Raw genomic sequence first — 907,576 nt, 5'->3', positions numbered from 1 at the left:
GCCTGCGGTGTTCGGCCCGACCGCCGCCTTCGCGCCTTCAAGATCGTCGAAGTCGACGTACTTGAAGCCGCCAAGCAGGGGCATGAAACCCTTGTGCATCTTCTCCTGGTTGGAGGCGCTGATCGTCGCCATCGTTCGCCCGTGAAAGGCGTTCTTGAAGGTGATCAGTTCGTAGCGTTCACCGTTGCCCGCCTGCTGATGATAGGCGCGCGCCGTCTTGATCGCGCATTCGACCGCCTCGGCGCCCGAGTTGGTGAAGAACACCGTATCGGCGAAGGTCTTGTCCACCAGCCGCTCGGCCAGCGCTTCGCCCTGCGGGCTGCCGTAAAGGTTCGAGACGTGCATGAGCGTCGCCGCCTGGCGCTGGATCGCGCCGATCAGGCCGTCGTGGCTGTGGCCGAGCAGGTTGACCGCGATGCCGCTCGCGAAATCGAGATAGCGGGTGCCGTCCTCGTCAATCAGATGGCAGTGATCGCCGCGCACCGGACGCACGCCGCAACGCGGGTAAACGGGCATGAGCGGAGTGATCGACATCGGCAGAATCCTTCGCGAATCGGGATCGGGAAACGACAAATGGCGGCCCCTCAGAGCCGCCATTCGCACCGTCTAGATTTTCGCTGCCGCCCGGTCAAACACCGGGCAGGAAGCAGGCGCGTCAGCCCTGGACGGGCACCAGGTTGACCGCCGAGTACTTGCCTCGTCGATCGACCTCGAGGTCGAACTCGTAGCGTTCGCCCTCATTGATGCCGGTCAGGCCGGAACGCTCCACCGCGCTGATGTGGACGAACGCGTCGGGCTGCCCATCGTCGCGGACGAGGAAGCCGAAGCCCTTCATCGCATTGAAGAACTTGACCGTGCCGGTTGCCTTTTCGCCCGTCAATTCGCGCTGCGGGGCACCGCCGCGCTCACCGCCGCGATCGGGGCGATCGCTGCGCGCCTGAACCGGAACGACATCGCCCACGATCTGCAGGTCCTGCGCGGAAATCTTGCCGCCGCGGTCGACGAGGTTGAATTCGAGCTCCTGCCCTTCGCCGAGGCCTTCGAGACCGGCGCGCTCGACAGCGCTGATGTGGACGAACACGTCCTCACCGCCGCCTTCCTGCTGGATGAAGCCGAAACCCTTCTGGCCGTTGAAGAACTTGACCGTTCCCTTGCCGGTGCCGACGACCTGTGCCGGCATGCGGCTGAAACCGCCGCCTCCGCCTCCGCCACCGCCACCGCGCGGTCCGCCACGATCGCCGCCGAAACGGCCACCGCCTCCGCCGCCGCTGCCACCACCGAAGCGATCGCCACCGCCACCGAAGCGGTCGCCGCCGCCGAACCGGTCGCCGCCGAAACCGCCTTGTCCGAAATCTCCGCCAGGCCCGCCGAAAGGATCGAACCCGTCTTCACCGAAACCATCGCGCTTGTCGCGTCCGCGACCCCGGCGGCCTCTATCGTAACCCATAGTTCAACACGTACCTTCGCACCGCCCCCGAACTCTCCCATGCCTGCCGGACGGACGGGCCCCGGCTAGGTCACGTCGGTGGCCAACCGCGCAAAATGCGCAAAATCCCCACCTGCCAAACGCCAACCATAGCGCAGAAAGCGTGACTGCGCGAACGATTTAACGGCTTTGCTTACCTTGGCGCAAAATTGTGACATTTTGGCATTGTGCTTCGAAACTGACCCAGCTTGCGCGCGAACCCCGCTTGCGGCATCAGGCGCGCATGGACATCGTCGCGCTCCTTTCCGACCCGGCCGCATGGGCCGCGCTGCTCACTCTGATCGCGCTCGAGGTCGTCCTCGGAGTCGACAACCTCATCTTCATCGCGATCCTGTCGAACAAGCTGCCTGAGCACCAGCAGCAGCGCGCGCGTCGCATCGGCCTCACGCTCGCGCTGGTCATGCGGATCGGCCTGCTGATGCTGATCGGCTGGATCGTGACGCTGCAGACGCCGCTGTTCGACCTCGGTCTGCAGGGCTCCCCCAACGAGTACGGGGAACCGAGCTTCGAGACGGCGTTCTCGGGCCGCGATCTTATCCTGCTTGTGGGCGGGCTCTTTCTGCTGTGGAAGGCGACGAAGGAAATCCACCACTCGATGGAGCCGACGGATCCTTCGGGCGAGTTGCTCGACAAGACACCCGGCATGGCAACCGCCGCAACAGCGACGTTCGGCGCAGTGATCGCACAAATCATCGCGATCGACCTCGTCTTCTCCGTCGATTCGATCCTGACGGCGGTCGGCATGACCGACGATATTCCGATCATGGTAACGGCCGTCGTGATCACCGTCGGGATCATGATGATCGCGGCCGATCCCCTCGCCCGCTTCATCGAGAAGAACCCGACGCTGGTGATGCTCGCGCTCGCCTTCCTGGTCATGATCGGGCTGGTGCTGATCGCTGACGGGTTCGGGTTCCACGTTCCCAAGGGCTACATCTACGCGGCGATGGGCTTCTCGGTCGGGGTGGAACTGCTCAACATGGTGCAGCGCAATCGGCGCGCACGAACGGCGCAGGCGGGTTCGCAGTGAGCGATTTCAGGGTGCTGAGCGCGACGGTTCTGGCCAGTCCGCAGATCGCCCCTGCCGATGTCTCGGCGGCGAAAGCGAAGGGCGTGACGCTGATCGTGAACAACCGTCCCGACGGCGAGGCCGACGACCAGCCCACCGGCGCAGAGATCGAAGCGGCTGCCCGCGCTGCAGGTCTCGACTACCTCGCCATTCCGATCGGCGGATCGGGCTTCGGCGAACCGCAAGTGCGCGCGATGGCCGATGCGCTTGCTCGGGCCGAGGGCAAAGTGCTCGCCTACTGCAGGTCGGGTACGCGTTCGACGCTGCTATGGGCGCTCGCACAGGCGCAGGACGGCCGCGATTCGGAGGAGATTGCCGCCGCGGCCGCCGCCGCCGGTTACGACGTCACGCCGGTGCGGGCGGCGATCGATATGCTCGCCGCCCGCGCCCGCGGCTGACCGGTTCCGCCTGATCATTTCCGATAGTCGAGCGGCGGGTCCCGGTCGCCGAGCAGCGAACGGTATTCGTAGTTCTCGCCGCGCGCAGCCTCGAACTCGGCGCGGGCTCGTTCGCGCAGCTCCGGGTTGGTAAAGAGTTCGACCGCGGCCAGCGCCATCGCCTTTGCCGCCACTTGTGCGCCCTTGTAACCGATCGTCGTGCCGCTCGCCGCCGCCGACTGCCAGCTATGTGCCGCGGTGCCCGGGACCCAGGTCGCGGTGCGCACTCCCACCGTCGGCGTCGCCCATGAGACATCGCCAACGTCGGTCGATCCGTATCCGAGCGACTTTTCGTAGGGCTGGATCTCGGCCGCGGTGGCGAGCGGCAGGGCGGCATCGCCGAGGCTTTCAGAAAGCTGCCGCGCCCAGGCGCGCTCCTCGGCCGTATAGTCCACCCCACCGACCCGGCGCAGCTTGGCATCCATCATCTTCGCCAGCGTCTCGTTCACCAGCAGAGGGTTGTTGCCGTGGATGATCTCCCATTCGACCTTGGTGCCGGTACCCATGGCAGCACCTTTCGCCGCGGCCTCAAGCCGTTCCCACATCGCCTCGACCTCGGCCGTGTCCGAATGGCGCACGTAGTAGAACGCCTCGGCGAAGTCGGGGATCACGTTCGGCGCGGTTCCGCCATCGGTGATCACATAGTGAATGCGCGCGTCCATGGTCGTGTGTTCGCGCATCATGTTGACCATCATGTTCATCGCCTCGACCCCGTCGAGCGCCGAACGGCCCTGTTCCGGCGCACCGGCAGCATGCGCGGAGCGTCCGCGGAAGCGGAACTTGGCCGAACGGTTGGCGAGGCTGGTCTGCGCCGCCGCGCTGTTCTCGTCATCGGCGTGCCAGTGGATCGCAACGTCCACATCGTCGAACAGGCCTGCACGCGTCATGTAAACCTTGCCCGATCCGCCTTCCTCCGCGGGAGTCCCGTAGAACCGCACACGACCGGGCGTGCCGGTCTCCTCGAGCCACTGCTTCACCGCGATTGCGGCGGTGAGCGAGCCGGCGCCGAACAGGTTGTGCCCGCAGGCGTGGGCGGCATGCCTGCCCTCCACAGTCTCTCGCAGCGGCGAGGCCGACTGGCTGAGCCCGGGCAGCGCGTCGAATTCCCCGAGAATGGCAATCACGGGACCCTCGCTGCCGTACTCCGCGATGAAAGCCGTCGGAATGCCGGCAACGCCCTCCTGCACGGTGAACCCATTGGCCTCGAGCTCCGACTGCAGCAGCGCGCTCGACTTCGTTTCCTGATAGCCGACCTCCGCCCATTCCCAGAGCTGACGCGCGACGCGTTCGGTGCGGTCGTACTGCGCGTCGACCGCCTCCACGGCATCGAACGTCTGCGCGAAGGCGGGTTGCGCCACCAGCGCAGCGGCGGCGAACAGAAACGCGGCTTTCCTCATCGATCTCTCCCTCTGGCGAAGACGGCTCTAGAGCGCGCCTGCCGATTTGCAAACGTGGACCGCTCGACTCGTCCGCAGGTGCGTGGCAGATCGCGAGCGATGGACCTCGATCTCATGTTGCGCCTCGGCGGCTCGCTTCTCGCGATCTTCGCGCTTGCCGGGCTTGCCTGGAAGCTCCGCCTCGGCGGCGACTTGCGGATCCGTGACGAGGCCCATGCACGCGAACTGGCGGAAGAGGCGGCGTACGGGTTCGAGGCGGTCGACGTCGCAATCGACCGCGCGGGCCATGCTGCCCTGTTGCGCGACTCCGGCGGCCGCATCCTGCTGCTGCGCCGCCATGGAGCACACTTCGCCGCGCGGTTGCTGACCGGCCATGCCCACGCGCGGCTCGACCGTCACCAGCTTATCGTTGGCACGGCGGAGACGCGCTTCGGCGAGGTCACGCTCGACCTTGGCGCACAGGCGCAGTATTGGGCAGCAAGCCTCAGGAGGCTGTGAACCGGTCCATCATGCCCAATTTTTCGCCCGTCGATTACGCGATCCCCGCCTTCGTGCTGCTCGTTCTCGCCGAGATGCTATGGGCGTGGAAGCGGCGGCCGGAGGCTTACGAACCGAAGGACACGCTGACGAGCCTTGCCTTCGGGCTCGGTAGTACGGTCGCCGGTGTGCTGTTCGGCGGATTCGCCGTGCTCGTCTTCCTCGCCGCCTACGAGTACCGTCTGTTCGATATCGGCTGGGCCTGGTGGGCGTGGATCGCCTGCTTCGTGCTCGACGATCTCGCCTACTACTGGATCCACCGCGCGGGGCACCGCGTGCGCTGGTTCTGGGCCAGCCACGTCAACCATCATTCCAGCCAGCATTACAACCTCAGCACCGCGCTGCGGCAGAGCTGGACCGGCGCCTTCACGCTGGGGTTCGCGTTCAAGCTGCCGCTGGTGCTGATCGGCTTCCACCCGGCGATGATCGCAGTCTGCGCCGGCTTCAACCTGATCTACCAGTTCTGGATCCATACCGAGGCGGTCGGCAGAATGCCGCGCTGGTTCGAGGCGGTGATGAACACGCCCAGCCACCACCGCGTGCATCACGCGACCAACCCGCGCTACCTCGACCGCAACTATGCCGGCGTGTTCATCGTGTGGGACCGTATGTTCGGCACATTCGAGCCGGAGAACGACGAGGAACGGATCCGCTACGGCATCGTGAGACAGCTCGGCTCGTTCAACCTGCTGTGGTCGGTGTTCCACGAATGGATCGGTATGCTGCAGGACATCCGGCGCGCGCCGTGGCGGCACAAGCTGTCCTACCTCCTGCGCGAGCCGGGCTGGTCGCACGACGGCAGCCGCGAGACTTCGGACATGATCCGCGCGCGCTGGCGCCAGAGGCACGGTGGCGAACGAAAGGTTCCAAACGAAAACCCGATTGCCGCGGAGGGCGAGCCTGCCTAACCATCCTCTTCGGGAGGAGAGGACATGGCGGAATTCGACGTGATCGTGATCGGCGGCGGCAGCTCGGGGAGCGCGGTCGCCGGGCGGCTGGCGGAAGACGGCGGACGCAAGGTCTGCCTGCTCGAAGCGGGCGGGACGAACGACAACTTCCTGGTCAAGACGCCGGGCTTCATGCCCTTCCTGCCCAAGGCCGCGAACTACCGCTACGAGACCGTCCCGCAAAAGGGGCTGAACGGGCGGACGGGCTATCAGCCGCGCGGCCGGGGGCTGGGCGGATCGAGCGCGATCAACGCGATGATCTACATCCGCGGGCACGCGTGGGACTACGACAACTGGGCGGCGCTCGGTTGCGCCGGCTGGGCTTACGAGGACGTCCTGCCCTACTTCAAGCGCGCCGAGGGCAATGTGCGCGGGGCGGATGAATTCCACGGTAGCGACGGTCCCCTGTGCGTCTCCGACCAGAAGTGGCCCAATCCCGGCAGCATGGCTTTCGTCGAGAGCGCGGCCGCACTGCAGCTGCCGGTGAACGACGACTTCAATGGGGCGAAGCAGGAGGGGTTCGGCCTCTACCAGGTGACGCAGAAGGGCGGCGAGCGCTGGTCGGCGGCGCGGGCCTACGTCGAACCGCTGCGCGGCCGCTCGAACCTGGCGGTGATGACGGGAACACTGGTCGAGCGGATCGTGATCGAGGAAGGCCGCGCAACCGGCGTCACCGTCCGGCGCGGCGGCAAGCGCGAGACGCTGCGCGCGCGGGGCGGCGTGGTGCTCTCCGCCGGCGCATTCAACAGTCCGCAGATCCTGATGCTCTCCGGCATCGGCCCCGGCGAGCATCTGCGCGAGCAGGGGATCGAGGTCGTGCTGGACCGCCCCGCCGTCGGCAGCGACCTGCAGGACCACATCGACTACGTCTCGAGCTGGGAGACCGAGAGCCGCGACTTCATCGGCGACAGCCTCGCCGGCACATGGCGCATGCTGAAGGCGATCGCCGAACACCGCCGCCGCAGGACGGGCGTGATGACCACGCCTTATGCCGAGGCGGGCGGGTTCTGGCGCGTCATGCCCGATTCCCCCGCGCCCGACGTGCAATGGCACTTCGTGCCGGCCATGCTCGAGGATCACGGGCGGACGAAGGTCAAAGGCCACGGCTTCTCGCTCCACGCCTGCGTGCTGCGGCCCGAGAGCCGGGGAACGGTGCGGCTCGCCTCGGCCGACGCGGCTGCGGCGCCGGTGATCGACCCGAACTTCCTCGCGGACGAGCGCGACATGGCCGTGCTGCGCGCGGGCGTGCGGCTGTCGCACCAGATCGCCGAGGCGCCGCCGATGAGCGACTACCGCCCCAGGGACCGCTATCCGATCGATCTGGACGACGACGATGCGCTGGACGACCTGATCCGCAACCGCGCCGACACCGTCTATCACCCAGTCGGCACGTGCCGCATGGGCGCGGATGAGGACGCGGTGGTCGATCCCACGCTCAAGGCGCGCGGGCTCGACGGCCTGTGGGTCGCCGACGCCTCCATCATGCCGCGCCTCATCGGCGGCAACACCAATGCGCCCAGCATCATGATCGGCGAACGCTGCGCGGATTTCATGAAGAGAGATCTGGCTTAGGGGAACGGATCCTCCCCATTTTTGCGGCAGCACAAATGGGGAGGTGGCAGACGCCGCAAGCGTCTGACGGAGGGGCATCGTCACGCAAGACCCCTCCACCACGAGCCGCTGCGCGTCTCGCGGTCCCCCTCCCCATTTGGCTGACGCAAAATGGGGAGGACCAGAATGTCCGGTCCGCGGCAGGCGGACCGCAACGGCGACCGCCCGCCCGGAGCGCTCCGGGCGGAGGAAAGCCAAGCGCGCGGATGCGCGCGCCGGTGCTTGAGCCATTAAAAAACGGGCCGGAGCGGCTGGCTCCGGCCCGTAAAGGCGGTGTTCGCAGGAGGAACACTGGCAGGCGGACCGGGGATAGAGAGGGAACCCCGGCCCGCCAAACTCATCTGTCAGTTGTAGGCGCGCTCCCCGTGTTCGGAGATGTCGAGCCCGTCGACCTCCGTCTCCTCGGAGACCCTGAGGCCTACCAGCGCCTTGACGATCAGACCGGCGACGAGCGTGCCGAGGCCGGCCCAGGCGATCGTGACGAGCACGCTGAACACCTGAACGCCGAGCTGCGCGCCGAGCGCGGTGGAGCCGTCGCCGGGTCCGCCCAGGAAGGGCTGGTAGACCACCGCCGTGCCGATCGCGCCGACGATGCCGCCCACCCCGTGGATGCCGAAAGCGTCGAGCGAGTCGTCGTAGCCGAACTTCGCCTTAACCTTGGCCACGGCGAAGTAGCACACGGTCGAGGAGAGGATGCCGAGCAGGATCGCGCCGAACGGGCCCGAATTGCCGGCCGCCGGAGTTACCGCGACGAGGCCGGCGATCACGCCCGAGCAGAAGCCCAGCGCCGAGCCCTTGTGGCCCGCGAGCCGTTCGATCACCATCCAGGCCAGCGCCGCGGCCGCTGTGGCGACGAACGTGTTGATCATCGCCAGGCCCGCCGACCCGTCGGCCTCGAGGGCCGAGCCGGCGTTGAATCCGAACCAGCCAACCCACAGCAGGCCGGTGCCGACCATCGTCAGCGTCATCGAGTGCGGCGGCATGGGCTCGGCCGGATAGCCGCGGCGCCGGCCGAGGAGATAGGCGAGCACCAGGCCCGACACGCCGGCATTGATGTGCACCACCGTGCCACCCGCGAAGTCTAGCGCGCCGTCTTCATACAGCAGTCCGCCGCCGGCCCAGACCATGTGCGCTATCGGGAAGTAGACGATGGTCAGCCAGATCGGCACGAAGGCCATGAGTGCGGAGAACTTGAGGCGTTCGGCCGTCGCGCCGAGGATCAGCGCGGCGGTGATCGCCGCGAAGGTCATCTGGAAGCTGATGAAGACGTACTTGCTGATGACTTCCTCGGTGAAGGTCGCAGCCGTGCTGCTCGCGTCGGTTCCGGCGAGGAAATAGCTCCCGCCGCTGATGAACCAACCCAGCGTTCCGTCGTAGGTCGTGTCCCCGAAAGCGAGCGAATAGCCCCACATGACCCAGATCAGCATCGCGAGCGCGGCGGTCGCACCGACCTGCGTCATGGTCGAGAGCATGTTCTTCTGCCGCGTGAGCCCGCCGTAGAACAGCGCGAGGCCGGGCAGGATCATCATCAGGACGAGGACCGTCGCGGTCATCATCCAGGCGTTGTTGCCCGGGTTGGGCACGGCGGCTGCATCCTGCGCTAACGCGGGCGCGGCGGCGAACAGCGCGGCGCCGAGTGCGCCTGCACCGCAAAGCATGTTGCGGATCATCGTCTGGTCCCTCTTGTCTCTTGCCGCACTCACAGCGCGGTGTCCCCTGTCTCGCCGGTGCGGATGCGGGTCGCCTCGGCAAGATCGAAGACGAAGACCTTTCCATCCCCAATGCTCTCGGTGCTCGCCGTCTGCGTGATCGTCTCGACCACTTGCGGGGCGAGATCGTCGCTGGTCGCGATCTCGATCTTCACCTTGGGCAGCATGTTGGTCGAGTACTCGGCCCCGCGGTAGATTTCGGTCTGGCCCTTCTGCCGCCCGAAGCCCTTCACTTCCGACACCGTCATGCCCGCGACGCCGATCGCGCCGAGCGCCTCGCGCACTTCGTCCAGCTTGAACGGCTTGATGATGGCGATGATGAACTTCATCGATCCCCCCTGGCTGTCCGCCGGAACACCCCGGCTCTGCAGAAGCAGCAAAAGCCGTGCCAGTTGAGAATTTTGCTTTATCGTCAGGAATGACCGCGTAATTTCGTTACGTTCGCACGCGCGTTACTGCCTATTACTTAGGCTCTGCCTATTGCTTGTTCATTTCTAGCATGGCCCATACCGGCAGGTGGTCCGAGGCCTGCACCGCCAGCGCGCTATGATGCACGGCAGTGGCGTGCACCTGCCATTCGCTGGAGGCGATGATCCGGTCGAGCCTCGCCACCGGCTGACGGCTGGGAAAGCTGCGCCCGGGGTCGAGCAGTTGCCAGCCGTCGCCGAACTCGCGCATCGCCCCCGAACGCGCGCCCCACTGGTTGAAGTCACCCAGCACAACGGTCGGGCAGCCGGTCTCGCACTCTCCGTGATGTGCGAGAATGGCCTTGATCTGGTCGCGCCGGCGGAGGCCGGAGAGGTCGAGATGCGTCCCGATCACGCGAAGTCGCCGGCCGTCGCACACGATATCCGCGCGGACGGCGCCGCGCGGCTCGAGCGTAGGCAGGTCAAGTGGTTCGGCCTCCACCACTTCGTATTCTCGGCGGACGAGGATGGCGTTGCCGTGCCACCCCAGGCTCCGCACCCTCTTTGCGAGCTGGACCGGCTTCCACGGCGTGTCGTCGAGCGCCGCGCGCGACAGCACGCTCGCGCGGTCGCCGATCCGGCGGTCGACCTCCTGGAGCGCGATGATATCGGCATCGATCTCGCGCAGCACCGCGATGATCCGGTCGGGATCGCGGCGCCGGTCGAGCCCGACGGCCTTGTGGATGTTGTAGCTGGCGAACGCGAGGTGCACGCCGGAGGAAACGCGATCCAGCATCAAACGGTGCCGGAACCGGCTCGCAAGGCCGCTCTCGCGCAGTCGCGGTTCGGCATGTCAGCGCGGTCGCCCATCCGCCCGCCGTAAGGCGGGTGGCCGCGCCTGTCACCGTTCCTTGGTGGCGGAGAAGGTCAGGTCCGGGTTCTTTTCCTGTTGGTAGCCGACGTCCCACGGGCTTTTGGCCATGAACACGAGATCGCCGTCGCGGTCGCGCGCGAGATTGGCGCGGTTGAAGCTCTCGAATTCGTCCAGCGCTTTCGCGTCGCCCTTGAGCCAGCGGGCGGTGGCGAAGGGGGCGGGCTCGAGATTGGCCTCGACCTTGTATTCCGCCTCCAGCCGGCTGACGAGCACGTCGAGCTGAAGCTGACCCACGACGCCGACGATCCACTGCGCGCCGATCTCGGGATAGAAGACCTGGATCACGCCCTCCTCGGACAAGTCGTCGAGCGCCTTGCGAAGCTGCTTGGTCTTAGTCGGATCCCTGAGCACCACGCGCCGCAGGATTTCCGGCGCGAAGTTGGGCAGCCCGGTGAAGCGGATCTGGTTCTTCTCGCTCAGCGTATCGCCGACGCGCAGCGTGCCATGGTTGGGAATGCCGATGATGTCGCCCGCTTCTGCCGTATCGGCCAGCTCGCGGTCCTGCGCGAAGAACAGGATCGGCGAGTGGATCGCGATCGGCTTGCCCAGCCCGCTCGGGGTCAGCTTCATGCCGCGTTTGAACGTGCCCGAGACCTGCCGCATGAAAGCGATGCGGTCGCGGTGGTTCGGGTCCATGTTGGCCTGGACCTTGAAGATGAAGCCGGTGACCTCGTCCCGCTCCGGGCTCACCTGCTCCTCGCCCGCCGGCTGCGGGCGCGGCGGCGGCGCGTGGGTCGCGATCGCCTCGATCAGTTCGGTCACGCCGAAGTTCTTGAGCGCGCTCCCGAAATAGACCGGTGTGAGATCGCCGTTGCGATAGGCCTCGAGGTCGAACTCCGGATAGCCGATCCGCGCCAGCTCGGCCTCCTCGGCCACGTCCTCGGGCAGCACGGCATCGGCTTCGCGCGTGCCGTGGAATTCCTTGCTCGGCCCTTCGGGCCGGCTGACTTCACCGGAAGCGAAGTCGAGAATGCCCTGGAACGTGCCGCCCATGCCGACGGGCCAGCCTTGCGGCGACACGTCCAGCGCCAGCGTGTCGGCCACTTCGTCGAGCAGCTCGAAGCCGCTCTTGCCCTCGCGGTCGACCTTGTTGACGAAGGTGATGATCGGCACCGAACGCAGGCGGCAGACCTCGAACAGCTTGCGCGTCTGCGGCTCGATGCCCTTGGCCGCGTCGATCACCATGATCGCCGAATCGACCGCGGTCAGCGTGCGGTAGGTATCTTCCGAGAAATCCTCGTGCCCCGGCGTGTCGAGCAGGTTGAAAGTGATCCCGTCCCGCTCGAAGGTCATGACCGAGCTGGTCACCGAAATCCCGCGCTGCTGCTCGATCTTCATCCAGTCCGACCGCGCCCGCCGCGCCTGTCCCCGCGCCTTGACCTCGCCCGCGAGATGGATCGCGCCGCCCTGAAGCAGCAGCTTCTCGGTCAGCGTGGTCTTGCCCGCGTCGGGGTGGGAAATGATGGCGAAGGTGCGGCGGTTGGACATGGGCCGCGCGCGTAGCCGGGCCGCGCGCCTTCGTCCACTCGCAAGAGCCGAAAGCCCGGGCAGGGTGAATGCGGCTTAACCTGCTGGAAAGGGCCCGGTGATAGGGTTCGACCGGGTCCGTTTCGGGGGATCAGGCAAGTGAAATCGTTCGTTCTTGCATGCGCCGGCGCGATACTGCTCGTGAGCTGCGGAGATTCGGGGAAGTACTACGAGAAGTCATCGCAGGAGGTGGCCTCGGCACTCAAGTCCGCCTACCTGCCGACGCACGTCCTCGGAGGCACGGTCGCCGGCAGCCGCGTATCTCAGCCCGACAGCAACACGATCGTGACCGCGCTGCTCGCCCAAGACGGCAGCGAACTGATGCGGTTCGTCACCATCCTCTCGCCCGATGGGGCCGGCACCCGGGTTGCCACCGAAATACGGCCGCCTGAAGGACGCAACAAGGATCGGGCGACCCAGGCAATGGAGGCGAACGGCTTCGCCATGGGCATGATGGAGAAGCTCGCCGAGGAGCATGTCACCGCCGCAATCGAAGGGCGGCCGTTCGACATGACCTTCGCCACACCGCCGATGGCCAAAGGGATGATGGGGGCCATGCCCGGCATGTCGAAGCAGATCGATGCCGCAAACGAAGCCGCTGCGGAGTTCTCGCGTCACCAGCAGCAGGCCGAATTCGAGCAGGAGTACGGCGACGATTGGGGCCGCAGCGCCGGCGATGCCTCCGACGGCTGGGGCGAATAGGGCTGGTCAGCTCTCCCGCGCGACCTGGAAACCGGCGAAGCTCTGGCTTACCGGCATCAGTTCGAGAGTGTTGATGTTGAGATGCGGCGGCAGCTCGGCGACCCAGCGGACGGTCTCCGCGATGTCCGCCGCGGTCATCGGGTCCGCGCCGCCGTAGAGCCGTTCGTGTGCCTCTTGGTTCCCGCCGGTGCGCACCAGGGTGAACTCGGTTTCGACCATGCCTGGCTCGATCGAGGTCACGCGTACGCCGGTGCCGTGCAGGTCGGCGCGCAGGCCGAGCGAGAACTGGCGCACGAAGGCCTTGGTCCCGCCGTAGACGTTGCCGCCCGTATATGGATAGTTCGCCGCCACCGAGGAGATGTTGACCACGCCTCCCCTGCGCTCGATCAGGCCCGGCAGGAGCTTGTGGGTGAGCGAGACCAGCGCGGTGACGTTGGTTTCGATCATGGTCTTCCAGTCCGCCAGGCTCGCGTCCTGCGCCGGCGCGGTGCCGAGCGCGAGGCCGGCGTTGTTCACCAGCAGATCGATGCCCGCGAACGCCTCCGGCAGCGCATCGAGCGCGGCGTCGCGCGCCGCCTCGTCGCGCACGTCGAACACCGCGGCATGAACTTTGTCCGCGCCGAGATCGGCGACCAGCTTCTCCAGCCGCTCCGCCCGGCGGCCGGTGGCGATGCAGCGCCAGCCGCTGGCGACGAGGCTGCGCACGCAGGCCTCGCCGATCCCCGCGGTCGCTCCGGTAACGAGTGCCGTTCTGCTCATGCTCTCAGCTCCGCGCCCTGCTTGCCCGCGGCAGCGACGATCCGGTCCGAAATCGCCTTGATCTCCGCGTCGGTGAAGCTCTTCTCGCCCGGCTGGAGCACGACCTCGACCGCGACCGACTTGCGGCCTTCGGGCACGCCCTGTCCGGCGAAGACGTCGAACACCCGCGCATCGACGATCGTCTGCTTGTCGGCGCCCTTGACCGCGCGCACGAGATCGCCGGCCGCGAGATCGGCAGGCACGAGGAAGGCGAAGTCGCGCGTGACCGGCTGCAATGCGGGCGGCGCATAGGCCGGGCGGGCGAAGGTGCCGCCGCCCTTCTTCGCGGGGATTGCGTCGAGAAAGATCTCGACCGCGACGACCGGCCCCTCGATGTCGAACGCCTTGAGCGTGTTCGGGTGCAGCGCGCCGAAGCGAGCGAGCACGTTCTTGGGGCCGAGCCGCAAAGTCGCCGATTGCCCGGGATGGAACTGCGGCCCCGCCTCGCCCATGATCATGAGGTTGCCGACCGGCGCGCCGGCAGCTTCGAGCAGGGCCTCGGCTTCGGCCTTGGCATCGTAGGCGTCGCCCCCCTGCGCCTTGCCCGTCGCCCAGCCGCGCGGCGTCTTCTCGCCCGCGAGGATCACGCCCAGCGTCGGGCGCTCGTCGCTTGCCCCACCCTGGCCACGGAAATAGCGGCGGCCGATCTCGAACAAGCGCGAGCCGGCAGCGCCGCGGTCCGCGTTGCGCTTGGCCGCGGCGAGCAGGCCGGGAAGCAGCGAGGGGCGCATCGCCTTCATGTCCTCGCTGATCGGATTCTCGAGAATCCACAGGCCGCCATTGCCTTCCGCGAAGTGGTCGGCGTCGGCTTCGGGAAGGAAGGACCAGGTCACCGCCTCGTTCAGACCGCGCGCAGCCGCCGTGCGGCGCACCTTGCGCTCGATCTGCTGCAGCGGAGTCGCGGTCGGCTTTGCCACACCATCGGCACGCGGCAGCGCGACGCTCTCGACCTTGTCGAGGCCATGGATGCGGACCACTTCCTCGACGAGGTCGGCTGGCCCTTCGATATCGTGGCGGCGCGGGGGGCAGGTGACCTGCCAGCCGTCACCAACGCGGAAATCGAGCGCTTCGAGAATCCTGCGCTGCTCGGCCTCGGCGATCTCGATTCCGCCGAGCCGCCGCGTCAGCGCGGGATCGAAAGCGAGCACCTTCGGCGTGACGGGAGGCGCACCTGCGCGCACAATCTCGCTCGCCTCGCCGCCGCAGATCTCCAGGATCAGCCCGGTCAACAGAGCCAAACCATCGTCGAGGAAGGCCGGATCCACCCCGCGCTCGAAGCGCGTGCGCGCATCCGAGGTGAGGCCGAGCTTGCGGCCCGTCACGCCGATCCGCACGGGATCGAAATAGGCGATCTCGAGCAGGATGTCGGTCGTGCCTTCGCTCACCCCCGAATGCTCGCCGCCCATGATACCCGCGATGTCGTGCACGCCGGCGTCGTCGGCGATCACCGTCATCGTATCGTCGAGCGTATAGGTCTTCTCGTTGAGCGCGAGGACCTGCTCGCCCGCCCTGGCGCGCCGCGCAACCATCGCGCCGGTCAGTTTCGCCAAGTCGTAGGCGTGCGCCGGCCGGCCATACGCGAGCATCAGATAATTGGTCGCGTCGACGATCGCGCTGATCGGCCGCTGCCCCGCCGCGAGCAGCCGGCGCTGCATCCATTCGGGGCTCGCGCCGTTGCGCACGCCTCGGATCACGCGCCCGTAGAATGCGGGGCATCCCTCGGCATCGTCGATGCGGATCTCGACCGGGCACGCGCCGGTACCTTCGATTTCGGGCGCCGCGACAGGCTTGAGCGTGCCCAGCCCCACCGCCGCGAGATCGCGGGCAATGCCGTAGACGCCCATGCAGTCCGGCCGGTTGGGCGTGATCGCCACGTCGAACACCGGGCTCGCGCCGTGGTAATCGGCGAAGGCCGTTCCGACCGGCGCATCGGCCGGCAGTTCGATGATGCCGCTATGCTCGTCGCCCAGTTCGAGCTCGCGCACCGAGCACATCATGCCGTTCGACTCGACGCCGCGGATCGCGCTCTTGCGCAGTTCCATGCCGTTCGCGGGCACGACCGCGCCGGGCAAGCCGAGCACGCCCTTCATGCCGACCCGCGCATTGGGCGCCCCGCAGACGACCTGCAGCGGGTCGCCCTCTCCGATGGAAACGGTCAGTACCTGCAGCTTGTCCGCGTCGGGATGCGGTCCGGCGGTCAGTACCTCGGCCACGCGGAAGCCCGCGAGCCTTTCAGCAGGGTCCTCGATCGCTTCGACCTCGTGCCCGATCGCGTTGAGCGCGGCCGCAATCTGCGCGGCGCTCGCTTCGGTCTCGAGGTAGTCCTTCAGCCATTCGAGCGAGAACTTCATGCGCGTGCTCCCACGCCGGCCGAGAGCGACGGCTGGTCGAATGCCGAGAAGCCGTAATGCGCGAGCCAGCGCACGTCGCCGTCGAAGAAGGCGCGCAAGTCGTCCATTCCGTACTTGAGCATGGCGAGCCGGTCGACGCCCACGCCGAAGGCGAAGCCCTGCCATTCGTCGGGATCGAGCCCGGCGAACTCGAGCACCCGGCGGTTGACCATGCCGCTGCCGAGCAGTTCCATCCATCCGTGGCCCGGCGCATCGCCGTCGCCGCCGAGCACGCGGCGCCTAATTCCATTGGCGCTCACGTCTTGCCAGCCGACATCGACCTCCACCGAAGGTTCGGTGAAGGGGAAGTAGCTCGGGCGCAGGCGCAGGACGATGTCGTCGCGCTCGAAGAAGGCCTTGAGGAAGGTCTCCAGCGTCCACTTGAGGTGCCCGAGGTGAATGTCGCGGTCGATCACGAGACCTTCGATCTGGTGGAACATCGGCGTGTGCGTCGCATCGCTGTCGGAGCGATAGACGCGGCCCGGCGCGATGATGCGGATCGGCGCACCCTGCGCCACCATGCTGCGGATCTGCACCGGCGAGGTGTGCGTGCGCAGGAGCATCTGCCGTTCCTCGGCATCGCGGTCGGGGAAGTAGAACGTGTCGTGCATCGCCCGCGCCGGATGCGCCTCGGCCATGTTGAGCGCGGTGAAGTTGTGCCAGTCGTCCTCGATCTCCGGCCCGGTGGCAACCGAAAAGCCGAGATCGGCGAAGATCTCCGCCAGTTCGTCCATCACCTGGCTCACCGGATGGACCGAGCCACGCGGTGCCTCGGGCGCGGGGAGCGAAAGATCGAGCGTCTCGCTGGCCAGCCGGCGTTCCAGCTCGGCATTCTCGAGCGCGGCCTTGCGCGCGGCGATCGCGTCGGCGATCTCGCCTCGCGCTGCCTGGATCGCAGGGGCCTGGCTCTGCCGCTCCTCAGGCGTCATCTGGCCGAGCGTCTTGAGCAGCAGGCTGATCCAGCCCTGCTTGCCAAGCGCCGCGACACGGAGCGCCTCGAGCGAGTCCAGATCGTCGGCGGCATCGATGGCCGCGATCGCTTGGTCCTTGCGGGTTTGCAGTTCACTCATCGCGATGGCCCGCTAGCGCCAAATCCGCGCCAACGCAAAGCGCCATCTCGCGCGCGGACGGGCGTCAGCCGCGACCGGGGCTGTCGAGCGTCTGCACCGGACTGCCGTGGAGGCGGAGACGTTCGCGCAGGAAGCTGGCCATGACGGGATGCTCCATCGCCGCATATTCGCTCGGTGCCATGCCGAGGAACGCGTGGCAGTCGCGCACGAAGTGCGACTGGTCGCAATAGCGCGTGTCGATCGAACCGCTCCAGCGCGCGTCGGGCTGGACCATGAAGGCGGCGAGGCTGCGCATGAAGCGCTGGCGCCGGAGGAGCAGCTTGGGCGAGAACCCGAACGCGCGGCGCGAGATCCGCTCGAGCGTGCGCTGGTTGAGCTCCGCACGCCCCGCCAGGGTCGCAACGTCGGGAAGGTCTTCCTCCAGCAGCATGGCGTGGATCGCCGGGATACGCGGGTCCTCCGGGCCATGCCGGGGCGCCTCGTGGCGGAAGAAGGCGACCAGCCGGTCGTATTCGCGGCTTTCGCGCTCCGCACTGCCGGTAAGCTCGTCGGCGAGCGGCACGAAAGGCGCGCAGGCGGGCTCGGCGCGGCCGTCGAACACGCGGTTGGCCAGTTGGTCGGCAGGGCTGGCGATAAAGGTGCTCCAGCCGAGCGGCAGCAGTCCGACGCCCCAGATGCGCGTGTTGCCGAGGGTGAATTCGAGCAGGCTCGTGCTCGGCCCGGTCGCGACGAAATCCGTGTCGCCCACTTCGTCTCCGCTCACCGAGCGGCTGACGGGCAGATCGCCCCTGAAGAAGCGCAGGTTGCCCCATTCGGGCTGCAGGGCATCGGCGACGCGCGCGCCTTGCGCGACGGTGATCTCGACCCGGTAGAAGGTCGTGAAGAATCTCGCGAGATCCGTGGGCGGCGCGTGGAAGCGCACCGCGATGTCGCATTGCGTCGCCATCCTCGTTCGCGCCCCGTTCCCCCCTCTGCCCGCGGAGGATACCCGCGGTCGGGGGCGGGGGGAAGCGGCTACGGCCTCAAAAAACTTAGAGGGCGCGGAAGGCGATATGCCTGCCGCGCCCTCTCTTTGAGCATTAATGGGGGTTCGAAAACCCCTGATGCGGTCAGGCCGGCAGAGCCTTCTTCGCCTGCGCGACGATCGACTGGAAGGCGCCGCCTTCGTTCATCGCGAGGTCGGCCATGACCTTCCGGTCGAGCTCGATGCCAGCGAGCTTCACGCCGTGCATGAACTGCGAGTAGGTCAGGCCCTCGGCGCGCACCGCCGCGTTGATGCGCTGGATCCACAGCGCACGGAAGTTGCGCTTCTTAACCTTGCGGTCGCGGTAGGCATACTGCCCGGCCTTCTCGACCGCCTGACGGGCGATGCGGATCGTGTTCTTGCGGCGGCCGCGATAGCCCTTGGCCTGGTCGAGAATCCGCTTGTGCTTCTGGCGCGTGGTAACGCCGCGTTTGATGCGAGGCATGTGTTATCCTTTCAGAATGCGGTGCCGGCCCGCTCCCCCGCCCTTCCACCCGGATCCTCCCGGGCATAATCCGGGTGGAAGGGCGGGGGAGCGGGCTGGAGCCGCTCAGCAATCAATCAAGCCCGTAGGGGGCCCACTTCTTCACCGTGCGGCTGTCCGCTTCGGACAGGACGGTGGTGCCGCGGTTCTGGCGGATGTACTTGGCGTTGTGGCTGATCAGGCGGTGGCGCTTGCCGGCGACACCGTGCTTGACCTTGCCGGTTGCGGTGAGCTTGAAGCGCTTCTTCACACCGCTCTTGGTCTTCAGCTTGGGCATTTTCATCTCCTGCAACAGAGACACGTCGAACCAGCCCTGGCAGCCCTTGTCGCCAGGCCGGCACATGAAACACGTGTCGGTGAAGCACGCGCCCCTAGCGAAATCGGCGCGGAATGCAAGCTTTCAGAAGTGGGCGAGATAGCCGCCGTCGACCGCAAGCGTCTGCCCGGTGATATAGGAGGCTTCGGGCGAGGCAAGGAAGGTGACCGCGCCGGCGATCTCGTCCGGCTCGCCCCAGCGGCCGAGCGAGGTGCGCCGCGCCAGATGCGCCGCGATCGCCGGATCGGCGACCATCTCCGCGTTCGCCTCGGTCGCGAAGTAGCCGGGTGCGACTGAGTTGACGGTGATTCCGTCGCCGCCGAACTCGGCCGCCAGCGCGCGGGTCAGCGCGGCAAGTCCCCCCTTGCTCGCGGTGTAGGCGGCGTCGCCCCGCGCGATCTCGGCGGCGATCGAGGTGATGTTGACGATCCGGCCATAGCCGCGCGCGCGCATCAGTGGAGCGGCCCGGCGCGCGAGGTCGAAGGGGGCGACCAGATTGGCCTCGAGCATGGCGCGCATGGCCTCTCGGTCGAGCTCCGCAATCCCGCGCCGATCGCGGGCGCCGACATTGTTGACAAGGATGTCGAGCCCGGTCTCGCGCTCGATTCGCGCGAGTGCCGCGGCGCTCGCCGCATCGTCGGCGATGTCGAAAGCGATCGGGTGCGCAAGCTCGCCGATCCGGTCCGCCGCGCGGGCGAGCGCCGCAAAGTCGCGCCCGTTGAGCCAGACGGTCGCTCCACCCGCAGCCAGCCGCCGCGCAATGGCGAACCCCAACCCGCGCGCTGCGCCGGTCACGAGGGCGACCCGCCCGTCGAGCGATCCCGATACCGTCATGCCAACCCTAGTGAACCAAGTGCGCCTGCCGTTCCAGCGCCGGCTTTCAGCGCTTGGCCTCGCGCTGGTGCACCCGCCAGCGCTCCGAGCCCCAGCGGGCGATCACGGCCTGGATCCGTTCCCTGTCGCCGCCTGTGAAGGTCTTGTGCGGCGCGCACTCGCCGCGCTCGACCATGCAGGCTTCGCCTGTGTCGAGCCGCAAACTGGTAAGCTGACCGTCCGGACCCGCCAGTCCGATCGCGGTTGGCGTGCCCAGAGGACCGATATGAAGGAACGGCGGCGCTGCGGGCGCTGCAGGGCGCTCTCCCCGAATGGCGGCGGTCAGGATCGCGCGGTAATCGGCCAGCGCGAGCGGCGCCGGCGGCAGCAGGTTCGGCCGGTTGGTGACCAGCACCGTCCCGAACTGGCGCGCGTTGATCACGTGGCCGTGGCCGAGGAAGCCGTCCTCGAACAGGTCCTCGCCGTGATCGCCGGTGACGATCAGCACGGTGTCGTCCCACACGCCCTTCGCCTTGAGCCGCCGGACGACCTCACCGAGCCACGCGTCCGCATGAGCGACCGCGTTCCAGTAAGTCGCCTGAACGTGCTCGGCCCGATGCACCGCGATCGCGCCGCGCTCGATCGGCGTGTCCACGACCCGCGCCGGCACCCCGTCGTGGTGGTAGGGGAAATGCGGCGACTGGAAGTTGAAATAGGCGAAGTGCGGCCGCGCCTGCCAGTCCTCCGCGCCCAGCGTCCGGTCGAAGGCGGCGAGCAGGTGGCTCTCGTCGACCAGCAGGCTGCCCTGCGCGGCGAAGCCGAAGGCGCGCTTGTCGCGCAGCAGCTCGGCATCGACATAGACGTCGGCGCTTTCGCGCATGCCCACGGTCTCCGAAATCCCGCCGAAATCCTCCGGCTGGCCCGAGAACACGCCGATGCGATAGCCGCTCGCCTTCAGGTCGCGGAACAGCGACGGATCACCCTCGCGCGGGGCAAGCTGCCCGGAGAAGATCGACTTGAGCGATTCGGTGGTAAAGCCGACATGGCTGTAGGCGGGGGTGACCGCGCTGCCCGCCGCCGCGATCGCCTCCAGATTGGGCGCGACCGGTTTGCCGTTCACGCGCTTGCCGAGCACGTCGCCGCGGGTCGATTCCATGACCACGATCACGACATGCGGGCGCTCGCCCGTGAAGACCTGCGGCCCGAGCGGCGCAGCGAGCGGCACGAGACGGAGATCGCCGCCGTAGCCGTCCTCGTCCACGCCGTTGCCGGGCACGTCGAGCGCGAGCGGGTGCCGGCTGCCGTCGAACGGCGCGGCATCGTGCTGGATGCCGAACAGGCCATAGCCGTCGCGGTCGACGTCGCTGACGAGGTCGAGCGTGCCGGTGAGCGCCTGCCAGGCGAGCGTGCGGTTGAGCCCGAAGGCCGCGTCGCTGCCGGTACGCGGAACGACGAAGGCAGCGGCGAGGAACAGCAAGAGCACCGCGATCCATGCCCGGCGCCGAGGAGCGCCCAAGCGCGGCAGATCCGGCGGCAGCAGCCGCGCGAGCAGCTTCCATGCGGCCCAGGCCCCCACCCCGAGGCCAACGAGCGCGAGCAGCGCCACGCCGATCTCGCTGAGCCCGAACAGGATCGCGTCCACAAGGCTGCCGCCGCCGAGCTGCTTGAGCAGGGCGAAGCCCACCGCGTCGCTGAAGTAGGAATGGAGCTGGTACTGCGCGGCCAGCAACCCGCAGAACAGCGCGCCGTTGAGCAGCGCGAAGACGAAGCACGGCGCCCAGGCCGGGCCGCGGCGCGCGAGGCGCAGCGAGAGCGTCCAGCCGGCGAGCCCGATCACTGCCTGCGCGGCGGCATAGCCCACCAGGAACAGCGCGATCTCGCCCGGTGCGTCGACCGCGCGCGACTGGCCGAAGCCGCCGGTGAAGAGGCCGTACTTGCGGTCGGCCAGCGCCAGCTCGATCAGCGAGACGAGCGCAATTAGCGCAAACGGGAATGCCGCCGTCGTCCGCACCCATGCACTGCGCGTGCGCGGCGCTCCGGGCGCGGGAACGAGGCCGCCTTCTAGAGGTGTCGTCGCCATGCGCGCGAGGGTTAGCGCGCAGGGTTTAGCATTTGACTAACCGTGCGAGTGCCCGTGGGCCGCGCCGGCCATTGCCTCGATCACGTCCTCAAGCCGGGCGGGGTCGCCGATCGCGAGCACTTCGCCGGCCGAATGGGCGTTGAGCGGTTCGCCCTGCCAGTCGCACATCGTTCCGCCGGCCCCCTCGACCACGGGCACGAGCGCCGCGAAATCGTGCAGTTGCAGCCCGGCCTCGCACACCAAGTCCATATGGCCCGAGGCAACGAGGCCGTAGCTGTAGCAGTCGCCGCCGTAGACGATCTTGCGCTCGGCCACGACTTTCGCAAGGCTCATGAAGGCATCGACCTGCTCGCCCGAGAAGCAGTGTGGGCTGGTCGTGCCGAGCACCGCGTTGGAAAGCTCCGGACAGGGCGCCGAGCGGACCGGCGTGCCGTTGAAGGTCGTGCCGTGGCCGACGCGCCCGACCCACCGCTCGCGCAGCACCGGCTGGTCGATCACGCCGAGCACCGGCCAGCCGCCCTCCATCAGCGCGATGAGCGTGCCGAAGATCGGCCGCCCGGCGATGAAGCTGGTCGTGCCGTCGATCGGATCGAGCACCCACTGGCGCGCGGCGGCCGGATTGCGGTTGCCGTATTCTTCGCCGATGATCCCGTCGTCGGGACGCTCGCTCTCGATGATGGCGCGCATCGCCGCCTCGGCGGCGCGGTCGGCCTCGGTCACGAAGGTCGCGTCGCTCTTGCGCTCCTCCGCCCATTCGCCGCGGAACAGGGGCCGGATCGCCTCGCCGGCAGCGTCCGCCAGCCGGTTGGCGAGCGCGATGTCGCTGTCGGTCGCCATGTCAGTCGAAGAGCGAGCTGACCGAGCTCTCGTCGGCGATGCGGCGGACAGCCTCGCCGATCAGCGGGGCGACGGTGAGGATGCGGATCTTGCTCGAGTCCTGCGCCGCGTCGGTCGGGCGGATCGTGTCGGTGATGACGAGTTCGGTCAGCGCAGAGCCGTCGACCCGCGCCACCGCGCCGCCCGAGAGCACGCCGTGGGTGATATAGGCCGCGACCGAGGTGGCGCCCTGATCGAGCAGCGCCTGCGCCGCGTTGCACAGCGTGCCGCCCGAATCGACGATGTCGTCGATCAGGATGCAGTGGCGCCCCTTCACCTCGCCGATGATGTTCATCACCTCGCTCTCGCCCGGACGGTCGCGGCGCTTGTCGACGATCGCCAGCGGGGCGTTGTCGAGCCGCTTCGCGAGCGCGCGGGCGCGGACCACGCCGCCGACGTCGGGGCTGACGACCATCAGGTCGCGGTCGCCGTAGCGCGCCTGGATGTCGGCGGCCATGACCGGCGCGGCGTAGAGGTTGTCGGTCGGGATGTCGAAGAAGCCCTGGATCTGCCCGGCGTGGAGATCGACCGCGAGCACGCGGTCGGCACCCGCCTGCGTAACGAGGTTGGCGACCAGCTTGGCCGAGATCGGCGTACGCGGTCCGGGCTTCCGGTCCTGCCGGGCATAGCCGAAGTAGGGCACGACCGCCGTGATCCGCTTGGCCGAGGCGCGTTTGAGCGCGTCGATGCAGATCAGCAGCTCCATCAGGTTGTCGTTCGCCGGGAAGCTGGTCGGCTGGATCAGGAAGACGTCTTCGCCGCGGACGTTCTCGTGAATCTCGACGAAGACCTCCTCGTCGGCGAAGCGGCGGACGCTGGCGTCGGTCAGCGGCATCTCGAGATAGGCGGCGACCGCCCGCGCGAGCGGCAGGTTCGAGTTGCCGGACATGATCTTCATCGCGCGGGGTACCTTCGGTTGCTGCAGCGGAATCGGTCCGCTCCGCTTAGCCGGGCGTCACGCGATTGCAACAGGGGGCACCCGATCCTCCCCATCGACTTGCGATCGGGAGGGGGACCGCGAGACGCGTAAGCGGCTCGTGGTGGAGGGGCCTTGCGCGCTAGTTCCCCTCCGAGCGACGCCTGCGGCGTCGCCCACCTCCGCAACGCAAGTCGTTGGGGAGGATCTTGTCGTCAGGGAGGATCTTAGGGAAGCCTATGCTCGCCCCTGATCCAGCGGACGGTGCCGCTGCTGGCGCGCATGACGACGCTTTCAGTCGTCATCTTGCCGCCGCGCAGGCGCTTGACGCCTTCGAGCAGCGAGCCCGAGGTGACGCCGGTCGCAGCAAAGATGCAGTCGCCCTTCGCGAGATCCTCGAGCTTGTAGATGCGGTCGAGGTCCTCGATGCCCCACTTGGCCGCACGGCGCTTCTCGTCCTCGTTGCGGAACACGAGGCGGCCGTTGAACTGCCCGCCGACGCAGCGCAGCGCGGCGGCCGCAAGCACGCCTTCGGGCGCGCCGCCCTGGCCCATGTACATGTCGATCGTGGTTTCCGGATCGGTCGTCGCGATCACGCCCGCCACGTCGCCGTCGCCGATCAGCACCACGCCGCAGCCGAGCCCGCGCAGTTCGGCGATCAGCTCCGCATGGCGGGGCCGGTCGAGCACGCAGACGATGATGTCCTTGGGCTCGACACCCTTGGCCTCGGCCACCGCGCAGACGTTCTCGGTCGGGGTCTTGGCGAGATCGATGATCCCCTCGGGATACCCCGGCCCGACCGCGAGCTTGTCCATGTAGGTGTCGGGCGCGTTGAGCAGGCAGCCCTCCTCCGCCGCGGCCAGCACCGCCAGCGCGTTCGGCCCGGCCTTAGCGGTGATCGTGGTGCCTTCGAGCGGATCGAGCGCAATGTCGATCTTCGGCCCGCGGCCGGGCGCACCGCCGACCTTTTCCCCGATGTAAAGCATCGGCGCCTCGTCGCGCTCGCCCTCGCCGATCACGACGGTGCCGTCGATCTCGAGCTGGTCGAAAGCGTGGCGCATGGCTTCGACCGCGGCGGCATCGGCCGCCTTTTCGTCGCCGCGCCCGATCAGCTCACTCGCGGCGATCGCGGCGGCTTCGGTAACGCGGACCAGTTCAAGCACGAGGACGCGATCGAGCTGCGAGCCGGCAGGCGGATTCTTGCTATTCATACTGGATTCAGTCCTCCGGGAGTGCTTGGGAGCGCGCTTAGACAGCGGGAGCGGGAATGTCGAGAAACCACCTGGCGCTTGCCCTGCTCTTCGGCACGGCGCCGCTCGCAGCACAGACGGCGGACCGGGACCCCGGCACGACGGATCCGGTGGAGGAAGCATTCGACGCTGCCCGCGACGCATACGGCCCGCCGCCGCCCGCGCCGCCTCAGCCAGATTGCGAGCAGCCCGAAGGAAACGAGATCGTCGTCTGTGCAAGGCTGGAGGAGCAGTCGCAGTTCCGCATCCGCTCCGACGAGGATGCCGAAAACGAATACGCCGCGGCGACGATGAACAAGGGCGATCCCAAGGCGCCCGATGTTTCAGGGCCGGGCATCTTCAAGGGGCCTGCTACCGTTTCCGGCCTGTGCGTAATCCCGCCATGCCCCGAGCCGCCTGCCTACATGATCGATTTCGACGAACTGCCCGAAGCGCCGCCGGGCTCCGACGCGGAGCGGGTGGGACGCGGCCTCGCTCCGCGCGGCTACGATGGAGAGTTCGAACCCGAGGAGGACGAGGAGGCAACCGAGCCTGAATCGGATCCGCCGCCGCAATAAGGCTCAGTCGCCGAGGATCTGCATCGACAGCGGCGGGGCAGTGAAGCTGTCGGACCCGTGCAGGAGCTCGAGCGCGTGCTGCACGTTCCGCTCCGGCCCCTCGTGCGCGACCATCGCGACGAAGACCTCGCCGCCCTCCTCCTGCCGGCCCTGCTGGATAAGGCTTTCGATCGAAACGCCGGCATCGCGCATCGCGGCGGTCATCTCGGCCAGCACGCCGGGGCGATCGGCGACCGTGAAGCGCAAATAGGTGCGGCCGGTGCGGTGCCCTGCCTCGGCGCGCGGCATCGGCGCCATCTCGGCCGAGGGGATGGAGAACGGCGCGCCGATTTCTCCGCGAGCGATGTCGATCAGGTCTGCGACGACCGCGCTCGCGGTGGGGCCGGCGCCCGCGCCCGCACCCTGGAACAGCAGGCGCCCGGAGAAATTGCCCTCGGCCACGACCGCATTGGTCGCTCCGGTGACATGCGCGAGCGGGTGGCCCTTGGGAACGAGGCACGGCCTGACCCGCTGGAGCAGGGCCGTCGTGCCATCCTCCCCCGCTTCCAGGTCGGCCATGCCGATCAAGCGCACCACGTAGCCGAGCGTGTCGGCACGGGCGATGTCCTCCGCCCGCACACGGGCAATGCCCTCGCAGGTCACGCCGGCGAAATCGACCTCGGCGCCGAAGCAGATCGCAGCGAGGATCGCGAGCTTGTGCGCAGCGTCGGTGCCTTCGATGTCGAAGGCGGGGTCGGCTTCGGCGAAGCCCTTCCTCTGCGCTTCGGCGAGCGTTTCGTCGAAGCCCGCGCCGGTCGCTTCCATGGTCGAAAGGATGTAGTTCGAGGTGCCGTTGAGAATGCCGTAGATGCGCCCGATGGCGTTCGCCGCCGCGCCTTCGCGCAGGGCCTTGACCACCGGAATGCCGCCCGCCACCGCCGCTTCGAACTTGAGCGCGATGCCTGCGCTTTCGGCGGCGGCGGCAAGTTCGGCGCCGTGGTGCGCGACCATCGCCTTGTTGGCGGTGACCAACGCCTTGCCCGAGCCGATCGCCCGGCGCGCCAGCGCCAGCGCAGGCCCGTCCGATCCGCCGACCAGCTCCACCACCACGTCGACATCGTCGCGCGCGGCGAGCTCGGCCATGTCGTCGACCCAGGCGAATGGGGAGAGATCGACGCCACGATCCTTGTGGCGCTCGCGCGCGCTCACGGCGACGATCTCCAGTTCGCGCCCGGAACGGGCACGCAGCAGCGCGGCGTTGGTTTCGAGCAGGCGGATCACGCCCGCCCCGACTGTGCCGAGTCCGGCCAGCGCAATGCGCAGCGGTTCAGCCATGGCGGCGGGGTTCGTTGGCGACGCGTTTCATGGCGCCGCCCCTAACCTGCGAGGCGGCGCCATGGGAACCAGTTTCGCTTGGGCGCGCGCTAGAGTTGTTTTCAGCAAGGCTGAAGCGGCGCCGGCGCCACCTCTCTGAAAAACGACTCTAGCTGCGGTTGCGCCGGCAGGGCCCGAGGCTCTGCTGTACGAATCGGAAATCCTCCTCCGCCTGCGCGCGCGATGTCGGGTCCTGCGCCAGATTGGCGTCGGCCGGGAGACCATCGGGCAGGAAGCAGGCGATCCGGTACCAGGCGAGCGTGTCCTTCGCCGGCGGACGGGCGGCCTGATCGACGATCTCGGTCCACGACACGCCCCACACGGGCGCCATATTCGGGCGGCGCACGACCGTGATCGAGACCGGCCCCTCGCCGTCGGTGTTGAGGAACATCTGGGTTTCGGATTCGCCGGCGAGATTGCCGGGCATCGACAGAATGTCGCGCACGCCGAGCACCGAGGGCGGCGCATCGGGCGCAGACAGTTCGGCCAGGATCGGCCGCAGCCGCGCCTCGTGCTCCTCGCTCCACGGCAACTGCGCGGTGGGGGCGATGAGCTGGATCTCCCCCGGCCGGCCCGCGGCCCGCGCAAAGAGGATCACCTCCCGCTTCTTGAGCTTTGGCGGTTTGCCGTTCTCGTCGAGCGGCACGTCGACCAGATAGCGGATCGATTCGCCGATCGGCGCCGAGCCGGCGATCAGCGCCTGCGTGCGCGCCTCCACGTAGAGCCGCCCGTACCCGCGACGCACGCCCGGCGCCCGCTCGGGCGAAAGCAGTGCCTGGTCGCGAATCTGCGCGCGGATGACCAGGTCGGCCGGGTCGGCGAGGTCCACGAGATCGGCATATGTCGCCGCTCCGGCCGCTCGAACTTCCTGCGCCGCAGCCGGTGCGGCAAGCGCGGTCAGGCCGGCCACGAGCGCGAGGGTCACTTTGGTGAGATTCTGCATGTCCGCCATAAAATTCCAGTTTCGGGGCATTTTTTGCAATGCGTGGTGGCTTGGGCCGTTCCGATCCCATTCACTCTTACGATCGTGAATTCGCAGTTAACCGATAAAGCGTTTGCGCGCCCTCGGCATCGAAGCTAAAGCTCGCCGCCGTCTGCTGCAACCAACAACAACATGCGCGGCGGACGGGCCCATGCTGGCCTCGCGGCGCTTGGGCTGAACGGCCTTCGCGTTATTCGGAGTCGGCCGGCAGGGTGGACATTTGGGATTGCCCTCTGGCAAGGGATTTGCTTGTCGTGAGGAGAATCGCCGGGCCTACCCCCGGCGAGAGACGATGGAGTGATGCGACTGAATGGCCTACGCTGACCAACAAATGAGCGGAAACCGGGTCGTCGCCCTGGTCATAGTGGCGATTATCCATGTTCTGCTCGGGTATGCGCTGATCACCGGTCTCGCCTACGAGGCGGTTACACAGGTGGTCGAACGCGTGACGACGGTGGACATCGACGAGCCGCCGCCACCCGAACCGGAAGATGAGCCGCCGCCGCCGCCGGAACCCGACACCGCGCCACCGCCGCCGGTCGCACCGCCGCCGCCGATCAGTATCGCGCCGGCACCGCCACCGATCCGGACGCAGCCGACGATTCCGCCGCCGGCTCCGCCCGTGCTGCGCGTGCCGCCGCCGGCCCCGCCGGCTCCCCCGCCGCCGCCTCCGCCGCCGCGCGTCCAGCCGAAGAACCCGGAGCCGCGGAACAACCCCGGCACCTGGGTCACGACGTCGGACTATCGCAGCAGCTGGATCAATCGCGAGTACACCGGCACCGCTTCATTTACCCTTCGGGTGGGAACCAACGGACGCGTCGAATCCTGCTCGGTCACGGGCGGTTCCGCCCCGCAGGAGCTCAAGGACGCGACCTGCAGCCTGATCCAGCGGCGCGCCCGCTTCCGGCCGGCGACGGACGGCAACGGCGACGAGGTTTCGGGGACCTATTCGAGCACCGTTCGCTGGGAGATCCCGAACTAGCAATTCTTCCGCCGCCGCGCCCGGCGCGGCGGCGGGATGCTCCTTCCCAATCTGCTTCTTTCTGAGAGGACTTTCGCAATGCTTATCGAACTTCTTGCCGCCGCCGGAGAGGCCGCCCCGCAGAACTCCTTCGGCTTCATGGAGGCCATGAACCAGGGCGGCGTGATCGCTTGGTCGATCTTCGGCGTGCTGGTCATCATGTCGGTCGGATCGTTCTACATCCTGATTACCAAGCTGCTCGAGCAGCAGAAGATCTTCAACCAGTACAAGAACGTCCGCACCCAGTTCTGGCGCGCGGGCACGCTGCGCGAAGGCGCGACCAAGCTCGACAAGAACAGCGCATGGCGCCAGCTCGTCGACGATGGCCTCGCAGCCGAAGACGCGCACAGCAAGATGACCGACAGCCTCGAGGCCCACGACTGGCTCCACGGCTCGCTCGCGCGGTCGGAAGCGACCATCAACGCGAAGCTCGCCGGCGGCTTGCCGTTTCTCGCGACCGTCGGTGCGACCGCGCCGTTCGTCGGCCTGCTCGGTACCGTCATCGGTATCTACCGCGCGCTGATCAACATCGGCATCGCCGGCTCGGCCTCGATCGACAAGGTCGCCGGCCCCGTCGGTGAGGCGCTGATCATGACCGCGATCGGTCTGCTCGTCGCCGTTCCCGCGGTGCTCGCCTACAACTGGCTGCAGAGCCGCAACAAGCGCATCGCCGAGCTGCTTTCGGGCTTCTCGACCGACATCCTGGCGAACATCAACTCGAAGGGTGCGGTGAAGCCGGCGGTGATGACCCAGGCGTCGACGCAGCAGGCCGGCAAGGCCGCGGCCACCGCACCGGCAACCAAGCCGGCCACGGGCGCTACGACGACTGCCACCACCACGACCAAGCGCTGAGGACGCCGCGCCGGACCGGTTTCGGCCGGTCCGGCAGCACCTTCGAAATAGACAAGTTGGATAGGATATAGTCATGGCGATTTCGATGGGAGGCGGCGGCGAAGAAAGGCCGATGTCGGACATCAACACCACGCCGCTCGTGGACGTGATGCTGGTGCTCCTCATCATCTTCCTCATCGCGGTCCCGGTTGCGATCCAGACGATCGAGAAGCTCCGCATCCCCGTGTTCGAGTCGACAGAATCGAAGGACAAGGTCGAGAACCTGCAGCTTACCGTGAGCACCACCGACGCCGCCGGCCGCAGTGCAGGCGAGCCGGGTTTCGAAGGTGCTTCGCGCGAAGGCGAATGCCGGGTCTACTTCAACAACACGACCCCCGTGGATTCACAGGAGCTCTACGACCGGGCGTTCGAGCGGCTCGACGCGATCGTGCAGCGTGCGGGTGGCCCCGAGGCCATCATGGAGGATCCCGACATGATCCCGCAGGTTCACATCCGCGGTGACGTGAACGCCCCGTGGCGGTGCATTGCGGGCACGATCTACAACGTCCAGGCAGCCGGTTATCCGACGATCGGCTTCATCTCGAACCCGGTCGATCCGAACGCGTGATCGGGTTCGGGGACAGAATTCAGGAGTAGCCCACCATGGCAATGTCAGGCGGCCGCGACGACGGCACCCCGATGATGGAGATGAACACGACGCCGCTGATCGACGTCATGCTCGTGCTCCTCATCATGTTCATCATCACGATCCCGGTTGCGACGCACTCGGTCGACATCGACCTTCCGGCGCCGAACCCGAACCCGCCGCCGGAAGACCAGATCGACCCGATCCAGAACAAGATCGTCCTCACCGAGACGGGCGAGATTCTCTGGAATGGCGATGCGATCGACCAGAGCGAGCTGGTGCGCAATCTCGAGATCAGCAAATCGATCGATCCGGAGCCCGAGCTCCAGTTCGAGCCCGAGCAGTTCGCGAGCTACGATCTCTCGGCGAAGGTGCTGAACATCATCAAGGTTTCCGGCGTCACCAAGTTCGGTTTCGTCGGCAACGAGAAGTACCGGACGTTCGGGACCGCCGACGGCGCGTGAGACCGGCCGGTCCGGCCAAGGGAATACGAGGGGGCGGAGCAATCCGCCCCCTTTTTTGTGGGCTGAGCGAAGCGGGCAAGCCCGGTTTGTTTCCCCGCCCGGGCCATGGTATGTTGTCACACAACACTGTGGGAGAAGAGCCATGGCAGTAACCGACAGCCGTCCTCTGAGCGAAATCAACACCACTCCGCTCATCGACGTGATGCTCGTCCTCCTGATCATGTTCGTGATCACGATCCCGGCGGCAACACATTCGGTCGAGATCGACCTTCCGCGCGATTGTGCCGATTGTCCCGAAGTCAACAACGTGAAGAACCATATCGTGGTCGACGGCAGCGACCGACTCCTGTGGAACGGCAATGCCGTGAACCACGCGCAGCTCCGCGCACTGCTGGCGGAAACGCGGCGCATGTCCGTGGAGCCGGAGCTGCAGTTCGAACCGGTGTCGGAGGCAAGCTACGCCGCTTCGGCACGCACACTGCACGCGATCGAGGCGGCCGGGATCACCCGGTTCGGTTTCGTCGGCAACGAGAAGTACCGGACCTTCGCCGCGCGCTGAGCAGGCGCCAGGTCCTAGTCCGCCCGATCTTCCGCCGCGTCGACCCGCATCGCGGCGGCAGCGAGGCCCTCGGCCTCCAGCAACAGTTCCTCGTCGACCGAGCCCTGCGGCAGCGCCTCGCGCCCGATCATCGTCATGACCGGCACCGCCAGCGGACTCACGCGATCGAGTTCGACGTGGACGAGTTGCTCGGCCGACCGCTCGAGCAGGCTCGCTAGGCGCCCGACGTCGGTCAGTCGCGCCCGCGCGTCGGCCCAGGCGGCCTCGAGCAGGACATGATCCGGCTCGTACTTGCGCAGCACGTCGTAGATCAGGTCGGTCGAGAAGGTGACCTGTTTGCCGGTCTTGCGCTTGCCGGGGTGTTGCCTTTCAACGAGTCCGGCAATCACCGCGACTTCGCGGAACGCGCGCCGCAGCAGGTGCGAATCCTGCACCCAGTCGACAAACTCGTGCGCGAGGATGTCCGGCGACAGCAGCGGCGCCGGATCGGCGACGGCCTTGAGGCCCCAGACCGCGAGCGAGTAGTCGTTGGCGACGAAGCCGCCCGGCAGAAGCCCGCGGTCTTCCATCCGCCGCGTGATCAGCATCCCAAGGCTCTGGTTCGCGTTCCATCCCTCGAAAGTATAGTAGACGCTGTAGTGCTTCTTTGCGTGCGGGAAGCTCTCGACCAGCAGCTCGCCGGGGCCCGGGAGACGGCTGCGCCAGTCCTGCACCTCGAGCCATTCGCGCACGTCGTCGGGAAAGCGCGCCCAACCGGCGCGGTCGACCAGCATCGCCTGAACTCGCTCCGCAAGATGCGTCGTCAAGGGCAGCCGCTGGCCGCCGTAGGAGGGGATCGTCGCCGACTTTTTCGCGGCGCGCACCGTCACCTCCATGTCCTTCACCCGCTCGACCTCGAGGCTCATGCCCGCGAAGAAGAAGGTATCCCCTGGTGAGAGCGACGCCGCAAAACGTTCCTCCACCTTGCCGAGCTGGCGGCCATTGCGGAACCGCACCGTGAGCATTTCCGAATCGACGATGATCCCGGCGTTCATCCGGTGGCGCTGCGCATGCTCGGGGTGGGACAGGCGCCAGACACCGCTCCGGCCGCGGACGATACGCTTGAACCTGTCGTAGGCCCTCAGCGCGTAGCCGCCGTTCTCGACGAAGCCGAGCACGCGCTTCCACACCGACTCATCGACCCATGCGTAGGTGAGCGAGGCGCGTACTTCCGCCAGCAGCTCCACCTCGTCGAACGGCGCTGCACAGGCGCAGGCCATGACGTGCTGGGCGAGCACGTCGAGGCCTCCGGGGCGGAAGTCCTCCCCGTCGCGCTGCCCCTCGTCGACCGCGTCTTTGGCTGCCGTGGCCTCGAGAAACTCGAAGCGGTTGCCGGGCACGAGGATCGCGCGGCTTGGCTGGTCCAATCGGTGGTTCGCGCGCCCGATGCGCTGAAGCAGACGCGAAGAGCCCTTGGGCGCACCCATCTGCACGACGCAGTCGATGTCCCCCCAGTCGACGCCGAGGTCGAGGCTGGCGGTGGCCACCAGTGCGCGCAGCTCGCCGCGCGCCATCGCACCCTCGACCTTGCGCCGCGCCTCCTTCGACAGCGAACCGTGATGGATGCCGATCGGCAGGTTGTCGTCGTTGACGTCCCACAGGAGCTGGAACACGAACTCGGCAAGAAACCGCGTGTTGGTGAAGACCAGCGTGGTGCGATTGCGGCGGATCTCCTCGTAGAGCTGCGGAATCGCCCAGCGCCCCGCGTGCCCGCCCCAGGGCACGCGTTCTTCTTCTGGCAGGAGGATCTCGACCTGCGGCGGCGCGCCCTTCTCCCCCTCGACCAGCGCGACCGAATCGATCTCACCCCACGGCGCGAGCCATTCGCGGAAACCCTCCGGATCGGGGACCGTGGCCGAGAGTGCCGCGCGCTGCATCGCCGGCGCGATCGCCTGCAACCGGGCCAGCGACAACGCGAGCAGGTCGCCGCGCTTGCCGGTTGCGAAGGCATGAACCTCGTCGATCACCACCCGCTTCAGCCCGGCGAACATGGTGAAGCTCTCCGGATAGCTGAGCAACAACGAGAGCGATTCAGGTGTGGTCAGCAGGACGTGCGGAGGCCGGCCGCGCTGGCGTTTCTTGCGGTCGGCCGGGGTGTCGCCGCTGCGCGTTTCGATCCGCAAAGGCAGGCCGATCTCCTCAACGGGCGTCAGCAGGTTGCGCTGCACGTCGTGCGCGAGTGCCTTCAGCGGCGAGACGTAGAGCGTGTGCAGCCCGTCGGGCGGCGGAGCGCCCGCGAGCCGGGAGGGACAGAAATCCGCCAGCGTCGGCAGAAAGCCGGCGAGGGTCTTGCCCGCCCCCGTATCGGCCACCAGCAGCGCGTGCCGCCCCCCGTCGCTTGCCGCAAGCATATCGGCCTGGTGCCGTCGCACCCGCCAGCCGCGTGCATCGAACCACGCCGCGATCTCGCGCGGGACGTTCGCGTCAGGCATCGAGCACCGATCGTCCATGACCTTCCACTGCACCAGATTCACCGTCGTGGCGAAAGGTTTCCGGCCAAAGCGTGGTCGCCGAAGCGCCATACGTGCGCGCCGGAACGAGCAACGATCGACCCCTTCACGCGTTCTTGGGGTGTAACAGGCCGGCGCGGCGGAATCTCTGGCGATTCCACGCCGGACACCCCTGAAACACGCAGGAGAGATCGATGGCTTACAGGAACGACTATCGCTCGGGTGGCCGCCAGGAGAGGCGCCGCCGGGACTATCGCGACGACTACTACGGCCAGGCCGACCAGTTCGAGGCCGGTGGATACGGGCAGCCCGACTACCGCGAGGATCGGTACGACGAACCTGCGGGCCAGATGGGCGAGCGCCGCGGCTATCGGGAGGATTATCGCGATCGAGGTCAGGCGCGCACAGAGCACGGTGGATGGCGCGAGCGGGAGGACCGCGGCGCCGCGCAGTCCCGCTATCGTTCGAGCTTCGGCCCGGCGCGTTTCGACACCGGCGAAGGTCGCGGCTTCACCAGCTTTACCGGGAGCGACCAGCCCGGCCGGGATTTCGCCGCGGGCGACCGTCGGCCTTACGGCGGCTATGGCGCCGGCTTCGGCGGCATGTCGGCCGCCTACGGCTCGGGCATGTACGACGTGGAGCCGCATCGCGGCCAAACCGACCGCTACGAGGACCGCGGTTTTCTGGAGCGCGCGGGCGACGAGGTGGCAAGCTGGTTCGGCGACCAGGATGCCGCACGCCGGCGGCGGATGGATCATCGCGGACGGGGTCCGGCCAACTACACCCGTTCGGACCAGCGCATCCTCGAAGACGTTTGCGACGCGCTGACCGACGACTGGGATCTCGATGCCAGCGGTATCCAGGTGTCGGTCGAGAACGGCGAGGTCACGCTCGACGGCACGGTGGACAGCCGCTTCGACAAGCGCCGTGCGGAAGACTGCGCCGAAGACGTGTCCGGTGTCGGCCACGTGCAGAACAATCTGCGGGTTAACGCACGCAGCTATCGCAACGAGAGCGCCGGCAGAACGCTCGACGAAGACAGCGGAACCTGACCTGCTTCGCCATTACCGAAGCGAAGGGCCCGGCGCATCCGGGCCCTTCTTGCATCACACACCGTTCCCGGGCGCTTCGCCTTCCACAGCAGTTTCACTGTCCGCGGCCTTGGCCCGCAGCTCCTCGGCCGGCACACCCAGCAGCTCCGACAATCGCTGCAGCTCGGCATCGCTCAGGTCGGACAGGGCGCGCGGCTCGGGAAGGTCCTCCATGCGCTGCTGCATCCGCTCCATCATAGCCGGCATCATCTCCAGCACGGCAGGCATGGCTTCGTTCATTGCCGACATGACCTGCGGGTCGGCAAAGATGAGCATCGATTCCGCCGCATAACGGCTGCCCACGGGCGTCTGGAAGAACCTGTCCAGCTCTGCGAGATCGACCGGGTCGAAGCGTGTCGCATAGGCGCGGGCCAGACCCTCGCGATAGGAAGGCTCGATCCGTTCCATTACATCGCCCAGCATCTCCACCATGACGTCCGAAGCGACGGCGCTGCGGCGCTCGTGGGCAGGATCGACGATCGCCATGACCTCGCCCAGCTTCGCCTCACCCATCGCGGCGACCTGCGACTGTTCCATACCGGCGATGGCGGCAAGCTGCGCGACCGGAATCTGCGCCATCGAACCGAGAATGGAATCCATCATCGGTCCCATCATCTCCTCCATCATCCGCGCGTAGGTGCCCGGCGGAAAGATGTGCGCGACGACGGCCTGCGCCATCGGCAGGCGCGCTTCCTGCTCGGGCGTCAACGGCTCGGCGGGGAACATCTCGCCGAATGCGGACGCGAGCGCCTCCACGTCGTGCGATGCGTTCGCCGGCGGCTGGCTCTCATCCTGCGCAAGCGCGGGCGCGGCCGCAAAGAGCATGATCGCCGCGAGAATACCGTTCTTCATCTTTCCCCCTTCCCCTGCGAAATCTAGTGCCCTGCCTGCGCCCCGCGTTCGAGGCCCGAGAGCGCGAGCTGCTCGTCGATCTGCGCCATCAGACGCTCCAACCCTTCCTCGCTTTCGCTTTCGGCGCGGGCGACGAGGACGTCTTGCGTGTTGGAAGCGCGCAGAAGCCACCAGCCGTCCGCAGTCGTCACACGCACCCCGTCGGTGCCGTCGACATCCGCAGGGCTATCCGCCAGCCGCGCCTTGACTTCGTCGATCGCGGCGAACTTGCGCGTCTCGTCGACCTGGAAGCGCATCTCGGGCGTGTTGACCATGGCCGGCATGGCGCCGCGCAGCTCGGTCACCGAGCGGCCGAGCCGGGCGCTCGCGGCGAGCAGACGGACGCCCGCATAGAGCGCATCGTCGTAGCCATAGTAATCGTCGGCGAAGAACACGTGCCCGCTCATTTCGCCTGCCAGCGGCGCCCCGGTTTCCTTCATCTTGGACTTGATCAGCGAGTGGCCGGTCTTCCACATCACCGGCGTCCCGCCGTGCTGCGCGACGTGGTCGAACAGCGCGCGGCTGGCCTTCACGTCGGCGATGACCGTCGCACTAGGTAGTCTTGCGAGGAGGTCTTCGGCGTAAATCATCAGTAACTGATCACCCCAGATCACGCGGCCTTCGCCGTCGATCGCGCCGATGCGGTCGCCGTCGCCGTCGAACGCGATGCCGAAGTCGAGGTTCTTCTCCGCGACGAGCGCGCGCAGGTCCGCCAGATTCGCTTCGACCGTGGGATCGGGATGATGATTGGGAAAGTCGCCGTCGACATCGGTGTAGAGGAGATGGTGCTCGCCCGGGAGGCGGGCGGCGAGCGCCTCCAGCGCGGGCCCGGCGGCGCCGTTGCCGGCGTCCCAGCCGACGCGCAGCCCCTCGAGCGCGGCAGGTTCGATACCGCCGAGGCCGGAGAGCAGCCGCTCGACGTACTCGTTCAGGATCGCCCGCTCCTCGACCGTGCCGGTGCCGTCGCGCCAACCGCCATCCGCAGCGACGCGGCCGAGCCGCTGGATATCCTCCCCGAAGAACGGCCGGCCCTGAAAGACCATCTTGAAGCCGTTGTAGTTGGGGGGATTGTGGCTGCCGGTTATCTGAATGCCGCCGTGTACGTCTTCGGCTGAGGCTTCTGCATAGTAGAGCATCGGCGTCGGCCCCATGCCGATCCGCACGACGTCACACCCGCTCGCGGTGAGCCCCTCGATCAGCGCGTGCTCAAGCGTCGGCGAACTCACCCGACCGTCGTAGCCGACCGCAACCTTGCTGCCGCCCGCCTCACGCAGAAGGCTGGCGAAGCTGCGGCCGATCGCGCGCGCGTCATCGGGGCCGAGGGTTTGGCCGATGATGCCGCGGATATCGTACTCGCGCAGAATGGTCGGGTCGAAGTGGTAGGTCATACGCTCCCTTCAGCGTTGGTCGGTCAGTTCGTTGAGCAGGAGATCGCGCGCGGCATTCGCCTCGTGCACCTGATCACTGGTCCCGCCCCTGTCGGGGTGGATCATGGCCACCAAACGCTTGTGGGCCGCAATTATTTCCCCGCGATCGGCACGGGCGTCGACGCCGAGCAGCTTGCGCGCGCGAAGCAGCGCCTGGCCGCGCGTCGAGACGGGCTTCAGATAGTCCCACGGCCACCTGCCGAAGATCATCCGGCAGCCGATCGACACGACCGCGAGGATGACGATCAGCCGCAACATGGGTCAGGCGGGCTCCAGCTCTGCCGCCTTGCTCGCCGGCTCGGGCAGGTTCAACCCGGCGACGAGCGAGCGCAGCTCCTGCCGCGCGACGAGATGGCTGGTGCCGAGCTCGCCCAGATGTCCCTTGTCGAGCAGCGTGAGGCCCGACGGGAAGAGCTCGCGGTAGATCACGCGCTCCGACAGGCCCCGCGCGACGCGGAAGCCGGCGCGCTTGGAAAGCTCGCCCAGCGCCCGCTCGATGCGCTGCATGTTGCGCGCCTCGGTGTGGCCGGTGCGGTTACGGACGACCACCCAGTCGATTTCCTGCCGCCGTTCGAGCGCGCGAGTCTTGCGCGTGTCCCAGATCAGCTCGGCATAGAAGCTCAGGCGGCGGACCTTGAATGTCTCGGGATCGACGTGGCCGATCAGGTCGAAATCGACGAAGCTGTCGTTGAGCGGCGTGACGAGCGTATCGGCGCCAACCGCCGCATGGCGTGCCAGCGGATCGTCGCGCCCGGGCGTGTCGATGACGAGGAAATCCATTCCCTCGCCCAGCCGTTCCAGAGCCTCGTCGAACTCGCCGGCGGCCTTCCCGGGGAATACTTCGCAGCGCGCGCACGGGAGGCTTATTGCCCGCCGTTCCTCGGTCTCGGTGCGGTTCTCGAAATAGCGGTGCATAGTGCGCTGACGCGCATCGATGTCGAGCGCCGCCACTTTCGCCCCGCTATACGCGAGCGCGACCGCCACGTGGACGGCAGTGGTGGACTTGCCCGTCCCCCCCTTCTCGTTGGCGAACACGATCCGGTGCGGACGGCGCTGCGGCACTTTGGCGGACACTGCGGCGGGCTTCCTGTCTGTTGTCATGGCCGGGCGCCAGCGGCTAAGCGACCCCCTCGCCCGCTTTATCGGAGGCCCCGGAGACGTGCAAACCGCGACCGAGCTTGATGTGTTGAGAACGACCGTCGCCGCATTCCGCGAAGCCGGCGAAAGCCTCGCTCTCGTGCCGACAATGGGGGCACTTCACGAGGGGCACCTGACGCTCGTACGCGGAGCCAGGGTGCGTGCTGACCGCGTGGCGGTCTCCATCTTCGTCAACCCGACGCAGTTCGGCCCGAACGAGGATCTCGACGCCTATCCGCGCCAGATGGAGGAGGACGCGCGCCTGCTGGAGGCCGAGGGCGTCGATCTGCTCTGGGCGCCGGGCGTAGCGCAGATGTACCCGGAAGGGTTCGCCACCACGATCTCGGTCGCCGGCGTGAGCGAAGGCTTCTGCGGCGCAAGCCGCCCCGGCCATTTCGACGGGGTCGCGACCGTCGTCTGCAAGCTGTTCAACCAGGTTCGGCCGGATGTCGCGCTGTTCGGCGAGAAGGACTGGCAGCAACTCGCGGTGATCCGCCGTATGGCCCGCGATCTCGATCTCACCGCACCGCAGGCGGATGCCATCGTCGGCGTACCGACGGTGCGCGAGGCGGACGGGCTCGCGATGTCGAGCCGCAACCGCTACCTCTCGCCCGAGCAACGTAAGGCAGCGGCAGCGCTACCGCGGGCAATGCGCGAAGCGACCGAGCGGATCGAAGCCGGCGGGGACGTGGGAGCCACTTTGCAGGCGCTGGAGCAGGCCCTGGCCGAGGCCGGCTTCTCCTCGGTCGACTATGCCGACATCGCCGATGCGGCGAGCCTGGCGCGACTGGATCGTCTCGGCGAGGCGCCGGCCCGCCTGCTCGTCGCTGCACGGATCGGCAGTACGCGCCTGATCGACAATATGGCGATCGACAAGGCTTAGCTGGCGGCCCTCAGCCCCATAGCTGCGCGCGATAGGCCTCGAAGCAGCGCTCGCCGCACTTGAGCCGGATCAGCGCGCCTTCTGCCATCGCAGTCGCGCGCGCTGGATCTTCTTCCACCGCGGGGCGGATCGCTTCGCGGTTCCAGTCCTCGCTATGCTTGACGTCGAGCACGGCATGGAGCGCGAAATACCGCCGCTCCTTGCCCGAGAAGCCGAGGCGTCGAAGGCCTTCGGTAACCAGCGCCGCACGGCCGGGCGCGGTGAGTTCGATGACGCCGAGAGCGCCGACCGAGTGCCAGGCGTAGCGCCGATTGACCGCCATGGCGGTCATCGCGTTGGCGAGGGCCAGGCTCTCCCACACGGTGTTCTCGATCACGGGATCGACCCGGAGCGTCTCGACCAGCGCGTCGAGCATCGGTCCATGCATCCCCTTTTCCACGCCGTGGCCCATCTCGTCCCAGTAATTGCGAGCGAGTTCGAGCTTGGGACGCACCGGTAGCTTGACCTGCGTCATGGCCACGAGATCGTCGAACCCGGCTTCTCCCGCCGCTTCCTGTTCGAAGAACCAGCGGAACTGGTCGATATCCGCCTCTTCCGCCAGCCACGGAAACAGCGGGTCGCCCTGGCCGGGACCGGTTTCTTTCAGCCCTTCGAACCAGTCGATGAATCCGTCCGGATCGGTCGGCGCCGCCGCCGCTTCTTCGCTGACGTCCGCCCGCAGATCTTCGAGGAATGCGCCTTCGAGCCGCTGCATCCGCAAGTCGCGCTCGAGTTCGCGCTGCCATGCGTCGCGGGGGAATCCGGGCTGCAGGCGCTCACGATTCCAGTGCGCCAACCCGCGCTGGAAACTGTCCGTGAGAAACTGCGATCGCTCCGCATCGCTGCGATCGATGAAACGTGTGGCCATCAGTAAGCTCTCCTTTGCCCAAGGAATGGGCCGTGCCCGGTCTTGGTTCCGAGCTTCGGGAGAACCGACGGGTCCTGGGCGGCACGCAAAGCCCCCCGCAAGGGGCATTGATGATCGTCCAGGGGATCGAACCGCCGCTATGGCAGCGGGGTCATCTCTTGATGTTGGCGTAGTACGGGATAGGCACGTCGTCATCGCCGCTGCTGTCGCCCACCATCATCTTCGTGCGAGGGTGCATGATGGACGGATCCGTGGCGATATTGAGACAGTAGGGTTTGCCCGAAGCGAATGCCTCCTCGACGGCTCCGGCAATGTCCTCGAACCGGTCGATGTGTCGCGCTTCCACGCCGAAACCGCTGGCGACGATATCGTAACGGGTATCGTCGAGCGCGACGATCACTTCCCGGTCCCTGCCGTAGAGGAGATTCTGCGCATTGCGCGACATGCCCCACTCGGAGTTGTTGAGAACGACGGTGACGATCGGCAGACCGTGCCGGACCATCGTGTCGAACTCCTGTATGTTGAAGCCAACGCCCCCGTCGCCGGCAAAGCAGACGACCGGGCGGTTCGGGTCGGCCCGCGCGGCGCCGATGGCGAAGCCGGATGAGACGCCGAGACACCCGAGATAGCCACACCGCAGGTGCTGCCCGGCGCCCGGAGAGCGCACGAGATCGCCGACCCAGTTACCGGCCTCGCCTCCGTCTGCGATCACGGCCGTCCCTTCGGGCAAGATGTCCATGATTGCGGCGACCGCGTGGCCCGGATGGATCTTGCTGGGACCGGCTTCCTTTGGCGCATCGGCGAAACCGTCGCGGGCGGCCGAGCGGAAACTGCGCAGCTTGCGCGCCCAGTCCGCACGCTCTTTCCATTCTTGCTCCTGGCCGGCCGTCAGGAGTGCGTCGATCGTTGCGCCTGCGTCCGCGATGATCGGCAGATCGGCCATGCGGACCCGGCCGATCTCTTCGGGATTCACCTCCACCTGCGCGACCCAGGCGTCTTGAGGAACGATCGCTCCCATTGCGCCGCCGAGGAACATTCCCATGCGAGCACCCACCAGCAGGACTGCATCGGCCGCATCGCCAGAGGCGGCCGCGGCTGCGAGCCCGGCGGCGGCGCCGCCATAGAGCGGATGGTCGTGCGGGAGCACGCCCAGCGCCTTCTGACTCGCAATGACCGGAACCGAGGTAAGCTCCGCCAGCCGGCGCAGGCGATCACCGGAATCGGTCAGCATCACGCCGCCCCCGGCGATGATCACCGGCCGTTCCGCACTTCGCAGCATGTCGAGGACTTTGCTCACTGCATCGGGCCGCGGCGCCGGCGGCACCGGTCGTTCCCAGGAGGCCGTTTCCGGCGGTGCCTCGTCGGTCGGCCAGAACATCACATCGATGGGGATCTCGAGGAAGACCGGACCCGGCGGGCCACTGAGCGCGATCTCACCGGCACGACGGACGAATTCGACGATCCGATCGGGCTCGGCCACCCGTTGCGCCCATTTGGTGACGGGGCGAGCCATGGCGAGTGAGTCGAACCCCCCCTGCAGCGTGTTGCCCTCGACCTCGCGCATGGGAGCAGCGCCCGCAATGAAGAGAGTTGGAATTCGGTCGAGATAGGCATTGGCCATTGCGGTAAGTGCGTTGGTAAAGCCCGGTCCCGCCGTAATCGCACACACCCCCAGTTTGCCGTTGGAGGAGCGCGCATAGCCGTCGGCCGCGTGCCCGGCGGCAGCCTCGTGCCGCGTGTCCGTGAGCCGTATCCCGAATTCCTCGCAAGCCATATAGAGCGGGTCGAGATGGCTGCCATGCAGGGCGAAAATCTCGGTCACTCCCAAGCCGGCCAGCGTTGCGGCGACCAGTTCTCCGGCGGCGCGCTTCTTCGTCATCGAGTTCTCCCAAACCTCCGTGCTCGTATGCGTTGCCTATGCGAGGCCTCCGGCGAACACAAGCATATTGTATGCAATATGGTAGTTGCCGCGCGAACCCCCGCACCTCCCGCTCCGGATCGATGTTCGTGATATCGAAGTTCGGCAGAAGCGTTGCGCAAGGAAGGGCCGCCCCCCGGGCGCAGGAAATAACCGGTTGAACCCGGCCATATTGCATGCAATATCACAGCCATCGCGGGCCTGTCTCGGCATGGTTCCGCCTCGGGAGACAGGAGTGTTTGAAAAGCCGATGGCCGAACCGGCGCAAAACGGGCCAGCTTCGGAACGCTGTGAAGGCCCATCGCTGCGCGTCGCAGTGATAGGGGCCGGTATGGCCGGTATCCTGGCCGCGATCAAGCTGCAGGATCGTGGCATCGAATGCGACGTGTTCGAGAAGGGTGACGGCGTCGGCGGCACGTGGCGGGAGAACACCTACCCCGGCCTCGCATGCGACGTAGCGGCGCACTGGTACACCTATTCGTTCGCTCGCAACCCCGAGTGGGACTCGCTCATGGCCGCAGGCGAAGACATTCGGGCCTATTTCGAGCGGGTTGCCAACGACTTCGGCGTTACCCAACGCACCCGCTTCGCCAGCGAGGTGACGGAGCTTCACTATCGCGATGGCGGGTGGGATCTCGAATGCACGACAGGGTACCAGGGCAGGTACGATTTCGTCATTGCCGCCACCGGCGTCTTGCATCACCCGAACATCCCCCGATTCGACGGCCTCGAAACGTTCGAAGGTGCCGTGTTCCATTCCGCCCGCTGGAACCATGACGTCGAACTCAACGGCAAACGCATCGGTGTAATCGGCACCGGGTCGACCGCGGCGCAGCTTGCCACCGCGCTGGTGCCCAGAGCGGAGCGCTTCGATCTGTTCCAGCGGACGGCGCAATGGGTCTTGCCCCGCGACAACGTGCCGTACACCGAAGAGGAGAAGGCCCGTTTCCGCAAGGACCCGGAAGCGCTCGAGGCCCTGATCCGAGAGTTGCGGGCCAAGACGCTGGAAGGCTTCGCCACTGCTGTCATCGACGCGGACTCGCCGGAGCTGGCCGCGATCGAGCAGATTTGCCGCGAGAATCTCGACACGGTGAAGGACCCCGACCTGCGGCACAGGCTGACGCCCGACTATCGCGTCGCGTGCAAGCGGCTGGTCATCTCCAGCACCTTCTACGATGCGATTCAGCAACCGAATGCCAATCTCGTCACGTCACCGATCCAACGGATCGAACCGGCCGGTGTGCGCACGGCGGACGGCGTGCTGCACGATCTCGATGTTCTGGTCCTCGCCACCGGCTTTCTGGTCGATCGCTTCATTCGGCCCACCCGCGTGATCGGTCGCCATGGCACCGATCTGGACGATGTGTGGGCCGAAGGGCCCCTGGCCTATCTGTCGATGAGCGTCCCGGACTTCCCCAACTTCTTCCTGCTCAACGGCCCCAACAGCCCGGTCGGCAACTTCTCCCTGGTTGAGGTGGCGCAGCACCAGATCGAATACATCATGCAACTCGTCGACGGCATCTGCCGCGGTGACTATTCGGAAGTGAGCGCAACACCCGGCGCCCTGCGCAGGTTCGAGACGGAGCGGCGCGAAGCGGCGCGGAAGACGGTCTGGGTTACCGGCTGCGACAGCTGGTATCTCGACAAGGACGGCGTGCCCGCGTCGTGGACTTTTTCCTACGACCGCTTCGTCGACGAGACAGCCGCGCCGCGAATGGAGGACTTCGAAACGCAATGAGCGCGCCTCGCATTCGCATCTACCCCGCTCGCACGACCACTGCAAAAGGAGAGTGCAATGATCACCCGTGAAGCTATTGCGAAAGCGCTTCGCAATCTGAACGAGACCGAGAACGCGCGCCCGCACACGAGTGTCGAGGAGGTGAGCGCCGGTATCGACAAGATCATGGCGCCCGATGTCGAGGGGTGGCGCAACGGTGCCCATGTGCCCGACCGCGCGAGCGAACGCGAAGTCGAACGCCGCGCGTTCGGCGCGCTCGCCGACTATCACCGCGTGGTCGAACGCACGATCATCGATCCCCCCTTCGCAGCCACCGGTTGGACGATCCACGGGTCCTTCGACGGGCAACCAGTGAGCGCACCCGGTTCCTCGCAGTTCGAATTCAACGAGGAAGGCCGGGTCCAGCGCTACTGGATGAATTTCAATCCCGAGGACTTCTTCTACCGGAAGGGCTGACCTTTCGCAGGCGCATATTGGTAACGGAGACGAATTTCATGGCAGTCAGCGTGGAGCTTCCCAACATCAGCATGGGCGTGACGGAAGCGACGATCGTCAGTTGGCTCAAGAACGTCGGCGACCGGGTCGAGGCAGGCGAAGTCATCGCGGAAGTCGAGACTGCGAAGTCGACCGTGGAAGTGGAGTCCCCGGCGTCCGGCACGCTGGCATCGATCGCCGTGCAGGTCGACGAGACCGTCGACGTCGGCACCGAAATCGCCACGATCGAGGAAGGCTGACATGTCGCTGGGCCGTGTCGAACAGCTCGAGATGTTCCGGCGGATGCTGCGCATTCGCCTGTTCGAAGAAGCGCTCATCGCGCACCATCCGGTGGGCCACCTGAGCATTGGGCAGGAGGGCGCGATCGTCGGTGCGTGCATGGCGCTGCGCAACGACGACTATGTAACCGGGACCCACCGCTCCCACGGCCATCCGATCGGCAAGGGTGCCGAGATCGGCCCACTGATGGCAGAGATCTTCGGCAAGCGGACCGGCATCTGCAAGGGGCTCGGCGGGTCGATGCACCTGACCGATACCAAGATGGGCCTGATCTGCGAATCCGCGATCGTCGGCGGAGGCTTCCCACTCGCGACCGGCGCAGGGTTAAGCGCCCAGGTGCGCGGCAGCGATCAGGTCAGCCTATGCTTCTTCGGCGACGGCGCGGTCAATCAGGGCACCTTCAGCGAGAGCGTGAACATGGGCGCCGTATGGAAGCTGCCGGTCATCTACTTCTGCGAGAACAACGGATATGCGGTGACGACGCCGGTCGCGAAATCGCACGGGCAACCCGAGATAGCACGCCGGGCCGACGGCTACGGGATTCCGGGCGTTGTCGTAGACGGGCAGGATGCCGAAGCAGTTCACGCCGTGACACTGGAGGCCGTGGAACGTGCCCGTGCCGGCGAGGGCCCGACGCTAATCGAAGCCAAGACCTATCGGTTCGACGAGCATTCGAACCGCCTTGCGATTCCTATAGAGTATCGCAGCAAGGACGAGATCGAACACTACCGCAACGAGCGCGATCCGATCACGCTCTATCGCGCCGTCCTGCAATCGCGCGACCTGCTTTCCGAGATCGAGGCGATCGAGGAGGAGGTGCGCAAGACCATCGACGAGGCGGTGGAATTCGCCAAGGCCAGCCCGGAGCCCGAGATAAGTGACCTTTGGGACAGCATGTACGTCAATCCGATCGGTGTACCATCCGGCGACGGAGGACGTTGATGACCATACGCAACGCCACCCAGAAACTGTCTTACCTCCAGGCGATCGTCGAAGCGCAGCGCGAGGAGATGCGCCGCGACGAACGCGTGATCCTGATGGGCGAGGACATTGCGGTCTATGGCGCCCAGACGCTGTTCGACGAATTCGACGAGAAGCGGCTGCGCAACACGCCGATCTCGGAAAACAGCTTCGTCGGCGTCGGCGTCGGCGCGGCTCTGACGGGCCTGCGCCCCGTCGTGGACCTGACGATCGCGAGCTTCTGCTATCTCGCCTCGGACCAGATCATCAACCAAGCGGCCAAGCTGCGGTTCATGACCGGGGCGCAACTGGCGGTGCCGCTCGTCGTGCGCACGAGCACGTTCTACAACAACCGCACCGCGGCGCAGCACGCCGACCGCCCCTATCCGCTGTTCATGAACACGCCCGGGCTGAAAGTTCTGGCCCCGTCAACCGCGTCCGACGCCAAGGGTCTGCTGAAGTCGGCGATCCGCGACGATGACCCGGTGGTGATCTTCGAGGACATCAACCTTTGGGGCAAGAAGGAAGAGGTCCCGACCGACGAGGATTTCCTCGTACCCATCGGCAAGGCCGCGGTGCGGCGCGAGGGGAGCGATGTCACGATCGTCTCCATTGCGGGCTGTCTGCCGCACGCGCTGTCCGCCGCCGATGCGTTGGCCAAGGACGAGGTCGAAGCCGAAGTGATCGACCTGCGCACGATCGCGCCGCTCGACAAGGAGACGATCCTCGCTTCCGTCGCAAAGACCGGTCGGCTGATCATCGCAGACAACTCGCACAAGGTGGGCAGCGTCGCGTCGGAAATCGCGGCGATGGTGTCGGAAGAGGGCTTCGAGAGCCTGAAGAAGCCGATCCAGCGCGTTGCCGCACCGCAAGTCCACGTTCCTTACAACGCCGCGCTCGAAAAGCAGCTCTTCGTCAGCAAGGACCGCATCATCGACGCCGTTCGCGCAATCACCTGACCAACCGACCTTTCGCACTCTCAGCAAGTTCAAGGAGAACCCCATGGCCAACAGCATCGAAAAGCGCTCCATCACGCAGGAGGCCAGCGACAAGCTGATCGCCGCCGCGACCGCCAAGGCGGAAGAAATGGGCGTGCCGATGTGTATCTCGATTGTCGACGAGTCGGGCAATCTCAAGGCCTTCCGCCGGATGGACGGTGCGGCGCTGCTCTCGGTCGATATCGCAACCAACAAGGCGTACACCGCCGTCAGCTTCGGCATGCCCAGCCATGGCTGGTACGACTTCATCAAAAACGATCCGCCGCTCTTGCACGGCATCGTCCACACGCCGCGCCTGGTCGTGTTCGGCGGCGGCTACCCGGTGAGCGAGAACGATCAGGTCATCGGCGCGATCGGCGTAAGCGGCGGGCACTACGAACAGGACATGGCCGTCGCCGAGGCCGCCCTGGCGGCGCTGGCCGACTGAGGCTGCTGGCGGCGCTGCAACCGCCCTCGGAATACACCCGCATGGATGATGTCTCTTCGATAATCTTCGAATCCGCGCAGCGCCTGCTGAGCGATCTGTCGGAACGCGTTTCCGCCGGCCGGCCAATGGCCGACTGCGAGCGCGCGGACGGATGGCGGCAGATCGAGGAGATGGGCCTGCCCTTCGCGCTGATGAGCGAGGCGCAGGGCGGGCTCGGTCTTTCCGACGCCGAGGCCTTCGAACTGGTGCGCATCTGCGGGCGCAATGTGGTGCCCTGGCCGCTGGTCGACACCATGCTCGCCAACCGCTTTGCGACCCAGGGCGGCGCTGCCCCTGCCGAGGGCCCCATCGATACACTCGGAGAATTGACCGCAGAGCAGAAGGAGCGGGCGGCACTGGCCCGCGCCATGCAGATGGCCGGAGCGCTCGACGTGATCCTCGTAATGACCATTTCCCATGTACAGGAACGCAGCCAGTTCGGCCGCCCGCTGGCAAAGTTCCAGGCCGTCCAGCATTCGCTCGCCGTACTGGCAGGCGAGGTCGCAGCCGGTCAGGCGGCCGCCGAGCATGCGGTGGCGCGGCTAGCGCGGGGCGGCGCGGCCGCGACCTTGGCGATCGGCATCGCGCGGGCCCGAATCGGCGAGGCGTGTTCGAAGGCTGCCGCCATCGCCCACCAGTTGCATGGCGCCATCGGCTATGCGCGCGAACATCGCCTCCATCTCTATACGACCTCGCTTTGGAGATGGCGCGACGAGTACGGAACGCAGACCTGGTGGACGCGTCAGGTCGGCCGAGAGGTTCTGGCCGCCGGTCCCGATGCCTTCTGGCCCGCGGTGACGGGGGCATGAGCGTATTGGCCTTCCCCCCGCCCGTCGAGAGCGAAGCGGCAGAAACCCTTCGCGCGGAGGTTCGCGCCTTTCTCGCCGACGCCAATGCGGCGCGAACACCGCTCGAACGCGCCGAAAGCTGGAACGGATTCGACCGCGAATTCAGCCGCGCCCTGGGCCGTCGCGGATGGCTGGGCATGACATGGCCGAAGGAGTACGGCGGGCACGAACGCAGCGCCTTCGAACGCTATGTGGTGGTCGAGGAGACCCTGGCAGCGGGCGCGCCCGTCGCTGCGCACTGGATCGCCGACCGGCAGAGCGGCCCCACGCTTCTGCGCCATGGCACGGAGGCGCAGAAGCGCGCGATCCTGCCGCGTATCGCAGCCGGAGAATGCGTGTTCTGCATCGGGATGAGCGAACCCGACGCCGGTTCCGACCTCGCCGCGACCCGGGCCCGCGCGGAACGGCAGGGCGATGGCTCCTGGAAGGTGAACGGCACAAAGCTCTGGACCACTTACGGTCACGAAGCCGATTACATGATCCTGTTTTGCCGAACCTCAGGTACGCCGGCGGACCGGCACGAGGGCACAAGCCAGTTGCTCGTTGACATGCGGATGACGAGTGGCGTCACCGTCCGGCCCATCCATGATCTGATGGGGCAGCATCACTTCAACGAAGTCCACTTCGAAGACGCGGTTCTGCCCCCCGATGCGCTTCTCGGCACCGAGGGGCAAGGCTGGGCGCAGGTCATGGGCGAACTCGCCCACGAAAGATCGGGACCGGAACGGTTTCTATCTTCGATCCAGCTCCTGATCGAGCTGATCGGCGCGTTGCGAGGCAGCGAGAGCCTGGCGGCACAGGCCGCGGTGGGTCGCCTGTTCGCACACCTGGTGACCTTGCGGAGGATGTCGCGCGGCGTTGCCGCGCTGCTGGAAGCGGGCGACGATCCGACAACCCATGCGGCCATCGTGAAGGACCTTGGTGCGACCTTCGAACAGGAACTCCCCGATATCGCCCGCAGCCTCGTCGATGAGGAACCGGATCTCCGGAGCACCAGCGACTTCGCCGCAGTACTCGCCTATACCATGATGGCCGCACCCGCTTTCTCACTGCGGGGCGGAACGCGCGAGATCCTGCGTGGCATCATCGCGCGGCAACTGGGCCTTCGCTGAGGATATCGACATGATCGAGCTTGTCGAGGTTTCCCCCCGTGACGGCCTGCAGAACGAGCGGACGATCCTGCCGGTGGACACCAAGGTCGCGCTGATCGAGCGCGCCATTTCGGCCGGTATGCGCCGGATCGAGGTCGCCAGCTTCGTGAGGCCCGACGCGGTCCCGCAGATGGCCGGCGCCGAGGAGGTCGTCGCAAGGCTTCGGCCGGGCGCGGCTCGTTACATCGGTCTGGTGCTGAACAAACGTGGTGCCCTGCGGGCCCTTGATACGGCGGTCGACGAAATCGGGTTCGTCTGTGTCGCAACCGATACCTTCGGGATGCGCAACCAGCGCCAGACCAGCGAGCAATCGCTGACCGAAGCATGCGACGTTCTGAACCTGCTCCAGTCGGAAAAGCGCGAGGCGCATGCAATGATCGCCGTCGCCTGGGGCTGCCCTTTCGAGGGATCGGTCCCGCGGGACAAGGTCGTTGCAATGGCCTCCTCCCTGGCGGACGCGGGAAGTCTCGAGATCGGCCTTGCCGATACGATCGGCATCGCGCGGCCCGCCGAGGTCGAAGCGCTGACCCGCCTCGTCACCGACGCGGTCGCTCCGCTGCCGGTCCGTGTTCACCTGCACGACACACGCGGGATGGGGGTGGCCAATGCGCTCGCGGCGATTCGCGGCGGCGCGAGCGTTATCGACGCGGCCATCGGAGGCACGGGCGGCTGTCCTTTCGCCCCAGGAGCGGCCGGAAACCTTGCCACGGAAGATCTCGTCTACGCGCTGAGTGCCGACGTCGAAGTCGATCTCGACGGGCTCATCGCGACCGCGATCTGGCTGAACGGTGAGCTGTCGCGCGATCGTGCTAGCGCCCTCGTTCGAGCGCATATGTCACACGGCGCGGATCACGCGCACCGCTAGGCCCCACCGGCACAACGAAGGTCTGGACTTCATTCGCCCAGCCAGCGCCGCCTGATTTCGTCGGTGTCCTGCCCCACTTCGCGCGGAGCGGAACGGCGAACACCCGAAGGCGTCCGCGACAGCTTGGGAAATGCGCCCTGCATGGGCGTCGGGCCGAGTTCGGGATCATCAACGGTCACGATCGCATCGCGCGCAGCGAAATGCGGATCGGCAAGCATATCCTCGGCATCGAGAATCCGGCCGGCCGGCACGCCGTGGCCGACCATTGTTGCTTCGAGTTCGTCGACTGTGAATTGTTCGGTCCAGGCGTTGATCAGATCGTCGAGCTCTTCCTGATGCCGACCACGCGCAACATGGTCGGCATAGCGGGGATTCTTGGCCAGCTGCGGATTTCCCATCGCATCGCAGAGGCGGGCGAAAACACTGTCCTGGTTCGCCCCGATCAGGAACTCGCCATCGCGACAGCGATAGACGTTGGACGGCGCAATACCTGGCAGTCGCGATCCGGTACGTTCGCGCTTGTGTCCGGCCACCGCCCATTCCGGAATCAGACCTTCCATGACCTGCAGCACGGATTCGTAAAGCGCTACGTCGACGATCTGACCTTTATCGCTCGTTTGGCGCTCGTGCAGGGCGGCCAGGGCGCCCATACAGCCGTAGGTCGCCGCTAGGCTGTCACCGATTGAAATACCCATGCGCGATGGCAGGCGGTCGGGCTCGCCGACGATCTTGCGCCAACCGCCCATGGCCTCGGCAATGCCGCCAAAGCCCGCGCGCTTCGCATAAGGGCCGGTCTGGCCGTATCCCGACACCCGCACGACGATCAGCCGCTCGTTGAGCTTCAGCAGGTCCTCCGGATCGAGGGACCAGCGTTCGAGCGTGCCGGGCCGGAAGTTCTCGATCAGGATGTCGGCTTTCAGGATCAGCTTGCGCGCGAGTGCCTGTCCTTGCGGGGTCCGGAGATCCGCCGCCACCGAATACTTGTTGCGCGCGATCACACGCCACCAGGTGGGCGTGTCGCCTTGCCCCCAGGTGCGCATGGGATCGCCGCTCCCTGGCGGTTCGACCTTCACCACCTCGGCCCCCATGTCGCCGAGCAGCTGTCCGCAGAAGGGACCAGCAATGAGCTGGCCTACTTCGACGACTCGTACGCCTGCTAGCGCGCCCCCTCTTTCGGTCTGTTCCGTCAATTTGAATGTACCGCCTTTGCCACCATGTGTGCGTCGATGTCTCCGATCCGTGGGGAATCTGCCGTCTTGTCCAGCTTCGAGTGGGACGCGTGCCGAGGCACCGCTTCGACGAGCATTTGGTCAAGATCGGATGCAGTTTGTTCCAAACTCGCCTGAAATGCACCTGCTTCCGAAGCAGCGGATACACGCGTGCGATCGCATCCCCACGCGAGGGGCCGCCAGTCGGCAGAGCGAAGATATAACGAGATTTTTGCAGTGGTCGGCAAGGTGTTCCCTATCCATCGCAGCGCACATCGATACCTCGGCATGTCTATACGCAACCAGCGCCGATACCAGAAGTTTTGACTAAATTGCATGCAAATGGCAAGAGGGTTCTTGTCCATGCCAGCGCCCGCGGCCGATTCTCTGCGCGGATGGAGAGAGGAGATTTATGCCATCGCAGCCCGCCGCCAGTCCGTCCGCACTCCCCCGCGCGGGCGACATCGATCGCCAGGCCGCATCCCGCCTGGAGCAATGGATGGCGCGGCACATCGGCGACCACGAGGGCCCGGTGGCGATCGAGCGGTTCCCCGGCGGACAATCCAATCCGACATTTCGCCTCCGCTCGAGTCGGCGAGACTATGTACTGCGACGCAAGCCTCCGGGTGCGCTGCTGCACTCGGCTCACGCGATCGAGCGCGAATACACCGTCATGGCAGCTCTCGGCCCACAGGGCTTTCCAGTCCCGCGCACGTACGGCTTATGCGAGGATGAATCGGTCATCGGATCGGCCTTCTTCCTGATGGAGCTGGTGGAGGGCCGGATTCTCTGGGATCCGAAGCTTCCCGAGGAAGATCCCGCGGAGCGGCGGGCCATCTACGACGCGCAAGTTGATGCGCTCGTTGCCCTGCACGGCTTCGATCCCGCCGCTATTGGGCTCGGCGCGTTCGGGAAGCCGGGCAGCTATTTCGCTCGACAGATCGGCCGTTGGACCAAGCAGTACCGCGCGTCCGAGGCGCCGCACGACGAATACATGGAGAAGCTGATCGCTTGGCTCGCCGAGACCGTGCCTCCAGTCACGTCATCCCGGATCGTTCACGGCGACTACCGGATCGACAACATGGTGCTAAAGCACGATCGCCCGGAAATCGCCGCATTGCTCGACTGGGAGCTGTGCACACTTGGCGATCCCATCGCGGACCTGACCTACTTCCTGATGATGTGGCGCATGCCGCCGCACGAGCGTATCGCCATGGATACAGTCGATTTTGCGACATCGGGCATTCCGACGATGGAAGACGCGCTCGATCGCTATCTGACGTCCAGTGGCCGAGTGCTGGATCGGCCGATCGACTGGTACATCGCGTTCAATCTCTTTCGCCTCGCCGCCATCTTGCAGGGAGTCGCGGGTCGCGCTGTCAGGGGGCAGGCAAACAATGAAAGGGCATTGTCGGCGCAAAGCCGCGTCGCACCGCTCGCTCGCGCCGGCTGGGAGAATGCTCGCCGAGCTGGGGCGCCGGCATGAACTGGCCGGTGTGCTCCATCGAAGAGGCGCGCTCGTCCCTCACGGCCCCCGGCGCGCCGTTCGAAATGCGCGAGGAGACGATCGCTGGACAGACGGTGCGGATCTACGTGAACGCGCCGGCACACATGCGGCAGGTCCTGGACGACAGCCGCCGCTTCGGCGACGCCGAGTTCCTCGTCTACGAAGGTGAGCGTATAACCTTCGAAGCGCATTGGCGCGCCGCCAGCGCCTTTGGCCGTGTTCTCGCCGACCGCTTTGGCGTTGCGAAAGGGGACCGTGTGGCGATAGCCATGCGCAACTTTCCCGAATGGTCGGCCTGCGCCTTCGGGGCCATGGCGATCGGTGCGATTTTCGTGCCGCTGAACGCTTGGGAAACAGGCGAGAATCTCGCGAGGATGATCCGAAAGAGTGGTGCGAAGGTCACTGTCGTCGACGGCGAGAGACGGGAACGTCTGGGCGGCAAGATTCACGAGTCGGCACTCGTGACGGTCCGTGACGGCGCTGGCGAGAACGCCTTCGAAACCCTGGTCGGAACGACCGATCGCTGGCTTGCGCTGCCCGACCGCTCCGCCCCCGACCGCGAACTGGCGCCCGACGACCCGGCCACTGTCTCGTTCACCTCGGGAACGACCGGCGAAGCCAAGGGCGTACTTGGCACTCATCGGGCAGCGCTGACCAATCTCGTCAACACTCAGTACCGCGCAGCCAGGGCTGCCCTGCGTCGTGGTGAAACCTGGCCCCCGCCTGCTGCGACCATGCAGCAGGTCGTCCTATTGCCTCTCCCGCTTTTCCACGTGACGGGCATGCATTCGGCGCTCGTTCCGGCGCTTGCGAGGGGCAATCGTCTGGTTCTGATGTACCGATGGGATATCGAGCGAGCGCTCGACCTGATCGAACGCGAAGGTGTGCACATCCTCATATTGGTCCCCACTCTGGTCGTGCAGTTGTTGGAGCGGCTTCCCCATGGAGGAACGCCCGAGCTGAAAACCGTGCACACGGTCACCTACGGCGGCTCGCCCGCCCCAGCCGGGCTTGCGGCAGGCGTGCAGTCCCGGTTCCCCGGCGCAGTCCCGGCCCAGGGCTACGGCGCGACCGAAACATCGTCCCTCGTCGCCTCGAACAGTCACGAGGACCTGCTTGCGCGACCCGGCAGCGTCGGCACCGCAGTTCCCTGCTGTGATATCCGGATCGTAGACGACAACGGTGACCCGGCCCCGCCGGGGGAGCCGGGCGAACTGTGGGTCCGCGGCCCGCAGGTGTTCCGCGGTTACTGGAACAACGAGCGGGCGGCGCGCGCAGTCCTCCACGATGGCTGGTATTGTACCGGTGACATCGTGACGGCGGACGAGGAGGGGTTCCTCTACGTCAAGGACCGAAAGAAGGACATGGTGATCCGCGGCGGTGAGAATGTCTATTGCGCCGAGGTAGAGGAGGCGATCGGGCGGCTTCCGCACGTGGTCGAATGTGCGGTTTTCGGCCTGCCCGACCGCGTGATGGGCGAGACGGTCGCCGCCGCCGTCACGGTTCGCGCGGGCGCTCCTGTGACGGAGGCGGAGGTGCGTGAACACCTCGCCACCTGTCTTCCGGCCTTCAAGGTCCCCGAGCGGATCCAGATAAGGAGGAGGCCCCTGCCGCGCAACGCAGCCGGCAAGGTTATCAAGCGCGAGCTGCGCACGGCGATGCTGTCTGCGGCTGAATGACCACGGCTGCGGCTACGAACAGCGAAAGCGGAGGATCATCATGGTGGAGAACAATGCGGCACTCGCAGCGGGGCAGCGGCTGTTCGACGCGGTCGAGCACGGAAACCTAGAAGACCTGCATCAGATTTTCGCGCCGGGGGCGCTCGTCTGGCACAACACCGACGATGCCTTCACCGACGTTGCAACCACGATACGCAATCTCGGTGCGATCCGCACCGGCGCATTGGAGTTCCGCTACGAGGAAATTCGCCGGAGTCCGACAGCGGAGGGCTTCGTACAGCAACATACGCTGGTCGTGACCATGCCAGATGGCCGGACGATTCGCGACATGTGCTGCTGCGTCTGTATCGTTGTTGACGGACGCATCGAGCGAATGGACGCCTACCACGATTCCGCGGCCACAGAGGCAATGGCGCACAAGCGATCGTGAACGGACGCGAGGCCCATCCGCGAGCGCTGCGCCTAGCCGATCTGATCCTTGCTCGTTACGTCCACCAGCCCGGTTTGTCCCGGATCCGCCGACGATTCAGCAGCGTCCGACTTCGACATGAGGGTCTGGCGCGCCGAGCGAATGTGGGCTGTCATGATCGCCGCCGCCCAATCAGGCTCGCGCGCGGAAAACGCGTCGGCAAGCTCGAGATGCTGGGTCGAGGAGCGCCGAATCTGTTCAAGGGAGTATGAACGGAACGTATTGAGAACCAGCGGAATTTCGACGATACTACCGAGCAAGTCCCGCAGCCGTACGTTGCCGCTCGCGTCGAGAACGAGCTTGTGAAATTCGTCGTTTAGGTCCGTTACCTTCTCGATGTCGGGATCGTCCCTTTGCGTGATCGCGTGCATTTGTTGCGCGATCTCACGCAATCGGGCGAGTTGCTCGTCGGAAATGTGCAGCGCCGCCTCGCGCGCGGCAAAGCTCTCGAGGAGGATGCGCAGATCGTAGATCTGCTCGATCTCGCGTCTGCTCCAGGTCGCGACGAAGGCGCCCCGGTTAGGGATGAACTGGATAAGCGCCTCGGCATGGAGGCGGCGCATCGCCTCGCGCACAGGGGTCCGGCTGAAGCCCGACGCTTCGGCCAGCGCTTGTGCGGTAAGATGCGATCCAGGCGGGTATGTGCCGTTCCGTATCCCGTCACGGATCGTTTCGTATGCAATGTCGACGGCTTTTACCAAAAGTCGAATCCCCACCCCTTGCGCCGGTATCGCGACGATACAGCTCGCCTCGTGTCAATCGACCCACCAGTCATGCCGGCCCTGTGGGACGCGATAGGCGCCATCCAGCCGGATGACAGTTCCATTCAGCATCCGATTGCGTACGATATGCGCCACCATTTCCGCGAATTCAACAGCTTCACCGGGTCGGCCCGGATAGACAACCTGCTCGCGCAGCCAATCCACCATGGGCCCACGTGCCTGCGAGAACATCGGCGTCTCGAAAATTCCGGGTGCGATCGTAATCACTCTTATCCCGTACCGCCCGAACTCCCGCGCGAGCGGCAGGGTCATCGCGTTGATGCCGCCTTTGGCCGCAGCATAGGCTGCGGTACCGATCTGCCCTTCGAAGGCGACGATCGAAGAGGTCGATACGATCACCCCGCGCTCACCGTGTTCATCCGACCGGGACCCGATCATGCGTTCGGCCGCAGCCTGAGCCAGAATGAAGCTGCCGAGCGTGTTGACCTCCAGTACGCGGCGAAACCCCGCAGCGGTTACTTTCCGCCCCGGACCGACCGAGAGGCCGGAGTGCCCCATGCCCGTCGTGTTGAGCAGGCCGCGAAGCTCGCCGATTTCGCTGATGAGCGTGTCGATGGCCTGCTCCACTTCGGCCTGGTCGGCCACATCGGCCGTGGCGCACGGGCCGTCCCATTCGCCACGTTTCAGGTCGAGCACGCCCACTTGAGCGCCAGCCTCCCGCAAACCGCGCGCAGTCGCCAGCCCGAGCCCGGATCCGCCTCCTGCGACGATGAATCCACGCCCCTCGATCTTCATTCCGACGCTCCCTCGACTTCCGCGATCTCCCGGTCGATCGAGCGACTCGCCAGCCAGTAGAGGAGACCGGAAGCGACGCCGCCAACCAGTCCGATGAGAATTCCTGCGCGAAGTCCCTCCCCTTCGCCCATGCTTGGGGTGAGCAGGTCGCTGGCGAATCCCATCAGCAGCGGCCCGAAGCTCAGCCCCACGGCGCTGTTGATGAATAGCGCGACGGCAAGCGCCGTGGCCTTGGCATCGGCACCAGCCAGCCGCTGCATGGCCAGCGTGCCTGGCCCGTACCAGACGCTCGTGAAGAATGCGGCGATCGCGAACACCGCGAGCGATATCGCGGCGCTGGGGACAGTGAACATCACGGCATAACTGATCGTGCCCAGTATCGAGCCGACGGCGGGGATCAGCACCAGCGCCCTGAGACTGCTGCTGCCGAACCGATCCCCCAGGCGCCCTCCGACCAGCGCGCCCAGTGCGCCACCGGTCGCACCGAATATCCCCAGGCCAAGTCCGATCACGCCAAGCGGTTGCTGACCCACCAAAGCCCCGATCTCGGCAAGCTCCGCTGAATGGAGGCGGAGATAGTAGGATCCCGCAAAGGCCATTGCCCCGTAGTTGCAGAAACTTAGCAGGGCGCCCGCGAACGCAATGAGCGTGAAGGTGCGCCGTGAAAGCAGCATTTTCAGCGCCGCCGTGAGGCTCGGTATTTCCGCGGTCGGTCCGGCACCGCGGACCTTCCCGGAGCGACTATCGCGCAAGGTGAAGAGGACCAGGGCGCCAATGATCACGCCCGGGATCCCCGCGCAGACCATGGTCCATCGCCATCCGATCACGCCTTCGAGCAGGCCCCCGCCGATCAGGCCGACGGCAGCGCCCACCGGGGCGCCCAAGGCGAAGACGGCGAGTGCACCCGAGCGCCGCTCCGGGGGGAAGCGGTCTGCTATGAGCGACTGGGAAGGCGGGGCTCCGCCTGCTTCCCCGACGCCTACTCCGAGCCGGAAGAGCAGCATCTGCACGAAACTCGTGGCCGTCGCGGTAAGAGCAGTGAAAACGCTCCATGTCAGGATCGCCACCCCGACGATTCGCGCCCTGTTGGCCCGATCCGCATATCGGGCGATCGGCAACGCAGCGACGCTGTAAAGCAGGGCGAACGACAGACCGCTCAAGGCCCCGAGCTGCCAGTCCGCCAGCCCGAGGTCGCGCTTGATCGGTTCCGCTAGAATGTTGATGATCTGGCGATCGAGCAAGTTGAGCCCATAGCCCGTTGTCAACAGGCCGAGCATCCATCCGGCACCCGTTCTTGCCCGGTTGCCGGCCGTTCCGGTTTGCAGAACAGCCGGCGATATGCCCGGTTCACTCGCCAAAGGAATAGCTGAACTTGATGCCAACGGTCCGGCTCGAATCCAGCGCGGGGATGTTCGAATATCCAATCGTCGACAGCGGGGTCGAGTTATCGGTCCCGGAGTCCAGCGGCGTACGGAATATTCCCGCGACGAAATGCTTGTCGAGCAGATTCCGCGCGAACAGCGCCACCCGCCAGCGATCGTCCGAATCTCCTATGCTCATCTGGCCGTTGAGCAGTCCGTATCCCGGGTTGATGCTGTTCGGATCGGCAACCACTCCGTAGCTACTGCTGCGATAGCTGTACGAGGCACCGACGTCGAAAGAGAGCCCTTCGCCGACATATGCCTCGTAGTTGGCGGTCGCTCCCCAGGTCCACTTCGGCGAATAAATCAGCGGATAGCCGGCGGCGTTGAACTGCGGCGGCGCGTCGGCAGGCAGGCCGGGCTGGACATAGTTGCACTCACCCGGCGTGGTCGCAGGATTGGTGTAGCGGTCGTAGCATTGCACGGCGAACTCGGTGAACTTTGTCGGAATATACGAGACGTTGCCCGCCAGGGTGAGGCCCGGCGCCGCACGCCAGGTCAGATCGGCTTCCACGCCCTTGGTCTGCAGGCCGCCGGCATTGGTGGTGGTGTAGTAGAACGTCGGCGCAACGCCGACACGCTGCTGGCCCTGGAAGTCATCGTAGTCGACCTTGAAGAGGGCAAGGTTGAAGGCGAGCGCTCTCGCAAACAGCTCCGCCTTGAGCCCGACCTCGTACGATTTCGAGAGCTCGGGACGAAGTAGCAGCTGAGGCTGGTTCGCCGGGTGCGAAATCATCGGGCCTTTGTAGCCCGTGGCGTAGGTCGCGTAGATGTTGACCGCCGGCGTAATGTCGTACTTCGCGGTAAGCTTGTAGGTGAACTTGTCGGCCTTCACCTGCGCCTCGCCCGATGACAGAGGCAGGTCCATGCCATGGCACGGTTGGCCGAAGGCATAGGCCGCGCGGCACAGCCAGGGCACATCGAAGTAATCGATCGTCTGCCGGACGTCGTCGTTGGTGTAGCGGCCGCCGGCTATGAACGTAAGGCCGGGGACAACCTCCGCCTCCAGCTGCCCGAACAGGGCGTAGCTCTTGATCTTCGCCTTCACCCAGGAGCCGTATCCTTGGCCCGAATACGGCCCGATGGCATTCAGCGAAAGGAGGATCGGCGAATCATCGGGAAGGTAACCCAGGGTGCCGCCGTTCATGCCCTTCTGATAAGGGCGCGCGTCGTAATAAAAGCCGCCAACGGTATAGTTGAGGATGCCCGCTTCACCATTGAGCCGCAGCTCCTGAGTGAACTGCGTCCCGCCCGAGACATTCTCGTTTCGCGAATAGATCGCGGCCGGCGTTGCGTCGGTGTCGAGCGAAATCGGTTGCAGGAGATCCCGGTAAGCGGTGATCGAGGTCAGCGTGGCGTTGCCAATATCGTAGTCAATGCGGCCGCTGAAGGAATAGGCCTCCTGCTTCGTATAGCTGTTTCCATCGGTGGCGACCTCGAGATTCTCCGGCCCCGCCTCGATCCCATAGGGCTCCACGGTGGCGCAGGGATCAAATGCACCGAAGCCGCTGCCGCAGTTGCGGAAGGTCCACAGGCCGTTGGCGTTGTCGGTCAGGTGGCGATATTCGGCATTCAGCAAGATACTGAGGTCATCTGTGGGTTCCCACAGGAGCTTTCCGCGCAAGGAGTAACGCTGATAGGCCCAGCGATCTTCGCCGCTGTAGAGGTCGGGCACGAAGCCGTCCCGGCGCTGAAGCCCTCCCGCGATCCTCAGGGCGGCGGTGCTGCCGAGCGGCAGGTTGAGAACCGACTCCGCATTCAACTCATTCTTCGTGCCGTAGGAAAGCGAACCTTCGAGAGAGCGTACGCCAATCTCCGGATTTGCAGTGATGATCTGGATCACCCCCGCCGAGCTGTTCTTGCCGAACAGAGTACCCTGCGGTCCCTTGAGCACCTCGATACGTTCGATGTCCACCAGCGACTGATAGCTCGGCCCCGCAAAGGAGACTTCGGGAAGGCCCTGGATAACGTCATCGATGACGAGGGCCACCGATTGCTCCGCCGACATCAGCAGAGACTGCGTGCCCACGCCGCGAACGTTGAAGCCGCCGCCGAAGTTGGCGTTGTAGTTCACGCCGGGCGAGAGGAACTGGATGTCCGCCACAGTGGTGAGATTGCTCTGCTCAAGCGCCTTGGCGGAAACGACCGAAATCGAAATCGGCACGTCCTGTTGCGACTGTTCCCTGCGCTGGGCCGTGACGATGATTTCGCCCGGCACCGGCACATCGTCGTCGCTCGAAGCCGGGTCGTCCGCCACTGCGGCGGACTCATCGGGTGCTTCCTGCGCTACCGCTGGGGCCGCCAAAGCGGCGAGGCCTACTCCGGCCAAGAGCGCGATCTGTTTGCCTGTCTTCACCTCAATCCTCCCTCGAAACGTTCACTCGTCGATATCGTCGATTGCCCTGCAGCCCGTTGTGATCCTGTTGCATCGATGTGAGCCCGGCATTCGCGCTCGCTCGCCGGCTCAAACACGCATTCCGCCGTCCACGAACAGTGTCTGCCCCGTCATGAAGCTGGCATCCTCGCTGCCAAGAAACGCGGCGACGGCGGCCATCTCTCGCGGTTCTGCGGCTCGTCCCAATGGGATGCGGGTCGAGACGAAGCTATCCAGGAGTTCCTGCGGCGTCGCGAGGGGATCCTGCGCAGCAAGAGCCTCGTATCGCTGGCGGACGTAAGGAGTCAGCGTAATGCCGGGGGCGAACGCATTCACGCGGATGCCATCGGCGGCCAACTCCATCGCAAGATCGCGCGTGAGAGCGGTGACTGCGTATTTGGCCGAGGCATACGCGGAAAGCCCAGACACGCCGTGGTAGGCGCTGATCGAGGTGGTGCTGACGATCGCACCTCCGCCACGCCCGCGAAGAACCGGAATTGCGTGTTTTGCGCAAAGAAAGACCGACGTCAGACTGAGTTCGACTGTGTAATCCCAGGCGGACCGGTCGAGCTCTGCCACGGGCGTCTGGTCGACCGGGCCTGCGCCCGTTCCGCCACCGGCGTTCGCGAAAAGTACGTCGATACCGCCCAGGACGCGTTGGACCTCCGCCATGGCGCTCGCGACTTGATCCTCGTCGGTCACATCGCAGCGGACCGCCAATCCCCTTTCGCCATCTTTGGCGAGCGAATCAGCGACCGATTGGAGAGATTCGAAGCTGCCGAAGCTCTCGCGCGGCACCTCGGGCCTGTCGCGGCAAAGATCTAGGACGGCAACGCGCCCGCCTTCGCTCGTGATGCGGCGCGCGATGGCTTCGCCAATGCCTCCGGCACGACCCGCGCCCGTCACTACGGCGACTTTCCCTTCGTAACGCTGCATCACGCCAGAGTTCCGCCCGCCACGATCGCATGGCTTCGCGGCAAGCCATATCCATCAAGTTCAAGATGGACAGAACCCATCGTGAGCGCTGGATCAGATGATTGCCGGAAGCACATTCTTCGACTCATCCCAGTTCACCGGCCATTCTGACGATGGCCATGCTGCGCAACCTATCTCACCATAGAATTGCATGCAAGATAACTTCTGACCTTATCGGCCTGCCTTCTGCATCTCAGGAAAAATCTCTATATAACAATGGATAATATTGACCCAAAGCCGGATGCAGCAGCTACGCGAAGTCCGCACGGAGCATAATATAGCATGCAATGCTGTTGCACTCTGGTGTCGGCGGGGTGGGGGTGCAGGCCCTGGCGCCGATACCTGCCGCGAGCCCGCATCCGGCTCCGACCGGCCCTGCAGATCTGTAGGACCCGGGTTCCGCGCGTGCGACGATGCGCACTCGCCGCTGTCGACAACCCGCCGTGCGGACTTTGCAAGGGGCGCGAGGTCGCGTGCCCGTGACTCGGGAACGGAGGGATCAGTAGAATCTCGGGCCGGCTCCATCGGGCCATATGTCCGGCACACCGTCAGACACTTTGCTTGTGAAGTCGGCCTCGCGTTTCTCCAGGAATGCGGCGACCGCCTCCAGCGTGTCGGGCGCCGCACGCAGGGCGGCGATGGCGCGACTGTCGATGCGGTGCGCCTCCATTGGATGGTCGGCGCCGGCCATGCGCCACATCATCTGCCGCGTCAGGGCCGTGGCGACCGGGGATCCGGAAAGAAATCGCCCGGCGATTGCGCGGGCGCGAGGAATGAGATCGTCACGCGTGCATGTCTCGCGGATCAGGCCTGCATCCAGCGCCTCGTCGACCGGCACGATACACGCGCCCATCGTCCACTCGAGCGCACGCGAAAGACCGACGACGCGCGGCAGGAACCACGATGAAGCCGCCTCCGGCACCAACCCGCGTTGCGTGAAGACATAGCCGAAACGCGCAGTATTGCTGGCGATCCGCACATCGCAGGCGAGGATCATCGTGGCCCCCACGCCGATCGCCGGACCGTTGACCGCCGCGACCACCGGTTTCAGACTTTCGAAAATGCGCAAGGAAGCGACGCCGCCGCCATCGCGCCACAAATCTCCGTGGCGCAGTGCAGCACGCTCGGGGTCGTCGCCGAGCTGCGCAAAGGTGTTGGCGCCGCCGGAGAGATCGGCTCCGGCGCAGAACACGTCTCCGCTGCCGGTGAGAATAACCGCGCCGATATCGTCGTCGGCGTCGGATCGGTCGAATGCGCCAAGCAACTCATTCATCATCCGCGTGTTGTACGCGTTGCGTTTCTCGGGCCGGTTCAACCGGATCGTTGCGATGCCGTCGCCCGCTTCGTACTCGATCGTTTCGAACACATCCCTCTCCATAATTGCATGCAAGCTATGTAGCCGGCGAGTGAGATTGTCGAGTCTCTCGCGAGCGCCCACCCCAGCACATTCCTTCTCAGCGCAAGGAATTTACCTATGCACCTCGCCGTCGTCTGTGCGGACGGGGTAACGTGCCTCCACCTCTCTTGTCAGCACTGTTTGCATGCAATAAGTGGGGTGGCGCGGCTTGTGGAGGCAAAGGGATCGGAATGGCGAAGCACTTACTCACGGAGCGAGATGGCACGGTCGTGACGATCACGCTCAACCTCCCGGAAGCGCGCAATCCAATTTCCGACAACGCGATGGTCGACGCTCTTGTCGACGCGCTGCAGGAAGCGGATGGCGATCCTGCGGTTCGCGCCGTCATCCTGACGGGCGCCGGCTCGGCATTCTCCTCGGGCGGAGATCTGTCGAAAATGAAGCCGGGCCTCGGCCTGCGGGGCGAGCAGCCGGTCGCCACGGTGCGCAATTATCGCGACGGCATCCAGCGCCTGCCGCTCGCCTTTCAGCAGCTCGAAGTGCCGGTCATCGCCGCGGTGAACGGCCCGGCGGTTGGCGCCGGCTGCGACCTCGCCTGCATGTGCGACATTCGCATTGCGTCGCAGACCGCGCGCTTTGCGGAAAGCTTCGTGCGCGTCGGCCTGGTGCCGGGCGACGGCGGAGCCTGGCTCCTGCCGCGGGTGATTGGCTGGCCCCGCGCCACCGAGCTGGCGCTGACCGGGCGAATGATCGATGCCGCGGCGGCGCTCGACTGGGGGCTGGTGACCAAGGTGGTCGAGCCCGACGAACTGATGCCTGTCGCGCGCGAGCTTGCCGACGAGATCGCGGCCAATCCGCCGCGCGCCGTGCGGCTGACCAAGCGCCTACTGCGGGAGGCGCAGGACGCCTCGCTGGGCACGGTGCTCAATCTCTCGGCCGCGCTGCAGGCGGTGGTCCACGAAACGCGGGATCACGAGGAGGCGGTCGCCGCCTTCCTCGAGCGGCGCAAGCCGACGTTCACCGGTAACTGATTTCACGAAACGGGAAAGCGATAATGGGAATTCTGGAAGGCCGCGTCGTCGCCGTGACCGGCGCCGGACGCGGGATCGGGCGCGAACTGGCCTTGCTCTGCGCGCGCGAGGGCGCGAGCGTGATCGTCAACGACCACGGGGTATCCGCCAATGGTGAAGGCAACGATCAAGGACCGGCATCCGAAGTCGTGAACGAGATCGCGAAGGCCGGCGGAACCGCCCATGCCAACCTCGCCAGCGTGACCGATCCGGCCGGTGCCACCAGCATCGTCGAGGATGCGGTCGAGAAATTCGGCCGTATTGACGCGGTGATCAACAACGCCGGTTTCCTGCGTGACCGGATCTGGCACAAGATGAGCCTCGAGGACTGGCGCGCCGTCGTCGACGTGCATCTCAACGGCGCGTTCAACGTGTCGAAGGCGGCGACGCCTTACTTCCGCGAGCAGGGTTCGGGCAGCTTCATCCATTTCACCTCGACCTCCGGCCTGATCGGCAATCTGGGGCAGGCGAACTATTCGGCGGCCAAGATGGCGATCGTCGGCCTGTCGCAGTCCATCGCGCTCGACATGCAGCGCTTCGGTGTGCGGTCGAACTGCATCGCGCCGTTCGCGTGGAGCCGGATGATCGCCACGATCCCGTCCGACAATCCCGACGAGCAGAAGCGGCTGGAGCGCATGCAGGCGATGAGCGCGGACAAGATCGCGCCGCTGGTGGCGTTCCTCGCGTCCGATCTGGCGAAGGACGTGACCAACCAGATATTCGCGGTCCGCAAGAACGAGATCTTCCTGTTCTCGAAGCCGCGCCCGATCCGCGCCATGCACCGGTCGGATGGATGGACGGCGCAGTCGATTGCCGACGAATTCATTCCCGCCGTCCGTTCGGACTTCGCGTCGATGATCCGCTCGCCCGAGCTGTTCAGTTGGGACCCGGTTTGACATGAAGCGGGCGGAATTCGAATGAGCGACTTCGGCATTCTATCGTGCGGTATCTATCTGCCGCGCCGCCGCCTCGATCGCACCGCGATCCATGATGCGAACCGGTGGTTTGCGCCGGGTCTCAAGAGTCTGGCGCGAGGGCACCGCGCTATCGCAAACTGGGATGAGGACACCGTGACCATGGCGGTCGAAGCGGCCCGCGCGTGCCTCGACGGGCGCGATCGTGCGGCAGTCGAAGGGCTGACCCTGGCTAGCGTGACACACCCTTTCGCCGACAGGTCCAATGCCGGTATCGTCAAGGAGGCGCTCAATCTGTCCGAAAGGATCGCCGCGCTCGATGCCGGCGGCAGCATGCGGGCGGCGACGAGCGCCTTGCGCGATGCGCTGGAAGGTTCACGCACGCGCCTGTGCATCGGGTCGGATTTGCGCAAGGCGCGTCCCGCATCCGAAGCGGAACTGGTGCAGGGGGACGGTGCGGCGGCGATCCTCGTCGGCCGCGGCGTGCCCATTGCCAGACTGGTCGCCAGCCATTCGGTGACCGTCGATTTCGTCGATCACTTCCGCGCCAGCGGCGAGAGCTTCGATTACCAATGGGAAAGCCGCTGGGTGCGCGAGGAAGGTCATCTCGCGATCCTCGCCGATGCAGTGCAGGCCTTACTGGCGGAGGCCAAGGTGTCGGCAGGCGATATCGACCATGTCGTTCTGCCCATTGCGTCCGCTGGAGCGGTCAAGGCGATCGCCCGCAAGCTGGGACTGAAGGATGAGGCCGTGGTCGACACGCTCTCCGTGGAGATCGGGGACACCGGTACCGGGCACCCCCTGCTGCTGCTGGCCAGCGCTCTCGATCGGGCATTGCCGGGTGAGCGAATTCTCGTCACGGGATTCGGGCAGGGCGCGGACGTTCTGCTGTTCGAGGCGACCGACGCCATCGCCGATCATCGCTCGTGCCGTTCGGTCGCCGCCCGCATCGCGGATGGCATGCCCGACCACAACTACATGCGCTTCCTGTTCCATCGCGGTTTGATCGATCTCGAGCGCGGCATTCGCGCCGAGCTGGATCAGAAGCAGCCTGGTACGACGCTTTATCGCAAGCGCGCGGCCGTCCTCGGTCTGGTCGGCTCGCGCTGCACCGTGACCGGCACCGTCCAATTCCCGCCGAGTGCGATCTCCGTCGATCCCAATGGGCGCAAGCAAGGGGCGCAGGAGGATTATCCGCTGGCGGACCGCAGCGCACGGATCGTCTCCTACACCGCCGATGCGCTCGGCTATTCGCCCGATCCGCCGACATATTACGGCACGCTCGATTTCGAGGGGGGCGGGCGCCTCGTCACCGAATTCGCCGAAGTCGGGTCCGACGATGTGGAAGTCGGCCGCGCGATGCGCATGGTCTTTCGCATCAAGGCGGAGGACGAGCAGCGCCGCTTCACCAAATACTTCTGGAAAGCCGTACCGGTGAACGAGGGAGACGCCTGATGGCGCGGGGAATCAAGGACAGGGTCGCGATCGTCGGTATGGGCTGCTCGCGGTTCGGCGAGCGGTGGAACGACGATGCCGAAACGCTGATGGTCGAGGCGTTCGACGAATGCATCGCCGATGCCGGGATCGACGTGTCGCGGATCGACGCGGCCTGGCTCGGCGTCGGGTTCGAGGCGCAGAGCATCGGCCCTTCAGGCATTCCGCTGGCGACGGCGCTGCGGCTCCCGGACATCGGCGTGACCAAGGTCGAGAACTATTGCGCGACCGGTACCGACTCGTTCCGCGGGGCGGTCTATGCGGTGGCATCCGGCGCGGCGGACATCGCGCTGGCGATGGGCGTCGAGAAGCTGAAGGACACAGGCTACGGCGGCCTGCCTGCACGCAGCCGCGGGCTCAACTTCGACATGTACGGCGTCACCGGCTCGGCCCCCGGCAACTTCGCGCAGATCGCCGCCCCTTACCGTGCCAAGCATGGCGTTTCGCGCGACGACCTCAAGCGGGCGATGGCGCACGCTTCGGTCAAGAGCCACGCCAACGGAGCCAAGAACCCCAAGGCACATCTGCGCAAGGCGATCGATATCGAGACGGTGCTGAATGCACCGATGATCGCCGAGCCGCTCGGCCTGTTCGACTGCTGCGGCGTATCCGACGGCGCGGCCTGCGCGATCGTCACCACGCCGGAGATCGCGCGCGAGCTCGGCAGGACCGATCCCATCCTGGTCAAGTCAATCCAGCTCGTCACCTCCAACGGCTGGGAGCTGCAGCACGGCGGCGGCTGGGACGGGACGTACTTTCACACCACCCGCAAGGCCGCGGCCCGCGCGTACGCCGAGGCCGGTGTCACCGATCCCCGCGAGGAGATCGACCTGCTCGAAGTACACGACTGCTTCTCGATCACCGAGCTGGTCACGATGGAAGACCTCTTTATTTCCAAAGAGGGCGAGGCTTGGAAGGATATTCTCGACGGCTTCTATGACGCTGACGGTCACACGCCATGCCAGATCGACGGCGGCCTAAAGTGCTTCGGCCACCCCATAGGCGCGTCGGGGCTGCGCATGATCTACGAGAACTACCTGCAATTGCAGGGCAGGGCCGGCGAACGGCAGCGCAACGACGGACCGAAGCTGGCGCTGAGCCACAATCTCGGCGGTGCGCCGATCCAGAATGTCTCCGCGATCACGATCGTCGGGCTTGAGGGTGCGTGACGCAGCGACGATGCAGTTCCGGAGTGCTCGAAGGATGAGAACCGATGTACACGCTGCTTGACGGGCTGCGGGTGGTGGAGGCGTCTTCGTTCGTCGCTTGTCCGACGGCCGGCCTCTATCTGTCGCAGATGGGCGCGGAGGTCATTCGCGTGGATCAGATCGGCGGGGGGCCGGACTTCCGCCGCTGGCCGCAGGCGGAGAACGGCGAGAGCTTCTATTGGGAAGGACTGAACAAAGGGAAGCTCTCCGTCGCACTCGACCTGTCCACCGACGAAGGGCGTGAACTTCTGGCGGAGATCGCGACCGCGCCGGGCGAGAAGGCGGGGGTTTTCCTCACGAACTTCCCGGTCGGCGGGTTTCTTTCCTGGGAACGGCTGTCCGCCCGCCGCGAGGACCTGATCCTGACACGCATCATGGGGCGTGCGGACGGAAGCCCGGCGCTCGACTATACGGTGGCTTCCGCCTTGGGCATTCCGTTCATTACCGGACCGGAAAGCCTTGGCGACGAGCCGGTGAACGCGGTCTTACCCGCATGGGATCTCCTAACCGGGGCCTACGCCGCTTTCGCCACGATGGCGGCACTGCACCACCGGTCGGAAACCGGCGAGGGGCAGGAGGTCCGGATTCCGTTGGCCGACGTCGGCATCGCCACGATCGCGAATCTCGGGCAGCTGGCCGAGACGCTCTTTAGCGGCGATCGTCGGCGCTACGGTAACGACGTCTTCGGTGCCTTCGGACGCGATTTCAGGACACGCGACGGCAAGCGCATCATGCTCATGGCGATCACACCAAAGCAATGGCGGGGGCTGGTCGCCGTTCTCGGCATATCCGACGAAGTCGCTGGCATAGAAGAGGAGCGTGAGACCTCATTTGCGCGTGACGAGAGTGAGAGATTTGTGCACCGCGATGCGCTCTACCCCCTTGTGGAACGGGCGGTAGCCGCACGTGAGAGCGCCGAGCTCGCAGCAGCGCTGGATCGGGAAGGATGCTGCTGGGGCCTCTACCAGCGAATGGAAGAGGCCGTTCGCGATCCCGAACTGGTCACCGACAATCCGCTGTTCTCCTCCATCGTCCATCCAAGCGGCGCCAGCTACGCGGCGCCGGGCGCGATTGCGAGCCTACCCGGGCACGCGCGCGGCGCGGCGCGGCCAGCGCCTATCCTCGGCAGGGACACCGAGAAAGTGCTGACCGAGATCGTGGGTCTCGGCGGGGGGCAGTTCGATGCCCTCGTCGACCAGGGCATCGTGGGACGCCCGAAGCCATAGACATGCATGCAAGACGCAGCACTTCGCGTGTTCCACCCACTGTAAGGCACAGCAGGTGCTTGTTTTTGCTGGACGGCGAGACGGCGCTCCGCCATCATTGCATGCAAAAATGTAGAGTGTTTGCACAAGCACATTGGGAGAGCGGCATGGCGAAACTTCGTCGCAGGGGTGTGGAGCGCATTGATGCGGGCCGGGCCATCCACGAGGCCGTCGACCCGATCTTGCCGGGTGCAGTGCCCGCGCGGGAGGAGCGTTGATGCCGCGGCTCCCGCTGGTCAGCCGCGCCGATATCAACGATCCGCTCGTAAGGTTCATGTACGACCGGAAGTTCCCGGGCCGGGATCCTGCCACGCAGCCAGGCCCGACAGCTTCGGGCGCGCCGGGCAACTACGAAGCCGTCCTCGCGCATTCACCCGATGTGCTCGAGCACGCGGTGCGCGGATTTTACTTGAAGCAGACCAAAAAGCGCAAGCTGCCGCTGAAGTACATGGAGCTGGCCATCACGCGCATCGGATGGGCGTGTTCATGCCGCTGGATGTATTCCGAGCACCTCAAGATCCTGCGTGGGCTGGGCTATCCGGAAGAAGCTTTGGCCGACATCCCGACTTGGCAGGTCAGCGCAGGTTTTGACGACACCGAACGTGCGGTGCTTGCCTATGCAGATTGCATCGCGCTCGATCACGGCCGCGTGCCCGATGGCCTCTTCGCACGCTTACGGGCGTGCTTCGGTCCGGAGCAGGTTATCGAGTTGACGTACGTGACCGGCATGTTCGTGATGAATGCCGCTCTGATCCGTGCGCTGCGGTTGGAGCACGACGACTACGACGAACTCGTGCGGGAGATGCCGTCGCCGCCGGACTATGGTTTCGTCGACACCGAGCCCGTCCCCCTCCCCCGGCGAGATTGACGCGGTGTCGATGCGCGCCGTCTATCCGTACTACGTGGTTTGCTGCCTGATGGTGGCGAGCGCACTGTCCTTTCTCGACCGTCTGGCGCTCAGTATGCTGATCGAGCCGGTCAAGGCGGATCTCGTACTCAGCGATACCGAGGTGAGCATCCTCGCCGGTGCCGCCTTTGCCGGGTCGTACGTGCTCTTCGCTTTCGTGTTCGGCCGATGGGTTGATACACACGGACGACGCAATGCGGTCGTCGTGGGGATATCGCTGTGGAGCTGTGCCACCGCCGCCTGCGGGCTTGCCCGCAGCTTCGGCAGCCTGTTCGCCGCACGGTCGCTCATCGGGGTGGGCGAGGCGAGTCTCAATCCGGCCGCCTACTCGATGATTGCGGACTACTTTCGGCCGGCGCGACGAGGAATTGCTACGGCCATCTTCGCCTGTGGAGCCACCGTCGGCGGCGGCCTCGCCATCATGCTGGGCGGCCAACTCGTCGACTGGGTACAAGCGACCGGGACGACACTCCCGCTGATGCCCGACGCCTCTCCCTGGCAGACCGTCTTCGTGCTCATCGGATTGCCCGGCCTGCTGGTGGCCCTGCTGATAGCTTTGACTGTCCGGGAGCCGGAGCGGCAGCTAGCGGGTGGCGAAACGCAGGATATCCCGCGTATCCGCGATGCCCTCGCCTTCATCGGCCATAACGCCCGCGCGCTGGTGCCGCTCTTTGCCGGCTACTCGTGCATTGCGGTGATCGGGTACTCGTTCATGGTTTGGGGGCCGGTTCACTTCATGCGGCTGCATGGCCTCGACGCAGGCGAGGTCGGCTTGCTCCTCGGCCTCGGCTACGGGATCGGCGGCACCATCGGACTGCTCGCCGGCGGCATGGTCGCGGACGCACTCGTCGCCCGCGGTCGAATCGAGGCGCCGGTGCTCGTCTCGCTTGCTGCGGTGGCAGTGGATACTCCGCTCTTTATCGGAGCCTATCTGGCCGGCGACTTCATGGTGGCCGCGGTACTGTTCTGCCTGGGCATGGCCGCGGCCAGCGTCGTCGGCGGGTTGCAGATCTCGATGGTGCAATCGCTAGCCCCCAATCGCCTGCGAGGGATCATGGCCGCCGTCTTCGGTGCATGCGTGAACCTCGCCGGTTTCGGCATTGCACCGACGATCACCGCATTGCTCGCCGAGAACCTGTTCGGTGGCGAGATGGGCATCGGCAAGGCGCTCGCGACGATGACCGCGATGGCAGGGGCGGGGGCAGCCATACTCATACTGATCGGCATCGGGCCGGGCCGTACCCTTGCGCAAAGACTGTCGGGAGAACGCCGCCCCGCCTAGCCTCTGATCTCGGAGGTAGTCACCCGCCTCGTGCAATCAGCCCTAATTGCATTCAAATTCTCTTCTTCGCAGCGCATCGTCTCGGATTCTTCGGAGGCTTGCCCCTTGCATTCAGCGCCGTCCGCGATAATCTGTATGCAATAATAAGAATCGGCGTGCTTACGGCGATCATTCGGAGAGGAGGGGACGATGAAGAAATCAGCTCATCTGAGAACTGCGGCGGCTTGCGCTGCAGTCGCTTCGGCGGCGCTGGGTGGGGTCGTGCATGCCCAGGAGGCGGAACCCGTCGCACCCTCCGGCAATCGCCAGCAGTCTCTCGGCGAAATCGTTGTCACAGCGCAGAAGCGCGAGCAGAAGCTACAGGACGTCCCCGTCTCGATCACCGCGGTCACCGGTGAGAAGCTCGAGGATCTGAAGATCACCGACTTGCGCAGCGTGCAGAGCTATGTGCCCAACATGACGGTGCTCAACTCGGGCGTTAACCCTGTCGTCTTCATCCGCGGGTTCGGCTCCGGCCCGAACAACGTCGCCTTCGACCAGGAGGTGTCGGTTTATCTCGATGGCATATACGGCGGCCGCGGGGCGCAGTTCAGCGCGCCGTTCTTCGATCTCGAACGCATGGAGGTCTTGCGTGGCCCGCAAGGCGCGCTGTTCGGGCGCAATACCGCTGCGGGCGCAATCAGCCTGATTTCCGCGAAGCCCGGCCCCGTTTTCGAAGGTTACGCTTCAGCCGGGTATGATTTCGAGCGTCAGGGCGTCGATCTCACGGGCGTGGTGAGCGCGCCTCTTTCGGATACGTTCGGCATTCGCGTAGCGGCCAAGCTGACCCATCAGGATGGTTACATCCGCAATCTCTATAATGATCGTGACGAACCGGTCCTGCGAGACGAGATGGCGCGCGTTACACTGCGCTGGCAACCGACTGGCGACGTCGATATCTCGTTCAAGAACGAGTACGGCAGCCATCTGCTGAAAGGCGGCGTGACGGTGTCCGGCTCGCTCACCGAAGATGTCTACGACAACGACTTCGGCGATGAACGATACATCTCCGACAACTATGCCGGCGCGGGGCTGGACGAACAAAGCGGCATCGAAACCTGGAACAGCGCCATCAATGCCGATGTCGGGATCGGTGATCACGTACTGACCGTGATCGGTGGCTACTCGCACTACAAGACCGAGCGGTTCACCGCCTACGATGAGATAGCGCCGGACGGCAGCCTGCCGCCGGACGGCGGCAACGCACGGTTTGGCAACGGCTTTCCGGAAGATTTCGACCAGTGGTCGCTCGAGGCACGGATAGCTTCACCACTCGGAGGATTTCTCGAGTATGTCCTCGGTGTGTACTACGACACCTCGAACTATCACCTGCACCAGGATACCTATTACCGCGACATAGCCACGCTGACTGGCCACCAGTCGACCGACTTCTACCAGAACAGCGATGCCTGGTCGGCCTACGGCCAGGGCACCTTCAACTTCTCGCCGAAGCTGCGCCTGATCGGGGGGCTGCGCTACTCGAAAGTAAAGAAGTCGGCCCATTTCACGCAGCGCACTGTGTCCGGCGACGCGCTAAATCCCATCGGCCCCGACCGCCAGGGCAGTCTCTCCGAAGATTATCTAGATCCGTCGGGCACGCTGCAGTTCGATGTGACGCCCGACGTGATGCTCTACGCCACGGTTGCGCGCGGCTCGAAGTCGGGCGGGTTCGTGTCGAACACCTACAACGTTTCGGACGATGGCTTCCAGTTCGCAGCCGAACGGTCGATGAACTACGAGTTCGGCGTGAAGTCGAGCCTCGGCAATGGCCTCGCCACTTTGAATCTGGCCATATTCCGCATGGACTTCGAAGATCTGCAGCAGTCCGCCTACGATCCGGATCGCCGCACGTTCTTCACCCGCAACGCGGCCAGGGCGCGCTCTGAAGGCGTCGAACTCGAAGTCCAGGTTCTTCCTACGGATAGCCTCTCGCTTAACGCAAACGTCGCTTATCTCGACGCGAGATTCGAAGACTATCCCGGCGCGCCATGCCTCGCCTACGAGACGGTGGAGCAGTGCGACTCGACCGATCCCGAGAGCCTCGCTCGGCACAATATAGCCGGCCTGCCGTTGATGTTCGCGCCAAAATGGAGCGGGAACGTCGGCTTCCAGCACGAGGCGGATCTCGGCTCGCTGAAGCTGGTGACCGGCAGCAACGCACAATTTCGCTCGAAGTACTTCGTTGCCGACGGATACAGTCCGATCTGGGGTGTCCAGGACGGCTGGGTCAAGCTGGATGCGCGCATCCAGCTCGGCGCGCAGGACGATCGCTGGAGCATCGCGCTGGTCGGGCGCAACCTGACGGACGTACATTCCCGCGGCGCGGCAATCCGCCTGCCCGGATCGATCACGGCCACGTCGCGCACGCTGAACTGGATGGACGAGTATCGTTCGATCTCGCTGAACGGCACCGTGCGCTTCTGAGGCTTGGGCGGGCGAACCGCAGGGCGAGGATGACGAAGGGTGAATAGATGAGTAACGGCGATGGCAAGGCGGATATCGACGTCGAAGCACTTGCCCGCCGCTATGCGGAAGAACGCGAAAAGCGCCTGCGCACCGATGCCGTGGGGCAGTATCAGTCGCTGAGAGGCAGATTTGCGTCCTTCGATGTCGACCCGAACGCGCCTTCCGACACCGAGCGCGAACCGGTCGAACGCAATGCCGACGTCGTGATAATTGGCGGCGGCTTCGGCGGACTGCTGACGGCCGTCCAGCTGCGCAAGCGCGGGGTCGAGAACATCGTCATCGTCGAAAAGGGCGCCGACTTCGGCGGGACCTGGTATTGGAACCGCTATCCCGGCATCCGCTGCGATGTCGAATCGTACATCTATCTGCCGCTGCTGGAAGAGACAGGGTACGTCCCGACCGAGAAGTACGCGAAGGGTGCAGAGATTCACGAACAGTGCCGCCTGATCGCGGACAAGTTCGATCTCTATCGCGACGCTCTGTTCCAGACCCTGGCCGAAACTCTGGTGTGGGACGACAGCGCCCGGCGGTGGATTCTGACGACCAACCGTGGCGATCGGGTGTCAACCCGCTTTACCGTGTCCGCCACCGGTCTCTACAGCAGCCCCAAGCTTCCCGGGATTCCGGGCATCGAGACATTCGAGGGGCCGAGCTTTCATACCAGCCGCTGGAACTATGACTTCACTGGTGGGGATGCTGACGGCAACCTGACAGGTTTGTCAGGGAAAACGGTCGGCATCATCGGGACGGGGTCGACAGGTATTCAGTGCGTCCCTCCCGTGGCTGAATCGGCGCGTCATCTCTATCTGTTCCAACGAACGCCCGCTTCAGTCGACGTGCGGGGGAACCGGCCCACCGACGTCGAATGGTTCCGCTCGCTGCCGCCTGGATGGCAGCGCGAGCGCATGCTCAACTTTACGCAGTGGACCTCGGGCCTGCCGCAAGTAACGGACATGGTCAGCGACAGCATGACCGATCTCTTCCGGGAAAAGACAACCTCGGCCGGGATCGCGATGACCCCTGAAGAGCGAGAAAAGGCCGAGATTCTCAAGATGGAACGGGTCCGTCGACGGATCGACGAGATTGTGGAAGGCAAAGCGACCGCCGAGGCACTCAAACCCTACTTCCACTACTTCTGCAAACGACCGGGATTCAGCGACCATTACCTGCAGGCATTCAATCAACCGAACGTGACGCTCGTCGATACCGCGGGGCAGGGTGTTGAAAGGGTGACCCGGCGCGGGCTGATCGTCGATGGGAAGGAATACGAGCTCGATTGCCTTATCTACGCGACCGGCTTTGATTTCATGACCAGCTACACGCGTGAATCCGGCCTCTCGATCGTCGGCCGCAACGGCCTTTCCCTCGATGAGCATTGGAGCAGCGGTGCACGAACGCTGTTCGGCATGCAAACGCGCGGCTTTCCGAACTTCTTCGTGCTCACGATCGTGCAGGCGGGAACGTCGATCAACTATCTCCATACCGCCGACGTCCAGTCGATCTATATGGCCGATCTCATCGCCCACTGCTTCGAGAAGGGCGCGCAGACGGTGGAGCCCACACAAGAAGCGGAAGACGAGTGGGTCGACCTGTGCATCAAGCTGTCCGCAGAGCGGCTAGCCTTCTTCGAGAAGTGCACACCAAGCTATTTCAACTTCGAGGGAGCAAGGCCGCGCGAGTTTGAATTGAACTCCCCGTTCGGGGGCGGCCCTCTCGCCTATTTCGAATACCTGGAGCGAATGTCTGAAGAGAAGTTCGCCCATCGCCTCGATTTCGGATGACAGCGGGGAGCGACCGGCCCGAAGTCGCACGGACCCGCCATCGGCAGTGACCGCGCCAGGCGCGGCCGCGAGCATCGATCGCGCGCTATCGTATCAAAAGACCGCCGTCGACCGGCAGCACGACTCCCGTGACATAAGTGGCTTCATCGCTGGCCAGGTAAACCGCTGCATACGCGATGTCCTCGGGTTGTCCCGCGCGGCCCAGGGGTACAAGGCGCGCCGCAGTTGCGATCGGGTCGCTGGCGGCGGCGTCCACCCCTTCCATGCGACCGAAGATCGGCGTGGCAATCACTCCGGGGGCGATCGCATTTACACGCACACCATCCTCAGCCGCTGCGCTCGCCTGCGCCGCCGAGCGCATCAATGCAATGACACCGGCCTTGCTGGCCGCGTAGGGCGCAAATACGGCGGAGCCGCGAATTCCCGTCACCGATGCAATAAGAGTGATCGATGCACCTTCGGCCTCGCGGAGCAGCGGCAGCATGTGTTTGATGGCCAGGAAAGCTCCGTCGAGATTTACCGCTTGCTGACGGCGCCAGCTGTCGAGCGACAAGTTCGTGAGGTCCCCGCCCACACCGATTCCGGCCGAATGGACCAGGGCGTCGAGACCACCGAACATGTCGGTCGTCCGAGCAGCCGCGGCGAGCCAATCCTGCTCCTCCGCGACGTCCAGCACCATGCTGGCTCGCATGCCCGCCTCGTCAGCTACGGCGGTCAATGCCACCCGATCGATATCGCTGCCGATCACACGGGCGCCCTGGGAAGCCATCTCCCGGGCGCAGGCCAGCCCGATGCCGCTTGCCGCGCCGGTAATCAGTACGCGCTTGTCGTTGAGCCGCATGATGCTCGACTATCGAATGCCAGCGTTTCTGGACAGGGCGAAATGTGGGCGCTCCTCCCTTGAGCCATCGTCAAGGCGCCGGCATCTGCGCGCGTGGGCTGGTTGGAGCGGGTAGCGGGAATCGAACCCGCATAACCAGCTTGGAAGGCTGGGGCTTTACCACTAAGCTATACCCGCTCGGTGCCGACCCGCTTGCCATCATCCGCGCGGATTCGTCAACATCGCGTTTTGCAGTTGCCGGCGCGGGACACGATCGCTTCGTCCCTTTCAAGCAAATCCCTTTTGCGCTTCGGCGCCGATCCGTTAGCCATTCGGCATTCCTTTTCCTTCGGCAGAGATCCCCTCAGAACACTGTTTGATGCAGCGCCTGACCCATCTTGAGCGGCTTGAAGCCGAGAGCATTCACATCATGCGCGAGGTTGCGGCCGAGGCGACCAAGCCGGTGATGTTGTATTCGGTGGGCAAGGACAGCGCGGTCATGCTGCACCTGGCCCGCAAGGCGTTCCATCCCTCGCCGCCGCCGTTTCCGCTGCTGCATGTGGATACGACCTGGAAGTTCCGCGACATGTACGCGCTGCGCGACCGGATGGCGGAGACCGCGGGGATGGAGCTGCTGGTGTGGCGCAACCCCGAGGCGCTGGAGCGCGGGATCAACCCGTTCGATCACGGACCGCTGCACACCGATATGTGGAAGACGCAAGGTCTGAAGCAGGCGCTCGACCACTACGGCTTCGACGCGGCCTTCGGCGGCGCGCGGCGCGACGAGGAGAAGAGCCGGGCGAAGGAGCGGATCTTCTCGTTCCGCACGGCGAGCCACGGGTGGGACCCGAAGAACCAGCGCCCCGAGCTGTGGAACCTCTACAACGCGAAGAAAGCCAAGGGCGAGAGCATCCGCGTGTTCCCGCTGTCGAACTGGACCGAGCTCGACATCTGGCAATACATCATGGCCGAGGGGATCGAGATCGTCCCGCTCTACCTCGCCGCGCCGCGCCCGACGGTGGAGCGCGACGGCCTGCTGCTGATGGTCGACGACGAACGCTTCCCGCTCGAGCCGGGCGAGGAGCCGGTCATGCGCTCGATCCGCTTCCGCACCCTGGGCTGCTATCCGCTGACCGGCGCGGTCGAGAGCGAGGCGACCACTTTAAGCGAAGTCGTGCAGGAGATGCTGCTGACCACCACCAGCGAACGCCAGGGCCGCGCGATCGACAAGGACGAGGGCGGCGCCGGCATGGAGAAGAAGAAGCAGGAGGGGTACTTTTGACCCGCCACGGAATGCGAAGCGTTCCGCAGGGTCAACCCCGGACTCGATCCGGGGTCTCGTGCCGCCTGGTCGCCCCTACACTGCACGCGATCCCAGCGTTCGCTGGGATGACGGATTAAATCATGAACGACACCGCCACCCAACCCGCCTACCGGGTCGACAGCCTCATCGCCGAGGACATCGACGCCTATCTCGAGCAGCACCAGAACAAGGGGCTGCTGCGGTTCATCACCTGCGGCAGCGTGGACGACGGCAAGTCGACCCTGATCGGACGGCTGCTTTACGATTCGAAGATGATCTTCGAGGACCAGCTCGCCAGCCTCGAGTCGGACTCGAAGAGGGTCGGCACCCAGGGACAGGAGCTCGACTTCGCGCTGCTGGTCGACGGCCTCGCCGCCGAGCGCGAGCAGGGCATCACGATCGACGTCGCCTACCGCTTTTTCGCGACGGAGAAGCGCAAGTTCATCGTCGCCGACACCCCGGGGCACGAGCAGTATACGCGCAACATGGTGACCGGCGCCTCGACCGCCGATCTCGCGGTGATCCTGGTCGATGCGCGCAAGGGCGTGCTGGTCCAGACCCGGCGCCATTCGTATCTCGCGCACCTGATCGGCATCCGCCACCTGGTGCTGGCGGTGAACAAGATGGACCTGGTGGACTACGACCGGGAGACCTTCGACAGGATCGTCGCCGACTACCGCGCCTTTGCCGAGGAGATCGGCATCGAGGAGTTCACCGCGATCCCGATCTCGGGCTTCAAGGGCGACAACATCACGGCCGCCCCCTCGCCCAATACTCCGTGGTACGAAGGGCCGAGCCTGGTCGAGCATCTCGAGACGGTCGAGGTCGCGGGCACGGCGGCGCAGGCGCGCAGCTTCCGCATGCCGGTGCAGTGGGTCAACCGCCCCAACCTCGACTTCCGCGGCTTCTCCGGGCTGATCGCCAGCGGCAAGGTGAAGCCGGGCGACACGGTCCGCATGGTGCCCTCGGGCAAGACGAGCACGATCAAGTCGGTTGTGACCTTCGATGGCGAGCTCGATGAAGCGGTCGCCGGCCAGTCGGTGACCTTGACGCTCGCAGACGAGATCGACTGCTCGCGCGGCGACGTGATCGCCGCGGCCGACGATCCGCCGCAAGCCTCCGACCAATTCGAGTCGACGATCGTGTGGATGAGCGACGAGCCACTCAAGCCGGGACGCGGTTATTGGCTCAAGCTGGCTACCCAGACGGTGACGGCGACGGTGCAGGAGCCGAAGTACGAGATCAACGTCAATACGATGGAGCATCTTGCGGCGAAGACGCTCGGCCTCAACGCCATCGGCGTCGCCGAGCTGCGCACCGAGCGGCCGATCGTGTTCGAGCCCTATGCCGACAGCCGAGTGCTCGGCGGGTTCATCCTGATCGACAAGATGACCAATGCGACCGTGGGCGCCGGCATGCTGCACTTCAGCTTGCGGCGTGCCGAGAACGTCCACTGGCAGCCGACCACGATCACCCGCGAGGAGCACGCAGGCCTGAAGAACCAGCGCCCGCGCGTACTCTGGTTCACCGGCCTGTCCGGATCGGGCAAGTCGACCATCGCCAATGCGGTCGAGCAGAAGCTCAACCTGATGAACCGGCACACTTTCCTGCTCGACGGCGACAACGTGCGCCACGGGCTCAACCGCGACCTGGGCTTCACCGAGGCCGACCGGATCGAGAACATCCGCCGCGTGGGCGAGGTCGCCCGGCTGATGACCGATGCCGGCCTGATCGTCCTCACCGCCTTCATCAGCCCGTTCCGGGCCGAGCGGCGCATGGTGCGCGAGATGATGGAGGACGGCGAGTTCGTCGAGATCTTCGTCGACACCCCGCTCGACGTCGCCGAAGCGCGCGACGTGAAGGGTCTCTACAAGAAGGCACGCGAGGGCACGCTGAAGAACTTCACGGGGATCGACAGCCCCTACGAGGAACCGGAGAACGCGGAGATCCGTGTCAACACCGTCGACATGACGGTCGAGGAAGCCGCCGACTACATCGTCTCCAGGATCCTCCCCCTGAAGTGATCGAGGGCGCAATGACCATGACCGACGCCGAACTCGCAGCGCGGATCGCGGCTGCCGCCGGACGCATTCTGATCGAGATACGCGAGAGCGGGCTGCTCGAAGGCAAGGCGCTCGGCAGTGCGGGCGACGAGGTCTCGAACCGGTTCCTGCTCCACGCGCTGAGGGCCCAGCGGCCGGACGACGGCGTCTTGTCGGAGGAAAGCCGCGACACGCTGCTCCGGCGCGAGAAGTCGCGGGTCTGGATCGTCGACCCGGTCGACGGGACCCGCGAGTACGGAGAAGAGCGTGACGACTGGGCGGTCCATGTCGGGCTCGCCATCGACGGGGAGGCCAAGGTCGGCGCGGTCGCGCTGCCCGGCCTGAACGGCGGCGTGGTGCTGCGCAGCGACCGGACCGCCGCGCTGCCCGAACCCGCCGCCACGCCGCGCCTCGTGGTCAGCCGCACCCGCCCTGCCAAAGAAGCGCTCGCCGTGGCCGACGCGATCGGCGGCGAGCTCATCGCAATGGGCTCCGCCGGTGCCAAGGCCATGGCCGTGGTCCGCGGCCAGGCCGAGATCTACCTCCACTCGGGCGGACAGTACCAGTGGGACAACTGCGCACCTGTCGCGGTCGCCGCTGCCCACGGCCTCCATTGCTCGCGCATCGACGGCAGCCCCCTCATCTACAACGAACCCGATACCGAACTCCCGGACCTCCTCATCTGCCGTCCGGAATACGCCGAACGCGTGCTCGAGGAGGTACGCCGGATCGGCTGAAGGGTCCGCTAGTCGGTTTGCGGCGTTGCGTGGGCCTGGTCGTTGCTACCCCCTGCCGACTCCTCCTCGGTAGCGCCCGCGTTAGCCGGCAACGCGATCGAGACATCGACGCGCCGGTTGGCCGCACGGCCTGCCTCATCCGGGGTGCCGTCGGGTTTGGCGTTGGGCGCGATCGGGCGCTGCTCGCCGATGGCGACCACGGTGATGCGCTCCTCGTCCACGCCATGCTCGACCAGCCAGTCGCGCACCATTTCCGCCCGCTGCCGCGAGACGCGCAGATTGGCCTCGTCGTCCCCGGTCGAATCGGTATGGCCGCGCAGGACGATGGCGCCACCCTCCGCCACTTGTGGCGCCTCGAGGATTGCCTCGAGGTCCTCCAGCGCCGCCTGGGAGAACCCATCGCCCGGCTCCGCGAAGGAGACGCTCGCCTCCAGCGGCTCCAGTTCGGGCTCGGGACGATCGATCTCGACATCTGGCCGAATGATGGAGGCCTGCGTCGGTGGCGTCTCGGGGGTCGGCTCGGGCGAAGCGGGCGGTTCGCCCCCATCGCAGCTCGCCAACGCCAGCGCAATCGCCGCCGCCGCCAGCCGCTTCATCGTCTCGGTTCTCGTCGTCATGCTGTTTGCGTCCCCCGCTCGTTGTCCCTGGCTCGTTCATCCGCCGTCCGGCTCTTCGGCGGAGTGAAAGAGACGACGGTGTCGCCCGGCCGCGGCTCTGGACGCGAAGCGTGGGTGAAGAACCGCAGCGTGCCGTCCTTCCGCAGCAGGAGCAGAAGATGGCCCGATTCGGGCAGAAGCTCGCGCGCGTCCTCGAACTTGAACTCGTCCGACAACCTGGTCTTGCGGAAGATCCAGCCTTGCGCCTGCCGCTCGTTCACGTCGGCGACGCCGAAGCCGGATTCGAACAGTGCGCGGCCGCGGAGGGACGGGGGAATCGCGTGGCGATCGTCGTCGCTCGCCGCCTCGCCGAGCTGGTACACGGTGTCGCGGCCGATCTCGTAAGCGAACTCGTTGCACACGAGCGTGTTGTAGGCCTCGTTCTCGGTCGCGGCGACCAGCACCTGGAAAGGCGTGAGGTCCAGGTTGTGTTCGGTCGCTTCGTTGAGGATCTCGCCGTGATAGTACGGCAAACCCGCCCGCCGTGCGGGGGCGAGCCGCTGCCAACTCGAATCCACGATCATCACCGGCGTCTTGAGCGAGTGCATTTCCTGCGCGAGCGCGATCGTCCAGGGCGTGCTGCCGACGATCAGCAGCCCGGGCCGCGAGGTGCCCTTCACTCCCAGCCAGCGCGCGACGAGATCGACGGTAAAGCCATGCGCAACGATCGTCGCCACCACCACCGCGAAGCTGAGGCCGATCAGAACCTCTCCGTCGGCATAGCCGAGTTCCGAAAGGCGCAGGGCGAACAGACCGGAGACGGCGACCATCACGATTCCCCGCGGCGCAATCCAGGCAAGGAACAGCCGCTCGTTCCACGGGACCGAGCTGAACAGAAGACTGGTGAGGATCGTCAGCGGCCGAACGAGAAACAGCAGCGCGAGCAGGAACAGGCCGAAGCGCCAGTTGAAATAGCTCAGCTCTTCGAAGTCCAGCGAGGCGGACAGTACGATGAAGATGCCCGAGACGAGAATGAGCGCGATGTTCTCCTTGAAATGGTGAATCGAGCGCAGGCTGGTCACGTTCATGTTGGCAAGCGCCACGCCCATCACCGTGACCGCCATCAGCCCCGCTTCGTGCTCGATCGCGTTCGACAGCACGAACACGCCGACGACCAGCGTCAGAAGCACCGGCGCCTTCAGATATTCTGGGATCACGCCGCGCGGGAAGGACCACGCGACCAGGCGCGCGGCGGCATAGCCTATCCCGCCGGCCAGAAGCACCGCGATGATCATCGGCGGCACGATCTCGATCACGGTCGCGTCGGGAGTTTCCGCCGTCAGGCGGAAATACTCGTAAGCGATGACCGCGCACAATGCGCCGATCGGGTCGTTGACGATCGCTTCCCATTTCAATGTCGCGGCGGGTCTGGGCTGGATCGTCGCCTGGCGCAGTAGCGGCAGCACCACCGTGGGGCCGGTCACAACGAGAATGCCGCCGAACAGGATCGCAACCGGCCAGACGAGCCCCGCCACATAGTATCCCGCCAGGCTGCCGAGCAGCCATCCGATCGGCACGCCGAACAGCACCAGTCGCCAAACGCCGTCGCCGGCGTGGCGCAGTTCACGCAAGTCGAGGTTGAGGCCGCCTTCGAACAGGATCAGCGCTACGCCGATCGCCACCATCGGTTCGAGCAGTTCGCCGAATGCCGTCTCCGGATCGAACAGGCCGAAAACGGGCCCGGCGAGGAAGCCCGCGGCAAGCATCAGCACGATCGCCGGCCAGCCGGTCCGCCAGGCGAGCCACTGCGCCCCGATCCCAAGCACGCCAACCAGCGCGATGACGAATGCCTGCTCTTCCATTACCCCCCGGAATGATCGTGTTGGGCCGTTCTTCGCATCGAAACAATGCCCCAACGCGCCTTTCTATCCCGCTATTCGCCGGCGAAGTCCATCAGCGCCTCGACCGCAACGCCTGCCGCACGCAGCCTGTTCGCGCCGCCGAGGTCGTGCAAGTCGATCGCAAACAAGGCGTGATCGACCCGAGCGCCCGCCTTGCGCAGCAGCTCCACCGCCGCGAGCGCAGTGCCGCCGGTGGCGATCAGATCGTCGATGACGACGACGTTCCGGCCCGGCGCAATGGCGTCCGGATCCATCTCGAGCCTGTCGCTGCCGTATTCAAGCGCATAGTCGATGCCGATCGTCGCGACGGGCAGCTTGCCGCGCTTGCGAATCGGCACGAACCCGACACCGAGCCGCACCGCGACCGCGGCGCCGAAAATAAAGCCGCGCGCTTCCATGCCCGCGACAGCCTCGGCGCCGGCGGCCTGCGCCCAGCCCGCCAGATGCTCGACCGCGGCGGCGAAGCCCTCGCCATGCGCGATCAGCGTAGTGATATCGCGGAACTGGACCCCCTGGGCGGGGAAGTCGGGCACCGTGCGAACCAGCGCCTTGAGATCGTCGGGGCTCATCCGGTCCTCCCGAAATGAAAGCGCCCCTCGCATCGCCGGGATGGAGGGGCGCAATCGCGTTTGGCGGGCCGGGAGATCAGTCGTCCTTGCGGCCGGGCGTCGCGTTCGACCAGACCTGCTTCTTCGCAAGGAACGCGAGGATGGTCGCGAAGATCAGGAAGCCGAGCACCGGCCAGCCGGTCTGGCGCCGCTCGACCATCTTGGGTTCGGCGGTCCAGGTCAGGAAGGCGGCCACGTCGGCAGACATCTGGCGAATGGTCGGCGCCGGATTGCCTTCGGCGTAGCTCACCTGCCCGTCCGTAGTGAGCGGCGGCGCCATCGCCAGATTGAGGTTCGGGAAATAGCGATTGAAGTAGAGGCCGGTCGGCGTCTCGAACTCAGGGAACTCCTGCTCCAGCTCGGCCGGGATCGGGCCGTACCCCGTCAACAGCGAGTAGACGTATTCCGGCCCGTGGTGGCGCGCCTTGGTCATCAGCGAGAGATCGGGCGGAATCGCGTTGTTGTTTGCCGCAGCGGCCGCGACCGCGTTCGGATAGGGCGACGGGAAGTAGTCGGTCGGCAGGCCCGGACGGAACGTCGCCTCGCCCGTGTTAGGGTCGATGCCGGGCACCTGGTAGCTCGCCGCTTCCGCCTTGATCTGCCCCTCGTCGTAGCCGAGCCCCGCGAGATCGCGGAAGGCGACGTACTTGAGGCTGTGGCAGGCGGCGCAGACTTCCTTGTAGACCTGGTAGCCGCGCTGCAGCTGCGCCACGTCCCAGGTGCCGAAGGGGCCATCGTGCGCGAAGCCGCCCTCCGGACCGTGCGGTGCGAGGTGGAACTCGTACTCCGCAGCGGGCTGCACCTCTTCGGTCGCCCAGGTGTAGGCGCCGGTGACGAAGGACAGCAGCACGACGATGCTGAAGCCGAGACCGACGAGGATTGCGATAGGCCGGATCATTGCGTTTCTCTTTCTCTCGTCCTCAGGTCGCGGGCGTCGTGTTCTCGCCGAGCACGGCTTTCTTGTCGGACCCCAGCACCGCTTCGGTGATCGAATAGGGCAGCGGCTCGGGCTTCTCGAACGAGGAGACCAGAGGCAGGATCACCAGGAAGTGGAGGAAATAGTAGGCCGTCGCGATCTGGCTGAGCATCACGTAGGGCTCTTCGGCCGGCGCGCCGCCGCAGTAGAACAGCACCGCCATTGCCGGGATCAGACCGAACCCGAAGAACTTGCGGAACAGCGGGCGATAGTGGCCGCTGCGCACCGGCGAACGGTCGAGCCAGGGCAGGAAGAACCAGATCAGGATTGCCGCGAACATCGCCAGCACGCCCCACAGCTTGGCCGGCAGGATGAAGTCCATCGTGAAGGCCCGCAGGATCGCGTAGAACGGCCAGAAATACCATTCGGGCACGATGTGCGCCGGGGTCGAGAGCGGGTTCGCCTCGATGTAGTTGTCGGGGTGGCCGAGATAGTTCGGCAGGAAGAACACCATCGCCGCGAACAGGATCAGGATCACGCCCAGCCCGAAGCCGTCCTTCGCCGTGTAGTACGGGTGGAAGGGAACGGTGTCGCTCTCGCTCTTCACCTCGACGCCGGTCGGGTTAGACGAGCCCGGGATGTGGAGCGCCCAGATATGCAGGATCACGACGCCTGCGATCACGAAGGGCAGGAGGAAGTGCAGCGAGAAGAAGCGGTTGAGCGCTGCGTCATCCGGCGCGTAGCCGCCCAGGAGCCAGACCTGCAGCGGCTCGCCGACCACCGGGATCGCGCCGAACAGGCCGGTGATGACCTTGGCGCCCCAGAAGCTCATCTGGCCCCACGGCAGGACGTAACCCATGAACGCGGTCGCCATCATCAGCAGGAAGAGCACCACGCCCAGCAGCCACACCATCTCGCGCGGCGCCTTGTACGAGGAGTAATAGAACCCGCGGAAGATGTGCAGGTAGATGACGATGAAGAAGAAGCTGGCGCCGTTGGCGTGGGCATAGCGCATCAGCCAGCCCCAGTTCACGTCGCGCATGATGTGCTCGACTTTGCCGAAGGCGACGGTCGCGTCGGCCGCATAGTGCATCGCCAGCACAACGCCGGTGACGATCTGCAGCACGAGGAAAAACCCGGCGAGAACGCCGAAATTCCACATGTAGTTGAGATTGCGCGGCACCGGATAGCCGGCGCCCACCGCGTTGTAGACGAGCCGCGGCAGGGGCAGCTTCTCGTCGAGGAATTTCATGACCGGATTGGCCGGGGTATATTCCTTGGCCCAGGGGAAGCTCATGTTCTGTCTCTCGCTCCTCAGCCGACTCTGATCACGGTGTCGGAAGTGAACTCGTATTCCGGCACTTCGAGGTTCGTCGGCGCCGGGCCTTTGCGGATGCGCGCGGCCGTGTCGTAGTGCGAACCATGGCACGGGCAGAAGTAGCCGCCGAACTCGCCCTTGTTCTCACCTTCGGCGGCGCCCAGCGGCACACAGCCGAGGTGGGTGCAGACGCCCATCGTGACGAGCAGGTCCTGATGCCCCTCCTTGGTCCGCTCGGCGAGCGTCTGCGGATCGCGCAGCGACGAGACGCTGACCGCGTTCGCCTCCGCGATTTCCTTTTCCGTCAGGCGGCGGACGAACAGCGGCTGCTTGCGGAAGACGGCCTTGATCGCCTGGCCCGGCTCGATCGCGGACACGTCGACTTCGGTGCTGCTTTCGGCAAGAACGTCGGCCGAGGGCGCCATCTGGCTGATCAGCGGATAGAGCACCGCCACCCCGCCGAAACCCGCGGCGCTGACCGCCGCGATGTTGATGAAGTCGCGCCGGCGGACCCCGTCATCGCCGTGTACGGCGACTGTATCGGGTGTCGCGGCGCCAGTCGTATCAGCCATTAGCCCTGCCTTGATTCAGACGTGTCTTGCCCGGACCCGACCCCGCTGCCGTTGGGGAGAATCCCCAAGCGGCCGCAACCTGCGCAAGAGCAGGCGAGGCCCCCTGCGGTGCCGGTTTGCGGGGCCTGTAGACTCGAAAGCCAGCGCTGCCAACCGCCTTTTTGGAAATGGGGAATGGCGTCAGCGTGCCATCCCCACGAGCGAGATCAGCCGGCCGTAAGTGGCCTCGCTCCGGTGCGTTGCACGGCGATAGGAGTAGAAGCGCGCAGCGTCGGCATAGGTATCGAGGCCGAGCGCCTCGGCCGCGGCGACTCCCGCCGATTGCAACCGCATTGCGACATAGCCGGGGAGGTCGAACTGCCAGCGTCCGGCGCTTCCCGGGACGAAAAAACGGGCATCCTCTTCGCGAAACTGCGCGCGAAAATCCCGATCGACCTCATAGCTCGGCTGCGCGATGCAGGGCCCGATCGCCGCCGCGATCCGCGCCCGTTCGGCGCCCAGGGCCACCATGGCCTCGACCGTGTTCTCCAGTACGCCGCCATGCGCCCCGCGCCAGCCCGCATGGGCGGCACCAACCACCCCGGTGTCGCGGTCGGCGAGCAGCACCGGAGCGCAGTCCGCGGTGACGATGCCGAGCAGGATTCCGGGCTGCCGCGTGACGAGCGCGTCGGCGCGAGGACGCTCGTCGTCGCCCCAGGGTTCCTCGACCACCACGACGTCGGACGAATGGATCTGGTGAACGCCTACGAGGACAGCGCCGGGCAGGACCGCCTCGCTCGCCAGCCGCCGATTCTCGCGGACCGCTCGCGGGTCGTCGTCGGCCCCGAAGCCGCATTGCAGCCCGCCGGCCGCACCGCTCGAAACGCCGCCCGACCGGGTCAGGAACCCGTGCGGCACTGCCTCGAGCAGGGGAGATCGAAGCGCCTCAACCAAGCGACCGCGTGACCTGTTCGCGCGTATCACGCGAGAGCCCCGTCGCAGCGGCGATCCGCTCGAGCTCACCGCGCATCAGTGCCGCGCGACCCGGTTCCATGCGTCGCCAGCGGCCGAGCGGCGACACGAAGCGCGCTGCGGTCTGCGAATTGATCGGGTCCAATTCGAGGATCATGTCCGCGATCATGCGGTAGCCTTCCCCGCTCGCCGCATGGAACGCGTGCGGATTGCCCGCGAAGGCCATGTAGAGCGCGCGCACGCGGTTGGGATTGCGCAGCGTGAAGTCTTCGTGCTGGCGCAGCGCCTTGACGTGCTCGATTGCGTCGGGATGGAGCGACATGGCCTGAAGGCTGAACCACTTGTCGATCACCAGCGGGTTCTCGCGGTAGCGGCGATAGAAATCGATCAGCCGGTCGGTCCGCGCGGCGCTGGGGAAGCCGGCGAGAACCATGAGCGCCCCCTGCCGGTCGGTCATGTTGTCGGCCGCGTCGTACTGGCCCGCCGCGAGATCCGCCGTCCGCTCCGGATCGCCCGCGGCAAGGAGCGATAGCGCCAGCGTCTTCACCTTGCGTGCGCCGCGAGCGGCCCTGTCGAGGCTGTAAGGCACGCTACTCGCCCGCGCGTGGATGTCGCGCAGCTCGCGTCCCAGCTCGCCTGCCAGCCACGCCTTGAGGCTCTCGCGCTCGGCATGGATGCGGCCGGGATCGGCGATCAGCATCTGTTCGGCGAGGTAGGTCTCGCCCGGCAGCACCATCAGCTCCCCGCGCATGAGGTCGTCGAGCCCCGGATCGACCAGGATCGCCGTCAGCGCCTCGCGGATCGCCGCACGGCCCTCGCTCCGCTCGTTCTCGTCCAACCCTTCGCCGGCAGCCGCCACCAGATGACCGACGACGAGCTCCTGCATCGCTTCCGACCGCGCGAAGGCGTCGTCATCGCGCGCGGCGAGGAACACGAGATCCTCGCGCGGAACGTGCCGCTCGATCGAAACCGGCGCGGAGAAACTGCGGTTGATCGAAAGCACCGGCGGCTGCGCGAAGCCCTCGAAGGCAATGGTCTTCTCGGCCCCGTCGAGCATGACGAGCTGCTCGCCCCGGTGCGTGCCGGTCTCGCGGTCGAACAGCGCGAGCTTGAGCGGGACCGGCATCGGGTGCTTGGCGGGCTGGCCCGGCGTAGGCGGCACCTGCTGACGCAGCGTGAGCGTCGCGACCTCGCCCTCATGCGACAGGTCGGCGCTCACCTTGGGCGTGCCCGCCTGCGAATACCACAGGCGGAACTTGGTGAGATCGAGCCCCGCGCCGTCCTCCATCGCCCTGACGAAATCCTCGCAGGTGGCCGCCTCGCCGTCGTGGCGTTCGAAATAGAGATCGGTGCCCTGCCGGAATGCCGCAGGGCCGGCCATGGTCCGCATCATGCGGATCACCTCGGCGCCCTTGTTGTAGATCGTCGCGGTGTAGAAATTGGAGATCTCGCGGAAGCTGTCCGGCCGGATCGGATGCGCCAGCGGCCCCGAATCCTCGGGGAACTGGACCGAGCGGAGCACGCGCACGTCCTCGATCCGCTTGACCGCCTCGCCCTGCATGTCCTGGCTGAAGAGCTGGTCGCGCAGGACGGTGAACCCCTCCTTGAGCGAGAGCTGGAACCAGTCGCGACAGGTCACCCGGTTGCCCGACCAGTTGTGGAAGTATTCGTGCGCGATCACCCCCTCGATCGCATCGAAATCGCCGTCGGTCGCGGTTTCGGGGTCGGCCAGCACGTACTTCGTGTTGAAGACGTTGAGGCCCTTGTTTTCCATCGCGCCCATGTTGAAATCGCCGACCGCGACGATGTTGAACAGGTCGAGGTCGTATTCGCGGCCGAACACCTCCTCGTCCCACTTCATCGACTTCTTGAGCGATTCCATCGCGTGGCCGGTTCGCGGCAGGTCCTCGGCGCGAACCCAGACGTTGAGTGCCACCTCGCGCCCGCTCATCGTAGTGAAGCTGTCCGAACGGGCGACGAGATCGCCCGCGACGAGGGCGAAGAGATAGCTCGGCTTGGGCCAGGGATCGTGCCACTCGGCCCAGTGCCGGCCGCCCTCGCCCTCGCCTTCGGCGATCTTGTTGCCGTTCGACAGGAGGATGGGGAACTGCGCCTTCGGCCCTTCCATGCGCACGCGGTAGATCGAGAGCACGTCCGGCCGGTCGGGGAAGAACGTGATACGGCGGAAACCCTCCGCCTCGCACTGCGTGCAGAGCATGCCGTTCGAGGCATAGAGGCCCATGAGCTGCGAGTTGGCGGACGGGTCGATCTCGGTAACGATCGCGACCTCGTGCGCCTCGCCCGGCAGGGGGAGCATCAGGTCGCCGCCGTCCATGGTCCAGTCGTTCACGAGCTCGCCGTCGACCGCGACCGAGAGCGGCTGCAGCCCGTCGCCGTTGAGGCGGATGACCTGGGATGTGTCGGCACGCGCATTGCGCGCGACGGTGAGCGTCGCGGTCACCTTCGTCGCCTCGAGCCCGAGATCGAAATCGAGCGCGATTTCGGGCACCAGCCATGGGAATGGCCGGTAATCCTCGCGCCGGATCAGCGGCGGCTCCTTCGGCTCGGGCGCGGCGTCGGCGAGCTGCGGATTTCCGTCGGGCGTGGAGGGCGTGCGTGCGATGTCCATGGCGATCCTCCTAGGCGGTTTCGCTGCGAACGTCATCGGGTAGAACGCGAGTATGGATAGGATGTTCATTTTCGGTATCGGCTACACCGCCAGCCGTGTCGCCCGCGCGCTGGAAGGCCGCGGCTGGGCGGTGACGGGCACCGGGCGCAACGGGGCGGTCGCCTTCGACGACGAGGCCGCGATCCGCGCTGCACTGGCGGAGGCGACGCATGTCCTCTCCTCGGTGCCGCCGGCGGATGACGGCGATCCGGTGCTTGCCCGCTATGCCGATGTGCTGCGCCATCGATGGATCGGCTACCTGTCTTCCAGCGGCGTCTATGGGGATGCGCACGGCGCATGGGTCGACGAGAGCGCGCCTGTCGGATCCGGCCGGCGTACCGCGCGCGCAGAGGCGGACGCGGCATGGCTGGCGCGCGGCGCGCGGGTGTTCCGCCTGCCCGGTATCTACGGGCCGGGGCGAAGCGCGCTCGACCGCGTGCGCGAGGGCAAGGCGCACCGGATCGACGTGCCGGGCCAAGTGTTCAGCCGCATCCATGTCGACGACATCGTCTCGGGCGTGCTCGCCGCAGTCGATGCGCCCGCGGGCGCCTATAACCTCGCCGACGATCTGCCGGCGAGCCAGAATACGGTGATCGAGGAAGCCTGCCGGCTGCTCGGCTGCGCGCCGCCGCCGTTGCAGTCGCTCGACGAGGCAGGCCTGTCGGCAGCGGCGCGCGCTTTCTATAGCGAGAACCGCCGCGTCGCGAACGGCAAGGCCAGGCGCGTCCTCGGCTGGCGGCCGCGATATCCGACTTATCGGGAGGGGCTTGCGAGCCTGGCCTGAATCAGACCTGCCGCGCCCGCAGGGCCAGGATCATGCCCGCGGTGCCCAGAACCGCGCCGGCGGCGGCGAGCAGCGACCATTGGTAGCCTTCCACCACGGTCGAGATCAGCATGGCGATGACGATCACCAGCACGCCGTTGTACGCCGCGCGCCCGGCGCCGATCTGGCGCACGATCGTGTAGTAGAGCGGGAACGTCACCACCGACCCCGCGAAGGCGAGCCAGGCGGTCCCCGCCCAGAACGCGGGTGCGGCAGGGAACACGGGCGGGCCGGCGGTGACCCATGCGATCGCTACGTCGAAGGCGGTGCCGTAGAGCATCGACCAGGCGAGCAGGCTGACCATCGGCACCGCGCGCCCGGTCTCGTTCGCCTGGATGACGTTGGCGACCGAGGCCGAGAGAATCCCGCCCACCGCCAGCAGCACGCCGAGGACCACGTTGCCGCCGAGCGGCGAGATTCGCGCCTCGTGCAGCAGGAGCAGCGCGATGCCCGCGATCGCGATCGCGCTGCCGAGGAGGAAGCGCGCTGTCACCTGCTGCCCGAGCAGCCAGCGGCCGAGCAGCGCGTTGGGCACCATGAGCATGCCGAACATCACCGCCACCACGCCCGAGGTCAGGTGCAGCTCCGCCCGGTAGACGAAATTGAAGTTGCCGCAGAACTGCGTCAGGCCGATCAGCAGCGCGAGCACGTGGCCCGCGCGCTCGATGCGCAGGCTCCGCCGCATCAGCAATGCGACCGCGAACATCGCGGGTGTCGCGAGCGCGAAGCGATATGCGACCGACCAGCTCGCCGGCACGGCATCGATCTGCCCGGTGATGACGTACCAGGTCGATCCCCAGATCAGCGCGACGAGAACGAAGGGCAGCGCGATGCGCAGGCGCAGCAGCGCGTGCGGCTTCCCTCCCTCCGCGGTTTCGCTCACAGGCCGCCGATCGCGCGTGCCAGCGCCGCCGCGGCGGCGGGATCGCTGTTCCAAGCGGTGACGAAGCGCGCGGCATCGGCGCCCCAGTCGTAGAACGCAAAGCCCTGCGCGCGCAGCGCCTCGCGCTCGGCCGGCGCGAGCCGCACGAACAGCTCGTTCGCTTCGACCGGATGCATCAGCCGCTCGCCGCAGGCCGAGGCGATCTCGCGCGCGGCAGCGTTGGCGGCGCGCGCGTTGTCCAGCCACAGATCGCCTTCGAGCATCGCCAGCAATTGCGCCGCGAGGAACCGCCCCTTCGACTGCAGATGCCCGGCCCGCTTGCGGCGATAGCGCGCGAGATCGGCGGCGGCGGGATCGAAGAACACGATCGCCTCCGCGCTCATCGCGCCGTTCTTGATGCAGCCGAAGCTCAGCGCGGCGGCAGGGCCCACGGCCTCGGCCGGCGAGCAGCCGAGGAAGGCGACCGCATTGCCGAAGCGCGCGCCGTCGACGTGCAGGCCGAGCCCGCGCTCCTTCGCCAGCGCCCCGATCGCGGCGATCTCGTCCGGACGGTAGCAGCAGCCGTATTCGCTCGCCTGGGTGACCGAGATCGCATGCGGCTGCACCTGATGGACGTCGTCGCGGATCGGGTCGATTACCGCCCGAATCGCGTCGGGCGTGAGTTTCGCGGCCTCGCCGTCCGCCAGGAGCAGCTTTGCGCCGTGGAGGTAGAAACCGGGCGCGCCGCCTTCGTCCATTTCGATATGGGCCTCGCGGTGGCAGACGACGCCGCCGTGCGGCTGGACCAGCGTCGCGAGCGCGAGGCAGTTGGCCGCCGTTCCCGTCGCCGCCCAGATCGCCGCGCAGTCGCGGCCGAACAGGGCCGAGAAGGCCTCGTCCAGCCGCCGCGAGAGCGCGTCGCCATCGTAGGGCGAGTCGGATTCGTCGGCGGCGCGCATCGCGTCCCACACCTTCGGGTGGACCGCGGCGGCGTTGTCGGAGAGGAACTGCTTGGCGCTGGACATGGCGGAACGCGTCTAGCCGCCGCAGCGTTCAGCGCAAGAAGGAGCGACATTCATGGCCATCGAAGGTCTCGAGATCACCTGCCATCCCGGTCCGGGCGACACGCCGGTGCACGGCGAGTACCGCGCGCACGTGCCGGACAGCGACCATGTCGGGCGGCTGACCTGGAAGGCGCGCGGCAACGCGCGGATCGCCGACCATACGCTGGTCCCGCCCGAGATCGGCGGGCGCGGCGTCGCGGCCGCGCTGGTCGAAGCGCTGATCGCCGACGCCAAAGCGGAAGGCTTCACGATCGAGCCGCAATGCTCCTACGTCGAAGCGCAGTTCCGGCGCCATCCCGAATGGGCGGCCTTGCGCGCGCCGACCGCTAGTTGATGCGGGAGAAGTCCTGCGCGGTGATGCTGTGCAGGATCGCCGCGCGCAGCTCCTGCGCCCGCGCGAGCGGTATCCCCTCGATGGCAAGCTTCCCGCCGGCAAGGCCGAGGTGCAGGGTCGCATAGCCGCGCCGGCGGGCGATCGGCCCTTGCGCGATCTCGGCCGAGTGCAGCTTGACGCGCGAGGCGACGTCGGTGCGCGGCGCAAGCCAGCCGTGCCGCGCATAGACCTGCGCCTCGTCGAGCGTATGCCGCTCGAACCGCCAGAGAAACCATTGCCATGCCGCCAGCGGCAGCGCGATGGCGAGCGGGATCAGTGCGAGGAGCGGGCTGGCGGCGCCCGTGGCCGAGAGCGCGACCAGCACCGCGAGGGCGATGCCGCCGGCGATCACCCCTGCCAACAGCGCGGAATCGATACGGTAACGCGCTCCGGCGCGGTGCCAGTCGAGGTCCTCGGTCGGCATCGCGAAGCCCGCGGCCCGCGCGATCGGTTCGAGCTCGTGCCACCGGGCGAAGGGTGCGACATCGTGGCTCGATGCGCCGGCGTCCTGTGCGAGGCTGACGAACTTGAGGCCGTGCCAGCCGAACCGGCGGCGGAGAATCCCCGTGCCGAACGCGAGCGCCTGCACGCGGTGCGCAGGCATGACGACGTCGGTCCGGGTGAGCAGCCCGCGCCGCCGGCGAAAGCCCTTCGCGGTCCGCTCGAGCGTGAAGCCCCAATCGCGCAGCACGGTTCGCACGAGTCCGGTCGCGAAGCCGAGCAGGAGCAGCGAACCGGCCGCGATGATCCCGCCGACGATCTGCGCGGTTCGCCCAAGGCCCGAGAGCCAGGAGCCCGGCCCTGCCAGCCGCTCCTGCCACTCGTCGAAATCCCACGGATCGAACGGAAGGATAAAGTCGAACTGCTGCACCGCACCCGCGACGACGGCGACGACCGCCAGCGAGAATTCGAACAGCCCGAAAGTAACGAGCCGGCGCGGTGCCATCGCGAACAGGACTTCGGCGGCGGGCTCGCCTGCGCCAGCTTCGGCGTCGCCCGCTTCGGCGGCCGCATCGTCCTTGCGCTCGCGCACGACTTCGCGCAGCCGCTCGCCCTCAGCTTCCATGAGATAGGCGAGCTTGAGCTCGTCCTTGCCGCCGGCGCCCGTCTCGAAGCGCACCTCGACCAGACCGAACAGCCGGGCAAGCGGCCCCTGTTCGAGGCTGACGTCCTGGATCCGTTCGTAAGGCACGGAGCGCGCCGCGCGGCTGAGAACGCCGCTTTCGACCCGGATGTCCTCCGCGCCGACCCGGTACGTCAGCCGGTGCCACTGGAGCCAGGCCACCAACACGCTCGCGCCCAGCAGCACGAGCGCGAGCGGCACCGCGGCCAGCAGCCAGTGCCCCTGGTCGCGCAGGACGAAGACCATCGCGATCACGGCCGGAATCGTTTGCCGCAGGCCCGAGATCGCGCTGAGAACCAGGCCTGCCGGCTCGGTTCGCCGTTCGTCTGGTTCGGGAGTGTCGACCGGCTCGCTCACATCGTGTCGCGCCTGATCTGCGCCCGGATCGTCTCGCGCATCGCCCGCGCGTCGGCGTCGGCGAGGCCCGGCAGCGAGACCGAGGCGTTGTGCGAGCCGGCGGTGTGGAGCGTCAGCGTGGCAAGGCCATAGGCGCGCTCCAGCGGTCCCTGATGAACGTCGATATGCTGGACCCGCCCGAACGGCACCACCGTATCCGAGCGGAACCACAGCCCGCGCACGACGCGCAGCCGGTCTTCACCCATGACATAGCCCCGCGCCATGTAGCGCCGCCTCGGCACACGGATCACGATCAGCACTGCGGCAAGCAGCACGGGCACGATGAAAACGCCGGTCGGCAGGAGGCCGGCGACTTCCAGCACGAGCGCGCCGATCACAAAAGGCACGGAAGCGATCAGCGTCGCAACGCGCATGGCCTTGACGTGGTTCGGATGCAGCGGGGTCGGCGCGTCGCTTTCGTCCATGGTGCATTACATGGCTAAGACGGCTCGGCGCGGCAAGGGTTTGTTTGCGCTGGCGGAGACGCATTGATCCTCCCCATTTTCGCCGCAAGGCGCAAATGGGGGAGGGGGACCGCGAGACGCGAAGCGGCTCGTGGTGGAGGGGCTTTTGCGCGCCAGTGCCCCTCCGTCAGACGCCTGCGGCGTCTACCACCTCCCCATTTGTGCTGGCGCAAAAATGGGGGGGATCGGAATATGGCCCGGTCCGCGATCAGCGGACCGCAAGCGCGACCGCGCGCCCGCAGCGACCCGAAGGGGAGCGAGGAAAGCCAGGGCCGCGGATGCGGCCGCCGGCGTTTGAGGCGAAACAAAAAACCATTCTTGCCTGCGGCAAGAATGGTGCTGCTGGGGAGGATTGAACTCCCGACCTCACCCTTACCAAGGGTGCGCTCTACCACTGAGCTACAGCAGCGTTCGGAGAAGCGGGCGCGCTATTGTCGTCCCCTTGGGGAAAGTCAAGCCAAGCTTGAGCCTGCGCGCAATTGGCGGCAAGGCGTTTCGCATGACCGAGGGAGCCGGCAAGAATCTGTCGCGCGAGGAGCGTCTCGCGGCCAAGCTGCGCGAGAACCTGCGCCGCCGCAAGGCGCAGTCACGCGAATTGCGCGCTGCCCCGCCCGGCGAATCGGACAAGAGCGGGCTTTCCAAGCCGGACACGAAAAGCTAACCGCACTCGCTCCCGAACGCATGAGGAGCCTTTCCTTGCCGACGCTCATCCTCGTCCGCCACGGCCAGAGCCAGTGGAACCTCGAAAACCGCTTCACCGGCTGGTGGGACGTCGACCTGACCGAGAAGGGCGTCGCCGAAGCGATCGCGGCAGGCGAGCTGCTGGCCGAGAAGGGCGTGCTGCCGACCCGCGCCTTCACCTCGCTCCAGGTCCGCGCGATCAAGACGCTGCATCTCGCGCTGGAAGCCTGCGGACGGCTGTGGATCCCCGAGACCAAGGACTGGCGCCTCAACGAGCGGCATTACGGCGGCCTGACCGGGCTCGACAAGCAGGAGACGCGCGAGCGGCACGGCGACGAGCAGGTCCATATCTGGCGCCGCAGCTTCGATACCCCGCCGCCGGTGATGGAAGAGGGCACGGATTACGATCTCGCCGCCGATCCGCGCTACGCCGGGATCGCAGTGCCGCGGACCGAAAGCCTCAAGCTCACGATCGAGCGCGTGCTGCCCTATTGGGAAGGCGAGATCCTGCCCGTACTTGCGAGCGGCGAGACGGTGATCGTCTCGGCCCACGGCAATTCGCTGCGCGCCCTGGTCAAGCATCTCTCGAACATTTCGGACGAGGACATCACCGGGCTCGAGATCCCGACCGGTCAGCCGATCGTCTACGAATTCGACGCCGCGATGAAACCCGGCGAGCGCCACTACCTGAAGGACCGCTGAGATGCCTGCCGGGGGAGCCAAAGTCGCCATCGTCATGGGCAGCCAGTCCGACTGGCCGACCATGAAATGTGCCGCGGACGTGCTGGAGGAGCTCGGCGTGGCATACGAGGCGCGCATCGTCTCCGCCCACCGCACGCCCGATCGCATGTACGAATTCGGCAAAGGTGCAGCGGACCAGGGCTTCCAGGTGATCGTGGCCGGCGCGGGCGGTGCGGCGCACCTGCCGGGCATGCTCAGCGCTTTGACGCACCTGCCGGTGCTCGGCGTGCCGGTCGAATCGAAGGCGCTCTCGGGGCAGGACAGCCTGCTCTCGATCGTGCAGATGCCCGCCGGCGTGCCGACCGGGACGCTGGCGATCGGAAAGGCGGGCGCGACCAACGCGGGGCTGCTCGCCGCAGCGATCCTCGCGCTGTCCGACGCGGAGCTCTCGCAGCGCCTGCAGGACTGGCGCGCCGCGCGCAGCGCCGCCGTGGGCGAAAGGCCGGTGGATTAGCCCTCCCTCTGCTCTCCGTTCGTGCTGAGCTTGTCGAAGCATCGCTTTTTCTTCTAGCGCGGATTGAAACAAAGAGCGGCCCTTCGACAAGCTCAGGGCGAACGGATAAAGGAAGCGAGAGTTTGATCCTGCCAGGCGCGACAATCGGCATTCTCGGGGGCGGCCAGCTCGGCCGGATGATCGCGATCGCGGCCGCGCAACTGGGCTATCGCTGCCACATCTTCGCGCCGGACCGGGAAAGTGTCGCCGCCGAAGTCAGCGCCGATTTCACGTGCGCCCCCTGGACCGATGCCGCTGCGCTCGCCCAGTTCGCCGCCGGGTGCGATGTAGTGACCTGGGAGTTCGAGAACGTGCCGGTCGGCCCGCTCGCCGCCATCGAGCCGCTGCTCGCCCCGCACCCGCGCGCGCTGGAGACGGCGCAGGATCGGCTCAAGGAAAAGCGCTTCGTCGAAAGCCTCGGGGGCACCCCCGCGGCCTATGCGCCGGTCGATACGGACGAGGAACTCGCGGCCGCGGTCGACCGCATCGGCGCCCCGGGCATCCTCAAGACGCGGCGCGACGGCTACGATGGCAAGGGCCAGTGGCGCATCCAGACGGCGCGCGATGCCGATGCGATCCGCCTGCCCGGCGCGCCGACGATCTACGAAGGCTTCGTCGAGTTCACCGCCGAGTTCTCGGTGATCCTCGCGCGCGGACACGACGGTGAGGTGCGGTTCTGGGACAGCGCCGAGAACACCCATGTCGGCGGCATCCTCGCGACATCGGCCCTGCCTGCGGGCGAGGCGATCGCCGCGCAAGTCGCGCCGGCGCGCGAGCTTGCCGCCCGTGTGGCCGAAGCGCTGGGCTACGTCGGCGTGCTGACGCTCGAGTTCTTCGCGACCCACGAGGGGCCGGTGTTCAACGAGATGGCCCCGCGCGTGCATAATTCGGGGCACTGGACGATCGAGGGCGCGGCGACGAGCCAGTTCGAGAACCACGTGCGCGCGATCTGCGGCCTGCCGCTGGGCGACACCGCGACCACGGCGGCGCAGGTGGTCATGACGAACGTCATCGGCGAGGACGCGAACAGCGCGCACGAATGCCTCGCCGAACCGGGGGCACATCTACACCTCTACGGCAAGCGCCAGGCGCGCGAGGGCCGCAAGATGGGCCACGTTACCCGGATCGGGCAGTGGTGACCCGGGCGTGACGCAGCGCTTGTTCTGCATCTACGCGCGCGCGGCGAACGGGGTGATCGGCGACGCAGGCGCCCTGCCCTGGCACATTCCCGCCGATCTCAAGCGCTTCAAGGCGCTGACGATCGGCAAGCCGATGATCATGGGCCGCAAGACCTTCGAGAGCCTGCCCGGCCTGCTTCCGGGCCGCCGCCACATCGTGCTGACCCGCAACGCCGACTGGAATGCGACCGGCGCCGAGATCGCGAGGTCGGCCGAGGAAGCGCTCGCACTGGCGGGCGACGGGGAGATTGCGGTGATCGGCGGGGCGGCGATTTTCGAGGTATTCCTGCCGCTTTCCGAGCGGGTCGAGCTGACCGAGATCCACGCCGATTACGCGGGCGATACGGTCATGCCGCCGCTCGGACCCGAATGGCGGGAAACGGGGCGCGAGGCGCATGCGGCGGAAGACGGCCGACCTGCGTTCGATTTCGTGACGCTGCGGAGAGAGGAATCGGGGGAATGACGCGCAAGATCGCATGGCGGGCGCTGGCGCTGGTCGTGCTCGCCGCAATCGGGTTCTTCGCCTTCGCGCCGGGGATGATCGAGCGCGGTATGAACAAGGTCGATGGCCAGCCGCTGATCCCCGCTTCCGAAGAGGCGAAGGCGCTCCATGCGACGCTGACGATCGTCGATCTCCATTCGGACACGCTGCTGTGGGACCGCGACCTGCTCGACCGTGCTTCGCGGGGGCACGAGGACCTGCCGCGGATGGAGGACGGCAACGTCGCATTGCAGGTCTTCTCCAGCGTGACCAAGACCCCCAAGGACCAGAACTACGACGCCAACAGCGCCGAGACCGACAACATCACCGCGCTGACGATCGCCCAGCTCCAGCCGATCCGCACCTGGAGCTCGCTACTCCAGCGGTCGCTCTACCACGGCGAGAAGCTCGACCGCGCGGTCGCCGAATCGGAAGGGCGCCTGATGAAAGTCGCGCAGCCGCAGGACGTGCAGGCGCTGCTCGCACGGCGCGCTGGTCAGCCGACACCGGTCGGCGCCATGCTCAGCATCGAGGGGCTGCAGAATCTCGAAGGCGATCTCGGCAACCTCGACCGACTCCACGCGGCCGGCTTCCGCATGGCGGGGCTGACGCATTTCTTCGACAACGATCTCGCCGGGTCGATGCACGGGATCGAGAAAGGCGGCCTGACCGCCAAGGGGCGCGAAGCAATCCGCCGGATGGAAGCGATCGGGATGATCGTCGACATTGCGCACTGCAGCCATGCCTGCGTCGCCGACATCCTTGCGATGGCGCGCCGCCCGGTCGTCTCCAGCCACGGCGGTGTGCAGGCGACATGCCAGGTCAACCGCAACCTCTCCGACGAGGAAATCCGCGGCGTCGCGCGCACCGGCGGAGTGATCGGCATCGGGTATTGGGACGCGGCGGTCTGCGGCACGAGTCCGCGCGACGCCGCCCGTGCGATGAAGCACGTGCGCGATCTGGTCGGGATCGAGCATGTCGCGCTCGGCAGCGATTACGACGGCGCGACCACCGTGCGTTTCGACACCTCACAGCTCGTGCAGGTGACGCAGGCGCTGCTCGACGAAGGCTTCACCCCCGACGAGATCCGCGCTGCCATGGGCGGCAACGCCCTGCGCGTGCTGCGCGCGGGGATTGCACCGCTGGAGTCCGCCTCATGAGGTGGCTCGACCATCGCGAGCGGATTCCCGAACCCCTGCGCGGCGCGATCATCGCGCTCGGCAATTTCGACGGCTTCCACAAGGGCCACCAGGCGGTCGCGCACGAAGCGATCGAATGGGCGCGCGCCGAGGGCCGCCCGGCGATCATCGCCACGTTCGATCCGCATCCAGTGCGCTTCTTCAAGCCCGAAGTGCCGCCGTTTCGCCTGACCACGCTGGAACAGCGGCAGGAGCTCTATCTCGCTGCGGGCGCGACGGCGATGCTGGTGTTCCACTTCGACGCCGAACTGGCGAACACCACGGCGGAGGACTTCGTGCGCGTGCTGCTCGCCGACAGGCTCGGCGTTGCCGGCGTGGTGACGGGCGAGGACTTCACCTTCGGCAAAGGGCGCGCGGGCGATCGCGCGCGGCTGGCCGAGCTCGGGCGCGAGGTCGGCATTGCCGCGCGCGCGGTGCAGCCGGTGATGGAAGGCGGGGCGCCCGTGTCCTCCAGCCGCATCCGCGAGGCGCTGCGCGAGGGCGATCCGCAGGGCGCCGCCACGCTCCTCACGCGGCCCTTCGCGATTCGCGGCGTGGTCGAGCACGGCGACAAGCGCGGGCGCGATATCGGTTACCCGACGGCGAACCTCGCGATCGAGAACTACCTGCGGCCCCGGTTCGGCATCTATGCCGTGACCGGCCGGGTGCTCGCCACCGGGCAGCTGCTCAAGGGCGCGGCCAACATCGGCGTGCGCCCGCAGTTCGAACCGCCCAAGGAGCTGCTGGAGCCGCATTTCTTCGACTTCGCCGGCGATCTCTACGGGCAGGAGATCGAGGTCGCGTTCCACCATTTCCTGCGGCCGGAAGCCAAGTTCGATTCGCTCGACGCGCTCGTCGCGCAGATCGAGCGCGACTGCGACAAGGCGCGGGAGTGGCTCGGGTGAAGCGCTGGCTGCGGTATCTCGCCTTCGCCCTCGCCCTGGCCTTCCTCGCGCTGACCGTCGTCAATGCGAGCTGGCTCGCGTCCGAGCCCAAAGGCTCGGTTAAGCTGATCGCGCATCGCGGAATCCATCAGCTCTATGACCATGCCGGTGTCGAGCGCGACACCTGCACCGCCGGCCGGATCGAGCCGCCCGCCCACGACTATCTCGGAAACACCACGCGTTCGATCGCGCGTGCGGCCAAGCTCAGCGCACATGTGATCGCGATCGGCGTCGCCTCGACCGCCGATGGCGAGATCGCCGTGTTCGACGGCCCGATGGTCGACTGCCGCACCAATGGCACGGGCAAGGTCCGCGACCTGACGATGGCGGAGCTCAAGGCGCTCGATGCGGGCTACGGCTACACCGCCGATGGCGGAAAGACTTACCCCTTCCGCGGCGAGGGTGTCGGCGCGATCCCGACGCTGGCCGAGGCGATCCGAGCCGCGGGCCGCGCGCGGCTGCTTTACGATTTCACCGGCGCGGATCCGGCCGAGGCCGATCGGCTCGCGACTGCGCTGCGCGAGGCCGGGCGCGATCCGGTCGCCGCGCGCGACGGCTTCCGCGGCGATCCGGCGCACGTCGCGCGCATCGCGGAGCATTTCCCCGGCGCCTGGGCGTTTTCGGAGGAAAGCGCCGCGGCCTGCAGCGCCGCCTATCGCACATGGGGCTGGTTCGGCCTCGTGCCGGAGGCGTGCGAGAACGGCACGCTTCTGGTTCCGCTCGACCGCCAGTGGGCCTTCGCCGGCTGGCCCAACCGCCTGATCGCGCGGATGGAGGAAGCTGGCGCGCACGTGGTGATCGTCACCCCGCGCGAGGACGGGCGGCTCGGCGGCCTCGACCTTCCCGAACAGCTCGGGGAGATCCCCGCGAGCTTCAATGGCTATGCCATGGTGGAGGACGGTTTCACCGTGATCCCTGCTCTCATCACCCGCTTCGACGATCGCAGCCAGGCCGAGATCGACGCCGCGCAGGCCGCGCTCCAACGCCGCCGCGAATCGCGCTGATTCGCACCGATTCGGGCCGCGGCGGCGCGATTCGCCGCGCCCGCGATCCCGGAGGCGTAGGGTATCGGCAGACGCAACCCTATTTCGGGCCGAAACACTTTCCTACACGCCTTCTTTCCTCTAGCGGCGCTGGTTCCATGAACGACGCCCAGAAACCGCAACGCGACTACAAGGACACGGTCTTTCTGCCGAAGACCGACTTCCCGATGAAAGCCGGCCTTCCGCAGAAGGAGCCGGGCATTCTCGCGCGCTGGGAGGAGGAGAACCTCTACCGCAAGCTGCGCGAAGAGCGCGCCGGTCGCGAGAAATTCGTGCTCCACGACGGCCCGCCTTACGCCAACGGCGACATGCACATCGGGCACGCGCTCAACCACGTGCTCAAGGACATGGTCGTGCGCACGCAGAGCCTGCTCGGCAAGGATGCGCCCTATGTGCCCGGGTGGGACTGCCATGGCCTCCCGATCGAATGGAAGGTCGAGGAGCAGTACCGCAAGAAGAAGCTGAACAAGGACGAGGTCCCCGCGGCCGAGTTCCGCGCCGAATGCCGCGCCTATGCCCAGCGCTGGGTCGACGTGCAGCGCGAGCAGTTGAAGCGCCTCGGCGTGAACGGCGACTGGGACAATCCCTACCTGACGATGGACTTCGCGGCAGAAGCGACGATCGTGTCCGAACTGCTCAAGTTCGCCGAAGCGGGCAATCTCTACCGCGGCGCCAAGCCGGTGATGTGGAGCCCGGTGGAGAAGACCGCGCTAGCCGAGGCCGAGGTCGAATACGAGGATATCGTCTCCACCCAGATCGACGTGGCGTTCGAGATCGTCGAAAGCCCGATCCCGGAGCTGGTCGGCGCGCATGCGGTGATCTGGACGACGACGCCTTGGACGATCCCGGTGAACCAGGCTTTGGCCTATGGGCCGGATGTTCGCTACATGCTTCTGAACGTGATCGATGGCGACAAACAGCCAATGTGGCTTGTGGCCGAAGATCTCGTTCCCGATTTCCTCGCTCGTTTGGGTTTTCCGCCGCTATCGAACGGGATGGTCGATGGAAGAAGCGTAGAGTACGATTTCGTATATACTGGCTCCGACCTCGCCGGCACCATCGCCCGCCACCCGATGCACCATCTCGGCGGGTTCTTCGCCGAGCCCCGCCCGTTCCTAGCGGGCAACTTCGTAACCACCGACAGCGGCACCGGCCTCGTCCATATGGCGCCCGATCACGGCGAGGACGACTTCGTGCTGTGCAAGGCGCACGGCCTCAACCCGAAGTTCGTGGTCGAGGCCGACGGGCGCTACCGCGACGACTGGGTCTGGCTGGGCGGCGGCGACGAGCGCCGGATGTCGGTCACCAACCCCAAGTTCAACGCGCCAGACGGTCCGATCTGCTCCGATCTGCGCGAAGCGGGCGCGCTGCTCGCGGCCAGTGCCGACTACAAGCACTCCTACCCGCACTCGTGGCGCTCAAAGGCCAAGGTCATCTATCGTTGCACCCCGCAGTGGTTCGTGCCGATGGACCGGCCTCTGACCGAACTCGACGTGAAAACCCCGCCCGAACGGAAGTGGGAGAGCGAAGGCGGCGCAATCGATCCGTCCGACGAAGCGGCGGGCGCCCCTCCGACGCTGCGACGGGCGGCGATGCAGGCGATCGCCGACACCCGCTTCGTGCCCGAGAAGGGCCGCAACCGCATCGGATCGATGGTCGAGGGCCGGCCCGACTGGGTGCTCAGCCGGCAGCGCGCATGGGGCGTGCCGATCACGCTGTTCGTGGACCGCAAGACAGGCGAGTATCTTGTCGATCCGGCGGTCAACGCGCGGATCGTCTCGGCGGTGCGGGAGAAGGGGGTCGACGCCTGGACCGACGAAGCGGCGCCCGAACTGCTCGGCCCGGACTACGATCCGGCCGACTACGAGCGCGTGACCGACATTCTCGACGTGTGGTTCGATTCGGGCTGCACCCACGCGTTCGTCCTCGAGAGCGGCCGCTGGCCCGAGCTCAAGTGGCCTGCCGACCTCTACCTCGAAGGCTCCGACCAGCACCGCGGCTGGTTCCAGTCCTCGCTGCTCGAATCGTGCGCCACGCGCGGCCGCGCGCCCTACGACGCCGTGCTGACCCACGGCTTCACCATGGCGAGCGACGGCAAGAAAATGTCCAAATCGCTCGGCAACACGGTCGATCCGATCAAGGTCATGGAGCAGTACGGAGCGGACATCATCCGGCTCTGGGCGCTGTCGGTCGACTATACCGAGGACCACCGGATCGGCGACGAGATCCTGAAAGGCGTCGCCGACCAGTACCGAAAGCTGCGCAACACCTTCCGCTACATGCTCGGCGCGCTCGACGGGTTCGACTACGAGGCCGAAGGGATCGAGCCGGCGGACATGCCTGAACTCGAGCGCTACGTTCTCGACCGGCTCCACGCCCTCGACACAGCACTGCGCCAGGCGATCGCGGACTTCGACTTCAACGAATACACCCGCGCGCTGGTGGACTTCGCGAACGAGGACCTGTCGGCCTTCTTCTTCGATATCCGCAAGGACAGCCTCTACTGCGACGCGCCCGGCGATCTGCGCCGCCGCGCCTACCGCACCACGCTCGACATCCTGTTCCACGCGCTCGTGCGCTATGCCGCGCCGGTGTTGGTCTTCACTGCCGAGGAGGCCTGGACGACGCGCTTCCCCGAGCGCGGCAGCGTGCACCTGCAGGAGCTGAATCCGCTGCCAGGCGAGTGGGCGAACCCCGGGCTCGCGACGCGCTTCGAAGGCCTGCGCGCGCTGCGCGAGCGGGTGATGGAAGCGATCGAACCCCTGCGGCGGGAGAAAGTCGTGCGCTCCGGGCTCGAGGCCGAAGTGACGGTGCCCGCCGATGCGGTCCCCGAGGGCTTCACGGATGCCGATCTCGCCGAGCTGTTCATCACCGCGTCAGTCGTGCGCGGGCACGGCGACGCCGTGACCGTGACGCGCACCACCGACCACAAGTGCGGCCGCTGCTGGCGCCTCCTGCCCGAGGTGACGGAGGACGGAGCTCTGTGCGAACGGTGCGACGGAGCCGTCGCCGAACTGGATGCCGCAGCATGAGCAAGCTTGCGAAATACCGCCTGATCGGGTTCGCCGCCGCGATCGTCCTGTTCCTGATCGACCAGGCGATGAAGGGCTACGTCACCCAAACGCTCGCCATGGAGCGCGGCGACGTGGTCGAACTGCTGCCGTTCTTCGATTTCCGGCTGACCTATAACTTCGGCGTCTCGCTCGGCATGTTCCAGGCCGAGTCGATGGAGATGCGCTGGATTCTCGTCGGCGTGACCAGCCTGATCGCGCTCGTCGTGACCGTGTGGATGCTGCGCGAGAAGGCCCTGGGCGAGATCGTCGGCCTCTCGCTGATCCTCGGCGGGGCGCTGGGCAACATCAAGGACCGCTACGAGCTCGGCTACGTGATCGACTATGCCGACCTGCATTTCGGCGAATTCCGCCCGTTCCTGATCTTCAACATCGCCGATGCCGCGATCACCATCGGCGTCCTGATAATCCTTGCCCGTGCCTTCTTCGTGCGCGACAAGGAGGCAACACCCGAACACAAGTCGGCGCCCGGCGCCGCGGAGAGCTGATGATGCATAAATCGACCACCCTCGTCCTTCTTGGCGGCGCGAGCGCGATACTTGCAGCCTGTGGCAGCGACGGCGGGATCATCGGCCGTGAGCGGCCCGACGAATTCGCCGTGCAGCGCCAGGCGCCGCTCGTGGTGCCCCCCGATTTCAACCTCGTGCCGCCCGCGCCGGGTGCGCCCCGCCCGGCGGAGGAAACCGCCAGCGAGCAGGCGCTCGAGGCCCTGTTCGGCGGCCCCGCTCCGCGCAGCCAGATCGAAACGAGTATGATCGAGCGCGCGGGAACGGCGGAGCCGAGCATTCGCAGCGAGGTCGGCGATCCGGAGACGAACACGGTCGCCAAGGGCAGCGTCACCCGCGACATCGTCGCAGCGCCCGAAGGCGACGGGCAGTACGCGCAGGCGGTTATTCCGCAGGGCTAATAGCGTCTATTGTTTTTCCGCGCGCGCATCCGTGCGTGCGATATCCTCGCTCCCTTCGGTTGCTGCGAGCGGCCAGTTGGCGTGGCGGTTCGCAAGCGCGAACCGGAATTCCCCCTGACAGCCATGGCTGGGAAAAGGTTCGGTCGGCGCCCGCCACCGCGAGCGCGACCGCGTGCCGAAGACATCGCACAGGCGGATGCCTGTACGAAGACAGGGATTCCCTACTCCCTGCTCACGAGCAGCTTGTCGATCTTGCGGCCGTCCATATCGACCACTTCGAAGCGCCAGCCCTGGTCGGTGAAGCTTTCCCCTTCCCGCGGCAGGTTCTTGAGCACCGACAGGACGTAGCCCGCGACCGTTGCGAATTCGCGGTCCTCCCGATACTCGAGATCCAGCCGATCGGCGAGATCGTCGGCCGAGAGCGCACCCGAGACCAGCAGCGATCCGTCCGCCCGCTCGACCATGACGGGTCGGTCGCCTTCCTCCCGGTCGCTCGCGAAGCGTCCCGCCATTGCGGTCAGCAGGTCCGCCGGAGTGACGATTCCGTCGAGATGGCCGTACTCGTCGTGGACCATGGCCATGGCGACTTCCGACTGCTGGAGCACTCGCAGCGCGTCCATCGCATCGAGTTGATCCGGCACGACTTCGGCCCTGCGCATGATGTCTCGCAGCGAGACCGCTTCACCCGCGACCAGCCGCGCAAGCACGTCGCGCACCTTGACCACGCCGATGACGCGATCGGCGGAACCTTCGGCAACCGGAAGGAGCGAGTGCGGGCTCGCCGCGATCACGGACCGGATCTCGGCCTCGCTCGCGTCGGCATCGACCCAGTCCAGCTCGGTGCGGGGGGTCATCACCTCGCGGACCGGGCGATCTCCCAGGCGGACGACACCCGCGAGGAGTTGATGCTGCTCGACCTCCAGCACGCCCGAGCGGGTCGCTTCGGCGAATATCATGTGCAGCTCTTCCGCCGTCACACTCGACTGCCCGCCGGGCCGCACGCCAAGGAGCCGGATGAGCAGGCCCGAAGATGTGTCGAGCAGCCACACGAGCGGCGCCGCCACCCGCGCGAGAAACGCCATCGGGCGGGCCATGATCAGGGAAATCGGCACTGCGGCGCGCAACGCGATCTGCTTGGGCACGAGTTCGCCGACCACGAGGCTGGCATATGTCGTGAGAGCGATGACGAGCGCAAAGCCCACTTCATCCGCATAGAGGGGGGGCAGGCCCATCGCCTCGAGCCGCTCCCCCACGGGTCCGCCGAGGCTTGCGCCCGAATAGGCGCCCGCGACGATCCCGACCAGCGTGATGCCGATCTGTACGGTCGACAGGAACTTGCCCGGGTCCGCCGCAAGCGAAAGCGCGGTCTCGGCCGCTCGGCTGCCTTTGTCGGCCACGCTCTTGAGGTGCGACGTCTTGGCCGAAACGATCGCGAGTTCCGACATCGCGAAGATGCCATTGAGGACGATCAAGCCCGCGATGATCAAAACGTCTGGCCAGGGAAAGGGTGTCACAGTTCTGCGCTATCACACTTGTAGGACGAAGCCACCATTGTACGCATGGGCGTGCCCTCGGGGGAACAGGCTTGCCACTGCGGTGTTTTAAGGCACGAGGCGCAGGTGGGCGCGTCCGGCCCCGCGTGGGCGCAAGGTTCGTAGCAAGAGGGGAAATCCCATGAAAACATCAAGAATAATCGTTGCCAGTTTCGCCGCGATGTCGCTGGTGACCGTTTCCGCCTGCGTGACCGACCCCAACACCGGCGAGCGGAAGATCTCCCGCACTGCTATCGGCGGCGTGGGCGGCGCGGCTGCGGGCGCTCTCCTCGGCGGCCTGATCGGCGGCAAGACCGGGCGCATTATCGGCGCGGTCGGTGGCGGCGCGATCGGCGGCGTGGTCGGCTACAGGATGGACCAGCAGATCAAGGAACTGCGCGAATCGACCGCCGGTTCGGGCGTCGACGTGACCGAAGTCGACGATGGCCAGGCGATTCTCGTCAACCTGCCCGACGGGGTGACCTTCGATGTGGGGAGTGCGACGCTGAAGCCGGCCTTCCGCTCGACCCTCAACGATGTGGCGGCGAGCCTGAAGCAGTATCCCAACAGCCTGGTCGACGTTTACGGCCATACCGATTCGACCGGTTCGGACTCGTTCAACCAGGGGCTTTCGGAACGCCGCGCGCAAACGGTCGCCAATTACCTCACCAGCCAAGGCGTCAATTCCGCGCGTGTCCGCTGGCAAGGCTTCGGCGAGACCATGCCGGTCGCCGACAATTCGACCGAGGAGGGCCGCCGCCTCAACCGCCGCGTGGAGATCAAGATCATTCCGATCAGCCAGGAAGAGATCGACGCCGCGCAAAACCGGTAACCGACACGGATTCCGCCCGAGGCGGAACGAGGGGGCCGGCCTTGCGCCGGCCCTTTTTCATCTCAGCGCGTCAGTTTCACCGCCCGTTCCGAGAGCCGTTCGACTGCGGCTGCGTGAATTCCGGGCGCACTCACCAGCAGCCCGAAGGCGCGCGGGTCGCGCTTGTTGTAGTTCAGCGGCTGCCCGAAGGCGTCGCTGATCGCCGCACCCGCCTCGCGTGCGATCAGTGCCGCGGCAGCGATGTCCCATTCGAACCCCCAACGGAGCGTGGCGAGCAGATCCGCCTCGTCCGCTGCGACCATTGCCGCGCGGAGGGCGATCGAGTTGGGCTTGGCGACCATCTGCAGGTCGCGATCCTCCTTCGACAGCGAATCGGCGGGCACACGCGCGCCTGCAAACGCCTTGCGGTCGGAAGCCTGGAGCCGCTTGCCGTTGCGCCAGGACCCCTGGCCGGAAATGCCGATCCATTCCTCCTCGCGTGCCGGCGCCGCGAGCATGCCGATCAGCGGCCGCTTCTCGCTGATGAGTGCGACGGAAACCGTCCATCCCGTACGTCCGCGGATGAAATCGCGCGTCCCGTCGATCGGATCGACCAGCCAGATCAGCCCCTTGTCCAGCCTGGCTGCATCGTCGGCCGTTTCCTCGGACAGCCATCCCGCCGCCGGCAGGAGGCGGCCGAGTTCGCGCTTGAGGAACGTGTCTACCGCGAGATCGGCAGCGCAGACCGGATTGCCGGGGGTCTTCTCCCAAGTCTCGACGGCATGCCCCGCCCCCGGCCAGGCGGCGAGCGCGATCCGCCCGGCCTCGCGGACGATATTCTCCAGACGCGAACGGTCTATCATCGTCCAACACCGTTGGGAGCGGACGCGACACTTTTCAAGCGCGGGAATCCATGCTTAGGCGCGGACGCAAAGCTCCGATCCCTCCCGAACAACAAGCGGAAAGCGCACCACCATGAACATCCACGAATACCAGGCCAAGGAACTGCTCGCGAAGTATGGGATCGGGATTCCCGCCGGCCATGCGGCTCTCACGGTGGAGGAAGCGGTCGCAGGGGCGAAGCAGCTTCCGGGGCCGCTTTACGTGGTGAAGGCGCAGATCCACGCCGGCGGGCGCGGCAAGGGCAAGTTCAAGGAGCTCGGCCCGGATGCCAAGGGCGGCGTGCGGCTCGCCAAATCGGTCGAGGAGGTCGAGGCCAACGCGCGTGAGATGCTCGGCAACACGCTGGTGACCGTGCAGACGGGCGAGGCGGGCAAGCAGGTGAACCGGCTCTATGTGACCGACGGGGTCGACATCGCATCCGAATACTACCTCTCGATGCTGGTCGACCGCGCGACAGGACGCGTCGCGATGATCGTCTCCACCGAAGGCGGGATGGATATCGAGCAGGTGGCGCACGACACGCCGGAGAAGATCACCACCCTCACGATCGATCCCGCGCAGGGCTTCATGCCGCACCACGGTCGCGCGGTCGCCTTCGCACTCAAGCTGACGGGCGAGCTCAACAAGCAGGCCCAGAAGCTGGCGAAGCAGCTCTACACCGCCTTCATGGACCTCGACTGCTCGATGCTGGAGATCAATCCGCTGGTCGAGACCGAGGATGGCAATCTGCTGGTGCTCGACACCAAGATGAGCTTCGATTCGAACGCGCTCTATCGCCACAAGGACGTCGAGGCGATGCGCGACGAGACCGAGGAAGACCCGGCCGAGGTCGAGGCGAGCGAATACGATCTCGCCTACATCAAGCTCGACGGCAACATCGGCTGCATGGTCAACGGCGCGGGCCTCGCCATGGCGACGATGGACATCATCAAGCTCAACGGCGCCTTCCCGGCGAACTTCCTCGACGTCGGCGGCGGCGCCAACCGCGAGAAGGTGACCGCGGCGTTCAAGATCATCCTCAAGGATCCGGCGGTTGAGGGCATCCTGGTCAACATCTTCGGCGGGATCATGAAGTGCGACGTCATCGCCGACGGGATCGTCGCCGCGGCGAAGGACGTGAACCTCTCGGTCCCGCTGGTCGTCCGCCTCGAAGGCACCAATGTCGAGAAGGGCAAGGACATCCTCAACAACTCGGGTCTGCCGATCGTCAGCGCCGACGATCTCGGTGATGCGGCGCGGAAAATCGTCGCGGAGGTCAAGAAGGCGGCGTGAACCGCGCGCGGAGCCGGCGTTAGGACGTCGGCTCCGCTCGTGCCGCCCGTTCGCGGCGCGCATAGCGGAAAACGAGTTCCTTGACCTCGTCTCCCTCGCTCTTCATCCGGACGGCGACGACCAACCCGCCCTCTCCGTCGCAGCGATATGTCAGCGCGCTGAAGTAGGCCGCGCACGGCTCGATCGAGATCAGCGGGAAGCGGACCATATCGTCCTTTTCCTCCCAGCCCGTCAGGTCCGGGTTGAAGTGCTTGAGCTTGAGGACGAGGCTCCCGCCCTCCTCGGTCAGGTACATGTGCTCGGTGAACATGAGCCGGCCTTCTGGGTCTTCCTGGACGAACAAGCCGGCCATCGTACCGCCCGAGGGTGGCAGCCAGGTCTCCGCCGCAGCAGCGCCGTCGACGCCGGCACCGGTCCAGTCGCCGATCAGCCAGGCCGCGTCCGCTACGGTCGCAGGCGGAGGAACATGCGCTTCAGGTGCGACCCGCGTCTCCTGCGCCGTAGCCGGGGCGGCGAGCGCGGCGGCAAACAGAAACAGCGCGTTTCGTAGCATGGCCGATCCTCCACCGGAGTGACATCCCGGAAGCTACGCCGGAACCCTGCTCCGGTAAAGCGCCGGAGCCAATCGAGGCTTGACCCCGCCGGTGCGGAACGCGAGGGATGGCGGGAAGTTGCACCACTGAACGACGAGTCCCGTGCTTGACGCTTACGTAAACGCGAGCTAGGCGGGCTCCGCGCAATCGATGAGGAAGGACGATCCATGAAGATCCTCGTGCCCGTGAAGCGGGTGATCGACTACAACGTGAAGCCGCGGGTGAAGGCCGACGGCTCGGGTGTCGATCTCGCGAACGTCAAGATGAGCATGAATCCGTTCGACGAGATCGCGGTGGAAGAGGCGATCCGGATCAAGGAAGCGGGCAAGGCGGAGGAGATCGTGGCAGTCTCGATCGGCCCGGCCAAGGCGCAGGAGACGCTGCGCACGGCGCTCGCCATGGGCGCTGACCGCGCGATTCTGGTGCAGACCGACGACGAAGTCGAACCACTGGCGGTGGCCAAGATCCTCAAGGCCATCTATGACGCTGAGCAGCCCGGCCTGGTGATCCTCGGCAAGCAAGCCATCGACGACGATTCGAACCAGACCGGCCAGATGCTGGCGGCGCTGACCGGGCGGCCGCAGGGCACCTTTGCCAACACTGTCGAGCTGGACGGGGAGAGTGTGACGGTGAAGCGCGAGATCGACGGCGGTCTCGAAACGGTGAAGCTCACGCTGCCGGCGATCGTCACCACCGACCTGCGTCTGAACGAGCCGCGCTATGCCTCGCTGCCGAACATCATGAAGGCGAAGCAGAAGCCGCTGGATACCAAGAGCCCGGCCGACTACGACGTCGACACCGCCCCGCGTCTCAAGACGACCAATGTGTCCGAACCGCCTGTGCGCCAGGCGGGCGTGAAGGTAGCGGACGTCGATGAGCTGGTCGCCAAGATCAAGGCGCTCGGGATCGCTTGAGCTTCGAATCCATCATCCGTTCGTGCTGAGCTTGTCGAAGCACCGTCCTTCTTCGGGCGCTCGGATGAAGAAAGTGCGGCCCTTCGACAAGCATGTCCTGAGCGGAGTCGAAGGGCTCAGGGCGAACGGACTTTGAGGTAGGAAATCATGAAAACGCTGGTTCTGGTCGAACACGACAACGCTTCGGTGAAAGACGCGACGCTGGCCACCGTTGCGGCCGCGGCAAAGCTCGGCGAGGTGCACCTGCTCGTCGCCGGCAGCGGCTGCGGGGCCGTGGCAGAGGCGGTCGCGAAAATCGAAGGCGTGGAGAAGGTCCATGTCGCCGACGATCCCGCCTACGAGCACCAGCTGGCCGAGAACGTCGCGCCGCTCGCGGCCGAGCTGATGAAGGATCACGACGCCTTCCTCGCGCCTGCGACGACCACCGGCAAGAACATCGCCCCGCGCGTCGCTGCACTGCTCGATGTGATGCAGATCTCCGATATCCTGTCGGTCGAGGGGGAGAAGACCTTCACCCGGCCGATCTATGCCGGCAACGCAATCGCGACGGTCGAATCGAGCGATCTCAAGCTGGTCATCACCGTGCGCGGGACGGCTTTCGACAAAGCCAGCGCCGAAGGCGGCTCCGGCACGGTCGAGGCGGTCTCCGGCTCGGGCGACGCCGGGATCTCGAGCTTCGTCGGGCAGGAGCTCGCCAAGAGCGAGCGCCCCGAACTCACCAGTGCCAAGGTGATCGTCTCGGGCGGCCGCGCGCTCAAGGATGCAGCGACCTTCGAGGAGTACATCATGCCGCTTGCCGACAAGCTCGGGGCAGGCGTGGGTGCGAGCCGTGCGGCGGTCGATGCGGGCTACGTCCCAAACGACTACCAGGTCGGCCAGACAGGCAAGATCGTCGCGCCCGAAGTCTATTTCGCGATCGGCATCTCGGGCGCCATCCAGCACCTCGCCGGCATGAAGGACTCCAAGACCATCATCGCCATCAACAAGGACGAGGACGCACCGATCTTCCAGGTCGCCGACATCGGCCTGGTGGCGGACCTGTTCAAGGCCGTCCCGGAGCTGACCGAGAAGCTTTGATGCTCCGCCCGTAGGCGGTGATTAGCCGAGCGCCTGGCCGGCGGCATGAATGGTCACGCCGACCAGTCCGCCGACAAGCGTGCCGTTGATGCGGATGAACTGGAGGTCGCGGCCGACGGCGTTCTCGAGGCGGTCGGTGATCGTGCGCGCGTCCCAGCGGCGGACCGTTTCGGAGACGAGCTGCACGATCTGACCGCCGTAGCGGGTCGCGATGCCTACGGCGGTGCGGCGGGCGAAGCGGTTCACCTGCATCTGCAAGCGCGGGTCGTCGCGTAACGCGCCGCCGAGCTCGGCGAGAGTACCGCCCAGCCAGCCATCGAGCGTCGAATCGGGATCCCGAGCCATAGCGATCAGGCTGGTCCGCATTCGCTCCCAGACGCCCTGCCACCAGTCGGCGACCGCCGGGTTGTCGAGCAGCTCGCGCTTCATTTGCTCGACCTTGGCGCGTGCCTCGGGATCATGGACGAGGTCGTGCGCGACCTTCTCCAGCCCCTCCTCGACCTTGCCGCGTAGCGGATGGTGGGGATCGACCAGCACTTCGGCAAGGAGGCGGTAGAGCCCGTCGAGAACCGAATTCGCCAGACGTTCGTCGAGCCCGGTCCAGCGCAGCAGCGCATTGGCGCGCTCATGAATCATCGCGCGGACCATCTCCTCATTGTCTTCCAGCGTGAGGCCGGCCCAGCGGATGATGCTGTCGATCAGCGGCAGGTGGCGCTTGTCCGCGATAGCAGCGCTGAGCATCTGTCCGAGCAGGGGCGCGGCCTCAAGCTTGGATAGCTGGTGCTTCAGACCGCTGCGCACCTGGCCGCCGAGCCGCTCCGGATCGAGCGATTCGAGTACGCCCGCGAACAGCTCGGCCGCCCCTGCGCCGATCCGCGATTGCGCCCCGCCGCCTGGTTTGACGAGGAAGTCGCCGACGGCCCGCGCGAGGTTCAACGTCTGCATCCGCCTTGCGACGACGGCAGGCGTGAGGAAGTTGTCGCGGAGGAACTGCGCCATCGTATCCGCAATGCGATCCTTGTTCTCGGGAATGATCGCAGTGTGGGGGATCGGCAGACCGAGCGGATGGCGGAACAGCGCCGTGACCGCGAACCAGTCGGCCAGCCCGCCGACCATCGCCGCCTCGGCGAAGGCATGCACGTAGCCCCAGGCGGGATGCACAGCGAGATACTGATGTGAGAACAGGAACACCCCCGCCATGGCCACCAGCATGGCCGTGGCGGTCATGCGCATGCGGCGCGCACGGTCAGGCGGGAACGGAGCGCGCCTCATGGCGAGGAAACGCGCAGGTGGCGGCGGGGTTTCGCCGCTCACTCCGCGGGATGCGGTCCCGGCGTCGACGGAGTGGCGCCGTTCCGGCCTTCCTCGTCGGGCCGGTACGTGAGCAGCCTGCCCCGCAGCCAGGGGCCGAGTCGCTTCTCCAGACCGTCCGCCAGACTGAAGCCGGCGGGAACGATGAGCAGCGTGAGAACGGTCGACATGATGAGCCCACCGATCACCACGGTTCCCATGGGCGCCCGCCAAGCGCCGTCACCCGAGAGCGACAGTGAGACCGGGATCATGCCTGCCGTCATCGCCACGGTGGTCATCACGATCGGCTGCGCGCGCTTGTGCCCGGCATCCATGATCGCGTCCAGCTTGCGCACGCCCTTGTCCATTTCCTCGATCGCGAAGTCGATCAGCAGGATCGAGTTTTTCGACACGATGCCGAGCAGCAACAGGATACCGATATAGACCGGCATGGATTGCGGTTGGCCGACCAGCCACACGAGGAAGATGCCGCCGAGCGGCGCAAGCGCGAGCGAGGTCATGTTGACCAGCGGGCTCATCACTCGCTTGTAGAGCAGCACGAGCACTGCGAAGACCAGCAGAATGCCCGAAACGATGGCGACCAGGAGGCTCGACATCATCTCCTGCTGCCATTCGTCGTCGCCTACCAGGTCGCGGATCACGCCTTGCGGCAAGTCCTGCAGGATCGGCAGAGCATCGACTTGTGCCTGCGCCTCCCCTTTCACGATGCCTTGCGCGAGATCGGCGCCGATGAGCACGCGGCGGTTCTGATTGTAGCGCTGGATCGTGGTCGGCCCCGAGCCGAAACTGATGTCGGCAACGCGCGAAAGGGGCACGGTGCCTCCGGTGCGGGTCGGTACCGGCAGGTTCTCGATCGTCGTCAAATCCTCGCGCGACTGCTCAGGCAGCTTCACGCGGATCGGAATCTGGCGGTCTGCAAGCGAGAACTTTGCCGCGTTCTGCTCGATCTCGCCAAGCGTGGCGATGCGGATCGTCTGGCTGAGCGCGGCGGTGGTTACACCCAGTTCCGCAGCAAGGTCGGTGCGCGGCTCGATGATGATTTCGGGCCGGTTGATATCCGCGCTGATGCGCGGCGCGACGAGCGTGTCGAGCCCCTTCATCTGCTCGACCAGGGTCGCGGCGGTTTCCTCCAGCAGGTCGGGATCGGACCCGGCGAGCATCACCGTCAGGTCGCGCCCGCTGCCGAAGCCGCCCGATTGCGACTGGAAGCGCACCCGCGCGTCGGGAATCTGCGCGAGCCTCGGCGCGAGCGCGCGCTCGAACTCGACCGAGGTCCGCTCGCGATCGGGCTTCAGTGTAATGAAGATAGAAGCGTTGCCGACCCGCACCCGTTCGAGCGCCCGCAGCACTTCCGGTTCTTCATAGAGAATCCCGGCCACCTCGTCCGCAACGCGCTCGGTGGTCTCGAGCGTGGTGCCGGGAACCATCTCGATCTCGACACGGCTGTTATCGCTGTTGATGTTCGGCTGGAACTGCGGCGGAACGTTCATGAACAGCAGGATGGTGAGGATCAGCGCGAAATAGCCGGTCATCATCATCCACACGCGGTGATCGTAGAACCGCGCCTCGAGCCAGCGCCAGGTGTCGTGGATGCCGCCACCGATCATCCGCCAGGGAAGCCCTATCAGCTTGAGCAGGCCCCATCCGGCGCCGAAGCCGATCAACACGACAAGCAGGAGTTCGACGATCTCGATCAGCTTGAGGACAAGGAAGTGGAAGATTCCTTCGCCGCTAGCGAATAGAGCGCCCGCAACCGTTTCGGGTATGCTGATTGCCTGCAGCGCGTTGTACGCCCCGAAGACGACGATGAACGGTACGACGATGAGCAGCAGGACCGTTGCCAGGAACCCGAGGCCATAGAGGAAGCGATTGCGCGGCCCCTCCAGCCCTTCGCGGCGGGCATGCATCTTTCCGCGATTGAGCGACCAGGCGAGGACGCGCATGTAGCGGTCCATCATCGGCCCCTCGCCATGCGCCGCGTGGCCCTTTGCCTTGAGGAAATAGGCGGCCAGCATCGGCGTGATCATGCGCGCAACCGCCAGCGACATCAGCACCGCTATCACCACGGTGATGCCGAAGTTCTTGAAGAACTGCCCCGAAATGCCGGGCATCAGCCCGACCGGCAGGAACACTGCAACGATGCAGAAGCTGGTCGCGACCACCGGCAGGCCGATTTCGTCCGCGGCGTCGATCGACGCCTGATAGGCGGATTTGCCCATGCGCATGTGGCGCACGATGTTCTCGATCTCGACGATCGCGTCGTCGACCAGGACACCCGCGACGAGGCCGAGCGCGAGCAGTGAGAGCGAGTTGAGATTGAACCCGAGCAAGTCCATGAACCAGAACGTCGGGATGGCCGAGAGCGGGATCGCGATGGCCGAAATCACTGTCGCCCGCCAGTCTCGCAGGAAGAAGAAGACCACGACGACAGCGAGGATCGCGCCCTCGATCATGGCCGCCATCGAGCTTTCGTACTGCTCTTCGGTGTACTGGACGGTGTTGAACAGCGGAATGAAGCGCACGCCGGGGTTCTCGGCCTCGATCTTCTCGATCTCTTCCATCGCCGCGTCGAACACGGTGACGTCGGAGGCACCCTTGGCGCGCGACATCGCGAAGTTGACCACTTCCTTGTCACGCACCTTGCTGATCGAGGTCCGCTCGCTGTAGCCGTCGCGCACCGTGGCGACATCAGCCAGTTTTACGGTCCTTCCGTCGCCCAGCTGGATCTGCCGCTGCGACAGCTCGTAAGCGGTCTCGGTGCTGCCCAGGACGCGGACCGACTGGCGCGTGCCGCCGACCTCCGTGTTGCCGCCCGCCGCGTCGAGGTTGGTCTGCCGCAGCACGTTGTTGATCTGGCTGGCGGTGACGCCGAAGGCCTGCATCCGTTCGAGATCGATAATGACCTCGATCTCGCGGTCGACGCCCGCGAAGCGGTTTACTTCGGCCATGCCCTCGACCGAAAGCAGCCGCTTCGCCACGGTGTCGTCGATGAACCAGCTCAGCTGCTCGATCGTCATGTCGTCGGCTTCGACCGCGAAGATGCCGAGGAAGCCGCCCGCGATCTCTTCCTTCGTCACGCGCGGTTCGATGATCCCGTCGGGAAGACTGCTGCGGATCTGATCGACCGCATTCTTGACCTCGGCGACGGCGTCGTTCGGATCGGTGCCGATCTCGAACTCGATGAACGTGCTCGAGCTGCCTTCGCTGGCGGTGGAGTTGATCGACTTCACGCCATTGATCGAGCGCACGGCCGACTCGACCCGCTGGGTGATCTGGTTCTCGATCTCGGTCGGAGCAGCACCGGGCTGCGAGATGGAGACGTTGACCGCCGGGAACTCGATATCGGGGTTGTTGACAACATCCATCCGCGCGAATGCCATCAACCCCGCCAGCAGCAGCGCCGTGAAGAAAACGAGCGGAATGACCGGGTTGCGTATCGACCAGGCGGAGATGTTGCGGAAGTTCATGCGTTTACTTCCCGTCCGTGACCTTGCGCGGCGAAACCGTTTCGCCTTCCGTCAGGAACCCGCCCGCACGCAGCACGACCCGTTCGTTGCCCGTCAACCCGCTGGTGATCGCAATGCCCCCGCTCGTGACGAGGCCGAGACTGATCCCTCGGCGCTGCGCCTTGTTCTCGTCGTCGATGACATAGACATAGCTGCCCTGGTCGTCCGACAGGATCGCCGATTCCGGCAGCATCGGCGCGACCATAGTCCCGCTGCCGATCGTGGCGCTGGCGAAGCCGCCCGGCCGCAATTCGGGCGCATAGGAAAGTGCGATACGCGCGGTGCCCTGCCGGTTCGCCTGCTCGATGGTAGGCGAGAGCTGCCAGATCTGGCCGGTGAAGCGCTCGTCGGTTCCCACCGGCGTCACGGTAGCCTGGGTCCCGACCGAAAGCTGGGCGAGATCGGATTCGCTCACCTTGGCGAGCATTTCCATCTCGCCTCCCTTGGCGATGGTGAACAGCGCCGTGCCCCCGCCCCCGGCGACCGTCTGTCCGGGCTCGACATTGCGTTCGAGCAGGAGGCCCGATGCCGGCGCGTAGATGTTGAGCCGCGCGGTGCGCTCCTGAAGCTCGCGGAGCTGCGCGCGGGCGACTTGCACCCGTGCGCGTGCCGCGTCACGCGTCGCCGTCAGCCGATCGACGTCGGCCTGCGAGATGAAGCCGCGATCGACGAGCTGCAGCGCGCGGTCGAGATCGGCCTGCGCGAGATCGGCGTCGGCTTCGGCAACGCCAACATTGGCCCGCGCCGAAGCGATCTGCTGTACCTGCACCGCGCGGTCGATCACCGCCAGGACCTGTCCTTCGGAGACCCAGTCGCCGGCATCGACAGGCACAGAAAGGACGCGCCCACCCTCGCCGACCGATCCGACCGGCATCGGCCGGCGTGCGGCCAGCGTCCCGCTCGCCTCGATCTGGCCTTCGATAGTCGTGCGCCCCGGCGTGATCACCGAAATCACCGGGAGCTGCGATTCGTCATCCCCCGGTCCGACGGCGCCCGTGCCGCCACCGCGGATCACGAAAAACGCGATTCCGCCAAGCACGATCAGCGCGATCACGCCGATTATGAGCAGCCGGCGTCGCCGACGCGTACGCGCGTCCGTCTCGTCACCGAGATCGGCGGGATAGCCCTCGGCCCTCTCGGCCGTGACGGTCGTTTCGTAGTTCATCACGCTTTCAGCCTTCCGGAACCGGGAAGTGTGTTACCCCTATAACTCACTCCTGGCAATAGCCGGTCGCCATTAAACTGCTGCGCCGCGCGCGGCAATGCACCGTTCGACGGGGGGCATATGCACCCGACGAATGACCTCCGAAAGGCCGAAGGGCGGACGCAGCTCCCGCCGCGCCCGCCCTTTCGTGACTTCAAGAGATCGTATGTCTACCGAACGCGGCCGCGCTGGATCAGATTTACGATCGCCAGCAGTACGATCGCGCCGACCAAGGCGATGATGAGGCCGGTGAGCGAAAACTCCTGCACGCTCCCCTCGACACCGAACAGTGGCCCGGCCAGAGCATTACCGATCAATGAGCCGATGCAGCCCACCACGACGTTCCAGAAGATGCCCATCGAGGCGTCGCGGTTCATCACCAGGCTCGCCAGCCAGCCGGCGATGCCGCCGACGATGATTGCGATAATCCATCCCATTCGGAAATCCTCCTGTTTGTGCGATGCCTGGTTCAACGAAGCGCAAGGCATTGCGGTTCCCCGGCATTTTGCATGCCGCGGCGGAAGGATACGATAAATGTGGGCCGACGGCTAGGCCGTGAGCAAATGAGCGCGGGACGAGAGGACTCGCTCAGTACTTGAACTGGCGCTCGTAGAGATCGCGATAATGCTGGATGCGGGTAACCCGCAGGCCCTGCATACCCGAGCGATCGACCGCGCGCTGCCAGGACGCGAACTCCTCCAGCGTAAGGGCATAGCGGTCGAGCACTTCCTCGAGGGTCAGCAAGCCGCCGTTCACCGCAGCGACCACCTCCGCCTTGCGGCGCACGACCCAGCGCTTCGTGTTGCGCGGGGGCAGGTCGTCGAGCGTGAGCGGCTCTCCGAGCGGGCCGATCACCTGGGCAGGGCGAAATTTCTGGTTCTCGATCATTACGTCTCTCGGTCGCCGGTTACCGCGCCATTTGCGGCGGCAAGGTCTTGCCGCCCGGGCCTTTGCCATGGCCTAAATCGTTATGGTTAACGAGGCGTTGTTCCCGGGCCGGAAGCGCTTCTCCCCGTTTGCCGAATCGCTCGAAATTGCCTCCGTGGGCGCTGGGGGTCGTCATCGCGTGGCGCAGGTCGTCCACCGCCGCCAGGCGTGCGACGACCTCGTCCCAACGGGGCGCGCGCAATGCCTCGCGCTCGGTCGGCCGGTTGCCGACGACGGCAGGAACGATGGTGCTTTCGAACATGCGCCGCCTATATCCCCTACATCGTCAAGATCGGGTAAAGCCGCGATTCACCGATCGGTGAGGATTGGCGAAACCGCGCTCGCCGCAACGCTTTATGGATGGCGTCGGGACGTGTATGGGCGCGCGCATGAACGCACCCGCCACTTTCGCCCGCGAACTCGATCGCGCCGCGCTGTTCGACCTGCCGCGCCCGGCGCGGGAGAGCCGGATCGTCGTGGCCATGTCGGGCGGGGTCGATTCTTCGGTCGTCGCAGCCCTGGCGGCCGCGAGCGGCGCGGAGACGATCGGCGTGACCCTCCAGCTCTACGATTACGGCGCCGCGACAGGGCGCAAGGGCGCCTGCTGCGCGGGCGACGACATCGCCGATGCGCGCGCCGTCGCCGACCGCCTCGGTATCGCGCATTACGTGTTCGACCATGAGAGCGCATTCCGTGAGGAAGTGGTCGAGACGTTCGCCGACGATTACCTCGCCGGGCGCACGCCGGTGCCCTGCATCCGTTGCAACATGGGGCCGAAGTTCACCGATCTGTTCCGCATGGCGCGCGAGCTCGGCGCCGACTGCCTAGCGACCGGGCACTATGTGCGGCGGATCATGGGCGCCGCGGGTCCCGAACTCCACCGTGCGCTCGATCCGGCGCGCGACCAGTCGTACTTCCTCTATGCGACGACCGAGGACCAGCTCGACTTCCTGCGCTTCCCGCTGGGCGGCCTGCCGAAGAGCGACGTGCGCCGCCTGGCCGAAGGCGCCGGCCTGCGCAACGCGGCCAAACCCGACAGCCAGGATATCTGCTTCGTGCCCGACGGCGACTATGCCCGGATCGTCAAGACGCTGCGCCCCGAAGGCGGAGAAGCCGGGCCGATCGTCCATGCCGCCACCGGCGAGACGCTTGGCACGCATCGGGGCATCGTCCACTACACCGTCGGCCAGCGCAAAGGTCTCGAGATCGGCGGCCAGCCCGAACCGCTCTATGTCGTCGGAATCGACGCGGAAAGCCGCGCCGTCAAAGTCGGCCCGCGGCATATGCTCGCGGTCACTGCCGCCCGGCTGATCGAAACCAACCGCATCGGCCCGCTTTCGCAGGCACCGCTGACCGCCAAGGTCCGGTCCCTCGCGAAGCCCGTCCCGATCACCATCGAAGGCCCGTTCGGCGACGGCGCACACTGCACGATCCGCTTCGCCAACCCGGAATACGGCGTCGCCCCCGGCCAAGCCGCCGTGATATACGCTGGCGAACGCGTCGTGGGCGGCGGCTGGATCGATTCGACCGAGGGCGCGGCCGCCTAACGTGGGAGCTACCCCTCCCACGACTCCAGCACGCAGCCGTAGCCGTCGCGCAGGGTGGCGGTTTCGCTAGCGAGGAGGGGGAAACGGGCGGTGACGCTCTTTGCCTCGGCATCCTCGCTCAGCATGACGAGCTCCATGCCGGACAGCTTGTCCTTCTCGCAGTCTTCCAGGCTGCGTCCGCCGAGGTAGCGGCACGAGCAGGCCACGCGTGCGGAATAGGCTGCGGCGGTTTGCGAATAGCCAGCCATCGGCGCGCGGAAATACCAGGCGACGCCAGCCGCGATCAGCGCCAGAACCGCCAGCACCAACGGCCAGCGGCGGCGGCGCGGCGGGCCTTTGCGGGGTGGAGTTTTTGCCATTGCCAAGCCTGCCATGCTGCGCGAGGAAACGCCGCATGCGCCTGCGGCCCGCCCCCCTTATCGTCTGCCTCGCCTCGCTGCCAGTCCTGCTCTCGTGCAGCGACGCCACGCCCGTGCCGGAGCCGCTGACCGAGGAGGCGCTGGCCGCCGTCACCGAAAATCCCGGCGCGCCGACCGAGCAGCTCGCCCGCCGGGTGGACGACTTGTTCGTCAAGGAGGGACTTGGCGAAACCCGCGCACTGATCGTGATGCACGGCGGCGAAATCGCAGCCGAGCGCTATGCGCCCGGTTACGACGAGCATACGCGCTTCGTCAGTTGGTCGATGGCCAAGACGGTGACGGCGGTGATGATCGGCATGCTGGTCGCCGACGGACGGCTCGCGCTCGACGACTCGCCCCCCGTGCCCCGCTGGCAGCGCCCGGGCGACCCGCGCGGCGAGATCACTCTGCGCCAGCTGCTCCAGATGCGCAGCGGCCTGCGCCATACCGAAGGGGGCGATCCGCCGTACGAGTCGTCCGAAGTGCGGATGTTGTTCCTCGATGGGCGCGACGACATGGCCGACTGGGCCGAGAGCCAGCCGCTCGAAGCCGAGCCGGGGCGGGAGTTCGAGTACTCCTCCGCCACGAGCGTGATCCTGGCCGATATCGCAGCCCGGGCGCTCTCCCGCAGCGACGATCCCGAGGCACGGCGGCAGGCGGTGGCGGACTATCTCCAGACGCGTCTGTTCGGCCCCCTGGCGATGGATTCCATGGTGCCGGAATTCGATGCCAGCGGCACGCTGATCGGCGGCAGCCTGATTCATGGCAGCGCGCGCGACTGGGCACGCTTCGGCGATTTTCTGCGCCACAAGGGTTCGTACCGGGGCGTCCAGCTCGTCCCGCGTAAGTGGATCGAGGCGATGACCACGCCCAGCCCGCGCAGTTCGCACTACGGCATGCAGACCTGGCTCAACCGGCCGCTCGACGACGAGGGCGGGGGGGCGAATCACCCGCTGTTTCCGGACCGCGCGCCCCAAACGATGTTCGCTGCGATCGGCCACATGGGCCAGTACATCCTCGTTTCGCCCGAGCAGAAGCTGACGGTCGTCCGCCTCGGCCATTCGGATGCCCAGGAGCGCAAGGCAATGCTGCAGGAGCTCGCCGATATCATGGAGCTCTATCCGGCGACCTGAGCCGGTGCGGCACTCAGCGCTTCAGGTGGAACGTCCCCTCCACCACCGTGACGCAGCGGCCGCCGAGCCAGGCCCGGCTCTCATCGATGCGGCAGGTAAGGTCGCCGCCGCGGCGGGACGCCTGGTGGGCGGTGAAGCTCTCCCGCCCCAGCCGTGCCGCCCAGAACGGCGTAAGCGCCGCGTGGGCGGAGCCGGTGACGCTGTCCTCGTCAACTCCGCCGCCCGGCACGAAGACCCGGCTCACCACGTCGACGTCCCGGCCCGGCGCGGTGCAGATGAACTGATCGTCGCCCAGCGCGCCGAGGCCGCGCAGGTCAGGTGCGAGCGCGCGAACCTCGTCCTCGCTGCCGAACAGATAGATCCCGTAGCGGTCGGGGCTGCGCCAGATCTCCCGCGGCCGCGCGCCGAGAAGTTCGACTGCCTCGGGCCAGTCGGAGCGTTCGGTGGGAATCGCGGGCAGCGCAAGCTCGTAGCCGGCTTCACTCCGCCGCACTTCCAACAGGCCGGCCTTGCGGGTGCGGAACGTCACTCGCTCGTTGCCGTCGCGCCCGAGCAGCACGTGGCCACTGGCGAGCGTGGCGTGGCCGCAAAGCCGGATCTCGCAGGCCGGGGTGAACCAGCGCAGCTCCCAGTCCGCCGCACCGCTTTCATCGCGCACCACGAAGGCGGTTTCGGCGAAGTTGTTCTCCTCGCCGATCGCCTGCAGCACATCGTCGGGCAGCCATTCGTCGAGCGGCATGACCGCAGCCTGATTGCCGGCAAACGGGCGGTCGGCGAAGGCATCGACATGCCAGTAGGGCAGCTTCATCGCGCGTCCTTCTCCAGCTTCTCGAACTCGTCGGTCTCCGCGAGCGGGTTGTCCGGTTCGTCGACATGGCCCTGCGGGTCGATGTGGATCAGTAGCTCCATTTCGGGAAAATGACTGCACAGATCGGCTTCGACCCGTTCAATGATTTTGTGCGCCTCGCCGACGGTCATGGTGCCGGGAAGGTCGACGTGAAATTGAACAAAGTCGCGCGTGCCGCTCGTGCGCGTGCGAAGATCGTGGAGGTTGGTCAGTTCCGGGTGGCGGGCGGCGCGTTCGACGAAGCGCTGGCGCTTATCCTCCGGCCATTCGCGGTCCATGATCTGATCGATCGCCTCGCTCCCTGCCCGCCAGGCGCCCCACAGCAGCCAGGCGGCGATCGCGAGGCCGAACAGCGGGTCCGCGCGCGAGAGGCCGAGATACTGGTCGAGCACGAGCGCGGCGATCACCGCGAGGTTGAGCAGCAGGTCCGACTGGTAGTGGACGTTGTCGGTCCGGACCGCCAGGCTGCCCGTGCGGCGGATCACGTGGCGCTGCCAGGCCAGCAGGGCGAACGTCGCGAGGATCGCCAGCAGCGAAACCGCGATCCCCTCCTCCGCCGCCGCGGTCTCGCCGCCTTCGATCAGGTGCGAGACCGCCCGGAACGCGATGCCCGAAGCGGAGAGCGCGATCAGCATGACCTGGAACACCGCCGCCAGCGCCTCCGCCTTGCCGTGGCCGAAGCGGTGCTCCTCGTCCGCCGGCTGCGCCGCGACCCACACGCCGGCGAGCGTGGCGAGGCTGGCGACGAGGTCGAGCGCGGTGTCCGCGAGGCTGCCGAGCATGGCGCTCGAACCGGTGCGCCAGGTTGCCCAGCCCTTGAGCACGGCGAGAAACAGCGCCGTCGCGATCGAGGCATAGGCGGCGCTGCGGGTCAGCGCGGCGCGGTCGGCGGCCATGGCGGCGGAGTCGGTCACGGGTAGAGCAGCGTGCTCGACCAGCCCTCGCCCTCGCGGGTGAAGAGCCGGCGGTCATGGAGACGGTTCGGGCGGTCGAGCCAGAACTCGATCTGCTGCGGCCGCAGGGTGAACCCCGTCCAGTGCGGCGGGCGCGGCACCTCGCCGGTCGCCTTGCACGCCTCCTCCAGCGCCTCGACCCGCGCAACGTAAGTCGCGCGGCTGTCGAGCGGGCGCGACTGGTCGCTCGCGGCCGAGCCGAGCTGGCTGACGAATGGACGCGAGCGGAAATAGGCGTCGGCCTCGGCCGCACTGACCTCCATCAGGGACCCCTCGATACGGATCTGGCGCCGCAGGCTCTTCCAGTGGAACAGCAGCGCGGCCTGGGCATTGGCGCGGATTTCCTGGCCCTTGCGGCTCCGGGCATTGGTGAAGAAGGTGAATCCGCCCGACCCGTGCCCCTTGAGCAGGACCATGCGCACCGACGGCGCGCCGTCCGGAGTGGCAGTGGCGAGGGCCATGGCATTGGCGTCGTTCGGCTCGGCCTCCCGCGCCTCGGCCAGCCAGGCGTCGAACAGGGCCAGCGGATCGCTGTCGGGAAGGGCAGTCTGTTCAGCTTCCACTGGACTTTCCTGACTAAGTGTTGACACCTGTGACGCGCTCCGCCGCCTCCCTGCGCGAAAGTCACACGTGGGCGAGACCTTTCCAAGGAGGCCGCCTCGCGAACCGCGCCGATATTTGTTCCGCCCTATCGCGGGGGATGCGCGGAGGAAAGCCTCTCCCGCCGCCACGCCGCTTGCACGGCGAGACTGTTGCACCTAGCTAACACGCCATGGCCGATCCCTATGCAACGCTCGGTGTTTCCCGCACTGCGACCGAGAAGGACATCAAGAGCGCCTACCGCAAGCTCGCCAAGGAGCTGCACCCCGATCGCAACAAGGACAATCCGGCGGCTGCCGAGCGCTTCTCGCAAGTCACGCAGGCCTACGACCTGCTCAGCGACAAGGACAAGCGCGCCCGCTTCGACCGCGGTGAGATCGACGCGGACGGCAATCCGGCCAATCCCTTCGCCGGCATGGGCGGCGGCGGATTTTCCGGCGGCGCGGGCCGCGGCCAGCGCGGCTTTCGTGCGGAGGACTTCCAGGGGTTTGCCGACGAAGGCGTCGACCTGGGCGACATCTTCGAAGGGCTGTTCGGCGGCGGAATGGGAGGCGCGCGGCGATCCGGCGGCATGGGCGGCGGCTTCGGCCAGCAGCGCCGCCCGCCCCCGCCGCGCAAGGGCGCCGACATCGCCTATCGCCTGCGCGTGCCGTTCGTCGACGCCGCGACGCGCAAGGATCAGCGCATCACCCTGGCCGACGGCAAGACGATCGACCTCAAGCTGCCGGCCGGGGTGGAGGACGGCACGCAGATGCGCCTCAAGGGCAAGGGCGAGCAGGGGCCGGGGGGCGCCGGCGACGGGATCGTCACGATCGGGATCGACCGCCACAAGTTCTTCCGCCGGGACGGCGACGACGTGCGCATGGACCTGCCGATCACGCTGGACGAGGCGGTGAACGGCGCCAAGGTCCGCTGCCCCACGGTCGACGGCCCGGTCATGCTGACGATCAAGCCCGGCACCAGCGGCGGCACCACGATGCGCCTCAAGGGCAAGGGCTTCTCGGCCAAGTCCGGCCAGCGGGGCGACCAGCTCGTGCAGCTCGAGATCGCGCTGCCGGCCGACGTATCGGAACTGGCCAAAAGGCTGGAAGGTTGGCAGGACGGCGGCAACCCGCGCGCCGACCTGGGTATCTGACCCGGGCTCCCGCCAACCGAACGGGCCGATGAGCGAGAAAGATCTCCCCGAACCGCAGGAACGCGTCCGTCACACGCTTTCGCCCGAGGAGCGGCGCAAGGAGGCGATCGAGGCCAGCCTTGGCCTGCGCGAGCGCGTGGTCCAGCACGTCGGCCCCGGGACGCGCGTGTTTGAGGTCGGAAAGCGCGTGCTCGTCGGCACCTACAACGACGGCTTCATCCACGCCGGCAACCTCGCCTACATGTCGATGCTGGCGATCTTCCCCTTCTTCATCCTCGGCGCGGCGATCTTCTCGTTCATCGGCGAGGAAAGCGAGCGCGCGGCGACGATCGACGCCGTGCTCTATGCCCTGCCCCCGATGGTCGGCAACGTGATCGAGCCGGTCGCGCGCCGGGTGGTCGAGGCGCGCAGCGGCTGGCTGCTGTGGGCCGGCGGACTGGTGGCGCTATGGACCGTATCGAGCCTGATCGAAACGATCCGCGACATCCTGCGCCGCGCCTATGGCACGGCGGCGACCGAGGCGTTCTGGAAATACCGCCTGCTTTCCGCCGGCGTGATCGTGGCCGCGGTGATCCTGCTGATGCTCTCGCTGATCGCGCAAGTGGTGATCGGCGCGGCGCAGGAAGTGATCGACGCCTATCTCCCGTGGCTTTCGCACGTGATCTCGCAATTGCAGCTCTCGCGGCTGATCCCCGCCTTCGGCCTGTTCGGATCGCTCTACCTGTTGTTCCTGACGCTGACCCCGAGCGCCTACCGCGAGCGCCGCTATCCCAAGTGGCCGGGCGCGCTCGCGACGACGATCTGGTGGGTGGCGGTGACGGTGGCGCTGCCGCCGGCGATCCGCAGCTTCTTCAGCTACGATCTGACCTACGGCAGCCTGGCCGGTATCATGATCGCGCTTTTCTTTTTCTACCTCGTCGGCCTAGGGATGGTTATCGGCGCCGAACTCAACGCCGCCATGGCCGAGACTCCCGAGGAAGAGGAGAACCGTATCGGCCAGGCCGACAATCGCAGACGGGCGGCGGCGCGCCGCGCGGCGGCGGAAAAGGAACGCGCCTTGGCAGAAGAGCAGAAAGAGGAAACGAGATGAGCGGGTTGATGGCTGGCAAGCGCGGGCTGATCATGGGTCTCGCCAACGACAAGTCGCTGGCCTGGGGCATCGCGCAGAAGCTGCGCGAGCACGGCGCGGAACTGGCGTTCACCTATCAGGGCGAGGCGCTGGCGAAGCGCGTGAAGCCGCTGGCCGAGCAGCTCGGGTCGGATTTCACCTTCGAGTGCGACGTGTCCGACATGGCCGCGCTCGACGCCGCGTTCGAGACACTGAAGAGCCGCTGGGAGACGATCGACTTCGTGGTCCATGCGATCGGTTTTTCCGACAAGAACGAGCTGCGCGGGAAGTACGTCGACACCAGCCTCGAGAACTTCCTGATGACGATGAACATCTCGGCCTACAGCCTCGTGGCGGTGACCAAGCGGGCGGCGGCGATGATGCCCAACGGCGGCAGCATCCTGACGCTGACCTACTACGGCGCGGAAAAGGTCATCCCGCACTACAACGTCATGGGCGTTGCCAAGGCCGCACTCGAGACCAGCGTGCAATATCTCGCCAACGACCTCGGCCCCGACAATATCCGCGTGAACGCGATCAGCGCCGGTCCGATCAAGACCCTGGCGGCGAGCGGGATCGGCGACTTCCGCTACATCCTCAAGTGGAACGAGCTGAACTCTCCGCTGCGCCGCAACGTCACGATCGAGGACGTCGGCGGATCGGGGCTGTACTTGCTGTCCGACCTGTCCTCGGGCGTCACCGGCGAGGTGCACCACGTCGACGCGGGCTACCACGTGGTCGGCATGAAACAGGAAGACGCGCCGGACATCGCGCTGGACCGGTAGGGCTTCAGCTATCACTGATCTGCTACCAACTCCTGGATAGATTTCGACCATAGACGGTAGGCCGTGCTTAGAGTTTGGTAACACGTCGACCATCGCCTCCTTTGTTGCTGCACTCACGTGCTGCTGCAGAACGAGCTGTGAGATCATAAAGGCGAGCGAGGCCGTCAGCTTTTGCGGATCGCGAGGTCTGCAAGCGCGTAAGAGAGCAAACGTCGGACAAAAGCGAGTTGACGGGAGACCACTGCGCAAACTTCCACGTCAAACGACGGGATAGTTTTCGCCCCGATCAACTCGCAACCGCGACCAAGAGCCGCGCATTCCACGACCGTCGAGAGATCGAGCTTCTCCTCACGGCGTGGGTGGTCGAGGTTGGCAAGCGTCCCTGCCGAGGTTGACTGTCCTTTCTTCCCGGTGACGGACAAACTACGTCAACACGTCAACCGCTTTCATCTTTCATCGATATTCGCAACGGCGCGTTCCCGGCGGGGTGCCTGGGAGCTTTGACGGCGTACAAAGAATGCGGGCGCGATTGCAAAAAGGCTCCAACGAAGGCCAGCGATGTAAACTACCGCCGAATGTCAGCGCTAACCGTACGTGACCTGTCCTGAAGTTGGAGTACTAGGGAACGCTGACTTGCCAGCATCACTTCACAAATATATTTCGGTCTCACGAAAGGCGGGAGGAGCGGGATGGATAAGGCAGCTTTTATCTCGACACGCAAAGCTATCAACAGTGCACTGATTTGCTGCGCTGATAATGATTACAGCGGTATTTCAGAAATTTGGCAAGATCACTTAGCAAAACGCACCAATGGCTATCGCTACGAGACCGTCGCCAAGCTCCTATCTGAGGACAACGACTCAACTGCCGGTGTCGCAATCAAGATTCCGGATCACCTCAGAACATTCTACCGCCGCTTCTACGAAGAGTACTACAGAGAGCAGGACTTCCCGTCCCAACCTGACATAGGATGCCCCGGATCTCTGGAGGTCAACGGAAGAAGGGCTGATGTCGCCTATCTACAGAATTTCTCACGGACGTTGGACATCATTCCGCTAATTGAGCGGCTGGGCCGCAGGGTCCACGTCCTCGAAATAGGCGCTGGCTACGGGGGCATGGCACAGCAGATAACAGCTTCAGGATTCGTTGAGTCATACACGATCGTGGACCTGCCGGATAACCTTCTCCTCTCGAGCTATTATCTCCGTAGCAATTTCCCCGAACTTCGAGGCAACACCTGCCAAGACTTCAGCTTTCGGAAGGCACTGAATTTTCTCATTCCGCAGCAGATCGATGAGATCGCAGGCCAAAAGTTTGACGTTGTGATCAACTGCGACAGCTTTGGAGAGATGCCCGCAGCCGTTGCGCAGGCCTATGTCACGTTCGTGGCGTCCTCCCTCTCCGACGATGGTTTTGCATATTTGAAGAATGCACATCGCCACACACCGGCAACGGTGCAGAAGGTCAGCGATTTCGGCTACGAGCGATTTGATCTCGAAACACTCAAGCCGACCCTGTTCCCGAGCCTGATCTTCGATCACCACCACCACGTTGTCGTCCTTAGGAAAAAATCTGGCAATCAGGCGTTCGACCCGACTCATCTCGATGTCTACGGCGAAATCATTCGGTCGGGCATCCACGGGGAGGTAGTTGCGCTCGGTCAGCGCATCGCCACAGAAACCATGAGCGATGACGACCGGCGTTTTCTCGACGTGGTCGATCGCACTTATCGCGGCGAACTACACGATTGGCGACCCACGGATCCCGATCTCGCGGCTACGCTCGACTATCTCCAAGGAATCGAGTTGGTGAACCGCGGTCAACGCACAGAACTTCTTGAAAGGTACCTTCGCGCTTCTAAGTCAGCTGCAGCTGAAGCGATCACGCTTTTCGTGCTGTCGCGGCAGGGGGGGCGCCTTCGTTTTACGCAGTCTTTTCGGAATGGTTTTCGCACGGAGTTCCTGCTGCGAACCATGAAACTAGATCCGACCCGCACGTTTCAGGGGGCGCTACTTTGGCATTTACGCAAACCCATGGTGGAAGCGGTGTCCCGTCCCTATAGAGGCTTGCGTAAATCGGCCTTGGTTCATCTGAAGAACATCGTATTGAATCTGCGTGAGGGTCGAGGACCAAGGGTGTCCCGGGTGGCTTGACACTCCCCACCGATGAATGCGCCGAACGCCCCGCACACGCTATGCAGCTTCGACTGAGTGGGAACGGCTCTAATCGCTCTCGCAGGCCGCGGCGACCGGCGGGGTTCGCTCGCCGAGGCCGAGCCGCGGAAAGCTGCGCGCGAGGACGAGCAGGACGGTCGGCAGCGCCATGGTGAACAGGATGTCCCAGCCGGTTTCTATAACGAGCGCCTCCCGGATCGAACCGTAAGCCAGCGCCCGCGACCAATCGAGCAGCTCGTTGCCGATCTCGAGGACGAACACGAACAGCCATGGCCAGGCGCTCGCCAGTCCCCGCCGCATGAAGGCGGCCGCGAGAATCTGCAGCAGCAGTCCGAAATAGGCGTGCAGGACCGGATGGCTGATGCCTGTCCAGTTGGAGATCCACAGCTTCCAGCCGATCCACTCGGCCGCGATGCGAACGATCCACGGATCGGCCTGCGCCGCGAGCGCCATGAAGAACGAGCCGATTTCCATCGGGCGCGACATAGGAGGGGGCATGTGGGGAGGCAATGGGGGTGCGGCGATGCGGGGCGTTTCGTCTACCCGCAGCCCACGCGCGGTTAGCCCTGCCCGGTGGCGCGTTCCAGAACCACGGCGCTGACCTCAGCCGTTCTGCGGAGCTCATCTTCAGTCAGCGTCGGATGGACCAGCCACATGAGGCTCGTCTCTCCCAGCTCGCGAGCGGTCGGGAGCCGCTCGGGCGGCCTCAGATCGGTGCCGTCGAAGGCTTTCTCAAGATAGACTTCGGAGCAACTGCCCTGGAAGCACGGCACGCCGCCGGCTACGATCTCGGCGACGATCCGGTCTCTGTCCCAGCCGGGTGCGAGCCGCTCCGGCTGGACATAGGCGTAGAACTTGTACTGTGCGTGCACGCTCCCGCGGTCGCCGATCGCGGGGGTCCGGACAATGCCTTCCGCACCGGAATGCGGCGCAAGCGCTTGATAGAGGACATCGGCATTCCGCGTCCTGGCGGCCGTCCAGCCGGGCATTCTCCGGAGCTGGATACGGCCGATCGCAGCCTGAATTTCGATCATCCGCCAGTTCGTCCCGAAGCTCTCGTGCACCCAGCGGAAGCCGGGCGGGTGCGATCGCTCGTATACCGCCTCCCAGCTCTTCCCATGGTCCTTGAACGACCACATGCGCGACCAGAGGTCCGGATCGTTGGTCGTAACCATACCTCCCTCGCCTCCGGTGGTCATGATCTTGTCCTGACAGAAGGACCAGGCACCGACATGGCCAATCGATCCGACGCTGCGCCCCTTGTAGCGCGCGCCGTGGGCCTGTGCGCAGTCCTCGATCACCTTGATGCCGCGCGGTTCTGCAAGCGCCATGATCGGATCCATGTCCGCCGGCCAGCCGGCGAGATGGACGACGATGATCGCACGGGTACGATCGGTCAGATGGGGCGCGATGGTCGCCGCTGAGATATTCCCGCTGTCGCGCTCGACATCGGCAAATACCGGAACGGCGCCCGCGTTGACCACGCAGCTGACCGAGGCGAGGAACGTCCGCGGGGTAACGATAACCTCGTCGGTAGGCGAGCCGCCATTCGCCGCGCCGATTCCCAGCCCGTGCAGCGCGAGATCCAGCGCGACCGTCCCGTTGGCCAGCGCGATGGCATGCGCACATTCCGACCACTTCGCGAATTCGCGTTCGAACTGACGGCATTCCTCGCCCGTCCAATAATTGACGCGATTGGAGCGCAGCACCGCGGAAGCCGCGTTCACCTCCTCCTCGGTAAAGCTGGGCCAACGGGCGAAGGCGGTGTTCAGCATTTCATTTCTTTTCCATGATCCGGGCTGGGTTGCCGATAACGGTGACGCCGGGCGGTACGTCCTTCGTCACCACAGCGCCCATTCCGACGGTTGCGCTGGCACCGATCGAGATACCTTGGCGGATGATCGCGCCCGATCCGATGTAGGCATGGCTACCAATCGTCACGTTGCCATTGCAACGTACTCCCGGGGCGAAGGTGACGTAATCTCCTATCACGCAGTCGTGTTCGACGTAGGAGTACAAGTTACCGTGAAAGCAGCGGCCGATGCGAATGTTCGAGGTCAGGGTGACAAAGGGTGAGAGCAAGGCGCCGGGGCCGATCTCGACGTCGTCCATGACGACGACGTTGCCGGCGGAGACGCCGATGACATCAATGCCTGCAGATCGACAGCGCTGGTCGAGCATTTCACGAACGCCTGCATTCGCAACTGCCAAAGCGGCGAGCCGCTGTGACGCAGGCTCACTCGCGAAACGATCGAAGGTCCAGATTGGATGGCCATTGGCAGCGTCGGCCGCAGGATCGTCATCGATAAAGACGAGCTCCACGTCCGCGGTTGCAAGCTGCCGCCGGAGCAAGGGCATGACGCCCCTACCGCAACCGCTCGCGCCATAGACGCCGTACAGTGGCTTCACGATTTGGGCGTGCCTTGGAATTTGGCCATAGTTGCCTCCCCGTCCGCGCTGATGCCATCGCGCTGGAGAACCTTCAGGACCGTCAGCCACAGTATCTGCAGATCGAGCTTCATGCTTCGATTGTCGACATACCATACGTCGAGGGCGAACTTCTCTTCCCAGCTGAGGGCGTTCCGTCCGTTGACTTGCGCCCAGCCGGTGAGTCCCGGGCGCACCTCATGCCGCCTGGCCTGTTCGGCGCTGTAACGGGGCAGGTACTCCATCAAGAGCGGCCGAGGGCCCACCAAACTCATGTCGCCCTTCAGCACGTTCCACAGACTTGGCAACTCGTCGAGACTGGTTGAGCGGAGGAAGCTGCCGAAGGGCGTGAGCCGGTCTGCATCAGGCAGTTGTGCACCATGACCGTCGACTGCGTCGCGCATGGTGCGGAACTTCAACATCTCAAACGGCACGCCGTCGAGGCCTGGTCGAACCTGTCGAAAGATCGCTGGCGAACCCATCTTGGACCGGATCAGCAGCGAGAGAACAATAAGCAGAGGAAGCAACAGAAGGAGCGCGCTCCCCGCTATCGCGATGTCCGTCAGGCGCTTCATGTTCTCCGCCCTTCCGTGACCCAGGCTACCCATTGATCGGCAAGCCTTTGACGCTGGAACTCCCGCTCGGCCAAGTCCGCGGCACGCTCCGCCATCGCCTTCAACACACTACGATCATCCGCCGCACGTTCCAGCGCATCGGCAAACGCTGACGCATTATCTGGCGGTACGACCAGGCCGCATCCTCCTGCCTCGATCATCTCCGCCAGCCATCCCGGGTAGTTGTTCAGGACCGGCAGTCCGGCCGCGATATAGTCGAAGAACTTGTTCGGCGAGGTCCCGTAGTAGAAAGCTGGAACATTCGCGAGAACCTGCATTCCCAAGTCGGCCGCGGCCATCAAGCCCGCCAGACGCTGCTTGTCGACGGGTGGGTGGAAAATCACGTTGCGCAGCCCCTCGCGCTCGGCGCGCTCCTGCAATGCGGATTTCAACCGCCCATCGCCAACGAGCGCCAACTTTATGTCGCTTCTCCCGCGCCGCTGCAGCACACCGGCGGCATCAAGCACCGCGTCGAGGCCGTTGGCGATGCCGTGGGTGCCCGTGAAGATCGCAAGAAGATCGTCCTCGTGCACTCCCTCAGGGCGCCAACGTGACGGCGACGAACGGAATATCTCGATGTCGCAGCCGTTGGGAATGGTGGCGATCGCAGATGCCTCGACTCCTCGTCGTGCAATGCCCTCGGAAATTCCTGGCGCGAGCGCGACACAGCGCTCAGCGCTTCGGTAGGACACCCATTCTAGCGCCGACATCACAGTCAGCACTAGCGGATTAGTAATCACGCCCATCGCTTTCGGGAGCTCAGGCCACAGATCGCGAACCTCGAAAACAAAAGGCTTCCGGCGCAAACACCGCGCCGCGATGGCTGGAAGGCCCGCTGTCAACGGCGTGGTGGTGGCAAAGGCAAGATCATACTGCTCGCTCAGCGCGATCTGGAGACTGCCCCACGCGTATTTCAGGAATGTTCCGCTACGTTTCAGGAAGCCATCGCTGTTGGAGTAGGAGAGGTCGAACTCGATCACGCCGATGCCATCGACAAGGCCCCGTCGAACGCCGCTGCAAAACGGGCCCTCCAACCCGGTTTTTCCTCCGCCGTAGCTACCGCAAACAATAGTTACCCGGTGTCCATGATGCAGCAGCCGTCGCGCCATCTCGTAGGACCGGATACCGGTCGCGCCGCGCGGGGTGGAGAAATGTTGGTGGAAGTAGAGGATGTGCACGATCCAGCGCTACCCTCTCGCGAATCCCGGACGCGGTGTTTCCACGAGATCTCGGAAGGCCTTTCCGGCGCGCGTTCGCGATACCTCCAACGGCTCGGCAATTGTTTCATCGAAGGCGGCATACCGTTCTTTCCATTCGTCCCCGAAGAACCGTCGTAGTTGCTTTGGTGCAGTCAGCCATTCTCCTCGGAAAAGCGGAATGATTCCCTCGCGCACGAACCCATAGTAATCATTGGCAATAAAATCAGTACCTGGAGTGTACATTACCGGCCGCCCTAGATGGAGTAACTCGATCGCCACACCACTGTTGGGGACGAGCGCTATATCGCATTCTTGAGCGAACTCTGCGAGGCGGGTGGATCGAGATTCCGTGACCCGTTTGTCACGCAGCAGCGTTGCCAAACTCGCTTTGCAGCGAGGATGCCGCCGTAAGCGGATAGACTCCACCGAGGGATGATCTAGCAACTCCAGCACAAGCTTCCCGACCCCGGCGGTGTCCCAAAGATAGCTGAGGCACAATCCTATCCTGTAGGCAGGACGGTGCGGAAGATCTGGAAGCGACGCTTCCTCATCAAACGGAGGAAGAATAATTACGCGCCCTTTGTTCGTTGTCCTATGATTAGCGGCACTAGCCTCATATTTCGCCCGAGACGCCCTGTCGAACAATATTGAGAGATCGTATATTAACGGCGGAAAATAATCAGCGACTGGTGCATGTTGTACGTAACATGTTTTAAGCCCCCTGTCTTGGGCAATGCTAACCAGTGCGAACGCGGCGGGGGAATGGTCACTCGCTATGCAGACGCATTGAACGCCGCGAAAATCACTGGTTCTAAATATCGTCCATGCGGTCAACGTGAGCACTAGCTGCACGTGTGCAAACGGCCCGTTTCCCTCCCTCTGCTGCAACTTTCCAGCGAGTCGCCAAAGGAGCGAAAGATGTAACAAACTCCTGAGCCGTGTGCTGAGCTGAACTGGCGAGCCATTGATCGAGGCGCTCCATTGCTGGCGTGCCGAGGCCTCATTGATGCGGCGAAAAGCTCGCTCATTATTCTGCGACAAACCAATTTGGAACAGTGCCTCGCCCGAGGGAACCCTGATGGCCCTGTAAAGCAGTAACGCAATCACGAGCAGAACTAAATTCCCGAGTCGGGATCGAGAAGCCCAACGTACTATGGGGAAGAGCACCTTGAATATCGGTCGCCTAGCGGAAATGCCCCCTGCAATTCCTTGATAGCGCTCGTTGGCGAAGAACGCGCTCGAACGCTCGATCATTGCATTAAACGCATCAAGCATCACCCCGAGTACACCCTCACCGTCACCGCGCCTTACCATCACGTACCTCGATGAGACACGCTAGGATAAACAACACAACGATCATTATGCTTGGCGAGAGAACTATTATATACTCTGTCACGTTGCCATGCACGACCTTCAATATCAGAGATAGAGCAAATATACGAACGTATCCAAAGGATGTTCTTATGCCATAGAATAGCTGCATAAACATCCATGTGAACGCAAGCAAGAATAGTGGAGAAAACAAGCCATGAAGGAGGATGCCAAGGTAGAATCCGGGGCTCGATCCAGCTCCTGGCACCCGGTACATGTCCATGTAAAATCCCTCAGACACCGAGCGGGGGAAGCTCGGCACAAATCCCTCACCCATTATGACATTATAGCGATTCAGATATGACCTTTGGATAACATCCAGATAAGCCATAGAGTCATTAAACATGCTCTCCCCAGATAAATACTTGTAGAGGCTCTCAGCGGATATAGACATCCTTGATATTGACCATCGGAAGGCAAATTCGGGCGTTAGATATGCAGGAATCACTGAGAACTTAGACCAAAATCCAATGTAAAATGCAGTACCAACTAGGACAAATGCAAGAATCCCTAGCAGGATATCATGGGATGTCTTTACCCTAAGCAATACACACAAGAACGCCGATATGGTCAGAGCTATCGCCAAACCATCAATTGTTATGGCCATACTGACCACAAATGCGATTAGCAGAAAGGTGTTGGCCGGTGATCCACGCCCGTATCTACCTTTGATGGCGAGCACCATGACCATCAAGGACGCAGCCCGCGCAATGGCATAGATGACCCCCGTGACGCCAGTCAGTTCCCCGGAATTATAGCGAGCACCCTCCGCCAAGAAGCCCGCAGCCAGAACATTCGCGACAATCGCGACCAGGAAAGTCAGCGTCATGGCCCTCGGACGCACATATATTCTCGGGAACGAAGTAATTCCCCTAGAGAACACCCACCCAAGAAATGTGTATATCCCGGCCAGAGCGATCAACATAAGAAACATCGGAGTATAGAACTCCGATGTTATATAGAATGTGTGACCCCTATTAACTATTCTGTTAAGCCCTAGCCATATAGCTTCTTGAAAGAAAAGTACAGCTATGAGCTTAGTCGTATTCTCCCTCGCGACCCTAGCAAGACCTTCCGTTGCGTGAAGGATGTTCTCATGCGGAGGCCCATTTGAGGCAGCGCTTCGGGTAGCGGATCGACCTTCACGCATGATGCTTCCCGTCCAAATGACGCCCCTTGATCAATGCAATCGATCCCAAGGATAGGAGCGTTGTAAAAATCGGCGCAAGAACCAGCGGGCCATCGAGAAAAACCCATGCACCATAAGTCGAGAAGAACGCCACTAGGAAGAACACGGCCATTTTCAGCAGAGTTGGTAGCGCTTGAGAAGGTGCCAGAAACCACGACATCAACCCCAGATAGGTCGCCAGTAGCGAGAAAGCGAGAGCATCCGCCAACATCGCGATCCCCAGGCCGACCCACGCAAACGCCCCAATCGAATAGTAGGAAGAATCGCCGATAATCAATCCGAGCGCTGCGCCGACTAGGGACAGTCCACCGATCCGCAGGAAGGGCCGACGAAAGAGGCGCTCAAAAGTAAGGGGTCGTCGCGCAATCACTTTGCGATATGGTATCTGATACCGCACATTGAATATCAAGGACACGCCTTGTCCTAGCTGCGCCAATGCTTGGAATACGTGGGCGACCTGCGGAAACAAGAAAGCCACAAAGAGGCGAGGCACCTGCCGGTGGCAGGCCAGAAGCGCAGAACTGCCAAGGAACGGCACATTTGCCTTTATGAGCATGAAGCCACCCCGGTTCCAAACTGGACGCAGTCCCGTCGCGGAAAAGAAGCGCCAAGCGAGTACGACCGCAGCGACGGAAGCGAGTGCGCAAAAGGAGATGATGTAATGAATGCCCGCTAGAGCCAACCCAATAGGTATGAAGAGCCACATGCTACGGGACATCTGCGCAACGAACCATAACGAGTACTTCTTGTTGAATTCATAGAATCGCGTAAGCTCGTCCGCAAACTTTTCAGAAATAAACGTCGCAATTATCGCAAAACCGATCCCAAGACTAGACTTCGATAGAAACAGCAGCCCTGCGAGCAATACAATGCTGATGAACGAGAGAATTATAAGACCGGAAATGTAGTTCCTTTCCACCCTGGTACTGGTGGCATGGCTCGCCATTCGGAAGAAATCGAGATGCACCGGAATGGATGACAATGTCAGCGCCATCGCAGCTGCGGGCAGCACGAAGACAAGTACGTTCGCATCCGGAATGAGGAACCCCTCCGCTAGCAAAGCCGCGGGCCGCAGGAGAAGGGTTACCCCTCTTTGAAAAAGAAGACGCAGCAAGCGCTCCACTCCAATTGATCAGTGGCGACGATCCAATTGATCTCTGATCAGTCGGGTTTTAACCCGGAACTTCGGAATAGCCGGTCGGCGCCCGTTGCGTCGTCAAAGGTGTACAACGTAACTGCGTACCGAGATCCCTCCGCGATCGGCCGCCCCCCGTGAATCGCCCGAGTGTCGCATACTAAGAGGGACCCCGCCTCAGCGGTGATAGCCTTACGCTCCTCAGAAACATTCTCGAAACGATAAGTGCCAATAGGATATTTGTTGCGCTGAGAATACAAGTTCCGATGAGAACCCGGAACATATTCGAATGGTCCATTAGCCGCATGTACGTCGCTAAGATACCATATGCATTTCACCTGATGCGAAAAAGGCGAGTCCCTGTGAAGTCCGCCACCTGATCCCTTGTTGCCGCTCCGAGGAATTAAACGATTTGCCATTAAAAGCCACGACTGAGTTGACTTACCCAGATATGAATCGATGGCGCTTATACAACTCTCAACATAAAAGTAGGGCAAGAGCGCGGGAATATCTTTCTCAAATCCGAGTATTCGGCTATCCGAACCAGTTGCATCACGCCAAATTCGGTTATTGTCCCCTCGGTCTAGGACTTGATCGATAGTATTTCTGGCTTCCTCGCAAACCGCCCGCGGAATTACACCCGGAAATATTTGAGCTGTCTCATGCCTAAGAAATTTGAATGGACCCTTCTGTCCACGCAGCCGCATGTGGAAGGAAACGCCTACCACCTTTAAATGGTTGATTAGCACGTTCATCGGATCAACAACCTTAGCTAATCACTAACGAAGTCACGGGGGTATTCCGGGCGACGTCAGTTACGACCTTCGTTCCGATGATCGAGTCGAGCATTTTTGGCGGCAACCCATATCCGGGACGAACGCTACGGACGGACTCCGCCGTGATCGTTTCACCAGCCTTAAGACTCTTGACGAAATAGAGTGAACGGCGGAACTTGATATTGCCGGTTTCGCTCGACTTGCGCCCGTAGTCCACCTCACCCACGGCAGCCCAGGCCGTTCTGGCGTCACGGCACAGGGCCGCGAGCTCTTCCGGCTCCAGTGAAAAGCTGTCATCGGGCCCGCCGCCACCCCGGTCCAGCGTAAAATGCTTCTCGATCAACGAGGCGCCGAGCGCAACCGACGCGATCGCCGTGCTGTTGTCGAGCGTATGATCGGAAAGCCCCGTCACGAGGCCAAAACGACGAATCATGTCGGGAATGGTAGCCAGGTTGTAGTCTTCAGCCGGCGCAGGATAGCCGCTCACACAGTGGAGAATTGCGAGTTCACGACATCCGCCATCGCGTGCCGCCGCTACAGCTTCAGCGATCTCGTCCGCATCAGCCATGCCGGTTGAAATGATCATGGGTTTGCCGGTGCTGGCAACATAGCGGATGAGGGGGAGATCGACGGCCTCGAACGAGGCGATCTTGTAAGCCGGCACATTAAGATCCTCCAACAGGTCCACCGCCGTGCGGTCGAAAGGAGAACTGAACGCCGCGAGGCCGAGTTGCTGCGCTCGCTTAAAAAGCACCTTGTGCCAATCCCATGGCGTGTGAGCCTTTTCGTACAGATCGTACAGAGTCTCGCCATCCCAAAGACCGCCTTCAATGCGGAATTCGGGAGCGTCGCTTTTTAGAGTTATGGTGTCCGCCGTGTACGTTTGCAGCTTGATTGCGTCCGCGCCGGCCTTTGCCGCCTCTTCGACGATCGCGAGCGCTGTTTCAAGGCTTCCGTTGTGATTGGCCGAGAGTTCAGCGATCACATAGGGAGAATACTCGCGGCCGATTACCCTCCCGGCGATGTTAATAGTCGGCGTTTCGTTCATGCCCAGTTCCTTGCCTCAATCGTGCCAGGCCGACTTCAGAAGGCCGAAGCAGAAAACATCGTGATAGCGCGAGCCGTCGAAATGGTGTTCGCGTAGTATGCCTTCACGCAGAAAGCCGAATTTTAAGTGGAAAGCGATCGACGGTTCATTGAACGCGAGGACCCGCCCGCACACTTTATGGAACCCTGCGTGCTGGAATGCGAATCGCAGCGCATGGTGGGAGAGCAGACTGCCAGTTCCCTTCTGTGCACGAGGTGCAACATAGAACCCCCACTCGACGATCCCGCCCTCGCCTAAGACTTGAAACTGAACGAAGCCGATCGCGCGATCATCACGCTCCAGGAGCAGCAACCGTCGTGCCGCGTCCGCCGAAGCACGATCAAACCACGCCTGATGCTCCTCTCGAGTGATCTCATTGGTCGAGAACATAGAGGACCTGACATTCGGATGGTTGCGCCAAGCACGAATGGTTTCGAGATCATCGGCCGCCAGCGGACGCAATCTGCCTGCGGTCTCATCCTGCATATGCCGCATCCATCGCTCTTATCACACGTTCAACGCCGCGCCCGTCGACAACCGATGCGGCGCGTAACGCCATGGCACTTCGGGCCGCATGATCTTGCACCAAGGTGGTCGCCGCAATCGGTAAGTGGGCATCCATGTCGTCCATCTTCACGAGAAGAGCTGCCCCGGCGCTTGCGAGACTCTCCCCGACCACACGTTGATTATCCGCCAGTACAATCATCACGGTAGGGAGCCCTAAGCAGCAGCGCTCCCACGACGACGAACCCGCTGCGCCGATCGCGATATCACTCTCCGCCATAAGCGAGGCCATCGAATCAACTCCTTGCAACACATCCACACTGCACGGTGCTTCTTGAGCAGCAAGCCTGATGTCGGCACTCAGTGGAGCGCCCCATCCCATAACGATCTTCACGCGACAGCTACGCGGCAACCCGGCCGATACCAGCAGTTCCAATACTCTGCGAACAATACTCTCGGTGTCACCGCCACCCAAGCTTACTAGAATCTGCTCCACGCGATCCGTTCGAGTTCGACGTCGGAGCGCATGTTCACGATAGATGGAGAATTCAGGACGAAGTAGAGCGTAGTCGACGCCACACAGCAACGTGGTCTCTGCGGAAACGTGCTCCCGGTACTCTGCCGCTGTCCGCCCGAATGTCTGATCGAGCAGCACATCGCAGTAATGCCCGCGGTCAGCAAGATCGTCGATAACCATCAGGCGATCACAATGCGGGGAAACCGCTTTCTCCCACTCGGCATCGAGGGAATAGTGATCAACCACGATCCATGCTGGTGGATCGCCGCACAACCATGCAATCACAGCGGCCGCATCTTCCGCAGAAGGTGCCGCTAGCCGCGCGGCGTCTCCGCCCTTAAAAGCCTCATGGTTCGCACGCAGAAGCTGCACGGCATGACCACGGCGGGCGATATTCTCACCCAGATGCCCCGGATACTCCCGGCAGATAAATCGGCATTGCCAACCGCGCTCTCTCAAACCGTCCGCCAGCGTGAGGCAGCGCATGACATGCCCTGCGCCAATCGTGAAGGAAGCGTCAGCGCGAAACAAGACAACTGGCGAGGTCACCACGCAGTCCAGCCCCCGTCGACGACGAGGTTGGCGCCATTGACGTATGTTGAAGCATCGGAAGCCAGAAACAGGAGGGGGCCAGCGATTTCGCTGGCCTGTCCCACACGGCCCAACGGAACGCGCTCGGCCAGGCGCGACACGAATTCGGGGCTATTCTCTTGCACCAACCGCGAGGGGAACGGGCCGGGGGAGATGCTGTTGACCCGGATACCCTGAGCGCCAAACTCGCATGCAGCGTAACGCGTCCATTGGACTAAAGCTGCTTTGGCGGCGCCATAGAATGGTGGATTCGTAGCTTTCGCGGTATCGTAAAGACGCGGATCAGGGCTCACCAGACCATACATCGACGCGACGTTGATCACGGACGCATGAAAATCGCGCTCCACGGCTTGGCGCAGGGCCGGAAGCATCGCGTGCAGCAATCTGTGCGCCGAAACGACTGCAACATCGTAGCTCTCTCTATACGCATCGGCAGACGAGTGCTCGATAGTACCGCCGCTACCTGCGTATGCATTGTTCACCAAGATGTTGAGAGGCCTGTCGCCGAGGTACTGTTCCGCCGCGGCTGCCACCGCATCATGATCGACGACATCGAAGGCGGCAGGCTGTGCGCTCCATCCCCGTTCTTGAATCTTGGCGGCGAGGCGCTCGGCGTTTTCAATGTTACGCGCATTGATCAGCACTTCCGCCCCGGCCCCGGCCAAGGCCCAAGCCATTGCGGAACCGAGGTAACCTGTTGCGCCAGTAATGAGCGCGGTGCGTCCCAGAAGATCGGTGGAGACGGACCCGGGTTTCATGCGCTCGGCAGCCATCGCGAGGGGTTCAGCACCTGCTCTCCCAGCTTGACGCGTGTCCGTTCCAATTCCAAGCATTGCTCGTCAGTCAGTGGCGGTCGGTCGAAAGTCGCAATATTCCGTTCGAGTTGGTCGATTGTCTCGATCCCGACCACGACGCCATCGACCCATGGCTGCGAACGCACGAATGCCAATGCCAGATCGGCGCTATCATGGCGCCCGAAGCTCTGCACCAACCGGTCCAGCCATTTCCAAACCACCTCGGGCTCCGTCACACCTGCCCGAGACCAATGCTCTTGGTTGCGCGAAACCAGTAGACCCTGCAGCAGCGCGCTCCGCGCATGAACTTGGATATTCCGTTCGGCTTTGGCCGCGACAATCTTTGGAATTTCCGATCGCCATCGATTATCCAGAACATTGAACGGGAGTTGCAGGTGTGCCACATCGTCGTACTCAAGAACGCTGCGTAACTCTTCGGGACTCTGGATCGACACCCCCAGCGCCCCTATGAGCCCCCGATCCCTAAGGTCTTTCAGACTCTGCCAGATCGCTCCATCATGAGCTGTCAGATGTTCTGCACGGTGCAGCATTACGACATCCAGACTTTCCGTCCCGAGCTCACGGCAAGAACGAAGCACCTGAAATTCGACGTCGTTCGCGATCACACCATAATCCGCGCCAGGTAGGGCAGTGAGATGCGGCTCCAGCTTCGTGAGGAGCTTAACCCGTTCGCGCCAACCTCCGCGCAGAGATTTACCGACCACGGCTTCGCTCGTTCCGTAGGCGCGCGCGGTATCCAACGCACGGACGCCGTTTCGTATCGCAGTTTGGATCAGCTCGCACGCCTCCGCGTCGGCCGGCCGACCGGTTGCGTTTGCAATCCCATACTCCATACCGAGTTGGGCGGTGCCCAGAACAAGCTTCTGGACGGGACGGACTACGAGAGGCTTTTCAACCGACACAACAAGACACGTAAGCAGGTCTGAAAGCGCAACACGGACGGGATCATCTACGTTACGAAATATCCGCGTCGCCAGCAGGTAATCATCAAGAACATCGATCGTGCATCGAAAATTCGCCATATTGACGGGCAGCTTTGGCACGAAATTCGCTGTGGAGGCGTGGCGAGCAATCCACGGTGTCACATGTTCGCGATCCCGCGGATCGGTCGCGCAGATGGCTGCGCGCCGTAAAGCGCCTGCGCGCATCACCTCAGCGCTCACACCGTATGGAAATCCGGAATACTCGCTGTTGCACGACAGGTAATCTACTCCCGCTTCGCAGAATGCATTCTCGATATCTGCAATAAGATTGCCGTCGGGAAAGACATTGTCGGCAGTCAACCTGACGATTGGCGCATCATCTGCACAGTCGCTGATAGCTCCGACAAAACGTCCCAAAACATCCGTGAGGCTGCCGCGAAAGAGCTCGATTCCATTGATTTCAATATATCTTGCCAGTTCATCGTCGTCACGTTCAGTCGATGTGGCGACAATGACTCGATGCCCCCTGTTGGCCGCGCGCTTTGCGGCGAGCACTGCCAGCGGCATCCCTCCGAGAGGCAGAAGCACTTTGCCGGGAAGGCGCGAAGATGACGTCCGCGCCTGGAGTACGATGGTAGCGTTCAACTGGCCGCCTCATGCAATGCCTTGACTACGCGGTCCTGCTCCTCCTCGGTCAACGTCGGATACATCGGCAGGCTTATCGCCTCTCGATAGTATGCTTCAGCATGAGGAAAATCCTCGCGGCGGAGACCGAGTTTTTCATAGTACGGCTGGCGATAGATCGGGATGTAATGAAGATTGACGCCAATTCCCTGCTCTCGCAGAGAAGAGAATACCTCGCGATGGGTCTTTCTGATCTCTCCGAGATTCAGGCGCACGATATAGAGGTGGAGACCTGAGTAGCCGTCAGGATGCTGCCAAGGAAGGGTCAATGGCAGATCCTCGAGCAAATCGTCATATCGACGCGCCAGTTTGTGTCGGCGGGTGACATAATCGTCCAGCCGCTCAATCTGCGATAGACCCAGCGCAGCCTGAACCTCAGTCATCCGGTAATTGTACCCCAGCTCGAGCTGTTCGTAGTACCAGGGGCCGTCGGAGCCGCCAGCCATCAATTGCGGCTCGCGCGTGATGCCGTGACTGCGAAGCAAATTCATTCGCTCGGCTATCCCGGCGTCGTTGGTCAGTGCAATGCCGCCCTCGGCGGTAGTAATAATCTTTACCGGATGAAAACTGAAGATCGTTACATCGCTGTAGCGGCAGTTGCCGATGGGCTCGCCCTGATAGCGCCCACCGATGGCGTGTGATGCATCCTCAATGACATGGAAACCATATTCGCGCGCGAGACGGTAGATCGCTTCCATGTCGCAGGGTTGGCCCGCCAGATGCACGGGCACGACGATCTTCGGTAAACACCCCGCCGCGTTGGCCGTCCTAAGTTTGCGCTCCAAGGCATCGGGAGAGAGATTATAGGTACGAGGATCTACATCGACGAAGTCGACTTTCGCTCCGCAATGGAGCGCACAATTGGATGACGCGACGAAAGTGACCGGCGTGGTCCACAGCCAATCGCCTGGCTTCAACCCCAATGCCAAACAGGCGACGTGCAGGGCCGAGGTCGCGCTATTCATCGCGGACGCATGGCTAGCGCCACAGTACGCCGCCACTTTAGCCTCGAACGCCGGGACGACGGGCCCTTGCGTCAGAAAATCTGATCGGAGGACATCGACGACCGCGTCGATATCTGGCTGCAGAATTTCCTGCCTACCATAAGGGATCCCTCCCATCAGATATTTCCGATCTTGTCTCTGTTGGCGGCAATCCAGTTGCCCAGTTCGTCAGGAGTCATCCACTCTGCATTGTTGTCGCTTGAGTAAACGAAACCCTCAGCCAGTCGCTTGCCATCCTTTATACGTCCTGCATCCTCATCCCACCGATGTATGGTCGGCAGTATTTTGAAGTGCTCCGGATACTCGTAGGTCGAGGTGGCGTCTTCCGCACTTATCATCTGCTCGTGCAACTTCTCGCCCGGACGCATGCCGACAATTTCTAGCTTCGCATCGGGAGCAATCACACGCGCGAGATCGGTCACCTTCATCGAGGGAATTTTCTTCACGTAGATCTCACCCCCCTCCATGTCCTCAAGCGCATGCCACACCAGTTCCACGCCTTGCTCGAGAGAGATCATGAAACGGGTCATCCTCTCATCGGTTATCGGCAAAACACCGCGGTCCTTGATGGACATAAAGAACGGGATGACCGAGCCACGAGATCCCATGACGTTGCCATATCGAACTACCGAGAAACGCGTATCGCGACCTCCCGAATAGGAATTACCAGCCACGAACAGCTTATCCGACGCTAATTTTGTCGCCCCGTAAAGATTTATGGGACTGCTGGCCTTGTCAGTTGAAAGCGCAACAACACGCCTGACGCCCTTATCTATACACGCATCGATCAGATTCATTGCACCGATAACATTGGTTTTTACGCATTCAAAAGGATCGTATTCAGCGGTTGGGACGATTTTAGTCGCCGCAGCGTGAACCACAAAATCGACATCATCCAGCGCGCGGTACAACCTGTCACGATCCCTGACGTCACCAATGAAGAAGCGAACACGGTCATCGTGGGTGAACTTCTTCGCCATCTCCCACTGCTTCATCTCATCGCGTGAGAATATGATGATTTTCTTTGGGTTGTACTTGTCCAATGTCAATGGCACGAATGTGTTACCGAACGAGCCGGTCCCACCGGTTACCAAGACGGTCTTCCCATTTAGCATATCACGAAGTCCTTTGGCGAACGCCTTTAAAGTCAAGCAACCTGCCGGCAGGCTCCGGTAATGCTCGGAACTCTTTATGATCCACGAGCAAAGCTCCTACATCCGCATTCTCCAGAGCTTCTGAAGGCGAAACTAGCCGGGCCCTTCCATCAAGGGAGCGGGGGAGCCGAGCTATATTCGGTTCGACAATCCATATCTCGCCGGCGTGTGAGCGGGATAATTCCTCGACAATGGCCAAGGCCGGACTCTCGCGAAGATCGTCAATGTCGGCCTTAAAGGAAATCCCGTAACACGCAATCACGAGGTCTTCCTCCCTCCGGTCAGCGCTCTCGCCCAGCCACTCTTTGACCGCCTCTCTCAGTTTCTCGATTACCCACCCAGGTTTCGCATCGTTCACCTCACGCGCAGTTCGGATCAGGCGCGCCTCCGCTGGCGTCTTCGAGACGATGAACCAGGGGTCCACTGCGATGCAATGACCACCCACCCCGGGGCCTGGCTGTAGGATATTCACCCGCGGATGGCGGTTGGCGAGGGCAATCAGCTCCCAAACGTCGACGTCGAGCTTATCGCAGATGATTGAAAGCTCGTTCGCGAAGGCAATGTTGACGTCACGGAAGCTGTTTTCGGTCAACTTTGCCATCTCTGCCGTACGGGCGTCAGTGACGACGCATTCCCCTTCAACGAAGAGCTTGTAGAGGGTCACGGCGGCGGTGGAGCATTTCGGCGTCATCCCGCCAATCACGCGATCATTGTGAATCAACTCCTGCATTACCTTGCCCGGCAACACACGCTCCGGGCAATATGCGATGCGGATGTCGGAATCCTCTCCTGCCGCTTGAGGAAAGGTAAGATCCGAGCGGGCCTCCGCCAGCCAATCTGCCATCTGCTCCGTCGCCCCCACTGGCGACGTTGATTCCAGCACTACCAGGTCGCCGCGCTTCAGCACGGGCGCGACAGCGCGGGCGGCCGCTTCGATATAGCTCAGATCGGGCTCCCGATGGTCCCCCTTAAAGGGTGTCGGCACCGCAACAAGGAACGCATCGGCTGGTTCGGGCTGTGAAGTAGCCCGCAAGTAGCCTTCCGTGACGGCCGAGTGCACGGCGATGTCGAGATCGGGCTCGACGATATGAATCTCGCCACAGTTGATAGTATCAACCGCACGCTCGTTCACGTCGACGCCGATCACGCTCAGTTTGCGTGACGCAAACATTGCTGCCGTAGGCAACCCTATGTATCCTAGACCGATAACGGATATCACTTCGAAACGCTTGCTCATACGGCAGTCGCCACCTCCGTTGCATACCCCTTTGCCCATTGCCGTATTGCCGACAAAATCCGCTTGGAAGCCTGTCCATCTCCGTAGGGGTTATGGGCAAAGCTCATCTCTTGGTACGCTTCTCGACTATCTAGTAGCTGCGAAACGTTGCTGACGATGAGGGCCGTATCAGTTCCGACAAGCCGAACCGTACCCGCGTCGAGCGCTTCAGGCCTCTCGGTCGTGTCGCGCATTACCAGCACCGGCTTGCCCAGAGACGGCGCTTCTTCCTGGATACCACCTGAGTCCGTCAGAATGATCGAGGCGCGATTCATCAGGTAGACGAACGGAAGATAGTCCTGGGGCTCGATCAGTCGCACGTTCGGCAAGTCCGAAAGAAGCCGCTCAACAGGGCCTTTCACGTTTGGATTCAGGTGCACCGGGTATACAATCTCAACATCCTCACGAGCCGCAATCTCCACCAGCGCGGCGCAAATACGCTCGAAACCGCCGCCGAAGCTCTCACGGCGATGGCCCGTGACGAGGATTAGGTGCCTTGCCGCATCCAAGTCGAAGTGTCCGGCCAAATCCGCCTCCAGCGAGGCATCGGCTTCAATATGTCCGACGACTTCCTGCAGTGCATCGATCACCGTATTGCCGGTCACATGAATATGCTCGGGCAAGACGTTCTCCGCGATCAGATTCTGCCGTGACCGCTCGGTAGGTGCAAAGTGCAGCCGTGTTACGGTACCAGCGACTTTTCGATTCACCTCCTCAGGCCAAGGGGACAAAATATCCCCTGTCCTCAGCCCCGCCTCGACATGACCTACAGGAATACGCTGGTAGTAGGCGGCCAGCGATGCCGCCAACGTCGTGGAGGTGTCACCGTGAACCAGAACCATGTCGGGCTGAAAGTCGGACAGTATTGGGCGCAGCCCACCAAGCACGTTACATGTAATATCAGTTAGGTCCTGCCCCGGCTTCATCAGATCAAGATCATAGTCGGGTACGATGCCAAACAGGTCGAGGACCTGATCAAGCATCTGCCGGTGCTGCCCCGTCACGCAAACGCGGGCGACCACTCCGTCAGCTCCGGCGAGCGCCTGGACCACAGGCGCCATCTTGATCGCCTCAGGCCTCGTCCCGAACACTGTAAGAATCTTTATGCCGCTATGCATGAGCTCAGATACTCGATCTTGATGCCGTCAGGTCCGCGGCTACTCGCCGGCAGCCAGACAGAGGCGCGTTTGTAATCTTGGCAGTTTAGATGGCAGCCATATGACGGCCAAAGCGATCGCGTCGGGTATCGGGGGCGCAATCGATGTCAAGCACGATGGGGGCGTTCCTCTGTGCGCTCAGCTTGCTTTGTCGGAAACCCTGAGGGGGCTATCTCCTGCGGCTGGTCGGTACTCGGGCACCAGTTCGCTAAGCAGCGAAGTCGCCCCGACGTTATCGCCTCGACTTAGAAACATGCTCATCCGATCCAGTGTGCGTTGCAGAATAGCCCAAGATATCATCGCCTCGTTCGCTTTGAGGATACGTTCATGAATGGTCGGCTCCGGATTGTCGCCGATGAGAAGTTCCTCGTAGAGCTTCTCGCCGGGACGAAGACCAACTTCGCATATTTCGATGTCCCCGTCGGGATTTGCCTCATCTCGAATGCTCATACCCGACAGGTGGATCATGCTTCGGGCTAGGTCGAGGATGCGCACCGGCTCACCCATATCGAGAACAAACACCTCTCCGCCCTTGGCCATCGCGCCTGCCTGGATGACGAGCTGGGCCGCTTCAGGTATCGTCATGAAATATCGCGTGACGTCGCTGTGAGTCAGCGTGACGGGCCCTCCCTCTCTGATCTGACGCTGGAAACGCGGCACGACGGAGCCGCTCGATCCGAGAACGTTACCGAACCGCACCATCGTGAAGATCGTCCGGTCGCGCCTCGGTCCATGCAATTGAGCACGCCCTTGCAGAATCAGTTCGCACACACGCTTCGATGCGCCCATCACGTTTGTAGGCCGCACGGCCTTGTCCGTGCTGATCAGGACGAAGTTCCGCACGCCGCATTTCTCGGCAGCAAGGCAAGCGTTCAATGTACCGAATATGTTGTTGCGCAGACCTGCAATGGGATTGCTTTCAACTAGCGGAACATGTTTGTAAGCCGCTGCGTGAAATACCGTTTCGGGGCGTCGCTTCTCGAAAATGCGCTGTACGGCATCGGAATCACCGAGATCACCTAATACCGGCACGATGGGAACGCGCACGTCGAGCGTATCTGCGAGCGCATCGAGCTCAACTCCTATAGCGTAGAGAGCGTACTCCGACCGCTCGAGGAGGATCAACTCGGCGGGGCGAGAGCGCAATATCTGGCGGCAAAGCTCGCCCCCGATCGATCCGCCAGCCCCTGTCACCATGACCCGCTTTGCCGTCACGGTCTTCCCGATGAGTAACTCATTCGGGCGCACCGGATCGCGGCCGAGAAGATCGTCTATCGAAACGTTCCGCAGATCGCTGACCGAGACCTTTCCATCGATGAGGTTGCCCACGCTTGGCAATGAACGGACTGCCACTGGGTGCTTCTGCAATGCTTCGATGATCGCCTTGCGGCGCAATCGGCTCGCACTGGGAAGCGCCAGGAGAACCTCATCAATGTCGTTGCTATCCAGAAGCGCGTCGAGCTTTGTCGCCGGATGCACGGTAACTCCGTCAAGCTGCTGACCTGCGAGACGCGCATCGTCGTCGATGAACGCGGCGAGCCGCACGTGCGGCTCATGTCGCAACGAGAGGGCGAGCTGCTGACCGGCGCTGCCTGCACCATAGATAGCCACCACCCGGCGAGCGGTGTCCGCGCGATGCCCGTTGACGATGTCGATTAGCACGAACCGGATCGTCAGGCGGCTTACCGCCATCAGCGTGAGAAATATAATGGGTTGAATCAGCGCGATCGTACGGGGAATCCCTGCGAACCCATTGGCCAGGAAGAGGACGGCCATTGGCATCGTGTATATGACGACCGCCGTTCCCAGACCGAACATCGCGCGAGCACCCGAGAAGCGGATGATGGAACGATAGACCCCGCGCCAGCTCGCGATAGGATACCATAAGACCAGCGCCGCGGCCGCAACCAGCAGAACGTTGGTCTCCACGCGGTAGAACTCACCCAGCCGGAGCGAGAACGCCATCCAAACCGCGATCGCGCATAACACACCATCCATCGCGGCCACGATGAGTTGCCGCGTTCGCCGTGGCAACGCGCCGAGCCGCCCGACCGACGAAACGATCGCAATGGCGAGAACCCGCTGCATCATTGATGATCTCTTTGAAAACAGGTTCAGTTGCATTCTGGAGCCGACCTCTTCGTCTCTAGACACCTGCCAGGGCAGACTGCACCCCAAAAAAACTTAGAGGAGGGCAGCTGTTCCGTAATGATCAAGGCGCAAATAGGTGAGTTGAAGGTTCTGGCAAACCCTCGCCCAGATCGGCACGACCGCGCGTGTAGCGCACGCGTCCAGTGGAAGACAACACCAGCTTCAAGAAGCATACGGTGAGGCCGAGGCGCGTCTTGACCTCGATAAGTGCGGCTGCAAGAGAACGCCAATGTTCGCGACGATCTTGCGCCGCCGCCTGCCGCACCGCCAGTTTGGCGTCCACGGGCGCGCCCAGCCTGGCCATGAGATTGGATGATGGAAACGGCACACGCTGTTTCGGACCGACCGAGGCACTCACGGCCTCGCGGGCGCGTGCTGGAGAGGATCTTGTCTTCACGGGCGCGACTAGGGGTCCTTTGCGCATTCCTCGTCACTATTTTTCTGACCGGGGGCAGTTCGCGGGCGGACATGCAATCGCTCATACTGTTGCGCCCAGTCTCGTTGCTTGCCCTAGGGTACGGGCTGCTCACGCTCTCACGAAAGCATATCCGGCAGTACTGGCCCCTCGTCACCATAGCAGGGGTCACCGTGGTCCTGACTGCGGTTCATCTCATCCCCCTGCCGCCGGGGATTTGGCAATCTTTGCCGGGACGAGAGACGATAGCGGAATTGGATGCGCTGCTGGGGCTGAAGGATCAGTGGCGGCCGCTAACGCTGGACCCTCAGGCAACTCGCAATGCCTTGTTTGCACTGGCCACGCCTTGTGCTGTTCTCGTCCTAGGCATCCAGCTCGACGCACGGCAGCACGAGAAGTTATTGACCTTGATCCTGGGACTCGGAGTGTTGACGGCCATCTGGGGATTGCTGCAGCTCATGGGCAGTCCCCGCGGGCCACTCTACCTTTACAGCCTGACGAGTTATGGCTCGCCGGTGGGGCTGTTCGCCAATCGCAATCATCAGGCTGTGTTCCTCGCCAGTCTGATCCCGGTGATGTATTGCTGGGCGCAACTCGCGCAGGGGTTATGGAAAGATATAGGAACCACCAGGGGTAAGCGCGGTGCAATGGCAATGGGTGGTATGCTACTACTCATTCCGTTGATTCTGATAACGGGATCACGCTCCGGGCTGCTGATGCTCGTCTTTTCGGCATGTGTCACGGCCGCACTGATCACCGTGGCGGCGCCTTCCGGCAACAGACGGCGTACACACCGCTCTTCCGCATTAGCGCGCATTGCTCCGGCAGCGGTTGGCGTCGTGGTTGTGGCGGGGCTCGGCCTCGTTACGATCGGCCTGGGACGCGATCGGGCCTTTGAGCGGCTCATCGGCTCCGACCCCATCGCGGACACGCGCGCCGATTTGTTACCCGAGACTTGGCGGATTGCAGCCGATATGTTCCCCTGGGGGGCTGGGATAGGCTCCTTCGACGATGTCTATCGGATGCACGAAGTCGATGCGCTTCTCAGGCCATCGTATGTGAACCATGCACACAACGATTTCTTGGAAGTGCTGATGGCCGGCGGCCTATTGGGAGCTCTGCTTCTGATCTTCACCATAATGCTTTTCGCCGTTCGCGGATGGGCAATATGGCGCGCCGGGCGCGCGGAGATTCGCACCAACATCAGGCCGGCTACAGCGCTGACCGCACTGGCGATCCTGTTCATCGCATCGCTAATCGACTATCCCCTGCGTGTCCCGGCATTGGCGAGCTATGCAGTTCTGCTCGCGATCTGGACTGGCAAGGGTACACAAGTTGCGGATCTTCCACTACGGGAACACGGTCCGCGCCGCACTAGGCGGGGGCAACACTCCGAACACGGCTCCTAAATTTGCGATGACCCGGGCTTGCTTATCGAAAGCGCTCGGGTAAGTGCTCGACATAGATGCGAAATTGGACGAAGAGAATGTCAATCATCAGGTATTTCCTCGTCTGCCTTACGACGGCCGGCTTGCTTGTCGGCTGCGTGAGCAAGGATCGTTCCGTGGCGATGGCGCCTGGGATCGAGTTAACCGACCTTGACAGCCTTCCTCCTCCCGAGGGGGGCTACGTTACCCGCGTGCAGCCGGGTGATCAGCTCGAAATCACGGTTCTCAATTCCGAACCGTTGAGTGGCACTTATATCGTGGACGATCGGGGAAATCTGGATTTCCCGTTGGTCGGCGCCATCGACGTCGACGGGGAATCCGCAACGGGCGTCGGTGAGAAGATCGCGCAGCGGCTTGCAGGTAGATTTCTCCGCGATCCCAGCGTCAGTGTCATCCCCGCGGAGTTGTCTCAGCCCACCGTGTCGGTCGGCGGAGAAGTCGAGAAGCCTGGCGCATATCCGGCGCGGCTTTCTCGGACGCTCGCGCGGACAATCAATAACGCCGGCGGGCTCGCAGAATACGCCAAAACGGACGACGTTGTGGTAATGCGAACCGTCGGCGACACGACATACATCGGTGTATACAACATTGAGGCGATCCAGCGTGGCAACTATCCGGATCCACGTATCTATGCCGACGATATCGTCACGGTAGGCGATTCTCCAGCACGCCGGCGCCTCGAAACCATTCTGCAGTTCGTGCCCCTGCTGACATCGAGCGCGATCCTGATCGATCGCATTGGCAACTAATCGGTCGAGAAGAAACGCAATGGCAGATGCAGTCATATATTCCGCGCAGTCGGACACGGCCGAAAATGCGGACGAGAATTCCGGGATTCTCGCGCTCGAGCGATACTGGCGCCAAGCCGTCAACTCGCGGCTTATTATCGCAGGTATCCTTGTCGCTGGACTCGTGCTCGGTTTGCTGGTTACTTTGCTTTCCACACCGCAGTATCGAAGCACGGCGGTGATCGAGATCAGCCGCGCGACTGCAAATGTCACGAACATCGATCAAACAGAGATCGAAGAACTACAGGCGGACGAGCAATATTTTCAGACGCAATACGAACTACTCGGCTCGCGTTTTCTCGCCGAAGCAGTGGTCGACGCGGCCAATCTGACGGCATCGGAGTCGTTTCGCGATGCCTTTGCTAACGACCCCGAAGCACCGCTTGATCGGCGCGATGCAGTCGAGATTCTTCTAGAAAACATCAGCATTGAGCCGGTGCGACTATCCAATCTCGTGAATGTGCACTTCTCCAGCCCGAACCGCAGCCTCTCCGCCGAGATCGCCAATATCTGGGCAGAGCAGTTCCTTGCAGCAAATTACGAAAAGCGTTTCGGTGCCAATATTGATGCACGGCGCTACTTGCGTGACCAGATCGCGGAACTGCGCGAACGACTCGCCCAGTCGGAGAAAGAATTGGTCGATTATGCTAATGCAAATCAGATCGTCATCGTCGATACGGGCGTTAGCGACGACGATAGCAGCAGCGCCGCACGATCACTGATTGGAGATACTCTCACCACTCTCAATCAGGCGTTAGCGCAAGCCACCGCAGAAAGGATCGCTGCTGAAAGTGCCTTGAGGGCGAAAGCCACGTCCGCTGAAGCGCGCGTAGCATCCAGTCAGCTCCGTAGCATGTTGGCCGCGGCCGAGGCGAAGCTTGCCAGTCTGAGCGCAAACTTCGGCCCAGGGTATCCGGAAGTCCAGGCCGCTCAATCCGAGGTGGAGGCGATCCGCGAGTCCATCGCATCTTCGCAGGGCCGCGATATTTCAGGACTGGAGGCGGCGTATCGTCAGGCGCGTAGTGAAGAGGCCCAACTGCAGGCGCAAGTACAACAGGTCCAAGATCGGTTCCTATCGCAGCAAGGTGGCGGGATTCAGTATGGAATCCTGAAGCGCGAAGTTGACACCAATCGTCAGTTATACGACGCACTTCTGCAGCGTTCGAAGGAGCTTGAAGCCGCCGGCGCCGGCAAAAACAACATGACGTTGGTTCAACCTGCCTTGCCGGCGGAAGCGCCCTACAAACCTTCGCTGATCTTGAACCTAGCGTTAGCCCTGCTTGTGGCTGGAGCCGTTGCCGCGACCGTCGTCTTTCTCCGCGAGACGATGGATCGAACGATCCGGGATCCGAACGACGTCCAACGCTTGTTCAGTCTGCCAACACTCGGTCTCATCCCGCGCGTGGAGCAAGACGATCTGCTCGACGAACTCCGTCGGCGCAGTTCGGAGCTGTCGGAAGCCTATGTAGCCGCGCGATCGAACATTTCGTTCCTAACGCCGCAAGGTGCGCCGAGGTCGCTAATGCTCACCAGCACCCGGCCAAACGAGGGTAAGTCGCTGACATCAGTCGCGATCTGCCGCAGTTTCGCCCAACTCGACAAGCGGACGCTGCTGATCGATGCCGACCTTCGCAATACGGCTCTTGTGGATTTTCTGGGCAAGCAGGCTTCGAAAGATGCCGGGTTGAGCAGTCTTCTCGTCGGCGAAAGGGATCCCCAAACGGTCACTATACCGATCGAGGAACATGGGTTCGACCTAATCCCTAGCGGGACGATGCCGCCGAATCCTGCGGACCTTCTGGCGACCGACGGCCTTGCTCAGTTGATCGCGAAGCTCGAGCAGAGTTACGACTTCATCCTGGTGGACGGCCCGCCCGTTCTCGGCCTCGCTGACGCGCTGGAGATCTCCACAGCGGTCCAAGGCGTGGTCTACGTCATCGAATCCAATGACGTGAAGATCCGCGCCATCGACAATGCGCTGCGCCGCCTGCGCGCGGCCAACGCGAAGGTCTACGGCGCGATCGTGACCAAGCTCGATGATCGCAACTCGGCCTATGGCTATGGTTACGGATATGGCTACGGATACGGCTATGGCGAACCCGTAGACGATGCAAATGCCGCACGCGCCTGAGGCACCGCCGAGCCGCCGGCGTCTGGCGCTGGTGGTCCTGGTATTTCCCGTTCTTGCGGTTCTTTCGGCCGTACAAACGCTGGCCATCGTGGGCGAGAACGGCCAGCCCGACAAGGCGGCGGCGATCGCGCCTTGGGACGGTTCGGCACAGGCCCACTTCGCGAAAGCCGCATACCAGAGCCAGCTCGCCCAGAATCCTGCGACAACGGAACCGCCGGTCGACTGGATCGCGGATCTCGCGCTTGAGGCCTACCAGCGCCAACCGTTGGTACCCGGCGCGCTGGCGGTGATCGGCGCGGAGCGAACCGGCAACGGAAATGCCGCGTTCTGGGATGCGGCGGCAAAGGTCAGTCGCCGCGATACACTTCTCCAGGGGATGCTCCTCAACTTCCATTTGCAAGCTGACAACCTCGACCGCACAATCCGCGTTCTCAATCAGATTCTTCAAGTGCGCATTGAACAGCGGCCGGCTGCCTACGCGGCAATGACCCAGGCACTTCGCGATCCCCGCTCGGTGGCTACGTTCGTAGACATTCTCGAAACGGGGCCTGATTGGCTAGACGGCTTTCTCATTACTGCGTCACGCGACGATAACGCGCTGGGAAACCTCGGTCTCATCCGGCAACAACTGCCCGACGAAGTCGTCGACCCAACAACCGATCGTGGATTGGTGCGCGCCTTCGCGAACGCGGGCGAACTCGATCTCGCCCATGATTTATATGCGAGGCATCCCGACGATGCCGGCGGCTGGAACTCGGGAATCCCGCCGTTCGACTGGACGTTGGCCAATCAACCTGGTTTTCGTGCCCAGGTCATGGGCGGCGAAGATGAGCTTCAGTTGACCATCGCGCGCGGCAAAGGCGGCGTGTTCGCAAGTCGCATTTTGCCGGCGCACTCACGGACGTTCAGCATCCGCGGTCAGCATGACCTGAGGCCGCAGCAGCAGGTGGACAGGCTGGAGATCGCGGTGAGGTGCGTCGGCGACAACGCCCCCGTTGCGCGGACGAATCTCGCCGGGGGGAAGATCGTGCTCAATGCCGACTTGCCGGCAGACTGCGGTTTCGTGGAGATTTCGCTCTCGGGTCGAGCGTGGTCGGATGGGCAACGAGTGACCGGCAGCATTGCACCGCTCATTATCAACGCCGGGGAATGACGAGCCCTTCTCCAGAGGGCGAACGGCATCTACCGCATTGACGCGACGCAAATGATGCAGGCAAGGTGAGGGCAATGCGCAAGGTCCTCGTCACCGGCAGCGCCGGCTTCATCGGCTTCCACCTGTCCAAACTGCTGCTCGAGGAAGGTTTCGCCGTCGTCGGCTACGACGGCATAACCGACTACTACGACGTTCGTCTCAAGGAACGGCGGCATCAGATGCTGCTGCAGCATGAGCATTTCAGCGCCACTGTCGGCATGCTGGAGGATTTCGATAAGCTCCATGCGCTCGCCATGGCGGAGCGGCCGGACGTGATCGTCCATCTCGCGGCGCAGGCCGGGGTGCGCTATTCGCTCGAGAACCCCCGCGCCTACATCGACGCGAATATCGTCGGCACGTTCAACGTGATGGAGTGTGCGCGCGAGCTCGGGGTGGAGCATCTGCTCATGGCCAGCACGAGCTCGGTCTACGGCGCGAACGAAGAGATGCCGTTCGACGAACGGGAGAAGTGCGACACGCAGCTCACGCTCTACGCCGCGACGAAGAAAGCGAACGAGTCGATGGCGCACAGCTATGCGCACCTGTGGAACCTGCCGACGACGATGTTCCGCTTCTTCACGGTCTACGGCCCCTGGGGCCGCCCGGACATGGCGCTGTTCAAGTTCACCAAGGGCATTCTCGAAGGCACGCCGATCGACATCTACAACCGCGGCGAGATGTACCGCGACTTCACCTACGTGACTGACCTGGTGCGCGGTATCCGCCTGCTGATCGACGCCGTGCCGGAGCGCGCGGAGAGCGCCGACGACGTCCCGCAGCATGACAGCCTCTCACCCGCGGCACCGTTTCGCGTGGTCAATATCGGCAACAGCGACAAGGTTCGCCTGATGGACTTCGTCGAGGCGATCGAAGCCGAATGCGGACGCGAAGCGGTGAAGAACTTCATGGACATGCAGAAAGGCGACGTGCCGGCCACCTGGGCCGATGCAACACTGCTGCAGGAACTCACCGGCTATCGCCCGCAGACCGGCGTGAAGGAAGGCATTCGGCAGTTCGTTGGGTGGTATCGCGATTATTACGGAGTCTAATCCGCGAGCCCGCTACCACTGCTAGCGGGTTCGGATAAGCGCCGCCTCAGCTTTGCGGCGTTTCCTGCGGTTCCGGTGTTTCGGGAGCGTCCATGATCGGTTCGGCGTCTTCGCTCGGCAGAATTTCCGGGTTCTGTTCGTCGGGCAATTCCGCGTCGCGTTCGCGTTCGAGGCGTTCCATGTACTCGCGCTCGATCTGCTCGACGCGTTCCTGCTCGGCCGCGGCCGATTCGTCGATCGTGGACAGGCGTTCTGCGCGGGCGGCGGCGATGAGTTCGCTGAAGCGGACGCTCGCGCTGGTCGATCGTTCGCCATAGGCGCGGCGGATGAGATCCTCCGTACAGCCGGTAAAACCGCCCGCGCCCGCGGTGGAGCACGAGAGCGTGCCGAAGTCTCCGATCATCTCGAGCGACTCGACGCGCCGGGTCCAGGCGGTGTTCGCGGGATCGTCGCTGAAGCGCAGTGTCTCGGGGATGCGGAAGCGTTCCGATTCAGGCAGGCGCGCGACGACACAGATCTCGCCTTCGGGGCACGGCGGTGCGGCATCCTCGCCGTAGACCACCGACATGCGCACGTCGTCCGGCACCTCCTCCACCGTCGCCTGCGCCGCCAGCGGACTGGCGAGGAACGCGGCGCCGGATAGCGCGACTGCTGCGAAAAGCGACTTCATGCGATGGCTGTCCTACTTGCGTTTGCCGGCACTCTCCGGCCCGGGCCGTGAACACTATATGAAGCGTGTGGAGGGCGAAAGCGGTTCCCGCCCTCGTCCGTCAAACGCGCGCCGCAAGTTTGATCGCAACGCGGCAGCCGAAGCGGATCGCGCCGGAGAGCAGCGGATAGGCCGGTGCCTTCTCCGCGCCTGCAGCCAGGGCCGCATCGCGATGCGCGCGCTCGTCCTCGCGGAACTCGTCGATCATAGCCGCAAGCTCGGGATCGGCGTCGCTTTCGGCGAGCCGGTCGAGCTGCTCCGAATAGTGGCGGTCGATCTCCTCCTCGACCGCTGCGGTGCAGGCCATGGCCGCCTCGGGCCCGATCAGCGCCGTACCCGCGCCGAGCGCATATCCAGCCGCCGACCAGAACGGCTGCAGCGCAGTCGGGCGTACGCCGCGCCGCGCCATCAGAGCGTCGAACCTGGCCCGGTGCCCTTTCTCCTGCTCCGCCATCTCGGCTATCTCCGCCGCGTGCGGGCCGCGATCGCCGATTACGTCGAGTTGACCCTGGTAGATGCGCGTGGCGCCGAACTCGCCCGCCTGGTCGACACGGATCATCCGTGCGATTTCCTGCTTCGTCATGACGTGCGCCTCTCTTTCGCCAGCAGCCAGAGGATCGCCAGGCCGCCCGCCGCCGAGAACAGGAAGTTCCATCCTGCCAGCGAGATGCCGGCCAGCGTCCACGGCGCCTGATCGCAGCGGACCATCGGCGCGTTCATGATCGCTTCCAGCGGGTCGCCGGTGCCGGCCTGCGAGGTGACCGCGCAGGCGGTCACGCCTTCCCACCAGCCGTACTCGACACCTGCATGAAACGCCCCGATGGCGCCCGAGACGAGGATGGCAAGCGCCGCGAGTGCAATCCACAGCCGCCGCGGCAGTGCCACGGTCGAGAGCAGCGCAAGCGCAACCGCGGCGAAGTGCGGCCAGCGCTGCCACCAGCACATCTCGCACGGATAGAGGCCGAAGCCGTACTGCGAGATATAGGCTCCCGCGAGCAGCAGCGCGGGCACGCCCAGCGCAAGCCGCTGCGCCAGCCGGCCATGGGGCGTATCGATCATTCTCCCGCGGCCCTACTTCCGGCGCGCAAGCGCGCTGGGCGAAGTGCGGCGCAGCGTTTCGAGCGCGTAGTGGAGCTGGTAGTCCTCGATCCCTTGCTCTTTGAGCTCGGCCGCAGTTGCCGTGAAGCGCGGGTCTTCCCGCTGATCCCGCTCGAACTCTTCGTCCTTGAGCGCTGCTTCGTTGACGAGGTGCCCGCGCAGGTCCGATTCGCGGAGCACGAACTTGGCGCGCTTCGCGAGATCGGGGTCCGAAAGCTGGGGAACCGCTATATCGGGCTCGATACCGCCTTCCTGCACCGAATGACCCGCGGGAGTGTAGTAGCGCGCTGTGGTGAGCTTGAGAGCGGCGTCGCGGCCCAGCGGCAGCAGCGTCTGCACGCTGCCCTTGCCGAAGCTGCGCTGCCCCATGACCACGGCGCGGCGATGATCCTGCAGTGCGCCGGCGACGATTTCGCTGGCGGACGCCGACCCTGCATCGATCAGCACGATCATCGGCACGCCCTCCGCGATCTCGCCGCGATAGACCGTCTCGGCATCGTAGATGTAGGTTTCGCCCGCCGCGCGGCCGCGCTGGGAGACGATGCGTCCTTCGTCGAGGAAGAGGTCACTGAGTGCGACCGCTTCGTCGAGCGAACCGCCGGGATTGGTGCGCAGGTCGAGCACCAGGCCGTTGAGGCCGCCCGAAGCCTGCTTGTCGAGCGCCTCCCAGGCGGAGAACACGTCGGCGCCCACGTCGCGCGAGAATTCGTTGACCATGATGACGCCGATATTGCCGGGCTCGAGTTCGTAGGTGACCGGCTCGAGCTCGATCAGCCCGCGCGTCACCGTGACGTCGAACGGCTCGTCGCGCCCCGGGCGGAAGATCGTCAGGCGGATGGTGGTGTCGGCAGGTCCGCGCATACGGCTGACCGCCTCGTCCAGATCGCCGCCGTAGATCAGCTCGCCGTCGAGGTGGGTGATGTAGTCGCCCGCCTTGAGCCCGGCCTCCATCGCCGGACTGCCGCGGAACGGCGAAATGATCTTCACCGCGCCGTCGTCCATCTGCACCGAAAGGCCGAGTCCCGTGTAGTTGCCGTCGATCATCGTTTCGAGCCGCTGCAGGTCCGAACCGTCGAGGTAGGCGGAGTGCGGATCGAGGCTGGCGAGCATGCCGTCGATCGCGCCGCGGATCAGGGTCTCGTCATCGACCGGCTCGACGTAGTTGGCCTTGATTCGCTCGTAGGTGGCGAACAGGCGCGCGAATTCGGGGCCGGCGCGGCCGTCCACTTGCGCGATGCCCGCAGTTGTCGCGGGTATCAGCGCCACTGCCGTGACGAGCGCGGCCGAACGGGCGAGGTCCGCGAACTTGATGGCCATAGAGCCTCCTTTGCGAGAGCGCTTTTATCGCGCACGCGGGCTGAATGCCAGATGAGGATGCGCCAATCGGGCGCAGCACCTAGCCGACATGGTCCAGCGGATTCACCGGTGTTCCGTCGCGTCGAAGCTCGAGCGTCACGACAGGTGCATCGACGGCCGCGATGCCGAGCGGGGCGCCCGACACCAGATCCTCCCCGAGCTCGACATCGATCCGGGAAAGGCCGGTAACCAGAGTCGTCCACCCGCCCTCGTGCTCGATAATGACGATCCGGTCGTAGCCGCGGTAGGCGCCCGCAAACGCGACGCGGCCGCTGCCCGGGGCGACCACCTGCGCAGCGGGCCGAGGCGCGAGCGAGAGGCCGTTGCTGCGCAGCCCCGCAGGGGAGATCGCGCCGAATCCCACGACCGTTCGCCCGACCACGGGGAGCTGGAAATCGTCCGGCGGTGCGGTCGCGGACGGCATTGGCACGGGGCCGGCGACGGCCGAAACGCGCGCCGACCCGGGGCTCGCCGGCCGGATGACCGGGCCGGGGAGCGCGGCCAACTCGCGGCGCAATGCGCTGGCATCGTCGAGCGTCTCGATCAATGCGTCCAAATCGCGCGCCTCCTCCGCCAGTGCGAGAGCACGCTCGGCCTCCCGATCGGCGATACCGGTCGCGCGGCGGGATTCGAGGCGCTGCCGGCTTTCGAGCGCAACCAGCCGCTGCCGGCGTGCGCCGAGCTCGCCCTCACTCTCCCGCAACGCGGCGAGCGCCCGCTGCGCCTCGGCCTCGAGGCGCTGCCCCCTGGCGATCTCGGCGCGCAGCGCGGCAGTGCGTTCGCGCACTTCGGGAATCGTCGTTTCGAGCAAGGCGCGAAGGTAAACCGTCTCGCGCAGCGAACCGGGCCGCAGCGCCGAAAGCGCGAGCGGCCGGCGTGCGAACTTCTGCAGCGCTGCCGTCAGGCGCAGCAATGGTTCGCGCCGTTCGGCGAGACGCATGTCCAGCCGCCGCCGCTGCCCATCGACCAGCGCCAGTCGCGCCTCGGCAGCGGCAATATCGGCTTCGGCCTGCTGAATCCGAGCCGCGAGCGCCGCGGCCTCTCGCGCTGTCTTCTCCGCCGCTTCGGTCGCGGCACGCGCTTCCGCTTCGAGCCGGACCCCGCGTGCTTCCGCGGCCCGCGCGGCCTCCTGGGCGCGCACCAGGGCGGCGCGTGCATCGTCCGGCTCCGAGAGACCATCGACCCGCTGAGCCGCCGCAATACCGCCAAGCGCCGCGGCAGCGGCAAGGGCGATCAGCGCGGGGACGATCGGGCGGAGCGGCATCGCGCTATCCTGCCCGATGATAGGGATGACCGGCAAGAATCGTGGTGGCGCGATAGAGCTGTTCGAGCAGCATGGCGCGCGCGAGCAGGTGCGGCCAGGTGGCTCTGCCGAAGGCAAGCAGGACGTCCGCCTCGGCGCGCTCGTCGGCCGAATGGCCGTCAGCGGCGCCAAGTACGAAGCGCGCCTCTCGCACTCCCTCGTCGCGCCAACGGCCCAGCAGCGCGGCGAGCTCCTCGGAGGAAATCTGCTTCCCGCGCTCATCGAGCAGCACGGTTCGCACAGGCGCCTGTGGATCGGGCACTTTGCCCCCGGCCTCAGGCAGTTCGGTGGACCTGAAGGGCCAGGTCAGCCGCTTCTCGTAGCGCGCGACGAGATCGGCTTCGGGCGAGCGCCCGATCTTGCCGCGCGCAACGACATGCAAGAGCATGGGTTCGCCTGACTCAGGCGGTTCCGGCGGCCACGGGTGGAGCGTCGCCGAACGCCCACATGCGTTCCAGATTGTAGAAGCTGCGGACTTCCGGGCGGAACAGGTGGACGACGACGTCGCCAGCGTCGAGCAACACCCAGTCGGCCTGCGGCAGCCCTTCGAGCCGCACAGGCCCATGGCCTTGTTGCTTGATCTTCTCGGCGAGCTTCTGCGCGATCGCGGCCACCTGCCGGGTCGAACGGCCCGAGGCAATAACCATGTGATCCGCAATGCTCGACTTGCCCGCGAGCGGGATCGAGACGACCTCCTGCGCCTGATCATCCTCCAGTTGTGCGAGGACGAGTGCGTGAAGCGAGCCCGGCTCCGCTTCGGCCGTCGGTGATGCTTCCTGTCCGGACATGGACGTTTGCGCCTGGTTCATAGGCGAATATTACGCTCCTGACGATTGCGAAGAAAAAACGCGGAGGCAGCGATGCGCATCATGGCGCCTGCACGCGCTCCCCCCGGGATATGGGGAATATTCGGCGGAATGTAAGCTGGTCGCGCGGCGGAACCTGCGAGTAGCGCCCGGCCCACTCGGGGTCGGCACGGCGGATGGCCGTGGCCGATCGGGGATCCGGATCGAAACGCAATGTCACCAGGCTCGGCGCACTCCATTCGCCCCTGTTCCTGAACTCGGCAGCCTCGACCCGATGCCGACGCAACCATGCCGTCGCGGGGCTTGCGATAGCTTCCCCATCATAGCCGGGCCGGGCAATTACCGCAATCGGCATCGCGCGCGCTATGCCGCGCCAATCCTTCCACTGGTGGAACTGCGCGAGATTGTCCGCGCCCATGAGCCACACGAACTCCCGGTCCGGATAGCGCCGGGTCAGCGCCCGCAGAGTATCTATCGTGTACCGCGTGCCGAGCTCGCGCTCGATCGCCGTGACGCGAATCGGCGCACGACGCGCCAGACGTATTGCGGACTTCACCCGTGCGGGGAGCGGCGCCATGCCCGCCCTCGGCTTCAGCGGATTGCCCGGCGAGACCAGCCACCAGACTTCGTCCAGTCCCAGCTCCTCCGCGGCGAACAGCGATATCCGGCGGTGCCCGCCATGGGCAGGGTTGAAGCTTCCGCCGAGCAGACCGATCCGGCGCGCGTGCATCAGGGGGAGATCGGCCTGGGACGGCCGTTCGCGATCAAGCCCATGACGGCGGCCTAGCAGTGGCGGCGGAGCCTGTCAGTCGTGGATTCGCCTTCCCGCGAAGTGGAGCCCATTTGCGAACAACTTGAGTTAATTTCGTAACCCGGAAACGATTCAGCCCGCGAGTCGTTCGATTCGCCCCTTTGCCTCGCTCCGCGATTCGACCCGCGGCGACTCGCGTGGTAGCGGCCCCGCCGGGATAAAAGGACGGCATAGGGGTCGTAATTGGTGACTAGCTCAACCGTAGGCGGATGGGTGGACCGCCTTCGGGCTTGGTTCCCGGATCGCGAATTCTTCATGCGATCTCAGGGACAGGTCCGCTTCATCCGGATTTCATCACGCGTGCAGATGACCGCCGCGGCGATCGTCACCATAGCGTTTGCCGCATGGATGATCAGTCTCGCGATCATGGCCTGGAGCCAGTTCCGCGCGGAAGCGGATCGCATGTCGCTGCTCGAGCGCGAGGCGAAAGTCGCGACCTCGGAGGAGCGGCTCGACGCCTATGGCGACGATCTTACCGCAGTCGCGAAGGATCTCGAACAGCGCCAGACGGTGCTCGAGGAGATGGCCGAAATGCTGCCCGAAGACATCAAGGGGCAGGCGCCGGTCAGCGATTCGACCGGCGAGACGGCCGAAACCGTCGCCAAAGTCAGCGCGGTCTTCCCCGAAGCGCGGTCGCTGGCCCAGATCGAAGCCCGCCAGCTCGCGCTGGTCGAGAAGATGACCCGCTTCGCCGATCATCGCGCGGAGCGCGCCGCCGCCGCGATGCGCAAGCTGGGACTGGATCCCTCCGCGATCCTGCGCTCGGCGCACCGGGATGCGATGGGTGGTCCGCTCGAACTGCTCCAGACCGGCGTCGACGGCAAGGCCGACCCCCGTTTCGAGCGCCTCGGCCTCAGCCTAGCGCAGATGGCGGCTCTCGAGCAGGGTCTCGACGGCATTCCCCAGTTCGAGCCCGCGAACCTCAAGTATATCTCGTCCGGCTTCGGCTATCGCCGGGACCCGTTCACGGGCCGCGGCGCCATGCACAAGGGCCTGGACTTTCGCGGGCCCGTAGGCGCTCCGATCTATGCCGCGGCAGAAGGCCGCGTGACATTCGTCGGCCGCAAGTCGGGCTACGGCAACGTGGTCGAGATCACCCACGGCAACGGCCTGACCACCCGCTATGCCCACATGTCGAAATTTTCCGCCCGCGTCGGCCAGCAGGTCGACACCGGCGACGTCATCGGCGCGATCGGCAACACCGGCCGCTCGACCGGCCCACACCTCCACTTCGAAGTCCGCATCAACGGCCGCGCGGTCAATCCGCGGCCCTTCCTGGAGACAGCCCCCGATGTTCTCAAAGAAGCCAGAGCCCGAGTCGGCGGGAGCAACGCCGATGGCTAGACCTTCCGCGCCGTCCAGCTCCACCTTCTCCGTGATCGGCGCCGATGTGGCGATCAAGGGGGATGTGTCGGCTTCGAGCGAGCTCCATGTCGATGGTCGCATCGAGGGCGACATCGCCTGCGAATCGCTGGTGCAGGGCGAATCGAGCGTGATCGAAGGCGCGATCAGTGCCGAGACGGCGCGGCTCGCCGGTAAGGTCAGCGGCTCGATCACCGCACGCCAGCTGGTCGTCCTGAAGTCGGCCCGGGTCGAGGGCGACGTGCACTACGACGCCCTGACCATCGAGCAGGGTGCGCAGGTGGAGGGCCGCTTCGCCCACCGCATGCCCAGCCAGCGCTCGACCGACAAGCCGGCTGCCCCTGTGGCGAGCGACGACGGCGAACCGAAGCTGACATTGGCGACCTGACCGCCGGCCAACCGGCAGCCCTCTACTGAGTCGCAGCGTCCTGCAGCACTTCCGCGCGCAGGGTCTTGCGATCCAGTTTGCCGATCATCGTCTTGGGCAGTTCCTCGCGGATGACGACGCCGGAAACACGCTCGTGCTTGCCGACGCGCACGTTGAGCCAGTCCTGGAGTTCGGCCGCGGTGGCTTCCGCGTCGTCGGCCAGGGTTACGTAGGCCCGCGGTGTTTCCCCGCGATAAGTGTCGGGAACGCCGATCACGAGCGCTTCCTTGACTGCCGGATGCTCGAGCAGAACGGCCTCGACCTGGCTCGGGAAGACCTTGAACCCGCCGACGGCGATCATGTCCTTGATCCGGTCGACGATGGCGATGAAGCCGTCTTCGTCGATTTCGGCGACATCGCCGGTGCGCAGCCAGCGCGTGCCGTCCACGTCGGCGAAGGCGTTCTTCGCCGCGTCGGGCCGGTTCCAGTAGCCCTGCATGATCTGCGGTCCGGAGATGACCAGCTCTCCCGGCTCGCCCTCGGGTGCGGGTTTCGTGGGGTCTTCCTTGTCGAGCAGCATCACGCGGGTCTGCGGGATCACCTGCCCGATCGTGCCCGGCTTGCGCAGCCCTTCATAAGGGTTGGTCGAGACGACGCCCGCGCTCTCTGTAAGCCCATAGCCCTCGACCAGCCGCGCGCCGCTTGCGGCTTCGAACTTCTCGCGTACCGGCGCCGGAAGCGGCGCGCCGCCGGAGATCGCCACCTTGAGGGAAGAAAAGTCGGTTCGACCGATTTCCGGATGATCGAGCAGCGCCTGGAACATCGTCGGCACGCCGGGAAACGCCGTAGCGCGCGTCCGCTGGATCGTCCGCAGCACCTGCTTGGCTTCGAACCGTGGCACCATGGCGATGCAGCCGCCCTTCGCAACCGTGCGGTTGAGCACACAGGTGTTGGCGAAGACATGGAACAGCGGCAGTGCGCCCATGATCACATCGGGCTCGCCGCGATCGAAAGGGTCGATCGCATCGACCTGCATCGCGTTGACCGACAGGTTGGCATGCGTGAGCATTGCCCCCTTGGGACGGCCGGTGGTGCCGCCGGTATATTGCAACAGCGCCAGATCGGCGGGCGAGACGCGAACGGCGGTCGGCTCGCCGCGCGCCACCGCATCCCACTCGCGCACGCCGGATCGTGACGGGATCGCCGAGATGCTCTTGCGGCCCAGCAGCTTGAGTGCGAATCGCTTCAATGGTGCGAGCATCGCCCCCAGGCGGCCGACCACGAGCGTTTCGAGCGACGAGCGGTCGAGAACTTCGAGGGCGGACGGCAGCAGACTCGCGGCATCGATCGTGACAAGCAGGCGCGCACCCGAATCCTCGACCTGCTGGTTGAGTTCCTCGACCGTGTAGAGCGGCGAGAAATTCACCACCACCGCGCCGGCCATCATCGCGCCGTAGTAGGCGGAGACGTAGATCGGCACATTGGGCAGGAACAGCCCTACCCGATCACCGCGTGCGATGCCGAGTTCCTGCAACCCCGCCGCAAAGCGCCGCGCTTCCTGATGGAGCGCCTGGTAGGAATAGACCCGGCCGAGAAAGTCGACCAGCGGCGCGGCGGGCCGCCGCTCCGCCGTTCGCGCGAAGAGATCGGGGAGCGTCACCGGTTCGAACGGCGTGTCCCACGGGGCTGCGTGCTGATAAGGCGCCTTACTGACATCCATGTCAACATGGATGCGCGAGAGCGTGCGCCAGGGCAAGGACTTTCTGAAAGCAGGCGGCGGCGGCGCAATTAGCCGCTCGCCCGCGCGCTCCGTCGCTCCAGCGAAAGCCGGAATGGCAGAAGAAGGAGACCGGCCCTCGCGTCGGCGAGGTCCGACAGCCTCAGAGCTGTTCGTCGCCCTCGTTCTCCGCAGCGCGCCGGGCTTCGAGCCAGGCGGCGGCTTCGGCTTCTTGCGCGGCTTCGGCAGCGGCCTTCTCGTTCGCTTCGCGCTCGGCACGTAGCTCGGCGATCAGCTTGTCGCGGTCGGTCCCCGAATCGAACGGCGCAGCTGCCTCAGCCTCTTCGGTTCCGGCCTTCTTCGCGGCCTTGGCCACGACCGCGTCAAGCTCGCGCTGCGAGCACAGGCCGAGCGTTACCGGGTCCTTCGGCTGGATGTTCTGGATGTTCCAGTGGCTACGCTCGCGAATCGCGGTGATCGTGTTGCGCGTTGTGCCGATCAGCTTGGAAATCTGCGCGTCCGAAATCTCCGGATGGTTGCGCAGGATCCAGGCGATGCCGTCGGGCTTGTCCTGCCGCTTCGACACCGGGGTGTAGCGCGGGCCCTTGGTCCGCGTGACCTCGACCGGCGCGCGCTGCATCTTGAGCGCGTAGCCCGGATCGGCCTGGCCGCGTTCGATCTCCTCCTGCGTCAGCTCGCCGGAGTGGATCGGGTCGCGCCCGGTGTACTTGCTGCCCGCGAGGTCATCGGCCATCGCCTGGACTTCGAGAATGTGCAGGCCGCAGAAGTCGGCGATCTGCGTGAAGCTGAGCGAGGTATTGTCGACCAGCCAGGTGGCGGTCGCATGCGGCATCAGCGGGGTGGGTTGCGCCATGATCGAAACTGTCCTGAAAATATAAGGGCCGCCCCTCGCGGAGCGGCCGTTGCCCGGGCGATTTAGGCGATGCGACCGGCGAGGGCAAGCCTTTCGGCCCCCGCCCCACGGAAGCTCAGGCCGCGAGCGGCTCCGCGTCGAGGGCGGCAAGTCCGGCGAGAAACTGATCGGTCGCGGCATCCCACGAATAGCGCGCGCCCAGTTCGGCGCAGTCCGCGCGGTCGCTGAACACGGCGCCAGCGATCGCCCGGTCGAGATCCTCGGATAGCGCACCGACGCGGTCGGTCACGATGTCGCGCGGCCCGGGCACGGGAAACGCCGCGACCGGAGTGCCGCAGGCGAGCGCCTCGATCATGACCAGCCCGAACGTGTCGGTCCGGCTTGGGAAGACGAAGACGTCGGCATGGGCGTAGCAACCGGCGAGCGCCCGACCGCTGCGCCTGCCGAGGAAGTGCACTTCCGGGAACTTGGCGCTGAGTTCGGCCAAAGCGGGACCGTCGCCGACGACGACCTTGCTGCCCGGATAGCTGCCGCCCAGAAACGCCTCGAGGTTCTTCTCCACCGCGACCCGGCCGACATAGAGCTGGATCGGGCGGGGAAGATTCCCGAACTCGGGCGGTGGCGGTGCGTCGCGATTGAAGCATGTCAGATCGACCCCGCGGCTCCAGGGATGGAGGCGGCGCAGCCCATGCGCCCGCAGTTCCTCGCGAATGCTCTCGGTCGCGACCAGCACCTGGCGCGAAGGCGCATGGAACCAGCGGATGTAGCGCCAGAACAGCGCCGGCGAGAGCCCTGTGCGCCGGGCGACGTACTCGGGAAACTGCGTGTGGTAAGCAGTCGTGAAAGGAATGCCGCGCACCGTGCAGAACCGCCGTGCGGCAAGCCCGAGCGGCCCTTCGGTCGAGACGTGAATCGCATCGGGCGCCAGGGCCGTGAGCCGCCGACCGATCGCGCCGGGCAGCGGCATCGCCAGGCGTATCTCGGGATAAGTGGGGCACGGCATCGAGCGGAAGCATTCGGGCGAGATCACCTCCACCTCGTGCCCGCGCGAGCGCAGGATGTCGCATGTCGCAGCCAGTGTGCGCACCACGCCGTTCATCTGCGGCGCCCACGCGTCGGTGACGATGGCGATCCGGTGCGGATAGGGCCGCACGGTGTCCGCTTCGGCCATGAATGCCTCCATCCGGCTCATGCCGCCGCCTTGCGTGCGGACGAAGCCACGACGTCAAACCGTGCGCGGCGCGCCATTTCCTCGGGCCAGTGGAGCAGTTCCATGCGCCCGTCGAAGTGCTCGACCAGCGCGGTGCAGCCTTCGACCCAGTCGCCGTCGTTGTAGTACTCGACGCCCTCGAAAGTGCGGATCTCCGCCGTGTGGATATGACCGCACACGACTCCATCGACGCCCCGCTCCGCAGCGGCGCGGGCGACAATCTCCTCGTAGCGGCTGATGAACTCGACCGCGTTCTTGACCTTGTGCTTGGCCACCTTCGACAGCGACCAGTACGGCAGCCCGAACGCCTTGCGCACGAGGTTGACCCAGCGGTTCAGCCCCATGAGCAGGTGGTAGAGCACGTCGCCGACCACGGCGAGCCACCGGTGTGCGAGCATGATCGCGTCGAATTCGTCGCCATGAAGCACCATCAGCCGGCGTCCGTCGGCCGTCTCGTGGAACGCGGCGCGGCGAATCTCGACTCCGCCGAAGTTCATGCCCGAGAACGGGCGCAGCATCTCGTCATGGTTGCCCGGGATATAGACGATCCGCGTCCCGCGCTTGGCGCGCTTGAGGATGCGCCAGACGACGTCGTTGTGCTCCGCCGGCCAGTAGACCTTCTTCTTCAACCGCCAGCCGTCGATGATGTCGCCGACGAGGTACATGGTCTCGCTGTCGGTGCTGTCGAGAAAGTCGATCAGCATTGCGGCATTGCACCCCTTGGTGCCGAGGTGGATGTCGCTGATCCAGATCGTGCGGAACCGTCGTCGCTTGCCGGCAACCGGCTCGGGAATCGCGCTTCTTACCGGTGGCAGACTCGCCACCGCCGCCAGTTCGGCCAGTCCGCCCGGAAGCCCTTTGATCCGTTCTTCGCCCATCGCCCGCACTCCGCTAGCGAATGCATTTCACGTCCGGCAGATGACAGGCAATTGTTACAGGCGATTCACGATTCAGTGACGCTTCGGCGAAAGCGTGACGGTTCTGCGTCAGACGTTTGGCACGTAATCCGCCATCGACATGTGTCAGCTTTCGACCTCAAGGACGATCTTGCCGATGTGGGCGCCCGCTTCCATCCGAGCGTGGGCGGCGGCGGCTTCGGCGAGAGGGAAGGTGCGGTCCGTCACCGGGCGCAGCTTGCCCTCCTCGAACAGCGGCCAGGCGTTCTTTTCGATTTCGCCCGCGAGCAGCGTCTTGAACGCATCCGACCGAGGGCGCAGCGTCGAGCCGGTCAGCGTGAGGCGGCGGCTCATCACCACGGCCATGTTGAGTTCCGCCTTTGGCCCCCCGAGCACCGCGATGGTCACATGCCGGCCGCCCTCCGCCAGGCATTTCAGGTTGCGCGGCACGTAGTCGCCCGAGACCATGTCGAGCACCAGTTCGACGCCCTTTCCGCCGGTGAAGGCCTTCACCTCCTCGACGAAGTCCTGCTCGCGGTAGTTGATCGCGAGATCCGCACCGAGGTCCCGCGCGGCGGCGCACTTGGCCTCGTCGCCGCAGGTGACGATCACGGTCAGCCCGAACGCCTTGCCGAGCATCGTCGCCATCGTGCCGATCCCGCTGGTGCCGCCGTGGACGAGCAGCGTCTCGCCTTCGCGCGCCCAGCCGCGCTCGAACACGTTGTGCCACACGGTGAACAGCGTCTCGGGAATCGCCGCCGCTTCGGCCAGCGGCATGCCGTCCGGCACAGGCAGGCAATGGCCGATATGAGCGAGGCAATACTCCGCATAGCCCCCGCCCGAAACGAGCGCGCAGACCTTCTCGCCTACGTAGTCCTCGGGCACGCCCGGGCCGACCGCGGCGATCACGCCGGAAATCTCGAGTCCCGGTATCGGCGAAGCCCCGGGCGGCGGCGGATAGTTGCCCTGGCGCTGGATCACGTCGGGTCGGTTGACCCCGGCATAGGCGACGCGAACCAGCAGCTCGCCCTCCCCCGGCTCCGGAACCGGCACCGTCTCCGGCCGCAGCACCTCGGGCCCGCCGGGCGCCTCGTATCCGATCGCGGTCATCTCGCGTGGCAGGTGCGCCGTCATTCGCCTTCCCCCTGTGGCAGTGCCGTCACGCCTGCGCACCTAACGCGCTGCCCCATTGACAGCAAGCGCGCCGCCTTGCGACATTGCGCGCAATGGATGAGGACGATCGTCCGCGCCCCCGGGGTGATGCCGCGAGCAAGCTCGCCGCCGACGACCTTTCGCCCTACTCTCAGGACGAGCTGGCCGAACGGGTCGCACTCCTCGAAGCCGAGATCGCACGAGTCGAAAAGCACCGGCTGAAGGCGGCGGCGCATCGCAATGCGGCGGACTCGCTGTTCCGAAAGCCGGGCTCGTGAGCGGCGCGGTTCTCAATCCGAGGTGCCGCACCCATATAGGCCTGGTTAACAACGTCCGGTTACATTCCCCCAGCAGGGAAACCCCGCTTTTCGCCACGAAAGTCCGCTAGATGCCCAGTTTCGCCCAGAACCTCGAGAAGACCCTCCATGCCGCGCTCGCCAGCGCGAGTGAGCGGCGGCACGAATATGCCACGCTCGAGCACTTGCTGCTCGCGCTGGTCGAGGACGAGGACGCGGCGCAGGTGATGAACGCATGCGGCGTCGATCTCGACGAGCTGGGCGAGGCGGTGCGCCAGTATCTCGATCAGGAGTACCAGTCGCTCAAGACCGAGGACGACGGCGATCCGCAGCCGACCGCCGGCTTTCAGCGGGTGATCCAGCGCGCGATCCTGCACGTGCAGTCGAGCGGCAAGGACACGGTGACCGGCGCCAACGTGCTGGTCGCCCTGTTCTCCGAACGCGACAGCTATGCGGTCTACTTCCTGCAGCAGCAGGACATGAGCCGGCTCGACGCAGTCAGCTTCATCAGCCACGGCATCGGCAAGGGCGGCAAGCAGCTCGAAAGCCGCGCGCCGCAGGGTGCCGACGAAGCCGGCAAGGCGGAAGAGAAGGCCGACAACAAGAAGGAAACGGCGCTCGACCAGTTCACCGTCAATCTCAACGCCAAGGCGGAGGCGGGCAAGGTCGATCCGCTGATCGGCCGCGGGCCCGAGGTCGACCGGACGATCCAGATCCTCTGCCGCCGCAGCAAGAACAATCCGCTCTACGTGGGCGATCCGGGCGTCGGCAAAACGGCGATCGCCGAAGGCCTCGCACGCAAGATCGTCGAAGGCGAAGTGCCCGAGGTGCTCAAGGACGCGGTGATCTACTCGCTCGACATGGGCGCGCTGCTGGCCGGCACGCGCTATCGCGGCGATTTCGAGGAGCGGCTGAAGCAAGTCGTGAGCGAACTCGAAGGCATGCCCGACGCGGTTCTGTTCATCGACGAAATTCACACCGTGATCGGCGCCGGCGCGACCAGCGGCGGGGCGATGGACGCCTCCAACCTGCTCAAGCCCGCGCTGTCGAGCGGCGCGATCCGCTGCATCGGCTCGACGACGTACAAGGAATTCCGCAACCATTTCGAGAAGGATCGCGCGCTGCTGCGCCGGTTCCAGAAGATCGACATCAACGAGCCGACGATCGAGGATACGGTGAAGATCCTGCGCGGCCTTCGGACCGCGTTCGAGGATCATCACAACGTCAAGTACACGCCCGACGCACTCAAGACCGCGGTCGAGCTCTCGGCGCGCTACATCAACGACCGCAAGCTTCCGGACAAGGCGATCGACGTGATCGACGAAGTCGGCGCGATGCAGATGCTCGTGCCGCCGAGCCGCCGAAAGAAGAAGATCACCGCGCGCGAGATCGAGGCGGTGATCGCGACGATGGCGCGCATCCCGCCAAAGACGGTGTCGAGCGACGACAAGAAGGCGCTCGAGAACCTCGAGCGGGACCTCAAGCACGTCGTCTTCGGGCAGGACGAGGCGATCCAGCGCCTTTCGACCGCGATGAAGCTCAGCCGAGCGGGGCTGCGCGATCCGGACAAGCCGATCGGCAGCTTCCTGTTCACCGGCCCCACCGGCGTCGGCAAGACCGAAGTCGCGCGCCAGCTCGCGAGCATCATGGGGATCGAGCTCAAGCGCTTCGACATGTCCGAATACATGGAGCGTCACTCGGTCAGCCGCCTGATCGGCGCGCCTCCGGGCTATGTCGGGTACGACCAGGGCGGTCTGCTGACCGATGCGGTCGACCAGAACCCGCACTGCGTGCTGCTTCTCGACGAGATCGAGAAAGCGCATCCAGACTTGTTCAACATCCTGCTGCAGGTGATGGATAACGGACGTCTGACCGATCACCACGGCAAGACGGTCGACTTCCGCAACGCCGTGCTGATCATGACGACCAATGCCGGCGCGGCGGACATGGCAAGCCAGGGCATCGGCTTCGGCAACGTCAGCAAGGAAGATGCGGGTGAAGAGGCTGTGAAGCGCATGTTCACGCCCGAATTCCGCAACCGGCTCGATGCGATCGTGCCGTTCGCCTACCTCGGCAAATCGACGGTCGCGCGCGTGGTCGACAAGTTCATCCTCCAGCTCGAGCTCCAGCTCGCCGAGCAGAACGTGCATATCCAGTTCGACAAGGACGCGCGTGAGTGGCTGGCCGACAAGGGCTACGACAGGCTCTACGGCGCACGGCCGATGGGCCGCCTGATCCAGGAAAAGATCAAGCAGCCGCTGGCGGAGGAACTGCTGTTCGGCAAGCTCGCCGAGGGCGGCGAGGTCCACGTGAGCGTGAAGGACGGCAAGCCGGCCTTCGAACTCACGCCTGCGGCGCCTAAAGCCAAACCGAAGCGAAAGACGAAGAAGGCGGCTGCGAAAAAAGCCGAGCCTGAAGCTGACGCGAGCGAAGGTGTAGACAGCGGCGAAGAGTGAATTCGCGCAGAATCACGGAAGCTCTTCCGCCGTCGTTCCAGTCCTTCGTCATCCCAGCGCAAGCTGGGATCGGGTGCGGCAATGTCCGACCTGGAGGAGAGCGATCCCAGCTTGCGCTGGGATGACGGTGGTGGCGGATCAGGCTAACCGGCGGATGCTCGCTGCATCACCGCCCGAACCGGCTGGAACCGCCCGGCATTACGCGTCATTCTGACAGGCATGGCGCACGACTTCGAATGGATCCGGCCCGAGCCGCACGGCATCCATGTCGTTCCCGCCGATTGCTGGATCGATCCTTCCGAGCCGGTGACCCGCGCGCTGGTGACGCATGGCCATGCAGATCACGCGCGCGGCGGGCATGGGCGGACGGTCGCCACGCCCGAGACGCTCGCGATCATGAAGTTGCGCTACGCGACTTCCGATGGCGCCGCGCCGGTCGGTTACGGCGAAACGATCCGCTTGCCGGGCGGCGTGGATGCGACGTTCGTTCCCGCCGGGCACGTGCTCGGGAGCGCGCAGATCCTGCTCGAGCATGCGGGCGAGCGCGTGATCGTGACCGGCGATTACAAGCGCTGCCCCGATCCGACCTGCCCGCCGTTCGAAGTGACGCCGTGCGACGTCTTCATCACCGAGGCGACCTTCGGGCTGCCGGTGTTCTGCCATCCGCCCATCGAGACCGAGATCGGCAAGCTGCTCGACCGCCTCACCGCGCATCCCGAGCGCTGCGTGCTGGTCGGCGCCTACGCGCTCGGCAAGGCGCAGCGGGTGATCGCGGAGCTGCGCCGCGCCGGCCATGACCGGCCGATCTACCTCCACGGCGCGCTGGAGCGGATGTGCCGGCTCTACGAGGACTGGGGCGTCGACCTGGGCGAATTGCGCCTGGTGAGCGACGCGAAGAAGGAGGACATGCGCGGACAGATCGTCGTCTGCCCGCCTTCCGCGCTCAACGACCGATGGAGCCGCCGCCTGCCCGACCCGATCACCGCCATGGCGTCAGGTTGGATGCGCGTGCGCCAGCGCGCCCGGCAGCGCAACGTCGAGCTGCCGCTGGTCATCTCCGATCACGCCGACTGGGGCGAACTCACCCGCACGGTCGAGGAGGTGAATCCGCACGAGACCTGGATCACCCACGGCCGCGAGGAGGCACTGCTGCGCTGGCACCAGCTCCATCAACGCCGCGCCCGCGCGCTGGCGCTGGTCGGGTACGAGGACGAGGATGACTGAGGGGCGCCCGCGTTAATGGAGGAGTTCGCCGCCCTGATCGACGCGCTGGTCTATACGCGCAGCCGCAACGAGAAGCTGCAGTTGATCGCCGACTACCTGCAGGCGACGCCCGATCCCGACCGCGGATGGGCGCTCGCTGCGCTGACCGGCGAGCTCGACTTTCCCGCGGTCAAGGCGAGCACGATCCGCAACCTGATGCACGAACGGGTTGATCCCGTCCTATGGACCCTGAGCCGCGATTTCGTGGGCGACACGGCCGAGACCGCGAGCCTGCTGTGGCCGGCCGGCGAATCGCCGCCCGATCCGCCGAGCGTGTCGGAAGCGGTCGAAGCGCTCACCGCGATGACCCGCCGGAGCGTGCTCGCCGAATTGCCGGCCCTGCTCGACCGGCTGGACGCATCGGGCCGGTTCGCGCTGCTGAAGCTCGCCACCGGCGCGATGCGGATCGGGATTTCGGCCCGGCTCGCCAAGATCGCCTTCGCCCAGGCTTTCGACGTCGGCGTGGAGGAGGTCGAGGAGTACTGGCACGGCCTCGCCCCGCCCTACCGCGCGCTCTTCGCCTGGGCTGCCGAAGGAGCGCCGCCGCCGGATACCGGCAGCCTGCCGCTGTTCCGCCCGTTCATGCTCGCCCACCCACTGGACGACACGATCGTCGATCTCGAGGACTACGTCGCCGAATGGAAGTGGGATGGTATCCGCGTCCAACTCGTGCGCGTCGGCGGTGAGCAGGGGGAGACGCGCCTTTACTCGCGTTCGGGCGACGACATCTCCGGGACCTTCCCCGAATTCCTCGACGCCCTGCCGATGGACGCGGTGCTCGACGGCGAACTGCTCGTGCGCGGCGTTCATCAGGGCGGGGAGAAAGGCGGCGCAGCGAGCTTCAACGCGCTCCAGCAGAGGCTCGGCCGCAAGACCGTCTCCAAGGCGATGCTCACGGAGTTCCCCGCCTTCATCCGGCTCTATGACGTCATGATCCTAGAGGACGACGATCTGCGCGACTTGCCGTGGACGCAGCGCCGCGCCCGCCTCGAGGCCCTCATGGCGCGGCTGCCCGAGGATCGTTTCGACCTGAGCCCCGTGGTCGACGCGGAGCATTTCGACCACCTCGCCGAGATCCGCGCGGGCGCACGCGACGATGCGATCGAGGGGCTGATGCTCAAGCGCAAGGACAGCCCCTATATCGCCGGGCGCAAGACGGGCTTGTGGTACAAGTGGAAGCGCGATCCGCTGCTGGTCGACTGCGTGCTGATGTATGCCCAGCGGGGGAGCGGCAAACGGTCGAGCTTCTATTCGGACTATACCTTTGGCTGCTGGGACGGCGATCCCGACGCGGGCGCCGATCTGCTGCCCGTGGGCAAGGCCTACTTCGGCTTCACCGACGAGGAACTGCGCAAGATCGACCGCTACGTCCGCAATCACACGGTCAACCGCTTTGGCCCGGTGCGCGAGACCGACAGAAGCCTGGTGTTCGAAGTCGCCTTCGATTCGGTCCACGCGAGCAAGCGCCACAAGTCCGGCCTCGCCATGCGCTTCCCCCGCATCCACCGCATCCGCTGGGACAAGCCCGCCCACGAAGCCGACCGCATCGACGCCTTGCGCGCGCTGGTGCGGGATTGAAATCGCCTCGCCCCGACGGCAAGGCCGACAGGCCATGCATCGCTACGATCTCCCGCGCCGCGCGCTCGCCTATGGCATAGCGGGACTCGCCGGGTTCGTAGACGCGGCGGGCTTTCTTGCAGCGGGCGGCTATTTCGTGTCGTTTATGTCGGGGAACACTACCCGGTTCGGCGTCGAGGCTGCGACCCGATCCCCGGCAGCATTGGTGCCGATCCTGCTGATCGTGTGCTTTGTGAGCGGCGTCGCGGCCGGTGCGGTGGTGGCGGAGCGCAGCGGGACGCCGAAGCGATCGGTCCTCATGCTCTCGACCATCCCGATCGCCGCGGGCGCGGTCAGCCATGCGCTCGGGCTGATCGCGCTGTTCGTGGGCGCGTCGGCGCTGTCGATGGGCGCAATCAACAACGCGTTTCGCCGCGAAGGCGAAGTTGCCATCGGCGTGACCTACATGACGGGCGCGCTGGTGCGCTTCGGCGAGGGTCTGGCGGCGAGGCTCATGGGCAGGCCGGCCCCGGGCGCCCTGTGGCATCTCGTGCTTTGGGCGAGCCTTGCCGCCGGCGCTGTGTTGGGCGCCTGGGTTACGATCGCATTGCCCGCCCTTGCGGCCTGGATACCACTGGCGTGGGTGGCAGGCCTGTGTCTTGCCACCAGCCGGATCGAACGCGCCCGTACCTAAGGTCGGTGCGCGTCCGGGAGCTGGATCAGCTTCTCCCGCGAAGTTGCGCCGCGCAACAGTTGCAGCCGCGAGGCGCCGATCCCCAGAGCCTTGCCGAGCAGCGCCAGCACCGCGGCGTTGGCCGCGCCATCGGTGGGTTTCGCGCGCACTTTCATCAGCAAGCGGCCGTTCTCGATCGCCACGCTTTCGCTCCGCGCGCCCGGGGTGACCCGCAGCGCCAGCCGGCCTTCGCTATCGGCAAGGGCGCGGATCGTCTGCGCCGCAGGGAAATCAGCCTTCGGGCGCGCCATCGAGCGCCGCCGCGTGCGCCTTCCCATTCTCGACATAGTGCGCGACGCCTGCGCGCATCCCGGCAATCGCCGCATCGTCGAGGTCGCGCATCTTGCGCGCCGGCCGCCCGCCCCAGAGCTCGCGCGCGCCCATCACCTTGCCTTCGGTGAGCATGGCGCCCGCGGCAAGCATAGCGTCGGTGCCGATCACCGCCTTGTTCATCGCGATCGCGCCGAGCCCGACGAAGCCGCGGTCCTCGATCGTGCAGCCGTGGACCATCGCCATGTGCCCGATCAGCGCGTCGTCGCCGATGATCAGCGGCGAGCCTTCGGGATCGCCCGGACGTTCGGGGTCACAGTGGAGCACGCTCCCATCCTGCACGTTGGTGCGCTGCCCGATGACGATGCGGCTGACGTCGGCACGCAGCACGCAGTTGTACCAGACCGAGCTGTCTGCGCCGATCTCGACCTCGCCGATCAGAACGCAGCCGGGCGCGACGAAGGCGCTGTCGTGGATCTTCGGCGTGCGGCCGTGGATCGGGATGATCCGGACTCCGGGGCGGTGTGCGCTCATGCCTTGTGCTCCTGCCATTGCTCGGCGGTGAGGCTGTAGAGGATCGTCGGCCGATCCTCTTGCGGGTAGGCGGGATCGTCGAAATCGAGATCGCGCCGGCGGATCATGCCGAGCTTTTCCATCAGCTTCCAGCTTCCGACGTTCGCTTCGCTCGTCAGCGCGACGACATGCGGCGCGCCGACCCGGCCGAAGGCCCAGTCGAGCACCGCGCGCATCGCTTCCTCCGCATAGCCGCGCCGCCAGCGATCCTCGCGTACAAGCCAGCCCACTTCGTGATCGCCGGGATTCTTCGCCAGCGGATTGTCGACCCGCTTGATGCCGCAATGACCGACCATCTCGCCGGTCGCCTTCTCGATCATGAACAGGAAGCTGAAGCCCTCCTGCGCATAGAGAGCCATCCCCTTGGCGTGTTTCGCCTCGATCTCGTGCAGTTCCTTGACGCCGCCGAGCCGCGCCATGACCGTGGGGGTGTCGAGCAGGCGATACTGGAGCGCGGCGTCGCCCTCCTCGATCGTGCGCAGGACCAGCCGCTCGGTCTCGGCGACGATGTCAGCCATCGCGGCTTTCCCATGCGGCGCGGTCGATCGAGTAGACGATCGTGTCGCGCCACGGCGGATCGTAACGTTCGTCGGGATAGTCGAGCTCTTCGCGCCGGCGCATGCCGAGGCGGCGCATCAGGCCCCAGCTCCCCGCGTTGCCTTCGACCGTGAGCGCGACGACCTTCTCCGCACCGAAGCGGCCGAAGGCAAGCCCGAGCGCCGCGGTTGCGGCTTCCTTCGCGTAACCCTGCCCCCAGGCGTCCTCGCGCAGGCGCCAGCCGATCTCGACCGCGCCGGTGACGGTCGAGCCCGGCGCGTCGGCACGCTTCAGCCCGCAGAAGCCGAGCAGCGCCCCGTCGGCCTTGCGCTCGACCACCCAGAAGCAAAACCCGTTGCGCCGGCCGCTGCCTTCGACCCGCTCGCGCTGCGCGGCCATGCCCGCCTCGTCGAGCTCGCCTCCGAGCCAGCGCATGACTGCGGGCGTGTTGGTGTGACGGAAGAACTCGGCCCAGTCCTCCTCGCGCCAGTCGCGCAGGACGAGCCGTTCGGTCTCGTGCCGGAATCCAGCCATGTCTATGCCCCCAGCAGCCGGGCGGCGTGCGCCGCGTGATAGGTCAGCACGCCGCTGCATCCCGCGCGCTTGAAGGCGGTGAGCGTCTCGAGCACGAGCGCGTCGCGATCCCCCGCGCCGGTAGCCGCCGCGGCCTCGATCATCGCGTATTCTCCGCTCACCTGGTAGGCGAAGACGGGCACTTCGAAGCGCTCCTTCACCCGGCGGACGATGTCGAGGTAAGGGAGCCCCGGCTTGACTATGACGCTGTCCGCCCCCTCCGCGAGATCAAGCGCCACTTCGCGTAAGGCCTCCTCGCCGTTCGCAGGGTCCATCTGGTAAGACCTTTTGTCCCCCTTGAGCAGCCCGCCTGAGCCCACCGCGTCGCGGAACGGTCCGTAGAACGCGCTCGCGTATTTCGCGGCGTAGCTCATGATCTGGACGTTGTGGTGTCCGCCCATTTCGAGCGCCATGCGGATCGCCTTCACCCGCCCGTCCATCATGTCCGAGGGCGCAATGACGTCGGCCCCCGCCTGGGCCTGGTTGATCGCCTGGTCCACCAGAACCGCGACCGTGTCGTCATTCACGACATAGCCCGTCTCGTCGAGCAGCCCGTCCTGGCCGTGGCTGGTGTAGGGATCGAGCGCCACGTCCGTCAGGATGCCGATGTCGTTGCCGCAGGCGTCCTTGATCGCCTTGATCGCGCGGCACATCAGGTTGTCGGGGTTGAGCGCCTCGGCCCCGTCGTCCGAGCGGCGGCCGGGCTGGGTGTTGGGGAACAGCGCCAGGCATGGGATGCCGAGCCGGACGGCTTCCTTCGCGCGGGCGGCGACGCCATCGACGGACCAGCGCGAGACGCCGGGCAGGCTCGCGACCGGCTCCTCCACCCCCTCGCCGTCGGTGACGAACAGGGGCCAGATCAGGTCGGCCGGCGTCAGCACGCTCTCACGGTACAGCGCGCGGCTCCACGAACTGGCCCGTGCGCGGCGCATTCGCAGGTTAGGATAGGAGGCGGTCATGCCAGCCTGTTGCCGCAAAGCCGCGCCCGGTTCAATCGGCAGCAGCCGTCATCCCACGCGCTTGGGAGTCTCGAGCTTGTCGATCTCGCGCACCGGCTCGGAAGCGGCGGCTTCGGTTGCTGTCGGAGCGAGATCGCCCAGCGCGGCACCGGCCTCGACGGTCTTGAGATTGGCCAGCGCGGCACGGAAACGGCGCAGCTCGGCACCCGAAAGCTGCGCCCGGGTGACGAACTTCACCGAGGCGGGGTTAACCGCGCGGCCGCCGCGATACATCTCGTAGTGCAGGTGCGGGCCGGTCGAGAGGCCGGTCGAGCCGACGTAGCCGATCACCTGCCCGCGGCGTACGCTCTGTCCGCTGCGCACGGCGATGCGGCTCATGTGGCAATAGCGCGTGGCGAGCCCGCCGCCGTGGCTGAGCCTGACCGCCTTGCCGCAGCCGCCCGCGCGCCCGGCGCTGGCGACGCGGCCGTCGGTCACCGCGACGATCGGCGTGCCGTAGCTGGCGCGAAAGTCCATGCCGGCATGCATGCGCTTGTAGCCGAGGATCGGATGGCGGCGCATACCGAAATTGGATGAGACCCGACCGGGTACGGGGGCGACAAGTCCATTGCGCTGTTCGCCCACGCCCGAGGCTTCGTAGAAGCGCCCTTCCTCGCCCCACCGCATGAGCTGGGTCGCGGGCTCCCCGCCGCGTTCGATCCCCGCATAGAGAAGCTGCCCTGCCTGGCGCTCGCCGGTGGCGGCGCGGCGGTACTGCACGATCATGTCGAACGTATCGGTCGCGCGCACCGCGCGATCGAGATCGACCTGCTCGCTGAGCGCCTTCAGGTACTGCTGCACCGCGCTCGCTGGAGCGCCCGCAGCGCGCATCGAGCGGTAGAGGCTGCTGCCGACGGTGCCGCGGATGCGCAGCGGCGTCTCGTCGACGCGGATCGGCTTGCGGGTGAGCGACAGATGGCCGGCCTCGTCGCGGGTGACGGCGAGCGCGAGATCGAAGCGGGCGCGGAATTCGAGCGCGTCGAGCGGACGCGCCGCCCCGGGCTGCGGGCGGCGCCCGAGCGTGATGTCGACTTGCGTTCCGGGCTCGATAGCCTCGAGCGGAACCGAACCTGAGACGAGCTCGGCGACTCTCTCCGCATCGGTTGTGCCGACTCCTGCGCGCCGCAGCATGCGCTCGAAGCTGTCGCCCCGCGCCAGGGTGGCAAGCAGCGCGATGCTGGGGCGTTCGGGGGCGGACTTGAGCGGCACGACCGCGGCAGTGGCGCCCATCCGCCGCCCGCTGTCGGACCCGAGAGCCAGCGGCGTGATCATCTGGCTGCGAAACTCGTCCCGCGCCGGATCGTCCAGCGTCATCGCAGGCGCCGCCGCCACCGGGGCGAAGTCGGGCCACAGGGCAAGTGCGGCCGCGGACAGGCCGATCAGCGTGGCCATGCCGCGGAACCAGCGGCGGCTGCCGATCTGCTCGGCTAGATCGGGAGCAAGATCGATCCTCTCGAATACTTCGGAGACGCCCGCGCGCCAGGCGTCGAACCGTTCGGGGAGGCGCCGTGCGCGCTGGATCACCTGCGGCTGCGGGTCGGCCACGATCTGGGAGTGCGAAAGCGCGGCCGGACGCCAGACGTCGCCGCCGGAATCGGCGGAGACGGTCCCGTCGCCAAGGCTCTGCTTGTACACCGCGCCTCCTCCGCAGGCCGCAATGCGTGTTTGCGCGACCTGCCCCGAGCGTGTCCTATGCCGCAATCCCTGCCCGATTAAAGTAAAGACCGCCTTAAGCTGCGGCGGACCGAGTCGTTCGCGCGGCGGCCTGCGGGAACTCGGCCGGGCGGCACCGGCGCGGGTTGCCGCGTGCCCTCCCCGATGCCACATTGGCGGGGTGACCGATGGTACCATCACGGCGGTCCTCGGACCCACCAACACCGGCAAGACCCATCTGGCGATCGAGCGGATGTGCGGCCATTCCTCTGGCGCGATCGGTTTTCCGCTGCGCCTGCTCGCGCGCGAGGTCTACGACCGGGTGGTCGCGATCAAGGGCGAAAGCCAGGTCGCCCTGATCACCGGCGAGGAACGGATCGAGCCGGCGAGCGCGCGCTATTTCTGCTGCACGGCAGAGGCCATGCCGCGGACCGGCGGCGGCCACGCCTTCGTCGCCCTCGACGAGGCGCAGCTTTCGGCCGACCGCGAGCGCGGCCACGTCTTCACCGACCGCCTCCTGCACGCCCGCGGACGGGAGGAGACCATGCTGCTCGGCGCGGCGACGCTGGAGCCGGTCGTCCGGTCGCTGATCCCGCGCGCCGAGATCGTCGAGCGGCCGCGCTTCTCCACGCTGACGCATGCTGGCGCGCGCAAGCTCTCGCGCCTGCCGCCGCGGAGCGCGATCGTCGCCTTCTCGGTGGAGCAGGTCTACGCCGTCGCCGAAATGCTCCGACGCTTCCGCGGCGGGGCGGCGGTCGTGATGGGCGCACTGAGCCCGGAAACGCGCAACAAGCAAGTCGCGATGTTCCAGTCTGGCGAGGTCGACTACATCGTCGCGACCGATGCGATCGGCATGGGCCTGAACCTTGACGTCACCCATGTCGCGTTCGCTTCGCTGACCAAGTTCGACGGCGTGCGCCAGCGGCGCCTGACACCGGCGGAGATGGCGCAGATCGCCGGGCGCGCCGGACGGCACCAGAAGGATGGGACGTTCGGCACGCTCGCGGCGGGCAAAGGCCCCGTCCCCGAGTTCACCGACGAGGAAGTCTACGCGATCGAGGAGCATCGGTTCGCACCGCTGACCAAGCTCTTCTGGCGCGAGGCCGAGCCACGTTTCGACAGCCTGCGCACGCTCATCGCCGATCTGGAGGCGCCTCCACCCGAAGCGGAACTTGCGCCGGCCCCCGAAGCAATCGATCTTGCCGCCCTCAAACGCCTCGCCGACGAGCCGGTCGCGCGTGACGTCAAGGGGCCGGGGTCGGTTCGCCGGTTCTGGGAAGCCTGCTCGCTGCCCGATTTTCGCCAGCTCGGCCCCGACGTCCACGCCCGCTTCATCGCTCGGCTTTGGCAGGACCTGGCGCAAGGATACCTCGGCGCGGACTATGTCGCGGCACGGATCGCCGAGCTCGACCGTGTGCAGGGCGACATAGACACGCTGCAGGGACGGATCGCGGCGATTCGTAGCTGGGCCTATATCTGTCAGCGGCCCGACTGGGTCCTCGCGCGGGACGAAATGGCGGCACGCGCAAGAGCAGTGGAAGCGAAGCTGTCGGATGCGCTACACGCACGCCTGACCGAACGTTTCGTCAACCGGAGGACCACGATCCTGATGAAGAGCCTGGGCACCGATCCTGCGCTGCTGCCCGTCACGCTGGCGGAGAACGGCACATTGCTGGTGGAGGACGAGCCGATCGGCCATGTCGAGGGCTTCCGCTTCAAGGTCGACCACACGGCCAGCCACGGCGATCGCAAGATGCTGCTGGCCGCCGGCGAGAAGGCCCTGCCGCGCATCCTGTCGGACCGCGCCGAGGCGTTGATCGCCTCGCAGATGGAAGGCGTTTCGCTCAATGACGGCGCGATCCGCTGGCAAGGCCAGGATCTCGCACGGCTCGATCCGGGCAGCGACGCGGTGCATCCGCGCATCGTGCCGGTACGCGAGCTCGGCGCCCTGCCCGATACCGCCCGCGAACGGCTGTTGCAGGCTCTCGCCACCTGGCTTGCCGCGACGCTCGCGCCGCTCGAGCCGCTCGCCAGACTCGAGGAGGCGGCGAAGAATCCCGAGGCCGGGTCGCAGGCGCGCGCGCTGCTGCTCGGCCTGATCGGGGGGCACGGCTTCGTCGCCCGCGACAAGGCCGGGATCGAGCATCTGCCGAAGGAGATGCGGCCGTTCCTGCGGCGCCTTGGCGTCACATTCGGCGCGCTCGACGTCTTCGCGCCTGCATTGCTCAAGCCCGCGCCGCGCGCTCTGCTGCACGCCCTGGGTTACGACAGGCGGCCGCTGCAAGAGGCGATGCAGCCGGTCGTCGAAGGCTCGAAGACATCTCCGGCCGGCTATCGCCCCGCCGGCAAGCAGATGGTGCGGGTTGACATCGCCGAGAAGATCCTGCGCGCGGCGCATCAGGCACGTGCGGAGGCGAAGGCGCGGCGTTTCACGCTCGATCCCGCGCTCGCCATCTCGACCGGGCTCGCCCCCGAGAGCTGGCGCCGGCTGCTGGGCGCGGCGGGGTTCCGCTATCTCCCCGCACGCAAGTTGGCGGACGGCGTATTCGGCCCTCCGGCGCCCGACCTGTGGGAGTGGCACGCGGCGCGGCGGCGACAACCTCGGCGCAAGCCCGATCGCGGTCCGCCTGCCAATGGTGCTTTCGCCGCGCTGGCGGACCTCGTGCGGTGATGCGGATCGACCGGCTGCTGTGTCACTTGCGCTTCGTGAAGACGCGCGCGCGGGCACAGTCGCTGGTGGAGGCGGGGCACGTGCGGAGGAACGGGCAGCGGGTCGTCCGCCCAAGCCAGGCGGTTGCGCCGGGCGACGTGCTCACCTTTCCAGTCGGCAAGCAAATACATGTGATCGAACTGCTCGCGCTGCCCACGCGCCGCGGCCCGGCGCCCGAAGCCCGGGCCTGCTATCGCGCGCTTGACCCGGAGGGGCAAACCGCCATAGCAGCGGCTAAACCGTGAACCAGGGCTAAGCCCGCAAAGGAAGCGCTTCCCAATGACCTATGTCGTCACCGACGCCTGCATCAAGTGCAAGTACACCGATTGCGTCGAGGTCTGCCCGGTCGACTGTTTCTATGAGGGCGAGACAATGCTGGTGATCAATCCCAGCGAGTGCATCGACTGCGGCGTGTGCGAGCCTGAATGCCCGGCCGAGGCGATCCTGCCCGACACCGAAAGCGACCTCGAACAGTGGCTTGAGCTCAATGCGAAATATTCGGCCGAATGGCCGAACATCACCAGCCAGAAGGACCCGCCGGAGGACGCCGACGAGCACAAGGGCGAGGAAGGCAAGTTCGACAAGTACTTCACGCCCGAGCCCGGCGAGGGCGACTGATCCGCCGGACCGAAGGCGGGGCGCGGCGTCCCGATTCGGGAGTCTTACTGCGGACTCGCAATTTTCTTGCTGTTATGCTATATAATGCAACAACTGCACCGGTTCTGCCGGTCGCAGGCGTGACAGCAGAAAGGTCCGGACCACTCGCGACAGGACAATCGACCGTTCGACCGCGCCCGATGCGGCGCGGCGCGAGGGCGATTTGACTTCTGCCCCCGGGGCCCGACCGCAGAAAGGATTTTTGCATGGCCAGCAAGGCTCCCGCCTTCGATGTCGGCGACTATGTCGTCTACCCCAAGCACGGCGTCGGCCGTGTGATCGAGCTGCAGAACGAGGAAATCGCCGGGATGCAGCTCGAGCTCTACGTGCTTCGCTTCGAGAAGGAGCGGATGACGCTTCGCGTTCCCACCAACAAGGTCGAAGCGATCGGCATGCGCAAGCTGTCGAGCGACAAGACGCTGAAGGAAGCGATGGAGACGCTCAAGGGCAAGCCGAAGATCAAGCGCACGATGTGGAGCCGCCGCGCGCAGGAATACGAAGCGAAGATCAACTCGGGCGACCTCGTCTCGATCGCCGAGGTGACGCGCGACCTGTTCCGCCCGGAGGATCAGCCCGAGCAGTCCTATTCCGAACGGCAGATCTTCGAAGCGGCCTCGAGCCGCCTCGCGCGCGAGCTGGCGGCGATGGAGAAGACTGACGAGCCGGCCGCGCTCGAGAAGATCCTCAATGTCCTGCGCGAACATGCGCCGCAGTACTACGAGAACGCCGAAGAGGCCTGATTTCGACCAAGGCCTGATTTCGACCAAGCGTCGTGTCCGACCGACGAAAGGCCGCCCTGCCGGGCGGCCTTTTTCGTATCGGGTTGAACGGACGATACTGCTGTATTATGTCGGCAATACGGGCTGGGTCCATTTCGGCACGAGGAAGGTTCACATGCTGCAGAAGATTCTCAAGGGGGTTGCGCCGGTTGTCGCGCTGATGATGGCCACCGGCTGCAACGGAAACATCAACATCAACGGTTCGGACGGCGTGCCTCTTTCCGAGCTCGACCTCGAAGGCAAGAGCCCGACCGAACTGGTTCTTGCGGGCCCCGACAACGTGGTCGTCACGCGCGGCGACGCGCTCGCCATCGACGTGAGCGGTGACCAGGAGGCGATCGATGCCCTGCGCTTCACGTTCGATGAAGAGACGCTGGGCGTCATGCGCGAGAACGACTGGAACGACGTCGACGGCACCGCCACCGTGCGCGTCACGCTGCCGCGGCTCGATAAGCTCGTGCTCGCCGGATCGGGCCGCGCCGAAGTCGATCTGCTCGACGGCGACGCCGAAGTGACCATCGCGGGCAGCGGCACGGCCGAAACCGCCAATGTCGATACGACCTCGCTCGAAGTGACGATCGCGGGTTCGGGCACCTATCGCGCCGCGGGCCGCGCCGAGCAGCTCGACTTGACGATCGCCGGTTCGGGCGATGCACGGATGGACGGCCTCCAGGTCGGCAGGGCCGATGTCTCGATCGCGGGTTCCGGCGATGCGGCGTTTGCTTCCGACGGCAGGGTCGAGGCGTCGATCATGGGTTCGGGCGACGTGACCGTGACCGGCTCCGCCCAGTGCACGATCAGCGCGATGGGCTCGGGCTCGCTCAACTGCCGCACGGGCACCGCGAGCGGCGAGGCGCCGCCCTCGCCGCCCGCCGCTCCGGCCGCACCCGGGGCGCCCGAAGCACCGCAAGCGCCAGACGTCCGGTAAATTTCCGCCGGCGTTCATCGCCCGGACGCAAACAATCGGCTATGCCGCGCGAAAGGAGGAATTCCGATGCGCGGCATAGTGCTTGTTTCGACCGTCCTGCCCATGGCTTTGGCGCTGAGCGGCTGCCTCGTCCGGACCGCGGCCGACGTGGTCACGGCCCCCGTGCGGGTGGCCAGCGGAGCGGTCGACATGGCAACCACGAGCCAGTCCGAAGCCGACGAGAAGCGCGGGCGCGAACTGCGCAAGCGGGAGGAAGAGCTGGGCAAGCTCGAACGCCGCTATGCGAACGAAATGCGCGATTGCAGCGACGGCGATCGCCGCGCCTGCGACAAGGCGCGCAAGACCTACGGCGAGATGCAGGTTCTGCTGCCGAGCATTCCGGTCGAGCCGGAACCGCGCTAGCCGGTCTCAGGCCGCGGCGCGGCGCAAGCGGTCGTTGATCGCAGCACCAACGCCTTCCTCGGGAACCGCGGCAACCGCCACGCGCGGAAGATGGGACCGTGCCGCCTCGTGCAGACAGGCGTAGAGCCGCGCGGCGGCTTCGGCGAGATCGCCGGATGGCGACAGGGTGCAGTGGCCCGCAACGTCGCCGAAACCGATCATGAACTCGTCCGCTTCGGCAACGGCGGCGTCGAGGCGAACCGGCTTACCCGGCGCGTAGTGGCTCGCGAGCTGGCCCGGCGCCTCGATCGCGCCGCCCGCGCCGCCTCTCTCGCGCGGCGCATCGAACAGCCGCCGGTGGAGCGCATCGAGATCCACCGGTCCGGGGCGCAGCTCATCCCAGCGGCCGTTCTCGCGAATGGCGAGGATCGTCGATTCGACGCCTTCCGTACAGGCGCCGGCGTCGAGGATCAGATCGATCCTCCCATCGAGCGAGGCCGAGACATGTTCGGCTCTCGTCGGGCTGATGAAGCCGCTGCGGTTCGCCGAGGGCGCGGCGAGCGGGAAATCGCAGGCGGCGAGCAATGCCCGCATCGCCGGATGCGCGGGCGCGCGCAGGGCCACCGTCGGCAGGCCGGCGGTGACTGCGGCCGCCAGGCCCGCGTCCTCGCGCCGGGGCAGGACCAGCGTCAGCGGCCCGGGCCAGACGGACTGGGCGAGACGGTCCGCGTCCCTCTCCAGCCACGCGTACCGGGCGGCCTGCGCAGCATCGCGGACGTGCACGATCAGCGGGTTGAAACTCGGCCGGCCCTTCGCCTCATAGATGCGCGCGACCGCCTCGTCGCTGTCCGCCCGCGCGGCAAGGCCGTAGACGGTCTCCGTCGGCACTGCGACCAGCCCGCCGTCGGCGAGTATTCTCGCTGCGCGAGCAATTCCTTCCGCATCCGCGGGAACTGTTTCGGTCGCGTTCTTGCCGCCCATTCCCGCGCGCTATATGCGCATCGGCGCAAAGCCAAGGGGAACCGCACGACGTGACCTATTCGCCCGCCACCCAGGACCAGTTGCTCGCCATCCGCGTCAATGCGGGGATTGCCGACCTCGCCGCATCCGAACGCTTCTCCGCTGCCGAGCCCGACATGGTCGAGGCGATCGTCGAAGGCATCGGCGCGTTCGCGGCAGGCGAATGGGCGCCGCTGAACCGCGTGGGCGACCTGGAAGGCGCGAAGCTCGAGAACGGCGTAGTGCGCCTGCCGGGCGGGTTCGCCGAGGCCTATGCCGACTATGTCGCGCAGGGCTGGAACGCGATCGCCGGCCCGGCGGAGTTCGGCGGCCAGGGCCTGCCCTTCACGCTCGCCTGCAACGTGCTCGAGAACCTCGGCACCGCGAATATGGCCTTCAGCCTGCTGCCGATGCTTTCAGTCGGCGCGATCGAGGCGCTCGAGCATCACGGAAGCGAGGCGCAGAAGGCGGCCTATCTGCCGAAACTGGTCAGCGGCGAGTGGTCGGGCACGATGAACCTCACCGAGCCGCAGGCGGGCAGCGACCTCGGCGCGCTGCGCACGGCCGCGACGCCGATCGAAAGCGGTGAGCACGCCGGCAAGTACCGCATCGCCGGACAGAAGATCTTCATCACCTTCGGCGAGCACGATCTGGCCGAGAACATCATCCATCTCGTTCTCGCGCGCCTGCCCGACGCACCCGAGGGCAGCCGCGGCATCTCGCTGTTCCTCGTGCCCAAGTACCACGTGAACGACGACGGCTCGCTCGGTCCGAAGAACGACGTGCGGTGCGTCAGCCTCGAGCACAAGCTCGGCATCAATGCCTCGCCCACCTGCGTGATGAGCTACGGCGACAACGGCGAATGCATCGGCGAACTCGTCGGCGCGGAAAACCGCGGCCTGATGGCGATGTTCACGATGATGAACAACGCGCGGATCAACGTCGGCAACCAGGGCGTGCAGATCGGCGAGCGCGCGACCCAGGCCGCGCTCGCCTATGCCCGCGAGCGCGTGCAGTCCGCCCGCGCGGGATCGCCCGACAAGACGCCGGTCGCGATCATCGAACATCCCGACGTGCGCCGCATGCTGCTGCGGATGAAGGCGCTGACCGAGGGCGCGCGGGCCCTCCTCTACTACACCGCGGGGCAGGTCGACCGCGGTACGCTGGGCGACGAAGCCGCCGACCGGCGCGGCGACGTGCTCGTGCCGCTGATCAAGGCCTGGGGAACCGACGTGGGCGTCGAAGTCGCCAGCCTCGGCGTGCAGGTCCATGGCGGCATGGGCTTCATCGAGGAGACCGGCGCCGCGCAGCATTACCGCGACGTGCGCATCGCCCCGATCTACGAAGGCACCAACGGCATTCAGGCCGCCGATCTGGTGATGCGCAAGCTGGGGCTCGAGAACGGCGCGGTGTTCGCCGCATTGATGGCGGATATCGCGCGCGATGCGACGAGCGATGAGCCGACCCTCGCCGCGCTCGCGAACGACTGTGCCGCGGTCGGCGAATGGATGCGCGACACTGCTTCGCTGGACGACCGGCTCGCCGGCAGCGTGCCATTCTGCACGATGTCCGCCGTCGCGGTCGCCGGGTGGCAGTTGCTGCGGCAGCTTCGGGCGGTCGAGAGTGGCGAAGCGCCGGGCCTCGCTGCCGCCAAGCGCGCCAGCGTGCGCTTCTTCCTCGACCGGCTCGTGGCCGAGGCGGCCGGGCTCAAGGCGTCGGCCATGGCAGGCGCGGAGCCGCTCTACGCGCTTACGAGCGAGCAACTCGCGGGATGACGCGCGGGACTTCCCCCGATCAAGGCGATCCTCTGGCGCGCATCGCCGACGCGCTCGAGAGGCTCGCGGGGGAAGCGGCACACGAAACGGATTGGCACACGGCGCCCGCCTATATGTGGGACGGGCGCTCGGCCCGGCAGGTCGCGACGATCGACGCGCCGTCGCTCGCGCTGCTCGGGGGGATCGATGCGCAGCGCGATGCCGTCGCAGCCAATGTCGTGCGGCTCGCCCGAGGCTACGCCGCACACGACATGCTGCTGTGGGGGGCGCGGGGCATGGGCAAGTCGGCGCTGGTGCGCGCCTCCGTCGTCGCAGCGCAGGCTGAGGTGCCCGGCAGCATCGCGCTGGTCCAGGTCGCGGCAGACGCCCTGCACTCGCTCCCGCGCCTGTTCGCACGGCTGCGCGACGTAGAGCGAAACTTCCTCGTTTACATCGACGATCTGGGCTTTGGCGAGGAGGATACGTCCGGACCACGCCATCTGCGCAGCTGGCTGGAGGGCGGCGTCGAGGCGCGGCCGGCGAATGTGCGCCTCGCGGTCACCTCCAACCGCCGCGCGATCGTGCCGCGGCATTCACGCGAACAGGACGATCCGCTGAATCCGCGCGATGCAGTCGACGATACGCTCGCCCTCGCCGACCGGTTCGGACTCTCGATCGGTTTTCACAATTGTACGCAGGACGAGTACCTGGCCATAATTGGCGGGTACGCCGATGAATACGGCCTGGAATGGAGCGAAGCCGACGCCCTCGAATGGGCGCGGCGCCGCGGCGCCCGGTCGGGCCGCACTGCATGGCACTATGTGAACGAGCTTGCCGGACGCGCCGGACGCGCGATCTGAGCCTCAGCGAACCACATCCTCGCGCGCGTAGTCGTCCTCGAACGTCGCCGTGCTGCCGCCCAGCTCACGTTGCGGAGGCAGCGAATCGCCCTGTCGACGCTCGATCGCCGGCAAGGGCTCGGCACCGGGAGCGATCACACGCCAGATGATACCGGCCGTGTCATCGCTGACCAGCAGCGCGCCGTCACCGGCCCATTCGACCCAGGTCGGGCGGCCGCGTGTCGTGCCCTCGCCGGTCAGGAAGCCGGACAGTACGGGGACCGGTTTGCCGAGCGGATTGCCGCGGTCGTCGAAAGCGACATAGACGACGTCGTATCCTGCCGGCGGCTTGCGGTTCCACGATCCGTGGCGCGCAATGAAAGCGCCCTGAGCGAAGCGGGGCCCCATCCGCGCGCCTTCCTCGCTGAAGACCAGCCCCAACGCCGCGACGTGCGGGCCGAGCGCATATTCGGGCCGCCGCGCGTATTCGATGAGGAACGCAGGCATCGGCGCCTCCACACGGCGATCGATGTTGTTCTTCCAGTAGACCCAGGGCCAGCCGTACTGCGCGCCGATCGGCACGTTGGTGAGATAATCGGGCACGAGATCCGAGCCGAGCATGTCGCGCTCGTTCACCGTGGTCCACAGCTCGCCGCTCCACGGGTTCCAGTCGAGCCCGTTGGGATTGCGAAGGCCCGTGGCATAGATCCGCTGGCGCCCTTGCTCCAGATCGTACTCCCAGATCGCCGCGCGGCCTTCTTCGGCTTCGATGCCCTTCTCGGCAATGTTGGAAGCCGACCCGACCGCGACGTAGACATGGCGGTCCTCGGGATCGAGCGCGATGTTGCGCATCCAGTGATTGCCGCCGGCCGGCAGGTCCATCAGCTTGCGTGGCTCGGCCACGATCTGCGTCGCGCCGAGCTCGTAGGGGAAGGCGAGCAGGGCGTCGTGATTGGCGACATAGAGCGTGCCGTCGGCCCAGGCGATGCCCGAGGGCGATTCGAGATCGCCGGTCAGCACGAAGCGCTGCTCGGCGGTACCATTCCCGTCGGCGTCGCGCAGCAGCACGAGTTCGTCGGGCGATTCGCCCCGCGCCCCGGCACGCGACATCAGCAGACCGGCGATCCAGTCGGTGAAACCGCCCCCGTCGCCCTCGCGCTTGGGCGCGCGCGTCAGCGTCACCAGGACATCGCCGTTGGGCAGCGTGTGAAGCACGCGCGGATGCTCGAGCCCCTCGGCAAAGCGTGCCACCGCGAGCCCTTCGGCCGCGCGCGGCGCCTCGTCGGATGCCCAGCCGACCGGTTCGGCGATCCGGACGGTCGGGATCGTCTCGGAATCGGGTTCGGCCAGGGTCGGATCGGTGCCGGAGACGTCCGCCACGGTGAGATCGGCCTCATCGCCCTGCACGATCCAGGCGGCCGCGAAGATGAGGACGAGGATCAGGAGGAGGACCCCGATCAGGATCTTGCGCTTGGTGCTCATGCGCGGGAGGATTACGCGCTGCGGGCCTTTGCGGCAATGGCGCAGCGGTCTAGAGGCATGCCATGTACGATTTCACTGCCGACCCCGCCCTCCCCAAGCCCGAGCTCTACCGCCAGCTTTGCGCAGCCGCCGACGCACTCACCGCCGGCGAGCGCGACGGCATCGCCAACATGGCCAACGTCGCGGCCCTGATCTGGGAGTTCGTGCCGACCCTCAACTGGTCGGGCTTCTACCGGATGGTCGAGGGCGAGCTCGTGCTCGGCCCGTTTGCAGGGCGACCTGCGTGTATCCGCATTCCGCTCGGCCAGGGCGTGTGCGGAGCCGCGGCGCAGTCGGGCGAGACGCAGCTGGTGGAGGACGTGCATGCCTTTCCCGGCCATATCGCGTGCGACGCCGCGAGCCGCTCGGAACTGGTCGTGCCGGTCTTCCGCGATGGTGGGGTGATCGCGGTGATCGATCTCGACAGCCCGGAGCGGGCGCGCTTCGATCGGGAGGATGCTGACGGTCTTGAAGCGCTGGCAGCGCTCCTCGCCGACCGGATCTGACCCCGTGGCGCCCCGTTTCGGGACATTGCGCGCAGGCACGTGTGCCTCTGTGGGTTGCAATGGTAGATTTTTCGTTAATGCCGGGAATCGACTCGGCCTAACGAAGGGGATCGACCATGACCGCCCGTCACCTGACCCTGCTCGGCGCCGCGGTGGGCGCGATCGGCGCCGCGTCTCCGGCGACGGCGCAGCAGCCTGAGATGCCGTACGAATACGCCTATCCGCTGCCGCCCGGGGAAGTGATCTACCGGCATGAACCGGTGGTGCAACCGCTTCCCGAACCGCCCGGAATGCCCGCTCCGCCGTCGGAAGCCCAGGCGTACGACGAGCCGGAGTACTACGACGAGGGGGACTACGACGACTACGCCTATGATTACGAGCGCGAGCGCCCGCCGGCGTATCACCCCGCTCCGCCCCAGCCAGGGGCCTACTATCCGGCGCCCGTCGCGCCTCCTTCCCATTTCGATCGTGAAGCGTGGCTGGCCGACTGCCGCGCATACTACCGGACCCAGGGGCGCCGCGATGACCGCGGCGTCGCCGGAGGACTGATCGGTGCGGCCGCAGGCGGGCTGATCGGCAATCGCGTCGCCGATGGTGAGCGCCTGGCAGGTACCCTGATCGGCGCGGGCGTGGGCGGTCTCGCCGGGCTGGCGATCGGAACCGCGATCGATGCGGCCGTCGATCGCGACCGGGCCGAGGACTACTGCGAGAGCCTGCTCGAACGCCGTTCGGGCGGTTACGCCCACGCGCCCGCGCCCGCCTACCCGGCCCCTTATGGATACGCCTATCCCGGATATTACGGACACGGCTGCGCGTGTACCCCGGCGGTCACCTACATGCCCGTGCTGGTGGCAGTCCCGCAGCGCGCCGTCGTGCGCGAATATGTGACCGAGGAATGGGTCGAGACCGCGCCGCGCGTCGAGCACCACCCGCGTCCCAAGCGCCGCGTGATCTCGAAGCCGGCCCCCGCAGCCGACAAGCGGATCAAGTACACCAAGAGCAGATGACTTGGGCGAAGTCGCTGTTGCGACTTCGAGAGGGGGGAGGCGGCGGCCGTGGAGCCACCTGGCCGCCGCCTTTTATCCGTTTATATCAATACCTTACGGGTCTTCAAATGTCACCGCCGGTGAGACGCTGGCAGATCAGGTCCAGCTGGTCGAGGGTGCGGTAGCGGATCGTCACGGTCCCTGAGCGCGGATCGGCATCGGTCTTGATCCGCACGCCGAGCCCGAGAAATTCCTCGAGGTGGCTCTGGACCGCCGCGATATCAGCATCCTTGGCGGGATCACGCGAGCTGCGCGCCTTGCGGCGCGGTTCGCCCGCGGCGGGCTGCGCGGCCAGCTTCTCGATCTGGCGGACCGAGAGCTTCTGAGCCACCGCGCGCTTCGCCAGTTCGACCGCCGCCTCGTTTCCGATCAGCGCCCGCGCATGGCCCATCGAGAGCGCGCCGTCCTCGACGAGGTCGAGCACTTCGTCGGGCAGATTGAGCAGGCGCTGGAGGTTCGCGACATGGCTGCGCGACTTGTCGACCAGCTGCGCGATCTCGCCCTGGGTCATGCCCTGCCGGTCGGCCAACGCATGATAGGCGCGCGCCTCCTCCACCGGGTTCAGATCCTCGCGCTGGATATTCTCGATCAGTGCCAGCGCCATGACCTCGGCTTCGTCGAGCTCGCGCACGATCGCGGGAATCTCGTGGAGCCGCGCCTTCTGCGCCGCACGCCAGCGCCGCTCGCCGGCAACCAGCTGGTAGCGTCCGCCGGCCAGCGGCCGGACAATCACCGGCTGGATCACGCCGCGCTGCGCGATCGACCCGGCAAGTTCGTCGAGCGCCGCCTCGTCGAAGCGGCGGCGCGGCTGGCCAGGGAGCGGTTCGATGGCCGATGTCGCAATGGAGGCCAGGCCCGACCGCAGCGAAGTGGTTGAATTCCCGCCATTCCCGGCCGATCTGTCGGCGGATTCGCGAACCAGCGGTTCTTCGCGTTGGGTTTCGCCGAGCAATGCGCCCAGGCCCCGGCCGAGCTTCTTCTTGCGATCGGTCGCGCCGCGAACGGGCGCCGAGCCGGGGGTTGGTTCGGTAGGGTTGCTCATGCGGCTTTCCTCTTCTCGGGAATGCGCCCGATCAGTTCACGGGCCAGCGCGATATAGGCGCGGCTGCCGGCGCAGGCGTGATCGTAGACGAGCGCCGGAAGCCCGTGGCTCGGCGCCTCGGACAAGCGCACGTTGCGCGGGATGACCGCCTCGAACACCAGCTTACCCAGGCAATCGCGCACGTCGTCGGCCACCTGATCCGTCAGCCGGTTGCGCCGATCGAACATCGTCAGCACGATACCGATGATCCCCAGATCGGGATTGAAGCGCTGCTGCACCCGCTCGACGGTCTGCAGGAGCTGGCTCAGCCCCTCGAGCGCGAAGAACTCGCATTGCAGCGGAACCAGCAGCGTATCGGCCGCGCCAAGCGCATTGAGCGTGAGCAGCCCGAGCGAAGGCGGACAGTCGATAAAGCAGATGTCGTGCGCGTGGTGATGTGCCAAAGCGCGCCGAAGCCGCGCGGTACGATCCTCGACCGACACCAGCTCGACCTCGGCCCCGCTAAGATCGACAGTGGCCGGAACGATATCCAGCCCGGGGATCGTCGTCGGATGGACGCATTCGGCGAGCGGAACCTCGTCCACGAGAATGTCGTAGGTCGAACTCTCGCGGTCAGCGCTTGCGATACCCATGCCGGTCGAGGCGTTGCCCTGGGGATCAAGGTCGACCAGCAAGGTCTTCCACCCCGTAGCCGCCATCGCCGTCGCGATATTGATCGCGGTCGTCGTCTTGCCAACCCCGCCCTTCTGGTTCGCGATGGCGATCGTGATCATGGTCTTTTTCTCCCGGCCAACCTGCCGACGATGATCCCCGATGCGGGATCCGTGCGGGATTGTTCCACGTGAAACAGCGACCGCTGCCCCTTGGGCAGCTCCTGCAATTCCTGCGCCGCGGAGCGCCCCTTGGGCAACAGCCACAGGGTTTCGCTTGTGGAAAAGCGTGAGGACAGCGTGAGGATACGTGCGAGCGGCGCAAACGCGCGCGCCGAGATCACGCCCACGGGGGCGCTGTCCACATTCTCGAGTCGTGCCCCTTCGATCCGGCAATGTTCGAGCGCAAGCTCGTCCCGCATGCGCTCAAGCCACGCGATTCGCTTACGGCGCGATTCAACGAGAACCACGGGCCAGTCGGGCCGCATCGCGGCGATGACCAGGCCCGGCAGCCCAGCCCCCGAGCCGAGGTCGAGCCACGGTCCTGTTTCACGTGGAACATACTCGAGAAGCTGCGCCGAGTCCGCGATATGCCGCAGCCATACCGATGGCAACGTTGCGCGTGCCACGAGGTTCTGCCGCTCGTTCTCCTCGGCGAGCGCGCGGATCAGTAAGTCCAGCCTCTCCATGGCGGGCGGATCGCATAGACCAGCGACATACGCGCGCGCCTGATCCTCGGTCGCGATCACGCCGCTTCTTGCCGCGCATCGCGCCGACGCGCGTGGACGAGCACCGCCGAGAGCGCCGCGGGTGTGATTCCCGGGACTCGCCCCGCTGCCGAAAGCGTCTCGGGCTGCGCCGTGGTCAGCCGCTCCACCATCTCGTTGGAGAGGCCCGGCACTTCCCCATAAGGGAAACCTGCACCAAGCCGGACGGCCTCGCTGGCACGCAGGTCCCGCAGCTCGGCCTCCTGCCGTTCGAGATAGGGCGCATAGATCGCATCCTCGGCAAGCTCCACCGCGATCTCCTCGGCCGGATCGAAACCCTGACCCAGCCACGGCGCGAGTCCCGCGAGATCGACGCCGTTGTAGCGCAGCCACTCGTCCAGCCGACGGACGCCCGAATCGCGCCGGATCGGCAGCCCGGCCTGCTCCAGCTCGGATGCGGGCACTTCCCTCGCGAGCTGCGCGCCCCACTCGGCACGCCGCTGCTCGCGCGATTCGAACCAGCGGCAGCGCGCATCGCCGACGCAACCGGCTGCGATCGCCAGCGGTGTCAGGCGCGTCGAGGCATTGTTGGCGCGCAGCCGCAGGCGATACTCGGCGCGCGCGGTCAACATGCGATAGGGTTCGCTGACCCCCTGCAGAGTCAGATCGTCGACCATGACCGCGATGTAGGAGTTGGCGCGGTCGAGCGCCGCCGGCTCGCGGCCCAGCACCGCCGCGGCCGCCGCATGCATTCCGGCGACAAGCCCCTGTGCCGCGGCTTCCTCGTAGCCGGTCGTGCCGTTGATCTGTCCCGCGCAATAGAGCCCGCCGATCGCGCGCAGCTCGAGCGCCGGCGTGAGCGCACGCGGATCGATGTGGTCGTACTCGACGGCATAGCCCGGCACGACCATGTCGACGGCTTCGAGCCCTTCCATGCTTCTGAGCATGGCGAGCTGGACGTCGACCGGAAGCGAGGTGCTGACGCCGTTGGGGTAGACGAGGTGCGTGTCGAGCCCCTCGGGTTCGAGGAACACCTGGTGTCCCTCGCGGTCGCCGAAGCGGTGGATCTTGTCCTCGATCGACGGGCAATAGCGCGGGCCCTGCGCGTCGATCGCCCCGGTGAACAGCGGCGATCGGTCGAGCCCCGCGCGAATGATATCGTGGCTGCGCGCGTTGGTGCGGGTGATGGCGCAGAAGACCTGCGGATTCGCGCGGCGCGGCATGACAGCGGACATGGTCCAGGTCCCGTCGTCGGACGGTTGCTCGGCCAGCCGCGCCCAGTCGATCGTCCGCCCGTCCAGCCGTGGCGGCGTGCCGGTCTTGAGCCGCGCCATCGGCAGCTTCGCTTCGCGGAGCTGCGCCGCCAGAACGTGCGCAGCATTCTCGCCGATCCGTCCGCCTTCGAACCGTTCCTCGCCGCGGAACAGGCGCCCTCCGAGGAAGGTGCCGGTGCACAGGATCACCGCCTGCGCTTCAATGCGTGCGCCGTCGGCGAGCGTGACACCCTTCGTCCGGCCGCCGTCCAGAATCAGGGCCGCCGCCTCCCCCGCGATCACGTCGAGATTCGCCTGCTCATCCAGCGCGTGCTGGACCGCGGCCTTGAACAGCTTGCGGTCGGCCTGGATTCGCGGACCCCACACAGCGCTGCCTTTCGACATATTGAGCATGCGGTAGTGGATCGCCGCTGCATCGGCCGCGCGGCCGATCACGCCGTCGAAGGCGTCGACCTCGCGCACGAGGTGGCCCTTCCCCAACCCGCCGATCGCCGGGTTGCAGCTCATCGCCCCGACCGTTTCGGGATCGAATGTCACCAGTCCGACGCGCGCACCCATCCGTGCGGCGACGGCTGCCGCTTCGACCCCGGCGTGCCCGCCGCCGATGACGAGGATGTCGTAGGAGCGCATGGCACGCGCGATAGGCGATCTCGTGCAGGCGGTCAAAGCGCTCGCGCTAGAGCGAACGCCGGATCGGGCCGAAGCAGTGGTGTTCCACGTGAAACATCACTTGCCGATGCAGAAGCGCCCGAACAGCGCGTCGAGCATGTGCTCGGTCGACGCCCGCCCGGTCAGGCGGTCGAAGGCACTGCGGGCGAGACGCAGGTGCTCGGCAGCGATCAGCGGATCGCCGACCGCATCTATTCCGGCGAGCGCGGCCCGCGCCTCCTCAAGCAGAACGGACTGACGCTCGGTCAGCGCGACATCTCCCGGCACGGGCATCGCGTCCCGCGCACGGGCCATCAGGCGCTCGCGCAAACGGTCCAGGTTGAACCCGGTCCTCGCCGAAAGCGCGAGCGCACCCTCGCCTTTCGCCCGGCGAGCCTCGTCGTCCGCCTTCGCGTCGATCTCCCAGGCGCCTTCCGGCCCCTGCCCTTCCTCGCCGAGCCAGAGCACGAGATCGGCGCGCGCGAGCTGCTCCTGCGCCCGGGCGATGCCGACCTTCTCGATATCGTCGCCGCTCTCGTCCTCGCGCAGCCCCGCCGTATCGACGAACGTGAAGGGAATCCCGGCGATCGCGACCGACCGTTCGAGAACGTCGCGCGTGGTTCCGGCGATGGGCGAGGTTATAGCCGCTTCGTTCTCGAGCAAGGCATTGAAAAGTGTTGATTTTCCAGCGTTGGGAGGGCCGGCGAGGACGACCCGGTATCCCTCGCGCAGCACGGTCGCGCGCGGGCGGGAGAGCCACCGGTCGAGTTCCCCGGCGAGCCGCTCTCCATCCTCCGTGAACGACGCCGGCAAGTCCGCCGCGTCCTCCTCGTCGGAGAAGTCGAGCACCGCCTCCACTTGCGCCGAAAGCGCGAGCACCCGGTCGCGCCACTCACCGACCTGCTGCGACAGTGCTCCGCCGGCCAGCGCCATGGCCGAGCGCCGCTGCAGCTCGGTCTCTGCCTCGAGCAGCCCGGCGAGCCCCTCGGCTTCGGCGAGGTCGATCCGGCCATTGGCGAAGGCGCGGCGGGTGAACTCGCCGGGGGTCGCGGCGCGCAGGCCGGGCAGCTCCGCCAGCGCGCGCTCGACCGCGCTCACCACAGCCCGTCCGCCGTGCAGGTGAAGCTCGGCCACGTCCTCGCCCGTCGCGGTTCCCGGCCCCGGCAGCCAGAGCACCAGCGCCCGGTCGAGCACCTCGCCTCCGTCGCCGCGCAAGGTTCGCGCCGCCGCCTGCCGCACCGGCGGAAGCGTGCCGGCCAATGCACGCAAGGCGTCGCCCGCGCGCGGGCCGCTGACGCGCACGACCGCGATGCCGGCGGGCAGCGCACCGCTCGACAGCGCGAAGATCGTCTCGGCCGGCGCCTCGCCGCTATCGTGGGGAATCGACGTTGGTTGCATGACTGCTTGATCGCCGCTCCCAGCATACGCCGGGATGGCGGATGGGTGGCATCCTCCCGGAGGCGAGCCCTAGGACTTCCCCTCGTCGGTGGGCTTCTTCTCCGCATTGCGCGCGGCGCCTTCCATGAAGCTCTGGAACAGCTTCAGGCCCGCCTGCCCCATCGGGGCGAGCTGCCGCGCATAGTCCTGCAACTGGTCGGGATTGCTGACGCCCTTCATCGCCTTGGCCATCATGTCGACGTAGACGTCGTTGGCCTTGCCCACGTCGGGCAGGCCCATGAAGGTCCGGGCCTCCTCGGGCGTGCAGTCGATCTCGATATGGACCTTCATCGCGGTTCCTCCGTTGGGGTCGGGAAACAAACTGGGTTTGGCATTCGCCGCGCGCAAGCGTTAAGCCCGGCCTACGCAGGTGCAACCGGGAAAGGAAGGGACGACGAAATGAGCGAGACCGCGACCATCGAGACACTCTCGGGCGAGCAGACCTTCAGCGCCTACGTCGCGCGGCCCGAGGGAGCTCCGCGAGCGGCGATCGTCGTGATCCAGGAAATCTTCGGCGTGAACCCCGGCATCCGCCGCAAGTGCGACCGCCTGGCCGAGGCCGGCTATCTCGCGGTCGCGCCCGACCTGTTCTGGCGGATCGAACCTGACGTAGAGCTCGCCCCCGACGTCGAGGCCGAATTCCAGCGCGCGCTCGAGCTGATGGACAAGTTCGACCAGGACCAGGGCATCCGCGACATCGAGGCGACCATCCACTGGATCCGCAGGAGCGAAGGCGTCGCGCAAGTCGGCGCGGTCGGCTACTGCCTCGGCGGGCGGCTCGCTTACATGACCGCGGCGCGCACCGACGTGGATGCCTCGGTCGGCTACTACGCGGTCGGGATCGACAACCTGCTGCGCGAGAAGCACGGCATCGCCAATCCCTTGATGCTGCACATCGCGGGCGACGACGGGTTTGTCGACAAGGATACGCAGACGGCCATGCACGAAGGGCTGGACGACCATCCCAAGGTCACGCTGCACGACTATCCCGGCCTCGACCACGGCTTCGCCACCGAATTCGGCAAACGCCGCGACGAACAGGGCGCGACGCTGGCGGACGAGCGCACCGCGGAGTTCTTCGCCCGGCATCTCGGCTGAGAGGCGGCAGGCGATGATCAACCGCGCGTCCTGGCGTTTCTCCGGGCACGTTGCTTCACGCTTTGTCGTCCCGGGCCTGCTGACCGCCCTGACGGCGCTGTTCGCTTGGTGGGAGCCGCTGCGCTGGGGCCTGGTGCTCACCTTGCCGCTGCTGGCGATCGCCGTGTGGGACTTCTTCCAGAAGCAGCACACCCTGCGGCGCAACTACCCGCTGCTCGCGCGGGTGCGGTGGATCATGGAGGATCTGCGCCCCTATGCCCGCGCCTACGTGATCGAGGGCGATCTCGAAGGCCGCCCGTTCAACCACGACGAGCGCGCGCTGGTCTACGCCCGCTCCAAGGGCGAACTCGACTCGCATCCCTTCGGCACCGAGCTCGACGTCTATTCGGACGAATACGAGTGGCTCGCGCATTCGATCGTGCCGAACGAGCAGGCACCTGCCGACTGGCGCGTGAAGGTAGGCAACTCGCAATGCGCGCGGCCCTACTCCGCCTCGCTGCTCAACATCTCGGCGATGAGCTTCGGGTCGCTCTCGGCCAACGCGATCCTCGCGCTCAACAAGGGCGCGGCGGCCGGCGGATTCTATCACGACACCGGCGAAGGCGGCATCTCGCGCTATCACCGGGAGCACGGCGGCGACCTCGTGTGGGAGATCGGCAGCGGCTATTTCGGCTGCCGCGACGGGGACGGCCGGTTCGATCCCGCGCGCTTTGCGGACGCGGCGCAGGCCGATCAGGTCAAGATGATCGAGATCAAGCTCAGCCAGGGCGCCAAGCCCGGCCACGGCGGCGTGCTCCCGGCTGCGAAAGTGAGCGAGGAGATCGCCGCCACTCGCGGAATCCTGCCGCACAAGGACTGCATCTCGCCCGCCGCCCACTCGACGTTCTCGACCCCGGTCGGCCTGCTCGAATGGGCCGCGCAACTGCGCGATCTCTCGGGTGGAAAGCCGATCGGAATCAAGCTCTGCGTCGGCAAGCCGCACGAGGTGTTCGCGGTGATGAAAGCCATGCGCGAGACGGGCATCCGGCTCGACTATATCGTGGTCGACGGCGCCGAGGGCGGCACCGGCGCGGCGCCGGTCGAAATGTCCAATCGGATCGGCATGCCGCTACGCGAAGGGCTGATCCTGCTGCGCAATGCACTGGTCGGCTGCGAACTGCGGGACGAGATCCGCCTGTCCGCCGCCGGCAAGGTCCATTCGGGCGCCGGCATGGCGATGAAATTCGCGCTCGGCGCCGACTGGTGCAACGCCGGGCGCGCCTTCATGTTCGCGCTCGGCTGCGTCCAGTCGATGCGCTGCCACGACGACACCTGCCCCACCGGCGTCGCGACGCAGGACGCGACACGCCAGCGCGGCCTTGTGGTGATGGACAAGTCCGAGCGGGTCACACGCTTCCACCGCCACACGCTCCACGCCCTGCGCGAGATGATTGTCGCCATGGGACTGGAGAACCCGTGGCAGATAGAACCGTGCGATCTTTCCGAGCGGCAGAACAGCGCGCGTTCGGACAGCATCGATTACATCTACAATTTCCTCGAGCCCGGAGAGCTGCTGGCCGAGCCCGAAGGCACGCAATACGCGCGCGACTGGCGCCTCGCGCGCGCCGACAGCTTCGCGAAGGCATTATGAACGGGCCCTCGGGGAACGCGAGCGCAGGCCTCGCCGCCTGGCACCGCGTGCTGGCGAACGGCAACCGGCCGGAGGAGCTGGCCGCGATCCTCGCGGACAATGCCGTGTTCCACTCGCCCGTCGTCCACACCCCGCAGGCCGGCAAGGCCACGGTCGTCGCCTATCTCGCCGCGGCCGGCCAGGTGCTCGGCGGCGAGCAGTTCCGCTACGTGCGCGAACTGGTCGACGGTCGCGACGTGCTGCTCGAATTCAAGACGCAGATCGACGGCATCCATATCAACGGCGTGGACCTCATCCGCTTCGACGAGAGCGGAAAGATTAGCGATTTCAAGGTGATGATACGCCCGCTCAAGGCCATCAACAAAGTCTGGGAAGCGATGGCGGCCCAACTCGGGCGCGCGTCAGGCTAGTCGTTCGAGGACGAAGTCCACACGCTCCGCAGCGCTGACGAGCGGCAGGTCGACCGGCTCGTAGCCGTAGTCGCGCCAGGCAGCCATGACCGCCGCATCGCTCGCCAGCGCGGCCTCCCAGTCCTGGATCCGCTCTTCGTCGGGCCGGTAGATCGCCTGCCACGGCGGCGCGCGGAACACCGGGCCGTCGTAGCGCAGCTCGCGGCAGGCACGGTCGATGTCTTCGGGCACCGTCAGGCCTTCGAGCCGCAGGAAGCCGACGATGTCGGGAAAGCCGCGGTCGAACACCGTCGGGCCCGACCGCCCCTCGGCCGCACGCCAGGCGGCGAGCTCCGCATCGAACATCGCGCGTGCGAAGCCAGCGGGGTCGTCCGCGCGCAAGGCCATCCCGCCCGCCTCGCGCAGGATCGCGCGCGCGACCTCCGGCTCGGTCGCAACCCCGCGCCGGGCCAGCGCATCGAGCAGGGTCGACTTGCCCGTGCCGGGACCGCCGGTGATCGCCGCACGGACCGGGACCGACATGCCCGCCCTACTGGTTCATCGTCGCGAAGAAGTCCTCGTTGGTCTTGGAATCCTTCATCTTGTCGAGGAGGAATTCCATCGCATCGATCGTGCCCATCTGCATGAGGATGCGCCGGAGGACCCACATCTTGGAGAGCTTGTCCTTCTCGACCAGCAGCTCTTCCTTGCGGGTGCCGGACTTGCCGACGTCGAGCGCCGGGAAGATGCGCTTGTCGGCGACCTTGCGGTCGAGCACGATCTCCGAATTGCCGGTGCCCTTGAACTCTTCGAAGATGACCTCGTCCATGCGGCTGCCGGTATCGATCAGCGCGGTAGCGATGATTGACAGGCTACCGCCTTCCTCGATGTTGCGAGCCGCGCCGAAGAAGCGCTTGGGCCGCTGGAGCGCGTTGGCGTCGACGCCGCCGGTCAGCACCTTGCCCGAGCTCGGCACGACGGTGTTGTAGGCGCGGCCTAGGCGGGTGATCGAATCGAGCAGGATCACGACGTCCTTCTTGTGCTCGACCAGGCGCTTGGCCTTCTCGATCACCATTTCGGCGACCTGGACGTGGCGCGTGGCGGGCTCGTCGAAGGTCGAGGAGATGACCTCGCCGTTCACGCTGCGCTGCATGTCCGTGACTTCCTCCGGCCGCTCGTCGACGAGCAGGACCAGCAGGAAGACTTCCGGATGATTGTCGGTGATCGCCTTGGCGATGTTCTGCATCAGCACGGTCTTGCCGGTCCGCGGCGGGGCGACGATCAGCGCGCGCTGGCCCTTGCCCTGCGGGCTGATGATGTCGATCACCCGCGCGCTCTTGTCCTTCACGGTCGGGTCGAGCGTGTCGAGGTTGAGCTTCTCGTCCGGATAGAGCGGCGTCAGGTTGTCGAAGTTGGTCCGGTGGCGGACCGCGTCGGGATCGTCGAAATTGACCTTGGTGAGGCTGGTGAGCGCGAAATAGCGTTCGCCGTCCTTAGGCGCGCGGATCTCGCCTTCGACCGTGTCGCCGGTCCTCAGGCCCCATTTGCGGATCTGGTTGGGGGAGACGTAGATGTCGTCGGGCCCGGCGAGGTAGTTCGCCTCGGGGCTGCGGAGGAAGCCGAAGCCGTCCTGCAGCACCTCGATCGTGCCCACGCCCATGATCTTCTCGTCGTACTCGTCGTCCTCCGCCAGCTCGCGCAGGATGCAGAACATCAGGTCCTGCCGGCGCATGGTGGAGGCGCCCTCGACGCCGAGTTCCTCGGCCATCGACACCAGGTCGGCCGGGGGTTTCTGCTTCAGTTCTTTCAAGTGCATCGTGTGTTCCGTGGTGGAATGGCCGGCAGGTCGTATGGGTCCTTCGCCTTCGACAGAGATCGGGGCTCAGGACATGCTTGGAGAAAGCGGACCCGGCACCGCTTGACCGCGGAGCCTCAGCCGGAAGAGAGCTTCGAAATAAGCCTGCGCCGCCGCGCCGTCAATTCGCTTTGCGCACATTCGGCGCCGGCCGGTCCGGCAATCAGAACGGGCGGACGATCACCAGCACGACGATCAGCGCCGCGGCGATCCCGGGCACTTCGTTGAGCAGCCGCAATTTGCGCCCCTCGAGCGGGCGCTCGCGGCGCGCGAGCTTCTTCGCATAGGCGGCCATCCACCCGTGATAGCCCGACAGCGCGAGCACGAGCAGCAGCTTGGCGTGGAACCAGCCCTGGCTCCAGGCATCGACCGTGAAGGCAAGCACCAGGCCGAGCACCCAGACGACCACGATCGAAGGCAGGAGGATGATCTTCAGCAGGCGCCGCTCACGCTCGACCCAGGCGGTATCCTCGGCCGATCCGGGGGCGGATTCCTGATGATAGACGAAGAAGCGCGGCAGCATGAACAGGCCGGCCATCCAGAAGATCACGAAGATCAGGTGGCCCGCCTTGAGCCAGTAGTAGGTCATGCCGAGGATGTCCTGCATAGGCGCGATGTAAGATCAGAGCTTGAACCTGGCAACGGCCCGAATCGCCGCGGGTCAAAGGCGCAAGCAGAACTCGCTCCCCCACCCTCTCCGTCACCCTGAACGTGTTTCAGGGTCCATGCCTCCTCCCGCACCGCCGGCTCGAGGAGCAAGATGGGCCCTGAAACAAGTTCAGGGTGACGAGGGTTCAGGCTGCGGGAACGGTGCAGCAAATATCGGGGGACACGCGTCACCCCCTCCATGCGCGAACGGTTTCGATCAGCGTCTCGACGTGCGCGATCGGCGTGTGCTGGCCGATCCCGTGGCCGAGATTGAACACATGCGGCCGGTCCGCGAAGGCGTCGAGAATCGCGCGCGCCCCGCCGGCCAGCCGCTCGCCGCCCGCGAGCAGCAGCAGGGGATCGAGATTGCCCTGGACCGCCATGCCCGCCGGCAGTTCGTGCGCCACCCATGCCGGATCGAGCGTCTCGTCCACCCCGACCGCGGCCACGCCGGTTTCGCGGGCATAGGCCGGCAGCTTCTCGCCCGAGCCCTTGGGAAAGCCGATCACCGGCAGGCCCGGGAACCGCTCGGCCATGGCGGCGGTCAGGGCCGCGTTGGGCGCGATCACCCAGCGCTCGAATTCGCGCGGCGCGAGGCTGCCGGCCCAGCTGTCGAACAGCTGCACCGCCTCGGCCCCGGCTTCGATCTGGCCAGCGAGATATTCGGCCGTGACCGCGACGATCGCGTCTATCAGCGCCTGGAACGCCGCGGGATCGCGGTAGGCCATCTCGCGCGCGGCGTGCTGGTCGCGGCTGCCCTCGCCCGCCACCATGTAGGTCGCGACGGTCCACGGGCTGCCGGCGAAGCCGAGCAAGGTCGTCTCGGACGAAAGCCGCGCGCGCACCTGCCGCACCGTCTGGTAGATCGGCGCAAGGCGGCCCGGAACCGCCTCCAGGCTCGCCAATGCGGTATCGACCAGCGCCGGCGAGAGCTTCGGGCCTTCGCCGGCGAGGAATGCGAGATCCTGCCCCATCGCGTAAGGCACGATTAGGATATCGGAAAACAGGATCGCGCCGTCGAAACCGAACCGGTCGATCGGCTGCATGGTGACCTCGGCCGCGGCCTCGCTGTCGTAGACCAGCTCGAGGAAACCGCCCTTCTCCGCCCGCAGCGCGCGGTATTCGGGCAGGTAGCGGCCCGCCTGACGCATGAGCCAAAGCGGCACGCGCTCGCCGCGTTTTCCGCGCAGGGTGTCGAGAAGAAGACCGGGCATTCGGGAAGGTCCAATCCAAATAATAAAGTATTTAAATAGGATGCTGGAGTCTGTTGGCCCTGTGGATATCGGGGACAGGCGCGCCCTGCCCGATTTCTCCCGGATTGAACAGGCCCAGAGGGTTCGCGACTCATTGGTCTGCCGCGTCAACCGATGCTTTTCCCCACTGTCCCCAGCCTGTCGAAAAGCCGCGCGCCATGTCCACAAGCGCGGGTGCGGAATGGCTGACAGCGGGAATGAAAACGGCCCGCGAACTTGTCGCCAGCTTTCTCCCGTGGTTTATGCCGGGCATTCTCCACAGCCGATCGCGCACCCTTACGGATGAGCCGCCTCCACCTCCATCTCGTGTCCGATTCCACCGGCGAAACGCTGGAAATGGTGGCCAAGGCCGCGCTTGCCCAGTTCGACGCGGCGGAGATCGTGCGCCATTTCTGGCCGATGGTCCGCTCGCGCCAGCATCTCTCGCGGATCCTGCCCGATCTCGCCGACAACCCGGGCCTCGTGCTGTTCACGCTGGTCAATCCCGAAACGCGCGCGACGCTGGAGGAGCATTGCCGCCAGCTCGGCCTGCCGGCGGTGCCCGCGCTCGACGCGGTGACCGAGGCGCTCGAGGCGCAGCTTGGGCAGGAAGCCCACGGCCGCCCGGGCCGGCAGCATGCGATGGACGAGGCCTATTTCCGCCGGGTCGACGCGATCCACTTCACGATCGCGCACGACGACGGGCTCGGGTGGGAGGACTGGGAGCAGGCCGACATCGTGCTCGCCGGCGTCTCGCGCTCGTCGAAGACGCCGACCAGCATCTATCTCGCCAACCGCGGATACAAAGTCGCGAACATTCCGCTGGTCATCGAAAGCCCGCCCCCGCCCGCCCTGTTCGAACTGCGCCATCCGCTGGTCGTCGGCCTCACCACTGCGCCCGAGCGGCTGGTGCAGATCCGCCGCAATCGCCTGCTCACCCTCAACGAGACGGCCGAGACGTCGTACATTGATGCCGAGCGGGTGCGCAGCGAAGTCCAGTTCGCCCGCCGCATGTTCGCCGACAATGGCTGGCCGGTGATCGATGTCACGCGCCGCTCGATCGAGGAGACCGCGGCGGCGATCATCCGCCTGCTGGGCGAGCGGCCGAGCGATGGCGACGACGTGGTCGCCGGATCGAAGCCGATATGACGCTGGTGCTCGCATCGAAGAGCGCCTCGCGCGCGGCCATGCTCGCGGCGGCGGGCGTCGCGTTCGAGGCGCGGCCGGCGCGGGTGGACGAGCGCGCGCTCGAAGCGCAGCTCGGCGCCGCCCCGCCCGACCAGGTCGCCCTGGCGCTGGCCGAGGCCAAGGCGCTCGCTGTCGCGGAGCCCGAGCGGCCGGTGCTCGGCAGCGATTCGCTGGTGGTGGTCGGCGACCGCCGCTTCGACAAGCCCGCCAGCCGCGAGGAAGCGGCCGAGCACCTGCGCGCGTTCTCGGGCCGGGTCATGCATCTCCACTCCGCCGCCGCCATCGCCCGCGGCGGGTCGGTCGTCTGGCGCGAAACTTCACTCGCCATGCTTCACACGCGCAAGTTTACTGAAGATTTCATCCAGACCTACCTCAACACCGAATGGCCCGCGGTAAGCCACTGCGTCGGCGTATTCCGGATCGAAGGCCCCGGCGTGCAATTGTTCGACCGGATCGAAGGCGACCAGTTCACCGTGCTCGGAATGCCGCTCCTCGCCGTGCTCGGCGCCTTGCGCGACATGGGGGAGCTGCCGCGATGAGCGCCGCCTATGCCGAAGTGATCGGTGATCCGATCGCGCAGTCGAAGTCGCCGCTCATCCACCGCTTCTGGATCGAAGGCGCCGGGCTCGACGCCGACTACCGCGCGCACCGCGTGGCGGAAGGGGCGCTGGGCGACTACCTCGCGGCGCGGCGCACCGATAGGGCCTGGCGCGGGTGCAACGTTACGATGCCGCACAAGCAGGCGATCATTCCCCTGCTCGACCGGATCGATCCCTTCGCGGCCCGAGTGGGCGCGGTCAACACGGTGGTGCGCGAAGGCGATGCGCTGGCCGGCTACAACACCGACGTGGCCGGGTTCCTCGAGCCGCTCGAAGGCATGCTCGGCGAACGGCACCTGTTCCGCATGGCGCGCGTCTTCGGCACCGGCGGCGCGACACGCGCGGTGATCACCGCGCTCGCCGGCCACGGGTTCACCCTCGTTCTCGCCGGACGCGATCCGCAGAAGGCGCGCGCACTGCTCGACGAGCTCGATCCGGGCGGCGAGCATCATGCGGTGGCGCTCGACCACTTCGCGCAGGCGACCGATTTCGCCTTCGACGACCGCGAGGGCTGCTGCGACCTGCTGGTCAACACCACGCCGCTGGGCATGCGCGGCCAGGCGCCGCTTGCCTTCGACTTCAGCCACGCGCCGCCGGGATCGGTCGCCTACGACATCGTGACCGATCCGGTGGAGACCGACTTCCTGCAGCGCGCGAGGGCCGCGGGCTTCGGCACGATCGACGGCCTTTCGATGCTGATCGGGCAGGCGGCCGCCGCCTTCGTGCGCTTCTTCGGCACCGCCGCGCCGCGCGATCGCGATGGTGAACTGCGCGCAAGGCTCACGCCATGACCTGCCCGAGGATCGTCGGCCTCACCGGCTCGATCGGCATGGGCAAGTCGACCGTGGCCGCGATGTTCGAACGCGTGGGCGTGCCGGTGTTCGACGCCGATGCCGAAGTGCGGCGCATGCAGGGGCCGGACGGCACGCTGGTCCCGGCGATCGAGGCGGCCTTTCCCGGATCCACCGGTCCCGAAGGCGTCCGGCGCGAGGCGCTTGGCGCGCAGGTTTTCGGCGATCCGGAGGCGCTCGCGCGCCTGGAGCGGATCGTCCATCCGGCGGTCGCTGCACGGCGGCAGGAATTCCTGATCGAACATGCGGGCGCACCCGTGGTGGTGTTCGATATCCCGCTGCTGTTCGAGAAAGGCGGGCACGCGCAAGTCGACGCGATCGTCGTTGTCTCGGCGCCGGCCGAGGTGCAGCGCGAGCGCGTGCTTCGGCGGCCGGGGATGACGGCGGAGAAGTTCGCGCAGATCCTCGCGCTGCAAGTGCCCGACGAGGAGAAGCGCGCCCGCGCGGACCATGTGATCGATACCGGACGCCCTCTCGCCGAGACCGAGGCCGCGGTGCGCGCGCTCGCCGCCGAGTTGGCTCGTTAGATTACGCTCCAGATCGGGCTAAAAAAGCGCTTGCCGCCCCTTGTCACTTGGCTGTCCGAAGCCGATAGATAAAGGGATGCGCGAAATCGTATTCGATACCGAAACCACCGGCCTCGACCCCCGCAGCGGGGACCGTCTGGTGGAAATCGGATGCGTCGAACTGATCAACCGCGTGCCCACCGGGCAGACCTTCCACGCCTACTTCAATCCCGAGCGCGACATGCCCGCCGGCGCCGAGGCGGTGCACGGGCTGTCGAGCGCCTTCCTGATGGACAAGCCGCTGTTCCGCGACACGGTCGGCGCCGTGCTCGACTTCATCGCCGACTCGCCCCTCGTCGCGCATAACGCTTCGTTCGATTTCGGCTTTCTCAACGCCGAGCTCGCGCTGTGCGAGCGCGAGGCGGTGTGCATGACCCGGATGATCGACACCGTCGCGCTCGCGCGCAAGCGGCATCCGGGCGCCAAGCTTTCGCTCGACGCGCTGTGCACGCGCTACGGCATCGACCGCAGCCATCGCGTGAAGCACGGCGCGCTGCTCGACGCCGAGCTGCTCGCGCAAGTCTATGTCGAGCTGACCGGTGGCCGGCAGATCGGGCTCGCGCTCGCCGCGGAAACCGCCAGTGTCGGCATCGTCGCGATGCCGCGACACATGCCTGCGGCGCGTGTGCGCCGCGAACCACGACCGCATGCTGCGAGCCCGGAGGAACTCGCGCGGCACCAGGCGTTTATCGCCAAGATGGCTTCGCCCCTCTGGGGTAGCTGATCGGGGCCGGGGGGTCTCGCCCAAGCAATGGAGAATGATCGCCGATGGATATCCGCATTTCTGGCCACCAGATGGAGACGGGCACTGCCCTGCAGGATCACGCCGCCGAGCGGCTGAACGCGATCGTCGAGAAGTATTTCAACCGGGCGCTCACCTCGCAGGTGACGTTCGGCAAGGCGCCCGCCGGGGCCTTCAGTTGCGACATCGTGACCCATGTGATGCAGGGCATGATCGTCAAAAGCCACGCCGAAGCGCAGGACGCCCATCAGGCGCTCGACCGCGCGGCGGAGAAGATCGACAAGCAGCTCCGCCGCTACAAGCGCCGCCTTCAGGATCGCCACTCCCAGGCAGCGCATGCGCTGCAGGAAGAGGAAGCGGCCTATACGATCTTCGCGCCGATCGGCGAGGATGTGGAGGAAGTCGAAGGCGACGAGCCGCCAATGATCGTCGCCGAGACCACTGCCGACATCCCCGAGACAAGCGTGGCCGACGCGGTCATGATGCTCGACCTGCGCGACACCAACGCGCTGTTCTTCAAAAATGCTGGCACGGGCCGACATAATATGGTCTATCGCCGCCGAGATGGCTCGATCGGCTGGGTCGAGCCCCGTTGACACCGCGGCGGGCGGAAAGACGCCTGCCAAGGAAATCCGCCGGATCGCAAGGGCTTGCTATGGTCGATCGCGCCTCCGGCGCGCGGCTCGCTCGCCGGATCGCGGCATGCTGAACTGATTCGCAACCGAACGATGAACGTACATTTCAAGCTGATTCCCGAAGCATTCGTGCTGAGCGATGCCGGTACCAAGGCCGCGGTTCTGGGCGATCTCGCTCAGTGCTTCGCGCGCGCCTACGGCTTCGCCGCGCCCGACGTGCTGGAGGCCCTCGAGGAGCGCGAGAAGCTCGGCAGCACCGGCTTCGGCCGGGGCGTCGCCATTCCGCACGCCCGCCTCGCCGGGATCAACCGTCCGGTCGCGGCCGTGCTGAAGCTGTCCGCGCCGGTCGATTTCGATGCGGCTGACGGCATGCCGGTGGAGCTCGCCTTTGGCCTGATCTCGCCCGAGAATGCCGGTGTCGCGCACCTTCACGCACTCGCTGCCGTGTCGCGGCTGGTGCGCGACGAGGCGACCAACCGGATGCTGCTCGAGGCGACCGACACGGAAGCGCTGATCGCGTCGCTCACCAACGCCAGCGATCGTGACGTCGCCTGAGTCTCCGTCCGGCGCCGGCCCGCACTACCGGGCGCTCGAAGCGCTCTACCGCTCCGCGCCGGTCAATGCGCTGTTCGAATCGAGCCTGGAAATCCTCGCCGAAGGACGCTCGCGGATAGAGTTCCTGGTGACGCCCGAGGCCTATCACGCGGCCGGCGCGGCGCACGGGACGATCTATTTCAAGATGCTCGACGATGCCGCCTTCTACGCGGCGAACACGCTGATCACCGACCGCTTCCTGCTGACGACCTCGTTCAACCTTCATTTCACCAAGCCCGTGCGCGAAGGCAAAGTGACGGCCGAGGGCCGGTGGATCAGTGGCCGGCGGCGCGTGCTGGTCGCCGAAGCGCGGCTGGTCGATGCGGAAGGCGAAGAGATCGGCCGCGGCACGGGCACGTTCATGCGCTCGCGCATCGCGCTTTCGAGCCTCGCGGGCTATCGCCCCGACCAGGCCTGACCATGGACAACCGGCTGCCCGCGCACCTCGAAGTGGCGGCGATTCTACGGCTCGCCGAATCGCTCGGGGGGTTCGGCACGGTTGTTGAAAAGGGTGAACGCGACTCGGGCACCATTCTTCTGGTAACGATGTTTCGCGGCCAGGCGGCGCGTCTTTACGAAAGAATGCCGCAGCTCGATGGAACCCGCGCTTTCGTGCTCGTGCGCGAACAGAGCACTGATAATCCCGCAGAATTTTCCGAGTATTTGGCACGGCGCAAGCGCCAGGACAGCGATATCTGGATTTTGGAGGCAGATATCGCGGACCCGGAACGGTTCGTCGCATCCTTGCCGTGTTAAGTTGACATCGAAACGCCGACATCTATCTGGCCGCGCAACAACCGATGCGCAGGCGGCATGGGCGGCATTCGGCCGCGCGGCAGGCACGCAGACGGGGAACGGCCGGCAGGCCCACTAATCCGGACCCACTTTTAAACGCAATTCAACGCGATCAGGTCCCAGCCTGCGACTGTGCTCGTTCACCGCCCAGATATGACGGATTGATGAGTCGAAAGACCCGCTTGGCGTCGGTCGCGGCGCTTGCCGCAACGACGAGCTTTACGATTGCCAGCGCCGAAGGTTCCGGTGCCAACGCCCAGGTGGGCGAGAACCTTCAGATTTCCGGGCCGGAGCTGACCGAAGAGGTTGTTCCGGTCTTTGTCCAGAAGGAAGTGATTCAGCCCCTTCCAGAAAGCGGCGCTGCGGAGCCCCAGGCTCTTGCCAGCGCAGATACGCTGCACGAACTCGTCGCCCGGATGCCCGATCAGACCGGACTTTCGCGCGAGATGGAGTGCCTCGCCGGTGCGATCTATTTCGAATCTCGCGGCGAGCCTCTGGCCGGACAACTCGCGGTAGCCCAAGTCGTGATCAACCGCGCCGATTCGGGGCTCTTCCCATCGGATTACTGCGGCGTGGTCTTTCAGCGTGCGCAGTTCTCTTTCGTGAAAGGCGGGACGATGCCGTACATTCCGCGCGGAACGGCCGCGTGGCAGCGCGCGAAGGCCGTGGCCCGTATCGCGCACGAAGGGCTGTGGGAAAGCGAAGCGGCGGACTCGCTCTATTTTCACGCGACTTACGTGCGACCTTCGTGGAGCCGCAGCAAGCAGGCGCGCGCCACGATCGACACGCACGTATTCTATCGCTGATTCGGGAAACCGGGCCCGCTTTCCCCGGGCCTCACGGGATGTCGGCGATCTCAACCCACACCGGGGCGTGGTCGCTCGCCTTCTCGCGGCCCCGGTATTCCTTGTCGACGCCCGCCGCGGTCAAGCGGTCGGCGAGTTCGGGGCTGAGCAGCAGGTGATCGATGCGGAACCCGTGGTCGCGCTGCCAGGCGCCGGCCTGATAGTCCCAGAAGGTCCAGACCCCGCCCCGCGGGTTCAGGGTGTCGAGTGCGTCGGTCCACCCGGCGGCGAGCAGCCGGCGATAGGCGGCGCGCGATTCGGGCTGCATCAGCGCGTCGCTGGCCATGGCCGCGGGCGACCAGACATCCTTGTCTTCGGGAATGACGTTGAAGTCGCCCACGACCGCGCAGGGAATCTCCAGCGCCCATAGTTCGGCCATGCGCGCGCGCAAGCGCTCCATCCAGGCGAGCTTGTAATCGAACTTGGGGCCGGGCTGTGGATTGCCGTTCGGCAGGTAGATGCAGGCGACCCGAACCCCGTTCACGTCGGCTTCGATGTAGCGTGCGTGCAGATCCTCCGGATCGCCGGGCAGCGTGCGCTGCGCCTCGATCGGCTGTACCCCGTCGGCGAGGATCGCGACGCCGTTGAAGCCCTTCTGCCCATGCCAGATCGCCTTGTAGCCGATCTTCTCGAACGCATCGGCGGAAAAGCTCTCGTCCTGGCTCTTGATCTCCTGGAGGCAGGCGACCGTAGGGCGGGTTTCCTCGAGCCATTCGATCAGCCGCGGCAGGCGCGCCTTGATGCCGTTGATATTGAAGCTGGCGATTCTCAGAGCAACCTCCCGCACACGGTCGGGCGGAGCCTGCGCCGGTCCAGCCCTTCAAGGCTTCGCTAGAAGAAAATGCCGGGCTTCGAAAGCGGCGCGTGTCCGTGCAGACCGCGGCGCTAGATTCCGAAGCTGGAGCCGCAGCCGCAACCGGCCGCGGCGTTGGGATTTTCGACCCGGAAGGCCGCGCCGCCCAGCGATTCCACGAAATCGACCGTGCTGCCGGCGACGAGGTCGAGGCTGACGGGATCGACCACCAGGCGCACACCCTCGGTCTCGCTCACGCTGTCGTCCGCGTCGGGCGCATCGGCCAGATCGAACTTGTACTGGAAGCCGGAGCAGCCGCCGCCTTCCACCGAAAGCCGCAGAACGGCGGGCTTCGCCTGGCGTTCGGCGATCCATGCGATGCGCTTCGCGGCGGCGGGCGTGAGGGTCAGCGTATCGGCCATGGCGGCGATATGGGGACGCGCGGCGCGGGGCTCAAGCGGTCCGGATATAATCGCGCATCGCGGCGGCATCGCGCTCGATCTCGTCGATTCGCGACTTGACCAGATCGCCGATCGAGATGAAGCCGCACATGACGTCGCCTGCGATCACCGGCAGATGACGAACGCGCCGCCGTGTCATCAGTGCGAGCGCCTCGTCGACCTTGATCGACGGCGCGACCGTGATCGCCGGCGCGGTCATGACTTCACCCACTGTGCGGTCGAGTGCCGCGGCGCCTTCCTGCGCGACGCAGTAGAGCACGTCGCGTTCGGAGAAGACGCCTGCCACGGCGCCGCCTTCCATCACCGGCAGGGCGCCGATCCGGCGTTCTGCAAGCAGGGCAACCGCATCATGCACTCGGGTGCCCGCTTCGCACCGCACGATATCGTCGCTCGTGCGGCCGACGATCAGGCTGGCTATGTCCATGGCTATCCGACCTCCTTCGCTGCCTGCGAGGATGCCATGAAACGCGCGTCATTGCCAACCGCGGTTCGAATGGCCAGTTGGGAACCATGACGTCCCGCTCGCCCCTCGATGATCCGAAGATCGCTGCCTTCGCCTGGGCCAGGTACAAGCGGCTGATGCGGGCGATGGTGCTGGTTACCCTCGTGGTCGTCTTGCTGGTGTTGGGGTATCTCTATGTCACCGGCAGTGCCCCTTCGATCCACTTCTATATCGCCACGGGGCTCGGCGTGGGCGTGGCGATGATGCTCACCGCCGCGCTGATGGGGCTGGTCTTCCTTTCGAACGGCACCGGGCACGATGAAAGCATCAGCGACCCGACAGACGACGAGTGGCGTCAGGATCCCGGTTGACCATACCCTACGCGCGAGGATCGGCGGACGGCGAAGTGCGCCGCCGGAAGAATCGCCGATTGGCGCGCCGCCTCCGACCCGCTAGCGATACGGTCATATGACCGCCGCCACCCAGATCTCCCCTTCTTCGCGCTTCTATGGTCTTTCCCGGTGGTCGGTGCTCGCCCCGCTCGTCGCTTTGGGGGCGGTCCTGCTCGGCAAGCCAGAGGGGGTCGCGCTCTCGCTTTTCGTCGGCCTGCTGCTGGGCGCGGCGATCATGGCGGCGGTCTATCACGCCGAAGTGCTGGCGCATTACCTGGGTGAGCCGTTCGGCACCCTCGTGCTTGCGCTGGCGGTCACGATCATCGAGAGTTCGCTGATCGTATCGATCATGCTGAGCGAAGGGGCGCAGGCCCAGGCGCTCGCGCGCGACACCCTGATCGCGGCGATCATGATCACGATCAACGGGATCATCGGCATCTGCCTGCTCGCCGGCGGCCGGCGGCATCACGAGCAGAGCTATACCCAGTCCGGCGTGAGCGCGGGTCTCGCCATGCTGGCCACCCTTTCGGTGCTCACGCTGATTCTGCCCAATTACACGACAAGCGCGGGCGGAGCTTTCTACAGTCCGCAGCAGCTCGTCTTCGTGGCGATCGTTTCGTTGCTGATCTATGCGACTTTCGTAGTGGCGCAGACGATCCGCCATCGAGATCATTTCCTGCACCACATTCCGGATGCCGACGATCACGCGCATGAAGCGCCAGTGCCGCGCGCCAAGGCAATGGCCGCCGCGGCCGCAATGCTGGTCGCGCTCGTGGCGGTCGTGCTGTTGGCCAAGAATCTCTCGCCGACGATCGAGGCGGGGGTGGCCGCGATCGGCGCACCGCGGGCCCTGGTCGGCATCATTATCGCGGCGCTGGTGCTTGCCCCCGAAGGTTTTGCCGCGCTCCGCGCCGCACGCGCCAACCGTGTGCAGACGAGTCTCAACCTCGCGATCGGTTCCGCGCTGGCAACCATCGGGCTCACGATTCCGGCAGTGGCGACTGTCGCGCTGGCGCTCGGGTTGGACCTTGAACTGGGCCTGTCGATGCCCTCCATCGTGATCCTCGCCCTCACGCTGCTGGTCGCCGCGATCACGCTGGGCCGCGGACGCACGACCGTGGTCCAGGGTGTGATTCACCTGACGATCTTCGCGACCTTCCTGTTCATCACGATCGTGCCCTAGGGTGCGCTACCCCCGGTAGAGCGCATCCAGCCGCGGCTGGTAGCGTTCGCGGATCTTGTGGCGGCGGATCTTCATCGAAGGGGTCATCTCCTCGTTCTCGATCGTGAACGGCTCGTCCGCGAAGGCGAACTGGCGGACTTTCTCGATCACCGAGAGATCCTTGTTCACTTCGTCGATTGCGGCGCGCACCGCACTGCGGAAGGCAGGCAGCCCCTGCAGTTCCTTGATATCGAACTTCACGTCGTTGACATTGGCCCATTCGAGCGCCCATTCGGCATCGGGCACGATCAGGCCGACGACGTAAGGGCGCCGGTCGCCGCTCACCATCGCCTGCGCGATCTCCTGTCGCAGGGTCAGCATACCCTCGATCTTCTGCGGGGCGACGTTGTCGCCCTTGTCGTTGACGATCATGTCCTTCTTGCGGTCGGTGATGACGATCCGGCCCTTTTCGTCGAGATGGCCGATGTCGCCCGTGTGCAGCCAACCGTCCTTGAGGGTGCGGCGCGTCTCGGCCTCGTTGCGCCAGTAGCCGCGCATGACCAGCTCGCCGCGGCAGAGGATCTCGCCATCCTCCGCAATCTCGATCTCGACCCCCCGCATCGGTGGGCCGACCGTGTGCATCGCAATGCCCGCGCTCGGACGGTTGCAGCTGATCACCGGGCCCGCCTCGGTCTGACCGTAGCCCTGGAGCATCGTCAGCCCCATGGCCTGGAAGAACACCCCGACATCGGGATTGAGCGGCGCGCCGCCGCTGACTATGGCCTTGATCCGCCCGCCGAAGCGCTGGCGGATCTTCGGCCGCAGCAGCCGCTCGAGGACGAAGTTGAGCGTCTTGTCGCCGAAGCGGTAGCGGCCTTCCGCCTGCCGCTCGCCGAGCGCGAGCGCGCGGTCCATCAGCGCCTTGGCCGCCCCGCCCTGCTTGTCGACCTGCTTCATGATCCGCTGGCGCAGGACTTCGAACAGGCGCGGGACGACGACCATGATCGTCGGGCGCGTCTCCTCGATATTGCTGGCGAGCTTCTCGAGCCCCTCGGCATAATAGATCTCCGCCCCCACCGCGATCGGCAGGAACTGGCCCCCGGTGTGCTCGTAAGCGTGGCTCAGCGGCAGGAACGAGAGGAAGCGCTCGTCGGCGTCGAGCCCGAAGTCGTTGGCGAGGATATCCGCCGCCCCGGCGACGTTGCACAGGATCGCGCCGTGGTGCTGCAGCACGCCGCGCGGCGCACCGCCGGTGCCGCTGGTGTAGATGATGCAGGCGGTCTCATCCCGGCCGATCGCCGCGATCCGCTCCTCCACCGCCTTGCGTGCGGCGGCAGCGTCGCCTGCGACCATCTTCGACCAGTCATGGCAGGCGAGGTTGCCCTGCTGATACTTGCGGATGCCGTCGATCGGGATGACGTGCTCGGCGATCCCGGTGCGCATGATCGCGGGGAGCAGCGGCTGTGAGAGTTTCTCGGTCGAGACGATCACCGCGCGGGCGCCCGAGTTGTCGAGGATGTGGACGTGGTCGCGCTCGGTATTGGTGGTGTAGGCGGGTACCGTCACGCAGCCCGCCGCCATGATCGCGAGATCGGCGAGGCACCATTCGGGGCGGTTTTCGGAGACCAGCATCACCCGGTCGCCCTGCTCCAGCCCGAGGGCGCGGAGTTTTCCGGCCAGAATGCAGACGGTTTCAGCCGCCTCGCGCCAGCTCGTCGTCTGCCACGCCCCGCCGCGCTTGATCCCGAGCATGGGCGCATCGCCTTTCGCATCGGCACGCTTCAGGAAGAGTTCGACGAGATTGTTCGCGGAATCGATATCGGACAGCTGCAACTCTCTGGGCTCCTGCTCCCACGTCCGGCTCATCGGCCGGTTGTTCGGGGATTACGTCGCGACTGCCGCAGCGGCAAGCGTGCGATGGATCAAGGAAGGATCAGCTTCGCCTCGACCCGCGGATCGCGCGCGGGAATCCACCGGTCGCCCTGGCGCAGCACCGCGTTTCCCTTGACCCCCGCCTCGCGCACCGCGATCTCGCGGTGGCCGAGCGCCTTCAACTGCGGAATCGCGTCTTCGAGCCAGGTGCCCTGCTCAACCGTTACCGCGTCGCCGTACGCCATGACGAAGGGCATGCCGAGCGCCGCTTCCGCACCCAGCCCGAAGTCGATCACGCCGATGATGCTGCGGGCGGTTTGCACGGGGATCGTGCTCCCGCCCGCGGCGCCGATCGCGAGCACCGGGCGGCCCTGCGGATCCCACACGACCATCGGCGCCATCGAGCTGCGCGGGCGCTTGCCCGCTTCGACCCGGTTGACGACCGGGCGACCATCGACTTCCGGCGAACGGCTGAAGTCGGTCAACTCGTTGTTGAGGAAGAAACCGCCGGTCATGAGGCCCGAGCCGAAGGCGCTCTCGATGGTCGAGGTATAGCTGATCATCGTGTTCTGCGCGTCGACCACGGCAAAGTGGGAGGTGCCCCGCTCCTCCGGCTCGTCGCCGTCGGCCAATGCAGTCGACGCGCCTGCGGGTACGCCGGCGACGACCGCTTCGATCGTCGATTCGGGATCGATCAGCGCGCTGCGCCGCGCGAGGTAGTCGGGGTCGATCAAGCCCTGCACCGGAACCGACACGAAATCGCTGTCAGCGATGTAGAGCTCGCGGTCGGCATAGGCGAGCCGCTGCGATTCGAGGAACAGGTGCCAGGTGACCGGATTCTCGGCCCCGAGTGCGGATAAGTCGAAGCGCTCTAGCTGGCCGAGGATCTGCAGAACCGCGATCCCGCCCGAGCTCGGCGGGCCCATGCCGCAGATGCGATAGGCGCGGTAGGTCCCACAGACCGCCTCGCGCTTCTTCGCCTCGTAAGCCGCGAGATCGGCTGCAGTCATCGCACCCTTGCGCGGCGTCTCGGCAGCGACGGTCGCGGCGAGCGCTTCGGCCCGCTCCCCTTCGTAGAACGCCTCGGGGCCGGCAGCGGCGATCGCCTCGAACGTGCGCGCGAGCTCTTCGTTGACGACCAAGTGCCCTGCGGGCTGCGGCCGGCCCGCGTCGTCGAAGAACAGCGCCCGTCCCGCCTCGGTCCATCCCGCGCGCTCGGCGGTCGAGGTCAGCGAGCCGTTGAGCCGCGGATTGATGCGGAAGCCTTTGCGCGCGAGCTCGATCGCCGGTTCGAACAGCATGGCCCAGGGCAACCGCCCGTGCTCCTCGTGCGCCAGCGCGGCGAGTGCGATATTGCCCGGAACGCCGACGCTGAGGCCGCTCTTCACCGACTCGCGGAAAGGGGGCACTGTGCCGTCCGGCCTCAGGAACCAGTCCGGCGTGGCACCGGCCGGGGCTTTCTCTCGTCCGTCGAAGGTCTCGACCGTCCCATCGACGGCACCCCGGACCATGAAGCCGCCGCCGCCGATGCCCGAGCTTTGTGGCTCGACCACGGTCAGCGCCAGCATCGTTGCGATCGCCGCATCGGTGGCGCTGCCGCCCCGGCGCAGCATGGCCATGCCTGCTTCCTGCGCGCGCGGATCGGCGGCGCTGACCGTGCCGAGAAATCCGGCCTCCGTCTCTGCGGGCGGGACGGTCGCGCACCCGGCGAGCGCGAGCAGGGCGGCGATGGGGGCGAGAACGGTGCGGAGCATGCCGACGTGGCTATTCGCTCCCGACCGCCTCGGCAAGCGTGGCGAAGCCGTCGCGCCGCATCAGCCGCTCAAGCCCGCGCACGATTTGCCGTGCCAGACCGGGCCCTTCATAGACCAGCGCGCTATAGAGCTGGACCAGGCTGGCGCCCGCGCGGATGCGCGCCCAGGCGTCCTCCGCGCTGCCGATCCCGCCCACGCCGATCAGCGGGATCGCTCCGCCGGTCGCGGCGCGGAAGTCGCGTAGCCGCTGCTGCGCCAGGTCGCGCAAGGGCGCGCCCGACAGCCCGCCCGTCTCCGCCGCATGGGGCGAGGCGAGCGGCGGGCGCGAAATGGTCGTGTTCGAGACGATCAGCGCGCCGAGCCGCTTGTCGAGCGCGATCCGGGCGATCGCGTCGACGTCGGCGGGCTCCAGATCGGGCGCGACCTTGAGGAACACGGGCGGGCCGTCGGTGGGGCGCGCGTCGAGCACCGCATCCAGCAGAGCGACCAGCGCGCCCTCGTCCTGCAGTGCCCGCAGGCCCGGGGTGTTGGGGCTCGAGATATTGACCGTGAGATAGCTCGCCAGCGGCGCGAAGCGGCGCGTGAGCAGCGCGTAGTCGGCGATCCGGTCGGCCGAATCCTTGTTCGCGCCGATATTGACGCCGACGAGCCCGGGCCGGCCGGCGCGCCGGCGCAGCCGCGCCTCCGCCTCTGCCGCGCCCCCGTTGTTGAAGCCCATGCGGTTGATCACCGCGCGGTCCTCCGTCAGCCGGAACAGGCGCGGCCTGGGATTGCCGGGCTGCGGCAGCGGAGTGATCGAGCCGATCTCGACGAACCCGAAGCCGAGCCCGAGCACTGCGTCGGGCACTTCGCCGTCCTTGTCGAACCCCGCGGCCATGCCGAGCGGATTGGGGAAACGCAGCCCCGCCACCTCTGTCGCGAGCGGGCCCGGCGCCGGCGGAGTCCGCGCGGGCGAGAGCTTGAGCGCCGCGATCGTCATGCGATGGGCGGTTTCGGGGGCGAGCGCGAAAAGCGCGGGGCGGGCAAGGCGGAACAGCATCGCCGGCGCCTATGGCAAGCGCGCTGGACTCTGTCGACTGTGCCGATCGGGCGCATTGCAGGCCATACCCGTAAGGAAATTTCGCGAGCGATTGTCGCATCCATACAATCGTGCACCGGCGAGTCGCCCTAGAGAGGCGCTGCGACCCGACGGTGCTCGGTGCAATGGTGCGCCGGGCTCCTCGCCTTTGCAGGGCGGCGTTCCATCGCGAGCGCCGCCCTCTTTTTCGCCGGTCTGGCCATGGCGTGCAAATCGCGCCACAAGCCGGCCCGTCATTCGAAAAAGAGGAAGGTCGCTCATGGCGAAGAGGATTCTGGGAGTTTCGCTGCTGGCACTGGCGCTGGCGGGATGCGCTGCCACCGGAGAGGAACCGCGCACGACGCAGGTGACCGGCTCCGAGACCGCGGCGACGCGGCCCGCGTCCGACATAGGAACGCTGTTCGAACGCTATGACGAGGCGCAACTGGCGCTCTCGCCGCTCGGAAAGGCGTATCGCGGCATTCGCGATTCGGACTACGACGACTGGGGCGACTTCTCCGATGCGGCCGAAGTGCGCGAGCAGGACCTGCTCCAGAAGACCGCCGCGACCATGCGCGCGAACTTCGATCCCGCGACGCTGCCGGAACAGGATGCGCTCAGCTACCGCCTGTTCGATGCCATGGCGAAGCGCAGCGCCTCGCTCTTCCCCTACCGCGATTACGGCTACATCTTCGACCAGATGAACGGTGCGCAGAGCGACCTGCCGGCGTTCCTGATCAACATTCACTCGGTCGCCGACGAGGCGCAGGCGCGCGCCTACGTCAGCCGTATCGAAGGGCTCGGCCCTGTGCTCGATACGCTGATCGCCGAATCGCGCGAGCGGGCGGCGAACGGCGTTATGCCGCCTGACTGGGTCTACCCTTATGTCATCTCCGATATCGAGAATCTGCTGAATGCGGGCGAGGAGAACGCGATCCTGGCCGACTTCGCGGGCAAGGCGAAGGCGCTGGAACTCGATGCGGCGAAGGAGGCCGAGCTGATCTCGGCCGCGCAGCGCGCGTGGGAGAGTTCGGCCGCGCCCGCATATCAGCGGCTGCTCGCCGAGATGAAGCGCCAGCAGGCGGATGCGCCGACCGACGACGGCATCTGGCGTCTGCCCGAAGGTGCGGCCTATTACGAAGCGCTGCTCAGGAACTACACCACGACCGATCTCACCGCCGACCAGATCCACCAGATCGGCCTCGATAACGTCGCGCGTATCCATGGCGAGATGCGGGCGATCATGCAGCAGGTCGGATTCGAGGGCACGCTGCAGGAATTCTTCGCACACGTCCGGACCGATCCGCGCTTCTATTACGACACGCGCGAGGAGTACCTCGCCGACGTGGAGAAGCACCGCGTGGCGATGAACGCTGTGCTGCCGCAGTATTTCTCGACGCTGCCGGAAGATCCGTTAACGGTGAAGCCGGTCGAGGCGTTCCGCGAAAAGAGCGCGGGCAAGGCCTTCTATTCGCGCCCGGCGCCGGACGGCTCGCGTCCGGGCACCTACTACGTCAATCTCTACAATCTGAAGGACATGTCGAAGAACGAGCTCGAGGCGCTGTTCTACCACGAGGGGCTGCCGGGCCATCACCTGCAGCTTTCGATCCAGACACAGCTCGGCGACGTGCCACCCTTCCGGCGCTTCGGCGGGGTCACCGCCTATACCGAAGGCTGGGGCCTCTATGCCGAGGAACTGGGCAAGGACATGGGCTTCTACACCGACCCCTATTCGGATTTCGGCCGGCTGGGGATGGAACTGTGGAGAGCCTGTCGACTGGTTGTGGATACCGGCATCCACCACAAGCGCTGGAGCCGCGAGCAGGCGATCCAATACCTGACCGACAATACGCCCAATCCCGAAGGCGACATCCGCAAGGCGATCGAGCGCTACGTGGTCTATCCCGGCCAGGCGACCGCCTACATGATCGGCAAGCTCAAGATCATGGAACTGCGCGAGCGGGCGAAGGCGGAATTGGGAGCGGAGTTCGACATTCGCGGCTTCCACGATGCGATCCTCCGTACCGGTCCGGTGCCGCTCTCGATCATGGAGGAGAACGTCGACGCCTGGATCGCGGCGGCGATGGCGAGCTAGCTGGCCTCCCCGCTCGGGGGAGCTTGCTAACGACTCGCAACTGACGGTTTTCGGTTGAAAGCCGGCGGCACGGTGCATAGGTGAAAATCGGAACGAAATGGTCTGATTTAACGATGCGCCTCTCCAACCTTGCCGATTATGCGGTCGTGACGATGAGCGCCGCCGCACGCCATTGCGGTGGTGGGCGCACGAGCGCGGCCGAGTTGGCGGCGGAGACCGGACTCCCGGTGCCGACCGTGCAGAAGGTGGTCAGCAAGCTCTCCGCCGCGGGTCTGTTGCGCTCGGTGCGCGGCGCGGGCGGCGGGCTGCAACTCGCGCGCCCGGCGGCGGCGATCACGCTGGCGGACATCGTGGAGGCCGTCGAAGGGCCGATCGCGCTGACCGCCTGCATCGACGGGGACGAATGCGCAGTCGATCACACCTGCAGCGTCAAGCCGCATTGGCCGGCGGTCAATGCCGCGCTGCGCGGGGCGCTCGCGGGCATCCCCCTGACGCAGCTCTCGAAGGCCGCGCCGCGTGAACCCAATCCCAGTGGAATTTCCGCATGACTGACGACATCGACATCCAGGATCGCGAAGCCCGCGAAGCCGCCGCCCGCGCGGCCGAGTACGAATTCGGCTGGTCGAGCGACATTGAGCAGGAATTCGCGCCCAAGGGCCTGAACGAGGATACCGTCCGCTTTATCAGCGGCAAGAAGCGCGAGCCGGAATGGATGCTCGACTGGCGCCTCAAGGCGTTTCGCCTGTGGCAGGAGATGAAGGAGCCGGACTGGGCCAAAGTCGGCTATCCGCCGATCGATTACCAGGATGCCTATTACTACGCCGAGCCCAAGGCCAAGCCGAAGCTCGAATCGCTCGACGAACTCGATCCCGAGATCAAGGCGGTCTACGACAAGCTCGGCATCCCGATCGCCGAGCAGGAAGTGCTCGCCGGGGTCGAGGGCGCGCGCAAGGTCGCAGTCGACGCGGTGTTCGACAGCGTATCGGTCGCCACGACCTTCCGCGAAGAGCTGAAGAAAGCGGGCGTCATCTTCCTTTCGATCAGCGAGGCGATCCGCGAACATCCCGATCTGGTGAAGAAGTGGCTCGGCCGCGTGGTGCCGCAACGCGATAACTACTTCGCCACGCTCAACAGCGCTGTCTTCTCCGACGGCACGTTCGTCTACGTGCCCGAAGGGGTGCGCTGCCCGATGGAGCTCAGCACCTATTTCCGCATCAATGCGGAGAATACCGGCCAGTTCGAACGCACGCTGATCGTGGCCGAAAAGGGTAGCTACGTCAGCTACCTCGAAGGCTGCACGGCGCCGATGCGCGACGAGAACCAGCTCCACGCCGCCGTGGTCGAACTGGTCGCGCTCGACGATGCCGAGATCAAGTACTCAACCGTGCAGAACTGGTACCCCGGCAACGCCGAGGGCAAGGGCGGGATCTACAACTTCGTCACCAAGCGCGGCCTGTGCCAGGGCGCACGCAGCAAGATCTCGTGGACCCAGGTCGAGACCGGCAGCGCGGTGACCTGGAAGTATCCGAGCTGCGTGCTCAACGGCGAGGACTCGGTCGGCGAGTTCTATTCGGTCGCCGTCACTAACAATTTCCAGCAGGCCGACACCGGCACCAAGATGATCCACAACGGCCGCGGCAGCCGCTCGACCATCATCTCCAAGGGCATCAGCGCCGGCAAGAGCAACAACACCTATCGCGGCCTCGTCCGGGTCGGCCCGAATGCGGAGAACGTGCGCAACTTCACCCAGTGCGACAGCCTGCTGCTGGGCGACAAGTGCGGCGCGCACACCGTGCCCTACATCGAGGTCAAGAACCCCTCGGCGCAGATCGAGCACGAGGCGACCACCAGCAAGATTTCGGACGACCAGCTCTTCTACGCGATGCAGCGCGGACTGGGCCAGGAGCAGGCCGTCGCCCTGATCGTCAACGGCTTCGCCCGCGAGGTGCTCAAGGAACTACCAATGGAATTCGCGGTCGAAGCGCAGAAGCTGCTGGCGATCTCGCTCGAAGGGAGCGTGGGATGAGTTATCTCGGCTGTGCCCTTGGCCGTCATGCTGAACTCGTTTCAGCATTCATCGCTCCTTCCAAACCGGCGGCGCGAGCGGAGAAATGGACCCTGAAACAAGTTCAGGGGGACGAGATTGTTGGGGCGGGGAATGGCTGACAAGAAGACCCTCAAACTCCGTTCCCCGTCCGAGATAGACGCACCGCCAGCCCTCCAAAAGAAGGGCCGCGGGTGGAAGATTTCGGACAAGCGGCTCGATGCGTTGCACGAGCGGGCGCGCGAGTTGCGGCGCCATTCGAGCGAGGCGCACAAGGCGCTGGCCGAGCGGTTCGCGAAGGCCGATCTCGGGCGTTACAAGTTCACCCGCCATGCGGTGGTCGGCAGCGCGATCGTCGATTTCAACTGCCACAATCTCGGTATGGCGATCGCCATCGACGAGGACGACGACCCGCTCGCCAAGCGGCGGGACAAGAGCCTGGAATCGGTCGGCATCCGCGTCATGCGGATCAAGGCCGCTGACATTCTCGAGAACATGGACGACGTGCTCGCGCGCATCACAGCCGGCATGCGCCTGCGCATCGCCGACAAGCAGCAGGCGCGGCGCGAGCATCACCGCACCAGCACGCCAAGGGATCGCCGCTGATGCCGAAGCCAGACCATCACTTTCACCGTCATGCTGAACTCGTTTCAGCATCCATCGTCCCTTCCGCGGCGGCGGAGCACCCGGCTCGGTGGACCCTGAAACAAGTTCAGGGTGACGTTCACGAATTGAATGAGATCGAATGAAATGCTGAAAATCGATAATCTCCAGGCCGAAATCGGCGGCACGCGGATACTCAACGGTCTCTCGCTCGAAGTGAACGCGGGCGAGGTGCACGCGATCATGGGTCCCAACGGCGCGGGCAAGTCGACGCTCGCCTATGTGCTCGGCGGGCGGCCCGGGTATGAAGTGACCGGCGGTTCGGTGGAATTCTTGGGCCGCGACCTGCTCGAAATGGAGCCGCACGAGCGCGCCGCGGCCGGCCTGTTCCTGGGCTTCCAGTATCCGGTCGAGATTCCCGGCGTTTCGAACGTGCAGTTCCTGCGCGAGGCGCTCAACGCGCAGCGGCAGGTGCGCGGCGAGGAGCCGCTCTCGGGCGGCGATTTTCTCAAACTGGCGAAGGAGAAGGCCGGGCTGCTCAAGCTCGACATGGATATGCTCAAGCGCCACGTGAACGTCGGCTTCTCGGGCGGCGAAAAGAAGCGTGCCGAGATGGTCCAGATGGGCATTCTCGATCCGCAGTTCGCCGTGCTCGACGAAACCGACTCCGGCCTCGACATCGATGCACTGCGCGTCGTCGGCGAAGGCATCAACGCGATCATGCGCGCGCCCGAGAAGGGCGTGCTGCTGATCACGCATTACCAGCGCCTGCTCGACTATGTGAAGCCGGACTACGTACACATCCTCAGCAAGGGCCGCATCGTGAAGACCGGCGGCCCCGAGCTCGCGCAGCAACTCGAGCGCGAGGGGTACGAGGCGGTGGCGGCATGAACGCGCTGACCACCCTTCCCACCCGCAAGGACGAGGCCTGGCGCTATTCGGCCGTCGAAGCGCTCGTGGGCGCCGATCTCGACGCCTGGCGCGCAATCGATGTGCCGGCGGGCGAGAGTTATCGCGAGTGCCTGACGATCGAGGATAGCGAGAGCACCGAACTGCGCCGCCTGCGCGTATCGGTTGGCGAAGGCGCGCGATGCGAGCTGTTTGCGGTGATCGCCGCCGGGAAGCTGGGCCGGGTCGAGGTCGAGGTCCGGCTGGCGAGGGGCGCGCATTTCGAACTCGGCGGCGTCACGCTCGGCGGGCGCGACACGGTGCGCGAGTTCGTCACTCGCGTGATCCACGCCGAGCCCGAGGCGACCAGCAATCAGGTGATCCGCGCGGTCCACTGGGGCAAGGGCACGGGCAATTTTCTCGGCCAGATCGATGTCGTGCGCGACGCGCAGAAGACCGACGCGGCACAGAGCTTCAAGGGCCTGCTGCTGGAAAAGGGCGCGAGCGTGAACGCGGTGCCGCAACTCGAGATCTTCGCCGACGACGTGAAGTGCGCCCACGGCGCCAGCGTCGGCCAGCTCGACGAGACGGCGCGCTTCTACATGGCGGCGCGCGGCCTCTCGCCCGAGCTTTCGCGGCGCCTGCTGGTCCAGGCGTTCATCGGCGACGCTTTCGTGGCGCTCGACGACGAAGCCGAGCGCGAGCGGCTGATGGGCATCGCGCTGGCCAAGCTGGATCTGCACCTGTGAGCGGGCGTGTCTCCCAGAGTCCCCGCGAAGGCGGGGATCTCAGGCCATCCGCCGAGCGCCAGCGGCCTGAGGCCCCGGCCTTCGCCGGGGCTCGCGATGTTCGCAAGGATTTCCCCGGCCTGGTGACCGCCGAGGGCAAGCCGTGGCACTATCTCGACACCGCGGCTACCGCGCAGAAGCCGCGAGCGGTGATCGACGCCGTCTCGCGGGCGATCGGGACGGACTATGCCACGGTTCACCGCGGGGTCTACACGCGCTCGGCCGAGATGACGCTCGGCTACGAGGCCGCGCGTCGCCGCGTCGCTGGCTTTATCGGCGGACGCGAGGAAGAGCTGGTCCTCACCCGCGGCGCGACCGAGGCAATCAACCTCGTCGCCTACAGCTACCCGCGTAAGGGCCGCGTCCTGCTCTCCACGCTGGAGCATCACTCGAACATCGTCCCCTGGCAGCTTGCCGGCTGGCAAGTGGACGTCTGCCCGCTGACCGAGGACGGCAGGATCGATCTCGACGCGGCCGAGCGCATGCTGACGAAGGACCACACGATGGTCGCCTTCGCACATGTCTCGAACGTGCTCGGCTCGGTGCTCGACGCGAAGCGCGCGGCGGAACTGGCGCATTCGGTCGGCGCCAAGTTGCTGCTCGACGGGTGCCAGGCCGTGCCACGCCTTCCGGTCGACGTGTCCGAAATCGGCTGCGACTTCTACGCCTTTAGCGCGCACAAGCTCTATGGGCCGACCGGCATCGGCGCGCTCTGGGGGCGGGCGGAGCTGCTCGATGCCATGCCGCCGTGGCAAGGCGGCGGCTCGATGATCGAGAAGGTGACGTTCGAGAACACGACGTACGCCCCGCCGCCGCAGCGGTTCGAGGCGGGCACGCCCGCGATCGTCGAGGCGATCGGCTTCGCCGCGGCCTGCGACTACGTCGAGCGCGTGGGAACCGAGCGCATCCACGCGCACGAGTGTGCGCTCGTCGGGCACTTGCGCGAGGCGCTTCATGGAATGAACGACGTCACGCTGTTCGGCCCCGCCGACAGCGCTGGAATCGTCAGTTTTGCGATGCGCGGGGTTCACCCGCACGATCTCGGCACCATATTGGACGAGGAACACGTCGCGATCCGCGCCGGACACCACTGCGCGCAGCCGCTGATGGCCCATCTCGGCGTCCCCGCCACCGCGCGGGCAAGCTTCGGGCTCTATTCGGACGAAAGCGACGTCGAGGCGCTGCTGCGCGGGATCGATCGCACCAGGAGGATCTTCGGATGACCGAAGCGAGCGAAAAGAAGAAGGAATACGTGGCCGCGCCCGCGCCGAACGAGGGCTTCGCGAAACCGCCGCGCGCGCGCGTGTCGGACGCGGTCGACCCAGAGGAAACGATGGGCGAAAAGCTCGAGCGCAAGCGCGACTATCTCGAGGGCTTTCTGCAGAAGAAGCCGGAGAACGTGTCGGCCGGCGCACCGGGCGGCGAGCTCTACGAGGCGGTGATCGCCGCGCTCAAGGAGATTTACGACCCCGAGATTCCGGTCAACATCTACGATCTCGGCCTGATCTACGGCGTCGAGGTCGACGACGAGAGCAGCGTGACGATCACGATGACGCTGACCACGCCGCACTGCCCGGTCGCCGAGTCGATGCCCGGCGAAGTGGAACTGCGCGCAGCGTCCGTTCCCGGCGTGCGCGATGCGGAAGTGAACCTGGTGTGGGATCCTCCGTGGGGCCCCGACAAGATGACCGACGAGGCGCGGCTCGAACTGGGGATGCTCTAGGCGATCTCCGAAGGATAGATTTGCATCATGACCGAGACCAAAACCCGCCAACGCCCTGCTGCCGTCATCCTGACCGAAGCGGCCGAGCAGCGCATTGCCGACCTCATGGCGAAGGCGCCCGAAGGCGCGATCGGTGTCAAGCTTTCGACTCCGCGCCGGGGCTGCTCAGGCCTCGCCTATTCGGTCGATTACGTGACCGAGGAACAGGCGTTCGACGAGAAGATCGAAACTCCCGGCGGCACGTTCTACATCGACGGGGCGAGCGTGCTCTACCTCGTCGGCAGCGTCATGGACTGGCGCGAGGACGATTTCACCGCCGGCTTCGTGTTCGAGAACCCCAACGCCAAGGGCGCCTGCGGCTGCGGTGAGAGCTTCATGGTCTGAGCCTAGCCGCGCCGGCGCGCGCGCCAGACCTTGAACAGCACGCCCGGCGCGGCCAGCACCGGGTGCCGCTCACGCCAGGGCGTGATCGCCACGGGAACGCCCGTGTGCCGTTCGATCTTCCAGGCTGCGTAGCGCGCGGCGCCGTCGAAAGTCGTGCTCGCCTTGACCAGCCGCGCGAGATTGAGCGGCTTGCCGAAGCGCCGCCTGCGCGCCCACCAGCTCAGGATGCGCCGGCGCTCGGCGGCCGAGAGGCGTGGAGCGAGGCGCTCGCCGTCGCGTGCGAAGGGGATCCCCTGCGCCTCCCAGGCGAGCGGCAGCAGCCCCTCGAAATGGGTGGCATTGACCGAGAGGATCGAATCCTCGCGCCCCGGCTTCTCGACCCGGAACTCGGCCTGGTAGGTCGCGCGGAACAGCGCGCGCCAGTAATCCTCCGCAGTGCCGCTCTCCGGGCCGAGCGCCGCAGCGAGCCGTGCCGCCGTCTGCGCCGCCCCGGCGATCGCCGAAACGATGCGCGGTCGCCATTCCCCGGTCGATATCCACACGAGGGCGCTCGGTTGCACGAATCGGGCCCAGATCGTCGTATCCCGACTCTCCCCCTCGGCGGCGCGAACGAAAGTGGCGAAGGCTATCCGCGCGACTTTCGCGCGCAGCACGCGCCCCTCGTGCTCCCACTCGTGATAGCTCACGCGCGGCCAGATGCGCTCCGTCTGGCTGCCGGGCAGCAGGAGGTAGAAGTCGAGCACGCCTTCGAGTTCGCCAGTGCGCAGGTTCGAGCCGTAGAACAGCGCCGCGGCGGCGCCCGCTTCTTCCGCGAGACGGGCGGCGAACGCGGCGACGGCCGGATGGGCTGCGGCGTCCAGGCCGTCAGCGATCCGCTGCGCCAGCGCGCCGTTCACGGTATCACGAAGCGCAGCTCGGGGCCGCTCGTCAGGCGATAGCGTCCGGCGGGGAAAGCCTCGCCGTCGAGAATGATCTCGTCGCCCACCGCAATCTCGATCGGGTCGGCGACGACGCGGTGGAATCCGCGCTCGCGCAGCCGCTCCGAACCGTGTCCGCGGATGATCGCCGGCATCTGCAACAGCAGTCCGCGCGTGGGATGGTCGAGGACCGCGAGCTTGAGCCCGTCACGTGGCTCGCCAAAGGGATTGAGGCCCGCGGGGAACCGTTGGAGGGTCGAGGCGAGCACGAAATGACGCCGGGCCGGATCGCCGGCGGGGACATGCGGCAGCGCGCGGCCCTCGGGACCGATTGTCAGCTCCATCGGAACGCCGCGGCGCCAGCGGTTGCGATCGCTGCCGAGCAGGGCCTGGAGAATGCCCCAACCCGCGGTTACACCCACGGCGAGGCTGTCGAAGGCGCCGAGCCGGTGTGCATCCTGCCCCGCCCGGATGCCGAGCGTGTAGGCGCCGGCGCCGAAGATGAAGCCGAGCATGGGCGCCGCCGCGCGGTCGAGCGCGTCGACGCGGATCGGCCGGCGGGCGACCCGGCGGCCCGAGGCATAGGCCCCGATCGCGGCTCCGATCGTCCACCCGGGCGGTGCGCCGAGGTCGACGTTGAGCGCGTTGGTCTTGCCCTTGGGCAGAACGGCCACATCCGGCCAGGTCTCGCCGAACACGTCCAGCCCTGCCGTGAGCACGTCGCGCACGGTTCCGTCGCCGCCGTTGATCACGAGATAGTCGATCCCGCGCGCGGCGAAGCGGGCCAGCTCATCCTTCAGGAGCGTGGTATCGGGCGGCTGGGCGACGAAGATGTTGGCCTTCACCCCAAGGTTCAGGTCCTGTCCTTTGTTGCGGTGGCTGCGCGGATTGTAGATCACGCCGACCGACGGCCCGGCCGCCGCAATGCGCACGTCGGGCGCGGGCAGTTTTGCGTCGACGGGAGTCATGGGCGCGCCTTAGCCGGATAGTGGGGCGCGGACCTAGACATTTTCGCTTCGCCGGGTCGATCCGCTCCTGTATCTTCGGCCCATGCTCCATCCCGACCTGCTCGACTCCGCCCGCGCGCTGTCCGACCGCATCGTCACCCTGCGCCGCGCGATCCATGCTGAACCCGAGCTCGGGCTTCACACCCCGATGACCATGGCGAAAGTGCGCGCCGCGCTCGCCCATCTGCCGCTCGAATGGCGCGAAGGGTCCTCGACCACCGGGCAGGTGGCGGTGCTCAAGGGTGCGCAGCCGGGGCGGCGCGTTCTGCTGCGCGGGGACATGGACGCGCTGCCGATGCGCGAGGAGACCGGGCTCGATTTCGCTTCCGCGATCGACGGGCGGATGCATGCCTGCGGGCACGACACGCACACCGCGATGCTCGCCGGCGCGGCGGAGTTGCTCGCGGCCCGGCAAGGCGAGCTGGCGGGCGAAGTGCTGTTCATGTTCCAGCCGGGCGAGGAAGGTTTCCACGGCGCGCGCTTCATGCTGGAGGACGGGCTGCTCGGCGGGGGTGAGTACGGGCCGCTGCCCGAAGCGGCCTTCGCGCTCCACATCATGCCAAACGCGCCGCATGGGGTGCTCGCCGGCCGCGCGGGGCCGCTGATGGCCGCGGCGGACCAGTTCGACGTCGTGGTGACCGGCCAGGGCGGCCATGCCTCGATGCCGCACGATGCGCGCGATCCCGTGCCTGCCGCCTGCGAGATCGTCGGCGCGCTGCAGGCGATGGTCACGCGGCGCTTCAGCGCGGCCGACGCGGTGGTCGTGACCGTGACGCAGCTCCAGGCCGGCACCGCGCACAACGTCATCCCCGACCACGCGAGCCTGCGCGGTACGATCCGCACGCTGTCGCCCCGCCACCGCACTGCCGTGCGCGAGACGATGGAGACGGTCGTACGCGGCGTGGCGCAGGCGCACGGGGTGGAGGCCGAACTGACCGTGACCGAGGGCTTCCCCGTCACCATCTGCGACGAGCGCGCAGTGACGCTTGGCCGCGACGTCGCTCGCGAGGCGCTGGGCGAAGGCTCGTGGCGCGAACTGCCCGCGCCGATCATGGGTGCGGAGGACTTCGCCTACGTGCTGGAGAAAGTGCCGGGCGCCATGTTCTTCCTGGGCGTCGCACCCGAAGGGGAGGACTGGCGCCAGTGCTGCGGCATTCATTCGCCGCGGATGATTGTGGACGAAAGCGCATTGCCGCGCGGGACCGCCATGCTTGCCGGCTGCGCGCTGCGCTTTCTGGCACGCGGCTTCGACTGAGCCCGGATCCTATCGCCGGGGCTTGTAAGGCATCGGCCGTGCCGTGAGGTTGTCGGGATCGGCCTGCTGCAGCACTTTGCGCAGGAGCGCGATCATCGCGTTGCGCCCGCGCTCCGACAGGCCGACGATGACACGCCGATGATCGAGGGGATCGGGGGCTCGTTCGATCAGCTCTTCGTCTTCGAGCCTGTCTATCAGACGCATTGCCGACGTCGGTGTCGCGCCCGAGGCGAGCATGAGTTGCTTGACGTAGACGATGCCCCCTTCCTCTCCGTTTATGAACAGTTCCAGCAGGATGTCCCAGGCAAAGTCCTTCACCAGACCCGGCGGGATATGCTTGTCCACTTCCTTGCGCAGGCTGATGAGGCGCCGCGCACATTCGACCAGTTCCCGTTCGAAAACCGTCTTCCCCTCACCGGCGCGCGCCAGTGATTCGACCGTTCGCTGTGCGACCGGCGACGGCTGAACGGGAATGGCAGCCTTCGCGCTCCTCGAACTTTTCATGACCACACCACCAGACGCTTCAATAGTCGCCCCGTCGGCCGCGATTTCTCTTCGAGATCCTTGGTCATCACTTTGCCGCGGCGATCTCTGAAACCAGCTTGTGCAAATCGGTACTGTGCGATCCTTTAAAGAGGATAACGTCGCCGGCCTTCACCTCGCTGAATAAACAATCTTTTACATTCTGGAGGGATGTGGCCTGCGTGATCCCGAAATGCGGGGGCAGCGCAGCGCGGAACCGGTCGTAGAGGGGGCCAAGCGTGTAGACGCGATCGATCGGCTCGCGTGCCACTATGGAAGCCAGGTCCGTGTGATACCGTTCTGCATCTGCGCCTAGCTCTGCCATTTCTCCCAGGACGGCGATGCGGCGGGTTGCTCCCTTCTTGGCGCCGAGCAGCGCAAGAGCCGCCTCCATGGATCCGGGATTGGCGTTATAGGCATCGTCCAGCACGAGCACCCGGCACCCCCCGATCTCGGTTTCGAATTCCCGGCCGCGTCCTTCGAGCGGCGCGAATGTCGCCAGCCGGGACAAGGCCGGCTCGAGCTCATGCCCGAGCGCCGCCAGCGTTGCGACCACCGCCAGCGCATTCAGGGCCATGTGCTCGCCGGCCGCACCCAGCGCGAATGCCATGCGCCGTCCGGCGACGCACGCCTCGACGCGACCGGAATGGGCCTCGTATTCGGTCAGTCTGACGTCGCACTCCTCCGACCGGCCATAGTTGATGACGCGCAGACCGCGGTTCCGGGCGGCCATGTTGACGCGCCCCCATTCCGCCATCTCGCGGTTGAGAACGGCCACGCCCCCCGGGCGCATGCCGTCGAAGATCGCGCTCTTGCGCCGCGCGATCGTCGCGAGGTCGCCGTGGTGCTCGAGATGCGCCGGGAGGATATTGGTGAAGATCGCGACGTGCGGCCGGGTCAGCCGCGAATTCTGCGCCATCCGCCCGATCGCCAACTCCAGCGCGATATGCGGCACGTCCCATGGGATCGAGGCGAGATTCCAGGCGATCCCGTGCGGCAGGTTGGCATTGTGGCGTGTCGTTCCGACAGGCCCGTAGGCCTCCAAGGCGTGCGCCAGGATTGCGACTGTCGAGGTCTTTCCCGCGCTGCCGGTGACGGCGACGATCTTTCCGGTCATCCTCCGGCGCGCGTACTCGCCCAGGTCGAGAATTGCCGTCTCGACATCGTTCACAAGCAGAGCCGGCGCGCCAATGCCTTCGAGTTGCGCGGGGTCCTCGCCGATATAGGCTGCGGTGCGGTTCGCCAGGCGAGGAATGTGGCGTTCGGACACGCCGCGCCGCCCTTTGGACGGGCGCAGCGCGACCATGTCTCCGTCGCGGAATGCCGGGAGATAGCTGCACAATCCGCTGGTCGACCAGTCGCCAGGAGGGGGGCTCTGCCACTCTCCTCCGGTCGCCTTCTCGACATCCGCCGTGGTCCAGTGACGCCGCTCCTTCTCCGCGGGAGGGCGATGGACGGCACCGTCCTTGCTATCGCGCGCAAGAAGGTAGCGCCGATAGGCGACGAGCCCCGACAGGTAGTGCTCCACGTCGTCGATCCGGATGCGGAAGGCGTGGTGGCGGATGAAGAAGCTCCCGGCGATCTTCGCGGGCCGGGCGAAGAACATCGCCAGCTCGGGCCAGAAGTGGCCGTTGAGCAGGTAATGCGCGCGAAAATCGAGCGCTTGGTAGAACCGCGCCAGGTCGATCCCGTCAAGCAGGGGCCGCCGCGCGGGATCGGTGCGCAGCCGCGCGACCATGCTCTCGGCCGCGGTCATCAGCTCCAGCAGCGTCGGGAACGTCGTGATCCGCTCGAGGACGAAGCGCAGATGGGTGCGGACGTTGTCGAGCCCGAACCGGAAGTAGCGCTCCTTCGGCCGGTAGCGGGTCAGCTCGTTGACGGCGTAGCCGAGCCAGTGGTCGTGCGCCTTCCAGTGCTCCCGATCGATGAAGTACGCGAACGCCCGCTCCACCGCCGACAGCCAGCGCTCGTCCCCGGTGGCCTCGTAGAGGCGCATGAGTGCGAAGGCCGCTTCGCCATCGTAGTAGATGATCCGGAACCGCTCCTTCTCGCTCAGCGAGGGATAGGCGAGCACGTGGGAAAACGATCCCGCTGCCGGGTCCTGCATGTGCAGGATCCCGGCGCCCAGCCGTTCGGCGAGAGCAAGGCTGTCGGCGGCACCTGTCAGGGCGTGATGCTTGAGCAGTGCGAGGATTGCCACGGCGTTCCCGCCGAGCTTGATCTCGTTCCCGACATCCACGAGGAACGCCGCCTCCCGCCCGCACGGCAGCGGTGCAGGCCGGATCAGCTCCCCGGCCAGATAGGCGAGAGCGCGGCCGATCGCCTGCTCCAGGCCATCGTCGCGCGTGACCTCCCACGCTTCGAGCATGGCGTAGACCGTGCTCGCATGGCGCAGCGCATTGTAGGCCCGGATGGGGCGGTCGAAGCACGGATGCCAGCCGTAATGGAAGCGCCCGTCTTCCAGGACCTGGGACGCGAGATAGGCGCTGCCCGACCGAACGAGCTGCGCGACGTCCTCCGGCTTTAGAGCATTCAGCGTGCGCCGGCCCGCGTCGAGACCCGCGCCCGAAAGCTCGTGAACCTCCAAATCGTCGCCGACGAACGCGCCCCTGGTCGTGAACAGCCACACCGGATCGTCGTCGCCGAACGCCAGGTCCTCCAGCCCGTGGCGCTTCCTGGCATAGATGCGGAAGTTCTTCTCGTTGAGGACGGCCGCCGCGTCACGGTTTCCGCCATAGAGCATGGCGTTGGCGTTGATCTCGGTCTCCAGAAACGCGTGCTCGAAGCCGGGATCGAGCGAGATGCCGAGACGGAAGTAGTTGCGTTTGATCGTGCGCAGCGCAGCCTTGAGTTCGCTCCATGTCCGGCGCTCCACCGCATCGGCCCAGTCGAGGCGCAGCCAGCGACCCGCCGCGCCGCTGGCCGCGATCCGCTCGGTGCCGGCCTCCCAGGCCTCCTCGGCGGTCGACCCGCTTGCGGTCACGGTCACCGCGCGCCGGGTTCCGTCGGTGAAGGAGAAGAACAGGACCGTGCGCGTTTGCCCTTCGACCTGCACGGAGGCGACCTGCCCCAGGCAGGGGCGGAGGCGCTCCAAGCAGGCTTGCAGCCGGTCCGTCACCTCTCGCGCAGCGCCTCCTGCGCCCGGTTGATCGGCTTCATCAGGTATTGCAGCACCGTCTTGCTCCCGGTGTGGACGTCGACGGTGGTGATCATGCCGGGCACGATCGGGAAACGCTCGCCCGCATCGTTGACCAGGGCGTTGGACGTCGTGCGGATGAAGACGCGGTAGTAATAGACTTCGGGGTTCACCTCGTCCTGGATCGTGTCGGGCGAGATCGTCGCGACTTCGCCTTCGAGGCCGCCGTAGATCGAATAGTCGTAGGCGGTGACTTTCACCGTCGCCCGCTGCCCCGGGTGAATGAAGGCGATGTCACGCGGCGACATGCGTGCCTCGATCATGAGCTGATCCTCGAGCGGGATGATCTCCATCAGCCGGCCGTTGGGCGGGACGACGCCGCCGACCGTCGAGACCTCGATGCTCTTGACGATTCCCTTGACGGGCGAACGGAGTGTCAGGCGGTTCACCGTGTCGGACCGCCCGCGGACGACCGGCTCCAGCGCCTCGACCTGTTCGTTCGCCTCGGAAAGCTGCTGCCGCGCCTCCACCTGGTATTGCGAGCGCAGGTCCGCCTTTTTGAGTTCCAGCTCTGCAAGTTGGCGCCGCAGGCGGATCACTTCAACGTTGCTGGCGGCGCCGACTTCGATCAGTGACTCGCCAATGGCGACTTCGCGCCGGATGAGCGCGATCGACTGGTCGATCAGCCGTACAGATTCGTTCAGGCTGCTGCGGCGCGTTTCGTAGAGGCGCGATTCCGCCGCCTTGAGCTCGGGGTAGTCGTCGAGTTCGGCCGGGAAGGCGAGCGGGGCCAGGCTGACTTCCGCACGGAGCCGGGCCGAGGCCGCCAGCGCGGCGCGATATTTCGCGGCGCTCTCCTCGAAGGTCGAGCTCGCCTGCGTGGGGTCGAGTTGCGCCAGGACCTGGCCCGCCTCGACGATATCGTCCTGTTTGACGTGCAGCTGGGAGAGAATGCCGCCTTCGAGCGATTCGATCACTTGTTCGCGCGTGGTGGGCACGACACGGCCGCTCCCTGTCGCCACTTCGTCGAGCGTGGCGAGCCATGCCCATGCGACGGCGACTGCAAACAGTCCGCACAGGGTCCACACCAGACGGCTGGAAAGTGCGAGGCGCGGATCGGATTCCTCGCCGAACAGCCAGTCCTCGCTCGTGACCGCCTGCGCTGTCATGCCGCCTTGCCCTTGCCCTGCATCGTCAGGAGCGCCGCCTGCTTGGGCTGGTCCAGCTTGACCCTGCCGTTGTGGATGACGACGATCCGGTCGACGAGCTCGAGTACGCGCATCCTGTGGGTCGCGATGACCACGGTGCGGTCCTTGCTCCACTCACCGAAGCGCTGGATGAAATGGCGCTCGGCTGCCTCGTCCATCGAGGCAGTGGGCTCGTCGAGCAGAACGACCGAGGATTCGCGCAGCAGGAGACGCGCGAGCAGCAGGGCCTGCGTCTGGCCACCCGACAAGCCGACCCCGCCTTCCTGGATCGTGTAATCGAGGCCGGCCTGCGTGCGGCGCACGAAGTCGTCGGCCCCGACCATCTCCAGCATGGCGGCGATGTCCTGGTCGGACGCGTTGGGTGCGCCCATGGTCAGGTTGTCGCGCAAAGTGCCGTGGAACAGCCGGCTGTTCTGGCTGAGCAAGCCGATGTCGCGCCGCACGTCGGCGGGATCGATCTGGTGCAGCGCGAGATCGTCGACCATGACCTCTCCGGAAATCGGCGAGAGCAGCCCGGACAGACCTTGCAGCAGAGTGGACTTGCCGGCCCCGTTCCGGCCCAGCAGCGCGATCTTCTCACCTGCCGCGATGTCGAATTCCGCCACGCTCAGTGCAGGCGGCGCATTGGCGTCGCCATACGTGAAGACGGCCGAGCGAAGGGCGAAGTCGCCCCTGATCGCCGGCACCTGCAGGCGCTGCCCATGTTCTGGATTGTCGACCGGCAGCGCCATGATCTGATCGACACCCTGGATGCCGACTTTCGCCTGCTGCAGCCGGTTCAGGACCTGGGTGACCTGGGAGATCGGCGCCATCATCCTCGATCCCAGGATCGATGCGCCCACGAGCGCGCCCGTCGTCATGTCGCCCGCGATCACCATCGGGGCGCCGCAGAACACGATCGTGGCGTAGACGGCGTTCTGCACGTTCTGCGCCCAGGCGGTCAGTCCATTGGTCAGGCTGCGGAGCTTGAGCTGCGCCTCGCCGGCCACGGCGTTGAAATGGTTCCACCGCTGCTGCAGCGGATCTTCGGCCTGGAGCGTCTTCACGTCCTCGATCCGCTGAATGGCTTCCACCAGCATCGCGTTGCGCAGGGACGACTCGCGCATCGCTTCGGTCGCGTGGGCGCGCAGCTTCCGCTGGGCGAGCCAGCCGGGCACCAGCAGCAGAAGCATCGCGCCGAGCGGGACCAGCGCCAGCGGTCCGGCGATGAACCAGAACACCGCCAGGAACAGGATGAAGAACGGGATATCGGCGATCGCGGCCACGGTCGTCGAGGTGAGCAGCTCGCGCACCTGTTCGAGATCGCGGAGCTGCGCGATAAACGTGCCGGTGGAGGCGGGGCGGTGGCTGTTCCGCACCCGCAGGGCATGGCCGAACACGCGGTCCGAGATGCGCAGGTCCGCCCGCCGCCCCAGCACGTCGATGATATTGGTGCGCAGCTTGGTCAGCAGGAAGCTGAACCCGATCGCCAGCAACACGCCGATGAACAGGACGTAGAGCGTCGGGAACGATTCCGCCGGCACGACGCGGTCGTAGACCTGCATCGAAAACAGCACGCCGGCGAGCGCGAGCGAGTTCGTCACCAGCGAGGCCACGATGACGCTGGCGTAGGAGCGGCGGTCCTTCAGCAGGATCCGCCGCAGCCAGTGCTCCTCGTAGGGGCGGATGTAGGTATCGACCCGCGCATCCGGGATGGCGCCGGCGGGGCGCGGAACGACGAAGCTCTCGCTGGCCTCGACCAGCTCGGCCAGCTCCATGCGCTGCTGCAGGCCGGCTTCGCCGGCGACGGCCAGGCTGACCTCCCCGGAAGCTCCGACGGCGGTGATCACGGCGAGATCGCCGCCGCGCATCCGCGCGATGATCGGCAGGCGCCAGCTCGTCAGCGCCAGCGACCCCGGGTCGGCGAAGTGGACCTGCAATCCGGCGTGCCGCGCGAGCGCCCGGATGCGCTCTTTCTCGCTTTTTTCGTGCAGCCAGCGGTCGGAAAGGCGCGCGGTCTCGGTGGAAACGGGCAGGCCGTACTGGCGGGCGACCTGCTGAAAGGCGTCGATCCAGGCTTGCGCGCGGAAATCCGCGTCCGGGGCTGCCTGGACCGTCACAGAACCGTTCCGCCGATCGCGGTTCCGGCGAGCCCGAAGGCCTCGCGCGCGGTTCCCGAGGTGACCAGGCATTCGATCTGCAGGCGGCGCAAGTCGTGCTGCGTGTTCGCGCGATCGAAGCGGACCTGATGCAGCTCCTGCTCCGCGTTGAGCAGGTCGACCAGCGTCTTGGTGCCCATCTCCAGATATTGCAGGCGGTAGAGCTTGCCGGTCTCGCGCATGCTCGCCTCGCGGAAGGCGAGCGTGTCGAGCACGCGGCCGAAGCTCGCCACCTGGCGCTGCGCCTCGCTCAGCGTGCGGCTCACGTCGTTGCGGATGCGCGCTTCCGCCGCGTCGGCGGCGCCCAGCGCGTGGGAAGCGCCGCGGATGCGCGCCCTGTTCGCCCCGCCGTTGTAGAGCGAGGTCGAGACGTTGATCCCGAAGTTGTACTCTTCGCGGCCTCCGAAGGGATCGTGAATGTCGGTCGCCCCGCCGGCGCCGAGCGATACCGTGGGCAGGCTCTCGGCCCGGCTGCGTTCCAGTTCGGCGAGCGCCTGGTCGCGCTCGGCCCGCACTTCGCGGATCGCCGGGATCGCCTCCCAGTCAGGCTCCCCTTGCGCGCAGGACCGCATGAAGCCCTCAGGCAATTCCGACGACACCGCGGGGGCTTCTCCGCGTCCGAGCAGGTGGGCGAGGGTCGTCTGCCAGCGCAAGTGCTCGGCCTCGATCTCCTCGATCGTCGCCTGGGCGGCCTGCACGCGCGCGTCGGCCTGCAGCAGGTCGGCCTTGGTCGCCGCGCCCTCATTGAAGCGGTGCTGCACGAGATCGCTGATGCCGCGCACGCTTTCGAGTTGGTCGAGAGCGATCTGCCGCAGGGCTTCGGTGCGCTGGAGCTCGATGACCGAATAGCTGGTGTCGCGGATTAGCCCATCCACCGCGAGCAGGAGCCGCGCCTCGCCTATCTCGACGCCGGCCTCGGCGGACTGGACCGAGCTGCGCACTTTTCCGAAGTCGTAGAGCATCTGCGACACCGAGACATTGGCCCGGGGGCGCCAGCGGCTCTGGCCGATGTTGTCGTAACCCGTACCGACGCCGGCATTGATCTGCGGCAGATAGCCGGCTTCCGCGACGTCTATCTCCTCGGCCGATGCATCCAGCCGCGCCTCCGCCTCGACCACCGAAGGGTGCCAGGCGACCGCCTCGCGCGCGGCACGGTCGATCATGAGCGGAGCCTGACCTTCAGGAGGTGAAGCCGCCAGGTACGACGGTAGACAGAGTCCGCAGGCCCATCCGACTGCGACAAGCCGCCCATTCCCCCGCTTCGCACGATCACACTTCACACATTCTCACTCGTAAGCGCGACGACAAGGGCCCGCGCCAGCTGGCGCGAGCCCCGTGAGATTACAGTCGATTAGACAACCGAGAGATTATTGCCGTCGAGTTCGTCCCTCTGCTCGGCGCTCAGATACCCGAGCGGATCCTGCACGGGACCCGAGGCCGCCTGTACGAGCGCGATCTCTTCCGCCGGCTTCGTGGCCGAAGCCATCGGTGCATCCTCGCCACTTCCCGACAGATAGCGATCGAGGACTTCCTCAAGCGTGCCCCGTCCTTCGAGCAGGTCGAACTCGGGGAACCCGGTCTCGCCGATCGCAGCGATGTTCTCACTGCCGTCGATATCTGCCAGATCGAGCGGGATCGCCTCGGCCGCGAACATGCCCATGAAGGCCGCCGCATCGGTGTCGGGCACCCCGGCGCCGGAGGGCTGGACGGTCACCTCGAGCGTGCCCTCTTCCACCTCGCCCGACGGCAGCGTGACCTGGTACTCGAAGGTATCGAGCGCCGGTTCGGTCAGGTGCGCCGTCGTGTTGGGCGTGTAGGTGTAGGTGCCGTCGGCATTGACCTCCAGCGCGCCGTAGGTGCCCTGGATGGTCACCGGAGTGCCGCTCGCTACTTCAGTGAAGGTCACCCCATCAGCCGAGATCGCCAGCGGCGGATCCACGTCGCCGAGCAGGTCGTTCGCGAACAGATCGCCTTCGGCCGGGAAAGTCTGGCCGACGAGGAAGCTGTCGAGATGAGTGACCGTCGAGGTGACGTCGATGTTAACGCCGCCGGCGACCGCGACCAGGCCGAAGTCGACGTCGGCCCGGACCCGGTACTCGCCCGCCGGAACGTCGGGAACGAGGATGTCACCGGTGCCGCCACTGCCCAGCAGGCTCAGTAGCTGGCCGCCGCTGTAGCTGGCGTAGGTGGTCCAGGTGCCGCTCGCCGTGTCCAGCATCTCGACGAAGACCGTGACGCCGCCGCCCACGCCGAGGAGACTTCCGGCATCCACGGCGAGCGTCACGTCCTGGGTGGTGTCGGCAGCGACGATGAAGCTGTCGCTGACGAGATCCCCGCTCGTGCCGATCGGCGCGCCGAGCAGAACTCCGGTCCACGCGTAGTCTACCGCATCGGGCATCGGATCGCCCGCGGTCACCTCGTACTCGTACTCGATCCCGGCCTGCGCCGTATCGTCGGCCACCTGTTCACCCGCGCCCTCGACCGTGAGCGTCGCCTCGACCGAGTTGGTGCCATCCGAGATGGTGTAGGTGAACACGTCGGACAGTCCGATCGAGGCGGAGTCGCCGTTCGCCGTGTAGCTGTAGGAACCGTCGGCATTGATGACGAGCGTCCCGTAGGCGCCCTCGATCGTCGCGCTGCCATCGGTGACCGCTTGCACCTCGCCGGCACCGTTCTCGACCTGTGTCACGGCCGTGCCGGGAACGGCGGTGTCCTCGCCCGCCTCCCCGCTACCGGCGGCGTCGGGATCGATCACGTTCCCGGTGACCGGTGTGCCGACGCCTGAGAAGCTGTGCTCGGTGACGGTCGCCGTGACCGAAGTGTCCTGGATGACCGTCAGCGTGTTGCTGAGCAGCGCCTCCGTGACCGCCCCGAGGACCGCATCGAGAGATGCGCCCAGACCCAGCGAGTTGAGGCCGTCCGTCAGGACTTCCACCAGCTCACCCGCACCGAGACTGGTGGTGGTGTCGAGCACCGGCTCCAGGAGGTTCCTGACGACGGTCCCCAGCGGAAGTCCGAGCCCCGGCAGGATCTCGCCGTTCAGCGCCGTCTCGACCGCATCGAGGACGAGCGCCTGGTTTTCCGTCCCGAGGACCACGCCCCCTTCGCCGAGTTCTTCCAGCGACAGGCCGTTGCCGTCGGTGTCGAGCAGGCTACCCAGAGTGCTTTCGCCCTTGCGGACCACGATCGTGTAGTCGCCCGGTTCGAGCCCGGTCACGTTTGCGACGAGCGTGTTGTCGCTCGTCACGCCGAGCACGCCCAGTCCGGCCACGTCGCCAAGCAGCGGATCGTTGCCGGTGGTCAGGACCCCGACCAGCTCGCCCGCCGCGTCGTAGATCTCGACGTTGAAGGCGTCCGCCACTGCGAGCAGCGACGTCTGGCTGACCTCGATAGCGACATCGCCCGAGGTTCCTTCGGCGACGGAGATTGCGAGGCTGTTGGTCGCGTTGCCGTCGTCGAGCAGGCCGAGAACCTGCAGATTGTCGTCCGCCACGGGTGCTTGGGTAACCGAGTCCCTGGTCCCCAGGTCCGCCGTGGCCGTATCGTCCACCGCCAGGAGAGCCGCCACCGTCACGGCGCCGAGTTGAGCGCTCGGTCCGGTGTTGCCCGCCGCGTCCGTCTGACGGACCTGCACCTCACCGGCGGCATATTCGCCGACGGCCAGTTCGAAGCTGGTGCCCGTACCGGCCACCCAGTTTGTGCCGCCGTCGGTTGAGTACTCCCAGGACGCTCCGTCCTCGAGACCGCTGATTCCGACGGTGCCGTCGCTGGTGATGCCGTCGCCATCGACGCCGGTATCGGTTTCGAGGGCGGTTTCAAGCGCTGCCGGCGGCGTGAGGTCGGGTGCCTCGGCCGTGGCGGGCGTGGACTCGTTGCCCGCGGCATCGGTAGCGGTGACCAGAAGGTCCTCACCATTGGTCTGCGCCGGGATCGTCACACTGTAGGTGCCGTCTGCCCCGACCGTGCCGGTTCCAAGCTCGGTCGTACCGTCGGGAGCGTAGACGGTGATCGTTGCGCCGACCTCGCCGCTGCCGGTCACCGTGGTGCCGGTCGCATCGTCCACGTCCGCGGTCGGAGCGTCGGGCGGTGTGGTGTCGGCCTCCACCAGGTTGATCGTGAGCGTCGCCGTATCGCTGCTTCCGTCGGGATTCACGAGCCGGTAGGTGAACACCTCCGTCTCGCCCACGCCCACAGCCTCATCATTGGGGGTGTAGGTGTAGCTTCCGTCAGCATTGATGACGAGCGTACCGTATTCGCCCGCGACGACGAGGCCGTCGGTCACGGCGGCGAAACTGCCGTCGCCCGTATCGATTTCCAGCACCGCCTCGCCCGCGTCCACATCGTTTGCGAGCACGTTGCCGTTCACCGGATCCCCGTCCACCGTGGTGGTGTTGAACTCGGCATCGAGGGTGAGCGTGATGCCCAGCGACAGCAGGCCGCCGCCTTCGTAGACCACCCGATAGTTACCGGGAGGGAGGTCGTCGGCCGTGACTTGAACCTGATTGTCGGCAAGCACGTCGAGCGACAGCAGGTCGAGCAGGCCGCCTCCGGACGTGCTGGCGACGTCCTCGTAGGATCCGTCGGGCTGCTCCCTCTGGAGTGTGAACTCGACGCCCGAGAGTACGGTTGCCAGGCTGTCCGCGGTTAGCGTGAACGTGGCATCGGTTTCAGCGCCGGCGGCGACCGTGAAGTCGTAGGCCTCGCTGAACGTTCCAACCGCCAGGACATAGGTCGTGCTCTCGCTGTCGGTCGTCGTCTCGACCGTCAGCGGGAATTCCACCGTGGCCGTATCGTCGAAGGCATCGGCGTCGGCGTCAGCATCCGCATCGGCGTCCGCGTCAGCATCGGCGTCCGCGTCAGCATCGGCGTCAGCATCCGCGTCGGCATCCGCGTCCGCGTCGGCATCGGCGTCAGCGTCTGCATCGGCATCGGCGTCAGCGTCCGCGTCCGCATCCGCGTCGGCATCGGCGTCAGCGTCTGCATCGGCGTCAGCGTCCGCGTCCGCATCCGCGTCGGCGTCGGCGTCAGCATCCGCATCGGCGTCCGCGTCCGCATCAGCATCAGCGTCGGCATCAGCGTCGGCATCGGCATCGGCATCGGCGTCAGCGTCTGCATCGGCATCAGCGTCCGCGTCCGCATCCGCGTCGGCATCGGCGTCAGCGTCTGCATCGGCGTCCGCGTCAGCATCGGCGTCAGCGTCCGCGTCCGCATCGGCGTCGGCATCGGCGTCAGCGTCCGCGTCCGCATCCGCGTCGGCGTCAGCATCAGCGTCCGCGTCGGCATCAGCGTCCGAGTCGTCACCGCCACCACCGCCTGCGGCGGCGGCGATTCCGGCCGCTCCAAGGAGACCAGCCAGAGGCAGAACCACGCCTGCGCCGGCTCCACTCGCTTCGGCCGATCCGGCGGCGACCTGCGTAAAGAGGTCGCCGACCTCGCCGAGTTCGTAGAACTGTACGCCGTCACCGGGCCTGGCGACCCACATCGACCCGTCGGCTTCTTCGAGCACGACTTCGCTGTAGTCGGTCAGCCCATAGAAATTCGCTATCCGGATGACTTCGCCCGATTTGAGGCGGATCAGGAGATCGTCGCCCTCGCGTTCGAGGCTGGCAATATCGGCGCGCTCGAGCTGCAACTTGACGACGCTCGGACCACTTAGATCGATCGAGTCCAGCGGAACGGAACGGCTCTCGCCCGTAGCCTTGTCATAAACTTCGGCAGCCATGTGCAACTCCCCTGTTTACCCGAACGGACGCAACCCCAATATTTACCGTGCGCGCAGTTAAGCGGCGTGAACTAACAAGTTCACGTGCAAGTTCTTGGATTTCTATTTGTTATCGTAGCGACGATATTTGAGTCCGCAACAGATCACGGCGTAATCGTTCCGCTTTCGGAATAGTTACTTGTGATCTACCGAGGGCGGCTCCGCGCAAAAGTCTATCTTGACCTCAGCCGGTCGCGAAGGGCGGGCCGCGTCTTGCAGGATCTTGCCGTCCCTGCGCCCATCGTACGGGCGCGCCCCGGGGTGAGATGATTCGGGTGCGGAGGCGTTCTCCCAGCCTTCGTGCCGCCAGGCGGGCGGAGGAGGGCGCCAGAATTAGCGCGTCGGCGGCATCGACCTGGGGGCGCGGCGCCGGGATGTCTCGCCGGCGGCGCGAACCGACGCTGTCTTATGCGGAGCGGCCGGCCGCGAGCACGAGCGTTCCGGGGCCGAAACTCGGTTCGTCTCCCTCGACCAGAAGGCACGCGCCCGGCGCTGCACGATCGCCGCCGCAGGTCACCTCGCCTTCGATAGGCACCATCCAGACCGGGCCCGCGCCGAGGCACGCCATGATCGCTTTCGCATCCACGCCCTTCACCACTGTGAAATGGCTGGTCTGCGCGAGCACCCGGCACGCCTCCCTGCTGTCACCCGTGTGCAGGGTGAGGTCGTCGGGATAGGGTTCGGCGCGAGCCACGGCGACGCCGTCGTCGAGATGGAGTTCGCGCGGCCTGCCGTAGTCGTAGAGCCGGTAGGTGACGTCCGAATTCTGCTGCACTTCGACAAGGGAAACGCCCGCGCCGATCGCGTGGACCGTGCCCGCGGGGATAAGGAAGAAGTCGCCGGGACGGACGGGCTTCCAGTCCATCATCGTCTCGATCCCGCCATCAAGGGCCAAGGCGCGGAGGCGGTCGCCGTCCAGAGCTTCGCGCGTCCCGATCCCCAGCACGGCACCCGGTTCCGCCGCGGTCACATACCAGCATTCGGTCTTGCCGGCCGGGAGCCCGCGGTCCCGCGCCTGCTCGTCGTCAGGGTGGACTTGGATCGAGAGGCGCTCGCTGGTGAAGAGCAGCTTGACGAGCAACGGCATCGGCTGCCCGTCGCCGCGGGTGAACCAGACCTCGCCGACGCGCTCGCCGCCGTCATGGCCGTCGATCGGTATCGGCAGCGTAGTGCGACCCCAGGGCTTCTCAACGTGGCGCGCGGCGAGCTTCATCGCGAAAATCCCTCACGTGGTGCGAACCGGCGCGAGTCGCCCCGGCCGGGGGTGGTCATCCTAATGGATCGAGGGTTGTAACCGCACCACCTGAATAATCCAAATGATTTGGGATATTTCCGCGTGGCGGGCTAAACACGCTGGTCTCTCGCGGTCTGTCGGGTTACGGCGGCACTACCCCCTCGGGTGGCGCGACAGATCGTGCGGCAGTTGCCTGCTCCGAGAAGAGATGAGGAGTTCGCCCTTTGGCGTCAGCACAGCGATCAACTCTCCGGGCGCGTCCGGCAGTGGCGATGCCGCGCGTTCTTCCTCAGCCTTCAGATGGCGCGCCATCTTCCGATCTGCCGAGTTACAGCCGCGGAGGCGGAGAATGACTGCCGCCCCCCGCGCCCGCGTCGGGCTGTCAGGCACCAATCTCGAGCGCGCGGCCGACCACAACCAGCGCGTCACCCTCCACGCGATCCGCGTCAACGGGCCGCTCACCCGGGTCGACCTGGCAAACATTACAGGCCTCACACATGCGACAATAGCGAACATCACCAAACGCCTCCTCGCCGAAGGACTGATCGAAGAGGCGGGGCGCCTGCGCGGCGGGCGCGGCCAGCCGCCCGCCAAGCTGATCGTCAATCCGAACGCCTGTTATTCGCTCGGCGTCAACATCGACCGCGATCATGTGACCATGGTGGTGGTGAATTTCCTGGGCCAGACGCTGGCTCGTGTGTCGCGGGAGGTGGAGTTCGCGCTGCCGGACGAGGTCAGATCGTTCTATCGAAGTTCGGTCGAGACGCTTCTCAAGCGAGCGAAGATCGACGTTTCGCAGCTGGTGGGTGTGGGCGTTGCTCAGCCCGACGACCTGGGATTGGTCGACCTGCCCGGGCGCCCCGTCGCTTACGCCGAGTGGGAGAGTATGGACGTGGCGAGCCTTTTCGCCGAGCCGCTCAACCTTCCGGTATTCGTCGAGAACGATGCCGCAGCGGCGGCGATGGGCGAGCTTCAGCTTGGCCTCGGCCAGGGTTTTTCCAGTTTCTTTTACGTCCTGATATCTTCCGCGCTCGGCGGCGGCCTGGTGATCGATGGCGCTTACTTCCGGGGCGCGGACGGGCGCAGCGGCGAGCTGGGCTTCCTGATGAGCGACGATGGCCGTGGTGGGCGCAGCCAGATCCAGAACTTCGTCTCCCTTTCCGGTCTCTCCCGCCCGCTGGAAGCGGTAGGTTTCAGCATCGTCGACATGTTGCAATCGCAGGGGCGCAACGAGAAGATCGAGCCGATCGTCGACGCCTGGATCGAAGAGGCAGTCGAGCGGCTCGTGGAGCCGCTGACGGCAATCAACTGCCTGATCAATCCCGCCGCGGTGCTGATCGGTGGTCGCCTGCCGGGCCCTTATGTCGACCGTCTGGCCGACCATCTCGGCACGCTGCTGCAGCAACGTGCGACCAACGCGCCCGTGATTGCTCCGATCAAGCGGGCCATGCTCGCCGAAGACGCTCCAGCGGTCGGCGCCGCGATCCTGCCGTTCAGCCACTTCCTGCTGCCCAAGCCGAATGCGCTCTGGAAAGCACCGGCGCGCGTCTAGTGCCCGGAAGAGGCTTCCACTCTCGATCTGAAACTTCCGCTCGCAGCTGACAAGGCGGACGAGAAATCGGTCGTGCCTCGGAAGCTCGGCGCTCCCGATCATTTCATTTGACAAAATGATTTAATTAATCGAGAACCCGGTTCGACAGCCGGAGCGGAGCAAATCCGCCCGGCTCGACGAGAGCCTCATCGCAGGGGATCGTCGGGAGAGGAGGACTGATGAGGAACGATCACGCGCAGCTCACGATTCGCGCATTGCGAAGCCCGAACCGGATGCGGACCATCGCAATACTCGCGGCCGGTGCGGGTCTCGCCGCTGCACCCCTCCTCGCGCAAACGCATGACGGCGCGCAGTCGAGCAACGCGCCTGTCGATGTCGCCGATCCGCTGGTCGGCACTGCCCCGCTCGACGATCGCGACTTGATCGGCAACGCGCCGCCGCCGGGCGAGCCGCTCTACTCCGGGCAGACCTCGCCGGGTGGGCGGCTGCCGCACAGTTCGGTCGAGGCATCGCCGGTAAACGTCAATCTCGAGCTTACCTATCCCAACGGCGTCCCCGCGCCCTACCACTATCCGAACCCCACCATGATAGCCTTCACCGGCGGCGGTGGCGCGACCTACGGCGGCAATGCCAAGCCGTTCATCATGCCGGTGGTCGGCGACTGGACGGTGCCGCCCGCCTACACCCCGTCGTACTACGACAAGGCTCGGGAGAAGGCCTCGCCCGGCTATTATTCGGTCTATCTCGACACCTTCCGCACCCAGGCGGAGCTGACGGCCACGCAGTGGACCAGCATGATGCGGTTCACTTTCCCCGAAACAGACCGGGCGAACGTAATCGTCAACCTGCCGCGTGAAGGCGGCGAGGTCGAGATCGTCGGCGACCGGACGGTGCGCGGCGTCTCGGCCGAGAAGCGGCGCAGCGCCGACGGACCCTATTTCGTGGCTGAATTTTCCAAGCCCTTCGCGGCGCTTGGCACGTTTCGCGCGAACCTGGAGGACAAGGGCTGGGGCATCGGCACCAAGGACGTCGAGCCGGGCCGGCGCGAGATCTCCGGCAACTATGCCGGGGCCTACATCACCTTCGCCACCAAGCAGGGCGAGCAGGTGCTGATGAAGATCGCGCACGGCCACAGCTATGCCGAGGCCGAGCAGCGCCTGCGTGAGGAGAATCCCGGCTGGGATTTCCAGCGCGTCCACGATTCCGCGCGAGCGCAATGGGCGGAACTGCTGGACCGCGTGCAGGTCACCGGGGGCACGCCCAAGCAGCGCAAGCTGTTCTACTCGACGCTGTTCCAGTCTTTCGCCAGCCCGCGCCTTGTCGCGGAGAAGGGCGACACCTTCACCGGCCGTGACGGCCAGGTGAAGACCGCGACCTACAACCGCTACAGCCCGGTTCCGTTCTGGGACACCGGCCGCAATCAGATCGTGCTGCTCGAGCTGATGGAGCCCGAGCTGGTGCAGGACGTCATGCGTTCCGAACTCGATATGGCGCGCGAGAGCGGGTTCATGAACACCTCGTTCCACGGCGACAACGCGGTGTTCCTCTACCTCGGCGCGATGGAACGGGGCATCCCGTTCGATTACGAGGCGGCTTACGAATATCTCCGCAAGAACGCGACTGACCCCGAGGGGCCGCGCGGCTACATGGACGAGTATCTGACCAAGGGCTGGATCTCGGACATCGTGCCCGAAGGGAATCCCAGCCCGCCTTACGCAGGCGGCAAAGCGGGTGCCGACAAGACGCTCGAATATGCCTGGGACGACCACGCCCTGGCGGTGATGGCGCGGCGCCTCGGCAAGATGGATGATTACCGCATGTTCCTGCAGCGTGCGGGCAACTACCGGTACGTCTTTGACAGCTCGACCGGGTTCATGCGCGGGCGGACCGAGGACGGGAACTGGATTTCCCCCTTCGATCCGGGCGAGCCTTACTACAACTTCATGATGAAGGAGGCCTCCGGCTGGTCGACGCTGTGGCTGGTGCCGCACGACGTGCAGGGGCTCATAGATCTGTTGGGCGGGCGCGAGGCGTTCAACGCCAAGCTCGATGAATTCTTCGAGACGCCCTACAACCCGAAGGGCATCTGCCGCGACTGCACCGGCATGCTCGGCCAGTACGTGCAAGGTAACCAGCCCGACCAGCACGCCCCCTATCTCTATGCCTGGAGCGGCCAACCCTGGAAGACCCAGAAGCTGGTGCGGGAAATCCTCGACACGCTCTACGGCAGCGATGCCGCCGGCTACGGCTATCCCGGCATGGACGACCAAGGGGCGACCTCGTCGTGGTACGCGATGAGCGCGATGGGCTTCTACCCGGTTGATCCCTCCACGCCGCATTACATCATCGGCAGCCCCGTGTTCGACACTGTCAGCCTGAGCATGGGCAACGGCGGGGCGCTGGAGATCGTCGCGGAGAACAATTCGGCCGAGAACCTCTACATCCAGTCGGCGACGCTGAACGGCCGCCCCTGGAACAAGCCGTGGTTCAGCCACGACGACGTCAAGGACGGCGCACGTCTGGTGCTGACGATGGGGCCGCAGCCCAATCCGAACTGGGGCAGCGCGCTGAGTGCCGCGCCGCCTTCGATGTCGGAGCCGGCACGATGAGCCAGGCCATCGGACTCCTTTGCTCTCGGGCTCTGATGGCGCTCTTCTGCGCCGTCGCGGCCTTCGGCGCCGCGCCGGCGCTGGAGGCGCAGGAGCCCGCGAGCGACAAGGTCTTCACCGGCGAGGTGATGACCAGCTGGGGCCGCGAGGTCACGCCCGAGAACGCTTGGCGCAGCTACCCGCGCCCGCAGCTCAAGCGCGATGCCTGGCTCAACCTCAACGGCCTGTGGGACTATGCGATCACCTCGCCCGACCTGGTGCGGCCGGAGCGGATGGACGGGCAGATTCTCGTGCCCTTCGCAGTCGAATCGCGCCTCTCGGGCGTCGCTCGCAGAGTCGGGCCCGAAGATCGGATCTGGTACCGCCGCAGCTTCACCGTTCCCGCCGATTGGGCCGGCCAGAACGTGATGCTGAACTTCGGTGCGGTCGATTACGAGGCGCATGTCTGGGTCAACGGTGCCCTGGCCGGCTCGCACACGGGCGGCTTCGACGCCTTCGGGCTGGACATCACCCCCTTTCTTCGTAGCGGCGAGAACGAACTGCTGATCCAGGTCGCCGACCCGACGAGCGCCGGCACGCAGCCGCGCGGCAAGCAGATCCTCGAGCCGGCGGGCATCTGGTACACCGCAGTCAGCGGCATCTGGCAGACGGTCTGGCTCGAGCCGGTGCCGAAGCTTCATATCGCCGATGTGCGCGCCACGCCCGACATCGACCGCGGCGTGATCGAAGTCGACGTGGCGCTGAACGGCTGGGCCGACGACACCGACGCGGTGCGCCTGACCGCGAGCGCTGGCGGCAAGACAATCGCCTCGACGGTGATCCGTGCCAACCGCCATGCGACGCTTGAGATCCCGAATGCGCGGCTCTGGTCGCCAGAGGACCCGTTCCTCTACGATCTGACCGCCGAACTGGTCACGGTGCGCGATCCCTATGCCGGGATGGAGGACCGCAACCGCGTGTCCTACGACGCGCGTTTCACCGAACGCGAGCAGAACACCTATGCCGCGGCTCAAGTCGTCGGCGCGCCGCGCGACCGGGTCGAGACCTATTTCGGCATGCGCAAGATTTCGGTCGGTCCCGGTCCGGTGCACGGCCAGCCCGTGATCCTGCTCAACAACGAGCCTTACTTCCAGCACGGCACACTCGACCAGGGCTGGTGGCCGGACGGGCTCTACACGCCGCCTTCGGAAGAGGCGATGGTGAGCGACCTGGCCTTCCTCAAGAAGGCCGGCTTCAACATGGTCCGCAAGCACATCAAGACCGAGCCAGCGCGCTACTACTATGATGCGGACCGTCTCGGCATGCTGGTCTGGCAGGATATGCCTTCGGGCGGCGGCGAGGACCAGTTCGTCACCGGTACCAGCAAAAGCCAGGCAGTGCTCTCGTCTGACACGATGGCGCAGCATCAGGACGAACTCACCCGCATGATCGGCGACTTCCGCGCTTTCCCGTCGATCGTGATGTGGGTGATCAACAACGAAGGCTGGGGCCAGTACGATTCCGAGACTCTGACCAAGCTGGTGAAGGGGATCGATCCGAGCCGGCTGGTCAATGCCGACAGCGGCTGGCTCGACGTTGCGCCCGAAGTATCCGACGTGTTCGACATCCACACGTACGAGGACGAGCCGAGGACACCCGAGCGCAAGAGCAACCGCGCGATCGTGCTCGGCGAATATGGCGGCATCGGCCTGCCCGTCGAAGGGCATCTCTGGCGCAAGAGCGAACGCAACTGGGGCTATCAGACGGCCACCGACGAAGCCGACTACGTTGCCCGCTATCGCCGCAAGCTGGAGGCGGTGATCCACCAGGCCAAGGAGCACGGCCTCAGCGCCGCGGTCTATACCCAGACCACCGACGTCGAGGACGAGATCAACGGCCTGCTCACTTACGATCGGGCAGTTCCGAAGGCACCGCCAGAAACACTCGCCGAAATTGCAGCTCCGCTCTTGGATGAGGGAGGTGGACGATGAACGCTGTGGTCGACGGAAAGCCCCGGGGCCAGACGTGCGGCCCACGCAGCCAAAAATCGGTCGAGCTGTGTGCGAATTTAATTGGAAAATTGATTTTTTTATTCTGAGATGGCGTTCGGGCGACTCGCGCAGTCTCGTGTGGGTGGTCCGGCGAACAGGAAGGGGAGCTCAAGCTCCCACAGCAGGGAGGAATGTCGGACATGAGTAACAGGCAGGTTCCACGGCGCTACGGCAACGGACGGCTCGCACGCGAGCTGATGCTGTCGGTCAGCGTAGTTGTCGGCTTTGCGGGAACGGCCCATGCACAGACCGCGGCGCCGAGTTCGCCGGATCAGCAGCAGGGCACGACTTCCGCCGACACCGGCGGCGAGATCGTCGTCACCGGCTATCGCGAATCGATCGAAGAGAGCCTGCGCCAGAAGCGGGAAGCGAACGCGCTCGTCGACGTGATCACCGCAGAAGACATCGGCAAGTTCCCCGACAAGAACGTCGCCGACGCGTTGCAGCGCGTGCCTGGCGTCGTGATCACCCGCGACGGCGGCGAAGGCAGCCGGGTCAGCATTCGCGGCTTGCAGCCCGGCCTCACGCTCACGCTGCTCAACGGCAACTTCTTGGCTGGCGCCGACAGCGGCGATCCGCAGCGCTCGTTCAACTACGTGATGCTGCCGTCGAATTTCATCGCGAGCACCGAAGTCTACAAGTCGCCCGAAGCGCGGCTCGAAGAAGGCGGCGTCGGCGGGACGATCATCCTCAACACGCGGCGCCCGCTCGACCTCGATGCCTGGTCGGGTTTCGCCTCGGTCGAGGGGACGTACTCCGATACGACCGAGAAGTTCGAGCCGCAGCTCGCCGCACAGGTCTCGTGGAAGAACGATGCCGAAACGCTCGGCTTCCTCGTCGGCGGCGTCTACCAGGAGCGGTCGAACCGCGAGCTGCGCGGCTACACCGAGACCTGGCGCTGGTGGAGCGACCGCGACGACGACGGTAACATCATCACGCCGGCCACCGACGTCAACGGCAATCCCTTCGCGAACGACGACGCCATCTCCTATTGGCCCGGTCAGGGCGTGACCACGCGCGATGGTGAGCACTACTCGGGCTACTGGGCGCCGCAGTCGGTGAACACCGAAGTCTTCGACCAGAAGCGCGAGCGTTACGGCATTCAGGCGACCATGCAGGTGCGGCCGTTCGACAACGTCACCGTCACCTCCAACTACTTCCGCTTCGAGTACAGCAGCGACTTCGTCAGCAACGTGCTGAAGATCCCCGAGTGGGGCTACGGGAACTTCTTCACCGGGCCGACCTTCGATCCGAGCGGAACCATCTTCCAGTCGGCCGCCTTTGAGGTGCCGCCGGCGGGAATGGAATGCCTCGCGAACACCCCACCCTGCACGATGGAGACCCCGCAGCTCGCCGGCACTTACAGCCGCGAAAAGCAGGTCTCGAACACATTCGAAACAGAGGTGGCGTACGAAGGCGATCGCTTTGAAGCGGTGGCAAAGTTCGGCAAGACGCGGGCCACCGGCGGCCCGTCGATGCGCTTCGGCGTTGCTGCAAAGCCTCGTCTGACCACCACCGGTGCGGAGCAGAACGGCAACTTCTACAGCGCCTGGGATTTCACGGGCGGCGATCTCAATATGGAGTTCTCGCCAGAGCTGCAGGAGAACATCAAGAACGGGATCGCGCAGATCGACATCGGCTCGACCGGTTCGGGCTTCACCAACAGCGAGCTTGAGCAGCGCTATGCACAGCTCGACATGACGCGACACTTCGACAATTTCCTGAGTTCGATCCAGGTCGGCGCGAAGTGGCGGGAGCTCAACATCCAGCGCGAGACCGGCCGCAACGAATGGTACGCCGACCCCGCAACAGAGTTGCGCTATCAGGACACGCCGGAGGGTGCGATCGCCCGGCCGGAGTATTTCTACGATCAGCCGATGGGCAATATCACCGGGGGGTTCGATGCGAACCTGTTCCCCGGCATCGATTTCAATCGCTATCTGGACTACATCAATTCGACCTACGGCCCGTCGGTCCGTGTGCCGGAGCCGAATAATCTCTACAATATTACCGAGCGCGTCTGGGCGGGCTACGTTCAGGCGAACTTCGAGACCGGCGGTCTGCGCGGCAACATCGGCTTGAGGGTCGCAAACACGAAGCAGTCGGGTGTGACTTCGGATCGCCTCGAGTATCTCAACGACTACTGTGTCGACGGGCCCGGCGGTCCGTTCGACCCTAACAAGCCCTTGGGCCCCGACGGCAACTGCGACGTGATCCCGCTCGAAGAGCGTCGGGAAATCATCAACACGCGAGTCGAGGAGTCGAAGAACTACACCGACTGGCTCCCCAGCCTGAACCTCGTCTACGAAGTCACCGACACGCTGCTGGTCCGCGGCGCGGTCGCCAAAGTGATCGCACGCCCCGCGTTCGGCGATCTCGCCGGCTCGCGTTCACTCACCTACCGCTCGGCCGCATATGCGTTCGACCGAAACGAGTTCGGCGAGTTCGAGGGTTGGTCCGGCGGCGGCGGCAATGCCGAGCTGAAGCCTTTCTCTGCCTGGCAGTACGATCTCGGCGTCGAGTGGTACTTCCGGCCCGGTTCGGTGGTTGGCGCCACCGTATTCCGCAAGGACGTGTCGGACTTCATCGTGCCGTTGGTGCTCGACGTGGAGCGCGAGGTCGCCGGCGAGGTGGTGCTGATCCAGCCCTACTCAACTGTCGCCAATGGCTCGGATGCGGTATCGCAGGGCGTCGAAGTTTACGCCCAGCACACTCTGCCTTTCGGCCTGGGCGCGCAAGTGAACTTCACCTACAACGACACTTCGGTTGCCGACATTACGCTCGATGGCGAGAAGGTCGGCGAATCCGCCCTGGTCGGCAGTTCGAAGACGCAGCTCAACGCATCGGTGTTCTATGAAACCGACCGGCTGCTCCTGCGTGCATCGTACAACCGTCGTGGCGAAGTCGTCGGCGGGCTCGCTTCGGGCCTGAACGTCTACACCGATCCGTACGAGCAGATCGACCTCAACGCGTCGTACGAGCTGTTCGACAATCTGCTCCTCACCGCGGCAGTCATCAATCTGACCAAGTCGGAGGAGAGCATGCATCTCGGCAACGACACTGACGACCGCTTCTACCGTAACAATTACTTCGGTCGGCGCGCCTACATCGGCTTGTCCTACAACTTCTGAGGCAGGCGCCTGCCATTCTCTCCCCCCTGGGTGGCTCCGAAAGGAGCCACCCCCCTTTTTCGGGGATAAGGGAGAGCCGGGATTTTCACTACATGGCCCGCGCGGATCGGCGGGCAAGGAGAGGGTCGTGACGCGCGGTTGGTTGAAGTCGGTTCTGGTTGCGGCGACGCTCGTCTGGGGCGGTCCCGCAGCGGCCGAGAACCCGGTCGTTCCGGGGTGGTACGCCGATCCCGAAATACGGGTTTTCGGCGACCGCTACTGGATCTATCCGACGTACTCGGATCACACCGAAACGCCCGACGTGTCGGAGCATTTCAGCGAGAAGCAGCAGGAGCTCCGCAAACAGCAGGCACTGCGGCCCTCCTATTACATCCAGACCTTCTTCAACGCCTTCTCCTCGCCCGATCTGGTCAATTGGACCAAGCACAGTCATGTCCTCGACGTCGAGAACGTCGAGTGGGCGGCCTACGCCGTCTGGGCGCCGTCGGCGATCGAGAAGGACGGCAAGTACTATCTCTTCTTCGGCGCCAACGACATCCAGTCGGACGATCAGCTCGGCGGGATCGGCGTCGCGGTCAGCGACAGCCCCGCGGGGCCGTTCAAGGATGCGATCGGCAAGCCGCTCATCGGCAAGTTCCACAACGGCGCACAGCCGATCGACCAGTTCGTGTTCCGCGACAAGGACGGCCAGCACTATCTCTATTACGGCGGCTGGAAGCACTGCAACGTCGTGCGCCTGGGCGACGATCTGACCTCGATCGTGCCGTTCGAGGACGGCACGATGTTCAAGGAGATCACGCCGCCCGGCTATGTCGAGGGATCGTTCATGGTCGAGCGGAACGGCATCTACTACCTGATGTGGTCCGAAGGCGGCTGGACCGGCCCGGACTACCGCGTCGCCTATGCGATGGGGCCGAGCCCGACGGGGCCGTTCGAGCCCAAGGGCGTCATTCTCGAGCAGGATTTCAGCATTGCGCGCGGCGCGGGCCATCATTCGATGGTCAATGTGCCCGGGACCGATGAGTGGTATATCGCCTATCACCGCCGCCCGCTGGATACCGATCGGGGCGAGCACCGGCAGATCGCGATCGACCGCATGTATTTCAACGAAGACGGAACGATCCGTCCGGTCGTGATGACCAACGAAGGCGTCGATCCGCGGCCGCTGGCGGCGGCGGGCTCGAACTAACGATGATGGGGAGGGAAACCTTGAGAAACAGCCTGAGCCGCACCCTGCGCGGCGCGACCACGATGCTGCTTGCGGTGAGCCTCTCGCTGCCGCTGCCTGCGGCGGCCCAGAGCGCGCAGCGGAATGCGGGCGAAGGCGAGGCGCTGGTCGATCTCGTCAATCCGCTGATGGGGACCGACAGCGAATTCGCGCTGTCATACGGCAACACCTATCCCGCCGTCGCGGTGCCGTGGGGCATGAACTTCTGGACCCCGGTCACCGGCGAGATGGGCAGCGGCTGGGGCTATACCTACGACGCGCACAAGATCAGCGGCATCAAGCAGACCCACCAGCCCAGCCCCTGGATGAACGACTATGCCGCGTTCGAGCTGATGGCGGTCACCGGCCCGGTTCGCATCAAGCAGGAAGAGCGCGCCTCGTGGTTCAGCCACATGGCCGAGGTGAGCAAGCCCTACAAATACCAGGTCTACCTCGCGGACCACGACGTGACGGCGGAGGTCGTGCCGACCAGCCGTGCGGCGCAGTTCCGCTTCACCTTCCCCGAGAGTGACGACGCGCACATCGTCCTCGATGCCTACAACGAAGGCTCGATGGTGACGATCGACCCGAAGCGTCGCCGCATCACCGGCTATGTCCGCAACAACAGCGGCGGGGTGCCGGACAACTTCCACAACTACTTCGTGCTCGAGTTCGACCGGGATTTCACCGTCACCCGGACCTGGGACGAGAACTTCCAGCTGCACGACGAGCTCAAGAGCGAAGGCGGGCATGTCGGCGCGGTCGTCAGCTTCAAGACCGAGAAGGGCGACCAGGTCGGCGTCAAGGTCGCCTCGTCCTTCATCAGCCCCGAGCAGGCACTGCTCAACCTCGAGCGCGAGGTCGGCGGCAAGAGCTTCGAACAGACCGAAGCCGCAGCGCGGGCCGAGTGGGAGAAGGAACTGTCCCGCATCCGCGTGACCGATTCCGATCTCGACAACCGCAAGACGTTCTACTCGGCCCTCTACCGCATGCTGCTGTTCCCGCGGCCGCTGCACGAGATCACGGCGGACGGAGAGACCGTCCACTACAGCCCCTACAACGGCAAGGTCGAGGACGGCTATCTCTACACCGACAACGGCTTCTGGGACACCTGGCGCGCGGTCTTCCCGTTCTTCGCGCTGATGTATCCCGACTTCGACAGCAAGGTGATGCAGGGGCTGGTCAACACTTACGAGGAATCGGGCTGGCTCCCGGAATGGGCGAGCCCCGGTCACCGCAACGTGATGATCGGCTCGAACTCGGCGATCATCATCGCCGACACCTACCTCAACGGTGTGCGAGGATTCGATGTCGAGAAGCTCTACGAGGCGATGGTCAAGAACGCGACCACGTCCGAAGGCCGTCCGCGCGACGACCGGGGACGGGTGATCAACGCAGTCGGGCGCGAAGGAGTCGAGTACTACAACCGCCTCGGCTACGTGCCTTACGACGTCGGCATCAACGAGAATGCCGCGCGCACGCTCGAATATGCGACGGCCGACTTCGCGCTGTCGCGGCTCGCCGCGGCACTGGGCAAGACCGAGGATGCCCGGAAGTACGCCAAGCAGGCACAGAACTACCGCAATCTCTATGACGCCGAGAGCGGCTGGATGCGCGGCCGCAATCAGGACGGAAGCTGGGCCACGCCATTCAACCCGTACAAGTGGGGCGACGCGTTCACCGAAGGCAATGCGCTGCACTATAGCTGGTCGGTGATGCAGGACGTTCAGGGTCTGATCGACCTGATGGGCGGGGACCAGAAATTCGTCGAGCGGCTCGATTCGATCTTCACCACCCCGCCGATCTTCGACGACAGCTACTACGGCCAGACGATCCACGAGATCCGCGAGATGCAGATCGTCGACATGGGCCAGTATGCCCACGGCAACCAGCCGATCCAGCACATGATCTACCTCTACAACTGGGCCGGCGCGCCGTGGAAGGGGCAGTACCATGTGCGCAACGTGCTCGAGAAGCTCTACTCGCATGGGCCGATCGGCTACCCGGGCGACGAGGACAACGGCCAGACTTCGGCCTGGTACGTCTTCTCCGCGCTCGGCTTCTATCCGGTGACGCCGGCGGTCGGCGAGTACGCGATCGGCAGTCCGCTGTTCGACCGGGTCGATCTGACCATGCCCAATGGCAAGGCGCTGACGATCATTGCGGAGAACAACAGCGACGAGAACGTCTATATCCAGTCGGTGACGTTCAACGGCCAGCCGCACGAGGTGACCTGGCTCGACCGCGAGGCGCTGCAGCAGGGCGGCACGCTCACTTTCGTGATGGGACCCGAACCCAACAAGCAATGGGGTGCCGGCAAGGACGCCGCGCCCTTCTCGATGAGCGCGCCCGCCGGTCAGTGACCGCGGCGTACCGAAACTCAGTGGGAGAGACCGTGATGAACCTCAGCCGCCGCGAGATGCTGTCGAGTGCAGGTGCCCTTGCCGTGGCGGCGACGCTGCCCGGGGCCGCAATGGCTGCCCAACAGGGCGTGTCGCAGCGCCCTCCGAAATCCCAACGCCGCTTCACCAGCAAGGCGGTCGAGGCCGAGATTGCGCGGGTGAAGGCGAAGATCGGCGACCCCGAACTCGCCTGGCTGTTCGAGAATTGCTACCCCAACACCCTCGATACCACGGTGTTCACCGGCGAGGTGGGCGGCAAACCCGATACCTTCGTCATCACCGGCGACATCAACGCGATGTGGCTGCGCGACAGCTCGGCGCAGCTCCAGACCTATGTCCACCTGACCGGCGAGGCCCCCGAGCTTCGCCGGCTGTTCCACGGCGCGATCCAGCGTCAGGCGCGCTGCATCCTGATTGATCCGTATGCCAACGCCTATACCCACGACCCGAACGCGAAGTCGAACCTGCCGGCGATCAACGATCTGACCGACATGAAGCCGGGAGTGGCCGAGCGGAAGTGGGAGATCGACTCGCTCTGCTATCCGATGCGCCTCGCGCACGGCTACTGGACGAACACGCGCGACAAGGCGCCGTTCGACGACGTCTGGGCGCAAGCGATGCGCACCGCGGTCGATACGCTGCGCGTCCAGCAGCGCAAGGACGGGCCCGGTCCCTATCACTTCCAGCGCGTCGACAAGTCGCCGACTGAGACGCTGATGTTCGGCGGCTACGGCGCACCGACTCGCAAGGTCGGGCTGATCCATTCGGGCTTCCGCCCGTCGGACGATGCCTGCCGCTTCCCGTTCCTGATTCCGTCGAACCTGTTCGCCGTCTCGGCACTTCGGATGCTTGCCTCCGTGCTGCGCGACACGCGCAATGATTCCGCCTTCGCCCGCGATTGCGAAGCGCTCGCGAGCGAGGTCGAGGCCGCGCTCCACGCGCACGGCAAGATGTCCGACGGCAAGGGCGGCGAAGTCTGGGCCTACGAGGTCGACGGCTACGGCAATGCCATCTTCATGGACGACGCCAACGTCCCCAGCCTGTCGGCGCTGCCGCTGCTTGGCTCGGCCGAACGCAACGATCCGCTCTATCGCCGCACCGCCGACCTCGCGTGGTCCGAGCGCAATCCCTATTTCTTCAAGGGGACGGCGGCCGAGGGGATCGGCGGCCCGCACATCGGCATGGACATGGTCTGGCCGATGTCGATCATCACCCGCGGCCTGCTGAGCGACGACGACGCGGAAATCCGCCAGTGCCTCAAGTGGCTGAAGACCACGCATGGCGGCACCGGGTTCATGCACGAGTCCTTCCACAAGGACGATCCGGCCAACTTCACGCGCAGCTGGTTCGCCTGGGCGAACGGCCTGTTCGGCGACCTGATCTTGGATCTGGAACGCCGCAAGCCCGCGCTGATCGCCGGCCGTATCTGACGGAGAGGGACCCATGCTGCGTACCAGTCGCCGTCAACTGTTCGCCGGAACCGGTTTCACCGCTCTGGCGGGCCTCGCGCCGCGCACCGCCTGGGCACAGGCGCCAAGCGCGGGCAAGGCGAACGTGTTCGTCGGTACGGGCGGGCATGGCCATACCTTCCCCGGCGCCTCGCTGCCATTCGGCATGGCGCAGCTCAGCCCCGATACCGACAATGCGCGGTGGGACGCCTGCTCGGGCTATCACGACACCGACGGCTCGATCATGGGTTTCTCCCACACGCACCTCTCGGGCACCGGCATCGGCGACATGCTCGACGTGCTGGTGGTGCCCACGCGCGGCAAGCTGGAGCTGACCCCCGGCAAGCTGGGCAGCCCCGACACCGGCTATCGCCAGCGCTTCACCGACGAGTTCGCCGAGCCCGGCTACTACCGCGTACGCCTTGAATCGGGCGTTCAGGCGGAGCTGACGGTCACCGAGCGCTGCGGCCTGCACCGCTACCGCTTCCCCGGCGGGCCGGGCCATATCCTGATCGACTTCGCGCACATGATCCTGGACGATTGGGACACCGGCGCGTTGATCGAGCAGGCCTCGCTCCTGCTCCAGCCCGACGGGATGCTGACCGGCCACCGCCAGGTCAATCGCTGGGCCAAGGGGCGCCACATCCATTTCGCGATGGAGCTGTCGCGCAAGCCCGACCGGGTCCAGTTCTTCGACGACGGCGACAAGCCGGCGATGGAAGGCTCGACCGGCGTGCAGGGCAGAACCCTCAAGGTCGTGCTGTTCTTCGACGATGCCGGCGGCGATCCGATCCTGATCAAGACCGGCCTCTCCGGTGTTTCGGTCGAGGGCGCGAAAGAGGCGCTGGCGGCCGAGGCGCCCGGCTGGGACTTCGACGGCGCATGCAAGGCCGCGCGCGCCGCCTGGGCACGCGAGCTCAATTGCGTGCGCGTGAAAGGCGGCACCGAAGAGCAGCGCACCATTCTGGCGAGCGCGCTCTACCATGCCTTCCTCGCCCCGACGCTCTTCACAGACCGCGACGGCCGCTACATCGGCCTCGACGGGGAGGAGCATCAGGCGCCGGAAGGCGAGGCGGCTTTCAGCACGTACTCGCTGTGGGACACCTATCGCACGCTGCACCCGCTGCTGACGCTTGTGCAGCCCGAGCGCGCGGCGGTTTTCACCCGCGACCTGATCCGCCAGACCCAGGAGAGCCCCTACGGCCCGCCCGTCTGGCCGCTCCAGGGCGTCGAGACTGGCACGATGATCGGCTGGCACTCGGTGGTGACTCTCGCGGAAGCGAAAGTGAAAGGGATCGAGGCGGATTATGCCGCCGCCTGGCCCAACATCTGCAAGCGCGCGTTCGACCGCGAGTTCAAGGACAGGGACAGCTCGCTCGGCCGTGGTCACTACTACGACCTCGGTTACATCCCCGCCGACAAGGTGTGGGAATCGGTCAGCCGCACGCAGGAATATGCCTACGACGACTGGGCGATGGCAATCCTGGCCGAAGCGGCCGGCGCGCACGAGGATGCCGAGACGCTGCGCAAGCGCAGCCTCAACTATCGCAACGTGCTCGACGCCTCGATCGGCTTCGCGCGGCCCAAGTTCTCCGACGGGACATGGTGGGCGCCCTACGATCCGGTCCAGATCGGCCACATGCCCGAGCCGTGGTGGCGCGACTATACCGAGGCGAACGGCTGGCAGGCGACGTTCCTCAACCAGCACGACATCTACGGCCAGATCGAACTGTTCGGCGGCGACGCGGCGTTCGAGAAGAAGCTCGACGACCTGTTCAACGCGCCCTCGACCCTGCCCGACAATGCGCCGCCCGACATCTCCGGACTGGTGGGGCAGTATGCCCACGGCAATGAGCCGAACCACCACGTCGCCTATCTCTACGCCTATGCCGGCGCGCCGCATAAGACACAGGCGATGGTCCGCCGCCTGCTGACCGAGATGTACAAGGCCGACCCCGACGGCGTGATCGGCAACGACGACTGCGGCCAGATGAGCGCCTGGTTCATCATGTCCGCGCTCGGCTTCTATCCGGTCGACCCGGTGAGCGCCGTCTACGTCTTCGGTTCGCCATTGTTCGACGAGGCGGAGATGGACCTTGGCGGCGGAAAGGTCCTGCGCGTGCGCGCTCCGGGCAATGGACCCAGCGCGCCCTACGTCCAGTCGGTCCGCTGGAACGGCAAGCCCTGGACGCGCAACTGGATCGACCATGCCGAACTCGCCAAGGGCGGTGAGCTGGTGTTCGAGATGGGCGCGCAGCCGTCGCGCTTCGGTACGGCCCTGGCGGATCGTCCGCCGTCCTTCGGGCGAGCGGCTGGAAATCCCTCATGATTGGCGCCGCATTCGCATGCGAGGCGCGGCTTCGTTCGGCGCATTCGCGCACCAGATCGATTGACAAGGAGAAACTGATGCACTTCGACGCTCCGGGGGCATGCGAATGAGCGCGAGGGACGACGGGCAGATACGACAGTTACCGTTCGCGGGCGTCGAGCTTGGGGGCACGAAATGCATTGCCACCCTGGCGCACGGCCCCGGCGCCGTGCTCGATCAGCGGACGATCCCCACGACGCACCCGGACGAGACCTTGCCGGCGATCGCGGGCATCCTCCACAAGTGGCGGCTCGCCGGCGGGTTTCGCGCTCTCGGAATCGCGTCCTTCGGGCCGATCGAGCTGAGGCCAGCTTCGGAGCGGTACGGACAGATCCTGAGAACCAACAAGCCCGGCTGGTCCGGCACCGACGTGCTGCACCGCTTGTCGGCACCGTTCGACGTGCCGGCCGCCTTCGACACCGACGTCAACGGCGCTGCCCTCGCCGAAATCCGCTGGGGCTGTGCGCAGGGGCTCGATGACTTTGCCTATGTCACCGTGGGGACCGGCATCGGCGTCGGGCTGATCGTCCACGGTCGTCCGACGCGCGGCATCGGCCACAGCGAGATCGGGCATCTGCGGGTGCCCCGCACTCCGGGCGACACCCACCGCAGCGTGTGCCGTTTCCACGACGACTGTGTCGAGGGCCTGGCCTCGGGAACCGCGCTTGCCGCGCGTCTGGGTGAACGAAAGGTGCGCGACATCGCGCCCGACGATCCGGTGTGGATACCTATCGTCGATGCACTGGCGGTGATGTGCCACGACCTCGTCTGCACGACCGGGCCTCATCGCATCGCGATCGGTGGAGGAGTCGTTTCGGGTCAGGCGCACCTGCTCGGCCGCATCGAGGCCCGGCTCGCCGAAAGCCTGAATGGCTATATCGATCTTGCCGATGCGGGCGACTTCATCGTCCCGCCGCTGCTGGGCGATCTGGCGGGACCGCTCGGCTCGATCGCTCTTGCCGCCGAACTGGCGCGCGCGGGTGACGAGCGGGTGGAGGCTGACTTTAGTCGCGGCCGGCGATTTTGATCTCCTTGCCGAGCAGCGCGCGAACGTAGACGCGCTGGATCACGACATACGCGACCACGGTCAGCGGCGCTGCGAGCAGGACGCCGAGAAAGCCGAACAGGAGGCCTGCAGCCACGACGGCGAATAGCAGGACGGCCGGCGGTACATTGACAGCCTGCTTCTGGATCATGGGCTGGAGGAAGTTACCCTGCAGCTGCTGCACCAGCAGGAACAGGCCGATCGTCCAGAGCGCCGTCATCGGCGATACGGTGAAAGCCAGCAATACCGCCGGCACCGCTGCGATAATCGGGCCGATCATCGGGATCACGTCGAGCAATCCCGCGATCAGCCCGAGTCCGCCGGCGGCCGGCACGCCGAGCAGGGCGAGCCCGGCCCAGGTGAGCGCGGCGACGACCAGCGACGAGACCGCCTGGCCAACCATCCAGCCTCGGAGCCCGCGCGAGGCGTCGTCCAGCGCGGCGGCCGCGGTATCTTCCGCGCGCTGCGGCATCAGCAACAGCAGGCCTCGGCGGTAGACGGCCGGGTCGCTCGCGATGAAGATCGCGCCGACGAAGACCAGGATAAAATTCGCAAGACCGTTGCCAGCCGTTACCACGTATCCGCCAGCCCGGCGGGCAAGCCGGGAAAGATCGCTGGTGCCTTGATCGAGCAGCTCGCGCGCCGGCTGGCCCAGGCCGATTCGGTCGACGAACGCGCGGATCTGGTCGACGGCCGGCGGGATGCTTTCGCTGATCGTGTCGAACTCGCTTGCGAGCTGCGTCCCGAACAACGCGAAGACGCCCGCGAACACCGCCAGTATCGCGATCACGGAAAGGGCGAGCGAAGGTCCTCGCTTCATGCGCGTGATCCGGCTCACGCGGCGGGTCAGCGCGTCGAAGATCGCGGCCAGGACGAGCGCCGCAAACACGAGCAGGAGAAACCCGCTCAACTCGACGAGGAGCCAGGCCGCGCCCGCTATCGCGATGATGGCGATGGCGGCGCCTGCTATCTGCCCGATGTCGATCTTGCGTACCGAGACCGGCCCTGTCGGTTCCGTCATGCTGCCGCTCCCGAGTTGCGGTTATATCCATGGTACCCCTTTCCCATGCGGGAGAGCATACGCTACCCCGAATCGATGACCTTGCTCATCTTCTACGTGACGCTGGCGCTTGTCGTGTCGTTTCTGTGTTCCCTGCTGGAGGCGTCGCTTCTCACCATCACGCCTTCGGGTATCCGGTCCGCCGAAGAGCGCGGCGCCCCCTGGGCGAGGAAGCTCAGGAAGTTGAAAGATGATGTCGAGCGCCCCCTCGCCGCTATCCTGACGCTCAACACGGTCGCGCATACGATGGGTGCCGCGGGTGCCGGTGCCCAGTACGCGAAGATATACGGCGCGGGCAGCGAGGCCGTCTTTGCAGCGATCCTGACCGTTGCCGTCCTGGTGGTGACGGAGATCATCCCGAAGACCATCGGGGCCCGCTATGCCAGCTCTCTTGCCCCATTCACCGCCTGGTTGCTGCCGATCCTGATTGCCGCCCTCATGCCACTGGTCTGGGCCTCCCGGCAAGTTACCCGGCTGATTACCTTGGGCAAGCCGGCCGATCTGCCGCGCCATCGCGAGGAACTGCTGGCGCTGGCCAGTCTGGGCCAGACTTCGGGCCAGATCGACGACAGTGAAGTCCGGTTCATGAAGAACATGCTGCAGCTTCATGCGGTGAAGACCATGGATGTCATGACGCCGCGCACGGTGGTGTTCTCCCTCCCACTGCAGGTCACGCCGCGCGAATTCGCGCAGCAGATCAAGGACGTTCCTTACACGCGCATACCCGTGTTCGACGGTCAGCCCGACAATATCCGAGGCTTCATCATCAGGCACGAGCTGCTCGGACAAGCCTGGAATGAACGCAGTGAGGTTGACCTTGAGCAACTGGTCCGCCCGCTTCCGAGCGTCCTAGATGCGCTGCCGGTGGACAAGCTGTTCCACAGGATGATCGCAGAACACCACCACGTGATGGCCGTGGTGGACGAGTATGGAACGTTCCTCGGCCTCGTCACGCTCGAGGATGTCCTCGAAACCATCTTCGGATTCGAGATCGTCGACGAACTCGACGAAGTGCCCGACCTTCAGGAATATGCCCGCGAACTGTCCCGGCGGCGGGCTTCCGGCGTCCGCCGCTAACGGCCGGCAGCCGCTCGCTCGGATCAGTATCCGCTGCCAGACGGATGAAGTTGCCCGCCTGCTGAGTGCCCTCAGCCCCGCGGAGGCTCCGCGCCGGATCATCCGGCTGGGAGCCCCTGCGTCTTAGTGCTTGGCCGTCTGTCCCGCCTCTTCTCTCGAGAGGTACTCGCTGGTGAGATGCGGCAGATGCTCGTCCAGCCAGTTTGCGAAGGATGTTTCGTCCTGCAGAAGGCCTTCGCAAAGCGAGGCGGTCTCCGGATCGCCAGCGGCCTGGGCGGTGGCGACCAGGATACGGTAGGATGCTGCCTGCATCTGCGCGAATGTGATCGTGGCGAGCGCTGCCTTAATCACTTCATCGCCGACGACGTACCCGCTCAAGGTCTGCCCGATGGCGGAGATCTTGCCGGTCATCTCCTTGATCGCCGACGGACTCTCGCCGCGCTTCTCGAGGCATTCCTGCAGTACATCAGCATGACGCGCTGCAATCCCCGCCTGTTGCGTCAGACGTTCGCTGAACGCCGGGTAGTTTTCGATTCTGCCGGAAGTTCCCTCCAGCATGGTTTTCGCCTGCTCCTCGGTGGCATGGGCGTCGCGGAGCCATTCGGTCAGTCGTTCTTCGGTCGTCGCCATGTGCATCGGTCCTCTTCGCGTTGTCCTTGCAAAACGAACCGAAGCCTCGTGTGCCGGTTCCCGCGAGCACGATGACGCGGTGCTTCGATGACACGAGGCGCGTTTGAACCATTCGGGAAAACGTGCGTTGCTAGCGGGATGGAGTCGAGCGATTCTCAGCCGGGCTGTATCCTCATCGTCGGTGCCTCGGGGCTGATCGGGTCGGCCGTTGCCGCACGGTTGCGCGCCGACGGGCACCGCGTGCGCGCCGTTGTCCGGTCGGAAGAAGGGCGGCGGCGCGTGCCCGCCGACGAACATATCATGGTCGATCTGCGGGACGCTCTTCAGCCGGCCGACTGGCTCCCGCACCTTGCCGGCGTGACGGCGGTGGTCAACTGCGCCGGCGTACTCCAGGACAGCCCGCGCGATTCGACATCGGCCGCGAACTTCCGCGGTCCCGCCGCCTTGTTCGACGCCTGCGCCCAAGCGGGCACTGGGCGCGTGATCCATTTCTCCGCCTTGGGTGTAGGGGAAGGCGGCGTGACCCCTTTCTCGCGGAGCAAGGAGGCGCTCGAGCACCATCTCGAGTCGACCGAAGTGGATTGGGTGATCCTTCGCCCTTCCGTAGTCGTCGGGCGTGCAGCGTACGGAGGGAGCGCGCTCTTTCGCGGCCTGGCGAGCTTGCCCGTCCTGCCGCGCGTGCAAGGTGCGGGGCGAATTTCGATCGTCCAGCTCGAGGACGTCGCAGAGACGGTCCGCCGGCTGGTGCGCGCCGATACGCCTTCGCGCGTGACGATCGATCTCGCCGGGCCGGAGGCGCTCGAGTTCGAGCAGGTCGTGGCGCATTATCGCCGATGGCTCGGCTGGCCTCCGGCGCGGGTGATCCGACCGATGCCGCTGCTCATGGCGGCGGCATATCGCCTTGGCGACATGGCGGGTGCTTTCGGGTGGCGCCCTCCCGTACGGACCACGGCGGAAGTGGAGATTCGGCGCGGTGCGGCAGCCAGCTCCCAGGAATGGACTGCCCTGACCGGTGTCGAGCCGGCGAGGCTGGAAGATGCGCTCGCTCGTGAGCCGGCGTCGGTGCAGGAAAGATGGTTCTCCCGGCTCTACTTCCTGAAGCCGCTGGCGATCGCTGTCTTCGCGTTCTTCTGGATTTTGACCGGCGTGGTCTCGCTCGGCCCCGGCTACGACATCGGCCTAGCGCTGATGCGGGAAGGCGGAGCGGGCGCGCTGAGCGGCCCCAGCGTGATCGCGGGCGGACTGGCCGATATAGCGATCGGTCTGGCGCTTCTCTGGCGCCGCACGGCACGCCTCGCGCTGTTTGCCGCCCTCGCCATCACGATCTTCTACGTCCTCGCCGGCACCGCGATACTGCCGCGTCTGTGGGAGGAGCCGCTGGGCCCGATGATGAAGGTCTGGCCGATCCTTGCGCTTAACCTGATCCTCTTCGCGATACTGGATGAACGATGATAACCGCCTATTTCGCGCTCAAGTTCGTTCATGTGATCGGCGCCACCGTCCTGCTCGGCACCGGTGCCGGCATCGCCTTCTTCATGCTGCTGGCGCACCGCACCGGCGATGTCCGGACGATCGCCGGCGTCGCGCGCATCGTGGTGATCGCCGACTTCCTGTTCACGGCAACCGCCGTCGTGGCACAGCCGGTGACGGGCTGGCTGCTGGCGCGCGAAGTCGGCTATCCTCTTACCGAAAGCTGGATCGTGCTCTCGCTGATCCTCTACGTGGTCACCGGGCTCTTCTGGCTGCCGGTCGTGTGGATGCAGATGCGGATGCGTGATCTGGCGCAGGCCGCTGCGGCGCGGGACGAGCCTCTGCCGCCGGCCTACCACAAGCTGTTTCGCACCTGGTTCGCATTCGGCTTTCCGGCGTTTGCCGCGGTGCTCGCCATCTTCTGGCTGATGATCGCGCGTCCGCAGGTGTGGTGATGGCATCGCTGCGGAGCCTGCTGCTCGTGGGGGCCATCGGCGGCATCGTCGGAACGGCGGCGATGACGGCAGCCATGCGCCGGCTCGACCGCCTGCTGCCTGCCGGCGAGCGATATCCGCTGCCTCCGCGGGAGATAACCGAACAAGTCCTTCCTGGCCCGTCGTCGAAGTCGACCGCGGACCGTACGATCGCCGCTCATTTCGGGTTCGGCGCGGTCGCGGGTGCGCTGCTCGCCGGCACGAGTGGCGTCAGCCGCACGCGCGCAAGCGTTCTCGGGCCGGCCGTATGGGCGGCCAGCTATCTCGGATGGATCCCGGCCGCCGGGATCCTGCGTCCCGCCACTTCGCATCCCTGGCGGCGAAATGCTCTGATGCTCGGGGTGCACGTGGTCTGGGGGCTGGTGACTGCTGGCACCGCGAAGGAGCTGCTCGCCGCCCGCGGATCCATCTTCGGGCCCGGCGAAACGCGGGACGCGCCGTAAGCGGCGATCTTCTTGCCCTCGGTCTGCCGGAATTTTGGCGCACCCAAGAGGATTCGAACCTCTGACCTCTGCCTTCGGAGGGCAGCGCTCTATCCAGCTGAGCTATGGGTGCCGAAACGAGCGTCGCGCTTAGCAAAGCGCGGGACGGCTTGCCAGACGAATTTGCCGGCATGTGAACACCCGGCATGGCACCGGCGACGATGCTGTGGGAGCTCCACCGCTTTCGCCGCAAACGGGTTGACCAGGTTCGCTGTTTGTTCCAGACCATTGAAATGACTCGAATGGAAGGCTCTCTGGCACCCACATCTACGCTCCCGGGCGCAACCGCCGCCGACGTGGCGCGCGGAATCTGCCGCCTTTTTGCGCGCAACGATATCTGGTGCTTGCCCGAAGTGCCTTTGCGCAACAGCCGCAGGGCGGACCTGATGGGTATCGATGCGAAAGGGCGGGTGGTGATCGTCGAGATCAAGATCAGCCGGGCCGATCTGCTCGGCGACGGCAAATGGCCCGACTATCTCGATTTCTGCGACCGCTTCTACTGGGGCCTGCCTGTGGGACTCGACCGCGCACCGCTCGACGGGGCCGACTACCGGCCCGACTGCTGCGGCGTGATCGTGGCTGACGGCTACGACGCGGAGATTGTGCGCCCGGCGCCTTCGCAGCCGCTCGCCGCCGCCCGGCGCAAGGTCGAAGTGGAACGCCTTGCCCGCGCTGCGCTCAGGCGCCATCTCGTCGGTCTCGATCCGGATTGCGCGCCCTGGGGCATGCCTGGATAGAACCGCGTCAGGAATCCCGAGCGGCGTGGAGACGGAACTCCTCGACCGGCTCGCCGCCGATCAGGTGCTGCTGGATGATCCGCTCGAGCACCGGCTCGCTGCACGAGTGATACCAGACCCGGTCGGGCCAGACGAGCGCGATGGGCCCCGCTTCGCAGATCTGCAGGCAGTCGGCCTTGGTGCGCTGCACGCCGCCCGAGCCGTCGGCGCGCTTCGGCCCGGCGAGGCCGAGCTCCTTCAGCCGCTTCTTGAGATACTTCCAGGCCCGCTCGCCCTCTTCGCGCCGGCAGCATTTCTGCTTTTCCGACAGTGCGCAGAGGAAAATGTGGCGCTCGATCGTCTCGCCGCCGATTGTGGCCAGCGCCGCCCGCGCCTTGGCGAGATCCTTCGCCCCGCTCATTCCTTCCCGAGCCAGCGGTCGAGCCAGGCGAAGACCGTCTCGTGCCACTGCAGCGAATTCTTCGCGCCCAGCACCCAGTGATTCTCCTCCGGGAAGACGAGCAGCTGCGCCGGCACGTCCTGCTCCTGCAAGGCGGTGAAGGCGCCCAGCGCCTGGGTATAGGGGACGCGGAAGTCCTTCTGCCCGGTCACCACCAGCATCGGCGTCTTCCAGTTGCCGACGTGGTGGACCGGGTTCCACTTCTCGTAGAGCTCGGGGTTCTCGGCGTAGGAGCCGCCGAAGTCCCAGCGCGGAAACCACAGTTCCTCGGTCGCGTAGTAGAAACTGCGCATGTCGAACAGGCCGTCGTGCTGCACGAGGCAGTCGAACCGATCGGGCCAGCGCCCCGCGATCCAGTTCATCATGTAGCCGCCGTAGCTGGCGCCCATTGCGCAGGCACGCGTGCCGTCGATCTGCGAATCGAGTGCGAGCGCAGCGGCGAAGCCCTTCTGCAGGTCCTCGAGCGGCTTGCCGCCCCAGTCCCTGTTGATGCTGTCGGTGAAGGCCTGACCGTACCCCGTCGACCCGTGGAAGTCGACCGAGATCACGGCATAGCCCTGACTGGCGACCACGCGCGGGTTCCAGCGCGTGGACCACGCGTCGTTGAACGAGCCCTGCGGCCCGCCATGAACGTAGAGGATCGCGGGCATGGGGCCGTCGTGTCCGTCGAGCTTGGTGATCTGGCCCCACACCGTATCCCCGCCTGCGCCTTCGAAGCTGAAGCGGCGAGTGACGATCGGGGCCAGCCGGCCGAGATGGCGACCGGCGACCTCCGTCAGCGGCATCGCCTGCTGCCAGTCGTGCGATACGAACAGCTCAGGCGGCGCCCCGATCGAATCGCGGGTGAACAGCAACCGCTCTCCGGCGAGCGGCACGACATTGCCGATATGCGCCTCGTTGCCGGCCATGAGATCGAGTTCCTGGACCTCGCCGGTCGCCGGATCGATGCGGAAGGCGGGCGTATCGAGCACGTCCTGTGCGGTGGCGACGATCCAGCGCGAGTCGGGCGTCCAGGCGAGTGAGCCGAACGAGCGGTCGAAGCTTTCGGTCAGCGCACGGGTTTCCCCGGTCGCAAGATCGCGCAAGTGGATCACCAGCCGGTCGGCTTCGTAGCCCGGTCGCGCCATCGCGGCATAGGCGAGCCACTTGCCGTCGGGCGAAGGCGCCGGCAGCGTGTCGGTCGCCTCGTTGGCATCGGTGAGGTTTACCGGCGTACCGCCCGTCAGGTCGTTCCACCAGATGTCGACGTTGGTCGATGTCGGTTCGTCCGCATCCGATCGCCGCGCGGCGAAGAACAAGCCCGAGCCGTCGGGCGCCCAGGCGATCTCCTCCCCGCCGCCGAACGGTTTGGTCGGGGTATCGCCCACCAGTGTGCCCTCTCCAACCGGGCCGTCGAGCGGAATCCCCATGCCGGATGCCTTCCCACCTACGAGGTCGAAGGCGAACACGCGGCCGAACGTGCCCGGCGTTTCCCAGGTGTCCCAGTGGCGGACGAAGCCGTCTTCCGAACTGTAGAGAAGGCCGTCACCCGGACCGGGCCGGTGCGCCATCCCATCGCGTTCGCAGCCGAAGGTCGGGCAATCGCGCGCGATGTCGCCGAACAGCGCGATCTTGCGGCCGTCGGGCGAGAGTTCGAATCCCGCGACGTCGGCAACGACGCTGGTCACCTGCATCGGATCGCCGCTCGCTCCGCCGGGGCCGACGGCAATGCGCCAGACCTGATCGGTGCCGTCGGCCCCGCGATCGGACAGGAAATAGAGCCAATCGTCAGCGCCGAACGCAGGACTGCTTGCGCTGCCTCCGAGATCGAGTTCCACCGCACCGGCTTCCCGATCTGCGAGATCCCGCAGGTAGAGCACCGAAGTGCGGGCGTAGTTCTTCGGGTCGGTCTTCGTGACCGTATAGACGGCCAGGCGTCCGTCCAACGATGCGACCGGCGCGCCGAGGCGCGGCATGGTCACGAGGTCCTGCGCCGTCATCGGGGCGACGTCCTGGGCAATGGAAGGCGCGGCAAAGGCCAGCGCGGCGAGCGAGGCTGCGAAACCCGTTGTTCTGATCATGCGCCACGGACTAGCGGCTCGCGCGACGAGGGGAAAGCGGTTTGGCCGACTGGCGGCTGGCCGCGCGTCAACCGCGCTTACCGGCAATCCGGGCGATTTCCGCCTTCACCAGCCTTTCGACCATTCCGGGCAGGTTCCGGTCGAGCCATTCGGCCAGCATCGGGCGCAGCATGTCGCGCGCCAGCCCTTCGAGCGAGGTCTCACCCGAACGAACGATCTGCGGCGGGGCGCCGGGTTCGGCCAGCATGGCGAGTGCGGCGAGATTCTCGCGCAGCGAATCGCGCACCGCGTCGGTCGTCAGCGGCGTATCCTCGCTATCGTCGCCCTCCTCGCCTTGCGCCTGCTCGACGAAATCGGCCGTGCCGAGGTCCAGGACCTCGTCTGTCTCCCGGTCGGCCGCGGGCGTCCAGTCCGCGACGCCCTCTTCCTCGCGCCGACAGCGCGTCTCGGTCGCGATCGCGCGATTGTCGCGCGCGATCACCTTCTTGATCGATTCGAGGATCTCCTCGACGGACGCTTCGCCCTGTTGGCGCATGATGTCGGGTCCCCCGCGGCTCCGCCGGCTCAGTCGGTTACCGAGCCAGATTGCGATTCACTGCCGGGAATCTCCGCATCCTGTGCGGGGATGTCAACGGTCCTCGTCGATTGCGGCACCGGATCGGGATCGCGATCCCAGTCGAACCACTTGCCTTCGACGCGCTCGTAATTGAGCTGCGGGTCGTAGAGCAGGCCGTCGCCGTCGAGCCCGAGATCGCGCGCTTCGGCGCGACCCATGGCGGCGAGCAGGCTGAACCCTGCGACATAGGCGTTGCGCCGCGCGGTCACGAGGTCAACCTGGGCGTTCAACAGTTCCTGCTCGGCATTGAGCACGTCGAGGATGGTGCGATTGCCGATCGAATTTTCCGCCCGCACGCCTTCGAGGCTCAGTTCGGCGGCCGAGACGGCGGCCTGCGAGCTCTCGATGATCGCCAGCGAGGCCTGCCAGCTCGAGTAGGCGGCGCGGACTTGCGCGATTACGTCGCGCTCGGCGGCGATGATGTCCTCCAGCGCGGCCGAGGCGCGTGCCTGCGCCTGCCGCTGCAGCGCCGCGGGGCGCCCGCCCTGAAAGATCGGGATCGAGATCGAGACCCCCGCCTGCGCGCCCGAGGACGACTGCGACACGTCCTCGCTCGGAAGCGTCGGATCGTCCACGACCGCACCGCCCACCGTGCCGAGATAGTTGTCGTAAGTGTAGCCGGTAAACAGCGAAACGCGCGGCAGACGGCCCGCCCCGGCGACTTCGATATCGTACCCGGCAGCTTCGGCACGCTCCCGCGCCGCGATGAGGTCGGGATTGTTCTCCAGCGCCACCGCCACGGCTTCGTCGGCGGTGCTCGGGAGCCCCGGTAACGGCGGGGGCGGCTGCAGATCGGTTGGCGCCTGACCGACGAGCGCGATATAATCCTCACGTGCGGCGATCAGGTTCGCCTGTGCCGCCCGCAGGTCGCTTTGCGCAACCGCAAGACGCGCTTCGGATTGCGCCACGTCGGTGCGCGTCAGATCGCCGATCTCGAACCGGTCGCTGGTCGCCTGCAGGTTGGTCGACAGCACGTCGACCTGATTGGCCGCCAGCCCGACGATCGCCTCGTTGCGGATCACGTCCATGTAAGCGGCGACGACCTGGCTGAACACGGCCGATTCGGTGCCGCGCAGCTCGGCCTGGCCGGCCTGAACCCGCTCCTCGGCCGCGCGCACCGCGTTCTTTACGGCGCCGCCCGAATAGATCGGTACGCCGAGTTCGACGCCGAGATTCACCGCACGCTCGGGCGCGGTGAAGTCGGCCGAACTCTGCTTGAGGAATTCGGTGTACCGTCCGGTCGCGCCGATGTCGGGGCGTCCGGCGGACTTTTCGATCGGGACGTTCTCGTCGGTCGCGCGCTGCTGCGCGCGCGCCGCCTGCAAGGTCGGATTGCCGCGATAGGCCTCGACCAGCGCCTCGCGCAGCGTGTCGGCGCTGGCTGGCGCAGCGACGAGCGTCGCCCCGGCCAGCAGGGCCAGCTTCGCCCCCCTCCCCCCCATTGTCAGAAGCTCCACCGTTTCGGGGCGTCGAACTGCCTCATGCGCGGGATGCCGATCTCCGCCAGGCGGAGCCAGCCGATCGCGCCGCCGGCCGGCCGGCCGATCGCGAGTCGCGTCACACCGCTGGAGACGAGACCGGTCACGACGCGCCCGTCCTCGGCGAGGCGGCGGCCCAGCGTATCGGGGAACTGCTCGACCGCGCCGTCGATCAGGATCAGCGAGAATGTTCCGCGCAGCGAACCCAGCGCTTGCTCGGGCGTGATCACCTTGACCGACTTCACGAGCGGCTCCAGCAGCGCAGGCAGATATCCGCTGCCGCCATCGACCACGAGAACCTCGTCGCTCGGTCCGGGGCGCGCTTCCTGCAAGGCCATCCCGTAGAACAGCGGTGCGGCAATGTGCCCACCACCGTCGAAGGCGATCCCGCGATCCATGTAGGCGACCCCGCGCGCGCCTTCCGGAACGTGCGCCTCGCGCGCCACGGCGCTCATCCGCTCGAGCACGAAGGCGGTGTTGACGCCGCTTGTCCGGAGCTGGCTGTCGATCATCGCGCGCCTGGCGGCAGCGAAGTCGGCCTCAACGGCGCTGGTCTGGGCGGTGCGGGTTTCGGCAAGTGTCATGTGGGCCTCGGCGCGCTGTATTACACGCTTAATACAGTTGGTCAATCGGGCATGGCTTTAGGCGTATCGCCCCGCCCGGCCAAGCGCTTTGACGCTAGGCACCGCCCGCGCCTATGGGATTCGCCAATCGATAGGAAGGAACCTGGCTTCGATGAGCGACTTTGATGGGCGGCCCCTCGTAACGATCCGCGAGGGGGACCTGATCGAGAGCGTGGCGGACGCGCTCCAGTACATCTCCTACTACCATCCGATGGACTATATCCGCGCGCTCGGCGCAGCCTACGAGGCAGAGCAAGGCCCGGCCGCGAAAGACGCGATCGCGCAGATCCTGACCAACAGCCGCATGTGCGCCGAAGGGCACCGGCCGATCTGCCAGGACACGGGAATCGTCAACGTCTTCGTCAAATGGGGGCAGGACTGCCGCCTCGATTCGGCCAGGAGCCTGCAGGAGGTCGTCGACGAGGGCGTTCGGCGGGCCTACACCCACCCGGACAACAAACTGCGCGCCTCGATCCTTGCCGATCCGGCCTTCACCCGCCGCAACACCCGCGACAACACGCCCTGCGTTCTCTCGGTCGAGATGGTGCCGGGCGACAAGGTCGAGATCGACGTCGCGGCCAAGGGTGGCGGCAGCGAGAACAAGTCGAAGTTCAAGATGATGAACCCGAGCGACAATATTGTCGCGTGGGTGCTCGAGCAGATCCCCTCGATGGGCGCCGGCTGGTGCCCCCCGGGAATGCTCGGGATCGGCATCGGCGGCACGGCCGAACACTGCGTCAAGCTCGCCAAGCAGAGCCTGATGGAGCCGATCGACATGGCGCAGCTCAAGGCGCGCGGGCCTCAGACCGACATCGAGCGGCTGCGGATCGAGATCTACGACGCGGTCAACGCGCAGGGTGTCGGTGCGCAGGGGCTCGGCGGGCTATCGACCGTGCTCGACGTGAAGATCTACGACGCCCCGTGCCACGCGGCCGGGAAGCCGGTGGCGATGATCCCGAACTGCGCCGCCACGCGCCACGCGCATTTCGTGCTCGACGGCTCCGGGCCGACCTATCTCGAGCCGCCGAAGCTCGACGAATGGCCCGATGTGCATTGGAAGCCCGATGCCTCCGCCCGGCGCGTGAATCTCGACACCCTCACCAAGGAAGAGGTGGAGAGCTGGCAGCATGGCGGCCGGCTGCTGCTTTCCGGGAAGATGCTCACCGGCCGCGATGCCGCGCACAAGCGCATCCAGGACATGCTGGCGAAGGGCGAGGAGCTGCCGGTCGATTTCCGCGGCCGCGCGATCTACTATGTCGGCCCGGTCGATCCGGTCCTGGGCGAGGTCGTCGGCCCCGCCGGCCCGACCACCGCGACGCGGATGGACAAGTTCACCGAGATGATGCTCGACCTCGGCCTGCTCGCGATGATCGGCAAGGCCGAGCGCGGGCACGACGCGGTTCAGGTGATCAGCCGCTTCAAGGTCGCCTACCTGATGGCGACCGGCGGCGCGGCCTATCTCGTCGCGCGCGCGATCAAGGACGCCAAGGTCGTCGCGTTCGAGGATCTCGGCATGGAAGCGATCTACGAATTCACGGTCGAGGACATGCCGGTGACAGTCGCGGTCGATGCGCAGGGCAACAATGTCCATACACTTGCGCCCGCGCAGTGGAAGGAGCGGATCGCACGCGAAGGGCTGCTCGAAAGCGCGTGAACGCTGTTCGACGAAGCGTCGAGGCGTTCCGACGACCGCGCTGGTTAGACGGCACCGGTCGCAGCTAGAGCGAAAAGTCTGGATCATGGCTCGTCAGATATTTTCCGAAGCCCGCACCCGCGTGCCGGTCGTCACCGTCCTCGCCTCGATGGTTGGGCTGTGGTTGTGCTATTTCCTGCTCACCACCGTGCGGGCCGGGATCGTGGGGCTCGAACCGCAAGAGGAAATGCTCTGGCGTCGCGGGGTGGTGACTCTCGTCGGCATCGGAATGACGGTGCTGTTGTGGGCCATTCTGCGCCTGTTCGACGATCGCGCGCTGTGGGTGAAGATCCTGGCAGCGGTGCTCGTGGCGATTCCGATCTCGGTGCCAATCGCGCAGACCAATCAATGGATCTTCGCCGACATCCAAAGGCAGGTCGAAAGGAGCTTCGGCGAGGAGCGCGGGATCAACATACGCCGCGACGAGGCGGGCAACCTGCTGGTCGACATCCCGCCCGAGCGTTTTCGCGACCTCACCGGCCTCGGCGTCAGTAGCGATCAGGTTACCCCCGGTGCGCCGACGAGCGTGATGATCGCACCCGCCCCGACGCGGCTCGATCAGTGGTTGCAGGTCGTCGACATCGCGCTGGGTCGCTATTTCCTGTTGCTCGCCTGGGCCTCGCTCTATTTCGCGATGCTGGCAGGTGCCCAGGCGCGGGCGGCCGAGCGGCGCGAGGAGCGATTTCGCAGCGCGGCGAAGGCGGCCGAGCTCCGCTCCCTGCGCTACCAGGTCAATCCGCACTTCCTGTTCAACACCCTGAACTCGCTTTCTGCGCTCGTGATGACCGGCAAGACCGAGCGGGCGGAGACGATGATCCAGTCGATCTCCAGCTTCTATCGCCACAGCCTTGCCGACGATCCGACCGGCGATGTCGCGCTTGCCGACGAGTTCGAGCTGCAGCGCCAGTATCTGGCGATCGAGTCGGTTCGCTTTCCCGACCGGCTCGAAGCGGTGTTCGACCTTCCCCAAGATCTCGCCGAAGCGCGCGTACCGGGCATGATCCTGCAACCGCTGGTGGAGAACTCCGTCAAATACGCCGTCGCGCCGCACAAGGTCCCGGTGACGATCCGTGTCGCTGCCCGCGAGGATTACGGAAGGCTCGCGATCACGGTCGAGGACAACGGGCCCGGCGCATCGCACGCCTGCGATTCGGGCTTCGGCATCGGTCTCGCGAACGTCCGCGACCGACTGCAGGCGCGCTTCGGCAACGAAGCTGCCGTGACCTCCGGTCCGGTCGACGGCGGCTATCTCACCGAAATCCGCATTCCGCTGGTGAACCATGGCTGACGAATCCGAGACAAACCCGCTGCGCACCTTGATCGTCGACGATGAGCCGCTTGCAGTCGAACGCATGCAGGTGATCTGCGCCAAGCTGCCGCAACTTGCCGTGGTCGGTACGGCCAGCGACGGGGCGGCCGCGCTGCGCCTGATCGATGCGCTGACACCCGATCTCGTGCTGCTCGACATGACGATGCCGGAGGTCGACGGTCTGGCCGTCGCGCGCAAGCTCGCAGGGCGCGAGCGGCGCCCTGCGGTGATCTTCGTCACCGCCCACGATCACTTCGCGGTCGAGGCATTCGATCTCGACGCTGTCGACTACGTTCTCAAGCCTGTTGCGCGCGATCGGCTGGCGCGCGCCATCGAACGCGCCGTCTCGCGCGGTGCGCGCCCGTCGCGTGCGGAGAGCCGCTGGCTGAAGGAACTTTGGGTGCCACACCGTTCCGAACTGCTGCGGGTCGACGTCGACCAGGTTCACCGGATCGACGCGGAGCGCGACTACGTGCGGCTCCACCTCGGCGATCGCAGCTATCTGCTGCTGCAGACCATTGCAGGCCTGGAGGAGCGGCTCGATCCGGCCGAGTTCATCCGCATTCACCGCTCCACGATTCTGCGCAAGGATCGCATTCGCGGCCTGCGCCACGACGGCCTCGGCGTATGGTCGGCCGAACTGGAAGACGGCGAGGCGCTGCGGATCGGGCGGACCTACTTGCCCAAGGTCAAGGCAATGGCGGGCCGATAGATACTGGAAAACGAAGTCGGCCCGGACCGGGGGACTGGACCGGTCCGGGCCGAAGCAGCGGCTGTGGAGTGTTTCAGCCGCCTAGCCGCTGCCTGTCGACGATGGCAGCGAATTGGGTCTGAACCTGCTTTTTCATTTCGGCGTAGCACTGCCGAGATTCGCCGGAGATGATGCGTGAGCCGGTCCTGGGGTTCATCGCGCAGAAATCGCGGACGGCCTTCTCGATGCGGAGGTCGAGCGTCTTCTGCCCCTCCGCGGTGGCGAGATTCAGGTCCTGGTAGGGGATGGACAGGCTTTCCGCGAAAGCCGGGGTGGCGGCGGCGCCGAGAACGGCGGCGGCGGTCAGGGCGACAAGGTGGCGCTTCATGGTTCGTGTCCTCCATCTTGCGAGGGGCCTGTTGGGGGAGAAGGCCCGCTCGCAAGATCGACAGATACGCCTGCTTGGCGCCGTTCGCGCGCGTCCATCGACTGCGTGCCGCCACCCGTCGACCGGCGATGCGCCCGCCCGACCGATACACCGAACCGCCCGACGAACCGCGTTTGGCAAGCGACGGGCGCTGGTGCATGGTGCGGCGATGGCCGTGATCTTCATCTTCATTCTGGGGGTTGGAAACTTCGCGATGCACAAGGCGGTGCTCGAGAGCGGCCATCCGCTGCTGGGCCGGATGCCCTGGTTCGTGCATATGCTGGGCGGACGGATCACGCTGGTGACCGAGTTCCTCGTGCTGCTCGCGGCCATGCTGCTGGTCGCCAACGGCTGGCCTTCGCTGGCCTGGGCCTATCTGCTCTACACCGGACTCAATATCGCTTCCGCCTGGCTGATACTGAGCGGCCGGGTCTAGGCGCTGGAACGCTGGGCGACTTCCGGCGCTATTCCGCCATGATGCGAATGCGCTCCCTCTGGCTGATCGCCAATCGGGCAAGCGGCAGCAACAGTCCCGCCGCTATCGAGGCGCTGGAGACGTGCTGCGGCGACAATGGTTTCACGCTCGAGCGGCGCATCGCATTCCCTGACGAATCGCTGCCGGATGCAGCCGCGCTCGATGCCGCGGGGATCGATACCCTGGCGGTCTACGCAGGCGACGGAACGGTGAATGCCGCGGTGACCGGTCTCTACGGCTGGGGCGGTGCCATTCTGGTCCTGCCGGGCGGAACGATGAACCTCCTCGCCCGGCGGCTGCACGGCGACGCCCCTGCGGAGGAGATTGTCGCGCGAGCCGGCGCCGGGGCCGCGCGGCGCGTGCGGCCGCCGATCGCGCGCACGGACTACGGCGATGCCCTGGCCGGACTGCTCGCCGGTCCCGGCACGTCCTGGTATGCCGTGCGCGAGGCGCTGCGCGACGTCGACATCGCGGAGATGGCAGAAAGCGCGGGGGAAGCTCTCGCGGAAACCACCGGCGGCTCGATGCTGCGCTGCGCCGAACCGCGCCTGGGCCGCGAAGACGGCTATCCGCTGATCGAAGTCACCCCCGGCGCTTGGGGCCTGCAGCTCGATGCCTATCATGCCGAGAACGCGGGTGAATTCCTCCAGCAGGGTTGGGCGCTTCTGCGCCGCCAGTTCCGCGAGGGGCCGCACGATCGGCTCGGGCTCGTCGATCGCGTCGCGGTTGCCGATCTCGACGGCCGGCCGATCGGCCTGCTGATCGATGGCGAACACGCGCAGGGGCGGCCGCGCGAGGAATTCGCCGTGGCCGCGTGCGAGGTCGATCTGCTAGCGACGCAGAATGGCTGCTGAGAAAACGCTCCTCTTTCATGTGAGCGACATTCACTTCGGGCTCGAGGACAACCGCGCCCTCGATTGGGTGAAGCAGGAGATCGTCGAACGCCGACCCGATGCGGTCGCGATCACGGGCGACCTGACGATGCGCGCCCGGACGCGCGAGTTCGACGCCGCATGCCACTGGATCAAGTCGCTCGACGTGCCGGTAACGGTCGAGGTCGGCAATCACGACCTGCCGTATTTCAATCTCGTCGAACGGTTCTTCCAGCCGTACCGCCGCATCCGCGGCATCGCAGACCGGGTCGAGCGGGAAATCGATCTGCCGGGTCTCGCGATCGTGCCGCTCAAGACGGCGGTACGCGCGCAGCCGCGCTTGAACTGGTCGAAAGGCTGGGTCAGCCGCCGTGCATTGAGAAGGTGTCTGGCTGCGCTCGATGGCCTGCCCGAAGGTGTGCAGGCGCTGGTCGCTTGCCACCATCCGCTACGCGAGGTCGGAACTGCGGGCACGGCGCTGACGAGGGGCGGGAGCAAGGCGCTCGCGGAACTCGCTCGGCGGCCGGTGCTGGCCGTACTGAGTGGGCACGTCCACGACGCGTTCGACATCGTCGAGGAAACGCCGAACGGGCCCGTTCGCATGATCGGCGCCGGGACATTGTCGAAGCGCACGCGTTCGACGCCGCCCAGCTTCAATGAGTTGACGTGGAACGGCACCGCCCTGCACGTGCGCGTCCGCAACCTCGAAGACGTGCGGACGCGCGACATGCAGATCGACGACGTGCCTGAGGATGCACGGCCCCCGCGCCAGCCGGGCGAGCCGGTCGCGCCCGTACGGCAGATCCCGCGCACCGACCCACCGGTGCACTGAGGCCGGCGCGCGACTAGCGCTCGCCGAGCGCCTCGAGCACGCTATCCCACCGCACGAGCTTGAAGTTCTGAGCCTCCGGCTCGTTCATGCCGTCCTGCGCGATGAACAGGCCTGCCGGGAACTCGGGGCCGAAGTCGCCGAGCTTGAGATCGATGCCATCGGTCTCCTCGGCGCTGCCGACACGGCCGGCCGCGATCCGGAAGCGGCCGACCGGCTCCATTCCGGGCAGCCGGAACACGGCGTAGGCATTGTCGCCTTGGCTCGACGCGACCAGAAGCCCGCCGCGGTCGCCCTCGGGCACGATGGCCAAGCCTTCGACATCGGCGACCAGCATGGCGTTGTCGACCCGCGCGACCAGTTCGCCCGCCCGCTCCTCGGGCGTCCCGTCCATGCGGAAGCGCCAGATGCCCGCCATCTCCTCGCCGACGTAGAGCGTGCCGTCGCGCGGATCGACCACACAGCCCTCCGGCTGCGAAGCCAACTCGTGCCGGAACACGGTCTCGACCGTGGCGTTGCCGCCGTTCCAGCGCAGCGCCTGGCCGTGGAGCGAGCCCTCCTTGACCGGCGAATAGAGCATGACGTCGGCACCATCGCGCCCCGGCCCCATGCAGAAGCCGTAGCCTTCTCCGGGTCCGACATCGATCGTGGTCACATGGCGCAGCTCGCCGCGCCTTGTGTCGAGGGTGAACAGCGCCACCTTGGCATTGGCGGGATCGGTTCGCTCGCTGGCACCCACGAGCACGGTGCCGTCGGCAAGCTCGAAGATATCGACGTTGTTGAGCCGGCCACCGGGGAGAAAGTGGTGGGCCAGACCATCCAGTCCATAGACGTAGAGCCCGGCTTTCTTGTCGGTCGCGACGATCAGGCTCGCCGCCGGGTCTTCGGCATTGCGCCATATCGCGGGATCGTCCGCGGCATCCGCATTCGCAGTGCCGACCGGGTGGGTCTCGGCGGACGCAGTGACCTCGACCGCGGGATCGCCCATGATCGGCGTGGTCGCACAACCGCTTACAATGGCAAGAACTGCAGCGAGCGGAAGAAGCTTGGAAAGGTTTTTCATCAAAAGTTCACCCTCGCCCCGAATTTCATGGTCCAGCTGTATTCTTCGTACTGGTAGAGATTCCTGCGCCCGCCATAGGTGTTGTAGGCGAAGTACTTGGCGTTGTTGATGTTCACCCATTCATAGAAGAGCTGAACGTTGTCGCTGACGCGGTACTTAGCGCTGAGATCGAGCTGGAAGTGGTCGTCGACCAGGCGATCTTCCTGGGCGTCGTCGCCCAGCTCGTCGAGATAGGAGTCGCGATAGGTGCCTGCGAGACGCAAGCTGATGGGGCCCTTTTCGTATCCCAGGGCGACATTGGCCGTGTGTTTCGAGGTCGCTGGCAGCGTGATCTCGCGCAGGTCCATGGGATCGCCGTCGTTCGGGACGAGCCCGGTCGCGTCGGTATAGGTATAGTTCGCCTGCATCAGCAGCCCGTCGAGCGGCGCCGGCAGCATGTCGAACTTCTGCGCGACCGAAAGCTCGACGCCGAAGACTTCCGCGCTCTCGCCGTTGATCGGAATCGTCGCCTCGTCGAACTCGATCCCCTGATAGACATCGTCCTCGCGCACGGTGTCGACGATGAAGTTCTTGATGTCCTTGTAGAACACCGCCGCGGTGATTGCCCCGTTGCCGGAGAAGTACCATTCGGCCGAAGCATCGAGGTTCCACGCCTCGTAGGGCAGCAGGTCGGGATTGCCGAACTCGCCCTCGCGCTCACCGTCGTCGTTCTCCTCCACGACGAAGCGCGGGGCGAGCTTGGACAGCTTGGGCCGCATCAAGCTGCGATAGCCGGCGGCGCGCAGCACCAGGTCGGGCACCGGCTCGTAACGGATGGTGAGGCTGGGCAGCCAGTGCTCGTAGTCACGCTCGTACGTGACCGGGGAGACGGTTACGGCCTCGTCTTCCACCAGCAGGACTTCGTTGCCGGTGATGTCGTTCTTGGTCCGCTCGTAGCGGACGCCGCCGATCACCCGCAGCGTGGCGCTGTCCCAGCGGCCGAGCAGGTAGCCGGCAAGAATGTCTTCAGTGACCGAATAGTCCTCCACTGCACTATCGAAATCACTGTCGAGCGGGACCAGTGTGAAATCGCCGGGATTGCCGAACAGGAGGTCACGCGCGCCGTGATAGTTCGGGACCGGCGAGATGTCGGTGAGGCGGTAGGTCTGCTCGCCGAGAACGTCAGCCAGCGTCAGATCGTCATTCTCGAAATAGCGCGCCTCTAGGTTGTAGCTCTTGTCGCGCCAGCGCGCCTTGGCGCCGCCCTGCACGGTGAACGTGCCGCCGTCGGTGACGAACTCGCGGCCAAGGTCGAACTTGGCGGCGAACTCTTCGTCCTGCGAGTTGGAAAGAGCGGTAACGGTGATGTCGTCGAGCTCATATTCGAGGGGATCGAAGAAGGCCGCGGCGTTCGACCCGCTGACCGAATAGAGCGGCTTGCGCGGATCGGAATAGTCGACGCCGACAGCCAGACCGCTTTCCTCGAAGCCTGCCTCGAAATTGGCCGGATCGACCGAGCCGTCCTCGTTCTCGGTCGACTTGGCCCAGCTCGCCGAATAGCTGGCCTTCCAGTCACCGGTGTCGGTCTCGCCGCCGAGGACGATCGAGCGGATGCGCTGCGTCTCGAAACGGTCCTTGATCGAGCGCTGCACCTCGATCTCGCCGTCGGCGTCGTCGAACTCGACGCTCGTTCCGCTGCCCGAGCTCGGCGCTTCGCCGAACTTCAGCGAGACCTCACGGCGATATTCCTGGTCGTCGAACTGGCTGTAGAGGCCGCGCAGGTAGAGCTCGGTCGTGTCGCTCAGCCGCAGGTCGAAGTTGAGATTGGCGCTGATCCGCTCCCGCTCCACGTCGTAGTCGCGGTAGTTGACTTCCTCGGCGTAGATCAGCCCGTCGTCGTCGTCCCAGCCGTCGGCCTCGATGTTGTCGGTCTCGAACTTGCGCTTGTAGTACGATGCGCCGCCGGACACGCCGAAGTTGTCGCTCAGCTTGGCGGCGAAATCGATGCTGCCCTTGGGCGAGACGTGGTCGGCGTAGTCGTTGTAGCTACCCTCGATCTTGGCAGTGAGCAGGTCCTTCTTGCGGTCGAAGGCGCTGGTCGTCTCGATTTCGATCGAGGCGCCGATCGTGTCCGCATCCATGTCGGGTGTCAGCGACTTCTTGATCTCGATCGATTCGATGATGTCGCTCGATATGACGTCGAGCGCGACCGAGCGGACGTCCGATTCCGGGGCCGGCAGGCGCACGCCGTTGAGCGAGGTTGCGTTGAGCTCCGGATCGAGTCCCCGAATCGAGACAAAGCGGCCCTCGCCCTGGTCGTTGAGCACGTTGACGCCAGGCAGGCGACGCAGCGACTCGGCGACGTTCTGGTCGGGGAACTGGCCGATCGCGTCGCGCGTCAGCACGTCGCTCACGCCGTCGTTCCCGCGCTTGCGCGACAGGGCGCTCGCGAGATTGGCGCTCTGGCCGACGACCAGGATCTCGCGCGCGTCGTCGCCGCCGATCAGCACGTCGGTGCGGACGTAGCCGTCTGCCGGAACGCTCACGGTCTGGCGGACGCTCGGCGCGCCGACATAGTTGACTTCGAGGGTGTATTCACCGGCCGGCACGTCGGGAAAGGCAAAGCTGCCGTCTCGCTCGGTCGTCGCGACTCTATCCAGTTCGATAAGCCGCACTTGCGCGGCCTGCAGGGCGATCGTCTCGCTCGCGTCGTAGACGCCGCCGACGAGGTCGCCGGCCGAGGCCGGACTTGCCATCGCGGCCGCCAGTACCATGCTGGCGGATGAAAGCAGATAGCACTTGCGGCTGAACATTTCTCTTGCCCTCCTGAACCGTGTTGGAGGGGCCGCTAGGGTGCGCGCGTTACACGCGCGTGGCAGTCGTATGACGGAACGATGATTGCCGGAACAATCCGGGGCCGATTCGAGTCAGGCGGCCGGGCGGCTGGTTGCGGCGAGGCCGAGAATGGCGCGTGCGATCTCACGCTCACCCATGATCACGTGGTCGACGCCGAGCCGTTGGAGATAGTCGACCTCCTCGTCCGAATGGGCGCGCGCGAAGATGACGACCCCGGGATTCAGACGCCGCGCGTGCGCGGCGATCGCTCCGCCCTCGAAGCCCTCGGGAATCGCGATGATCAGCTTGGACGCCTGCTGGATGCCCGCCTCGTCGAGGACGTGCGGATTGGTCGCGTTGCCGATCACGACCTCTCGCCCGGCCGCCTCCGCCGCACGCGCGAAGTCTACCTGCTCTTCGATGACGACCAGCGCCCGGCCGCGGTGCGCGGCGCCTTCCGCAATCAGTCTCCCGACGCGGCCGTGCCCGACGAGGATCACGTGCTCGCGCCGTTCGCGCTGGCGGGCGTCCTCGCGCTCCCGCGCGTCCGCCTCTTCGCGCCGCTTCACCTCGCCGAGACGCCCCGCGACAAGTGTGAAGATCAGCGGATTGAAGAGAATCGAGAAGATCGCGCCGGCGAGAATCAGGTCGCGGCCTTCCGGCGGCAGGATGCCGAGCTGCATTCCCAAGCCCGCCAGGATGAATGAGAACTCGCCGATCTGGGCGAGGCTTCCTGCAACGGTCAACGCAATGTTGTTGTCGTGCCCGAACGCCCGCACGATGCCATAGGCAGCGAGTGATTTTCCGATCACGATGATAGCGACCGTGGCGACAACCGGCCCGGGCTGCTCCACCATCACCGAGGGGTCGAACAGCATGCCGACCGAGACGAAGAACAGTACCGCGAATGCGTCGCGCAGGGGCAGAGTCTCTTCCGCGGCGCGACGGCTCAACTGCGTCTCGCCCAGGATCATGCCGGCGAAGAAGGCGCCGAGTGCGAAGGAGACGTCGAACACATAGGCCGCGCCCAGCGCGACGCCCAGCGCGATCGACAGCACGGCCAGGCGGAAGAGTTCGCGCGATCCGGTGTGCGCGGTCCAATGCAGCGCCGCCGGGATGACCCGCCGGGCCACGATCAGCATGAAGGCGAGGAAGCCGCCAACCTTGAGCACGGTAAGTGCAAGGGCAGTCAGCAGGCCGCTGCCGCTTGCGCCTTCGCCCGGCTCCCCTTCGAACATGCCGGCCATGGCGGGGAGCAGGACCAGCGCGAGGATCATCGCCAGGTCCTCGACGATCAGCCAGCCGACCGCGATCCGTCCGCGATCGGTCTCGACCAGGTTCCGGGCCTGGAGTGCGCGCAGCAGCACGACGGTGCTCGCAACCGACAGCGCGAGGCCGAAGACCAGCCCCGCCGCGACCGACCAGCCGAGGTAGAGCGCGAGCCCAAGCCCGAGTGCGGTCGCCACTGCGATCTGAATCACCGCGCCGGGCACGGCGATGTTCTTCACGGAGAGCAGGTCGCGGAGCGAGAAGTGCAGCCCGACCCCGAACATCAGCAGCATTACGCCGAGCTCCGCCAGCTCGTTGGCCAGCGCGATGTCGGCGACAAAGCCGGGTGTGAAGGGGCCGACGATCACACCTGCGAGGAGATACCCCGCCACCGGAGAGACGCGCAGCTTGTGCGCCAGCGCCCCCATCAGGAACGCGACGACGAAACCTGCGACGATCGTGCCCATGAGCGGCGCGTGATGCGGCATGCAGTCTCCTCGGCTTGCCTTCCGACACTCTTGCAGGAGCGAAGGCCGGTCAATCCAAAGGTGCCGATCGGATACAAAAAGGGCGGCCCCTCGCGGGACCGCCCTTCCGTTTGTCTGCGTTCAGGAAGGCGTTAGCGCTTCGAGAACTGGAAGCTGCGGCGAGCCTTGGCGCGGCCGTACTTCTTGCGCTCGACCACGCGGCTGTCGCGGGTGAGGAAGCCGGCGGCCTTGACCGTGGAGCGCAGCGCCGGCTCATACTTTGCGAGCGCCTGTGAGATGCCGTGCTTCACGGCGCCCGCCTGGCCCGAAAGTCCGCCGCCCTTGACCGTCGCGACGACGTCGAACTGGTCCGCGCGATCGGTGATCGCGAAGGGCTGGTTGATGATCAGGCGCAGCGTCGGCCGTGCGAAGTAGGTTTCCTGGTCGCGGCCGTTGATGGTGATCGTGCCCTTGCCCGGCTTGATCCACACGCGGGCCACGGCGTCCTTGCGGCGGCCGGTGGCGTAGGCGCGGCCTTGCTGATCGAGCTCCTGCTCGCGCAGCGGCGCGGTGCTTTCGGCGACAGTCGCCGCATCGCTTTCAGGGGCGTCGCCGGCGATGTTCTTCAGGTCCGACAGGTCGGACACGGTGTTCTTCTCGTCAGCCATCAGGCGGTAACCTTGTTCTTGCGGTTCATGGAGGCGACGTCGAGCACTTCGGGCTGCTGCCCGTCGTGCGGGTGCTCGGTGCCGGCATAGAGGTGCAGCGCCTTCATCTGCTGACGGCCAAGGGGGCCGCGCGGAATCATGCGCTCGACAGCCTTTTCGAGCACACGCTCGGGGAAGCGGCCTTCGAGCACCTTGGCCGGGGTCGTTTCCTTGATCCCGCCGGCATAGCCGGTGTGCTTGTAGTACTTCTTGTCGCCCAGCTTGTTACCGGTGAACCGCACCTTGTCGGCGTTGATCACGATCACGTGATCGCCGCAGTCGACATGCGGAGTATAGCTCGGCTTGTGCTTGCCGCGCAGGATATTGGCGACGATCGCGGCGAGGCGGCCGACGACCAGGCCCTCGGCATCGATCAGGTGCCATTTCTTCTCGACCTCGGCCGGCTTGATCGACCGGGTGCTCTTGTGGAGCGCCTTCATGGCTTCAATTCCTTCGAAATGTCTCTCACCGCGAATCCACATGAGAGCGGGCGCGGGAGCGGCGCATTTGTCGTCGGACCGCCCGAAAGTCAAGCAAATCCGGGGGCTCCGATGGAGGTAAAATAATACCGCGGCCTACTGGAGAGGTTCGAGCCGCCAGATTTCCCGCGAAACCCGTGTACTGCCGCCGGCGATCGTCACGATCCGCCGCTGCGCCATGTCGAGACGGTCTCCGTCGGCAGAGAGCGCGCCTCCAAAGCTGACGCTGATCGTGCCGGTGCCGCCGTCTGGCAGCGGCAGCGCACGCTCCTCGGTGCGGGGTGTGGCGACCGGATAGAACAGGTCCTCCGGCCAGCGGCTTGCCATCGCGGCGCCCGCCTGCTGAATGGCGAGGACGTACTGCATCGCCTCCGCGCGCCGTTCCGCGGGGGCCCCTTGCAGATACTCTCGTGCCGCCTCTTCCAAGCCCGGGATCGGCGCCACGCCTGTGGCGCCATCACTCACGATCAGCCCGGCGTTATCCAGCACAAGGGGAAAAGGCCCGGCCTGCCGGTTCTTCCGTTCGACGTCCGCCAGTGGGGCGAGACGCGGCGGCGCGTCGACCTCAACCGCCACCTGTTCGCCCTCGACCAGATATCCCGACTTGCGGGCAACGAACCGCACCTGCCAGGTGCGCGTGACCGTGATCCTGGCGCCGTCGCCGAGTTCACGCTCGAGCACCCGCGTGAGCCGCATGGGCTCGTCCGGTGCTCGGAACCCGGTGGCTGCGGCAGTCCGGACGCAGGCCGGTGTTCCGGCGAAAGCGGAACCGATGGCGATTCCCAGAACCGCAAGCGCCCGCCGCCGGCGGAGCATCGCGGTCACCCGCGCATCCCGGCTAGGGCGCCGAGCCAGGCCGCCGTTGCCTCGCCCGCGGCGTCGCACTGCCAGCCGAGCACGGCGGGTTCATCGTATGGATGCACATCCTCGAGCCGCGCGACCGCCTGCTGCAGCAGGGCGGCGTCGGTCTTCAGCAGAAGTCCGACCTCGCCGGCTTCGCTGATTTCGCCGCGCCAGCAGAAGACCGAATGGATAGGGCCGATCACATTGCCACAGGCGGCGAGCTTCTCTTCGACGAGCGTGCGAGCGAGCGACGTGGCGGTTTCCTGGTCCGGGCAAGGGCACCAGACGAGTGCGCTCACGGCCGCCGCCCCAGGATATGGGCGCCCCATGCGGTCGCCATCACCAGCAGTGCGCCGACGAACTGATGCGCGGTCGCGACCCATAGCGACACGCCCGTCCAGACGGTTGCGATGCCGAGAATTATCTGCGTGCCGAAGGCCGCATGGATAGCGATCGACGCACGCCGCTCGAGCGGGCGGACTCTGCGCGCGAGAACGATCAGCGCCGCTACCGCGGCCCAGGCCCACCAGCGGTGGAGAAAGTGGATCAGGAACGGATCGTGCGTCACGGCCCAGAACAGGCCGCGCGAAGCGTCGAACTCGGGCACGAAGCGCCCCTGCATCAGCGGCCAGGTATCGGACGCCAGCCCCGCATTGAGGCCGGCGACCCAGGCGCCGAGCAGGAGCTGGACGAACAGGACGAGCGCGGCGACCAGCGCAAACCCGCCGAGTCGCGCCGGACGTGCGCCAGGGATCTTCGCCAGGCGGTCGAGGTCGAGCGCCGTCCACACCAGGCCGCCGAGAGTGAACAGCGCGGTGAGCAGATGTATCGACAGCCAGAAATGGCTGACGTCGGTCACCTCGCCCGACAGACCCGAGCGAACCATGAACCAGCCGAACGCCCCTTGCAGACCTCCCAGCGCGAGCAGCGCGAGCAGGCGGGGCTTGTAGCCTTTGGGGATCGCGCCGCGAACCCAGTACCAGGCGAGCGGCAGGGCGAAGGCAAGTCCGATCAGGCGGCCGAGCAGGCGATGCGCCCATTCCCAGAAATAGATGAACTTGTAATCCGCGAGCGTCATTCCGGCGGGGCCGGTGATCTGCCGGTACTCGCCGATCTGCTGATATGCTTCGAACTCCGCCCGCCACTGCGCTTCGCTGAGGGGAGGGATCGCTCCCGTGACCGGTTTCCATTCCGTGATCGACAGGCCCGATTCGGTGAGGCGGGTGATACCGCCGACCACGACCATCGCGACAACCAGCCAGGCGACGATCCAGAGCCAGCGGGCAAGGGCGGCGGGGCGGGCGGTAGCGGGCGTCAGCACGGCTGTGCTCCCGCCGAAGTGCGTGGTGAAGACCATGGGCCCGCCTGATGCGTCGCCGCTCTGCGAATCGCAAGAACTTTACCCGTTCAGCGAATTGGCGCTTGCGCAATGATACAGTGTCACATAAATGGGCCTCGCCAATGAGTAACCTGCTTTCTCCGATTCGCACGCGGCTCGACCGCGCCGGCGTCGTTCTTTCCGGGCTATGCGTGCTGCATTGCCTGGCTTCGATCGTCATCGTGTCGGCGCTGGGCATCGGCGGCGAGTTTCTCCTCGCGCCGGCGATTCACCGCATCGGGCTTGCGGTCGCGCTGGTGATCGCGGCGGTGGCGATCGGCTGGGGCGCGCTGACGCACCGCCGTGCCGCGCCGTTCGTGACGGCGATGACCGGCCTTACTTTCATGGGCGGTGCGCTGGCTATGCCGCACGGCGCGGGCGAGGTCGTGCTGACGGTGATCGGTGTCTCGCTCGTTTCGATCGGCCACTTCCTCAACTTGCGCCACGCGCATTGAGCGCTATCTGGCGGGGCATGACAGCCCCCCTCAGCCTGACCGTCAACGGCGAGACGCGCCGCACCTCCGCCCCGACCATCGCTGCGCTGGTGCGCGAGCTCGAACTCGTGCCGGAGAAAGTGGCGGTCGAACGAAACGGCGAGATCGTCCCGCGCTCGACGCTCGCGCAGGCGGCGCTGGCCGATGGCGACGTGCTCGAGATCGTGCACTTCGTCGGCGGCGGCGACCATGCGGCGGGCAGCGACGACACCTGGACGGTTGCCGGGCGCACGTTCCGCTCGCGGCTGATCGTCGGCACCGGCAAGTACAAGGACTTCGCGCAGAACGCGGCCGCACTGGAAGCTTCTGGCGCGGAGATCGTCACGGTCGCGGTGCGCCGGGTGAACGTCAGCGACCCCAAGGCGCCGATGCTGACCGACTTTATCGACCCGAAGAAAGTCACCTATCTGCCCAACACCGCGGGCTGTTTCACCGCAGAGGAAGCGATCCGCACCCTGCGCCTGGCGCGCGAGGCGGGCGGCTGGGATCTGGTCAAGCTGGAAGTGCTGGGCGAGGCGCGTACGCTCTATCCCGACATGCGGGAAACTCTACGCGCGACCGAGACGCTCGCGAGCGAAGGGTTCCTGCCGATGGTCTACTGCGTCGACGACCCGATCGCGGCCAAGCAGCTCGAGGATGCGGGCGCGGTCGCGGTCATGCCGCTCGGCGCACCGATCGGCTCGGGCCTCGGCATTCAGAACCGCGTGACGATCCGCCTGATCGTGGAGGGTGCGAACGTGCCGGTGCTGGTCGACGCGGGGGTCGGCACCGCGAGCGACGCTGCGGTCGCGATGGAGCTCGGCTGCGACGGCGTATTGATGAACACTGCCATTGCCGAAGCGAAGGACCCGATTCGCATGGCCCGCGCGATGAAATCCGCGGTCGAAGCGGGACGCGACGCCTATCTCGCGGGCCGCATGGCGACACGCAAGTACGCCGATCCGAGCAGCCCGCTCGCGGGACTGATCTAGCGCCGCGTGGTTACCGGGAATTAACCCAGTTCGGCGAATAGTCCCCGCGACAGGGGAGCCGCTGCTATGGCCAAGACTGGAACCGCATCGCTGACGATTGCCGAGATGCGCGAGTTCGCGAGCTTCACGGCTGCCGAGCAGCGCTACATCCGCCGCAGCCTCGACATCGGCCTCGGGCGCGGCGACGCGTTCAAGCTCTGGGCCCGCGATGCTGGCGAGAACGCGGCGATCCGCAGCCAGTACGTCGTCTATCAGGACATCAAGGCCTTGCGCGCAATGATACCCGCGGCGACCGGCCTCGACAGTATCGAAAGCTTCATCGGGAAGCTGGTCCGCGTCACCGCCTTCGACCTGGCGCAGGAGCGGATAGAGAGTTTCTCTGCGTTCCGCTTTCTCTACGAACGGCTCCTGGGCGCCGACGCGCGGCCGTGGCTGCCGAGCGCTTTCTGTGCCGCCAGCGCCCTGCCCCAGATCACTCCCGGTTGGCGCAAGATCCTTCTCCAGTCGCTGAGCGAGGCGGCCGCGACGGCACCGGGCTGGTCGGACCGGGCGCCGAGCTTCTATCCGGAATACATTGCGCGCGAGGCGGCCTGAGCCCGCGCGCGTCAGGCGACCAGCTTCGTCCTCTCGACCATACCGCGCTCTTCGGGCCGCAGGGTCAGGACCGAGACACCCGATGCGGTGACTGCGACCGTGTGTTCGAACTGAGCGGACAGCGATCCGTCTCTGGTCACGACGGTCCAGCCGTCGGCCTCGGTCCTCACCGCCCGCCGACCCCGATTGAGCATCGGCTCGATCGTGAAGACCATGCCCTCGCGCAGGACCAGCCCGGTTCCGGGCTTTCCGAAGTGGAGCACTTGCGGCTCCTCGTGCATCTCGCGGCCGATGCCGTGGCCACAATATTCGCGCACGACCGAATAGCCGCACCGCTTGGCATGCCGCTCGATCGCCCAGCCGACGTCGCCGAGCCGCGCCCCCGGGCGGACCGCCCGAATGCCCATCCACATGGCGTCGTAGGCGGTCCTGACCAGCCTCTTCGCGGCAGGCTCGACCTCGCCGACGAGATAAGTCTTGCTCGAGTCGGCGATATAGCCGTTCTTCTCGAGCGTGATGTCGAGATTGACGATGTCCCCCTCCCGCAGCACCTCCTCGGCCGACGGAACGCCGTGGCAGACCACCTCGTTCACGGAGGAGTTCAGCACGAAGCCGTACCCGTACTGGCCCTTGCTGGCGGGCCGCGCATCAAGATCGCCGACGATGAAACGCTCGACCATCTGGTCGATCTGGAGAGTCGACAAGCCCGCGAGCGGTACCCGGTCCAGCATCTCGAACACCGATGCGAGGAGCCGGCCGGATTCCGCCAGCAGCGCCAGTTCCTCAGGCCGCTTCGTCATGCCGCGTCTCGGTCAAAGACGGCGCCGAGACGCCCGCGGAGCTGCGTTCGCGCTCGATGATTTCCACAAAGCTGAGCGCCGGATTGGTCTCGCACAGCAGGCCGATCTTGATCCAGTAGGCAGCCTGCGCGTTGATCGAGCGGAACGATACCTTGCTCGCCCGGCGCACCTGTTCGTGCAGTTCGTCGTCGATGCTGACGATACCCATGCGGCGTCTCCATATGATCCGTATATGGACCATATATCGATTACATGAATTAGGATCAATGCATGACGAGCGGTCAGGCACTGTCGCGCCGTATCGCGTTGCGGCATAATGTGGCTGCGATGACCCTTGCCATCATCCTCTCCGCGCTGGCGATGACCGCGATCGTGGCTCTGCGTTATCTCGCAGCAAGCGGCTTGTTCGCTTTCGCGACAACATGTGTGCACCCCGGCCTTTACGCCCGCTCCGGACGGCAGATCCGGCGTGAGATCGGCTGGTCGCTACTTTCCGCCGCGATCTACGGCATTCCCGCCGGCGTGGTCGCCTGGGCCTGGCAGGAACGCGGCTGGACCCTGATCTATACCGACTGGGCGGCGTACCCGCTGTGGTATCTTCCGCTGTCGCTGATCCTCTATCTCCTCGCGCACGATACCTGGTTCTACTGGACGCATCGGTGGATGCACCGCCCGCGGCCGTTCCGCATGGCCCACGCCGTCCATCACGCGAGCCGCCCGCCGACCGCCTGGGCCGCGATGAGCTTTCATCCAATCGAGGCCGTGACGGGGGCGGTGGTGATCCCCGCGCTCGTGTTTGTGATCCCGGTCCACGTCGCCGTGCTCGCTCTGGTGCTGGCGGTCATGACCGTGATGGGAGTGATCAATCACGTCGGGTGGGAGATCCTTCCTCGCGCCCTCCTCCGCTCGCGCCTGGGCAAATGGCTGATCACCGCCAGTCATCATCAGCGTCACCACGAGCAATATACGTGCAACTACGGCCTCTATTTCCGTGTCTGGGATCGCCTGTGCGGGACCGACCAGGGGATCTCGGAGACGCTGGCGCACGCGGACCCCGCCAACCCCGGCGCGACTTAACGGTAAGTTTACCACGTCGCGCCAGAAAGGGGCCCCAACACGCATCGGGGGCTTCGACAAAGGCGATGGACACACTGCGCGGCACTTTCGATTCGCCGGAGTACGGCGACGATGATCGCGGCTTCGATCCTGCCGAGGATGAAGGTGCGCACGAACCGCCGCCCACCGCAATCGGCAGCGACGAGCGGCGCATGCAGGTGCGCGCCTACAATCATTGGGCGAGCCTTCTCGCCGACCGCAACTTCCCATCGATCGAGGATCTCGATCCCGCCGGCCTGCCCGACTTCGGCCCTCACAGCGTTCTGCTGGACTTCACAGCGGGGATCGAGAACCCTGCCGTGCAATATCTCGGCGCCGAACTCGGGGTGGAGTGCGGAGCCGATGGCGAGATAGAATCGCTCGCCGATGTGCCTGCCCGCTCGCTGCTGAGCCGGATCACCGACCATTACATGCAGATCCTCGCCAACCAGGCGCCGATCGGCTTCGAGGCCGAATTCGTGAACCAGCGCGGAGCGACGATCCTCTATCGCGGCATCCTCCTGCCGTTCTCGAGCGACGACGATACGATCGACTTCATCTACGGCGTGATCAACTGGAAGGAGATCGCCGACCAGCATACCACCGACGAGCTCATGCTGGAAATCGACCAGGCGCTCGATCCGGATGAACCAACCGACGCCGGGCCGCGCCATCCGGACCCCGTCACCGACTGGGCGGACCGCCCGGTCGACGACATCGCTACGCTGGATGCATCGGATGCTTCCGCAATGGCCGCTGCCGACTATCCCGCGCCGGCGTTCGGCGACATCGACGGCGACGCCGAGCAAGAGGATACGGGGGAACCGCAGGGCTCCTGGCGCATGGCCGCGATGATCGCGCGCCATCAGACCCCCAAGAAGCCCTACGCTCTTGCGCGCGAACCCGACGAGCCGATCCTTTCCCCTGCCGACCACGATTTCGGCGAACAGGACCTGCTCGCCAGCCTTGCGGCGGCGCGCGAGTGCGCCCGCGCGGCGCTGAACTGCGAAGACCGCAGCCGGGCCGCGCTCTACGCCGCAGTCGGCAGGGCCTACGACTTCGGCCTCGCGGCGGAGGCTGCGCCTGGCGAATTCGCGGAACTCGTCGCGCAAAACGGACTGAAGGTGCAGGAACGCGCGCCCATGACGCCGGTGGTCAAGCTGGTCTTCGGCGCCGATTACGACAAGACGCGCCTCACCGAATATGCCGCGGTTCTCGGCCACGCCCGCCGCTTGGGTCTTGCGCGTGGAACGCTCGCCGATTTCCTTGCGGATGCCGAAGGTGGTCTCAAGGGCGTCGTCAAGGCCGAGCGCAAGCTGCGCCGCGAAGAGAGCGGCAAGGCAGCCAGGGCGAATGCGCCCCGCGCACAGCTCGCCGGAAAGCTGCGCGCCATCGAGCCGCGCGGGTTCGAGGCGATTTCAGCGCAGGGCGCCGAATTTGGCCTCGTCGTGATCCGCCGCGTGGACGGCGACGTGGCGGTGATTGGCGAAGTCTCCGACGACCCGGCGCTGATCGAGCGCGTCGGACGCAAGCTCGTCGCCTGAGAGCCGCGCAGGCTATCTTCGCCCGGCCGCGAGCGCTACTTACTCGCAGGCCATGGATTTCTTCGCCGGTCATCCCGTTCGCCTGCAACCATACTTCGGTTATCGCAGCCGCGAGCGCCTGGTAATCGCGGCCCGTGCGCTGCGATCCGGCAAGCCCGGCTTCGAGAACGGCGGGCGGCTCCAGGCCATGCGCACGATGCTCGCGCAGTTCGCGTCACGCGAAGCCGCCGGCCTCGACGTGCGGCTCGAGCTCAAGTCGCCCGAAGGACGCCGGACGGAGCAATTTGCCACGACCGACCGCGAAGGTTTCGTCCGCTTCGAGGTCGCGCTCGAAAGTGGCTGGACGCTGCCGCATCACCCGGCATGGGAAATCGTCTGTCTGCACTGGCTGAACCGGGATGGCCCGCAATGCGTCGAAGGGCATGTGCTCGTGCCCGGCAGCGCCACGCGGCTCGCGGTAATCTCGGACATAGACGATACGATCGTCGAAACCGGCATCACCGGCGGTTTTCGCCAGATGATGCGCAACTGGCGCCGGGTGTTGGCCGAGCTGCCCGACGAGCGTATTGCCGTGCCCGGGGTGGACGCATTCTACGGCGCACTCGGCGGCGGCGCGGTGCTGCCGGGGCGGGGCGGCGCAGGCGATGCGATCCCCGCCACGCACCGGCCGTTCTTCTACGTCTCGTCCAGCCCATGGAACCTGTTTTCGTATCTCGTCGCCTTCCTGCGCGGCCGCAAGCTCCCGCTCGGGCCGCTGCTGCTGCGCGACTGGGGCCTGGACCGGGCGACGCTCGGCCCCGCGAGTCACGGGGAGCACAAGCGTGCCGCCATCGACACCGTCATGGCGATGTACCCCGACATGCGCTTCGCGCTGATCGGCGACGATACGCAAGGCGACCTGCCCGCCTACGCCGACGTGGTGCGCAGGAACCTCGGCCGGGTCGCCGCGGTGTTCATCCGGACCGCGACCGGCGAGCCGCTCTCGCCCGACGAGCTCGCGGGCAAGGCAGCGATCGAAGCCGCCGGCGTCCCGCTGTGGCTGGGCGAGAGCTATCAGGTCGGGCAGGAGTTCCTGCGTGCGGCGGGGCTCAGGCCGCGGGGCGATGCGGCGCGTATCGTCGAGACGGTCGAGCAGGCGCACGAGGCGCCGTGAGGGCAGCCGGTGCCGACCAGCTATCTTCATTGGCGGTTCAGCCCTCAAACCGCTAGCAAGGGCGCGATGCAGTTCCTCGCCCGATTCCTCGCGCTGATTGCGGTCGTTTCGCTGATCGCGCAGCCGGCGGCGGCGCAATCGATCCTGCGCGATGCGGAGACCGAGGCCCTGCTCGACGACATGGCCGCACCGCTGGTCGAGGCAGCCGGCCTCCAGCCGGGCAATGTCGAGATCGTGCTGATCAACGATCCGTCGATCAATGCCTTCGTGGCCGGCGGACAGGCGGTTTACATCCACACCGGCCTGATCGATGCCGCCGAGACCGCCAACGAAGTCCAGGGGGTGATCGCCCACGAGCTCGGCCATATCACCGGCGGACACATCATCCGCCATTCGGAAGGGGCGGGGGCGGCGACCAATATCTCGATCCTCTCGCTGCTGCTCGGCGTGGGCGCGGCACTGGCAGGTGCGGGCGACGCGGCGATGGGCATGATCATGGCGGGTCAGCGCGCGGCGCTGGGCAAGTATCTCGCCTTCAGCCGCGTGCAGGAATCCTCCGCCGACGCCGCCGGTGCCGAGTATCTCTCCAAGGCCGGCATTTCCGGCCGCGGATCGCTTGCCTTCTTCGGCAAACTGCAGAACCAGGAGTTCCGCTACGGCTACAGCCAGGACGACGAAGCCGCCTTCAGCCGCACGCACCCTCTCTCCGGCGAACGCATTGCGCGCTTGCGCGAGGTCTACACCAGAGATCCTGCCTGGGACGCGCCGGACGATGCCGGACTGCAGCGGCGTTTCGAACGGGTGAAGGCCAAGCTGTTCGGATACCAGAAGCCGCCTGAGCGCACGCTGCAGACCTATCCCGAGACGATGTCGGGCGTTCCCGCGCGCTACGCTCGTGCCTACGCCTGGCACAAGGACGCCCAGATGGACAAGGCGCTGGCGGAGACCGACGCCTTGCTGGAGATCGCGCCGGACGACCCCTATTTTCTCGAACTCAAGGGCCAGGTGCTGCTCGAATCGGGCAGGCCTGAGGAAGCAATCGAGCCGCTGCGGCGTGCGACAGACCTTACGCGCAACCAGCCGCTGATCGCCTCGATGTTCGGCCATGCGCTGATCGCGACCGAGGATCGGACGCATTTCGACGAGGCCGAGCGCGTGCTGCGCGCGGCGGTCGGCCGCGACCGCCTCAATCCCTTCGCCTGGTACCAGCTCGGTGTTGTCTACGCCGCGAAAGGCGACATGCCGCGCGCGCGGCTGGCAAGTGCCGAACAGCAGGTGATGAACCGGCAGTACGCGCAGGCCATCCGCAGCGCGCAGGCGGCGGAGGCGGGCCTTCCCGATGGCTCGCCCGACTGGATCCGCGCGCAGGACATTGCGCTCCAGGCCCGCGCCGCGCTTGAACGCGAGCGGGAGCGCCGGTAGCGCTCGCAGCCCCATGACGATGCGCCATTATCTTGTCGTCGCGCTTCTCGCGCTCGCGTTCGGCTTTGCCGGGGCCGCGGTATGGTCGCTGAGCGGGCTCGGCGACAAGCACACCCGCGCCTATCTGCTCGACAACCCCGAACTGCTTCCCGAAATGGCAGACCGCTATCAGGCGAAGCAGGCGGAGGAACGGCTGGAGCAGGTTGCAGACGAGGTCGAAGTGCCGTTCCCCGGCGCGGTGCTCGGCAATCCCGAAGGCGCAGTGACACTGGTCGAATTCACCGACTACGGCTGCACCTACTGCAAGCTGAGCCAGCCCGAAGTCGCGCGTCTGGTCGAGGAAAACCCGGACCTTCGGGTCGTTATTCGCGAATGGCCGATCTTCCAGGGCAGCGAGGAGGCCGCGCGCATGGCGCTTGCGGCCGCTCGCCAGGGCAAGTTCGAGGCGTTCCACGATGCGATGTTCGCGCTCGGCCCGCCCAGTGCCGCGAGCATCGAGAAGGCCGCGCAGGCGGCGGCGCTGGATATGGCCGAGGCGCGGCGCTTTGCTGCGTCGGACGAGGCCTCGCGCGAACTGGCGAAGAACATGGAGCTTGCCGACAAGCTCGGTTTCTCGGGCACGCCGAGCTGGGTGGTCGGAGGCCGTGTGCTCCAGGGGGCGATCGGCTACGATGCGCTGCAGGACGCGGTCGCCGCAGCGCGCGGCCCGTGATCCGCGCCGCACCGGCGCTCGCGCTGCTCCTGGCGCTGGCGCAGCCGGCGCTGGCCGAATCTCGCGAGGAGGCGGCCGCAGCGGCGCTTGCCGCGCTCCAGCAAAGCGACGCGCGGCTACTCGCGATCGGATGGCGGCTCGCCGCCGGGAATGCGGCCTACTGCAGCGACGCGCGGCCCGCGGTAGGCCTGCTGTTGCAGGACATGGCCGGCTACGCAGAACCGGAAGAAATGCGCAAGGCGGCCGGGATCGCCGGCCCGATCGCCGTTCAGGCGGTCGCGCCCGGCTCGCCCGCAGAGGCGGCGGGCCTGCGCCCCAACGACGAGATCGCGGCGATCGACGGCATGGCCGTCGCCGCTCTTCCTGCGGCCGATGAGGAGGACTGGCGCCGCCTCGCCCGCCTGCACGATGCGATCGAATCTTCGCTCGCAGCCGACGGCAGGGTGCTCGTTACGCTCCTCGGCCGGGGCGATGTCACGCTCGAGGGAGTGCCCGCCTGCCCGAGCCGCTTCGAAATCATCGGTGGCGACGGCGCGGCGGCGGAGGGCACCCGGGTCGTGATCGGGCGCAAGTTCGTCGGCCTCTCCTATCCTGAAGACGAATTCGCCGCGGCCATCGCACACGAGTTCGCGCACAATCTCCTGCGGCACCGCGCCTGGCTCGATGTGCACGGGCGCAGGTGGCGGAACGTGCGCGTTACCGAGCGCGAGGCCGACCGCATGATGCCGTGGCTGCTAGCCAACGCCGGCTACGATCCCGGCGCTGCGTTGCGCTTCATGCGCCGCTGGGGGCCACGCCACGGCGGCGGCCTGTTTCGCAAGCGCACGCACGAAGGATGGGACGAGCGCGCCGAGATGATCGAGATGGAGATCGCGCGCGTGCAGGAAGTGCGCAATCCGAACGGCAGCGCCGACTGGGCGCGTCATTTCCGGCGCGAGATCGCCGAGGAGTAGGTTCGCCCGGCCAGTAGCGCGCTATTCCGCCGCTTCGGCCTGCTCCTCGAGCTTGTAGAGGCTCGCCAGCGGCCGCGCCATCACCCGGCGCACCATGGGCTCGAAGAACGCCAGTGGCTCGCTTTCGTAGTCGGGGTCGAACGCGGCCTGGTCGTACTTCTCGCAGAATTCCGCGCAGGCATCGAAGTGCTCGTGCCCGCGGAACGCCTCGCGCGCGTCCTTGTCCATGCCGAGGTAGTGGAAGTAGTAATAGCCCTGAAAGTGCCCGTGGTGCTCGCATATCCAGCGCAGTTCCTCGCGCACGAAGGGCTTGATGATCGAGGCGGCGACTTCGGGATGGTTGTAGCTGCCCAGCGTATCGCCGATGTCGTGCAGCAGCGCCATGACGACGTACTGCTCGTCGCGGCCGTCGCGGTGAGCGCGCGTGGCGGTCTGCAGCGAGTGCTCCAGCCGACAGACCGGAAAGCCGCCGAAGTCGCCGTCGAGCAGTCTCAGGTGGTCGAGCACACGGTCGGGCAGCCCCCGGGCGAACTGGCGGTACTCGCCGCCGATGATGGCCCAGTCTTCGGCCGTCCCCTTCTTCATCTCGCGGAACCTTGCGCGTTCCGGAGCATCGCGAAGGTTGTGATCGGTTGCTTTCATCGCTGCTCTCCCTTGTGGAACCACACTAGCGTGCCGCAGACCGCGCGCCAAAACAATCTGACGAACGCTGCCGAAATCGGCTAAAGCCGTCACATGGCCGTGCTGCCTTCACAACCTACGCCGTTCTTCGCCAACAAGAACCGCGCCTTCTGGAACCTGCAGTTCGCCGGCTGGGGCGGGGCGATGCTGCTGCGCGCGGTGACAGGGGTCGCGAACGGCCAGTCGCTCGATTTCCTGGTTCCGCTGGCGATCGAGATCGTGACCGGCTTTTCGATCAGCCTCGTCCTCTCGGTCGTCTATCGCAGGCTGATCAACCGCCGACCGCTGGTGACCTGGGGCGTCACCGCGGTCGTTCTCGCGATAGCGGTGTCCATCTATGCCGCGATCGACGGCTGGGTGTTCATGCTCTACCGGCCGCAAAGCGAATCCAGCTTCGCGACCATCGTGATCGGCTTCTCGATGCTGCCCTTCACGCTGCTCGGCACGTGGTCGGCGCTTTACTACGCGATCAACTACTTCCTTCAGGTAGAGGAGCAGGCCGATCGGCTGGAACGGCTGGAAACGCAGGCGACGAGCGCCCAGCTCGCCATGCTGCGTTACCAGCTCAACCCGCACTTCCTGTTCAACACGCTCAATTCGATCAGCACGCTGGTGCTGCTCAAACAGACCGAGCCGGCGAATGCGATGCTCACGCGGTTGTCGTCTTTCTTGCGGCACACGCTGATCAGCCAGCCGGGCGGCAAGGTGACGCTGGCGCAGGAGGTCGAGACGCTCAAGCTCTACCTGGGCATCGAGCGCATGCGTTTCGAGGAGCGGCTGCGGACCGAGTTCAGCATCGAACCCGCGGCGGCGCACGCCCGTCTGCCTTCGATGCTGCTCCAGCCGCTGGTCGAGAACGCGATCAAGTATGCCGTGTCCCCGCAGGAGGAAGGCGCGCGAATCAGCGTCGCGGCTCGACTCGTCGGAAACCGTCTGCGCGTCACCGTTTCCGATACCGGGCCGGGCTTGCAACAAGCGCCCGTGCGCTCCAGCCTGCCGAGCGCAATAACAGGCGAGGGTCAGGCGGTTTCGACCGGGGTCGGCCTCGCCAATATCAGGAACCGTCTTGCGCAGGCCTATGGCGACGACCACCTGTTCGAAATCCGCACTCCGCCCGAAGGGGGCTTCACCGTAATCATCGAGATCCCGCACGAATTCGCGGAGGCGGAGGAACCCGCCGTCGCCCTGTCGCGTATTTCGGAAAATTCTCCTTCTCCCCCTCCTGCCGCTGCGATCGCGAAGCGGCCAATCGGAACCAGAGCATGACCATCCGCACAATCATCGTCGACGACGAGAAGCTTGCCATACAAGGCCTCCAGGTCCGTCTGGAGCCTTTCGAGGACGTCGAAGTGATCGAGACTTGCGCCAACGGGCGCGAGGCGATCCGCAAGATCAAGACCGAGAAGCCGGATCTCGTGTTCCTCGACATCCAGATGCCGGGGTTCGACGGGTTCTCGGTGGTCAAAGGGGTGATGGAGATCGAGCCGCCGCTGTTCGTCTTCGTCACCGCGTTCCAGGAACATGCGATCCGCGCGTTCGAGGCGAATGCCGTCAATTACCTGATGAAGCCCGTCGATCCCGACAAGCTCGCCGACACGATCGAGCGCGTGCGCCAGCGCCTGGCGGAGAAACGCTCCGCAGAGGAGGCCGAGAAGCTTCTCAACGTGCTGAACGAAGTCGCGCCCGATGCGGCCGAGGAGTTCGCGGACACCGAAAGCGAATCCAGCGATCGTTTCGAGAAGCTGATCAACGTCAAGGATCGCGGTCAGATCTTCCGCGTGGAGGTCGGCTCGATCGAGCATATCGAGGCCGCGGGCGACTACATGTGCATCTACACCGGCGACAATTCGCTGATCCTGCGCGAGACGATGAAGGATCTCGAGCGCCGGCTCGACCCGCGCAAGTTCCAGCGCGTGCACCGCTCGACCATCGTCAATCTCGATCAGGTCCGCCAGGTGCGGCCGCATACCAACGGCGAATGCTTCCTCGTGCTCGACAGCGGCGCCGAAGTGAAAGTCAGCCGCAGCTACCGCGACGTGGTTGCGCGCTTCGTGCACTGATCCGCCCCCAAGGGGCGCCCGGTTCAATTCGGAGGGGGGCGCTCGGTCCCCCGAAGCGCGCCGGTCAGGCGGTCAGCCGCTCGTCCATCAGCTTCTGCAGATCGGCCTCCGGCCGCGCGCCGTAGTGGCTGATCACTTCGGCGGCGGCGATCGCGCCCCGGCGCAGGCAGGTCGCGAGCGGTTCGCCGTTCACGTGGCCGTAGAGGAAGCCCGCCGCGAAGAGATCCCCTGCGCCGGTCGTGTCGACCACCCGCTCGATCGGCTCGGCGTCGACGCGCGCCCGCTCGCCGCCCGAGAGCGCGATCGCGCCGTCCGCGCTGCAGGTCACGATCAGCGTCGGCACTTTGTCCCTGAGCGCAGCGAGGCCGGCCTCGAGGTCGTTCTCGCCGGTCAGCGCGGCAAGTTCGAGGTGGTTGGCGAACAGGATATCGATCAGCCCGTCGTCGATCAGCGCGCGGAAATCGTCGCCGTGGCGCTCGATCACGAAGACTTCGGATAGGGTGAAGGCGACCTTCCGGCCAGCGGCGCGGGCCGCCTCGATCGCGCGGCGCATGGCCGCGCGCGGCTCCTCCGGGTCCCACAGGTAGCCTTCGAGGTAGAGGATCTTCGCCGCGGCGACGGCTTCGGCATCGAGCCTGGCCGGGGGCAGGTACTGGCTCGCCCCAAGGAAAGTGTTCATCGTGCGTTGCGCATCGGGCGTGACGAAGATCAGGCAGCGGGCCGTGGGCGGGTCGCCCCGGCGCGGCGGCGTGTCGAAATCGATGCCGACGGCGCGGATATCGTGCGCAAAGACCTCGCCGAGCTGGTCGTCGGCGACCTGACCGATGAAAGCGCACTGCGCGCCCAGCGCCGACAGGCCTGCTAGCGTGTTGGCCGCCGATCCGCCCGAGATCTCCCGTGCCGGACCCATCGCATCGTAGAGCTCCTGCGCGCGGGCGGTGTCGACCAGGGTCATCCCGCCCTTGTTCAGACCGAGTTCCTCGATCAGCTCCTCGCTGCACGGGGCCATCACGTCGACGATGGCGTTGCCGATGGCGATTACGTCGTAGCGCGGTTCGGGCGTCTGTTGAGTCACGGCGAATCCTGATTGTCCGGGAAAGTGCCGCGCCTAGCCGCTGCGGGTTCTCGCGCCAAGGCTTTGCGATTGACTTGGCCGGCCGGGCCGGCCCATTCCCCGCCCCGATGCTTTCGCTTCCCTCTGCTCTGGGCCGCGCGGCCGGTCAGCTGACCGACCCTGCAATCCTGCGTGTGCTGGCGAAGTCGATTGCCGCGACGCTGGCGATCTTCCTCGCGCTGGGTATCGGCGCGGCGGCGGGGATCGAGGCGCTGCTCGCCCGGTGGGATGTCGCGGGCAGCGGTGAGATCGGCGCGCTGGTGGGGCTGGTTCTGATGCTGGTCGGCGGATGGCTGCTGTTCCGCATCGTTGCGCTGGCGGTGCTGCAGTTCTTCGCCGACGAGGTCGTCCGCGCGGTGGAGCTGAGGCATTATCCGCAGGCGCGTGCGAGCGCGCGCGATCCGGGCTGGCGCGAGGAGTTGGGAATGAGCGCGCGAGCGACGCTGCGCGCCGTTCTCGCCAACTTCGTGGCGCTGGTGCTTGCGATCCCGCTGCTGTTCACTGCGATCGGGCCGGCCGTACTGTTCTGGGCGGTCAACGCATGGCTGCTCGGCCGCGAACTGCAGGATCTCGCCTGGGCGCGGCATCGCCCCACGCGGGGGGCCGAAGCGCCGATCCGCGCGCCCGAGCGGTTCCTGCTAGGCGGGGTGGTCGCCGGCCTGCTCGCCGTCCCCTTCGTCAACCTGCTTGCGCCGGTGATCGGCGCCGCCGCAGCCGTCCATCTCGTCCATCGCAGCAAGGAAAGTCACGTTGCAGCATAGACTACTCGCTCTCGCGCTGCTGCCGCTGCTCGGCGCATGCGCGGCCGCCGTTCCGCAGCCCTCCTCGGTGCCCGGCCCGGCGGCGCCACCAGCCGGCAGTCCTTCCGAACCCCCGGCAACGCGTCCGGCTCCCCCGCCGCAGGCCGGCGCCTTCCGCGCTCCGCGCGTGATGAACGCGCCCGGACTGGAAGGGATCATCGGCGCGAATGCGGAGAGTCTCGAGCGGACCTTCGGCGCCGCCCGGCTCGACGTGAGGGAAGGCGATGCGCGCAAGCTGCAGTTTACCGGCGAGGCCTGCGTGCTCGACGTCTATCTCTACCCGCTGCGTCCCAATGCCGAGCCGACAGCGACCTATGTCGACGCGCGCCGCTCTTCCGACAGCCTCGACGTCGACCGCGCGGCCTGCGTTGCGGCGCTTCGGCGCAGATGAGCGGCAGGCCGAGTCCGATCGTAACCCGCTTTTAACCAACCGAGCCGGAAACTCGCCCCCTGAACCGGCAGGAGGGCGAGGCCATGACCATCCAGTTCGCCGATATCGCCCGCGCCACCGCGGCGGATGGCGAAATCTCCGCTCCGCACTTGCTCGCGCTGCGCCAGCTCGAATGGGACGCAGGGCGGATCGGCCGCAACGAAGCCCGGGAGATCCTTGCGCTCAATCGCACCTTGTCGCGCCCCAGCGGCGAATGGACCGACTTCTTCGTCGAGACGCTGAGCGCCCACCTGCTCGACAGCAGCGACCCGCACGACCGCTGCAGCGAGGAAGCGGCGCGCTGGCTAACCGGCGCGCTCGACGCTCTCGGCGGGCTGGCGACAATGGCCGAGCTCGAGCTGCTCGTGCGCATCATCGAACGCACCGAGCGGGTGCCCGAGACTCTGCGGTGCTATGCGCTGGCGGCGATCGAGACGGCGGTGCTGACCGGCACGGGACCGACGCGGGTCGGCGGACGACGCGGCGCGCCCCGCATCACCGGTGCCGAATGCCGTCTCGTGCGGCGTATCCTCTTCGCCGATCAGGGCCAGGTTCATGCCGGCCCGCCGGCAGAGGAGTTCCTGTCGCGGATCGACGGCGCCACGCGGGGCGGCGACAACTCGCCCGAATGGCGGGCGCTGCTCGACGCACCGGGCGGCGTCAGCCCCAGTACTTCATGTTGATCGTGATGGACTTCACGCTGTCGCCGACGGAGAACGCCGTCTTCGTATAGCTCGGCTTGCCGAGATTGAAGATGTTGATGCTCGGGTTGTTCGACATTCCCCCGCCATCCTCGCGCAGGTCCGTCTTGCCGTTGCCATTGACGTCGTGACGTACTGCGACGGCGTAGGTGCCCGCGGCGGGCACGGGCAGGCAGAAGGTCATCGAACCGCGGCGCGCCGGGGCTTCCACACGATTCAGCCACTTGCCCTCCTTGAGCCATTCGGCGCTGGTGCCGCGGTAGCTCTGCACGCGCATCGTACCGCTGGATGACTTGACGCCGGTCACCGTCACCTTGACGGCAGGGCCGTTGCCGGTGCTGCACCGGTCGAGGTCGTTCGAGATCTTCTGCTGATAGGCCAGGGCCGGTCCGGCCGCGAGCGTGCTCGCCGCCAGCGTCGCGCCGGCGGCGAGTCCTAGGATTTTCCTGAGAGTCATCGTCTGGTGCGGTCCATCGTTCCTGTGGGTTGAACGCGGCGCGGTGCGCCGCCGGGGCACGGCGATGAGCCCCTGTTTCGCGCCGTGTTTGCGGCCGTAGGCCTTAATTGGCGCTGAATTCGCCGCTGGACAACCGTTCATCGCCCGGACGACTCGCCTTGTGCACACAGTGTGGAAAAGCCGCCGGTCATTGCTTGTCGCGATTCCCCGGGCGATCTAGGCGGAGGTTCCCGCCGTTTGCATTGCGATCGATCCATGGCCGCGCCGCTCATTTCTCCCTCGATCCTGTCAGCCGACTTCGCGCGTCTGGGCGAGGAAGTGCGCGCGATCGACGCGGCGGGTGCCGACTGGATCCATATCGACGTAATGGACGGGCATTACGTGCCCAATATCACCATCGGCCCGGCGGTGGTGAAGGCGCTGCGCCCGCATACCGACAAGCCGTTCGACGTCCATCTGATGATCAGCCCGGTCGACGCCTATCTGGAGGCGTTCGCCGAGGCCGGGGCGGACATCATCACCGTTCATCCCGAAGCCGGCCCGCACGTACACCGCACGCTGCAGGCGATCCGCGCCCTGGGCAAGAAGGCGGGCGTCGTGCTCAATCCCGGCACCCCGCCCGAGGCGCTCGAGTACCTGCTCGACCTCGCCGATCTGGTGCTGGTGATGAGCGTCAATCCCGGCTTCGGCGGACAGAGCTTCATCGACAGCCAGTTGCGCAAGGCCGAGGCGATCCGCCGCATGATCGAGGCCAGCGGGCGCGACATCCGGCTCGAGGTCGACGGCGGCGTCAATGAGGAAACCGCGCGGCTCTGCGTTGCCGCCGGGGCCGATGTGCTCGTCGCCGGCTCCGCTACGTTCAAGGGCGGGCCCGAGCGTTACGCCGCCAATATTGCCGCCCTGAGGGGGGAAGGCTGATGGACCGCGTGGCGCCGCTCGCCGATAGAGGCGCCCGCGACGCCGACGACCGCGACTGGGTGGAGCCTGCGCTGCCGCTGCATGCGGACAGGGGCGACGATCTGGTCCGGCGCGAGAAGACTCGCCACGAAAGAGACAAGCGCGAAGTGCTCGAACCCGGCCGTTCGCTTGCCCTTTCCGATCTCGCGCCGCCCCGGCTCGGTGCCGGCGAGCGGCTGATCCGCCTCGCCTACAGCTTGGGCGTCTCGGGATCGACGCTCACCGCGCCGTTCGCCAAGCCGGCCAAGCCGCGGCTGCTCGGCACGGTCGAGAGCCCCTACGTCGGCGACCGCGCGGCCGGTGTCGCGCTGCGTGCTGGGCATTTCCTGATCTACGGGGTCAAGGCGCCGATCGCGCAGATGGAGTTCGACTCGGTGGCGCGGCTCACCCCGCCGTTCGAGCGGACCGTGCACGGCTTCGGCTGGCTTCGCGATCTCGCCGCCAGCGCCGCCCGCGAACAGTGCGTCGCCACCGCCGAGCGCCTGCTGCGCGCCTGGCTCGAAGCGAACCCCACCCCCGGGAAGGGAGCGGCGTGGCAGATCGAGCACGTCGGCAATCGCCTGCGCAACTGGCTCGTCTTCGCGCCGCTGATCCTCTCGGGCGAGGGAACGCAGCTGCGCGGGCAAACACTCGCTGCCATTGCGGAGACCGCACGCTGGCTCGACCGCAAGGTGGGGAAGGCGGAGGACGGGCCCGGCGCGGTGGCGGGCTGGACGGCGCTCACCGCCGCCGGGCTGCTCCTGCCCGACGGCAAGCCCCGCCGGCTTTACGCCGAAGCGGGGCTCGCGCGCGCGCTCGGCGAGCTGGTGGCGGAGGACGGCGGGGTCCTCTCGCGCAGCCCGCTGGCGCAGATGGACGCGATCGCTGCGCTGGTGGACCTGCGCGCCTGCTACGAGGCGGTGAAGCGCAATCCGCCGCAGGTGCTCGAGACGATGCTGCAATTGCTCGTGCCGCCGCTGCTTTCGCTGCTGCACGGTGACGGCGGCCTCGGCAACTGGCAGGGCGCGGGCGCGGTCGGCGCAGATCGCATTTCCGCTCTCGTCGAAGCGAGCCGCGTGCGCACGCGGCCGCTCAAGGAACCGCGCCAGTGGGGCTACCAGCGCGTCGCGGCGCACAAGTCGGTCCTGATCTTCGACACCGCGCCTCCGGCGCTGCCGCGTCACGCCCGGTCCGGCTGCGCCTCGACGCTGGCGTTCGAATTCTCGGTCGACGGCCAGCGGCTGGTCGTCAATTGCGGCGGGGCGGCATTCGCCGGCGGGCAGGTGCCCTCGCGGATCGAGCAGGGCTTGCGCGCGACCGCGGCCCATTCGACGCTCGTGCTCGACGAGGCGAACTCGACCGCGGTGCTGCTCGGCGGCAAGCTCGGCAGCGGGGTCAACGAAGTCGAGGTCGACCGCCGCATGCTCGACCTCAACGGCGGCAGCGCGACCCGGATCGAGGCCAGCCACGACGGTTACGCCGCGCGCTACGGCCTGACGCACCGCCGCATACTGATCCTGCGCGACAACGGCCATGAGCTGCGCGGCGAGGACGTGTTGCTGCCCGCAGGCAAGACTGGCAAGCGCGGCAAGATCGCCTTCGCGATTCGCTTCCACCTCGGCCCCGGGATCGAGGCACGCTTGTCGGAAGACGGCAAGGGCGCCGGCCTCGCGCTGCCCGACGGCAGCTACTGGCAGTTCCGCCTGCCGCAGGGCGACGGGGCGGGCGAACTGGCGATCGAGGAAAGCCTGTGGGTCGATGGACTGGGCAAGCCCCATCCGATCGAACAACTGGTCATTCAAGGGATGACATCGCGCAGCGGGGGAAGTTTCTCCTGGCTGCTCAAGAAGATGGGATGAAAATTCAAGTGAGCGACGTGACGATCAGGCGGGCACTGCTGTCGGTGTCCGACAAGAGCGGTTTGGTGGATCTGGGCGCGAAGCTGGCCAAGGGCGGCGTCGAGCTGGTCTCCACCGGCGGCACCGCGCGCGCTCTGCGCGAGGCCGGGCTGGCCGTGCGCGACGTCTCCGACCTCACCGGCTTTCCCGAGATGATGGACGGGCGGGTCAAGACGCTGCACCCGATGGTCCACGGCGGCCTGCTGGCGGTGCGCGACAACCCCGAACATGCCGCGGCGATGGAAACGCACGACATCGGCGCGATCGATCTGGTCGTGGTCAACCTCTACCCGTTCGAGGCGACTGTCGCCCGCGGCGCCGAGCGCGAGGAGATCATCGAGAACATCGACATCGGCGGGCCCAGCATGGTCCGCTCGGCGGCGAAGAACCACCAGTTCGTCACCATCGTGACCGATCCGGCCGACTACGACGATCTGCTGGACGAGCTCGCCGGTCACGACGGCGGCACGTCGCTCGATTTCCGCCGCCAGATGGCGGCCAAGGCCTTCGCCGCGACCGCTGCCTACGATTCGATGATCAGCCAGTGGTTCGCCTTCGCCGATCAGGGAGAGACCTTTCCCGAGATGCTGGCGGTCAACGGCCGCCGCGCGGCCGAGCTGCGCTATGGCGAGAACCCGCACCAGAAGGCCGCGCTCTATACGCCCGTCGGTCCGCACGCGCGCGGCATCGCGCAGGCCGAGCAGCTCCAGGGCAAGGAGCTCAGCTACAACAACTACAACGACGCCGACGCCGCGCTCGAGCTCTGCGCCGAGTTTGCGAGTGGTGACCCGGCGGTGGTGATCGTCAAGCACGCAAACCCCTGCGGCGTCGCCCAGCGCGGCTCGCTGCTTGAAGCGTGGGAGGAAGCGCTCGCTTGCGACAGTGTCTCGGCCTTCGGCGGGATCGTCTGCGTGAATGTCGAACTCGACGGGCCGACGGCGGAGGCGATCTGCGAGATCTTCACCGAAGTCGTGATCGCGCCCTCGGTGAGCGAGGAGGCGCGGGCGGCCTTCGCGAAGAAGAAGAACCTGCGCCTGCTCGTCACCGGCGACCTCCCCGATCCGCGCCGCGGCGGCCTAGCGGTCAAGCCGATCACCGGCGGGCTGCTGGTACAGAGCCGCGACAACGGGGCGATCGCCCCGGCCGACCTCAAGGTGGTCACCGAGCGCGAACCGACCGAGCAGGAACTGAAGGATTGCCTGTTCGCCTGGACGGTGGCGCGCCACGTCAAGTCTAACGCGATCGTCTACGCCAAGGACGGCGCGACGGCGGGCATCGGCGCGGGCCAGATGAACCGCCGCGATTCGAGCCGTATCGCCGCGATGAAGGCCGCCGAAGCGGCGGAGACCTACGGCTGGGCCGCGTCGCGCACGGTGGGCAGTGCGGTCGCATCCGACGCCTTCTTCCCTTTCGCCGACGGGCTGCTCGCGGCGGCCGAAGCCGGCGCGACGGCGGTGATCCAGCCCGGCGGCTCGATCCGCGACGAGGAAGTGATCGCCGCAGCGAACAAGGCGGGCCTGGCGATGGTCTTCACCGGAATGCGACACTTTCGCCACTAGGGCGTAAACGCAAAGTTGGCGCGGGGCCTCGCGCCCACCCCTTTCGTAAACCGATCCCGAACACCATGTTCAGTCAACGGCAAGCGCGGCCTGCTAGACCGCGCGGCAAGATGTATCGCTGAAAAAGACGAAGCCGATGAACCTGTTCAAGACCGATCTCTTCCGCAATTTTGCCATCGGCTTCGCCGCGGGCGCCGTGATCGTCGCCCTGCAGGCATCTCCCGACATCGTCGGCGCCGTCCTGCCGCAGGCCGAGGCCGCCGTCTTGAAGTGAAGCCCGCTTTTGCGCCCCTCGGTGCCGCTCTGCTGGCCCTGAGTGCCTGTCAGCAACCGGCCGATCTGGCGCAAAGCATGGTCCACGCCCCGACGCCCGAGCGCGTGGCGCGCGAAACCTCCGGTCTGAAAACCGCGATCTTCGCGGGTGGTTGCTTCTGGGGCGTGGAAGGCGTCTTCAGCCATGTCAAAGGCGTGACCGGCGCGGTCTCCGGCTATCATGGCGGCACCGAGCGGCAGGCGCGCTACGATCTCGTCACTACCGGCCTGACCGACCACGCCGAAGCCGTGGCGGTGACCTACGATCCCGCGCAGGTTCGCTACGACGAACTGGTCCGCATCTTCTTCTCCGTCGTAGCCGACCCGACGCTGCGCAACCGCCAGGGTCCGGACGAGGGTGCGCAGTACCGCACCGCGCTCGTTCCCCTCGATGCAGAGCAGCGTGCGGTGGCTGCGGCCTATCTCGACCAGATGGAAGCCTCGCGCCTGTGGGATGCGCCGATTGTGGCCGCGATCGAACCCTACCGGGCGTTCTATCCCGCCGAGGATCACCATCAGGACTTTGCGGCCCGCAATCCGGGCCACGGATACGTCTTGCGGTGGGATCGCCCCCGGATCGCCGCTCTCGCGCGGCTCTACCCTCGCCTCTACCGCGCCGCCTCCGCACGCGATTGAGTGGCGCGCGGGCGACGCAATCGCTATATCCGCATGCATGGCGACCCAGCACGAACATTCACACCACGAACACAGTGGAAGCGATCTCATCACCGCCGCACGCGACGCACTCGTCGCGGCAGGCGAGCAGTGGACCGGAATGCGCGAGTCGGTGTTCGAGGAACTCGCGCGTCACGAACGCCCCGCCTCCGCCTACGACATAGCCGACAATCTCTCGGCCGCGCGCGGCAAGCGGGTGGCGCCCAACAGCGTCTACCGCATTCTCGATCTGTTCGTGGCGAACAATCTCGCCATGCGGGTCGAAAGCGCCAACGCCTATCTCGCCAACACCCATCCCGGGTGCGAGCACGACTGCATCTTCCTCGTTTGTGACGAATGCGGGGAAGCGACCCACGTGGACGACGACGCCGTCTCCGGCGGGGTTCGCGGCGTGGCGAAGGCCAGCCGCTTCCGGACGCGCCGTCCGATCATCGAGGTGCGCGGGCTGTGCGAGACTTGCGCCGGCTGACGTGCGCGGCAACGCGTTCATCGACAGTCACGCTTCGCCCGTGTAAAGCTTTGCCATGAGTCAACGCCCCGACACGCCTCTGCTCGACACGGTCGCCACGCCGCAGGATCTCCGCCGGATCGACAAGAGCCGTCTCCGCCAGCTTTCCGACGAGCTGCGGACGGAAATGATCGACGCGGTGGGCAGCACCGGCGGGCACCTCGGCTCCGGGCTCGGCGTGGTCGAGCTGACCGTCGCGATCCACTACGTCTTCAACACGCCCGAGGACAAGCTGATCTGGGACGTCGGCCATCAGGCCTATCCGCACAAGATCCTGACCGGCCGGCGCGACCGCATCCGCACCCTGCGCCAGGGCGGCGGCCTCTCGGGCTTCACCAAGCGCAGCGAGAGCGAATACGACCCGTTCGGCGCCGCGCACTCCTCGACCTCGATCTCGGCCGGTCTCGGCTTTGCCGTGGCCAACAAGCTCAACGACCGCCCGGGCAAGGCGATCGCGGTGATCGGCGACGGGGCGATGAGCGCCGGCATGGCCTACGAGGCGATGAACAATGCCGAGCAGGCCGGAAACCGGCTGATCGTGATCCTCAACGACAACGACATGTCGATCGCGCCGCCGGTGGGCGGGCTCTCCGCCTATCTCGCGCGCATGGTCTCCTCCAGCGAGTACCTCGGCCTGCGCAGCCTCGCCTCGCGCATTTCCAGGAAGCTCAGCCGCAGGGTCCATTCAGGGCTGGAGAAGGCCGAGGAATACACGCGCGGCATGGTCACCGGCGGCACGCTGTTCGAGGAGCTCGGCTTCTACTACGTTGGTCCGATCGACGGGCACGACCTCGATCATCTGATCCCGGTGCTGGAGAACGTGCGCGACAGCGAGCAGGGGCCGATCCTGGTTCATGTCGTTACCAAGAAGGGCAAGGGCTACGCCCCGGCCGAGAACAGCGCCGACAAGTACCACGGCGTTGCCAAGTTCGACGTCATCACCGGCGAGCAGAAGAAGTCGAGCGGCGGCCCGCCGAACTATCAGAACGTGTTCGGCGACACGCTGGCGAAGCTGGCAGAGAGCGATCTGCGCATCTGCGCCATCACCGCCGCGATGCCGAGCGGCACCGGGGTCGACCGGTTCGCCCGGGCCCACCCCGAACGCGCGTTCGACGTCGGCATTGCCGAGCAGCATGGCGTCACCTTCGCCGCCGGGCTTGCCGCGCAGGGCATGCGGCCCTTCGCGGCGATCTATTCGACTTTCCTCCAGCGCGCCTACGACCAGGTCGTGCACGACGTTGCGATCCAGAACCTGCCCGTGCGCTTCGCGATCGACCGGGCCGGCCTGGTTGGCGCGGACGGGGCCACGCACGCCGGCTCGTTCGACGTGACCTATCTCGCGAGCCTGCCCAACTTCGTCGTCATGGCCGCGGCGGACGAGGCGGAGCTGGTCCACATGACCTACACCGCCGCCGAGTATGACGAGGGGCCGATCGCTTTCCGCTATCCACGCGGCGCGGGCGTCGGCGTGCCGCTGCCCGAAAAGCCCGAGAAACTCGAGATCGGCAAGGGCCGGGTGGTGCGCGAGGGCAGCAAGATCGCGCTGCTCAGCCTCGGCACGCGCCTGCACGAGGCGCTCAAGGCCGCCGACCAGCTCGAGGCCAAGGGCCTGTCCACCACCGTCGCCGACATGCGCTTCGCCAAACCGCTCGACACCGCGCTGATCGAGAAGCTCATGCGCACGCACGAAGTGGTCGTGACGATCGAGGAAGCCGCGATCGGCGGCCTCGGTGCCCACGTCCTGACCTTCGCCAGCGACGAGGGCCTGACCGACGCGGGGCTCAAGATCCGCACCATGCGCCTGCCCGACATGTTCCAGGACCACGACGACCCGGCGAAGCAGTACGACGAAGCCCGGCTCAACGCGACGCACATCGTCGAGACGGTGCTCAAGGCGCTACGCCACAACAGCGCCGGCGTGGCGGAGGCCCGCGCCTGAGCGGGCGGGGCCGTGGCAAGGAGGCTCGGGCAGCGCGTGCTGACCGTCCTGGCGCTCCTTGCCGGTCTCTATGTCCTTCTCGCGGCCGCGCTGTTCCTCGCCCAGCGCAGCTTTATCTACCCAGCGCCGCGCGACCCCGGCGCCGCGCCCGCGAGCTTCGAGCGGGTCGCCTATGATACTGCCGATGGCCTGACGCTTCACGCCGGGTACAGGCCCGCCCGCGCCGGCTATCCGACCGTCGTCTACTTCCACGGCAACGGCGCCGCGTGGCCGTCGAGCGTCGCCGCGACCGACCGCATGGTGCTGGAGGGCTACGGCGTTCTCGCCGCCGAATATCGCGGCTACCGCGGCAATCCCGGGCGACCTAGCGAGCACGGACTCTACGCCGACGGCCGTGCTGCGATTGCATTCCTCGAGCGGCGCGGGGTGGAGCCGGCCGACGTCGTCCTGGTCGGCAACTCGATCGGTTCGGGCGTGGCGACCCAGATCGCCACGGAGATCCGCCCGCGCGCGCTGGTGCTGATATCCCCGTTCGCGAGCCTGTCCCGGCTGGTGGGCGAGAGATTTCGCTGGCTGCCGACGGATATCCTGCTTCACGACCGCTTCGAGAACGTCGATAAGATCGCCGCGGTGAATGCGCCGATACTGGTGCTGCACGGCGACGCGGACTCGCTCATTCCCGCCTCCCATGCGCTCGCGCTGGCCGAGGCGGAGCCGTCGGTCGAACTCGCCATCCTTGCCGGTTACGGTCATGATCTCGCCTGGCACGACGTGGCCCAGGCACGAATGCTCCGCTTTCTGGCCGCGTGTCCCGAACCTATCTAGCCGATCCACAGCCACACGCCGGCGGGGATGCCGGCCGCGTGGATGTGCGACCAGGTGATCACCAGCCATAGCACCAGCGCGACGAGCCACAGGCGCCATCCGGCGCGCGGGAGGGCGGTCCAGCGGGGCCAGTAGGTCGTCCGGGCTTCCCATGCGGTCCAGGCCTCGCCCATCAGGGCGCGTTTCTTGCGGTCCTGCATGTGCGCGCCGACGAGGGCGAGGAACAGCACGGAGCCCGCGACGATCAGCGTGCGAACGCTCCACCACAGCGCGATGTGCGAAATGGCCCAGAGCGCGAAGCCCCACATCATCGGATGGCGCGTGACGGCGAAGACGCCGCCGGCAGCCCGGCTCGTCATCGCTTCCGCCCGCGGGTCCGGCAGCGCCGGGTTCTTCCGCAGCGAGCCGAGGAACAGCACGAGCGCGGGGAGCGTGAGTACGGTGGCGACGATCCAGCCGATCTGCCCCGATCCGCCGAGATCGGCGGGCGGCGCGGCGCGGAAGGCCAGGACCATCCAGACGAAAGTCGCCAGGGCCACCAGTGAATAGATCACAAGGAAGGGCCCGGCGCCCACTGCTCGCACGAGCGGCGCGCGCAGGGGATGGGACAGCGCAAAATGCGTGCCGACGAAAGCGATCGCGGCGGCGCTCAGCGACAGAAGGGCTTCATTCACGACATTTCTCCCCGAAACGCCATTTCAGTAGCAAATTAAAACCTATGCCGCAATCAGCCGGTTTTACCGCCGATCGCGAGCAGCTCGATCCTGAACAGCAGCGTCGCATTGCCGGGGATCGGGCCCTTGCCCTTGGGACCGTAGGCGAGATCGGCCGGTGCGGCGATCCCGATCGTGTCGCCCACGCCCATCTGCGGGATCGCCAGCTTCCACGCCGGGATCAGCTTGCCGAGCGGGAACGTCGCCGGCTCGCCGCGGTCCCACGAGCTGTCGAAGGTCGTCCCGTCGATCAGGGTGCCGGCATAGTGCACGGTCACCGTGTCCTCGACCGTCGGATGCGGACCCGTACCGTCGCCACTTATGCGCCGGATGCGCAGGCCCCCGGGCAGGGTGCCCCACCCGTCCTCCGCCTTGAGGCGGGCGAGCGCGGCCTGCTGCTCGTTGTGCCAGGCGGGATCCTGCGACCGGTCGGGCGCAGCGTCCTGCGCTAGGGCAGGCACGAGCGCACAGGTCGCGATGGCCAGCACCGCCGCACCGAGCGCGCCCAGCGTGGCGGAGGCGCCCGTCGGGCGCGGCGGGACCTTACCAGTCATAGGCCTTCGGCAGCTCGCTTTCGTCGAGATCGCGGTAACGGTCGCGCAGGCCGGTCTGGTGGTTCTCGAGCGGCTGTTCGACGCCGTCGACGTAAACGCGCACCGGAGCCGAAGAGACTTCGAGCGGGTCGCCGTCCCACACGACCACGTCGCCGGCCGCGCCGGGCTTCAGCACGCCCAGCTGGCCGCCGAAGCCGCTGATCTCGGCAGGAATCGAAGTGATGCTCGCCAGCGCCTCGCCCCAGCTCAGTCCGGCGGCCCGGGGAACGGAGGCGAGTGCCACGAGATTGCCCGCGAAGTGCGGCAGATAGCGCGGCTGCTCCATCGCGGCGGCATTGATCGCAACTTTCACCCCGGCGTCCTGCATGCGGCCGATGTTGCTCTGGGTGGAGGCAAGCTGCTCGAACCGCGCGGGCAGGTCGGTCAGCGCATTGGCGATCACCGGAACGCCCGCCGCCGCGATCTCGTCCGCCACCATCCAGCCCTCGCTCGCGCCGACGATGACGAGGTCGAGCTGCGGGAATTCGCGCCGCAGGCCGAGTACCGAGCGGATGTCGGCGGCGCGCTCGACATGGACGTAGAGCGGTTGGTGGCCTGTCACCACCGGCACCAGCGCGGCGGCGTCGAAGCGCGTCAGCAGCACGTCGGTCGCGCGCTCTGCATCGCTTTCGACGAGGCGCGGATCGATCGGGATGTCGTCGCCAGTGGTCACTTCCGCCGGGCGGCTCGGGCCGCCGGCGAGGCCGGAGTCCTCGCCGAAGCGGGAGGCTTCGCGCAGCGCGTTGCGGAGCAGCGTGTGTGCCGCTGTGCGGCTGCCGCCGGCGAGGCGCCCGCCCGCTTCGCCGAGTTCGACGAACTGGAACGCTCGCGGCCGGCGGACCGCCTGCGGATCGTCACCGAGGTCGATCATCGATCCCTGTCCGGCAAAGATCGAGCTTGCCGCCGAAGGCGTGACGGCGGCGCGGGTGATCCCGGCCGCGCGGCTGATCAGCACGTGCTGCGACCGCGGATTGACCGCCGGCGCGGTGTCGAGCGCCGCGCTGAACGGAGAGTTCCGTGCCGTGGTGTCGTTGCTTTCGCCGACCGCGCCGACGTCCCACAGGCCGAGATCGGTCACCGTCGCGAAGATGCCGGGGGTGACCCAGGTCCCGCTCCCGTCCGAAACCGGCACGCCCGCTGGAACCTGCACGTTCACACCCGCGGCGACGACCTTGCCACCCTGCACGACGACGGTGGCATTCTCGATCGGCGCGCTGCCGTCGCCGGTCGCGACTGTGGCGTTGGTGATGGCGAAGTCCTGCGCTGCCGCGGGTGCTGCGAGAGCCAGAGCGGTGGTGGCGGCGAGAAGCGTGCGCCTGATCATTTCACGTCTCCTTCACCGGGCTGGCCGAGTTCGAAGTCGCTTACGGGGCGGCGTTGCGGGTCGTTCGCGTCGAACATCAATGCACCGTCGATCCAGACTTTCTCGGGCCGCGAATAGACCGACAGCGGATCGCCGTTCCACAGCACCACGTCGGCCATCTTGCCGGCCGCGAGACTGCCGGTCACATCGTCGATCCCCATCGCCTTGGCCGCGTTGAGCGTGAACCAGCCGACGACGTCGGCGTCGGGGACCTCAATCCCCATACGCGCACCGGCGGCCTGGGCCTTGGCCGCGTCCTGGTTGAGGCGCTGGATGCCGTTCTCGCTGTCGGAGTGGATCACCACGCAGGCGCCCGCCTGGTAGAGCAGCGCCGCGTTTTCCGGGATGCCGTCGTAGGCTTCCATCTTGAAGCCGTACCAGTCGGACCAGATCGCGCTGCACACGTCGTTCTCGCGCAGCAGGTCGCCGATCTTGTAGGCTTCGACCGCGTGATGGAACGCGGTGACGCGGTAGCCCATCTCCTTGCCCATATCCATGACCAGCGCCATTTCGTCGGCGCGATAGCAGTGATTGTGGACCAGGATCTCGCCGTCGAGCACGCCGGCGAGCGTTTCCTTGGCGAGGTCGCGGTCGTCGCGATCGCCGGCCGCATATTCACGCGCGTCGATCCAGGTCTGGCGGTTGACCGCGAAGTTGCCCATGCGGGTCGAGGGCGTACGACCCTTGCCGCCATAGACGCGCTTGGGGTTCTCGCCGCAGGCCATTTTCAGCCCGTAGGGCGCGCCGGGAAACTTCATCCCCTGGACGGTGCGGCTCGGCACGTTCTTGAGCGTGACCGAGCGGCCGCCCATCAGGTTGGCCGAGCCGGGCAGGATCTGCAGCGCGGTGACGCCGCCGTTGGTGAGCGCGCGGGTGAAGCCCGGGTCCTGCGGCCAGACCGAATGCTCGGCCCAGACCTCGGGGGTGGTCGGATCGGTCGCCTCGTTGCCGTCCGAGTGGGCATCGACCGACGGGGTCGGATAGTCGCCCAGGTGGCTGTGGATGTCGATCACGCCGGGGGTGACGAACTTGCCGGTGCCGTCGATCCGCGTGTAGCCCGTCGGGATCGCGAGATCCGCGCCGCCCACGCCGACGAGCTTGCCGTCGGCGAACAGCACCGTCCCGTTGTCGATCCGCCCGCCGGCCCCGTCATAGACCGTGGCGCCCACCAGCGCGGTCGGCACGCCCGGATAGGGCTGATAGGTCGAGGGATAGGGCGTGTCGGGATAATCGTAGGCGCTCGCCGACCTCGCGGAATCGCCCGATCCTTCGGCGGTCGCGCACGCGGCCAGCGCGGCCGTGGCGGTTGCTGCGAGAAGAACGCGGATGGCTGCTCTCATTCGGATGCCCCCAGAACTGGATGAATAAGGGGCGCGGATCGCTCCGCGCCCCGGTTTTTTCGAAAGCTCAGCCCCTCGGACGGGTCGTCGGGTGAATGCCGGCTTCCTGCGCCTCGATCCCGGCTTCCGCCTGGCCCTCGAGATCATCGCCGACATTGTCGTCGCGCAAAGTGTCGAGGTGCATCAGCCGCTTGATCAGGCCGGAGACGACGATGACGACGATCCCGACACCGATCGCGACAAGGCCGATCTTCCAATAGATGTCCATCGTCGCGGCGCGGGTCATCTCACCGCTCTCACCGCCAGTCGCGGCGCCGATCATGCCGGCGACGTAGTTGCCGCCTGCGGTGGCGAAGAACCATGCGCCCATGATCAGGCTCGCGAGATGGCGCGGAGCCAGCCGATTCATCGCGGAGAGGCCGACGGGCGAGAGGCACAGCTCGCCGGTGGTGTGGAAGAAGTAGATGCCGAACAGGAAGATGACAGGCACCAGCGCTTCCGGCCCGACGCTCGCTGCGCCCCACACAAGGACGAGGAAGCCGAACCCGAGCTGCACGAGGCCGAGACCGAACTTGGCCGGCGTCGAAGGCTCGAGCCCCCGCCTGCCGAGGAAGGTCCACAGCCATGCGAAGATCGGGGCCAGGAGGATGATGTAGATCGGGTTGATCGATTGGAAAATGGGCGCCGGGACGCCGCCGAGATCGATGTAGCGGTCCGTGAACAGGTTGAGAGAACCGCCCGCCTGCTCGAACAGACCCCAGAACAGCGGCTGGAGCGCGATCAGGAACAGGATCGCAAACATGCGCTCGCGCGGTTCCTTCTCGAGCTTGAATGCCTCGAACAGCACGTAACCCAGCAACGCGAGGCCCGAAAGGAGCATAAGCCCGCCGACGACTGACTGGTACTGGATCAACACCCACATCACGGCCACCGCGACGATGCCGACGCCGTAGAGCAGGTACTCGCGGCGCTTTTTGAGCAGCTTGGGAGGCTCGCCCTGGCCGAGCAGCAGCGGTCTGCCGAGGATGAACACGATGAGGCCGAGCAACATGCCGATGCCGGCGGCACCGAAGCCATAGGCCCAGCCGAGGGTGATGCCCAGATAGCCGGCGATGATCGTGCCGATCGCCGCGCCGACGTTGATGCCCATGTAGAAAATCGTATAGGCGCCGTCGCGGCGCACGTCGGTGCGCGGATAGAGCTGCCCGACGATCACCGAGATGTTCGCCTTGAGGAAGCCCGAACCGACGATGATGAAGCTCAGCGCAAGCCAGAACACGTTGATCGTCGGATCGTTCTGCCCGCCCGTACCTTCGAACGCCATCAGGAAGTGGCCGAAGGTGAGCAGCACCGCACCGAACGCCACCGCCTTGCGCTGGCCGAGATAGCGGTCGGCCAGCCAGCCTCCGAGCACCGGGGTGATGTAGACCAGGCTGACGTAGGCCCCGTAGACGATATTCGAGGCGCTGTCGTTAAACAGCCAGTGCTGCGTCAGATAGAAGATCAGCAGCGCTCGCATGCCGTAGTAGGAGAAGCGCTCCCACATTTCGGCGAAGAACAGGATGTAGAGCCCCTTTGGGTGGCCGCCCACTTCAGGCTGCTTGCGGGTCACGGCGTAGGCCCCCGCGATCAGGAACAGCGCCAGAATGCAGCTGGCGATAGCGGCAATCCAGTCGCCCTCGCTCCACAAAGCCATGTCTTTCATGCGAAACCCTTCCCCGAAATCTTGTGCGGCCTGCCGCCGAATGGGCGCACCCTAGCGCGAGAATCCGCCATGTGAAGCATTAGTTACCGACGAAACCGGGCCTCATTTGCCGCGGCTTGGAACCTTGCGCGCCGCGCTGTATTATGGCACTGATGCACCTTGACCAGCAGCGCCGCCGCGCGCGAGGACCGATTGCCGATGACCCAGCAGAGCCGCCCCGTCTATCTCAAGCTGCGCGATCAGATCGCCGCGGCGATCATCGAGGGGGTCTATGCCGAAGGGGAAATGCTGCCGTCGGTCCGGGCGTTCGCGGCGGAGCAGGGTGCCAATCCACTGACGGTCGCCAAGGCCTACCAGCAGTTCCAGGCGGACGGCCTGGTCGAGGTGCAGCGCGGCGTCGGCATGTATGTCGTCGCCGGCGCGGCGGAAAAGCTGCGGCGCAGCGAGCGTGAGCAGTTCCTGGCCGAGGAATGGCCCGAGCTCCGGCTCCGGATGAAGCGGCTCGACATCGACGCGGCGGACCTGCTTGCGCATAGCTGATGCGACGCGTCCCGATGCGGCGCGCCATTTCGCACCGCGATTGCACGATCACCGCACATCTGGCATTGGAAATTTCCCAGGGTCGCACTAGGCTGCCGCGACGGCGGCGTTGCAAATCAGGGCCTTGCACGCCCCTTGGGTTAGCCGGGCCATGTGCCGGGAGGGTAGGAATGATACGATCCGAACTGCTGCAGGCTCTGGCCAAGGACAATCCCGAGCTACGCGCCGAGGAGGTCGAACAGGTGGTCGACATCTTCTTCGACGAGATCGCCGCGCGCCTGGCCGAGGGTGGGCGGGTCGAACTGCGCGGTTTCGGCGCTTTCTCCACGCGCGAGCGGCAGGCCCGGACCGGGCGCAACCCGCGAACCGGAGAGCCGGTCGATGTGCCCGCCAAGCGCGTGCCCTACTTCAAGCCCGGCAAGGAAATGCGCGAGCGTCTCAACACCGATTGACGGCCCGCGTGCCAGGGCCGATTTCATGGAACGGCGGCCGGCGAGCCGCGGTGTGCGGGCGTGGCGGAATGGTAGACGCCGGGGACTTAAAATCCCCTGAGCTTTGCTCGTGCGGGTTCGAGTCCCGCCGCCCGCACCAGCGCCCGCATCCGCAGGATCCGTCGTTGCCCCTTAGGCCGATAGTAACCAATTTCCGGTAAAGGCCTGTCACTCGGGCGGAGGCGGCGGTTCGCATGTCCCGCCTTCGAAAGGCAACCAATGGAACAGCCGGCAGGCGAGACCGCGATCAACCACGGCGCGACGGGCGAGGAACGTGCGGCCCCGCGTTTCACGTTGCTCATCCGATCCGCAAAGCTCATCGCGCCGCAGGGCCAGTTCCTGTGCGTGATCCGCGACGTTTCCGCGACCGGCATCAGTCTGCGCGGCTTCCATCCGCTTCCCGACGGCGAGCCGCTGCTCCTGGAGCTTCAGACCGGCGACCGCCATGCGATCGAGCGCGTGTGGAGCCGCGGGAACGAAGCCGGCTTTCGCTTCGCGGCGCCGGTCGAAGTTGGCAATCTGATCGCCGAAACCGGCGAATATCCCAAGCGCCCCCTGCGGCTGGACATCGACCTGCCGCTCGATCTGCGCTGCGGCGGGGAGCGGATCGAGGCGGACCTCGTCAACCTGTCGCAGCATGGCGCACGGATCGAATGCGCGCACTTTCTCGCCCTCGGCCAACCGCTGTGGATCATGTCGGACCGATTGCCGGAAATCGAGGCGAGGGTCCGCTGGCGCGACGGCAGCCGCTACGGTCTCACTTTCGACACGACGTTCAACTTGCGCGATTTCGCGCTGCTGGCGGCGCGGCTGCAATGCCCGCGCCTGCTCTCCGCGCCCGTATAAGCCGGACCTCGCGGCGCAGGCTAGAAGCTCGTCACTTCCACCTCGAGCTTGCGGAAGCCGTGGACGAAGTTCGCGCGCACCCGCTCGACATCGCCGGCGACATGCACCCGCAGCCGCCGCTTGTGCATCTCCTCCAGCAGCACGCGCAATTGCAGCTCGGCCAGACGCGCGCCGACGCAGCGGTGGATGCCGTAGCCGAACGCCAGGTGCCGTCGCGCGTTCTCGCGCGTGATGTCGAGCTTGTCGGGGTTCTCGAACACTTCCTCGTCGCGGTTGCCCGATAGATACCACAGCACCAGCTTGTCGCCCGCTTTCACCTGCTCCCCGAACAGCTCGGTATCCTCGGTGCAGGTGCGGCGCATATGCGCCAGGGGCGTCTGGTAGCGGATGCATTCCTGAACCGCGTTGGGGATCAGGTCGGGGTTCTCCTCGAACAGCTTGCGCTGGTCGGGGAACTTGTCGAACCCGTGGATGATCCCGCTCATCGTGTTGCGCGTGGTGTCGTTGCCGCCGACGATCAGCAGCACCAGGTTGCCCATGAATTCCTGCGGGCTCATCTGGTTCATCGCCGGCGAGTGGATCATCATGGAGATCAGGTCGGGCCCGGGCTCCTTGTTCGCGCGCTCGGCCCAGAGCTGCTGGAAGTAGGCGGCCATCTCGCGCAGGATCTCGTGCCGCATCTCGTCGAGATCGCGCACCATGGCGATCTCGGTATCGCCCGCCCAGTCGGACCAGAAGGTCAGCAGGCGGCGGTCCTCCCACGGGAAATCGAACAGGATCGCCAGCATGCCGGTGGTGAGTTCGATCGAGACCTTGTCCACCCAGTCGAACACTTCACCGCGCGGCAGCGAATCGAGCAGCTCGCCGGTGCGACGGCGGATGTCGTCATCCAGCCGCTTCATCTCGGCCGGCGTGAAGGCGGGGGCAACGGTGCGGCGCTGGCCGGTATGCTTGGGCCGGTCCATCGCGATGAACATCGGCAGCTCGAACCGCTCCTTGCCCTGCGCGGCGAGCTGTTCCTCGTCCAGCTTGTTGAGGATCGTGATCCCGCCGTGTTCCCAGCTCGAGGAGAACAGCTCGGGCAGCGCCTCGACATGACTGATCGCCTTGTGGCTGACGACGTTCCAGTATGGTCCCACCGGGCTCTCGTCGACCCAGTGCAGCGGCCCCTTGGCGCGCATCTCGGCGAAGATCGGCTGCCACCGGTCCTCGTAGTAGATGTCGCTGCGGCTGACGTCGTAGGGGTGGGTATGGCTCCACTTCTCCTCGGGATGCTCGGCCAAGTGCGCGCGCAGTGCGTCGACGGCGACGGGGGAAGTGCGATAGGTTGCAGGCGATTGGGCGATCTGCGTTGCCATGGGCTCTCTCTCCTCCGCCCGCACGTCTTCTCGCAGCGCGTGGCGTGTCGGCCATCCTGCCCTTGCTTACCGGGATGTCAATAGTGCGTTGCGATTTGCGACTTATCTGCGCGGCGGACGATGGTGATGAGCCCCGGCTCTAGGTCGTGAACTCATAAAGGGGAGTGCCGGAACTGGGTGATTTTGTGACAGTCTGCTTTTGGAAGGCACCAAAGAAGCCGCCGTTGCGCGGTGTCAAAACCGTTCGGTTGTGACACCGTCCGAACGACGACGGATCAGGCCCACTACGAACAGCAGCCAACCCAGGGTCATTAGTCCGCTGGAGACCAGAACGATCGCCGATACGCTCGCTTCGGAGAGCCAATCTGCCTTATAGCCTGCGCCAGCGATGGGCAGTGCGTCGCTGGCACCTGTCGCCGCCGACAGTGTTAATCCCAGCCAGAGGCCATACATCCCGAGAATGACTGCCCAGCAGGCAACCTTCAGAAGCGTGGCATTCAACCCAACAGCAGGCCAGATTACCCCGACAATCATTAGCGCCAGGCCGCTTTGCACGGCCGTCAAATGCGCCGACAGCGCCATCCTAGGATTGGCAAACGACTGGACCGCCGCACCTTGGAGCAGCCCCAACAGAAACAAAATCGCCCCGGCAACGACCAGCGACTTTTGAAACGACGCGGATGCGGCAGACATGATGACCCTCCCCGGCGGCAACATGGCACGGCCAACGGAGGAAAAATAGTTGATTCCGCTCCAAAGCTGACGAGACGTGAGTGCGTCAAAACCGATCGGTTCTGACGCCAGTAGCCCGTCCCAGCTTTTCAGCGGGCTACGGAGCGTCACAACGTGGGTCAGAAGCCTGTCCGCTTTCGGAAAGTCCCGAATGAGACGGCAACGGTTGCAAAAGGGTCGTTAGCCGACCGACCACTTCATGAGTCTACGACCTCGTTGGCTCGCGCCGCGCCTCCGCGGTTCCAGAAGCGCCGCTTGCTCGCCTGCGCCGGGCCCGACTTCATCACGCGCTTGCGGAACAGCCGCGCGCCCAGGCGCACGAACAGCGCCACCGCGGCGATCTGCCAGAAGATCGCGAGCGCATGGGGCCATAGCGCCGGTTCCTGCGCGGCGCGCGCGATCATCGCGTAGGGCGAGCTGAGCGGGAACACGATCGCGAACAGCTCGACCGGCGATCCCGGATCGGTCATCGCGTAGCTGGCGAGGAAGAAGACCAGGAGCTGGAGGATCGTCGCCGGCATCGACAGGGTCTGCACATCGCGCACGGTCGGCGCCATCGATCCGATCGCAAGGAAGATCGAGCCGATCAGCAGATAGGCCATCGCGAAATAGACGAGGAACAGCACGGCGAAGGCCGGCCAGCCGATCGCCGGCGCCGGCATCTGCTCCAGCAGGTTGCCGGCGAGCGCGATTGCGCCGCCGACGCCGCCCCACACCGCGATGCCGACGAAGCTGAGCGCGAGCATCGCGAACAGCTTGCCGAAGAAGACCGCGTCCATCGGCACGGCGGCAGCGAGGATCTCGATGATCTTGTTGGCCTTCTCCTCGACGAGGTTGGACATGACCATGCCCGCCAGCAGCATCGAGAGAAGGAACAGCAGCGTCACCGCGGCCGTAGCGGTTGCCGCATTGGCGCTGCGTTCCTGCGCTACGCTCGTCGCCGTCGGCACGAGCGAGACTTGCGGGTAGTCGGCTGGGCCTGCGGATCCGGCTTCGGCGGCCACCAGTGCGACCGGGCCTCGCCATCGCTCGATACGGTCTTGTGTTCCGCTCAGGCGCGGGGCGGCCAGCGAACCGCTCAGGACCGCGCCGAAGTTCTGGTCGGTATCGCCGAGCAGTGCACCGACGTCGTCTGCCATGCCGGCCTCGACCGTCTCGATGTCGGGCAGGTCGACGAGATCGGCGAGGCGCGCGTGCGCCGCGGCGAAGGCGGCCGAGTCGGCGGGTGCCATCGCCACCGCCAGCCGCGGGTTGTCGGCGCTGCGGGCCGCCTGCGAGCTCAGCAGGCCGGCGACGCCGCCGATCGCGAGGAAGAACAGCGGGCCGAGCAGGAAGAACAGGAACGACTTGCTGAACAGGATCGCGGTGAAATCGCGCCGCGCAATCACGAAGGCCGCGCGGGCCAGGGGGAGGCGGGCCTTTGCTCGCGAATTGGCCGGGGTCATTGCACGGCCTCCGCCGGGCTCTGCTCATCGAGCGCGCGCGCCGCGGCCTCGCCGGCGATATCGACAAAGGCGTCGTGCAGTCCGGCGCGCTCGATCGAGAGCGACAGGATGCCCGCCTCGCCTTCGATCAGCGCGCGCAGCAGCGGCTCGATGCCCGTTTCGGGCAGGGGGAAGTACCAGTAGTCGCCCTCGCGCCGGGCATCGGCGGGCAGCGCGTCGCGCCAGCGGCCCTCCCGCGCGCGGGTTTCCAGGCGGACTTGCGCCGGGATGCGGTCGCGCGCCGCGTCGACCGATCCGGCGTAGGGAACTTTGCCCCCGGCGATGATTGCGACTTGCTCGCACAGGCGCTCGGCATGGGCGATCACGTGGGTCGAGAAGATCACGGTTGTCCCGTCTGCGGCGAGGTTGCGGATCAGCCCCTCGAGCTTGCCCTGGTTGATCGCGTCGAGGCCGGAGAACGGCTCGTCGAGGACCACCAGCCGCGGGCGGTGGACCAGCGTGCCGAGGAGTTGGACGGTCTGGGCCATGCCCTTGGAGAGCTGGCGGATCTGCTTGTCGGCGGCATGACCGAGGCCGTGACCCTCGAGCAGCTCGCGTCCGCGGCGGCGCCCTTCGGCGAGCGGCACGCCGCGCAGCGCGCCCATGAAGGCGATCGCCTCGACTGCCTTCATCGCCGGATAGAGCCCGCGCTCCTCCGGCAGGTAGCCGATCAGTCGTGCGATATCGTGCGGATCGTCGCGGCCGAGCACGCGGCGCACGCCCTCGTCCGGGTCGATGATCCCCAGCAGCATGCGCAGCGTCGTCGTCTTGCCTGCGCCATTGGGGCCCAGAATGCCGTAGATCGCGCCTTCGGGTACGGTCAGGTCAATCCCATCGACCGCGGTGGTACCCTCGAATTGCTTGACCAAGCCGCGGGCCTCGATCGCCGGGGCCCGGCCCGCGCTTGCGGTATCGTTGCTCGCCATGAGCGGATCGCCTAGCGCGGTGTCCATGTGCGGGCCGTAGCGCCCGTGCCTATGCAGGAGCAAGTCCAAGCGTGGCCGACGCGCGAGAAAACGACCCGTTGCGCAAGGACCTGATCGCCGAGGCCCGGCGGCTGGGGTTCGTCGCGGTGGGCATTGCGCCGGCCGTGGACGATCCGCTGCGCGCACGGCGGCTCTCCGAATGGATTGCGGCCGGGCATCACGGCTCGATGGGCTGGATGGAGGATCGTGCCGAAGTGCGGCAGGGGCCGCAGTCGATGTGGCCCGAGGCAAAGAGCGTGATCGCGCTCGGCATGAGCTACGCGCCTGCTGTCGATCCGCTGGAGCTGGCGGAGGCGCATGACCGCGCGCGGATCTCGGTCTATGCGCAGGGGCGCGACTATCACGACACGGTGAAGAAGGCGGCCAAGGCGCTCGCGCGCTGGCTGGTGGCGCGGGCGCCGGGGACGGAGCTCAAGGTCTTCGTCGACACCGCGCCGGTGATGGAAAAGCCGCTCGGCCAGATGGCGGGCCTTGGCTGGCAGGGTAAGCACACCAATCTCGTCAGCCGCGAGCATGGCAACTGGCTGTTCCTCGCCGCGATCTACACCACGGTGGAACTCGCCCCCGACGCGCTACATTCCGACCGCTGCGGCTCCTGCCGCTCTTGCCAGGACGCCTGTCCGACTGACGCCTTCCCCGAACCCTACCGCCTCGACGCCCGCCGCTGCATTTCCTACCTCACCATCGAGCACAAGGGGCCGATCCCTCACGAGTTCCGCAAGGCAATGGGCAATCGCATTTATGGGTGCGACGACTGCCTTGCGGTGTGTCCGTGGAACAAGTTCGCCGACGCGGCGGCGCGCAATCTCGCCTTTCTTCCGCGCGCCGAACTTGCCGCGCCGCGGCTTGCCGAGTTGCTTGCGCTCGACGATGCAGGGTTCCGCCAGCTCTTCTCGGGTTCGCCGATCAAGCGCATCGGGCGCAACCGGTTCGTGCGCAACTGCCTGATCGCCGCAGGCAACAGCGGGGATGCCGGGCTGATCGATCAGGTCGCGGAACTGACCGGCGATCGCGATCCGGTGGTTGCCGAAGCGGCCGAATGGGCGCTCGCCGAACTCAGACCAGCGCCTTGAGCGAGATCTCCGGATCGGCCAGGGCCTCGCGCTCCGGCTTCGCGCCGGCCTCGACCAGCTTGCGCCCTTGCGCGTAGTCCCTGGTCGCGTTCACGCAGTCGAGCGCGGTCACGCGGCCTTCCTTGAGATAGACGATCGAGAACTTGCGCGTTGCGGGATCACCGCGCAGCACGGTCTCGTCGTGGTCCATCGAGAGACCGACGGTCTGCAGGCGCAGGTCGTACTGGTTGGACCAAAACCAGGGGACGGCGTTGAAGGGCTGCGGATCGCCGCAGATCGCCTTCGCCGCCGTGGTCGCCATGTCGTTGGCGTTCTGGACCGATTCGAGCCGGATCACGGCGCCGTCGGCATAGGGATTGGCGTGCGCGGCGCAGTCGCCGATCGCATAGATGTCGTCGAGCGAAGTGCGGCAGAACTCGTCCACGTCCACGCCGTTCGCACCCGCAGCACCTGCCGCGATGAGAGGCCCGACCGACGGCACGATCCCGATGCCGACCACCACCAGATCCGCGGGTATGACCTCTCCGTTGCCGAGTGCCACGCCGGTCACGCGGTCGCCGTCGCCCTCTATGCACTCAACCGTCGCCTCGAGGCGGACGTCAACTCCCTGCGCGCGGTGTTGCTCTTCGTAAAAGCGCGAGAGCTCCTCCCCCGCGACGCGCGCGAGCACGCGCGGAAGGGCTTCCACAAGGGTCACCTCGCAACCGAGCTTGCGCAGCACGGCCGCTGCCTCGAGCCCGATATAGCCGCCGCCGATCACAACCGCGCGGCGTGCACCCGCCTGGAGTTCGGCGATCATCCGGTCGACGTCGGCGCGGGTGCGTACCGAGTGGACGCCGGCGAGGTCCGCCCCCGAGCAGGAGAGTCTCCGCGGCTCGCCACCCGCCGCCCAGATGAGCTGCCCGTAACCCATGCGGCTTTCATCGGAGAGGACGATCTCGCGCGCCGCCGGGTCGACTTCGACCACCGAGGTGCGTAGCCGCAGTGCGATGCCCTTGTCGGCCCAGAACTGCGGCGGCCGGATGCAGATCCGTTCGAACGGCTTCTCGCCGGCGAGATATTCCTTCGACAGCGGCGGCCGCTCGTACGGCGGCTCGCTGTCCCGCCCGATCATAGCGATCGAGCCGGCAAATCCGTTCTGGCGCAAGGCGATAGCGGCCTGCGCGCCGCCATGCCCGGTGCCGACGATGACGATGTCAGCGCGTTCCATGCCCTGCGGGGTTTGGGGAAATTGCCTCCCGGGTCAACCCTCGCGTGGGGGTAGGCAGCTAGCGCCCGAGCAGATTGCGCGCCTGACTGGCGATCTGCGCGAGCATCGCGGGAGCGACCGGCGAATGCGCCTGCGCTCGCCCGATCATCGCGCGAAACTGGCGGATCGCCGCCGCGTTCTCCTCGGCCCACGCCCCCACGGCACCGACGGGATCCTTCTTCGCATCCTTGCGGCGCGCGAGCCGGCGCAGGAAGTCCAGCCGCATCTGCTGGAAGTCGCGCGCGAGACCGGCCACGAGCAGACGTTCCCAGACGTCAGAGGGATCCATCAAGGCGGCGGTGCCCTGCGCCCAGTCGAGCCCCAGCCGTGCGCCGAGGTCGGTGAAGGCGCCGGTCAGCGCGCGCGCGCCGATATCCGCGTCGCGCGCGAGGCTCGCGAGCCCGACCGCGCCGTCCATGTCGAACAGGTGCGCGACCTGCGACGCGATCTCCTCGGGCGCGCCCATCTCTGCGAAAGCGGCTCGTATCTTCGCCGACTGCTGGCGCGATTCTGGGGCCAGCAGGCCCTCGGTTCCCGCCGCGAGTTCGCCAACGCCCTTGGCCAGCTCTGCAATGACCCGGGACGGCCCTGCACGGCCCACGCCCGCGCGCAGAAGGTCGGCCATCTGGCTGCGCATCGCCGCGGCCACGCGGTCGAACAGCGTGATCCGCGCCGTTTCCGGCATCGCCGCATAGTCGAGCCTGTCCCACAGCGCTTCCAGCGCGAACAGCTTTTCCGCCGCGACGAATGCCGCAGCGACCTGGGCCAGATCGGCACCTTCCTCTTCCGCCAGCTCGAACGGATTGACGAGACCGAGTCGATTGACGATTCGGTTGGCGAGGCTGGTGGCGATGATCTGTCGGCGCAACCTGTGGTCGAGGATCTGCGCCTTGAACTTGCTCCGCATAGGGGCCGGGAAATACTCGATCAGATCGGGCTCGAGCACCGGATCGTCGGGCAGTCCGCTCTGCTCGATCGCGTCCTGCAGCACGAGCTTGGTCGAGGAGAGAAGCACGGCCAGCTCAGGCCTGGTGAGCCCGGTGCCGTCGCTCGCGCGCCGCGTCAGCGCCTCGCCCTCGGCAAGACCCTCGGTGCGCCGGTCGAGGTAACCACGGTCTTCCAGCGTCTCGATCAGCCGGACCTGCGAGGCGGTCGCCTTCGCGCCGCCGAGCTCAGCCACCGACAGCGCAAGCGTCTGGAGCCGATTGTCCTCAAGCACCAGCTCGGCGACCTCGTCCGTCATCTCGACCAGCAGCTTGTTGCGCCTCGCCGCGGACAGGCGACCCGCGCGGGTCGCGGCGGCAAGCGCGATCTTGATGTTGACCTCGTTGTCCGAACAGTCGACGCCGGCCGAGTTGTCGATGAAGTCGGTGTTGATGCGCCCGCCGCCGAGCGCAAAATCGATGCGCCCCGCCTGCGTCACGCCGAGATTGGCGCCCTCGCCGATCACCCGGGCGCGCATCTCCGCCGCATCGACCCGCAGCGCGTCGTTCGACGGGTCGCCCACCTGGACGTTGTTCTCGAGCGAACTCTTCACATAAGTGCCGATGCCGCCGAACCAGATCAGGTCGACCGGGGCCTTGAGGATTGCGGAGATCAGCGCCTCGGGCTCGATCTCCTTGGCCTCGATGTCGAGCATCTTGCGCACTGCGGCGGACAGCGGAATGCGCTTCATCGTCCGCGGCCAGACGCCGCCGCCCCTGGAGATCAGCGCCTTGTCGTAATCGTCCCAGCTCGAGGACGGCAGATCGAACAGGCGCTTGCGTTCCTTCCAGCTCACCGTCGGATCGGGATCGGGATCGATGAAGATGTGGCGGTGGTCGAAAGCGGCCACCAGCAGAATCGCCTTCGACAACAACATGCCGTTGCCGAACACGTCGCCCGACATATCGCCGCAGCCTGCGACCCGCACCGGATCGGTCTGCACGTCGACGCCCATTTCGAGGAAGTGGCGCTGGACCGAGACCCAGCCTCCGCGCGCGGTGATCCCCATCGCCTTGTGATCGTAGCCATTCGACCCGCCGCTGGCGAAAGCGTCGTCCAGCCAGAAGTCCTGCTTCTGCGCGATTGCGTTGGCGACGTCGGAGAAGCGCGCGGTGCCCTTGTCAGCGGCGACCACGAAGTAGGGATCGTCGCCGTCCCGGATGACCACGGATTCCGGATGAACCACCTTGTCGCCCGCGATGTTGTCGGTCACCGACAGCAGGGTGCGGATGAAGATCTCGTAGCTCGCTTGCCCTTCGGCGGCCCAGGCCGCGCGATCCCGGTCCGGAGCGGGCAACTGCTTGGGATAGAACCCGCCCTTTGCACCGGTCGGGACAATGACCGCATTCTTGACGCGCTGCGCCTTCATCAGGCCGAGGATCTCAGTGCGGAAGTCGTCGCGACGATCCGACCATCTGAGGCCGCCGCGCGCGACCGGCCCCGCGCGCAGGTGGATGCCTTCGACGCGCCGCGAATAGACGAAGATCTCGCGCCACGGGACGGGTCGGGGCAGCCCCGGCACAAGCGCCGAATCGATCTTGAACGCGAGCGCCTCCTGGCTCGCCGGGGCGAAGGCGTTGGTACGCAGGATCGCGCGCACGAGCGCTTCGTAGAGCCGCAGCAGGCGATCGTCGTTGATCGCGACCACTTTCGCAAGACCCTGCCGGATGGCGTTCGCCGCGTCCTTCTCTGCGGCTTCGCGGTCGCCGGAGAAGGCCGGGTCGTGGCGTGCCGCGAAGAGCCCGACGATCGCGCGGGTGACAGTGGGCGCGCGGTCGAGCGCGTCGACCACCGTGTAGATGGTGAACGTCACACCGGCCTGGCGCAGATAGCGATAGAAGGCGCGCAGCCAGTTCGCTTCGCCCGCGTTGAGGCCGGCGCCGATCACCAGCCGATTGAACGGGTCGTCCTCCGCCCGGCCGTTGAGCACGGCGGCGATCGCCTCCTCGATCGCCTCGGCACGTTCGAGCAGCCCTGCCGCCGTCTCGCCCTCGGCCAGCGCAAGAGTGAAATCGTGGATCGTGCCGAGCCGCCCTTCGTCGAGCGCGGTGGGAATTTCGGCAAGCACCCGGAAACCGAAGTTTTCCAGTGCGGGAACGGCGTCCGACAGCGGCAGCGCACCCTCGTGCTCGTAGATCTTGAGGCGCAGGCGCGCCTCGGGGTCGCCGTCGAGCGTATAGAGACGCGCGTCGCGCTGGGCCGTGCCTCCGTCCGGTGTGCCCGCTTCGGCGACCGAAAGGTGACGCATGCGGGCGATGTCGCGGGCGGCTTCGGCCGGGCCGTAGTCGGTGCGGTACCCGGCGGGGAAGGCCTCGGCAAAACGCGTCGCCACGGCCGCCGCGCGACCGGCGTCCATCTGGAGGGCCAGTTCGCTTTCCACCGCTTCGGCCCAACCGCGCAGCATCGCCTGCAACTGCGCCTCGAGCTCGAGTTCGGGCGTCGCGAGCTCTCCACCGCGCAGGTCGAGGACGAAGCGCAGCATGGCCAGGTTGCCCCCTTCGACCTGCAGGCTCCAGTCGAGCAGCGTTGCGCCGGCGCCCTCTTCGAGCAGTTCCTGGATGCGGTGGCGCACCTGGGTCGCGAGCATGTCGCGCGGCATCCAGACGAAGGCGAAGAGATGGCGTGCAAGCGGCGCCTCGACTAGGGCGAGGCGGGGGCGCGGGCGGTCGACGAGGCTCATCATCGCGGTTGTGACGCGTTCGATATCCTCGTCGGAAAAGCCGATCACGAGATCGTGCGGCAGCGCGGTCAGCGCGTGGACCAGTGCCTTGCCGGCATGGCCGCCGACGTCGAAGTCGAACTTCGCCATCAGGCTGGACAGCCGCTCGCGCAGGCGCGGGACCTGCGTCGGCGCAGCGGCGAGCGCGGCACTCGTCCAGACGCCGGCATGAATCGAGAGAGCCACGATCCTGCCGCTCTCGCGCACCGGCACGATAAACAGGTCGAGCGGCACGCGTCGGTGGACGTTGGAAACCCGGTTCGCCTTGATGATGAGCAGCTCGCGCCCGTCGTCTGCCGCGCCGAACCAGTCGAACGCCCGTTCGTAGGACGCATCGGCCAGGATCTGACGGGCGCTCTTGCGGCAGATGCCAAGCAGGTTCGAATGGCTGCCGTCGCGATAACGGGTGACGTGGCCGAGCTGCGTCAGCATTCCGCTCTCGAGCCAGCGCAGGAGATCGGCGCCTTCGGCGTCTTCGATCCGCGCGGCATCGTCGCGCATCGCCTCGCGCATCTTCGGCCAGTCGGCGACCGCGGCGCGGACGTCGGCCAGCGTCACGCGCAGCGCACGCTCCAGCTCTCGGCGCTGGCGCGCATCGATACGTACCGTTTCGACATAGATCATCGACTCGCGGCGGGTGTCCTCGCCCCGCTCGGCGGCGATTGCCTTCAGCGCGCCCTCGTCGTCGCGGCGGATGTGGACCACCGGGTGGACCAGCCGGTCGATCGCGAGGCCCTGCGCCGCGATGGTCGCGGCCACCGAATCGACCAGGAAGGGCATGTCGTCGTTGATTAGCGCGATGCGCATGAAGCGTCGCCCGTCCGTCGCCGAGGCGAGCGAGATTGCGGCTTCTCCCGGATCCCGCCGGCTCGCAGTATCGAGCATGAAGGCGGCGGCCTCTCGTACCTTGTCGGTTGCGAACGGAGTGTCGCCTGGCAGCAGCGACTCGCAGATTCGCGCGGTCAACGCTTCGGTCAGGGAGGAACTACCGGCCAGCCGGCGGCGCGGCTTGTCCGAAGACGCGGCTGCTTTGGAACCCATCGAAATCGCTCCATCGGGCATCTCCGCCCGGCCACATGCGCCACGACGGCGCGGTAATAATGTTGCGCGCCTACGCCCAAATCATTCGCCCCGCAAGCCGGCTCGGCCGCGCTTTACCATACGGCGTACGCGCTTCCTAACGCACGGCGTTCTGGAGGAGCTCGAGCGATCGCACGCGCGCCGCCGGATCGTACGTTGCCCCCGACAACATGATCTCGTCGGCGCCGGTTCGCCCCACGAAGGCGTCGATCTTCGCCTTGACCTGCTCGGGTGCGCCGATGGCCGAGGCCTGCCCGATGTGATCGAGAATCGCACGCGCCTGCGGCGGCAGGCTGTCGCGGTATCCCGGCACGGGCGGCGGCAGTTTGCCCGGATTGCCTGTGCGCAGCCGCACGAAACTCTGCGCCTGCGACGAAGCGATCAGCTCGGCTTCCTCCTCGCTCTCGGCCACGAACACGGTCATTGCCGCCATGACATGGGGCCGATCGAGGGCTTCCGACGGCTGGAAGTCGCGGCGGTAGACCTCCAGCGCCGCATCGAGGTGCGTCGGCGCGAAGTGGCTTGCGAAGGCGTAGGGGAGGCCGAGCCGCGCGGCGAGCTGTGCACCGAACAGGCTCGATCCGAGCATCCACAGCTCCACCTCGGCGCCGAATCCCGGTGTAGCCCTGATGGGCACCTCCGGATCGCCGGCCAGGAGGGCGCGCAGCTCGACCACGTCCTGCGGAAAGAGCTCGGCAGCGCGATGCAGGTCCTTGCGCAGCGCGCGTTGCAGTTCCGGTCCGGCGCCCGGTGCGCGTCCGAGCCCGAGATCGATTCGTCCGGGGAACAGAGCCGCGAGCGTGCCGAACTGCTCGGCAATCACGAACGGGTTGTGATTGGGCAGCATGATGCCGCCGGCGCCGATGCGAATGCTCGACGTCGCATGCCCGACATGCGCGATCACGACAGACGTGGCTCCGCCGGCGATGCCCTCCATCGCGTGATGCTCGGCGATCCAGAAGCGCGTGCATCCGGTGGCCTCGGCCACTCGTGCGAGCTCGGCAGTGGCGGCATACGCCTCCTCCAGCGTGCCGCCTTCGCGCACCGGGACGAGGTCAAGAACGGAAAATTCGGTCATGGGGCGTCCAGCTGCTCGAGATAAGCTTGTGCGGTTGCAGCGGCGTCGCTGCCGGGCGCGGCCTCGATCACGGAGCGCCAGTTCTTGCGCGCCGCGTCGTCGCGGCCTGCCATCGCGGCGATGACTCCGGCTTCGAGTCCGACACCGGGGTCGAGAGGGTCGAGCACGGCCGCGCGCTCGATCCGCGCCTGCGCCTCGTCAAGTTTCCCGTGCCGCCGCGACAGCGTCGCCGAAAGCAGCCAGGCGTCGACGTTGTCCGGCAGCGCTGCGCGTGCGGTCTCCAGCGCGGTTTCAGCCTCTTCGAGCCGTTCGAGCGCAACGAGCGCGATTGCGCGGTCGATCGCGATCTGGCCGAGAATTGCCTCCTCGCCCGCCGCCTGCGCATCTACTCGTGCCACATCGAGCAGTTCAAGCGCGCCCGCCGGGTTCCCCTGTGCCAGCAGGGCGCCGCCCGCCAGCCCTCCGCGCAGCGCCCGCGCACGATGATCGCCAGGCGGTGTAGCGTCGCGGGCCTGCAGGAAGGTGCCGGCTGCCTGACTCTGCTGGCCGAGCCGCGCCTGCGCCACGCCGAGGCATTGCGCCGCATCGCCGCGGTCGGGGCCGCCGGCGGCGGTGAGCCATTCGTGGGCCTCGTTCGCGGCGGCGCCGGGGTCCTCCCGCGTGCGCGTCAGGCACTGCGCCAGCCGGCTCGTCTCGGGAAGAACCTCGACATAAGCGTTCCGGCGCGCCCGCGTGCGTTCGCGCTGTTCCTGAAGTTCCTCGGGAATTGGCGAGATCGGTTCGATCGCCGGCGCCGGGCCGACCTGAAGCAGAAGAGCGAGAAGGACGGTCATGAGAAGCAGGGTCCGTTCACTGGTTGGGGAGCGAGGCCACCGTCCGCAACAGCAAGGCGATGTCTTGTTCGCGCGAGAGACGGTGGTCCCCGTCCTTGACCAGTGTCACCTGTACATCGTCCGAACGCAGCGCGCCGGCGGTGCGAAGGCTCACTTCCCAGGGCACGTCGGCATCGCGCTGGCCGTGGAGCAGACGCACGGGACAATCGATCGCAAGCGTGCGACCGAGCAGGCGCAGCCTCTCGGCATCTTGCCAGAATTTCGCATGCGTCGGCGTCGGTTCGGGGCCGTAAGGGTTCTCTTCGTAGATCGTGCGCCCGTCGCGCAGGTCGGCCTTCTGCGCCTCGTCGAAACCCCAGTCGGAGAAGTCCGGTGCTGCAGCAATGCCGACCATTCCGGCGAGCCGGCTGCCGAGCGCTTCGCCGACAAGGAGCATCAGCCACCCGCCCATCGACGAGCCGACGAGGATCACCGGCCCCGGAACTTTTGCGTGGATCAGCTCGAGCACTTCCTCGCGCCAGCGCGAAAGCGTACCGTCCGCGAAGTCCCCCTCGCTCTCGCCGCAGCCGGAGTAGTCGAGGAGCAGACAGGCGCGGGCGTTGCGTTGCGCCCAGTCGAGCACTGCCGTCGCCTTGCCGCCGGCCATGTCGGACATATAGCCCGGCAGGAACACGATCGCCGGCCCGGGGCCTGGATGCAGGCGAAACGCGACGCGGCGCCCATCGGGCATTGTGTGATGCTGGATGTCGGTCATGCCCAAAGCCATGCCCCCAACGTGTGGAGCATGGCAACCGGGGTCAATAGACGTCGGGCACGTCGAACGGCGGCGGCGGCTCCTCGGCACGGTCGCCGCAAGCGGAAAGCGCGAGACAAGCAAGCAGCAATGTGGCGATGTGCGTCATGGCTCTCTCTCAATCGGGCGCGAATATAGCTTCGATCGGCATTTCGAACAATGCCGCGATACGGAACGCGAGCGGCAGCGACGGGTCGTAGCGGCCGGTCTCGATCGCGTTCACGCTCTGGCGGGAGACTTCGAGCCGCTGCGCGAGGTCCTGCTGACTCCAGTTGCGTTCGGCGCGCAGGACCTTGAGCCGATTCTTCATGATTCGGCCCCGGCCCGATCGCGCCAGCTCATCCAGCATTGCGCGATCCCCATGCCGATCGCCCAGGCCGGGAAGGTCCACCAGGCCCAGACGTGCGGCACCACACCGAAGGTTTCGAGGAAGCCCCAGAAGCTGCCCACCGCCAGCACCAAGCCCAGCCCAAACAGCGAGGCCATCGTGGCACGGTGGCGCAGGAACTCGTCGTCCTCCTCGATCAGGTAGCGCGCCATGGCCCAGATCATGGCGAAGATCGGCAGCACCGGCAGCAGGGCGATCGCGAACGCGCCGGCGCCGGACACTTCCATTCGTTCGTTGAGCGTGATCGCGATGCCGAGGCCGAGCATGTAGCCGAGCGACGCGACCGTGAACCGCCGCGTGTAGCGCACCACCGCCGGGCTGAGGTGACCGGTAGTCCGCTGATGCGCAAGGCCGGCGCGGGTAAGCGGAATAATCAGCAGCATGGCGCAGGCCAGCAGGATGAATCCGGTCGGCTCCCCGATCGCATCGGTGATCCTGAGCGCGGCGATCGCCCCGAACGACGCGAACATCATTCCCGCCCAGAACCAGCGCGAGCGGCCGCCACGCCCTGTGACTTCGGCAGTCACCGGGCCTCTCCGCATGCGCTGCCGCACCGGCTGCGCGTCACGGCGGCGAAGAAGGGGAGCGTCAAAATGGCTGCGATGGTGGTCCAGTCGGGCAGGACTCCGACGATGTTGAGCACCGCGACGGTGATCACGGCAAGGGCCCAGAAGAATGGTCGTGCAGCACTCATGGTCAAGCTCCATTGCAAGAATGTAAAGCAGATTAGACACCGGACGTGCGTCTGTCAAGCGACCATGACAGGATGGCGCGTGAGCTTGTCAACAACCCGGGTCTGCGCCGGGCTTTTGCAAGGGATCAGTGACTTGAACCGTTAATCCTTCGCGGTTATCTCGCCTGTCATGAACGCGCTGCGGATCACTGCCACGACTACCACCACCCGGGCTCCCCGGGGGCGGTCGGTCGCGGTCTGACGCGATCCGCCGCCGCCCGGTTTCGGGCGGTGCGGCGTTCCTCCCGAAATTGCGATCAACCTCAACGCCGCTCTTCAAGGGCGCGCTGCGCTGTGCCATGGGCGACCGCAAAGGGGGCGCTCACAGCGCCGCGCCAAAGGACGGTACGAAACGATGACGGAACTGCTCAAGATCAGCCTGCCCGACGGTTCGGTGCGCGAGGTCGAGCCCGGAACGACGCCGGCTGACGTCGCCGCCGCGATCGGGCCCGGGCTCGCCAAGGCCGCGCTCGCCGCGCGCGTGAACGGGGAGGTCCGCGACATCATGCGGCCGTTGGAGCGCGATGCGGACCTCGCGCTGATCACCGCCCGTGACGAGGAAGAGGCGCTCGAACTCGTCCGCCACGACTACGCCCATGTGCTGGCCGAAGCGGTCCAGGCGCTCTGGCCGGGCACGCAGATCACCTTCGGTCCGGCGACAGACGACGGCTTCTACTACGATGTGAAGGCGCCCGACACGCGCGAGCCCTTCTCGATGGACGACCTGCCCGCGATCGAGGAGAAGATGCGTGAGATCATCCGCGCCGACAAACCGCTGCGGCGCGAGGTCTGGACGCGGGAACGGCTGATCGAGAAGTGGGAAGCCGAAGGTGAGACCTTCAAGGCCGAATGGGCGAAGGAACTGCCCGAGGACGAGGAGCTGACGGTCTACTGGTCGGGTGAGGACTGGCTCGACATGTGCCGCGGTCCGCACCTCGCCAGCACCGGCAAGCTCGACCCGCAGGCATTCAAGCTGATGCGTGTGGCCGGCGCCTACTGGCGCGGCGACCAGCGCAACGCGCAGCTCACGCGCATCTACGGCACCGGCTGGCTCAACAAGAAGCAGCTCGATGCGCATCTCCACAAGCTGGAGGAGGCCGCCAAGCGCGACCATCGCAAGCTCGGCCGCGAGATGGACCTGTTCCACTTGCAGGAGGAGGCGCACGGCAGCGTCTTCTGGCATCCGCAGGGCTACCGCGTGTGGCGCGAGCTCGAGGCCTATATGCGCCGCGCGATCGACGGCGCCGGCTACCGCGAGATCAAGACGCCGCAGGTGCTGGACGCGCGCCAGTGGGAACAGTCGGGCCACTGGGGCAAATACCGCGAGAACATGTTCGTCATCCCCGACGAGGTGCCGAACGTCGAGGACGAGGGTCCGCTGGTCTCCGACGCGGCCGAGTGGATGGCCCTCAAGCCGATGAACTGCCCGGCGCACGTGCTGGTGTTCAAGCAGGGCATCAAGTCCTACCGCGACCTTCCGTTGCGCCTCTACGAGAACGGCTGCTGCCACCGCAACGAGCCGCACGGCGCGCTTCACGGGCTGATGCGCGTGCGCCAGTTCACGCAGGATGATGCGCACATCTTCTGCCGCGAGGACCAGATCGTCGAGGAAGTGCGCAAGTTTTGCGAGCTGGCGGACCGGGTCTACAGGGACTTCGGCTTCACCTACGAGATCAAGCTCGCGCTGCGGCCGGAAAAGCGCTTCGGATCGGATGCCGACTGGGATCTCGCCGAGGCGGAACTGCGCAGCGCGGTGATCGAGGCGGGGCTCGCCACGGACGAGTACGGCTGGGAGGAGCTCCCGGGGGAAGGCGCGTTCTACGCACCCAAGCTCGAATGGCACCTGACCGACGCAATCGGCCGCACCTGGCAGGTCGGCACGATCCAGTCCGACCGCGTCCTGCCCGAGCGGCTCGACGCGAGCTATATCGGGGAGGACGGGGAGAAGCACCGCCCGATCATGCTCCACCGCGCCATCTTCGGCTCCTACGAGCGTTTCATCGGCATCCTGATCGAACATTTCGCGGGCCGCCTGCCGGCATGGCTCGCCCCCACACAGGCGGTCGTGGCGACGATCGTTTCCGATGCGGACGATTATGCGCGAGACGCCGTTCGCAAGCTCGAAGCGGCGGGTATCCGGGTCGAGAGCGATCTTCGCAACGAGAAGATCAACTACAAGGTGCGCGAGCACAGCCTGGCCAAGGTCCCCCACCTGCTGGTCGTCGGCAAGCGCGAGGCGGATGAGGGCACCGTCGCGGTCCGCACGCTCGGCGAGCAGCAGCAGAAGGTCATGCCGCTCGAGGAGGCGATCGCGATGCTTCGCGAGGCCGCGACCCCGCCCGACCTGCGGTGAAGATCCGCCGAGGATCGCCGGCGGACGTTCCGCGCGCGCTCGAAATATGGCGTGCGGCGGTCGATGCGACGCATGGCTTCCTGACGCCCGAGGATCGCCTCGAGATCGACCGCATGGTGGCGGAGCAGTTCCTGCCTCGGGCCGAGCTGTGGCTCGCCGAGGATGGCGACGGACACGTTCGCGGATTCCTCGTGATGGAGGGTGAGGAGATCGACGCGCTGTTCGTCGATCCCGCGGTGCACGGGAAGGGCTATGGCACGGCCCTGGTCGAGCACGCGCTCACTCTGTCGCCGCATGCGACGGTCGAGGCAAGCGAGCAGGCCAGCAATGCGCTGCCGTTCTACGAGGCACGCGGCTTCGTGCGGATCGGGCGATCGGAAACCGATCCGCAAGGGCGCCCTTATCCGCTCGTCCGGTTGCGCTACGCGGGAGGCATGGGCAACCGGTCGAGCGAGGAATGCTGATCGCCGATTTCACCCTGCTTCAGATCGCGGTGGCGCTGGCGAGCGGATTCGGCGCGGCGTTCGTGCGCGGGCTTACGGGGTTCGGCATGGCGATCCTGCTGGTGCCGGTGCTCGCGCTGGCGCTCACGCCGGTGGAGGCGGTGCTGGTGACCAATACCGTCTCGCTGCTGCTCGGGCTCAGCGAGTTCAGACGTCTGCGTCAGCATGCCGAGCGCTCCGCCTGGGTCATTGCCGGCCTGGTCCTCCTCGCGACGCTTCCCGGGCTGGCCGTGCTCTCTGCCACCCCCGCGCCGCTCGCGCGGCTCCTGATCGCGCTGGTCGCGCTCTCCGCATTTGCAGCCATCCTGCTCCCGTCTCGCCCGGCCGATCTTCCGGGCAAGGCGACGACCGCGCTGACTGGGCTTTCAAGCGGGTTCCTGACCGGCTTCGCCGGAATGCCAGGCCCACCCGTGGTCCCGTACTACGTCGGGCGGGCGATACCGCGGGCAATGGCGAAGGCGTCGATGATCCTGATCTTCACCTTCGCTTCGGGAGCCGGACTTGCTTCGGGCGCCCTCCTGGGAGAGCTGCACTGGCGTCAGCTTGCGCTGGGCGCGGCGCTTCTGCCTATTGTGCTGCTCGGCAACTGGTTGGGGAGCCTTGCGTTCGGCCGGATCGCCGACGCCACATGGCGGATCTTCGTGGCCGTGGTGCTGGCAGCAGCGGCGATCGCCGCGCTGATCAAGCTGCTATAGGGACAAGCCCGGCAACGCGGCGTCCGCCGCGATCAGCGCCAGCGCGCATCCTGCCACTACGGCCATGCGCAGCGCGTCGATCGCGCGATGTCCGTTCCTGCGGGCGAGAGCGATCGCACATGCCATGCAGCCAAACCTGCGCCGCCGGCCGCTAAGGAAGCGTTAAAGACCGGATCAAAGCGCCGGCATCTGCTGGCTGGCGCAGTGAAAGCCGCCGCCGCCCGCGAGCACCGCATCGGCGGGAAGGCCGATGGTCGCTCGGTCGGGAAACAGCGCGGCGATGGCGGCGACGCCGTCCGCATCGTGGATCGAGCCGAACGTCGGCACGACGACGAGGTTCGTGGTGATTGCGAAGTTGGCGTAGCTGGCCGGCTCCACGAGATCGCCCCGCGTGATGAGCCCGGGCGAGGGGATCTCGGCCACCTCGACACCAAACGCTTCCGCGCGGTCCCTCGCATCGGCGTAGATCGCCGCGTTCGGATCGTCTCTGCCCGTGGCGCGCGGCAGCGCAAGACGCCCCGGCGCAACGAATCGGGCGAGGTTGTCGACATGCCCGTCGGTATGGTCGTTGATCAGTCCCTCGCCGAGCCATAGCACGCGATCGAAACCGAGATCGCGTGCGAGCCGCGCCTCGATCTCCTCGCGCAAGAGTTCCGGGTTGCGGTTCGGGTTGAGCAGGCACTGTTCGGTCGTGACGACGAGCCCGGTTCCGTCACCGTCGATTGCCCCGCCTTCGAGAATCCAGTCCGCTCCGGCGACGGGCAGCCCCGCCTCCTGCGCAAGCTCCGCACCGATCGTCTGGTCGCCTTCCATCAGGTACTTGCCGCCCCAGCCGTTGAACAGACAGCGCAGCGCCGAACCGTCCGTGCGGACGAGCGGTCCGGTGTCGCGCAGCCACACGTCCCCGAAGCTGCGCCGCTCGAGCTTGACCGCGCCCGAGACGAGCGAGCGTGCGCGCGCCTCGTTTGCCGCGTCACGCACCAGCAGGCGCACCTCCTGGCCGCTTTCGGCGACCGCGTTGGCGAAAGCCGCGATCTGCTCCTGTGCACGGCCGAGATAGCCGGGCCACTCGTCGGCATCGTGCGGGAAGCCGATCCACAGCCACGCCTGCGGCGCCCATTCGGGGGGCATCGAGATAGCCATCGAAAGTCGCTCCGAATGGGCGGTGGCGGTCAGCAGCCGCCGTCCGCGGCGCAGGCTTCGTCGCGGATGCGGCGGAATTCGTCGCCCTCGCGCCAATTGGGCCATGCGGTCGACATCGCCATCATCCGGCCGAGGCGATAGAACAGGCGCAGGTCCTGTTCGACGCCGGACCAGTCCCAGTTCTCGTCGTACTCGTCGCCCGCGGCGTGATAGGCCGTATCGCGGTAGCGCGCCTCGTAGGCCTCACCCGCTTCGGTGCCGCCTTCGACCAGATCCTGCCCGCCGTCGACGTAGAGCATCGGCAATCCGCGTTTGGCCATGCTGAAGTGGTCGGAGCGATAATAGTAGCCGGCCTCGGGCGATGGGTTGGGGGTACCTACACGTCCTTCGGCGGTCAGCGCCGCGGTCAGGAAATCGTCGAGCTGCGACTTGTCCGGCCCTACGACGGTCACGTCGTTTGCCGGGCCCGCGAGCGAAAGCGCGTCCATGTTCACGCCGCCGACCGTCTGTTCGAGCGGGAAAACCGGGTTGGCGCCGTAGTACTCGGAACCGAGCAGACCCTGCTCTTCCGCGGTGACGGCGAGGAACACCAGGCTCCGATCGGCCGGACCGACTTTGGCGTGCGCCTCGGCCAGCGCAATCAGCGCCGCGGTGCCGGTCGCGTTGTCGATTGCGCCGTTGCAGATCTCGTCCTCCTCGCCGGGGGCGCAGCGGCCGAGATGGTCCCAGTGCGCGGTGTGGAGCACATATTCCTCGGGGCGCTTCGCCCCTGGCAGAACGCCGATCACGTTCTTCGAAGTGAAGGTGCGCGTGTCATTCTCGAACGCGGTCGAAATCGTCGCACCGAGCGGCACGGGCTTGAAGCCTTCTTTCTTCGCGGCGGCCGAAAGCTCGGCCAGGTCGCGTCCGGTCGCCTCGAGGATCTGCTCGGCGACCGCTTTCTGCACCCAGCCGTTCATCACGGTCTGGTCGGCCCCCCCGCCTTCGCGCTGGGCATAGGCCTGCGGGCCCGACCAGCTGTTCCTCACCGTCGTCCAGGGGTACGACGCCGGGTAAGTATCGTGCACGATGATCGCGCCGGTCGCGCCCTGGCGAGCGGCTTCCTCGTACTTGTAGGTCCAGCGGCCGTAGTAGGTCATCGCCTTGCCGTTGAACGTGCCTTCCAGCGCTGTCGCTTCATAGTCGGGATCATTGACCAGGATGACCGCGGTCTTTCCGGTCATGTCGATCCCGGCGTAGTCGTTCCAGTTCTTCTCCGGCGCATTGATGCCGTACCCGACGAAGACGAGTTCGCTGTTCTCGATCTTGGTCGTCGGCGTTTCGCGGTAGGAGACGCCGACCCAGTCGTCGCCGAAATCGAAGTTCATCGTCTCGCCGTCGGCCTTCACGGTCAGCGGCGCGAAATCGCGTCCGGTGATCTCGACCAGCGGCACGTCCTGGAACCAGCTACCATTGTTGCCCGGCTCGAGCCCGGCCTTCTCGAACTGCTCGGCGATATAGGCGACGGTCTTCTCCTCGCCCGCGGTGCCTGGCAGGCGGCCCTCGAATTCGTCGGACGAGAGCGTGCGTGTCGCCTCCTTCATCGTTTCGATGGAGATTTCCGGCACTTCGACCTCAGGGATGTCGAGTGCCGTGTCGCCCTCGGGATCGCCCACGGCAACATTGCACGCGGCGAGCGCCAGCACGGCGGTGGCGGCTAGGATTCGGCGGATCATTTGCGAAACTCTCTCTCAAGACTGCGGTTGCCGCAAAACTTGGCAGGTCGCGCGCGTCGCGGCAACCCGTCCTTGTGCATGGTGTGCACTCCGGGCAGGGAGCGGACATGACGGGCGACTGGCAAGATGCGATCGCGCGGGCTCGTGCCAACGCACCCTTCCTTGCGCGCGCGCTCGACCGGCAGCCGGAACTCGAAGCGCTGCTGCGGGATGGGGACGGCGAGGTGGCACTCGCCTGGGCCCGCGAGGCGAGTGCGGGCGCGGCGACTTGCGAGATCGCCCTGCGGCGCGAGCGGCTGGGGTTGGCGGCGGCGCTGGCGGTGGGCGACCTCGCCGGAGCCTTCCCGCTCGCGCGAGTCATGGCCGAACTGTCGGACTTGGCCGACCGTGCGCTTGACCGGGCGATAGCGGAGGCGATCGCGCGCCGTGTCGAGGGCGCTGCGCCGGCGGGGTTCAGCGCCCTTGCGCTCGGCAAGCATGGCGCGGGCGAGCTCAACTACAGTTCCGACATCGATCCGATCCTGCTCTATGATCCGGCCACGCTGCCCCGCCGCGCTCGCGACGAGCCGGGGGAAGCGGCGCAGCGCTATGCCCGCGAGATCGTGCAGATGCTCTCGGCCAACAGCGCGGAAGGCTACGTCTTCCGGGTCGACCTGCGGCTGCGCCCGGCGTCCGAGGTGAGCCCGCTGGCGATCTCGTTTGATGGCGCGCTCAGCCATTACGAGAGCTCGGCGCTGGCGTGGGAGCGCGCGGCCTATATCCGTGCGCGCGCTGCGGCGGGTGACATCGACCAGGGGGAGGACTTTCTCGCCGCCATCCGCCCCTTCGTCTGGAGGCGGAGCCTCGATTTCGGGGCGATCGAGGAGATCGGCCGGCTGACCTCGCGCATCCGCGACCGGTATTCGGGGCCGACGGAGCCCGCGCCCGGCTTCAACCTCAAGCAAGGCCGGGGCGGGATCCGCGAGATTGAGTTCTTCGCGCAGACGCATCAGTTGATCCACGGCGGGCGCGACCGCTCCTTGCGTGTCCGGCAGACCCGCGCCGCGCTCGATGCGCTGGCTGCGGCCGGTCTCGTCGCGCCCGAGGATGCCGAGCTCCTCGGCCGCAGCTACGACCGTCTGCGGGTCGTCGAGCACCGGCTGCAGATGCTCGAGGACCATCAGACGCATACCCTGCCCGATGGCGAAGCACTCGACCGCGTCGCGCGGCTCGACGGTTTGGCAGACGGCGCCGCGCTGCTGGCGGAGCTGACGCCGCTATGTGCCGAGGTTGCGGCGCGGTTCGACCGGCTGCTCGACCGGCCAGGCGGTGGCGGTGGATCGCCGGCCGAGAGCGAGAGCCTGCCCGCCCGGCTCGAACGACTCGGTTTCGGGGAGCCGGAGGCGCTCGCCGAACGGATCGCGAACTGGAGCGACGGGCATATCCGCGCGTTGCGCAGCGAAGCGGCGCGCGCCTCGCTGGACGCGCTGCTCCCCCGCCTGCTCAATGCCCTGGCCGAAGCGCCCGATCCGCGCCGCGCGCTGCTGCTGTGGGAGGAACTGATCGCCAAGGCATCGAGTGCGATCAACCTGTTCCGCCTGCTCGACGCGCGCCCCGCGCTGCTAGACCAGTTGATCGGGGTGCTGACGCTTGCACCGCCACTTGCCGAGGAACTTGCGCGGCGTCCGGCCTTGCTCGATGCGCTGATCGACAAGAGTGCGCTCGACCTGCCCGGCGATGTTCCTGCGCTGGCGGAGCGGATGGCGCGCGGCGAGACCGGCGACGACTACGAGCGCGCGCTCGACCGGATTCGGGTGGTGACCGGCGAGACGCGCTTCGCTCTCGGCGTGCAGCTTATTCAGGGCGAGCACGATCCGCTCGATATCGCGGCCGCACTGTCGCGAACCGCCGAGGCTGCGCTGGAAATTGCCGCACGCACCACGCAGGACGATTTCGCGGTCAAGCACGGCGTCGTGCCGGGCGGAGAACTGCTGGTGCTCGGCCTCGGGCGGCTCGGCGGCGGCGCGCTGACGCATGCGTCCGACCTCGACATCGTCTATCTCTTCACCGGCGATCACGGCGCCGAATCCGACGGTACACGGCCGCTTGGCGCGACGCTCTACTTCAATCGTCTCGCGCAGCGAGTCGGCGGCGCACTGAGCGTGCCGACGGCGCAAGGCGCACTCTACGAGGTCGATACACGCCTCCGCCCGCAAGGCGCACAGGGGCCGCTTGCGGTCAGCCTCGACAGCTTTGCCCGCTACCAGCGCGAGGATGCCTGGACCTGGGAGCATATGGCGCTCACCCGCGCGCGGCCGTTGATCGGCTCGCCCAAAGCACGATCGGCCCTGGAAAGCATCATCGCCGACGTTCTGCTGCGTCCGCGCGATCCCGAACGGCTGCGCGCGGACGTACTGAGAATGCGCAGCGAGATGGCCGCCAACAAGCCCGCGCGCGGACCGCTCGATGCCAAGCTGCTACGCGGCGGGCTGGTCGATCTGGAGTTCCTGATCCATTACCTGCAACTGCGCGACCAGGCCTGCATCCTGCCGGATCTGGGGCAGGCCATCCCCGGCCTGACCGAGCGCGGGAGCCTGCCCGGTGAAATGGCGGAGGCCGAGCGGATGATGACGCGTCTGCTCGTGGCGGGCCGGCTGCTCGCCCCCGAACTCGATCAGCCCACGCCGGCAGCAGCCCGGGCGCTGGCCCGCGCCTGCCGGTGCGAGAGCCTCGATGAGGTCTTGCGTGAGTTGGGGAAGGCGCGGCAGTGCGTCGCCGCCACCTGGCACGAGGTGTTCGAAGAAAAACTGGAGACCGAGCAATGAGCGACTTTCCGAAAGCCGGCGAACCGATGCCCGATATCGCGATGGAAACGCCCGATGGCGGCAGGGTGAAGCCTTCGGACTTTCGCGGGCGCAAGCTGGTGGTGTTCTTCTATCCGAAGGACAACACGCCAGGCTGCACGACCGAGGCGAAGGACTTCACTGCGCTTGCCGGCGAATTCGAGAAGGCCGGTGTCGCGCTGCTCGGGGTGAGCAAGGACTCGCCGCAGAAGCACCGCAACTTCATCGCCAAGCACGATCTGAAGGTCCCGCTGGCGACCGACGCGGAAGACGGCGGCCTGTCCGACGCGCTCGGGATCTGGACCGAGAAGAAGCTGTACGGAAAGACTTTCATCGGCATGATCCGCAGTACCTACCTCGTCGATGCGGGCGGGAAGATTGCTCGCATCTGGAGCAAGGTGAAGGTCAAAGGCCACGCCGAGGAGGTACTCGAGGCGGCGAAGGCGCTTTGAGCGAAACGCGTGAATCGGTTGCCGCGGCAATCCGCGGCGCGCTGCTGGCCGGCGAGCCGAAGGCCAAGGTCTTCGCGGCGCGGGATGTCGCGCGCCGCTGGCGCCTCGGGCGGCTCGACTGGCGGTTCGATGTCGCGATGCCCGAACGTCCCGCCGCGCCGGCACGGCCCGAGCTGCTCCCGCCCAACCGCATGCCCAAACGCGGCAAGGCGGGGTCGGAGCGCGGGCGGATCGCCCTGTGGCATGCCCTCGCGCATATCGAATTCGTCGCAATCGACCTCGCGCTCGACATGGCCGGGCGGTTCGGAAGCGAGATGGGACGCGAGTTCGTGAGCGACTTCCTCTCGGTCGCGGCCGATGAGGCGATGCACTTCGCGTTGCTTGATCGCAAGCTCCGCCGTCTCGGCAGCCACTACGGCGCGCTGCCCGCGCACGGGGGCTTGTGGCAGGCGGCGCACGACACGCGGCACGACGCGCGCGCGCGGCTCGCCGTCGTGCCGATGGTGCTGGAGGCGCGCGGGCTCGACGTCACCCCGGCCACGCGCGACCGGGTGCGGGTGCAGGGCGATGAAGACGGCGCCCGAATCCTTCAGCGAATCCTTGACGACGAGATTCGCCACGTCCGCTTCGGCACAAAGCATTTTATCGCAAGTTGTGACGAAGCGGGCGAAATACCTGAGAAGTGTTGGAAAATGCTGGTGGAAAGGCACTTTCGCGGCGCGCTGAAGCCACCATTCAACGACTCGGCGCGTTCGGCAGCCGGTTTGTCGCGAGAGTTCTACGCCGCTATTGCCAGTTAAACCCACCCCCGGTTAGGCCTCCAATCATTGAGACGGAGGAGGGTTCCCAGTCTCGCAGAAAATTTTCGCGCCGGTGACGGGTATCCCGGCGTGCACGGATCGCTGCGGCTCAAGGGTCGCAAACAAGAGGACGGGATCTTGGTCGCAATTCTCAGCAATCGGCGAATCGCCAAAGCCGCGGCAGCGGCAGGCGCCGCGTTTCTCGCCATCGCCGCAAGTCCGGCAATGGCGAACTCCAGCGCAGCAGCCGCAGCCGACATGACCGCTCCTGTGCAGGACGCGCAAAAGTCGGTCGGCGGGGACGCGCAGTTCCGCGAACTCTTTGCAAGCTGGCGCTCGCTGGACGGCGACCGCGCCGCACAGCCGGTCGCAAGCACGGGTATCTCGGTTCCCTCGCGCATGCCGCTCGATGGCGCGCAGCTCACCAGCGACTACGGCATGCGCACCCATCCGGTGCTCGGCGGCCGCCGTTCGCACAAGGGGGTCGATCTTGCCGCGCCGACCGGCACCCCGGTCTATGCGACGGCCGATGGCATCGTCGGTCGGGCCGACTGGTTCAGCAGCTACGGCCTCTATATCCAGATCGAACACGGCGCGAAGCTCCAGACGCGTTTTGCGCACTTGTCGAAGCTCGCCGTGGCCAATGGTCAGCGGGTCAAGAAGGGCGACCTGATTGGCTATGTCGGCTCGACCGGCCGCTCGACCGGTCCGCATCTTCATTATGAAGTCCGCATCGATGGCGAGGCGGTCAATCCGATCCCCTACATGGTCGAAACCGAAGCGCAGCAGGCTTTCGCACTGGCGACCGGCCGAGGCGGCATGGGTGGCGGCGAGGAATAGATTTCACGCCTCGGGAGAGGGGCGGAAGGCAGGCATGGGAGAGGATGCCTGACAAAAAGGCGGCGGGAGCGATCCCGCCGCCTTTTTTCTTGCCGTGCAGGCGCGCGGAGCTAGGTTTCGAATCACAACGAGACGCCGGAAGGGCGCCGTGAGTGGAGAGAAACCGACGATGCATCCCATCACCCATGCCGAAACCCGTGCCGACCGTCCCGCGATCGTGATCGCAGGATCCGGCGAGACGGTCACCTATGCCGAGCTCGACCGCACCGCCAATCGCTTCGCGCACTTCCTCCGCGCGCACGGCCTCGGGCGCGACGATGCATTCGGCCTGCTGATGGAGAACAACGCGCTCTACCTCCAGCTCGTGTGGGGATCGCAGCGCGCGGGCACGATGCTGGTCCCGGTCTCGACCCGCCTCACCGCGCCCGAGATCGTCTACATCCTGAAGGACAGCGGTGCGAAGCTGCTGATCACCTCTACGCAGTTTGCCGATGTCACCGAGGGTGTTCGCCGCGAATGTCCCGATCTGCCCGTGTTCGTGCTCGGCGGAGAGGGCGATGCTGCCCTCGAAGCAGCGATTGCGGTGCAGCCTGCCGAACCGATCGCCGACCAGTGCCCCGGGCTCTACATGCTCTATTCCTCGGGCACGACCGGGCGGCCCAAAGGCATTCGCCCGCCGCGGCCGCAGGACGACGACGTCCAGGCGGCGCATGCGCTGGTCATGCTGGCGGTGATGGGGCCGGGGATGCCGGCGGACGGGGAGATGGTCTACCTCTCACCTGCCCCGCTCTATCACGCCGCGCCGCTCGCCTGGTGCTGCACCGTTCATCGGCTGGGCGGCACCGTAGTGATCATGGAGAAGTTCGATCCCGAGGCCGCGTTGGCCGCGATCGAGAAATACCAGGTGACCGACAGCCAGTGGGTGCCGACGCACTTCGTGCGGATGCTCAAACTCGATGATGCGGTGCGCGAGCGCTACGACCTTTCAAGCCACCAGCGCGCCATCCATGCCGCGGCACCCTGTCCGATTCCCGTCAAGCAGGCGATGATAGCGTGGTGGGGGCCGATCCTGATCGAGTATTACGCCGGATCGGAGGGTATCGGGATGACGCTGATCCGCAGCGATGCCTGGCTTTCGCACCCCGGTTCGGTTGGCCCGGCGCTCCATGGCACGATCCATGTCTGCGGGCCTGACGGCGAGGAATTACCGCCCGGCACCGATGGATTGATCTATTTCGAGAACGACACGATCCCGACATACCACAATGATCCGGACAAGACGGCCGAGGCAATGCATCCCGAAGGCTGGATGACGCTGGGCGATATCGGACACGTCGACGACGACGGCTTTCTCTATTTGACCGACCGCAAGAGCCACATGATCATATCCGGCGGGGTGAACATCTACCCGCAAGAGATCGAAAATCTGCTCGTCACGCACGACAAGGTGATGGACGCTGCGGTAATCGGCGCGCCCGATTCCGACTTGGGGGAGAAAGTCGTGGCAGTGATCCAGCCACGCGACATGGCGGAGGCGGGTGCAGGGCTCGAGGCCGAGCTGCGCGAATTCCTCGCGCCGCAGCTTGCGCGGCTCAAGATGCCCCGGCAGTTCGACTTCCGCCCCGACCTCCCGCGCGAAGCGAACGGCAAGCTCTACAAGCGCGAGCTGCGCGACGAGTACGCGGCCATGGCGCGCGAGGACGCCTAGCCGAGCAGCCGGTTGGCGATCGCCCGGACTTCCTCGCCCATATCATCGCGTTCGAGCGCCAGGGCGAGCGTTGCCTCGACGAAACCGGTCTTGCTGCCGCAGTCGAAACGGCGGCCGGCGAAGGTCACCGCGTGGAACGGCTGCCCGCCGATCATCCGTGCCATGGCGTCGGTGAGCTGGATCTCGCCGCCCGCGCCTTTCTCCTGATCCTCGAGCGTGCGCATGACCTCGGGCTGGAGGATGTAACGCCCCGACACGATCTTGTTCGAGGGTGCTTCGCTGGCGGGCGGCTTCTCGACCAGGCCGCGCACCTCGGTCAGTGCGCCACGCACTTCGCCCGGGTCGATCACGCCGTAGCTGGAGACTTCCTCCCTTGGGACCTCGAGCACGCTGATGAGATTGCCGCCCACTTCTTCATAGGCTACCACCATCTGCTTCATGCAGCCCGGCTCGCCGATCATCAGTTCGTCAGGCAGGAGAATTGCGAAGGGCTCGTCGCCGACGATCGCGCGCGCGCACCAGATCGCGTGGCCGAGGCCGAGCGGTACCTGCTGGCGCACGGTGATGATGTCGCCGGGCGTGAAGCGCGTCGCCTCGAGAATGCCGAGGTCCTTGCCGCGCTCGCTCATTGTCGTCTCGAGCTCGAAGGCGATGTCGAAATGCTCGACGATCGCCGTCTTGCCGCGCCCGGTGACGAAGATCATTTGCTCGATCCCCGCCTCGCGCGCCTCGTCCACCGCATACTGGATCAGCGGCCGGTCCACGATCGGCAGCAGTTCCTTCGGAATGGCCTTGGTCGCGGGGAGAAAGCGGGTGCCGAGGCCGGCTACGGGGAAAACGGCTTTTCGGATCGGTTTGCGTGCGCTCATGGCAAATGGATAGGTAGCGACGGGGGGCTGCGCAACCGGCGACTTGCGGGCGCATCGATTCACGCTAAACGCTCGCCCATGGACAAGATCATCATCGAAGGCGGCAAGCGGCTGGCGGGATCCATTCCGATCTCAGGCGCGAAGAATGCCGCGCTTACTCTCATTCCCTGCGCGCTGTTGACCGAGGAACCGCTGACGCTGCGCAACCTGCCGCGGCTGGCGGACATCGACGGGTTCCAGCACCTGATGAACCAGTTCGGGATCACGACCTCGATCCAGGGCACCCGGCCCGAGGATTTCGGTCGCGTGATGACCCTGGAAGCGCCGCGGATCACCTCGACCGTCGCGCCTTACGAACTGGTGCGCAAGATGCGCGCCTCGATCCTCGTGCTCGGCCCGATGCTGGCGCGCATGGGCGAGGCGACCGTTTCGCTGCCCGGCGGCTGCGCGATCGGAAACCGCCCGATCGACTTGCACCTCAGGGCGATCGAAGCGTTCGGGGCGGAGATCGAGCTCGCCCAAGGCTACGTCCGGGCCCGCGCACCGGACGGCGGGCTGCCCGGCGGCGAGTTCGACTTTCCGGTGGTCTCGGTCGGCGCGACCGAAAACGCGCTGATGGCGGCGGTTCTCGCCAACGGCACCTCGCGCCTGTTCAACGCCGCGCGCGAACCCGAGATCGTCGATCTCTGCAACCTGCTGGTGGCGATGGGCGCGCAGATCGAGGGCATCGGCACCTCCGACCTGACGATCCACGGCGTGCGGCGGCTGCACGGGGCGACCTACCGCGTGATGGCCGACCGGATCGAGGCCGGCTCTTACGCCTGCGCCGCGGCGATCACGGGAGGTGAGGTCCTGCTAGAAGGCGCAAAGGCCGAGGAGATGCAGGCGACGCTCCATGCGCTGCGCAACATCGGCATTCATGTCGAGAACGAAACGAAGGGCGTGCGCATCGGTGCGAACGGGCGGCTGCGGGCGACGAACCTCTCGACCGCCCCCTATCCCGGCCTCGCCACGGACATGCAGGCGCAGTTGATGGCGCTCCTCACCCGTGCCGAGGGCACAAGCGTATTGACCGAGACGATCTTCGAGAACCGCTACATGCACGTGCCGGAGCTCAACCGCATGGGCGCAAACATCGAAACTTCGGGTCGCACGGCTATCGTGCACGGCGTCACGCGGCTGACTGGTGCCGAAGTCATGGCTACCGACCTGCGCGCCTCGATGAGCCTCGTCATCGCCGGACTTGCGGCGGAGGGACAGACGCAGGTGCGGCGTCTCTACCACCTGGACCGGGGCTACGAGCGCCTGGAGGAGAAGCTTGCTCTGGTCGGCGCGCAAGTCGAACGGATCGGCGATGAGTAGCTTCGCCGCTGCGGACCTTTCCGCCCGATGCCGCGTTGGCGAGAGGAAAGGAGTTCGATCATGGCATTGCTCAAAATGGCGGCGCTCGGCGCCCTAGGCTACGTCGGATACAAGTACTACGAGAAGCACAAGGGCGAAGACCGCGCGGCCTTCGACGGCAACCAGGGCGACGGGAACGTCCGCGACGCGGGCCCGGAAGCCATGCGCGACAAACCCAAGCGCGCATGGAGCAAGGCCGACGAGGCGAGCGACCAGAGCTTCCCCGCCAGCGATCCCCCGGCTACCTACTGAGCTCGAGGGCGGAGGCCACCAGCCACAGACGGATCGCGCCGGCCAGCCCCGGCGGCTGCTCGGCCTGGATTCGCTCTTCATCGATTCGCGCAACAAGCGCGTTGAGCGGTACGCCCTCGCGTTCCGCCGCGGCGCGCAGCATGTCCCAGAACAGCGGCTCGAGGCTGATGGAGGTCTTGTGCCCCGCAATTTCAATCGAGCGCTTGAGCGGCGGATGATAGGGTGTGGCCATGGGGTCCGCCTAGCAGGTCGGCGCGGATTTGGCGCGGCTGTTGCTGTCGCCCGGGCGTCAGCGCGATCGCTCTCGGGATTGTTGCCGCCGCGCATATCTGAGCGACCTCGTCCTGATGAAACCTTCAGGTGTGCAAAGCGGGGCCAGGCGGTATTCTCGCGGCGGTGAGCGCTCCTGGATCGCGCTCCGATTGGTGATCTGGAGAATGGTCCGTGTCCGAACAGATGCTCTTCCGCAACGTGATGGGGATCACTCCAGGCAGTCTCGATCCGTTCAGGAAAGCGGTGAAAGAAGCCATCGAGTTCGTCGAACGGAACGCTCCCCAGCTCATGGTGCGAACCTACATCGACGAGCGGCAGATGCGTGCAGTGAGCTTTCAACTCTATCGGAACTCGCAGGACGTTCTGCGGCACTGGGAGCTGTCCGATCCCTACATCCGGAACGTCGGGGGGAATTGCACGGTGGAATCGTTCGAAGTCTATGGCGAGCCGAGCGAAGAGGTGCTCGCCGGCCTCGTCCGCGTCTTCCCCGACGGACGGCTGTGCGTGATGGGTCCGCTGGCCGGTTTTTCCCGCTTCTAGCCGTGTGAGCCGCGACTGGGAGGAACTGCTCGCGGCGTCGGTCCGTTCTGCCCCTACGATGATGCTCCGGAACCGCGACACGAGGCATGGCTAGCCAGGCGGCGAACCAGCATCCCAATCGGGAATATGCCGTCGAGCTGGCGCGGGCCTTCGGGGGCGCGATCATCTTCGGTCTGCCGAATCTGATGACGATGGAGATGTGGTTCCTCGGCTTCTATCTCGATCGCCCGCGCCTGATCCTCTTCCTGCTCGTCAATTTTGCGATTCTAATGGGGCTCTCCCGCTTCTCCGGCTTCGAGGAGACCGCGAGTGTGAAGGAGGATTTGCTGGATGCATTGGCGGCGTACGGGGTAGGCGTGATTGCATCCGCTGCCACTCTCGCGATTTTCGGCATCCTGCTGCCCGGCATGTCGATGGGAGAGATTGTCGGCAAGATCGCCGTGCAGAGCGTTCCGGCCAGCTTCGGTGCGATTATTGCGCGCCAGCAAATGAGGGGCAAGAGCGAAGAGGAACAGGAGGAGGAGCGAGATGTCGCGGAACGTCGTGGCGGCTATGGGTGGCAGCTGTTCCTGATGGTGGCTGGCGCGCTGTTCCTGGCTTTCAACCTCGCGCCGACCGAGGAAATGGTCCTGATCGGGTTCAAGATGTCGCCCTGGCACGCCGTTGCGCTGGTGCTCGTCTCGGTCCTTGCGCTTCACGCTTTCGTTTATGCGGTTGGCTTTGCCGGGCAGGAGCGTCCACCGGAGGGAAGCGGCTTCTGGCGCCTGTTCGTCTGCTACACGATCGCGGGCTACGGCGTGGCGCTGCTCGTCAGCCTTTATGTGCTGTGGACCTTCGGCCGAATGGATGGCGCGGATCTCGGGCAGATCGCATCGATGACGGCGGTGCTCGCGTTTCCGGCGGCGATCGGTGCGGCTATCGCGCGGCTCGTGGTTTGATCGGAGCAAGGCGGTGGCGGAGACCGGAAACAGCAAGAAATCGGGAAAGCGAAGCTCCGACCGGCAACGGTCGAGGCCGCCTCTGCTGGAATGGGTCGCCGCGGCGGTTGGGCTGACCCTGACGCTCGCGGTGCTGGGGGCGCTGGGCTGGGAAGGCCTCGAGAGTGCCGGCGACGATCCACCGGCGATCGACGCCGAGATCCGTCGGATCGTACCGGTACGACCCGGGTACGTGGTCGAAGTCGAGCTGCGCAATCGTTCCTCCGCCACGGCCGCGGCGGTCCAGGTCGAAGGTGAGTTGACCGCGGCCGACGGCGCCGTCGCAACCAGCACCGCAACGGTCGATTACGTGCCCGGAGACTCGACGAGGAGCGCCGGACTCTTCTTCGCGGACGATCCGCGCCTGCATCGGCTGGAAGTCCGCGCGCTCGGGTACGCCGAACCGTGATGGTTGCCCCCCGGTCGCGCGCGGCATGCCGACGCCCCAACCCCCGGGCCGGGATCGGCCTCTTTCTGGAGGCGGGCGATGACTAGCAGCGAGGTCGTCGTTCTCGCCAGCGGCGCGATGCTGCTGGCCCTGCTGGGCGTGCTCCACCTGGGAGGGTTGCGGCTGATCGGCTGGTGCCAGCCCCGGCGCCGCCACCCCTATCTCCGCGTCCTCGTCACGTTCTGGGCGTTGGCGGTTCTGCACCTTGTAGAAATCGCGATCGGCGCACTGGCGTTGTGGCTGCTGGCCGCCGTGCCCGGTACGGGAGCTTTCGGTCCAGCCTTCGGGGGAGCGGCGGCCGACTATCTGTACGTCGCCGGAATTTCCTTCGTTACGCTCGGTTACGCCCAGGTGGAGGCGCAGGGCGCGATTCGTTTGCTGGTGATGCTGCTCTCGCTGGGAGGTTTCATGGTTCTCACCTGGTCGGCGACCTTCATCTACACCATCTGGGGGGAAAACTTCCGCGACGAGCCCTAAGCCATCCCATCAGTACATATGCTGGCCGCCATTGATGCTCATGGTCGAGCCGGTGACAAAGCCTGCTTCGTCGCTGGTAAGGAATGCCACGCCGCGGGCGATTTCCTCCGCCTGACCGAGTCGGCCCACGGGGATCTTAGCAACGATCTTTTCCAGCACCGGCTCCGGCACCGCGGCGACCATGTCGGTGTCGATGTACCCCGGTGCGATCGCATTGACCGTCACGCCGACGCGCGCGCCTTCCTGCGCCAGCGCCTTGGTGAAGCCGTGTATCCCGCTCTTGGCCGCGGCATAGTTGACCTGGCCGTACTGCCCGGCCTGCCCGTTGATCGAGCCGATGTTGACGATCCGGCCCCAGCCGCGCTCGCGCATCCCGGGGAAGCAGGCCTTGGCCATGTTGAAGCATCCGCCGAGGTTGATGCGCATGACCTCGTTCCAGTCGTCGAAGGTCATCTTGTGCAGCGTGCCGTCGCGGGTGATGCCCGCGTTGTTGACGACGATGTCGACGTCGCCGACCTCCTCGCTTACGCGCCTGCAGCCGTCCTGGCAGGCCTCGTGATCGCCCACGTCCCATTTGTAGATCGGAATGCCGTGCGCGGCGGAGAAGCGTTTCGCCCGCTCGTCGTTGCCGGCGTAGTTGGCGACCACGGTGCGCCCCTGCGCCTTGAGCGCGAGGCTGATCGCCTCACCGATACCGCGGGTTCCGCCGGTGACGATTGCAACGCGAGCCATGGATTTGTCTCTCCGCCTGATTTTTGTGTGTCTCGAAGGTCTACGCGAAGCTTGCGCGACACAAAAGAGAAACCCCGCCGGAAGCGGGGCTTTGCAGACGAATTCAAATGTGTCCCCGGATCAGAAGCGGAACTGTGTGCCGACGTAGACCGCCTGGCTGTCCTGCTCCATGTCGGTGAGCGGCGCGAGCCGATCGCGGTCCTGCGACAGTCGCACGCCTGCCGTGACGTCGAGATTGCGGGTCACGCGATAGGCGCCGCCGAGGTCGACCGACTGTTCGCCCAACGCTTCCAGCGTGCGCGGCGAGCGGCCGACGCTGCGATCGTGCTCGAACGCAATGCGGGGCTTGAAGCGGCTTGGTTCCTCGCGGCGTTCGGCCGGCTTGAAGGTGGCGAGATCGGGCACGTCCATCTCGCGCACGCCCTCCGGAAGCGAGGGTGCCTTGGCAAAGCTCTGGTATCCGCGCGCAACGCCGAGGTTGTAACGGGTTGCGGCGATCGTGGTGGCGCCGGTGCCCGGCTCCCCGGCCATCGAGGCCAGTGTCGAGCGGAACGAGATCGCGCGCGCGGTATCCTCGTCGACGCGGACGGCGACCGTCACCGTGCGGTCGAGCGGCTTGGCCGGCCCGGCGGGCGTGAAACGTAGCGCCTGGCCGCGTGCAGCGACTTGCTGGGCTACTCGCCGGGCGAGTTGCGGATCGACCGAGGCGGGCGTGAAGGGAGCGAACTGCGCAGAGATCGAGGCGACACTCTCGCCGCCTTCAAACCCGACAAGCGCCAGGCCAGTCGAAGGAATCGCCAACGCCAAGCACGCAGCCGACAGCAACAGGGGCGCGAAACCACCCTTGCGTGTCATGTGCCGCGGCCGAGACATTCCAGCGCTTCCTTCCCCTTGTTTCCCCGCAATCCAAGCCGATCGGGCCTGAATGTTTCCTGACTTTTCCGCCATCCGCCCGCACCGGGACTCGCGCACAGAAGAATCGGAAAGAAAGTTAGGATCGATCCGGTCGATTGACCAGCGTTTTCCACAAGCGGTGCTTCTCGATTAGGTGCGGGTGTTGCACCATGCACACAGGCCGCGGCGCGATTAAGGCGCGGTTCAAGCGCTCACGGGTCAACCCCGGCGTCCAGGCCGCGGAGGCCACGCTGCGCTTGCCGCTAGCGCCGTGCGGGCTATAGAGGCGGACGAGCACACTGACAGGATACGACCCGATCATCATGAACGCGACCCGCCTTACTTCCCATGTCTCCCGCGGCCTGCTCGTGACTCTGGCGCTTGCCGGCCTCACGGCCTGCGGCGGCGGCGGACGTCCCGCCTCGGATCTTGCCGCCAGTCAGGTGACCACGATCGGCGTCAATTCCTACCTCTGGCGTGCAGCGCTGGAGGCCGTGAGCTTCGCGCCGCTGCTCCAGGCAGACAGCGCAGGCGGCGTGATCGTGACCGACTGGTACGCGAATCCCGACAATCCCGGCGAGCGCATCAAGCTGACCGTCTCGATCCTCGACCAGGATCTGCGCGCCGATGCCGTCCGCGTTGCCGCCAGCCGTCAGGTTTCCCAAGGTGGTACCTGGGTCGATGCGCCGGTTCAGGCCGCGACCGTGCAGAAGCTCGAGAGCATCATCCTCACCAAGGCGCGCGACCTGCGCCGCCAGGCTGTTTCCTAGCCTCATCACTTTCCCTATCGGGGGCCGCATGAGCGAGAACCGTTTCGATCCGTCGCAGGCCGACGGGCGCTGGCAGCGCGCATGGGAAGAGGCACGCTGCTTCGAGGCCGACAGCAATTCGGCCAAGCCCAAGAGCTACGTGCTCGAGATGTTCCCCTATCCTTCGGGGCGCATCCATATCGGGCATGTGCGCAACTACACGATGGGCGACGTCCTCGCGCGCTACAAGCGGATGACGGGGCACGAGGTGCTGCACCCGATGGGGTGGGACGCCTTCGGCATGCCGGCCGAGAACGCGGCCATGGAAAAGGGGGTCCACCCCGGCGGCTGGACCCGCGGCAACATCGCCAACATGAAGGCGCAGTTGAAGCGAATCGGCTTTGCACTCGACTGGAGCCGCGAGCTCGCGACCTGCGATCCGGATTACTATGGGCAGGAACAGGCACTGTTCCTCGACCTCTACGAGGCGGGACTGGTCTATCGCAAGGAGAGCGAGGTCAACTGGGACCCCGTCGACATGACCGTGCTCGCCAACGAGCAGGTGATCGACGGCAAGGGCTGGCGCTCGGGTGCGGAGGTCGAGAAGCGCAAGCTCAACCAGTGGTTCCTCAGGATCACGCAATTCGCCGGGAAGCTGCTCGACGGGCTGGGCGAGCTCGAGAACTGGCCCGACAAGGTCCGCCTGATGCAGGAGAACTGGATCGGCCGGAGCCGCGGTCTGCAGTTCTCGTTCGAGCTGTCGGACGGCGAAAGCCTGGCGGTCTATACCACGCGCCCCGACACGATCTTCGGTGCGAGCTTCGTCGCCGTTGCGCCCGACCATCCCGTCGCGCAGCGCGTCGCGACGATCAATTGCGATGCGGCTAAGTTCATCGAGCGATGCAAGCGCGGCGGGACGACCGCGGCCGAGCTCGAGATGGCGGAGAAGCTCGGCTTCGACACCGGCATCGGCGCACGCCATCCGTTCACCGGCGAGTACCTGCCGGTCTATATCGCGAATTTTGTGCTGATGGACTACGGCACCGGCGCGATCATGGCGGTGCCCGGGCACGACCAGCGCGACTTCGAATTCGCGACCAAGTACGGCCTGCCGATCCCGCGCGTCGTCGCGTCCAGCGCGGAAGAGGCGGACAAGCCGTTCGCCGGTGAGGCCGAGTCGGGCGACGGCGTGCTGGTCAACTCGCAGTTCCTCGACGGGATGGAGGTGGAGGCTGCCAAGCGCGAGGTGATCGCGCGCGCCGAGAAGGACGGCTGGGGCCAGGGCACGACCGTATGGCGTCTGCGCGACTGGGGCGTCTCGCGCCAGCGCTACTGGGGCACGCCGATCCCGTTCATCCACTGCGCCGCGTGCGGCGTGGTGCCGGTGCCCAAGGACCAGCTTCCCGTCGTCCTGCCCGAGGACGTCGATTTCAAGACCCCCGGCAACCCGCTGCTGCGCCATCCGACCTGGAAGCACGTCGATTGCCCCCGTTGCGGCGCCAAGGCGGAGCGGGAGACCGACACGCTCGACACGTTCGTCGATTCGAGCTGGTACTTCCTGCGCTTCGCCAGCCAGCCGGCCGACAAGCCGTTCGACCGCGAGGAAGTCGCCAAGTGGCTGCCGGTGGAACAGTACATCGGCGGAATCGAGCATGCGATCCTGCACCTGCTCTACGCCCGTTTCTGGACCCGCGCGCTGCAGCACATCGGCCAGCTCGATTTTGCCGAGCCCTTCGCGAACCTGTTCACGCAGGGCATGGTGACGCACGAGACCTATTCCCGCGAGATCGACGGGCGCACCGTCTATTACGCGCCGAACGAGGTCAGCCGCGAGGCGGAGCGCGCGCTGCTCAAGGACGACGGCGGCGAGGTCGCGATCGGCCGCGTCATCAAGATGTCCAAGTCGAAGAAGAACACCGTCGACCCGGACGAGATCGTCGCCAAGTACGGCGCCGACGCGGTGCGCTGGTTCATGCTCTCCGACAGTCCGCCCGAGCGCGACCTGCCGTGGTCCGAAGCCGGGATCGAGGGCTGCTGGCGCTTCGTCCAGCGCCTCTGGCGTCTGTTCGGGCAATACGATGCGGCGGCGAGCGGCGAGGACCAGGCGCTGCTGCGCAAGACGCACCAGACGATCGCCGCGGTTGCCGAGGATATCGAGGCGCTCTCGTTCAACAAGGCCGTGGCGCGGCTCTACGAGCTGACCGGCGCGATTGAGAAGGCGCCGGCTTCGGCCACGCGCAGCGAGGCGATCCGCACGATCCTGCTGCTCGCCAGTCCGATGATGCCGCATCTGGCCGAAGAGGGCTGGGCCGCGATCGGCGGTGAGGGACTGGTCGCCAGTGCCCCGTGGCCGGTGGCCGATCCGGCACTGCTGGTGGAGGACGAGGTGACCATCGCGGTACAGCACATGGGCAAGCTGCGTGACACGCTGACTGCCCCCAAGGGCGCGCCCAAGGAAGACCTTGAAGCGCTTGCCTTGGCGAGCGAGAAGGTCCAGCGTTCGATCGATGGAGCGGCGGTACGCAAGGTGATCGTGGTGCCCGACAGGCTGGTGAACATCGTCACATGATCCGTGCGGCCGCCCTCGCCGCGGCCCTGGTCGCGCTGTCCGCCTGCGGATTGCAGCCGATGTACGCGGGCGGCAGCAGCGGCGAGGTCGCGCGCGGACTCGCTGCCGTCGAAGTACCCCCGATCGAGGGGCGCGCCGGCTGGCTGGTGCGCAACGCGCTGCAGGACCGGCTCGGCGCGGCAGGCGAGGAAAGCCCGCGCTACCGCCTCGACGTGCGGCTCGACGACCGGCTCGAGGGGCTCGGCGTGCTGAGCGACGATACGATCGGGCGCGAACGCCGGACGCTGCGGGCGCGCTATCAGCTCGTCGATACCGTCGACGGTTCGATCCTGCTCGATGCGACTGCCGGGTCGGACGCGGGGATCGACGTCGTCTCAAGCGAATACGCGACCATTGCCGCCGAGCAGACGGCGCTCGAGAATCTAGCGCTCGAGGTTGCCGAACGGATCGTGACGCAGCTCTCGCTCACGCTGCGCGAAGACCGGTGAAGGCGACCCAGCGCGATTTCGCCGCTGCCGCCCGGCGCGCGGCGCAGCAATGCCGCGTGTTCTTCTTCTGCGGGCCGGACGAAGCCGGCGCCTCGGCTGCGGCTGACAGGATCGTCGAACTGCTCGACGATCCGGGCGAACGCATCGAGATGTCGGGCGCGGCTCTGCGCAAGGATCCCGTCCTCCTCGGTGACGAGGCCCGCTCGGGCTCCCTGTTCGGCGATGCGCGCCACATCTATGTGCGCGCGAGCGGTGACGAGGCGCTGGATGCGATCGGCAATCTGCTGCTGGGCACGGGCGATGCCTGCCCGGTCTTGATCATCGCCACCTCCGCCACCGACAAGTCGCGCACCGCGAAGCTGCTGGAGAAGCGCGACGACGCGCTGGTCGCGATGTTCTGGCCGCCCGATCTCGCCTCCGTCACCGCCAGCGTCCGCGGGATGGCGGATGCGGCGGGCCTGCGCCTCAACGGCGACATTGCCGAGCGGATTGCGCGTGCCGCCGGGCTCGACGTGCGGCTCGCCCAGTCGGAAGTGGGCAAGCTCGCGCTCTACCTCGACGCCTCGCCCGCCGCACCGAAGAACGCCGATGGCGCCGCGCTGGACGCGATCGGCGCCTCGACCGAGGAAGACGGCTTCATGCCCCTGGTCAACGCCGTACTCGCGGGCGAGACGCGCAAGATCCCGGCCGAGCTCCACCGGCTGCGCGAACTGTCGCTCAATCCGGTCGGCGTGCTGCTGGCGGTGGAGCGGCGCGCGGCCCAGCTCGCGCAGTTGGCCGCGAAAATCGGGCCCCGCGGCAACGTTGCGGCGACGCTGGAGGCGGAGAAGCGTGCACGGCGCATCTTCTGGAAGGACGAGCGCGATCTGGCAGCACAGCTGCGGCACTGGCGCGGGCGCGAACTCGACCGGCTGGTGGAAAAGCTCGTCGCGCTTCACCGCGCACTGCTTGCCAACAGCCAGTCGGCCGACCTGTTGCTCTCGCAGGGCCTCGCCGAGATCGCCCGCCGCGCTGCGCGACGCTGATGCGCTGTACCTAGTTCTCGGGAACCTGGAACGTACCCGACACGCGTCCTTCCGACGTAGTCGAGGTGCCCGAAGCGCTTCCGTCGACGCTCGACACGCCGGTCCTGAGGTCGATCACCAGCCGCCCGCCGTTGAGCGTGTCGGTGCCGCGACGCAGGCGGACGTTCCCGGCCATGGTGATGATCCGGCGATTGAAGTCGTAGACCGCGACATCACCGGTCGCCGATTCGTTGCCACGCGTCACCCGTACCCCGCCCGTCGCGGTGATGCGCTGGATGCTCAGCGAACCGGCGTCGCTGTAGTTGACCAGCGTGCGCGCCGCGCGCAGCCGCAGGCCGGCCTGCGTGATGTCGACGTTGCCCGACAGGACGACGCGGTTCTGCCGGTCCTGCAGCTCGATCCGGTCGGCGGCATAGTTGACCGGCGCGTTCGAATTGTGCCCGGCGATCGCCTGGGCATTGAGCTGCATGCCTGCGAACACAGCGAGAGTGCCGACGAAGCCGGCAAGTGCCCAGCGGGACGCGGTGGGGAAATGCGATGTCATGAGGGCATCCTCAGTTCGCCCGGGATCATGCGCAAGCGGGCGTTGCCGTCAAGCGTGACCGTGCGTTCGGCCATGTCGGCGATCAGGCGGTCGGCGGAGAAGGTGCCGGCCGGGATCTCGCCTTCGACCCCGCCGCGCCCGACCATGCGCTTCGCCGCGAGATCGACCGAAACCCCGCGCGCGACCATGCGATAGCCGTCGGCCGCGGTCAGGCGGACCGGGCCGAAGACGGAGACGACTTCCTCGTTGAGGTCGTAGGTGCCGGCCTGCGCGCCGAGACGGGCGGGGCCTTCGGGCAAGGCGATCCGGGCGACGAGATCGTTCATCCGCACGATCCCTTCCACGCTGGACCGCTGCACCGCCTCGCCGGCGGTCAGCGAGAACGGCCGACCCTTGTCGTCCTGCCCGCGGTACATGGCGTTGTCGACACGCAGCCGCTCGTCGATCATGGCGACTTCGTTGCGGTCGAGCAGGAAGCTGACCTCGCCGCGCGGGCTGAGCGGCGTGATCACCATCAAGGCCGCGACAACGCCTATACCCATCGGCAGGACTTTGGCGAGAAACGAGACGAGCCGGTCGTGCGATCCTCCGGGCGCGGCGAAGTGCTGCCGCTCGCTCCTCAGCCGGGCCGCCTCCTGCGTCTCGATCCGCCGTTTCGTCACCATGGTCTGCGCCTACCCTGTGAAGGACTACGCGTGGCTGAAAATATCGTTCTCGGCCCATCCGGCGAGGTCGAGCCGCGCCCGGGTGGGCAGGAAATCGAAGCAGGCCTGCGCCATCTCGGTGCGGCCCTCGCGCGCCAGCCGCTCGACGAAGATGGCGTGCAGCCGATGAAGGAAGCGCACGTCGGACGCCGCGTATTCGCGCTGCGCTTCGTTGATCTCGGGCGCGCCCCAGTCGGAGCTCTGCTGCGCCTTCGAGATCTCGCCGCCCAGCAGTTCCTGGACCAGGTTCTTGAGCCCGTGCCGGTCGGTATAAGTCCGCGTTAGCTTGCTCGCGATCTTGGTGCAGAACACCGGCGCGGCGGTGACGCCGAGATAATGTTCGATCGCCGCGAGATCGAAGCGCGCGAAGTGGTAGAGCTTGAGCCGCGCGGGATCGGCGAGCGCGGCCTTGAGGTTCGGCGCGTCGTAGGAACTGCCGACGCGGAAACGCACGAGGTGCTCGTCGCCGTGACCGTCGCTGAGCTGGACGACGCAGAGCCGGTCGCGCGGCGTGACGAGGCCCATCGTTTCGGTGTCGACCGCGATCGGCCCGTCGGCGAGCACGCCGGCGGGCAGGTCCTCTTCGTGAAAATGCACTGCCATAAGGCGCGGCTCTTAGGCGCATTGGGGATTGAGGGAAAGGGCTGCTGGAACGCGGCGCGCGCGCCGCCTATCCTGCCATGCCATGAGCGACACTCTACCCCAGAGCTGGCGGCCGGTGCTCGATCCCGTGCTTTCTGCACCGGAAGCGAGGCGGCTGGGCGGCTGGCTTCGCGCCGAGGAGGCTGCCGGGCGGACGATCTACCCCCCGCGCGGCACGCGGCTTGCCGCGCTCGACCTGACGCCGCTGGAGGACGTGAAAGTCGTAATCCTGGGGCAGGATCCCTACCACGGGCCGGATCAGGCGATGGGCCTGTGTTTCGCCGTGCCCGAAGGCGTCCGCGTGCCGCCGAGCCTGGTCAACATCTACAAGGAGTTGGAAAGCGACCTCGGCCTGCCGCCGCCGGGGCACGGCGATCTGAGCGCCTGGGCGCGGCAAGGTGTGCTTCTGCTCAACAACTCGCTGACGGTTGAGGCGGGGCGCGCGGGCAGCCATGCCGGCAAAGGGTGGGAGACGATCACCGATGCCTGCGTCGCGGCTGTCGCGGCGCGGGCCGAGCCGAGCGTGTTCATTCTCTGGGGCAGCCATGCGCAGGGCAAGGCGGCGCGCATTCCCGAACTCGCGCAGAGCAACCGGCACCTGGTGCTGCGCTCACCGCACCCGAGCCCGCTTTCGGCCCACCGCGGCTTCTTCGGCTCGCGGCCGTTCAGCCAGGCGAACGCCTTTCTCGAGGCGCAGGGCCGCGGCGCGATCGACTGGGGAGTTTAGTCCCCTCCCGAGTCCCAGCGAAGGCTGGGACCTCAGGCCGCTGGCGCTCCGCCGATGGAGGGAGGTCCCAGCCTTCGCTGGGACTCGGGAATGGCGCTAGAATCGTGTTACTTCAACGCGGCAGTTCGCTCGCACCCATCAGCGCTTCGTCCACCGCGCGAGCGGCCTGGCGGCCTTCGCGGATCGCCCAGACGACGAGGCTCTGGCCGCGGCGCATGTCGCCGCAGGCAAAGACGTTCGGCTCGCTCGTCGCGTAGCTCTGCGTATCGGCGGCGACATTGCCGCGGGCGTCCAGTTCGACGCCCGCGCGGTCGAGCAGTCCGCGGCGCTTGGGGCCGGTGAAGCCCATCGCGAGCAAGATCAGATCGGCCCGCAGCGTGAATTCGCTGCCTGCGATCTCGTGCATCCGCCCGTCGCGCCATTCGACGCGCACGCATTCGAGACCGGCGACTTCGCCGTTCTCGGCGACGACGCGCTTCGCCAGCACGGCCCAGTCGCGCTCCGCACCCTCCTGATGACTGGAGGACGTACGCAGCTTGAGCGGCCAGTCCGGCCAGGTCAGCGCCTTGTCTTCCTTCACCGGCGGCTTGGGCATGATCTCGAGCTGAGTCACGCTCGCCGCGCCCTGGCGGTTGGAGGTGCCGACGCAGTCGCTGCCGGTGTCACCGCCGCCGATCACGATCACGTGCTTGCCCGTCGCCGTCAGCGAGCCGCGCGGGGCGGCGCGCACTTCGTCGTCGCCCGCGTTGCGCTTGTTCTGCTGGGTCAGGAACTCCATCGCCAGCCGCACGCCCGGAAGCTCGGCGCCCGGGATGTCGAGCTGACGCGCTTCCTCCGCCCCGCCCGCGAGCACGATTGCGTCGAAGTTCTCCTTGAGGGCGGAGAACGAAACCTCGACGCCGACTTCGCTGTTGGTGCGGAACTGGACCCCTTCGGCCTCCATCTGCACCGCGCGGCGGTTGATGAGGTGCTTTTCCATCTTGAAGTCGGGAATGCCGTAGCGGAGCAGGCCGCCGATCCGGTCGGCCTTCTCGAATACCGTGACAGCGTGGCCCGCGCGGGCGAGCTGCTGCGCGCAGGCGAGGCCGGCAGGTCCGGATCCGATCACCGCGACCGACTTGCCGGTCGGCTTCTCGGGCACGTGCGGCTTGATCCAGCCTTCCTGCCAGCCGCGGTCCACGATCGCGCATTCGATCGACTTGATCGTCACCGGGCTGTCGACGATGTTCAGCGTGCAGGCCGCTTCGCAAGGCGCGGGGCAGACGCGGCCGGTGAACTCGGGGAAGTTGTTGGTCGAATGGAGCGTGTCGAGCGCACGCTTCCAGTCGGCCTCGTAGACCAGGTGATTCCAGTCGGGGATCAGGTTGTTCACCGGGCAGCCGGTGTGACAGTAGGGAATCCCGCAGTTCATGCAGCGAGCCGCCTGGTTGCGCAGCTTGTCCTCCGGCAGGGGGACGACGAATTCCTTGTAATGCGCGACCCGCTCCGCCGGATCGGCGTAGCCGCGGTCCTCGCGCTCGAATTCGAGGAAACCTGTGTCCTTGCCCATGACGGTCAAATCTCCGATTTGGCCGTCACCCCTGCGTAGGCAGGGGTCCAGTTGACGTCGCCGATATCGACGGACGGTATCTGGATCCCCGCCTTCGCGGGGATGACGAAAAGAAAATGAAAGGTCACTCCGCTGCCACGCTTTCGGCTTCGATCCGCTCACTCTCGAGCTGCTCGAGCGCGCGCGCGTAGTCGCGCGGCATGACCTTGACGAAGCGCGTGAGCGCGGCGTCCCAATCGTCGAGCAGCGCGGCGGCCTTGGCCGAGCCGGTGTGCAGCTTGTGCCGCTCGACCAGGATGCGCAGGCGCTCCGCGTCGTGGCGCAGCATATCGCCCATGCCGAGGTCGTCGACGGAGCGCGCACGCTGCTGCGGACGGCCGGTGCCTTCCTCGGCGTCGGGCGCGGCCGATACCGGCAGCAGATCGACCTGCGCCGGGTTGCACAGGTGCTCGAACTCGCCGTCCTCGTCGTAGATGTAGGCGACGCCCCCGCTCATTCCCGCCGCGAAGTTGCGTCCGGTGCGGCCGAGCACGCATACGACGCCGCCGGTCATGTACTCGCAGCCGTGGTCCCCGGTGCCCTCAACCACCGCGACGGCGCCGGAATTGCGCACCGCGAACCGCTCGCCCGCGACGCCTTCGAAGAAAGCCTCGCCCGAAATCGCGCCGTAGAGCACGGTGTTGCCGACGATGATGTTCTCGCCCGGGTCGCGGCCGATTCCGGCCGGCGGACGCACGACGATCCGGCCGCCCGAAAGCCCCTTGCCTACGTAGTCGTTGGCATCGCCCGTAAGGTCCAGGGTGACGCCGTGGGCAAGCCAGGCGCCGAAGCTCTGCCCGGCTACTCCGGTAAGATTGATGCGGATGGTGTCGGACGGCAGCCCGGCGTGCCCGTAGCGGCGGGCGATCTCGCCGGAGAGCATCGCTCCCGCGGTGCGGTTGACATTGCGGATCTCGCGCTCGAGCTGGACCGGTTCGCCGCTCTCGATCGCCTCGCGGCAGGCGGCGATCAGTTCCTTGTCCATCGCGGTGGCGAGGCCGTGGTCCTGCTCCTGCGTGTGATGCAGTGCCACGCCCTGGGGCGCCGCCACCTGCAGCACGCGCGAAAGGTCGACGCCGTGCGCCTTCCAGTGGCGTTCGACACGGCGCATGTCGATCCGGTCCACCCGGCCGATCATCTCCTCGACCGTGCGGAAGCCCATCTCGGCCATGATCTGCCGCAGTTCCTCGGCGACGAAGAAGAAGTAGTTGATCACGTGCTCGGGCGTGCCGGTGAAGCGCTTGCGAAGCACCGGGTCCTGCGTCGCGACACCGACCGAACAGGTGTTGAGATGGCACTTGCGCATCATGATGCAGCCGGCCGCGATCAGCGGCGCGGTGGCGAAGCCGAACTCGTCGGCGCCGAGCAGCGCGCCGATCGCGACGTCGCGCCCGGTGCGCAGGCCGCCGTCGACCTGCACCGCGATGCGGCTGCGCAAGTCGTTGAGCAGCAGCGTCTGCTGGGTCTCCGCCAGGCCGATCTCCCACGGAGAACCCGCGTGCGTCAGGCTGGTCAGCGGCGAAGCGCCGGTGCCGCCTTCGTAACCCGAGATGGTGACGTGGTCGGCCTTGCTCTTGGACACGCCCGCGGCGACCGTGCCGACGCCGACCTCGCTCACCAGTTTGACCGAGATGCGCGCGCTCGGCTGCACGTTCTTGAGATCGTGGATGAGCTGCGCGAGATCCTCGATCGAATAGATGTCGTGGTGCGGCGGCGGGCTGATGAGACCCACGCCCGGCGTCGAGTGACGCACCGCGCCGATCACCTTGTCGACCTTGTGGCCCGGAAGCTGCCCGCCCTCGCCGGGCTTGGCGCCCTGGGCCATCTTGATCTGGATGTCGTCGGAGTTGATGAGATATTCGGTCGTCACGCCGAAGCGGCCCGAGGCGACCTGCTTGATGCGGCTGCGCATCGAATCGCCATTCTCCATCGGCGTGAAGCGGTCGGGCTCCTCGCCGCCTTCGCCGGTGTTGGAACGGCCGCCCATGCGGTTCATCGCAATCGCGAGCGTGGTGTGCGCCTCGCGGCTGATCGAGCCGAAGCTCATCGCGCCGGTGCTGAAGCGCTTCACGATCTCGCTCGCCGGCTCGACCTCCTCGATCGGCACCGGGGTCTCGGCCGGCTTGAGGTCCATCAGCCCGCGGATCGTAAGCAGCCGCTCCGACTGCTCGTTGATGTCGCGCGCGAAATCCTCGTAGCGCTCGCGCGAATTGCCGCGAACCGCGTGCTGCAGGCTGGCGACGCTGCCCGGCGTCCAGGCATGGTCCTCGCCGCGCAGGCGGTACTGGTAGATGCCGCCCGCATCGAGCATGCCACGGTAGAGCGGATTGTCGCCATGCGCGAGCGCGTGACGACGGACCGCCTCTTCCGCCACTTCGGCAAGGCCGACGCCTTCGATCGTCGTCGCGGTGCCGGTGAAGTACTTGTCGATGAAGGCGCTCGACAGGCCGACCGCATCGAAGATCTGCGCCCCGCAATAGGACTGGTAGGTCGAGATGCCCATCTTGGACATGACCTTGAGCATGCCCTTGCCGACCGCCTTGATGTAGTTCCGGCGCGCGTCGGCCGGCGCGATCTCGGGGAAGCGCTCGGCCCGCAGCGCCTCGATCGTCTCGAATGCGACGTAGGGGTTGATCGCCTCTGCACCGTAGCCGGCGAGCACGCAGTAGTGATGCACCTCCCGCGCCTCCCCGGTCTCGACGACCAGCCCGGTCTGCATCCTGAGACCCTGGCGCACGAGGTGGTGGTGGACCGCCGCGGTGGCGAGCAGCGCCGGGATGGGTATGCGGTCCGAGCCCTGCGCGCGGTCGGACAGGATCAGGATGTTGTGATCGAGCAGCACCGCCTCGGTCGCAGCCCAGCACAGCTCCTTGAGGGCCATTTCGAGGCCGTCTGCGCCGCTGTGCGCATCCCACGTGATGTCGAGCGTATGGGTGCGGAAGGCTCCGTCGAGCGCGGCCTCGACCGAGCGGATCTTGGCCAGATCCTCGTTGGTCAGGATCGGCTGGCTGACTTCGAGCCGCTTGTGCGTGCCCGCCTCGCGGCCGAGCAGGTTGGGCCGCGGGCCGACCATCGACAGCAGGCTCATCACCAGTTCCTCGCGGATCGGGTCGATCGGCGGGTTAGTGACCTGGGCGAAGTTCTGCTTGAAGTAATCGTACAGCAGCCGCGGGCGCTGACTGAGCACGGCAAGCGGCGTGTCGGTGCCCATCGAGCCGATCGGATCGTCGCCGGTCAGCGCCATCGGCTCGAGGAAGCGGGTGATGTCCTCCTGTGTATAGCCGAAGGCCTGCTGGCGCTCGAGCAGCGCGGTCGTGTGGTCGGGGATCGCAGCAAGCTCGGGCTCGATCGTGTCGAGATCCTCCAGCTTGTACTGCGTCTGCTCCAGCCACTTCTCGTAGGGGTGTGCCGCGGCGAGCTCGGCCTTGAGTTCGGCGTCCTCGACGATGCGGCCCTGTTCGAGGTCGATCAGCAGCATCTTGCCCGGCTGGAGCCGCCACTTGCGCACGATGTCCGCTTCCGCGAACGGCAGCACGCCGCTTTCCGAGGCGAGGCAGACGAGATCGTCCTTGGTCACGCAGTAGCGCGCCGGCCTCAGGCCGTTGCGGTCGAGCGTAGCGCCGATCTGGCGCCCGTCGGTGAAGGCGACCGCGGCCGGCCCGTCCCACGGCTCCATCAGTGCGGCATGGTATTCGTAAAACGCGCGCCGGGCCGGCTCCATCAGCGGGTTCTTGGCCCACGCCTCGGGCATGAGCATCATCATCGCGTGGGCGAGGCTGTATCCGCCCGCGAGCAGCAGCTCGAGCGCATTGTCGAGGCATGCGGTGTCGGACTGGCCGTGCGGGATCAGCGGCCACATCTTGTCGAGATCGGCGCCGAGCAGCTCGCTCTCCATGGTCCGCCGGCGTGCTTCCATCCAGTTCACGTTGCCGCGGACCGTGTTGATCTCGCCGTTGTGCGCCATGAAGCGGTACGGGTGCGCGAGGCGCCAGCTCGGGAAAGTGTTGGTCGAGAAGCGCTGGTGCACGAGGCCGAGGGCGGAGACGCAGCGCGGATCGCGCAGATCGTCGTAGAAACTGCCGACCTGGTTGGCGAGCAGCAGGCCCTTGTAGACGATCGTGCGGCTCGAAAAGCTTGGGATGTACGTCTGCGTCAGCGCGGGCAGGCCGTGCTTCTCGGCCAGCTTCGCGAGCGGATTGAGGGTCTGCTTGCGGATCACGATCAGCTTGCGCTCGAACGCGTCGCGATCGGCGCAGTTCTCGCCGCGCGCGACGACGCACTGGCGCATGACCGGCATCGATTCCACCACCGCCTTGCCGAGCCCGTCGAGCGTGACCGGCACGTCGCGCCAGCCGACCAGACGCTGGCCTTCCTTGGCGACGAACTTTTCGAGTTGTTCGGCGACGAAAGCGCGCGCCTCTTCGTCCTGAGGCAGGAAGCATTGCGCGACTGCATAGTCGCCGGCGGCCGGCAGGTCGTGACCCCCGTCGTCTGCCCAATCGCGAAACAGCGGATCGGGAACCTGCAGCAGGATACCCGCGCCGTCGCCCAGCAGCGGATCGGCACCGACCGCGCCGCGGTGGTCGAGATTGGCAAGGATTTCGAGCGCCTGCGCGACGATCGCGTGGCTTTTCTCGCCCTTGATATGCGCAACGAAGCCGACACCGCACGAATCGTGTTCGTTGCGTGGATCATACAGACCTGTCGGCGTGGGAAATCCCATCCAGAAACCTCGTCGTGTCAGGTGCCGAAGCGCGTGCCTCCCTCACGCTCCGGCAATGAAGCGCTTTCCGTGGCGCGCGATCGCGCACGAAAATTATCGCGAAAGCGCTTCATGACGATACGAACGGATTTTTGCAACTGCGAAGGCAGCGCATAGGTATTAGTAATTCTTGCGCCCGGAAAAGTGCGCGGCGGCGCTCAGGCCGCGCCGCTCAGGCGCTGGAGCTTGTGCAGCGCGTCCCGCAAGGCGCGTTCGGCCTGTGCCGGGTCCGCGGACGGCATCGCCCCGGAAGGGGAACTCGCGCCGGCGGGCGCATCGAAAGGGCGTCCGGCGAGGTGGAGCGGGGTCGCTGCGGGCTCCGCACTGCTTCCGTTCCTCTCCGAAAGGGCCGCATCGGATTCGATCGCGTCGCCTGTTTCCTCATCGGCGCTCCGATCTTCCTCGAAATGAGCGACCTCGCGCCGCCCTTCCGATCTGCCGATGCTCAGCAGCGAACTGTAGGCGTCTTCGCCCGGCGCTTCCTCACCCTCTTCGCCCTCGTAGGTCGAAGGACGCCGCGGGCCGACCACAGGATCCGCGAACGGTCGCGCGTCGGCCGTCAGCGAGAGCGTGAGCGCGAGATCGTCGTCCTCGTGGTCCACTGATTCGTCGTCGAGCTCTAGCGGACGCAGTGCTGCGGGTATGGCTTCCGGTGGGACAGGCACAGCGGAGGCCACCGCCCGCGGGCCGGCGTCCTCCTCGCTGTCCGGCGTCGGTACGGGATCGGCCGCGACGCGCGGGGCTTCGGCCACTTCGACGCCCAGATCGGGCACGTAGCGCGCCGGCATCTCTGCAGCGGGCGATTCGGTTTCGGTGCGTTCGGCCGCACGCTGGAGCGCGAGCGCGAACCGATCGACGAGTTCCGCGAGGGAGAGGTCATGCAGCGGCGCCTGATCGGCCCGGTGATCGGCTGCGTCCGAAGAGTCGGCTTCCGCGACGATCCCCGCCTTCGCGGCCAGTTCCGCGGCCAATTCCGCCTGGGGAGTGGCGGGCGCCGCGTCGAACGTACGAGCGGGCTCGGCTTCGAAATCGTCCGTCGGAGCAGTGGAGCTGGACGATTCTGCAACGTGCGCGGTATCCGCAAAAGCGGCGAGGTCGAGTGCGTCGTTCGCGGCCGATACCGGCTCCTCGCGCATATCGGCAGATAGCACGATCTCCGTGCCCGCGTCCGGGAACGACACGTGACCGAGGGGCACGCCGGGCGAGCTTTGGCCGGTCGCCGAGAACCTGCGGCGACGGCCGACTGCCGTGGCGGAGGGCAAGTCGTCGACCGGCTCGTCGAAACTCTCCGCGCCCAGCTCCTCGCGAGCGGAGATCGGGCGCTTGCCCTGGCGGAGGCTTGCGGGTGCGCGCGGCTCGCGGACGGGTGCGGCGTTCTGCGCGGTGGCAACCTTGCGGGCGAGCCACAGCCCGATGATCGCTCCCAGGCCGCCGCCGACCAGTGCGATCAGGATGCGGGCAGAGATCCCAAGCGGCGGTTCCGCCGCAGGGAGGACCGTAGGCAATCCGGTCGCAACGACGAGGCTCTCGAACAAGGTCACGGGCAGAACGAGGCTGCCGACGCCGAGCAGGGCGGCGAACCACAGAGCCACGATGGCCGGAAACGCCGGATGCCTGCTGACCGGCGGCTTGCTGGCGGTCGTACCATTGTACGTGGCTGCCATGTCGTTCTTCCCCGTTCTCCGGGCACTGCGCGCCTTATGCGGCGGCTGGCATTGCCCCATTCGACATGCGGGCTAGCAGGCGATGGTAAACGTCTTGATAACGACGCACGTTGCGCGCCCAGTCGTGATGTTCGGCCACGTGAGCGCATGCCCGATCGCGCATGGCATCCCAGGTTTCGCGGCTTCGCAGCAGACTCGCCAACGCTGCCGCGCAGGCAATCGGGTTATCCGCAGCGAAGAGTGTTCCCGTTTCGCCATTGGCGATCAGTTCGCGGTGTCCGCCGACGTCGGAGGCAGCGACGAGCCGGCGCTGGGCCATCGCTTCCAGCGGCTTGAGCGGCGTCACAAGGTCGGTCAGCCGACTGCGCTTTCGCGGATATGCGAGCACGTCGATCAGCGAGTAATAGCGTTCGACCGCCTCGTGCGGCACCCGCCCGGCGAAGCGAATCGCCTCGCGTGCCGGACTCGCCTCGGCCTGCGCCCGCAGGGCTTCGTCCACCGGTCCGCCGCCGACCAGCAGAAGTTGCGCTGCCGGCGCTTCGGCGCGCAGGAGGGGCATGGCAGCGATCAGATCGTCGAGCCCCTCGTAGTCGTAGAAGCTGCCGATGAAGCCGATCACCGGTCCGCTTCCCAGGCCCAGTTGCCGGGCGAGCGCGCCGTCGCGGCCCACGGGTTCGCCGAACAGCGACAGGTCGACGCCGTTGGGCGAAAGGCCGATCTTGCCCGGCGCGAATCCGCGCACGACGAGATCGTCCTTCAGGCCCCAGCAGATCGTGAACACTGCATCTGCGCCCGCGACCACGCGGTTCTCCAGCGCGCGCGTCAGGCGGTACTTGAGCGAGCCTTCGCGCCCCTTGCCGTTGCCGACCGCCGCGTCTTCCCAGAAGGCGCGGATCTCGTAAACCAGGGGAATGCCATGGCGGCGCGCGACTTTCAGCGCGGCGGCACCGCACAACGCCGGCGAGTGCGCGTGGAGCACGTCGGGCCGCCACTCGCGCACGACCTGCTCGATCGATTCCGCGAACCCGGCAATCTCGCGCCACTCGCGCAGGCCCGTCGGGCCCGACGCGGAGCCGCGCGTGCGGTGGAAGGGGAGCCCGTCCACCGTCTCGGCCGGCGGGCCGCCGGCGGTGTGCCGCAGGCCGGTTACGCCGCGCACCTCGATCCCCGCCGCCTGCTGGCTTTTCAGGATCGCGCGTGTGCGGAAGGTATAGCCGCTGTGCAGCGGCAGCGAATGGTCGAGGACGTGCAGCACCCGGGTCATGCGCCGTGTCGTGCCACGGCAACCTTAACGGCGCGTCAACCCGCGGGTGCTAGGCGGCGCCAAGGCCGCCACTGGAAAGCAACCCGCTTTGATCGACTACTTCGCCCTTGGCCTGATCCACGCCCTGATCGTGATCGCGCTGCTTCGGCTTGCGGGGCGCGAGGCGACCGACTGCGATCCCGCGTTGGAGGAGACACGCGGTAGCGGCGACAGCGGACAGGCGCCCGATGCTTGATCTCGCCCTGTTCGGCTTCGTCATGGCGTTCTTCGCGATCGGCCTGCGCCGACCGTTCCTGTGGGTCCTCGCCTACTGCTATATCGACATCCTCGCGCCGCAGAAGATCGGCTGGTCGATCACCTCGGCCCTGCCGATCTCGCTGATCGCGTTCTGCGCCGCTTTTGCCGGATGGCTGCTGACGGACAGGAAGAAGGACGTGCGGTTCACGTTCCGCCAGTTCCTGCTCGCCGTGCTCCTGCTCTACTGCTTCTGGACCACGAAAACCGCGGATTTCCCGGTCGAGGCGCTGGAGAAGTGGGACTGGGTGTGGAAGGCGCTGGTCTTCGCGATTTTCCTTCCCCTCACCCTCACTACGCGCCTGAGGATCGAGGGCACGGCGCTGATCATGGTGCTTACCGCCGGCGCAATCATTATCAGCGCCGGGATGAAGACGGCGCTCGGCGGCGGCGGCTACGCCTCGCTCTACTTCTTCGTCAACGACAACGCCGGGATGTACGAAAGCTCCACGCTGTCGACGGTGGCGATCGCGATCATCCCGCTGATCGTGTGGTTCACCCGCCACGGCACGGTGTTCCCGCCGGACTGGCGGGTGAAGACGTTCGGCTATGCGCTGATTTTCGCCTGCCTGCTTGTGCCCGTGGGAACCGAGGCGCGCACCGGCCTGCTCTGCATTGCGGTTCTTTCGGTCGTCGTCCTGCGCGACGTGAAGCGCCGCTTCGCCTTCCTCGCCGCGGGCGCCGCGCTGGGGCTGATGGCGCTGCCTTTCCTGCCACAGAGCTATTACGAGCGGATGGCGACGATCGGCAGCCACGACCAAGACCAGTCTGCCTCCACGCGCGTCGCGGTGTGGCAATGGACGCTCGACTATGCTGCGGAGAACCCCTTCGGCGGCGGGTTCGATGCCTATCGCGGGAACAGCTTCAGCTACCGGATGCCGGTTCTCGTCGAGCAAGGCGGCACGACATCCATCGAATACAGAGAGGTCGTGGATACCGGCCGCGCGTACCACTCGGCCGTTTTCGAGGTGCTCGGCGAGCAGGGCTGGCCCGGGCTCTGTCTGTGGCTGTGGCTCCACGCGCTCGGGCTGTGGCAAATGGAACGGATCCGGCGACGGTGGCGCGGGCGGACCGGGCACGACGAACAGTGGCAAGCTCCGCTCGCCAGCGCACTGCAGGTCGGGCAGGTGATCTACCTCGTGGGGTCGCTGTTTCAGGGGATCGCTTACCAGCCGTTCGTGCTCATGCTCATCGGGCTCCAGATTGCCCTGTGGTCCTACTGCACCCGACTCGATTCGCAGGCGCGGGACGCCCGTCGCGTCCGGCGGCCGCAGGCGCCGCCGATCTCCGGCGGCGATGCCGTAGCGGCAGGCGCGGGCGCGTTGCGCTAGCCCAATCGATGCGCCATGAAGCCGCGGTTTCAAGTCAGACTCGCGGCAAAGGAGAGGCGCAGTGACCCCGCAGGAAATCGCAGAAAAGGTCGGCCAGCAGATCGGCACCAGCGAATGGGTCGAGATGAGCCAGGAACGGATCAACCAGTTTGCCGATGCGACGGGCGACCACCAGTTCATCCACGTCGACGAGGAAAAGGCGAAGATGACGCCCTTCGGCGGCACGATCGCCCACGGCTTCCTGACGCTCTCGATGATTCCCTACCTCAGCGCCAAGTCGGACCTGCCGCGGCCGGAAGGCGTGAAGATGGGCGTCAACTACGGCGGCAACAAGACCCGCTTCATCAACCCCGTCCGCTCGGGCAAGCGCATTCGCGGCCACTGGAAGCTGCTCGAAATGGTCGAGAAGCGCCCGGGCCAGTGGCAGCAGACGCACGAGATCACGATCGAGATTGAAGGTGAGGACAAGCCCGCCCTCGTCGCCGAGTGGATGACGCAGCTTTTCGTCTGACCGGCCAGTCCCCATTTGGGGAGGGAAGGCGGAGGCGCGTGCCGCTACCGGTGGTGCAAGGCCTCTCTCGTCCCGTCCCCTGAAGGGCGGACCTGATTTTCCAAGGAGTTTCCCATGTCACGCGACGCAGTCATCGTATCCACCGCCCGCACCGCCATCGGCCGCGCTTACAAGGGCGGATTCAACGACACCAAAGGCGCCACGCTCGGTGCCTACTCTCTGAAGCCCGCCATCGAGCGCGCCGGGGTCGAACCGGGCGAGATCGACGATGTACTGTGGGGCTCGGCGCTGCAGCAGGGCACGCAATCGGGCAACCTGGCGCGGCAGGTGGCGCTGCGTGCCGGGTGCCCGATCGGCACCTCGGGGATGACGATCGATCGCCAGTGCTCGTCGGGCCTGATGTCGATCGCCACGGCGGCCAAGCAGATCATGATCGACAACATGGACGTCGTCGCCGCCGGGGGACAGGAATCGATCAGCCTCGTGCAGACGAAAGAAATGCGCGTGATGCCCGATCCGGAGCTGATCAACATGCACGGCGCGATCTACATGCCGATGCTGCAGACCGCCGAGACGGTCGCGCAGCGCTATGGCATTACGCGCGAAGCGCAGGACGAATACGCCCTGCAATCGCAGCAGCGCACCGCCGCGGCACAGGCGGCGGGCAAGTTCGACGACGAGATCGTGCCCGTCACGACCACGATGAAGGTGACGAACAAGGAAACGGGCGAGGTTTCCGACAAGGAAGTCACCATCGCCAAGGACGAGGGCAACCGGCCCGAGACGACGCTGGAAGGCCTTGCCGCCCTGCAGCCCGTCATGGGCCCGGGCACCACGATCACAGCGGGCAATGCGAGCCAGCTCAGCGACGGCTCCTCGGCCACCGTGCTGATGGAAGCAAAGCTCGCCGAGAAGCGCGGGCTCACCCCGCTCGGCCGCTATGTCGGCATGGCGGTCGCGGGCACCGAGCCCGACGAGATGGGCATCGGCCCGATCTTCGCGATCCCCAAGCTGCTCGAGCGGACTGGCATCAAGCTCGAGGACGTCGGCCTGTGGGAACTGAACGAGGCTTTCGCGGTGCAGGTGATCCACTGCCGCGACGAGCTCGGCATCCCCAACGAGCTGCTCAACGTCAACGGCGGCTCGATCTCGATCGGGCATCCCTACGGCATGACCGGTGCCCGCTGCGTCGGCCACGCGCTGATCGAGGGCAAGCGGCGCGGCGCGAAGTACGTCGTCGTGACGATGTGCGTCGGCGGCGGAATGGGCGCTGCTGGGATGTTCGAAGTCCTCTGATCCGTGATCATTTGAACGGGCGGGCGGCTCGTGCGTTCTTCTTCGTGGCTCTTGCCGAAGGAGAACCGCATGCGCCGCCCTTTCGTTTGCTCATTGCTCGCCGCTGCGCTGCCGCTTGCCGGGTGCTCGCAGGAAGCGCCGGAGCGTGAGCCGGTGGAGGCGCAGCCTTCGCCCGCCACGCAGGACGCCGGAACTCCGGCCGCGGAGCCGGCGCCCGATCCTGCGGCCGAAGAACCCGACGGTGCCGGCGGCTACTCGTCCGCCTACACGGCTCTCGACCTCGAAGCCTGTCGTGTAACCGGCGAATCCAGCGAGGGCGCGAGCGTCGACTATGCCTGCCCCGGCCGCGGAGGCATTCCGCTCTTCGTCCATCTCGGCGACGGACGGCTCGATATCGACGCCGGCGTCGACGGTGAGGAGTTCACGACCATCGGCGCCTTCAACGAGCTCGGCGAGCGCTTGGAATGGCGCATGAAGGACGGGAACCCGTTCGCGGTGATCTTCCGCTACCGCGATGTCACCCCGCAAAGCGCGGGCCGCACGGTGATCGGGGTCGAGAAGGTCGGGCGACCGGGCGCGCCGGGCTGCCGCGTGGCGCAGATCGCAGGCGAAACGCCCGACGCGAACCGCGTCGCGCGCGAGATCGCCGACGCGCGGGCGCACGACTTCCGCTGCGGCACAGACGAGATGCGCGTGGTCGGGGACGCACGCTAGCGCGCTGGCGCTTGCGGCGCACGCCATTGCGGCGCATTCTCGCCGCGGAGGAGAGCGCGATGGGCGTGATGGAGATCATCGGCATCGCCGGCAGCGTCAGTCTGCTTGCCGGATGGCGGCTCTACCTGTGCGTCTTCGCGACCGGGCTCGCCATGCGGCTCGACGCGATCCCGGTGCCCGAGCACCTGGCGAGCCTCGCCGTGCTCGAGAACCCGTGGGTCATGGGGGTCGCCGCCGTGGCTGCGCTGTGCGAGTTCTTCGCCGACAAGGTCATGTGGCTCGATTCGGTGTGGGATGCGGTGCACACCTTCGTGCGGCCCGTCGGCGGCGCGCTGCTGGCGCTGGCGATCGTCGATCCCTCCGACCCGGCGACGCAGGTGATCGCCTTCCTGCTGGGCGGCGGGGCGGCCTTCGCGGCGCATGCTGGCAAGGCCGGCGCGCGCGGCGTGGTCAACACCAGCCCCGAGCCCGTCTCCAACGTCGCGGTGTCGACCGTCGAGGACGTCGCGACCGCGGGCCTCCTCTGGGCGGCCTACGAGTATCCCTATGTGGCCGGAGCGATCGCGCTGGCACTGCTGGCGCTGACGGTGTGGCTACTGCTGCTGGCGCGCCGGATTGTGCGGCGGTTCTTCGGGCAGAGAGACAGGGCGGGTTAGATACCCGATCCTTTCGGCTCAGGCCGTCGCTCCGCGGTGCTTCGCCATGAAAGCCTCGACCGCAGGTGCGATCTTCGTGCGCCAGCGGCTGCCGTTGAAGATGCCGTAGTGCCCCGCGCCTTCGGCGAGCAGGTACTGCTTCTTCGACTTCGCCAGGCCGGTGGCCAGCGTAAGCGCGGCTTTCGTCTGCCCGATGCCCGAGATGTCGTCTCGCTCGCCCTCGATCGCGAGCAGCGCGGTGTCGCGGATCGCGCCCAGGTCGACCGGCTCGCCCCGGTGCGTGAAGGTCCCCTTCGCCAGCGAATGCTTCTGGAACACCTCCTCCACCGTCTGGAGATAGAATTCCGCGGTCATGTCGCAGACCGAGCGGTACTCGTCGTAGAAATCCTTGGTCGCCTGTGCGCTGTCCTCGTCGCCGACGGTCAGATGCTTGAACATCTCGTAGTGGCTGAGGATATGCTGGCCGAGGTTCATGCTCATGAACCCGGCGAGCTGGAGGAAGCCCGGATAGACCCGCCGGCCCGCGCCGCGGTGCTGCATCGGCACGGTCGCGATCACGGTGTTGCGGAACCATTCGATCGGGCGGTCCATGGCGATGTCGTTGACCGTGGTCGGGCTCTCGCGCGTGTCGATCGGGCCGCCCATCATGGTCAGCGTCGCAGGACGGCACGGATGCTCGTCCGCTCCCATGATCGCGGTGGCCGCGAGCGCCGGGACCGAGGGCTGGCACACCGCCATCACGTTCGCGCCCCTGCCGTTCTTCCCGGGCCCGATATGCTCGAGGAATCCGATCAGATAGTCGATGTAGTCGTCGAGGTCGAAGCGGCCGTCCGAAAGGGGCACCGTCTTCGCGTCGGCCCAATCGGTCACGTAGACCTCGCAGCTCTCGACCATGCGCCGCACGGTGCCGCGCAGCAACGTGGCATAGTGTCCGCTCATCGGCGCGACGATCAGCAGCTTGGGCGCGCCTTCGGGCAACCCGTCGCGGGTAAAGCGCTTGAGATCGCCGAACGGGCGGTTGACGACGGTCGCTTCCTCGACCGCGCGGGGTTCGCCCCCGACCTCGACGAATTCGATTCCGAAGGCCGGTTTGTCGCGCGGCGCGGTAGCGTGGGCGAAGACCTCCAGCGCGCTGGCGCCCATTTGCCCCAGACCCAGGTAGCCCGTCGGGAGATAGGGGTTCGCAAACGCCTCCGCCCCGATCGAGGCGAGGGCGCTTGCGCCGTTGAGCCAGGCGCGCTGCAGTTCGTAAGCGTGGTAGAGCAAGTCACATGTCCCTTGCCGAGCGCCGGTTCCCGGGCGTTCCCGTCATCATTTGTGCGGTGCACAGTGGCGGGTCGCGTTCCATTGTGCAATGCATCATTCAAGATTTAGTGCCGCGGGCACCTGCCTGATGGTGGATTTTGCCGCGCCGCATCGCTACCTGCCCCGGCATGGACGCGGATACCTCCCAGCCGGAAGCGCGCCCCGCGCGCCGGGGCTTTTTTCGCCGGAGCACAGCGATCGAGGGGGAGGCGAAGCCCGCGCGCACGCTCGGGCCGCTGACGATGATCTTCCGCGAGGCGGCGAACTATCCGGGCCGGGTGGCCCTGGCGCTGGTGGCGCTGTTCGTTACCGCGGCGGCGACGCTGGCGATCCCCAACGGGTTCAAGCTCATCATCGACCGCGGCTTCGCGGGCGGGGCGGACGACATCGGCCGCTGGTTCCAGTACCTGTTGGTGATCGTCGGCGTACTCGCGATCGGCACCGCTCTGCGGTTCTACTTCGTGAGCTGGCTCGGCGAGCGTGTCGTGGCGGACATCCGGTTGAAAGTACAGAACAACCTGCTGCGCCTCGCGCCCGGCTTCTACGAGGAGAACAGCCCGAAGGAGATTGCCAGCCGGATGACGGCCGACACCGCGCTGATCGAGCAGGTGGTCGGCACGACGATCTCGGTCGCGTTGCGCAACCTGCTGATGGCGGCGGGCGGCACGGCCTACCTCTTCTGGCTCGCGCCGCAGCTCACCGTGGGACTGATGATCGGCATTCCGGTGGTGATCCTGCCGATCGTGTTCTTCGGCCGCCGCATTCGCAACGTTTCGCGCTCGAGCCAGGACCGGATTGCCGACGTCGGGGCGATGATTGCGGAAGTGCTCGCGGCGATGAAGATCGTCCAGGCGTTCAATCAGGAAAGGCGTGAAGGTGAGCGCTTCGCCGCCGCCGTGGAGCGCACTTTCGCCACCGCGAAGCGCCGCATCCTGCTGCGCGCGGTGATGACGGCGACGATCATCCTCGTCGTCTTCGGCGCAATCACCCTGGTCATGTGGCGCGGCGCGATCGCGGTGACGAGCGGCGAGATCAGCGGCGGCACGATTGCCGCCTTCGTGATCACCGGCATTCTGGTTGCCGGGGCATTCGGCGCGTTGACGGAAGTCTACGGCGAGCTCCTCCGCGGCGCGGGTGCGGCCAGCCGGCTCGAGGAACTGCTCGAGGAACAGCCCGCGATCGCTCCCCCTGCCCGCCCGCTTGCGCTGCCCGAGCCGCCGCGCGGCAGCCTCTCCTTCCGCGGCGTCTCCTTCCGCTATCCGACGCGGCTCGAAACCCCCGCGCTCAAGGAGTTCACGCTCGAGGTGGAGCCGGGCGAGACGGTCGCGCTGGTCGGCCCGTCGGGCGCGGGCAAGTCGACCGTGTTCCAACTCGCCGAGCGGTTCTTCGATCCGCAGGCGGGCACGATCCGGCTCGACGGCGTGCCGCTCACCAGCGCCGATCCCGCCGAGATCCGCAAGCGCATCGCCCTCGTTCCGCAGGACGGCGTGCTGTTCTCCGCCAACGCCCGCGACAACTTGCGCTACGGCGCATGGGACGCGAGCGACGAGGACATCTGGGAAGCGGCCCGCGCCGCCAATGCCGAGCGCTTCCTGCGCGAGCTTCCCGAAGGGCTCGACACTTATCTCGGCGAGAGCGGCACGCGGCTTTCGGGCGGGCAGCAGCAGCGCCTCGCCATCGCCCGCGCGCTGCTGCGCGACGCGCCGATCCTGCTGCTCGACGAGGCGACCAGCGCGCTCGACGCGGAGAGCGAGCGACTCGTGCAGCAGGCGCTCGACCGCCTGATGACGGAGCGCACGACGCTCGTGATCGCCCACCGCCTCGCCACCGTGCGCGCGGCCGACCGGATCGTGGTGATGGACGAAGGACGGATTGTCGAGCAGGGCACGCATGCCCAATTGACCGAGGCGGGCGGGCTCTACAGCCGACTCGCCGCGCTTCAGTTCGCACCTAGCGAAGCTGCGTGAACCCGCGGCCCACGTGTTCAGCCGGGGCACAGCCGCGGCAATCTATGAAGTTGCAACTGAAACCGACGAACGGCGACGCGCCGGGGGCGCCGTGGCCTATGCTGGGGCCAGAGGATCTCCGCATCCTTGGGGCTGACTGAAATTTCCGGGAGTATTCCGACATGATCCGCACCATGCTCGCCGCGGGGGCCAGCGCTCTCGCCCTGACCCTTTCCGTTCCGGCGCTGGCGCAGGATGCCGGCGCTGCGGCGCCTGCCGCGAAGGCGGAGGAAACCCCGCTGCCGACGATGAGCTTCGGCGAATGGGGCTTCGATCCCGCTTACCTCGACAATACGATCGATCCGGGTGACGACTTCTTCGCCTACGCGAACGAGAAGTGGCTCGAAGCCAACCCGCTGCCGCCCGAGTTCTCGCGCTTCGGCGCGTTCAACCTGCTGCGCGAGAAATCGACCAGCGACGTGAAGACGCTGGTCGACGAACTGGTGGCGAAGGACCCGGCGAGCCTCTCGGCCGACGAGAAGCGCATCGTCGATGCGTACAACGCCTTCCTCGATACCGCCGCGATCGATGCCGCCGGCCTCGCTCCTGCAAAGCCTTACCTCGACCGGATCGAGAATGCTGCGACTTTGGCGGAGCTGGCGACGCTGTGGGGCACCCCCGGCTACTCCTCCCCCGTCGGCGGGTTCGTGACGGTCGATGCCAAGGAACCGACGCGTTATTCGGTCTACGTCGCCTCCGGCGGCCTCGGCCTGCCCGACCGCGACTATTATCTCGACGAGACCGAGAAGGGCCGCGAGATCCAGGCCAAGTACCGCGAATACCTTGCCTTCCTGTTCCAGCAGGCCGGCTATACCGATCCCGCGGGGACGGCGCAGCAAGTCTATGCTCTGGAGGATACGATCGCCCGCAACGTCGCCTGGGATCGCGCGACGCGCCGCAACCGCGACCTGACCTACAACGCCGTGACCCCCGCCGAGCTGGGTGAACTCGCCGGCGAATTTCCGCTCGCCCCGATGCTTCAGGCGAGCGGTTTCGGCGAAACCGACCGGTTCGTCGTCTACGACCTTCCGCCGACCGACCAGGAAGCGGCTGCACTTGGCCTGACCGAAGACACGCTTGCCAAGATCGGCGGCGGCACGCCCGCGATGCTGGCCATGCTTGCCGCCACGCCGGTCGAGGTGCTGCAGGCCTGGACGGTCAAGGAGTTCCTCTCGGGTAACGCGGCCGTCCTGCCCAGCGCGATCGATGAGGCGAACTTCGCTTTCTACGGCAAGACGCTGACCGGCACCCCCGAGCAGCGCGCGCGCTGGAAGCGGGCGACTGCAGAGACCGAGAACCTGCTCGGCGAACTCGTCGGCGCCTCCTACGTCGAGCGCTACTTCCCGCCGGAGAACAAGGCGGCGATGGAAGATCTGGTCGTCAACCTGCGCAAGGCGCTGGCGATCAGCATCGAAGAGAACGACTGGATGAGCGCGGAGACCAAGAAGGAAGCCGTCGCCAAGCTCGAAAGCTTCGATCCCAAGATCGGCTACCGTGACAACCTCGAGACCTACCCCGGCCTCGCGATCGGCGCCGGCGCGCCGCTCGCAAACCGCATGGCCGCGGCCGAATGGCAGTGGAACGACATGGTCTCCAAGCTGGGCGGCCCGATCGACCGCACCGAATGGGGCATGCTGCCGCAGACGGTGAATGCCTACTACAACCCCACCAAGAACGAGATCGTGTTCCCGGCCGCGATCCTGCAGCCGCCGTTCTACAACGTCTCGGCCGATCCTGCGGTCAACTACGGCGGCATCGGCGCGGTGATCGGGCACGAGATGGGCCACGGCTTCGACGATCAGGGCTCCAAGTCCGACGGGACGGGCATGTTGCGCAACTGGTGGACCGAGGCGGATCGTGCCGCGTTCGACAAGCTCGGCAACGCGCTCGTGGAGCAGTACGGCGCGTTCTGCCCGCTCGACGACGGCACGACCTGCGTCAACGGCCGTCTGACGCTGGGCGAGAACATCGGCGACGTGGGCGGCCTCAGCCTCGCCTACCGTGCCTACAAGCTCTCGCTGAACGGCAAGGAAGCGCCGGTGATCGACGGCTTGACCGGCGACCAGCGCTTCTTCCTCGCCTGGGCGCAGGTCTGGCGCTCGCAGCAGCGCGAGGATGCGGCGCGCCAGCGGCTGCGGACCGATCCGCACAGTCCCGAGCAGTATCGCACCAACGGCGCGGTGCGGCAGATGGACGCATGGTACGAGGCGTTCAATGTGACCCCCGACGATGCGCTCTACCTGCCGCCCGAGGAGCGCGTGCACATCTGGTAAAGACGCCATCGGCGTCACCAGGAATCGCCCCCGGCCCCAGTGGCCGGGGGCTTTTTTGTGCGCGACGGCCGATTTGCGTTTGACACGCCGCGCGCCATCGCCATGACCCGGGCCCGATGAGCCTTACCCTGACCGCAATCCTGCTCGGCATCCTCGAAGGACTGACCGAGTTCCTCCCCGTCTCCTCGACCGGCCACCTGATCCTCGCGCAGGCCTTCTTCGGCTACGACCCGGCGCAGTGGCGGCAGTTCAACATCATCATCCAGCTCGGCGCAATCCTCGCGGTCGTGGTGACGTACTGGAAGACGTTCTGGACGATGGGCCTCGGCTTTCTGCGGCGCGAGCCGGAGGCGCTGCGCTTCGTGCGCAACATCCTGCTCGGCTTCCTCCCCGCGGCGGTAATCGGCTTGCTGGCGAAGGATGCGATCGACGTCATGCTCGGCACACCAATGGTGGTGGCCGTGGCCCTGGTGATCGGCGGCGTCGCGATCCTCGTGCTCGAGAAGACGATCCCGGTGCGGGAGGACGTGGGCGTGTCCGGGCTGTCGTGGAAGACGGCGATCGCGGTCGGCTTCGCCCAGTGTCTGGCGATGATCCCGGGCACGAGCCGATCGGCGGCGACCATTCTCGGCGCGCTGGCCATGGGCGTGGGCCGCAAGACGGCGGCCGAGTTCTCGTTCTTCCTCGCGGTTCCGACGATGCTGGGCGCGGCGACGGTCAAGATCCTCGACGAGCCCGCGCTGCTGGCGGGCGAGGCGACGGTCGGCTGGGGTGAGATCGCGCTGGGCTTCGTCGCCGCATTCGTGGTCGCGCTGGTCGTGATCCGGGCGTTCGTCGCCTACGTCAGCCGCCACGGCTTCGCGCCGTTCGCCTGGTATCGCATCGTGCTCGGCACGGGCGCGATCGCGTGGCTCGCCCTGGGTTGATCCACTCCGCCGGATCGTTGCCCGCGTGCAACGATCCGGATCGAGCCGCCGCAACGGCTGGAACGTTTCGCGATCACCCCGGGTTGTATCGGGCAGGAAGGTTCGCAGACGTTAACACGATGGGTTTGATCATTTTTCTTGCGGGTGGCGCGCTTCTCGGCTGGCTCGCAGCGATCGTGCTGCGCATCGAGGAGGGGCGCGGCATCATGGCCAACGTGGCTGCAGGGAGCGTCGGCGCCGTGATCGGCGGCGTGATCGGCAACCGTGGTTCGGTGCTGTCGGGCATCAGCGCGATCTCGCTCCTCGTCGGTGCCGTCGGCGCGCTGGTCCTGCTCGGCGTCCTCGCCCTGTTTCGAAACCGGCTCGACGGGCGTGACAGGTAAACGCTATTCACGCTCGGCCGACATGCGTGTACAGGTCGGCCCACCCAACAGCTAAGGGGAAAGACTGAGATGAAGAGCATTTTCAAGAGCGCGATGGTTGCCTCGGTTGCCGCCATGGGCCTCAGCCTCGCGGCCTGCGACAGCGCGCAGGAGAACGCGGCCGAGGATGCCGGCGAGCAGAACGCCGAGATGGTGAACGAGCAGGCCGAAGCGATGGACGACGCCGGCCAGATCACCGATGCCGAAGCCGATGCGATGACCGACACGGCCGAAGATCAGGCGGACGCGATGGAAGATCAGGCCGAAGCCGCTGCCGAGGGCGACGCTGCTGCGACCCCGCCGGCCGAGTAAGCTCTTCGCTTCTCGAGTTCAGGAGAGCCGGTCCGGGTCAGCCCGGGCCGGCTTTTCTTTTGCCGCCGCTCAGACGGGCGCCGCCCCGCTCCCGCGGCCGCCGCGCAGCAGGTATTCCTGGGTGCCGCGGTGGATCACGTTGTCGACATCGATGACGGCCGAGTTGGCGTAGGTGAAGGCGGGCGGCAGGCTGCGGTAGAGGCGGTCGAAATCGCGCTCCACCGTCTGGCGGTAGAGATCCTCGAAGCTCTCGATCACGAAATAGGTCGGCTGCAGGTCGCTGATCACGTAGTCGGTGCGCATGACCCGGTCGACGTTGAGCATGATCCGGTTGGGGCTCTTCCCCTCGACCGCGAAGACCGCTTCGGTCGGACCCGAGAGGATGCCGGCGCCGTAGGCCCGCACTTCGCCGCGTTCGAGCATCAGCCCGAACTCGACCGTGTACCAATAGAGCGCGCCGAGCGCCTTCAGGCGGTTGTAGCGCATCGCTTTCCAGCCGGCCTTGCCGTATTCCTGCATGTAGTCGGCGTAGACCGGGTCGGTCAGCATCGGGACGTGGCCGAACACGTCGTGGAACACATCGGGTTCCTGGATGTAGTCGAACGTCTCGCGGGTGCGGATGAAGTTGCCCGCGGGGAAGCGGCGGTTGGCGAGATGCCAGAAGAACACGTGGTCCGGGATCAGCATCGGCACGGGCACGACGCTCCACCCGGTCAGCTTGCCGAGATCCTCCGACAGCCGCCCGAACTCGGGCACGCCGCCCTGCCCGAGGTCGAGCTTCTCCAGCCCCTCCATGAAGGCGCTCGCCGCGCGGCCGGGCAGCACGCCCATCTGCCGGGCGAAGAGATCGTTCCAGATCGCATCGTCCTCGGCCGTATAGTCGGTCTGCTTCGGCTCCAGCCAGTCGTCGCCGACGTGGGCCGGCTTCTTGAGCGGGGCGGTGAAGACGTCCGCCGGCATCTCGGGGAGAGCCGTGAAGTCCTGTTCCTGGGGTGCGATCGTGGCCATAGTTTCTCCTGTAACCAATAGCACCGCCGCCGGTCACTGACAAATCGCGCGTGCCGCGCCCCAGCTCAGTCGAAGATCTCCGCGAGCCAGCTCTTGCGCCGCTTGTAGGGCTTGCCGTGATGGCCGTGGCCGTAGCCCGAATGCGCCTGGCCGCCGTGGCGCGCGTAGTCCGGCGCGGGGCGCTGCGGGGCGGCCTGGGGCGCGCTGCGCTCGACGATCTTGTCGAGCTCCCCGCGGTCGAGCCAGACGCCGCGGCACTGCGGGCAGTAGTCGATCTCGATCCCCTGCCGGTCGCTCATGGCGAGCGGAACGCGGCAGACGGGGCACGACATGGCGGCGACTTCGGCTTCGGTGCGCATCGGTGGATCGGTCCTCTCTCTCTATCCTGGTATCCCCGCAAGATGGGGGCGGCGGCGGTGCGATCAAGCGCGGGCAAAGTGTCGCCTGGCCGTTGACGCTCCGCCGGGTTTTACGCGGTGTAAACTTGCGCCGGAATCGGAGACCCGGCGCCCCGCCCGGTCCAGCCGCGCGAGGTGCTGGAGCAGCGCATTGTTGTCGTTTTTCCAATGGGTTCCGGCATAGCGCCCGCGGTCCATGACGATCTGGATCAGCCCCTCCTCCGCGCGGTAGCCGGCAGCCAGCCCTGTGGACTTCGCCGAAGCCAAGTCCACAGGCGCGTGTGACTTTCCCAGCGCCGCGTCCCACGCCGCCGCGAAGCCCGCCGCGCCCGGCCGCTTGCGCAGGCGGTAGGCGCTCTCCCGCCCCATGCCGACCGCGCGCGCGGCGGCGCAAACCGAGCGCGTCTGGGCGAGGAAGCCGATGAAGGCCGCCTGCCGCTCGGGCACCCAGCCGTCGCGGCGCGGGCCGACGGGCACGGGATGGAAAGCGGGGATGCGGCGGCGGGTTGGCCGCGGCTCGCTGGCCGACTCGGTGACCGGCTCGGGGGTCGGCGGAGGGGGCGGATAGCGCTTCATCGCTCAGGATGGAGCAAATTTTGCGCATGTAGGAAAGCGATTTATGCGCCGGGCCAGTCCCCGGCGCGAAGGCCCGGCTACGGCTCGGCGCCTTCGGGCGGATAAGCCGCCGCGGCGCCGTGGTCGTAGCTCAGGCTCTCAACGAGGCGCAGACGGCCCTCGCGGGGCATCCAGCGCCACACGTTCTGGTAGCGCGCGCCGCCGACCATCTCCCACGCGCCGTCCGCGCGCCGCTCGAAGAACACGTGCGCGCCTTCCTCGAGCGCGCCCCACCGGCCGAGCGGGCGGACGGTGCGCGAGCCGGGCACCGCAAGCCGGCGGTTCGCATAGCCGGCGTGTGCCCCGCCAGGCGCGCGGGCGGCGCATTCGCGCTCCATCTGCGCGATGAACTTCGCCCGGCTGCTCGCGACGAGCCCACCCTTGTCGTGGAGCATCCGAAAATCTTCCGCCAGCAGCCGCTCGACGGCAGGCGGATCGCACGCCTCGAACGCCGCCCAGAACAGCGCCCCGTCCGCCGCCTCGATCTGCCCGGTGAGCGCGTCGAGCGGCGGGACCGGCGCCGTCGCTGCGGGCGTGGCCTGGGCGAGAAGAAGCGGTGCAAGAAGCGAGAGCATGGGAACGGCCCTTTAGTGTCTTAGTGTACTAAATCTATAATACGGACTAGGCGCGGCGCGTCAAATCCCGCGGTGACCAAAGGCGCTTGCCCGCGTGATTTCGGTGACCGCCGGGCGCGGGATCGGCGGATGATCCGCGCCCGCTTCATCCGGGCCCTATCGACCACCGCCCGATCAGTCGCAGTCGATGATCCCCGCGATCAGCCGCCGCTCGAGCGCGTCTTCGGCCGTGAGGTACCAGTTGTGCAGCCCCTTATCGAGCACCTCCTCCATTTCGACATCGCTCCCCGCGATCAGCCGTTTGAAGCCCTCGATCTCCATTTCGCAGCCGAGCTTGAGCTGGCGGCACAGCGACTCGACCAGCGGCATGCTGCCGCGCATCGGGCCCGACAGTTCGACGGTTTTCTCGAGCTGGCGGCAGTGGATCAGGAACACCCCGTCGGAGGTGACGAACCGGTCCTCGCGCGGGAAGGCGCTCATGATCGTGACCCCGGCGGAATAGACGATCGTCTTGCCGATGAAGATCAGCCGGCGGCCCTTGAGCCGCTCGCGCGCGAGGCCGACCTCGAGCACCATGCGGCGCCCGACTTCGGCATCCCCGCCGAGCGTGCAGACCTCGACCGCGACCGGCCCCTGGCCGCGCTCGGCTTCGGCGACCCCATCGAGAAACGTGTCGAGCATCGCGTCGTCGACCGTTCCGTGGAGGCGGATGGTGGGATTGTGGACCAGTTCGCGCGGCGGAGTGTCCGCGCGCGCCGGTTGCGGTTCGTAATCGGCCATCGGCCGGGTCTCCCCTGCTGGAAAGAGAAGCGGCCGCCCCCGGAAAGAGAACGGCCGCCGCTCGCATTACGTGCGTCGGTCGCGTCAGCGGCGCTGGCTTCCGCCGCCGCCCTGATCTTCGCGCTCGCGTTCGCGCTGGCCGCCACCGCCCTGCTGGCGCTGGTTGCCGCCCTGCTGTTCGCGCTGGCGTTCCTGCTGGCCGCCGCCGCCCTGCTGGCGCTGGCTGCCAGCCTTGTTCCTGTCGTTCTGGTTCATGACTTGGCTTCCTTCTCCAAAGGGTCCGTTTTCGTGAGGACCTGCCGACCAAAGCCGCCACGCGGCAAGGGGTTCCTCACTTGCGCCAGAGCGAAGGCCGGGCGCGCCAAGTTGCTGATTTTCGGTGAGAAATTCACATATGTTGAATCATGAACAAGGTGCTTCGAGGGCCTTACGCGCCGGCTCCGCTTTCCCAGCTCCGCAGCCGCTCGAAACGGTGGCGGTCGCGGATCGCGCGGTTGAAATAGCCGCCTTTCGAATCCGCGCGGGCCAAGGCCTGCGCGATGTCCTCCGGCAGGTCGAAGTAGCGATAGACGCTGCCGCCGACGAACTGCACGTCGAGCGTTCCCAGCGCGGGATGATAGGCGAAGCGTGCGATCGCTGTCGACGGCATGCGAGACCAACGCGCAGGCGCGGGGGAAGGGTTCACGCGGGAGAGGCAAAGTCGATCCGCGCGCTCTCGTCGCCTCTGCCATTTCCCTAATGGGAAATTCAGAGCGGGACGGATAAGGGCCCGGTCCTCGTGCCGATCGCCAGTGCGGCTAGCGCGCGCCGTCCTTGATCGCATCGGCCTGGCCGATCTCCTGCACCCTCTTCGGCGGAGGCTTCCGCGTCCTCGACCGCCTTCATGGCGGAACCCATTTCTCGATAGACTTCCATCTCGCCCGGCTGGCCCCGTCGAACATATTTATAACCGCCGCCCGATACTGGCACCCGAAGGGCGGACGGGAGGTCGCCAACGCGCGCCCGCTCGGCTGGGGTAATCCTAATTTCTGGCTGCTCGCCGGGGTAGAGTACACGCTCGCCGTGCCGGCCAATCGCGTCGGCTACGCCGGCGGCTGGACCCCGGGCCAGCTCAAGATCCCGCAGCGGGCTTCCTGTAATGGGGCGGTTAATGGGGCGGTGAGAAAGCGAGCCCGCTTCAGAACGGCGCGACTACCCCCCTCCCACTAGCGGGAGGGGCCGGGGGTTGCTCACCATCTGGTACGCTGCCGTTCTGGTTCGGCAGTCATCATGCCGCGCTCATGACACTACGCTTCTGCGACGGCGACGGTATCGATCACGCCCTGAACATCATGTGGCTGTAGTGCCCAGCGGTAGGCGGGATGAACTTCCCACGAATTTCCGAACTCGGTGGCCTCATGTGCAAGAAAACGACCCTGATCGTAGAATCGCCATTTAGCTACTCCGCACTCATCAAAACGGGCGACGATGAAGTCAATCTTATAAAGGAACGTCAAAACCGCCCTGTCCGTTACTATCCGTCCGCTAGCGAACCTTATTGGCGCAGCAGCTCTCGCCTGCTTGATCCTCACAATCATTTGGTCATTAGAATAATGATAGTTCTCTTTCGCTGTCCTTTGCACCTTGGTTGGTTTAAATTGCATAATGAAGTTGCTGATATTTGACACTTCACTTTTGAACTCATTAAAAAGATCTTGAAGGCGTTCCTCAGAATACGGCTCAAAGCTGTCAAGAAAATTCTGAGTAGATATCACACTAAGCCCCTTTTCAGCGGCTTTCCGTGCGGCCCCGTGGAGTAACTTCACAAGATCCCTGGGGCGGGCGCGACACAAAGACATCATCACCCGATGTGTCCTCTCATTCTCCCATTTACCTCTTCCGTGAAACTTGGGCTCCATGACGTGAGACAGAACGTCTCTGTTAATTGCATTCTGGCTCATTGCGGCAATTGCAGTCCGGGAGTACGGTAGTTTAAGAAATGTCGATATCCTAAACGCCATTAGACGAAGAATTTCATCATTCGTCCATTTTAGCCTTATGATATCTTGCTCTATTTTGTCGGTAGACTCATCTGAGGTTCTAACCAGAAAATACACATCCGTTCTGATGCCAATTCGGCATTGAACGTTTGCATCTTTTGCAGATATGTCCTTGAGAGCATTTATGAGAGCTGAGATGTTGACGATGTCTTGGGGTCTAGCGGACCATCCTCGATCGATATCATCGATATAAATATTCACCCGGTTTTTATAAAGGAAGTTCTCATATACCACCGTCTGAGCCGCATCCGCGATTCTAGGCTGGTAAGCCTTCAGTGCGTCCCGCACGACCGCAGATAGCTTCCGGGCTCCTATAGTCACTATACTCTGATCAACTTTGTCGACCGCGCCCTCAGTGGCATTCTCAATGGCTTTGTCCGCGACAGCGCGCTTTATGCCAGTTTTCCAAGCATCTATGAGGGAATTGATTTCTACGTCTGGCCCGACATTCAATAGCTCAGATAGGTCATCTGGCTTCAGGAATATACTCAGTATTCCCTTTGAAATGTCTTCCTCGTGCGAATAGCGAAGTAGCGCGCTCTTTCCGACCCCTTTGTGGCCCACCAGGATTCTGAGGGGCAGGTCGGCCCGCAAATTCTCATAGGCACGATTCTTCACGAAATATTCGCGAAACCGCTCCGCAGATTCATTTTCAGCGTCTTCGGAACCAAAGAGCGCCCTGATTTCACTCTCGTTGAAACAAAGCTTCGCCATTTCGCATCACTCCGCCGCCACGCTCCCGCTCTCACCATCCCCGAACAGCCCCGGCCCTTCATCGCCGAGGTCGTTCGCTTCCTCGCCCTTCTTGGCCTTCTGGCGCTTGTCGAAGCTCGACCAGACGTCCTGCCAGTTGCCCTTGGTCGCGCCCTTCGAATACTCGGTCGCGCGGGTTTCGAAGAAGTTGGCGTGCTCCACGCCGTTGAGCAGCGGGGCGAGCCAGGGGAGCGGGTGGTCCTCGACCATGTAGATCGCGGGCAGGCCGAGCTGGCCCAGGCGCCAGTCGGCGATGTAGCGGATGTAGTGCTTGATCTCCTTCGCCGTCATCCCCGGCACCGGGCCCTGCTCGAACGCGAGGTCGATGAAGGCATCCTCCAGCCGCACCGTCTTCTGGCACATGTCCATGATGTCTTCCTTGACCGCCTTGGTCAGGCAGTCGCGCTCCTGCACGAAGGCGTGGAACAGGCGGGTGATGCCTTCGCAGTGCAGGCTCTCGTCGCGGACCGACCAGCTGACGATCTGGCCCATGCCCTTCATCTTGTTGAAGCGCGGGAAGTTCATCAGCATGGCGAAGCTGGCGAAGAGCTGCAGCCCCTCGGTGAAGCCGCCGAACATCGCCAGCGTGCGGGCGATGTCCTCGTCGCTGTCGACGCCGAACTGCTGCAGGTAGTCGTGCTTGGCCTTCATCTCCTCGTATTCGAGGAACATGCCGTATTCGCTTTCGGGCATGCCGATCGTGTCGAGCAGGTGCGAATAGGCGGCGATGTGCACGGTCTCCATGTTGGAGAAGGCGGCGAGCATCATCTTGATCTCGGTCGGCTTGAACACGCGGCCGTATTTCTCGTGGTAGCAATCCTGCACCTCGACGTCGGCCTGGGTGAAGAAGCGGAAGATCTGGGTGAGCAGGTTGCGCTCGTGATCGGAGAGCTTCTGCGCCCAGTCGCGGCAGTCCTCGCCCAGCGGCACTTCCTCGGGCATCCAGTGGATCTGCTGCTGGCGCTTCCAGAAGTCGTAAGCCCACGGGTATTCGAACGGCTTGTAGGTCTTGCGGGCTTCGAGAAGGGACATCTGGCGTCTCCGGTTGGCGTTGGCCCCAATATATAGCGTATCGGGGCGGGCATGTGAATCGGTTTGCGGGCGCCGGGAGGGATCCTTGCGAGGGGCGGACCGCACGGGGCGGCAAGGCCCCGCATCCGCGAATCGCTCCCCCGGCGCGCGCGTCAGGCGAACGACACTATGCCCGCCGCCGGGCACGCCAAAACGGGCGCGCGCGATAGGGTGGGGATAACCGGGGGCAATCAAACCAGGAAGACGAGTGCGGCCACCACCGTACCCACGAGCGCGATTGCGCCGGCAAAGCCGAATATGGCTTCGACAGGTATCGTCGTCTCGGGCGGTCCGAAAGGGTCTGGCTCCGGAGCGTTCATCCGGCACCACAGGCCGAAGAGCATGCCGAGAATTCCCGCCCCCAGGAGGGCGATCTCCCATTCCCATTCTCGGCCGAGCGCGAACATCATCCCAGCCGCGCCGACGAGCAGGACGTTGATCAACGCGTTCAGCGCTATTGCGGACCAATCGATCGGCGCGGGCTCGTCGCCTATCGCGAAAAGATGGTCGCGATGCTCCTCGACGAGCATGTACCCGTCGCGCGCCAGCCGCCGTTCGAGCCGCTTGTTCAACCACCAATGGCGAAGGTGCGCCCAGGTCCCCGAAACAACAGGAGCGACCACCGCCAGCGCGACCCCGAACAGCATGGGGCCGGGAATTGCCCGGTAGACCTCGAGCAGATCCGGGAGTGGTTCGAACAACGGCACATAGCGAACCTACCGGCGGCGCGAGCCCGGTCAAGTGACCCGGAACGCGGCGGTACGGCTAGCCGTTGGTCGCTCGCGAAAGGAGAATTTCCATGGGCGAATACGAACCGGACGACAGTCGCAACGTCACTCTCAAGCCGGGGCCGGAGCCGGGCGGCATCGAACGGACCGGACCGCGCGAGGGCGAGACGCGGCAGGGCGGCAAGCGCGCGCAGGAGGGCGAGGTGCAGGACCTCAAGACCGGCGCGATCGGCGAGCGGCAGGCGCAGGCGGGCGAGCCGGTGGTCGGCGAGACCTCCGACGATCCGGCACGGCGGGCGAGGGCGGACGCCGAACGGCCGGTCTGATCCCGCGCCTCGAACGAGCCGTTCCTCGTGTGCGCTCAACTACGGAACGGGCCGCCGCCGCGCTCCGTTGGGAAGGTGTAAGCCAACCGCAAGGAGCGAGATCATGTTCGAGAAGATGCGTATCAAGGAACACATGGAAGTCGCCGACAGCAAGGGCCAGCACGTCGGCACGGTCGACGAGGTGGAGGACGACGCGATCAAGCTGACCCGCTCGGACAGCGCGGACGACATGCACCACTTCCTCGCGATCGACGACATCGAGAAGATCGACGACAACCGCATCTACCTGAAGGAAACGGCGCGCATCCCGGCGGGTCCGGGTACGAACGCCGCGACCGCCTGAGGGATAACCGCCGATCCGCTGCGCCGGCAACGGCAGCAGCGAAGAGCCCCCGGCCCGCCAGCTCGGCGGCCGGGGGTTCTGCTATCCGCGCCTCACTTGCGGGACCTCGAGCCGAACCACGACCCACCGCCCAACACCGTGATCCCGAGGAAGAACCCGAAGTCGTACCACCCGCCGCCGTTCGGGACCGCGTAGACCGCGATGTCGGGATCGAACAGCGAGCCGATCCAGGCGAACGGGAAGACGAACCCGTGCCACAGCCCCCAGAGGAAGCCTGGCGCGCCCGGGTCCTGCGAAACGCCCGCGTCGACTTGCGATGCGCAGGCGGAGAGGAGGAGTAGAACGAGAAGCGCCCCACCCGTCAGCGACGCCTTGCGCATGTCAGTTCGCCATCGCCGCGGATTGCGGACGGAAAGCCTTGTGCCCCATCAGAATGCCGCGCACCGAAATATCTTCGTCGATCTCGTCCCAGTGCATTCCGCTCGCCGAAAGTTCGACTTTTTCGAGTTGCTCACGCGTGGCGCTCATTAGGCGCGGATACCAGGCGATGGGGACCCCTATGACGCGGCCGTCGCTGAGCGTCACCCAGAAGCTCGCTTCATCGAACCGAACCTCCTTCGGCTCGGGAAATTCAGTCATTTCCGGTAAAGTACCCATTCCAAGCCGCCTCTATCCGTTCGCGATTCTCGATCACTTGCTGCGCGAGACGTCGTAGCACGATTCCGCTGAAACCCCGATTATATGCCACGCTGACGAAGGGGCGAAGCCAGAACTTCGCCTCGCTTCCATCTTTCCGGACATGGACATGCGGCGGTTCGAGCGGAGTGCCTTCCTCCGAATAGAAGTAAAAGCGATACCCGCGCCAGTCGAAGACCTTCGGCATCGCTTCGTCCCTCACGCTTCCGCGCCTGCGGCGCTCCCTCCCTCTCCCGGGGGGAGAGGGATAAGGTTCACTGGCAGGCCAGGCATTCCTCGTAGTCGGTCTGTTCGCCGGCGCTGAGCTCGTACTTGGCCGCGTCGGGGGTGTTGTCGGCCTCGACGCCCCCGGCGAAGCCGGCGCGCTGAACGGACTTCGACCGCAGGTAGTAGAGCGACTTGATGCCCTTCTCCCACGCCTGGAAGTGGAGCATCATCAGGTCCCACTTGTCGACGTCGGCCGGGATGAACAGGTTCAGGCTCTGCGCCTGGTCGATGTAGGGCGTGCGGTCGGCCGCGAATTCGAGCAGCCAGCGCTGGTCGATCTCGAAGCTGGTCTTGAAGGTCGCCTTTTCTTCCGGCGTCAGGAAGTCGAGGTGCTGGACCGAGCCGCCGCGCTCGAGGATCGAGTTCCACACGTTGGTCGAATCCTTCGACTTCTCGCGCAGGATCTTCTCGAGATATGGGTTCTTGACCACGAACGAGCCCGAGAGCGTCTTGTGCGTGTAGATGTTCGCCGGGATCGGCTCGATGCAGGCCGACGTGCCGCCGCAGATGATCGAGATCGATGCGGTCGGCGCGATCGCCATCTTGCAGCTGAAGCGCTCCATTGCGCCCATGTCCTCGGCATCGGGGCAGGGCCCGCGCTCTTTCGCCAGCATCATCGAGGCCTCGTTGGCCTTGGCGTTGACGTGCTTGAACATCTTGAGGTTCCACACTTTCGCCATCGGGCTTTCGAAGCCGATGCCCTTCGACTGAAGGAACGAGTGGAAGCCCATCACGCCCATGCCGACGCTGCGTTCGCGCATGGCCGAATACTTCGCCCGCGCCATTTCCGGCGGCGCACGGTCTATATAGTCCTGCAGCACGTTGTCGAGGAAGCGCATCACGTCTTCGATGAAGAGCTTGTCGCCTTCCCACTCTTCCCACTTTTCCAGGTTGAGCGAGGACAGGCAGCAGACCGCCGTGCGGTCGTTGCCGAGATGGTCGCGGCCGGTCGGCAGGGTGATTTCCGAACAGAGGTTCGAGGTCGAGACCTTGAGGCCCAGCTCGCGGTGATGCTTGGGCATCATCCGGTTCACCGTGTCGGAGAAGACGATGTAGGGCTCGCCGGTGGCAAGCCGCGTCTCGACCAGCTTCTGGAACAGGCTGCGCGCGTCGACCGTCTTGCGCACGCTGCCGTCGCGCGGGGAGACGAGATCGAAGGTCTCGCCGGCGCGCACCGCTTCCATGAACTCGTCGCTCACCAGCACGCCGTGGTGCAGGTTGAGCGCCTTGCGGTTGAAATCACCCGAAGGTTTGCGGATCTCGAGGAATTCCTCGATCTCGGGGTGCGAGATGTCGATGTAGCAGGCGGCCGAGCCGCGCCGCAGCGAGCCCTGGCTGATCGCCAGCGTCAGGCTGTCCATCACCCGCACGAAGGGGATGATGCCGCTGGTCTTGCCGTTGAGGCCGACCGGCTCCCCGATCCCGCGTACCTGGCCCCAGTAGGTGCCGATGCCACCGCCGCGGCTGGCGAGCCAGACGTTCTCGTTCCAGGTGCCGACGATCCCTTCCAGGCTGTCCTCGACCGAGTTGAGGTAGCAGGAGATCGGCAGGCCGCGGTTGGTGCCGCCGTTCGACAGCACCGGCGTCGCGGGCATGAACCACAGCTTCGAGATATAGTCGTAGAGCCGCTGCGCGTGGTCCTGGTCGTCGGCATAGGCGTCGGCGACGCGGGCGAAGAGGTCCTGGAACTTCTCGCCCGGCAGCAGGTAGCGGTCGACCAGCGTTTCCTTGCCGAATTCGGTCAGCAGCGCATCGCGCGATTCGTCGATCGCGATGTCGAACCGGCGGTCGAGGATCTTCTTCGAATCGTGCTGCTCGGCAGTGGCCTTGGCCGCTTCGGCCATGGCGCCGGCGATCGCCTCGCCCGCCTTCTCCGCGACGAGCTGCTCGCTGCCCTTGTCCGACTTGTCCATCTTCATCGCCGCCTTCCCGGGCTTGGCGTTCGCGAGGGTTTCGTCACCCTCGAGCGTCACGCCGTCCGTCTGATCGAGTCCCATCGCCGCATCGTCCCCGGTTCTGAAATCCATGTTCGCCCCACCCGTTCTCGCGCCATTCGGACAATCGCGCCGCCGGCGCGATGTTCCGCTTCCGTTCGATTCGGCGGAAGCCTGCCTCCCGCCTAGCATTTCCCGGCGAACGGGGGGCAATTACTTATCCCCCGATCCGCCCCGGCCCGGGCTCTTGCGAGGGTGTTTCCGAGACCGGTCGCCGCCTGCGCCCCTTGGGGCGTATCCTCGGTGGAAACACGATCTAGTGGGTCCCCCCGCGTTCCTGACCACTAGATACTGAATCACCCGCGAGTCGGGTGCAAGGGGTTAAATGGCTCGAAACCATTGCGGAGCGAGGTGTCCTATCCGCCTGCCACACCGCGACGCGTGGGAACTCCTTGGGTCTGCGCGGGTGCAAGCCCCAAAATGAATCCGTGAAAAAATTTATATGCGGAAAGTGGGTATCGCCGGCCTTTGAATCAATCGAATCGGGCCGCGCAATTTCGTGGCGCCGCGCGGCCATCCGGTGTCATGCCGCGGCGGCCAATCGGGTATGCCCGGCGATGGCGTCGGCGATCGGCTCGACCAGCTCGAGCGGCAGGTCGTGGCCCATGCCTGGGAAGCTCCGCAGCGTGGCGCCGGGGATCGACGCGGCGGTGTCCTTCCCGCCCGGGAACGGGACGAGCGGATCGTCCTCCCCGTGAATCACCAGCGTCGGCGCGGTCACGCCTTTGAGCCGCGCGCGCCGGTCGCCGTCCGCGAGGATGGCGGCGAGCTGGCGCGAGAGTCCTTCGGGGTAATAGCTGCGCCGCACGCCGGCGGTGACGTTGGCGCGCAGCCGCGCCTCGTCGGGCGGGTAGCCGGGGCTGCCGATCGTGCGCGCGATTTTCATGCCGTGCGCGATCAGGACTTCCTCGTCGTCCGACACGGGGCGCTTGGTCAGAACCTCGATCGCCTGCTTCTGCGCGGCCGGCAGGCGGCGGTTGCCGGTGGTCGACATGATCGAAGTGAGCGAGAGCACCCGCTCCGGGTACGTGAAGGCGATATGCTGCGCGATCATCCCGCCCATGCTCGCGCCGACCACGTGCGCCTTTTCGATCCCGAGCGCGTCGAGCAGCCCGACGCCGTCCGCGGCCATGTCGGCCAGGGTATAGGGAACGCGCGGGGTCAGGCCGAGCCGGCCGAGCAGCATGAGCTTGAGAACGCCCGGCGCCTTCACGCCGTCGAGCTTGTGGCTGAGCCCGATGTCGCGGTTGTCGTAGCGGATCACGCGGAAACCCCGCGCCACCAGCGCCTCGACCAGCTCGATCGGCCACAAGGTCAGCTGCGCGCCGAGCCCCATGACCAGCAGCACCGGCGGATCGCCCGGGTTGCCGTAATCCTCGTATTCCAGCGTGATGCCGTTGGCGGTGATTTGTGTCACTCGTGTTCTCCCCCCGTCCGTCATTCCCGCGAACGCGGGAACCCAGAGCGTCAGAGCGGATCGAAGCCGAATTGCTCCGCCAGATCAAGCCAGCGCGGATTATCCTGCTCGATCAGTTCGAGCTTCCAGGCCCGCCGCCACTTCTTGATCCGCTTCTCTCGGACGATGGCGTCTTCCATCGTGCCGTGGTGTTCGAACCAGACGAGCCGGTGGACGGCATATTGCTTGGTGAAGCCGCCGAAGGTGCCCTCACGGTGCTGGTGGATGCGGGCGATCAGATCGGAGGTCACACCCGTGTAAAGCGTGCCGTTTCGCTGCGAGGCGAGCAGGTAGACGGTCGGCAGCCGATCGCGCGTCACCGCGAGTTACCTCTCCTGGGTTCCCGCTTTCGCGGGAATGACGGGTTAGATAGGCTGTGCGGGGGAAGGTGGATATTCACGGCACCAGCACCGTGTCGCGCGCCTCCGTCAGTGTCTCCGGGTAATCCAGCGTGAAATGCAGGCCGCGGCTTTCGTGGCGCTTGAGGGCGCTGCGGACGATCAGGTCAGCGCACTGGTGCAGGTTGCGCAGTTCGATCAGGTCTGTCGTGACGCGGAAGGAGCCGTAGTAGTCCTCGATTTCCTGCGCGAGCAGTTCGATCCGGTGCTGCGCGCGTTCGAGGCGCTTGGTGGTGCGCACGATGCCGACGTAGTTCCACATCATCCGCCGGATCTCGGTCCAGTTCTGCTTGATGACGACTTCCTCGTCGGAATCGGTCACGCGGCTTTCGTCCCACTCGCGGATCGGCGGCGGGTCGTCGAGCCGGTCCCAGCATTCGGCGATGTCGCGGGCGGCCGCATCGCCGAAGACGAAGCATTCGAGCAGGCTGTTGGAGGCGAGGCGGTTGGCGCCGTGGAGGCCGCTTTCGGTGCATTCGCCCGCGGCCCACAGGCCCGGCAGGTCGGTGCGCGCGTCGAGGCCCACCGGAATCCCGCCGCAGGTATAGTGTTGCGCGGGCACGACCGGGATCGGCTCCTTCGTCATGTCGATGCCGAGGCCGAGCAGCTTCTCGTGGATCGTCGGGAAGTGCTGGCGCACGAATTCGGGCGGCTTGTGGCTGATGTCGAGATGGACGCAGTCGAGGCCGTAGCGCTTGATCTGGTCGTCGTTGGCGCGGGCGACGATATCGCGCGGGGCGAGCTCGGCGCGCGGATCGTAGTCGGGCATGTAGCGGTGCCCGGTCTCCGGATGGAGCAGGTGCCCGCCTTCGCCGCGCACGGCCTCGGTAATGAGGAAGTTCTTGACCTCGAGATTGTAGAGGCAGGTCGGGTGGAACTGCATCATCTCCATGTTGGCGACCCGGCACCCGGCGCGCCAGGCCATGGCGATGCCGTCGCCGGTCGCGCCGCGCGGGGCGGTCGAGAACTGGTAGACGCGGCCCGCGCCGCCGGTCGCCAGCACGGTCGCGCGGGCGACATGGGCGACCACCTTGCCGCTGGCCTCGTCGAGCGCATAGGCGCCCCAGACGCGGCCGGAACCGGAGAACGTCTGCTGGTTGCGCCCGGTGATCAGGTCGATGCACGCCTGGCCGGGCAGGAGCGTGACGTTGGGATGCGCCTCGGCCGCCTTGAGCAGCGCCTCCTGCACCGCCCAACCGGTCGCGTCGTTCACGTGGACGATGCGGCGGTGCGAGTGGCCGCCCTCACGGGTCAGGTGCAGGTCGCCGCTCTCGCGGTTGAACGGTACGCCGAGCTCGACCAGCCGGTCGATCGCGTGCGGCGCGCGTTCGATCACGAACTCGACGGTCTCGCGCCGGTTGAGGCCCGCGCCGGCGACCATCGTGTCTTGGATGTGGTGCTCGAAGGTGTCGCCCGCGTCGAGCACGGCGGCGATCCCCCCCTGCGCCCAGGCGGTACTGCCGCCGGTCAGCGACCCCTTGGCGAGGACCAGCACTTTCTTCGTTTCGGCGAGAGCGAGGGCCGCGCTGAGCCCGGCGGCGCCCGAGCCGATGACGAGGATATCGGTATCGTTCATGGCACTTCTGTTGCACAGCGCGCGGCGGGGCGACAGAGAGGATTCGATGAGGGTCGTGAAGAGGAATCATCGCCATGGGTGAAGCACGATTTGGCCGCCGCGCGGTGCTCGCGGGGGTGGCGGCGCTTCCGCTCGCGGCCTGCGCGCCGGGTCTTGCAGGCGGAGCGACGGGGCGCCTGCGGGTCGCGACGTTCAACATCTGGCACGACGCCGGCGGCAACTGGCCGGTGCGGCTGGAGCTGCTGACGTCGGCGCTGCGATCGGTCGACGCCGACGTGATCGCGCTGCAGGAAGTGCTCGAGGATGCGGGCAGGGGCCTGCCCAACCAGGCCGACACGATCGCGGCCGAGCTCGGCTATCCCGAAGTGCACTTCGTCGCCGTCGAGCCCGAGGGTGCGCCCAAGCGCTACGGCAATGCGATCCTCACCCGCCTGCCGGTGATCGAGGTCGCGCGGCGCAAGCTGGAGCCGCTGTCCGACTACCGCACCGCGATCCGCGTGCGGGTGCAGGCCGAGGCCGGGCCGGTCGACGTGGTCGGCACGCATCTCGCGTGGAAGCCCGACCAGGGCCCGGTGCGCGCGCAGCAGCTCGCCGACCTGCTGGCCTGGCTGGCGGACGACGGGACGCCGCTGATCGTGATGGGCGACTTCAACGCGCCGCTCGACGATCCCGGCCTCAGGGCAATGGGCCCGCCGCGGTTCGAGACGGCGCTGCCGCCCGGCACGGCTGAGACGACGCTCAACACCGCGCGCGGCCACAAGCCGCGGGTGATCGACCATATCTTCGCCGAGCGCTCGGCCTTCACCGTCGCCGATGCCCGCGTGATCGGCGACCGGGCGGTGGACGGTGAGTACCCGTCCGACCACTTCGGCGTCGCTGCCACCCTGACGAGGCGCTGATCCGATGACGCTTGCCCGCCTTGCCGCCTGCTTCGTCTTCATGCTCGGCCTCGCCGCTCTCGCGCAGCCCGCCGCCGCCGCGCCCGTCTGCGCGATCGGCGCGCCGGGCACGACCCAGCGCGTCGCGGTGGGCGAGACCGGGCGGACCATGTTGATCCACGTTCCGGTCGGCGTGGAGCGCGTGCGCGGCCTGCCGCTCGTGTTCCTGCTGCACGGCAGCGGCGGCACGGGCGCCGCGATGCTCGAAAGCTCCGGGCTGGCCGCGACGTCCGATCATCACGGCTTCCTGCTCGCCGCGCCCGATGCCGGCATTCCGGTCGACAAGGGCTTCGTGTGGAACATCCCCGGCGTGCCCACGATCACCGGCGCGATTCCGACTGCCGACGATCCCGACGACGTCGCCTTCCTTACCGCCGCGATCGACTGGCTGACGGAGAGCGGGTGCGTCGATCCCGAGCGGGTCTATGCGACCGGGCTCTCGGGCGGCGGGCGGATGACGTCGTGGCTCGGCTGCGTCGCCTCCGACCGCTTCGCGGCGATCGCGCCGGTCGTGGGGCTGCGTGCGGGCAATCCGCTGCCCTCCGATCCGCAGCGCCCCGACCCGGCGACGTGTCAACCCGAAAACCCGATGCCGGTGCTGGCATTCGCCGGCGAGACCGACACGGTCAATCCGGTCGCCGGCGGCGGCGCGGGATACTGGCAGTATTCGATGGACGCGGCGCTCGCCCGCTGGGCCCAGCTCGGCGATTGCCGCACCGGGCCGGAGACCGCTGCCCTCTCGGAAACGGTCGAGGAGCAGCGCTACGGCCGATGCCGGGGCCGGGCGCAGGTGATCGGCCGAGTGACCGAGGGCCGGGGCCACGAATGGGTCGCCGACAACGAGGCGATGTGGTATTTCTTCTGGCGTCATCGCCGCTGAGGCGCACCGCGGCATTGCGGCAAAGGGGATCGGGGACATGAAGAGTTCGGATTCGAAGGCGGAACGGCTGCGGAAGGAACGCGACGCGGCCGAGCACGACAAAGCGATCATGCAGCGCCTGCTCAACCGCGCCGCCTCGGAAATCGAGGATCTGGCCGATGCCGACTGCGAGGACGAAGCCAAGGACCGCGCACTCCAGGCGGCGCGCCGCTTCCGCCGGGCCGCCGCCCCCTAGCCGGCCCTAGGGCGTGGCGGTGAGCTGGACGAACACGTCCTCCAGATCCGGCTCGCGGGTGGTCACGTCCTCGATCGCATAGCCGTGCGACTGGATGCGCGCGAGGACCTGCCCGGCACTCGCCTTGTCGCGGTCGTACGTGATCTCCAGCGTGCGCGGGTCGAGCGCCTCGGCCTTGACGAAGCCCTCGTCGATCGGCGGTCCGGCGAGATCCCGGTCGAGCGTGACCCGCACGATCTTCTCGCGCGCCATGCCGACCAGCTCGCGGGTCGGCTTGTTGGCGATCAGCTTGCCGCGGTTGATGATCGCGATCCGGTCGCAGAGCTGCTCGGCTTCCTCGAGGTAGTGGGTCGTCAGGACCACGGTGACGCCGCGCCGGTTGAGATCGGTCACCAGTTCCCACAATTGCCGCCGCAGCTCCACGTCGACCCCGGCGGTCGGCTCGTCGAGCACCAGGATCGGCGGCGAGTGGACCATCGCCTTGGCAATCAGCAGCCGCCGCTTCATCCCGCCCGACAGCGTGCGCGCATAGGCATCGCGCTTGTCCGCCAGGTGCACGGCGGCGAGCAGTTCCTCGCTGCGCCGGTCGCGCTTGCCGATGCCGTAGAAGCCGCCCTGGTTCTCGAGCACTTCGAACGGAGTGAAGAACGGGTCGAAGACGATTTCCTGCGGGACGATGCCGATCATCCGCTTGGCGTTGCGCGGGTTCCGGTCGATGTCGAAGCCCCAGATCTCGGCGCTGCCGCCGGTCTTTCGCACGAGCCCGGCGAGAATGTTGATCAGCGTCGACTTGCCCGCCCCGTTGGGGCCGAGCAGGCCGAAGATCTGCCCCTGCGGAACGTCGAAGCTGACCCCGTCGAGCGCGAGCTTGCCCGGCTCGCCCTTCTCCCCGGCGTAGCGTTTGGTCAGGTCGCGGATCGCGATTGCGGGTTCGGCAGCGGGGGAGGTCGTCATGGCGCCCCACTTGGCGTTCGGCGGGCGATCCGTAAAGGGTGTGACGCTGTGCAGGCCCAGTTGCGCGCGGGCGCGCTTCGGATTATCGGCGGGCCCATGGACATTCCACCGCCCGAAGTGACCCTGGTCGATCATCGCCGCGTTCAGTGCGACGGCGCGCAAGCCATCCGCGGCGGCGACCGCTATCGCCCCTCCGCGCTCGGCCATCCCCGCGTCTGGCTGGAGATCGACGAGCACGGCTACGTCGACTGCGGCTATTGCGACCGCCGCTTCGTGCTGCGCGGCGGCCCGGCCGACGGCGCCGCGCAGGCCGCGCTGGAGGATATCTCCGCCGGAAGCGATCCCGGCCACCGCTGACGGCCCTGCTACTGCTGACGGGTCGCGGCTGACATTCGCGCGGGCATGCCTATATCGCACGCCATGACCCTATCAGCCGACTTCCGAGCCGATCCCCAAGCCGATCCGCGCGCCTTCCTCTACGGCGAGGGCAGGCTCGACCCCGAACGCGCGCCCGCGCTCGCGGCCGAGATGCTCAAGAGCTGCGACGACGGCGAGCTCTACCTGCAATACACCGCGCGCGAGGCGCTGGCGTTCGAGGACGGGCGGCTCAGGACCGCGGACTATGCGCGCGATTCGGGCTTCGGCCTGCGCGGCGTCTCGGGCGAGACGACCGGCTTCGCCCATGCCAACGAGATCAGCGATGCGGCGATCCGCCGCGCGGGCGAGACGCTGCAACTGCTCGATCCGACCGCAAACGCGCTCGCAGCGCCTCCGCGCCGGAGCAACCGCCACCTCTATACCGCCGACAACCCGCTCGATGCCGTGCCCTTCGCGGAAAAGGTCCGGCTGCTGCAGGCGGTCGACGCCGCCGCCCGCGCGCGTGATCCGCGGGTGGTGCAGGTCAATGCCAGCCTGCTGGCGAGCTGGAGCGTGGTCGAGATCGTCCGGCCCGACGGCTTCGTCGCGACCGACGTCCGGCCGCTGGTGCGTCTCAACGTCGGCGTGGTCGCCGAAGCGAACGGCCGGCGCGAGCGTGGCAGCTTCGGCTTCGGCGGGCGCCACCTCTACGATCCGCTGTTCGAGCCTGCCGGCTGGGGCCGCGCGGTGGACGAGGCGGTGCGCCAGGCGCTGGTCAACCTCGACAGCGTGGACGCGCCGGCGGGCGAGATGACCGTGCTGCTCGGCCCCGGCTGGCCCGGCGTCCTGCTGCACGAGGCGGTTGGCCACGGGCTCGAAGGCGATTTCAACCGCAAGGGCACGAGCGCCTTTTCCGGCCGCATCGGGGAGCGCGTCGCTGCGCCCGGCGTGACGGTGGTCGACGACGGCTCGATCCGCGACCGGCGCGGCTCGCTCTCGATCGACGACGAGGGCACGCCGACGGCCGAGACCGTGCTGATCGAGGACGGCATTCTCAAGGGCTATATGCAGGATCGGCTGAACGCGCGGCTGATGGGCGTCGAGGCGACCGGCAACGGCCGCCGCGAAAGCTATCAGCACGCACCGATGCCGCGCATGACCAACACGTTCATGCGCGCCGGCAGCGACGATCCGACCGAGCTGCTCGGCCGGGTGAAGAACGGCATCTACGCGAAGAGTTTCGGCGGCGGGCAGGTCGATATCGTCTCGGGGAAGTTCGTGTTCTCCTGCACCGAGGCCTACAAGGTCGAGAACGGCGTGATCGGCGCGCCGATCAAGGGCGCGACGCTGATCGGCGACGGGCCGAGTGTGCTGACCCGCGTGTCGGGGATCGGCAACGATCTCGCGCTCGACGAAGGCGTGGGCGTGTGCGGAAAGGGCGGGCAGAGCGTGCCCGCCGGGGTGGGGCAGCCGACGCTGCTGGTCGACCGGCTCACCGTGGGCGGAACAGCCTGACGCGGCTGCGCCGCCGCTCATCGCGCATTCACGCCGGATGTGCTATAAGGGTGGCATGATCGGTACGAAGTCCATTTCGCTCTTGCTGGCACCGCTCGCGCTCGCCGGCACGGTTTCCGCTTCCGCGGAGGAGCCGACGCGCGGCGAGGCGAAGCTCGCCGAAATTCTGGAAGGTCGCGTGGCCGGCGAGCCGGTTAATTGCCTGAGCGAGTCGCAGCGCGACTCGATCCAGATCGTCGACGGAACCGCGATCGTGTTCCGCGACGGCGGCACGTTGTGGGTGAACCGGCCGGCCGGCGCGCAGTTTCTCTCGCGCAGCGACCTGCCGGTGTTCCACCAGTTCAGTTCGCAGCTCTGCCGTCTCGATCAGGTCGAACTGCGCGATCGGCTCGGCAGCGGCACCATGCCCGGACCAAGGCTGGCGCTCGGTGACTTCGTCCCATACACCAAGGCGGACGATCAGGAGGCCGCCGAAGGAGGCTGACCGATGAAAACAGCAACCCTCACCCTCATTGGCGCGATCGCCGCGGGCGCCCTGTTCGCAGCGCCGGCCGCGGCCGAGGAAGCGCCGTCCAAGGGGCAGGCGGAACTCGCCAAGCTGCTCGAAGGCCGCGTGGCGGGGGAACCGCAGAACTGCGTCCAGAGCTTTCCCAACACGCATATGCGCGTGATCGACGGCACCGCAATCGTGATCGAGCGGGGCAGCACGGTCTACGTCAATATTCCGCAGCATCCCGAATCGCTCGACGACGACGACGCGCTGAAAATCCGCAGGACCGGCAGCCAGCTCTGCAGGTCGGACATCGTGACGACCTTCGATCGCACGGGCGGGTTCTACACTGGCAATATCTTCCTCGGCGACTTCGTCCCTTACAAGAAGGTCGAAGGCTGATCTGACGCATGACCGCCGCCCCGCGCCGCTGGGCGGCGGAACTGCTCCATCTCTGGTTTCACAGGCTCGGCCCGGCCGACTGGTTCGGGGGCGCCGCCGAGGTCGACGCGCTGCTGCGCCGCCGCTTCGCACGCGAGTGGCATGCGCTGCGGCACCGGCCTGCGCGCGAGTTCCTGACCGATCCGCTGACCGCACAAGCCGCGGTGCTGCTGTTCGATCAAGTGCCGCGCAATCTCTTCCGCGACGATCCGCGTGCGTTCGCCTCCGACGGGCTCGCGCTTGCCATTGCCCGGGGCATGATCGCCCGCGGCTGGCACGAGCGCCTGCCCCCGCGGATGCGCGCCTTCGCCGGCATGCCGCTGATGCACAGCGAGGCGATCGCCGACCAATTGGCCTCGCTGCGCTTCTTCGCGTGCGAGCCGGAGAATCGTGCCTTCGCCGTCAGCCATCACCGGATGATCGCCCGCTTCGGCCGTTTCCCGCACCGCAACCGGGTGCTCGGCCGCCGCTCGACCCCGGCGGAGAAGCACGCGGTGGCGCAGGGCTTCGCCTGGTAGCGACTCAGGCGCGGCGCAGCGCGTCCATCCGGCCGATGATCTCGCTCGCCTGGCGCATGATCCTCTCGATCAGCTCCTGGCACGTCGGAATGTCGTAAACGAGCCCGGCGACCATGCCGCAGCTCCACGCGCCGCGATCCATCTCGCCCTCCTTCATTATCGAGGGATAGACGCCGGCGACCTCCTCGATGATGTCCTCGAACTTGAGATCCGCGCCGAGTTCGCGCTCCTTCTCCAGCAAGCGCTCGACCGCGGCGTTGTTGAGCACGCGCTCGGTGTTGCGCAGCGGACGCATGACCAGCCGCGTGTCGAGCTCGCTCGCGGCGAGGATCGCCTGCTTCACGTTGTCGTGCACCGGAGCTTCCCTGGTCGCGATGAAGCGCGTGCCCATGTTCATGCCCGCCGCGCCGAACGCGAGGCTGGCGACGAGGCTGCGCCCGTCGGCCATGCCACCGCTCGAGACGAAGGGAATTTCCAGCTCGTCCGCCGCGCGGGGCAGGAGGATGAAATTCGGCACGTCGTCCTCGCCCGGATGCCCGCCGCACTCGAACCCGTCGACCGACACCGCGTCGCACCCGATCGACTGCGCCTTCAGCGCGTGGCGCACGCTGGTGCACTTGTGGATCACCCTGATCCCGGCGTCCTTCAGGTACGGCAGCACGGCCTGCGGGTTGTTGCCCGCGGTTTCGACCACCGTGACCCCGCCTTCGATGATCGCGCGGACGTAGCCCGGATAATCGGGCGCGTTGACCGTCGGCAGGAACGTCAGGTTCACGCCGAAGGGCCTCTCGGTCATGTCCCGGCAGCGCGCGATCTCGTTGGCCAGGTCGTCCGGCGTCTTCTGCGTGAGCCCGGTGATGATTCCGAGCCCGCCGGCATTCGACACCGCCGCCGCCATCTCCGCCAGCCCGACGAAGTGCATGCCGCCCTGGATGATCGGATGCTCGATCCCGAACATCTCGGTGATCGCGGTTTTCATGGTGTGTCCTCTCCTGTCAGCGGGCGTGTGCGGGTGACCTGTCGCAATTCCGGAGGGGTGGCAAGTCAGCTCGCCGGCTTCAGCCCCTTGCCCGTCAGGCGGAAGCGCAGGGCCATCAGGAGGCTGAAGACCGGACCGAGCCAGCAGAACACCGCCCAGGGCGCATAGGCGAGAGTCGCGACGCCGAGCGTGGAGGCCATGAACAGGCCGGAGACGGTCCAGGGCATCAGCGGCTCGGTGATGGTGACCGAATCGGCCAACGCGCGGCTGAGGTTTACGGGGGCGAGGTCGCGTTCGGCGTAGGACGGGCGGAACAGGCCGCCGACGACCAGCGAGGTGACGCCGCCGTGGCTCGTCATCCCCACCATCGTCGCGCCCCCCGCCATGGTCGCGGCCACCAGCCCGAAGGCGCCGCGCACCGCACTCAGCAGCCGCGCCAGCAGCGTGTCGAGCGCGCCCGAGACTTCCATCCCTGCGGCCAGCAGGAAGGCGGCCAGGATGAAGATCAACGTCGGCGCCATGGCATAGAGGCCGCCACGCTCGACCAGGCCGGTCAGTTGCCCGCTCACCGCGGCGCCCGGCGCCACCTGATCGAGCGCGAAGCCGGCGACGAACGCGTGCACGCCGGCGGCGGCGGGGAACCCGTTGACCGTGACCCCGATCACGAGCGCCACCAGGGCCGAGGCGATAATCACCGGTGCCGGCGGGTAGCGCAGCGCGATCCCACCGATGGCTACCGCGAGCGGCAACGCGGCCCAGAAGCCGGGTTCGAAGAGTCCGACGAGCTCGGTGCGGATCGCCGCGGCCGGATTCGCGCCGGTCAGCGCCGCGCCGGGCGCGAACAGCGCGAAGACGGCGAGCGCGATCAGCGCGGGCGGCAGACTGGTCGGCAGCATGTGGCGGATATGCGCGTAGAGCTCCGCCCCGGCGCCGATCGCGGTGATGTTGGTCATGTCCGAGATCGGCGAGAGCTTGTCGCCGAAATAGGCGCCCGAAACGACTGCGCCGGCGATCGGCGCGAGCGGCAGGCCCATGGCCTCGGCCGCGCCCATCAGCGCGACGCCGATGGTGCCCGCCGAGCCCCACGAGGTGCCCGAGACGACCGACATCACCGCCGTCGCGAGAAATGCCGTCAGCGCCATCCATTCGGGGCTGATGAGATCGATCCCGAGCACCACCAGCAGCGGGATCGTGCCCGCGAACATCCAGCTTCCCAGCAAGGCGCCGATGCTGAGCAGGATGAGCACGGCCGGCAGCGCCTCGGCCAGCAGCCGCCCGGCCGCGGCCTGGACCTCCGCCCAGCCGTGCCCGCGAGCCCGCGCGATCCCGGCCGCGACAGCCGCGGCGAAGAGCAGCGCCAGCAGCAAGGGCTCGCCGCCGAACCCGAACACGGCGGCCCCGCCGACTCCGGCTGCGAACAACGCGGCGATCGGCGCCAGCGCGAGAGCCAGCGGCAGCGGGCCACGCTCGGTCCGTTCGTGTTCGCTCATGCCAGTGCCTGCTCCAGATCGGAAATCAGGGCCTCGGCGCCTTCGAGTCCGACCGAGAAGCGCAGCAGCGTGCGCGGCATGCGGCCGTCGTGGTCCGGCCCCGGATCGGTCCGGTGCGCGCTCGACACGAGGCTTTCAACGCCGCCCCAGCTTATCGCCTTGCCGAACAGGCGCAGGCGATTGCCGAACGCGAGCGCCGCGGCATGATCGGGCAGGTCGAACTCGGCGGAGAGCAGGCCCGAATGGCCGCGCATCTGCCGAGCGAACAGCGCTGCCTGCTCGCCTTCCGCCAGCGCCGGATGGAACACCCGCCGGACCTTCGGATGATCCGCGAGGAAGCGCGCGACCGCGAGCGCATCGGCATGCTGCCGCGCCAGCCGCGCAGGCAAAGTCGCCAGCCCGCGCAGGAGCAGCCAGGCGTCGAACGGCGCCATCACCGCGCCCGTCAGCATGTAGCCGCGCCGGAACACGCACTCGACGAGCTCGGCCGAGCCCGCGACCGCGCCGCCGAGCGTATCCGAATGTCCGCCGACGTACTTGGTCAGCGAATGGAGCACGAGATCGCAGCCCATCGTGAGCGGCTTCTGCAGCAGCGGGGTCGCGACGGTGTTGTCGATCGCGGTCAGGATACCGCGCGCCTTCGCGATCGCGCAGATTTCCGCAATCGGCAGCAGCTCGAATCGCATCGAACCGGGGCTTTCGAAGTAGATCAGCTTGGTCGCCGGTGTCAGCGCCGCTTCGATCTCTTCGATCCCGGCGGCGAAGCACCGGCTGTGCGTGACGCCGTAGTCCTCCAGCCGCTGGGCGAACTCGATCGTCGGGCCGTAGATGTCGCCGCAGAACAGCACATGATCGCCCTCGGCCAGCAGCGCGAAGAGGGTGGCCGAGATCGCCCCCATGCCGCTGGCGAAGCACTTGGCGGCTTCGGCGCCCTCGAGCCGCGCGAGCGTCTCTTCCAGCTCGCGCACGGTCGGGTTGGTGCCGCGCGAATAGACGCAGACCTCGTTCTCGCGCGCCTGCGCGCCGTGCAGCTCCTCGAGCGTTTCGAAGCGGAACAGCGAGGCTTGCACGATCGGCGGCATGACCGGCCCCGCGACATCGCCGGCGCGCAGGCAGATCAGCTCATCCTCCGCATCGATCGGATTCATCGGCGCCAAACTCCCCTCTACCTCGCAAGCGTCATGCGGCGCATCGACGAGATTGCACTGCGGCGCAAGTCGGCCCGGCAGGTCGCCGCACCGAAAAATTGGCAGTGATCTCCTTGCCGGGGCCATGCGAGCGTGCAAGGTTGCTCCGCACACGATGCGGCCTCCGGCGCCTCGGTGAGGCCATCTCGGAAAGGGGGAAACCATGACCCGACGCAGCGCACCCTTGGCCGTCCTGCTGGCCTTGGCCGTCCTGGCCGGCATTCCGGGAACGAGCACCGGCCAGGATCAACGCGCGCCGGTTCATCCGGCGGAAGGATCATGGATCACCAACCCGCCGGGCAGCATAGCCCGCGCCGATCCGCTCGACCTTCCGGTGCCGGGCGCCCGCGCGTGGCGGGTGCTGTACCGGTCGAGCGGTGCCAGGGGAGAGCAGATCGAGGTTTCCGGAGTCATCGTCGCGCCGGACCGGCCGCCGCCGCCGAATGGATGGCCGACGGTGGCGTGGGCTCATCCGACCACCGGCATCGCCAGCAAGTGCGCGCCGTCGCGCGGGCATCATTTCGAGAAAACCGTTCCCAACCTCGCCGAGCTCGTGCGGCGCGGCTACGTGGTTGCGGCAACCGATTACGAGGGCCTCGGGACCGAAGGCGTCCATCCCTACCTCGTCGGGTCCAGCGCTGCGCAGACCGTTCTCGACTCCGTGCGCGCAGCACGCTCGCTTGCGGGGGCCGGATCGGAGTTCGTCGTATGGGGGCACTCGCAAGGAGGTCATGCCGCGCTCTGGACCGGGGAGTTGGCGGCCAGCTATGCTCCCGATCTGACGCTGCTCGGCGTCGCCGCCGCCGCACCAGCGACCGAACTGGCCCACCTTTTCGAGGACGATCTGGACACGGAGGGTGGCAAGGCTTTCACTGCCCTGGCGCTCCTGTCCTGGTCGAAAGTCTACGACATCGATCTCTCTGCGATCGTGGAACCCAAAGCCGTGCCGGGCGTGCGGTTGATCGGCGACGGCTGCATGACCAACGCGCTGGGGTTGCTGGTCGACGGTCTCGGCCTGCACCTGTTGCCGCACAACGTCCTGCGCGCCGACCCCACCCGGGTATCGCCGTGGCGCGAGATCATCGCGCGCAATACGCCGACGTCGGTGGGGCAGGGCGTGCCGGTGCTCATCGCTCAGGGGACAAAGGATACGATCATCGCGCCCGCCGTAAGCCGCGACTTCGCGCGCCGGCTCTGTAGCCAGGGCACGTCGACTCACTTGATCGAGATGGAAGCCGATCATCTCGGCATCGCCAAGCTGAGTGCCGACAGGGTGGCCGACTGGATCGACGCACGTTTCGCGCGGGCAGAACCCCAGCGCGGCTGCCTCGTGCCGTCAGAATGACGACAGCGGGCCCTTGCGCCGCGCGCCGGACCGACAGGCGGGTAGCGCGCTAAGCTGCCGGCGCGGCTTCATTCCCATTCGATCGTGCCGGGGGGTTTCGAGGTGTAGTCGTAGACCACCCGGTTGATGCCCTTTACCTCGTTCACGATGCGCGTGGCGACGCGGGTGAGGAACTGTGCGTCGAAGGGGTAGACGTCTGCGGTCATTCCATCGGTGCTGGTCACCGCGCGCAGGCCGCAGACGCTGTCGTAGGTGCGGCCGTCGCCCATCACGCCAACGGTCTTGACCGGCAGCAACACGGCGAAGGCCTGCCAGATCGCGTCGTAGAGGCCGGCGGCGCGGATCTCCTCGAGATAGATCGCGTCGGCCTTGCGCAGGATGTCGCAACGCTCCTTGGTCACTTCGCCGGGAATGCGGATGGCAAGGCCGGGCCCGGGGAAGGGATGCCGGCCGACGAAGACCTCGGGCAGCCCCAACTCGCGGCCCAGCACGCGGACTTCGTCCTTGAACAGTTCGCGCAGGGGTTCGACCAGCGCCATGTTCATCCGCTCGGGCAGGCCGCCGACGTTGTGATGGCTCTTGATCGTCACCGACGGTCCGCCGGTGAAGCTGACGCTTTCGATCACGTCCGGATAGAGCGTGCCTTGCGCGAGAAAATCGGCACCGCCGATCTTCTTCGCCTCGGCTTCGAACAGGTCGATGAAGGCCTTGCCGATGAACTTGCGCTTCGCTTCCGGGTCGCTGACCCCGGCGAGGCCGGTCAGGAACATGTCCTCCGCGTCGACGTGGACGAGCGGGATGTTGTAGTGATCGCGGAACAGCGTGACGACCTGTTCCGCCTCGTTCATTCGCATCAGGCCATGATCGACGAAGACACAGGTGAGTTGCTCGCCGATCGCCTCGTGGATCAGCACTGCGGCCACCGCGCTGTCGACACCGCCGGAAAGGCCGCAGATGACCTTGCCATCGCCGACCTGCGCTCGGATCTCCTCGATTTTGGTCCTGCGGAACTCGGCCATCGTCCAGTCGCCGGCGAGACCGCAGACGTGGCGTACGAAATTGGCGAGCAGGCGTGCGCCATCGGGGGTGTGGACGACTTCCGGATGGAACTGGGTGCCGTAATACTTGCGCTCTTCGTCGGCGATGACGGCGAAGGGCGCTCCGTCGCTGACGGCGACGATCTTGAAGCCGTCGGCGAAGCGGGTGACCTTGTCGCCGTGGCTCATCCACACCTGGTGGCGCTCGCCGACCTGCCACAGGCCTTCGAACAGGGCGCAGTCCTCGGTCACGGTGAGAAAGGCGCGGCCGAACTCGCCGCCTTCGCCCGTCTCGTGCCCGGGACGGACCTCGCCGCCGAGCTGATGCGTCATGACCTGCTGGCCGTAACAGATGCCGAGGATCGGCAATCCGCTGTCGAACAGGACCTGAGGCGCGCGCGGGCTGCCTTCCTCCGGCACCCCGGCCGGCGAGCCGGAGAGGATGATCCCCTTGGGCTTCAAGCGATGGAATGCATCCTCCGCCTCGGTGAACGGCGCAATTTCGGAGTAGACGCCGGCCTCGCGCACCCGGCGCGCGATCAACTGGGTCACCTGACTGCCGAAGTCAACGATGAGAATGGAATCGGGGAGATGCTGCGGGTCCATGGAAAGCCCGTTAAGGTCCCGCTCCAAAACTGGCAATGGGCCTGCCCGCCATGTAGAAGTCCGGCAGCAAGAAGGGGAGAATACCGATCGCCGATCACGGAGCCGCATTCAGCCAGCACGTCATCCGTTTCCCGCGCGAGAGCGGACGGGATCTCCAGCAGAACCAGGCCTTCTTCTACCTGATAGAAGATGGCGAGGACAAACGGATCAAGTTCCACGACTACGCAGCGATCTACGATCGGCCCGGGCTCTACGAACAACTGTTCTACGAACGCCTGCGTTGCACCAGCCCTGCCGTGGTGGTCTCGCGGCTGGCGGGGGCCGTGCGGCATGCGGGGGAGAGTGTGGAGACTCTGCGGGTGCTCGATCTCGGTGCCGGCAACGGGATCGTTTCCGACGAACTGAAGAAATTCGGCGTCGCGCGCCTGGTCGGGCTCGACATCATCGAGAGCGCGCGGGAGGCGGCGCTGCGAGACCGGCCGGCGGGGTACGACGAATACTTCGTCGCCGACATGACGAACCCCGATGCGGAGACCAGTAGCGCACTGGAAGAATGGCGGCTCGATGCGCTGACCTGCGTGGCTGCGCTCGGTTTCGACGACATTCCGGCCGCCGCCTTCGTCACGGCGATGGAGACGATCGCCGAAGATGGATGGCTGGCGTTCAACATCAAGACCGATTTCCTGCAGAAGGCCGACAAGGGCGGCTTCGCGGCGCTCGTCAAGGCGTTGCTCGATCACGATCTCGTCGAGCTGCATCTGCTTGAGCGCTATCGTCATCGTCTCTCGATCGACGGCGAATGGCTCGAATATTTCGTGCTCGTCGCGAAGAAACGCGGGCCGCTGCCTCCCGATATCATCAGCCGTTTCGCCGGGTCTGCGGCATCGCAGTGACGTGCAGCATCATTGCTGCATAGTTTGCACCACTGTACGTAAATTGGCGGAAATTCACATGATGCTCTCAGGAATATGTTGCGTATTATGCAACGTATGACGCACTTTTCTCATTTGTGAAAAGTCGTGCGAAAGATTATTTCCCGGATCGCGCCGGGCGGAAGGTTCCTCTCTCCTCTCCCCCCTTCCCCCGGCCTCATTCAGGAGACACGCCATGCGCACGACAGCATCGCACTTCCTGGCCTTCCTCGCGGCTGCTTCGATGAGCAGCCTCATGCTCGGCGCTGCGATCGCCTGAGCCTGACGAGGAATGGCAGCGAGCGAGACGCGGCCGCCCCTCAGTCCTCTCCCCCTCGGCGGCCGCGTCTCAAACGCGAGCGCGAGCGGCTGATCAGTCGATTCCGCCCAGCTCCTCCGCCATCGCCCGCAGATCGGTCTTCAGCAGCTTGCCGATATGGCTGCGCGGCATCTCGTCGACGGCGTGAAGCGCGGCGAGGCGCTGCGTCTTGCCCAGCCGTGCGTTGACCGAAGCGAGGATCTCGTCTGCGGCAGGTGCATCATCTGCAAGGCAGACGAAGCCGACCGGGCTCTCGCCCCAGCGGCGGCTGGCCACGCCGACGACCGCCGCTTCCGCAACGCCCGGCTCCTTCTCCAGCGCCGCTTCGAGATCGGACGGGTAGATGTTGAATCCGCCCGAGATGATCATGTCCTTCGCCCGCCCGACGAGTTCGACGAAACCGTCGGCGTCGACGCGGCCGATGTCGCCCATGCGCTGCCACACCTCTCCGGTAGCAGGATCGGTCCAGTAACCTTCGCGGGTCTTCTCCGGCTGGTTCTTGTAGCCGCTCATCATCGTTTGGCTCCGCCCCACCAGATTTCCGGTGGTGCCGGCTGGCACCTCGTTATCCTCGTCATCCAGCACCTTGAGCTCGCTGCCCGGCGCGGGGCGGCCGACGGTGTGCAGCTTGTCGGGGAACTCGTGGCAGGCGAGCAGGCAGACGCCGCCGCCTTCGGTCATCGAGTAGATCTCGATCAGCGCGCCCGGCATCCGGCGCAGCACCTCGCGCTTGAGCGGTACGGGGAAGGGGGCGGAGGTGCAGTATTTCAGCGCCAGCGAGGAAAGGTCGAAATCGCCCAACCGCGGCTCGTCCATCAGCCGCTGATACTGCACCGGCACGAGCATGGTCACCGTGGAGCGATCGGCCTGCGCCCCTTCCAGCCAGGCGCGGGTGGAGAACTTGCCCATAACGCGCACCGAGCCGCCGGCCAGCAGCGGCGGCAGGAAGGCGACCATCGTGGTGTTCGAATAGAGCGGAGTCGAGGCGATCGCGCGCACCTCCAGCCTGCTTTCCCGATACGAGGCCGCGGTCGAGGCGAACTGCCGCCAGCGCATCTGGTGCGAATGGACGATGCCTTTCGGAACGCCCGTCGTGCCGCTCGAATAGATGATGTTGAAGGGTTCGCCCGGCTCGGGCGCGAAGGGGGTCGCGCGAGTCCGCGGCGGTGCCATCCAGCGGTCAATCTCTTCATCGAGAACGATCCGTTCGAGATGCGGCAGGAAGTCGTCGCCCAGTTCGTCCAGCTTCGCGCGGTCGAGGAACAGGTGCTGCGCACCGCTGTCACGCGCCGTTCCTTCGAGCTGCTCGCGGCTGGCGCTCGTCGTCAGCGGCGCGGCCACTCCGCCCGCCCGCACCGCAGCAAGGAATACGAGCGCGTAGGGAATGCTCGAAAGGCCCAGAATCGCGACCGCCTGGCCGCGTTCGAGCCCACTGGTCTGCAGCTTGGCGGCGATGCGCTCCACCCGATCGGCGAGTTCGCCCCAGGTCAGTTCGCCGCGCTCGTCGCGTAACGCTACCGCCTCTGGCTGTCTGCCCGCCCAGGCGGCGAGAATGTCGGAGAACGAGCCGTAGGGTTCGGCGAGCGCGGCGGCGGGATCGGCAATCGTCATACCCGCCCTTCTATTTGCGGCGGCGAACTTGTCGAGAGATTCAGGCGAAAGCCTCAGCCGACGTCCTCGCGGCGCAGCGTCTCTGGCGGCGAGAACGACAGGCGCGCGAGGCGCCAGCTCGGATCGTCACCCATGAGTTCTTCCAGTTTCGGCGGATCAGCCGGCGGATCCACGCCTTCGACCGTTCCGACGATATAGCGGCCCGACTCGCGCAGCCGCACCTTTCCTTCGGGCCAGAGGCGTTCGAGCCGCCCCTGAAGCCGCTTCGCTTCTTCGGAGATCGCCGAGCTGCCGAGCTCGCGCGGCGCGCCGTCGAGCAGTTCGGCAGCCGCCGTCCCCATGTTGGTGACGCCGTCCCGCAGGATCGAGAAGGCGATGAACAGCGCGGCTGCGCTGTCCGCCCACCAGTAGCCGAAGTAGATGCCGAGCACACCGATCATTCCGGCGAGGCCCGTCTGCCAGTCGGCCTTCTGCATCAGCGCATCGGTGTGCAGCACTTTGTCGCGCAGCCTTCCGGCGACGGGCAGCTTCATCCGCCCGAGAATCATCGGCACCACCACCGAGTAGGCCAGTGCGGCGATCATCAGCCAGCCGAGCCAGACCGTATGACCGAAGACCTCCACCGGCGCGACCGTCGGGTGCTCGGCCATGAGCAGCGTCATCGCGCTTTCGTACATCAGGAACCCGCCCACGGCGCTCAGCGCGACTGCAGCGACGAGAAAGGCGAGGCTGTTCACTCGCACGAATCCGAACGGGTACTTCTCGGTCGGGTCCCTTGGCTCGACCCGTGCCGCGATGAGAAAGGTCAGCGAGGGCACCAGGCTCAGGGCGTCCTCGATCAGGGCCGAGCGCATCGCCTGGCTGCCGCCCATCGTGACGAACATCGCCAGCACGACAGTGCCCATCCAGAACAGCGTCTGCCATTCGAGCCGCTTCGCCCGCGCGAAATCGTCGCGGATCTGTTCGGGCATGCGGTTCACCGGATTTCTCCTTCGACCAGCGCGATCCAGCCGTTCTCGCCATTGCGGAAGGCGAAGCGCGGGACCTGCTCCTGCTTGTCGACGTTCCGGCGGCGGCCCAGCGGAGTGCCGAAATGGACCTGTCTCGACCAAGGCGACGCTTTCGCGAAATGGCCGTAGACCAGGTCTACCTCGCCCTTCTCGAGCCGCTTCAGCAGGTCCTCGCCGTGGCCGTCCACGCGCCTGACATGCGCGCCGAGCCGGCCGGCGACCCGGTCGAGCACCTGCTCGGCATGTCGCGAGGGCGGCGCGCCCGCGATCTCGCCCAGGACGATTGCGTGCGTGCGCCGCACGCGTTCGGTGGTTCCGTTGGGATCGCGCGGGAGCTCCGCGCATGCGGCCAGTCCTGCGATCAGGATCGCGGCTGATGCGATCGCTCCTGCCGGAGGCAGGAACGCCTTCCCCTTGATGCCCATGCCCGCGCAACGCCGCAGGCGGATGCGGTGTTCCCCACGCGCGATTCGCCTGTGGATGGAAAGGGTGTTCTCGCCTTCCGAAACCCGCCCTTCGTGCCTATATGATGTTCATGGACGAGACCCCTGAAAACACCCCGCCCGCAGCGGCGAAGACGAACGGTTACGGCGCGGATTCGATCAAGGTCCTCAAAGGCCTCGACGCGGTGCGCAAGCGGCCGGGCATGTACATCGGCGATACCGATGACGGATCGGGCCTCCACCATATGGTGTTCGAGGTGTCCGACAATGCGATCGACGAGGCGTTGGCGGGCCACTGCGACTTGGTGCTGATCGAGCTGAACGCCGACGGGTCGGTCTCGGTCGAGGACAACGGGCGCGGCATTCCAGTGGACATGCACAAGGAAGAAGGCGTGTCTGCGGCCGAAGTCATCATGACCCAGCTCCACGCGGGCGGTAAGTTCGAGAACACCAGCGACGACAACGCCTACAAGGTTTCCGGCGGCCTCCACGGCGTGGGCGTTTCGGTGGTCAACGCTCTGTCCGAATGGCTCGAGCTGACCGTCTGGCGCGATGGCAAGGAACACTGGATGCGCTTCGAACACGGCGACGCGGTGGCGCCGCTTAAGGTCGTCGGCGACGCGCCGCCGGTGGCGTCGAACGGCGACGAGAACGGCCTCAAGAAGGGCACGCGCGTCACCTTCCTGCCCTCGGCCGAGACGTTCAAGAACGTGACCGAGTTCGATTTCGAGAAGCTGGAGCACCGCTACCGCGAGCTTGCCTTCCTCAATTCGGGCGTGCGCATCCTGCTGCGCGACCTGCGGCACGAGGACACGGCCGAGCACGACCTGTTCTACGAAGGCGGGATCGCGGCGTTCGTGAAGTATCTCGACCGGAACAAGCAGCCGCTGGTCGCCGAGCCGATCTCGGTGTCCGCGGAGAAGGATGGGATCGGGATCGACGTCGCGCTCGAATGGAACGATTCGTACTACGAGAACGTGCTCTGCTTCACCAACAACATCCCGCAGCGCGACGGCGGCACGCACCTGGCCGCTTTCCGCGCCGCGCTGACCCGCACGCTCAACAACTATGCGTCTTCCTCGGGGTTGCTGAAGAAAGAGAAGGTCTCGCTGACGGGCGAGGACATGCGCGAGGGGCTGACCGCGATCGTCAGCGTCAAGCTGCCCGATCCTAAGTTCGGCTCGCAGACCAAGGACAAGCTGGTCAGTTCCGAAGTGCGTCAGCCGCTCGAAAGCCTCATGAGCGAGAAGATGACCGAGTGGCTGGAGGAGAACCCGGCCGACGCGAAGTCGATCATCCAGAAGGTTGTCGATGCCGCGGCCGCGCGCGAAGCCGCGCGCAGGGCGCGCGAGATGAGCCGCAAGGGCGCGATGAGCGTCGCAAGCCTGCCTGGCAAGCTCGCCGACTGCCAGGAACGCGATCCGGCCAAGAGCGAACTGTTCCTGGTCGAGGGCGACTCCGCCGGCGGCTCGGCCAAGCAGGGCCGCGACCGCAAGACCCAGGCGATCCTGCCGCTCAAGGGCAAGATCCTCAACGTCGAGCGCGCGCGGTTCGACCGGATCATCGGATCGAAGGAAGTCGGCACGCTGATCCAGGCCATGGGCACCGGCATCCGCGACGACTTCAATCTCGAGAAGCTGCGTTATCACAAGATCGTGATCATGACCGACGCCGACGTCGACGGCGCGCATATCCGCACGCTGCTGCTCACCTTCTTCCACCGGCAGATGCCTGAGATCATCAAGGCGGGGCACCTCTTCATCGCCCAGCCGCCGCTCTACAAGGTGAGCAAGGGGCGCAGCGAGGTCTATCTGAAGGACCAGGCGGCGCTCGACCGCTATCTCGTCGATGCCGGGCTGCAAGGCCGGATGCTCGAAACCGCCGGAGGTACGCGCAGCGGGGCGGACCTGCGCGATCTGGTCGAACACGGCCTGCGCATCCGTAACCTGATGGGCTTTATCCCGCGCAAGTACGACGCCGCGATCGTCGAGCAGATGGCGCTCTCCGGCGCGCTCGATCCAGCGCTCGGCGGTGAAACCCGCCGGCAGGCGCTGGCGCTTGCCGCCGACCGGCTCGGGATGTCCGACCCCGAAGCGGAGTGGAGCGCCGAACTGCGCGCCGACGGCAGTGCGCGCTTCGAGCGACTATGGCGCGGGGTAACCGACGTTCACGATATCGAGGCAGCCTTCATCGCAAGCGCCGAGGCGCGCAAGTTGCATGGTCTGGCGATCGAGAATGCGGAGGTCTACGCCCGGCCCGCACGGCTGGCCCGCGTCGGCACCGAGAGCGAGACCGTCGAGGATAGCACCGACGGGGAGGAGATCGAGGTCGTCGTTTCGCCCGATGCGGCGATCACCCGGCCGACCGAACTGCTCGACGCGGTGCTCGCCGCCGGGCGCAAGGGGCTCTCGGTCCAGCGCTACAAGGGTCTGGGCGAGATGAACGCAGAGCAGCTGTGGGAGACCACGCTCGATCCGGAGAACCGCGCGCTGCTGCAGGTGAAGGTCGAGGATGCCGACGTGACGGACGAGATCTTCACCCGCCTGATGGGCGACATCGTCGAGCCGCGCCGCGAGTTCATCCAGGACAACGCCCTGAACGTCGCCAACCTGGATATCTGATCGGGGCTATTCCGCGGCGGGGGGCGTGAGCCGATAGGTGCGGTCGGGCGTGACGTCGTCGAACGGCACGTTTTCGTTCTGCATGCGGTAGAGCGCTCCGTCGGCCACGAGCACGATCGGCTGACGAACGATGCCCTCCAGGCGCAGGCGCTTGCCGTCGGCGAGCCATTCCCACGTGCCGGTCTGCGTACGCCCGCCCTCGACCAGCGTGAAAGTGCCGTCGTTCCCGATCGAGAGGCTGTCTGCTGTCCCGTCGGGATTGGGCCGGGTGTAGGCGGCGGCCTGTTGCAGCGCCTCGCGTCCGTTCGCGGCCACCCGCGGCAACGAGGGATCGCGCGGGCCGTCCGGCTGCCGGCGGCCCGTCGCCTGCTCCGTGGCCGCGTCCCCTCCGTTGACGCGCGCGGCGAAATCCTCCGCGTTCTCGCCCTTCGGCTGTTCGCCGCAGGCGGCCAGCGCCAGAGGGGCGACAAGAATGAAGGCCATCGCGGGGCGGCTGCGGTTCATTTGTGTCGGCTCCTGTCGATTCGTCATGTGCGCCCCTTACGACGGTTAAATGACAGATTTCGGAAACCGCGCCGGCTCCCGCCGCAAACCCGCGATGGCGCAGCGCCTCTGGCAGGCGATTTCGAGTTGAGTCTTGCGTCCGCCCCCGGCACGGGATGGTGCCTGTCATCCGCCGGACATCTGTTTCAGCCAAAGGCCGAGCCCATGAACCTCCGCAACCTTTTCCCTCTCGCCGCCGCGCTCGTGCTCGGTGCCTGCGTCAGCGTGCGCGACGCGCCCGACCAGCCGGCGGAGCGGGTGACGGTCAAGATCGTCGGCCTCAACGACTTCCATGGCAATCTGGAGCCGCTGCGCCGTCCGATCCGTCTCACCGGTGAGGCCGGGGAGTCGCACGAAGTCCGGGCGGGAGGCGCGGCCTATCTGGCTTCGGCGGTCGCGAAATACCGGGCCGGCGGCGACCACTCGCTGGTCATTGCAGCCGGGGACCTGATCGGCGGCAGCCCGCTGGTTTCCTCGCTCTTCCTCGACGAACCGGCAATCGGCGCGATGAACCGCATCGGGCTCGACTACAACGCGGTCGGCAACCATGAGTTCGACCGCGGCTGGCGCGAACTCGCGCGGATGCAGGAAGGCGGGTGCGAGAAGCACGGCCTGCGCGAGCCTTGCGCAGTCGAGCACGACTTCGGCGGTGCCGACTTCTCCTTTCTTGCCTCGAACGTCATCGCCGAGGGAGGCGAGACGCTGTTTCCAGGCTACGCGATCCGCCGCTTCGGCACCGGCGCGCGTGCCGTTGCGTTGGGCGTGATCGGACTGACGCTCAAGGAGACGCCGACGCTCGTCACACCCAGCGGAGTCGAAGGACTGACCTTCGGCGACGAGGCGGAGGCGATCAACGCGCTCGTGCCCGAGATCGAACGGCAGGGCGCCGATGCGATCGTGGTTGCCATCCACCAGGGGCTTGAGCCCGAACCCGGCACGCCTTTCTCGGGCTGCGGTGCGATCGCGGGGCCGCTGCGCGCGATCCTCGAGCGGCTCGATCCCCGCGTGGATCTGGTGATCTCGGGCCATACCCACCGGACCTATGTCTGCGATTTCGCGACGCTCGATCCTTCGCGCCGGTTCATCGTCAGCAGCGCGGGCTACGGCGGTACTTTGCTGACCGACATCGCGCTGACCATCGATCCGGCCGCGGGCGAGGTGACCGATGCCGTCGCCCGCAACGTGGTCGTTCAAAACGCGGGCACCGGGGAGGAGAGCCCCGACCCCGCGTTCGAGATCTTCGAGCCGAACGCCGACCTCGCCGCTTACGTGGCTCGTTACGCACGCGCCGCGCACGAAGCCGAATCGCGCCCGGTAGGCAGGATCTCGGGCCCCGCCCCGGACCCCGGGCCCGCAACCGAGGAAACCCGGCTCGGCAACCTGATCGCCGACGCGCAGCTCTTCGCCACGCGAGACGCCGGTGCGCAGATCGCGCTGATGAACAATTCGGGCGTTCGCGCGCCGATCGTTCCCTCCGAGGACGGAACGGTGACCTTCGGCGACATCTATGCGGCGCAGCCGTTCGGCAATGCGCTCGTGACCAAGACGTACACCGGCGCGCAGCTACTCGCGCTGCTCGAGCAGCAGTTCGACGAGGAGGGTTTCATCCAGACGTTCTCGGTCTCCGAGGGATTCGCCTTTACCTACGACATGAGCCGTCCGGCCGGGAGCCGTGTTGTCTCGGCCACGCTGGGCGGCAAGCCGATCGATCCGGGCGCGCGCTACCGGATCACGATGAACAGCTTTCTCGCGGCCGGCGGAGACACGTTCACCGTGTTCGCGGAGGGCCTCGACCCGGTGACCGGTCCGGTCGACCTCGATGCGATGGAGGAATACCTCGGCATGGTGGAGATGCGGCAACTGCCCGAAATCGGGCGGGTCACCGACGTGGCAAGGCCGTGAGAGAAAGCGTCAGGCGATCCGCAGTCCCGCCACGGGCGCCGCGCCGCGCGCTTCGCCCGAAAGACCGTCGAACAGCGTGTCGATGATCGTCGCGAGCTTGTCTTCCTCGAGCTTGTCTTCGACCAGGATCATCAGCATCTGGGGCAAAGTGTAGCAGACCACCATCTGGTTGATCAGCGAAAGCGCGCGGTTGATGCCGAGGCCGGCGAAATGGCCTTCCTCCTGCGCCTGGGCAATCAGCTCGGCGAGGTAGTGATCGGCCAGATCGATATACCCGCTCACGTTCTCGAAATTGTCGGTTCCCACCTCGCAATAGACCGCGAAGGCGGCCGGGTCCTTGCGGAAGCGGGCGCGCTGGCGGGCGAAGCGACGGGCGAAGAATTCGTAGAACTTGCGCCGGATCGGCAGGTCGGAGGCAACCACTTCCTCCATGATCGCGATATCGGGCGCGTACCACTTTTCGAGGATCGCATCGAACAGCGCATCTTCGCTGTCGAAGATCGCATCGATCCGGGCACGCGGCATCCGCGCTTCCTTGGCCAATGCGGCGCGCGTGATGTTCTCGCCCGCGCGTTCGATCACCCGCATTGCGAGAGTGACGAGCCGGGTGCGTTCGCTGTCGGCATCGCTGGGCGAAGTCATGATTAAAGGTCCGTCCCCGTGATTTGTCGCAATCTAGGGACAGACCCGCGCCGGTTAAAGCCCGCGCCGCGCGAATTTTGCGGCGTCGGCTACTCGCCCGGACGGTCCGACCGGCTGCCGTCCGTCGGAGTAGGATCGCTTCGGCGCCAGGTCGTCTCCTCGCTGCGTTCGCCGGCGAGCGGGGCGTCCTGCTCCGGAAGGCGATAGAGCACATCCTCGGCCACCGCGAAGGCCTCCGTATTGCCATCGCGGGCGATCAGGATGCGGCTGTTGTCCTCGCCCCAGGTGAAGCTGCCGGTCGTCTCCGTCCCGTCGGGCGCGGTCCAGGTGTAGGTGCCATCCTCCGCCAGCATGATCGTGTTGACCTCGTTGTTGCGGTTACGCAGTTCGTACGTACCGGCGTACTCTACCGTTTCGCGGGCATCGAGCGGCACTTCGGGATACTCGATCTCGACGGTGGGCAGGGTCACATCGGCGGGGGTCTGGACTTCGGCGGTCTCGACCACCCGGTCGTCGACTTCCGTCGTGTCGCCGCAGGCAGCAAGCGTCAGCGCAAGCGGGGCGGCAAAGGCGAAACGGGCAGCTCTGTTCATCGGTTCTCTCCTCCGTGGGCGTTCGCCCCTTCAATGCGCGAGCCGGGCCGGGGTTTCGAAGTGCCCCTCGCTGCGCCCGCCCTACATGCGGAATACGCCGAACGCCGGCCGCTCCGGTATCGGCGCCTCGAGCGTGGCGGCGAAGGCGAGGCCGAGAACGTCGCGGGTCTGAACCGGATCGATCACCCCGTCGTCCCACAGGCGCGCGGTGGCGTAGTAAGGGTTCCCTTCGTCCTCGTACTTCTGCCGGATCGGGGCCTTGAAGGCTTCGGCCTCTTCGGCGCTCCAGCTATCGGCGTCGCGGTGGACGGTGGCGAGCACGCTCGCGGCCTGCTCCCCGCCCATCACGCTGATCCGCGCGTTGGGCCAGGTGAACAGGAAGCGCGGCTGATAGGCGCGTCCGCACATGCCGTAGTTGCCCGCGCCGAAGCTGCCGCCGATCACCACCGTGATCTTGGGCACGGTGGCGGTAGCCACCGCGGTCACCAGCTTGGCGCCGTGCTTTGCGATCCCTTCCGCCTCGTACTTGCCGCCGACCATGAAGCCGGAGATGTTCTGCAGAAACAGCAGCGGGATGCGGCGCTGGCAGGCGAGCTCGATAAAGTGCGCGCCCTTTTGCGCGCTTTCGGAGAACAGCACGCCATTGTTGGCGAGGATCGCCACCGGCATGCCCCAGATATGCGCGAAACCGCAGACGAGCGTCGAGCCATAGTGCTGCTTGAACTCGTGGAACTCGCTGCCGTCGACGATTCGCGCGATCACCTCGTGCACGTCGTAGGGTGCGCGCACGTCCTCCGGCACGATGGCATAGAGGTCCTCCGCATCGAACTTCGGCGGGCGCGGCTCGCGCAGCTGCACGCTCTCCGCGCCTTTCGGGTTCTCGCCGAGATGGCTGACGATGTCGCGCACGATCGTCAGCGCGTGTTCGTCGTTCTCGGCGAGGTGATCGACCACGCCGGATTTCTTTGCGTGGAGATCCCCGCCGCCGAGATCCTCGGCGCTGATCTCCTCGCCCGTGGCAGCCTTCACCAGCGGCGGGCCGGCGAGGAAGATCGTGCCCTGATTGCGGACGATCACCGTCTCGTCGCTCATCGCCGGCACGTAGGCGCCGCCCGCCGTGCACGATCCCATGACGCAGGCGATCTGCGGGATGCCCAGCGCACTCATGTTCGCCTGATTGAAGAAGATGCGGCCGAAGTGGTCGCGGTCGGGGAAGACCTCGGCCTGATAGGGCAGGTTCGCCCCGCCGCTGTCGACCAGGTAGATGCACGGCAGACGGTTTTCCTGCGCGATCTCTTGCGCGCGCAGGTGCTTCTTCACCGTCATCGGGTAATAGGAGCCACCCTTCACGGTCGGATCGTTGGCAACGATCATCACCTGTCGGCCCGATACGCGACCGACCCCGCAGATCATTGAGGCGCCGTTGACGTCGCCTTCGTACATCCCGCCCGCCGCAAGCTGGCCGATCTCGAGAAACGGCGAGCCAGGGTCGAGTAGCCGCTCCACGCGGTCGCGCGGCAACAGCTTCCCGCGCGAGACGTGCCGCTCGCGGTGCTTCTCCGGTCCGCCCAGCGCCGCCGCGGCGACCCTGGCACGCAGGTCGTCGGCCAGCGCCTTGTTGTGCGCAAAACGCGCCTTGGCGTCGGGACTTTCGCGATCGAGCTTCGTGGCGAGGGCGGGGGCGGTCATCCCGCCGCTCCGATGAGTTCGCGGCCGATCAGCATGCGGCGAACTTCGTTGGTGCCCGCGCCGATGTCGAGCAGCTTGGCATCGCGCAGGTAGCGTTCGACCGGCCAGTCCTTGGTGTAGCCCGCACCGCCCAGCGCCTGCACCGCTTCGCCGGCGACGCGGAAGGCGTTCTCGCTCGCGAGCAGGATCGCGCCGGCCGCGTCGAAGCGCGTGGTCTGCCCAGCGTCGCAGGCCTTGGCCACGGCATAGGTGTAGGCGCGCGCCGATTGCAGCGCGACGTACATGTCGGCGACCTTGGCCTGGATGAGCTGGAACGCGCCGATCGGCTTGCCGAACTGCTTGCGCTCGCGGACATAGGGGATCACGCAGTCGAGGCAGGCTTGCATGATGCCGAGCTGAAGACCCGCGAGCACGACGCGCTCGTAGTCGAGCCCGCTCATCAGCACGCCGACGCCGCCGTGCAGCGGGCCCATCACGTTCTCTTCCGGCACCCTGCAGTCGTCGAACACCAGCTCGGCCGTTGGGCTGCCGCGCATCCCCATCTTGTCGATCTTCTGCCCGATCGAGAAACCGGCCATGTCCTTCTCGATGATGAAAGCGGTGATCCCGCGGCTGCCCGCCTCGGGCGCGGTCTTGGCATAGACCACCAGCGTGTCGGCGTGGGTCGCGTTGGTGATCCAGAACTTGGTGCCGTTGAGCACGTAGCCGGTGCCGTTGCCCCTTGGGACCGCCTCGGCCTTGAGCTTCATCGAGACGACGTCGGAACCGGCCTGCGCCTCGCTCATCGCCAGCGAACCCACGTGCTCGCCCGAGATGAGCTTCGGCAGGTACTTCGCCTTCTGCTCCTCGTTGCCCCAGCGGCGGATCTGGTTGACGCAGAGGTTCGAGTGCGCGCCGTAGGAGAGGCCGACCGAGGCCGACGCGCGGCTGACTTCCTCGACCGCTATCACGTGCTCGAGATAGCCGAGGCCGAGCCCGCCGAACTCCTCCTCCACCGTGATCCCGTGCAGCCCCAGCGCGCCCATTGCGGGCCACAGCTCGCGCGGAAACCAGTCTTCGCGGTCGGCCTTCTCGGCCAGGGGGGCGATCTGCTCGTCGGCGAAGCGGCCCGCGCTTTCGCGGATCATTTCCGCGGTCTCGCCGAGCTGGAAATCGAAATCGGGGGTGGCGCGCATGAGAACTCCTGTCTGCGGTCACGCGCATAGCCGAGCGCGTGATTGGCGGCAAACGCGCTAGAGGCGCGAAACTGCCGGATGTTAGATCTGATAGGGAAAGTATCTGGGATTCGGGCGATTTTCCGCTACCGTGGCGATGGACCGGAATGAAATTGCACGAGTCGACCCTTTGGCCGGATGACGCGGCTCCCGCGCCCGCGCTTTGCGGCGAAAGCGAGCGCGCGAAGATCATCGGTGCACACGGTTTCGCGTCGCTCAACGAAGATCCCGAACTGGCGGAAATCACCGGCTTCGCCGCACGCCTGTGCGACGCGCCGGTTTCGCTGGTGACGCTGGTCGAAGCCGAACGGCAGCGGTTCCTCGCGCGGACCGGCGTCGACATCGACGAGACGCCGCGTTCGACCAGCTTCTGCGCCCACGCCATGATGGGGGCCGAGATGCTGGTCGTGCCCGACGCGACAAAGGACCCGCGGTTTGCCGGGTTCGAGCTGGTGACTGGCGCTTTCGGGTTGCGATTCTACGCGGGCGTACCGCTGATCTCCATCGAGGGCGCGCCGCTCGGGGCGGTGTGCGTGATCGATACCCTGCCGCGGCCGGACGGGTTGACCGACCTGCAGCGGCAGGGGCTCACGGTGCTGGCCCAGGCGGTCAAGCGCCGCATCCAGGCGCGCCGCGAATCGCGCGAGAGCGAGGCCGAGCATGCCCGCCGCAATGCGCAGTTCCGTACGCTCGGCGACTGGCTGCCCGATATCATCTGGTCGTCCGACGGGAAGGGCCGGTTCGACTACTTCAGCGGCCGGTGGGAGAAGGTAACGGGCGGCAGACCGCCGATCGATATCGAGGGCTGGCAGCCGTTCATCCATGCGGACGACTGGGAGGCCACTTACGCCAGCTGGACCGCCTGTTCGGCACGCGGCACGACCTACGAGGCCGAGTACCGCCTGCGCTATGCCGACGGCGGCTGGCGCTGGACAATGGCGCGCGCTCTGCCGGTGCGGGACGAGAGCGGCGCGATCGTGCGCTGGTTCGGCACGCTCACCGACGTCGACGAGAAGCGGCGCCAGGCCGACAGCAGCGGGGCGGTCGCGCACGAGATGGCGCACCGGATCAAGAACATCTTCGCGCTGATCTCCGGGCTGATCTCGGTCCGCACCCGCGGCCACGAAGAATTGCGCGCATTCGGCGAGAATCTGGTCGGCACGATTTCCGCGCTGGGCAAGGCGCAGGACTTCGTTCAGTTCTCGGGCGACCAGGGATCGGGCGACCTCCGTGACCTGATCGGCGGACTGCTCGAACCGTTCGCCGGCGAGGGATCGGGGCGCATTTCCGTCGAAGGGGACACGGCGCCGGTCGGTGCGCGCTCGGCCACGCCGCTCGCGCTGGTGGTGCACGAGCTGGCGACCAATTCGGTCAAGTACGGCGCACTGTCGGTGGAGAGGGGGCGCGTTGCCATATCGCTCGAGCCGGAGGGCAAGCATACGGTGGTTCGCTGGGTCGAGAGCGGGGGACCGGAACCCACCCCGTCCGAAGGGCGAGGCTTCGGTACGCGGCTGATCGACATGAGCGTGACCGCGCAGCTCGACGGCGAGATCGAACGCGACTGGCGCAAGGAAGGTCTTGCGGTCACGCTCCGCCTTTCGCGCGAGAAGCTTGCGCGCTGATCTCGCGCGAACTGCGATCCCGATCGGGGAGGTCGGCGGCTAGCTTGCGCCTTTCCTGGCCGAATCCGTCTCCGACTGGAGCGGCAGCCGTATCTCGGCGCGCAGGCCACCTCCTGCGCGATTGACGAGGACGAGATCGCCGCCGTGCTGCTCGGCGATCGCGCGCGCAAGCGTGAGGCCGAGGCCGGCGCCGCCCGTTTCGCGATTTCGCGAAGCCTCGCCGCGCGTGAAGGGTTCGGTCATCTCCGCGATGCGCCCTTCGGGGATCCCGGGGCCCCGGTCGTCGACACGCAGGACCGCCCGGCCGCCGTCGCGGAGCAGCGCGACCTCGGCCTCGCCGGCGTAGCGAACCGCATTGGCGATCAGGTTGCGCAAGGCGCGGCGCAGCCAGGTGATGTGCACCGGCAGGGCGATGCGGGTCGTCGGCCCCAACGCGACGGGTTCGCCCATGTCCTCGAACTCCTCGACCACGGCGGCAGTCAGCGCGGCGAGGTCGGCGCGTTCGGGCGGTTCGCTGGCGCGGCCGACACGGGCGAGGGAGAGGATATCGTCGAGCGAACGGGTGATGTCCTCGATCGTCGCGGCCATCTTCGCACGCTCGCTTTCGTCCTCGACCGACTCGATCCGCACGCGCAGCGCGGCAAGGGGCGTCTTGAGATCGTGCCCGATGGCGCCGAGCATCACGTCCTTCTCGTCCAGCAGCGCTGCGATGCGCGCCTCCATCGCGTTGTGCGCGGCAATGAGGCGGCGCACGTCGTGCGGCCCGTCGGGTGCAAGCTGGCCGTCGGCGTTTTGCGTGCGGGCGAAGGTTTCGGTCCGTTCGGTCAGCGCGGCGAGCGGGCGCGTGATCCGCCGCAGAAGGAGGAAATGGAGGCCGACGAGCAGCACGTAGATCACCAGCGTCTGCAGCAGGATCGATCCGATCACGCCCCGCTGGCGCGGCGGAATGGGAACGCGTGCGACCATCCAGCCGTCGCCGCCGCTCCGCTTGAGTGCGGCAACGAGCACCTGTCGCCGCTCGCCATTGCCGGACGCCAGCCGCCTGTGCAGGCGAGGGCGGTCCAGGATGTAGGGATCGCGCGCTATCGGTCGCTCGACAACGATCAGTTCGGCTACGGCGGTTCCCTGATCCTCCACCACGGCGCGCAGCGCCTCGGCACGTTCGGGGTCGATGTCGTCGCCGGGCCGCGGCGCGAAGCTATCGGTCCGCTCGATCCGAAGCGGACGTGTGAAGCGGTCGATCAGATGTCTGCGCGGTCCCTGCCCGCGCCATCGTCCGTCGCCCTCGTTGCGTGGCTCGCCCCGCACGATGAAGGCGAAGGCGGCCGCGTTGAGGACCGCTGCCTCGCGCCGCGCCTCCGCGGCTTGCCACAGCAGCGCGGCGGAAATCGCCTGTGCGAGCAGCAGCACGAGCGCAACCGCCAGCAGCATCTGTCCGAGCAGGCTTCGGGGCCAGAAGCGCATGCCTCAGTTCCGCTCGGGCGCCGCGCGGCGCACCGTGGCGGCGAAGCGGTAGCCGCCCCCGCGCACGGTCTGGATGAAATGGGGGCTGCGGCTGTCTTCCTCGATCTTGCGGCGCAGGCGGCTGACCTGGTTATCGACCGCCCGGTCGAACAGGTGGGCCTCGCGTCCCTGGACCATGTCTAGCAGCTTGTCGCGGTCGAGCACCTGGCGCGGATGATCGAGAAAGGCGCGCAGCAGACGGAACTCGGCGGTCGAGATCGGAACCACCGCGCCTTCGGGATCGGTCAGCTTGCGCTTGAGCGGGTCGAGCCGCCAGCCTTCGAACAGGTAATGCGCGTCGCGTTCCGCAGGCACGGCCGGCCGCCCGGCGCGGCGCAGGACCGAGCGGATGCGGGCGACCAGCTCACGCGGTTCGAAGGGTTTCACGACATAGTCATCGGCGCCGATCTCGAGCCCGACGATACGGTCGGTTGCTTCGCCTTTCGCGGTCAGGAAGATTACCGGGAGATCGCGCGCTTCGACCAGATGACGGCAGAGCGACAGCCCGTCCTCGCCCGGCATCATGATGTCGAGCAGCACGAGGTCGGGGACCTCGTCGATCAGCGCGCTGCGCGCCGCGGCGGCGCTGGGCGCCTGCCGCACGACGAACCCCTGGCGGGTCAGATACTCCGCCAGGGGTTCGCGCAGGCTGGCCTCATCGTCGACCAGCAGCAGGCGTGTGGGCGCGGTTTCGTCCATCGTCTCCCCGCCTAGGCTTTCGACCTGCCGGCGATCAAGCGAGCTGCGTTCAGTCTGCCTGGCGCGCGGCCCGGCGTTCCTTCATCCGCTCGCGCATCGCCTCGTGGCCGGCCTTGCGCTCGGCCGCTGTGATCGTGCCGTCACCATTGGCATCCGAACGGGCGAAGCGGCGCTCGAGCGCGGCATCGAATTCGGCGCGCGTGATCGCCTTGTCGCCATCGGCGTCGGCCCCGCGCAGCATCGCCATGCCCATCATGCGGCCGCCGCGGCGGCCATGGGACATCGGGCGGGTGCCGCGTTCGCCGCGGGCTTCGCTGCGTGCCTTGCGCGCGGCCTGCATCTCGGCCTGGGACACGCCGCCGCTGCCGTCGGTATCGAGCCGGGCGAAGCGCTCGGTGCGGCGCTCTTCGCGCTTCTCCGCACGCTCTGCGCGCCGCTCGGCCATTTTCGCGCGGCGCTCGGCGCGATGCGCGTCCATCTCGGCCTGCGTCACCTCGCCATCGCCGTCGGCGTCGAGGCGCGCGAAGCGCTGGGCCTTGCGGGCCTCACGATCGGCAGCGTCGATCCGGCCGTCGCCGTTGGCATCGAGCCGGTCGAACATCGCGCCTGCGTGCGCCGCCATTTCGGCGCGGGTCACGTTGCCGTCGCCGTTCGCATCGGGGCCGTGACGGCTGCCTTCCTGCTGAGCGAGAACAGCAGTCGCACCGCCCAGGGCAAGTGCGGCGGCGGAAAGGGTAAGGGCGATCTTGTTCATCGTCGAACCTCCGTTCGGGGGAAAGGTTGAACTGCGAGACCGCCCGGAAGGGGGGAGGTTGAAGGCGGCTCCCGCAGCTCAGAGTGCCTTTCTAGCCTGCGATTGTCGCACGATTATCTCCGCGAAGCGGCGAAGTGTCGCGGTTTGTCGCAGCGCCGGCGCCGCGTTCAACCGCGCGCAAGGATCGGGAGCAGCAGTGCGGCCTAGCGAGGCCGGTGCTCGGTCCCTTCGCCCGCGGTGATGAACAGCGCCGCCGCTTCGCCCTCGATATCCGCCGTGTGCCAGGTGCCCGGCGGATTGATCGCGTATTCGCCGGACCCGAGCGTCACCGTCTCGGTCGAGCCGTCGGCATGTTCCTGATGCAGCGTCAGCGCGCCTTCGAGGCACAGCACGACCTCGTCGCCCGCCGGGTGCATCTCCCAGCTGTCCCACGGCTGGGTGAAGCGATGGAAGCTCACCAGCCGCCCTTCCTTCCCGTCGGCGGCATGGCGCGCGGCATAGTCGCCGTACCATTCCATGCCGGTGAACTCGGGCTCGCGCACCGCCGTGGCGTCGAGCCCGAGATGAATGGGAAACCGCTCAATCGACATCCCGCTCATTGGTCCCGCGCCATGCAGAAGGCGTTGAGCTTGTTGCCCTCGCGATCGCGGAAGTAGGCGGCGTAGAACGTGTTGCCCTGCGCATCCGGCTCACCGCGCGGCCCGGGCGCACCTTCGTCGCTGCCGCCGTTGGCGAGCGCGATCTCGTATAGCCGCTTGACCTGCTCGGGATCCTTCGCCTGAAGCGCAGCCATGGTTCCGTTACCGACCGTCGCCGTGTTGCCGTCGTAAGGCTTGACCAGCGAGATACCGGCGCCGCTGCCGCCCAGCTCGCCCCAGACGACGAACGTGTCGAAATCCATGATCCTTCCGACGCCCATCTCTGCGGCGAGCGCATCGTAGAACCCGGCGTTGCCCTGCAGATCATTGGTGCCCAGCGTTACATACCCGATCATCGCATCTCTCCCATCAGCGACTCGCGACCGAGAGGAACATTACAGGAACATGATCGTGTAGGAAAGACCTTTTCAGAGCGGCCGGCAGGCCTCCTCGAGCCACGCGAGCGCCTCGCCGTCGAGCTGCGGCGCGAGGATTTTGCGAGTCTTCGCGTGGTAGTCGTTCCACCAGGCGATCTCCTCCTCGGTCAGCAGCGAGCGGTCGACCAGCGTGCGGTCGATCGGCACGAACGTGAGCGTCTCGAACCCGAGCCACTCGCCCTCGCCGCCGGGAATGTCGCGCTTCACCGTCAGGATCAGGTTCTCGATGCGAATGCCGTATTCGCCGCCCTTGTAGTAGCCGGGCTCGTTCGAGAGGATCATCCCGGCATGGAGCTCCTGCCCCGTGCCGGCCTGCCCGCCGCTCGCCTTGGCGATGCGCTGCGGCCCCTCGTGAACGCCGAGATAGCTGCCGACGCCGTGGCCGGTGCCATGGCCGTAGTCGACCCCCGCCTGCCACAGGAACTGGCGCGCGAAGGCATCGAGCTGGCTGCCGTTGGTCCCCTGCGGGAAGACCGCACGATCGATCGCGATATGGCCCTTGAGCACGCGGGTGAAGCGGTCCTTCTGCTCGGCCGAGGGCTCTGCCGAGCCGTCAGGCGCGGCGATCCACACGGTGCGCGTGATGTCGGTCGTGCCGTCGAGATACTGGCCGCCCGAATCGCACAGGAACACGCTGCCCGGCTCGATCGGCAGGTTCGATTCCTCGTCGACCCGGTAGTGCGGGATCGCCGCATGCGGCCCGGCCGCGGAAATCGTGTCGAAGCTGTTGTCCTTCAGCGCGCCGGTGGCGAGGCGGAATTCCTGCAGCTTGGCTGCGGCGGAAAGCTCCGTCTCGCCGCCCTTGGGCGCCGCGACCGAGAGCCAGTGGAGATACCGCGCGACAGCCGCGCCGTCGCGCTCCTGCGCCCGGCGGTGGCCTTCCTGCTCGACCGGGTTCTTGATCGCCTTGGGCAGGATCACCGGATCGCGCTCCGCGACCGGCTTCGCACCGGCATCCTCGAGCAGGCGGAAGATCGCCGCCACGCCGTAGTCGGGATCGACCGAGACGCTCTTGCCCTTCATGCCCGACAGCGCGCTCTCGAATTCGCTGCGTGCGCGGATCGTCACCGCGTTGCCGAGGTGTTTCTCCAGCTCGGGCGTGACTTTCTCGGGTGCGATGAACAGCTCTGCCGTGCCGTCGTCATGCGCGATGAGGTAGGATAGCGCGACCGGCGTCCGCTCGACGTCGGCCCCGCGAATGTTGAGCAGCCATGCGATCGAATCGAGCGCGGAGACCACCGCGGCGTCATAGCCCTCGCTCTTGAGCCAGTCGGCGACTTCGGCACGCTTCTCCGCGCTCGACCGGCCGGCGTGCTCGTCCGCATGAACCAGCGCGGGCGCCGGCGAAGGCTCGGGCCGGTCGGCCCACACGGCATCGACCGGATTGCTCTCGACCGCGACTAGTTCGCTGCCCTTCTTCGCCAGCGCCTTGCCGACCTGGTCGGCCCAGCCCTTGGTGTGGAGCCAGGGGTCGAACCCGATCTTCGCGCCCTCGGGAGCGTTCTCGGCGATCCACTTGCCCATCGAGACCTGCGGCACCAGGCAGTAGTCGTAGAGCTTGCCGTCGACCTGCTCGCGCACCTGGATCGTATAGCGGCCGTCGATGAACATGGCGGCGCGATCCTTGAGCACCACCGCGCTGCCGGCCGAGCCGCCGAAGCCGGTCAGCCAGGCGAGGCGCTGGGCATAGCCGCCGATGTACTCGCTCATGTGCTCGTCGGAGATCGGAACGACGAAACCATCCAGCCCTCGTCGCTTCAGTTCCTCGCGCAGGGCGGTGAGACGGGCTTCGTGGGTTTGCATCAGCATGGTTGCGGTCCTTTCGTGGCCCACATAGAGGCGCGGGATGGATCATGCCACCGAACAATCCGTATTTGGACCGCCGATCGCGGCGAAGCGGCCCGTGAAAGCAACGCATCACGGGCTCGAGATTTCCGATGATTACGCCTGGCTGCGTGACGAGGGCTACCCGGCGGTGGAGGACCCCGAAGTCCTCGCGCACCTCGCGGCGGAGAACGCCTGGTTCGAAGCGCGGATGAAGCCCTACCGCCCGCTGGTCGACGCGCTGTTCAAGGAGATGCGGGCGCGGATCAAGGAGGCGGACAAGTCGGTCCCGCAGAAGGACGGCGACTGGCTGTACTGGATCGAGTTCGAGGAAGGCGCCGAGTACAAGAAATGGTGGCGCCGCCCGGTCGGCGCGCCCGACGACGGCAGCGCCGACCAGCTCATCCTCGACGAACCCGCGCTGGCCGAAGGCAAGGACTACTTCCGCGTCGGGGCGCTGTCGGTCAGCCAGGACGGGAGCAAGCTCGCCTATTCGATCGACGACAACGGCTCCGAACGGTTCACCGTGCGGATCAAGGATCTGGCGACCGGCGAACTGCTGCCCGACGAGATTCCCGGCACGCTCTCGTCCCTGGTCTGGGTCGCGGGCGATACCGGGATCGTCTACTCGCTCGCCAACGAGCAGTGGCGGACGGACAATGCGCGGCTCCACTGGCTCGGTCAGCCGCCGAGCGAGGACGTCGAGCTCTACCACGAGGACGACGAGGGCTTCCGCGTCGGCTCGACGCTCTCGGCGGACGACAAGTGGCTGATCGTTGGCACCAGCGACCACGAGACGAGCGAGGTCCGGCTGGTTCCGGCGGACGATCCCCTGGCCGAGCCGCTGCTGGTCCGTGCACGGCGCAAGGGCGTGGAGTACGACGTCGACACGAACGGCGAGACGCTGTTTGTCCACGCCAACGACACCCACGAGAACTTCCGCCTCGCGACCGCGCCGCTCACCGAACCGTCCGACTGGACGACGCTGATCGAGGGTTCGGACGAATTCTACCTCACCGGGTTCGCGCTGTTCCGCGACTTCTATGTGGTCGAGGGGCGGCAGGCGGGCCTCGATACGATTGAGGTGCGATACTACGGCGACCCCGAGCGGGTGGAGCCGATCGCCTTTCCCGAGGAAAGCTACTCCGCCGGGCTCGGCAACAATCCCGAGTTCGAGAGCCGCGCGCTGCGGCTGTCCTACGAGAGCATGGTCAGCCCCTCGACGGTCTATGACTACCATGTGGCCGAGCGGCGGCTCGAGACGCTGAAAGTGCAGGAGATCCCGTCCGGCTACGATGCCTCGCTCTACCGCACCGAGCGGATCGAGATTCCGGCGCGCGACGGCACGCCGATCCCGGTCTCGATCCTCTACCGCGCCGACCGCGCCAATGACTTGAAGGAAGGCCCCGGGCCGCTGCACCTCTACGGCTACGGCGCCTATGGCATCGCCATTCCGCCGGGTTTTTCGACCACGCGGTTCAGCCTGGTCGACCGCGGCTTCGCCTATGCCATCGCGCATATCCGCGGCGGCGACGATCTCGGCCGCGCCTGGTACAAGGCCGGCAAGCTCGAGCGGCGGGTCAACACCTTCACCGACTTCGTCGATACGGCAAAGGGACTGATCGCGCGCGGCTACACCGAAGCGGGCAAGATCAGCATCTCGGGCGGCTCGGCGGGCGGCGAGCTGATGGGTGCGGTGATCAACTCCGACCCCGATCTCTGGGGCGCGGTCGTCGCCCACGTGCCCTTCGTGGACGTGCTCAACACCATGCTCGACGCGAGCCTGCCGCTGACGCCGGGCGAGTGGCCCGAATGGGGCAACCCGGTCGAGGACAAGGCGGCGTTCGAACTGATCCGCAGCTACAGCCCCTACGACAACGTGCGCGCGCAGCCCTATCCGCCGATGCTGGTGACGGCCGGGCTCAACGATCCGCGCGTGACGTACTGGGAGCCGGCGAAGTGGGTCGCCCGGCTGCGCGAGCTCAAGACCGACGACAACGAGCTGTTGCTCAAGACCAACATGGGCGCGGGCCACGGCGGCAAGTCCGGGCGGTTCGAGAGCCTTGAGGAAACCGCCGAGGAGTTCGCCTTCATCCTGTGGCAGATGGGGATGGCCGCCATGCCCTCGAGCACCGAAGCGGCAGGGCGGCAAAAGTGACCAGCCGTTTCCAGCGCACCTTCACCGCGAGGCCCGAGCACATCGACGTGATGGGCCACGTCAACAACGCGGTGTGGGTGCAGTGGGTTCAGGATCTCGCGACCGCGCACTGGGAAGCGGCGGCCGCACCCGAGCATGTGCGCGACTACGTCTGGGTCGTGACGCGGCACGAGATCGACTATCGCGGCAACGTGGCCGAGGGCGAGAGCGTGACCGGCGAAACCTGGATCGAAGGCGAACCCCGCGGTGCGACTTCGGTGCGCCGGGTCGAATTCCGCGACGCTGCCGGCAAGCTCATCGTCGCCGCCGCGACGACCTGGGCGATGCTCGATCGGGAAAGCGGGCGCCTGGCGCGCGTGCGGCGCGAAATCGTGGCGCCGTTCCTGGACGCCTAGGGCAACTCGCCCGCCGCTCCGGGAGCGAAGGCCGCATCGAGGAGGTCCGCTATCCGCAGGCCCGCCTGTGTCACGCGGCGCTCGACCACGGGGATGGCGGCGACGATGTCCTCCTGCGTCAGGGCGGTTTCGAGCGGCAGGTCGCCTTCGCAGGGATTGCGGTCGAAGGCGTTGGGGTAGACGAAATCTCGCGCGATCTGCCAGCTTTCACGACCCCAGTCGGCGGGACCGCCGCCGGCGAGCGCCGCCTTCTCCTCTCGCGAATATCGCCGCACCAGCGGCGGCTCGGCCGCGGTGATGGCGCGTTCGGCGAGCGCGCTGTCCCAGATCGAGTGGAGGTTGCGGTCGGGCACGATGCCGTAATCGGTCACCCGGTCGTTGCCCCCGCGGTCGTCCTTGTCGCCCGAATGGAGCGGCATGTGCACGTCGCCCGCGAAGTGGACCATGAAGGCGAGCGCCTCCAGCCGCACGTTGGCGGGCAGGCTCTCGTCGGACAGGATGCGGAAGTTGCGTTCGATCTGCGCCGTGACGCAGTTGCCGCCCGAACAATGCTTCGTCGCATCGTAAGCCTCGCACACCGGCGCGGTGCGGTAGTGCCAGGAGAAGGTATAGGCCCAACGCCAGTAGGTGCCGCGAAGGCAATCCGGCCACACCGCGGCATCGGCCAGGTCGGCCACACGGCACTCGGGCGTGCCGAGCTCCTTCTCGTGCGCGACGAGCCGCGCGATCGCTGCGCGGGTTTCCGGCGTGACATTGGCAAGCGCGATGCGCGCGGTCGTCTGGTGGCCGTAATAGCCCCAGGCATTGGCGGAAGCCGGGAGCAGCGCCGCGAGCAGCAGCGCAAGGGTGCCGATCAAGTGCGCGGCGCGGCTTCGTACTGCTCGATTACCCATCGTTCGTCTTCCGCGCCCTCGATCCACGCCTGCATCCATTCGTGTTCCCACACCGCCTCCATGTAGACCCGGGCGAAACCGGGCACGGCGATGCCGTAGGTGATGAAGCGGCTGACGACCGGCGCGTAGAACACGTCCGCCGCGCCGAACGTGCCGAACAGGAACGGCCCGCCCTTGCCGAAACGCGCGCGCGCCTCGGCCCAGAGCTGGAGGATGCGCACGATGTCCGCCTTCGCCTCGTCGGAGATCCGCACGCCCTCGAACCGCTTGCGCACATTCATCGGGCACTGGCTACGCAGCGCCTGGTAGGAGCTGTGCATCTCGGCGACCATCGACAGCGCCATCCCGCGCGCGGTGTCGTCCTTCGGCCAGAAGCGCTCGCGCCCGACCTTGTCGGCGAGGTACTCGAGAATGGCGAAGCTGTCCCAGATCACGGTCTCGCCGTCCCACAGCACCGGCACTTTGCCCGAGGGCATGATCTCGCCCGATTCCCGCCGCACCGAGGCCCATTCCTCGCCGCCGATGTTGACGATCAGCTCCTCGAACGAGAGGCCCGACTGCTTGAGCGCAAGCCAGGCGCGCAAGCTCCAGCTCGAATAGTTCTTGTTGCCGATAATCAGCTTCATCGCATGCCCACCGCTTGTGCCATGCCGGCCCTAAGGGGTCCCCCGGGACCTGTCGAGATTATACCCGCGCGTCTTCCAGCACCGCCGCGCGCAGTTCGGCGATGCCCATGCCTTTCTCGGAACTGGTCACGTGGAGCGTGGGGTGCGCCGCGGGATGCTTGCGCGCCTCGGCCGCGGTCGCGTCGCGTACCGCGGCAAGCTCGCTCGCCTTGATCTTGTCGGCCTTGGTGAGAACCAGGCGGTAGCCGACGGCGGTCTCGTCGAGCATCTTCATCATCTCGCGATCGACGTCCTTGAGGCCGTGCCGCGAATCGATCAGCACCAGCGTGCGGTGGAGCACGTCCCGGCCCTTGAGGTATGTCCGCACGAGCTGCCGCCAGCGCTCGACCACTTTGACCGGTGCCTTGGCGAAGCCGTAGCCGGGCATGTCGACCAGGCGGAACAGCGTGGGATTGCCGACCTCGAAGAAGTTCAGCTCCTGCGTCCGGCCCGGCGTAACCGACGTACGCGCGATCGCTCTGCGCCCGGTGAGCGCGTTGAGCAGGGAGCTCTTGCCCACGTTGCTGCGGCCGCAGAACGCGATTTCCGGCACCGTCGGCTCAGGCAGGAACTTGAGCTGCGGGGCGGACAGCAGGAACTCGACCCTGCCCGAAAACAGCTTAGCCGCGCGTTCCTCCAGCTCCGGGGCGTCGGAAGGCTCGCTCACGCCTTGCCCTTCTGCTCGCCCTCGGCCGCCTTCTGCCGGTCGGCCTTTTCCTTCTCCGCCTGCGCCTTGAGCTGGGGGTTCCTCGAATAGAGGTAGCTCTGCTGCGCCAGCGTCAGCACGTTGTTGGTGATCCAGTAGAGCAGCAGGCCGGCCGCGAACGGCGCCATGACGAACATCAGTACCCAGGGCATGATGTTGAAGATCTGCTGCTGCATCGGGTCCATCGCACTCGGGTTGAGCTTGAAAGTAAGCCACATGGTCACGCCCAGCAGCACGGCCAGCGGACCGATCGCGATCAGGCTCGGCACATCGAACGGCAGCAGGCCGAAGAGGTTGAGAATGTGCGCCGGATCGGGCGCGGAAAGGTCCTCGATCCACAGCGCGAAGGGCTTGTGGCGCATCTCGATCGACAGCATCAGGACCTTGTAGAGTCCGAAGAAGATCGGGATCTGGAGCAGCAGGGGAAGGCACCCGGCGAGCGGATTGACGCCTTCGTCCTTGTACAGCTTCATGATCTCCTGCTGCTGCTTCTGCTTGTCGTCCTTGTAGCGCTCCTGGATCGCCTTCATCTTCGGCTGGACGGCCTTCATCGCCGCCATGGAGGCGAACTGCTTCTGCGCGATGGGGAACATCAGCAGGCGCACGATCACGGTGAGCAGAATGATCGCCACGCCGAAATTGCCGGCCAGATCGTAGAGCTGCTTGAGCAACCACAGGATCGGCTTCTCGATCACGCCAAACCAACCCCAGTCGATCGCGTTGCCGAAGCCGGGGATGCCCGCCTCTTCATAGTCGTTGAGGATCGCGCTGTCCTTGGCGCCGACGAAGAGCTGCGTCGTGCGCGCGACTTGTCTCCCCGAAGCCACGCTGACCGGCTGATAGACCAGGGAGGCCCGGTAATGCTCGCCTCCGAGCGGGCGGAACTCGGCCTCGGGCGTGCTGCCGGCCTCGGGCGCGAGCGCGGAGAGCCAGTAGATATCGGTGAACCCGATCCAGCCCGCGCGGCCTTCGGGAGCGGCAACGCCGTCCTCGTCCAGCTCATCGTAGTCGGGGCCGAACTGCACACCGTCGCCGAAGTAGCCGATCGGGCCCGAATGGAGCGTCCAGGTGCTCGGACTGGCGGTGCGGCTGGTCCGGTTGAGCAGTGCGAAGGGCCGCACGATCACCGCGCCTTCGCCGGTGTTGGCGACGGTCTGCTCGGCGGTGATCATGAAGTTGTCGTCCACGGTCAGGCGGATCGAGAAGATCTGCCCTTCGCCGTTGTCCCAACGCATGATGACGGGACTTTCGGGCGTCAGCGGACCGCCTTCGACCTGCCATACGGTGTCGGTATCGGGTACCCGGAGGCCTTCGCCGACCCAGCCGAACTGCGCGAAGTGCTGCGCCGGGGTGCCCTGCGGCGAGAACAGACGGACGGGGCCGCTGTCTTCCTTCACCGATTCGCGCTGACTCTGGAGCGTGACGTCGTCGACGCGCGCACCCACCGGATTGATCGATCCGGTAAGATCCGGCGCCTCGATAGTCACCCGATCCGGAGCCGCGAGCGAGGTTGCGAGGTCCGCCTTCTCCTGCGCGATCTCTCCCGGGTCGGTCAGGCCGCCCTCGCGGGTATGACGAGCCTCGACGACTTCGGCCGGCGTGTCGACCTTACCCTCGACCGCGGTGCTCTCCGGCTGCGGATAGAGCCAGCTCATCCCGGCATCCCAGCCGAGAATCAGCAGGCCGCTCAGCAGGACGGCGAGCAGGAGGTTGCGCTGGTTTTGCAAGGCTTCGATCCCGTATTCTGACGTGGCCGGTGTGTTATATAGGCATTACGGCACCGGATCATAGCCGTGCCCGCCCCATGGGTGGCAGCGCATTATACGCTTGAGCGCCATCCATCCACCCTTGATTGCCCCGTATTTGCCGAGCGCTTCGATCGCGTATTCGGAACAGCTCGGGGCGTAGCGGCAGGTCGGCGGCAGCACCCGCGAAGGGCCGAGCTGCCAGGCGCGCGCGACGAGGATCAGGACTTGCCTCACCTCGCGCGGCTCCGCCGCCGGCGAGGCGCGTCGCCCTTGCCATCGGCCGCGCGCTGCAGCGCTTCGGCCAGCTCCGCCTGCATCCGGGCGAAATCGCGCTCGACCCCGCCTTCGCGGCCGATCAGCACGTGATCGTGATCGGGCAGCCCGCCTTCGGGCAGGGCCGCACGCAGCAGTTCGCGGAACCGGCGTTTCATCCGGTTGCGCACCACCGCGTTGCCGATCTTCTTGGTCACGGTGACCCCGAAGCGCTTGCCCCGTCCGCCATTGGGATGCGCAAGCAGCACGAACCCCGGCCGCGCCACGCGCAGCCCGCGATTCGCCGCAAGGAAATCGGCCCGCTTGCGGATCGTCCCGATGGTCATGGCCGCAGAGATAGGATCAAACGCGGACGATGGTAAGCAGGCGCGAAACGGGCTCCCGAAGGGAGCCCGCAAGGCCGACCGGCCGCCCGCAGCGCCCTCAGGCGCGAGGAAATCGCGCGTCCGGATGGACGCGCGGAAAACAAGTTACGCGCAGAGCGTCTTGCGGCCGCGCTTCCGGCGGGCGCGCAGCACCTTGCGACCGCCCGGGGTGGCCTTGCGCGCGAAAAAGCCGTGACGGCGGGCGCGGACCAGATTGCTGGGCTGAAAAGTGCGCTTCATGATAACCTCTGGGTCGAAATAAAAAGGGCCGCCCTCTCGAGGCGACCGCCTGTATGGCCGCGCGGTTAGGGCAGCATGGGCGGCAAGTCAAGATAGGCGATGCGCGGCTGGGGCCGCGAGACGCCCGTGCCGAGCCACCGGCGCATCGCCGACGCGTCGAGCCATCTGGCCGCGGCAAAAGGGGCAGCATTGGTCATCGCGTAGAACGCCCGGGCTTCGGCGTCCTCCATGCCCATTTCGCGGTAATAGGCTAGATAGGGCTGGTGGATAGCGGCGTCCGGCGCGAAATCCTCCGCCTCGCGGCCGTCCTCGTCGATCCACGAATGGACCGCAAACTCGGCGCCCTCGTCGATATGACGCTCCGTGCCGGCAAGGAACAGCTCGACCGCGCCCGAGCGCACCGAGCCGCCGCGCGGAACATGCGTCGCCAGGCCGGCGGCGCGAATCAGACGGCCGAGCTCCAGATTGGCGCGGTCGTCCTCGGTCCCCGGGCACTCGATCAGTTCGAGCATGGCCAGCGCGGGATGATCGCGCAGCATGGCGGCGAACTGCGCAGGCGCCATCGAATCGGTCACGCCGACCAGTGCGGCGCGGCCGGCGTCGAGGACGCGAAACGGGCCGTAGTGGGCGATCGCCTGCCGCTCCGCCGCGACCCGCGCCGGAACGAACCGCGTCGAGCCGGTCTCGGCCGCGACTGTGGCAACAGGCTCGCGCGCATGCGCCGGCACGGCAAGCGCGGCGAGCAGGCTCGCAAGGGCAAGGAGCACCTTTCGCATCCTGCCGGTATGCGGCGGGCCTCCTTGCCCAAATCGGTAGCAAAATGCTTGCCGCGCGATTCACCTTGTTCGCTCCATCTCCGACCATTCCCTCGCCGCCGTCTCGACAGCCGCGCCCGTTCGCGCCACAACGCGTCCGGGGAACAGGGGGATTGCGTGGTCGCACTGGTGAGGACGGTGGCCTATCTCGGGCTGGAGGCGCGCGCGGTGGAAGTGCAGTGCTCGATCGCGCCGGGCCTGCCGAAGTTCAACATCGTCGGCCTCGCCGACAAGGCGGTGGGGGAGAGCAAGGAGCGCGTGCGCGCGGCGCTCTCTTCCATGGGCCTGGCGCTGCCGCCCAAGCGGATCACGATCAATCTTTCGCCCGCCGACTTGCCCAAGGAGGGATCGCACTACGACCTCCCCGTCGCGCTCGCGCTACTGGCCGTCATGGGCGTGACCGATGCCGAGCATCTGACCGATTTCATCGCGGTGGGGGAGCTGGCGCTCGACGGGCGCGTGGTCCCCTCGCCCGGGGTGCTGCTCGCCGCGCTCCACGCGAGCGAGGAGGAGGCGGGGCTGATCTGCCCCGCCGCACAAGGTTCCGAAGCGCGCTGGGCGAGCGAGGTACCGGTGGTCGCCGCGCCCGATCTCATCAGCCTGCTCAATCACCTGAAAGGCACACAGCGGCTACCTGACCCACCCCAAGGCGAGGTCGAGCAGGCGCCGCACGGGCCCGACCTGAAGCAGGTGAAGGGCCAGGAAACCGCCAAGCGTGCGCTCGAGATCGCCGCCGCGGGTGGGCACAATCTGCTGATGATCGGGCCGCCGGGCGCGGGCAAGAGCCTGCTCGCCTCATGCCTGCCCGGCGTACTGCCGGAGCTCACCTCGGCCGAGGCGCTCGAGGTGTCGATGGTGCAGTCGGTCGCGGGCACGCTGGACGGCGGACGGATCAGCCGGACGCGTCCGTTCCGCGCGCCGCACCATTCGGCGTCGATGGCCGCGCTCACGGGCGGCGGGCTGAAGGTCAAGCCGGGCGAAGTCAGCCTGGCGCATCTGGGCGTGCTGTTCCTCGACGAACTGCCCGAATTCCAGCGCGCGGTGCTCGATTCGCTGCGCCAGCCGCTCGAGACCGGCAAGGTCGACGTTGCCCGCGCCAATGCGCACGTCACCTTTCCCGCTCGCGTGCAGCTCGTGGCGGCGATGAACCCGTGCCGCTGCGGGCACCTCGGCGATCCGGCGCTCGCCTGCAGCCGCGCCCCGCGCTGCGCGGCGGACTACCAGTCGAAAGTCTCGGGGCCGATGCTCGACCGGATCGACCTCCACGTCGAAGTCGATCCCGTCAGCGCCGCCGACCTCGCGCTCCCGCCGCCGTCCGAAGGATCGGCCGACGTCGCTGCGCGCGTTGCCCGCGCCCGCGCCACCCAGACGGCACGGGCGAAAGAGACCGGCGTGCGCACTAACGCCGAGCTCGACGGCGACCCCCTCGAACGCTTCGCCACACCCGACGAGGCGGGCCGCAAGCTGCTGATGCAGGCGGCCGAGGCCATGCGGTTATCGGCGCGCGGCTATACCCGCATCTTGCGCGTCGCACGGACGATCGCGGACCTGTCGGGCGTCGAACAGATCGGGCGCATTCATGTGGCCGAAGCCTTGTCCTATCGGCGCCAGCCGCCGCGGGCTTAGCGACCGACCCACCCGCAACGGCTGGGCGGATACTCGGCGCCGAAACAACCTTCGAACGCGTTCGTTGACGGCTCACCATACATGGATGGAGGCGGCGACGTGGAAACGCACAAGGAAGGTAAAATGGGCTGGGGCCGCTTCGGGGCGATGATCGCGACTTCGACCGCGATCATGTTCTTCCTCATGTACCACCTCGTTTACAGCGCGGACCATGCCATGTTCAGCGTGAACCGGCTCCTCTCAGCGTTGATCATGGGCGGGGTGATGACGGCAGTGATGCTCGCCTTCATGTGGAAAATGTACGCGCTGCAGGGAGCGAAAATCGCGGTGCTCACAATCGGTCTGCTCGTTGCGGCCACGTTGTTGGCGCTCAATCGCAGCCAACTTCTTGTCGATGACACCCGCTTTATGAAGGCAATGATCCCCCACCATTCCATCGCGATCAACAATGCCCGCAAGGCGGCGATAAGCGATCCGAGGGTGCGGAAGCTCGCCGACGGGATCATCGAGAGTCAGGTGAGGGAGATTGCCGAAATGAAGTTGCTGATCGAGGACATCGAGCAGAACGGCGAACGTGCGGCGACGCCTCTGCCGGCGCGCCCTGCCAAGCTTACCCCCGACATGCTGCCAAGAATACGGGAGTCGGTCCGGTAGATTGTTCGTGAACCGCTCTACCGGCGCTATTCCGCCGCCTGCACCCGGCCGCCGTAGGCCACATCTCCGCGGCCCAGCGGTTCGCCGGGTTCCACGCGGGTGCCGTCTTCGCGCAGGCCGAGGCGGTCGGGCTTGACCAGGCGAAGGTCCTGGGGGCCGAGGATGCGGCCGTCGTGGGAGAGGATCGAGGTCGGGCCGATCGGCAGCCGGTCGAACGCATCGACGAGAACCGGGTCCTCGACCACTTCGGAGCCGTACTTCTGCCCCCACTGGCGCAGAGCGACCATCGCGGGGAGGAGATCGTAGCCCTTCTCGGTCAGGCGGTACTCGATCCGCCGGCGGTCGTCGGGGCAGGGTTGGCGGTCGAGGATGCCGTGCTCGACCAGCCTCGCGAGGCGGTTCGACAGGATGTTGCGGGCGATGCCGAGTTCGCTAAGGAACTCCTCGAAATGATGCAGGCCGTTGAAGCTGGCGCGCAGGATCATGAAGCTCCAGCGCTCGCCCATCACTTCCAGCGCCTCGGGCAGGCCGCACGAGGTCAGTTCGCGTAGCGGTTCTCTGAGGTCGCCCATCGCATCTTTTCTCCCGGCGCCCTGTGTAACGCGAAGGGGCGCCGTCACAAAATTGAAACTCAGTTTTCTCTTGCAACTTAATTTGCGATTCGTTAGGTAGCGAATCGCAACTGGTTTCTAATCGAAACTCGTTTGCTTTGAAAGCCCTCGTGCAAAGGACAAGACCGATGAATCTCTCCTCTCCCCTCCGCAGCGCCGGCGCGGTCTCGCTGGCGCTCGTCTGCAGCACGCTTACGCTGGGCGCAGCGTTGACGCCTAGCCCGGCCCTGGCAAACGGCGCCGCGTTCTACACCGCAGAGCTCGCAGCCCCGGCGGCGGAACGCACCAAGATCATCAGCGGCGTCGCATGGCAGTGCGAAGGCACGAGCTGCGCCGCGGCCAAGAGCAACTCGCGCCCGATGGTCGTGTGTCAGCGCGTCGTACGCGAACTCGGCGAAGTGACCGGGTTTAGCGCCAAAGGCAAGGCTCTCGACGCCGAAGACCTCGCTCGCTGCAACGACCGGTAAATCTCCCACCCCGTCCTCTCCATCACGGGTGGCAACTGCAGGGCCTTCGGCACACGCCGGAGGCCCTTTTTCAGATCAACCCGCGTTCGGCGAGATCGCGCTGGAGCGTGTCGGCATCGGTGAAATGGTGAACCTGCCAGCCGAGCCCGTCCGCTGCATCGACGTTTGCACGGTTGTCGTCGATGAACAGCATGCGTTCGGGGGCATGGCCGAACCGCTGGGCCGCGAGCGCGAAAATCGCGGGCTCGGGCTTGGCGATCCGCTCCACTCCCGAGACCACGATGTCGGCGAACCGGTCGAGCAGCGTTTCGGTCGGGCGAAACTGCGCCCAGAACTCGGCGCCGAAATTGGTAATCGCGAACAGCGGCACGCCGCGCTCCGCCAGCCGCTCGACCAGCGCGTCAGTACCGGGGACGCGGCCGGGGATCGTCTCGAGGAAGCGCGTGGCATAGGCATCGAGCAATGCGGAATGCTCGGGAAACTCGGCCTTCCGCTCCGGCACCATCTCCGCCAGCGGACGCCCGCCGTCGTGCTGGAAGTGCCATTCCTCGGTCACGACGTTGGCGAGGAACCAGTCGAGCTCCTCCGCATCCTCGATCAGCTTGGCGAACAGCGCGCGCAGATCCCACTGAATCAGCACGCGCCCGACGTCGAACACGACGGCGTCGATCGGGTCGGAACGCGCGTCAGACATGCAAAAAGCCCCCGCCTTCGCGGAGGCCTCTCGCTCCGTCGCGGCCGCGAACGAATCGCGGCGCGGCCGACATCAGCCCTGGCGGGCCTTGAAGCGGCGGTTGGTCTTGTTGATCACGTAGGTGCGCCCGCGGCGGCGGATGACGCGGCAATCGCGGTGGCGGTCCTTGAGCGACTTGAGGCTGTTGCGGATCTTCATTGGTCTTTCCCGGGAAATGAAATCGGCACCGGAGATCGTCCCCCGATGCCGGAAAATCAAGCCGCGCGCCTAAGGGCGGCAGGCGGCAAAGTCAAGCGCGCTCAGGCCGCCGGCATGACGCGAAGAGGCGCGGCATCGCGGGTTTCCCGGTGCACTTCGTCGAGCATGCGTTCCCACTGCAGCGCGTGGAACACGATCTGCTCGAGATCGGCATATTTCGGCTTCCATGCCAGCGCGGCGCGGATCAGCGACGGGTCCGAAACCAGCGCACCCGGATCGCCCGCGCGGCGGGGCCCGAAGCGCCGCTCGATCGTGCCGCCGGTGACCCGATCGACCGCGTCGAGCACCTCGATCACCGAGAAGCCGCGGCCGTAGCCGCAGTTCATCGCCAGCGAACGCGCGGGCCGCGCGATCAGCGCCTCCAGCGCGAGCACGTGCGCCGCGGCGAGATCGCTGACATGAATGTAGTCGCGCACGCCGGTGCCGTCGGGAGTGTCATAGTCGGTGCCGAACACGTCGACATGGCTGCGCTTGCCGGTCGCGGCCTCGCAGGCGACCTTGAGCAGGTGCGTCGCGCCGGCGGTCGACTGGCCGCTGCGCGCCTGCGGATCGGCGCCGGCGACGTTGAAGTAGCGCAGCGCGCAGTAGTTGATCGGGTGCGCGGCGGCGACGTCGGCCAGCATGCGCTCGGTCATCAGCTTCGACCAGCCGTAGGGATTGATCGGGTTCTGCGGCGTCGTCTCGGTGACCGGCGAGACCTCGGGCATGCCGTAGGTCGCCGCGGTGCTGGAGAAGATCATGTGGGGCACGCCCGCCGCAACCGCTGCGGCGATCAGCGCGCGGCTCTTCGCAGTGTTGTTGTCGTAGTACTTGAGCGGATCGGTAACCGATTCGGGCACCACGACCGAGCCGGCGAAATGCATGATCGCGCGCGTGCTCTGCTCGGCGAAGATGCGCGCCAGCAGAGCACCGTCGGCCACGTCGCCGTGGTAGAACGGCACCGACGGGGGCACGGCGAAGCGAAAACCCGTCGAAAGGTCGTCGATCACCGCGACCGGCCAGCCAGCATCGAGCAGCGCGAGCACCGCATGGCTGCCGATATAACCGGCACCGCCGGTCACCAGGACAGGGGGCTTGGATTCCATCGTGCCGTGCTAGGCCACGCACGGTAAACGAACCGTTTGCTTCTGCCGTGCGCCGGGCACAGATGGGTGCATTCGCGCGTTGATGGCGCGACCGATGAAGGAGCCCCGCCGATGAGAACCCTTCCTACCGCGATCGCCGCCGCTGCCGCGCTGGCGACGCTGTCCGCATGCGCCACCCCGGCCGTCACCAGCCCGGTCGAAGTTACCCGCTTCCTGGATCCCGCCGCGCAGACGCGGCTCGGGCAGGGTACCGTCTTCGTCGAGAGCGCCCCCGGAGCCGAGAGCGATTCGCTGGCGCTCGCGCCCTACAAACAGGCGGTTGCCCGCGAGCTGGAGGAGCTCGGCTATCGCGAGGCCTCGCGGGCCGCGGCGACGCAAGTGGCGCAAGTGCGCGTCGAGCGTTTCGTGTCCGGCCGCAACGGGCGGGAGCGTTCCCCCGTCAACGTCGGTGTCGGCGGGTCGACCGGCAGCTACGGCTCGGGCGTCGGAGTCGGACTCGGGATCAACCTCGGCGGGGGTGGCCCGCGCGAGATGCTCGACACGCAGATCGGGGTCATGTTAAAAGACAAGGAAAGTGGCGCGACACTTTGGGAGGGCCGCGCGCAATTTTCGGTAAGTGACAATTCACCATATGCCGATACCCCAGCCAACGCCTCGGCGATCGCCGATGCGCTGTTCCGGGGATTCCCCGGCAACAACGGCGAAACGATAGAAGTAAGGGTCAGCGAGTGAACGACATCCGGATCGACAGCAACTTCGACAGCGGCAACATCGAGGTGCTGTCGGTCAGCGGCGCCGAGGCCACCCTGGCGATCCGCCAGGATCATATGTCCGAATTCAAACAGTGGTTTCACTTCCGCGCCAGCGGAGCGGCGGGGCGCGAGCTGGTGCTGAAGATCACCGGGCTCGAAGGCTCGGCCTATCCGCTCGGCTGGCCCGGCTACAACTGCCGGGTGAGCGAAGACCGCGATTACTGGGCAACCGCCTCGACCAGCTACGACAAGCAGGCCGACGGCGGTACGTTGACGATCCGCCACGCTCCCGCCAGCGACATCGCCTGGTTCGCCTATTTCGCGCCCTATTCGATGGAGCGGCACCACGATCTCGTCGCCGAATGCGCGGTGAGCGAGGGCGTCTCCTATCGCTGTCTCGGCACCAGCCTCGACGGGCAGCCGATCGACTGCCTCGAATTGGGCGAGGGCGAGAAGCAGGTCTGGCTCTATGCCCGCCAGCACCCCGGCGAGACCCAGGCCGAGTGGTGGATGGAAGGCGCGCTCGAACGCCTGACCGACCCCGCCGACCCGATCGCCCGCGCACTGCGCACCCGTTGCCGGTTCCATGTGGTGCCCAACTGCAATCCCGACGGCTCGCGCCGCGGCCATCTGCGGACCAATGCCAAGGGCGTGAACCTCAACCGCGAGTGGGACAATCCGACCGCGGAGAACTCACCAGAAGTGCTCGCCATCCGCAATGGGATGGACGAGACCGGGGTCGACTTCGCAATGGACGTCCATGGGGACGAGGCGATCCCGGCGGTCTTCGTCGCCGGCTATGAAGGCATTCCGGGCCTGACCGACGAGCACCTCGCCGGCTTCACCCGCTATCGTGCGATCCTCGAGCGCCGCACGCCCGATTTCCAGACCGAGAAGGGCTACACCGTCTCCAAGCCGGGCCAGGCGAACATGAGCATGAGCACGACCCAGGTCGCGCACCGCTTCGGCTGCACCGCGATGACGCTGGAGATGCCCTACAAGGACAACGACGATCTGCCCGATCCCGACCAGAACTGGTCGCCCGAGCGCTGCAAGCAACTGGGCCGCGATTGCCTGGGCGCCTTGCTGGAGTGGCTCGAGGGCGCCGACTGAGCCGAGGGCGGCCGCGATCCGTCGCGCCGCGCACTCGTGCCGTCCACCGGTTCATGCCCGGGCAAGATGCGCGGGCTGAACCGGCAGCGTGCATGTCAACGCACGCGAAAGGATCAGCAATGAAAAGAGTTTTCGCCCTGGCCGCCCTCGGGGCAGGCTTCGTCGCCGCGCCCGCCATGGCGCAGGACAATACCGCCCCCGGCGGCCTCTATGTCGGCGCCATCGCTGGCTACGAGGGGATCGAAGTCGAATCGGCCGATGGCTCGGTCAGCGCCGATGCCGATTCGGCGGTTTACGGCATCACGGCCGGCTACGACCTCAGCCTCGGCAGCGCCTTCGTGGGGGTCGAGGGCGAGCTTTCGACCAGCGGCGGTTCGACGACTTTCCCCGACAGCTTCTCGGGCGCGCGCGACGGACTCGATGCCGACGGCCAGTACTACATCGGCGCGCGCGCCGGCCTCGCGCTGACGCCGGGCATCGCCGCTTACGGCAAGATCGGCTACACCTCGCTCGATACGAAAGCCTTCACCTCCTCGGGGTCGCTCGACGAGCTCGACGACAATGCCGGCGGCCTGCGCTTCGGCGGCGGCGTCCAGGTGCAATTGCCCGGCCCGTTCGAAGGGCGGCTCGAATATCGCCGCTCGCGCTACAAAGACATTGCCGACGGCACCTATGGCGACGCGACGACCGATCAGGCCGTGGCGAGCCTCGGCGTCCGCTTCTGACGCAAACGAGGGGGCCGTCCGGGCGCCGGGCGGCCCCTCCTCCCCGATACTAGTCCAGGCTCGCGGGTCCGAACGCGTGGGGCAGGAGCGCGCTGAGCTTCGTCCGGCGCACCTCATCCGGACCCACGCACAGCACCTCCGGGTCGGTGCCGCCAAGCGCGGCGAGCTCGTTGAGAACCTGCCGACAGCGCCCGCAGGGGGTGAGCGGCTCGCGGCCCGGCCCGGTCACCGCCACCGCTTCCAGCCCGCCGCGCACGCCGCCCGCCATCGCCTTCGCCACCGCGACCGTCTCCGCGCAGAGCGCGAGGCCGTAGCTGGCGTTCTCGACATTCGCCCCCGTTACCACGCTCCCGTCGGCAAAGCGCAGCGCAGCGCCCACCGGAAAGCGCGAATAGGGCGCATAGGCATCGTCCGCCGCGGCACGGGCGGCGGCGATGAGGTCTTCGTCGGTCATTGTCATCTGAAAATCCTAGCATCGTCGCCCCTGCGGAGGCAGGGGTCCAGATACGGCAAGCCGCTCTGCAAAACGGTTGCTTTTGCGTCCCGCCGCCGCGGACAGGCCCAAGCCTTCGCAGGGGCGACGGAAAAGCGTCAAGGCTGCACCACCACCCAGCGGAGCGGCGCTTCGGCGGCTTCGGTCTGCAGCGAGGTGTTCGCCGTCCACAGCAGCCACGGCCGGCCGGCATATTCGGGCGCGAAACGGGTGCGGGTTAGCCAGAGATGGCGTTCGAGCATGCCGGCGAGGTGGTAGCGCTCTTCGAACCCCGGATCGATCTTGAGGATCACCGGTTTGCCCGCATGCATTTCGATCTGGTTGATGAGCGTCATCAGCTCGCTCTCCACCGCCGCGTCACCGACCCGTTCGGCGCAGGCTTCAGCGGTGCGCGAGAGTTCGATCGCCGGCGGCAGGAGCGCCGGATCGCGCGGGACCATGGTCACGAAGTTGGCCGACTGCCCATCTGCCATCGTGCAGGGATCGAAACGGTGCACGGCACCGACCTGGAGCCCGGCGGCACGCGCATCGGCGAGATTGTTGCCGAAGCGCGCGTCGCGTTCGCTCGCGCCGTCGCTCGCATCAAGGTACACGAAGCTCGCGCCCAGCGCGCGCAGAGTACGGAAACGGACCGCTCCTTCGCTTGCGCTCACCTCCGCGCCCTGATCGGGAAACGCCGTTTCATCGGGCCGCCAGTGTCGAAGGTCCCACCATAGCCACGCACCGCCCGCCAGCGCGGCGAGCAGCAGCAGGCCGAGCGCGCGCGTGCGCCATCCGATTCGTCTCGCCTTGCGTGCCATTGGCCCCTCGTCACCCCTTGATATGGAGGACGCAGATCAAGGTAAACAGTCGTCGTGCGGTGGGAAAATCGGTGTCTATCTTGCCCTCGAGGCGTTCGAGCAGCAGTTCGGCCGCGTTGTTGTGGATGCCGCGGCGGGCCATGTCGATCGTCTCGATCTCCGCCGGCGTCGCCTTGCGGATCGCCTGATAATAGCTGTCGCAGATCGCGAAATATTCGCGGATCGGCCGTCGGAAGCGCGCGAGCCCGAGCACGATCGTCTCGACGTGCGCATCAGCCATGTCGCGAATCTCCATCGCGAGCCGCCCGTCGGGCACCGAGAGCTTGAGGCGCCAGGGCCCCTCGTGACCCTTGGCCACGGCACGCAGCGGCTTGAACGTGTTCTCCTCGATCAGGTCGTAGATCGCGACGCGCCGTTCCTGCTCGACATCGGCGTTGCGCCACAGGATCGTGTCCTGATCGAGCGCGATATGGGCAATGCGCCAGGTGTCTTCGGAGCCGGACATGGTCGCCCGCTTTCGCAGATGCGAAGGGGCAGGGGCAAGAGGAGGTTCGTGATGCCCGCGCGTCTTTGCCGGGCGTCATCCCCGCTATCCACAGGCGATGCCGGCAACCGCGCACTTGCCATTGCCGGGCACCCCTGCGCACAAGGCCGCCGATGGCCGAGCAAGACCTCCTGACCCGCCCCGAATCGGACACCGCGCAGGGCCGCGCGCTGCCCGCCAATATCGAGGCGGAGGCGGCATTTCTCGGTGCGGTGCTGATCGACAACCGCGTGATCGAGGAGCTCCCCGTCGCGGTAAGGCCCGAGCATTTCTTCGAGCCGGTCCATCAGCGCATCTACGAACGCGTGCTGACGCTGCTCGACCGCAACGCGGTGGTCACGCCGGTCACGCTCAAGCCCTATTTCGAGGCCGACGAGGCGCTGAAGGAACTGGGCGGCATCACTTATCTCGCGCAGCTCACCGCCGACGGACAGGGCCTGCTCGCCCCGCGCGAGCTGGCGCAGCAGATCTACGATCTCGCGCTGCTGCGCGAGCTCGTCAGCGTCGGTCGCACGCTGGTCGAAGGCGCGCTCGACACGAGCGAGGACGTCGCCCCGATGGACCGCATCGCTCAGGCCGAGGCGGACCTGTTTCGCGTCGCCGAAGGCGCCTCGAGCACGAGCGAAGCCTCGAGTTTCGGCATGGCGACCAACAAGGCGCTCGGCATGATCGAGCTGGCGATCAATTCCGGCGGCCACATCTCGGGCAAGACGACCGGGTTCACCTCGATCAACGACAAGTGCGGCGGCCTGCACAATTCGGACCTCATCATCCTCGCCGGCCGCCCGGGCATGGGCAAGTCGTCTCTGGCGACCAACATTGCCTTCAACTGCGCAGACCGGCTGCTGCGCGACCGGCGCGATCAGATCGAGGAGGGCAAGTCGGTCGGGGCCGGCGTCGCGCTGTTCAGCCTGGAAATGAGCGCCGATCAGCTCGCGACGCGTATCCTCGCCGAACAGGCCGGGATCAGCTCCGAAGCGCTGCGCATGGGCAAGATCAGCCGCGACGAATTCCAGAAGCTGAGCTTCGCCAGCCAACGCCTTGCCGAGCTGCCGCTGTTCATCGACGACACGCCTGCGCTGACCATCGCCGCGCTGCGCACCCGCGCCCGGCGGCTGAAGCGCAAGCACGACATCGGCCTGGTGATCGTCGACTACCTGCAGCTCCTGCAGGGCAGCGGACGCGCCAACGACAACCGCGTGAACGAAATTTCCGAGATCAGCCGCGGCCTCAAGACGCTGGCCAAGGAGCTCGACGTGCCGGTGATCGCGCTGTCGCAGCTCAGCCGCGCGGTCGAGCAGCGCGACGACAAGCGGCCGATGCTCTCCGACCTGCGCGAATCGGGCTCGATCGAGCAGGACGCGGACATGGTCTGGTTCATCTACCGCGAGGACTACTACGTCGCCGCGCGCGAGCCGAAGCGCCCGGTGGAGAGCGACGATGCCAAGACGCACGAGGCGCACAGCGCCTGGGCGGCGGAAATGGAGCGCGTCTTCGGCCTTGCCGAACTGATCGTCGCCAAGCAGCGCCACGGCGCGACCGGCAAAGTGCGGCTGCGCTTCGAGCCGCGCATCACGCGCTTCTCCGACTTGGCCGAGGAAGACCGCCGCACCGGCGAATACGACTAGGGCTTCACGGCCCGCATTCGAACAGGCCGTCGATCGACTGTCTCGCCTCGCCCGGGCCGGTGAAGGTCAGCGTGGCGGGGTAGATCGGCGATTCCATGGCTACCTGCGGCTCTTCGGCGACCGGCTCGTCGCCGGCCCTGTCGATCGTCAGCGTCAGCCCCTGGCCGCCGAAGCGCGCGCCGTCCGCCATCGCATCGTAGCCGCCCCGGCCCTCCATCGCGAGACGCCGCACCGAGCCGTCGTATTTCACCGCGGCCACCGCGCCGGCATCGTCGAGCACGTTGCCGCGCCCGAAGAAGATCGGAGCTTGCCCGTTCTCGCGGCGGAAGGTGCAGGCGAGTTCGCCCTCTAGCCGGGCCGAGCGGATATCCGCCTCACCCAGCGCTTCCAGCGTTGCCGCCCGTTCGGCCGCCCGCGGAGCGGACGGTTCGGCAACGTCCGGCTGGCGAGCCTGTTCGCCCGTATCGCCGCAGGCTGTCAGCACGAGTGCCGCGCAGAGGATCGCAATTCGCATGGAGTTCTCCTTCGCCCACCAACGCGCAGGACAGCGCTTGGGGGTCCGGCAGCACCTATAGGCCGAGATTCAGCCGCCGGGTCACCGTATAGTCGATGACCGAGACGAGCAACCAGCCGAGGTTCCAGCGCACGCGGTTCCACAGCGTGGCGCGCTTGCGGTGGAGCGCCGGGGTGATCGCCTCCGACGCCTCTATGTGATGGGAGATATACTCCCGCATCCGATCGGCCAGCGCGGCATCCTCGATCTGCAGCATCAGTTCGAGGTTGAGATAGAGGCTGCGCATGTCGAAGTTCGCGCTGCCGAGATAGACCACGTCGTCGAGCACGATCAGCTTGGTGTGCAGCTTGCAAGGCTTGAACTCCCAGACGCGCGCGCCCTTGCGCAGCAGGTAGCTGTAGAGCGAGCGCGTTGCGCCGACGGTGGCGGGGTTGTCGCTCTTGCTCGCCATGACCAGCCGCGTCTGGCCCTTCGCCGCGATCCGGCCGATGCGCCGCTGCAGCCGTGTGGGCGGGGAGAAATAGGCCATCAGCATGTCGAGCCGCTGCCCTTCCAGCAGGTCCTCGCTGACGCAGCGCGCCCAGGTGGAAAGCCCGTTGGTCGGTCCGCCCACCAGCCAGCGCGCGCCGCCCTCGGCCCAGTCCCAGCTTCTCACGGCGCGGCGAATGGAGCGGAACTTGTGGTCGTCGACGTCGCACCAGTCGCTCAGCCGCGCGAACCAATGGGCCAACCCCGTCACCGCGGATCCCTCGATGCGGATCGCGAGATCGTTCCAGCCGTCCTCGTCGGGCGGGGCGAAGTAGGAGTCCTCGATGTTGAAGCCGCCGATCATTCCGCATTCGTCATCGGCGATGACGATCTTCTGGTGATTGCGGATCAGATAGCGCTGCGTCCAGCGCGGGCTGAAACGATAGATGGTGCCGCCCGCAGCGCGCAGCGGGGCGAGGAATTCATCGCCCGCTGCCGCACCGAAGCCGTCGAGGATCAGCGTGACGGAGACACCGCGCCCGACGGCTTCGACCAGCGCGTCGCGCAGCGCGGTGCCCACTTCGTCCTCGGCATAGATGTAGAAGCACAGCTTGAGCGAGCGCTTCGCCGCTCGGACCATCGCGAACAGCGCTTCGCGCCGGTCCGTTCCGGCCGGGTAGAACGTCAGGTCCTGTCCGCCGGCATGTATCGAGAAGGAACTGGGATCGGTGAAAGCGGTACGGTCGGCGATATCGCCCGAGGTCTGCGTACCGGCCATCGCGCAGCCTTAGGGCGTGCCGCGCCCGGGCGCAAATCCTTGACTTTCGCGGCCCGGCCGCCTAGCTCGCACGCTTTCCGAACAACCCATTTGCAAACATCGGAGTGCCACATGGCGCGCGTTACCGTCGAAGATTGTGTCGACAAGATCCCCAACCGTTTCGATCTCGTGCTGCTGTCTGCGCAGCGCGCGCGCGAGATTTCCGGCGGCGCGGAACTGACCGTCGACCGCGACCGCGACAAGAACCCGGTCGTCGCCCTGCGCGAAATCGCCGAGCAGACGGTGCGGCCCAAGGAACTCAAGGAATCGCTCGTCACCGGCCTGCAGAAGATTCTGCCCGACGACGAGGACGAGGCGGACGAGATCGGCTCGCTGAGCCAGTCGGCCGAAGCGCTGCGCATCACCGCATCCGCCCCGACCCGCTCGACCTCGATCGGCTCCGACTACGAGGGCTGACCCGCCCTCCCCGCGACTTTCGAAGGGGCCGCCCGCAAGGGCGGCCCTTTTCATATCCGGTCCGCACGCTTCCCTCGACCGCGCCTCACGGTTAAAAGCGCCGCATGGCAGGGGATATCGGCGAGGGAATGGCGGAGATCGCCACCGGGGCGCTGGCGGCGCGCGCGGTCGAACCGGAACGGGGGGAGATGTCGCCCGGCGCCACCGGCCATACGCAGGAGAGCGCCTGCCTCAACTGCGGCACACCGCTCGCCGGGCCGCACTGTCACAACTGCGGCCAGCGTGCGCACGTGCACCGCACGCTGCGTGCGTTTTTCCACGACCTGCTGCACGGCGTGCTCCACTTCGAAGGCAAGACCTGGCGCACGCTGCCGCTGCTCGTCTGGCAGCCGGGAAAGCTCACCCGTGAATATATCGACGGCAGGCGGGCCAGCTACGTCAGCCCGATCGCGCTGTTCCTGTTCGTCGTGTTTCTCAGTTTCGCGGTGTTCAGCCTCGTGGGCGGCTCGCAGGCGTTCGCTCCGGACATCAGCGGACTCGACCAGGTCAGGTCGGCCTATGCGACCAACGAGAAGCAACTTGCCGAACTGCGCGAGGACCGCGAGCGCAACCTCGACGATCCGGCCGACCTCGCAGAGATCGACGAGCGCATCGCCGAACTCGAGGACGACCAGCGCGGTCTTAGAATGGTCATCGGCGGTGTGGGCACCGAGTTCGAGACGAACTTTCGCGAAGGATTCGAGCAGAATCCGCTGCCCGAAGGCAACGCCATCACCGCTGCATGGGAGAAGGCGGCAGCCAACCCGCAGCTCACGATCTACAAGCTGCAGACCAATGCCTACAAGTTCAGCTGGATGCTGATCCCCCTGAGCGTGCCGTTCGTATGGTTGCTGTTCCCGTTCTCGCGCCGGTTCAAGGGCTACGATCACACGGTCTTCACGACGTACTCGATCGCCTTCATGGTCGCGCTGGCCGCCGTCTCGAGCTTGCTGTTCTACTTCGGCATGCCGGGCATCGGCGGGCTGCTGCTGTTCTATGCGCCCTATCACATGTACCGGCAGATCCGCGGCGCGTACGGCACCAGCCGCTTCGGCGCGCTGTGGCGCATGCTGGCGCTGAGCCTGTTCGCGTGGATCGCGATCACCTTCTTTTTCATGGCGATCGGCTGGATGGCAGGATACTGACCGTTCTCGCGAGAGAGACCGGCCAGTATCCGATAGTCCTGGCCGTCAGGCGCCCTGCGGGGCGCCCTCGCTGCCGCCGAAGCGCTTGCCGGCTTTCGGGATCGCCGAACCGGTGACCGGACGCACGGTCGCCTGTCGCGGTGCCTCCGGGCGGTCGATCGTGCCGCTGTCGAGCAGTTCGCGGATCTCGTCGCCTGTCAGCGTCTCGTATTCGAGCATGGCCTGGGCGAGCAGGTGGAGCTTGTCCTCCTGCGTCTTCAGGATCTCGGTCGCCCGGCGGTGCGCGCTTTCGATCAGCGTCTTGATCTCGGCGTCGATCAGCTTGTTGGTCTCGTCAGAACCCATCGTGCGCGCGGTCTGGCCCATGCCGAGGTAGCCTTCCTGGCTCTCCTCGTACTGCAGCGGACCGAGCTTGTCGGACATGCCCCACTTGGTGACCATGTTGCGCGCCAGCTTGGTCGCATACTGGATGTCGGACGAGGCGCCGCTCGAGACCTTGTCGTGACCGAAGATGATCTCCTCCGCCACGCGCCCGCCCATGGCGACCGCGAGGTCAGCGTGCATCTTGTCCCGATGGTACGAGTAGTTGTCCCGCTCCGGCAGGCGCATGACCATGCCGAGCGCCCGCCCGCGCGGGATGATCGTCGCCTTGTGGATCGGGTCGGACGCCGGCTCGTTGAGGCTGACGAGCGCGTGGCCGGCCTCGTGATAGGCGGTCATCTTCTTCTCGTCGTCGGTCATGACCATGGAGCGGCGCTCGCTGCCCATCATGACCTTGTCCTTCGCGTCCTCGAACTCCTGCATCGCGACGAGGCGCTTGTTGCGGCGTGCCGCCAGCAGCGCGGCCTCGTTGACGAGGTTGGCGAGGTCGGCGCCCGAGAAGCCGGGGGTGCCACGCGCGATCGTGCGCGGGTTGACGTCGGGCGCCAGCGGCACCTTCTTCATGTGCACGGCGAGGATCTTCTCGCGCCCGTCGACGTCGGGCACGGGCACCACGACCTGGCGGTCGAAGCGGCCCGGGCGCAGCAGCGCAGGGTCGAGCACATCCGGCCGGTTGGTCGCGGCGATGATGATGATGCCTTCGTTCGCCTCGAACCCGTCCATCTCGACGAGGAGCTGGTTCAGCGTCTGCTCGCGCTCGTCGTTGGAGTTGCCGAGGCCGTGGCCGCGGTGGCGGCCGACCGCGTCGATCTCGTCGATGAAGACGATGCACGGCGCGTTCTTCTTCGCCTGCTCGAACATGTCGCGCACGCGGGATGCGCCGACGCCGACGAACATCTCGACGAAGTCGGAGCCCGAGATGGTGAAGAACGGCACGCCCGCCTCGCCCGCGATGGCGCGGGCGAGCAGGGTCTTGCCGGTGCCGGGCGAACCGACCAGCAGCGCGCCCTTGGGGATTTGGCCGCCGAGCTTGGAGAAGCGCTGCGGATCCTTGAGGAATTCGACGATCTCCTCCAGCTCCTCGCGCGCTTCGTCGATGCCGGCCACGTCGTCGAACGTCACCTTGCCCTGCTTCTCGGTCAGCATCTTGGCTTTCGACTTGCCGAAGCCCATCGCGCCGCCGCCGCCGCCCTTCTGGACCTGGCGCAGCGCGAAGAAGGCAATGCCGAGGATCAGGATGAACGGCAGCGACTGGATCAGCACGGCGAGCAGGATGTTCATCCGCTCGGGCGCGGTGCCGGTGTATTCGACGCCGTTCGTGTCGAGCAGTTCGGTCAGCCGCGTGTCGTTGGTCACGGGCACGGTGCTGAACGTGTCGCCGTTATCGAGAGTCCCGGTGATCTGCTCGGGCGAGATCGTGACGTCCTTGACCAGGCCCGCCTCCACGTTCTCGCGGAAGGTCGAATAGCCGATCTCCTTGCCCGCCGGCTGCCCGGCATTGCCGAACATCGACACGAGGAGCACGAGCGCGAGGAAAATCCCGCCCCAGACCATGAGGCTCTTGATCCAGGGATTGGGGCCGCCACCCTCGGGGTCGCCGGGCTGCTTGTCGTCGTTCATCGGAACAGGAATCCTTTCGCCGCACAATGTAGGGGCGAGCGGGTGAATGGCAAGATAACGGGAGCCCGTCTGCCGCAGGGCGGCGCGTCAGCCGATCACTCTGTCGATCAGCCAGTACGATCCGGTGATGCCGATGCTGTAGGCCGCGAGTCGCGAGCCTGTCGTCAGGACGGGTTGCGCGAGGCGGTCGAGCGCGGCGAGCAGCGCCATCAGGGCCGCGACGACGAGCAGTTGCCCGGCCTCGACGCCGAGGTTGAAGGCGAGCAGCGCTGCGGCGATTTCTCCCTCCGGCAATCCGATCGCGGCAAGCGCGCCGGCGAAGCCGAAACCGTGGAGCAGCCCGAACGCGAAGGCGATCGCCCACGGGTAGCGCAGGGTCCAGCTTTCCTCCCCCCTGCGCAGCCGCACGATCTCAAGCGCGAGGAACACGATGGAGAGCGCGATCAGCGCCTCGACCGGGCGCTGCGGCATGCCGAGCAGGCCGAGCGAGGCCCCCGCGAGCGTGATCGAATGCGCGACGGTGAAGGCGGTCGCCGCGAAGACTACCGGCCGCCAGCGGCGCAGCAGCAGGACCAGCGCGATCACGAACAGCAGATGATCCCAGCCGAGCAGGATGTGCTCGACCCCGATCACGAAGTAGCTTTCGAGCACTTGCATGCGGTCGGGGCGGGCGGAAATTGCCGCCTGCGGCTCGGCCGACGTGAGACGCAGCGCCTGGACCGGATCGCCGAGCGGGGCGACGCGCACGAGCATGTCGGCCTGACCGATCAGCCCCGGCATTCCGATCGCACCGCCACGCACCGTGCCCTGGCAGCGCGCCTCCGCCGTTCCGACGATGGCGAGGGCGGCGACGCCTTGCTCGATCGCGCCGTGATAGCGGCAGTTCGCGGGCAGGCCAGGCGGCGGCGGCGCTTCGAGCGGGGGCGCGGTGAACGGCTCCTTCCACGCGAGGCGCCATTCGCCGGGCGCAGTCTCGGTGAACTCCAGATAACCGGGGCGCAGCTCGTCGGCGCTGGCCGGGGCGGCGATCAGGGCCGAGAGCGCCAGCAGCAGGGCGGCGAGCCCTCTCACCGCGCGATCGTCACCGTGTAGGCATCGCGGAGCAGGGCGTAGGCCTCGTCGCGGCGGCGTGCGATCGTTTCCGCGCGCCAGTCGTTCTCGACCCGCTCGCGGATCTCCGCCAGCGGCGGTACTTCGCCGGCCTTCCGCGTGTGCAAACGGACCGCGTGCCAGCCGAATCCCGAAGCGACCGGACCCGACCAGCCGCCGCCCGGCTCCATCGCGTCGAGCGCATCGACGAACGCGGTGCCGAACTGCTCGGTTGCGCGGCTCCGCGCAGTCCCATCGACCGAGGGCGGGAGCGAGATCGGCTCGCCTTCCACCGCGCCGCCCGCGCGCAAGCGGCCCAGCGCCGCCTCCGCCGCGGCGCGCTCGGCGAAGAAGCGCTGGTCGAAGCCGTAACGGACCTCGCGCGCGAAGCGCTCGGGATGATCGGCCAGCCATGTCGCAAGTACCTCGTCAGAGGGCTCGACGGTCTCGGCCATGCTCTGCGCGAGGAAGTCCATCTTGTTCGCCATGCGTTTGCGCACGACGGCATCGTCGCGGTCGAGCCCGAGCCGCAGCGCCTCGCGGTACAGCACCTCCTCACGCACGTATTGCTCGGTCAGCGTATCGAGCTCGGCGTCGGTCGGCGGGCGCTTCATCGTCCGCTCGTACTGCAGCGCCAGCCGGGCGCGGTCCTCCAGGCTGACGTCGATCGTGCGGCTCGCCGGATCGGCGGGTTCGCCCTGCCAGGCGAACAGCGCGAAGAGCACCGCCCCGGCGGCGAGGAAGTGCACCATCGGCTCGCGGGTCCAGCGCGGCACGATCATCCACGAAGCCACGCGCGCGCGAACCAGCCGGCCTGCCGCTCGGCGCTTTGCTCTGTGCGAGGCGCAGGGCTGTCCGGGCCGAGCCAGATCGGCGAGGTATAGGCGCGTTCCTGCGCCACCGCGTCGGCCATCGCATCGGGCGGCAGCTCGATTCCGAACCGCACCGCATCGTAAAGCGTCCAACGCGGTGTCGGGATCGCCAGCACGCGGACGTAGTAGAACGCGCTCTCGCCCTCGCGATAATCGGAATCGGTCCAGACCGCGCGCAGTTCGGGCGCGCCGATCGTGTTGGCGTAGGTCGCCGTCTCGCGGTCGACCGTATCGCCGACCGCGGGCACCTTCCCGCCCGCCATCGGCCGCTCGTCCATGTCGGACCAGACGACGTCGTGGACTTTCTCGTGCAGCACGCCGTCGGCGGTGATCCAGCCCTTGACGATCTGCACCCGGTCGAGGTGTGCGCCTTCCGGGTCCTTGAGCGCGGAGATCAGGAACGTCGGCGCCTTGCCTTCGTCGACCAGCTTGCCGCCCATCGGTACGCCGCGGGTATAGCCGGCGCGGACCCAGTCGCCGCGCCAGTCCTCCTCCGTGAAGTCGAACCCGCCGAACAGGCGCACCGTCATGCGCGGGCCGGTGGTGGCATAGACCTCGCGCCGCATCATTGCGTCGAAGATTTCGGCCCGCGTGTTCGCCCGCGCCCAGACCGCCGCATAGCCGCCGGCCATGTAGTGCCAGCCGAACCGGCCGACTTCGGTGCCGAGGTCCTGCGGCTCCAGCGCGCGGCCCTCGATCGCCGGTTCGTTGCCGGTGTGCTTGCCGAAAAAGTTGTCCTCGTCCCCTGTCGCGAGCGAGGTGTGGCTGTCGGTCGAGCCGATCATCCCGAAGGCATAGGGGTTCACCCCCGTGCGCTGCTCGATCGAGAGGCCGCGCTTGAGCGCCTCGCGCAAGTACTCGCCCGCCAGCATGGTGTCGGCCTTGCGTTCGGTCAGTGGCAGGTTGCCGAGTTCCCACCCGGCATCGCCAAAGCTGGCGAACTCGTCATTGGGCGAGAGGAACGGGTGGGATTCGCTGTCGCCCTTGATCTGGGTCGCCTCGACCACCGGCTCGCGCATCGCGCGGCGGCGCGCGTAGTCGGCGCTCATCGGCCCGCCCTGCGAATCGGTCAGCTCGAACATCAGCCCGTTCGAGAGATTGGAGTTGTGCGGAATGGCGAGCGTCCTGCCGCCGGTCGCCTCCTCGTAAGCATCCATGTAGTCCCACAAGTCGTCGACCGGCCCCTGCAGCCCCGGATAGGGCAGTATCTGACTGGTGCGCGCATAGCCGTCGCGGAACATGACCACGCGGTGCAGATTGTTGCCGCCCGGCATCAGCGTGTACTCGAAGCCGGCGAGCGGGGTGAACTCGCCCGGCCCGTAGTAGCGGTCGATCAGCCGCAGGTGCGCGTCCCAGATCTCGCGCATGTTCTCCTCGCGGCCTTCAGGATCGCGGAACGCTTCGGGCAGCGAGTCGGTCGCCGCGGCGTCGATCAGCTCGGCGACGGCACGCTGCGACTGCTCGGGGCTCTCGTGCATCATGTCGTGCCAGCGGCGCAGCGTCGGGTCGCGGATCAGCAGGCGCGGCGCGTCGTAGAGCCGCCGCATGGCGCCGAGCCCGTCCGAATGATCGGCGATGACAAGGAAGTCGAGCGGGCGCGACAGCTTCGCCTTGACGCCGGTGCTCGAGGTCACCTCATCCCCGCGCGCGAACTTGAGCGCTTGTTCCGGCCCCAGCCGCGTGCCGAAACCGAAGGCGTCAATCGAATTGTCGGTGTGCAGATGGGTGTCGCCCCACAGGACCTGTTGCGGGTACTCCGCGATCTCGACCGCCGCTTCGGCGTCTGCCGCGCGCTGCGCTTCGCGTTCGGCGCCGCCGCACCCGGCCAGCGCCAGCGACGCCGCCAGTGCCAGGCCCGTCGCTGCCGTCTTCGATCCCGCCATCGCATCCTCCCCCCGGATATGCGTCGTTCTGCGGCCCGCCGGCACAATGGCACAGCGGGACACGCCGTCAAGCGCCGGAGGAGGTCAACCGCTGAGGCCGCCCGAGACGACGAGCGCGATCACGAGGCCCACCGCGCCGAGCGAGAGCGTGAACGCGATCAGCATCAGCAACCCGTCGCGCACCATCAGCGCCAGCCCGAAGGCCGCTATCGCGATCATGGGTGCGGAACTGGCGAAAGGCAGGAGCTCGAGCGGCGGGACCATGCAGCACAGGAAGAGGATCACCGCAGCGGCAGCGCGGGGCCAGAGCCCTTTCGTAAGCCATTTGAGCCTGCCCCTGAACCAGCGGTCCATCGCCGCTGCGACGCCGTCCAGGTGATGCGCCGCGCGCGCGAGCCGGTCGCCGTTGACTGCGCGGCGCTCGACGAAAGGCGGCAGCCAAACATGATCGCGCCCGAGCAGAAGCTGACCTGCGATAAGCGCGATCGACAGTGCGAGCAGGCTCGGTACCCCGGGAATCCCGCCGATCGGCGAGAGCTCGATCAACGGCAGGAGCAGCAGGATCGGGCCGAAGCTGCGCCGCCCGAACTCGTCGAGCGCGTCGCCGACGCAGACTTCCTCCTGGTGCTCGCCGAGATCCTCGATCCCTTCGAGCACTTCCTCGATGCTGTGCGGTTCCTGCGTCATAATCCTTGGCAGGAACGGGCGGGCCGCCGTTCGGCTCCCGCCGTCATCAGCCGGGCTTCCTCTTCAGAAGGGCGGTGCGCTCGCAGCGGCAGACGACCTCGCCGCGCTGGTTGAGCATCTCGTGAGTGAAGGTGACGATCCCCGCGTCGGGCCGCGATTTCGATTCGCGCAGGGCGGTGACCTCGCTGGTCGCCCGCAGCGTGTCGCCGATCGCGACGGGCTTCGGCATCGCGACCTTGTCGTAGCCGAGATTGGCGACGAGCGTGCCCAGTGTGGTCTCTCCCACGCTTACCCCCACCATCAGCGCGAAGGTGAAAGTGCCGTTGACGAGTATCTGGCCGAATTCCGATGCCCGCGCCGCCTCGGCATCGAGGTGGAGCGGCTGCGGATTGTGGGTCATGGTCGTGAACAGCAGGTTGTCGGTCTCGGTGACCGTGCGGCGGATCTCGTGCTCGATCCGGTCGCCCACCTGCCATTCGTCGAAATAGCGGCCTGCCATCCTCTGCGCTCCCCAAGTCTGCGTCGGCAGCGCCATAGCGGCCCGGCAGCGCCAGGCAAACAACGTGGCGCAAATCGCTCGCCTCCTGCGGCCCGGGCCGATAGGGCCGCAGCGCATGTTCGACCTTCTCGTTATCGGCGGCGGCATCAACGGCGCCGGGATCGCACGCGACGCCGCCGGGCGGGGGATGAAAGTCGCGCTGGTCGAGAAGGACGATCTCGCCAGCCACACCTCATCGGCCAGCACCAAGCTGGTCCACGGGGGCCTGCGGTATCTCGAACACTACGAGTTCCGTCTCGTGCGCGAGGCGCTGCACGAACGCGAGGTCCTGCTCAAAATCGCTCCACACCTCGTGCGCCCGATGCGCTTCGTCCTGCCGCACGACAGAGGGCTGCGGCCCAAGTGGATGTTGCGGCTCGGACTGTTTCTCTACGACCATATCGGCGGGCGGCGAACCCTGCCGGGCAGTCGCGGGATAGACCTGCGCAAGCCGCCGCACGAGGCGATCCTGCAGGACCGGTTCCGGCGCGGGTTCGAATATTCCGACTGCTGGGTCGACGATGCGCGGTTGGTGGTGCTGAACGCCGTCGACGCGCGCGAGCGCGGGGCGGAAGTGATGACCCGCACCGAATGCATCGCCCTCAAACGTGTCGGCGAGCACTGGCGCGCGACGCTGCGCGCCGGCGGTGCCGGCAAGACGGTGAGGGCGCGGGCGGTGGTGAACGCCGCTGGCCCCTGGGTGGACAGCGTCGCCGCGATGGCGACCGGCGGCCGGGCGGAGGCCCACCTGCGGCTGGTCAAGGGCAGCCATATCGTGATCCGCCGCATGTTCGAGGGGCCCCACGCCTATATCTTCCAGAACGGCGACGGGCGGATCGTCTTCGCCATTCCCTACGAGCGCGACTTCACGCTGATCGGCACGACCGACCAACTGTTCGAAGGCGACCCCGATGCGGTGACGATTTCGGAGGAAGAGCGCGACTACCTCTGCGCGGTGGCGAGCGAGTATTTTCGCGAGCCGGTCGAGGCCGCCGACGTCGTCTCGACTTACGCCGGAATCCGCCCGCTCTACGAAGACAATGCCGCGAGCAACGCCACCGTGACGCGCGACTATGTCTTTGCGATCGACGCGCCTGACGGTGAGACGGGCGGCGCGCCGCCGCTGCTCAGCGTCTACGGCGGCAAGATCACCACCTACCGCAAGCTTGCGGAGCACGCACTGGAGCGGCTGGGCGAACATTTCGCCGTGCCCGAGGCGCCGTGGACTGCCGATGCCGTGCTGCCCGGCGGCGACTTCGAGCACGGCTTCGACGCGTTCGTGGCGGAGGTTCGCGCGATCTGGCCGTGGCTCCCCGAAGAAACCGCGCTGCGCTTCGCCCGCGCTTATGGAACGCGGATCGAGCGGGTGATCGGGCGCGCGCAATCGCTCGCCGATCTGGGGCGCGACCTCGGCGGCGGGATGACCGAAGCGGAAGCCGACTATCTGCACCGCGAAGAGTTTGCGCATACGGCGGACGACCTGCTCTGGCGGCGCAGCAAACTCGGCCTACATATGACGGCACAAGCCCCTGAAATCGTGGCGGCGGCGCGCTGAAGCGACTTCGCTTGATTGCCGCGGGCGCCGCGTCCAAGGGGCGCTCGAACCCCTTCCCTTTCAGCCGAGTCGCACAACAATGCCCGTTTCCGCCCCGCTCGATCGCACCGCCATTCGCGTCGCCTACCGGCAGGAGGAGGGCGCGTGCATTGCCGAGCGGCTGCGGCAGGCTGCGCCTGCGAGCGCGCTCCACGGCGAGGCCGCGACACTTGCAGGGCGGCTGATCGAGGGCGCGCGCGGACGCAAGGCGAGCGGGATCGACGCCTTCCTCCAGCAGTTCGGCCTTGCGACCGAGGAAGGCATCGCGCTGATGTGCCTTGCCGAAGCGCTGCTGCGCGTGCCCGACAACGCCACCGCCGACGCGCTGATCCGCGACAAGATCGGCGAGATCGACTGGTCGGAGCATCTGGGCGAGTCGAGCTCTACTTTCGTCAACGCCGCGACTTTCTCGCTGATGCTGACGGGCGAGGTGCTCGAACGGCCCGAGGAACATCAGAAGGGCATGGGCGCGACTGTGAAGCGGGCCATCGGCCGCCTGGGCGAACCGGTGATCCGCAAGGCCACGCTGCAGGCCATGCGCATCCTCGGTGGACAGTTCGTTTTCGGCCGCACGATCGAGGAGGCGCTCAAGCGCGCGGCACCCGAGCGCGCCAAGGGGCTGACGCACAGCTTCGACATGCTCGGCGAGGCGGCGATGACCTTCCCCGACGCCGAACGCTATCGCGGGGCCTACGAGCGCGCGATCGAGCGACTGGCGCGCGAAACCGACGGCACGATCGCCACCTCTCCCGGGATCTCGGTCAAACTCTCCGCGCTCTATCCGAAGTACGATTACTTTCACGGCGAAGCGGCGGCAAAAGCGCTGGTGCCGATGCTCCGGGATCTCGCGATCAAGGCGCGCGACGCCAACATGCACTTCACGATCGATGCCGAGGAGGCCGAGCGGCTCGAGCTCTCGCTCGACATCTTCGAGGCGCTGGTGGCCGATGACGCGCTGTTCACGCGGCGCGACGGCAGCGCGTGGGAAGGCTTCGGCCTGGCGATCCAGGCCTACCAGAAGCGCGGCGTGCCGCTGTGCGACTGGACCGCCAAGCTCGCCCGTCGCCATGGCCGGCGGCTGATGGTGCGGCTGGTCAAGGGTGCCTACTGGGACACCGAAATCAAGCTGAGCCAGGTCGGCGGGTTCAAGGATTTCCCGGTCTTCACGCGGAAGGTCGCGACCGACGTGTCCTACCTCGCCTGCGCGGCGAAGCTGCTCGAGGCGCGCGATGTGCTCTATCCGGCATTCGCGACGCACAACGCCTATACGATCGGCGCGGTCAAGGCGCTCGCCGCCAAAGGCGAAGGCGAATACGAGTTCCAGCGGCTGCATGGCATGGGCGAGGAAGTCTATGCCGAACTCGCTGCGGTGGAGGGCAATCGCAAGACCCCGGTGCGCATCTATGCGCCCGTCGGTACCCACAAGGACCTTCTCGCGTACCTCGTGCGCCGCCTGCTCGAGAACGGGGCGAACTCCAGCTTCGTCAACCGCATGGCCGACGCCGAAGTGCCGGTGACGGAGCTGACCGGCGACCCGGTCGCCGAACTCGCCGCAACCGAACCTCGCCGCAATCCCGCAATCCCGCTGCCCGCCGACATCTTCCCCGGCCGCCGCAACAGCGCCGGGATCGATATCTCGGATCCCTTGGTGCGCGAGCCGCTGCTCGAACGACTGGCGGTGCTCGACACGCGCCGCTGGCATGCCGAGCCGACGTTCCGCTCGCCCGAGCAGGGCGAAGTCGCGCCGATCACCCAGCCGCAGGATCTTACCCACGAGGTTGGCACGCGGCGCGATGCGCTGCCCGAGGAAATCGACGTCGCGATCACCCGCGCGATGGCGATCCAGCCCGGCTGGGATTCGCTCGGCGGCGAGAAGCGCGCGCTGCTGCTCGAAGCCGCGGCCGACAGGTTCGAAGCGCATACCAACGAGATCATCAGCCTCTGCCAGCGCGAGGCCGGCAAGACGCTGATGGACGCCATTCTCGAACTGCGCGAGGGGGTCGACTTCCTCCGCTACTACGCCAACGAGGCGCGGCGGCTGTTCTCCGGCCCAATCCCCCTGCCCGGCCCGACGGGCGAGGAGAACCGGCTGAGCCTACACGGGCGCGGCGTGTTCGCGACCATCAGCCCGTGGAACTTCCCGCTCGCGATCTTCATCGGCCCGGCCGCCGCGGCGCTCGCCGCGGGCAACGCGGTGATCGCCAAGCCGGCCGAGCAGACGCCGCTGATCGCCGCCCTGGCGGTCAAGCTGTGCCACGAAGCGGGCATTCCCGAAGACGTGTTCCAGCTCCTCCCCGGTGCGGGCGAGGTGGGCCAGCTCATCACCTCCGACCCGCGCCTCGCGGGCGTCGCCTTCACCGGCTCGACCCAGACCGCGCAGGCGATCAACCGCACGCTCGCCGCGCGCGAAGGCCCGATCGCGACGTTTATCGCCGAGACCGGCGGGCAGAACGCGATGATCGTCGACAGCTCGGCGCTGCCCGAACAAGTGACGCGCGACGTCGTCAACAGCGCCTTTCAGAGCGCCGGCCAACGCTGCAGCGCGCTGCGCGTGCTCTACCTGCAGGAAGACATTGCCGACGAGACGCTGACGATGATCAAGGGCGCGTTCGAAGCGCTGACGATTGGCGATCCGGAAGAGCTGCCGACCGACGTCGGACCGGTGATCGATCCCGACGCCAAGGCCGCGCTCGAGCGCCATGTCGCCCGGCGCAAGAAGCACGGCCGCATGGTCTGGCGCCGCAAGATGCCTCGCAACACGGCCGCCGGATGCTTCGTCGCGCCGACGATCATCGAGATCGATTCGATCCTCGACCTGCGGCGCGAGAACTTCGGCCCGATCCTGCACGTGGTGCGCTTCAAGGCGAGCGAGCTCGGACGCGTGATCGAGGACATCAATGCGACCGGCTACGGTCTCACCCTGGGCCTTCACAGCCGGATCGAGGCCACCCGCCGGTTCGTCGAGGCGCGCGCGCGGGTCGGCAACTTCTACGTCAACCGCAACCAGATCGGCGCGGTGGTCGAAAGCCAGCCGTTCGGCGGCGAGGGCATGTCCGGCACCGGACCCAAGGCGGGCGGGCCGCACTACGTCGCGCGCTTCGCAACCGAGCGCGTTGTCTGCATCGACACCACCGCAGCAGGCGGCAACGCCAGCTTGCTGGCAAGCTGAGCGGAGGCACTGTGTTGCAGCGCATCGCGCCCGTTTGCTAGAGCGAGCGCGATGCGCCGCTTCGCTGCCCTGATCCTTTCGCTCGTCGCGCTTGCCTGGTCGGTCGGAGCGGCCGCGGAGGTCCGGATGAGCTTCCACAGCTTCAACGGCTCGGTCTTGTTCGGCCGCTTTCCACACGCCTTCGTCGTGCTGGAAGGAACGCTCGACAAGACCGGCCAGCCGATCGACGAGAACTACGGCTTTACTGCGAAAACGATCTCGACCCGTCTCCTGAACGAGCCGGTGGAGCACGCGGTGGAGGCCGAGGAAGACAAGTACATCCGCGAGACCAATCGCCATTTCACGGTGACGCTCACCGACGCGCAATACTGGCAGGTGCGCGCCGAAGTGGCGAAGTGGCGCGATGCGCCGGGCAAGTACTACGACCTCGACAAGCGCAACTGCATCCACTTCGTCGGCGCCATGGCGCGGATCGCCGGGCTGCGGGTGGAATACCCCCAAGACATGCTGCGCCGGCCGAAGAAGTGGCTCAATCACATCACCCTGCTGAACCCGCGGCTCGGCGCCGAGCCGATCTAGCTACCGCCCTCCGGTGAACGGGAGGGGATAAGCTGCGCGCGATACTTGCCCCCTCCGCTTCGCTCGGGAATCACCGGCGCATGGCGATTCTCTCCGACCGGTGGATCCGGCAACAGGCGACCGAGAAAGGCATGATCGAGCCTTTCGTCGAAGCGCAGCGGCGCGAAGGCTGCATCTCCTACGGCTTGTCGAGCTACGGCTACGACGCGCGCGTGGCGGATGAGTTCAAGATCTTCACCAACGTCGACAGCGCGGTGGTCGACCCGAAGGATTTCGCCGCCAACTCCTTCGTTGACCGCAAGACGGACGTCTGCGTGATCCCGCCCAACTCCTTCGCACTCGCTCGGACGGTCGAATACTTCCGCGTCCCCGAGGACGTGCTGGTCATCTGCCTCGGCAAGAGCACCTATGCGCGCTGCGGGATCATAGTGAACGTCACCCCGCTGGAGCCGGGCTGGGAAGGCCACGTGACGCTGGAGTTCTCCAACACCACACCGCTGCCGGCGAAGATCTACGCCAACGAAGGCGCCTGCCAGTTCCTCTTCCTCCAGGGCAACGAGCGCTGCGAGACGAGCTACAAGGACCGGGCGGGCAAATATATGGGTCAGCTCGGGGTGACGCTGCCGCGGCTTTAGAGCGCCTGCCAGCGGGTACTGGCGTCGCTTGCCGAAATGGCGCATCCTGCTCCCGCTGGAACGACGGCTGGAGAGCGTGAATGGCCGACAGGGAATTCGACATCGTCGTCTATGGGGCGACCGGCTACACCGGGCGGCTCGTCGCCGAGCACTTCGTCCGCGAATACGGCGGCAGGCCGGATGCGCCGAAATGGGCCATGGCCGGCCGCAGCCTGACCAAGCTGCAGGATGTGCGCGCCGCGATCGCCGCGCCGGCCGACACGCCGCTGATTGTCGCCGACGCGGACGATCCGGCGAGTCTCGAGGCCATGTGCCGCCGCACGCGTGTGGTCCTGACCACGGTCGGGCCCTACCAGCTCTACGGCGATGCGCTGGTCGCCGCCTGCGTCCGCACCGGCACCGACTATGCCGACTTGTGCGGCGAACCCGGCTGGATGCGCGAGCAGATCGACCTGCATCACGAGGCGGCGAAGGCGAGCGGCGCGCGCATCTGCTTCTCCAGTGGGTTCGATTCGATCCCCTTCGATCTCGGCGTGCTGATGCTGCAGAAGGAGGCGGTGAAGCGCTTCGGCAGGCCCGCCCCGCGCGTGCGCGGCCGCGTGCGGGCGATGAAGGGGACCTTCTCGGGCGGCACCGCCGCCAGCCTCTCCGCCACGGTGAAGGCAGTGGCGAAGAACCCGCGGCTCGTTCCTATTCTACAGAGCCCGTTCGGGTTGACGCCGGGTTTCGAAGGTCCGGACCAGCCGATGGGCCTGGTGCCGCATTACGAGGACGACCTCGGAAAATGGGCCGCGCCGTTCATCATGGCGACGATCAACACCAAGAACGTCCACCGTACGAACTTCCTCGCCGGGTTCCCCTATGGCGAGGACTTCCGCTACGACGAGATGATGCTGACGAGCCCGGGCGAGGCGGGCCAGGCCGCCGCGAACGCGGTTGCCGACATGCTCAAGAACCCGTTCGGCGCCAAGCCCCCGAAGCCGGGCGAGGGCCCGAGCCGGGAAGAGCGCGAGAACGGCTTCTACGACGTGCTGTTCATCGGCGAGATGCCGGACGGCGAGCGGCTCCACTTCGGCGTGAAGGGCAGATACGATCCGGGCTACGGCTCGACCAGCCGCATGCTCGGGGAAACGGGCATGGCGCTGCTGGGCAGCGAGGTGCCGGGCGGCGTGGGCACGCCCGGCTACTTCCTGGGCGAAGCGCTGGTGAAGCGGCTCGAGGAGCATGCCGCAATCGCCTTCGCGCCTGAGGATTGACGCGGCCGCGGGCACGCGGTGCGATGACCATTTTCCCTTCCCGAGCGTTTGCTCGGCGGGAAATCACGGGGAAGAGGAGAGGAACCCATGTCCATCGTCGCAGCCATCATCGGGCGCATCATGCTGGCCGTCATTTTCATCCTGTCCGGGATCGGGAAGATCGTCGATCCGGCAGGCACGGCCGAGTACATCGAAAGCGTGACCACGCTGCCGGGCAGCCTGGCCCTGCCGACCGGCGTGTTCGAACTGGTCCTGGGGCTGATGCTCGCGATCGGGCTGATGACGCGGATCGCCGCGATCCTGCTGGCGGGTTTCACGCTGCTCACGGCGTTCTTCTTCCACAACGAGTTCGGCGATCAGACCCAGCTCACCGCCGCGCTCAAGAACCTCGCCATCGCCGGCGGCTTGCTGCTCGTCTTCGCCTATGGCCAGATGCGCGGCAGCTTCGACTACATGCGCGAGCGCAACCGCACGCGCAAAGCCGAGCTGCGCGCCGCGCATGCCGAAGGCAAGGCCGAGGGGTTGGCCACCCACACCGCCGCCGACTGACCGACGACGTGCGGGTGGCTGTCCTCAGAAGCTCGTCCGCACGCTCAGCTTGAAGTTGCGCCCGGCGAGCGGCACGAAATCCTTCGTGAAGCTCGCATGGCGGCGCCCTTCGGCGTCGAAGATGTTGTCCGCCTGGAGAAGGACCGTCAGATTGTCGTTGCCGCGCATCGGCTTCCACGCGAGCGAGGCGTTGACGTGGGTGAAGCTGTCGGTCTCGGTCTCGAACGGCGCGATGCGATCCTGCTTGTCGAACCACTGCGCTTCCACCCGCGCGTCCAACGGCCCGGTCTGCGCCTCCAGCGCGCCGAGCAGCCGCAGCGGCGGGATGCGCGGCAGCGGCGTGCCGTCGCTCAGCTCGGCGCGGATATAGTCGCCGCGCACGTCCGCGAGCAGGGTGAAGCCGTCGGTCTCGTAGACCGGATAAGTCACCTCGCCCTCGACCCCGAAATATCGTGCGTCGCCCTGCAGGTATTCGAACACCGGCAGCCCGTCTTCCTCGAAACCTGTTTCGGCGAGGTAGATGTAGTTGTCGAACCAGTTGTTGAACACAGCGACGCTGATCGTGCCATCGCCGATCGGGCCGCGTGCGAAGGCCTCGACGCCCCAGGCGCCTTCGACTTCGAGGTCCGGGTCGCCGATCTCGAACGCCTGGGTCGCGATGTGCGGGCCGTTCGACAGCAGCTCCTCGGCGCTCGGCGCACGTTCCGCGCGGCTGCCGGTCAGGCCGAAGCGCAAGCCTCCATCGGTCTCGTAGACCAGGCCGAGCGCGCCCGAGAACGTGTCGAACGAGCGCTGGAAACCAAGCACCTGCGATTCGACATCGGTCGCCTCGTAGCGCCCCGCCAGCTCGAGCTGGAGCGGATCGAGCGCGATTTCCTGCAGGGTGAACACGGCGAACTGGTCGGTGTGGTTCTTCGGCACGTAAGCCTCCGCCCCGTAGGCGTCGAAATCGCGGAAGTAGTACTGCACGCCGGTCGAACCGCCCCAGCCGCCGCGGTCGTTCTGCTCCAGCTCCGCGCGCGCCTCGATCCCTTGCACGTCGAACACGGTGCCGACCGCATCACCCTCGAACTCGGTGTGCGTGTAGTCGCTGAACCCGACGCGGGTGTTCAACGCAGAGAAGAACCCGTCGCCGAGCGCGAGCCGCCCGCGCATGTCGGCGCGGAACTGCCGAAGGCCGATGGTGACGAGTTCGTCGCCATGCTCATGTTCCTCGCCTTCCTCGTGCCCGTGATCCTCGTCGTGATCGTGCTCTTCCTCACCGTGATGGTGGCTGGTGCCCGGGCGCATCGGCACGCCATAGGTCGTGTCGTACCAGCCGACCGACGCGCCGAGGTTGCTGTCGCCTTCGAAGAAAGCGAAGCCGGTGTTGACGCTCCAGGTCTCGGTTCCGCTGTTCGGCAGCACGCCGCGCTGGTTGGCCAGCTCGCGCAGCTCCTCGGCCTCGTCGAGATGGCCTTCTTCCTCCTCGTGCTCCGCGTCGTGGAGCAGGTCCGCGCGCAGGCCGGGCGCGGCGGCGTAGCCGGCGATCTCGAGATCGTCGGTCTTACGGTAGGAGCCGTCGATATGGACCACGAAGCGGTCGCCGAGCGGCACGTCGAGCGAAGCGCCGCCCTGGCGCAGGTCGGACGCGGTATCGACTCCCGCGAGCGCGTCGATGTGGAAGGGCTCGTTCAGTCGGCGCAGCGGAATGCGTTTGTCGATCACGTTGACCGCGCCGCCGATCGCCTGACTGCCGTAGAGCAGCACCGCGGGCCCGCGCAGGACCTCGATCCGCTCCGCCGTCAGGGGGTCGATCGAGGTCGCGTGGTCGGCCGAGGTGTTGGACACGTCGATCGCACCGATCCCGTCGATCAGGACCTTGACCCGCTCGCCCGAGAAGCCGCGCAGCACCGGGCGCGAGGCGCCGGGGGAAAAGCTCGTCGCCGAGACCCCCGGAACCTTGGTGAGAACTTCCCCGATCTGCCCGTCGAGGTTGCGCTGCAGTTCCACGCCCTCGACCACCGTCGTGCCTGCGAGCACGTCGAGCTGCTGGAGCCCGGCGGCCGTGACCACGATCTCGCCCGTCGGTGCGATGCGCCGGTCGTGGAAATCGTCCGATCCCTGCGCATCGCGCGTCTCCTGCGCGCGATCGTCGCTGTCCTGGGCGTGAGCGGGTGCGGCGGCGACGCAGAGCGCCAGGCCGAGCGGAAGGATGAGCGGCCGAGCCGCGATGAGATGACGATACAACATATCGGCAGCCTCATAGCGATTCGCGTCGCGATGTCCACAGCCGTTCTCGACGAACCGCCGACCGCCACTGCCCGGCGTTCCGCGCCGCTGCATACCCGGTCCAGGCAGAGACACCCGTCCCGTACTCACGCAACGCTATCGATCATGTCGAAGAAATGGAGCGGGCGAAGAGATTCGAACTCTCGACCCCAACCTTGGCAAGGTTGTGCTCTACCCCTGAGCTACGCCCGCTCACATGGCGTTGCCGGAAGGCTTCGTTCCGGCCGGAGGCGGCGCGATTAGCAGCGGGGACCGGGGGCCGCAAGGGGAAAATCGCCCGGCGCTTTTTCCTTCACAATTCGGGCAAAACGCCCACATTGGCGGCTTGTTCGAACGCTAACGAATGGGAGCGCGTCTTGGCTAGCATGGGCCTCAATATCGACGAGCAGAAGGCCGTCGACCGGTTCCGCAAGGATGTGGTCGAGCCTTCGATGTCGAAACTCGTCATCCTCGACTTCTGGGCCGAGTGGTGCGGGCCCTGCAAGGCGCTCGCGCCGGTCCTGGAAAAGGTCGCGGCGGACTATGCCGACAAGGGGGTGGTGCTCGCCAAGCTCAATGTCGACGAGGAGCAGTTCATCGCGAGCCAGTTCCAGGTTCGTTCGATCCCGACCGTCTACGCGCTGTTCCAGGGCCAGCCGGTGGCGGATCTGACCAGCGCGCGCACCGAGTCCCAGCTGAAGCAGATGCTCGATCAGCTCCTCGCGCAGCTTCCGGTGAGCGGCGGGGATGGCGGTGCGGCGCAGCGGCAGAAGCAGGATGTCGCGCAGTTCGTCGCCATGGGCGAGCAGATCCTCGCCGACGGCGACGGCGAACGCGCGGCGGGCATTTTTGCGCAGGTGACCGCGATGGCGCCCGACAATGCCGCGGCGCATGCAGGATTGATCCGCGCGCTTGTTGCCGCGGGCCGGACGGGCGACGCGCAGGCGGCGCTCGACGCGCTCGATCCCGTACTCGCGGAGGACCCGGCAGTCCGCACCGCGAAGAGCGCGCTCGAGCTTGCCGGTACCCAGGTCGACGAGGGCGAGCTCCAGGCGTTGCGTGCGGCGGCGGCAGAGGCGCCGGCCGACATGGACAAGCAGCTCGCTTTCGCGGAGGCTGCCTTCGGCGCCAACCGACGCGACGAGGCGGCAGACACGCTGCTGGCGATGATCGAACACGACCGCGAATGGAACGAAGGTGCCGCGCGCGCGAAGCTGCTGCAGATCTTCGAGGCGGTGGGGCTGGAGGATCCCTGGGTCGTCGCCACGCGGCGGCGACTGTCCAAGATCCTGTTCGGGTGAGGCAATGCCCCTGCTCGGCCAGACGGGATAAGGTAGGATGACGACCCGCCTTTCGATCTTTCCCTTGCCGGGTGCGATCCTCTTCCCTGGCCTGCAATTGCCGCTGCACATCTTCGAGCCGCGGTATCGGGCGCTGGTCGGCGATGCGCTGGCGCGCGATCGGCGGATCGGAATGATCCAGCCACAGCGCACGGCCGAAGGGGCCCCGCTGTTCGCGATCGGCTGCGTCGGGCGGATCGGCGAGGTCGAGGCGCTCGAGGATGGGCGCTACAACATCGTGCTCGAAGGGGAGGCGCGCTTCCGCGTGGTGCGAGAGATCGACACCGCCACCGCCTTCCGCAAGGTCGAGGCCGAGCTGATCGATGACGACGCCGACGAAGTGCTGAGCAGCATCGAACGGGCCGGCTTCGAGCGCGAGGCACGCCGGTTCGCCGACGCGCAGGGTTACAGGGTCGATTGGGAATCGGTCGCCCGGCTCGACGACATGTCGCTGATCAACGGCGTATCGCAGATCGCGCCGTTCGATCCGGCGGCGAAGCAGGCCCTTCTCGAAGCCGATACGCTGGGCGAGCGGTGCGAGCTGCTGATCCAGCTGATGCAGTTCTTCGGCCGCCGCGATGGCGACGAGGACCGGGTCACGTTGCAGTAAACGCGCTCAAGCGCGCGTCGCGGGCATCCGGCCTGCTTGGCTTTCTTCGCATAAGCTCGGGCGCGCTGTGGCGCTTGCGGCCGCCTGCGCCCGCCGGATCCGCGCACCTCCGGCGATCTAGAACCCGAAGCTACCTCGCACCCCGTCGATCACGTACTGCGCGGCCAGCGCCGCCAGCAGCACCCCGAGCAGACGCGTGATCACCGCTTCGACCCGGTCGCCGAAGAATCGCATCAGCGGGCCGGCGGCGAGGAAGGCGAGCATGGTGATGAGCAGCACCAGTAACAGCGCGCCGAGCACAACGAGCGTTTCCTCGGTCCTCTCGGCCTCGTTCATCAGCAGCATGATCGCGGCGATCGCGCCCGGCCCGGCAAGCATCGGCATGGCCATCGGGAAAACCGAGACATCCTCGATCTCGGGCGTCGCTGCGACTTTCTCGGCCCGTTCCTCCCGCCGCTGGGTCCGCTTCTCGAACACCATTTCGAACGCGATCCAGAACAGCATCAGCCCGCCCGCGATACGGAAGCTGTCGAGCTCGATATGCAGCGCGCCGAGCAGCTGCTGTCCGAACAGCGCGAACACCAGCAGGATCGCCAGCGCGATCACGCACGCCCGGATCGCCATCGCGCGCGACTGCGCGGCGCTCGCGCCCTTGGTCAGCCCCGCATAGATCGGCGCGCAACCGGGCGGGTCGATCACCACGAACAGCGTGATGAAGGCGGAGACGAAGAGTTCGACCATCTCGGGATCAGCTCGCGCCCGGGGCCGCGACTTCGCTGCGGAGGACTTCCTCGACCTCGCCGTCGATCAGCATTCTGACCGTGAGTGTGCGCGAAAGATCGCTCGCAACCACCCACGCATAAGCAAGCGAGCCGTCGCGTGAACGGCCCGCACCGTTTGCCGCCGCAACGATGGGGGGGGCGACTGGCGTCAGCGCATCGCCGCCGCAGTCCGCCACCGTGGTGCGGATGATGTCCGGCTTTGGCAGCGGCTCGGCCAGCACGTCGCCCTGGTCGAGCACCCAGCGGTATTCCTCGTCGCCCCGGCGGCCCTCGCGGCGCCACACGGTCGTGAAATAGCCGGTGCTGCCGTCGGGGCGCTGCCACGCGCCCCTGGTGACGGAGAGCGAACCGTCGCAGCTCGACCAGACCTGATGCGGCTGCCACTGGACCGGCTCGGGCGGGTCTTCCCGGCCCGAAAGCCAGTCGCGCGCGTTCACCGCTTCGGGCACGAACATCACCGCATCCTCGGCGGCGAATTCGCGGAAGGCGGTCCATTGCCCTTCCTCCCGCGCCTCGCGTGCGAAGGCGAGCTCGGTGGCGATCACCGCGCTCGGGTTCGCCCGCGGCGCCAGCGAGCGGTAGAAGCGCTCGCGCGGATCGCTGCTGCCCGATGCGCACGAGGCGAGCAGGCCCGCGAGGAGCACGGCGCCCATCGCGTGCTTCATATCGCATCCTCCGCCAGCGCGATCCCCACGTTGCGGTGCGCCGCGACCAGCGTGTTCCTGAGCAGGACCGCGATCGTCATCGGCCCGACCCCGCCCGGCACCGGGGTGATCGCGCCGGCGACTTCGCGCGCCTTCTCGAAGGCGACGTCGCCCACCAGGCGGCCTTTCGCCGCGCCGGGCTCCGGCGCCAGCCGGTTGATGCCGACGTCGATCACGGTCGCGCCGGGCTTGAGCCAATCGCCCTTCACCATTTCCGCGCGCCCGACCGCGGCGACGACGATGTCCGCCCGCCGTACCACGTCCGGCAGATCCTTCGTGCGGCTGTGCGCCATGGTGACGGTCGCATTGGCGGCGAGCAGGAGCTGCGCCATCGGCTTGCCGACGATGTTCGAGCGGCCGATCACGACCGCCTCGAGGCCCGAGAGATCGCCCAGCCGGTCGGTCAGCATCATCATGCAGCCGAGCGGCGTACAGGGCACGAAGCCGCGCTGGCCGACCGCGAGCCGCCCGGCGTTGATGACGTGGAAGCCGTCGACGTCCTTGTCCGGATCGATCGCCGCGATAACCGCCTGCTCGTCGAGATGGCCGGGGAGGGGGAGCTGGACGAGGATCCCGTCCACCGCCGGATCGCGGTTCAGCCGGTCGACCAGCGCCAGCAGCTCCGCCGCGCTCGTCTCGGCCGGAAGGCGGTGCTCGAAGCTCGCCATATTGGCGGCGAGCGTCGCCTTGCCCTTGCTGCCGACATAGACCTGGCTCGCCGGGTCCTCGCCCACGAGCACGACCGCGAGGCCCGCCTTGCGCCCGGCCTGCGCCTCGAACGCGGCGGCCAGCGCGCCGACCTTCTCGCGCAGCGAGGCGGCAAACGCCTTCCCGTCGATGATCTCGGCCGCCATTACTGTCCGTAGACCACGTAGATGAGGATGCGCATGAAGATCTGCAGGGCGATGATCAGCACCAACGGCGAGAAGTCGATCGCCCCGGTCCGCGGCAGGATACGGCGGATCGGCGCCAGCACCGGCTCGAGCAGCGAGTTGATCGAGTTGTAGACCTGCCAGAGGAACTCGTTGCGCTGGTTGATCACGTTGAACGCGAACAGCAGCCCGATGATGAACTGGATGATGACCAGCATGACGATCACGTTGATCAGCATGCCGATGATATCGATGATCAGACCCACGTATTGTCCTTTCCTGGCCGCGCGGCGGTTCGGCTGCCTTCCTACCCGGTTCGGGGCGGCTGTATCAACAGCCTAAGACGGCGTCATTCCGCGCGGATCAGCGTGCCCGCGCCGCGCACGGTGAAGAATTCCAGCAGCATCGCATGCGATACGCGCCCGTCGAGCACGACCGCCGCCTCGCACCCCGCCTCCACCGCATGGACGCAGGTCTCCAGCTTCGGGATCATCCCTCCGCCGATCGTACCGTCCTCGCGCAGCCGCTCGATATCGGGAGGCGTCAGATCGCTCAGCAACTCGCCCTGCTTGTCGAGCACGCCGGGGACGTCGGTCAGCAGCAGCAGGCGCGCCGCGCCGAGTGCCGCGGCGATCGCGCCGGCCATGGTGTCGGCGTTGATATTGTAGGTCTGCCCGTCCTCGCCCGCGCCGATCGGGGCGATGATCGGGATCATCCCGGCCGCCACCGCCGTGTCGATGATCGTCGTGTCCACAGCCGCCGGCTGCCCCACGAAGCCGAGGTCGACCGCCTGCTCGATATTGCTGGCGGGATCCTTGACCGTGCGCTGCACCTTGGTGGCCGTGACGAGCCGCCCGTCCTTGCCGGAGATGCCGAGCCCCTTGCCCCCGGCCTGGTTGATCCAGCCGACCAGTTCCTTGTTGATCGCGCCGGAGAGGACCATCTCGGCGACCTGGGCGGTCTCCGCATCGGTTACGCGCAGCCCGTCGACGAAGGTGCTCTCGACCCCTAGCTTCTTCAGCATGGTCCCGATCTGCGGCCCGCCGCCGTGGACCACGACCGGGTTGATCCCGACCGCCTTCAGCAGCACAATGTCTTCCGCGAAGTCGCGCGCGGCGGCGGGATCGCCCATCGCGTGGCCGCCGTATTTGACCACGAAGGTGCGCCCGGCATATCGCTGGAAGTAGGGCAGCGCCTCGATCAGCACCTGGGCCTTGGCGATCGTCGCCGTCTCATCGCTGCCGTTCATTCGAAAACCTCCTGCTTGGCGCAAGCCCGGCGCGCTTAGCCGCTGCGCCACGCGGTGGAAAGCGCGATCGACGGCGGAGGCCCGGAAGCTAAACCCCCGATTAACGGCCTCGCCTCGGCGAGCTTACAGCGCGGATCGCCGCAATTCGGGGACCTTTGACGGGGGCGGCACGTCCTAGCCATCCCAGGCAACGGGATTAAGGATGGACTCGATGAAGAAGATGATTTCCCTTTCGCTCGCCCTGGCGCTTGGTGCTGCCGGCTCGGTCGCCCATGCGCAGTCGGCCGACGATGCCACTGGCGCGGTCGGCCCGGTCACCGGCGAAGTCGACGTCAGCGCCGACGCGCAGACCGGCCTCGAAGGTCCGGTGAACACCGCGACCGACGCAGTGACCGACACCGTCGACCACACCAAGGAGCATGCGGACGATGCGGTCGATTCGGTTGATGCCAGCGTCGATACGGACGCTGCCGTCGATGCCGAAGTCGGCGACACCTCTGCGTCGGCCGATGCCGACGCTGAAGTCGAGGCCGATCCCGAAGCGTAACGCAGCGGAAATTCGCAGATAGGGAAAGGGCGGCGCTTTTGCCGCCCTTTTCTCACGCGGCGGCGCTCGCCCGGGTGATCTGCCGCCCGTCGCCCGCGAAGGCGGCAAGCTCGATCGCATCGCCCGCCCCGCGCATGACGAGGTGCAGCGGTTCCCCCGCGATCGCCGGGCTGAGGCCGCGAAAGGCGAAGCGCGTGAGCGCGTTGTCGCCCAGCTCGCGCGCGGCGAGCTGCAACAACAGGCTCGCCGTCAGCGGCCCGTGGACCACCAGCCCGCGATAGCGCTCGACCTCGCGGGCATAGGGCGCGTCGTAGTGAATGCGGTGCGTGTTGAAGGTCAGCGCGGAATAGCGGAACAGCAGCCGCGGATCGGGATGCACCGTCCGGTGCGCATCCCAGCCCGCAGCGTCGAACGTGCTTTCGCCGAGGGGCGGCGGCGCGAGCGGCGCGTCGGCCGCCGCGGCCTCGCGGTAAACCAGCGTCTGCGTCTCGCGCACGGCGAGCGTACCATCCGCCGAAGTCTCGTGGACGACCTCGACGAAGGTCATGGACCCGCTGCGCCCGTCCTTCTCGGCAGTCGCCGCGACGCGCGAGACGCGCTCGACCGGCGCCCCGACCGCGATCGGACCGAGAAATTCGATCTCGCTCGCGGCCCACATCCGGCGGGGCAGCGGTACGGGCGGCAGGAAGCTCCCGGCGCTGTCGTCGCGCTGCGGGTGCCCGTCCTCGCCAAGCTGCGCGGTCGGCGCCTCGGGTGCGCAGAGGCAGAAATGAATGCCCTGCGGCATGGCCTCGCCCGACGGCGCCGGCAGGTCGAACGTCGCGCACCAGCGCGCCGCCAGCGAAGGGTCGAGCCGGTCGCCGCTCCGCTGCTCGCGGCCGATCCAGGCGTGCCATTCGGTCATATCGGAGCCTTTTGATTCACGCGGAGACGCAGAGACGCGGAGGTGTCGTCGCGTCCCCTGTCGTTATCCCCCGGCAAGCGGGGACCCAGTTCCAGCCGACCGAAGATGGGTTCCCGCTTTCGCGGGAAAGACAGAGAGCTCGTGGGGCAACTCCCCTCCGCGTCTCTGCGTCTCCGCGTGAACATCCTCACGCCACCCGCTCGAACAGCGCGGCAATCCCCTGGCCGCCGCCGATGCACATGGTCTCGAGCCCGTAGCGCACTTCGCGCCGGTGCATCTCGTGCGCCATGTCGGCGAGGATGCGCAGGCCGGTCGCGCCGATCGGGTGGCCGAGCGAGATGCCCGAGCCGTTGACGTTGAGCATGTCCCTCCGGCTGTCGTCCTCCGACCAGCCCCAGCCCTTGAGCACAGCGAGCACTTGCGGCGCGAAAGCCTCGTTCAGCTCGACCAGGCCGACGTCGTCCCACCCTTTGCCGGTGCGCGCGAACAGGCGCTCGACCGCAGGAACCGGGCCGATGCCCATGCGGCTGGGATCGCAGCCGGCCGCGGCATAGCCGGAGAACCACACCATCGGTTCGAGCCCCAGTTCCTCCAGCTTGTCCTCGGCCACGACCAGGCACGCGGCGGCCGCATCGTTTTGCTGGCTGGCGTTGCCGGCCGTCACGACCCCGCCTTCGATCGGGCGCAGCTTGCCGAGCGTGTCCATGCTCGCATCGGCGCGGAAGCCCTCGTCGCGGTCGAACGTGACCGGATCGCCCTTGCGCTGCGGCACTTCGAGCGGGACGAGCTGTGCGTCGAACCGCCCCGCTTCCCACGCCGCCGCCGCGTTCCGGTGCGAGCGCACGGCGAATTCATCGGCCTGCTCGCGGGTCACGCCGTAGTCCTTCGCAAGGTTCTCCGCCGTCTCGATCATGCCGCTGATCACGCCGAAGCGCTCGACCGGCTGGCTCATCAGCCGCCCGCGCGTGAGCCGGTCCCACAGCTCGACATTGCCCGCCTTCACCCCGCCGCGCAGCGCCGTGGTGTAGTGCTCGACGTTGGACATCGATTCGCACCCGCCGGCGACCACCACGTCGGCATGCCCCGCCTCGATCATCATCGCCGCGTTGACCACCGCCTGCAGGCCCGACCCGCAGCGCCGGTCGAGCTGATAGCCGGGGACTTCCAGGGGCAACCCCGCCGCAAGCCAGGCCCAGTGCCCGATCGCCGGCGCCTCGCCGTTGCCGTAGCCCTGGCTAAACACGACGTCGTCGACTCGCGCCGGATCGATCCCGCTCCGCTCGATCAGCGCCTTGAGGATCGCCGCCCCGAGATCGCCCGCGGTCAGCGGCGCGAGCGTGCCGAGGAAGCGCCCGACGGGCGTCCGCAAGGGACTGACGATGGCGGCGCGGCGTTTTGTCATTGGCAAATCTCCCGAATCTCGATGAAGGTGTAACCAAATTATCCACTGATGTCAAGTAAAAATAACCAAATAGGAACTATCGCGCAAATCCCTACGTAAGGCGCTGAGCTTCCCCCGAAAGGCGATGTGACCCAATCCTCCCCATCGACTTGCGATGGGGAGGTGGCGCCCGCCGCAGGCGGGTGACGGAGGGGCCTGTGCCGAGAATAGCCCCTCCACCACGAGCCGCTGCGCGTCTCGCGGTCCCCCTCCCCATCGCAAGTCGATGGGGAGGATCGTGAGAGCCGTCCCAACTACCGCGGCCCCCGGTCGCTCGGCGCCACCACGCCCCGGTCAATCAGATCGGCGATCGCTCCCGACGACAGCCCGAGCCGCTCGGCGAGCACTTCCTCGCTGTGCTCGCCGAGGTAGGGCGCCGGGGCCGGATCGCCGGCGGCGCGTCCGGGCAGGTTGGCGAGCGAGCGGGCCGCCGGATAGGCGAACCCGCTCGGATTGGCGGGCGAGGAGCCGAACAGCGGGTTGTCGTCGACGAGCACCGGATCTGTCACCGCCTCGTGCATCGTCCGGTAGCGCTCGAATGTCGCGCCCGCCGCGGCGAGCCGCTCGGCCAGCACCGCGTAGTCCTCGCGCCCGGCGGCGTCCTGCACGATCGCGAACAGTGCCTCCCGGTGCTCGAACCGGTTGCGGTCGGACCGGGCGAACGACACGCCGGTCTCCGCCTCCAGCGCGGCGACCGGTTCGGCGATATCGAGCGCCTCCACCATCGCCGTCCATTGCTTGGCGGTGAGCACCGCGACCATGAAGCGCTTGGCGTCGCGGCTGGCGAAGTCGCGCCCCAGGGCGCCCCAGATCGCGTTGCCGAGCCGTTCGCGGTCCGCCCCGCGATAGAGCATCTCGGCCATGGCGCCGCTGTTGGCGACCGTGCCCAGCGCCACGTCGCCCAGCGGCACGCGCACTTCGCTCCCCTCGCCGGTCGCGGCGCGGTGGTGCAGCGCGGCCATCATCACGAACGCGCAGTAGGCGCCGGTGATGAAGTCCCACGCGGGCAGGATCTGGTTCACCGGCGGCGCGGTGGCGGGGTCCCATTCGGCCGGGCCGGTCATCAGCGGATAGCCGCTCGCGGCATTGACCGTGAAGTCCATCGCCTGGCGCCCGTCGTGCCAGCCCATGATCCGCACCGAGATCATGTCCGTCCGCCCCTCGCTCACCGCCGCGTGGCTCAGGAAGCTCTTCTCCGGCAGGTTGGTGATGAGCTGGCCGGTCTTGCGCGCCAGCTCGACGCACAGCTCGCGCCCCTCGGCGCTACGCAAGTCGAGCGCGACGCTCTTCTTCGCGCGGTTGAGGTTCTCCCAGCTGAGCGAGCGCCCCTCGGCGGTCTGCATGTAGCGGTCGTAGTCGAGCCCGCCGCCGATCTGGTCGACCCGCACGACCTCCGCCCCCATCTGCGCGCAGTAGAGCCCCGCCGTCGGCGAAGCGACGAAGCTGGAGACTTCGACGATCGAGAGGTCGGAGAGGAGGCTATACATCGTGCGGAGCCCACCCCGCTGCGACTAGCCGGCAAGCCGGCAACTCTCGCTCCCTTCCCGCTTGCGGGAGGGGAATGAAGCTTGGCGAGCCGCAGGCGAGCCTAGCTGCAATGGGGTGGGCCCGAGCCACCGTTGCCGTCACACCCCCGCCGCGAAATCGCGCAGCATGTGCTTGGCGATCTGGAGCTGGAGGATCTGCGTCGTGCCCTCGTAAATGCGGTAGATCCGCGCGTCGCGGAAGAAGCGCTCGGCATCGTACTCGGCGAGGTAGCCGGCGCCGCCGTAGACCTGCACCACCCGGTCGACCACGCGGCCGCACATCTCGCTGGCGAAGACCTTGAACGCGGCCGCCTTGCGCAGGATGTTCTCGCCCCGGTCGGCGCGCGCCGTGACGTCCGCCATCATGCATTCGGCGGCGTAGATCTCGGTCTCGCTCTCGGCGAGCATCTGCTGGATCAGCTGGAAATTGGCGATCGGCTCGCCAAACGCCTTGCGCTCGATGGCGTAGCGCAGCGCCGAATCGAGCGCGCGCCGGGCATAGCCGGTCGCCGCCGCGCCGACCGAGATGCGCCCGTTGTCGAGGCTCTTCATCGCGAAGACGAAGCCCTTGCCGGTCTCCCCACCGAGCAGGGCGTCGCCCGGCACGTGCACGTCCTCCAGAATGATGTCCGCGATCTGCGCGCCCGACTGCCCCATCTTCTTGTCCGCGCTGCCGACCGAGACGCCCGGCGCGTCCATCGGCACGATGAAGGCGGAAACGTGCGCGTTCTTGGGCAGCGCCTCCTTCTGGGTCCGGGCCATGATCAGGCCGACGCTCGCTTGCGGCGCGTTGGTGATGTAGCGCTTGGTGCCGTTGAGGATCCAGCCGTTGCCCTCGGGATCGGGCCGGGCGGTCGTCTGCATGGCGGCGCTGTCGCTGCCCGATCCGGGCTCAGTCAGGCCGAAGCAGGCGATCTCCCCGCCGGCGATGCGCGGCCACCATTCGGCCTTCTGCGCCTCGGTCGCGCCGTTCTTGATCGCCGAGTTGAACATGCCGACGTTGATCGAGAAGATCGAGCGGAAGGCGGGCGCGGCATAGGCCATCGTCCTGACCACGCGGGCATATTGGCTGGTGTTGAGGCCGGCACCGCCATAGTCCTCCGGCACGGTAAGTCCGAACAGCCCCATCTCGCGCATCTCGGTCAGGATCGGATCGGGGATGCGGTCGTGCTCGATCACGTCGCGTTCGGCGGGGATCAGCCGTTCCCGGACATAGCGTTCGAGCTGGTCGATGAACTGCTCGCAAAGTTCCGGATCCATGCCGCTTTGAATCATGTGTGTCGTGTCCTCTCGCTGTGATGAATCGGCGGTTATCCGGCGGGTGCCGGCTCCGCCGTCGGGGTCGCGGCTGGGGAGGATGGGGTTTCGGCGCCCTCGTCGGGCGCGGCGGGCGGCAGTCGCTGCTGGTCGAGCATCTCGGCCGCCTCGTCGAGCGCCTTTGCCTCGCCCACCGTCACGCCCCCAGGGCCGGGCTCGTTGTCGGCCGGTTCGCAGGCTGCGAGCAGGAGCGGGAAGGCGAGAAGGGCGGAGCGCGTCATCGCCGCGCACCATAGCGAACGGCGGGCAAAGGAAAAGCGGGCGAATCGCCTGAACGATCCGCCCGCTTCGCTTATTGGCTGCGGCCCCGCGAAGGGCGCGCGAACAGGCTTACTGGGTCGTCTCTTCCGAAGCGGCCGCGGCTTCGGCCGCCACGTCGGCGGCCGCGGCGGCGGCGGCTGCACCCGCTTCGTCGGCGGCGGCATTGGCGTCGGCGGCCGTCGTGTCCTCGGCGGTCGGCTCGGCCACCGGCGCTTCGACCGGCTCTTCGGTCACGGGCGCGAGCGCCTCGTCAGCCGGCATCTCGACCGTGTCCGCCTCGGCATCGGCCGACGCATCTTCGGTGCTGCCGCAAGCGGCGAGCGCGAGCGCCGCCGAAGCCGCGAACGCGCTGGCAAGGATCTTCCTCATCGTTTGTTCTCCTGTGAATCCCGCCCCGGCTCGGCCGGGGCGCGCGCACGCTAGCCGCGCACAAGTCCCTCGGCAAACGGCAAATGATCCGATTGGCCGTTCACCTGCCGCGCCGCATCTGCCATGCGGATCCGCGATGGACGCGGGACACCAAAGGATTGAGCCGCTCGATGCGGCGCGCGCGGAACTGCGCCGGCTGTTCGGGCACGACGATTTCCGCGGCGTCCAGGCGCGCGTGGTCGAGCGCGTGCTGGGCGGCGAATCTACGCTGGCCGTCATGCCCACCGGCGCCGGCAAGTCGCTGACCTATCAGCTTCCCGCGACGATGCTGCCGGGCACCTGCGTGGTCGTCTCGCCGCTGATCGCGCTGATGCACGACCAGCTCCGTGCCGCGCGGGCGAACGGGATCGAGGCGGCGACGCTTACCAGCGTCGATGCCGACTGGCGCGAGACGCTCGACCGCTTCCGCGCCGGGGCTCTCGACCTGCTCTACGTCGCGCCCGAACGCGCCAGCCAGCCCGGTTTCCGTGAGCTGCTCTCGTCCGCCCCGCTCGCGCTGTTCGCGGTGGACGAGGCGCACTGCGTGTCCGAATGGGGCCACGATTTCCGCCCCGACTACCGCCAGCTGCGCGGGCTCATGGACGCTTTCCCGCACGTCCCGCGCCTCGCGCTGACGGCGACGGCCGACGCGCATACGCGGGCGGACATCCTCGAGCAGCTCGGCATTCCCGCAGAAGGGCTGGTGCTCGCCGGGTTCGACCGGCCCAACATCCGCTACGTGATGCGCCACCGCGACAATCCGGTGCGCCAGCTCGCCGCGCTGATGGCGGAGGAATCGGGGCCGGGCATCGTCTATGCCCCAACCCGCCGCAAGGTGGAGGACCTGGCCGACAAGCTCGCCGGCGCGACCGGACGCCCGGTGCTGCCGTATCACGCCGGCCTCGATCCTGCCGTGCGGTCCGCCAACCAGGCCGCCTTCGTCGCGAGCGAGGACATGGTGATCGTCGCCACGGTCGCCTTCGGCATGGGGATCGACAAGCCCGACGTCCGCTTCGTCGCCCACGCCGGCATCCCCAAGTCGATCGAGGGCTATTATCAGGAAACCGGCCGCGCCGGGCGCGACGGCGATCCGGCGCGGGCGGTCATGCTGTGGGGCGCAGGCGACTTCGCGCAGGCGCGACAGCGATTGGGCGAAGTGGACGAGGCGCGGCGGGCCGGAGAACGTGCGCGGCTCGACGCGCTCGCCGGGCTGGTCGAGACCGCCGGGTGCCGCCGTGCGGTGCTCCTGCGCCATTTCGGCGAGAACCCGCCCGAGACCTGCGGCAACTGCGACAACTGCCTGTCGCCGCCCGGCGTCACCGATGCGACCGAAACCGCGCGCAAGCTGCTCTCGGCCGCCTATCGCACCGGGCAGAGCTTCGGCTTCGGACATCTGCAGAAAGTGCTGACCGGGGCGGAGGACGAGCGCGTGCTCCAGCGGGGCCACGACCGGCTGAGCGTGTTCGGCATCGTCGATGGGGAGGAGGCGCGCCTGCTCCAGCCGCTCTCGCGCGCGCTCCAGGCACGCGGCGCGCTGGTTGCGACCGAGCATGGCGGGCTCGCGCTGGGCGGCGACGCGCGCGCGATCCTGAAAGGCGAGCAGACGGTCGAGATTGTCCTTCCCCCGCGCAAGGAGCGCAGCCGCCGGCGCCGCGACGGCGGGCCAAACCCGGTCGGCGATCCGCTGTTCGACGCCCTGCGCGAGTTGCGCCGCGAGCTCGCGGTCGAGGCACAGGTGCCGCCCTACGTCATCTTCCACGACGCCACCTTGCGCGAGATGGCGGCCCGCCGCCCCGCGTCGCTCGCGGAGTTGGGCGAAGTCGGGGGCGTCGGCGCGAAGAAGCTCCAGGCGTACGGCGAGCGCTTTCTCGACACGATCCGCAGGCACTAGCCTCATGCGGCGGGCGCGGCATTTAGCCGTCCGTTAACCCCTTTGGGCTAACGCCGCGCCATGGATACTTGCGCCCGCACAACGCCCGCCCGCCTTTCGCTGACGCTCACCGGCGCCGTCGCCGTGCTGTCCGTCGCTGCGATCCCTGCCGCCGCGCTGCTCGCGCAGCCGGAGACGCCGCCCTTCACGGTCGTCGAGACAGGCGAGCGATACGCGTCGCTCCAGCGGGCGGTGGACGCGATCGGCGATGGCGAGGGCACCATCGCGATCGCGAGCGGCACGCACCGTCAGTGCGCGGTGCAGGAGGGCGGGTCCATCTCCTACCTCGCGGCGGAGCCGGGCAAGGCGGTATTCGACGGGGTCACCTGCGAGGGCAAGGCCGCGCTGGTGCTGCGCGGGCGCGGTGCGCAAGTCTCGGGCCTCGTCTTCCGGCGCATGGCCGTGCTCGACTACAATGGCGCGGGCATCCGGCTGGAGCAGGGCGATCTCACCGTGGCGCAGTCCTGGTTCGCCGACAGCCAGCAGGGCATCCTGACGGCCGACGATCCTTCGAGCCGCATCGTGATCGACAAGTCGACCTTCTCCGGCCTCGGCACCTGCGAGGGATCGGGCGGGTGCGCGCATTCGCTCTACATCGGCGATTACGGCCACTTGCGCGTGACTCGCAGCCGGTTCGAGCGCGGCACCGGCGGGCACTACGTCAAGGCGCGCGCGGCGCGGGTCGAGATCGCGGCATCGAGCTTCGACGATTCGGCGGGGCGCGGCACCAACTACATGATCGACCTGCCGGCAGGGGCGACCGGACAGATCACCAACAACTGGTTCGTCCAGGGCCGCGACAAGGAGAATTACTCCGCCTTCATCGCGGTCGGCGCCGAAGATATCCGCCACAGTTCCGACGGCTTGCAGATCGCCGGCAACGACGCCCGCTTCGTGCCCGCGCTCAGCCGCAGTTCGACTTTCGTCGCCGACTGGGCCGACGCCAAGCTCGCCATCGGCCAGAACAACCTCGGCGCCGGGATCAAGCGCTACGAGAAGCGCTGACACGGAACTCTCGCGCGTATCAGCGGGTTGATCGCGCGAAGGAGCACTTCGCATGGCAGGCGGCTGGACCCGCGACGGGGCCGTTCAGGACCAGATCGACGATACCGTGAGCGACGCGGTGCAGGCGGCGCGCACCCGCATGCCGCGCGGCGAGAGCGCCGAGTTCTGCGACCTGTGCGGCGAGGAAATTCCCGAGAAACGCCGCCAAGCCCTGCCCGGCGTCCGCACCTGCGTCGCCTGCCAGTCGGAGCGCGACGCCGCCGTCCGCTCCGCCGGCATCAACCGCCGCGGCAGCAAGGATAGCCAGTTGCGGTAGGTCCGGGGCGTGCGGGACGAATTCAGAACGTTGGCCAGTCTCCGCTTCATATGAAACTGGGATCAGATGTTCGGAAGCGGGTGGGGAGCGGGCCTGCGGAGCCGCATTACCAATAGCCGAAATGGAAGCGCTCGGCGGTGCGCCATCCGCCGAGAGAACGTTTGAAAGCGTATGCGCCTATAATCCCACTAGGCGTAGAAAACTCGACAAACGCATATTCCTGCGAGAAGAGCGGGTAGCCGACTTGAAGGGCGCATGATCCGCTGCCCTCGACTGTATCGGGCTCGCCGACGACTCGGATTCCTGCAGTCTCCAATCGTATCGCTTCGTCCAAAGATACCGCTACGGCCTTTGCGGCCAGCGTCAATTCTTCGTCACTGAAGGTGCCAGTGTGAAGCCCGGTAATGGGGCCCAGATAATCCGGTGGATACTCGACCACAGAAGTCCGACCGCTGATCTCAAGACACCGATGGAAAGGCGCTTCCCTTGCTACAACCAGATCGATCAGTTCGTTGACATTGGCATCATCCGTGTCAGCGGAAGGCGTGCACCCAACGAGCGCGAAGAGCGTCGCAGCATAGAGCCGATGCCTTCGTTTCATCAGGCCAGCTTACATCTGTGGGCAACGCCCGCAATGGGTCGTTTTCTGCCTAACCGGGTCTGGCCGGTGCCGAGGCGTGCAGATCAGCCGAATGCGTGGGCGTAGGTCACGACGCCGCTCGCGCTGGAGGCGTCGATGACGAGGCGCTGGAAGTATTCGGGCGGTGGGCCGGGATAGGTGAGCGCCGGATCGTGCGTGAAGCCGAACCGGCCGTAATAGGCTGGATCGCCGAGCACCACGCAGCCTGCGGCGTCGCGCTCGCACAGCAGGGCCAGTCCTTGCTCGACCAGTGCGGCACCGATGCCCTCACGCTGGCGTTGTGGTGCTACGGCGACCGGGCCAAGCCCAAACCAGCCTTCGCTTCCGTCCGAGATCGTGACGGGCGAGAATGCCGCGTGACCGACGATCTCTCCCCCGTCCTCCGCGACCAGCGAAATCGCGAGGTCGCCGTCGGCGCGCAGGCGGTCGACGATGGCGGGCTCGCTGCCGTCGCTGTGCGGGTGGCCGTCGAAGGCCGCGTGCACGACCTCATGGATCGCGCGTTCGTCGCCGGCGCGCTCGGGGCGGATCGTCACGCTCATGTCAGCAAGTGGCCCGAGCGGTCGCGTTTGGTCGAGAGGTAGCGCGTGTTGTGCGGGTTGGCGGGGAGCTGGTGGGGAACGCGCTCGGCCACGGCGATGCCGCTCGCCATCAGTGCTTCGACCTTGGCCGGGTTGTTGGTCATCAGCCGTACCTCGTCCACGCCAAGCAGTTCGAGCATTCGCGATGCGACCGGGAAATCGCGCGCTTCGTCGGGCAGGCCCAGCCGGCGGTTGGCGTCGACGGTGTCGAAGCCCTGGTCCTGCAGGCGATAGGCGCGCAGCTTGTTGACTAGCCCGATCCCGCGCCCTTCCTGCCGCAGGTAGAGCAGCACGCCCCAGCCGCCACGCGCCGCCTCGTCCGCCATTGCGTGGAGCGCGGCGTCGAGCTGCGGGCCGCAGTCGCACTTGAGGCTGCCGAGGATGTCGCCGGTCAGGCATTCCGAATGGAGCCGCACGAGCGGTGCCACGTCCGACCGCTGCTCGCCGATCACCAGCGCGACGTGCTCGCGCAAGTCGTCGGCGCTGCGGAACGCGACGATCTCGGCGTCCTCGCTCGCCGAGACGGGCAGGCGGGCGCGGGTGGCGATAGCGAGCGCGGCGGCATCGGCCCAGGCCGCGAGATCGGATACGGCGACCGGCTGCGTCTCGCCCGCATCGGCCGGATCGACGAGGAAGGCGGGCAGGATTCCGGCGATCCGCGCCAGCTCGAGCGCCGCCGCCGCCTGCTCCAACCAGCCGATCGTCTCGGCCCGGAACGGCCCCTTGAGCGGGGCCGCGAGATCGAGCGCCGGGTCGGCCACCGGCAGCGCCGCGGCGAGATCGAACGGCTCCGCGCCGTGGATCAGCACCGGCGCATGGGGTTCGGCGGCCTCGCGCTGGTTGGCGAGCTTGAGCGTTTCGGCGCGCGCGGCCGAGATCAGCATGCGCTGGGCGCTCGCCTGCCGCGCCACCGCCGTCTCGACCGGCAGAAGCACCGGGCCGCCGTCCATCGCCAGCGGCCAGCCGTGGCGCAGGGCGTCGATCGCCTGCGCCGCCCGGCGTGCCGGGGATGGACCGGAGGCCGTCAGAGGTCGAACTCCGTCACCAGCGGCACGTGGTCGCTCGGGCTTTCCCAGCGCCGGGTTTCCTCCACGAAGCGGTGGCTGCGCGCCTGCTTCGCGAGGTCGGGGCTGGCCCACATGTGATCGAGCCGCCGGCCCTGGTCCTTCTGCCGCCAGAAGCTGCGATAGGACCACCAGGAATAGTTGCGCTCCGGCGCGGGGATGAACTCGCGCCCGAGATCGACCCAGCCATGCGCGTCGCGGAAGCGCCCCAGCGTCTCGACCTCGATCGGCGTGTGGCTGACGACCTTGAGCAGGGCCTTGTGATCGTAGACGTCGCATTCGAGCGGGGCGACGTTGAAGTCGCCGGCGATCAGCGTCGGCCGGTCGAGCGCCTCGGCCCAGCGGGTCATCCGCTCGAGGAAGTCGAGCTTCTGGCCGAACTTGAGGTTCACCGCCCGGTCGGGCACGTCGCCGCCGGCGGGGATATAGACGTTCTCCAGCACCATGCCCTGTCCGGGGCCAAGCAGCTCGACCCCGACGTGGCGCGCCTCGCCATTATCCTGCCAGTCGTGGCGGGAGAACTCGCGGAAGGGAATGCGGCTGACCGTGGCGACGCCGTGATATCCCTTCTGCCCGTGCACCGCCTGGTGGACGTAGCCCAGCTCCGCCAGCGCCTTGGCCGGGAACTGGCTTTCCTGGCACTTGATCTCCTGCAGGCAGAGCACGTCGGGCGACTGTTCGCGCAGCACGCGCTCGACCTGGGAAAGACGCAGGCGGACGGAATTGATGTTCCAGGTGGCGACAGAAAGCATCGTGGCGGGATAGGGAGCCGCCGCAATCACGGCAAGCGGCCCAAAAACAAAAAACCCTCGTGCCGGGGGCATTGGCACGAGGGTTCCATGTTAGCGTTCGTCACGCTTGTACAAGGCGACGTTCTCTTGCGAGGTCAGGGCAACAGGGGGGAAACCCGCCTCGCGCCGCCTTGTGACTTCAAGATAGGACGGATCGGCTTGCTAGCCAATGAACGACCGACAGCGCCTCGTCGCAAGCGCCCCACGCGCCGACGCCCAAGCGTTCAACTCGGGCGACGGGTGGATCGGCGCGGATCCTTGTAAGTGAACGCGCTGTCCGCGACCGAGATGCCGTAGCGGTGATTGCGCAGCCGCACGGTGGTACGGTTGTTCTGCGCATCGAGCGCCACCCAGTTGGTCAGCTCAAGCCCGCCGGGTGCCGACGCGTCACGGGTGAAGATCAGCGTGATCACCCCGAATTGCGGCTTGTTCGGATCGCGCACTTCGACGCTGATCACGTCGGGGTGGCGGGTCGGGATAAGCTTGCCGTACTTCTTCACGTCGCGGTTCGGATCGAGCAGCGCGCCCAGCGGCGAATCGGAGATCGGCCAGCGCTCGACCTGGTTCACCTCGTAATCGATCATGGTGAACGACTTGCCGTTCGACACGAGCAGCAGCGGTACGCCGTCTTCGTACTGGAAGCGGATTTTGCCCGGGCGTTTCAGCGTCATCTCGCCGGAAACGGTCCGGCCCTTGCGGTCGGTCTGGGTGAAGTCGGCCTTCATCGTCGAGATGCCGCGCAAGGCGGCAACCGCGCGGTCGAGGTCGCCTTCGGCCGCGGCGACCGGAGCCGGCACCGTGACGAGAGCCGCAGGCGCGGCAATGGCCAGCGCGCCGGCCATCGTCGCGCCCTTCGACAGGCTCAGGGTAAACTGCGCCATTCGGCGCAGCGGGGTGACGGTAAGCTTGTGCACTATGGTCATGCTCCGTGAGTTAGGATCGGAGCATTGAACCGATGCTGAATTCATCCGGTTCCGGAAATTCAGCTTACTTGATCTTCGCTTCCTTGAACTCGACGTGCTTGCGCGCGACGGGATCGTACTTGCGGAAGGTCATCTTCTCGGTGATGTTCCGGGGATTCTTCTTGGTCACGTAGTAGAAGCCCGTGTCGGCGGTCGAGACGAGCTTGATCTTGACGGTTGCGGGCTTCGCCATGGCGTGTTCCTAAAGATCGAAAGAAGGCCGTTGCGGCCCAAAACAACAAGGGCGGCGCATAGCTCGCACCGCCGTCCGGCGCGCCCATTGGGCGATTCACGGATGAAAGTCAAGCTGGCTACCAGTCGACCTTGCCCCGGTTGGCCTTGACCTCGCCGCGCGACTTCTTGGCTTTCAGCCGCTTGACCTTGCCCACGCGGTTGACGCGGCTCTTCGCGCGCTTCTTCGGCTGCTCGTGCGCCCGCTCGATCAGGTCGGCGAGGCGGCGGCGGGCCTCCTCGCGGTTCGCCTCCTGCGTGCGGTGGGTGCGTGCGGTGAGGACGATCTCGCCCCGCGCCGTCATCCGGCTGCCCGCGAGCGTCTTCAGCCGCGCGAAGACCGGCGGGGGCAGGCGCAGGGCGAACACGTCGAGCCGGAGCTGGACCGCGGTGGCGACCTTGTTGACGTTCTGCCCGCCCGGGCCGGAGGAGGCGATGAAGCTTTCCTCCGCCAGCGCCAGCGCGCGCTCCACGGGGGAGGGCGGCGCCTCATCCATCGGCGAACCCTAGCGCCGCGAAATCCGCGGGCAGGGGGGCGGTCGCCTCGACCGGCGTCTTGCCCGGGCGCGGCACGACGAGTGCGGCCGCGTGAAGCATCGTGCGCGGCGCGGCGCCCGTAGTCTTGGGGCCCATGCCGTAGACCGGGTCGCCGAGCAGCGGCACCCCGAGCCCGCTGGCGGCGTGGACGCGAATCTGGTGCGTGCGCCCGGTCTCGGGCCGGAACTCGAGCAGCGCGCGGCCCGCCTGCCGGGCGACCACCCGCCAGTGCGTGACCGACGGCTTGCCCTTCTTCGCCGGGATCATCCGCCAGCCTTTCTCCGCGCTGCTGATCTTGCTCAGCGACAGCGCAATCGTGCCCTCGTCCTTCGCCGGTTCGCCGTCGAGAATGCCGAGATAGCGCTTCTCCACGGCGCGCTCCTCGAACGCCATCGCGAATCGCCGGAGCGTCTTGGGATTGCGGGCGAGCAGCAGGCAGCCGGAGGTGTCGGTGTCGATCCGGTGCACCGGCACGGGCGGGCGCTGGAAGCCGAGCTTCAGCGCCTCGAGATGGTCCTCGAGCGAGGGCCCGCCCTTGCGCGGGCGCTCGATCGGCAGGCCGCCCGGCTTGTCGATCACCAGCGCTTCGCCGTCTTCGTAGAGGATTTGCAAAGCGCTCACGTCTTTCTCCGTTCGCCCTGAGCTTGTCGAAGGGTCGTTCTTCTGTCCAGCGCGGCGCTAGAAGAAAGGGCGGTGGTTGGCCACGGCCCTCTTCGAGTCCGACAAGCTCAGCACGATCGGATGGCGTCGGGTTGGTGAAAGCACCGCGAATGGAGCTAGCTGACGAGCAGTTCCGCTCGCATCAGTCCACGCAGGGCGTTGCCGACCAGAAAGCCACCGTCGAGGTCGCTCAACGTCAGTTCCGCCTCGCGCGCCCGGCCCTCGTCGATCAGCGTCCGCCGCGCGACACCCGGCAGCAGGCCCAGGCGCGCGGGCGGGGTCAGCAGCACGCCGTCGCGTTCGACGTAGATATTGGTGAAGCTGCCCTCGGTCACCAGCCCGTCGTCGCGGACGAACAGTGCCTCGGCCGCGCCCGCCTCGCGCGCCGCGGCCAGCGCGTCCTCGTGGAAGCCGCGGTCGCTGGTCTTGTGCCGCAGGCGCCAGTCGCCCGGATCGACCGGCAGCGGCAGGGCGATGCAGCGCACCGGCTCGTCCAGCGGCGGCGGCAGGTCGCGCGCCTCCACCGCGATCGCGCCGCCGCGCGCGCAGAGCAGGCGCGCGCACGAGGGGCGCTCCAGCTCGAAGCACAGCGCCTGGATGCGGTTGCGCACCGTGTGGCGGTCGAACGCGAAGCCGAGCGCGGCGGCGCTCGCCTTCATCCGTTCGAGATGCGCCTCGATCAGCGCGATCCCCTCCTCGGGCGTGAAGCGCATCGTCTCGATCAGGTCGAACGCCGGCGCGACGTGGTCGGGCGAGCTGCGCCGCGCGAAACCGCCCTTGAGAAGCGCCTCGCGCCACTCGGCCAGCGGTTCGCTGTCGGCCACGATCGCCGAGCCAACGCCGAGCACCGCCGTCCCCTGTCCATTCTCGACCGGCGTCAGCCGCAGCGTGCGGATGGCCACGTTGAAGGCCGCTTTCCCCCCGCTTCCATCCTCGGCAGGCCCGATCCGCCCGATCGCACCGCAATAGGGCCCGCGCGCATCGCGCTCGACCTCGGCGATCAGCTCCATCGCGCGGATCTTCGGCGCGCCGGTGATCGAGCCGCAGGGAAAGATCGCGCGCACCAGGTCCGCCGCGCCTTTTCCTTCGGCCAGCGTCGCGTGCACGGTGGAGACCATCTGGTGCACCGTCGGATAGCTCTCGACCGCGAACGGCGCATCGACCCGCACGCTGCCGGGCACGGCGACGCGCGAGAGGTCGTTGCGCATCAGGTCGACGATCATCAGGTTTTCGGCCTTGTCCTTGGCCGAGGCGGCGAGGTCGCCGGCCAGCGCGCGGTCCTCCGCCGGATCGTCCGACCGCGGGCGCGTGCCCTTCATCGGCTTGGCCTTCGCCTCGCGTCCTTTCAGCGACGCGAACAGCTCGGGCGAGAGGCTGAGCAGCCAGTGCGCGCCGTCGAACACCACCCCGCCATAGCCCGCCTGCGCGGCAGGGCGCAGCGCGGCGTAGAGCGCCACCGGGTCGCCGCGGTACGACCCTGCGAGCGGGAAGGTCAGGTTCGCCTGATAGATGTCGCCGGCCCCGATCGCCTCCTGCAGCCGGGCGAACGCCGCGGCGTAGGCGCCGGGCGAGACCTGCGGGTCGAGCGGGCCGAGCGACGCCTCGCCCTCCGCCCGCGCGGCGAGCCAGGCGGGCACGTCGGCCGCGGGAATTACCGTTTCGCTCTCGAACAGGCCGAGCCAGACGAGCGGCCCGGCCGCCCCGGTCCGCGCCTGCGCCCGCGCGCGCAGCCGCGGTTCGAGCGCCAGCCCCGCTTCGTAGGCGAGGAACCCGGCCAGCCAGCCCCCGCGCTCCGCGCGCGCCGCCTCGGCGGCGGCCAGCACGTCCTCGACCTCCTCCGCCTGCCGCGCGACGAAAAGCGCCACCGGGTTCTCGTACAGGTGCGCGTCGGCCGCGCCCTCGGCGCGCGCATCGTCGAGCAGCACGAAGGGTGTTCGCTCTCCCATCGGCCTTGCCTTAGGAGGCGGAGCCCCGTCCGCCAAGCCGGGAACTTGCAGTGCGCGAAACGCTGCGGCATCCCTGCGTCTGTCGCTGCAGGAGAACAGGCGAAGTGGGCGAAATCTTTCTCGGGCTGGCCGGCAACGGCGAGAAGCAGTTTCTCAACCTCGCGCGGGCCAACCGGCACGGGCTGATCGCCGGGGCGACCGGCACCGGCAAGACGGTGACGCTCCAGGGTCTCGCCGAAAGCCTGTCGGCCGAGGGCGTGCCGGTGTTCGTCGCCGACGTGAAGGGCGACCTCTCGGGCGTTGCGATGGCGGGCTCGCCCACCTTCAAGAACGCCGGCAAGCTGGAAGAACGGGCGAAGGAGCTGGGCATGGAAGACTATGCCTATTCCGGCAATCCGACCGTGTTCTGGGATCTCTACGGCGAACAGGGGCACCCGATCCGCACGACGATCTCGGAAATGGGGCCGCTGCTGCTCGCCCGCCTGCTCGACCTGAACGAGACGCAGGAAGGGGTGCTGCAGATCGCCTTCCGCCATGCGGACGAGAACGCGCTGCTGCTGCTCAACCTTGCCGACCTGCAGGCGCTGCTCGCCTGGTGCGCCGAGAACGCGAGGGAACTGAGCGCAAAATACGGCAACGTCACCCGCGCGAGCGTCGGCGCGATCCAGCGCCAGTTGCTCAGCTTCGAAAGCCAGGGGGCGGACCGCTTCTTCGGCGAGCCCGCGCTGGAGATCGACGATTTCCTCGCGCTCGACGAGAAGGGCCGCGGCGTGATCAACGTGCTCGCCGCGGACAGGCTGATGCGCAGCCCCAAGCTCTACGCCACGTTCCTGCTGTGGCTCCTGGCCGAGCTGTTCGAGACGCTGCCCGAAGTCGGCGACCCCGAGAAGCCGAAGCTGGTGTTCTTCTTCGACGAGGCGCATCTGCTGTTCGACGATGCGCCCAAGGCCCTGCAGGACAAGATCGAGCAGGTCGTGCGGCTGATCCGATCGAAAGGCGTGGGCGTCTATTTCGTGACCCAGAACCCGATCGACATTCCCGAGGAAGTCGCCGGCCAGCTCGGCAACCGGGTGCAGCACGCGCTGCGCGCCTTCACCCCGCGCGACCAGCGCGCGATCAGGGCCGCGGCCGAGACCTTCCGCATCAACCCGGATCTCGACGTCGAGGCGGCGATCACCGAGCTCAAGGTGGGCGAGGCGCTCGTCTCGACCTTGCTCGAAGACGGCGCGCCTTCCGTCGTCCAGCGCACGCTGATCAAGCCGCCGCGCAGCCGCCTGGGTCCGGTGACGGAGAAGGAGCGGGCGATCGTCCAGTCGGTCAGCCCCGTGGCGGGCAAGTACGACACTGCGGTCGACCGCGAGAGTGCGGAGGAAGTGCTTGCGCAGAAAGCCGCCGATGCCGCCGCGACGGCCGAGGAGGTCGAGGAGAAGGGGCGCGACGAAGTCGAGAAGCGCCCGCGCAAGAGCACTTCGATCTGGGGCAAGGCGTTGAAGCGCGCGGTGGGCGCAGCGACCGGCTCGGGCGCGTCGATCGCGGCGAGCACGATCACCGGGCGCAAGTCGCGCGCCAATCCGATGAAGACCGCGGCGTCGTCGGGCCTCGGCTCGCTCGCGACCGATCTCGCGGGGCCGCTTGCAGGCCGCTTCGTGCGGAACCTGATCGGCGGGCTGATGCGCTAGGGGGTCCGCTTGGCGGGGTAACGCGTGCCGTCCTTGTGTGCGTAGCCTTCGGCATCGAACTTCAGGTCGATATCCGGATATTCGCCATGGTCGGCCGCGCGATCGCCGGCACTGATCGCGACGAACACGCAGTCGCTCCCGCTGCGGTTCCGCAGGTGATGGCCGTTGCGCACGCCTTTCGGCCAGGCGGCGACGTCGCCCGCGCGCAGCACCGTTTCGCCCTCGTCCTCGATCAGCACGGCCTCTCCCGAAATCATCACCAGCAGCTCGTCCTCCGCCGCATGCCAGTGGCGCTGCGACGACCAAGCGCCGGGCTTCAGCACGACATGGCTTGCGCCCATCTCGGTGAGCCCCGCGCCGGGCGCGAGGCGGCGGTACCAGCGGCCCTCGACCTCGCGGTCGTACGGCGCGGGGTAACCGGTGGCGTTGGTCTGCGCGATGGCGTCGAGATCGAGCTTGGGCATGGAACGACTCCGATGGGTGGTAAGCGGCGAATTGCTCGTCTAATCCCCGCGCGATGATGGACGCCAGCCTGTTTGCCGAAAAGCTGATCGCCGCGCCCAGCGTCACTCCGGCAACCGGGGCGGTGTTCGACGTGCTCGAGCGGATGCTGGCGCCGCTCGGTTTCCAGGTTCACCGCTTCGTGTGCGGCGAGGCGCCGGACGGACCGGTCGAGAACCTCTTCGCGATCCGCCCGGGTCCCACGGGTTCGAGGCATTTCGCGTTCGCCGGCCATGTCGACGTCGTCCCGCCCGGAGACGGCTGGACCAGCGCGCCTTTCGTGCCCGAGCGGCGCGGAGAGCTGCTCTACGGGCGCGGCGCGGTCGACATGAAGGGCGCGATCGCGGCGATGGTCGCGGCGGTGGCGGATATTCCGGCGGACGCCGGCACGATCAGCTTCATTGTGACGGGCGACGAGGAAGGTCCGGCCGTCTACGGCACTCGCGCGCTGATCGATTTCATGCGGGAACACGGCCATCGCCCCGACTTGTGCCTCGTCGGCGAACCGACCAGCGTTCACCGCCTCGGCGACATGATGAAGATCGGCCGCCGTGGCTCGTTGAACATATGGCTGGAGGTCGAGGGGACGCAGGGCCACGTCGCCTATCCGCACAACGCCGACAATCCGATCCCGAAGCTGGTCGCGATCCTCTCGGAGCTCGATGCGCTCGTGCTCGACGAGGGGACCGAGTGGTTCCAGCCGTCGAACCTGGAGATCACCGATCTCGAGGTCGGCAATCCGGCGCATAACGTGATCCCGGCCCGGGCCAGTGCGCGGATTTCGATCCGCTTCAACGATCGGCACACGGGTGCGTCGCTGTCGGAGAAGGTTGCCGCGATCGCCGCGAAGCACGGCGGCACCACGCTCCCGATCATTTCGGGCGAGCCGTTCCTGACGCCGCCAGGCGAATTCTCCCAGATGATTGCCGATGCGGTCGAGGCGGAGACCGGCCTCGTGCCCGAAGCCTCGACCACCGGCGGCACGTCCGATGCACGGTTCCTGCGTGCCGTCTGTCCGGTGATCGAGTTCGGGCTGTGCAACGCCACGATGCACAAGCGCGACGAGGCGGTGGCGCTGGCGGATCTCGATGCGCTAGGCCGCATCTACGCGCGCATCGCCTTGGCGGCGCTGGACAAACGATAAGGCGATACGGGAGGGGAAGCGAGAGATGGCAAGCCAGGACGCAGCGGAAATGGCCGCAGGCGCCGCACCGACGGGACATGGCAAGCTGCAGTGGCGGATCCTGGTCGGCTTCGTCGCCGGGCTGATCGCGGGCCTGCTCGCCTATACCTTCGCGCGCGACGCGGCCTGGGTCGAATCGATCGTCACTTACGTCACCAATCCGATCGGGCAGATCTTCCTGCGCCTGCTGTTCATGCTGGTCATCCCGCTGCTGTTCAGCGCACTGGTGGTCGGGATCGCGGAGATGGGCGAGGTCAAGTCGCTGGGGAAGGTAGGTCTCAGGACCCTGCTCTACACGGTGATCGTGTCGTCTATCGCGGTCGCCATTTCGATCGCGTTGGTCAACCTGATCAAGCCTGGACAGGGGATCGACCAGGATGCCGCCGCCGAGTTGCTGGCGCAGGGCGCGGAGGGCGCGTCGAGCATCGTTCAGGCAAGTGCCGAGAGCCAGGCGGGGGTTGATCAGGTGATCGCCATCGTGCCGAGCAACGTCATCGCCGCGATGTCGTCCAACGACATTCTCGCGGTGATGTTTTTCGCGCTGTTCTTTGGCATCGGCCTGCTGCTGGTCCAGACGCGGCGGACCGAAACGCTAAAGGACGCGATCGAGGGCGTGTTCGAAGTGGCGATGAAGCTCATCGGCTTCGTCATCCAGCTCGCGCCGATCGCGATTTTCTGTTTCATGTTTAACCTGACCGCGCAGTTCGGATGGGACCTGCTGTTCAAGCTCGCGGCATTCGTCGGGGTCGTGCTGCTGGCGCTCGGCATCCAGATGTTCGGCGTCTTCCCTGCGATCCTCAAGTTCGTCGCCAGGAAAAGCCCCATCGCCTTCTTCCGCGAGACGCGGGAGGCGAGCGTCATGGCGTTCTCGACCGCCAGCTCCAACGCCACGCTGCCGACCGCGCTGCGCGTTGCCGATGCGGAGCTGGGCCTGCCGCGCCGGATCGCACGTTTTGTGCTGACCATCGGCGCGACCGCCAACCAGAACGGCACCGCGATGTTTGAAGGGGTGACCGTGCTGTTCCTCGCCCAGTTCTTCGGGGTCGAGCTGTCGCTGATGGATCAAGGCTTCGTCATGCTGATCTGCATCCTCGCCGGCATCGGCACCGCCGGCGTGCCTGGCGGCTCGCTACCGGTGATCGCGCTGATCCTGGCGGGCGTGGGCGTCGATCCGGCCGGCATCGGCCTGATCCTCGGCGTCGACCGCTTCCTCGACATGTGCCGCACCACGCTCAACGTCGTGGGCGACCTTGTTGCCGCGCAGACGATCTCGGCGCTTTCGCCCGACTTGCCGGCGGAGAAGGCCGAGGCGGCTTAAACTTCGACGCGCTCAATCGTCATGCTGAACTTGTTTCAGCATCCATCGTGCCTCTCAGCGCGAACTGCGCACGTGGAGAAATGGACCCTGAACCAAGTTCAGGGTGACGGGCCGACAGGTTTACCGCCCCTTCGGCTTCTCCAGCACCTTCTGCCTGAACCGGCACAAGTCGATCACCGGGCAGTGCCAGCACTCGGGAAGCCGCGCCTTGCAGATGTAGCGGCCGTGCAGGATCAGCCAGTGGTGCGCGTGCAGGCGGAAGGGCTGCGGGACGCGCTTCTCCAGCTTGGCCTCGACCTGTTCGGGCGTCTTGCCTCTGGCGAGGCCGGTGCGGTTGCCGACGCGGAAGATGTGGGTATCGACCGCGAAGGTCTCCTGCCCGAACCAGCAGTTGAGCACGACGTTCGCGGTCTTGCGGCCGACGCCGGGGAGCCTGACGAGCTCCTCCCGCGTATCGGGGACTTCGCCGCCGAACTCGTCGATCAGCATCTGCGAGAGCGCGATGACGTTCTTGGCCTTCGAATTGAACAGGCCGATGGTCTTGATGTGCTGCTTGAGCCCATCCTCGCCTAGCGTGATCATCTGCTCGGGCGTTTCCACCTCGGCGAACAGCTTGCGCGTCGCCTTGTTGACGCCGACATCGGTCGCCTGCGCCGATAGGGCCACCGCGACAACGAGCTGATAGGCATTGCCGTATTCCAGCTCGGTCTCGGGCGCGGGGTTGTCCTCCGCCAGCCGGCGGAAGAACTCGAATATCTCGTCCTTGGTCATCGCGCGGCGGGGTCGAGCACGTCGTCCATCGTGTAGCGGCCCGGCGCGCGGCCAATCAGCCATTCGGCCGCCCTGACCGCACCCCGCGCGAAGATCATCCGGTTTTCCGCGCTGTGCGAGAGGATCAGGCGCTCCTCCTCGCCGGCCAGGATCACGCTGTGCTCGCCCGCGACCGTGCCGCCGCGCAGGGCGGCAAAGCCGACCGCGCCGTGCTGGCGCTCGCCGGTATGGCCGTCGCGCGCGCTCTCGCGATGGGCGGCAAGCTCGATCCCGCGCCCCTGCGCCGCCGCTTCGCCGAGCAGCAGCGCGGTGCCCGACGGGGCGTCGACCTTGCGGCGGTGGTGCATCTCGACGATCTCGATGTCCCAGTCGGGCCCGAGCCGCGCCGCCGCTTCACGCACGAGCTGCGTCAGCACCGTCACGCCGAGCGAGGTATTGCCCGTCTGCAGCACGGCGATGGCGCGGGCGACATTGTCGATCGCGGTGTGATGGCGGTCCTCCAGCCCCGTCGTGCCGATCACGATGGGGATGCCCGCGCCGATCGCCGCGTGAACGTTTCCTTCGAGCGCCACGGGGGCGGAGAAGTCGACCAGCACGTCGCTGCGGTCGGCCAGTGCGGCCGGATCGCCCCCGCGATCGACCCCGCCGGCGTACTCGTGCCCGGCGTCGGCAATCGCGCGGACGAGCGCCTGCCCCATGCGTCCTTCGCTGCCGATGATGCCGATGCGTGCCATTGCGCTTCCCCGAAACCCCGTGCTTCATGGCGGCCATGGCAGACATTCGCAACATCGTCATCCTCACCGGCGCGGGCGTGAGCGCCGAAAGCGGCATCGACACCTTCCGCGACGCCGGCGGGCTGTGGGAGCAGCACCGGGTGGAGGACGTCGCCACGCCCGAGGCGTTCGCGCGCGATCCCGACCTCGTGCTGCGCTTCTACGACATGCGCCGTGCGGCGATTCAGGAGAAGCTGCCCAATGCTGCGCACGAAGCGCTCGGGCGGCTCGACCGCGAATGGCCGGGGGATCTGCTGATCGTCACGCAGAACGTCGACGACCTGCACGAGCGCGGCGGGGCACACCGCGTGCTGCACATGCACGGCACGCACCTCAACGCCTGGTGTATGGTTTGCGACCTGCGCTCGCGCTGGACGCGGCCGCTGATCGACCGTCCGCCCTGCCCGGGCTGCGGCGAGCGGGCGCTGCGGCCCGACGTGGTCTGGTTCGGCGAGATGCCTTACGAGATGGAGCGCATCTACGCAGCCTTGCGGCGGGCGGACCTGTTCGTCTCGATCGGCACCTCGGGCGCGGTCTATCCCGCCGCCGGGTTCGTGCGCGACGCGCGCGACCTCGGCGTGCAGACGCTCGAGCTCAACCTCGAACGCAGCCAGGGCTCCGCCTGGTTCCACGAGACGCGGCTCGGCCCCGCGGGCGAACTGGTCCCGGCGTGGGTGGACGAGATGCTGGAGTGACGTGAGGGGGCGGGATGCGCCCACCAGAAACCCTCCGGCGGCGAACCCGGATGCGTGACGCCTGGGAACTCGGATCGCGCGGCCGGTGCGGCATGCCAGGGGGCGTGCGCGCGGGTCGGGCGGTGGCGGTTTGTTCGCGAACGACCGACGGAAGACGTGACGGCGTGAGGTTCGCCGGACGCGTCCGCTTGCCCGCCGCCGCCGCGGTGGGGCCCGGCTCAATCCCTGCGGTCCGGGAACGGCGGGCGCAGACGGCCGGGACTCGCCAAAAGTCCGCCTGCACCCCGTGGCTGATCCGCCACGCCAGCGCGCGGTGTGCCGGCTGCCGGGAGACCCGGGGCTGATCGCCGGGTTCGCAAGGGCAGCGCGCAGGACACCGCGAACATCCATATCCCGGCTTCCGGCGGAAGGGAGCGAGGCTTCCGGCTCCTTGAGGGGTACACCCGAGCCCGAACATCGCACGCCAACCGCACCGGCCGCGCCGCTGGAGGACCGGCAGCGCCGATCTACCAGCGGAAGAGAGACAAGGCGCCGTCGACTGGGCGCCTGCCCCGATCCTCGTTGCCTGGCGTTGAGGTCCGTCAGGCAAGTGTTCGCCTAACCTATATGGTTCGTTTTGTCAAGATGGCTGGTGGGGAGGGGAGGTGATGAGGAGGTGAGGCGGGGCAGAGCAGAGCAGAGGGCATGTTCGCACCTCGCCTCCCTCGTCATCCCAGCGAACGCTGGGATCGGGTGCAGCGGAGTCCGACCTGGCGGCCAGCGATCCCAGCGTGCGCTGGGATGACGGGATTTTTGGGTTTCACGCAAAGGCGCAAAGACGCGAAGATGCTGCCCGCGGCGAAGCCGCATCGTATCATCCGCGGGCGGGTTCGTTGCGCGGTCGGGGTATAGAATGGCCGCTGCGCGGCTGGAAAGTCCCTCCGCGTCTCCGCGTGATCAACTCTCGTCGGGCGAGCACCCACGGCAAGCCGGGTCCTTCGCGATGCGGAAGCTGCGCATGTCCGCCTTGAGGCCGTCGAGCAGGTGGAGGCGGCCCCATTGGGGGTCGCCGAAGGTGGCCTTGCCGGCGAGGAGGGTGCGGATCGCGTGCAGGGCGGCGAAGGTGCCGGTCCAGCCGGACATGGCGCCGAGCATGCCGTCCTCGGCGCAGGTGTCGCAGTCGTCGGCATCGAAGGCGTCACCGACGAAGCAGCGGTAGCAGGCCTCGTCCGGCACGTGCCCCGCAAAGGCGCCGACCTGGCCCTGAAAGCGACCGACGGCGGCGGAGAGGAGGGGAATGCCGGACACGACGCAGGCGTCCGACACCGCGAGGCGGGTGGCGAAGTTGTCGGTCCCGTCGAGCACCAGATCGGCCCCCGCGATCGCGGCGGCGGCATTGTCGCGGGTCAGGCGCCGGTCGACCAGCTCGACCGCGATCGCGCTGTCGAAGTTCGCCAGCCAGCGGCGTGCCGACACTGCCTTGCCGTGCCCGACGTCGCGCTCCGAGTAGATCGTCTGGCGCTGGAGGTTTGAGAGCTCCACCCGGCCGTCGTCGATCAGCGTGAATCGCCCGATGCCGGCGCCGGCGAGGTATTGCAGCACCGGGCTGCCGATCCCGCCCAGCCCGACCAGCGCGACGTGCGCTTCCGCCAGGGCGACCTGCCCCGCGCCGCCGATCTCGGGCAGGACGATATGGCGCGCGAAGCGGTCGATGCGTTCTGGGGGCAGGGCCATGGGCACGCTGTTGGCAGGCTGTGGAGAGCCTGTCGAGAAAGGTCTTCAGGACATGCCCGGCACGGCTCGCCGGGCGAAAGGATCAGCTCTCGAGCTGCCGCAGCAGGCTGCGTACGTCGCCGTCCATGTCGGCGTCGCGCTGGCGCAGGTCCTCGATCAGACGCACCGCGTGGATCACGGTCGAGTGGTCGCGGCCGCCGAACTTGCGGCCGATCTCTGGGTAAGAACGCGGGGTGAGCACCTTGGAGAGATACATCGCCACCTGCCGTGGGCGGACGACGGCGCGCGCGCGGCGCTTGCTCGACATCTCGGCGCGGTCGATGCGGTAGAACTGGCACACCGTGCGCTGGATCTCGTCGATCGTGATCCGGCGGCGGTTGGCCGAGAGGATGTCGGTCAGCTGCTCCTCGGCGAGCTGGAGCGAGACTTCCTGGCCGGTGAGCTGAGCATAGGCAATCAGCTTGTTGAGGCCGCCGACGAGCTCGCGCACGTTGCGTGTGATCGTGCGCGCGAGGAAATCGATCACGTCCTCGGGCACCGAAAGCGGCGCGAACTTGGTCAGCTTCGATTCGAGGATCGAGCGGCGCAGCTCGATGTCGGCAGCCTGGATGTCGGCGACGAGGCCCATCGAAAGGCGCGAGAGCAGGCGCGGCTCGACCCCGTCCAGCGCCTGCGGCGCGCGGTCGGCGGCGAAGACCAGCCGCTTGCCTTCGGCCAGCAGCGCGTCGATCGTATAGAGCAGCTCTTCCTGCGCGCTGGCCTTGCCGATGATGAACTGGATGTCGTCGACCAGCAGCAGATCGAAGCTGCGCAGGCGCGCCTTGAATTCGATCATCTGGTTCTGCTTCAGCGCCTGGACGAACTCGACCATGAAACGCTCGGCACTGCAGTAGAAGATCCGCGCCCGCGGATGGCTGGCGAGATAGGCGTGACCGATCGCGTGCAGCAGGTGCGTCTTGCCCTGCCCGGTCGCAGCCTTGAGATAGAGCGGCGAGAACTGCGGTTGCTCGGTCGCGGCCATGCGCTGCGCCGCATTGCAGGCGAGCACGTTCGATTCGCCGGTGACGAAGGCCGCGAACGTCAGCGAGGGGTCGAGACCGACCGAGGAGGTGAAGCCCTGCTCGCCGATCGTGCCGGCGGCGACCGCGATCATCGAGGAATCGGCATCGTTGGCCGGGCGGCGGCCGTCGCCGGCGAGGCTCAGCTCGGGCATCTTGCGGCGGCCCGGATGGACCGAAATGCGCACGTTGCGCACTTCGCTGCGCGCGATCTTCCAGGCAAGCGTGAGCCGGTCGGCGAAGCGGTCCTGCACCCAGTTCGCCGAGAACTCGGTCGGCAGGTAGAGATCAAGCGTTCCGGTGTCCTCGCAGAACCCGCCGAGCTGGATCGGCTTGATCCACTGGCTGTGGAGCTGGTGTCCGAGATCCTTTCGCAGGCCCTGGCTGATATCCGCCCAATCCGCAGCCAGGTTCACCGCTTCCAGATCTTCCATCGATTCCTCTTGCCCTTTGCCCAGTGCCGCGCGTGCTTCGCCGTTCCTGCTTTTCATTTTCGAACCGCTCCCGTCGCGCCCGGTCTGCCCCCCGGACATCCTCATGAATCCAACGAGCGGCACGCAAAGCTCCGTCCTGTCCGGAATCGTGGATTCCGGACCGAACGCGACCGCTCAATTTCCAGGAGCACCAGCCGTCCCGCCTCGTGCCGCAGACCTTTTAAGAAGCGCTTTGCTTGAGTCGCAAGAGGCGGGGCTGCAAAAAAACTGAAATAATGGATATTGACTCGTCGCAACCCCGCAGCCGCTCGTTCAAGTCTTTGTTAGAATTCGGAAATCGCCTTTCGCATAGCGCGAATCGCGGAACTTCCTAGCTTTTCTCAAGCGGCACCTGGAGAAGAGTGGCAAAACGAAACGGGCCGACGCTCGTCACGCCGGCCCGTTTGTCGGTCGGATTGCTGCAGATGCCCGCAAGGGCTCCGCGAATCAGAGCGAGGCGACTCGCTTCGAGAGGCGCGACATCTTGCGCGCAGCAGTGTTCTTGTGGAGCACGCCGCGCGCGACGCCGCGGGCCAGTTCGGGCTGCGCGGTCTTGAGCGCTTCGGCAGCGGCCGCCTTGTCGCCGCCCGCGATCGCGGTTTCGACCTTCTTCAGGAAGCTGCGGATGCGGCTGATGCGCGCGCCGTTGATCTCGGCGCGGTGGGCGTTGCGACGGATGCGCTTCTTGGCTTGCGGCGTATTGGCCATGTTCGTCCTTGTCTCGGGCCGTCTTGCGAACGGCCGGAATTTCGTTCGTAAACCTGCAGAAAACGGCGGCATGTCCGCCGGAAAGCGCGCGCCTTAGCGGCGGAGGCCCGAATCGTCAAGCATCGCGCTCATCGCTGGCAGCGCGGGCAGAACCAGGTGCTGCGCCCGCCTTGCGCGATGCGGCGGATCGTGCCGCCGTCGTCACGCCGGCAGGGTGCGCCCTCCCGCCCATAGACATCGAAGCGGGTGGCGAAATAGCCGAGCTCGCCGTCGGGCCGCGCATAGTCGCGCAAGGTCGAGCCGCCGTCCGCGATCGACTGTTCGAGCACTTCGCGGATCGCGGGGACGAGCCGCCCGAGCGCCACCCGCGAGACGCCGCCGCCCGCCTTGCGCGGATCGATCCGCGCGCGGAACAGCGCCTCGCAGACGTAGATATTGCCGAGCCCGGCGACGATCCGCTGGTCGAGCAGAAGGAGTTTGATCGCCTGCCTGCGGCCTTTCAGCGCCGCGTGGAGATGGGCCGCCGTCAGATCGTCGCCCAACGGCTCCGGCCCCATGCCGACGAACGAGGGCCATTCGTCGAGGCTCTCGGTCGGCACGAGATCGACCCAGCCGAAGCGGCGCGGATCGCATAGCGCAAAGCGGTGGTCCCTGGCTTCGATGACGAGATGGTCGTGCCGGTCCTCCGTCGCCGGATCGATCCGCCAGCGTCCGCTCATGCCGAGGTGGAACACCAGCGTCTGCCCGCGGTCGGTGTGAATCAGTCCGAACTTCGCGCGCCGGCCGAGCCCGGTGACTCGCGCGCCGGTGAGCATCTGGACGAGCCCCGGCGGGAAGGGCCGGCGCATGTCGGGCCGGTTTACCCGCGCACGGACGATCCGCTCGCCTTCGAGAAATCGCGCGAGGCCGCGCACGGTGGTTTCGACTTCGGGAAGCTCGGGCATGTCGCCGCCCTCTAACACCCTTTGCCGGGGCGGCAATTCCTCCTAAGGCGCGGCGCATGAGCGAGAAGGTTTCATTCGGCTACGAGGACGTGGCTCCCGAAGAGAAGACCGAGCGCGTGGGCGCGGTATTCTCCAATGTCGCGGCGAAGTACGACGTGATGAACGATGCGATGTCGGGCGGGCTCCACCGGCTGTGGAAGGACCGCTTCGTCCGCCGGGTGAAGCCGCAGCCGGGCGAGGCGATCCTCGACATGGCCGGCGGCACCGGAGACATCGCCTTCCGCATGGCCGCACGCGGGGCCGAAGTGACGGTGGCGGACATCAACCAGGACATGCTCGATGTCGGCATCGAGCGCGCGGTCGAGCGCGGGATCACCGGCCTCACCTGGTCATGCCAGAACGCCGAGGAGCTCGGCTATCCGCGCCGCATGTTCGATGCCTATACGATCGCCTTCGGGATCCGCAACGTGACCCGGATCGACAAGGCGTTGGCCGAGGCGCACCGGGTGCTCAAGCACGGCGGGCGGTTCTTCTGCCTCGAGTTTTCGACCACCGAATGGCCGGGCTTCAAGGAAATCTACGACCTCTACTCGCACAGGCTGGTTCCGCAGATCGGCAAGGCGATCGCGGGTGACGAGGACAGCTATCGTTACCTCGTCGAATCGATCCGCCGCTTTCCGCCTATGCCCGAGTTCGAGGGGATGATCCGCGCAGCGGGCTTTGCCAACACACGGGTCGAGCCGATCATGGGCGGGCTCGTGGCGATCCATTCGGGGTGGAAGGTGTGAGCATCGCCTTGCAATCCCCCTCCCGCTTGCGGGAGGGGTTAGGGGTGGGCATGGGCCGCGAGGCCCACCCCCAGACCCTCCCGCAAGCGGGAGGGGAGAGCGAATGACCCAGCCCGCCACTCATATCTTCCGGCTGCTCAAGTGGGGCCGCACGCTCGCGCGGCATGGGGCGCTGCGCGGGATCGAGAACGACCCCAATACGCCAGGCCCAGTCAAGCGGCTCGCGAAGATCGCCCGCTTCGGCACGTTCCAGCCGGCGCAGCCCGACTATGCCGGCGCCTTCCAGGAGATCGGCCCGGCCGCGATCAAGCTCGGCCAGTCGCTCGCCACGCGGCCGGATCTCGTCGGCGAGGACGCGGCGCGCAACCTGCTTTCGCTGCAGGACAGCCTGCCGCCGGTCGCCTATCCGGAGATCGAACGCGCGATTGAGGCGAGCTTCGGCCAGCCCGTGGAAATGCTGTTCGCCGAGATCGACCCGGTGCCGGTCGGCGCGGCCTCGATCGCCCAGGTACACCGCGCGGTGACGACCGACGGAAGGCAGGTCGCGGTCAAGGTGCTGCGGCCGGGCATCCGCGAGCGCTTCGCGCGGGATATCGCGACCTACGAATGGGCCGCTGCGCATCTCGAGGCGCTGGGCGGCGAGGCCCAGCGGCTGCGCCCGCGGCTGACGATCGCCAATTTCAAGCGTTGGACCAACCGCGAGCTCGACCTGCGGCGCGAGGCCGCCTCGGCCAGCGAGCTCGCCGAGGCCATGCGGGGGGTGGAGCGGTACTGCATCCCCTCGATCGATTGGGATCGGACCAACGGCAGGGTGATGACGATCGAGTGGATCGACGGCATCAAGATCTCCGACCGCGAGGCCCTCGTCGCGGCCGGGCACGACCTGCCCGAGCTCGCGCGGCGGCTGGTGCTCGCGTTCCTGCGCCAGGCGATCAGCGCCGGGTTCTTCCATGCGGACATGCACCAGGGAAACCTGTTCGTGCAGGCCGACGGAACGATCGTCGCGATCGATTTCGGGATCATGGGCCGGATCGACCGGCAGGCGCGGCAGTGGCTGGCCGAAATCCTCTACGGCCTCACCACCGGCAATTACCGCCGCGTGGCCGAGATCCATTTCGAAGCGCAGTACGTGCCGAGCTACCATTCGGTCGAGGAGTTCGCGACCGCCCTGCGCGCGGTCGGCGAGCCGATGCGTGGCAAGCCCGTGAGCGAGCTGTCGGTCGGCCAGATGCTCGACGGGCTGTTCGCGATCACCCGCGACTTCGACATGCAGACCCAGCCGCACCTGCTGCTGCTGCAGAAGACCATGGTCATGGTGGAAGGGATCGCGACCCAGCTCGATCCCGCCATCAACATGTGGGACGTTGCCGCGCCGTTTGTGCGCAGCTGGGTTCGCGACGAGCTCGGCCCCGAAGCCGCGCTCGCGAACCGGCTGCTCGAGGATACCGAGACGCTGCTGCGCATCCCGGCGCTGATCCGGCGCCTGGAAGAGAAGTATCCGCCGCGTGGCGGCGCGCCCGAACCGCCTCCGCTGCCCCGGATCGAACTCATGTGGCAGCGCCGCAACCGCAAGCGGCGCGACTGGCCCGGCTACGTGCTCGCCGGTCTGCTGGGCGGCGGCGCGGTCGCGGCGGCCGCGCTGCTGGGATGGATCGGCTGAGCGCCGGTCAGGTCGTCGGGTGCGGCAGAGCGCGGCTGGCGACGAGGAGCACGATCACGGTCACGGCCTCGATCACCATCGGCATCCAGAAGCCCGGCTCGGTGCCGTCCGCCGCTATACTGACGAAGCGGCCGATCAGCGCCACCCCGAACAGCCCGGCAGGCACCAGCAGGATGTCGCCATTGCGCCGCCACGCGCCGACCAGCATGCAGACCGCCGCGATCACGAAGAACGCCGTCATGTCCGCGCGCATCGTGGCCAGGCCGTCGGCGTCGATCGCGCGCAGGCCGAATGTCTCGCCCGAATTCACCGGATCGGCCAGGAAACCCATCCCGGTCACCAGAAAGAACAACCCGCCCACGAAAATGAGCGCCGTCAGTATGATCCGCATCGATCCCCCTCCTCGTTCTGCTGTCGCCATCGGTCTACAGGCGCGGGCGGGTGGACCGCCAGCCCAATCTTTACATCGCGCGGCAGGGCTGGCACGCGAATACGGGCGCGGCTAGAGTCCGCACGGTGAAAACGGGGACGATCTGCCATGACCGTTGACGGCCGTTCGGGCGCTCCCCGCATCCTGCTTATCGTCGGCGGCGGCATCGCGGCCTACAAGGCTTGCGAGGTGGTGCGGCTGATCCGCAAGGCCGGCGGTTCGGTCACCTGCGTGATCACCGAGGGCGGACAGCAGTTCGTAACGCCGATGACGCTCGCCGCGCTCAGCGAGAACCCCGTCTACACCACGCTGTGGGATCTCAAGGACGAGGCCGAGATGGGCCATATCCAACTCAGCCGGGAGGCGGACCTGGTGGTCGTGTGCCCGGCGACCGCGGACCTGCTCGCGAAGATGACCGCCGGCCTGGCCGACGATCTTGCGACCACGCTGCTCCTCGCGACCGACACGCCGGTCATGGCCGTGCCTGCGATGAACGTGCGCATGTGGCAGCATCCGGCGACGCGGCGCAATGTCGCGTGGCTGCGGCAGTCGGGGGTCGAGGTGATGGAGCCCGACGAGGGGCCGATGGCCTGCGGCGAGTACGGCCCCGGCCGCCTGCCCGAACCCGAGGCGATCTGGGCCGCGATCGCGGCGCGGCTCGCGCTGGCGCGGCCGCTCGAAGCCGATCCCCTGTCGGGCCAGCCGGATTTCGATGCCGGGCCCGCGCATCGCCCACTCTATGGCCGGCATGTGCTCATCACCGCCGGGCCGACGCACGAACCAATCGATCCGGTGCGCTACATCGCCAACCGGTCGAGCGGGAAGCAGGGCTTCGCAATCGCCGCCGCGGCCGCCGCCGCGGGCGCCCGCGTGACACTGGTGGCCGGCCCGGTCATGCTCGAGACGCCGCCGGGCGTGGAGCGGATCGATGTCGAATCCGCGCGCGAGATGGCCGAGGCGGTGAAGGGCGCGCTTCCGGTCGACGCCGCGGTCATGGTCGCTGCCGTGGCCGACTGGCGCAGCAAGGACTTTGCGGCACATAAGATGAAGAAGCGCGGCACTGCGCCGCCGGCGCTGGTCCTCGCCGAAAATCCGGACATACTCGCCAGTCTCGCCGTCGCCCGCCAGCGCCCCCGGCTGCTGATCGGCTTCGCAGCGGAAACCGAGGACGTGATCGCGAACGCCAAAGCGAAGCGTGAACGCAAGGGGGCCGACTGGATCGTCGCCAACGATGTCTCGGGCGACGTGATGGGCGGCGAGAACAATGCGGTGCACATTGTCACCGCCGACAATGTCGAGACGCTCGAGCAGATGCCGAAGAGCGCGGTCGCGCGCGCGCTGGTCGAACGGATCGCGCAGGAACTGGGACCGAACGACGAATGACCGATCCGATATCCGTCCGCATCAAGCGCCTGCCGCACGGGGAGGGGCTGGATCTGCCGCGCTATGCGACGGAGGGAGCGGCCGGGATGGACGTGTTGTCCGCAGAGGACGTGACGATCGCACCGGGCACGCGGCACGCGATCGCCACGGGATTCGCGGTGGCGATTCCGCCTGGCTACGAGATCCAGGTCCGCCCGCGATCCGGCCTCGCCTTCAAGCACGGGATCAGCGTGCCCAATGCGCCGGGCACGATCGATTCGGACTATCGCGGCGAGCTCAAGGTGATCCTGATCAACCACGGCGCCGAGCCGTTCGCCATCGCGCGCGGCGACCGCGTGGCACAGCTCGTGCTCGCGCCGGTGACGCAGGCGGCATGGGAGGAGGTCGCGGACCTCGACGAAACCGCGCGCGGGGCGGGCGGCTTCGGGTCGACCGGAGGGCACGCGCAGCTCGCATGATTTTCGGGACAGCTGGGCGGAGCGGCTCGGTGTGGGCCGCTCCGCCCGGTGGTCAGAGCATGATAGCGAGGGCCGTGAGCCCGGCGATCAGCAGGACGCCTATCACCGCGGCGATGCCCTTCTCGAGCGCGGACAGGCGGTCGAGATGGTCCTTTCGGAACTGCTGGTAGGGACGGCCAAGCCGATCGTCGCCGGCGAGCAAGGCGGTTTCGAGAGCCGTCGCTTCCTTGCCGAACCAGTGGCGGAGATCGTCGATCTCGCTCTGCGAGAGGTCGGGATAGCGCGCGAGCAGGGCTTCGGCCTGCGCGCGCCGTTCGTCACCGGGCGAAGCCGCCCGGCTGGTCTGCACTGTCATGATTCACCTGAAATGGTTCGTTGTCGTCGTCGGCGCCGTGGCCGAGGTGGGAACGTTCAGGCGAAAGGCGGCGCGCGCGGCGCCAGCGAAAGGCTGGCGAGCTCGCGCGACAGGGACGGCGGACCGGTGAGCGCCGGCAACCCGGTTCGCGCATAAGCCGCCGTTAGCCTGGTCGACGGAGACGCGGTACGCATCGCAGGATTCGGTGGAGGCGGTGCCGGCGGCTCGAACCGTTGGACCTCGCCCCCGCTCGCCGTGCGCAGCGCGGCCGGGGGCGCGACATCGATCGAGAAAATATCGAAAGCGGAGCCATGATGCCGCTCGATCCCGACCGAGTGTGCCGGCACGGCCTGAAGGCCGATGACCGCCAGCAGGAGAGCGGCGAGCGCGCGAATCGCTAGGAGGTTTGGCGACAGGGTCATGGCTTCGGCGCCGCATGTAGCGTCCGAGGCGGGCGCGGCAAGGTGTGGGCGGCGCGGCACCCAATGAAAAGGGCGGACCCGCTCGCGCAGGCCCGCCCCCTTGGTGATCGCGTTCAGGTGCTTCCGGTCAGTCGATCCGGCGCACCGAGGTCTCCCCTTCCGGCTTGATCGAGATGCGCACCGTCTCGCCCGAGTTGCCGGGGAAATCGGTAAACATCGCGTCGACCAGATTGGGAACGAGATACTGTAGCCGGTTCGACGTCGAGACGGCTTCCGCCGTGCCTTCGAACAGCCGCTCGCCGTCCGTCGCGCGGTCGATTTTCAGTTCGATGCCGCTGGTGTAGACCGTGTAGCTGCGGACATCGGGGCCGCCGAACCACGGGTCGTAAAAGCCATAGCCCCAGGAACGCGTCGGCACATAGGCGACGCGATACCCATCGGGCGTGCGCACATAGACCGGGCGGCGCGAGAAGCCGTACCACGGATCGTAGAACGGATCGCGGAAGCCGGGGGTCGAGCGGATCCGCTCGCGCCCGTTGTCGACGCCGTAGTCGAACCGGACCAGCAACGTGGCGTTCTCGGGCGAAGCCTGAGTGTAGCCGAGCTGCTCCATCTCCGCCTCGACGTAGTCGGCATAGCGCGCGAACTCGAGACCGCCGGCGAGCGCCGGATCGTCCGCCACGACGGCGAACGTCTGGCCCTGCGGCGCAGGCAGTTGCGACTGGAAGCGCGACACGTCGGCCTTGAACGGCGTGGCGCAGGCGGCGAGGCCGGCAAGCAGCACCGGCACGGCGGCGAGCTTGAGGGTGCGGCCCCAACCTTTTTTGCGGGTGTTCATCGTAATCATCCCCTTAGGAAGCAGTAACGCATAGCGCGACCGTCCCTCACGCCGGCTCCACGCTGTCATCGATAAGGCGTGTTGTAAAGAAGGCGGGCTGAATGAGGATTGAATGAGAACATAGAGAAAACGCAATAAAATCAGTCATGTTTGCTCATGCGGATCTCGTCTTCGATGGGTCAAGATACTTCCGTCATCCTCGCACGAGGCCCAGCGCTTCGTAGGTCGCGGCGAGCGTCGGTGCGCCGCGCTCGCGCGCCTTGGCCGCGCCCTTGGCGAGAATCGCGTCGAGTGCCTCGCGGTCTTCCAGCAATGCGCGGAACCGCGCCGTGATCGGCGCGATCACATCGACCATCAACTCGCCCAGCGCGGGCTTGAACACGCCGAAGCCCTGTCCGCCGAACTCGGCCAGCACCGCGTCGATCGAGGTTCCCGCCAGCGCACCGTAGATCGAGACGAGATTGTAAGCCTCGGGCCGTCCGCCCAGTCCGGCAGCCTCGGAAGGCAGCGGTTCGGCGTCGGTCTTGGCTTTCTTGACCTTCTTCATGATCGTGTCGGCGTCGTCGGTCAGGTTGATGCGGCTCATCTCGCTCGGATCGGACTTGCTCATCTTGGCCGTGCCGTCGCGCAGGCTCATGATCCGTGCCGCATCCGGCGGCGTGATGGGATCGGGAAGAGTGAAGACCGGCGCATCATCCGAAGCGAAGTCGTTGTTGAACTTCTGCGCGATGTCGCGGGCGAGTTCCAGATGTTGCTTCTGGTCCTCGCCCACCGGCACGTGAGTCGCCTGGTAGAGCAGCACATCGGCCGCCTGCAGCACCGGATAGGTGAAGAGCGCGGCGCTGGCGCCTTCGCGGTTTTTGCCGCTCTTGTCCTTGAACTGCGTCATGCGGTTTAGCCAACCCATGCGGGCGGTGCCGTTGAGCAGCCATTGCAGCTCGGCATGGGCGGGGACCTGCGCCTGATTGAACAGAATCGAGCGATCGGGGTCGATCCCACATGCGACCAGCGCCGCGGCCATCTCCAGCGTTGCCCGGCGCAGCTCCGCCGGATCGTGCGGCATCGAGATCGCGTGCAGGTCCGCGAGGAAGAACAGACACTGGTTTTCGTCTGCGCTACCGCCTGCGGCTGCTTGAGCGCGGTTGGCCTCCTCCAGCTCGTCCTGCATGCGCACCCAGTTGCGGATCGCCCCCAGGTAGTTGCCGAGGTGGAGATTGCCCGTGGGCTGAATGCCGGAAACGACGCGCATGACGGTCCTGTTGCTTGGATGAAAGAGGGGGAGCGCTTCCGGCCCCGGCCCCGCGATGTCAACCCTCGCGGCGCATCAGCCGGGCGATGGCGGCGCGGTCGAGCACGCCGAGGACTGCGGCGAACGCGAAATAGATGGCGCCGCCGAGCGCGACCAGCGCGAGGATGGACCCCACGCGCTCGAGCACCCCGCCGGCGTAGTATCCGGTGCCCCAAGGCATCGCGAACCACAGTGCCGCGCCCATCAGCAGCGCGGCGAGCGCGATCCGCGCAATCCGCCACGCGACCCGCGCCGTCAGGCGGAAGTATCCCTTGCGCACGAGAATGGCGTAGAGCAGCCCCACGTTGGCCCAGGCTCCGATCGATCCGGCCAGCGCCAGTCCGACCACGCCGAGGCGCGGCACGAGCAGGAAATTCAGGGCGACATTGAGCACAAGCGCCGCAAGCGCAGTGTAGACGGGCGTGCGCGTGTCCTTGCGCGCGAAGTAGTTGGGCACCAGCACCTTGATCAGCACGTAGGCGGGCAGGCCCACCACGAGCGCCGAGGTGACCGCTCCCGTCGCCATCGCGTCGGACAGGGTAAAGGCGCCGCCGGTGTAGAATGCGCGGGTGAAGGCGCTGCCGGTGACGAACAGTGCGACCGCGGCCGGCACCGTGAGCAGCATGGCGAGCTCGATCGCGTTCGACTGCAGGCGCTGGGCCGCTTCGTGATCGGCGCCCGCGATATGGCGCGAGAGCGCTGGCAGGATCGCCGTGCCGAGCGCGATGCCGATGATCCCCAGCGGCAGCTGGTTCAGCCGGTCGCCCATCGCGAGGAACGTATACGCGCCATCGGGCAGCGTCGCGAGGAAGAACAGATCGATGAAGCGACTGATCTGGTAGACCCCCGCGCCGAACACGGCCGGGAGGATGAGAATGCCGAGTTCCTTTACCCCCGGCGTAATTCGGGGGCGGCCTAGACGCATGCGAAACCCCGCCTTGCGCGCCCAGATCCATAGCCAGATCAACTGAAGCAAGCCCGAGACCGTGACCGCAATCGCGAGCAGTTCGCCCGTTGCGCGCCGGGCCTCGATCCCTTCGCCTAGCGTCATGCCGGCGATCAGCGCGGTTATCATGCACAGGTTGAGCAGGATCGGCGCGGCCGCGGCCGCGGCGAAGCGCGAGAGCGAATTGAGAATCGCGGCGAACAGCGTCGCCAGGCTCATGAAGGCAAGGTAGGGGAAGGTGATCCGCGCCATCAGGACGGCGAGTTCGAACAGATCCGGATCGCCTTCGATCCCTTCGTTGGCGAACAGCCCGGCGATCCATGGCATCGCGATCAGTGCCAGCGCACCGAACACGATCAGCACCGGGATCAGGAAAGCGAGCACTTCCTCGGCGAAACGGCGCGCTTCGGAAAGGTCGTCGCGGTCCGTCATGCGCCGATTGAACAGCGGCACGAAGGCACTGGCGAAGGCGCCCTCGGCAAAGAGGCGGCGGAAGATGTTCGGGAGCTGGAAGGCCAGCTGCCAGGCGTCGGCCACGCCGCCCGCCCCGAGCACGCGGGCTAGCAGCATGTCGCGTGCAAAGCCGAACAGCCGGCTGACCATCGTCAGCCCGCCGATCGTCCCGACGTTCCTGAGCAGGCTCATGCCACCTTGCCCTTCCCGCTACCGATCGGTGGGAGGGCGCGGAAGCTCAGGCCTCGCCCGCCGGCGGACCGCCAGCAGCGGCTTCTTCCTGCCGCTTCTGCTGCAGGCGCTGCGTGTAAAGGCCGTTGAAGTCGATCGGATCGATCATCAGCGGCTGCTGGCCCGCATCGCGGCTGGCATCCGCGAGGATGCGGCGGGCGAAGGGGAACAGCAGGCGCGGCGCTTCCGAGTAGAGGAAGGCGTGCGCCTGATCCTCGGGCAGGTTGCGCATGCCCAGGAGGCCGCAATAGGCGACTTCCACCAGGAACACGTTGCCCTTCTCCGCCTTGGCGGTGGCGTTGATCTTGAGCTCGACCTCGTGCACCTCGTCGCTGATCTGGCGCGCGGCGATGTTGAACTGCACATCGACCTGCGGCGCATCCTTCCACTGGAAGCACTCTGGCGCGTTGGGCACTTCGACCGACATGTCCTTGACGTATTGCGCGATGATCCCGGCGGCGGGCTGATTGTCCGCGCCGTTGCCGGTGTTTGCGGGATCGAGATCGAGATCGGTGAGGACGTCGCCTTCGTCGGCCATGATGGAATACGCTTTCGTCGAGATTGATAAATGGTGCCCGCCGGCAAGGGCGGGCCTCGCCCGGGCGCCTAGCACCCCGCACGCGGCGTCGCAACTCGCAGCTTCGGTGCGGGCCGGGCCGGATCGAAGGCGGTGCGACACGCGTTGTTCATTTGTATTTTGCCACTATCTAGGGCACGATTGATCCGGATGCGGCGTTTGGCCGGTCCACCATGCAAACGGACTGCTTTTGTGATCTACGAAATCGTCATCCTCGCCATGATCGCCGCCTTCCTGGGCATGCGACTCTACTCTGTTCTCGGACGCCGTGCCGAGCACGAGGAGGAGCCGATCCCGACACGGTTCGACAAAGGCAAGCAGACGCCGCCGCCCACCGCTGCACCGGCACGGCGGCAGAACCCGCCCCTGCCGCGGCCCGCGGGCGTCGTCCCGGCGGTCGAGCGCGGGGTACAGGAGATCGCCGCCGCCGACCGCTATTTCGATCTCACCGCCTTTCTCGAAGGCGCCAAGGGTGCCTACGCAATGGTGCTGGAGGCATTCTGGACCGGCGATCGCGAAACGCTGAAGGAACTGTGCGACGATGACGTCTACGCCGGCTTCGACGCCGCGATCGCCGCGCGGGAGGAAGCGGGCGAGACGCTCGACAACCGCCTGATCCGGATCGAGGACGCTACGATTCACAGCGCCTCACTCGACGGACGCCGGGCGCGCATCGCGGTGAAGTTCATCTCCGACGTCGCCGCAGTCACCCGCGACAGCGAGGGCAACGTGATCGCCGGATCGCTCGACGACGCGATCGAGAGCCGCGACGTATGGACGTTCAGCCGCATGGTCGACTCGCCCGATCCGGACTGGCTGCTCGACGAGACCGACGAGGGCTGATTTCGGACTGAAGGGGGAGGGACGGCCATGCGCCGCTGGGGGATACTGGCCGCGCTGGCCCTGATGACCGGCTGCACGATCGTTCCGGGGGGACAAGCGCCGTCCCGCCCCGGCTCGCCTCCGCCCACGGCCGTGACCAGTGCGGCGTTCGCCGGCGTCGCCGTGGGGCCGCGCCTCGACTCGCTGGCGTTCGACGCCGCCGACGCAGGCATGGCACTGGCCGCTTTCCTCGAGAGCTGCCCCGTGCTGCTGACGCGCCCCGACGCGAGCGGGCTGACCTACCCCGATGACTGGCGGTCCGCATGTGATGCGGCGAGGACCTGGCCCCACGACCGGGGGCGCGAGTTCTTCCGCCAGCACTTCGAAACCGCGCGCATCGGTGACGGCGCGGCCTTCGCCACAGGATACTTCGAGCCCGAAATCCGGGGCAGCCGCAGGCGCATCCCGGGCTACGACGTGCCGGTCTATGCCCTGCCGCGCGACCTCGTCCGCGCCTGGCCCGAGAACGTGCCCGAAAGCGAGCGCACGGGTCGTCCGCCGCTCGGCCGTTACAACGAGAACGGCGATTTCACCCTCTACTACGATCGCGCACAGATCGAGGATGGCGCGCTTGCAGGCCGCGGGCTGGAGATCGCTTGGGCGGCCGATCCGGTCGAGTTCTTTTTCCTGCAGATTCAAGGCTCGGGCCGCCTCGTCGCGCCCGACGGCAGCGTCATGCGGATCGGCTACGCCGGACAGAACGGACGCGAATACGTCGGCATAGGGCGCGTCATGCGCGAGCGCGGACTGATCGGCGATGGGCCGGGCCAGTATCCCGGCTCGATGCAGGGCATCATGGCCTATGTTCGCGAGAACCCGGAGGAAGGCCGCGAACTCATGCGGCTCAACAAGAGCTGGGTCTTCTTCCAGGAGCTGAAGGGCGACGGACCGCTCGGCTCGATCGGAGTGCCGGTGCGGCGCGAAAGCTCGGTCGCGGTCGACCCCGCCTTCGTCCCCTATGGCGCGCCGGTGTGGCTCGACGTCGACCGGCCCGAAGCGCGGGGCCTGTGGGTGGCTCAGGACACCGGCGGCGCGATCAAGGGTGCCAACCGCTTCGACACGTTCTGGGGCGCGGGCGAGGATGCGCGGCGGATCGCCGGCGGCATGAGCGCGCGCGGCCAGGCGCTGGTGCTGCTGCCGAAGGGAACCGTCGCGCGCCTCAACGGGCGATGAGCGCCCCGCGCGGATTGAGCGAGGCGGAGAAGGCGGCATGGGAACGCCTCGCGGCCACGGTGACGCCGCTGCACCCTCTCCGCCCCCGGGCACGGACCGCGCCCGCTAACCCGAAGCCTTCGACCAAAGCGCCTCCGAAACCGCCTGCCAAATCCGCCAAGCCGCCGGGGTCCGGAACGCGGCCCGTGCCTCTCCAGCGAGCTCCGGCCAGCGCCCCTTCCGCTAAGGTGGAGGAGGGGCTCGATTCGCATTGGGAACGGCGCTTCAAGGCGGGCAGCGTGGCGCCCGACTTCACGCTCGATCTGCACGGGCATACCCTCGATGCGGCGCACGCGCGGCTGGAGAGCGGACTGTTCCAGGCCAAGGCCATGGGCGCGCGCGTGATCCTGCTGATCGCGGGCAAGCCGCGCCCTGTCGACGCCGCCGACCGGGGCAGCCGCCGGGGCGCGATCCGGGCGAAGATCCTCGACTGGCTCGCCGCCGGGCCGCATGGCTCCGACATCGCCGCGATACGAAAAGCGCACCGCCGCCACGGGGGCGAGGGTGCGCTTTATCTGGTGCTCAAGCGGCGGAGGTGACCGAAGCTCCCGAGCCCCGCGGAGGCGGGGGGCCCTGGGCCGCCTGGTGGTCCTCAGGCTATAGGGCGAAGCGCCGGTGGCCTGAGGTCCCCGCCTGCGCGGGGACTCGGAGGGGTCTCTAGGCGCCTCCTCAGGCCGCCTCCGCCACCTCCACCGGTTCGGTGCGGATCAGGTAGTCGAACGCGCTGAGCGCCGCCTTGGAGCCTTCGCCCATGGCGATCACGATCTGCTTGTAAGGCACGGTCGTGCAGTCGCCCGCGGCGAAGACGCCGGGGAGATTGGTCGCCGCGTCGCCGTCGATCTCGATCTCGCCGAACTTGCTGAGCGCGAGGCCGCTGTCCTTGAGCCATTCGGTGTTGGGCACGAGGCCAATCTGGACGAACACCCCGGCCAGCTCGACGCGGTGCTCCTCGCCGCTCGCGCGGCCCTTGTAGACGAGACCGTTCACCCGGCTGCCGTCGCCGGTGATCTCGGTCGTTTGCGCGTTGGTGAGCACCTCGACGTTGCCCATACTGCGCAGCTTGGCCTGCAGCACCTCGTCGGCGCGAAGCTTGGTGTCGAACTCGATCACGGTGACGTGATCGACGATCTTGGCGAGGTCGATCGCCGCCTCGACGCCCGAGTTGCCGCCGCCGATCACCGCGATGCGCTTGCCTTTGAACAGCGGGCCGTCGCAGTGCGGACAATAGGCCACGCCCTTGTTGCGGTATTCGGCCTCGCCCGGCACGCCGAGGTTGCGCCAGCGGGCGCCGGTCGCGAGGATCAGCGAACGCGTCTTGAGCGACGCGCCGTTGGCGAACACGATTTCGTGCAGGCCGCCCGGCTGGGTCGCGGGGACCAGCTTTTCCGCCTGCAGGCGGTCCATCAGGTCGACCTCGTACTCGCCCACATGGGCCTCGAGCTGCGCCGCCAGCTTGGGACCTTCGGTATAGGTCGTGCCGGTCAGGTTCTCGATCCCGAGCGTGTCGTGGAGCTGGCCGCCGAAGCGTTCGGCCGCGATGCCGGTGCTGAAGCCCTTGCGCGCGGTATAGATCGCGGCCGAGGCCCCCGCGGGTCCGCCGCCGACCACGAGCACTTCGAACGGCTCCTTCTCGGCCAGCTTGGCCGCCTGGCGCTCGCCAGCGTCGGAGTCGAGCCTGGCGAGGACGTCCTCCAGGCTCATCTTGCCGTTGAAGAACGGCTCGCCGTTGAGGAACGTCGCGGGCACAGCCATCACGTCGCGCGCCTCGACCTCGTCCTTGAACGTGCCGCCTTCGATCAGCGTCGCCGTGATGCGCGAATTGGTAAGCGCCATCAGCGTGAGCGCCTGCACCACGTCGGGGCAGTTATGGCAGCTCAGCGAGAAATACATCTCGAAGTTGTAGTCGCCCTCGAGCCGCTCGATCGCCGCGATCGTCTCGGGATCGGCCTTGGGCGGATGGCCGCCGGCCCAGAGCAGCGCGAGCACCAGGGAAGTGAACTCGTGCCCCATCGGCAGGCCGGCGAAGCGGACCCACTTCTCGGCATCGGACGCGCGGCGGATGATGAAGCTCGGCTTACGCGCATCGGTCCCGTCGAACTGCACCGAGACATGCTCGTGCAGCTCGGCGATCTCGGTCAGGAGCGCGCGGGTTTCACCGGACTTCGCATCGTCGCCGAGGGAAGCGACAAGCTCGATCGGCTCGCGCAGATTGGCGAGGTACTGCTTAAGCTGCTGCTTCATCGCGGTGTCGAGCATGGGGTGAACTCCTGATTCGGTAAGCGGTCATTGCGAGTCGCCGGAGGCGGCGCGGCAACCCACGATGCGACCTCGCTGCCGATGCGACGCTGGCGCGTTCGGATCATGGATTGCTTCGTCGCTCGCGCTCCTCGCAACGACGGGGAGGAGGCGGCGTATGAAGGCCCGGGGCGGGGGAGGGGGGAGGTGCCCCGGGCCTTCCACGTGACCCGGGCCGAAGCCCGGGTTCCTGTGTTCTGTCGCTAAGCTTAGAGCTTGCCGACGAGGTCGAGCGAGGGAGCCAGCGTTTCGCTGCCTTCTTCCCACGCCGCCGGGCAGACCTGGCCCGGGTTCTCGCGGACATACTGCGCCGCCTTGATCTTGCGGGTCAGCTCGTTGGCATTGCGGCCGACGCCTTCGCAGGTGATTTCCATGATCTGGATCACGCCGTCGGGATCGACCACGAACGTCGCACGGTCGGCGAGGCCGGCGCCTTCGCGCAGCACGCCGAAGTTGTTGGCAAGGATGTGGTTCTGGTCGCCCAGGAAGGCGAACTCGAGCTTGCCGATTTTCTCCGACGTATCGTGCCACGCCTTGTGGCTGAAGTGCGTATCGGTGCTGACCGCGTAGACGTCGACGCCCATCTGCTGGAGCATGTGATACTTCTCGCCGAGGTCTTCGAGCTCGGTCGGGCAGACGAACGTGAAGTCGGCCGGATAGAAGAAGAACACGGCCCACTTGCCCTTCAGGTCCTCGTCGGAAACCTCGAAGAAGTCCTTGCCCTTCTGGAAGGCGGTCGCCTTGAACGGCTGGATCGTGCTGCCAATGATACCCATCTCTGAATCCTCTTTTTGGGGTGAAACTCGAGGCTTCAGATAAGGTCCCGCCAGATCAAAAAAAGCGTTTTTGTGCGATTGCGAACATCGGAATAATCGATCACGACGATGGAACTTTCAAAAAGCGCAACAGATACGTTATGAGCATTGCGCCCGGTGCAACAGCTTATGGTCGGCAAGCACCAGCGCCATCATCGCGGCAACCACCGGCGTGCCGCGGATGCCGACGCAGGGGTCGTGGCGGCCCTTGGTGCGGACTTGCGTCGCCTCGCCGTCGCGAGTGATCGAGTCGACCGGGGTCAGGATCGAACTGGTCGGCTTGAAGGCGACGCGGCAGACGACCGGCTGGCCGGTGGCGATGCCGCCCGCGGTGCCGCCCGCGTGGTTGGCGGCGAACTCGGGCCCGTTCTCGCCCGGGCGCATCGGGTCGGCGTTTTCCTCGCCGCGCAGCGCCGCGGCGCCGAAGCCGTCACCGATCTCCACGCCTTTGACCGCGTTGATCCCCATCATGGCGGCGGCGAGGTCGGCGTCGAGCTTGGCGTAGACCGGCGCGCCCCAGCCGGCGGGTACACCCTCGGCCACGCATTCGACCACCGCGCCGAGGCTGGAGCCGTCCTTTCGGGCCTGGTCGATCAGGTCTTCCCAGCGCTTGGCCGCCCAGGAATCGGGACAGAAGAACGGATTGTCGCCGATCGTGTCGAGGTTCATCGCCTCGCGGTCGATCGCATCGTTGCCGATCTGGACGACATAGGCGGTGATCGTCACTTCCGGGATCACCAGCCGCGCCACCGCGCCCGCCGCGACCCGCGCCGCCGTCTCGCGCGCCGAGCTGCGCCCGCCGCCGCGATAGTCGCGCAGGCCGTACTTCGCGTCGTAAGCGTAGTCGGCATGGCCCGGGCGATAGGCGGCGGCGATTTCCGAATAGTCCTTGGAGCGCTGATCGGTGTTCTCGATCATCAGCGAAATCGGCGTGCCGGTCGTCCGCCCTTCGAACGTGCCGGACAGGATCTTCACCCGATCGGCTTCCTGCCGCTGGGTGGTGAACTTCGACTGCCCCGGCCGCCGCGCATCGAGGAACGGCTGGATCTGCTGCTCGGAAAGCTCGAGCCCCGGCGGGCACCCGTCGACCAGCGCGCCCAGCGCGGGGCCGTGGCTCTCCCCCCAGGTCGTCATGCGGAAGACCCGCCCGAATGTGTTCCAGCTCATGGCGTGAGGATGTGGCGCAAGATTTTCCGCGTGTCCAACTTTCGGGGAGGAAGGAATCTTTGTTTCGCGCAAAGGTGCAGGCCTGCGGACAAGACAACGCCGGCACTGGCCAAACCGCCCACGCTCGGGCAGGAACAAATCATGATTGCCAAGCTGAAGGGGCTGCTCGACGAAACCGGTGCCGACTGGGCCGTAATCGACGTCGCGGGCGTCGGCTATCTCGTCCACTGCTCGTCGAAGACTCTCGCTGCCCTGGGCGAGCCGGGCGAGGCCTGCACCGTCTACACCGATCTGCAGGTGAGCGAGAACGACATGCGTCTGCTCGGCTTCGCGGAAGGCGCCGAGCGCGACTGGTTCCGCCTGCTGACCCAGGTGCAAGGCGTGGGCAGCAAAGTCGCGCTGGCGATTCTCTCCGCATTGTCGACGGGCGAGTTGCAGGCCGCCTGCGGGGGCGGCGATGCAGCGATGGTCGCACGCGCGCAGGGCGTCGGCCCAAAGCTGGCAAGCCGCATCGTCAACGAGCTGAAGGACAAGGCCGGCGCGCTGCCGGGCGGAGGCGGAGCGGGCGCGGTGCCCGCCACCCCGGCGGGCGGGGCCAGCGCCGACGCGGTCTCCGCGCTCGAGAACCTTGGCTTCAAGCCCGCCGTCGCCGCCCGCGCCGTCGCCGCCGCGCAGGGGGAACTCGGCGAAGGCGCCAGCGAGAGCGACCTGATCCGCGTCGCGCTGAAGAGGGCGGCGGGGTGAGGCTCGCACTCGGTCATCTCTCCCGCTGGAGCGATCTCACGCTGTTCGGTCTGCGCGCGCTGACCGGCGGCTTCCTGATGCACGAGACCTGGGACAACGTGACCAGCCGCGCTCGTATGAACGAGTTCGTGCAGTTCCTCGACCAGTTCGGCTTTCCTGTGCCGTGGCTGCTCGCGCCGTTCTCGGTCGCGGTGCAGTTCGGCTGCGGCGCGCTGCTGGTCGTGGGCCTGCTGACTCGCTGGGCCGGATTGCTGATCGCTGCCAACTTCGCCGTGGCGGTCGTCATGGTGCATGTGAACGAGCCGTTCCGCGGCTGGTGGCCGGCGATCGTGCTGGTGTTCCTGGGGTTGCATTTCGCGGCGTCGGGATCGGGCAGGTTCGGCCTCGACGGGTTCTTCGGGAGGGGCCGGTGAACCTCGACGATCCCTCCCGGCTGACCGCGCCCGAACGCCAGGGCGGCGACGTGGACGCCGCGCTGCGGCCGAAATCGCTCGGCGAGTTCATCGGGCAGGAGGCGGCGCGCGAGAACCTACGCGTGTTCATCGAGAGCGCGCGGTCGCGCCAGGAGGCGATGGACCATGTGCTGTTCTTCGGCCCGCCCGGCCTCGGCAAGACCACGCTGGCGCAGATCGTGGCCAAGGAGCTGGGCGTGGGGTTCCGCGCCACCAGCGGGCCCGTGATCGCCAAGGCGGGCGATCTGGCCGCGCTGCTGACCAATCTCGAGCCGCACGACGTGCTGTTCATCGACGAGATCCACCGGCTCAATCCGGTGGTCGAGGAAGTGCTCTATCCGGCGATGGAGGACCGCGCGCTCGATCTGATCATCGGCGAAGGCCCCTCGGCGCGCAGCGTGCGGATCGATCTGCCGCCGTTCACGCTGGTCGGCGCGACCACCCGGCAGGGCCTGCTGACGACGCCGCTGCGCGACCGCTTCGGCATTCCCGTGCGGCTCAACTTCTATACCCATGAGGAGCTCGACCTCGTCGTCACGCGCGGCGCGCGGCTGCTGGGGATGGAGATCGACCCTGCGGGCGCACGCGAGATCGCCCGCCGCAGCCGCGGCACGCCGCGGGTCGCGGGCCGCCTGCTGCGGCGCGTGCGCGACTTCGCCCACGTCGCGGGCGACGGCACGGTGACCCGCAAGGTTGCCGACGAGGCGCTGACCCGGCTGGAGATCGACCGGCTGGGCCTCGACGCAATGGACCGGCGCTACCTGACCATGATCGCGACCACTTACCGCGGCGGCCCGGTGGGCGTGGAGACGCTCGCCGCGGGCCTTGCCGAGCCGCGTGACACGGTGGAGGAAGTGGTGGAGCCCTACCTGATCCAGTTAGGCCTGGTCGCGCGAACCGCGCGCGGGCGCTGCCTCAACGAATCGGGGTGGCAGCACCTCGAGATGACCCCGCCCAAGGGTGCGCAGTCGGGCCTGTTCGACCAAAACTCCTGACCTGGCGGCAAGGAATTCCGCAGTTTCCGCCCCATCCCGGGACAGATGGGGCAGCGCGGCACGGTAAGGGCCATTTTCTTTGGCGGCGCGAGGGCAAAAGGTGGTTAACGCCATTGCCGCGTTAGCTGTGTTGGGTTCCCATGGCAGACACGGGAGCCGTCCGCAGCCGGATTCGCCGGCCGCCAGAGCTCCCGACGCGCAACGAGAGAACTGTCATGTCGGTAAAGATGGCTCTGGCGAAACTTTCCGTGACCGCGGCCGGCGGCGCGCTGCTGGCGGGCGGCGCGGTCCACGTGGCCGAGAAGCAGATCACCGACACGCCCCTGTACAAGTCGGACAAAACGCAACCGGTGCGCTACGTCAAGGACGCGCCCAAGGTCGTGAAGCGCGAAGTACCGGAAGAGCGGCGCAAGCGTCGCGTCGTCGAGCGCCGGGTCGAATGCGTGCCCGCAGGTCCCGCCGGCCCCGCGCCAGGGCCTGTAGCACCGGCGCCCGAATACGCCGAGGAGTGCCCGCCGCTCTACCAGGTGGCGATGGCGCCCGTGCCCCTGCCGCCGGCCCCGCCGGTCTCCGGCGGTAGCAGCGGCGGCGTGACGGTGATCGGCGGGAGCGGCGGCTTCGGCGGTTTCGGCGGCGGATTCTTCGGCGGGTTCTTCGGCGGCGGTAGCAGCAGCGGCGGCAATGTCGTGGTCACCTCCACCACCTCGGGCGGCTCGACCTCGACCTCGACCGGCGGGAGCTCGACTTCCACCGGCGGCAGCTCGACGTCGACCTCCTCAGGAGGCAGTTCGACTTCGACGTCAACCGGAGGCAGTTCGACCTCCACGTCCACCGGCGGCAGTTCCACCTCCACCTCGGGCAACGTCTCGACCAGCACCTCCACCTCCGGCAACGTGTCGACCAGCACCTCGACCTCGGGCAACATTACCAGCAGCACGAGCACCAGCAGTTCGACCAGCACCAGCTCGAGCACGAGCAGTTCGACGAGTTCGAGCACCTCGTCCTCGACCAGCACGTCGTCCAGCACCGGCGGCACCACCAGCGGCACCCAGGTGCCGGCCCCGCCGATGACGATTCTGTTCGGCCTCGCCGCTGCGGCGGTGCTCGGCCGGCGCAAGTTCAAGGCGGCGAAGGCGGCTTAGACCCGCTCTTCGCCACTCCCACGAGAAAGGGCGGCCCCCGCGAGGGAGCCGCCCTTTCTTTTGCCGGCGGCAGTGGCGGTGCGGCCTACGCCGCCAGCTTGCGCAGCACGTAGTGGAGGATGCCGCCGTTGCGGTAGTATTCCATCTCGTTGGCGGTATCGATCCGGCACTTGGCAGTGAAGGTGAAGCTCTCGCCATTGGCGCGGGTGACTTCGACGTCCACATTCTGCCCGGGCTGAAGATCGGCCAGCCTCTTGATCGAGAAGCTGTCGTCGCCGGTCAGCCCCAGCGTCTCGCGGGTGTCCCCTTCGGCGAACTGCAGCGGCAGCACGCCCATGCCAACGAGGTTCGAGCGGTGGATGCGCTCGAAGCTCTCGACGATCACTGCGCGCACGCCGAGCAGGATCGTGCCCTTGGCGGCCCAGTCGCGGCTGGAGCCGGTGCCGTATTCCTTGCCCGCGACGACCACCAGCGGTGTGCCGTCGGCCTTGTGCTTCATCGCCGCGTCGTAGATCGGCATCTGCTCGCCCTCGTAGGACGTGAAGCCGCCTTCGACCCCGGGCACCATCTCGTTGCGGATGCGGATGTTGGCGAAAGTGCCGCGCATCATCACTTCGTGGTTGCCGCGGCGCGAGCCGTAGGAGTTGAAGTCCGTCTTCGCGACCTGGTTCTCGATCAGGTACTTGCCCGCGGGGCTGTCTTCCTTGATCGAGCCGGCCGGGCTGATGTGGTCGGTGGTGACGCTGTCGCCGAGGATCGCGAGCGGCTTGGCATCCACGATATCGGTGACCGGCGCCGGCGTCATGCTCATGCCCTCGAAATAGGGCGGGTTGGCGACGTAAGTGCTGCCCGGTCGCCATTGGTAGGTGTCGGAACCCGTCACGTCGATTGCCTGCCAGTGCTCGTCGCCCTTGTAGACGTCGGCATAGCGCGTCTCGAACATTGCGCGGTCGATCGCGCCCGAGCGAATCTCGGCGATCTCGTCGTTCGAGGGCCAGATGTCCTTCAGGAACACGTCGTTGCCGGCCTGGTCCTGCCCGATCGGAGTCTCGACCATGTCCTCGGTGACCGTACCCTTGAGCGCGTAGGCGACCACCAGCGGCGGGCTGGCGAGGAAGTTCGCGCGCACGTCGGGGCTGACGCGGCCCTCAAAGTTGCGGTTGCCCGAAAGCACGCTGGCGGCGACGATGTCGTTGCCGTTGATCGCCTTGCTGATCGGCGGCGCGAGCGGGCCGGAGTTGCCGATGCAGGTCGTGCAGCCGTAGCCGACGAGATCGAACCCGATCGCGTCGAGCTCGGACTGCAGGCCCGCCTTGATCAGGTAGTCGGTGACCACCTGGGATCCCGGCGCGAGACTGGTCTTGACCCACGGCTTGGGCTTGAGGCCGCGCTCGTTCGCCTTTTTGGCGACGAGGCCCGCTGCGATCAGAACGTCGGGGTTGGAAGTGTTGGTGCAGCTCGTGATCGCGGCGATCACCACGTCGCCGTCGCCGATGTCGTGATCCTCGCCTTCGACCTCCACGCGCTCGGGCTCGCTCTTGCCGTAGAGCTTTGCGAGCTCGGAATTGAACAGGTCGTCGACTTCGGGGAGGATCACCTTGTCCTGCGGCCGCTTCGGGCCGGCGAGGCTGGGGACGACCGCGCCGATGTCGAGCTCCAGCGTACGCGTGAAGACCGGCTCGTTGTCCGGCTCGAACCACATGCCCTGCTCGCGGCTGTAGGCTTCGACCAGCGCGATCGTCTCCTCGCTGCGACCGGTCAGGCGCATGTAGTCGAGCGTCTTGCCGTCGATGCCGAAGAAGCCGCAGGTCGCGCCGTACTCGGGCGCCATGTTGGCGATCGTCGCGCGGTCGGCGAGGCTCAGGGTCGAGACGCCCGGGCCGTAGAACTCGACGAAGCGACCGACCACGCCCGCGGCGCGCAACATCTGGGTGCAGGTGAGCACGAGGTCGGTCGCGGTCACGCCTTCGGCCAGCTTGCCGTCGAGGCGGAAGCCGACCACTTCGGGGATCAGCATCGAGACCGGCTGGCCGAGCATCGCGGCCTCGGCCTCGATCCCGCCGACGCCCCAGCCGAGCACGCCGAGGCCGTTGACCATCGTCGTGTGGCTGTCGGTGCCGACGCAGGTGTCGGGGTAAGCGACTGCCTGGCCGCTCTCGTCCTCGCTCGACCACACGCCGCGCGCGATGTGCTCGAGGTTCACTTGGTGGCAGATGCCGGTGCCCGGGGGCACGGCGGAGAAGTTGCGGAAGCTCTTGGAGCCCCACTTGAGGAAGTCGTAGCGTTCGGCGTTGCGCGCGTATTCGAGCTCGACGTTCTTCTCGAACGCCTTGGGATGGCCAAACTCGTCGACCATGACCGAGTGGTCGATCACTAGGTTGACCGGCACCTGCGGGTTGATCTTGGCGGTGTCGCCGCCGAGCTTGGCGATCGCGTCGCGCATGGCCGCGAGGTCGACGACGCAGGGAACGCCGGTGAAATCCTGCAGCAGCACGCGGGCCGGGCGGTACTGGATTTCCTCGCCCGTCGCCGGGTTCTTCTGCCAGTCGGCGATCGCGCGGACGTGTTCCTCGCCGACGGTGAAGCCGCCGTCCTCGAACCGCAGCATGTTCTCCAGCAGCACTTTCAGCGAGAAGGGGAGGCGCGAGACGTCGCCGACATGCTCCGCCGCCTTGGCGAAGGAGTAGTAGGCGTAGTCCCTGCCGTTCACGGTGAGGGTGGAGCGGGTCTTGAGGCTGTCCTTGCCGACCTGGGTCATGCTGTGCGTCGTCCTTTCGTGAATGGCGCCCGCCGTCTGCGCTCCGGCGGAAGAGTCGCGATTTTGCCGCGGCACCTGCGCGTTCGCGCGCGAGGCGTCAAGGGCGCGCGCCACGAACCATGCGCTGCGGGCGGCGCGTTATCCTCGCCTATCCTATAGCGCTCACAGCGCGCTTTGTTCCGGTCGGCGGCGCGCTGCGATCCAGCAGCCGACCACGATCAACGCAGCGCCGCCGACAGTCCCCGGTCCCAGCTCTTCGCGGAAGAACAGCCAGCCGAACAACGCTGCCCAGAGGAAGGCGGAATATTCGATCGGCAGCAACACCTGTGCCTCCGCCCGGGCATAGGCCCACGCGAGCGCGATCGCCGCGCCGGTGGCGAGCAACGCGGCCGCGCCGATATCGCGCCATGCCGCGGCCTCCGGCGTGACGAACAGCAGCGGAGCGAGCGGGAGCAGGGTGAGCGCGACCACGCCGTTCTGGAACGTGGCGACCTCCAGCGGCCGTGCAACGAGCGCCTGCTCGCGCTGGATCACGAGGTTCCACGCGTAGAGCAGGGTGGAGAACGCCATTGCCGACAGGCCGTGCACGGCATCGCGGTCGAGCTCCTCGGTGCCGAGCTTGCCGCCGACGATCACCACCACGCCCGCGAGGCCGAGCACCGCGGCGACGACCGCCCGCCGCTCGATCGCTTCGCCGAGCAGGATCGCGGCGAGGTAGAGCGCGATCAGCGGCGCGACGAAGGACAGCGCGATCGCCTCCGCCAGCGGCAGGCGCACGAGCGCGAAGAAGAAGGTCAGCGCCATGAAAGCGACGACGATTCCGCGCTTCATGTGGATGCGCAGCACGGCGCGCGCCGGCCAGCGCCCGCCGAGCGCAAGCCACAGCGGCGCGACCACCGCGACGCCCACGGCGGTGCGCAGCAGCAGTGCGCTGTAGGCGCCGACCGCGAGAGAGGCTGACTTCATGAACGCATCCATCGCCGCGAACAGCGCGATTCCCGCCACGGTAACGACGATGGGCAACTGGCGGTGCTCGGAAAGCATCGATGCGGCATAGGGCCGGTGTTGCGGCGCGTCATCAGCCGATCTGCGATTCAGCCGCCAGTCAGCCGCGGTGCTTGATGCGTGCCCATCGTTCAGGCAGATTCGCCCGGCTCCGCCACGGCCCGGCAATCGCGCGCCTTCGGGGCATGAGACAGGAAATATGACCAGCAAACTCTCGCCGATTCTTCTCGCCGCGGCTTCGCTGACCGCGCTTGTTCCGGCCGCCGCGGCCGCGCAGCAGCGGGGGCCGGAGAACCTCCTGCCCGAAGCCCAGGCGGTCGGGGAATATCCGGTCCAGCCCGACACCGACGTCGTGGCGAGCGAGCCGGTGCGGCCGGCGCCGCCGGCCAGCGTTGCGGCGCCGGGCGACCCGGTTCGCACGATTGCCAAGGAAGTGGTCCAGCAGTTCGAGCCGGCGGTCCAGCCGTGGACCGTCGAGAATGCCGAGAAGCTGGCGACCGTCATCGCCGGGATCGGCGCCGAGGGGCTCGATCCGGCGGATTACGACGAGGCCGCCCTGCGCCAGGCGATCGTCGGCGGACCGGGCGAGCAGCTAGACCAGGTGGCGAGCCGCGCCTTCGCATGGCTGGTGGAGGACATGCGCGACGGGCGCACTCCGATGGAGGCGCGCAAGCAATGGTTCGTGGTCGATCCCGATCCCGACCGCTACCGCACCGGCGACGTGATGGCGGCGGCGCTCGCCAGCGGCGATATCGCCGGCGCGCTGCAGGATCTCGCGCCGCTCCACCCGGATTACGCCAAGCTCAAGGCCGAGCTGGCTGCGACCCCGCCGGACCAGCGTTCGAAGCGCAAACTGATTCGCGCCAACATGGACCGTTGGCGCTGGCTCGCGCGCGATCTCGGCAACCAATACCTGATGACCAACGTGCCCGAGTTCCAGCTCCGGCTGACGGTCAACGACAAGATCCTGCGCACCTACAAAACCATCGTCGGCAAGCCGGGCCGCACCGCGACACCCCAGCTCGCGGAGATCGTGGAAGGCGTGATTTTCAATCCCAACTGGACGGTGCCGCAGTCGATCGTGAAGGGCGAGGGGCTGGGCGCGCGGGTGCTTAACAATCCGGGCTGGGCACGGGCCAACGGCTACAAGGGTTGGCGCGACAAGGAGACCGGTTTCGTCACCGTGGTCCAGCAGCCGGGTCCGGGCAATTCGCTGGGCCTGATGAAGCTAGACATGCCCAACCCGCACGCGATCTTCCTCCACGACACGCCCTCGCGCCACCTGTTCAACAATGCCGACCGCGCGCTCAGCCACGGCTGCATCCGTACCGAGCGGGCGAGCGAACTGGCGATCACGCTCGCGATCCTGGCGAAGAACCCGAGGACCGACGAGGAGCGCAAGATCGCCGCGGAAGAGGCGGTCGAGATCCTCAAGTCGGGCGAGTACACCAAGGTGCCGTTCACCACGCGGATGCCGGTCTACATCACCTATTTCACGATGGGCACCGACATCGACGGCCAGATGCGCACGTTCAAGGACCTCTACGGCCGCGATGCCCCGGTCCTCGCCGCGCTCGACGAGCCCCGCAAAGCCAACCGCGCCCGCCGCACAAGCGAGGAAGCGGTCGAGATCATCGACGATATGAAGACGACCTGAGGTCCGGAAGAGCGTTCCCGCCATTCCCGACCTGGCCGGTCCCCATTGAGAGGGCGCCAGTGCTTACAGCCACGGCCCGTCCCGATGTAGCGGGGAGCCCGGCCTCGGCCGGTCCTGTACGGCACGAGCTGCCTATCATTCGTCAGCCCGCGCGTGAGGGAGATGGCTCTTCGATCGCCGGTTGTGCCGCAACGCCAGCCAACAAGAGCTGCACGACAGCTTTCGCGCGGGTGTTCGTTGCGCGGTGCCGGAAGCGGGAAATGTTGAACGGTACCCGAAACAGCATTGTCGCGTCCTCCACTATGGCGACGGTTGTCTCCAGATCACCAGGCGGCACTATGTCGCTGAGGATCGCCGTCAGATCGCGCGTCAACTTGGCGGCGTGGTTCGCAACGATGTCCATGTGATCTGCGGCGAGTTCCAGATAAGCGTCGAAGACCTCCGGGTCGGCATCGTAGCGGTCGCGCTTGAGTGACAGAAGCGTGAGCACCCACCGCTCGAGACGGTCTCCGGCTGAGAGGTCCAGCGCGGCGATCTTCGCCGATTCTGTCTCGATTTGCTTGAACCAACGCGCGGCCAGTTCTCTCACGAGATCGGCTTTCGTCGCAAAGAAGCGATGCGCGTAGGATTGCGAAATGCCGATCCGGGCCGCAAGCTCGGATAGGACGAGTCGCCGGCCACGCGTTTCCGTCAGCATTCGCTCGGCCTCAGTGAGTAGCCGCGCTCTGATCGCTCCGACGTCCGCGGGTGGACGCGCCATTCAGATCCACCTCCTGACTCGTCGGCTGTAGGCTTCGTAATCCTCCCCGAGAGTGGCGCGGAGCGCCGCTTCCTCATGGGGAATATACCAGAACGCCGCCGCCGCCAGGAAGATCGCCGGCGCGAGTACAGCACACCATACGTTGACGAAGAATGCCGCCGCGACGAGCAGCAGGAGGAAGCCAAGATACATCGGGTTCCGACTGAACCTAAAGGGCCCGTCAGTCACCAGATGGCGCGGAGTCTTGAATGTATGGATCTCGGCCTGTCTGCTGCGGAAATGCACGCGGGCCCAGATCAAGATGGCGGCTCCGAGGATGAGCGGAATGTCCCACGGCATCTGCCGGTCGTACCGCATGGCGAGATCTTCCGGATGATAGGCCCACAGAAGAGCCAGCGGGATCAGCAGCATGAGGAAGAGAACGGGGGGAATCAGGCGGTTCATCTGAGGCTCCGATGCTTAGTGATAAATGATGCTAATCATTTTTTATCACTATTGCAAACTGAATGAGCAGCGATGTTGAGCAGTTCTCCATCGCGTATCTCCCCCCGCGTTTTGGGGTGAGCTGGCTGAATATGTCGGGGTTCGCGCGGCGGCTCGGGCGCTCGCGTCCCGCACCGGGTCCGATCAGTAAACGCCCGGGTTGACGATGTCCTTGCCCCGCGGCGGCTCGGGCATCAGCGGCCTGATCTCGTCGGTCTGCTGAACCGGCCGGGAAACGGTCGAGCCGTCCGCCGCCAGGCCGAGGCGGTCGGCGAAGAGCACGCGGCCGCCCCCGAGCTGGAGCAGGGCCAGTTTGAAATCCGCATCCCCCATGGCGAAGCATCCGTTGGAGCGCCCGAGGCGGCCCCACCGGGCCAGGTGTTCGGGTTCGGCATAGCCGGCGCGGTGCATCACGATCGCGCGGTTGAGCGCGTTGGAGTTGTCCGCCTCCAGCCCTTCGAGCCGGATCGAAGTGCCGAACTGTCCGGTGTACCAGCCGTAGGTCATATAGGCGCCGCGGCTGGTGCAGAGCGATTCGGGCACGTTGGAAAACCAGTTGAGCCAGCCGTCGTGCTCCGGATCGGAGCCGCTGCCGTGGGTGACGAGGTAGGAATCGACCCGCCCCGCTTCGAGATTGACGAAGTGGAAGCGCGGTTCCGAGCTACGCAGCCCGAAGTCGGCGATGCCGACGATATCGGTGCGCCAGAGGATCGACCCGGCCTTCTGCTGTTCGCGCTTGGCGATCTCCACCAGGATCGCGTCGCGCGCGTTTCCGCTGCGCACTTGCGCCGGAAGGCGCGAGGGGAGAGCCATTGTTGCGCCCAGCGCCAGGGCGCCCTTGATGATGCCGCGTCTGTTCATGTTCGCGCCCTAGCATAGCGAGCGATAACGGGAGCGTGAACGGGGAACGGCCCCGCTCGTCCGCGCGTTCGGCCGCACATGAAGCACATTGCCCTGCCGGCGCTGCTCGCGCTCGCCGCCTGCACCGCCGCGCCGCCGCCCGAAGCGGCCCCGCCGCCGCCGGAGGAGGAGAGCACGCCGGAAGCTCCCGCCGCCACCCGCATTCTCAGCCAGGACGCCGCGCATCGGCTGCGCAACAACAGCGGCATGACGCTGCAATGGATCACCTGGGACCGGCGCGGCGACGTGGAGGTGACTGTCGACACGAACGGCGCCTGGCACCTCGCCGGCTCGCAAAGCGCCCAGGACGGCCCCGGCCGCGTGGCCGTGGAGGGCGTGGTGACCGAGATCGGCGCCGACTACTTCCTGCTCGATGGCCGCGTGGCGATCACCGACACGCCCGACCCGGGCCGCCGGTGCAGCGAGGACAAAGTCTGGCGCTTCGGCGTCACGCAGGGCCGGCAATACTGGCGGCTGCGTGAGTTCGAATGGTGCGACGGGCTGACCGACTACGTCGACATTTATTTCTGAGGGTTTGGAGGGGGCGTTTCTCCGGCGCCGTGTCGCTGGAAGGGCTCACCCATCCGGCGGAAATCAATCCGAACCCGACCTTCTTCGTCATGCTGAACTTGTTTCAGCACCCATTCCCCGGCACTTCTCCGCCGAATGCCCATGGAGCGCGACCCGTGCGTCTATATCCTCGCCAGCGGTCGGCATGGCACGCTCTACATCGGAGTCACCAGTGACCTGATGCAGCGGCTCTACCAGCACCGTGCCGGCATGACTGGCGGATTCACCGCCCGATACAAGGTCCACCGTCTCGTCCGCTATGAAATGTTCGGTGACATGGAAGGGGCGATCCTGCGCGAGAAGCAGCTCAAGCGCTGGCACCGGCAGTGGAAGATCAACCTGATCGAAAGCGAGAACCCACATTGGGCGGACCTGGCGGTCGGGTTGGGCTTTGATCCGCTGGCTGCCGGAGGGAGGCGAAATGGATCCTGAAACAAGTTCAGGATGACGTAGAAGAGAAAGGAGACGACGAAAGTCCCCTACTCCGCCGCCTCCGGCACGGTGTCGGCCTGCCCGGCGTCGCTCATGTCCGCCTCGATCTCGGCGGCCTTCCTTTCGACCAGTTCGACGATATGGTCGAGCATGTCGGCGTCGGACACGTGGTGGTCGGTCACGCCCGAGAGGTAGACCATGTGCTTGCCCTTGCCGCCGCCGGTGATCCCGATGTCGGTCTCACGCGCCTCGCCCGGGCCGTTGACGACGCAGCCGAGGACCGAGAGCGACAGCGGGGTCTTGATGTGCGAGAGCCGCTCCTCCAGCGCCTGGACGGTGCGGATCACGTCGAAGCCTTGCCGCGCGCACGAGGGGCACGAGACGACGCGCACGCCGCGGGTGCGCAGGCCGAGGGCTTTCAGGATCTCGAACCCGACGCGCACTTCGTCTTCGGGTTCGGCCGAAAGCGAGACGCGGATCGTGTCGCCGATCCCGGCCCAGAGCAGGTTGCCGATGCCGATGCTCGACTTGACCGTGCCGCCGATCAGCCCGCCGGCTTCGGTGATACCGAGGTGCAGCGGGCAATCGACCGCTTCGGCAAGGCCCATGTAGGCGGCGACCGCGAGGAACACGTCGCTCGCCTTCACCGCCACCTTGTATTCGTGGAAGTCGTGGTCCTGCAGCAGCTTGATGTGGTCGAGCGCGGACTCGACCAGCGCTTCGGGGCAGGGCTCGCCGTACTTCTCGAGCAGGTCCTTCTCGAGGCTGCCGGCGTTGACCCCGATGCGGATCGCGCAGCCGTTGGCCTTGGCCGCGCGGACCACTTCGGCGACGCGCTGGTCGCTGCCGATATTGCCGGGGTTGATGCGCAGGCAGGCCGCGCCCGCGTCCGCGGCCTCGAGCGCGCGCTTGTAGTGGAAGTGGATGTCAGCGACGATCGGGATGTTGGCCGCCTTGACGATCGCGGGCAGCGCCGCGGTCGCTTCCTCGGTCGGACACGAGACGCGGATGATGTCGGCCCCGGCGTCCTCGCAGCGGCGGATCTGGTCGATCGTCGCGGCCGCATCCTCGGTCGGGGTGTTGGTCATCGTCTGCACCGTGATCGGCGCATCGCCGCCGACCGGCACGTTGCCGACCATGATCTGGCGGGACTGGCGACGCGCGATCGTGCGCCACGGACGTATCTCGGACATGGCCCGCCATATAGGCGCGCGGGCATGAAGGAGCAATGACAGCGCCCGGCGTTTGCGGCATGGAAGGCGCGATGGAAGATCCGGCCGATCCCACCGACGAGAACGAGGACGAAACCGCGCTGCTGTTCGGCCGCGTGCTCGACGGCAGGGGCGGCGCGCGGGCGATCGACTGGGCCGAGGCGCAGGGCTGGCGGCCGGCCGCGGCGGGCCAAGTCATGTGGCTTCACGTGCGGCGCACCCATGCGGGCGTCTGCGACTGGCTTCAGGCGGAGCTCGGCATTCCGGAGCCGACCGCCCGACTGCTCGTCAGCGATGCGACCCGCCCGCGCGCCTTCCGCGAGGGCGAAACGCTGGTCGCCGTGCTGCGCGGGATCAATTTTAATCCGGGCGCTGCGCCGGAGGATATGGTCTCGATGCATCTCTGGAGTGACGGGACGCGGCTGGTGACCTTGCGCCGCGCCCCGCTGCAGACGCCGCAGGACACGCTGCTGGAATTCGAAGCGGGCACCGGCCCGGCTGACGCCGGTTCGCTCGTCACGTCGCTGACCGGTCACATGGTGCAGCGGATGAATGCTGCGATCGTCGACATGAACGACGAGATCGACCGGCTGGAAGATCTCGACATGGAGGAGGAGGGCAACGAGGAGGTGCTGTCGAAGGCCGTGGCGATCCGCCGGAACTGCCTCGCGCTTCAGCGCCACATGGGGCCGCAGCACGTCGCCCTGGAGGCGATCGCGCGCGAGGCGCCGGAGTGGTTCGAAGGGCACGACCGGCGCGAGATCGCCGAGACGATCGCGCTCCTGCGCCGCTTCCTCGACGATGTCGACATCAGCAAGGAAAGCGCGGTCGTGCTGATGGACGAATTGCGCGCCCGTTCCCTCGCCGGGGCGGAGCGCACCAACTACCTGCTGACGATCGTGGCGGCGATTTTCCTGCCTCTGACGTTCCTTACCGGGCTGCTCGGGATCAACGTCGGCGGAATGCCGGGGGCGGACGACGAGGCGGCGTTCTGGATCGTGGTCGCTCTCTGCGCGGGGATCATGGCGACGCAGCTCGCGCTGTTCCGGAAGTGGAAGTGGCTCTGACGCGGGCACCCATCGCTGTTCCGCGATGGGACGGAGCGCATGTAGCGTCGCATTAAGCATGGCGGTTAACCGCGCCCGGCGGTGGGGCGGCTATGACGGTGCGCTTCCGCCCGGGCGGATATTCTGGAGACGCGCCATGCCGTTCGCGCCGTTCGTTCGCGAGACTCTCGCGGTCCTGACCGAGATCGCCTTCTCGCGCAGCCTCCGCACGGCGGCGCTGTTCCTGCTCCCCTATGCCGGCGTGCTCGTCGGGCTCGATGTCGCGGCGCATTACGGCGAGCTGACCGATGCGCACCTGCCGGTGCAGTTCTTCCTCGCCTCGGACGGGGGCTTCGGCGAATGGCTCGAATATGCGCTGACCTTCGCGGTCGCGGCCATGCTGTTCGTCATGTGGCGGTGGGACGGAGCGAGCGTCTACCTCGCCAATGCGCTGCTGTTCGCCTGGCTGACGCTCGACAACAGCATCGAGATTCACGAGCGCTTCGGCCACGCCTTCGAAAGCTGGTTCGGTGGCTGGCCGCTGCCGGTCGAGCCGAACGATATCGGCGAAGCGAGCCTGTTCCTCGCGATCGGTCTCGTCTGGTTGATCGGACTATCCATCAGCCTGCACCACGCGCGGCTGCGCGCCGCCGTCGAATCGCTGATCCTCGCCGGATGCGTCGCCGCGGCAGCGTTCTTCGGCGTCGTCGTCGACCTGGTGGTCGTCTGGGGCCCGCACACCCAGGCGATGATCGAAGTGGAGACGTTCATCGAAGACGGCGGCGAGTTCGCGATGATCTGCATCACGTTCCTGATCGCGGTTGCGCTGTTCGACGTCGCGCGTCGCAGGCGCGGTGCGGGAGCGCACCTGCCGGAGATCGCCTCCGCCGCCTGAACGGGCAACTTCGCCCTTGCCCTTGGCCGGCGCGGCGCTAGCCTCGCGGCCATGATCAGGTTCTCCGCTCTTCTCGCGCTCCTCGCCCTGTTCCCCGCCGCTTCGTTGTCAGCACAGGAGGCGGCTGCGCCGCCGCAGGACTGGTCGCTCGCGATTCATGGCGGCGCCGGCACGCTCAAGCGTGAGAACATGAGCGCCGAGCAGGAGGCGGAATACCGCGCCGCCATGCAGGCCGCGCTCGATGCGGGGGCGAAAGTGCTGCGCGAAGGCGGTAGTGCAATGGATGCGGTCGAGGCGGTGATCGTGCTGCTGGAGGGCGACCCCAAGTTCAACGCGGGGCGCGGTGCGGTATTCACCTGGGACGGGAAGAACGAGCTCGACTCCTCGATCATGGACGGCAGCACGCGCGCCGCGGGCGCGGTCGCGGGGGTGACGATCGTGCGCCACCCGATCCGCCTCGCGCGCGCGGTGATGGAGGATGGCCGCCACGTGTTCCTTTCGGGAGCGGGCGCCGAGCAGTTCGCGGCGGAAAAGGGCCTCGAGATCGTGCCGCCCGAATGGTTTGCGACCGAGCATCGCCGCCAGCAGCTCGAGAAGATGAAGGCGGAGAACCTCGCCGCGCTCGACGTCGAGTTCAAGTTCGGCACGGTCGGCGCGGTGGCGCGTGACGCCGCAGGGCACCTCGCCGCCGGCACTTCGACCGGCGGCATGACCGGCAAGCGCTGGGGCCGGATCGGCGATTCGCCGGTGATCGGCGCGGGCACCTGGGCCGACGACCGCGCTTGCGCCGTCTCCGCCACCGGCTCGGGTGAATACTTCATCCGCGCCGGTGTCGCGCACGCGATCTGCGCGCGCATGCTGCTGGCCGGCGAAGGGGTGCAGCAGGCCGCCGACGCGGTGATCGCCGACGTCGGCGAACTGGGCGGCGACGGCGGGGTGATCGCCGTCTCGAAGGACGGCGAGGCCGTGTTCAGCTTCAACACCCCGGGCATGTATCGCGGCCGTGCGACCAGCGAGGGCGTGAACGAAGTGGCGATTTTCGCGGGGGAGTAGGTTCTCGTCACCCCAGCGAAAGCTCGGATCGGGTGCGGCGAAATCCGACCTGGCGGGTAGCGATCCCAGCTTTCGCTGGGATGACGCGGCGGTTAATTCAGGTCGCCCGCGCGTACCTGGCAATGACGCGCCCAACCTCCGCCAGCACGGCTTCGGACGCGGCATCGGCCGCCGTATGCTGGCGGGCGGCGCGGAAGTAAGCGGCGAACGTCAGCGGCGCGCGGGCTGGCGGCTCGACATAGCCGACGTCGACGTAGACGCTGCCCATGCCCGGTGCGAGCGACGTGCCGGTCTTGTCGCCCGCGGGCCATTCGGGCGGGAGCCCGGCGCGCACGCGCTTGGTGCCGGTGTGCGTGTCTGCCATCCAGAGCTTCAGCGTGGCGCGCGCCGCCTCGCCCAGCGCGTCGCCGTAGAGGAGCTTGCCCAAAGTGCGCGCCATGGCGGCGGGCGTGGTCGTGTCCTTGATCTCGCCCGGCGGCACCAGGTTGAGCTCGGGCTCGTAGCGGTCGAGCCGGCTCGTCTCGTCGCCGAGCGCGCGCCAGAACGCGGTCAGCCGCTCGGGCCCGCCGAGCCGCCGCAGGAGGAGATTTGCCGCCGTGTTGTCGCTCAGCTTCTGGGTGAACTCGGCCAGCTCGCGCAAGGTCGCGCCTTGCTCCAGCCGCTCCCTGGCGAAGGGCGCGTAGGCGAGCAGGTCGTCAGTGCTCCAGGTGACGTGCTCGCCGGCGTCGATCGCGCCGGTCTCGTCGAGGTGCAGCACGAGCGCGGCCAGCGAGAGCTTGAACGAGGACAAGTGCGGAAAGCGCGCATAGTCGGCATGGCCCCAGACGCGGCCCGTGCCGGTGTCGAGCACCGCGACGCCGAGCGTACCGTTGCCTTGCGCCTCGATGATGCGCAGCAGGGCGCCGAAACGCCCGGCGAGATCGTGCTCGATCGGCACGCAGGCGCCCGCCGCCAGCGCGAGTCCGGCCGCGAGCGCGGTTCTGCGGTCGATCGTCACAGCCACTTCTCCATGCACAGGCTGAACTCGTCGGAGACATAGTCGCCGAACGCCGGGCATTCGGCAAACCCGTGCTTTTCGTATAGCCGCAAGGCCGGCCGAAACGCTTCGGGCCGCCCGGTCTCCAGCCCGAGCCAGCGATAGCCGCGTGCTTGCGCCTCGGCCAGCAGGTGGAGCAGGACCGCCTCGCCCGCGCCCTTGCCGCGGTAGGCCGGGGCCGCGCGCATCGACTTGAGCTCGCCGCGGTCGGGCGCGAGTTCCTTCAGCGCGCCGACCGCCGCCAGCCGATCGCCCTCGCGTACGGCATAGAAGGTCACCTCGGGGTCGCGCAGCCGCTCGGCCGGCAGGGCGTGGACCTTGCAGGCGGGCGACCAGCGGTGCATCTCGTCGAGGTGGAGCTGGAGCAGCGCGAGCACCTCGGCATCCTCCAGCGGGTCCTGCGCGATCCGGTATTCCATTGCCGCCCTTGTGCGCCGCGCGGCACGGGCGGGCAAGGGGCCTAGCTGAACTTGTCCGCCTTGCGCTTGCCGAAGCGCATGTCGCTTTCGAGCCTGGCGCGGAGCTGCGCGTAGAACGCCTCGAGGAAGGCGCGCTCGTCGCCGCTGCCCGGGTTCCAGCCGATCTTGCGGCAGATCGCCTGGTGGACCGATTCGAGCGCCTCGGGCCTGCCGTCGCGCAGCACGCGTTCGAGCGTCTGCAGCTCGTACTCGCCGTAGATCGCCAGCTCGGCCTCGCCGAAACGGTACTCGGCGCCGGTCAGCGCGCTCGCGCCCTCGCGGGCCGCGCCTTCCGTCGAGAGCGCCCCGGCCAGCGCGGCGCGCGGGGCCTCGACCACCCAGGTGCCCGCGATCAGGTCGCCCGCGCGCAGGGCATCGCGGTTGAAGAACGGGAACAGCAGGAAGACGAGGAACCACGCGGCGGCGGCAATGCCGGCTGCGCCGGTCTCGCCGCTCGGTGCGCTCATCAGGAACACGAACGGCAGGAACAGCTCGATGTCGCGCAGGAGGTTGCGCGCGACCACCGCCTCCGGCGTCAGCCGCCCGCCCTCCCGCGAGGCGACGCGGATCCCCGCCGCCCGCTTGCCGAAGGTGGCGCCGCGCGGCCCCATTTCCATGATCATGAAATAGCCGTTCCAGAGGAGGAACCAGAACAGGGTCCAGAACACGGCGATGAACTCGATCGCGCCGCTCGTATCGCCGGCGACGCCGCCGGTGCGGAACAGCCCGCCGGCGATCCAGATCAGCGCCAGCGTGACCACCACGCTGGTGACGAATATCAGCGTCAGGTCGATCAGCAGCGCCCCCGCGCGCGCGCTGCGGCTGGCGACGGTGAAGGGGAGCGCGATGCCTTCGGGCGTGACGACGTCGCGGCGGCGCCTGGCGCGGTGCGCGAGATGCGGGGCGGCCTGGACGCTCATGCCGGGTCGCCCTTTCTCTCCCGCCCGAAGGCGAAGAAGTAGGCGAGCCAGAACAGCAGCATGACGCAGCCGATGATCAGCCGGCCCTCCATCCCGAGCAACTGGCGCGGAAAGGCCTCCAGCAGCGCGGCGGCGACGAGCATCAGGACCACGCCGACCATGACCTGCGCGCCGCGGCGCCCGCTCTCGGCCGCGGCGGCGAGGATGGAGCGGTTGCCGGGGAAGGCCATCGAGCGGCCGATGTGCATGCCCGCCGCGCCGGCGAGCAGGATCGCGAACAGCTCCGTCGTGCCGTGCACGCTCAGCCAGGCGGCGAATTCGAGCGTCAGCCCGGCGTCCGCGTAGAGCCACAGGATGGCGCCGAGCATGGCCATGTTGTGGATCAGCAGCATCAGCGAGGGAATGCCGAAGGCGAAGCCGAGCGCGAAGGCGAGGATCGCGACGCCGGCGTTGTTGCTGAACAGGAAAGCGGCGAAAGCGGACAGGCCTTGCGCGTCCTTCTCCACCTGGAGGCTTTCGAGCAGCACCTCGCGGCTGGCGCCGGGCACGCGCGTGTCGGCCAGTTGGGCGGGGACGAAGGCGTAATACCACTCACGGTCCTGCGCGACGAGTAGCCAGCCGGTGATCGTGCCCGCCACCGTGACCGCCAGTGCGATGCAGATGTCGAGCCAGATCGCGCGGATCGCGCGGCTCAGCCCGCCGCCGAGGAAGCCGCGCAGCCAGGCGACGAAGCCCTGGCGCGGCCCGTAGACCTGGAACCAGGCGCGCTGGACTAGCGAATCGAGGTATTCGAGCGTCGCGGCGTCGAGCGAGGTCTCGCGGGCGACCGCAAGGCTCGAGGCGGCAGTGCGGTAAAGCGCGGGCAGGGCCAGCACGTCCTCGTCCGACAGGCCGCGCAGCCGCCCTTTCTCCATCCGCGCGACGATGTCCTCCAGCCGCCGCCAGTCGTGCTCGCGCTCGAGCCGGAAGCGGTCGGAGCGCAGCGCGGCCGCTTCGATGTCGGGCGGCGGCGCGACTTCGGCCTTGCCGAACAGGGTCTTGAGGATGGGGGCTTTCAACCGATCGCCTCCGCGCGCTTGATCTCGAGATAGCGGTCGATCAGGCGGTAGCCGATCCGGTCCCATGGCGCCTCGATGATGTCGACCCCCCTCTGCCGCAGCCGCCGGAGCACCAGCGCGCGCTGGCGCAGCAGCGTGTCGGCGGTGACGGCAGTCGCGAGCGCATCGAGCGTCTCCGGTTCCGCGGCGGACATCGCGGCGAGATCCTCGTCCTCCATCGTCACGAACAGCACCAGGTGCCGGTCGACCAGCCGGCCGACGCTCTCGATCATCAGTTCGGCGCCCGTCGGATCGGTGAAGTCGGAGAACAGCACGATCAGCGAGCGGCGCTGGAGCCGGGCGGAGAGCGTTGCCAGCGCGAGCGTGAAGTTCGGCTCCTCCGCATGATAGTCGAGCCCGGCGGCGGCGCGCTGGAGGCGGTGGAAATTGCGCGAATCGCCGACGAACGGCGTCGAAAGCTCGGGCCGCCGGGCGAAACCGAACAGCGCCACGCGGTCGCCGCCCTTGAGCGCGAGGTAGGACGCCGTGAGTGCCGCGGTCACCGCACGGTCGATCCGCGGCAGTCCGCCGACCGGCTCGCACATCGCCTGTCCGCAGTCGAAGGCGAAGACGATCTGGTTGTTGCGCTCGCTCTCGTTCTCGCGCGCGTAGAGGCGGGTGTGGCGCGCGCTCGCCTTCCAGTCGATTCGGCGGCGGTCCATGCCGGGCTCGTACTCGCTCAGCGCCTCGAACTGGGTGCCTTCGCCGCGGATGCGGCGGGTGATGAGGCCGAACTGGGCGTCGCGCAGGAAGGCCTGCAGCTCGGGGCTGCGGACGGGGGCGAGGTCGGGCCAGATGCGGATCGCGCGGTCGAGCTCGTGGCGGACCTGGCGCGCGCCGAGGCCGAGCGGTCCGCTCCAGCGGAGCCAGACGCGTTCGATGGGAGCGGTGCCCCGGCGCGAGGGCGTGAGCGCGGCCGTTCCGTGCCAGGTGCCGGTAGCCCGGTCGTACGGAGCGAGGAGGCGCGCGCCGCCGCTCGGGTCGAGCCGCGGGTCCACGCCCAGCGCGACCTCGACCGGCGCGCGCGCGGCGCGGCCGGCGATCTCCGCCAGAACGGCGACGCTCAGCGGCTCGCCGACTTCGGCATCGGCGGGCGCGTGCAGCCGCCAGTCCGTGATCCGTCCGGCCAGCGCACCATCGAGCAGCACCAGCACGAGCAGCGCCACCCCCGCGGCCGGCGCGATGACCCACGCCCCAGGGGCCGCCGCGGCGATCACCAGCGCGAGCGGCGCCGCCAGCGCGGCGAGCCAGGCGGCGCGGGCCGTGGGCACGAGGGGGAAGGGCCTCACTCAATCCTCCCGATCCGGAGGATCACCGCGGGGCCTCGGTGCTCTCGACGAGATCGGCGACCAGCGCCTCGACCTCGCGGCCCTCGATCTCCGCGGCGGGGCTTAGGACCAGCCGGTGGCGGAGCACGGCGGTGGCGAGGGCCTTCACGTCGTCGGGAATCACGTAGTCGCGCCCCTCCAGCGCCGCGCGGGCGCGCGCGGCATTGGCCAGGAGGACGGCCGCGCGCGGGCTGGCGCCGCTCGACAGGTCGGTAGTCTCGCGCGTGGCGCGTACCAGCCGCACGACGTAGTCGACGATCTCCTTCGCCACGGTCACCCCGTTCAGCGCCGCGCTCGCCTCGCCCAGCCGCGCGGCGTCGGTGACGGCTGCGATGCCGAACTCGGCCGGGCGCGGCGGTCCCTGCCGCTCGCCGTAACGGGCGACGATCGCGGCTTCCTCTTCCTCGCTTGGATAGGGGACGAGCAGCTTGAACAGGAACCGGTCGAGCTGCGCCTCGGGCAGCGGATAGACGCCCTGGTTCTCGATCGGGTTCTGCGTCGCGACGACCATGAACCGGTCGGGCAGGGCGTGCGTTTCCCCGTCGAGCGTGACGCGGCGTTCCTGCATCGCCTCCAGCAGCGCCGCCTGGGTCTTGGGCGGCGTGCGGTTGATCTCGTCGGCCAGCAGCAGCTCGCAGAAGATCGGCCCGCGCGTCAGCGTGAACTGGCTGGTCTGGAAGTTGAACAGGTTGGAGCCGAGGATGTCGCCCGGCAGCAGGTCCGGCGTGAACTGGATGCGGCCGTAGTCGAGCCCGAGCGCGCAGGCGAAGCACTGGGCGAGGAAAGTCTTGGCCGTGCCCGGCGGGCCTTCGAGCAGCACGTGCCCCTCGCTCACCAGCGCGACGAGCAGGTGATCGACCGTCTCCTCCTGGCCGACGATCGCCTTGCCCACCTCCTGGCGGATCGCCTGCGCCATCGCGCGGACTTCGTCGAGCGTCATCGTCATCGGATCAGCTTCCTTTCGAGGGATTTGAGCGCGCGCGCGGCGCGCAGGATCTCGTTCGGGCGGGTCGCCTGCCGCAGCGCCTCGGCGCTCTCGGCGAAACCCGGCGCATCGGGCAGGCGTGTGGAGATCGCGCGGTCAAGCGTCTCGTCGTCGGACCTGCGCAGGCGTAGGGCAGTGGCGAGGCGCTGCCGCATCGTCTCGATATAGGGCACGGTCAGCAGGTGCAGGCGCCGCGTGCGCAGAACGAACGCCGCGCCGTTCGCCACCAGCCGCCGCTTGCCGAAGGCAATCGCGCGCTCTTCCGCAAGCGGCGGGCCGAACCGGCGGAAGGCCCGCCAGGCGACCACGATCATCGCCAGCGCAAGGCACAGCGTTGCAGCCAGGAAAGGCGGTGCGAAGGCGAGCGTGAGCAGGTTCTGGGTCCGCCCGAGGCCGTTCAACGTCAGGTCGAACACGATCGGCAGGTCTTCCCCCTCCGTCGCCAGGTCGACGATCTCGTGCGCCAGCGCGGCGCGCTCGCGGTCGGCCATGCCGTAGTTGTCGAACAGGTCCGGCTCGGCCGCGATCATGAAGTTCCAGCGGCTCGCGTCGCGGTCCTCCTCGTCGGCAGGCGGCAGGCCGGCTGCCTCGTCGAGCACCGGATAGTATCCGCCGTCGTCGTAGTATCCGACGAGGATGTTGCCGTTGCTCGCGGTCACGAGCGGGATCATGGTCGCATTGGCGATCGTCTGAACGCGTTCGCGGTCGGGCACGGCGCCGCTCCGGTCGCCCAATCGCCAGTCCGGCCCCTGCGCGGGATCGAGCTCGCCGAGCGCCAGCTCGGTCGCGTACTGATCTTCGAACGCCGCGATCCACGACGCCTTGGCCGCCCCGCCCAGAACGACCCAGCCGTCTTCCTTGTCTACCGGAACGGCCTCCGGAATCTCCATCGCGAACCACTTGGGCAGGATCAGCAGCGTCGGGCCGGTGTAGCGGCGGCGCGCGATCAGCTCGGCGATCTCCTTGCCGTCGGCGTAGAGTGGCGGGGTCAGGATCAGCAGCGCCTCGTCATCGAACGCGCCGGGGCTGCGCGAGAGCGAGACTTGGTGCCCTTCGGCCTCGAGGATCTCGGCGATGGCGGCGTAACCCGTCAGGCCCTTGGCCGCCGCATGACTGCCGCCGTCGTTGGGGCCGCGCGAAGTTTCCCCCGCGCCGATGAGATAGAGCGTCGCCGCGAACGCGATCGCGCCGAACAGCAGCAGGCCGAGCACGACCCTGGGGTTGAATGCAGGCGCGCCCTCGCCGGTCATGCCGTGCGGCCCGGAAGGCGCTGGAGCGCGAACTCCGCGTAAGCGGCGCGCGCGGCCTGCCAGTCCTCGGCGCCGAGGCTGCGCAAGGCGAAGAGGCTGCGCTCGACCCGCTCGGCGATCGCCGTGAAGGCTGTGCGTGCCGCCTCGGGCAGGGCCGTCAGCGCGGCGAGCTCGCGCGCCGTACTGGACGGCTCGACCCAGTCGGGCCGGGCGGCGGCGATCTGGCCGACGCTGCGCTGGAGCAGCAAGCGCGTCGCCTCGTCGTAGCGGCCCTCGGCAGCGAGTCGATCCGCGTCCTCGAGCAGCGCCAGCGCTTCTGCGCGGTCGGGCGCCCAGGCCTGCTCCTCGTCGGCTGGTCGTTTGCGCCGGGCCAGGGCGGGGGCCAGCAGCCGCCAGAGCAGGTAGCCGGCCAGCAGCACGCCGATGGCGAGCAGCACCCATTTGAACACCGGCCACGACATGCCGAGCGCGCGGCCGATCGGTGCGAAAAAATCGCCCAGCGCTTCCAAGAGGGCGGTCAGCCAGCCGGGCGGCTCCTGCCGTTCGGGCAAGTCGATCGGAGTGAACTGGATGGTGTCATCGGCGCGAACGGCGTCCCAGCTGGTCCCGGCCGGTTCCGTTCCGCCCTCTGCGATGTCCCCAGCGCCCCGTGCCACGGGGACGAGTGGTGGCAGGTCGCCGGGCGCTGCGCAAGCGCGATCGGCCCCATGTCGGCGCTGCGTCAGGGCCGCGGGCGCGCCTGGCGATAGCTGCCGAGCAGGCGCAGATCCTTGCAGTGGAACGCCAGTTCCTCGAACGCGCCGTCGACCCGCGGGTCGCCCGGTGCGCCGACGATATCGGCGTAGAACATCGTCGCCGCGAAGCTCGCGCCTTGCTGGTAGCTTTCGAGCTTGGTCATGTTGACGCCGTTGGTCGCGAAGCAGCCGAGCGCCTTGTAGAGCGCGGCGGGCACGTTCTTCACTTCGAATACGAAAGTCGTCATCGCGGTGTCGCCGTCGAGGCTCACCGGATCGAGCGGCTCGCGCGCGAGCACGACGAAGCGCGTGGTGTTGTCGGCGGCGTCTTCGACCTGGTCCTCCACCACCTGCAATCCGTAGAGCTCCGCAGCGAGCTTCGGCGCGATCGCGGCGAGCCCGGGATCGCCTTTTTCCGCGACGAAGGCGGCCGAGCCGGCGGTGTCGGCATGGCTCAGCGGAACGATCCCCCGCTCGCGCAGGAACATCCGCGACTGGCCGAGCGCCTGCGGGTGGCTGTAGGCCGCCTCGAACGGGCCGAAGCTACCATCGGCATTGGGAATCGCCATCAGCGCGTGGGTGATCGGCATGAAGTGCTCGCCCACGATCGACAGGCCGCTCTGGGGCAGCAGGAAGTGAATGTCGGCGACCCGACCGTGCTGGCTGTTCTCGATCGGGATGATCGCGCAGCCGGCGCGCCCGTCCCTCACCGCATCCAGCGCGTCCTCGAATCCGAAGCAGGGCAGCGGCAGGTAATCTGGCGCTGCCTCGCCCGCAGCGCGGTGCGAGTTGGCGCCGGGCGCGCCCTGGAAGGCAATCGCGCGCGCCGGGTCCACCGCGGCCGCGGCGCGCATCCGCTCGACCATCTCGAGCGCGGGGGCGGGGAAGCTGTGCATCGAGGCCGGGCCCTAAGCGCGCCCCGCGCGGCGGGCAAGAACTATGGCTTGCGCTCGCGAGGGGTGCCGACTAGAGCGGCGCGCGAAAATAGCCACTATCGCGTTTCCCGGAACTCTTTGCGCATGAACGACCGTTTCAATACCGCCGCCGGATGGCTTCTTTTCGCGGGTATCGTCGGCCTGGGCCTGTCGAGCGTAAGTTCGCGTTTCTTCGCGACGCATGCTCCGGAAGAAGGCGGCTATCCGATCGAGGGCGCGATCGAAGAAGGCGGCGGCGAGGAAGCGCTCGATATCGGCACGCTGCTCGCGAATGCCGACCCGGCGGTGGGCGAAGCGGCCGCTACGGCGCGCTGCGGCACCTGCCACACGTTCAACCAGGGCGGCGCTACCGGCCAGGGTCCGAATCTCTACGCGATCATGGGCACGACGATCGGTGCGCATGCTCCGGGCTTCGCCTACAGCGATGCGCTGGCAAGCCATGGCGGCAACTGGACCTACGAGAACATGTTCGCGTGGCTCGAAAGCCCGCGCTCGTTCGCGCCTGGCACCAAGATGAGCTTCGCCGGCCTCTCGAGCCCCGAAGACCGCGCGAACATCATCCGCTTCATGTACGAGAACGGCGGCGGCCCGGCGCTTCCCGAACCGGCTCCGATCGAGGAAGCGGAGGCGGCAGCCGGGGACGAGGCGGATACGCCCGAGGCCGAGGAGATCGTGCCCGGCGCCGACCAGACCAACCCGGTCGGCGAAGGCGCGTAAGGGGCATTCGTATCCCGGCAGAGACCGGGATCGCTCCAGCGTTTCGCTTGCCGTTACGGTCGTCCCGCTAGTCGCGGCCCTTGAAGCCCTGAGCCACGACATACCATTCCGATGAGCCCTTGCGGCTCGCCGGCGGCTTGGCGTGCTTGACGGTGCGGAAGTGTTTCTTGAGCAGCGTGAGCAGTTCGGCGTCGGTGCCGCCGGCGAGCACTTTGGCCAGAAATGCACCGCCTTCGGCCAGGTTCTCGACCGCGAACCAGGCCGCAGCCTCGACCAGGCCCATCGTGCGCAGATGGTCGGTCTGCTTGTGGCCCACGGTGTTCGCCGCCATGTCCGACATGACGAGATCGGGTGGGCCGTCGAGCGCGGCTTCGAGCGCGGCCGGCGCGGCGTCGGCCATGAAGTCCATCTGCAGGATCGTGACGCCTTCGATCGGTTCGACTTCGAGCAGGTCGATGCCGACGATCGCCGCCTTGGGCGCCTGCTTGCGCACGACCTGGCTCCACCCGCCTGGCGCGATGCCGAGGTCGACCACGCGGCGCACGCCCTTGAGCAGGCCGAACTTCTCGTCGAGTTCGATCAGCTTGTAGGCCGCGCGGCTGCGGAAGCCTTCGGCCTTGGCCTGCCTGACGTAGGGATCGTTGAGCTGACGCTCGAGCCAGCGTGTGGAGGAGGCGGTGCGTCCGCGCGCGTTGCGCACGCGCTTGTCGGGATTGCGGCCGGATCTCGCCATCAGGCGCCTCTCGCCGCCTGCGGACCGCCGCCGGGTATGTTCGCGACGCCCGCCGCCATCAGGCTGCGCAATATGCCCTCGCGAATCCCGCGATCCGCCACGCCGAGCCGCTCGGCCGGCCAGATGTCCAGGATGGCCTCGAGAATGGCGCAGCCAGCCACGACCAGCTCCGCGCGGTCGTGGCCGATGCACGGCAGCCGTCCGCGCTCCTCCGCGCTCATCGCGGCAAGCCGCGTGCTGATGGCTCGCATCGCTGTCGAGGGGACGATCAGCCCGTCCACCGCGCGCCTGTCGTATTGCGGCAGCTCGAGGTGAACGCTGGCCAGCGTCGTAACGGTGCCGCTGGTGCCGAGGAGCCGGATTTCCCGTTCGGTCCGCGCCGAACCGGCAATCCGCTCCGCAAATGGCGCGAAGCTGTCCGCGACGACGCGCCGCATTTCGGCATAGCGGGCGAGCCGCCCTTCGGCAGTGCTCTCGCTCTTCGTCACCATGTCGGTCAGCGACACGACCCCCCAGGGCACGCTCTGCCAATCGAGAATGCGCGGAACCGCGCCCTCCGGCTCGATCAGAACGAGTTCGGTCGAACCGCCGCCGATGTCGAAGATCACCGCCGGCCCCTCGCCCCGCTCGAGCAGGATGTGGCAGCCGAGCACCGCAAGGCGCGCTTCCTCTTGCGCCGAGATCACATCGAGCACGATCCCGGTCTCCCGCCGGACGCGCTCGATAAACTCGGCGCCATTCGCCGCCCGCCGGCAGGCCTCGGTCGCGACGGAGCGGGCGAGATAGACGTGACGCCGGCGCAACTTCTCCGCGCAGACGCGCAGCGCGCCGAGCGCGCGGTCCATCGCCGCGTCACTGAGCCGACCGGACATGGCGAGCCCTTCGCCGAGACGCACGACCCGGCTGAATGCATCGATCACGGTGAAGTTCTCACCCGAGGGTCGCGCGATCAGGAGGCGGCAGTTATTGGTGCCGAGGTCGAGCGCGGCGTAGGCTTGCGCCCGGTGAGGCGGTGTGCCGCGCTTCTCTCCCCGGGCATCCGAGCGGCGCACCGGGCGGGTTCCCGGCTTGGTCTTGTCAGTAGGCGCGGGGCGCTTGTAGCGAAAATCGGCTACCTTGCCGGACGTCTTGCCCCCTCGTGCGCCTTGTCTCCTGTCACTGTCCGGCGGAGAAAAATCCGCCATACGTCAATACTTTCAATTCCGCCCGCACATCCTTGCACGGGGACCTGGCAGCGATGCTAGCGCGCGGTGCGGGCGGGGGCAAGGGCGCAGGCCAGCGCGGGCTTGACCTCGGACGCGGGCAAAACTAGATGCGCCCCCTCGCGATCAGACTCGCGTGTTGCCCCGTCGTCTAATGGTAAGACTACGGACTCTGACTCCGTCAATCGAGGTTCGAATCCTCGCGGGGCATCCATCTTTTCTTCGGTGGCCAGTAATACCGGGCCGTCTTCCTGGGGCGGTGCCGAATTCGTTCTGCCCGTTCGTTGCCGGTCAGCTCCGTGGATCACCGCCCCTGCCGCGCCGATCGAGCTATCGGCAGCGGCGCTGGAGATGCTTCGTCTAGAAGCCGATGGCCACACCTACGCGCCCGCCGTTCGAACCTTTGGCCGTCGAGCCGACGAAACCGCCGGAGACATAGATCCGCGGTGCTACGCGCGCGGCGACCGTTCCGGCGAAGCCCTGTTCGCCGCGATAGGTGGCGAGATTGAAGTTCACCGAAACGTTGCTGTCGGGCACTATCATCGTGCCACCCAGAGCCATGGCCGCGGCGATACCGCCATCGTTCCGGCGGCTGAGCTTCTCCAGCCCCTGTTCGAGCGCAGCGACGTCGCTCTGGAGTGCGTCTACCGTCCCCATGACGCCTCCGATCATCGCTGCATTGGCGGCTACGTCGTCGGAGAGTGCCTCGAACTGTGCCGCGCCGACCAGCGAGGTTGCGCCGAGCGTGCCCGACGCATCTACGGTTACCGCCCGCACCGGACCAGCTTGCGCAGCAGTGGACGCATCGATGTCGCCGACTGCCACCGAGCTGTCCTCTCCGCCCAGCATCACCTGGTTGTCGGCGTTCGTCGCGGCGTTCGTACCTATGGCGGTAGAGCCCGATCCGGATGCGGATGCGCCGAAGCCCAGCGCGGTCGACCTGTCACCGGCAGCCGACGCGCTGCGTCCCAGCGCGGTGGACGTCGCCCCCGCCGCCGATGCGCCCACGCCAAGGGCGGTCGATTCGTTGCCCGCCGCCGATGCGCCGCGTCCGACGGCAGTCGAAAGGGCTCCGTCGGCGGATGCGTTGTCGCCCAGGGCTATCGAGAGGTCGCCGGTGGCGGAGGCGAACGAGCCGAGCGCGATCGCGCCGTTGCCCTCTGCCGAGGAAGCCCGGCCCAGCGCCATCGAACTGTCCCCACTGGCCGACGCAGATACGCCCAGGGCGGTCGAAGCGAAGCCGGAGGATGAGGCGGTGTAGCCGAGCGCAGTGGAGCCGTTCCCGGCGGCGGACGCGGTGCGGCCCAGCGCCGTCGCGAAATCCCCTCCGGCGGAAGCCAGCATGCCCACGCCGGTCGCGGAATCCCCGGCGGCGGATGCCTGCCCCCCCAACGCCAGTGCGTAATCTCCCGTGGCCTCCGCGACATAGCCCAGCGCGACTGCCGTATCTCCGGTGGCGGACGATGCCGTTCCCACTGCCGTGGAAAGGTCGCCGGAGGCGGCCGAACTCGTTCCGATCGCGACCGACGAGATTCCCACCGCGTCCGCGCCCGTCCCGCAGGCCAACCGCGAATCCTGACCTTCGGAATCAGCGCCTCCGTCGGTGTCCGCCGCATCCGCAACATCGTTGTCATTCGTGTCGAACAGGCATTCCGCCGCCCGCGCTTCGCCTTGCGAAAGGCCGCCCGCGCTCGCCAGCAGAGCCGCGACGATCAAAGTTCTCTGCGCATTCATTATTGTTCTCCCGTCATATTTCACCTCGGAGTTCTCGCCCTGGTCATGGAGGATGCGCGCGCGAACAGCTCTTGAAAGCGCGTTCGCTATCCGATGTCGGGGGCGAGAAATCGCCGGGCGGTTTCTTATTCGACCGGCCGCGGGATTAAATCGGTGCGATCACCCATTTTTGCGATTCGTACCTATATTTGGACGGCTAGCCATTGACTGTCGCACGCAAATGACCTGCTCTGTGGAGCAGGTTTCAGGAGACGAGGCCGTGCTGGTCGAACGCGACGAACCCCTGGAGCAGTTACTGGAACTGACCCGGCGCGCCGATGCCGGCCGTGGGGCGGTTGTCCTGATCAGCGGCGAGGCCGGAATTGGCAAGACCGCACTGCTGGAGGCGTTTCGGGATCGGGCCGGCACGCGATACTGTATCGCTTGGGGGAGCTGCGAGGCGCTGTTCACCCCACGTCCGCTCGGCCCGCTGCGCGACATGGCGGTCCGTCTGGGCGAGCGCATCGGGAGCTTGGTGGAGGAGAGTGCCCCACCCGGCCTGATCCTCGATGTGCTGAGGCGCGAGATCGAGGGCCGGCGCGAGGCCGTAGTGCTCGTGTTCGAGGACGTGCACTGGGCGGATCACGCCACGCTGGATCTCTTGAAGTTTCTCGGCCGGCGCGTGGCGACGATGAAGGCATTGATCGTGATGAGCTTTCGCGACGACGAGCTCGAGGCGCGGCACCCTCTGCTGCAGGTCGTTGGCGATTTCCCATCGCCTCACACCTTTCGAGTTCCCCTCGCGGCCCTGTCGAAGCAAGGCGTGGAACAGATCGATGCGGGGCATCTTTTCGATCCCTCCGAACTGCTGACGATCACCGGGGGCAATCCCTTCTTCGTTACTGAGCTGCTCGCCGCGCATCAGGTGGGGGGCGGCGAGCACGTGCCGGAGTCGGTTCGCGATTCGGTCAACGCGAGGCTCAATCGGCTTCCGCCGCAGGAATGCGCATTCCTGGAAGCGGTCAGTGTGATCCCGGGCGCGTTCGACGCGGACCTGGCGAACGAATTGTTCGGACCGGAAGGCGAAATGTTGGCGATGGCCTGTGCGGGGCGCAAGCTCCTGGTGGAGGGGGAGCGCGGGGCGTTGCGCTTCCGGCACGAACTGGCGCGGCTCGCCACGATGGCACGGTTGCCCGCCATGCGGCTACAAACCGCCCATGCGCGGGTGCTCAGGGCGCTGGAAGCATGCGAGAATGCGTCGGTCGACCTGCTTGTCCACCACGCCGCTGGAGCGCTGGACAGCGCACGCGTGCTGGATCTTGCTCCGGAGGCCGCCCGCGCCGCCGCTGCAGCAGGCGCGCATCGCGAAGCCGCGGCGCACCTCGCCACGGCCCTGCGCTTCGTGGACGAGGCGGAGCCGTCGGTCGCTGCCAGATTTTACGAGGATTGGGCTTACGAGACTTTCCTGGCACTCGGAATCGACGAGGAGGTCCTGGAGGCGCGGCGCTATGCCATCACCTTGTGGCGCGCCCTGGGCCGTCCGGAAAAGGTGGGCGACAACCTGCGCTGTCTCGCTTCGCTCCACCACCACAGGGGCGAGACTGCGACTGCCTTTCGGCTGGCGAACGAAGCGGTGCGTGTCCTCGACGAGGCCGGCGCCTCGCGCGAGCGTGCAATGGCTTACAGCTACCTCTCGCAGCTTCACATGTTGAGTGACCGCGCGAAGGAAGCGGTCGAATGGGGGCGGAAGACGCTGCGCCTGTCGGAAGGGCTGGATGACATTGAAGTGCGAATGCACGCGCTCAACAACATCGGCACGGCCAGCGCCTACGATGGTGACGAAAGCGGCGCCAGCCTGCTGCAGGACAGCCTTGCTCTGGCGCTGGAGCACGGCTTTCACGAGCATGCAGCCCGGGCCTATACGAATCTTTCCTGTTACGCGGTCGACTTCCGCGATTTTCGGCTGGCGGACAGGATCATCGGCGAAGGGATCGCTTTCCACACGCAGCACGACCTTGATTCCTATCGGCCGGGGCTGATCGGCGTTCTCGCGCAGCTGCGGCTGGAGCAAGGCCGGCTGCGCGATGCCGAGGCTATCGCCGGAGGGGTTATCAAGCTTGCGTTTCCAACACTGGCCAAGCGGTTGCCGGCCGCATCCGTGCTCGCGCGCGTATACCTGCGGCGCGGTGAGCCGAGAGCGCGCGAGGCGCTGGCGGACGTGTTGTCGCAAGCCATGGCGACCGACGAGATTCAGCATATCGCGCCGGTGCGGCTGGGCCTCGCCGAGTATCACTGGCTGCACGACAGGCCTGACGGCGCGGCTCCCCATCTCGAGGCGCTGGCCGGTCTCGATCCTGCTACGCTCAACCCGTGGGTGGAGGGGGAGCTCCGCGTCTGGGCCCTGCGCACGGGACACGCACTCGAGCGCGACTGCACCCGGGCGTTGCCCGCGCCTTTGGCGGCCGAGCTGTCCGGCGACGGCGCGCGTGCAGCCGCGTTGTGGCTGGAGCTGCAATCGCCCTATGCCGCGGCGCTCTCCCATATCTCGGCCGCCGCCGGCGATCCCGCACACCACCTGGCCTCCGCGCTCAAGCTACTCGCCCCGATGAGTGCGCGCGCCGCGGCAGACAAGGCGCGCAGACTGGCGAAGGAGTTCGGCGTCGAGGCGCGGATGCCCCGGGAACGGCGCGGCCCGTACAGTGCCGCCCGCACGCACCCGCTCGGGTTGACCAGACGCGAGCAGGAAGTGCTCGCGCTGATGATAGAAGGCGCTTCGAACAGCCACATTTCGGAAAGGCTCTGCCGCTCGCGCCGGACGATCGAGCATCACGTCTCGTCGATCCTCGCCAAGCTCAACGCGAAGAGCCGCATCGAGGCCGTGTTGCGCGTGCAGAACGAGCCCTGGATAATGCCCTGACCGGCGTGACGCGATGCGCCTTCCGTCAGGCGGCGGCAAGCTCCGCGCGAGCCTGTTTGCGCGAGGCGGCGAGGATCGACGCTGCGATGTAGAGCGCCAGCCCGACCCAGAAGATCGCGACGAACGGTGCATCGTTGCCGATCGCGAAACGCGCTACCACCGTGGCCGCCAGTGCGACCGGCCCGCCGACGATCACGCCGGTCCAGGCGGCGCGCAGGCGAGGTTCTTCGATCCCGCGACGGCGGCGTTTGCCGAGCCAGATGTAGGTCCCGGTGGCGCAGATCGCGGTCAATGCCGCGCCGAAGATCACGTAGGCGGTCTTGACCCAGAATCCGCCGAAATTGCCGAAGTGAAGCTTGTAGGTGGACGCTGCGGCCTGCTGGCCCAGCGCACCGTCGGAAAGCCCCGCGGTCCCTTCGAAGCGGCCTTCGCTGTCGAATGTGTAGTATTCGCCGAAGATCAGCCGCCGCTGGTGCTCGCCCACCATCTGCACGTGCTGCCCGGCGGTGAGCGGATCGTGCAGCACGGCGTAAGTCAGGCGCACCTCGGGGTGCTCGGCCGTCATGTGACGCATTGCGGCCGCGACGTCGGGCGCGGGTGCGAGGCTGGCGTCGTGTTCGCCCTCCTCGCCGAAGATGGGGCCGTACACGGCCTCGACATCACCGTCATAGGCGCTTTCGGCGAGCCCGTAGGCGGTCACGGTTGCAAGGCCGATCAACGCGCCGGTCAGTGCGATCGCGACCGTGAAGGGCAATGTCCAGACGCTCAGCCGGTTGTGCCAGTCGACCAGTCCGACGCCGCCCTTGTCGCGGGCGCGCAGGCGGAAGGCGTCGCGGAAGATGCGCGGATGCGCGATGACGCCCGAGAGCGCCAGCGCCAGCATCATCACGCCGAGCACGCCGACGATGGTGATGCCCACGAGGCTTGGCAGGTTGAGCGTGTAGTGAAGCTGGACCAGGAAATCGTTCCACGCGATCTCTTCCGGCATGGCGAGATTGCCCTGGGAATCGAGATGGAATGCCTGGTTGTCGGTGGTGACGGTCGCGCGCGGCAGTTCCTCGACCGGGATGTGGAGGTAAAGATGCGTGGTGGTGGGGAGCCCCGCTGCTTCCTCTGCCGCGAGCACCTGCTCGATGCCGCGCTGAGCGGCCTCCGGCGTGATCGCGGCCATTTCCGGTGCGCCGGGCTGCTCGAACCGCTGGAGCTCGACGTAGAATACCGCGATCGTGCCGGTCAGCGATACGAGGTAGAGCAGCGCGCCGGCGATCAGGCCGATGGCTGCGTGCGCCGACAGTGCCCGCTTCACGGTGCCCGGTTCGATGGTTGCGCTCATCATGCGGCTCCCAGGAGGAACGCGGGCAGGGCCGCGCTGGCGGTCACGGCGAGATAGGCGATCTGGCGCTTCCGGCTTGCCGCCATGAGTAGCGCGAAGGCGAGCACCGTCCAGACCACGGGGGTAGCGAACAACGCCAGCACGTTCGCGTCGGCCTCGCCAGCACCCATCGCGGCGGCCAGCCAGCGCACACCCAGTGCGAAGGCGATCGAACTCATCGACGCGGCGACTGCAACGAGCACGAAGGTCAACAGGCGGCTGCCGAGGCGAAGCGGCCCCGGGCCCTCTGGCATCATTCCCGCCCGGCGGTTCGATGCCTTGCTGCGGCCTGCCGGCGAACGCAGCCCCTCCCAGGCGAGGATCGCGCAGGCCGCACCCATCGCCCAGAGCGAGACGACCGACGCGCCCCAGGCCCCGGCGGCCCCCCACCCCATGACCAGAGCTGCGAGGCCGACAGCCCACCCGGCTGCGTTCAGCGGTATCGAGCGGCGCCGCTGCCCCCACGAAATGCGCAGCATTGCCACCGCGAGAACCGCCAGTGCGCCGCCGGCGACGATACTCCCCCCGGTGCCCATCAGAAGCGGTAGCTCACGGTGCCGAACACGTTGCGCTCGCTGCCCATGAAACAGTCGCCGCGGGCGAGGCAGGCGGAGTAGTAGCGCTTGTCGAACAGGTTCGTGGCGTTGATCGCGAAGCTCCACCGATCGAAAGTCACTTCGGCGAAGGCGTCGACCAGGGTAAAGGCGGGCGTCACGATGCCGTCGGGGAAGGCCGGGCCGAACGACCTGTTCTTGCCGACATGGCGCACGCCGCCACCAAGCAGGAGCGAGGTTTCGTCGGACAGCGCGAACCGCTTCGTACTCCACAATGAAGCGTTGAACTTGGGCACGTTGTCGAGCTGCTGGTTTGTCCCGTCGATCTCGGCTTCGTTGTAGCTGAGGTTGGCGATCAGGTTCAGATCGCCGGGCAAAGTGGCGTTACCTTCGAATTCGAAGCCTTTGGAGGTCATCGAGCCGATCTGGATCTGGTCGAACGGGTCGGGCGTGCTGTCGTCGGAGACGGGGCGATTGCTTTCCTTGATGTGGTAGCCGGTCACAGTGACGAGGATGGCGTCGGCCGGGTGGAACTTGACCCCGGCTTCGTATTGGCGGCCCATCTTCGGCACGAATGGGCTGCCGTCGCTGGTGGTGCCCGCGATCGGCTCGAAGCTCTCCGTGTAGCTGAAGAAGGGTGACACTTCGTCGACGATCTCGGCGATCACGCCGGCGCGGAACGTCGTTGCGGCGTCTTTCCGCCGAGGGTCGCTGAAGCTGCGCGAGCTGGTCCAGTCGCGCCGAGCGCCAAGCACGACCGAGACCCGGTCGAAGAAGCGGATCTGATCCTGCAGATAGAGGCCGAGTTGGTCCTGCTTCACGTCCTCCGAAGGGCCGGAGGGCTGCGGCAGGCCGCCGTCAAAGTCGGATAGCGCATCGTAGTCGATATCGTAGATATCGATGTACTCGATGGCCATGCCGCCGGTCTTGCGAACCCGGTTGAAGCTGAAGTCGAGGCCGGCGAGAATCACGTGCTCGACATTCGCGCCGGTGTTGAAGTTGAGCTGGACGTTGTTGTCGGTCGAGAAGATTTCCATCCGCGCGCGGCTGCCGTCGGCATAGAGGCCGATCGTGCGCTGGTCCGGGTCGGCCAAGGGGCAGCCCGTCTCGGGATTGATGATGGTGTTGCCGTCGGCATCGACGGGGGGCCGTCCCGTGGCGGGATCCAGTTGGACGTACGGATTCGCCGGGTTGCAGTAGCTGTTCGGGTAATGCGTCAGATACGTCAGGTCGCTGTCGATGTAGCGCGCCTTGAGGTTGAGCCGGGCGCTCTCTCCGAAACGGTGCTCGAACAGTGCGGTGCCCTGCAGCAGACGCCCATCGTAGCGATCCCAGCCGGGCTTGCCGATGAACAGGTCGTTCGGAAGCCGCCCGTTGGGATTGGGCAGGATCGTGCCGACCAGCGGGAGGAACTGCGAGGTCGAGCCGCCGTCGTCCTCCTGATAGAGCCCGATCAGCGTAAGGTCGGTGTCGGGTGAGGGCTGGAAGGTCAGCGAGGGCGAGATGAGCACCCGGTCGTCGGGCACGAAGTCGGTCTGCGTGCCCGCGTCGCGCACCCGGGCGACCAGGCGGCCGGCGAGGTTGTCGGTCAGCGGTCCGGTCAGATCGGCAAGCGCCTCCTTGCGGTCGTGGGAGCCGTAGCGGACAGAAACCTCGCCGCCGGTCGTGAACTCGGGCCGCTTGGAAACGAGATTCATGATCCCGCCCAGCGCGCCCTGGCCGAACAGGACGGAAGCGGGGCCGCGCACCAGCTCGACCTGGTCGAAGTTGTACGGATCGGCGCGGATGGTCGCGTAGTAGCTGAACACGTCGCGCATGCCGTCGCGGAACTGCAGGGCGTTGATTCCGCGCACGAAAGCGCCGTCGACGCGGCTGTCCGGCCCGTAGGGGTTGGCGGTGACGCCCGAGACATAGTTGAGCGTGTCGCTGACCGAGACGGCGCCCTGCGCCAGGTAGAGCTCGTCGTCGATGATCGTGATCGGCTGCGGGGTCTCGATGATCGGGGTGTCGGTCTTGGTCGCGGTGCTGCTTTCCTGCCGCGCGCCGGTGACGACGATCTGGCGCTGCTCGTCCGCGGCGTAGGCCGCCTCCGCCGCGGAATCGTCGGCCGCGAGAGTGGGCACCGGCGCCAGAGCGGTCGCGCAGAGAATGGAGAGCCGGAAAAGTCGCATGAATACCCCTTGAACCTGGATCTGGCGCACCGGCTAATGCGAATCACTCGCACTTGCAAGTGAGATGTTAGATTTTCTTGTCGTACACGCTGCCGCGGCCAGCCTGTTGCCGGCCGCTCGTTACCGAATACGCGAAAAGGGCGGCGCAGAACGCCGCCCCCCGGTTTCGCCCCCTCCCGCCGGTGACTGCGGACCGGTTAAAGCGTGTGGGTATGCGTTTCGATCAGGCCGGTGGCCTCGGCAATGGCGTCGCGTGCGGTGACGGTGCCGTCCTGAATCTCGTTCGCGAGTTCGAGCAGGCGGCCGCTGATGACAGTTCCGGTGTTTGCCTCTTCCTCGACGGCAATTCCGCCCTTCGTGGCCGCGACGTCGTCCCATTTGGCCCGCACCGCTGCCCAGTAGTCCTCGGTTGCCGCCCAGTATGCGTCGGCCGCCGCGACGTCATAGTCGCCGAACTTGGTATAGGTATTGAGCACGTATTCCTGCACCACCGGCTGCAGGCCGTCGGCGGCTCCTTCGGCGGACATCATCTTGGTGTTGTCCTGCCAGTGGATCCACCCGGTGGGCGTGAGCTGGTGGCGATTGATCGCGGCGTAGCGGTCGTAGATCGGGTCCCGAACGGCATCGCGCCGGGCGAGGGGGCGCCAGGTCCAGTTGGAGCGCCAGCGGCGGATGCCGTGGGTGGTCTCCCATTCGCCCCAGCCGGCGTAGCGCGGGCTGTCGTCGACCTGATAGACCGTCTGCGACCAGCGGCCGTTACGCATGCGCTCGGGCACGTCGGTCCACTCCCACCGGCCGGGGCCGGTGTAGGCGAGGATCTTCGCCGGCTCGTACTCCCAGTCCTGCCGCCAGTGCTTGATGACGAACGTCTCCCCGTCGTGCTCGGCGACGAGCAGGTGCTGGAGGACGATCTTGGTGCCCGTGTCCTCGATCACCCGGACCGATTCATGCCCGCCGGAGATCTTGCGCTCGAGCGGCTGATAGCTTTCCATCCACGGCGTCGATTCCTGCATGTCGAAGCGCACCTTGTAGTCGCCCGCCATGGCGAGGATCGTCGCACGGTCCCGCTCGAACATCGCGGTCTCCACCGCCTCGCCGCGGTCCGCGATCGGGCCGTCGGCAAGCGCCGGTGTGGCGGCAAGCGCCATGGCGAGCAGCGCGGAGCCGATGAAAGTGCTGGTTCTCATGTTGGTTCTCCCCTTCAGAAACGGACGCTGAGCGAGACGCTCGCGTTGCGGCCGGGCCGCGTGTAGGCATCGATGGCGGGCGCACCGGCTTCGAGGCCACGCACGTCCGACCAGTAGGCGTAGGTCTCGTCGGTCAGGTTGAAGACGCCCGCGCGCAGTTTGATCGCGTCGGTCAGCGCGACGAAGGCGGTTGCATCGAGAACGGTGAAGGCCCTGGACCGGTAGCACTGGGTGGAGCAGACGCCTTCCGCGTCATCGCGCGACTTGCGAGCATGGTGCGTCGCGATCAACTCCGCGCCGAAGCGGCCCACCGGCTCACGGTAGCCGAGCCCCGCGACCAAATTGAGCGGGTCGACCGTATCGAGCGGGCGCCGCGCCTCTCCCGGCGAGAGAATATCGCCGTCGGCGTAGGCGATCGCGAACCGGCCGTAGACGCCGCTGTCCATGGTGTATGTGGCTTTGGCCTCGAGCCCCTCGATCTCGACCCGGTCGTAATTGACGAACTGGTAGATCGCCGGATCGGCCGGCGTGAACGATCCGCTCACCACCTGCTGGCTGATGAAGTCGTCGTAATCCGCATGGAAGGCGGCCACCGAAAGTGAGACCGCGTCGCCGGTGAAGCGGATGCCCGCTTCCCAACTCTCGCTGCGCTCGGGCCCGAGATCCGGGTTGGGCGCGGAAATGTAGCCGTGGGCGATATTGCCGAAGAAGTTGTTCACCTGGCTGGGCGTGGGCGCGCGGAAACCCTGCGCATAGTTGCCGAACAGCAGCACGCCCTCGGCCAGTCGCGCGGTCACGCCGAGCTTGGGCGAAAGGCGGCTATCCTTCTGCCCGGCCGCCTGGAAGCCGGGCAGCAGTGGATCGTCGGTCGGGTCGAGTTCGTAGAAATCGAAGCGCAGCGCCGGGAAGATCGTCAGCGCGCCATCGAACAGCGCAATCTCGTCGGCGAGGAACACGCCGCCCAGTGTGAAGTCAGTGACCGGGAAGGCGCGGGTCGGAAACACTTCGCCGGCGGGCGGCACGGTGCCGTCGCGCAAGCCCTCCTGCCGGGTGAAGCTGACGTCGCCGCCGAAAGCGAGCGTATGGGTGATGGGGCCGGTCGCCAAGGTGCTGCGCGCTTCGGCGGCGGCGCCGTAAACACGGTTCTCGAAAGTGTTGCGCCGATCGCGATCGGGCGCCGGTGTGCGGAGCTCGCGGGTGAACTGCACGTCCTCGCCATCCTGGAAGTAGACGGCGGCGTGAGCGTAGTCGATCGCGCCCGCGCCTTCGCCGGTGAAGGTCCAGTCAAGCGAAACGCGGGCGCGGTCGGTTGTGTCGTGTGCGGTGAGGCTATCGACGTTCCACACCGGCGAGGGGCCGAAGAGGTAAGCCGGACCTTCGCCCGAGAGGATGTCGCTGGACAGCTCGCTCTCCAGATACTCTCCGGTCAGCCGCACCCGATGCGCGCCGCTTTCCCACACGAGCTTGCCTAGCAGCGCGTTGGAGTGGCCGTCCTGCGGATTGGGAAGTGTGCGGTCCTCACCGATGCCGCCGACGGTGCCCTGATTGTCGAGCTCCTCGAAGTCGCGGCGGGTGTAGGCCACCAGCGCCGACCACTCGCCGGTGCGGCCCGCCACCGCGGCGGTTTCGGCAAACTCGTCGTCCGCGCTCGAGTATGACGCGCGCACGAAGCCGCCAACCGACTTGCCCGCGCCGATCAGATCCGCCGGGTCGCTGGTGGTGAAGCTGACTGCACCGGCGAGCCCGTCGCTGCCGTAGAGCGCCGAGGCCGGACCGCGCAGGATCTCGACCGACTTGACCAGCGAAACGTCGGTATAGCCGCCGCGGCCGGCTTCCTGCGCGCCGAAGGTGAAGCCTTGCGGGCTGCGGATGCCGTCGACCTGAATCAGCACGCGGTTGCCGCCGATCCCGCGGATCACGAAGTCCTCGTTGCGCGCGCGGCCCGTGGTGCCCAGCGCCGCGCCGAAGCGGGCCGGGGCGCGGCGGACCGAGACGCCGGGCTCGTAGCGGACGAGATCCTTGACGTCGGTCGCCATGGTGTCGGCGATCTCCTCGTCGGTGATGACCGTCACGGTCGCCGGGACGTCTTCGATCGAGACCGGGGTGCGGGTCGCGGTGACCACGATGTGCGGATCGCGTTCGGCGCTTGCGGCCTCGCCTGCAGCGTCGCCGGCCGCGTGCGCAACGCCCGCTCCGAACACCGCCAGAGCAGCGCCTGCCGATGCGCGCAACCACATGCTGCACCGTGCCGAGATACGCGGCCTGCCCCTCATACCATTACTCATCTGAGCCCCTGTCCGGTCCATTATTGATAATGAGTCGCACTAGAGTCAGTGTGGTCACACGTCAAGCGTGATCGCTGCTGGTGCAGAGACGACCGTAGCATCGGCGGATCGATCAGTAAAAAAGACATATTTTACAGATGCATGACGGAGGCCATTTGAGTCGTCCCCGCGGACGGATGTGCCACGCCCGTTCGGCTTGTCAGCGCTTCTGCACAAAAGATCCTTGCCAATATCACGCTAATGAGAATAATTAGCAATTAGGAGCAAGGAGAGCGATATGGCGGAAGGCAGGGACATTTTCGCGCAGGGCGTCGTCGTAAGGCTCTTTCGCGCCTGGTCGGCCCAGGTCGAAGCCGGTCATGCGCCTATGACGCGCCTGCAGGAGATCGTCGCACCGCTCGGCCTGCCCGACGAGACGGCGATCGCCTGTGCGAGCCTGTTCCAGCTGGTCGAAGGGCACCTGGGGCGCCGGCTGGTCCGCGAATCCTGTTGCAGCCGGCGGCTGTCGCCCGACGAAAGCGCGCTGCTCGGCGTGCTTCGTGTGGCACCGTCACTCTCCGCTGTCGCCGGTACGGCGGCGGTCCCTCATGGGCTGCCCGGCGCGATCGTCTGGGCAGTGATCGCCGTGCGCCAGGCGCTCGGGATGGCCCAGCCCGATGACGGCGCGGGCGGCTCAGCGCCCGGGCCGGTTCCCGCCTGCCCGTTCGCGCCGCGCACTCATCGGGCGGAGGCGTTCCATGGGTTTTGATCTCGCCGCCCTGACCAGCACGCCCGATCTGCGCGACGTCTCGCCGATCCATGCACGGCTCGTCGGCGCGATGCGCTACACCCATGTCGCGCGCCGCGCAGAAACCTATTCGCACGCCGACCTTGCCCGCTGGCTGGGCACTCCCTGCGCGGTGCAGAGCTTTCACGTCTTCCTCGATGAGGCGGGCCGGGCCTGGCCCGATCCGATTGCGCTCAACCCGCCGTGTCAGCCGCTTTTCAGCTATGACGAGATGCTGCTCGTCGATCTCGCCACCGCCGCCGCGCGCAACGATCGCGAGACGTTCGACGACTTCGTGCGCGACATGGTCGGCATCGGCGGCCGCAATGCGGTCTGGAGCGCTGCGCGCCGGCTGATGCGTTATCTCACCGTAGTCGTCGGCTGAGGGCTCGCCGCCGCGCATCACGCTTGCCCGGCGGGGGCGGCGCGCCTAGGGCGCTGGCAATGGCAGACGAAGAAACGAAGAAGAGCGAACGCGATCTCGCCGATCGCAAGTTCTACCCCGCCGACCAGGAAGCCGCTTTCTCCGACCGGGCATCGCCCGACACGCCGCAGACGCGCCACCCGGCCTATCGCCTGGCGTTCCGCGATACGGACTTCCTGCTGCGCGACGAGCTCCGGCCGGTTCGCTTTCAGCTCGAGTTGCTGAAGCCGGAAATGCTGCTCGACGAAGCCGGGGTGGGCTCGACGCTGGTCATGTACGGCTCGGCACGAATTCCGCCGCCCGAGTCGGTTGCCGAAGCGCTGGAGGGAGCGAAGAGCCTCCCCGAGCCGGAGCGCCGCGTGGTCGAGAACCTCGCCAAGAAGGCCAAGTACTACGGTGAGGCCTACAAGCTGGCGAAGCTGGTCTCCGAGAAGTCGATCATCGAGGACGGCAAGCGCCAGTTCGTGATCTGCTCGGGCGGGGGCCCGTCGATCATGGAGGCGGCCAACAAGGGCGCGAGCGACGCGGGCGCCGAATCGCTCGGCCTCAATATAGTCCTGCCGCACGAGCAGGCGCCCAATCCCTATGTCACGCCCTATCTCTCGTTCCAGTTCCACTACTTCGCGCTGCGCAAGATGCACTTCCTGCTGCGGGCGAAAGCGGTGGCGGTGTTCCCGGGCGGGTTCGGCACGTTCGACGAGTTCTTCGAGCTGCTCACGCTGGTCCAGACGGGCAAGATGAAGCCGATGCCGATCCTGCTGTTCGGCAAGGACTTCTGGAACCGCGTGGTCGATTTCGAGGCGCTGGCGGACGAAGGCACGATCAACCACAAGGATCTCGAGCTGTTCCGCTGGTGCGAAACGGCCGAGGAAGCGTGGGAGAAGATCGCCGGGTTTTACCAGCTCGACGACTATGCCCCTCCGGGGAGCGAGCCGGTCTAGCTTCCTCCGCGCACCGCCTGGTGGCCGAGCGGGCCGCTGCCCGCGCCGAAGCCCGGCGCCTTGTGCAGCGCCTCGATGACGAACCGCCGTGCGAGGCGAATGGCGTGATCGAGCGGTTGCCCGTGGCCGAGCAGCGTTGCGATCGCCGAAGCGAGCGTGCAGCCGGTGCCGTGCGTATGGCGGGTTTCGATGCGCGCATCGTCGAACGACGCGAAATCGCCGCTGGTGTAGACGAGGCGGTCGACCACCCGCTCGCCGTTCGCATGGCCGCCCTTGGCGAGCACCGCACAGCCGTGTTCCGCAGCGAGGTGGTGCGCGGCAGCCGCGATCTCGTCCGGCGTATCGCACGACATACCGGTGAGGGCGGTGAGTTCGGGCAGGTTCGGAGTTGCCAGAGTTGCGCGCTTCATGAGCGCGGCGAAAGCGGCGATCGTCTCCTCGCTCGCGAGCACTGCGCCGCTGGTCGAGACCATTACAGGGTCGAACACCACGTGCCCGTCGAACCCGGCGAGCCGCTCGGCGACGGCATGAGCGATCTCGGGCGAGCCGAGCATGCCGATCTTGATCGCGTCCGCGCCGATGTCGGACAGGCAGCTATCGATCTGCTTCTCGACGAACGCCACCGGGAGCAATTCCACGCCCTGCACGCCGGTCGTGTTCTGCGCCGTGATCGCGGTGATCGCGGTCATGGCGTAGCCGCCGAGCATGGCGATCGTTTTTATGTCGGCCTGGATGCCGGCGCCGCCCGAGCTGTCGGACCCGGCGATGGCGAGAATGCGCGGAGGTGTGGTCATGCGCCACGCCTTGCCCCCGGTGCGGCGCGAAGTCGAGGTGCGAACGGGCCTAGGTACCCGGCTAGCCCTTGAACTTGCGCTCGGCGCTCGGCGGGTATTTCGCGTGGAGCGCCTTCGCGCGGGTCGGGCGGTCCATCAGTTCGCCGCCGCAGTTCGGGCACACGTCGTCGAGCGCCTCGGCGCACGGGGCGCAGAAGGTGCACTCGAAGCTGCAGATGAATGCGCCTGGCGCTTCGGCCGGCAGATCGGCGCCGCAGCGTTCGCAGTCGGGGCGCATCTCGAGCATCAGGCGGCTTCCTGCACGGCGGCGCAGATGCGGTCGACCACGCGTTCGACCTGCTGCCCGTCGTCGCCTTCGGCCATGACGCGGATCAGCGGCTCGGTGCCCGAGGCGCGGATCACGAGACGCCCCTTGCCCGAAAGCTCCGCTTCCGCCGCGGCGATGCAGGCCTTCACCTGCTCCGCCTCCAGCGGGGCGCCGCCGTTGTAGCGCACGTTCTTGAGGAGTTGGGGCACCGGATCGAACACGTGCAACAGCTCGCTCGCGCGCTTGCCCGATCGGACGAGCCCGGCGAGCACTCGCAGTGCCGCCAGGGTGCCGTCACCGGTGGTCGCGTGGTCGAGCAGGATCATGTGCCCCGACTGCTCGCCGCCTACGTTGAACCCGCCCGACTGCATCCGCGCGAGCACGTGGCGGTCGCCGACCTTGGTTCGCTCGAGCGACAGGCCCTTGCCCGCGAGATAGCGCTCGAGCCCCAGATTCGACATGACCGTCGCGACGACTCCGCCGCCGCGCAGAGCGCCCTTTTCCGCCATGCGCGTGGCGATCTGTGCCATGATCTGGTCGCCGTCGACCGTGCGGCCTTTCTCGTCGACGACGATCAGGCGGTCGGCGTCGCCGTCCAGCGCGATGCCGACGTCGGCCCCTTCGCGCACGACGGCTTCGCAGATCGCGTCGAGCGAAGTGGAGCCGACCCCGTCGTTGATGTTGGTGCCGTTGGGCGTATCGCCGAGCGTGATCACTTCGGCGCCCAGCTCCCAGATTGCCGAGGGCGCGACCTGGTAGGCCGCGCCGTTCGCGCAGTCGACCACGACCTTGAGCCCGTCGAAGCGGGTCTCGTTCGACACCGATTGCTTGACCGCGTGGATGTAGCGTCCGCGAGCGTCTTCGATCCGTCGGGCGCGGCCGATCATTGCCGCGTCGGCGAGCGGCGGTTCACATTCGAGCAGAGCCTCGATCGCCAGCTCGTCCTCGTCGGAGAGCTTAAAGCCGTCGGGGCCGAACAGCTTGATGCCGTTGTCCTCGAACTTGTTGTGGCTGGCCGAGATCATCACCCCGAGATCCGCGCGCATCTCACGCGTGAGCAGTGCGATCGCGGGCGTCGGCAACGGCCCGGTCGTCACTACGTCCATGCCCACGCTGGTGAAGCCGGCAACCAGCGCGCTTTCCATCATGTAGCCGGAGAGGCGGGTGTCCTTGCCGATCACAACCCGGTGGCGATGGTCGCCGCGCAGGAAGTGGCGGCCCGCCGCCTGGCCCACGCGCATCGCGGTGGCGGCGGTCATGACGCCTTCGTTGGTGCGGCCGCGGATGCCGTCGGTGCCGAAAAACTTGCGTACCATGTTCGAAATCTATCCCGATGCGATTTGCCACGCAGTTCTGGCGCGGTTAGGCGACGAATGGAAGGGACCCGCAACCGGATGGCCGTCGAAAAGGCAGAAGCGAACGAACTCCTGGCGATCCGCCTGCCGGTCTGGTGGACCTTCGGCGGGCTCGTCGCAGGTCTGCTGGCGGGGCTGGTTCTTGCCGGCACCGATGCGCTTGCGCCGGTGCTCGCGGTAACGGAGCCGGCCGGCACTCTGTGGCTGCGCGCGTTGCAGATGACGATCATTCCGCTCGTCGCGGCGTTGCTGGTGATCGGCATCGCGCAGATGGTCCGCGCGGCTCGCGCTGGTGCCGCCGCGCGGCGGATGCTTGGCTGGGTCTTCGCGGTGCTTGTCTTCTCCGGCCTGGTCGCGGCCGTCTTCATGCCCCTGCTGCTGAGCGTCTTTCCGATCCCCGCGGCCGCCGGCACGCTTCTGGAGACCGGCGGCATCGCGCCGCAGGAAGTGCCGGGTCTCGGCGAGTTCGTCACTTCGCTGATCGCGCCCAACGTGATCGCCGCGGCGGCGGAAACGACGATGCTGCCGCTGACGATCTTCTTCGCGCTGTTCGCGGTGGCGGTGGCGCGCCTGCCGGATGAGCAGCGCACCACTCTGCTCGGCGTCTTTCGCGCGCTGGCCAATGCCATGCTGACGATCATCGGTTGGGTGCTGTGGATCGCACCGGCCGGCGTGTTCGCGCTCGCGCTCGGCGTCGCGGCGCGCGCGGGCGGAGGGGCCTTCACCACGCTGGTGCATTATATCCTCGCCGTCTCAGCGATGGGCGGCGTGGTCCTGATCGCAGGCTACGTCCTCGCCTGGCTCGCGGGCGGGATTGGACCGCTGCGCTTCGCCAAGGCGATGATTCCGGCGCAGGCGGTCGCGGTCTCGACCCAGAGCTCGCTGGCGAGCCTGCCCGCCATGCTCGCGAGCGCGCGGCGGCTGTCGCTCCGCGAGAGCACCGCCGATTTCGTGCTGCCGCTGGCGGTCGCGATCTTCCGCGCGACGAGCCCGGCGATGAACATGGCGGTCGCGATCTACGTCGCCACCCTTGCCGGAGTGGAGCTGACGCCGGCGGTCCTCGCCGCAGGAATCGCGGTGGCGCTGGTGATCAGCGTCGGTTCGGTCAGCCTGCCGGGATCGATCAGCTTCGTGGTCTCGATCGGCCCGATTGCGCTGGCGATGGGCGTGCCGGTCGAGCCGCTGGCACTGCTGGTGGCAGTCGAGATGCTGCCCGATCTCATGCGCACTCTCGCCAACGTCACGATGGATGTGGCAGTGACCGCTGCGACCGATCACACGGAGGAGTCGGACTGAAACATGCAACGCATCGGCCGTCCGGGCGTTGGTCCGGCGAGCCGGGAACCCTTCACCACTGAACCAGAGGAGCCAACCCATGGCATTCAAACTGATCGACCTGCCTTATCCGAGCGACGGCCTCGCACCTGCGGTTTCGGCCGAGACGCTGTCGTATCACCACGGCAAGCATCACCAGGCCTATCTCGACAAGACCAATGCCGCAGTCGCCGGCACCGACCTCGAGGGGCAGCCGCTCGAGGCGGTCGTCGCCTCGGCGCGCGGCAGCAACCAGGGGCTGTTCAACAACGCCGCGCAGAGCTGGAACCACGGGTTCTACTGGCACTCGATGGCGCCCGACGGGGGCGAACCTTCGTCCGAGCTGGCGCAGATGATCGATGCTGCCTTCGGTTCGCTGGACGATCTCAAGACCAAGCTGGCCGAGCGCGGCGCGGGCCACTTCGCGAGCGGCTGGGTCTGGCTGGCGGAGAAGGGCGGCAAGCTCTCGATCGAGGAAACCCACGACGGCGACACGCTGGCCGATCTCGATTTCAACCCGCTGCTGACGGTCGACGTGTGGGAGCACGCCTACTATCTCGACCACCAGAACCGGCGCCCCGATTACCTCGACAAGGTGATCAACGAGAAGCTGAACTGGAAGTTCGCGTCGGAGAACCTGGCGCGCGGCGAGACCTGGAAATATCCGGCTTGATTCGCCGCTAACTAACGATGAGGGGCCCGCTCCGCATGCCGGAGCGGGCCTTTTCTATACTGCCTCTTCCTCGTGTCCCATTTCCATGAGGTTGGTCGCGAACAGTGGCTCGCCGAAGATGAACCCGACCAGGTTGGGGCGTCCGACATGGTCGAAGAAGGCGGTCAGCATCAGCAGGATCGGCACGGAGAGCAGCGCACCGAACACCCCCCAGATCCAGGAGAAATAGCTGAGCGCGATGAGAATCATCACCGGGTTCATGGTGAAGCGCGCGCCGAGGATCGATGGGGTGACGATGTTCGATTCCACGGTGTGCAAGCCCAGATACGCTGCGGCCGGCACGATACCGATCCACACGGTTTCCGCCGTGCCGATGCCGAACAGCGCGAGCAGCGCGGTCATTGCCAGCGGCCCGATATAGGGCAGGAAGTTGAGGATCGCGGCCAGCCCGCCCCACATGACCGGGGCCTCCACGCCCAATGCCCACGCGCCCAGGGCAACGATGACGCCGACGCCCGCGTTGATCCACGCGACGGTGAGAATGTAGGCGGCGACCCGGTCCTGCACCTCGCGCAGTACGCGCGCGGCCTTGATGCTCGTGCCGAAGCTGGCGCGGTCGAATAGCAGGTGGCGGCGCAGCCGCACGCGCGCCTCGATCATAAAGAAGGTCATGAGGAAGGTCAGCAGCACTTCCAGCACGACGCTCGGCGTCGCGAATGCGAGCTGCTCGATGACCGAAGGACTCGCCAGTACGACCTCGCGCGCGCCCGAACGACCCATGAGTGCCGCGAGCCGCTCGTTCGCAAGTCCGATCCAGGCGAACTGGTCGCGCAGTTGCGAGAAATGGGCGCCGACCTGGTCGGCCATGCGCGGCAGCGAATCGAACAGTGCGATCGCCGGCTGCAGGATCAGTGCGAGCGCCAGCAGAAGCACGCCGAAGAATATCGCCAGCGCGACCAGCGAGGCGAGCACGTTGGGCAACCCCCAACCGGCCAGCTTATCGGCCAGCGGGGAGAGGATGATCGTGAGCACCAGCGCCGTCACCAGCGGGAGGAACACCACCGAGCCGATCGACAGAACAAAGGGCAGGGCCAGGAACAGGCCGAGGCCGATCAGCAGCACGAGCGCGGAGATCAGCCGCAGTTCCTGCTCGGCAAAGGCCGCGCGCCGCGGACGCCGGGCGGACGGCACGTCGCTGCCAGCGTGAATGTCGGGTGGCGCCTCGGTCATGTGCGGCTGTCGGATCCCGTCTCTACCTGCGGCGGAGCTTGCCGCTGCGGGGCTGCGCAATCAAGCGCTCACCGCGTCGGCGAAGTCTCGCCGCGGCCGGCGGCGACGTCGTCGAGTTCCTCGAGAATCGCGCGATGGGCCGCATCGTCGTCCACCGAGCGCTGCGGGATCGAACCGTCCTCGAGCATGGCGTTGAGCGCGGCGCGGGCGCGCCCCACCCTGCTCTTGATTGTCCCCACGGCGCAGCCGCAGATCGTCGCGGCCTCTTCGTAGGAGAACCCGCCGGCGCCGACGAGCAGCAGCGCTTCGCGCCGTTCCGGCGGCAGGGTCAGCAGCGCGCGGTGCATGTCGGACAGATGGATCGGCTCTTCCTGTCCGGCCGGCTGGGTCAGCAGCCGTTCGGCGACGTTCTCGTCGTAGTCGCCGCGAAAGCGGTTGCGCCGCATGTCCGTGAGGTAGGCATTGCGCAGGATGACGAAGGTCCATGCGCGCATGCTGGTACCGGGTTCGAACCGCTCCTGCGCGGCCCAGGCTTTCAGCAGCGTTTCCTGAACCAGATCATCGGCCATGTCGGGCCGCCCGCAGAGGCCGCGCGCGAAGGCGCGCAGATGCGGCACCACCTCGGTCAATTCACGTTTGAAATCGGCCTTCTGCGAGGCCGTTCGCTCGGTACGCGCCATCAGGATTTGTCATCCAGCTTGGCCAGAAGATCCTTGAAACTGTCCGGAAGGGGCTCGTCGACGACCGAATCGTAAAGCTGCCGCAATCCCTGCGTCCAGCCCGGGTTCTCACCGTCCTTCGATTTTCCGTCGCCCCCCCGGGCTGCCCCCGCGCCTCGATCCCTCTCAGTGTGCATGTAGGTTAACAAATCCTTAGATAAAATCGTGCAACGCGCCTAACTCTTAGGCGACGCCGCCGGCATTTTCCAGTTATGGTCCTCTGGGGAACGAAGCCGGCTTTCCATGGTTCCCGCAAGCAATGGGGTCCACGAGGTCATCGGATCGGGGGTAGCGGCGCGGATTGATGCGAATTCAAGGACCCCGAAGAACCAGGCGTCGCCGTTGGCTGGTCGATTACCCTCGCGCGGCTCCGGTTGGAATATTCCTCCTCATCGCTGCGATCACTGCGCTCAGCGTGTTTGCGATCGAGCGCGGCGAGACCGAGCGCGAGGCCGCGACGCTCAACGAACGCGCGCGCGCCATTGCGTCCGCGCTCGAGCGGCGCGGCAATGCGACCGCCGCCTATCTCCGCGCGGGTGCTGCGATGTTCGCGGCGGTCGACCGGGTGGACGAGAGCCTGTTCGACCGCTTCGTTTCCGAGCTGCAGCTGGACGTGGGCTATCGGGGGACCGAGGGGATCGGCTGGGCGCAGAGCCTCCGGCTCTTCGAGCTCGACCAGTTCCGCGGCGGCGCTGACGAAGAGGCGGCGGGCGCGGTCAGAATCTGGCCTGCGCCGACCGGCGTGACCGGGCGGGTCGTGCCCGTCACGTTCCTGCGCCCGGGGACCGAACGGAACCAGAGGGTGATCGGCTACGACATGTACTCCGATCCGGTGCGCCGGGAGGCCATGGAGCAAGCGGAGAAATCCGCACAACCTACCGCGAGCGGCAAGGTCGTCCTCGCTTATCGCGGCGAGGACGCGCCGGGCTTCATCGTCTACATGCCGGTATTCCGCGGCGAGGGGGTGGGGCGCCGCGTGCGCGGATTCATCTACAGCCCGTTCAGCGCGGCAGAGTTCCTCAACTCCGCACTCGAGCTTGCCAATGCCGGCGAGCGGGGCGTGCGCCTCTACGACGGCGAGGCGTCGCCGGACCGGCTGCTTGCGCAGATCGAGCCGGTGAGCGGTTCGGGCGTCGTCGTGCAGGAGCGCATCACCATCGCCAACCGGCCGATGGTGGTGGAGGTGGAATCGGTCGGTTCCTATTCGCTGTCGCCGCTCTCGATGCTCACCCTGCTGTTCGGACTGCTGGTGGCCAGTCTGCTGCTCGTGGTCGCCCGGCTGGTGACTCAGCAGGCGCGCGAAGACCAGCTCAAGCTCGAATGGCTCGAGGAACAGGATTCTATCCGCAACTCGCTCACCCGCGAACTCAACCACCGGGTCAAGAACACGCTTGCCAACGTGCTGTCGATCGTCGCGCTCACGCGGCGGCGGTCGGAGACGCTGGACGAGTTTGCCGACGGGCTCGACGGGCGTATCCGTGCGATCTCGGCCACGCACGACCTGCTCACCCAATCGGAGTGGGGGACCACGCCGGTGCGCGCCGTCGTGGCGGCCGAGCTGGCGCCGCACGTCAGCGATTCGGGGCAGGATTTCGTCATCGCCGGCCCGGCAGTCGAGCTCGCGCCCAACGACGCGCTTACGCTCGGTCTCGCAATCCACGAACTGGCAACCAACGCCTCGAAGTACGGGGCTTTGAGCGTGCCCGACGGGCGCGTGTCGGTGACCTGGGAGCTCGAAGGCAAGGACATCGTGCGGATGGAATGGATCGAAACAGGGGGGCCAAGGTTGGCTGGCCGTCCCCAGGGGCGGGGTTTCGGTCTGGATCTGATCGAGAAGATCGTCGCGCACGAGCTCAACGAGAAGGTCGAGCTCGACTTTCCGCCGGAAGGAGTGCGCTGCACCCTGCGCATCCCGGTGCGCCGGCCGAGCGAATTTGCAATCCGTGCGGCGCGGCGGCGGGGCGTGGTGGAAAGCTGACGCTAAGCGGGACCCAGGCGGCCCGCGCCCTTCCGCCGATCATCATCCCGGCTTTCGCCAGGTGACCGGAAACCCGGAAAAATGTTCGGAGATTGCAGGGCGTCCGGTCGGCCGGACGCCCGCAATCGGTGCGATCAGGTGATGGGGCGGCTCGAATTGAAGAACAGCGCCTGGCTGATCGCGGTCCGCACGGTCGCTTCCTTGAACGGCTTGGTCACCAGATAAGTCGGTTCGGGCCGGTCCCCTGTCAGCAGCCGTTCGGGATAGGCGGTGATGAAGATCACCGGAACGCTGTCGAGCGCAAGGATGTCGTCGACCGCATCGAGGCCGGACGAACCGTCCGCAAGCTGGATGTCGGCGAGCACCAGCCCCGGCGTGCGCTCGGCGACCACTTCCTGCGCCTGGGTGCGCGTTGCCGCGGTTCCGCAGATCTCGTGGCCGAGCGAGGTGACAAGATCCTCGAGCTGCATCGAGATGAGCGGCTCGTCCTCGATAATCAGCACGCTCGTGGCGGATTCGCGGTCGATCTCGTCGACCGCTTCCTGGACGAGCTTCTGCACGGAGTCGCTGTCGAGGTCCATGATCTGGGCTGCCTGGTCGATGCTGAAGTCCTCCAGTGTCGTCAGCAGCAACGCCTGGCGGTTGAGCGGCGTGATCGCGCTGAGCCGGTCGTGTGCCGCGGCCTCGTGAGCGCCCGCCTCGGCATCGGCTTCGGCGACTTCCATGTGCGCGCTCGACCAGATCTTGTTGAAGGCGCGATAGAGCGGCACCCGCCCCTCGGCGAGCGACGCCTTGAGATCCTCGTCCGCAAGCGCGGCTTCGAGCGTCTGGCGCACGAAAGCGTCTCCGGTCGATTGCGATCCCGTCAACGCGCGGGCGTAACGGCGCAGGTAAGGCAGATTGTTGGCGACTTGCTCTCCAAGCGGCATGAATTCCCTTCCCTAGATAGGCGTCGCTAGAACGCACGCCTTCCGGCATGGTTCCGATGGGCGCACTCCGTGGACGACAAGCGGTTGTTGCGCAACCAAATATGGCGGACGCGCGATGGGCGAGGAAGGTCTGCGAAATTTTTTCGGCCCCCCGGGGAACCGGATTTCCGGACGAACATTATCCCAGTGTCACCGCCGAGACCCCCCCTCCCGTCCAAGCGGCTGGTGATACGATCCCGAAGGGCCCCCGCTCTCAAGCAGAGCGGGGGCCTTTTTTCTTGCCCGTGCCGCGGGCGCGCAGCCGGCGCCGCGGTGCCGGCCGGCTAGCCGGCGGTGCGGCGGAGGCGGGAGAGAAAGCCGCGGGGGCGCCGCGTGCCCACCGCCCGCACGAGATCGGCAGGCGCGTAGGGCTTGGTCAGGACCGGCCCAAGCTCGGCGATCTCGGTCGGGATGCGTTCGGGGGCGCCGGTGGAGAAGACGATCCGCGGCCGATCCGGGCCGAGGCCGTCAACCAGCTCGGCAAGCGCCCATCCGTCGTCGCGGTCGGCTAGCTGGATGTCGAGCACGATGACCGCGGGCCTGGCCCTGCGCAGGGCTGCGAGCGCTTCCTCGGTGGTGTGGCATATCTCGATACGCGATGCTCCCGCGTCGATCAGCGTCGCTTCCATGCTGAGCGCCAGCACGGCATCGTCCTCGACTATCAGGATGTGGCCCAGTCGGCGCAGCGACCGCCGGGCATCGGCTGTCTGATCCATTTCCAATCCATTCCGCGGGGCGATCTGCGCCCGTTCTCAACGGCAGCGGGGACAGCGGGGTTCCCGCCCCGCGTCCTGCCGCCAGAATTCGGCCGAAGTCTACAGCGCCTTGCTATAGATCGCGTATTCGCGGTTGATCGTGCTCTCGATCGTGTCGGCGATCGCGATCATTCCCTGATTGTCGTCGAGGATCCAGCCGATCTCGCCGCGAGTGGTCCCGTTCACGCGGGTGGTGTCCTCGCGGATATCGCTGATCATCATGAAGGCGAGCTGGCTGGCGAGCCGGGAATTGTGGAACTCCTTCAGTACGCCCATCAGCGGCACGCGCGCGGTTCTTGCCCGCGGCTTGCGCAGCCAGCGCAGCATGGTGATCCAGCCGAAGGGGAACAGCTTGCCGCCGATCCGCGCCAGCGGCTCGTTCACGTCGGGCAAGGCGAGCATGAAGGCGACCGGCTTGCCGTCGAGCTCGGCGATGCGGGTCAGTTCCTCGCGCACGAGCGGCTTCAGCTTCTTGGCGCCGTACTCGATCTCGCGCTCGGTGAACGGTACGAAACCCCAGTTGTTCGACCAGGCATCGTTGAGGATATGCAGCACGGTGCGCACGTCCTGCGTATAGTTCGCGTGGTCGACGGGGCGAATCCGGATGCGCGGATTGCGCCGGCCCGACTGGACGATGCGCCGCACCAGCGGAGGGAAGTCCTCGCTGACGTCGAGTTCGTAGGTGAACAGCCGCTTGGCGACCTCGTAGCCGGCGCCCTCGATATAACCCTGATAGCGTGCCGGATGGTGGCCCATCAGGACTGTCGGCGCATGGTCGTGCCCGGCGACGAGCAGTCCCGGCTCTTCCCACATCGACAGAGAGATCGGGCCGAGCACGCGGGTCATGCCGCGCGTGCGCAGCCAGTCCTCCGCTGCCGCCAGCAGCGCCTCCGCCGCCGGCCGATCCTCCGCGTCGAAGTAGCCGAAGATGCCGGTGCCCGGGCCGAACCCCTGTTCCGGCCGCATCTCCAGCATGATCCGGTCTATGCAGGCCGCGATCCTGCCGACCGGCTTGCCGCCGCGCCGTGCGATGAAGAGCTCGGCCTCTGCGTGCTCGAACAGCGGATTGCGCCCGGGATCGAGCAGCTCGAGCTGTTCGGAGCGCAGCTGCGGGACCGAGTTCGGCGTCTCGTCCGCGAATCGGCGGCCGACATCGACGAAGGCCGCGCGCCCCGCCTTGGTCTTGCCGTCAACGGGTTCGATCACTATTTCGGCGTCGGTCACGGGGTATCCTGTTCAGCTTGGGTTAGCCCTGTGTTTGCTTGTTGCAGATTGTCAAGCGACAGCGCCAATGGCTCCGCCACGGGACGTGAATGTTCCGCAAGGCGGTTTTTTGCTGTAGGGCGCGGTTTCCGGGAACATGGCCATGAACATGCATCAGAGCATAGATTCCGCTGCCCTCGCACGCGCGACAGCGACAGTGCCGCCGAAGCAGGCGATCGCGGACGACAAGGCCATGCTGCGCGCCGCGCGCGACCTGACCAAGGATCTGATCGTCGCCAAGCCGGCGATCTACTGGACCGACATGCTGCTCTCGGCAGGCCTCGGCTATGCCGCGCTCGCCGGGGCGATCCTTGTCGGCAGCATGCCGCTAGCCGTGGTCCTGGGCGTTGTTGCAGCGCTCTCGCTCTATCGCGCGCTGCTGTTCATTCACGAGCTGTCGCACATCCACCGCGACGCGCTGCCGGGTTTCCGGCTGGCGTGGAACCTGCTCGTCGGCATTCCGATGCTCACGCCCTCGTTCATGTACGAAGGCGTGCACACGCTGCACCACGCGCGCACGCGCTACGGCACGGCGGATGATCCAGAGTACCTGCCGCTGGCGCTGATGAAGCCGTGGTCGCTGCCGCTGTTCGTGCTCATCGCGCTGCTCCTGCCGTTCGCGCTCCTGTTCCGGTTCGCGGTGCTGGTGCCGCTCGGCGCGGTGATCCCGCCGATCCGCACGATCGTGTGGCAGCGCTTCTCCTCGCTTTCGATCAATCCGCAGTTCCGTCGCCGCCCACCCGAGGGCGAGCTGCGCCCGCGCGTGTTCTGGCAGGAGTTGGGCGGCAGCGTCTGGGCCCTGGCCCTGCTCGGCAGCACGTTCCTGATCGGCTGGCAGCCGCTGCTGATCGCGCTCGCGGTGTTCTCGGCCGCGGCGGTGCTCAACCAGCTGCGCACGCTGGTGGCGCACTTGTGGGAGAACGACGGTGAACCGATGACGGTGACCGCGCAGTTCCTCGATTCGGTGAACGTGCCGCCCCCGGGCCGGATCGCGGAGATCTGGGCACCGGTCGGCCTGCGCTATCACGCGCTGCACCACCTGTTGCCGAGCATGCCCTACCACTCGCTGGGCGAGGCGCACCGGCGGCTCGCGGCACATCTCGGCACCGGTTCCACCTATGAGGGGGCCAATCACCCGGGCATGATCCCGCTGGTCCTGCGCATCGCACGCAGCACGATGCGCCCGCGCTGACCGCCGCCATCGCGCCAGCAAAACGCAAGAAAGGGCCGCTTCCCGGGAAGCGGCCCTTCGCGTTTTCTGCTCTGCCGGAGTCTATTCGTTCTCGACCGTCAGCGACGGATCACGGTCGACGTCGGCCTGCACGCGCGTATCATCGTCGCCGACATCGGCCTCGATGCCATCCTCGGTTACCGTGACACGATCGCCGTCCGTGGCGGTGGAATCGCCTTCGGTCACGACGGTGGTTTCCTCAGGCACCGGAACCACGGTCTCCTCGACAACGGTTTCGGTTTCGGTGGGTTCGGGCGCATTCGCTTCGCTGCAGGCGCCGAGCGCAATCGCGGCGACGAGGGCGGGAACGGCGGCGATCTTCATGCCAGGTCTCCTTTGTGACGACATTGTGGCATAGACTCCTGACCCGACGGGCGGTTCCCCGGAGCGTTACTCCTCGGTGCGGATCAGCACCGTCTCTCCGATCAGCAGGAATAGGAAGAACGGCGCCCAAGCGGCAAGAAACGGGGGGTAGCCGCCGAAGCTGCCCATCGCGAGCGCGGCGTTGTCGATCACGAAATAGGCGAAGCCAAGCGCCATGGCGATGATCGCGCGCAGGAAGAGCTGCCCCGAACGGGCGAGGCCGAACGCCGCGATCGCGCCCAGTAGCGGCATGAGGAAGGCCGACAGCGGCCCCGAGAGCTTGTGCCACCAGGTCGCGCGCAACTCGTCGGTCCGGCGGCCCGCTTCCTCGTAGGCGGCGATCGAGCGGAACAGCTCGACGAAGTCCTGCGTATCCGCATCGACGCTCTCGAGCTCGATCTGCTCCGGCGTGAGGCCTTCGGCAACCACCAGGTCAGGCAAGCGAGTGGTATCGGCACTCGCAACGCCGAAGCGGGTGGCGTTCTCGAGGCGCCATCCCGGATTCGCATAGGCCGCGGTGTCGGCACGGACCTGCTCGACCAGCATTCCACCGTCGCTGCGACGATACCAGGTCACGCCGCGCATCGTGATATCCTCCCCCCGGCCGGCAAGCGATGCGGCGGTGAGAATGTCGTTGCCGTCGGTCAGGTACACATTGGCTCGAACGCCCGAGTCCTGCGGTATGGGGCCGAAATCGTTGGCTTCCCACGCCTTGAGCGTGGCGGTCGTGCGGGTGACCACGGTCTCGTTGAAGACGAAGCTGATCGCCGACACGGCCGCCGCGGTGAGCAGCAGCGGCGCGAGCACCTGGTGTGCGGAAAGGCCGGCGGCCTTCATCGCGATCACCTCGCTGTTCTGGTTGAGCGTCACCAGCGCGATGATCGTCGCCAGCAGCACCGAATAGGGCAGGAAACGGGCGACCAGTTGCGGCACGCGAAGCGTGACATAGGTCCACAGCTCCCCCTGGCCGTTGCCGGGGGCGGCCAGGATCTCGCCGCTGGTGCTGAGGAGATCCAGCATCATCAGCACGAGCACGAGGATCGCGAGCATCGCCACGATGCGCACCGCGAACATCTTCGCGAGGTAGAGCGTCAGCGTGCGCGAGGGAAAGAAATCGAACTGCATCGGTTGCGGCACTACTCGGCAGGAACGAGTTCGGGAGCCCGCTGTCGGCGCCGGCCGAACAGCTTCCGGATGCGCTTGGCGACCTTGTCGAACGCGCTCTCGAGCGCGCCGATCGGCTGTCCGCCGGGCACGAAGGCGACTTTGTAGTACATCCACAGGATCAGTGCGGCGAACAGCACGAAGGGCACCCACAGGGCGAGCACAGGATCGAAGCGGCCGAGCGCGGCAATGTCCTCCCCGTACTGGTTCACCTTGTGATAGGCGACGACCATCACGACCGAGAGGAACACGCCCAGGGCGCTGGTAGATCGTTTGGGCGGGATGGCCAGCGCGACTGCCAGCAGCGGCATCAGCGCCATCATCACGACTTCGACCATTCGGAAGTTGAAGCTCGCCTGGCTCGCGTCGCGCTTGGCCTCTTCCGTGGTTTCGCTCCAGCCGATCCTCAACAGCTCGGGCAGGATGTATTCGCGCTCGGCATCGCCGCGCTCGCGGAATGCCTCGACTTGCGGCAGGTCGATCGGCAGGTCGTGGCGGGTGAAGCTGAGCACGCGCGGGGTATTGCTGCCGGTGTCCTGCACGATCGTGCCGTCGGTCAGCCGCAGGATGATCGTGTCGGGGCTGTCGGTCGTGGCGAGGAAGGCGCCCTCGCGCGCGGAGATCGAGAGCACCTGGCCCTTGTCGTTTGCGACGCGGGCGAAAATGCCCTGGAGCCGTCGTCCCTGGTCCTCGCTGGCTTCAATCCGGAGGGCCATCCGGTCGGCGAGCGTGGTGAACTCCCCGACCTTGATCGATGCGCCGAGCGCGCCCGAACGCAGCTCGTACTCGAGCTGCTCGTAGTAGTAGCGGCTGACCGGCTGGACGTAGAACACCAGCGCGAGGTTCACCGCCATCAGCACTGCCGTGATGATGTAGGGCACGCGCAGCAAGCGGCCGTAGCTCAGGCCCACGGCGCGCATCACGTCGAGCTCGCTCGATGTGGCGAGCTTGCGGAAGGCGAGCAGGATGCCGAGCAGCAGGCCGAGCGGAATGGCGAGGCTGGCGTATTCGGGGATCAGCGCACCGAGCATCTTGAACACGACGTCGACCGGGCCGCCTTCGACCGCGACGAAATCGAACAGCCGCAGCATCTTGTCGAGCAGCAGCAGCGAGGCCGCGATCGCGAACACGCCCAGCATCGGCAGGATCACCAGCCGGAAGATGTAGCGGTCGAGAGAGGGGATGAAGTTGAACACGGGTCCCGAACGGCAGCTAGGTTTCGAGCGCTCTAGCGCGAATTCGCGGCCCGGTCATGCCTCTGATGCGCCGAATGCGACGGTCAGGCCTTCTCCAGCGTGCATTGCAGCGGATGCTGGTTCTGGCGGGCGAAGTCCATCACCTGGTTCACCTTGGTCTCGGCGACCTCGTAAGGGAAGATGCCGCACACGCCGACGCCGCGCTGGTGGACGTGCAGCATCACCCGCGTCGCCTGCTCCAGATCCATCCGGAAGAAGCGCTTGAGCACCATGACGACGAACTCCATCGGGGTATAGTCGTCGTTCAGCATCAGCACCTTGTATTGGCTCGGCTTCTTCGGCTTGGCCTTGGTCTTGGTGGCGATGCCGAGCTGGCCGTCGCCCGCGCGGTCCGAATCATCGTCGCCCGCACAGCGCGGGCGCAAGTCGAGAACGGGGTCGGTGGAGCGGGGGGTCGTCATGCGTCGGCAATATCGTATGGCAGGGGCGCATTCGCAAGATGGCGCGCGGCGATTGCACGCCGGTTAACGGTGCGGCGAAACGAAAAAGGAGCCGGCCAGCGCGTTGCTGACCGGCTCCCATATCAAGGCTCCGACGTGTAGGGAGAGGAGGTGCCGGAGCCTCGTGAACTTTGCGGGGCTCAGGCGGCCTTGCGCGCCTTGTCCATCGCCAGGCTCACGCGGCTCGAAAGCGGCGCGGCGACGTCGTTGGCGAGCTTGACCCAAGCCTCGGTCGCCTTCGAAAGCTGCGCGACGGCGGCGTCGAAGTTGCGGCTGGCGATCTTGCCCTGGAGCTGGACGAGCTCGGTCGGCGACTTCACCGCGGCGATTTCGCGGGCGTCGGCGGTCAGGGTCTCGACCGCGGCCTTGCTCTCTTCGGCGGCGGTCTTCGTCAGGTCCTGCAGCGCGGCGGAGAAGATCCGGCCGGATTCGACGAAGGCGTCGAAGTTGCCCTTCGTCAGTTCGCGCATCTCGGCGGCGTATTCGGCGCCCTGCTCGTAGGCGCTCTTGGCGCGAGCCTGAAGCTCGGCGAGGCCTTCGGTCATCTGCGCGGTGTAGTCGGTGGTCTTGGTCATGGCGGGTTCCTTGGAAATGGGTTTGCTGGCGGTTTTCGCCGCAGGCTTGCGAGCGGGCGCAGCCTTCTTCGCGGCGGCTTTGGTCGTGGTCTTCTTCTTGGGCGCCGCCTTGGCTGCGGGCGCTGCCGCGGCAGGGGCCGCCTCATCAGTCTTCACCTCGGCCTTTGCGGCAGAGGCTTCGGCATAGGCCTTCTCGGCCGCCGCATCGGTCTTCGCTTCGGGCTGGGTAGCCATTGCGGTCATCCTGTGCCTGCGGGCGCAATGCCCTTCATGTTGCAGTGCACAAAATAGCTACTGCAAGCGCGAAGTCAAGACGATTTTGTGCAGCGCACAATGACCTGCCGCGTCTCGGCGGGCGGTAGAGGAGCGACCCTCACCGTGTCTTGACGTAGCGCCCCGGCGCATCCTCGATCACCCGGTCGCCTTTGCCGCCGGGCTTGCGCTTGCCTTTCGCCGGCACACGCGCCGGGTCGTGCGCCTCGAGCCAGGCCAGCCAGTGCGGCCACCAGCTTCCCGCATGCTCGCTCGCGCCTTCGATGAATTCCTCCAGCGAGCCGGCCGCGCTGTCGCCCGTCCAGTGCTGGTACTTGTTCGCCGCGGGCGGGTTGACCACGCCGGCGATATGGCCCGACCCTGCAAGGACGAATGTGGTGTCGCCGCGGAAGTGGCGGGTCGCCCGCCAGACGCTTTCGGCAGGGGCGATATGGTCCTCGCGCCCCGCCTGGATATAGGCCGGGGTTTGGATTCGCGTGAGATCGACCGGCGTTCCGTCCGCGACGAGTGCATTGGGCACGACCAGCTTGTTGTCGCGGTAGAGATCGCGCAGGTAGGCGACGTGCCAGGCGGCGGGCAGGTTGGTGACGTCGCCGTTCCAGTGGAGCAGGTCGAACGCCGGATAGTCCTCCCCCAGCAGGTAGTTGCTGACGACGTAGTTCCAGATCAGGTCGCGGCTCCGCAGCGCGTTGAAGGTCGCGGCGAGATAGCGCCCGTCGAGATAGCCCTCCGGCGCGAGCTTGCCGATCATCTCGATCTGCCGGTCGCCGACGAAGTTGAGCAGCTCGCCCGCCTTCTCGAAATCGACCTGCGCGGTGAAGAACGTCGCGCTCCGGACTTTCTCAGCCTCTCCGCGCCGGGCGAGCACTGCCAGCGTCGCGGCAAGCGTCGTGCCGGCGACGCAGTAGCCGATCGTGTGTACCGCCGGCACGTCCAGCCGGGCGCGCACATGGTCGATCGCGTCGACCTGCGCGCGGACATAGTCGTCCCAGGTGACGTCCTTCATGCTCGCGTCGGCCGATTTCCAGCTCACCACGAAAACGCTGAGGCCCTGGTCGACCGCCCACTTGATGAAGCTCTTCTTCGGCGTGAGGTCGAGGATGTAGAAGCGGTTGATCCACGGCGGGAAGATCACCAGCGGCACGGCGAGGACCTGCTCGGTCGAGGGGCTGTACTGGATGAGCTGGTAGAGCGGCGTCTCGTACACGACCTTGCCGGGCGTAGTGGCGATGTTCTCCCCCAGCGCGAAGGCGCCCGAATCGGTGTGGGTGAGCTGGCCGCGCCTGAGGTCGTCGATCAGGTGGCGCATACCCCTGACGAGGTTCTGCCCGCCGGTTTCGATCGTGCGCCGGAGAACCACGGGATTGGTCGCAAGGAAATTGTCGGGGCTCATCGCCTCGAGCAGCGTGCGGGTCGCGAACTCGAGCTGCGCGCGCTGCTCGTCGGGCACGCCCCGGACGCTCTTCGCAGAATGAACCACATAGTCGGCGAGCATGAGATAAGTCTGGTGAAGCAGCAGATAGGCCGGATGCTCCTGCCATGCGGGATCCGCGAAGCGCCGGTCCTTCCGCGGCAGATCGGGTTCCGCGCTCTCGCCATCGGGAGCGGCGCCGAGCATCGCCTGGGCCACGCCCTGCCAGACCTGCAATCCTTCGGTCACGAGCTTCTGCGCGGCGGCCGGATCGGGCGCCGGAGCGGCATTCGCCCATCCCTGGGCCAGCAGCGCCCACTGCGCGGGATCGAAGGGATTCGCCGGGTCCGGACCTTTCGCGAGCCGTTCTTCGGTAAAGTCGAGCCACATCGCGCGCAATTGCTCGGCCGTCTCGGCCCATTGCTCGATCGCGCCCGGCTGCTGCGCCTCTGGCACGAACCGGCCGAACATCTCGCGCATCATCTCGCCCTGCATGTCGAAGAAGGCGGCGAAAGGGTCCTGCCGATCGGCCATCGATGCACTCCTGAAGGTCGGCCTCGGCCGGTGATAGCGAAAAGCGCTTTCCACCGCGACCGCTATTCCGTTAGGTTTGCGCAGCGCGAGGGGTCTCGCGTTCCGCCAACAGAGACGAGGTCGATGCACACCGATTTCTACCGCATGAAGCGCCTGCCGCCCTATGTGATCGCCGAAGTCAACGCGATGCGGCACGAAGCGCGGCGAGCGGGGCGCGACATCATCGATCTCGGCATGGGCAATCCCGACCAGCCGCCGCCGCAGCATGTGGTCGACAAGCTGTGCGAAGTCGCGGCCAAGCCCGACGCGCACGGCTATTCGCAGTCGAAGGGCATTCCCGGGCTGCGCCGGGCGCAGGCGAATTACTACGGGCGCCGGTTCGGGGTCGATCTCGATCCCGAAACCGAAGTGGTGGTGACGATGGGATCGAAAGAGGGGCTGGCCAGCCTCGCCACCGCCATCACCGCGCCGGGCGACGTGGTGCTCGCGCCCAACCCGAGCTACCCGATCCACACCTTCGGCTTCATCATCGCCGGGGCGACGATCCGCAGCGTGCCGACCACGCCGGACGAAAACTATTTCCGCAGCCTCGAGAAGGCGATGCACTTCACCGTGCCGCGCCCGAGTGTGCTGGTGGTCAACTATCCCTCCAACCCGACCGCCGAAGTGGTCGATCTGGCGTTCTACGAGCGGCTGGTCGCCTGGGCCAGGGAGAACAAGGTCTGGATTTTGTCCGACCTCGCCTATTCGGAACTCTATTTCGACGGCAATCCGACGCCCTCGATCATGCAGGTCAAGGGCGCGAAGGACGTCGCGGTCGAGTTCACCTCGATGTCGAAGACCTATTCGATGGCCGGCTGGCGCATGGGTTTCGCGGTCGGCAACCGTCACCTCATCGCCGCGATGTCGCGGGTGAAGTCGTACCTCGATTACGGCGCGTTCACGCCGATTCAGGCCGCGGCCTGCGCCGCGCTCAACGGCCCGCAGGACATCGTGGAGACCAACCGCCAACTCTATCACAAGCGGCGCGACGTGATGGTCGAGGCGTTCGGCCGCGCCGGCTGGGACATTCCGCCGCCCCCTGCCTCGATGTTCGCCTGGGCCCCGCTGCCGCCGGCGCTCAAGGAGATGGGCAGCCTCGAATTCTCCAAGCAGTTGCTGATCCATGCCGACGTCGCGGTGGCGCCGGGCGTCGGCTACGGCGAGGAGGGCGAAGGCTACGTTCGCATCGCCATGGTCGAGAACGAGCAGCGCCTGCGCCAGGCGGCGCGGAACGTGAAGCGCTACTTCGCCTCGCTCGGCCTCAACACGATTGCCGGCACCGGCTGAGATTTCGCAAGGCGAAACCGCCGGATTGGACCGACCGTCAGTTGACGGCCCGAGCAGCCGTTTCCTAGTTTCCTCCCGAAAAACAACGGGTCGGGGGATTCATGGGTAACGCGAAGGTGGCCGGGCCATGACGTGGCCGGCGCAGGGCGCAGAGCGGTTGTCGCTGCCGCGCCTCTTCAGGGCCGGACCGGTCATGCTGGATCTGTTCCACCGCGACGGGCTGGCGCGCGGGCGCTGGCTGCGGCTCCATCCGCGTGAGTTCGAGGTGCTCTGGCACCTCGCCGAATGCGCGCCCGAACCTGTTTCGCAGGATCGCCTGCTGCGCGACGTCTGGCGGCTGGACTTCGATCCGGAGACGAATCGGGTCGCGGTGGCGATCTGCCGGATACGCGCCAAGATGCGCGCCGTCGGCCTCCGCGGGCTGATCGCGACGATCCCCGCGCGCGGCTATCTCCTGCGCCCGGGCGCGGAAGCGCTGGACAGCCTCTCGCGCTTGGGCAACGATGCCGCCATTCAATCGGCGGCAGGTGAGATCAATGGGGTTTCGGGAAAACGATCGGATTTCGATCGAGTTGGATAGCGACGGCGTGGCGCAGGTCCGCCTGACGCGGCCCGACAAGATGAACGCGCTCGATCCCGAGATGTTCGCCCGCCTGATCGAAGCCGGGCAGGCGCTACACGAGATGAAGGGGCTGCGCGTCGTCGTCCTCTCGGGCGAAGGACGCGCCTTCTGCGCCGGGCTCGACCTGTCGAACTTCGCCAAGGGGCCGGATCCCGACGCGCCGCGGATCACCGACCGCACGCATGGCAATGCCAACCTGTTCCAGCAGGTCGCCATGCAGTGGCGCAAGCTGCCGGTGCCGGTGATCGCGGCGGTCCACGGGGTCTGCTTCGGCGGCGGCCTGCAGATCGCCAGCGGGGCCGACATCCGTGTCGCCGCACCCGACACGCGCATGGCGGTGATGGAGATGAAGTGGGGGCTCGTCCCCGACATGGGCGGCTATGCGCTCTGGCGCGGCCTCGTGCGCGACGACGTGCTGCGCGAGCTCGTCTACACCAACCGCGAATTCACCGGGGAGGACGCGCTCGCCCTCGGCTTCGCCACCCACGTCGATCCCAACCCGCTCGCCCGCGCCACCGCGATCGCCGCGGAAATCGCCAACCGCAATCCCCACGCGATCCGCGCCGCCAAGCGGCTCGCCGCCGCCATGGTCGAACGCACGACCGACGAGATCCTGCTCGAAGAGAGCATGGAGCAGCACAAGATCATGCGCACGCCCAACCAGGTCGAAGCGGTGATGGCCGGAATGGAAAAGCGTCCGCCGAACTTCACCGACGTTTGACGAAGCCGCCTCGATCCTCCCCATTTTGCGAAGCCAAATGGGGAGGGGGACCGCGAGACGCGACGCGGCTCGTGGTGGAGGGGTTATGCCTGACGATACCCCTCCGTCAGCCGCCTGCGGCGTCGGCCACCTCCCCATTTGTGCTGACGCAAAAATGGGGAGGATTGGGAGCTAGCCAAAAATAGCCGCCGCCTGCATTCCTTCGAGCATCTGCCGTCCGTCGGCATTCCACAGCCGCAGCCGCTCCGACGAATAGCCGTGGTCGGCGTGCTGGCTGGCATTCTCCGACAGCCACCAGCCGTCGCGCGTCACGGGCGCGGCATCCAGCACGTTGAACGACCAGTTGATCGAGCTGACCGGCCCCTGCCGCTGCATCGCGCGCATGGCGCCGGGCGGCAGGACATCGCCCATCAGGATCAGCTCGGATATGTGATTGAGCACTCCCTGCTCGGTCAGCCGCGCCCAGCGCCGCACGACTGGTGCACCGGGGCCGCGCTCGTCCTGCGCGCGGCGGAGATCGAAGTTGCGGATGAAGGCCGGGCCCTTGTCGGTCATCACCGGCTCGGCGTCCTCGGGCGCGCCGGGCCAGTCGTTGGGCTCGGCCGCGGGGTGGACGGCGTTCGGCTCGCGCGCGGTGCCGAACAGCCAGAACGCGGTGAGGGCGCAGGCCCCCTCGCACCAGATCTCGCTGCGCACCTGCGCGACGTTGCGGCCCTGCCGCACGATCTCGCGCTTCAGCTCGATCTCCCCGCCGACCGGGGCGACGAAGGCGACCTGTGCCGCGCGCAGCGGCGGCAGGTCGGGGAAGGCGCGGACGGCGGCGGTATAGGCGACCAGCGCCGACGCCCCGCCGTAGAGCGTGCGCCCCTGCATCCAGGCGTCCGCGCGGGAGAGGTTGGCGGGGCCGCCGGCGGCGGTGACGGGATCGATCAGGCTGGCAATGCTCATGCCGGCAAGCATTTACGGCTTCGCCGGGCGCGGTCCAGACTGACGTTACGGAAGGCAGATCACCTAACCGATTGCCTTGGCGCGGCCGACTCGCTAGGGGGCCGCTTCCGTCCGCATCGGCGATGCGGAAGGGCGAGGCCCGATGGCGGAGTGGTTACGCAGAGGACTGCAAATCCTTGCACGCCGGTTCGATTCCGGCTCGGGCCTCCACTCTTCGCGAAGCAAGGCATTGCGGCCCGCCCGCCGTGCCGATAAAGGCCCGCGATCAGTGCCGCTTTAGCTCAGTTGGTAGAGCACATCATTCGTAATGATGGGGTCACGTGTTCGAGTCACGTAAGCGGCACCATTTCCGACACGCTTTTTCCCCCGCGGGAGCCTTTCCGGTGTAGCTTCCTGCCGATCGCGCAAGGGGGCATGTCACCTGCCAGCAATACCGGTCTCGCCGAGCCATTCCGCGGCTGCCCCGCCGGCGGACACGCTCCGCACCGGGGGCGATGCGCGTGCGCGATCCGCCGGCCATCGCGACAGATACCGCCAAAACGGATCAGCCTGGCGCCCGGCCTGCCCGTTAACATTGACATCAATGTCAGTTAGAGTAGAAGCGCAGGCATATCTTAGCGACGGATCACCAAGATTCGCGACAAAAAGGGGAGAGGGAGTATGGGGATCGCCCGTAGTTGTCTTTGTGCGTGCAGCACCCTGGCCTTGATCGCGGGGGGCGCATCGGCCGCCCTCGCGCAGGAGGCGGAGGAGCCGGGGCAGATCCCCGAAACGGCGGAAGGGGCCACGCAAGACGGTGCGGTCATCATCGTCACCGCGCAGAAGCGCGAGGAATCGATCCAGGACGTGCCGATCGCGGTCACCGCGATTTCCGGCGAGGGGCTCGACGATTACAAGATCGAGACCGGCGGCGAGCTGCTGCGCGCCGTGCCGAACGTGAATTTCTCCAAGAGCAACTTCAGCATGTACAACTTCTCGATCCGCGGGGTCGGGACGAAGGCGATCTCGGCCGCGTCGGATCCCGCGGTCGCGATCAGCTTCAACAACACGGCGCTGGCGCGCAACCGGCTGTTCGAGTCGGAGTTCTACGACATGGCCCGGATCGAGGTGCTGCGCGGGCCGCAGGGCACGCTCTACGGCCGCAACGCCACGGCCGGCGTGGTCAACCTGATCCCGGCGCTGCCGACCGACGAGCTGGAAGGCTCGGTCAAGGGCGAGGTCGGCAGCTATTCGACCCGCCGGCTGAACGGCATGCTCAACGTGCCGCTCGGCGACACGTTCGGCGTGCGCGTGGCCGGCCAGTGGACCAAGCGCGACGGGTTCGACTACAACACCTTCACCCAGAAGCGGGTGAACGGCCGCGACCTGTGGTCGACCCGCGCGATCGCGGAATGGGAACCGAGCGATCGCTTCCGCGCCAACGTGATCTGGCAGCATTTCGAGGAAGACGACAACCGCTCGCGCACCGGCAAGCAGCTGTGCCACACCGATCCGGGGCCGGAGATGGTGGGCAGCGTCGAGATCACCGATCCCGTTCTGCGTGGACGGATGAGCCAGGGATGCTTGCCGGGCTCGCTTTACGACGACGGCGCCTATGGCGTGCCGAATGGCGACAGCCTCGTCTATCTGACCGTGCCGACCGGCATCTCTCTGGGGCGCTCGGTTCTTCCCGATGGCACCAGGGGCCCGCCGGTGTACGTCACCAATAGCGGCGATCCCTACGAGGGGCTGACCCAATCGCGCGACCTGCGCGAGATCGCGACCAGCTATGATCCGAAGTTCCGCGCCAAGAACGACGTCGTGCAGCTCAACCTGGAGTTCGAACCGTCAGATGGTCTGACGCTGGTATCGCAGACGACCTACTCGCGGGATCGTTACTTCTCGACCCAAGACTACAACCGCTTCGTTTCGGCCCCGCTGTTCAACGATTCGACACAACCTCTCGTGACAGCTCGCGGCATACCGCTGGACACGGAGACGTACCCGGGCCCGACTCCGGGCGGCATTTTCTGCGATCCGCAACTGGGATGTTCGGATCGCATGGTTTCGGCAGACCTGAGCCAGTCGCGCAATCGCCAGTGGTCGCAGGAAGTTCGCTTGCAATCCGATTTTGACGGTCCCGTGAACTTCAACGTCGGGGTAAACTATCTCGACTTCAAAACGCAGGATAATTACTACGTTTTCAACAACATGTTCACCCTCATCGCGGACTGGTTCTATAGCGGTGTCCCGCCATTTGGCCATCCGGCTTCCGGGCAGAACGCCCTGCTCCCCTGCGAGCTGGGCGCAGAAGATCGCGAATGCGTCTATGTCGATCCCAATCCCATCGGCAGCCTGAACAACCAGGGCCACAACTACTTCCTGAGCCAGAACGGCGTCCGGACGAAGAGCTGGGCGGCGTTCGGCGAACTCTACTGGAACATCGCCGACGATGTGAAGCTGACGCTTGGCGTACGTTACACCCGCGACAAGAAGGTTTCGGACCAGATCCCCAGCCAGTTGCTCCTGGGCGGCGGTACCGAAACGGACATACCCGGGGGCATAACCGGCGGGCGGGTCAACAGCGGCTACCCGGCCCTGCCGGACATCGAGCAGAAGTGGGGCGAGTTCACCGGCCGGGCCGTGCTCGACTGGCAACCCGACCTCGCGTTCACCGACGATACCCTGGTCTACCTCTCGGCCGCGCGCGGATACAAGGGCGGCGGGACCAATCCGCCACGGGTCGATTTCAATCCGGACGTCGTGCAATATCAGTACCTGCCGCAGACCTTCCGCCCGGAATATCTCAATGCGTTCGAGATCGGCGTGAAGAACACCTTTGCAGGGGGGCGCCTCACTCTCAACGGCGCGGCGTTCTACTACGATTACGAGGATTACCAGATATCCCAGATCGTCGATCGCATCGCCTACAACGAGAACTTCGACGCAACGACCTGGGGGCTCGAGCTCGAAGCCGCCTGGCGCCCCTCGCGCAATTTCAGGCTCGATGCGAACCTCGGCTACCTGCAGACCAAGCTCGCCGATGGCGCGCAATCGATCGATGTCATGAATCGCACGCAGGGCAATGAAGACTGGATGGTGCTCCGCCCCTGGCTTCAGGTGCCGTCCAACTGCATCGCGCCGACCGAGTTCGTGGAGAGGATCCTGGCCGCCCAGACAGGCTTGGAACAGCTGGCGCTATCGGCGCTCTGCCCGGGATCGAACCGGATCGGTAATTTCAATCCCGATGCCCCTCCCGGGCAACTGCCCTACTGGGCCTTCTTCGGGTTCACCTACGATCCCTTCGCTGCCTACAATCCGGATACGGTGGGCCTCAACATCGAGGACGGCGGCAGCGGCGCCCCCAACGGCGGCCGCGGGTTCTATGCCGACCTGTCCGGCAACGAACTGCCCAATGCTCCGCGCTGGACGATGAACCTGGGGGCGCAATACACCTTCTTCCTCGAAGACGACGACTGGGAGCTGACCTTCCGCGGCGACTACTATCGCCAGGCGAAGAGCTATGCCCGGGTCTACAACACCGAGTACGACCGGCTGAAGGCGTGGGACAACCTCAACCTCGCGGTCACGCTCGAACGTCCGGAATCGCAGCTCGCCTTCCAGCTCTATGTGAAGAACGTGTTCAACGATGCGCCGATCACCGACTTCTTCACCAACAGCGACGACACGGCGCTGACGACCAATGTCTTCACTCTCGATCCGCGCATTATCGGCTTCAGCGTGACCAAGGGGTTCTAAGGGGGGACACGCTGCGGGAAGCCTTCCGGAGCCGGCTTGCCCGGCTTCGGAAGGCTTCAATGCATTTCGCCAGGTTCGAGATCGGCGCTGCGGGTGTGGCCGGCGCGGGTCCCGGGCGCAGGGGCGCAGCCTGGGGGCCGTGCCACATGCGGGATCGCGCAGGGCGCGGCGCACTCAAGGATCGAGGCGCGCCAGGGTCCGTCCGTCCGGTGCCGGCGATAGCGACAGGCGTGCGCCGAAGGGTTCGCCGCCTTCGAACAACGCGCGCGTCGGTGCGTGGGCGAGATCGGCGTTCGCTGCCATGCGTTCGTCCGCCTCGTTGCGCCCGAGCACCACGGCGACCGGGCCCGATCGGCCATCCATCAGGGTATAGGTTTCGACCGTCAGCCAGGCGGCGGGCGCCCGCGCCTTGCGTACCGCTTCGGCGGGTGTCGGAACCGCGATCCAGCGGTCGGCGCCCGACCAGTCGGCGGGCACGGTCGAGTAGATGCCGGCCGAATACTTGCTCATGAATCCGCCGTTCGCGCCGACCAGTGCATAGCTGCCCCGCCGCTCGCGCAGGCGCTGCACCGCCTCCGCAATGGCATGGGCCGAATAGTTGTTGCCCGCGCCGCCGAAGAACGGCAGCCCGCCGGTCAGCGTCAGCCCCCGCGGATCGTCGGTCGCCAGTCCGAAGTGGTCGGTCACGTTGAACACCGGAATGGCGAAGCAGCTGTAGAGGTCGAGCAGGGCGATATCGTCGAGCACGCGGCCGCTGCGCTCCAGCGCAGTCTCGATCGAGGCGATCGAGGCGGGGCTGCGCGCGAGATCGGGCCGCTCCATCACCGGCAGCTCCTTGGCGTCGGCAACCACGTGGATATGGACCCACCGGCTCTCGGGAATCCGCAGCGCGCGCGCCTTGCCGGCCGATGCGATCACGATCGCGGCCGCCTGGTTCACCTGGTCGCGCGCGACCGTCATCCGGGCATAGGGCTCGGCCACGATCCGGTTGCGCGGGGTCACGCGCGCGAGCTCGCCAGCGCTGCGCACCTCGCGCGAGGCGGCGTGCGGATTGGCCGCGGCCACTTCGGTGAACGGGGCGAAGAGCTCGCCGATCGCCATCCGGTAGTCCGCGAGCGAGCATCCCAGCCGCGCGCGCCGGGCATTCTCGAACAGCGCGTAGTGCGCGATCGCGCTGACCGCGCCGTGGCGGAGCAGCTCGGCATCGAACATGCCCTCCAGCCCGAAGCCGCGATCTTCCAGCGCGCCGCCGACCTCCTCCGACCAGTCGCGCGTCTCGTCGGCCCCCAGCAGCGCGCGGACGGTCGAGATCGCCTCCGCGCCGACGACCGCCGCCATTGCGCTTTCGCCCCGGGCGATGGCGGCGGCGAACTCGCCGACCAGCTTCTGGTTGGTCTGCCCGCCGGTCGTCTCCAGAATGGCGCGCCGCGGGTCGGCACCGACCCGGCGCCCGATCGCGCGCGGCGGATTGTCCGCCCGGCCGAACGGCGCCTTCGCATCGGGGCGCGAGATTTCGAACTGGCGAATTGCGCCGATCGTGTCGATCGCGGGCGCGGCGTCGTCGGTGGCCCGCGTGTCGGCAAGCGCGGCTTTCAGCGCCTCGCCGGCCAGATCCATGTAGGACAGCGCGCGATAGCCCGGGTCCTGGGGACGCTCCGAGGCTTGCCCGACCCCGACGATTACGGGCGTCAGCTCGTGGATTTCGGACATCGCGGTTGCTCTTCCTCCCCGGCAAGATTAGCGACGGAGGCGTGTTCGACAAGGCCGCTTTCCGCAACGCGCTCGGCAGCTTCGTGACCGGCGTGACGATCGTCACCGCGCGGGATCCTGACGGTAACCCGATCGGGCTCACCGCGAACAGCTTCAACTCGGTCTCGCTCGACCCGCCGATGGTGCTGTGGAGCCTGTCGCTCGACAGCGGCAATCTCGCGGCCTTCCGCGACGCGCAGAGCTGGGCGGTCCATGTCCTCGCGTCCGAGCAGCAGGACATGTCCGACCGGTTCGCGCGGCGCGGGGCCGACAAGTTCGCCGGCCTCGACGTGTCCGACGGGCCCGAGGGCGCGCCGCTGATCGAAGGCTGCGCGGCGCGCTTCGGCTGCTGCGCGCGCTTCGAGTACGAGGGTGGCGATCATGCGATCTTCCTCGGCGAAGTGGTCGATTTCGACCGCAGCGAAGCCGATCCGCTGATCTATCACGGCGGGCGCTACGGCCGGGTCATGCCGCCGGCGCGCGAGGCGCTCGACCCGCAGGACCATGCGCAGCTCGTCGCCGCGGGCCTCCTGCGCGAGAGCGGCGGGAAATGGGTCCTGACCGGGCAGGGCGAGGCGCAGCTCGCGCTGCTGCAGCGGATCGCGCGCGACAGCTCTGCCTAAAGCGCGTCGCAGCCGCGGGATTCTGCGCGCTTGCACATATAACGATATCTTTATATGCAGCTCGCATGCGGATCGAGACGACCATGCGGGCGCTTGCCGACCCCACCAGGCTGCGGATCATGCGGCTGCTCGCTGCCATGGAACTGGCGGTGGGCGAGCTGGCACAGGTCCTCGGGCAGAGCCAGCCGCGCGTCTCGCGCCACGTCGGCATCCTGTGCGATGCCGGCCTGGCCGAGCGGCACCGCGAGGGGAGCTGGGTCTTCCTGCGCGCGAGCGTCGGCAAGGAGCGCGGCACGCCGGTGGGCGAGGCTGTCGCGCGGCTGCTCGCCACCGCCGAGCGCGAGGACGCGGACTTCGCCGCCGCCTGCGCCGAGGACCGCCGCCAGCTCGCCGCGATCCGCGCCGCGCGCGAAAGCAGCGCCGAGACGTACTTCGCGCGCCACGCCGAAGTCTGGGACGAGCTGCGCCAGCTCCACAGCCCCGACGAACTGGTCGAGGCGAAGCTGGTCGACGCCCTGGGCGACGAGCCGCTCGGCCACGTGCTCGACATCGGCACCGGCACCGGCCGCATGGCCGAACTCTTTGCCGGCCGGGCGGAGCGGGTCGTCGCGCTCGACAAGAGCCTCGACATGCTACGCTTCGCACGCGCAAAGTTGCAAAACTTGCCCTCCGGCGCCGTAGAACTCGTCCAGGGCGATTTCACCGCCCTGCCTTTCCCGGCGCGCGGGTTCGACACAGTGCTGCTGCACCAGGTGCTCCATTTCGCACAGGACCCGGCCGCGCCGCTCGCAGAAGCGGCGCGGGTCACCAGGCCGGGTGGGCGGATTGCGATCGTGGATTTCGACGCGCACCAGCGCGAGGAGCTGCGCGACCGCCATGCGCATGCGCGGCTCGGCTTCACCGATGCCGCGATCAGCGCGCTGCTGACCGAAGCGGGGTTCGCCCCCGCACCGCCGATCGCGCTCGAAGGCGGCGAGCTGGTGGTGAAGATCTGGCTCGGCACGCGGCAGGGCGCTCCCGCCAGCGCGGGAAGGAAAGCTGCGAGATGAGCCCGACGTTCAACCAGATGCAGGAAGCGCGCACCGCGCTCGACGCGCCGCTGTTCTCCGGTCTGCCGGGAGATATCGACGTCTCGTTCGAGTTCTTCCCGCCCAAGAGCGAGAAGATGGCGCAGACGCTATGGGAAAGCGTACAGACGCTCGCTCCGCTCGGCCCGCGCTTCGTTTCGGTGACCTACGGCGCCGGCGGCTCGACGCGCGAGCGCACGCACGAGCAGGTCGTCCGGATCAACCGCGAGACCGATATCCCCGCCGCCGCGCACCTTACCTGCGTTCAGGCGACGCGCGGCGAGATCGACGAGATCGCGCGCCATTACTGGGAAAGCGGCATTCGCCACGTCGTCGCTCTACGCGGCGATCCGCCGGACGGCCAATCGCGCTACACGCCGCATCCAGGCGGCTATGCCAATGCGGCCGAGCTGATCGCCGGATTGCGGGCCGTCGCGCCGTTCGAGATATCGGTTGCCGCCTATCCGGAAGTCCACCCGGACGCCCGCGATGCCGAAGCCGACCTCGACAACCTGAAGCGCAAGCTCGATGCCGGGGCGACCCGTGCGATCACGCAGTTCTTCTTCGAGCCCGAATGCTTCTTCCGCTTCCGCGACAAGGCCGTGGCGGCGGGCATCGACAGCGAGATCGTGCCCGGCGTCATGCCGGTGATGAGCTTCGCCAGCGTCCAGCGCATGGCCGGCCTGTGCGGCACGGCGATCCCGGCATGGATGGAGGGGCTGTTCGAAGGGCTCGACGAACGGCCGGCCGCGCGCCAGCTCGTCTCCGCGACGATCGCCGCCGAGCTCTGCCGCCGGCTCTATGCCGGGGGCGTGCGCCAGTTCCACTTCTACACGTTGAACCGCGCCGAGCTGAGCTATGCGATCTGCCACATGCTCGGGCTGCGGCCGAAAGGGATTCCCGATGACCGCTAGAGAACGCCTGCTCGCCGAGGCGGCGAAGCGCATCCTGATCAAGGACGGGCCCTACGGCACGGCGATCCAGCGCGCGAAGCTGTCGGCGGAGGACTATGCCGGCGATACGGGTCTGTCGCACGACCAGAAGGGCAACAACGACCTCGTCAACCTGACGCAACCGGCGTTGATCCGCGAGGTCTGCGACAGCTATATCGCTGCGGGCGCGCACGTGCTGGCGACCAACACCTTCAACGCCAACCGGATCAGTCAGGCGGATTACGGTGCGGAAGCGCTGGTGGGCGAGATCAATGTTGCCGCCGCGCGGGTGATCCGCGAAGCGATCGATGCGGCGTCGGCGAAAGACGGCGTGGCGCGCTTCGTCGCGGGCGCGGTGGGGCCGACCAACAAGACGCTCTCGCTCAGCCCCGACGTCGAAGACCCGGGCTTTCGCGAGGTCACGTTCGACGAGGTCAAGGACGTCTACCGCGAGCAGGCCGCCGCATTGGTCGAAGGCGGGGTCGACTTCATCCTGGTCGAGACCGTGTTCGACACGCTCAACTGCAAGGCCGCGATCATGGCGGTGAAGGAGCTGGAGCGCGAGCTGGGCCGCGAGCTGCCGCTGATGCTCTCGCTCACGCTCACCGACCTGTCGGGCCGCAACCTCTCCGGCCATACGGTCGAGGCCTTCTGGTACACGGTGCGCCACGCGCGCCCGGCGACGATCGGGCTCAACTGCAGCTTCGGCGCTGAGCAGTTGCGCCCGCACGTGCAACTGCTGTCCGGCATCGCCGACACCCTGCTGATGGTCTATCCGAACGCGGGCCTGCCCAACGAGCTTGGCGAGTACGACGAGGCGCCGGAGGAAACCGCGGCGCTGGTGAAGAGCTGGGCCGAGAGCGGCCGTGCCAACATCCTCGGCGGCTGCTGCGGCTCGACGCCCGAGCATATCGCCGCCATTGCACAGGCGGTGGAGGGCGTGGCCCCGCGCCGCATCCCCAAGGCGCCCGAGGGCACGCGGCTCGCCGGGCTCGAACCCTTCACGATGGCGGCCTAGACAGTGGCTACCGACGTTTCATGGCGCATCCGCCAGGCGACGCGGGAGGATGCCGGCGCGCTGGCACTGATCGGCGCGGCGACTTTTCTCGAGACGTTTGCCGACGTGCTCGATGGCGCGGCGATTGTCGCGCACTGCGAGCGCGTGCACAGCCGCGCGGCCTATGAAGCCTATCTCGACGCCGGCGCGCAGGCCTGGCTGGCGGAAGTCGAGCCCGGCCAGGCCCCCGTCGGCTATGCGCTTTCGGCCGAGCCCGATCTGCCCGGCGCCCGCGATGGCGACCGGGAATTGAAGCGCATCTATTCGCTCTCGCGCTTTCACGGCAGCGGGCTCGGCGCAGCGCTGATGACGGCGGCGGTCGAGGCGGCGGCGGGCCACGAACGGCTCCTGCTCGGCGTCTATGCCCGCAACGCGCGCGCCATCGCTTTCTATCGCAAACAGGGCTTCGAACCGATCGGCGAACGCCGTTTCGACATCGGGGGCAAGCTCTACGACGACGCCGTGCTCGCGCGCAGCCTGCGCTGAACGATCGGCATGACGGACCCGTTGATGACAGACAATTCTTCCACCGCCCGCTTCGTCAATATCGGCGAACGCACCAACGTCACCGGATCGGCCCGCTTCAAGAAGCTGGTCATGGCCGGAGACTATGCCGCCGCCATCGAAGTCGCGCGCCAGCAGGTCGAGAACGGCGCGCAGGTGATCGACGTCAACATGGACGAAGGCCTGCTCGACGCGGTCGAGGCGATGACGACCTTCCTCAAGCTCATCGCCGCCGAGCCCGACATTGCGCGGGTGCCGGTGATGATCGACAGCTCCAAGTGGGACGTGATCGAGGCGGGCATCAAGTGCGTTTCGGGCAAGCCGATCGTCAACTCGATCTCGATGAAGGAAGGCGAGGCGCAGTTCCTCGACCATGCGCGCAAGTGCATGGACTATGGCGCCGCCGTCGTCGTCATGGCCTTCGACGAAACCGGCCAGGCGGACACGAAGGAGCGCAAGGTCGAGATCTGCAAGCGGGCCTACGAGCTGCTGACCGGCATCGGCTTCCCGCCCGAGGACGTGATCTTCGATCCGAACATCTTTGCGGTGGCGACGGGGATCGAGGAGCACGACCGCTACGGGCTCGACTTCATCGAGGCGGCGCGAGAGATCAAGGCCGCTTGCCCGCACGTGCATATCAGCGGCGGTCTCTCGAACCTGAGCTTCAGCTTCCGCGGCAACGAGACCGTGCGCCGCGCGATGCATTCGGTGTTCCTCTACCACGCGATCCCCGCCGGGCTCGACATGGCGATCGTCAATGCCGGTCAGCTCGACGTCTATGACGCGATCGATCCCGAGCTGCGCGAGGCGTGCGAGGACGTGATCCTGATGCGCCGCCCGGATGCGACCGAGCGGCTGATCACGCTCGCCGAGAGCTACAAGGGCAAGGACCCCAAGGCCGACAAGGAAGCGGCCGAATGGCGCGGCTGGCCGGTCGAGAAGCGGCTCGAACATGCGCTGGTGAAGGGGATCGATGCGCACGTCGTCGAGGATACCGAGGAAGCGCGGCTGGCGTTCGACGCGAGAGGCGGGCGCCCGATCGAAGTGATCGAAGGGCCGCTGATGGACGGGATGAACGTCGTCGGCGACCTGTTCGGCAGCGGCAAGATGTTCCTGCCGCAAGTGGTCAAGTCCGCCCGCGTGATGAAGAAAGCCGTCGCGCACCTCATTCCGTTCATCGAGGCGGAGAAGGACAAGCTCGCTCCGGAGGACCGAAAGGCCAAGGGCAAGATCGTGATGGCGACCGTAAAGGGCGACGTTCACGATATCGGCAAGAACATCGTCGGCGTCGTGCTCCAGTGCAACGGATACGACGTCGTCGACCTGGGGGTGATGGTGCCTTGGGACCGGATTCTGCAGACGGCGAACGATAACGGCGCGGACATGATCGGGCTTTCGGGCCTGATCACGCCCTCGCTCGACGAGATGGTCACCGTCGCCGAGGAGATGCAGCGCGCGGGCATGACCATGCCGCTGCTGATCGGCGGCGCGACGACCAGCAAGGTGCACACCGCGCTCAAGATCGATCCGGCCTACGAAGGGCCGGTGATCCACGTGCTCGACGCGAGCCGGGCGGTGGGCGTGGCCAGCCGCCTGCTCTCCGACACGCAGTGCGAAGCCTTCGTCTCCGATACGGCAGCGGACTACGCGCATGTCCGCGACGTGCGGGCGGGCAAGACCGCGAGCGTACTTCTTAGCCTGGAAGACGCGCGCGCAAATGCACCCCAGATCGATTACAGCGACAAGCCCGCACCGCCGCTGCAGCCGGGTATCCATACTTTCGCCGATTGGCCTCTCCAGGATCTTGTCGAATACTTCGACTGGACACCGTTCTTCCGCGCGTGGGAACTCGCGGGGACCTATCCCTCGGTCCTGGATGACGAAGTGGTCGGCGAAAGCGCGCGTCAACTGTTCGCCGATGCGCAGGCGATGCTGGACAGGATCGTCGCGGAGAAGTGGCTGACGGCCAAGGGCGTCTGCGGCTTGTGGCCCTGCGCGCGCGAAGGTGATGACATCGAGATCCACCTCGCGGAAGAGGAACGCCACGTGCGCCTGCCGTTCCTGCGTCAGCAGGTGCGCAAAAGCCGCGACCGGGCGAATTTCTGCCTCGCCGACTTCATCGACCCTGCCGGCGATTGGATCGGCGGTTTTGCGGTCGGCATCCACGGGATCGAACCGCACGCGGAGCGCTTTCGCGCTGCGCACGACGACTATTCCGATATTCTCCTGAAGGCGCTTGCGGACCGGTTCGCCGAAGCGTTCGCTGAGGCGCTGCACCAGCACGTGCGCACGACCCTGTGGGGCTATGCCGAGGGCGAGCAGCTTACCAACGAGGCGCTGATCAAGGAGCAGTACCGCGGCATCCGGCCTGCGCCGGGCTATCCCGCTTGCCCCGATCACAGCCTCAAGCCGATCCTGTTCGAGTTGCTGGGCGCTGGCGAGAACGCAGGGCTGGAGCTGACCGAGAGCTTCGCCATGCTGCCCACCGCAGCGGTGAGCGGCTTCTATTTCGGGCACCCGCAAAGCGAGTATTTCGGCGTCGCGCGGATCGGCCGCGATCAGGTGGAGGACTATGCGGCGCGGCGGGGGGCCGACCTGTCCACCGTCGAGCGCTGGCTGCGGCCCAATCTCGATTGACCGGGCGCCTGTAATCGCGCAGGGACTCGGGCGTCATCCGGAGGAGCGATTCTTCGGAAGCATCGCGCGGGAGAGATCGCGGGCCTTCGGGGTCGCGGCGCCGAAGGAGCAACCGCCCCGGAAACTCTCAGGCCACCGGACCGCGCGGTGAAGACACTCTGGAAAGCGTCTCCGCCCAGGCGGGGACCACCGAAGGGGTAAGCCGCGAATCCCGCGAAAGCGGACCGCGGACCAAGCTCTCAGGTTTCCCGACAGAGGGGGCAGGTGGAACAGCGCTTCGCGGCGAAGCGTTGCCGGCCAGTCGGGAAGATTGATGAGCGACGACCAAGACTCCGCGGAACCGCAGACGCTCCCGCTCGATGCCTGGCATCGCGCTCAGGGCGCGCGCATGGTGCCTTTCGCTGGATACTGGATGCCGATCCAGTACGAGGGGATCGTCGCCGAGCACGAGTGGACGCGTACCCATGCCGGGCTGTTCGACGTCAGCCATATGGGCCAGCTCCTCGTCTCGGGCGAAGGCGCGGCCGAAGCGCTGGAAGCACTGCTGCCGGGCGACATCCTGTCGCTGAAGCCGGGGCGCATCCGCTATTCCATGCTGCTCGACGAGAACGGCGGCGTTCTCGACGACCTGATGGTGACCAATGTCACCCCCGAGGCCGGCATGCCCACCTACTATGTAGTGGTCAACGGCGCGGCCAAGTGGGACGACATTGCCCATCTGCGCGAGCATCTGCCCGACGAAATCACGCTGACTCATCTCGAGGATCAAGCCTTGCTCGCCGTGCAGGGCCCCGAAGCCGCGGCCGCGCTGCGCCGGGTGTTCCGCGATGCGATAGGCGATCTCAAGTTCATGCAGGGCACCTCGTTCCGGTTCGGCGAGATCGAGATCGGCATCGGCCGCTCGGGCTATACCGGCGAGGACGGGTTCGAGCTCTCGATCCCGGCCGAGCATGCCGAGACCATCGCCGGGCGCCTCTGCGCCGAGATCGAGATCAAGCCCATCGGCCTCGGCGCGCGCGACTCGCTGCGGCTGGAGGCGGGGCTGCCGCTCTACGGCCATGACCTTTCGCCCGAAACCGATCCCGTTTCCGCCGGCCTGGGTTTCGCGATCGGCAAGCGCCGCCGCGCCGAGGGCGGCTTTCCGGGTGCCGAGCGCATCCTAAGCCTGATCGACAGCGGAACCGAAACCAGGCGCGTCGGTCTCACGCTGGAAGGCCGCCTGCCCGCCCGGGAAGGCGCGCTGGTCTATCTCGGTGACGAGGAGGTCGGCCGCGTCACCAGCGGCGGCTTCGCGCCGACGCTCGGCCACCCGATCGCGATGGCCTATGTCGCCAGCGGGCACGCTGCCGAGGGCACCGAACTGGAAATCGAAGTCAGGAGCAAGCGCCTTCCCGCCCGGGTCGCGCCGATGCCCTTCGTCCCCCACCGCTACTACCGAGGGAACTGAACATGGCCCGCTATTTCACCGAAGAACACGAATGGATCGACGTCGAAGGCGATACCGCAACCGTCGGCATCACCGACTATGCGCAGGAACAGCTCGGCGACATCGTTTTCGTCGAACTGCCGGCTGTCGGTAGCACGGTCGAGAAGGGCAAGGATGCCGCGGTGGTCGAGAGCGTCAAGGCCGCAAGCGACGTCTACGCCCCGATCAGCGGGGAAGTCCTGGAAGCCAACGGCGCGCTCGAGGAGGACCCGGCCCTCGTCAACTCGAGCGCCGAGGAAGAGGGCTGGTTCTTCAAGCTGACCATCGCCGACAAGTCGCAGCTCGAAGGGCTGATGGACGAAGCGGCTTACAAGAGCTTCGTCGACGGACTGTGATGAAGGATGAGTCCCAGCGCAGGCTGGGACCTCAGGCCGCCGGCGCTCCGCAATGGCACGAGGCCCCAGCCTTCGCTGGGGCGCAGGATAGAAAATTATGCGCTACCTACCCCTGACCGACGCCGATCGCGGCGCAATGCTCGCAAGGATCGGCGCTTCCTCGATCGACGACCTGTTCGTCGACGTCCCACAAGAAGCGCGGCTGTCCGGCCCGATCGAGGGGCTACCGCTCCACGCCAGCGAAATGGCGGTCGAGCAGCACATGCGGCGCCTGTCGAAGAAGAACCTCGCCGCGGCGGACGCGCCGTTCTTCCTCGGCGCCGGGGCCTATCGCCATCACGTGCCTGCGACGGTCGATCATATCATCCAGCGCGGCGAGTTCCTGACCGCCTACACGCCCTATCAGCCCGAAATCGCGCAGGGCACGCTGCAGATGCTGTTCGAGTTCCAGAGCCAGGTCGCGCGGCTCTACGGCTGTGCCGTGGCGAATGCCTCGATGTATGACGGCTCGACCGCCTGCTGGGAAGCGGTTGCCATGGCCGGGCGCGTCACCCGGCGCAAGCGCGTGGTCCTCTCGGGCGCGCTGCACCCGCACTATGCCGAAGTCGTGCGGACGATGGCCAAGTTCACCGACGACGAGATCGCCGACGCGCTCCCCTCGCTGCAGGGCACGCCCGACAATGCCGGCCTGATCGCGCGGATCGATGAGGAGACGAGCTGCGTCGTGGTGCAGTATCCCGACATTCTCGGCCGCATTCCCGATCTCGCCGCGATCGTCGAAGCGGCGCATGCCAAGGGCGCGCTGCTGATCGCGGTCAACACCGAGCCGGTGGCTCTGGGCGCGATCAAGGCGCCGGGCGAGCTGGGCGCGGACATCGTCGTCGGCGAGGGACAGGCGATCGGCGTCGGGCTGCAGTTCGGCGGACCCTATCTGGGGCTGTTCGCGGTGCGCGATCCCAAGCACGTGCGGCAGATGCCCGGCCGTTTGTGCGGCGAGACCGTCGATGCCGAGGGCAAGCGCGGCTTCGTGCTCACGCTCTCGACCCGCGAACAGCATATCCGCCGCGAGAAGGCGACCAGCAACATCTGCACCAATTCGGGGCTCTGCGCGCTGGCCTTCTCCGTCCACATGACGCTGCTCGGCGAAGAGGGGCTGCGGCGTCTCGCTTCCTGGAACCATGCGCTCGCCTGCAAGGCGGCCGACCGGCTGGCCCGCGTGCCCGGCGTGCGGGTGCTCAACGACAGCTTCTTCAACGAGTTCACGCTCGTGATCGACGGCGATGCGCGCGAGATCGTGCGCAAGCTCGCCGACGACGGAGTTCTTGCGGGCGTCTCGCTCGGCCGGCTCTATCCGGCGGAGGAAGCACTCAAGGGCGGCCTGCTCGTCGCGGTCACCGAAACCACCCCGGAGGAGGATATCGAAACGCTCGCCTCCGCGCTCGAGGGAGCATTGTCATGATACCCCCTCCTCCCGTTCGCCCTGAGCTTGTCGAAGGGCCGCACTTTACTTCTTGCACCGCACCCGAAGAAAAAGCGGTGCTTCGACAAGCTCAGCACGAACGGAGTTTGTGATGAACGCCCCGAACAAGTCCGGCTGGAAGCCCGAGATGACCGCTGCCGACGATGGCATGCACAGCGGCCCGCAGACCGTCACCGGCAACCGCGCGTTGATGCTCGAAGAACCGCTGATCTTTGAGCTTGCCGGGACAGACACCACCGGCGTCGACCTGCCGGAGATCGAAGGCGGCCCGAACCGCCTCGGCGGAATGGAGCGAACGGCGCCGATCGGCCTGCCCGGCTTGTCGGAGCCCGAGACGGTGCGCCATTACACCCGCCTCAGCCGCCAGAACTATGCGATCGACCTCGGCCTCTTTCCGCTCGGCTCGTGCACCATGAAGCACAATCCGCGGCTGAACGAGAAAATCGCGCGCATGCCCGGCTTTGCCGACGTCCACCCGTTGCAGCCGGTCTCGACCGTGCGCGGCGCGCTGGAGGTGATCAACGAACTCGCCTTCTGGCTGATCGACCTCACCGGCATGCACGGCGTGGCGATGAGCCCCAAGGCGGGCGCGCATGGCGAGTTGTGCGGCATCCTGTGCATCCGCGCCGCGCTCGAGGCGCGCGGCGATCCGCGTGAGGTGATCCTCGTGCCGGAAAGCGCGCACGGCACCAATCCCGCGACCGCGGCCTTTGCCGGCTACCGCGTCGAGAACATTCCCGCCAATGCCGACGGGCGGGTGGATTTGGAGGCGCTCAAGGCCCGCCTCGGGCCCGACGTGGCCGCGGTGATGATTACCAATCCCAACACCTGCGGCCTGTTCGAGCGTGACATGAAGGCGATCTCCGACGCGGTCCATGCTGCGGGCGGGTTCGTCTACTGCGACGGGGCGAACTTCAACGCTATCGTCGGCAAGATCCGCCCCGGCGACCTCGGCGTCGATGCGATGCATATCAACCTGCACAAGACCTTCTCCACCCCGCACGGCGGCGGCGGGCCGGGCTCCGGTCCGGTGGTGCTGAGCGAGGCGCTGAGCCCCTACGGTCCACTGCCGTTCACCGCGCGCACCGCGGACGGCGTGGTCCACCTCGTCGAGGAGGAGAACGCGGCCGAGTTCGATCATACGCAGGCGTTCGGCCGCATGACCGCGTTCCACGGCCAGATGGGCATGTTCACCCGTGCGCTCGCCTATATTCTCAGCCACGGCGCGGACGGGCTTCGCCAAGTGGCGGAGGACGCGGTGCTCAACGCCAATTACATCCTGCGCAGCGTCGAAGACCTGCTGGAGGCACCGTTCGGCAAGAGCGGGCCGTGCATGCACGAGGCGCTGTTCTCCGACGCGGGCTTCTCCGAAGGGCTCTCGACGCTCGACCTCGCGAAGTCGCTGGTCGACGAGGGCTATCATCCGATGACGATGTATTTCCCGCTCGTCGTGCACGGCGCCATGCTGGTGGAGCCGACCGAAACCGAGAGCAAGGCAGGCCTCGATCAGTTCATCGCCGCCCTGCGCAGTGTGGCGGAGCGTGCAAGGGCCGGGGACGTGTCGATGAAGCAGGCGCCCTATTACGCGCCGCGCCGCCGCCTCGACGAAACGCTCGCGGCGCGCAAGCCGGTGCTGGCCTGGAGCGATCCCGACTCCGCCTGATGCGGATCGTCCTGAGCAGGAAAGGCTTCGACAGCACTTCGGGTGGCGGCCCGTCGCCGATCGTCGGTGGCCGGCCGCTCAGCCTGCCGATTCCGGCGACCGAGCATTCGCGCACGACTTACGGTTCGCTGGGGCTTGGCGAGCATGCAGCCCGCGCCAGCAGGGGGCGGTTCGGTGCGGACGATCTCTGCCACCACGACCCGATGTTCCTGCCGGACGGCACCTGCCTGTTCGGCCAGTGCGGTGCGGCGCAGACGCATCTGGCAAACCGCGGCATCGGTGCCGGAGACGTATTCCTCTTCTTCGGTCTCTTCCGCGACGAGGAGACCGGCGAGCCGCATCATCGGATCTTCGGCTATCTCGAAGTCGCGCGGCGGATCGACCTCGCACGTTGCGACGCCGCCACGCTCGCGGGCCTGCGCGACCGAGGGCACCCTCACGCCATCGCCATGCACGGCCGCAACGACGCGATCTATCGCGGCCGTGGACGAGCCGCCGCGGGCGCGCCGGAACTCCTGCGGCTCACGGTGCCGGGCGGCCCACCGAGCCTCTGGCGCCGGCCCGAGTGGCTGCGGCGCGGTGGTCTGTCCTATCACGACCGTGCCGACCGGTGGCTTCGAGGCGGCCAGCTCCGTGCCGTTTCGCGCGGTCAGGAATTCGTCGCCGATGTAGGCCGACGCAAGGCCCCGCGCGAATGGCTCGCGCGGGTAATCGCGGCTATCGAAGCGTCTTGATGATCGCGGAGAAGTCGAGCCCGCCGTTTTCCGCGGCGAAGGCTTCGTAAAGCTCCTTCGCATGGCGGCCGAGCGGGGTCGGGGCGCCGGACGTCTCCGCCGCTTCCATCGCCAGCTTCAGGTCCTTGAGCATCAGCGCCGTGGCGAAACCGCCTTGATAGTCGTTGTCCGACGGGCTTTGCGGTCCGACGCCGGGGACGGGGCAGTAGCTGGTCATCGACCACGACTGCCCGGTCGCTTTCGACGAGATATCGTAGAACACCTGCGGATCGAGCCCGAGCTTCTCCGCCAGCGCGAAGCCCTCGCAGGTGGCGATCATCGTCGCGGCGAGGATGAGGTTGTTGCACAGCTTGGCCGCTTCGCCCGCGCCGGAATCTCCGGCGTGAATGACCGCCTTGCCCATCGCCGCGAGGATCGGTTCGGCGCGCGAGAACGCCTCATCGCTGCCGCCGACCATGAAGGTCAGGGTGCCCGCGTTGGCGGCTGCGATGCCGCCGGAAACCGGCGCGTCGGCCATCACATAACCTTGCGCGCCGGCCTCCTCGGACAGTTCACGCGCAGTGGCGACGTCGATGGTCGAGCAATCGAGCAGCGCCGCGCCTTCGGGCGCATGGCCGAACACGTCGTTCTCGTAGACCGCCTTCACGATCGCGCCGTTGGGCAGCATCGAGACGGCCGCCTCCACGCCTGCGACCGCTTCCTTCGCGGTGCCGAATGTCTCGCACCCGTTTTCACGCGCCGCGGCCAGCGCCGGTTCCGCAAGGTCGAACGCACGGACCTCGTGCCCTGCCTTGACGAGATTGGCAGCCATCCCGCCGCCCATGTTGCCGAGGCCGATGAAGGCGATTTTCATTTCTAGTCTCCCGATCACCGGCGGTCGTTCGGCCGGTTGATGAGCCATCGAAGGAGGCTCGCGCTGACAATCAATGCGGCGCCAACCGCGAAGAACCAAGTTCCTGCCAAGAAGTAGACGATGAGCGCTAACGTCGAACTGTCGTAGTCACCCAGCCAACCAGTTGCCAGCAGGGCGAAAAGCCCCGTCTGCAGAGCCAGCAGAATGCCCGCTGCGACTATGGTGCCCCGGCTCATATAGGATCACCGTCCCTTCCACTTACCCTCGCGCTTGTCGATGAAGGCGGCCATGCCCTCGGCCTTGTCCTCCGATGCGGCGAGGATCTGGAAGATGCGGCGTTCGACCATCAGCCCCTGATCCAGCGTGGTTTCGAACGCGGCATTGACCATTTCCTTGTTCGCGATTGCGGCCATGGGCGGCATCGCGGCAATCGTGGCGGCGGTCTTCAGCGCCTCGTCCACCAAGCTGTCGTGCGGCACGACGCGTGCGACGAGGCCGCTGCGCTCCGCTTCCTCGGCGTCCATCATGCGGCCGGTCAGGCACATCTCCATCGCCTTGGCCTTGCCGATCGCGCGGGTCAGGCGCTGGCTGCCGCCCATGCCCGGCGCGACGCCGAGCTTGATCTCGGGCTGGCCGAACCTGGCCTTGTCGCTGGCGATGATGAAGTCCGCCATCATGGCGAGCTCGCATCCGCCGCCGAGCGCGAAGCCGTTCACCGCCGCGATCCAGGGCTTGCGGGTCGCCTTGACCAAATGGCTGGTCCAGCGCGCGAAGAAATCCTCCAGGAAGAAATCGGCCGCGGCCTTGTCGGCCATTTCCTTGATGTCGGCGCCGGCGGCGAAGGCCTTGTCCCCCGCGCCGGTCAGCACCGCGCAGCGCTGGCTGTCGTCGGCCTCGAACGCGGTGAAGGCGGCGATCAGGTCCTCGAGCACCTGCGAATTGAGCGCGTTCAGCGCCTGCGGGCGGTTGAGCGTGATCAGCGTGACGGCGCCGCGCTGTTCGGCGGTGATCGTTTCGTAATCGGCCATGGGCCTCCCTCCATTCGTCACCCTGAACTTGCGTCAGGGCCTGGTCCTAGAATTTGCGCCTCCATCGCCGACGGAGCGATGGGTGCTGAACAAGTTCAGCATGACGATGCTGGTCAGTTCCGCGTGAGCGGCACCCACTCCTCCCCTTCGGGTAACGGTGCGAAGATGCTGTCGAGCAGGTCTTCGGTCACACCTTCGGGCGTAGCGGGGGCCCACTTGGGATCGCCGGTCTTGTCGACGATCACCGCGCGCACCCCTTCGGCGAAGTCGGGACGGACGATGACCCGGCTGGCGATCCGGTACTCGTTGCGCATGTTGTCGGCGAAATCGGTGAAGTCCTTCGCCTCGGCAAGCTGGCGCAGCGCGACCTTGCAGGTCTGCGGGCTCTTGGCGCGGAGCGCGTCGAGTTCCTTCTGGGCCCACTCGCCGCCGTCCTTCTCCAGGCTGGCCAGGATGTCCTCGAACCGGTCGGAGGCGAAATGCTTGGCGATGCGGTCGGCGTTGGCGGCGACCCGCGCTTCGGGCGGCGTGACCGATAGCTCGGACAAGATGCCGCCGATCCGGTCCGGATGCTCGGCGATGCGCGCCTTCGCCTCGGGCAGTTTCGCGGTCGGCAGGTAATGGGTGGCAAGCCCGGCCCAGAGACACTCGGCGCCGTCGAGCCGCGCGCCGGTGAGCGCGAGGAACTGGCCGAGCCGCCCGCCGAGCCGCGCAAGATACCAGCCCCCGCCGACGTCGGGGAACAGACCGATTCCGGTCTCCGGCATAGCGAAGCGGGTGTTCTCGGTCGCGACGCGGTACTTGGCGGGCTGACTGATACCGACGCCGCCGCCCATCGTGATCCCGTCCATGAAGGCGACGATCGGCTTGGGGTAAGCGAACATCTGGTGGTTGAGCTGGTATTCGTCGTGGAAGAAATTCCGCCCGCTCGCGCCGTCGTCATTGAGCGCGGAATTGCGGAGGAAGGCGATGTCACCGCCCGCGCAGAAGCCGCGCCCTTCGGCGTGATCGACAATCACCGCTTCGACGGAATCGTCGTTTCTCCACCTGCCGAGCGCATCGCTCATCGCGTGACACATCTCTAAGGTCAGCGCATGGAGCGCCTTGGGCCGGTTGAGCGAGATGTGCCCGGCTTTCCCGTGGGTATGGATGTTCACGTCGTCGGTCATCGGCTCGCCATTCATTGCCGCAACAGGTCCCGGCCCACGATCATGCGCATGACCTGGTTCGTGCCTTCGAGGATCGAATGCACCCGCAGATCGCGCCAGAAGCGCTCGATCGGGTAGTCCTTCAGATAGCCGTAGCCGCCGAAGAGCTGGAGCGCGTTGTTGACCACGTTGCTGCCGCTGTCGGTGGCGAGGCGCTTGGCCATCGCGGAAAAGCGCGTCTTGTCCGGCGCGTTGTCGGTCACCTTGACCGCCGCGAGGTATAGCAGGGCGCGCGCCGCTTCGAGCTCGGTCGCCATGTCGGCGAGGGTGAACTGGGTGTTCTGGAAGTCTGCGATCGGCTGGCCGAACTGCTGGCGTTCCTTTGTATAGGCGATCGCCTCGTCGAGACAGCGCTGTGCGCCGCCCAGCGAGCACGCGCCGATGTTGAGGCGTCCGCCGTCGAGCCCGGCCATGGCGAAGCGGAAACCGTCACCCTCCGCGCCGACGCGGTTCTCCACCGGCACGCGGGCATCCTCGAAGATCACCTGCGCGGTGGGGGAGGCGTTCCAGCCGAGCTTCTTCTCCGGCGCGCCGAAGCTGACGCCGGGCGTGTCCTTCTCGACGACGAGGCAGGTGATCCCGCGGCTCTTGTGCTCGCCGGTGCGGACCATGCAGACGTAGACGTCGTTGAACCCGCCGCCCGAGATGAACTGCTTGGTGCCGTTGAGCACGTAATGGTCGCCGTCCAGCCGCGCCGTGGTTTTGAGATCGGCCGCGTCCGAGCCGGAGCCCGGCTCGGTCAGCGCGTAGCTGGCGATCTGCTCCATCGTCACCAGCCGGGGGAGGAACTTCTTCTTGACCTTCTCGCCGCCGAAACGGTCGATCATCCATGCGGCCATGTTGTGGATCGAGACATAGGCGCTCGTCGCCGGGCAGCCGTAGGCCATGGCTTCCATGATCAGCGCCGCTTCCAGCCGGCCGAGCGCGATCCCGCCGCTCTCCTCGGAGACGTAAATCGCACCGAACCCGAGTTCGCCGGTCTTCTGGATCACGTCGCGTGGGAAGTGGTGCTTCTCGTCCCACTCGGCGGCGAACGGCGTGATGTGATCGGCCGTGAAGCGGCGCGCCATCTCTTGGATCGCGAGCTGATCGTCGGTAAGCTGGAATTGTCCTGTCATTGGCCCTGTTCAGTCTGTCGCGGTTTCGATCCGCGTGTTCTGGTCGTGCACGAGCCGCCATTGGCCATCCTCGAGCTGGAAGCCAAGCGAGAGATAGGCGGAGCGTCCAGGTGTCGGCCCCGCGCCATCGGCATCGTAGCTGGTGCGATAGAGCGCGTAGCCGTAGTCGCGCCCCTCCCGCACCCTCACCGGCTCCAGCACCATCACCCACGCGGGATCGGCAAACCATTCGCGGTGAAAGGCGAGAAACTGCTCGCGCGTGTCGTAGCGCTCACCGTTCGGAAAGATCAGTATGAGCCTGTCGCCCCTGGTGATCGTGTCCACGATCCCCTGATAATCTCGCGATTGGATCGCGGCCATGTGGCGGTCCAGCGTTTCGCGGAAGCTCGCCGACGAAGGGTCGGGCACGCTCTGACATGCACCGAGCGCGAACGGCGCGAGAATGAAGGGCAGCGCGTATTTCATGCGCCGCCCGCCGACTCGAGCCTGGACCCCGATCCGTGCATCGTTCACCCGCAAGTGACTTGGGTGATGGTCATCGCATCATCGTACATCACGTTGACCCGGTCCTGCCGGAAATCCATCGTGAAGGCCGTGCGGGGCGGCCCCCAGCGAAGCTGTCGTGCGCCGGTCGCGTCGAGGATCTGCTCGCCGACCTGCGGGGTCGCCTTCTGGCCGACGTAAGACTGCGCGGCTGCCGGATCGCACATGGCAGTCTCTGCATTTCCGGCGTCGGGCGTGCCGGGCTCATTGGCGGACGTCGTGGCGCACGCCGCGAGCGCGGCGGCGGGCAAGATGGCGATCAGTTTTCCAGTGTGAATCATCAAGCGTCTCCTTCGGAGCACCGGCTATAGCGCAGCGGATCGGCCATGGCGTCCTCGCCGTATTCGGTGCGGACGAGCGTTTCCCCGCCGTCCTGTGCGGCGAGCGCCATGTCGCGGGTCCAGGTCATGCCTTCGCCGGTGAAGGAGAAAGTGGCACGGACGCTGTCGTCGGTGCGCTGGGCAACGTCGCTCAGCGTGGCGCGCGATTCATAGAACGTGATCGTGTTGCCGGTGACCTCGATCAGCCCCTTGGCGTCGCCCCGCGTCGAGGTGCAGTCGGCCGCGACGAGGCCCCAGCGACCTTGAAGCGCGGTCGGGATCGAGGCCGCATCGCCGTCGGGCGTGGAGGTTTGGTCAGCAGGCGGCGTTGCGCCGTCGCCGATGCCTCCATCCGGTTCGACCGGCATCGGGGTATCGGCCGCGGCGTCCGCGCCGTCGACGGTGTCGTCGGCGGGCGCACCGCAGGCAGCGAGCGCGAACGCCGGGGCGGCGGCAAGGGCAATCATCAGTCGCATGGAGTTCTCCAGTCTTTGCTGCGCTGCCTAAACTCGCGAACCGCGCGGATTATCCCGTCTCAACCCATCGTGGGGATGAGGAAGGCGTTCGATCCGTCGCCGCCGCCGTCGGGCCAGCGCTGGGTGACCGTCTTGACCTTGGTCCAGAACTTGAGCCCCTCGGTTCCGTACTGGTTGGTGTCGCCGAAAGCACTGCGCTTCCAGCCGCCGAACGAGTGGTAGCTAACCGGCACGGGGATCGGCACGTTCACGCCGACCATGCCGACATTGACCCGGCTGGCGAATTCGCGCGCGGCGTGGCCGTTGCGGGTGAAGATGGCGACACCGTTGCCGTACTGGTGCTCGCTCGGCAGGCGCACCGCCTCCTCGAAGTCCGCCGCCCGCACGATCTGGAGCACCGGGCCGAAGATCTCCTCCTGATAGGACTTCATTTGCGGCGTCACCCGGTCGATCAGCGTCGGGCCGACGAAGAAGCCTTTCTCGTGCCCCTGCAGGCTGAACCCGCGCCCGTCGATCACGATCTCGGCGCCTTCCTGTTCGGCAGTGTCGATCCACTGCTCGATACGCGCCTTGTGCTCGGGCGTGACGACCGGGCCGTAATGTGCGTCGGGATCGGTCGAAACGCCGACGCGCAAGGCGTTGATCGCGGGGATCAGTTTCTCCTTGAGCCGCTCGGCGGTCTCCTCGCCCACGGGAACCACCACGGGCAGGGCCATGCAGCGCTCGCCGGCCGAGCCGAAGGCGGCGCCGGCCAGGTCGTTCACCACCTGATCGAGGTCGGCATCGGGCATCACGATGCCGTGGTTCTTCGCGCCGCCCATCGCCTGGACGCGCTTCCCATTCTCGACCCCGCGCTTGTAGACGTAATGCGCGATGTCGGAGGAGCCGACGAAGCTGACGCCGGCGATGTCCGGGTGATCGAGGATCGCGTCGACCATTTCCTTGTCGCCATGGACGACCTGCAGCAGCCCCTCGGGCGCGCCGGCCTCGAGGAACAGCTCGGCGAGGCGCACGGGCACGCTAGGATCGCGTTCACTCGGCTTGAGAATGAAGGCGTTGCCTGCCGCGATCGCCATGCCGAACATCCACATCGGGATCATCGCGGGGAAGTTGAACGGCGTAATGCCCGCACCGATGCCGATCGGCTGGCGCATCGAATAGACGTCGATACCCGGGCCGGCGCCGAGCGTGTATTCGCCTTTCAGCACTTGCGGGATGCCGCAGGCGTATTCGATCACTTCCAGCCCGCGCTGCACATCGCCCTTGGCATCGTCGACGACCTTGCCGTGCTCGCTGGCGAGCAGCTCGGCGAGCTCCTGCATGTTGGCTTCGATCAGTTCCTTGAAGCGGAACATCACCCGCGCGCGCCGCTGCGGATTGGTCATCGCCCAGCCGGGCTGGACCTTCTTTGCAGTCTCGATCGCGCGGTCGAGCAGAGCGGCATCGCCCAGCGCGACCTCGGCCTGAACTTCACCGGTGGAGGGGTTCCACACCTTGTGCGTGCGCCCGGATCCGCCACCGGCTCCTCCGGCGATGAAATGGTCGACCTGGCGCATGACATATCTCCTCTACCAATCGTTGGGCGCGGATGGTGCCGATTGCAAGCTTGCAGACAACCTTCAATTTCGCAGGTAGAGCCTGCAAATATGCAGGACCTCAACTGGAACGACATCCGCGTGTTCCTGACGGTGGCGGAAGCGGGTCAGATTGGCCGGGCGGCGCGTGCTCTCCGGCTCGATCCGACCACCCTCGGCCGCCGGCTGCGGAGGCTGGAGCGGCAGCTCGAGATCACGCTGTTCGAACGCACGCGCGAGGGCCAGACGCTGACCGAAGCCGGCGAGAGCCTGCTTGCCAAAGCGGAAGCCATGGCTCAGGCCGCCCGCACGATCGACGCCGTGCAAAGCCGCCAGACGGGCCTCGGCGGCAATCTGCGCCTCAGTGTCTCGGAAGGCTTCGGCAGCCAGTTCCTCACGCTCTATCTTGCCGATTTTGCCCGCGCCCATCCCAACCTTTCGATCGAACTGGTCGCCAACAGCGGGTTCCTGAGTCCTTCGAAGCGGGAGGCGGACATCGCCGTCATGCTCTCGCGCCCCAAGGCCGGGCCGGTCATTTGCCGCAAACTCTCCGACTACAGCCTCATGCTCTACGCCAGCCGCCGCTACGTGGCCGCGCACGGCGCGCCGCAGCGCCCGCGCGACCTCGCGCAGGGGCATACGCTGGTGAGCTACATCCCCGACCTGCTCTATGCGCCCGAGCTCAACTACCTCGACGACTTCCACGCGGGGCTGACGGCGCAGATCCGCTCCTCCAGCATCAACGCGCAGAACCGCCTCATCGAGGAAGGGGTGGGGATCGGCGTCCTGCCGCGGTTCATCGGCGACCGCGGCACGGACCTCGTTCCCGTCTGCCCGGACCGTTCGATCCGCCGCAGCTTCTGGATCGTAACCCACCGCGACACCCAGAACCTCGCCCGCGTGCGCCTCGCGAAGGAATGGCTGCTCGACTGCGTACGGGCGGGCCGCAAGGTGCTGATGCCCGATTGACCCGCGCGCGCCGTTACGGCAAAGGCGCTGACCGCGCGGGTGTAGCTCAATGGTAGAGCAGCAGCTTCCCAAGCTGACGACGAGGGTTCGATTCCCTTCACCCGCTCCACGTTTACAGTGCGGAGCGAAGCTCCTCGGGCTTTGCGGCAACAGAGGCAGACCAGAAAGCCCATTCGCTCGCCGCGGATCGGAACATAGGCTGCCAGTACTTCGATCCGCTGGACCGAGCCAGCCGTCGTCAGTCGATCAAGCACACGATAGACCTGTGCCGGCGACAGTCCGGCACGGCGCTTCTCACTCATGCGCGTGATCTCGTGGGCTGTGGCCCGACGATTGCTCGCCATCAGAACGTGAGCACCAGAGCGTTGGCGCTCCGGCGTGCGATGCCGCCGACGGTGCCTTGATCTCACACCCGCCTGCGGAGGTGTACGTGCATTCCCTGTCACGCGCTCAACAGGCACGGGTCCGAAGCCGCCAGTTGATGGTGTGTCCGGCGATCAGCAGCAGACTGCCCGTGACTGTAAGGATGGTCTCCAGGTCCTCGAACGGAGAGTGCAACAAGGCGCCGGCGAGGCAGGCGACCCCAGCGGTGCCGAGCGCTGCCGGGCCCGCGGTCCCATGGCGCTGGTATCCGAGCCAGAAAGCCGCGAGCGCCGCAGGCGCCACCAGTGCCAGAGCCGCATAGTGGAAGGCCTCCGACTGGGCGAACAGACCGAAAGCGCCGGGAAGCAGCAGGAGAAGGACCGGCAGAGCGAGGCAGTGAACGAGGCAGAGGAGCGACGCAGACATCGCAGTGCCCTCGACAATGCTTGTTCTCTTGTCGGAGATTCCTCGGCCTCCGGCGTCTACACCCATAATTCATGTCCTAGTAACATAATAACATCACATTAATGCCACGTAGGGTTAAGCTCAAGCCAAATCGCGAACTTCCTGCGTGGTGTACCCGGTCGAGCTGAGGCCACCACCGGCGCGAGAGTGGCGATCGATTTCTCTCGAGTCATGATCGACGGGCTGGCCGAGCGCGCGGAAGGTCTCGCGGTCCGACTGAGCTGCGTCCGCGACGGCAAGTTCGGAGTAGGGCTTGGCAATCACGCTGGAGTTCGGTGTCGCCGGATTGGAGGTGCAGGCCTCGTCGGGTCGTCGCTAGCCGCCGCCTCGATCAAACTTGCGCCGCCAAGTCGAAACGACCGAGCGTCGGCGAGAAACGTACAGCATTGGTGTCGAAGGCGCGGCCCACATGGCCATCAGCTATCAGTGTCTCGGGGGTGCCGACCGCAAGGCCTCCCCGGCCGTCGAGCAGCCAGACGCTGTCGGCCAACTGCAGCGAGAGGTCGAGATCGTGGCTCGAAAGCAGCACGATTGCTCCAGTTCTCCGTGCATGGGCGCGCAGGAGCGCCATCACCTCGACGCGGCCCGGGAGGTCGAGGAAGGCGGTGATCTCGTCGAGCACCATGAGTTGCGGCGACTGGGCGACGGCTCTGGCGATCATCACACGCTGGCGTTCGCCGTCCGAAAGGTCATCGAAGAGGCGTGTCGCGAAGGATTGCGCACCTGCCATTTCGAGTGCCGTGTGCACGCGGGCGCGATCGTCGGCGGTCAGTCGCCCCTGCCAGCCAGTGAACGGCTGACGACCAAGAGAGACGACATCATCGACGGCCAGGCCGGGGCTCGCCGGACGTTCGGTCAGCACCACGGCGATCCGGCGCGCGCGCGTCTGCGGCCGCATCGCGGCAATGTCCTCGGCCTCGAGCAGAGCGTGTCCGCCAAGCGCGGCCTGAAGCCCGGAAAGTGTGCGAAGCAGTGTCGATTTTCCGGCACCGTTGCGTCCAAGCACACAGACGAAGCTGCCGGGCCCGACTTCCACCTCGAGGTGGGCGAGCACGGTGCCGCGTGGGGCACCATAGCCCACCGAAAGATCGTTGAGCCGGAGCATCAGCGCTGTCCCCGCATTGTCGGCGAGAAGATGAGAAGCGCGATGACCACCGGGGCGCCGACAAGTGCGAGGACGGCGTTCAGATGCAGGAAGTGCTGCTCCCAAGGCGCATGGACGACCAGGTCGGCGGCCAATGCGAGCAGGGCGCCGCCAAGCGCCGCAAGCGGCAACAGCGGCAGGATGCGCGCGGTCCCTGCAATCGCTCGGGCGAAGTGCGGTACGATAAGCCCGACGAACGTAACCGGCCCGCAATAGGCAGTGATCGGCGCGACCAGCAGCACGACTGCGGCGAGCGTCAGGCGCCTGAGCCGCGTTACATCAGTGCCCAGGCTTTTTGCATAGGTCTCGCCCAGCAAGAGCGCCGTGAGCGGCTTTGCGTTGTGAAGCGCAAGCAGGATGCCGGCGATCACCGGCGCGATCAGCATCGGCAGGTCAGCCGAGGTTACGCTGGCAAAGTTGCCGTCGTTCCACCCGGAAAAAACGCGGCCGCCGACGCGGTTGGCAAAATGGATCACGACGCTGACGATGCCTTGCACGGTGAAGCCGAGCATCAGTCCGACGACCAGCAGCGTCACCGTTCCGACCCGCCGCGCGAGCGCGGCCATCGCAAGAGCGAATATCCCGATGCCGACCATGGCACCGAGCGTGATCGACACACCCTCGAAGTTCCGCAGGAAATCGATCGCAGCGGGGCCGGAGAAAGCCGCTGCCGTCACGAGCAGGGCAACGCCCAGCTGACCGCCCGCGGTGAGGCCCAGCGACCAAGCGTCGGCCATGGGATTGCGGAACAAGGCCTGCATCAGGACCCCGCCGATCCCGAGCGCGGCGCCGGCGACGATCGCGGTCACTACCCGCGGGAGGCGCAGCTCTCGCACGATCTGAACGTTTCCAGGATCGCCGCTGCCGAAGAGGCCGGCGACGACCTCGCCGGGTGGCACCGCGATCATCCCCCAGCCGAGCGCGAACAGAGCTGCCGCCCCCACCGCGAGTGCAAGGCCGATCGTTCCCACACTGCTGCGCGCTGCGGGGCTCACCGCGGGACCTGCGTATCGGGGCGAATGTAGCGAAACGGCTGATCCCGCAGTGCCGGGTGCAGCATGCGGACCAGATCGCCGAGCACCAGATCGGGCCGGATCACCGCCATCTCATAGAGATCGAATGCGTCGGCCTCCGGCTTCTGCATGCCGTCGGAAGCGAACAGGCAGCCTTCCCTATAGGCTTTGAAGCGGCGGAGCGTTGTGAGGTCGCTGAAAGGTGCGGAATGCGAATCGCGCAGGATCCAGCAATTTGCCTCGGTGCCGCGCGCAATCAGAGCCTCGGTCGAGATGCGGTTGAAGCTGTCCTTGCGCGGGTCGTCGGGTTCCTCGAATGGATTCTTTCCATTCGCATCGCGCAGCAGCTTGGCATCGGCATTGCGGATCGTCGGATTCCATCGATCGCCGCCCCCGTACCAAGCCGATATAACGCTGCGCGTCGGCTGGGATGCCGCGGCCTTCTTGAGCGCCTCGACATTGCGCGCGACCATCGCGACAAACGCATCGGCCTCGGCTTCCTTGCCGGTAAGCATGCCGATTAGCCGGACATAATCGACCCGCCCCATGTAATCGGGCTCGTTGTCGACGAAGATCGGCACGACCGGAATGCCGAGTGCCTCGATCCGCGGTTTGGCGCCGACATTCTTCATGTCGCCCATGCTCATCAGCAAGACGTCCGGCTCGGCCGCAATCAGCGCGTCGAGCTCGGGCGGCGAATGCCAGCCGTAGCCGATCTGCCGAACCTCACCCGATCGCACCCGCGCGCGCAAACCATCGTCGTACGACTTGACCCCGCCGACCGCCACCAGCCGGTCGTTGATGCCGAGCACCTTGGTCATCGCCTCGTGATAGCCGGTGTTGCTCGCGATCCGCATCACGGGGGTGCGGATCAGCGTGGCGCCTTCCAACTCACCCGTCAGCGCTGGCACGGCCTCGCCGCGCGGCACCAGGACGAGCCGCTGAAACTGCTCCTCCCCCACTGCGTTGCCGCCCCAGCTGATGACCGAGGCCTTGAGATCTACGACACGGTATCCATCGCGCTCGACGACGCGGAACGTCTTTGCCGCCGCCATCGGAACCTCACGCCCTTCGAACGCCTGCTGCGGCGCATCGGGAGCGGGCGCGCCGCTGCCGCAGCTGGCCAAGGCTAGTGCAAGAGCGGCCGCCGCTACTCTCACGGACGCCCCCCGAAGCGATAGGACAGGCTGGCGCTCACCGTGCGGGGCGCGCCCGGGTACAGCGGAATGAACGCTCCGCCGCTATCGTAGTAGAACTTGTCGAACAGGTTGAGGACGTTGAGCTGGGCGCGCATTGGTCCGAAGCCAGCATCGAATTCGTAGGCCAGGTTCGCGTCGATACGAGTGTAGGCAGGAAGGAAGATGCTGTTGTCGGTGTTACCGGCACGCCGTCCGATATGCTGGGCACCCAGGCCCACGCTGGCACCGCTGAGCGATCCGGCAAGGTCATAGGTGGTCCAGAGGCTCGCCGAGTGCTCAGGAGCGTTGACCAGCCGGACACCCGGCGTGACGAAGGTGTCCTCCAGCACCTCGGTATCGAGGTATGTGTAATTGGCGATCACCCGCCAGCGCGGGCTGATGACCGCCGGCACATCGAGCTCGATTCCGCGCGAGCGCGAACGGCCGATCTGCAGGACGAGATCGAAGTCCTCCGGATCGGAGACTGCCACGTTGCGGCGTTCAATGTCGAACAGCGCCAGCGTGGGGGTGAGCCGCCCCCCGAGCAGGCTGGTCTTGACGCCGGCCTCGAGGCTTTCGCCGATCAGCGGCTTGGGCAGTTCCCCGCCTCGCAGCCGGCCAACGTCGACTTGCGCGCGGAAAGATCGCGACCAGCTGGCGTAGAGCGATACCGCCTCGCTTGGTGTCCAGGTAAGGCCCAGGCGCGGCGATGCGGCACCGCGCGTGGTCGCCTCGTTCGGGTCGCCGAGCAGATGGTCCTGGTTCTCCAACTCGTTCCAGTCGTAGCGCAGCCCGCCGAGCAGCCGGAATTGGCCCAGCTTCAGCTCGTCCTGAGCGTAGAGGGCGACGGTGTCGCTGTTCCACTCGCCGTCTGCGGTGAGGACAGTGGGCACCGCGTGCTGGCCATATACGGGATCGAAGAAGTCGATCGGCAGATTGACCCCGAATGGCGGATTGGTGACGTCGAAGCGCCAGCGGTCGTAGCCATATTCGATGCCGACAAGCGCCTTGTGCTCAACGGCACCGGTTTGGAACGTTGCATAGAGCTCCGCTTGTGCCGTCAGGTCGCGCTGTTTGTCGTAGGCCAGGCTTGGGCGCCGATTGACCTGTGGGCGTTCCGGGTCGGCGTGGCTGGTCGGTGGGAAACCGAACGCATAGTAGAAGGCGTCCTTCGTGAAGTCCGAATAGCCGAAGGCGACGCGGCCGCGCACCGCATCCGAGAAGCGATGATCGACGAACAGGCTGACGATCCCCCCTTCGTTGCGGTAGCGCGCGTCGCGCTCGCCAAATTGACGTTCGCGCGGCGCCTCCAGGAAGATCGGGTCGTTGGCGAAACCACGATCGAAATACCCGGTCTTCTCGGCGTACTCGCCTTCGAGAGTGACGGTCGTATCGAGATCGGGCTGCCATTGAAGGACGGGTGCGACGAACGTGTCGCGGGCAAAGGTGAAGTCACGAAACCCGTCGCGGTCGTCGTGGCTGACATTAACGCGCAAACCGAGCGTATCGGTGATCGGGGTCGACAGATCGGCGGTCAGGCGCACCTGATCGAATGAGCCGTAAAGCGCGCTGACTTCGGCAAAGGGAATGTCGAGCGGCTTCTTGGTGATGAAATTGACCACACCGCCGGGCTCGAACCGGCCGTAAAGCGCCGAGGCCGGCCCCTTGAGCACCTCGACCTGCTCGACGTTCTGGAGCTGTTCGTCGGGCGCATAGGCGGAACGGCGCATGCCGTTCTTTAGATTGTAGGGCGTGATAAAGCCGCGAATGTAGAAGCGGTCGTTCGATGCTCCGAAACCGACCTGAGGCGAGAAGCCAGGCACGTAGCGTAGCGCCTCTCCGACGGTGGTGATCCCCCGGTCGCGGATCAGTTCGCGGGTTACGACCTGAACCGAGAAGGGGGTTTCCTTGATCGGCGTGTCCGACTTGTTGGTCTGCAGGGCAACAGTCGCGCGATATCCCTGCTCGCGCGTGCCGAGAACGATGATGTCCTCGCCTTGGGCCTCGGTCGCCGGCGCTTGTTGGGCAAGCACCGGGGCGGAGGCCAGCAATGCGGTCGTGGTCATCAAATAGCGCAATCGCCCCTCACAAAATAACGGCTACGTAACGAGATATCATCCCACGTCAAGCATAGTGGAAGTGAGAGTGCCGTCCGCGATTGCCGCCTGGCGACCCGCCGAATTCCGGGCGCTGCCCGACAATATCTCACGGCCGATCGGGCAGCCGGACCTCGCCCCCAGAATGCATATCGGATGTTCGGGCTTCAGTCTTCGGCTTGGACCGCGAACCGCAGCTGCATTCCGCCAGCGGGGTGCTGCGCCAGGTGCGCGCTCCCGAGCGGCAAAGGCTCCATCAACGGCGGGTCAGCATCGAGAGAGATCGATACGATGCCCGCAGGCTGATCGACCGCCCGCAGCACCAGATCCCAATCGTCTCCGCGCAAGCGCGTGCCGGTGGAGGTGTCCTCGCGCGCAAAGCCAGCTTGCTCAAGCTGGGCTACGAGTTTGGCGTGCAACGACGGGCTTACGTCGATGGCAACTCCAGTTACGTCGAACCGTCCCTGTCCCGCCTGAAGACGAGGCGCGAGCACATCGGCGCGCGCTGTACGTGAGGACGGATCCGAAGTTGTGCCGGACTGCCATCGGAGAAACTCGGGCCGGTAAGCCATCGCCCAGACCGCCAAGTTCGAGCCGCCGGCCGTACCATCACATTGCAACGCGTCGTACCAAGGCACCGGCGGTCGCGTCCGTCGCCATTCGACGCGGGTACGGCGCTTCTGCTCACCGCAGGTGCGCGCCCAAACCGTCTCGAGAGTATCGAAGTCATCGGCGTCATCGTGGCCCAAGGCGAGCCCCACCTTCCCGACCGGTTCTTTGAAGCGATTGTCGGGCGCGAAGAATTCAAGATAGGTTTGGCGCCCCCGGAAGAATATCCGGTCGGCGTCTGGTCGCGGCGGCGCGTAATCGGGAAGTCCGCCGTCTGGCCGGCCAAGCGGTTCTAGCAGAGCGCGGCTGTCGCGCATCGCGGCATAAGTGGCCGCATCCAGGACGACATAGACATGGTTGAGCGCCGGAGGGTGCGCTGCAGCGGCCGGCGCGGGAGCTCGCTCCGTCGAGGAGACACCGGACACCGCGGAAAAGACGCAAAGGCCAACGAGCGAGAGACGCAAGGCTCGTAGGCGTGCAAGTCGTATCGTGGCAGCTCCCATCAGGCCGCGAAATATGTACTCCCGCACAGCAGCGCTTCCGATCATTCAAAGACTGGCGTCGCACTCCAGAGCGACATCGCGCCGCTCCTCCGCGGAGGGTAGGTTACAACATTTCATACTGTCAAGGAGGCGGAGAGCATGTGCTGCGAGAGCTGTTTGAAGCTCGCGCGGTCAGTCTCACCGGGCGATGACTCCGGGTTTGCACTCCAACAGCGGTGAGGCCGCCGAGCGCTTCGCGAGCGAGTCCCTCTCAAACGATCTTTGCTACAGAACCGCCCGATCTCCATTTTATGCGTGTCGGCGCGCGTGATGTGGGCTGGCCTCGATCCTATAGCTTGTCCGCGACGCCCCGTGCTGCCTTCCACCCCAGGGCGAACAGGACGATGCTGCCGATCAGGGCCAGGACGAAAACGACGATCGCGATATTCGCGAGGGTACCGGCGATTCCGCCAAACCCCAGTATTGCTGCTACGAGTGCGACCGCTGCGAGGGTGAATGCCCAGCCGTACATGGATATTCTCCTGGAACAAGGTGTCCCTGTTCCAACCTGGCGTGAGGACGCTGGTTCCGGCGTTCCCCTGCGCGCCTCCGCGAACGATGTATGGCTCCCTTGTGGTCGAGCCGGGCAGTTGAAGGGCATGCTCGACTTCGAGTTTCCTGCGATCCAGATCAGAAGCTGAAGGGAGCGACCTCGCTGCGTTCACCGATGAGGAACGCATCGGCGACGAGTTGGAGCGGTGTCAGATCGACGTCGCTCGCGCCCTTGCGCACGAGAGACGCGAACCGCGTATAGAGCCGCGGATACTCTTCGTTGGCACCATGCGAGATCTCGGTCGTGTCCGTAGTAAGCCGCTGGCCGCCGTCCGACAGCACTAGCCGACCGGCGTCGGTCTCCAGGACAATATCCCACGATTGGGTACCCGTGTGCAGAAAATCGAAAGTCGCCTCGACCCTCGCCCTGCCGCTGCGAAACGAAAGACTGGCCGCGATCGGAGCCTGCCGGTTCGCCGGAAACGCGAGATGTGCCGATTGGATTAGCAGCGGGTCGGGAAGAATCGCCGTTGCAATCGAAAGAGCGTTAATGCCCGGATCGAATACGCCGAGCCCACCAGCCTCGAGAATCCACTCCTGCCCCGGATGCCAGACGCGGATGTCTTCCTTCCACTCGATCCTCGCCGATCGCAGCGTTCTGCCCGCCAGCCAGTCGCGCGCGGCACCGACGGACGCGGCTTCGCGTGAATGCCAGGTCGCGAACAGGCTCAGGCCCTTGGCTCGCGCACGCGTCGCGAGTTCGGCGACTTCGCCCACGGTCGCTGTCGGCGGCTTTTCGAGCATGACGTGGTATCCTGCTTCCAACGCAATGCTTGCGAGCGTGTGCCGTCCCTGAGGAGGCGTTGCGAGCGACACGGCGTCCACCTCGAGGTCACTTGCCACGAGATCGCGGATGTCGGTGAAGGAGGGGAGGCCCTCGATCCCGCCGCTCCTACTGACCGTCGCCACGAGCTCGAAGGACGGGTCGGCGTTTAGCGCCGGAATGTGCTGATCGCGCGCAATCTTCCCGATGCCGATGAGCGCGAGCCGGAGGGGCCGGCCGGCCTCGCTACCATTCTGCATCATTTCCCTTCCTATTTATCCGATATATACGCTTTATAAAGTCAAGTTGGGTTGCTAATCAACCGGAAGCACGTGTGCTGCCTATCGCGCGCGGCCGATTGTTTGGAGGGGGAATGACCTGGTTGGCACTCAAGTCTCGGCGGACGGTATCGTAATGAGCGCAGGTGAGGATCGCCCGCGCCTTCGTTCCCGCGCGTGGTTCGACAATCCGGATAATCCCGACATGACGGCGCTCTATATCGAGCGCTATCTAAACTATGGGCTCTCGCTTGAAGAACTGCAGTCGGACCGTCCGATCATCGGCATCGCCCAGACCGGCAGCGATCTGACGCCGTGCAATCGGCACCATGTCGTGCTGGCGGAGCGGGTGAAGGAAGGGATTCGCGACGCTGGTGGCATTCCGCTGGAGTTTCCGATTCACCCCATTCAGGAAACCGGCAAGCGCCCCACGGCGGGGCTCGACCGCAATCTGGCCTACCTGAGCCTGGTCGAGGTTCTCCATGGTTACCCGATCGACGGCGTGGTGCTGACGATCGGTTGCGACAAGACCACGCCGGCATGCCTGATGGCTGCCGCGACGGTGGACATTCCGGCAATCGCGCTCTCGGTCGGGCCGATGCTCAACGGCTGGCACAAGGGCGAGCGCGTCGGTTCGGGCACGATCATCTGGAAGGCGCGCGAGATGTTCGCCGCGGGCGAGATCGACTACAAGGGCTTCATCAAGCTGGTCGCGTCCTCCGCCCCCTCGACCGGCTTCTGCAACACGATGGGAACGGCGACGACGATGAACTCGCTGACCGAGGCACTGGGGATGGCGCTCCCCGGTTCGGCGGCGATTCCGGCGCCTCATCGGGATCGGCAGCAGTGTGCATGGGAGACCGGGCGTCGCGCGGTCGAGATGGTCGCCGCGGACCGCAAGCCGTCCGACATCCTCACGCGCGAGGCTTTCCTGAACGCGATCCGCGTCAACTCGGCGCTGGGCGGATCGACCAACGCACCGATCCACCTGAACGCGATCGCGCGGCACATCGGGGTGGAGTTGTCGCTCGACGATTGGGAGCGGCACGGGGCCGAGATCCCGCTCTTGGTGAACCTGCAACCGGCGGGCGAATATCTGGGCGAGGACTTCTACCGTGCGGGCGGCGTGCCCGCGGTGATTGGCGAGCTGCTTCGGGCCCACCTGATCTTCGGCGATGCGCTGACCGCCAACGGCCGCACGATCGCCGCGAACAACCGCGACGCCGAACCGGAGGACGAGCGGGTCATCCGCCGTTTTGGCGCTCCGCTGAAGTCGGCCGCGGGCCTCACCGTGCTGCGCGGCAATCTGTTCGACACCGCGGTGATGAAGACCAGCGTCATCTCGGATTGGTTCAGGGCGCACTATCTCTCCGATCCGGATGACCCGGATGCCTTCGAGGCGCGTGCCGTCGTTTTCGATGGGCCGGAGGACTATCATGCGAAGGTCGATGATCCTGCGCTCGGCATCGACGATCGAACGATCCTGGTCATCCGCGGCACCGGGCCAATCGGCTTTCCGGGAGGGGCCGAGGTGGTGAACATGCGGCCGCCGGCGTCGTTGATCCGCGCCGGCGTGGAGGCGCTGCCGTGTATCGGCGACGGGCGACAGTCCGGCACGTCCGGCTCGCCGTCGATCCTCAACGCTTCGCCCGAAGCCGCGGCGGGGGGCGGTATTGCGCTTCTTCAAACAGGTGACATCATCCGAGTCGATCTGAAGCGGCGCGAGGTGAACATGCTTGTCGACGATATCGAGCTCACCCGCCGCCGGACCGCGCTGGAAGCGGCTGGCGGCTATGCCATCGCGAACTCGCAGACTCCATGGCAGGAGATCCAGCGTGGGATCGTCGGTCAGTTCGACGGTGGCGCGGTGCTCGAGCCCGCGGTCAAGTATCAGCGGATCGCGGCCAAGGGCCTGCCGCGCGACAGCCATTGACCCGCGTTCGGATCATTGATCGCGCCCGCCGCGACCAGCTGGGGGAAGGGCCGCTGTGGTCGCCCGGCACCCAATCGCTGTTCTGGGTCGATATCCTGGGACAACGGCTCAACCGGCTGTCGCTGGGCGATGGCGCGGTCGAGGAATGGTCGGTGCCCGAGATGATCGGCTGGGTGATCGAGCGGCGCGAGCGGCCGGGCTTCATCGCGGGCCTGCAAAGCGGGTTCGCCGAACTCTCGCTCGATCCGCTGCGGGTGAACCCGATCGTCGCTCCCGAGCGCGGCATGCCCGACAACCGGATGAACGACGCCAAGGCCGATGCGGCCGGGCGAATCTGGGCGGGAACGATGCCGGTGACCGCGGACCGGCCGGATGGTGCGTTCTACCGGCTCGATCCCGACCGCAGCGTGACGCGCGTGGACAGCGGCTACCGCATCGCCAACGGCCCGGCGATCGCACCGGAGGGCGACTGGATCTATCACACCGACAGCGGGCTCGGCTTGATCTACCGCTTCCCCGTCGACGCCGACGGGGTGCTGGGCAAGCGCGAGCTGTTCGTCGAATTCGAGAGCGGATGGGGAACGCCGGACGGCATGACCTTCGACAGCGACGGAGGCCTCTGGGTCGCATGCTGGGGCGCATCGCGCGTGCTGCGCTTCTCCCCCGACGGTCGGCCGGATGAAGCAATCGAACTGCCGGCATCGCAGATCACCAGCTGCGCCTTCGCCGGCGACGCGCTCGACCGGATGTTCGTGACCTCCGCTGCCGACGGTGTGACGGAAGAGCATGGCGGTGCCCTGTTCGAAGTCGAAGCCGGGCGGCGCGGCTTCGCGCCTCACAAATATGCAGGCTAGCTCATTTATCATATTAAACTGCTTTACTCTGTAGAGGGCCCTTGATACGGTTCGCATCAGGAGGGAGAAGATGACGCTCAAGGCAAAGGCAGCCGCGCTTGCGGCGGCGGCGGGGGTCGCAATGGGTATGCCGAATGCGGCGCTCGCAGCGACCGCGTCGCAGGAAAGCTTCGGCGTGCTACCCGACGGGCGCCAGGTCACCGCGGTGACGCTGGCGAACGAGCAGGGCGTTTCGGCGACCGTGATCACTCTGGGTGCGACGCTCCAGTCGCTGATCATGCCCGACCGCAACGGCGAGAAGGCGGACGTCCAGCTCGGCTATCCCACGCTCGAGGGTTACCTTGCCAAGCCCGAGTATTTCGGTGCGACCGTCGGCCGCTTCGCGAACCGCATCGCCAAGGGGCGATTCACGCTCGACGGCAAGACTTACGAAACGCCGGTCAACAACGGCCCCAACTCGCTGCACGGCGGCACAACGGGCTTCGACAAGGTGCTGTGGGAAGTCGTCTCGGTCGAGGATGGGCCGACCGCCAAAGTCACCATGCGCTACGTCAGCCCCGACGGCGATCAGGGTTACCCAGGCGAGCTTACGGTCTTCGCGATCTACTCGCTCGACGAAGAGAATGCGCTGACGATCGAGTATCGCGCGACCACCGACGAGCCGACGATCGTCAACATCAGCAATCACGCGTACTGGAACTTGCTCGGCGAAGGTGCGGGTAGCGCCATGGGGCATGTGCTCACCATTCCGGCGGACCACTACACGCCGGTTGACGAGACCTTGATCCCGACGGGTGAATTCCGCCCGGTCGAAGGCACCGTGTTCGACTTCCGCGAGCCGCACGCCGTGGGAGAGCGGGTCCGCGACGCAAGCGATCAGCAGATCGTCTATGGCCGCGGCTACGATCACAATTTCGTCATCGCGAAGACAGTCTCCGACGAGCCGCGCCTGATGGCGCGCGTCGAGGAGCCGGTGTCCGGCCGCAGTTTCGAGCTCTGGTCCAACCAGCCGGGTCTGCAGTTCTATTCGGGTAACTTCCTCGACGGCACGATCGCGGGCAAGTCGAAGGGCATCTACCGCCAGGGCGATACCATCGTGCTCGAGCCGCAGCTCTTCCCCGATACGCCCAATCAGCCGACGTTCGGCTCGGGCCGGCTGGAGCCGGGCGAGACCTATCGCAACGTCATGATTTACCGCCTGTCGAGCGGACAGGCCAAGGCGGCGCGCTGACACGCGCAGACCGCACAGAACAATACGGGAGATTCCGATGAAGCGTTCGATGTCCCTGTTCTTCGCGGCGGCCTCGGTCGTGGCGATGGCCGCGCCCGCGGAGGCGCGCGAGATCTGGACCAAGCAGGAAGCGAATGCCTGGTACGACCAGCAGCCGTGGCTCGTCGGCGCGAACTACAATCCGGCGACCGCGATCAACCAGCTGGACATGTGGCAGGCCGAAACCTTCGATCCCGCGACCATCGACAAGGAGCTCGGCTGGGCGACGGAGCTCGGCATGAACACCATGCGGGTCTATCTGCACAACCTGCTGTGGGAGAACGACCCCGAAGGCCTCAAGCAGCGGATGGACCAGTTCCTGACCATCGCCGCCAAGCACGGCATCCGGCCGATGTTCGTGCTGTTCGACAGTTGCTGGGACCCCCATCCGGTCGCCGGTGTGCAGCACCCGCCGATCCCGGGCGTCCACAACTCGGGCTGGGTCCAGGCGCCGGGCGCGGAGCGGCTCGCCGACAAGAGCCAGCACCACAAGCTGGAAGCCTACGTGAAGGACGTCGTCGGGCATTTCGCCGACGACGACCGCGTCCTCGCATGGGATGTCTGGAACGAGCCGAACAACGAGGGCGGCGGCAACTACGCGCCCACGCCGAACAAGAAGGAAATGGTCGCGGGGCTTCTCGACGATGTGTTCGAGTGGGCGCGCAGCGCCGATCCCACGCAGCCGCTGACCAGCGGTCTTTGGATCGGCGAAGACTGGCACCGGATCGAGAAGCGCGATGCGGTCGAGAAGATCCAGCTCGCCGAATCCGACGTGATGAGCTTTCACGACTACAACTGGCCGGAGCAGTTCGAGCAGCGGGCGCAGCAGATGCTGAGCTACGGCCGTCCGGTGCTGTGCACCGAGTACATGGCGCGCGGCAATGGCTCCACCTTCGATGGCTCGCTGCCGATCGCCAAGCGCCTCAATATCGCGATGTACAACTGGGGTTTCGTCGACGGGGAATCGCAGACGCGCCTGCCCTGGGACAGCTGGAAGAAGCCGTACACCTATGACGAGCCGACGATCTGGTTTCACGACGTGCTTCACAGGGACGGCACGCCCTATCGACAGGCCGAGGTCGATCTGATCAAGCGGCTCGCCGCGGCGCCCAAGGGCGTCGTGCCTCCGACTCCGACGCAGCCGGCGATCAGCGCGACCGACTGAGCGATTTTCGAAGCGGTGGGCGCGGCCAATCCGTGCCCGCCATCAATTATACTACAAATACTACTTGTAAGACTATTTCAGCCGCGTTACGATTGGCGCAACACCGGAAAACCGGGACACCGCCGCGCGGTATGGGGAGAACATCATCATGATTTGGTCCAAGCGCATTCTCCATTCGGCTTCGCTGCTCGCGATCGCCTGGTCGGGAACGGCTTTCGCGCAAGACGCTGCGGAGCCTCAGTCAAGCTCTCAATCGGTCGACGCCTCCGCCAATTTGCCGGCCGAGAGCGAAGAAGATCTCATCGTCGTCACCGGAATCCGCGCCAGCCTCAGCCGTGCGGCCGAGATCAAGCAGAACTCGGACCTGGTGGTGGATTCCATCGTCGCCGAGGACATCGGCAAGTTTCCCGATACCACGACCGCCGCCGCGCTTCAGCGCGTGCCCGGCGTGCAGGTGGTCAACGGTTTCAACAACGAGATCGTCAATCCGCTGATCCGCGGCATCGGCGACATCATCACCACCCTCGACGGGCGCGAAATCTTCACCGGCGTCGGACGCGGCTTCGCGTTCCAGGATCTGCCGGCCGAGGCGCTGGCGCGGGCGGACGTCTACAAGTCCAACTCGGCCGAGAAGATCGAAGGCGGCATTGCCGGCAACATCGACCTGCGGCTGCGCAAGCCGTTCGACCTCGACCAGGGCCTGACGGTCAGCGCGCTCGGCCGCGCCACCTATGGCGAGAATGCCGACGATCTGAGCTATAACGGCGGCATCCTGATCGGCGGCCGCTGGGACGCCGGCGACGGCGAGATGGGCGCGCTCATCAACCTTTCCTACTCCGACAACGCGTTCAACCGGCCGATCTCGTTCAACTGCGATCCGCGCTCGGGCAGCAACGGCCCTCCCGGCGGCGACGGCGTGGTCCTGCCGACGTGCGTGGGCGGACTGACCGACACCGGCAAGTATCAGCGGCCCCAGGTCAACGCCGCGTTCCAGTGGCGCCCGAACGACACCGTCGAGCTCTACCTCGACGGCCTCTACTCGGGTTACCGCGCGAAATTCGGCACGTTCTTCATCTTCTCCGACATCTTCGCGGCGGAAAGCATCAGCAACGTCGAGGCGACCGACCTCTGCTTCCAGGCGCCGGTCAGCCCGGCTGGTTTCCGCGACCCCAACTCCGCCGATATCCAGGATCTCTGCATCGGCAGTTCGGCCACTTTCAACAACGTACCCGGCAACACCAGCACCCAGGCCAAGCGCGACAAGACCGATCAATACATGCTGGCGGGCGGCGTCAAGATCACCGACGGCCCGTGGAACCTGCAGCTCGATATCTCGCGCTTCCAGAGCAAGACCAACAACCGGACGACGATCGTCGACATCGGCAAGCGGATCGAGCAGGTTAACGTCGATATCAACGACGATCGCCATGGGACGACCGACATGGTCGGCAACCCCGTCGGCGATCCGGACGGCTTCATGTTCATCAACAGCCTGTTCCAGGACTATCGGCGGTCGAACAGCACGATCACGCAGGCGATGTTCGACGGTTCGTACGAGGTCGGCTCCTTCCTCGACGAGGTTCAGTTCGGCGTGCGCTATGCGGATCGCAACGCGACCTTCCGCGGCAATCTGGCAGGCGGACCGCCGGCATCGAACATGGCCGACCGCCTGGTCGCCAATTCGGGGCTGCCGGCGGGCTTCCTGATCGAGTCCCCGGCGACCATCCCGGTCATCAACGGCGGGCAGCACTGGATCACGCCCGATCCCGACTTCCTGCGTGAGAATACCGACGTGTTGCGCGCGCTCTACGGCGGGCCCGAGGGTGATCCGGAAGACAGCCCGACGCGCAGCTTCGATGCGGACGAGTCCACCATGGCGCTCTACCTGCAGGGCCGGTACGCGTTCGACGTCGGAACCGTCCCTGTCGATGGCTTGATCGGCGGCCGCTATGTCATCACCGACCGCACGATCGAGGGCACGGGGGTCGTGACGTCCCCTGACGGCGAGGGCGTGCTCACCCCGGTGAAGGCGAGCTCGTCGAGCAAGAAGTTCCTGCCCAACGCCAGCATCCGCGTTCAACTGACGCCGGAGATTCAGTTCCGCGCCAGCTACGCCAGGACGATCGCTCAGCCCCTGTTCGCCGATCTCAATCCGGGCCTGACGTATTCCATCCCGTCGAACGCGAATATCCGTCCGAGCGGCACCGGCGGCAATCCGAACCTGAGGCCGCAGGTCGCCGATTCCTATGACGCCACGCTGGAGTACTACTTCGGCCGCGGCTCCTATATCGCGGCGGGCGTCTACTACCGCGACATCAAGGACCGTGTGGCGCGGAACGTCGCCGAGGAAGTGATCGACGGCATCACCTACGACATCAATCGCCCGCGCAATCTCGGATCATCGAGGCTGCAGGGCTTCGAAGTCGGCGGTCAGTACTTCCTGGACTTCCTGCCGAACGGGTTTGACGGTTTGGGCGTCTTCGCGAACTACACTTACGCCGACACGGAGGTTCTCACCGAAGGCGATCTGCTCCAGGGCGAGGCGCTGGGCGGGGTATCGAAGCATGCCTACAACGTCGGTGCGCTGTACGAGAAGTACGGCTTGCATGCCCGCGTCGCCTACAACTGGCGCGATCGCTACTACGACGGCACGTTCACGCAGCTCCTCGTTCCGGAGCAGCAGATCTACTTCAACTACGTGCGCCCGAACGGTCGCCTCGACTTCTCGATCGGTTACGATGTGACGGAGAGCATCACCGTCAACTTCGAAGGGGTGAACGTGCTGAAAGGCAAGTATCTCAGCTACTTCGACACTCCTGCGTTCCCGCACGACATCCGTATCGACGACACGTTCTACGGGGCCAGCGTCCGGGTGAAGTTCTGACGCGCCCGTCTGTCACCAACTGCCGCCGGTTCGTCCGGCGGTGCCCTTTCTCTCCCTTGGGCGGCCGCCGTGCCGCCCATTTCTTCGCCGGAGGAACCGCCGATGCTCGATCCGAAGAAGCGCCGCGCCGGGTGGTTGAGCATCGCGACCTGCGGGCTGCTCGCGGCCTGTGCGACTGCCACACCGCGCACGTTCACCAACCCCCTTCTGCAGTCCGGGCCCGACCCGTGGGTGACCGAGCACGAGGGCGTGTTCTACTACATGCACACCAGCGGCGACCGGCTGGAGATGCGCAAGACGCGCGACATGGCCCTGCTCGCCGCAGCGTCGCCCACGGTGATCTGGCGCCCGCCGGCGACCGGCCCCAACGCGGTTTCGATCTGGGCCCCGGAGCTGCACCGGATCGACGGCAAGTGGTACGTTTACTACACCGCGGCGGCGAGCGGGCAGGACAACGATGCCCATCGGGGCGTGTTCGTGCTGGAGAACAGCGCCGAGGACCCGACCACCGGCACCTGGATCGACCGCGGCCGGGTGAACACGCGCTACAGCGGCATCGACGGCACGACCTTCGTGCATGAAGGCAAACGCTACTTCGTCTATTCGCCTTATGTGGGCCCGGACAGCGTGCTCGCGATCGCGCGCATGGCGAACCCGTGGACGCTGGAGGGCGAGGAAGCGATCATCGCGCGCCCGGAGCACGCCTGGGAGAAGCAGGGCGGGCGCCAGATCCTCGAGGGGCCCGAGTTTCTGCTCGGCCCCGACGGCGACCTGTTCCTCAGCTACTCCGCGAGCGCCTGCTGGTCCGACGATTACGCGCTCGGCCTGCTCTCGGCGCCCGCGGGAAGCGACCCGCTGGATCCGAATGTCTGGACCAAATCGCCGGAGCCGGTCTTCCGCAAGTCACCGGAGAATGGCGTCTATGCGCCAGGGCACAACGGCTTCTTCACCGCCGCCGACGGCCATGAGAACTGGATCATCTATCACGCCAATCCCGGCCCGGACATGCAATGCACCAGCAAGCGTTCGCCACGGATTCAGCGGTTCGAATGGGACGGGGAAGGCGCGCCTGTGTTCGGTGAACCGGTCGCCATCGATATTCCGCTCGCTCCGCCGGGCGCCTCGGAGTGACGGGAGGCAGATCAGCCGGCTGTGCGCTCCGGCTCGTCGTCGGCGGTTCCGATGAGATCGAGCACGTCGCCGATCAGCCGCTTCATCGCCTCGCGCGCGGCATCGGGCTTGCGCGCCGCGATCGCATCGCGAACGGCGGCGTGGTCGTCGACGCTGGCGGAGCGGCCCTTGATCCGGTTGGTGAAGCGGATCGAGGTCCGCAGCGCGGTCGAGACGACGTCGCGGAACTGCGCGTAGAACGGGTTGGCGGAGGCGCGCAGCACGGCGACGTGGAAGGCGATATCGGCGTCGAGCGTATCGTCGTTCCCCTGCTCCGCAGCCCGCATTCGCTTGAGCCCGGCGTCGATCGCCTCGAGGTCCACCGGCTGGGCGTAAGTGGCGGCGAGGGCAGCGGCTTCGGGTTCGATCGCGATGCGCAGCTGGTTGAAATGGCGAAGCAGTTCGACAGAGAACTTGCGTTCGAGCAACCAGCGCAGCACGTCGGTGTCGAACAGGTTCCACGACGTCGCCGGTTGAATGATGGTCCCCTGTCGAGGCCGCGCGCTAAGTAGCCCTTTGGCCGTCAACATCTTCACCGCCTCGCGCGTGACCGAGCGGCTTACGCCGTATTCCTTGGCCAGTTCGGCCTCGGTCGGGAAAACACGGTCCTGATAGCTGCCGATGACGATCGCGCGCCCGAGCGTATCCAGCATGCCATAGGTGAGGTTGCGGCCAAGCTGCGTACGCACTTCTGCCGGGTCCATCGCCGTCATCAGACTGCCGTCCTCCCTTTGATGTCGCGGTCCATTGCACCGCCTATAGGCGGGCACGCGGCTGCTGGACAAGTCCTATAGATCATATAAATAGACCGCTGCTGTTTCGCGCATTATCGTGCGGGCACGGCAGAACACAAGAGTTCGGGACGGGAGGCGAGTTTGGATCTGGCAACCATCGATGCGATCGTGGTGGTTATCTATGCGATCGGCATTTTCGGTTTGGCGCAATGGGTGTCACGCGAGAAGAGCGGCCACGCCAAGAACAGCTCGGATTATTTCCTCGCATCCAAGGACCTGCCGTGGTGGGCGATCGGCGCCTCGCTGATCGCGGCCAATATCTCGGCCGAACAGATCGTCGGCATGTCCGGCGCCGGCTATCGGCTCGGGCTGGCGATCGCGTCCTACGAGTGGATGGCGGCGCTGACGCTGCTGATCGTCGGCAAGTACTTCCTGCCGATCTTCCTCAAGAACGAAATCTACACGATGCCGCAGTTCCTGGAACAGCGGTACGGCCCGACGATCCGCACGCTGATGGCGATCTTCTGGATCGCGCTCTACATCTTTGTGAACCTCACCTCGATCGTCTGGCTCGGCTCGATCGCGGTCAACAAGGTCGCCGGTGTCGACCAGGACGTGGCGCTCTATGCGCTCGGCGGCTTTGCGCTGCTCTACCAGCTCTACGGAGGCCTCAAGGCGGTGGCGCTGACCGACATCGTCCAGGTGACGCTGCTGGTGCTGGGCGGGCTCATCATTTCCGGCCTGACGCTCAATGAAGTCGGCGGCGGGCAGGGCGTATGGGTCGGTTTCACCGCGCTGCTCGACCAGGCGCCCGAGAAGTTCAACATGATCCTGGAGCCGGGCGAGATCGGCTATCAGGAGCTGCCGGGCATCGCCGTGCTCGTCGGCGGCATGTGGATCGCCAATCTCAGCTACTGGGGTTTCAACCAGTACATCATCCAGCGCGCACTGGCCGCCCGCAGCTTAGGCGAAGCGCAGAAGGGCGTCGTGTTCGCCGCCTTCCTCAAGCTGCTGATGCCCGCGGTGGTCGTGTTGCCGGGCCTCGCCGCGGTGATCCTCGCTCCGGGGCTCGACCCCGCGGACGAGGCCTATCCGACGATGATGCACTATCTGCCGCCGGGCCTGCTCGGCCTGGTGTTCGCCGCGCTGATGGCCGCCGTCGTCGCTTCGACCGCGTCCAAGATCAACTCGATCGCCACGATCTTCACGCTCGACCTCTATGCAAAGTACCGCCGCGTCGCGACGCGTGCGGAGGACGAGGAGCGCGTGGCCGGCGATCCCGATGCGGCAGGGCACGTGCCCTATCCGTCGGCCGAGGATGAGAGCCTGCGCGCCGCGAACGAGAAGCACCTCGTCCTGGTCGGCCGCATCGCCGCCGCCGCGGCAACCGTCATCGCGCTGCTCACGGCGCGTCCGCTGCTCGGCGGGTCGGACCAGGCGTTCCAGTTCATCCAGGAATTCTCGGGCTTCTTCACGCCCGGCATCACGGTGATCTTCCTGCTCGGGCTGTTCTGGAAGCGGGCGAGCGAGGCCGGCGCCATCGCCGCGGCGATCGCTTCGGTGGTCCTATCCTACGCGTTCAAGGAGTTCATGCCAGACTTCCCGTTCATGAACCGGATGGGCCTGGTGTTCCTGATCGCGCTTGCTCTGGCGGTCGTCCTGTCGCTCGCCATTCCGGGGGCGGCCGGGCGCGACCGTATCACCACGGCGGGGATCAGCTACCGCACGACGGCCGGCTTCAACGTCGCCGCCTTCGGAGTGATCGCAATCCTCGTCGCGCTCTACGCGACCTGGTGGTGAGCGGCCGGTTATGAAGGGGCGCTTCCTCGCGGTCGACTGGGGCACTACCAACCGGCGCGTGTTCGTCGTCGGCGAGGACGGCACGGTGGAGCACACCGAGCGGGACGACCACGGGGTCGTCAAGGTCGGGCGCGAGGGGTTTGGGCGCGAGGCGGCCGCGATCCGGCGGCGGCTCGGCGATCTGCCGATGCTGTGTGCGGGCATGGTCGGCTCCGATCGCGGCTGGGCCGATGCGGGATATGTGCCGTGTCCGGCCCGGATCGAGGACCTGGCCGTGGCATTGCGCTGGATAGAACCCGGTCGCACCGCGATCGTCCCGGGTCTCTCGTTCGAAGGCGAGGGACGCGTCGACACCATGCGCGGCGAGGAAGTGCAGTTCCTCGGCGCGGTGGCGGCGAGGCAGGTGCCCGCGACCGCACTGCTCGCGCAGCCCGGCACCCATTGCAAATGGGCGCATGTCACCGACGGCGCGATCACCCGCTTCACCACCGCCATCACCGGCGAGATGTTCGCTCTCCTGCGAGATCACAGCCTGCTCGTCGGCCAGATCGACCGCCCGGCGGAAGACGATGCGGCGTTTCTCGCCGGCGTCGAGCGGTCGCGCTCGCCCGACCTGCTCGCGCATTTGTTCGGCGTGCGGGCGGACGTGCTGTTGGGCCGGCGTCCGCGCGAGGAATCGGCCTCCTACGCCAGCGGCCTGCTGATCGGCGCGGACGTCGCCGCACATGCCGCGGGCGCGCGCGCCTTCATCCTCGCCGGGCCCGAGCTCGGCCGGCTCTACGCGCGCGCGATTGCCGCGTTCGGGGGTGAGTCCACGATCGTCGACAGCCATGCGGCGTTCGTCGCCGGCATCCGGCTAATTTGGGGTTTGGTGGAATGAGTGTGGATACGAGATTCCGGAGCGCCTTCGCGCAATGCCCGCTCGTCGCGATCCTGCGCGGCGTCCGGCCCGGCGAGGTCGAAGCCGTGGGCGAGGCTCTGGCGGAGGCGGGGTTCACGCTGATCGAGGTCCCGCTCAACTCGCCCGATCCGTTCGACAGCATTGCCCGGCTGGCCCGCCTGCTCGAAGGCACGGCGATGGTCGGCGCGGGCACGGTGACCGACCCGGCCGAGGTCGCGAAAGTCCGCGAAGTCGGCGGCGACCTGATCGTCTCCCCCAATACGGACGTGTCGGTGATCGCCGCGACGGTGGATGCGGGGCTCGTGTCGATGCCCGGCTATTTCACGCCCAGCGAAGCCTTCGCGGCCGCTCGAGTCGGCGCGCACGCGCTGAAGTTGTTTCCCGCGGAGGCGGCCTCGCCCAAAGTGCTGAAGGCCCAGCGGGCGGTGCTGCCGCCGACGTTGCCGGTGCTGGTCGTGGGCGGCGTCACGCCCGAAGGAATGGACCCGTGGCGGGCGGCCGGCGCGGCCGGCTTCGGCATCGGGTCGGCGCTCTATGCACCGGGCGTGACTCTTCCCGAAATTCGCGAACGTGCCGAAAGCTTCATCACAGCTGCAAAGCTGAAAAGCGCGACCTGACCTGCGCACACGCCGGGTTGTCATTTATCAGATTAATGATACCGTTCCGTCGTCCGGCTGCGACGCTTTTCGCATCGGCTCGAACTGTCTGGGAGGAGGCTAGCGTGACATCGATGGTGAAGGGGATTCTGCGCGCGCTCGCGCCGATGCTGTTCGTGCTCGGAGCGGGGCAAGCGCTCGCGCAGGCTGCGGAAGAGGCGAAGCCCGCCGCCGAGTCCGAGAAGGCGTATCTCTTCGCGCATATGATGAAGGGCGATTACGGCACGCTCTATTACTCGGTCAGCACCGACGGGCTCCACTGGACCTTCCTCAACAAGGGGAAGCCGGTCTCGTCCGACTATCACGGCCACGCCTCGATCGCGCAGGGACCGGACGGGCGCTACTACCTCGTCGGCAACAAGAGCGACGACGATCCTCTGATCCGCTTCTGGGTCTCCGACGATCTGATTCATTGGGAACCGTTCGGCACGTACGAGCCCGACCTCGCGAAAGTGAAGAACCATCCGCACGCGCTCCAGCGGATCGGCGCTCCCAAGCTGTTCTTCGACCAGCCATCCGGACAGTTCCTGCTGATGTGGCACACGCCGAACGTGCCCGGCAGCGACGAGGATCCGGAACGCTACTGGGCCAGCCAGCGCACGCTCTATGTGCTCTCGAAGGATCTCAAGACCTTCACCGCGCCGCCGAAACGGCTCTTCACCTGGGACATGGCGACGATCGACACGATCATGCAGCCCAATCCGGCGGGCGGCTATTGCGCTATCGTCAAGGACGAGCGCTATCCGTCGTACAACTGGACCATGGGCAAGACCATCCGCATCACCTGCGGCCCGACGCTCACCGGACCATTCCCCGAACCGGGCCCGCCGCTCAGCCCCAATTTCCGCGAGGCGCCGACGCTCATCCGTTCGCCCGACGGGGAGGACTGGTATCTCTATTACGAGCAGTACGCGGGAACCAGCTACGGCCTCTCGATGGCGCCGCGGCTGGAGGGGCCCTGGTATCAGGTCTCCGGCAACTCGGGGGTCCCCGAGTGGAACCGCTACGAGATGACCCCCGGTGCGCGGCATGGCTCGATGCTGCCGATCAGCCGCGCGCAATACGATGCGCTGGTAAAGGCGTTCCCGAACTAAGGGCCGCGCCGCTCCGTGGAGTGCTCCCCCTTCAGGTTTCCGGCGGATCCCTCCACCCGCCGCCGAGCGCCTTGAATAGTGCCACCGCGGCCTGCGCGCGCTCGCGCCGGGCGTCGGTGGCAGCCCGTGCATGGTTGAGCATGGCGCGGCGGCTTTGCGCCAGCGCAAGGCGATCCGTCTCGCCCGACGCGGCGCGCAGTCTTGCAAGCGCCAGCGCGCTCTCCTGACGCTCCAGCGCGGCGGCCTGGGCGTCCGCCGCGGCCTGCGCGGTGGCGAAGCGATTGAGCGCGGTTTCGCTGTCGGCGAGGGCGGTCAGCACCGCTTTCTCGTAGACTGCCGCGGCGGCTTTCGCCCGGGCATCGGCCGCGCGGATGCGGGCGCGGATCGTGCCGCCCGCGAAGATCGGCCAGGACAGGCTTGGGCCCACCTGCAGCCGCGTCGCTCCATCCGTGAACAGATCGTCCACGCTCCGCGCCTGCTGGCCAATGCTGCCGAGCAGCGAGAAGCGGGGAAACAGGTCGGCGGTCGCGACGCCGATGTCGGCAGTGGCGGCCGCGAGGCGGCGTTCGGCCGTGCGGACGTCGGGTCGGCGAGTCAGCAGGTCCGAGCGGATACCGGCGGCGATGACCTGTGGGCCCGCGGGTAAAGGGGCGGGCCGGGAGAGCAGCGGCGCCATATCCTCCGGATGGCTGCCGACGAGAACCGCGATGCGGTAGGCGGCCGCCGTCGCCTGCGCTTGGGCGGCGGCGACTGCGGCGTCGCTCGCCTGCGCTGCTGCTGCCGCCCTGTCGAGCGCATCATGCGGGTCCTCGCCCGCCGCGACCCGCAGGCGGGTCAGCCGTTCGGCCTCGGCATCGGTCTCGGCAAGCGCCTCCAGGGTCGCCGTATCCGCCTGCGCCGCGCGCAGATCGAGATAGTTCCGCGCGACTTCGGCGGCGAGCGTCAGCATGACCTCGCGCCGTCCGGCGCGCGCCGCGTCCGCGCGTGCCTCGGCCGCCTCGACCTCGCGTGTGCGGCGGCCCCACAGGTCGATTTCCCAGCTCGCGTCGAAGCCGAGATCGAACAGCGGGAAATCGCGCTCGAAACCCGGGATCTGGCCGACCGGCAACTGGCCTTCCTCGCTCAGGATGTTCTCGGTGGCTGAGCCGGTGGCGCTGACCGCAGGTAAGCGCCCGCCTGCCGCCGCGTCGCGGTTGGCGCGCGCTTCGGCGAGGCGGGCGGTCGCTTCGGCGAGATCGGGGCCTTCGGCGAAAGCGCGCTCGATCAGCGCGGTGAGCTGCGGGTCGCCGAACCCGCGCCACCATTCCAGATCGACCTCGCCGGGAATGCCGCCCTCGACCCACTCGGGTGCGACCGCGGTCTGCGGCGGCGCGTAATCGGGGCCGACGGTGCAACCGGCGAGAAGAAGCGCGGCGAGAGGGAGAATACGAGCGGTCACGAGCATCACTCCATGCGGGCGCGGAACAGCCAGGCCGATGCGGCCAGAGTCGCGCAGGCGATCACGACGAGCGGCCAGAGCTGTTGGAACACCTGTGCGGCAGGCATCGCCTTGAGGAACAGGCCCTGGACGAGGATCAGGAAATAGCGCGCCGGATCGGCATAAGTGACGGTCTGGAGCCAGCCCGGCATATTGTCGATCGGCGCGGCATAGCCCGACAGCAGGATCAGCGGAACGGTCGCAAGGAACGATCCGAGAAAGGCCTGCTGCTGGGTCGCGGAGGCCGCCGACACCAGCATGCCGACGCCGATCAGCGCGAGCAGATAGACCGCCAGCGCGAGGAAGAAGAGCAGGTACGATCCGGTGAACGGCACGCCGAACACCAGCGGCGCGATGACCAGATAGAGCGACCCGTTGAACATGCCGACGAGGAACGGCGGCACCATCTTGCCGATCAGGATTTCGTGGACCCGCAAGGGCGAGACCATGAGCTGGTCGAACGTTCCGAGCTCCCGTTCGCGTGCCACGCTCTGCGAGGTGATGGCGATACCCGCCACCGCGACGATGATCGCGACCAGCGAGGGGAGGGTGAACCAGATGTAGTCGAGGCTGGGATTGTACCAGTTGGTGACGACCGATCCGGCGGTGCCGGCCTCCGCCGCCCGGCGCGGCAGCAGCTCGGCCCCGTAGCCGCCGGCGATGGCGCTGAGATAGCCGGACACGATCTGCGCCGCGTTCGAACGCCGCCCGTCCAGCACCACGCCGATCGTGGCGGGCTCACCGCGCGTGACCCGGGCGTCGAAATCGGGGTCGAACACGAGGGCTGCGATCACCTCCTGCCCGTCGATTGCCTGCTCGAGCTCGTCGGTGGAGGACAGGCGGCGGATGTCGCGGAAACTGGGGCTGCCTGCGACCCGCGCCATGAACTCCGCCGCATGGACCCCGCCGGAACGGTCGAGCACCGCGACGTCGACGTTCTTTACGTCCAGGGTGGTCGCATAGGAGAAGATGAAGAGCTGCAGCAGCGGCGGAACCACCAGCACGATGCGCGACTTCGGATCGCGCAGCAGCGCCCACATCTCCTTGACGATCATGGCGGACAGGCGGCGCATCAGTCGAGGCTCCGCTTCGTCACCCGGAAGGAGAGGAAGAAGAACAGCGCGCCGAAGCCCAGCATGATCGCGATATTGGGCAGGATCAGGCCCCACAGATCGCCGGCCAGAAACACCGTCTGCAGGGGCGGGATCAGATAACGCGCTGGCACGATGTAGGTCAGCGCCTGGATCGGCCAGGGCATCGACGCGATCTCGTAGAGAAAGCCGGAGAGGAGGAAGGTCGGCAGAAAGGCGGTGAGCAGCGCGATCTGGCTGGCGACGAACTGGTTCTTGGTCGCCGCCGAGATGAACAGGCCGAGCCCCAGCGCAGGCATCAGGAACGCGGCCGCGATCGCGGCGAGCGCGAAGGGCGACCCCCGGAACGGCACGCCGAACACGAACACCGCGATCAGCGTGCACAGCGCCATCGACCCGATGCCGAGCAGGAAATAGGGCACGACCTTGCTGGCGATGAATTCGGCCATCCGCATCGGCGTCGCCATCATCGCTTCCATCGTGCCCCGTTCCCATTCGCGCGCGACCACCAGCGCGGTCAGCAAGGTGCCGATCATCGTCATCACGATGGCGATCGAGCCGGGCACGAGGAAATAGCGGCTCTGCAGGCCCGGATTGTACCAGTAGCGGGGCGACAGGGTGATCGGCGGTGCAGCCCGCCCTTGCCCGGTCTCCGCCGCCATCCATGCCGCCCGCACGCCCTCCCCGTAAGCGGCGGCAAAGTTGGCGGTATTGGGCTGCGATCCGTCGGTCACGATCTGGATCGGGGGCGGTGTGCCCGCGACCATGCCTTCGCCGAAGCCCTGCGGGATGACGATGATGGCGCGCGCGGTCCCGTCGATCAGGGTATCCCGCACCTGGGCCACGCTGCGCGCCGGGATCACCTCGAAATAGTCCGAATGGGCATAGGCGCTGGCGAGGTCGAGCGCCTGCGCGGAACTGTCCTCCACTACCAATGCGATCCGCGTGCGGGACGAATCGAGCGACACCGCGTAGCCGAACAGGAACAGTAGGATCAGCGGCAGCAGGAAGGCGATCAGGAAGGTGGAGGGATCGCGCATGATCTGCGCGAATTCCTTGGCCGACAGGGCGATCAGCCGGCGGCGGTCGAAGTTTGCGCTCATGCCGCCGCCTCCAGCTCGCGCGCGCGGTCGCTGTCCTCGATCAGCGCGATGAACGCGTCTTCCATCGTCGGATCGGCTGCGCCGGAGAGCTCCGCGGCCCTGGCCTTGAGCGCATCGGGCGTGCCGCTGGCGATCTGCTCCGCGCGATAGATCAGCGTGACCTCGTCGCAGTACTCGGCCTCGTCCATGAAGTGCGTGGTGACGAGCACGGTCACGCCCTTCTCGACGAGGCCGTTGATATGGGTCCAGAATTCGCGCCGCGTCACCGGGTCGACGCCCGATGTCGGCTCGTCGAGGAACAGGACCGGCGGCTCGTGCATGACCGCGCAGGCGAGCGCGAGGCGCTGCTTGAAGCCGAGCGGGAGCGTGCCGGCGTTGACGTTCATCCGTTCGCCGAGGTCGAAGATCTCGGTCATCGCCTCGATCGCCTGCGCCGCCTCGCTGCGGCCGAGGTCATAGGCGCCGGCGAAGAAATCGAGATTCTGCCGCACCGACAGATCGCCATAGAGCGAGAACTTCTGCGCCATGTAACCGAGTGAGGCGCGGGCGTCGGCGGCCGCGCGCCGCAGGTCGTTTCCGGCCACGGCGCCGGTGCCTTCGCTCGGCGTCAGCAGGCCGCACAGCATCTTGAAGGTGGTCGACTTGCCCGCGCCGTTGGGGCCGAGCAGGCCGAAGATCTGACCGCGCGGGATCGAGAAATTCATGTCACGCGCGGCGGTGAAATCGCCGAAGCGGCGGGTCAGCCCATTCGCCTCGATCATTGGCGTGTCGCTGGGGGGAATTTCACGATAGCGTTCGGCCAGCGCACTGGTGCCGCGAGGGCCGCCGCCGAGCCGTTCGATGAAGCCATCCTCGAAACGCGGGCCGGCCGGCTCGACCTGCGTATCCGGCCCCGCGTCGAGCGTGGCGGCATCGGGCGTCTCGCGGCCATCGCGGATCAGAAGCCGCACCGAGCGGCCCTGGATCGTCCCGTCGATCACGTCCTCGCGGTCGAGCGCCTCGGTCAGGAACTGCCGTCGCCGCGCCTCGAACCCGGTCACCCGGATGACGCGATCGGCGACCGGGCCGGTCAGGTCGCCCGGTGGCCCTTCGAACAGCAATGTGCCTTCGCTCAGCAGATAGACGGTGTCGCACTTCTCGGCCTCGTCGAGATAGGCGGTCGACCACAGTACGCCGATGCCTTCGGCGGTGAGCTCGCCGACCATGGCCCAGAGCTCGTGGCGCGAGATCGGGTCCACGCCGACGCCCGGCTCGTCGAGCAGGAGCAGCTTGGGGGTCTTCACCAGCGCGCAGGCGAGGCCGAGCTTCTGCTTCATGCCGCCTGAGAGCTTGCCGGCGAGGCGGGCCTGGAACCGCTTGAGATCGGTGAAGTCCAGCAGCCGCTCGAACACCGGCTGCCGCTCGTCGCGCGGCAGACCGCGCAGTTCGGCGTAGAGCGTGAGGTTCTCGGCGACCGTCAGATCCTCGTAGAGGCCGAAGCGCTGCGGCATGTAGCCGAGATCGTCGAGCGCGGCGCCGGGCGGCCCACCGAGCACCGCGATCTCGCCCTCGTCGGCCTCCATCAGCCCGGCGAGGATGCGGATCAGCGTGGTCTTGCCCGCGCCGTCGGGGCCGACCAGCCCCGTGATCCGGCCCGGCGCGACGTCGATCGCCACGCCGTCGAGCGCCGTCACGCCTTCGAAGCGCTTGACCACCCCCTTCGCGCTGGCGACGGCCGCGCTCACCGGATCAGTCCTCCGCGGCGGCGGCTGTGGGGATAGTCACCGTCACCGGCTGGCCCTGCCGCAACGCGTCGTCGGCGTCCTCGACATTGATGCGCAGGCGGTAGACGAGGTCGGTGCGCAAGTCCTCGGTCTCGACCGATTTGGGCGTGAACTCGCTGCGGGGCGAGATGTAGCCGACCGTGCCCTGATAGGTCTTGGGATTGCCGTCGGCCTTGATGGTCACGCGCATGCCCGGCCGCACCCGGCTGAGATCCGGTTCGCCGACATAGGCACGGACGCGCAGGGGGCGGTCGATCGACAGCGTGAGCACGGTCTCGCCCGGCTGGACGATGGCGCCGGGTTCGCGTGCGCGGGTGACGACGGTGCCGTCGACCGAGGCAGTCAGGATCCCGTCCCCGCGGTCGACGGATGCGCTCTGGCGCGCCGCGCGGGCGGCCGCGACCTGGGCGCCGGCGGCACGGATGTCTTCGGCGCGGGCGCCATCCTGTGCGAGCGAGAGCGCCTGGCGTGCCTCGGCCACCTGGGCCCGCGCCTGGTCGCGGGCGGCGACGGTTTGGGCCCAGATGGCCGCGCTGATCGCGCCAGGCTCGACGAGTGGCTCGCGCCGCGCATAGTCGCGCTCCGCGTTGACGAGAGCGGCCTGCGCCGCGGCGAGCTGCGCGCGGGTCTGGGCGATTTCCTGCGGCCTGCTGCCGTTGGTCAGGCGGGCGAGCTCGGCCTCGGCCCGGGCGACATCGGCATCGGCGCGCGCGATCTGCGCATCGAGGCTCGCGGTGTCGAGCGCGGCGAGGCGCTGCCCGCGCTTGACCTTCGCCCCTTCCTCGACCGCGATGCTGTCGATCCGGCCGGGAACGCGGAAAGCCAGATCGACTTCGCGCACGTCGACGTTGCCGTAGAGCGTCAGCGTATCGTCGTGGTCGCTTCCCAGCAGACCGAACCCGCGGGTCGCGATCGCTACGACGACGACGGCGAGAAGCGCTGCAATGGCGATAAGGCGGCGGCGGTTCATGTGGGTTCCTCCCGCAGGGTGGCGAGCAGATTGCTGCGCAGACGGGCCCGCAGCAACGCGGCGACATCGTCGTCGATGACCTCCACGCCGATCACCCGACAGACCGTTGCGCGGCCGGCGCGCAGGATCATTGTCTGACCGAACATCAGGATGGCAGTGGCGCGCGCCTCGCGTTCCGAGAGGTCGGGCCGGGCGAGGCGCAGCCACTCGACCACCTGTTCGGACATACGGCGCATCACGCCGCCGTAGAGCCGCTCGAACGCCTCGGTCGGCTCCTGCTGTTCGCGCAGGATGAACCGCGCCCAGGGCGCCGATTCCGCGCAGAGCATCATCAGGGCGAAGCTGTCGAAGAGGCCCAGCAGCGCGGCGATGGCGCCTTCGCGCGAGCCGTCGGCCAGCTCCCGCATCCGCTCCACGGTCGGCGCCTGCATTTCCGCGATGCGCTGCGCGATATGGTCCGCAGCGGCCAGATAGAGCCCGTGCTTGCTGCCGAAATGATAGGTGATCGACGACATCGTCGTTCCGGCAGCCGCAGCGATCGCCCGGGTGCTCGCCCCCTCAAAGCCCTTGCGGCCGAATTGATCGATAGCGGCTTCGAGAATCGAGGGCATGGCCATGAGCCGCTTCTAGTTCGTTCGAACGAACAAGAAAAGCGGGAACGTTCGACGGAGGGTGTTCTTAGGTGGTTTGAATAAGCTACCGCGCCTGCGCTGTGCGGCGATACTGACGCTGGGTCATGCCGAAGCGTTCGTGGAAACGAGCGATGAAGTGCTGGAGGCGCCCAGGCCGTAAGCTGAGCCGAGGGCCGGCCCCTCTTCCGCAGAAGAGGGGCTCGAGCGCCTGCGATTAATGCCCGCGAACCTCACTCGGCGACGAAGCGGATCGCCTGTCCTCCTCCCGAGGCAAGCCGCAGTGTCAGAACATCGCGGGCTCGGACCTCGCGTTCTTCGATGACGATATCGTGGCCGTTGGTCTTCCAGTCGGCGGCGGGACCGTCGCGGTAGATCTGCGCCTTGTAGGTGCGGCCCGGGTCGAGAAAGTCGAGCCTGACCTCAAGTTCGCGCGGCTCCTCGTTGGTGACGGCGCCGAGATACCAGTCCTCGCTGTTTCGGTCCTTGCGGGCGAATGTCACGTAGTCGCCGATCTCGCCGTTGAGCACGCGGCTGTCGGCCCAGTCGACCGGCACGTCCTTGATAAACTGGAACGCCGGCAGGTGCTTCTCGTAGTTCTCCGGCAGGTCGGCGGCCATCTGGATCGGGCTGTAGATGACGACGTAGAGCGCAAGCTGCCGCGCGGTAGTCGACTGCAGCTTTTGGCCGCGGCCCTGGAGGCTGAGGATGCCAGGGGTGTAGTCCATCGGCCCCGACAGCATGCGGGTGAAGACGAGCTCGGGCACGTGTGCGGGGTCATTCGGCGGATCGCCCCAGGCATTGTACTCCATGCCGCGGGCGCCTTCACGCGAAACCCAGTTGGGGTAGGTGCGGCGGAGGCCCGTGTCCTTGATCGGCTCGTGCGGGTTGACTGCGATGTGCCGCTCGGCCGCTTCCTTCACCACTTTCAGATGGTGGTTGGACATCAACTGCCCGTCGTGCCACTCGAAGCGGATCTCGCCAGCGGGTCCGAGCGTCTGAATGCCGCCCGCATCGGCCACATAGCCGGTCTTGATCGAGTCGATCCCGAGCCGCGCGTAGAGGTCGAGCGCATCCTCCAGCTGGCCTTCGTAATTGGCAACGTGCCCGGAGGTCTCGTGGTGGCCGATCAGTCGCACGCCCTTGTTTCGGGCGTAAGCAGCCAGCTCCTCGATGTCGAAATCGGGATAGGGCCTGGTAAAGCTGAAGATCGCGCCGTTGTTGTACCAGTCGCCGTCCCAGCCCTCGTTCCATCCTTCGACGAGAACGCCGCGCAACCCGTGCTCGGCCGCGAAGTCGATGTAGCGCTTCACGTTCTCGGTCGTGGCGCCATGCTTGGGCCCCGATCCCCAGCTCTCGACATCGAGATGCATGCCCCACCAGACGCCGACATACTTGTACGGCTCAACCCAGGAAACGTCGCCAAGCCTGTTCGGCTCGTTGAGGTTGAGGATCAGGTTGGATTCGGCAAGGCCGCCCGCCGTCTCCGAAATCTGGATGGTCCGCCACGGCGTGTTGAAAGGGGCAGTGCGGCTGACCTTTGCGCCGTCGGATGAGGGGGCAAGTTCGGCACGGAAGCGGCGGTCCTCGACCCGGCGGAACCACATTCCGGAATAGTCGACCAGCGCCGCTTCGTGGAAGGAGATATGCAGCCCGTCCTCGGTACGGATGGTGATCGGCGTGTGTGCCTGTGTGACCTCGTTCAGTGCCGTTTCGTGATAGAGATATTCGTAGCGGTTCCACTCGCCGGCGGGGATCCACCACGCCGTGCCGGGATCGGCGATCACGAACTCGGTCAGCTCCTCCGCGACATTGACGGTCTCGAGCGAGGCCTGTTCGGGGAATTCGTAGCGGAAGCCGACACCGTCGTCATAGACGCGGAAAACCACGTCCACGCTGCGCTGCGCGTGCGACCGCTCCGTCAGGCGGACGCGCAGCTCGTTGTAGCGGTTGCGAACGAAGCGGCGCTCGCCCCAGGGCTGCTCCCAGGTCTCGTCGAAACTCCGCGTCCATGTGCCGCCCAGCTTGAAGTAGCGGTCGAGTTTCTTGGCGTCGGTGAAGAGAAACCCGAGCCGCGAGGGCTCGATCACCGCTTCGCCATTGCGCTCCACCGAATACGTGGCGTGGCCCGCCGGGTTGATGTCGATCTCCACGGTCAGCACCTCGCCGGGTGAGGTTACCTCGGCCACGACCTCGGCACAGGCCGGCGCGGCGGAGAAGAGGGCGAGGAGAGCAATCAGACGTCCAAGCATGGCTAGGCTCCCTGAAAAAACCGGGTTGCAAAACGGGGGCGACGCTGCGCAATTCGGCTCATGAAAATGTTTGCAGCAAAATTTGCATAATGGCCGGGCGAAATACGAGGCTGGAGGATATCGCCAAACTGGCAGGGGTGTCGATCTCCACTGCCTTCATGCTCGCCGCGGCCGTGGTTGCCGCCGGCCTGCCGCGGCACACGGAGCCTCACGGCGCCGGACCTGCCTAGCGGGAACACGTCCAGGTCCGGCCGGTGAGACTTTTCCGCCGCCACCGCGACAGTGCGACCCCGCCACCCGCCGCGGCCCCGCTCCTCCCGCACCGTGATACCGATGGATCGCCAGAGCGTGACGGGCTGTCCGGCGGCAAGCGACACGGGGAAGCGGCGGATCGTCGCGGCCGCGCGCGAGCGGCTTAAGGGTTTGGCTCGACCGGAGCCTCGGCGTCGGCCGGGCGAGGGTGAAACGTGATATCGAGCGGCGTCAGGTGTCCATCCTCGCGCACACGAATGCGGACGATGCCCTGCAGCTTGGAATCCGCGAGCCGGCGTTGAAGCTCCGCAGCGCGTTCCTGCGAGACATAAAGACGCCCGCTTGCCAGTCCGCCTTCCGGATCATTCCATCCGCCGCTCGCGCGGACGGGATGCTCGCAAGGCTCCCCTTCGGGCAAATATACGCGCGCCAGATCGGGAGCCTGCCCCTCCAGACATAACACCGGCTCGCCCGCGAGGTCGACCGACCCGCCTTCGAGACCCGGCCAATCATAGGTGTAGATCACATAATGGCCGCGCAGCAGGTCGCGCGGGTCGTAGCCGCCGATCGGGACGAGCCATTCGGTGCCCTGCTGTGCCGCTCGGTGCGTCGTTGCCCAGCTTGTGGCCAAGCCGGCGAGCGGGAGCGCCAACGCCAGCGTCAGGGCGAGGCGGCGGTTCATGGCGTGCTCTCCTCAGGCGGAGCGAGCCGGCGCGAGACGCGCACCGCAACCCACGCCACGGCGAGGATCAGCAGCCCCGCAACGATCAGCCCCGCGCCGCTGGTCAGCAGATCGCTCGCAAGCTCGAAGCTGAGGATCACCAGACGCACCGCGATTGCCGCGACGGCGAGCTGGAAAATCCGCCGCCACCCGGCATGGAGTGCCGCGAGCGCGACGCCGACCCACAGCGCCATGAACAGGATTGCGCCGCCGAGCATGCTCCCGTCGACAAGATGAGCGGCGACCAGCACGAGCGCTGCCCCGCCGATGACGCAAGCCGCGGCACGTCCCGAGGGGCTACGCTTTGCGATGAACACCAGCACGGCTGCGCCGAGGCCGATGGCGGCCTGCACGACCTGCGTCCCGAGTGCGAGGAAGCGCTCGGTGTCGCTGTCGAAGTCGTCGAGACCGCTGGCGGCTGCGACTAGCGAGGCGCTGCCTAGCGCATAGGCGAAGCCGAGCTGTTCCAGGCGGCGCCAGAAATCGCGCCGCGTGCTGCGCCCGCGCATCCAGGCACCCAACGGTGCGAGCAGCACGGGCACCGCGGTCGCAAGGCCCAGAACGAGCGCAGGCCGTTCCTCCCGCTCGAAGCCGAACAGGGGCCGCGTCGGGTCCGCAAAATCCCAGCAAGCGTAGGCGAGCACGACGGCGAGCAGCGCTGCGGCAAGCCAGCTCGATCCGCGCAGCAGGATCACTGGCGCGAACAGTGCGAGCCACAGCGCTAGCGGCTGCCATAGCGGTGAACTCGTCTGATAGACCTGGCCGAGGTGTCCGAAAAACGTGAGCCCGAGCACCGCGAACACGAAGAGCAGGGCCTCATGTGCCCAGGGCCGCTGCGACAGCAGCGCCTCGCCCCGCCACCAGAGCGCGGCGGCAAGCACCGCCAGCAGCACGAAATGGACGGCGAGCCGCACCGCTCCGGGTATCGCCTCCCAGTTGGCGGCAACGACCGAGACGAGGCCCAGTCCGATCGCCAGCGCGCCGATCCCAACCACGGCCCACAGTGCGAGAGGCCGCGAATGCTCCGCCTCGTAGGCGCGGATCGACGCCGTCGTTCCGGCATCGATCAGCCCGGCCTCCTGCCAGGCGGCGAGTTTGCGTTCGATCATCCGGAAGTGACGCTACTTCGGGTTCAGATATCGGGCAAGCGCTGTTCGGCGAAGCCCCAGCCGGCGAGCGCTTTCGATTCCGCCCGCTTGTGAAGCGTCTTCGCATCGGAGATCGAGAACGGCTGCGCATTCGCGAAGTCGTTCAGTTCCTTCCAGGAGATCGGCACGGCGACCGGCGCGCCTGCCCGCGCGCGGGCGGAGTAGGGGACGACGGCCGTGCTGCCCCGCTGGTTGCGCAGATAGTCGATGAAGATCTTCCCCTTGCGCTTGGCCTTGCTCATCGTGGCAACGAAGCGTTCGGGCTCGGCCATGCTCATCGCTTCGGCGAAGCGCTTGGAGAAGTCCTTGTGCTCCTCCCACGAATGGCCGGGGGTGAGGGGGACCACGACGTGCACGCCCTTGCCGCCGGAAAGCATCGCGAAGCTGGTGAGGCCGAGGTCCGCGAGCTTCTTGCGAATGTCCTTCGCGGCCTGCTTCACGTCGCCGAAATCGAGCCCTTCGTCGGGATCGAGATCGAACACCATCCGATCGGGTTCCTCCACCTCGGTGCTGCGGGCGCCCCAGCCGTGGAACTCGATCGTGCCCATCTGCACGCAGGCGAGCAGGCCCGCGGCATCTTCGATATAGAGGTAGTCCTCGGTCCCGCCTTTCTTCTCGGCGATCGGCACGTGGTGGACGTGCTCCCCGAACGATCCGGAATCGTGCTTCTGGAAAAAGCACTTCCGCGCCCGTCCCTGGGGGCAGCGCACGAGGCTGACCGGGCGGAACGCCGCGAAGGGAAGCATCAGCGGCGCGATGCTGGCGTAATAGTCGGCGAGATCGCCCTTGGTCTGCCCGCTGTCGGGGAAGATCACACGCTTGCGGCTGGAGATCTTCACCTCATCCGCGGCATCCTCCTGGGGGGCATCGTCCGGCTCTTCCGGCGTCACCTGCTCCGCAGGCTTGTCGCTTCTCAGATCGATGAAGCTCGCGTGGCGGACGTTTCCTTCGGCGGTGAATTCGGCGAATGCGATCTCGGCGACCAGCTTGGGGGTCAGCCAGGTCACGCCGCGTGCGGAAACTCTATCCACTTCCGCAGGTGGCGTCTTGCGAACCAGCCGCGCCATCTTTGCCGCCAAGTCCGCCAGCATGTCCTGGTTGAAGCCGGTGCCGACGTTGCCCTTGTAGACGAGTTCGCCATCTTCATGCTGCGCCAGCAGGAGCGAGGAGAACGGCCGTGCCTTCGCGCTCGACTTCTTCCAGCCGATGATCACGAATTCCTGGCGCAACGTGCACTTGACCTTCACCCAGTTGCGCGTGCGTGTCCCGCGATAGGGGGCATCGACCGCCTTGGAGATGATTCCCTCCTGCTTGGCCTGGCACATCGCGCGGTAGAGCTTCTCGCCCGCGCCGATGACGTGGTCGGCGACATGGATCGGCGGCTCGGCGTCCCTGAGCAGCGCCTCGAGCCGTTCCTTGCGCTCGATATTGGGCAGTTTGGCGAGGTCCTCCCCCTCGACTTCGAGGAGGTCGAAGGCGTGGAAGGTGAGCGCGTCGTCTTTCCCTTGCGAGCCGTGCCCGCGCTTGAGCACTTTCTGAAGCGACGAGAAATCGGGATTGCCGTCTTTCCCGTAAGCGACGATCTCGCCGTCGATCAGGCAGGAAGGCAGGTCCAGCGCCGTGAACTTCGCGACCAGCGGTGCGAACTTGTCGCTCCAGTCCTTGCCGCTGCGGGTATAGACCCGCACGTCCTTCCCCGCCGCGGCGATGAGCGCGCGGTAGCCGTCGAACTTGATCTCGTGCATCCAGCCGTTGCCCGTCGGCACCGCATCGACCAGCGTGGCGAGTTGGGGCGGGCGGAATTTCGGCGGCTTGCCGGGGGCGGTCTTGCGCTTCGGCTTGGCCTTGCGGACATTGTGCTTCGCCGCCTTCTCCATTTCGCTGGCGAAAGCCTTGCCTTTCTTGCCCTTCAGCGAGTGCTCGCCTTTCACGTCGGCGGCGATCTCCGCCATCGAGCGGCCGGTGAGAACGCTGGTCAACTCCCGCTCGACCAGCGGATCGCCTTCTTCGGCATGTTCGTCGGCCACTTTGCGCAGCAGCCAGTTCTCGCGTTTCTCGCCCGGGCGCTTCTTCATGCGCACGAGCAGCCATTCGCCGTTCATGCGCTCGCCCTTGAGCGTGAAGTGAAGGTGGCCCTTGTCGATGTCCTTCCAGCTCTTGCCTTCGACCGGCTCCCAGATTCCCCGATCCCACAGCATCACGGTGCCGCCGCCATATTCGCCCTTGGGGATCGTGCCTTCGAATTCCGCGTAGGACATGGGGTGATCCTCGGTCCGGACCGCCAGCCGCTTGATGTCGGGGTCCGGCGAAGGTCCCTTGGTCACGGCCCAGGACTTGAGCACGCCGTCCGCCTCCAGCCTGAAGTCCCAGTGGAGCCGCGTCGCATCGTGCTTCTGGACGATGAAGCGATCCCCCCGCGCGCTGCTCTCGCGCTTGCCCGCTGGCTCGGCCGTTCTGCCGAAATCGCGCTTGCGGTTGTACTCGGCTAGCGGGTCACGCTTCGCCATCGCGTGCCTCCGATCTCCGGCCAATCACGCGATCGTCGTCCTTGTCCTCCACCAGCCGCAGCAGCGTCAGCAGCACGAGGCTGACGAGCGCAGCGATGGCAACGAGGGGCCACTGTGCTGCGCCGCAGGCGATGCCGATCACTGCCGCGACCCACAAGTGCGCGGCAGTCGTCAGGTTGTGCACCCGGCCCCTGCTGAAAACGATCAGGCCTGCGCCGATGATGCCGACGAAAGAACCGGTCGCCTCGAATATGCGCAGCGGGTCCATCCTCAAGCCTCCGAGCTGGCCGTAGAGCGCAATTATCGAAACGGTCATCGCCGCCGCGGCAAAGCAGATCAGCGCGTGCGTGCGCATGCCGGCCGCGTGTCCCCGCATCTCGCGGTCGAGGCCCAGCAGCACGCCGAGGATCGCCGCTGCGCCGAGGCGCGACAGAAGATCCCAATCCATCCAGTGGATCAGAACGGGGGCGTTGAGGTCCATCAGGCGCGTTTCCTCGTCTTGCCGGCGGACGCCTTCTTCGCCGAGGTCTTCTTGGCGGAACTCTTCTTGGCCGGCCTTTCCTCCTTCACCGATTTCTTGAGTGCAGCCATCAGATCGATGACATTCGATTCGCCGGAGGGCGCCGGTTCTTCCACATCCTCCAGAACCTGCTTGCCCTTCGCCTTGGCCTTCTTGTCGATCAGCTTACGGATCGCATCGACATAGCGGTCGCGGAATTCACCCGCATCGAAGGGTGCGCTCTTCTTGTCGATCAGCGCGCCGGCAAGCTCCAGCATTTCCTTGTCCGGCTTGCTGTCGGGAATGTCCTTGAAGTAGGTCTGCGCGCGGCGCACCTCGTCCTCGTAGCGCAGCGTCTCGAGCACGATGCCTTTGCCGCACGGCTTCAGGCTGACGAGCGTCTCGCGCCCGCGCACCGACAGCTGGCCGAGTGCGACCTTCTTCTTCTGCCGCAGTGCCTCGCGCAGCACGACGAAAGCTTCCTCCGCCAGTTCGTCCTGCGGGACGACGAAGTAGGGTTTCTCGAAGTAGAACACGTCGATCTCGTCGGCCTCGACGAACTGAACGAGCTCGAGCGTCTTGCGACTCTCGATCCTGACGGCTTCGATTTCCTCTTCCTCGAGCAGGACATAGTTGCCCTTCGAGATTTCATAGCCCTTGACGATATCGTCGCGATCGATCGGACCGATGCCCTGCACGACCTTCTCGTACTTGATCGGCTTGCCGCTCGGTTCGTGAATCTGGCGGAAGGATATCGAGGCGCCGCTCTTGGTCGCGGCATAGACTTCGACGGGTATCGAGACCAGCGCCAGTCTGATCTGCCCCTGCCAATAGGCGCGTGCCGCCATCGTTCTTGTCCCCTTTCGCGCCGATTCAGCGCTTGGGGCGGAGATTCGTTTCCGCGCATGAAAAAAGGGCGCCGCACCCGAGGAGGCGGCGCCCTTCGCTCAGCTCGCGCGGCTGGGCGCTATTCCAGCTCGTTGCCGGTTATCGCGGTGTACTCCGTCGCCGCTTCGAGGTTGGCGGCCATCGCATCATCGGGTGAGGGGACGAGGCCGATCTTTGCAAGCGGGCCGTCCGCGCCCCAGCTGCGCGTCCACTCGGCGATGAACTCCTTGAGGCCCGGGATCGCATCGAGATGCGCCTTCTTCACGTAGACGTAGAGCGGGCGCGCCCCGGGATACCGGAAGCTCGAGATGTTCTCATAGGTCGGCTCGACCCCGTTCATCGGCAGGCCCTGGACCTTGCCGGCGTTCTCTTCGAGGTAGGAGTAGCCGAACACACCGACCGCCTTCGGGTTGTTGCCGATCTTCTGGACGATCAGGTTGTCCTGCTCGCCCTGGTCGACATAGGCGCCGTCGGAGCGGACTTCCGTGCAGATCTGCGCGTGGCGATCCTCGTCGGTTTCCTTGAGCTGCTCCATCGCCGGATCGGCGTCACAGCCGACCTCGAGAATCAGCTCCTTGAGCGCGTCCCGCGTGCCCGAGGTGGAAGGGGGGCCGTAGACCAGGATCGGCTCGTCGGGGAGCGACGGGTCGACGTCTGCCCAGGTCCGGGCGGTCTGCTCTTCGCCGTAGGGTTGCGCGGCGATCGCCTTGTACACGATCTCGGGCGTCAGATTCATCATGATCCCACCCTGCGCGGAGGCGAATGCGATCCCGTCAAGACCGACCTGCAGCTCGATGACGTCCTCCACCCCATTGGCCTGACAGGTATCGAACTCGCTCTTCGTCATCCGGCGCGAAGCGTTGGCGATATCTGGCGTGTTGGGGCCGACCCCTTCGCAAAACAGGGCGATGCCGCCGCCGGAGCCGGTCGACTCGATCAACGGCGACTTGAAGTCGGGATGCGAGCGGGCGAAATTCTCCGCGACCACCTTGGCGAACGGATAGACGGTCGACGAGCCGACAGCGCGGATCGAGTCGCGCGTGCCTCCGCCGCCCGGCGCGTCGCAGGCGGCAAGCGAAAGCGCCGCCGCGGCGGCAAGGCAGATGGAAACGGTGGAACGCATATTCTTACCCCTCGAGGCTCCAGGATGGCATCGCCGATATGGGCGGTATGTGACAAGTCCATGACAATTGTAGCGCCAATCGATCTACATGATGGCACCCATTGGCGGACAGCGATCATTTAGATCGGGGCAGACAGCGTGCGGCGCGGTAGTTACAGGCGTAACGGTGTCGGTAAAGAGGAGTTCGCCCATGCGCATTGGCTGTCCCACCGAAATCAAGAACCATGAATACCGTGTCGGCCTCACTCCGGAAAGCGCGCGCGAGCTCGTTGCGCATGGACACGAGGTCTGGATCGAAAGCGGCGCGGGGAACGGCATCGGTGCCGACGATGCCGAGTATCGTCAGGCTGGCGCCGTCATAAAGGACGGCCCCGATGCGATATTCGCCGAGTGCGAAATGGTCGTGAAGGTCAAGGAGCCCCAGGCGGAGGAGCGCGCACGGCTGCGCCAGGGGCAGATACTCTATACATACCTCCACCTCGCACCTGATCCGCCGCAGACAGCCGACCTCGTCGCGAGCGGGGTGACCGCGATCGCCTACGAAACGGTGACCGGTCCCAACGGTTCGCTCCCGCTGCTGAAGCCGATGAGCCAGGTCGCGGGGCGCATGAGCATCCAGGCAGGCGCCACCGCGCTGGAGAAGGCGCACGGCGGGCGAGGGGTACTGCTCGGCGGCGTACCGGGGGTGCTTCCGGCCAAGGTCCTCGTCATCGGCGGCGGCGTAGTCGGCTTCAACGCAGCGCAGATGGCCGTGGGACTGGGGGCGGACACGACCATTCTCGACCGCGATCCTGCGGTGCTCGAACGCGTCGGCATCCACTTCGAAAGCCGCGCCAAGACGCGCTTCTCGAACAAGGCGAATCTGGAGGAAGCGGTCTGCGAGGCAGACCTGGTGATCGGCGCGGTACTGATCCCGGGCGCGGCTGCGCCGAAGCTTGTGACGCGCGAGATGCTCAAGTGCATGCAGCCTGGCGCGGTGCTGGTCGATGTCGCCATCGACCAGGGCGGCTGCTTCGAGACGAGCCACCCGACCACGCATGCCGACCCTACTTACGTGATCGATGACGTGGTGCACTACTGCGTCGCCAACATGCCCGGTGCTGTGGCCCGGACGAGCACTTACGCGCTCAACAATGTCACGCTGCCGCATGCACTCAGTATCGCCGAGCTCGGTTGGAAGGAGGCCATGCGCCGTGACGCGCATCTCGCGGCGGGGCTGAATGTCCATGCCGGCCAGGTGACCTACAAGGCGGTGGCGGATGAGCTGGGATACGAGTACCGGCCGATCGACGAGGTGCTGGCCTGAGATGGGCTGCCGGTCCCGGCACGACTGATCCGCAGCGCGTTTAAGACCCCACTAATCTTTGTTGCCTACGGCGCGCGATATGCTTGGACGTGCGCTTCGGGGGCTTCTGGCGGTCATGGCCGTTACGGTCGTGCTGTGCACCGTTCCCGAAGCGCAGGCCCGGCCCATCGCTCCTTCGTGTCAGGCGACCGCGGCCCTGCCGGCCGCCTCCGCCCGAACCGGATCGCCCGAACCGCACTGGTTCTGTGACGGGCGCATCGCCGACTTTCGCGCACCCCGCGTGCTGCTCCGTTTCGACCTTCCACGGAGTGGCCCGCATCCGGCCTTTTTCACCACCCGCGCGGGCAGCTTCGGCCGTATCGAGATATCCGTGGTCGATCGTGGGGGCACGGTGCGCAGCGCCCGGTATACGATGGACGAGGCGGAACTGATCGGCAGCGGCCTGAACTTCGTGCTGCCGCTGCCGGAGGTGACCGACAGGTCCGATCACATCGTGGTCGCGATGGACGACGGCTGGGCTGCGCCGCTCGTGTCGGACGCCCGCCTCGTTGCCTCGGTCGACGAAGTGCGCTGGCCTTACGAAACCATGCTCGCGCTCGCGGCGATCTGCGGGCTTCTCTGCATGCCGCTGCTGTTCGACCTCGCCTTCTACCGCATTCTCAAGGCGCCGTTCCTGCTTTGGCACCTGACATCCGTTCTGGGGATGCTGGCGTTGACGCTCGTCTCGTCAGGACTGGTCCTGCATCTCGCCGACCTGACGTTGACGCAGGTCTCGTTCCTCCTGCCGCTGACCTCCTGCATTGGCGTGGGAGCCGCCGCGATCTTCGCGGCGGACCTGTTCGAGAAGGGATGCCTCCCCGAACGCACACGGCGGCTCTTGCGCTACTTCGCCGGGGTTACCGTGGTGACGTCGCTTGCCCAGATGAGCAGAATCCCCGCCCTTCGCGAGCATGGCTCGGACATCTTCTACCTGGCCTTCCTGCCGCTGATCGCGCTGTTCTGTGTTGCGCTGGCCCAGGCGATCGTGCGCGGTAGCCGCGCGGCGCGCTATCAGCTCGTCGCCTGCATGCCGCTCTGGGCGGTCTCGCTCCAGCGAATCCTCACCAACGTTGGTTTCGGCGATGTGCCGCAGGATCAGATCTTCGCCTTCAGCGCGGCAGTCGCGTTCCAGCTGGTCGTGACCTCGCTCGGTGCGGCCGACCGCTTCATGATCCTCAAGCACGAGCGCGACCGTGCCCGTGCGCAGTCGCTCGCGATGGAGCAGATGGCCGAGCGCGATCCGCTCACCGGACTGCTCAACCGTCGCGCGATTGAAGCCCGTTTCGCCGAGCTCCAGCGCCAGGGCTTCGACACCATGGCGCTGATCGACCTGGACCACTTCAAGCGTGTGAATGACAGGCACGGCCACCAGGTCGGCGATCACGTGCTGCGCGTCTGCGCACAAGTGCTTCGTGCAGACGGCGATCGGCATGCGATCGCTTTGCGGCTCGGCGGCGAGGAGTTCATGCTGCTGTTACGGGGGCTGAGAGCCCGCGAGCGCGCCGAACACCTCCGCCGCGCGATCACGCAGCGCGTCGCGGCCGAGGTGGAGGGGCTCGAGGCACCCGTCACCGCCAGCATGGGGGTGATCGAGATGCCGCGAGAGGGGCTCGAAGGCACGACCTTCGCCGACCTCTACGCGCGCGCCGACATGCTGCTCTACGAAGCGAAGGAAGCAGGCCGTAACCGCACGATGCATGAACGCCTGACGCTGTTCGGCTCCGGCGGTCCGCGCACCACGCGCGGCACCGCCGCGGCGTGAGCGGCGCTAGAGCGGATTGCCGTCGCGGTCGCGATAGATTTCCCGGCGACCGACGTGGTTGGCGGGGCCGACCAGCCCTTCCTCCTCCATCCGCTCGATCCATTTCGCGGCGGTATTGTAACCGACGCCCATCTGGCGCTGGAGCCACGATCCGCTCGCCTTCTGGTTCTCGAACACGATCTGGCATGCCTGGCGGTACTTGCGCTCTTCCGGGTTGTCGCTCGCGGTCAGCTCGTCGTCGAAGCTGAAGCCACCGTCCTCCGGCTCTTCGGTGACGGCGTCGACGTACTCGGGCTTGCCCTGCGTGCGCCAGTGATCGGCGACCGCCTCGACTTCCTCGTCCGACACGAACGGCCCGTGAACGCGCACCATGGCACCGCTGGAGGGCTTGTAGAGCATGTCGCCCTTGCCGAGCAGCTGCTCGGCGCCCTGCTCGCCCAGGATCGTGCGGCTGTCGATGCGGCTGGTGACGTTGAAGCTGATCCGGGTCGGCAGATTGGCCTTGATCACGCCGGTGATCACGTCGACCGAGGGGCGCTGGGTCGCCATGATCAGGTGAATGCCCGCGGCGCGGCTTTTCTGGCTGAGGCGCTGGATCAGTACCTCGATCTCCTTGCCGACGGTGACCATGAGGTCGGCGAGTTCGTCGACGATCAGCACGATCTGCGGCAGCGGCGCGTAATCGAGCTGCTCTTCCTCGTAGAGCTCCTCGCCCGTTTCGGGGTCGAACCCGGTCTGCACTCGGCGGCCGAGGGGCTTGCCCTTGGCGATCGCGGCCTTCACCCGTTCGTTGAACGAGTTGATGTTGCGCGAGTTGATCGAGCTCATCATGCGGTAGCGCCGCTCCATCTCCTCGACCGCCCACTTCAGCGCCCGAACCGACTTGTGCGGTTCGGTCACGACCGGGGAGAGCAGGTGCGGGATGTCGTCGTAGCTCTTGAGCTCGAGCACCTTGGGATCGATCAGGATCAGGCGGCATTCGTCGGGCGTGAAACGATAGAGCAGGCTGAGCAGGATGCAGTTGAGGCCGACCGATTTGCCCGAGCCGGTGGTGCCCGCGACCAGCAGGTGCGGCATCGCGGCCAGGTCGGCGACGATCGGCTCGCCCGCGATGTCCTTCCCCAGGATGATGGGCAGGTTGCCCTTGGCATTCGCGAAGGCCTCGCACGCGGCGAGTTCCTTGAACGCCACTATCTGACGGTGCGCATTAGGCAGTTCGATGCCCATCACCGTCTTGCCGGGTATGGGGGAGACGCGGGCGCTGATCGCGCTCATGTTGCGAGCGATGTCCTCGGCCAGGCCCACCACGCGGCTGGCTTTGATGCCGGGAGCCGGCTCGAGCTCGTACATCGTCACCACCGGGCCGGTGCGCACCGCCACGATCTCGCCCTTGACGTTGAAATCGTCGAGCACCGTCTCCAGCAGGCGGGCATTGCGCTCGAGCGCGAGCTTGTCGAGCTTGGGACCCTTGTCGACGGGCGGCTCCTCAAGGATGTCGAGGCTGGGGAGCTCGTAGGCGGCGAACATGTCGCGCTGCTTGTCCTTGGCGAGGGGAGCCTTCCTCGGCGGCGCCGTGCGCTCGGCGATTTCCGGACTGCGGCGCGCCGGTGTGGCGGGCCCGTCCGCTTCGGGTTGCGCCTCGACGTCCGGCTTGGCCTTCGCCTGCCGCCGCTGCCTGGGCAGGAACGGGATGTCCCGCTGCGGCAGGGAAGGCGCGCGCTTGAGGAACATCGGCAAGGTCAGCAATGCGCGCCAGTCGATCGCGAACACACGCGTCAGCAGCGCGACGCCGAGCGCGAGGCTCGCCAGAGCGATGCCGAGGACGGCCCATCCGCGCGCGCCCTCCGGCAGCAGGGCCGCGATCGCGCCGGCGGCCCTGGCACCGATCAGGCCGGCGATCCCCCCGGGTGAGGCCGGCAGGGACCAGCGGGGGCCCTCGAACGCGAGTGCGAGCACGGTGGAGATCAGGATCATCGCCAGCAGCAGCATCGCGACCGGGCGCAGCCAGTGCGTGTCGGTGTCTCGGTCTTCCTCCTCGACGTCGCGCCACAACTTGCGCGCGCCGACGTAGAGCAGTGGCAGCAGCAGGACCGCGCTCAGGCCGAACAGCAGGAGCACGCGCTCCGCCACCCAGGCACCGCTCACGCCCATCCAGTTGGCGATGTCCGTGCCGGACGCGGCCGTCGAGGGGCTCGGGTCGGTATGCGTATAGCTGACCAGCGACAGCGTGAGGAACACGGCGGCCGCGAACAGCACCGCCGCCCCCGCCATCTGCGCGGCGCGTCGCAGCGAGCGCCGTAGCGCAGCGCGCCAGTCGGCTGTTGGCGATTTCCCGATTGCACGGGTGGCCATCGTCGTTCCCCTACTTCCCGTGAACGCGGGCATCATGCGCCCGAGCGGACTCCTGCGTCAAGAATCCTGCGGTAGAACGCTCATTTAACCGATATGGTTCGTTTTGTCAAGAGGGAAGAAGCCCCCGCTCTTCGTCTGCTTTACCGGTCAGGAAAGGCCGTCAATCGCGCCCCACCGCGGCCAGCCGAGTTCCTGGGCGCGCGCCGGGCTCATCCCGCCCAGCGCGATCACGGGCATTGCGGCAAGCGCCGCCAGCGTGCGAAATCGCTCCGGGCCCAGCGCCGGCGCATCCGGGTGCGAGCGTGTGGCGAAGACGGGCGAGAGCATCACGGCGTCGGCGCCGATCGCATTGGCTGCTTCGATCTCGGCCCGGTCGTGCGCGGTGGCGATCCGCAGCCTCGGCCCGCGGGGTCCGATGCCGCCGGCCGGGCCGTAGAGGCCGTCCGCGCCCCAGCGTTCCGCGTCGGCGGGGTTGCCCGAAAGGACCGCCGCGTGCCCGTATTCCCGTGCGACCCGCGCCAGCTCGTCGAACCGCCGCCGCCGGGCATCGGATGCGAGGTGATAGTGGCGAAAAACGAACCCCGAGCCGCGTGGCAGCGCACGCAGCGCCTGCTCGAGCCGCGCATCGTTGCGCGCGTCGGAGAGCAGCCACAGGTCGGGCAGCGGGGCAGGACGGGTCTGGCGTCGGGGCACGTGGACGCTATAGCGCGGCACGATGGAAAACCCAGAGACCCCGCTCGAACAGGTCCGCGCGAACATCGCGAAGGCGTGCAAGGTGGCGCGGCGCGAGCCGGACGACGTCACGCTCGTCGCGGTGAGCAAGACGCACCCGGCCGAAGCCATCGAACCGCTGCTGCGGCAGAGGCAGCGGGCGTTCGGCGAGAACCGCGTGCAGGAAGCACAGGCCAAGTGGCCTGCACTGCTGGAGGCATACCCCGGGGTGGAGCTTCACCTGGTGGGGCAGCTTCAGTCAAACAAGGCGGACGATGCGGTGGCGCTGTTCGACGTCATCCATTCGCTCGACCGGCCCAGTCTCGTGAAGGCGCTGGCCCGGGCGATGAACAGGGCAGGCAAGCGCGTGCCGTGCTTCGTCCAGGTGAACATCGGGAGCGAGGAACAGAAGGGCGGCTGTCCGATCGGCGAACTGCCGCAACTGCTGAAGCGGGCTGACGAGGCCGATATTCCCGTCGCCGGCCTGATGTGCATTCCGCCCCTCGAGATCGAGCCGACACCGTTCTTCGCCTTGCTCGACAAGCTGGCCCGCGACCACGGGCTGGACGGGCGCAGCATGGGAATGAGCAGCGATTACGAGACCGCCATCATGCTCGGCGCGACCCACGTGCGGGTGGGCACGGCCTTGTTCGGTACGCGGTCCACCTAGAAAAATCCCCTCCCGCTTGCGGGAGGGGAGCGAGACTTGTCCTCACCCCGGACTTGATCCGGGGTGAGGCTAGTCGCAGCGGGGTGGGCTGTCGCACCATGCACAAGCCCACCCCCGGCCCCTCCCGCAAGCGGGAGGGGAGGAGCGCGTCAGAACTCGCCGCGCACGGTGATGCCGTAGGTCCGCGGTTCGGCGAGGAACGCCGAGTAGGTCTGCTGCTCGGCAACGAACGGCGTGTTGAACGCGACCTGAGTGTAGTTCTTGTCGAACAGGTTCTGCACCCAGCCCTCGACCGAGAAACGTCCCGCGATGTTGGTCACGCCGACCCGGCCGTTCACGACGACGTAGCTGTCCTGCTCCTTGCCGTAGAGCAGGTCCGAACCGGTGTTGTAGTCGTCGGTGAGACGTGCGTTGAAGAACACGAGACCGCGCAGCCCGCCCGGCGTGAGCTCCGGCGTCCACGAGACCGACGAGGTCGCGACCCACTCCGGCGCGTTCGACATGTTGTCGCCGGGCAGGAGACGCAGCGCCGGATCGAGCGGTGCGCCGCTGTCGTCGCCGATCAGGTTATCCTCGTAGCTCGTGTCCGAATAGGTCAGACCCATCGTGAACGCGAGATCGCGCGTCGGGTTGAGCGACCCCTCGATCTCGATGCCCTGCGCGATCACGCCTGGCTGCACGTTCTCGGGCGCGCAGGCACCGGTCGTCGGGCTGGCGTCCCGATCCGCTCCGCCGAGGTCGTCGGAGCAGGCGTTGATGTTCTGGACGAGAAAGACCGAACCGTTGAACGTATTGAGCTGGAAGTTCGAGAACTCCTGCCGGAACGCCGCGACGCTCAGTCCAAATTCGCGCGTCGAGTATTTGGCGCCGATCTCGAACGCGTCGACCGTTTCCTCGTCGAACTGAAGGGCGCTGACGTCGATGTTATCCGGATCGAACAGGACGGGGTTGGAAAGCGCCGAACGGTCGAGATTGAAGCCGCCGGCCTTGTAGCCGCGCGAGTACGAGCCGTAGAGCAGAAGGTCGGGCGTCGGCTTCCAGCTCAGCACCGCAGTACCGGTGAACTCGTCCTCGTCGCGCGTATCGCTCAGGGAAACGCCATCGAGTTCCGAGCTCGAGTTGCCTTGGCAGGACAACGAAATGATGCCGCCGGCGAGTGGGGCCAGAGCCGGGGCCTGCAACAGACCGCCGAGCAGTGCGCGGTTCTGCGGACAGATGACGTTGTCGTTGCCGAAGGTCGCATCGAAGTCCTTGGTCTCGTTGGTGTAACGAAGGCCCAGGGTAAGATCGACCGTGTCGGTGATGTGGAAGATGTTATGGGTGAAGAGCGCGAAGTTCTCGCTCTTCTGATTGTAGATGTCGCCCGTGCCCCCGAGGTCGTTGATCTGTGCCAGATTGTCGAGACCGGCGAAAATGAGGGGCGTTGCCGGCCCGAAGGCGCCCGCGCCTCCATTGGCCGCGAGCAGCACCGCCCGGCCGCCGGCGCCGATACATCCGCTTGACGACGGGTCGGCCAGGGCCGGATTGATCGCGTTGATCACGCGGCACGGCGCGAACGCACCGTAGTCTTCGCCGAAGCGGAGATTGTCCCGCACCTGCAGCTTCTCGTTGGCGTAGAAGCCGCCGACCAGCCAGTCGAGCCTGTCGTCGAACGCACTGCCCTGGAGTCGCAATTCCTGCGTGAAGGTCTTGAACGCCCGCGCTCCGGCGAACTCGCCCGGCTCGCGATAGAGGATGTCGACCTGCGTGTAGTCGGTGTCGGATCCCTGCGTGTTGGAATATTCGCGATAGGCGGTGATCGAGGTCAGCGACACGTTCCCGAGTTCCCAGTTGAGCTCGCCCGAGATGCCGTAGTCTTCGGTTTCGCCTGCGTAGCTCCGCCCGGGGGTGACGTAGATGTCGCGGTTGAACGTGCCCTGGGTCAGCGCCCGCTGATCCTGACCGAGTGCGAGAAGGATCGGAATGATCGGGTTCTCGGTGCTCGTCAGAGGCGGCGTGCTGGTCCCGGGATAGTCGAACTTCGCCTCGGCCGAAGTGGGCGGCAAGTCATCGCTCAGGCGCGCAAGCGGTGCGAAATCGGTCTGGACGAAAGTCGCGGCGCAGCACGCCTCGTCCTTCTTCGAGTAGTCGCCGATCAGGCGGAAGCTGAGCGTATCGCTCGGTTCGAACAGCAACTGCCCACGCACGAGATAGCGGTCGCGATTGTTGACGGTCGTGTCGTTGTTCACGTCGTTGTAGAAACCGTCGCGCTTGAAATAGACGCCGTCGACGCGCGCCGCGACCGTCTGGCCGAGCGGCGCGTTGATTCCGCCTTCGACGCGGATCGCATCGTAGTTGCCGTAGGTGAAGGCGCCGTAGCCGCTGGTCTCGAACTCGGGCGGGGCGGTGTAGATGCTGATCAGGCCGGCGGAAGCGTTGCGGCCGCCCAGCGTGCCTTGCGGGCCGCGCAGGATCTCGATCCGGTCGATCGGGCCCAGCTCGCTCAGCGCGTTGCCCGAGCGCGAGCGGTAGACGCCGTCGACGAACACTGCGACCGAGCTTTCGAGGCCGGGGTTGTCGCCGACCGTGCCGATGCCGCGGATACGCGCCGAGCCGTTGGCCTCGTTGCCGGTGGAAGAAACGAGCAGGGAAGGCGCAACCTGGTTCAGTTCACGAATGTCGTTCGTGCCCGACTTCTCCAGCAACTCGCCGGAGACGGCCGAGACGGCGACCGGAACATCGGCCAGCGACTGCTGGCGGCCCTGCGCGGTGACGACGATGACCGGGCCAGACGTCTCGGCCGCCGGCTGCGCTTCCGCGGCGGGTTCCGGCGCGTCGGCGTCCTGTGCCAGCGCACCCTGGGGAAGCAACGCGATGCTCACGCCTGCAAGGGCAAGCGCACGAACGGATACCATACGTTTCATGTTTTTCTCCTCCACCAAAACTTGACGCTTTCGTTAACTTGAACGCCCCTCTGGGGAAACATCGTTTCCACGAACGGCCGAATTACGCCGCTCTGTGTTGCATTCAGGCCTCTTCGAGTTCGGCCTGCCGGCGGTCGCTCGCGGCCTCGAGCAGGGCTCCCTCGATTGCCCCGATGCGGTCTGCGGCGTCGACTTTCTCGCCGAGCAGATCGGTGACGTAGAACGTATCGGCCGCGCGCTCGCCGTAGGCGGTGACATGCGCGGAATGGACCACCAGCTGGCCGTCGAACAGGGCACGCGCCAGGCGGTTGAGCAGCGCCGGACGGTCGCGTGCATTGACCTCGATCACGGTGAAGCGGTTCGACGCGCGATTGTCGACGATAACCCGCGGGCGGACATCGAAGGCCTTGGCGCGGCTGTGCGGCAGGGGCCGCCTGGCGAGGCGGGGGACGAGCTCGATCCGGTTGGCGAGGGCGTCGCCGATCGCCGTCTCGATCCGCCTGAGCTGTTCGGGCTCGTGGAACGGTTGGCCGTGCGGGTCCTGGACGAGGAAATTGTCGACCGCCCAGCCCGTTCGGGTAGTGTGGATGCGCGCATCGATGATGTTCGCGCCCGCGAGGTGGATGCCCCCTGCGATGCGGTAGAACAGGCCGGGATGGTCGGCCGCGATCACGCTCACCAGTGTTGCGCCGCGCGAAGGGTAGACCTCGCAATGGACGGAAAGGTCGTCCCGCGCGTGGCGTGCGCTGTCGAACTGGCGCAGGTTCAGCGCCATGATGTCCTCGGGCTCGGCGATCCAGTAGGGGTCGCCGAAATCCGCGGCATGACGATCGACGAGTCCCGCATCCTCGCCCAAAAGCTCGCGCACCGCTTCCTTCTTCGCGGTCACACGCTCCTTGCGGCCATGGCGCATGTGGCCAAGCCGCAGCCGCTCGTGGGCGGCGTCGTAAAGCTCACCGAGCAATTGCCGCTTCCAGCTGTTCCATGTGCCGGGCCCGACTGCGCGGATGTCGACTGCGGTCAGGATCAGCAGGTGACGCAGCCGTTCGACGCTCTGCACCTGGGCGACGAAGTCCTCGATCGTCTTGGGATCGGTCAGGTCCCGCTTGAAGGCGGTCGCGCTCATCAGGAGGTGCTGGCGCACGAGCCAGGCGACGAGGTCGGTTTCGTCATCGGTCAGTCCGAACCGGGGGCACAGCTCGCGCGCGACCCCCTCGCCCAGCACGGAGTGATCGCCCCCGCGCCCCTTCGCAATGTCGTGCAAGAGGACGGCGACGTATGCCGCGCGACGCGAGGCGATCTTGTGGATCAGCCGGGTGGAGCGGGGGTGGTCTTCCGCCAGCTCGCCCTTTTCGATCCTGCTCAGCAGGCCGATCGCGCGGATCGTGTGCTCGTCCACCGTATAGTGATGGTACATGTCGAACTGCATCTGCGCGTTGACCTTGCCGAAATCGGGGACGAACCGGCCGAACACGCCCGCTTCGTTCATCCATCTCAGCACGGTCTCGGGATCGTTGCGCCCGGCGAGCAGGTCCAGGAACAGTGCGTTGGCCCGCGGATCGTCGCGCACCTCGGCAGTGATGAGGCGGGAATCCCGATCCGCCTGGCGCATCGTCGCGGGCTCGATCTCGAGTCCTTCCATCTCCGCGACCTGGAAGACCTCGACCAGCCGAACCGGGTCCTTCTGGAACCAGTCGTCGCCAGGTGCCGCGATGCGGCCGCCGAACACGCGATAGCCCCTCACACTGCGCGGACGGGCCTTGAACCCGGCCAGCAGCCCCTTGCGCGCGCGCGTCTGTGCGAACTGCTCGTCGATATGGGCGAGGAACACGCCCGTCAGGCTGCCGACCCGCTTGGCCTGGAGAAAGTAGAATTGCATGAACCGCTCGATCTGGCTCTTCCCGGGCCGGTCGACAAAGTTCATCCGCATGGCCACCTGGCGCTGAAGGTCGAATGTCAGCCGGTCTTCCGCACGGCCGGTTATCATGTGCAGATGCGAGCGCACCGCCAGCATGAACCCTTCGGCCCGGCGAAAGCTGCGGTACTCCTGCGCCGTCAGAAGGTCGACGTCGACCAGCTCGGCCGCGCTCCTGACCTTGTGAATGTACTTGCCGATCCAGTAGAGCGTCTGCAGATCGCGCAGGCCGCCCTTGCCGTCCTTGACGTTGGGTTCGACGACATAACGGCTGTCGCCCATGCGCTTGTGGCGAGCATTCCGCTCTGCCAGCTTTTCGGCGACGAACTGCCGCTCGGTGCCGTTCACCACCTCGGCCCAGAAGCGCTGGCGCGCCTCCTCGTAAAGCGCCTGGTCGCCCCAAACGTAGCGCCCCTCGAGAAGGGCGGTGCGGATGGTGACGTCCTCCTTCGCCATGCGAACCATGTCGTCGGGCGTGCGGCTGGAATGGCCGACTTTCAGACCCAGGTCCCACAGCAGGTAGAGCATTGCCTCGATGACCTGCTCGCACCACGGCGCGCTGCGGGTGGGGGTGAGGAAGGCGATGTCGACGTCCGAATGGGGCGCCATCTCGGCCCGACCATAGCCACCCACCGCGAGGATCGCGAGCCGTTCCCCTTCCGAGCGGTTGCCGACGGGGTAGATGTGTTCGACGACGTGATCGTGGATCAGCCGCACCATCTGGTCGATCAGGAAGGCGTGGCCCGCCACGCATTCGTGACCGGCGTGAGGCCTGTCCTCAAGCCGGCGGCGCAGCTCCTCGCGACCCTTGTCGAGCCCGTCGCGCAAGATTTCGACCACCTCGTCGCGTGCGCCCTTGCCGGCTGGCGCACCTCGGTCCTCCACCCGCCTGGCAATTGCCTCGGCCAGGGCGCGCCGGTCGAGAATCGCGCGCTGCTTGGAGACGCGAACCTGGTTCAAGCGTCGAGCAGCTCCTTCCCGAACGCCGCACGCACCGCACGCTTGTCGATCTTCTGCGTGCCGAGCCGGGGCAGCGGCTCCTCCGCCCTCCAGATGCGTTCCGGAATCTTGAACGGGGCGAGCCGTCCGGTGAGGAAATTGCGTAGTTCCTCGGGCGTCAGCGTGCAATCGTCCTTGCAGTAGTACACTGCCGCCGGAACTTCGCCGAACCGGGTATCGGGCAGCCCGAAGACCGAGCATTCCGCAACTGCATCATGCCCGTAGATCGCCTGCTCCACCTCGATGCACGAGATGTTCTCGCCGCCGCGGATGATGATGTCCTTCTTGCGGTCGACGATGAAGACATATCCATCCTCGTCGAGGTAGCCGAGGTCGCCAGTGCGGAAATAGCCGTCATCGAAGAACGCGGCGGCCGTCGACTGGTCGTCCTTCCAGTATCCGCGGAAGTTCGCGATCGAACGGATGCAGATCTCGCCGACCGCGCCCTGCGGCTGTGGGCGCCCGTCTTCATCGAGGATCGCGAGGTCGACCAGCGGCTGGCTGGCCCGCCCGGTCGAACCGGGCTTGGCCATGTAGTTCTCGTTGAAGTTGCCGCAGCCCACGCCGTTGGTCTCGGTCAGGCCGTAGCCAAGCAACGGAAAGCCTTCGGGGAAGGCGTCCTTGATCTTGGTCACGTGGTCGACCGGGCGGGGGGCGCCGCCGGCGGCGAAGCTCTTGCAGGCCGTGAGGTCGAACTGATCGCGCTCGGGATGCGTGGCGATCTCGTAGCTCATCAGCGGGACGCCGACGAAATAGCTGACCTTCTCCGCCTCCATCAGCCGCATGGCTTCGCGTGCATCCCACTTCGGCATCAGCACGAGCTTGCGCGCAATGGCATAGCTCTGGAGGTAGAGCGGAACCTCGCCGGTGACGTGGAACAGCGGCACGGCGATCAGCGCGCAGGCCTGGCCCGAGGGGCCATCGCCGCGCTCGGTGAGCAGCTGCGCGGCCATCGCGCTTTGCGACACGTAGCTCATCGTGCCGTGCACGACGCCGCGATGGTCCGACCAGGCGCCTTTCGCCTGACCGGTCGAGCCCGAGGTGTAGAGGATCGTCGCGAGGTCGTCCGGTCCCAGCTCGCCCAGCATGCGCACAGCGATGTCGCCTTCGCCCCAGATCGGCGCAAGCCCCTCCGAGGGGGGCAGGTCGTGTGAGATCGTGACGATTGTGGCCGGGTGATCCGTCCCTTCCAGCCGCCGCGCCCGCTCCTCGTCGGCCAGGACGAGCGAACATTCGGCGATGCGAACGCCGTAGGCGAGTTCCTCACCGGTCCAGAAGCCGTTCAGCAGGGTGGCGCAGCCGCCGCCCATGATTATGCCCATGTAGGCGACGATCCAGTTGGCCGAGTTGCGCGCGGCGATGCCGATCCGGTCGCCCTTCTGCATGCCGTGCTTTTCGACCAGCCCGGCGGCGACATGGCTCGCCGCCGCCCAGCATTCGCCGAAGGTCAGGCGAACGCCGCCGTCCACGAGAAAGGGCAGATCCTTGTGCTCGTTGCAGTAGTGCGCGAAATAATGCGCCAGACTGGGCGGCGCGTTCTTGAACGCCGGGATCGTCCGGCCGAACCGTTCGAAAGGTTCGGTCTCGAACGGCATGCCGGGCCCTGTCAGCACTTTCATGATCCGCTCTAGATCGTTGTCCAGCTCGCTCGGCATTCGTTTTCTCTCCTCTCGCCTTCTACCCCGCGCTCCGGCTGCGATAAATCGCGCCGGCCGCCTGAACGCAGGGTTTAACCCCGTCTCGCTCTATGCCAAAAGCCGCGCGAATTCCCGCGCGGCGGGAGCGTTTGATAAGGGGTTCGCCTAGTGCTGTCACTACTTGCCGCCACGGCAAGCGTTGCCGATCCGATCCAGTGGGCGGAACTGGGTCTGACGCCGGGAATCGATCTCGGCTTCTTCACGCTCCGCTGGTATTCGCTCGCCTATCTCGCGGGCATCGTGCTGGGTTACTGGCACCTCTCGCGCATGATAAAGGCGCCCGGTGCGCCGATGGCCCAGCGTCATGCGGATGATCTTTTCTTCTACTGCACCCTCGGCATCATCATCGGCGGCCGAATAGGCTACGCGACGTTCTACGAGCCGTCCTTGTGGACCAGCCTGCGTTTCTTCCAGCTCTGGACCGGGGGAATGAGCTTTCACGGCGGGCTCGTCGGCGTGCTCGTCGCGATCGCCTTCGTGTCGTGGCGTGGAGGGCTCTCGTTCATCCGGGTCGCTGACTACATCGCGGTCAACGTACCGTTCGGAATGATGTTCGGCCGCCTGGCGAACTTCGTGAACGGTGAACTCTGGGGCCGGCCGACCGACGTTCCGTGGGCGATGGTCTTCCCGGGCGCCGGGCCGCTCCCGCGCCACCCTTCGCAGCTTTACGAAGCGGCGCTCGAGGGCGCGCTGCTGATGGCGGTGCTCCTGCTCCTGTTCTGGTGCACTCGGGCGCGCTATCGTCCCGGGCTGCTGGTCGGCGTGTTCACCGCGGGCATCGCGCTCGGGCGTTTCACTGTCGAGTTCTTTCGCGAGCCCGACGCACAACTCGCCGAGTTTGCCGCCGAGACCGGGCTGTCGATGGGGCAGTGGCTCACTATCCCGCTGATCGCCCTCGGCATCGCCGTCACCGCCTGGGCGCTGATGCGGCCGCCGCTCGCGAGCGGCCGCCCGGCGCCCGGAGCCGCATGATCGACGAACGCGGCGGCGATCTTGCGGCGATTTTCCGCCGGTTGATCCGTGATGCGGGGCCGATTTCGCTCTCGCAGTTCATGGGTGAGAGCAACGCGCGCTATTACGCGACCCGCGATCCCCTCGGTAGCGGGGGCGACTTCGTCACCGCGCCCGAGGTCAGCCAGATGTTCGGCGAACTGATCGGCCTCTGGCTCGCCGACGTCTGGATTCGCGCGGGGCGTCAGGAGCCGGTGCTCTACGTCGAACTCGGCCCCGGGCGTGGGACGCTGGCGAAGGATGCATTGCGGGCCTGCCAGCGCCACGGCCTTACGCCCCGGGTGCATTTCATCGAAGCCTCTGCCGCGCTGCGCAGCTTGCAGCGGGAAGGCCTGCCGGATGCGACCTGGCACACCGATCTCGCGACCGTGCCGCGGGATTCGCCGATGCTGCTAGTCGCCAACGAGTTCCTCGACGCCCTGCCGGTACGCCAGCTCGTGCGGACGGCCGAGGGTTGGCGGGAGCGGCTTGTCGGGCTGGGGGACAACGACGATTTCGTTTTTATCGCCGGTCGACAGCCCATGGACGCGGCGGTTCCCGAGGACTGGCGGGAGGCTGAGGAGGGTACGGTGCTCGAAACCAGTCCTGGCGCGGTCGCGGTCGTTCATGAGATCGCCGGGCGGCTGGCCGAGCAGGGCGGCGCGGCACTGCTGATCGACTACGGCAGCGCCGAATTGCGCTCCGGGTCGACACTGCAGGCGGTCCGCGCGCATACCAAGATCGACGCCTTTGCTTGCCCGGGCGAAGCGGATCTCACCGCGCACGTCGACTTTGCGACCCTCGCTCGTGTTGCGCAGCTGCGGGGGGCGCGGCATCTCGGAACCGCGACGCAGGGGCATTGGCTGCAGGCACTTGGCATCGACATGCGTGCGAAGAGCCTGGCGACACACGCGCCGCACCGCGCTGGCGAGATTTTCGTCGCAAGGGACCGTCTGGTCGCCGACGAGCAAATGGGCGAGTTGTTCAAGGTCATGGGCCTTGCCGCACCGGGCTGGCCCGGGGGCGCAGGGTTCGAGATCGACCGGGCCGAGGGCTAAAAGCCTATCTCTCCTGCCAGGCGGTCCGCTGCCTCCGCCGGGCTGAGCTTGTTCTCAGCGCGATCGACGGAGAGATTCGCCTTGCGCATCGCCTCCACGTCGATCGCGCCGATCAGCGGCCGGAGCGCGCGCAGGAGCCTCTCCTCATCGGCGCGATCGGGCGCGATCAGCACCAGCGCATCGTAGGCAGGAAAGGCGTTCTGCGGGTCGTCGAGGACCACCAGGCGGTCGGCCGCGATTCGCCCGTCCGAGGTATAGGCGCTGATCACGTCGGCCTCCCCGGACTGCAGGGCATTGTACATGAACGTCGGGGTGAACGTCCGCTGACGGCCGAAGCGCAGGCCATAGGTGTCGCGCACGGCGAACCATTCGGGTCGGCGGAAGAATTCCGGATCCGCGCCGATGGTAAGCCCGGGCGCGACGCGCACAAGATCTGCGATCGACCGTACGCCGAGGTCGCGCGCACGGTCCTCGCGCATCGCCAGGGCGTAGGCGTTCTCGAATCCGAGGCGCCCGAGCACCCGAATTCCGTTCGTCTCCTCCGCCCACTCCTTGATGGTCCGGTAGACCACGTCGCGGCCCGGGTTGCCGTCGCGGTTCATCTCATTGGTCCACAGAGTGCCCGTGTAGTCGATCGCAATGTCGATGGCGCCGGTGGCGACGGCGTCATGGACCACCGCCGAGCCGAGCCCTTCGCGATAGGCGACGTCATAGCCGACATCGCGCAGGCGCTGACCGATCAGGCGGGCGAGAATGTACTGCTCGGAAAAGCTTTTGGCGCCGATCACGACTGTGTCGTCGTCGTTCTCGCCGAAATCGGCTTGCGACCAGCCGGCTGCGGCGACGCCGAGCAGGGCGAGCGCCGCACCGCCCCAGACGAGGGTCTTGCGGCGCGCCGCGAACCCGCGCTCGATCGCCCCGAGCAGCAGATCGGCGACGAGCGCAAGTGCGGCGCTCGCAATACAGCCGGCGAGCACGAGCGCCCAGTTCTGCGTCTGCAGGCCGGCGAAGATCGGATCCCCCAGGCTCGGCTGACCAACGGTTGTAGACAATGTTGCCGCACCGATCGTCCAGACCGAAGCCGTGCGAATTCCGGCCATGACGTAGGGAGCGGCGAGCGGGGCTTCCACGAGCCTCAGCTTCTGCCACGCTGTCATGCCCACCCCGTCGGCGGCTTCCAGCACGCCGGGCGCCATGTGCTCACGCGCGGTCACCGCGTTCCTCAGGATCGGCAACAGCGCGTAGAGGGCAAGCGCGAGGAGGGCCGGGAGGAAGCCCAGCGTCGGTAACTCCTGGCCGAACACCGCCCGCAATGACAACAGGATCGGGAAGAACAGCGCGAGAAGCGCCAGCGCGGGGATCGTCTGTACCAGGCTGGCGAAGCCGAGGACGATCCGCGCGACCGGCGGCGAGCGGCTCGCCCAGACCGCGAGTGGAAGCGCCACCACTATCCCGAGCGCGATAGCCCCTGCGGCAAGCAGCACATGGGCGGCGAGCTTGTCGCCGAGGCCGAGGAGTATCGCGAGAATGCCAGTCATTTCTCTAACTCGGCAATGGCGTCGGCCTGGTCGCGCGGCACGGCGACCAGCGCTTGGGCTTCCTCGCCGCCTGCCCCGGCCAGCAATGCGCGCGGACTCTCGTCGGCGACGATCCTGCCGCGGGCCATTACCAGCACGCGCTCGGCCAGCAGCAGTGCCTCGGTCATGTCATGCGTCACCATCAGCGTGGTCAGGCCGAGCCGCCCGTGCAGTTCCCGCACCCTCCGGCCGAGCGCATCGCGCGTAACCGGATCGAGCGCGCCGAACGGCTCATCCATCAGGAGAAGCTGCGGATCACTCGCCAATGCGCGTGCCACGCCGACCCTCTGGCGCTGCCCGCCCGAAAGCTCGTGCGGCATGCGAGCCGCATGGCCGCCTTCGAGTTCAACGAGTTCGAGCAATTCGGCGATCCGCCCTGTCCCGATCGGTTGGCCCGCGAGGCGCGGGCCGATGCCGATATTCTCGGCGACGCTCATGTGCGGGAACAGGCCGATCGACTGGAAGACATACCCGATGCGCCGCCGCAAGGCCGGGGCGGGGCCGCTGCGCACGTCCGTGCCTCTGAACAGAATCGCGCCGTCGTCGGGCGCGACCAGCCGGTTGATCGTCTTGAGGAGGGTCGATTTGCCCGACCCTGAAGCGCCGACCAGCGCAACGAAGCTGCCCCGCGGAACGGCCAGATCGATCCCGTCGATCGCACGTACCGCGCCGAAGCTCTTGGTGAGGTTCGCAAGGTGCAGTTCGCTTTCGGAGGGGATGGGCATGGCTGCACCTTAGGCCGCTTTGGGATGCCCAGACAAATGGAGGCGCTGCGGCGATATCAAGGCAGGTTGGCCAAACAAGCTTCAAAGCTCTGCGAAGTATAGTAATGAGTAAGTAAAAACACCTATAAGTATAAGTTCGTAGATTTGCGTCAACTTCATCAGAACGCGACAGTATAATTGACATTGATGTCAATGTTAGATACGACTCGTGAAACTAGGCACTTTGCTTAGTCGCAAGTAAGTCACGATCTGGGAGATGTATGATGAGAAAGGCTGCAATTTTTCTTGCAAGTTCAATCGCGCTGGTGGGTTCGCAGGCAATGGCATCGGCGCCGTATATCGAACCGGCAGCGACCCCGGCCTGGGTGTTCGAAGGCGAGGTCGACGTCAGCAAAGGTATCAATCTCACCTGCAACGCGACGGTCACGATCAGCGGCCCCAACGATGCGGCTGATACCAACCCTCCGTTCAGCCACACCGATGTCTCGAATCTCAGCGCCACCATTGCGCTGTCGGGCGGGACGCTCGGCCTGTGCGGTTCGGTCAACGTCGCGCCCATCCCGGCGGGCGACATCAGCTACACCTCGAGCGGATCTTCGGGTGGGACTTTCACGCTTCACAATGTCTTCGTGACGACGATCACTCCGGGCAACTGCCAGGGCAACATCACGGCCGTCTGGAACGAAGCGGCCCAGACGCTGAGCGTTTCGGGTATCCTGCCCGCCGTGAGCGGCTCCGACTGCACGATGGACGGTCTCGTTGATCTGATCTCTCCGGCATCCGGCAATGCCAGTGCTCCGGGCGACGCGGATCACAATCCGAACCACTGATGCTGCCGCCATCTCACTGAGGTGGCATGGCGATCGTTCGGGACGGGCGCACGTTTCGTGCGCCCGTCTTGGCGCATGGGGTGCTGCAATGTCGAAGACCGCGAACCCGGTTTGATGAAGGCGATGCGCTTCGTGGTGCCGGCCGTCGTGGCGCTGTGCTGGACGCAGGAGGCAAACGCGGTCTCGGAGCCGGAGCGGGCCGAACCCCAGCAGGCAGAGAGCATAGTGGTCACCGCCCCGCGCCGCGGTGAAGCGGAGGTGCCGGCCGAGTCCGAGTTCGGCGAAGAAGAGATTGCCGGCTACGGCGCCGACAGCGTCGACGAGCTTCTCGATCTCCTGGCGCCGTCGATCGATGCATCGGGCGGGGAGCCGGTCATCCTGGTGAACGGGAAGGAGATTGGGTTCGACCGTTCGATCCTCGGCTATCCGCCCGAGGTGCTGGACCGCATTGCGGTACTGAAAGCAGAGGCGGCGGCACGCTACGGCCATCCGTCGGGCCAGCGCATCGTGAATCTCGTCCTCAAGAACGACTACGCGAGCCGCCATGCGACAGCGTCGACGAGCCGTGCGACGGGCGGCGGCCAGCACGGCGGCACCTTGACCGTCAGCCAGGTCGCCGTCGCGGGAGAGGTGCGATGGAACGTGCAGGGGCGCGTCTCCTACGACAGCGCCTTGCGCAAAAGTGCGAGGGGCGTTCCCGCCGACGTCGCCTCCGTCGATCTTGTCGGCCATGTCTCGCCGATACACGGCGACCAAATCGACCCGGCGCTGAGCGACCTGGTCGGCGAGGTCGTGACCGTCGCGGCCATACCTGCCGTATCCGCGACGAGGCCGCCGGCGCTGTCCGACTTTGTGGCGGGCGCCAATCGAACCCATTCGGCCGATCCGGCAAAGTTCGAAACCCTGCTGCCCTCACGCAGAAACCTGTCGCTCGATCTTGGCGCCAGCCGGCCGCTCGGGCCGTTCAACGCCTCGTTGAGCGTGAACGCCAGTTCCAGCCGCAGTGAACGCCTGCGCGGTGTGCCGATGTCCTCGCTCGTCCTTCCCGCCGACAGCCCCTGGTCCCCGTTCTCGGATGAAGTGCGCCTCGTGCGCCCTCTTGCCGGCGACCGGGCATTGCGGGGGGAGAACAGTTCCCGGTCGTTGAGCCTCTCGCTGACCTTGACCGGCACGGTGGGCCCGTGGCGGACTACCCTCGCGGGGAGCTACGCACGAAGTTGGGCGCGCAATCGTCTCGAGCGCGGAATTGATACAAGCCTTGCGCAAGCTCTTGTCAACACGGCGGCAGTCGGGTTCCATCCCTACGCGGCGTGGAGCGACCGCCTGCTCCAGACGACGGGCAGCCGATCGGACAGCGAGAGCTTCGGCTTGCGCTTCAACGTCGCGAGGCGGGTTCTGGAGCTGCCGGCAGGGCCGGTAGCGGCCAATCTCTCCATTGATGCGAGCCGCAGCAGCAGCGGCTACCGGCCCACGGAGGATTCCGACGACATCGCATCCGCAGATATCGATGCCCGTCGGCAACTGGGCGGCGAGATCTCCTTCAGCATTCCTGTTTCGCGTCCGGATGAGCGGACAACGGGACTCCTTGGTGCTCTTACCGTCGATCTCTCGATGGGTGGCCGGCGCACGACCGGGAGCGGGCTGCGCAAGCAGTACGGCGGCGGCTTCACCTGGTCGCCGGTTCCATTGCTGGAGGTTCTCGGCGCGTTCAGGCACCGGGAGATGGGGCCATCGTCGGAGCAGCTCGGGGCGCCGCGCGTCGAGATGGCGAGACGCGTGTATGACTTTGTCCGGCAGGAGGTTGCGGAGCCGCTCTGGATCACGGGAGGAAATCCACTGCTTCACCGGGGCAGCAGACGGACATTTTCGCTGGATATCCGGCTTCGGCCGCTCGGAAGCTCGGTCCTTTCGGTGAACCTGGGCTATCGGCAGAACAGCAGCGACGGGGGGATCGCATCCTTCCCGGAGCTCACGCCGGCGATCGAGGCGGCTTTCCCCGAGCGGGTCGTACGTGACGCCGAGGGGCGCCTGCAGGTGGTCGACGCGCGCCCTATCAATCTCGCGAAAACGGAGGATGCCGAGCTTGTCTCGGCCATTGCCTTGCGCCTGCCCGCTCCGGGGACGGGCCAAGCGAATCAACGGACGGGAAACCCGCTGCGCTTCTCGCTGTCCCTCAATCATACCTGGCGCCTGAAGAGCGAGCTGCTGACTCATCCCAGCGTGCCGGTCATCGATCAGTTGGCGGAGACGGGGCAGACGCGACACTATCTCGCCCTGCAGGCGAATGCAGGGAAGAAGGGGATCGGCGCGGACCTGAACGCGACGTGGAGCAGCCCTGCGCGGGTTCGCAGCAGGCACGCATCGGCAGCGGAGCGCGATTACCGCTACGAACCGCCGCTGATGATCGACGTGGGCGCGTTCATCGTTCCCGACGAGCTATGGGTTTCGGCCGAGGGGATCGGCTGGCTGGAGAACCTCAGGATATCGTTCGAGATCGACAATCTCCTCGACACGTATCGCAGCGTTCGCTTGAGTGACGGCAACGTTCCGCCCGGCTTCAGCCGATACGAGGTCGATCCACTGGGGCGCACGGTCGAGTTGTCGGTGCGAAAAAGGTTCTAGCGCCGTGGCGGGTTTGGCCCGGCGCCGTCATCTCGTCGCAGGGGGTATTCCCGACGGGATCAGGAACAGCGGCAGGATGCGGGCGATCAGATCGCGCATCGCGTCGTCTTTCTGGTCGAGCATCTCGCGCACGTGGGGGCCGATCATCGCATCCCCGAAAGCGCTGACGGCCATCATCAGGACTGCGGAGCGGACGCGTTCCGGTGCTCCCTCGTCGGTCGACTGGCCAACGATCGCCTCGACCAGCCCACGCACCGCTTCGCGCACGGGTTCGAGCTGTCTCACGTCGCCCGAAAGGATGATCCAGGCCGCGAGCGGGCCGGCGCCGCCCTTGTCGAAGGCGTCGAAGACCTTGTCGGCGACGGTGCGTGGCGCCGCGGCGTCGGTCTTGAGCAACTCGACCACGTTGTCGAGCGCGGTCGTCAGATCGCGGATCATCGAGCCCATCAGGGCGGACTGCAAGCTCGCCGCCGATCCGAAGTGATGCAGCACGTTGGCGTGGGACATGCCGATCTCACGGCCCACGTTCGCGAGCGTGACCGCCGCCGGGCCGCTATCGAGGAGCAGCTTGCGTGCTGCGATCAGCGCTTCGTCGCGGACCTCGTCGCCCATCCGCTTGCGCCTCCGGACCCGCTCCTCCTTCGGGTGTGCCATCCTGTCCTCCCGCCCACATGCGGCCCTGCCGCCTTCGTGAGGGATACCACATACAGATGTGCGAAGGCGCGTCACCCCCGATCCTTAGTTGCGCACCTTTTCGTCTAAATGGTATTTACATTGACATCAATGTAAATTACAAGAGTGATGTAACCAGGAGGAGTCGAACCATGCCCCCCACCCGAACGCCTGAGGATATCGCCATTCACAAGCGCAACTGGAAGTTCGGCCGGGACGAGCCCGCACGCCGCTGGTGGCACGGCGGCGATGCAGGTCGCACGGCGTTCTTCAACGCGCTGTCGTCCACCTTCCCGGTCGGCGAGAAGTTCTTCATGACTACTGTCCGGCATTACCGCGACGAAGCGCCAGAGGGGTTGCGCGCGCAGATCGACGATTTCGTCTACCAGGAATCGATGCACACGCGCGAGCACGTGTTCTTCAACAAGCAGGCGCGCGATGCAGGATACGACATCCGCTCCGGGGAGGACCGCGCCGCGCGCACGATCGCCTGGGCCAAGCGCCGCAAGCCGGTGATGCAGCTCGCCGCGACATGCGCGCTCGAACACTTCACCGCGACCCTGGCGAACGCGGTCCTCTCGAACCCCGAGCACCTCGCCGGGGCCGAGCCGGAAGCCCAGCGCATGTGGCGCTGGCATGCGATCGAGGAGATCGAGCACAAGGCGGTCGCCTACGACACCTGGCTTCATGCCACGCGCAAATTCCCGCGCTGGCGCCGCTGGCTGGGGCGCTCCTTCGCCATGGCGGCGGCAACCGTGCGGTTTCACTACGTGATCTTCCGCAATACCGCCGATCTGCTGGCGCAGGACGGAAAGAACGACTTCGCGACATGGCGCAAGCTGCTGCATTATCTCTATGTCCGCCCGGGCGCCATGCGCCTGCTGGTGGGCAGCGCGATCGGATACATGCGCCCCGGCTTCCACCCGTGGCAGCATGACGACCGCGCGCTGGTCGCCAGGGCGCTCGACACGCTCACGCCGCCGGCCGATGCGGAGCTCGCGTCGTGAGGGCGGTGGCGGTCACGCTCGGGCTCCTGCTGGCAGCATCCGCGCCGGCAGCAGCGGGAGACGGCAGCCGGATTCTCGGCGTCTGGGCGACCGGCAGCGAAGGCGGCCGGGTCGAGATCTATCGCTGCGGCGAGGCCTTGTGCGGCAAGATCGTCGACGCGACGCGGCTGCGCGCCAATCCCGACCTGCGGGACGTGCGCAATCCCGATCGTTCGCTCAGGAACCGCAAGCTGAAGGGCCTGGTGGTTCTGCGCGGCTTCACCGGCGGCCCGGCCGAATGGCAGGGCGGGCCCGTCTACGATCCGGAATCCGGCGATGGAGCCGCCAAGGGCTATCTGACCCTGCGCCGCGACGGCAAGCTCGAGGTCAAGGGCTGCAAGGCCGCGATCTTCTGCCGCACCAAGGTCTGGACCCGCGTGCGCTGATCATACGAAGGGCTCCTCACAAGGGGCGACGGTCGCAGCCGTCCCTTGCGCGCCCACGGCATTCCATCGGTGCCGTGGGCGTCTTTTTTGTGTGCATCCCGCAACGCCTGCCCCCTCGCGCTGCTTCCGGGCGGCCCCGGGTCGTTGCAACTTCGCCTGGGAATGGCTCCGTCGGCATCACCCCTACGATTCTGCCGATCGATTGTCGTGGTGCTACTGGCGGGAGGCTGCCTCTCCAAATTTGGATCGGTGTAATCGCCACCACCTCGCCTGTTCTTCGGGTCACTCAGAACCGAAGGCCGAGCGTCGCGCCTCCCAGCAGATAGCAGAACAGTGTGATCAGCACGATACCGACGAAGTTCAACACCACGCCGCCGCGTGCCATGTCGGCGATGGTGACGGCGCCGGTGCTGAACACGATCGCGTTGGGCGGTGTGCCGACCGGGAGCATGAAGGCGCAGGTTGCCGCCAATGCCGCAGGGATCAGGAGCGTCAGGGGATCGGCGCCGATGCCGAGCGCCACGCCGCCCAACACCGGAATGAAGGTCGCGGCTGTGGCGGTGTTGCTGGTAACCTCGGTCAGGAATATGACGATCGTGACCACCGCGGCCATCAGAAGGAGCAGTGGAAGCGTACCCAAGCCCGACACCTGCGTGCCTAGCCACTTGTCGAGACCTGTGGCGGCAACCGCGCTGGCAAGACTAAGGCCGCCGCCAAACAGCAGCAGCACGCCCCAGGGCAGCCCGTCCTCCGCATCCTTCCAGTTGAGCACCATTTCCCGGCGGCCACGGCCGGGAAGGATGAACATCGCTATACCCGCGGCAATGGCCACGGCAGTATCGTCCATCTGGCCGAACCAGCCGAGATCGTCGGCCAGCGCGGGAATGTTCGAAAGCAGCCCTGGAGCCACCCACAGGAACGCCGCGGCGGCGAACACGGCGGTCACCACTGCCTCCCCTTGGCTGAAGCGACCGAGCTTGTTGATCTCCTCTTCAATCATTTGCCGGCCGCCAGGCACCTCGGCGAGGTCGAAGCGATAGAGCAGCCGGGTCATCAGCACCCAGCCGATCAGGATGAAGGTGAAGGCTGCCGGCGTGCCAAGCAGCATCCAGTCGAGAAAGCCGATTTCGACCTGGGGCTCGGTGGCCGCATAGCCCGCGACGATCGCATTGGGCGGACTGCCCAGCACGGTCCCGAGCCCGCCCATGCTCGCGGACCAGGCGATCGCGAGCATCAGACAAATCGCGAAGCGGCGAATGTTCTCGTCGGGCACCAGGTCGACTTGGCCCGGCCGGTGTGCCGCTCGAGCGACTTCCACGCTCGTGCCCGCCAGACCCGAGCGGTCGCTGATCAGGGCAATCACCGACAGGCCGATCGGTAGCATCATCAGAGTCGTTGCGGTGTTTGAAACCCACATCGAAAGAAAGCCGGTAGCCAGCATCAGCCCCAGTATGATCTGCCGGGGAGCAGTCCCCACGCGGGCCAGCGTCAACAGCGCGATCCGGCGGTGCAAGTTCCATTTCTCCATCGCGATCGCGATCAGAAACCCGCCAAGGAACAGGAAAACGATGGAATTCGCGTAAGGGGCAGTGCTTTCGACCACAGTCAGGTCGGTGAACATGGGGATGAGGACGATCGGCAACAGCGATGTTGCCGCTAACGGGATCGCCTCGGTCATCCACCAAACCGCCATCAGTGCTGCGACAGCCGCGACATATCGCGCCTCCGAAGGCATGTCCTGGGCCCCTCCCAGAGCCAGCCAGACGGCCAGCGCAATCGCGGGTCCGAGCGCTCGGAACAGCCAAGTCAGCCGAGGCGATCGCGGGTCCGGTGAGACATTCTCCGCATAGTCCTCGTATTGCCCTTGATGACGGACCTCGTCAGCCATGCCCTCTCCCGTGTTCAGTCCGAAGCCGCTAGCACCATCTTGCCGGTCCGGCCTATAGCTCATGCCCGGATTCCAGCTTTCCGCCCGCCGTTCGGGTCGGCCTTTAATCCTCTACCTGCGTCGATGGGTGGGTGCTTGCTCCGGGCATGCCAAAACGGTGTAGTCTGCTCGTCGGGATGGCAAAATTGCACAGAGCCCCTGATGAACGGGATGGCCGCTTTCAGTTACGATCCACTCTCTTCGGCGACGGCTGACCGCTTCCATGCCAGCTCCGTTAGGCTCGCCGGAACTGCTGAGAAGAGGAGCGCAGAGGCGATATCTCAACGCGTGGGGGGCCGATCTTCGACTTCCCTCGCTCTGATCGCCACGGGATGTGCTGATCTGCCACCGGGGTGTGCAACGTCAAACGCGGTCTGCCGAGGCCACGACTCCCGGCAACCTGCTTCGATCACTCAACGTCCAGAACAAGGGCGCTGCTAAGTGCTACGAGGTCGCCATCAGAATTCCGCAGCTTCAACCAGACGGGCCGGGTGCCGCGTTCAGCCGTAAGCGAGAATGTGTGACTGTCCGATCGGCCATCGAGTGGACGAGCCTCGATGAGGTCGGTGCCCACCAGGACCTCGAGCATGGTGCCAACGGGCGCTTTCAAATCAGCTATAAGCGCGATGGGAGCGGAGTCGGACACGCGAAGTCGCCCCCCCATCTTCGCCGTCGCCTCGCCGGTCCGCACGGTGAAGTCGAGATGCACTTGTCCGGACCCCTCGACATCGATGAAGCTGCGTCCTCGGCGCAAGCCCTCCAGAATAGCGCCTTGGGACAGATCCTCTGCATAGACCACGGTGGCAGGTACACCTACTGCCCCGTCGCCACTGCGCGCGGGGTCGTGATTGTCGCTGCCGCCGATCGCCGCGAGGCGATGCCCTTGGGCGAGCGCCTCCACCCAGAAAGGAATGCCCGAGACTGGCCCTTCCGGACCTCCGCCCGATGCGGAGGACGATCCGTTGATGACTTCGACCGCATCCGCATGGGCAAGATCGGCGCCGGGCATGGTCCATCCGCAGCCCATGCAGATTTCCCCCGAGGGAAGCCGTGGGTGATTGATAGAGACCAGTCCGCCCAGCGAACGAACCTGCTCGGCGATATCGGCAAAGCTGTTGTCGCTCCCTTTCGCGATCCTGAAGTCGAGGAATGAAGTCACGCCATATACGTTGAAGTGGCCGTAAAAGGTCGTGATCTCACGCGCCGGGATCAGCAGCATGTCGTCGAAATAGGGTGCCAGTTCCCGTAGCGGCGCCGCCTGGCTGGCGGTGTTGTGCTCGGTGAGCGCCACGAAATCGAGTCCGCGGTCCGCCGCTGCTTCGATCGTCCGATAGGTTGGACAGGGTACGCGCTGGCCGCTGCGGCTGTCGCAGGAGCCATCACTATGGGCGGTGTGGAGATGGAGGTCTCCCCGGTACCAGCCCGGCCCCCTGCCGGCCGGTGCGTCGGGCAGCCATTGGGCCTCCGCTCCTCGCAGGAACCACAACTCGGCCTGCCATTGCGCCGTCACCCCTTCCCGAATGTTCGGAACGGCCAGCGCTAGCGCCCATTCGCCGGCCGGTAGCGGGCCGGGAAGGTAGGAGGGGGTCGCATCGGTCGGCGCAATCGTGAAGCTCGCCTTGTTGCCGCCGCTCGCGCCGCGAAAACCGTGGGGATCCTCTATCCCGAGATCGATCACTGTCTTATGGTCACGACCGTCGTAGTCGAATGAGACTACCAGTCGCTCCGTCCCTTCCGGCAGGACGAAAGGGGCCCGGATATACCGCTGGTGATCGGAGCCGGTGATCGTACCCGACAAAATCTGGTCAGACCCGCGCTCGGGCTTCTGCGCGCTCGCCGCAGTGGCCCATAGCAGCGCGAGAAAGAGAACGATCGCCGGCCCGAAGGCCGGCGATCGCACGGATATTCCAAACAAGGTGCGCATCAGAAGTCGAGCGTGACGGAAGCGCGCACCGTCCGGCCGAACACCGGCCGAGCCAGGAAGTAGCGAGCGTTCGGATCGCCGGTGTTGAACGATCCTGCCCGTGGATTGCCCTCGGTCAGGCCGAGTTCGTCAGTGAGATTGCTGACGTTGAGACCCAGCGCGAGGGAATCGGTCACTTGCCCGCGGAAGTTGAGGTTGAGCAGCGTGTAGGCCGGCAATTCCTGCGAATTGGCGATGTCCGGATAGCGCTTCGTATAATGCTCGACCTCCAGCTCGGTGCGTAGCCGCCCGTCGAAGAGGTTGACCGCTGGCACCGCCCGGAACGAGAGTTTCGGGACGCGGATCAGTTGATTGCCATCGTAGTCCTGCACTGCACCGGTCTGGTCGGTATAGGTGAAACCCTTGTATTGCGGATCCTGGTACGTCGCTTGAACCGAAAGATCGAAGAATCGGCTCGGACGCACCAATGCTTCCAGCTCCATCCCCCACGTCTCCGTGTCGGCGACCACCACTTCGGGATCGTCATACTCGTTGGTGACCGGGTTGAAGCGATAGTTGGTGAAGCTCACGCCTTCGAACTTCGAGAAGAAGGCGGTGGCAAACAGGTTGAACACGTCGCCGCCGTACTTGAATCCGAGCTCGGCCATCTTGATCGGCACGGAGCGCTGATCGGTGCGGGTCGGATTGCCGTTCCACTCGCCCGCACTCGGAAGCTTGAATGTATCGGTGTAGCGCGCAAACACGCCCATCGACGGAGCGAACTGATAGTTCGCGCCCACCGTCCAGGCGAAGTCGTCGAAGCGCTCGTCCACTTCAATGAAATTGCCGGTACCGGTCAGCACCTGGTCGTCGGCGAGCGTGGTGGGGTCGCCCAGGTTCACAGTCGTCTTCTCGGCAACCTGTCCGCCGAATTCGGTTTGCTCCCAACGTGCAGCGAAATCCAGGCGCAACGCGTCGGTGACCTGCCATTCATCGCCCGCGTAGAGCGCGATCGCGTCCACTTTCATACCGACATTGTCGTAAATCGATCCATAGCGCTGAAAGCCGTTGTCGGTAGCACGCCCGACGACGTCGCCGTCGGCGTCCACCGCCACAACATCGAGCCGCCGGGCATTGCCTTGCACGTCCAGCAGCGTGGTCCCCATGTAACGGTCGAAGCGATAATCGTAGTGGCCATAGGTGAAGCCGACGGCGAAGCTATGGCTGCCGCCCGCTTCGAACTCTGCGGTCAGACGGTTGTCGGTGATCACCTCCTCGATCGGCACGCTGACCGAGAGCAGGTTGCCGCCGACGACCAGCCCATTGCCATTGGTCGTGTCGGTTACCGGCACACCCCCGCCAGCATACTCCGCGCGAATGTCCGTCGCTCCCGGAAAGGCGGCGAGCACCGCAGGACGAATGCCATTGAGGAATACGTCGAGTTCGGTGACGTTCCCCGTGGGGAACATCGCGTTGCGCAGGATATCGGCATCGCGGTAGCGATTGCGGCTTTCGAGAGCGAAGGTGTCGTTGAGCGCCAGCACCCCGTTCAGGGTGATTTGCGTCATCTGGGTATGCGAGCCTTCGGTGAGGTCGAACAAGTATGGCCGGCCCACATTCTTGATCGGCAGGTCGTCCGTGTCCGGTCCGGCCAGCGTATCCTCGCGCGAATCGAACCCCGGAACGTCGGTGATCTCGCCGTCTGCATCATAGGTCAGCGGCACCGGAAGATAGAAGGGAACTCGATCGTCTAGATATTTGACGTCCAGCATCAGCGAATTGCGGCCATCGTCGTAATCGACCGTGCCGCGGATTTGGCCGCCTTTCTCGGCAAGGAAGCCAGTGTCGCGCATGCCGTCGCTCTGGCGGTAGAAGCCGCCCACGAAGACGCCCCAGTTCTCGTCCAGCCGTGTGCCGTAATAGCCATCCAGGCGGTTCAGATTGTAGTTGCCCCAGGTATATTTCACCCGGCCTCCGGGCTCGTCGGTGCCTTTGCGAGTGATGAAGTTGACCACGCCCCCCGGAGCAAAAGGAGCGAAGATCGATGCCGGGCCGCCACGCACGGCCTCCACCCGCGCGATCGTTTCGTCGAACCGGAACGACTGGTCGGGGTTCAAGTAGCCGAGCCCGCCATCGTACTGGACCGAGAGGCTGTTCTCCTGGAGAGCGACGGCGGAATACCCGTCGGTCGGGATGCCGCGCGAACGGACATTGTTGGATCCCTCCCCACCCGAGGACTCAACCCAGAAGCCTGGAACCTGCTTGAAGGTGTCGGCAGTGGAGGCGGGGTTCGTCAGGCGCAACGCGTCGTCGCTGAGCGTCGTAATCGCGTAGCTCGCTTCCGCCTTGCGCAGCTCGCTGCCGCCAGCTCGACCGGTCACGATGATGACATTGAAGTCCCCACTGCGGCTTGCATCAGGCAGGGAAACCTCGTCGCCATCCTCGGCATCTGCATTCTGCGCGTAGGACGGGCTTGCCAGGGCAAGCGAGATCGCCGCCAAAGAGGCGGTGGAATAGACAGCTTTCATTGTTCCTCCCGAAAATCGGCGCTTACGTGGTCCGAATCCTGTGCGGCTCGGGGTTCGTCAGCGAGACGCTGGCTATGGGGGCATGATGACGAGCGAGTGACAGGAGCGAGCTTTGGAAGTCGAAGCGCGCGGCTGGCTGGAGGAAGGACTTCCTGACAGCTGTCTTTCGCTCATCTGGCTTCACAGCGAGAGCTTCGTGACCGGATCTCAGTCGCTGGATGATCTATTTGACGAGCCCCAGGGCGGACGGCAACGGGAGGCTATGCGAACGCACCCGTCGGATGTCTGACGCTCCAACACCAGCGGTGGTCGATGCCATGCTGGCATCTCGCGGGGACGACCGCCGTTCCGAACAAGATAATGCCGTGCTACACTGAGCGAGGCTTAACTCTTGCAGGTTCGTTCGATGGACCCTCGCTTTCGGCACCAGTTCGAAAAGTTCGTGGGAGTTGAGAAACCGTCGACCTTGGTCGTCTCCGAATTTCAGACACCCGAATTCGTTGCGACGCGCGTCCAGTGGGCGTGGAGTGCGGGAGGGCACCCGACGCGGTTCGATCGAGCGGAAGGCTACATGGTCTGCATGCAGCGACTCGATCTTCCGGTCCAAGCGTATTGGGCCGACGAGTGTGCTATGTCGCTCCCAGCCATGCGACGAGGACAGTTCCTGTTGCTCGATCTTGGCGTTCAGCACTCCTCCTTGGTCCCGAGCGACGTGGATTGCATTTCCGTCTTCACATCGCGCAGCGCCCTGCAACGGTTTCAGGCAGAGCATGACCTTCCCGCGACCGGTGAGCTGCGAGCTCCGCTCGCCGCAACCCACGAGGACCTGGTGCTTCGCCACCTCTGTGAGGCGCTATTGCCGGCGATAGAACAACCGCAGAGCGCCAATGAGCTGTGGGTCGACCACGTCAGCCTGGCCCTCCTTGCGCGCCTGACGGCGCTCCACGGTACCGACGCAAGGGCGATGGCTCAGCTGCGCGGGGGCCTTGCGCCATGGCAGGAGCGGCGCGCCAAGGAGATGATGATGTCTTCGATCGACGGGCGCATCGGCCTCGAGAGCCTGGCCGCCGAGTGCCGGCTGTCCCGCAGCCATTTCGCCCGCGCCTTCAAGATCTCTACCGGTATGTCACCGCTTCGCTGGCTGAGCGCGCAGCGCATCGAGCGTGCGAAGCATATGCTCCGGGAGACCGATCTACCGCTCGACCAGATCGCCAACTCGTGCGGCTTTGCGGATGCTAGTCATCTGACGCGCACGTTCCAACAAGCGAAAGGCATGACGCCTGGCGCTTGGCGGCGTCTGTGCCGCTTCTGATCGCGGCTCTCATGCCATCACCGTGGTACAATCGAAAGCACGCTCGTTCATGGCAACGACTCCAGCTTCAACGGTAGGCTCCCCGCGGCCAGCGAAGGAGACACGCCATGACGCGCAAGACGATTCTCGTGACGGGTGCAGGTTCGGGCTTTGGCGAAGGTGCAGCCATCGGTATGGCCCAAAATGGGCACGATGTGATCGCCACAGTGCAGGTGTCGCCCCAAGTAATGCCGCTGCGACAGAAGGCCGAAGCGCTGGGCCTCGATAATCTGCGGGTGGAACGCCTCGACCTCACGGATCCCTACGACATTGAACAGGCGGCAAAGTGGGACTTCGACGTCCTTTGGAACAATGCCGGTCAGGGTGAAAGCGGGCCCGTGTGGGAGATTCCGATCGATCTCGTGCGGCGCAATTACGAGATCAATGTTTTTCTCCCGCTCGTCTTGACCCAGAAGGTCGTGCAGAAGTGGGTTTCGCAAGGGCGAACAGGGAAGGTCGTCTTCACCTCGTCCATGGGCGGGCTGTTCACGCCGGCAAACTGGGGCACCTACGTGTCCACCAAGCACGCGCTGGAAGCGCTGGCCGAGGCCCTGCAGCAGGAGCTGCGGCCCTACGGAATTCTCATCCAGACAATCAATCCCGGCGCCTACTTCACCGGTTACAACGAGACCATGGCCGACAACGCATTCCGCTGGCTCGACGATGGCAAGAATTTCACCAAGCGGGCCGAACTCCGAAAAGGGTTCGACGACTTTTTCGCAACTCCCGAGGGCCGGCTGGATGCAAAGGAGATGATCGATCGTATGATCGAGATCGTTCCGGCCGACACAGGCAAGTTCCGCAATGTCGTCCCCAAGGCGATCGAGGACATGCTGAAGGCGCATCAGCTCCAGGCGTGGGAGAACCGAATCGAACCGGAGGACTCGCTCGTCGCCGAGGTCGTGCCTGAGATAAAGCCGACGCTCTCGGCCTGACGGGGAGGAGCCGCCATGCAAATGCCGCAAGCTCTCAGCGATGCCGCGCTTGCGGCAGCGTCGAAGGAAGCTCGGGCCATCGGCGTGCCGATGAACGTCGCCATCATGGACGTGGGAGCGAACCTGAAGGCCTTCCTGCGAATGGACGGCGCGCTGCTCGGGTCGCTGGACATCGCCCTGAAAAAGGCGCGAACCGCTGCGCTGTTCGCCATGAACACCGAGGCGATCGGCGAATTCTGCAAGCCGGGAGGAACATCTCCAGGGCTGGACGCGACCAATGGAGGCCTGGTCGTATTCGCCGGCGGCATCCCATTGCACGACGCCGGCGGCATTTTTCTGGGCGCGATAGGGGTGTCGGGTGGAAGCGTCTCCCAAGACTTCCAGGTTGCCGCAGCAGCGGTTGAGGCCGCGAGATCGGCGCAGACAGAGGGAGAAACCGAATGGCAGATCATCCCTTCCGGTGGGCAGCATCCTGCCGTGCTTTCGTCGGAGCAATCCTGATGGTGATCGCCCAAGGCACGGCCGCACAGACGGGCGCCCACGATGAGGAACGAAACCGCGAACTGGTCGCGCAGAGCTTCGAGGCTTGGCGGACCGGCTCTGGCAGCCCCTACGACCTGCTCGCCAGCGACGCGAGTTGGACGATCACCGGCAACTCGCTTGCTGCCAAGACATATCCGACCAAGGATGCGTTCATCGAGGAGGTCATCAGGCCGTTCAATGCGCGCATGAAATCGCGTCTCGTGCCGAAGGTTCGGAAGCTGTACGCGGAAGACGACACCGTCGTCGCGTTCTTCGACGCAGCCGGCACGGCCAGCGATGATCGGCCCTATTCCAATACCTATGTATGGATACTGGAAATGACGGATGGACAGATCGTCCGTGCGCATGCGTTCTTCGACAGCATCGCTTTCGACGAGTTGTGGCGACGCGTACCGGCAGAGCGGAGCGACATTGTCGCGTCACAGGAGGTCCCCGGGGGTTAACCGATCCGACTTGCGGTGGGCTGATTGGCCGGACGGCTACTCAAAGATCGTCATCGAACCGCAACGCGGAAGATGGTAATGTCGGGAGGTCGTCACGACCGACTCCGAAGCGTGTGACGTTCCTGTATTCGCCGCCGATCGGTTCCTTCGAGACACCGGCGCCGGTCCTGTCGGCCGGTCCCTTCCGCGGGAGGGTTCACATGAGCTTTATCACGACCAGGGACGGTACTCAGATCTTCTACAAGGATTGGGGACCGAAGGACGCCCAGCCGATTGTCTTCCATCATGGCTGGCCGCTGAGCGCGGACGATTGGGACAACCAGCTGATATTCTTTCTGGGCCACGGCTACCGCGTTATCGCCCACGACCGGCGGGGACATGGACGCTCGAGCCAGACCGACACCGGTAACGAGATGGACACCTACGCCGCCGATGTGGCGGAACTCGTCGGCGCTTTGGACCTCCGGAACGCCATCCACGTGGGCCACTCTACGGGCGGCGGGGAAGTCGCGCACTATGTTGCGCGCGCAGAGCCCGGGCGCGTGGCGAAGGCGGTCCTCATCGGCGCCGTTCCGCCGGTAATGGTCAAGTCCGAGAGTAATCCCGGCGGCACTCCGCTTGAGGTGTTTGACGGCTACCGCGCCGCCACCGCCGCCAATCGCGCGCAGATCTTCCTCGATGTTGCATCGGGCCCCTTCTACGGCTTCAACCGTGAAGGCGCGCGGCCGTCAGAGGGCATCATCCGCAACTGGTGGCGCCAGGGCATGATGGGCGGAATCAAGGCCCAATACGATTGCATCAAGGCCTTTTCGGAAACGGATTTCACGGAAGATCTGAAAGCGATCGATGTGCCGGTGCTGCTGATGCACGGAGACGACGACCAGATCGTGCCAATCGCGGATTCCGCCCTGCTGGGGATCACGCTGCTGAAGAAGGGCACGCTGAAAGTCTATCCGGCGCTTCCCCACGGTATGGCGACTACTCACGCCGACATCATCAACCGGGACCTCCTCGCATTTATCACGGACACTTTGGAAGTAACCTCAGCGACAGTGTCGGAGGAGCATCTGCAAATCATTGAGACGCGTGCTCCATCCTGATCTGCCGACGACCGTGGGCCAGGCGTCGAGGCGCCCGGCCGGCGCAAGGAAGAGTCATGGGCAACACTGACGAGGATCTCGCCACTGCGCGCAGGCCGCAGATATTTCCCCGTTTCAACGACGAGGAGATTGCTCGTCTCTCCAGGTTCGGGGAACCGCGCAGCTACGGTCGCGGCGAGATGGTAGCCTAGGCCGGGGAGGTCGGGCTAGGCCTCCTGCTTGTCCTTTCTGGTAGGCTCGAGGTTAGACGGCACGATCGCGCCGGCAACGACGCACATATCATCACGCACGAACGCGGCGACATGATGGGCGAGCTTGCCCAGCTCTCGGGCCGTCCCTTCCTGATCAATGCCCTCGCGCTGACGGCTGTTGAGGCTATTGCAATCGCATCGCTTGCGGGCGCTCCTGATAACTGAAACCGAACTCGGTGAACGGGTGATGCGCGCGCTGATCCTGCGCCGCGTCACTGCCGCGCTCGAACAGGGCGGTTCCAACGGCGGCGAGCCTGGTATCGATCGACCATTGCGCGGTCGGCAATGCTGCATCGGATGCATCGATGAGGTTGCTGCATCCGTCGCGCTCGCTCTGCCGGGGAGGATGCGGCTTATGCGCGCGGAGGGTCGCTGATCATGTGAGACACCCCACCCCCGGGTGCTTCACCTGAGCGAACCCGGAGGGTTCTCCTAACTCCGCCGTATGATGGACGAACCGCGTCCCAGCATCAGCCCCGCTGCTCCCGCGACCAGCGTCATGATGCCCAAACCGGTTGCAGCAGGGTGTCTGCGCAAAGCCGAATACATACTCGTGCGACGCATGCCTTTGGTCTGGTCGCCGAAGACCTCACCCTCGCTTCCACCATGGTGAAATCCTCCTTCTTCGGAGCGCTTCTGCTTGTCCTTGTCGAACGCCGTCTTGAAGAACGCTGCTGAGAAGATCCGATCCGAGATGTTAGGCATGATGGTGGCGAGCAAGGTCATGGCGCGCCCGGAGCCGCCGACGATCATATCTCGGGTCGGCCGCTCGGCAGCGTGGCACATCGCGCGAGCCACGAGCTGCGGTGAGTAGACCGGTGGCGGTACCACGGACCGTCCACTCATTCGATTAAGTGAGTGTTTGCCAAATGGAGTGTTGATGCCGCTCGGCTGGATCAACGTGATCGAGACGGGCGCCTCTTCGTGCATCAACTCGAGACGAAGGGAATCGATGTAGCCCTTCACCGCGTATTTGCTGGCCGTATAGGAGGATAGTACAGGAGCCGGCATCTGGGAGGATATCGAGCCGGTGGTGATCAGCGCGCCACCGTGTTCTTTAAGGTGCGGGAGTGCCTCCGTGGCGCAATGGACCACTCCCCAATAGTTCGTATCGAGCAGCCGGCGATGATCGTCGTCATCCAGTTCTTCAAGCTTTGCATAGACGCCGACGCCAGCATTGCTGATCCAGGTGTCAAAGCCGCCGTGCCGCCCGATCACCGTCTGTACCGCAGTCCGAACATCCTCTCGCGAGCCCACGTCCGCGCAGACATAGTCGCACTTTCCGCCTTCATCCCGGATCTGCCGACTGGCTTCTTCAAGGCCATCTTCGTTGCGAGCAATGATCACCACATTGGCGCCCTTCTCGGCGGCCATCTTTGCGGTCGCGAGCCCGATACCCGACGATCCGCCGGTTATGACGATTGTTTGCTCATTGAGTGGCTTGAGTTTCATTGCGGCGCTCCGGTTGGCTTTTGCGTGATACTCAACCAAGAGGATCGCCGAGCAATCGTTCCCCGATTTGCCTTGTCCGTCTAGATCGGCCGCGCCCAGCCGTCAGTCCGACGGCGTTGGCGAGTACATGCCTCTGCACCGCGGCCAAAAGCTCTTCGCGACCGAAACCCAGAACGACGTCCGGCACCCAGACACCTCCGCCGCCCAACTAACGAGAAGCTCGTCGCACTCGTCGCCGAGGCTCACAAGGTGAGACAACTGGTGCTCGCGAGCCCGGAGCGATGGATTGCAAGTATTGCCAACGAGCCTGGGCGATCCAGGACAAGACTTGGCAAACCCGTTGCTTTGTCCTGCCTAGCGCCGGATATCGTCACGGTGATTGTCGAAGGTAGGCAGCCGGAGCATCTCACAGCAAAGCAGCTGATGAGCAGGCCGTTGCCGCTGTCCTGGACGGAGCAGTGTCGCGAACTTGGCTTCGCCTGAACCGATCCAACTGCAGTCACAATTTCCGGAGCTGAGATGCCCCGGTGAATCCGTGTAAAATCCGCCTCACCCCGCCAACTCTCCCGCTGCAGTTCCTCGAATTCATATACGGAAAGGCCGCAGAGCTACGCTACTTCGGGCGGGCGCTCCGTGGCCGGTACGATTTTCCAGGACTACTCAGGACTGTTTGGTGCGGTCGAGAAGACTCGAACTTCCACGGGCTTTCGCCCACAACGACCTCAACGTTGCGCGTCTACCAGTTCCGCCACGACCGCACTCAGCCAGAAAGGGCGACGGACGCCCTCGGGGGGTAGGCGGGCGCCCCTAGCAACAGGCGCGCCCCTCCGCAAGCGGTTTGAGCACGGGTCTTGCGGCTGCTGTGGATTCAGTCCGGCTTCCAGCCGATTTCCGCGAATTTGGCGGATTTCGGAACGTCGGTCACCGCCTCGTTGATCGTCACGCTCTCGCCCGGGGCGAGTTGCGCTTTGGGCGGGGCGACTTCCCAGCTGTAGACGATCCGGTCGCGCGCATCCCGCATGACGATCAGGATCGAGGGTATGGTGTGCGTCTCCCGCCCCACGTTGGTGATTGTGCCGCTAGCGCCGAAGAATTCGGTGCCATTGGGCAGGGTGCGCCGATCCTGCTGCTCGGGTGGAAATTCCAGAACGAGGTCCGGCTGCTGCATGGCAAAGACCGGACGGCTGACGGGAACCCAGTCCGGCAGGCCCCAGTAGCTGACTGCTCCGATCGTGCCGAGCGCCAGCACCGCGAAGACCGCCGCGGCGGCGGTCCATATCCTCAGCGGGTTGCGCCGCGGCCGGAACGGCGGCTCAGCCGAGAATGGAGAATAATCGTCCTCGGGCTGGTCGGGCTGCGGCGCAGCCGCGGCAGTTTCGGCCACGGGAGGTGGTTCGTCGAAGCCCGGCGCCGGCGGCGGGGGCGGAGCTGCGTCTTCCGGCGGATCGTGCGCTTCGGGCCGCGCGATCGGCGGTTCGGTTGTTGCAGGCGGCGAAGAAGGGGCCGCGGGGGCCACAGGAGGCGGAGCGGGCCGGGGCGGTTCGGGCGGCGGCGGCGAAGCATGTGGAGGCTCGCTCTCGTCCGCTCCTGCTCCCGTCCCCTCCTGAAACCAGCTATGCCTGCACTTCGCGCACCGCACCGTGCGCCCGTCGACTCCGATAGCGCTGTCTGGCACGACGTAGCGGGTCGAGCAGGCGGGGCAGGCGATGATCATCGTAACCGCCATCCTTACGGCGGGGCGTGAAACCCAACAAGACTTGCCCGCGACGGGGGAGTGAGCGAGCGGCTTTTTTCCACATCGAAGCGCCGCTATAGCCGCGCGCACATGCCGAGTTGCGATCTTCCGACACTGCGGACGGCTCCCCGTCTATGAGCGATTTCGACAGCGAGATCGTTGCGTTCGACAACGTCGGCTTGCGCTACGGCACCGAGGGAGAGGTCCTGCGCGACGTATCCTTCACGCTCTACCCGGGCAGCTTCTATTTCCTCACCGGAGCGAGCGGCGCGGGCAAGACCTCGCTGCTCAAGCTGCTCTACCTCGCGCAACGCCCATCGCGCGGGGCAATCCGGATGTTCGGGGCCGACGTCATCACCCTGCCGCGCGCGCGCCTGCCGGCCTTCCGCCGCCGGCTGGGCGTGGTGTTCCAGGATTTCCGGCTCGTGTCGCATTTGTCTGCATTCGACAACGTCGCGCTGCCGCTGCGTGTCTCCGGCGTACCGGAATCCGATATTGCGAAGCCTGTCGCCGACATGCTCGACTGGGTCGGACTTTCGCACCGCCACGAAGCGCGCCCGGCGACGCTCTCCGGGGGGGAGCAGCAGCGGGTGGCGATCGCGCGCGCGGTGATCGGTCGGCCCGACATGCTGATAGCCGACGAGCCGACCGGCAACGTCGATCCCGAAATGGCCCTGAAGTTGTTGCGCCTGTTCGAAGCGCTCAATCGCCTGGGCACGACCGTGGTGGTCGCAACGCACGATGTGCATTTGCTCAAGAAGGTGCCCGACTCGCTGATCATGCGGCTCGACAAGGGGCAGCTGTCCGATCCCACGGGGGCGCTACGCTATCCCCCGCGCGCCGCGCATCGTGAAAGGCCCGCATCATGACACGCACGTCTGCGCTCAATCGTGCTGTCGTGCGCGGCCTCTCCCCGTTTGGCGGCGACCGTGCCGCGCGGCTGGTGCCACAGGCACGGCTCGCCGGGCCGATGCCGTGGGTGATAGCGATCATGGTCGCGCTGACGGTGGTCGCGGCCGCGGGCGGACTCGCCCTGCAGAACATGGTCGAGGCCGCGCGCGCCGAGCTGTCGGGCGGCGCGACGGTGCAGGTGATCGAGGCGTTTCCCGCCGCGCGCGAGGAGCAGGCACGCGCGGTCGAAACGGCGCTTGCTGCCGACCCCGCGGTCGCGAGCTACCGCCGCGTGCCGGAAGCCGAACTCGATGCCTTGCTCGAGCCGTGGCTCGGCGTGGGCTCGGCCGATGCGACCGTACCCGTCCCGGCCCTGATCGACGTTCGCCTGCGCGGCGCTGCCGACCGTGCCGCGATCGACCGGCTTCAGACGCGACTGCTCGACGTCGCGCCCGACGCGCGCGTCGACGCGCAATCGGGTTGGCTGCAGCCAGTGTTCGGCGCGATCACCTCGCTCCAGTGGCTGGCGATCGCGCTGGTCGTGCTGCTGGCGCTGACCAGCGCGGCGGCCGTCTGGCTTGCAGCGCGTTCCGCGCTCGGCAGCAACCGCAACACGATCGAAATCGTCCACCTTCTCGGCGGCACAGACGGGCAGATCGCCCGCATCTTTCAACGCTCGGTTGGCTACGATGCGGCGCTAGGCGGTGCAGTGGGCCTGGCGATCGGCATTGCGGGAGTGGTAGTGCTCGGCCGCCAGTTCGCAGCGCTCGCCTCGGGTATGGTGGCTGGGGGCGGATTGACCCTGCCCGACTGGCTGACTCTCGCGGCAATCCCTGTCGCCGGTGTCGCCATCGCAGTGATTACCGCGCGGCTGACGGTGCTCGCCGCCGTGAGGAGAATGCTGTGATCGGCCGCATCCTGTCCGCGTTGGCGATCCTCTGGGCCCTGGGCTTTCTGTGGTTTGCGATTGCGCTGCCCGGACCAGCCGAAAATGTGCGTACCGATGCGGTGATCGTCCCGACCGGCAGCGCGGGGCGGATCGAGCGAGGGCTGGAGGTGCTCCGCGAACGGCAGGCCGGGATGATGCTCGTGACCGGCGTCGATCCGGAAGTCAGACAGGCGGAGTTCGCCGCGCAGTTCGGCGTGCCCGCGGACGTGATGGCGTGCTGCGTCTCGCTCGGCTTCGCGGCTGTCGACACGCGTAGCAACGCGTCGGAAACCGCCCAGTGGGTCGAAATGCATGACATCGGATCGCTCCGCCTCGTCACGACGGACTGGCACATGCGCCGCGCCGCCGGCGAGCTGGCACGCACTCTGCCCGACGGCGTCACGGTGGTGTGGGACGCCGTACCTTCGCACCCCTCGCTGGGTGACCTTTTCCTCGAATACCACAAGCTGCTCGTCAGCGTTGTTAGCCGCTTGGGGTAGCGGCAGGTGACGCTTCTTCTCCGTAACCTCGCGTTCTATGTCGTGTTCTATCTTGGGAGTGCGGGCTACGTGCTCGCCGCGGTTGCCTCGATTCCGCTGGGAACGCGGGTTCTCGGCCGGGTCGTGGACGGTTGGTGTTGTTTCCACCGGCTCTGCGCACGCGTTTTTCTGGGCATCGCCGTGCGCGTCGAAGGAGCGCCGGTTGCAGGTCCCGCGCTCTATGCCATCCGGCACGAAAGCTTCTTCGAGGCGATCGACGCGCCCTGCCTGTTCGATCAGCCAGTGCCGTTCGCCAAGCGCGAGCTGTTCCGTATCCCCGGCTGGGGCCGCGCGGCGCGCGCCTACGGCTGCGTTCCGGTCGCCCGCGATGAGGGGGCGCGGGCCCTGCGCGCCATGATCTCCTCGGCGCGGACCTATTCCGCGCAAGGCCGGCCACTGGTGATCTTTCCCGAAGGTACCCGCGTGCCGCATGGGGAGCGGCACCAGCTCCAAGCGGGATTTGCGGGGCTCTACAAGCTGCTCGGACTGCCTGTGGTGCCGGTGGCGATCGACAGCGGGCCGCTCTACCACCGCCGGCTCAAGCGCCCCGGCACGGTGACCTATCGCTTCGCCGAGCCGATCCCTCCGGGCTTGCCGCGCCCCGAGATCGAGCGGCAGGTGCTGGAAGCGATCAATGCGCTCAACCCGACTTAGTGATCCTTGCGGCCGAAATCGGGCCGCGCATCGTCCTGGCCCTGCTCGACGATCGAGCGGCGTATGTCGCGCGTGCGGGTGAAGAGGTCGAACAGCGCCTCCCCGTCTCCCCGCCGGATCGCGCGCTGGAGCGCCGTGAGGTCTTCGTTGAAGCGGCCGAGCATCTCCAGAACCGCGTCGCGGTTGGAGAGGAACACGTCGCGCCACATGGTCGGATCGCTCGCGGCGATGCGGGTGAAGTCGCGGAAGCCGCCGGCCGAATACTTGATGACCTCGCTGCGCGTGACCTCCTCGAGATCGGAGGCGGTGCCGACGATGGTGTAGGCGATCAGGTGCGGAATGTGGCTGGTGACGGCGAGCACGAGATCGTGATGCGCGGCGTCCATGATCTCGACTTTCGCGCCGAGCGCCTCCCAGAAGCGGGTCAGCTCCGCGATTGCGGCGGGATCGACGTTGCTCGGCGGAGTGAGAATGCACCAGCGCTGCCGGAACAGGCTGGCGAAGCCGGCGTCGGGGCCGCTCTGCTCGGTACCCGCCACCGGATGCGCGGGAATGACGGTGCGGCCGGGCAGTGCCTCGCGAAGCGCCTCCATCACCGATTGCTTCGAAGAACCGACGTCGCTGACGATCGCATCGCCGGACAGATGGCCGGCAATCATGGCGGCCGCCTGCGCCATCGCACCTACGGGCACGCAGAAGAGAACGAGATCGGCGCCGGTCACGGCCTCGCCGGCCGTTTCGCAGACGGTCCCGGCGAGTCCTCGTTCGGCTGCGCGGCGGCGTACGGCCGGGTCGGCGTCGTATGCGGTAGTCCTCACGTCCGGCAAATGCTCGGCAATGGCAAGCCCGACCGACCCGCCGAGCAGGCCGAGGCCGATGATCGCGACGCGCTCGATGCTCACCGCGCCGCCTCCGCCAAGGCGCGCAGACGTTGCGCAACGGCATCCATCTGCTCGCGCGTGCCGATGGTTATCCGCAGCGCCTGCGGGAGCCCCTGGCCGGGAAGGTGGCGCACCGCGAAGCCGGCCTCGGCCAGCCCGTCGAGCGCTGCGGCGGCGCCGAGAGCGCCTTCGAACAGCACGAGCACGAAGTTGCCCTTGCTCGGCAGAGCACGCAGCCCGTGGTTGCCCAGCGCGCCGATCGCATCCGAGAATCGCACCAGTTCGGCGGTGTTGTGCTCGCGCGAGCGACGGACGAACTCTTGATCGCCGAGCGCGGCGAGCGCCGCCGCCTGGCCGTGGTTGGTGACGTTGAAGGGGCCGCGGATGCGGTTGAGGGTATCGACGATCCCCGGCGCCCCGGTCGCCCAGCCGATCCGCTCTCCGGCAAGGCCGTAGATCTTGGAGAACGTGCGCGTGACGAGCACGTTGTCGTGCCGGCCCGCGAGCGCGAGGCCGCAGTCGTCGTCCTCGGGCGCGAGGTATTCGGCATAGGCCTGATCGAGCACGAACAGCACGTCGCGCGGCAGTCGCGCATGGAGCCGGGCGACCTCGCCGGCCGGTAGGAAGCTTCCCGTGGGATTGTTCGGGTTGGCGAGGAAGACCACGCGCGTCCGCTCGGTCACTGCGGCGAGCAGGGCATCGACATCGGCCCCGTAGTCGGCATCCGGCGCTTCGACCGGCACTGCGCCGCAGCGGCGGGCGGCAATGTCGTAGACGGCGAAGCTGTAGCGGGTGAACAGCACCTCGTCGCCGGGCCCGGCATAGCCTTGCGTGGCGAGATTGAGCAGTTCGTCCGAACCGGTGCCGCAGACAATGCGCGCGGGATTGATCCCGTGCAGCGCGCCGATGCCTTGGCGCAGCGCACTCGCGTCCGGGTCGGGGTAGCGCGCTGGCGGCGCGGCCTGTGTCAGCGCGGCCAGCGTTGCCGGGCTCGTGCCCAGCGGGTTCTCGTTGGCCGAGAGCTTGACCAGCTCGCGCCCGTCGGCAGAGCGGGCCTTGCCCGGCACGTAGGCGTGAATGCCCTCGATCCAGGGCTTGGGGGTGGGGCTGGCGCTCATGTTGAACGCGCGATAGGACAACCTCGTTGAGTTCGCGAGAAAGAAAAAACGGCCCTTCGACAAGCTCAGGGCGAACGGTTAGAGGGTGACGTTCACCAACTCGTTCGTGCTAGATCCTGAGCCTGCCGAAGGATCGAAGCACCGTTCTTTTTGCTGTTCCAAGGTCCGGTTTGAACGCCTCCTCACAAGTCTTCCGTCTCCCTCACCCCCTGCCGCTCGATGGCGGGCAGGCGCTCGAGGGCGCGGCGATCGCCTACGAGACCTACGGCGAGCTGGCGGCGGACAAGTCCAACGCGATCCTCGTCTGCCACGCGCTCACCGGCGACCAGTACCTCGCGAGCCCGCACCCGGTGACCGGCAAGCCCGGCTGGTGGGAGCGGATGGTCGGCCCCGGCAAGCCGATCGACACGAGCCGCTACCACGTGATCTGCGCCAATGTGATCGGCAGCTGCATGGGCTCGACCGGCCCGGCCAGCGCGGCGCCCGACAGGCGCCCTTGGGCGATGCGCTTCCCGGTCATCACCATCCGCGACATGGTGCGCGGGCTCGTCGCCCTGCTCGACGGGCTTGGGATCGAGCGGCTGCACGCGGTCGTCGGCGGATCGATGGGCGGGATGCAGACGCTGAGCCTCGCCGCCAACTTCCCCGACCGCGCCGAGCGCGTGCTCGCGATTGCGACGACGGCGCGGCATTCGGCGCAGAACATCGCGTTTCACGAAGTGGGACGGCAGGCGATCATGGCCGATCCCAACTGGCGCGACGGCGACTACTACGGCCACGGCAGCGCGCCCGACGCCGGCCTCGCGGTCGCGCGCATGGCGGCGCACATCACCTACCTCTCGGAAGCGGGCCTGACCGAGAAGTTCGGCCGCCGCCTGCAGGACCGCGATGCGAAGAGCTTCGGCTTCGACGCCGATTTCCAGGTCGAGAGCTACCTGCGCTATCAGGGCAGCGGCTTCACGCGGCGGTTCGATGCCAATTCCTACCTCTATATCACCCGCGCGATGGACTACCTCGACATCGCGGAGGAACACGGCGGCAAGCTGGCCGACGCCTTCGCCGGGCACGCCATGGGCAAGGGCGCGCGCTTTTGCCTCGTCAGCTTCGACACCGACTGGCTCTATCCCACCGCCGAGAGCCGCCACGTGGTGCATGCGCTCAACGCGGCGGGCGCGCCGGTCAGCTTCGTCGAACTCTCGGCACCGTTCGGGCACGACAGCTTCCTGCTCGACGTGCCGGCGCTCGACCGCGTGGTGAAAGGCTTCCTCGATGGTTGACGCGTCAACCTTGCGTTCGGATCTCGCAGTGATTGCGCGCCACGTGCCCGCCGGCGTGCGCGTGCTCGACATCGGCTGCGGCGACGGCGCGCTGATGGCGGCCCTGCGCGACGGCAAGCAAGTCGACGCGCGCGGGATCGAGATCGACGGCGCGCTGGTCGAACGCTGCGTCGCGCGCGGCCTCAGCGTGGTGCAGGGGGACGCCGACCGCGACCTCGCGTTCTACCCCGACGGCGCGTTCGACGTGGCGATCCTCAGCCAGACGCTGCAGACCGCCGCGCGGCCCGACCGGATGCTGGCCGAGCTGCTGCGGGTCGGCCGCCGCGCTTTCGTCAGCTTCCCCAACTTCGCCTACTGGCGCATGCGCTGGGCCCTGCTGAGCCGCGGCCGCATGCCGGTGACGCGCCACTTGCCGGTGACCTGGTACGAGACCGAGAACATCCACCACATGACCGTGCGCGATTTCGAAGAACTGGCGCGCGACCTCGGCATCGCCATCGAGAACCGCTGGTTCTTCACCCGCGACCGCGAGATCGGCGCCGCCGGCGCCAACTGGCGCGCCGAATACGCGCTGTTCGAGGTGCGGCGGGGGTAGTTTGCTGCGAGCCCCCGCGCAGGCGGGGGCCTCAGGCCGCTGGCGTTCCGCCCGATGGCCCGAGGTCCCCGCCTGCGCGGGGACTCACGGCTCTCAGGAGCGTAACTTCTCCGCATGCCACCCGACGTGCTCGGCCATGAAGGTCGAGATGAAGTAGTAGGAATGGTCGTAGCCGGCTTGGAGGCGGATCGTGGCGTCGAGGCCGGCGGCTTCGCAGGCTTCGGCCAAGCGGTGGGTGCGGAGCTGTTCGACCAGGAAGTCGTCGGCGGTGCCCTGATCGACGAGGATGTGGTCGTGGCGCGCGCCGCTTTCGATCAGGGCGACCGCGTCGTACTCGCGCCATGATGCGCGGTCGGCTCCGAGATAGCGGCCGAGGGCCTTTTCGCCCCACGGCACCTCGCTCGGCGCGACGATCGGGGAGAAGGCGCTGATCGAGCGGAAGCGCTCCGGATTGCGCAGGCCGATGGTCAGCGCACCGTGGCCGCCCATCGAATGGCCGGTGATCGACTGACGCGCCATGTCCGCCGGGAAATTCGCCGCGATCACTTCGGGCAGTTCGCGCTCGACATAGCTGCGCATGCGGTAGTGCGCCGCCCAGGGCTGCTCGGTCGCATCGACATAGAAGCCGGCGCCCTTGCCGAAATCGTATTCGCCCTCGGCATCGGGCACGTCGTCGCCGCGTGGGCTGGTGTCGGGGGCGACGAAGATCACGCCGTGCTCGGCGCAGGCCGCGCGGTATTCGCCTTTCTCGGTGACGTTGGCGTGGGTGCAAGTCAGGCCCGAGAGATACCAGAGCACGGGCAGCTTCGCGCCGTCGGCATGCTCGGGCACGAAGACCGAGAAGGTCATCCCGGTCCCGGTCTCCGCCGACTGGTGAGAATAGACGCCCTGCGTGCCGCCGTGGCTGCGATTGGTGCTGATGGTCTCGAGTTTCATCCGCCCTCCCTATCCGTTCGCCGCGCGCGTGTCGAAGCCGATCCTCCCCCTTTTCACGAAGTGCAAATGGGAGGGGGACCGCGGGCGCCGCGCGCGGTGGAGGGGTATTGCGCTGCGTCAGCGGCGTGCCTTTAGCCCCTCCGTCAGCGCGGCGCGCTGCCACCTCCCCATTTGGCTTCGCAAAAATGGGGAGGATCAGGCCTGGACCGTCGGAACCTCGGCCACCAGCGGAGCGTGCCCCCAGCGCCGGAGCAGCCGGAGGACGTCGGCGCCCGCCAGCCCCACGGTCGCGGTGTTGCGCAGCGGGTGGACGTTGATCCGCTCCGCTTCGGCCAGCCTTGCGTCGAGCACCGCGGTCACGCTGCCCGGTTCGGCGTTGATCATGGCGAGCGGAGTGACCGAGCCCGGTGCTATGCCGAGCAGACGCTGCATATCCTCCGCTTTTGCGAAGCTCACCCGCTTGCAGCCGATCGCCTGCGGCAGCGCCTTGAGGTCGACCCGCGCCTCGGCCGGCACGGTCGCCAGCCAGAACGCACCGGCGGTGTCCTTCAGGAACAGGTTCTTGGTGTGCTCGCCCGGAATGTCGCGGTCGAGCGCGCGGCTTTCGGCGACGGTGAAGACCGCCGGATGCTCGTGCAGCGAATGGGGGATCGCGAGCGACGCCAGGTCCGCCAGCAATCCCGCTTCGCCGCGCATGGCGCGCGTCAGGATTCCATCCGGTGGAGCGCGCAGAGCTTGTTGCCGTCGGGATCGCGCAGGTAAGCGAGATAGAGCTTCAGACCGTAGTTTTCGCGCACGCCCGGCGGGTCTTCGATTGCGGTGCCGCCGTTCTCGACACCCGCCTTGTGCCAGGCATCGGCCTGCTCCGGCGTCATGGCGAAACCGACGGTGCAGCCGTTGCCATGTGTTGCCGGCTGACCGTCGATCGGTGTCGTCACGAGGAATGTGGCGCCGTTGTGCCTGTAGACGAGGCGGCCTTTGGGATCGACGATCCCTTCTCTGCCGCCGAACGCCTTGAACGTCGCATCATAGAACGTCTTGGACCGGTCGAGATCGTTCGATCCGACCATCATGTGACTGAACATTCCGTGCCCTCCACTCAGTTTCGATTCGCCACCTTTATCGGGCGCGAAATGCCGGTCAATAGACGACGACGCTCCTGATGCTCTCGCCCGCGTGCATCAGGTCGAAGCCCTTGTTGATCTCTTCGAGGCTGAGGACGTGGGTGATCATCGGGTCGATCTGGATCTTGCCGTCCATGTACCAGTCGACGATCTTCGGCACGTCTGTCCGGCCGCGCGCGCCGCCGAACGCGGTGCCGCGCCAGTTGCGGCCGGTGACGAGCTGGAACGGGCGGGTGGAGATTTCCTTGCCCGCCTCGGCCACGCCGATGACGACCGAAGTGCCCCAGCCGCGGTGGCAGCATTCGAGCGCTGTGCGCATGACTTCGGTGTTACCGGTGCAGTCGAAGCTGTAGTCGGCGCCGCCGTCGGTCAGCTCGACTACCTTGGCAACGACTTCGTCGCGGCTCATGCCCTTGGTGTTCAGGAAGTGGGTCATGCCGAACTTGCGGCCCCATTCCTCGCGGTCCGGATTGATGTCGATCCCGACGATCATGTTCGCCCCGGCGAGCTTCGCGCCCTGGATCACGTTGAGGCCGATCCCGCCGAGGCCGAACACCACGACGTTGTCGCCGACCTGGACCTTGGCGGTGTTGACCACCGCGCCCACGCCCGTCGTGACGCCGCAGCCGATGTAGCAGCTCGTCTGGAACGGCGCGTCCTCGCGGATCTTCGCCACGGCAATCTCGGGCAGCACGGTGAAGTTCGAGAACGTCGAACAGCCCATGTAGTGGAAGATCGCCTGGCCCTTGTAGGAGAAGCGGCTGGTCCCGTCCGGCATCAGCCCCTTGCCCTGGGTGGCGCGGATTGCGGTGCACAGGTTGGTCTTGCCGGAAAGGCACGACTTACACTGGCGGCACTCGGGGGTGTAGAGGGGGATCACGTGGTCGCCCGGCTTCACGCTGGTCACGCCGGCGCCCACCTCGCGCACGATCCCTGCGCCCTCATGGCCCAGCACGCTCGGGAAGATGCCCTCGGAATCGAGGCCGTCGAGCGTGTAGGCGTCGGTGTGGCAGATCCCGGTCGCCATGATCTCGACCAGCACTTCGCCCTGCTTCGGCCCTTCGAGATCGAGCTCGACGATCTCGAGCGGCTTCTTCGCCTCGAAGGCGACGGCGGCGCGGGTTTTCATCGGGGCACTCCTGTAAACATCTTAGGGGGGATTGGTTGTTATCGGGTCCGGGTCCTAGTATGACGGAAACGAAGTTCATACCTTGCAGAGCCGTCACCCTGAACTTGTTTCAGGGCCCATTCGTCCTTTCGTGCAGTCGGTTCCGGAGGCACGATGGGTGCTGAAACGAGTTCAGCATGACGGGGATGATGCGTCGAACTTTCGGCTTCAGCTGACCAACCCGGCTTTGATTACCAATTGGCGAATCGCGCTATGGTCATTCTGATCACCTAACCTAATGGCGCCATGATGTCAAGGAAAATAACCATATAGGTTAGAAAGCTGGGGTCAGTCCGCCTCGTGCACGGTCTTGGGCACCATGCATGCCATGACCCCCTCGCGCCCATCCTCGCTGCCGTAGCCCGACCACTTCACGCCGCCGAACGGCGCGTCGACTCCCGACACGTTGGCGCCGTTGATCGCCAGCATGCCGGTCTCGATCTCGGCGGCGAGGCGGCTGCGGCGCGCCGGGTCCTGGGTCCAGGCGTAGGCGGCAAGGCCGTAGGGCAGGCGGTTCGCCTCCTCGATCATGCTGTCCTCGTCCTTCATCGGGTTGAGCAGCGCAACCGGGCCGAACGGCTCGTTGTTCATGATGTCGGCGTCGACCGGCACTTCGGAAAGCACGGTGGGCTCGTGGAAGAAGCCGCGGTTGCCGATCCGCTCGCCCCCGGTGAGCAGGTTCGCGCCCTTGTCCTTCGCGTTGCCGATCAGCTTCGCCAGCGAATCGGGGCCGCGCGCATTGGCCATCGGGCCCATCTGCGTGTCCTCCTCGAAGCCGCTGCCGACCTTCACCGTCCTGGCGCGCTCGACGAAGCCGTCGCGGAAGCGCTCGAACACGTCCTCCTCGATCAGGAAACGCGTCGGGCTGACGCAGACCTGGCCCGCGTTGCGGTACTTGGCCGCGACCATGGTATCGAGCACCTTGTCGACGTCGCTGTCGTTGAACACCAGCACCGGGCCGTGGCCGCCGAGTTCCATCGTCGCGACCTTGAGGTCATCCGCGGCGAGGCGGGCGAGGTGCTTGCCGACTGCGGTCGAGCCGGTGAAGGTCACTTTGCGGATAATGGGCGAGCCGAGCAGGTGGCGGCTGACCGTATCGGGCACGCCGAACACGCACTGCACCGCATCGCCCGGCACGCCCGCGTCGAGCAGCGCCTGGACCAGCGCGATGCCGCCCGCCGGGGTTTCTTCCGACGGCTTGACGATCACCGAGCAGCCGGCCGCAAGCGCGCCGCCGATCTTGCGCACGACGTTGATCATCGGGAAGTTCCACGCGGCGAAGCCCGCAACCGGGCCGATCGGATGGTACTGGACTTCGACCCGCTGGCCCGTGGGACGCACCAGCGTACGGCCGTAGATGCGCTTGATCTCGCCGGCGTAGAACTCGAGCAGCATGGCCGAATAGATCACTTCGCCCATCGCGTCCTTGACCGGCTTGCCCTGCTCGCGCGTGATCGCGGGCGCGATCTGGCTGACCCGCTCCTTGAGCAGCCCAGCGGCCTTGGTCAGGATCGCGGCGCGCTTATCCGCCGGCGTATCGCGCCACGTGCGAAAGCCCCGCTTTGCGCCGTCGAGCGCGCGGTCGAGATCCTCGGTGCTTGCGCGGGGCAGAGTGCCGATCGTCTCGCCGGTGGCCGGATCGATCACCTCTTCGGTTTCGCGCCCGCCGCCGGTCACCTGTTCGCCGCCGATCAGGAGGTGGAGGGAAGGGTAATCGGCCATGGCTGCAGCTCCTCTAGTCGCGTTTGCGCGGGGGATGGCCGCGCGCGCGAGGCGCGTCAACCGTGCCGGCCTAGGCAATCGTTCATCTTGCCTCGTATAGGGCGCGGTCATGACCCGCTTTCTCACCACCGTCGTGCTGGCGCTGGCCTCGCTCGCATCGACCGCGCAGGCGCAGGAGCCGCCGAAGCTGAATCTCACCATCGAGCAGCGCACCGCCCTGCGCTGCTCGGTCGCCTTCGCTTTGGTCGCCGAAGGGCAGGCCCGCGGCGATGCGGCGATGACCGCTTACCCGGCCATCGGCGAGCGAGGGCGCGAATTCTTCGTCCGCACCTCCGCGCGGATCATGGACGAGACCGGCCTGAGCCGCGACGCGGTCGCCGGGCTCCTCGGCGCGGAAGTCGAATCGCTGCGCGAGGAAGGGGCGCTCGATCGGGCCATGCCGCCCTGCATGCTGCTGCTCGACGCTTCGGGGCTGTAAGGGCCGTTCAGTGCCCGGTCAGGCACTCTGGGACACCCTTCGCCCGCGAACGAATCGGAGAACGACCATGCGTATTCTCGCTCTTTGCGCGGCCGCTGCGCTCGCGTTTCCGGCGGCCGCCAGCGCCTCCGAACCCGCGCCGCTGCCCGATTTCGAGCTACACGACGCTCCGCTCTACGCGCCCGAGGCCGAATACGAGGAGCCCCTGTCGCAGCGGCTCGCCGACCCCGCGGTGCAGAACGAGCTTGCCAGCACCGTCGCGGTCCTGGGTGAAATCCTGCTCGACATGCCGCTGGCGCCGATCGTCGAGCCGATGGCCGAAATTGCCGGCCGCGATCCCGGCAGCGTGGATCCCGATCTGACACTGCGCAAGATGCGGCCCGAGGCGAGTGACGTGCCCGCCCGCGTCGCCCGCGATCTGCCGCGCGCTATGGGTGCTATGGCGTCGATGACCGACAGCCTGGAAGCGATGCGCCCGGCGCTCCGCGAAATGGCTGAGCGGCTGGAATTCGGCATCGATCAGGCGACCCGCAGTCCCCGCTGACGCAGCGCCTGCGTAAAACCCTGTTTTGCCTCTCCTGGCACTGTAGACGGCCCCGCGCGCTTGCGGCATGAGCAGGGGCGCATATGTGGCGCCTCTATCAGTTCCCCCTCTGTCCGTTCAGTCGCAAGGTCCGCCTGCTCCTCAGCGAGAAAGGCGTCGGCTACGAGCTGTGGCGCGAGAACCCGTGGGACGCGAGCGACGAGTTCTGGGCGCTCAACCCGGCCGGGCGGACCCCGGTGCTCTACGATCCGGAACGGCGCCTGGCCCTGTCCGACAGCCGCGCGATCTGCGAGTATTTCGAGGAGACGGTCGACAAGGCGCCGATGATCAACGGCACGGCTGCCAACCGGGCGGAAATCCGCCGGCTGGTGGCGCTGTTCGACGAAAATTTCTTCGGTGACGTCACCATGCCGCTGCTGCACGAGCGGATGAAGAAACGCCTCGTCCTGCGCCAGCCCCCCGACTCGCGGATCCTGCGCGAGGCGATGAAGCTGGCTCACGGGCACCTCGACTACATCGACTGGCTGATCGACAACCGTACCTGGCTTGCGGGCGCGACGATGAGCCTGGCCGATCTTGCCGCCGCGGCGCAGATCTCGGTCGCCGACTACCTCGGTGGAATCGACTGGACCGGGCACGAGCAGACGCGCGGATGGTATTCGGTGTTCAAGAGCCGCCCTTCGTTCCGCCCGCTGCTGTCGGAGCGGATGGAGGTGATCCAGCCGCCGCGCCACTACGCCGAACTGGACGTTTGATTTTGCGATGAGTCCCCGTGAAGACGGGGACCTCAGGCCACTGGTATTACATTGATTGCCTGAGGCCCCGGCCTTCGCCGGGGCTCGCACCAGGATTGGAGATTCGCGATGCCCGACAAGATCCAGCTTTCCGATGCCGAATGGCGCGAACGCCTGACGCCCGAGCAATACCACGTACTGCGCGAAGGCGGGACCGAGCGCGCCTTCACCGGCAAGTACGAGAAGAACAAGCAAGCCGGCGAGTACCGCTGCGCCGCCTGCGGGCAGCTCCTGTTCGACAGCGCCGCCAAGTACGACAGCGGCTCGGGCTGGCCGAGCTTCACCGCGCCGGCCGAAGGCGACGTGGTCGAGGAGCATCGCGACACCTCGCACGGCATGGTGCGGACGGAGGTCGTCTGCTCGAAGTGCGCGGGGCACCTGGGGCATGTCTTTCCCGACGGTCCGGGCCCCGAGGGACTGCGCTATTGCATCAATAGCGCCGCACTGGATTTCCGGCCCGAGGATTAATCCTGCCGCCCGTTCACGCCGGGTTACAACTCCCCTATGCATCGGGCACGCGACGGGTAATCGGGCTGCGGTCCGCAACGAGGTAAGCGAATACTGATGGCGAAGCGGGGGAGCCGGCGGAAAGCGGTAAAGTCGACCGGCGGGGAAGCGAGCGGCTGGCGGCTGTGGGCGCGCCGGCTGGTGATCTGGGGCGGGGCCCTGGCCCTCTTGGGGGCGCTGTTCCTCGGTCTCGCCGTGGCCTTCGCGGCGCGCTCGCTACCGAGCTATGCCGAACTCAAGGCGACGCAGAATGCGCAGACGATCGTCGTGCGCGCGCGCGACGGATCCGAGATTGTCGAACTCGGGCCCAGCTACGGCGAATGGCTCGACAGTTCCGAGATCCCGCAGGTGATGAAGGATGCGATGATCTCGGTCGAAGACCGGCGCTACTACTCGCATTTCGGGGTCGACCCCTACGGTCTGGCGCGGGCTCTGTGGGTGGCGATGACGGGCGACGGACGCATCTCCGCGACCTCCACGATTACCCAGCAGCTCGCGCGCAATATCTTCCTGAACTCCAACCGGTCGCTCGATCGCAAGCTGCGCGAGGCGGTTCTGGCATTCGCGCTGGAAAGCAAGTTCTCGAAAGAGCAGATCCTCGAACTCTATCTCAACAAGGTCTACTTCGGCGGCGGCGCCTACGGCGTCGACAGCGCGAGCCGAAAGTTCTTCAGCCACCCGGCGACCGAGCTATCGACGGCCGAAGCGGCGATCATCGCCGGGCTGGTGAAAGCGCCGAGCCGCTATTCCCCCACTGCCGATGTGGAGGCCGCGGTCGGGCGCGCGAACGTCGTGCTGCGGCTCATGCGCGAGCAGGGGCGCATTTCGCCGAGCGAGGCAAACGTCGACCCCTCCGCCGTGAATCTCAAGGAGGAGCGCGGCCAGAACTCGGTACGCTATTTCACCGACTGGGTGCTTCCGCAGCTCGACCTTCTGCTGCCTGAAACGTTCGAGCCGATCGAGGTGTGGACCACGATCGACGTCGGCATGCAGCGTGCGGCGACCGCGGCGATAAAATCGAACACGCCGAGCGGCGCGCAAGGGGCGCTTGTCAGCCTCGATCGCGACGGCGCGATCCTCGCGATGGTCGGCGGAACCGACTACGTCGCGACCAACTACAACCGTGCGGTGAACGCGCTGCGCCAGCCCGGTTCGGCATGGAAGCTGTTTGTCTACCTCGCGGCGCTCGAGGCAGGCTACACACCCGACGACCGCGTGGTCGATGCGCCGGTGACCATCGATGGGTGGAGCCCGCGGAACTCGGGCGGAACCTATGCCGGCGAGATCGATCTGCGCGCGGCTTTCGCCTATTCGAAGAACACCGTCGCGGCACAGCTCGGGAACGAGGTGGGTTTCGGCACGGTCGCTTCGATGGCCAAGCGCTTCGGCATCACGACCCCGATTTCGACTTACCCGGCAATGGTGCTCGGCAGCTCGGAAGTGCGTGTGATCGACATGACCCGGGCCTTTGCAGCGATTTCCGCGGAGGGGACTTCGGTCGAGCCCTACGGCATCGTCAAGGTGACGACGGCGGATGGCGAGTCGCTCTACCAGCACGAGCCGCCACGCTCGACAACGCTGGTGCCTGATTACGTCACCGCCGGGATCACCGATCTGTTGCAGACCACGGTCAACACGGGCACCGGCCGCGCTGCGCAGATCGGGCGGCCCGTCGCGGGCAAGACCGGCACCACGAACTCGAACAAGGACGGCTGGTTCCTCGGCTTCTCCAGCGGGATCACCACCGGCGTGTGGATGGGCCGCGACGATGCCGATGCGGTGCCTGGACTGCAGGGCGGGCGGGCTCCGGCGCAGGCGTTCTCGGCCTACATGCGATATGCGGTGAAGGACCGCCCGGTCGAGCAGTTCGACACCGAAGTGCAGCTTCCCGAATGGCAGCTGGAGCCGGACGACGAATACTACTACGGCGAGCCGGACGACTATTACTACATCGACGAGCAGGGGAACCTGATCGAGCCGGGCAGCCCGGACGAGCCCGGCGAGTTCCCGTTCCCGATCGAGGGTGAAGTGCCGCCGGCAGACCGCCCGCGCCAGCCGCCGGAAGCGGCGGGCGACGGCGGCGATCCAGGCCAGGCGGCAAGCGATGAGTTCCTCGATCGCGCGACCGGTCGTGCCGAGCCCCAGAGCCGCGCATCCCCGCCGCCGATCCGCCTTCAGCCCCGTCCGCCAATGGCCAGCCCGCAGCCCGGCGTCGGCGGCACTGACTAGGGCCCTGGCCCCCGGGTCTCTCGCAGCGCGCCTCCTGCGACCCGCACCGCCACGCGATAGCGCCGGCGGTGTGGGGCGCAAAAGAAAAGGGCCCTCCCGAAAGAGGGCCCTTCTCTGTTTACGCGTGCGAGGGGCCGATCAGCGGAGCCGGATCGGCACGTAGATTGCCGGCTGACCGCGCCGCTGGACCCGCAGGAGGACGGCCTGGCGCCCGCTTTCCTGCGTCTCGCGCACGGCCTGCTCCAGATCCGCCACGGAGGCGACGTCGTTGTAGTTGGCGCTCAGCAGGATATCGCCGCGCTGCAGGCCCTTGCGGGCCGCATCCGCATTCGGATCGACCGCCGCGACGATCACGCCGGCGGTGTCCGCCGACACGCCGAGCTGGCGCCTGATCGACGGCGTGAGTTCCATCACCTGAAGGCCGAGGCTCTCCCCGATCACCCCGCCTTCGGTTCCTTGCGGAACTTCCGGCTGTGCATCGGGATCGAACATCTGCTGCTGGGCGAGTTCTTCTTCGCTGGGGCGCTTCCCGACGGTCACGTTCACGCGCCGCCGCTCACCGTCGCGATAGAGCTCGATCGGCACCCGTGTACCCGGGGCGATATTCGCGACCAGGAACGAGAGCGTCTGATCGGGCGTCACGTCCTGTCCGTTCACCTTGACGACGACATCGCCAGCGCGAATGCCGGCCTCGTCGGCAGCTGCGCCCGGCTCGACCGACTGCACGAACTCGCCGCGGCTGCGATCCAGGCCGAGCGAGTCGGCCAGATCGTCGGTCACCTGCTGGATCCGCACTCCGAGATAGCCGCGCTCGATCTCCTCGCCCTCGCGGAGCTGATCGACGATCGGGGCGGCAATCTCGGCCGGGATCGCGAAGCCGATGCCCACGCTGCCGCCGGTCGGCGACAGGATGGCGTTATTGATGCCGATGACGTTGCCGCGCATGTCGAACAGCGGACCGCCCGAGTTTCCGCGGTTTATGCTCGCATCGGTCTGGATATAGCGGTCGTAGGGTCCGCTGCCGGCGGTGCGCAGCACCGAAGACACGATGCCGGAGGTGACCGTGCCGCCGAGGCCGAACGGGTTGCCGATCGCGATCACCCAATCGCCTGCGCGGGTTTGCCGCGAATCGCCGAACTCGACGAACGGGAACGGCTCGTCGCGGTTGATCTTGAGGACTGCGAGGTCAGAGGCGGCATCCGCCCCGACCAGCTCCGCCGGATACTCGGTGCCGTCGGGCATGGTCACGGTGATTTCTTCCACCGTTGCACCACGTCCGGGCGGGCTGATGACGTGGTTGTTCGTCACCACGTAGCCGTCGGCCGAAACGATGAACCCCGAACCGAGCGACTGCCCCTCGCGATACTGCGGCTGCTGCTGGCCGCCGCGTCGGCCGAACAGCCCCTCGAACGGCGTGCCGGCGAACGGGTTCATGCTCTGCACTTCGATCCGCTGCTTGGTCGAGATGTTGACCACCGCGGGCTGAAGCTGGGCGGTGAGCTCGGCGAAGCTTTCGGGCGCGCCGGCGCGCGGCACCGCGCCAGCGATGCGGCTGTCGTCGTTCTGTGCAACCTGGGCTCCCGCAGGATGCCCGGTGGCGAGCGAGATCGCTGCGCCGCCGACAAGGAGCGCCGAAGTCAGGCCATAGGCGTATTTCACGGGCGTCACTTCCTTATGCTTCCTCTCGTAATCGTCAGTCTCAATACCCACGCAGGGGCGGCTCAGTCCCGGTGCCGGATAGATGGCATCGTGCCCTGAACCCGACTTGAATATCCGCGCGTCAGCGCTGTCCCCGGAACTGGCGCAGGTACTCATTGTCCGGCGAAAGGATCATCGTGCTTTCGCCTCCGCCTTGTTCGAACGTACGGCGGTAGCTCTCCATCGCCCGGTAGAAGTCGTAGAACTCCGGGTCCTTGCCGTAAGCCGCCGCATAAGTGGATGCGGCGTCGGCTTCGGCCTCGGCGCGAATGATCTGCGCGTTCTTCTGTCCCTGCGCGCGGATCGTCGCCGCTTCCTCCTCGCGATCGGTTCGCATGCGCGTGAAGGCGGCTGCGAGCGGGGCGCCGTCGGGCAGGTCGGCGCGCTTGATCCGCACGTCGATCACCTGCGCCCCGTAGCTGCGTGCCTCGCGGTCGAGTGCGTCGCGGATCGCCGCCATCGCCGTCCCGCGCTCCGCCGTCAGCAGAGAGGCGAAGGGCCGTCGTCCGAGTTCCTGCCGCAGCACCGAGGTGAGAATCGGCGACAACTGCGTCCGCAGGATCTCTTCCGAACCCGCGTTCTCGACCATCAGCACGGGGTCGATGATGCGGAAGCGGGCATAGGCGTCGACCTGCAGCCGCTGCTGGTCGCTCGAAAGCACCTGCTGCCGCTCCATGTCGAGATCCAGCACGCGCTTGTCGATCATCTGCACGCGTTCATAGCCCGGGATGCGTAGCACGATGCCCGCGCCGGTCTGACCATAGGGTGCGTCGGGCTGGAACTGGTTGGCGACGCGGTCCGGCCGGCCGCCCTGAATGATGACCGCCTGATGCGTCTCGGGCACGATGGCGATGCTCGAAAGCAGCGCGAGGAGCGCGATGCCGAGCGCAATGACGCTGCCTTTATGGTCCTGCCAGATGCGGGTCATGTCACTGTCCCTCCGGGGTGGTTACCGCCGGGGGCGGAGTCGATGCTCGCGAGCGGCGCTGCACCTCGGGCAGTGGAAGGTACGGGGTGACACCTTCTGCTTCGATTATGGTCTTGTCGGTCTGGCTCAGCACGCTTTCCATCGTTTCGTAATAGAGCCGCTGGCGGGTGACTTGGGGCGCCAGGCGATACTCTTCGTAGATCTGGTCGAACGCCGCCGCGTCGCCTTGCGCCCGCGCAAGCACGCGCTGGGCATAGGCGCGCGCGCTGTTGACGGCGGTTTCCGCATCCTGCTGGGCAGCCGAAACGTCCTTGAACGCCTCGACCACCTCGACCGGGGGATCGGTCTTCTCGATCTCGATGCCCTGCACGGCGACGCCTGCGCGATAGGCGTCCAGAATCGTCTGCATGCGGGTGCGCACGCGTTCCTCGATCTCTGCGCGACCGGCGCCCGACAGGACGCTGTCGAGTTCCTGCTCTGCAACCGAGGCGCGCATCGCAGCCTCCGCCACTTCGCGGATCGTCTCCTCCGGATCGGCGAGCTGGAACCTGAATTGCTTCAGGTCCTTGATGTTCCAACGGATCAGGTAAGAGAGGTCGACCAGGTTCTGGTCGCCGGTGAGAATCAGCTTTTCCTCGTCAGTGCCGGGGATGCTTTCCGAACGGATCTGGCTGACGTTCTCGATTTCCACCACCTGGATCGGCCAGGGGAACGTGAAGTTGAGGCCTGGCGAGAGCGTGTGCGAGTATTTGCCGCCGAGCCAGGTCACGATTCCCTGTTCGCGCGGGGCGACCTGGTGAATGCTGGTGACGAACAGCCAGATCGCGGCGATCGCGGCGATCGCCAGCGGGAACCAGCTGCGTCCGCCGGGCCCCTCGGGAAGGCGAAAGCGGGGTCCGCCGCCGCCACGGCGCGGGCCTTCGGGGCCGCGATGCTTGAAGATATCCTCGATATTGGCCGATCGGCGCGGCTCGTCGCCTCCGCCGCCGGGAAGCCAGGGATTGCGTGGGCCGCGCGGCGAATCCTCGGCCGGCGTCTCGTCCGGCGTCTCGCCGTCCTTGCCGCCGCTTCCCCCCGGTTTGCCGCCCCACGGGCTCTTGCCGGCCATCGCCAGCGCTATGCGTTTCTGAAAACCGCCCAAGATGTTCATGGCAGCCTTTATAGGTGGCGATCGCGGGAAAAACAGGGGTTGCGCCGCCGATTTTGGTGCTAGTGACGCGCGCGATGACCGATGAGGAGTTGAAAGCCCGCCTGCCCGCCGCAATTGCCGCGCGGGTGCGATCGCTGCGCATTGCCGAAGGCAGGGTCACTGCAATCCTCGATGCGTCCGGTCTCGACGCGCAGGGCCGCAGCGATATCGAGGCAGCGGTGAAAGACACGCTCGGCCGAACGGAGGGCGTGGCGGAGGTTCGGGTTGCGATGATGGCCGACCGGCCGGCACGCCGGATCATTGCGATCGGGTCGGGCAAGGGCGGCGTCGGCAAGTCGACGCTGACGACGAACCTCGCGGTCGCTCTCGCCAGAGCCGGGCGGAAGGTAGGGATCGTCGACGCGGACATCTACGGTCCCTCGCAGCCGAAGCTGCTCGCGAACGAGGGCGAGCGCCCGGTGGCGGAGAACGACAAGTTGGTGCCGGTCGAAAGCCGGTGGGGGGTTCGCGTGCTCTCGATGGGGCATCTGGTCGAGCCCGGCCGCGCGATCGCCTGGCGCGGCCCGATGGCGGGGCGTGCGCTGGGCCAGCTCATCGACGCGCAATGGGGCGATACCGAACTGCTGCTGGTCGATTTGCCGCCCGGAACCGGAGACGTGCAGCTGACCATGCTCCAGCGTTTCAAGCCGGCGGGGGCGGTGATCGTGTCCACCCCGCAGGACCTCGCGCTTATCGACGCGACACGGGCGATGCAGATGTTCGAGGCGGGGGGCGTGCCGGTCGTCGGTCTGGTCGAGAACATGGCCGGCTATGCCTGCCCCCACTGCGGAGAAATCAGCGATCCGTTCGGGGCCGGCGGGGGCGAAGCCACGGCGGCGGAAAAGGGCGTGCCCTTCCTCGGGCGCATTCCGCTCGCCCTCGGGATTCGCGAGGCAAGCGACACGGGAACGCCGCCTGCCGCCGGTGATGACGCGCATGGAGAGGCGTTCCGCGCGATCGGGGACAGGCTCGTCCGCTGGCTCGACGGGGCGGACACCTGAGATGCAAGTCAGCCGCCGCGGAATCCTTGTAGGTGCCGCGGTCGGCGGGGGGCTGCTCGTCGCCTGGGCGCTGCGCCCGCGCACCTTTCCCGATCCCCTCCCGCCGGGGCGCGGCGAATACGCATTCGGCGCCTGGCTCAAGATCGCGCGGGACGGTGTCGTCACCGTTGCCGTGCCGCAGCTCGAAATGGGACAGGGCGTGACGACGATCCTGCCGCAGGTGGTTGCGGTCGAGCTCGGTGCGGACTGGCGGCAGATTGCCGTCGAGCCCGCACCGCCGAGCGGTGCCTACGCCAATGTGCCGCTGGCCGCCCGGTGGGCTCCGCTGTGGATGCCCCTCGCCCCCGGGCTGGCGGGCGAGCCGGACGATCTGCTGGCGAAGCGCTACGCGCAGGAGGCGCGTTTCGCCGCGACCGCCGAGGGCACGACGCTTGCGGCCTACGAGCGCCCCTGCCGGGAGGCTGCGGCTTCGGCACGCGCGGTGCTGTGCATGGCAGCGGCCGACCGGTGGGGCGTTGCCTGGGAAGAGTGCGAGGCCGCTGACGGCCTCGTGCGCCACGGTGAGAAACGGTTGCGTTTCGCGGAACTTGCGGAGGAAGCCGCGGAGCTTGCGCCTCCCGATCCGCCGCCCCTGCGCCCGCTTCCCGCTTCCGAGACACCGATCGCGGGCGAGGCGGATGCGGCGACCTCCTATCCGCGGCTCGACTTGCCGGCAAAGGTCGATGGCAGCTTCCTCTTTGCCGGAGACGTGCGGCTGCCCGGCATGGTCTATGCGGCGATCAGGCATGGGCCGGTGGCGGAGGCCAAGCTGTCGCATTTCGAGCCGCGCCGTGCCGCGCCTATCGCCGAACTGGTGCAGGTGGTGGAAGGCAAGCGCTGGCTCGCCGCGGTCGCGACCAACTGGTGGGCGGCCGATCGCGCCGTGGAAGCCATGCGCCCGCGTTTCCGTGTCACCGCGCCGATCGAATCGGGAGAGATCGAGGCGACGCTCGATGACGCAATCCGGCGGGGGACCGGAGAAGCGGTCGCGCTACGCGGGGACGGTGCCGAGTGGGCCGAGGCGCCCGATCTGGCTCTGCGCTACGATGTCGCGCCGGGCACGCACGCAACGCTCGAGACCGCGAGCGCGACCGCACGCTTTGCCGATGGCCGCCTTGAGCTGTGGATCGCGAGCCAGGCACCCGAACGGGCACGCGGCGCGGCCGCAGAGGCGCTCGGGCTCTCGATATCCGACGTGATTCTCTATCCCATGGCGGCAGGCGGCAGCTTCGATCGACGGCTCGAACATGACCACGCGATCGAGGCGGCGCTGATCGCGCGCGAGGTCGGCGAGAAACATGGCCGCCCCGTCCAACTCGTCTGGTCGCGGTGGGAGGAGCAGCTGGCCGGGCGGCCTCGTGCCCCGGTTTCCGCGATCGTCTCTGCCAGGGTCCGCCCCGGCGGAAATGGGGAGGTAACGGCGCTCAGGGTGCGGCTCGCCATGCAACCGGCAGCACGCGAGTTCGGCCGCCGCCTGTTCGACAACGAGACGAGCTGGGCCGCGATACGGAACAGCGCCGGGGAGATCGACCACATGGTGACGGCAGGCGCACTGCCGCCCTATGCGATCCCCAACGCCACGGTCGAGCACATTCCGGTCACGACGGGAATGCCCAGCGGCCGGATGCGCGCCAATTCGCACGGCTACACGGCATTCTTCATCGAGTGCTTCCTGGACGAGCTGGCCGCGCGGAACGGGCGCGAACCGCTGTCGTATCGGGTGGGAATGCTGGGCGACGACGCGCGCATGGTCGAATGCCTCCAGCGCGTCGCGCGGCTCGCCGAGTGGGATGGCGGATTGGACCAGAGCGGGAAGGGCCTGGCTTGCCACCGGATGGGCGAGGCCGAGACGGGGGGGCGGATCGCCTGTATCGCTACGGCGCGCCAGGACGAGGGCGGTGTGCGGGTAACGCGCCTTGCCGCGGCGGTCGACATCGGGCGGATCGTCAATATCGGCATCGCGCGCCAGCAGATCGAGGGCGGGCTGGTCTTCGGCATGGCGCAGGCGCTCGGCGCGGCGGTCGAATACCGGCAGGGGCTGCCGGTCCAGGGCCGGCTCGCCGACCTGAACCTGCCGCTGCTGGCCGACGTGCCGGAGATCGAGGTGGACTTCGTTGCGAGCGAGGCGGAGCCGTTCGATCCGGGCGAGCTCGGCGTGGCTGTTGCCGCACCGGCGATCGCCAACGCGCTTCATTCGGCAACCGGGCTTCGCCTGCGCCGCCTGCCGCTGCTATCGGGGGGTCTATGACCTGGCAGGAACAGAACGTCCCACGCGATCACCCAAGGGTGAGGAGCGGGCGCGTGGGCGTTCTGCTCGTCAATCTCGGCACGCCCGACGCGCCGGACGCGGCGTCGGTGAAGCGCTACCTCGCCGAGTTCCTGTCCGACCCGCGCGTGGTCGAAATTCCGCGGCTCGCGTGGCAACCGATCCTGCGCGGCCTCGTGCTCACCACGCGGCCGAAGAAGAGCGCGCACGCCTATCGCCAGGTCTGGACCGAGGCCGGCTCGCCGCTCGCGGCGATCACCGCGGAACAAGCGGCGAGCCTGCAGGAGCGGCTCGGCGACGCGGTGCGGGTCCGGTGGGCCATGCGCTACGGCCGCCCGGCGATCGGTGACGAGCTTCAGGGCCTGATGGACGAAGGCTGCGAGCGGATTCTGCTGGCGCCGCTCTATCCGCAATACTGCGCCGCGACGACCGCGACGGTTGTGGACAAAGCTGCGGACAAGCTGCGGAAAATGCGTTGGCAACCGGCGTTGCGCACGCTGCCGCCGTACCACGACGATCCGCTCTACATCGACGCGCTCGCCCGCGACGTGGGCGCGCAGCTCGATGCGCTGGACTTCGCCCCGGAGGTTCTGCTGCTGAGCTTCCACGGCATGCCCGAGCGGACGCTCCACCTGGGCGATCCCTATCATTGCCATTGCCGCAAGACGGCACGGCTGCTGGAGGAAGCGCTCGGGCGGACGGATTTACGGATAAATACCACGTTCCAAAGCCGTTTTGGCCGGGCGAAATGGCTCGAACCCGCGACCGACAGGACGCTGATCGCAGAGGCACACAAGGGCACCAAGCGGCTCGTCGTGGCCGCACCGGGCTTCTCCGCCGACTGCCTCGAAACGCTGGAGGAGCTGGCGATCCAGGGCCGCGATCAATTCCTCGGCGCGGGCGGTGAGCGGTTCGCGGCGCTGGCCTGCCTCAACGCGCGCGAGCCGGGGATGGACATGCTGGAGGCGCTGGTGCGCCGCGAACTTGCGGGCTGGATTTAACCGCGCGGATTACTTACACTGCGGTAAGTAAGGAGGTCCGTTGCCATGGCCACGCTTGCCGAACCCGCGCTTTCCGCCCATGCCCCGGCCGAGGCCGCGCCGCGCCACTGGCGCGAGAACGTGCTGACCGACGCCGACGTCGCGCACATTCCCGGCGAGGGTGGATGGCCGGTCGTCGGCAACACCTTCCGCATGCTCGCCGATCCGCACGCCTTCACCCGGCGCATGGTCGAGACGTATGGCCGGGTCTACAAGAGCAGGGCCTTCGGCGGCTGGAACATCGCGCTCGTGGGGGCGGATGCCAACGAGCTGGTGCTGTTCGACCGGGAGAAGCTGTTCTCGTCCGAACAGGGCTGGGGGCCGATCCTCGACCAGCTGTTCCCGCGCGGGCTGATGCTGATGGACTTCGACCATCACCGTGCCGATCGCCGCGCTCTGTCGATCGCGTTCAAGCCGGGACCGATGCGGCACTATGCCGGCAGCCTCAATCGCGGGATCGCGCAGGCGGTGAAGGGCTGGGGCGGCGCGCCGATGCAGTTTTACCCCGCGATCAAGCAGCTTACGCTCGACCTCGCGGCGGACAGCTTCATCGGCATCCCATGGGGACCGGAAGCGGACCGGATCAACGAGGCCTTCGTCTACATGGTCCAGGCCTCGGTCGCGCCGATCCGCAGGCCGCTGCCCTTCACGCTGATGCGCAAGGGCGTGAAGGGGCGCGAATTCCTGGTCGACTATTTCACCAAGGAAACCCATCGGCGCCGCGCCGAGGGCGGCGGGCAGGACATGTTCAGCCAGTTCGCCACCGCCACGCGGGAGGACGGCTCGATGCTGCCGGTCGACGAAGTCGTCGACCACATGAACTTCCTGATGATGGCGGCGCACGACACGATCACCTCGTCTGCGACGACGCTCGTCTGGCTGCTGGCGAAGCATCCTGAGTGGCAGGAGCGGCTGCGGGCCGAGATCACCGCGGTGACCGGCGGCAGCGGAGACATCGGCTACGACGATCTCGGCAAGCTGGAGCTGACCGAGATGGCGTTCAAGGAAGCGCTGCGGATGATCCCGCCGGTCCCCTCGACGCCGCGCCGCGCGCTGCGCGAGTTCGAGTTCGGCGGCTATCGCATCCCCGCCGGCGCGCCGGTCGGCATCAACGCGCAGTTCGTCCACCGCATGGAAGAATACTGGCCCGATCCCGCCCGCTTCGATCCGATGCGCTTCACGCCCGAAGCGGTCAAGGAACGGCACAAGTACGCCTGGATCCCGTTCGGCGGCGGGGCGCACATGTGCCTCGGGCTCCACTTCGCCTACATGCAGGTGAAGATCCTGATGGCGCAGCTCCTCACCCGCTACGAGATCGCGATCGAGCATGGCTACGAGCCGCAGTGGCAGCCCTGGCCGATCCCCCGGCCCAAGGACGGTCTGAAGGTGACGTTCAAGCCGCTGTGAGCCCGTGTCCCCGCGAAGGCGGGGACCTCATGCCACTGGCGCTTGGTAAGCGATGGGAGGCTCGGCGACAGCACGGACCACCCATGTCGTTTCGCTCCAATCCTCCCCAACGACTTGCGTTGGGGAGGGGGACCGCGAGACGCGCAAGCGGCTCGGGGTGGAGGGGCCTTGCGCCACTTCGCCCCTCCGACCGACGCCTGCGGCGTCGCCCACCTCCCTATCGCAAGTCGATGGGGAGGATCTTTCCCAAGCGGCTTGAGGCCCCCGCCTTCGGGGGGCTCGTGCCAGTTAGAAGTCGATCGCGATGCCGTTCTTCACCCAGTCGCCGTAGCGGGTTGGGCTGAGTTCCTCGTCCTGCTTGCCCGCCTCGGGCTTGGGCGGCGGCGCATCGCTCCAGTGGGCGGGCTTCTCGAACGTCTCGGGCCGTTTGGTTGCGCGTTTGGGCATGACCGCAAGATGCGCGCACTGGCGGGCCGGCGCAAGGGCGTCTAGGGCGCGGCGATGGCTGAAATTCCCGGACTGCCCGCGCGCCGCGCCGCGCTGCATATGCTCGACGCGGTCCTGCGCCGGGGCGAGACGCTCGAGCAGGCGGAAGGCGCCGCGCTGCGTTCTGTGCGCGCCGCGCCGGACCGGGCTCTCGCGGTCGCCATCGCAAGCGAGGCGCTGCGCTGGCTGGTCGATTTCGACGCGCTGATCGATAGCGCCACGAACAAACGTTTGCCCGACGACGCCAAGCCGCGCGCCGTGCTGCGGCTGATGTTGGCGCAGTGGCTTCGCCTCGGCACCCCGCCGCATGCGGTGATCGCGACTGCGCTGCCGCTCCTCGGCGTCGGCCCGCGGCGACTGGCGCACGGCGTATTCTCGACGCTCGCCAAGCAGAATGCGGCCTTGCCGGAAGTGCCGACGCTGCCCGAAGCCGCTCGCACGCGGTGGGGAGAGGCAGCGGCGCGGATAGCCGCCGGGCTGGCCGATCCGCCGCCGCTCGATCTGGCGCTGCGCGATCCGGGCGAAGCGACCAGTCTCGCCGTCCAGCTCGGCGGCGAATCGCTCGCGTCCGGCCACGTCCGTCTGCCGCGCGGCACGCCCGTCGAGCAACTGCCCGGCTTCGCAGGCGGCGGCTGGTGGGTGCAGGATCTTGCGGCCTCGCTGCCGGCGCGCCTGCTGGGCGGCGGAGAGGGGAGACACGTGCTCGATCTCTGCGCCGCGCCGGGTGGCAAGACGCTCCAGCTCGCCGCCGCCGGGTGGCAGGTAACCGCGCTCGATGTGTCGAAGCGGCGGCTCGATCTGCTGAAGGACAACCTGAAGCGCACCGGGCTGAAGGCAGGCGTCGTTCGCGCCGATGCTCTGACTTGGGAGCCGAAGCACCGCTTCGATGCGATCCTGCTCGACGCGCCCTGTACCGCCACCGGCACCGCGCGGCGCCACCCCGACGTGCTCCACCGCATCGGCCCGCGCCAGATCGCCGAAATGGCCGAGCTCCAGACCGCATTGCTCGCCCGCGCCGCAGAATGGCTCAAGCCCGGCGGCGTCCTGGTCTACGCCAGCTGTTCGCTCGAACGCGAGGAGGGCGAGGAGCAGCTCGGCAAAGTGGATCTCGAGCCGCTGCCCATCCGGGCCGAGGAACTGCCTGCCGACATCTCGCCGGCGCCGGAGGGCTGGGTCCGTACCGACCCCGGCATGTTGGCCGAAGCGGGCGGCCTCGACGGATTCTTCATCGCACGTTTCCGCGCCTGATCCGCAGCCGAGGCCGCCCGCCCCGTTCGATCAGCCGCCCCGGGTCTCGTTCCAGTAGCGGTAGAGCCCCTCGACATCCGCGCTCGTGAGCAGCGGCATGGCGCCGTGCAGCCGGTCCTCCGGCCAATTCCACCACTGCATCTCGAGCAGCATCGCGATCTGCCTCTCGTCGAACCGCTTGCGGATTGGTTTGGCCGGATTGCCGCCGACGATCGTGTAGGGCTCCACGTCGCGGGCGACGAGCGCACGCGTGCCGATGACCGCGCCATCGCCAATCGTCACGCCCGGCATCACGATCGCCTCGGAACCGATCCAGACGTCGTTGCCGATCACCGTGTCGCCGGCGGGCAGAAAGCCGTTCCGTGCGCCTTCGAACGCCGGCACCTCGGGCATCCAGAAGAACGGGAAGGTGCTGATCCAGTCGTTCCGATGGCCCTGGTTGCCCGCCATGATGAAGGCGGCGCCCGTGCCGATCGAGCAGAAACTGCCGACGATCAGCTTGTCCGCATCGTCATCGGGCAGGATGAAGCGCGCGCAATCGTCGAAGCTGTGGCCGTGGTAGTAGCCGGAATAGTAGCTGTACCGCCCGACGCGGATGTTCGGCTGGGTCACCTGCCTGTCGAGCGTGATGCCCCGGAAGGGGCTTTCGAAGAAATTGGTCATGAAAGTACCTGCTGCATCGCCGGCGCGAACGCCGGACTTCTCGAGATAATACGAGGGTGCGCCGGGGAGCCGCAGGGCTCCCCGCTGTCGTTCCTGGCGTCAGCGACGCGGGAACACGATGCAGATGGTACAGTCTGCCGCCTTCATGCCGGGCGCTATGCCGCGCCGCGGCGCGGCGGGCAAGCCCGGCGGTCCAGGGCCAGGACCCTCAGGCCTTCACCTTGTCCTGAAAGCTCTTCCGCAGCTTCATCAGCTTGGGCGGGATCGTCGCGAGGCAGTAGGGGTTCCGCTGGCCTTCGCCTTCCCAGTATTCCTGGTGGTAATCCTCGGCCGGATACCATTCGGAAGGACCCTCGATGGTGGTGACCGCTTCGCCGTCGTGTTCGGCGTTCCAGCGTGCGATCGCCGCCTCCGCCTCGGCACGCTGGGCATCATCGAGCGGGAAGATCGCGCTGCGGTACTGGGTGCCGACGTCGTTGCCCTGGCGGTTCAACTGCGTCGGATCGTGGGTGCCCAGGAACACGTCGTAGATTTCGGGCAGGGTGATGACGTCCGGGTCGTAGGTCACCCGGATCGCTTCGGCGTGACCGGTGTCGCCGCTGCAAACCTGCTTGTAAGTGGGGTTCGGCACCGTGCCGCCGGTATAGCCGCTCTCGACCTCGTTCACGCCGATCACGTCGCGGAACACCGCCTCGGTGCACCAGAAACACCCGCCGGCAACAATCGCCTGTTCGCTGCTCGCCATCGAAATTCTCCTTCGTCCGGGGAGATAGGCAGCGTATGCGGACTTGTCATCGCTCCGCCCGGTCGTAAGACTGCGCGCGGTTCAATCGGGGAGAGAATCCGATGCGTTTCCTGTTCGCCGCCGCAGTTCCGTTTGCCGCTTTCGCCCTCTCTGCTCCCGCGCTCGCGCAGGAGAGCGTGGATAGCGCCGCGCTCGAGGCAGCGGTCGCCGATCCGAATCGCGACGCCGATCGCGCACGCGACGAATTCCGCCATCCTGCGGAAACGATCGCCTTCTTCCGCATCGCGCCGGACATGAAGGTCGGCGAATATGCGCCGGGCGGCGGGTGGTACTCGCGCGTGCTCGGCAATTACCTCGGTGACGAGGGCAAGCTCGTCGGGCTCTATTTCTCCCCCGAGTCGGGGCCCTTCGATGCGGAGAGGCAGGCCGGCATCCGCGAGGGCGCGGCGGCGTTTCCCGCGAAGGCCGCCGAGTGGACCGGCAAGCCGGCGACGAGCTTCGCCGGTTTCACCCTCGAGAACGTTGGCGACGCGGAGAAAGGCACCTTTGACCGCGTGCTCGTGATCCGCATGCTGCACAACATGATGCGCTGGAACATCGCCGACAGCGAGCTGAAGGAAATGCGCGCGCTGCTCAAGCCCGGTGGAATGCTCGGGATTGTTCAGCATCGCGCGAAAGCCGATGCGCCGGCCGACTACGCCGACGGTAGCAAGGGCTATCTGCGGCAGGAGGATGTCGTCCGGTTTGTAGAGGCGTTCGGCTTCGAGCTGGTCGCCGCGAGCGAGATCAACGCCAATCCTAACGACACTGCCGATCACCCCGAAGGCGTATGGGAAATGCCACCCACGCTGGCCACCAAGCGGGAGGAGCTCAAGGCGCTCGGCGAAAGCGACCGGATGACGCTGCTTTTCCGCAAGCGCTGATTCGACCTAGGCCGAGATTAGGCCCGGTCCGAATGGACTCTGCGGGCCTGCGCCGGTAATCGCGCGGGCATGAGCGAAATCACCGTTGCCGCCCTGCAGCTCGATCTCTCGTCGAGCGACGAGCAGGAGAACATCACCGCCGTGTCCGCGCTGGTCGAGGACGCCGCGCGGCAGGGCGCCCAGATCGTGCTGCCGCCCGAGCTCTTCTCCGGCCCCTACTTCTGCAAGGTCGAGGACGAGGGCCTGTTCGCCCTCGCGCGGCCGGTCGCCGAGCATCCCTCCGTCGCCGCAATGCAAGCGCTGGCGAAGAAGCTCGGTGTCGCGATCCCGACCAGCTTCTTCGAGCGCGACGGGCACCACTACTACAACACGCTCGCGATGATCGGTGCCGACGGCGAGATCATGGGGACTTACCGCAAGAGCCACATCCCCGACGGCCCCGGGTATGAGGAGAAGTACTACTTCCGCCCCGGGAACGACGGCTTCAAGGTGTGGGACCTCTTCGGCACGCGCATCGGCGTCGGCATCTGCTGGGACCAGTGGTATCCCGAAAGCGCGCGCGTCATGGCGCTGATGGGGGCGGAGCTGCTGTTCTACCCCACGGCGATCGGATCCGAGCCCTACGACGCCGATCTCGACACGAGCCGCATGTGGCGCCGCGCGATGCTCGGCCATGCGGTGTCGAACTGCATGCCGGTGATCGCGGCCAACCGCATCGGCACCGAGGACGGGCAGCGGTTCTACGGCAACAGCTTCGTGGCCGACGAGTGGGGCGACTTCCTCTGCGAGTATGGCGCCGAGCAGACCGGCGCGCTGGTGGCGAAGATCGACCTCGCGCGCGCCGCGAAGCACCGCGCGGGCATGGGCTTCTTCCGTGACCGCCGCCCGCATCTCTACCGCCGGATCTGCGAGGACATCTGACCGCGCATCGCTATCTGGTGGCGCTCGGCTCGAACGTCCGCCATCCGCGATACGGGCCGCCGCGCCGGGTGATCGCCGCGGCGCTCGGCGAGCTGGAAGCGGCGGGTGCCTGGATCGTCGCACGCTCCGCCATGTTCGACACGGCGCCGCTCGGCCCCTCGAACCGGCGCTACGCCAATGCCGCCGCGGTGATCGAGAGCGCGCTGCCGCCCGAGGAGATGCTCTCCGCGCTCCAGCGAATCGAGCACGCCTTCGGCCGCCGCCGCCGCGGCCGGCGCTGGCGTGCCCGCGTGCTCGATCTCGATCTCGTGTTGTGGAGCGGGGGCAGCCACCGCACCGAGCGGCTGACGATCCCCCACCCCGAATTCCGCCGCCGCACTTTCGTCCTCGCGCCGGCCGCCGCAATCGCGCCGCGCTGGCGCGACCCGGCAACCGGGCTGACGCCGCGCCATCTCCATGCCCGCTTGACCCGCCCGCGCCCCCTGCCTAGGTGAACCCCCTCGGCGCCGAAGCGCAACGTGGGCCCTTAGCTCAGTCGGTAGAGCAACTGACTTTTAATCAGTAGGTCGCTGGTTCGAACCCAGCAGGGCTCACCAAGTTTTCAAGGTGTTAGGTTATTCGGGTTTCGTCTCAGCAAAACTTAGCAACCACCTAACTACCACGCTGCGCTTAATTTTTCCGCGTTTGGGGGTTCTGATGGCAGGCGTCGACCTCCTATGCCTAGACCGACGTCAATTATTGGCGGGTGGGCGGCTTGCGAACAAGGGGAAACCAGGCTCGACATATCCTGCCTTAAGCTTTCGGTTCAGTTCTTTGCGGCCACCGCTTTGATAGATGAAGCCACAGAGAAGTTGCGGCGGAATTTCATGCCTCATGGCGTATTCGAGTTCTCTGGCGATCGACCACCTTTCTTGTCGAGAAATAACGCTATCCTCCTCGTATAAACCCATAAGAAGTAGGTGAAACGTGCGATCTCGGATACTTTCTGTTTTTGTACTCCTCGTTGCTCGTATCCTATTGATCAACTCGGCCAATTCCCAACTGGGTTTGTAGTCATGTAGGTTTCTTCCCAGCGCGTAAATTTCTCGCCGAAGGAAATTTTTAGCGTCTTCATTTTTAGACATTCCGAATCGATGGCCCTCTGCGAATGAGCTGGTTCGGCGCCGATCATGTTCTCTCCAAATTTCCGTCAAAATTTGCTCGACCTCTCTCTTCGTGAGGGCCGACGAGCGACCCCCAAACCGTCGCTGGTAAATAGGTCGCTCAGTCATCACACAATCCTCGTGTCATGCAAAAAGCATGACACCTCCGTGGGCCTAGTTCAAGAAAATACTTTCGCCGTCGGCGAGCTAGGTTGCAGGCATGACAAACGACAGAACGATCGAGAAAATCGGATCAGGTGCCGAGTGGCTTACGGAGGCGCAAACTGCCGAACGTCTCAACATGAGCGCCAAATATCTGCAGAAATGTCGATACGCTGGTGGAGGCCCGAAGTTTGCTAAGTTCGGATCGGCAGTTCGCTATTCTATTGCAGATATCGAAGCTTTCGAGCGTTCCAGTCTTCGGGATAATACCTCGGAGCGGACCGGCACTCGGAGCGCCGAATGAGCCGCCGGTTCAAGAGCCCGCGCAAAGCCGCATTGGCAGTGCTCAACAGTGGCACCCGCTTGACGACAAAAAGCGGACGTTTCCTGGGTCAACTCGTTGCCGTTGATCCTCCGCGGCTTACCCCCAACCAATTAGCGTGGCTCGGCGACCTGCTCGATAAGGCTAGCTTGCCCCCAATGCGCGATTGGGACGGAAGGTGATCGCCAGGCCCAGTCTGAGATCGGTGGTCGGCTTCTTCTTTCGAGCCAACCTTTCTAGGCCATCCAATCAGCGGCAGAGGGACGGTCCACCACGGGGTTAGTGCCCGTAAAGTCCGGCCAGGCACCCGCAAAAACATTCGAGAGATTTCTGCAGAGAACGAGCGTGCAGAACGGCGGTCAGAGGATCTGCCGACGAATTCGCGCGCCTTGAGGATATTAAGATGAACACGAAGAAAACCAAATCCACGAAGCTTGGCGCGAAGGCGTCCAGGTCCGATAAGAAGAGCCGCACCTCGTCAACGAAGCCTATAGCAGAACGTCTCCTGCAATTCGTAGAGGCGGCCGATGATCCGCCCCTGATGGATCGATACGATGCGCTAATGGGAGTAGGTCGGCCCGTCGACGATGTGCTCGCGTCATACAGGGACCTTTTTAAGGAAGGTGCCAAGGTCGGACTTGCGAGCATTGAACGCTCGATGGTGAAAGAGGGCGCTGACTTGAAGTTTCAGGTTAGCCGCATCGCTATCCGCCCATTTGCCGACCCGGACTTTTCGATTGCAGACGCGCGAAAAGTCCCGGCGAAGTATGGATCGGCTGGCTACGACGGCATTGCAAGTGTGCGGTTTTGTCCGGTGCCTCATCCCGATACCGGGGCCGACATGATCGCCATGGACACCGTCGTCCTTTATAGTGGCAATCCTCCCCCGAGCAGGCCAGTCCGGCGCAGGCGAAGCCCTGCTGCCACTGATGGCGTGGATCATGCTGCTTCCGTCACCTTCAACTTGAATGACGGGGCGGCGGTGAAAGCAGCGCTAGCTTCGATATTTTACCCGCCGTTGGCCCACTTGCCGATCGGCGATCCCTTCGAGGACAAGGACAAACGGTTTGCGAAGGGTAGCAAGCAAGCTGAGCGCGCGCTCGTAACGCTTATGTGCAGGTCACAACTACCCGTGAAGAAGATGCTTATCGGCTTCGGAGCGGGCAAATCGATCGTGGACGGCGTCCACGGTCGGCTCGAGTATCTACTCAAGGAAAGATGCAAGGGCACTCCCGCGCTCGTTCATCGCGATCTCGTCCCACACTTCTGGTTCGGCGAGCTGCGGCGGCTGGAGCTGCACCACCTTTCTGTTCCGGAGATAAAGCTCCGCTGACGGAGCAACGGACAGGACTCCTTGTCGATCAATTTTTTTTCAACAACGAGACCGCCAATGGCCCTCCGGTCGCCTCGCGCAACCGGAGGGCAACGCGCAAGGAGTGCCCCCTGTGAACACCCTTTCCGAAATTTTCGCCGCGCCGAGCATTGCTGCTGCGCAGGCAGAGGCCGAGCGGAAGATCGCGCTGTTTGACGAGGCCTACCGTACGGACATCGCACGGTGGGCGATGGAGAGCGACGACCTCAAATTCCTGTCAAAGATCGTCCACCGTAGGCTGTCGGACCGTGCGCTATTGAGTAATAAATGGGTGCACCGCGCAGCCCAGTTCGAATTAATTGACGCCCTGTCCGACGCCTATCTGCAAGAGCCGGATCGGCAATGGCTTTGGTGCACCCTGGCATGGGATGCGGGGGTAAGCTGGGAGAGAGCGCCGGACATCGATTTGTTGTCATTGAAGGCGATCGCTAACGGACACCTACGTCGGAGCGGCCTCGAGGGTTTCGGAGTAATCGAGACCGACATTTGGAAGAATATGGTCGGCGAACCCGGCCGACGCTTGGTCTCGCATATTCACTTCATCGGAACTCGCGCGCCCGGTAATCACCTGAAGGTCACCGAAATAGAAGCGGAGATGCGGGATCGCCGCGCGCTGACCAATTCGCTGGGCGCGAGGAGTGTCGTTATAAAGAACGTTGGACAGACCGTAGATGACCTGACGTGGCTCGGGCAGTATATGCTGAAGCGGCCCGCCTTTGCGAAGAACCCGATCCCTCGGAACGGAGATGGGTATCGGCTTCAGGACGTGGCACACGCTCGCGGTAGTGTCGCGCGGCTGGTTGAGGTATTCTCCCATTGCGAAGTGGGTGACATAATTTTCTCGATCGGCTCCGGGCGTGCGATAGCGGAGAAGGTTCGGGCAGCCGTTAGGCGGGAGATTGCACCACGGACGGGTGCTTCACCTGCGCCAACCCCAGACGAAGCTCAGTCGCATTGGAACCGCATTCGGGATACCTGCGGCAACAAGCAATTCCACCCATGTCGCATCATCACGCGCGCCGACCAGCGCACATGAAAACTGTCGGCGGTAACTTCGAAAAAACCACTGCAACAAACGGGAAAAATTTGGGGGGTGCGACACGGCGCTATGTTAAGGTCACTACACCATAGCCCTAAGCCGTATCGTCTACACATCGGGCGCAGCTAGATACGTTCATCTGGCGATCCTTGCCTAAGCGTTTTTTCAAACGGGTAGGGGTCTGGTCTAGCACATGTCCGCCCGGAGATATCGGAATTGGCATCTACGCTCGGAAATTTCTAGCAGTGTACCGGGTCACGTAATTTTACGTTTACGATCTGCAGATGGATGTTCGCTCCGAGAGCTGCGCACCACCTAGCTACCAGTTCCATTGACGTCGAGAGTCTCATGGTCACTCTTTCTATGCTGAGGTTAAAAGTCGGATCGACGGGTTCTCGAGTTGGTGTAAACGGCCAGCGGAAGAATCCTGATTGCGGAAATGCTCCTTCTTTGTTCTCATAAGCGCATGGATATGATCCGGGCCAGCGACGACGAAGTCGAGGCAATGATCCACATTGCGGTGGCAACCGCACCACGCTGCGCGCTCCGCGAGGTGTTCGCGGACAAGTTCGCTTGAGAGCAGGCGGTAGAGATCATCGTCCATCGCGTGTTCGCCAAAATTGCGGCGCGAGATGATGCGCCATCCTACAGCCGAGGAATGCGCACTCGGTACGTACCGCTATTCGGAGAAGAGCACGCCTGAGTCGAAGATCCCCGAGCAAATCCACGATGGGGGCGTCCGCTCTTAGGCCGTTCTCAGACTGGCTGCCCCCGGAGCCGCAAGCAGAGCTAACGGACCTTGGTTCATCCGAGCTATCACCCAGCGTGCCTGGAGGCTTGTCGGTTCAGCCATGGTGCGGCTACAGCTAGGGACAAGTCATTGTGTCGTTGGGGGCTGAGTGCCGATACTGGATTGGATGACGCGCGGTGAAGATGTGCGCGCGGCGGCGGACGTGCCGTATCGGCTGTTGGAAACGGTGCCATCGCTCGACGGGGGCGACGCCGCGACCGGTAACATGCTTATTCAGGGCGACAACCTCGACGCACTGAAGGCGCTGCTTCCCTATTACAAGGGAGCGGTGAAATGTATTTATATTGATCCTCCCTTTAATACGGGGGAGGCCTTTGAAAATTATGATGATAATCTAGAGCATTCAGTTTGGCTTGGATTAATGTATCCACGCCTCGCTCTTCTTCGAGAATTTTTAGCTGACGATGGAACTCTCATCGTTCATTTGGATGCTAACGAGATTGCGTATGCAACGGTGATCCTTGACGAGATAATGGGGCGAAAAAATAGGACATACTTCGTCACATTCAAGCAATCTGCCCCGAAAGGCCATAAAACTATCAATCCAGGATTAGTTACAACGGCCAACTATATTGTCATATATGCTAAAAATAAGAATGAATGGAAGCCTGGAAGGTCTTATGCAGCCAGACCAAGGGATAAACGCTACAGTTCGTTCATTGAAAATTTCGATGAAGATATGCAAGACTGGCGTTTGATAACAGTTAATAAGGCTTTCTGCAAACACTTTGACTTTCGAACTCTTGGTGAAGCGAAAAAGGTGCTCGGCCAAGGATTCGAATCAAAGATCGAGCGTTTCGTGTTGGACCACGCCGATCGCGTTGTGCAACCTGTGCGACCTGATACCAGCCAAGTTGCGAAAGAAACTCAAGAAATAATTGAACTGTCCGAGAGGAATCCCTCCGATACGTTCTTGATAAAAAGGGATGATAAACTTCCTATTGTTCTCCGTGGAGGCCAAAGGTGGCTATTCTATAGTAGTAAGCTTCGCATGATTGATGGAAGATATACCACGGGGGAGGCGCTTTCGAATATTTGGGACGATCTGCTATCAAACAATATACACAATGAAGGCGATGTCAGGTTTCCAAAGGGCAAAAAGCCCGAAGCACTTATTAGACGCATCTTAGAATTATTTTCAGTTCGTGGAGATTTGGTGCTCGACAGCTTCCTCGGCTCCGGCACGACAGCGGCGGTCGCCCACAAGATGGGGCGGCGCTGGATCGGTATCGAGATGGGCGAGCATGCCGTAACCCACTGCAAGCCGCGGCTCGACAAGGTGATCGCGGGCGAACAGGGCGGAGTTTCCGAAGCGGTCGGCTGGGCCGGCGGTGGCGGCTATCGCTTCTATCGGCTCGGCGCAGCCGTGTTCGATTCCGAGGGGCACATCGCTGATGGTATCGCCTTCCGGACGCTGGCCGCGCATGTTTGGTTCAGCGAGACGGGCACGCCCTTCATCGGGACGGCCGACACGCCGGTGCTGGGGGTGCATGACGGGATTGCCTATGCCTTGCTCTACAACGGCATCCTTGGCGACCGCTCGGTCAGTGGCGGAAACGTGCTAACCGCTGCGCTGCTCGCCCGGCTGCGCGAGGAGAGCGGCTGGCACGGGCCGATTACGGTCTATGGCGAATGGAGCAAGCTGGGCGCGGCGCGGTTGGCGGAGGCGGGCGTGACATTCAAGCAGACGCCCTATGACGTGAGGGCGCGCTGATGGAACTGAAGGACTATCAGCACCGGGCGCTCGATGCGCTGCGCACCTTCCTCGACCAAGCGGCGATCCGCGATCACGCACGGGCCTATGCTGCCGCATGCGCGGTCGGCGAGCCGGGCGCCTACGGCGCGGCCTATCGCCCGCTCGCCGGGCTACCGGACGTGCCGTATTGCTGTCTGCGCCTGCCGACGGGCGGCGGCAAGACATTGCTCGCGAGCCATGCGATCGGCGTGGCGCGCGACACCTACCTGAACCGACGCTTCCCGGTGGTGCTGTGGCTGGTCACGTCGACCACCATAGCCGAACAGACGTTGGGCGCGCTCAAGAAGGTAGGCCATCCCTATCGTCAGGCGCTGGAGGCGACGTTCGGCGGTGCGGTGCGCGTCTACGGCATCGATGAGCGGCGCCAGCTGCGCCCGCAGGACATGGCCGATGCCGCGACGGTGATCGTGTCGACCGTGCAGGCATTCCGCGTGCGCAACGCCGAGGACCGTAATGTATATTTGGATGACGAAGAGCTGGAGCCGCATTTTGCGTCGCTGCCGGCCGGAGCCCACGTTGCTCGGCATGAGGATGGCGCCAGGCGGGGTAAGCCGATCGCAAGCTTTGCGAACCTGATGAAGCTGCACCGCCCGCTGGTGATCGTGGACGAGGCGCACAACTTCACATCGACGCTGTCTGGCGAGACCTTCGGGCGTCTGGCACCTGCCGCTGTGGTCGAGTTCACGGCGACGCCGGTGCGCTCCAACGTCATCGTCTCGGCCACCGCCGCTGAACTTAAGGCCGCGGATATGATCAAGCTCCCGATCCACCTGTCACAGCATACCAGTTGGCAGCAGGCGATTGCCCATGCGGTCGACAACCGCGCATGGCTGGAAGGTATCGCCGAGAAGGACGGCGGCGGCATCCGCCCAATCGCGCTCTATCAGGCGCAGCCCGCCCGCGAAGGCGCGGAGGCGACGGTCGACGTGGTGAAGCGCCATCTGATCGAAGATTGCCGCATTCCCGAAGACCGGATCGCGGTCGCGACAGGCAACCAGCGCGAGCTCGACGGCATCGACCTGTTCGACCCCGCTTGCAAGATCGAGCACGTCATCACCGTCGACGCGCTGAAGGAAGGCTGGGATTGCTCCTTCGCCTACGTCTTCTGCTCGCTCGCCAGCATCCGCAGTGGCGGCGCTGTAGAGCAGCTGCTGGGCCGGGTGTTGCGCATGCCGTTCGCGACGCGCCGCTCATCCGAGGAGCTGAACCGCGCCTATGCGCATGTGTCGGAGAAGAACTTCTTCGAGGCGGCGGAGGGGCTGAAGGACCGACTGATCCATATGGGCTTCGATGAGCGCACGGCATTGGAAGCCATCGTCGAGCAGCCCGATACCTTTGAGTGGCGCGATGACCAGCCGTTGTTCACCCGGCCTGAATTGCCGGTGCTGCGCGTTCAGGAACGTCCCGACCAGAGCGCGTGGACGCCCGAGATGGTCGCCGCGACCCGGATTGCCGATGGCGGCGACGGCGGCGTCGCGATTACGTTCGACACCGATGCGCCTGACGATGTGCTGCGCGACGTCGCCGCCGCCGTTGCCACGCCGGAGACGACACCGATCACGGCGGTAGAGGCGTTCATTGCGCGGCGCGCCGAGACGCTGTCCCTCGCCGAGCAGGGACAGGTGCTGACTCTGCCGCGTCTCGCGATCGAGCGCGACGGGCAGCTGGAGATCGTCTTCCCCGAAACGCTGGTCGACGTTGGCGGATGGGATCTGAGCCAGGTCGACACCAGTCTCCCGGGCTTCGCGCTGACCGAGCGGCCAGACACGTTCGAGATGGACGTGGAAGGCGATCAGGTTGTCTACAGCCGCATTGACGCGGCTGCCGAACTGGCGCTGGACGACGCGACCGACTGGGACGTGGCGGCGTTATCGCGTTTCCTCGACCGCACGACGCGCCAGCGCGATGTCGCCCAGCCGATCTTCCTCGAATATTGCCGTCGCGTGGTCGAAGGCGTCGCGGAGCGTATCCCGCTGCCGCAGTTGGTTCGCGGGAAGTTCGCGTTGCGCAGGGCGATCATCGCGCGAGTAACCCAGCTACGACGCGAGGCCGGTGCGCGCGGTGTGCAGTTGCTGATGACCGACATCGCACCCGTTCTGGCGCTCGGCGAGAATGGGTTCAGCTTCTCGAAGGCGGGCTATGACCCGCGCACGCCCTACGCCGGTCCATGGCGGCCGCGAAAGCACCTGTTCGCGCAGGTCGGCGACTTGAAGCACGGCGGCGAGGAATGGATGGCCGCCGTCCAGATCGATGATCACGAAGCGATCCAATTCTGGGTGCGGAACGTGGACCGCACCACCTGGTCCTATTCGCTGCCGACCTCGTCTGACCTGTTCTACCCGGATTTCGTGGCGCAGCTGCAGGACGGCCGCAAGCTGATCGTCGAATACAAGGGTGCGGACCGGACCGACAACGCGGATAGCCGCGAGAAGAAGAACATCGGCGCGCGGCTGCAGGAAGTAAGCGACGGCAAGGTCATATTCCTCTGGGCGGAACTCGATCGCGGCGGCGGCGTGGCGCGGCAGATCGATGCGGCGATTGGTTGAGGGGCTGAAATGGACAAGTTGAATCGAAAGCAGATCCAGGCGCGTGCTCGCGAGATACTGCAAGAGCATACTGGCGGGATCCGCTGGGGAGAGATCCTCAAGCTGATCCACTCCGAGGCACCGGATACGCCGCCCAACAGCATCCACGGTGCCATCCAAGTGCTGTTCCAGAGCTCGGACGATATCGTGAAGGTCGCCCGCGGCACCTATCAGCTGTCTAAGTTTGTAGACGAGGACGCGGCGGAGGCGATTGCCGCTGACGCAGCCGCTGCGACCGCGCCCGTCGTGCCCGTGAAGGACGGCGCCGTGCAGGGAACGTTGGCGGAGCAGGATTTCTATGCCAGCTTTGCGGACTGGCTGGAGGAGAACGACGAAGTCACGATCGCGGGCGAACTGGGCGGCAGCAGTCTCGGCGGAAAGTGGGGCACACCGGATGTGATGGGCGTGCTAAAGCCCCGTGCCCAAGACATGTTCAAGTTCGAGCCGCAGATCGTCACCGCCGAGATCAAGGCGACGCCGAGCCAGCCAGTCGTCGCCTTCGGACAGGCAGTTGCCTACAGGCTGTTCTCGCACAAGAGCTACATCGTCGTCCCGCGCACCACGAGCAGCGACGACATGAATCGGCTGAAATCGCTGTGCAGCATCCACGGTGTGGGGCTGGTCGTCTTCACATTGGACAAGGCAGATCCTGATTATGGCGTGATCGTCCTGCCTGCCGTGGCGACGCCGGATATGTTCTATGTGAACAGCATGCTCGACAGATTGAAGGTGAGCGAACCGAATCTGCTGAACCGATTATTTTGAGACTGAAAATGGGCCGTTTGCCGACAGTCCGCTTCGGGACCGACGGCGCGAAAAGCGGACCGCCGTTTGGTGAAATGCGTCTCAGGATCGCATGATCATCACCTTCCCGCGGCATCGACCGGCGTGAAGGCTGCTCTGCGCGGCACAGGCGCGCGGGGCCCCGTTGGGGGTTAAATGGTCGTGGCCCTTGCCGCCGGAACAGATCGGCAACATAGTGGATAGGCATGACCGATCGATTGGATGCTGATGCCTGGGAAGCGCTGTTCGCGGCAACGCCCGCCTCACTGAGACCCGCTAGCACATTCGACGCGGTCGCCGGCTTGGAGCGGCGGCTGTCGCTCCTCGAGCCAATAGAGACAGCTGCGATGCTCGCCGGGCTGCAAACGGATCCCTCGTTCGGTTCCAACTCAGTGCGCCTGGACATGGCAATGCGGCTCGTTCTCACCTGTGCACAGGGCGACGTCCGGCCAACACGGGACAAGCTCTATCGGCTACTCAACCGCGATCTGGTCGACTGCGGAATCAACCAGCTAGAGGATCCGCCCGAGGATTTTTTCGTTACCATCGCTGCGACACGGCGTGGCCCGTACCGGCTTTTCCAAGGCGTCTGGGAAAAGGCGGCTGCGTTCACCGAGGACGTGTTCGAGGCCTTCGGCCATCTGCCACCATCACCTTGGAGCTCGGAGGCCTTCGATCGCGCTTACGCACTGCTGGCGCTCTCGGACTTGCTCGCTGATCGCGCCGGCTTGACGGACCGCGTTACTGCCGAAGACGAGTCCTCGGCTAAGCTTGATTTGCCCAGGAAACGTAATCTTGCGCGGATTGCAAAGCGTTGTTTGGTCAGCTGGACCGACCTGGCCCGCCTGGACGTGAGCGAATGTGATCTCGCCCCTTTCATTCTCGGCAGCACCACGGGCACAAACATTCGCGATGCGGAGCCCGGAGACAGCGAGCTCGAGCGTCTGCCACTGATGGCATTCGCCGAGGGCATTCTGGTCGTCGCCCCGCACAATCTTTCGATCGCAGCGCGTGCGCACCTCATCGAGGAAGCGGTGGCCCATGGCGAAGCCGACCGCCTTTGCTTCCTGCTGCTGAACACACAAAGCGAGCGCATCAGTATCGCCGGCTTTGCACGGATGTGGGACTTGCCGACCCAGAAGATCGGAGGGCACCCGGTTCGTCAGACGATCTGGGCCAGCTCGGTCGGCAGGCCAATCCACCTTCTCCAAATCGTCGACGGCTTCGAGGGGGTTCCGCCTGCGAGGTTCGGTGTGATCGAGGACTCCCAGTCGCTGGAGAATGTAGTCAGCCGCTCGATCGCGTTTGTGCAGGAGCAGATGCGCAAGCGACCGGACTTCCGTGAAGGGTTGTCGATCGTGCTCGTCGGAGGATGGGGACGCGCAGGCAGTCTCTCGTTGCCATTGAGCGACGAGCCAGACTGGGATGTGATCGCGCTTGAGCCGGAGGATGCCGCGACAATTTGCCTCGCCGGCCGCGGAGGTGGCAAGCCGATGGACCTGTGGCGTTTGAGCAAGCAGCTCCGCCTGGTCGAAGCCCAAGGTTTTCGGATCGAACACACCAATGGCTGGCTCAACCTGTTTGCGTTGTGGCGCGAGACCCGGCGGACGCTGATCCCCGAGCATGAGGTCGGTTTCCAGCCACCGGCTTCTTTCCACTACCCAACCGACTTGCTGTTGGAAGTCCGAGGCGATGCGGCGCGGCGCCATAACCGTAACGCAATGCCGCTCCCAGACGGACGTTTCGAAATCGTGTCCCGGTTCGATCGCGGAGATTTCTTCGACGCGGACAAGCCGTCGTTCGTTTCCACGACCGGCCTCGGCCGCGGCGAAATGCTCGGCCTGGTGGTGGGCCGGCGCCCCGTGTGGCTGCAGATCGTGCCCGACTCCGGCAGCGACCGGGCGTTCGACACGCATGAGACTTGGAGAGCGGCAATTCACTGGCTCGAGGTCGGGTTACCGGCCTTCGACACAGCCTATCCGGACCTGGACCAGGATCCGGTCCTGATCACGCTCGCTATCGAGTGGCCCCCTGATCGCCTGAAACGCCCGGTCGACAACGTCGCGATCGATGCTGCGATCTCCATCACGCTGGACCGGGATGTCCGCACAGCGCGGCTCGACCTCGGCCCCGCCTGGCAGCATGGGCTGCACCGCGCCGACAACCACGCCGAACTGTCCCTTGCCTCGGCGCTCCTTTCTATCGTGAGCGCGCTGGCGGGCGGCCGGGTCGACCGCGCCGACTTGTATGCGCTGATGCAGGAGGTGGTTGGTTCCGACGACATCCGCTGGCGCCATTCGTTCGCCGCCGATCGCCCGCTCATGCTGCTCAAGGCACATGGCCTGATCTCCACGTTCGAGGAAGTGCCCGAATCGGCATCGGCGCTCGTCCGCTGCGGCTCGACCTTCCTTTCACGTCCGCGCTCGGCGGGCCCGCGAATTGAAGGCGCAGACGACTGCTTCGTGTTCCTGATGGCACAACATGGTGCACTTACCGAACGGCTGCTGGAGACGATCGCCGAATATGACCGCACGGCGCTTGTAGAGCTGGCGCTGTCGCGACTGGTCTCCGCCTTGGCCGAGGATCAGTCCTGGACGCTATCGGCCCGCGCGCTGCGCGCCATTCATGGTGCGGAGAAGGACTTCGAACGCAGCCTCAGCCGCCGCAGCGAGATCAATGGAGTAATCCGCGGGGCATCGATCGTGGTGGAAATGGCCGCGTCCGAGGCGCCGCTTTCAAGCGGACGACCGATCGGTCAAGCGGACGTGGACGAGTTGCTCGCGCAAGCACTGCTCCTCTTCCAAACAGCTGAGCTGATTCCTCCGATCCGGGCGGGGTTCATCGAGCCCGAGCTACAGATCAGCCCGACTGGCGACATCCTTTACGATCATGCCTTCACGCGCTCGGCGCTCGTGCCGAGCGTCCATGCGCGGCATTCGGAGGCACGCCAGGACGCGGACCGCGCATACCGCTCGCATTTCGATCGTGCAGCCGAGCAGGGCCCGCTCGATCGTGCCTTTGAAGCCGCCGTTGTCGCAGAATACGGTATTCCATTCGATGCCTTCACGGCGCTGAGCGGCGCCTGCGCGGAACTCGCGGTAGCGGCAAAAACCGCGGCGCCCCGCCTGCGACGATCGGAACTCGTCGGCGCAATCGCCGCGCTCCCCGGCTACGAAGACATCGACCCCGCCGCTGCAATCGACCGGCTCACGCTGCCGGCCCGGCGCGGCTGGAAGACCCTTCCCTCGGGGCTGGGTGCTTCTGATTTCGACGTCAGTCGCTTTGACCGCCATTTCTCGTTGATCGCCCGGCCGATCGTCGCGCTCGATGCTGACGAGGATTCGTTGCTGCTGGTGTCGCCGCCCTTGATGGAACGTTCCGCGCTCCACAATCTCGCCGGCGCGATGCAAGGAACCTTGCAAGGCAAGTTCTGGACGAGCCCCGCAATGCGCGTCTTCGTCGGCGCAGCGGCCGAGAAAATGGGTCTCGACTTCAACCAGCGTGTCGCTGAGCACATTCGAGCGCTGGGCCTAACATCTTTCCCATCGACCAAGGTAACCGATGCGCTGCACCACAAGGGAACCGACGCGGTAAAGAGGTTGGGCGATATCGACGTGCTCGCGCTCAGTGCGGACGGCCACCACGCTTGGGTGATAGAAGCCAAGGACATTCGGTTCTGCCGCACGCTGGGCGAAACCAGCAGTCGCCTTTCCGAATATCGCGGGCAGACAGATTCGCGTGGCCGGCGCGATAAGCTGCGCAAGCACCTCGACCGGGTCGAATATGTGCGCGCACACCGGATTGATCTTGCACAACGATACGACTTGGAAGAGCCACCGGCCGTGCATGGGTTAGTCGTGTTCGAGAGTCCGCAACCGATGGCTTTCGTACCCAGCCATCCTTCCACCGATGCACGCTTCGTCATGCTCGGCGACCTCAATGGTCTGGATTGGGCGCCGCGCATGTAGCGAAGGACGAACAGCCGCATGCAAATCTCCGAAAGTCGAATGAGATGACCAATTACCTCGACGAATTTCCGATACCTGCCGAACTCCTGCCTCCACGCCTCTTCGGGTTGCTGAGTCCCGTGGGAACGGAAAGTGATCTCCGGGTCGATGTGACGACACGCTTCGAGGTCGATCCGTACGGCCCCGGCCGCGAGCACGTTCACATGATCATGGCGCTTGCATCAGATCAAGGGCCGGGCGACCTCTCGAAATATGGCGAAACGGGACATGGCGTGGTCTATTTCTCGCAGCCCGACGTGCACGAATTCGGAGAGATCAGGGAGTTCCAGCCGTCTGTTTCCGGTCTCGACTACATTGTCGCGTCACAGGGGGGCGGATCCTTTTTTGCCTACCATTTAGCAGAGAAGGTGTGGATCGCTCTTGGTCTCACTCCGCGTGTGCTCGGCGGCGATGCGCAAAAACTGGTCTACGACGACCTGTCATTGCCCGAGTTCGGCGTCGCCGAGGGCGAGGTCTCGACCGAATACCACTACACGTCCAAGCGCAATGTGAACTGGTCCATGTCCAACGCGTATCTGCGCCGGTATCTGTGGATGCGCGGAGCATACGGAGTCCGACTGTTCTTCTACCAGACGCTGCTTCCCGACTGCGTCCAAATTCGCGATTTGATGCAGGGGGAAACGCACATCGTCCTGAACCCCGAGGGCAGTTGGTACGACCTCGACATTCGCGAATACGAGGAACGCTTGCTCATCCAGGTCTGGGCAATTGTGCACGCTGTCGAACCAACGCTGTGCCCAGAACCCACCGCGGAAGGGCTGGTCTGGCCGGGCGTGGATGGAGCTATGACGCACGCGCGAGCTGATGCGCTGACCGCGACGACGCCCGTTCATCTCAACGACCAATTTCTAGAGCGCTACGAGCAAAGCGGCTTTTTCGACACCATCCCCGCGAAGGTCGGACAAGCCTGGTACTGCAGTCCCTCGTATCTCGGGCAATGGAGTTTCACCGACTGCGTTCGGCTCGGGCGGAACATGGTCAGAGTACCTTTGCGCGAGCTCTACAAGCCTAAGCCGGATCGTGAAATCCTTCATGCGCACGCGCATGTCTTGACGCCTGAGAAGGTCGCCGAATTCGATCCAAGCGAGGAGCACATCGCTGGGAAGACGGGCCGGCTTGCGTCCGAGCTGCTTAGGTTTGGAGAGGCGTTCGGCGCGATCGGACAGAGCTTCGGAGATGACCGCGAGCCCGTCGATATCGTCGGCCTCTCACGTACCGAAATCAACGCGAACGGCTGGCTCCATTATCCAGAATTGGTTCGGTTGGCCCAAGTCGCACCCCTGGAAATGACAGAGCAGGCGTTCCTTTCTCGGTGCAAGAGCATCCATGAAATCTGGCAAAAAATCCCAAACGCCTTTCTGCGTAATCTCTTGGTGCGAGCTGGACATACTCGGGCAGACATCAAGGATCTTGGCAGCCTCAAGCTGCTTCAAGCCCTCACCAACGTCCTCGAACGTCTCAACGGCGACGGGGAAGATCTCGATTCCTTCGGAGCGGGCACCGATCCAGACGATCTGACGCGACGAAACGCCGCGCTCGCACCACTCTTCATCAACAACGAACTTCGGATTGGCGACGCTCACAACGCAGGCGAAACGCTGGCGCAGCTGGAGAGCTTGAGTTTCGACATCGCCTCCGTGAACCAAGGTTTCGGAAAGGCGCTCGATCACGTGTTCGACGGGGTCATTGCCGCATTCTCGCACATGAACACACAGGCTGAAGCGTTGCTCGACCGTTGAAACGGACAATCGGTCGGCCCGGTGCTAGCTGCGCTATGTGGACGACTGCGCACCGACGCGGCCCGTCGCTGCATCCAACTCCTGATCGGTATAGTCGGCCGAGCCACTCTCGATCGACTTCATCGCCGCGCGATAGGCCGCTGACGGGATCGCCAGCGCCTCGCCCTGGGTCGAACCGACCTCTTCGGTGAGCGCGGTCAGCGTGGCGCGAAGCGCGGCGCTTTCCATCCCCGCCATGTCGATCTGCGCGAACTGACGAACCTTGCGGCGCAGCTGGGCATAGGCGACGCCCGCGCGCTGATGCTGGGCGGCGCGTTCAGAGGGATTGAGAAACGTCATTAGCGCTGTGATCGCCGCGCCCGCCAGCGCGAGGATGCCCGAGACGACCGGGTCGGCGCTGGCAAGGATCGTTGCACCGGCGGCAGCCCCGATCAGCGCCGCCGGGATGCCGAGCCAGTAGTTGCGCCTGCGCCAGGCACTGGCCGCCGCGAAATGCCCCTTCTCCGAATAGAGTACGTCGACCGCGAGCTTGCGGGCTTCGGCGAGCATCGCCGCCCTGTCGGCCCTAGCTCTATGTCCGGCGGAAGCGCTCACAGCGTCGAACCAATCGCCGATCCGAACAGCGATTTCCATTCCCCTGCGGCCAGAAAGTCGAGGCTGGCCTGCTCCCACTCACAGGCTCTGCGCGCGCTCGTGAGGGCCGCGCGCGCCTTCGACGCCCAGGCGACACCGGAAGTGACCCATAACCCGGTCCCGGGCATCACGGCCGAACGGCCGGCATTCTCGACGAGGAAGGCGAAGAAGTCCCGCACCATCCAGTCGTGATAGTAATAGTCGTGCGAGTAAGGCCAGGTGCGGAGAAACTCGACCGCCATCCGCTCCAGCATGAAGGACTTGATCGGCACCGAGCAGTGTCGCTGCCACTGCTTGGCCATCCGAATCAGGCGGCGGGTCGCACCAGCAGTCGCTTCGTCCGACTGGTCAAGCGAGGCGATCTCGGCGATCGGGTCGGTCAGCCGGTAAGAGCCACCGTCATTGGTGTCACAGATGAGATATTGGCCGTTGTCGAGCGCGAAAGCCGGAATGATCTCGACTGGCATCGTCGCGAACCGCACGACCACCACTTGGCCGTCGCCGCGCATCTCGCTCTGCGGATAGGTCTGGGCGAGCACGCTGCGCACCTCCTGCAGCAGCTGCGATTGCCGGTTGCCTGCACGCGCTTCGAAGCGCCTATAGACCTCCCAAGGCAGGGCGAACATCACGTCCACGTCCCTCGGCGGACGAACCCGCAAGTACTTGCCCCAAGAGCCCGTCAGCAGCGAATTGGCGGCCTCGTCATTATGGCCGTAGTACCAGCGATTGAGGGTGGCGCGAACACCGGCCTGCTTGCGCAAGCCATCCTGAAGTTGGGCATCTGTCACCGCGAGGTTCTCGATGAAACCTCGAAATCGCTGCTCCACGTAACGCCATTGCAACCAGGTCGACGGGGTCGGCGCGAGCGCCATCAGTGCATTATTCATGCGCGCCCTCGCGCGGTGGACGACAGCAGCCTCCCAGGATCGAAAGGAGTCGGTGGGCCATGGCGCGATCATAGCGGCGCAGGCGACACAAAGCGAGAACAACCACCGTTGGTATCCCCATGTCCGTGGAAAATCTCCGACTGATGCCGGCGACCTATAGGTCGGAAAACGGCTCGAGCTTTTTCGGGCTTATCTTCGTCTCCTTGGGCAGCTCCGCAAGCAAGCGCCGGGCGAGATCGCCGAGCGGATCGGGCCGGTCCTGAGTGACGTGGACGAGCCACGCGATGGCGGAGCGGCCAGAGGCATTGCGCGCCTTGTGCTTCCCATTCCGGCCAAGCAGGGCGTTTCGCCACCCCTTCTCCGCAATCTCTGGGTCGATCTGACCGAGGATATTCTCGAAGGCTTCCGGCGCAACCTGTCGGCACACGCGCAGGAACGGCAAGGCGTCGTCGAAGAAGCTCGGGCTTTCCTTCGAGAGTGCCGCCGCCAGCAACGCGGGATGGTTGCCGAGCAGCGCCTGCACCAACTCCGGCCGACGCCTGTAAAACTCGGCGAGAACACCAGCGCCTAGCTGCCATCGGCCGGACAGGACGATCCGCGCGCCGCGTTCAATCTGACGAAATGCCGCCTTGGGCGCCATAAAGGCGAACCGTGCGTCGAGCTTGTCAATTTCCTCGATGTGCTTCTCGATCAGGCGGGCGACTTCCTTCCGTCCGGCTCGGCTCGCATGGCATTGCGCGAGGAAGTGGTCGGCATTGTGCGGTAGCTTTGCCCAGCCGTCGCCGACGGCCGCTTCGATTGCATCCCAGTCGAGCGCGGAGACGGTTTCCTCATATGCGCCCGGAAGCGACTTGCGCAGGACGTTTAACAATCCCGCTGCGCTCTGAAATCTGCGCGCCGTGACGCGCGAGAGCTCGCCTGCGAGCGCCTTCGGCTCCCATGCCGAGCACAATTGGCTGGCGATCGCCCGCGACCGCGCGGTCGGCGCCCATTTGCCCTTGTAGGCTCCCAGGGGATCGAAGACGCGAAGGCTTGCTTCGAAGACGTCCTCCAGCTGCCCGAAGGCGCCGATCGGGTCGGCCCGCATCCGTTCGGCGATCGCCGGCGCCAGTGTCTCGACGCAATCGAATCCGAACTCGCGATCCAGATAGGTGAACTGCGCACAGAACCATCCGGCGTGATAAAGCGGGCTCGAAGCCGGCCAATCGGCTACAAGCGCCAGGGCCTTCGCACGGTCGACGCGGGCGAGGTAGCGGGCGATCCATTCGGGCGTCAGCGCGCTGAAGGACTGCGACACCATTTTTGCGATCTCGCAGGCAAAATCCGCCGACGCTGGTTCCATGGCTTGGTTCAAGGCCTCCGCGATCGCCTCTGGGTTTGAAGCGCGGATGATCGAGCGGCCGAAGCGCCGGTTACGATAGGTGCCGTTGATGTAAGCCCCAACTCGGTACGCCGCCTCGGGCATCGGCGTGCTGAACCAGCGGGCGACCGTCTCGACCTGAGCCTTGGTGGGGCGCTCGAAATAATCGTCGATGTAAATGTCGATCTCGCGCAGCGCGTATGCCGCAGCAGCGATATCGGTCGGCGACTGAGCGCTCCAGCATCGATCGAGAAAGGGCTCGAGCAAGTCCCGCCGGATCAGAGGGGTCCAGATGATGTCGCGCCGGCTCATCCGGAATTGGGTTAGGAGGCTGGCGAGCCCTGCGAGGGGCATCTTCGGATCGGCCAGCGCATGGCCCATCATCGCGACGACCTGTTGACGCCCGTCCTTGTCTTGATCGGTCAGGATTGGGTCGAAAACTTCTGCAGAGAAGCGCTGGTGCGGGCAGCGCAGGTCGTTGGCGGCGAGGACGAGGCGTTGTTCGAGGAGCCAGGCGATAGCGCGCTCCGCCGCTTCCGGCGCAACCTGCGCGGCCGCGAGCAAGGGTGCGAGGTCGCTGGCGTTGGCCCGCGCATCGCGCGACGCGAGTTGGCGGATCGCTACGGCTCCCAGCACGATGTCTGCGTCGGCCGCACGGGCGGACGCGACGATCGACCGTACTCGGTGCCATCCGCCGCTCAGCACGAAGCAGAATTGCCACGGGAAGTCGGATTGGGCTGCGGCATCGAGCCGCCAGTCGATGCTCTCTTCGCCAAGCCCGTCGCCGATCCGATCATCGATCGTGCGAACCGCCGCCAGGGTCTCGTCGCGCCGGGCGCGCAACTCGTCGGCGATCACCCGGACCGCGCGCTTGGCATCGAGATGGATCGTGCCGGGCCGGGTGCCGGCGCCGTCAACGCTCGTGAAGGTCGACAGAAGGAGCTTGGTCGCTCTCGCGCTTTGCTCGGCAAGCGCGAGCTCATGAGTCGAGGCGAGATGGGCGTCATCGATGAGGTGAACGGTCGGCAGATCGTCGTCGGTCAGCTCGATCCGTGCGATTCCTGAGTCGGCCAGCCGCAGAACGCGATAACCCTTGCCGGCTAGGGTCTCGGCTGCCTGCAACGCGCAAACCGACTTTCCCGCGCCCGGCACGCCTGCAAGCCTCGCCGAGTAGCTTGCCGTCAGCTCCCGGATGAGATCGGCAGCTTCGGGCAATCGCGGGCATTCCATGGCGTCGGCCGCGCCGAGCGCCCGGCCGAGCAGCGCCGGACCCAAACCGCGGGCCTGATCGAAGCGGACCGGCTGCCAGATCCCATTCGCGTCCGTGGAAGTCGGGTTCGCCGCAACGGCGAACTGCTCGAACCTGCCGATCAACTCGTCGCGGCGAGGTAGCGCACGCACGGCGGCGAGCAGCTCCTGCATATGGCTACCGTGCTCGGGATAGAATTGCTCGATCACCTTGGGGTGTTCGCCCATCAGGGCGACCAGGGTTTCCCAGCCGAGCACATTGACCGGAAAGGTGCCCTGCGCTTCGCGTTCCGCCGAACGAACCCTGGCGTGCTTTTGCAGGACTCCATCGTTCGGCGCCGTGGTGGCAAGGATCCAATAGGCAGGCTCTGGCTGGAAATGCTCAGCCTTGGCGAGTTCGGTGTCGAACTCGGCGATCGTGACCGTCCCGCCATAGTTCGCATCCTTGCCTTTGCACTGGACGCAGTGCGTACCGGCATGGGGACCGCCTGCCCGTCCCCAGACGTCAACGCCATGCTGGGGCTGGCCCGTCCGACCGTTTTTCTGCGCGTAGGGATCGCCCCATACCGCCGCGAACAGGCCGCGGCACATATCCTCGAACCGGCCCCAGTCCTTGGGCGGTAGAATCTGGAGGGCGGTGAATTCCATCGCGCGCGGCCAGCTCGGAGCTATTCGGCCCGGGAAGCGGCCGCTTGCGCCGGGCGACGGCTCAGGTGCCAATCGCGGGCGCGCTCGATGCGAGCCTCGATCCATTCGGCAAGCACATCGACCTCATCGAGAGCTTTCGCCAGGCGGTCGGCGCTCACCTTGAGGGTCGGCATGAGCAACGAAGCCAGCGAACCTTCCTCCGACGTGAGAACCGACATCTCATCGTCGCCGATGAAGAATGGCCTAGGATGCTTCTCGAGCATCGCCTTGTCGTACCGCACGTCGAAGGAGGTAATGTCTTCACCGTGCTGGCCGCGATTGCGGGCCAAAACAACCTGTTCAATCAGGTTGCGATCAACTGGGCAATCGCTCCAATCGGTGTCAAGGATCTCGCCCAGCGCCGCGAAATAGGCGGGGACGAAGCCGTCTCGAAAGGCTGCCTTCCGATTTTCGAAGGAAAATCGGATGACCCGCTCTTCCAGCATCCTGAAATATAGCTTGAGGCTGTCGGAAAGCATTGAGATGCAGGCGATGCCCAGCACCTCCCGAGCGGTTTCCGCGTCCATCCATTCCGACAAATAGGGCGGGTCGGAATCCTCACTGTAGGGCCGATCGTCGAACGGCGGCAGCTCGTTCTCGATCCGGTGCTTGACGTCGGCGAACCCTTTCGCGCCTTCCGCATAGAAGAAGCGGATAAACTGGGTTCTGCTCTTCAAGAAGTAGAAAGCATCCATGCCCTTACGAATCCACCATTTTGTCTTGACTGAGCAAGTAGGAAATTGAGGAATCTTCGCATTCGAGGCAAACACCGTTCAGGCAATATCCTGTCACTCGGGAACACTCTCTCATTGGCAGCAATCCGGCATCTGCGGAAGTTTCAGGAGCTTGAGAGACGCTCTCTGACAGAATAAGCGGCGGATTTTCAGTGTCATGGTTAGATTTACCGAACGAGACGTTTGCGGCGCGTTGTGGGCAAGGGCATCGACTGGCCGGACGGCAGCTAACCGCCGTCCGGCCTCTGATTCCAGGAAGTCGCGAAGTCCGAGATGTTCAGGCCCTATCCGATCGACATCCGCTTTCAGGGTCGTCGGATAAGTCATCGAACGACTGAGATGAGGGCGCAAAGCCGTCATCGGTTCGCGCGCTGCTCCGCACGTTGAATGGCAGAGCGACTGACACCCATCTTCGCTGCGACGGATGCCAGTGAAGCACCCGCCTGTCGCAAAGAAATTGCCTCCTGCTCCTGCTCGTCCGTCATGGCACGAGGTCGCCCTAATTTCTGTCCCTCAGCCTTTGCACGCCGCAAGCCAGCTTGGGTTCGTTCAACGAGAAGGTCACGTTCGAATTCGGCGACCGCGTTGATCACCGACATCGTCATTTTTCCCGCAGCACTCGTGAGATCAACTCCACCAAGCGCAAGGCAATGTACGCGAACATTTTGTGATGCCAGCAGTTCGACGGTGGTGCGGACATCGATTGCGTTGCGCCCGAGACGATCGAGCTTCGTGACGATCAGGACATCATCCCAATCGAGTTTGTCGACTAGCTTCTTGAACCCGCTGCGCTGCAGGGCGGGGACCGAGCCCGAAATAGTCTCGCAGATTGCTCTACGCGGTTCCACGCGGAAGCCAGCCGCTTCGATCTCGGCTAGCTGATTTTCGGTCGTCTGTTCGTTGGTGCTGACGCGGCAATATGCAAATGTTCGCGACATAACTTCTCTCCTCGTGTCGAAAGCGTGTCACGAAACAAATTAATGTATCGAAAAGCGTTGATCCATATTTCGTACAAAACGATCCGAGGAGCGGCAACTGTGTCAGAAACGCTCCCTTTCGAGCTGCCGGCAAAGCAATCTCTGGCTTTTGCAATTCAGCTGATGCGTGCTTTGCATCCCAATTGTTGCAATCTAGCCTCCCTACAGCCCAGCCCAACAGCTGCAGTTCACTGATCCGCAGCGTCAAGCAAGTCAGAGCAACCGCGTTGCGCAAACCTTTCGCAAGAACTCAACCATCGGCACTGAACTCGGTTCGGCGGAAAGCGCCACCTCCAGATCGGTGCGCCGCAGACGCAACCGACTGGTCGCCAGCGCGAGCAAGAATTCCGCCGCCGCGCCGCCGCGTTCCGTGCCTGCAGCGAGGATGATGCGGCGGATAAGACGTCCTAGCTCCCGGCTGTCAGTCGGCGCGTCCACCAAGTTCATCTCATAGGGATGGGCGGCGCGAAGAATGCTCGCCTGGATGATGTCGTCGTTGAACCGACCGAAATTTTCCGGAGCCAATACAGTCTGTTGGAACCAGTTGCTCTTTAACGCCGACTTTTGCGTCCGATGGGCGTTGGCGCGAAGCCGTTGCAGCACTGAGGCAACGGTGAAATAGACATCAGCCTGGCTGTGCGCGCGCGTAGGTACTCCGTCGGGCCAGAATACGAACCCGGGCTGAAGCGACAGCTTTCGAGTGCCGCTGTTTGCCAAGAACAGGTCAGTGTCGAGCGCTTGGGACGTCCTGCGCAACCGCGCGACGCGCGCGTGTACCACAGGGGCGATCCGAAATGGGATGAGCCTTTCAACATCCGGATCGATCAGCAACCTGAGCTCCTCGGCCCAGGGATTATGCTCACTGGAAAGCGGAAGCGTCATCCGCTCTACTTCGATCATCTGATAGGGATAGGGATTAACGGTCTGAACGAGGGTGCGCTCAAGAGCTTCGCGACGCGGCTCGGCCGTGGTTTTGGAGAATCCAGCTAGGTACAGCAAAGGAGCCTTCGGCGCGATCGTGCGCAGGTCCCTGCTGATATCGAGCAAGCTCCGGCCGCTCTCGATCACGACGGCGGCGATCGCGATCGCCGTCTCGGTTGAGGCAGGGATCGTTTCCAGATCACCACGCGGCACGACGACCGTCGCAGGCGAGACCGCGTCCGCGATTTTCTGCGCGAATGGCACCGATGCCTCGTCTACCGCAATCACATGCCGCAAGCTCGCCGGGAGCGATCGACGTGAGACATAGTCGAGCCGCTGCTGGAATTCCGTATGAGCAAGCAGGGCAATCGGCTCGACGTTGAACTGCCGTGGCTGCCGGCCGACCGACTTGCCAAGACCAACGGTGAACAGTCCGCCCCCCGCGAACCGCTCCATCAGCCCACCCAGCCCGGCCGGGGCATCGCTCTTAGCGATGAGCAGCGATTCCTGCTGCGGTCCGGCAAACTCGAACTGATCGCCGTGCAACTTGATCGCGTGTGAGCCTGTTCTGCACATCCTGCAGCCGTCCGGGCCTTCAACCGAGGGGGGCGTCGCGACGCCCTCTTCATTCTGGCGCGCATCCTTGCGCAGGTCGCAAACGATGTTCGAGCCGCTGCGATCGGTGCCGAGGAACAGTAGATGCGTGACTTGGGCCGGGGCAAACCCGTGCTCGGCGATAAGGTGCGACGCAAGTGAGCCGCTCGAAGATGCCGATATCAGCACAAGCGAGTCCGCGAGACGAGTAAAACGGTAATCGCGAGCGCCAGCATAGGATGAGAAGTTGTCCGCAAGGATCGGGACCGACCCTGCAAAAGATGACCGTTGCTCGTTGATCGCCGCCACCACTGCGTAGAGCGACGGCGTGTCGAGATAGGCGGTCGTTGCGCGGCTGGCGACGTAAGGGAGCGTGCAAAATCCGATGAATGCTATTTCGGCGCCACGTGCAAGAATGTTGGAGAGCCGGATGAAGCGCTCTGTGTGGCGACCGGACGGGTTCTCAAAATGATACGTCGCCGTGGATTCGACGAAACCGTGGCGGGCGTTGAAGATGCTGGTGATCGCGCGCCGCTTGAAGTCGGCTAGCTTCACCCTGCGCTTGGAAGCCGGGCCGGTGACGTGTGTGCGCCGCGCTTCGGCGCCCGCGCAGTCATAACCGATCAACGTCACGGTCGCCCGTCCGGCAAGCCGCGCGATTGTGGCGACATTCTGCGAATCTTCGCCCAGCGCCTGTTGGGTAGCATAAAACGCAGGATCGCGCACGAGCAGCACAACCTCGTCGGGTACCAGGTTCTGTTCCACCTCACGTTCGATCACCGTGGCGAAGGCCTCGGGATCAAGTGCTGGAGTCGCCACGAACACGAGCAATACATCGTGGGACCACGCCTTGCGGGCGATTTCGAAGCGGAACGGAAAGATCGAGTTCATCATGCCCGCTGCATCGGAATGAGTATCGTCATGAGACTGCCCGCGACCGGCGCGAGCGCGGCGAGGCCGGCCTGCTCATAACGGCGCAGTGCGCCATCGGCCGCATGCTCCTCGTCCGAAAAGTCGATAAAGAAGGACAGACGACCAGTTCGAAGTCGCAAGAACCCTTTTTGCCGGCGGAGCAAGCGCAGCACATGGGGAAGCCCTTCGCCGAACCGACTCTGGCCTTTCGCGCTGCCCTTCCCGAAGCAGGCCCGAACCGCATTGTCTTCATCCTCGAGCGAGAGATCCGGAAGAGCGGAGCCAGTCCAGGTCGCTGCGAAGCCGGGCCCAGAATCGAGCACGGACAGTTCGAACAAGTGGGTGAAGACTGCGCCTTGAGGCACCGTCAGCGCATCGCAGTAGCGGGCGAGTGGTGCATACTCGCCCACGATCCGCGCGAGTTGATCTGGCGCCATGGCGTGATGGTTGGTCTTAATGGCTCGGATCGACACATCAAGCAGGTCGCCTGCGATATCGGTGAGCGCGTGATCCTCAGTATTCTTGAAGATCTCGAATAGCATCGCCCCAATGGCATCGGCGGCGTCCGCTGGCACATGGTCGCGGTAGCTGCCGCGGATCGCGCCTCGCAGAAGCCAGCTTGCCAAATCTCGGAAATTCTCACGCGGGCGCAGGCCTGAGCCACCAAGCGCGCCGGGTAGATAGAGCAAGTACGGTGTATCCCGCCCAAGGTGATCGGCGCATACGATCTCCGCCGATGCGCCGCGATAGCCTCGCTTGGGCCGCTCGCTCTGTAGTTGATCAAGGCGCGCGAGTGCGGCGCCGTGGAGCGCTGTCGCTATCGAGCCCGTTTGCCCGTGGCCGGTTGCCTTTTTTGCGCACAGCCCTGCGACCAGCCCAGGAAGGCGTCGCACGAAACCGCCGATCTGTTCAGGTGACTCAATGAATGTCTCGAGCAGTGCGTCTGGATTCTGCTGAGCCCAGCTTATGATTACCTGAGTCAGGGCGGCTTCCGCACCGCCAGCAAGGTGGCGGATATTGCTCGGCAGTCGTAGCGGCTCGCCCGCAGGTGCCTGAGAGAGGCTTGTCAACGCGCGCTCGCTGGCGGCGATTGTAGATTGAGCTGTGATTCGCACTAAGCCTCCCGTTGTGTGCTTTGTGCGACAACATTGACTTAGCGTCCAGCAGCGCGAACGTCGACATCGGCGAACCTTTCTAGTCGTGGTACGCCGCCCCTGGTGGGGGAAACAAATCTCGCAAGATCAGGCGCGGGATCTAACATCTAGACGAGGCTAGCGTGCGCGTGCGTTTTGCCGACCCCGGCGAAGGGTGCAGCTCAAAAGTACACGTTCGCACTCCACCAGCTTTCGCTGAAAGCGGTCAAGCTGCAAGCGGCCCACCTCCGGCCAATATCCGGGACGCCCGTCTACTTCCGCTGCTAGTTTGCCGAAGCAAGTCGTCGGTGTTCGGCCCGGTGGCAGCTGGCGCAGAGACACACGACGTCGGCAAGCGTCGTAACTGTGCCCTCCTCCGCCGTTTGATGAAGTGGCGTCGTATGGTGGATCTCAAATACCGCATCCGCGATGCCGTCGGGGTAGACTTCGTACCAGTCGATGGCGCAGCCCTCGGCCTCGCATACGAGGCGACCGCCGTTCGCGGCTTTCACCGCCTTGCGCTTCTCGCGAGCCACGGCGGAATTGCGACGGCGTTCGTTGCGCAGATGTGAGACGATGCGCATGTCACCTTCGGCCCAGCTGCGCTCTTCATCGTCGTTGAGAACCGAGTCCTGGGCTCGGTCCGCATCGGGACTGTCCGGATCGTCTTCACCCTCAATCTTCGGCACGATCGAGTAGCCAGCCTCCTCAATCGCGGTGAAGCAAGGCTTCCCGAAACCGGCGGCGAAGTGCGTCGGGAAAGCCTCAAGAGCCAGTCCCTCTTCCGCCGCGAGGCCATAGAGCGCCTTGGGCGCCAGGCGGCGCCCAGCTTCGACGATCACGTCGTAATCCGTCGACGGAGCGAAATTCGGGGCACGGTCGCCCGCAAGCATACGCGCGGCGGCTTTGCGCACGTGATCGGGCCCGATGCCTTGCACCTCTTTCGGGCCGAAACGATCGTGCCGTGGCCGGACAGGCTTTGGCCGAAGTTCGGGCGTTCCGCGAACGGCAAGAAGCAGCGCGACGCCCGAAAGGCCCTCGACTTGGATGCGCAAGCGACGGTATGATCCATTGCTCGAGGAGTTGGCATTCATTGCGCGAAGGATGGCTCTGAATAGTTCCGCTGGATCGCTGGGAAAATTGGAGCTGTTGCCTATGATCCGATCTGCCAGTGGTAAATGTGCGAACGGGCGGCTGTCGAGAAAGGCCTTGAATGCTGCGCGGCGCGCGGCGAGGCGCTTCAGGATTGCCTCGAGCGCGGGACGATAGTCCGGATTGCGTCCATCGGCCTTGAGTCCGCTGCGGCTGTGAAGGACAAGGTCACTGCCGTCGATATCCACCCGAGCTCTCAGAAGTAAGCCGTCGTCGCCAGCGATGAGAAATGTATGGTCCATTCGGCGTGTCGAGCGTGAAACGCCGGTTTTCGCAAGCGAAACCGCATACCGTTGCGGCTCGCGGCGCTTGTTATTAAGGGTGTCAAGCGCCGGCATAAGCGCGCAAAGAGAAAAATCTGGTTCGGTGCCTCCGCTGCTACCAGTGGATTGCCTCTTCCCGCCCTCTTCAAGATATGGCCTCCGAAAGCGGGATTGTCGTCGCGCCAACCTAGAAAGCTACGCGAAACGGTGGTCGTTCGAGGCTAACGGCCCAAGAAATAGCAACCTTGCATCATCCACAGAAATCCATCTACGTCTTGGGCATCGACGCCCATGATCGCGCTGTCGTCGAAGCGAACTCCCCACGTCCCGCCATTCGCCTCGCAAGCCTTTTGCTTGTCGGCCATTGCCTGTCGTTGCCTCAGTGCCTCCGCGCGGCCAGCGGCCGAGTTGCGGTACGCTTCGCGCTCGGCTCTCCTCTGCTCAAGTTCTGCCTCTCTCACCCTTGCGCTGGCGCGATCAGCGATTGCCTGCAATCGCGCTTCACTCAACGTGAAGAACGTGTCGCCATAGGAAACTCGCAGGGTGGATTGCTCGCCGAGCGCAGCTTCTTCGGTGAAAGTGGGAAGCCCGACAAACTGGGCCGTCCAACCATCGGCAGAACTGGGATCCAAATATACGATATAGCTGATCGGAAACCGCAAGCGTTCGACGCGTCCGCTCGCGATACACTTCAAACCATTCTCAATCCGACTTGCAGCTTCGACATTGTGCAATTGCGCGGGAAACCGTTTGGCAGGCTCCTGCCACGTGTCGTTCACGGGCGCTTCCTGGCCGCTATAGATCGCGCGGTTACGAGCGGACAGGCGGGCGGTTTCTCGACGAATTTGTTCGAGCTGGGCTGCATATCCTGTCAGCGGGGCATTGCCCTCGTTGAAGACGGTTTGCCCGATGTTATCGAGCAAGCCGTATCGATTTGCTTCTGCTGAAAGATATTGTTCAATCTCTGATTTCGGGAGTGCGCAAGCAGCCTCTGGGTTCGAACGAATGTAGAAGGCGATTTTCCCCAACAGTCGTTCTCGGTCGGCCTCCTCCAAGCTTTGATGCTGAGAGTGCGCCACTGATGCTGAAGCCATTGGGACGGCGATAGCGGCAGCTTTCCAGCTGATGCGTCCGATTGCTTGCAGCAATCGGCGAACCCCTCTCGCCAAGTCTCGATATGGTACTGCTTGCCCGGTCATTCGCGCTGATACCTCCTGTTCATGTGGAGGCACCGGTGCGAGCCGGGTGCTAGTAACCTCGAGTAGACCCAAGGCGCCGCCACCTTTAGGCGAGCCCTGGACATACGTGACGGCCACCCGGCCGAAACATGTCGACCGGCGTCTACTTTCAGAGGTTACTAGGCCTCCCCCACGGGACTGACCGTAGGTGGAAAAACTATGTGGCGAGCCGACCGGAATTGCAAGACGATCTACCATGGCGCTCACCACTCCGTCGCCGTCATGACGGTGAGGACGCGCGCGGTTCTCGATGGATCGGCAGGGTCATCCGACCCGTATTTCAGGTCCCTATCGTAGTAGTCGATCTTCCAGAGCAGGTCCGTGCCCCACAGTTTAAGGTCCCCGAAGTCGCGTTCGCCATGAGGATCGTTATCGGCGTCAAAGCTATTGTAGGCTGCAAGTGCCTCGGTCAGCATTTGCAAGTTGTACCCTGTGATGCCGAGAACGCCCTGCGTGACCATGATGGTCCCTCCAATGCCGTCCTTGCGGAGTCGGTCATTAAGCCTCGCTATTGTCTCAGCACGAGGTAGCGCCACTTCCGCCACGGCGATCACCTCCGCACCAGGTTCAACAGCAGGTCGATTTCCGGCTTGGCGGCAATGGAGAGTTCGACGGCTTCGCGTACCGGCGCCATCGCATCCTCGAAATCGTCTGTCGGTAGAGCCTTTGCCAACAAATCGGCGTTAATGACGATAGGCAGGTAGACCCGCTTTCCGCCGGGATCGATCTTAAACCCCTTCTTGCGGAGCTTGGCGATCAGACCCTCATCGCCTTCCAGTTTCATGAAGTAGTGACTGAGGCCTTCGCGGAAAGTGAGTTCCAGGCTTAGTTCAGTCGGGCCAGCACCGAGGGCCGCGGCAATCCAGGTATGGTCTTGATCGTCCCGGGCACGTTCGACGATCTCAAGCCAGGCGTCTCCCCGACCGATGCGTTTGGTGGGCTTCCAGTCCGGGTGGGAAAGATAAGCGCTCCATGCCGTGCTCTCGATCGTGAAGGGCTCGGGCGCGGCGACCTTCATCGAGATAGTAATCATGCGGATCAACCAGTCGCTCAGGTAGCCATCGGCAAGTCGGAAATCCCGCTCGAGTTGTGTGATGTTCCTGACGATGCGGCCCACGATTTCCGGGTCCTTCGCCATAGCCAAGTCGTTCTGCTCTGTGGTGCTCACACCCAGTCTCCTTCGGTTCAATGATGTCGGGAAGGCGTCAGCAGCGCCACGTCGGAAACCGAATGCGACCGACCAACGCTGCCGAATCGAGTTTACGGGGGTGGAATGCGTTGATCCATATTCGGAGCAGGCCCACGTGGCCTAACAGCTACGAGTGCTGAGGTGCCCCGCTGATTTTCCTCCACGCTCGATTAGAGTCCGGCCCTTGATGGAAGGGCGGACGAGATGAGGCGTAACTGGTTTTCAGAAGAGCAGTGTGTTGAAGGAGGCGGATGCGGGAGCGAGGCTCGCCGAGATGGCTTCCGACAAGGTAAAGGTCGGCAGCGCTACCTCGGCCTTTCTCGGAGCGGCGCGATTGCAGGTCTGATCAAGGACGCTGCTCTGGGAAGCTTCTAGTTTTCACGCCAAATTCGAGCGCGCTGCTGATTGCTTGTCCAACTGCGTTCGCCGCGACTAGAGCTGGATCGGCATCCACGTGGGCGTAGCGCTGTGTCGTTTGTGCTTGGCTGTGTCCGAGCAGGCGGCCAATTACCGGCAGCGAGGCGCCTTGGCCGACAGCCACGCTGGCTACGGTGTGCCTGAGGTCGTGCAAACGAACTCCGTCGAGCCCGGCGCGGGCACAGAGCTTCGTCCAAGGCTTTCGTAAGTTGACCATCCGCCCAAGCTTTCCGCCCCCCGGGAACACAAACTTGCCGCTACAGGAATTTTCCGCCTGCTCTTTGAGCACTGCAACTGCGGCATCGTTCAGGAAGATCGGCTTCGCCCCTGACTTGCTATCGGGCAGAGATATCAGATTTCGCTCATAATCGACCCAGTTCCATTCCAAACTCAGAACCTCGGTAAGCCTGGCGCCTGTGAACAATAGAAGGCGAACCGCGTTTGCGGCGCCTTGAGTGATTTCGCCTTCAACAACCGACAATTGTAGCGCTTCGCCAAGCTTCACCAGCTCGTCCCTACTGAGATAGCGGCTGCGCGGCTTCTCACTGAAGCGCTCGACGTGACGGCACGGATTGGAACCGGCCGGGCGATGTTCCCAAACTTCCGCGAGTGTCATGAGCCGCGAGAGGAGCGCCAGAACCCTATTTGCCCGGTAGGGTGTGGCTCGTAGCCGTTTGTGGCACCGATCGACATCACTCCGTGATATCTGGTGTACCGCCATTTGACCGAAGGCGGGACTGATCACTTTATCCCATTGCCGCTCATAGTCGTAACGGGTTCGCGGCTTTCGCCTGGGTAGATGATCCCTTGTATATCGCGCCCAAACATCAGCTAAAGTTGTAGCGCTGCGTCCGCTCACTCGTTCGCCTTGAGGGTCCTCCCCTCTGGCGACCGCGGCCAGTACCTGTTGAGCAAATTTGCGAGCTTGGTCCGGCGTTAGCTTTCCGTGTCGGCCGAGCGTCAGCCAACGTTGCTTTGCGGAGCGTCCGCCGCCGTTCACCCTATATTTCACGACGTAGCTTTTGACGCCCCGACTCGAGCATTTAACACCAAAGCCAGGGAGCGTCATATCCCAGAGGAACGCTGGTTTGCCTGCGTCGGCGACGAGCGCATCTACATTGCTCTTCGTTATTTTCAGCGCAGTCGCCATCACCATCCTTTGGCAACCACATAGCAACCACGCGGTGGAGTATGCAAGGGCAATCAGTATCGCTGCGGCTCACGCGCGCGAAGCGAAAAGCAAGTCAAATCAAGGGCTAGTAGCAGGGCAGAGCAACCGGGGGTACTCCATGGCATTCGCCGAGATTTGACTTTTAATCAGTAGGTCGCTGGTTCGAACCCAGCAGGGCTCACCACCTTTTCAATGCCTTAGGCGCATTTTTGTTGAGTGCGGGAGCGAAACGCACCCTAAAAGGATTCACCTGGGATTCACCGTTTAGTTCAACGAGGCTTGCTGTGTAGCGGCAAGAAGACGGTTCTCGCATCATCTGGCGGGTCGCTAGCAAATGCCGACCGAATCTCCGGAACCGAGCGTCGTACTGTCCGCCTCCTCGCGGTGCGTTCTAGAATCGCCTCCGCAAAAAGTCTGCAGCGCGTGACCACCTCACGAGGTTCTCGAGCAGGTACGTCCCGAGTCAGCATGGTCTCATCGCAGGTTCTTCGAGAGAGGATGCGATGTCTCCGATCTGCTCGTCAGTCAGTTTGTCGAGTTGTTCGAGGGGAGTCAGAGACGCATCGTAGTTTTTGATCTCCTCCGGGCGCGCGGCAATCCACTCCGCGATCTCCCTCATGAGTCGCTCGTTGGCCACGCCATGCCCGCTCGTCCCTCCAAACAACGGGCTGTAGATGGAGGACAGCGCTAGCCTTGCATTCCGCGCGAACCGGAGCTCCGATAGCTTTGCACGGTATTCGAGTTCAGCGTTCTCCAGTTCACAAGGCCCCGCGAAGGTAGCCTGGTCCAGGACATGCCGCCCCTCGTGAGCGGTGATCGCGCTCTCTACGAGGGCATCGTAGTAAGCCTTCTTGAATGCCATTTCGAAGTTGTCTTCGGAGCTCAAGGTCGCACGCACCTCATCGGCCAGAGCGTCGATGCCGGCCAGCCGGAGACGAGATCGCACTCCGCTCAAGAATGCTATTGGTGTGCTGGCCGCTATCCTCCGGTCGCTGAGGCGCTCCGCCTCAGCCTCCGCATACGCGTTCTCTCGCGCGGCACCGGGACGGGCGATCCGGGCGAAGCCATCAATCAATGTGAGATAGCGAGGTCGAACCTGGACGATCGTCGCGCCATCGACCGCCCAGCCTCCCGGGGCCGAAGCACCATCCATCAGCCAGGCCGAGAATGAGTTATGGATCATATTGTCCAGCACGATGAAACGGATTTCGCCGCTGCGGTTGTCCTGCGTCACCTTCTGACGCTCATCTACGACAACATGACCCAAGTGAACGCCCGACACGCCGTTGGACTTGCCCGGTTCCGTTCCCCATAGTCCGAACTCGCGGTACAGCGCGTCCTGCCACCCCACGCCTTGAGCGAGTTGCTCGGCGGCACTCGCCAGGATGGCCGTCAGCTTCTTCTCGTAGGCGTCCTCATCGGCGGGGCCCTTGCGCGCATATCGACGGTCGTGTGCGAGAATTTCGCTCGTGAGAGCGTCATGTAGGTCCAAGTAGACGCCGATGGGTTCCCATCCCTCAACTCGCGCCAGCTGCCGCCGCTCAGCGTAGGCACGTAGATCCTCGTGAAAGCCTGAGCGCATCAGCAAGCCCGCGAGCCGAAGCGCAGCGCCAGTGGCCGGCTGTGGCGCGAGCCCTTCGCGAAACACGCGAGGAACGTCCGCTGCTATTGCCTCGGGAGCATGCGTGCGGTCATCGAGCCAGAAATAGTCCCGCCAGCCGGCCAGCGCGACATGCGCGTCCGCTGCCAGGATACCCAGCGCCAACCTCAGTTTCGCTCCCTGCGCCGAGAAGCGCACAGGCTCCGGAAGCGCATTCAATTGGCGCAGTGCTGCGACCGCTGCCGAACGCTGCGGTCCCTCGCCCGCGAGTTCGAGCGCCGCAAGCTGCAGCGAGCGGATGCCTTCAAGTGCGACACCGGGCTCGGTCCCGAGGCACTGGGTTTCCAAGCGTGCGAGGACGGGGGCGGGCTCGGGGAGCGGACCCGCGTTCCGGATGCGGGCGTACAGATGAGCTGCTGGGCAGGGGTCGGGATCCTCCCGGAGACTCGCGGCGAGTATCGCAAGTGCCCCGTCGCGCTGACCATCCACGAGCCAGGCAATTCGCGCCAGCTCCCGGTTCGCAGCGGCTCTATCCTTGGCAGGTGCGGCCGGGTCCGAGGCGACCTCGCGATAGAGCGTCTCCGCTTTGTTCACATCGTAGACGCCGTAAGCGGCCTGGGCTTCGGCCAAGGTGGAAGCCGCGCCCGCACTGGGAATGATGCTAAGCAGCAGGCCGAAAAGCAGTGTTCTCATGGCCGCAGTGATTGCCTCGCTTCCGAGGTCACGTCTTGAACTAATCGGACACGATTGCGCGCCATGCACTTGGAGATCTGCCAGTCAGCCGGCGAATTGACCTCGTCATATGGGCCTGGTCAGAGAAGCCCCAGTCGTGCGCAATCTCGATCAGTGGCTGAGCGGTCGTGACCACGGCGCGCAAGGCGCCATGCGTCCGGGCGCGCCAGCGATATTGTGCCGGCGGAAGACCGATGGCAGCTGAGAAGTGGCGCGTGACAGACCGGGCCGATATCCCTTGATCGGCACCCCACTCGGCGATCACCACGCGCCCGGGCAATGCAAGCGCAGCTGCCAGCCGGTCCGGCATATCGTCGGGCTGATCGACCGGAGTGACGCTCGAGCCCAATACCTGGCTGAGGGAAAATGGATCGGCCGTGTAGCGGTCCAGGACTGCTTCCGGATTTGACAGTAGGCCCGATTGCAGCGTTAGCGCCTGGGTAACCGTCAGCGGCAGATTGACGACGGTCGCGCCGCGCCTGCCGATGATGTCGGTGTGCGCCGAGAACGGCGGATGGACGACGAGATGGCCGGGACCGACACGGCGGCGCCCTCCGTCTCCGGATTCTTCATAGTTGCCGTCGAGCACGAGCGCCGCATAGGGGGCGGCGTGACTGTGCCAGGCCAGCCGCGCGTTGGCATCCAGCCTTTGCCGAAGGCGATCAATCGGTGGGTGCATAGCGTCGTCCGTCGTCGCAGGAGCTGGAGTGGTCCGATAGCAAAACCCACCGACCCTGCGAACAGCCGCTCGCCCACAGGCGTGGTTCCGCTGCGATTCCGTCCCTAACAAACCTGCTTTCATCGATCATGCGACGTCAGGCCGCCTACCGCTTTCTCACCGCTATCCAGAGTCGCACCCCGGCCCGGAAACCGCGTCTGGTCGGTTCCAGGTTCGGCGGATTGGCTCAGGCCGCGTTGGTGGTCGGCGGCCAGGCGCAGGCGGGAACCGGTCGGGCGAAGAGGGTCGGTCTCTCAGCGAACGGGACATTGCGCCACGACATCGGCTTCCCCTGCGCTGCCGAGGGCGACCCGTGAAAGACTGAAACCGATGGCGCCCTCGGTCGTCAGGCGAAAAGGTGCGGTGATCTGCGTCATGTCCGCGCCCGCCGCGGCGAAGCACTTGAGCGGTACCCCCAATATGCGCCACTGCCCACGATCGAGTGTGGCGAGTGCCGGGATGGGAAGCGGACGTCCGCAATCCGACGCGCCGCAGCGAAGCGACATCGATACGGGCGCGGTCGGCGGTGCGTCGATCCGCAACGTCGTGAGCAGCAGGACATCGCCGTTGGTCTCGCGCGACAGGTCCGTGGGGTTGTCGTTGCCGATCTCCACCGCCCCCCCGCCGGGTCCGGCCTCGATCGCAAACTGCCGCGCTCCTTCCTGCACGCCATGGTCGGCGGCGGTGATGGTCGCCCGCCCCGACAGGCCGGTCGCGGGAACGGTCGTCAAGCGCAAGGAGTCGCTGCCGTCGATCTGCGAGACGACCAGCGACCAGGGCGCTGCCACCGACCCCTTGTCGAAATAGACGCCGTTTCCGCGGCCGTCGTCGGCGACCTGGCTGTCCTGCGGCAGCGTCTCCCACGACTGCGCGCCATCGGCGTAAGTAAGTCCATAGCCGAAGGGGAACAGTGTCGGGCCGTCATGTCTCGCCGTTGCCGGCCACGCGGTCGGCAGGCGGCCCTGGAAATCGTAAGCCGGGTTGCCGTCCGCGCCCGCGAACAGCAGATCGGCCACCCCCCCGCCTTCGGATCCGGGTAACCAGGCGGTGACGAAGGCGTCGGCTTCGTTCAGCGCTTCGTTCACGTAGAGCGGCCGGCCGGTGATCATCACCGCGACGACCGGAATGCCTGCTTCCTTGAGCTTGCGCATCGTCTCGATAGGCCAGCGCAATTCGGGGCGAAGCTGGAGCGACGGAATATCGCCCTGGAATTCGGCGTAGGGCGTTTCGCCGAAGACGACGATCGCTGCATCCGGCCGCCGCTCGAAGGCGCCGTCGGGCGCCAGTTCCGCACTGCCGCCCGCCGCGCTGACTGCCCGTTCGATCCCGCGCCACAGCGAGGTCGCGCCGGGAAAGTCGCTGTTGTCGAGGCCGGTGCCCTGCCAGCTCAAGGTCCACCCGCCCGACTGGCGGGCGATGTCGTCGGCGCCGTCGCCTGCGACGAGGATGCGGGCGCTCGGCTTCAGGGGAAGGACGCCGGTGTTCTTGAGCAGGACCAGCGACTTGCGGACTGCCTCACGTGCGACCGCCCGATGCTCCGGCGCACCGAGCAGATCGTAGTCGCCGGAGAGCGGGCGCGTCGACGGCTTGCCGGCTTCGAACAGGCCGAGCCGCTGCTTCACCCGCAACACGCGCGCCACCGCATCGTCGAGCCGCGCCATGCTTATCGTTCCGGCTTTCACCTCGGCCAAAGTGCTGGCGTAAAGATCGCGCCAGGTGTCGGGCGCCATGAGCATGTCCAGTCCGGCGTCTATCGCTATCGGACAGCTCGAGTTGCTGCACCCGGCTATCTGACCGTGCGCGTTCCAGTCGGTTATCACGAGCCCGCCGAACCCCAGGCGATCTTTCAGGATATCGGTAACCAGCCCCTTGTTTCCGGAGATCTTCACGCCCTGCCAGCTCGAAAAGCTGGTCATGACCGTCGCCACACCGTTCTCCATCGCGGGGATGTATGGCGCGCCGTGAACGAGCCGGAGTTCGAGCTCCGAGATGGCCGCGTCGCCCTGGTCCTTGCCGTCGACCGTCGCCCCGTCGGCCAGGAAGTGCTTGGTGCTGGCGGCGACATGCGGCCCCGCGAGTATCGGTGCGGTCGAGGCCGGCCCCTGCAGGCCGCGAACCATCCTGCCGACGTAGGACGCGACGAGCGCGGGGTCGGAAGAGTAGCCTTCGTAGGCGCGCCCCCAGCGATAGTCCTGGGGAACGGTTACGGTGGGGGCGAAAGTCCATTCCTGGCCAGTCACACGGATCTCGATCGCCGTCGCCCGGCCGATGCGCTCGATCAGATCCGGATCGCGCGCGGCGCCGAGCCCGACATTGTGAGGAAAGATCGTCGCGCCCACGATGTTGCTGTGCCCGTGGACGGCATCGGTGCCCCACATGATCGGGATCGCCGGCCCCCCTGACGGGCACTCCATCGATGCCGTATAGAACGCGTCGGCGAGCGCGAGCCACTCCGGCGCCGGCGCAAGGTCGTTTCCGCCGGGCCCCGAGTTTCCGCCGTTGAGCACCGAGCCAAGATGATACTCGCAGACCTCCTCGGGCGTCACGCTGCCGATGTCCGCCTGGATGATCTGGCCCACCTTCTGCTCGACGGTCATCTGCGAGAGCAGGTCCTGGACGCGGGCCTCCCCTTCGGGAGCGACGATTCGCGGATAGGCGACGCGTGGCCACTGGTCGGGATGGACCTGTCCATTCGCCGGCGGCGAGAGCTGATCCTGAGCCATGCCCGCGCCGGACAAGGGCAGGGCGCTGATCGCCATGCAGGCGATGGCGTAGAAGGCTGGTCTTGATTGCATAGAGTGTCCCCGTCCCGCAGTTCCGCTTCTTCAAAGTTCCGTGCCGCCTCACCCTGACAACCTTGACAGCAGATGCCGTCGAATCCGGAGAGGGACATCGGCAAAGGCGACAGGCTGTTTGACAACGTTGACAGAAATATGCAAGAGAAAGACGTGCAGGGGTCACGAGCGCCGAGTCGAGTCCGGAGATTCGCTGGAGCACTCGCGAACCCGCAGACGCAAAACCGATAATTTCCGCGCGCGACGATGCGGATTGGGAGGGTATGGATATGATCAGCGGAACAATGTGCAGTCGCATGAGGCTGCTTGGCGCAGCTTCGGTCGTGGCGTTGGCCTGCGGAGCGGCCCCCGTCTATGCGCAGTCGGAAGCGGCAGGCGCGGACGAGGGCAGCACCGAGGAGATCGTCGTCACCGGCTTTCGCGCTTCGCTGCAGGACGCGCTTAACGCCAAGCGTGAATCCAATCTCATCATCGAATCGGTCACGGCTGAGGATATCGGGAAATTCCCCGACCAGAACGTGGCCGAATCGCTCCAGCGCCTGCCGGGCATTCAGATCGACCGCGAGAACGGCCAGGGCTCGAAAGTCAGGATACGCGGCCTCGAGCAGAATGTGACGCTGCTCAATGGCGAACTCTTCGTGAGCGGTCTCGAAGTCTACAAGGTCGGCGAGGGGAACTACAATCGCAACGACAGCCTCGAAGGCGTGCCGTCCGAGCTGATCGGCGGAATCGAGGTATACAAGTCGCCGAACGCCTCGCTGCTCGAAGGCGGTCTGGGCGGTATCGTCAACCTGAAGACGCGCAACCCCCTCGATCTGCAAGACGGGCTGACAGTCGCCGGAAACGTCAAGATGAGCAAAGGCAGCGAGATCGGCGGCTGGGAGCCGGCCGGTGCGGCGGTCGTGGGCTACAACTTCAACGATCGTCTCGGCGTGATCGCCTCGTTCAGCTATGAGAAGACCAACAATCACGTCAACGTGCTCGGCGGCGACAACCGCGGCAACTGGGCCTTCGACGAGGGCCGCCGCGACACGGCGACGGTGCCGACGAACTACTATGCCCCCGAATATCGCTACATTACCGATCGCGACCAGTACCGCCGGCGCTGGGGCGCATCGCTCGGCATCAATTTCAGGCCCACCGACGAACTGGAAGTCAGCGCGCAGTATTTCCACTCAGACCTGAAGATCGACACGCGCGAGGCGTCGGTCAAATTCCCGTTCGGTCAGGGGGAATCGCAGGGCCTGGTCGGGGACTACAACATCAACGACGACGGCATTCTGCTCGAAGGGACGGTGCGCGCGCAGTCGGCCGAGGCCATTTCCTTCGTCGACGTATCGAACATCAAATCCGACAATCTCCAGTTCAACGTCGACTGGGACAACGCGACCAATTTCCGCGCATCCGTCACGGCGACCTACTCGTCCTCCAAGATGGATCGGGAAGTGGCGAACAACGATGTACGCTACACCGCCTACGGCGTTCGCGGTCCGGGTACCTCGGGGCCGCAGCCGGGTTTCACCCCGAATTCCGAAGCCCCGCCCACGTTCGACTTCACTTACCGAAATGGCGATTTCCCGAGCTTCGGCATCGCGGACGGTAGCCCGCAGGATCTGTTCAACAACCCGGCCTACGGTTTCTTCAAGTCGCATTGGGCGTTCGGCGACCGCTCGGACATCAAGGGCAACTCGATTCGTGCGGACTTCGCCTATGACGTCGACGACAGTGATACGAACACGATCACGCTGAGTGCGGGATTCCGCTACGGACAGCGAACGGTGGACTTCACCTCGGGCCGCTACCTCGCCGATTACAGCGGCAAGGGCGAACTCGATGCGACCGCAATCCCGGAGGACGAGCGCGTCGACGGCTATTCCTACAACTGGACGCCATATGGCTACTTCCAGGACGGGGCGATCGGCTACAAGATCTGCGATCTTCCAGAGGTGAACAAGCCCGCGGCATTCGCCGGGTGCACGCGCTTCGGAAATTCGCCCGCCCTGATCACGCCTTACGCCACTTTCGTGAGCAATCCCGAGCGGGTCGAGACGATCACCAACTTCGCCGGCGGCGGGCATGTCGAGGGCGATACGGTGATGGTCGCCGACCGTTCGCAAATGACCAACGCGCTCGAATGGATTCAGTCGCTCTATCCCGATACGCCCTTCAGCTTCTTCGCCGACCCGCTGCAGACCTACCGGGTCAAGGAGGAGACGAAATCGGGCTACGTCATGGCCGACCTGGGCGGGCTCGATGATCCCTACCACGTCAATGTCGGGTTGCGGGTCGTCAACACCAGACTGGCGGTCGATCAGAACCAGCCCGAGGGTGTCGATCCCAGCTATTGGGGGACCGACAACTGGAACGGCGTGCTGCGGGACTTCACCACCAACAGGGTGATCCGCAGCTACACCGACTTTCTGCCGAGCGCCAACGCCGTGTTCGATGTGAGCGATGGCAGCAAGATCCGCTTCTCGGCGGCGCGGGTGGTCGCCCGCCAGCCGCTCGTTTCGCTGGGACAGGGTTTTGCCACCCAGTTCACCCGCGACCCGGCGGATGACCTGTTCAAGTTCACCAACGGCAGCCGCGGCAATGCCGAGCTCGAGCCTTTCCGCGCCTATCAGTTCGATCTCGGCTTCGAGCACTATTTCGGTAACCAGGGGCTCTTGTCGGCAGGGCTGTTCTGGAAGGAAGTCGACAGCTTCATCGTCAACGAAACCATCGCTGTGTTCGTGAACGACCAGGCGGGGGGCAGGCTGGGCCCGGTCTCGCAGCCGGCGAACGGTTCAGGCGGCCGCGTGAAGGGCTTCGAACTCGCTGCGCAATACGCCTTCGACTTCGGCCTCGGCTTTACGGCCAACTACACTTTTTCGGATACAACCACCGATTTCAGCACCGATTTCACCGACCACCTACCCTTGCCCGGCGTGTCGAAGCATTCGGCGAACGGACAGGTCTATTTCGAGAAGTACGGCTTCGCCGCGCGCGCGTCGTACAGCTGGCGCTCGAAACAGTATCTCGGGAACTTCGGTTTTTCCGATGGGTCGGTGACACGCACGCTTGGCATCTATCAGAAGCCGTATGGGCAGCTCGACGGGCAGATCAGCTACAAGCTCACGGACAACTTCGAAGTGTTTGCGGAGGCGATCAACATCACCAAGGCCGATACCAGTGTCTATCTGCAGTTTCCGGATCTGCCCTTCCGCTACGAATCCGGATCGAGACGGATCTATGGCGGCGTGAAGTTCAGCTTCTGATTCGAGAGGACGGACAAGGCAGCGGCCCTTCCTGTGGAGGGGCCGCTCCTGGTCATCTGTCGCGGCCGCGCAGTGCGCCTATGCGTCGCCCGGTGGCGGTGCGGCGCTCGACCCTTCGACAAGCCGGTGCGCATGGATGACCATCTCGGCTGCAGGTTCGCCCGCCAGCTCGCGCAGCAGCATATCCGTCGCCGTCTTTGCCATCTCGACGACCGGCTGCCGGATCGTCGTGAGGCGAGGCCAAACGATGCGTGCGATTTCGGAATCGTCGAACCCGACGACAGTCAGATCGGCGGGCACATCGAACCCCAGCTCGCGAGCGGCCGACATGGCTCCCACGGCCATATCGTCGTTCTGCGCCAGTATGGCGGTCGGTCTCAGTTTGCGTGACAGGAGACGCTTGGTTGCTTCGTAGCCTGATTCGAAGCTGAAATCGCCGGTTTCCACCAGTTCGGGGCGTTGTTGTACGCCGCTTGCTTCGAAAGCGAGGTGATAGCCGGCGAGGCGCTGCGCGCTCGCTGCGTGGGCGGGATCTCCCTTGATGATGGCAATCGTCCGATGGCCCAGGCCGACGACATGCTCGGCTATTTCGCGCGCCGCCGCGATGTCGTCCATCGCTGTCGAAAGCCCAAGCTCCAGCTGCGACTGCGGCGCGATGCGGGCGAAGGGAATTCGGGCCTCGGAGAGGCCGGCGAGGACTTCGGGATGATCTGACGCCGGCGGCGCAAGTATGACGCCGTCGAGCGCAGCCGATCGCACCATGCCGACCACCTCCTGCGGATGATCCGCTACCGATTCGACCGGGAGCACGATCAGCCGATAGCGCTCGCCGTGCAGCCGCTCGATCGCGCCGCGCTGCAATTCGACGACGTAGCTGGGGCTGGGCTTTTCATAGATCAGTCCGACGAGATAGGACCGCCTCCCGACGAGGCCCTGCGCCAGCACATTGGGGTGATAGTTGAGCTCCTTGGCCGCACTGAGCACCTTCTTGCGCAGCGCCGGCGTGATATGGGGCTCATTGTTGAAGACGCGCGATACGCTCTTGGGTGAAACCTGCGCCAACCTCGCGACATCGATGATGGTCGAACGTTTTGCTCCGCGAGCCATACGAAAATCGGTGGCGAAACTGTCCTTCGTTGTCAATCGGCGGCCGCGCGTATCTGTGCGGGCGAGAACGCCGCGAATTCGGCGCAAAGTGGAACTGTGATTGCCGATAATCGGCGGGGTGGAATCTTCGGTCGTCCAGCTGCAGGGCGAACCCTCAGCCGTGCAGGTTCATCAGCGAGTCCATCAGGCCTTCGTCGGCGCTCGAGCAGACGCCGAGGACGAGGGCTTCGTCGCAGCCCTTGGCCACGACATAGGCATGGCCCATCGACGAATCGAGATAGATGCTCTCGCCGGCCCGAAGCAGGACCGGGTCGTAGAATTCCGAATGCACTTCGATCTGGCCTTCCAGCACGTAGATGAACTCCTCGCCCTGATGACGGACGAGATCGCCGAACTCGCGGGCGCTGTGCGCGCGGATGCGAGTGATGATCGGGATCATGCGCTTCTGGCGCAGATCGGTGCAGAGATAGTGGTAATCGTAGTTGTCGGTGGTGACGCGCACCGCCTGGTCCAGCGTGCCGATGCTGCGGCGGCCGGTCACCCGCGGCGCGTTCTCCTCCGTACCCTCGGCAAAGAGATCGGCCATGCGGATCTTGAGCCGCTGGCTGAGCTGCTGGAGCTTGTCGTAGCTCAGCGTCAGGCGGTCATGTTCGACTTTCGAGAGCGTCGACACCGGAATTCCCGACTTCGCGCTCATCTCCTTGAGCGTCCAGCCGTTTCGCGAGCGGATGCCGCGCAGGACCGAGCCGAGCGTTGGCGGGTTTGCCGCGTCCGCCATCAAATCTTCCAACTCCTATTTGACAATTTTCCAATCAGGATCATTATGTCCCCATCGGGTCAACTGATATTGTTCCTTGGTAAGGGCTCGCTCGACATGCTGCAAGGTGTGACGAACGGAGTTGTAGAGGAGGGGAAAGAGCGATGCGTGTTCTTCGCAAGCTGATGATCGGTCTGGCGGCGCTGCTGGCGCTGCCGCTGGTCGCGCAGGGGCCGGTGCCGCAGCAGCCGTCGCAGCAGCCGGAGAGGTCGGCACCGCCGGCTTCGGCCGCACAAGCCGAGCGGGCCGAGCTCGATGCAGCGGACGTCGAGGCCTGGCTCGATGGTTTCATGCCCTTCGCGCTCGATCGCGGGCAGATCGCAGGCGCTGTCGTCGTGGTCGTGCGGGGCGATGGGCCAGTGCTGCAGAAGGGCTACGGCTTCGCCGATGTCGCCTCGCGCAAGCCGGTAGACCCGCAGACCACGCTGTTCCGCCCCGGCTCGGTGTCGAAGCTGTTCACCTGGACGGCGGTGATGCAACAAGTCGAGGCAGGCCAGCTCGATCTCGACGAGGACGTGAACGCCTATCTCGACTTCGAGATTCCTCCCTATGAGGGCGAGCCGATCACGTTGCGGCACATCCTCACGCATACCCCGGGGTTCGAGGAATCGATCCGCCATCTGATCAGCAGCGATCCCGACGCGGTCATGCCGCTTCAGGACTATGCCCGCGAAGCGCTGCCCGAGCGGGTCTTCGCGCCGGGCACCACGCCGGCCTACTCCAACTACGCAACCGCACTCGCCGGATATATTGTTGAGCGCGTGAGCGGGCAGCCGTTCGACGACTATGTCGAGCGGCACATCTTCGCGCCGCTGGAGATGCGGTACGCAACCTTCCGCCAGCCGCTTCCGGAGGCGCTGCAGCCGCACATGTCGAGCGGCTATCCGACCGTGGGCGAGAAGGCGAAGCCGTTCGAGATCGTCATTCCCGCGCCGGCCGGCAGTCTCTCGGCGTCGGGCGCGGCGATGGGCAAGTTCATGATGGCGCACCTCAACGAAGGAGGGCCTTTGCTCCAGCCCGAAACTGCGCGGACGATGCACGACTATCGTGCGCCGGGCGTGGGGCCGCTCAACACGATGGCGCTCGGATTCTACGAGCAGTGGGTCAACGGCCGCCGGGCGATCGGCCACGGCGGCGATACCGAGTGGTTCCACTCGTATCTCTGGCTGTTCCCCGACGCCGACATCGGGTTGTTCGTCTCGGTCAACAGCGCGGGCAAGGAAGGTGGGGCGCAGGCGCTGCGCAGCGCCCTGTTCCATGAGTTTGCCGACCGCTATCTGCCCGGTCCCGAACCGACCGGCCGCGTCGATCCGGAGACCGCCCGGGAGCACGCCGCGATGGTGGCCGGCCATTACGTGTCGAGCCGCGGCGCGTTCACCAACTTCATGAGCCTGCTCGGCCTCCTGGGCCAGCTGGAGATCGTGGTGGACGAGAACGGCAAGATCGCCATGCCGGCGCTCGACGGGCTCAGCGCGGCCGCGCGCGACTGGGTCGAGGTCGAGCCGTTCGTCTGGGTCGACACGGCCACGGGTGAGCGCCTGGCTGCCGAAGTGAAGGACGGTCGTGTGGTGCGCGTGAGCACCGATGCGGTGTCGCCCTTCATGGTTCTCGAGCCCGCGTCTGCCGGCACAAATACCGCTTGGCTGATGCCTGCGCTGATCCTGGCACTGGCGCTGGTGCTTCTCGCCGCGCTCGCCTGGCCGGTGCGCGCGCTCGTTCGCCGGCATTTCCAGGCGGCGTTCGCACTCGAGAACGATGCCCGCAAGGCCTGGCGCCTGTCGCGCATCTTCGCCTGGCTGGTGTTACTCGCAGTCTTCGGCTGGGTCATGCTGGTGGTGACCTTCTCGGGCGACATCGGCAGTCTCGGCGGCCCGCTCGACTGGCTGATCATCCTGCTGCGCATACTGACGCCGATAGCAACCGTCGGCCTCCTCGCCGCGTCCGCATGGCACTTGTGGCTCTGCTTCCGCGACCGGCGGCGGTGGACGATGAAGGTCGGCGGGGCGCTGCTCGTGCTGGCGGCGCTGGTGCTGGTGTGGGTGACGTTCGCCTTCAACCTCTACGGCTTCTCGATGGTCTACTGATGGCCACGGGCGTGAAGCGGGAACTGGCGCTCGATCTTCGGATCGAGCGCTTTCCCTATCATCAGCTGTTCCGCATCGCCGGGCACGTGTTTACCGAAACCGCGCTGCTCGTCACCGAGATCTCGGACGGCGAGCATCGCGGGCGGGGTGAGGGGGCGGGGGTCTACTACCTCGGCGACGACGCGGACCACATGCTCGCCGAGGCGGAGCGGGTGCGAGGCGCGATCGAGGCGGGGGCGACGCGCGAGGACCTGCAAGAGCTGCTGCCGCCGGGCGGTGCGCGCAATGCGCTCGATTGCGCCTACTGGGATCTCGAGGCCAAGCGCACCGGCAGGCCGGTGTGGGACCTGGCAGGTCTCTCCGAGCCGCGCCCGCTGCGTTCGACGTTGACGCTCGGCGCCGACACGCCCGAGGCGACGGCGGCCGCCTCGCTCGCCATCGATCCGCAGGCGCCGGTCAAGGTCAAGCTGACGGGCGACGTCGAGGATGATGCCGCACGCCTCGCGGCCATCCGTGCGGCCCGGCCGCAGGCCTGGATCGGCGTCGATGCCAACCAGGGCTATCGCCGGAAGACGCTTCCAGCCCTCCTGGAGGTGCTGGTCGAGCATCGGGTGGCGGTCCTCGAACAGCCTCTACCGCGCGGACGGGAGGGGGATCTGGACGGACTGAAGCGGCCGCTGCCCTTCGCCGCCGACGAGAGCGCGCTGTCGCTTGCGGACACGCCGTCGCTGATCGGGCGCTTCGATGTCGTGAACATCAAGCTCGACAAGTGCGGCGGGCTGACCGAGGGGCTCGCGATCGCCCGTCAGGCGCGGAAGCTCGGGCTCGAGGTCATGGTCGGCAACATGATGGGCACCAGCCTGTCGATGGCGCCCTCCTACCTTGTGGGCCAGCTCTGCGACATCGTCGATCTCGACGGGCCAACCTTCCTGGCGCGCGATCGCACGCCGGGCGTCCGCTACCGAGACGGCATGATCCACTGTCCGCCCGAGGTCTGGGGATACCAGATGGATAATGTGTCCTGAACGGGTTGACAATTTTCTAATCAGGACAAATACTCGACAAAACAGATAATCTTGAGGGAGGAAGGAATGGCGCGTTCATTCCCCGCGACGCGGCGCGCGGTGATGGCGGGTGCGATCGGTGCGGCCGTGGCGGCGCCGATGATCGCCACGGGGGCATTCGCCTTCTCCGGTGCGCCGGGGCGGACCTACTCGCGTCGTGCGGTCGATCTCGTGGCCGAAACGCTCGTCATCGACATGCTCGCGCCGCTCAAGATCACGATGAACCCAGCCTATGTCGCGCACCGGCTGACCGATGCCGAAGCGGCGGAATTCCATGCCAGCGGCATCACCGGCTTTCATACGGCGTACGGTATCGGCGGGCCGGATGCCCAGGCGCAAGCGCTCGAATATCTTGCCGGGTGGCAGGGCTTCGTTGGCCGCAACAGTCACGTCTTCACCCTCGCCGGCCGGGTCGAGGATCTCGACCGGGCCAAGGCCGAGGGCAAGTGCGCGGTTATCATGGGCATCCAGAACGCCGAGCAGTTCGAGACGGTGGAGGACGTCGCCCGCTTTCGTGGCCTCGGTCTGCGGTGTGCGCAGCTCACTTACAACAGCCAGAACCTGATCGGCTCGGGCAGTACCGAGCGCGTCGACGGCGGGGTCAGCGATTTCGGCGCGGCGATCATCGCCGCCATGGAAGAGGCGAACATGCTGGTCGACGTGTCGCACTGCGGCGACCGGACGACGCTCGATGCGATCGCCATCGCCAAAGGGCCGATTGCGATCACGCACAGCAACGCGCGCGCGCTGGTCGATCATCCGCGGGTCAAGACCGACGAGGCGATCCAGGCGCTCGCGGCCAAGGGCGGGGTGATGGGCATCACCGGCGTGCGGATGTTCATTCGCGCGACCGACCCGACGAACGTGAGCCACATGGTCGATCACATCGATCACGTCGCGAAACTCGTCGGTATCGAGCATGTGGGCATCGGCTCGGACGCCGACCTCCACGGCTACGACGACATGGTGCCGGAAGAGTACGAGGCACTGAAGGCGGGATACAAGGGAAGCTACGGCTTCCGCGACAAGATCGACATCGACGGCTTCGATCACCCTCGCAAGATCTTCGATCTGACCGAGGAACTGATCCGCCGCGGTTATTCCAACGACAACATCCGGGCGGTTCTCGGCGGCAACTTCCGCCGGCTGCTCGCGCAAGTGTGGGGGTGAGACGATGAAGCAGAATCTTTGGATCGCAGGAAGTGTGCTCGCCTTCGCGGCGGCGATGCCGGCGCAGGCGCAGGAAGATGCGGCGGCAACCGTGACGGACGGCGAAATCGTCGTCACCGCGCAGAAGCGGACGCAGAACATCCAGGACGTCCCGATCTCGATCAGCGTTGTGGATGGGGAGGAACTGCAGGAGCAAGGCGCTGCGTCGCTGGTCGACTACGCCGGCTACGTGCCCGGCATGCAGGTCTCCAACTCCGGCACACCGGGGCAGACCACCGTCACTTTGCGCGGTGTCGCGCCGATTTCCGCCGCGCAGACGGTGGGCATCTATCTCGACGACGCGCCGGTCGGGTCGAGCGCGATCTACAATCGTGCCGGGGCCTTCACCATCGATCTCATGCCCTACGATCTCGAGCGGGTCGAAGTGCTCAAGGGACCTCAGGGCACACTCTATGGCGCGAGCTCGATCGGCGGCCTTGTGAAATACGTGACGGTGCAGCCCGACACGCGCGAGTTCCGGGTCCGGGGCGGAGTCGAAGGCTTCAGCATCAAGGGAGGGGATGGGCTCGGCTGGGGCGCGCAGACGCTGGTCAACGTGCCGATCGTCGAGGACAAGCTGGCCATCAGCGGCAGCTTTGCCTGGCGTAGCACGCCGGGCTGGGTCGACAGCATCAACAATCCCGCGCTGGAGGACCAGAACGATTACGAACAGCGTGGTGGCCGCGTTGCCCTGCTGTGGCAGCCGACGCCGGAGCTCAGCGTCAAGCTGGCGGGCATCTGGCAGTCGCTCGATTCGGACGGCAATGCGCTCTACGCCGCCGATCTCGACGGCAATCGGCTGGGCGACGGACGCTCGTTCAACAACTTCGTCCCCGAATCCTACGACATCGATCTTGAATACTACTCGGCGACGATCGACTACGACTTCGGTCCGGTCGTACTGACGTCGGCAACCACCTACAGCGAGACGCAGAGCCGGCAGTTGCAGGATGCGAGCTACGCCTTCGGCGTTCTCTTCCCGCTGCTCACGGGCGGGGCGATCGATCCCGGCATCACGCCTTTCGCGCTGGACCTGGGCCTTGAGAAGTGGACTCAGGAAGTGCGGCTCGCATCGCCGACCGGCGAACGCTTCGAATGGATGATCGGCGGCTTCTTCACCGACGAGACGACCAGCAACACCCAACTCGTCCGCTCGTTCGACATGGACGGCAACCCGATCGCCGCGCTCGATCCGCTGGCGACCGTCGGTTTGCCTGCGACCTACAAGGAATATGCGGTGTTCGGTAACGGCACCTATAAGTTCAGCGACATGTTCGACATAACGGCCGGCTTGCGCTGGGCGCGCAACGAGCAGACGTTCCGGCAGATCAGCGAGGGTGCGATCGTCCCGAGCGCGAACGATCCCGGCGAATCGGCCGAAAGCGTGTGGACCTTCTCCGTCAGCCCGCAAATCCACCTGAACGAGAACGCGATGCTCTACGGGCGGGTGGCCACGGGCTACCGGCCGGGCGGCCCCAACGTGATCGTCCCCAACGTGCCGCCCAGCGTCGATGCCGACCGCATGACAAACTACGAGGTGGGCTTCAAAGGCGATCTCGCCGACCGCATGATCTCGCTCGACATCGCGGCCTTCTGGATGGACTGGACCGACATCCAGGTGGTCCGCGCCTTCGGCGGGGTCTCCGGCGGCGCCAACGGAGGCCGGGCGACGAGCAAGGGCTTCGAGGGAAGCATTGCACTGCGGCCCTCGCCCGGCCTGACGCTCAGCGCGACCGGCAGCTACACCGACGCGACGCTGAGCGAGGACGTGCCCGAGATCAGCGGCGTGGATGGCGACCGCCTGCCCGCGGTGCCCAAGTTCAGCGGCGCGGTGCGTGCCGACTACGAGTTCGCGCTCGGTGCCTCCAACACCGGAAGCTTCGGCGTCGGTGTCCGCCATGCAGGCAGCCGTCTGTCGCTGGTGGAGAGCGATCCGCTCGCGGCCCGGGCGAAACCGTACACCTCGGTGGATCTCAACGCCTCGGTGACGTTCAACGATCATTGGACATTGCGCGCCTATGCCCGCAACCTGCTCGACAACGAGGGAGAGATGGGGCGGACGACGATGGCCGACGGGCTCAACCAGCCTAGTTTTCTCGCCATTTCACCGCTGCAACCTCGCACGATCGGCCTTGCGGTCGACATGGCCTTTTGAACGGGGAGGGGTGGACGAGATGAACGCTCCGATCGGCCGGCCGGCCGACGCCATGGTGCTGCCGCAGCCCTATCTGCTGTTCCTCGGCGATACGACCGAGCCGAGCTTTGCCAAGACCGCGTTCGGGCTGGCCGACTGGGCGGCCGACCGCTGCGTCGGCGAGTTCGGGGTAGACGGCTGCGCAGTATCGACCGGGCTGCCGCGCATGACCCCCGCCGAGGCGCGGGACGCAGGCGCCCGCTCGCTGGTGATCGGCGTCGCCAACCAGGGCGGGGTGATCGGCGAACGGTGGGTCGCGGCGCTGGTCGAGGCGATGGAGGCGGGACTCGATATCGTCAGCGGCCTCCACGTCCGGCTCGACAGCATTCCCGCGCTGGCCGACGCCGCGCGGCGCACAGGGCGGCGGCTGATCAACGTGCGCAGTCCGCCGCCGGGCATTCCGGTCGGCACCGGGCGCAAGCGCAGCGGCAAGCGGCTGCTGACCGTCGGCACCGATTGCGCGCTGGGCAAGAAGTACACCGCACTCGCGCTGCACCGGGCTTTCGTCGAACGCGGCATCGACGCCGATTTTCGTGCGACGGGCCAGACGGGCATCATGATCGCGGGCGGCGGCATACCGATGGATGCGGTCGTGTCCGATTTCGAATCGGGAGCGGCCGAGATACTGAGTCCCGACGCGCCCGCCGCTCACTGGGACGTGATCGAAGGGCAGGGTTCGATCTTCAACCCGGCCTATGCGGCGGTCTCGCTGGGCCTGCTGCACGGCAGCCAGCCGGACGTGTTCGTCGTCTGCCACGATCCCACGCGCAAGGTGATCCTGGGTCTGGAAGACTTCGCTTTGCCCTCGGTCGAGGAGGTGGTCGATCTCACGATCCGTCTCGGCGGCCGCACCAATCCGGCGATCCGCTGCGGCGGCGTCAGCCTCAATACCTCGAGCTTGAGCGCAGACGAGGCGGGGGCGCTGATGGCCGCGGAGCGTGAGCGGCTCAATATCCCCGTAGCCGACCCGATCCGCGGTGGGGCCGCTTTCGCCGAACTCGTCGATAGCTGCCTCGCATGAGCGCGGGCGAGGCGGTCGGCGGGGGGAACTGGTTCCAGCGCTTCCTGCTGCCCGGCTTCGCGCTCAAGGCGGTGATCATCGGCGGCGGCTACGCCACGGGGCGCGAGCTGGCCGAGTATTTCGTGCCGGCTGGGCCCTGGGGCGGGCTCGCCGGAATGCTGCTGGCGACGCTGATCTGGAGCGTGGTCGCCGCGCTCACTTTCGCGCTCGCCCGGGCGATGAACGCGTACGACTACCGCAGCTTCTTCAAGGGGCTGCTCGGCCCCGGCTGGGTGCTGTTCGAGGCTGCCTATCTGATCTTCGTCGTACTGATCCTCGCGGTGTTCGGCGCCGCGGCAGGCGCGATCGGGGCGGCGACTTTCGGCTGGCCCGAACTGGCCGGCTCGATCCTGCTCGCGGCGGCGATCCTCGTGACGACCGTCTTCGGAACCGCCGGAGTCGAGCGCCTGTTCAAATATGCCTCGATGCTGATCTACGCGGTCTACGCGCTGTTCATTGCCTTCGCGCTGACGAGCTTCGGCGACCTGATCGGACAGGGCTTCGCCGCTGCGCCGCCGCCTTCGGGGGACTGGATGGCGGGCGGGCTGACCTATGCCAGCTACAACATCGTCGGCGCGGTGGTGATCCTGCCGGTGCTGCGCCACCTGACCAGCCGGCGGGATGCGCTGATCGCCGGTGTCGTGGCCGGGCCGCTGACGATGCTGCCGGCGATCCTCTTCTTCGTCGCGATGATGGCCTTCTACCCGGCGATCGGTAACGAGACGCTCCCGTCCGATTTCCTGCTCCGCCAGATGGAGGTGCCTGGCTTCCACGTCCTCTTTCAGGTGATGATCTTTACGGCGCTGCTCGAAAGCGGCGTCGGCGCGATCCACGCCGTCAACGAGCGTATCGGCGGGGCGCTGGAATCGCGCGGCCATGCCGCACCGGGACCGGCGCTGCGCGCGCTGATCGGCGCCGCGATCCTCGCCGGGTGCATGTTCATCGCGGCCCGCGTGGGCCTCGTCGACCTGATCGCCAGCGGCTACCGCTTCCTCGCCTGGCTGTTTCTCGCCGTGTTCGTGGTGCCGCTGCTCGGCATCGGCACTTATCGCCTCCTGCGCGGAGGCCGCGAACCCCGACCGGAGGTATCGTCATGAGCCATGTCCGCCTGCTTGCCCTTTCGTTCCTGCTGCTCGTCTCGGGGCCGGCGCTGGCCGACCCGCCGACCGACATCGGCGAAAGCGTCGAAGCGCTGCGGCAGGAGATCGGCGCGGTCGGCGTTTCGATCGCGATCGTCGAGGACGGGGAGACGACGCTCGCGCGCGGCTGGGGCGAGCGCAAGCTGGGTGAGCCCACGCCGGTCGATGCCGAAACGCTGTTCCAGACCGGCTCGACCGGCAAGGCGATGACCGCCGCCGCGCTCGCGATCCTGGTCGACGAGGGCAAGATCGCGTGGGACGATCCGGTCATCGAGCACATGCCCTGGTTCCGCATGTACGACCCTTGGGTCACGCGCGAGATCACGATCCGCGATCTGCTCGTCCATCGCAGCGGTCTGGGGCTGGGGCAGGGCGACCTGCTGTTCGTGCCGCGCAGCAGCCTCACTCGCCGCGAGACGGTCGAGCGCGTGGCTTTCCTCGAACCGAAGACGAGTTTCCGCTCCGCTTACGCCTACGACAACATCCTCTACGCCGTGGCCGGCCAGTTGATCGAGGAAGTCACCGGGCAGACCTGGGAAGTCTTCATGCGCGACCGCGTGCTACGCGCGGGCGGGATGAAGAACGCGACCAGCGACAGCACGGACCGGTTCCGCACGCCCAACCGTTCGTGGCCGCACGCGCGTCTCTCGGGCGCGTTGCGCGGGCTCGGCCCGCAGCAGGTACTCGACGAGCGCGACGAGCTCGGCCGCAACGCCGCTCCTGCGGGTGGCCTTGCACTGAGTGCGGAGGACATGGCGGCCTGGCTCAAGATCCAGCTTGCGCAGGGCGCGCTGCCGGGCGGCGGACGGCTGTTCAGCGCGGAGCAGGCAAGGGAGATGTGGACTCCGGTGACGCCGATCCCGATCACCGAGCTTCCCGAGAGCCTCAAGCCCGCGCAGCCGACCTACCAGGCCTACGCGCTCGGCTGGCAGGTCCAGGACTATCGCGGGCACCGGATCATCCAGCACGGCGGCGGGGTGTTCGGCTCGATCACGCGCGTGGTGATGATCCCGGACCGCAACGTCGGCTTCGCGATCATGATGAACAGCGAGGACAGCGGCATGATGCTCGGCCTGACGTACGATCTGCTCGACCACTATCTCGATCAGCCCGATTTCGACTGGACGACCAAGTGGCAGGACTGGTTCGAAGCGCGGCTGCAGGGCGGTAAGGAATACCTCGAGCAGGCGAAAGCCTCTCCGGTGGATGTCGGCCCTTCGCTCGATCTTGCGCGCTACGCCGGGCGGTATCGCGATGCCTGGTATGGGGACGTGGTGATCGGTGCGACGCCCGAGGGGCTGACGATCGACTTCACCACCACGCCCGACATGGCCGGCCGCCTGAAGCATTGGCAATACGACAGCTTCGTCACCGAATTCGACGATCCGGCGATCGAGCCTGCCTACGTCACGTTCGCGCTCGATGCGGACGGCAAGGTGACCGGCGTGACGATGAAGCCGGTGAGCGTTATCGCCGACTTCAGCTGGGACTATCAGGATCTCGACCTGAAGCCCGTGGAGGACAAGAAATGAAGAAGCCCGCCCTGCTGCTCGCCGCCACGGCGCTCGCGTCCTGCTCGGCCGTAGGCGAGGAGAAACCCGCCGAGCCCGCGTCGGTTCATGCGGATATGCTGGTGCTCGACACCCATCTCGACACGCCGCTCCATTTCGAGCGCGAAGGGTGGAGCTTCGCCGATCGGCACGCGCTGGCGAACGACCTCGTCCAGCTCGATATTCCGCGGATGAAGGACGGCGCGCTCGATGGCGGGTTCTTCGTCATCTACACTGAGCAAGGGCCGTTGACGCCGGAAGGCTATGCCGACGCGCTGGCGTTCGCGCGCGAGCGGTCGGACCTGATCGACAGCGTTATCGCGAAGCATGGCGATGCTATCGCCCCCGCGCTCACGGCCGGGGACGCGCGGCGGCTGAACGGCGAAGGCAAGCTGATCGCGTTCAAGGCGATCGAGAACAGCTATCCGCTCGGCGAGGATCTCTCGCTGCTGCAGGAGTTCTACGATAAGGGCGTGCGCATGGCCGGCCCGGTCCATTCGGCAACCAACCAGTTCGCCGATTCCGCGACCGGGGAAGCGCGCTGGAACGGCCTGAGCCCGCTCGGCAGGGAATGGGTGGCGGAGATGAACCGGCTCGGCATCGTCATCGACGCCAGCCATTCCTCGGACGCCGCGTTCGATCAGCTTCTCGAGCTGTCGAAATATCCGATCATCCTTTCGCATTCGAGCTTGCGCTCGGCCTACGACCACCCGCGCAATCTCGACGAGGAGCGGCTGCGCAAGCTCGCGGCCAAGGGCGGCGCGATGTGCATCTCGACCATCTTCATGTCGGAGATGAACATGTCGCCCGCGCGCGCCGAGCTGTTCGGGCAGTACGAGCAGATCGGCGGGATGACCCCGGAGGAGCAGGCCGAGCTGACCCGCAAGTGGCGCGAGCTCGACAAGACCGAGCCGATGTGGGCCGCCGATTTCGACGACTACATGGCCATGGTCCTGCGCGCGATCGAAGTCGGCGGGGTGGACCATATCTGCTTCGGTGCCGACTGGGACGGGGGCGGCGGCCTGACGGGGATCGAGGATATCTCCGCGCTGCCCAAGGTGACCGAGCGGCTGAAGGCGGCGGGCTATTCCGACGCCGACATAGAGAAGATGTGGAGCGGCAACGTGCTGCGTATCCTCGCCGCGCAGGGCGGGGAGCGGGCGAACTAGGCGAAGACTTCCTCCACCGCCTCGAGCCTTACTGCGATCGCCGTGACGGTTTCGCCCAGCTTCGCGGCGATTATCGCCGCCTGCCGGGCGTGCAGCCCCGAGATCGCCACTTCGATCCTTACGGTGTCGCCGTCGAAGCGAGCGGAAAGGCTATCGGGAACGATCCCCCGCTGCGCGAACGCACCGGCCACGCGCGGCAGCGACTGCGGATCGGCAATCGCGTCGATATGGAACCGGTGCATCGGGTGCGCCTCAGGCCGCGGCTCGCTGCGCCCGGGCGATGACCTCTTCGGCCATTTCGTCGGCAACGGCGGCGGGCGAGCGGTTTTCATGCGCCGCGCGTTCAAGGATTTCGGCGACCCGCGGCGCAATGGTGGCGACCCGCTGCGCAACGTCGGTTTCGGTTTCGCCCAGATACTCGGCGGAAACGCTGATGATCCCGCCCGCATTCGCGACGTAGTCGGGCACGTAGGCGATCCCGCGGTCGAGCAGCATGGCGCCGACGTCGGGGCTGGCGAGCTGGTTGTTCGCCGCCCCGCAGACCAGCCGCACCCTGAGTTTGCCGACGCTCTCGCGGTTCAGCACGCCGCCGAGGGCGCAGGGGGCGAACACGTCCGCCTCGACCTCGGCGATCTCGTTGACGTCGACGACTCTCGCGCCAAGCGCTGCGCGCAGTTCCTCGCGCCGGCGCGGGTCCGGATCGGCGATCACCAGTCGCGCGCCCGCTTCCGCGAGGTGACGGCACAGATCCGCGCCGACGTTGCCGGTCCCCTGGACCGCAACGGTCAGCCCGGAAAGTTCGCTGCCGAGCGCGAAGGCCGCAGCCTCCCGCATTGACTCGAACACCCCCAGCGCCGTCCACGGCGAAGGGTCGCCGCCTGCGCGTCCCTCGGCGGGCGGCAGGCCCGCCACATGGCGCGTCGCCTTGGCGACCTCCTGCATGTCGGCGACCGAAGTGCCGACATCTTCGGCCGTGACATAACGCCCGCCGAGTTCCTCGACCGCGCGGCCGAAGGCGCGGAACAGGCGGGTGCGGTCGAAGGCTCCCTCCGGCTTGCGCAGGACCGCCTTGGCCCCGCCAAGCGGCAGACCGGCGAGCGCGTTCTTGTAACTCATCCCTTCGGCCAGCCGCATGGCGTCTGCCTGCGCGCGGTCCATGTCGGGGTAGCTCCAGAAGCGGCATCCGCCAGCCCCCGGCCCAAGCGCGGTCGAGTGGATGACGATCACGCCCTCGAGATCGCTTTCGGGATCGCGCAGCGGCACGCATTGCAGCGGCGGCGTCAGGCGGGCGGGGCGGGCAACCATGCAAGTCTCTCCTTCATGAGGTTGCGCAGATCATCGCACCGGTTTGCTGGAGAAACTTCATCGCTTTGGTGGCTAGGTGGCCCATTTACGGAATGTTTTTACCCCCAGAATCCGGCTATACGAAACGGATGACCCAACTCGACCGATACGAGAGAAAGATTCTCCGCGAATTGCAGCGCGACGCGAATCAAACGACGGCGCAGATTGCCGAGCGGGTCGGCCTGTCCGCCTCCCCCTGCTGGCGCCGCATCGACCGGCTCGAGCGCGAGGGCTACATCCGCAAGCGCGTGGCGATCGTCGACCGGCGCAAGGTCGGCCTCAACGCGCATGTCTTCGCCCAGGTGAAGCTCAATGCACACGGGCGCGCCAATCTCGACGAGTTCAGCGAGACGATCCGCGGCTTCCCCGAAGTTCTCGATGCCTACGTCCTGATGGGGACGATGGATTTCATGCTGCGGATCGTCGCGAAGGACATCGACGCCTACGAACGCTTCTTCTTCGATCAGCTCAGCAAGTTGCCCGGCGTTCAGGAGATCAATTCCACCGTCGCCCTGTCGGAGATCAAGGCGACGACGGAGTTGCCGCTGGATTGAGGCCGTCCGGTCCGTGGCAGCGGCCTCCGATCTGCGCTAGGCACCGGCAATGGACCTCGACGACCTGCTCCGCCGCTATTTCGCCACGGACGATATCGAAGCTGTGCCCGCGTCCGCGTTGGCGGCAGGGATCGAACGTTGTCAGGTCGACATCGGGCTTGAGACCGATCCGGGCAAACGTTTCGCGCTGTGGACGCTGCTCTATATGCTGGGCGCCGCACCCGACCTGGACGAGGTCTTCGAAAGCCACGAAGAGCGTGAAGCCGCGCGCAACTTCATGGACCTGCTCGATGCGACCGGGACGACGTGACTACCCCGCCTGACCTCGATCGAGCCGCTGCGCGATCTTCACCGCAATCGCGATCAGGAACGGCACGAGGACGAGCGAGAGCACGATCTTCGCCAGTGCCTGCCCCGCGATCAGGGAACCGATCTCGCGCTCGCCGCCGAAGGCGAGCGTGATGAAGATCACCGAATCGATCGCCTGGCTCAGCGCCGAAGCGATTGCGCCGCGCACCATCAGCCCGACATTGCCCTTGGCATCGCCCTCGCCGCGGAGCTTGGAGAAGATCCACACGTTGAGCAGCAGCGAGACGAGATAGGCGACCGGCCCCGCTGCCATGATCCGCGGCGTCGTCGCATGGATCAGCTGGAATGCCTCGAGCCCCTCGGGCCACATCGCCGGGTCCGCGGGCAGGCGCAGAACGAGCAGGATCAGCACGATCGACATCGCGAGCGGCAGGAAGCCCCACACGACCAGCCGGTTGGCGACCGCGGGGCCATGCATCTGCGCCGTCGCGCTCGACAGCACGACCAGGATCAGGAAGGCAAAGATCCCCGCCTCGACACCCAACGAGGTGGGCCACAGCATGACCTGCTTGACCGCCAGGAACCCGGCCAGAACGGTCATCCCGCCGTAGATGAGCGCGAAGACGAAAAGGGATTGTGGGATGGGATTCGCGGCGGATGCGTCGTTCATGGCCACCGCCTATTGTCTCGTGCGCGAAAAGGGAAGCGTGGCTAAGCCGGCTCCCGTGTTTGACTGTGGATGCCGGGCAGGCAAGAGAGCCGCATAGGTATCTCGCCGAACAGGGCCATCCATGCATCCAGTCCTCACCAGCCTGCTCGGGATCGTTGCGATCCTGGCGCTTGCCTTCCTCCTGTCGACGGGCAAGCGCCGCATCCGCCTGCGCGTGGTAGCCGCGGCTTTTGCCCTGCAGGCCCTGCTCGCCTTCCTGGTCCTGCGCACGCCTTGGGGCCGGGCGACGATCAAGGGGATGAGCGACGGGGTTGCGGCGCTGCTTTCCTATGCCGATGCCGGCACCGCGTTCCTGTTCGGGGCGGACAACCCGCTGCAGAACACCTTCGCCCTCGGCGCCCTGCCGGTGATCGTGTTCTTCGCCTCGCTGGTCTCGATTCTCTATTACCTCGGGATCATGCAGCGCGTGGTGCGCTGGGTCGGCGGCGCGATCGGCTGGGTGACGGGCATCAGCCGGGTGGAATCGCTGGGCGCGGCAGCGAACATCTTCGTCGGCCAGTCGGAAAGCCCGCTCGTGGTCCGCCCCTATCTCGCCGCGCTTTCGCCGAGCCGGCTGTTCACCCTGATGAGCGTCGGCATGGCCGGCGTCGCGGGCACGATCCTGGCGGCCTATGCCGGGTTGCTCGGCAGCGAATACCTGCCGTTCCTGCTCGCCGCCGCCTTCATGTCGGCGCCCGGCGGGATCCTGATGGCGAAGATCATCATGCCGGATGACGATGAACCCTCGCCCGAGGCGGAGGGGAAGATCGTCCTGCCGCGTGGCCGAATCAGCGCCGAAGGTCCGGCCGCGATTACCGAAGGCGACAAGGCGCATGAAGTCGAGGTCGCCCAGACCTTCGAAGAGGGCCAACGGCCCGCCAACATCATCGAAGCGGCGGCACAGGGGGCACAGACGGGCGTCAAGCTGGCGGTGGCGGTCGGCGCCATGGTGCTGGCGTTCGTCGCGCTGGTGGCCCTTGCTAACGGCCTCCTCGGCGCATTGGGCGGGCTGTTCGGCTACCCGGATCTTTCGTTCCAGATGGTGCTCGGCTGGCTGTTCGCGCCGGTGATGTTCCTCATCGGAGTGCCGTGGGAAGAGGCGGGCCTCGCCGGCGGCCTGTTCGGCACCAAGATCGTGCTCAACGAATTCGTCGCCTTCATCGAGCTGGGCCAGCTCGATGTGCTGACCGACCGCAGCCGCGCGATCGTCACCTTCGCTCTCTGCGGTTTCGCCAATTTTTCCTCGATTGCGATCCAGATGGCGGTTACGGGCGGACTCGCGCCGAATCAGCGCCCGGTCATCGCGAAGCTGGGCCTGCGCGCGCTGGCCGCGGGCAGTCTCGCCAACCTGATGAGCGCTGCACTGGCGGGCCTGTTCCTACCCTATTGAGTCGCAACCCATGTCCGAGATCGCTTCCGTTTCCATCGCCCGCCCGCTGTCCGAAGTCTCGGAAGAGATCGGCCGCAGCTTCGAGGAGTACGGCTTCGCGGTGATCCGCGATCACGGCATTCCGGCCGACCTGATCGCGAAGGCGGAAGACCTCTCCAAGGCGTTCTTCGCTCTGCCGGACGAGGTCAAGCGCGCCTACCACATCCCCGGCGGCGGCGGTGCCCGCGGCTATACTCCGTTCGGGACCGAGAAGGCCAAGGACGCTTCGGTCCACGATCTCAAGGAATTCTGGCACGTCGGCCGTTCGCTGTGCGAAGGCCACCCGCTCGCCGAATACATGGCGCCGAACCTCTGGCCGACCGAGGTCGCCGGGTTCCGCGAAACCTTCGAAGAACTCTACGCCGCGTTCGAGACAGCCGGCGCGCGCGTGCTGGAGGCGATCGCGCTCCACCTTGGGCTGCCGCAGGACTGGTTCGCCAAGACGGTGGAAGACGGCAACTCGGTCATGCGCCTGCTGCACTATCCGCCGCTGACCGGAGCCGATGCGGAAGGCGCGATCCGCGCCGCCGCGCATGGTGACATCAATACGATCACCCTGCTGCTCGGCGCCGAAGAGGCCGGGCTCGAGCTGCTCACCGCGAGCGGCGAGTGGAAGGCGATCGAGGTTCCCGAAGGCGCGCTGGTGGTGAACATCGGCGACATGCTCGACCGGCTGACCAACGGCAAGCTGCGATCGACCACGCACCGGGTGGTGAACCCGCGCGGCGAAGCGGCCTACCGGTCACGCTACTCGATGCCGTTCTTCCTGCACTTCCGGCCCGACTTCACGATCGAGACGCTGGAAAGCTGCGTCGACCCCGACTCGCCCCACACGCGTCCGGAGCCGATTTCGAGTCACGACTTCCTGATGCAGCGGCTGCGAGAGATCAATCTCGTCTGAGTACGCCCCATTTTCCACAGGCGACCGGTTTTCGCGTTGATGTTGCATTGCGGCAACAGCCGGAAACCCCTGGGATTCTGCGGCTTTTACGGGGCCTGTGACAAGATCGTCGCTTAACCGACCTCACTGTCACGCCATGGTAACAAAAGCGACTTTCTAGCGTCGCCGTTCGTGCCTATCGGGCCGGCGTCCGTTTCCATCTCCACCCGAGCCTCACCGAAGGGATCGTTTTCATGAAGCTCAAGTACCTCCTGGCTGCCAGCGTCGTCAGCCTTTCCGCCGCGGCTGTGATGCCTTCTACCGCGCACGCCCAATCCACCGGCTCCCTCGATTTCGAGGAGAGCGAGATTATCGTCACCGGCACCCGTGCAACCGACGTCGGCGGCGTGGACATTCCCGCAACGCCCAAGGCGCGTGTGGAAATCGAACGCGAACTGATGCTGCGCCAGACCCCCGGTCAGACGGTCAATGACATCATCAACCTCGTTCCCGGCGTGAGCTTCACCAACAACGACCCGTTCGGCTCGCTCGGCGGCAACTTCACGATCCGGGGCTTCGGCTCGGATCGCATTTCGCAGACCGTCGACGGCATCCCGCTCAACGATTCGGGCAACTATGCGCTTTACACCAACCAGCAGCTCGACCCCGAGACGCTCGAATCGGTAACCGTCTCGCTCGGTTCCACCGACGTCGACAGCCCGACCGCTTCGGCCGTCGGCGGTACCATCAACATCCGCACGCTGATCCCGCGCGACGAGTTCGGCGCGATGGTGTCGGCCAGCTACGGCGACATCGTTGCCCGCGGCGATCCGGGCAGCCGTCCGTTCCACCGCATCTTCGGGATGATTCACACCGGCGATATCACCGGCATGGGCACCAAGGCATGGTTCTCGGCCTCGCGCGCGGTGAACGAAAGCACCTTCTCGAACTACGGCGGCGTCGACAAGCAGCAGTACAACGGCCGCATCTACCAGGAGCTGGGCGCGAACGGGGATTTCATCTCGGTTTCCGGTCACTACAACCAGAATCGCAACAACTTCAACGGCTCGCCGAACAACAACGCCAATTTCTCGCTCGAGCCCGAAGATCGTTTCTACGATCTCTACGACGGCACGCCCTGCACGACAGCTCCCGCGGTCACGGGTGAGGCTGACACGCCGAACAGCTGCGGCTCGCCCTTCGAGCGCCGGTACAATCCGTCGAACACCGGTAACATCCGCGGCAGCTCGCGCTTCACTCTGTCGGATGGCCTCGTTCTGACGGTCGACCCGAGCTATCAGTACGTGAAGGCGAATGGCGGCGGGACCAGCATCGGAATCGAAGGGTCGAGTTCCGACGGCTTCAGCGGCGTCATTTTTGACAATGTGCCCTTCGTCAGCAGCCGCGGTGCCGTTTATTATTTCGCCGGCGGCCGCGACCTTAACGGCGACGGCGACACGCTCGACGCCGTTCGCATCCTTTCGCCCAGCCAGACTCAGACGCATCGTTTCGGGGTGATCACCAACCTCGCTTACGATATCAGCGACGATCACCGGGTCCGTCTCGCCTACACCTTCGATCGTGCGCGTCACCGCCAGACCGGCCAGGCCGGCTTCCTCTATCCCAGCGGTGAACCAGTCGACGTCTTCCCGGTCAACGACCCGATCCTCGATGCGGAGGGCAATCAGCTCAACAAGCGCAACCGTCTGTCCTATGCGACGCTTCACCAGGTTTCGGGTGAGTATCGCGGCGAGTTCCTGGACGACGATCTGGTGGTGCTGCTGGGCGCGCGTGTCCCCTTCTTCGAGCGTGACCTGAACCAGTACTGCTTCACCACCTCGGCGGGCGGGTTCGTCGATTGCGTCTCGCCGGGAGATGGAGCCGGCTATGCCGCGGCCAATCCGAACGCTGCGGCGCCGACCTCGCGGGTGCTGAACTACGACAAGTTCCTGCCGAACGTCGGCTTCACCTATAATTTCACCGATGCCGCCAGCGTCTTCGCCAGCTATGCGAAGAACCTGTCGGTGCCCGGCACGGACGTGCTCTACGGTTCGCTCTATTTCGATGAATCCGATCCGGCGGCTCAGCCGGTGCCGGAAACCTCGGATAGTTTCGACGTTGGCGTGCGCTACCAGACCGGTATCGTTCAGGCCCAACTGTCGGGCTGGTACACCAAGTATCAGAATCGGTTGGCATCGGCCTACAGCCTCGAATGCGATTGCACGGTCACCCGCAACCTGGGCGAAGTCGAGAAGTACGGCATCGACGGTTCGATCTCGATCCAGCCGATCCCCGAACTGCTCGCCTATGTTTTCGGCTCCTACCAGGACTCGGAGATCAAGGATGACGTTCTGCTCGACGTCGACGAGATCGCGCCGACGGCCGGCAAGCGCGAATCGGGCGTGCCCGAGTACACGCTGGGCGCGCGCGTTCAGGCCAGCCTGGGCGCGTTCGACATCGGCGCGCAGGTCAAGCGCACCGGTTCGCGCTTCCTGAACGATATCAACACGATCACCCTGCCGGGCTATACGGTGGCCGATCTGGACCTGCGTTACTCGCTCGCCGATGCGGGCCTGGAACGCTCCTACTTCCAGCTCAACGTCATCAACCTGTTCGACGAGGTCTACATCGGTTCCGCGCCGACCGACCTGATCAGCGAATCCGAGTTCGTGAACATCGGTGCTCCGCGCACCATCGTCGCCTCGTTGGTCGTCGGTTTCTAACAGCCGGCACGAACGGTGAGAAAAGGACGGCGGCACCCCTGGGTGCCGCCGTTTTTCTTTGTCTTCCCGCCAGGCCAGCCGCATGCTGCCTCGAAGAGGAAACTTGGCGCGACGTCAGCCACTTCGATAGGGTGCCGAGCGAGATGACGAGGGCGACCGGATTTTCGAACAGGCGCCGCAGACCCCGCCTCGGCACCCTGCTGCTCGTCGCGCTGCTGCATGTCCTCGCGATCTACGGGCTGGCCAAGGCGTTTGCGCCCGATTTCACCGGAGCGGTCGAGCGGCAGGTGGTCGAGGCGGTCACGGTTACGATCACGACTCCGCCCGAAGAACTGCCCGAGCCTCCGGCCGAACCGGATGCCGGCGCCTCGGGCGAGGAGGGGCGTGAGGCGGTACCTCGCGAGGTTGCTGTGCCGGACCCGCCGATCCCGGTTCCGCGTCCATCGCCGGCGCCCAGGGCCTCCTCCACCGGCACCGCCGACACTTCCGGTGCGAGCGAGAGCGGCGCGGGGACGGGGGCAGGCGGCTCGGGGGCAGGCACGGGCAGCGGCCAGGGCGGTAGCGGCCAGGGTGGCGGCGCGGTGACCAAGCCCGAACACATTGCGGGCTCGATCGACGATGCGCGCGACTACCCTGTCCCCTCGGGCGGCCGCGCGGCGCGCCGGGGCACCGAGGTGATCGTGCGCGCGATCGTCGGCGTCGACGGGCGCGCGTCGAATTGCACCGTCTATCGCCCGAGCCCCGATCCGGAGGCGGACCGCATCACCTGCCGCCTGGTGGTCGAGCGGCTGCGCTTTCGCCCGGCGACCGACGCGCAGGGCAACCCCGTTCCGGCGCCGTTCTACTGGCGGCAACGCTGGTTCTGATCGGGACAGACGGGTACCGGGCGGGTGCCGAGCCTTGCCCTGTCGTCCAAGCTGGTGAATGACGCACAGGCATGACCGACGGCATCCATCCGGTGATCCTGTGCGGCGGCAGCGGAACGCGGCTCTGGCCGCGAAGCCGCGCCGATCGCCCCAAGCCCTTCCTGCGCCTGCTGGGCGAGCAATCGCTGTTCGAGGCGACGCTGGCCCGCTGCCGCGATGCGGCCCGCTTTGCGCCGCCCATGGTGGTGACCGGCGCGCGGCATGTCGGCCTCGTCGAGGCGCAGGGTCACCCCGGCATGCGCATCGTGGTCGAGCCGGATGGACGCAACACGGCGCCCGCTATCGCGCTTGCCGCGGCTCTGCTGCCCGAGGATGCGGTGATGCTGGTCTGTCCCAGCGACCATCACATCGCCGACGTGGACGCCTTTCGTGCCGCGGTCGATCAGGCGGGCGCTCTTGCGGGGCGCGGGCGCCTCGTCGCCTTCGGGATCGCGCCCGACCGGGCCGAAACCGGCTACGGATACATCCAGCGAGGGGCAGCAATCGATGGCGGCTACGACGTGGCACGCTTCGTCGAGAAGCCGAGCGAGGCGCTGGCGCGCGACTTCGTCGCTTCGGGCGAGTTCAGCTGGAACGGCGGCATCTTCGCGTTTCGGGCGGGCACGCTGCTGGAGGAACTGGCACGTCACCGCCCGGCCATGGCGCAGGCTGTCCGCGAAGCGGTGGCGGGCGGTTCCGACAACGGGCCGCGGTTCCATCCCTCGGCGTCGTTCTTCGCCGGGATCGAAGGCGAATCGATCGACTACGCGGTGATGGAGAACACCGATCGCGCAGCGCTCGTGCCGGTGGATATGGGCTGGTCGGACATCGGCAACTGGACCGCGCTGCGCGAGGCGCGGGAGGGGGACGAGGGCGGCAACGTCGTACGCGGGGCGGCCGAGCTGGTCGACTGCCGCAACGTCATGGTCGACAGCGACGGGCCGCGCGTCTCGTGTATCGGCCTCGAGGACGTCATCGTGGTGGTCGACGGCGACGAGGTGCTGGTGATGCGGGCCGAGGATGCGCAGAAGGTCGGCAAGCTCGGCGGCGCGAGCGGCTAGGAACCCTAGTCCTTGGTCAGCAGCTTCTGGCCCTGCTGGCGCACGGCATTGGCGACCATCGGCTCGACGAAGCCGAGCGCGGGCGGCAGGTCGATCTCGAACACGAGCTGCCCCTCCTCGATGTTCACACGGCCATCGAGATTCTGGCCCATGGCGCTGACCCGCATGGTCATGCTGTCCTCGCTCGCCCATGTGGTCGTGACCTCGGCCATTCCGCCGGGGATGTGGTCGGCGATCTCGTGGCTGCGGCTGCGCAGCCGCTCGCGCACCGTCTCGCGCGGGAGGTCGTGGGGAATCGCAACGCGCATCAGCCTTCGTCCTTGGTGGCGCCTTCGCCGTAGCGGTAGTCGAGGTAGCGGTGGCGCACGGCGAGATCGTCGAGCGCGCCGTCGGCGAGCTGGCGGGTGACGCTGTCGATCTCGCGGCTGATGCGGCCGAGCCCTTCGGCGAGCTGCTCGTCGGGCGTCGCCCCGGCGCGCTTCTCGCCGCGCAGGTGCGCCGGCACCTTGCGGTAGGAGTCGATCATTTCGGGCAAGTGCTCGCCGACGAGCTGGCGCACGTCGCGTACCGCCGGGTGTGCCTGGTCGACGGTCTCGAGCTGGAGGCCGAGCGCGTCGAGCTGGACGCCGAGATCGTCGACGATCTTCGCCGCAGGCGGAGGCAGGGCGGGGCGCTGGTGCTCGAGCCACAGCTCGGTGCGGCCGACCATCTCGCGCGTGTCGCCCTTGTTGAGCTCGGCGCGCTTGGGCACTTTCATCTTCGGGAAGGCCGAGAACACGAAGACTGCCGCGACGATCGCCAGCAGCGCCACCATCACGCCGGCAAAGCCGATCCCGTCGACGATGAGACCCGCGACCATTGCCGCGACGACGATCCCGCCGACGGCGAGCGCGATGCGCTTGAGCTTGCCGACCAGGTGCCGCGTCTTGAGATCGGCCGAGCCGCGCCCGATCGACGCGCGCCGGTGATATCCGCCCGCGCGGTTTTCGGCGAGCGAGCGCCGCGCATCGGCGAGAATTACGTCGCTGTTTCGCGTGCTGTCGGGCATCAGCTATCGAGCGTCAGCAGCGACGGCTCGCTCGAGCCCACCTTGGCCTGAGCCTGCGCCTGGCCTTCGGCGCGGGCGATATAGCCTTTCGACTTCTCGACCTCCTGGCTCAGCGCGGTCACCGTCTGCTTCATCGAATCGAGCGCGCGCAGCTTGAAGGTGTCGACCTCGTCCATCGTGTCGTAGATGTTCTGGAACGCGCGCTGGAGCGTCTCCAGCGGGATCGTGCTCGACGCGGCCTGTTCGTGGATCTTGCCCGTCTGCTCGCGCAGCATGGTGCTGGTCGAATCGATGATCCCCGCGGTGGTGTCGTTGAGAGCGGTGATCTGCTGCAGCACGAGGCGCTGGTTGGTCATGGCCTCGCTCACGGTCACCGCGGTGCGCAGCGCGCCGACGGTGGTGGTGCTGGCGCGGTCCACGCCCTTCACCAGCTCGACGTTGTTCTTCTTGACCAGATCGAGCGCGAGGTAGCCCTGAACGCTGACCGCCATCTGGGTGAGCAGGTCCTGCGTGCGCTGGCGGACGTAGAACAGCGCGGTCTCGCGGATCGCCTTGGCCTTGGCCGGATCGGTCGCATCGAGCTCGGCGGCCTTTTCCTCCAGCCGCTCGTCGAGTGCCTGCGAGATATGGATCATCTGCTCCAGATTGCCCATCGCCTCCCACAGCTTGGACCGTTCGACGTCGATCGCCGCGTTGTCCATCAGCAGCTCGTCCTTGCCGTTGGCGAGCTTGGAGAGGATTTCCTGAATGTGCGTCTGCGCGCTCTGGTAGCTGCGGAAATAGTCGTTGAGCTTGTTGCCGAAGGGAATGATGCCGAGCAGCTTCTTCGGACCCGTAAGCTTGCCGCGGCGCGAGGGATCGAGCTCCTCCACCGTGCGGCGCAGCTCGGCCAGGTTGGCGCCGACGCCCTCGTCCTTGTCCATCGCGCGGACCGGACGGTCGAGGAAGCGGTTCGAATGCTGCGCCGCCGCCATGATTTCCTTGCGGCCCATATTGGTGATCTGATCGACTTTCTTGCCGAATTCGGGAGAGTTCGCGTCTTCGGAAACGAGATCGGCGATGAATGCCTCGACCTTCTGGTCCAGCTTGGACTTCTTCTCCTCGCTCACGGGCACGAGGCCTGCGGCTTTCTCCGGCGCGACCTGGGGCACGGGATCGGGCGGCGTCAGTTCCAGATCGGTTTCCGTCGCGGTGGCGGTTTGATTGGTGGCCATACCTGCTTCTTCGCTCCTCGCCGGGCGCGGCCGGCTCCTGCATACTGTGTTAAGCGCATAACACACGAAATTCAACGGTGGCGGTGCCCGTCCTTCACGGAATGTCGGCTTTTTTCCGCGCAAGGCAAGCGCTAAAGCCCGGCAATGGACAGCGGTTCAGCGAGCGAGAAAGCCGTGGCAAACGGGGGGGCGGGCGCCGCGGCACGGCCTCAGTGGTCGTTCCTGCGCGTCGTCGTGAGTTTCCGGCGCTGGTGGCGCGATGCCGTTATCGGAACCGTCGAACAGGGCGAAGTCATCGCCAAGCGCCGCGAGGAATGTGCACTTTCCTCCCGCTACCTGTTCATGACGGCGATGTCGGCCGGCATCGCGGTTCTCGGGCTGCTTCTCTCGTCGCCGGCCGTGGTGATCGGCGCCATGCTGCTGTCGCCGCTGATGGACCCGATCATGGGGCTCGGTTTCGCGCTGGCGATCGGTGATTACCGCTGGATGCGCCAGTCGGCGCATTCGCTCGCCTGGGGGACACTGATGGCGATCGGGCTCTGCGCGGTCATCGTGTTCCTTTCGCCGCTGCAGGACATCACCAGCGAGATCGCCTCGCGCACGCGGCCGAACCTGTTCGATCTGATGGTCGCCCTGTTCTCGGCCATGGCCGGCGCCTATGCCATGATCCGCGGGCGCGAAGGGACGATCGTCGGTGTCGCCATCGCCACCGCGCTCATGCCGCCGCTGGCCGTGATCGGCTTCGGGCTCGCGACACTGAACTGGACGGTATTCACCGGCGCGCTGCTGCTCTACGTGACCAACTTCGTGACGATCGCGCTCACCGTATGGGCGATGGCGCGCCTGTACGGTTTCAGCGCGACGCTGTCGGAAAACCAGACGCGGTGGCAGAACTTCGTGCTCGGCCTGGTATTTATCACCCTTGCGGTGCCGCTCGGCTTCTCGCTGCACCAGATTGCCTGGGAAGCCGGCGCCGCCAGGCAGGTGCGCAGCGAACTCTCGGCGCATTTCGGCACCTCCTCGCGCTTGTCCCAGCCCGAGATCGAATTCGACGGCGAGCCCGTGCGGGTTTCGGCTTTCGTGTGGACGACACGGCTCGAACCCGACGCGGAGGTGCGATCGGAAGAGAATCTTGCGCGTTTGCTCGGTACGGCGGTCGACGTGCAGCTCAAGCAGTTCCTCGTCCGGGACGAGGAGAGCGCCGAGGAAGCCCAACTGGCCTCTGCCAAGCTCGCCGAGGAGGAAGCCACGCGCGATCGCCTCGAAGAGCTGGCGGCGCGGCTCGCGCTGGCCGCCGGCGTCGAGGAGGATGACGTTCTGATCGACCGTCAGCGCCGGCGTGCCCTCGTGCGCGCTGTGGCTCTGCCCGGAGCGCCGCTCGAAACCTATGCCGCGCTCGAACGCCGGATCGCCGCGACCGAGCCCGAATGGAGGGTCGAATTGATCCCGCCCGTCGCGACGCTCCCCTCCGTTACCTTCGAGGGCGAGGAACCCGGCGACGCCGCCCGCGAGGCGATCGCGCTGGCAGCCTGGGCGGCGCAGCGGCTCGGCCGGCGCCTGACGGTCGCGGGTCCGGAAGAGCAAGCGGAGACCGTTCGTGCACTGCTCGTCGGGCAGGGGGCGGAGGCCAGCCTGGGCCAGACCCGCACGGGCGAGGTGCGCGTCGAATGGGCTCCGAACGAGGGCGAATAGGCGGAACGCAGCCGCGCGCGAACGGGAATGGCGGGGACGATCCTCCCCACCGTCTCGCGATGGGGAGGGGGACCGCGAGACGCGAAGCGGCTCGTGGTGGAGGGGCCTTTTGCGCGCCAGTTCCCCTCCGTCAGACGCTTGCAGCGTCTGCCACCTCCCCATCGCGAGACGATGGGGAGGATCAGGAAAGAATGGGAACCAGGCTCAGGACCCTATCAAATCCCGAACCTAGCCTGATGCTCAGGCGGCTTCCATCAGGGGCAGGGGCTGGATCTCGCCGGCGAGGTAGAGCCGCTTGGCCTTCGCCCGGCTCAGCTTGCCCGAGCTGGTGCGCGGCAGGGTGCGCGGGGGGACCAGTTCGACCACGCAGTTCATGCCGGTGATCGAGCGGACCTTGTCGCGGATCTGCTCGTGCAGGCGCACGCGCTCCTCCGGGTCGGACACGCGGCAATGGACCAGCACTGCCGGCGCTTCCTCGCCGTTTTCGGTCTCGACCGAGAACGCCGCGATGTCGCCGTGGTTGAAGCCGGGCAATTGCTCCACCGCCCACTCGATGTCCTGCGGCCAGTGGTTCTTGCCGTTGATGATGATCATGTCCTTCGCCCGGCCGACGATGAACAGGTAGCCGTCCGCCATGTAGCCCATGTCGCCCGTGTCGAGCCAGCCGTCGACCAGGCAGTCGCTGGTCGCCTCCTCGTTGCGGAAGTAGGAATGCATGACGCTCTTGCCGCGGCACCAGACCTTGCCGATCTTGTGATCGCCCTTGGCTTTTCCGTCTTCCCCGCGGATTTCGACTTCCATGCCGGGGAGCGGCTTGCCGCAGTTGACGATCGCGCGGTAGCGCGCGGGGCGGGAGAAATCGGCTCGTGTGCCCGACAGGCGCTCCTCCTCCACCAGCTCCACGCGGATGCCTTCGCCCGGCGGCATCACGGTCACCGCGAGCGTCGCTTCGGCCAGGCCGTAGCTTGGGGTGAACGCGCTCGCGCGGAAGCCCGCGTCGGCGAAAGCGTTGACGAAACTCTGCATCACGTCGGGCCGGATCATGTCCGCCCCGTTGCCCGCGGTGCGCCAGCGCGAGAGGTCGAAGCGCTCCGAAACGCTGCTCTGGCTCGAGATGCGGCGGGCGCAGATGTCGTAGCCGAAGGTCGGCGAGTAGGAGAGCGTGTTGCCCTTGTTGCGGCTGATCAGATCGAGCCAGGCGAGCGGGCGGCGCGCGAAATGCTCGGTCTTGAGGTAATCGACCGAGGCCTGGTTGGCGATCGGCGAGAGGAGACAGCCGACCAGGCCCATGTCGTGATACCAGGGCAGCCAGCTCACCACCCGGTCGTTTTCGCCCAGGTCGACCATGGTCGCATGGCCGTAGAGATTGTGCAGCAGCGCCTCGTGCGTCACCGCCACGCCGGTCGGGAAGCGGGTCGAGCCGGAGGAGTACTGCAGGTAGCAGATGTCGTCCGGCTTCGCCTCGGGCAGTTCGCAGTCGGGCGCCTCACGCTCCGCGAAGCTCGCCCAATCAATCCCCTCGCAGCCCTGCCGGTCGGCGGCCGCCTGCGCCATTTCGGCGATCTCGGGCGGATAGATGAGGATCTTCGGGTCCGAGCTTTCGAGCTGCACGGCGAGCTGCTCGATATAGCTCTCCTTGCCGCCGAAGCTGGTCGGCAGCGGCAGCGGCACCGGCCAGGCGCCGGCATAGACGCAGGCGCAGAACAGCGCGGCGAATTCCGGCCCGGTCTCGGCGACGAGGGCCACGCGGTCTTCCTTGCCGATCCCGGCCGCGACCAGCCGCCGGGCCATCGCCAGCGCGTCCTCGCGCATTTCGCCGTAGGGATAGGCCCGTTCCAGCGTGCCGCGCATGTCGTGGAAATTGAGGCCCTTCTCGCTCCGGGCGGCGTAGTCGACCGCCTCGTTGAAGGTGGCGAAATCCGACCTGCGACGCGGCAAGGCGCAGTCGTTCGGGGTCGGAATCAGGTTGAAATCGGTCATGTCTGGAGGCGGTACCCGTCATTGGCGCGCAACATAGCGCTTTCATTATCCCCTACCGGCGCCCTTATCCCTTCCTCGCCGTCGTTTCAAACTTTCCCATTTCCGAACGAGTGTGGCACGAATAAGGCCGCATGGTTCGCGAACGAATGCACGAGAGGCGCAAAAGGCGCCCGCCGAAGCCGCTCGACGCCGCGCGGCTGGAGGAGCTCGCGCTCGCCTACGTCGCGCGTTTCGCGACCACCACGGGCAAACTGGAAGCCTATCTCGCGCGCAAGCTCCGCGAGCGCGGGTGGGATGGCGAGCGGCCCGCCGAGCCCGGCGCGATCGCGGCGCGCTTCGCCGAACTGGGCTACGTTGACGACGAAGCCTATGCGCGGGCGCGGGCCGGAGGGCTGCTCCGAAGCGGATATGGCACGCGCCGGATCGAGCAGGCACTGCGCGGGGCAGGGATCGACGAGGCGTTGCGCGATCGGGCCCGGCCGCGCGAGCGGGCGCGGCGGGAGGCCGCGCTTACCCTCGCACGCAAGCGCCGCTTCGGCCCGTTCGGGCCGGAAAAACCCGACCGCGAACGGCGCGAGAAGCAGATGGCGGCAATGATCCGCGCCGGGCATGGATTTGACGAAGCGCGCGCGCTAGTGGATGCGGAGAGCGTCGAGGATGCCGAGCAATGGGTGGCCGACGCCGCTGCCGAAGACGAGGATCGATAGATGCGCCGACCGCTATCCCTTCTTGCCGCCGCGCTGGTCGTCGCCTGTTCGCCGCAGCCGGGCACGGGAGCGGCCGCCGCCACGGGCGCGGCGGACGCGCAGACGGCGGAATCCCGCCATCCCGTCTCCGGCCTCGAGATCATACCGCTCGCGGTGATCAGCGACGGCGAGCGGCATGAATTCGCGGTGGAAGTCGCGCGCACTGCCCAGGAGCAGGCGCGCGGGCTGATGTTCCGCACCGAGCTGGGGCCCAACGAGGGCATGATCTTCCCGCGCAATCCGCCCGACGTGGCGAGCTTCTGGATGAAGAACACCCCGCTGCCGCTCGACATCATCTTCGTGGGCGAGGACGGGCGGATCATGAACATCGCCGCGAACACCGTTCCCTATTCGCTCGAGTCGGTCTCGGCCGTCGGGCTGACGAGCGCCGTGCTCGAAATCCCCGGCGGCCGCGCGGCCGAATTGGGGATCGAGCCGGGCGACGCGGTCGAATGGTAATCGCGGCCGTTCTCGATTGCGCGCTTGGCCGCGCGGGGCGAATCGGCTAACCGCCCGCTCCATGAACTTCCTGGCCAAGATCTTCACCTGGTGGAACGGCGCGACGATCGGCACGCTGCTCCATAGCTGGCGCCACGGGGTCGAGGTCGGCACCGATGCGCAGGGAAACCGCTATTTCCGCTCGCGCAAGAAGACGCCCGACGGGCGGGAGCGCCGCTGGGTGATCTACGACGGTTCGAACGACGCCAGCCGCGTGCCGCCCGAATGGCACGGCTGGCTCCACGGCCAGTTCGACGACGTGCCCGAGAGCCGCTTGCCGCCGCCCCGGATCTGGGAGGCCGACTATACGCCGAACGCGACGGGGACGGAGGCAGCCTACCTGCCGCAGGGCGCGCTGCAGCGCGGCGGGCGCCGCGCTGCGGCAACGGGCGACTACGAAGCGTGGTCGCCGGACAGCTGAGCGTGGCCCGGCTCGCCCTCGCGCTGCCACTGGCGGCGGCGCTTGCCGCCTGCACGCAGGAAGCGCCGGCGCCGGAGCCGGTCGAGACGGAGATTCCCGAGAGCCTGCGCACCGGCACGCCGCCCGTGCCGGTCGGCGACAGCGGCGCGGGGACGCCGATGGAGGACCGGGTCGCCACGCTCGGTCTGCTCAACAAGCGCAACAACCTGTCGCAGGACCTGGAGATGCAGCCGGGCGAATCGCGCCGCGTGGGCGACGTGATCGTCCGCCTCGCCGCCTGCGAACGCACCGCCCCATGGGAACTGCCGCACGAGACAGGCGCGTTCGTCCAGGTCTTCGTCCGCCAGGCGGGCGACGAAGGCGTGTGGGACAAGGTCTTCTCGGGCTGGCTGTTCAAGAACTCGCCCAGCCTGAACGTGGTCGAGCACCCGATCTACGACGTCTGGGTGAAGGACTGCGCGATGACCTTCCCCGGCGAAGAGGACGGCCCGGCCTCTTCCAGCAGCGAGTCGTAGGCCTCGGCCAGCGACATGCGCGGCTCCCCGCGCGCCTCATCGAGCAGGGCGCAGTAGCGCTGCTGCGAGATCTCGACCGCCCCGAGCGAGGCGAGGTGCGGCGTCATGAACTGGCAATCCAGCAACGCAAAGCCCGCGCGCCGCATCAGCGCCACCAGCCACGCGAGCGCCACCTTCGAGGCATCGTCGGCGCGGCTGAACATGCTCTCCCCGCAGAACGCGCGGTCGACTGCGAGGCCGTAGAGCCCGCCGACCAGCTCGCCGCCCCGCCAGCATTCGAGCGAGTGCGCGTGCCCCTCGCGGTGGAGGGTACAGAAACTCTCCTCGATCCGGCGGTTGATCCAGGTCCCCTCGTGGTCCGGCCGGGGCGCGGCGCAAGCCTGCAGAACCTCCTCGAACGCGCGGTCGATGGTGACGGTGAACGCGCCCCGCCGCAGAACCTTGCGCAGCGAGCGCGAGCAGTGGAACTCGTCGAGCGGAATGATCGCCCGCCGGCGCGGCTCTACCCAGAACACGTCCGGATCGTCGCGTGCGTCCGCCATCGGGAAGATCCCGTTGCGATAGGCGAGCAGCAGGAGATCGCCGGGGATCGGGCCTTGCGCGGGCGCGTGCATCGCTGCCGCCCATACCGCGCACGGCGGCAAGTTCCTAGCGCGATGCGCGCGCCGCCTTGCCATCCTTCGTGCTTGGCTCTAGAGGGCGCTTCCGCCTGCAGGGGTGTAGCTCAGTTGGTAGAGCATCGGTCTCCAAAACCGAGGGCCACGGGTTCGAATCCTGTCACCCCTGCCAGGCGGTATCGGCCGCGATGGCATTCGCGCCACATCTCATGAAAATTTCCGCTTTTCGGGAACTGCCCCGGAAGTCCTGCGCTGGCGCAGGGTGAGGGCGACGGCTGCCCCAAGAGCGAAAAAATGGTGGGAACCGCTGCGGCGAACCGGTCATTATAAGCGTCGGACGGAGGGTGCAAATGTTCATGGAGGTAAAGGCCATGTCGAGTTTGTCCTTCCGCAGCAGCCGTCCCGATGGCTGGGTGCAACCGCGCCCGCACCGCGACGCCTCGCTGCGATACATGATGCACGGGCCGATTCGGCCGATGGAAGAACCCGGGCTTCTGGCCCGGCTGTTCGGCACGCACTAGAATCGACGTGCAAGGGGCCGGCCGTTCAGGCGGCCGGCCCCTTTTGCGCGGTGCGCGTCAGTATTCCTCGGGCTCTTCCGAGGTCTCACGGTGGTAGTCCCGCCCCGCGGTCCGTTCTCCCCGTGCCAGCTTGAACACCACGCCCGAGAGCAGCGCCAGCGCAAGCAGGTTCGGCAGCGCCATCGTCGCGTTGGAAATATCGCCGAGCCGCCAGACGAGCTGCGACGGCTGCGTCGCGCCGATGAAGATCGCGATGCACCAGATCACCCGCCACGCGACATGCAGCTTCTTTTCCCCGCCGCGGGTCGAGCCCGGCACGCGGTCGTAGATGAAGGTGATCGCGCGCTCGCCGTAATACGACCAGGTGAGCATCGTGGTGAAGACGAACAGGATCAGCGCCACGCTGGCGACGAATGTCCCCAGCGGCACCGAGAAGATCTCGAACGGGAAAGCCGCGGCGAACGCGCCCGAGGTGGTGACGAAGCCGGACATGGCGGTCGTGCCGAGGTCCGATTGCCAGACGTGATCGACCGGCTGGCCGTTGTAGGTGAAGTCGCCCTGCACGGTCAGGATCACCAGCGCGGTCATCGTGCAGATCACGATCGTGTCGATGAACGTGCCGAGCATCGCCATGCGGCCCTGCTGCTCGGGATCGTCGGTCTGCGCGACGGCATGCGCCATCGGGGTCGAGCCCTGACCGGCCTCGTTCGAGAACAGCCCGCGGGCGACGCCTGCGCGGATCGCCAGGATGATCGCCGCGCCGACGAACCCGCCGCTCGCGCTCTGTGCGTTGAACGCCCCGCCGAAAATGCGGCCGAAGGTCTCGGGCAAGTCGCCGAAATTGAGGATCAGCGCCGTGATCGCCATCACGATATAGGCCGCGGCCATGAAGGGCACGACCTTCTCGGCGACATTGCCGATCGACTTGATGCCGCCGATGATGACGACGAACACCGCGATCGCGACGATCAGCCCGCCGAGCCAGCGCTCCAGCCCGAACAGCTCGTTGAGCCCGCTCGCAACCTCGTTGGCCTGGATCGAGTTGCCGGTGACGAGCGCGGAAAACAGGGTGCCGAGGCAGAACACGATGGCGAGCCAGGTCCATTTCGGGCCGAGGCCCATCATGATGTAGCTCATCGGTCCGCCGCGCGCGACGCCGTCGGAGGTGGTTTCGCGGTAGCGGATGGCGAGGCTCCCTTCGGCGAAGGCGAGCGCCATGCCGAACAGTGCGGTGACCCACATCCAGAACACCGCCCCGGGGCCGCCGAGCGCGATCGCGGTCGCGACGCCGGCCAGGTTGCCCGTGCCGACCTGGCCCGAAAGCGCGGTGGACAGCGCCGCGAACGGGCTGATCTCGCCCGAGCCGGATCCCTTCCGGCTGGCGAACAGCCCGCGTACCGCGGCGCCGAACTTGACGATCGGGTAGAAGCGCAGCCCCACCATGATCCACAGCCCCACGCCGAGCAGGATCACGGCCAGCGGGGGGATGGGGATCAGCTGCTCCCCGTTCCAGGTGCCGCCCCAGATGAAATCGGATATGTTGGTGACCGGTTCGATCAATCGTTCGCCCAGCGCGGCTGGTGCCTGGCCTGTTGCCATTCGCTCTGTCCCCTCATGCGTCCCTTGAAAAGGCGCCACGCTAACGGCGTGATGCCGCAAGGACCAGTCCCAAGTTTCCATTGCAACCGGATAGGCTCCCCGAGCCCGGCGTGGCGGCGCTTTACGGCGCGCACCGTGGGTCCGGGCGATCGGGACCGCGCCTGCCTTGCTTTTGCATTGCGTGCAGACTAAATGCAGGCCGCCTTCCGACATCGGAGCCTCGAAAAGCCCCTCCCGGACTTGAACCGGGGCGGCGATGGTCCCATTCCGGAAGGCGCAACAGGAATTTCAGGCAAGAGCGAGAGAGCACATGGCCAAGACCACTCCCGGGGAATTCATCCGCCAGGTCCGCGCCGAAGGCAGCAAGGTGGTGTGGCCGACGCGCGAAGAGACGGTCCGCACGTCGATCTTCGTCGGCATCATGATGCTGGTCCTCTCGCTGTTCTTCCTCGGCGTCGATTCGGCCTTCGGCGCGGTGGTGCGCTGGCTGCTGACGCTGGCCTGATCGAAAAAACACGAACGACACGACAGGGATCACAATGGCTCGCTGGTACATCATCCACGCCTATTCGGGTTTCGAGAACAAGGTCCGCGACGCGATCATCGCCGAAGCCGAACGGCTGGGGCTGTCCGAGGCGGTGGAGGAAGTGCAGGTCCCGACCGAAACCGTGACCGAGGTCAAGCGCGGCAAGAAGGTCCAGGTCGAACGCAAGTTCATGCCCGGCTACGTGCTCGCCAAGCTGCGGCTGACGGACGACGTCTATCACCTGGTCAAGAACACGCCCAAGGTCACCGGCTTCCTCGGCTCCGGCAACAAGCCGCAGCCGATCTCCGAGAAGGAAGCGGCGCGCTATTTCGGCGGCGTCGAGGAAGCCAAGGCCGCGCCCAAGAAGGACATCAGCGTCGATTACGAGATCGGCGACCAGGTCAAGGTGCTCGACGGCCCGTTCGCCAGCTTCAACGGCGTGGTGGAAGAGCTCGACTTCGACAAGGCCAAGGTCAAGGTCAGCGTCTCGATCTTCGGCCGCGCGACGCCGGTGGAGCTCGACTTCGAACAGGTCGAACTGGTCAAGTAGCGCCCGCGCAGACGCGTGAGCCCCCGCGCAGGCGGGGACCTCAGGCCGCCGCCGCGTCGCGGATGGCGGAGGCAGATAGTCGGGATTCACGCAGAGACGCGGAGACGCGGGGGGTGTTGCGCCCGCGGCGCAGCCGCTCTTCATCTGTATCGCCGGTTCGAGGTCGGGCCATAGGCTTGGCAATGCACCTGCGGCGCGAGCGCGTTCTCTCCGCGTCTCTGCGTCTCCGCGTGAACAAAATACCGCGAGAGGCGGACAGCGAGGCAGACCGGGCAAGCCGTTTAGTGCTTTCCTACATGTGCGTTTCCTGCTTACGTTCCGCATATGTTCTATCGGGTGAGCGATTCGCGCGCCGGAATGTCGGCAGTCTCCCGCCGCCGGGTGGCGAAGGTGACGGTGCAAGGTGACAGTGTGGCTTTCGCGATGGGAAAAGCCACACCCGGTGCGCGCGGGCGCCCCGCAAGTCTCTGGTGCGTAAGGGGAAAGGCGACAAGGTTACAGATGCTAAACCCGGCACGAGTGTCACGCGCCCGGTGTCGCCTTGTCGCGCCGCCGCGGGCACAATCGCTTGCATTTCGCGCTGTTGGCGCTATCTGCGCGCCTTCCCACGCGACAGCATCGGGAATCCATGCGGGAGGTCTGCTTTTCCAGCGATCTGGGGCAGGCCGCTTGACCGCTTACCATGAGCTTCGGTTGCGGCCGGAGCGACAGTGAGAAAGGAGTGGCCTCATGGCCAAGAAAATCGACGGCTACATCAAGCTGCAGGTGCCGGCTGGCGTCGCCAACCCCAGCCCGCCGATCGGCCCCGCGCTCGGTCAGCGCGGCGTCAACATCATGGAATTCTGCAAGGCGTTCAACGCCGCGACGCAGGATCTCGAGAAGTCGATGCCGATCCCGACCATCATCACGGTCTATGCGGATCGCTCGTTCAGCTTCGTCACCAAGACCCCGCCCGCGAGCTTCCTGATCAAGCGCGCGGCCAAGCTCAAGTCGGGCTCGAAGGAGCCGGGCAAGGTTTCGGCCGGGACGATCAAACGCTCGCAGCTTGCCGAGATCGCCGAGACCAAGATGAAGGATCTCAACGCGAACGATATCGAGCAGGCGACCAAGATCATCGAAGGCTCCGCGCGTTCGATGGGCCTCGAAGTGGTGGAGGGCTGATCCGATGGCAAAGCTGACGAAGAAGCAGAAGACGCTCGCCGAGCTCGACGCCGAGAAGCTCTACAACGTCGAAGAGGCGCTGAGCACCCTGCGCCAGTACGCGAGCAAGAAGTTCGACGAGACGGTCGAGGTCGCGATGAACCTCGGCGTCGATCCGCGCCACGCCGACCAGATGGTCCGAGGCATGGTCTCGCTGCCTTCGGGCACGGGCAAGGACGTCAAGGTCGCGGTCTTCGCGCGCGGCGACAACGCCGACAAGGCGCTCGCCGCCGGGGCCGACAAGGTCGGTGCCGAGGACCTGATGGAAGACATGCAGAACGGCAACCTCGACTACGACCGCGTGATCGCGACGCCGGACATGATGGGCGTGGTCGGCCGCCTCGGTAAGGTTCTGGGCCCCAAGGGCCTGATGCCGAACCCGAAGCTCGGCACCGTGACGCCGAACGTGGAGCAGGCCGTGAAGGACGCCAAGGCGGGCCAGGTCGAATTCCGCGTCGAGAAGCAGGGCATCATCCACTCCGGCATCGGCAAGCTCTCGTTCAAGGACGAGGACCTGCTGAAGAACTTCAAGGCGCTGACCGACGCCGTGGTGAAGGCCAAGCCGGCGGGTGCCAAGGGCAAGTACGTCCGCAAGGTCACCCTGACCAGCTCGATGGGCCCGGGCCTCAAGCTCGACCTCGCCGAGGTCGAAGGCGCCTGATCGAGGCGCAAGAGAAAAAGTGGAGGGCCGGGAGGAGCGATCTTTCCGGCCCTTTCTCTTTGATCGTTCGGAAAGATCGGTACCGCCGCGCGTTTCCTTGATGAGCTGATTCAAGGAGCAGACCAATGGGTTCCATCTGGGGCGTTGCCGTCATTCTCGGCCCGATCCTCCTCCTCGCCGTGGCAGTCTACGTCTGGATGAGGAACAGGCAGGCCGGGGCGCACACGGTCGAGCAATCGGAACGGGGTGCCCGCAAGGTGCGCGAAGACCTCGAGGAAAGGCAGGACCGGACCGTCGACCTCTAGCGGCTAGCGCCTGAGCAGGCGACGCGCGCCCGCGAGCGCACCGCTGCGCTCGGCCACACGTCTGGCTGTCGCGACCGAACCGTCGAAGGCTTCCAGCGCGCCGAGCAGCAGCCGGTTGGCGGCGCGCCCGCGCAGCAGGAAGAAGCTTGCCGCCTCGACCGATGCGGTGCCGAACAGCGCCTTGTGCGCTCCTTCGCCCTCGGTGAAATCGAAGAAGCGGAACCGCTGTTCCGCAAACAGCCGCTCCAGCGCCGCGAGCTGGAGGACGGTTCCGGGCGAGAGGTGCGCGGTCTCGGGATGATAGCCGAGCCAGGCGTAGACGAGCGTCTCGCCTTCGACGGGCAGGCAGAGATAGCTGGCGGGCTCGTCGTTCAGGAACAGGATGAAGGCGCGCAGGCGATCCTCCGCCGCGGCATCGCGCAGCATGGCCTGTTCGCCCGGCGTGTCCGGAAGCCCGGCGCCGAGATACCTGCCCTGGTACGTCGCCCGCGACAGCGGGAGAGCCGCTTGCAGGAAGGCATCGAAGCCCGCCCCGCCGCGATACTCGCGCACATCGAGCTTGCCGCCGCCGGCATCGGCGAACCGGCGCCGCTTGCGCCGCAGCGTCGAGCGCGTCCGGCCCGAGAAGCCGGCCATGTAGCTCTCGAAGCCGCCGTCCATCGCGATGTAGTGCCGGCGGTAGCGCCGGACGCCGCCGGGTATCAGGGCGGGGTGGTTCACGAACAGCGGCCGGACAGCGTCGGCGGGGGCGGAGAGCACGCGGTAGCCGTCGGCGTCGTCTGCCAGTTCGGGAAGGGCGCGGCAGGTCCCGGCGACGAGCTGCTCGAGAGAATGGGTCACCTTGATCAGCCGCCGCGGCACGGCAAGCACCTGCCGCGAGCCGACGACGAAGCGGATCGGCGTTTCCGCCCCCATCAGCTCGCGCCGTAGAGGCTGTTCGAAAGAAACTGCTCCGCCATCCGCATGCCGGCCCGCATGCGGCTCTCGGGCAGCACCGGACGCACGCTGGCGTGGGGCGAAGGAACCGGCGGGTTGTCGGCATATGTGGCGGTGGCCACGCCGGGCATGTCGGCAATGCCCCTGCACAGGTTCTCGAACCGCCGCCGTACGATCGTATTGACCCGCATCCGCGCGCGGCACAGCAGTTCGAAGCTGTGGGAGACGAGCGTGAAGCTCGACAGATTGTGATCGCGCGCGTGGCGGATCGCCGCCACCATCTCGCGGGAGGAAATCGCGGTGACCTGCGCGTGGCGCAGACCGCCGCCGAAGGTGCGGATGCAGCCGGTCGGCACTTCGATCACGCCGCAATGGCTGATCGGCCTCCGGTGCCGGCGGGTGAGCGAGATGCGGCACGCGCCATCGGCGATGCCCGGGGTATGGCTCGTATCGTAAGCGAGCCCGACCTCGGAGAGAGCGCGCAGGGTGTCGTCGTTGGCGCCGTAATTGCCCGCGCGAAACGCGACCGGCCGCGGCGCGCCGGCCGCCACCAGCGTATCGCGCGCCCATTCGAGGATCGCGCACTGTTCGTCGAACGCGAAGTCGGCGATGTTCCGGCCGGCCCGGCCACCGAACGGACCGGCGCTGCCGGCAAGCTCGAGCCATTCGGTGTGGCAGTGGAGCTGGACGTCGTGGCCCGCCTCGACGATCGGGCGGACCACGTCGGCGATCGCCTCGCGACCCCACAGCAGCGCAGGCATGGGATCGACGAAGAACACGCCCTTGAGGCCGTGCCGCTCCATCAGGCGCATCTTGTAGAACACGCCGGCAGGACCTTCGGGCGTCTCTCCTGCGATCGAGCGCGCGAAATTCTCCGCGCGGCCGAGGCCCGCGAGGCTCGACGCGTATTCGGTGTCGATCGTGATGTAGACCCCCGTCATGCGCGGAGGCTTAGCGATGCAAGGTTAAAACCGGGTTCTCACCGGCTCGGATGCTTCAGATACCGCCGGGGGTGAAGTCGAAGCCCAGTTCCCCCAGCCCTTCGCACAGGGTGTGGACGCAGCTCTGCAGCGCATCGGGATCGGTCGAGCGGACCACGAAGTTCGCGCCCACCTTGCCTTCGCGGAAGAACGGATAGCTGCCGATCTGGCAGTTCTCGTGCGCCTGCTCGACCTCGCGCAGCAGCACGGCGACTTCGCTTTCCGGGATATAGCCGCCGACGGTCTCGCTCAGCAGCGGCGCGCCGCCTTCCAGCGTGCCGGTCAGCGCGTCGAGCATCTGCGCGGCGATGTGCGGCACGCCGGCCATCATGTGGACGTTGCCGATCTTGATCCCCGGCGCGCCCGACATGCGGTTGGGGATCAGTTCGGCGCCGTCAGGCACGCGGGCCATGCGCAGCCGCCCTTCGTTGAGCCCGCCCCGGTCGGCGTAGTACCGCTCCAGAACGGCGCGCGCCTGGGGGTGGATGACGACCGGAACGCCGAGTGCGGCGGCGACCGCGTCGACGGTGATGTCGTCGTGCGTCGGACCGATCCCGCCGGTGGTGAAGAGATAGTCGTTCTCCGCTCGCAGCGCGTTCACTGCGGCGACGATCCGGTCGAGCACGTCGGGCACGACGCGAACTTCGGCCAGGCGGATGCCCTGCACCTGCAGCCAGCTCGCCACTTGCGCGATGTTCCGGTCGTGCGTGCGGCCCGAGAGGATCTCGTCGCCGATCACGACCAGACCGGCGGTGTAGATGCGTTGGCTCATGAGAGAACGGTTAGGCGAAGCCCGTGCGGCCCGCTAGCCCTCTCCCCATGAAGGGAGAGGGTTGGGAGAGGGTTGGGAGAGGGGAAGCGCAACATCCCCATTCATGATCCGCCCCCCTCTCAACTCCGGCTAGCTCGCTGTGCTCGCAAGCCTGCGTATCTCTCCCCTGAAGGGGAGAGAGTTACTCTGCCGCCTCGAGCTGCTCTTCGGGAGCGCTCGCGTTCGCGCCGACGCGGCGGAAGGCGACGATGCCGTCGTCCACCGGATCTTCCGCCATGCGCTTGCGGTCGAGCACGTATTCCTGGTTGAGCCGCCAGGGGAAATCGACCGCGTTCTTCGGCATGATGTGCTTGGACCGCTGGATGTAGCCGGAGGAGAAATCGAAGATGTCGTCCTCCTCCAGCGCGGCTTCGTCGGCTTCGCTCAGCACCGGCACGGCGATGTCCGCGCCGTTCGCCTTCATCTCGTTGAGCAGGCGGCAGACGTAGTCCGAATTGAGGTCTGCGCGCAGCGTCCAGCTCGCGTTGAGGTACCCGAACACCACCGCGAGGTTCGGCAGGTTCGAGAACATGCAGCCCTTGTAGTAATAGCGCTGGGCGAAATCGACCGGCGCGCCGTCCTGGCTGACCGCGATCTTGCCTGCCACCGCGAGCTTGAGCCCGGTGGCGGTGACGACGATATCGGCGGGCAAAACTTCGCCGCTTTCCAGTTCGATCCCTTCCTTCACGAAACGCGCGATGCGGCCGGTCTTGATCGCCGCCTTGCCGCGCTTGATTGCTTCGAACAGGTCGTCGTCGGGCACCAGGCAGAGCCGCTGTTCCCAGGGATTGTAGGGCGGGGTGAAGTCCGCCACGTCGTAGCCGCTGCCGCCGAAGATCTTGCGGATGCGCTTGTGGAGGAATTCCTTGACCTTCTCGGGCCGCTCGCGCGCACGCTTGTAGCCGATGTCCTGCAGCTTGATGTTCTTCCAGCGCGTGATCCGGTAGGCGAGCTCGTCGGGCAGGATCCTGCGCAGGAAGTTGGCGATCCGGTCCTTCGCCGGGCGCGAGAACATCCAGGTCGGCGTGCGCTGGAGCATCGTCACGTGCCCCGCCTTCTCGGCCATGGCGGGCACGATGGTGACGGCCGTCGCGCCCGATCCGATCACGACGACCTTCTTGCCGGCGTAGGCGAGATCCTCGGGCCAGAACTGCGGATGCACGACTTGCCCCTGGAATTCACCGAAGTCGAAGCCCGGGTCGTAGGGATCGTCGTAGTCGTAGTAGCCCGAGCCGAGATAGAGGAAGCTGGCGGTGAAGGTCGTCGTCGTCCCGTCGGGCAGCTCGGCCGTGACGTGCCAGCGCGCCTCGTCTCCGCGCCAGTCGGCGGAGAGGACCTTGTGGCCGTGGCGGATCTTGTCGCGAATGCCGCGCTCGTCGACGATACGGTTCAGGTAATCGAGGATGGCCGGCGCGTCGGCGATCGATTTCTCGTGCTTCCAAGGCTCGAACACGAAGCCGAGGGTATGCATGTCGCTATCCGAACGGATGCCGGGATAGCGGAACAGGTCCCAGGTTCCACCGAGGTTCTCCCGCCGCTCGACCACCGTGTAGCTGCGGTCGGGACACATCATCTCCATGTGCGCCGCCATGCCGATGCCGGAAATTCCGGCGCCGACGATCAGCACGTCGAAATCGGGTGGTGTTGCTAGCATGGGCCCTCTCTCCTTGACGCGAACGTAAACCATCGCGCCGCGAATGGCGAGTCCCCATGGCAGATTGAAACTGACTGCCCCCGCGCGATCGGCTAGGGGCTCGCCCATGCCGTCATTCCGCCTCGCAATCGCCGTCCTTCCACCTCTTGTTCTCGCCCCCTCTCTCTCCGCCCAGGAACTCGGGGAGGAGCGAGCGAGAGAGGCCGAGATCGTCGTGCTCGGCCGAGGCCTCGACGAGACGCCCGCCGCGCCTGCCTATGACACGATCACGATCGGGCGCGACCAGATCGTCAGCGCGCCTTCGGGCCGGATCGAGGACGTCCTGGGCGCGGTCGCCGGCTTCCAGCAGTTCCGCCGGTCCGACAGCCGTTCCTCCAACCCCAGCGCGCAAGGCGTGACCCTGCGCGCGCTCGGCGGCAACGCGACGAGCCGGGCGCTGGTGCTCCTCGACGGGGTGCCGATGGCCGATCCGTTCTTCGGCTACATTCCCCTGAGCGCGATGGCACCCGAGCGGCTGGGCGCCATCCGGGTGACGCGCGGCGGCGGATCGGGGCCGTTCGGCGCCGGCGCGCTCGCCGGGCGGATCGAGCTCGAAAGCGCTGAGCGGGCGGCGCTCGCTCCGCTCAGCGCCTCGCTGCTCGCCAACGACCGCGGGGAAACCGAGGCGAGCCTTGGTCTGGCCGAAGACCTCGGTGCCGGTTTCGTCGCGGCCGACGGGCGGTGGGACCGGGGGAAGGGCTTCTTCACGACGCCTGCGGAGGATCGCGTGCCCGCCACCGCGCGCGCGGCGTTCGATAGCTGGTCTCTCGGCCTGCGCGGCGTCGCGCCGCTGAGCGAGACGATCGAGCTGCAGGCGCGGGGCCTGGTGTTCCGCGACGACCGCACGCTGCGTTTCGAGGGCGCCGACTCCTCCAGCGAGGGGCAGGACGCCAGCCTGCGCATCGTCGGGCGCGGGGAGTGGCAGTTCGAGGCGCTGGGCTACGTCCAGGCGCGCAACTTTTCGAACGTCGTGATCAGCTCGTCCAGCTTCACCCGCGTGCTCGACCAGCGCAACACGCCTTCGACCGGTCTTGGCGGCAAGCTCGAGCTGCGGCCGCCGGTGGGTGAGGATCACGTGCTGCGTCTCGGCATCGACTACCGCCGCGCCTCGGGCGAGCTGCAGGAGGAGGCCTACAGCGCGATGTCGGGCGCGCTGACCGAGCGCCGCCGCGCGGGTGGGACGAACACCGATTTCGGTCTGTTCGTGGAGGACGACTGGTCCCTCGGCGATCTCGTGCTCACCGGCGGCCTGCGCGCCGACCGGACGACGGTGGCGGACGGATTCTACCGCGCGGTGGATGCGGACGGCGTACTGGTCGAGGACACGGTCGCGCCCGACCGCGCGGACTGGACGCTGAGCTGGCGCGCCGGCGCGGCATACGACCTGAGCGCGGCCCTGCGCCTGCGCGCCGCGGCCTACAGCAGTCTGCGCCAGCCGACGCTGAACGAACTCTATCGCCCGTTCGTCGTCTTTCCGGTGGTCACCCAGGCCAACGCCGCGCTCGAGAACGAGCGGCTGGTGGGATACGAGGCGGGCTTCGATCTCACGCCCGCGCCCGGCATCGAGGTTTCGCTGACGGCGTTCGACAACGAGGTGAAGGACGCGGTCGCCAACGTCACTCTCGCGCCGGACTTGCGCCAGCGGCAGAACCTTCCGGCGATCGCCTCGCGCGGGGTCGAGGGCGGACTGTCGGTCACGCGCGGCGAGGTGCGCTTCGACGGGACGCTGGCCTGGACCGACGCCGAGGTGGAAGGCAGCGGCCCCTCCGCCGATCTCGACGGCAACCGCCCGGCGCAGACGCCGCGCTGGGCCGCCGGAGCATCGCTCGCCTGGACGCCGGCGCCCGGCTGGATGCTTGCGGCCTCGCTGCGGCACGTCGGCGCGCAGTTCGAGGACGATCAGGAAACCGACGTCCTGCCCGCCGCGACCACGCTCGGCGCCTATGCGCAGATGCCGCTGACCGCCGGGCTTTCGCTGGTCCTGCGCGGCGAGAACCTGACCGACGAGCGGGTGGTGACCCGCAACGACGGCGGCTCAATCGACCTCGGCGCGCCGCGCACGGTCTGGGCCGGCATCCGCTTCGGCTACTGACCGGCGACGAGCCCGCGCTGCTCGGCCATGCCCATCGAAACGAGCAGCGGCTCGCTGTCCTGCCGCGCCTTGAAGTCGGCCTTGCTGCCCATTCCGCGCCAGTCGGCGAGGATCAGCGACTGCGCCACTGCGCCGCCCAGCGTGGTGCCGGGGCCGGTGACGATGAACAGGTCGGGCGCGAACTCGCGCGCGGCAACGGTGATGGCGCGGGTGAAGTCGTACGTCTCGGTGACCTGCGCGCCGAGCGTGTAGTCGCGCAGCGCGTGCACGTCGGCCGAGCGCGGCCACCAGACCGCGCCGCGCCCGTCGATCATCGGCAGCGCCGGCTGGTCGAACAAGTCGAGCGCGAGCGCGGCCTGGCCCCGCCGGGCAACCGGCGCCTGGAGATGCGTGTGGAACGCGGCGTGGTTGCCGAGGCGCATCGGGAAACGCCCGTCGATCGGCTCGACCGCGCTCTCGAACGCCTTCAGCCCGGCTTCGTCGCCCGCCAGCACGAGCATTCCGCCGAGGTCGATCGACAGCGCCAGCGTGTGATCGGACCGCGTGTCGATTTCGGCGACTGTGGCCAGCAGCGCGGCCTTGCGCGCCGGGTCGGGGCGCCAGTCGTCGCCGAGGAAGGGATAGACGAGCTGCCCGCCGATCAGCGCTTCCTGCATCAGCGTGCCCATCGTGTTGGCGACGGTAAACCCGTCCTCCGCCGACACCGCGCCGGCGCAGGCGAGGGCGGAATACCAGCCCATCGAATTGCCGGTCACGGCGACCACCTCGATCCGCTCGCGGTCGATGGCGAGGAAGTCGCCCAGCGTGGCGGCGTAGATCAGGCCCGAGGCGTTGTCGCCGCGGGTGTGCTGCGCGAGGCTGAAGCGCTCGGCGCCGTCCAGCGCGGAAAGCGTGTCCTGCCCGGCCGCCGCGCGCTGCGCGTCGAACGCTGCGAGCAGGGCGGCATCGGGGAAGTGCCGGCCCAGATAGCCGAGCTCCGCCTTGTTGTAGGTCCCGCGCCCGGGGCAGACCACGACGGCGGTTTTCCGGCCGCTCATGCCTTGCCTCCTGCGAGCGCGCGCGCGGCTTCGACGATGCCGTCCACGCTCGGCATCGTCGCGGCATAGGCGGGGCCGGTCGGGATGAAGCTGTCCTCCGCGACATAGCGGGCCTGCGGCTTGCCGGTGCGCTCGGTCAGCAGCGTCATCAGCGCCTCTGCCAGACCGCCGGTGCGGCGGGTTTCATCGACCACCAGCACGCGCTCCGCGTCGCCGAGCGCCTCCAGCAGAGCCTCCTCGGGCAGCGGGTTGAGCCAGTGGAGGTCGATCACCCGCACCGCGATCCCCTCCCCGGCCAGCCGCTTCTGCGCCTGGAGCGAAAGGTGCAGCCCGTTGGCGTAGCTGACGATCGCCAGATCGCGGCCATCGCCATGTGAGGTCACTTCGCCGAAGCCGATCCGCTCGGAAGGCTCGGGATAGTGCCGCAGCCACAGTGCATCGCCCGGCTCGTGCAGGTCGCGCATGGGATAGAGCGCGATCGGCTCGAGGAACACGACCAGCCGCTGCTCCTCGCGCGCCAGCCGCACGCATTCACGCAGGAGTTTCGCGGCGTCGGCGCCGTTCGAGGGACAGCAGAGGATCACCCCCGGCACATCGCGCAGGGCGGCGAAGCTGTTGTCGTTGTGGAAGTGCCCGCCGAAGCCCTTCTGATAGCCGAGCCCGGCGATCCGCAGCACCATCGGATTGCTGTACTGCCCGTTCGAGAAGAACGGCAGCGTCGCGCCTTCGCCGCGGATCTGGTCCTCGGCGTTATGGTAGTAGGCGAGGAACTGGATCTCGGGGATCGGCAGGAACCCGTTCTGCGCCATGCCGAGCCCGAGGCCTAGGATCGATTGCTCGTCGAGCAGCGTATCGATCACCCGCGCGCGGCCGAAGCGCTGGCCCAGCTTCTGCGTCACGCCGTAGACGCCGCCCTTGGCGCAGACGTCCTCCCCCATCAGCGCGATCTCGCGGTGCTCGAGCATCAGGTCGGTGAGCGCCCAGTTGATCAGGCGGCTCATGATCTGCGGGCTTTCCATCGCCTTGAGCTCGGCGCCGAACGCGGCCTCGCGCGCTTCGGCGGAAGGGCCGTTGCTGGGTGCATTCTCGCGCTTCGGCGGGATCAGGCTGGCCATGACCTCGGAGGCGGTCTTCAGCCGCGGCCGCGTCACCGCTTCCGCCCGCACGCGCTCGACCCGCTCGAGCGTCTCCTGGTAGATCGCCAGCGCCTCCTCGCGCTCGAGCGCGCCGGCTTCGCCGAGCAGCCGCACCGAATGGAGCAGCGGATCGTTCGCCTCCTCGGCCTCGACCTCGTGCTTCGCCATGTAGGTCGTCGGCATGTCGGCCCCGGCATGGCCGTAGAGCCGCACCGTGCGCAGGTGGAGGAAGGCGGGCTTGCGCCGCGTGCGGACGAATTCGGCGGCGGCGCGCGCGGTGGCGTAAGTGTCGTAGATGTCGAGCCCGTCGCAGGCGAAATAGCCGAGGCCCGGGCGGTGCGCGAAGTTGGCCGCGATCCAGCCGCTCGGGGTCCTGGTCGAGATGCCGATCCCGTTGTCCTCGCAGACCCACAGCACCGGCATCGGAATCTTCTGGAACGCGGTCCAGCAGCTCGAGTTGATCGCCCCCTGCGCGGTGGAGTGGTTGGCGCTGGCGTCGCCGAAGCTGCACATGACGATGGCATCGTCGGGGAGGGCCTGATGCTCGGGCTTCACGCGCTTGGTCAGCCCCACGGAGTACGCCGCGCCGACGGCCTTTGGCAGATGGCTGGCAATGGTCGAGGTCTGCGGCGGAATGTTGAGCGCCTTGGAGCCGAGCACCTTGTGCCGCCCGCCGGAGATCGGGTCCTCGCGCGAGCAGGCGAAGCTCAGCAGCATGTCCCACAGGATCGACTGGCCCGGCACCTGGTTCGCGCGCTCGATCTGGAAGGCGGCGTCGCGGTAGTGGAGGAAGGCCATGTCGGTCGGCCGCAGCGCCGCGGCGACCGCGGCCATGCCCTCGTGGCCGGACGAGCCGATCGTGTAAAATCCCTCGCCCGCCGCCTGCATCCGCCGGCTCACGATGTCGAGCGCGCGGGTGAGGCAGCCCGAGCGGTAGAGCTGGACCGCCGCCTCGCGGCCGAGCGGTCCGTGCGGCTCCGCGCCCGGCGGCAGGTCGCCCTGCGCCACGCGGCGGAGGAAGTTCTCGTGAACGATTGTCGCCCGATCCATTGCGCGGTTGCTAGACTGTCCGGCGCAAAAGGAAAGGGTGCGAAATCGATCGACCGGCGGCATGGACGCGGCGCACCGGCTTGCATAGAACGCCTGCTTTCCCAGGGGAGACAGATCATATGAAAGCCAGCGTCGCATCCGTCATCGCCAGCCTGCTGTTCGCCACCTCGCTCAGCGCGCAGGACCAGGAACCGCAGCCCTCGCCCAATCCGGTGGAGGAGCAGGAGGTCGATGCTTCGCAAGGCGACGAAAGGCCGCTTCCGACCGAAGGCAGCGGCGAGCCGGTGACCTCCAGCCCCGTCGATCCCGCGGAAGCCGATGCGGACGAGGCCAAGTGGGACGTCAACGCGCCTCTCGGGGCGACGATCCGCCCGGTTCCGATCCGCACCGACGAAGGCACATGGATGGACGTCGACGTCTCGCCCGACGGCAGCACCGTTGCGTTCGCGCTGCTCGGCGACATCTACACCATGCCGATCACCGGCGGCACGCCCCGGCGGATCGCGGAGGGGCTGGCGTGGGAAGTGCAGCCGCGCTTCTCTCCCGACGGGAGCCGGATCGCCTTCACCTCCGACCGGGGCGGCGGCGACAACATCTGGGTGATGAACGCCGACGGGTCGGACAAGCGGCAGGTCACCAAGGAGAAGTTCCGCCTGCTCAACCAGCCGACCTGGAGCCCCGACGGGCGCTTCATCGCGGCGAGGAAGCATTTCACGACCGGGCGTTCGCTGGGCACCGGCGAAGTCTGGATCTACCACGTCTCGGGCGGCAGCGGCGTGGCGCTGGTCGAGCGTGCGAGCGAGCAGCTCCAGAAGGAACTGGGCGAGCCGGTCTATGCGCCCGACGGCAGCGCGATCTACTACACGCGCAACGTCACGCCGGGTCCGATCTTCGAATATGCGCAGGATTCGACCCAGAGCATGTTCGAGATCGAACGCTACGACCTCAAGACCGGCGAGGTCACCACGGCGGTCTCCGGCTACGGCGGCTCGGTCCGCCCCAACCCGTCGCCCGACGGCAGGCTGCTTTCCTTCGTGCGGCGCGACAAGGACCAGTCGCAGCTCTGGGTCAAGGACCTGGAGACCGGCGAGGAACGGATGATCTACGGCGATCTCGACCTCGATATGCAGGAGACATGGGCGGTCTACGGCGTCTATCCCAACATGGACTGGACGCCCGACAGCCGCAGCGTGGTGTTCTGGGCGGGCGGCAAGCTGCGCCGGGTGAACGCCGACGGCAGCGGGCTTAGCGAGATCCCCTTCGCCATCGACGACACGCGCGGCGTCGCCGATGCGCCCCATCCGGCGATCCCGGTGGCGCCCGATACTTTCGTCGCCAGAATGCCGAAGTTCGCCGCGATCTCGCCCGATGGCGGCCGCGTCGTCTTCGCCAGCCTCGGCAAGCTCTACGTCAAGGACACTGCCGGCGGTGAGCCGCGGCGCCTGACCCAGCAGGACGAGGCGCTGGAGCTGTGGCCGGCCTGGTCGCGCGACGGGCGCCAGCTTGCCTGGGTGCGCTGGACCGACGCCGGGCTGGGCGAGATCGTCGTCGCCGACGCCAATGGCCGCAACGCGCGCACGGTGACCCGCCAGCCGGGCCACTACGCGGTGCCGCAGTTCTCGCCCGACGGCCGCACGCTGGTGTTCGAGAAGCGCGCGGGCGGCAGCCTGACGGCGCCCGAGTACTCGGAAGACCCAGGCGTCTACCGCGTGCCCGTGTCGGGCGGCACGCCCGAGCTGATCGCACGCGATCTCGGCGATCCGCAGTTCGGCGCCGACGGCGAGCGGGTGTTCATGCTCGGCCGCGAGGGCGGCAAGCTGCAGCTCATCTCCGCCGACCTCAACGGCGAGGCGCGCCGCGTGCACGCGCAGGGCGAGCTGGCGAGCGACTTCCGCGTCTCGCCGAACGGCGAGTTCTTCGCCTTCCGCCAGAACTACGAAGTGTTCGCCATGCCGCTGATGCCCGGCGGGCAGGCGGTCGAAGTGGACGAGGAGGCGAAAGTCCTGCCGGTGGTCCGCGCCAGCAAGGGCGGCGCCGAATATATCGGCTGGTCGGGCGGGGGCGACACGCTCTACTGGTCGATGGGACCGACGGTCTATCGCGCCACGGCCGCGGCGATGTTCCCGCGCGCGCCCCAGGCGGAAGGCGCGCCCGGCTTCACCCCGCCCGAGAGCGGCATCTCGATCGCGCGCACCGTCCGCGCCGCCAAGCCGAGCGGCACGGTCGCGCTGACCGGCGCCCGCATCCTGACGATGGCGGGCGAGGATGCCGGCGCGATCGACAACGGCACGATCGTGATCGAGGGCGACCGCATCGTCGCGGTCGGCTCCGCCGGCAGCGTCAGCATCCCCGGCGGCGCGACGGTGGTGGATGCGAGCGGCAAGACGATCATGCCCGGCCTGATCGATGCGCATGCGCACGGGCCGCAAGGTGTCGGCGATCTCGTCCCGCAGCAGAACTGGGCGCTGGTCCAGGACCTCGCGATGGGCGTGACCACGATCCACGATCCCTCGTCGAGCGCGAGCATGATCTTCGCCGCCGCCGAACGCCAGCGTGCGGGCGAGCTGCTCGGCCCGCGCATCTTCTCGACCGGCGAAGTGGTCTACGGGGCCAAGGCCGCGGGCGTCTATGCGCGGATCGACAGCTACGATGATGCGCTCGCCCACGTCCGCCGGATCAAGGCGCAGGGCGGCATCTCGATCAAGAACTACAACCAGCCGCGGCGCGAGCAGCGCCAGCAGGTCGTCGCCGCCAGCCGCGCGGAGGACATGCTGGTGGTGGCCGAGGGTGGCTCGCTGTTCGGGATGGACATGGCGCTGGTCGCCGACGGCAACTCGACGATCGAGCACAACGTCCCGGTCAACGTGATGTACGAGGACGTGCTGCAGTTCTTCGGCCAGAGCCAGAGCAACTACACGCCGACCCTGACGGTGACGTACGGCGGGCTCGCGGGCGATCCCTACTGGCGGCAGGCGACCGACGTGTTCGACAACCCGCTGCTGGTCCACACGCCGCCGCGCCAGCTGCTCGCCGCGACCGCACGCCGGGTGAAGGCGCCGGAATGGGCCTTCGTCGACGACGACAGCGCGCGCGAGGCCGCCAAGCTGGCCGAGCGCGGGGTGAAGGTCTCCATCGGCGCGCACGGGCAGCAGCCGGGCATCGCCGCGCACTGGGAGCTGTGGAGCTTCGCGCGGGGCGGGATGAGCCCGGTCGAGGCGCTGCGGGCGGGCACGATCGTCGCCGCGCAGTCGCTCGGCATGGACCGCGACATCGGCAGCCTCGAGCCGGGCAAGCTTGCCGACCTCGTCATCCTCTCGGCCGATCCGTCGCAGGACATCATGGCGAGTGACGACATCGAGCGCGTCATGCTCGGCGGCCGCCTCTATGATGCGCGGACGATGAACGAGGTCGAGACCGGCGACTCCCGGCGCCTGCCCTACTGGTGGGAGGACTGAGGCTCGCTTCGCCGCATCGCGCCTCGCAGCCGGTTCCACAGGAACTCGGCTGCGAGGACCGCCAGCAGCGAGAGGCCGAACAGCGGCAGCAGGATCGCCAGCACGGCGACCGCGACCCATAACCACGGACCGAGGGGCCGTTCGGCGCCGCGTGGTGCGCCGAGCGCCCCGCGCGGACGGCGCTTCCACCACATTGCGGCGCCGAGCACGGTCACCGCGATCAGCGCGAGCGCGGTCGCGAGGCCGATGAGCTGGTTGGCGAGGCCGAAGAGCTGCCCTTCGTGCCAGGCGATGCCGTAGTTGACCGCGCGGTCGATCGGGTGCTGGTCGGCGAAGCCCCTGCGGCCGGTCTCGGCGCCGGTGAGTGGGTCGTAGGTCACCGAACGCACCAGCGGCCGGTTCTGCGCCTGCGACTTGGCGGTCCACTCGTTGCCGGTCGGCGGGCCGAAGAGCTGCGGCGCGTGCGGCGGCAGGACCAGCGCGGGAAAGGCGAGGTTCTCCCGCTCCGCCCTGGCGACGAAAGCCGAGAGGGGGAGGCCGTGCGAAGGCCGCTCGGGCGCGTGCGCCACCGCGCCATGCGCATGGGCCGAGTGCTCGGCGCCGGCGCCGATCTTCCAGTCCTGCGGGCCCTCGATCAGTCCCAGCTCGGTGCGCGCCCACTTGAAGCCGCTGCCCCATACGCCGGCCCACGGGAGGCCGCTGGCGAGCATGACCAGCACCAGCCCCGAGATCCAGAAGCCGGTGACCCGGTGAATGTCCCTCAGCAGCGGCCGCCCGCGCAGCGACAGGCGCGGCCAGAAGGTGCCCGCCGCGCTGAACGGACGCGGCCACCAAAGATAGAGGCCACTGAGGATCATCACGATGGTCCAGCTCGCCACCAGCTCCACCAGCCGGTCGCCCCATTCGCCGAGCAGCAGCGTGCCGTGGATTCGCGCCACGGTGGCCGCAATCCGCGCGTCGGGGTCGAGGGCGCCGAGCACTTCGCCCTGCGGCGAGACGAAGACCTCGGCCAGCTCGCCGCCCGGCAAGGCGAGCTGGAGCATGGCCGCGTCGCCCGGCGCCTCCGGCAGGCGGTAATGATTGAACCGGCTGCCCGGATAGGCCTCCAGCGCCGCCTCGAGCTGCGCGTCGGCCGACACCGCGCCCTCCGCCGAGAGTCCGCGGAACGCGCTTTCCTCCCACCGGTCGATCTGCGGCTTGAACAGATAGACCGCGCCGGTGGCGGAGAGGATCAGCACGAAGGGCAGCACGAACAACCCGGCATAGAAATGCCAGCGCCAGACCCTGCGATAGAGTGCCGTGTCGGCCATGACGCGCCTCCTCCTAGAAGCGGGCGCGGACGCCGCCGAACACGGCGCGCCGCTCTACGGGATAGAAGATCGCCGATGCCGGCGTGGCGCCGATCGCCGCGCTGATGTCGCCGACCGCCTTCTCGCCCAGCAGGTTGCGGGCGTCGAGGAACAGGTCGATTCCCTCGGCGACCGTCGCCCCCGCGGTCAGGCCGACCAGCGCATAGCCGTCCACCCGCAGCGTGTTGGCGTAATCGGCCCAGGCGCCGCGGGGGACCCACTCGATGTTGGGCGCGACGTGGAGCGCGTCGGTCCCGAGCCGCAGTTCGGCGCGATAGACGTGCTCGGGCACGACCGGCAGGCGGTTATCGCCGTATTGCGGATCGCCCACGAAGCGGAAGGCGCTGTACTGGTAGACCTGCCGAAGCTGGAGCCATTCCGCGAAGTCGAGCGCCAGCGCCGCCTCGACGCCCTGGTGCCGCGTCTCGCCCGCGTTGAAGGTCGATGCGGGAATGTCCGGCCCGACATCGAACTGGAGCAGCTCTCCGCTCAGGTCGGCGCGATAGGCGGCGAGGTCCCATTCGGCGATGCCCCCGCGGCCGCGCGTGCCGACTTCGAGGCTCCAGGCGCGCTGCGGATCGAGCTCCACGAAGCTTGCGACTTGCGCCAGCTCGATGAAGCCGGGGAATTCGACCGAGCGGCTGTAGTTGGCGAAGACCTGGACGCCCGGCGCCGGCTCGTAGAGCAGGCCGAATTTGGGCGAGAAGGCATCGAAGTCCGCCCGGCCCGTTACGTCGGTGGGGCCGCCCTGGAACGCGTCGTAGCGCAGGTGCTGCTCGCGGTAGCCGTCGGCGTAGATGCCGCCTGCGATCAGTTGCAGCGAGGCCACCGGGCGGAAGCGCACCTCGCCGTAGATGTTGGCGGTCCGGGCATCCTGCCGGGCATCGAACGTCCGCTCGCCGCGCCTGCCGTCGAGATTGACGAAGCGTTTGGAGGCGACCTCGCCGAACCGCGCCTCCCCGCCCAGCGTCAGCTCGAACGGGCCGGAGGCGTAGTCGAGCCGGGCATAGACGCCGCGGTCCACCGACTCCTGGTCCACCACCTGGAAGATCGGGTGGTAGAGCGACTTCGCGTTGAGGAAGACACCGGCATCGACCCGTCCGCCGTCGAAGCCGAACCGGGTGCGGTTCTGCAGCCGGAGGGAATCGATGTCGCGCGCCTGATCGCCCGCGAAGTTGCCGGTCTCCGGCGCGTCGCGAACCGTTTCGAGCTCGAGCGCGCCGGGCAGTTTCTGATCGATGTCGTTCACGCTGGCGTAGAAGCGCGTCTCCACCGCTTCGGTGATGTCGAGCCCGACATTGCCGTGGAAGCGGAGCGAGCGCCGCCGGGCGTGGTCGCGGTCGCCGTCCGAACCGTCGAGGCTGAGGGCGGCCCAGGCGTTGCCCGCTCCGATCGCGGTGCCGGCCGAGATGAGCCCGCGCCAGGTACCGAAGCTGCCGGCGTCGCCGCGCAGGTAGAGCCCCGGCGCGGTCTCGCCTGTGGGCGTCACCCCGTTGATCGCGCCCCCCAGCGTGCCCGAGCCGAAGCGCAGCGCGTTGGCCCCGCGATAGACTTCGAGATGGTCGAAGAAGATCGGCTCGAGCTCCTGGAAATCGCCGTTGTCGTCGGCGAGGTTGATCGGCACCCCGTCCTGCAGCAGCGTGATGCCGCGCATGTGGTAGCCGCGCGAGAGACCGGAACCGCGGATCGAGATCCGCACCTCCTGCCCGTAGCGCGGCTGGAGATAGACGCCGGGCGAGAAGGCGAGCGCGTCGCGCAGCGAGACGAGCGACTTGTCGGCATATTCGTCGTGGGTGACGACGTCGCTTCCCCCGGGCGTCGCGGCGGCGCGCGCCTCGGCTTCGTCGGCCGCGCGAGTGCCGGTCACGATGATCGTGCGGCCCTCCGCCAGGGCGGCGGTTTCCGCGTGGGCGGGAAGAGCGCAGGCGAGCAGCGGCGCGGCCAGCGCAAGGCGTGAAAGGGACATGGTGTCCTCCCGTGCGTTCAGGCGCTGACGAGCCGCTCGAGCTTGTCGAGCGAGGTCTCGGCGCTTTCGTGATGGTCGATGATCGACTGCAGCTTGCCCTCGCGGTCCATCAGGAACACCGAGGCCGTGTGGTCGACGGTGTAGCCGCCGCCCTCCGTCGGCACTTTCTCGTAGAAGGCGTGGTAGGCGCCGACGATCGCGTCGATCTGTTCCTTCGTGCCGGTGAGCCCCAGGATCGGGGTGTCGAACAGCGCGACGTAGCGGCCGATGTCCTCCGGCGTGTCGGATTCCGGATCGACCGAGACGAAGACGATTTCGAATCCGTCGCCCTGCTCGCCCATCCGCTCCCGCAATTGCGCCAGCCGGGCGAGGGTCGTCGGGCAGACGTCGGGGCAGCGGGTGAAGCCGAAGAACAAGGCGAAGGGCTTGCCGGCGAGCGTCCGCTCGGTGACCGTGGAGCCATCGGGCGCGGTGAGGGCGAAGGGGCCGCCCACCGCATCGCCGTAGGGCGCCGCTTCGGGCGGCTGCTCGCTTCGGTTCAGGAGGGCGTAGAGCCCCGCGCCCGCTGCGAGCAGGACGAGAGCCCAGAGGATCGCGCGCAGGGCCTTGAGGCGCTTTGCGGTGCGGCCAGAAGGTGCGGGATCAGTCATGGTGCGCCTCCCCGGGCCCGGCGGCGCCGATGGGCTGGACCGCGAGGTTTACCTCGATGCGGCCCGCCTTCTCGAACTCGAGCGTCAGCGGCACTGCGTCGCCGCGGGTGAGGGGGCGCTGCAGGTCCATCAGCATGATGTGATAGCCGCCCGGCGCCAGCGTCACCGTTCCGCCTGCGGGAATCTCCAGACCCTCCGCGAGTTGGCGCATACGCATGACGCCGTCCGTCATGTCGACCGTGTGGACCTGTACATCCCCCGCAATGGAGGCCTTGCCGCCGATCAGGCGGTCGGGTGCGCTGCCCGGGTTGACGATCGTCAGGAAGGCACCGCCGGCGTCCTGGCCGGGCGCGGTCTCGCGCGACCAGGCGCGCTCCACGGTGGTTCGGCTGGCAGTCGCGTCGGTGCGGGTATCCGCGTCAGGCGCTGAGCCGCAGGCGGACAGGGGGAGGGCGAGAGCGAGCGCGGCAACGAGCGCATTCGCCACGCGGCGAGGTCCGGCGGCAAGGGCCGCCTTCGGCTGCCCCTGAGGGCAGCGCGGGATAACAGTCATGTTTGATTACTCCGACAGCCCGGCACGCGAGCGCGCGGCGGGGAGGTTGGCCAAAGGATCAGGTCAGATCGTCAGGCCGCTGCCGGAGGGCCGCGCAGAGGCGGCAGGAGGTAGCGAAAACGTGCGAGGGGTGCCGCGCGAACCGGCGCAAGGCCGAGCACGAGGATGAACGCGACTGCCGCGGCGAGCAGGATCGGATCGACCCCGCCGAGCGCCGCCTTGGAGAGCCCGGTGAAGGCGCAATGATCGGCCTTGGCTGCGTCGCTCGGATGGTCGGCGCCCTTTTCGGCATTCACCGGCACGGTGAGTGCGATCGTCTCGACCTCACCCGCGCTCCCGGTGCAGACGGTCACCGTCAGCACCTTGTCGGGCGTGCTGGAGATCATCATGCCGGCGGGGATCGCCGCCTTGAGGAAGAACGCCAGCACCAGCAGCACGATCGCCAGATGGCGATACCGGCGAATCGAGGCGCGCAACTGGCTCATCGGGCGCCCGCCATAAGCACCGCGGCGGCCCCTGTCACCGGCTCATCGGCTTGCGCCCGCCCACCATTCCAGAATGGCGGCGGTGAGTGGATTGGCCGGGTCGGCGAGCAGTTTCGCCGTCAGAGCGAGGCACATGACGATCAGCAGCGGCCGCACCGCCTTGCCGCCGAAGCGCAAGGCGCTGTGCGCGCCGACGTAACCGCCGGCAACGCTTGCGACCGCCATCGCCAGGCCGGGCACGATCAGAACCTCGCCGGCTGCGAGCAGCACGACCAGGCTCGCAAGGTTGCTCGCGAAGTTCAGCAGTTTTGTGTGGGCGATCGCATTGACGGTGCCGAGGCCGAACGCGGCGATCAGCGCAGTGGTCAGGAACGAGCCGGTGCCGGGACCGAAGAAGCCGTCGTAGAACCCGATCACCAGTGCCACCGCGAGCAGCAGGACCGGACGGGCGCGTACGTGCCGATCCTCGTCGCTGAGGTTGGGCTTGAGCGAATAGTAGATGACCATGGCGATCAGAAGCGCCGGGATCAGGCCGGAGAGAAACTCCGGATCGATGCGCGTCAGCACGAAGGCCCCGCCGACCGAACCGAGGAAGGCGGCGATCGCCGGACCGCCGAACCGCCTCAGATCGATCCGGCCTTTCCGCGCGAAGGTGATGACGGCGGTGGCCACACCGAACGTGCTTTGCAGCTTGTTCGTGCCGAGCGCCGCTGCTGGCGATGCTCCGGCGGCAAGAAGTGCGGGAAGCGTCAGCAATCCGCCTCCGCCCGCGATGGCGTCCACCGCTCCGGCCAGGAAGGCGACCGCCATCAGAAAGGCGACAAGTTCGAAGGTCAGCTCCATCCGCAGGCCCATAGGCTTGCTGCCGGACAGGGCAATGGGGCTCCGTCACCGGCGGCGCGTTTCGGCTTTGGAACAGCAGCGCCGGCCATCGCGTCCACCAGTGGAGGCGCTATTCCTCCACCGCCCCCGGCGCGGCGCGGTCGTCCTGCTCGAATCCACCGCCGAGGGCGACGAACAGCGTGGCGCGGTTCTGCAGCCAGGCGCGGCGGGTGGCGAGAAGCTGCTGCTGCGCGCTGAACAGGTTGCGCTCCGCATCGAGCACTTCGAGATAGTCGGCGACGCCCTCCCGATAGCGCAGGCGGGCGATCCGGGCGATCTTCTCCTGCGCCGCGAGCGCGCGTTCGAGCGTTTCGACCTGCTCTGCGAGATAGCGCCGCCCGGCGAGCGCGTCGGCCACTTCGCGGAACGCCGTCTGGACCGTGCGGTCGTAGTTGGCGACCTGCTCCACTTCCAGCGCGCGGGCGAGGTCGAGATCGGCCTCGCGTGCGCCCCAGTCGAAGATCGGCAGGCTGATAGTGGGGCCGAAGCTCCAGCCCAGCCCATCCGAACCGAACAGACCGCCGAGGCTGTCGGAGCTGAAACCCGCGTTGCCGGTGAGCGAGATCGTCGGGAAGAACGCCGCCCGCGCCGCGCCGATGTTGGCGCGCGCCGCGCGGAGCTGCTCCTCCGCGGCAATGATATCGGGACGGGCGAGCAGGAGATCCGACGGCAGCCCCGCAGCAAGTCGCTGTTCGTCGGCCTGTGCGGCAAGGGTCAGGCCCTGCGGAAGATCCTGAGGAACGGTTCCGCCCACGAGCACCGCAAGCTGGTTGCGGAGCTGCGCGAGCGCCAGCCGCTCGGCCGCGAGCTGCTGCTCGGCCTGCGTCAGCAGCGTTTCAGCCTGTCGGTAGGGCAGGGCGGAGGTCACCCCGGAATCAAGTCGGAGGCGCGCGATCCGCAGGCCTTCGCGGCGGGATTGCGCCGTCGCCTCCGCCAGCGCGACTTGCTCTTCGGTCTCGATGATCTCGAAGTACGTGTTGGCGGTATCGGCGATCAGCGAGAGATAGAACGCGCGCTGAGCGGCGATGGTCGAGAGGTACTCGGCGCGTGCCGCTTCGCTCAGGTTCGTGATACGGCCCCAGAAATCGAGTTCGAAGGCGCTGATGCCGACGCCCACCTGAAATCGGTTGTAGGTCACCGAAGCGGGCCCGTCGGCACCTTCCTCGCGGCCAACTCCGCCGAGGGTGGGATTGCCGGAGAGCGACTGGCGCGTGCGCACCCCGCTGGCGTCCGCGACTACCGTGGGCAGCCTGCGACTGTCCTGGATGCGGTAGCGGGCGCGGGCCTGCTCGATCCGCGCCGTCGCCGCGACGAGGTCGCGGTTGTTTTCCAGCGCGCTTGCAATGAGCCTTTCGAGCCGCGGGTCGAGGAACCAGTCGCGGTAGGAGAGCTGCGAAGCCACAACCGTGCCGTCGGGCTGCAACTCGCCATCATAGGCGGGGGTGACTGCCAACTCGGGCCGTGTGTGCTCGGGCGCGAAATTGGCGCAGCCTGCGAGCGCGGTCGAGAGCGCGGCGATAGCGATCAGTCGTTTCATCGCGCCGGCTCCTCACCGATGGGCGGTGCGGGCGTTTCCTCGATATGGCCCGCGGCGGTGGGTTGCCTGCGGCTGATGTTTCGCCTCACGAGCAGGTAGAGCATCGGGATAAGGAAGATGCCAAGCAGGGTCGCGGCAATCATCCCGCCCATCACACCGGTGCCGACCGCAATGCGGCTGGCGGCGCCCGCGCCGCTTGCCAGCACCAGCGGCACCATGCCCATGGTGAAGGCGAGCGAGGTCATGATGATCGGCCGCAGGCGCAGGCGCGCGGCGGCCTTGACCGCGTCGATCCGCCGCTTGCCGAGTTCTTCCTCCTCGATCGCGAATTCGACGATCAGGATGGCGTTCTTCGCGGCAAGTCCGATGATCGTGATGAGCCCGACGTTGAAGTACACGTCCGCCGAAAGGCCGCGGAGCATCGAGAACAGCACCGCGCCAAGGACGCCCATCGGCACGATCAGCAACACGGCCAGCGGCACAGCCCAGCTTTCGTAAAGCGCGGCGAGCACGAGGAAGACCACCACGACCGACAGGCCAAGCAGCATCCCGATCTGTCCCCCGGCCTGCTTTTCCTCGAACGAGATGCCGGTCCATTCATACCCGATGCCCTGCGGCAACTGGCTCGCCAACCGTTCCATTTCCGCCAGCGCGGCGCCGGACGATTCACCCGGTGCGGCCGTGCCCGACAAGGTCATCGCAGGGTAGCCGTTATAGCGCGACAGGCTGGCAGGCGCCGCCGACCAGTCGACCTCGGCGAACGCGCTGAAGGGTACCAGCTCGCCTTGCTGGTTGGGTATGCGAAGCGCCAGCACGTCGTCGGGCGTCATGCGGTAGGGCGCATCGGCCTGGACGAGCACCTGCAACACGCGTCCCTCGCGGTTGAAATCGTTCGCGTAGGCGGAGCCGAAGGTGATCGACAGCGCTGCATTGACATCGGCCAGCGAGAGCCCGAGCGCGCGTGCCTGGACCCGGTCGATTTCGATTTCGAGTTCGGGGCTCGGCCCCTGGTCTTCGGGCCGCAGGTTGGCGATCAGCGGGCTCTGCGAAGCCATGCCGAGAAGCTGATTGCGGGCGTTCATCAGCGCCTCGCGCCCCAGACCGCCGCGATCCTGCAGCTTGAAGGTGAACCCGCTCGCCGTGCCCAAAGACTGGATCGAGGGCGGCTGGATGACGAAGGCCATGGCCCCGTCGACTTGCATGAATTCGCCCATGGCGCGTTCCAGGATCGCTTCGGCGCTGCTTTCGGAGGCGGTGCGTTCCTCCCACGGCTTGAAGGGAGCAAACATGATGGCGTTGTTCTGCCCCTGCCCGAAGAAGCTGAAGCCGCGCACGACCACGAGGTTTTCGAGCTCTTCCTGCGCCATCCAGAAGTCGACGATCGGCTCCAGCGCCTCGTCGGTACGCTCCTGCGTCGCGCCGGGCGGGGCCTGGACCGCGGTGATGAGATAGCCCTGATCCTCGGTCGGGAGGAAGGCGGTGGGCAGACGCATGAAGAGCAGCAGGGTGACCGCGCCCAGGGCGAGGAACACCGCAAAGGCACGCATCGGACGCGACAGAACCTTGTCGTTGGCGCGGCCGTACTTGTCCGTCATGTCCGCGAACCAGCGGTTGAAGCCGGTGAAAAAGCGCGCAATTCTTCTGCGCCCTCGGGCAAGGGCGCCGCGCCAGCCAGGCTGCGCCTCGGCCTCCTCGTCTACCTCCGGCTCCCCGTCGTGAGCGTGCATGGGCTTGAGGAACGTGGCGCACAGCGCCGGCGTCAGCGAGAGCGCGAGGAAGGCGGAGAAGAAGATCGAGATCGCCAGCGTGACCGAGAACTGGCGATAGATTCCACCGGTGGAGCCGGGGAAGAACGCCATCGGCACGAACACCGCAACCAGCACCAGCGTGATCCCGATGATCGCACCGGTGATCTGCTTCATTGCCTTGCGCGTCGCCTGCAGCGGCGGAAGCCCTTCCTCGCGCATGATCCGCTCGACGTTCTCGATCACCACGATCGCGTCGTCGACCAGGATACCGATGGCGAGCACCATGCCGAACAGCGACAGCACGTTGATCGAAAAGCCCAGCATCCACAGGCCCAGGCATGCTCCGGCCAGGGCGATCGGGACGACGAGCGTAGGAATCAGCGTGGCGCGCCAGTTCTGCAGGAACAGGAACATGACGAGGAACACGAGGACCATGGCTTCGATCAGCGTCTTGGCCACTTCCTCGATCGATGCCTGAACGAACGGCGTGGTGTCGTACGGGATCGACCAGGCCGTATCACCGGGCAGACTGGGCGCGATTTCCTCCAGCCGTTGCTTGACACCCTCGGCCGCCTCCAGCGCGTTGGCCCCGGTGGCGAGCTGCACCGCCATTCCGGCCATGGGGCGGCCGTTCAGCGTCGTTGAGGTGGCATAGCTCTGTGCGCCGATCTCGACGCGGGCGACTTCGCCGAGGCGCACCACGGCCGCGCCCGAGTTGGCGCGCAGGATGATGTTCTCGAATTCCTCAGCAGTCGTGAAGCGGCCCTCGGTCGAGATCGTGGCGTTGATCTGCTGCCCGTCGACCAGCGGCATCGCCCCCAGCGCGCCGCCCGGGGTCTGGGCGTTCTGCTCGCGAATCGCGGCGAGCACGTTGCTGGGCGAAAGATTGTACGATGCCAGCGCGTCAGGATCGAGCCAGATGCGCATCGCGTATTGCGATCCGAACAGCATCACGTCGCCCACGCCGGGCACGCGGCGCAATTCATCGATCACCTGATTGGTGGCGATGTTGCCCAGGTCGGTGCTGTCGAGGCTGCCGCTTTCCGATGTCAGGGCCACGATCATCAAGAAGGCGTCATTCGCTTGCCGAACGGTGATGCCCTGGCGTCGGACTTCCTCGGGCAGGCGCGCCTCGACCGTGCTCAGGCGGTTCTGCACCTCGGTTTGCGCGATGTCGATGTCGGTGCCTGCCTCGAACGTCAGCGTGATGCTGGCAGTGCCGTTCGACATGCTGGAGGAGGACATGTAGAGGAAGCCCTCGACCCCGTTGAGCTGCTGCTCAATTACCTGGGTGACGTTCTTCTCGAGCGTTTCCGCGTCGGCGCCGGGATAGACCACGTTGATAGCGAGCGACGGCGGGGCGACCTCTGGATATTGCTCCACCGGCAGTGCGCGCAGCGCCATCAGCCCGGCGAGCAGGATACTGAGTGCCACGGCCCATGCGAAGACCGGCCGGTTGATGAAGAACTGCGCCATGGCTCAGCGCGCCTTGCTGCCGGCGTTCTTGGGAGGGGCCTTGCCGTTTGCCGTGTCCTTGAGGCGCTCGACAGGCATACCCGGCTGGATCTTCTGCAGGTTGCTGGTGATCACAACGTCGCCAGGTCTTAGCCCGCTCTCGATGATCCAGCGTCCGTCGACCATAGCCCCGAGTTCCACGGGCCGCAGCGCGGCCAGCCCCTTGTCGTCGATGACGAAGACCGAGCCGCCGTTCTCGTTGATCGTCACAGCCCGCTGTGGCACCGCGATCCCCTGGTTCACCTGCCCGGCGAAAATCTGCGCGCGGACGAACTCGCCCGGCAGGAGCAGCCCTGAAGGATTGGGAAATTCGGCACGCAGCTCGACCGTGCCCGTTTCTTCGTCAACCGAGAAGCCGCGGAAATCGATGTAGCCGGGGACCGGATATTCGGTGCCGTCGCTGAACCTCAGGCGTACTTCGATGTGGTCGTTCTCATCGAGTTCGATATCGCCGGCGGCGACGGCACGGCGCAGCGCAAGGACCTCGCTCGCGGACTGGGCGAAGCTGACATAGACCGGGGAAATCTGCTCAATGCGGGTCATCAAGGTGCCTTCCGGCTGGCTGACCAGCGCACCTTCGGTCACCTGGGCCCGGCCGGCCCGCCCGGCGATCGGGGCTCGCACCGTGGTGTACCCGAGCTGGAGCGAGGCTGCCTCGAGCTGAGCGCGGATCTGCGCGACATTGGCATCGGCCTCGCGCGAGGCGGCAAGCGCGGCATCGTATTCCTGCTGGCTGATCGCATTCTCGGCCACCAGCGGGCGATAGCGCTCGACCACCGCCCGGGCATTCGCCGCGGTGGCGCGTGCGCGTTCGAGACTGGCCTGGGTTTGTGCGCGAGCGGCGCGCAGCTCGCGTGGATCTATGCGGAACAGCGGCTGGCCTGCCGAGACGTTGGTGCCTTCCTGGTAAAGCCGCTGCTGGACGATCCCGGTCACGCGCGCGCGCACCTCCGCCTCGCGCACGGGTTCCACTCGCCCTGGCAGCTCGATCACATTGGGTATCGACTGGTTCGCCACGGTGACGGCCTTTACGGGAACTGCTTGCGGCGCCGGCGGCTCCTCGGAGCCGGAGCAGGCAGCGAGCAGAAGGCTGGCGAACATACCGGCGAGGATGCGCTTCATCGGAAGGACTCTCAGGCAGAATTGTGCAGGTGCGAAGGTGTAATATCCATTACACGATTGTCATGCAAGCCGTTATCGTGGAGCCTTGCGGCGATGAACGATGAATTCGAATGCGACCGGCTCGACCGCCGCCGCCGTGCGATCATGGATGCTGCGCGAGCCCTGTTCACCGAACAGGGTTTCGAACGTACGACGCTCGGCCAAATTGTTGAACGCGCCGGCGGCTCGCTCGCGACCGTCTACAAGCTGTTCGGCAACAAAGAGGGGCTGCTTGATGCGGTGGTCTTCGACAAGGCCGTGTCGGGCGAGAACCTGATAAGGGAATTTGCGGATTGTGGCGCCAGCCCCGCGAACACCCTGCGCCGGCTTGCCGCAGTTCTCTATGAGCGCTTTCTCGATCCCAAGGACGTCGCGCTCGTCCGCATCGTCATTGCGCGCAGCATCGAGGATGCCGACTTCGCGCGCCGCTTCTTCGAAACGACGGCCATGCATACTCGCAAGGGCCTCGAGCAGATGTTCGCACGGTGGGAGGCGCAGGGCGTGCGCCTGCACGGGCCGCCGGACATGCTGGCGGAGGTGTTCCTAGGCCTGATGGTCAGCGACATGCAGACCGACGCCATCAGCCATGGCGTCGTCGCGCGCCCCTCGGCAGAGCGCATTGCCGCCCGCATCGAGTTCTTCCTGCGAGGCGCGGGCCTCGAAGAATAGGCCCGGCCGGCGGCTGACCATCGGCCGGGCCTCGCGTCACGCCGGACGTCGGGCGAAGATCCCGAACCCGGCGATAATCGCGTAGCAGAGCGCGGGCAGCATCAAGGCGGCAGCGAGGCTCGTCGCATCGGCGAGTGCGCCATAGAGTGCCGGGATCACCGCACCGCCGGCGATCGCCACGTTGATGATACCCGAGCCGTCCGCCGCGCGCGCGCCGAGCTTCTCGCAAGCGAGCGTGAAGATCGTCGGGAACATGATCGAGTTCATCAGCCCGATTGCGAGCAGCGAGTACCCCGATACGGTCCCCGTCGTGCTCATGGAGATCGCGATCAGCACGATCGCGCCACTGGCGAAAGTGGCGAGCAACAGGCCCGGGTTGATCACGCGCAGCAGCCCCGAGCCGATGAAGCGTCCTACCAATGCGCCGCCCCAGTAGAGTGAGATCAGCTTGCCAGCTTCCTGTTCGGGTGCCGCAAGCACATCCGCCTGCATCAGGTAGTTGACGATAAAGCTGCCGATCGCAACTTCCGCGCCGACGTAGAGGAAAATGCATGCGGCGCCGTAGCCGAAACGCGGGCGCTTGAGCAGGGCGAGGCCCTCGACCAGGCTCGTCGGCTCGTGGCGCTCGCCCTTGAGGCGGTTGCGGAACAGCCAGACGACGAATGCAACGACTGCGATTGCTGCGGCGAGGCCGAGGTAGCCGTGGACGATCGCCTGCGATTCGGCCTGGCGGTAGGCGGTCAGCTCCGCACCCGAGAGTTCGGCGGCGGTGACGGTCGCGAGACTGCCAAGGATCAGGATCGATCCGAAATACGGAAAGATGGTCGTGCCGAGCGAATTGAACCCCTGTGCGAACGTGAGCCGGCTGTGTGCCGTCCTAGGCGGCCCCAGCAGGCTGATCAGCGGGTTGGCGACGATCTGCACGAGCACCACGCCTGTCGCGAGCACGAAGTATGCCACGAGGAAGAAGGCGAAGACGGCGGACTGACTCGCCGGGATGAAGAGCAGGCAGCCCACGATCATGGCGATCAGCCCGGCGACCGCGCCGCGCATGTAGCCGATCTTCTTGACCAGTTTCGCCCCCGGAATGCCCACCACCGCGTAAGCTATGAAGAACCAGACCTGAACCAGCGAGGCTTCGAAGTAGCTGAGCGTAAACAGCTCTTTCAGCTTGGGAATGATCACGTCGTTGAGCGAGGTGATGCCTCCGAAGATGAAGAACAGGCCAAAAACAAAGTACTGCAATCCGGGCGCATCGACATGCTGGCCCGCCTCCTCCACCGGATTGGGATCGGTGCTCGACGAGACTTCCGGTGCGATGGCCATATTTGCATTCCTCCCAACAAATCACGCGCTTGAACCGCTTATGTCATCGTGTAACCGGTTGCACGAACGATTCTCTTCCATCACAACTCATCCGCGGAAACCGCGCCGCGTCAATCTGCATACGTAGGCGCGGATCCGCTGACCCCTGTCAATGATGGTGGTGAAGTCCCGCAGCGGCCTGCGCGTCCCGCTTCCCCTTGGCGACCGCCGACAACGGGTCGTCCACTGCGGGACCGTCGCTGTCCTTGTACTGTGCACGCAGCTCCACCAACTTGCCCTTGAGCTCGGCGATGACGTCCTGCGCCGATGGGTCATCGATCCGGTTATGCATCTCGGTGGGGTCGGTCGCGAGGTCGTAGAACTCCCATGCGTTGATGTCGCCGTAGAAGCGCATCAGCTTGTAGCGGTCGGTGCGCACGCCGTAGTGCGCGCGGACCGAATGGAAGCCGGGATACTCGTAGTAGTGGTAATAGATGTCCTCACGCCAGTCCGCAGGCGCCCCGCCGTCGTCGACCACTTCGCGTAGCGAGCGGCCCTGGATCGTATCGCGGATCGGCAGCCCGGCGAAATCGAGGAAAGTCGGCGCGTAGTCGACGTTCTGCACCGGCGCCTCCACTCGCGTGCCCGGCGCGATGTGCCCCGGGTACTGCATGACCAGCGGCGTGCGCAGCGATTCCTCGTACATGAAGCGCTTGTCGAACCAGCCGTGCTCGCCGAGGTAGAAACCCTGATCGGAGGTGTAGACGACGATCGTGTTCTCATCGAGCCCGGTCCGCTCCAGCCAGTCGAGCACGCGCCCAACGCTCTCGTCCACGGCGCTGACGGTCGCGAGATACTGGTTCATATAGCGCTGGTACTTCCACAGCGCGAGGTCGCGGCCGTGGAGATCGGCCTTGTTCACGGCGTCGTTGTTCGCCTGCAGCCGCGCATCCCATGCGGCGCGCTGCTCGGGCGTCATGCGCGCGAAATCGTCGGGCCAGCGGTCGAAGCGCAGCTCGCTCGATCCGACCTCCTCGGTCATGTGAAGGTCGTGGCCTTCGTACATGTCCTCGTAGATATTCATTTCCTGCGCCGCGGCGGCAGGACGACCGTCGTAGTGGTCGAAGTAGTTGGTCGGCACCGGGAACTCGGTGCCGAGATACTTCTGCAGGTGCCGGATGGCGGGCATGAAGTTGCGGTGCGGCGCCTTGTGGTGAATCAGGATCGCGAACGGCTTGTCGGGATCGCGCTCCTCTTCCAGCCACTCGAGGCTGTAGTCGGTGACCAGGTCGGTCGCATAACCCTCGACCACGCCGCGGCCTTCGGGCGTGATGATGTCGGGGTTGTAGTACTTGCCCTGATCGTCGAGCACCTTCCAGGCACCGAAGCCAGCACCCTCGGGCGAATAATTGAGGTGCCACTTGCCGAAGAGCGCGGTCTCGTACCCCTGCTGGCCCAGCGCCCGCGGCCAGTTCCACATCGAATTGTCGAACCTCTGGCCGTTCTTGGTGAAGCCGTGCATGTGGCTGAACTGGCCGGTCAGCATTGTCGCGCGGCTCGGGCCGCACAGCGAGTTGGTGACGTAGCTGTTGAGGAAGATCGCGCCGTTCCGGGCGATACGGTCGATGTTCGGGGTGGGCGCCAGGCGGCTGATCTCGCTCCCATAGGCGGAGACCGCCTGATAGGCGTGATCGTCCGACATGATGAACACGATGTTCGGTCTCTGCCGTTCTTCCTGCGGCGCCGCGGAAGGTCCCGCCGCATGGCGTGGAGTGTCCTCCGGCAGCGTGGCGCATGCCGGCAGCGCCAGTGTGCAGAGCGCGGCGGCGAGAGCGATCCTGGGCCGACCCACCGTCTTCACTCCGTGATCGTGAAGGTGACCGGCGTGCTCGCCTTCGCGCCGGAGGAGGGCGCGATCCAGAGCTGGAACTCGCCAGGCTCCCACCCGTGGCTCATGTCGGCGCGGGTGAAAGCGAGATCCTCGGGCCGCAGCGTGAAGCTGACGGCGCGCGCCTCACCTGACTGGAGCATGATCTTCTCGAAGCCCTTGAGCTCCTGCACCGGCCGTGTCACCGAACCCACGAGGTCGCGGACGTAGAGCTGCACGACTTCCTCACCGGCACGATCACCTGTGTTGGTGATCGTCGCGCTCGCGGTGATCGATCCCTCCGGTCCCATCGATGAGGCCGAGAGCGTGACCGGCGAGTAGCCGAACGTCGTGTAGCTGAGGCCGTAACCGAAGCGATACAGGGGATCGTTCGGCGTGTTGAGATAGCGTGAGACATATTTCGCACCCGGCGCACCGAGCTCGATCGGGCGGCCGGTGTTCTTCATGTCGTAGTGGATCGGCGACTGGCCGACCACGCGGGGGAAGGTCACCGGCAGCTTGCCGGACGGGTTGTAGTCGCCGAAGAGCACGTCCGCGACCGCATGGCCGCCTTGCGTGCCGGGATACCAGGCGTGCAGGATCGCCGGCACGTTCTCGTTCGCCCAGGTGATCGTGTTCGGCCGCCCGCTCAGCACGACGAGTATTACCGGTTTGCCCGTCGCGACCAGCTTCTCGAGCAGGGCCTGCTGGTTGCCGGGCAGGTCGAGCGAGGTGCGGCTGGCGGCCTCGCCGGTCATGTCCCAGCGTTCGCCCATCGCGGCGATCACCACGTCGGCCTTCTCCGCCAGTGCGATCGCTTCGGCGAAGCCGTCGGTCTCGCCCTCGTCCTCGAAGGCGTAGCTCGCGCCTTTCGCGTATTCGACGGTCACGCCTTCGCCGGCGCGTGCCTGCAGGCCTTCGAGGATGGTAACAGGCCGCGTCTGCCGATCGCCGGCCGCGGACCAACTGCCGATCATGTCGGTCTTGCTGTTGCCGAGCGGGCCGATCACGGCGATCGACTGCGCCTGCGCAGTCAGCGGCAGGGCGTCGCCTTCGTTCTTCAGCAGGACCATCGACTTGCGCGCTACGTCGCGCGCGGCTTCCAGGAAGTCTGGCCTGTAGAGCGTCGCGTCCTGCCGCGCCTGATCGGAATATCGGTAAGGATCCTCGAACAGGCCGAGGCGGTACTTCATCTCGAGGATGCGGCGCACGGCCTCGTCGATGCGTTCGATGTCGACACGCCCTTCCTCGACCGACTTGGCGAGGTTCTCCATGTACACCGCGCCCTGCATGTCCATGTCGACCCCGGCGTCGATAGCCTGCTCGCCGGCCTGGACGAGATCCTTGGAATAGCCGTGCGGGACCATCTCGTTGATCGACGTGTAATCGGTTACGACAAACCCGTCGAAGCCCCATTCGTGGCGCAGCACGTCGGTGAGCAGGAATTTGCTGCCGCTCGCGGGAATGCCATCGTACTCGTTGAACGAGGTCATGAACGTGGCAACGCCCTCGTCCACCGCGGCCTTGAACGGGGGAAGGTAGATGTCGCGTAGCGTGCGTTCGGAAATGTCGACCGTGTGGTAGTCGCGGCCCGCCTGCGCTGCCCCGTAGGCGGCGAAGTGCTTGGCGGTTGCGAGCACGGTGTCCGTCGCGCCGAGATCCTCTCCCTGATAACCGCGCACACGGGCCCGCGCGATCTCGCTGCCCAGAAAAACGTCTTCTCCGGCACCCTCGGAGATTCGCCCCCAGCGGGCATCGCGCGCGATGTCGACCATCGGCGAGAACGTCCAGTGGATACCCTCCGCCGACGCCTCCTGCGCAGACACGCGCGCCGACTTCTCGATTGCCTCGAGATCCCAGCTTGCGGCTTCGCCGAGGGAGATCGGGAAGATCGTGCGGTGGCCGTGGATCACGTCATAGCCGAACAGCAGAGGGATCCCGAGCCGCGTGCCCTCGACCGCCATCTGCTGCAGCTCGCGCGTGTACTTGGCGGTATAGGCATTGAAGATCGCGCCGACGCGGCCCGCAGCGATATCCTGCTTGTAGCCTTCGCGCATGGTGGGGCCGGTCGACTCCCAATCGCTGGTCAGCAGGGTGAGCTGGCCGACCTTCTCCTGCAGCGTCATCTTCGCGATCAGCTCGTCGAGAAATGCGTCCATCTCGGGGTCGAGGCGCGCCCATTCGGGCTCTGCCTGCCTGATCGGCACGGCGTTCGTGGATGTGGTCGTGGCGGCTGGCTGAGCCTGGGCGGTTGCGCACCCGGCGAGCGCCATCGCCGCGGCGCCGGCGAGCAGGATTCGGGCTGTTTTGATCATGTCTCTCTCCCCGCGCCCGCCCGCCTAGTCCGCGGACGTAGCTCTTGAACGAATACCAGAATCGGCCTGTGTGGGGAGGCTATACAGGCGATATGAAACCGGTTACAAGACCTTTGCAAATTTTGATTCGGCAGTGGGCGATGGGCCCCTGCCGCGTGAGCAGCTTGTCGGATCGTGCTGAAAGCGCGGCCGCTTATGGGGAGGAATACATGCCGCATACCCAATCCCGCACCCGCAACACCCGCATCGGCGTCGGCCGCAAGCTCGCCGCGGCGCTCGCTCTCGGCGTCGCCGGCGGTGCCATGTCGCTCGCCATGGTCGCACCGGCGCATGCGCAGGAATCGACTGCCTCGCTGCGCGGCCGGATCACGGGCGTGGAAGGCGTAACGCAGGTCGCCGCGATCGAGGTGAACACCGGCATCCGTCGTATCTCCACGGTCGGCGCCGATGGCAGCTATCAATTCGCTTCTCTACGTCCCGGCATCTATCGCCTTGAGATCACGACGGCCGACGGCGTGCGGCAGACCGATCAGTTCACGCTTCTGGTGGCGCAGGACGCGGTGCTCGACTTTGATCTCGCTGCGCCGCAGACCGCACCTGCCGGTGGTGAGGAACTGCCGGGTTCGACCGGCGGGGAAATCCTCGTCACTGCCGACCGGATCCGCACGATGGAAGGCGGCGAAGTCGGCGTCAACATCACCCAGCGCCTGATCGAGCAGCTTCCGCAGAACAACCGCAACTTCCTGGCCTTTGCCGACCTCGCGCCGGGCGTGATGTTCGTGACGGGTGCCAACGGTCAGTCGCGCCTGCAAGGGGGTGCACAGGACAGCAGTACGGTCAACGTCTTCATCGATGGCGTGGGACAGAAGGACTACGTCCTCAAGAACGGCATCACCGGTCAGGATTCCTCGCCCGGCAACCCCTTCCCCCAGCTCGCCATCGGCGAGTACCGCGTTATTAGCTCCAACTATAAGGCGGAGTTCGATCAGGTGAGTTCGGTCGCGATCACCGCGGTCACCAAATCGGGCACTAACGAATTCCACGGTGAAGGCTTTTTCGACTTTACCAACCAGGACCTGCGCGACCCGACACCGTCGGAGCTATACGAAGACGATGGCGTGAAGGTCGAGACGAAGGACATGCAGTTCGGCGGATCACTGGGTGGTCCGATCATCAAGGATGTCATGCACTTCTTCGTCGCTTATGAAGGCAAGCGCATCCAGCGACCGGTGGACATCACCCCCGGCCTTGGGCGGGAGCCGAGCTTCTTTCCCGAGGAATATCGAGACGCCTTCGGAACGACCAACGAAACCTTCAATGAGAACCTGTACTTCGGGAAGATCGACATCTCTCCGAGTGATTCCGACCTTGTCGAGTTCTCAGTGAAGTATCGTGACGAGACGGGCGAGAATGTGGCGGGAGGTATCAACTCCCTTTCGAGGCGGAGTCTCGTCAATACCGAGGAGCTGCGGGGCACCGCGCGGTGGGAGCATAGCGCGGACACGTGGGTCAACGACCTCAAGCTCACTTATGAAGACGTGAAATGGGCGCCCACGCCTGCACTATTCGAGCCGTCGTTCCTGTTCGCTTATGCCGCGCCCCGAGCGGAAGATCCCGCCGAAACGGAGCGGGGCAATCTCCTCCATGTGGGAGGTAGCTCCAACTATCAGAACAAGGGGCAGGAAGGCTGGGGCATCCAGAACGACTTCACCTACACCGGCTTCGATCGGCACACGATCAAGGCTGGCATAAAGGCGAAGTGGGTAACGCTGAACTCGCTTCAGCGGAACAACCTGAACCCGACCTACACCTACAACGTCGCCTTCAATCCCGGTGGTGGTATCACGTTCAACGACGTGATCCCCTATCGCGTCCAGTTCGGATACGAGAGCGGCTTCGGTGAATCGCAGATCGAATCCGACAACTTCCAGTTCGGCGTCTACATTCAGGACGATTGGGAGGTTACCGATCGCCTGACGCTCAATCTCGGCATTCGCTGGGACTACGAGAAGACGCCGGCGTACCTCGACTTCGCCCACGATCAGGACGTCGTCGATCTCGTAACGGGCCAGACGCTCGATCCTGCTACGGGCGAGCCTCTCTATCCGAATCTCGCGAACGCCAACTACGACATCAACGATTACATCTCGACCGGCAGCGAGCGCGAGCCGTTCATGGGCGCGTTCCAGCCACGTGTCGGGTTCAGCTACGAACTCGACGAGGAGGCGCGGTTCGTGCTGTTCGGCGGCTACGGCCGTTCCTACGACCGCAACCAGTTTGATTTCCTCCAGCAGGAGATCAGCGTCGGTTCGTTCACCACGCGCACATTCAACTTCGACACGGGCGATCCGCTCAACGAATGCAACCCCTCGCCGACCTGCGTTCCGTGGGATCCGATCTACCTGACGCCGGAAGGGCTGGCGCAGCTGGCCGAGAGCACTCCCGGCGGGGGCAGTGAACTGCGGTTCATCAACAACGATCTGAAGATGCCCTATTCGGACCAGTTCAGCCTGGGCCTGCGCACGCGCTTCGAGCAGGTGGAACTCGAAGCCGGGTACACGCACGTCGAGAGCAAGGATGGCTTCGTCTTCCTGCTCGGCAACCGCCGGCCGGACGGTTCGTACTTCCAGCCGAACCCCGCGCCCGGCGAGACGCCGCAGACTCCGTGGAGCTTCAGCCCTCCCGGTTACGGTAACCTGATCCTTGGCGACAATGGGCTCGAAACCAGCTCCGATTCCGCCTACCTCAAGTTCACCAAGAACTATTCGCCGTCTTCGCCCTGGAGCCTTAGCGCGACGTACACTTATACGGAGGCGGAGGAGAACCGTCAGTACGGCGAAGTCTTCTCGCTCGATTATCCGTCGATTGAAGATTATCCTGTTCTGACCTCATCGGGCGTGCCGCGCCACCGCTTCGTCGCTGCGGGTAGTGTCGACCTGCCGTTCGAGGCTGCGCTTTCAGCGAAGTTCACGCTGGAATCACCACGTTATATGAAGGCATTCCGCAATCTCTCCGATCCTTTCGAACGTACGATCGTCGGCATCTGGCAGGACGGCAATGGCGATCGTTGGGGCCGGCGGCAGATGGACCTGGCGTTCACGAAGTACATTCCAATGAGCTTTCTGAGCGACGAGTCGCGGGTCCGCTTCCGGGTCGACATCATCAACCTGTTCAACGATCGGAACTACACCAACTTCAACAACAATCCGGCGGACGACACACGGACCGAAAGCTCGCCCACGATCTATGGTGAGCGGACCGGCTTCGGCGTTGGGGGCAATCCACCCCGCACGATCAAGTTCTCCGCCGGCTTCTCGTTCTGATCGTCACACTGTTCGGGCGCCCGGTCATCCCCTCCTCCTCCCTTGACCGGGCGCCCTCCTGACTTTGGGAGCTATGATGACCTTCCGTCTCGGATCGCTTGCGCTGCCGCTTCTGGCGCTGGCCGGGTGCACGTCTATCGCCACGCCGCCTCCTGCCGGAGTGACGGAGAATTCCGCTGCAACGCTGCCCCAGCTCACGCAGGCGGAGTTCGCCGAGCAGCTCTCGCGCCGTACGTTCGATTATTTCTGGGAAACCACGGACACACAGCGCTGCCTCGCGCCCGATCGCTGGCCGAGCAATCCGTTCTCCTCAATCGCGGCGACGGGGTTCGCGCTGACGGCCTACGGCATCGGCGCCGAACGCGGTTATGTTACGCGTGAGGAAGCCGCGCAGCGCACGCGCGACTGCCTGGAGTTCTACTGGAATGCGCCGCAGGGGGCGGAGGTCTCGGGCAACACGGGATACAAGGGCTTCTTCTACCATTTTCTCACCAACGAAGACGGCACGCGTCGCGGCAAGACCGAGCTTTCGACGGTCGACACCTCGCTGCTGCTCGGCGGCGTGCTCTTCGCGCAGAGCTACTTCGACCGCGACACTGCGGTGGAATCGGAAATCCGCGATCTCGCCGAAAAGATCTACCGCCGCGTCGACTGGACTTTCGTCCAGCGCGAGAACAGCGACATCCCCTCCGCCAATGGCGGCAGCGGCAAGGCGATCGCGATGGGCTGGTATCCCGAGCGCGGGGAGAATGGCGACTTCGGAACGCACGACTGGGTCGGCTACAACGAAGGCATGCTGGTCTATATCCTCGCCGCCGGATCGCCGACGCATCCGATCGGGAAGGACGCCTGGGATACCGGGTGGGCCGCGAACCTGGAGAAGGACTGGGGCACCTACCACGGCTACGAGCATCTGCAGTTCGAGCCGTTGTTCGGGCACCAGTACAGCCACGTCTGGGTCGATTTCCGCGGCATCCAGGACGAATTCATGCGCGGGAAGGGCATCGATTACTTCGAGAACAGCCGCCGCGCGACGCTGAGCCAACGCGCCTATGGTGCTGATAATCCGAACGACTGGGTCGGCTACTCGGCCGACATCTGGGGCTGGACAGCTTCCGACGGGCCGACCGGTGCGGCAAACGGCCGGGTGGTGAATGGCAAACCGCGGACCTTCATGGGCTATTCCGCGCGGGGCGTGAGCGAAGAGCGCGTGGTCGATGACGGGACGATCGTCCCGACCGCGACGGGCGGTTCGGTGCCTTTCGCGCCCGAAGTGGCGATCGACGCATTGATGAACATGCGCGAAGCTTACGGCAACAAGCTCTACACGAAGTACGGCTTCAAGGACGCGTTCAATCCCAGCTATACCTTCATCGACACGGGCAGCCCCAGCGGCACCGTCGATCCCGAGCTCGGCTGGATCGCGCGGGACTACATCGGCATCGACCAGGGCCCGATCCTCGCCATGATGGAGAACCACCGCAGCGGCCTGGTGTGGCGCACGATGCGCAAGAACCCGCATATCCGTCGCGGCCTTGAGCGCCTCGGCTTCACCGGCGGCTGGCTGGAAGGAGCGGCAGCGGAATAGCCGCCGCCTCCCCGGGGGCGTAGAAGTTCAAGTCCATCGTCCGGCACGGACCGGTGTGCCTTTGCAGAGGCGCGGTCGGGAAGGCCCGCTCGCATGGGCGCATGCTCGCCCTGACTGCCGTGCCGCTCCTGGCGCGGACATTGCCGACGCCGATCGGTGCGAAATGACAGGGACGATGTGCTTATGCGCTAACTGCCCAGCCGCCATTCCACCGTGTCGCTCACGGCGCCGGTCGGGAAGTTGCCACGCGCCGTGACGGTGTTCAGGCCAGGCGAGAGGCGAACGTTTTCGACCGTGCACACGCGGTCGACGCACGGCGCGCTGCCGAGCGCCTCCCCGTTGAGCGCGACCTCGACGCGATCGGCATTGCTGTAGACCTTGATCCGTGTCACCGGATCGGCCCGCTCGACGAAGCGGCGCGACGTCGCGTGCACTACCGGGGCGTCGCTCCACTGGGCCTTGTAGTAAAAGAACGCATCCTTCCGCGTCCGGCGATCGTAGCTGACGAGCCCCTTGGTGTTGATATCGGTCGCATCGCCTTCCTTGCGGATGCGGCTGGAGAAATCGAACATGTTCCAGATCCAGCTTCCCCAGAGATAGCGACGTTCGCGAATCTGCGGCCAGGTCTGCTCGTGCCACCAGGACTGGAATTCCTCGGGCTGGGGCCGACCGGTGACGTTGGTCGGCCGCCCTTCCGGATCATCGCTGTGCTGGGTTAGTGCGCCGCCTGCGCCGTATTCGCTGATCGACAGGGGAACGTCGGGGTGGCGCGCGTGCAGCATGTCGAGATGGGGGCCCAGGTCGTCGACCTCGCCGTAGTACCAGCCGAAGTAGCGGTTGTAGCCCATCAGATCGGACTCGCCCGTGAGCACCGGCAGGTAGTCGACCTTGTCCCCCGGCGTCGCCTCACAGCAGTCCGCGATCACCGTCGGCCGCGTCGGATCTTCCCGGTGGGCCAACGCGTTCAGTTCGCGCAGCAGCGGCCGGGCGTCGGCTTTCGGCCCCAGCCGACCGAAGGCGAGATCGATGTCCACTTCGTTGCCGATCCCCCACGTGACGATCGCCGGGCTGTTGTAGTTTTGGCGGATCATCTCGATCATCTGTGTCCGCGCGTTCGCGATCAGTTTCGGGGCGGCCTCGGCATCGGCGAAGCTGATCTTGTTGACGAACGGGACCTCGGCCCAGACGATCATTCCATAGCGGTCTGCGAGGTCGAACCACTCCTCCGCCTGCGGATAGTGCGCCACGCGCACGCTGTTGGCGCCCATCTCGGCGATCATCGCCATGTCGCGTTCATGATCCTCCCGCGAAAGGGCCCAGCCCTGCCCAAGGTAATCCTGATGCCGGGAGACGCCGCGTAGCGGAAGGTGTTTGCCGTTGAGAAAGAAGCCACGATCCGGGTCGAAGCGGATCGTGCGGATGCCGACACTCTCATCGACCCGATCGAGCGTCCTGCCGTTCTCGTGCAGAGTGGCCGCGAGCCGGTAGAGATGCGGATCCGCGCGGCCGTCCCAGAGCTGTGGGTTCGCGACGGAGAGCGTCAGGCGCGCCTCCTCCTGATCGTTTCCAAGGTCGACGGTCCGTGCCGCCACAAGCTTGCCCCGGGCATCGCTTAGCGCCACCGCGAGCTCCTGCCCGTCGCGAATGCCGGTGAGCCGCACGAGCACCTCGACCTCGGCCTTGCCGTCACCGAGCATGCGTGGCGTCGCGTAGACGCCCGGGCCGCCGTAGTCGCCAAGGTCGATGTGGCTCTTCGGTACCGAGATCAGCCGCGCCGGACGATAGATGCCGCCGTGAACAAAAAAATCGCCGAGCAGCGGGATGACGTGCTCCGTCGGGCTGCCCGGTCGCGGATCGCTGTTGTCGGCGCGGACCAGCAGCACGTTCTCGCCGGCGAAGTCGAGCGTGCCGGTCAAATCCACACGAAAGCGCGTGAAGGCTCCCGCATGGCGGGCAAGATGCCGCCCGTTGAGCCACACGTCGGCGACATTGCCGACGGCATCGAATTCGAGCACGTGACGTCTGTCCGGGTCGAGCTGCCGCCCATCGATCACTCGGTGGTACCAGCCCTTGCCCTGCCGGTTGTCGGTCGCGTCGGTGCGACCGATGCGATACTCGCCGAGCTGGTTCCAGGTGTGCGGCAAGGTGATCGGCTGCCAGGCGGAAGATGTCGCCTCCAGCGCCGCTTCGGGCGTCCAGTCGTCGTCGTAGCGAAAGCTCCAGCTTTCGGTCAGGTCACGCGTTTCGCGGACGAAGCGGTCGCCGGGGGGAACGGAGCCTGTCGCGCAGGCCGCCAGCAGGATCGACGAAAGCAGGAGGATTAACAGACGACTCATTCGGCCTCCAGAGCCAGATCGGCGATGACCGGATAGTGATCGGAGGGTAGCCGGCCTTCCCAATGCTGCGTCACGACCGAGTGCCCCGTCACCGCAAACTCGCTCGTCGCGAAGATGTGATCGATCGGCCCGTCGGCTGCGGCCGTGATGTCGAACCCGGTGAAGGTCCCCGGGGGCCCGTAGGGTGGGGGGCTGCTGATCGAGCGTGAATCGGCGAGGCCGCTCCGCGCGGTGTCGGCGAGGATGCGGTAGGGCTCGGCGCCCGGCTTGACGTTGAAGTCCCCCATCACGATCGCGGGCGCGCTGCCCGCGGCGACCCATTGGACGATCATCCGCGCGGCATTGGCCCGCGCGGCCATGCCGACATGGTCGAAATGCGTATTGAGCACGCGGATCGTCTCGCCGCTGCGCAGGTCGCGCAGGACAGCCCACGTCGCGATGCGGGGCAGGGCGGCGTCCCACCCCTTGCTGCCGGCCACCTCGGGCGTCGGCGAGAGCCAGAACGTGCCCGAATCCACCGCCGTGAAACGGTCATTGCGCCAGCCGAGTGGGGAGAACTCTCCTGCCTGGGCCCCGTCGTCGCGCCCGACGCCGACGAAGGTGTATTCGGGCAGCGCCGCTTCGAGATACTGCTTCTGATGGAGCAGGACCTCCTGCATGCCGAGTAAGTCCGGCCCCTCGCGCCGAATAACGGCAGCCACCATCTCCTTGCGGTGCGGCCAGGCGTTTGCGCCGTCGGAGGCGACGTCGAGCCGAATGTTGAACGTCATCGCGCGGATCGGCGCGCTGCCGGCGGGTTCGGCCGGCACATGCGCACAAGCGCCGAGCAGAACGACGGCGAGGAGGGTGAGGAGATGTTTCATGCTGCGCGCTCCAGTTCGGTACCGTTGCTGGCGATAATCTCGCGGTAGAGTGCTGCGCTGCGTTTGGGCGTGCGTGCGAGCGTCTCGTAGTCCACGTGGACGATTCCGAAGCGCTTGGCATAGCCGAGCGCCCATTCTAGATTGTCGAACAGCGACCAGACCATGTAGCCGCGGATGTCGACCCCCGCTGCGATCGCATCGCGCACCGCGGCTATGTGCTCGGTAAGGTACTGGCAGCGATCCTCGTCGAAAATGCCGTCGGCTTCACTGGTCGCGGGATCGGAGAAGGCGGCGCCGTTCTCCATGATGTAGACCGGCAGGTCGCCGTACCGCTCGCGAAACCAGAGCAGTGTGCGGGTCATCGCTTCGGGAAAGACTTCCCAATCGGTCTCGGTATGCGGCGCCCCTTCCTGGACGACGTGTTCCGCGAACAGCGGCCACGCCGTGTCCGACGCGCGCACGACGCTGCGGGTGTAGTAATTGATGCCGACGAAGTCGACCGGCTGGCAGCACAGCGCCAGATCCTCGGCCGACCAGTCCTCCCACGCCTCGCCGTAGATTTCACGGAGCTCCGCCGGGCAGGTGCCGAGCAGCGCGGGGTCGAAGTACTGGCGGTTCATATAGGCGTCGGCGCGCGCCGTGGCGGCAAGGTCCTCGGGCCTGTCGCTAGCCGGGTATTTGGGTTCGATATTGATGACCAGCCCGACCTCGTGCGCGCCGCATTCGCGGTAGGCCTGCACCGCGCGGCCATGCGCGCGCATGAGGTTGCGGCTGACGATCGCGCATTCGAAGATGCTGCGGTGGCCCGGCGCGAGCACGCCGTTGAGATAGCCGCCGTCGGCCACCACCCACGGCTCGTTGAGTGTCGCCCACTTCTTCACTTTGCCATCGAGCGCCCCGAACATGACGGCGGCGTACTCCGCGAACCATTCCGCGCTCTCGCGGTTGAGCCAGCCGCCCCGGTCGTCGAGCGCGGCGGGCAGGTCCCAGTGATAGAGGGTTGCCAAGGGTTCGATCCCGGCTTCGAGCAGGCGGTCGACGAGGCGGCGGTAGAAGTCGAGCCCAGCCTCGTTCACGCGGCCGGTGCCTTCGGGCAGCACGCGGCTCCACGAGACGCTGAAGCGATAGGCCTGCAACCCGAGCCGCTTCATCAGCTCGACGTCGCTTTCCATGCGGTTGTAGTGATCGCAGGCGACGTCGCCGGTATCGCCGGTGGCGATCATCAGGCGCGGGTCGTGGGTGAAGCGGTGCCAGATGCTGGCCCCCGCCCCATCCGCGAGCGGGGAGCCCTCGATCTGATAGGCCGCCGTGGCCGCGCCCCACAGGAAGCCTTCGGGAAAGCCGCTCATCGGCCCTGCTCCTCGACGCGGTGCGACAGCAGCCACAGGTAGAGCGCAGGGTCGTCGTAGGCCGGGTCCCAGGCGTTGTGGCCGAGGTCTGGATAGATCGTCAGGCGGCTCCGATGCCCGCCACAGGCGCGGATCGCTCGGGCCATGGCGAAGCTGCCCTCGGGTGTCACCACGTCGTCGCGGTCGCCGTGGAAGGCCCAGACCGGTGTGCCCGTCAGCGCGCAGGCGGTGGCGGGATCGCCGCGCCCGGCGACCGGCGCGATCGCGGCGAAGCGCTTCGGTTCCGCCGCCGCCCAGCGCCAGGTCGCATGGCCGCCCCGGCTGAGGCCGGTGAGATAGACCCGCGCCGGATCGACCGGGAGCGCTTCCATGACATGATCGACGATCGCGTCGAGCTTGGCGATGTCCCAGTCCTCCTCGGCCGGCAGCAGCGGGGAGACGAGGATGAACGGGAAGTCCGTCTGTCGGTCGGCGACCTTGGGTGGGCCGTGGATCTTGATCCTGGCCACATCGCTGCCCCGCTCGCCCGAGCCGTGGAGGAAGATCATCAGCGGCCAGCGCGCGTCCTCGTCGGCCGTCGCGACGCCGGGCGGGAGGTGAAGCTGATAGACGTAGCCGCCTTCCTCCACCGCCGGCTGCGGGTGTTGCCCGGCTTTCATCGCCGGGGGCGGCGTCGCCGCGACGGCGTCGTATCCGGTGCAGGCCCCCAGCAGAAGGACCAGCGGCAACAAACGAACCCAATTCATCCTTTGACACTCCCGGCAAGCAATCCGCCGATGAACTGGCGCTGGAGCGCCAGAAACAGCAGCAGCACCGGCACAGTGGTGACCACCGAGCCGGCCATCATCAATTCGATGTCCTGCGCGCGTTCGCGCCCCAGCGAGGCGAGAGCGACGGGCAGGGTGTAGAGGTCCTGATCGGACAGCACGATCAGGGGCCACATGAAGTCGTTCCAGCTCCCGAGGAAGACGAACAGCGCCAGTGTCGCAACCGCGGGGCGCAGGATCGGCAGCACGACGTGGCGGAACACGTCCCACTCGCTCGCGCCGTCGATCCGCGCCGCCTCCAGCAGTTCGTCGGGAATCGAGAGCGCAAATTGCCGCACCAGGAATATCCCGATGATCCCGGCAAGCCACGGGACCAGGACGCCGGCGTAGGAATTGACGAGGCCCATGGCCTTGAGCTCGAGGAACAGCGGCAGCATGCCGATCTGTCCCGGGATCAGCAGCAGCGCGAGCAGCGTCTGCACCGTGGCCGTCCGCCCCGCGAAGCGCAGCTTGGCGAAGGCGTAGCCGGCAGGGACGGTGAATAGCAGCGCGAGCAGCGTCGCGAGGGTGGAGACGAGGAGGCTGTTGAGCAGAAACACGCCCATGCCCTGCGCGGCGAAAAGCTCGCGATAGTTGGCGAGAGTCGGTTCGGCGGGGATCAGCGGCGGCGGGAACTGGCCGGCATCGCCGGGCTGCATCAGGCTGACCGAGATCATCCACAGCAGCGGCGCAAGCGTGATTGCCGCGAACAGCGCGACAAGCGCGGTCATGGCGTGCCCGGCCTTCATGTCCTGCGCACGTGCAACAGACGCATCGCGAGCGCCGGCAGCAGCGCCGCGGCGAGGATGCAGACGAACAGCACGACCGCGACCGCCGCACCGGTCCCGAGGTTCCACCACTGGAAGCCTTCCTCGAACATCAGGTAGAGTACGGTGACAGTCGATTGCGCCGGGCCGCCTTCGGTCATCACGTACGGCTCGGCAAAGAGCTGGAACATGGCCACGATCGTCAAGATCGCGACGAGACCGGTGGCGGGCGCGATCGCGGGCAGGGTCACGTGGCGCAGCCGCGCCCACCAGCCGGCACCATCGATCCGCGCTGCTTCGTCCAGTTCGCGCGGCACCGTCTGCAATGCAGCGAGGAAGATCAGCATGGCGTAGCCGAAACTCTTCCACACGACGAACAGTGTGATTGCGGGGATCGCCCATCGCGGGTCGCCGAGCCAGTCGACCGGCTGTAACCCAAGCGTATCCAGCGCGTAGTTCACGAGGCCGTAGCGCGTGTGGAGCAGGTACTTCCATACGACAGCGGCGGCCACTAGCGTCGCGACATAGGGCGCGAAGAAGACGACCCGCCAGACCGGGCGCCAGGCGACCATGCGCTCGTTGACGAGGATCGCCGCGGCGAGTGAGATGGCGATCACCAGAGGCACGCCGAGAACGACGAACCACAGCGTGTTGCCGAGCGCGGTCCAGAACAGCGGATCGGCAAGCAGGGCGGCGTAGTTGTCGAGCCCGACGAAGCGCAGGTTACGGATGTCGGCGAGGGCGTAGATGTCGAAATCGGTCAGGCTCAGCGCGAGCGAGGCGATCGTAGGCAGGACGAAGAACAGGGCGATCGCGAGCAGCGCCGGGGCGCTGAAAAGCCACCCGGCGCGCCGCTCGGCCTCGACACCGGTGCGGCTCATGTCAGGCGTCCCCGCTCCATCATCCAGCGCCGCTTGGCGAGGATGTCGTCGACACGGCGATCGATCTCGGCAGCGGCACTGCGCACCGTGTACTCGCCCCGAACGGTGCGGTCGGCAACGACCTGCATCTCCGTAACCACGCGCTCCCATTCGGGTACCTTGGGCAGGGGACGGGCAAGTTCGAGCTGGCGCGCGAACGGAGCGACCACGCTGTCGCGTGCGAGATCGCCGGCGACCCAGGCGGATCGCCGCGCCGGCAGATCACCGGTCGCGCGATGCAGAGCGAGCTGAGCCGCCGGATCGGTGAGCCTGCGCACGGCGTCCCATGCCTCGCGCTTGCGTTGGCCGTTGCGGAAGACGACGAGGCTCGAGCCGCCGGGCGCAACGGTTCCGGGCCCTCCCGGTCCGGGGTGCGGCGCTGTGGCCCACAGCGTCTGCATCGAGGCCGGCAGGCGGTCGCGCATCTCGCCGATCATCCACGGCCCCGACGGATAGGCCGCGAACCAGCCGCGTGCGAACTCGGCCCAGCGGTTGGCGATCTGCGCACCAGCGACGGTCGGGGCCAAACCCTCATCGAACAGCGACTTGTAGAACCCCAACGCCTCCCGAAACTCAGGCGAGGAAAAAGCGCCGCGCGTGCCGTTCTCTCGCAGGAACGTCGCGCCTGTCGAGAGGGCCATGGTCTGTAGGTGCTCGAACTCTTCGAGCGGCAGGAGGACACCGTAGGTCTCGCCGGCGCTCTGCCTGCGGATGCGGGCGAGCGCCGCTTTCCATTCGCCCCAGTCGAGCGGCGGTGTGTCGTACCCCGCGCGCACGAACAGATCGGTGCGGTAGAACAGAACGCGCGTGTCGACATACCACGGCACCGCCGCCAGTCGCCCGTCGATGCGGTTGCTTTCGAGGACCGCCGCAAACTGGTCCGTGCCGAGCTCAAGGCCCGTCGGCACCGGCTCCAGTGCATCGAGGGCTGCGAGTTCGGCAAGCCAGCTATTGCCGACCTGCGCCAGGTCGGGCAGCGCCTCGCCGACGAACCCGGTCAGGAGCTTCTGGTGCGCGCCCGACCAGGGGAGCGGCTGCACGTCGAGCGACCCGAGCCCGAAATCGGGCAGAAGGCCCGGAAGGACCGCCGCCTCGTTGCCGATGGCCCAGAACGTCAGTCCGCGATCGCGACGGCAGCCGCCCAGTGCGCATGCCGCCGAGCTCGCGATCCCCGCCGCCAGAAGGTCGCGCCGCGAGAACCCGCCGTCCATCACGCCGCGTCGGAGGACGCACGGAGGGCTGCACCGCCGGTGGAGTCGCGTTCCGCCAGCCGCGGGGAAAGCACGACGCCGTGTTCCAGGCCCAGTTCCTCACCGCGCAGCATTCGCAGCAGCAGCATCGCCGCGGTCGAGCCGAGCTGCGCCATGTTCGACTGCATGGTGGTCAGCTTGGGGCTGACGTGGCGCGCGAGCGGGATGTCGTCGAATCCGGCGACGAGCGTCTCGACGCCCACGGCGACGCCTGCCTCTTCGAGCACCGACATGAGGCCGACCGCCATCACGTCGTTGGACGCGAACACCGCATCGGCGGGCACTTGCCCGGCCAGCAGCAGCCGCGCGGCTTCCTGGCCTGCGCTCTCGGTGAAGTCGCCGGGCAGAATCACCGGTGCCCTCTCACACAGACCCTCGCGCATGGCGTCGGTGAAGCCGCGCAGTCGCTCGCGCGCATCGCGGTTGTGCTTGGGGCCGGCGATATGAACGATCCGCTTGCGCCCGCGCGCGATCAAGTGCTCGGTGATGGTGCGCGCGCCGTGATAATTGTCGACCGCGACAAAGGGCACATCACTGCCGTCCGCCTGGGCGTTGAGCAGCACGGTCGGCATGTTCGGGTCGAGATGTTCCGACAGCAGCTCGGCGGTGGAATCCGGCGGCATCAGCAGCAATCCGTCAACACGCCCGCGCATGGCGCGGATCGCATTGGTCGTCTCGTGCGAGCTGCCGTGCATATTGCCAAGCAGCAGGTGTTTGCCGGCCCCATGCGCGATCTTGTCGATTCCGCGGATCACTTCGGAGAAGAACTCGCCGAACAGGTCGGGCAGGATAACGCCGATCGTATCGGTCTGGCGGTTTGTAAGGCTGCGCGCACCGCTGTGCGGCACGAAATTGAGCTGCTTGGCCGCAACCTCGATCGCTTCGCGGGTCGCCTTGGTGACGTTGCTGTGTCCGTTCAGCGCACGCGAGACGGTAGCGACTGAAACGCCAGCTTCCCGCGCAACATCCCGAATCGTGACCATGGCTCCCCTCGCTCCGATATCAATGTAACCGTTTTCATAAGTTCGGCAATGGTGTGCACGGAATGGCTTTCCCGTCGCGGTCGAACAGGTGCAGCCGTTCCGGCGCGACATGCAGCGGAATGCTTTCGCCGGTCTTGATCGCACGATCGCCTGCGGTGCGCCAAACCAGCGCGGCATCGCCCGTGCCGAGCCGCGCGTGGCGTTCTCCTCCGAACCACTCGACAAATCCGACCCTGCGCGGGGCCAGCGCGATCATATGGCCTTCCGGCACCACCGTCAGCGCTTCGGGTCTGATGGCTACCGTCACCTCGCTTCCGGCCGCGAGCGGCGTGCCGAGCGCGCCGAGCACGATCCTTTCGCAATCACCGACGGCAATTTCGGTTTCGCTTCCACTGACGCGCAGGATCCGACCGGGCAGGCGGTTGATCGGCGGCTGGCCGAAGAACTCTGCCGCGAACAGGGTCGCTGGGCGGCAGTAGAGGTCCTCGGGCGCGCCTTCCTGCTCGATCCGCCCATCGCGCATCAGCACGATCCGGTCGGCCAGCGCCATCGCCTCGGCCTGGTCGTGGGTGACGTAGATCGTCGATGTGCCCAGCCGGGCGTGCAGTTCCGCAAACTCGCGCCGCATCTGCGCCCGCAGGCCGGCGTCCAGGTTGGAGAGCGGCTCGTCGAACAGGAACAGGTCGGGCTCTCGCACGATCGCGCGGCCGATAGCGACACGCTGCCGCTGCCCGCCGGAGAGCTCGGCGGGGCGGCGGTTCATCAGTTCGGCCAGCCCGAGGAGTTCGCACGTTCTGGTCACGCTCTCGTCGAGCTGTGGCCGCGGCCGTCCGGCCATGCGCAGCGGGAATGCGATGTTCTGCGCAACCGTCATCTGCGGGTAGAGAGCATAGGACTGGAATACCATGGCGACACTGCGTTCGCCCGGCGGCAACTGATCCACCCGTCGCCCGCCGATACAGATCTCGCCGCTGTCGGGTCGTTCGAGGCCCGCGATCAGCCGCAGCAGTGTCGACTTGCCGCAACCAGACGGACCCACGAGCACGACGAACTCGCCGTCACCCACCGACAGGTCGAGCCCATCGAACAGCACGGCGGCGCCAAAACTCTTGCCGACCCGGGATAGCGTTGCGCCGGGCAATTGCGTCACTCCCTCAACCGGAACGTCGGTTCCGTTGCCGCAGCGGCCATAGCGCCGCGACGCGCCGCGCACCAAGCGACTTGTGCGTGCGGGAAAGCGAAAGAAGTGGGCCGCGCCGGGGCCTACTTCCGTTTGAGGATCACCTGCATGACGCGCGCAACCTCGCTGCGCAGGGTGGAGGCCTGCTTCTCGAGCTCCGTAGCGGAGTTGAGGACCTGTGAGGCGGCCGCGCCGGTCGAGAGCGCGGTTTCGCGAATTTGCTCCACGTTGGCCTTGACCTCGCTCGCGCCACGCGCTGCCAGGTCGATATTGCGTGCCAGTTCCTGCCCTGCGACCGACTGCTGGTCGACCGCAGAGGCGATCGAGACGGCGGTCGATTCTAGCTGCTGGACCTGATCGGCGACAGTGCGCAGAGCGCCCACGCTCGCAGTGGTCGATTGCTGTATCGCACGGATCTGCTGCGCCACCTGCTCGGTCGCGCGCCCGGTTTGCGAGGCGAGCTCCTTGACCTCCGAAGCGACGACCGCGAACCCGCGGCCGGCCTCTCCGCCGCGTGCTGCCTCGATCGAGGCGTTGAGCGCCAGCAAGTTGGTGCGCTGCGCGATGGTCGAGATCAGCTCGACGACCTGCCCGACCTGATCGGCTGTCGCGGAAAGTGCCGAGATCGTATCGTTCGCTTCACGGGTCGCGCCGGTTGCCTCGCGCGCCAATTCGGCCGATTGCGCGGCCTGACGGCTGATTTCTCCGATCGACATGGCGAACTCGTCCGAAGCGGCGGCGGCAGCGGTGACGCCGGACGAGGCCTCGACCATCGCCTGGGCCACACGCTGGGTCTGCGCGGCCCCTTGCTCCGCCGCGATGGCCATGGAACTGGCAGTCGCCTTCAACTGTGCGGAAGCCGCCCCGACGCCGGACACGACCTCGCCGACGCTCGATTCGAACGTGCGAGCAAACGCACGGACTTCCTTCTCGCGCCGTTCGCGCTCTGCACGGCGGCTGGCGAACATCTCGTCGAGTTTGACCCCGGACTTGACGAAAACCTCGAACGCACGCGCAATTTCGCCGATCTCGTCGCGCCGATCGAGCCCATCGATCGTAAAATCGCGATAGCCGGCGGTCAGGGCGGTCATGTCGCGTGCCAGGGTGCCGAGTTGCTCCGAGGTATCGGCCAGCATGATGCGGATCGCGCCGAGGCAGAGCACGCCAGCCACGCCGGCGACGGCGACGATCGCCCAGCGTAGCGTGGACGCGGTTTGCGGATCCGCCGAGAGCGCTATCCATGCCAGCACCGTCACGAGCGTCAGAGCAGCGAGCGGGATGCCGGCGAGAAACGCGATCTTGCGCGCGAGCGAGCGGTCATTGAACCAGCGCGCCAATGCGAACGTATCGTTCGCCGCCGCGGGGGCGGATTGCCTCAGCTCTACTTGCTCGATTTCTTCGCGCATGTCGTCGGGCACGATGATCGTCGTCGGAGCGTTCATGCTACTTTCCTTCCCGGCTCGGCCTTTGCTGTGCCACCTTGAGGGACTTCTGCTGTGAGGTGCTGTGCGACTTCCCCTGCGGGCATGGGCGCGAAGAAGAGCCAGCCCTGGATGTGATCGCAACCGGCGCTGCGCACCATGGCGGCTTGGTCCTCGGTCTCCACCCCTTCGGCGGTCACGCGCATTTTGAGCGCGCGGGCCATGGAAATGCTGGAGAGCATCATCGCCCGCAGGCTCTCGTCGACCGCGGAGTCGACCACCAGAGAGCGGTCGAGCTTGAGCTTCTCGAACCGGAATTGCCGAAGGAAGCCGATCGAAGCATAGCCGGTTCCGAAATCGTCGAGCACGACGTCGACCCCGAGCCCCCGGACGAGGTCGAGGCTGCGTTCGGCCACGAGCGGATCGAGGACGAGGCAGGTCTCGGTGATCTCCAGCTCCAGCCGCTCTGGCGGAAAGCCGGTCTCTTCCAGGATCTGACCGAGCTGGAAAGGAAACTCCGGGTTGCGCAGCTGCGCGGCGGAAATATTCACCGACAACTTGATTCCCCAGCGCAAGGCATCGGTGCAGGCGCGGCGCAGAACCCATGCGCCGATCGCGTTGATCAGGCCCGACTCCTCGGCCACCGGAATGAACACGTCGGGGCCGAGGTCTCTTCCGTCGGGCCGTTGCCATCGCAGCAACGCTTCGACGGCGACGATGTGGCGTGTTCGCGAGTCGACGAGAGGCTGGTAATGCACGCGGAACTCTTCGTGGAGCAGCGCGGCGCGCAAATCGTTGTCGAGATCGCGTAGCGCTTCAAGGCTGCGGTCGAATTCGTCCTTGAACCAGGTGCAGCGCATTTTGCCGTCGCGTTTGGACACGTACATGGCCACGTCTGCGCGGCGCAGCAGCTCGGAGGACTCCAGCGTTGCGCCGGCCGGGCAGCGGGCGAGCCCCACGCTCGCTCCGATAGGGATTCGTCTGTCGTCGAGGGCCACCGGCTGCGAGAGGGTTTCGATCAACCCGCGGCAAATGCCTTCGAGCAGCGTCCCTGCGAGCGGTCCGACCATGCTCACTGCGAACTCGTCGCCGCCCAGGCGATAGGTCGCCGCGTCGTTGCCGCACAGCTGGCGAAGGATCTGTGCGATTTCCTTGATCAGGCGGTCGCCGACGCCGTGCCCATAGAGGTCGTTGACGGTCTTGAAGCCGTCGAGGTCGATCAGTGCCACGGCCATCTCCTGCCCCGCGGCGGCGGCGGCGATGTTCCGGTGCAGCGCGCGGCGGTTGGGAAGCTGGCTGAGACTGTCGGTCATGCCGAGCCGCTCGAGCCGCGCGACATGGGCAAAGCCGAAGCGAAGCAGCAAGAGCACAGCAATCGCGTATGTCCCGACGCCGACGATGAGCAACGGAGAGGTTCTTGCCAATGGGAAATCATCGCTGAGCAGCAGCGCGAGCCAGATCGCGGCGAAGATCGCCGTCAGGACTACGAGCGGCGCGACCACCAGAAGGCGCGGCGCCAAACCGTGATTTTCCCCCTCTAGTGTCACCCGTTCGAACCCCAAACCCCTGTTCTTGCTCGCAACTTAGCGCCGCCGCACTAAGGAAGCGTTAAGTGCGAATTTACCTTGCAGCTGCTGCCCCGTAAGCCTCTGTCGGCGGGCTCCCGACCCGTGCACCGGTAGAGGCCCTGCACATCCGTGGCCGGCGCAAACCGTCCGCTGTTGCCTGCCATCGTCTCTCCGGCGCCGAGCATCAGCCAGCCGTCGCTCCGCAGGCTGTCGGCCACGCGGCCCAGGGCGCGCCGCCGGGTCGCCGTATCGAAGTAGAGCAGCACGTTGCGGCAGAGCACGAGATCGAATCGTTCGGGCCTGATCGGCGTGTCGAGTACGTTGCCGACGCGGTAGCAGATCGGCGCAAGCAGTGCCGGGTCCGGCACCCATCCGCGCGGAGTCTCGCTGAAGTGCCGAAGCATCTGTGCGACGCCGAGGCCGCGTTGAATCTCGAACTGGCTGTAGCAGGCCCGCCGCGCAGCCGAGATCGCCCGACTCGAGATATCGGTACCCAGTATCTCGATCTTCCACCCGCGCCACATCTGCGGTCGGTCCGCGAACATCATCGACAGCGACAGCGCCTCTTGCCCGGTGGAGCAGCCGACGGACCAGATAGCGAGGCGCCGTGTTCCTGCGCGCTTCGCGGCGAGATCGGGCAACACGGTATCGGACAACCGCTGGAACAGCTGTCGGTCGCGGAAGAAGTAGGTCTCGTTGTTGAGGAGCGCTTCCACGACCTTGCGCGAGATCTCTTCGGAATCGTTTCTGTCCAGCATGCAAACGAGCTGGTCGACGTTGTCGATGCCATATTCGCGGAACACGTCTGTCAGTGCGCTGCCGACACGCCACTGGCGGCCTTCGGTGAGCTGCTGGCCGGTTCGTTCCAGCAGCAGATCCGCGATGATTCGGTGCGATATCTGCGTCACCTCCATGCCGCTTCTCCGGCGTGGAGGGCGATGCGCAACGCCACTTTCTCGGGCGGTAGCACCGCCGACGCGAGCCCGGCTTGCACGACCGCGCGGGGCATGCCCCAGACGGAGGAGCTGGCTTCGTCCTGAGCGATGATATTGCCGCCCGCCTGGACCAGTCGCTCGGCACCCAGGAGGCCGTCGCGTCCCATTCCGGAGAGTACCACGCCAAGTGCGCCGTCCGCCACGACGCCGGCCATGCTCTCGAACATGGAATCGACCGAGGGCATGCATCCGCTCGGCGCCCTGAAGTCCGTCCGATCGGCGACCAGGGCGCCCGTGTTCCCGCGCAGGAGAAGGTGCCCGTCGCCGGGAGCAATGTGGATGCGACCGCTTTCTACGGGCGTCTCGCGGTCGACCACCACCGCCTCGCGTCCGCTTGCGAGTTCGAGTTGGCCGGCGAAGACGTGCATGAAGCTTCGGGGCAGGTGCTGCGTCACCAGAATGGGCGCCTCCACGTACCGTGGGAGATTGCGCAACAGCATGCACAGCGCGTGAATCCCACCGGTCGAAGCGCCTATGCCGATGATCTCCAGGGGGCCGCCGTGCCTGTTGCGCGCGCGCAGGGGCGGTTCGGCGGGCGATGCCGGCGCCGCGTCCGCTCGGCTGCGCCGGCCCAGCGCGCGAATTCGCTGCAGGAGCGCGGCGCGATAGCTTTCGTCGAACTCCCCGCTGCGCGGCTTGAGCATCGTATCAGCGGCACCCATCGAGAGCGCGGCCAGCGTGTGCTCCGCCCCCACTTCGGTGAGAGAGGAGACCACCAGCACCTGCGTGCCGGGGTGCGCGGCGAGTATCTTCGGCAGCGCGTGGAGCCCGCCCATGCCCGGCATTTCGAGGTCGAGCAGCACAACGTCGGCCGGAGTGATCGCAAGGGCGGCGAGTGCGTTCTCTGCGCTGCCGGTCTTGCCGATGATGGCCATGTCGCCTTCGGGCGCGATGATCCTCGAGAGCACGGCACGTACCGTCAGCGAATCGTCGACGATCATGACGCGGATGGGCGCCCGCTGGGGCGGAGGTTGCCCGGCCTGATCGGCGGCGACGCTGCTTTCCGCGCCCATGGGCCGGGCCTCAGGCCATTCCAACGAGCTGAAGCTTGATCTGCAGGGTTTCGTGGTCGAACGGCTTCATCACGTATTCGTCCGCGCCCGCGCCGATAGCCTCGCGGATATGGGCGACGTCGTTTTCGGTGGTGCAGAAGACCACTTTCGGCGCGTCGCCGCCTGGCATACGGCGGAGATTGGTGATGAACTCGATGCCGGTCATGACCGGCATGTTCCAGTCGAGCAGCACGAGATCGGGCATGGCCTCCTCGCACTGGGCGATGCCCTTCGCGCCGTTCTCGGCTTCCTCGACGGCGAACCCGAGCGACTCCAGGATATGGCGCGAGACCTTTCGGATCACGCGCGAGTCGTCGACGATCAGGCAGTTCTTCATCTTGATGCGATCCTTTTCTGCGGCTCCCGTCTATTCGCTCCGGGTAACCAATCGTTTAAGCAGCGGTCTCGCCGGGGCCGGCGACAAGCGCGGCCACGTCGACCAGCACCGCGGGCCCGCTGGCGGTTTCAATCATGCCGTGGGCGACCTGCGCCCAGCAGGCGCCCAAGGTGGCAGGCGTAGGCGCAGGTTCGCCAGCGGCGGGGACCACGTCATCCACCCGATCGACGAGCAGGGCGTAGGAATGCCCTGCCACCTCGACCACCGGCGCGCGCATGTCGGTCGTCTCGGACGGGCCAAGCAGGCCCAGGGCCTTCCGGCTGTCGATCACGGTCAGCGCACGGCTGCGCAACGCGGCGAGCCCGGCGATGAAGTCGGGTGCACGCGGAACCGGGGTGATTTCGGTGAGCTCGACGATCGAACCAATGTCCCCGGCGCGAAAGGCGGCGGGGCGTCCGGCGATGCGCGTGAGAAGAAGCAGGTCACTCATCAGCGTGTACCCGAGCGCGCGCTGGCGAGGGCCGTAAGCAGCGCTTCGCGGTCATAGCGGTAGATGCTGTGCGGATCGCCGTCACTACCCTCCGGCCGCGACCGCAGGCGGACGACTGTTCCGTCTCCGTCAGGTTCCCGCGCGGCATCCAGCGTCACCGAGATATCGGCCGCCCGCCGATCGTCTTCGCCCAGAATCTCGTAGCCCGCCGATCGGATCAGCGGTTCGAGGAAGCTTACTACCCATGGATCGGTGGTGGGCAGACGGCAGGTCGGCTGCTGTGCCGGCGCCGCACGGCGACCATGGCGGGCGAACAGACGGTGCGCATCGACGACCCCCACCATCGCCCCGTCGATCAACGCCGTGCCCTCGAGCGTGTCGTCTCCTTCGACCGGCACGATCGTGTCCGGGAGTTCAAGCGAGTCGACGACGCCTCCGACCGCGTACAGCAGTGTGCTTTCCCCGTCGTCGAGGCGCAGTGCGGTGATCGTCTCGGTGGCTATGTTCGCACCTTCCGCGCCCAGCAGGGGGAGGATCGTGCCGTCAACGGTCGCCAGCATTCCATCGCCGGCGTGCTCGATTGCGGACACTGGAAGCATGTGGATGTGGCGGATCACGGCCATGCGCAGGGCGCGCCGGCGTCCGGTGAGGGAAGTGAAGACGACTGCATGCTGAGGGGAGGCGACCGCCTCTTGGGTACCGCCATCCGCCGAGACGGTGCGGACGCGGGTCTGGCTGGCGAGCCCGTGTGCCTCGGCGAGACCGGGAATGTCGATCTTGAGGATCGGCTTGCCGTCGTCGAGCAGTACCGTGCCGCCGTAAAGCCCGATCGCCTCCAGCGCCGGCGGCAGCGGCTTCAGCACGAAGTCCTCGTTGTCGAGCACGCGGTCGACCGCGAGCGCGAACAAATCGCCGCTGACGAGCCGCAGGAAGACGAACGTGGCACGGTCGAGATCGACCTCCTGATCGAGACCGAGCACCTCGGCGAGGTCGAGGCACGGCACGCGTTCACCTCGGAAGGTGAGGAAGATGCCGTCGCCGAGACGGTCCACCTCGACCGAGCGCGAGACACTGCGCGCGATCTCGACGATGTACGAACGCGGCAGACCCAGCGTGTGGGACCCGACTTTCACCGTCAGCCCCTCGACGATGCTGAGCGTCAGCGGCAGATGGAGAAACACGATCGTGCCCCTGCCTTCCTTGCTGGAAACGGAGACAGAACCGCCGAACCGTTCGACGTTCGCGCGCACCACGTCCATCCCCACGCCGCGTCCGGAGACTTGACTGACCGTGTCGGCAGTCGAGAGGCCGGGGGCGAAGATGAGATCGAGCTTCTGCTCGGCAGTCATCGCGGCGACTTCCGCGGCGCTCGCCACGCCCGCGGCGACGGCTTTCTCGGCCAGCCTGTCGAGCGCGATTCCGCGCCCGTCGTCGCTTACGCCGATGACGATCCGGTTGCCCGTGCGGCGTGCCGAGACGGTGACGATGCCGATTTCGCGCTTGCCGGCGGCGAGACGCTGCGCCGGGGGTTCGATCCCGTGATCGATGGCGTTGCGCAGAATGTGCATCAGCGGGTCCCGCACCGATTCGATCATTTCGCGGTCGAGCTCGACGTCGCCGCCTTCGAGATCGATCATCACCTGCTTGCCGAGTTCGGAGGAGAGGTCGCGGACCATCCGTGGCAGCGCGCCGAACAAATGCTCGAGCCGTTGCATACGCATCCGGGTCGCCCCTTCGCGAACTTCGTCGAGAATGGCCGACAGCCGTTCGAAGGGGCCTTGCAGCGCGGGATCGGCGCCTTGCTCCCGCAACCGCCGGGCGAGTTCGTTGCGCGCGAGGACCATGTCGGAAACGCCGCTCATCACCCGGTCCAGCAGTTCGACCGGCAGCCGGATCGAGCGTGTGTTGCCGTTTGTCCTGGCGGCTCTGGGGCCGGCCTGCTCGCCGGCCTGAATGGTTTCGCTATCGGGTTCGTCGCGGCGAGGCTCGAGTGCCGCGATCAGCATCTCGTCGCCGCCTTCGGGCAAGCTCTCGCCAGCGTCGATCGCGTCGATCATGTCGGTAATGCGATCGATGATCGCGAGCACCGCAGTGACGAGGCCGGTGCTTGCATGACGGCGCCCGGCGCGGACTTCCGAAAGCGCGCTTTCCGCGCCGTGGCTGAGCCTCTCGAGTCTGGGAAAGTCGAAGAACCCGCAGTTGCCCTTTACCGTGTGGACGAAGCGGAAGATGGCGTCGAGCCGCTCCCGGTCGGCGGGATCGGCTTCCCACGCCACGATCTCCCCCTCGATCGCTTGGAGCATCTCGCGGGTCTCGGCCACGAAATCTGCCAGCAGGTCGTCCATCGAAATCCATGCCCCCCGGGATAGTGCAGGGAGGTATGGCCAATGATGGTTAACGAACGGTCACCGCCTGTCGGGAAAGTGCCGCAGGATGCACCAGACCACGAGTGCTGCGATCGCGCCGCCGACGACGTTGGCGGCAAGCTCCGCGGCATAGACGGCGTCCGCACCCCAATGGGGGCGCAGCAACCACGCGAAAGGCAGCATGACCAGGAACACGCGCACGCAGCTCTGCGTCAGCGCCCAGGCGGCCTTGTCGACCGCATTCAGCGCGCCATTGGCAACGATGAGCAGCCCGAATCCCGCGTAGCCCCACGCCGCGATCCGCAGGTATCCGTCGAACTCGGCGATCACCGCCGGATCATCGGTGAAGAACTGCGCAAACCACTCGCCGGCCGCGAACAGGACGAACGCAAGCGCCATTCCGTACCCGACGCAGAATATTCCCGCTTCGAGCATTGCGAGCCGAGAGCGGTCCGGACGCCCGGCGCCCCAGTTCTGGCCGACGATTGCGCCGATCGAACCCGAGAGGCCGAGCAGGGGCACTACGGCGAAGCTTTGCAACCGGCCTGCCGCGCCGAAACCCGCCACCGCCGCCTCGCCTTGTGCGGCGAGAAGGGCGGTGAGAATTGAGAGCCCCACGGGGTTGACGGCGTTCGAGAACGCCGCCGGACCGGCAACCCGCAGGATCGCGCGCGCGGATTCGCCGAAACGGGACTGGCGGATCAGGCTCGGCTTTATCGGCAACGCGGTGCCCGCGATCAGCCACAGCGCCATGCCGATGGCGAGCGCATATCCCGCGATTGTCGCGTAGGCGGCACCGGCCATGCCATAGCCGGCGAAACCGAAGGCGCCGGAAATCAGCAGCGGATCGAGCACCCAGTTCGCGGCCGCGAAGGTCAGCGAGACGAACGAGGTCTTGCGCGCCTCCCCTTGTCCCCGCAGCGCGCCGTTGAGTGCCATCTGCAGCAGCAGAACGGGCATGCCGAGCGCGAAAGGCACCATGTAGGCCCGGATCAGCGGCAGCAGCGCGCCGGAGGCTTGCATAAGGCGGAACAGCGGATCGAGCAGAAGGTAGAGCGCCACGCCGAGAATTCCGCCGAGCACGACGGCGAACACCGCGCCGAAGTTCGCCCTCCGTGCCGCCCGGTCGACGTCGCCCTCGCCCAAAGCCCGTGCGATGACCGAATTGACCCCGACCATGACGCCGACGCCAAGGCTCGACAGGGCAATGGTGACAGGGAAGACGAATGCGACTGCGGCAAGCTCCTGGCTGCCGAGCTGGCCGATGAAATATGCGTCGATGAGCCCGACCGACATGATCGCCGCAACGCCGATGATCATCGGTATAGTCTGGGTCACGAGGTGGCCGCGGATCGACCCGCGCGTCAGCTTGGCGCCCTCGTTCATACGCTGGCGATAGCGCCGCACCGCACGATTGCAAGATTGGCAGGCAAGCGCTTGTGCCCGAGCGCCGGCCTGTGCGATAAGTGGCGTAAAGCAATCGAAAGGAGAGAGTGCCCGTGGCGACCCAGCTCAAGCCCCGCATGGAGTGCAGCGAGGCCGAATGGCAGGCACGGCTCGACCTGGCCGCATGCTATCGCATCTTCGAACATTTCGGCTGGTCGGAGTCGATCTACAACCACATCTCGGTGAAAGTGCCGGGCGAGGACAATGCCTTCCTGATCAATCCGTTCGGGCTGCTCTATTCGGAAGTGAGCGCATCCAACCTGGTCAAGATCGACATCGACGGCAACGTCCTGTCGGGCAACTACCCGGTGAACAAGGCAGGCTTCACCCAGCATGCCTATTTCCACCGGCATCTCGATTGGGCGCACGCGATCTGCCACACGCACACCACCGAGGCGATGGCGGTATCGAGCACCGAAGGCGGGCTGCTCCCGATCAGCTTCTACGCCTGCAACTTCCAGGGTCAGATCGGCTATCACGACTTCGAAGGCGTGACCGTACGCGAGGAAGAGGGCGAACGGCTGCTCGCGAACCTCGGCGACAAGCGCATCCTGATGCTGCGCAACCACGGCCCGGTCGTGCTCGGGCGCACGATCCACGAGATGTTCGTCCAGGCTTGGGCGCTCCAGCGTGCCTGCGAGATCCAGGTGGCGACTTTGAGCCAGGGCAAGCCGATCCACGTGCCGCAGGAGGTCATCGCGGTTCATCAGCGCGATATCAGCCAGGCACAGGCGCCGGGCGGGCCGGGATACGCCGACTTCGAGGCGTGGAAGCGCAAGATCGACCGGATCGATTCGAGTTGGCGCGACTGAGGACCGGGCTCCGCCGAACCGAATGCCCGCGCTTACGGTCAACGATCGTCCCGTCCGGTTCGACATGGATCCGGAGACGCCGCTGCTGTGGGCGCTGCGCGACGCGGCCAATCTCACCGGCACGAAATACGGTTGCGGCGTGGGCGATTGCCACGCCTGCACCGTGATTGTCGATGGAGAAGCCTTACGATCGTGCCTGATCACCCTGGCCGAGGCGGAAGGGCGCTACGTCACCACGATCGAGGGGCTGAGCCGCGATCGCTCGCATCCGGTGCAGCAGGCGCTCGTGGCCGAGCAGGCGATTCAGTGCGGCTTCTGCACGCCCGGGATAGCGATGGCGGCGGCCGCGCTGATCCAGGCCAATCCCGATCCCTCGGAAGACGCGATCAGGCAGGCCATTCCCAACTTGTGCCGCTGCGGCGTCTATCCCCGCCTGGTCCGCGCCATCCAGCGCGCCGGCCGGGTCGCGCGCCGGGTCGAACGCATCAGCGCGGCGCCTGCACCTGGTATCAGCGCCGAGGATGCTGCTGTAGAGGTGCCCGCGATCGTTGCGTCGGAGGGCGAACGACCACAATGATCCAAGGCGAGCGCCTCCGAAGGGAGGGCTCGACGCGCGCAGAGGAGGCTCCAGCCTTCGCTCCAGTTCAAAGAAGCTCGCCGGCTACCGCTCCCGCGAAAAGAGGAACAGGATGAAAGCAACCATCTGGCACAACCCCAACTGCAGCAAGTCGCGCGCAGCGCTTGAGACCCTGCGCAGGCGTGACGGCATCGAGCTGGAGGTGGTCCAATACCTCAAGAACCCGCCGAGCCGCGACAAGCTCGCCCAGCTCTATCGCGACGCGGGCATCGCCCCGCGCGAAGGGCTACGCACCCAGGGCACGGACGCAAAGGAACGCGGCCTGACCGAAGCCGACGACGACGCGGTGCTCGATGCGATGGCCGCCGACCCGAGGCGGATCGAGCGCCCGCTGGTCGAGACCGCCAAGGGAGTGCGCCTCTGTCGACCGCCCGAGCGGATCGAGGACATCCTCTAGTCGTCGTCTCCGCCGCTTCCTTCGAGCACTGCGTCGGCCTGAAGCGAGCGCCAGCCGAACACGAACACCGCGGCGCACAGGACGCAGATCGAAGCGAAGCCGATCCACTGGTGGTGGCCGTAGAGCCACACGCCCGCCGCCGGCGCGACGACATAGGCCGCGCCGTTGACCGAGGCGACGATCCCGCCGATCTGCCCCTGCTCCTCGCGCGTCACCGCCAACGATGCGCCTGCGGTGAAGCCGGGCCGGTACAATCCGAAGCCCAGGGAGGCCACCGCGAAGCCCAGCGCGATCGCGTGCAGATCCTGTGCGACGGAGAATCCCAGGACGCCGATGATCGCCAGCGCCATGCCCCACAATGTCGAGGAGCGTGGTCCGAGCTTGAGCATCGGGATCAGGCCCCACTGCGCGAGGAGTGTGGCGATGGCCCCACACATCAGGACAAGGCCAATCGGTCCGGTACCCGCGGAAGGATCGGCGCGTAGCCCTAGGCGGTCGAGTATGAAGAACCCGATGATGCCGAGCGTTGCTGCCTGGGCGTGTCCGCCGAGCAAGCCCGCCACCAGCCACGGCCTCAGCCGGATATCACGCCATGAGAGGTCGGGGATGGTCTCCGGGTCGGGCATCACGCCTTCGCCGACGTCCTCGTCCTCGCCGCGCGCGACATTGGGGTTCGAGTTCGCGCTGAACGGAGCGGCGACGACGTCGCCGCGCGCCGCAAAGGTGGGGGCGTCGTTCGGCAGGCGCAGCCGCAAAGCGATCAGCACCGCCGCGCCGACCAGCGCGAACGCGAAGAACGGGCCGACGAGCCCGGTCGCGGGGAAGATCAGCAATGGCGCGAGCGCCGGGCCGATGACTGTTCCGAGCCCGAAGCTGGAGGCGATCAGCGCCATCGCCTTGGTCCGCTCGGACCGGGGTGTGCGGCTCGCCACGTAGGCCTGGACGGCGGGAGGCGCGGCCGAGCCGAACCCGCCGTAGAGACTGCGCGCGGCGGCGAAGAACACCAGCGTCGCCGCGGCCGAGATCGCGCCCGCCAGTCCGAACATGAGCACGAGCCCGCACAGGGCGAACGAGGCGATGAAGCCGGTCAGTCCGATGGCCATCATCGCCTTGCGTCCCCGCCGGTCGGAGCGGCGCGCCCAGATCGGCGCGCAGATCACCCACAGCAGCGCCGACCAGGTGTAGGCGATGCTGATCCATACGTCCTCGACGCCCAGCGCCGTGCCGACCGAAGGCATGACCGATTGCATCGCGGTATTGCCCGCCGCCGTCACCAGCATGACCAGGAAGAGCAGCACCATGCGTCCGCGGGAAATTCCCCGCGCCGCGGACGTTTCCAGCACGGGGAGATGTAGGTCGCGGTCAGCCATCCTGCTCTTCGCTAGGCTCGCCGCGGGGCGCTTGCAATACGGGCGCGGATTTGCGAACGCGGGGCTTGTCGCCGAAGTACCCAAGCGCAACCGCAATCGAGCGAGGCAGGATTTCTTGGTCCAGATGAACGAACTGGCGGTTCGACCGCGCACCCGGCTCCGCGATCGCGCTGCCCGGCTCTTCGGGCAATGGGGCATCTTCTTCCGGGGTTTCGTCGAGCATCCGCGGATGGTCGGGTCGATCATCCCTTCTTCGCGCTTCACGATCCGCAAGATGCTGGAGCCCGTGAATTGGGCAGAATGCAAGCTGTTCGTCGAATACGGCCCCGGCGTCGGCACCTTCTGTCGCCCGGTGCTGGAGCGGCTGCCGCGCGACGGCAAGCTGCTCGTGATCGATACCAACTCGCTCTACATCGACTATCTGAAGCGTACGATTACCGACGGCCGGTTCATCGCCGTCCACGGCTCCGCCGCCGACGTGCAGGATATCGTTCGTGCGATCGGACATGAGGAGGCGGACTATGTGCTCTCGGGATTGCCGTTTTCGACGTTGCCCGAAGGGGTAGGCCCGGCGATCGTAGAGGCGACGCACGAGGTGCTGCGGCCCGGCGGGGCGTTTCTCGTCTATCAGTTCTCGGCCAAGGCGCGCGATTTCATGGCGAGGCACTTCGCGCGCATCGAGCAGGGTTTCGAGCTGTGGAACGTGCTCCCCTGCCAGCTCTTCTGGGGCTGGAAGGACGAGGCGGCCTAGCACCGCCTCGCCCCGCCTCCGTTATTCGAAAGTCTCGCCGACGGCTTCCGGCGTGGGGCCCGCGAGCTGTTTGTAGACCGCCGCGAGCACGCCCACGATCAGCACGCTCCAGATCGCCGCGATGAGGCCGCTGAGTGCCCCGCCGACCAGCAGCCCGGCCGTGTTCTGGCCGAGCATGGCGACGAAAAGTCCCGAGATCATGCTGATGACGATCGCGACCACGACCACGCCGATGCCCAGGAGCAGGTAGAACGCGAACAGCCGCAGACTATTGCCCTTGGTAAGGCGCCAGGAGTTGCGAAGCGCCGTGATCGGATTGAGGTTTGCGCCGATCACCATCTCCGGCGATACGAGCGAAACCTTCACCATGACGTAGACCAGTACGACGAAGGCGAGCAGACCAACGATCACCCCCGCCGCCGGACCGCCGAGACCGGCCGCTACGCCGACCGGTATGCCGAGCACGATCGACAGGCCGATAACCAGGATGATTTGCGCTGCGATATAGGGGATGAGAGTGACGAGTCCGGTCTTGATCGCCTCCCCTACAGTGGGACGGCGATCGTGCAGCAATGCGAGCAGCGACAGCGTACCGACCGACTGGATGATCGCGAGCAGGAAGAACCACAGACCGTTTTCCGCGTAGAATGCCTGGAGCGCGGCCATCGGATTTTCCGGATCCACCTCCGCGGGGCCGGCCATCATCTCCGGCACGAGCAGCGCCAGCGCGAGATTGGGCAGGAAAATGAAAATCCCCGCGATTACCGCGAGCAGTTCCTTGTTCGCCCCAATCATCGCGGTCGTTTCGTTCCACGCGCGTCCCATGTCGAATTTCATGGCATGTCCCCTCGTTCCGGTGCCTTTGCCCTTGATAAGCCGGGCCGGGCGCGCCACGCAATCGGCAATGTCCGGCAATACCCAGTCAGAAATCGAATGGCGGCGCGAGGCCATGCCCGTGCCGTATCGCACCGCGCTGGCCGAGATGGACCTGCGCAACCGCGCGATCGCCGCGGGGGATGCGCGCGAGTTGGTCTGGCTGCTCGAGCATCCGCCGGTCTACACAGCCGGCACCAGCGCAGATGGTGCCGAGCTGCTCGACCCACGTTTCGAGGTGGTCGAGGCAGGGCGCGGGGGGCGCTACACCTATCACGGCCCCGGCCAGCGGGTGGGTTACGTACTGCTCGACCTCAACCGGCGCGGGAAGGACGTGCGCTGCTTCGTCCACGCGATCGAAGGCTGGGTGATCGACACGCTCGGCGATTTCGGTGTCGAAGCCTGGCGTGCCGAAGGGCGGATCGGCATCTGGACGCGCGATATCGACGGCAGCGAGGCGAAGATCGGCGCGATCGGCGTGCGCGTGCGCCGCTGGGTCACGATGCACGGTTTTGCCGTCAACCTTGCGCCCGATCTCGCCCATTTTGCCGGGATCGTGCCGTGCGGCATCGCGGAATACGGCGTCACCAGCCTCGAGCGGCTCGGCGTGCCGGTTGCGCCGGCAGAATGGGATAGGGCATTGGAAGCGCGCGCGGAGAGCTTTCTCGACGGGCTCGCGCATGCTTGCGGAGTGAAGGCATGATGCACAAGACGATTGCAGTGGCGACTCTCGCACTGTTCCTCGCCGCCTGCGACGGTGGGACCAGCGGTGACGCCGCAGGCGAAGGCGCGGCCGAGGGCGAGGTGCTGGGCGGCACGATCAGCGACGAGATGCTGCCGCTCGACACCGTACGCTCGCAATCGCCGCCGCTGCGCACGGAGCCGGGCGAGGAGGGCGCGGCGGGGGACGAAGCGACCCCCGAAGCCGAGGAAGCGCCCGACGAGCAGGAACAGGGCGGTGCCGACCAGAGCGACGATGACGCCAGCGTGCCTGACATCCGGCTCGATCCGGAGCCCGAGCCCGTCACCCCCGCGCCCGGCGAGGATGACGGCGAATAACGCTCAGGCCGCGGCACTCTGCTCCATCAGCGTCGGATAGTCGATGTAACCCTCGGGTCCGCGCCCGTACCAGCTTTGCGGCACTCCCTTGTTCGGGGCGAGGTCGGCGCCGGCCCGAATGCGATCGGGTAGATCGGGATTCGAGATGAAGGGCCGCCCGAAGCTTATCGCATCCGCACGACCGGCCCCGACGTCCGCTGCCGCCTGGGCAGCGTCGTAATCCGAATTGAGGATCAGCGGTCCCGAATAGATGCTGCGGATCAGCGGGCTCTGCTTGGGCACTTCGGTGCTGCCGAAGGTCCCGCCCGGCCCCGGTTCACGCAGCTCGAGGAAGGCGATGCCGAGATCCTCCGCCACCTGCGCCGCAGCACCGAAGGTCGTCGCCGGATCGCTGTCGTCGCAGCCCTGCGTCTCGCCGTTGGGTGAAAGACGCAAGCCGACGCGATCCGCACCCCAAACTTCGATCAGGGCAGTGAGCACCTCACGCAGCAGCCGAGCGCGATTTTCCGGCGAGCCGCCGTATCCGTCGTCGCGCAAGTTGGTGGAATCGCGCAGGAACTGATCGATCAGGTATCCATTCGCGCCGTGGAGCTGGACGCCGTCGAAGCCGGCTTTCTTCGCGTTCTCGGCCGCCTTGCGATAGTCCTCCACGATGCGAGCGATCTCCCCCACGCTCAGTGCGCGCGCGGGTTCATAGTCCTTGCGTCCCTCGTAAGTGTGTGCGTGGCCCGGGGCGGTTGTCGCACTGGCGGAGACGGGGGACGCGCCGTCGAGGAAGTCGGGGTGGACCAGCCGGCCCATGTGCCAGAGCTGGAGTACGATCAGCCCGCCTTCGCGGTGCACCGCATCGGTTGTCGTCTTCCAGCCTGCGACCTGCTGATCGCTCCAGATGCCGGGCGCACCCGGCCAGCCGGACCCTTCGATGCTGATGCCGGTCGCTTCGCTGATGATCAGCCCCGCGCCCGCCCGCTGACGGTAGTAGGTCGCCATCATCTCGTTCGGCACCACGCCGGGGAGAGTCGCGCGGCCGCGTGTCAGCGGCGCCATGAAGATGCGGTTCCTCGCCTGAAGGGCGCCCATGGTCAGCGGTTCGAACAGGTTCTCGTGCATTCGGGACACATCCTTTTTGCTGTCGCTTCCTGCGTTTGGAGCTAGGGGGCGGCCATGGCGATCACAACCGAACCGGAGGGTGAGAAAAACTATCAGGCCGGTGCCTGGCACTTCGCCGCGCTCGTCGGCGGCAACTTGGCGCTGGCGCTCGGCCCCTGGTTCGTGCGGATGTCCGATACCGGGCCGGTCGCTGCAGGATTCTGGCGAATGGTCATCGCACTGCCGGTGATCGCATTGCTCGCCTGGCGTGCGCGCACGCCGGAGCCGCTCGATCGGCGGCTCGCTTTGCTGGTCGGCGCGGCTGGGCTGTTTTTCGCCCTCGATCTCGCGAGCTGGCACATCGGGATCGAACGCACCCGGCTCGGCAACGCGACCCTGTTCGGCAACTCGGGCAGTGTGATCCTGATGATCTGGGGACTGGTGGCGCTGCGCCGGCGACCCCGCGGACTGGAATGGCTGGCACTCGCCGCCGCGCTCGGCGGTGCGGCGATCCTGATGGGGCGAAGCCTGGAAGTTTCGACCGCGACGCTGGCCGGCGACCTGCTCTGCCTGCTCGCCGGAATCTTCTACGCTTTCTACCTCATTCCCGCCCATCGGGCCCGCTCGGGCCTGGGGCAGTGGACGGTGCTGCTGCTGGTCGGCCTTGCCTCTGCGCCCATTCTGCTCGCGATGGCGCTAGCCATGGGAGAACCGGTCTGGCCCGGCACCGCAGGCTGGGCGCCCGTGGTCGGACTGGCGCTCTCCAGCCAGATCGTCGGCCAGGGCTTGCTCGTTTTCTCGCTCAGGCACTTCCCGCCGCTGGTCATCGGCGTCGCGCTGCTGACCCAGCCCGCGATCGCCGCCGCCGTCGGCTGGCTGGCATTCGGCGAAGTGCTCGGTTTACCGGACATGGCAGGCATGACGCTCGTCGCCTGTGCCCTGCTGCTCGCCAAGCTGGCCGAGCCGCGCGCGGCGCGCGCAGTTTTCGCCGAACGATAGGATCGGGCGTCAGTCCATTCCCGCCAGCTCGCGGTTGAGGAAGGTCAGCAGCAGAGCGGCGCGCTTGGCATCCTCGGCATGATCCGCCCCCACCGAATGGCCGCCTTCGCGATACTCGTGAAAGTAAAACGGTTGCCCCAGTTCCTCATGCTTCGCCGCCATCTTGCGCGCGTGGCCCGGATGGACCCGGTCGTCGAGGGTCGAGCTGTAGTAGAAGGTGGCCGGATAGCCCTCGACATCGCGCAGGTTCTGGTACGGCGACCATTCCTTCATGAAGGCCCAGTCTTCCGGCACATCGGGATTGCCGTACTCGGCCATCCATGAGGCACCCGCGAGCAGCTTGTGATACCGCTTCATGTCGTCAAGCGGCGAGCCCGAGATCACGGCGGCATAGAGGTCCGGCCGCTGGTTCGCCGCGGCGCCGACGAGAACGCCGCCGTTGGAGCGGCCCGAGATGCCGATCCCGTCCGCCACCGCGAGATCGTTCGCGATCAGGTCCTCGGCCACCGCATGCAGGTCGTCGAAGCTGTTCTGCCGCTTCTCGCGCAGGGCGTCCTCGTGCCAGCGCGGCCCGTACTCCCCTCCGCCGCGGATGTTTGCGAGCACGTAGGCGTGCCCCTCCTCGAGCCAGAACAGCGCCAGCGGACCGCTGCGATAGGGCTCCGCGGTGAGGTACTTCGGGGTCTGCGCCGCGCGGAAACCGCCGTAGGCGTGCATCAGCGTCGGCAACGGCCCGTCTGCATCCTTCGGGCGGACGATGTAATAGGGCACCTTGGTGCCGTCCTTCGAAGTGGCGAAGCGCTGCTCGACTGCGAACTTCGAGGCATCGAATTGCGCGGGCATTGAATCGACAACGCGCGGCGCCGTGCCCGGCGTGGCAGCATAGAGCGTCGGCGGCGTCAGCATGCCTTCGACCGTCACCAGTGCCAGATCGCTGCTGCCGCTCACTGCGGCGAGCGAGAGGGTGGAGTTATCGGGCAGCGCCATTTCCTCGGCCGTCCAGCCGTCCGCGCCCGGCGTCAGCGCCATGAGCTTGCCCGAGACGTCGTCGAGCAGCTTGATCCACAGCTTGCCTTCGGACGCCGCGACTTCCTCCAACGCCTGCGAAGCGCTCGGCGCGAAGACCAGCGAAGGTGCGGCCTCGCCTCCGGCGGCGATCTCCGCGAGCGGCCATGAGACCAACGAGCCGGCGGCGAAGGTGGCGCCGCCGGCCTCCAGCGGTGAATTGAGCTTGGCGATCACGCGGCCGCCGAGCACGTCCTGGAAATCGGCATCCTCGGGCAATGGGAGGGCAACCGTCGCGCCATCCTCGCGCACGAGGCTGACGCGGCTGGTCCAGAAGCTCGGCGAGACGTTGACGAAGCGCCAGCGCGTGGTGCCGTCGAGGATCGAGAACGCGCCAGCGCTGACCGCTTCCTGCTCAGCTTCGACCAGTTGCGGCGCCTTGGCGAGATCGGTTCCTCGCTTCCACAGGCGGATCTGCCGTGGGTAGCCGGAATCGGTCATGCTGCCGGCGCCGTATTCGGTGCCGACCATCAGCGTGTCCGCGTCGAACCAGGCGACGTTCGACTTCGCGGCGGGCAGCGTGAAGCCGCCCTCCACGAAGGCACCACTCGCGACATCGAACTCCCGCACAACGTCCGCATCGGTGCCGCCGGGGCTGAGCGAAACGAGGCAACGGGTATATTCGGGCGCCAGACAGTTGGCGCCGTGCCAGACCCAGCTTTCGCCCTCCTGCTTGCCCAGCGCGTCGACATCGATCAGCACGCGCCATTCGGGCGCACCGGTGAGATAGCTGTCGAGCGCGGCGATACGCCACAGGCCGCGGGGGTTGTCCTTGTCGCGCCAGAGGTTGGTGACCTTGTCGCCCTGGATCGCGGTGGGCATCGCGATCTGCCGCTCGTCGTCGAGGATCTGCCGTGCCCAGGCCTTCGCGATCGCATATTCGGGCTCGCCGGTCAGCTTCGCCTCGGTCTCCGCGTTCCACTCTTCGACCTGCTGGAGTGCGCGCTCGCCTTGGATCTCCTCGAGCCAGACATAGGGATCGTCCGACACCGCGTCCTGCGCGGCGAGCGCGGCGGGCAGCGAGAGGCAGGCGAGAGCGAAAGCGGTCGTGCGGTTCAGCAGCATTGGCACCTCTTTGTGAACGCGCGGGACCATAGCCATTTCGCCGTCCGATCAAAGGGGTGCAATGCGATCGGGGTGTAACGCGCGCTCAACCCAACGCGCGTGCATCAGCCATCCGCCGCATCGCCCCTGCCTCCGCAGGGGCGACGGGGCAACGGAATGCGCGGGAGCTAGACCCGTCCCAAGTCGCCCTTGCCGATCGTGCCGCTGGCCATCTCGAGCATGCGATCAAGGCTCTGCTTGGCCTTGAGGCGCAGGCCTTCCTCGATTTCGATGCGCGGTTCGAGGTCGCGCAGGCAGGCGTAGAGCTTCTCCATCGTGTTGAGCGCCATGTACGGGCAGATGTTGCAACTGCAGTTGCCGTCGGCACCCGGCGCCCCGATGAAATTCTTCTGCGGCAGCGCCTTTTCCATCTGGTGGATGATGTGCGGCTCGGTCGCGACGATCAGCGTGTCGCCTTCGAACGTGCTGGCGAACTGCAGGATGCCGCTGGTCGAGCCGACGTAATCCGCATGATCGATGATCGTGGGCGGGCATTCGGGGTGCGCGGCCACGGGCGCTCCGGGATGCTGCTCCTTCAGCTTCATCAGCTCGGTTTCGCTGAAGGCCTCGTGCACGATGCACACGCCGGGCCAGAGCAGCATGTCGCGGTTGAACTTGCGGCTGAGATAGCCGCCAAGGTGCCGGTCGGGGCCGAAGATGATCGGCTGATCCTCGGGGATCTGGCTGATGATCGTCTCGGCCGAAGAGCTGGTGACGATGATGTCCGACAGCGCCTTCACCTCGGTCGAGCAGTTGATGTAGGTCAGCGCGATGTGATCGGGATGCGCCTCCCGGAAAGCCTTGAACTTCTCCGGCGGGCAGGAATCCTCCAGGCTGCATCCCGCGTCCATGTCGGGCAGGACGACGATCTTCTCGGGGCTGAGGATCTTGGCCGTATCGGCCATGAACTTCACGCCGCAGAACGCGATCACGTCGGCATCGGTCTCCGCCGCCTTGCGCGAGAGCTCGAGTGAATCGCCGACGAAATCGGCGAGGTCCTGGATATCCGGCTTCTGGTAGTAATGCGCCAGGATCACCGCGTTGCGCTCGTTGCGCAGGCGGTCGATCTCCGCGAGCAGATCGGTTCCAGTGGGCAGTTTGTTTTCAATGGACATGCCAATCTCCTGTCGCCAGCCATATAGGAAGCGACCGCGTGCATGTCGCGGAGTTATTCTAATGCCCCGCCATCCCGCGCTTTGTGCGGCCCGCGGGGCAACCGGCGGCCGCCGAGTGCGTTGCTCGGCCCGGGGAGGCAGTAGATCCGGAGAGGTATGTGAACGATCCAGTCCTGAAGGAAGCCGCAGGGGCGGCGTCGCGCGCGCGGATCAAGGTCAATCCGCCTGTCTTCTTCGTTTCGGCCGCGTTGATTCTCGCTTTCGCGCTGTTCGGCGCGCTGTTCGCCGAGCGTGCGGGCGTCCTGTTCGGCCACCTGCAGGAGGTGATCGTCGCCGATTTCGGCTGGTTCTACATCGCCTCGGTCGCGGGGTTCCTGATCTTCGTCGTCTTCCTCATGATCAGCCGCTACGGCGACATCAAGCTGGGGCCGGACGAGAGCGAGCCGGAATATAGCCACCTGTCGTGGTTCGCCATGCTGTTCAGCGCCGGAATGGGCATCGGCCTGGTCTTCTTCGGCGTCGCCGAACCCATCCAGCACTACGCCCTGCCGCCCGTCGGGGACGGCGGGACCGTCGACGCCGCGCGGCAGGCGATGGTGCTGACTTTCTTCCACTGGGGTTTTCACGCGTGGGGGATCTACATCGTCGTCGGGCTGGCGCTGGCGTACTTCTCGTTTCGGCGCGGACTGCCGCTGACGATCCGGTCGGCACTGTTTCCGCTGATCGGCCGGCGAATCAATGGCCCGATCGGCCACGCGATCGACACGTTCGCGGTGCTGGGCACGATGTTCGGGGTCGCGACGTCGCTCGGCCTCGGCGTGCTGCAGGTCAATGCCGGCTTCAGCTATCTCTTCGGAGTGCCGATCGACACCGCGGTGCAGCTCCTGCTGATCGCGGCGATCACCGCGCTTGCCACGCTGTCGGTCTTTCTGGGGCTCGACAGAGGCGTGAAGCGTCTGTCCGAGCTCAACATCGTGCTCGCCATACTGTTGCTGCTTTTCGTGCTCTTCGCGGGATCCACCGTTTTCCTGCTGGAGGCCTTCGTCCAGAACCTCGGCACGTATCTGAACGCCTTCGTGCAGCGGACCTTCCGCCTCTATGCCTACGAGCCCAATCCCTGGCTCGGCAACTGGACGCTGTTCTACTGGGGATGGTGGATCGCCTGGTCGCCCTTCGTCGGGATGTTCATCGCGCGCATCTCGCGCGGGCGGACCATCCGCCAGTTCGTCGGCGGCGTGCTGCTGGTGCCTGTCCTGTTCACCTGCCTGTGGATGACGGTGTTCGGCAATACCGCCATCCAGCTCGACATGAGCGGTGCGGCGCCGATCGCCGCGACGGTGGCGGACAACCTGCCGGTTGCGCTGTTCGAGATGCTGTCCGAGCTGCCCCTGTCGGCCATCACCTCGCTGATCGCGACGCTGCTGGTCATCACCTTCTTCGTGACCTCGGCGGACTCGGGCGCGCTGGTGATCGACATGATCACGTCCGGAGCGGCCGAGAATCCGCCCGTGTGGCAACGTATCTTCTGGGCGGCCTGCGCGGGCGGAATCGCCGCGGTTCTGCTGGTCGCGGGCGGGCTCGAGGCCCTGCAGACCGCCGCGATCGCCAGCGCCCTGCCGTTCGCGGTGGTGATGATCTTCATCTGCTACGGCCTGCTGCGGGCGCTGCAAATGGAAGCGGTTGGCTCCGCCGCCGATCTTTCGCAGCCGACCGACGCGCCGGCCGATCCGGAGCTAAGCTGGCAGCAGCGCCTCGCGTCGATAACGCAGTTCTTCGGCAGGGATGAAATCGGCCGTTTCCTGAGCGACACGGCGCGACCGGCGCTTGAGGAAGTTGCGGCCGAGCTGCGGGAGAACGGCCTCGCCCCCGAGCTCGAGGAGCGAGACGATCGCATCGAGCTCACCGTGCCTCACGGAGAGCGCGGCACGTTCCGCTACACCATTCGCAGCCGCGCGTTTCTCTCCCCCAGCTTCGTCTGGGCAGAGACGCGCAAGTCGAGCGATCGGGAGCGGCGCCATTATCGCGCCATGGCGCACAGTTCCGAAGGCGAACATGCGCACGACATAACGGGCTATACCAGCGGGCAGGTGATCCACGACCTGCTCAACCGCTACGCCCATTTCCGGCAGGCCCGCCGGCTGGCGTGAGCGTCACCGTGCGGGGGGCGCCTGCTCCCCGTCGAAGGTGACCTGCACGGTCGCGCGGTCGTGGCCAGCGATCTGCAGCGGGATCGCAAGGTTCTGGCGCACGGCCTCCCTCGCGGCGGTGCGCGCGAGCGCCAGCACTTCGGGGTTCTTCGCGAAGGCGCTCGCCTTGCGCTCCGCCTGGCGCGAGTTGTTCTGGCTGAGGTCGCGGGAGGCGTCGCGGGTGATGAACACGCCGTCCTGGAACACGCGCGCCTGCGCCTCGTCGAGGTTGGGGCGCGTGGTCTGGAGCTGCGGCAGGCGCACGGTGAGCTGCTGCGTCTCGGCGTCCCAGGCGATCCGTTCGCGTCCGACCTGCGAGAGATCGACGCGGTATTCGACCGTCGCGGGAATGATCATCGCCTGGCGCGAACGCAGGACCGGCACGCCGAGCACGCCGCGCGTGTCCTCGCTCTCGGCGACGACTTCGAAGCGCGAGGAGAACACCGTCAGCGAGTTCTGCTTCTCGAACGCGAGCATCGCGCTGCCGACCGGATCGCCTTCTTCCTGATAGACGAACGCGCGCCAGCCAAGCCAGGCCGCGAGCGCGAGGAGGACGATCACGATCATCCACGGCACGGCCTGCACCAGCGCCAGCGGACGCTCGCGGCGGACCTCTGGGCCGAGGGTCTCGCCGCTGCGGCGCTTCGTCTTCAAAGGGTTTGCCATAAGTCCCCCGAACGGCCGACGAGCCCGCGGCGTTCCAGATCGAGCAGGTGCGCGGTCACGCTCATCTCGGCGGCGCCGGTCAGCCGCGGGTCGAGGCCTTTGTACATGCGCGGGACCATGTCCGCCGCGCTCTGCCGCGTCTCGCCCAGCAAGCGCAGGATCTGGTTCTCGCGCTGGCGGCGATGGCCGATCATCCCGCGCACGAGCTGGCGCGGCTTCTCCACCGGCGCGCCGTGCGCCGGGTAGTAGACGCGGTCGCCCCGCTCGTAGAGCCTCTCTAGGCTCTTCATGTAGGCGCCCATGTCCCCGTCCGGGGGCACGACGACACTGGTGGACCAGCCCATCACATGATCGCCGGTGAACAGGGCTCCGCTTTCCTCGAGCGCGAAGCACAGGTGGTTCGATGTGTGGCCGGGCGTGTGAACGGCGCGCAATGTCCAGCCGGGGCCGGTCATCGCCTCGCCGTCCTCCATCACCCTGTCGGGGGCATAGTCGCGGTCGAAGCTGGCATCGGCTCGCGGTCCGCTGTCGTCGAGCACCAGCGGGGCGCAGCCGACGATCGGAGCGCCGGTGCGTTCGGCGAGAGGCCGCGCAGCGGGCGAATGGTCGCGGTGCGTGTGCGTGCACATGATCGCGGCGATCTTTGCTGCGCCGACGGCTTCGACGATGGCATCGATATGCGCCTGATCGTCCGGGCCGGGGTCGATCACAGCGACCGCCTCGCCTTCGCCGACGATGTAGGTCTGCGTGCCGGTATAGGTGTAGGGCGAGGGATTGGGCGCGAGCACGCGGCGCACGAGCGGCTCGGGCCTTTCGACCAGTCCGGTCGGCCACGGCTTGGGAGGGGGACCTGCCATGCGCTCCATATGGGGGCGGCGAGCGGGCCTGTCGAGCTTCCGAGGGCACGCCGCGCTCGGGGCGGATTGTGTCTTGAACCAAGCCGTAGCGACACCATCCGCTGGGAATGTCCCATTCGGCTTTCGCCGCGACCGCGAACGTGGTTAGGATGGGCCGATGGGAGAACACATCCTCGTCCTCGACGCCGGCACGACTTCGACCCGCGCGATGCTGTTCGGGTCCGACGGCGCGCTCCACCAGATGGCACAGCGCCCGCTGACGCAGCACTATCCGCGCCCCGGCTGGGTCGAGCACGATGCCGGCGAGATCTGGCAGCGCACGCTCGCCTGCGCGCGCGACGTGGTGGAGAAGGCGGGCGGCGCCGGGGCCGTCGCCGCGATCGGCATCACCAACCAGCGCGAGACGGTCGTCGCATGGGACCGCAACACGGGCGAACCGCTCGCCCGCGCGATCGTGTGGCAGGACCGGCGCACGGCGGACCTTTGCGACGCGCTCCGCGAAGCCGGGCACGAAGCGGACGTCCAGCGCCGCACCGGGCTGGTGCTCGATCCCTACTTCTCCGGCACCAAGATGCGCTGGCTGATGTACAACGACGCCGCCGTGCGCGCCGCGGCCGAGCGCAAGGCGCTGGCGCTTGGCACGGTCGAGAGCTGGCTCGTGTTCAAGCTCTCGGGCGGCGCGTTCGTCAGCGACGCGAGCAACGCCAGCCGTACGCTGCTGCTCCCGCTCGATGGCGCGCAGTTCGACGCGGGGCTGTGCGAGCTTATCGGGGTGCCGCGTTCTGCGCTCGCGCAGGTGGTGGACACCCATGGCGCGCTGGCCGAGACGAATGCCGAACTGCTCGGCGGCGCCGTTCCGGTCTGCGGGCTCGCCGGCGATCAGCAGGCCGCGACCGTGGGGCAATGCTGCCTCGCCCCGGGGGAGACCAAGGCGACCTACGGAACCGGGGCGTTCGTGCTGACCAACCAGGGCGAGGCCGTGCCGCGATCGGAGCACCGGCTGCTCGGCACGGTGCTGACCCAGCGCGGCGGCGTGCGGCGCTATGCGCTCGAAGGCTCGGTCTTCGTCGCCGGCAGCCTAGTCCAGTGGCTGCGCGACTCGCTCGGGCTGATCGGCACCGCGGCCGAGACCGAGGCTCTTGCACGATCGATTTCCGACAGCGGTGGCGTGACGATCGTGCCTGCGCTCTCCGGCCTGGGAGCGCCGCACTGGCAGGCCGAAGCGCGCGGGGTGATCGCGGGGCTGAGCTTCGCTAGCGGACGGGCGCAGATCGCGCGTGCGGCACTGGAGGCGATGGCGCACCAGACCCATGATCTCGCGGAGGCATTTGCTGCCGATGGCGCCGCCTGGCAGACGCTGCGCATCGACGGCGGGATGAGCGCGAACGACTGGATGGCGCAGGATCTCGCGAACATGCTCGGTGTAACGGTCGAGCGGCCGGACTTTGTCGAGACGACCGCGCTGGGCGCGGCGATGCTCGCAGCAGTGGGGGCGGGCATACACGCGAACCTCGAGGATGCCGCCAAGGCGATGCGCGGCAAGGTGCGCCGCTTTGAACCGGCGCTGCCAGACGGCGCACGCGAGGAGCGCCTGGTCCGCTGGCGCAAGGCGCTGGCGGCGGTCTAGAGGGTCTGGATCTCGCCCATCCGGCGGTCGAGGCGCTCACGCAGCCGCAGGATCGCCGGCGGATACATCTCGAACCCGCTGTTCCAGGCCCGGTCGAGTCGCGCGATCCGCGCATGGAGCTTCGCGCTCGCACGAATCAGGTCCCGGATCTCCGGCTCGAGCCACGCCAGGTTGTCGGGATCGGCGGGGCGGTCGCCCGGCAGGCGGCCGTGACGGCGGAGCTGGAACTCGGTCATCTCGCCGTTGAAGAACGCCCGCCGGTTCAACAGCCAGGCGAGAACGTGCATTACCCGCGTGGTCGTGCGCAGCCCCTCCACCGACAGGGCGATGCGCGCGAAGTCGCTCTCCCCTGCAGGCACGTTGTGATGCGAGAGATCGAATGTCGCGCGCACCTCGTCGGCAAGGATCAGCGCCTCGCGATAAAGCGATTCGACGATCGTCTGGCTGATGTCCGCGCGGATGCCCATCCCGGAAAAGCGCTATCGCAGACGGAGTCGCTCCGCCAGCCGCTCGGTGGAGGTTTTCCCATTTTGACAACAATTGTGTCGTGACGGGATGGCGAGGATTGTTGCGAAAATCGCATTCCGCCTAGTCCATTCGGAAATCAGGCGATTATATCGGGCAGCAGTTCGTCCTCGATCGCAGCGATCTGGTCCCGCAGCTTCAGCTTGCGTTTCTTCAGGCGGGCGATCTGCAGCTGATCGGCCGAGCCCGAGGCGCGCAGCGCGTCGATCGCCGCGTCGAGATCGCGGTGCTCGATTCTCAGCGTTGCCAATCGCTTGCGCAGTTCCTGCTCGTTCACCTGAGCCTGCTCCTCCCGGTCGATTCGACGCGCCTCTGCCCGGTCCCGTCGAATTGCGCAATCTTGCCCCTTCGCATGGCGGCCCGGCTGTGGTTTTATGTCAATGCGCGGCTCGCCCGCGGCGGGCGAGTCGCTCCCCAGGTCTACCCAGGAGGAGAGCCCGATGGTATCGTCTCACGCCAGCGCATTGCAGAACAAGCACGCCGGTCTCGAAAACAGACTTCGCGAGGAAATGAACCGGCCCTCGCCCGATGCGTCGACGATTCAAGCCATCAAGCGGCAGAAGCTGAGGATCAAGGAAGAACTCGCCGAAATCTGATTCCGGCGGAAGAATAGCGGGCGGGAGCGGCGCTAAGCCGTTCCAATATCGTACGCTTTGTTATAGGCGACGTGCATGAGCGCAGCCGCAGCAGCACGCCGCATCCTCACCCGCCTGCACGAGGTCATGGCCTCGCGCCTGCACGCGCAGGGCAAGCTCGACCACGTGGTCGACATCATCGCCGAAAGCCTCGATAGCGAGGTCTGCTCGATCTACCTCCTGCGCGAGGGCATGCTCGAGCTGTTCGCGACACACGGCCTCAACGCCGAGGCGGTCCATGTCACCCGCATGGCGATCGGCGAGGGCCTGGTCGGCACGATCGCGGACAACGTCGAGACGCTCAACCTGGCCGAGGCGAAGGCGCACCCCGATTTCCAGTACCGGCCCGAAACCGGCGAGGAGAAGTTCCATTCCTTCGCCGGGGTGCCGATCGTCTACCGCGAGCGTGCGGTCGGGGTGCTGTGCGTCCAGCATGTCGATCCCCGACGTTACGAGGACGTCGAGATCGAGGCGTTGCAGACCACCGCGATGGTGCTCTCCGAACTCATCTCGAACAACGAACTGATCGACGAGGAAGAGGCGCGGGGCCTGACTCCGGCCGATACCGGGCCCGCGACGATCTCCGGGCTTCCCCTGGTCAAGGGCCTGGCGAGCGGCGCTGCCGTCTATCACCAGCCGCGGATCACGATCGACCAGGTCATGGCCGAGGACATCGAAGTGGAACGCCAGCGGGTCTACCGCGCGTTCGACAAGATGCGCGACCAGATCGACAACCTTGCGGATCGCGCGGAATTCGGCGTCGGCGGCGAGCACGAGGAAGTCCTCGAGACCTACAAGATGTTCGCCTACGACGAAGGCTGGAGCCGGCGGATCAACGAGGCGATCGACGCCGGCCTTACCGCCGAGGCGGCGATCGAGCGGGTACAGCAACGCACGCGGATGCGCATGCGCGAGATCGACGACCCGCTGCTGCAGGACCGGATGCACGATCTGGAGGATCTCGCGAACCGCCTGCTGCGGATCGTCTCCGGCCAGCTCGGCACCGCGGCGACGCAGGGACTGCGCGGCGATGCGATCCTGATCGCGAAGAACCTCGGTCCGGCCGAGCTGCTCGAATACGACCGGCGGCGACTGAAGGGCGTGATCCTGGAGGAAGGCTCGCTTACCGCCCATGTCATCATAGTGGCGCGGGCGATGGGCGTGCCGGTGCTCGGCCGCGTGCGCGGCCTGCGGGGGATCGTGCAGGAAGGCGATTTCATCCTGCTTGACGCCGACAACGGCACGGCCACGGCGCGACCGACGCAGCCGGTGATCGACGCGTTCGAGACACGCTTCGCGAAGTCGCGCAAGCGGCAGGCGGTCTATGCCGAGCTGCGCGATATCGAACCGTTCACCCGCTGTGGCACGCGGATCGAAGTGATGATGAACGCGGGGCTGCGCGACGACATTTCGACCCTTCCGCTGGTAGGCGCCGACGGCATTGGCCTGTTCCGTACCGAGTTCCAGTTCCTCGTCTCGGCCACGCTCCCGCAGCGCGAACGGCAATTCCGGCTCTATCGCGATGTGCTCGACGCCGCGGGCGACAAACCGGTGATCTTCCGCACCGTCGACATCGGCGGCGACAAGGCGCTGCCTTACTTGCGCGAGAGCGAGTTCGAGAACGACGAGAACCCCGCGATGGGCTGGCGCGCACTGCGCCTGGCGCTGGAGCGCGGCGGGCTGCTGAAGGTGCAGGCGCGCGCGCTGATCGAGGCCGCGGCCGGCCGTTCGCTCTATGTCATGTTCCCGATGGTCAGCGAGCCCTGGGAATTCGAGGCGGCGAAGAAAGTGTTCGACGAGCAGCTCACTTATTTGCGCAAGCAGAAGAAGATGCTGCCCGAGGCGATCCATTTCGGCGCGATGCTGGAAGTGCCGGCGCTCGCCGAAGTGCTCGACCAGCTCCTGCCGCGGATTTCGTTCCTTTCGGTTGGCACCAACGATCTCACGCAGTTCCTCTTCGCCGCGGACCGCGCCAATCCCAAGCTGGCGGAGCGCTACGACTGGCTCAGCCCGGCGATCCTGCGCTTCCTGCGACGGGTCGCGCAAGCGACGGTCGGCAGCGGCGTCGATCTCGGCATATGCGGCGAAATGGGCGGCAGGCGGCTGGAGGCGCTCGCGCTGCTGGGTCTCGGCTTTCGGCGCCTGTCGATCACGCCGGTTTCAGTCGGCCCGATCAAGGAGATCGTGCGCCAGGTCGACTTGCGCGAACTGGAGAAGGCGGTCCAGGGCTGGCTGTCCGCGCCGCCCGAGAACATGCGCGCTGCGATCGCCGGCTGGGCAGACGAGCGGGGCATCGAGACCGACTAGGACCTGCCGCCCGGCTGCCCTTGTACACACAGGCGATATTTCCGGCGGATTGGCCGCCTGCAGGGTGGCGCACGACGGGGTATTCGGGCTAAGGAGCGGCAAGCCGCGCGATATTCGGGTACGCTAAGGACGGCATGTCGGACGAAACGAACGAAGCTCCGGAGGAACTGCCGCTGGACGGCGCCGGGCAGCGCTTGCGCCGCGCACGGGAGGAGGCGAAGCTTTCGCTCGAGCAGGTCGCAGCGGAAACGCGAATCCCCCAGCGGCATCTCGAGGCGATCGAGCGTGGCGATTTCGGTGCGTTGCCCGCGCGCACTTATGCCATCGGCTTCTCGCGCACCTATGCCAGGGCGGTCGGGCTCGACGAACGGGCGACCGCGGAACAAGTGCGCGAGGAACTGGGCGTGCAGCCCGCTAGCGAGATCGCGCACGCGAGCAGTTTCGAGCCCGGCGATCCGACGCGGGTGCCGAGCCGCGGGCTAGCCTGGTTCAGCGCATTCGCAGCGCTGCTGCTGGTCGCAGGCGGCTTCGCCTACTTCAAGGATTACTTCTTCCCGGGCGCCGGGCCCGGACCGCTGAGCGATCCGGACCGGGCGGCCGCATCACGGCAGTCCGCCGTGGCGGCATCGTCGCCGGCCCGGTCTCCGGCTCCAGCCGGTCCGGTGGTCTTCACCGCGCTGCAGGACGACACATGGGTGAAGTTCTACAACGCCGACGGCGAGGAGCTTATGCAGAAGCAGATGGCGGAAGGCGAAAGTTACACCGTCCCGGCCGATGCGGAGGAGCCGCGGATCTGGACCGGACGCCCCTATGCCTTTGCGATCACAGTGGGCGGGCGCAGCGTGCCCAAGCTTTCCGAGGAAGACGAGATCATTCGCGATGTTCCGGTTAGCGCCGAAGCGCTGCTCGCTCGCGATCGGCCGGCGACGGAAGGCGGGTAAACCCGCGTAAGTTTCCCCGGTTTACGCCATCCGGCAACTCGACAGGGGCGGTTGCATAGGGCACAGAATTCCTTGCTATTCAGGCTCCGTTCGGGCGTCCGGTGCTTGATTGGCGGGGGACTTGAGGGACAGGAGCCACATTCATCATGACCAGCCGCACGAACCGTGCAATCCTCGGTGCACTGGCAATCGCATCGATCGGGACCCTACCGGTCCCAGCGCTGGCGCAGGACGGCAATTCGGAAGCGCGCCTGCGCAAGCTCGAAGCCGAAGTCCGCGCGTTGCAGCGGACCGTCTTTCCGGGGCCGAACGGGCGCTTCTTCCAGCCGGAGATCACGGAGTCCGCACCGGCGCAGAACAACACCCAGTCACGCCCCTCGACCACCGCGGTGACCGATATTCTCGCGCGGCTCGACGCGCTCGAGGGGCAGATCCAGAGTCTGACCGAGCAGAGCGAGCGCAACACTAACTCGCTGAGCGAGCTGGAAACGCGGCTCGCGGCGCTGGAGGAGGCGAACACTGCGCCGACCGGGCAGAGCGAAAGCGCCGGTACCAGCGCCTCGCAGCGGAACCTCTCGGGAATGACCGGGCGAGCATCCTCGCCGCCCTCGTCCCCGCCGCCGCCTCCGACGTCCGCTACGAACAGCCCGAGCCCTGACCGGCTTGCTGCCGTGCAGGCGATTGCCAAACCGCAGACCGACGATCCCGCCGATGACGAGTATTCATACGGTTTCCGCCTGTGGGAAGCGGGTTTCTATCCCGAAGCGCAGCAGCAGCTCGCCATGTTCGTGGAGAAATACCCCAACCACTGGCGGACGACTTACGGCCGCAATCTGCTCGGCCGGGCGTTTCTCGACGATGGCAAGCCGGCCGAGGCGGCGCCCTGGTTCCTCAGGAACTATCAGGCCGACAAACAGGCCGCTCGCGCGCCTGACAGCCTGCTCTATCTGGCGGAAGCGATGATCGCGTCGGGAGACACCAACCGCGCCTGCATCGCGCTCGCCGAGTTTGCCGAGACTTATCCGGCCATTGCGGCCGGCCGCCTGTCCGGCCAGTACGAGGCGGACCGGAGGAAGGTGGACTGCAATTGATAGGTCGATCGATCCCGAACTGGTAGAGCGCTTCCGGGCCGACCTCGAACGGCTCCGGCCCGGCAGCGAACGACTGGGTCTCGCCGTCTCCGGCGGTCCGGACAGCATGGCAATGCTGCTGCTCGCGTATGCTGCGATGCCGGGGCGGATCGAGGCGGCGACCGTCGACCACGGGTTACGGCCGGAAAGTGCCGGCGAGGCGGCGCTGGTCTCGCACCTGTGCGCCGAGCTCGGGGTGTCGCACACCACGCTGGACGTCGATGTTCCCGATGGCAACGTCCAGGACCAGGCGCGCAGGGCGCGCTATGCCGCCCTGGAAGACTGGGCCCGAGGGCGCGGGCTCGTCGCTGTCCTAACCGCGCATCACGCCGACGATCAGGCCGAGACGCTGCTGATGCGGCTCAACCGAGCGAGCGGCGTCGCCGGGCTCGCCGGGGTCCGCGCCCGAACCGTGGTTCCGGAAAGCGATCTGGCCTTGCTGCGCCCGCTGCTTGGCTGGCGCCGCGCCGAGCTTCAGGCAGTGCTCGACGCGGCAGGGATCGTGGCCGTCCGGGATCCATCGAACGCGGATGAGCGGTTCGATCGCGTGCGCATCCGCCAGGCGCTTGCCGGCGCCGACTGGCTTGACGCCGCCGCGCTGGCGCAGAGCGCCGAGCATTTCGCGGATGCCGACGAGGCGCTGGACTGGGCCGCGGAGCGCGAGTGGGAGGAGGGAGTCGACGCGCTCGAGAGTGGCTATCTCTACCGCCCCGGCGCCCCCCGCGCGATCCGCCTGCGAATTCTGGCGAGAGCCGTGGGTCTGCTTGGTGGTGCCCCCCGGGGCGGCGCGCTCGCGCTGCTCGATGATGCCCTCGTACGCGGATCGGCCGCGAACTGTGGCGGAGTGGTCGGGCGCAGCACGGCCGATGGTTGGCTGCTTGAATCCGAACCGCCCCGGCGATCCTAGCACCCGCTCTTGTCCGGTCGCCCTGCCTGCGCGGGGTGATGGCCGGGCGTCAAATAATCGAATCACCCAGCTGCATCGTCTCGCCGCGGGTGATGATGACCTTGTCGCCCTTCTTCGCGATTGCGAACAGGCGGCTGGCGAGTTCGTCGGGAATGGCGATGCAGCCGTGGCTGGCGTAGCCGTTCTCCACCTCGGAACCGCCGTGGATCGCGACCCCGTCGCGGGTCAGCCGCAGCGTCCAGGGCATCGGCGCGTTGCCGTATTTCTCCGAGACGTTGTGCCGTTCCTTGCTGAGAATCGGGAAAGTGCCGAGCGGGGTCGGATGTTCGTCCGTGCCGAGCATGGCGGCGGCGGCGCCGATTTCGTACCCGCCGCGGAAGATGGAGATCACGCGCGCGTCGAGATCGACGGTAACGATCAACGGTCCATCGGGCACGCCCTCGTCGTCCCAGTACCATTCGCCGTACTTGATCGGCCCCTCTATCGGCAGGATGCGCTTTACGACGAACGCCTGACCGTCGGGCTGGGGTGCGGGAGCGGGAGTCTCGGCAACGGTTTCGGACGCCGCGGCCGGCTCGATCCCGCTTCCCGTCGCGGTCGTCGGTCGCTCCGCCAGAGCGGCTTCGTCGACCGGGATAGCCTGCTCCAGTGCCGGACCTTCCTGGGTTTCAGGCTTGTCCCGCAAGTGGTTCACCAGCGTTGCGCCGCCGAGCAGGAGAACGAGTGCGGCGGTCGCGCCGCCGATCCATTTGAGCATCGGGTCCATGGCCGGACTATGCGACCCTCGGCGCCTGGTGGCGAGTCCGCTGCGCATCGCGTCCCGCAGGGGGACGCGGATCGAACAATGATTAACGCCCGAGCGCGGCTGCTTCGCGGGCGGTGCGCTCGACCTTCTCCCGGTCGGGCGCACCGCGCGGCGCGACCCAGCTTCCGCCGACGCAGAGCACCGGATCGAAGGCAAGCCACTCGGCCGCGTTGTCGAGTCCGATCCCTCCCGTGGGGCAGAACCGACAGGCACCGAACGGCGCAGCAAGGGACTTGAGCGCCGGCAAGCCGCCCGCGGCCATGGCCGGGAAGAACTTGAAATGCGTGAGGCCGAGGTCGAGCCCGCGCATGATGTCTCCGGCGTTGGCGATGCCGGGCAGGAACGGCACGTCGCGGCGGATCGCGGCCTGCGCGAGCGGTTCGGTCAAGCCAGGCGAGACGATGAACTCGCTCCCGGCGGCGAGCGCGTCTTCCAGATCGCGCGGATTGGTGACGGTCCCGGCACCGACGATCGCGCCGGGCACCTGCTTCATCTCCGTGATCGCGGACAGCGCGGCGGGGGTGCGCAAGGTCACCTCGAGCACGCGCAGCCCGCCGGCGACGAGCGCCTCGGCCAACGGCACGGCGTGCTCCAGTTCGTCGATCACGATCACCGGAATCACTGGAGCAGTGCGCATCAGCGCGTCGATATCGGTCATGTCAAAGTCCTGCGGTGGCGAGCATGGCCGAGCCGCCCTGTTCGGCGCCGTCGGCGAAGTTGCGGAACATGGCGAAGAGTTCGCGCCCCGTGCCCCACTCGGGTGCGGGATCGGGCACTGGCTCGCGGGACTCGAGATCGGCCGTGGTCGAAAGCTCGCCGGTCACGGCGCAGACTCGGACCACGTCGCCGTCGCGCAGCCGCGCCAGCGGGCCGCCGGCGAGTGCTTCGGGCGTGCAGTGGATAGCGGCGGGCACTTTGCCGCTCGCGCCCGACATGCGCCCGTCGGTAACCAGCGCCACGCGGTAGCCGCGGTCCTGCAGCACGCCGAGGACGGGCGTCAGCTTGTGCAGCTCCGGCATTCCGTTCGCGCGTGGGCCCTGGAAGCGGACCACGACCACGACATCGCGGTCGAGTTCGCCAGCCTTGAACGCCTCGGCCACCTCGCGCTGCGTCTGAAACACCCGGCACGGCGCCTCAATCGTCCAACGCTCCTGCTCCACCGCGCTCGACTTGAAGCATGCGCGGCCGAGGTTGCCCTGGACGAGCCGCATGCCGCCATCGGCCTGGAACGGATCGGAAACGGGGCGCAGCATCTCGCGATTGCCGCTCGGGCCCGGATCGCGCCACACCAGCGTGAGCTCGTGCGGAGATGGCTTCTTCAGATCGTCCGTCATCTGGGCGGCCGGGTTCCCGTCGGTGCGGGGGGCGTCTTCCCGCTCCCGGCTTTCGCCGAGCCCGGGCTCCAGCGCATAGTTGGAGAGATCACCCTCGCTTACGGTCAGCACGTCGCGGTGGGCCAGACCGGCCTCGAGCAGCTCGCCGATCACGTAGCCGATGCCGCCGGCGTCGTGGAAATGGTTCACGTCGCCCGCACCGTTCGGATAGACCCGCGCCAGTAGTGGCACGACGTGCGACAGCTCGGCCAGATCGTCCCAGTCGAAACGGATGCCCGCAGCGCGGGCCATCGCCGGGATATGGATCGCATGGTTGGTCGATCCGCCGGTGGCGAGCAGGCCGACGGCGGCATTGACGATCGCCTTCTCGTCGACGCAGCGGGCGAGGGGGCGATAGTCGTTACCCTTCTGCCCGATTGCGGCGACCCGGTGCACGGCGGCGCGGTCGAGCGCCTGGCGCAGCTTGGTGCCCGGCTGGACGAAGGCGGCGCCAGGGACGTGCAGCCCCATCAGCTCCATCATCATCTGGTTGGAATTGGCGGTACCGTAGAAGGTGCAGGTGCCCGGCGAGTGATAGCTGCCGAGCTCGCTTTCGAGCAACTCGTCGCGGCCCACTTTGCCCTCGGCATAGAGCTGGCGGACGCGCTGCTTCTCCTTGTTCGGAATGCCGGTCGGCATCGGTCCGCCGGGCACGAAGATCACCGGCAGGTAGCCGAAGCGCAGCGCGCCGATCAGCAGCCCGGGCACGATCTTGTCGCAGATGCCGAGCATCAGCGCGCCGTCGAACACGGCATGGCTCAGTGCCACACCGGTCGAGAGGGCGATCACGTCGCGGCTGAACAGCGACAGCTCCATGCCCGTCTCGCCCTGCGTCACGCCGTCGCACATCGCCGGCGTGCCACCCGCGACCTGCGCCGTCGCGCCGGCTTCGCGCGCATAGATCTTCAGCCGCTCGGGATAGCGGCCATAGGGCTGATGCGCCGAAAGCATGTCGTTGTAGGAGGTGACGATGCCGATGTTCGGCAACTCGCCGGACTTGAGTTCCGGCTGGTCGTGCAGCGTCCCGGCATAGGCATGCGCGAGGTTGGAGCATGAGACAGACCGCCGATCGGGCCGATTATCGGCTTCGCGCTGCATCAGGTCGAGGTAGGCCGCGCGGCTGTCGCGCGAGTTCTCGATCACGCGCTGCGTGACGCGATGGACGGTATCGTTGAGGGTCATAGGATCCTCTCCGTTCCTGGGAGGATGCGTGTGAAACTATTCATGCCATGTCACCCCATCGCGCTCTGCCAGCGCGATTGCCGCGCTCGGGCCCCAGGTGCCGGCGCTGTAGGGGCGGGGGGTGAGCCCCTGTTCGGCCCAGCCGGCGCGGATCGCGTCGATCCATTCCCATTGCGCCTCGACCTCGTCGCGGCGGACGAACAGCGTCTGGTCGCCTTCGATGAGGTCGAGCAGCAGCCGTTCGTAGGCGATCCGCCGCACCGCACCGGAGAACGCATCGGGCATCGAGATGTCGAGCGGCACCGAGCGCAGACGGATGCCCTCGCGGTCGAGCCCCGGCACCTTCGCCATCAGCGAGAGGTGCACGTTTTCTTCCGGCTGGATGCCGATGACGAGGCGGTTGGGCTGCATCCTGGCGCCCTTGTCCTCGAAGATCGAGTGCGGAACGCTGCGGAACTGCACGACGATCTCGGTCACCCGCTCGGGCAGGCGCTTGCCGGTGCGCATGTAGAAGGGCACGCCCTTCCAGCGCCAGTTGTCGACGTGTGCCTTGATCGCGACGTAGGTTTCGGTGTCCGAATCCTTGCCCAGTTCCTCGTCGTAGCCCGGCACGGATTCGCGCTGGATCGCACCGGCGCGATACTGGCCAGTCACCGTCTCGCCTTCGGTCACCGGGCGCAGCGCGCGCAGGACCTTGACCTTCTCGTCGCGCACCGAGGTCGCGTTGAAGTTGCCCGGCGGCTCCATGGCGACGAGCGCGAGGAGCTGGAGCATGTGGTTCTGCACCATGTCGCGCAGGGCGCCGGCGTCGTCATAGAAGGCGACGCGTCCTTCGAGGCCGACCGTTTCCGCCACGGTGATCTGAACGTGGTCGATGTGGCTTGCGTTCCACAGCGGCTCGAACAGAATGTTCGCGAAGCGCAGGGCGAGAAGGTTCTGCACGGTCTCCTTGCCGAGATAGTGGTCGATGCGGAAGATCCGCTCTTCCGGAAAGGCTGCGGCGACCGCGTCGTTGATCTCGCGGCTGGTCTCCAGATCGGTGCCGAGGGGCTTTTCCAGGCACATGCGCACGTGCGGCCCGTCGAGCCCGGCGTGCTGCAGTCCGCGGATCGTCGGCTCGAACAGGCTGGGCGCGGTGGAAAGGAAGATCGCGATTCCGCGTTTCGGCTCACCAACCTTGGCGGCGAGTTCCTCGTAACCCTCCAGCGTCGTCGCATCGAGCGGCTGGTAGCTCAGGCGGTTGAGGAACTCGGCCATGCCCCCGCGGCGATTGACGGGCAGGAATTTCTCGAGCGCGGCGCGCGCGAAGTCGCGGAACTCGGCATCGCTCATGTCCGAACGGGCCGTGCCGACGATCTTGAGATCGGGTGCCAGCAGGTCGTCGTGGTCCAGCGCGCAAAGCGAGGGGAGCAGCATGCGCTGCGCCAGGTCGCCCGTCGCGCCGAACAGGACCAGCCGGTCCGCAGTGAAGCTCATGCGCACATGCCTTTCGCTCTTCGCTTCCCTGTCTAGGAAACCGGGCCGGTGCATTCCAGTGTGCCGCATACATATTCAGGCTCGCTTGCGCTTTTGCGCGCTCTTCCCGATAGGAAGCGGCGATGAGCGAAAGGATGAAACGGCGGCCGACATCGATCGATGTCGCGGAACGGGCGGGGGTCAGCCAGTCCACCGTGTCGCGCGCGCTTGCCGGGTCCGAAGTGATCACCGAAGCGACCCGGGCGCGCGTGCTGCGCGCGGCGGAGGAGATCGGCTATTTCGTCGACGAGCGCGCGGCCCGGCTGCGGCGCGGCTCCACCGGCACGCTCGCGGTGGTGGTGATCTGCCGCCCCGGCGAAAGCGCCGCGGACATCAACCCGTTCTCCTACATGCTGCTCGGCAGCGTCTGCCTCGCGGCGTCGGAACGGGGGTTCGAAACGCTGGTCTCGTTCCAGGCGCGCGAAGAGCAGTTCTTCGGCCACTACGAGGAACGCGGCTGGGCCGACGGGCTGGTGGTGATCGGCACCACGACCAACCGCGCGGCGTGGGACTATTTCCGCGGGCTCGAGAAAGCGGAGCGGCGCGTGGTCTACTGGGGCTCGCCGTTCGACGATCTCGAATGGGTCCGCTCCGACAACCGCGCCGCCGGGCGGCTGGCGGTCGAGCACCTGCTTGCGCAGGGTTACCGCGCGCCCTGCTTCCTCGGCGCGATCGATTCTCCGCAGCACCAGTTCGCCGAGCGCTACGAGGGCTATTGCGAGGCCATGCGGGCTGCCGGGCTGGAGCCATGCCTGGTCCCCACGCGCGACGGCGCCACGCGCGAAGAGGAGGGCGCTGCGGCCGTCGGGGCCTGGCTCGACCAGGGGGGCGGGGCGGACGCGATCTTCGCCGCCTGCGACGCGATGGCGCTGGGCGCGCTCGAGGCGCTCAAGCACCGCGGCGTGGCCGTGCCGGGCGAGATCGGCCTGGCCGGCTTCGACGATCTGCCGGCCGCGCGCTTCGCGCAGCCGGGTCTTACGACGATCGCTCCCGATCCGGCCGCGGCCGGATCGCTGCTGGTCGATGCCCTGTTCAATGCCGGCGAGGGTGCCCCGCTGCGAAGGGTGTCGGTCTCCCTAACCCCGCGGGGGAGCACGGCGCGGTAATCGCGATCCTCCCCATTTTGCGTCAGCCAAATGGGGAGGGGGACCGCGAGACGCGTAGCGGCTCGTGGTGGAGGGGGTCTGCGTGACAATGCCCCTCCGTCACCCGCCTGTGGCGGGCGCCACCTCCCCATTTGTGCTTCGCAAAAATGGGGAGGATCTCACGTCTCATCCATGCGCCCCGAACTCGTTGGCGATGGCGGTGGTGATCCGCAGGCTCAGCGCGTGAGCCCGTTCGATCGGGGTGATGAACTCGTTCTCGATCGCGGCGTAGCCCTCCGATCCGCGGTCCGGGTAGTCGGACGGTTCGTCGAGCACATAGTCGGAAGGCGCGGGGAAGCGCGTTGGGAAGGCGCGGCGAAGCTGTGCCAGCGCTTCGTCGATGCGCAGCGTCAGCACCATCTCGATCACGTCGCCGCGGCTGATGTCGTTCGCGCGGCTGAACGCGGGCACGGAAACCGCGCGCATGAACATGAATTGCAGCAGCGCCAGCCGCAGCGCCTGGAGCACGCCGATCCGCCGGCGGACCTGTTCGCGGTCCTCCATCGGTGCCTCGTCGGGCAGCAGATCGAGAAGCCGGTGGAGCTTCAGCGCGTCGATCCGCAGGCGTGACGCGAGACGGCGGAACACGCCCGCGCGGTCGTCCTTGACCAGATATTCGGCGAGCGCGGCGCAGGCGCCGGACAGGTGCCCCTCGGTACCGCGATAGGTGCGGCTCGCCCAATAGGCGGAGTTGAACAGCTCGCCGTAGGCGGCGACGGTCTTGATGCTGGCGAGGGCGTTCGAAGCGCGCACCAGCCTGACGAGCTGCCGCCCCCGTGCGCTTTCCGACAGCAGCGTGGCGATCTCCTCGCGGTTGCCCTCGGCCGCGCTGCCCATCCCGGCAATCACGTTTACCGGATAGCCGAGCTGCTGGAGCACCGCGTTGTGCGGGATCGCGCGGATCTGCCGCAGGCTCATCTCGCGGTCCGACGAAACGTCCGACTGCCGGCGCGAGACGCGGCTGCCGGTCGTGTTGAGCAGGCCAAGACCGAAAGCGGTGACGGCGCGGCTGTAGGTCCGGCTTTCGAGATGCTCGTGCTGGTGGTCGCGGATCGCGCGGTAGAAATCGAGACTGATGTCGGTGCGGCGGTAGAACGGATCGGCCGGCGCATCGAGGTCGGTTTCGGTAGGGCGCAATTCGGCGATCCGGGTCAGTGTCGCCAGCGAGAGCTCGGGGTTGGCGAAGAACAGATAGCCGTCGCCGCCCTGGAAGGTGACTTCGGGCTCTATCCGGATGCCCGCGCGGGCGAAGCGCCGCCGCGCCCAGGGCGAGAGCGGCCACTCGAGCCTGTCGGCGAAGCCCCCGGGGTGCGCGCCGCGGCCCATACTTTCGCCGTGGGTGTCGAAGATCAGCGCCGCAACGTCGGTCAGTCCGTTGTCGGCCATCGCGTCGGCGAGTCGGCCTTGCAGCCGCTCGATCGCGAGGCTCGCCGGGATCTGCCCGACGAAGCGGCCCGCGTCGGAAAAGCCGGTCTGAATGCAGACGCGCCCGCGCCGCCGGGCGTAGTCGCGGTAGATCTCCTCGGCCAGCAGCGCGTCGAGGAAGCGGCCGCCGTGTTCGAGTGCCGTCTCCGTCTCGAACAGGGGGGAAACGTCGACTTTGTCCTCAACCCCGAACAGCCGCGCGAAATAGAGCGCGGCGAGCACCGTCGCCGGCTGCTCGCACTCGGCGACGAGCATGCGGATCGGCGCGTCGGCGTCGATGTGGCGGAGGATCTGCGCCATGGCGAGGAACTGGCGGATCGCGGTCGAACTCTCGATCGCCAACGCGGCGAAATTGCTCCTGAGCGGCGTCGCCTCGGCGATCAGCGTGCGCAGCGTGGCAAGCGCGCTCTGGCTCGACAGATCGAGCGTCTCGCCGCCCTCCAGCCGCCCGCGGATGGCGTTGTGAAGCTGCTTGGCGTTCACGCGGAAGTGGATCCCGCCCATGCCGAGTCCGTCGGCCCGCATCGCGGCCGCGAGCGCCTTGAGCGCGACAGCGCGGTCGTCCTCCGCGTCCGCCGCCTCGCGCTCAAGACTGTCGATCAGCGGGGCGAGCGACAGTAGCTTGGCCGGATCGTCCGCCGTCAGCCGGTTGGCCGCCGAGGAAAGCGCTTCCGCCTCGTCGAGCGGTTCGGCGAAGGCGGCGGCGCACTCGGCGGTGTGCCCCTGCGCGGGGCGCAAGGTGTCGAGCAGCGGGTGCGCGGGATCGATCGCGGCGAGCGTGTCCGCGTAGCGCCCGAGCCGTTCCGCCTTCTCGGCCAGGCGGAACCCGATCGAGGTGTGCCAGCCGATATCGGTTCGCCCGTCCATGTCGTAGCCGACCCAGGTGGCGAAGCGGAAAGGCACCGGGGAAAGCGCATGCCACTCGTTAGGCCAGCGCTCACGCGCGGTGCTCAGAAGGTGCGCCACGATTCGGTCGCGGGCATCCTGCGCCCGGGCGAGCGCGGCCATGGCCTGTGCATGCTCGAACGCCAGCGTGATTGCCGGCCCCTCGGGCGGAGCGGCGCAGGCGTTCTTGTCCACGCCTTCCGGGCTGGCAGCGGCGGAGGCGACCGCCTCCGATTGGGCGGGGGAAAGCAGGAAGGTCGGATGGGCGGTAAACACCGCGTGCAACTGCGGACGCTCCCACGCCGCGCGGAACTCCGCAAAGCTCGCGGCGTCCAGGCAGGCCGCAAGGGCATCGTCGTTCGCCTGCGGCTCGACAGGCGCGACCAGCCGCCGCAGCCGCGCGGCGCGCGTCATCAGCGCATCGCACTCGAGCTCCGCGATCAGCGCTTCGGCCCCGCCGAGGTCGAGCTCTCCGCTCTCCAGCATGCGCGAGAGTTCGAGCGAGAGCTGGAACACCGGGTTGAACTGCGGCGATTCCTGCGTCTGCCGATGCAACGTGGCGAGGCGGTCGGTGAGTTGGGCGACACTCGTCATCGGTTCATCCATGCTCGGCGAGAAAGGCGGCGGCCGCGCCGAACAGGCCCGGCTGCGGGTGGACGATCAGCTTGACGGGGATCGAGCCCATCAGCCCGGCGAAGCGGCCCTTGGCACGGAACCGGTCGGCAAAGCCCGAGGTCAGCAGCGTCTCGCGGATACGGTAGCCAAGCCCACCGGCGATGACCACGCCGGCAAACCCGCCCTGGACCAGCGCGATGTCCCCCGCGACGGAGCCGAGCGAGAGGCAGAACCGGTCGACCGCGGCAGCGGCGAGGCTGTCCTCCCCGCTCATGCCCTTGGTCCAGATTTCGACGTCGTCGCACTCGGCCACCGAGCGGCGCTCCATCGCGGCAAGCGTCTGGTAGATGTCGACGATTGCAGGGCCTGCGACCACGCGCTCGACGGATACGCGCATGTGCCGCTTGCGCAGCCGCGCGAGGATCGCATCCTCGATCAGATCGAGCGGGGCGAAGTCGACATGGCCGCCCTCGGTCGCCTGGACGCGGTACTGGCCGCCCGAGCGCCACAAGTGTGCGACGCCGAGCCCGGTCCCGGGGCCGAGCACGCTGATCGTCCCTTCCGATCCGAGCGGCTCGTCGGGCCCGGTCAAGTGCAGGAACTGGTCTTCCGGCGCACGCGCCACGGCATGTGCGACGGCTTCGAAGTCGTTGACGATGCAGTAGCGCTCGACGCCGAGCTTGGGCTTCACCAGCGCCGGGCGGATGATCCAGGGATTGTTGGTGAAGCGGATCACCTCGCCTCCGACGGGGCCGGCAATCGCCATGCTCACGGCGTTCGGCAGCGCGCCGCCCTGGCGTTGCCGGAAATCCTCCCACGCGGTCTGAAAGCTGGCGTGATCCTCGGTGTGGAGCGTCTCCGGTTCGCTCAGCGAGATGGCGCCGTCCTGCCCGATCGACGCGATCGCGAAGCGGGCGTGCGTACCGCCGATATCCACCACGACCAGATCCATCGCTCTCCTCCCGCTTTCGTCTCCTGCCAAAGTGCTAGCAGCAGCGCCGCGTCATGCCCACGCGCCGCATACATATTCACGCCTCGCGCGTAACCCTGACGTGCTTCTCGAGGAACTCGGTCGGTCCGAAGCTGGTGATGAAGCTGACGTCCGCGGCGTCGCGGCCTACGCCGATCTTCACGATCTCGTCCGGCCCGGACATGCCGGTGGCGTCGACCAGGAACCAGGCGCCGCCGCCCGGAGTGGTCGGATCGGTCAGGAACACTTCGGCGACCGCATGGAAATCCGGCGGATCGACTCCGGGCGCGAAGCAGCTAACGAAGCGCGCGGGAATGCCCGAGGCACGCGCGAGCGTGACCATGACATGCGCGAAGTCGCGGCAAATCCCGCGCCGCTCGATGAAGCTGTCGAGCGCGGTGGTGTTGGGCGTACTGCTGCCCGGCTCGTACGCGAGATTCTGCACCATCCAGTCGTGGATCGCCGCTACCCGCGCACCCCCCTCGGTCCCGCCGAACTCCGCCTCCACGAACGGCTGGAACCGGTCGGCCGGGCAATAGCGCGAGTCGAACAGATACTGCACCGCCTCGCCCGGCAGATCGTGCGGCAGCAGGTATTCGAGGTTTCCGATCTCCGCCGGCAGCCGATTCACGGCCACCTTGGCCTTGTACGAAACGTCGTAGCGCCCCTCCGCGCGGATCCACACCCGCTCGCCGATGTCGTCCTGCGCCGAAATGCGCGCGAAATGTTCGCCGGTTGTTACCCAGGTGTCGGTCTCGATCAGCGTCTGCTCGGGGATGATCGCCGCCTCGAACTGCAGCAGCACGTCGGTCACCTTCTCCATGCGGAAGGCGAAGGCGAGATCGATCGATATGGGCATATTCCGCCAACGCGGCGGAGGCGCGGTTGTTTCAGGCGCGAGAGATCGCGGGAATTGCCACCACCGGAACCATGGGGCACAACGAGGGCATTGGGGGAAGCATGAAATCTCAAAAGGCCATAATTATCGCGCTCATGCTTGGGGCGGCGCCGGCCGCGGCGCAGCAACCTGGCGAAGCGGCAGGAACGGTGTCCAACTATGCGGCGATGAGCGACGCCGAACTCGAGGCGGAGGTGGATAGGCTAGGGGACAGCTGGCTCGGCCAATGCGAAGTCAGCGAGCCGCTGCTGGCCGAGTTCAGCACACGTCCAGCCGGTGAGGGCTATCGGGCGGGCATGCTGCTTGCACGGGCGGTTTGCGCCGACAAGCAGGGCGCATACCGCCAAGCCGCCGATGCCTTTGCCGAGTACGAGAGGGATTTCGACCCATCGTCGTTTGTCGGTCTCGGGCTCTACCTCGACTCGCGGCTCGACGATGCCGCCTCCGCACTCGCTCGGCTCGAGCGCTTCGCGAACACCGCGACTGACGAGACGGCCGGGGCGCTGGACGTGGCCGGGTTCCAGGCTGCCGCGAGCCTCGCGCGCAAGCATGGCCGCGAGGACGCGTTCGAAGATCTTTCCTTCCGCCTGTTCCAATCGCCACTGTACGGCAGCTTCTCCGGCGACGTCAAAAGCGGCATTGCCTATCGGGCGCTGAAGCCTGCGATCCGTGCGAACAACGACGCCCTGATCGACGAAGCTCTGGGGCAAATACGCAATCCGGCCAGCTATCCGGATTTGCTGGCGCTGCGCGAATACGAACCCGCGTGGCTCCAGATCGAACGGAGGGTCGGCGAACATTTTACCCAGATTACGGAGAACTACCGTCACTGGGCGGCGGCACGCTATGATAGCGCATCGTACGACCGCGAGCGCTTCTCCGATGTTGCGCACGCGCTCTATTTCGACGGACGGTTCGAGGAGGCGACCGCTCTTGCGCGCAAATGGCGCGAGCGGCCCGGCGCTTTCGGAAACATCAAGGAGGGCGACGCCTGGGCGCTCAACATAGAAGCCTATGCACTCGACGCGCTGGGCCGGATCGACGAGGCCGATGCAGTATTCGACCGCCTTGCCGAACTGCCCGCGGACGAGAATCCCTGGGTGGTGAACTTCGTGATCAATCGCAGTTCCCGACTGGTTGGACAGGCTCGCTTCATCGAAGGTTTGGAAGCAGCCCAACTTGCGCGCGAAGTAGCCGAGGTACACGGCAGTACATATGCCAGAATGCTCGTCGCACGCGATCATGCCTGTGCGCTTCACGGACTCGGCCGCGGTGAAGAGGCCGAGACCGAGCTGGCGTACTTGCGCGAAAACCGCGTCGAGACCGTGGCCGTGGCGGCCCAAGCACTGCTGTGTGCCGGTCAGCGGGACGAGGCGCTCGCCATGCTGATCGACGGATTGGAAGAGGAACGCACTCGCTCGAATGTGATTGGCGGGTTGCTGCCGGAAGAATACGATCTCTTCTATACGGCATCGATCCTCCCTCAGCCGCGCGATCTTCTGGCCACGAGTGCTGAGCTACGCATGGCCTACGAGCGCTGGGCGCGTGAGCTACCCGAGAAGTTCGAGCCAGCAGCGTCGCTCAAGCGGGTGCCGCTCGATCGCATGCCGAGAAGCGCGCGCTAGCGAAGGGATTGCACCGCGCGGCTTCACCCGCTGTTCTACGGTTCCCCCACCAGGTGCAGCGCGACTTCGCGGCGGTGCGGGCGGGCGCGATGCTCGGCAAGGAACAGGCCCTGCCAGGTGCCGAGCATCATCCGCCCCTCCGAAACCGGGATCGAGTGGCTGACGCCGGTGAGCGCGGCCTTGAGATGCGCCGGCATGTCGTCCGGCCCCTCGTCGTCGTGCAGGTAGTGCGGCCCTTCGGGCGCGACGCGGCCGAGCCAGGCGATCAGGTCGTGCTGCACCGCGCGGGCGGCGTTCTCGTTGATCAGCAGCGAGGCCGAGGTGTGGCGACACATCGCGGTGAGCAGGCCGGTCTCGATCCCGGTGGTGGCGAGCCAGTCAGCGACCTCGCGCGTAATCTCGGTCAGGCCCGGCCCTCGGGTGTCGAAGGCAAGCGTGGTGGCGTGATGCGGCATCGCACCCATATAGGCGCCATGGGTTTCCAGCGCGACCTTTTCGCCCCCGAAGGGCAGGCCGTGGCGCCGGTGCCCGGCATGCTGCTGGTCGAGGATGCGATCGGCGCCGAGGAGGAGCGCGCTCTCGAGGAGCGGATCGATGCCGCCCCGCTCGAGCCGTTCCAGTTCGGCCAGTGGCGCGGCAAGCGGCTGACGGCGAACTACGGATCGGCCTACGACTACCAGCGCGGCAGAGTGGCCGAGGCACCGCCGCTGCCGGATTGGATCGAAGCCCTGCGGATGCGTCTCGCACCGCTCGCCGGCCGCGATCCGCAGGATTTCGTGCAGGCGCTGCTGATCCGCTACGATCCCGGCGCAGGCATCGGCTGGCACCGCGACCGGCCGCAGTATGGTGAGGTCCTCGGCCTCTCGCTCTCGGCGCCTGCGGTCCTGCGCCTGCGCCGCCGCAGGGCGCAGGGCTTCGAACGCCGCAGCATCGAGCTGCCGCCGCGCTCGCTCTACCTGCTGAGGGGCGAGGCGCGCGAGGCATGGGAGCACTCGATCGCCCCCATGGCCGTCACCCGCCGCTCTCTGACGCTGCGGACGCTGCGTTGAAGTTCGGGCGCTAGAAGTCGACCGAGACCGACGCGTTCACCGTGCGAGGGCGGCCCTGGAGCAGGGCGGCGCTGAAAGCATCGAAGCCGGAAGCCCAGTAGCGCTTGTCGGCCACGTTATCGATCGTCAGCCGCAGCGTGACCGGGGCGCCGCCGGCCGCGACGACATAGCGCGCGCCGAGATCGAACACGGTCCAGTCGTCGAGACGCAGCGTGTTCGCCGTATCGGCCCATTGCTTGCCGGTGTGCGTCATGCGCCCGGTCAGCGTCAGGCCCGGCACGAATGGCGTATCCCACTCCACGTTGGCATTGGCGGTGAAGCCGGGGACGCCCGCGACGTCAGCGCCGCCCTCTAGCTCGGCGTCGATGGTCGAGAGGCCCGCGATCAGCCGAAGACCTTCGACGGGTTCGCCGTTGACCGTGAACTCGATCCCGCGATGCCGCTGCTCGCCGATATAGCCATAGCGCTGCGTCCCATCGGGTTCGGTAATCGTGCCGTCGCCTGGCCGTTCGATTTGGTAAAACGCCAGTCCGGCGTAGAGGAACCGACCCAGCGCGAGCTTGGCCCCGGCCTCGTATTGGGTCGACTTGCGCGGGGCGAGCACTTCGCCGCGGTTCTCCAGCGCGCTCTCCAGCGGCGCAACCGCGCCCTGCTGCAACGCCTCGATCCGGTTGGCGTAGAGCGAGACGTAAGGCAGCGGCTTGAACACCACACCGACGACCGGGGTGATTGCGTCCTTGTCGTACACCGTGTCGAGCTGGCCGTTGGCGGCGAGGTAGTTCTCGACATGGATCGTCTGCATGCGAAGGCCGCCGGTGATCAGCACGCGCTCGTCCCACAGTCCGACCGTGTCGGAGGCGAAGGCGCTCCACAGGCGGCTCTTCACGATCGGGAAGGGATCGTCGAGATCGCCGCCGGGATTCCACGGCGCGACCGTCGAGGGCGGCAGTGCCACCTGCGGGGTGTCGTAGAGATTGGTGGCAAAATTGTCCCGGAAATCGAAGGCGTTGCGGTTGGTCTGCCAGTTCACGCTGCCGCCGAAGTTGAACTCGTGCGTCACCGTCTCGCCGAGGTTGACTCGGATGCCGGCCTCGGCCGCCTCGTTGTTGTCGGTGCGCGGCACGATCAGTCCAGCCCCGGTCGCGGCGCCCGTTGCCGCATCCGTCAGGGTGATACGGCTGTAGATGCCATCCTCGCGCCCGTCGCGGGCACCGGCGCGCGCATAGAGCAGCGCGTTGTCGGCGATGTCCCATTCGAGGCTCAGCGTGCCGAACACATCGCGCATCTCGGTATAGGTGAAGTCCTGCGCGTAGTTCGCATCGGCGTCGGGCACGCGGGGAATCGCGGTCAGGTTGGGATCCAACGTCACCTTGGGCCGCAGCGAATCCACCCGCACGTTCTGGTAGGCGAGGTCGAGCGCCGCGCGGAAATTGCCGCCGTCGTAGTCGAGCGCGCCGCCGATCACCTGCGTCCGCCGGTCCTCGCGGTCGACCGAGGTTTCGCCGTCGCGGTAGGCGCCGTTGATGCGCAGGCCCCACTCGCCGTTGTCGCCGAACCGGCGGGAGACGTCGAAGCTGCCGCCGAAGTGGGCGCCCGAGGTGTAGCCAAGCGTCGCGCGCGTCAGCGGGTCGAATCCGGCGCGCTTGAGCTTGAGATTCACCGACCCGCCGAGCGACGACCCGCCCGGCGCTGCGCCGTTGAGGAACGCGCTCGCGCCGTTCAGCACCTGCACGCTGTCGTAAAGCTCGGGTGCGACGATCTGGCGGGGGGCGATGCCGTAGAGGCCGTTCACGCCCACGTCGTCGCCGAACAGCGGGAAGCCGCGGATCACGAACAGTTCCGAGGCATTGCCGAAGCCGTAGGTCGTGCGCACCGTCGGATCGTTGTCGAGCACTTCGCCCAGCGTCAGCGGCTGCTGGTTGAGGATCAGCGATTCATCGAAGCTGCGGATCGAGAAGGCGAGGTCTGCCGCATGCTTGTTGCCCAGGACGCCGGCATCGCCGCCGTTGGTGACCTCGGTCGCGTTGGCGCGCTGCGCGGTGACGACGATCTCCTCGGCGCTGTCCTGCGCGAGAGCGGGCGCGGCAGTGGCGGCGAGCGCGAGGGCGGAGGCCGTGAAGGCGTAACGAACGGTCATGTCAGCTCTTTCGTTGGGAGGAACGGCGGCCGCGCCGCCGCCAGGCGACGAGAACCGCGAGGAGAGGAAGCGAAAGCAGAACCCAGGCGGCGACATCGGGTGCGCCGTCGCCGGTGAGACCGAGCACGAGCCCGGCCATGCTCGCGGCGAACAGCACGAGCGGCAGCGCGAAGATGCCTGCCAGGCCCCGGCTGGTGCGGGAGGTTCTCGGGGCAGCGAAAGGCTTCACGCGAGCCGCCCTTCTGCTCCGCCATCGATTTCCGTCACGCGCCGCTCGATCGCGCCCGGGCTGCGGCGCCACCAGAGCAGCACACCGGTCCACAGCACCCAGATGGTCGCCAGCGTCAGTAGTGCCCAGACGATCTTGAGCGGCAGCCCGCCGTAGTCGCCGAAATGCAGCGGCTTGGACATCATCAACGCCTGGTTCAGCGCGGGCATGGCGCGCGCGTCGACCAGTTCGCCGCTTTCGGCGTCGATCAGCGCGGGGGTGAGCAGGTGCTGGGTCAGCGGCCGGTCGCCCTGGAAGAACACCGCGTAATGGCGCGCGGTGCTCCAGCCGCCGCCGGGGAAGGCGATGAACTGCGGGTTGCGGCCGGGCAGAACCGCCTGCGCCTCGGCCATCGCGGCATCGAGCGAGCCATAGTCGGCCGGCGCGACCGCCTGGGCGCCGCCATGCTCGGCGGTCATCGCTGCCAGCTCGCCCTCGCGCCAGGCGTCGGTCAGCGGATCGGCGAAGGCGTTGATCACGCCGGTGCCGCCGACGACCAGCGCCCAGGCGAGGATCACGATCCCGCCGAGGTTGTGCTGGTCGAGCCGCCCGACGCGGCGGCTGCGGTCCATCCGCAGAGTGCCGAATCGCAGCCGCCGCATGAACGGCGCGTAGAGCACCGTGCCCGAGATCAGCGCGACGACGAACAGCGCGCCCATCGCCCCGAGCAGCCACATGCCCGGCTGACCGAGAAACATGTCGGTGTGGAGCTGGAGGAGGAAGTCCATCACCCCGCCGCCCGGCGCGGGCCCGAGCGATTCGCCGGTCGCGCGGTCGAAGAACAGCAGCGTCATGTCCTCCCCCGCCGCGTCGGGGCTGGGGCCGGTGGTGACGGTCAGCAGCGGGCTTTCCTGGCTGAAGGCCATGAACAGCGGCACTTCGCCCGGCCGCTCCGCCAGCGCGGTCGCCACCATCGTGTCGAGCGGCACCCCGCTCTCCGCCGAGGGCGCGCCGGGGAGGGCGGTTTCGTAATCGACCCCCTCAAGCGCCTCGATCTCGTCATGGAAGATCAGCGGCAGACCGGTCAGGCACAGCATGAGCAGGAACACCGTGGGCACGATGCTGCTCCACTTGTGAACCAGATACCAGGCACGGATGGTGCTACGCCGCATGCGCCGCCGCCTAGGAGGCGGGGCGGCGTGGGTCAATGATAATCAGTTGCAATAAGAGCGGCGGCTGCGGCCTGCGATAGGCTCGGCGCTCGTCTCTCCCATCCATCAAATACACTTCCGCCGGCGAGCACTTCTCCCGAAATGGTCGGCCTCGTCGAAGCGGTGGAGAAGTTCGTTGATACGCGCCGCGACGTCGCGGAACTGCGGCCAGTACTCGGCGGCAGGCGTTACGTGATCGCCGCTGGCAATTAAGCGGAGATGCCCCGGGCAAACAGCGTGATAGTTCGCAGGGTGTCGTCGCCGAAGTAGCTGTTCCCCTTGCGGCCCTCGGCGGCGATCTCTTGCATCAGGTCGGGCAGCAGCCAAACTTCGACGCCCAGTTCCCTGGCCGCTTCCGGCACTCCCGGCTTCAATCCCACGTCACGATGGCGCGCTTCAGCCCGCTTTCCTGGCAGCCGTACTCCGCCAGCTTGGCCGACACCGCCGGATGCCCGAACTTCTCAGCCATGAAGGAGCCGAGCTTGCGCCGCGCAGTGGCCGCCTTGACCCGGATCTTGTGTTCGCCCTCTTCATAGAAGTCGTTCGTCAGCTTGCTGAAGCCGCTCGCAATCGAGACGCTGGTCTCGATATGCCAGCGCTCGTCGGTCACGGGATTGATGGCGAAGAGGTCGATTTCCTTCTGCCCCTGGCCGCCGCAGCGCAGGTTCGGAATCGTGGCCCAACCCTTCACGTAGCGAACGTAGGCCTCGACGATCTTCTCGGTCGTTTCCACCGCGTCAGTTCGCCTTCGCTGCCTTGCGCGCCACGCGCCTGTTCTTCGCCGCGCCCTTGGTCTGGAGCGGGTTCACCATTTGCTCGTAGAGCCCGAACAGGTGTTCGACCCGGTCGCGATCGCTGTCGAACGGCGTGCGGCGGTAGAGCCGATCCACCGCCGCATCGAGGGCGCGGTGGGCCTTGCGCAGGTTGGCGGGCATAGTGTCGGGATCGTAGAGATCGGCCAGGCTGCTCGCGGGATGCGCGGCGCGGGCGTCGAGCACGGCTCGCGCGAATTCTTTAACTTTCGAGATCTGCGAGGGCGAGGCACCGGGCCAAGGAAATGTGTTGTAGACGATCCCGATTCCGTACTGATAGCGGCTCTCAAGTCGCCCTCCGACGTGCTTCAACCACGCCATGTGCATCCTACTGGTAAGCACGCCAAACTCCCACACAGTCGCTTCCGGCAGGAAGCGCATTTTATTGCTCGGGATGCTGGGCGGCTCAAGCCAACCGATCGGGATGTAGTCACGCCGTTCTGAACTGACCTCTGGGAGCGCAAGAAACGGCTCCTTCGGGATAGCCTCGACATTGAAGCGCGTTGGTTGATCAGCAATCGCGAGAGTGCTCACTCGCTTACTCTCGCTACGAAACTCTCGGACCCGCGCGAGCCTCTCGAGCACATGGGGCATCCGCCGCAAATCTGCCGGTGAGATGTCCTGCAACGCGAGAATCCACCGCTCACCCCCTTTGATGAAATCGGCGGCGCCGATATACCGGCGCATCCAGTCCCTCGCGGCCGGCTCCTTTGCAAGGAACTCAAGTCGTTCATCCGGCTCGAATATCAGGTGTCCACCATCGATTGGTTGGCTGCCGCTGATGAGACGTGGTGCCGAGTTTATCGGAGCACTCTCCTCCTTTACGACGAGGTGCCGGTCTGCCACCGCTCTTGCATCGAACAGATAAGCCGTCAGCGCGCCGTGCCGGCTCTCCACCGGATCGCTCTTGATGTCCGGATAGCTGAACAGCCGCTTCTCGCCCGGCTCGAAATCGCGGTGCGTCAGGCCTGCGATCACGACGTGGACGTGCGCCTTGCCGCGCGCCTCGCTGAACCAGTTGAAGGTTCGGTGGGCGAAGGCGATCTCAAGTCCGTAGCGGTCGAACAGCAGAGGCCAGAGCTGCGCGACCTGCTCGCCCTGGGTGATCGAATTGGTGGCAACAAAGGCGATCCGTACGCGCTTGTTGGGCTGGATGTATGCCCCGGCCTTCAGGAACCACGCCGCGACATAATCGAGTGTTCCACCGGAGCCGCCAAGATTCGCTATCCGCCGTACCTGCTCGCGCTGGAACTGCGTCTGATACTTCGCGCCCACGAACGGCGGATTGCCCATCACATAGCGGCATTTCTCCGCCGGCAGCACCTCGTTCCAGTCGATCTCCAGCGCATCGCCGTGGCGGATATGCGCGCCGCCCTTCAGCGGAATGCGTGCATAGTTGAGCCGGAATGCCTCGTTGATTGCATTGTTGGCGATGTGGTCGGTCATCCACATCGCGACTTCGGCGATCATCGCCGGGAATTCCTCGTATTCGATGCCGTAGAACTGGTCGACCGTGACGCGGGTCATCAGCTCCGCGTCGATCCGCTGGTTGCCGTAGAGTTCCTGAAGACACTCGAGCTCCAGCCTGCGAACCTCTCGATAGGCGATGACCAGGAAGTTGCCGCATCCGCAGGCGGGATCGAGGAACGTGAGGCGCGAAAGGCGCGCCTGGAACTCCAGCAGCGCCTTGTCCTTGGCCGTCTTGCGCGCCTTCAGTTTCTCCAGCTCGTCCCGCAGGTCGTCGAGAAACAGCGGCCCGATGACCTTCATGATGTTTTCTTCGGAGGTGTAGTGTGCTCCCTTGGCGCGCCGCTCCTTCGCGTCCATCACGGACTGGAACAGGCTGCCGAAGATCGCCGGGCTCACGGCAGACCAGTCATGGCGGCAGCAGTCCAGCAGGTCCTCGCGCATCTTCTTGGTGAAGGCCGGCGTGCGCAGGTTCTCCCGGAAGAGCTCGCCGTTGACATAGGGGAACTGCTTGAGTTCCGCCGACAGGTTCGCCTGCCGCCGGTCCTCGGGTGTATCGAGCACTTCGAACAGCTCGTTGATCACCCGGCCGACATTGCTGCCGTCGGGCGCGGTGTCGTGCTCGATCAGTTGAAGGAAGATGTCCTTCGGCTGGAAGATGCCGGTGTCGTCCGCGAACATGCAGAACAGCAGGCGGACCAGGAACCGTTCCAGATTGTGGCCCGTATAGCCGCCTTCCTCCAGCGCATCGTGGATGCGGCCCATCAGCTCGGCGGCCTTGATCGTGACCGCTTCCTGCCGCTCGAAGCTGACCCGGCGGCCGAGCATGAAGTCGAAGGCAGTGACGTGCTTGTGCAGGTCCGCCAGCTTGAAGGTCAGCGGGTCGCCCGATGAATCGCGGTCGCGCAGCACCCACGTCTGGAAGTCGCAAGTGAGGATGAAGCGCGGCTGTTCGGTCGGGTGGATGCCGACGAGGTAATCCAGCGCCTGCGTCTCCGCCTTGCGGAGGTCGAGATTGCTGCTCTTCTGCTCGATCAGCAGCGTTTTTGGCCAGAACAGGTCGATGAAACCCTGCTTGTTGTTCAGCAGCTTTACCCGCCGCTCGTAGTCCGCGACCTGGCGCCGCTTGATGCCGAAGACCTCGAAAAAATCGTTATAGAAGCTGTGCGTCTCGCCCTTCTCGTAGTGGGCGTCTTTCCAGTCCTCGCTGAAAGCCTTCGCGCGCCGCGCGATCTCGTCCCACCCCAACCTCATGCGATGGTTATTCCCATCGTGAGAGAACTTGGCAACAAGCCATTTTCCTACACGCCGCGCGCTTGCCAGCTTCGCGTCGGCTCTTCCACACCGCCGATTCGCAGCCCCGGATGGGGCGCTTTTTTAGGTTCGCGCACCCCCACAGGTTACGTGGACAAAGCCTCTCGAATGGTCACACGAGGTGTGACTTTTGCGCTGTCGGCAGTCCGAGAACGGCGGAACTCAGCCGTTCCAGCGTGTGGCAGGTGTCAACGGTCAGGCGGTGGGCACGCCGTAAAGATCGTGCGCGTCGGCGTCCTCGATCTGCGCCTCGACGAAGTCGCCGGGCCGGAGCGCTTCGGGCACGTTGCGCAGGAAGACCTGGCCGTCGATCTCGGGCGCGTCGGCCTGGGTGCGGCCGGTGGCGCCGCGGTCGCCGTCTTCATCCGGTTCGCCGACCTCGTCGATGATGACCGGCAGCGTGCGGCCGACCTTGGCGCCGAGCTTGGCTGCGCTGATCCGCTCGGTCACTTCCATCAGCCGGGCGTAGCGCTCTTCCTTGACCTCTTCGGGCACCGGATCGGGCAGGGCATTGGCCGCAGCGCCCTCGACCGGCTCGAAGCGGAAGGCGCCGACGCGGTCGAGCTGCGCTTCCTCGAGCCAGTCGAGCAGGTAGCGGAAGTCCTCCTCGGTCTCGCCGGGGAAGCCGACCACGAAACTGGAGCGGATGGTCATGTCGGGGGCGATCGCGCGCCAGGATTTCAGGCGCTCGAGCACCTTGGCCTCGTTCGCCGGGCGCTTCATCGCCTTCAGCACTTTCGGGCTCGCGTGCTGGAACGGAATGTCGAGGTAGGGCGTCAGCAGCCCCTCCGCCATCAGCGGGATCACCGCGTCGACGTGCGGATAGGGATAGACGTAGTGCAGCCGCACCCACGGCACCTGGCCTTCGGGCGTGCGCAGGGTGCCGAGCTCGCGGGCGAGGTCGGTCATGTGCGCACGCACTTCGCGGCCGTGCCACTGGCGGCTCTCGTGGCGGATGTCGACGCCGTAGGCGCTGGTGTCCTGGCTGATGACCAGCAGTTCCTTCGTGCCGGCCGCGACGAGCTTCTCCGCCTCGCGCAGCACCGCATCGATCCGGCGACTGGTGAGCTTTCCGCGAAGCTGCGGGATGATGCAGAAGGCGCAGGAGTGATTACAGCCCTCGGAGATCTTGAGGTAGCTGTAGTGGCGCGGCGTGAGCTTCACGTCGGGCTGGGGGATCAGGTCGACGAACGGCCCCTGGCTCGGCGGAGCGGCCCGGTGCACTTCCTCCACCACCTGCTCGTACTGGTGCGCGCCGGTGACCGCGAGGACGGCCGGATGCGCGGCGCGGATCGCGTCCGCTTCCTCGCCCATGCAGCCGGTCACGATCACCCGGCCGTTCTCGGCGATCGCCTCCCCGATCGCGGCCAGGCTCTCCTCCTTGGCGCTGTCGAGGAAGCCGCAGGTGTTCACCAGCACGACATCGGCGCCGGCATAGTCGGGGCTCATCGCATAGCCGTCGGCGCGCAGGCGCGTGAGGATACGCTCGCTGTCGACGAGGGCCTTGGGACAGCCGAGGCTGACCATGCCGACCTTCTTCTGGCCGGGAATCGCGGTGGAGGGGGTGGAAGCCATTGCGCGGCGCGCCCTACACCTGTGGCGCGCTTTGCGCTACCGTGTAAGAAAAAGGCGAAGGAGAAACGTCTTGGGTCCGGTGAACTGGATTGCGGTTGTCGTTGCGGCACTGGCGGCAGGACTGCTTGCTTTCGCATGGTTCGGCCCCCTGTTCGGGCCTGCCAAGGCGCGCAAGGTGGCGCCTGGGAAGATCATGGCGCGATCTCGCCCGGAACGGGTCGCGGCGATCACCGGCGGCCTCTTGTTGCTGACCTCGGTGATGATGGGCCACATGTTCGCGCGCATCGGAGCGGACGCCTTGGCGACGAGGCCCTGGCTCTATTTCATGATGTCCGGCGGATTGGCCTTGGCCTTCGTGATTCCGGCGCTGTGGATCAGCTTCAGCCATATCCGCGTGCCGACGCGGGTCGCGCTGATCGATGCCGGGTATTGGCTTGCCGCCTATCTCGCCATGGGCGGCGTGTTCTGGCTGCTCGCCTAGGCGTCCTTCTCGGCAGTCGGGCGGATCTCGACCACCACGTCGCCGGCCTGCAAGGCCCCTGCCTCGGTTTCCCAGAAGCCCAGCGCCGCCCCGTTGCGGTAGACCCTCAGGCCGCGCCCGCCGGTGGCGAGCCGGTCGAGCGGCTTGCCGATTTCTTCGGGAAGAACCGGCCGCTCGACGAGGTGCACCCGCCCGGTGACGGAGGCGAGATCCGCCATGTAGTCGGCGATATGCATGCCCTGCACGCTTCCTGCGAGCAGCAACCCGGTGAAGCGAACCGGGTTGATCACGTTGTTCGCACCGGCCTGATGGGCGAGAAGTTCATTGTCCGCCGCCCGCACCACCACGGTGATCGGCACCTCGGGCGCGAGATGGCGGACGGTGAGCACGATCAGGATCGAGGCATCGTCGCGTCCCGCGGAGACCAGCACCGTCTCGGCTTCGGTGATGCGTACGGCCATCAGGCTGTCGTCGCGCGTCGCATCGGCCGCCATGACATTGCAGCCGAGCGCCTCGGCTTCGGCGAGACGTTCCTCGCTGGTATCCATGACCACGATGTGCCGCGGATCGGTTCCGCGCTCGATCAGCTCGGCAACCGCTTCCGAACCTGACACGCCGAATCCCAGCACTACGACATGGCCGGAGAGCTTTTCCTGGATACGGGCCATGCGCCATTTCTCCCAACTGCGCCTGATGATGAAGTCGTATGCCGCGCCGACGAAAATGAAGATCACGATGAATCGGATCGGCGTCACGATAACCGCCTCCACCAGCCGTGCACGATCGCTGATCGGCGCGATGTCGCCGAAACCGGTGGTGGTGATAGAGATCATCGTGAAATAGACGACGTCGAGGAACGAGACCTCTCCGTCGAGATTGTCGACCAGGCCTTCGCGGTCCCACCAGTGGATCAGAACCACGATGAAGACGAGCGCCAGCGCCGCGCCGACCCGGATGCCGAGGTCCGCC

General features: G+C 66.5%; 835 protein-coding genes, 13 tRNA genes, 1 pseudogene and 2 riboswitches (2 of these 851 cut by a window edge). Of the genes and pseudogenes, 382 read left to right on the top strand and 467 right to left on the bottom strand.

The window, feature by feature from the left end; translation table 11 throughout:
* Window positions 1-534: the beginning of an aspartate aminotransferase family protein gene (locus ETX26_RS13550; protein WP_129525174.1), read on the bottom strand. The gene continues 657 nt to the left of window position 1, outside the view; 534 of the gene's 1,191 nt are visible here — the first part of the coding sequence; its start codon is at window positions 532-534; its stop codon lies off the left edge, out of view.
* A gap of 121 nt (window positions 535-655) precedes the next feature.
* Window positions 656-1,447 (bottom strand): cold-shock protein, encoded by a 792-nt coding sequence (locus tag ETX26_RS14555; protein ID WP_129525173.1) that lies wholly within the window; start codon window positions 1,445-1,447, stop codon window positions 656-658.
* 262 nt (window positions 1,448-1,709) lie between these two features.
* Here ETX26_RS14555 and ETX26_RS13540 point away from each other — a divergent pair, with 262 nt between their 5' ends.
* The gene (locus ETX26_RS13540) at window positions 1,710-2,516 is read left to right on the top strand and encodes a TerC family protein (protein WP_129525172.1); all 807 of its coding nucleotides are present in this window, start codon (window positions 1,710-1,712) and stop codon (window positions 2,514-2,516) included.
* On the top strand, window positions 2,513-2,953 hold the full coding sequence (locus ETX26_RS13535; RefSeq protein ID WP_129525171.1) for a TIGR01244 family sulfur transferase: 441 nt from the start codon (window positions 2,513-2,515) through the stop codon (window positions 2,951-2,953). Before ETX26_RS13540 ends, ETX26_RS13535 begins: the two co-directional genes overlap by 4 nt.
* A gap of 14 nt (window positions 2,954-2,967) precedes the next feature.
* Here the strand turns inward: ETX26_RS13535 and ETX26_RS13530 are convergent, their stop codons facing one another.
* A complete protein-coding gene (locus ETX26_RS13530) occupies window positions 2,968-4,389 on the bottom strand; it encodes an amidohydrolase (protein WP_129525170.1) in 1,422 nt (473 codons plus the stop codon).
* A 99-nt stretch (window positions 4,390-4,488) separates the two neighbouring features.
* On the opposite strand from ETX26_RS13530, the gene ETX26_RS13525 reads away from it, so the two are divergent.
* The 3 genes from ETX26_RS13525 to ETX26_RS13515 are packed head-to-tail and all read left to right on the top strand — an operon-like array spanning window position 4,489 to window position 7,445.
* Complete coding sequence (locus tag ETX26_RS13525) at window positions 4,489-4,887, top strand: hypothetical protein (RefSeq protein ID WP_129525169.1); 399 nt, start codon at window positions 4,489-4,491, stop codon at window positions 4,885-4,887.
* Window positions 4,888-4,898: 11 nt separating this feature from the next.
* Complete coding sequence (locus ETX26_RS13520) at window positions 4,899-5,834, top strand: sterol desaturase family protein (protein WP_129525398.1); 936 nt, start codon at window positions 4,899-4,901, stop codon at window positions 5,832-5,834.
* A gap of 24 nt (window positions 5,835-5,858) precedes the next feature.
* The gene (locus ETX26_RS13515) at window positions 5,859-7,445 is read left to right on the top strand and encodes a GMC family oxidoreductase (protein ID WP_129525168.1); all 1,587 of its coding nucleotides are present in this window, start codon (window positions 5,859-5,861) and stop codon (window positions 7,443-7,445) included.
* A 383-nt stretch (window positions 7,446-7,828) separates the two neighbouring features.
* Here the strand turns inward: ETX26_RS13515 and ETX26_RS13510 are convergent, their stop codons facing one another.
* From ETX26_RS13510 to ETX26_RS13495, 4 genes are all read right to left on the bottom strand, one after another.
* Window positions 7,829-9,154, bottom strand: a complete 1,326-nt coding sequence (locus ETX26_RS13510) for an ammonium transporter (RefSeq protein WP_129525167.1) — start codon at window positions 9,152-9,154, stop codon at window positions 7,829-7,831.
* A gap of 29 nt (window positions 9,155-9,183) precedes the next feature.
* The gene (locus tag ETX26_RS13505; RefSeq protein WP_129525166.1) at window positions 9,184-9,522 is read right to left on the bottom strand and encodes a P-II family nitrogen regulator; all 339 of its coding nucleotides are present in this window, start codon (window positions 9,520-9,522) and stop codon (window positions 9,184-9,186) included.
* A 148-nt stretch (window positions 9,523-9,670) separates the two neighbouring features.
* Entirely contained in the window at window positions 9,671-10,396 is a 726-nt protein-coding gene (locus ETX26_RS13500) for an endonuclease/exonuclease/phosphatase family protein (protein WP_225425787.1), read from the bottom strand.
* 105 nt (window positions 10,397-10,501) lie between these two features.
* A complete protein-coding gene (locus ETX26_RS13495; RefSeq protein WP_129525165.1) occupies window positions 10,502-12,022 on the bottom strand; it encodes a peptide chain release factor 3 in 1,521 nt (506 codons plus the stop codon).
* A 138-nt stretch (window positions 12,023-12,160) separates the two neighbouring features.
* On the opposite strand from ETX26_RS13495, the gene ETX26_RS13490 reads away from it, so the two are divergent.
* Window positions 12,161-12,763 carry a hypothetical protein gene (locus ETX26_RS13490; RefSeq protein WP_129525164.1) on the top strand — a complete coding sequence of 201 codons (603 nt, stop codon included), beginning with the start codon at window positions 12,161-12,163 and terminating at the stop codon, window positions 12,761-12,763.
* 6 nt (window positions 12,764-12,769) lie between these two features.
* On the opposite strand, the gene ETX26_RS13485 is transcribed toward ETX26_RS13490, so the two are convergent.
* The 11 genes from ETX26_RS13485 to glpX all read right to left on the bottom strand — a co-directional run bounded on the left by ETX26_RS13485 (window position 12,770) and on the right by glpX (window position 24,741).
* The gene (locus ETX26_RS13485) at window positions 12,770-13,522 is read right to left on the bottom strand and encodes an SDR family NAD(P)-dependent oxidoreductase (RefSeq protein ID WP_129525163.1); all 753 of its coding nucleotides are present in this window, start codon (window positions 13,520-13,522) and stop codon (window positions 12,770-12,772) included.
* Window positions 13,519-15,912, bottom strand: a complete 2,394-nt coding sequence (gene pheT, locus ETX26_RS13480; RefSeq protein ID WP_129525162.1) for a phenylalanine--tRNA ligase subunit beta — start codon at window positions 15,910-15,912, stop codon at window positions 13,519-13,521. Before pheT ends, ETX26_RS13485 begins: the two co-directional genes overlap by 4 nt.
* Window positions 15,909-17,021 (bottom strand): phenylalanine--tRNA ligase subunit alpha, encoded by a 1,113-nt coding sequence (gene pheS, locus ETX26_RS13475; protein ID WP_129525161.1) that lies wholly within the window; start codon window positions 17,019-17,021, stop codon window positions 15,909-15,911. The genes pheT and pheS overlap by 4 nt, the downstream gene beginning before the upstream one ends.
* A 64-nt stretch (window positions 17,022-17,085) precedes the next feature.
* On the bottom strand, window positions 17,086-17,967 hold the full coding sequence (locus ETX26_RS13470; protein WP_129525160.1) for an AraC family transcriptional regulator: 882 nt from the start codon (window positions 17,965-17,967) through the stop codon (window positions 17,086-17,088).
* A 163-nt stretch (window positions 17,968-18,130) separates the two neighbouring features.
* Window positions 18,131-18,490, bottom strand: a complete 360-nt coding sequence (gene rplT / locus ETX26_RS13465) for a 50S ribosomal protein L20 (protein WP_129525159.1) — start codon at window positions 18,488-18,490, stop codon at window positions 18,131-18,133.
* A 112-nt stretch (window positions 18,491-18,602) separates the two neighbouring features.
* Window positions 18,603-18,806, bottom strand: a complete 204-nt coding sequence (gene rpmI / locus ETX26_RS13460; RefSeq protein ID WP_129525396.1) for a 50S ribosomal protein L35 — start codon at window positions 18,804-18,806, stop codon at window positions 18,603-18,605.
* Window positions 18,807-18,929: 123 nt separating this feature from the next.
* Window positions 18,930-19,679 (bottom strand): SDR family oxidoreductase, encoded by a 750-nt coding sequence (locus tag ETX26_RS13455; RefSeq protein WP_129525158.1) that lies wholly within the window; start codon window positions 19,677-19,679, stop codon window positions 18,930-18,932.
* Between the two features lie 46 nt (window positions 19,680-19,725).
* On the bottom strand, window positions 19,726-21,738 hold the full coding sequence (locus ETX26_RS13450) for an LTA synthase family protein (protein WP_129525157.1): 2,013 nt from the start codon (window positions 21,736-21,738) through the stop codon (window positions 19,726-19,728).
* 36 nt (window positions 21,739-21,774) lie between these two features.
* Window positions 21,775-22,575, bottom strand: a complete 801-nt coding sequence (hisN, locus tag ETX26_RS13445) for a histidinol-phosphatase (RefSeq protein ID WP_129525156.1) — start codon at window positions 22,573-22,575, stop codon at window positions 21,775-21,777.
* A 1-nt stretch (window position 22,576) separates the two neighbouring features.
* Window positions 22,577-23,512, bottom strand: a complete 936-nt coding sequence (locus ETX26_RS13440; protein ID WP_129525155.1) for a ribose-phosphate pyrophosphokinase — start codon at window positions 23,510-23,512, stop codon at window positions 22,577-22,579.
* Between the two features lie 245 nt (window positions 23,513-23,757).
* A complete protein-coding gene (glpX, locus tag ETX26_RS13435; RefSeq protein ID WP_129525154.1) occupies window positions 23,758-24,741 on the bottom strand; it encodes a class II fructose-bisphosphatase in 984 nt (327 codons plus the stop codon).
* 56 nt (window positions 24,742-24,797) lie between these two features.
* Between glpX and ETX26_RS13430 the strand changes: the two genes are divergently transcribed.
* The gene (locus tag ETX26_RS13430) at window positions 24,798-25,337 is read left to right on the top strand and encodes a hypothetical protein (protein WP_129525153.1); all 540 of its coding nucleotides are present in this window, start codon (window positions 24,798-24,800) and stop codon (window positions 25,335-25,337) included.
* Between the two features lie 3 nt (window positions 25,338-25,340).
* On the opposite strand, the gene ETX26_RS13425 is transcribed toward ETX26_RS13430, so the two are convergent.
* The gene (locus ETX26_RS13425) at window positions 25,341-26,651 is read right to left on the bottom strand and encodes a homoserine dehydrogenase (protein WP_129525152.1); all 1,311 of its coding nucleotides are present in this window, start codon (window positions 26,649-26,651) and stop codon (window positions 25,341-25,343) included.
* 148 nt (window positions 26,652-26,799) lie between these two features.
* Window positions 26,800-27,642: a hypothetical protein gene (locus ETX26_RS13420; protein ID WP_318531661.1), complete on the bottom strand. Its 843-nt coding sequence runs from the start codon at window positions 27,640-27,642 to the stop codon at window positions 26,800-26,802.
* Window positions 27,643-28,003: 361 nt separating this feature from the next.
* Between ETX26_RS13420 and ETX26_RS13415 the strand changes: the two genes are divergently transcribed.
* The 5 genes from ETX26_RS13415 to ETX26_RS13395 all read left to right on the top strand — a co-directional run bounded on the left by ETX26_RS13415 (window position 28,004) and on the right by ETX26_RS13395 (window position 31,193).
* The gene (locus ETX26_RS13415) at window positions 28,004-28,654 is read left to right on the top strand and encodes an energy transducer TonB (RefSeq protein ID WP_225425786.1); all 651 of its coding nucleotides are present in this window, start codon (window positions 28,004-28,006) and stop codon (window positions 28,652-28,654) included.
* Window positions 28,655-28,732: 78 nt separating this feature from the next.
* Window positions 28,733-29,545 (top strand): MotA/TolQ/ExbB proton channel family protein, encoded by an 813-nt coding sequence (locus ETX26_RS13410; protein ID WP_129525150.1) that lies wholly within the window; start codon window positions 28,733-28,735, stop codon window positions 29,543-29,545.
* A 73-nt stretch (window positions 29,546-29,618) separates the two neighbouring features.
* Window positions 29,619-30,152, top strand: a complete 534-nt coding sequence (locus tag ETX26_RS13405; RefSeq protein WP_191984722.1) for an ExbD/TolR family protein — start codon at window positions 29,619-29,621, stop codon at window positions 30,150-30,152.
* Window positions 30,153-30,187: 35 nt separating this feature from the next.
* On the top strand, window positions 30,188-30,634 hold the full coding sequence (locus ETX26_RS13400; protein ID WP_129525149.1) for an ExbD/TolR family protein: 447 nt from the start codon (window positions 30,188-30,190) through the stop codon (window positions 30,632-30,634).
* 142 nt (window positions 30,635-30,776) lie between these two features.
* Window positions 30,777-31,193: an ExbD/TolR family protein gene (locus ETX26_RS13395; RefSeq protein ID WP_129525148.1), complete on the top strand. Its 417-nt coding sequence runs from the start codon at window positions 30,777-30,779 to the stop codon at window positions 31,191-31,193.
* Window positions 31,194-31,207: 14 nt separating this feature from the next.
* Here ETX26_RS13395 and ETX26_RS13390 read toward each other — a convergent pair whose 3' ends face one another.
* Window positions 31,208-33,682: a ligase-associated DNA damage response DEXH box helicase gene (locus tag ETX26_RS13390; protein ID WP_225425785.1), complete on the bottom strand. Its 2,475-nt coding sequence runs from the start codon at window positions 33,680-33,682 to the stop codon at window positions 31,208-31,210.
* Between the two features lie 194 nt (window positions 33,683-33,876).
* Between ETX26_RS13390 and ETX26_RS13385 the strand changes: the two genes are divergently transcribed.
* Window positions 33,877-34,734: a BON domain-containing protein gene (locus tag ETX26_RS13385; RefSeq protein WP_225425784.1), complete on the top strand. Its 858-nt coding sequence runs from the start codon at window positions 33,877-33,879 to the stop codon at window positions 34,732-34,734.
* Between the two features lie 54 nt (window positions 34,735-34,788).
* Here ETX26_RS13385 and ETX26_RS13380 read toward each other — a convergent pair whose 3' ends face one another.
* The 4 genes from ETX26_RS13380 to ETX26_RS13365 are packed head-to-tail and all read right to left on the bottom strand — an operon-like array spanning window position 34,789 to window position 38,192.
* On the bottom strand, window positions 34,789-35,625 hold the full coding sequence (locus ETX26_RS13380) for a DUF2059 domain-containing protein (protein WP_129525147.1): 837 nt from the start codon (window positions 35,623-35,625) through the stop codon (window positions 34,789-34,791).
* A gap of 23 nt (window positions 35,626-35,648) precedes the next feature.
* Entirely contained in the window at window positions 35,649-37,052 is a 1,404-nt protein-coding gene (pgmG, locus tag ETX26_RS13375; RefSeq protein WP_129525146.1) for a phosphoglucomutase/phosphomannomutase PgmG, read from the bottom strand.
* Window positions 37,053-37,061: 9 nt separating this feature from the next.
* Window positions 37,062-37,349: a J domain-containing protein gene (locus tag ETX26_RS13370; RefSeq protein WP_129525145.1), complete on the bottom strand. Its 288-nt coding sequence runs from the start codon at window positions 37,347-37,349 to the stop codon at window positions 37,062-37,064.
* 3 nt (window positions 37,350-37,352) lie between these two features.
* Window positions 37,353-38,192, bottom strand: a complete 840-nt coding sequence (locus ETX26_RS13365; protein ID WP_129525144.1) for a division plane positioning ATPase MipZ — start codon at window positions 38,190-38,192, stop codon at window positions 37,353-37,355.
* 58 nt (window positions 38,193-38,250) lie between these two features.
* Between ETX26_RS13365 and panC the strand changes: the two genes are divergently transcribed.
* Window positions 38,251-39,111 carry a pantoate--beta-alanine ligase gene (panC, locus tag ETX26_RS13360; RefSeq protein WP_129525143.1) on the top strand — a complete coding sequence of 287 codons (861 nt, stop codon included), beginning with the start codon at window positions 38,251-38,253 and terminating at the stop codon, window positions 39,109-39,111.
* A 10-nt stretch (window positions 39,112-39,121) separates the two neighbouring features.
* Here panC and ETX26_RS13355 read toward each other — a convergent pair whose 3' ends face one another.
* Both ETX26_RS13355 and ETX26_RS13350 read right to left on the bottom strand, forming a co-directional pair.
* Window positions 39,122-40,018 carry an iron-containing redox enzyme family protein gene (locus tag ETX26_RS13355; protein WP_129525142.1) on the bottom strand — a complete coding sequence of 299 codons (897 nt, stop codon included), beginning with the start codon at window positions 40,016-40,018 and terminating at the stop codon, window positions 39,122-39,124.
* 151 nt (window positions 40,019-40,169) lie between these two features.
* A complete protein-coding gene (locus tag ETX26_RS13350) occupies window positions 40,170-41,897 on the bottom strand; it encodes a thiamine pyrophosphate-binding protein (protein ID WP_129525141.1) in 1,728 nt (575 codons plus the stop codon).
* Window positions 41,898-42,186: 289 nt separating this feature from the next.
* On the opposite strand from ETX26_RS13350, the gene ETX26_RS13345 reads away from it, so the two are divergent.
* From ETX26_RS13345 to ETX26_RS13305, 9 genes are read left to right on the top strand one after another with little or no spacing between them, the layout of a single operon-like run.
* On the top strand, window positions 42,187-43,674 hold the full coding sequence (locus ETX26_RS13345) for a flavin-containing monooxygenase (RefSeq protein WP_129525140.1): 1,488 nt from the start codon (window positions 42,187-42,189) through the stop codon (window positions 43,672-43,674).
* Window positions 43,675-43,731: 57 nt separating this feature from the next.
* A complete protein-coding gene (locus tag ETX26_RS13340) occupies window positions 43,732-44,130 on the top strand; it encodes a nuclear transport factor 2 family protein (RefSeq protein ID WP_129525139.1) in 399 nt (132 codons plus the stop codon).
* Between the two features lie 38 nt (window positions 44,131-44,168).
* Window positions 44,169-44,408, top strand: a complete 240-nt coding sequence (locus ETX26_RS13335) for a biotin/lipoyl-containing protein (protein ID WP_129525138.1) — start codon at window positions 44,169-44,171, stop codon at window positions 44,406-44,408.
* Between the two features lies 1 nt (window position 44,409).
* Window positions 44,410-45,390, top strand: a complete 981-nt coding sequence (locus ETX26_RS13330) for a thiamine pyrophosphate-dependent dehydrogenase E1 component subunit alpha (protein ID WP_129525137.1) — start codon at window positions 44,410-44,412, stop codon at window positions 45,388-45,390.
* Window positions 45,390-46,367: an alpha-ketoacid dehydrogenase subunit beta gene (locus ETX26_RS13325; protein ID WP_165271776.1), complete on the top strand. Its 978-nt coding sequence runs from the start codon at window positions 45,390-45,392 to the stop codon at window positions 46,365-46,367. The genes ETX26_RS13330 and ETX26_RS13325 overlap by 1 nt, the downstream gene beginning before the upstream one ends.
* 43 nt (window positions 46,368-46,410) lie before the next feature.
* The gene (locus tag ETX26_RS13320) at window positions 46,411-46,833 is read left to right on the top strand and encodes a GlcG/HbpS family heme-binding protein (protein ID WP_129525136.1); all 423 of its coding nucleotides are present in this window, start codon (window positions 46,411-46,413) and stop codon (window positions 46,831-46,833) included.
* Window positions 46,834-46,874: 41 nt separating this feature from the next.
* Window positions 46,875-47,681, top strand: coding sequence for an acyl-CoA dehydrogenase family protein (locus ETX26_RS13315; RefSeq protein WP_129525135.1), 807 nt, complete (start codon window positions 46,875-46,877; stop codon window positions 47,679-47,681).
* Entirely contained in the window at window positions 47,678-48,832 is a 1,155-nt protein-coding gene (locus tag ETX26_RS13310; RefSeq protein WP_129525134.1) for an acyl-CoA dehydrogenase family protein, read from the top strand. Before ETX26_RS13315 ends, ETX26_RS13310 begins: the two co-directional genes overlap by 4 nt.
* Window positions 48,798-49,736: a hydroxymethylglutaryl-CoA lyase gene (locus ETX26_RS13305; RefSeq protein WP_225425783.1), complete on the top strand. Its 939-nt coding sequence runs from the start codon at window positions 48,798-48,800 to the stop codon at window positions 49,734-49,736. The genes ETX26_RS13310 and ETX26_RS13305 overlap by 35 nt, the downstream gene beginning before the upstream one ends.
* A gap of 29 nt (window positions 49,737-49,765) precedes the next feature.
* Here the strand turns inward: ETX26_RS13305 and ETX26_RS13300 are convergent, their stop codons facing one another.
* Complete coding sequence (locus ETX26_RS13300) at window positions 49,766-50,926, bottom strand: CaiB/BaiF CoA transferase family protein (protein WP_129525133.1); 1,161 nt, start codon at window positions 50,924-50,926, stop codon at window positions 49,766-49,768.
* Between the two features lie 550 nt (window positions 50,927-51,476).
* On the opposite strand from ETX26_RS13300, the gene ETX26_RS13295 reads away from it, so the two are divergent.
* The 3 genes from ETX26_RS13295 to ETX26_RS13285 are packed head-to-tail and all read left to right on the top strand — an operon-like array spanning window position 51,477 to window position 54,560.
* On the top strand, window positions 51,477-52,430 hold the full coding sequence (locus tag ETX26_RS13295) for a phosphotransferase family protein (protein WP_225425782.1): 954 nt from the start codon (window positions 51,477-51,479) through the stop codon (window positions 52,428-52,430).
* On the top strand, window positions 52,427-54,130 hold the full coding sequence (locus ETX26_RS13290) for a class I adenylate-forming enzyme family protein (RefSeq protein WP_129525131.1): 1,704 nt from the start codon (window positions 52,427-52,429) through the stop codon (window positions 54,128-54,130). Before ETX26_RS13295 ends, ETX26_RS13290 begins: the two co-directional genes overlap by 4 nt.
* Before the next feature lie 40 nt (window positions 54,131-54,170).
* Window positions 54,171-54,560 (top strand): nuclear transport factor 2 family protein, encoded by a 390-nt coding sequence (locus tag ETX26_RS13285; protein WP_129525130.1) that lies wholly within the window; start codon window positions 54,171-54,173, stop codon window positions 54,558-54,560.
* Between the two features lie 32 nt (window positions 54,561-54,592).
* On the opposite strand, the gene ETX26_RS13280 is transcribed toward ETX26_RS13285, so the two are convergent.
* From ETX26_RS13280 to ETX26_RS13255, 6 genes are all read right to left on the bottom strand, one after another.
* Window positions 54,593-55,300 carry a GntR family transcriptional regulator gene (locus ETX26_RS13280; protein WP_129525129.1) on the bottom strand — a complete coding sequence of 236 codons (708 nt, stop codon included), beginning with the start codon at window positions 55,298-55,300 and terminating at the stop codon, window positions 54,593-54,595.
* A 54-nt stretch (window positions 55,301-55,354) separates the two neighbouring features.
* Complete coding sequence (locus ETX26_RS13275; RefSeq protein ID WP_129525128.1) at window positions 55,355-56,116, bottom strand: SDR family NAD(P)-dependent oxidoreductase; 762 nt, start codon at window positions 56,114-56,116, stop codon at window positions 55,355-55,357.
* Complete coding sequence (locus ETX26_RS13270; RefSeq protein WP_225425781.1) at window positions 56,113-57,381, bottom strand: spinster family MFS transporter; 1,269 nt, start codon at window positions 57,379-57,381, stop codon at window positions 56,113-56,115. Before ETX26_RS13270 ends, ETX26_RS13275 begins: the two co-directional genes overlap by 4 nt.
* 82 nt (window positions 57,382-57,463) lie before the next feature.
* The gene (locus ETX26_RS13265) at window positions 57,464-59,893 is read right to left on the bottom strand and encodes a TonB-dependent receptor (protein WP_129525126.1); all 2,430 of its coding nucleotides are present in this window, start codon (window positions 59,891-59,893) and stop codon (window positions 57,464-57,466) included.
* Between the two features lie 108 nt (window positions 59,894-60,001).
* Entirely contained in the window at window positions 60,002-60,847 is an 846-nt protein-coding gene (locus ETX26_RS13260) for an SDR family NAD(P)-dependent oxidoreductase (RefSeq protein ID WP_129525125.1), read from the bottom strand.
* Between the two features lie 538 nt (window positions 60,848-61,385).
* Window positions 61,386-62,252, bottom strand: a complete 867-nt coding sequence (locus tag ETX26_RS13255) for an enoyl-CoA hydratase-related protein (protein WP_225425780.1) — start codon at window positions 62,250-62,252, stop codon at window positions 61,386-61,388.
* 221 nt (window positions 62,253-62,473) lie between these two features.
* Here ETX26_RS13255 and ETX26_RS13250 point away from each other — a divergent pair, with 221 nt between their 5' ends.
* The 9 genes from ETX26_RS13250 (at window position 62,474) to ETX26_RS13210 (ending at window position 74,669) form a co-directional block, all read left to right on the top strand.
* Window positions 62,474-63,274, top strand: a complete 801-nt coding sequence (locus tag ETX26_RS13250) for a crotonase/enoyl-CoA hydratase family protein (protein WP_129525123.1) — start codon at window positions 62,474-62,476, stop codon at window positions 63,272-63,274.
* Window positions 63,275-63,297: 23 nt separating this feature from the next.
* Window positions 63,298-64,209, top strand: a complete 912-nt coding sequence (locus ETX26_RS13245; protein ID WP_129525122.1) for an SDR family NAD(P)-dependent oxidoreductase — start codon at window positions 63,298-63,300, stop codon at window positions 64,207-64,209.
* Window positions 64,210-64,230: 21 nt separating this feature from the next.
* The gene (locus ETX26_RS13240; RefSeq protein WP_129525121.1) at window positions 64,231-65,682 is read left to right on the top strand and encodes a hydroxymethylglutaryl-CoA synthase family protein; all 1,452 of its coding nucleotides are present in this window, start codon (window positions 64,231-64,233) and stop codon (window positions 65,680-65,682) included.
* Entirely contained in the window at window positions 65,682-66,890 is a 1,209-nt protein-coding gene (locus ETX26_RS13235; RefSeq protein WP_129525120.1) for an acetyl-CoA acetyltransferase, read from the top strand. The genes ETX26_RS13240 and ETX26_RS13235 overlap by 1 nt, the downstream gene beginning before the upstream one ends.
* A gap of 44 nt (window positions 66,891-66,934) precedes the next feature.
* A complete protein-coding gene (locus ETX26_RS13230; RefSeq protein ID WP_129525119.1) occupies window positions 66,935-68,155 on the top strand; it encodes a CoA transferase in 1,221 nt (406 codons plus the stop codon).
* A 256-nt stretch (window positions 68,156-68,411) separates the two neighbouring features.
* Window positions 68,412-69,062: a carboxymuconolactone decarboxylase family protein gene (locus ETX26_RS13225; protein WP_129525118.1), complete on the top strand. Its 651-nt coding sequence runs from the start codon at window positions 68,412-68,414 to the stop codon at window positions 69,060-69,062.
* Between the two features lie 10 nt (window positions 69,063-69,072).
* Window positions 69,073-70,383 carry an MFS transporter gene (locus ETX26_RS13220; protein WP_165271775.1) on the top strand — a complete coding sequence of 437 codons (1,311 nt, stop codon included), beginning with the start codon at window positions 69,073-69,075 and terminating at the stop codon, window positions 70,381-70,383.
* 189 nt (window positions 70,384-70,572) lie between these two features.
* Window positions 70,573-72,846: a TonB-dependent receptor gene (locus tag ETX26_RS13215; protein ID WP_129525116.1), complete on the top strand. Its 2,274-nt coding sequence runs from the start codon at window positions 70,573-70,575 to the stop codon at window positions 72,844-72,846.
* A 140-nt stretch (window positions 72,847-72,986) separates the two neighbouring features.
* Window positions 72,987-74,669 (top strand): flavin-containing monooxygenase, encoded by a 1,683-nt coding sequence (locus ETX26_RS13210; protein ID WP_225425779.1) that lies wholly within the window; start codon window positions 72,987-72,989, stop codon window positions 74,667-74,669.
* Window positions 74,670-74,754: 85 nt separating this feature from the next.
* Here ETX26_RS13210 and ETX26_RS13205 read toward each other — a convergent pair whose 3' ends face one another.
* Both ETX26_RS13205 and ETX26_RS13200 read right to left on the bottom strand, forming a co-directional pair.
* Window positions 74,755-75,510: an SDR family NAD(P)-dependent oxidoreductase gene (locus ETX26_RS13205; protein ID WP_129525114.1), complete on the bottom strand. Its 756-nt coding sequence runs from the start codon at window positions 75,508-75,510 to the stop codon at window positions 74,755-74,757.
* Between the two features lie 103 nt (window positions 75,511-75,613).
* Window positions 75,614-75,687: transfer RNA gene (locus ETX26_RS13200), tRNA-Gly, on the bottom strand.
* A gap of 181 nt (window positions 75,688-75,868) precedes the next feature.
* Between ETX26_RS13200 and cysD the strand changes: the two genes are divergently transcribed.
* The 3 genes from cysD (at window position 75,869) to ETX26_RS13185 (ending at window position 79,571) form a co-directional block, all read left to right on the top strand.
* The gene (cysD, locus tag ETX26_RS13195; RefSeq protein ID WP_129525113.1) at window positions 75,869-76,771 is read left to right on the top strand and encodes a sulfate adenylyltransferase subunit CysD; all 903 of its coding nucleotides are present in this window, start codon (window positions 75,869-75,871) and stop codon (window positions 76,769-76,771) included.
* A gap of 122 nt (window positions 76,772-76,893) precedes the next feature.
* The gene (cysN, locus tag ETX26_RS13190; protein WP_129525112.1) at window positions 76,894-78,816 is read left to right on the top strand and encodes a sulfate adenylyltransferase subunit CysN; all 1,923 of its coding nucleotides are present in this window, start codon (window positions 76,894-76,896) and stop codon (window positions 78,814-78,816) included.
* Between the two features lie 11 nt (window positions 78,817-78,827).
* On the top strand, window positions 78,828-79,571 hold the full coding sequence (locus tag ETX26_RS13185) for a 3'(2'),5'-bisphosphate nucleotidase CysQ (RefSeq protein WP_225425778.1): 744 nt from the start codon (window positions 78,828-78,830) through the stop codon (window positions 79,569-79,571).
* 8 nt (window positions 79,572-79,579) lie between these two features.
* On the opposite strand, the gene ETX26_RS13180 is transcribed toward ETX26_RS13185, so the two are convergent.
* From ETX26_RS13180 to pepN, 8 genes are all read right to left on the bottom strand, one after another.
* Window positions 79,580-80,188: an OmpA family protein gene (locus tag ETX26_RS13180; protein ID WP_129525110.1), complete on the bottom strand. Its 609-nt coding sequence runs from the start codon at window positions 80,186-80,188 to the stop codon at window positions 79,580-79,582.
* Entirely contained in the window at window positions 80,185-82,029 is a 1,845-nt protein-coding gene (locus ETX26_RS13175) for a cation:proton antiporter (RefSeq protein ID WP_129525109.1), read from the bottom strand. Before ETX26_RS13175 ends, ETX26_RS13180 begins: the two co-directional genes overlap by 4 nt.
* 71 nt (window positions 82,030-82,100) lie before the next feature.
* Window positions 82,101-82,637, bottom strand: coding sequence for an adenine phosphoribosyltransferase (locus ETX26_RS13170; RefSeq protein WP_129525108.1), 537 nt, complete (start codon window positions 82,635-82,637; stop codon window positions 82,101-82,103).
* A gap of 76 nt (window positions 82,638-82,713) precedes the next feature.
* Window positions 82,714-83,574: a cytochrome c1 gene (locus tag ETX26_RS13165; protein WP_129525107.1), complete on the bottom strand. Its 861-nt coding sequence runs from the start codon at window positions 83,572-83,574 to the stop codon at window positions 82,714-82,716.
* Between the two features lie 22 nt (window positions 83,575-83,596).
* Entirely contained in the window at window positions 83,597-84,889 is a 1,293-nt protein-coding gene (locus ETX26_RS13160) for a cytochrome b (RefSeq protein ID WP_129525106.1), read from the bottom strand.
* Window positions 84,890-84,906: 17 nt separating this feature from the next.
* Window positions 84,907-85,482 (bottom strand): ubiquinol-cytochrome c reductase iron-sulfur subunit, encoded by a 576-nt coding sequence (gene petA / locus ETX26_RS13155; RefSeq protein WP_129525105.1) that lies wholly within the window; start codon window positions 85,480-85,482, stop codon window positions 84,907-84,909.
* 180 nt (window positions 85,483-85,662) lie between these two features.
* On the bottom strand, window positions 85,663-86,415 hold the full coding sequence (gene pgeF, locus ETX26_RS13150; protein WP_129525104.1) for a peptidoglycan editing factor PgeF: 753 nt from the start codon (window positions 86,413-86,415) through the stop codon (window positions 85,663-85,665).
* Window positions 86,408-89,062, bottom strand: a complete 2,655-nt coding sequence (gene pepN / locus ETX26_RS13145) for an aminopeptidase N (RefSeq protein WP_129525103.1) — start codon at window positions 89,060-89,062, stop codon at window positions 86,408-86,410. The genes pgeF and pepN overlap by 8 nt, the downstream gene beginning before the upstream one ends.
* A 52-nt stretch (window positions 89,063-89,114) precedes the next feature.
* Between pepN and ETX26_RS13140 the strand changes: the two genes are divergently transcribed.
* Entirely contained in the window at window positions 89,115-89,885 is a 771-nt protein-coding gene (locus tag ETX26_RS13140) for a Rossmann-fold NAD(P)-binding domain-containing protein (RefSeq protein ID WP_129525102.1), read from the top strand.
* 1 nt (window position 89,886) lies between these two features.
* On the opposite strand, the gene ETX26_RS13135 is transcribed toward ETX26_RS13140, so the two are convergent.
* Complete coding sequence (locus tag ETX26_RS13135) at window positions 89,887-90,807, bottom strand: DMT family transporter (RefSeq protein WP_129525101.1); 921 nt, start codon at window positions 90,805-90,807, stop codon at window positions 89,887-89,889.
* The gene (locus tag ETX26_RS13130; protein ID WP_129525100.1) at window positions 90,804-91,811 is read right to left on the bottom strand and encodes a threonine aldolase family protein; all 1,008 of its coding nucleotides are present in this window, start codon (window positions 91,809-91,811) and stop codon (window positions 90,804-90,806) included. The genes ETX26_RS13135 and ETX26_RS13130 overlap by 4 nt, the downstream gene beginning before the upstream one ends.
* 52 nt (window positions 91,812-91,863) lie before the next feature.
* Here ETX26_RS13130 and ETX26_RS13125 point away from each other — a divergent pair, with 52 nt between their 5' ends.
* Window positions 91,864-92,184 carry a GNAT family N-acetyltransferase gene (locus ETX26_RS13125; protein ID WP_129525099.1) on the top strand — a complete coding sequence of 107 codons (321 nt, stop codon included), beginning with the start codon at window positions 91,864-91,866 and terminating at the stop codon, window positions 92,182-92,184.
* On the opposite strand, the gene ETX26_RS13120 is transcribed toward ETX26_RS13125, so the two are convergent.
* The 3 genes from ETX26_RS13120 to ETX26_RS13110 all read right to left on the bottom strand — a co-directional run bounded on the left by ETX26_RS13120 (window position 92,177) and on the right by ETX26_RS13110 (window position 94,615).
* A complete protein-coding gene (locus tag ETX26_RS13120) occupies window positions 92,177-93,703 on the bottom strand; it encodes a PH domain-containing protein (RefSeq protein WP_129525098.1) in 1,527 nt (508 codons plus the stop codon). The two genes, ETX26_RS13125 and ETX26_RS13120, sit on opposite strands and share 8 nt — an antisense overlap.
* Complete coding sequence (locus tag ETX26_RS13115; RefSeq protein ID WP_225425777.1) at window positions 93,700-94,167, bottom strand: PH domain-containing protein; 468 nt, start codon at window positions 94,165-94,167, stop codon at window positions 93,700-93,702. Before ETX26_RS13115 ends, ETX26_RS13120 begins: the two co-directional genes overlap by 4 nt.
* A gap of 373 nt (window positions 94,168-94,540) precedes the next feature.
* Window positions 94,541-94,615, bottom strand: a tRNA-Thr gene (locus ETX26_RS13110).
* A 90-nt stretch (window positions 94,616-94,705) separates the two neighbouring features.
* Here ETX26_RS13110 and ETX26_RS14375 point away from each other — a divergent pair.
* From ETX26_RS14375 to ETX26_RS13055, 11 genes are all read left to right on the top strand, one after another.
* On the top strand, window positions 94,706-94,867 hold the full coding sequence (locus ETX26_RS14375) for a hypothetical protein (RefSeq protein ID WP_165271774.1): 162 nt from the start codon (window positions 94,706-94,708) through the stop codon (window positions 94,865-94,867).
* A gap of 35 nt (window positions 94,868-94,902) precedes the next feature.
* The gene (gene gpmA, locus ETX26_RS13105) at window positions 94,903-95,589 is read left to right on the top strand and encodes a 2,3-diphosphoglycerate-dependent phosphoglycerate mutase (RefSeq protein ID WP_129525097.1); all 687 of its coding nucleotides are present in this window, start codon (window positions 94,903-94,905) and stop codon (window positions 95,587-95,589) included.
* Window position 95,590: 1 nt separating this feature from the next.
* A complete protein-coding gene (gene purE / locus ETX26_RS13100) occupies window positions 95,591-96,082 on the top strand; it encodes a 5-(carboxyamino)imidazole ribonucleotide mutase (protein ID WP_129525096.1) in 492 nt (163 codons plus the stop codon).
* A 122-nt stretch (window positions 96,083-96,204) separates the two neighbouring features.
* Entirely contained in the window at window positions 96,205-97,260 is a 1,056-nt protein-coding gene (locus ETX26_RS13095; protein ID WP_129525095.1) for a 5-(carboxyamino)imidazole ribonucleotide synthase, read from the top strand.
* 7 nt (window positions 97,261-97,267) lie between these two features.
* Window positions 97,268-97,762: a dihydrofolate reductase gene (locus tag ETX26_RS13090; RefSeq protein WP_225425776.1), complete on the top strand. Its 495-nt coding sequence runs from the start codon at window positions 97,268-97,270 to the stop codon at window positions 97,760-97,762.
* Window positions 97,759-98,940 carry a dipeptidase gene (locus tag ETX26_RS13085; RefSeq protein ID WP_129525094.1) on the top strand — a complete coding sequence of 394 codons (1,182 nt, stop codon included), beginning with the start codon at window positions 97,759-97,761 and terminating at the stop codon, window positions 98,938-98,940. Before ETX26_RS13090 ends, ETX26_RS13085 begins: the two co-directional genes overlap by 4 nt.
* Complete coding sequence (locus ETX26_RS13080; RefSeq protein WP_129525093.1) at window positions 98,937-99,863, top strand: bifunctional riboflavin kinase/FAD synthetase; 927 nt, start codon at window positions 98,937-98,939, stop codon at window positions 99,861-99,863. The genes ETX26_RS13085 and ETX26_RS13080 overlap by 4 nt, the downstream gene beginning before the upstream one ends.
* Window positions 99,860-100,906: a glycerophosphodiester phosphodiesterase family protein gene (locus ETX26_RS14370; protein WP_165271773.1), complete on the top strand. Its 1,047-nt coding sequence runs from the start codon at window positions 99,860-99,862 to the stop codon at window positions 100,904-100,906. Before ETX26_RS13080 ends, ETX26_RS14370 begins: the two co-directional genes overlap by 4 nt.
* Window positions 100,907-101,043: 137 nt before the next feature.
* A complete protein-coding gene (gene ileS / locus ETX26_RS13065) occupies window positions 101,044-103,977 on the top strand; it encodes an isoleucine--tRNA ligase (RefSeq protein ID WP_129525091.1) in 2,934 nt (977 codons plus the stop codon).
* Window positions 103,974-104,504: a signal peptidase II gene (gene lspA, locus ETX26_RS13060; protein WP_129525090.1), complete on the top strand. Its 531-nt coding sequence runs from the start codon at window positions 103,974-103,976 to the stop codon at window positions 104,502-104,504. The genes ileS and lspA overlap by 4 nt, the downstream gene beginning before the upstream one ends.
* Window positions 104,504-104,923 (top strand): DUF3035 domain-containing protein, encoded by a 420-nt coding sequence (locus tag ETX26_RS13055; RefSeq protein WP_404825297.1) that lies wholly within the window; start codon window positions 104,504-104,506, stop codon window positions 104,921-104,923. The genes lspA and ETX26_RS13055 overlap by 1 nt, the downstream gene beginning before the upstream one ends.
* A gap of 221 nt (window positions 104,924-105,144) precedes the next feature.
* Here the strand turns inward: ETX26_RS13055 and ETX26_RS13050 are convergent, their stop codons facing one another.
* On the bottom strand, window positions 105,145-106,437 hold the full coding sequence (locus ETX26_RS13050) for a hemolysin family protein (protein WP_129525089.1): 1,293 nt from the start codon (window positions 106,435-106,437) through the stop codon (window positions 105,145-105,147).
* A 160-nt stretch (window positions 106,438-106,597) separates the two neighbouring features.
* On the opposite strand from ETX26_RS13050, the gene ETX26_RS13045 reads away from it, so the two are divergent.
* Window positions 106,598-107,287: an OmpA family protein gene (locus ETX26_RS13045; protein WP_129525088.1), complete on the top strand. Its 690-nt coding sequence runs from the start codon at window positions 106,598-106,600 to the stop codon at window positions 107,285-107,287.
* Between the two features lie 62 nt (window positions 107,288-107,349).
* On the opposite strand, the gene ETX26_RS13040 is transcribed toward ETX26_RS13045, so the two are convergent.
* The gene (locus ETX26_RS13040; protein WP_129525087.1) at window positions 107,350-108,129 is read right to left on the bottom strand and encodes a 3'(2'),5'-bisphosphate nucleotidase CysQ; all 780 of its coding nucleotides are present in this window, start codon (window positions 108,127-108,129) and stop codon (window positions 107,350-107,352) included.
* Between the two features lie 112 nt (window positions 108,130-108,241).
* Between ETX26_RS13040 and sucC the strand changes: the two genes are divergently transcribed.
* Window positions 108,242-109,441, top strand: coding sequence for an ADP-forming succinate--CoA ligase subunit beta (sucC, locus tag ETX26_RS13035; RefSeq protein ID WP_129525086.1), 1,200 nt, complete (start codon window positions 108,242-108,244; stop codon window positions 109,439-109,441).
* Window positions 109,442-109,460: 19 nt separating this feature from the next.
* Here the strand turns inward: sucC and ETX26_RS13030 are convergent, their stop codons facing one another.
* Window positions 109,461-109,994: a DUF6265 family protein gene (locus tag ETX26_RS13030; protein ID WP_191984721.1), complete on the bottom strand. Its 534-nt coding sequence runs from the start codon at window positions 109,992-109,994 to the stop codon at window positions 109,461-109,463.
* Between the two features lie 207 nt (window positions 109,995-110,201).
* On the opposite strand from ETX26_RS13030, the gene ETX26_RS13025 reads away from it, so the two are divergent.
* Both ETX26_RS13025 and ETX26_RS13020 read left to right on the top strand, forming a co-directional pair.
* Entirely contained in the window at window positions 110,202-110,948 is a 747-nt protein-coding gene (locus ETX26_RS13025; protein WP_129525085.1) for an electron transfer flavoprotein subunit beta/FixA family protein, read from the top strand.
* A gap of 147 nt (window positions 110,949-111,095) precedes the next feature.
* Window positions 111,096-112,025: an electron transfer flavoprotein subunit alpha/FixB family protein gene (locus ETX26_RS13020; RefSeq protein ID WP_129525084.1), complete on the top strand. Its 930-nt coding sequence runs from the start codon at window positions 111,096-111,098 to the stop codon at window positions 112,023-112,025.
* 21 nt (window positions 112,026-112,046) lie between these two features.
* On the opposite strand, the gene ETX26_RS13015 is transcribed toward ETX26_RS13020, so the two are convergent.
* The 6 genes from ETX26_RS13015 to ETX26_RS12990 all read right to left on the bottom strand — a co-directional run bounded on the left by ETX26_RS13015 (window position 112,047) and on the right by ETX26_RS12990 (window position 119,235).
* Window positions 112,047-113,258 carry a DUF445 domain-containing protein gene (locus ETX26_RS13015; protein WP_129525386.1) on the bottom strand — a complete coding sequence of 404 codons (1,212 nt, stop codon included), beginning with the start codon at window positions 113,256-113,258 and terminating at the stop codon, window positions 112,047-112,049.
* A gap of 77 nt (window positions 113,259-113,335) precedes the next feature.
* Window positions 113,336-116,803: an efflux RND transporter permease subunit gene (locus ETX26_RS13010; protein ID WP_129525083.1), complete on the bottom strand. Its 3,468-nt coding sequence runs from the start codon at window positions 116,801-116,803 to the stop codon at window positions 113,336-113,338.
* Window positions 116,804-116,807: 4 nt separating this feature from the next.
* Window positions 116,808-118,007, bottom strand: a complete 1,200-nt coding sequence (locus ETX26_RS13005; protein ID WP_129525082.1) for an efflux RND transporter periplasmic adaptor subunit — start codon at window positions 118,005-118,007, stop codon at window positions 116,808-116,810.
* A gap of 209 nt (window positions 118,008-118,216) precedes the next feature.
* Window positions 118,217-118,483 carry a GlsB/YeaQ/YmgE family stress response membrane protein gene (locus ETX26_RS13000; RefSeq protein WP_129525081.1) on the bottom strand — a complete coding sequence of 89 codons (267 nt, stop codon included), beginning with the start codon at window positions 118,481-118,483 and terminating at the stop codon, window positions 118,217-118,219.
* Window positions 118,484-118,634: 151 nt separating this feature from the next.
* On the bottom strand, window positions 118,635-118,934 hold the full coding sequence (sciP, locus tag ETX26_RS12995) for a CtrA inhibitor SciP (protein WP_129525080.1): 300 nt from the start codon (window positions 118,932-118,934) through the stop codon (window positions 118,635-118,637).
* A 19-nt stretch (window positions 118,935-118,953) separates the two neighbouring features.
* A complete protein-coding gene (locus tag ETX26_RS12990; protein WP_129525079.1) occupies window positions 118,954-119,235 on the bottom strand; it encodes a hypothetical protein in 282 nt (93 codons plus the stop codon).
* Between the two features lie 127 nt (window positions 119,236-119,362).
* On the opposite strand from ETX26_RS12990, the gene mnmA reads away from it, so the two are divergent.
* Window positions 119,363-120,520 (top strand): tRNA 2-thiouridine(34) synthase MnmA, encoded by a 1,158-nt coding sequence (gene mnmA, locus ETX26_RS12985; RefSeq protein WP_129525078.1) that lies wholly within the window; start codon window positions 119,363-119,365, stop codon window positions 120,518-120,520.
* Window positions 120,521-120,528: 8 nt separating this feature from the next.
* Here mnmA and ETX26_RS12980 read toward each other — a convergent pair whose 3' ends face one another.
* Complete coding sequence (locus tag ETX26_RS12980) at window positions 120,529-120,879, bottom strand: hypothetical protein (RefSeq protein WP_129525077.1); 351 nt, start codon at window positions 120,877-120,879, stop codon at window positions 120,529-120,531.
* Between the two features lie 35 nt (window positions 120,880-120,914).
* Between ETX26_RS12980 and ETX26_RS12975 the strand changes: the two genes are divergently transcribed.
* Window positions 120,915-122,051, top strand: coding sequence for a serine hydrolase domain-containing protein (locus ETX26_RS12975; protein WP_129525076.1), 1,137 nt, complete (start codon window positions 120,915-120,917; stop codon window positions 122,049-122,051).
* Window positions 122,052-122,064: 13 nt separating this feature from the next.
* Here ETX26_RS12975 and ETX26_RS12970 read toward each other — a convergent pair whose 3' ends face one another.
* From ETX26_RS12970 to pdxH, 3 genes are read right to left on the bottom strand one after another with little or no spacing between them, the layout of a single operon-like run.
* Entirely contained in the window at window positions 122,065-122,859 is a 795-nt protein-coding gene (locus ETX26_RS12970; protein ID WP_129525075.1) for a PhzF family phenazine biosynthesis protein, read from the bottom strand.
* The gene (locus ETX26_RS12965; protein WP_129525385.1) at window positions 122,856-123,794 is read right to left on the bottom strand and encodes a cation diffusion facilitator family transporter; all 939 of its coding nucleotides are present in this window, start codon (window positions 123,792-123,794) and stop codon (window positions 122,856-122,858) included. Before ETX26_RS12965 ends, ETX26_RS12970 begins: the two co-directional genes overlap by 4 nt.
* Before the next feature lie 14 nt (window positions 123,795-123,808).
* Window positions 123,809-124,414 (bottom strand): pyridoxamine 5'-phosphate oxidase, encoded by a 606-nt coding sequence (pdxH, locus tag ETX26_RS12960; RefSeq protein ID WP_129525074.1) that lies wholly within the window; start codon window positions 124,412-124,414, stop codon window positions 123,809-123,811.
* Between the two features lie 209 nt (window positions 124,415-124,623).
* Here pdxH and ETX26_RS12955 point away from each other — a divergent pair, with 209 nt between their 5' ends.
* The 4 genes from ETX26_RS12955 (at window position 124,624) to ETX26_RS12940 (ending at window position 129,632) form a co-directional block, all read left to right on the top strand.
* Complete coding sequence (locus ETX26_RS12955; RefSeq protein WP_129525073.1) at window positions 124,624-125,586, top strand: DnaJ C-terminal domain-containing protein; 963 nt, start codon at window positions 124,624-124,626, stop codon at window positions 125,584-125,586.
* Between the two features lie 28 nt (window positions 125,587-125,614).
* Entirely contained in the window at window positions 125,615-126,676 is a 1,062-nt protein-coding gene (locus ETX26_RS12950; protein WP_129525072.1) for a YihY/virulence factor BrkB family protein, read from the top strand.
* Window positions 126,673-127,479 carry an enoyl-ACP reductase FabI gene (gene fabI, locus ETX26_RS12945; RefSeq protein WP_129525071.1) on the top strand — a complete coding sequence of 269 codons (807 nt, stop codon included), beginning with the start codon at window positions 126,673-126,675 and terminating at the stop codon, window positions 127,477-127,479. The genes ETX26_RS12950 and fabI overlap by 4 nt, the downstream gene beginning before the upstream one ends.
* A gap of 689 nt (window positions 127,480-128,168) precedes the next feature.
* Complete coding sequence (locus ETX26_RS12940; RefSeq protein WP_129525070.1) at window positions 128,169-129,632, top strand: putative sugar O-methyltransferase; 1,464 nt, start codon at window positions 128,169-128,171, stop codon at window positions 129,630-129,632.
* A 69-nt stretch (window positions 129,633-129,701) separates the two neighbouring features.
* On the opposite strand, the gene ETX26_RS12935 is transcribed toward ETX26_RS12940, so the two are convergent.
* The 20 genes from ETX26_RS12935 to ETX26_RS12840 all read right to left on the bottom strand — a co-directional run bounded on the left by ETX26_RS12935 (window position 129,702) and on the right by ETX26_RS12840 (window position 150,531).
* Window positions 129,702-130,127: a hypothetical protein gene (locus ETX26_RS12935; RefSeq protein WP_129525069.1), complete on the bottom strand. Its 426-nt coding sequence runs from the start codon at window positions 130,125-130,127 to the stop codon at window positions 129,702-129,704.
* 86 nt (window positions 130,128-130,213) lie between these two features.
* On the bottom strand, window positions 130,214-131,428 hold the full coding sequence (locus ETX26_RS12930; protein ID WP_129525068.1) for a DegT/DnrJ/EryC1/StrS family aminotransferase: 1,215 nt from the start codon (window positions 131,426-131,428) through the stop codon (window positions 130,214-130,216).
* Window position 131,429: 1 nt separating this feature from the next.
* Window positions 131,430-132,062 carry a NeuD/PglB/VioB family sugar acetyltransferase gene (locus ETX26_RS12925; RefSeq protein ID WP_129525067.1) on the bottom strand — a complete coding sequence of 211 codons (633 nt, stop codon included), beginning with the start codon at window positions 132,060-132,062 and terminating at the stop codon, window positions 131,430-131,432.
* Complete coding sequence (locus ETX26_RS12920; RefSeq protein WP_129525066.1) at window positions 132,059-132,655, bottom strand: sugar transferase; 597 nt, start codon at window positions 132,653-132,655, stop codon at window positions 132,059-132,061. Before ETX26_RS12920 ends, ETX26_RS12925 begins: the two co-directional genes overlap by 4 nt.
* On the bottom strand, window positions 132,652-133,872 hold the full coding sequence (locus tag ETX26_RS12915; RefSeq protein ID WP_129525065.1) for a glycosyltransferase family 4 protein: 1,221 nt from the start codon (window positions 133,870-133,872) through the stop codon (window positions 132,652-132,654). The genes ETX26_RS12920 and ETX26_RS12915 overlap by 4 nt, the downstream gene beginning before the upstream one ends.
* A 9-nt stretch (window positions 133,873-133,881) precedes the next feature.
* Window positions 133,882-135,168 (bottom strand): hypothetical protein, encoded by a 1,287-nt coding sequence (locus ETX26_RS12910; protein ID WP_165271772.1) that lies wholly within the window; start codon window positions 135,166-135,168, stop codon window positions 133,882-133,884.
* Window positions 135,169-135,190: 22 nt separating this feature from the next.
* Window positions 135,191-136,414 (bottom strand): hypothetical protein, encoded by a 1,224-nt coding sequence (locus ETX26_RS12905; RefSeq protein ID WP_129525063.1) that lies wholly within the window; start codon window positions 136,412-136,414, stop codon window positions 135,191-135,193.
* Complete coding sequence (locus tag ETX26_RS12900) at window positions 136,407-137,567, bottom strand: hypothetical protein (RefSeq protein WP_129525062.1); 1,161 nt, start codon at window positions 137,565-137,567, stop codon at window positions 136,407-136,409. Before ETX26_RS12900 ends, ETX26_RS12905 begins: the two co-directional genes overlap by 8 nt.
* A 47-nt stretch (window positions 137,568-137,614) precedes the next feature.
* Window positions 137,615-138,295: a phytanoyl-CoA dioxygenase family protein gene (locus tag ETX26_RS14600; RefSeq protein ID WP_225425809.1), complete on the bottom strand. Its 681-nt coding sequence runs from the start codon at window positions 138,293-138,295 to the stop codon at window positions 137,615-137,617.
* Between the two features lie 61 nt (window positions 138,296-138,356).
* Window positions 138,357-139,412, bottom strand: coding sequence for a pseudaminic acid synthase (gene pseI, locus ETX26_RS12890; RefSeq protein WP_129525060.1), 1,056 nt, complete (start codon window positions 139,410-139,412; stop codon window positions 138,357-138,359).
* Window positions 139,413-139,427: 15 nt separating this feature from the next.
* Window positions 139,428-139,937 (bottom strand): UDP-4-amino-4,6-dideoxy-N-acetyl-beta-L-altrosamine N-acetyltransferase, encoded by a 510-nt coding sequence (gene pseH, locus ETX26_RS12885; RefSeq protein ID WP_225425775.1) that lies wholly within the window; start codon window positions 139,935-139,937, stop codon window positions 139,428-139,430.
* Complete coding sequence (pseG, locus tag ETX26_RS12880; RefSeq protein ID WP_165271771.1) at window positions 139,927-141,021, bottom strand: UDP-2,4-diacetamido-2,4,6-trideoxy-beta-L-altropyranose hydrolase; 1,095 nt, start codon at window positions 141,019-141,021, stop codon at window positions 139,927-139,929. The genes pseH and pseG overlap by 11 nt, the downstream gene beginning before the upstream one ends.
* The gene (locus tag ETX26_RS12875) at window positions 141,018-141,836 is read right to left on the bottom strand and encodes an SDR family NAD(P)-dependent oxidoreductase (protein ID WP_225425774.1); all 819 of its coding nucleotides are present in this window, start codon (window positions 141,834-141,836) and stop codon (window positions 141,018-141,020) included. Before ETX26_RS12875 ends, pseG begins: the two co-directional genes overlap by 4 nt.
* Window positions 141,818-143,446: an aldo/keto reductase gene (locus tag ETX26_RS12870; protein ID WP_129525058.1), complete on the bottom strand. Its 1,629-nt coding sequence runs from the start codon at window positions 143,444-143,446 to the stop codon at window positions 141,818-141,820. The genes ETX26_RS12875 and ETX26_RS12870 overlap by 19 nt, the downstream gene beginning before the upstream one ends.
* The gene (pseC, locus tag ETX26_RS12865) at window positions 143,443-144,606 is read right to left on the bottom strand and encodes a UDP-4-amino-4,6-dideoxy-N-acetyl-beta-L-altrosamine transaminase (protein WP_129525057.1); all 1,164 of its coding nucleotides are present in this window, start codon (window positions 144,604-144,606) and stop codon (window positions 143,443-143,445) included. The genes ETX26_RS12870 and pseC overlap by 4 nt, the downstream gene beginning before the upstream one ends.
* Complete coding sequence (gene pseB / locus ETX26_RS12860) at window positions 144,606-145,604, bottom strand: UDP-N-acetylglucosamine 4,6-dehydratase (inverting) (RefSeq protein WP_129525056.1); 999 nt, start codon at window positions 145,602-145,604, stop codon at window positions 144,606-144,608. Before pseB ends, pseC begins: the two co-directional genes overlap by 1 nt.
* Before the next feature lies 1 nt (window position 145,605).
* Window positions 145,606-146,880, bottom strand: coding sequence for a UDP-N-acetyl-D-mannosamine dehydrogenase (gene wecC / locus ETX26_RS12855; protein ID WP_129525055.1), 1,275 nt, complete (start codon window positions 146,878-146,880; stop codon window positions 145,606-145,608).
* Entirely contained in the window at window positions 146,877-148,037 is a 1,161-nt protein-coding gene (gene wecB, locus ETX26_RS12850; protein WP_191984720.1) for a non-hydrolyzing UDP-N-acetylglucosamine 2-epimerase, read from the bottom strand. Before wecB ends, wecC begins: the two co-directional genes overlap by 4 nt.
* Window positions 148,038-148,214: 177 nt before the next feature.
* Entirely contained in the window at window positions 148,215-150,200 is a 1,986-nt protein-coding gene (locus tag ETX26_RS12845) for a polysaccharide biosynthesis protein (protein WP_225425773.1), read from the bottom strand.
* 88 nt (window positions 150,201-150,288) lie between these two features.
* Window positions 150,289-150,531 carry a hypothetical protein gene (locus tag ETX26_RS12840; protein ID WP_129525054.1) on the bottom strand — a complete coding sequence of 81 codons (243 nt, stop codon included), beginning with the start codon at window positions 150,529-150,531 and terminating at the stop codon, window positions 150,289-150,291.
* A 164-nt stretch (window positions 150,532-150,695) separates the two neighbouring features.
* Here ETX26_RS12840 and ETX26_RS12835 point away from each other — a divergent pair, with 164 nt between their 5' ends.
* From ETX26_RS12835 to ETX26_RS12815, 5 genes are all read left to right on the top strand, one after another.
* Window positions 150,696-152,051 carry an O-antigen ligase family protein gene (locus ETX26_RS12835; RefSeq protein WP_165271770.1) on the top strand — a complete coding sequence of 452 codons (1,356 nt, stop codon included), beginning with the start codon at window positions 150,696-150,698 and terminating at the stop codon, window positions 152,049-152,051.
* 77 nt (window positions 152,052-152,128) lie between these two features.
* Window positions 152,129-152,839: a polysaccharide biosynthesis/export family protein gene (locus ETX26_RS12830; RefSeq protein WP_165271769.1), complete on the top strand. Its 711-nt coding sequence runs from the start codon at window positions 152,129-152,131 to the stop codon at window positions 152,837-152,839.
* Between the two features lie 19 nt (window positions 152,840-152,858).
* The gene (locus ETX26_RS12825) at window positions 152,859-155,009 is read left to right on the top strand and encodes a GumC family protein (RefSeq protein WP_129525051.1); all 2,151 of its coding nucleotides are present in this window, start codon (window positions 152,859-152,861) and stop codon (window positions 155,007-155,009) included.
* A complete protein-coding gene (locus ETX26_RS12820) occupies window positions 154,987-156,162 on the top strand; it encodes a hypothetical protein (RefSeq protein ID WP_129525050.1) in 1,176 nt (391 codons plus the stop codon). The genes ETX26_RS12825 and ETX26_RS12820 overlap by 23 nt, the downstream gene beginning before the upstream one ends.
* Window positions 156,163-156,236: 74 nt before the next feature.
* Complete coding sequence (locus ETX26_RS12815) at window positions 156,237-157,250, top strand: NAD-dependent epimerase/dehydratase family protein (RefSeq protein WP_129525049.1); 1,014 nt, start codon at window positions 156,237-156,239, stop codon at window positions 157,248-157,250.
* A 46-nt stretch (window positions 157,251-157,296) separates the two neighbouring features.
* Here the strand turns inward: ETX26_RS12815 and ETX26_RS12810 are convergent, their stop codons facing one another.
* The 8 genes from ETX26_RS12810 to ETX26_RS12775 all read right to left on the bottom strand — a co-directional run bounded on the left by ETX26_RS12810 (window position 157,297) and on the right by ETX26_RS12775 (window position 163,252).
* On the bottom strand, window positions 157,297-157,920 hold the full coding sequence (locus tag ETX26_RS12810) for a hypothetical protein (protein WP_129525048.1): 624 nt from the start codon (window positions 157,918-157,920) through the stop codon (window positions 157,297-157,299).
* Window positions 157,921-158,020: 100 nt separating this feature from the next.
* The gene (locus ETX26_RS12805) at window positions 158,021-158,542 is read right to left on the bottom strand and encodes a demethoxyubiquinone hydroxylase family protein (RefSeq protein WP_129525047.1); all 522 of its coding nucleotides are present in this window, start codon (window positions 158,540-158,542) and stop codon (window positions 158,021-158,023) included.
* The gene (locus ETX26_RS12800; protein WP_129525046.1) at window positions 158,539-159,018 is read right to left on the bottom strand and encodes a disulfide bond formation protein B; all 480 of its coding nucleotides are present in this window, start codon (window positions 159,016-159,018) and stop codon (window positions 158,539-158,541) included. The genes ETX26_RS12805 and ETX26_RS12800 overlap by 4 nt, the downstream gene beginning before the upstream one ends.
* 12 nt (window positions 159,019-159,030) lie before the next feature.
* Window positions 159,031-160,374: a S41 family peptidase gene (locus ETX26_RS12795; RefSeq protein ID WP_404825295.1), complete on the bottom strand. Its 1,344-nt coding sequence runs from the start codon at window positions 160,372-160,374 to the stop codon at window positions 159,031-159,033.
* A gap of 79 nt (window positions 160,375-160,453) precedes the next feature.
* Window positions 160,454-161,677 (bottom strand): murein hydrolase activator EnvC family protein, encoded by a 1,224-nt coding sequence (locus ETX26_RS12790; protein ID WP_129525045.1) that lies wholly within the window; start codon window positions 161,675-161,677, stop codon window positions 160,454-160,456.
* A gap of 4 nt (window positions 161,678-161,681) precedes the next feature.
* Window positions 161,682-162,104 carry a 23S rRNA (pseudouridine(1915)-N(3))-methyltransferase RlmH gene (locus ETX26_RS12785; protein ID WP_129525044.1) on the bottom strand — a complete coding sequence of 141 codons (423 nt, stop codon included), beginning with the start codon at window positions 162,102-162,104 and terminating at the stop codon, window positions 161,682-161,684.
* Window positions 162,105-162,117: 13 nt separating this feature from the next.
* Window positions 162,118-162,504: a ribosome silencing factor gene (gene rsfS / locus ETX26_RS12780; RefSeq protein ID WP_225425772.1), complete on the bottom strand. Its 387-nt coding sequence runs from the start codon at window positions 162,502-162,504 to the stop codon at window positions 162,118-162,120.
* A gap of 79 nt (window positions 162,505-162,583) precedes the next feature.
* Window positions 162,584-163,252, bottom strand: a complete 669-nt coding sequence (locus tag ETX26_RS12775) for a nicotinate-nucleotide adenylyltransferase (RefSeq protein WP_129525042.1) — start codon at window positions 163,250-163,252, stop codon at window positions 162,584-162,586.
* Between the two features lie 336 nt (window positions 163,253-163,588).
* On the opposite strand from ETX26_RS12775, the gene ETX26_RS12770 reads away from it, so the two are divergent.
* Entirely contained in the window at window positions 163,589-164,677 is a 1,089-nt protein-coding gene (locus ETX26_RS12770; protein WP_129525041.1) for a M23 family metallopeptidase, read from the top strand.
* The gene (locus ETX26_RS12765; protein ID WP_129525040.1) at window positions 164,670-165,083 is read left to right on the top strand and encodes a bactofilin family protein; all 414 of its coding nucleotides are present in this window, start codon (window positions 164,670-164,672) and stop codon (window positions 165,081-165,083) included. Before ETX26_RS12770 ends, ETX26_RS12765 begins: the two co-directional genes overlap by 8 nt.
* Before the next feature lie 22 nt (window positions 165,084-165,105).
* On the opposite strand, the gene ETX26_RS12760 is transcribed toward ETX26_RS12765, so the two are convergent.
* The 5 genes from ETX26_RS12760 to ETX26_RS12740 all read right to left on the bottom strand — a co-directional run bounded on the left by ETX26_RS12760 (window position 165,106) and on the right by ETX26_RS12740 (window position 170,893).
* Entirely contained in the window at window positions 165,106-166,782 is a 1,677-nt protein-coding gene (locus ETX26_RS12760; protein WP_129525039.1) for a long-chain-fatty-acid--CoA ligase, read from the bottom strand.
* Between the two features lie 160 nt (window positions 166,783-166,942).
* Window positions 166,943-167,653 carry a DUF1013 domain-containing protein gene (locus ETX26_RS12755; RefSeq protein ID WP_129525038.1) on the bottom strand — a complete coding sequence of 237 codons (711 nt, stop codon included), beginning with the start codon at window positions 167,651-167,653 and terminating at the stop codon, window positions 166,943-166,945.
* 115 nt (window positions 167,654-167,768) lie between these two features.
* Window positions 167,769-168,845 carry a glycosyltransferase family 4 protein gene (locus ETX26_RS12750; RefSeq protein WP_225425771.1) on the bottom strand — a complete coding sequence of 359 codons (1,077 nt, stop codon included), beginning with the start codon at window positions 168,843-168,845 and terminating at the stop codon, window positions 167,769-167,771.
* The gene (locus ETX26_RS12745; protein WP_191984719.1) at window positions 168,842-169,741 is read right to left on the bottom strand and encodes a UDP-2,3-diacylglucosamine diphosphatase; all 900 of its coding nucleotides are present in this window, start codon (window positions 169,739-169,741) and stop codon (window positions 168,842-168,844) included. The genes ETX26_RS12750 and ETX26_RS12745 overlap by 4 nt, the downstream gene beginning before the upstream one ends.
* A 144-nt stretch (window positions 169,742-169,885) precedes the next feature.
* Window positions 169,886-170,893 (bottom strand): NAD(P)H-quinone oxidoreductase, encoded by a 1,008-nt coding sequence (locus ETX26_RS12740; protein WP_129525036.1) that lies wholly within the window; start codon window positions 170,891-170,893, stop codon window positions 169,886-169,888.
* 92 nt (window positions 170,894-170,985) lie between these two features.
* Here ETX26_RS12740 and ETX26_RS12735 point away from each other — a divergent pair, with 92 nt between their 5' ends.
* The 5 genes from ETX26_RS12735 (at window position 170,986) to ETX26_RS12715 (ending at window position 177,177) form a co-directional block, all read left to right on the top strand.
* Entirely contained in the window at window positions 170,986-171,189 is a 204-nt protein-coding gene (locus tag ETX26_RS12735) for a DUF1192 domain-containing protein (RefSeq protein WP_129525035.1), read from the top strand.
* 110 nt (window positions 171,190-171,299) lie between these two features.
* Entirely contained in the window at window positions 171,300-173,663 is a 2,364-nt protein-coding gene (gene clpA, locus ETX26_RS12730; protein WP_129525034.1) for an ATP-dependent Clp protease ATP-binding subunit ClpA, read from the top strand.
* 219 nt (window positions 173,664-173,882) lie between these two features.
* Window positions 173,883-174,887, top strand: a complete 1,005-nt coding sequence (locus ETX26_RS12725) for a ligase-associated DNA damage response exonuclease (protein ID WP_129525033.1) — start codon at window positions 173,883-173,885, stop codon at window positions 174,885-174,887.
* A gap of 15 nt (window positions 174,888-174,902) precedes the next feature.
* On the top strand, window positions 174,903-176,504 hold the full coding sequence (locus tag ETX26_RS12720; protein ID WP_129525032.1) for a cisplatin damage response ATP-dependent DNA ligase: 1,602 nt from the start codon (window positions 174,903-174,905) through the stop codon (window positions 176,502-176,504).
* Window positions 176,505-176,538: 34 nt separating this feature from the next.
* Complete coding sequence (locus tag ETX26_RS12715) at window positions 176,539-177,177, top strand: YoaK family protein (RefSeq protein ID WP_129525031.1); 639 nt, start codon at window positions 176,539-176,541, stop codon at window positions 177,175-177,177.
* On the opposite strand, the gene ETX26_RS12710 is transcribed toward ETX26_RS12715, so the two are convergent.
* From ETX26_RS12710 to ETX26_RS12685, 6 genes are read right to left on the bottom strand one after another with little or no spacing between them, the layout of a single operon-like run.
* Complete coding sequence (locus ETX26_RS12710) at window positions 177,174-177,467, bottom strand: DUF167 domain-containing protein (RefSeq protein ID WP_129525030.1); 294 nt, start codon at window positions 177,465-177,467, stop codon at window positions 177,174-177,176. The genes ETX26_RS12715 and ETX26_RS12710 overlap by 4 nt on opposite strands.
* The gene (locus tag ETX26_RS12705; RefSeq protein ID WP_129525029.1) at window positions 177,448-178,020 is read right to left on the bottom strand and encodes a gamma carbonic anhydrase family protein; all 573 of its coding nucleotides are present in this window, start codon (window positions 178,018-178,020) and stop codon (window positions 177,448-177,450) included. The genes ETX26_RS12710 and ETX26_RS12705 overlap by 20 nt, the downstream gene beginning before the upstream one ends.
* Window positions 178,017-178,577, bottom strand: coding sequence for a GNAT family N-acetyltransferase (locus ETX26_RS12700; protein WP_129525028.1), 561 nt, complete (start codon window positions 178,575-178,577; stop codon window positions 178,017-178,019). Before ETX26_RS12700 ends, ETX26_RS12705 begins: the two co-directional genes overlap by 4 nt.
* Window positions 178,570-179,130 carry a GNAT family N-acetyltransferase gene (locus tag ETX26_RS12695; protein ID WP_129525027.1) on the bottom strand — a complete coding sequence of 187 codons (561 nt, stop codon included), beginning with the start codon at window positions 179,128-179,130 and terminating at the stop codon, window positions 178,570-178,572. Before ETX26_RS12695 ends, ETX26_RS12700 begins: the two co-directional genes overlap by 8 nt.
* 2 nt (window positions 179,131-179,132) lie before the next feature.
* Window positions 179,133-180,128, bottom strand: coding sequence for a porphobilinogen synthase (gene hemB / locus ETX26_RS12690; protein ID WP_129525026.1), 996 nt, complete (start codon window positions 180,126-180,128; stop codon window positions 179,133-179,135).
* 48 nt (window positions 180,129-180,176) lie between these two features.
* Window positions 180,177-181,802: a M23 family metallopeptidase gene (locus tag ETX26_RS12685; protein WP_225425770.1), complete on the bottom strand. Its 1,626-nt coding sequence runs from the start codon at window positions 181,800-181,802 to the stop codon at window positions 180,177-180,179.
* 199 nt (window positions 181,803-182,001) lie between these two features.
* On the opposite strand from ETX26_RS12685, the gene ETX26_RS12680 reads away from it, so the two are divergent.
* The 6 genes from ETX26_RS12680 to ETX26_RS12655 all read left to right on the top strand — a co-directional run bounded on the left by ETX26_RS12680 (window position 182,002) and on the right by ETX26_RS12655 (window position 187,296).
* The gene (locus ETX26_RS12680) at window positions 182,002-184,491 is read left to right on the top strand and encodes a helicase-related protein (RefSeq protein ID WP_225425769.1); all 2,490 of its coding nucleotides are present in this window, start codon (window positions 182,002-182,004) and stop codon (window positions 184,489-184,491) included.
* Window positions 184,491-184,775, top strand: a complete 285-nt coding sequence (locus tag ETX26_RS12675) for an RNA-binding S4 domain-containing protein (protein WP_129525376.1) — start codon at window positions 184,491-184,493, stop codon at window positions 184,773-184,775. Before ETX26_RS12680 ends, ETX26_RS12675 begins: the two co-directional genes overlap by 1 nt.
* Window positions 184,776-184,809: 34 nt before the next feature.
* Window positions 184,810-185,148 (top strand): ferredoxin FdxA, encoded by a 339-nt coding sequence (fdxA, locus tag ETX26_RS12670; protein WP_129525025.1) that lies wholly within the window; start codon window positions 184,810-184,812, stop codon window positions 185,146-185,148.
* A gap of 245 nt (window positions 185,149-185,393) precedes the next feature.
* Entirely contained in the window at window positions 185,394-185,927 is a 534-nt protein-coding gene (locus tag ETX26_RS12665) for a CarD family transcriptional regulator (RefSeq protein WP_129525024.1), read from the top strand.
* A 154-nt stretch (window positions 185,928-186,081) separates the two neighbouring features.
* Window positions 186,082-186,894, top strand: a complete 813-nt coding sequence (locus ETX26_RS12660; RefSeq protein WP_129525023.1) for a head GIN domain-containing protein — start codon at window positions 186,082-186,084, stop codon at window positions 186,892-186,894.
* Between the two features lie 66 nt (window positions 186,895-186,960).
* On the top strand, window positions 186,961-187,296 hold the full coding sequence (locus tag ETX26_RS12655) for a hypothetical protein (RefSeq protein ID WP_225425768.1): 336 nt from the start codon (window positions 186,961-186,963) through the stop codon (window positions 187,294-187,296).
* A gap of 6 nt (window positions 187,297-187,302) precedes the next feature.
* Here ETX26_RS12655 and ETX26_RS12650 read toward each other — a convergent pair whose 3' ends face one another.
* Window positions 187,303-188,256 (bottom strand): L-threonylcarbamoyladenylate synthase, encoded by a 954-nt coding sequence (locus ETX26_RS12650; protein WP_129525022.1) that lies wholly within the window; start codon window positions 188,254-188,256, stop codon window positions 187,303-187,305.
* A 50-nt stretch (window positions 188,257-188,306) separates the two neighbouring features.
* Between ETX26_RS12650 and ETX26_RS12645 the strand changes: the two genes are divergently transcribed.
* Together ETX26_RS12645 and ETX26_RS12640 are read left to right on the top strand one after the other, a co-directional pair.
* Window positions 188,307-190,049 (top strand): acyl-CoA dehydrogenase, encoded by a 1,743-nt coding sequence (locus ETX26_RS12645; RefSeq protein WP_129525021.1) that lies wholly within the window; start codon window positions 188,307-188,309, stop codon window positions 190,047-190,049.
* Window positions 190,046-190,888 carry a DUF815 domain-containing protein gene (locus tag ETX26_RS12640; protein ID WP_129525020.1) on the top strand — a complete coding sequence of 281 codons (843 nt, stop codon included), beginning with the start codon at window positions 190,046-190,048 and terminating at the stop codon, window positions 190,886-190,888. The genes ETX26_RS12645 and ETX26_RS12640 overlap by 4 nt, the downstream gene beginning before the upstream one ends.
* A 3-nt stretch (window positions 190,889-190,891) precedes the next feature.
* On the opposite strand, the gene ETX26_RS12635 is transcribed toward ETX26_RS12640, so the two are convergent.
* The gene (locus ETX26_RS12635) at window positions 190,892-192,349 is read right to left on the bottom strand and encodes a PQQ-dependent sugar dehydrogenase (RefSeq protein ID WP_129525019.1); all 1,458 of its coding nucleotides are present in this window, start codon (window positions 192,347-192,349) and stop codon (window positions 190,892-190,894) included.
* Window positions 192,350-192,411: 62 nt separating this feature from the next.
* Between ETX26_RS12635 and ETX26_RS12630 the strand changes: the two genes are divergently transcribed.
* Both ETX26_RS12630 and ETX26_RS12625 read left to right on the top strand, forming a co-directional pair.
* Window positions 192,412-192,894, top strand: a complete 483-nt coding sequence (locus ETX26_RS12630) for a GAF domain-containing protein (protein WP_129525018.1) — start codon at window positions 192,412-192,414, stop codon at window positions 192,892-192,894.
* 116 nt (window positions 192,895-193,010) lie between these two features.
* Window positions 193,011-193,901, top strand: a complete 891-nt coding sequence (locus ETX26_RS12625; RefSeq protein ID WP_225425767.1) for a glycine zipper 2TM domain-containing protein — start codon at window positions 193,011-193,013, stop codon at window positions 193,899-193,901.
* A gap of 103 nt (window positions 193,902-194,004) precedes the next feature.
* Here the strand turns inward: ETX26_RS12625 and ETX26_RS12620 are convergent, their stop codons facing one another.
* The 6 genes from ETX26_RS12620 to ETX26_RS12595 form a co-directional block, all read right to left on the bottom strand.
* On the bottom strand, window positions 194,005-194,982 hold the full coding sequence (locus tag ETX26_RS12620) for a ParB/RepB/Spo0J family partition protein (protein WP_129525017.1): 978 nt from the start codon (window positions 194,980-194,982) through the stop codon (window positions 194,005-194,007).
* The gene (locus ETX26_RS12615) at window positions 194,979-195,755 is read right to left on the bottom strand and encodes a ParA family protein (protein WP_129525016.1); all 777 of its coding nucleotides are present in this window, start codon (window positions 195,753-195,755) and stop codon (window positions 194,979-194,981) included. Before ETX26_RS12615 ends, ETX26_RS12620 begins: the two co-directional genes overlap by 4 nt.
* Window positions 195,752-196,381, bottom strand: a complete 630-nt coding sequence (gene rsmG / locus ETX26_RS12610; RefSeq protein ID WP_129525015.1) for a 16S rRNA (guanine(527)-N(7))-methyltransferase RsmG — start codon at window positions 196,379-196,381, stop codon at window positions 195,752-195,754. Before rsmG ends, ETX26_RS12615 begins: the two co-directional genes overlap by 4 nt.
* Window positions 196,378-198,243, bottom strand: coding sequence for a tRNA uridine-5-carboxymethylaminomethyl(34) synthesis enzyme MnmG (mnmG, locus tag ETX26_RS12605; RefSeq protein ID WP_129525014.1), 1,866 nt, complete (start codon window positions 198,241-198,243; stop codon window positions 196,378-196,380). Before mnmG ends, rsmG begins: the two co-directional genes overlap by 4 nt.
* Window positions 198,244-198,339: 96 nt before the next feature.
* The gene (gene mnmE, locus ETX26_RS12600) at window positions 198,340-199,659 is read right to left on the bottom strand and encodes a tRNA uridine-5-carboxymethylaminomethyl(34) synthesis GTPase MnmE (RefSeq protein WP_129525013.1); all 1,320 of its coding nucleotides are present in this window, start codon (window positions 199,657-199,659) and stop codon (window positions 198,340-198,342) included.
* A 69-nt stretch (window positions 199,660-199,728) separates the two neighbouring features.
* On the bottom strand, window positions 199,729-199,989 hold the full coding sequence (locus tag ETX26_RS12595) for a DUF6489 family protein (RefSeq protein ID WP_129525012.1): 261 nt from the start codon (window positions 199,987-199,989) through the stop codon (window positions 199,729-199,731).
* Between the two features lie 108 nt (window positions 199,990-200,097).
* Between ETX26_RS12595 and ETX26_RS12590 the strand changes: the two genes are divergently transcribed.
* Genes ETX26_RS12590 through ETX26_RS12580 form a run of 3 tightly spaced genes read left to right on the top strand, consistent with a single transcriptional unit; the run spans window position 200,098 to window position 202,836 of the window.
* Window positions 200,098-200,796, top strand: a complete 699-nt coding sequence (locus tag ETX26_RS12590) for a dienelactone hydrolase family protein (protein WP_129525011.1) — start codon at window positions 200,098-200,100, stop codon at window positions 200,794-200,796.
* 13 nt (window positions 200,797-200,809) lie between these two features.
* Window positions 200,810-202,426, top strand: coding sequence for an FMN-binding glutamate synthase family protein (locus tag ETX26_RS12585; protein WP_129525010.1), 1,617 nt, complete (start codon window positions 200,810-200,812; stop codon window positions 202,424-202,426).
* Window positions 202,423-202,836: a nuclear transport factor 2 family protein gene (locus ETX26_RS12580; protein WP_129525009.1), complete on the top strand. Its 414-nt coding sequence runs from the start codon at window positions 202,423-202,425 to the stop codon at window positions 202,834-202,836. Before ETX26_RS12585 ends, ETX26_RS12580 begins: the two co-directional genes overlap by 4 nt.
* Here ETX26_RS12580 and ETX26_RS12575 read toward each other — a convergent pair.
* From ETX26_RS12575 to hemE, 4 genes are all read right to left on the bottom strand, one after another.
* The gene (locus ETX26_RS12575) at window positions 202,828-203,358 is read right to left on the bottom strand and encodes an AAA family ATPase (protein ID WP_129525008.1); all 531 of its coding nucleotides are present in this window, start codon (window positions 203,356-203,358) and stop codon (window positions 202,828-202,830) included. The two genes, ETX26_RS12580 and ETX26_RS12575, sit on opposite strands and share 9 nt — an antisense overlap.
* Window positions 203,359-203,365: 7 nt before the next feature.
* Window positions 203,366-204,631, bottom strand: a complete 1,266-nt coding sequence (gene rho / locus ETX26_RS12570; protein WP_129525007.1) for a transcription termination factor Rho — start codon at window positions 204,629-204,631, stop codon at window positions 203,366-203,368.
* A 202-nt stretch (window positions 204,632-204,833) separates the two neighbouring features.
* Complete coding sequence (locus ETX26_RS12565) at window positions 204,834-205,277, bottom strand: CopD family protein (RefSeq protein WP_129525006.1); 444 nt, start codon at window positions 205,275-205,277, stop codon at window positions 204,834-204,836.
* 229 nt (window positions 205,278-205,506) lie between these two features.
* Window positions 205,507-206,532, bottom strand: coding sequence for a uroporphyrinogen decarboxylase (hemE, locus tag ETX26_RS12560; protein ID WP_129525005.1), 1,026 nt, complete (start codon window positions 206,530-206,532; stop codon window positions 205,507-205,509).
* 321 nt (window positions 206,533-206,853) lie between these two features.
* Between hemE and ETX26_RS12555 the strand changes: the two genes are divergently transcribed.
* From ETX26_RS12555 to ETX26_RS12510, 10 genes are all read left to right on the top strand, one after another.
* Window positions 206,854-207,699: a pyruvate, water dikinase regulatory protein gene (locus tag ETX26_RS12555; protein WP_129525004.1), complete on the top strand. Its 846-nt coding sequence runs from the start codon at window positions 206,854-206,856 to the stop codon at window positions 207,697-207,699.
* Entirely contained in the window at window positions 207,696-208,277 is a 582-nt protein-coding gene (locus tag ETX26_RS12550; protein ID WP_129525003.1) for a Maf family protein, read from the top strand. Before ETX26_RS12555 ends, ETX26_RS12550 begins: the two co-directional genes overlap by 4 nt.
* Window positions 208,274-209,128 carry a shikimate dehydrogenase family protein gene (locus ETX26_RS12545; RefSeq protein ID WP_129525002.1) on the top strand — a complete coding sequence of 285 codons (855 nt, stop codon included), beginning with the start codon at window positions 208,274-208,276 and terminating at the stop codon, window positions 209,126-209,128. Before ETX26_RS12550 ends, ETX26_RS12545 begins: the two co-directional genes overlap by 4 nt.
* Window positions 209,125-209,715 carry a dephospho-CoA kinase gene (gene coaE / locus ETX26_RS12540; protein WP_129525001.1) on the top strand — a complete coding sequence of 197 codons (591 nt, stop codon included), beginning with the start codon at window positions 209,125-209,127 and terminating at the stop codon, window positions 209,713-209,715. Before ETX26_RS12545 ends, coaE begins: the two co-directional genes overlap by 4 nt.
* 76 nt (window positions 209,716-209,791) lie before the next feature.
* Window positions 209,792-210,478 (top strand): DNA polymerase III subunit epsilon, encoded by a 687-nt coding sequence (gene dnaQ, locus ETX26_RS12535; RefSeq protein WP_129525000.1) that lies wholly within the window; start codon window positions 209,792-209,794, stop codon window positions 210,476-210,478.
* A 44-nt stretch (window positions 210,479-210,522) separates the two neighbouring features.
* Window positions 210,523-211,092, top strand: a complete 570-nt coding sequence (gene hpf / locus ETX26_RS12530; RefSeq protein WP_129524999.1) for a ribosome hibernation-promoting factor, HPF/YfiA family — start codon at window positions 210,523-210,525, stop codon at window positions 211,090-211,092.
* A 132-nt stretch (window positions 211,093-211,224) separates the two neighbouring features.
* Complete coding sequence (locus tag ETX26_RS12525) at window positions 211,225-211,686, top strand: PTS sugar transporter subunit IIA (protein WP_129524998.1); 462 nt, start codon at window positions 211,225-211,227, stop codon at window positions 211,684-211,686.
* Complete coding sequence (locus tag ETX26_RS12520; RefSeq protein ID WP_129524997.1) at window positions 211,673-212,143, top strand: PaaI family thioesterase; 471 nt, start codon at window positions 211,673-211,675, stop codon at window positions 212,141-212,143. Before ETX26_RS12525 ends, ETX26_RS12520 begins: the two co-directional genes overlap by 14 nt.
* A gap of 2 nt (window positions 212,144-212,145) precedes the next feature.
* Window positions 212,146-212,481 (top strand): DUF1491 family protein, encoded by a 336-nt coding sequence (locus tag ETX26_RS12515; RefSeq protein ID WP_129524996.1) that lies wholly within the window; start codon window positions 212,146-212,148, stop codon window positions 212,479-212,481.
* 203 nt (window positions 212,482-212,684) lie between these two features.
* A complete protein-coding gene (locus tag ETX26_RS12510) occupies window positions 212,685-213,326 on the top strand; it encodes a cell wall hydrolase (RefSeq protein ID WP_129524995.1) in 642 nt (213 codons plus the stop codon).
* Window positions 213,327-213,357: 31 nt separating this feature from the next.
* Here the strand turns inward: ETX26_RS12510 and xth are convergent, their stop codons facing one another.
* The 3 genes from xth to ETX26_RS12495 all read right to left on the bottom strand — a co-directional run bounded on the left by xth (window position 213,358) and on the right by ETX26_RS12495 (window position 215,043).
* Window positions 213,358-214,137 (bottom strand): exodeoxyribonuclease III, encoded by a 780-nt coding sequence (gene xth, locus ETX26_RS12505; RefSeq protein ID WP_129525373.1) that lies wholly within the window; start codon window positions 214,135-214,137, stop codon window positions 213,358-213,360.
* A 113-nt stretch (window positions 214,138-214,250) separates the two neighbouring features.
* Window positions 214,251-214,580 carry a HesB/IscA family protein gene (locus ETX26_RS12500; protein ID WP_129524994.1) on the bottom strand — a complete coding sequence of 110 codons (330 nt, stop codon included), beginning with the start codon at window positions 214,578-214,580 and terminating at the stop codon, window positions 214,251-214,253.
* A gap of 31 nt (window positions 214,581-214,611) precedes the next feature.
* Window positions 214,612-215,043: a CBS domain-containing protein gene (locus ETX26_RS12495; RefSeq protein ID WP_129524993.1), complete on the bottom strand. Its 432-nt coding sequence runs from the start codon at window positions 215,041-215,043 to the stop codon at window positions 214,612-214,614.
* Window positions 215,044-215,129: 86 nt separating this feature from the next.
* Between ETX26_RS12495 and ETX26_RS12490 the strand changes: the two genes are divergently transcribed.
* Window positions 215,130-215,432 carry a hypothetical protein gene (locus ETX26_RS12490; protein WP_129524992.1) on the top strand — a complete coding sequence of 101 codons (303 nt, stop codon included), beginning with the start codon at window positions 215,130-215,132 and terminating at the stop codon, window positions 215,430-215,432.
* Window positions 215,433-215,529: 97 nt separating this feature from the next.
* Complete coding sequence (locus ETX26_RS12485) at window positions 215,530-216,636, top strand: calcium:proton antiporter (RefSeq protein ID WP_129524991.1); 1,107 nt, start codon at window positions 215,530-215,532, stop codon at window positions 216,634-216,636.
* Window positions 216,637-216,642: 6 nt separating this feature from the next.
* Here ETX26_RS12485 and ETX26_RS12480 read toward each other — a convergent pair whose 3' ends face one another.
* The 3 genes from ETX26_RS12480 to ETX26_RS12470 are packed head-to-tail and all read right to left on the bottom strand — an operon-like array spanning window position 216,643 to window position 221,280.
* Window positions 216,643-218,481, bottom strand: coding sequence for an AMP-dependent synthetase/ligase (locus tag ETX26_RS12480; RefSeq protein ID WP_191984718.1), 1,839 nt, complete (start codon window positions 218,479-218,481; stop codon window positions 216,643-216,645).
* A gap of 56 nt (window positions 218,482-218,537) precedes the next feature.
* Window positions 218,538-220,241 (bottom strand): gamma-glutamyltransferase, encoded by a 1,704-nt coding sequence (gene ggt, locus ETX26_RS12475; protein ID WP_129524989.1) that lies wholly within the window; start codon window positions 220,239-220,241, stop codon window positions 218,538-218,540.
* A 10-nt stretch (window positions 220,242-220,251) separates the two neighbouring features.
* Window positions 220,252-221,280, bottom strand: a complete 1,029-nt coding sequence (locus ETX26_RS12470; protein ID WP_129524988.1) for a quinone-dependent dihydroorotate dehydrogenase — start codon at window positions 221,278-221,280, stop codon at window positions 220,252-220,254.
* Window positions 221,281-221,578: 298 nt separating this feature from the next.
* On the opposite strand from ETX26_RS12470, the gene ETX26_RS12465 reads away from it, so the two are divergent.
* From ETX26_RS12465 to ETX26_RS12425, 10 genes are all read left to right on the top strand, one after another.
* Complete coding sequence (locus ETX26_RS12465) at window positions 221,579-223,393, top strand: DUF885 domain-containing protein (RefSeq protein ID WP_129524987.1); 1,815 nt, start codon at window positions 221,579-221,581, stop codon at window positions 223,391-223,393.
* Between the two features lie 113 nt (window positions 223,394-223,506).
* Complete coding sequence (locus ETX26_RS12460; protein WP_129524986.1) at window positions 223,507-223,941, top strand: SUF system Fe-S cluster assembly regulator; 435 nt, start codon at window positions 223,507-223,509, stop codon at window positions 223,939-223,941.
* Window positions 223,938-225,419 carry a Fe-S cluster assembly protein SufB gene (sufB, locus tag ETX26_RS12455; RefSeq protein WP_129524985.1) on the top strand — a complete coding sequence of 494 codons (1,482 nt, stop codon included), beginning with the start codon at window positions 223,938-223,940 and terminating at the stop codon, window positions 225,417-225,419. The genes ETX26_RS12460 and sufB overlap by 4 nt, the downstream gene beginning before the upstream one ends.
* On the top strand, window positions 225,416-225,559 hold the full coding sequence (locus ETX26_RS14365) for a hypothetical protein (RefSeq protein ID WP_165271730.1): 144 nt from the start codon (window positions 225,416-225,418) through the stop codon (window positions 225,557-225,559). The genes sufB and ETX26_RS14365 overlap by 4 nt, the downstream gene beginning before the upstream one ends.
* Entirely contained in the window at window positions 225,552-226,043 is a 492-nt protein-coding gene (locus tag ETX26_RS12450) for an endonuclease domain-containing protein (RefSeq protein WP_129524984.1), read from the top strand. The genes ETX26_RS14365 and ETX26_RS12450 overlap by 8 nt, the downstream gene beginning before the upstream one ends.
* A gap of 144 nt (window positions 226,044-226,187) precedes the next feature.
* Window positions 226,188-226,931, top strand: a complete 744-nt coding sequence (sufC, locus tag ETX26_RS12445; RefSeq protein ID WP_129524983.1) for a Fe-S cluster assembly ATPase SufC — start codon at window positions 226,188-226,190, stop codon at window positions 226,929-226,931.
* The gene (locus ETX26_RS12440; protein ID WP_129524982.1) at window positions 226,928-227,677 is read left to right on the top strand and encodes a SufD family Fe-S cluster assembly protein; all 750 of its coding nucleotides are present in this window, start codon (window positions 226,928-226,930) and stop codon (window positions 227,675-227,677) included. The genes sufC and ETX26_RS12440 overlap by 4 nt, the downstream gene beginning before the upstream one ends.
* Before the next feature lie 122 nt (window positions 227,678-227,799).
* Window positions 227,800-228,939, top strand: coding sequence for an aminotransferase class V-fold PLP-dependent enzyme (locus ETX26_RS12435; RefSeq protein ID WP_263853394.1), 1,140 nt, complete (start codon window positions 227,800-227,802; stop codon window positions 228,937-228,939).
* Window positions 228,936-229,439 carry an SUF system Fe-S cluster assembly protein gene (locus tag ETX26_RS12430; protein ID WP_129524980.1) on the top strand — a complete coding sequence of 168 codons (504 nt, stop codon included), beginning with the start codon at window positions 228,936-228,938 and terminating at the stop codon, window positions 229,437-229,439. Before ETX26_RS12435 ends, ETX26_RS12430 begins: the two co-directional genes overlap by 4 nt.
* A gap of 27 nt (window positions 229,440-229,466) precedes the next feature.
* Complete coding sequence (locus ETX26_RS12425) at window positions 229,467-229,823, top strand: HesB/IscA family protein (protein WP_191984717.1); 357 nt, start codon at window positions 229,467-229,469, stop codon at window positions 229,821-229,823.
* A 2-nt stretch (window positions 229,824-229,825) separates the two neighbouring features.
* Here ETX26_RS12425 and ETX26_RS12420 read toward each other — a convergent pair whose 3' ends face one another.
* Together ETX26_RS12420 and ETX26_RS12415 are read right to left on the bottom strand one after the other, a co-directional pair.
* Entirely contained in the window at window positions 229,826-230,719 is an 894-nt protein-coding gene (locus ETX26_RS12420; protein ID WP_129524978.1) for a hypothetical protein, read from the bottom strand.
* Complete coding sequence (locus tag ETX26_RS12415) at window positions 230,716-231,708, bottom strand: diacylglycerol/lipid kinase family protein (RefSeq protein ID WP_129524977.1); 993 nt, start codon at window positions 231,706-231,708, stop codon at window positions 230,716-230,718. Before ETX26_RS12415 ends, ETX26_RS12420 begins: the two co-directional genes overlap by 4 nt.
* 82 nt (window positions 231,709-231,790) lie before the next feature.
* Between ETX26_RS12415 and ETX26_RS12410 the strand changes: the two genes are divergently transcribed.
* The gene (locus tag ETX26_RS12410; RefSeq protein WP_129524976.1) at window positions 231,791-233,002 is read left to right on the top strand and encodes a M20 metallopeptidase family protein; all 1,212 of its coding nucleotides are present in this window, start codon (window positions 231,791-231,793) and stop codon (window positions 233,000-233,002) included.
* Window positions 233,003-233,011: 9 nt separating this feature from the next.
* On the opposite strand, the gene ETX26_RS12405 is transcribed toward ETX26_RS12410, so the two are convergent.
* From ETX26_RS12405 to ETX26_RS12375, 7 genes are all read right to left on the bottom strand, one after another.
* The gene (locus ETX26_RS12405; RefSeq protein WP_129524975.1) at window positions 233,012-233,506 is read right to left on the bottom strand and encodes a MarR family winged helix-turn-helix transcriptional regulator; all 495 of its coding nucleotides are present in this window, start codon (window positions 233,504-233,506) and stop codon (window positions 233,012-233,014) included.
* A gap of 67 nt (window positions 233,507-233,573) precedes the next feature.
* A complete protein-coding gene (locus tag ETX26_RS12400) occupies window positions 233,574-236,618 on the bottom strand; it encodes a UDP-N-acetylmuramoyl-tripeptide--D-alanyl-D-alanine ligase (RefSeq protein ID WP_165271768.1) in 3,045 nt (1,014 codons plus the stop codon).
* 20 nt (window positions 236,619-236,638) lie between these two features.
* Window positions 236,639-237,829: an HlyD family type I secretion periplasmic adaptor subunit gene (locus ETX26_RS12395; protein ID WP_129524973.1), complete on the bottom strand. Its 1,191-nt coding sequence runs from the start codon at window positions 237,827-237,829 to the stop codon at window positions 236,639-236,641.
* Complete coding sequence (locus ETX26_RS12390) at window positions 237,826-239,967, bottom strand: type I secretion system permease/ATPase (RefSeq protein ID WP_225425766.1); 2,142 nt, start codon at window positions 239,965-239,967, stop codon at window positions 237,826-237,828. The genes ETX26_RS12395 and ETX26_RS12390 overlap by 4 nt, the downstream gene beginning before the upstream one ends.
* Complete coding sequence (locus ETX26_RS12385) at window positions 239,964-241,169, bottom strand: TolC family protein (RefSeq protein ID WP_129524971.1); 1,206 nt, start codon at window positions 241,167-241,169, stop codon at window positions 239,964-239,966. The genes ETX26_RS12390 and ETX26_RS12385 overlap by 4 nt, the downstream gene beginning before the upstream one ends.
* A gap of 188 nt (window positions 241,170-241,357) precedes the next feature.
* Window positions 241,358-245,728, bottom strand: coding sequence for a BapA/Bap/LapF family large adhesin (locus ETX26_RS12380; RefSeq protein ID WP_129524970.1), 4,371 nt, complete (start codon window positions 245,726-245,728; stop codon window positions 241,358-241,360).
* Window positions 245,729-246,173: 445 nt separating this feature from the next.
* Complete coding sequence (locus tag ETX26_RS12375) at window positions 246,174-246,989, bottom strand: type I phosphomannose isomerase catalytic subunit (RefSeq protein WP_129524969.1); 816 nt, start codon at window positions 246,987-246,989, stop codon at window positions 246,174-246,176.
* Window positions 246,990-247,350: 361 nt separating this feature from the next.
* On the opposite strand from ETX26_RS12375, the gene ETX26_RS12370 reads away from it, so the two are divergent.
* From ETX26_RS12370 to ETX26_RS12330, 9 genes are all read left to right on the top strand, one after another.
* Window positions 247,351-248,553: an ROK family transcriptional regulator gene (locus tag ETX26_RS12370; protein ID WP_129524968.1), complete on the top strand. Its 1,203-nt coding sequence runs from the start codon at window positions 247,351-247,353 to the stop codon at window positions 248,551-248,553.
* Between the two features lie 218 nt (window positions 248,554-248,771).
* Window positions 248,772-251,162, top strand: coding sequence for a GH92 family glycosyl hydrolase (locus ETX26_RS12365; RefSeq protein WP_225425765.1), 2,391 nt, complete (start codon window positions 248,772-248,774; stop codon window positions 251,160-251,162).
* 35 nt (window positions 251,163-251,197) lie between these two features.
* Window positions 251,198-253,132: a glycoside hydrolase family 2 protein gene (locus tag ETX26_RS12360; protein WP_225425764.1), complete on the top strand. Its 1,935-nt coding sequence runs from the start codon at window positions 251,198-251,200 to the stop codon at window positions 253,130-253,132.
* Between the two features lie 200 nt (window positions 253,133-253,332).
* A complete protein-coding gene (locus ETX26_RS12355; RefSeq protein WP_129524967.1) occupies window positions 253,333-256,323 on the top strand; it encodes a TonB-dependent receptor in 2,991 nt (996 codons plus the stop codon).
* A 127-nt stretch (window positions 256,324-256,450) separates the two neighbouring features.
* Window positions 256,451-257,512: a glycoside hydrolase family 43 protein gene (locus ETX26_RS12350; protein ID WP_225425763.1), complete on the top strand. Its 1,062-nt coding sequence runs from the start codon at window positions 256,451-256,453 to the stop codon at window positions 257,510-257,512.
* A gap of 2 nt (window positions 257,513-257,514) precedes the next feature.
* Window positions 257,515-259,893, top strand: coding sequence for a GH92 family glycosyl hydrolase (locus ETX26_RS12345; RefSeq protein WP_191984716.1), 2,379 nt, complete (start codon window positions 257,515-257,517; stop codon window positions 259,891-259,893).
* Window positions 259,894-259,928: 35 nt separating this feature from the next.
* Window positions 259,929-261,362, top strand: coding sequence for a glycoside hydrolase family 125 protein (locus ETX26_RS12340; RefSeq protein ID WP_225425762.1), 1,434 nt, complete (start codon window positions 259,929-259,931; stop codon window positions 261,360-261,362).
* Window positions 261,363-261,375: 13 nt separating this feature from the next.
* Window positions 261,376-263,709 carry a GH92 family glycosyl hydrolase gene (locus ETX26_RS12335; RefSeq protein ID WP_129524965.1) on the top strand — a complete coding sequence of 778 codons (2,334 nt, stop codon included), beginning with the start codon at window positions 261,376-261,378 and terminating at the stop codon, window positions 263,707-263,709.
* Window positions 263,710-263,815: 106 nt separating this feature from the next.
* Window positions 263,816-264,775 carry an ROK family protein gene (locus ETX26_RS12330; RefSeq protein ID WP_129524964.1) on the top strand — a complete coding sequence of 320 codons (960 nt, stop codon included), beginning with the start codon at window positions 263,816-263,818 and terminating at the stop codon, window positions 264,773-264,775.
* On the opposite strand, the gene ETX26_RS12325 is transcribed toward ETX26_RS12330, so the two are convergent.
* Window positions 264,753-265,814: an AI-2E family transporter gene (locus tag ETX26_RS12325; protein WP_129524963.1), complete on the bottom strand. Its 1,062-nt coding sequence runs from the start codon at window positions 265,812-265,814 to the stop codon at window positions 264,753-264,755. The genes ETX26_RS12330 and ETX26_RS12325 overlap by 23 nt on opposite strands.
* A gap of 75 nt (window positions 265,815-265,889) precedes the next feature.
* On the opposite strand from ETX26_RS12325, the gene ETX26_RS12320 reads away from it, so the two are divergent.
* Complete coding sequence (locus ETX26_RS12320) at window positions 265,890-266,930, top strand: CNNM domain-containing protein (RefSeq protein WP_129524962.1); 1,041 nt, start codon at window positions 265,890-265,892, stop codon at window positions 266,928-266,930.
* Window positions 266,931-267,053: 123 nt separating this feature from the next.
* On the opposite strand, the gene ETX26_RS12315 is transcribed toward ETX26_RS12320, so the two are convergent.
* Window positions 267,054-267,560, bottom strand: coding sequence for a DUF892 family protein (locus ETX26_RS12315; protein ID WP_165271767.1), 507 nt, complete (start codon window positions 267,558-267,560; stop codon window positions 267,054-267,056).
* A gap of 138 nt (window positions 267,561-267,698) precedes the next feature.
* Between ETX26_RS12315 and ETX26_RS12310 the strand changes: the two genes are divergently transcribed.
* The 3 genes from ETX26_RS12310 to ETX26_RS12300 are packed head-to-tail and all read left to right on the top strand — an operon-like array spanning window position 267,699 to window position 269,967.
* On the top strand, window positions 267,699-269,012 hold the full coding sequence (locus ETX26_RS12310; protein WP_129524960.1) for an SDR family oxidoreductase: 1,314 nt from the start codon (window positions 267,699-267,701) through the stop codon (window positions 269,010-269,012).
* Window positions 269,009-269,485 (top strand): DUF2269 family protein, encoded by a 477-nt coding sequence (locus ETX26_RS12305; protein ID WP_129524959.1) that lies wholly within the window; start codon window positions 269,009-269,011, stop codon window positions 269,483-269,485. Before ETX26_RS12310 ends, ETX26_RS12305 begins: the two co-directional genes overlap by 4 nt.
* On the top strand, window positions 269,485-269,967 hold the full coding sequence (locus tag ETX26_RS12300; RefSeq protein ID WP_129524958.1) for a hypothetical protein: 483 nt from the start codon (window positions 269,485-269,487) through the stop codon (window positions 269,965-269,967). The genes ETX26_RS12305 and ETX26_RS12300 overlap by 1 nt, the downstream gene beginning before the upstream one ends.
* Window positions 269,968-270,002: 35 nt before the next feature.
* On the opposite strand, the gene ETX26_RS12295 is transcribed toward ETX26_RS12300, so the two are convergent.
* Window positions 270,003-270,079: transfer RNA gene (locus ETX26_RS12295), tRNA-Arg, on the bottom strand.
* 160 nt (window positions 270,080-270,239) lie between these two features.
* On the opposite strand from ETX26_RS12295, the gene ETX26_RS12290 reads away from it, so the two are divergent.
* Window positions 270,240-270,743, top strand: a complete 504-nt coding sequence (locus ETX26_RS12290) for an MmcB family DNA repair protein (protein WP_404825292.1) — start codon at window positions 270,240-270,242, stop codon at window positions 270,741-270,743.
* A 7-nt stretch (window positions 270,744-270,750) separates the two neighbouring features.
* On the opposite strand, the gene ETX26_RS12285 is transcribed toward ETX26_RS12290, so the two are convergent.
* From ETX26_RS12285 to ETX26_RS12265, 5 genes are all read right to left on the bottom strand, one after another.
* Complete coding sequence (locus tag ETX26_RS12285) at window positions 270,751-271,143, bottom strand: (2Fe-2S) ferredoxin domain-containing protein (RefSeq protein WP_129524957.1); 393 nt, start codon at window positions 271,141-271,143, stop codon at window positions 270,751-270,753.
* Entirely contained in the window at window positions 271,140-273,242 is a 2,103-nt protein-coding gene (locus ETX26_RS12280) for a S9 family peptidase (RefSeq protein WP_225425761.1), read from the bottom strand. Before ETX26_RS12280 ends, ETX26_RS12285 begins: the two co-directional genes overlap by 4 nt.
* Before the next feature lie 67 nt (window positions 273,243-273,309).
* Complete coding sequence (locus tag ETX26_RS12275) at window positions 273,310-273,777, bottom strand: DUF2497 domain-containing protein (protein WP_129524956.1); 468 nt, start codon at window positions 273,775-273,777, stop codon at window positions 273,310-273,312.
* A gap of 29 nt (window positions 273,778-273,806) precedes the next feature.
* Window positions 273,807-275,300 carry a TolC family outer membrane protein gene (locus ETX26_RS12270; RefSeq protein WP_129524955.1) on the bottom strand — a complete coding sequence of 498 codons (1,494 nt, stop codon included), beginning with the start codon at window positions 275,298-275,300 and terminating at the stop codon, window positions 273,807-273,809.
* A gap of 2 nt (window positions 275,301-275,302) precedes the next feature.
* Window positions 275,303-275,920 carry a protein-L-isoaspartate O-methyltransferase family protein gene (locus tag ETX26_RS12265; protein ID WP_129524954.1) on the bottom strand — a complete coding sequence of 206 codons (618 nt, stop codon included), beginning with the start codon at window positions 275,918-275,920 and terminating at the stop codon, window positions 275,303-275,305.
* A gap of 151 nt (window positions 275,921-276,071) precedes the next feature.
* On the opposite strand from ETX26_RS12265, the gene ETX26_RS12260 reads away from it, so the two are divergent.
* From ETX26_RS12260 to ETX26_RS12250, 3 genes are all read left to right on the top strand, one after another.
* Window positions 276,072-277,613, top strand: coding sequence for a fumarate hydratase (locus ETX26_RS12260; RefSeq protein ID WP_129524953.1), 1,542 nt, complete (start codon window positions 276,072-276,074; stop codon window positions 277,611-277,613).
* Window positions 277,614-277,698: 85 nt separating this feature from the next.
* A complete protein-coding gene (locus ETX26_RS12255) occupies window positions 277,699-278,940 on the top strand; it encodes a sensor histidine kinase (protein ID WP_129524952.1) in 1,242 nt (413 codons plus the stop codon).
* On the top strand, window positions 278,933-279,673 hold the full coding sequence (locus tag ETX26_RS12250) for a LytR/AlgR family response regulator transcription factor (RefSeq protein ID WP_129524951.1): 741 nt from the start codon (window positions 278,933-278,935) through the stop codon (window positions 279,671-279,673). Before ETX26_RS12255 ends, ETX26_RS12250 begins: the two co-directional genes overlap by 8 nt.
* Window positions 279,674-279,746: 73 nt before the next feature.
* On the opposite strand, the gene ETX26_RS14360 is transcribed toward ETX26_RS12250, so the two are convergent.
* Window positions 279,747-280,040 carry a UrcA family protein gene (locus tag ETX26_RS14360; protein ID WP_165271766.1) on the bottom strand — a complete coding sequence of 98 codons (294 nt, stop codon included), beginning with the start codon at window positions 280,038-280,040 and terminating at the stop codon, window positions 279,747-279,749.
* A 208-nt stretch (window positions 280,041-280,248) separates the two neighbouring features.
* Here ETX26_RS14360 and ETX26_RS12240 point away from each other — a divergent pair, with 208 nt between their 5' ends.
* Genes ETX26_RS12240 through ETX26_RS12230 form a run of 3 tightly spaced genes read left to right on the top strand, consistent with a single transcriptional unit; the run spans window position 280,249 to window position 282,258 of the window.
* Entirely contained in the window at window positions 280,249-280,515 is a 267-nt protein-coding gene (locus ETX26_RS12240) for a hypothetical protein (protein WP_129524949.1), read from the top strand.
* 47 nt (window positions 280,516-280,562) lie between these two features.
* Window positions 280,563-281,408 carry a diacylglycerol kinase family protein gene (locus ETX26_RS12235; protein WP_165271765.1) on the top strand — a complete coding sequence of 282 codons (846 nt, stop codon included), beginning with the start codon at window positions 280,563-280,565 and terminating at the stop codon, window positions 281,406-281,408.
* On the top strand, window positions 281,398-282,258 hold the full coding sequence (locus tag ETX26_RS12230) for a metallophosphoesterase family protein (protein WP_129524947.1): 861 nt from the start codon (window positions 281,398-281,400) through the stop codon (window positions 282,256-282,258). Before ETX26_RS12235 ends, ETX26_RS12230 begins: the two co-directional genes overlap by 11 nt.
* 13 nt (window positions 282,259-282,271) lie before the next feature.
* On the opposite strand, the gene ETX26_RS12225 is transcribed toward ETX26_RS12230, so the two are convergent.
* The 8 genes from ETX26_RS12225 to ETX26_RS12190 form a co-directional block, all read right to left on the bottom strand.
* Window positions 282,272-283,243, bottom strand: coding sequence for a phytase (locus ETX26_RS12225; protein WP_263853393.1), 972 nt, complete (start codon window positions 283,241-283,243; stop codon window positions 282,272-282,274).
* Between the two features lie 74 nt (window positions 283,244-283,317).
* Window positions 283,318-286,110, bottom strand: coding sequence for a TonB-dependent receptor (locus ETX26_RS12220; protein ID WP_225425760.1), 2,793 nt, complete (start codon window positions 286,108-286,110; stop codon window positions 283,318-283,320).
* Between the two features lie 114 nt (window positions 286,111-286,224).
* Window positions 286,225-287,889 carry a YbaL family putative K(+) efflux transporter gene (ybaL, locus tag ETX26_RS12215; protein ID WP_129524945.1) on the bottom strand — a complete coding sequence of 555 codons (1,665 nt, stop codon included), beginning with the start codon at window positions 287,887-287,889 and terminating at the stop codon, window positions 286,225-286,227.
* 131 nt (window positions 287,890-288,020) lie between these two features.
* The gene (gene rpsI, locus ETX26_RS12210) at window positions 288,021-288,536 is read right to left on the bottom strand and encodes a 30S ribosomal protein S9 (protein WP_129524944.1); all 516 of its coding nucleotides are present in this window, start codon (window positions 288,534-288,536) and stop codon (window positions 288,021-288,023) included.
* A complete protein-coding gene (gene rplM / locus ETX26_RS12205; RefSeq protein WP_129524943.1) occupies window positions 288,536-289,015 on the bottom strand; it encodes a 50S ribosomal protein L13 in 480 nt (159 codons plus the stop codon). The genes rpsI and rplM overlap by 1 nt, the downstream gene beginning before the upstream one ends.
* 135 nt (window positions 289,016-289,150) lie before the next feature.
* Complete coding sequence (locus tag ETX26_RS12200) at window positions 289,151-289,879, bottom strand: hypothetical protein (protein WP_129524942.1); 729 nt, start codon at window positions 289,877-289,879, stop codon at window positions 289,151-289,153.
* Window positions 289,876-290,196 carry a divalent-cation tolerance protein CutA gene (gene cutA, locus ETX26_RS12195; RefSeq protein ID WP_225425759.1) on the bottom strand — a complete coding sequence of 107 codons (321 nt, stop codon included), beginning with the start codon at window positions 290,194-290,196 and terminating at the stop codon, window positions 289,876-289,878. The genes ETX26_RS12200 and cutA overlap by 4 nt, the downstream gene beginning before the upstream one ends.
* Window positions 290,193-291,254, bottom strand: a complete 1,062-nt coding sequence (locus ETX26_RS12190; protein WP_129524940.1) for a COX15/CtaA family protein — start codon at window positions 291,252-291,254, stop codon at window positions 290,193-290,195. Before ETX26_RS12190 ends, cutA begins: the two co-directional genes overlap by 4 nt.
* A gap of 104 nt (window positions 291,255-291,358) precedes the next feature.
* Between ETX26_RS12190 and ETX26_RS12185 the strand changes: the two genes are divergently transcribed.
* From ETX26_RS12185 to ETX26_RS12175, 3 genes are all read left to right on the top strand, one after another.
* On the top strand, window positions 291,359-291,730 hold the full coding sequence (locus ETX26_RS12185) for a MerC domain-containing protein (protein WP_129524939.1): 372 nt from the start codon (window positions 291,359-291,361) through the stop codon (window positions 291,728-291,730).
* A gap of 17 nt (window positions 291,731-291,747) precedes the next feature.
* Window positions 291,748-292,740, top strand: a complete 993-nt coding sequence (thiS, locus tag ETX26_RS12180; RefSeq protein WP_129524938.1) for a sulfur carrier protein ThiS — start codon at window positions 291,748-291,750, stop codon at window positions 292,738-292,740.
* A 66-nt stretch (window positions 292,741-292,806) separates the two neighbouring features.
* Window positions 292,807-293,334 carry a hypothetical protein gene (locus ETX26_RS12175; RefSeq protein ID WP_129524937.1) on the top strand — a complete coding sequence of 176 codons (528 nt, stop codon included), beginning with the start codon at window positions 292,807-292,809 and terminating at the stop codon, window positions 293,332-293,334.
* Window positions 293,335-293,345: 11 nt separating this feature from the next.
* Here the strand turns inward: ETX26_RS12175 and map are convergent, their stop codons facing one another.
* Together map and ETX26_RS12165 are read right to left on the bottom strand one after the other, a co-directional pair.
* Window positions 293,346-294,134, bottom strand: a complete 789-nt coding sequence (map, locus tag ETX26_RS12170; RefSeq protein WP_129524936.1) for a type I methionyl aminopeptidase — start codon at window positions 294,132-294,134, stop codon at window positions 293,346-293,348.
* Window positions 294,118-294,342 (bottom strand): ParD-like family protein, encoded by a 225-nt coding sequence (locus ETX26_RS12165; protein ID WP_129524935.1) that lies wholly within the window; start codon window positions 294,340-294,342, stop codon window positions 294,118-294,120. The genes map and ETX26_RS12165 overlap by 17 nt, the downstream gene beginning before the upstream one ends.
* A gap of 119 nt (window positions 294,343-294,461) precedes the next feature.
* Here ETX26_RS12165 and ETX26_RS12160 point away from each other — a divergent pair, with 119 nt between their 5' ends.
* From ETX26_RS12160 to ETX26_RS12135, 6 genes are all read left to right on the top strand, one after another.
* Window positions 294,462-295,211, top strand: coding sequence for a sterol desaturase family protein (locus ETX26_RS12160; RefSeq protein ID WP_129525365.1), 750 nt, complete (start codon window positions 294,462-294,464; stop codon window positions 295,209-295,211).
* 65 nt (window positions 295,212-295,276) lie between these two features.
* The gene (locus ETX26_RS12155; RefSeq protein WP_129524934.1) at window positions 295,277-296,773 is read left to right on the top strand and encodes a PAS domain-containing protein; all 1,497 of its coding nucleotides are present in this window, start codon (window positions 295,277-295,279) and stop codon (window positions 296,771-296,773) included.
* A 52-nt stretch (window positions 296,774-296,825) separates the two neighbouring features.
* Window positions 296,826-297,926: an App1 family protein gene (locus tag ETX26_RS12150; RefSeq protein WP_129524933.1), complete on the top strand. Its 1,101-nt coding sequence runs from the start codon at window positions 296,826-296,828 to the stop codon at window positions 297,924-297,926.
* A 66-nt stretch (window positions 297,927-297,992) separates the two neighbouring features.
* Complete coding sequence (locus tag ETX26_RS12145) at window positions 297,993-299,348, top strand: M48 family metalloprotease (RefSeq protein WP_129524932.1); 1,356 nt, start codon at window positions 297,993-297,995, stop codon at window positions 299,346-299,348.
* A 13-nt stretch (window positions 299,349-299,361) separates the two neighbouring features.
* Window positions 299,362-300,060 carry a DsbA family protein gene (locus tag ETX26_RS12140; RefSeq protein ID WP_225425758.1) on the top strand — a complete coding sequence of 233 codons (699 nt, stop codon included), beginning with the start codon at window positions 299,362-299,364 and terminating at the stop codon, window positions 300,058-300,060.
* Window positions 300,057-301,013, top strand: coding sequence for a M48 family metallopeptidase (locus ETX26_RS12135; RefSeq protein WP_129524931.1), 957 nt, complete (start codon window positions 300,057-300,059; stop codon window positions 301,011-301,013). Before ETX26_RS12140 ends, ETX26_RS12135 begins: the two co-directional genes overlap by 4 nt.
* Before the next feature lie 21 nt (window positions 301,014-301,034).
* Here ETX26_RS12135 and ETX26_RS12130 read toward each other — a convergent pair whose 3' ends face one another.
* The gene (locus ETX26_RS12130; RefSeq protein WP_129524930.1) at window positions 301,035-301,655 is read right to left on the bottom strand and encodes an HD domain-containing protein; all 621 of its coding nucleotides are present in this window, start codon (window positions 301,653-301,655) and stop codon (window positions 301,035-301,037) included.
* Between the two features lie 93 nt (window positions 301,656-301,748).
* Between ETX26_RS12130 and ETX26_RS12125 the strand changes: the two genes are divergently transcribed.
* On the top strand, window positions 301,749-302,960 hold the full coding sequence (locus ETX26_RS12125) for a sensor histidine kinase (protein WP_129524929.1): 1,212 nt from the start codon (window positions 301,749-301,751) through the stop codon (window positions 302,958-302,960).
* Window positions 302,957-303,754, top strand: coding sequence for a LytR/AlgR family response regulator transcription factor (locus tag ETX26_RS12120; protein WP_129524928.1), 798 nt, complete (start codon window positions 302,957-302,959; stop codon window positions 303,752-303,754). The genes ETX26_RS12125 and ETX26_RS12120 overlap by 4 nt, the downstream gene beginning before the upstream one ends.
* A 64-nt stretch (window positions 303,755-303,818) precedes the next feature.
* On the opposite strand, the gene ETX26_RS12115 is transcribed toward ETX26_RS12120, so the two are convergent.
* Complete coding sequence (locus ETX26_RS12115; RefSeq protein WP_404825291.1) at window positions 303,819-304,829, bottom strand: adenosine kinase; 1,011 nt, start codon at window positions 304,827-304,829, stop codon at window positions 303,819-303,821.
* A gap of 107 nt (window positions 304,830-304,936) precedes the next feature.
* On the opposite strand from ETX26_RS12115, the gene ETX26_RS12110 reads away from it, so the two are divergent.
* The 3 genes from ETX26_RS12110 (at window position 304,937) to ETX26_RS12100 (ending at window position 306,781) form a co-directional block, all read left to right on the top strand.
* Window positions 304,937-305,629 (top strand): EI24 domain-containing protein, encoded by a 693-nt coding sequence (locus ETX26_RS12110; RefSeq protein ID WP_129524927.1) that lies wholly within the window; start codon window positions 304,937-304,939, stop codon window positions 305,627-305,629.
* A complete protein-coding gene (locus ETX26_RS12105; RefSeq protein WP_129524926.1) occupies window positions 305,619-306,059 on the top strand; it encodes a hypothetical protein in 441 nt (146 codons plus the stop codon). Before ETX26_RS12110 ends, ETX26_RS12105 begins: the two co-directional genes overlap by 11 nt.
* Window positions 306,060-306,142: 83 nt before the next feature.
* Window positions 306,143-306,781: an acyl-CoA synthetase family protein gene (locus ETX26_RS12100; RefSeq protein WP_129524925.1), complete on the top strand. Its 639-nt coding sequence runs from the start codon at window positions 306,143-306,145 to the stop codon at window positions 306,779-306,781.
* Here ETX26_RS12100 and ETX26_RS12095 read toward each other — a convergent pair.
* Entirely contained in the window at window positions 306,759-307,256 is a 498-nt protein-coding gene (locus ETX26_RS12095) for a DUF2141 domain-containing protein (RefSeq protein ID WP_129524924.1), read from the bottom strand. The genes ETX26_RS12100 and ETX26_RS12095 overlap by 23 nt on opposite strands.
* Before the next feature lie 255 nt (window positions 307,257-307,511).
* Between ETX26_RS12095 and rpe the strand changes: the two genes are divergently transcribed.
* The 8 genes from rpe (at window position 307,512) to ETX26_RS12060 (ending at window position 315,908) form a co-directional block, all read left to right on the top strand.
* Window positions 307,512-308,174, top strand: coding sequence for a ribulose-phosphate 3-epimerase (gene rpe / locus ETX26_RS12090; protein WP_129524923.1), 663 nt, complete (start codon window positions 307,512-307,514; stop codon window positions 308,172-308,174).
* Window positions 308,174-310,051 (top strand): heparinase II/III family protein, encoded by a 1,878-nt coding sequence (locus tag ETX26_RS12085; RefSeq protein ID WP_129524922.1) that lies wholly within the window; start codon window positions 308,174-308,176, stop codon window positions 310,049-310,051. The genes rpe and ETX26_RS12085 overlap by 1 nt, the downstream gene beginning before the upstream one ends.
* Window positions 310,048-311,649, top strand: a complete 1,602-nt coding sequence (gene purH, locus ETX26_RS12080) for a bifunctional phosphoribosylaminoimidazolecarboxamide formyltransferase/IMP cyclohydrolase (protein WP_129524921.1) — start codon at window positions 310,048-310,050, stop codon at window positions 311,647-311,649. Before ETX26_RS12085 ends, purH begins: the two co-directional genes overlap by 4 nt.
* A gap of 136 nt (window positions 311,650-311,785) precedes the next feature.
* Window positions 311,786-311,923 carry a hypothetical protein gene (locus ETX26_RS14355; protein ID WP_165271764.1) on the top strand — a complete coding sequence of 46 codons (138 nt, stop codon included), beginning with the start codon at window positions 311,786-311,788 and terminating at the stop codon, window positions 311,921-311,923.
* 77 nt (window positions 311,924-312,000) lie between these two features.
* Entirely contained in the window at window positions 312,001-312,597 is a 597-nt protein-coding gene (gene msrA / locus ETX26_RS12075; RefSeq protein ID WP_129524920.1) for a peptide-methionine (S)-S-oxide reductase MsrA, read from the top strand.
* Between the two features lie 37 nt (window positions 312,598-312,634).
* The gene (locus ETX26_RS12070; protein WP_129524919.1) at window positions 312,635-313,105 is read left to right on the top strand and encodes a Fur family transcriptional regulator; all 471 of its coding nucleotides are present in this window, start codon (window positions 312,635-312,637) and stop codon (window positions 313,103-313,105) included.
* A 55-nt stretch (window positions 313,106-313,160) separates the two neighbouring features.
* Window positions 313,161-315,083, top strand: a complete 1,923-nt coding sequence (gene dxs / locus ETX26_RS12065) for a 1-deoxy-D-xylulose-5-phosphate synthase (RefSeq protein ID WP_129524918.1) — start codon at window positions 313,161-313,163, stop codon at window positions 315,081-315,083.
* A 12-nt stretch (window positions 315,084-315,095) separates the two neighbouring features.
* Window positions 315,096-315,908, top strand: a complete 813-nt coding sequence (locus ETX26_RS12060; RefSeq protein ID WP_129524917.1) for an alpha/beta hydrolase — start codon at window positions 315,096-315,098, stop codon at window positions 315,906-315,908.
* On the opposite strand, the gene ETX26_RS12055 is transcribed toward ETX26_RS12060, so the two are convergent.
* From ETX26_RS12055 to ETX26_RS12035, 5 genes are all read right to left on the bottom strand, one after another.
* Window positions 315,905-316,582 carry an NnrU family protein gene (locus ETX26_RS12055; protein WP_129524916.1) on the bottom strand — a complete coding sequence of 226 codons (678 nt, stop codon included), beginning with the start codon at window positions 316,580-316,582 and terminating at the stop codon, window positions 315,905-315,907. The genes ETX26_RS12060 and ETX26_RS12055 overlap by 4 nt on opposite strands.
* A 53-nt stretch (window positions 316,583-316,635) precedes the next feature.
* Entirely contained in the window at window positions 316,636-317,175 is a 540-nt protein-coding gene (locus ETX26_RS12050) for an FKBP-type peptidyl-prolyl cis-trans isomerase (RefSeq protein ID WP_129524915.1), read from the bottom strand.
* Entirely contained in the window at window positions 317,165-318,538 is a 1,374-nt protein-coding gene (locus ETX26_RS12045; protein WP_129524914.1) for an amidohydrolase family protein, read from the bottom strand. The genes ETX26_RS12050 and ETX26_RS12045 overlap by 11 nt, the downstream gene beginning before the upstream one ends.
* The gene (locus ETX26_RS12040; RefSeq protein WP_129524913.1) at window positions 318,535-319,917 is read right to left on the bottom strand and encodes an amidohydrolase; all 1,383 of its coding nucleotides are present in this window, start codon (window positions 319,915-319,917) and stop codon (window positions 318,535-318,537) included. The genes ETX26_RS12045 and ETX26_RS12040 overlap by 4 nt, the downstream gene beginning before the upstream one ends.
* Before the next feature lie 67 nt (window positions 319,918-319,984).
* On the bottom strand, window positions 319,985-321,622 hold the full coding sequence (locus ETX26_RS12035) for a peptide MFS transporter (RefSeq protein WP_129524912.1): 1,638 nt from the start codon (window positions 321,620-321,622) through the stop codon (window positions 319,985-319,987).
* 198 nt (window positions 321,623-321,820) lie between these two features.
* Here ETX26_RS12035 and ETX26_RS12030 point away from each other — a divergent pair, with 198 nt between their 5' ends.
* From ETX26_RS12030 to ETX26_RS12015, 4 genes are all read left to right on the top strand, one after another.
* Entirely contained in the window at window positions 321,821-322,162 is a 342-nt protein-coding gene (locus tag ETX26_RS12030) for a GntR family transcriptional regulator (protein ID WP_129525362.1), read from the top strand.
* A gap of 170 nt (window positions 322,163-322,332) precedes the next feature.
* Window positions 322,333-322,614, top strand: coding sequence for an integration host factor subunit beta (locus tag ETX26_RS12025; RefSeq protein ID WP_129524911.1), 282 nt, complete (start codon window positions 322,333-322,335; stop codon window positions 322,612-322,614).
* A gap of 54 nt (window positions 322,615-322,668) precedes the next feature.
* Window positions 322,669-322,753: transfer RNA gene (locus ETX26_RS12020), tRNA-Leu, on the top strand.
* A 119-nt stretch (window positions 322,754-322,872) separates the two neighbouring features.
* Window positions 322,873-323,499, top strand: a complete 627-nt coding sequence (locus ETX26_RS12015) for a PilZ domain-containing protein (protein WP_129524910.1) — start codon at window positions 322,873-322,875, stop codon at window positions 323,497-323,499.
* Window positions 323,500-323,519: 20 nt separating this feature from the next.
* On the opposite strand, the gene ETX26_RS12010 is transcribed toward ETX26_RS12015, so the two are convergent.
* From ETX26_RS12010 to ETX26_RS11995, 4 genes are all read right to left on the bottom strand, one after another.
* The gene (locus ETX26_RS12010) at window positions 323,520-324,857 is read right to left on the bottom strand and encodes a cytochrome P450 (protein WP_129524909.1); all 1,338 of its coding nucleotides are present in this window, start codon (window positions 324,855-324,857) and stop codon (window positions 323,520-323,522) included.
* Window positions 324,858-325,091: 234 nt separating this feature from the next.
* Entirely contained in the window at window positions 325,092-325,550 is a 459-nt protein-coding gene (locus ETX26_RS12005; RefSeq protein ID WP_129524908.1) for a hydrogenase, read from the bottom strand.
* Between the two features lie 236 nt (window positions 325,551-325,786).
* On the bottom strand, window positions 325,787-327,034 hold the full coding sequence (locus ETX26_RS12000; RefSeq protein WP_129524907.1) for an ABC transporter permease: 1,248 nt from the start codon (window positions 327,032-327,034) through the stop codon (window positions 325,787-325,789).
* Window positions 327,031-328,026, bottom strand: a complete 996-nt coding sequence (locus ETX26_RS11995; RefSeq protein WP_129524906.1) for an ABC transporter ATP-binding protein — start codon at window positions 328,024-328,026, stop codon at window positions 327,031-327,033. The genes ETX26_RS12000 and ETX26_RS11995 overlap by 4 nt, the downstream gene beginning before the upstream one ends.
* Before the next feature lie 44 nt (window positions 328,027-328,070).
* On the opposite strand from ETX26_RS11995, the gene queG reads away from it, so the two are divergent.
* Window positions 328,071-329,132: a tRNA epoxyqueuosine(34) reductase QueG gene (gene queG, locus ETX26_RS11990; protein WP_129524905.1), complete on the top strand. Its 1,062-nt coding sequence runs from the start codon at window positions 328,071-328,073 to the stop codon at window positions 329,130-329,132.
* Here queG and ETX26_RS11985 read toward each other — a convergent pair.
* The 8 genes from ETX26_RS11985 to ETX26_RS14350 form a co-directional block, all read right to left on the bottom strand.
* Window positions 329,116-330,342 carry an NAD(P)/FAD-dependent oxidoreductase gene (locus ETX26_RS11985; RefSeq protein ID WP_129524904.1) on the bottom strand — a complete coding sequence of 409 codons (1,227 nt, stop codon included), beginning with the start codon at window positions 330,340-330,342 and terminating at the stop codon, window positions 329,116-329,118. The two genes, queG and ETX26_RS11985, sit on opposite strands and share 17 nt — an antisense overlap.
* A gap of 58 nt (window positions 330,343-330,400) precedes the next feature.
* The gene (locus ETX26_RS11980) at window positions 330,401-335,125 is read right to left on the bottom strand and encodes an NAD-glutamate dehydrogenase (RefSeq protein ID WP_225425757.1); all 4,725 of its coding nucleotides are present in this window, start codon (window positions 335,123-335,125) and stop codon (window positions 330,401-330,403) included.
* A gap of 136 nt (window positions 335,126-335,261) precedes the next feature.
* Window positions 335,262-336,242, bottom strand: a complete 981-nt coding sequence (locus ETX26_RS11975; RefSeq protein ID WP_129524902.1) for an LLM class flavin-dependent oxidoreductase — start codon at window positions 336,240-336,242, stop codon at window positions 335,262-335,264.
* A complete protein-coding gene (locus ETX26_RS11970; protein ID WP_129524901.1) occupies window positions 336,239-337,075 on the bottom strand; it encodes a tetratricopeptide repeat protein in 837 nt (278 codons plus the stop codon). Before ETX26_RS11970 ends, ETX26_RS11975 begins: the two co-directional genes overlap by 4 nt.
* 16 nt (window positions 337,076-337,091) lie before the next feature.
* Window positions 337,092-337,829 (bottom strand): alpha/beta hydrolase, encoded by a 738-nt coding sequence (locus ETX26_RS11965; protein ID WP_129524900.1) that lies wholly within the window; start codon window positions 337,827-337,829, stop codon window positions 337,092-337,094.
* Between the two features lie 157 nt (window positions 337,830-337,986).
* Entirely contained in the window at window positions 337,987-338,178 is a 192-nt protein-coding gene (locus tag ETX26_RS11960; protein WP_129524899.1) for a helix-turn-helix transcriptional regulator, read from the bottom strand.
* Window positions 338,175-338,783, bottom strand: a complete 609-nt coding sequence (locus ETX26_RS11955) for a hypothetical protein (RefSeq protein WP_129524898.1) — start codon at window positions 338,781-338,783, stop codon at window positions 338,175-338,177. Before ETX26_RS11955 ends, ETX26_RS11960 begins: the two co-directional genes overlap by 4 nt.
* Window positions 338,780-338,950 (bottom strand): hypothetical protein, encoded by a 171-nt coding sequence (locus tag ETX26_RS14350; RefSeq protein ID WP_165271763.1) that lies wholly within the window; start codon window positions 338,948-338,950, stop codon window positions 338,780-338,782. The genes ETX26_RS11955 and ETX26_RS14350 overlap by 4 nt, the downstream gene beginning before the upstream one ends.
* 394 nt (window positions 338,951-339,344) lie before the next feature.
* On the opposite strand from ETX26_RS14350, the gene thrS reads away from it, so the two are divergent.
* Genes thrS through ETX26_RS11940 form a run of 3 tightly spaced genes read left to right on the top strand, consistent with a single transcriptional unit; the run spans window position 339,345 to window position 342,540 of the window.
* Window positions 339,345-341,342: a threonine--tRNA ligase gene (gene thrS / locus ETX26_RS11950; RefSeq protein WP_129524897.1), complete on the top strand. Its 1,998-nt coding sequence runs from the start codon at window positions 339,345-339,347 to the stop codon at window positions 341,340-341,342.
* Window positions 341,339-341,806, top strand: coding sequence for an acetyltransferase (locus tag ETX26_RS11945; RefSeq protein WP_129524896.1), 468 nt, complete (start codon window positions 341,339-341,341; stop codon window positions 341,804-341,806). The genes thrS and ETX26_RS11945 overlap by 4 nt, the downstream gene beginning before the upstream one ends.
* Entirely contained in the window at window positions 341,800-342,540 is a 741-nt protein-coding gene (locus ETX26_RS11940) for a sulfite exporter TauE/SafE family protein (RefSeq protein ID WP_129524895.1), read from the top strand. The genes ETX26_RS11945 and ETX26_RS11940 overlap by 7 nt, the downstream gene beginning before the upstream one ends.
* On the opposite strand, the gene ETX26_RS14535 is transcribed toward ETX26_RS11940, so the two are convergent.
* Genes ETX26_RS14535 through ETX26_RS11930 form a run of 3 tightly spaced genes read right to left on the bottom strand, consistent with a single transcriptional unit; the run spans window position 342,535 to window position 345,398 of the window.
* Complete coding sequence (locus ETX26_RS14535; RefSeq protein ID WP_263853392.1) at window positions 342,535-342,666, bottom strand: hypothetical protein; 132 nt, start codon at window positions 342,664-342,666, stop codon at window positions 342,535-342,537. The genes ETX26_RS11940 and ETX26_RS14535 overlap by 6 nt on opposite strands.
* Window positions 342,667-342,714: 48 nt before the next feature.
* The gene (locus ETX26_RS11935; protein ID WP_129524894.1) at window positions 342,715-343,683 is read right to left on the bottom strand and encodes an agmatine deiminase family protein; all 969 of its coding nucleotides are present in this window, start codon (window positions 343,681-343,683) and stop codon (window positions 342,715-342,717) included.
* 29 nt (window positions 343,684-343,712) lie between these two features.
* Window positions 343,713-345,398, bottom strand: a complete 1,686-nt coding sequence (locus tag ETX26_RS11930) for a M28 family metallopeptidase (protein WP_129524893.1) — start codon at window positions 345,396-345,398, stop codon at window positions 343,713-343,715.
* 107 nt (window positions 345,399-345,505) lie between these two features.
* On the opposite strand from ETX26_RS11930, the gene glnE reads away from it, so the two are divergent.
* From glnE to ETX26_RS11905, 5 genes are all read left to right on the top strand, one after another.
* Complete coding sequence (gene glnE, locus ETX26_RS11925) at window positions 345,506-348,202, top strand: bifunctional [glutamate--ammonia ligase]-adenylyl-L-tyrosine phosphorylase/[glutamate--ammonia-ligase] adenylyltransferase (protein ID WP_129524892.1); 2,697 nt, start codon at window positions 345,506-345,508, stop codon at window positions 348,200-348,202.
* The gene (locus ETX26_RS11920; protein ID WP_129524891.1) at window positions 348,199-348,672 is read left to right on the top strand and encodes a peroxiredoxin; all 474 of its coding nucleotides are present in this window, start codon (window positions 348,199-348,201) and stop codon (window positions 348,670-348,672) included. The genes glnE and ETX26_RS11920 overlap by 4 nt, the downstream gene beginning before the upstream one ends.
* Window positions 348,669-349,472 (top strand): ferritin-like domain-containing protein, encoded by an 804-nt coding sequence (locus ETX26_RS11915; protein ID WP_129524890.1) that lies wholly within the window; start codon window positions 348,669-348,671, stop codon window positions 349,470-349,472. Before ETX26_RS11920 ends, ETX26_RS11915 begins: the two co-directional genes overlap by 4 nt.
* Before the next feature lie 147 nt (window positions 349,473-349,619).
* Entirely contained in the window at window positions 349,620-350,312 is a 693-nt protein-coding gene (locus ETX26_RS11910; protein ID WP_404825316.1) for a M23 family metallopeptidase, read from the top strand.
* A 169-nt stretch (window positions 350,313-350,481) separates the two neighbouring features.
* Window positions 350,482-352,020, top strand: coding sequence for an acyl-CoA synthetase (locus tag ETX26_RS11905; RefSeq protein ID WP_129524889.1), 1,539 nt, complete (start codon window positions 350,482-350,484; stop codon window positions 352,018-352,020).
* On the opposite strand, the gene galU is transcribed toward ETX26_RS11905, so the two are convergent.
* Window positions 352,017-352,889: a UTP--glucose-1-phosphate uridylyltransferase GalU gene (galU, locus tag ETX26_RS11900; protein WP_129524888.1), complete on the bottom strand. Its 873-nt coding sequence runs from the start codon at window positions 352,887-352,889 to the stop codon at window positions 352,017-352,019. The two genes, ETX26_RS11905 and galU, sit on opposite strands and share 4 nt — an antisense overlap.
* Window positions 352,890-352,967: 78 nt before the next feature.
* Here galU and murA point away from each other — a divergent pair, with 78 nt between their 5' ends.
* A complete protein-coding gene (gene murA / locus ETX26_RS11895) occupies window positions 352,968-354,251 on the top strand; it encodes a UDP-N-acetylglucosamine 1-carboxyvinyltransferase (RefSeq protein WP_129524887.1) in 1,284 nt (427 codons plus the stop codon).
* 60 nt (window positions 354,252-354,311) lie between these two features.
* The gene (locus ETX26_RS11890) at window positions 354,312-354,542 is read left to right on the top strand and encodes a hypothetical protein (protein ID WP_129524886.1); all 231 of its coding nucleotides are present in this window, start codon (window positions 354,312-354,314) and stop codon (window positions 354,540-354,542) included.
* Here ETX26_RS11890 and ETX26_RS11885 read toward each other — a convergent pair.
* The gene (locus ETX26_RS11885) at window positions 354,532-354,774 is read right to left on the bottom strand and encodes a ribbon-helix-helix domain-containing protein (protein WP_129524885.1); all 243 of its coding nucleotides are present in this window, start codon (window positions 354,772-354,774) and stop codon (window positions 354,532-354,534) included. The two genes, ETX26_RS11890 and ETX26_RS11885, sit on opposite strands and share 11 nt — an antisense overlap.
* Before the next feature lie 212 nt (window positions 354,775-354,986).
* Here ETX26_RS11885 and ETX26_RS11880 point away from each other — a divergent pair, with 212 nt between their 5' ends.
* From ETX26_RS11880 to ETX26_RS11865, 4 genes are all read left to right on the top strand, one after another.
* Window positions 354,987-355,355 carry a hypothetical protein gene (locus ETX26_RS11880; protein WP_129524884.1) on the top strand — a complete coding sequence of 123 codons (369 nt, stop codon included), beginning with the start codon at window positions 354,987-354,989 and terminating at the stop codon, window positions 355,353-355,355.
* Between the two features lie 86 nt (window positions 355,356-355,441).
* Window positions 355,442-356,293 carry a TIGR02587 family membrane protein gene (locus tag ETX26_RS11875; RefSeq protein WP_129524883.1) on the top strand — a complete coding sequence of 284 codons (852 nt, stop codon included), beginning with the start codon at window positions 355,442-355,444 and terminating at the stop codon, window positions 356,291-356,293.
* Between the two features lie 13 nt (window positions 356,294-356,306).
* The gene (locus ETX26_RS11870; RefSeq protein WP_129524882.1) at window positions 356,307-356,741 is read left to right on the top strand and encodes a hypothetical protein; all 435 of its coding nucleotides are present in this window, start codon (window positions 356,307-356,309) and stop codon (window positions 356,739-356,741) included.
* Between the two features lie 78 nt (window positions 356,742-356,819).
* Entirely contained in the window at window positions 356,820-357,257 is a 438-nt protein-coding gene (locus tag ETX26_RS11865) for a hypothetical protein (protein WP_129524881.1), read from the top strand.
* Between the two features lie 9 nt (window positions 357,258-357,266).
* Here the strand turns inward: ETX26_RS11865 and phbB are convergent, their stop codons facing one another.
* Together phbB and ETX26_RS11855 are read right to left on the bottom strand one after the other, a co-directional pair.
* Window positions 357,267-357,989 carry an acetoacetyl-CoA reductase gene (phbB, locus tag ETX26_RS11860; protein WP_129524880.1) on the bottom strand — a complete coding sequence of 241 codons (723 nt, stop codon included), beginning with the start codon at window positions 357,987-357,989 and terminating at the stop codon, window positions 357,267-357,269.
* A gap of 120 nt (window positions 357,990-358,109) precedes the next feature.
* A complete protein-coding gene (locus tag ETX26_RS11855) occupies window positions 358,110-358,790 on the bottom strand; it encodes a hypothetical protein (RefSeq protein ID WP_225425756.1) in 681 nt (226 codons plus the stop codon).
* A 416-nt stretch (window positions 358,791-359,206) separates the two neighbouring features.
* On the opposite strand from ETX26_RS11855, the gene ETX26_RS11850 reads away from it, so the two are divergent.
* Genes ETX26_RS11850 through holA form a run of 4 tightly spaced genes read left to right on the top strand, consistent with a single transcriptional unit; the run spans window position 359,207 to window position 363,714 of the window.
* Entirely contained in the window at window positions 359,207-359,653 is a 447-nt protein-coding gene (locus tag ETX26_RS11850; protein ID WP_129524878.1) for a DUF3576 domain-containing protein, read from the top strand.
* A gap of 28 nt (window positions 359,654-359,681) precedes the next feature.
* The gene (leuS, locus tag ETX26_RS11845) at window positions 359,682-362,201 is read left to right on the top strand and encodes a leucine--tRNA ligase (protein ID WP_129524877.1); all 2,520 of its coding nucleotides are present in this window, start codon (window positions 359,682-359,684) and stop codon (window positions 362,199-362,201) included.
* A complete protein-coding gene (lptE, locus tag ETX26_RS11840; RefSeq protein WP_129524876.1) occupies window positions 362,198-362,689 on the top strand; it encodes an LPS assembly lipoprotein LptE in 492 nt (163 codons plus the stop codon). The genes leuS and lptE overlap by 4 nt, the downstream gene beginning before the upstream one ends.
* On the top strand, window positions 362,686-363,714 hold the full coding sequence (gene holA, locus ETX26_RS11835; protein WP_129524875.1) for a DNA polymerase III subunit delta: 1,029 nt from the start codon (window positions 362,686-362,688) through the stop codon (window positions 363,712-363,714). The genes lptE and holA overlap by 4 nt, the downstream gene beginning before the upstream one ends.
* 10 nt (window positions 363,715-363,724) lie before the next feature.
* Here the strand turns inward: holA and ETX26_RS11830 are convergent, their stop codons facing one another.
* The 3 genes from ETX26_RS11830 to ETX26_RS11820 are packed head-to-tail and all read right to left on the bottom strand — an operon-like array spanning window position 363,725 to window position 365,565.
* Complete coding sequence (locus tag ETX26_RS11830; RefSeq protein WP_129524874.1) at window positions 363,725-364,258, bottom strand: LptA/OstA family protein; 534 nt, start codon at window positions 364,256-364,258, stop codon at window positions 363,725-363,727.
* A complete protein-coding gene (locus ETX26_RS11825) occupies window positions 364,255-364,923 on the bottom strand; it encodes an LPS export ABC transporter periplasmic protein LptC (RefSeq protein WP_129524873.1) in 669 nt (222 codons plus the stop codon). The genes ETX26_RS11830 and ETX26_RS11825 overlap by 4 nt, the downstream gene beginning before the upstream one ends.
* A 24-nt stretch (window positions 364,924-364,947) precedes the next feature.
* Complete coding sequence (locus ETX26_RS11820; protein ID WP_129524872.1) at window positions 364,948-365,565, bottom strand: ribonuclease D; 618 nt, start codon at window positions 365,563-365,565, stop codon at window positions 364,948-364,950.
* Window positions 365,566-365,647: 82 nt separating this feature from the next.
* Here ETX26_RS11820 and ung point away from each other — a divergent pair, with 82 nt between their 5' ends.
* The gene (gene ung, locus ETX26_RS11815) at window positions 365,648-366,331 is read left to right on the top strand and encodes a uracil-DNA glycosylase (protein WP_129524871.1); all 684 of its coding nucleotides are present in this window, start codon (window positions 365,648-365,650) and stop codon (window positions 366,329-366,331) included.
* A 112-nt stretch (window positions 366,332-366,443) separates the two neighbouring features.
* On the opposite strand, the gene ETX26_RS11810 is transcribed toward ung, so the two are convergent.
* The 4 genes from ETX26_RS11810 to ETX26_RS11795 all read right to left on the bottom strand — a co-directional run bounded on the left by ETX26_RS11810 (window position 366,444) and on the right by ETX26_RS11795 (window position 375,609).
* Entirely contained in the window at window positions 366,444-367,880 is a 1,437-nt protein-coding gene (locus tag ETX26_RS11810; protein WP_129524870.1) for a glutamate synthase subunit beta, read from the bottom strand.
* Window positions 367,881-368,004: 124 nt separating this feature from the next.
* Window positions 368,005-372,642 carry a glutamate synthase large subunit gene (gene gltB / locus ETX26_RS11805; protein WP_129524869.1) on the bottom strand — a complete coding sequence of 1,546 codons (4,638 nt, stop codon included), beginning with the start codon at window positions 372,640-372,642 and terminating at the stop codon, window positions 368,005-368,007.
* Between the two features lie 197 nt (window positions 372,643-372,839).
* The gene (locus tag ETX26_RS11800; protein ID WP_129524868.1) at window positions 372,840-374,345 is read right to left on the bottom strand and encodes a hypothetical protein; all 1,506 of its coding nucleotides are present in this window, start codon (window positions 374,343-374,345) and stop codon (window positions 372,840-372,842) included.
* Window positions 374,346-374,379: 34 nt separating this feature from the next.
* Window positions 374,380-375,609 (bottom strand): TIGR04063 family PEP-CTERM/XrtA system glycosyltransferase, encoded by a 1,230-nt coding sequence (locus ETX26_RS11795; protein ID WP_129524867.1) that lies wholly within the window; start codon window positions 375,607-375,609, stop codon window positions 374,380-374,382.
* An 88-nt stretch (window positions 375,610-375,697) separates the two neighbouring features.
* On the opposite strand from ETX26_RS11795, the gene ETX26_RS14345 reads away from it, so the two are divergent.
* The 6 genes from ETX26_RS14345 (at window position 375,698) to ETX26_RS11770 (ending at window position 380,411) form a co-directional block, all read left to right on the top strand.
* The gene (locus tag ETX26_RS14345; protein ID WP_165271762.1) at window positions 375,698-375,844 is read left to right on the top strand and encodes a hypothetical protein; all 147 of its coding nucleotides are present in this window, start codon (window positions 375,698-375,700) and stop codon (window positions 375,842-375,844) included.
* A complete protein-coding gene (locus ETX26_RS11790) occupies window positions 375,837-377,234 on the top strand; it encodes a DUF5935 domain-containing protein (RefSeq protein ID WP_129524866.1) in 1,398 nt (465 codons plus the stop codon). The genes ETX26_RS14345 and ETX26_RS11790 overlap by 8 nt, the downstream gene beginning before the upstream one ends.
* A 61-nt stretch (window positions 377,235-377,295) precedes the next feature.
* Complete coding sequence (locus tag ETX26_RS11785; protein WP_129524865.1) at window positions 377,296-377,745, top strand: MaoC family dehydratase; 450 nt, start codon at window positions 377,296-377,298, stop codon at window positions 377,743-377,745.
* A 114-nt stretch (window positions 377,746-377,859) separates the two neighbouring features.
* Complete coding sequence (locus tag ETX26_RS11780; protein ID WP_129524864.1) at window positions 377,860-379,041, top strand: acetyl-CoA C-acyltransferase; 1,182 nt, start codon at window positions 377,860-377,862, stop codon at window positions 379,039-379,041.
* Between the two features lie 69 nt (window positions 379,042-379,110).
* Complete coding sequence (locus tag ETX26_RS11775) at window positions 379,111-379,755, top strand: hypothetical protein (protein ID WP_129524863.1); 645 nt, start codon at window positions 379,111-379,113, stop codon at window positions 379,753-379,755.
* A 59-nt stretch (window positions 379,756-379,814) separates the two neighbouring features.
* Complete coding sequence (locus ETX26_RS11770) at window positions 379,815-380,411, top strand: DUF4126 domain-containing protein (RefSeq protein ID WP_129525360.1); 597 nt, start codon at window positions 379,815-379,817, stop codon at window positions 380,409-380,411.
* 18 nt (window positions 380,412-380,429) lie between these two features.
* Here ETX26_RS11770 and ETX26_RS11765 read toward each other — a convergent pair whose 3' ends face one another.
* The gene (locus tag ETX26_RS11765) at window positions 380,430-381,677 is read right to left on the bottom strand and encodes a polyhydroxyalkanoate depolymerase (protein WP_129524862.1); all 1,248 of its coding nucleotides are present in this window, start codon (window positions 381,675-381,677) and stop codon (window positions 380,430-380,432) included.
* A gap of 167 nt (window positions 381,678-381,844) precedes the next feature.
* Between ETX26_RS11765 and ETX26_RS11760 the strand changes: the two genes are divergently transcribed.
* From ETX26_RS11760 to ETX26_RS11740, 5 genes are all read left to right on the top strand, one after another.
* A complete protein-coding gene (locus ETX26_RS11760) occupies window positions 381,845-383,683 on the top strand; it encodes an ABC transporter transmembrane domain-containing protein (RefSeq protein WP_129524861.1) in 1,839 nt (612 codons plus the stop codon).
* Between the two features lie 161 nt (window positions 383,684-383,844).
* The gene (locus ETX26_RS11755) at window positions 383,845-385,995 is read left to right on the top strand and encodes a M13 family metallopeptidase (protein ID WP_129524860.1); all 2,151 of its coding nucleotides are present in this window, start codon (window positions 383,845-383,847) and stop codon (window positions 385,993-385,995) included.
* 116 nt (window positions 385,996-386,111) lie between these two features.
* Complete coding sequence (locus tag ETX26_RS11750; protein WP_129524859.1) at window positions 386,112-386,921, top strand: undecaprenyl-diphosphate phosphatase; 810 nt, start codon at window positions 386,112-386,114, stop codon at window positions 386,919-386,921.
* 119 nt (window positions 386,922-387,040) lie between these two features.
* A complete protein-coding gene (locus ETX26_RS11745) occupies window positions 387,041-387,304 on the top strand; it encodes a GlsB/YeaQ/YmgE family stress response membrane protein (protein ID WP_129524858.1) in 264 nt (87 codons plus the stop codon).
* Window positions 387,305-387,373: 69 nt separating this feature from the next.
* A complete protein-coding gene (locus tag ETX26_RS11740) occupies window positions 387,374-387,655 on the top strand; it encodes a hypothetical protein (protein WP_129524857.1) in 282 nt (93 codons plus the stop codon).
* Between the two features lie 69 nt (window positions 387,656-387,724).
* Here the strand turns inward: ETX26_RS11740 and phhA are convergent, their stop codons facing one another.
* The 7 genes from phhA to ETX26_RS14335 form a co-directional block, all read right to left on the bottom strand.
* On the bottom strand, window positions 387,725-388,663 hold the full coding sequence (gene phhA, locus ETX26_RS11735; protein ID WP_225425755.1) for a phenylalanine 4-monooxygenase: 939 nt from the start codon (window positions 388,661-388,663) through the stop codon (window positions 387,725-387,727).
* Between the two features lie 65 nt (window positions 388,664-388,728).
* Window positions 388,729-389,022, bottom strand: coding sequence for a TFIIB-type zinc ribbon-containing protein (locus tag ETX26_RS11730; protein ID WP_129524856.1), 294 nt, complete (start codon window positions 389,020-389,022; stop codon window positions 388,729-388,731).
* A gap of 63 nt (window positions 389,023-389,085) precedes the next feature.
* A complete protein-coding gene (locus ETX26_RS11725; RefSeq protein WP_129524855.1) occupies window positions 389,086-389,637 on the bottom strand; it encodes a hypothetical protein in 552 nt (183 codons plus the stop codon).
* A 77-nt stretch (window positions 389,638-389,714) separates the two neighbouring features.
* Window positions 389,715-390,251 (bottom strand): nuclear transport factor 2 family protein, encoded by a 537-nt coding sequence (locus tag ETX26_RS11720; RefSeq protein ID WP_129524854.1) that lies wholly within the window; start codon window positions 390,249-390,251, stop codon window positions 389,715-389,717.
* A gap of 174 nt (window positions 390,252-390,425) precedes the next feature.
* Window positions 390,426-391,031 (bottom strand): peptidase S14, encoded by a 606-nt coding sequence (locus tag ETX26_RS11715; protein WP_129524853.1) that lies wholly within the window; start codon window positions 391,029-391,031, stop codon window positions 390,426-390,428.
* Window positions 391,032-391,115: 84 nt separating this feature from the next.
* Window positions 391,116-391,286 (bottom strand): hypothetical protein, encoded by a 171-nt coding sequence (locus tag ETX26_RS14340; RefSeq protein ID WP_165271761.1) that lies wholly within the window; start codon window positions 391,284-391,286, stop codon window positions 391,116-391,118.
* Between the two features lie 172 nt (window positions 391,287-391,458).
* Window positions 391,459-391,680 (bottom strand): KTSC domain-containing protein, encoded by a 222-nt coding sequence (locus ETX26_RS14335; RefSeq protein ID WP_165271760.1) that lies wholly within the window; start codon window positions 391,678-391,680, stop codon window positions 391,459-391,461.
* A gap of 164 nt (window positions 391,681-391,844) precedes the next feature.
* Here ETX26_RS14335 and ETX26_RS11705 point away from each other — a divergent pair, with 164 nt between their 5' ends.
* A complete protein-coding gene (locus ETX26_RS11705) occupies window positions 391,845-392,240 on the top strand; it encodes a DMT family protein (RefSeq protein WP_225425754.1) in 396 nt (131 codons plus the stop codon).
* A gap of 77 nt (window positions 392,241-392,317) precedes the next feature.
* On the opposite strand, the gene ETX26_RS11700 is transcribed toward ETX26_RS11705, so the two are convergent.
* From ETX26_RS11700 to ETX26_RS11690, 3 genes are all read right to left on the bottom strand, one after another.
* Window positions 392,318-393,784 carry a P-loop ATPase, Sll1717 family gene (locus ETX26_RS11700; protein ID WP_129524851.1) on the bottom strand — a complete coding sequence of 489 codons (1,467 nt, stop codon included), beginning with the start codon at window positions 393,782-393,784 and terminating at the stop codon, window positions 392,318-392,320.
* A 6-nt stretch (window positions 393,785-393,790) separates the two neighbouring features.
* On the bottom strand, window positions 393,791-394,855 hold the full coding sequence (locus ETX26_RS11695; protein ID WP_129524850.1) for a ribonucleotide-diphosphate reductase subunit beta: 1,065 nt from the start codon (window positions 394,853-394,855) through the stop codon (window positions 393,791-393,793).
* 230 nt (window positions 394,856-395,085) lie between these two features.
* The gene (locus ETX26_RS11690; RefSeq protein ID WP_129524849.1) at window positions 395,086-395,595 is read right to left on the bottom strand and encodes a hypothetical protein; all 510 of its coding nucleotides are present in this window, start codon (window positions 395,593-395,595) and stop codon (window positions 395,086-395,088) included.
* Window positions 395,596-395,693: 98 nt separating this feature from the next.
* Between ETX26_RS11690 and ETX26_RS11685 the strand changes: the two genes are divergently transcribed.
* Entirely contained in the window at window positions 395,694-395,948 is a 255-nt protein-coding gene (locus tag ETX26_RS11685; RefSeq protein WP_129524848.1) for a hypothetical protein, read from the top strand.
* Window positions 395,949-396,051: 103 nt separating this feature from the next.
* Complete coding sequence (locus tag ETX26_RS11680) at window positions 396,052-396,291, top strand: DUF2171 domain-containing protein (RefSeq protein ID WP_129524847.1); 240 nt, start codon at window positions 396,052-396,054, stop codon at window positions 396,289-396,291.
* Window positions 396,292-396,383: 92 nt separating this feature from the next.
* On the opposite strand, the gene ETX26_RS11675 is transcribed toward ETX26_RS11680, so the two are convergent.
* From ETX26_RS11675 to nadB, 7 genes are all read right to left on the bottom strand, one after another.
* Window positions 396,384-396,671: a hypothetical protein gene (locus ETX26_RS11675; protein WP_129524846.1), complete on the bottom strand. Its 288-nt coding sequence runs from the start codon at window positions 396,669-396,671 to the stop codon at window positions 396,384-396,386.
* A 1-nt stretch (window position 396,672) separates the two neighbouring features.
* Complete coding sequence (locus tag ETX26_RS11670; protein ID WP_129524845.1) at window positions 396,673-396,930, bottom strand: DUF2442 domain-containing protein; 258 nt, start codon at window positions 396,928-396,930, stop codon at window positions 396,673-396,675.
* The gene (locus ETX26_RS11665; protein ID WP_129524844.1) at window positions 396,923-397,174 is read right to left on the bottom strand and encodes a DUF4160 domain-containing protein; all 252 of its coding nucleotides are present in this window, start codon (window positions 397,172-397,174) and stop codon (window positions 396,923-396,925) included. The genes ETX26_RS11670 and ETX26_RS11665 overlap by 8 nt, the downstream gene beginning before the upstream one ends.
* Before the next feature lie 67 nt (window positions 397,175-397,241).
* The gene (locus ETX26_RS11660; RefSeq protein ID WP_129524843.1) at window positions 397,242-399,281 is read right to left on the bottom strand and encodes a ribonucleoside-diphosphate reductase subunit alpha; all 2,040 of its coding nucleotides are present in this window, start codon (window positions 399,279-399,281) and stop codon (window positions 397,242-397,244) included.
* Between the two features lie 490 nt (window positions 399,282-399,771).
* On the bottom strand, window positions 399,772-400,665 hold the full coding sequence (locus ETX26_RS11655; RefSeq protein ID WP_225425753.1) for an alpha/beta fold hydrolase: 894 nt from the start codon (window positions 400,663-400,665) through the stop codon (window positions 399,772-399,774).
* A gap of 50 nt (window positions 400,666-400,715) precedes the next feature.
* Entirely contained in the window at window positions 400,716-401,024 is a 309-nt protein-coding gene (locus ETX26_RS11650) for a GIY-YIG nuclease family protein (protein WP_129524841.1), read from the bottom strand.
* A gap of 76 nt (window positions 401,025-401,100) precedes the next feature.
* A complete protein-coding gene (nadB, locus tag ETX26_RS11645; RefSeq protein ID WP_129524840.1) occupies window positions 401,101-402,678 on the bottom strand; it encodes an L-aspartate oxidase in 1,578 nt (525 codons plus the stop codon).
* Between the two features lie 74 nt (window positions 402,679-402,752).
* Between nadB and ETX26_RS11640 the strand changes: the two genes are divergently transcribed.
* The 3 genes from ETX26_RS11640 to ETX26_RS11630 are packed head-to-tail and all read left to right on the top strand — an operon-like array spanning window position 402,753 to window position 404,731.
* On the top strand, window positions 402,753-403,577 hold the full coding sequence (locus ETX26_RS11640) for an endonuclease/exonuclease/phosphatase family protein (protein ID WP_129524839.1): 825 nt from the start codon (window positions 402,753-402,755) through the stop codon (window positions 403,575-403,577).
* A gap of 4 nt (window positions 403,578-403,581) precedes the next feature.
* The gene (locus ETX26_RS11635; RefSeq protein ID WP_165271759.1) at window positions 403,582-404,496 is read left to right on the top strand and encodes an alpha/beta hydrolase family esterase; all 915 of its coding nucleotides are present in this window, start codon (window positions 403,582-403,584) and stop codon (window positions 404,494-404,496) included.
* A gap of 37 nt (window positions 404,497-404,533) precedes the next feature.
* The gene (locus tag ETX26_RS11630) at window positions 404,534-404,731 is read left to right on the top strand and encodes a hypothetical protein (RefSeq protein ID WP_129524838.1); all 198 of its coding nucleotides are present in this window, start codon (window positions 404,534-404,536) and stop codon (window positions 404,729-404,731) included.
* A gap of 6 nt (window positions 404,732-404,737) precedes the next feature.
* On the opposite strand, the gene ETX26_RS11625 is transcribed toward ETX26_RS11630, so the two are convergent.
* Window positions 404,738-405,685, bottom strand: a complete 948-nt coding sequence (locus ETX26_RS11625; protein ID WP_129524837.1) for an ABC transporter ATP-binding protein — start codon at window positions 405,683-405,685, stop codon at window positions 404,738-404,740.
* Between the two features lie 96 nt (window positions 405,686-405,781).
* On the opposite strand from ETX26_RS11625, the gene ETX26_RS11620 reads away from it, so the two are divergent.
* The 5 genes from ETX26_RS11620 to ETX26_RS11600 all read left to right on the top strand — a co-directional run bounded on the left by ETX26_RS11620 (window position 405,782) and on the right by ETX26_RS11600 (window position 409,006).
* A complete protein-coding gene (locus tag ETX26_RS11620; protein ID WP_129524836.1) occupies window positions 405,782-406,042 on the top strand; it encodes a zinc-finger domain-containing protein in 261 nt (86 codons plus the stop codon).
* Between the two features lie 63 nt (window positions 406,043-406,105).
* Window positions 406,106-407,557 carry a metalloprotease TldD gene (tldD, locus tag ETX26_RS11615; protein ID WP_129524835.1) on the top strand — a complete coding sequence of 484 codons (1,452 nt, stop codon included), beginning with the start codon at window positions 406,106-406,108 and terminating at the stop codon, window positions 407,555-407,557.
* A 55-nt stretch (window positions 407,558-407,612) separates the two neighbouring features.
* Window positions 407,613-408,041: a hypothetical protein gene (locus ETX26_RS11610; RefSeq protein WP_129524834.1), complete on the top strand. Its 429-nt coding sequence runs from the start codon at window positions 407,613-407,615 to the stop codon at window positions 408,039-408,041.
* Between the two features lie 3 nt (window positions 408,042-408,044).
* Window positions 408,045-408,449 carry a hypothetical protein gene (locus ETX26_RS11605; RefSeq protein WP_129524833.1) on the top strand — a complete coding sequence of 135 codons (405 nt, stop codon included), beginning with the start codon at window positions 408,045-408,047 and terminating at the stop codon, window positions 408,447-408,449.
* Window positions 408,450-408,457: 8 nt separating this feature from the next.
* Entirely contained in the window at window positions 408,458-409,006 is a 549-nt protein-coding gene (locus ETX26_RS11600) for a DUF924 family protein (protein WP_129524832.1), read from the top strand.
* Window positions 409,007-409,010: 4 nt separating this feature from the next.
* Here the strand turns inward: ETX26_RS11600 and ETX26_RS11595 are convergent, their stop codons facing one another.
* The 3 genes from ETX26_RS11595 to ETX26_RS11585 form a co-directional block, all read right to left on the bottom strand.
* Window positions 409,011-409,985, bottom strand: a complete 975-nt coding sequence (locus ETX26_RS11595) for an NAD(P)H-dependent flavin oxidoreductase (RefSeq protein ID WP_129524831.1) — start codon at window positions 409,983-409,985, stop codon at window positions 409,011-409,013.
* 65 nt (window positions 409,986-410,050) lie between these two features.
* The gene (locus tag ETX26_RS11590; protein ID WP_129524830.1) at window positions 410,051-411,475 is read right to left on the bottom strand and encodes a Na+/H+ antiporter NhaC family protein; all 1,425 of its coding nucleotides are present in this window, start codon (window positions 411,473-411,475) and stop codon (window positions 410,051-410,053) included.
* Window positions 411,472-412,623: a trans-sulfuration enzyme family protein gene (locus tag ETX26_RS11585; RefSeq protein WP_129524829.1), complete on the bottom strand. Its 1,152-nt coding sequence runs from the start codon at window positions 412,621-412,623 to the stop codon at window positions 411,472-411,474. Before ETX26_RS11585 ends, ETX26_RS11590 begins: the two co-directional genes overlap by 4 nt.
* A gap of 202 nt (window positions 412,624-412,825) precedes the next feature.
* Between ETX26_RS11585 and ETX26_RS11580 the strand changes: the two genes are divergently transcribed.
* Complete coding sequence (locus ETX26_RS11580; RefSeq protein WP_129524828.1) at window positions 412,826-414,007, top strand: lipase family protein; 1,182 nt, start codon at window positions 412,826-412,828, stop codon at window positions 414,005-414,007.
* Between the two features lie 68 nt (window positions 414,008-414,075).
* Here the strand turns inward: ETX26_RS11580 and guaA are convergent, their stop codons facing one another.
* Window positions 414,076-415,650: a glutamine-hydrolyzing GMP synthase gene (gene guaA, locus ETX26_RS11575; RefSeq protein WP_129524827.1), complete on the bottom strand. Its 1,575-nt coding sequence runs from the start codon at window positions 415,648-415,650 to the stop codon at window positions 414,076-414,078.
* Window positions 415,651-415,994: 344 nt separating this feature from the next.
* Between guaA and ETX26_RS11570 the strand changes: the two genes are divergently transcribed.
* Entirely contained in the window at window positions 415,995-416,543 is a 549-nt protein-coding gene (locus tag ETX26_RS11570; protein ID WP_165271758.1) for a class I SAM-dependent DNA methyltransferase, read from the top strand.
* Between the two features lie 391 nt (window positions 416,544-416,934).
* On the opposite strand, the gene ETX26_RS11565 is transcribed toward ETX26_RS11570, so the two are convergent.
* The 3 genes from ETX26_RS11565 to ETX26_RS11555 are packed head-to-tail and all read right to left on the bottom strand — an operon-like array spanning window position 416,935 to window position 419,926.
* On the bottom strand, window positions 416,935-418,491 hold the full coding sequence (locus tag ETX26_RS11565) for a class I adenylate-forming enzyme family protein (RefSeq protein ID WP_129524825.1): 1,557 nt from the start codon (window positions 418,489-418,491) through the stop codon (window positions 416,935-416,937).
* A gap of 53 nt (window positions 418,492-418,544) precedes the next feature.
* Window positions 418,545-419,462: a cation diffusion facilitator family transporter gene (locus tag ETX26_RS11560; protein ID WP_129525356.1), complete on the bottom strand. Its 918-nt coding sequence runs from the start codon at window positions 419,460-419,462 to the stop codon at window positions 418,545-418,547.
* A gap of 5 nt (window positions 419,463-419,467) precedes the next feature.
* Complete coding sequence (locus ETX26_RS11555) at window positions 419,468-419,926, bottom strand: hypothetical protein (protein WP_129524824.1); 459 nt, start codon at window positions 419,924-419,926, stop codon at window positions 419,468-419,470.
* A 110-nt stretch (window positions 419,927-420,036) separates the two neighbouring features.
* On the opposite strand from ETX26_RS11555, the gene gyrB reads away from it, so the two are divergent.
* Window positions 420,037-422,565, top strand: a complete 2,529-nt coding sequence (gyrB, locus tag ETX26_RS11550; protein ID WP_129524823.1) for a DNA topoisomerase (ATP-hydrolyzing) subunit B — start codon at window positions 420,037-420,039, stop codon at window positions 422,563-422,565.
* A 6-nt stretch (window positions 422,566-422,571) separates the two neighbouring features.
* Here gyrB and ETX26_RS11545 read toward each other — a convergent pair whose 3' ends face one another.
* On the bottom strand, window positions 422,572-423,069 hold the full coding sequence (locus tag ETX26_RS11545; protein ID WP_129524822.1) for a hypothetical protein: 498 nt from the start codon (window positions 423,067-423,069) through the stop codon (window positions 422,572-422,574).
* A 204-nt stretch (window positions 423,070-423,273) separates the two neighbouring features.
* On the opposite strand from ETX26_RS11545, the gene ETX26_RS11540 reads away from it, so the two are divergent.
* Complete coding sequence (locus ETX26_RS11540; RefSeq protein WP_129524821.1) at window positions 423,274-425,010, top strand: bifunctional metallophosphatase/5'-nucleotidase; 1,737 nt, start codon at window positions 423,274-423,276, stop codon at window positions 425,008-425,010.
* A gap of 9 nt (window positions 425,011-425,019) precedes the next feature.
* Here ETX26_RS11540 and ETX26_RS11535 read toward each other — a convergent pair whose 3' ends face one another.
* The 4 genes from ETX26_RS11535 to ETX26_RS11520 all read right to left on the bottom strand — a co-directional run bounded on the left by ETX26_RS11535 (window position 425,020) and on the right by ETX26_RS11520 (window position 429,109).
* Entirely contained in the window at window positions 425,020-425,652 is a 633-nt protein-coding gene (locus tag ETX26_RS11535; protein WP_129524820.1) for a TetR/AcrR family transcriptional regulator, read from the bottom strand.
* Window positions 425,653-425,741: 89 nt separating this feature from the next.
* Window positions 425,742-426,245: a hypothetical protein gene (locus tag ETX26_RS11530; protein ID WP_129524819.1), complete on the bottom strand. Its 504-nt coding sequence runs from the start codon at window positions 426,243-426,245 to the stop codon at window positions 425,742-425,744.
* Between the two features lie 81 nt (window positions 426,246-426,326).
* A complete protein-coding gene (locus ETX26_RS11525; RefSeq protein ID WP_129524818.1) occupies window positions 426,327-427,934 on the bottom strand; it encodes a carboxyl transferase domain-containing protein in 1,608 nt (535 codons plus the stop codon).
* Window positions 427,931-429,109, bottom strand: coding sequence for an isovaleryl-CoA dehydrogenase (locus tag ETX26_RS11520; RefSeq protein ID WP_129524817.1), 1,179 nt, complete (start codon window positions 429,107-429,109; stop codon window positions 427,931-427,933). Before ETX26_RS11520 ends, ETX26_RS11525 begins: the two co-directional genes overlap by 4 nt.
* A gap of 146 nt (window positions 429,110-429,255) precedes the next feature.
* Between ETX26_RS11520 and ETX26_RS11515 the strand changes: the two genes are divergently transcribed.
* Window positions 429,256-430,770, top strand: a complete 1,515-nt coding sequence (locus tag ETX26_RS11515; protein WP_129524816.1) for a sensor histidine kinase — start codon at window positions 429,256-429,258, stop codon at window positions 430,768-430,770.
* A gap of 39 nt (window positions 430,771-430,809) precedes the next feature.
* Here the strand turns inward: ETX26_RS11515 and ETX26_RS11510 are convergent, their stop codons facing one another.
* From ETX26_RS11510 to ETX26_RS11485, 6 genes are all read right to left on the bottom strand, one after another.
* The gene (locus ETX26_RS11510; RefSeq protein WP_129524815.1) at window positions 430,810-432,234 is read right to left on the bottom strand and encodes a sensor histidine kinase; all 1,425 of its coding nucleotides are present in this window, start codon (window positions 432,232-432,234) and stop codon (window positions 430,810-430,812) included.
* Between the two features lie 3 nt (window positions 432,235-432,237).
* Complete coding sequence (locus ETX26_RS11505) at window positions 432,238-432,972, bottom strand: response regulator (protein ID WP_129524814.1); 735 nt, start codon at window positions 432,970-432,972, stop codon at window positions 432,238-432,240.
* A 49-nt stretch (window positions 432,973-433,021) separates the two neighbouring features.
* Complete coding sequence (locus ETX26_RS11500; protein ID WP_129524813.1) at window positions 433,022-433,726, bottom strand: EF-hand domain-containing protein; 705 nt, start codon at window positions 433,724-433,726, stop codon at window positions 433,022-433,024.
* Between the two features lie 203 nt (window positions 433,727-433,929).
* On the bottom strand, window positions 433,930-434,325 hold the full coding sequence (locus tag ETX26_RS11495; protein ID WP_129524812.1) for a cupin domain-containing protein: 396 nt from the start codon (window positions 434,323-434,325) through the stop codon (window positions 433,930-433,932).
* On the bottom strand, window positions 434,322-434,720 hold the full coding sequence (locus ETX26_RS11490) for a VOC family protein (protein WP_129524811.1): 399 nt from the start codon (window positions 434,718-434,720) through the stop codon (window positions 434,322-434,324). The genes ETX26_RS11495 and ETX26_RS11490 overlap by 4 nt, the downstream gene beginning before the upstream one ends.
* A 72-nt stretch (window positions 434,721-434,792) precedes the next feature.
* Entirely contained in the window at window positions 434,793-436,610 is a 1,818-nt protein-coding gene (locus ETX26_RS11485) for an aminopeptidase P family protein (protein ID WP_129524810.1), read from the bottom strand.
* A gap of 37 nt (window positions 436,611-436,647) precedes the next feature.
* On the opposite strand from ETX26_RS11485, the gene ETX26_RS11480 reads away from it, so the two are divergent.
* Window positions 436,648-438,783 carry a S9 family peptidase gene (locus ETX26_RS11480; protein WP_129524809.1) on the top strand — a complete coding sequence of 712 codons (2,136 nt, stop codon included), beginning with the start codon at window positions 436,648-436,650 and terminating at the stop codon, window positions 438,781-438,783.
* Window positions 438,780-439,178, top strand: a complete 399-nt coding sequence (locus tag ETX26_RS11475; RefSeq protein WP_165271757.1) for an acyl-CoA thioesterase — start codon at window positions 438,780-438,782, stop codon at window positions 439,176-439,178. The genes ETX26_RS11480 and ETX26_RS11475 overlap by 4 nt, the downstream gene beginning before the upstream one ends.
* On the opposite strand, the gene ETX26_RS11470 is transcribed toward ETX26_RS11475, so the two are convergent.
* The 8 genes from ETX26_RS11470 to ETX26_RS11435 form a co-directional block, all read right to left on the bottom strand.
* Window positions 439,175-440,035, bottom strand: coding sequence for a S1/P1 nuclease (locus ETX26_RS11470; protein ID WP_318531660.1), 861 nt, complete (start codon window positions 440,033-440,035; stop codon window positions 439,175-439,177). The two genes, ETX26_RS11475 and ETX26_RS11470, sit on opposite strands and share 4 nt — an antisense overlap.
* Window positions 440,032-440,697 carry a glutathione S-transferase family protein gene (locus ETX26_RS11465; protein ID WP_129524806.1) on the bottom strand — a complete coding sequence of 222 codons (666 nt, stop codon included), beginning with the start codon at window positions 440,695-440,697 and terminating at the stop codon, window positions 440,032-440,034. Before ETX26_RS11465 ends, ETX26_RS11470 begins: the two co-directional genes overlap by 4 nt.
* A 58-nt stretch (window positions 440,698-440,755) precedes the next feature.
* Window positions 440,756-441,403: a ribosome biogenesis GTP-binding protein YihA/YsxC gene (gene yihA, locus ETX26_RS11460; RefSeq protein WP_129524805.1), complete on the bottom strand. Its 648-nt coding sequence runs from the start codon at window positions 441,401-441,403 to the stop codon at window positions 440,756-440,758.
* The gene (gene yidC / locus ETX26_RS11455; RefSeq protein WP_129524804.1) at window positions 441,400-443,169 is read right to left on the bottom strand and encodes a membrane protein insertase YidC; all 1,770 of its coding nucleotides are present in this window, start codon (window positions 443,167-443,169) and stop codon (window positions 441,400-441,402) included. The genes yihA and yidC overlap by 4 nt, the downstream gene beginning before the upstream one ends.
* A 45-nt stretch (window positions 443,170-443,214) precedes the next feature.
* Window positions 443,215-443,424 carry a membrane protein insertion efficiency factor YidD gene (gene yidD, locus ETX26_RS11450; RefSeq protein WP_129524803.1) on the bottom strand — a complete coding sequence of 70 codons (210 nt, stop codon included), beginning with the start codon at window positions 443,422-443,424 and terminating at the stop codon, window positions 443,215-443,217.
* Window positions 443,421-443,789 (bottom strand): ribonuclease P protein component, encoded by a 369-nt coding sequence (gene rnpA / locus ETX26_RS11445; protein WP_129524802.1) that lies wholly within the window; start codon window positions 443,787-443,789, stop codon window positions 443,421-443,423. The genes yidD and rnpA overlap by 4 nt, the downstream gene beginning before the upstream one ends.
* A gap of 144 nt (window positions 443,790-443,933) precedes the next feature.
* The gene (gene rpmH, locus ETX26_RS11440) at window positions 443,934-444,068 is read right to left on the bottom strand and encodes a 50S ribosomal protein L34 (protein ID WP_119514694.1); all 135 of its coding nucleotides are present in this window, start codon (window positions 444,066-444,068) and stop codon (window positions 443,934-443,936) included.
* 65 nt (window positions 444,069-444,133) lie between these two features.
* On the bottom strand, window positions 444,134-444,844 hold the full coding sequence (locus ETX26_RS11435) for an alpha/beta hydrolase (protein WP_225425752.1): 711 nt from the start codon (window positions 444,842-444,844) through the stop codon (window positions 444,134-444,136).
* Between the two features lie 156 nt (window positions 444,845-445,000).
* Between ETX26_RS11435 and ETX26_RS11430 the strand changes: the two genes are divergently transcribed.
* Window positions 445,001-446,509, top strand: a complete 1,509-nt coding sequence (locus tag ETX26_RS11430; protein ID WP_129524801.1) for a YifB family Mg chelatase-like AAA ATPase — start codon at window positions 445,001-445,003, stop codon at window positions 446,507-446,509.
* A 99-nt stretch (window positions 446,510-446,608) separates the two neighbouring features.
* Window positions 446,609-447,163, top strand: a complete 555-nt coding sequence (locus ETX26_RS11425) for a DUF305 domain-containing protein (RefSeq protein WP_225425751.1) — start codon at window positions 446,609-446,611, stop codon at window positions 447,161-447,163.
* 26 nt (window positions 447,164-447,189) lie between these two features.
* On the opposite strand, the gene ETX26_RS11420 is transcribed toward ETX26_RS11425, so the two are convergent.
* A complete protein-coding gene (locus ETX26_RS11420; protein ID WP_129524799.1) occupies window positions 447,190-447,735 on the bottom strand; it encodes a winged helix-turn-helix transcriptional regulator in 546 nt (181 codons plus the stop codon).
* 167 nt (window positions 447,736-447,902) lie between these two features.
* Between ETX26_RS11420 and ETX26_RS11415 the strand changes: the two genes are divergently transcribed.
* Entirely contained in the window at window positions 447,903-448,241 is a 339-nt protein-coding gene (locus ETX26_RS11415; protein WP_129524798.1) for a CC_3452 family protein, read from the top strand.
* A 70-nt stretch (window positions 448,242-448,311) separates the two neighbouring features.
* Here the strand turns inward: ETX26_RS11415 and ETX26_RS11410 are convergent, their stop codons facing one another.
* From ETX26_RS11410 to galE, 3 genes are all read right to left on the bottom strand, one after another.
* Entirely contained in the window at window positions 448,312-448,935 is a 624-nt protein-coding gene (locus ETX26_RS11410; RefSeq protein ID WP_129524797.1) for an HAD family hydrolase, read from the bottom strand.
* Window positions 448,936-449,007: 72 nt separating this feature from the next.
* A complete protein-coding gene (gene ykgO / locus ETX26_RS11405) occupies window positions 449,008-449,133 on the bottom strand; it encodes a type B 50S ribosomal protein L36 (protein ID WP_029941846.1) in 126 nt (41 codons plus the stop codon).
* A 101-nt stretch (window positions 449,134-449,234) separates the two neighbouring features.
* Complete coding sequence (gene galE, locus ETX26_RS11400; RefSeq protein WP_129524796.1) at window positions 449,235-450,278, bottom strand: UDP-glucose 4-epimerase GalE; 1,044 nt, start codon at window positions 450,276-450,278, stop codon at window positions 449,235-449,237.
* Between the two features lie 111 nt (window positions 450,279-450,389).
* Here galE and ETX26_RS11395 point away from each other — a divergent pair, with 111 nt between their 5' ends.
* The 3 genes from ETX26_RS11395 (at window position 450,390) to ETX26_RS11385 (ending at window position 452,868) form a co-directional block, all read left to right on the top strand.
* A complete protein-coding gene (locus tag ETX26_RS11395; RefSeq protein WP_129524795.1) occupies window positions 450,390-451,010 on the top strand; it encodes a DUF4136 domain-containing protein in 621 nt (206 codons plus the stop codon).
* The gene (locus tag ETX26_RS11390; protein WP_129524794.1) at window positions 451,007-452,143 is read left to right on the top strand and encodes a M14 family metallopeptidase; all 1,137 of its coding nucleotides are present in this window, start codon (window positions 451,007-451,009) and stop codon (window positions 452,141-452,143) included. Before ETX26_RS11395 ends, ETX26_RS11390 begins: the two co-directional genes overlap by 4 nt.
* Before the next feature lie 119 nt (window positions 452,144-452,262).
* A complete protein-coding gene (locus tag ETX26_RS11385) occupies window positions 452,263-452,868 on the top strand; it encodes an outer membrane protein (RefSeq protein ID WP_129524793.1) in 606 nt (201 codons plus the stop codon).
* A 49-nt stretch (window positions 452,869-452,917) separates the two neighbouring features.
* Here the strand turns inward: ETX26_RS11385 and ETX26_RS11380 are convergent, their stop codons facing one another.
* The 3 genes from ETX26_RS11380 to ETX26_RS11370 form a co-directional block, all read right to left on the bottom strand.
* Window positions 452,918-453,322, bottom strand: a complete 405-nt coding sequence (locus tag ETX26_RS11380; RefSeq protein WP_129525355.1) for a cytidine deaminase — start codon at window positions 453,320-453,322, stop codon at window positions 452,918-452,920.
* A gap of 137 nt (window positions 453,323-453,459) precedes the next feature.
* Entirely contained in the window at window positions 453,460-454,161 is a 702-nt protein-coding gene (locus ETX26_RS11375) for a glycoside hydrolase family 25 protein (protein ID WP_129524792.1), read from the bottom strand.
* A gap of 10 nt (window positions 454,162-454,171) precedes the next feature.
* Window positions 454,172-454,666, bottom strand: coding sequence for a UPF0262 family protein (locus ETX26_RS11370; protein ID WP_129524791.1), 495 nt, complete (start codon window positions 454,664-454,666; stop codon window positions 454,172-454,174).
* A 152-nt stretch (window positions 454,667-454,818) separates the two neighbouring features.
* On the opposite strand from ETX26_RS11370, the gene ETX26_RS11365 reads away from it, so the two are divergent.
* A complete protein-coding gene (locus tag ETX26_RS11365; RefSeq protein ID WP_129524790.1) occupies window positions 454,819-456,333 on the top strand; it encodes a replicative DNA helicase in 1,515 nt (504 codons plus the stop codon).
* A 4-nt stretch (window positions 456,334-456,337) separates the two neighbouring features.
* On the opposite strand, the gene ETX26_RS11360 is transcribed toward ETX26_RS11365, so the two are convergent.
* Both ETX26_RS11360 and ETX26_RS11355 read right to left on the bottom strand, forming a co-directional pair.
* A complete protein-coding gene (locus ETX26_RS11360; RefSeq protein ID WP_129524789.1) occupies window positions 456,338-456,847 on the bottom strand; it encodes a hypothetical protein in 510 nt (169 codons plus the stop codon).
* 55 nt (window positions 456,848-456,902) lie between these two features.
* Complete coding sequence (locus ETX26_RS11355; RefSeq protein ID WP_129524788.1) at window positions 456,903-458,093, bottom strand: phospholipase D-like domain-containing protein; 1,191 nt, start codon at window positions 458,091-458,093, stop codon at window positions 456,903-456,905.
* Between the two features lie 111 nt (window positions 458,094-458,204).
* Here ETX26_RS11355 and rpoZ point away from each other — a divergent pair, with 111 nt between their 5' ends.
* Window positions 458,205-458,549 carry a DNA-directed RNA polymerase subunit omega gene (gene rpoZ, locus ETX26_RS11350; RefSeq protein ID WP_129524787.1) on the top strand — a complete coding sequence of 115 codons (345 nt, stop codon included), beginning with the start codon at window positions 458,205-458,207 and terminating at the stop codon, window positions 458,547-458,549.
* 104 nt (window positions 458,550-458,653) lie between these two features.
* A complete protein-coding gene (locus ETX26_RS11345; RefSeq protein WP_129524786.1) occupies window positions 458,654-459,733 on the top strand; it encodes a DUF3667 domain-containing protein in 1,080 nt (359 codons plus the stop codon).
* A 45-nt stretch (window positions 459,734-459,778) separates the two neighbouring features.
* Here the strand turns inward: ETX26_RS11345 and ftsH are convergent, their stop codons facing one another.
* From ftsH to ETX26_RS11315, 6 genes are all read right to left on the bottom strand, one after another.
* On the bottom strand, window positions 459,779-461,734 hold the full coding sequence (ftsH, locus tag ETX26_RS11340) for an ATP-dependent zinc metalloprotease FtsH (protein WP_129524785.1): 1,956 nt from the start codon (window positions 461,732-461,734) through the stop codon (window positions 459,779-459,781).
* Window positions 461,735-461,821: 87 nt separating this feature from the next.
* Window positions 461,822-462,805: a HupE/UreJ family protein gene (locus ETX26_RS11335; protein WP_225425750.1), complete on the bottom strand. Its 984-nt coding sequence runs from the start codon at window positions 462,803-462,805 to the stop codon at window positions 461,822-461,824.
* Window positions 462,802-463,617, bottom strand: a complete 816-nt coding sequence (locus tag ETX26_RS11330; protein ID WP_129524784.1) for a peptidyl-prolyl cis-trans isomerase — start codon at window positions 463,615-463,617, stop codon at window positions 462,802-462,804. Before ETX26_RS11330 ends, ETX26_RS11335 begins: the two co-directional genes overlap by 4 nt.
* Complete coding sequence (locus ETX26_RS11325; RefSeq protein WP_129524783.1) at window positions 463,602-465,578, bottom strand: DUF3604 domain-containing protein; 1,977 nt, start codon at window positions 465,576-465,578, stop codon at window positions 463,602-463,604. Before ETX26_RS11325 ends, ETX26_RS11330 begins: the two co-directional genes overlap by 16 nt.
* 84 nt (window positions 465,579-465,662) lie before the next feature.
* Entirely contained in the window at window positions 465,663-466,265 is a 603-nt protein-coding gene (locus tag ETX26_RS11320) for an exopolysaccharide biosynthesis protein (RefSeq protein ID WP_129524782.1), read from the bottom strand.
* 46 nt (window positions 466,266-466,311) lie between these two features.
* Entirely contained in the window at window positions 466,312-466,764 is a 453-nt protein-coding gene (locus ETX26_RS11315; RefSeq protein ID WP_129524781.1) for a MaoC family dehydratase, read from the bottom strand.
* Between the two features lie 115 nt (window positions 466,765-466,879).
* Between ETX26_RS11315 and glpD the strand changes: the two genes are divergently transcribed.
* The 6 genes from glpD to ETX26_RS11285 all read left to right on the top strand — a co-directional run bounded on the left by glpD (window position 466,880) and on the right by ETX26_RS11285 (window position 474,585).
* Complete coding sequence (glpD, locus tag ETX26_RS11310; RefSeq protein WP_129524780.1) at window positions 466,880-468,358, top strand: glycerol-3-phosphate dehydrogenase; 1,479 nt, start codon at window positions 466,880-466,882, stop codon at window positions 468,356-468,358.
* Between the two features lie 79 nt (window positions 468,359-468,437).
* Window positions 468,438-471,566: a bifunctional proline dehydrogenase/L-glutamate gamma-semialdehyde dehydrogenase PutA gene (gene putA, locus ETX26_RS11305; RefSeq protein WP_129524779.1), complete on the top strand. Its 3,129-nt coding sequence runs from the start codon at window positions 468,438-468,440 to the stop codon at window positions 471,564-471,566.
* A 51-nt stretch (window positions 471,567-471,617) separates the two neighbouring features.
* Window positions 471,618-472,145, top strand: a complete 528-nt coding sequence (locus tag ETX26_RS11300; RefSeq protein ID WP_129524778.1) for a hypothetical protein — start codon at window positions 471,618-471,620, stop codon at window positions 472,143-472,145.
* A gap of 80 nt (window positions 472,146-472,225) precedes the next feature.
* Window positions 472,226-472,780 carry a dCTP deaminase gene (gene dcd / locus ETX26_RS11295; protein ID WP_129524777.1) on the top strand — a complete coding sequence of 185 codons (555 nt, stop codon included), beginning with the start codon at window positions 472,226-472,228 and terminating at the stop codon, window positions 472,778-472,780.
* Window positions 472,781-472,860: 80 nt separating this feature from the next.
* Window positions 472,861-474,036, top strand: a complete 1,176-nt coding sequence (locus tag ETX26_RS11290) for a saccharopine dehydrogenase family protein (RefSeq protein WP_129524776.1) — start codon at window positions 472,861-472,863, stop codon at window positions 474,034-474,036.
* A gap of 87 nt (window positions 474,037-474,123) precedes the next feature.
* On the top strand, window positions 474,124-474,585 hold the full coding sequence (locus tag ETX26_RS11285; protein WP_129524775.1) for a DoxX family protein: 462 nt from the start codon (window positions 474,124-474,126) through the stop codon (window positions 474,583-474,585).
* A gap of 24 nt (window positions 474,586-474,609) precedes the next feature.
* Here ETX26_RS11285 and ETX26_RS11280 read toward each other — a convergent pair whose 3' ends face one another.
* Together ETX26_RS11280 and ETX26_RS11275 are read right to left on the bottom strand one after the other, a co-directional pair.
* Window positions 474,610-476,817: a TonB-dependent receptor gene (locus tag ETX26_RS11280; protein WP_129524774.1), complete on the bottom strand. Its 2,208-nt coding sequence runs from the start codon at window positions 476,815-476,817 to the stop codon at window positions 474,610-474,612.
* A 156-nt stretch (window positions 476,818-476,973) separates the two neighbouring features.
* Window positions 476,974-477,048 (bottom strand) — tRNA-Gly (locus ETX26_RS11275).
* A 173-nt stretch (window positions 477,049-477,221) separates the two neighbouring features.
* Here ETX26_RS11275 and ETX26_RS11270 point away from each other — a divergent pair.
* Window positions 477,222-478,136 (top strand): tetratricopeptide repeat protein, encoded by a 915-nt coding sequence (locus tag ETX26_RS11270; RefSeq protein WP_129525353.1) that lies wholly within the window; start codon window positions 477,222-477,224, stop codon window positions 478,134-478,136.
* Window positions 478,137-478,173: 37 nt separating this feature from the next.
* Window positions 478,174-478,785 (top strand): LON peptidase substrate-binding domain-containing protein, encoded by a 612-nt coding sequence (locus ETX26_RS11265; RefSeq protein ID WP_129524773.1) that lies wholly within the window; start codon window positions 478,174-478,176, stop codon window positions 478,783-478,785.
* Between the two features lie 117 nt (window positions 478,786-478,902).
* Here ETX26_RS11265 and ETX26_RS11260 read toward each other — a convergent pair whose 3' ends face one another.
* The 5 genes from ETX26_RS11260 to argB form a co-directional block, all read right to left on the bottom strand.
* Window positions 478,903-479,526 carry a MarC family protein gene (locus ETX26_RS11260; protein ID WP_129524772.1) on the bottom strand — a complete coding sequence of 208 codons (624 nt, stop codon included), beginning with the start codon at window positions 479,524-479,526 and terminating at the stop codon, window positions 478,903-478,905.
* A gap of 7 nt (window positions 479,527-479,533) precedes the next feature.
* Complete coding sequence (locus ETX26_RS11255) at window positions 479,534-480,232, bottom strand: hypothetical protein (RefSeq protein ID WP_129524771.1); 699 nt, start codon at window positions 480,230-480,232, stop codon at window positions 479,534-479,536.
* Window positions 480,229-481,125 carry a bifunctional methylenetetrahydrofolate dehydrogenase/methenyltetrahydrofolate cyclohydrolase FolD gene (folD, locus tag ETX26_RS11250; RefSeq protein WP_129524770.1) on the bottom strand — a complete coding sequence of 299 codons (897 nt, stop codon included), beginning with the start codon at window positions 481,123-481,125 and terminating at the stop codon, window positions 480,229-480,231. The genes ETX26_RS11255 and folD overlap by 4 nt, the downstream gene beginning before the upstream one ends.
* Window positions 481,125-481,382: a YggT family protein gene (locus tag ETX26_RS11245; RefSeq protein WP_129525352.1), complete on the bottom strand. Its 258-nt coding sequence runs from the start codon at window positions 481,380-481,382 to the stop codon at window positions 481,125-481,127. The genes folD and ETX26_RS11245 overlap by 1 nt, the downstream gene beginning before the upstream one ends.
* 110 nt (window positions 481,383-481,492) lie before the next feature.
* Window positions 481,493-482,392, bottom strand: coding sequence for an acetylglutamate kinase (gene argB, locus ETX26_RS11240; protein WP_129524769.1), 900 nt, complete (start codon window positions 482,390-482,392; stop codon window positions 481,493-481,495).
* 211 nt (window positions 482,393-482,603) lie between these two features.
* Here argB and ETX26_RS11235 point away from each other — a divergent pair, with 211 nt between their 5' ends.
* The gene (locus ETX26_RS11235; RefSeq protein WP_129524768.1) at window positions 482,604-482,939 is read left to right on the top strand and encodes a hypothetical protein; all 336 of its coding nucleotides are present in this window, start codon (window positions 482,604-482,606) and stop codon (window positions 482,937-482,939) included.
* A 52-nt stretch (window positions 482,940-482,991) separates the two neighbouring features.
* Here the strand turns inward: ETX26_RS11235 and ETX26_RS11230 are convergent, their stop codons facing one another.
* The 6 genes from ETX26_RS11230 to ETX26_RS11205 all read right to left on the bottom strand — a co-directional run bounded on the left by ETX26_RS11230 (window position 482,992) and on the right by ETX26_RS11205 (window position 488,757).
* On the bottom strand, window positions 482,992-483,843 hold the full coding sequence (locus ETX26_RS11230; protein WP_129524767.1) for an FAS1-like dehydratase domain-containing protein: 852 nt from the start codon (window positions 483,841-483,843) through the stop codon (window positions 482,992-482,994).
* Window positions 483,844-484,030: 187 nt separating this feature from the next.
* Window positions 484,031-485,245, bottom strand: coding sequence for an acetyl-CoA C-acetyltransferase (locus tag ETX26_RS11225; RefSeq protein WP_129524766.1), 1,215 nt, complete (start codon window positions 485,243-485,245; stop codon window positions 484,031-484,033).
* Between the two features lie 293 nt (window positions 485,246-485,538).
* Window positions 485,539-486,771 carry a CoA transferase gene (locus ETX26_RS11220; protein ID WP_129524765.1) on the bottom strand — a complete coding sequence of 411 codons (1,233 nt, stop codon included), beginning with the start codon at window positions 486,769-486,771 and terminating at the stop codon, window positions 485,539-485,541.
* Window positions 486,772-486,909: 138 nt separating this feature from the next.
* Window positions 486,910-488,085, bottom strand: coding sequence for an acyl-CoA dehydrogenase family protein (locus ETX26_RS11215; protein ID WP_129524764.1), 1,176 nt, complete (start codon window positions 488,083-488,085; stop codon window positions 486,910-486,912).
* 35 nt (window positions 488,086-488,120) lie between these two features.
* Window positions 488,121-488,348 (bottom strand): hypothetical protein, encoded by a 228-nt coding sequence (locus tag ETX26_RS11210; protein ID WP_129524763.1) that lies wholly within the window; start codon window positions 488,346-488,348, stop codon window positions 488,121-488,123.
* A gap of 109 nt (window positions 488,349-488,457) precedes the next feature.
* A complete protein-coding gene (locus ETX26_RS11205; RefSeq protein ID WP_129524762.1) occupies window positions 488,458-488,757 on the bottom strand; it encodes a hypothetical protein in 300 nt (99 codons plus the stop codon).
* A gap of 136 nt (window positions 488,758-488,893) precedes the next feature.
* Here ETX26_RS11205 and recQ point away from each other — a divergent pair, with 136 nt between their 5' ends.
* Genes recQ through ETX26_RS11190 form a run of 3 tightly spaced genes read left to right on the top strand, consistent with a single transcriptional unit; the run spans window position 488,894 to window position 492,047 of the window.
* Window positions 488,894-490,687, top strand: coding sequence for a DNA helicase RecQ (gene recQ, locus ETX26_RS11200; protein WP_129524761.1), 1,794 nt, complete (start codon window positions 488,894-488,896; stop codon window positions 490,685-490,687).
* A gap of 60 nt (window positions 490,688-490,747) precedes the next feature.
* Window positions 490,748-491,731 (top strand): right-handed parallel beta-helix repeat-containing protein, encoded by a 984-nt coding sequence (locus ETX26_RS11195; RefSeq protein ID WP_129524760.1) that lies wholly within the window; start codon window positions 490,748-490,750, stop codon window positions 491,729-491,731.
* Between the two features lie 52 nt (window positions 491,732-491,783).
* Window positions 491,784-492,047: a DksA/TraR family C4-type zinc finger protein gene (locus ETX26_RS11190; protein ID WP_129524759.1), complete on the top strand. Its 264-nt coding sequence runs from the start codon at window positions 491,784-491,786 to the stop codon at window positions 492,045-492,047.
* 106 nt (window positions 492,048-492,153) lie between these two features.
* Here ETX26_RS11190 and ETX26_RS11185 read toward each other — a convergent pair whose 3' ends face one another.
* The 9 genes from ETX26_RS11185 to pabB form a co-directional block, all read right to left on the bottom strand.
* Window positions 492,154-492,648, bottom strand: a complete 495-nt coding sequence (locus ETX26_RS11185) for a hypothetical protein (protein WP_129524758.1) — start codon at window positions 492,646-492,648, stop codon at window positions 492,154-492,156.
* Window positions 492,649-492,731: 83 nt separating this feature from the next.
* Entirely contained in the window at window positions 492,732-493,229 is a 498-nt protein-coding gene (locus tag ETX26_RS11180; RefSeq protein ID WP_129524757.1) for a GNAT family N-acetyltransferase, read from the bottom strand.
* Window positions 493,226-494,218 carry a GTP cyclohydrolase II gene (ribA, locus tag ETX26_RS11175; protein WP_225425748.1) on the bottom strand — a complete coding sequence of 331 codons (993 nt, stop codon included), beginning with the start codon at window positions 494,216-494,218 and terminating at the stop codon, window positions 493,226-493,228. Before ribA ends, ETX26_RS11180 begins: the two co-directional genes overlap by 4 nt.
* Before the next feature lie 74 nt (window positions 494,219-494,292).
* Complete coding sequence (locus ETX26_RS14485) at window positions 494,293-495,084, bottom strand: exodeoxyribonuclease III (protein ID WP_225425747.1); 792 nt, start codon at window positions 495,082-495,084, stop codon at window positions 494,293-494,295.
* Between the two features lie 263 nt (window positions 495,085-495,347).
* On the bottom strand, window positions 495,348-495,965 hold the full coding sequence (locus ETX26_RS11170; protein WP_225425804.1) for a LolA family protein: 618 nt from the start codon (window positions 495,963-495,965) through the stop codon (window positions 495,348-495,350).
* A 145-nt stretch (window positions 495,966-496,110) separates the two neighbouring features.
* Window positions 496,111-496,278 (bottom strand): 50S ribosomal protein L33, encoded by a 168-nt coding sequence (gene rpmG / locus ETX26_RS11165; protein WP_067682697.1) that lies wholly within the window; start codon window positions 496,276-496,278, stop codon window positions 496,111-496,113.
* A gap of 118 nt (window positions 496,279-496,396) precedes the next feature.
* Complete coding sequence (gene arfB, locus ETX26_RS11160; RefSeq protein WP_129524754.1) at window positions 496,397-496,813, bottom strand: alternative ribosome rescue aminoacyl-tRNA hydrolase ArfB; 417 nt, start codon at window positions 496,811-496,813, stop codon at window positions 496,397-496,399.
* On the bottom strand, window positions 496,806-497,474 hold the full coding sequence (locus ETX26_RS11155; protein ID WP_129524753.1) for an RluA family pseudouridine synthase: 669 nt from the start codon (window positions 497,472-497,474) through the stop codon (window positions 496,806-496,808). Before ETX26_RS11155 ends, arfB begins: the two co-directional genes overlap by 8 nt.
* A 155-nt stretch (window positions 497,475-497,629) precedes the next feature.
* On the bottom strand, window positions 497,630-499,459 hold the full coding sequence (pabB, locus tag ETX26_RS11150; protein WP_129524752.1) for an aminodeoxychorismate synthase component I: 1,830 nt from the start codon (window positions 499,457-499,459) through the stop codon (window positions 497,630-497,632).
* Window positions 499,460-499,563: 104 nt separating this feature from the next.
* Between pabB and ETX26_RS11145 the strand changes: the two genes are divergently transcribed.
* Window positions 499,564-501,138 carry a helicase HerA-like domain-containing protein gene (locus tag ETX26_RS11145; protein WP_129524751.1) on the top strand — a complete coding sequence of 525 codons (1,575 nt, stop codon included), beginning with the start codon at window positions 499,564-499,566 and terminating at the stop codon, window positions 501,136-501,138.
* Here ETX26_RS11145 and ETX26_RS11140 read toward each other — a convergent pair.
* Entirely contained in the window at window positions 501,135-501,602 is a 468-nt protein-coding gene (locus tag ETX26_RS11140) for a cupin domain-containing protein (protein ID WP_129524750.1), read from the bottom strand. The two genes, ETX26_RS11145 and ETX26_RS11140, sit on opposite strands and share 4 nt — an antisense overlap.
* A gap of 53 nt (window positions 501,603-501,655) precedes the next feature.
* Between ETX26_RS11140 and dapE the strand changes: the two genes are divergently transcribed.
* Together dapE and ETX26_RS11130 are read left to right on the top strand one after the other, a co-directional pair.
* A complete protein-coding gene (gene dapE / locus ETX26_RS11135) occupies window positions 501,656-502,783 on the top strand; it encodes a succinyl-diaminopimelate desuccinylase (protein ID WP_129524749.1) in 1,128 nt (375 codons plus the stop codon).
* A 25-nt stretch (window positions 502,784-502,808) separates the two neighbouring features.
* Window positions 502,809-504,140, top strand: a complete 1,332-nt coding sequence (locus ETX26_RS11130) for a dicarboxylate/amino acid:cation symporter (RefSeq protein WP_225425746.1) — start codon at window positions 502,809-502,811, stop codon at window positions 504,138-504,140.
* Between the two features lie 120 nt (window positions 504,141-504,260).
* Here the strand turns inward: ETX26_RS11130 and nth are convergent, their stop codons facing one another.
* Both nth and dapB read right to left on the bottom strand, forming a co-directional pair.
* Window positions 504,261-504,911 carry an endonuclease III gene (nth, locus tag ETX26_RS11125; protein ID WP_129524748.1) on the bottom strand — a complete coding sequence of 217 codons (651 nt, stop codon included), beginning with the start codon at window positions 504,909-504,911 and terminating at the stop codon, window positions 504,261-504,263.
* Window positions 504,908-505,645, bottom strand: coding sequence for a 4-hydroxy-tetrahydrodipicolinate reductase (gene dapB, locus ETX26_RS11120; RefSeq protein WP_129524747.1), 738 nt, complete (start codon window positions 505,643-505,645; stop codon window positions 504,908-504,910). The genes nth and dapB overlap by 4 nt, the downstream gene beginning before the upstream one ends.
* A 35-nt stretch (window positions 505,646-505,680) precedes the next feature.
* On the opposite strand from dapB, the gene ETX26_RS11115 reads away from it, so the two are divergent.
* Window positions 505,681-506,379, top strand: coding sequence for an NAD-dependent deacylase (locus ETX26_RS11115; RefSeq protein ID WP_129524746.1), 699 nt, complete (start codon window positions 505,681-505,683; stop codon window positions 506,377-506,379).
* A gap of 936 nt (window positions 506,380-507,315) precedes the next feature.
* On the opposite strand, the gene ETX26_RS11110 is transcribed toward ETX26_RS11115, so the two are convergent.
* From ETX26_RS11110 to mutM, 4 genes are all read right to left on the bottom strand, one after another.
* Window positions 507,316-508,092, bottom strand: coding sequence for a HesA/MoeB/ThiF family protein (locus ETX26_RS11110; RefSeq protein ID WP_129524745.1), 777 nt, complete (start codon window positions 508,090-508,092; stop codon window positions 507,316-507,318).
* Window positions 508,093-508,174: 82 nt separating this feature from the next.
* Complete coding sequence (dnaA, locus tag ETX26_RS11105; protein ID WP_129524744.1) at window positions 508,175-509,641, bottom strand: chromosomal replication initiator protein DnaA; 1,467 nt, start codon at window positions 509,639-509,641, stop codon at window positions 508,175-508,177.
* A gap of 429 nt (window positions 509,642-510,070) precedes the next feature.
* On the bottom strand, window positions 510,071-510,331 hold the full coding sequence (rpsT, locus tag ETX26_RS11100) for a 30S ribosomal protein S20 (protein ID WP_129524743.1): 261 nt from the start codon (window positions 510,329-510,331) through the stop codon (window positions 510,071-510,073).
* Between the two features lie 128 nt (window positions 510,332-510,459).
* On the bottom strand, window positions 510,460-511,275 hold the full coding sequence (gene mutM, locus ETX26_RS11095; protein ID WP_129524742.1) for a bifunctional DNA-formamidopyrimidine glycosylase/DNA-(apurinic or apyrimidinic site) lyase: 816 nt from the start codon (window positions 511,273-511,275) through the stop codon (window positions 510,460-510,462).
* 56 nt (window positions 511,276-511,331) lie between these two features.
* On the opposite strand from mutM, the gene ETX26_RS11090 reads away from it, so the two are divergent.
* Both ETX26_RS11090 and ubiB read left to right on the top strand, forming a co-directional pair.
* Complete coding sequence (locus ETX26_RS11090; RefSeq protein ID WP_129524741.1) at window positions 511,332-512,063, top strand: class I SAM-dependent methyltransferase; 732 nt, start codon at window positions 511,332-511,334, stop codon at window positions 512,061-512,063.
* A 103-nt stretch (window positions 512,064-512,166) separates the two neighbouring features.
* Window positions 512,167-513,723, top strand: a complete 1,557-nt coding sequence (gene ubiB, locus ETX26_RS11085; protein ID WP_129524740.1) for a 2-polyprenylphenol 6-hydroxylase — start codon at window positions 512,167-512,169, stop codon at window positions 513,721-513,723.
* Window positions 513,724-513,730: 7 nt separating this feature from the next.
* Here ubiB and ETX26_RS11080 read toward each other — a convergent pair whose 3' ends face one another.
* On the bottom strand, window positions 513,731-514,114 hold the full coding sequence (locus ETX26_RS11080) for a DUF4345 family protein (protein WP_129524739.1): 384 nt from the start codon (window positions 514,112-514,114) through the stop codon (window positions 513,731-513,733).
* A gap of 147 nt (window positions 514,115-514,261) precedes the next feature.
* Here ETX26_RS11080 and ETX26_RS11075 point away from each other — a divergent pair, with 147 nt between their 5' ends.
* Window positions 514,262-515,536, top strand: a complete 1,275-nt coding sequence (locus ETX26_RS11075) for a bifunctional phosphopantothenoylcysteine decarboxylase/phosphopantothenate synthase (protein ID WP_129524738.1) — start codon at window positions 514,262-514,264, stop codon at window positions 515,534-515,536.
* The gene (dut, locus tag ETX26_RS11070) at window positions 515,533-515,994 is read left to right on the top strand and encodes a dUTP diphosphatase (RefSeq protein WP_129524737.1); all 462 of its coding nucleotides are present in this window, start codon (window positions 515,533-515,535) and stop codon (window positions 515,992-515,994) included. The genes ETX26_RS11075 and dut overlap by 4 nt, the downstream gene beginning before the upstream one ends.
* A gap of 52 nt (window positions 515,995-516,046) precedes the next feature.
* Here the strand turns inward: dut and ETX26_RS11065 are convergent, their stop codons facing one another.
* From ETX26_RS11065 to secB, 6 genes are all read right to left on the bottom strand, one after another.
* A complete protein-coding gene (locus ETX26_RS11065) occupies window positions 516,047-516,349 on the bottom strand; it encodes a hypothetical protein (protein ID WP_129524736.1) in 303 nt (100 codons plus the stop codon).
* 56 nt (window positions 516,350-516,405) lie between these two features.
* Window positions 516,406-516,771, bottom strand: coding sequence for a hypothetical protein (locus ETX26_RS11060; RefSeq protein WP_129524735.1), 366 nt, complete (start codon window positions 516,769-516,771; stop codon window positions 516,406-516,408).
* 127 nt (window positions 516,772-516,898) lie between these two features.
* Window positions 516,899-517,609: a DUF4136 domain-containing protein gene (locus ETX26_RS11055; protein WP_129524734.1), complete on the bottom strand. Its 711-nt coding sequence runs from the start codon at window positions 517,607-517,609 to the stop codon at window positions 516,899-516,901.
* Window positions 517,610-517,802: 193 nt separating this feature from the next.
* Entirely contained in the window at window positions 517,803-518,858 is a 1,056-nt protein-coding gene (gene trpS / locus ETX26_RS11050) for a tryptophan--tRNA ligase (RefSeq protein ID WP_129524733.1), read from the bottom strand.
* Window positions 518,859-518,916: 58 nt separating this feature from the next.
* On the bottom strand, window positions 518,917-520,488 hold the full coding sequence (gene murJ, locus ETX26_RS11045; RefSeq protein ID WP_129524732.1) for a murein biosynthesis integral membrane protein MurJ: 1,572 nt from the start codon (window positions 520,486-520,488) through the stop codon (window positions 518,917-518,919).
* 46 nt (window positions 520,489-520,534) lie between these two features.
* On the bottom strand, window positions 520,535-521,065 hold the full coding sequence (gene secB, locus ETX26_RS11040; RefSeq protein ID WP_129524731.1) for a protein-export chaperone SecB: 531 nt from the start codon (window positions 521,063-521,065) through the stop codon (window positions 520,535-520,537).
* 231 nt (window positions 521,066-521,296) lie between these two features.
* On the opposite strand from secB, the gene ETX26_RS11035 reads away from it, so the two are divergent.
* From ETX26_RS11035 to ETX26_RS14595, 3 genes are all read left to right on the top strand, one after another.
* Window positions 521,297-521,947, top strand: coding sequence for a Tim44/TimA family putative adaptor protein (locus ETX26_RS11035; protein WP_129524730.1), 651 nt, complete (start codon window positions 521,297-521,299; stop codon window positions 521,945-521,947).
* Between the two features lie 27 nt (window positions 521,948-521,974).
* A complete protein-coding gene (mltA, locus tag ETX26_RS11030) occupies window positions 521,975-523,159 on the top strand; it encodes a murein transglycosylase A (protein WP_129524729.1) in 1,185 nt (394 codons plus the stop codon).
* 227 nt (window positions 523,160-523,386) lie between these two features.
* Window positions 523,387-523,737, top strand: coding sequence for a Smr/MutS family protein (locus tag ETX26_RS14595; RefSeq protein ID WP_404825290.1), 351 nt, complete (start codon window positions 523,387-523,389; stop codon window positions 523,735-523,737).
* A 130-nt stretch (window positions 523,738-523,867) separates the two neighbouring features.
* Here the strand turns inward: ETX26_RS14595 and ahpF are convergent, their stop codons facing one another.
* The 3 genes from ahpF to aroC all read right to left on the bottom strand — a co-directional run bounded on the left by ahpF (window position 523,868) and on the right by aroC (window position 527,475).
* Window positions 523,868-525,454, bottom strand: coding sequence for an alkyl hydroperoxide reductase subunit F (gene ahpF / locus ETX26_RS11020; protein ID WP_129524727.1), 1,587 nt, complete (start codon window positions 525,452-525,454; stop codon window positions 523,868-523,870).
* Between the two features lie 248 nt (window positions 525,455-525,702).
* Window positions 525,703-526,269 carry an alkyl hydroperoxide reductase subunit C gene (gene ahpC, locus ETX26_RS11015; RefSeq protein WP_129524726.1) on the bottom strand — a complete coding sequence of 189 codons (567 nt, stop codon included), beginning with the start codon at window positions 526,267-526,269 and terminating at the stop codon, window positions 525,703-525,705.
* Window positions 526,270-526,407: 138 nt separating this feature from the next.
* Entirely contained in the window at window positions 526,408-527,475 is a 1,068-nt protein-coding gene (aroC, locus tag ETX26_RS11010; protein WP_129524725.1) for a chorismate synthase, read from the bottom strand.
* Window positions 527,476-527,616: 141 nt separating this feature from the next.
* On the opposite strand from aroC, the gene ruvA reads away from it, so the two are divergent.
* Genes ruvA through ruvB form a run of 3 tightly spaced genes read left to right on the top strand, consistent with a single transcriptional unit; the run spans window position 527,617 to window position 529,666 of the window.
* Window positions 527,617-528,219 (top strand): Holliday junction branch migration protein RuvA, encoded by a 603-nt coding sequence (gene ruvA / locus ETX26_RS11005; RefSeq protein WP_129524724.1) that lies wholly within the window; start codon window positions 527,617-527,619, stop codon window positions 528,217-528,219.
* Entirely contained in the window at window positions 528,216-528,632 is a 417-nt protein-coding gene (locus ETX26_RS11000) for a DoxX family protein (protein ID WP_129524723.1), read from the top strand. The genes ruvA and ETX26_RS11000 overlap by 4 nt, the downstream gene beginning before the upstream one ends.
* The gene (ruvB, locus tag ETX26_RS10995; RefSeq protein WP_129524722.1) at window positions 528,629-529,666 is read left to right on the top strand and encodes a Holliday junction branch migration DNA helicase RuvB; all 1,038 of its coding nucleotides are present in this window, start codon (window positions 528,629-528,631) and stop codon (window positions 529,664-529,666) included. Before ETX26_RS11000 ends, ruvB begins: the two co-directional genes overlap by 4 nt.
* 520 nt (window positions 529,667-530,186) lie before the next feature.
* Here ruvB and ETX26_RS14330 read toward each other — a convergent pair.
* The 3 genes from ETX26_RS14330 to ETX26_RS10980 form a co-directional block, all read right to left on the bottom strand.
* Entirely contained in the window at window positions 530,187-530,789 is a 603-nt protein-coding gene (locus ETX26_RS14330) for a hypothetical protein (protein WP_165271756.1), read from the bottom strand.
* A 104-nt stretch (window positions 530,790-530,893) separates the two neighbouring features.
* On the bottom strand, window positions 530,894-533,566 hold the full coding sequence (gene acnA / locus ETX26_RS10985) for an aconitate hydratase AcnA (RefSeq protein ID WP_129524720.1): 2,673 nt from the start codon (window positions 533,564-533,566) through the stop codon (window positions 530,894-530,896).
* A 162-nt stretch (window positions 533,567-533,728) separates the two neighbouring features.
* Window positions 533,729-534,610, bottom strand: a complete 882-nt coding sequence (locus tag ETX26_RS10980) for a DMT family transporter (protein ID WP_129524719.1) — start codon at window positions 534,608-534,610, stop codon at window positions 533,729-533,731.
* 160 nt (window positions 534,611-534,770) lie between these two features.
* On the opposite strand from ETX26_RS10980, the gene ETX26_RS10975 reads away from it, so the two are divergent.
* Window positions 534,771-536,228 (top strand): L,D-transpeptidase family protein, encoded by a 1,458-nt coding sequence (locus ETX26_RS10975; protein ID WP_129524718.1) that lies wholly within the window; start codon window positions 534,771-534,773, stop codon window positions 536,226-536,228.
* Window positions 536,229-536,370: 142 nt separating this feature from the next.
* Here ETX26_RS10975 and ETX26_RS10970 read toward each other — a convergent pair whose 3' ends face one another.
* The 3 genes from ETX26_RS10970 to ETX26_RS10960 form a co-directional block, all read right to left on the bottom strand.
* A complete protein-coding gene (locus ETX26_RS10970) occupies window positions 536,371-536,925 on the bottom strand; it encodes a hypothetical protein (protein WP_129524717.1) in 555 nt (184 codons plus the stop codon).
* A gap of 63 nt (window positions 536,926-536,988) precedes the next feature.
* Window positions 536,989-537,432 carry a methyltransferase family protein gene (locus ETX26_RS10965; RefSeq protein ID WP_129524716.1) on the bottom strand — a complete coding sequence of 148 codons (444 nt, stop codon included), beginning with the start codon at window positions 537,430-537,432 and terminating at the stop codon, window positions 536,989-536,991.
* Window positions 537,433-537,615: 183 nt separating this feature from the next.
* Complete coding sequence (locus ETX26_RS10960) at window positions 537,616-538,332, bottom strand: murein L,D-transpeptidase catalytic domain-containing protein (protein ID WP_129524715.1); 717 nt, start codon at window positions 538,330-538,332, stop codon at window positions 537,616-537,618.
* A 78-nt stretch (window positions 538,333-538,410) separates the two neighbouring features.
* Here ETX26_RS10960 and ETX26_RS10955 point away from each other — a divergent pair, with 78 nt between their 5' ends.
* Window positions 538,411-538,902, top strand: a complete 492-nt coding sequence (locus tag ETX26_RS10955; RefSeq protein ID WP_129524714.1) for a hypothetical protein — start codon at window positions 538,411-538,413, stop codon at window positions 538,900-538,902.
* A gap of 141 nt (window positions 538,903-539,043) precedes the next feature.
* Window positions 539,044-539,373: a GIY-YIG nuclease family protein gene (locus ETX26_RS10950; RefSeq protein WP_129525350.1), complete on the top strand. Its 330-nt coding sequence runs from the start codon at window positions 539,044-539,046 to the stop codon at window positions 539,371-539,373.
* Window positions 539,374-539,420: 47 nt separating this feature from the next.
* On the opposite strand, the gene ispG is transcribed toward ETX26_RS10950, so the two are convergent.
* Complete coding sequence (gene ispG / locus ETX26_RS10945) at window positions 539,421-540,566, bottom strand: flavodoxin-dependent (E)-4-hydroxy-3-methylbut-2-enyl-diphosphate synthase (protein WP_129524713.1); 1,146 nt, start codon at window positions 540,564-540,566, stop codon at window positions 539,421-539,423.
* A 35-nt stretch (window positions 540,567-540,601) separates the two neighbouring features.
* On the opposite strand from ispG, the gene ETX26_RS10940 reads away from it, so the two are divergent.
* The 3 genes from ETX26_RS10940 (at window position 540,602) to ETX26_RS10930 (ending at window position 543,578) form a co-directional block, all read left to right on the top strand.
* Window positions 540,602-541,651, top strand: coding sequence for a zinc transporter ZntB (locus ETX26_RS10940; protein WP_225425745.1), 1,050 nt, complete (start codon window positions 540,602-540,604; stop codon window positions 541,649-541,651).
* Window positions 541,652-541,787: 136 nt separating this feature from the next.
* On the top strand, window positions 541,788-542,525 hold the full coding sequence (locus ETX26_RS10935) for a hypothetical protein (RefSeq protein ID WP_129524712.1): 738 nt from the start codon (window positions 541,788-541,790) through the stop codon (window positions 542,523-542,525).
* 51 nt (window positions 542,526-542,576) lie between these two features.
* Window positions 542,577-543,578 carry an isoaspartyl peptidase/L-asparaginase family protein gene (locus ETX26_RS10930; RefSeq protein ID WP_129524711.1) on the top strand — a complete coding sequence of 334 codons (1,002 nt, stop codon included), beginning with the start codon at window positions 542,577-542,579 and terminating at the stop codon, window positions 543,576-543,578.
* A gap of 97 nt (window positions 543,579-543,675) precedes the next feature.
* Here the strand turns inward: ETX26_RS10930 and bla are convergent, their stop codons facing one another.
* The 9 genes from bla to ETX26_RS10885 all read right to left on the bottom strand — a co-directional run bounded on the left by bla (window position 543,676) and on the right by ETX26_RS10885 (window position 552,282).
* Window positions 543,676-544,575: a class A beta-lactamase gene (bla, locus tag ETX26_RS10925; RefSeq protein ID WP_129524710.1), complete on the bottom strand. Its 900-nt coding sequence runs from the start codon at window positions 544,573-544,575 to the stop codon at window positions 543,676-543,678.
* The gene (locus ETX26_RS10920; RefSeq protein WP_129524709.1) at window positions 544,572-545,033 is read right to left on the bottom strand and encodes a GNAT family N-acetyltransferase; all 462 of its coding nucleotides are present in this window, start codon (window positions 545,031-545,033) and stop codon (window positions 544,572-544,574) included. Before ETX26_RS10920 ends, bla begins: the two co-directional genes overlap by 4 nt.
* 41 nt (window positions 545,034-545,074) lie before the next feature.
* Complete coding sequence (locus tag ETX26_RS10915) at window positions 545,075-545,992, bottom strand: RDD family protein (protein ID WP_129524708.1); 918 nt, start codon at window positions 545,990-545,992, stop codon at window positions 545,075-545,077.
* On the bottom strand, window positions 545,989-547,050 hold the full coding sequence (locus ETX26_RS10910) for a stage II sporulation protein M (protein WP_225425744.1): 1,062 nt from the start codon (window positions 547,048-547,050) through the stop codon (window positions 545,989-545,991). Before ETX26_RS10910 ends, ETX26_RS10915 begins: the two co-directional genes overlap by 4 nt.
* Window positions 547,047-548,378: a DUF58 domain-containing protein gene (locus ETX26_RS10905; RefSeq protein ID WP_129524706.1), complete on the bottom strand. Its 1,332-nt coding sequence runs from the start codon at window positions 548,376-548,378 to the stop codon at window positions 547,047-547,049. The genes ETX26_RS10910 and ETX26_RS10905 overlap by 4 nt, the downstream gene beginning before the upstream one ends.
* Window positions 548,379-548,400: 22 nt before the next feature.
* Complete coding sequence (locus ETX26_RS10900; protein WP_129525348.1) at window positions 548,401-549,357, bottom strand: AAA family ATPase; 957 nt, start codon at window positions 549,355-549,357, stop codon at window positions 548,401-548,403.
* 2 nt (window positions 549,358-549,359) lie between these two features.
* Window positions 549,360-550,652, bottom strand: coding sequence for a DUF4350 domain-containing protein (locus tag ETX26_RS10895; RefSeq protein WP_129524705.1), 1,293 nt, complete (start codon window positions 550,650-550,652; stop codon window positions 549,360-549,362).
* Window positions 550,649-551,308, bottom strand: a complete 660-nt coding sequence (locus ETX26_RS10890) for a hypothetical protein (RefSeq protein WP_225425743.1) — start codon at window positions 551,306-551,308, stop codon at window positions 550,649-550,651. Before ETX26_RS10890 ends, ETX26_RS10895 begins: the two co-directional genes overlap by 4 nt.
* A 65-nt stretch (window positions 551,309-551,373) precedes the next feature.
* Window positions 551,374-552,282, bottom strand: coding sequence for a prephenate dehydratase (locus ETX26_RS10885; RefSeq protein ID WP_129524704.1), 909 nt, complete (start codon window positions 552,280-552,282; stop codon window positions 551,374-551,376).
* 123 nt (window positions 552,283-552,405) lie between these two features.
* Here ETX26_RS10885 and ETX26_RS10880 point away from each other — a divergent pair, with 123 nt between their 5' ends.
* Window positions 552,406-553,038, top strand: coding sequence for a c-type cytochrome (locus ETX26_RS10880; protein ID WP_129524703.1), 633 nt, complete (start codon window positions 552,406-552,408; stop codon window positions 553,036-553,038).
* Between the two features lie 67 nt (window positions 553,039-553,105).
* Here the strand turns inward: ETX26_RS10880 and ETX26_RS10875 are convergent, their stop codons facing one another.
* Window positions 553,106-553,771, bottom strand: a complete 666-nt coding sequence (locus tag ETX26_RS10875) for an RlmE family RNA methyltransferase (RefSeq protein ID WP_129524702.1) — start codon at window positions 553,769-553,771, stop codon at window positions 553,106-553,108.
* The gene (locus ETX26_RS10870; RefSeq protein ID WP_129524701.1) at window positions 553,771-554,955 is read right to left on the bottom strand and encodes a Ppx/GppA phosphatase family protein; all 1,185 of its coding nucleotides are present in this window, start codon (window positions 554,953-554,955) and stop codon (window positions 553,771-553,773) included. Before ETX26_RS10870 ends, ETX26_RS10875 begins: the two co-directional genes overlap by 1 nt.
* A gap of 158 nt (window positions 554,956-555,113) precedes the next feature.
* Here ETX26_RS10870 and ETX26_RS10865 point away from each other — a divergent pair.
* Window positions 555,114-555,187, top strand: a tRNA-Gln gene (locus tag ETX26_RS10865).
* 146 nt (window positions 555,188-555,333) lie between these two features.
* Here ETX26_RS10865 and ETX26_RS10860 read toward each other — a convergent pair.
* A complete protein-coding gene (locus ETX26_RS10860; RefSeq protein WP_129524700.1) occupies window positions 555,334-556,707 on the bottom strand; it encodes a YadA-like family protein in 1,374 nt (457 codons plus the stop codon).
* Window positions 556,708-556,927: 220 nt separating this feature from the next.
* On the opposite strand from ETX26_RS10860, the gene ETX26_RS10855 reads away from it, so the two are divergent.
* Window positions 556,928-559,603 (top strand): ATP-binding protein, encoded by a 2,676-nt coding sequence (locus ETX26_RS10855; protein WP_165271755.1) that lies wholly within the window; start codon window positions 556,928-556,930, stop codon window positions 559,601-559,603.
* 25 nt (window positions 559,604-559,628) lie between these two features.
* On the opposite strand, the gene ETX26_RS10850 is transcribed toward ETX26_RS10855, so the two are convergent.
* From ETX26_RS10850 to ETX26_RS10830, 5 genes are all read right to left on the bottom strand, one after another.
* Complete coding sequence (locus ETX26_RS10850) at window positions 559,629-560,936, bottom strand: PepSY-associated TM helix domain-containing protein (RefSeq protein ID WP_129525346.1); 1,308 nt, start codon at window positions 560,934-560,936, stop codon at window positions 559,629-559,631.
* Window positions 560,936-561,511 carry a hypothetical protein gene (locus tag ETX26_RS10845; RefSeq protein ID WP_129524698.1) on the bottom strand — a complete coding sequence of 192 codons (576 nt, stop codon included), beginning with the start codon at window positions 561,509-561,511 and terminating at the stop codon, window positions 560,936-560,938. Before ETX26_RS10845 ends, ETX26_RS10850 begins: the two co-directional genes overlap by 1 nt.
* Window positions 561,511-563,700: a TonB-dependent siderophore receptor gene (locus tag ETX26_RS10840; RefSeq protein ID WP_129524697.1), complete on the bottom strand. Its 2,190-nt coding sequence runs from the start codon at window positions 563,698-563,700 to the stop codon at window positions 561,511-561,513. Before ETX26_RS10840 ends, ETX26_RS10845 begins: the two co-directional genes overlap by 1 nt.
* A gap of 197 nt (window positions 563,701-563,897) precedes the next feature.
* Window positions 563,898-564,887 carry a DUF6607 family protein gene (locus tag ETX26_RS10835; RefSeq protein ID WP_129524696.1) on the bottom strand — a complete coding sequence of 330 codons (990 nt, stop codon included), beginning with the start codon at window positions 564,885-564,887 and terminating at the stop codon, window positions 563,898-563,900.
* A gap of 14 nt (window positions 564,888-564,901) precedes the next feature.
* Window positions 564,902-567,124: a TonB-dependent hemoglobin/transferrin/lactoferrin family receptor gene (locus ETX26_RS10830; protein WP_129524695.1), complete on the bottom strand. Its 2,223-nt coding sequence runs from the start codon at window positions 567,122-567,124 to the stop codon at window positions 564,902-564,904.
* A 325-nt stretch (window positions 567,125-567,449) separates the two neighbouring features.
* Here ETX26_RS10830 and ETX26_RS10825 point away from each other — a divergent pair, with 325 nt between their 5' ends.
* The 3 genes from ETX26_RS10825 to ETX26_RS10815 are packed head-to-tail and all read left to right on the top strand — an operon-like array spanning window position 567,450 to window position 569,303.
* Window positions 567,450-567,920, top strand: coding sequence for a hypothetical protein (locus ETX26_RS10825; protein WP_129524694.1), 471 nt, complete (start codon window positions 567,450-567,452; stop codon window positions 567,918-567,920).
* Entirely contained in the window at window positions 567,910-568,323 is a 414-nt protein-coding gene (locus ETX26_RS10820; protein WP_129524693.1) for a hypothetical protein, read from the top strand. Before ETX26_RS10825 ends, ETX26_RS10820 begins: the two co-directional genes overlap by 11 nt.
* Window positions 568,324-568,382: 59 nt before the next feature.
* Window positions 568,383-569,303 (top strand): LOG family protein, encoded by a 921-nt coding sequence (locus ETX26_RS10815; protein ID WP_129524692.1) that lies wholly within the window; start codon window positions 568,383-568,385, stop codon window positions 569,301-569,303.
* On the opposite strand, the gene thiD is transcribed toward ETX26_RS10815, so the two are convergent.
* The 3 genes from thiD to glmM all read right to left on the bottom strand — a co-directional run bounded on the left by thiD (window position 569,300) and on the right by glmM (window position 571,720).
* Window positions 569,300-570,097 carry a bifunctional hydroxymethylpyrimidine kinase/phosphomethylpyrimidine kinase gene (thiD, locus tag ETX26_RS10810; RefSeq protein ID WP_129524691.1) on the bottom strand — a complete coding sequence of 266 codons (798 nt, stop codon included), beginning with the start codon at window positions 570,095-570,097 and terminating at the stop codon, window positions 569,300-569,302. The genes ETX26_RS10815 and thiD overlap by 4 nt on opposite strands.
* Before the next feature lie 61 nt (window positions 570,098-570,158).
* Window positions 570,159-570,383: a DUF1272 domain-containing protein gene (locus ETX26_RS10805; protein ID WP_119514577.1), complete on the bottom strand. Its 225-nt coding sequence runs from the start codon at window positions 570,381-570,383 to the stop codon at window positions 570,159-570,161.
* Complete coding sequence (gene glmM, locus ETX26_RS10800) at window positions 570,383-571,720, bottom strand: phosphoglucosamine mutase (protein WP_129524690.1); 1,338 nt, start codon at window positions 571,718-571,720, stop codon at window positions 570,383-570,385. The genes ETX26_RS10805 and glmM overlap by 1 nt, the downstream gene beginning before the upstream one ends.
* A 57-nt stretch (window positions 571,721-571,777) precedes the next feature.
* Here glmM and ETX26_RS10795 point away from each other — a divergent pair, with 57 nt between their 5' ends.
* Together ETX26_RS10795 and ETX26_RS10790 are read left to right on the top strand one after the other, a co-directional pair.
* Window positions 571,778-573,055, top strand: coding sequence for a dicarboxylate/amino acid:cation symporter (locus ETX26_RS10795; protein WP_225425742.1), 1,278 nt, complete (start codon window positions 571,778-571,780; stop codon window positions 573,053-573,055).
* A 79-nt stretch (window positions 573,056-573,134) separates the two neighbouring features.
* Window positions 573,135-573,746, top strand: coding sequence for a superoxide dismutase (locus ETX26_RS10790; protein ID WP_129524689.1), 612 nt, complete (start codon window positions 573,135-573,137; stop codon window positions 573,744-573,746).
* 54 nt (window positions 573,747-573,800) lie between these two features.
* Here the strand turns inward: ETX26_RS10790 and ETX26_RS10785 are convergent, their stop codons facing one another.
* The 3 genes from ETX26_RS10785 to ETX26_RS14325 all read right to left on the bottom strand — a co-directional run bounded on the left by ETX26_RS10785 (window position 573,801) and on the right by ETX26_RS14325 (window position 575,832).
* The gene (locus tag ETX26_RS10785; protein WP_129524688.1) at window positions 573,801-574,976 is read right to left on the bottom strand and encodes an AI-2E family transporter; all 1,176 of its coding nucleotides are present in this window, start codon (window positions 574,974-574,976) and stop codon (window positions 573,801-573,803) included.
* A 68-nt stretch (window positions 574,977-575,044) separates the two neighbouring features.
* Window positions 575,045-575,656 carry a sigma-70 family RNA polymerase sigma factor gene (locus ETX26_RS10780; protein ID WP_129524687.1) on the bottom strand — a complete coding sequence of 204 codons (612 nt, stop codon included), beginning with the start codon at window positions 575,654-575,656 and terminating at the stop codon, window positions 575,045-575,047.
* Window positions 575,656-575,832, bottom strand: coding sequence for a NepR family anti-sigma factor (locus ETX26_RS14325; protein WP_165271754.1), 177 nt, complete (start codon window positions 575,830-575,832; stop codon window positions 575,656-575,658). The genes ETX26_RS10780 and ETX26_RS14325 overlap by 1 nt, the downstream gene beginning before the upstream one ends.
* 278 nt (window positions 575,833-576,110) lie before the next feature.
* Between ETX26_RS14325 and ETX26_RS10775 the strand changes: the two genes are divergently transcribed.
* Complete coding sequence (locus ETX26_RS10775) at window positions 576,111-577,673, top strand: CHASE domain-containing protein (RefSeq protein ID WP_225425741.1); 1,563 nt, start codon at window positions 576,111-576,113, stop codon at window positions 577,671-577,673.
* 134 nt (window positions 577,674-577,807) lie between these two features.
* Here the strand turns inward: ETX26_RS10775 and ETX26_RS10770 are convergent, their stop codons facing one another.
* The 3 genes from ETX26_RS10770 to ETX26_RS10760 all read right to left on the bottom strand — a co-directional run bounded on the left by ETX26_RS10770 (window position 577,808) and on the right by ETX26_RS10760 (window position 580,620).
* Complete coding sequence (locus ETX26_RS10770) at window positions 577,808-578,602, bottom strand: response regulator (RefSeq protein ID WP_129524685.1); 795 nt, start codon at window positions 578,600-578,602, stop codon at window positions 577,808-577,810.
* Window positions 578,603-578,925: 323 nt separating this feature from the next.
* Window positions 578,926-579,357 (bottom strand): response regulator, encoded by a 432-nt coding sequence (locus tag ETX26_RS10765; protein WP_129524684.1) that lies wholly within the window; start codon window positions 579,355-579,357, stop codon window positions 578,926-578,928.
* A 99-nt stretch (window positions 579,358-579,456) separates the two neighbouring features.
* Window positions 579,457-580,620 carry an N-acetyltransferase gene (locus ETX26_RS10760; RefSeq protein WP_129524683.1) on the bottom strand — a complete coding sequence of 388 codons (1,164 nt, stop codon included), beginning with the start codon at window positions 580,618-580,620 and terminating at the stop codon, window positions 579,457-579,459.
* A 142-nt stretch (window positions 580,621-580,762) separates the two neighbouring features.
* Here ETX26_RS10760 and ETX26_RS10755 point away from each other — a divergent pair, with 142 nt between their 5' ends.
* Window positions 580,763-581,851: a fatty acid desaturase family protein gene (locus tag ETX26_RS10755; RefSeq protein ID WP_129524682.1), complete on the top strand. Its 1,089-nt coding sequence runs from the start codon at window positions 580,763-580,765 to the stop codon at window positions 581,849-581,851.
* Window positions 581,852-581,932: 81 nt separating this feature from the next.
* On the opposite strand, the gene ETX26_RS10750 is transcribed toward ETX26_RS10755, so the two are convergent.
* From ETX26_RS10750 to ETX26_RS10725, 6 genes are all read right to left on the bottom strand, one after another.
* Window positions 581,933-582,214 carry a hypothetical protein gene (locus ETX26_RS10750; protein WP_129524681.1) on the bottom strand — a complete coding sequence of 94 codons (282 nt, stop codon included), beginning with the start codon at window positions 582,212-582,214 and terminating at the stop codon, window positions 581,933-581,935.
* A gap of 66 nt (window positions 582,215-582,280) precedes the next feature.
* Entirely contained in the window at window positions 582,281-583,378 is a 1,098-nt protein-coding gene (gene lptG, locus ETX26_RS10745) for an LPS export ABC transporter permease LptG (protein ID WP_129524680.1), read from the bottom strand.
* An 11-nt stretch (window positions 583,379-583,389) separates the two neighbouring features.
* On the bottom strand, window positions 583,390-584,613 hold the full coding sequence (gene lptF / locus ETX26_RS10740) for an LPS export ABC transporter permease LptF (protein WP_129524679.1): 1,224 nt from the start codon (window positions 584,611-584,613) through the stop codon (window positions 583,390-583,392).
* A gap of 83 nt (window positions 584,614-584,696) precedes the next feature.
* Entirely contained in the window at window positions 584,697-585,074 is a 378-nt protein-coding gene (gene clpS / locus ETX26_RS10735; protein ID WP_225425740.1) for an ATP-dependent Clp protease adapter ClpS, read from the bottom strand.
* A gap of 179 nt (window positions 585,075-585,253) precedes the next feature.
* Window positions 585,254-585,922 carry a phasin family protein gene (locus ETX26_RS10730; protein WP_129524678.1) on the bottom strand — a complete coding sequence of 223 codons (669 nt, stop codon included), beginning with the start codon at window positions 585,920-585,922 and terminating at the stop codon, window positions 585,254-585,256.
* 139 nt (window positions 585,923-586,061) lie between these two features.
* Window positions 586,062-587,906 (bottom strand): PHA/PHB synthase family protein, encoded by a 1,845-nt coding sequence (locus ETX26_RS10725; protein ID WP_129524677.1) that lies wholly within the window; start codon window positions 587,904-587,906, stop codon window positions 586,062-586,064.
* Between the two features lie 123 nt (window positions 587,907-588,029).
* Between ETX26_RS10725 and ETX26_RS10720 the strand changes: the two genes are divergently transcribed.
* From ETX26_RS10720 to ETX26_RS10710, 3 genes are all read left to right on the top strand, one after another.
* Window positions 588,030-589,235 carry an LL-diaminopimelate aminotransferase gene (locus tag ETX26_RS10720; RefSeq protein WP_129524676.1) on the top strand — a complete coding sequence of 402 codons (1,206 nt, stop codon included), beginning with the start codon at window positions 588,030-588,032 and terminating at the stop codon, window positions 589,233-589,235.
* Window positions 589,236-589,362: 127 nt separating this feature from the next.
* A complete protein-coding gene (locus tag ETX26_RS10715; protein WP_129524675.1) occupies window positions 589,363-589,815 on the top strand; it encodes a winged helix-turn-helix domain-containing protein in 453 nt (150 codons plus the stop codon).
* Window positions 589,772-590,578, top strand: coding sequence for a crotonase/enoyl-CoA hydratase family protein (locus ETX26_RS10710; protein ID WP_129524674.1), 807 nt, complete (start codon window positions 589,772-589,774; stop codon window positions 590,576-590,578). Before ETX26_RS10715 ends, ETX26_RS10710 begins: the two co-directional genes overlap by 44 nt.
* 171 nt (window positions 590,579-590,749) lie before the next feature.
* Here the strand turns inward: ETX26_RS10710 and ETX26_RS10705 are convergent, their stop codons facing one another.
* Window positions 590,750-591,526 carry a thioesterase family protein gene (locus ETX26_RS10705; RefSeq protein ID WP_129524673.1) on the bottom strand — a complete coding sequence of 259 codons (777 nt, stop codon included), beginning with the start codon at window positions 591,524-591,526 and terminating at the stop codon, window positions 590,750-590,752.
* Window positions 591,527-591,662: 136 nt separating this feature from the next.
* Between ETX26_RS10705 and ETX26_RS10700 the strand changes: the two genes are divergently transcribed.
* The 3 genes from ETX26_RS10700 (at window position 591,663) to ETX26_RS10690 (ending at window position 595,264) form a co-directional block, all read left to right on the top strand.
* Window positions 591,663-591,736, top strand: a tRNA-Cys gene (locus tag ETX26_RS10700).
* A 60-nt stretch (window positions 591,737-591,796) separates the two neighbouring features.
* A tRNA-Thr gene (locus ETX26_RS10695) sits at window positions 591,797-591,872 on the top strand.
* A gap of 359 nt (window positions 591,873-592,231) precedes the next feature.
* Window positions 592,232-595,264, top strand: coding sequence for a TonB-dependent receptor domain-containing protein (locus tag ETX26_RS10690; protein WP_225425739.1), 3,033 nt, complete (start codon window positions 592,232-592,234; stop codon window positions 595,262-595,264).
* Between the two features lie 174 nt (window positions 595,265-595,438).
* On the opposite strand, the gene ETX26_RS10685 is transcribed toward ETX26_RS10690, so the two are convergent.
* Entirely contained in the window at window positions 595,439-596,974 is a 1,536-nt protein-coding gene (locus ETX26_RS10685) for an acetyl-CoA acetyltransferase (protein ID WP_129524671.1), read from the bottom strand.
* Between the two features lie 41 nt (window positions 596,975-597,015).
* Between ETX26_RS10685 and ETX26_RS10680 the strand changes: the two genes are divergently transcribed.
* From ETX26_RS10680 to ETX26_RS10630, 11 genes are all read left to right on the top strand, one after another.
* Complete coding sequence (locus tag ETX26_RS10680) at window positions 597,016-597,636, top strand: flavin reductase family protein (protein ID WP_129524670.1); 621 nt, start codon at window positions 597,016-597,018, stop codon at window positions 597,634-597,636.
* Between the two features lie 65 nt (window positions 597,637-597,701).
* The gene (locus tag ETX26_RS10675) at window positions 597,702-598,685 is read left to right on the top strand and encodes an ArsR/SmtB family transcription factor (RefSeq protein ID WP_129524669.1); all 984 of its coding nucleotides are present in this window, start codon (window positions 597,702-597,704) and stop codon (window positions 598,683-598,685) included.
* Window positions 598,682-599,617, top strand: coding sequence for a methylenetetrahydrofolate reductase (gene metF / locus ETX26_RS10670; RefSeq protein WP_129524668.1), 936 nt, complete (start codon window positions 598,682-598,684; stop codon window positions 599,615-599,617). Before ETX26_RS10675 ends, metF begins: the two co-directional genes overlap by 4 nt.
* Window positions 599,607-600,653 (top strand): homocysteine S-methyltransferase family protein, encoded by a 1,047-nt coding sequence (locus ETX26_RS10665; protein WP_129524667.1) that lies wholly within the window; start codon window positions 599,607-599,609, stop codon window positions 600,651-600,653. The genes metF and ETX26_RS10665 overlap by 11 nt, the downstream gene beginning before the upstream one ends.
* A gap of 3 nt (window positions 600,654-600,656) precedes the next feature.
* Entirely contained in the window at window positions 600,657-601,178 is a 522-nt protein-coding gene (locus ETX26_RS10660) for a GNAT family N-acetyltransferase (protein ID WP_129524666.1), read from the top strand.
* A 24-nt stretch (window positions 601,179-601,202) separates the two neighbouring features.
* Window positions 601,203-603,833, top strand: a complete 2,631-nt coding sequence (metH, locus tag ETX26_RS10655) for a methionine synthase (RefSeq protein ID WP_129524665.1) — start codon at window positions 601,203-601,205, stop codon at window positions 603,831-603,833.
* A gap of 57 nt (window positions 603,834-603,890) precedes the next feature.
* Window positions 603,891-603,986: riboswitch (glycine riboswitch) on the top strand.
* 1 nt (window position 603,987) lies between these two features.
* Window positions 603,988-604,092, top strand: a riboswitch (glycine riboswitch).
* A gap of 54 nt (window positions 604,093-604,146) precedes the next feature.
* On the top strand, window positions 604,147-605,280 hold the full coding sequence (gene gcvT, locus ETX26_RS10650) for a glycine cleavage system aminomethyltransferase GcvT (protein ID WP_129524664.1): 1,134 nt from the start codon (window positions 604,147-604,149) through the stop codon (window positions 605,278-605,280).
* Between the two features lie 2 nt (window positions 605,281-605,282).
* Window positions 605,283-605,654, top strand: a complete 372-nt coding sequence (gene gcvH / locus ETX26_RS10645; protein WP_129524663.1) for a glycine cleavage system protein GcvH — start codon at window positions 605,283-605,285, stop codon at window positions 605,652-605,654.
* Between the two features lie 97 nt (window positions 605,655-605,751).
* The gene (gene gcvPA, locus ETX26_RS10640; protein ID WP_129524662.1) at window positions 605,752-607,113 is read left to right on the top strand and encodes an aminomethyl-transferring glycine dehydrogenase subunit GcvPA; all 1,362 of its coding nucleotides are present in this window, start codon (window positions 605,752-605,754) and stop codon (window positions 607,111-607,113) included.
* A gap of 112 nt (window positions 607,114-607,225) precedes the next feature.
* The gene (gene gcvPB / locus ETX26_RS10635; protein ID WP_129524661.1) at window positions 607,226-608,797 is read left to right on the top strand and encodes an aminomethyl-transferring glycine dehydrogenase subunit GcvPB; all 1,572 of its coding nucleotides are present in this window, start codon (window positions 607,226-607,228) and stop codon (window positions 608,795-608,797) included.
* Entirely contained in the window at window positions 608,797-609,531 is a 735-nt protein-coding gene (locus ETX26_RS10630) for an Nmad3 family putative nucleotide modification protein (protein ID WP_129524660.1), read from the top strand. Before gcvPB ends, ETX26_RS10630 begins: the two co-directional genes overlap by 1 nt.
* Here ETX26_RS10630 and mmsB read toward each other — a convergent pair.
* The 9 genes from mmsB to ETX26_RS10585 all read right to left on the bottom strand — a co-directional run bounded on the left by mmsB (window position 609,515) and on the right by ETX26_RS10585 (window position 616,633).
* The gene (gene mmsB / locus ETX26_RS10625) at window positions 609,515-610,384 is read right to left on the bottom strand and encodes a 3-hydroxyisobutyrate dehydrogenase (RefSeq protein WP_129524659.1); all 870 of its coding nucleotides are present in this window, start codon (window positions 610,382-610,384) and stop codon (window positions 609,515-609,517) included. The two genes, ETX26_RS10630 and mmsB, sit on opposite strands and share 17 nt — an antisense overlap.
* Window positions 610,385-610,398: 14 nt before the next feature.
* Entirely contained in the window at window positions 610,399-610,620 is a 222-nt protein-coding gene (locus tag ETX26_RS10620) for a hypothetical protein (RefSeq protein WP_129524658.1), read from the bottom strand.
* Between the two features lie 6 nt (window positions 610,621-610,626).
* Window positions 610,627-611,412 carry an enoyl-CoA hydratase-related protein gene (locus ETX26_RS10615; protein WP_129524657.1) on the bottom strand — a complete coding sequence of 262 codons (786 nt, stop codon included), beginning with the start codon at window positions 611,410-611,412 and terminating at the stop codon, window positions 610,627-610,629.
* Between the two features lie 113 nt (window positions 611,413-611,525).
* Window positions 611,526-612,581, bottom strand: a complete 1,056-nt coding sequence (locus ETX26_RS10610) for an enoyl-CoA hydratase/isomerase family protein (RefSeq protein WP_129525343.1) — start codon at window positions 612,579-612,581, stop codon at window positions 611,526-611,528.
* An 11-nt stretch (window positions 612,582-612,592) separates the two neighbouring features.
* Window positions 612,593-613,738 (bottom strand): acyl-CoA dehydrogenase family protein, encoded by a 1,146-nt coding sequence (locus ETX26_RS10605; RefSeq protein WP_129524656.1) that lies wholly within the window; start codon window positions 613,736-613,738, stop codon window positions 612,593-612,595.
* 9 nt (window positions 613,739-613,747) lie between these two features.
* On the bottom strand, window positions 613,748-614,203 hold the full coding sequence (locus ETX26_RS10600) for a YybH family protein (protein WP_129524655.1): 456 nt from the start codon (window positions 614,201-614,203) through the stop codon (window positions 613,748-613,750).
* 44 nt (window positions 614,204-614,247) lie between these two features.
* Window positions 614,248-614,562, bottom strand: a complete 315-nt coding sequence (locus ETX26_RS10595) for an I78 family peptidase inhibitor (RefSeq protein WP_129524654.1) — start codon at window positions 614,560-614,562, stop codon at window positions 614,248-614,250.
* Window positions 614,562-615,077: a hypothetical protein gene (locus tag ETX26_RS10590; protein WP_129524653.1), complete on the bottom strand. Its 516-nt coding sequence runs from the start codon at window positions 615,075-615,077 to the stop codon at window positions 614,562-614,564. The genes ETX26_RS10595 and ETX26_RS10590 overlap by 1 nt, the downstream gene beginning before the upstream one ends.
* Before the next feature lie 59 nt (window positions 615,078-615,136).
* The gene (locus ETX26_RS10585) at window positions 615,137-616,633 is read right to left on the bottom strand and encodes a CoA-acylating methylmalonate-semialdehyde dehydrogenase (protein ID WP_129524652.1); all 1,497 of its coding nucleotides are present in this window, start codon (window positions 616,631-616,633) and stop codon (window positions 615,137-615,139) included.
* 90 nt (window positions 616,634-616,723) lie between these two features.
* Here ETX26_RS10585 and ETX26_RS10580 point away from each other — a divergent pair, with 90 nt between their 5' ends.
* Window positions 616,724-617,620 carry a LysR family transcriptional regulator gene (locus ETX26_RS10580; RefSeq protein WP_129524651.1) on the top strand — a complete coding sequence of 299 codons (897 nt, stop codon included), beginning with the start codon at window positions 616,724-616,726 and terminating at the stop codon, window positions 617,618-617,620.
* Window positions 617,621-617,655: 35 nt separating this feature from the next.
* Window positions 617,656-617,729: transfer RNA gene (locus ETX26_RS10575), tRNA-Gly, on the top strand.
* 341 nt (window positions 617,730-618,070) lie between these two features.
* On the opposite strand, the gene ETX26_RS10570 is transcribed toward ETX26_RS10575, so the two are convergent.
* The 8 genes from ETX26_RS10570 to ETX26_RS10535 all read right to left on the bottom strand — a co-directional run bounded on the left by ETX26_RS10570 (window position 618,071) and on the right by ETX26_RS10535 (window position 626,608).
* Window positions 618,071-618,409 (bottom strand): MerC domain-containing protein, encoded by a 339-nt coding sequence (locus tag ETX26_RS10570; protein WP_165271753.1) that lies wholly within the window; start codon window positions 618,407-618,409, stop codon window positions 618,071-618,073.
* Window positions 618,410-618,779: 370 nt separating this feature from the next.
* The gene (locus tag ETX26_RS10565; RefSeq protein ID WP_129524649.1) at window positions 618,780-619,553 is read right to left on the bottom strand and encodes an ABC transporter ATP-binding protein; all 774 of its coding nucleotides are present in this window, start codon (window positions 619,551-619,553) and stop codon (window positions 618,780-618,782) included.
* Window positions 619,553-620,587 carry a FecCD family ABC transporter permease gene (locus ETX26_RS10560; RefSeq protein ID WP_225425738.1) on the bottom strand — a complete coding sequence of 345 codons (1,035 nt, stop codon included), beginning with the start codon at window positions 620,585-620,587 and terminating at the stop codon, window positions 619,553-619,555. Before ETX26_RS10560 ends, ETX26_RS10565 begins: the two co-directional genes overlap by 1 nt.
* Window positions 620,584-621,732: an ABC transporter substrate-binding protein gene (locus ETX26_RS10555; protein ID WP_129524648.1), complete on the bottom strand. Its 1,149-nt coding sequence runs from the start codon at window positions 621,730-621,732 to the stop codon at window positions 620,584-620,586. Before ETX26_RS10555 ends, ETX26_RS10560 begins: the two co-directional genes overlap by 4 nt.
* Window positions 621,733-621,761: 29 nt before the next feature.
* Window positions 621,762-623,849 (bottom strand): TonB-dependent siderophore receptor, encoded by a 2,088-nt coding sequence (locus ETX26_RS10550; RefSeq protein WP_129524647.1) that lies wholly within the window; start codon window positions 623,847-623,849, stop codon window positions 621,762-621,764.
* Window positions 623,850-624,046: 197 nt separating this feature from the next.
* Window positions 624,047-624,952, bottom strand: a complete 906-nt coding sequence (locus tag ETX26_RS10545; RefSeq protein ID WP_129524646.1) for a DUF5829 family protein — start codon at window positions 624,950-624,952, stop codon at window positions 624,047-624,049.
* Window positions 624,953-625,319: 367 nt separating this feature from the next.
* Window positions 625,320-625,502, bottom strand: a complete 183-nt coding sequence (locus ETX26_RS10540; protein ID WP_129524645.1) for a DUF1328 family protein — start codon at window positions 625,500-625,502, stop codon at window positions 625,320-625,322.
* 158 nt (window positions 625,503-625,660) lie between these two features.
* Window positions 625,661-626,608, bottom strand: a complete 948-nt coding sequence (locus ETX26_RS10535; RefSeq protein WP_225425736.1) for a Gfo/Idh/MocA family protein — start codon at window positions 626,606-626,608, stop codon at window positions 625,661-625,663.
* Window positions 626,609-626,759: 151 nt separating this feature from the next.
* Between ETX26_RS10535 and ETX26_RS10530 the strand changes: the two genes are divergently transcribed.
* From ETX26_RS10530 to ETX26_RS10505, 6 genes are all read left to right on the top strand, one after another.
* Window positions 626,760-628,556 carry an IlvD/Edd family dehydratase gene (locus ETX26_RS10530; protein WP_129524644.1) on the top strand — a complete coding sequence of 599 codons (1,797 nt, stop codon included), beginning with the start codon at window positions 626,760-626,762 and terminating at the stop codon, window positions 628,554-628,556.
* Entirely contained in the window at window positions 628,553-629,410 is an 858-nt protein-coding gene (locus ETX26_RS10525; protein WP_129524643.1) for an SMP-30/gluconolactonase/LRE family protein, read from the top strand. The genes ETX26_RS10530 and ETX26_RS10525 overlap by 4 nt, the downstream gene beginning before the upstream one ends.
* Before the next feature lie 121 nt (window positions 629,411-629,531).
* On the top strand, window positions 629,532-630,641 hold the full coding sequence (locus ETX26_RS10520) for an aldose epimerase family protein (RefSeq protein WP_404825315.1): 1,110 nt from the start codon (window positions 629,532-629,534) through the stop codon (window positions 630,639-630,641).
* A 37-nt stretch (window positions 630,642-630,678) separates the two neighbouring features.
* Window positions 630,679-631,845 carry a cellulase family glycosylhydrolase gene (locus ETX26_RS10515; RefSeq protein WP_225425735.1) on the top strand — a complete coding sequence of 389 codons (1,167 nt, stop codon included), beginning with the start codon at window positions 630,679-630,681 and terminating at the stop codon, window positions 631,843-631,845.
* Window positions 631,846-631,993: 148 nt separating this feature from the next.
* The gene (locus tag ETX26_RS10510; protein WP_129524641.1) at window positions 631,994-634,729 is read left to right on the top strand and encodes a TonB-dependent receptor; all 2,736 of its coding nucleotides are present in this window, start codon (window positions 631,994-631,996) and stop codon (window positions 634,727-634,729) included.
* Between the two features lie 102 nt (window positions 634,730-634,831).
* On the top strand, window positions 634,832-635,860 hold the full coding sequence (locus ETX26_RS10505; protein WP_129524640.1) for a glycoside hydrolase family 43 protein: 1,029 nt from the start codon (window positions 634,832-634,834) through the stop codon (window positions 635,858-635,860).
* 11 nt (window positions 635,861-635,871) lie between these two features.
* Here the strand turns inward: ETX26_RS10505 and ETX26_RS10500 are convergent, their stop codons facing one another.
* Window positions 635,872-636,612 (bottom strand): FadR/GntR family transcriptional regulator, encoded by a 741-nt coding sequence (locus ETX26_RS10500; protein ID WP_129524639.1) that lies wholly within the window; start codon window positions 636,610-636,612, stop codon window positions 635,872-635,874.
* A gap of 162 nt (window positions 636,613-636,774) precedes the next feature.
* Here ETX26_RS10500 and ETX26_RS10495 point away from each other — a divergent pair, with 162 nt between their 5' ends.
* The 4 genes from ETX26_RS10495 to ETX26_RS10480 all read left to right on the top strand — a co-directional run bounded on the left by ETX26_RS10495 (window position 636,775) and on the right by ETX26_RS10480 (window position 641,084).
* Complete coding sequence (locus tag ETX26_RS10495) at window positions 636,775-638,433, top strand: sodium/sugar symporter (RefSeq protein ID WP_129524638.1); 1,659 nt, start codon at window positions 636,775-636,777, stop codon at window positions 638,431-638,433.
* A 10-nt stretch (window positions 638,434-638,443) separates the two neighbouring features.
* Window positions 638,444-639,313, top strand: a complete 870-nt coding sequence (locus ETX26_RS10490) for a 2-dehydro-3-deoxygalactonokinase (RefSeq protein ID WP_129524637.1) — start codon at window positions 638,444-638,446, stop codon at window positions 639,311-639,313.
* Window positions 639,310-639,951, top strand: coding sequence for a 2-dehydro-3-deoxy-6-phosphogalactonate aldolase (locus tag ETX26_RS10485; RefSeq protein WP_129524636.1), 642 nt, complete (start codon window positions 639,310-639,312; stop codon window positions 639,949-639,951). The genes ETX26_RS10490 and ETX26_RS10485 overlap by 4 nt, the downstream gene beginning before the upstream one ends.
* A 113-nt stretch (window positions 639,952-640,064) precedes the next feature.
* Window positions 640,065-641,084, top strand: a complete 1,020-nt coding sequence (locus tag ETX26_RS10480; RefSeq protein WP_129525339.1) for a glycoside hydrolase family protein — start codon at window positions 640,065-640,067, stop codon at window positions 641,082-641,084.
* A gap of 31 nt (window positions 641,085-641,115) precedes the next feature.
* On the opposite strand, the gene ETX26_RS10475 is transcribed toward ETX26_RS10480, so the two are convergent.
* The 7 genes from ETX26_RS10475 to ETX26_RS10445 form a co-directional block, all read right to left on the bottom strand.
* The gene (locus ETX26_RS10475) at window positions 641,116-642,522 is read right to left on the bottom strand and encodes an efflux transporter outer membrane subunit (RefSeq protein WP_404825288.1); all 1,407 of its coding nucleotides are present in this window, start codon (window positions 642,520-642,522) and stop codon (window positions 641,116-641,118) included.
* Window positions 642,523-642,527: 5 nt separating this feature from the next.
* Window positions 642,528-643,634 carry an ABC transporter permease gene (locus ETX26_RS10470; protein WP_129524634.1) on the bottom strand — a complete coding sequence of 369 codons (1,107 nt, stop codon included), beginning with the start codon at window positions 643,632-643,634 and terminating at the stop codon, window positions 642,528-642,530.
* Window positions 643,634-644,755, bottom strand: a complete 1,122-nt coding sequence (locus tag ETX26_RS10465) for an ABC transporter permease (protein WP_129524633.1) — start codon at window positions 644,753-644,755, stop codon at window positions 643,634-643,636. Before ETX26_RS10465 ends, ETX26_RS10470 begins: the two co-directional genes overlap by 1 nt.
* Window positions 644,752-646,479, bottom strand: coding sequence for an ATP-binding cassette domain-containing protein (locus tag ETX26_RS10460; protein WP_129524632.1), 1,728 nt, complete (start codon window positions 646,477-646,479; stop codon window positions 644,752-644,754). Before ETX26_RS10460 ends, ETX26_RS10465 begins: the two co-directional genes overlap by 4 nt.
* Window positions 646,480-646,483: 4 nt before the next feature.
* Window positions 646,484-647,488: an HlyD family efflux transporter periplasmic adaptor subunit gene (locus ETX26_RS10455; protein ID WP_129524631.1), complete on the bottom strand. Its 1,005-nt coding sequence runs from the start codon at window positions 647,486-647,488 to the stop codon at window positions 646,484-646,486.
* The gene (locus tag ETX26_RS10450; protein ID WP_129524630.1) at window positions 647,485-648,105 is read right to left on the bottom strand and encodes a CerR family C-terminal domain-containing protein; all 621 of its coding nucleotides are present in this window, start codon (window positions 648,103-648,105) and stop codon (window positions 647,485-647,487) included. The genes ETX26_RS10455 and ETX26_RS10450 overlap by 4 nt, the downstream gene beginning before the upstream one ends.
* A gap of 245 nt (window positions 648,106-648,350) precedes the next feature.
* Window positions 648,351-650,369 carry a glycoside hydrolase family 97 protein gene (locus ETX26_RS10445; protein WP_129524629.1) on the bottom strand — a complete coding sequence of 673 codons (2,019 nt, stop codon included), beginning with the start codon at window positions 650,367-650,369 and terminating at the stop codon, window positions 648,351-648,353.
* An 89-nt stretch (window positions 650,370-650,458) separates the two neighbouring features.
* Here ETX26_RS10445 and ETX26_RS14320 point away from each other — a divergent pair, with 89 nt between their 5' ends.
* Window positions 650,459-650,599, top strand: a complete 141-nt coding sequence (locus tag ETX26_RS14320) for a helix-turn-helix domain-containing protein (RefSeq protein ID WP_165271752.1) — start codon at window positions 650,459-650,461, stop codon at window positions 650,597-650,599.
* 185 nt (window positions 650,600-650,784) lie between these two features.
* Here the strand turns inward: ETX26_RS14320 and ETX26_RS10440 are convergent, their stop codons facing one another.
* From ETX26_RS10440 to ETX26_RS10415, 6 genes are all read right to left on the bottom strand, one after another.
* Window positions 650,785-651,303 (bottom strand): GDYXXLXY domain-containing protein, encoded by a 519-nt coding sequence (locus ETX26_RS10440; protein ID WP_129524628.1) that lies wholly within the window; start codon window positions 651,301-651,303, stop codon window positions 650,785-650,787.
* Window positions 651,300-652,451 (bottom strand): DUF2157 domain-containing protein, encoded by a 1,152-nt coding sequence (locus tag ETX26_RS10435; protein WP_129524627.1) that lies wholly within the window; start codon window positions 652,449-652,451, stop codon window positions 651,300-651,302. Before ETX26_RS10435 ends, ETX26_RS10440 begins: the two co-directional genes overlap by 4 nt.
* A 23-nt stretch (window positions 652,452-652,474) precedes the next feature.
* Complete coding sequence (ligD, locus tag ETX26_RS10430; protein WP_129524626.1) at window positions 652,475-654,997, bottom strand: DNA ligase D; 2,523 nt, start codon at window positions 654,995-654,997, stop codon at window positions 652,475-652,477.
* Window positions 654,984-655,478 (bottom strand): MgtC/SapB family protein, encoded by a 495-nt coding sequence (locus tag ETX26_RS10425; RefSeq protein WP_129524625.1) that lies wholly within the window; start codon window positions 655,476-655,478, stop codon window positions 654,984-654,986. Before ETX26_RS10425 ends, ligD begins: the two co-directional genes overlap by 14 nt.
* A complete protein-coding gene (ku, locus tag ETX26_RS10420) occupies window positions 655,478-656,344 on the bottom strand; it encodes a non-homologous end joining protein Ku (RefSeq protein ID WP_129524624.1) in 867 nt (288 codons plus the stop codon). Before ku ends, ETX26_RS10425 begins: the two co-directional genes overlap by 1 nt.
* Before the next feature lie 119 nt (window positions 656,345-656,463).
* Entirely contained in the window at window positions 656,464-657,507 is a 1,044-nt protein-coding gene (locus ETX26_RS10415) for a substrate-binding domain-containing protein (protein WP_129524623.1), read from the bottom strand.
* 190 nt (window positions 657,508-657,697) lie between these two features.
* On the opposite strand from ETX26_RS10415, the gene ald reads away from it, so the two are divergent.
* Both ald and ETX26_RS10405 read left to right on the top strand, forming a co-directional pair.
* Window positions 657,698-658,813: an alanine dehydrogenase gene (gene ald / locus ETX26_RS10410; RefSeq protein WP_129524622.1), complete on the top strand. Its 1,116-nt coding sequence runs from the start codon at window positions 657,698-657,700 to the stop codon at window positions 658,811-658,813.
* Between the two features lie 115 nt (window positions 658,814-658,928).
* Window positions 658,929-660,614, top strand: coding sequence for a sensor domain-containing diguanylate cyclase (locus tag ETX26_RS10405; RefSeq protein ID WP_165271751.1), 1,686 nt, complete (start codon window positions 658,929-658,931; stop codon window positions 660,612-660,614).
* A 6-nt stretch (window positions 660,615-660,620) separates the two neighbouring features.
* On the opposite strand, the gene ETX26_RS10400 is transcribed toward ETX26_RS10405, so the two are convergent.
* Together ETX26_RS10400 and ETX26_RS10395 are read right to left on the bottom strand one after the other, a co-directional pair.
* Entirely contained in the window at window positions 660,621-662,966 is a 2,346-nt protein-coding gene (locus tag ETX26_RS10400) for a DNA translocase FtsK (protein ID WP_129524620.1), read from the bottom strand.
* A gap of 147 nt (window positions 662,967-663,113) precedes the next feature.
* The gene (locus tag ETX26_RS10395) at window positions 663,114-663,680 is read right to left on the bottom strand and encodes a thiamine phosphate synthase (protein WP_225425733.1); all 567 of its coding nucleotides are present in this window, start codon (window positions 663,678-663,680) and stop codon (window positions 663,114-663,116) included.
* Window position 663,681: 1 nt separating this feature from the next.
* Here ETX26_RS10395 and ETX26_RS10390 point away from each other — a divergent pair, with 1 nt between their 5' ends.
* On the top strand, window positions 663,682-664,347 hold the full coding sequence (locus tag ETX26_RS10390) for a YggS family pyridoxal phosphate-dependent enzyme (protein WP_129524618.1): 666 nt from the start codon (window positions 663,682-663,684) through the stop codon (window positions 664,345-664,347).
* A gap of 149 nt (window positions 664,348-664,496) precedes the next feature.
* On the opposite strand, the gene ETX26_RS10385 is transcribed toward ETX26_RS10390, so the two are convergent.
* The 3 genes from ETX26_RS10385 to ETX26_RS10375 all read right to left on the bottom strand — a co-directional run bounded on the left by ETX26_RS10385 (window position 664,497) and on the right by ETX26_RS10375 (window position 671,819).
* On the bottom strand, window positions 664,497-667,241 hold the full coding sequence (locus ETX26_RS10385; protein WP_404825313.1) for a TonB-dependent receptor: 2,745 nt from the start codon (window positions 667,239-667,241) through the stop codon (window positions 664,497-664,499).
* A gap of 112 nt (window positions 667,242-667,353) precedes the next feature.
* The gene (locus ETX26_RS10380; protein WP_129524616.1) at window positions 667,354-670,125 is read right to left on the bottom strand and encodes a [protein-PII] uridylyltransferase; all 2,772 of its coding nucleotides are present in this window, start codon (window positions 670,123-670,125) and stop codon (window positions 667,354-667,356) included.
* A complete protein-coding gene (locus ETX26_RS10375; RefSeq protein WP_129524615.1) occupies window positions 670,122-671,819 on the bottom strand; it encodes a class I adenylate-forming enzyme family protein in 1,698 nt (565 codons plus the stop codon). The genes ETX26_RS10380 and ETX26_RS10375 overlap by 4 nt, the downstream gene beginning before the upstream one ends.
* A 150-nt stretch (window positions 671,820-671,969) precedes the next feature.
* Here ETX26_RS10375 and lgt point away from each other — a divergent pair, with 150 nt between their 5' ends.
* Both lgt and ETX26_RS10365 read left to right on the top strand, forming a co-directional pair.
* Window positions 671,970-672,833 (top strand): prolipoprotein diacylglyceryl transferase, encoded by an 864-nt coding sequence (lgt, locus tag ETX26_RS10370; RefSeq protein WP_129524614.1) that lies wholly within the window; start codon window positions 671,970-671,972, stop codon window positions 672,831-672,833.
* Complete coding sequence (locus tag ETX26_RS10365; protein ID WP_129524613.1) at window positions 672,830-673,909, top strand: class I SAM-dependent methyltransferase; 1,080 nt, start codon at window positions 672,830-672,832, stop codon at window positions 673,907-673,909. The genes lgt and ETX26_RS10365 overlap by 4 nt, the downstream gene beginning before the upstream one ends.
* Here the strand turns inward: ETX26_RS10365 and ETX26_RS10360 are convergent.
* Both ETX26_RS10360 and ETX26_RS10355 read right to left on the bottom strand, forming a co-directional pair.
* The gene (locus ETX26_RS10360; RefSeq protein ID WP_129524612.1) at window positions 673,906-675,447 is read right to left on the bottom strand and encodes an ABC transporter permease/substrate-binding protein; all 1,542 of its coding nucleotides are present in this window, start codon (window positions 675,445-675,447) and stop codon (window positions 673,906-673,908) included. The two genes, ETX26_RS10365 and ETX26_RS10360, sit on opposite strands and share 4 nt — an antisense overlap.
* Window positions 675,444-676,211: an ATP-binding cassette domain-containing protein gene (locus ETX26_RS10355; RefSeq protein ID WP_129524611.1), complete on the bottom strand. Its 768-nt coding sequence runs from the start codon at window positions 676,209-676,211 to the stop codon at window positions 675,444-675,446. Before ETX26_RS10355 ends, ETX26_RS10360 begins: the two co-directional genes overlap by 4 nt.
* A 320-nt stretch (window positions 676,212-676,531) precedes the next feature.
* On the opposite strand from ETX26_RS10355, the gene ETX26_RS10350 reads away from it, so the two are divergent.
* Together ETX26_RS10350 and ETX26_RS10345 are read left to right on the top strand one after the other, a co-directional pair.
* The gene (locus ETX26_RS10350) at window positions 676,532-677,041 is read left to right on the top strand and encodes a hypothetical protein (protein WP_129524610.1); all 510 of its coding nucleotides are present in this window, start codon (window positions 676,532-676,534) and stop codon (window positions 677,039-677,041) included.
* 114 nt (window positions 677,042-677,155) lie between these two features.
* Window positions 677,156-679,663, top strand: coding sequence for a TonB-dependent receptor (locus tag ETX26_RS10345; protein WP_129524609.1), 2,508 nt, complete (start codon window positions 677,156-677,158; stop codon window positions 679,661-679,663).
* A gap of 27 nt (window positions 679,664-679,690) precedes the next feature.
* Here ETX26_RS10345 and ETX26_RS10340 read toward each other — a convergent pair whose 3' ends face one another.
* The gene (locus ETX26_RS10340; RefSeq protein WP_129524608.1) at window positions 679,691-680,317 is read right to left on the bottom strand and encodes a TetR/AcrR family transcriptional regulator; all 627 of its coding nucleotides are present in this window, start codon (window positions 680,315-680,317) and stop codon (window positions 679,691-679,693) included.
* A 170-nt stretch (window positions 680,318-680,487) separates the two neighbouring features.
* Here ETX26_RS10340 and ETX26_RS10335 point away from each other — a divergent pair, with 170 nt between their 5' ends.
* Both ETX26_RS10335 and ETX26_RS10330 read left to right on the top strand, forming a co-directional pair.
* Window positions 680,488-681,342, top strand: coding sequence for a metal-dependent hydrolase (locus ETX26_RS10335; protein WP_129524607.1), 855 nt, complete (start codon window positions 680,488-680,490; stop codon window positions 681,340-681,342).
* Window positions 681,339-681,767 carry a DUF2147 domain-containing protein gene (locus ETX26_RS10330; RefSeq protein WP_191984713.1) on the top strand — a complete coding sequence of 143 codons (429 nt, stop codon included), beginning with the start codon at window positions 681,339-681,341 and terminating at the stop codon, window positions 681,765-681,767. The genes ETX26_RS10335 and ETX26_RS10330 overlap by 4 nt, the downstream gene beginning before the upstream one ends.
* A 286-nt stretch (window positions 681,768-682,053) precedes the next feature.
* Here ETX26_RS10330 and ETX26_RS10325 read toward each other — a convergent pair whose 3' ends face one another.
* The 3 genes from ETX26_RS10325 to ETX26_RS10315 form a co-directional block, all read right to left on the bottom strand.
* Window positions 682,054-683,655: an SLC13 family permease gene (locus tag ETX26_RS10325; RefSeq protein ID WP_129524606.1), complete on the bottom strand. Its 1,602-nt coding sequence runs from the start codon at window positions 683,653-683,655 to the stop codon at window positions 682,054-682,056.
* A 448-nt stretch (window positions 683,656-684,103) separates the two neighbouring features.
* On the bottom strand, window positions 684,104-685,594 hold the full coding sequence (locus ETX26_RS10320) for a CehA/McbA family metallohydrolase (protein WP_225425729.1): 1,491 nt from the start codon (window positions 685,592-685,594) through the stop codon (window positions 684,104-684,106).
* A 23-nt stretch (window positions 685,595-685,617) separates the two neighbouring features.
* Complete coding sequence (locus tag ETX26_RS10315; RefSeq protein ID WP_129524604.1) at window positions 685,618-688,125, bottom strand: TonB-dependent receptor; 2,508 nt, start codon at window positions 688,123-688,125, stop codon at window positions 685,618-685,620.
* A gap of 667 nt (window positions 688,126-688,792) precedes the next feature.
* Here ETX26_RS10315 and ETX26_RS10310 point away from each other — a divergent pair.
* From ETX26_RS10310 to ETX26_RS14590, 7 genes are all read left to right on the top strand, one after another.
* Complete coding sequence (locus ETX26_RS10310; protein WP_165271750.1) at window positions 688,793-689,437, top strand: AraC family transcriptional regulator; 645 nt, start codon at window positions 688,793-688,795, stop codon at window positions 689,435-689,437.
* Window positions 689,438-689,544: 107 nt separating this feature from the next.
* A complete protein-coding gene (locus tag ETX26_RS10305; protein WP_129524602.1) occupies window positions 689,545-690,411 on the top strand; it encodes an SDR family oxidoreductase in 867 nt (288 codons plus the stop codon).
* Window positions 690,412-690,426: 15 nt separating this feature from the next.
* Window positions 690,427-690,912 (top strand): GlcG/HbpS family heme-binding protein, encoded by a 486-nt coding sequence (locus ETX26_RS10300; RefSeq protein WP_129524601.1) that lies wholly within the window; start codon window positions 690,427-690,429, stop codon window positions 690,910-690,912.
* Window positions 690,912-691,397 (top strand): nuclear transport factor 2 family protein, encoded by a 486-nt coding sequence (locus ETX26_RS10295; RefSeq protein WP_225425727.1) that lies wholly within the window; start codon window positions 690,912-690,914, stop codon window positions 691,395-691,397. Before ETX26_RS10300 ends, ETX26_RS10295 begins: the two co-directional genes overlap by 1 nt.
* A gap of 200 nt (window positions 691,398-691,597) precedes the next feature.
* Window positions 691,598-692,497, top strand: coding sequence for an alpha/beta fold hydrolase (locus ETX26_RS10290; protein WP_129524599.1), 900 nt, complete (start codon window positions 691,598-691,600; stop codon window positions 692,495-692,497).
* A 56-nt stretch (window positions 692,498-692,553) separates the two neighbouring features.
* Window positions 692,554-692,688, top strand: coding sequence for a hypothetical protein (locus tag ETX26_RS14530; RefSeq protein ID WP_263853383.1), 135 nt, complete (start codon window positions 692,554-692,556; stop codon window positions 692,686-692,688).
* A gap of 24 nt (window positions 692,689-692,712) precedes the next feature.
* A complete protein-coding gene (locus ETX26_RS14590) occupies window positions 692,713-692,913 on the top strand; it encodes a cyclic nucleotide-binding domain-containing protein (protein WP_129525337.1) in 201 nt (66 codons plus the stop codon).
* Here the strand turns inward: ETX26_RS14590 and ETX26_RS14315 are convergent.
* The 5 genes and pseudogenes from ETX26_RS14315 to ETX26_RS14580 all read right to left on the bottom strand — a co-directional run.
* Window positions 692,873-693,034 (bottom strand): hypothetical protein, encoded by a 162-nt coding sequence (locus ETX26_RS14315; protein WP_165271749.1) that lies wholly within the window; start codon window positions 693,032-693,034, stop codon window positions 692,873-692,875. The genes ETX26_RS14590 and ETX26_RS14315 overlap by 41 nt on opposite strands.
* A 146-nt stretch (window positions 693,035-693,180) precedes the next feature.
* Window positions 693,181-694,200, bottom strand: coding sequence for an SDR family oxidoreductase (locus tag ETX26_RS10275; protein WP_129524597.1), 1,020 nt, complete (start codon window positions 694,198-694,200; stop codon window positions 693,181-693,183).
* A gap of 671 nt (window positions 694,201-694,871) precedes the next feature.
* A tRNA-Leu gene (locus tag ETX26_RS10270) sits at window positions 694,872-694,958 on the bottom strand.
* Window positions 694,959-695,068: 110 nt separating this feature from the next.
* Window positions 695,069-695,584 (bottom strand): hypothetical protein, encoded by a 516-nt coding sequence (locus ETX26_RS14585; RefSeq protein ID WP_404825317.1) that lies wholly within the window; start codon window positions 695,582-695,584, stop codon window positions 695,069-695,071.
* Between the two features lie 273 nt (window positions 695,585-695,857).
* Window positions 695,858-695,914, bottom strand: a pseudogene (locus ETX26_RS14580) (MJ0042-type zinc finger domain-containing protein); the annotation flags it as partial.
* A 155-nt stretch (window positions 695,915-696,069) separates the two neighbouring features.
* On the opposite strand from ETX26_RS14580, the gene ftsE reads away from it, so the two are divergent.
* From ftsE to ETX26_RS10245, 4 genes are read left to right on the top strand one after another with little or no spacing between them, the layout of a single operon-like run.
* Window positions 696,070-696,804: a cell division ATP-binding protein FtsE gene (gene ftsE / locus ETX26_RS10260; protein WP_129524595.1), complete on the top strand. Its 735-nt coding sequence runs from the start codon at window positions 696,070-696,072 to the stop codon at window positions 696,802-696,804.
* Entirely contained in the window at window positions 696,801-697,733 is a 933-nt protein-coding gene (locus tag ETX26_RS10255) for a cell division protein FtsX (protein WP_129524594.1), read from the top strand. Before ftsE ends, ETX26_RS10255 begins: the two co-directional genes overlap by 4 nt.
* Window positions 697,730-698,254 (top strand): YdcF family protein, encoded by a 525-nt coding sequence (locus ETX26_RS10250; RefSeq protein WP_129524593.1) that lies wholly within the window; start codon window positions 697,730-697,732, stop codon window positions 698,252-698,254. The genes ETX26_RS10255 and ETX26_RS10250 overlap by 4 nt, the downstream gene beginning before the upstream one ends.
* 6 nt (window positions 698,255-698,260) lie before the next feature.
* A complete protein-coding gene (locus tag ETX26_RS10245) occupies window positions 698,261-698,947 on the top strand; it encodes a lysophospholipid acyltransferase family protein (RefSeq protein ID WP_129524592.1) in 687 nt (228 codons plus the stop codon).
* Here ETX26_RS10245 and ETX26_RS10240 read toward each other — a convergent pair.
* Together ETX26_RS10240 and hisC are read right to left on the bottom strand one after the other, a co-directional pair.
* Entirely contained in the window at window positions 698,944-699,849 is a 906-nt protein-coding gene (locus tag ETX26_RS10240; protein WP_129524591.1) for a prephenate/arogenate dehydrogenase family protein, read from the bottom strand. The genes ETX26_RS10245 and ETX26_RS10240 overlap by 4 nt on opposite strands.
* Window positions 699,846-700,946, bottom strand: coding sequence for a histidinol-phosphate transaminase (hisC, locus tag ETX26_RS10235; protein WP_129524590.1), 1,101 nt, complete (start codon window positions 700,944-700,946; stop codon window positions 699,846-699,848). The genes ETX26_RS10240 and hisC overlap by 4 nt, the downstream gene beginning before the upstream one ends.
* A gap of 170 nt (window positions 700,947-701,116) precedes the next feature.
* Here hisC and metX point away from each other — a divergent pair, with 170 nt between their 5' ends.
* Together metX and metW are read left to right on the top strand one after the other, a co-directional pair.
* Window positions 701,117-702,223 carry a homoserine O-acetyltransferase MetX gene (gene metX / locus ETX26_RS10230; protein ID WP_129524589.1) on the top strand — a complete coding sequence of 369 codons (1,107 nt, stop codon included), beginning with the start codon at window positions 701,117-701,119 and terminating at the stop codon, window positions 702,221-702,223.
* Complete coding sequence (gene metW, locus ETX26_RS10225) at window positions 702,216-702,818, top strand: methionine biosynthesis protein MetW (RefSeq protein ID WP_129524588.1); 603 nt, start codon at window positions 702,216-702,218, stop codon at window positions 702,816-702,818. Before metX ends, metW begins: the two co-directional genes overlap by 8 nt.
* A 93-nt stretch (window positions 702,819-702,911) precedes the next feature.
* Here metW and fghA read toward each other — a convergent pair whose 3' ends face one another.
* The 5 genes from fghA to ETX26_RS10200 all read right to left on the bottom strand — a co-directional run bounded on the left by fghA (window position 702,912) and on the right by ETX26_RS10200 (window position 707,768).
* Window positions 702,912-703,754 (bottom strand): S-formylglutathione hydrolase, encoded by an 843-nt coding sequence (gene fghA, locus ETX26_RS10220; protein ID WP_129524587.1) that lies wholly within the window; start codon window positions 703,752-703,754, stop codon window positions 702,912-702,914.
* 195 nt (window positions 703,755-703,949) lie between these two features.
* On the bottom strand, window positions 703,950-704,450 hold the full coding sequence (locus ETX26_RS10215; protein ID WP_129524586.1) for a prolyl-tRNA synthetase associated domain-containing protein: 501 nt from the start codon (window positions 704,448-704,450) through the stop codon (window positions 703,950-703,952).
* A gap of 8 nt (window positions 704,451-704,458) precedes the next feature.
* Window positions 704,459-704,839 (bottom strand): VOC family protein, encoded by a 381-nt coding sequence (locus ETX26_RS10210; protein ID WP_129524585.1) that lies wholly within the window; start codon window positions 704,837-704,839, stop codon window positions 704,459-704,461.
* Window positions 704,840-704,894: 55 nt separating this feature from the next.
* The gene (locus tag ETX26_RS10205; protein WP_129524584.1) at window positions 704,895-706,007 is read right to left on the bottom strand and encodes an S-(hydroxymethyl)glutathione dehydrogenase/class III alcohol dehydrogenase; all 1,113 of its coding nucleotides are present in this window, start codon (window positions 706,005-706,007) and stop codon (window positions 704,895-704,897) included.
* A 327-nt stretch (window positions 706,008-706,334) separates the two neighbouring features.
* Window positions 706,335-707,768 (bottom strand): NAD-dependent succinate-semialdehyde dehydrogenase, encoded by a 1,434-nt coding sequence (locus ETX26_RS10200; protein WP_129524583.1) that lies wholly within the window; start codon window positions 707,766-707,768, stop codon window positions 706,335-706,337.
* 109 nt (window positions 707,769-707,877) lie between these two features.
* On the opposite strand from ETX26_RS10200, the gene ETX26_RS10195 reads away from it, so the two are divergent.
* The 5 genes from ETX26_RS10195 (at window position 707,878) to ETX26_RS10175 (ending at window position 712,320) form a co-directional block, all read left to right on the top strand.
* Entirely contained in the window at window positions 707,878-708,246 is a 369-nt protein-coding gene (locus ETX26_RS10195) for a hypothetical protein (protein WP_225425726.1), read from the top strand.
* Window positions 708,247-708,313: 67 nt separating this feature from the next.
* Window positions 708,314-708,790 carry a hypothetical protein gene (locus tag ETX26_RS10190; protein WP_129524582.1) on the top strand — a complete coding sequence of 159 codons (477 nt, stop codon included), beginning with the start codon at window positions 708,314-708,316 and terminating at the stop codon, window positions 708,788-708,790.
* Between the two features lie 83 nt (window positions 708,791-708,873).
* The gene (locus tag ETX26_RS10185; RefSeq protein ID WP_129524581.1) at window positions 708,874-709,545 is read left to right on the top strand and encodes a glutathione S-transferase family protein; all 672 of its coding nucleotides are present in this window, start codon (window positions 708,874-708,876) and stop codon (window positions 709,543-709,545) included.
* Between the two features lie 108 nt (window positions 709,546-709,653).
* The gene (gene msrB, locus ETX26_RS10180) at window positions 709,654-710,052 is read left to right on the top strand and encodes a peptide-methionine (R)-S-oxide reductase MsrB (RefSeq protein ID WP_129524580.1); all 399 of its coding nucleotides are present in this window, start codon (window positions 709,654-709,656) and stop codon (window positions 710,050-710,052) included.
* Window positions 710,053-710,148: 96 nt separating this feature from the next.
* Window positions 710,149-712,320 (top strand): transglycosylase domain-containing protein, encoded by a 2,172-nt coding sequence (locus tag ETX26_RS10175; RefSeq protein ID WP_129524579.1) that lies wholly within the window; start codon window positions 710,149-710,151, stop codon window positions 712,318-712,320.
* A 138-nt stretch (window positions 712,321-712,458) separates the two neighbouring features.
* Here the strand turns inward: ETX26_RS10175 and ETX26_RS10170 are convergent, their stop codons facing one another.
* From ETX26_RS10170 to hflK, 3 genes are all read right to left on the bottom strand, one after another.
* Window positions 712,459-713,979, bottom strand: coding sequence for a Do family serine endopeptidase (locus ETX26_RS10170; RefSeq protein WP_225425803.1), 1,521 nt, complete (start codon window positions 713,977-713,979; stop codon window positions 712,459-712,461).
* A gap of 121 nt (window positions 713,980-714,100) precedes the next feature.
* Window positions 714,101-714,946 (bottom strand): protease modulator HflC, encoded by an 846-nt coding sequence (gene hflC / locus ETX26_RS10165; RefSeq protein ID WP_129524577.1) that lies wholly within the window; start codon window positions 714,944-714,946, stop codon window positions 714,101-714,103.
* A 1-nt stretch (window position 714,947) separates the two neighbouring features.
* Window positions 714,948-716,096 carry a protease modulator HflK gene (gene hflK / locus ETX26_RS10160; RefSeq protein WP_225425724.1) on the bottom strand — a complete coding sequence of 383 codons (1,149 nt, stop codon included), beginning with the start codon at window positions 716,094-716,096 and terminating at the stop codon, window positions 714,948-714,950.
* A gap of 74 nt (window positions 716,097-716,170) precedes the next feature.
* On the opposite strand from hflK, the gene ETX26_RS10155 reads away from it, so the two are divergent.
* From ETX26_RS10155 to ETX26_RS10140, 4 genes are read left to right on the top strand one after another with little or no spacing between them, the layout of a single operon-like run.
* Complete coding sequence (locus tag ETX26_RS10155; RefSeq protein ID WP_129524576.1) at window positions 716,171-717,136, top strand: Mrp/NBP35 family ATP-binding protein; 966 nt, start codon at window positions 716,171-716,173, stop codon at window positions 717,134-717,136.
* A gap of 1 nt (window position 717,137) precedes the next feature.
* A complete protein-coding gene (locus ETX26_RS10150) occupies window positions 717,138-719,423 on the top strand; it encodes a molybdopterin cofactor-binding domain-containing protein (protein ID WP_129524575.1) in 2,286 nt (761 codons plus the stop codon).
* The gene (gene hemH / locus ETX26_RS10145) at window positions 719,420-720,442 is read left to right on the top strand and encodes a ferrochelatase (RefSeq protein ID WP_129524574.1); all 1,023 of its coding nucleotides are present in this window, start codon (window positions 719,420-719,422) and stop codon (window positions 720,440-720,442) included. The genes ETX26_RS10150 and hemH overlap by 4 nt, the downstream gene beginning before the upstream one ends.
* 45 nt (window positions 720,443-720,487) lie before the next feature.
* Window positions 720,488-721,888, top strand: a complete 1,401-nt coding sequence (locus ETX26_RS10140) for a cytochrome P450 (RefSeq protein WP_129524573.1) — start codon at window positions 720,488-720,490, stop codon at window positions 721,886-721,888.
* A gap of 288 nt (window positions 721,889-722,176) precedes the next feature.
* Here the strand turns inward: ETX26_RS10140 and ETX26_RS10135 are convergent, their stop codons facing one another.
* Window positions 722,177-722,335, bottom strand: a complete 159-nt coding sequence (locus ETX26_RS10135) for a DUF1674 domain-containing protein (RefSeq protein WP_129524572.1) — start codon at window positions 722,333-722,335, stop codon at window positions 722,177-722,179.
* A gap of 54 nt (window positions 722,336-722,389) precedes the next feature.
* On the opposite strand from ETX26_RS10135, the gene ETX26_RS10130 reads away from it, so the two are divergent.
* Window positions 722,390-723,622: an RsmB/NOP family class I SAM-dependent RNA methyltransferase gene (locus ETX26_RS10130; RefSeq protein ID WP_129524571.1), complete on the top strand. Its 1,233-nt coding sequence runs from the start codon at window positions 722,390-722,392 to the stop codon at window positions 723,620-723,622.
* Window positions 723,623-723,652: 30 nt separating this feature from the next.
* Here ETX26_RS10130 and catB read toward each other — a convergent pair whose 3' ends face one another.
* Together catB and msrA (ETX26_RS10120) are read right to left on the bottom strand one after the other, a co-directional pair.
* Complete coding sequence (catB, locus tag ETX26_RS10125) at window positions 723,653-724,285, bottom strand: type B chloramphenicol O-acetyltransferase (RefSeq protein WP_129524570.1); 633 nt, start codon at window positions 724,283-724,285, stop codon at window positions 723,653-723,655.
* Between the two features lie 208 nt (window positions 724,286-724,493).
* Window positions 724,494-725,030: a peptide-methionine (S)-S-oxide reductase MsrA gene (gene msrA / locus ETX26_RS10120; RefSeq protein WP_129524569.1), complete on the bottom strand. Its 537-nt coding sequence runs from the start codon at window positions 725,028-725,030 to the stop codon at window positions 724,494-724,496.
* 101 nt (window positions 725,031-725,131) lie between these two features.
* Here msrA (ETX26_RS10120) and ETX26_RS10115 point away from each other — a divergent pair, with 101 nt between their 5' ends.
* The 12 genes from ETX26_RS10115 (at window position 725,132) to ETX26_RS10060 (ending at window position 742,613) form a co-directional block, all read left to right on the top strand.
* On the top strand, window positions 725,132-725,953 hold the full coding sequence (locus ETX26_RS10115) for a class I SAM-dependent methyltransferase (protein WP_129524568.1): 822 nt from the start codon (window positions 725,132-725,134) through the stop codon (window positions 725,951-725,953).
* Between the two features lie 69 nt (window positions 725,954-726,022).
* Window positions 726,023-726,874: an N-carbamoylputrescine amidase gene (aguB, locus tag ETX26_RS10110; RefSeq protein ID WP_129524567.1), complete on the top strand. Its 852-nt coding sequence runs from the start codon at window positions 726,023-726,025 to the stop codon at window positions 726,872-726,874.
* Between the two features lie 17 nt (window positions 726,875-726,891).
* Window positions 726,892-727,368: a 2-amino-4-hydroxy-6-hydroxymethyldihydropteridine diphosphokinase gene (folK, locus tag ETX26_RS10105; protein WP_263853382.1), complete on the top strand. Its 477-nt coding sequence runs from the start codon at window positions 726,892-726,894 to the stop codon at window positions 727,366-727,368.
* A 26-nt stretch (window positions 727,369-727,394) separates the two neighbouring features.
* Window positions 727,395-727,470 (top strand) — tRNA-Lys (locus tag ETX26_RS10100).
* Window positions 727,471-728,236: 766 nt separating this feature from the next.
* Window positions 728,237-728,482, top strand: a complete 246-nt coding sequence (locus ETX26_RS10095; RefSeq protein ID WP_129524565.1) for a helix-turn-helix domain-containing protein — start codon at window positions 728,237-728,239, stop codon at window positions 728,480-728,482.
* Between the two features lie 421 nt (window positions 728,483-728,903).
* Entirely contained in the window at window positions 728,904-729,833 is a 930-nt protein-coding gene (locus ETX26_RS10090) for a hypothetical protein (protein ID WP_129524564.1), read from the top strand.
* Between the two features lie 112 nt (window positions 729,834-729,945).
* Window positions 729,946-730,908: a hypothetical protein gene (locus tag ETX26_RS10085; RefSeq protein WP_129524563.1), complete on the top strand. Its 963-nt coding sequence runs from the start codon at window positions 729,946-729,948 to the stop codon at window positions 730,906-730,908.
* A gap of 920 nt (window positions 730,909-731,828) precedes the next feature.
* Entirely contained in the window at window positions 731,829-733,436 is a 1,608-nt protein-coding gene (locus ETX26_RS10080) for a site-specific DNA-methyltransferase (RefSeq protein WP_129524562.1), read from the top strand.
* Window positions 733,436-736,024, top strand: a complete 2,589-nt coding sequence (locus ETX26_RS10075) for a DEAD/DEAH box helicase (protein ID WP_129524561.1) — start codon at window positions 733,436-733,438, stop codon at window positions 736,022-736,024. The genes ETX26_RS10080 and ETX26_RS10075 overlap by 1 nt, the downstream gene beginning before the upstream one ends.
* Window positions 736,025-736,033: 9 nt before the next feature.
* Window positions 736,034-736,828, top strand: coding sequence for a hypothetical protein (locus tag ETX26_RS10070; protein WP_129524560.1), 795 nt, complete (start codon window positions 736,034-736,036; stop codon window positions 736,826-736,828).
* Window positions 736,829-737,052: 224 nt separating this feature from the next.
* Window positions 737,053-740,814: a hypothetical protein gene (locus tag ETX26_RS10065; protein WP_129524559.1), complete on the top strand. Its 3,762-nt coding sequence runs from the start codon at window positions 737,053-737,055 to the stop codon at window positions 740,812-740,814.
* Window positions 740,815-740,858: 44 nt separating this feature from the next.
* Complete coding sequence (locus ETX26_RS10060; protein ID WP_129524558.1) at window positions 740,859-742,613, top strand: hypothetical protein; 1,755 nt, start codon at window positions 740,859-740,861, stop codon at window positions 742,611-742,613.
* Window positions 742,614-742,646: 33 nt separating this feature from the next.
* On the opposite strand, the gene ETX26_RS10055 is transcribed toward ETX26_RS10060, so the two are convergent.
* The 12 genes from ETX26_RS10055 to ETX26_RS10000 form a co-directional block, all read right to left on the bottom strand.
* Window positions 742,647-743,162 carry an SLATT domain-containing protein gene (locus ETX26_RS10055; protein ID WP_165271748.1) on the bottom strand — a complete coding sequence of 172 codons (516 nt, stop codon included), beginning with the start codon at window positions 743,160-743,162 and terminating at the stop codon, window positions 742,647-742,649.
* Between the two features lie 41 nt (window positions 743,163-743,203).
* Window positions 743,204-744,133, bottom strand: coding sequence for an SMODS domain-containing nucleotidyltransferase (locus ETX26_RS10050; protein ID WP_129524556.1), 930 nt, complete (start codon window positions 744,131-744,133; stop codon window positions 743,204-743,206).
* A 154-nt stretch (window positions 744,134-744,287) separates the two neighbouring features.
* Window positions 744,288-747,389: a hypothetical protein gene (locus ETX26_RS10045; RefSeq protein WP_129524555.1), complete on the bottom strand. Its 3,102-nt coding sequence runs from the start codon at window positions 747,387-747,389 to the stop codon at window positions 744,288-744,290.
* 20 nt (window positions 747,390-747,409) lie between these two features.
* The gene (locus ETX26_RS10040) at window positions 747,410-748,123 is read right to left on the bottom strand and encodes a hypothetical protein (RefSeq protein WP_129524554.1); all 714 of its coding nucleotides are present in this window, start codon (window positions 748,121-748,123) and stop codon (window positions 747,410-747,412) included.
* Between the two features lie 395 nt (window positions 748,124-748,518).
* Entirely contained in the window at window positions 748,519-749,100 is a 582-nt protein-coding gene (locus ETX26_RS10035; protein ID WP_129524553.1) for a recombinase family protein, read from the bottom strand.
* 252 nt (window positions 749,101-749,352) lie between these two features.
* Entirely contained in the window at window positions 749,353-751,548 is a 2,196-nt protein-coding gene (locus ETX26_RS10030; RefSeq protein WP_129524552.1) for a hypothetical protein, read from the bottom strand.
* Window positions 751,545-752,681, bottom strand: a complete 1,137-nt coding sequence (locus ETX26_RS10025) for a hypothetical protein (RefSeq protein ID WP_129524551.1) — start codon at window positions 752,679-752,681, stop codon at window positions 751,545-751,547. Before ETX26_RS10025 ends, ETX26_RS10030 begins: the two co-directional genes overlap by 4 nt.
* Window positions 752,682-752,983: 302 nt before the next feature.
* Complete coding sequence (locus ETX26_RS10020; protein ID WP_129524550.1) at window positions 752,984-754,189, bottom strand: HNH endonuclease; 1,206 nt, start codon at window positions 754,187-754,189, stop codon at window positions 752,984-752,986.
* 146 nt (window positions 754,190-754,335) lie between these two features.
* Window positions 754,336-755,262 carry a hypothetical protein gene (locus ETX26_RS10015; protein ID WP_129524549.1) on the bottom strand — a complete coding sequence of 309 codons (927 nt, stop codon included), beginning with the start codon at window positions 755,260-755,262 and terminating at the stop codon, window positions 754,336-754,338.
* A gap of 293 nt (window positions 755,263-755,555) precedes the next feature.
* A complete protein-coding gene (locus tag ETX26_RS10010; RefSeq protein ID WP_129524548.1) occupies window positions 755,556-755,813 on the bottom strand; it encodes a DUF3768 domain-containing protein in 258 nt (85 codons plus the stop codon).
* A gap of 89 nt (window positions 755,814-755,902) precedes the next feature.
* Window positions 755,903-756,520 (bottom strand): hypothetical protein, encoded by a 618-nt coding sequence (locus ETX26_RS10005; protein ID WP_129524547.1) that lies wholly within the window; start codon window positions 756,518-756,520, stop codon window positions 755,903-755,905.
* A gap of 367 nt (window positions 756,521-756,887) precedes the next feature.
* Entirely contained in the window at window positions 756,888-758,108 is a 1,221-nt protein-coding gene (locus ETX26_RS10000; RefSeq protein WP_129524546.1) for a tyrosine-type recombinase/integrase, read from the bottom strand.
* A gap of 130 nt (window positions 758,109-758,238) precedes the next feature.
* Here ETX26_RS10000 and ETX26_RS09995 point away from each other — a divergent pair.
* Window positions 758,239-758,313, top strand: a tRNA-Lys gene (locus tag ETX26_RS09995).
* A 279-nt stretch (window positions 758,314-758,592) separates the two neighbouring features.
* On the opposite strand, the gene ETX26_RS09990 is transcribed toward ETX26_RS09995, so the two are convergent.
* The 3 genes from ETX26_RS09990 to ETX26_RS09980 all read right to left on the bottom strand — a co-directional run bounded on the left by ETX26_RS09990 (window position 758,593) and on the right by ETX26_RS09980 (window position 763,974).
* Window positions 758,593-760,422, bottom strand: coding sequence for a hypothetical protein (locus ETX26_RS09990; RefSeq protein ID WP_129524545.1), 1,830 nt, complete (start codon window positions 760,420-760,422; stop codon window positions 758,593-758,595).
* A 40-nt stretch (window positions 760,423-760,462) separates the two neighbouring features.
* Window positions 760,463-761,140, bottom strand: a complete 678-nt coding sequence (locus ETX26_RS09985; RefSeq protein ID WP_165271747.1) for a helix-turn-helix domain-containing protein — start codon at window positions 761,138-761,140, stop codon at window positions 760,463-760,465.
* Window positions 761,141-761,433: 293 nt separating this feature from the next.
* Complete coding sequence (locus ETX26_RS09980; protein ID WP_225425722.1) at window positions 761,434-763,974, bottom strand: glycoside hydrolase family 3 protein; 2,541 nt, start codon at window positions 763,972-763,974, stop codon at window positions 761,434-761,436.
* Between the two features lie 296 nt (window positions 763,975-764,270).
* On the opposite strand from ETX26_RS09980, the gene ETX26_RS09975 reads away from it, so the two are divergent.
* A complete protein-coding gene (locus ETX26_RS09975) occupies window positions 764,271-767,231 on the top strand; it encodes a TonB-dependent receptor (RefSeq protein WP_225425720.1) in 2,961 nt (986 codons plus the stop codon).
* A gap of 78 nt (window positions 767,232-767,309) precedes the next feature.
* On the opposite strand, the gene ETX26_RS09970 is transcribed toward ETX26_RS09975, so the two are convergent.
* The gene (locus ETX26_RS09970; protein WP_129524542.1) at window positions 767,310-768,338 is read right to left on the bottom strand and encodes a LacI family DNA-binding transcriptional regulator; all 1,029 of its coding nucleotides are present in this window, start codon (window positions 768,336-768,338) and stop codon (window positions 767,310-767,312) included.
* 154 nt (window positions 768,339-768,492) lie between these two features.
* A complete protein-coding gene (locus ETX26_RS09965; protein WP_129524541.1) occupies window positions 768,493-769,116 on the bottom strand; it encodes a helix-turn-helix domain-containing protein in 624 nt (207 codons plus the stop codon).
* A gap of 143 nt (window positions 769,117-769,259) precedes the next feature.
* On the opposite strand from ETX26_RS09965, the gene ETX26_RS09960 reads away from it, so the two are divergent.
* The 8 genes from ETX26_RS09960 (at window position 769,260) to ETX26_RS09925 (ending at window position 780,624) form a co-directional block, all read left to right on the top strand.
* Window positions 769,260-771,239, top strand: a complete 1,980-nt coding sequence (locus tag ETX26_RS09960) for a serine hydrolase domain-containing protein (protein WP_129524540.1) — start codon at window positions 769,260-769,262, stop codon at window positions 771,237-771,239.
* Window positions 771,239-772,264, top strand: coding sequence for a dipeptide epimerase (locus ETX26_RS09955; protein WP_129524539.1), 1,026 nt, complete (start codon window positions 771,239-771,241; stop codon window positions 772,262-772,264). The genes ETX26_RS09960 and ETX26_RS09955 overlap by 1 nt, the downstream gene beginning before the upstream one ends.
* A gap of 66 nt (window positions 772,265-772,330) precedes the next feature.
* A complete protein-coding gene (locus ETX26_RS09950) occupies window positions 772,331-773,473 on the top strand; it encodes a dipeptidase (RefSeq protein WP_129524538.1) in 1,143 nt (380 codons plus the stop codon).
* A 4-nt stretch (window positions 773,474-773,477) separates the two neighbouring features.
* Window positions 773,478-775,667, top strand: a complete 2,190-nt coding sequence (locus ETX26_RS09945; protein ID WP_129524537.1) for a TonB-dependent receptor — start codon at window positions 773,478-773,480, stop codon at window positions 775,665-775,667.
* A gap of 19 nt (window positions 775,668-775,686) precedes the next feature.
* Window positions 775,687-776,727: a DUF1611 domain-containing protein gene (locus ETX26_RS09940; RefSeq protein WP_129524536.1), complete on the top strand. Its 1,041-nt coding sequence runs from the start codon at window positions 775,687-775,689 to the stop codon at window positions 776,725-776,727.
* Window positions 776,724-777,863, top strand: coding sequence for a YkvI family membrane protein (locus tag ETX26_RS09935; RefSeq protein WP_129524535.1), 1,140 nt, complete (start codon window positions 776,724-776,726; stop codon window positions 777,861-777,863). Before ETX26_RS09940 ends, ETX26_RS09935 begins: the two co-directional genes overlap by 4 nt.
* On the top strand, window positions 777,860-779,437 hold the full coding sequence (locus ETX26_RS09930; RefSeq protein ID WP_129524534.1) for a serine hydrolase: 1,578 nt from the start codon (window positions 777,860-777,862) through the stop codon (window positions 779,435-779,437). Before ETX26_RS09935 ends, ETX26_RS09930 begins: the two co-directional genes overlap by 4 nt.
* Window positions 779,434-780,624: a dipeptidase gene (locus ETX26_RS09925; RefSeq protein ID WP_129524533.1), complete on the top strand. Its 1,191-nt coding sequence runs from the start codon at window positions 779,434-779,436 to the stop codon at window positions 780,622-780,624. Before ETX26_RS09930 ends, ETX26_RS09925 begins: the two co-directional genes overlap by 4 nt.
* On the opposite strand, the gene ETX26_RS09920 is transcribed toward ETX26_RS09925, so the two are convergent.
* Window positions 780,621-780,866, bottom strand: coding sequence for a hypothetical protein (locus ETX26_RS09920; RefSeq protein WP_129524532.1), 246 nt, complete (start codon window positions 780,864-780,866; stop codon window positions 780,621-780,623). The genes ETX26_RS09925 and ETX26_RS09920 overlap by 4 nt on opposite strands.
* A 10-nt stretch (window positions 780,867-780,876) precedes the next feature.
* Window positions 780,877-781,929, bottom strand: a complete 1,053-nt coding sequence (locus ETX26_RS09915; RefSeq protein ID WP_129524531.1) for a Leu/Phe/Val dehydrogenase — start codon at window positions 781,927-781,929, stop codon at window positions 780,877-780,879.
* 128 nt (window positions 781,930-782,057) lie between these two features.
* Between ETX26_RS09915 and ETX26_RS09910 the strand changes: the two genes are divergently transcribed.
* Together ETX26_RS09910 and ETX26_RS09905 are read left to right on the top strand one after the other, a co-directional pair.
* Complete coding sequence (locus tag ETX26_RS09910) at window positions 782,058-782,522, top strand: Lrp/AsnC family transcriptional regulator (protein ID WP_129524530.1); 465 nt, start codon at window positions 782,058-782,060, stop codon at window positions 782,520-782,522.
* Between the two features lie 49 nt (window positions 782,523-782,571).
* On the top strand, window positions 782,572-782,832 hold the full coding sequence (locus tag ETX26_RS09905) for a hypothetical protein (RefSeq protein WP_129524529.1): 261 nt from the start codon (window positions 782,572-782,574) through the stop codon (window positions 782,830-782,832).
* Here ETX26_RS09905 and ETX26_RS09900 read toward each other — a convergent pair whose 3' ends face one another.
* Window positions 782,833-783,501: a queuosine precursor transporter gene (locus ETX26_RS09900; RefSeq protein ID WP_129524528.1), complete on the bottom strand. Its 669-nt coding sequence runs from the start codon at window positions 783,499-783,501 to the stop codon at window positions 782,833-782,835.
* Between the two features lie 121 nt (window positions 783,502-783,622).
* On the opposite strand from ETX26_RS09900, the gene ETX26_RS09895 reads away from it, so the two are divergent.
* The 5 genes from ETX26_RS09895 (at window position 783,623) to ETX26_RS09875 (ending at window position 790,538) form a co-directional block, all read left to right on the top strand.
* Complete coding sequence (locus ETX26_RS09895; protein ID WP_129524527.1) at window positions 783,623-784,930, top strand: NupC/NupG family nucleoside CNT transporter; 1,308 nt, start codon at window positions 783,623-783,625, stop codon at window positions 784,928-784,930.
* Between the two features lie 10 nt (window positions 784,931-784,940).
* Window positions 784,941-785,870 (top strand): isopenicillin N synthase family dioxygenase, encoded by a 930-nt coding sequence (locus ETX26_RS09890; RefSeq protein WP_129524526.1) that lies wholly within the window; start codon window positions 784,941-784,943, stop codon window positions 785,868-785,870.
* Between the two features lie 233 nt (window positions 785,871-786,103).
* Entirely contained in the window at window positions 786,104-788,572 is a 2,469-nt protein-coding gene (locus ETX26_RS09885) for a TonB-dependent receptor (protein WP_129524525.1), read from the top strand.
* A gap of 143 nt (window positions 788,573-788,715) precedes the next feature.
* A complete protein-coding gene (locus ETX26_RS09880) occupies window positions 788,716-789,438 on the top strand; it encodes an energy transducer TonB (protein ID WP_129524524.1) in 723 nt (240 codons plus the stop codon).
* Window positions 789,439-789,509: 71 nt separating this feature from the next.
* A complete protein-coding gene (locus ETX26_RS09875; RefSeq protein WP_129524523.1) occupies window positions 789,510-790,538 on the top strand; it encodes a mannose-1-phosphate guanylyltransferase in 1,029 nt (342 codons plus the stop codon).
* 5 nt (window positions 790,539-790,543) lie between these two features.
* Here the strand turns inward: ETX26_RS09875 and ETX26_RS09870 are convergent, their stop codons facing one another.
* The 3 genes from ETX26_RS09870 to ETX26_RS09860 are packed head-to-tail and all read right to left on the bottom strand — an operon-like array spanning window position 790,544 to window position 792,800.
* Window positions 790,544-790,846 carry a polyhydroxyalkanoic acid system family protein gene (locus ETX26_RS09870; RefSeq protein WP_129524522.1) on the bottom strand — a complete coding sequence of 101 codons (303 nt, stop codon included), beginning with the start codon at window positions 790,844-790,846 and terminating at the stop codon, window positions 790,544-790,546.
* Window positions 790,846-791,586, bottom strand: coding sequence for an O-antigen ligase family protein (locus ETX26_RS09865; RefSeq protein ID WP_129524521.1), 741 nt, complete (start codon window positions 791,584-791,586; stop codon window positions 790,846-790,848). Before ETX26_RS09865 ends, ETX26_RS09870 begins: the two co-directional genes overlap by 1 nt.
* The gene (locus ETX26_RS09860) at window positions 791,586-792,800 is read right to left on the bottom strand and encodes a toxic anion resistance protein (protein WP_129524520.1); all 1,215 of its coding nucleotides are present in this window, start codon (window positions 792,798-792,800) and stop codon (window positions 791,586-791,588) included. Before ETX26_RS09860 ends, ETX26_RS09865 begins: the two co-directional genes overlap by 1 nt.
* A 144-nt stretch (window positions 792,801-792,944) precedes the next feature.
* On the opposite strand from ETX26_RS09860, the gene ETX26_RS09855 reads away from it, so the two are divergent.
* A complete protein-coding gene (locus tag ETX26_RS09855) occupies window positions 792,945-794,492 on the top strand; it encodes a DUF389 domain-containing protein (protein WP_129524519.1) in 1,548 nt (515 codons plus the stop codon).
* A gap of 240 nt (window positions 794,493-794,732) precedes the next feature.
* On the opposite strand, the gene ETX26_RS09850 is transcribed toward ETX26_RS09855, so the two are convergent.
* Window positions 794,733-796,472, bottom strand: coding sequence for a fatty acyl-AMP ligase (locus ETX26_RS09850; protein WP_129524518.1), 1,740 nt, complete (start codon window positions 796,470-796,472; stop codon window positions 794,733-794,735).
* A 146-nt stretch (window positions 796,473-796,618) separates the two neighbouring features.
* Between ETX26_RS09850 and ETX26_RS09845 the strand changes: the two genes are divergently transcribed.
* From ETX26_RS09845 to ETX26_RS09830, 4 genes are all read left to right on the top strand, one after another.
* Complete coding sequence (locus ETX26_RS09845; protein WP_129524517.1) at window positions 796,619-797,179, top strand: regulatory protein RecX; 561 nt, start codon at window positions 796,619-796,621, stop codon at window positions 797,177-797,179.
* Window positions 797,180-797,677: a DUF192 domain-containing protein gene (locus tag ETX26_RS09840; protein WP_129524516.1), complete on the top strand. Its 498-nt coding sequence runs from the start codon at window positions 797,180-797,182 to the stop codon at window positions 797,675-797,677.
* A 61-nt stretch (window positions 797,678-797,738) separates the two neighbouring features.
* Window positions 797,739-798,137: an NADH:ubiquinone oxidoreductase subunit NDUFA12 gene (locus ETX26_RS09835; RefSeq protein WP_129524515.1), complete on the top strand. Its 399-nt coding sequence runs from the start codon at window positions 797,739-797,741 to the stop codon at window positions 798,135-798,137.
* A 2-nt stretch (window positions 798,138-798,139) separates the two neighbouring features.
* Window positions 798,140-798,652 (top strand): DUF2155 domain-containing protein, encoded by a 513-nt coding sequence (locus ETX26_RS09830; RefSeq protein ID WP_129524514.1) that lies wholly within the window; start codon window positions 798,140-798,142, stop codon window positions 798,650-798,652.
* Here ETX26_RS09830 and aat read toward each other — a convergent pair.
* Window positions 798,571-799,266 carry a leucyl/phenylalanyl-tRNA--protein transferase gene (gene aat, locus ETX26_RS09825; RefSeq protein WP_129524513.1) on the bottom strand — a complete coding sequence of 232 codons (696 nt, stop codon included), beginning with the start codon at window positions 799,264-799,266 and terminating at the stop codon, window positions 798,571-798,573. The genes ETX26_RS09830 and aat overlap by 82 nt on opposite strands.
* A 99-nt stretch (window positions 799,267-799,365) precedes the next feature.
* Between aat and ETX26_RS09820 the strand changes: the two genes are divergently transcribed.
* Together ETX26_RS09820 and ETX26_RS14310 are read left to right on the top strand one after the other, a co-directional pair.
* Window positions 799,366-799,441: transfer RNA gene (locus ETX26_RS09820), tRNA-Trp, on the top strand.
* 178 nt (window positions 799,442-799,619) lie between these two features.
* Window positions 799,620-799,790, top strand: a complete 171-nt coding sequence (locus ETX26_RS14310; protein ID WP_165271729.1) for a hypothetical protein — start codon at window positions 799,620-799,622, stop codon at window positions 799,788-799,790.
* A gap of 57 nt (window positions 799,791-799,847) precedes the next feature.
* On the opposite strand, the gene ETX26_RS09815 is transcribed toward ETX26_RS14310, so the two are convergent.
* The gene (locus ETX26_RS09815) at window positions 799,848-801,389 is read right to left on the bottom strand and encodes an alanine/glycine:cation symporter family protein (RefSeq protein ID WP_129524512.1); all 1,542 of its coding nucleotides are present in this window, start codon (window positions 801,387-801,389) and stop codon (window positions 799,848-799,850) included.
* A 310-nt stretch (window positions 801,390-801,699) separates the two neighbouring features.
* Between ETX26_RS09815 and secE the strand changes: the two genes are divergently transcribed.
* The 5 genes from secE to ETX26_RS09790 all read left to right on the top strand — a co-directional run bounded on the left by secE (window position 801,700) and on the right by ETX26_RS09790 (window position 804,631).
* Window positions 801,700-801,894, top strand: a complete 195-nt coding sequence (gene secE, locus ETX26_RS09810) for a preprotein translocase subunit SecE (protein ID WP_129524511.1) — start codon at window positions 801,700-801,702, stop codon at window positions 801,892-801,894.
* Between the two features lie 34 nt (window positions 801,895-801,928).
* Window positions 801,929-802,465: a transcription termination/antitermination protein NusG gene (gene nusG / locus ETX26_RS09805; protein ID WP_119513977.1), complete on the top strand. Its 537-nt coding sequence runs from the start codon at window positions 801,929-801,931 to the stop codon at window positions 802,463-802,465.
* 729 nt (window positions 802,466-803,194) lie between these two features.
* Window positions 803,195-803,626, top strand: a complete 432-nt coding sequence (gene rplK / locus ETX26_RS09800) for a 50S ribosomal protein L11 (protein WP_129524510.1) — start codon at window positions 803,195-803,197, stop codon at window positions 803,624-803,626.
* 4 nt (window positions 803,627-803,630) lie between these two features.
* Window positions 803,631-804,326, top strand: coding sequence for a 50S ribosomal protein L1 (gene rplA / locus ETX26_RS09795; protein WP_119513975.1), 696 nt, complete (start codon window positions 803,631-803,633; stop codon window positions 804,324-804,326).
* Window positions 804,327-804,451: 125 nt separating this feature from the next.
* A complete protein-coding gene (locus ETX26_RS09790; RefSeq protein ID WP_129524509.1) occupies window positions 804,452-804,631 on the top strand; it encodes a hypothetical protein in 180 nt (59 codons plus the stop codon).
* Window positions 804,632-804,634: 3 nt separating this feature from the next.
* Here ETX26_RS09790 and ETX26_RS09785 read toward each other — a convergent pair whose 3' ends face one another.
* The 4 genes from ETX26_RS09785 to ETX26_RS09770 all read right to left on the bottom strand — a co-directional run bounded on the left by ETX26_RS09785 (window position 804,635) and on the right by ETX26_RS09770 (window position 809,012).
* Entirely contained in the window at window positions 804,635-805,546 is a 912-nt protein-coding gene (locus ETX26_RS09785; protein ID WP_129524508.1) for a GNAT family N-acetyltransferase, read from the bottom strand.
* The gene (locus ETX26_RS09780) at window positions 805,546-806,508 is read right to left on the bottom strand and encodes a polysaccharide deacetylase family protein (RefSeq protein WP_129524507.1); all 963 of its coding nucleotides are present in this window, start codon (window positions 806,506-806,508) and stop codon (window positions 805,546-805,548) included. The genes ETX26_RS09785 and ETX26_RS09780 overlap by 1 nt, the downstream gene beginning before the upstream one ends.
* A 55-nt stretch (window positions 806,509-806,563) precedes the next feature.
* Entirely contained in the window at window positions 806,564-807,319 is a 756-nt protein-coding gene (locus ETX26_RS09775; RefSeq protein ID WP_129524506.1) for a competence/damage-inducible protein A, read from the bottom strand.
* A 181-nt stretch (window positions 807,320-807,500) separates the two neighbouring features.
* Window positions 807,501-809,012, bottom strand: coding sequence for a flavin-containing monooxygenase (locus tag ETX26_RS09770; RefSeq protein ID WP_129524505.1), 1,512 nt, complete (start codon window positions 809,010-809,012; stop codon window positions 807,501-807,503).
* A 106-nt stretch (window positions 809,013-809,118) separates the two neighbouring features.
* Between ETX26_RS09770 and ETX26_RS09765 the strand changes: the two genes are divergently transcribed.
* Window positions 809,119-811,143: a TonB-dependent receptor gene (locus tag ETX26_RS09765; RefSeq protein WP_129524504.1), complete on the top strand. Its 2,025-nt coding sequence runs from the start codon at window positions 809,119-809,121 to the stop codon at window positions 811,141-811,143.
* Here the strand turns inward: ETX26_RS09765 and ETX26_RS09760 are convergent.
* Entirely contained in the window at window positions 811,137-812,180 is a 1,044-nt protein-coding gene (locus ETX26_RS09760) for an ACP S-malonyltransferase (RefSeq protein WP_129524503.1), read from the bottom strand. The two genes, ETX26_RS09765 and ETX26_RS09760, sit on opposite strands and share 7 nt — an antisense overlap.
* Entirely contained in the window at window positions 812,177-814,366 is a 2,190-nt protein-coding gene (locus ETX26_RS09755) for a thiamine pyrophosphate-dependent enzyme (RefSeq protein ID WP_129524502.1), read from the bottom strand. Before ETX26_RS09755 ends, ETX26_RS09760 begins: the two co-directional genes overlap by 4 nt.
* 119 nt (window positions 814,367-814,485) lie before the next feature.
* On the opposite strand from ETX26_RS09755, the gene ETX26_RS09750 reads away from it, so the two are divergent.
* A complete protein-coding gene (locus ETX26_RS09750; protein WP_129524501.1) occupies window positions 814,486-817,821 on the top strand; it encodes an amidohydrolase family protein in 3,336 nt (1,111 codons plus the stop codon).
* Here ETX26_RS09750 and ETX26_RS09745 read toward each other — a convergent pair.
* From ETX26_RS09745 to ETX26_RS09705, 9 genes are all read right to left on the bottom strand, one after another.
* Complete coding sequence (locus ETX26_RS09745; RefSeq protein ID WP_129524500.1) at window positions 817,803-819,131, bottom strand: PepSY-associated TM helix domain-containing protein; 1,329 nt, start codon at window positions 819,129-819,131, stop codon at window positions 817,803-817,805. The two genes, ETX26_RS09750 and ETX26_RS09745, sit on opposite strands and share 19 nt — an antisense overlap.
* Window positions 819,132-819,144: 13 nt before the next feature.
* Window positions 819,145-821,136, bottom strand: a complete 1,992-nt coding sequence (locus tag ETX26_RS09740) for a TonB-dependent receptor family protein (RefSeq protein ID WP_129524499.1) — start codon at window positions 821,134-821,136, stop codon at window positions 819,145-819,147.
* 17 nt (window positions 821,137-821,153) lie between these two features.
* Complete coding sequence (locus ETX26_RS09735; protein WP_129524498.1) at window positions 821,154-821,786, bottom strand: SCO family protein; 633 nt, start codon at window positions 821,784-821,786, stop codon at window positions 821,154-821,156.
* Complete coding sequence (locus ETX26_RS09730; RefSeq protein WP_129524497.1) at window positions 821,779-822,339, bottom strand: copper chaperone PCu(A)C; 561 nt, start codon at window positions 822,337-822,339, stop codon at window positions 821,779-821,781. The genes ETX26_RS09735 and ETX26_RS09730 overlap by 8 nt, the downstream gene beginning before the upstream one ends.
* Window positions 822,340-822,410: 71 nt before the next feature.
* Window positions 822,411-822,824, bottom strand: coding sequence for a DUF2946 family protein (locus ETX26_RS09725; RefSeq protein WP_129524496.1), 414 nt, complete (start codon window positions 822,822-822,824; stop codon window positions 822,411-822,413).
* Between the two features lie 42 nt (window positions 822,825-822,866).
* Entirely contained in the window at window positions 822,867-823,667 is an 801-nt protein-coding gene (locus ETX26_RS09720; RefSeq protein ID WP_129524495.1) for a TSUP family transporter, read from the bottom strand.
* Between the two features lie 109 nt (window positions 823,668-823,776).
* A complete protein-coding gene (locus ETX26_RS09715; RefSeq protein ID WP_129524494.1) occupies window positions 823,777-825,243 on the bottom strand; it encodes an efflux transporter outer membrane subunit in 1,467 nt (488 codons plus the stop codon).
* Window positions 825,240-828,467, bottom strand: a complete 3,228-nt coding sequence (locus tag ETX26_RS09710) for an efflux RND transporter permease subunit (RefSeq protein WP_129524493.1) — start codon at window positions 828,465-828,467, stop codon at window positions 825,240-825,242. Before ETX26_RS09710 ends, ETX26_RS09715 begins: the two co-directional genes overlap by 4 nt.
* Before the next feature lie 3 nt (window positions 828,468-828,470).
* Window positions 828,471-829,628, bottom strand: a complete 1,158-nt coding sequence (locus ETX26_RS09705) for an efflux RND transporter periplasmic adaptor subunit (RefSeq protein WP_129524492.1) — start codon at window positions 829,626-829,628, stop codon at window positions 828,471-828,473.
* 93 nt (window positions 829,629-829,721) lie between these two features.
* Between ETX26_RS09705 and ETX26_RS09700 the strand changes: the two genes are divergently transcribed.
* Entirely contained in the window at window positions 829,722-830,336 is a 615-nt protein-coding gene (locus ETX26_RS09700; RefSeq protein WP_129524491.1) for a TetR/AcrR family transcriptional regulator, read from the top strand.
* 36 nt (window positions 830,337-830,372) lie between these two features.
* On the opposite strand, the gene ETX26_RS09695 is transcribed toward ETX26_RS09700, so the two are convergent.
* From ETX26_RS09695 to bglX, 3 genes are all read right to left on the bottom strand, one after another.
* Window positions 830,373-831,662 carry a sugar MFS transporter gene (locus ETX26_RS09695; protein ID WP_129524490.1) on the bottom strand — a complete coding sequence of 430 codons (1,290 nt, stop codon included), beginning with the start codon at window positions 831,660-831,662 and terminating at the stop codon, window positions 830,373-830,375.
* 148 nt (window positions 831,663-831,810) lie between these two features.
* Window positions 831,811-833,493 carry a sulfatase family protein gene (locus tag ETX26_RS09690; protein WP_225425718.1) on the bottom strand — a complete coding sequence of 561 codons (1,683 nt, stop codon included), beginning with the start codon at window positions 833,491-833,493 and terminating at the stop codon, window positions 831,811-831,813.
* 5 nt (window positions 833,494-833,498) lie between these two features.
* A complete protein-coding gene (bglX, locus tag ETX26_RS09685) occupies window positions 833,499-835,823 on the bottom strand; it encodes a beta-glucosidase BglX (protein ID WP_129524489.1) in 2,325 nt (774 codons plus the stop codon).
* 209 nt (window positions 835,824-836,032) lie between these two features.
* Between bglX and ETX26_RS09680 the strand changes: the two genes are divergently transcribed.
* Window positions 836,033-839,146: a TonB-dependent receptor gene (locus ETX26_RS09680; RefSeq protein WP_129524488.1), complete on the top strand. Its 3,114-nt coding sequence runs from the start codon at window positions 836,033-836,035 to the stop codon at window positions 839,144-839,146.
* A gap of 76 nt (window positions 839,147-839,222) precedes the next feature.
* Window positions 839,223-840,734 carry a glucoamylase family protein gene (locus ETX26_RS09675; RefSeq protein WP_129525332.1) on the top strand — a complete coding sequence of 504 codons (1,512 nt, stop codon included), beginning with the start codon at window positions 839,223-839,225 and terminating at the stop codon, window positions 840,732-840,734.
* Window positions 840,735-840,922: 188 nt separating this feature from the next.
* On the opposite strand, the gene ETX26_RS09670 is transcribed toward ETX26_RS09675, so the two are convergent.
* Genes ETX26_RS09670 through ETX26_RS09620 form a run of 11 tightly spaced genes read right to left on the bottom strand, consistent with a single transcriptional unit; the run spans window position 840,923 to window position 853,883 of the window.
* On the bottom strand, window positions 840,923-843,070 hold the full coding sequence (locus ETX26_RS09670) for a glycoside hydrolase family 2 protein (protein WP_129524487.1): 2,148 nt from the start codon (window positions 843,068-843,070) through the stop codon (window positions 840,923-840,925).
* The gene (locus ETX26_RS09665; protein ID WP_129524486.1) at window positions 843,067-843,933 is read right to left on the bottom strand and encodes an endonuclease/exonuclease/phosphatase family protein; all 867 of its coding nucleotides are present in this window, start codon (window positions 843,931-843,933) and stop codon (window positions 843,067-843,069) included. The genes ETX26_RS09670 and ETX26_RS09665 overlap by 4 nt, the downstream gene beginning before the upstream one ends.
* The gene (locus ETX26_RS09660) at window positions 843,930-845,282 is read right to left on the bottom strand and encodes a GH1 family beta-glucosidase (protein ID WP_129524485.1); all 1,353 of its coding nucleotides are present in this window, start codon (window positions 845,280-845,282) and stop codon (window positions 843,930-843,932) included. The genes ETX26_RS09665 and ETX26_RS09660 overlap by 4 nt, the downstream gene beginning before the upstream one ends.
* Window positions 845,279-846,010, bottom strand: a complete 732-nt coding sequence (locus ETX26_RS09655) for a dienelactone hydrolase family protein (RefSeq protein WP_165271746.1) — start codon at window positions 846,008-846,010, stop codon at window positions 845,279-845,281. The genes ETX26_RS09660 and ETX26_RS09655 overlap by 4 nt, the downstream gene beginning before the upstream one ends.
* Before the next feature lie 14 nt (window positions 846,011-846,024).
* Window positions 846,025-846,819 carry a carbohydrate ABC transporter permease gene (locus ETX26_RS09650; protein ID WP_225425714.1) on the bottom strand — a complete coding sequence of 265 codons (795 nt, stop codon included), beginning with the start codon at window positions 846,817-846,819 and terminating at the stop codon, window positions 846,025-846,027.
* A 14-nt stretch (window positions 846,820-846,833) separates the two neighbouring features.
* On the bottom strand, window positions 846,834-847,736 hold the full coding sequence (locus ETX26_RS09645; RefSeq protein WP_129524483.1) for a carbohydrate ABC transporter permease: 903 nt from the start codon (window positions 847,734-847,736) through the stop codon (window positions 846,834-846,836).
* Window positions 847,733-848,986 (bottom strand): extracellular solute-binding protein, encoded by a 1,254-nt coding sequence (locus tag ETX26_RS09640; RefSeq protein ID WP_129524482.1) that lies wholly within the window; start codon window positions 848,984-848,986, stop codon window positions 847,733-847,735. Before ETX26_RS09640 ends, ETX26_RS09645 begins: the two co-directional genes overlap by 4 nt.
* Window positions 848,986-850,008: a LacI family DNA-binding transcriptional regulator gene (locus ETX26_RS09635; RefSeq protein WP_165271745.1), complete on the bottom strand. Its 1,023-nt coding sequence runs from the start codon at window positions 850,006-850,008 to the stop codon at window positions 848,986-848,988. The genes ETX26_RS09640 and ETX26_RS09635 overlap by 1 nt, the downstream gene beginning before the upstream one ends.
* 34 nt (window positions 850,009-850,042) lie before the next feature.
* Window positions 850,043-851,221 carry an ABC transporter ATP-binding protein gene (locus tag ETX26_RS09630; protein ID WP_225425712.1) on the bottom strand — a complete coding sequence of 393 codons (1,179 nt, stop codon included), beginning with the start codon at window positions 851,219-851,221 and terminating at the stop codon, window positions 850,043-850,045.
* A gap of 50 nt (window positions 851,222-851,271) precedes the next feature.
* Window positions 851,272-852,630 carry a methyl-accepting chemotaxis protein gene (locus ETX26_RS09625; protein WP_129524480.1) on the bottom strand — a complete coding sequence of 453 codons (1,359 nt, stop codon included), beginning with the start codon at window positions 852,628-852,630 and terminating at the stop codon, window positions 851,272-851,274.
* Complete coding sequence (locus ETX26_RS09620; RefSeq protein WP_225425801.1) at window positions 852,627-853,883, bottom strand: putative bifunctional diguanylate cyclase/phosphodiesterase; 1,257 nt, start codon at window positions 853,881-853,883, stop codon at window positions 852,627-852,629. Before ETX26_RS09620 ends, ETX26_RS09625 begins: the two co-directional genes overlap by 4 nt.
* Between ETX26_RS09620 and ETX26_RS14480 the strand changes: the two genes are divergently transcribed.
* Window positions 853,785-854,150, top strand: coding sequence for a hypothetical protein (locus tag ETX26_RS14480; protein ID WP_225425815.1), 366 nt, complete (start codon window positions 853,785-853,787; stop codon window positions 854,148-854,150). The two genes, ETX26_RS09620 and ETX26_RS14480, sit on opposite strands and share 99 nt — an antisense overlap.
* Window positions 854,151-854,206: 56 nt before the next feature.
* Here ETX26_RS14480 and ETX26_RS09615 read toward each other — a convergent pair whose 3' ends face one another.
* The 6 genes from ETX26_RS09615 to ETX26_RS09590 are packed head-to-tail and all read right to left on the bottom strand — an operon-like array spanning window position 854,207 to window position 860,803.
* On the bottom strand, window positions 854,207-855,091 hold the full coding sequence (locus ETX26_RS09615; protein WP_129524479.1) for a CheR family methyltransferase: 885 nt from the start codon (window positions 855,089-855,091) through the stop codon (window positions 854,207-854,209).
* Complete coding sequence (gene cheB, locus ETX26_RS09610; RefSeq protein WP_225425710.1) at window positions 855,082-856,185, bottom strand: chemotaxis-specific protein-glutamate methyltransferase CheB; 1,104 nt, start codon at window positions 856,183-856,185, stop codon at window positions 855,082-855,084. The genes ETX26_RS09615 and cheB overlap by 10 nt, the downstream gene beginning before the upstream one ends.
* Before the next feature lie 10 nt (window positions 856,186-856,195).
* Window positions 856,196-856,561: a response regulator gene (locus tag ETX26_RS09605; protein ID WP_129524478.1), complete on the bottom strand. Its 366-nt coding sequence runs from the start codon at window positions 856,559-856,561 to the stop codon at window positions 856,196-856,198.
* A gap of 55 nt (window positions 856,562-856,616) precedes the next feature.
* Window positions 856,617-857,051 carry a chemotaxis protein CheW gene (locus ETX26_RS09600; RefSeq protein ID WP_129524477.1) on the bottom strand — a complete coding sequence of 145 codons (435 nt, stop codon included), beginning with the start codon at window positions 857,049-857,051 and terminating at the stop codon, window positions 856,617-856,619.
* Complete coding sequence (locus ETX26_RS09595; protein WP_129524476.1) at window positions 857,051-859,396, bottom strand: chemotaxis protein CheA; 2,346 nt, start codon at window positions 859,394-859,396, stop codon at window positions 857,051-857,053. Before ETX26_RS09595 ends, ETX26_RS09600 begins: the two co-directional genes overlap by 1 nt.
* A gap of 60 nt (window positions 859,397-859,456) precedes the next feature.
* On the bottom strand, window positions 859,457-860,803 hold the full coding sequence (locus tag ETX26_RS09590) for an MATE family efflux transporter (protein ID WP_129524475.1): 1,347 nt from the start codon (window positions 860,801-860,803) through the stop codon (window positions 859,457-859,459).
* 113 nt (window positions 860,804-860,916) lie between these two features.
* Here ETX26_RS09590 and ETX26_RS09585 point away from each other — a divergent pair, with 113 nt between their 5' ends.
* The 3 genes from ETX26_RS09585 to arsC all read left to right on the top strand — a co-directional run bounded on the left by ETX26_RS09585 (window position 860,917) and on the right by arsC (window position 862,709).
* The gene (locus ETX26_RS09585; protein ID WP_129524474.1) at window positions 860,917-861,675 is read left to right on the top strand and encodes a class II aldolase/adducin family protein; all 759 of its coding nucleotides are present in this window, start codon (window positions 860,917-860,919) and stop codon (window positions 861,673-861,675) included.
* A 22-nt stretch (window positions 861,676-861,697) separates the two neighbouring features.
* Window positions 861,698-862,252 carry a (2Fe-2S)-binding protein gene (locus tag ETX26_RS09580; protein ID WP_129524473.1) on the top strand — a complete coding sequence of 185 codons (555 nt, stop codon included), beginning with the start codon at window positions 861,698-861,700 and terminating at the stop codon, window positions 862,250-862,252.
* A 112-nt stretch (window positions 862,253-862,364) separates the two neighbouring features.
* The gene (gene arsC / locus ETX26_RS09575) at window positions 862,365-862,709 is read left to right on the top strand and encodes an arsenate reductase (glutaredoxin) (protein ID WP_129524472.1); all 345 of its coding nucleotides are present in this window, start codon (window positions 862,365-862,367) and stop codon (window positions 862,707-862,709) included.
* Here arsC and ETX26_RS09570 read toward each other — a convergent pair.
* Entirely contained in the window at window positions 862,706-864,079 is a 1,374-nt protein-coding gene (locus tag ETX26_RS09570; protein WP_225425708.1) for an MFS transporter, read from the bottom strand. The genes arsC and ETX26_RS09570 overlap by 4 nt on opposite strands.
* 124 nt (window positions 864,080-864,203) lie before the next feature.
* Between ETX26_RS09570 and ETX26_RS09565 the strand changes: the two genes are divergently transcribed.
* Entirely contained in the window at window positions 864,204-864,830 is a 627-nt protein-coding gene (locus ETX26_RS09565) for a class I SAM-dependent methyltransferase (RefSeq protein WP_129524471.1), read from the top strand.
* A gap of 21 nt (window positions 864,831-864,851) precedes the next feature.
* On the opposite strand, the gene ETX26_RS09560 is transcribed toward ETX26_RS09565, so the two are convergent.
* A complete protein-coding gene (locus ETX26_RS09560) occupies window positions 864,852-865,667 on the bottom strand; it encodes a hypothetical protein (RefSeq protein WP_129524470.1) in 816 nt (271 codons plus the stop codon).
* Window positions 865,668-865,734: 67 nt separating this feature from the next.
* Here ETX26_RS09560 and lipB point away from each other — a divergent pair, with 67 nt between their 5' ends.
* Together lipB and ETX26_RS09550 are read left to right on the top strand one after the other, a co-directional pair.
* The gene (gene lipB / locus ETX26_RS09555; protein WP_129524469.1) at window positions 865,735-866,406 is read left to right on the top strand and encodes a lipoyl(octanoyl) transferase LipB; all 672 of its coding nucleotides are present in this window, start codon (window positions 865,735-865,737) and stop codon (window positions 866,404-866,406) included.
* Window positions 866,403-866,762 (top strand): hypothetical protein, encoded by a 360-nt coding sequence (locus ETX26_RS09550; protein ID WP_191984712.1) that lies wholly within the window; start codon window positions 866,403-866,405, stop codon window positions 866,760-866,762. The genes lipB and ETX26_RS09550 overlap by 4 nt, the downstream gene beginning before the upstream one ends.
* Before the next feature lie 3 nt (window positions 866,763-866,765).
* On the opposite strand, the gene ETX26_RS09545 is transcribed toward ETX26_RS09550, so the two are convergent.
* Window positions 866,766-867,872 carry an alkene reductase gene (locus tag ETX26_RS09545; protein WP_129524468.1) on the bottom strand — a complete coding sequence of 369 codons (1,107 nt, stop codon included), beginning with the start codon at window positions 867,870-867,872 and terminating at the stop codon, window positions 866,766-866,768.
* 54 nt (window positions 867,873-867,926) lie between these two features.
* Between ETX26_RS09545 and ETX26_RS09540 the strand changes: the two genes are divergently transcribed.
* Complete coding sequence (locus ETX26_RS09540) at window positions 867,927-868,850, top strand: DMT family transporter (RefSeq protein WP_129524467.1); 924 nt, start codon at window positions 867,927-867,929, stop codon at window positions 868,848-868,850.
* 9 nt (window positions 868,851-868,859) lie between these two features.
* Here ETX26_RS09540 and ETX26_RS09535 read toward each other — a convergent pair whose 3' ends face one another.
* On the bottom strand, window positions 868,860-870,980 hold the full coding sequence (locus ETX26_RS09535; RefSeq protein WP_129524466.1) for a prolyl oligopeptidase family serine peptidase: 2,121 nt from the start codon (window positions 870,978-870,980) through the stop codon (window positions 868,860-868,862).
* Between the two features lie 167 nt (window positions 870,981-871,147).
* Window positions 871,148-872,134 carry a quinolinate synthase NadA gene (gene nadA, locus ETX26_RS09530; RefSeq protein WP_129524465.1) on the bottom strand — a complete coding sequence of 329 codons (987 nt, stop codon included), beginning with the start codon at window positions 872,132-872,134 and terminating at the stop codon, window positions 871,148-871,150.
* A gap of 158 nt (window positions 872,135-872,292) precedes the next feature.
* On the opposite strand from nadA, the gene ETX26_RS09525 reads away from it, so the two are divergent.
* On the top strand, window positions 872,293-874,281 hold the full coding sequence (locus tag ETX26_RS09525) for a BCCT family transporter (RefSeq protein ID WP_225425707.1): 1,989 nt from the start codon (window positions 872,293-872,295) through the stop codon (window positions 874,279-874,281).
* A gap of 3 nt (window positions 874,282-874,284) precedes the next feature.
* Here the strand turns inward: ETX26_RS09525 and ETX26_RS09520 are convergent, their stop codons facing one another.
* Both ETX26_RS09520 and ETX26_RS09515 read right to left on the bottom strand, forming a co-directional pair.
* Window positions 874,285-874,974, bottom strand: coding sequence for a DUF4230 domain-containing protein (locus tag ETX26_RS09520; RefSeq protein ID WP_225425697.1), 690 nt, complete (start codon window positions 874,972-874,974; stop codon window positions 874,285-874,287).
* Entirely contained in the window at window positions 874,971-875,843 is an 873-nt protein-coding gene (locus tag ETX26_RS09515; RefSeq protein ID WP_129524463.1) for an MBL fold metallo-hydrolase, read from the bottom strand. The genes ETX26_RS09520 and ETX26_RS09515 overlap by 4 nt, the downstream gene beginning before the upstream one ends.
* Window positions 875,844-876,000: 157 nt before the next feature.
* Between ETX26_RS09515 and ETX26_RS09510 the strand changes: the two genes are divergently transcribed.
* Entirely contained in the window at window positions 876,001-877,470 is a 1,470-nt protein-coding gene (locus tag ETX26_RS09510) for a glycerol kinase (RefSeq protein WP_129524462.1), read from the top strand.
* Here ETX26_RS09510 and ETX26_RS09505 read toward each other — a convergent pair.
* Both ETX26_RS09505 and ETX26_RS09500 read right to left on the bottom strand, forming a co-directional pair.
* The gene (locus ETX26_RS09505; protein ID WP_129524461.1) at window positions 877,467-877,937 is read right to left on the bottom strand and encodes a DUF1465 family protein; all 471 of its coding nucleotides are present in this window, start codon (window positions 877,935-877,937) and stop codon (window positions 877,467-877,469) included. The two genes, ETX26_RS09510 and ETX26_RS09505, sit on opposite strands and share 4 nt — an antisense overlap.
* A gap of 137 nt (window positions 877,938-878,074) precedes the next feature.
* Window positions 878,075-878,272 carry a YdcH family protein gene (locus ETX26_RS09500; RefSeq protein WP_119513928.1) on the bottom strand — a complete coding sequence of 66 codons (198 nt, stop codon included), beginning with the start codon at window positions 878,270-878,272 and terminating at the stop codon, window positions 878,075-878,077.
* A gap of 97 nt (window positions 878,273-878,369) precedes the next feature.
* Here ETX26_RS09500 and ETX26_RS09495 point away from each other — a divergent pair, with 97 nt between their 5' ends.
* The 5 genes from ETX26_RS09495 to tilS all read left to right on the top strand — a co-directional run bounded on the left by ETX26_RS09495 (window position 878,370) and on the right by tilS (window position 883,915).
* Window positions 878,370-878,591 (top strand): YdcH family protein, encoded by a 222-nt coding sequence (locus ETX26_RS09495; RefSeq protein ID WP_318531658.1) that lies wholly within the window; start codon window positions 878,370-878,372, stop codon window positions 878,589-878,591.
* 75 nt (window positions 878,592-878,666) lie between these two features.
* On the top strand, window positions 878,667-880,937 hold the full coding sequence (ptsP, locus tag ETX26_RS09490; RefSeq protein WP_129524460.1) for a phosphoenolpyruvate--protein phosphotransferase: 2,271 nt from the start codon (window positions 878,667-878,669) through the stop codon (window positions 880,935-880,937).
* Between the two features lie 134 nt (window positions 880,938-881,071).
* A complete protein-coding gene (locus tag ETX26_RS09485; RefSeq protein WP_129524459.1) occupies window positions 881,072-881,878 on the top strand; it encodes a helix-turn-helix domain-containing protein in 807 nt (268 codons plus the stop codon).
* A gap of 146 nt (window positions 881,879-882,024) precedes the next feature.
* Complete coding sequence (locus ETX26_RS09480) at window positions 882,025-882,969, top strand: tetratricopeptide repeat protein (protein ID WP_129524458.1); 945 nt, start codon at window positions 882,025-882,027, stop codon at window positions 882,967-882,969.
* 19 nt (window positions 882,970-882,988) lie between these two features.
* Window positions 882,989-883,915: a tRNA lysidine(34) synthetase TilS gene (gene tilS, locus ETX26_RS09475; RefSeq protein WP_225425800.1), complete on the top strand. Its 927-nt coding sequence runs from the start codon at window positions 882,989-882,991 to the stop codon at window positions 883,913-883,915.
* Window positions 883,916-883,964: 49 nt separating this feature from the next.
* Here tilS and ETX26_RS09470 read toward each other — a convergent pair whose 3' ends face one another.
* The 4 genes from ETX26_RS09470 to zwf form a co-directional block, all read right to left on the bottom strand.
* Window positions 883,965-884,681: a L,D-transpeptidase family protein gene (locus ETX26_RS09470; protein ID WP_129524457.1), complete on the bottom strand. Its 717-nt coding sequence runs from the start codon at window positions 884,679-884,681 to the stop codon at window positions 883,965-883,967.
* Between the two features lie 82 nt (window positions 884,682-884,763).
* Complete coding sequence (gene eda, locus ETX26_RS09465) at window positions 884,764-885,378, bottom strand: bifunctional 4-hydroxy-2-oxoglutarate aldolase/2-dehydro-3-deoxy-phosphogluconate aldolase (RefSeq protein WP_129524456.1); 615 nt, start codon at window positions 885,376-885,378, stop codon at window positions 884,764-884,766.
* A gap of 1 nt (window position 885,379) precedes the next feature.
* A complete protein-coding gene (locus ETX26_RS09460) occupies window positions 885,380-887,275 on the bottom strand; it encodes a dihydroxy-acid dehydratase domain-containing protein (RefSeq protein WP_129524455.1) in 1,896 nt (631 codons plus the stop codon).
* A 36-nt stretch (window positions 887,276-887,311) separates the two neighbouring features.
* Window positions 887,312-888,751: a glucose-6-phosphate dehydrogenase gene (gene zwf / locus ETX26_RS09455; protein ID WP_129524454.1), complete on the bottom strand. Its 1,440-nt coding sequence runs from the start codon at window positions 888,749-888,751 to the stop codon at window positions 887,312-887,314.
* A 122-nt stretch (window positions 888,752-888,873) separates the two neighbouring features.
* Here zwf and ETX26_RS09450 point away from each other — a divergent pair, with 122 nt between their 5' ends.
* Window positions 888,874-889,896: a LacI family DNA-binding transcriptional regulator gene (locus ETX26_RS09450; RefSeq protein ID WP_129524453.1), complete on the top strand. Its 1,023-nt coding sequence runs from the start codon at window positions 888,874-888,876 to the stop codon at window positions 889,894-889,896.
* A gap of 165 nt (window positions 889,897-890,061) precedes the next feature.
* Here the strand turns inward: ETX26_RS09450 and ETX26_RS09445 are convergent, their stop codons facing one another.
* The 3 genes from ETX26_RS09445 to ETX26_RS09435 all read right to left on the bottom strand — a co-directional run bounded on the left by ETX26_RS09445 (window position 890,062) and on the right by ETX26_RS09435 (window position 894,689).
* Entirely contained in the window at window positions 890,062-892,839 is a 2,778-nt protein-coding gene (locus ETX26_RS09445; protein ID WP_129524452.1) for a phosphoenolpyruvate carboxylase, read from the bottom strand.
* 4 nt (window positions 892,840-892,843) lie between these two features.
* Window positions 892,844-893,812, bottom strand: a complete 969-nt coding sequence (gene glk / locus ETX26_RS09440) for a glucokinase (protein WP_129524451.1) — start codon at window positions 893,810-893,812, stop codon at window positions 892,844-892,846.
* A 76-nt stretch (window positions 893,813-893,888) separates the two neighbouring features.
* Window positions 893,889-894,689 carry a transglutaminase-like domain-containing protein gene (locus ETX26_RS09435; protein WP_129524450.1) on the bottom strand — a complete coding sequence of 267 codons (801 nt, stop codon included), beginning with the start codon at window positions 894,687-894,689 and terminating at the stop codon, window positions 893,889-893,891.
* Between the two features lie 101 nt (window positions 894,690-894,790).
* Here ETX26_RS09435 and ETX26_RS09430 point away from each other — a divergent pair, with 101 nt between their 5' ends.
* Complete coding sequence (locus ETX26_RS09430; RefSeq protein ID WP_165271744.1) at window positions 894,791-896,353, top strand: tetratricopeptide repeat protein; 1,563 nt, start codon at window positions 894,791-894,793, stop codon at window positions 896,351-896,353.
* A 35-nt stretch (window positions 896,354-896,388) separates the two neighbouring features.
* On the opposite strand, the gene ETX26_RS09425 is transcribed toward ETX26_RS09430, so the two are convergent.
* Window positions 896,389-896,808, bottom strand: coding sequence for a secondary thiamine-phosphate synthase enzyme YjbQ (locus ETX26_RS09425; RefSeq protein ID WP_129525323.1), 420 nt, complete (start codon window positions 896,806-896,808; stop codon window positions 896,389-896,391).
* Between the two features lie 18 nt (window positions 896,809-896,826).
* Between ETX26_RS09425 and ETX26_RS09420 the strand changes: the two genes are divergently transcribed.
* On the top strand, window positions 896,827-897,402 hold the full coding sequence (locus ETX26_RS09420; protein ID WP_129524448.1) for an alpha-ketoglutarate-dependent dioxygenase AlkB: 576 nt from the start codon (window positions 896,827-896,829) through the stop codon (window positions 897,400-897,402).
* 10 nt (window positions 897,403-897,412) lie between these two features.
* Here the strand turns inward: ETX26_RS09420 and ETX26_RS09415 are convergent, their stop codons facing one another.
* The 7 genes from ETX26_RS09415 to rimO form a co-directional block, all read right to left on the bottom strand.
* Complete coding sequence (locus tag ETX26_RS09415; protein ID WP_129524447.1) at window positions 897,413-899,539, bottom strand: TonB-dependent receptor; 2,127 nt, start codon at window positions 899,537-899,539, stop codon at window positions 897,413-897,415.
* A 1-nt stretch (window position 899,540) separates the two neighbouring features.
* The gene (locus ETX26_RS09410; protein ID WP_225425695.1) at window positions 899,541-899,768 is read right to left on the bottom strand and encodes a hypothetical protein; all 228 of its coding nucleotides are present in this window, start codon (window positions 899,766-899,768) and stop codon (window positions 899,541-899,543) included.
* Window positions 899,765-900,919: a PepSY-associated TM helix domain-containing protein gene (locus tag ETX26_RS09405; protein WP_129524446.1), complete on the bottom strand. Its 1,155-nt coding sequence runs from the start codon at window positions 900,917-900,919 to the stop codon at window positions 899,765-899,767. The genes ETX26_RS09410 and ETX26_RS09405 overlap by 4 nt, the downstream gene beginning before the upstream one ends.
* 248 nt (window positions 900,920-901,167) lie before the next feature.
* Entirely contained in the window at window positions 901,168-901,338 is a 171-nt protein-coding gene (locus ETX26_RS14305) for a hypothetical protein (RefSeq protein WP_165271743.1), read from the bottom strand.
* Window positions 901,329-901,691 (bottom strand): hypothetical protein, encoded by a 363-nt coding sequence (locus ETX26_RS09400; RefSeq protein WP_129524445.1) that lies wholly within the window; start codon window positions 901,689-901,691, stop codon window positions 901,329-901,331. The genes ETX26_RS14305 and ETX26_RS09400 overlap by 10 nt, the downstream gene beginning before the upstream one ends.
* Window positions 901,692-901,695: 4 nt before the next feature.
* Window positions 901,696-904,491 carry a DNA methyltransferase gene (locus ETX26_RS09395; RefSeq protein ID WP_129524444.1) on the bottom strand — a complete coding sequence of 932 codons (2,796 nt, stop codon included), beginning with the start codon at window positions 904,489-904,491 and terminating at the stop codon, window positions 901,696-901,698.
* 255 nt (window positions 904,492-904,746) lie between these two features.
* Window positions 904,747-906,126, bottom strand: a complete 1,380-nt coding sequence (gene rimO, locus ETX26_RS09390; protein ID WP_129524443.1) for a 30S ribosomal protein S12 methylthiotransferase RimO — start codon at window positions 906,124-906,126, stop codon at window positions 904,747-904,749.
* Between the two features lie 79 nt (window positions 906,127-906,205).
* Here rimO and ETX26_RS09385 point away from each other — a divergent pair, with 79 nt between their 5' ends.
* Window positions 906,206-906,607, top strand: a complete 402-nt coding sequence (locus ETX26_RS09385) for a DUF1761 domain-containing protein (RefSeq protein WP_225425799.1) — start codon at window positions 906,206-906,208, stop codon at window positions 906,605-906,607.
* Here the strand turns inward: ETX26_RS09385 and ETX26_RS09380 are convergent.
* Window positions 906,604-907,576, bottom strand: partial view of a potassium channel family protein gene (locus tag ETX26_RS09380; RefSeq protein ID WP_225425694.1) — the 3' portion only. It continues 29 nt past the right edge of the window; only the last 973 of its 1,002 coding nucleotides appear in the window; its start codon lies beyond the right edge, outside the window — the gene reads right to left on this strand; it ends in the stop codon at window positions 906,604-906,606. The two genes, ETX26_RS09385 and ETX26_RS09380, sit on opposite strands and share 4 nt — an antisense overlap.

This window comes from Pelagerythrobacter rhizovicinus (assembly GCF_004135625.1).
GTDB classification, from domain to species: Bacteria; Pseudomonadota; Alphaproteobacteria; order Sphingomonadales; family Sphingomonadaceae; genus Pelagerythrobacter; species Pelagerythrobacter rhizovicinus.
This window is presented reverse-complemented; position numbering and strand designations above follow the sequence as displayed.

Bases quoted from the DNA above. Each gene is read 5' to 3' on its own strand.
- ETX26_RS14555 (WP_129525173.1), bottom strand. From the start codon at position 1,447: ATGGGTTACGATAGAGGCCGCCGGGGTCGCGGACGCGACAAGCGCGAT.
- ETX26_RS13540 (WP_129525172.1), top strand. From the start codon at position 1,710: ATGGACATCGTCGCGCTCCTTTCCGACCCGGCCGCATGGGCCGCGCTG.
- ETX26_RS13530 (WP_129525170.1), bottom strand. From the start codon at position 4,389: ATGAGGAAAGCCGCGTTTCTGTTCGCCGCCGCTGCGCTGGTGGCGCAA.
- ETX26_RS13525 (WP_129525169.1), top strand. From the start codon at position 4,489: ATGGACCTCGATCTCATGTTGCGCCTCGGCGGCTCGCTTCTCGCGATC.
- ETX26_RS13520 (WP_129525398.1), top strand. From the start codon at position 4,899: ATGCCCAATTTTTCGCCCGTCGATTACGCGATCCCCGCCTTCGTGCTG.
- ETX26_RS13515 (WP_129525168.1), top strand. From the start codon at position 5,859: ATGGCGGAATTCGACGTGATCGTGATCGGCGGCGGCAGCTCGGGGAGC.
- ETX26_RS13510 (WP_129525167.1), bottom strand. From the start codon at position 9,154: ATGATCCGCAACATGCTTTGCGGTGCAGGCGCACTCGGCGCCGCGCTG.
- ETX26_RS13505 (WP_129525166.1), bottom strand. From the start codon at position 9,522: ATGAAGTTCATCATCGCCATCATCAAGCCGTTCAAGCTGGACGAAGTG.
- ETX26_RS13500 (WP_225425787.1), bottom strand. From the start codon at position 10,396: ATGCTGGATCGCGTTTCCTCCGGCGTGCACCTCGCGTTCGCCAGCTAC.
- ETX26_RS13495 (WP_129525165.1), bottom strand. From the start codon at position 12,022: ATGTCCAACCGCCGCACCTTCGCCATCATTTCCCACCCCGACGCGGGC.
- ETX26_RS13485 (WP_129525163.1), bottom strand. From the start codon at position 13,522: ATGAGCAGAACGGCACTCGTTACCGGAGCGACCGCGGGGATCGGCGAG.
- pheT (WP_129525162.1), bottom strand. From the start codon at position 15,912: ATGAAGTTCTCGCTCGAATGGCTGAAGGACTACCTCGAGACCGAAGCG.
- pheS (WP_129525161.1), bottom strand. From the start codon at position 17,021: ATGAGTGAACTGCAAACCCGCAAGGACCAAGCGATCGCGGCCATCGAT.
- ETX26_RS13470 (WP_129525160.1), bottom strand. From the start codon at position 17,967: ATGGCGACGCAATGCGACATCGCGGTGCGCTTCCACGCGCCGCCCACG.
- rplT (WP_129525159.1), bottom strand. From the start codon at position 18,490: ATGCCTCGCATCAAACGCGGCGTTACCACGCGCCAGAAGCACAAGCGG.
- rpmI (WP_129525396.1), bottom strand. From the start codon at position 18,806: ATGCCCAAGCTGAAGACCAAGAGCGGTGTGAAGAAGCGCTTCAAGCTC.
- ETX26_RS13455 (WP_129525158.1), bottom strand. From the start codon at position 19,679: ATGACGGTATCGGGATCGCTCGACGGGCGGGTCGCCCTCGTGACCGGC.
- ETX26_RS13450 (WP_129525157.1), bottom strand. From the start codon at position 21,738: ATGGCGACGACACCTCTAGAAGGCGGCCTCGTTCCCGCGCCCGGAGCG.
- hisN (WP_129525156.1), bottom strand. From the start codon at position 22,575: ATGGCGACCGACAGCGACATCGCGCTCGCCAACCGGCTGGCGGACGCT.
- ETX26_RS13440 (WP_129525155.1), bottom strand. From the start codon at position 23,512: ATGAAGATCATGTCCGGCAACTCGAACCTGCCGCTCGCGCGGGCGGTC.
- glpX (WP_129525154.1), bottom strand. From the start codon at position 24,741: ATGAATAGCAAGAATCCGCCTGCCGGCTCGCAGCTCGATCGCGTCCTC.
- ETX26_RS13430 (WP_129525153.1), top strand. From the start codon at position 24,798: ATGTCGAGAAACCACCTGGCGCTTGCCCTGCTCTTCGGCACGGCGCCG.
- ETX26_RS13425 (WP_129525152.1), bottom strand. From the start codon at position 26,651: ATGGCTGAACCGCTGCGCATTGCGCTGGCCGGACTCGGCACAGTCGGG.
- ETX26_RS13420 (WP_318531661.1), bottom strand. From the start codon at position 27,642: ATGGCGGACATGCAGAATCTCACCAAAGTGACCCTCGCGCTCGTGGCC.
- ETX26_RS13415 (WP_225425786.1), top strand. From the start codon at position 28,004: ATGAGCGGAAACCGGGTCGTCGCCCTGGTCATAGTGGCGATTATCCAT.
- ETX26_RS13410 (WP_129525150.1), top strand. From the start codon at position 28,733: ATGCTTATCGAACTTCTTGCCGCCGCCGGAGAGGCCGCCCCGCAGAAC.
- ETX26_RS13405 (WP_191984722.1), top strand. From the start codon at position 29,619: ATGGCGATTTCGATGGGAGGCGGCGGCGAAGAAAGGCCGATGTCGGAC.
- ETX26_RS13400 (WP_129525149.1), top strand. From the start codon at position 30,188: ATGGCAATGTCAGGCGGCCGCGACGACGGCACCCCGATGATGGAGATG.
- ETX26_RS13395 (WP_129525148.1), top strand. From the start codon at position 30,777: ATGGCAGTAACCGACAGCCGTCCTCTGAGCGAAATCAACACCACTCCG.
- ETX26_RS13390 (WP_225425785.1), bottom strand. From the start codon at position 33,682: ATGGACGATCGGTGCTCGATGCCTGACGCGAACGTCCCGCGCGAGATC.
- ETX26_RS13385 (WP_225425784.1), top strand. From the start codon at position 33,877: ATGGCTTACAGGAACGACTATCGCTCGGGTGGCCGCCAGGAGAGGCGC.
- ETX26_RS13380 (WP_129525147.1), bottom strand. From the start codon at position 35,625: ATGAAGAACGGTATTCTCGCGGCGATCATGCTCTTTGCGGCCGCGCCC.
- pgmG (WP_129525146.1), bottom strand. From the start codon at position 37,052: ATGACCTACCACTTCGACCCGACCATTCTGCGCGAGTACGATATCCGC.
- ETX26_RS13370 (WP_129525145.1), bottom strand. From the start codon at position 37,349: ATGTTGCGGCTGATCGTCATCCTCGCGGTCGTGTCGATCGGCTGCCGG.
- ETX26_RS13365 (WP_129525144.1), bottom strand. From the start codon at position 38,192: ATGACAACAGACAGGAAGCCCGCCGCAGTGTCCGCCAAAGTGCCGCAG.
- ETX26_RS13355 (WP_129525142.1), bottom strand. From the start codon at position 40,018: ATGGCCACACGTTTCATCGATCGCAGCGATGCGGAGCGATCGCAGTTT.
- ETX26_RS13350 (WP_129525141.1), bottom strand. From the start codon at position 41,897: ATGACGAAGAAGCGCGCCGCCGGAGAACTGGTCGCCGCAACGCTGGCC.
- ETX26_RS13345 (WP_129525140.1), top strand. From the start codon at position 42,187: ATGGCCGAACCGGCGCAAAACGGGCCAGCTTCGGAACGCTGTGAAGGC.
- ETX26_RS13340 (WP_129525139.1), top strand. From the start codon at position 43,732: ATGATCACCCGTGAAGCTATTGCGAAAGCGCTTCGCAATCTGAACGAG.
- ETX26_RS13335 (WP_129525138.1), top strand. From the start codon at position 44,169: ATGGCAGTCAGCGTGGAGCTTCCCAACATCAGCATGGGCGTGACGGAA.
- ETX26_RS13330 (WP_129525137.1), top strand. From the start codon at position 44,410: ATGTCGCTGGGCCGTGTCGAACAGCTCGAGATGTTCCGGCGGATGCTG.
- ETX26_RS13325 (WP_165271776.1), top strand. From the start codon at position 45,390: ATGACCATACGCAACGCCACCCAGAAACTGTCTTACCTCCAGGCGATC.
- ETX26_RS13320 (WP_129525136.1), top strand. From the start codon at position 46,411: ATGGCCAACAGCATCGAAAAGCGCTCCATCACGCAGGAGGCCAGCGAC.
- ETX26_RS13315 (WP_129525135.1), top strand. From the start codon at position 46,875: ATGGATGATGTCTCTTCGATAATCTTCGAATCCGCGCAGCGCCTGCTG.
- ETX26_RS13310 (WP_129525134.1), top strand. From the start codon at position 47,678: ATGAGCGTATTGGCCTTCCCCCCGCCCGTCGAGAGCGAAGCGGCAGAA.
- ETX26_RS13290 (WP_129525131.1), top strand. From the start codon at position 52,427: ATGAACTGGCCGGTGTGCTCCATCGAAGAGGCGCGCTCGTCCCTCACG.
- ETX26_RS13285 (WP_129525130.1), top strand. From the start codon at position 54,171: ATGGTGGAGAACAATGCGGCACTCGCAGCGGGGCAGCGGCTGTTCGAC.
- ETX26_RS13275 (WP_129525128.1), bottom strand. From the start codon at position 56,116: ATGAAGATCGAGGGGCGTGGATTCATCGTCGCAGGAGGCGGATCCGGG.
- ETX26_RS13260 (WP_129525125.1), bottom strand. From the start codon at position 60,847: ATGCAGCGTTACGAAGGGAAAGTCGCCGTAGTGACGGGCGCGGGTCGT.
- ETX26_RS13250 (WP_129525123.1), top strand. From the start codon at position 62,474: ATGGCGAAGCACTTACTCACGGAGCGAGATGGCACGGTCGTGACGATC.
- ETX26_RS13245 (WP_129525122.1), top strand. From the start codon at position 63,298: ATGGGAATTCTGGAAGGCCGCGTCGTCGCCGTGACCGGCGCCGGACGC.
- ETX26_RS13240 (WP_129525121.1), top strand. From the start codon at position 64,231: ATGAGCGACTTCGGCATTCTATCGTGCGGTATCTATCTGCCGCGCCGC.
- ETX26_RS13235 (WP_129525120.1), top strand. From the start codon at position 65,682: ATGGCGCGGGGAATCAAGGACAGGGTCGCGATCGTCGGTATGGGCTGC.
- ETX26_RS13230 (WP_129525119.1), top strand. From the start codon at position 66,935: ATGTACACGCTGCTTGACGGGCTGCGGGTGGTGGAGGCGTCTTCGTTC.
- ETX26_RS13225 (WP_129525118.1), top strand. From the start codon at position 68,412: ATGCCGCGGCTCCCGCTGGTCAGCCGCGCCGATATCAACGATCCGCTC.
- ETX26_RS13220 (WP_165271775.1), top strand. From the start codon at position 69,073: ATGCGCGCCGTCTATCCGTACTACGTGGTTTGCTGCCTGATGGTGGCG.
- ETX26_RS13215 (WP_129525116.1), top strand. From the start codon at position 70,573: ATGAAGAAATCAGCTCATCTGAGAACTGCGGCGGCTTGCGCTGCAGTC.
- ETX26_RS13205 (WP_129525114.1), bottom strand. From the start codon at position 75,510: ATGCGGCTCAACGACAAGCGCGTACTGATTACCGGCGCGGCAAGCGGC.
- cysD (WP_129525113.1), top strand. From the start codon at position 75,869: ATGCAGCGCCTGACCCATCTTGAGCGGCTTGAAGCCGAGAGCATTCAC.
- cysN (WP_129525112.1), top strand. From the start codon at position 76,894: ATGAACGACACCGCCACCCAACCCGCCTACCGGGTCGACAGCCTCATC.
- ETX26_RS13185 (WP_225425778.1), top strand. From the start codon at position 78,828: ATGACCATGACCGACGCCGAACTCGCAGCGCGGATCGCGGCTGCCGCC.
- ETX26_RS13180 (WP_129525110.1), bottom strand. From the start codon at position 80,188: ATGACGACGAGAACCGAGACGATGAAGCGGCTGGCGGCGGCGGCGATT.
- ETX26_RS13175 (WP_129525109.1), bottom strand. From the start codon at position 82,029: ATGGAAGAGCAGGCATTCGTCATCGCGCTGGTTGGCGTGCTTGGGATC.
- ETX26_RS13170 (WP_129525108.1), bottom strand. From the start codon at position 82,637: ATGAGCCCCGACGATCTCAAGGCGCTGGTTCGCACGGTGCCCGACTTC.
- ETX26_RS13165 (WP_129525107.1), bottom strand. From the start codon at position 83,574: ATGATCCGGCCTATCGCAATCCTCGTCGGTCTCGGCTTCAGCATCGTC.
- ETX26_RS13160 (WP_129525106.1), bottom strand. From the start codon at position 84,889: ATGAGCTTCCCCTGGGCCAAGGAATATACCCCGGCCAATCCGGTCATG.
- petA (WP_129525105.1), bottom strand. From the start codon at position 85,482: ATGGCTGATACGACTGGCGCCGCGACACCCGATACAGTCGCCGTACAC.
- pepN (WP_129525103.1), bottom strand. From the start codon at position 89,062: ATGGACATCGCACGCACGCCCTCCACGCCCGACGGAAATCCGCAGCTC.
- ETX26_RS13140 (WP_129525102.1), top strand. From the start codon at position 89,115: ATGGATAGGATGTTCATTTTCGGTATCGGCTACACCGCCAGCCGTGTC.
- ETX26_RS13130 (WP_129525100.1), bottom strand. From the start codon at position 91,811: ATGTCCAGCGCCAAGCAGTTCCTCTCCGACAACGCCGCCGCGGTCCAC.
- ETX26_RS13125 (WP_129525099.1), top strand. From the start codon at position 91,864: ATGGCCATCGAAGGTCTCGAGATCACCTGCCATCCCGGTCCGGGCGAC.
- ETX26_RS13115 (WP_225425777.1), bottom strand. From the start codon at position 94,167: ATGGACGAAAGCGACGCGCCGACCCCGCTGCATCCGAACCACGTCAAG.
- ETX26_RS14375 (WP_165271774.1), top strand. From the start codon at position 94,706: ATGACCGAGGGAGCCGGCAAGAATCTGTCGCGCGAGGAGCGTCTCGCG.
- purE (WP_129525096.1), top strand. From the start codon at position 95,591: ATGCCTGCCGGGGGAGCCAAAGTCGCCATCGTCATGGGCAGCCAGTCC.
- ETX26_RS13085 (WP_129525094.1), top strand. From the start codon at position 97,759: ATGACGCGCAAGATCGCATGGCGGGCGCTGGCGCTGGTCGTGCTCGCC.
- ETX26_RS13080 (WP_129525093.1), top strand. From the start codon at position 98,937: ATGAGGTGGCTCGACCATCGCGAGCGGATTCCCGAACCCCTGCGCGGC.
- ileS (WP_129525091.1), top strand. From the start codon at position 101,044: ATGAACGACGCCCAGAAACCGCAACGCGACTACAAGGACACGGTCTTT.
- lspA (WP_129525090.1), top strand. From the start codon at position 103,974: ATGAGCAAGCTTGCGAAATACCGCCTGATCGGGTTCGCCGCCGCGATC.
- ETX26_RS13055 (WP_404825297.1), top strand. From the start codon at position 104,504: ATGATGCATAAATCGACCACCCTCGTCCTTCTTGGCGGCGCGAGCGCG.
- ETX26_RS13045 (WP_129525088.1), top strand. From the start codon at position 106,598: ATGAAAACATCAAGAATAATCGTTGCCAGTTTCGCCGCGATGTCGCTG.
- ETX26_RS13040 (WP_129525087.1), bottom strand. From the start codon at position 108,129: ATGATAGACCGTTCGCGTCTGGAGAATATCGTCCGCGAGGCCGGGCGG.
- sucC (WP_129525086.1), top strand. From the start codon at position 108,242: ATGAACATCCACGAATACCAGGCCAAGGAACTGCTCGCGAAGTATGGG.
- ETX26_RS13030 (WP_191984721.1), bottom strand. From the start codon at position 109,994: ATGCTACGAAACGCGCTGTTTCTGTTTGCCGCCGCGCTCGCCGCCCCG.
- ETX26_RS13025 (WP_129525085.1), top strand. From the start codon at position 110,202: ATGAAGATCCTCGTGCCCGTGAAGCGGGTGATCGACTACAACGTGAAG.
- ETX26_RS13020 (WP_129525084.1), top strand. From the start codon at position 111,096: ATGAAAACGCTGGTTCTGGTCGAACACGACAACGCTTCGGTGAAAGAC.
- ETX26_RS13015 (WP_129525386.1), bottom strand. From the start codon at position 113,258: ATGCGCATGACCGCCACGGCCATGCTGGTGGCCATGGCGGGGGTGTTC.
- ETX26_RS13010 (WP_129525083.1), bottom strand. From the start codon at position 116,803: ATGAACTTCCGCAACATCTCCGCCTGGTCGATACGCAACCCGGTCATT.
- ETX26_RS13005 (WP_129525082.1), bottom strand. From the start codon at position 118,007: ATGAACTACGAAACGACCGTCACGGCCGAGAGGGCCGAGGGCTATCCC.
- ETX26_RS13000 (WP_129525081.1), bottom strand. From the start codon at position 118,483: ATGGGATGGATTATCGCAATCATCGTCGGCGGCATCGCCGGCTGGCTG.
- sciP (WP_129525080.1), bottom strand. From the start codon at position 118,934: ATGATCGAGAACCAGAAATTTCGCCCTGCCCAGGTGATCGGCCCGCTC.
- ETX26_RS12990 (WP_129525079.1), bottom strand. From the start codon at position 119,235: ATGTTCGAAAGCACCATCGTTCCTGCCGTCGTCGGCAACCGGCCGACC.
- mnmA (WP_129525078.1), top strand. From the start codon at position 119,363: ATGAACGCACCCGCCACTTTCGCCCGCGAACTCGATCGCGCCGCGCTG.
- ETX26_RS12980 (WP_129525077.1), bottom strand. From the start codon at position 120,879: ATGGCAAAAACTCCACCCCGCAAAGGCCCGCCGCGCCGCCGCCGCTGG.
- ETX26_RS12975 (WP_129525076.1), top strand. From the start codon at position 120,915: ATGCGCCTGCGGCCCGCCCCCCTTATCGTCTGCCTCGCCTCGCTGCCA.
- ETX26_RS12970 (WP_129525075.1), bottom strand. From the start codon at position 122,859: ATGAAGCTGCCCTACTGGCATGTCGATGCCTTCGCCGACCGCCCGTTT.
- ETX26_RS12965 (WP_129525385.1), bottom strand. From the start codon at position 123,794: ATGGCCGCCGACCGCGCCGCGCTGACCCGCAGCGCCGCCTATGCCTCG.
- ETX26_RS12955 (WP_129525073.1), top strand. From the start codon at position 124,624: ATGGCCGATCCCTATGCAACGCTCGGTGTTTCCCGCACTGCGACCGAG.
- ETX26_RS12950 (WP_129525072.1), top strand. From the start codon at position 125,615: ATGAGCGAGAAAGATCTCCCCGAACCGCAGGAACGCGTCCGTCACACG.
- fabI (WP_129525071.1), top strand. From the start codon at position 126,673: ATGAGCGGGTTGATGGCTGGCAAGCGCGGGCTGATCATGGGTCTCGCC.
- ETX26_RS12940 (WP_129525070.1), top strand. From the start codon at position 128,169: ATGGATAAGGCAGCTTTTATCTCGACACGCAAAGCTATCAACAGTGCA.
- ETX26_RS12935 (WP_129525069.1), bottom strand. From the start codon at position 130,127: ATGGAAATCGGCTCGTTCTTCATGGCGCTCGCGGCGCAGGCCGATCCG.
- ETX26_RS12930 (WP_129525068.1), bottom strand. From the start codon at position 131,428: ATGCTGAACACCGCCTTCGCCCGTTGGCCCAGCTTTACCGAGGAGGAG.
- ETX26_RS12920 (WP_129525066.1), bottom strand. From the start codon at position 132,655: ATGAAGCGCCTGACGGACATCGCGATAGCGGGGAGCGCGCTCCTTCTG.
- ETX26_RS12910 (WP_165271772.1), bottom strand. From the start codon at position 135,168: ATGCTTGATGCGTTTAATGCAATGATCGAGCGTTCGAGCGCGTTCTTC.
- ETX26_RS12905 (WP_129525063.1), bottom strand. From the start codon at position 136,414: ATGCGTGAAGGTCGATCCGCTACCCGAAGCGCTGCCTCAAATGGGCCT.
- ETX26_RS14600 (WP_225425809.1), bottom strand. From the start codon at position 138,295: ATGCGGCTGCGTGGACAGAAGGGTCCATTCAAATTTCTTAGGCATGAG.
- pseI (WP_129525060.1), bottom strand. From the start codon at position 139,412: ATGAACGAAACGCCGACTATTAACATCGCCGGGAGGGTAATCGGCCGC.
- pseH (WP_225425775.1), bottom strand. From the start codon at position 139,937: ATGCAGGATGAGACCGCAGGCAGATTGCGTCCGCTGGCGGCCGATGAT.
- ETX26_RS12875 (WP_225425774.1), bottom strand. From the start codon at position 141,836: ATGGCTGCCGAGCGCATGAAACCCGGGTCCGTCTCCACCGATCTTCTG.
- pseC (WP_129525057.1), bottom strand. From the start codon at position 144,606: ATGGGAGGGATCCCTTATGGTAGGCAGGAAATTCTGCAGCCAGATATC.
- pseB (WP_129525056.1), bottom strand. From the start codon at position 145,604: ATGCTAAATGGGAAGACCGTCTTGGTAACCGGTGGGACCGGCTCGTTC.
- wecC (WP_129525055.1), bottom strand. From the start codon at position 146,880: ATGAGCAAGCGTTTCGAAGTGATATCCGTTATCGGTCTAGGATACATA.
- wecB (WP_191984720.1), bottom strand. From the start codon at position 148,037: ATGCATAGCGGCATAAAGATTCTTACAGTGTTCGGGACGAGGCCTGAG.
- ETX26_RS12845 (WP_225425773.1), bottom strand. From the start codon at position 150,200: ATGCAACTGAACCTGTTTTCAAAGAGATCATCAATGATGCAGCGGGTT.
- ETX26_RS12840 (WP_129525054.1), bottom strand. From the start codon at position 150,531: ATGGCCAGGCTGGGCGCGCCCGTGGACGCCAAACTGGCGGTGCGGCAG.
- ETX26_RS12835 (WP_165271770.1), top strand. From the start codon at position 150,696: ATGCAATCGCTCATACTGTTGCGCCCAGTCTCGTTGCTTGCCCTAGGG.
- ETX26_RS12830 (WP_165271769.1), top strand. From the start codon at position 152,129: ATGTCAATCATCAGGTATTTCCTCGTCTGCCTTACGACGGCCGGCTTG.
- ETX26_RS12825 (WP_129525051.1), top strand. From the start codon at position 152,859: ATGGCAGATGCAGTCATATATTCCGCGCAGTCGGACACGGCCGAAAAT.
- ETX26_RS12820 (WP_129525050.1), top strand. From the start codon at position 154,987: ATGCAAATGCCGCACGCGCCTGAGGCACCGCCGAGCCGCCGGCGTCTG.
- ETX26_RS12815 (WP_129525049.1), top strand. From the start codon at position 156,237: ATGCGCAAGGTCCTCGTCACCGGCAGCGCCGGCTTCATCGGCTTCCAC.
- ETX26_RS12810 (WP_129525048.1), bottom strand. From the start codon at position 157,920: ATGAAGTCGCTTTTCGCAGCAGTCGCGCTATCCGGCGCCGCGTTCCTC.
- ETX26_RS12805 (WP_129525047.1), bottom strand. From the start codon at position 158,542: ATGACGAAGCAGGAAATCGCACGGATGATCCGTGTCGACCAGGCGGGC.
- ETX26_RS12800 (WP_129525046.1), bottom strand. From the start codon at position 159,018: ATGATCGATACGCCCCATGGCCGGCTGGCGCAGCGGCTTGCGCTGGGC.
- ETX26_RS12795 (WP_404825295.1), bottom strand. From the start codon at position 160,374: ATGGCCATCAAGTTCGCGGACCTCGCCCGTTCGGCCGCGCTCGTCACG.
- ETX26_RS12790 (WP_129525045.1), bottom strand. From the start codon at position 161,677: ATGCCGCTCCGCCCGATCGTCCCCGCGCTGATCGCCCTTGCCGCTGCC.
- ETX26_RS12785 (WP_129525044.1), bottom strand. From the start codon at position 162,104: ATGCTCTTGCATGTCGTTGCGCGCGGCAAGATCGGGCGCTCGCCCGAA.
- rsfS (WP_225425772.1), bottom strand. From the start codon at position 162,504: ATGTCCGGACAGGAAGCATCACCGACGGCCGAAGCGGAGCCGGGCTCG.
- ETX26_RS12775 (WP_129525042.1), bottom strand. From the start codon at position 163,252: ATGCACGCGCGCCGGATCGGTCTGCTCGGCGGAAGCTTCAACCCTGCC.
- ETX26_RS12770 (WP_129525041.1), top strand. From the start codon at position 163,589: ATGCGATCTCAGGGACAGGTCCGCTTCATCCGGATTTCATCACGCGTG.
- ETX26_RS12765 (WP_129525040.1), top strand. From the start codon at position 164,670: ATGGCTAGACCTTCCGCGCCGTCCAGCTCCACCTTCTCCGTGATCGGC.
- ETX26_RS12760 (WP_129525039.1), bottom strand. From the start codon at position 166,782: ATGGATGTCAGTAAGGCGCCTTATCAGCACGCAGCCCCGTGGGACACG.
- ETX26_RS12755 (WP_129525038.1), bottom strand. From the start codon at position 167,653: ATGGCGCAACCCACCCCGCTGATGCCGCATGCGACCGCCACCTGGCTG.
- ETX26_RS12750 (WP_225425771.1), bottom strand. From the start codon at position 168,845: ATGAGCCGGATGGAGGCATTCATGGCCGAAGCGGACACCGTGCGGCCC.
- ETX26_RS12745 (WP_191984719.1), bottom strand. From the start codon at position 169,741: ATGGGCGAAGAACGGATCAAAGGGCTTCCGGGCGGACTGGCCGAACTG.
- ETX26_RS12740 (WP_129525036.1), bottom strand. From the start codon at position 170,893: ATGACGGCGCACCTGCCACGCGAGATGACCGCGATCGGATACGAGGCG.
- ETX26_RS12735 (WP_129525035.1), top strand. From the start codon at position 170,986: ATGGATGAGGACGATCGTCCGCGCCCCCGGGGTGATGCCGCGAGCAAG.
- clpA (WP_129525034.1), top strand. From the start codon at position 171,300: ATGCCCAGTTTCGCCCAGAACCTCGAGAAGACCCTCCATGCCGCGCTC.
- ETX26_RS12725 (WP_129525033.1), top strand. From the start codon at position 173,883: ATGGCGCACGACTTCGAATGGATCCGGCCCGAGCCGCACGGCATCCAT.
- ETX26_RS12720 (WP_129525032.1), top strand. From the start codon at position 174,903: ATGGAGGAGTTCGCCGCCCTGATCGACGCGCTGGTCTATACGCGCAGC.
- ETX26_RS12715 (WP_129525031.1), top strand. From the start codon at position 176,539: ATGCATCGCTACGATCTCCCGCGCCGCGCGCTCGCCTATGGCATAGCG.
- ETX26_RS12710 (WP_129525030.1), bottom strand. From the start codon at position 177,467: ATGGCGCGCCCGAAGGCTGATTTCCCTGCGGCGCAGACGATCCGCGCC.
- ETX26_RS12705 (WP_129525029.1), bottom strand. From the start codon at position 178,020: ATGAGCGCACACCGCCCCGGAGTCCGGATCATCCCGATCCACGGCCGC.
- ETX26_RS12700 (WP_129525028.1), bottom strand. From the start codon at position 178,577: ATGGCTGACATCGTCGCCGAGACCGAGCGGCTGGTCCTGCGCACGATC.
- ETX26_RS12695 (WP_129525027.1), bottom strand. From the start codon at position 179,130: ATGGCTGGATTCCGGCACGAGACCGAACGGCTCGTCCTGCGCGACTGG.
- hemB (WP_129525026.1), bottom strand. From the start codon at position 180,128: ATGACCGCCTCCTATCCTAACCTGCGAATGCGCCGCGCACGGGCCAGT.
- ETX26_RS12675 (WP_129525376.1), top strand. From the start codon at position 184,491: ATGCGGATCGACCGGCTGCTGTGTCACTTGCGCTTCGTGAAGACGCGC.
- fdxA (WP_129525025.1), top strand. From the start codon at position 184,810: ATGACCTATGTCGTCACCGACGCCTGCATCAAGTGCAAGTACACCGAT.
- ETX26_RS12665 (WP_129525024.1), top strand. From the start codon at position 185,394: ATGGCCAGCAAGGCTCCCGCCTTCGATGTCGGCGACTATGTCGTCTAC.
- ETX26_RS12660 (WP_129525023.1), top strand. From the start codon at position 186,082: ATGCTGCAGAAGATTCTCAAGGGGGTTGCGCCGGTTGTCGCGCTGATG.
- ETX26_RS12655 (WP_225425768.1), top strand. From the start codon at position 186,961: ATGCGCGGCATAGTGCTTGTTTCGACCGTCCTGCCCATGGCTTTGGCG.
- ETX26_RS12650 (WP_129525022.1), bottom strand. From the start codon at position 188,256: ATGGGCGGCAAGAACGCGACCGAAACAGTTCCCGCGGATGCGGAAGGA.
- ETX26_RS12640 (WP_129525020.1), top strand. From the start codon at position 190,046: ATGACGCGCGGGACTTCCCCCGATCAAGGCGATCCTCTGGCGCGCATC.
- ETX26_RS12635 (WP_129525019.1), bottom strand. From the start codon at position 192,349: ATGAGCACCAAGCGCAAGATCCTGATCGGGGTCCTCCTCCTGATCCTC.
- ETX26_RS12630 (WP_129525018.1), top strand. From the start codon at position 192,412: ATGTACGATTTCACTGCCGACCCCGCCCTCCCCAAGCCCGAGCTCTAC.
- ETX26_RS12625 (WP_225425767.1), top strand. From the start codon at position 193,011: ATGACCGCCCGTCACCTGACCCTGCTCGGCGCCGCGGTGGGCGCGATC.
- ETX26_RS12620 (WP_129525017.1), bottom strand. From the start codon at position 194,982: ATGAGCAACCCTACCGAACCAACCCCCGGCTCGGCGCCCGTTCGCGGC.
- ETX26_RS12615 (WP_129525016.1), bottom strand. From the start codon at position 195,755: ATGATCACGATCGCCATCGCGAACCAGAAGGGCGGGGTTGGCAAGACG.
- mnmG (WP_129525014.1), bottom strand. From the start codon at position 198,243: ATGCGCTCCTACGACATCCTCGTCATCGGCGGCGGGCACGCCGGGGTC.
- mnmE (WP_129525013.1), bottom strand. From the start codon at position 199,659: ATGCAACCAACGTCGATTCCCCACGATAGCGGCGAGGCGCCGGCCGAG.
- ETX26_RS12595 (WP_129525012.1), bottom strand. From the start codon at position 199,989: ATGAAGGTCCATATCGAGATCGACTGCACGCCCGAGGAGGCCCGGACC.
- ETX26_RS12590 (WP_129525011.1), top strand. From the start codon at position 200,098: ATGAGCGAGACCGCGACCATCGAGACACTCTCGGGCGAGCAGACCTTC.
- ETX26_RS12585 (WP_129525010.1), top strand. From the start codon at position 200,810: ATGATCAACCGCGCGTCCTGGCGTTTCTCCGGGCACGTTGCTTCACGC.
- ETX26_RS12580 (WP_129525009.1), top strand. From the start codon at position 202,423: ATGAACGGGCCCTCGGGGAACGCGAGCGCAGGCCTCGCCGCCTGGCAC.
- ETX26_RS12575 (WP_129525008.1), bottom strand. From the start codon at position 203,358: ATGTCGGTCCCGGTCCGTGCGGCGATCACCGGCGGTCCCGGCACGGGC.
- rho (WP_129525007.1), bottom strand. From the start codon at position 204,631: ATGCACTTGAAAGAACTGAAGCAGAAACCCCCGGCCGACCTGGTGTCG.
- ETX26_RS12565 (WP_129525006.1), bottom strand. From the start codon at position 205,277: ATGCAGGACATCCTCGGCATGACCTACTACTGGCTCAAGGCGGGCCAC.
- hemE (WP_129525005.1), bottom strand. From the start codon at position 206,532: ATGCCCGGTCTTCTTCTCGACACCCTGCGCGGAAAACGCGGCGAGCGC.
- ETX26_RS12555 (WP_129525004.1), top strand. From the start codon at position 206,854: ATGAGCCGCCTCCACCTCCATCTCGTGTCCGATTCCACCGGCGAAACG.
- ETX26_RS12550 (WP_129525003.1), top strand. From the start codon at position 207,696: ATGACGCTGGTGCTCGCATCGAAGAGCGCCTCGCGCGCGGCCATGCTC.
- ETX26_RS12545 (WP_129525002.1), top strand. From the start codon at position 208,274: ATGAGCGCCGCCTATGCCGAAGTGATCGGTGATCCGATCGCGCAGTCG.
- coaE (WP_129525001.1), top strand. From the start codon at position 209,125: ATGACCTGCCCGAGGATCGTCGGCCTCACCGGCTCGATCGGCATGGGC.
- dnaQ (WP_129525000.1), top strand. From the start codon at position 209,792: ATGCGCGAAATCGTATTCGATACCGAAACCACCGGCCTCGACCCCCGC.
- hpf (WP_129524999.1), top strand. From the start codon at position 210,523: ATGGATATCCGCATTTCTGGCCACCAGATGGAGACGGGCACTGCCCTG.
- ETX26_RS12525 (WP_129524998.1), top strand. From the start codon at position 211,225: ATGAACGTACATTTCAAGCTGATTCCCGAAGCATTCGTGCTGAGCGAT.
- ETX26_RS12515 (WP_129524996.1), top strand. From the start codon at position 212,146: ATGGACAACCGGCTGCCCGCGCACCTCGAAGTGGCGGCGATTCTACGG.
- ETX26_RS12510 (WP_129524995.1), top strand. From the start codon at position 212,685: ATGAGTCGAAAGACCCGCTTGGCGTCGGTCGCGGCGCTTGCCGCAACG.
- ETX26_RS12500 (WP_129524994.1), bottom strand. From the start codon at position 214,580: ATGGCCGATACGCTGACCCTCACGCCCGCCGCCGCGAAGCGCATCGCA.
- ETX26_RS12495 (WP_129524993.1), bottom strand. From the start codon at position 215,043: ATGGACATAGCCAGCCTGATCGTCGGCCGCACGAGCGACGATATCGTG.
- ETX26_RS12490 (WP_129524992.1), top strand. From the start codon at position 215,130: ATGACGTCCCGCTCGCCCCTCGATGATCCGAAGATCGCTGCCTTCGCC.
- ETX26_RS12485 (WP_129524991.1), top strand. From the start codon at position 215,530: ATGACCGCCGCCACCCAGATCTCCCCTTCTTCGCGCTTCTATGGTCTT.
- ETX26_RS12480 (WP_191984718.1), bottom strand. From the start codon at position 218,481: ATGAGCCGGACGTGGGAGCAGGAGCCCAGAGAGTTGCAGCTGTCCGAT.
- ggt (WP_129524989.1), bottom strand. From the start codon at position 220,241: ATGCTCCGCACCGTTCTCGCCCCCATCGCCGCCCTGCTCGCGCTCGCC.
- ETX26_RS12470 (WP_129524988.1), bottom strand. From the start codon at position 221,280: ATGCTGTTCCGCCTTGCCCGCCCCGCGCTTTTCGCGCTCGCCCCCGAA.
- ETX26_RS12465 (WP_129524987.1), top strand. From the start codon at position 221,579: ATGGCGAAGAGGATTCTGGGAGTTTCGCTGCTGGCACTGGCGCTGGCG.
- ETX26_RS12460 (WP_129524986.1), top strand. From the start codon at position 223,507: ATGCGCCTCTCCAACCTTGCCGATTATGCGGTCGTGACGATGAGCGCC.
- sufB (WP_129524985.1), top strand. From the start codon at position 223,938: ATGACTGACGACATCGACATCCAGGATCGCGAAGCCCGCGAAGCCGCC.
- ETX26_RS14365 (WP_165271730.1), top strand. From the start codon at position 225,416: ATGAGTTATCTCGGCTGTGCCCTTGGCCGTCATGCTGAACTCGTTTCA.
- ETX26_RS12450 (WP_129524984.1), top strand. From the start codon at position 225,552: ATGGCTGACAAGAAGACCCTCAAACTCCGTTCCCCGTCCGAGATAGAC.
- sufC (WP_129524983.1), top strand. From the start codon at position 226,188: ATGCTGAAAATCGATAATCTCCAGGCCGAAATCGGCGGCACGCGGATA.
- ETX26_RS12440 (WP_129524982.1), top strand. From the start codon at position 226,928: ATGAACGCGCTGACCACCCTTCCCACCCGCAAGGACGAGGCCTGGCGC.
- ETX26_RS12430 (WP_129524980.1), top strand. From the start codon at position 228,936: ATGACCGAAGCGAGCGAAAAGAAGAAGGAATACGTGGCCGCGCCCGCG.
- ETX26_RS12425 (WP_191984717.1), top strand. From the start codon at position 229,467: ATGACCGAGACCAAAACCCGCCAACGCCCTGCTGCCGTCATCCTGACC.
- ETX26_RS12415 (WP_129524977.1), bottom strand. From the start codon at position 231,708: ATGACTCCCGTCGACGCAAAACTGCCCGCGCCCGACGTGCGCATTGCG.
- ETX26_RS12410 (WP_129524976.1), top strand. From the start codon at position 231,791: ATGCTCCATCCCGACCTGCTCGACTCCGCCCGCGCGCTGTCCGACCGC.
- ETX26_RS12405 (WP_129524975.1), bottom strand. From the start codon at position 233,506: ATGAAAAGTTCGAGGAGCGCGAAGGCTGCCATTCCCGTTCAGCCGTCG.
- ETX26_RS12395 (WP_129524973.1), bottom strand. From the start codon at position 237,829: ATGACAGCGCAGGCGGTCACGAGCGAGGACTGGCTGTTCGGCGAGGAA.
- ETX26_RS12385 (WP_129524971.1), bottom strand. From the start codon at position 241,169: ATGATCGACCGTGCCGCGCGCGAGGCGGTCGCCTGGCACCCTTCGGTG.
- ETX26_RS12380 (WP_129524970.1), bottom strand. From the start codon at position 245,728: ATGGCTGCCGAAGTTTATGACAAGGCTACGGGCGAGAGCCGTTCCGTT.
- ETX26_RS12370 (WP_129524968.1), top strand. From the start codon at position 247,351: ATGACTGCCGCCCCCCGCGCCCGCGTCGGGCTGTCAGGCACCAATCTC.
- ETX26_RS12365 (WP_225425765.1), top strand. From the start codon at position 248,772: ATGAGGAACGATCACGCGCAGCTCACGATTCGCGCATTGCGAAGCCCG.
- ETX26_RS12360 (WP_225425764.1), top strand. From the start codon at position 251,198: ATGGCGCTCTTCTGCGCCGTCGCGGCCTTCGGCGCCGCGCCGGCGCTG.
- ETX26_RS12355 (WP_129524967.1), top strand. From the start codon at position 253,333: ATGAGTAACAGGCAGGTTCCACGGCGCTACGGCAACGGACGGCTCGCA.
- ETX26_RS12345 (WP_191984716.1), top strand. From the start codon at position 257,515: ATGATGGGGAGGGAAACCTTGAGAAACAGCCTGAGCCGCACCCTGCGC.
- ETX26_RS12340 (WP_225425762.1), top strand. From the start codon at position 259,929: ATGAACCTCAGCCGCCGCGAGATGCTGTCGAGTGCAGGTGCCCTTGCC.
- ETX26_RS12335 (WP_129524965.1), top strand. From the start codon at position 261,376: ATGCTGCGTACCAGTCGCCGTCAACTGTTCGCCGGAACCGGTTTCACC.
- ETX26_RS12330 (WP_129524964.1), top strand. From the start codon at position 263,816: ATGAGCGCGAGGGACGACGGGCAGATACGACAGTTACCGTTCGCGGGC.
- ETX26_RS12325 (WP_129524963.1), bottom strand. From the start codon at position 265,814: ATGACGGAACCGACAGGGCCGGTCTCGGTACGCAAGATCGACATCGGG.
- ETX26_RS12320 (WP_129524962.1), top strand. From the start codon at position 265,890: ATGACCTTGCTCATCTTCTACGTGACGCTGGCGCTTGTCGTGTCGTTT.
- ETX26_RS12315 (WP_165271767.1), bottom strand. From the start codon at position 267,560: ATGGCGACGACCGAAGAACGACTGACCGAATGGCTCCGCGACGCCCAT.
- ETX26_RS12310 (WP_129524960.1), top strand. From the start codon at position 267,699: ATGGAGTCGAGCGATTCTCAGCCGGGCTGTATCCTCATCGTCGGTGCC.
- ETX26_RS12305 (WP_129524959.1), top strand. From the start codon at position 269,009: ATGATAACCGCCTATTTCGCGCTCAAGTTCGTTCATGTGATCGGCGCC.
- ETX26_RS12300 (WP_129524958.1), top strand. From the start codon at position 269,485: ATGGCATCGCTGCGGAGCCTGCTGCTCGTGGGGGCCATCGGCGGCATC.
- ETX26_RS12290 (WP_404825292.1), top strand. From the start codon at position 270,240: ATGACTCGAATGGAAGGCTCTCTGGCACCCACATCTACGCTCCCGGGC.
- ETX26_RS12285 (WP_129524957.1), bottom strand. From the start codon at position 271,143: ATGAGCGGGGCGAAGGATCTCGCCAAGGCGCGGGCGGCGCTGGCCACA.
- ETX26_RS12280 (WP_225425761.1), bottom strand. From the start codon at position 273,242: ATGATCAGAACAACGGGTTTCGCAGCCTCGCTCGCCGCGCTGGCCTTT.
- ETX26_RS12275 (WP_129524956.1), bottom strand. From the start codon at position 273,777: ATGCGCCAACAGGGCGAAGCGTCCGTCGAGGAGATCCTCGAATCGATC.
- ETX26_RS12270 (WP_129524955.1), bottom strand. From the start codon at position 275,300: ATGGGGGGGAGGGGGGCGAAGCTGGCCCTGCTGGCCGGGGCGACGCTC.
- ETX26_RS12265 (WP_129524954.1), bottom strand. From the start codon at position 275,920: ATGACACTTGCCGAAACCCGCACCGCCCAGACCAGCGCCGTTGAGGCC.
- ETX26_RS12260 (WP_129524953.1), top strand. From the start codon at position 276,072: ATGAGCGACTTTGATGGGCGGCCCCTCGTAACGATCCGCGAGGGGGAC.
- ETX26_RS12255 (WP_129524952.1), top strand. From the start codon at position 277,699: ATGGCTCGTCAGATATTTTCCGAAGCCCGCACCCGCGTGCCGGTCGTC.
- ETX26_RS12250 (WP_129524951.1), top strand. From the start codon at position 278,933: ATGGCTGACGAATCCGAGACAAACCCGCTGCGCACCTTGATCGTCGAC.
- ETX26_RS14360 (WP_165271766.1), bottom strand. From the start codon at position 280,040: ATGAAGCGCCACCTTGTCGCCCTGACCGCCGCCGCCGTTCTCGGCGCC.
- ETX26_RS12240 (WP_129524949.1), top strand. From the start codon at position 280,249: ATGGCCGTGATCTTCATCTTCATTCTGGGGGTTGGAAACTTCGCGATG.
- ETX26_RS12235 (WP_165271765.1), top strand. From the start codon at position 280,563: ATGCGCTCCCTCTGGCTGATCGCCAATCGGGCAAGCGGCAGCAACAGT.
- ETX26_RS12230 (WP_129524947.1), top strand. From the start codon at position 281,398: ATGGCTGCTGAGAAAACGCTCCTCTTTCATGTGAGCGACATTCACTTC.
- ETX26_RS12225 (WP_263853393.1), bottom strand. From the start codon at position 283,243: ATGGGCGATCCCGCGGTCGAGGTCACTGCGTCCGCCGAGACCCACCCG.
- ETX26_RS12220 (WP_225425760.1), bottom strand. From the start codon at position 286,110: ATGTTCAGCCGCAAGTGCTATCTGCTTTCATCCGCCAGCATGGTACTG.
- ybaL (WP_129524945.1), bottom strand. From the start codon at position 287,889: ATGCCGCATCACGCGCCGCTCATGGGCACGATCGTCGCAGGTTTCGTC.
- rpsI (WP_129524944.1), bottom strand. From the start codon at position 288,536: ATGGCTGACGAGAAGAACACCGTGTCCGACCTGTCGGACCTGAAGAAC.
- rplM (WP_129524943.1), bottom strand. From the start codon at position 289,015: ATGAAGGCGCTCCACAAGAGCACCCGGTCGATCAAGCCGGCCGAGGTC.
- ETX26_RS12190 (WP_129524940.1), bottom strand. From the start codon at position 291,254: ATGGTCTTCACCACGCACTTCGGCGGGAGCACAGCCGTGCTGACGCCC.
- ETX26_RS12185 (WP_129524939.1), top strand. From the start codon at position 291,359: ATGAGTAACCTGCTTTCTCCGATTCGCACGCGGCTCGACCGCGCCGGC.
- thiS (WP_129524938.1), top strand. From the start codon at position 291,748: ATGACAGCCCCCCTCAGCCTGACCGTCAACGGCGAGACGCGCCGCACC.
- ETX26_RS12175 (WP_129524937.1), top strand. From the start codon at position 292,807: ATGGCCAAGACTGGAACCGCATCGCTGACGATTGCCGAGATGCGCGAG.
- map (WP_129524936.1), bottom strand. From the start codon at position 294,134: ATGACGAAGCGGCCTGAGGAACTGGCGCTGCTGGCGGAATCCGGCCGG.
- ETX26_RS12165 (WP_129524935.1), bottom strand. From the start codon at position 294,342: ATGGGTATCGTCAGCATCGACGACGAACTGCACGAACAGGTGCGCCGG.
- ETX26_RS12160 (WP_129525365.1), top strand. From the start codon at position 294,462: ATGACCCTTGCCATCATCCTCTCCGCGCTGGCGATGACCGCGATCGTG.
- ETX26_RS12155 (WP_129524934.1), top strand. From the start codon at position 295,277: ATGGACACACTGCGCGGCACTTTCGATTCGCCGGAGTACGGCGACGAT.
- ETX26_RS12150 (WP_129524933.1), top strand. From the start codon at position 296,826: ATGGATTTCTTCGCCGGTCATCCCGTTCGCCTGCAACCATACTTCGGT.
- ETX26_RS12145 (WP_129524932.1), top strand. From the start codon at position 297,993: ATGCAGTTCCTCGCCCGATTCCTCGCGCTGATTGCGGTCGTTTCGCTG.
- ETX26_RS12140 (WP_225425758.1), top strand. From the start codon at position 299,362: ATGACGATGCGCCATTATCTTGTCGTCGCGCTTCTCGCGCTCGCGTTC.
- ETX26_RS12130 (WP_129524930.1), bottom strand. From the start codon at position 301,655: ATGAAAGCAACCGATCACAACCTTCGCGATGCTCCGGAACGCGCAAGG.
- ETX26_RS12125 (WP_129524929.1), top strand. From the start codon at position 301,749: ATGGCCGTGCTGCCTTCACAACCTACGCCGTTCTTCGCCAACAAGAAC.
- ETX26_RS12120 (WP_129524928.1), top strand. From the start codon at position 302,957: ATGACCATCCGCACAATCATCGTCGACGACGAGAAGCTTGCCATACAA.
- ETX26_RS12110 (WP_129524927.1), top strand. From the start codon at position 304,937: ATGCTTTCGCTTCCCTCTGCTCTGGGCCGCGCGGCCGGTCAGCTGACC.
- ETX26_RS12100 (WP_129524925.1), top strand. From the start codon at position 306,143: ATGACCATCCAGTTCGCCGATATCGCCCGCGCCACCGCGGCGGATGGC.
- ETX26_RS12095 (WP_129524924.1), bottom strand. From the start codon at position 307,256: ATGACTCTCAGGAAAATCCTAGGACTCGCCGCCGGCGCGACGCTGGCG.
- rpe (WP_129524923.1), top strand. From the start codon at position 307,512: ATGGCCGCGCCGCTCATTTCTCCCTCGATCCTGTCAGCCGACTTCGCG.
- ETX26_RS12085 (WP_129524922.1), top strand. From the start codon at position 308,174: ATGGACCGCGTGGCGCCGCTCGCCGATAGAGGCGCCCGCGACGCCGAC.
- purH (WP_129524921.1), top strand. From the start codon at position 310,048: ATGAAAATTCAAGTGAGCGACGTGACGATCAGGCGGGCACTGCTGTCG.
- ETX26_RS14355 (WP_165271764.1), top strand. From the start codon at position 311,786: ATGAACCTGTTCAAGACCGATCTCTTCCGCAATTTTGCCATCGGCTTC.
- msrA (WP_129524920.1), top strand. From the start codon at position 312,001: ATGGTCCACGCCCCGACGCCCGAGCGCGTGGCGCGCGAAACCTCCGGT.
- ETX26_RS12070 (WP_129524919.1), top strand. From the start codon at position 312,635: ATGGCGACCCAGCACGAACATTCACACCACGAACACAGTGGAAGCGAT.
- dxs (WP_129524918.1), top strand. From the start codon at position 313,161: ATGAGTCAACGCCCCGACACGCCTCTGCTCGACACGGTCGCCACGCCG.
- ETX26_RS12050 (WP_129524915.1), bottom strand. From the start codon at position 317,175: ATGACTGGTAAGGTCCCGCCGCGCCCGACGGGCGCCTCCGCCACGCTG.
- ETX26_RS12045 (WP_129524914.1), bottom strand. From the start codon at position 318,538: ATGATCAGGCGCACGCTTCTCGCCGCCACCACCGCTCTGGCTCTCGCA.
- ETX26_RS12040 (WP_129524913.1), bottom strand. From the start codon at position 319,917: ATGAGAGCAGCCATCCGCGTTCTTCTCGCAGCAACCGCCACGGCCGCG.
- ETX26_RS12035 (WP_129524912.1), bottom strand. From the start codon at position 321,622: ATGAAAGACATGGCTTTGTGGAGCGAGGGCGACTGGATTGCCGCTATC.
- ETX26_RS12030 (WP_129525362.1), top strand. From the start codon at position 321,821: ATGACCCAGCAGAGCCGCCCCGTCTATCTCAAGCTGCGCGATCAGATC.
- ETX26_RS12025 (WP_129524911.1), top strand. From the start codon at position 322,333: ATGATACGATCCGAACTGCTGCAGGCTCTGGCCAAGGACAATCCCGAG.
- ETX26_RS12015 (WP_129524910.1), top strand. From the start codon at position 322,873: ATGGAACAGCCGGCAGGCGAGACCGCGATCAACCACGGCGCGACGGGC.
- ETX26_RS12010 (WP_129524909.1), bottom strand. From the start codon at position 324,857: ATGGCAACGCAGATCGCCCAATCGCCTGCAACCTATCGCACTTCCCCC.
- ETX26_RS12005 (WP_129524908.1), bottom strand. From the start codon at position 325,550: ATGTCTGCCGCATCCGCGTCGTTTCAAAAGTCGCTGGTCGTTGCCGGG.
- ETX26_RS12000 (WP_129524907.1), bottom strand. From the start codon at position 327,034: ATGACCCCGGCCAATTCGCGAGCAAAGGCCCGCCTCCCCCTGGCCCGC.
- ETX26_RS11995 (WP_129524906.1), bottom strand. From the start codon at position 328,026: ATGGACACCGCGCTAGGCGATCCGCTCATGGCGAGCAACGATACCGCA.
- ETX26_RS11985 (WP_129524904.1), bottom strand. From the start codon at position 330,342: ATGGAACGCGCTGACATCGTCATCGTCGGCACCGGGCATGGCGGCGCG.
- ETX26_RS11980 (WP_225425757.1), bottom strand. From the start codon at position 335,125: ATGGGTTCCAAAGCAGCCGCGTCTTCGGACAAGCCGCGCCGCCGGCTG.
- ETX26_RS11975 (WP_129524902.1), bottom strand. From the start codon at position 336,242: ATGACCGAATTTTCCGTTCTTGACCTCGTCCCGGTGCGCGAAGGCGGC.
- ETX26_RS11970 (WP_129524901.1), bottom strand. From the start codon at position 337,075: ATGACCGTCCTTCTCGCTCTTCTGCTTCAGGTCGGCCCGGCGCCGGCG.
- ETX26_RS11965 (WP_129524900.1), bottom strand. From the start codon at position 337,829: ATGACCGACATCCAGCATCACACAATGCCCGATGGGCGCCGCGTCGCG.
- ETX26_RS11960 (WP_129524899.1), bottom strand. From the start codon at position 338,178: ATGAAGAATCGGCTCAAGGTCCTGCGCGCCGAACGCAACTGGAGTCAG.
- ETX26_RS14350 (WP_165271763.1), bottom strand. From the start codon at position 338,950: ATGAGTGCTGCACGACCATTCTTCTGGGCCCTTGCCGTGATCACCGTC.
- thrS (WP_129524897.1), top strand. From the start codon at position 339,345: ATGACGGAACTGCTCAAGATCAGCCTGCCCGACGGTTCGGTGCGCGAG.
- ETX26_RS11940 (WP_129524895.1), top strand. From the start codon at position 341,800: ATGCTGATCGCCGATTTCACCCTGCTTCAGATCGCGGTGGCGCTGGCG.
- ETX26_RS14535 (WP_263853392.1), bottom strand. From the start codon at position 342,666: ATGGCATGTGCGATCGCTCTCGCCCGCAGGAACGGACATCGCGCGATC.
- ETX26_RS11935 (WP_129524894.1), bottom strand. From the start codon at position 343,683: ATGGCTATCTCGATGCCCCCCGAATGGGCGCCGCAGGCGTGGCTGTGG.
- ETX26_RS11930 (WP_129524893.1), bottom strand. From the start codon at position 345,398: ATGATCCGCCGAATCCTAGCCGCCACCGCCGTGCTGGCGCTCGCCGCG.
- glnE (WP_129524892.1), top strand. From the start codon at position 345,506: ATGACGGGCGACTGGCAAGATGCGATCGCGCGGGCTCGTGCCAACGCA.
- ETX26_RS11920 (WP_129524891.1), top strand. From the start codon at position 348,199: ATGAGCGACTTTCCGAAAGCCGGCGAACCGATGCCCGATATCGCGATG.
- ETX26_RS11905 (WP_129524889.1), top strand. From the start codon at position 350,482: ATGCATCCCATCACCCATGCCGAAACCCGTGCCGACCGTCCCGCGATC.
- galU (WP_129524888.1), bottom strand. From the start codon at position 352,889: ATGAGCGCACGCAAACCGATCCGAAAAGCCGTTTTCCCCGTAGCCGGC.
- murA (WP_129524887.1), top strand. From the start codon at position 352,968: ATGGACAAGATCATCATCGAAGGCGGCAAGCGGCTGGCGGGATCCATT.
- ETX26_RS11890 (WP_129524886.1), top strand. From the start codon at position 354,312: ATGGCATTGCTCAAAATGGCGGCGCTCGGCGCCCTAGGCTACGTCGGA.
- ETX26_RS11885 (WP_129524885.1), bottom strand. From the start codon at position 354,774: ATGGCCACACCCTATCATCCGCCGCTCAAGCGCTCGATTGAAATTGCG.
- ETX26_RS11875 (WP_129524883.1), top strand. From the start codon at position 355,442: ATGGCTAGCCAGGCGGCGAACCAGCATCCCAATCGGGAATATGCCGTC.
- ETX26_RS11865 (WP_129524881.1), top strand. From the start codon at position 356,820: ATGACTAGCAGCGAGGTCGTCGTTCTCGCCAGCGGCGCGATGCTGCTG.
- phbB (WP_129524880.1), bottom strand. From the start codon at position 357,989: ATGGCTCGCGTTGCAATCGTCACCGGCGGAACCCGCGGTATCGGTGAG.
- ETX26_RS11850 (WP_129524878.1), top strand. From the start codon at position 359,207: ATGAACGCGACCCGCCTTACTTCCCATGTCTCCCGCGGCCTGCTCGTG.
- leuS (WP_129524877.1), top strand. From the start codon at position 359,682: ATGAGCGAGAACCGTTTCGATCCGTCGCAGGCCGACGGGCGCTGGCAG.
- lptE (WP_129524876.1), top strand. From the start codon at position 362,198: ATGATCCGTGCGGCCGCCCTCGCCGCGGCCCTGGTCGCGCTGTCCGCC.
- ETX26_RS11830 (WP_129524874.1), bottom strand. From the start codon at position 364,258: ATGACATCGCATTTCCCCACCGCGTCCCGCTGGGCACTTGCCGGCTTC.
- ETX26_RS11825 (WP_129524873.1), bottom strand. From the start codon at position 364,923: ATGGTGACGAAACGGCGGATCGAGACGCAGGAGGCGGCCCGGCTGAGG.
- ETX26_RS11820 (WP_129524872.1), bottom strand. From the start codon at position 365,565: ATGGCAGTGCATTTTCACGAAGAGGACCTGCCCGCCGGCGTGCTCGCC.
- ung (WP_129524871.1), top strand. From the start codon at position 365,648: ATGAGCGACACTCTACCCCAGAGCTGGCGGCCGGTGCTCGATCCCGTG.
- ETX26_RS11810 (WP_129524870.1), bottom strand. From the start codon at position 367,880: ATGGGCAAGGACACAGGTTTCCTCGAATTCGAGCGCGAGGACCGCGGC.
- gltB (WP_129524869.1), bottom strand. From the start codon at position 372,642: ATGGGATTTCCCACGCCGACAGGTCTGTATGATCCACGCAACGAACAC.
- ETX26_RS11800 (WP_129524868.1), bottom strand. From the start codon at position 374,345: ATGGCAGCCACGTACAATGGTACGACCGCCAGCAAGCCGCCGGTCAGC.
- ETX26_RS11795 (WP_129524867.1), bottom strand. From the start codon at position 375,609: ATGACCCGGGTGCTGCACGTCCTCGACCATTCGCTGCCGCTGCACAGC.
- ETX26_RS11790 (WP_129524866.1), top strand. From the start codon at position 375,837: ATGCTTGATCTCGCCCTGTTCGGCTTCGTCATGGCGTTCTTCGCGATC.
- ETX26_RS11780 (WP_129524864.1), top strand. From the start codon at position 377,860: ATGTCACGCGACGCAGTCATCGTATCCACCGCCCGCACCGCCATCGGC.
- ETX26_RS11775 (WP_129524863.1), top strand. From the start codon at position 379,111: ATGCGCCGCCCTTTCGTTTGCTCATTGCTCGCCGCTGCGCTGCCGCTT.
- ETX26_RS11770 (WP_129525360.1), top strand. From the start codon at position 379,815: ATGGGCGTGATGGAGATCATCGGCATCGCCGGCAGCGTCAGTCTGCTT.
- ETX26_RS11760 (WP_129524861.1), top strand. From the start codon at position 381,845: ATGGACGCGGATACCTCCCAGCCGGAAGCGCGCCCCGCGCGCCGGGGC.
- ETX26_RS11755 (WP_129524860.1), top strand. From the start codon at position 383,845: ATGATCCGCACCATGCTCGCCGCGGGGGCCAGCGCTCTCGCCCTGACC.
- ETX26_RS11750 (WP_129524859.1), top strand. From the start codon at position 386,112: ATGAGCCTTACCCTGACCGCAATCCTGCTCGGCATCCTCGAAGGACTG.
- ETX26_RS11745 (WP_129524858.1), top strand. From the start codon at position 387,041: ATGGGTTTGATCATTTTTCTTGCGGGTGGCGCGCTTCTCGGCTGGCTC.
- ETX26_RS11740 (WP_129524857.1), top strand. From the start codon at position 387,374: ATGAAGAGCATTTTCAAGAGCGCGATGGTTGCCTCGGTTGCCGCCATG.
- phhA (WP_225425755.1), bottom strand. From the start codon at position 388,663: ATGGCCACGATCGCACCCCAGGAACAGGACTTCACGGCTCTCCCCGAG.
- ETX26_RS11730 (WP_129524856.1), bottom strand. From the start codon at position 389,022: ATGCGCACCGAAGCCGAAGTCGCCGCCATGTCGTGCCCCGTCTGCCGC.
- ETX26_RS11725 (WP_129524855.1), bottom strand. From the start codon at position 389,637: ATGAAGCGCTATCCGCCCCCTCCGCCGACCCCCGAGCCGGTCACCGAG.
- ETX26_RS11720 (WP_129524854.1), bottom strand. From the start codon at position 390,251: ATGCTCTCGCTTCTTGCACCGCTTCTTCTCGCCCAGGCCACGCCCGCA.
- ETX26_RS11715 (WP_129524853.1), bottom strand. From the start codon at position 391,031: ATGGCCGATTACGAACCGCAACCGGCGCGCGCGGACACTCCGCCGCGC.
- ETX26_RS14340 (WP_165271761.1), bottom strand. From the start codon at position 391,286: ATGAACCAGAACGACAGGAACAAGGCTGGCAGCCAGCGCCAGCAGGGC.
- ETX26_RS14335 (WP_165271760.1), bottom strand. From the start codon at position 391,680: ATGCCGTCGACAGCGATCGCACGCTTCGCCTATCATCCCGCGCTGGGA.
- ETX26_RS11700 (WP_129524851.1), bottom strand. From the start codon at position 393,784: ATGGCGAAGCTTTGTTTCAACGAGAGTGAAATCAGGGCGCTCTTTGGT.
- ETX26_RS11695 (WP_129524850.1), bottom strand. From the start codon at position 394,855: ATGTCCCTTCTCGAAGCCCGCAAGACCTACAAGCCGTTCGAATACCCG.
- ETX26_RS11685 (WP_129524848.1), top strand. From the start codon at position 395,694: ATGGGCGAATACGAACCGGACGACAGTCGCAACGTCACTCTCAAGCCG.
- ETX26_RS11680 (WP_129524847.1), top strand. From the start codon at position 396,052: ATGTTCGAGAAGATGCGTATCAAGGAACACATGGAAGTCGCCGACAGC.
- ETX26_RS11675 (WP_129524846.1), bottom strand. From the start codon at position 396,671: ATGCGCAAGGCGTCGCTGACGGGTGGGGCGCTTCTCGTTCTACTCCTC.
- ETX26_RS11670 (WP_129524845.1), bottom strand. From the start codon at position 396,930: ATGACTGAATTTCCCGAGCCGAAGGAGGTTCGGTTCGATGAAGCGAGC.
- ETX26_RS11665 (WP_129524844.1), bottom strand. From the start codon at position 397,174: ATGCCGAAGGTCTTCGACTGGCGCGGGTATCGCTTTTACTTCTATTCG.
- ETX26_RS11660 (WP_129524843.1), bottom strand. From the start codon at position 399,281: ATGGATTTCAGAACCGGGGACGATGCGGCGATGGGACTCGATCAGACG.
- nadB (WP_129524840.1), bottom strand. From the start codon at position 402,678: ATGAACGATACCGATATCCTCGTCATCGGCTCGGGCGCCGCCGGGCTC.
- ETX26_RS11640 (WP_129524839.1), top strand. From the start codon at position 402,753: ATGGGTGAAGCACGATTTGGCCGCCGCGCGGTGCTCGCGGGGGTGGCG.
- ETX26_RS11635 (WP_165271759.1), top strand. From the start codon at position 403,582: ATGACGCTTGCCCGCCTTGCCGCCTGCTTCGTCTTCATGCTCGGCCTC.
- ETX26_RS11630 (WP_129524838.1), top strand. From the start codon at position 404,534: ATGAAGAGTTCGGATTCGAAGGCGGAACGGCTGCGGAAGGAACGCGAC.
- ETX26_RS11625 (WP_129524837.1), bottom strand. From the start codon at position 405,685: ATGACGACCTCCCCCGCTGCCGAACCCGCAATCGCGATCCGCGACCTG.
- ETX26_RS11620 (WP_129524836.1), top strand. From the start codon at position 405,782: ATGGACATTCCACCGCCCGAAGTGACCCTGGTCGATCATCGCCGCGTT.
- tldD (WP_129524835.1), top strand. From the start codon at position 406,106: ATGACCCTATCAGCCGACTTCCGAGCCGATCCCCAAGCCGATCCGCGC.
- ETX26_RS11610 (WP_129524834.1), top strand. From the start codon at position 407,613: ATGATCGGTACGAAGTCCATTTCGCTCTTGCTGGCACCGCTCGCGCTC.
- ETX26_RS11605 (WP_129524833.1), top strand. From the start codon at position 408,045: ATGAAAACAGCAACCCTCACCCTCATTGGCGCGATCGCCGCGGGCGCC.
- ETX26_RS11600 (WP_129524832.1), top strand. From the start codon at position 408,458: ATGACCGCCGCCCCGCGCCGCTGGGCGGCGGAACTGCTCCATCTCTGG.
- ETX26_RS11595 (WP_129524831.1), bottom strand. From the start codon at position 409,985: ATGAAAACCGCGATCACCGAGATGTTCGGGATCGAGCATCCGATCATC.
- ETX26_RS11590 (WP_129524830.1), bottom strand. From the start codon at position 411,475: ATGAGCGAACACGAACGGACCGAGCGTGGCCCGCTGCCGCTGGCTCTC.
- ETX26_RS11585 (WP_129524829.1), bottom strand. From the start codon at position 412,623: ATGAATCCGATCGATGCGGAGGATGAGCTGATCTGCCTGCGCGCCGGC.
- ETX26_RS11580 (WP_129524828.1), top strand. From the start codon at position 412,826: ATGACCCGACGCAGCGCACCCTTGGCCGTCCTGCTGGCCTTGGCCGTC.
- guaA (WP_129524827.1), bottom strand. From the start codon at position 415,650: ATGGACCCGCAGCATCTCCCCGATTCCATTCTCATCGTTGACTTCGGC.
- ETX26_RS11565 (WP_129524825.1), bottom strand. From the start codon at position 418,491: ATGACGATTGCCGATCCCGCCGCCGCGCTCGCCGAACCCTACGGCTCG.
- ETX26_RS11560 (WP_129525356.1), bottom strand. From the start codon at position 419,462: ATGCCCGAACAGATCCGCGACGATTTCGCGCGGGCGAAGCGGCTCGAA.
- ETX26_RS11555 (WP_129524824.1), bottom strand. From the start codon at position 419,926: ATGGGCATCAAGGGGAAGGCGTTCCTGCCTCCGGCAGGAGCGATCGCA.
- gyrB (WP_129524823.1), top strand. From the start codon at position 420,037: ATGGACGAGACCCCTGAAAACACCCCGCCCGCAGCGGCGAAGACGAAC.
- ETX26_RS11545 (WP_129524822.1), bottom strand. From the start codon at position 423,069: ATGAACCGCAGCCGCCCCGCGATGGCCTTCATTCTTGTCGCCCCTCTG.
- ETX26_RS11540 (WP_129524821.1), top strand. From the start codon at position 423,274: ATGAACCTCCGCAACCTTTTCCCTCTCGCCGCCGCGCTCGTGCTCGGT.
- ETX26_RS11535 (WP_129524820.1), bottom strand. From the start codon at position 425,652: ATGACTTCGCCCAGCGATGCCGACAGCGAACGCACCCGGCTCGTCACT.
- ETX26_RS11530 (WP_129524819.1), bottom strand. From the start codon at position 426,245: ATGAACAGAGCTGCCCGTTTCGCCTTTGCCGCCCCGCTTGCGCTGACG.
- ETX26_RS11525 (WP_129524818.1), bottom strand. From the start codon at position 427,934: ATGACCGCCCCCGCCCTCGCCACGAAGCTCGATCGCGAAAGTCCCGAC.
- ETX26_RS11520 (WP_129524817.1), bottom strand. From the start codon at position 429,109: ATGCGCGCCACCCCCGATTTCGATTTCCAGCTCGGCGAGACCGCGGAA.
- ETX26_RS11515 (WP_129524816.1), top strand. From the start codon at position 429,256: ATGAAATTGCACGAGTCGACCCTTTGGCCGGATGACGCGGCTCCCGCG.
- ETX26_RS11510 (WP_129524815.1), bottom strand. From the start codon at position 432,234: ATGCGCTTCTGGCCCCGAAGCCTGCTCGGACAGATGCTGCTGGCGGTT.
- ETX26_RS11505 (WP_129524814.1), bottom strand. From the start codon at position 432,972: ATGGACGAAACCGCGCCCACACGCCTGCTGCTGGTCGACGATGAGGCC.
- ETX26_RS11500 (WP_129524813.1), bottom strand. From the start codon at position 433,726: ATGAACAAGATCGCCCTTACCCTTTCCGCCGCCGCACTTGCCCTGGGC.
- ETX26_RS11495 (WP_129524812.1), bottom strand. From the start codon at position 434,325: ATGAGCGGGATGTCGATTGAGCGGTTTCCCATTCATCTCGGGCTCGAC.
- ETX26_RS11490 (WP_129524811.1), bottom strand. From the start codon at position 434,720: ATGATCGGGTATGTAACGCTGGGCACCAATGATCTGCAGGGCAACGCC.
- ETX26_RS11485 (WP_129524810.1), bottom strand. From the start codon at position 436,610: ATGCTGATGCAAACCCACGAAGCCCGTCTCACCGCCCTGCGCGAGGAA.
- ETX26_RS11480 (WP_129524809.1), top strand. From the start codon at position 436,648: ATGGATCATGCCACCGAACAATCCGTATTTGGACCGCCGATCGCGGCG.
- ETX26_RS11465 (WP_129524806.1), bottom strand. From the start codon at position 440,697: ATGAAGCTGATTATCGGCAACAAGAACTATTCGAGCTGGAGCTTGCGC.
- rnpA (WP_129524802.1), bottom strand. From the start codon at position 443,789: ATGACCATCGGGACGATCCGCAAGCGGGCCGATTTCCTTGCGGCGAAT.
- rpmH (WP_119514694.1), bottom strand. From the start codon at position 444,068: ATGAAGCGCACTTTTCAGCCCAGCAATCTGGTCCGCGCCCGCCGTCAC.
- ETX26_RS11435 (WP_225425752.1), bottom strand. From the start codon at position 444,844: ATGCGAAAGGTGCTCCTTGCCCTTGCGAGCCTGCTCGCCGCGCTTGCC.
- ETX26_RS11420 (WP_129524799.1), bottom strand. From the start codon at position 447,735: ATGGGCGACCTCAGAGAACCGCTACGCGAACTGACCTCGTGCGGCCTG.
- ETX26_RS11415 (WP_129524798.1), top strand. From the start codon at position 447,903: ATGAATCTCTCCTCTCCCCTCCGCAGCGCCGGCGCGGTCTCGCTGGCG.
- ETX26_RS11410 (WP_129524797.1), bottom strand. From the start codon at position 448,935: ATGTCTGACGCGCGTTCCGACCCGATCGACGCCGTCGTGTTCGACGTC.
- ykgO (WP_029941846.1), bottom strand. From the start codon at position 449,133: ATGAAGATCCGCAACAGCCTCAAGTCGCTCAAGGACCGCCACCGCGAT.
- galE (WP_129524796.1), bottom strand. From the start codon at position 450,278: ATGGAATCCAAGCCCCCTGTCCTGGTGACCGGCGGTGCCGGTTATATC.
- ETX26_RS11395 (WP_129524795.1), top strand. From the start codon at position 450,390: ATGAGAACCCTTCCTACCGCGATCGCCGCCGCTGCCGCGCTGGCGACG.
- ETX26_RS11385 (WP_129524793.1), top strand. From the start codon at position 452,263: ATGAAAAGAGTTTTCGCCCTGGCCGCCCTCGGGGCAGGCTTCGTCGCC.
- ETX26_RS11380 (WP_129525355.1), bottom strand. From the start codon at position 453,322: ATGACCGACGAAGACCTCATCGCCGCCGCCCGTGCCGCGGCGGACGAT.
- ETX26_RS11375 (WP_129524792.1), bottom strand. From the start codon at position 454,161: ATGGCACGCAAGGCGAGACGAATCGGATGGCGCACGCGCGCGCTCGGC.
- ETX26_RS11370 (WP_129524791.1), bottom strand. From the start codon at position 454,666: ATGTCCGGCTCCGAAGACACCTGGCGCATTGCCCATATCGCGCTCGAT.
- ETX26_RS11365 (WP_129524790.1), top strand. From the start codon at position 454,819: ATGGCCGAGCAAGACCTCCTGACCCGCCCCGAATCGGACACCGCGCAG.
- ETX26_RS11360 (WP_129524789.1), bottom strand. From the start codon at position 456,847: ATGCGAATTGCGATCCTCTGCGCGGCACTCGTGCTGACAGCCTGCGGC.
- ETX26_RS11355 (WP_129524788.1), bottom strand. From the start codon at position 458,093: ATGGCCGGTACGCAGACCTCGGGCGATATCGCCGACCGTACCGCTTTC.
- rpoZ (WP_129524787.1), top strand. From the start codon at position 458,205: ATGGCGCGCGTTACCGTCGAAGATTGTGTCGACAAGATCCCCAACCGT.
- ETX26_RS11345 (WP_129524786.1), top strand. From the start codon at position 458,654: ATGGCAGGGGATATCGGCGAGGGAATGGCGGAGATCGCCACCGGGGCG.
- ftsH (WP_129524785.1), bottom strand. From the start codon at position 461,734: ATGAACGACGACAAGCAGCCCGGCGACCCCGAGGGTGGCGGCCCCAAT.
- ETX26_RS11325 (WP_129524783.1), bottom strand. From the start codon at position 465,578: ATGGCGGGATCGAAGACGGCAGCGACGGGCCTGGCACTGGCGGCGTCG.
- ETX26_RS11320 (WP_129524782.1), bottom strand. From the start codon at position 466,265: ATGACGCAGGAACCGCACAGCATCGAGGAAGTGCTCGAAGGGATCGAG.
- ETX26_RS11315 (WP_129524781.1), bottom strand. From the start codon at position 466,764: ATGGCAGGCCGCTATTTCGACGAATGGCAGGTGGGCGACCGGATCGAG.
- glpD (WP_129524780.1), top strand. From the start codon at position 466,880: ATGTTCGACCTTCTCGTTATCGGCGGCGGCATCAACGGCGCCGGGATC.
- putA (WP_129524779.1), top strand. From the start codon at position 468,438: ATGCCCGTTTCCGCCCCGCTCGATCGCACCGCCATTCGCGTCGCCTAC.
- ETX26_RS11300 (WP_129524778.1), top strand. From the start codon at position 471,618: ATGCGCCGCTTCGCTGCCCTGATCCTTTCGCTCGTCGCGCTTGCCTGG.
- dcd (WP_129524777.1), top strand. From the start codon at position 472,226: ATGGCGATTCTCTCCGACCGGTGGATCCGGCAACAGGCGACCGAGAAA.
- ETX26_RS11290 (WP_129524776.1), top strand. From the start codon at position 472,861: ATGGCCGACAGGGAATTCGACATCGTCGTCTATGGGGCGACCGGCTAC.
- ETX26_RS11285 (WP_129524775.1), top strand. From the start codon at position 474,124: ATGTCCATCGTCGCAGCCATCATCGGGCGCATCATGCTGGCCGTCATT.
- ETX26_RS11280 (WP_129524774.1), bottom strand. From the start codon at position 476,817: ATGTTGTATCGTCATCTCATCGCGGCTCGGCCGCTCATCCTTCCGCTC.
- ETX26_RS11270 (WP_129525353.1), top strand. From the start codon at position 477,222: ATGGGCCTCAATATCGACGAGCAGAAGGCCGTCGACCGGTTCCGCAAG.
- ETX26_RS11265 (WP_129524773.1), top strand. From the start codon at position 478,174: ATGACGACCCGCCTTTCGATCTTTCCCTTGCCGGGTGCGATCCTCTTC.
- ETX26_RS11260 (WP_129524772.1), bottom strand. From the start codon at position 479,526: ATGGTCGAACTCTTCGTCTCCGCCTTCATCACGCTGTTCGTGGTGATC.
- ETX26_RS11255 (WP_129524771.1), bottom strand. From the start codon at position 480,232: ATGAAGCACGCGATGGGCGCCGTGCTCCTCGCGGGCCTGCTCGCCTCG.
- folD (WP_129524770.1), bottom strand. From the start codon at position 481,125: ATGGCGGCCGAGATCATCGACGGGAAGGCGTTTGCCGCCTCGCTGCGC.
- ETX26_RS11245 (WP_129525352.1), bottom strand. From the start codon at position 481,382: ATGCTGATCAACGTGATCGTCATGCTGGTCATCATCCAGTTCATCATC.
- argB (WP_129524769.1), bottom strand. From the start codon at position 482,392: ATGAACGGCAGCGATGAGACGGCGACGATCGCCAAGGCCCAGGTGCTG.
- ETX26_RS11235 (WP_129524768.1), top strand. From the start codon at position 482,604: ATGAAGAAGATGATTTCCCTTTCGCTCGCCCTGGCGCTTGGTGCTGCC.
- ETX26_RS11230 (WP_129524767.1), bottom strand. From the start codon at position 483,843: ATGACCGAATGGCACGCCTGGATCGGCCGCGAGCAGCGGAGCGGCGAC.
- ETX26_RS11225 (WP_129524766.1), bottom strand. From the start codon at position 485,245: ATGACAAAACGCCGCGCCGCCATCGTCAGTCCCTTGCGGACGCCCGTC.
- ETX26_RS11220 (WP_129524765.1), bottom strand. From the start codon at position 486,771: ATGTATAGCCTCCTCTCCGACCTCTCGATCGTCGAAGTCTCCAGCTTC.
- ETX26_RS11215 (WP_129524764.1), bottom strand. From the start codon at position 488,085: ATGATTCAAAGCGGCATGGATCCGGAACTTTGCGAGCAGTTCATCGAC.
- ETX26_RS11210 (WP_129524763.1), bottom strand. From the start codon at position 488,348: ATGACGCGCTCCGCCCTTCTCGCCTTCCCGCTCCTGCTCGCAGCCTGC.
- ETX26_RS11205 (WP_129524762.1), bottom strand. From the start codon at position 488,757: ATGAGGAAGATCCTTGCCAGCGCGTTCGCGGCTTCGGCGGCGCTCGCG.
- recQ (WP_129524761.1), top strand. From the start codon at position 488,894: ATGGACGCGGGACACCAAAGGATTGAGCCGCTCGATGCGGCGCGCGCG.
- ETX26_RS11195 (WP_129524760.1), top strand. From the start codon at position 490,748: ATGGATACTTGCGCCCGCACAACGCCCGCCCGCCTTTCGCTGACGCTC.
- ETX26_RS11190 (WP_129524759.1), top strand. From the start codon at position 491,784: ATGGCAGGCGGCTGGACCCGCGACGGGGCCGTTCAGGACCAGATCGAC.
- ETX26_RS11185 (WP_129524758.1), bottom strand. From the start codon at position 492,648: ATGAAACGAAGGCATCGGCTCTATGCTGCGACGCTCTTCGCGCTCGTT.
- ETX26_RS11180 (WP_129524757.1), bottom strand. From the start codon at position 493,229: ATGAGCGTGACGATCCGCCCCGAGCGCGCCGGCGACGAACGCGCGATC.
- ribA (WP_225425748.1), bottom strand. From the start codon at position 494,218: ATGGACGGCGGCCCGGTGCTTCTGCCGGTCGAGACGGCGGTGGCGCGG.
- ETX26_RS14485 (WP_225425747.1), bottom strand. From the start codon at position 495,084: ATGCTTTCTGTCGCCACCTGGAACATCAATTCCGTCCGCCTGCGTCTT.
- ETX26_RS11170 (WP_225425804.1), bottom strand. From the start codon at position 495,965: ATGGCCGGCGCGCTGGCCATTGCCGCGCCTGCGGCTCTCGTCACGGTG.
- rpmG (WP_067682697.1), bottom strand. From the start codon at position 496,278: ATGGCGAAGCCCGCAACCGTCAAGATCAAGCTCGTCTCGACCGCCGAC.
- arfB (WP_129524754.1), bottom strand. From the start codon at position 496,813: ATGGATGAGGCGCCGCCCTCCCCCGTGGAGCGCGCGCTGGCGCTGGCG.
- pabB (WP_129524752.1), bottom strand. From the start codon at position 499,459: ATGGGAGAGCGAACACCCTTCGTGCTGCTCGACGATGCGCGCGCCGAG.
- ETX26_RS11140 (WP_129524750.1), bottom strand. From the start codon at position 501,602: ATGCCCAAGCTCGATCTCGACGCCATCGCGCAGACCAACGCCACCGGT.
- dapE (WP_129524749.1), top strand. From the start codon at position 501,656: ATGATGGACGCCAGCCTGTTTGCCGAAAAGCTGATCGCCGCGCCCAGC.
- ETX26_RS11130 (WP_225425746.1), top strand. From the start codon at position 502,809: ATGGCAAGCCAGGACGCAGCGGAAATGGCCGCAGGCGCCGCACCGACG.
- nth (WP_129524748.1), bottom strand. From the start codon at position 504,911: ATGACCAAGGACGAGATATTCGAGTTCTTCCGCCGGCTGGCGGAGGAC.
- dapB (WP_129524747.1), bottom strand. From the start codon at position 505,645: ATGGCACGCATCGGCATCATCGGCAGCGAAGGACGCATGGGGCAGGCG.
- ETX26_RS11115 (WP_129524746.1), top strand. From the start codon at position 505,681: ATGGCAGACATTCGCAACATCGTCATCCTCACCGGCGCGGGCGTGAGC.
- ETX26_RS11110 (WP_129524745.1), bottom strand. From the start codon at position 508,092: ATGGCCCTGCCCCCAGAACGCATCGACCGCTTCGCGCGCCATATCGTC.
- dnaA (WP_129524744.1), bottom strand. From the start codon at position 509,641: ATGAAAAGCAGGAACGGCGAAGCACGCGCGGCACTGGGCAAAGGGCAA.
- rpsT (WP_129524743.1), bottom strand. From the start codon at position 510,331: ATGGCCAATACGCCGCAAGCCAAGAAGCGCATCCGTCGCAACGCCCAC.
- mutM (WP_129524742.1), bottom strand. From the start codon at position 511,275: ATGCCCGAGCTTCCCGAAGTCGAAACCACCGTGCGCGGCCTCGCGCGA.
- ETX26_RS11090 (WP_129524741.1), top strand. From the start codon at position 511,332: ATGAGCGAGAAGGTTTCATTCGGCTACGAGGACGTGGCTCCCGAAGAG.
- ubiB (WP_129524740.1), top strand. From the start codon at position 512,167: ATGACCCAGCCCGCCACTCATATCTTCCGGCTGCTCAAGTGGGGCCGC.
- ETX26_RS11080 (WP_129524739.1), bottom strand. From the start codon at position 514,114: ATGCGGATCATACTGACGGCGCTCATTTTCGTGGGCGGGTTGTTCTTT.
- ETX26_RS11075 (WP_129524738.1), top strand. From the start codon at position 514,262: ATGACCGTTGACGGCCGTTCGGGCGCTCCCCGCATCCTGCTTATCGTC.
- dut (WP_129524737.1), top strand. From the start codon at position 515,533: ATGACCGATCCGATATCCGTCCGCATCAAGCGCCTGCCGCACGGGGAG.
- ETX26_RS11065 (WP_129524736.1), bottom strand. From the start codon at position 516,349: ATGACAGTGCAGACCAGCCGGGCGGCTTCGCCCGGTGACGAACGGCGC.
- ETX26_RS11060 (WP_129524735.1), bottom strand. From the start codon at position 516,771: ATGACCCTGTCGCCAAACCTCCTAGCGATTCGCGCGCTCGCCGCTCTC.
- ETX26_RS11055 (WP_129524734.1), bottom strand. From the start codon at position 517,609: ATGAACACCCGCAAAAAAGGTTGGGGCCGCACCCTCAAGCTCGCCGCC.
- trpS (WP_129524733.1), bottom strand. From the start codon at position 518,858: ATGCGCGTCGTTTCCGGCATTCAGCCCACGGGCAATCTCCACCTCGGC.
- murJ (WP_129524732.1), bottom strand. From the start codon at position 520,488: ATGAGCCTGCTCAGGAACGTCGGGACGATCGGCGGGCTGACGATGGTC.
- secB (WP_129524731.1), bottom strand. From the start codon at position 521,065: ATGGCCGACGAAGGCGACGTCCTCACCGATCTCGATCTCGATCCCGCA.
- mltA (WP_129524729.1), top strand. From the start codon at position 521,975: ATGCGCCGCTGGGGGATACTGGCCGCGCTGGCCCTGATGACCGGCTGC.
- ahpF (WP_129524727.1), bottom strand. From the start codon at position 525,454: ATGCTCGACACCGCGATGAAGCAGCAGCTTAAGCAGTACCTCGCCAAT.
- ahpC (WP_129524726.1), bottom strand. From the start codon at position 526,269: ATGGGTATCATTGGCAGCACGATCCAGCCGTTCAAGGCGACCGCCTTC.
- aroC (WP_129524725.1), bottom strand. From the start codon at position 527,475: ATGAGCTGGAACACATTCGGGCGGGTCTTCCGCATGACGACCTGGGGG.
- ruvA (WP_129524724.1), top strand. From the start codon at position 527,617: ATGATTGCCAAGCTGAAGGGGCTGCTCGACGAAACCGGTGCCGACTGG.
- acnA (WP_129524720.1), bottom strand. From the start codon at position 533,566: ATGACCCAGGTCGGCAAGGACAGCCTCAAGACCCGCTCCACCCTCACC.
- ETX26_RS10980 (WP_129524719.1), bottom strand. From the start codon at position 534,610: ATGCTTTCCGAGCACCGCCAGTTGCCCATCGTCGTTACCGTGGCGGGA.
- ETX26_RS10975 (WP_129524718.1), top strand. From the start codon at position 534,771: ATGACCAGCAAACTCTCGCCGATTCTTCTCGCCGCGGCTTCGCTGACC.
- ETX26_RS10970 (WP_129524717.1), bottom strand. From the start codon at position 536,925: ATGCTGACGGAAACGCGTGGCCGGCGACTCGTCCTATCCGAGCTTGCG.
- ETX26_RS10965 (WP_129524716.1), bottom strand. From the start codon at position 537,432: ATGAACCGCCTGATTCCCCCCGTTCTCTTCCTCATGCTGCTGATCCCG.
- ETX26_RS10960 (WP_129524715.1), bottom strand. From the start codon at position 538,332: ATGAACAGACGCGGCATCATCAAGGGCGCCCTGGCGCTGGGCGCAACA.
- ETX26_RS10955 (WP_129524714.1), top strand. From the start codon at position 538,411: ATGAAGCACATTGCCCTGCCGGCGCTGCTCGCGCTCGCCGCCTGCACC.
- ETX26_RS10950 (WP_129525350.1), top strand. From the start codon at position 539,044: ATGGAGCGCGACCCGTGCGTCTATATCCTCGCCAGCGGTCGGCATGGC.
- ispG (WP_129524713.1), bottom strand. From the start codon at position 540,566: ATGTCCGAGATACGTCCGTGGCGCACGATCGCGCGTCGCCAGTCCCGC.
- ETX26_RS10940 (WP_225425745.1), top strand. From the start codon at position 540,602: ATGACAGCGCCCGGCGTTTGCGGCATGGAAGGCGCGATGGAAGATCCG.
- ETX26_RS10935 (WP_129524712.1), top strand. From the start codon at position 541,788: ATGCCGTTCGCGCCGTTCGTTCGCGAGACTCTCGCGGTCCTGACCGAG.
- ETX26_RS10930 (WP_129524711.1), top strand. From the start codon at position 542,577: ATGATCAGGTTCTCCGCTCTTCTCGCGCTCCTCGCCCTGTTCCCCGCC.
- ETX26_RS10920 (WP_129524709.1), bottom strand. From the start codon at position 545,033: ATGGAATACCGGATCGCGCAGGACCCGCTGGAGGATGCCGAGGTGCTC.
- ETX26_RS10915 (WP_129524708.1), bottom strand. From the start codon at position 545,992: ATGAGCGTCCAGGCCGCCCCGCATCTCGCGCACCGCGCCAGGCGCCGC.
- ETX26_RS10900 (WP_129525348.1), bottom strand. From the start codon at position 549,357: ATGACGCTCGACGAAGTCCGCGCGATGGCGCAGGCGATCCGCCAGGAG.
- ETX26_RS10895 (WP_129524705.1), bottom strand. From the start codon at position 550,652: ATGACCGGCGAGGGCGCGCCTGCATTCAACCCCAGGGTCGTGCTCGGC.
- ETX26_RS10885 (WP_129524704.1), bottom strand. From the start codon at position 552,282: ATGCACAGCTTCCCCGCCCCCGCGCTCGAGATGGTCGAGCGGATGCGC.
- ETX26_RS10880 (WP_129524703.1), top strand. From the start codon at position 552,406: ATGAACGACCGTTTCAATACCGCCGCCGGATGGCTTCTTTTCGCGGGT.
- ETX26_RS10875 (WP_129524702.1), bottom strand. From the start codon at position 553,771: ATGGCGAGATCCGGCCGCAATCCCGACAAGCGCGTGCGCAACGCGCGC.
- ETX26_RS10870 (WP_129524701.1), bottom strand. From the start codon at position 554,955: ATGGCGGATTTTTCTCCGCCGGACAGTGACAGGAGACAAGGCGCACGA.
- ETX26_RS10860 (WP_129524700.1), bottom strand. From the start codon at position 556,707: ATGAATGCGCAGAGAACTTTGATCGTCGCGGCTCTGCTGGCGAGCGCG.
- ETX26_RS10855 (WP_165271755.1), top strand. From the start codon at position 556,928: ATGACCTGCTCTGTGGAGCAGGTTTCAGGAGACGAGGCCGTGCTGGTC.
- ETX26_RS10850 (WP_129525346.1), bottom strand. From the start codon at position 560,936: ATGAGCGCAACCATCGAACCGGGCACCGTGAAGCGGGCACTGTCGGCG.
- ETX26_RS10845 (WP_129524698.1), bottom strand. From the start codon at position 561,511: ATGGGCACCGGGGGGAGTATCGTCGCCGGCGGCGCACTGGCGGTTCTC.
- ETX26_RS10840 (WP_129524697.1), bottom strand. From the start codon at position 563,700: ATGCGACTTTTCCGGCTCTCCATTCTCTGCGCGACCGCTCTGGCGCCG.
- ETX26_RS10835 (WP_129524696.1), bottom strand. From the start codon at position 564,887: ATGAGAACCAGCACTTTCATCGGCTCCGCGCTGCTCGCCATGGCGCTT.
- ETX26_RS10830 (WP_129524695.1), bottom strand. From the start codon at position 567,124: ATGTGGTTGCGCGCATCGGCAGGCGCTGCTCTGGCGGTGTTCGGAGCG.
- ETX26_RS10825 (WP_129524694.1), top strand. From the start codon at position 567,450: ATGGCGGAAGGCAGGGACATTTTCGCGCAGGGCGTCGTCGTAAGGCTC.
- ETX26_RS10820 (WP_129524693.1), top strand. From the start codon at position 567,910: ATGGGTTTTGATCTCGCCGCCCTGACCAGCACGCCCGATCTGCGCGAC.
- ETX26_RS10815 (WP_129524692.1), top strand. From the start codon at position 568,383: ATGGCAGACGAAGAAACGAAGAAGAGCGAACGCGATCTCGCCGATCGC.
- thiD (WP_129524691.1), bottom strand. From the start codon at position 570,097: ATGACCACACCTCCGCGCATTCTCGCCATCGCCGGGTCCGACAGCTCG.
- ETX26_RS10805 (WP_119514577.1), bottom strand. From the start codon at position 570,383: ATGCTCGAGATGCGCCCCGACTGCGAACGCTGCGGCGCCGATCTGCCG.
- glmM (WP_129524690.1), bottom strand. From the start codon at position 571,720: ATGGTACGCAAGTTTTTCGGCACCGACGGCATCCGCGGCCGCACCAAC.
- ETX26_RS10795 (WP_225425742.1), top strand. From the start codon at position 571,778: ATGGAAGGGACCCGCAACCGGATGGCCGTCGAAAAGGCAGAAGCGAAC.
- ETX26_RS10790 (WP_129524689.1), top strand. From the start codon at position 573,135: ATGGCATTCAAACTGATCGACCTGCCTTATCCGAGCGACGGCCTCGCA.
- ETX26_RS10785 (WP_129524688.1), bottom strand. From the start codon at position 574,976: ATGACCGAGGCGCCACCCGACATTCACGCTGGCAGCGACGTGCCGTCC.
- ETX26_RS10780 (WP_129524687.1), bottom strand. From the start codon at position 575,656: ATGGCGCGTACCGAGCGAACGGCCTCGCAGAAGGCCGATTTCAAACGT.
- ETX26_RS14325 (WP_165271754.1), bottom strand. From the start codon at position 575,832: ATGCACACTGAGAGGGATCGAGGCGCGGGGGCAGCCCGGGGGGGCGAC.
- ETX26_RS10770 (WP_129524685.1), bottom strand. From the start codon at position 578,602: ATGCCGCTTGGAGAGCAAGTCGCCAACAATCTGCCTTACCTGCGCCGT.
- ETX26_RS10765 (WP_129524684.1), bottom strand. From the start codon at position 579,357: ATGGATCAGACAGCCGATGCCCGGCGGTCGCTGCGCCGACTGGGCCAC.
- ETX26_RS10755 (WP_129524682.1), top strand. From the start codon at position 580,763: ATGAACATGCATCAGAGCATAGATTCCGCTGCCCTCGCACGCGCGACA.
- ETX26_RS10750 (WP_129524681.1), bottom strand. From the start codon at position 582,214: ATGAAGATCGCCGCCGTTCCCGCCCTCGTCGCCGCGATTGCGCTCGGC.
- lptG (WP_129524680.1), bottom strand. From the start codon at position 583,378: ATGCAGTTCGATTTCTTTCCCTCGCGCACGCTGACGCTCTACCTCGCG.
- clpS (WP_225425740.1), bottom strand. From the start codon at position 585,074: ATGACGACCCCCCGCTCCACCGACCCCGTTCTCGACTTGCGCCCGCGC.
- ETX26_RS10730 (WP_129524678.1), bottom strand. From the start codon at position 585,922: ATGGCTACCCAGCCCGAAGCGAAGACCGATGCGGCGGCCGAGAAGGCC.
- ETX26_RS10725 (WP_129524677.1), bottom strand. From the start codon at position 587,906: ATGGCCGATCGGCAGGACCCTTTCGCCGCCTTCTTCGACATGCAGGGC.
- ETX26_RS10720 (WP_129524676.1), top strand. From the start codon at position 588,030: ATGCACACCGATTTCTACCGCATGAAGCGCCTGCCGCCCTATGTGATC.
- ETX26_RS10715 (WP_129524675.1), top strand. From the start codon at position 589,363: ATGACGTGGCCGGCGCAGGGCGCAGAGCGGTTGTCGCTGCCGCGCCTC.
- ETX26_RS10710 (WP_129524674.1), top strand. From the start codon at position 589,772: ATGGGGTTTCGGGAAAACGATCGGATTTCGATCGAGTTGGATAGCGAC.
- ETX26_RS10705 (WP_129524673.1), bottom strand. From the start codon at position 591,526: ATGAGCATTGCCAGCCTGATCGATCCCGTCACCGCCGCCGGCGGCCCC.
- ETX26_RS10685 (WP_129524671.1), bottom strand. From the start codon at position 596,974: ATGTCCGAAATCCACGAGCTGACGCCCGTAATCGTCGGGGTCGGGCAA.
- ETX26_RS10675 (WP_129524669.1), top strand. From the start codon at position 597,702: ATGCGGATCGAGACGACCATGCGGGCGCTTGCCGACCCCACCAGGCTG.
- metF (WP_129524668.1), top strand. From the start codon at position 598,682: ATGAGCCCGACGTTCAACCAGATGCAGGAAGCGCGCACCGCGCTCGAC.
- ETX26_RS10665 (WP_129524667.1), top strand. From the start codon at position 599,607: ATGACCGCTAGAGAACGCCTGCTCGCCGAGGCGGCGAAGCGCATCCTG.
- metH (WP_129524665.1), top strand. From the start codon at position 601,203: ATGACAGACAATTCTTCCACCGCCCGCTTCGTCAATATCGGCGAACGC.
- gcvT (WP_129524664.1), top strand. From the start codon at position 604,147: ATGAGCGACGACCAAGACTCCGCGGAACCGCAGACGCTCCCGCTCGAT.
- gcvH (WP_129524663.1), top strand. From the start codon at position 605,283: ATGGCCCGCTATTTCACCGAAGAACACGAATGGATCGACGTCGAAGGC.
- gcvPA (WP_129524662.1), top strand. From the start codon at position 605,752: ATGCGCTACCTACCCCTGACCGACGCCGATCGCGGCGCAATGCTCGCA.
- gcvPB (WP_129524661.1), top strand. From the start codon at position 607,226: ATGAACGCCCCGAACAAGTCCGGCTGGAAGCCCGAGATGACCGCTGCC.
- ETX26_RS10630 (WP_129524660.1), top strand. From the start codon at position 608,797: ATGCGGATCGTCCTGAGCAGGAAAGGCTTCGACAGCACTTCGGGTGGC.
- mmsB (WP_129524659.1), bottom strand. From the start codon at position 610,384: ATGAAAATCGCCTTCATCGGCCTCGGCAACATGGGCGGCGGGATGGCT.
- ETX26_RS10620 (WP_129524658.1), bottom strand. From the start codon at position 610,620: ATGAGCCGGGGCACCATAGTCGCAGCGGGCATTCTGCTGGCTCTGCAG.
- ETX26_RS10615 (WP_129524657.1), bottom strand. From the start codon at position 611,412: ATGGCCGATTACGAAACGATCACCGCCGAACAGCGCGGCGCCGTCACG.
- ETX26_RS10610 (WP_129525343.1), bottom strand. From the start codon at position 612,581: ATGACCGACGACGTGAACATCCATACCCACGGGAAAGCCGGGCACATC.
- ETX26_RS10605 (WP_129524656.1), bottom strand. From the start codon at position 613,738: ATGACAGGACAATTCCAGCTTACCGACGATCAGCTCGCGATCCAAGAG.
- ETX26_RS10600 (WP_129524655.1), bottom strand. From the start codon at position 614,203: ATGAAATACGCGCTGCCCTTCATTCTCGCGCCGTTCGCGCTCGGTGCA.
- ETX26_RS10595 (WP_129524654.1), bottom strand. From the start codon at position 614,562: ATGATTCACACTGGAAAACTGATCGCCATCTTGCCCGCCGCCGCGCTC.
- ETX26_RS10590 (WP_129524653.1), bottom strand. From the start codon at position 615,077: ATGCGACTGATGATTGCCCTTGCCGCCGCCCCGGCGTTCGCGCTCGCT.
- ETX26_RS10585 (WP_129524652.1), bottom strand. From the start codon at position 616,633: ATGCGCCAGGTCGACCATTTCATCGCCGGAGGAGCCGGTGGCGGATCC.
- ETX26_RS10580 (WP_129524651.1), top strand. From the start codon at position 616,724: ATGCAGGACCTCAACTGGAACGACATCCGCGTGTTCCTGACGGTGGCG.
- ETX26_RS10570 (WP_165271753.1), bottom strand. From the start codon at position 618,409: ATGTCTGCGTCGCTCCTCTGCCTCGTTCACTGCCTCGCTCTGCCGGTC.
- ETX26_RS10565 (WP_129524649.1), bottom strand. From the start codon at position 619,553: ATGCTCCGGCTCAACGATCTTTCGGTGGGCTATGGTGCCCCACGCGGC.
- ETX26_RS10550 (WP_129524647.1), bottom strand. From the start codon at position 623,849: ATGACCACGACCGCATTGCTGGCCTCCGCCCCGGTGCTTGCCCAACAA.
- ETX26_RS10540 (WP_129524645.1), bottom strand. From the start codon at position 625,502: ATGTACGGCTGGGCATTCACCCTCGCAGCGGTCGCACTCGTAGCAGCA.
- ETX26_RS10535 (WP_225425736.1), bottom strand. From the start codon at position 626,608: ATGATGCAGAATGGTAGCGAGGCCGGCCGGCCCCTCCGGCTCGCGCTC.
- ETX26_RS10530 (WP_129524644.1), top strand. From the start codon at position 626,760: ATGAGCGCAGGTGAGGATCGCCCGCGCCTTCGTTCCCGCGCGTGGTTC.
- ETX26_RS10520 (WP_404825315.1), top strand. From the start codon at position 629,532: ATGGGTATGCCGAATGCGGCGCTCGCAGCGACCGCGTCGCAGGAAAGC.
- ETX26_RS10515 (WP_225425735.1), top strand. From the start codon at position 630,679: ATGAAGCGTTCGATGTCCCTGTTCTTCGCGGCGGCCTCGGTCGTGGCG.
- ETX26_RS10510 (WP_129524641.1), top strand. From the start codon at position 631,994: ATGATTTGGTCCAAGCGCATTCTCCATTCGGCTTCGCTGCTCGCGATC.
- ETX26_RS10505 (WP_129524640.1), top strand. From the start codon at position 634,832: ATGCTCGATCCGAAGAAGCGCCGCGCCGGGTGGTTGAGCATCGCGACC.
- ETX26_RS10500 (WP_129524639.1), bottom strand. From the start codon at position 636,612: ATGACGGCGATGGACCCGGCAGAAGTGCGTACGCAGCTTGGCCGCAAC.
- ETX26_RS10490 (WP_129524637.1), top strand. From the start codon at position 638,444: ATGAAGGGGCGCTTCCTCGCGGTCGACTGGGGCACTACCAACCGGCGC.
- ETX26_RS10485 (WP_129524636.1), top strand. From the start codon at position 639,310: ATGAGTGTGGATACGAGATTCCGGAGCGCCTTCGCGCAATGCCCGCTC.
- ETX26_RS10480 (WP_129525339.1), top strand. From the start codon at position 640,065: ATGGTGAAGGGGATTCTGCGCGCGCTCGCGCCGATGCTGTTCGTGCTC.
- ETX26_RS10470 (WP_129524634.1), bottom strand. From the start codon at position 643,634: ATGCGCCGCCTGTCCGCCATGATCGTCAAGGAGATGTGGGCGCTGCTG.
- ETX26_RS10465 (WP_129524633.1), bottom strand. From the start codon at position 644,755: ATGAGCGCAAACTTCGACCGCCGCCGGCTGATCGCCCTGTCGGCCAAG.
- ETX26_RS10455 (WP_129524631.1), bottom strand. From the start codon at position 647,488: ATGAACCGCCGCCGCCTTATCGCCATTGCAGCGCTTCTCGCCGTCGTC.
- ETX26_RS10450 (WP_129524630.1), bottom strand. From the start codon at position 648,105: ATGGCCATGCCCTCGATTCTCGAAGCCGCTATCGATCAATTCGGCCGC.
- ETX26_RS10445 (WP_129524629.1), bottom strand. From the start codon at position 650,369: ATGCTTGGACGTCTGATTGCTCTCCTCGCCCTCTTCTCCGCCGCGCCG.
- ETX26_RS14320 (WP_165271752.1), top strand. From the start codon at position 650,459: ATGGCCGGGCGAAATACGAGGCTGGAGGATATCGCCAAACTGGCAGGG.
- ETX26_RS10440 (WP_129524628.1), bottom strand. From the start codon at position 651,303: ATGAACCGCCGCCTCGCCCTGACGCTGGCGTTGGCGCTCCCGCTCGCC.
- ETX26_RS10435 (WP_129524627.1), bottom strand. From the start codon at position 652,451: ATGATCGAACGCAAACTCGCCGCCTGGCAGGAGGCCGGGCTGATCGAT.
- ligD (WP_129524626.1), bottom strand. From the start codon at position 654,997: ATGGCGAAGCGTGACCCGCTAGCCGAGTACAACCGCAAGCGCGATTTC.
- ETX26_RS10425 (WP_129524625.1), bottom strand. From the start codon at position 655,478: ATGGACCTCAACGCCCCCGTTCTGATCCACTGGATGGATTGGGATCTT.
- ku (WP_129524624.1), bottom strand. From the start codon at position 656,344: ATGGCGGCACGCGCCTATTGGCAGGGGCAGATCAGACTGGCGCTGGTC.
- ETX26_RS10415 (WP_129524623.1), bottom strand. From the start codon at position 657,507: ATGCGTTCCACCGTTTCCATCTGCCTTGCCGCCGCGGCGGCGCTTTCG.
- ald (WP_129524622.1), top strand. From the start codon at position 657,698: ATGCGCATTGGCTGTCCCACCGAAATCAAGAACCATGAATACCGTGTC.
- ETX26_RS10405 (WP_165271751.1), top strand. From the start codon at position 658,929: ATGGCCGTTACGGTCGTGCTGTGCACCGTTCCCGAAGCGCAGGCCCGG.
- ETX26_RS10400 (WP_129524620.1), bottom strand. From the start codon at position 662,966: ATGGCCACCCGTGCAATCGGGAAATCGCCAACAGCCGACTGGCGCGCT.
- ETX26_RS10390 (WP_129524618.1), top strand. From the start codon at position 663,682: ATGGAAAACCCAGAGACCCCGCTCGAACAGGTCCGCGCGAACATCGCG.
- ETX26_RS10385 (WP_404825313.1), bottom strand. From the start codon at position 667,241: ATGGTATCCGTTCGTGCGCTTGCCCTTGCAGGCGTGAGCATCGCGTTG.
- ETX26_RS10375 (WP_129524615.1), bottom strand. From the start codon at position 671,819: ATGCCGAGCGAGCTGGACAACGATCTAGAGCGGATCATGAAAGTGCTG.
- ETX26_RS10365 (WP_129524613.1), top strand. From the start codon at position 672,830: ATGATCGACGAACGCGGCGGCGATCTTGCGGCGATTTTCCGCCGGTTG.
- ETX26_RS10360 (WP_129524612.1), bottom strand. From the start codon at position 675,447: ATGACTGGCATTCTCGCGATACTCCTCGGCCTCGGCGACAAGCTCGCC.
- ETX26_RS10355 (WP_129524611.1), bottom strand. From the start codon at position 676,211: ATGCCCATCCCCTCCGAAAGCGAACTGCACCTTGCGAACCTCACCAAG.
- ETX26_RS10350 (WP_129524610.1), top strand. From the start codon at position 676,532: ATGGCATCGGCGCCGTATATCGAACCGGCAGCGACCCCGGCCTGGGTG.
- ETX26_RS10345 (WP_129524609.1), top strand. From the start codon at position 677,156: ATGAAGGCGATGCGCTTCGTGGTGCCGGCCGTCGTGGCGCTGTGCTGG.
- ETX26_RS10340 (WP_129524608.1), bottom strand. From the start codon at position 680,317: ATGGCACACCCGAAGGAGGAGCGGGTCCGGAGGCGCAAGCGGATGGGC.
- ETX26_RS10335 (WP_129524607.1), top strand. From the start codon at position 680,488: ATGCCCCCCACCCGAACGCCTGAGGATATCGCCATTCACAAGCGCAAC.
- ETX26_RS10325 (WP_129524606.1), bottom strand. From the start codon at position 683,655: ATGGCTGACGAGGTCCGTCATCAAGGGCAATACGAGGACTATGCGGAG.
- ETX26_RS10315 (WP_129524604.1), bottom strand. From the start codon at position 688,125: ATGAAAGCTGTCTATTCCACCGCCTCTTTGGCGGCGATCTCGCTTGCC.
- ETX26_RS10305 (WP_129524602.1), top strand. From the start codon at position 689,545: ATGACGCGCAAGACGATTCTCGTGACGGGTGCAGGTTCGGGCTTTGGC.
- ETX26_RS10300 (WP_129524601.1), top strand. From the start codon at position 690,427: ATGCAAATGCCGCAAGCTCTCAGCGATGCCGCGCTTGCGGCAGCGTCG.
- ETX26_RS10295 (WP_225425727.1), top strand. From the start codon at position 690,912: ATGGTGATCGCCCAAGGCACGGCCGCACAGACGGGCGCCCACGATGAG.
- ETX26_RS10290 (WP_129524599.1), top strand. From the start codon at position 691,598: ATGAGCTTTATCACGACCAGGGACGGTACTCAGATCTTCTACAAGGAT.
- ETX26_RS14530 (WP_263853383.1), top strand. From the start codon at position 692,554: ATGGGCAACACTGACGAGGATCTCGCCACTGCGCGCAGGCCGCAGATA.
- ETX26_RS10275 (WP_129524597.1), bottom strand. From the start codon at position 694,200: ATGAAACTCAAGCCACTCAATGAGCAAACAATCGTCATAACCGGCGGA.
- ftsE (WP_129524595.1), top strand. From the start codon at position 696,070: ATGAGCGATTTCGACAGCGAGATCGTTGCGTTCGACAACGTCGGCTTG.
- ETX26_RS10255 (WP_129524594.1), top strand. From the start codon at position 696,801: ATGACACGCACGTCTGCGCTCAATCGTGCTGTCGTGCGCGGCCTCTCC.
- hisC (WP_129524590.1), bottom strand. From the start codon at position 700,946: ATGAGCGCCAGCCCCACCCCCAAGCCCTGGATCGAGGGCATTCACGCC.
- metW (WP_129524588.1), top strand. From the start codon at position 702,216: ATGGTTGACGCGTCAACCTTGCGTTCGGATCTCGCAGTGATTGCGCGC.
- fghA (WP_129524587.1), bottom strand. From the start codon at position 703,754: ATGAAACTCGAGACCATCAGCACCAATCGCAGCCACGGCGGCACGCAG.
- ETX26_RS10215 (WP_129524586.1), bottom strand. From the start codon at position 704,450: ATGCGCGGCGAAGCGGGATTGCTGGCGGACCTGGCGTCGCTCGCGATC.
- ETX26_RS10210 (WP_129524585.1), bottom strand. From the start codon at position 704,839: ATGTTCAGTCACATGATGGTCGGATCGAACGATCTCGACCGGTCCAAG.
- ETX26_RS10205 (WP_129524584.1), bottom strand. From the start codon at position 706,007: ATGAAAACCCGCGCCGCCGTCGCCTTCGAGGCGAAGAAGCCGCTCGAG.
- ETX26_RS10200 (WP_129524583.1), bottom strand. From the start codon at position 707,768: ATGGCCGATTACCCTTCCCTCCACCTCCTGATCGGCGGCGAACAGGTG.
- ETX26_RS10195 (WP_225425726.1), top strand. From the start codon at position 707,878: ATGACCCGCTTTCTCACCACCGTCGTGCTGGCGCTGGCCTCGCTCGCA.
- ETX26_RS10190 (WP_129524582.1), top strand. From the start codon at position 708,314: ATGCGTATTCTCGCTCTTTGCGCGGCCGCTGCGCTCGCGTTTCCGGCG.
- ETX26_RS10185 (WP_129524581.1), top strand. From the start codon at position 708,874: ATGTGGCGCCTCTATCAGTTCCCCCTCTGTCCGTTCAGTCGCAAGGTC.
- msrB (WP_129524580.1), top strand. From the start codon at position 709,654: ATGCCCGACAAGATCCAGCTTTCCGATGCCGAATGGCGCGAACGCCTG.
- ETX26_RS10175 (WP_129524579.1), top strand. From the start codon at position 710,149: ATGGCGAAGCGGGGGAGCCGGCGGAAAGCGGTAAAGTCGACCGGCGGG.
- hflC (WP_129524577.1), bottom strand. From the start codon at position 714,946: ATGACCCGCATCTGGCAGGACCATAAAGGCAGCGTCATTGCGCTCGGC.
- hflK (WP_225425724.1), bottom strand. From the start codon at position 716,096: ATGAACATCTTGGGCGGTTTTCAGAAACGCATAGCGCTGGCGATGGCC.
- ETX26_RS10155 (WP_129524576.1), top strand. From the start codon at position 716,171: ATGACCGATGAGGAGTTGAAAGCCCGCCTGCCCGCCGCAATTGCCGCG.
- ETX26_RS10150 (WP_129524575.1), top strand. From the start codon at position 717,138: ATGCAAGTCAGCCGCCGCGGAATCCTTGTAGGTGCCGCGGTCGGCGGG.
- hemH (WP_129524574.1), top strand. From the start codon at position 719,420: ATGACCTGGCAGGAACAGAACGTCCCACGCGATCACCCAAGGGTGAGG.
- ETX26_RS10140 (WP_129524573.1), top strand. From the start codon at position 720,488: ATGGCCACGCTTGCCGAACCCGCGCTTTCCGCCCATGCCCCGGCCGAG.
- ETX26_RS10135 (WP_129524572.1), bottom strand. From the start codon at position 722,335: ATGCCCAAACGCGCAACCAAACGGCCCGAGACGTTCGAGAAGCCCGCC.
- ETX26_RS10130 (WP_129524571.1), top strand. From the start codon at position 722,390: ATGGCTGAAATTCCCGGACTGCCCGCGCGCCGCGCCGCGCTGCATATG.
- catB (WP_129524570.1), bottom strand. From the start codon at position 724,285: ATGACCAATTTCTTCGAAAGCCCCTTCCGGGGCATCACGCTCGACAGG.
- msrA (WP_129524569.1), bottom strand. From the start codon at position 725,030: ATGGCGAGCAGCGAACAGGCGATTGTTGCCGGCGGGTGTTTCTGGTGC.
- ETX26_RS10115 (WP_129524568.1), top strand. From the start codon at position 725,132: ATGCGTTTCCTGTTCGCCGCCGCAGTTCCGTTTGCCGCTTTCGCCCTC.
- aguB (WP_129524567.1), top strand. From the start codon at position 726,023: ATGAGCGAAATCACCGTTGCCGCCCTGCAGCTCGATCTCTCGTCGAGC.
- ETX26_RS10095 (WP_129524565.1), top strand. From the start codon at position 728,237: ATGACAAACGACAGAACGATCGAGAAAATCGGATCAGGTGCCGAGTGG.
- ETX26_RS10090 (WP_129524564.1), top strand. From the start codon at position 728,904: ATGAACACGAAGAAAACCAAATCCACGAAGCTTGGCGCGAAGGCGTCC.
- ETX26_RS10080 (WP_129524562.1), top strand. From the start codon at position 731,829: ATGACGCGCGGTGAAGATGTGCGCGCGGCGGCGGACGTGCCGTATCGG.
- ETX26_RS10075 (WP_129524561.1), top strand. From the start codon at position 733,436: ATGGAACTGAAGGACTATCAGCACCGGGCGCTCGATGCGCTGCGCACC.
- ETX26_RS10070 (WP_129524560.1), top strand. From the start codon at position 736,034: ATGGACAAGTTGAATCGAAAGCAGATCCAGGCGCGTGCTCGCGAGATA.
- ETX26_RS10065 (WP_129524559.1), top strand. From the start codon at position 737,053: ATGACCGATCGATTGGATGCTGATGCCTGGGAAGCGCTGTTCGCGGCA.
- ETX26_RS10060 (WP_129524558.1), top strand. From the start codon at position 740,859: ATGACCAATTACCTCGACGAATTTCCGATACCTGCCGAACTCCTGCCT.
- ETX26_RS10055 (WP_165271748.1), bottom strand. From the start codon at position 743,162: ATGCTCGCCGAAGCCCGCAAGCTCGCGGTCGACGTACTCTATTCGGAG.
- ETX26_RS10050 (WP_129524556.1), bottom strand. From the start codon at position 744,133: ATGAATAATGCACTGATGGCGCTCGCGCCGACCCCGTCGACCTGGTTG.
- ETX26_RS10045 (WP_129524555.1), bottom strand. From the start codon at position 747,389: ATGGAATTCACCGCCCTCCAGATTCTACCGCCCAAGGACTGGGGCCGG.
- ETX26_RS10040 (WP_129524554.1), bottom strand. From the start codon at position 748,123: ATGGATGCTTTCTACTTCTTGAAGAGCAGAACCCAGTTTATCCGCTTC.
- ETX26_RS10035 (WP_129524553.1), bottom strand. From the start codon at position 749,100: ATGTCGCGAACATTTGCATATTGCCGCGTCAGCACCAACGAACAGACG.
- ETX26_RS10030 (WP_129524552.1), bottom strand. From the start codon at position 751,548: ATGATGAACTCGATCTTTCCGTTCCGCTTCGAAATCGCCCGCAAGGCG.
- ETX26_RS10020 (WP_129524550.1), bottom strand. From the start codon at position 754,189: ATGCCGGCGCTTGACACCCTTAATAACAAGCGCCGCGAGCCGCAACGG.
- ETX26_RS10010 (WP_129524548.1), bottom strand. From the start codon at position 755,813: ATGGTCACGCAGGGCGTTCTCGGCATCACAGGGTACAACTTGCAAATG.
- ETX26_RS10000 (WP_129524546.1), bottom strand. From the start codon at position 758,108: ATGGCGACTGCGCTGAAAATAACGAAGAGCAATGTAGATGCGCTCGTC.
- ETX26_RS09990 (WP_129524545.1), bottom strand. From the start codon at position 760,422: ATGAGAACACTGCTTTTCGGCCTGCTGCTTAGCATCATTCCCAGTGCG.
- ETX26_RS09985 (WP_165271747.1), bottom strand. From the start codon at position 761,140: ATGCACCCACCGATTGATCGCCTTCGGCAAAGGCTGGATGCCAACGCG.
- ETX26_RS09980 (WP_225425722.1), bottom strand. From the start codon at position 763,974: ATGCAATCAAGACCAGCCTTCTACGCCATCGCCTGCATGGCGATCAGC.
- ETX26_RS09975 (WP_225425720.1), top strand. From the start codon at position 764,271: ATGAGGCTGCTTGGCGCAGCTTCGGTCGTGGCGTTGGCCTGCGGAGCG.
- ETX26_RS09970 (WP_129524542.1), bottom strand. From the start codon at position 768,338: ATGGCTCGCGGAGCAAAACGTTCGACCATCATCGATGTCGCGAGGTTG.
- ETX26_RS09965 (WP_129524541.1), bottom strand. From the start codon at position 769,116: ATGGCGGACGCGGCAAACCCGCCAACGCTCGGCTCGGTCCTGCGCGGC.
- ETX26_RS09960 (WP_129524540.1), top strand. From the start codon at position 769,260: ATGCGTGTTCTTCGCAAGCTGATGATCGGTCTGGCGGCGCTGCTGGCG.
- ETX26_RS09955 (WP_129524539.1), top strand. From the start codon at position 771,239: ATGGCCACGGGCGTGAAGCGGGAACTGGCGCTCGATCTTCGGATCGAG.
- ETX26_RS09950 (WP_129524538.1), top strand. From the start codon at position 772,331: ATGGCGCGTTCATTCCCCGCGACGCGGCGCGCGGTGATGGCGGGTGCG.
- ETX26_RS09945 (WP_129524537.1), top strand. From the start codon at position 773,478: ATGAAGCAGAATCTTTGGATCGCAGGAAGTGTGCTCGCCTTCGCGGCG.
- ETX26_RS09940 (WP_129524536.1), top strand. From the start codon at position 775,687: ATGAACGCTCCGATCGGCCGGCCGGCCGACGCCATGGTGCTGCCGCAG.
- ETX26_RS09935 (WP_129524535.1), top strand. From the start codon at position 776,724: ATGAGCGCGGGCGAGGCGGTCGGCGGGGGGAACTGGTTCCAGCGCTTC.
- ETX26_RS09930 (WP_129524534.1), top strand. From the start codon at position 777,860: ATGAGCCATGTCCGCCTGCTTGCCCTTTCGTTCCTGCTGCTCGTCTCG.
- ETX26_RS09925 (WP_129524533.1), top strand. From the start codon at position 779,434: ATGAAGAAGCCCGCCCTGCTGCTCGCCGCCACGGCGCTCGCGTCCTGC.
- ETX26_RS09920 (WP_129524532.1), bottom strand. From the start codon at position 780,866: ATGCACCGGTTCCATATCGACGCGATTGCCGATCCGCAGTCGCTGCCG.
- ETX26_RS09915 (WP_129524531.1), bottom strand. From the start codon at position 781,929: ATGGTTGCCCGCCCCGCCCGCCTGACGCCGCCGCTGCAATGCGTGCCG.
- ETX26_RS09910 (WP_129524530.1), top strand. From the start codon at position 782,058: ATGACCCAACTCGACCGATACGAGAGAAAGATTCTCCGCGAATTGCAG.
- ETX26_RS09905 (WP_129524529.1), top strand. From the start codon at position 782,572: ATGGACCTCGACGACCTGCTCCGCCGCTATTTCGCCACGGACGATATC.
- ETX26_RS09900 (WP_129524528.1), bottom strand. From the start codon at position 783,501: ATGAACGACGCATCCGCCGCGAATCCCATCCCACAATCCCTTTTCGTC.
- ETX26_RS09895 (WP_129524527.1), top strand. From the start codon at position 783,623: ATGCATCCAGTCCTCACCAGCCTGCTCGGGATCGTTGCGATCCTGGCG.
- ETX26_RS09890 (WP_129524526.1), top strand. From the start codon at position 784,941: ATGTCCGAGATCGCTTCCGTTTCCATCGCCCGCCCGCTGTCCGAAGTC.
- ETX26_RS09885 (WP_129524525.1), top strand. From the start codon at position 786,104: ATGAAGCTCAAGTACCTCCTGGCTGCCAGCGTCGTCAGCCTTTCCGCC.
- ETX26_RS09880 (WP_129524524.1), top strand. From the start codon at position 788,716: ATGACGAGGGCGACCGGATTTTCGAACAGGCGCCGCAGACCCCGCCTC.
- ETX26_RS09875 (WP_129524523.1), top strand. From the start codon at position 789,510: ATGACCGACGGCATCCATCCGGTGATCCTGTGCGGCGGCAGCGGAACG.
- ETX26_RS09870 (WP_129524522.1), bottom strand. From the start codon at position 790,846: ATGCGCGTTGCGATTCCCCACGACCTCCCGCGCGAGACGGTGCGCGAG.
- ETX26_RS09865 (WP_129524521.1), bottom strand. From the start codon at position 791,586: ATGCCCGACAGCACGCGAAACAGCGACGTAATTCTCGCCGATGCGCGG.
- ETX26_RS09860 (WP_129524520.1), bottom strand. From the start codon at position 792,800: ATGGCCACCAATCAAACCGCCACCGCGACGGAAACCGATCTGGAACTG.
- ETX26_RS09855 (WP_129524519.1), top strand. From the start codon at position 792,945: ATGGACAGCGGTTCAGCGAGCGAGAAAGCCGTGGCAAACGGGGGGGCG.
- ETX26_RS09850 (WP_129524518.1), bottom strand. From the start codon at position 796,472: ATGACCGATTTCAACCTGATTCCGACCCCGAACGACTGCGCCTTGCCG.
- ETX26_RS09845 (WP_129524517.1), top strand. From the start codon at position 796,619: ATGCACGAGAGGCGCAAAAGGCGCCCGCCGAAGCCGCTCGACGCCGCG.
- ETX26_RS09840 (WP_129524516.1), top strand. From the start codon at position 797,180: ATGCGCCGACCGCTATCCCTTCTTGCCGCCGCGCTGGTCGTCGCCTGT.
- ETX26_RS09835 (WP_129524515.1), top strand. From the start codon at position 797,739: ATGAACTTCCTGGCCAAGATCTTCACCTGGTGGAACGGCGCGACGATC.
- aat (WP_129524513.1), bottom strand. From the start codon at position 799,266: ATGCACGCGCCCGCGCAAGGCCCGATCCCCGGCGATCTCCTGCTGCTC.
- ETX26_RS14310 (WP_165271729.1), top strand. From the start codon at position 799,620: ATGTTCATGGAGGTAAAGGCCATGTCGAGTTTGTCCTTCCGCAGCAGC.
- ETX26_RS09815 (WP_129524512.1), bottom strand. From the start codon at position 801,389: ATGGCAACAGGCCAGGCACCAGCCGCGCTGGGCGAACGATTGATCGAA.
- secE (WP_129524511.1), top strand. From the start codon at position 801,700: ATGGCCAAGACCACTCCCGGGGAATTCATCCGCCAGGTCCGCGCCGAA.
- nusG (WP_119513977.1), top strand. From the start codon at position 801,929: ATGGCTCGCTGGTACATCATCCACGCCTATTCGGGTTTCGAGAACAAG.
- rplK (WP_129524510.1), top strand. From the start codon at position 803,195: ATGGCCAAGAAAATCGACGGCTACATCAAGCTGCAGGTGCCGGCTGGC.
- rplA (WP_119513975.1), top strand. From the start codon at position 803,631: ATGGCAAAGCTGACGAAGAAGCAGAAGACGCTCGCCGAGCTCGACGCC.
- ETX26_RS09790 (WP_129524509.1), top strand. From the start codon at position 804,452: ATGGGTTCCATCTGGGGCGTTGCCGTCATTCTCGGCCCGATCCTCCTC.
- ETX26_RS09785 (WP_129524508.1), bottom strand. From the start codon at position 805,546: ATGGGGGCGGAAACGCCGATCCGCTTCGTCGTCGGCTCGCGGCAGGTG.
- ETX26_RS09780 (WP_129524507.1), bottom strand. From the start codon at position 806,508: ATGACGGGGGTCTACATCACGATCGACACCGAATACGCGTCGAGCCTC.
- ETX26_RS09775 (WP_129524506.1), bottom strand. From the start codon at position 807,319: ATGAGCCAACGCATCTACACCGCCGGTCTGGTCGTGATCGGCGACGAG.
- ETX26_RS09770 (WP_129524505.1), bottom strand. From the start codon at position 809,012: ATGCTAGCAACACCACCCGATTTCGACGTGCTGATCGTCGGCGCCGGA.
- ETX26_RS09765 (WP_129524504.1), top strand. From the start codon at position 809,119: ATGCCGTCATTCCGCCTCGCAATCGCCGTCCTTCCACCTCTTGTTCTC.
- ETX26_RS09760 (WP_129524503.1), bottom strand. From the start codon at position 812,180: ATGAGCGGCCGGAAAACCGCCGTCGTGGTCTGCCCCGGGCGCGGGACC.
- ETX26_RS09755 (WP_129524502.1), bottom strand. From the start codon at position 814,366: ATGGATCGGGCGACAATCGTTCACGAGAACTTCCTCCGCCGCGTGGCG.
- ETX26_RS09750 (WP_129524501.1), top strand. From the start codon at position 814,486: ATGAAAGCCAGCGTCGCATCCGTCATCGCCAGCCTGCTGTTCGCCACC.
- ETX26_RS09745 (WP_129524500.1), bottom strand. From the start codon at position 819,131: ATGGCCGACACGGCACTCTATCGCAGGGTCTGGCGCTGGCATTTCTAT.
- ETX26_RS09740 (WP_129524499.1), bottom strand. From the start codon at position 821,136: ATGTCCCTTTCACGCCTTGCGCTGGCCGCGCCGCTGCTCGCCTGCGCT.
- ETX26_RS09735 (WP_129524498.1), bottom strand. From the start codon at position 821,786: ATGACTGATCCCGCACCTTCTGGCCGCACCGCAAAGCGCCTCAAGGCC.
- ETX26_RS09730 (WP_129524497.1), bottom strand. From the start codon at position 822,339: ATGACTGTTATCCCGCGCTGCCCTCAGGGGCAGCCGAAGGCGGCCCTT.
- ETX26_RS09725 (WP_129524496.1), bottom strand. From the start codon at position 822,824: ATGAGCCAGTTGCGCGCCTCGATTCGCCGGTATCGCCATCTGGCGATC.
- ETX26_RS09720 (WP_129524495.1), bottom strand. From the start codon at position 823,667: ATGGAGCTGACCTTCGAACTTGTCGCCTTTCTGATGGCGGTCGCCTTC.
- ETX26_RS09715 (WP_129524494.1), bottom strand. From the start codon at position 825,243: ATGAAACGACTGATCGCTATCGCCGCGCTCTCGACCGCGCTCGCAGGC.
- ETX26_RS09710 (WP_129524493.1), bottom strand. From the start codon at position 828,467: ATGGCGCAGTTCTTCATCAACCGGCCGGTCTTCGCATGGGCCGTGGCA.
- ETX26_RS09705 (WP_129524492.1), bottom strand. From the start codon at position 829,628: ATGAAGCGCATCCTCGCCGGTATGTTCGCCAGCCTTCTGCTCGCTGCC.
- ETX26_RS09700 (WP_129524491.1), top strand. From the start codon at position 829,722: ATGAACGATGAATTCGAATGCGACCGGCTCGACCGCCGCCGCCGTGCG.
- ETX26_RS09695 (WP_129524490.1), bottom strand. From the start codon at position 831,662: ATGGCCATCGCACCGGAAGTCTCGTCGAGCACCGATCCCAATCCGGTG.
- bglX (WP_129524489.1), bottom strand. From the start codon at position 835,823: ATGATCAAAACAGCCCGAATCCTGCTCGCCGGCGCCGCGGCGATGGCG.
- ETX26_RS09680 (WP_129524488.1), top strand. From the start codon at position 836,033: ATGCCGCATACCCAATCCCGCACCCGCAACACCCGCATCGGCGTCGGC.
- ETX26_RS09675 (WP_129525332.1), top strand. From the start codon at position 839,223: ATGACCTTCCGTCTCGGATCGCTTGCGCTGCCGCTTCTGGCGCTGGCC.
- ETX26_RS09670 (WP_129524487.1), bottom strand. From the start codon at position 843,070: ATGAGTCGTCTGTTAATCCTCCTGCTTTCGTCGATCCTGCTGGCGGCC.
- ETX26_RS09665 (WP_129524486.1), bottom strand. From the start codon at position 843,933: ATGAAACATCTCCTCACCCTCCTCGCCGTCGTTCTGCTCGGCGCTTGT.
- ETX26_RS09660 (WP_129524485.1), bottom strand. From the start codon at position 845,282: ATGAGCGGCTTTCCCGAAGGCTTCCTGTGGGGCGCGGCCACGGCGGCC.
- ETX26_RS09650 (WP_225425714.1), bottom strand. From the start codon at position 846,819: ATGACCGCGCTTGTCGCGCTGTTCGCGGCAATCACGCTTGCGCCGCTG.
- ETX26_RS09645 (WP_129524483.1), bottom strand. From the start codon at position 847,736: ATGAGCCGCACCGGTGTCGAGGCCGAGCGGCGCGCCGGGTGGCTTTTC.
- ETX26_RS09640 (WP_129524482.1), bottom strand. From the start codon at position 848,986: ATGGACGGCGGGTTCTCGCGGCGCGACCTTCTGGCGGCGGGGATCGCG.
- ETX26_RS09635 (WP_165271745.1), bottom strand. From the start codon at position 850,008: ATGGTCACGATTCGGGATGTTGCGCGGGAAGCTGGCGTTTCAGTCGCT.
- ETX26_RS09625 (WP_129524480.1), bottom strand. From the start codon at position 852,630: ATGAACGCTCCGACGACGATCATCGTGCCCGACGACATGCGCGAAGAA.
- ETX26_RS09615 (WP_129524479.1), bottom strand. From the start codon at position 855,091: ATGGAGGTGACGCAGATATCGCACCGAATCATCGCGGATCTGCTGCTG.
- cheB (WP_225425710.1), bottom strand. From the start codon at position 856,185: ATGGGCGCGGAAAGCAGCGTCGCCGCCGATCAGGCCGGGCAACCTCCG.
- ETX26_RS09605 (WP_129524478.1), bottom strand. From the start codon at position 856,561: ATGAAGAACTGCCTGATCGTCGACGACTCGCGCGTGATCCGAAAGGTC.
- ETX26_RS09600 (WP_129524477.1), bottom strand. From the start codon at position 857,051: ATGAGTGACCTGCTTCTTCTCACGCGCATCGCCGGACGCCCCGCCGCC.
- ETX26_RS09595 (WP_129524476.1), bottom strand. From the start codon at position 859,396: ATGGACGACCTGCTGGCAGATTTCGTGGCCGAGACCCGCGAGATGCTC.
- ETX26_RS09590 (WP_129524475.1), bottom strand. From the start codon at position 860,803: ATGAACGAGGGCGCCAAGCTGACGCGCGGGTCGATCCGCGGCCACCTC.
- ETX26_RS09580 (WP_129524473.1), top strand. From the start codon at position 861,698: ATGCCCGCGCTTACGGTCAACGATCGTCCCGTCCGGTTCGACATGGAT.
- arsC (WP_129524472.1), top strand. From the start codon at position 862,365: ATGAAAGCAACCATCTGGCACAACCCCAACTGCAGCAAGTCGCGCGCA.
- ETX26_RS09570 (WP_225425708.1), bottom strand. From the start codon at position 864,079: ATGGCTGACCGCGACCTACATCTCCCCGTGCTGGAAACGTCCGCGGCG.
- ETX26_RS09565 (WP_129524471.1), top strand. From the start codon at position 864,204: ATGAACGAACTGGCGGTTCGACCGCGCACCCGGCTCCGCGATCGCGCT.
- ETX26_RS09560 (WP_129524470.1), bottom strand. From the start codon at position 865,667: ATGAAATTCGACATGGGACGCGCGTGGAACGAAACGACCGCGATGATT.
- lipB (WP_129524469.1), top strand. From the start codon at position 865,735: ATGTCCGGCAATACCCAGTCAGAAATCGAATGGCGGCGCGAGGCCATG.
- ETX26_RS09550 (WP_191984712.1), top strand. From the start codon at position 866,403: ATGATGCACAAGACGATTGCAGTGGCGACTCTCGCACTGTTCCTCGCC.
- ETX26_RS09545 (WP_129524468.1), bottom strand. From the start codon at position 867,872: ATGCACGAGAACCTGTTCGAACCGCTGACCATGGGCGCCCTTCAGGCG.
- ETX26_RS09540 (WP_129524467.1), top strand. From the start codon at position 867,927: ATGGCGATCACAACCGAACCGGAGGGTGAGAAAAACTATCAGGCCGGT.
- ETX26_RS09535 (WP_129524466.1), bottom strand. From the start codon at position 870,980: ATGCTGCTGAACCGCACGACCGCTTTCGCTCTCGCCTGCCTCTCGCTG.
- nadA (WP_129524465.1), bottom strand. From the start codon at position 872,134: ATGTCCATTGAAAACAAACTGCCCACTGGAACCGATCTGCTCGCGGAG.
- ETX26_RS09515 (WP_129524463.1), bottom strand. From the start codon at position 875,843: ATGGCAGGTCCCCCTCCCAAGCCGTGGCCGACCGGACTGGTCGAAAGG.
- ETX26_RS09510 (WP_129524462.1), top strand. From the start codon at position 876,001: ATGGGAGAACACATCCTCGTCCTCGACGCCGGCACGACTTCGACCCGC.
- ETX26_RS09505 (WP_129524461.1), bottom strand. From the start codon at position 877,937: ATGGGCATCCGCGCGGACATCAGCCAGACGATCGTCGAATCGCTTTAT.
- ETX26_RS09495 (WP_318531658.1), top strand. From the start codon at position 878,370: ATGTCAATGCGCGGCTCGCCCGCGGCGGGCGAGTCGCTCCCCAGGTCT.
- ptsP (WP_129524460.1), top strand. From the start codon at position 878,667: ATGAGCGCAGCCGCAGCAGCACGCCGCATCCTCACCCGCCTGCACGAG.
- ETX26_RS09485 (WP_129524459.1), top strand. From the start codon at position 881,072: ATGTCGGACGAAACGAACGAAGCTCCGGAGGAACTGCCGCTGGACGGC.
- ETX26_RS09480 (WP_129524458.1), top strand. From the start codon at position 882,025: ATGACCAGCCGCACGAACCGTGCAATCCTCGGTGCACTGGCAATCGCA.
- ETX26_RS09470 (WP_129524457.1), bottom strand. From the start codon at position 884,681: ATGGACCCGATGCTCAAATGGATCGGCGGCGCGACCGCCGCACTCGTT.
- eda (WP_129524456.1), bottom strand. From the start codon at position 885,378: ATGACCGATATCGACGCGCTGATGCGCACTGCTCCAGTGATTCCGGTG.
- ETX26_RS09460 (WP_129524455.1), bottom strand. From the start codon at position 887,275: ATGACCCTCAACGATACCGTCCATCGCGTCACGCAGCGCGTGATCGAG.
- zwf (WP_129524454.1), bottom strand. From the start codon at position 888,751: ATGAGCTTCACTGCGGACCGGCTGGTCCTGTTCGGCGCGACGGGCGAC.
- ETX26_RS09450 (WP_129524453.1), top strand. From the start codon at position 888,874: ATGAGCGAAAGGATGAAACGGCGGCCGACATCGATCGATGTCGCGGAA.
- ETX26_RS09445 (WP_129524452.1), bottom strand. From the start codon at position 892,839: ATGACGAGTGTCGCCCAACTCACCGACCGCCTCGCCACGTTGCATCGG.
- glk (WP_129524451.1), bottom strand. From the start codon at position 893,812: ATGGATCTGGTCGTGGTGGATATCGGCGGTACGCACGCCCGCTTCGCG.
- ETX26_RS09435 (WP_129524450.1), bottom strand. From the start codon at position 894,689: ATGCCCATATCGATCGATCTCGCCTTCGCCTTCCGCATGGAGAAGGTG.
- ETX26_RS09430 (WP_165271744.1), top strand. From the start codon at position 894,791: ATGAAATCTCAAAAGGCCATAATTATCGCGCTCATGCTTGGGGCGGCG.
- ETX26_RS09425 (WP_129525323.1), bottom strand. From the start codon at position 896,808: ATGCCGCATCACGCCACCACGCTTGCCTTCGACACCCGAGGGCCGGGC.
- ETX26_RS09420 (WP_129524448.1), top strand. From the start codon at position 896,827: ATGGGTTTCCAGCGCGACCTTTTCGCCCCCGAAGGGCAGGCCGTGGCG.
- ETX26_RS09415 (WP_129524447.1), bottom strand. From the start codon at position 899,539: ATGACCGTTCGTTACGCCTTCACGGCCTCCGCCCTCGCGCTCGCCGCC.
- ETX26_RS09405 (WP_129524446.1), bottom strand. From the start codon at position 900,919: ATGCGGCGTAGCACCATCCGTGCCTGGTATCTGGTTCACAAGTGGAGC.
- ETX26_RS09395 (WP_129524444.1), bottom strand. From the start codon at position 904,491: ATGAGGTTGGGGTGGGACGAGATCGCGCGGCGCGCGAAGGCTTTCAGC.
- rimO (WP_129524443.1), bottom strand. From the start codon at position 906,126: ATGGCTTCCACCCCCTCCACCGCGATTCCCGGCCAGAAGAAGGTCGGC.